Source organism: Microbacterium ginsengiterrae, assembly GCF_014205075.1.
Classification (GTDB): domain Bacteria; phylum Actinomycetota; class Actinomycetes; order Actinomycetales; family Microbacteriaceae; genus Microbacterium; species Microbacterium ginsengiterrae.
The window spans coordinates 2089386-3008612 of sequence record NZ_JACHMU010000001.1 but is presented as its reverse complement, the minus strand read 5'-3'; the positions used below and the strand labels follow the sequence as shown (position 1 = coordinate 3008612).

Here is a 919227-nt window from a genome sequence, read left to right as displayed (position 1 = left end):
GCCCCCGCGGAGTGCAGACCGTCCTCGCGGCCACCGGGCCGACCCTCCGCGAGCCACTCCTGGAGCGACTCATCGATCGCGGCGACCTGCGGCGCACCACGCGCAAGACCTTCGGCATGTTCCGGACCTCCGTCCTCGAGCAGGGCGACGCGGACCGCCGCCCTCGACTGCTCGCCGATGTGCGGGCGGTTCTGGTGGACGGGGCCGAGCCCACCCCGCGGCTTGCCGCTCTCACAGCGCTTCTGTATGGCAGCGGGACGCTTCCGCAGTTCGACCGTGACATCCCCTGGACTTCGGCGGTGATCGCACGTGCAGAGGAGCTGCAGAGCGGCAACTGGGGTGCAGGGGTCGCGGCGATCGCGGTGACGCGGACGGTGACGGCCACGATCGTGAACAGCGTCGTCGTGGCCGCCGGACTGTTGCCGAGGGGATGAGGTGAGGAGAGGCCGCGCAGGGCGAGATGACCGGTGCGGTCTGACCGCTTGACCTTGTTCCATGCACATGGTTTCTAATCGTCATTACGTCGATACGAACGGCGTAGACAACAGAAAAGGAACCCGAAGATGAACCCCTTGGCAGAACTCGTCCAGAACTTCCAGGACCTCGTGGCGCAGGTCCCTGAGCTCGTGAAACCGCTGATCGTCATGCTGGCCGGAGCAGTTCCGTTCGTCGAAGGCGAGCTGGCCGCTACGGTCGGAATCGTCGGCGGAATCAACCCTGTCCTGGCCGCGATCGCCGCAGCGATCGGCAACTTCGTCAGCGTCCTGCTCGTCGTCATGCTCACCTCGCGTGCGCGGACGGCTGTGGTGGACCGTCGCAATGCGTCAGCGCACGGCGCGACGATGGTCATGGAGGCCGAGCCCGCACAGCCCGAGTCGAAGGGGCGGGTGCGATTCCGCAAGTGGCTCGTGCGCTTCGGCGTCCCGGGGGCCAGCATCCTCGGGCCGCTCGCGATCCCCACGCAGATCACCTCGGCCATGCTCGTCGCCGGTGGCACCTCTCGCGCCTGGGTCCTGCTCTGGCAGGCCATCGCCATCGTGCTGTGGACGACCGTGACGACGATCTCCGTCTGGGCAGCGCTCACCTTCCTCGTCGGGGTCTGAGATGCAGTATCAGCGCCAGTACGCACCGCAACCGCATGATCTCGACCTGCCGCCGACGGTGTCCGTCGACCTGAGCGCTCTCATCGCCGGCGCCGGAACGGCACACAATGGCGCCTCGCCGGCAGAGGTCCGGCAGGAGATATGACCAGCTCCCGATGCGTTGCGCGACGCGGCCCCAGCCCACGAAGAAGTCCCGTGAGAGATCACGGGACTTCTTCGTTTCTCACCTGACGGATGCCTGCCGCCGACGGGGACGGCGCCGACTCCACGCGACTCCCGCCAGGCACAGCACACCGCCCACGACACCCCAGGGCATCGGCAACTCGGCGAGGATGACCCACGACAGGAGTACGGCCACGGCAGGCACCGCGAGCGTGACAGCGGCGGTGCCCCCGGCCGTGCCGCGTTTGAGGACCCAGGCCCACAAGAGGAAGGCCGCGGCGGAGGGGACGACGCCCAGGTAGACCACGCCGACGACCGACCACGTCGGAGCCTCGCTGGCCTCCTGCACCAACGAGGGCAGGAACGGCAGCAGCGCGATCGTGCCGATGACGGAACCCAGCCAGGTCGCCGTCAGCGCGTCGACGTCGCGGAGCGCCGCCTTCTGCGTCAGGACGCCGCTGGCGTACAGCACGGCGGCCAGCAGCGCGAGCACGAGTCCGATCGGTCGGCTGTGGGGCCCGATGCCGCCGCCGGCGATGAGGATCACTCCGATGAAGGACACGGTGATGCCGATGAGGAGCGGCGCAGGGAAACCCTCCTTGAACACGACACCGGCGACCACGGCGACCAGCAGCGGGGCGATGTTCACGATCATGGACGTCGTTCCGGCATCCAGATGCTGCGACGCGAGGTTCAACACGAATGAGTATCCGGCGAACCACAGCACACCGTAGACGATGACCAGCACCAGGGACCGCCCTCGCGGGAGCGCCGGCCGTCGCCAGATCGCGATGGCGACGAGGATCACCGAGGCGACGGTCTGCCGACCCAGGGCGAGAGCGCCGGGGGTGAGGTCGTCGCCGACCCAGCGGATCACCACGAATGCGGATGCCCAGAACAGCACCACGAGGATGGATGCAGCCGTCACGAGCCCGCGGCCCGTCGGCACTCCGATCGAGGGCGCCGGCTGGGCGGAGGAATGGGTGTCGGTCGTCACAGGATCATGCTGGCGCCGTAGAGCGTGCAGCACAAGCGAGGTTTTGTGCTCAGTGTTTAAGAGATGCTGAACTGTTCCTCGGCCGCGGCGGCGGTTCGAATGAGTTCGACAGCGCGGTGCACCGCGGGATGCGCGTGCATCGACCGTTTCGAGCGCAGCATGATTCGGCGACGCACCTGCGTTTCACTGACGGGAATCGGGACGACCGAGTGGGGGAGGAGGAACGCTCCCAGCCGCGGGACCACGGTGACGCCGACGCCGGCAGCCACGTAGTCGAAAGCCGTCGCGTAGTCGGGGGCGGCGGCGCGGAAGTGGGGCTGATAGCCCGCCGCGGTGCACGCGGACAGGACGATCTCCCTGCAGGGGCCGTGCGCGTGGTCGTTGTCGATCCAGGGCTCTCGCTCGAGCTCCGCGATGGAGACGGACGCGCGATCGGCCAGCGGGTGCGTCGACGGGACGACGGCGACGTAGCGCTCGGTGAGGAGGTCTTCGACGAGGTATCCGTCCGTGTCGCCATCGGATGCCGAGGGGTCTCGTCGCGTGCTCGTCGACTCCGCGATATAGATCTCGATGTCGGCGTCCGTCGCTCGACGTGCGGCCAACTCGACGAGGTCGACCTCGACGCGAAGGTCGCTGAACTCGTCGTTGAGGGTGGCGACGACCGATGGCATCCACGCCCTGTTGGCCGAACTGAAGCAGAGGATCTGCACGGTTCCGCTCCGGCCGGCGCGCAGATCCTCTGTGAGCATCTCGAAGTCGCGGAAGTGCTCGAGCACGCGACCCGCGCCGGTCGCGATGGCGAGCCCGGATGCCGTCGGCACCACTCCGCGACCGCGCTTCTCGAGCAGGACGAGTCCGGTCTCGCGTTGCAGCGCAGTGACCTGTTGGCTGACTGCCGAGTTCGTGTAGCCGAGGGACTTCGCCGCCGCGCTGATGGATCCGGTCTGCACGACCATGCGGAACGCGCGAAGACGTTGGAGATCGACCATCGTCAGAGAGTACAGCAGTGCTTCCGCGTCCGGTGGAGTGCGAGATGTCCGCTGCATCATCGGACACACGCCGCGATGCTTTCGGAACGAGAAAACCCCCGGCGAACCGGGGGTTTCGTGGTGGACCTGAGGGGACTCGAACCCCTGACCCCCTGCATGCCATGCAGGTGCGCTACCAGCTGCGCCACAGGCCCATCTTCGTCTCCCCGGTGATCGGGGCAACTCGAAAAGAATACAACACCGGAAGCGCTCCGCGCCAATCGAGGCGGGGCTGCCTCTGCGGCGGAGGAACAGCGCGGCGGGTATATGCGTTGTCATGTATGTGAGCATCAGCGAGAGCATCGTCATCGGGGCGGGTCAGGCGGGTCTGTCGACCTCCTTCCATCTCCGGCGGCTCGGTATCGATCACCTCGTCCTCGACGGCAACGATGCGCCCGGCGGGGCATGGCAGCATCGCTGGGATGCCCTGACGATGCACGACGTGCACGGGGTGGCGGAACTGCCGGGGGATGCGGCACCCGCGCGGGACGGACGTCGGGCGAACCTCGCGGTTCCGGCCACCTTCGCCGCCTACGAGCGCGACAACGATCTGCCCGTCATCCGGCCGGTCCATGTCGACCGCGTCGTCGATGAGGACGGCATCCTCGTGGTCCACGCGGGTGACCGTTCGTGGCGCACCCGCACCCTCGTCAACGCGACAGGAACCTGGACACAGCCGTTCATGCCGCACGTCCCCGGTATGGAGACGTTCATCGGGGAGCAGCTGCACACCGTCGACTACCCGGGACCCGAGCACTTCCTCGGAAAGCGCGTCCTCGTGGTGGGTGGAGGCGCCTCAGCTGTGCAGTTCCTCGGTGCGCTCGCCCCGATCACACAGACACTGTGGGTGACGCGCCGCGAGCCTGTCTGGCGCAGCGACGACTTCACCCCTGAGGCGGGAGCGGCCGCTGTCGCACTCGTCGAACAGCGTGTGGCGCAGGGGCTGCCGCCGCAGAGCGTCGTCGGCGTCACCGGACTCATGCTGCGACCCCAGGAGGCCGAAGCCGCACGCCTGGGTGCGTACGACGACCGTCGGCCGATGTTCCAGCGCATCGAGCCGGACGGAGTGCGTTGGGCCGATGGGACCTTCGAGCAGGTCGACGTCATCCTCTGGGCCACCGGGTTCCGACCGGCGATCGCCCATCTCGCCCCGCTGCACCTCCGCAGCCAGGCCGGAGGCATCCAGCTCGATCGCCAGGGGCGTGGCACGACCGCGGTGAAGGACCCCCGCATCCAGCTGGTCGGCTACGGCCCGTCCGCCAGCACGATCGGCGCGAACCGTGCGGGCCGCACAGCGGCCAAGGGTGCGCAGACGGCGCTGCGCGCTCTCGTCACCAGCGGTTGAGCACGTCCTCGGCGAAACCCTCGATGCCGCCGACGTCGACACGGATGCCGTCATCGCCGGCGACCCATCCGGTCCAGACCCCGAAAAGCTGATCCGTGCGCGTCGAGACGAGGAGGGCGTTCGTGCGGGAATGTTTGTTGTGGAACGGCGTGAAGGTGAGATCCGCACCGGTGCCGTGGATGTGCCACGGAGCCATCCAGTCGTCGGCGTCGTAGTCCCAGACGAACTCCTCGCCGATCTTGGTGACGCGGCCGTCGACGACCACCGCGTTCTCCGTCATGCCGGAGCCGTCCGTCCACTTCGATCCGAGCTGCAGCCCGATCGTCCTGTCCCCGACGACGCCGCTCCCGGCTGCCCAGTTCCACCAGACGCGGTAGGGCCACCGCCCTCGTCCGTGGTCGAGCACGGCCCAGCTCCCCTCGGGGATGTCGATGCTCGTGCCGTCGATCATGATGCTCCCTCGCGCGGGGCGGGCGACGTCCTTCACGGTGTACTGGAAGCGGGGCACCCCGTCGCCTTTCCGCCATGGCACGACGACGCCGAGGGACTCGTGACCGGCAGGCCGTGCTGCCGCGACGTCGAACGAGACACGCGGCGTCGTTCCGCGCAGCGTGGTCTCCTCGGCGCTGTCCTCGATGTCGATGTTCACCGTGCGCGTGCGGGCACGGACGGGGCCGTCTCCCAGCGATCCGGGCAGCGTCGCGCTGCGCCCGCCGGGGGAGAGGACGGTGCTGTCCAGTTCCTCGCCGGTGGTGCGGTCCAGAACCCACACGGAATGCAGAGAGAGGTAGTCGATGCAGGAGACCGTGAGCGCGAGGATGTGGGTGGGGGTCATGACGCACCAGTACTCCCAGCGCTTGTTCCGCCCCCAGGCCCGGCCCCCTGGGATCCCCGACGTGTCGTGCAGGGGGATGCGGGTCCAGCCGAGGGCGGCGGGGTTCAGAGCGCCTCGGCTGTCGGTCAGGGCGACGGGGCTGGTGATCTCGTGTTCGGTCATGCGTGCTCCGGTTTCGGCGCGTACGGGTGACGCGATTCTATTCGGCCGATCCGGTGCCGTCGGAACCTGTGGCGGTTAGCCTGGAGGCATGTCCCGAATCATCGTGTTCGGCGGCCACGGCCGCATCGCCCTCCAGCTCGCTCCGATCCTCGCAGGCCGCGGTGACGAGGTCACCGCAGTGATCCGGAACCCCGACCACGTCGCCGACGTCGAGCGCACCGGTGCCACGGCACGCGTCAACGACATCGAGAAGCTCGACACGGCCGCGCTCGCCGATCTCATCCGCGGGCATGACGCGGTCGTCTGGTCTGCCGGGGCGGGAGGCGGATCCCCCGAACGCACGTATGCGGTCGACCGCGACGCCGCCATCCGCACCATGGATGCCGCCGGCGCCGCCGGTGTCGCGCGTTACGTCATGGTCTCGTGGCTCGGATCGTCAGCCGATCACGGCGTCCCGGAGGGAGACTCCTTCTTCCCCTACGCGGACGCGAAGTGGGCCGCGGACGAGCACCTGCGAAGCACCGACCTCGACGGCACGATCCTCGGTCCCGGCGGACTGACCGATGACGAGCCGACCGGGCGCATCGACCTCGACGCCCCGGACCGCGGACGCGTGGCGCGCGGAGACGTCGCTGCCGTCATCGCCGCCGCTCTCGTCGAGCCGGCGACGATCGGACGCACCATCCGGTTCGGCAACGGCAGCCAGGAGTCCTCCGAGCCCATCGCCGACGCCCTCGCGCGGTGACGATCATGCGCCGGCTGCTGCTGGGGCCCGCGGCGGTCCTGGTCGCGCTGGCGCTCGGGGCAGCACCTGCGGCGGCACAACGGCAGCCCACCGCGCTGCCGGACTCCGCAGCCGGCGGTCCGGCCGCTCAGGCTGCGGGCATCGTCGAGGCGATGACCACGCAGGAGCGGGCGGCCAGCATCGTGATGGGGCACATACCGACTCAGGACGCCGCCGAGCTCACCGGATACATGCAGTCGAGCGGTATCGGCGGTTTCATCCTCATGGGCGCGAACGTGCCGGGCAGCCAGGCGGAGGTCCGCACGGTGACCTCCGCCGTGTCCGAGGGGATCGAGGTGCCCCCGCTGATCGCGATCGACCAGGAGGGCGGCGATGTGTCGCGGCTCTCCTGGGACGCGTTCCCGGCAGCCCGCACTCTGAAGGAGTCGTCGCCCGCTGAGACCGGTGCCGCCTTCGCCTCGCGTGCCGCCCTCGTCGCCGCGGCAGGGGCGAACGTCAACTTCGGCGTCGTCGCCGACACCACGCCGGACGCTTCGTCGTTCATCTTCGGGCGATCGCTCGGGGCGGACCCGGTGTTGGCGGCGGACCGGGTCGCTGCGGCGGTCACGGCGGAGGAACCGCTCGTCGCATCCACCCTGAAGCATTTCCCCGGCCACGGCGCGGCGCCCGGGGACTCCCACGAACTGATCCCGTCCACGACGGAGACGTTGGAGCGGTGGCGTGAGAGCGATGCCCTCCCGTTCATCGCGGGCATCGACGCCGGCGCATCCCTGCTGATGTTCGGCCACCTCGCCTACACCGCGGTCGATGACGCGCCGGCCTCACTGTCCGAGCGCTGGCACGAGATCGCACGCGACGAGTTGGGCTTCGAGGGAGTCATCGTCACGGATGATCTCGGCATGCTGCTCTCCACCGGGATGCCCGAGTACGCCGACCCCGTCCGCAACGCGGTGCGGGCAGTGGCCGCGGGAACCGACCTCGTGCTCATGATCGTGCACTCGACCCCCGAGACTGCCGCGCAGCTCGCCGCGGGAATCGCGACCGCCGTCGAGGATGGTGAGATCGCCGAGGAGCGGCTTCAGGACGCCGCGGAACGCGTGATGACGCTGCGGCTGGAGCTCGCGGCATCCGGCGCCGTCTGGGCACCCTGCGACGACTGCGAACCCGCGTCCTGATCCGAGCCGAACCACGCGTCGAGGATCCGCGCCCGCAGCGCGTTGCCGCGTTCGGCGAACGCGCGCTGCCTTCGAACGTACTCTGCCTTGCCCTCCGGCGTCTCGATCCGCACAGGCACGACGCCCCAGGCCGACAGGTCGTACGGTGCGGCCTCCATGTCGAGGAGGCGGATGTCGCGGGCGAGTTCGAACGTGTCGAGCAGGAGCTCACCGGGAACGAGCGGCCCCAGCTTCATCGCCCACTTGTACAGATCCATCCCCGCGTGCAGGCATCCCGGCTGTTCGAACACCGGCTGATCGTCGCGCGTCAGCGGCTGCCGGTTGCGCGGCACGGCATCCGGGGTGAAGAACCGGAACGCGTCGAAATGCGTGCAGCGCAGATCGTGCGCCTCGACGACGGCGTCCGTGCCCGATTGTCCGAGGCGCAGCGGTGCCGGATGCCGGTGCTCGTCTTCGCGATAGACCATCGCCCACTCGTGCAGCCCGAAGCAGCCGAACTGTCCGGGTCGTGCCGCCGTCCGGCGCAGCATCCGCTCGATGAGGGCGGCGAGCGGCGCCTTCTGCTGGGCGAACGCCTCGGCGTCGGGAACGACCGACTCCGGCCGTGACCCGGGGGAGTACCAGCGCCAGCCCGCACGCTCCGGTGCATCTTCGAGCTGGACACCCGCGCCGGGGTGCCAGCGGCGCAATTGCGAGGGCGAGTACGAGTAGTAGGTGAACAGGAAGTCCCAGACCGGGTGTTTCACGCCACCGGCCGCCCGGTCCCGGTGCGCGGCGGTGAGCGCGTCGGCGCGGACCTGATGGGCGTGTTCACGCGCCGCCCAGGTGTCGTGAGGAAGAGACTCGATCGGCACGGCGTCCTCAGTGCAGGATGCCGACGTCGGTGAGCTGCTCGCGGAGACCTGCGCCGTCCGAGGCGGCCACCCACGGTGCGGTGTCCTCAGAATGGTCATCGGACGACGCGCGACCACCGGCGAGCACCGCCTCGGCGGTGGAGAGCTGCCGGATGGCGACGCCGGCGACGCATTGCGGGTGCTCGTTCATGAACTCGGTATAGATCGCCTCGTCGTGCTGTCCGTCGTCGCCGATGAGGAGCCATCTGACGTGCGGGAACTCCTCGGCGAGGCGCCGGAGGTTGATCAGCTTGTGCTCGCGCCCGCTGCGGAACCAGCGGTCATGCGTCGGGCCCCAGTCCGTCAGCAGCATGGCACCGCTGGGGAAGAGATGCCGACTCATGAAGCGGCTGAGCGTCGGCGCCACGTTCCACGCACCCGTCGACAGGTAGATCATCGGGGAGCCGGGATGCTGACGCATGAGCTGTTCGAGGAGGACCGCCATGCCCGGAACGGGAAGGCGGGCGTGCTCGTCGACGACGAACGAGTTCCACGCGGCGACGAACGGGCGGGGGAGCGCGGTCACCATCACCGTGTCGTCGATGTCGGAGAGAACGCCGAAGGTGACGTCGTCGCCGACGATGAAGGCGGAGCCCTCGATGGGCTTCTGGGCCTCGACCGACATCGTGAACGTCTGCCAGCCCGGATCGAGGTCCGCCTTGATGACGGTGTCGATGACGCCGCCGCGATCCGCCGTCACCTCGTGCCGCTGACCGGCGATGACGACGTCGGCGCGAGCGAAGCCCACGGGGATCCCGACGAAACTGCGCCAGCCCCGAACCGACGCGTACTCGCCGTCGGCGTTGGGACGACGGGGCGGAACGATCAGCACTCGCCCGACGACGCGCACCCAGCCCGTGCCGCCGTATCCGGCGAAGGGCAGAACGGTCGCGGTGCGGCCCCGACGACGCGCTCTGCTCTCGCGCCAGACGTGCACGCGGTGCTCGAGGCGCGCGAACCAGTGGATCCGGGTCTTGGCGCGGTCTTCGGACATCGCCCTCAGTCTTTCACGTCCGATGACGCACCGTCGCCCTCCTGGTCTTCGACGACGCGCATGTGCCGTGCCTCCCAGTGCGAGAGGAGCTTCTTGCCCACATAGGCCAGCAGGAGGAAGAGCACGATCACGCCGACGAAGATGTATCCGGCGTAGTGGACCTGGTCGACGAGCTCCCGGAAACCGCCGGCGGCCAGGGAGGTGATGCTCACATAGGCGGCGGCCCAGATGACGCAGGCCGGTGTGGTCCAGGCGAGGAATCGGCGGTACGAGTACGTGCTCATCCCGACGGTGAGGGGAACGAGCGAGTGCAGCACGGGGAGGAACCGGGAGAGGAAGATGGCGAGACCGCCGCGCCGTTCGAGGTAGAGCTCGGCCTTCGCCCAGTTCTTCTCACCGATGCGGCGTCCGACCCAGGACCGGCGGATGCGCGGCCCGAGCCAGCGCCCGAGGCCGAAGCCGATGCTCTCTCCGATGAGCGCGCCGATCACGACGGCGACGACCATCGCGACGGTCTCCAGGGGGCCCTCGACGCCGATCGAGGCGATGATGACGACGGTGTCGCCGGGCACGAGCAGGCCGATGAGGATGCTGGTCTCCAACAGGACGGCGAGACCGGCGATCAGCGTTCGGGCGACCGGATCGACCGCCTGCACGGTATCCAGTATCCAGAGCAGGAAATCGTCCACGTCATGAGGATACGCACCCTACGCTGAGATCGTGCTCCGTGATCCGCTGCTCGCCGTTCGTCGTGTGAGCGCGACAGTCGACCTGCCCGCGCTTTTCGTCGATGTCGCAGCGTCCTGTCCGGACGTCTTCTGGCTGGATGCTGGCGCGGGGGCCGTCGAAGGGTGGAGCATCCTCGGGACGGGGGTGCCGGATGCCGCAGGCCCTGGCCACGTACGGCTCGACGAGGCTGAGACAGCGGAGGCCGGGGAGCCCCCGTTCCGAGGTGGCTGGATCGGCTGGCTCGACTACGACAGCGGTGCACGTGCGGTCGGGGCGCCGGCGGCACAAGCCGAGGGGCGACCGGCGTGGCTGCGGGTGACAGCAGCGGTCGCGGTGGACCATTCGACCGGAGCGGTGTGGCACCTCGGTGATCGCCTCCCTGAGCCTGCCGCGCACCGCGATCTCGGCGCTGAGGGTGAGGCTGACGTGCCGGTCTTGCGCACGGCATCCGCTCGCCACACCCCGGATGAGTACGCCGCGCTGATCGGACGATGCCGCGAGGCCATCCGGGCCGGAGACGCCTATCAGCTGTGTCTGACGACGCGGTTCGAGGTCCCCGGCGCTCATGACGCCGTCGCCACCTATCTGCGCCTGCGCACCGCGACGCCCGCGCACCACGGTGGTTTCGTACGGATCGACGACCGCGCCCTTCTCAGTGCGAGCCCCGAGACCTTCCTGCACGCGGCGGGCGGTCGCATCCGCACCCGACCGATCAAGGGCACCCGACCTCGAGGCGCCGACGCCGTCTCGGATGCTGCGCTCGCCGCCGAGCTCGTGGCCAGTCCGAAGGAGCGCGCCGAGAACGTCATGATCGTCGACCTCATGCGAAACGATCTGTCCCGGGTCTGCGAGCCCGGCTCCGTCCGTGTCGAAGGCCTGTGGGAGGTCGAGTCCTATCCCGCCGTGCACCAGCTGGTCAGCACGGTGAGCGGCAGGGCCGCGGCGGGCCTGACCGTCGCGCGCCTGTGGGAGGCGGCCTTCCCCGCCGGCAGCATGACGGGAGCGCCCAAGCTGTCGGCCATGACGCTCCTGCATGAGCTGGAATCCGGGCGACCCCGCGGTGTGTACAGCGGCTGCTTCGGCTTCGTCGGTGCCGATGGCGCGATGGATCTCGCGATGGTGATCCGGACGATCGTCATCGACGGGGATGGAGCCGCGATCGGTGCGGGGGGAGGGATCACGTGGGGGTCCGAGGCCGATGCGGAGGTCGACGAGGTCGCCACCAAGGCCAGGGCGCCGCTCGCGGCGCTCGGGGCGGAGCTTCCCGGAGCCTGGCGACGCGGGTGATCCGATATCCTGGAAGTTCCTGACTTTTGTGCAGTCCGCCTCCTGAGATTGGCCATTCGTTGTCTGAATTCCCCGCTTCCACCACCGAGCCCGCCGACGAGTCCACGTCGCCGCACGCCATCCAAGCCAAGTGGCAGAAGTACTGGGCCGACAACGACACGTTCCTCGCAGGAGGGGCGGACGACAACAGGCCGCGCAAGTTCGTGCTGGCGATGTTCCCGTACCCCTCGGGCGACCTGCACATGGGGCACGCCGAGAACTACCTCTACTCCGACATCGTCGCGAGGTTCTGGCGTCACCGCGGGCACAACGTCCTGAACCCGATCGGGTGGGACTCGTTCGGCCTCCCGGCCGAGAACGCGGCGATCCGCCGCGGAGCCGACCCGCGGGAGTGGACCTACCTGAACATCGATCAGCAGAAGGCCGGTTTCAAGGCGTACGGCGTCTCGTTCGACTGGACCCGTGAGCTGCACACGTCCGATCCCGAGTACTACCACTGGAACCAGTGGCTCTTCCTGCAGCTGCACGAGCGCGGACTCGCGTACCGCAAGAAGAGCCCGGTCAACTGGTGCCCCAACGACCAGACGGTCCTGGCGAACGAGCAGGTCGTCGACGGCCGTTGCGAGCGCTGCGGTGCCGAGGTCGTGAAGAAGAAGCTCACGCAGTGGTACTTCAAGATCACCGACTACGCCGACCGGCTGCTCGACGACCTGAACCAGTTGGAGGGCCGCTGGCCCCACAAGGTGCTGCAGATGCAGCGCAACTGGATCGGACGCTCGGTCGGCGCCGACGTCGACTTCCGCATCGAGGGGCGCGACGAGCCGGTGACGGTGTTCACGACTCGCCCTGACACGCTGCACGGCGCGACGTTCTTCGTCGTCGCGCCGGACTCCGACCTCGCCGCCGAGCTCGCCGCCGGCGCCCCCGGCGAGGTGCGCATGGCGTTCCAGGACTACCTGGAGAAGGTGCAGAAGACCACCGACATCGACCGGCAGTCGACCGATCGCCCGAAGACGGGTGTGTTCCTCGAGCGCTTCGCCATCAACCCCGTCAACGGTGAGCGCCTGCCGATCTGGGCCGCGGACTACGTGCTGGCCGATTACGGTCACGGCGCTGTCATGGCCGTCCCCGCCCACGACCAGCGCGACCTCGACTTCGCGCGCGCCTTCGACCTGCCCGTCAAGGTCGTCGTTGACACGACAGCCCCGGTGACCGGTGCCATGCCGGTCATCGACCTCGACGAGGACGGCGTGCCGATCGAGCCGACGGACGACCTCGACGAACAGCACCCGGCCAAGACCGGCGTCGCGTTGTCCGGCGAGGGCCGGATGATCAACTCCGGCGACCTGAACGGTCTCTCCAAGCGCAACGCCGTCGCTCGCGCGATCGAGCAGCTCACGGCTGCGGGAACAGGACGTGCAGCCAAGAACTACCGCCTTCGTGACTGGCTCATCTCCCGCCAGCGGTTCTGGGGCACACCGATCCCGATGCTGCACCACGAGGACGGGTCGGTCACTCCGGTGCCCGCCGAGCAGTTGCCGGTCAAGCTGCCGAGCGTCGAAGGACTCGACCTCTCGCCGAAGGGCTCGTCGCCGCTCGGTGCGGCCGAGTCATGGGTGCGTACGGTGGACCCCGAGACGGGTGACCCCGTGCTGCGGGATCCCGACACGATGGACACCTTCGTCGACAGCTCCTGGTACTTCCTGCGATTCCTCTCGCCGAACAGCGATCAGTTCGCCTTCGACCCGGCTGAGGCGTCCCGCTGGGCTCCGGTCGATTCGTACATCGGTGGTGTCGAGCACGCGATCCTGCACCTGCTGTACGCGCGCTTCATCACCAAGGTGCTCTTCGACATGGGCCTGATCGACTTCACCGAGCCGTTCTCCAGCCTCATCAACCAGGGCATGGTGATCCTCAACGGTGCGAAGATGTCCAAGAGCAAGGGCAACCTCGTGCTCTTCCAGGAGGAGCTCGACAAGCACGGAGCCGACGCGTTGCGCACCGGGCTCGCGTTCGCGGGGCCCGTGGAGGACGACAAGGACTGGGCCGACGTCTCCACGACGGGTGCGCAGAAGTTCCTCGCGCGCGCCCTGCGGCTGAGCCGTGAGGTGTCGAGCCCGGTCGACGTGCTGTTCAAGGACGGGGATGCGGCGCTGCGCCGCGGAACGCACAAGCTGCTGGCCGACGCCCCTGCGTTGGTCGAGCAGACGAAGTTCAACGTCCTGGTGGCGCGCCTGATGGAGCTCGTCAACCTCACGCGCAAGACGGTCGATTCAGGATCCGGCGCCGGCGACCCCGCCGTGCGCGAGGCGCTCGAGACGGTCGCCGTGATGCTCGACCTCATCGCCCCGCACACCGCGGAGGAGATGTGGGAGGCGCTCGGGCACGAGCCGTCCGTCGGACTGGTCGCGTGGCGTCAGGCCGACCCCGCGCTGCTGGTGGAGGACACCATCACCGCCGTCGCTCAGGTCAACGGCAAGGTGCGCGCGCAGTTCGAGGTGTCGGCGAAGATCTCGGCCGACGAGCTCGAGTCGCTCGCACGCTCCGACGAGCGGGTGGTGCGAGCGATCGGTGACAAGGAGATCGTGAAGGTGATCGTCCGCGCCCCGAAGCTCGTGAACTTCGCCGTCAAGGGCTGAGGCCGGGCCGCACGCGTCCCGGGTGCATTCTGCACACGAGATGCGGCGTCTCGGTTGTCCACCGGCGAGGTGACCGCTGCGACGGTCGTCGGTTGCGCGCTCTAGCGTGGCGGGGTGCCAGCGAGTGATTCCGCGCCTGAACCGGCGCGTTCGCGTCTCCGGTTGAGCATCGGCGCGGCCGTGGTGCTCGGCCTCGTCGTCCTGTCGGCGGCGGTCGGGCTCGGGATCATGCGCGGGCAGGCCGCGCCGACGCAGACCGTGCAGATCGACGCGGCCGACGAGGGCGGCGAGAGCGATGTCTCGAGCGGGGCCGCCCACGATGGCGAGGACCTGTACGTCCACGTGCTGGGGCAGGTCACGGCGCCGGGCCTGTACGTGCTCGACCCGCAGTCCAGGGTGGTCGACGCGATCGCGGCGGCCGGAGGCACGCTCGAGGACGCGGATCTCCAGGCGGTGAACCTCGCCCGCCCGCTCAGCGACGGCGAGCAACTGATCGTTCCGGTGATCGGTGCCGATCCGATCGAGACGAGCGGCGCAGGAGGGACCGGCGCCACCCCTGGCGGGGTGATCGACCTCAACAGCGCAGATCTCGCGACGCTGGAGACTCTGCCGAGGATCGGCCCCGCACTCGCGCAGCGCATCATCGACTGGCGCGAGACGAACGGACGGTTCGGCTCGGTCGATGACCTCATCGCCGTACCCGGCATCGGCGAGAAGCTGCTCGCGGGGCTGCGCGACCTGGTGCGGGTATGAGCGGTCCGAGTGGGCGTCGTGATCTGCGTCTCGTGCCTGTTGCGGCATCCGTATGGGCGACGGCGCTCGTGTGCGTCCATCTGCCTCGTCTCTCCTGGTGGGTGGTGTGCCTCGGCGTCGCCTCGGGGATCGGTGTGCTGGTTCTCGCACGTCTGCCGCGACCGGGGCTGCAGGGTCGTGGCGGCCTCGCCCTCGTCGCGGTGCTCGGGTGTGCGGCCGTGGCGCTGACCGCCGCGCTCGCTGTTCCAGAGCGGGACGCTGCGCACGACCTGGACGGGCGCGTCGCGGAGGTGATCGGCGAGATCTCGTCATCCACGAGCACTGGGCGCGACGGTCGTCTCTGGTTCGACGTCGACACGGTTCACGCCGGAACTCTGGGCGCTCCTGAGCGCGTCGCAGCGCCCGTGCGCGCGGGGGTCGACCCGGTGGATGGTCTCGACCCCGGAGCCGTCGTCCGGATCACCGGTGACGTCATGGCTACGGATCCGGGCGAGCGCGCCGCTGCGGTGGTCTTCGGGATGCGCGTCGAGATCCTCAGACCTGCAGAGGGCGTGCTCGGTGTCGCCGCGCAGGTGCGCGAGGACTTCGTCACCCGCGCCACTCGTCTGCCCGAGCCGGGGGCGGGGTTGCTCCCCGGACTCGCCGTGGGGGACACGCGGGCAGTCTCGGAGGACCTGAACGCGGCGATGCTGACCAGCGGACTCAGTCATCTCACCGCAGTCAGCGGGGCCAATTGCGCGATCGTCGTCGGCGCGGTCTTCTGGCTGACCGGGCTCTGCGGCGGTGGGCGGCGCCTGCGGATCGGGCTCGCGCTGACGGCTCTGGCGGCATTCGTCGTTCTCGTCACCCCGGAGCCGAGCGTGATCCGCGCCGCGGTGATGGCGGCCCTCGCCATGCTCAGTCTGCTCTGCGGACGTCCGAGCGCCGGCCTCGGGCTGTTGTGCCTCGCGGCGATCGGCATCCTCATCGCGGATCCGTGGCTGGCGGCGACGCCGGGGTTCGCGCTGTCCGCAGCGGCGACCGCCGCCCTGATCGTTCTCGCGCCGCCGTTGGCACGCGGAATAGCGCGCTGGATGCCGGCTCCGCTCGCCTTCGCCGTGGCGGTGCCCCTCGCCGCGCAACTGGCGTGCGGTCCGATCATCGCCCTGTTCGCCGAGCAGCAATCACTGATCGGCATCCCGGCGAACATGCTCGCGGACCCGGTTGCGCCGGTCGCCACAGTCGTCGGCCTGCTGGCCTGCCTGGCCGCCCCCGTTCCGCCGCTGGCCGACCTGTTCGCCGCGTCCGCCTGGTTGCCGTCCGCCTGGATCGCGACGACCGCGACTGTCTCCGCCGGCGTCCCCGGTGGCGCGGCGCTCGTGGTCCCCGGTCTCGGTGCCGCGGCGGTGGTCGCGGTGCTCAGCGCAGCGATCGGCATCCTGCTCGCCGGGGTGTCGCCGCTGCGTGGAGCCGCTGATCTGTGGTCGCGCCGGGCATCGACCGCGGTTGTGATCGTCGCCTGCGGCCTTCTCTCCGGGAGGGCACTGCTCGCGGGGCCACTGGTCACCGCCACGGTTCCGCAGGGCTGGTCAATCGCGGCGTGCGACGTCGGACAGGGGGACGGATTGGTCGTCCGTTCCGGAGAGCGGATCGCCCTGGTCGACACGGGGGAGGACCCCGCGCTCCTGGAGTCATGTCTCCAGGCGCTCGGGGTGCAGCGGATCGATCTGCTCGTCCTCAGCCACTTCGACGCGGATCATGTCGGGGCTGTGAGTGCTGTGGTCGGACGAGTGGGAGTGGTGGTGCACGGGCCGACCGGCTCCGAGCGCGACGTCGACGTGCTGACGGCACTCGAGGAGGCCGGCGCGACGCTTGTGCCTGGTGCCACCGGCCTGCACGGCGTGCTGGGAGATGCGAAGTGGCGAGTGCTCTGGCCGCGGGCAGGATCGGCGGCCTTCCCGCCGGGAAACGACGCCAGTGTCGTCGTGGAGTTCGACGGTGGGGGCATTCCGCGGTCGCTCTTCCTCGGCGACCTCTCGGCTGTGCCGCAACGGATGCTGGCCGGTCAGCTGCGCGGCACCTACGCGGTCGTGAAGGTCGCCCACCACGGCAGCGCCGACCAGGACCCCGCGCTGTATGCGCAGGTCCAGCCGACGGTCGCGATCTTCAGCGCCGGTGTGGGCAACGATTACGGTCATCCGCGCCACGAGACGGTCGCGCTCACCGAAGCCACCGGTGCGGCGTCACTGCGCACGGACACGCAGGGGCGCATCCTCATCGGGCTCGAGGGTGCGGCGCTCACGGTGTGGACGGAGCGGGCGGACGCCTCGGATGTCGACGACCCCGAGTAGGCTCGGATCATGCCTGCTCCGCGTTCCTCAGCCCGTGGTGGAGTGAAAGCGTCGAAGGTTCCGCAGGTCTCCTGGCGTGATCCTCGGCCCGCGCCTGTCGTCCTCGTCTCCGGCCCGGAGGAGGTCTGCGCTGAGCGCGCGATCGCCGGCATCCGGGACTATCTGCGCGCCGAGGATCCCGCGCTCGAGGTCAGCGACGTCCGCGCCGATGACTACGCTCCCGGTACGCTGCTCACCCTCACGTCGCCGTCGCTGTTCGGTGAGCCGCGCCTCGTCCGGGTCTCCGGTGTCGAGAAGTGCACGGACGCGTTCATCCAGGAAGCCGTCTCCTACCTCGAGAACCCGCAAGAGGGCGCGACCGTCATCCTGCGCCACACCAGCGCGAGCGTACGGGGCAAGAAGCTGCTCGACGCGTTGCGCGGCGGGAAGGGCGACGGCATCGAGATCGCCTGCCCGACGGTCAAGCGCGACAGCGACCGTGTCGACTTCGCAGCGGGGGAGTTCTCCTCCGCTCGTCGGCGGATCGCGCCGAACGCACTGCGCGCACTCGTCTCGGCGTTCGCCGACGATCTCACCGAGCTCGCCTCCGCCTGCCAACAGCTCATCCGCGACGTCGACGGCGACATCACCGAGGAAACAGTGACCAAGTACTACGGCGGGCGCGTCGAGGTCTCCGCGTTCGTCGTCGCCGACACGGCGATCGCCGGCCGATACGGAGACGCGCTCGTCGCGCTGCGGCACGCCCTCGACTCCGGTGCCGATCCCGTCCCCATGGTCGCGGCGTTCGCCATGAAGCTGCGGACGATGGCCAAGGTCGCCGGCCACCGTGAACCCAGTCGCAGCCTCGCGCAGCGGCTGGGCATGAAGGACTGGCAGATCGACCGTGCGCGGCGCGACCTGAGCGGCTGGAACGAGCGATCGCTCGGCCTGGCGATCCAGGCGACGGCCCGCGCGGATGCCGAGGTCAAGGGCGCCGCGCGCGACCCGATCTTCGCGCTCGAGCGGATGGTGACCGTGATCGCCACCCGCACGCCGTTCGGGGAATGACCCGCTGTCTCGACCGTAGGGTGGAGGCATGAGACTCCTGCTGATCCGACACGGCCAGACCCCCAGCAACGTCGCCGGCGCACTCGACACCGCGCGCCCGGGAGCCGGACTCACGGCACTCGGCCACGCGCAGGCCGCCGCGATCCCCGACGTGCTCGGCACGGAGCGCCTCGACGGACTGCACGCGTCCGTGCTCACACGAACCCAGCTCACTGCGCAACCGCTCGCCGCCGCCCGAGGGTTGGACATCGTCGTGCGCGAAGGTCTGGAGGAGATCTCGGCCGGGGCGTTCGAGATGCAGTCGCACGCCGAGGCGGTGCACGCGTACATCGAGTCCGGTCTGCGATGGGCAGGGGGTGACCTCCACCACAGCGTCGACGGCGGTGAGACGGGGGCGGCGTTCTTCGACCGCTTCGACGCCGCCATCGCCGAGATCGCCGACACGAACGATGCGGCCGCCGTCGTCAGTCACGGTGCGGCGATCCGGGTGTGGGCGTCGACGCGTGCCGTGAACGTCGCATCGGAGGAGGCCGTGCAGCGGCGGCTGATGAACACCGGCATGTGCGTACTCGAGGGCGACCCGGACAGCGGGTGGCTCCTCCAGCGCTGGCACGAGGAGCCCCTCGGTGGGATCGAGCTCGAGGATCGGTTCGCTCAGGACGTCACCGGCGAGCCGGAAGAAGCCGATGCCGTCATCGCGGAGGACTCCCGCCGGTAAGCCCGAGGCGCCGGGGATCCGCCTCCGCATCCGGCATCCGTCATCCGGCATCCGCATCCGGCATCCTCGCCCGTCATCCTTCCACTCTCCCACCCGCACGGATGCAGGGGCGAAGCGCGCCTGCAGGGCACGATCCCGGGGTTTCGCCCTGCAGGCGTGCCCGGGTCCTGCATCCGTGCGTCTCGCGGCCGGGGAGGGTACCGTCTCGGTCGCGTCGAAACCTTCGGTGTCCGGCATCCGTCATCCGTCATCCGCATCCGGCATCCGGCCGCTCTCCCACCCGCACGGATGCAGGGGCGAAGCACGCCTGCAGGGCGGGATCCCGGCGTGTCGCCCTGCATCCGTGCCCAGGCCCTGCATCCGTGCGCTCCGCAGATGGCACGGACTGCGGATGGCGCGGACCGACAGATGGGGACGGACGAGCAGAACGGGCGGGATAGTCCGGATGCCGATCCGAGAGCGGCCCGGAAACGCCGAAGGCCCGCCACCCGTGAGACGGGGGCGGACCTTCGATCAGATGCGGCTCAGAGAGCGGCGACCTGCTTGGCGATGGCCGACTTGCGGTTCGCTGCCTGGTTCTCGTGGATGACGCCCTTGCTGACGGCCTTGTCGAGCTTCTTCGAGGTGACCTTCAGCGACGCCTCGGCGGCGGCCTTGTCACCCTTGGCGACGGCTTCGCGGGTGCTGCGGACGAGCGTCTTGAGCTCGGACTTGACAGCCTTGTTGCGGAGGCGAGCCTTCTCGTTGGTCTTGTTGCGCTTGATCTGCGACTTGATGTTTGCCACGCGTGGAAACTTTCGTTCAGGGATGGATGGGATGTGTCGTAGGCAGGAAGAGGGCTGCCATCCGACGGTCGTGAGGGAAGAACCCACACGCAAGCCAAGAATCGAGTCTACCAGGTCCGCGCACGTCATGTTGCGCGCCGCTCGCGCCGAGCGGGACGGATGCGGCATGCTGGGCCTACCCGAGCGAAGGAGCTCAGAATGACGGATGCTTCGACCCTACTCCGCGTGCCACCGGGGCTGAGGTGGTCCGCCGCGACCGCCGCATTCCAGATCGAAGGGGCACGGGCGGCCGATGGCCGAGGTCGATCGATCTGGGACGACTTCGTCGATGCGCCCGGTCGGGTGAGAGACGGTTCGAACGCCGAGCCGGGACCGGACAGCTATCACCGGAGCGCAGAAGACATCGCGCTGCTTCGAGACCTCGGGGTCGACCGCTACCGGTTCTCGATCTCCTGGGTGCGTGTGCAGCCCGAGGGGAGGGGCGCGGCATCAGCCGCCGGGCTGGCGTACTACGACCGCCTCGTCGATGACCTGCTCGACGCCGGGATCACGCCCTTCCCGACGCTCTATCACTGGGATCTCCCGGTCGGGCTGGAGGCCGATGGGGGATGGCTCGCCCGCGACACGGCCACACGGTTCGGCGAGTATGTCGCCCTCGTGGCGGACGGCATCGGCGATCGGGTCGCGCACTGGTACACGATCAACGAGCCCGTGTCGACGACTTTGCAGGGATACGGGATCGGCGAGCTGGCGCCGGGACGCCAGCTGCTGTTCGACGCGCTGCCCACCGTGCACCATCAGCTGCTCGCGCACGGGCACGCCGTGGCGGCGCTGCGGGCGCAGGGTGCAGCGGCGGTCGGCATCGTCAACAACCACACCCTGGTGCGGCCGGCATCCGATTCGGAAGCCGACCGCACGGCGGCGGGGTTGTACGACCTCCTCCACAACAGGATGTTCGCCGACCCCGTTCTGACGGGGGAGTATCCCGACCTGTCCGCGTTCGGCATGGAGATGCCGGTGCGGGAAGGCGATCTCGCGCTCATCTCGGCGAGACCCGACTTCTATGGCGTGAACTTCTACAACCCGACCACGATCGCCGCGGCTCCGGTTGACGCACCGGTGCCCTTCGAGCCCGTGGCCACACCGAGAGTCGAACACACGGGCTTCGGGGAGCTGTGGCCGATCGATCCGCCATCGCTCACCGCCCTGCTCGTCGATCTGCACACCCACTACGGCGAGGCGCTGCCGCCGATCATCATCGGCGAGAACGGCGCATCCTTCCCCGAACCGGATCATGCGACAGCGGTGATTGACGACGAGCGCCGCATCGCCTACCTCGCCGCACACATCGGTGCCGTGGCCGACGCGGTCGACGCCGGGATCGACGTCGAGGAGTACACGGTGTGGAGCCTGCTCGACAACTTCGAATGGGCCGACGGGTTCACCCAGCGCTTCGGCCTCGTGCACGTCGATCAGACGACGTCCGAACGCACGCCCAAGGCCTCGTTCGACTGGTACCGGAATCTGATCGCGAGTACGAAGTGAACGCGCCGAGCACGCAGCCATCGCATCACGGCGGTCGCGTCGGTGGCCTCTGGCTCACGCTGTTCGGGCTCGCATGGCTAGCCGTGTGGACGGTGCAGCTCACCCCCGTCCAACTGCTGCTGCCGCTGCAGCTCGACACCCCTGGTGGCCCGTCGGACTGGATCACCGGTGTCATCTGGTCTGGCCTGATCCTGTCGATCGGCGGACTCGCCGGCGTGATCGCCGGCCCGCTCGCTGGCGCGTTGTCCGACCGCACCACCGCCCGCTGGGGAAGGCGGCGGCCATGGGCGCTCGGCGGGACGCTCCTCGCCGCCGGCTCCCTCGTGCTCACCGGAACGGCCTCTGGGCCGATCGCCGTCGGCGCCGCCTGGGTGGGGGTGTCGGTGGGGATCGCCGTGCTCTCGGCCGCCCTCACGGCGATGATCGCCGATCAGGTGTCCGCGCAGCGTGGCACGGCGTCCGCGCTGGTGAGCTCGGCTCAGGCGATCGGAATCGTCGTCGGTGTCGGAGCGGTCGTGCTCCTCGGACTCGGAATCGGAGCGAGTTATGTGTTCCTCGCCGTGCTCATCCTCATCATCGGAGTCGGCACGACGGCGTTGCTGCCGGACCCGCGGCCCACGAGCCTCCTGCAAGATGGGACGCCGGACCGCGCAACATGGCGGGAGCGCATGGGCGCGCTCCGCGACCGCGACTTCGGGTGGGTCCTCGCGAGCCGCCTCACCGTGAACCTCGGCAACGCGCTGGGCACGTCGCTGCTGCTGTTCTTCCTGCTGTACGGCATCGGCTCGCCCGCGGATACCGCGGAGGACGACCTGCTGCTACTCATCGTCATCTACACGGTGTTCGTCGTGACGGCATCCATCATCGCCGGATCGGTGTCCGATCGCACCGGGAGACGCCGTCCGATCGTCGTCTTCGCCGCTCTCGTCCAGGCACTGTCGGCTGTCCTGATCCTCATCTCACCGACGTTCATCGGCACGGCCGTCGCGGCCGCGGTGATGGGTGCAGGGTACGGCGCCTTCATGGCGGTGAGTCTTGCTCTTGCGACCGATCTGCTCCCGCGCCCGGAGCACCATGCGCGCGACCTCGGGGTCGTGAACGTGTCGGCGAACCTCGGTCAGCTGCTCGGGCCGCTGCTCGGTGCAGGGCTCGTCGCTCTCGTCGGCGGCTTCTGGCTGCTGTTCGCGGCGGCCGGGGTCCTGTCGACGGTCGGGGCTCTCATGACTCTCGCGGTGCGGCCGGCGCAGGCGCACCCTGTCGCAACGTCGCGATCGCCACATCGAGCAGAGCATTGAACACCCGAGGACGCATCGCGGTGACCAGATGCGAGGTCCGGGGGACGACGATCAGCTCGGAGTGCGGCGTGAGGCGACGGAAGATGCGCTCCTGCATGCGCAGCTGATCCAACTGCCCGTTGATCCACCACACCGGCATGCGCATCCGGCGCAGGTCCGCGGCGAGGTCGAGGGCCCCGAGGCTCCCCAGCGCGATGTCCTGGGCATCCAGTGCGTACCCGCCGGCGGCGAAGTCCGGGCGGGTCTCCTCGGGGATGGTCGCTGCGAGCACGCGCTCGGTGAGCCACAGACCCCGATCGGGCAGCGCATCGAAGGTGCGGGCGAGCGTGCGGTAGGTGGCCAGCCCGATCCCGCGCGGAAAAGCAGTGCACGAGGCACCGATGAACGCGGACACCGGGGGAGTGGCCGCCGACCCCGCGTAGGCCACTGAGAGCAGGCCGCCCATGGAATGGCCGACCAGGAGCACCGGGCCTCTGGATGCCGCGTCCCGCACCGCGTCGTCGATCGTCGCCGACGCGGCCTCCAGCGTGAAGTCCTCCGCCATGCGTGTGCCGTGGCCCGGCAGGTCGACGGCGACGGCGGGGATCCCGCGGTCCTCGAGATGCATGAGCTGGGAGCGCCACATCGTGCGCGACGTGCGGATGCCGTGCACGAGGACCACTTGGACTGTCACAGCATCCACCATACGGACCGCTCGCTGTGACGACGGTGCGGACACGAAGAAGCGGGGCCGCAGGAAGAACCTGCGGCCCCGCTTCTGCTGTCAGAAGTGCTTACTTCTCCCAGCCCACGTTCTCCACCGGCTGGACGCCGAAGCCGTCCAGGCCCACGTAGGGCTCGGGGGTGAGGTTCGCAAGACCGGTCTTCACGGCCGAGATGGACGGGCCGTTGTAGAGCGGAATCAGGCCCCACTCCTGGAAGATCTCCGCCTCGAGCTTCATGGCCGCAGCCGTCTGCTCTTCAGCGGTGGCCAGGGACTCGACCTCATCGTGGATGCGCTGGTCGGTCTCCTCGTTCTGGACACCCGAGAGGTTCAGTCCCATGTCCATGCAGTACAGCTGGCAGAACCAGGCCGCACCGAACGGGTCGGAGGAGGTGAAGCGCAGCGACGAGACATCCCAGTTCTTCGACGTGTAGTCGCTGGAGAAGTCGGTCGACGGGCGAACGTCGATCTGGAAGTCGATGCCGACCTCCTTCATCTGCTGCTGCAGCGCCTTGGCGAGAGCCTCCTGCGTGGGGTCATCGCTCCAGACGGGGTAGACGACCGAAAGCGTCTCGCCGTCCTTCTCGCGGATGCCGTCCTCGTTCTCGACCCAGCCGGCCTCCTCGAGGAGCGCCTTGGAGTCCTCGGGGTTGTACTCCCAGCCGGCCTCGGCCAGTGCGTTGGAGTAGCCGGGCTGGAACGGGAACAGCGTGAGCGAGCCGGCGGGCTCCTCTTCGTAGTCCAGGCCGTTCCAGGCGATCTCCTTCTGCTGGTCGATGTTGATCGCCTTGAAGAACGCCTCGCGGACCTTGACGTCCTCGAACTGCGGCTTCTCAGCGTCGACCTGGATCAGGGTGTTCGCGGTCTGGGTGGAACGGTAGATGGTGACATCTTCCATGTCCTTGACCTGCTCGAGGCGGTCCTTGGTGCTGGCGCCGACCATGTCGATCTCGTCCGCCTTGAAGGCGTTCATCGAGGCGGCAGCCTCCATGCCCTGGAAGGTGACCTTCTCGAGCAGCGGCTCGTCGCCCCACCACTCGGGGTTCGGGATGAAGGAGACGTAGTCCGAGTTCGCGTCGAACTCATCGATCGTGTACGGGCCTGCGCCCCACTCGGGGTGCGGGTTGTCGATCATCGCCGTGTTGAACGTCTCGGGGTCGGCGAGCGCGGGGTGGATGATGCCCGTGAGGAACGGCATCTCCGGCCAGGCGAACTCACCGTCGAACGTGACGATGGCCGTCTTGGCGGTGTCACCCTGCTCGACGGAGGCGATGGCCTTGTAGCCGTCGGTCGCGTTCGGGTTGAAGCCCTCGTCCGTGGAACGGTTGGCCTTCCACGTCGCGTCGATGGCCGTCCAGTCCATGTCGGTGCCGTCGTTCCAGTGCGCCTCATCCGTGAAGGTGAAGGTGATCTGGGTGTTGCCGTCGACGGTGTCGATGCTCCACTCGTCGAGGTACGCGTCGTGCTTGTACGGCGTGCCGTCGTCCTCCTGCAGGAGGATCTGCGGCATGTACCACGCGGCGACACGGGCGGTGTCAGCGGAACCGTCTCCGTTGAACGCGTTCAGCTGCTCGGGGATCTCGTTGATCGGGAAGCGGGCCTCGCCACCGACCTGAAGGTTCTCGCGCGGCTGCGGGTTGTAGTCCGCCGCCTTGGTCTCGACGGGCTCGTTGCCACCGTCACCGCTGTTGTCACCGGTGTCGGAGGCGCAGCCCGCGAGGGCGAGTGCGAGGGCTCCGCTGAACGCGATAGCCCCCATCAGCTTGTGCTGCTTCATGGTGCTCCTTTCGCCTTTCGGCGTGTCATAAGGCGAGAATAGTTCGCACGGTGGCGGAATTCTCCCGGGCAGAGTGAATCATGCCTAACTGTTATCGGACGGTGACCGTCTGTGATCAGCCCGAAACAGATCAGCGTGCGACCGGTTCCGCCTGCATCGTGGCGGGGTTGAAGATCAGGCGCTCTCGAGTGCGCTCGACGTCCGGGTCGGGCACCGGAATCGCCGACAGCAGCGCCTTCGTGTACGGATGCTGCGGGTTCTCGAAGATGTCGTCGACATCGCCGTGCTCGACGAAATCACCGAGGTACATCACGGCGACGCGGTCGGCGATGTGACGGATCACCGAGAGGTCGTGCGCCACGAACAGGTACGACAGTCCGAGCTTGACCTTCAGCTCATCGAGCAGGTTGATCACGCCGGCCTGGATCGAGACGTCGAGGGCTGAGACCGGCTCGTCGAGCACGATGATCTTCGGATTCGTCGACAGCGCGCGGGCGATGCCGATGCGCTGACGCTGACCACCGGAGAACGCGCCGGGGAAGCGGTCGACGTGCGCGGGGTTGAGGCCGACCAGGTCCATGAGTTCGCGAACGCGGCGGTCCACCTCCTCCTTGGGCGTGTCCACCGCGCGGAGAGGCTCCGCGATGACGTCCGCGACGGTCATGCGGGGGTCGAGCGCGCCCATCGGGTCCTGGAACACGATCTGGATGTCGCGACGGACGGCGCGCTCGATCTTCCGGCTGGTGATGTCGTTGACGCTCGTGCCGTTGATGATGATGTCGCCGTCGCGCTGCTTGACGAGATCCATGATCTGCAGCAGGGTCGTCGTCTTGCCAGAGCCGGACTCGCCGACGATCGCCATCGTCTCGCCCTCACGGACGTCGAAGGTGACGTTCTTGACGGCGTGGACCTCCCCGACCTTGCGCTTGAGGAAGGCGCCCTTCATCAGCGGGAACGTCTTGTTGAGGTTGCGCACGTCGAGGGTGACCGGCCGCTCCGAGCGCGGCGTGAGCGTCAGCGCGCTCTCGGGGACCTCGCGTACCGGGTAGACCGGAAGACCGCCGATCCGGCCGCCGTCCTCGATCTCGTGGGCGCGGATGCACGCGACCTTGTGCGGCGCCGAGGTGCCGGTGCGGACCTCGACGAGGTCGGGCTCCCTGGTACGGCACGCGTCGATGGCGATCGGGCAGCGATCGGCGAACGGGCAGGCGTCCGGAAGGTCGATCAACAGGGGAGGGTTGCCCTTGATCGGGACGAGCGGCTCCTTCTCCACCTTGTCGACGCGCGGGATCGCACCGAGCAGGCCGATGGAGTACGGCATCCGGGTGTGATGGAACAGCTCGCCGACGGGCGCGTGCTCGATCGGTTTGCCCGCATACATCACCATGACGTCGTCCGCCATACGAGCGACCACGCCCATGTCGTGGGTGATCATGATCGTCGCGGCGCCGGTCTCGTCCTGCGCCTTCTCGATCAGGTCGAGGATCTGCGCCTGGATCGTGACGTCGAGGGCCGTGGTCGGCTCGTCGGCGATGATGAGCTTGGGATTGTTCGCCATGGCGATCGCGATGACGACGCGCTGTCGCATACCGCCGGAGAACTCGTGCGGGAAGCCCTTCATGCGCTTCTCCGGCTCGGAGATGCCGACCAGGCGCAGCAGCTCCACGGAGCGCTCCCAGGCCTCCTGGCTCGAGAGGTTGCGGTGCACCGTCAACGCCTCGATGAGCTGGTCGCCGATGGTGAACACCGGAGTGAGCGAGGTCAGCGGATCCTGGAAGATCATGGCCATACCGTTGCCGCGGATCACGGACATCTGCTTGTCGCTCTTGCCGAGCAGTTCCTGCCCGTCGTAGATGATCGAGCCGGACACCTTGGCGTTCTCGTCGAGCAGGCCCATGATGGCCAGCGACGTGACCGACTTGCCCGAACCGGACTCGCCGACGATTCCGAGGGTCTTGCCCTCTTCGAGGTCGAACGAGACTCCGCGGACGGCATCCACTCGACCCGCCTCGGAGGCGAAGCTGACGGTGAGGTCGCGGACGGAGATGATGGCGCTCATGCGCGGCCTCCTGCTGCCGAGGTGGGATCGAGGGCGTCGCGCAGTCCGTCGGAGACGAGAGCCATCGAGATGGTGAGCAGTGTCAGCGCCGCTGCGGGGAAGTAGAACAGCCACGGCGCGCTGGTGATCGTGTTCGCGCCGGAGCCGATGAGAGAGCCGAGCGAGACATCGGGGATCTTCACGCCGAAGCCGATGAACGACAGACCGGTCTCGGTCATGACGGCGTTCACGATCCCGAGGGTGAAGTTGATCACCAGCAGCGAACCGATGTTGGGGATGAGGTGGCGGAGCACGATCTTGAACCCGCCCACGCCCATGTAGCGCGCCGCGTGCACGTACTCGCGCTCGCGGAGCGAGAGCGCTGTCGTCCACACCACGCGGGCCGGGAAGTACCAGCCGACGATGAAGACCATGATGAGCGCGATGACGATCCAGTTTCCGCCGGCGCGGTTCGACATCAGCGACAGGATGAGGAAGCTCGGGATGACCATCATGAAGTGGATGACGGTGAGGGTGACCTTCTCGGTCCAGCCGCCGAAGTAGGCGGCCGCCGTGCCGATGATGGCGGAGAGGATCGTCACGCCCACCGAGACGGTGACGGCGATCATGAGCGAGCGCTGCGTACCGAGGGCGACCTGCGCGAATGTGTCGTTGCCCGAGGCGGTCGTGCCGAACCAGTGCTCGGCCGACGGCGGCGTACCGAGGTTCAGGAAGTCGAGCTCGATGTGGTCCCAGCGTCCGATGAGGGGGCCGATGATCGAGAACAGCACGAGCAGGACGAAGATGATGATGCCGCCGACGGCGGGCTTGTTGCGCATGAACCGCCGCGTGTACAGCGCCATCTTCGACATGGGCTTGCCGTCACGGGTCTCTGCGACCACCGGCTCGACGGGGACTTCCACCGTCGGATCGATCATTTCGCTCATGGTCAGCTCACCCGCACTCTCGGATCGAGGACGACGACGGCGATGTCGGAGAGGATGGCGCCGATCGCCGTGAGGAGACCACCGAAGGCGGCGACGGCGACGACGCCGTTGATGTCGCTCTTGTTGATGGTCTCGAGGAAGTACTTGCCCATACCGTTCCAGGCGAAGATGATCTCCGTCAGGATCGCGCCGGTGAAGACGGCGGGGATGCTGAAGGCGACCTGGGTCGCCACCGGGATGAGCGAGGTGCGCAGCGCGTGCTTGCGGATGGCCTGCTGCTTGGTGAGGCCCTTCGCGCGGGCGGTGCGCACGTAGTCGGCGTTGATGTTGTCCAGCAGCAGCGAACGCTGAAGCAGGTGCGTGCCGGCGTATCCGACGATCACGAGCGCGATCGTGGGAAGCGTGAGGTGCTGGAGTTTGTCGATCAATACGGGGAAGAACCCCTCGACCCCCTTGCTGGCCGACCCGGTGACGTAGAAGATGCGGGTGCCGACGAGGTTGTTGAGGCCGATCGCCAGCAGCACGATGCCGAGCGCGGCGACGATGATGTTGATGTTGATCGTCACGATCGCCGCTGCCTGGCCGATGCGGTCGGCGAGCTTGTACTGGCGCGATGCCGTGTACACACCCAGGGCGATGCCGAGCACGGTCATGATGACGGTCGCACCGAGGACGAGCTCCGCGCTGACCCACATGCGGTAGCCGATCTGCTCGTTGACCGACCCGCCCGTCGGGCTGACGCCCCAGTCCCAGCGGAAGAGGATGGCGCTGAACCAGTTCCACCACCGCTCCCAGATCGGGACGGTGTCGCTGAGGTTGCGCGGCTCGAGGAGGTTGACGATCTGCTCTTCACTGAGCGGAGGGCGCCGACCGACGAAGTTGTTCCGCGGGTTGAGGAAGCCCCAAGCCAGGAAGAACGTGATGTTGGTCGCCACCACGATCATCAGCAGCCATCCCAGGAGACGGCGCAGGAGATACTTGATCAAGGTGTTGTCTTTCTCTTTGCAGGCGCGCTCGGGATCGGCCGACGCAACGCTGAGTCGGATGTCATTCAAACATCTCCGGCTCGTATGTGCGACCGAACTCCCCGCCGGCGTCTGGTACGGAGTCGGGTTGACCCTGGGACTCGATGTCGTCGAGCGGTACAGGGCAACCTCGGGAGACTATCACCGCTTCATGCGAATCGAGCATTACGGGCCCCGCAACGTAGACTGCTCCTGACATGTCACCACGCGCTCTCACTCCGCTTTCGCCTGCCGCGACGCCGCCCTCGCAGATCCGGAACTTCTGCATCATCGCCCACATCGATCACGGCAAGTCGACCCTTGCCGACCGCATGCTGCAGATCACCGGTGTCGTCGCGGATCGCGACATGCGGGCGCAGTACCTCGATCGCATGGACATCGAGCGCGAGCGCGGGATCACGATCAAGAGCCAGGCCGTCCGGATGCCGTGGCAGGACGACGCGCAGACGTACGCGCTGAACATGATCGACACCCCCGGTCACGTCGACTTCACCTACGAGGTGTCGCGGTCACTCGCCGCATGCGAGGGCGCGATCCTGCTCGTCGACGCCGCCCAGGGCATCGAGGCGCAGACTCTCGCGAACCTGTACCTCGCCCTCGAGAACGACCTGCACATCATTCCGGTCCTGAACAAGATCGACCTTCCGGCCGCCGACCCTGACCGCTTCGCGAAGGAGCTCGCCGACCTCATCGGCGGGAAGCCGGAGGACGTGCTCCGTGTCTCCGGTAAGACGGGTGTCGGTGTCGAGGAGCTCCTCGACCGGATCGTCCAGGACATCCCCGCTCCGGTCGGCGACGCGGATGCACCCGCGCGCGCCATGATCTTCGACTCCGTCTACGACGCGTACCGCGGCGTGGTGACCTACGTGCGCATGGTCGACGGCATGCTCACGCCGCGCGAGCGCATCCAGATGATGTCGACGCACGCCAACCACGAGCTGCTCGAGATCGGCGTCTCCAGCCCGGAGCCGATCCCTTCCAAGGGGCTCGGCGTCGGCGAGGTCGGCTACCTCATCACCGGCGTGAAGGACGTGCGCCAGTCGAAGGTCGGCGACACCGTGACGACCAGCCGCGGGGGCGCGACCGAGGCTCTGGCCGGCTACACCGACCCCAAGCCCATGGTCTTCTCGGGGATCTACCCGATCGACGGCAGCGACTACGCGGAACTGCGCGAGGCGCTCGACAAGCTGAAGCTCTCCGACGCCTCCCTCCAGTACGAGCCGGAGACCTCCGTCGCCCTCGGATTCGGATTCCGCTGCGGCTTCCTCGGTCTTCTGCATCTCGAGATCGTCACCGAGCGGCTGAGCCGTGAGTTCGGCCTCGACCTCATCACCACGGCGCCGAGCGTGATCTACCAGGTCACCACGGACACCGGCGAGACGGTGACGGTGACGAACCCCAGCGAGTATCCGGACGGGCGCGTGGCCTCGGTGGCCGAGCCGATGGTGAAGACGGCCATCCTGTTGCCGAAGGACTACGTCGGAACGGTCATGGAGCTGTGCCAGTCCCGCCGCGGTTCGCTGCTGGGCATGGAGTACTTCTCCGAGGAGCGCGTCGAACTGCGCTACATGATGCCGCTGGCCGAGATCGTCTTCGACTTCTTCGATCACCTGAAGTCGAAGACGCAGGGCTACGCGAGCCTCGACTACGAGCCCGCCGGCGAGCAGACGGCAGACCTCGTGAAGGTCGACGTGCTGCTGCAGGGCGACAAGGTCGACGCGTTCAGCGCCATCGTCCACCGTGACAAGGCCTACGCGTACGGCACGCTCATGACGGAGCGGCTGCGCAAGCTCATCCCTCGACAGAACTTCGAGGTTCCCATCCAGGCGGCCATCGGCGCACGCATCATCGCTCGCGAGACGATCAGGGCGCTGCGCAAGGACGTGCTCGCCAAGTGCTACGGCGGTGACATCAGCCGTAAGCGCAAGCTGCTGGAGAAGCAGAAGGAGGGAAAGAAGCGCATGAAGATGGTCGGTCGCGTCGAGGTCCCTCAGGAGGCGTTCATCGCCGCACTCTCCGGTGACGTCGACGGCAAGGACAAGAAGTAGCCGACGGAGTTCGACGACGGACGCTGACCGCTTCCGTGCCGTGTCGATCGGGGAAGCCGCGCTCGGCCGTCGGATTCTCAGGCACACCCGTATGGGGACGCCGTCCAGGAAGACTCACTAGGGTGGAAGACATGCGGCGCGGGACTTTCCGAGACGACACGGTCGACTATGCGGCGGTCGGGGCCACACACGCTCCTGACCTCATGCAGTATCCCCCGGAGCGCAGCATCCCCGCGGAGGATTCCTGGCGACTCGGCAGCGGCGAAGAGCGCTTCCGCACGGCGGGCGACGCACTGCTGTCATGGACGGCGCAGCGCGCGGCCGGACTCACCGTGGAAGATCTGCGTCCGGCATCCGGCCCCGCATACACGGGCGTCGCGTTCGACCCGGACGGCAACGCCGTGGCGCCGAGCAAGCGCGAGGTCGAGCAGCGCTTCGACGCCGATGGGACCCCGTTCGCCGGCCCCGGCATGACGCTGCACCTGCGCGGTCGCGTCGCGGGCATGCGTGCGGACGCCGAACTGCGTGTGATCTCCGTCACTGACGAGGTCCGGCGCGTCGGTCTCGTCCTCGGGACGGTCGGCGGTTCCGTCGTCAGTGGCGAGGAGCTGTTCGAGATCACCTGGCGTGAGGACAACGACGAGGTCTGGTTCACCGTGCGCGCGTTCGACGCTCCGAACTCGCTCGTCTATCGGCTCCTGCCCTTCCTGATCCGGCGCCGTCGTAAAGAGCTCTTCGCCCGCTACCTGCGTGCGATCTCGCCGCTCTACGCGACGCCTCTGTGATGGCGGGTCCTCTGCCGATCGGCGATCCGGCGCCAGTGGACGGCCGGCTCCCCGCAGATCTCCCCATGGATCCGTCGACGCCGTTCTCCGCCTATATGCACGTGCCGTTCTGCCGCGTACGTTGCGGATACTGTGACTTCAACACCTACACCTCCGGTGAGCTGCGCGGTGCGCGCCAGGACGAGTACGCCGACACCCTCGGTGGCGAGATCGCGCTGGCCCGTCGGGTCCTCGAGGACATCGGCGGTCTGCGCCCCATGGACACGGTGTTCTTCGGCGGCGGCACGCCGACCCTGCTCCCGCCGGGCGACCTCGCGCGGATGCTGGACGCCGCAGTGTCGGCCTTCGGAATCGTCGAGGGCGCGGAGGTCACGGTCGAGGCGAATCCCGACACCGTCACGCCTGCCGTCGCCCGGACGCTGGCGGATGCCGGTGTGACACGACTCTCCGTCGGCATGCAGTCGGCCGTCCCGCATGTGCTGGCGGCGCTGGATCGGACGCACCGCCCGGAGAACGTCCGCACCGCGGTGGATGCCGCACGCGATGCCGGACTCGACGTCAGCGTCGACCTCATCTACGGCGCTCCCGGCGAGACGCTGGCGGACTGGGAGGCGTCGCTCGAGGCTGCGATCGCACTGGATTCCGGACACATCTCGGCGTACGCCCTCATCATCGAGGACGGCACGAAGCTCGCCAGGCAGATCCGGCGCGGCGAGGTGCCGGCCCCGGACGACGACCTGCAGGCCGACATGTACGAGCTCGCCGACGAACGGCTCGCGGCCGCCGGGTTCGACTGGTACGAGGTCAGCAACTGGGCGCGCGGCGACGAGTACCGCTCGCGTCACAACCTCGCCTATTGGCGGGGGAGTGACTGGTGGGGCTTCGGCCCCGGCGCGCACAGTCATGTGGCAGGGCTCCGCTGGTGGAACGTGAAGCACCCCGCCGCGTACGCGCAGCGGCTCGCGGCATCCGAGTCCCCGGCCGCGGGGACCGAGCGGCCCGACCCCGTCGCGCATCAGCTCGAGCGCGTCCTCCTCGAGACGCGACTGTCCGACGGGCTGGCGATCGGCGATCTTCCGCTGCCGCACCGTTCACGCGTGGCGGGGCTGATCGCCGACGGCCTCGTCGACGGCGGCGCCGCGATCGCCGGGCGGATCCGCCTGACGCTGCGGGGTCGTCTCCTCGCGGATGCGGTGGTACGCGCGCTGACCGACTAGCTCAGCGAGTAGAATTGGCACTCTGAGTGTACGAGTGCCAGCAGGAGAGGAGTACAGGATGGTCACGGAACGTGGACTGCAGGTACTCCGTGCGATCGTGCAGGACTACGTCGAGACGCACGAACCCGTCGGCAGTAAGCGCATCGTCGACCGGCACTCCTTCGGCGTCTCCGCTGCGACGATCCGCAATGACATGGCGCTCCTCGAGGACGAGGAGCTCATCGCGGCGCCGCACACCTCCTCGGGTCGTGTTCCCACCGACAAGGGCTATCGCGTCTTCGTGAATCACCTCGCCCAGCTACGCCCGCTCTCCGGTGCACAGCGCAGCGCGATCGAATCGTTCCTCACCGATCCTGCCGATCTCGACGACCTGATGGCCCGCACCGTGCGCGTGCTCACCCAGCTCACCGGACAGGTCGCACTCGCCCAGTACCCCTCGTTCGCACGAGCGCACCTGACGCACATCGAACTCGTCTGTCTCGCCCCGAACCGCCTGCTCGTCGTCCTCGTGACGGATGCCGGCGGTGTGTCGCAGCGCATCGCGGTGCTCCCGGTCGATGTCGATGACGCCGATGTCGCGGTCCTGCGCGCGCGGCTTTCCGCCCTCCTCATCGGACGGACGGTACGTGGCGCGACCGATCGGGTCCAGACGATCGGGCAGGGGACGGAGAACTCCACGGTCGAGCAGGCGCTCCGGCATCTGGCCGGGATCATCGGCGAGGAGCTGGCGGAGTTCCGTCAGGAGCGCCTCGTCATGGCGGGGGCTGCGACGCTGGCCCGCCGTGAACAGGACTTCCGCGGCAGCATCCATCCGCTCCTCGAAGCCATCGAGGAACAGGTGACGCTGCTGCGCCTGATGAGCGAGATGGTCACCGACGAGCACGGCCTCGCGGCGAGCATCGGTTCGGAGAACGAGGCGTTCGGTCTCCCCGAGGCGTCGATCGTGACGAGCAACTACCTCGCCCCTGGCGGCACCGCCAGAGTCGGAGTGATGGGGCCGACCCGGATGGACTATCCGAGCAACCTCGCAGCAGCGCGGGCAGTCGCCCGCTACCTGTCGCGACTGCTCGACGAAGACGAGGCGAGCCGCTGAGCGGCTCGCGGCAGTACGCACACGCAGGAAGGTGATTGTGGCGGACCATTATGAGGTCCTCGGAGTGTCGCGAGACGCTTCGACGGATGAGATCAAGAAGGCGTACCGGAAGCTCGCGCGCCAGTTGCACCCCGACGTGAACCCGGGGGAGGACGCGGCAGAGCGGTTCAAGCTCGTCACGCACGCATACGACGTGCTCAGCGACGACGAGTCCCGTCGTCGCTACGACATGGGCGGCGGAGACGGCGCCGGAGGCGACTTCGGCGGGTTCGGAGGCTTCGGCGACATCTTCGAGACGTTCTTCGGCGCCGGCGGTGGCGGCGGTCGCTCCGGCCGCCCGCGCTCGCGCAAGGAGCGCGGTCAGGATGCGCTCGTGCGCGTCACGCTCGACCTGGGCGACGTCGTCTTCGGCGCGCACCGCGACATCGAGGTCGACACGGCGGTGCTGTGTCAGACCTGCGAGGGGTCGTGCACCCAGCCGGGTACGCAGCCGGTGACCTGCGACATCTGCGGCGGCACCGGGCACGTGCAGCGCCAGGTCCGCAGCCTCCTCGGCAACGTCGTGACCTCACAGCCGTGCGGCACGTGCCAGGGCTACGGCACGGTCATCCCGCATCCGTGCGCCACGTGCAACGGACAGGGCCGCGTGCGTTCGCGCCGCACCGTGTCGCTGGACATCCCTGCCGGTGTCGAGACCGGACTGCGACTGCAGCTGCCCGGTTCCGGCGAGGTCGGTCAGGCCGGTGGCCCCAACGGAGACCTGTACGTCGAGGTGACCGTCGAACCGCACCCCGCCTTCAGCCGCGACGGCGATGATCTGCTTGCGACGCTCGAAGTGTCCATGGCCGACGCCATCCTCGGGACGGAGACGACCATCGACGGTCTCGACGGCAAGGTGGATCTGGAGATCCGTCCCGGCGTGCAGTCCGGAGACGTCCTGACCATCAAGGGCCGCGGGATCACACCGCTGCGGGGCAACCAGCGCGGTGACCTCCGCGTCGGTGTGCAGGTCGTGACCCCCACGAAGCTCGACTCCGCGCAGCGGAAGCTCATCCAGGACTTCGCCAAGAAGCAGAAGGCGGCGGGCCCGCAGCTCGCTCAGTTCCAGCAGGGACTGTTCTCGAAGCTGCGTGATCGGTTCCGCCACTGATGGCGCTGCACTTCCTCGTCGAGGCCTGCTCGGGAGCGGCGGTCGGCGACACCGTCTCCCTCTCGGGTGCGGAGGCCAAGCACGCAGCGGTGGTCCGACGGGTGCGTGTCGGCGAGTCCGTCACTGTCGGCGACGGCAGTGGGGTGTGGCTCGAGGGCACGGTCGCGGATGTGTCCGCGTCGCGCGTGGATGTGACGATCACCGCGCAGTCCGCAGCAGCGGCGCCGAAGGTGCGGCTCGTGCTCGTCCAGGCCCTCGCGAAGGGTGACAGGGACGAGCTCGCCGTGCAGACCTCCTGCGAACTCGGCGTGGACGAGATCGTGCCATGGCAGGCTTCCCGCAGTGTGTCGCGTTGGGAGGGCGCCAAGGCGACCAAGGGCCGGGAGCGCTGGGCGACGATCGTCCGCGAGGCGGCCAAGCAGGCTCATCGTCCGTGGGTGCCCTCGGTCTCAGAGGCCTCGTCGACCGCCCAGGTGATCGCCAGGGCGGGCGGAGCGCGGATGCTGGTGCTCGACCCGACCGCGACGGCCAAGCTCTCGGATGTGGCGGTGGATGCTGAGGCCGATCACGACGTCATGCTCGTCGTGGGCCCCGAGGGCGGCATCTCCCCGGAGGAGCTGGAGAAGTTCGAGGCGGCAGGAGCGGAGCGGGTGCGCCTCGGCGACACGGTCCTTCGGACCTCCACCGCCGGCCCCGCCGCGATCTCCGTGCTCTCGGTGGCGCTCGGCCGCTGGTAGCCCTAGTCCGACGCCCCCGGCTCGTTGAGCGGGCGTTCTTCCCTCGGATGGGTCGTTGAGTGAGCGTTCTTCCTGCGGGTCGTTGAGCGAGCGGAGCGAGACGAAACGGGCTGAGCGAGGAGCGCAGCGACGAGTCGAAGCCTGAGCGGCGTTCTTCCTGCGGGTCGTTGAGCGAGCGGAGCGAGACGAAACGGGCTGAGCGAGGAGCGCAGCGACGAGTCGAAGCCTCCCCCCGGCCGATGTCCGCCGCTCCGTCTACGGTGCATCCATGGCACACGCATACATGCTCCGATGCTGTGACGGCACACTCTACGTCGGCAGCACGATCGACCTCGATCAGCGGCTCCGCCAGCATCAGGCAGGCATGGGCGCCGAGTACACCAAGCGACGTCTTCCCGTGGAGCTGTTCTGGTGTGGGGAGTTCGACGCCATCGACGAGGCTTTCGCGTGGGAGAAGCGGCTGCAGGGATGGAGCCACGCCAAGCGGGTCGCATTCGCCGAGGGCGGGCTCGACGCCGTGATCGGATGGCAGAAGCGCCAGCGGGCCGCGAAGGGGAGAGCGGCTTCGGCTCGCTGACGCTCGCTCAGCCCGTTTCGTCTCGCTGCGCTTGCTCAACGACCCGGGGGAGGCGACGGCTTCGTCTCGCTGCGCTCGCTCAGCCCGTTTCGTCTCGCTGCGCTCGCTCAACGACCCGCGGGGGGTGGGCCGCACGACGACCTGCGGGGCAGAGGCCGCTCGACGACCCGCGGCGAACCGGGCCAGGGACGATGGGCTGTTGCGCCCGTAGAATGAGTTCATGACCGAACCGTCGATCTTCACGCGCATCCTCTCGGGCGACATCCCCGGAGAGATCGTGCTCGAGACCGAGACCGTCTTCGCGATCCGCGACATCAACCCGCAGGCACCGCTGCACATGCTCGTCATCCCCAAGACGGAGCAGTTCCGCGATGTGACCGAGCTCGCCGCCGGAGACCCTCAGCTTCTCGCCGAGATGGTCGCGGTCGCCAAGCGCATCGCGGACGAGCACGCCAACGGCGAGTACCGTCTCATCTTCAACAACGGACCCAGCGCTGCGCAGTCCGTCTTCCACGTGCACGCTCATGTGCTCGGCAACCTCGAGGAGAACAAACTCGTTGGCTTCTGACGATTCCCAGTCCCCGTCTGTGACAGAGCGCGTCTACGCGGACGGCGTCGCCATGGTGCAGCTGCTCGGCCCGCAGGATCGTCTGCTGCGGATGCTCGAGAAGGAGCATCCTGCTGTCGACGTCCTCGTCCGGGGCAACGAGATCACCCTCACGGGTGCGTCCGAGGCCGTCGCGGCGGCCAAGAGCCTCGTGGACGAGCTGATCACCATCACACGCGAGGGCGCCGATCTCGCGCCGTCCGACGTGGCGACCTCCGCACGGATGCTGCGCCGCGAGGGCGGCCCGCGGCCGAGCGAGGTCCTCGGCGAAGCGATCCTGTCCACGCGCGGTCGTGTCATCCGCCCCAAGACACCGGGGCAGAAGGAGTACGTCGACGCGATCGACGAGAGCACGATCGTCTTCGGAATCGGGCCTGCCGGTACCGGCAAGACGTATCTCGCGATGGCGAAGGCCGTCCAGGCGTTGCAGCGCAAAGAGGTCGAGCGCATCATCCTCACCCGTCCCGCCGTCGAAGCGGGGGAGCGGCTCGGCTTCCTGCCCGGCACGCTGACCGACAAGATCGATCCGTATCTGCGGCCGCTCTACGACGCGCTGAACGAGATGATGGACCCCGAGATCGTTCCACGGCTGATGGCCACCGGCACGATCGAGGTCGCGCCGCTCGCCTACATGCGTGGGCGCACGCTCAACGACTCGTTCGTCGTGCTCGACGAGGCGCAGAACACCACGCCGGAGCAGATGAAGATGTTCCTCACCCGTCTGGGCTTCGGAACGAAGATGGTCGTCACCGGCGACATCACCCAGGTCGACCTCCCGCAGGGGGCCTCCGGCCTCCGGCTCGTGACGCAGGTCCTGAAGGACGTCGACGACATCCACTTCGCGCGGCTCACGAGCGAGGATGTGGTCCGGCACTCCCTCGTCGGCCGCATCGTCGACGCGTACAGCGAGTACGACGAGCAGCGCATCGCCGCGCGGCATGAGCGCGACCAGGCGCACGAGTTCGCCAACCGTGCCGATCGCCGCGCCGGAATGCGACCTGGCCCGAAAGACCGGATGCCCAAGCGAGGACACTCATCATGATCGAGATCAACAACGAGTCCGCGATCGATGTCGACGAGACGGTTCTGCAGCGCCTCACCGATTTCAATCTCGCGCAGCTGCATGTGAGTGCGGACGCCGAGGTCGCGATCGTCCTCGTCGACGAGGGCGCCATGGAGGCCCTCCACGTCCAGTGGATGGATGAGCCGGGCCCCACCGACGTGCTCAGCTTCCCCATGGACGAGCTGCGCCCCGGCACCGAGGATCATCCGACCGCACCCGGGCTCCTCGGCGACATCGTGCTCTGCCCGCAGGTGGCCGAGACGCAGGCGCAGGCAGCGGGTCACACCCTGATGGACGAGCTGATCCTGCTCACCACGCACGGACTTCTGCACCTGCTCGGCTTCGATCACGCCGAGCCCGATGAGGAGCGTGAGATGTTCGGGTTGCAGAAGGAGCTGATCGGCGGCTTCGCGCGTGCCGAACGCGGCCGATGACCGAGATCCTCCTGCTGATCGGCGCCGTTCTCCTGGTGGCGTTCGGCGGTCTCATGGCGGCGATCGACGCCGCATACGGCGTCACCTCCCGCGCCGACCTCGAAGAGATGGCGATCGAGGGGCGACAGTCGGTCGCTCTTGACCGCATCGCCGAGGACATCGACGCCCACGTCAACGCCGTCGCCTTCATCCGCGTCCTCGTCGAGGTCACCGCAGCGGTGCTCGTCACCGTTGCGTTCACGATCCTGTTCGAGAACATCTGGTGGGCGATGCTCGCCGCCGCCGTACTGATGACCGGCATCACGTTCGTCCTCGTCGGCGCCAGCCCCCGCACCGTCGGTCGCCAGCACTCCGAAGGCATGATCCGCGGCACGGCGTCGATCGTCCGCGGCATGCGCATCATCCTCGGGCCGCTCGCGCAGGGCCTGGTGCTGCTCGGCAACCGGGTCACCCCCGGGACGGTCCGCAGCTCCTTCACGAGCGAGGACCAGCTCCTCAGCATGGTCGACGAGGCCGCCTCGCACGACCTCATCGAGGAGGACGACCGGGACCTCATCCACTCGGTGTTCGACTTCACCGACCAGTTCGTGCGCGCCGTCATGGTGCCGCGCACCGAGATGGTGACGGTGGATGCCGAGGCGACCACCGAGGAGGCGATGTCGCTCTTCCTCAACCGCGGTGTCTCGCGCGTACCGGTCGTCGACGACGAGGCCGACGATGTCGTCGGCGTGCTGTACCTCAAGGACCTCGTGCAGTTCGCCTACCGCGACGACCAGGCATGGCGCGCAGCATCCATCCGTCCCATCGCACGGCCGGCGACCTTCGTGCCCGAATCCATGCGTGCGGAGACCCTGCTGCAGCAAATGAAGCGCGATGCCGTGCACGTGTGCCTCGTCATCGACGAGCACGGCGGCATCTCCGGGCTGGTGACGTTGGAGGACCTCATCGAGGAGCTCGTGGGCGAGATCTCCGATGAGTACGACCACGCCGCCGCCGAAGTCGTGGATCTCGGCGGAGGACGCTATCGCGTCAGCGCGCGGCTGTCGCTGGACGACGTCGGAGACCTGTTCGGCATCGAACTCGAGGACGAGGACGTCGATTCCATCGGCGGTCTGCTCGGCAAGGCGGTGGACCAGGTCCCGCAGCCGGGAGTGACCGCGACCATCGACGGGCTCGTGCTCACCGGTGGCGCATCGCGTGGACGAGGACGCGGCATCGCGACGGTGTTCGTCGAACGGGCAGAAGTGACAGAGGAGAATGAAGATGACTGAGATCGAACGCTCCGGATTCGCCACGTTCGTCGGGAGGCCCAACGTCGGCAAGTCCACGCTGACGAATGCGCTGGTCGGCGAGAAGATCGCCATCACGAGCGAGAAGCCGCAGACGACGAGGCGGGCGATCCGCGGCATCCTGAACCGCCCGCACGGCCAGCTCGTGATCGTCGACACCCCTGGCATCCACAAGCCGCGCACGCTGCTCGGCGAGAGACTCAACGATCTCGTCGAACAGGTCCTCGGCGACGTCGACGTCATCGGCTTCTGCGTACCGGCGACGGAGAAGGTGGGGCCCGGTGACCGGCGCATCGCCGCATCGCTCGACGGGTACGGGCGCGCCAAGAAGATCGCGATCGTGACGAAGACGGATGCCGCGGACCGCGACCAGATCACCGAGCGACTGATCGAGGTCGACGCGCTGCGTGAGGACTGGGCCGCTGTGATCCCGCTTTCCGCGCTCACAAGGGAGCAGCTCGACGTGCTCTCGGATGAGATGCTCGCACTCATGCCGGAGGGCCCGCCGCTGTACCCGGAGGGTGTCGTCACCGACGAGTCGATCGAGGACCGTATCGCCGAGATGATCCGCGAGGCCGCGCTCGAGGGCGTGCGCGACGAGCTGCCCCACTCGATCGCCGTTGTCGTCGACGACGTCACGCCGCGCGAGGACAGCGATCTCACCGACGTGCACGCATCGATCGTCGTCGAGCGGGACAGCCAGAAGGCCATCATCATCGGCCGCAAGGGGTCGCGGCTCGCCGAGGTCGGCGCACGCGCCCGAGCCGGCATCGAGGAGTTGCTCGGAACACGCGTCTTCCTCGGCCTTCATGTGAAGGTCGCCAAGGAGTGGCAGCGCGACCCGAAGAAGCTCGGTCGTCTGGGGTTCTGACATGCCGGCGCAGTGGATCGCGACGTCGTGGGGGAGCCCGGACGGCTGGGAGTTCGTCGAGCATGTGCCGGCTCGCCCCCGACGAGGCGAGATCACCGTGCGCGTGCGCGCCGCCGGGGTGAACCCGGCTGATGCCAAGCACGTCGCCGCGCCACGCCCCGGGGTGACTCTGCCCGTCCCGATCGGATACGAGATCTCCGGCGTCGTCACCGGTGTCGGTCCGGACACCCCGATCGGGTCCGGCCCTGTCGAGGTCGGCGACGAGGTGCTGGCCTTCCGCATCCAGGGCGGCTACGCCGACGAGGTGACCATCCCGGCCGAGAAGGCGTTCCACAAACCGGCCGCGCTCTCGCACCCTGAAGCGGCGAACCTGCTGCTCGCCGGAACCACGGCGGCGCAGATGCTGGCCGTGACGAATGCGGCGCCGGGGGAGACGATCCTGCTCCACGGCGCATCAGGAGCCGTCGGTGTGAGTGTCCTCCAGCAGGCCGCGCTTCGCGGCATCCGCGTCATCGGCACCGCCAGTGAGGCCCGTTTCGACGTCGTCCGGGGGTTCGGCGGGGAGCCGATCGCGTATGGTGCCGATCTCGCGGACCGCGTCCGTGCGATCGCCGGGGGACCGCTCGCCGCTGCACTGGACGCCGTCGGAACCCACGAGGCCGTCGACACGTCGCTGGCCCTCGTCTCCGACCGCAGGCGCATCGTCACGATCGCCGCTGCGGCGCGAGCGCAGGACGAGGAATTCGGCTGGATCGTCGGCTCGCAGCCGGAGAGCACCCGGTTCAGGGATGCGGCGCGCGCCGGTCTCATCGAGCTCGCCGCGCGAGGCGACCTCGTCGTACCGGTGGCCCGAACCTATCCGCTCAGGGAGGCCCAGGAGGCCCTGCGATTCCTCTCCGGCGGCCACCCGGGTGGGAAGATCGCCCTCATTCCCGAGTGAGCCCGTTCCTGGCAGTCGTCCGGTTCGATCAAAGCGCCGCGGGTCGCAGGGCCGAGCGCACGATGACCACGCCCACGCCGTAGTCGTCATCCGCCGCGCGCTGCAACGTGCCGTCATCCCACAGCACGTCGACCCATACCCTGCCGTCATCCGGGTACGAGGCGAGATACCCGGTGGAACCGAGCCGATCGGGAAGCTCGTCCTGGATGACGGTGAGCTCGGACTCAGGCGTCGATCCTGGTTCGCCGCCGGTGGGGTCCGTGCGGGCGGGCGGGTCGTACAGCGCCAGCGGCACGGGGGCGCCGGTGAGCGTCAGCGCACTGCCGTCGTACGTCCCCGTCAACGCATACTGGCCCCAGCGGACGGATCCGCTGCTCTCGGCGCCGTCCGCATCGTCCCACGCCCATCCGCGGAGGGGGAGACCCGAGCACTGCGGTGGGTACGATTCGGCGACCGGACCGAGGCAGACCTCGACCGTGCCGTCGACATCGATCACCGTTCCCTCTCCGACCACCTCGGCTTCGGGCGGCGCCGGTGCGAGGGAACCGAGACTCTGCCCGGCCGGGGCATCGGAACTGGAGGGCGGCGCACTCCCCGGCGACGCCGCGCACCCAGCCAGAGCGAGCATTCCGCCAAGCAGGGCGGCGGCGGAGATCCTGAGAACACGCAATCTGCTCATACTCCTCAGTGTCCACGGCGGATCGGATGTCTCACGCCAAGTGTGTGATCGTGTCGCTCTGCTGTTAGGATCGATGCATGTCTTTCGGCGGTCTGCTTCTTCTTAGCTGCCGCGACGAGTCCTCAAATTAGGGCCTTCCTCGTCGCGGCGCTTGTGCTGGCCCGCCATATCTGACGAGAGAAGAAGCCCATCATGAAGAACTCCCAGCGCCCCTCCGCGATGCCGATCCACAAGTACCGGCCGTTCCACGAGCAGATCACGGTCGAGCTCCCCGACCGCACCTGGCCCTCCCGTCGGATCACCGAGGCGCCCCGCTGGTGCGCGGTGGACCTGCGCGACGGCAACCAGGCCCTGATCGACCCGATGTCGCCCGAGCGCAAGCGCGTGATGTTCGAGCTGCTCGTCGGCATGGGGTACAAGGAGATCGAGGTCGGTTTCCCGTCCGCCAGCCAGACCGACTTCGACTTCGTCCGCCAGCTGATCGAGGAGAACCTCATCCCGGACGACGTCACCATCCAGGTGCTGACGCAGGCACGTGAGCACCTGATCGCGCGGACGTACGAGGCGATCGCCGGTGCGAAGCAGGCCATCGTGCACCTGTACAACTCGACCAGCATCCTGCAGCGCGACGTGGTGTTCCGCACCGACAAGCAGGGCATCATCGACATCGCGCTCGAGGGTGCGCGACTGTGCAAGCAGTACGAGAAGACGATCCCCGGCACCGAGGTCTACTACGAGTACTCGCCGGAGAGCTACACCGGCACCGAGCTCGAGTTCGCGGTCGACATCTGCAACCAGGTCATCGAGGTCTTCGAGCCCACCCCGGATCGCAAGGTCATCATCAACCTGCCGGCCACCGTCGAGATGGCCTCGCCGAACGTGTACGCCGACTCCATCGAATGGATGGGCCGTCACCTGAATCACCGCGAGAACATCATCATCTCGCTGCATCCCCACAACGACCGCGGGACCGCCGTGGCCGCCGCCGAACTCGGATACATGGCCGGGGCGGACCGCATCGAGGGATGCCTGTTCGGCAACGGAGAGCGCACCGGGAACGTCGACCTCGTCGCCCTCGGCGTCAACATGTTCACCCAGGGCATCGACCCCCAGATCGACTTCAGCGACATCGACCAGGTCAAGCGCACGGTCGAGTATTGCAACCAGCTTCCGGTCCCGGAGCGCAGCCCCTGGGCGGGCGACCTCGTCTTCACGGCGTTCAGCGGCTCGCACCAGGATGCCATCAAGAAGGGCTTCGAGGCGATGGAGGCCAAGGCAGCAGCCGAGGGCAAGACCGTCGACGAGATCGAGTGGGCCGTGCCGTACCTGCCGGTCGACCCGAAGGACCTCGGCCGTTCGTACGAGGCGGTCATCCGGGTCAACTCGCAGTCCGGCAAGGGCGGGGTGGCGTACCTGCTCAAGACCGACCACGCCATCGATCTGCCGCGCAAGCTCCAGATCGAGTTCTCCGGTGTCGTGCAGTCCAAGACGGACAGCGAGGGCGGCGAGATCACGAGCGATGAGATCTGGTCGATCTTCAACGACGAGTACCTGCCCGCCGAGGACACCGAGGCCAAGTGGGGCCGCTTCGAGCTGCTCGCGACCCAGACGCGCAGCGACATGTCCGGTGAGGTCTTCCTCGACGTCGTCATCCGCGACGGCGAGTCCGAGTTCTCGGTGACCGGACAGGGCAACGGTCCCGTCGCCGCGTTCGTCGAGGTGCTGCGCGGTCAGGGCTTCGACATCACGGTGTACGACTACGTCGAGCACGCGCTCAGCGCCGGCGGTGACGCCCAGGCGGCGTCGTACGTCGAGCTGCAGGTCGACGACCAGCGCCTGTGGGGCGTCGGCATCGACGGCGACATCTCGACGGCGAGCCTGAAGGCGATCGTTTCCGGAGTGAACCGCGCGATCCGCTCGCGCAGCGAGCAGCTCGCCGCCGTCTGAGGTCGTCCGCGGACGGTTCAGGGCTTCACGGTCGGAATGGCACCGGTCTCCGCCGCCACCTTGCGGCGGTAGAGCCGGCGCTGCTCCGGCAGTGACAGGTCGAAGATCACGGCGAGGACGCGGACCACGGCGGTGACGGCGATGCCGATCACGCTCGCGATCACCATGCCGACGCCGAGCGCGTGCAGGCCGACGATCGCCGTGCACCCCAGAAGGGCGGCGACGGCGTACAGCGAACCGACGTGCATGATCGCGACCGGAAGCCCCATGATCACGTCGCGCAGGACGCTGCCTCCGACGGCCGCGCACACGCCGATGAAGACTGCGGGGACGACGGGAAGACCCAACCCGACGGCCTTGCTGGTGCCGAAGGCACCGAACATGCCGATCACGACCGCATCGAGACCCACGATGGCGGGACCGGCCCGGTTCAGAAGACCGGCCAGGAGCATGCCGAGCAGGGCGGCGCCGGCGGCGGTGACCAGATACCAGTTGTTCTGGAGCGTCGCCGGCGGCTGTCCGAGCATGAGGTCACGGATGAGACCGCCGCCCATGCCGATGAGGATGCCGATGATCGCGACGCCGAGCAGATCGAGGCGTCGCTGCCCCTGGAACCCCGAGGCGAACATCGCCCCCTGGACCCCGCCGAGACCCACACCCAGCAGGTCTGCCCAGAACGGAATGATGAAGAGCGGTTCGGTCACGAGTCCATTCTCACCTGAGCAGAGGATAATCGAAGGGTGCCCACCTATCGAGATGAAGCGGTGATCCTGCGCACCCACAAGCTCGGTGAGGCGGATCGCATCGTCACCATGCTCTCGCGGCGCAACGGCAAGATCCGTGCGGTGGCAAAGGGCGTCCGTCGCACGTCGTCGAAGTTCGGGTCCCGGCTGGAACCGTTCATGGTCGCCGACGTGCAGCTGTACCAGGGGCGCTCGCTCGACATCGTCCAGCAGGCGGAGTCGCTGGGGGCGTACGGCAGCGAGATCGCCGCGCACTACGAGCGGTTCACCTCCGCGAGTGCGATGGTGGAGACCGCCGATCGGTTGAACGACTCCGAGGCGACGCCGGAGCAGTACCTTCTGCTCGTCGGCGGTCTGCGTGCACTCTCCCGCGGCGAGCATGCTGCGCGCAGCATCCTCGATTCCTACCTTCTGCGCGTCATGGCTCTCTCGGGGTGGGCTCCGTCGCTCAGCGACTGCGCCCGTTGCGGGGCGCCCGGCCCGCACCGCAGCTTCGTCGTGCAGCTCGGCGGTCTCGTGTGCGGTGACTGCGCACCGGCAGGAAGTCCTCGGATCGCCGATTCGACCCTCGATCTGCTGCGCTCGCTCATCCGCGGGGAGTGGGATGCCGTCGATGCGGCCCCCGGCTCGGACACCGCGGCGGCGTCCGGGCTCGTCTCGGCGTACACGCAGTTCCATCTGGAGCGCGGCATCCGCTCGCTCGCCCACATCGGATCAGACCGGGAAGGTGCGCGTTGAGCCCCAAACCGTACACGCACAAGGACGCTGTGCCCTACCGTCCACTCGACTGGACCGGCATCCACCCTCCGGAGTTCCCCAGGGTTCCCGAGCACGTCGCCATCGTCATGGACGGCAACGGCCGGTGGGCGAATCGGCAGGGGCTCACGCGGATCCAGGGGCACAAAGCAGGCGAGGAAGTCCTCCTCGACGTCGTCGCCGGCGCCATCCAGGCCGGCGTGAAGCATCTCTCCGTGTACGCGTTCTCGACGGAGAACTGGGCGCGCTCGCCCGAGGAGGTGCGCTTCCTCATGGGGTACAACCGCGACGTGCTTCATCGGCGGCGCGACCAGCTCAACGAGTGGGGCGTCAGGATCCGGTGGGCGGGGCGGAAGCCGCGTCTGTGGGGGTCGGTCATCAAGGAGCTGCAGTACGCCGAGAAGCTCACCGCCGGCAACGACGTCCTCACCCTGACGATGTGCGTGAACTACGGCGGCCGGGTCGAGATCGTCGACGCCGTGCGGTCCCTCGCCGCCGAAGTCGCCGCCGGACGTCTCAAGCCCAACGCGATCAACGAGAAGATGATCCGGCGCAACCTCTACGTGCCGGAGATGCCGGACGTGGACCTCTTCCTGCGGAGCTCGGGGGAGCAGCGCACGTCGAACTTCCTGCTGTGGCAGTCCGCATACGCCGAGATGGTGTTCCTCGACACGCTCTGGCCGGACTTCTCGCGCGAGGAGCTGTGGCGCGCGATCGAGATCTACCTGTCGCGCGACCGTCGCTTCGGTGGCGCGGTGGACGCCCCCGCACCGGCCTGAGCGACGTCCGTCCGCGACGCGTCCGTCGTACGCGTCCGCATCCGCACCAGGCGTCCTCTTTCACACCACCCGCCCTCTTCCGCACCACCCGCCCTCTTCCGCACCGCACGGATGCAGGGTCGAAGCACGGATGCAGGTCCGAACCAACCGATTCTCCCTGCAGGCGTGCGACCACCCTGCATCCGTGCGGTCGTCGCGCGTGTGCGGTAGGTCGCCCGCCGGCGCTGGGTCGCACGCCGGGACCTGCATGTCCCGGAAGCCGCGGGATCAGTTCGCCTGCAGCCAGCGCTCCGTGGCCCGCGGGTGGGGGAGCCGCACGATCGTCAGGTGCGGGAACCGCTCCTGGATCGCCGGCATTCGGGTGGACCAGTTGTTCCGCGTCCTCGACTGCCAGACGAGGATGTTCTCCTCGGGGTCTCGGGTGCGCAGGAGCTCCCAGAGGGGTTTCTCGACGTTGTCGTTGAACATCTTCGTCCGCAGGATGCTGCGCTGCAGCGTGCGCCGCACGAGACGTCCCCGCACCACGTGCCACGGATAGTCGAGCCAGATCGCGAGCTGCGCCCGCGGCGTGACGATCTCGTCGGTCCCCTTGCTGGTGTACTGCCACTCCGTGACCCACCGCTCGGTCGAGGCGAAGGCGCGCACGTCGTCGAGGAACTGCGGGCGCGGGGTCCAGTTCGGCCCGTGATGGAGGGCGTCGATCTCGTGATGCGTGAGATCCCACTTCGTCGCGAGGCGCCGGGCGAGCGTGGTCTTCCCCGATCCGGTGACTCCGGCGATGAGCACCCGCTGCGGGCGGAAGGGCAGCGGATCGGAGGCGGACAGCATTCGGAGATGCTATCAACGGAATATATCGCGGCGGTGCCGATGTTGTACCGAGGGTGAGCCAACCCATAACCATTGACATCTGGTCCGACATCGCCTGCCCGTGGTGCTACATCGGCAAGCGCAATCTCGAAGCGGGTCTCGCGGCGACCGCATCCGACGAAGACGCCCCGCAGGTCGACATCACCTTCCATTCCTTCGAACTCTCGCCTGACACGCCCGTCGACTTCGACGGTGACGAGATCGACTTCCTCGCAGGGCACAAGGGCATGCCGCGCGAACAGGTCACGCAGATGCTCGACAACGTCACCGCGGTCGCCGCGAAGGCGGGGCTCGAGTACCGGTTCGACCTGCTCAAGCACACCAACACCGTGAAGGCGCACGAGCTGCTCCACCACGCCAAGGCCGCAGGTCTTCAGCACGAGATGGAGGAGCGGCTGATGTCCGCGTACTTCACCGAGGGCAAGCACGTCGGCCGTGTTGACGACCTCGTCGAGCTCGCCGTCGAGGTGGGGCTGGATGCCGAGTCCACCCGCGCGGCGCTCGAGAGCGAGACGCATCTGCCGGCCGTCCGCCAGGATCAGGCACAGGCGCAGGCCTACGGGATCCAGGGCGTGCCGTTCTTCGTCCTCAACGGGCAGTACGGGATCTCCGGAGCTCAGCCCGCCGACACCTTCACCAACGTGCTGCGCGATCTGTGGGCGAAGCGGGACGGCGCGGGGGCGGGAGAGACCGCCGAAGCCGAAGAAGCCGCGACCGTCTGACGCGCGCCGGCTCCACCAACAGAAGTGGCACGGATCACGCCTCGCGGCGCGGTCCGTGCCACTGGTGTGTCGGGAGTCGATGCGAGGCGGACGGGTCCACCGCGCATCGAGTCGCCACCGAGCAAGGGCTCAGCGGGTCAGCGCACCCTCGATGGCCTCGATGATCTCCGGGGAGTCGGGCGTCTGCTTCGGACGGAACCGCTGAACGGAGCCGTCGGGCAGCACGAGGAACTTCTCGAAGTTCCATTCCACACGACCGGTCTTGCCACGGGCATCCGGCGTCTGGGTGAGCGTCTTGTAGAGGTCGGTGGCCGAGCGCCCGTTCACGCGCACCTTGTCGTTGATCGGGAAGCTCACGCCGTACGTCGTCGAGCAGAACTCCTGGATCTGCTCGAGTGAGCCCGGCTCCTGTCCCATGAACTGATTGCAGGGGAAGCCGACGACGCTGAACCCGCGCTCACCGTAGGTGCGCTGCAGCTGCTCGAGCTGCTCGTACTGCGGGGTCAGGCCGCACTTGGAGGCGACATTGACGACGAGGACGACATCCGCTCCGAGGTCGTCGATGGTCTTCTGAGCGCCGTTCGCATCGGTGAACGGGATCTGGCGAACGCTGGAATCGGTCATATCCACACCCTATGTCCGCGATGCGGCGCAGGGTGCGGAGAGGGTGGGAGAATGGAGAGGACATGACTATCGCTCCCGCACCCGCACGCGCACTGCGCATCGGCCCGATCGAACTCGACGTGCCGGTCGTCCTCGCCCCGATGGCCGGGATCACGAACACGGCGTTCCGTCGACTGTGTCGCGAGTACGGCGCCGGCCTCTACGTCAGTGAGATGATCACGTCGCGCGCTCTCGTGGAACGCAACGACACGACCATGCGCCTCATCCGTCATCATGAGTCCGAGACGCCGCGCTCGATCCAGCTGTACGGCGTCGACCCCGGCACCATCGCCGAGGCCGTGCGCATCATCGTCGCAGAGGACCACGCCGACCACATCGACCTGAACTTCGGATGCCCCGTCCCCAAGGTCACCCGCAAGGGCGGCGGTGCCGCGCTGCCGTGGAAGACGAAGCTCTTCGCCGACATCGTCGAGCAGGCCGTCAAGGCCGCCGGCCCGCTGCCGCTCACCGTCAAGATGCGCAAGGGCATCGACCCCGACCACCTCACGTTCCTCGATGCCGGACGCGCCGCAGAAGACGCCGGTGCGGCCGCCGTCGCTCTGCACGCCCGTACCGCCAGCGAGTTCTACTCCGGTCACGCCGACTGGAACGCGATCGGTGAGCTGAAGCAGGCCGTCACGGGCATCCCGGTGCTCGGCAACGGAGACATCTGGGCGGCCGAGGACGCCGTCCGCATGATGGCCGAGACCGACTGCGACGGCGTCGTCGTCGGCCGCGGCTGCCTCGGTCGGCCCTGGCTGTTCGGAGACCTCGCCGCCGCCTTCGGTGCGGAGGCACCGGACGTCGATGCCACACTCGGTTTCGTCGCCGACGCCTTCCGCCGTCACGCCGAGCTGCTCGTCGAGTTCTTCGACGATGAGGACCACGGATGCCGCGACATCCGCAAGCACGTCGCCTGGTACTTCAAGGGCTACCCGGTCGGGAGTGAGATCCGTACGGGTCTCGCGACCGCGCAGAGCCTCGCGCACATCGACGAGCTCCTCGGGCAGCTCGACCGTGACGCGCCGTATCCCGGCGAGGGGGCGGAGGGGCAGCGCGGCCGGTCCGGACGCCCGAAGCGTCCTGCACTGCCGGACAAGTGGCTGGAGACGCGCGACGTCGAGGCGAGCACCGGCGAGATGCTGCGCGGAGCGGAGATCGAGAACAGTGGTGGCTGACGCGTCCTGGGTCGGCGTGCCCGGGTACGAGCCGCACGACGCCGAACGCTTCGTCACACAGACTCACCGATCGGAACGCGACGACTTCGCCCGTGACCGCGCCCGGGTGCTGCACTCCGCGGCGCTGCGTCGCCTCGCGGCGAAGACGCAGGTCCTGAGCCCTGCGAGCACCGCGGACTTCGCCCGCAACCGCCTCACCCATTCGCTGGAGGTCGCGCAGGTCGGACGCGAACTGGCCGGGGCACTCGGTGTCTCGGCGGACGTCGTCGACACCGCATGCCTGAGCCACGACCTCGGTCACCCGCCGTTCGGCCACAACGGCGAGCGGGCCCTGAACGAATGGGCAGAGCCCATCGGCGGGTTCGAGGGAAACGCGCAGTCGCTGCGCATCCTCACCCGGCTCGAGGCCAAGGTCCTCGATGACGACGGTCGCTCGGTCGGACTCAACCTCACCAGGGCGAGCCTCGACGCCACGTGCAAGTACCCCTGGACGGTCGACAGCCCCGTCCCCGACCCCGGTGGCCGCCTGAAGTTCGGCGTGTACCCGGAGGATGAGGCGGTGTTCCGCTGGATGCGCGACGGCGCACCCGGGCGGCTGCGGTGCATCGAGGCCGAGATCATGGACCTCTCGGACGACATCGGCTACTCCGTGCACGACTTCGAGGACGCGATCGTCAACGGCTACCTCGACGTGGCGCAGCTGTCCGATCCCGCTGAGCACCAGGCACTGGTCAGTCGGATCCAGCAGTGGGTCGGATACGACTTCACACGGGACGAGCTGGCCGACGCGCTGTACCGTCTCACGCGGCAGTCGATGTGGCTCACCTCGTTCGATCGCTCCCGCCAGGATCTCGCGCGTCTCAAGAACCTCACCAGTGACCTCATCGGCCGTTTCGCGCGTGCAGCGGTGACGGCGACGAGAGAGACCTACGACGGCCCGTCGCTGGTCCGGTACAACGCCCACGTCGTCGTCCCCCGTGTCGTCGAGGCGGAGATCGCGGTCCTCAAGGGCATCATGGGGCAGGCCATCGTCACCATCGACGCCCGCAAGGGCGTCTACAAGGAGCAGCGCAGGGTCCTCACACGTCTCGCCGACGCGCTCTGGTCGACGGATGCGCTGTGGAACGCGGGCGCTGATGTGCTGGAGCCGGCATTCGCCGCGGACTTCCTCGCCGCAGACACCGATGCCGTGCGCGCCCGAGTGGTGGTGGACCAGATCGCCAGCCTCACGGACCAGACGGCCCTGGACTGGCACAACCGGCTTGTCGGAGACATCGATCCGGCGGAGGTCGGGATCTGGACGCCGCGCACCGCGCGTTCGACCCAGCGGACTCGCACGCAGCATCCTGTCCGTCTCACCGAAGGGGCCCGCTGATGCCTCGCATCAGACAGGCCGACGTCGACGAGGTCAAGGCGCGGACCAACATCGGCGACATCGTCGGAGAGCGCGTCGCGCTGAAGTCCGCCGGCGTCGGATCGCTCAAGGGGCTGTGCCCGTTCCACGATGAGAAGAGTCCGAGCTTCCACGTGCGACCGCAAGTGGGGTTCTACCACTGCTTCGGATGCGGCGAGTCGGGCGACGTGTACTCCTTCCTGCGTGCGATGGATCACGTCAGCTTCACCGAAGCCGTCGAGCGCCTGGCCGGACGGCTCGGTTACACCCTGCACTACGAGGACGGGGGAGCGGCACCGGAGACGAGCGGGCGCAGTCGCCTGTACGCCGCGAACACGGCAGCGGCGGAGTTCTTCCGCAGCCAGCTGCTGAGCGCGGACGCCGAGACGGGGCGGCGCTTCCTCGGTGAGCGCGGGTTCGACGCGGGAGCGGCCGCGCACTTCGGAGTGGGATTCGCGCCTCGCGGCTGGGACGGCATGCTCAAGGCTCTCACCGCCCAGGGGTTCACCCGCGACGAGTTGCTCGCCGCGGGGCTCGTCTCGCAGGGCCACCGCGGTGTATACGACCGGTTCCGCGGTCGACTTGTCTGGCCGATCCGCGACGTGACCGGTCAGACGATCGGCTTCGGCGCGCGGAAGCTGTTCGACGACGACCAGGGGCCGAAGTACCTCAACACCCCTGAGACGATCATCTACAAGAAGGCCCAGGTGCTCTACGGGCTCGACCTCGCCAAGCGTGACATCTCCCGCGGCGACCCTCGTCGGGTCGTCGTCGTCGAGGGGTACACCGACGTGATGGCCTGCCACCTCGCGGGCGTGACGACGGCGATCGCCACCTGTGGCACGGCGTTCGGGCCGGAGCACATCAAGGTGCTCCGCCGGGTGATGGGCGACGATTCCAGTTCCGGCGAGGTCGTCTTCACGTTCGACGGTGACGAGGCGGGGCAGAAGGCCGCGCTGCGCGCCTTCAGCGAGGACGACCGGTTCAACGCGCAGACGTTCGTCGCCGTGGCCCCGAACGGACTCGACCCGTGCGATCTTCGCCTGCAGCGAGGAGATGCCGCGGTGCGGGGCCTCATGGACGCCAAGGTGCCGATGTTCGAGTTCGCGATCGACCGCAAGCTGGCGGGCTTCGACCTGGCGACGGTCGAGGGGCAGGTCGGCGCGCTGCGAGCGGCGGCGCCCATCGTCGCGGAGATCCGCGACCGGCTGATCCGTCCCGGTTATGAGCGTGTGCTGGCGCGCCGCCTCGGCATGGACCCGACCGAGGTGCGCGCCGAAGTGGAGCGCGCTGCGCGCGGGGCCGCGACGACCGGTCAGAGACAGCCTGAGAAGGCCCAGGGTGCGCCGGCGCCGGAACCGGGTGGCATCCCGGCTGTCACGCTGGCGAGCCTGCCGCGCACGGCCGACGTGGCCATGGAGCGGGGCATGATCATGGGCGCGCTGCAGTACGGTCACCAGGTCGATCAGGCGATGCTGTCCCGGGCACTCGGAGCGCCGTTCCGGCATCCGGCGCTCGAGGCGATCCGCGAGACGATCGCGGCCGTCCCCGACAGGACGAGGGCCGGTTGGGCGATGGATGCCGTCAACGCCGTGCGCGAGCCGTACCGGACGCTCGCCGGTGAGCTCCTCATGAGTCCGTTCCCTGCGAAGGACGAGGCGGGGGCGGTGGCCTCCACCGCCGACCTGTGCCGCCGCATGATCGTCCGCAGCCTGGAGCGCGAGAAGCAGGAGTTGCTCGGCGCGATCCAGCGCGTCCCGGCGGACTCCGACGGCGGACGCGCCCTGCGCGTTCGCCTGCGCGACATCGACGGGGAGCGTCAGCGGTTCGCCGAGTCGTAACCCCCGCAGATTCCCGCCGCGGGGGAGGATGGGATCATGCCCCGAAAGCCCCCCTCCACTCACCTGATCGACTGCTCCGATCTCGTCATCGATCGGATCGGTCACAGTGCGCCGACGCGCGCCGTCGACGGTGTGACCTTCGCATTGCCGCCCGGGGAGCTGATCTGTGTCGCCGGTCCGACCGGATCAGGGAAATCCACGCTCGTCGCGGCCCTCGCCGGAGCGACGGACCCCTCCGTGCGCATCGCCGGAGGGCGGGCGGAGGTCTGCGGCGTCAACGTGCGCAAGCCGGGACGCCGTCATCGCGAACTCACCTACCGTACGGGGTACATCCCGCAGGGCGCCGGCGCCGATCTGCCGCCCACCCTGACCGTCAGCGACGTCATCGCCGAACCGATCCTCATCCGGGAGAAGCGGGTGAACACCAGGGCGCTGTCCATCCGTGTCGCCACGCTGCTCGACGAGATGCACCTGCCGCTGGGAACAGCGGCGAAGTTCCCGTACGAGCTCAGCGCCGGCATGCGTCAGCGCGTGGCGATCGCCCGGTCGTTCGTGCTGGAGCCCAGGGTGCTCATCGCCGATGAGCCGCTGGCGAACCTCGACCTGGAGGTGCGGCCGGTGGTGTTCGACGCGATCACCCGGCGCCGGAAGGAGGACGGGATGGGCGCGCTCCTCGTCACGAACGACGCCGCCTTCATCCGCGAACTCAACGCGGAGACCCTCATGCTGCGCGGTGGTCACGTCGTGGCGCGCGGTGTCGGCAAGGACCTTCTCTGGGTCCCGAACGCGGAGGCGGATTCCCCGGGGTGGTGAACGCGTGAGACACGCCCGACGGGCCTCGCCGATGTGACGAGCACCCGTGGGAGTTTGCTAGGATTGTGGAGTTGCCTCGGCGACGAGGCATGATCCCCTGTAGCTCAATTGGCAGAGCAGCCGGCTGTTAACCGGCAGGTTGTTGGTTCGAGTCCAACCGGGGGAGCAAAAAACCCCCAGGACTTCACGAAGTCCTGGGGGTTTCGCCGTTCCCTGTGGGATCAGCGCGCGGCGCCCTCGAGGGATTCGGTGAGTTCGACCGAGCCGGTACCGGCCTCGTCGGGTTCGTAGACGATGCACTGCACGAGGCGATCGTTCGCCTGCGTCCAGGTCTCCTCGGTGGGGGTCATCCACCAGAAGTCCAGGGTCGACTCGTAGTAGTCGGTGCCGACGAACTCCGAGAAGGCCGGGACGCACTGGGCCTCGACCTCGGCGGTGATCTCGTCCTCGCTCGGCAGCTCGTCCCCCGTGAGTTCGAACTCGTAGAAGACCTCGTCGGTGTGCGGCTCGGAGCAGGGCACGACGTCGAGATCCGTGATCTCCCCTGTGGTGTCTGCCTCCGGCATGCAGTCGCCGACCTGCAGGGAGAAGACGTCGATGTTCGAGCCCTCCGTGACGTTCCCCTCCTCGTCGCGCTGCGCGTCGTTGCTGCCACCGAGGACGTTGCATCCGCTGAGCGCGACGGTCAGGGCGACCGCGGTCCCTGCCAGCGCGAGTGTGCGCGTCGTGCGCGTGGTGATCATGATCGTGTTCTCCTCCGGTGATCGCAGCCGACTCGTGGCGTCGGCGTGCGCAATCCTATCTATCCCTCGAGATCGTCGACACCCGGCATCCAGCTCGAACTGGTGCGGCCCCACCCGCGCTTGCGGGCGATCTTCTGTGCCGTCTTCCAGTCGCCGTCCGAGAGGCGGTCGATGTAGAGGATGCCGTCGAGGTGATCGAACTCGTGCTGCATGATGCGCGCGCGCCAGCCGTCGACCTCGATGCGCACCGGTGCGCCCTCGAGGTCGATCCCGGTGACGAGGACGCGATCGGCGCGACGCAGCGGGAACCGCTCGCCGGGGAACGAGAGGCACCCTTCGGACTCTTCCTCCGGGTCAGGGGCGCCGGGCTCGGGCGGCGACATCCACAGCACCGGGTTGATGATGACACCGCGCCAGGGGCGGTCGTCGTCGTCGACGTACGCATACGTGTAGATGCGGAGCGCATGACCGACCTGCGGGGCCGCAAGGCCGACGCCGGGAGCGGCATCCATGGTCTCGAACATGTCGGCGACGAGACGGCGTATCTCGTCGTCGATCTCAGCGACCTCGGATGCGGGGGAGTGCAGGACAGGATCGCCCATGATGCGAATCGGAAGAACAGCCACGCCACAACCCTACTTGCCGTCGGCGGGCCGGTAAGGTTTCAGTGTGAGCCCCGGAGTATGGATGTCCGTCGAAGAGGTCAGCGATCAGCTGGTCGGGGCATTCCAGAACCCGGCGCTGCTGTTGGGCATCCCGCTCGCCCTCGCCGGCGCGGTGTTCATGTCCCTCGGCGCGCAGTACCAGCACCGCGGCGTGACCAAGGTCGAGCGGCTCAGCGGTGCCAAGGGCGCGTCGGGGCTGAACGGTTCGCAGATCAAGGCGCTGCTGACCCGGCCCTCCTGGCTCCTCGGCACGCTCATGCTCGGGCTGGCGATCGTCTGTCAGCTCGCGGCGCTGGCGATCGCGCCGCTCATCGTCGTGCAGCCGCTCGGCGCGATCGCGCTCGTGATCACCACACTCCTCAACGCGCACGTCTCGGGGCACACGCCGACGAAGAAGTCGATCACATCGATCGTCGCCTGCGTCGGCGGGATCTTCCTGTTCGTCTTCCTCGCGGCGATCTATGCGACGGAGAAGGAGGTGACGACGGACAAACTGTTCGTCATCCTCACGACCCTCCTCGTCGTGATCATCGTCCTCGGAGCGTGCTGGCTCATCCTCCGGCACCGCATGCGGGCGCTGTTCTACATCATCGGCGCCGGCATCCTCTACGGGTTCGTCGCCACGCTCGCGAAGGTGATCATCAAGCGCATCCAGGCGGAGAACTTCGACTGGCTGACGCTCGTCTGCGTCATCGCGCTGATCGCGGCTGCTGCGGTGGGTGCGTACTTCGTGCAGACGGCATACAGCTCAGGACCGCCCGACCTCGTCATCGCCGGGCTCACCGTCGTCGATCCCATCGTCGCGGTCGTCATCGGCATCGTCGTCCTCGGCGAGGCCGCAGCGGCCCCGTTCTGGGCACTGATCGCCTTCGTGGTCATCGGCGCCGTCGCCGTGTGGGGAGTCGTCGGGCTCGCTCGACACCACCCGCAGGTGCTCAGTGAGAGCCAGGAACTCGGCATCGCCCGAGGAAGCGACAGTGCGGCGGACGCGGAGAACACCGCGAGCGGCACGACCCCGCGGGATGATTCCGGGTCCGCTCAGTAGTTCTGATCGATGAGGTCCTCGGAGACCTCGGCCGCGGCGGCTTCATCGACGAAGAAGACCGTGCGCTTGCGGCCCTTGGCGCCGGCGACCGGCACGGTCGGGTAGCTCGCTCCGGCGAGAGCCAGCCCGAGCGCCGAGGCCTTGTCCGCCCCGGTGAGCACCAGCCACACGCGCTTGGCCGAATTGATCACGGGGCGCGTCAGCGTGATGCGCTCTGCCGGCGGCTTTGGGGCGTCTCGCACCGGAAGCGCGGCCGCATCGGTGACGGTCACCTCCACGCGGTCGGGGAACAGGGAGGCGACATGACCGTCCGTTCCGACGCCGAGGAAGCAGACCGCGAACGACGGCCATGCCTCGCCCTTGGCGCCGAAGCGCGCGAGCTCGGCCGCGTATGCCGCCGCGGCTTCGTCGAGCGTGAGGCCGCTGTCGGACGCGGCGATCTCGTGCACGTTCTCCGCCGGCACGTCGATGTGGTCCAGGAAGGCCGCTCTCGACTGTCGTGCGTTGCGCTCCGGGTCATCATGGGGCACGAAGCGCTCGTCGCCCCACCAGAAGTGCACGAGGGACCAGTCCACGTCCGCGATGCCGGGGTGCCGCGACGCCGCCTCGAGCACGGTGCCGCCCGTCGACCCGCCAGGGAGGGCGATGTGTGCGATCCTCCCATTGCGGGTACGTGCCATGACACGACTGAGGAACCGATCGGCGACGCGCTGCGCCACGGCTCCCGGGGACGGATCGATGACGACGACCTTCTCGCGGGACGGTGCTTCCATGCGTTTACGCTACCTTCTCGGGCGGACCGAGCTGCTCCCAACCGTCCGTGATGACGCGTCCGTAGAGCACATCCGGATCCAGACGACGCAGCTCTTCGGCCAGGCACTCCCGCAGGGTGCGTCGCGGAAGGACGAGATCGTGATCCGGCTGGTCGGGCTGGGTGAGCACCGCGACGCCGGGCTGCGGCCGCTCGAGGAGGATGTCGCCGCTCGCACGGGTCAACCGCACCGACTTGATGCCGTCCGACCAGTGAGCGGGGTCCTCATAGGACCAGTGGACCTGCACCTTCAGCGCGAGGCGCAGCCACGCCGCCAGCAGCGCGGTCGACGGCGAGTCCGCCGCTCCCCGCACCTCGACGGCCGTGACCGGCTCGAACGGGGGCTGGTCGAGGACCGCGGCGAGCTGCTCACGCCAGTGCGTGAGGCGCGTCCATGCGAGGTCCGTGTCGCCGGGAGCGTGGGTCTTGCCGCGCAGCGAGAGCCGATCGCGGACGTCGGGGGAGGTCGCGGCATCCGTGATGCGCCGCTGGGCGATGCGGCCGAGCGGCGAGGACGCCGGATCGGTGGGAGCCTCGTCCGGCCACCAAGCCACGACAGGGGCATCGGGGAGCAGGAGTCCGGTGATCAGGCTCTCGGCGTTGCTCGCCGCCGAGCCGTACGCCCGAAGGACGACGACCTCGCTCGCACCGGCGTCCCCGCCGATGCGGATCTGCGCGTCCAGATGATCCTCGCCGTCGCCGACGGTGAGGACGATCACCCGCATCGGGTGCTCGCGGGATGCGTCGTTGGCGGCGTCGATGGCCTCTTCGGCGACACCGTTGCGCGCAGCGATGACGAGGGTGAGCACACGCCCGAGAGCGACGGCGCCGCCCTCCTCGCGCACCTTGACCAGCTGCTTGGCGACCTGGCTGACGGTCGTGTCGGGAAGGTCGATGATCATGGGCGTCTCCAGACTCGTCCGTCACGGGCAAGGAGGGCGTCGGCGGATGCCGGCCCCCAGGAACCGGGAGCGTACTGCTCCAGCGGACCGCCCTCGGCGGCCCAGTACTGCTCGACCGGGTCGAGGATCTTCCAGCTCAGTTCCACCTCTTCGTGACGGGGGAACAGCGGCGGGTCGCCGAGGAGGACGTCGAGGATGAGACGTTCGTACGCTTCGGGGCTCGCCTCGGTGAACGCGTGCCCGTAGCCGAAGTCCATCGTCACATCGCGCACGTTGGTTCCGGTGCCTGGCACCTTGGAACCGAAACGGATCGTGACACCCTCGTCCGGCTGGACGCGGATGACGAGGGCGTTCTGACCGAGTTCGGCGGCGTTGCCGCGACCGAACAGGTGCTCAGGTGCGCGCTGGAAGACGACGGCGATCTCGGTGACTCGCCGGCCGAGGCGCTTGCCGCTGCGCAAGTAGAACGGCACACCGGCCCAACGGCGGTTCGCGATCTCGAGCTTGATCGCCGCGTAGGTCTCCGTCACGGATTCGGGGTTCATCCCGTCCTCGTCGAGGAATCCCTCCACCTGCTGACCGCCCTGCCAGCCACCGGCGTACTGTCCACGCGCCGTCGCGAGCGAGAGGTCCTCCGGCAGCTTCACGGCCGCCAGCACCTTCTCCTTCTCGGCGCGCAGGTTCTCGGCGGAGAGGCTGATCGGCTCCTCCATCGCGGTCAGCGCGAGCAGCTGGAGGAGGTGGTTCTGGATCACGTCGCGCGCAGCGCCGATCCCGTCGTAGTACCCGGCTCGTCCTCCGACGCCGATGTCCTCGGCCATGGTGATCTGCACGTGGTCGACGAAGTTCCGGTTCCAGATCGGTTCGTACAGCGCATTGGCGAACCGGAGGGCGAGGATGTTCTGGACGGTCTCCTTGCCGAGGTAGTGGTCGATGCGGAAGATCGAGTCCGCAGGGAACGCCACCTCGAGCGCCTCATTGAGCGCCCGCGCGGAGTCGAGATCATGACCGAACGGCTTCTCGATGACCACACGGCGCCACTGGTCGTCGCCGCGGTCCTCGCCGACCAGTCCCGATTCCTTCAGCTGCTTCGCGACGAGCGGGAAGGCCTTCGGTGGGATCGACAGGTAATACGCGTGGTTCCCCATCGTGCCGCGTTCGACGTCGAGCTTCTCCACGGTCTCGCGGAGCTTCACGAACGACTCGGGGTTGTCGAACTCCCCGGAGACGAAACGGATGCCCTGCAGCAGCTGCTTCCAAGTCTCCTCGCGGAACTCCGTCCGCGCGTGCTCCTTGACGGCCTCGTAGACGACCTGAGCGAAGTCCTGGTCCTCCCAGTCGCGACGCGCGAAGCCGACGAGCGCGAACCCTGGGGGCAGCAGTCCTCGGTTGGCGAGGTCGTAGACCGCGGGCATCAGCTTCTTACGGGACAGGTCGCCCGTGACCCCGAAGATCACCAGCGCACTGGGACCTGCGATGCGATTCAGACGGCGATCATCGGGGTCGCGCAACGGGTTGCGGCCGCGAGAGACGGGAACGGTCATCGGTGGGATGTACTCCTGTACTGGCGTGAGCCCGAGGGCGTCGGGCTACTTCTGAGCGGCTTCGAACAGCGCGACCACGTCGGCCGAGTCGTCCGTGATGGTGAGGGACACGACGGGACGGCCGTGCTCGGCGAGCACGCCGGCGTCCCCTGCGGCCTGCGCCTGGATCAGCTGACCGAACGTGAACGGCCGGTCGGGGATCTCGAGGTCGACCTCGGTGCGCTCCAGGATCTGCAGGTACACGCCCTGCGCCGGCCCGCCCTTGTGGTACTGACCCGTGGAGTGCAGGAAGCGCGGGCCCCAGCCGAACGTGGTCGGTCGCCCGGAGTCGGCGGCGACGAGCTCACGAAGGCCCATGAGCTGGGGGAGCTCGAGACGGTTCACATACGCCTGGATCGACACGTAGCCGTCCTCGGGCAGGCGAGCCCAGAGCGCGTCGAGGACCGCCTCGATGTTGCCGGACTCGGCGAGGGACGGGTCGGAGACGCGCACCTCGATGCCGTCCTGGACGAACGCGGGAGCCGTCGGCTCCGGGCGGGCGTCCAGCAAACCTCGGGCGGCGATCTTCGCCGACTCGACGTCAGGCTGGTCGAACGGGTTGATGCCCAGCAGGTGGCCGGCGATCGCGGTTGCGTACTCCCAGACGATGAAGTTCGCCCCGAGCGAGCCGCTGACGAGGATCTCACCCTGATGACGCTCGCTGAGGTGGAACTCGTTCGCGTCGTCGACGATGCGGACGATCTGCAGGTCGTCCGGGAGCGTCTCGAGCTCGGGGGAGACCGGCAGCAGCACGACGGGCAGGATGCCCGTGCTGTCCTTACCGGTGGACTCGGCGATCAGCTGCTCGATCCAGTCGGGCAGTCCGACGATGTGCGTGCCGTCCGTGACGAGCCCGAGCTTGTCGCGACGGGGGTTCGTGGCGGCGATCGCCGCGCCGAGGCGCAGCGCGGGGTTGTCGGCGCGGTCGACGGCGACCTGGAGGAGGGTCGCCTCTGCCTCGTCGAGCAGCTCGGCGATGTCGACGCCGGCGAGACCGGAGGGGACCAGGCCGAACGCCGTCAGCGCCGAGTAGCGTCCGCCGACATTCGGATCGGCGTTGAACACGCGGTAGCCGGTCTCGCGGGCCGACGTGTCCAGCGGCGAGCCGGGGTCGGTCACCACGACGATGCGCTCGAGGGGGTCGATGCCGATGTCGCGGAAGGCCGCCTCGAACGTGCGGCGCTGCGAGTCGGTCTCGACGGTGGATCCGGACTTCGAGGACACCACCAGCACGGTCCGCGCGAGATCGTCGTCGAGTGCGGCCAGGACCTGACCGGGGGCGGTCGAATCGAGGATCGTCAGGGGGACCCCTGCCGTCTGGGCGATGACCTCGGGGGCGAGGGAGGACCCGCCCATCCCGGCCAGCACCACGCGGTCGACGCCCTTCGCCCGGAGTTCGTCGCGCAGCGCGACGATCTCGTCGACGAGCGGGCGAGAGACGCTGACGGCCTCGACCCAACCGAGTCGCTTGGCTGCCTCCTCCTCGGCGGCAGGGCCCCACAGCGTGGGGTCGAAGGCCGTGATGCGGGAGGCGACGAGGTCGCCGACGAGGCGCGGAACCGTCTCGTCGACGGCGGCCGAGGCCGCCCCGGAAGTGTGGATGGAGAACGTCATCGCTGCGCCTCGAGACCCTCGGCGACCTGGGTGAGCAGGTCGTGCCAGGAGTCGATGAACTTCGCCACGCCCTCCTCCTCGAGCACCTCGGTGACGTCGGCGAAGTCCACGCCGACCTTCTCGAGTCCCGCGAAGACCTCGCGTGCCTCCTCGTACCCGCCGGTGATCGTGTCGCCGGTGATGACACCGTGGTCGAAGGTCGCCTCGAGGGTCTTCTCCGGCATGGTGTTCACGACGCCGTCGGCCACCAGCTCGGTGACGTAGAGGGTGTCCGGCAGGTCCGGGTCCTTGACGCCGGTGGAGGCCCACAGCGGACGCTGCAGGTTCGCGCCTGCCTCGAGCAGCGCCTTGGCGCGGTCGCCGGCGAAGGTCTTCTCGAACAGCTCGTATGCGAGGCGGGCATTCGCCAGGCCTGCCTTGCTCTTCAGCGCGAGTGCCTCGTCGGTTCCGATCTCGGTGAGGCGCTTGTCGGTCTCCGTGTCGACGCGCGAGACGAAGAAGGAGGCGACGGACTGGATCGTCGACAGATCGATCCCGGCTTCCTTCGCGGTCTCGAGTCCGGTGAGGTACGCGTCGATGACCTCGGCGTAGCGCTCCAGGCTGAAGATCAGCGTCACGTTGACGCTGATGCCGGCGCCGATCGCCTGCGCGATGGCGGGGAGGCCGGCCTTGGTCGCAGGGATCTTGACGAGCAGGTTGGGTCGGTCGATCTTGGCCCACAGCTGCTTCGCCTGCGCGACGGTGCCGTCCGTGTCGTGGGCGAGGTCAGGGGAGACCTCGATGGAGACGCGGCCGTCCACGTGGCCGGACGCCTCCCACACCGGACGGAACACGTCGAGGGCGGCGGCGACATCCTGCGTGGTGGCCGCGAACACGGCCTCCTCGGCGCTGGCGCCGGACGCGGCGAGCTCGGTCACCTGTGCGTCGTAGGAGGTGTTGTTCTTGTCGGTGATCGCGTTCGCGAAGATCGTTGGGTTCGTCGTCACGCCGGTGATGTTGCGCGATTCGATCAGCTCGGCGAGGTTGCCGGAATCGATCCGGGTCCGCGAGAGGTCGTCGAGCCAGATGCTGACTCCGGCGTCGTGGAGCTGAGAGGTGGGGGTGCTCATGCGTTCTCCTTGATGGTCTCGCGTGCCGCCTCGACGACGGCTTCGGCGGTGATGCCGAACTTCTGGAACAGGGTCTTGTAGTCGGCGGAGGCGCCGAAGTGGTCGATGGCGACCGAGCGCCCCTTGTCGCCGACGATGCCGCGCCACGTGAGCGGCGAACCGGCCTCGACCGAGACGCGTGCCGTCACGGATGCCGGGAGCACCGATTCGCGGTACTCGGCGGACTGCTCGTCGAACCACTCCAGCGACGGTGCGGACACGACGCGGGCGTTGATGCCCTCTGCCGCCAGGGTCTCGCGGGCCTGGACGGCCAGCTGGACCTCGGAGCCGGTCGCGATGAGGATCACGTCCGGCGTGCCGCCGGGTGCCTCGGCGAGCACGTAGGCGCCCCTGGTGGCGTTCTCGGCGGACGCGAGCGTGTCACCGGATGCCGCGCCGTCGCCGCGCTCGAACACCGGGATGTTCTGGCGGGTGAGGGCGATACCGGCCGGGCCGGCGTGGCGACGCAGCAGCTCCAACCAGACCACCGAGGTCTCGTTCGCGTCCGCAGGACGGACCACGGCGAAGTTCGGGATGGCGCGGAGCGTCGCGAGCTGCTCGATCGGCTGGTGCGTCGGGCCGTCCTCGCCGAGGGCGACGGAGTCGTGCGTCCAGACGAACAGGCTCGGGATGTTCATCAGGGCGGCCAGTCGCACTGCGGGGCGCATGTAGTCGCTGAAGATGAGGAACGTGCCGCCGAACGCGCGGGTCTTGCCGTGCAGCACGATGCCGTTCACGATCGCGCCCATCGCGTGCTCGCGGATGCCGAAGTGCAGCACACGGCCGTAGGGGTTGCCCGACCATTCGTGCGTCGACCACTCGGCGGGGATGAAGGACGCCGCGTCCTTGATCGTCGTCAGGTTCGACTCGGCGAGGTCGGCGGAACCGCCCCACAGCTCCGGCAGCTCCGCCGCGAGGGCGTTGATGACCTGACCGGAGGCCGCGCGAGTGGAGACGTCCTTGCCGGACTCGAAGACGGGGAGAGCGGACGCGATGTCACCGGGAAGCTCGCGGGCCTCGACGCGGTCCAGCAGCGCCTTGCGCTCCGGGTTGGCCTCTGCCCACGCGTCGAACGACTTCTGCCATTCGGCGCGCTGCTCGGCGGCACGGTCCGCGAGCGAACGGGTGTGGGCGATGATGTCGTCATCGACGACGAAGGACTGCTCCGGGTCGAATCCGAGGACCTTCTTCGTCGCGGCGAGCTCGTCGGCGCCCAGTGCGGATCCGTGGATCTTGCCGGTGTTCTGCTTGCCGGGCGAGGGCCAGCCGATGATGGTGCGCAGGATGATGAGCGACGGCTTGTCCGTCTCGCCCTTCGCTGCCTCGATCGCGGAGTACAGCTCCTCGATGTCTTCGTTGTACTCGCCGGTCTTCTTCCAGTCGACGGTCTGGACGTGCCAGCCGTACGCCTCGTAGCGCTTCGCGACGTCCTCGGTGAAGGCGACGTTGGTGTCGTCCTCGATCGAGATCTGGTTGGAGTCGTAGATGGCGATGAGGTTGCCCAGCTGCTGGTGGCCCGCGAGGGATCCCGCCTCGCTGGTGACGCCCTCCTGCAGGTCGCCGTCGCCGGCGATCACGTAGACGAAGTGGTCGAACGGGCTCGTGCCGGCCGCGGCGTCCGGATCGAACAGGCCGCGCTCGTAGCGGGCGGCGTATGCGAAGCCGACAGCGGAGGAGAGGCCCTGGCCGAGGGGACCGGTCGTGATCTCGACGCCCTTGGTGTGGCCGAACTCGGGGTGTCCGGGGGTCTTGGAGCCCCAGGTGCGCAGCGCCTTGAGGTCATCGAGCTCAAGGCCGAAGCCCCCGAGGTACAGCTGCACGTACTGCGTCAGCGACGAGTGCCCGGCAGAGAGGATGAAGCGGTCACGACCCAGCCAGTCCGCGTCGGTGGGGTCGTGGCGGAGGACGCGCTGGTAGAGCAGGTACGCGGCGGGCGCGAGGCTCATGGCGGTACCCGGGTGACCGTTGCCGACCTTCTCCACGGCATCCGCCGCAAGGATTCGCGCGGTGTCCACCGCGCGTCGATCGATCTCAGCCCACTGCAGTTCGGTCACGGTCATGCCCTTTCCAACAACTATCGAGGGCGCCCGATTCCCGTGCGCATCCGCGTCGTCACGGACAGGTGCACAGCGCCGGGCGCGCGAGTGGACTTCAGCTTAGCGTCGTGAGGCCAGGTGGAGGCACGAAATGACGTAGTGCTCCGGGCCGAGCGTGCGGTCGGCCTGCACTAGACTGTGAGGGTTGTCGGCGTGTGCGCGGAGGAGGCGATCGATATCTCGACGATGTCCGATACGACGGCGGTGACACGCCCGATCGGCCGCAAGATCAAGGCGTACGTCGCACTCACGAAGCCCCGCGTCCTCGAGCTCCTGCTCGTCTCGACAGTGCCGGTGATGTTCCTCGCCCAGGGCGGCATGCCCAACCTGTGGCTGGTGCTGGCCACCGTGATCGGCGGCTCGATGAGCGCCGGATCCGCTGCGTCGTTCAACATGTACCTGGACCGTGACATGGATGCGCACATGCATCGCACGGAGAAGCGGCCCATCGTCACCGGTGAGGTCTCGCCCCGCGCCGCTCTCATCTTCTCGTGGACGCTGGCGGTCGCATCCACCGTCTGGTTGCTCCTGACGACCAACTGGCTCACGGCCGTCCTGTCGGTTTCCGCGATCTTCTTCTACGTGGTCATCTACACGATGATCCTCAAGCGCCGCACCGAGCAGAACATCATCTGGGGCGGCATCGCCGGATGCTTCCCCGTCGTCATCGGCTGGTCGGCCGTCACCGGAGACGTCGCGTGGCCGGCGATCGTGCTGTTCGCCCTGGTGTTCCTGTGGACGCCGGCGCACTACTGGCCCCTGTCGATGAAGTACCGCGACGACTATGAGGGCGCCGATGTCCCGATGCTGGGCGTGACGCGCAACGCATCGCAGGTGGGTCTGCAGGTCATCCTCTATGCGTGGGCGACGGTCGCCTGCTCGCTGCTGCTGATCCCCGTCGCCGACATGGGCCTGGTGTACAGCGCATCCGCACTGGTCTTCGGTGGATGGTTCGTCTACGAGTCGCACCGCCTGTACAACCAGGCGGTGCGAGGCTCGAACCCGCGACCGATGCGCGTCTTCCACGCATCGATCACCTACCTGACGCTGATCTTCGTCGCCGTCGCGGTCGACCCGCTGCTGCCGTTCTGATCGTCCGGGCTCAGCTCGTCTGACGCGGACTCACCGGGCGCCGTCGTCGACGGTCGCGCGGCGGAGGGATCCTCGTGTTCGGCGGGTTCGAGGTCATCCCGATCCGAGGGAACGGGCTTGGCGCGCATCGTCACCATTGTGGTCAGCGCCAGCAGGAGGAGTACACCGATGACGCCTGCCGCCAGGAGCGCTGCTCCCGCCGTGACCCAGGCCTGGCCGACGTAGACCTCGACATTGGTCGCCGTGCCGTCCAGAAGCGTCGCCTCCATCGTCGACGCATGGCTCCACACGGTCCAGCCGCCGGCGCCGAGTGAGGCGATGGATGCGAGGAACAGGGTCCAGAACGGGATGCTGCGGGGGAGGGATGGGGTCGTCTGGTTCATGCGCGCCAGCATCCACGAGGTTCTGATGCGGGCGCGTTGCGTGCGCTATGCGCGTGCTGAACGGACGGCATCCTCTCCTGACTCGACCGGACGCTTGAGCTTCAGGACCGTGACGGTGTACGCGGCTGCCGACAGGGATGCGAGCACCATGTGGATGCCGACGAGGATCTCCGGTAGGCCTTCGCGAGCCTGCCAGATCCCGACGCCGATCTGCACGACGATCGCGATCGCGAGCACGATGAGCCATCGGCGCGGGGGGAGCCGCAGCATCCACGCCGACACCGTGAGCGTCACGACGAGGGCAGCGAGGATGTACCCGGGCCACGAGTGCACGTGGGCGAGCACGGTCGCGTCGAATCCGTCGCGGATCACATTGGCGTCGCCGGAATGCGGTCCGGATCCGGTGGTGAGCACCCCGAAGAAGATCGTCGCCGCCAGCGCGAGGCCGGTCACGTGAGACAGCACGGCGAACCAGCGCGGCACGACACTCACGCGCTGGCCGCCCTGCTGCCTCGCCCTGACGAGGTAGGCGGCGGTGACGCACACGAGGATCAACGAGGTCGCGTAGTGGAAGCCGACGATGAAGGGGTTCAGACCGGTCAGCACCGTGATCCCGCCGACGAACGCCTGGGCGACGACGCCGATGAGCACGAGCCAGGCGAGAAGACTGAGGTCCCGACGCTGCGGTGTGATCCGCAGCGAGTGCACCGCGCCGGTGATCGTCGCGAGGATCAGCCCGAGGGTGAAGAACGGGAAGGCCTCCTCGACGAAGAGCATCGCGATGGCGAAGAACGCCGCACCCGCCACGATTCCGCCCAGCGCGAACCACAGTGCGCTGACCACGGAACGACGGCCCCCGAGGGCCTTCAGAGTGAGGAGGAGCACCGCGATCGCGAGGAGCCCGACGACACCCGTCATCAGGCGGTTGCCGAACTCGATGATCCCGTGGATGCCCTGGACCTCGTAGATCGGAACGAGGGACTCTGGGGTGCACAGCGGCCAGTCCGAGCATCCGAGTCCTGAGCCGGTGAGGCGGACGGCGCCACCGGTACCGATGATGATGACCTCGGCGAGGAACGACAGCCAGGCGAGCACACGGAGCGGCCGGCCGAGGACAACCGGCGGTCGGCCCCCTGAGTCGTCTCGCGTCGGTCTGGCGCCGGGTGCGATGGTCTCGGGCATGTGTCCTCCGGTCCCTGCCTGCGCGTGCGGACGCGGCCCGCTGCCAGGGGGAACCTGTAGAATCGGAATGTAGTGATGCGCGCGCTCGACGCGTGGCGCACCACTGACAGTTTAGGCGCGAGGAACGCGTCCGTGATGAGGCCCACCAGCGGCACCGGATCCCACCGCAACCGATGGGGTTCCGTATGCCGGGGCGGATGACACCGTTGAGGCCCAGCAAGGAGAGTGTGATGTCGGATGTGCTGATCGACCGCCCGGAGCTCGACGGTCTGGGGGTGTACGAATTCGGCTGGCACGATGAGGACGCCGCAGGCGCCATCGCGAAGCGAGGCCTCTCTGAGGACGTCGTGCGCGGGATCTCGTCACTCAAGGACGAGCCGGAATGGATGCTGAAGACCCGACTCAAGGGACTCCAGCTGTTCGGCCGCAAGCCGATGCCGACCTGGGGTGCGGACCTCAGCGAGATCGACTTCGACAACATCAAGTACTTCGTGCGCTCGACGGAGAAGCAGGCGCAGTCGTGGGAGGACCTCCCCGCCGAGATCCGCGAGACCTACGAGAAGCTCGGAATCCCCGAGGCTGAGCGTCAGCGCCTCGTCGCCGGCGTCGCTGCACAGTACGAGTCCGAGGTCGTCTACCACCAGATCCGTGAGGACCTGGAGGAGCAGGGCGTGATCTTCATGGACACCGACACGGCGCTGCGCGAGCACCCGGAGTTCTTCGAGGAGTACTTCGGCACCGTCATCCCCGCCGGAGACAACAAGTTCGCGGCGCTCAACACCGCCGTGTGGTCCGGTGGGTCGTTCGTCTACGTCCCCAAGGGCGTCCACGTCGAGATCCCCCTGCAGGCGTACTTCCGCATCAACACCGAGAACATGGGGCAGTTCGAGCGCACGCTGATCATCGCCGATGAGGGCAGCTACGTGCACTACATCGAGGGCTGCACCGCCCCGATCTACAAGTCCGACTCGCTGCACTCCGCCGTCGTCGAGATCATCGTCAAGAAGAACGCGCGCGTCCGCTACACGACGATCCAGAACTGGTCGAACAACGTCTACAACCTCGTCACCAAGCGCGCGGTCGCCCACGAGGGCGCGACCATGGAGTGGGTCGACGGCAACATCGGCTCCAAGGTGACGATGAAGTACCCGTCGATCTACCTGATGGGCGAGCACGCCAAGGGCGAGACCCTCTCCGTGGCCTTCGCGGGCCCGGGCCAGCACCAGGATGCCGGCGCGAAGATGGTCCACATGGCGCCGTACACCCAGTCGTCGATCGTCTCGAAGTCGATCGCCCGTGGTGGTGGACGTGCCGGATACCGCGGAGAGGTGAGGGTGGATCCCGCCGCGCACCACTCGGCGAATTCCGTCGTCTGCGACGCGCTGCTCGTGGACACCCAGTCGCGATCCGACACCTACCCGTCGATCGACATCCGCGTCGACGACGTGCAGCTCGGACACGAGGCGACGGTGTCGAAGGTCAGTGAGGAGCAGCTCTTCTACCTGCAGTCGCGTGGTCTCGAGGAGACCGAGGCGATGGCGATGATCGTGCGCGGCTTCATCGAGCCGATCGCACGCGAGCTGCCGATGGAGTACGCGATGGAGCTCAACAAGCTCATCGAGATGGGCATGGAAGGATCGGTCGGCTGAGCATGACCACTGCATACACCGAGGTCGAGCCTGCCTTCGTGCCGGTCCAGACCCGTTCGGAGCGCCCTCGATCGTTCGAACCGGAGGACTTCGGCACCCCGAACGGCCGCGAGGTCAACTGGAAGCACACCCCTGTCGCACAGCTGACCGGTCTGTTCACGCCCGCGGGCGCGAACGACGGGGTCACGTACGACATCGAGAGCGGTGACCGGTTCATCGGCGCGCCGCTCGCAACAGGCTCGGCCCCGCGCGGAGAGTTCTTCGTCCCGGAGGACATCGTGGCGGCCGTCGCCTGGCAGGGCGCAGGCGAGGGGATGCACGTCCGCATCCCGCGCGACGAGGAGGTCGGCGAGCCCATCCTCGTCACCGTCACCGGTCAGGGCGCTGACCGTCGCGCCGATGCGCACATCGTCATCGAGGCGCTCGAGAACAGTTCCGCCACCGTGGTCCTGCGCCACCGCGGCTCTGCGCAGTACGCGCAGAACGTCGAGATCATCGCGCGCGCCGGGGCACGGCTCACCGTCATCTCCGTCCAGCGCTGGGATGACGACGCGGTCCACGCGGCTTCGCACCAGGCGCGGGTCGACAAGGACGCGTTCCTCAAGCACTTCGTCATCAGCTTCGGCGGTGGCGTCGTCCGCGTGAACCCGAACGTCGAGCTCGCCGGCGCCGGTGCAGAGGGTCGCATGTACGGCCTCTCGTACGCGGACGCCGGACAGCACCTCGAGAGCCAGGTGTACCTGCACCACAAGGGACCGCACACCACGGGAGACGTCCTCTACAAGGGTGCGCTCCAGGGGGAGAGCGCCCACAGCGTCTGGATCGGCGACGTCCTCATCGGACCCGACGCCACCGGCACCGACTCCTACGAGGCCAACCGCAACCTCGTCCTCACCGAGGGCGCGCGTGCCGACTCGATCCCCAACCTCGAGATCCAGACCGGCGACATCCAGGGCGCCGGTCACGCCAGCGCGACGGGTCGCTTCGACGACGAGCAGCTGTTCTACCTGCAGGCCCGCGGCATCTCCGAGGAGGAGGCGCGTCGCCTCGTCGTCCTCGGATTCCTCAGCGACATCGTCCAGCGACTCGGCATCCCCGAGATCGAGACCGAGCTGCTCTCCGCCATCGAGACCGAGCTGTCGGAGGTGACCGCGTGACCGCGCAGCGCGCCTGTGCTCTCAGCGAGCTCGAGCAGGACACCGCACTCCGGGTCGAGATCGACGGCGTCCCGATGGCCGTCGTCCTCGACGGCGAGGGCGAGGTGCACGCCATCGGCGACGTCTGCACGCACGGCGAGATCTCGCTGTCCGAAGGATTCGTCGAGGGCGACACCCTCGAATGCTGGGCGCATGGTTCCGCGTTCTCGCTGCGCACCGGCAAGCCGCAGAATCTCCCCGCTTTCGAGCCCGTCCCGGTCTACGTCGTCCAGATCGACGGCGACGACGTGCTCATCGATCCGACCGTCACGAAGGAAGTCTGAAATGTCTGTTCTCGAGATCCGCGACCTGCACGTAACGGTCGAGACCGAGGCCGGGGCCACCCCGATCCTCAACGGAATCAACCTCACCATGAAGACCGGTGAGACCCACGCGATCATGGGCCCGAACGGCTCGGGCAAGTCGACCCTCGCCTACACGATCGCCGGTCACCCGAAGTACACCGTCACCGGCGGCAGCATCACCTTCGACGGCGCGGACGTCCTGGAGATGTCCGTCGACGAGCGTGCGCGCGCCGGCCTGTTCCTCGCGATGCAGTACCCGGTCGAGATCCCCGGCGTCACGGTGACGAACTTCCTCCGCACGGCCAAGACCGCCCTCGACGGCGAAGCACCGTCGATCCGTTCCTGGACCAAGGACGTCAAGTCCGCCATGACGAACCTCCGCATGGACCCGAAGTTCGCTCAGCGCAACGTCAACGAAGGATTCTCCGGCGGCGAGAAGAAGCGCCACGAGATCCTCCAGCTCGAGGTGCTCAAGCCGAAGTTCGCGATCCTCGACGAGACCGATTCCGGTCTCGACGTCGACGCGCTGAAGATCGTGTCCGAGGGCGTGAACCGCGCCAAGGAGGCGACCGGTCTCGGCGTGCTGCTCATCACCCACTACACGCGCATCCTGCGGTACATCCGCCCGGACTACGTGCACGTCGTCGTGGCGGGGAAGATCGTCGAGGAGGGCGGCCCCGAGCTCGCCGACCGCCTCGAGGACGAGGGCTATGACCGGTTCCTCGACCCCGCAGCGCCCATCGAGGCGTAGGCTGAAGGCATGACCGCCACTCTTGCCCCGGAGAAGTTCGACGAGGTCACCGAAGCTCTCAAGGACGTGATGGATCCCGAGCTCGGGATCAACGTCGTCGACCTCGGACTCATCTACGACCTCGCATGGGACGACGAGAACGACGCGCTGGTGATTCACATGACGCTCACCAGCGCCGGTTGCCCGCTGACCGACGTGCTCGAGGAGCAGACGGCCCAGGCGCTGGACTCGGTCGTCGACCGATTCCGGATCAACTGGGTGTGGATGCCGCCGTGGGGTCCTGAGCGCATCACCGACGACGGTCGCGACATGATGCGCGCCCTCGGCTTCGCCATCTGACGTGACGACGCCGGTCAGGGCGCTTTCTCTCGAGAAGCTCCGCGAGCGGACGAGCGAGAAGTGGCGGGAGTACCCCGCCGACGTCCTGCCGTTGTTCGTCGCGGAGACCGACTTCCCGTTGGCTCCTGCCGTCACGCGCGCCCTGGAGCGCGCCGTGCGGGACGGGGACACCGGATACGTGGCGTCGAGGACGCCGCTGGCGGACGCCTTCGTCGGCTTCGCGCGGCGCCGTTACGGCTGGAGTCCGGATCCGACCCTGATGCGGTCGACCGCAGACGTCAGCATGGGCATCGTCGAGATCCTGCGACGAGTCACCGAACCCGGAGACCGCGTGGTCGTCACGACGCCGGTCTACCCGCCCTTCTTCGCGCTCGTCGAAGAGGCGGGAGCCGTCGTCGAACGCGTGCCGCTGCGTGACCTCGGCGATCGGTGGGAGCTCGACCTCGACGGCATCCGCGCCGCGCTCGAGGGCGGTGCGAGGGCGATTCTGCTGTGCAACCCGCACAACCCCACCGGCACGGTGCACAGCGCCGCATCGCTCACCGCGCTGGCCGAGCTGGCCGCGTCGCACGGCGCCACCGTCGTCTCGGATGAGATCCATGCGCCGCTCGCGCAGCCCGGGAGCGGCTTCACGCCCTTTCTCTCCGTCTCCGACGCCGCTCGAGAGGTCGGCTTCGCTGTCGTCAGCGCCAGTAAGGCGTTCAATCTCGCCGGCCTGAAATGCGCGCTGATGGTGGCGGCCTCCGATCGCACCGATGGGCTGCTCCGTCGGCTGCCCGTCGAGGTCGAGTGGCGCACAGGGCAGTTCGGGATGCTCGCCGCCACTGCGGCATTCTCCGAGGAGAGCGATGAGTGGCTGGACGGACTGCTCGTCTCGCTCGACGAGAACCGCCGCCTCGTCGCCGACCTCCTCGCAGCCCGGCTCCCGGACGCTCAATACCGTCTGCCCGACGCCGGGTATCTGGCCTGGATCGACCTCACCGGCCTCGGCTGGGGTGCGAACCCCGCGAAGCGGATCCTGCGCGAGGCCCGCGTCGCGCTGCACTACGGACCCGCCTTCGGCGCGGAAGGCGCGGGGCACGTCCGGCTGAACTTCGGAACGAGCGAGGAGATCATCACCGAGGCCGTGCGCCGCATCGCGGCGCTCGGTGACGCGTGAGCGGTTCCGACGCGGTCTCGATCTGGGACCGGGAACGTATCTGGGTCACACTCGGCGCCGTCGCACTGATCTTCCTCGGAGCGATCGAAGCGCTGGCGGTGACGACGGTGATGCCCGTCGTCAGTGCCGCGCTGGACGGTGCGGCGCTGTACGCGGTGGCCTTCGCCGGGACCCTGGCGACGAGCGTCATCGGCATGGTGGTGTGCGGCGCCTGGTCGGATGCCCGCGGACCGCGTGGCCCGCTGTACGTCGCGGTCGCCCTTTTCATCGCCGGTCTGCTGATCTCCGGACTGGCCGTCAGCATGGGGCAGTTCCTCGTCGGCCGCCTCGTGCAGGGCCTGGGTGCGGGCGGGCAGACCGTCGCCCTCTACGTCGTGGTCGCCCGCATCTATCCACCGCACCTGCACGGGAGGATCTTCGCGGCCTTCGCCGCGGCGTGGGTCGTGCCGGCCATGATCGGACCGTTCCTGGCCGGTGCGGTCGCGGAGTTCCTCGACTGGCGCTGGGCGTTCCTCGGAGTCGCCGTCCTCACGCTCGTCGCCTTCATCATGGTCGCCGTCCGGCTCAGGGCCCTCGACCTCGGCGGCGGCGAAGGGCGCATCGCCGGCCTCGGCCGCCGTCTCGCACTGGCGGTGGTCGTCGCATGCGGGGCGGTCGCGGTCGGACTCGCCGCCGACGCTCCACCCCTCGCGGGGTGGCCGATCGCACTGATCGCGGTGGCGGTGATCGGCGTCGCCGTGGTCCCGCTGCTGCCCAAGGGCGTCCTGCGCGCCGGACACGGACTTCCCAGCGTGATCCTCATCCGCGGACTCGTCGCCGGTGCGTTCTTCGCTGCGGAGGCGTACATCCCGTACCTGCTCATGGCCGAGTTCGGCTTCACGCCCACGTGGGCGGGGATCGCGCTCATGCTCGCCGCATTCGCGTGGGCCGGCTGCTCCGCCCTGCAGGGACGGTACGGCGAGGCGCTCGGCAATCGGAGGATCGCCCTCATCAGCCTCACGCTGCTCGGCGTCGCATTCCTCAGTGTGCTGCTCACCGCGGTCACAGCGGCCTCTCCCGTCGTCGTCATCATCGGGTGGGGGCTCGGCGGCGGAGGAATGGGACTTCTCTACCCGCGACTCACCGTGCTCACGCTCGCGTACTCCACATCGGGGAACGCGGGGTTCAACTCCTCGGCGCTCTCGATCTCCGACGCCACGGGCTCGGCGGTCTCCGTCGCCCTGGCCGGCCTCGCCGTGGCGACACTGGGCGGCGGGTCCTCCTCGTTCCCTGTCGTGTTCGCGTTCGCGATCGCTCTCGTACTGGTGTCCGTCGTGCCAGGTCTGCGACTCGGCCATGGTGCCGAGCCGGACTGACCCGCGACCGACATCGCGACCGCGTCGCCGCGTCGTGTACTCGCGAGCCGGATCGCCGCCACCATCGAGAGCACTGCGACCCCGGCGGTGAACGGCGAGGTGCCGACGGCCAACAGGAGGACGACGCCTCCTCCGCCGATGACGGTGGCCGCCGTGAGCCGTGTATGGGATGCCGTCGGCGCCGGAGGCCGCCGGGCCTCAAGACCCGCCGCGGCCCGAGCGAGCGCGACCACTCCGGCGAACACGACGGCGAGCCACAGCGGCCGGGTCGCCCACCACGCGAGCCCACCCGGCGCGGGGAGGGCGAGTCCCGTCAGCATCGCGAAGGCGGCGCTGAGACCTGCCATCGCCAACAGTACCGGCATGTGCCAGAGGTAGATCGTCATGGCGCGCGGCGTGATGAACGCGCGAAGGCGGACGCCAAGGGGACTGCGGCTCCACCGGTTCAGAGGTGCCTGCAGCAGTGAGACGAGCATGGTGTGCGCGACGCCGACCAGCAGCAGGGCGGTGGTGGGCGGGTTGATGTTCGCGATGAGATCCGGGGAGTGGATGCCCAGCACGAAGGTGCCGGCCAGAGCCGCCACGGCCGCGACGGCGAGCATCGCTCGTGCACGCCGACTCAGTGCGGTGACGGAGCCGTCGGCGAGGAAGAATCCGAGCTGCTGGAGCGTGAGCCAGACCAGCGCGAGGTTGACGAAACCGATCGCGTCCACACCGCTGAGGATGCGTGCCGCGTCCACGGCGACGGCCCCGAGGGCGAGAAGACCGATCGTCGTCCACGGCGCGCGCTCGTGAGCTGCGACCAGGGCGGGAAGCAGGACCTGGCAGATCAGGAACACGCCGAGGAACCACAGCGGCTGGCTGAAGCGGTAGCCGGCGACGCCGACGAGCTCCTCCGGAACGCCGGAGGTCAGCAGCATCGCGAGCAGGACGCCCACCGCGGCGATCGCGTAGAGCGCCGGCAGGAGCAGGCGATGGATGCGAGCGGAGACGAAGTCGGTCGCCGAGCGGCCCTGATCCGTCATCCGCAGGTACGCCGTGCGTCCGGCGAAGCCCCCGATCACGAAGAACAGCGGCATCACCTGCAGGAGCCAGCTCAGAGGGACGATCCACGCGGATCCTTCGCTGGCGTTCGCGAACACCGGGCCGGTGCTGTCGATCGTGATGCCGACCATCAGCGCGTGGATCACCACCACACCGATCACGCACAGTGCGCGGACCAGGTCGATCCCTGTGTCGCGCCCGGCTCCGGGTGGTCGTGCCGGAGCGGGTGTGCGGCGCAGATCTGCGATGGTCATCGTGTCCTCCTCGGTGGGTGTCCGAGGAGCGTATGAACGCGGCGCGCCGGGCCGCATCACCCCGTGGGGCCGTTGTGACCCCTACCGCCGTAGGGGTGGTCAGGCGGGCTGGACGAGACCGGTGTCGTACGCGAAGATCACGGCTTGCACGCGATCGCGTGCGCCGATCTTCGCGAGGACCTTGCCGACGTGCGTCTTCACGGTCTGCTCCGCGATGAACAGCGTCGCGGCGATCTCGCCGTTGGAGCGGCCTTGACCGATGAGCACGAGCACTTCGCGTTCGCGGTCCGTGAGATCGGCGAGGAGGTGTGCGGATTCGGCGGTGCGTGGCTTCTGCGTCGCGAACTGGGCGATCATCCGCCGTGTCACGCTGGGGGAGAGCAGCGCGTCACCGGCAGCGACAACGCGGACTGCATGCACGAGCTCGTCCGGCAGTGCGTCCTTCAGGAGGAAGCCGCTCGCGCCGGCCTGGAGTGCGTCATAGACGTAGTCGTCGATGTCGAAGGTCGTGAGCATGAGGATGCGCGGGATCTTCGCGGCGGGGTAGCCGGAGCCGAGGATGCGGCGGGTGGCTTCGATGCCGTCCAGTTGCGGCATCCGCACGTCCATGAGGATGACGTCCGGATCCAGGCGCGCCGACAGGGCGACGGCCTCCAGCCCGTCGGACGCCTGACCCGTCACCGTGATGCCGTCGTGAGCCCCGAGCAGCGCGGCGAAACCGGCACGGACCATCGCCTGGTCATCCGCGATGAGGACTTCGATCGTCACTGGGGTCCTTCCGAGTGCGGGGCAGGGGGGTGGCGGGGGACTCGCGCGGCCACGACCCATGAGCCGTCCGGACGCGGTCCGGCTGACACCGTACCGCCGACCAGCTCCGCGCGCTCGTTCATGCCACGAAGGCCGTGTCCGCGCGTGGCCGTGTCTGGGGCCCCGTCGTGGTCGTTGCGGACCGTGACCGCGACGTCGTCGGCGTCTGCGGTCACGGTCACCGAGATGGGCGATCCGGGCGCATGACGGACGGCGTTGCTCAGCGCCTCCTGCGTGATCCGGTAGACGGTCAGGTGCGTGGCCGCCGAGACGGTGTCACTGACCGACTGGCTCAGCGACACGCGTGCACCCGCCCGTCTGGTGGTCTCGACGAGCTCGGGGATGTCATCGATGCCGCGTTGGGGCGCGAGCTCGGCCACCTGGTCCTCGGTGCGGAGGACACCGAGGATGCGCCGCATCTCGGTGAGCGCGGATCGCGCTGTCGACGCGATGTCGTCGAACTCGCCGGCAGCCTCCTCAGTCAGGTCGGACACCCGGTATCGGGCGGTCGACGCCTGCACCTGGATCAGGGACATGCTGTGGGCGACGACATCGTGCAGTTCACGGGCGATACGGGTGCGCTCCTCGACGAGTTCGCGCTTGGCCTGCTCCTGAGCGGTGAGCGCGCGTTCGCGGCTGAGCTCGTCGCCGAGGCGCAGGCGCCCGGCGAGCAGCACCGCCAGCACATAGATCCCCGCCACGACCGACGAAGTGACGATCAGCGAATTGCCGCTGGGGATGGTGGGCAGCATCACCGCTGCCGTGAACCCGGCCAGCGTGCCGACGACGAACTGGACGAGTCCCTTCCGCCAGCCGTGCCGGAACGTGATGGCGGCGACCTGCACGGCGAAGGTGATGAGCATCGGCACCGACCACGGCCACGGGGCGTCGAGCGACGTCTCCCGGGAGACCATCAGCGGGATGAGGAGGGCCGCGACGGTGAAGAGCAGGATGGCGACCTGGGGGAACCGCACCGACAGGACGGGCGCGCCGACGGCGGCGAGTCCGAGCGCCATGGTCACGGCGACAGGGGCGCCGTAGATGGCGGCGTGGACCGGCACGAGGATCGCGTAGAGGACGACGGCGAGTCCACCGAGGACGATCAGCATCGTGGTGGTGCGGTCTCGAGCCCAGAGACGCCGTCGCGTCGACGGCTGCTTCCGCTGCCTCTTGGCTGTCATGGGAGACATCCTTCCATCTCGGGGGAGGCGGAAGCGCTGATCGCGGGGGCATCCTGCGGTGCCACCGTCTCGAGCCTTTCACGACGGCGACGACGCAGGGTCGTGATCCGGTCGATGACCACACCGAGAAGGATCGCGAAGGTGACCCCGAAGACCGCGCTGAGCAGCGGCTGGTCGGTCAGCCAGTGACCGGCGAGGATGCCGATGCCGATGCTGTACAGGGCCCAGCCGACTCCGCCGACCGCGCTGAGGGGAAGGAAACGGCGCCATGAGTAGCCCAGAGCGCCCGCGGACATGTTGACGACGACCCTCCCCACGGGGATGTAGCGGGCACCGAGGATGAGCGGCGCCCCGCTGCGTGTGAGCGTGAGCCGTGCACGATCGAAGGCCGCAGCCACCCGGGGGCGGCGCATCCAGGCGAACCGCGTCGTGCCGACGGATCGTCCGATGGTGTAGGCGATGTTGTCGCCGATCATCGCGCCGGCGGCTGCGACGGCGCCGAGCAGGACGAGGTTCGTGCCATCCGACGCCGATGCCGCCACCGCGGCGGCCGCGACCAGCACCGATTCGCTGGGGATCGGCGGGAAGAAGCCGTCGATCACGGCCGTCGCGAACATGATCAGATACAGCCACGGAGAGGTGGCGGCCTGCAGGATGAGCTCGTTGATGATGTCCACCAGGCGAACCTACGGATCGGGCATGTCCGCGCACATCACTCTCAGGTATCGACGGGGTCATACCTGAGAGGGGTCTTGGGGGCGCGCATCGACAGCCGCAGGCCGATCTATACTGGGAGGCTGGCCGTTCGGCCGCCTCCCCCTGAAGAAACGGACTTCCGCTGTGCTCGCCGTGCACGACCTCGAGATTCGCGTGGGCGCCCGCCTGCTGATGCAGGACGTGACGTTCCGCGTCGCCGATGGCGACAAGATCGGCCTCGTCGGCCGCAACGGCGCGGGGAAGACCACGCTCACGAAGGTGCTCGCCGGTGACGCGCTGCCCTCCGGGGGCAAGGTGACCAAGTCCGGCGAGCTCGGATACCTGCCGCAGGACCCGCGCTCCGGTGACCCCGAGATGCTCGCCCGCACCCGCATCCTCGACGCCCGAGGGCTCGGTACGATCCAGCTCGGCCTCGCGAAGGCGGCCGAGGACATGGCCTCGGCCGACCCCGCCGTGGCGGAGAAGGCGATGCGCAAGTTCGCGAACTTCACGGAGCGCTTCGAGGCCCTCGGCGGGTACGCGGCCGAGGCGGAGGCGGCATCCATCGCCAACAACCTCTCCCTGCCCGACCGCATCCTCGACCAGCCGCTGAAGACCCTCTCGGGTGGTCAGCGTCGCCGCATCGAGCTCGCCCGCATCCTCTTCTCGGACGCGCAGACGATGATCCTCGACGAGCCGACCAACCACCTCGATGCGGACAGTGTCGTGTGGCTGCGCGAGTTCCTCAAGGGCTACAAGGGCGGTCTGATCGTCATCAGCCACGATGTGGAACTCGTCGGGGAGACGGTCAACCGGGTGTTCTACCTGGACGCGAACCGCCAGTGCATCGACATCTACAACATGAACTGGAAGAACTACCTGCGTCAGCGGGTGGCGGATGAGGAGCGCCGCAAGAAGGAGCGCGCCAACGCCGAGAAGAAGGCCACGCAGCTGCAGATGCAGGCGGCCAGATTCGGTGCCAAGGCGTCGAAGGCGGCCGCGGCTCACCAGATGGTCGCGCGCGCCGAGAAGCTGCTCGCCGGGCTCGACGAGGTCCGCGAGGTCGATCGCGTCGCGAAGCTCCGGTTCCCGAAGCCGGCGCCGTGCGGAAAGACCCCGCTGATGGCATCCGGACTGTCGAAGTCCTACGGGTCGCTGGAGATCTTCACCGACGTCGACCTGGCGATCGACCGCGGATCGAAGGTCGTGGTGCTCGGCCTCAACGGTGCAGGCAAGACGACGCTGCTGCGCATGCTCGCCGGCGTCGATCAGCCGGACACCGGACAGCTCGAGCCGGGCCACGGCCTCAAGGTCGGGTACTACGCGCAGGAGCACGAGAACCTCGACGTCAACCGCTCGGTGCTGGAGAACATGGTCTCCGCCGCACCGCACATCACCGAGACCGAGGCCCGCAAGGTGCTCGGATCGTTCCTGTTCACCGGCGACGACGTGCTCAAGCCGGCCGGTGTGCTCTCCGGTGGCGAGAAGACGCGACTGTCGCTGGCGACTCTCGTCGTCTCCTCCGCGAACCTGCTGCTCCTTGACGAGCCGACGAACAACCTCGACCCGGCCTCCCGTGAGGAGATCCTCGGGGCCCTCGCGCACTACGAGGGCGCGGTCGTGCTCGTCTCGCACGATCCCGGGGCGGTGCAGTCGCTCAACCCCGAGCGCGTGCTCATCCTGCCCGACGGTGTCGAGGACATCTGGAGCCAGGAGTACCAGGAGCTCATCGAGCTCGCGTAGCCGCGGAGCGTCGGGCACTCGTGTGCCGGCCTGTTAGCGTCGAAGCATGGTGGATCAGCGACTGGCGCAGGCGTTCGAGGGCGTCGGCGAGGAGTACGACCGCTACCGTCCCGGGTTCCCCGAGTCGGCAGCGGAGACCATCCTCCCCGAACCCGTGGGCGCCGTCCTCGACCTCGGAGCGGGCACGGGCAAGTTCACCGAGCTGCTGATCCCTCGTGCCTCGCGCGTGGTGGCGGTCGAGCCCTCCCGCGCGATGCTGGATGTGCTCCGCGCCAAGCTCCCGCGCGTCGAAGCGCTGATCGGTGGTGCGGAGAGCATCCCCCTCCCGGATGGAGGACTGGATGCGGTGACCGTCGCGCAGGCGTTCCACTGGTTCGATCGGGACGCCGCATGCGCCGAGATCCGGCGGGTGCTCGTCCCCGGCGGCGTTCTGGGCCTGCTCTGGAACCGCTCCGACCCGTCGTGCGCCTGGGACCGCGCGTGCCATCGGGTCGCGCACCCTGCTGTGGTGACCGGTGAGGATGCCACGACGGCATCCGCCGCGCAGGGGCTCCCCGGCTTCGCCTTCCGAGGCCGTCATGAGATCCGCTGGACCGAGCGGATCACCCGCGACGACTACGTCGCCCGCTGGCTGACCGTCAGCAGCTTCCTGGCTGCGGACGAGGACACCCGCTCGGCCATGGTCGCCGAGGTCGAGAGGATCCTCGACACCGACCCGGAGACGGACGGCCGCGACGCGTTCACGCTGCCGATCATCACCGACGTCTTCGTCTACGTCGCGGACGAGGTGTCCTCATGAGGATCTGGTCGGTGCACCCGAGGTATCTCGACCGTCAGGCGCTCATCGCCTGCTGGCGGGAGACGCTTCTCGCGCAGAAGGTCCTGTGCGGCGAGACCAAGGGATACACGCGGCACCCGCAACTGCAGCGATTCCAGGCGCAGCAGGATCCGGTCGCGTCCGTCGGCGCATACCTCGAGGCCCTCGCGGGCGAGGCGGATGCCCGCGGCTATCGGTTCGACCGCACCCGGATCCGCACTCGCGACGTCGTCGTCCCGGTCATCGATGTGACCGACGGGCAGATGGCGCTGGAGTGGGCGCATCTGCGTACGAAGCTCGCCGCGCGCAGCCCCGAGGTGCTCGCCCGCTGGGCGGACGTCACGGCCCCAGCGCCCCACCCGAGCTTCCGCCTCGTCGCCGGCCCGCCGTCCTCATGGGAGCGCGCGGTCTAGCGGCTACTTGACGCCGAGGAAGCTGCGATCGGTGAGCACGATCGGACCGTCCTCGGTGATCGCCACGGTGTGCTCGGAGTGCGCGCCGCGCGATCCGTCTGCGCTGCGCAGCGTCCAGCCGTCCTCATCCGTGCGCAGCTCGTCGGTCGTGGCGAGGAACCACGGCTCGAGGGCGAGGACGAGGCCGGAGCGCAGCGGGAAGCCGCGACCCGGCTTTCCGTCGTTGGCCACGTGCGGGTCGCCGTGCATGGTGCGACCGACGCCGTGTCCGCCGAAGTCGGTGTTGATCGAGTAGCCCTCCCCGTGGGCGACGGCGGCGACCGCGGCGGAGATGTCGCCGATGCGGTTGCCGACGGTCGCGGCGGCGATCGCCGCGTCGAGGGCGCGTTCGGTCGTCTCGATGAGACGGAGGTCCTCGTCCCTCGGCGTTCCGACGACGAAGGAGACCGCCGAGTCGGCGACCCAGCCGTCGACGGCCACGGCGAAGTCGAGGGACACGAGGTCGCCGTCACGCAGCGTGTAGTCGTGGGGGAGTCCGTGCAGCACGGCGTCGTTGATCGAGGTGCAGATCACCTTGCCGAACGGACCGTTGCCGAATGAGGGTGCGTAGTCGATGTAGCACGACTCCGCTCCGACCTTGCGGATGAGGTCGTGCGCCTTGCGGTCGATCGTCAGCAGGTTGGTGCCCACCTTCGTCTCATCGCGCAGCGTCGCCAGTGTCTCGGCGACGAAACGGCCCGCCGCGCGCATCTCGTCGATCTCGGCAGGGGTGCGCAGTTCGATCATGGTGTTCCTCTCGTCTCCTCCATTCTCCCTGATGATCACCGGGCACAGCTCACAGCGAACACCCGACCGAGAACCGCTGACGGCGAATACGATCGGATCATGTGGTTGCGATCGGCTTTCTACCGCTGGCTCTTCCCGGCGGCAGTCGTGCTGCCCCTGTGGTTGCTGATCGGCTGGGTCGTGACCGGTGCAGGCGGCTGGGCGCTGCTGTGGGTGCTGTTCATCGCGGTGCCCTCTGTCTTCGTCGGCCAGATCGTGCTCACGCTGCTGCAGCGTGCGCGTCCGTCGGCGCGTGAGACGCGGATGGCCTCGTGGTGGGACGTGCTCGGGTTCGGCGTCTGGCACGTCCTCACGATCGCGATCGGTTTCTACCCGCAGACATGGTTCCCGCTGCTCCTCGCCGGCGCGATCGCGGCCGCGATCGGTCTGTTCTGGCTGCAGCTGTGGCAGCTGTGGGGGGAGGCGCGGACAGCCGGAGGCGGCATCCGATTCATGCGGACGCCGATGGTCGACGCGGAGTCCGGGCCATCGCGCGCGACGCCCGTCGTGGACGACGTGTTCGTCATCAAGGAGAAGCCCACCTCCGAGCACTGAGGCGTTTTGGTGGGATGCCGGATCCATGACAGAATGGGTCTTTGTGCCGTGACCGACTCTGCCTCAGGGGAGTCCGCGTGCGTTTCATGCGCCGTTCAGCACACACTTACGTATTCCTTCCATATTCATGCATCCGACCTGTGGCGAGTGCAGAGAGAGACGATCATGCAGATCCTGGACGCCGTCGACGCGGCTTCGCTCCGTTCCGACATTCCCGAGTTCCGTCCCGGCGACACCGTCAAGGTGCACGTCAACATCACCGAGGGCAACCGCTCCCGTATCCAGGTCTTCCAGGGCGTCGTGCTCGGACGTCAGGGCGACGGCGTGCGCGAGACCTTCACCGTCCGCAAGATCAGCTTCCAGGTGGGCGTCGAGCGTACCTTCCCCGTCCACTCCCCGGTGATCGACCACATCGAGGTCGTCACCCGCGGTGACGTGCGACGCGCGAAGCTCTACTACCTCCGCAACCTGCGCGGCAAGAAGGCGAAGATCAAGGAGAAGCGCGACAACTGATCGCGTCGTATTCACGAAGCACCCCGGGACACAGCGTCCCGGGGTGCTTTGTTCTCTTCGGAGTGTGCGAACCTTGAAGGTGCCGTCGGTGCACGGCCCGATGACCCCATGAAGGAATGCGATGACGACTGAATCCGCCCCGGACGTGCCGAGCAAGCCGAGGCGCGGATTCTGGATCTTCCTCCGCGACGTGCTCGTGATCATCGTGATCGCGGCCCTGGTGTCGTTCCTCGTCAAGACGTTCGTCGTGCGGTCGTTCTACATCCCGTCGGCGTCCATGGAGAAGACCCTTCTGGTGAACGACCGGATCCTCGTGGACGAACTCACGCCCCGATGGAGCGGTTACTCCCGTGGCGATGTCGTCGTCTTCGCCGACCCTGGTGGGTGGCTGCCCGTCACACCGAAGCAGCCGCCGCGGCCCGTGGTCCTCGAGTGGTTCGACGGGCTGCTGACCCTCATCGGACTCTCCTCCTCCGACAGCGAGGACCATCTCGTGAAGCGGTTGATCGGGCTGCCGGGCGATCACGTCGTGTGCTGCAACTCGCTCGGCCAGATCACGATCAACGGCGCGCCGGTGGACGAACTGTCGTATCTCAACCTCCCTGAGGGCGACACGCAGGCCTCGAACGACCCGTTCGACGTCACCGTGCCGGAGGAATCGATCTGGGTGCTCGGCGACAACCGCGACCGCTCGCAGGACGCCCGCGCGCACCAGGACCTTCCCAGCGGCGGATTCGTCCCCCTGGACAACGTCGTCGGCAGGGCGTTCCTCACCACGTGGCCGCTCGGCCGCATCGGCGTGATCGACAGTCACCACGAACAGTTCAACGGCGTCCCGGAACCGGAAGAATGACCGTCATCGCACCGCGACTCACCCTCGAGCGCAAGCTCCTCGCCGAGTACGACCTGATCATCTCGCTCGACGAGGTGGGCAGGGGTGCGCTGGCGGGGCCGGTGGCCGTCGGTGCAGCGGTGATGGATGCCGCCGGTGCGCGCCGGCGCGTGCCGGAGGGCCTTCGTGATTCCAAGCTCGTCACCGAGAAGCGACGGCCGGACGTCGCCGCACGCGCGGCCGCCTGGGTCCAGGCGTCGGCGGTCGGCTGGGCGACAGCGGCGGAGATCGACGAGGTCGGCATCATGCGCGCGCTCGGGCTCGCGGCATCCCGCGCGATCGACGCCGTCGTCGCCCAGGGTGCGCTGCTCGACGGGGCGCTGGTGATCCTCGACGGGAACCATGACTACGTCTCTCGCGTGCACCCCGCGCCGCTGCAGGTGCGCTCGGTCATCAAGGGCGACCGCGACTGCGCGTCCGTCTCGGCGGCATCCGTCATCGCGAAGGTCGCGCGGGACGGACACATGGGCGATCTGCACTCCGATCACCCGCCGTACCAGTGGGATCGGAACAAGGGCTACGCGAGCCCTGAGCATCGCGCGGCGATCAGGGAGGCGGGTCTGTCACCCTTCCACCGGTCGTCGTGGGCGATCGCGGACGCACCCACCCTGTTCTGAACTCATAGGATGGACTCATCATGGATGAAGAGGCATTCGACGACTACGACCGCGAACTCGAACTCGCGCTGTTCCGCGAGTATCGCGACGTCGTCGGGCAGTTCCAGTACGTCGTCGAGACCGAGCGCCGGTTCTATCTCGCCAACGAGGTGAACGTCGTCCGCCGCGACACGGAGCACGACTTCTACTTCGAGATCTCGATGGCGGATGTGTGGGTGTGGGACATCTACCGCGCCGACCGCTTCGTCAAGGCCGTCCGCGTGCTCACGTTCAAGGACGTCAACGTCGAAGAACTGCAGCGCCGCGAGTTCGAGATCCCCGAGGACCTCTCGCTCGACGGGAAGTGATCTTCCTGCACACCCGTGCGACGAGGTCGGGGAGTGCACGGATCAGGCGTTCGGGCTGACCGCCGGTAGACGCGAGCGCGCAGGCTGTCGGCATGGCAGCGAAAGACGACCTCGGCCGCGACGGTGAGGACCGGGCGGCTCAGCATCTGACCGAGCGAGGCTACCGGGTGATCGACCGAAACTGGCGGTGTTCCCAGGGCGAGATCGACATCGTCGCCGAGCATGGCGACACGCTCTGCATCGTCGAGGTGAAGACGCGCCGGAGCATCGCGTACGGACACCCGTTCGACGCGGTCGACGAGCGCAAGCGCGAGCGCCTGTGGCGGCTGGCATACGCGTGGTGCAGGGCGCACAGCGAGCAGGCGGCACGCAGGTCCCTGCGTCTCGAGGTGATCGGGGTCATCGGCGCCGACCCCGCCAGGGCGGCGATCGAGCACATGGTGGACGTGCGATGAGGACCGCGCGGACATGGGCCGTGGCTCTGACCGGTGTGGACGGTCACCTCGTGGAGATCGAGGCTGATGTGTCCAACCAGACCCCCGGTTTCAAGATCGTCGGCCTGCCGGACAAGGCGCTCGGCGAGGCCGCGCAGCGCGTGCACAACGCGGTGACCAACGCGCAGCTCGAGCTGACGCGACGTCGACTCACCGTCAACCTCTCGCCGGCCAGTCTGCCCAAGCACGGCAGCGGGTTCGATCTCGGTATCGCCATCAGCGCCGTGGCGACCGGGGGAGTGCTGGATGCCGCCTCCATCGCGCGGACCGTGCACATCGGAGAGCTGGGACTCGACGGACGGGTGCGGCCGGTGGCGGGGGTGCTTCCCGCCGTGTTCGCCGCCGCGCGGGCCGGATTCGACCGCGTCATCGTGCCGCACGCGAACGAGGCGGAGGCGCGACTGGTGCCCGGTATGGAGGTGCGGGCCGCGACCACTCTCGCGGAGGTCGCGATGTGGCACGGTGCGGACGTGGCCGTCGCCGAGGTCGAACCGGTCGACGCCGAGACACCGCCTGTGCCGTCCGCCGACCCGCCGGATCTCGCGGACGTGGTGGGCCAGGAGGAAGCGGTCGACGCCATGATCGCGGCCGCGGCCGGCGGTCACCACCTGCTGATGAGCGGCCCGCCCGGCGCGGGGAAGACCATGCTCGCCCGCCGGTTGCCCGGCATCCTCCCTCGACTGACGGACGACCAGGCCCTCGAGGTCGCCAGCGTGCGTTCGCTCTCCGGCGCGGCGGTGACCGTTCTCGACGACCTTCCGCCGCTGGAGGCACCGCATCACAGCGCATCCGTCGCGGCGCTGGTCGGCGGCGGATCGCGGACTGTGCGGCCGGGGGCCATCGTCCGCGCGCACCGGGGAATCCTCTTCCTCGATGAGGCTGCGGAGTTCTCGCGCGTCGCACTCGACGCGTTGCGGCAGCCTCTCGAGTCCGGATCCATCGAGATCGACCGCGCGGGGTTCCGGGCACGGTTCCCCGCGCGGTTCCAGCTGGTGCTCGCGACCAACCCGTGTCCCTGTGGCAACTACGGCGTCCGCGGCGCGGAGTGCATCTGCCCGCCGGTCGCGATCCGTCGCTATGCCGCGCGCCTCTCAGGGCCGCTCCGGGACCGCATCGACATCGATCTGCAGGTCGCTCGCGTGTCGGCCTCCAGAGCGACCTCGAGCCGCCGCTCAGGGGTGAGCACAGCTGATGCGGCCGCGCGCGTGTCCGCTGCGCGCACCCGAGCGGCGGAGCGGTGGGCGAAGACGCCATGGCGTCGCAACGCGGAGGTCTCCGGTGCCTGGTTGCGTCAGGGCGAACTGCGGCTGCCCCGAGGCGTCCGCGCCCCGTTGGACCGCGCACTCGAGCGCGGGCAGCTCACGCTGCGCGGCTACGACCGTGTGCTGCGGCTCGCGTGGACCATGGCGGACCTGTCCGGCGTCGACATGCCGGGGGTCGACGAGCTGGGACGAGCTCTGTTCCTGAAGAGAGGGCTGATCGCATGATCGATGAACTGCTCGGCGATGCCGAGACCATGGCCGCTGTCGATCGAGTCCGTCCTGATGCGGAGCCGGTGGAGACCCTCGCGCGGGTCGCATGGAGTGTGCTCTCCGAGCCCGGCGACGGTGTGGCCGGAGCGTTGATCTCGCAGCTGAGCGCGCACGAAGCGCTGCGGCTCGTTCTGAACGCCGACGTCTTCGCCCTCGCGGAGAAGTCGATCCAGGAGGGGCGCCGTCGATGGTTGCCGCGCGCGCACCCTCACGCGGTGCGCGATGCACTGCGTGGCGGAGCGGAAGTCGGCGCCAGGCTCCTGCTGCCGGGAGACACCGACTGGCCCGAGTCCCTCGACGATCTCGCAGCCCACGCGCCGATCGTGCTCTGGGTCCGCGGCGACCTTTCCGCCGTGACGGCCGATGCTCGCGTGTCCATCGTCGGAGCGCGTGCGGCCACCGCATATGGCGACAGTGTCGCCGCCGACCTCGCCGGTGATCTGGCGGCGACGGGGACTGTCGTGGTCTCCGGCGGGGCGTACGGCATCGACGGATCAGCACACCGCGCGGCCATCGGAGTGGATGGCAGGACCGTCGCGTTCCTCGCGGGCGGCGTGGATCGCGCGTACCCTGCCGGACACCAGCAGCTGTTCGAACGGATCATGGCGTCTGGCGCGGTCATCAGCGAGATGCCCTGCGGTGCCGCGCCGACCAAGTTCCGTTTCCTGTCGAGGAATCGGCTGATCGCGGCACTCGGTGCGGCCACCGTCGTCGTCGAGGCGGGATGGCGCAGCGGGTCGCTGAACACGGCGGGGCACGCGTCATCGCTCGGCCGTCCGCTCGGCGCGGTCCCCGGTCCTGTGACGTCGGCGGCGTCGGCCGGATGCCACCGGCTGCTGCGCGAGTACGACGCGCAGTGCGTCACGAGCGCATCGGAGGTCCGGGAACTGATGGGACTGGCTCAGGATGCCTCCTCCGGTACGCAGCCGGGTGACGACCCGGAACGGGTGCGGCTGCTCGATGCCCTGTCGACGCGCACGTCGCGTGCGCCGATCGAACTCGCCAGGGCGGCCGGGCTCTCCGACGACCGCGTGCGATCCCTGCTGGGAACCCTCTCGCTGGACGGCATCGCAGAGCGCCGAGACGACGGCTGGGTCCGAGCAGGGGAGTGAGCTCTCACCGCGACGCCGCGGCGCCCGCGTCGTCGTCCACGGCGAGGCATGAACATGTGACGGGCGACGGGCGGCATGCTTGAGACATGGACCTGGACCGCGCGGCGGACGCCTTCGCGAGGCATCTCACGCAGGTGCGTCGGTTGTCCCCTTCGACGGTGCGGGCGTACCGCGCCGACCTGCGGGACCTCGCCGACGCCGCCGGTGACCGTGCGCTGGGAGACATCGACCTCGAAGTGCTGCGGGACTGGCTCTGGCGCGCCACGCAGCGTGGGGATGCACGATCCACGCTCGCGCGGCGAGCCGCTGCGGCGCGATCGTTCTTCTCGTGGGCCAAGGACGAGGAGCTCATCGGGCTCGACCCCGCGCTCCGTCTCGTCGCACCCAAGCGCGGCCGGACGCTTCCCGCCGTCGCCTCGAAGGACGGTATGCGGGACCTCCTCGACGAGCGGGCGCGCATCGCGGCCGACGGCGATCCGGTCGCGCTGCGTGACCACGCCATCCTGGAGATGCTCTACGGCACCGGAATGCGCGTCTCGGAGCTGTGCGGCACCGACCTCGACGACCTCGATCAGGACCGCTCGACCGCGCGTGTGCTCGGAAAGGGCTCCAAGGAGCGGGTCGTCCCGTACGGGCGCCCCGCCAGGGACGCGGTCGGCGCCTATCTCACCCGCGCACGTCCTGTCCTCGCGGCTCGCGCGACCACGGCGACGCCCGCTGTCTTCCTCGGCGTCCGCGGTGGGCGACTCGGGGTCCGCGCGGTGTATTCCCTCGTCGCCGAGGCGCTCGGACCGATCATCGGCGCGGACGCGGTCGGGCCCCACGCACTGCGGCACTCAGCGGCCACGCACCTGCTCGACGGCGGGGCGGATCTGCGGGCCGTGCAGGAGATCCTCGGTCACGCGAGCCTCGGCACGACGCAGATCTACACCCACGTGTCGTCCGAACGACTCACAGCGACCTACCGACTCGCCCACCCTCGCGCATGATGCCGTCGCAACACGGGAGGAGAACCGCGCGCGGCACGTCGCCGAACAGGAGCATCGGGTTGATGTAGACCCCGTGCAGCCGTACGCCGATGTGGAGGGTGTCAGACGCCGCGTGCCCTCCGGCTGCCACCGTCCCGATCGCGTCCCCTGCACGCACAGTCGCACCGGGCGCGAGCTCCGAGCGCAGCGGCTCGAACGTCGAGACGTAACCGCCGCCGTGGTCGACGGTGATGAGCGGCCGATCGACGACGACGCCACGGAACGCGACGACCCCGTCCGCCGGGGCGCGCACCACCTCGCCCTGCGGGGCGGCCACGTCGACTCCGCGGTGGCCCGCGGCGTACTCGTGCACGGGAGCGCGATAGGGCTCGACGACGTCGCGGGCACCCGCCACCGGCCACCTCCACGATGGGACCCCGTCGGGAGAGGCGGTCGATCCTGGTGCGAGGGCGAGCACGACTCCCAGGAGGAGGACTGCGAGGGTGCGCCAGCGGGGGTACAGCGCGCGGGTGGAGGACGGCATCCGACCATGCTGCGCCGACCGTCGGCACTCGGACGGTGCGCCGCCGACAACAGGGGAGGGACACGCGCGCGCCGCCGTCTGTGAGCACGCAGTCGGGAGCCTGCGATCCTGTACACTTGAGGTCGCACCTCGATTCTCGGGGTGACTACGCGTGCCCAAAGCGACCGAACTCCCCACGGATGACGTCGTGGCATCACTCCCTCAGGTCCTGCTCGCAAGAGCAGGTGGGTGTGCGCCGGGCACCAGGCTCGTCGGTCGTCTGACCGGCGGAATCAACCTCAACAGGCGCGAAAGCGCCAGAACCAGGAGAAGACCATGGCTGTGGTCACCATTCGCCAGCTGCTCGACAGCGGCGTGCACTTCGGACACCAGACCCGTCGGTGGAACCCGAAGGTCAAGCGCTTCATCCTCACCGAGCGCAGCGGCATCCACATCATCGACCTGCAGCAGTCGCTGGGCTACATCGACAGCGCCTACGACTTCGTCAAGGAGACCGTCGCCCGTGGTGGCACGATCCTCTTCGTCGGCACCAAGAAGCAGGCGCAGGAGATCCTCGCCGAGCAGGCGACGCGCGTCGGTCAGCCGTACGTGAACCAGCGCTGGCTGGGCGGCCTCCTCACGAACTTCCAGACCATCGCCAAGCGTCTGGCTCGCATGAAGGAGCTCGAGGAGCTCGACTACGAGAACCCCGCGGCCTCCGGCTTCACCAAGAAGGAGCTGCTGCTCAAGAAGCGCGAGCTCGACAAGCTGCACAAGTCGCTCGGCGGTATCCGCAACCTCACCAAGACCCCCTCGGCTCTGTGGGTCGTCGACGCCAAGCGCGAGCACCTTGCGATCGACGAGGCCAAGAAGCTCGGCATCCCGGTGATCGGCATCCTCGACACCAACGCGGACCCGGACGACTTCCAGTACCCGATCCCCGGCAACGACGACGCGATCCGCTCCGTCTCGCTGCTGACGCGCATCATCGCCGACGCCGCCGCCGAGGGCCTGCAGCAGAAGCACAACCCCGAGTCGGGCGACGCCGAGCCGCTGGCCGAGTGGGAGGCCGAACTCCTCCAGACGCCCGCCGAGGAATCCACCAACGTGGAAGAGTCCGCTGAGACGCCCGCTGACGCGGCAGCCGACAAGGCAGACGCTGCGGAGAAGGCCGCTGAGCAGGAGACCGTCATCGACGAGTCCGCTGCTGACGCAGCCGGCGAAGCCGCGGCTGACGCCAAGTAATCCGCGTACCCACCCCTACGAAGCAAGGAGCCACCACACATGGCCAACTTCACCATCGCAGACATCAAGGCGCTGCGTGAGCAGCTCGGCACCGGAATGGTCGACACGAAGAAGGCGCTCGAGGAGGCCGAGGGAGACCGCGAGAAGGCGGTCGAGATCCTTCGACTCAAGGGCGCCAAGGGCAACGCCAAGCGCGCTGACCGCTCCACCAGCGAGGGCCTCGTCGTCTCTCGCGAGCTGGACGGCGGCGTCACGCTGATCGAGCTCGCGTGCGAGACCGACTTCGTCGCGAAGAACGACCGCTTCATCGCCCTGGCCGACAAGGTCGCCGACGCCGCAGCCGCCGCCAAGGCGAACACGGTCGAGGACGCCCTGGCCGCTTCCGCCGGCAGCCAGACCGTCGGAGAGCTGATCTCCGACGAGGCAGCCATCATCGGCGAGAAGGTCGAACTGCGTCAGGTCCGCACCGTCACCGGTGACGCCGTCGAGGTGTACATGCACCGCACGAGCAAGGACCTGCCCCCGCAGATCGGTGTCGTCGTCGCCTACACGGGTGACGACGCCGCGACCGCGCGCAGCATCGCCCAGCACATCTCGTTCGCCAACCCGTCGTACCTCAGCCGTGAGGACGTTCCGGCCGAGGCCGTCGAGAAGGAGCGCGAGATCGTCACCGAGATCTCCCGCAACGAGGGCAAGCCGGAAGCGGCACTGCCCAAGATCGTCGAGGGTCGCGTGTCCGCGTTCATCAAGCAGGTCGCCCTGCTCGAGCAGGACTACGCGAAGGACAACAAGCTCTCTGTCGCCCAGGTGGCGAAGGACGCCGGGATAACCGTGACGGACTTCGCGCGCTTCAAGGTCGGCGCGTAGCAATTCAGAAGGGGTTCGGATCCACTCGGGTCCGAACCCCTTCTTCATGCCCAGAAGGCACTATCTTGAATCCGGACGAGAGGACTCACCCATGACTGAACGCACCCGACGCCGCCGCGTCCTTCTCAAGCTCTCCGGGGAGGCATTCGGCGCAGGACAGCTCGGCGTCAACCCCGATGTCGTCAGCCAGATCGCGCGGGACATCGCCGCGGCAGTCTCGGAGGTCGAGATCGCCATCGTCGTCGGCGGAGGGAACTTCTTCCGCGGCGCGGAGCTCAGCCAGCGCGGCATGGACCGCGGGCGCGCGGACTACATGGGCATGCTCGGCACCGTGATGAACGCCCTCGCGCTGCAGGACTTCCTCGAGCAGGCCGGAGCCCCGACCCGCGTCCAGTCCGCCATCTCGATGACGCAGGTCGCCGAACCGTACATCCCGCTGCGCGCGGAGCGCCACATGGAGAAGGGACGCGTCGTCATCTTCGGCGCCGGCGCCGGCCTGCCCTACTTCTCCACCGACACGGTCGCCGCTCAGCGTGCCCTGGAGATCGGTGCGCAGGAGGTGCTCGTCGCCAAGAACGGCGTCGACGCGGTCTACACCGCCGACCCGAACAAGGACTCGTCCGCCACGCGTATCGACACGGTCACGTACCGCGACGCGCTGCAGCGCGGTCTCAAGGTCGTGGACTCGACCGCCTTCAGCCTCTGCATGGACAACAACATGGACATGCGCGTGTTCGGGATGGAGCCGGCGGGCAACGTGACGCGCGCGCTGCTGGGTGAGCCGATCGGCACACTCGTCACCGCCTGACGGTCATGACAGGGTGCCGACCCGGCACCCCGATAGAATTGCACGAACACCCGGATGATAGGAGCCACCGTGATTGCGGACGTCCTCGCAGAAACCACCACGCGCATGTCGCGCGCCGTCGATGCTGCGAAGGAGGACTTCGCCACTGTGCGCACCGGCCGGGCGAACCCGCAGATGTTCCAGAAGGTGATGGTCGACTACTACGGTTCGCCCACACCTCTCGCACAGCTCGCCTCGCTGGCCAACCCCGAGGCCCGCTCGCTGGTCATCACGCCGTACGACAAGTCGGCGCTCAAGGCGATCGAGCAGGCCATCCGCGACATGCCGAATCTCGGCGCCAATCCGACGAACGACGGCAACATCGTGCGCGTCACGATGCCTGAGCTCACAGCAGAACGCCGCAAGGAGTACGTCAAGCTCGTCCGCACGAAGGGCGAGGACGCGAAGGTGCACCTGCGCGGCATCCGTCGCAAGGCGAAGGACGAGCTCGACGCGCTCAAGAGCGAGATCGGCGAGGACGAGATCGCCCGCGGCGAGAAGGAGCTGGATGCTCTCACTCGTCAGCATGTCGACCTCATCGACGACGCGCTCAAGCGCAAAGAGACCGAGCTCCTCGAGGTCTGATCCGGATGAGCGATCCGATCGGAGACGCCGAAGGGCAGCCGTTGCGGCGGCGAGGGGCCCGCGACTCGGCGACCCCGAACGGGGCCGATCCCATCCCGGTTCCGCCTGTGGACCCGGCTGCGGTCCCGCCGCGACCGCCGCTGCCTCGGCCGGCCGCTGCGCCGGCTCCGCACCAGTCGGTGCCGGTGTCCGCTGCGGCGATGCGCGAGCAACTGCGGCAGGCCCGCGGAGATTTCGCCTCCAACGTCACTCAGGCCAGGGAGCACCTCGACCAGGCCAATGAGCGCATCAAGGCGCGCACGGGCCGTGACCTCATCCTCGCCACGCTCGTCGGTCTCGCCTTCGGTGCTGTCCTGCTGGGGTCGCTGCTTTTCTTCAAGGAGCTGTTCGTTCCGATCGCTCTGGGCATCGCGGTGCTCGGGATCTTCGAGCTGTCGCGGGCCCTGCGCGCGGCCGGCCGCCGCATCGACCTCGTCCCGCAGGTCGGCGTCGGTGTGCTGCTCGTGCTGGCCGGCTATTTCGCTCCTGCGTGGCTGAGCTGGGTCACCCTCCTGTTCGCCGTGGTCTTCGTGATCGTCTGGCGCCTCGTGGCACAGATGTTCGCCAAGGACGGCCGGACGTACGGCGACGTGCTCACGGATGCCGTGGTCGGTGGCTTCGTCCAGATCTACGTGCCGTTCCTCACGAGCCTCGCTCTCATGCTGCTCCGTCAGGAAGGCGGACAGTGGTGGGTATTGGCGTTCATCGCCGTCGCCGTGGCCTCCGACACCGGGGCGTACACGGCCGGTGTCGCGATCGGCAAGCACCCCATGGCTCCTCGCATCAGCCCCAAGAAGACCTGGGAGGGCTTCGGCGGGGCTGTCATCGCCGCCGGCGCCGCCGGCGTCTTGTTGGCGCTGTACATGCTGGAGATGCCGTGGTGGGCCGGAGTGGTGTTCGGGCTGGCCATCCTGCTGTCCGCGACCCTCGGCGATCTCGGCGAATCCATGATCAAGCGCGACATCGGGATCAAGGACATGAGCTCCTGGCTTCCAGGGCACGGCGGGCTGCTCGACCGGCTCGACAGCATCCTCCCCTCCACGGTGCCCGCGTTGAGCCTCTATTTCCTGCTATCTCCCTGGGCGGTGCTGACATGACCTCCGAAACCGTGGACGACGCGGCGCGAGACGAACAGCGCCCGTCCGCCTTCCGCATCACGATGGGGCGCGAACGCGGGTACCACCCCGCTGCCGTCGACACGTTCCTCGCCGCGGCACGGGAGAGCTTCGAGTCCGACGGGAGCCTGACGGCGTACGACGTGCGCATCGCCTCCTTCCCCCTCATCAAGAACGGTTACGCGGTCGCCGACGTCGATGCGGCGCTCGGTCGGATCGAGGACGCGTTCGCCGCACGGCAGCGGGAGCAGGTCGTCCGCAGCGGGGGCGTCGAGGCGTGGGTCGGCGACGCGCGGTCCAAGGCGCAGGAAATCCTCGATCACCTCGCACGCAGTCGCAAACACAAGTTCGCGCGCACCGGTTTCCTCACCTTCGGGTATCGGGTGGATGAGGTCGACCACGTCGCGGGCCGTATCGTGCGCTACCTGCGCGACGGCGACGACCTCTCGGCCGAACAGCTCCGTTCCGCGGCGTTCCGGATGCAGCGTGGCGGCTATCGCGAGGAGCAGGTCGATGCCCTCCTGGATGCCACGATCGACGTGATCCTGGCCGTGCGTTGAGCTCTCATGGTGAACTCAGCCGCCCCTGATTAGAATGATGCCTATTGTGACTCCCGGAACCGAGATCGAACCCGTCGGCCGTGCCACCGCTCCGGTGACGCCTGCAGGCGCGTCGATCGTCGCGTCCAGACGGAGGAGCGCTGCCCGTCGTCGTGGCGTGAGCGGAACGCTCGCGGCTCTCGGGGTGGTCGCGTTGGCTGCGGCGGTCGTCGCGCCGACCGGAATGGCTCTGGCCGAGCAGCCGGACGCCGACATCGAGACTCCCTTCTCTCTCGCCGTCGCCGACACGCAGGACCTCACCGTCACGGTGTCCGGCGCGACGATCGAGCCGGTGGCGCGCGGCAGCTTCGAGGTCTACGTGACCCCGCCGCCGGAGCCCGAGCCCGAGCCCGAGCCGGAGGTCGCCTCGGCGGAGGAGTCCGGGTCGGCGCCCTCGGGCGGCGGTGGCCCGATCTTCTACACCGGAGGCGGAGCCCCGGCCGAATGGATGGCTGCGGCAGGGATCGCGTCAGGCGACTGGGGTTACGTCGACTACATCGTCTCCAAGGAGAGCGGGTGGAACCCCAACGCCACCAACAGCTCCTCCGGCGCATGTGGACTCGTGCAGGCTCTTCCGTGCAGCAAGGTCCCGGGCAACGGTTACGACCCGGTCGACAACCTCCGCTGGGCCAACGGTTACGCCACCGGACGCTACGGCAGCTGGGGAGCGGCATACGACTTCTGGATCACCAACCACTGGTGGTAAGTCCTTCACATGCCTCGCTCGAACCGCAGGCGACGGGAAGACCCTGGCGCCGATGAGTCATTCCAGCGCCTGCTGACCGGCTGGAAGCGCAGTGAGACGCGACACGGCCGCGAATGGAACGTGCAGCCCGTCTCCGGGCAACAGGCGATCAAGGAGTACACCTGCCCCGGCTGTCACGGAGCGATCAGTCCTGGCACCGCGCACCTCGTGATCTGGCGCGCGGACGGCGTGATGGGCGATGCGGCGGATCTCGCCGCGCGGCGGCACTGGCACACGCACTGCTGGAAGGTGGCATGAACATGGAGATACGCGGACCTCTCGAACTCCCGGCGCACCGGGAGGACATCGAACTGACGACGGCGGACGGACTCACGCTGGTGGGCGAGCTCGCCGTGCCGGAGGAGGCGGAGCCGGTCGCCACCCTCGTCACCCTTCACCCGCTGCCCACCGCCGGCGGATTCATGGATTCGCACATCCTCCGCAAGTCCGCAGCTCGGCTGCCCGCCCTGGCCGACCTCGCCGTCCTGCGCTTCAACACCCGCGGGACCACATCGCCGCGCGGGACGAGCCAGGGCCAGTTCGACGGGGGAGCGGCGGAGCAGTTCGACGTCGCCGCCGCCATGGACTTCGTCAGGGAACGCGGGCTTCCGCGCCCCTGGCTGGTCGGCTGGTCGTTCGGCACCGAGCTCGCTCTGAAGTACGGCAGGGACCACGACGTCGAAGGCGTCATCCTCCTCTCGCCACCGTTGCACAGGGCGACGGACGAGGAGGTCGCCGCCTGGGCCGGGGATCACCGCCGCATGATCGCGCTCATCCCCGAGTTCGACGACTACCTCCGTCCTGATGCGGCACGGGAGAGGTTCCGTTCGGTTCCCCACCTCACACAGATCGACGTCGAGGGCGGCAAACACCTCTGGGTGGGGGAGTCGCAGACGCGGCGGGTCCTCACCGAGATCGTCGCGGCGGTCAACCCCGATGCGCTGCCGCTGCCGACCGAATGGCCTACCGCTCGTTCATCCGCGGAATGAGCACCTGCCGGTAGATGATCAGGATGCTCGCGGCGACGGGGATCGCGATGAGCGCACCGAGCAGTCCGAGCAGTGATCCTCCTGCGAGAGCGGCGACGACGACCACGGCACCCGGTACGGCCACGGCTCGGCTCATGATGCGCGGCGAGATCAGGTACGCCTCCACCTGCATGTAGATGAGGTAGTAGATCCCGGCTGCCAGTGCCGTACCCGGGGAACCGAGACCCGGGATGAGGCAGACGAGCACGATGATCGTCGAACCGGTGAGCGTCCCGACCAGGGGGATGAGCGAGAAGAAGAACGCAGTCACGGCGAGCACGGCGGCGAACGGCGCACCGATGATGTTGAGGTAGATGGCGCTGAGGATGCCGTTGATGACACCGAGCGTGACCTGTCCCATCACGTAGTAACCGACCGAGTCGGTGATCTGCTCGGAGAGGTCGATGAAGCGAGGGCGCTTGGAAGCGGGGACGAGCTGGTACACCGAGCGCTTCAGCGAAGGTGTGGAGGCGGTGAGGTAGATCGTCAGGATGAGGACGATGAATGCGCCGAACAGGCCGGTCACGATGTTGACGCTGGCGTTGATCACGCTTCCGGTGATGTCGCCGACGTTGGCGATGATCCACTCCTGGCTCTCGGCCAGCACGCGCTCGATGTCGAGGTTCGGGAACAGCCCGGTGACCCACTCCTCGACGTCGGACAGGAATGTGGGTCTGCTGATGAGTTCGAGGAGCTGTTCGATGAGCTGAGTGATCTGGGCGACGATCACGGGCAGGACGATCAGCACGATCCCGGCGAACAGCCCGAGGACGAGGATGAGGGTGATGACCACCGCCAGCCAGCGAGGCAGCCGGCGCCGTTCCAGGAAGGAGATGACCGGATCGAGGCCGAGGCTGATGAACAGCGCGGTGCCCACGTACAGCAGGACGGTCGACAGCGACTCGATGCTTCCGATCAGGAGGATCCCGAGGCCGACGCCGAGCGTCGCCACCAGCGCGGTGCGGAACGGGTTGTGGAGTTTCATCTCTCTCCTCCGGAGGGCTGATCTCAGGGTAGTCGCAGGCTCGGATGCCGAATCTACGACGTGCCGGTGATCTGCGCCCCCTCGTAGTCAACACTCAGCCAGTTTCGATAGTCTGAAACGTCGAGCGGGGACTCGGGCGAGCGTCCGAGTCGCGTAAGGAGTCATTTCGTGCGTTTCGTGTGGGCCGTCGTGGCCTTCGTCCTGGCCACGCTTCTCATCGGAGCAGGCATCGCTCAGCGAACCATCTTCATGGGCCCTTCCGTCCAGCAGATGGAGCTGAGCGTCGAAGAGCCGACACCGTTCGTGCTCGTCGACGGTGCCGTCCTGCGTGAGAACCCCGGCCAGCAGACGCTGCTCATCCGAGACGAGGGCGACATCTTCGCCGCGTACGGACGCACCGCTGACATGCAGGCATGGCTCGCCGACGCGTCGTACACCGCAATCGATCTCGACGACGAGGGTGCGCCGGTCAGCACGGTCGTCGAGCCGACGGTCGTCGCCGGCGAGGAGGACGGGGCCGACGCGGACGCGGCGGACGGATCGACGGATGCCGATGCCGAGGAGCCGGGTCGTAACCCGGAAGGCTCCGACCTGTGGTTGGACTCGTTCGTCGAGCAGGATCAGATGATCACCGACATGCAGCTTCCCGAGGGCATGAGCGTGCTCATCGCAAAGGACGGGACGGAGCCCGCTCCGTCCGACATCGTCGTGTCCTGGCCCCTGAACACTTCCACCCCGTGGGTCGGACCGCTCATCACCGCCGGCGGGGCCGTGTTGCTGTTCGGTCTGGTCATGTACGTCCTCGCCATCCGCCATCAGCGGCGCGGCCGTGGTCCGCGCCGTAAGGGCCCAGGGCCGCTGCCCGCGACGGAGCCCATCGACCTGGCGGTCGACTCAGCGACGATCCGCGAGGCTCTCCCGCCGAAGGAGGAGCAGGACCCGGCCGCAACGGAACCGGAGACGCCGGAGTCCGCTGAGGAGCCGACGGTGCAGAAACCCGAGAAGACCGAGCGCCGCGCCGCGCCGATGCGCCGCAGACTGCTCGTGCTGCCCGCACTCGGCCTGGCCGGGCTGCTCTTCGCCGGGTGTTCCAGCGACTCCTGGCCGCAGTTCGGCGAGGCGACCCCCACTCCGACGCCCACCCCCACCGTCATCACCCCGGAGAACCAGAAGCCTCCGGCAGTCACGGAGGCGCAGGCCTCTCGCATCCTGCAGGACATCTCGGCGACGCTGGAGGAGGCGGACGCCGCGATGGACATCGACCTGGCCGCGACCCGCCTCGAGGGTCTCGCTCTCGATGCCCGGAAGACCGATTACGCGTTGCGCAAGTCGCTCACCGATCGGCCGCTGCCCGCGGTGATCCCCACCGATGCGATCGAGGTCCTTCTTCCGCAGGCGACCGATGCCTGGCCGCGCACCGTGCTCGTGCTCAGCAAGAGCAAGAGCGACGACACCGCTCCGCCCGTGATCCTCACGATGACCCAGGCGGACCCGTGGTCCGACTACAAGGTGACCGACATCGCCGAGATGCAGGCCTCGACCGAGGTGCCGCAACTCGCGCCCGCGTGGCTCGGCACGAGCGTGATCACCGAGAACGCCGCAGCCTTCCTCACCCTCGCGCCTGATGAGATCGCGGCCGCGTTCGCGGACGTCGTCGATTCCGGCGAGGAGAGCGAGTACTACTCGGCGTTCGACCCGGTCACCATCGCCCTCGCCGAATCGATCATCTCCAGTCGGGATGCCGTCACCCAGGCACTCGTCGACAACGGTGCGGCGGAGACCTCGTCGGCTTCGTTCGACATCGAGCCGACCGACCAGCCTCCGGTCGCGTTGGCGACCCTGGACAGCGGCGCCATCGTGGCGGTGTCGCTGGTCGACAGCGAGTCGATCACGCCGACATCGGATGACGCCGTGATCCGGTTCGGCGACAACGCCGAGGCGAAGACGTTGACGGGCGCCGAAGAGGCATCGAAGGGCGTCGTCACCACCTACGGTCTGCAGCTGTTCTTCTCCGTGCCCAGCCAGGGGTCGACGGAGCAGATCCGCCTGCTCGCCGTGCACCAGGACATTCTGAACGTGGAAGTGATCAAATGACCGATATCTCTCCTGCCGCACTTCGCGGCGCCGTCGACCTGTCCTCCTTGCGGAACCGCCCCTCCGCGCCGTCGGATGCCGCTGCTCCGGCGGGCGCAGCAGCGGGCGCACCGTCGCAGAACGGCTTCGTCGTGGATGTGACGGACGCGACCTTCGGACAGGTGCTCGAGCTCTCCAGGACTGTCCCGGTCGTCGTCGACCTCTGGGCGGAGTGGTGCGGGCCGTGCAAGCAGCTCAGCCCCATCCTGGAGAAGGTCACGAACGAGCTCGGCGGTCGGATCCTCCTCGCGAAGGTCGACGTCGACGCGAACCCCCAGCTGGCGCAGAGCTTCCGCGCGCAGTCGATCCCGATGGTCGTCGCTCTGGTCGCCGGGCAGCCGGTGCCGATGTTCACTGGCGCCGTTCCCGAGGAGCAGGTGCGGCAGGTGTTCGATCAACTGCTGCAGGTCGCCGCGCAGAACGGCGTGACCGGAACGCTTCCCGCCGGCGAGGGGCAGGCCGCCGAGGCTGAGGAACAGCCGCAGGAGGCACCCCTGCCGCCGTTGCACGCTGCGGCGTTCGCGGCGATCGAGAAGGGCGACTACGCCGCGGCGATCGCCGCGTACGAGAAGGCCCTCGCCGAGAACCCGCGCGATGATGACGCGCGTGCCGGTCTCGGCCAGGTGCGTCTGCTCGATCGCGTGCAGGGGCTCGACCTCCAGGAGGCGCGGGCAGCCGCGGCCGCGCGGCCTCAGGACGTCGAGGCGCAGTTCGCCGTCGCCGATCTTGACATCTCCGGCGGGCACGTCGAGGACGCCTTCGGTCGTCTGCTCGACCTGTTCGCCGTTCTCCCGTCCGCGGAGCGAGTCCCGGTGCGAGAGCGGCTCGTCGAGCTGTTCGGCCTCATCGGTGCCGACGACCCGCGGGTGGCGGCTGCGCGGAATCGTCTCTCGTCGTTGCTGTTCTAGGCCGTTCCGCCGGACCGGTGCCGCAGCCACAGCGTGGCCAGCGGGGCCAGGGTGATCCGCGTCGTCGGTGACCCGCCGGCATCCGGGGTGTGGGCGGCGACCCTGCCGTAGTTGCCGATCCCCGAGCCGCCGTATTCGGAGGCGTCCGTGTTGAGGATCTCGTCCCACACGCCTGCGGCGGGTAAATCGAGTTCGAGATTGGGGCGCTCGACGCCGGCGAAGTTGCTGACGACCACGACGCGTCCGCCATGCTGATCGCGTCGTTCGAACGCGATCACGCTCGGATCCCACCGCGGTGCGCCCAGACGCCGGAAGCGGCTGCGGTCGCCGTCGCGCTCCCACAATGGCGCCGTGGAGCGGTAGACGTGGTTCATGGCGCCCACGAAGCGCTGCAACTGGGCATGGAGCGGCTGGTCCAGCAGCCACCAGTCGAGCGGCCGGCCCTCGGCCCACTCGGCGATCTGGCCGAACTCCTGCCCCATGAACAGCAGATTCTTTCCCGGGTGGCCCCACATGTACGCGAGATAGGCCCGGACGTTCGCGAGCTTGTGGGCGTGATCTCCCGGCATCTTGGACACGAGGCTGCCCTTGCCGTGCACGACCTCGTCATGGCTGATGGGCAGCAGGTAGTTCTCGCCGAATGCGTACACGAACGAGAACGTCATCTCGCCCTCGTGGTGGGCACGGTGCAGCGGGTCCCGCGAGATGTACTGGAGAGAGTCGTTCATCCAGCCCATGTTCCATTTGAACCCGAAGCCGAGACCGGCCTGATCCGTGCGGGCGGTGACGCCGGGGAAGCTCGTGGACTCCTCGGCGATCATCACGATGCCGGGGTGTGAGCGGTAGGCGGCGGCGTTGACCTCCTGGAGGAACCGGATCGCTTCGAGGTTCTCCCGCCCGCCGTGGACGTTCGGCTCCCACTCGCCCTCACGGCGCGAGTAGTCGAGATAGAGCATCGAGGCGACGGCGTCGACGCGCAACCCGTCCACATGGAACTCCTCGAACCAGTAGAGAGCGTTCGCGACGAGGAAGCCGCGCACCTCCGGCCGACCGTAGTCGAAGATGAGGGTGCCCCAGTCCTGGTGCTCGCCCCGCCGCGGATCCGGATGCTCGTAGAGCGGACGGCCGTCGAAGCGGGCGAGGGCGAACTCGTCCTTCGGGAAGTGGCCGGGCACCCAGTCGAGGATCACGCCGATGCCGGCCTGATGCAGTCGGTCGATGAGGTGGCGCAGGTCGTCGGGGGTGCCGAAACGCGCGGTCGGTGCGTAATAGCCGGTCACCTGATAGCCCCATGAGCCGCCGAACGGGTGCTCGGCGAGCGGCATGAACTCGACGTGCGTGAAGCCTGTCTCGGTGACGTGCGCGATGAGGGGATCGGCGATCTCGCGGTAGCCGAGACCGCCGCGCCACGAGCCGAGGTGCACCTCGTACACGCTCATCGGCTGCGCCACCGCATGTGTGGCGGCGCGACGGGTCATCCACGCGCCGTCCTTCCAGCTGTACGCGGAGAACGGGACGACCGATGCGGTCTCCGGAGGAACCTGAGTCCGCTGGGCCATGGGATCCGCCTTGAGGATCCATGCGCCGTCCGGCGTGAGGATCTGGAACTTGTACAGCGTTCCCGGAGTCACCCCGGGGATGAACAGCTCCCAGACGCCGCTCGATCCCATCGAGCGCATGCTGTGACCTTCACTGTTCCAGCCGTTGTGATCCCCGACGACCCGCACGGCCCTCGCATTCGGCGCCCAGACCGCGAACGAGACGCCCACCTCGCCGTCCAGAAGATGGACGTGGGCGCCGAGAACCTCCCACAGTCTCTCGTGCCGACCCTCGGCGATGAGGTGGAGGTCGAGCTCGCCCACTGTCGGCAGGTGCCGGTAGGGATCGCCGGACACGCGTTCGTTCGAGCCGTCGTAGACCGTCGCGAGGCGGTAGGGCACCGGTTCCCCGAGGTGCGTTCCCTCCCATATGCCGTCCGCCGCATGAATCAGCTCGACCCGTGTCCCGTTCTTGAGGACGGCTGTGACGCTCTCCGCGAGGGGTCGGCGGGCCCTGATCGTCGTGGCGGTGCGACCGGCGGCATCCGTGGACGGGTGGGGGCCGAGGACGTCGTGCGGGGCGTGGTGCTCTCCTGCCGCGACGGCCGCCCACATCGCAGTTTCCGCGCCGTCGCGTTCCCCGGTCATGCGCGTGACCTCACGTGCAGGATGTGGACCGGTTCGGAGAAGGCGTCAAGGCGCACGTAGTCGTGATCGGTCCACGTCCAGACGGCGCCGGAGATGAGATCCTCGACCTCGAACGCGTCGCCGGGTTCGACGCCCCAGACCCGCGTGTCGAGGTGCACCGTGGTCTCGCGGACGGAGTGCGGGTCGACATTGGCCACGACGATGACGGTGTCGGATGCACCGGTGTCCGTGAATGCGCCGTCGAGGTGCTTGGAGTAGACCAGGATGCCGTCGTCATCGCTCCAGTGCACGGCGAGGTTCCGCAGCTGACGCAGCGCCGGATGTGCGCGGCGGATCTCGTTCAGTCGGCGCAGGTACGGAGCGAGGGAATCGCCCGCGGCCTCGGCCCCGGCGAAGTCGCGGATCTTGTACTCGTACTTCTCGTTGTCGATGTTCTCCTCCGACCCTGGGCGCGCGACGTTCTCGAACAGTTCGTAGCCCGCATAGACGCCGTAGGTCGGGGCCGCCGTGGCGGCGATCGCGGCGCGGATCTTGTACGCGGCCCTGCCACCGAACTGCAGGTACTCGGTGAGGATGTCGGGAGTGTTGACGAAGAGGTTCGGACGGAGGTAGTCCGCCGTCTCGGTCGCGAGTGCGGAGAGGAACTCCTCGAGCTCGCGTTTGGTGTTGCGCCAGGTGAAGTAGGTGTAGCTCTGCTGGAAGCCGACGGCGGCGAGGGCGCGGAGGGGAGCTGGGCGCGTGAACGCCTCGGCGAGGAAGACCGCGTCCGGCTCCGCCGCCGTCACCTCGGCGATCAACCACTCCCAGAACTGCAACGGCTTGGTGTGCGGGTTGTCGACACGGAAGATCTTGACGCCCTGCGCGATCCAGTGCATGACGATCCGGAGGATCTCGGCGCGCAGGCCCTCAGGGTCGCGATCGAAGTTCAGCGGGTAGATGTCCTGATACTTTTTCGGCGGATTCTCCGCATAGGCGATCGCGCCGTCCGGAAGCGCAGTGAACCATTCGGGATGCTCAGCGACCCACGGGTGGTCCGGGGACGCCTGCAGAGCGAGGTCGATCGCGACCTCGATCCCGATCTTGCGCGCCTCCCGCACGAAGAAGCGGAAGTCAGCGAGTGCGCCGAGGTCGGGGTGCACGGCGTCGTGACCGCCCTCGGCGGCGCCGATGGCCCACGGGGAACCGGGGTCGGCGGGGCCGGCATCGAGGGTGTTGTTCGGGCCCTTGCGGTGGGTGCGCCCGATCGGATGGATCGGGGGCAGGTAGAGCACGTCGAATCCCATGTCCGCCACGCGCGGCAGACTCTTCGCCGCGGTGCGGAAGGTCCCGCTCCTGAGCGTGCCGTCCTTGAGTCGCCGTGCCCCCTCCGACCGTGGGAAGAACTCGTACCAGGCGCCGACCGCGGCCGTCGTGCGCTCCACCACGATCGCGTATGAGGCCGTCTGCGAGGACAGCGACATGATCGGCCGTCGAACGAAGATCTCCGCGAGCGCGGGATCGACCGCGATCTCGGCGGTCGTCGCCGCATCGGCATCCTGCAAGCGAGTGGCGGCGTGAACGAGCGCGGTGCGCTCCGCGCGCGGACGGGACGTGTCCTCGGCGGCACGTGTGAACAGTTCGCGCCCGAGCGCCGCCGAGAGTTCGATGTCGACTCCGGCGGCGGTCTTCACCGTCGCGGCGTGCGCCCAGGTCGCGTGGTCGTCGGCGAACGCCTCGAACCGGTAGTGCCATGTGCCCAGTGCATCCAGTGCGATCTCGGCCGTCCATCGATCGGTGCCGTCGGCGAGCGGCGCGAGGCGATGCAGCGAGACCGTGCCGTCAGGCGCCGTCAGGCGCACATGCACTCCGATGCGGTCGTGCCCTTCCCGGAAGGCGACGACGGTGAACGGGACGACCTCGCCGACGAACCCCTTCGGAGCGAACCCGTCAGGGGCGATGGGGCGCGGTTCGGCGAGAGGGATGCGGCCCGTGCGCGTGTCAGAGGCAGCCGTGTCGGGCCCCGATCGCAGCGGGATCTCCGATCGGCTGCGGAACGGGGCGGGGTGAGTGCCGGAACGAGCTGCCACATCCCTGAATGTACCGCTCCGCGGTGCTCGGGAGAACCGGTCGTCGGAGGCCGACGACATTCGACCCGGAACAGCCGCATGGAGGTGCCGGGTACGGGGATGACGTCGCCCGGAGCGAACTCCTCCTGCTCGCCCGATGGCCGTTCATCCGCACTCGACCACAGCGACACGAAGCGGGTGGCGCCATCGATCGAGGTCGGCAGTGTGACGTCGACGGGGGACTCGGTGCCGTGCACGATCAACAGGATGCGGTTCAGACGCTCATCGACGGGGGTCGAGACCGCCGAGTACTGCAACGTCCTGTTGCCAGGGTCGGTCCACTGCGACTCCTCCATCATCTCGCCGTACTGGTTGTACCAGTCCATGACCGATGCGTGCGGAGTGTGCACGTCGCGCCGTGCGTACCGCTTGGGTCGCAGAGCTGCGTTCTCCCTGCGGAGTCGAGTGAGGGTGGAGACATGGGCGCGCAGGTCCTCCTGCCACGGCTCGTGCTCCCAGTCCACCCATGTGAGCGCGGAATCCTGCGCGTAGGCGTTGTTGTTGCCGCCCTGGGTGCGGCCGGTCTCGTCTCCTGCCGTGAGCATGGGGATCCCGGCGGACAGGAGCAGGGTGCCGAGCAGGTTGCGCATCGCCTTGCGGCGTGCGGCGTTGACCCCCTGGTCGGAGGTCGGACCCTCGACACCGTGGTTGAAGGAGCGGTTGGTGTCCGCTCCGTCCCTGTTGTCCTCGCCGTTGGCCTCATTGTGCTTGACGTCGTACGTGACGAGGTCGTGCAGCGTGAAACCGTCGTGCGCGGTGACGAAGTTGATGCTGGCGAGGGGACCTCGTTCCTTGCTGTACGTGTTCGACGAGCCGGCGAGCCTCGTGGCGAAGCCGCCGATGCCCACCGGCGCCGACGCGCGACGGGCGTAGTCGATGTCGCTGAGCCAGAAGTTGCGGACCCGGTCGCGGTAGCGATCGTTCCACTCGAGCCATCCGTCGGGGAAATTGCCGGTCTGCCAGCCTCCCAACCCGACATCCCACGGTTCCGCGATGAGCTTCACGCCCTGAAGCGCCGGGTCATCGCGGATCGCCGTGAGCAGCGGGTGATCCCGCGTGAACTCGTGTCCGGCATCTCGCCCGAGGGCTGCGGCGAGATCGAAGCGGAAGCCGTCGATCTGCATGTCGTTGGCCCAATAGCGCAGCGAGTCGAGCACGAGCCGCGCGGCAGCGTCGGTCGCGGTGTTCAGGGTGTTGCCGACCCCCGTGGTGTCGATGTAGGCGCCGGAGGAGTCCTGCCGGTAGTAGCTGGCGTTGTCGATGCCCCGGAAGCTGGAGCGCGGTCCGCCCAGGCCCTCCTCCGACGTGTGGTTGTAGACGACGTCGAGGACGACCTCCAGGCCGGCCTCGTGCAGCAGCTTGACCATGCCCTTGAATTCCGTGAGGACGGCCTCAGGGCCCTGCTTGCGGGACTCGTCCGAGGCATACGCCGCATGCGGGGTGAAGAAGTTCAGGGTGTTGTAGCCCCAGTAGTTCGCCAGGCCCCGCTCGAGAAGCCGCGGCTCGGAGACGAACGCATGGATCGGGAGCAGCTCGATCGTCGTCACACCGATCTCTCGGAGGTACTCGATCATGGCCGGGTGCGCGAGGCCGGCGTACGTGCCGTGCAGCGCAGGAGGGACATCAGGGTGACGTTTGGTGATGCCCTTGAGGTGCGCCTCGTAGATGACCGTCCGATCGAGCGGAACCGCCGGCTTGGTCACACCGCCCCAGTCGAAGCCGTCCTCGATGACGACCGCCCGCCACTCGGCATAGCCGTCGCCTTCGGCGAGGCCGCGCGCGTACGGGTCGAGCAGGAGCGTCTCTGGATTGAAGGTGTTCCCGGGGCCGTGCGGTCCGCCGACCCGGAGGGCGTACCGCGTGCCCGGCTGCAGGAGGGGGGTCGTCACCTCCCACACGCCACCTGGGCGGCGCTCCAGCTCCACCTGATCGGTCACCCAGTCCAGGTCCGTCTCGTCGAAGGTGACGAGTTCGACCGACGACGCGTTCTTGGACCACACACGCAGTGTCGCCACACCGTCGTGAAGTCGGACTCCGAGGTCGTCGAGAACGGCGCCGCCTGGCGCGGAGAAGTCGGGCATGTGTACAGCGTAGAGCGCAGAAGTGAGGGAGAGTGGATGCATGCGGTTCTATCTCGACCATGCGGCCACGACCCCGTTGCGCCCCGAGGCGCGCGAGGCATGGTTGGCGGCCTCGGACGTCGTCGGGAACGCGTCGTCGACGCATGGTGCCGGCCAGGATGCTCGACGGCTGCTCGAGGACGCGCGTGAGAGCATCGCCGCCGTCCTCGGCTGCGATCCGATCGAGGTCGTGCTGACGTCGGGAGGTACGGAATCGATCAACACCGCCCTCGTCGGGCTGTGGCGATCGCGGCCGGAAGGCACCGACGCCGTCGTCCTGCCCGATGGAGAGCATCACGCGACGATGGACACGGCTGCCGCGCTCGCCGCGGACGGGGCGCGGATCCGGGCGGTGCCGATCTCCACGACGGGCGGGATCGTCCTTGATGAGTTCCGCGCCGCACTCGGCGGAGCGGCGCTGGCGACGGCGATCGTCGCGAACAACGAGGTCGGAACGATCAACGACGTCGCGGCGATCGCCGCAGCCTCCGCCGGCGCCGAGGTTCCGCTGCACCTGGATGCTGTCGCCGCGCTCGGCCATGTGCCGCTGTCGTTCCGTGATCTGCGTGCGGATGCCGGAGGGGGAGTGGGACTGGTCGCTCTGAGCGTCGCCGGGCACAAGATCGGCGCGCCGGTCGGAGTGGGTGCGCTGGTCGTCGCCCGAACGGCACGGATGGCGCCGCTCCTGCATGGCGGCGCGCAGCAGCGTGGCCTGCGTGCGGGAACCCAGGATGTGCCGGGCGCTGCGGCGTTCGCCGCCGCTCTCGTCGCGGCCGAGGCGGAGCGGAAGACCGAGGCTGCGCGGCTGCGTGCGCTCCGCGATCGCCTCATCGACGGCGTCCGCGCGGAGGTGCCCGCCGCACGCCTGCTCGGAGACCCCGTCGACCGGCTGCCGGGCAACGCGCATCTGTTGTTCCCGGGTGCGGTGGGGGAGAGCCTGCTGTTCCTCCTCGATGTGGCCGGTGTCGCGGCATCCACCGGGTCGGCCTGCCAGGCCGGCGTCGCCGAACCGTCGCACGTCGTCATGGCGATGGGTGGCAGCGAACAGGACGCGCGCAGCGTGCTGCGGTTCACGCTGGGGCGCACGTCCACCGATGCCGATGTCGACGCCGTGCTCGGTGCGATCGCGGATGCGTACTCGCGCGCGTCCGGATCCCGCTCAGGCTCGCGCTCGTAGACTGGTCCCATGCGGATTCTGGCAGCGATGAGCGGCGGCGTGGACTCCGCCGTGGCGGCAGCACGGGCCGTCGAGGCGGGTCACGACGTGACCGGCGTGCACCTGGCGCTGTCGCGTGCCGGCGGCACCCTGCGCACCGGCAGCCGCGGCTGCTGCACGATCGAGGACGCGATGGACGCCAGACGCGCTGCCGACATGCTCGGCATCCCGTTCTACGTCTGGGACTTCTCGGAGCGCTTCCGCGACGACGTGATCGACGACTTCATCAGCGAGTACCAGGCCGGTCGCACACCGAATCCCTGCATGCGCTGCAACGAGAAGATCAAGTTCGCCGCACTTCTCGAACGTGCGCTCGAGCTCGGTTTCGACGCGGTGTGCACCGGCCACTACGCCACTCTGGTCTCCACGAGCGACGGGCTGGAGCTGCACCGCGCGTCCGACAACGCGAAGGATCAGTCCTACGTGCTGGGCGTGCTCACGGCCGAGCAGCTCGCGCACACGTACTTCCCGCTCGGAGAGACGCCGTCCAAGGCCCTCGTCCGTGCGGAGGCCGCCGAACGCGGACTCAGCGTCGCCCAGAAGCCGGACAGCCACGACATCTGCTTCATCCCCGACGGCGACACCCGCGGGTGGCTGGCTGAGAAGGTCGGTGCAGAACAGGGCGAGATCCTGGACCGGAACGGCGACGTCGTCGGGTCCCATGACGGCGCGCACGCGTTCACCGTCGGTCAGCGCCGAGGTCTTCGCCTCGGCGTCCCCGCGCCGGACGGCAAGCCGCGCTTCGTCCTCGAGGTGCGCCCGGTGACCAACACGGTGGTCGTCGGTCCGAAGGAGGCTCTCGCGATCGGCGAGATCTCCGGAGCGCGCCACTCGTGGGCGGGGGCAGCGCCGGTGTCGCCCGAGTTCGACTGCGACGTGCAGATCCGGGCGCACTCCGAACCCGTGCCTGCTCGTGCCACCGTCGCGGAGGACGGCGTCACCGTCGTCCCCGACGTGCCGCTCGACGGGGTCGCACCGGGCCAGACCGCCGTGCTCTACGTCGGTACCCGTGTGCTCGGCCAGTTCACGATCGACCGCACGGTCTCCGCTGTGCCGGTGGACGCCTGAGCGAGGCTCTCTCGGATGTCGGTGGGCGCTCGTAGACTGACGGGGTGCCGGAGAACATCTCACTCGAAGAAGCCCGCGTCGAGGCAGAAGAGCTGACCACACGCATCCTCGAGGCGAAGGATGCCTATTACGGCCGCGACACCTCGCTCGTCGATGACGCGACCTACGACGGGTGGATGCGCCGTCTCGAAGAGCTCGAGCGACTGCACCCCGAGCTTCAGGGCCAGGACTCACCGACGCAGATGGTCGGCGCGGCTGAGCAGACGGGGCTCGCCACGATCGAGCACGCCGAGCGGATGCTCAGCCTCGACAACGTGTTCTCCATCGATGAGCTGCGCGAATGGGCCGCCAAGGTGCGCGCCGCATCCGGCCGCGACATCGCCTGGCTGACCGAACTGAAGATTGACGGCCTCGCGATCAACCTGCGCTACGAGAACGGCGTGCTCACCTCGGCTGCGACCCGTGGAGACGGACGGGTGGGCGAGATCGTGACAGAGAACGCGTTGCGCCTCGCCGACATCCCCGAGCGGCTCAGCGGCGAGGGGCACCCCGCGATCGTCGAGGTGCGGGGCGAGGTGTTCATCCCCGTCGCGGCGTTCGAGCGTCTCAACGCCGCGCAGGCGGAGTTCCGCGATCGTGCCTACGAGGACGCCCGCGCCCGCTGGGAGGCCAGACGCGGCGCGAAGCGGCCGTTCGAGGAGGACAAGGCGCGTTCTGCCGCGGCGCGGCGGTTCCCCGCATTCGCCAACCCTCGCAACGCCGCCAGCGGTGGCCTTCGCCAGCAGATCGACAAGAAGGACGGTCTCGAACTCGAGGCGGGCCTGCTGCGGATCGAATCGCTCTCGCTCTACGTGCACGGTGTCGGAGCATGGCCGAACCCGCCCGTCGGTGCGCAGAGCGAGGTGTACGAGCTCCTGGCGTCCTGGGGGCTGCCGGTCAGCCCGCACTCCAAGGTGTGCGGCACGATCGACGAGGTCATCGGGTTCGTCGAGTACTTCGGCGAGCACCGGCACGACATCGAGCACGAGCTGGACGGCATCGTCGTCAAGGTCGACGAGCTCGCCCTGCACGACGAGCTCGGCATGACCAGCCGCGCGCCGCGGTGGGCCATCGCCTACAAGTACCCGCCAGAGGAGGTGCAGACGAAGCTCCTCGACATCGTCGTCTCGGTGGGGCGGACGGGGCGTGCGACACCGTTCGCGGTGATGGAGCCGGCGCATGTGGCCGGCTCGGTCGTGCGGCAGGCGACGCTGCACAACAAGGACGTCGTCAAGGCCAAGGGCGTTCTCATCGGTGACACGGTCGTGCTGCGGAAAGCCGGCGATGTGATCCCCGAGGTGCTCGGCCCCGTGGTCGAACGGCGTGACGGCACGGAGCGCGAGTTCGTCATGCCGGAGAACTGCCCGGAGTGCGGTACGCCGTTGCGCGCGATGAAGGAGGGCGACATCGACCTGCGATGCCCGAACGCGCGATCGTGCCCGGCTCAGGTGCGCGGCCGCGTCGAGCACATCGGGTCGCGCGGCGCTCTCGACATCGAGGCGCTGGGCGAGGTCACCGCCGCCGCACTCACGCAGCCGAGCGTTCCGGAGCAACCGCCGCTCGACACCGAAGCAGGGCTGTTCACCCTCACGCTCGAGCAGATCGTGCCGATCGAGGTCGTCGTCCGGGATGCCGAGACGGGCCTGCCCAAGGAGAACGACGACGGCGTGGTCAAGACGCGCTCTCCGTTCCGGCGCAACGCGACGGCGGCAGAGAAGAAGCAGGGCCTCGCCGCCATGCAGCCCTCGTCGCAGGCCACCAAGTTGCTCGCCGAGCTCGAGAAGGCGAAGACGAAGGAGCTGTGGCGGCTCCTCGTCGCGCTGAACATCCGTCACGTCGGTCCGGTGGCCGCCCGCGCCCTCGCGCAGTGGTTCGGCTCGCTCGAGGCGATCCGCAACGCCTCGCGTGATGAGCTCGCCGCCGTGGAAGGCGTCGGCGGCATCATCGCGGACTCGCTGAAGGACTGGTTCGAGGTCGACTGGCACATCGACATCGTCGAGCAGTGGGCTGCCGCTGGTGTGCAGTGGTCGACGCCGGGGCACCCTGGGCCCGGTGCCGCATCGGCCGAAGGCGGCGTGCTCGACGGCCTCACGGTCGTCGCGACCGGCTCACTCGAGGGCTACACGCGTGAGGGCGCGCAGGAAGCCATCATCAAGGCCGGAGGCAAGGCAGCCTCGAGCGTGTCGAAGAAGACCGACTTCGTGGCCGCAGGGCCGGGCGCGGGCTCCAAGCTCGGCAAGGCCGAGGAGCTCGGCATCCGTATCCTGGATGCCGCGCAGTTCCACATCCTCGTCACGCAGGGGCCCGCCGCCCTCGACGGTGACAGAGAGGTCTGAGACCCGCGACGACACGGAGGCTGAGACGCGACCCGCCGCGTCAGGCGGTGCTGCGGATCTCGAATCCCGCCGGAGCGATCGGATCGGCGGCGGTGACGATGACCTCGTCGACCCGCGCTGATGCCGGCCCCGCCCTCATCGCGTCGATCACCGACTCCACAGCGGCGATCGTGCCGTGGAGCTCAGCCTCGACGTCGCCGTCGCGAAGGTTGCGCGCCCATCCCGTGACGGCGTGCGCGTTCGCGGACTCCCGCACGAACCAGCGGAACCCGACCCCCTGCACGCGTCCGCGCACGATCACCCGCACCGATCTCATGCCACCAGGATGACATGAGGCCGGTGCGGCGACACGTGCGTCAGTTGCGATGGCGGGGCTTGCGGTCGCGACGCTCACCGTCGCGGCGACCAGGCGCCCCGCGGTCGGCCTTGATCTCGATGAGACGGCCGGAGATACGGGTGTCGCGGAGCTTGTCCAGCACCGAGGCATCCATGTTCGCCGGCAGCTCCACGATCGAGAAGTCCGGCTTGATGTTGATCGCACCGAAGTCGTCGCGGCCGAGGCCGCCCTCGTTGGCCAGGGCTCCGACGATCTGGCGCGGCTCCACGCGGTGCCGGCGACCGATCTCGATGCGGTACGGCGTGTAGTCGCCACGGCTGCGACGCTCACGCGGCTCGCGCGCCGGACGGGCCCGGTCGTCGCGTCGCGGACGGTTGTCCCGTTCCACGGCGGCGGTGAGGGCATCGTTGGCGGGGTCGAGCAGCAGAGGCGTCTCGCCCTGCGCGACCACGGCGAGCGCGGCGGCGACATCTGCCTCGGGGACGTCGTGGTTGCGCACGTAATGGCCGATGATGTCGCGGAACTTCTCGATCCGCTCGCTCTCGCCGAGAGCTGCCGTGATGGCGTCGTCGAAGCGCGCGAGGCGGGTCGTGTTGACGTCCTCCATGGTCGGCAGCTGCATCTGCGTCGGCTGCTGACGCGTGGCCTTCTCGATGTGCCCGAGCAGGTAGCGCTCACGGGGCGTGATGAAGCTGATCGCGTCTCCGGTGCGGCCGGCGCGGCCGGTGCGACCGATGCGGTGCACGTACGACTCCGTGTCGGTGGGGATGTCGAAGTTCACGACGTGGCTGATGCGCTCCACATCCAGGCCGCGGGCGGCCACGTCGGTCGCGACGAGGATGTCGAGCTTGCCGTCCTTGAGCTGGTTGACGCTGCGTTCACGCTGCACCTGCGGCACGTCGCCGTTGATCGCTGCAGCCGAGTACCCACGGGCACGGAGCTTCTCGGCGAGAGTCTCGGTCTCGTTCTTCGTGCGGACGAAGATGATCATGCCGTCGAAGTTCTCGACCTCGAGGATGCGGGTGAGCGCATCGACCTTCTGCTGGTACGAGACGACGAGGTACCGCTGCGTGATGTTCGTGTTGGTCGCGGTCTTCGACTTGACCGTGATCTCCTCGGCATCGCGCAGATACTTCTGCGCGAGACGGCGGATCTGCGCGGGCATGGTCGCGGAGAACAGAGCGACCTGCTTCTCCTCCGGGGTCTGGGCGAGGATCTGCTCGACGTCCTCGGCGAAGCCCATCTTCAGCATCTCGTCCGCCTCGTCCAGGACGAGGTACTTCAGCTCGGAGAGGTCGAGGGTGCCCTTGGCGAGGTGGTCCATGATGCGACCGGGGGTGCCGACGACGACATGGACGCCGCGCCGCAGCGCCGACAGCTGCACACCGTAGCCCTGCCCGCCGTAGACGGGGAGGACGTGGACGCCCTTCATCTTGCTCGCATACGACTCGAAGGCCTCGCAGACCTGGAGTGCGAGCTCGCGAGTGGGGGCGAGGACAAGGGCCTGAGGGGTCTTCTGTGCGGTGTCGAGGCGCTCGAGGACGGGAAGGGCGAATGCCGCCGTCTTGCCGGTACCGGTCTGGGCCATGCCGACGACGTCGCGTCCGCCGAGGAGGGTGGGGATCGTCGCCGCCTGAATCGGGGACGGGGTCTCGTAACCGAGGTCGCGGATCGCCTTCAGGACGGGGCCGGTGATACCGAGCTCCTCGAATCCGGGGATGGCGGGGGAGTCGTCGGCGGTCTCGTTCAGGGGTGCATCTTCAGGGGTCACTGACTAAAGGTAGCGCCCGTGACGTCCTGTTGTCTGGGAGAACGCGCTCTCAGCGGGAGCCGATGGCGGCGATGAGGTTCTCCTTGACCTGGCGGCGCAGGACCTTCCCGATCATCGACTTCGGCAGTTCGTCGACGACGAACAGACGTCGGGGCACCTTGTACGGCGTGAGGATGGTCCTGGCGAAGTCGCGGATCGCTTCCTCGTCGAGGTCGGCTCCTGGGCTGAGGACGACGGCCGCGGCGACCTCTTCGCCGGAGTGCTCGCTGGGCAGCCCCACCACCGCGACATCGTCGACGGACGGGTGCTGACGCAGGGCGCTCTCGACCTCGGTGGGGGAGACGTTGAACCCGCCCGTGATGATGAGTTCCTTGATCCGGTCGACGATGCGGACGAACCCGGCGTCGTCGATCGTGACAACGTCGCCGGTGCGGTACCACCCGTCGACGAACGCCTCCTGGGTCGCCTCCGGCTTCCCGTAGTACCCGGAGAACACCTGGGGGCCGCGGACGACGAGTTCGCCCGGTGCCCCGGGGGCGACGTCCTTTGTCGGGTCATCGGGATCGACCACGCGGCACTCGGTGCCGGGCAGGGGAAGTCCGACGGTACCGGCGACGCGGTGCTCGGCGACCGGGTTCGCCATGAGGACGGGGGAACACTCGCTCAGGCCGTACCCCTCCACGAGGTAGCCGCCGGTCGCCTCCTCGAACGGCACCACGAGCTCGTGCGGCAGCGCCATCGCGCCCGAGATCGCGATCCCGGTGCCCTTGAGAGAGACGCCGGCCGCCTCGGCGGCGCTCAGCATCCGCTCGGCGATCGGCGGCACGAGAGGGAGGAACGTCGGCGGGTGCTTCTTCACGACCGCGAGCACCAGCTCGGGGTCGAACTTGGGGAACAGCACCAGACGCGCGCCCATGGACATGGCGAACGTGAGACAGAGCGTGAGCCCGTATGCGTGGAACATCGGCAGCACCGCGTAGACGACGCATCCCTCGCCGCGCTGGATGGTGGGAACCCACGCCTGGGCCTGCGCGGCGTTCGAGAGCAGGTTGCGGTGGCTCAGCGAGGCGCCCTTGGGAGTGCCGGTGGTGCCGGAGGTGTACTGGATGATCGCGAGATCGTCCGTCCGCGGCATCGGATGCGACGGGGCGAGGGGCTTGGAGGCCACGATGCGTTCCCAGGAGATGGCCCCGCGCACCTTCTCGGTGAGTGCGGCTCTGGACGTGCGCGCCTTCGCGACGGGCAGCAGAAGTGCCGCCCGTGTGACGGCGGGCATCGCCTTGGTGATGTCGACGGAGATCAGAGAGGACACCGCGAGATCGCGGGGGAGCTCCTGCATGGTGTTCACGACCTTGCTCCACACGATCGCGTGCTTCGCGCCGTGGTCCTCGAACTGCTTGCGCAGCTCGCGCGCCGTGTACAGCGGGTTGTGTTCGACCACGACCGCACCGAGGCGCAGGATCGCGTAGAAGGCGATGATGTGCTGCGGGCAGTTCGGCAGCACGATCGCGACGGGGTCTCCTGCCCGAACGCCGAGCGCGTGCAGGCCCGCGGCCGCCCGGTCGATGGCAGCCTGCATCTGCGCGTAGGTGGTGACGCGACCGAAGAACTCCAGGGCCGGGGCGTCCGGGAAATCCCTCGCGGATGCCGCGACGATGTCGATGAGCGAGCCGGTCACCGGCGGCAGATCGGCCGGCACTCCCTCGGCGTAGCTGGCGATCCAGGGACGAGGGGGCTCGTACGTCGTCATCCCTCCAGCCTATTGCGACACGGCGGGGTGCTGCGCGGAGTGCCAACTAGACTGGAGTGGTGTCTGAAATCACCCCTGATCTTGTGCGCCATCTCGGCGTGCTCGCACGCATCCAGCTGAACGACGACGAGGTGACGCGGCTCACGGGCCAGCTCGACGCCATCGTCGACAACATCGCGAAGGTCTCGCAGGTCGCGACGCCCGAGGTGCGCGCGACGAGCCACCCCATCCCGCTCGCGAACGTGTTCCGCCCCGACGAGGTCGGCGAGACGCTCACGCACGAGCAGGTCCTGCAGAACGCCCCGGACGCCGCCGACGGGCGATTCCGCGTGACGGCGATCCTTGGGGAGGAGCAATGAGCGACATCATCCGCATGACCGCCGCCGAGCTCGCAGCGAAGCTCGGCTCGGGCGAGATCTCCAGCCGCGAGGCCACGCAGGCCCACCTCGATCGCATCGCCGCGGTCGACGGGGACGTGCACGCGTTCCTCCACGTCAACGAGGGGGCCATCGCCGCCGCTGACGCCGTCGACACTGCGCGAGCGGCCGGTGAGTCGCTGCATCCGCTCGCCGGCGTCCCGCTGGCGATCAAGGATGTCCTCGTCACCACCGACCAGCCGACCACGAGCGGTTCGAAGATCCTCGAGGGCTACCTGTCGCCGTATGACGCGACCGTCGTGGCGCGCTCGCGCGCCGCAGGTCTCGTGCCGCTGGGCAAGACGAACATGGACGAGTTCGCGATGGGCTCCTCGACGGAGCACTCCGCCTACGGTCCGACGCGCAACCCCTGGGACCTCGACCGTGTTCCCGGCGGCTCGGGTGGCGGTTCTGCAGCGGCCGTCGCCGCATTCGAGGCGCCGCTCGCGCTCGGCTCCGACACCGGCGGATCCATCCGCCAGCCGGCGCACGTCACCGGCACGGTGGGTGTGAAGCCGACGTACGGCGGCGTCAGCCGCTACGGGGCCATCGCCCTCGCGTCCAGCCTCGACCAGGTCGGCCCTGTCACTCGCACCGTGCTCGACTCCGGTCTGCTCCACGACGTCATCGCCGGCCACGACCCGCACGACTCGACGTCGCTCACCGACGCGTGGCCCTCCTTCGCGGATGCGGCGCGCGATGGCGCACGCGGCGATGTGCTCAAGGGACTCAAGGTCGGCATCATCAAGGAGCTCCCGGACTCCGGCTTCCAGCCGGGCGTGGCGGCCTCGTTCCGCGCGTCGCTGGATCTGCTCGAGGCGAACGGCGCCGAGATCGTCGAGATCTCCACGCCGCACTTCGAGTACGGGGTCGCCGCCTACTACCTGATCCTTCCCGCCGAGGCATCCAGCAACCTCGCCAAGTTCGACTCGGTGCGATTCGGCCTGCGGGTGACGCCGGAGGGCGGTGCGACCGTCGAGGACGTCATGTCCGCCACGCGCGACGCCGGTTTCGGCGACGAGGTCAAGCGCCGCATCATCCTCGGGACCTATGCGCTCTCCGCGGGATACTACGACGCGTACTACGGCAGCGCCCAGAAGGTGCGGACGCTCATCCAGCAGGACTTCGACAGCGCCTTCGCGCAGGTCGACGTGATCGCCACGCCATCGGCGCCGACGACCGCGTTCAAGATCGGCGAGAAGATCGACGACCCGCTGCAGATGTATCTCAACGACGTCACCACGATCCCGGCGAACCTCGCCGGTGTCCCGGGGATCTCGATCCCGTCCGGCCTGTCCGACGATGACGGTCTGCCCGTCGGCATCCAGTTCCTCGCCCCGGCGCGTGAGGACGCCCGTCTGTACAGGGTCGGTGCCGCGCTCGAGACCGCACTGGTCGACTCGTGGGGAGCCCCGCTGCTCACCCGCGCACCCCAGCTCTCAGGAGGGAACCGCTGATGGCCGCGGCAAAGCTGATGGACTATGACAAGGCCCTCGAGATGTTCGAGCCGGTGCTCGGCTTCGAGGTGCACGTCGAGCTCAACACGAACACCAAGATGTTCTCGGCGGCCCCGAACCCGGCCAATGAGAAGTATCACGCCGCGGCGCCGAACACCCTCATCGCTCCGGTGGACCTCGGTCTCCCAGGCGCGATGCCCGTCGTCAATGAGACCGCGATCCGGTCGTCGATCAGCCTCGGCCTCGCGCTGAACTGCTCGATCGCCGAGTCGAGCCGGTTCGCTCGGAAGAACTACTTCTACCCCGACCTCGGCAAGAACTACCAGATCTCCCAGTACGACGAGCCCATCGCCTACGAGGGCTCCGTCGAGGTCGAGCTCGAGGACGGCACGCTCGTCACTGTGCCGATCGAGCGCGCGCACATGGAGGAGGACGCCGGAAAGCTCACCCACATGGGTGGCGCGACAGGCCGCATCCAGGGGGCGGAGTACTCGCTGGTGGACTACAACCGCGCCGGTGTCCCGCTCGTGGAGATCGTCACCAAGACGATCTTCGGCGCGGAGCACCGGGCTCCTGAGGTCGCCAAGGCCTACGTGTCGACGATTCGCGACATCGTGCGCAGCCTCGGCATCTCCGAGGCGCGGCTGGAGCGCGGCAACCTCCGCTGCGACGCGAACGTGTCGTTGCGCCCGCGCGTCGCCGAGGGCGAGGAGCCCGCGCCGCTCGGAACGCGCACCGAGACGAAGAACGTCAACTCCATGCGCTCCGTGGAGCGCGCCGTGCGGTACGAGATCCAGCGTCAGGCGCAGATCCTCGCCGACGGCGGCACCATCACGCAGGAGACGCGGCACTGGCATGAGGACACCGGCACGACCTCGCCGGGTCGGCCGAAGTCCGACGCCGACGACTACCGCTACTTCCCCGAGCCGGACCTGCTGCCCGTGCAGCCCGACCCCGCCCTCATCGAGGAACTGCGTGCGGCCCTCCCGGAGCAGCCGGTCACCCGACGACGTCGTTTGAAGGCGGAGTGGGGCTTCACCGACCTCGAGTTCCAGGACGTGCGCAACGGCAACCTGATCGACGAGGTCGAAGCGACCATCGCCGCAGGTACCACCCCGGCTGCGGCGCGCAAGTGGTGGACGGGAGAGATCTCCCGCCTCGCCAACGCACAGGAGAAAGACGCCTCGGCGCTCATCACGCCCGAGAACGTCGCCGCGCTGCAGAAGCTCGTCGACGAGGGCACCCTCACCGACAAGCTCGCTCGTCAGGTCCTCGAGGGCGTCATCGCCGGCGAAGGAACGCCGCAGGAGGTCGTGGACGGCCGTGGACTCGCCGTCGTCTCCGATGACGGCGCGCTCGTCGCCGCGATCGACGAGGCTCTGGCCGCGCAGCCGGACGTGATGGCGAAGATCAAGGACGGCAAGGTGCAGGCTGCCGGTGCGATCATCGGTGCGGTCATGAAGGCGATGAAGGGTCAGGCGGATGCCGCGCGCGTGCGCGAACTGATCCTCGAGCGCGCAGCGCAGTAGTACATTCTCCGCCCTGTCGGGCGGAACTCTCTCGGACGGGAGGGGCGGATCAGGCATCCGCTCCTCCCGTCGCTGCGTCGTCCGCCGATACGTGCGGCCGATGTCGGCGGCCTGCGGGAGAATGGATGCATGGGGCGCGGCGATGGACGAGGCCGCATCGTCTCACCGGACGGTGCGGACGACACCGGCACCCGGATCCTGCACGTGGACATGGACGCGTTCTACGCGGCTGTCGAGATCCTCGACGATCCGTCGCTCGCCGGACTGCCCCTCATCATCGGCGCGCCGGACGGCCGCTCCGTCGTCTCCAGTGCGTCGTATGAGGCGCGCAGGTACGGAGTGCGGGCGGCCATGCCCGTCGGGCAGGCGATGCGTCTGTGCCCGACGGCGAGAATCGTCACGCCCCACTTCGACCGCTACCAGGCGGTCTCCAGACAGGTCATGGCGGTCTTCGAATCCATCACCCCGCTGGTCGAGCCGCTCTCGGTGGACGAGGCGTTCCTCGACGTCCAAGGGGTCAGGCGGCTGTGGGGCAGTCCAGGTCGTATCGCTCGTCTCGTGCGCGAGCGGGTTCACGCCGAGGTGGGGATCACCTGCAGCGTGGGGGTCGCGGCGACCAAGCACGTCGCGAAGATGGCGTCGACGCTCTCCAAGCCGGACGGGCTGCTCATCGTCGCCGCAGCCGACACCGTCGACTTCCTCTCGCCTCGGTCTGTGCGGGCCATGTGGGGTGTCGGACCCAAGGCATCCGACGCTCTGGAGGCCAGGGGGATCCGCACGATCGGAGACATCAGGGAGTCGCCGCAGGAGATGTTGGACCGCGCCGTGGGGCCCGCGCTCGGCGCGCGTATCGCGCAGCTCGCGCGTGGAGAAGATCCGCGTGCGGTCGAGACCGAGCGCGTGGAGAAGAGCGTGGGCCACGAGGAGACGTTCGAGGTGGACGTCACCGATCGGGAGTTCGTCCGAGCCGAGCTGCTCCGTCTCGCGGACCGCGTGGCGGCGAGGCTTCGTCGTGCGGACTGGGAGTGCGCGACGGTGGCCATCAAGATCCGATTCGACGACTTCACCACGCTCACCAGGTCGCAGACGCTTCCGGAACCGACGTCCGTCGGACAGCGGATCGGCGAGGCCGCGCAGACGCTCTATGAGTCGATCGACCGCCGCGATCCTGTGCGGTTGGTCGGTGTGCGCGCGGAGAAGCTGCGACCGGCCGGCAGTGCCGCGTTCGCCCTGTGGGACGACGACGAGCACTGGCGCAAGGTCGAGGGAGCACTCGACGACGCGCGGGCGAGGTTCGGCAACGCGACCATCACCCGCGCCCGCCACGTCGGGCGCGGCGACGGGCGCGGCGCAGCGCGGCATCCGAAGGATCACGGGGTCGATTGATCTCCCGGCTGCGGCCTTCGTCCAGTAGCGTTGGACCATGCCGAACATCGCACTGGACCTCGGAAAGCAAGTCACCTCCTTCGGCGTGAGGAGCGCCTACGGTGAGCCTCAGGACGTCGATGGGGTCAGCATCACGCCGGTGGCGCTGACCTGGGCCGGCTTTGGCGGTGGCGCCGACGAGAACGACAACGGTGGTGGCGGCGGCGGAGGCGTGTCCATTCCGATCGGCGTATACATCCGTCGCGAAGAAGGAGTGCGCTTCGAGCCGAACATCGTCTCGTTGCTCGCCGTCGGCATCCCGTTCGTCTGGGTCGCCGGGCGCGCGCTTGCACGTGTGATCCGTGCCCTCAAGAAGTAACGACCCGGTCCGACAGGCGCTGCAGGCCGGTGCCGTGCGCGTCGTCGACGCGATCGTGGCAGTGGAGGCCTCGAACCCGGTCGTCGTGATCGACGGCCGTGCGGGAGCGGGGAAGACCACACTGTCGCGCATGGTCGCCGCAGCATGGCCGCTGGCCGGACGCCCACAACTCATCGCTCTGGACTCGCTCTACCCGGGCTGGGACGGGCTCGACGCGGGCGTCGAGAGCGCGCTTCACGACGTGCTGCGACCGCACGCCCGCGGACTGTTGAGTACCTGGCGGCGGTGGGACTGGGAGCTCGAGGGCCCGGCGGAGGCACACGCCGTCTCGCCCGCTCTCGGAGTGATCCTCGAGGGGTGCGGCGCCCTGAATCCGGCGTCCGCGCGTCTGGCGGACGTGCGGGTCTGGGCCGATGCCCCCACGGAGTCTCGGAAGCGTCGCGCGCTCGATCGCGACGGCGACGGATTCCGACCGTATTGGGATCGCTGGGCCGCCCAGGAGGAACATCACATCCGGCGTCACGCGCCCGCGGAGTTGGCGGACGTGGTCATCCGGATCCCGTGATCATGCAGGACCTGGGTCCTCGTCCATCGCATCCGCGATGGCGATGAGCCCGTCGAGTCGATATGCGAGCCAGTCGTACACCCCGAAGCGGACGTCTGCGGCGTCATGCTCGTCATCGTCGGTGATCCCGAGTCGCGTCGCGATCACCAGTCGGAGGGCGGTGAGGGTGCGCAGCCATGCATCCATGTCGTGCTGAGGGATGCTGACGCTCACCTGATCCGCCTCCGGCGGGCCGGGTACGGCCTCATCTGCGAGCGGCAGAAGCGCACGCCGGACCACCGCGGCATCGGCGGTGCGGCGGTCCAGGAGGTCGTCGCGGGTCGCGGATGAGAACTCGAGCGTGGCCTCGACGTCGTCCGGGTAGGGCGACGGCACGAGCCGTTCGACCGCGGGGTCGATGCTCTGGTCGGCGTCCTCGATGACGGTCATGAGATCGTCGACGAGGCCGAGCAGGTGCTCGATCTCGATGCGTGCCAGACGATAGATCACGCTGCGTTCGGTCACACCGGTGCCTTGCGAACGGTCGCCCACAGACCGTAGTCGTGCATCGCCTGCGCATGGACCTCCATGGTCTCGCGCGGCCCGGTGGCGACGATCGCGTGACCGTCGTGGTGGACGGCCAGCATGAGGGTCGTCGCATGCTCGAGTGAGTACCCGAAGTACGTCCGGAAGACTCGGACGACATAGCTCATCAGATTCACGGGGTCGTTCCAGACGACGACCTGCCACGGCTCGAGCGGGGCGGCCTGAAGGTCGACGGCCTCGTCGAGGCCCGGCGCGGACATCGGTGTGCTCATGCCCAGCCCATCTCGTGCAGTTGTTCGTCTTCGATTCCGAAGTAGTGTGCGATCTCGTGGACGAGAGTCGTGTGCACCTCGTCCCTGAGCTCGGCCTCATCGGTGGCATGGGCGAGATGCGGCTCCCGGTAGACGATGATGCGGTCGGGAAGCTCGCCCATCCCGTAGTGACCGCGCTCCGTCAGCGCGAGCCCGTCGTAGAGGCCGAGCAGATCGAGACTGCCGTCTTCAGGGCGATCCTCGACGACGAACACGACATTGTCGAGTCCGTCGACCATTTCGTCGGGCAGCCGGTCGAGCTCGTCCACGACGAGTTGCTCGAAGGTCGCAGCATCCATCTCCATCGTCGACAAGCCTACGCGGGCGAACACGTCAGCGGATGAAGAGGAGCAGGCCCGCCACCAGGAGGAAGAGGGAACCGAAGAGGACGTTGAGCACTCGCACGCCACGTCGCGTTCGCGTGAGCGCACGGAAGGGACGCGCGGCGGTGGCGAAGAAGCCCCACATCACGATCACGTCGACGATGACGACCGTGCCGATGAGGATCACGTACTGGGGAAGGGCCGGCTCGTCGAGCCGGATGAACTGCGGCACGAAGGCGAGGAAGAAGACGATCGCCTTCGGGTTGAGCACGTTCACCCAGAACCCGCGCCTGATCATCGACAGCCGTCCTTCCCGCGAGGGTGCGGTGCCGTCGGATGCGGCCGGCTCGGGAACGTGCGCGAGGATCATGCGGATACCGAGGAAGACGAGATACGCCGCGCCGGTGTACCGGATGATGTCGAACAGCACGGGGGAGCGGGACACGAGAAGTCCGACTCCGGCGGCGATGATGACGACGTGGACGATGAGCGCGAGCTGCTGCCCGATCACGCCCCACACGGAGCGGCGCCAGCCGTGCGCGAGGGCGTTGGACATGGTGTTGATGGCGCCGGCGCCCGGTGTGAAGCTGATGACAAGGGATGCTGCGAGCAGTGAGAACCAGACAGTCAGCGACACCAGTCGATTCTAGATCGTGGGCCGGGGGCGACCTGGACGGCGACGGGTATGACGAAGGCCCGGACCGATGGGTCCGGGCCTTCGTGAGTGGGGTGGCTGACGGGGCTTGAACCCGCGACCCCCGCGACCACAACGCGGTGCTCTACCAACTGAGCTACAGCCACCATGTGCCGGTCGGAACAGGCAACCAGACGATTCTATTACACATCCGAGGTGAACGATGACACGGTGCGCTCGGCGATCGCGCGTGCCTCATCGCTGGTCGGTCCCGGCTCCGCGACGAAGACCGCTTCGCGGTAATACTGCATCTCGCGGATGGACTCCAGGATGTCGGCGAGGGCACGGTGGCCGCCGTCCTTCGCGGGCGCCTGGAAGAACACCCTCGGGTACCAGCGCCGCGAGAGCTCCTTGACGCTGGAGACATCGACGTTGCGATAGTGCAGCCACTGGTCGATCTGGGGCATGTACTTCGCGAGGAACATCCGGTCGGTGCCGATCGTGTTCCCCGCCAGCGGTGCCTTGCGCTCGACCGGGACGAAGCGCTTGATGTACGCCAGGGTCTGTTCCTCGGCATCGGCGAGCGACACGCCGCTCGGGATCTCCTCGATCAGGCCGGAGGTGGTGTGCATGTTCGTGACGAACTCGCCCATGTTGGCCAGGGCCGCGTCGCTGGGGTTGATCACGATCTGGAAACCGGGGTCGACCGGTCGCAGTTCGAAATCCGTCACCACCACGGCGATCTCGACGAGCTCATCGACGGAGAGGTCGAGCCCCGTCATCTCGCAGTCGATCCAGACGAGGCGGTCGTTCTCGGAGGCAGATACCATCCTCATATTCTAGTGAGGGCACGGACATCAGCCCTGCTACCGTAGATGTGCTCGCCTCCGTAGCTCAGTGGAAGAGCATCGGTCTTCTAAGCCGTTGGTCGCAGGTTCGAACCCTGCCGGGGGCGCTTCATCCGTTGCGCAACGCCTGCACCGCGTCGTCGGCGTGCCAGAAGGAGCCGACGAGCCGGAACGCACCGGATGGCAGGTGAAGGCGCTCTGCGTGGTAGCGCAGCCCCTGCGGTTCGGCGCCGACACGCAGATGGCCGAGGATGCGCCCTGATGCGTCCTGCACACGCCAGAGGTGATCGGAGGCGCGCACCAGACGTTCGCGCTTCGACGTCAGTCGGGGTGGCGTGAAGATATCGGTGGCAGTGGTGCGGAGAGTCGTGGATGTCATCGCTTTGCTCCTTTCGGTTCGAACATACGACCGACCACGGACATTTCGGCGTGCTCGGGCAGCCCACTCATCGCTCACCGGGGTGGGCTGCACGATGGTTGTCCACATGACTCGCGATCGAGCGTCCTCCGCCGCGGAGAGACGCGGCACCCTGGGCTGAGCCGGGCACGCCCCGGGACCACCGAGGAGACCGATATGAACGACACCGTGACGATCCTGGGCCGCGTGGGCGGCGACCCGAACCGCAGCGAGACGACCACCGGCGTTCCGGTGGTGAACTTCCGCGTCGCCAGCCCCCAGCGCCGGTTCGATCAGAAGACCCAGACGTGGATCGAGACCGGTACGAACTGGTACAACGTCTCCGCGTTCCGGCAGCTCGCAGAGCACGCGAAATCCTCACTGCACTCCGGTGACGGTGTGATCGTCACGGGCCGCCTGAAGCTCCGCGAGTGGGAGAGCGGGGGCAGGAAGGGGCTGAGCGCCGACATCGATGCGGACGCGATCGGTCACGACCTCCGGTGGGGTGCGAGCGCGTACGTGAAGGCGCGTAGCAGTGCTGTTCCCGCGCCGTCAGGTGCACAGCCTGCGCATTCGCCCTCTGCCGTGACCGATGACTCCGCTGTACCGGACGATCCTTTCGCGCAGGCATCCGCCGACCCGGCCGAGAGCGAGTCCGTCTTCGCCGGCGACGAATGGAAAGCCGAGGACTGACGCTGTGCGGACCCTGTGGCTCGGGCACCGGTGCGCCACCTGACCGGAGGCGACGTCGGCGAGGTGTGCACTTAGGATCGAAGCGTGCCTCGTCGACCAACCGCCCTCCGTCCGCGAATCGCCGTCGTCGCACTCCTGATGGCGATCGGGATCGGGACGGCAGCATGCGCCCCGGAGCCGGACCCGGCCCCTTCCCCCGTTGCTTCTCCGACCGCCACCCCTGAGCCGTCGCCGACGGCAGTCGGCCCCGTGTTCACCCCCGACGGCACCGCGGAGGACAACCTGCCCCTTTTCACCGCCGTCACCGCCGAGGTGTGGGCCGCATCGGGCAGTTCCTCCGGGAGGGCCTACATCGACGCGCTGGTGGCCGCCGGGTTCGACAAGGCGGACATGCAGGTCACGCAAGACCTCTCCACCGTCGGCAACGCGGCCGAGAGCATCCAGTTCTCCGTCCGCTGGGGTGACGCGGAATGCCTGATCGGGCAGGTCGGGCCATCCACCGGCGAACCGGTCACGGCAGTGATGGATCAACTCGCCGAGGGACGCTGTCTCATCGGTGACACGCGGCCGATCGACTGGTGAACTCCAGCGGGTAGGCTGGAGAGTCGATCTTCGACGCCAACAGAAGGAGCGGTTTTCGGTGGCTGAGTACATCTATTCGATGGTGCGTGCACGCAAGGCGGTGGGCGAGAAGCTCATCCTCGACGACGTGACGATGTCCTTCCTTCCCGGAGCGAAGATCGGTATGGTCGGCCCGAACGGCGCCGGCAAGTCCACGATCCTCAAGATCATGGCCGGCCTCGACCAGCCGTCCAACGGCGAGGCGAAGCTCACTCCGGGGTTCACGGTCGGCATCCTCATGCAGGAGCCGGAGCTCGATGAGTCCAAGACCGTGCTGGAGAACATCCAGGACGGCGTCGCCATCAAGGCCAAGCTCGACCGCTTCAACGAGATCTCGGCGCAGATGGCGGACCCGGACGCTGACTTCGACACGTTGCTCGCAGAGATGGGTGTGCTGCAGGAGGAGATCGACGCCGCAGACGGTTGGGACCTCGACTCCCAGCTGGAGCAGGCCATGGACGCGCTGCGCACCCCTCCGGCTGACGCGGCGATCGCACCGCTCTCCGGAGGTGAGAAGCGCCGCGTGGCGCTGGCGAAGCTCCTTCTCCAGAAGCCCGACCTTCTGCTTCTCGACGAGCCGACCAACCACCTCGACGCCGAGAGCGTGCTCTGGCTCGAGCAGCACCTGCAGGCGTACAAGGGTGCCGTCATCGCCATCACCCACGACCGGTACTTCCTCGACAACGTCGCCGAATGGATCGCGGAGGTCGACCGCGGTCGGCTCATCGGGTACGAGGGCAACTACTCCACTTACCTCGAGAAGAAGGCCGAGCGCCTCGACATCCAGGGCAAGAAGGACGCCAAACTCGCCAAGCGTCTCAAGGACGAGCTCGAGTGGGTGCGATCGAGCGCCAAGGGGCGTCAGACCAAGTCCAAGGCGCGCCTCGCACGTTATGAGGAGATGGCGGCGGAGGCCGAGCGCACCAGGAAGCTCGACTTCGAGGAGATCCAGATTCCCGCCGGGCCGCGTCTGGGCAACGTCGTGATCGAGGCCAAGAAGCTCAAGAAGGGCTTCGGCGACCGCGTCCTCATCGACGGACTGAGCTTCAGCCTGCCGCCCAACGGCATCGTCGGCATCATCGGTGCCAACGGTGTGGGAAAGACGACGCTGTTCAAGACGATCGTCGGCCTCGAGCCCCTCGACGGCGGCGACCTGAAGATCGGCGAGACGGTCAAGATCAGCTACGTCGACCAGTCCCGCGCGAACATCGACCCCGACAAGAACCTGTGGGAGGTCGTCTCCGACGGTCTCGACTTCATCACCGTCGGGAAGACCGAGATCCCGTCGCGGGCGTACGTGTCCAAGTTCGGCTTCAAGGGACCGGACCAGCAGAAGAAGGCCGGCGTGCTCTCCGGTGGTGAGCGCAACCGCCTGAACCTCGCTCTGACGCTCAAGGAGGGCGGCAACCTGCTGCTCCTCGACGAGCCGACCAACGACCTCGACATCGAGACCCTGAGCTCTCTCGAGAACGCTCTGCTCGAGTTCCCCGGCTGCGCCGTGGTCATCACGCACGACCGGTGGTTCCTCGACCGCATCGCCACCCACATCCTCGCCTACGAGGGCACGGACGAGAACCCCGCGCAGTGGCACTGGTTCGAGGGCAACTTCGAGGCGTACGAGAAGAACAAGATCGAGCGTCTCGGCCCGGACGCCGCGAACCCGCACCGTTCGACGCACCGCAAGCTCACGCGTGACTGAGGGACGACGTCTTCATCTCCCCATCCAACTGAGGTGGGGAGATCTCGACGCGTTCAACCACGTGAACAACACGTCGATGCTGAAGCTCCTCGAGGAGGCCCGCGTGCGGGCCTTCTGGAAGGCGGACCCGGGGGAGGACGCCCCGGAGACGGCGGTGCTCGCCGCCGGGATCGACGCGGGCGTGCTCACGCTCATCGCCCGGCAGGAGATCGAGTACTTCGCGCCCGTTCCGTACCAGCGTCGACCGTTGGACGTGCAGATGTGGTTCGGCAAGCTCGGTGGGTCCAGCATCGACGTCTGCTACGAGGTGTACAACGATCCCGCGTCCGCGGAGCGCATCCTGTATGCGCGTTCGACGGCCGTCGTCGTCCTCGTCGATGCCGCGTCGGGACGTCCGACGCGCATCACCGACGAGATGCGCCAGGTGTGGTCTCCGTATCTCGGCGCGCCCGCCGAGTACACCCACCGCCGCTAGGTCAGCCGGCGTCCGGCACGCGCACCATGACCTCCTGCGTGACGCTGGCGGCCAGGATGCCGTCGCGGGTGTAGATGCGCCCGGCTGCCAGTCCCCGGCCGCCACGGGCGTTCGGGGACTCCTGGACGTACAGCAGCCACTCGTCCACTCGTGCCGGCCGGTGCCACCACATGGCGTGGTCGAGGCTCGCGACCTTCAGGCCCGGTGTCGCCCAGTGGACGCCATGGGCTCGGAGGATGGACTCCTGGATCGTCATGTCGCTGAGATAGGCCAGCGCAGCGCGGTGCAGCGTCTGATCGCCGGGCAGCGGCGCACGCATGCGCATCCAGACCGCCTGGTGCGGCACGCGCGCGCCGTCGACGGCGAGGTAGATCGGCGCTTCGACGTGGCGGGTGTCGACCGGACGGTCGGCGAGCATGCGCAGAGCGCGCGGATCCGCCCCGTCGACGAGCATCTCATCCGGCGCGAGGTCCTCGGGAGCAGGAACCCCCTCCGGCATGGGGGCGGCATGCTCGAGACCCGGCGCCTCGTCCTGGAACGACGCGATCATCGAGAAGATCGGAACGCCGTTCTGATACGCCTGGGCGCGGCGCGTCGAGAAGGATCGTCCGTCATGGATGCGGTCGACCGAGATGGTCACGCCCTGCGTGGAGTCGCCGGGGCGCAGGAAATAGCCGTGCATGGAATGCGCGGCGCGATCGGACGACAGCGTCCGCTCCGCGGCCAGCAATGACTGTCCGAGCACCTGACCGCCGTAGATCCGCCCGGTGGGCATGGGATGCGAACGACCCGTGAAGATGTCCTCCGTCGTCCGTGCACTGCTCTCATCGAGATCGAGCACGTCGAGCAGGTTGTCGACGGACGCCTGAGCCCGTTCCTCTGCGCTCATGGCGCTCCTCCCCGCGACCGCACGTCGCGTCCTTGGTAGTTTAGAACGCGTGCAGCCTCGACTCGTCCTCGCCGATTCCGACACGGCGAGCGACGTCCTGACGTTCCTCGGCCGCGCCAACCTCGTCTCCGACGACGGGATCCGTCTGCAGGCCGCAGGCGGGGTGCTCGCCATGACTGCCGCCGCTCTCGCACCGCAGGGACTGTTCGACCAGTCCCCGACGGTGCTCGCGATGCGGATCGTGCACGCCGACCCGGAGCTGGAGTGCGACATCGTCGTCGACGAGCTCACCCGAGACGACGACGAGCGGATGCTGCGTCTGCCGGAGACGGGCAGATCTCCTGCGTGGGCGGGCATCGCCCCGCCGAGGGGTGGCTGGGCGTCGATGGGCGCGCTGGATGCCGCCACCATCGCGCAGCGTGCGCAGTGGGGCATCTCAGCTGTCGCGCGGGGCACTCCGCCCGGTGCGGGCGAGGACGCGGTCCGCACGCTGCGCGCGTCGATCTGGGGAGAGCCCGACGACGAGCTGCAGGAGCTCCCACGCGGCGTGGCGTTCGCCGCACATGCGTTCGGATTCATCTCGGGCGAGGAGTCCGTGTCGGTGACGGCATCCGGTCGATGGACACGACTGGCCTTCCGACGCGGGCACGTGCTCACGCGCGGACCGGCGGTGAGCGGCCTCACCGCTGTGCGCTCCACCGGCCGAACGCAGGATTCGTCGCCGGCCGTCTGACCCTGCCTCAGCGCGCCGCGGCGCGTCCTGCCTGTCGACCGGAGAACAGGCATCCGCCGAGGAAGGTTCCCTCGAGCGCACGGTAACCGTGCACTCCACCGCCCCCGAACCCGCTCGCCTCGCCGGCCGCATACAGCCCGGGGATCGCTTCGCCGTCCGCCCCGAGTGCTCGGCCGTCGAGGTCCGTCTCGATGCCGCCGAGGGACTTGCGGGTGAGCACGTGCAACTGCACGGCGATGAGCGGACCGGCCGCCGGATCCTGCAGTCGGTGCGGGGCCGCCGTCCGGATCAGCCTGTCGCCGCGGTAGGCGCGCATCGAGCGCAGCATCCCCACCTGGGCATCCTTCGAGAAGTCGTTGTCCATCTCGAGGTCGCGGGCGACGATCTCTCGGCGGACCCGCTCGGGATCCAGATACTCACCGCCCGGGTGTGCCGTCATCTGCGCGATGAGCGATTCGAGGTCGTCCTCGACGATGAAGTCCGCTCCCTCGTCGAGGAAGGACTGCACGGGCCCCGTCGGCCCCTTCGCGAGACGGGAGGCGAGCAGGAGCCGGACGTCCTTGCCGGTGAGATCGGGGTTCTGCTCGCTGCCGGACAGCGCGAACTCCTTCTCGACGATCTGGCGGGACGTGACGAACCAGGAATGGTCGTGCCCGGTCGTCCGCAGATACCGCAGCGTCCCGAGTGTGTCGAATCCGGGGAACAGGGGGACCGGCAGGCGCTTTCCGGTGGCGTCGAGCCAGAGGGACGACGGGCCTGGGAGGATCCGGATGCCGTGCATCGGCCAGACGGGATCCCAGTTCTGAATGCCCTCGACGTAGTGCCACATCCGGTCACCGTTGATGAGTCGCGCGCCGGCCCGCCGGGAGACGTCCTGCATCGAGCCGTCGACGTATGCCGGAACTCCGGAGAGCATGTGCGCCGGCGGCGTGCCGAGCCGATCCGGCCAGGCAGCGCGCACGAGATCGTGATTGCCGCCGATGCCACCGGACGACACGATCGTCGCACCCGCGCGGATCTCGAAGTCGCCGACGACCTCGCGCGAACTCGGTCGGCCGCGATCCGCGTCGCTGTGCGCGAGGACATCGCCGGTGGCTCCGGTGACGACCCCGTCGGTGACGACCAGATTCGTGACGCGGTGCCGGGGGAGGACGGTCAGGGTGCCGGCATCCTCAGCGGCGCGCACCGCCGCTTCGAATGGGGCGACGACCCCCGGGCCGGTACCCCACGTGATGTGGAACCGCGGGACGGAGTTCCCCGGGCCGAGTGCGCCGTACCCGCCGCGCTCCGCCCACCCGACGACGGGGAAGAATCCGACGCCCCGCTTACGCAGCCATGCGCGCTTCTCTCCTGCGGCGAACTGCAGGTACGCCGTCGCCCACGCACGCGGCCATCGGTCCTCCTCGCGATCGAAGTCCGCGTTTCCGAACCAATCCTGCGTCGCCAGTTCCAGGGAGTCCTTGACACCCATCCTGCGCTGCTCCGGGGAGTCGACGAAGAACAGTCCTCCGAAGGACCACCACGCCTGGCCGCCGAGATTGCTTCGCGGCTCCTGGTCCACGAGGACCACCGAGCGACCGGCCGCCGACGCCTCGGCGGCGGCGACGAGTCCGGCCAGCCCCCATCCGATCACGAGTACGTCCGCGGACAGGGGCCTGGTCGTCATGTGTTCTCCGTCGAATCCTGACTGTTGCTGCGCGTTGCCAGCGTCTGCCGCGCACCGGGCGATGCGGCAGGCGAGGGCAGCGTATTCACCATGGCATATGCGGCGCGTTCGAGATAGTCCCACAGAGTCGCGTCGTGCAGCGGCGACAGCTCTGCCTCGTCCAGCGCCGTGCGCATACAGCGCAGCCACCGGTCCCTGGCGTCAGGATCGACCGCGAACGGCATGTGGCGCATGCGAAGGCGCGGATGGCCCCGCTGCTCGCCGTACGTCGTCGGGCCGCCCCAGTACTGCTCGAGGAACATGGAGAGGCGGTCGGCCGCTGGTCCGAGGTTCTCTTCCGGGTACATCGGCTTCAGTACAGGGTCGGCGGCGACCTCTCGATAGAACACGCGCACGATGGTGTCGAAGGTCGTGTGGCCGCCGACCTCGTCGTAGAACGTCATGATGTCTCCTCCGGGTTCCCCGGCTTCTGCGGAGGATTCTTCTTTCGCCAGATACCGCGTGCGACGTGGGGCACGCCGGTGACGGCGTTCGGCCGCGTGGTGGGCGGGTGCGCGCCGCGCACGCGCCGTGCACCTTCGATGCCGTCCGGGATCACGGACTGCAGAGAGGGGACAGTGAGGTCGAGGGACTCGACGGCGGACTTCAGCCGCATCCGCAGTTCGCGCGCCACGTCATCCATCGCCGTCGCTCTGGTCTTCATCACCACCCGGATCACGAGGGCCTCCCCGGTCATCGACTCCAGCCCCCAGACCTCTGGCCGTTCGATGATCCTGGTGCGCCACTTCGGGTCCTTCGACAGCGCGAGCGCCGATTCCAGCAGAGCGGCCTCGACCTTCGGGACGTCCGCGTCCGCAGGCACGCCGATGTCGATGATCGCGCGCGCCCAGCCCTGCGACATGTTCCCGATCCGGGTGACCTCGCCGTTGCGCACGTACCACAGCGTGCCGTTGACGTCGCGGACATGCGTGATGCGCACCGCGACGTATTCGACGACTCCGGTGGCCAGGCCCATGTCGACCATGTCCCCGATGCCGATCTGATCCTCTGCGGCGATGAACAGCCCGTTGAGGACGTCTTTGACGATGTTCTGCGCGCCGAAACCGAGACCTGCACCGATCGCGGCGGTGAGGAGGGTGAGAGAACCAACGAGGTCGGGGACGAGGACGTTGGCGATGAGGACGAGGGCCACCACGCCCACCGAGACATTGACGATGTTCTGCAGGATCGTCCCGAGTGTCCGCGTGCGCTGGACGAGGCGCATGTCCGCGAGCGGGGAGCGCTCCAGCGCCTGCGTGTCATCGACGTTGGCCTTCGTCTTGGCCCGATCGACGATGCGCCGGACGACTCGACGGATGATGAGCCGGAGGACGAGAGCGGCGACGACGCAGCCGACGAGGATCAGCAGGACGTGCAGCATGTTCCAGCCCGCCTGGACCAGCCACTTCAGGACGACGCCCCAGAGCTCGGCCAACCCGTCGAGGGTCGGCGCCGGCTGGTCTTCGAGAGTGGCTTCGGGCACGCTCCGATTCTAGTGATCGGTCCCCGGTCGCGGCTGAGCGCGCACCGAGGACCGATCCACGAGACTCAGTCCTCTTCCGGCCCCTCGGCGTCGCGCGCCTGGGCGGCGAGCGCCCGCTCGACATCGGCGAGACCCTCGCTCACGAGGCGGCGCAGCGCCGGAGCCGCCTCCGCGTTCGCCGAGAGCCACGCCCTCGTCGCGTCGCGCAGGGCCGTGTCGGCCAGAGCGGTCGGGAACAGCCCGACGATGAGGTAGTTGGCGATCTGGTAGGTGCGCGATTCCCAGACGGGGATGAGCATGTCGAAGTAGCGCTGCACGTACTCGCCGAGGACGCCCGTGCTATTCGGATGCACGAACCCGAGGGCGGCGGAGCGCACGATGGTGTTCGGCAGGCTGTCGTCCTCCACCAGCGACGCCCATGCCGCGTCCTTGTCCGCGGACGTCGGAAGCGCCGCGCGGGCCTGCGCGGCGAACTCCGCACCCTTGGAGGTGTTGTCGGAGGCGAGGGCCGCGTCGATGGAGGCGGCGTCGGTCGCGCCGATGGAGGCGAGCCCGACCAGGAGCTGCCAGGACAGATCGGTGTCGATCTCCAACCCGGCGAGGGTCTCCTCGCCGGAGCGCAGACGGCCGACGATGCCCGCGTGCTCGCCGTTGACGAGCGAGGCGGCGAAGGCCGTGACGAACTGCAGCTGGCTGTCGCTGCCGGGCGCTGCGCCCTGCGCGAGTTCCCACAGGCCGTCCGCGACCTTGAGTCGCGCGGCGTCGCGGTCGGCCGGGGCGACGTACAGGGTCGCGGCGGTCCGCAGCTGAGCGAGGGTCGTGCGCACCGTGGTCGACTCGGTCTCCGTGGCGATGTTGCCGAGGACGAGGTCGATGTAGTCGGATGCCGCGCTCTCCGCGTCGCGCGTCTGATCCCACGCCGCCCCCCAGATCAGCGAGCGGGCCAGCGGGTCCGCGACGTCCGAGAGGTGCGCGATCGCGGTCTCGAGAGACCGCTCGTCGAGGCGGATCTTCGCGTAGGCGAGGTCGTTGTCGTTGAGGAGGACGAGGTCGGGGCGCTTCAGCCCCTTGAGCTCGGGGACCTCGGTGCGGTCACCGTCGACGTCGATCTCGACGTAGTGCGTGCGCGTGAGTGCGCCGTCGGCGAGGTTGTAGAAGCCGATCCCCAGGCGGTGAGGGCGGATGGTGGGGTAGTCCGCCGGGGCGGTCTGCGTGACCGCGAACCGGGAGATCGCGCCGTCGAGGTCCTCATCGATGACGGGCGAGAGCGTGTTGACACCCGAGGTCTCCAGCCACTTCTTCGACCAGACGCTGAGGTCGCGCCCGCTCGTCGCCTCGAGCTCGGTGAGCAGATCGCTGAGTTCGGTGTTGCCCCAGGCGTGCTTCTGGAAGTACTGGCCGACACCGGCGAAGAACGCATCGATCCCGACCCATGCGGCGAGCTGCTTGAGCACCGATCCGCCCTTGGCGTAGGTGATGCCGTCGAAGTTCACCTGCACGTCTTCGAGATCGTTGATCTCGGCGGTGATCGGGTGGGTGGAGGGAAGCTGGTCCTGGCGGTACGCCCAGGTCTTCTCCATCGCGTTGAACGTCGTCCACGCTTCGGTCCACTCGGTGGCCTCGGCCGTGGCGATCGTCGACGCCCATTCGGCGAACGACTCGTTCAGCCACAGGTCGTTCCACCACTTCATGGTCACGAGGTCGCCGAACCACATGTGTGCGAGCTCGTGCAGGATCGTCACGACGCGGCGTTCCTTCACGGCGTCGGTGACCTTGCTACGGAACACGTACGTCTCCGTGAAGGTGACGGCGCCCGCGTTCTCCATGGCGCCGGCGTTGAACTCCGGGACGAACAGCTGGTCGTACTTGGCGAACGGGTACGGGACGCCGAACTTCTCCTCGTAGTAGGCGAACCCCTCACGCGTCTTGTCGAAGATGTAATCGGCGTCCAGGTGCTGCCACAGGCTCTTGCGGCCGTAGACGCCCAGCGGGATCACCCGTCCGTCTGCGCTGGTGAGCTCCGAGAACGTCGACTCGTACGGTCCGGCGATCAGCGCCGTGATGTAGGACGAGATGCGAGGGGTGGGCTCGAAGCCCCACGTCGCGGTGTCGCTGCCGTCGTGGTTGATCGGCTCGGGGGTCGGCGAGTTCGAGATGACCTTCCATGCCGCCGGTGCGGTGACGGTGAACTGGAACGTGGCCTTCAGGTCCGGCTGCTCGAACACGGCGAACACGCGGCGGGAGTCGGGGACCTCGAACTGGGAGTAGAGATACACCTCGTCGTCGACCGGGTCGACGAAACGGTGCAGACCCTCGCCGGTGTTCGTGTAGGCGCAGTCCGCGTCGACGACGAGGACGTTCTCCTCCTGGAGATCGGCGAGGGCGATGCGCGAGTCCTCGAACACCTCTGCGGGGTCGAGCAGCTCCCCGTTGAGGGAGATCTCGCGCACCTCGCGGGCGATGAGGTCGATGAAGGTGTAGCTCCCGGGGCGCGCTCGGAAGCGGACCACGCTGCGGGAGCCGAACACTTCGGCGCCCTTCGTGAGATCGAGCGCGATCTCGTACGACTGCGTGTCGACGAGCTCGCGGCGCTCCTGCGCTTCGATACGGGTGAGATTCTCTCCAGGCACAGCGGTTCTCCCAGGGGTTCAGGGGGTATCACCTCGGGCCGACGCTGCTGGCGCCGACGGCAACCATGACAGCCTACGCCAGGACGGCGCGGATGCGTTCGCGCGACGACGTGGATCGTCCTCCACCGCCGGCTGCGCCGCTTCTAGGATGGAGCACATGCGCATCCACATCGCCACAGACCACGCGGGACTCGAGTTCTCCACCCGGCTGCAGGAGCACCTGCGCGGTGCGGGGCACGACGTCGTCGACCACGGACCGGTCGAGTACGACGCCCTGGACGACTATCCGGCCTTCTGCATCCGCGCCGCTCAGGCGGTCGTGACGGATCAGTCGACGGGCGTCGAGGCCCTCGGCGTCGTCTTCGGGGGATCAGGGAACGGCGAGCAGATCGCGGCGAACAAGGTCCAGGGCGTGCGTGCGGCGCTGGTATGGAACCTGTCGACCGCGGAGCTCGCCCGCCAGCACAACGATGCCAACGTGATCTCCATCGGTGCGCGGCAGCACACCTTCGACGAGGTCGTCTCCTTCATCGAACGTTTCATCGGGACGCCCTTCTCCGGTGACGAGCGGCACGCGCGTCGTATCGGCCAGATCGCCGATTTCGAACGGGACGGCTCCCTGCTCCCCGACCCCAGGGCCTGAGATGCCCGAGGGTCACTCCGTCCACCGCATCGCTCGCCAGTTCGATCACAACTTCGTCGGGAAGACCGTCCGGGCCTCGAGCCCGCAGGGTCGCTTCGCCGAGGGCGCCGCCGTCCTCGACGGGCGCGAGGTGGTCAGCGTCAAGGCCGTCGGCAAGCAGATGTTCCTCGAGGCGGACGGTGACGTCTGGCTGCGGGTGCACCTCGGGCTCTACGGGGCCTGGGACTTCGCCGGCGAGATCCTGCTCGACCCGACCATCGCGTCGGCGAACGGTCGGATGGGGCAGACGAACCAGCGCGGCACCGATCCGGATGCCGCGATCTTCGACGACGCAGGGGAGAACTCTCTCGCCTCCATCGGCGCGCCGCGTCGCGCCCGTGTGCACGTGCGGATGTCGGAGCAGACCAAGGGACTCGAGGACGACGGGTCGGAATGGCCGCCCCCGGTGGTCGGTCAGGTGCGACTGCGTCTGATGACCGACGTCACCGCGGCGGACCTCCGCGGTCCGACCGCGTGCGTGCTGCAGACGCCGGACGAGATGCTCGCGACCGTCGCGAAACTCGGTCCCGACCCCCTGGTGGGGGACCCGGCGGAGAACGAGGAACGCTTCGTCTCCGCCGTGCGCAGGAAGGGCACCTCGATCGCCCTTCTGCTGATGGACCAGTCGGTCGTCGCCGGAATCGGCAACGTCTACCGCGCCGAGATGCTCTACCGGGCCAGGCTCAACCCCCATACCCCTGGCAAGGCGGTGCCGGAGGAAGTCGTACGCGAGCTCTGGCGCGACTGGGCACGACTGCTGCCGATCGGCGTCGAGACCGGGCAGATGATGACCATGGACGGGCTGTCGCCGGATGCGCACAGGGCGGCGATGGCCAGCCGCGACGACCGGCACTGGGTGTACCACCGCGCCGGCTTGCCGTGCCGTGTCTGCGGCACTCAGATCGTGCTCGAGGAGGTCGGCGCGCGCAATCTGTACTGGTGTCCGAAGTGCCAGGCGTGAGTAAGGTGGTTCGGTCGTCCGTACCGTCGCAGACAGGAGCATGATGGACCTCGCCGGCTTGCAGAGCGCATTGGAGACCTTCAGCGGCTGGATCTGGGGACCGTTCTTCCTCATCCCGCTGCTGCTCGGGACGGGACTGTACCTGACGATCCGGCTCGGCGGTCTGCAGTTCGTCCGCCTCGGCTCCGCGCTGCGGCTCGGCCTGTTCACCCGCAAGGATCCCGGATCCGACGGCGACATCTCCCAGTTCCAGGCGCTGACCACGGCGCTGGCGGCGACGGTCGGCACCGGCAACATCGTCGGCGTCGCGACCGCCATCGGCATCGGCGGACCCGGCGCCCTGTTCTGGATGTGGATCACCGGACTGCTCGGCATGGCCTCCAAGTACTCGGAGGCCTTCCTCGGTGTGCGCTTCCGCACGACGGATGCCGTCGGCGAGCAGAACGGTGGTCCGCAGTACTACCTGGAGCGCGGCATCCGGGGCCCGGTCGGCAAGGTCCTCGGGCTCTCCTTCGCGATCTTCGCCGTCATCGCCTGCTTCGGCATCGGCAACATGACCCAGGGGAATTCGATCGCGACGAACCTCGAGTCGAGCTTCGCCGTCCCCACCTGGGTGACCGGAATCGTTCTGACGATCTTCGCGCTCAGCGTCCTCGTCGGCGGCATCAAATCCATCGGCCGTGTCACCGCCGGTCTTGTGCCGATCATGATCGTCTTCTACGTGCTCGGCGCGATCTACATCCTCATCGCGAACGTCGGTGCGCTCCCGGCCGCCTTCGCCCAGATCTTCACCGAGGCGTTCACCGGCACGAGCGCGGTGGGCGGGTTCGCAGGCTCCGCGATCATCATCGCGGTCCAGTTCGGTGTCGCGCGCGGCATCTTCTCGAACGAGTCGGGGATGGGATCGGCGGCGATCGCCGCCGCGGCGGCGCAGACGAGTCACCCCGTGCGTCAGGGTCTCGTGTCGATGACGCAGACCTTCATCGACACGATCATCGTCGTCTCCTGCACCGGCCTCGTCATCATCGCCACCGGCACGTGGAATCAGATCGATCCCGAGACGGGGGAGCAGCTGAATCCGGCGTTGATGACCGCTGAGGCGTTCTCGCACGGGCTGCCCGGCGACTGGGGCCACATCATCGTGACGATCGGGCTCGTGCTGTTCGCCGGGTCGACGATCCTCGGATGGTCCTATTACGGAGAGCGAAACATCGAGCGGCTCCTCGGCCGGCGGGCCGTGATCCCGTTCCGCATCGTCTTCTCGCTGGTGGTCTTCATCGGGTGCACCGTCCAGCTGGGCGTGGTGTGGGCGTTCTCCGATGCGATGAACGGACTCATGGCGCTGCCGAACCTCATCGGCCTGCTCGTGCTGTCCGGACTCGTGGCGCGCGAGACGAGACAGTACCTGAAGAACGACCCCACGCTGCGTGCCACCCGCGAGGAGGTCGACGCCTTCATGGCGGGCACCCCGGGGTGGGAGGAATGGAAGAGGGATTCTCACCCTGGCGCACAGACGCGGTGAGCCGTTCGGTCATCGACAGGGTCGGATCTAGGCTGAAGGGATGCGCCAGAACCCCTCTTTCGCGATGACCGACGTCTCCGAACTTCGGCGGGTCATCGCGGACAACCCGTGGGCCACGCTGGTGGGCAGGGACGCCGACGGGATGACCGCATCGCACTATGCGATCCTCCTCGACCCCGATCGGGACGACCTCACCGTGGTCGGCCACGTCGGCCGGCCCGATGACCTCGTCATCGGCCTGGGGCAGCCGGAGCAGGAACTGCTGCTGATCTTCCAGGGGCCGCACGGCTACATCTCACCCGGCTGGTACGGCGATCTCCCCGCTGTCCCGACCTGGAACTACATCGCGTTGCACCTGTCCGGCGTCCCGGAGATCCTGGACACCGAGGAGAACCTGCGCGTGCTCGAGCACCTCGTCGATCACTTCGAGAACAGGTTCCCCTCCCCGCGCGGCATCTGGACGGCCCCCAACGATGAGGGATTCGTACGCCGTCTGGAGGCGGGAACGGTGGGATTCCGACTCACGCCGACACGCGTGGTCGCCAAGCGGAAGTTGAGCCAGAACAAGCCGGACGACGTCGTCGAGAACGTCATCCTCGAGCTCTCCCGTGACGAGGCGCATCCTCAGCCCGCGCTCGTCGCGGAGATGCGACGAGCGCACGACGCCAGGATGGCGGCGAAGGCGGCACGGCGATGACGAACGTGGGGGAGTCGGTCGTCGCGGTCCGCGGCGCGCGGATCGTGGGGCCGGGCAGCGAGCACCTCGCCGACGGGGAGCCCGTGGACATCCACATCATCGACGGGCGGATCGTCGACATCGCGCCGGTCGGCGCGCTCCCCGTAGACGGTGCGTCGATCGATGCGGGCGGCGCTCCCGTGGTGGCCGGGCTCTGGGACAACCACGTCCACGTCGTGCAGTGGGCGCTGGCCTCCGAGCGTGAGCCCCTCGGGGACGTGGCGTCGGCCGCCGAGGCGGCGGCGCGGATGGCCTCGGTCGCTCCGCTCGCCGACGGTCGACGGGTCGGCACCGGTTTCCGGGATGCGCTGTGGGATGACGCGCCGTCCACAGAAGTGCTGGATGCAGCGACGGGTGAGACGCCGACCTATCTGATCAACGCGGACGTGCACAGCGTCTGGTTGAACTCGGCAGCGCTGCGCCGTGAGGGGTTCTCCTCACCCGACGGGATGCTGCGCGAGGAGGACGCCTTCGAGATCTCCAAGCGGCTCAACGCCGTCGATCCGGAGCACAGCGACCGGGCCGTCATGGCGTCGGGCGCAGCGGCCGCGGCGCGAGGCGTCACCGGCATCGTCGATTTCGACATGGCGTGGAACGCCGAATCCTGGAGCCGGCGGACGGCCGGCGGGTTCGACTCCCAGCGCATCGAGTTCGCCGTCTACCTCTCGGATCTCGACAGGGCGATCGCCGAGGGGCTGCGCACGGGAGAGGCGCTGCCCGGCAGCGGCGGGCTCGTGCGCATGGGGCCGCTCAAGGTGATCACCGACGGCTCCCTGGGTACACGCACCGCCGCGTGCTCGCATCCGTATCCGGGCGACGGCACGGACTTCGGCGTCATGAACGTCTCGCCGGACCACCTCATCGAGCTGCTCACGACGGCGGCGGGTGCGGGCCTGGGCGTCGCGGTGCACGCGATCGGGGACCGCGCGGTCTCCTCGGCGCTGGATGCCGTCACCGCCACCGGTGTCTCGGGCACGATCGAACACGCCCAGCTCGTGCGCCACGCCGACATCGCGCGGATCGCGAGGCTCGGGCTCATCGCGAGCGTGCAGCCGCAGCACGCCGTGGACGATCGGGATCTGGTCGACGAGTACTGGGGACACCAGACCGCGCTCGGATATCCGATGGCCTCACTCCTGCGCGCCGGCGTCGAGCTGCGACTGGGCTCGGACGCCCCTGTCGCTGCGCTGGATCCCTGGCAGGCCGTCTCCGCCGCGGTGCACCGTACCGCGGACGATCGCGAGCCCTGGCATCCGGAAGAGCGGCTGGCACTGGCGGAGGCACTGGCCGCCAGCGCGCGCAGCAGCGTGCGCCCCGGCCAGCCTGCCGATCTGGTCGTCTGCGCGACAGACCCGCGCACCGCGTCGGCCGGGACTCTGCGCCGAATGCCGGTGTCGGCGACCGTCCTCGCCGGACGCGTCACGCACCTGGCCTGACGGACCCCGCCACGGCGGGCGCAGTGGCACGACTTCTGCGACGCACCAGGTACCGTCGTATGGTGACATCCGCCCCGCAGACTCCTCCGCTCTCTCGCGCGCGGCTCCGCCGCGACCGATCCCCGGAGCACGCCACAGCCAATCGGTTCATCCCGCACGTCCAGGGATTGCGTGCGATCGCCGTCCTCTTCGTCGTGCTGTACCACTTCTGGCCAGGACGGCTGAGCGGCGGGTACGTCGGTGTCGACGTCTTCTTCGTCATCTCCGGGTTCCTCATCACGGCGCACCTGGCACGCGAGCTCACCGCCACCGGCGGGGTCGACCTCGGCCAGTTCTGGGCGCGCCGCGCGCGCCGACTGCTCCCGGCATCCCTGCTCGTGCTCCTGTTCTGCGCGATCGTCACTGCGGTGCCGCTGCTCACACCGACCTCGGCGATGCCGGCCGAGGTCCGCGAGATCCTCGCGGCGACCTTCTACGTCGAGAACTGGTATCTCGCGTTCAGCTCAGCGGACTATCTGGCGCTCTCCGGCGAGCCCACGACCGTGCAGCACTACTGGTCACTGAGCTTGGAGGAGCAGTTCTACGTCATCTGGCCGTTGCTGCTGCTCCTGGCGGCGTGGGTCGCGGTGAAGTGGCTCCGCGGCGATCGGCTGCGTGCCGCGGCGATCGCCATCGGGGTCGTCTCGGTGGCATCCTTCGTCTTCTGTGTCGTCTACACGATCACGGATCCCGCCCCGGCGTACTTCGTGACCTTCACGCGGATGTGGCAGTTCGGCGTCGGTGCCCTCATCGCTCTCGTCCCGCGCCTGCGCACGAACAATGCGGCGCTCAGCTTCGTCCTCGGCTGGGCGGGCATCATCGCGCTGCTGTACACGGCGTTCACGTTCGACGGACAGACCGTGTTCCCCGGGTACATGGCCCTGATCCCGACGTTGGGGGCTGCGGCGATCATCGCGGCATCCAACACGGACCGGTGGTGGTACCCGACCCGGTTGCTGTCGATCCCGCCCATGCGCTTCACCGGTGACATCTCGTACAGCCTGTACCTGTGGCACTGGCCGCTCATCGTCATCGCCCCCTCTGTGCCGTTCTGGGGGCTGACCATCTATCACCGTGTCGCACTGCTGGGCATCTGCTTCGTCCTCGCCTGGTTGACCAAGCGGTTCGTGGAGGATCCGGTCCGTTCGTGGAAGCCGCTGACCTCCCGTCGCCCACGCGTCACGCTCTGGGCGTCGCTCGGGGCGATGGTGCTCGTCGGCGCGGTCGCGGCCGGCGGCTGGGCGGCGAACATCTCGTCGTACCAGCAGGGAGTCCAGGCGATCGAGGACGCGCGGGAGAACCCGCCGGAGTGCTTCGGCGCCGCGAGCGTCCTCGAGGAGGGGTGCGCGGATGCCGCTCCGGACACGATCCTTCCTGCACCGGGCTTCGCAGGCGCGGACAGCCCTGACCAGGGGGAGTGCTTCATCCAGTTGAACGATTCGCGGCCGGTGGCCTGCGAGTTCGGCTCCGACGCGCCGGATGCTCCTCGTGTGGCGCTCGTGGGTGACAGCCACGCCTATCAGTACCTGGCGACCTTCGCCGCCATCGCCGAGCGCGAGGGATGGCACCTCACGACGTACTTCAAGGGTGCGTGCCCGTGGAATGCCACACCGCTGGCCACGCCCGGTTCGTTCGGAGCCGCCTGCTCCGACTGGCGCGACGCCGTCGGGCAGAAGCTCGTGGACAGCGACTTCGACGTGGTGTTCACCTCGGCCATCTCGAACACCCCGTACGCGTCCGCCGGATACGACTCCAGCTACGACGCCGCGGTCGCCGGATATCAGGCGGCGTGGGCCACCATGACCGATCGCGGCATCCCGGTCGTGACCGTCGTCGACAACCCCGTGTGGGAGACCGACCCCAACAAGTGCCTGCGGACGCGCGACGCCGCCGAATGCACCGGCGCCCGGTCCGAGGTCCTCGTCGAGAACGATCCACTGCGTGCGGCGGCGGAAGGCGCGGACGGCGTGACGCTGCTCGACTTCACCGACGTGTACTGCGACGCGGACACCTGTTATCCGGTGGTCGGCGGGGCCAACGTCTACCGGGACCAGGATCACCTGACGGTCACCTTCGCCGACAGTCTCGCGCCGCAGTTCACCGCCGCGCTGCGAGAGGCGATGGAGTCCTCGGGCGACTAGGGCTTCGACGGCACGTATACGACAAGAGGCGCCGGATCACTCCGGCGCCTCTTGTCGTATACGGTCGTTACGCGGCGATGTGAGCCACGAGGAACCAGCGGTCCTTCTCGAGGCCGCGCATGATCTCGATCGCGACGTCCTGGCTGGTCAGGTCGACCTCATCGAGACCGTCGATCGCGGCCTTCGTGTCGACGAGGATCGCGTCGATGTCGGCGATGACGTTGCGGATGAGGTCATCGGACTGGGCGAACCCGGCCGGAACCTCGGAGCCGGCACCCTTGGTGGCGACCGCGGCGACGCGTGCGTCGATCGGAAGGCCGAGGGCCACGATGCGCTCCGCGGCGGTGTCGGCGAAGTCGCCCGCGTGGGCGACGATCGTGTCGAAGAGTTCGTGGACGCCGACGAAGTTGGCGCCGCGGACGTGCCAGTGCGCCTGCTTCGCGTTGATCGTCAGCGCCTGGAGCCCGAGGACGACGGGGGAGAGGAACTGCGCCGCGGCGGCGGCGACGGTCGGGTCGCTAGCGGTGGTGGAAACGGTCTGCGCCTTGCTCATTTTCTTCCTCCAGAACGGCTGAATCGAAGCCTGATGGATACAACGCTACTCAGCCCCGGGCATTCCGCAAGGAAGCTGAGGCTGGGCTTATCGGTCGCTCCTTCCGCGAAATCACGCGGAAGTCAGGGTAGTCTCACCTCATGAGCATCTCGACCTCGGCATCGGTTCTCGCCCTCTCCGATCGGGTTCCGGACATCGCTGAGAGCGCCTTCGTCGCGGACGGCGCTCGCATCGTCGGTGAGGTCTCGCTCGACGAGGGAGCGAGTGTCTGGTACAACGCCGTCCTCCGCGGCGACTCGGCCGCAATCGTCGTCGGGCCGGGGAGCAACGTCCAGGACAACGTCTCGGTCCACGTCGACAGCGGCCATGGCGTGACGATCGGCGCGAACGTGTCCATCGGGCACAATGCCGTCGTCCACGGGTGCGCGATCGGCGACGGATCGCTGATCGGAATGGGGGCCGTGGTGCTCAGCGGCGCAGTGATCGGCCGTGGATGCCTCATCGCGGGCGGCGCGGTCGTGCTCGGAGGCACCGAGGTCCCCGACGGGTCGCTCGTCGCCGGGGTGCCCGCGAAGGTGCGACGGGAGTTGTCGGACGCCGAGCGCGCCGACCTCATCCGCAACGCGGAGACCTACCATGATCACCTCCGGACGCATGAGCAGGCCGCACCGCTCGGATAGAGTGGAACCGTCAGGGGGCGGTGGCCAAGTTGGTTAAGGCAGCGGGCTCATAACCCGACGATTCGTGGGTTCAAGTCCCACCCGCCCTACAGTCGAGACGGCTCCCGATCACGGAGTCGGGGACCCGCCGTTGACGTTGAGTGTCTCCCCGCTGACGTAGCTGGACTCGGCGGATGCGAGGAAGACGTAGACCGGTCCGAGCTCTGCCGGCTGCCCCATGCGGCCGAGCGGTGTCTGTTCGCCGAACTCGGCGATCTTCTCCTGCGGCTGACCGTCGCTCACCTGCAACGGCGTCCAGATGGGGCCCGGCGCCACGGCGTTGACCCTGATTCCCTTCGGGGCGACCTGTTGGGCGAGCGCCTTCGTGAAGGTGTTGATCGCGGCCTTGGTGGTGGCATAGTCGACGAGGATCTCTGACGGCGTGTACGCCTGATGGGAGGTGGTGTTGATGATCGTCGAGCCCGGCCGCATGTGCGGCAGCGCGGCCTTGGTGAGCCAGAACATCGCGTAGACGTTCGTCTTCATGGTGTCGTCGAACTGCTCGTCGCTCAGCGTGGTGAGGTCTTCGTTGTAGATCTGCTTGCCCGCGTTGTTCACGAGGATGTCGATCCCGCCCATGGCATCGACGGCCGAGGCGACGAGCTGGCGGCAGTATCCGGAGTCGCGGAGATCACCGGGAACGGTGATCGCCTGACGGCCCTCGTCCCGGATGATCGCGGCGATACGCGCGGCGTCGGGTTCCTCGGAGGGCAGGTAGGAGAGCACGACATCCGCGCCCTCACGCGCGAAGGCGATCGCGGCAGCCGCGCCGATCCCCGAGTCGGCGCCCGTGACGAGCGCTTTGCGGCCGGTGAGCCGTCCCGTCCCTCGGTAGGAGGTCTCCCCGAGGTCCGCCTTCGGTTCGAGTCGCGCGTCGAGCCCCGGTTCCGGCTGATGCTGGGCCTGCGGCTTCTTGTCGCGGTAGAGCTCGGTCGGGTCGCTGAACGTGTACTGGTCGTCTGACATGGGATTCTCCTTCTCGATCAGGTATCAGGTCGGTCGTCGCGCCGCACGTCGTCGATCGTGAGGGCGGCGTTGATGAGGGCGAGGTGGCTCAACGCCTGCGGCATGTTCCCCCAGAACGCGCCGTCCTCGGCGTCGATCATCTCGGCGAGCAGGCCGACGTCGTTCGTCGCCTCCATCAGGGCGTCCATGAGCTCGATCGCCTCGTCGATACGCCCGACGCACGCGAGGGCGGTGACCCGCCAGAAGCCGCACGCGGCGAACGTGAGCTCCTCGTCCCTGGCGCCGGTGTACCGATAGAGGTGCGGACCCACGGCCAGATCGGCTGCGAGCGCGTCGATCGTCGAAGACATGCGGGCACCTCGGTCGAACCCGCTCGTCGCGTGCAGCAGGACGGAGGCGTCCAGCGCATCCGATCCCGGGTACATCGTGTACGCCCCGGCGTCGTCCGACCAGCAGTTCTCCTCGATCCAGCTCTTCAGTCGAGCGCGCTCCGCCCGCCAGCGCTCCGGGCTCCCGGCGATCTGTCCCGCCTCAGCGAGGTGGATCGCGTCGCCGAGGGCCTGCCAGCAGCCCATCTTCGATGAGGTGTAGTGCCGAAGCTCCGCGAGCTCCCACATCCCGGCGTCCTCGGAGCGCCACAGGTCGCACGTCCGGTCGGCGACCTCCGCCAGCATGCGACGGGTCTCGATGTCCAGCACATTGCCCGCGTCGACATAGGTGCGACAGATGCCGATGAGATCGCCGTAGATGCCCAACTGCAGCTGACCCTGTGCGGGGTTTCCTGTCACCACCGGCCCGATGCCGCGCCATCCGGGGGCGTCGTGTTCCCGGATGCTCGCCGGCGCACCGCCGTCGAGTCCGTAGAAGATGTGCAACTCGGGGCCGTGTTCGCGGATCGTGCGCAAGAGCCACGAGATCGCCGCGTGCGTCTCCTCGCGCAGCCCGAAGTGCACGAGGGCGTAGGCGGTGTATGCGAGGTCGCGGACCCAGGCGAAACGGTAGTCCCAGTTCTTTCCTCCCTGCGGCGATTCGGGGAGGGAGGTCGTCGCAGCTGCCGCGATCGCTCCGGTCGGGCTGTACACGAGCAGTTTCAAGGCGAGCGCGCTGCGCTGGACCTGCTCCTGCCACGGTCCGTCGAACGAGAACTCCTTCGACCATCGCCGCCAGTTCGCGATGGTCCGATCGATGCCTTCGTCGACCTTCGCGGGATCCGGCAGGTGCACCGGCTCCCGATGGGTCCCCACGACGACGAGCACGTGTCGTGAACCGGAGCTCGTGGTGATCGTCCCGGTCAGCTCGGGGAGGGCCTCGGCGTCGTGCGCGGGCGAGTCGGCGGCGTGGCCTGAGCCGACGACGGCGATCGTGGCATCGCCCACTCGGATCACCGGTCCCTTCTGGGTGTCCTCGATCCATGGGGACGCCGTTCCCAGCATCGTGCCTGGCGCGACCCGCCATGCGAACTCGACGGTTCCCGACCGCCCCTCGACGCGGCGCGCCAGCTCAGCCCACGGCAGACGGCCCGCGACCCCGGTCACCAGCGCGTCCGTGACGGTCGCTCGGCCGCGGTCTGTGGTGAACGTCGTGCGCAGGACGTTGGTCCCTTTGACGTACTGGCGCCGCACCGTGTAAACGTCCACCGGCTCGAGCTCGATGGTGCCTCCGGCGCGGCCATCGAGGAGGCCGGCGAAAGCAGGCAGCGCGCCCAGATCCGGGACCGGCATCCAGTCGATCTGGCCCCGCATGCCGATGAGCGCGACCGTCCGGCCGTCGCCGATCGCCGCGTATGTCTTCAGCCCATCAGCGGCGGCGTGCGTCGGATCCATCTGTCCGAACATACGCATCGTGCACGGCGGGAAGGAGGGGGTTGCGTCCGCAGCCCGCCGCGCATATGCATCACAGCGGGCGGGCGGTGACCGCCTCGTTCCCGAGGTCCTTGCGCGCGGTGCGCAGGCACTTCGTGCACAGCAGCTCCACCGTGCGAGGGTGGTTCTCCCCGCACATGCAGTCGATGGAGACGCGCCACTTCGCTCGACGGCCGCACGGCGCGTACGCCTCCTCGTCTCCGTGGTCGCACTCGCATTCGAGAGGGGAATCGTCTTCGAAGCCGAGGGCGATCTCCTCGAATGTGAGATCCACTGGTGCGTCCTGTCGCATCACATCACGTTCCCGATGTAGGAGTACTTCACGAACACCTCTGCGGCGATGCCGGACTCCTCGAGGACTCCCTGCAGGGCGTTCATCATGTAATTGGAATCCCACCCCATGTAGAGGAAGTTCTCGTCATCGAGCGCATCCCACTGGCCCTTCCAGGCCATCCCGGTGTAGATGGGGCCGCCGTGCGCCGCGCTGAAGGCGAGCGCCGAGGGCCGGTCATCGGTCCACGCACGGCGGAAGACGCGGTTGAACAGCGCCTTCACGTCCTTGACCTCCCAGTGCTCGCCGCGGTACTCGACGTAGTCGAACTCGCGGTCCCACCCCGCGGGCCATCCGCGCCTCCGCACGGCGTCCAGGACCGGGGTCAGACCATCGTCGTCGATCTCCGGCAACGCAGGGCGCGCCCAGATCCGAAGCAGGGACGTCGAGAGGCGGCGTGAGCGCCGGGCGATGGCGGCCGTGCCCCAGGAGTCCAGTTCTGCGAGGGCTCTGGTCTCCTCGACGCCGCTGCGCGCGTACGCGTCCTGCTGCTTGTCGGGGAAGGACGCGCCGAACACACGCTCGGTGAGAGGTGACTCGAGGAGTGTGAGGTTTCCGAGGGTCGGGGCGAGAGCGCGGTGGCTGTTCTGCTCATCCTCCGAGTACTCGCTCCACGTGCGCGAGCCGTCCCCGCTCCACGATTCTCCCGGCATGAGCGGAACGACGTGCTCGATGTCGTAGGCGGCCGGGTCGGCGACGCCTTCGAGACGCCCCAGCACATAGGCGGCGTGGGGCAGCTCGACGTACTTGAGCACCGCGCTCACCCGCTCGTCGGACGGCGTGATGCGAGCGAACGCACGCATGAGCGCATCCCGTCCCTCGGCGCGTGCGCGGCACAGGCGGGCGATCAGCCGCTCCGGCGGGAGCCCGACCAGCGCACGGCGCAGATACAGCGCCTGTGTCCACTCCAGTGTCTCGATCAGCTCCTCGCGTCCGATGAGCCCGCGCGCGTGATCGCTGTAGACGCTCATCGCCAGGGGGAACGCCGCGCGCCCGAACGTGCCGATGTACTGCAGGTGCTGCCGGATCTCGGCATCCGGTTCGCGCATCGGATCGAGCAGGATGCCGTAGATCTCGGCGAAGTGACGCCAGACCTCCGCGTCGGCCTGGAGATGGGCGACGTCCACTCTCGGGAACGAACGGCGGAAGGCGGCGTACACGCCATGCTCGCCGTCGGCGCTCACTTCGCGGCCCGTGGTCATCACCAGGTAGTGCCGCCAGAAGGCGCCGATCATCTCGCCGGTGTGCTGCTCGATGGGCAGCCAGAAACGCGCCTCCACGTCGAGCTGCTCCGCATGGGTGAGGCCCATGAGGATGTAGTTGTGGATGAGCTCATGATCGCGGAGGGGCTCTCCGGTCGAGTTCAGGCTCTCGAAGATCTGCTGGGCTCCGGCCTGAGGGCCGAGCGTGATGGACACGTGCTCGAGTCGCTGCAGCCCGCGCCAGATCCGTGGGGCCTCGTCGGCGTGGATCTGGCTCCGGAAGAAGGCGTAGTTGTCGTCGAAGCGAGACTCGCGGTCGAGGTCGTCGCGTCGGTCGAGGACGACGGACTCGTAGAGGTCGGCCCAGGCGTCATGCGGTCGGAGCTTGGTGCGGGTCGGATCATCCGCGCGCACCAGAACGCGCTCGAGCTCGGCCGCCATGGCCGGGTCGGACTCGCGCACGGCATGGTGCAGTGCCGCAACCAGGAGCATGATCGTCGTGATCCGCTGCTGCCCGTCGATGAGGATGAGATCCCTCTCCGAGGAATCCTGGGCGGAGAGGATGGAACCGATGAAGTGGCGCTGCGCCGCGTCATCCCCTGCGACATTCCGCACGTCGGACAGGAGACGCTCGCACCCGCCGATGTCCCACCGGTACTGCCGCTGGTAGACGGGGACGACGATCGTGGTGCCAGGGGACGACAGCCACTCGATGGTGCCTACGGCCTTCGCTTCGACGTTCGTGGCGGTTGCCATGGTGTTCGCTTCTGCTCCTCACATCGGCGGCACCCCTCGCTCCGCCGTGTTCGAGTCTAGTCCGGGCGATTTCTCACGGCCGCGTCCAGGGGGCGGCGTGCCGCCCGCTGTTAGGCTTGCCTTATCAGGGCCTGTTAAAACGTGCTGGCCCCCGATGAAAGGACATGACTCAGATCATGGGATACATCAAGTCCGCAGCACTCGAGGAAAAGGGCTTCGTCGTCCTCGACAGCTACAACCAGGAGCTCGACCCCAAGGAATGGCTCGACCTCGAGTACAACGACTGGAAGTCCTCCGGTGACACGCGGTTCGCGCCGCTCGCGAGCGCCAAGGGCGAGATCGAGTGCAACGGCTTCTGGAACCACAAGCCGCCGCGCACGGACAAGGACGGGGTCTGGATCCCGTCGCAGACGGAGAAGGCGCCCAACCTGACCCGCCGTGCACAGGAGCCCGGCGCCAACGTCGGTCGCTGCCGCGTCATCGAGCTGCAGCCGACCCCTTACGGTGAGTGCCTGTACAACCTGCACCAGGATGACAACAACCGACTGAACCCCGACGGCACCGGCTGGGTGGTGCGCGGATTCTTCAACCTCACCGACGACAAGGACAGCTACTTCGTCCTGCGCGAGAACCGCACCGACCCGAGCATCGAGTACCGCATCGCGCTGCCCGCCGGCGCGCAGCTGATCGTCGACACGCAGCGTCTGTGGCACGCGGCCACCCACAACGGCACCGAGCCGCGGTACTGCCTGATCACCTCGTGGACCTCCGGACCCGAGCTGGACGCCTACATCGAGAAGTACCACGGCACCGATGACGTTCCCAACGTCGAGGTTCCGCAGGAGGTCCTCGAGGCGGGCTACGCCGAGCAGGCGCGCAAGGATGCGGCCCGCGCCGCGTACTACGCAGCCAAGGGTCAGCAGGTCAAGCAGGCCATGAGCGAGGCCTGAGCCGACACGGAAGCGCCCCGGCTCCGGCCGGGCGCTTCTTCGTCGAATCACACGCTTGTGATTTCCCTCCCCGTGGGCGATAATCGCCCTATAACCGCATAAAGACGCCACTCTCGTGGACCAGGTCGTAGGGGAAGACGCACCTGATGAAACGGAGAGATCATGGCGACGGCTTACGCACGCGGAGTGGTGTACATCCACTCCGCACCTCGCGCGCTCTGCCCGCACCTCGAATGGGCGGTGGGACGCGCCATCGGTCGTGCGGTGAACTTCGACTGGGCTGATCAGCCCGTGCTCGAAGGTGCCCGCCGTGCCGAGTTCTACTGGGACGGTCCGGTCGGCACCGGTGCTGCTCTCGCGACCGCGATCCGCGGCTGGGAGCATCTGCGTTTCGAAGTGACAGAGGACCCGACACCGCGCAGCGACGGCGGACGGTGGCTCCACACTCCCGACCTCGGCATCCACTACGCTCAGACCGACGCAGCGGGGAACATCGTGATCGGCGAGGACCGGATCCGCTACGCCATGGAGATCGCTGCAGGCAGCGCGATCGAGCTTCAGCGCGAGCTCGATGTCGCGCTCGGCTCCGCCTGGGATGAGGAGCTCGAACCGTTCCGTCACGCCAGCGACGACACCAGCGTCGTGTGGCTCCACAAGGTGGGCTGACGCGAAGACCCGGGGCGTAGGGAGGCGTCAGTATCGGAAGCCGGTGACTCTCCCGGAGACTGAGAACACGAATCCTCGCCCCGTACGACGAAGGCCTCGCCTCGGAGGAATCCGGGGAGAGGCTTTCGTCATGAGCGGGCGCGTGCTGCGAACGGTTGATCAGCCGTCGTAGTCGGCGAAAGCGGCGACGGCGTTGTGCCCGCCGAACCCGAACGAGTTGCTGATCGCCAGCTGGGGGCCATCTCCCAGAGGCTGCGCCTCTCCGGAGACGCGCAGCGGGATCTCGGGGTCCTGCGTGTTGATGTTGATCGTCGGGGGAGCGACGCGGTCGCGGATCGCGAGGACGGTGAAGATCGCCTCGAGTGCGCCGGTACCGCCGAGGAGGTGGCCGGTCGATGCCTTCGTGGCCGACACGGGGATCTCGTGGACGCGGTCCCCGATGACATCCTTCAGCGCGGCGTACTCGTTCGGGTCGCCCACCGGGGTCGACGTGGCGTGGGCGTTGACGTGCGTGATGTCGTCGGGGGTGCGACCGGCGGTGTCCAGGGCCATTCGCACCGCTCGTGCGGCCCCCTCAGGAGCGTTGGCGGTGATGTGGTAGGCGTCGGCGGTGACGCCGCCACCCACGAGCTCAGCGTAGATCTTCGCGCCGCGCGCCTTCGCGTGCTCCTCGGTCTCGAGGATGAGCACGGCCGCGCCCTCACCCATGACGAAGCCGTCACGGTCGGCGGAGTACGGACGCGACGCGGTGGCAGGATCGTCGTTGCGCCGGGAGAGCGCCTGCATCGATGCGAACGAGGCGATGGTGATCGGGTGGATCGCCGATTCGGTGCCTCCTGCGATGACGACGTCGGCGAGCCCGGCCTGCAGGTGCTCGTACGCGTTGACGAGTGATTCGGTGCTCGACGCGCACGCGGAGGCGACGGTGCGGGCGAACGCGCGCGCCGTGAAGTGGAGGGAGATGTTGCCGGCCGCCGAGTTCGGCATGAGCATCGGCACGGTCATGGGCATGACGCGCCGGGGGCCCTTCTCTCGCAGCGTGTCCCAGGCGTCCAGCAGCGTCCAGACGCCGCCGATGCCGGTGGCGAAGTCCACACCGAGCCGGTCGGGGTCGACATCGGGCTCTCCGGCATCCGCCCAGGCCTCCATCGCCGCGATGAGGGCGAACTGCGACGACGGGTCGAGGCGCTTCGCGACCGGACGGGCGAGGACCTCCTCGGGACGCACCATCGCTTCTGCGGCGAAGGTGACGGGGAGCTCCAGTTCGGAGACCCACTCGTGCTCGAGGGAACGTCCTCCGGACATGCCTGCCAGCAGGTTGGCCCAGTTCTCAGGGGCTGTGCCGCCGATGGCGGAGGTGGCGCCGATACCGGTGACGACGATGCGCTTGGTCATTGCGTGTGGTTCCTTGTCGGGAGGGACGGGAGCTCGAGTCGATCTCGATGCGGGTCATGCAGAGATGCCACGCCCCGCGGTCCGCGGGCGTGGCATCCCAAGGGTGTTTACGCCTGGCCTGCGACGATGAAGTTGACCGCGTCAGCGACCGTCTTCAGGTTCTTGACCTCGTCGTCGGGGATGGTGACGCCGAACTTCTCCTCGGCGTTGACGACGATGGTCATCATCGAGATCGAGTCGATGTCGAGGTCGTCCGTGAAGGACTTCTCGAGCGCGACTTCGGAGCTGTCGATGCCGGTCTCGTCGGTGATGAGCTCGGCGAGGCCGGCGAGGACCTCATCCTTGGTGAAAGCCATGTGGTTTTCCTCTTTCTTGCGGGTTGTGTTCGGAACCGTTGCCCAGTCTAGGGAACGGCATGCGGGGTTCAGGGGAGGACGACGACCTGCGCGGCGAAGACGAGGCCGGCGCCGAAGCCGATCTGCAGGGCGAGTCCACCGGACAGCTCGGGGTGCTCGGTCATGAGACGGTGGCTGGCGAGCGGGATCGACGCGGCTGAGGTGTTGCCCGTGGTCTCGATGTCGCGCGCGATCACGGTGGAATCGGGCAGCTTCAGCTGCTTGGCGAACTCATCGATGATGCGCATGTTCGCCTGGTGCGGGATGAAGGCGGCCAGATCGGATGCCTCGACACCGGCGACCTCGAGGGCTTCGCGGGCGACCTTGGCCATTTCCCACACCGCCCAGCGGAAGACCGTCGGGCCTTCCTGACGCAGCGTGGGCCACGGCACCTCGCCGTCGCGGAACTGGGTGAGCGTGCCGTTCATGGCGACGACCTCGGACTTCGAGCCGTCCGAGCCCCACACCGCGGGGGCGATGCCGGGCGTCTCGCTCGGTCCGATCAGCGCGGCGCCGGCGCCGTCGCCGAGGAGGAAGGAGATGCTGCGGTCGGTCGGGTCCACGACGTCGGAGAGCTTCTCCGCGCCGATCACCAGCGCGTAGCGTGCAGCGCCCGCGCGGATGAGGGCGTCGGCCTGTGCGATCGCGTACGCGTATCCCGCGCAGGCGGCGTTCATGTCGTAGGCTGCGGCCGGGTTGGCGCCGACGCGGTCGGCGACGATCGCAGAGACGGAGGGCGACTGGCGCGGGTTGCTGATGGTCGCCACGATGACGAGATCGACGTCGGATGCCGCGACGCCCGATTTCTCGATCGCCTCCGCGCCTGCGGCGGAGGCGAGGTCGATCGCGTCGGTGCCCTTGTCGGCGCGCACGCGCGTGACGATGCCGGTCCGCTGACGGATCCACTCGTCGCTGGAGTCGATGGGGCCGACCAGATCGTCGTTGGGCACCGCGTTCTCGCCGCGCGCGGCACCGTACGAGAGGATGCGGGTGTACTGCGGCCCGGTGGCCTGCTTGAGCGTGGCGGTCACTTCGTCTCGTTCCTCTCGCTGGCGGCTGCGTGCAGCAGGTCAGCCGCTGCGTCGAGATCATCGGGGGTCTTCACGGCGACGACGGGGGTGCCGCGCAGACCGCGCTTGGCGAGTCCGGTGAGCGCTCCTGCGGGGGCCAGTTCGATCATGCCGGTGATGCCGGCCTCGGCGAAGGACGCCATGCACAGATCCCAGCGCACCGGAGAGGACACCTGGCCGGTGATGAGCTCGAGCGCCTGCGCGCCGGTGGTGACGACGGAACCGTCCCGGTTCGTCCACAGCGTCATGGCGGGGTCGTTCGGCGCGGCCTCGGCGACGGCGGCGCGGAGGGCGTCGACGGCCGACGACATGTAGGACGTGTGGAACGCGCCGGCGACCTGCAACGGGATCACCCTCGTTCCCTTCGCCGGCGCCTCGGCAAGAGCCGACAGAGCGGTGAGCGCACCTGCGGCGACGATCTGGCCACCGCCGTTGTAGTTCGCCGGGGTCAGTTCGAGCTCCGCGAGACGGGCGAGGACGGCATCCTCATCACCGCCGAGCACAGCGCTCATGCCGGTGGGCGCCTGCGCTGCGGCGTCCGCCATGGCACGTCCGCGGACGCCGACGAGACGCATGGCCTCCTCGGCGGACACGACCCCCGCGCCCACGATCGCGGCCAACTCGCCGACGGAGTGACCGGCGACGCCGTCCCCGTCGCGCCCGGCGCGGGCACGCAGGGCCTGTGCGGCGATGAGGGAGGCGGCGACGATCAGAGGCTGAGCGATGCGCGTGTCGCGGATCGTGTCGGCGTCCGACGTCGTGCCGTGCTCGATCAGATCGACCTCGGCGGCTTCCGAGAACAGGGCGAGGCTGTCGGCCACGCCGTCGAGCTCGAGCCAAGGGGCGAGGAAACCAGGAGTCTGGGAGCCCTGTCCGGGGCAGGCGACGACAATCACCTCCCCAGTCTGCCAACGATCATGAGGATGTGGTGGACGTACCCTCACAAGATTCCGGAGATCGTTTGTGCGTGGCGTACAGAAGGGTGGTCAGCGCGTGCGACGAGCGGACGGCCGCCGGCGCACGCTCTCCGCCGTCCCGATGGAACCGAGGATGAGCGCGGTCTGCAGGATCAGCGCCTCGCGCGGCCCGGTCGCATCCCACCCGATGACCTCGCTGACGCGCTTGAGGCGGTAGCGCACGGTGTTGGGGTGCACGAAGAGTTCCCGGGCCGTCGCCTCAAGGGAGCGGCCGTTGTCGAGATAGCTCCACAGGGTCGTCACCAGGTCCGTCGAGTGGGCCTGCAGAGGGCGATAGATCCGGTCGATGAGGGTCTGCTTCGCCAGCGGATCGCCGGCCAGCGCACGCTCGGGGAGGAGGTCGTCCGCTTCGACGGGCCGGGGAGCCGTGCGCCAGGCGCGCGCCACGGCGAAACCGGCGAGGGCCGCGCGTGCGCTCTGGCCGGCGTCGACCAGGGCAGTGACCGGCGGGCCGAGAACGACGTAGCCGGGGCCGAACGACGGCTCGAGGCGGGCGGCGATCTCTTCGAAGGCGAGTTCTTCCTGCTCCTCATCCTTCCCGGCGACCCGTGCGCGTCCGAGGACGAGGACGAGACGCGACCCCTGAACGCCGATGAGCACGTCGACGGCGAGCTTGCGGGCCGTGCGCCGCACGTGGTCGACGTCGAACTGCGGCGGTGTGGTGCCGACCAGAACGCACACCTCGCCATGGCCGTGCCAACCGAGGGCCGCGATTCGGCTCGGCAGCTCCTCGTCGGCTTCGCCGGTGAGGATCGAGTCCACTACGAGCGCCTCAAGACGCGCGTCCCAGAGTCCACGAGCCTCCGCGGCGCGTGCGTACACATCCGCGGCCGCGAAGGCGACGTCGCGGGAGTACAGCAGGATCGCTTCGCGGAGCATCTCGCCCTTACCTGCGATGCGCTCCTCGGTGATCTCGACCGTGACGCGGATCAACTGCAACGTCTGAGTGAGGCTGACGCTGCGCAGCAGCTCTCGCGGAGCCGCCGCGAAGATATCCGCCGCGATCCACGGGGTGGACGTCGGATCGTCGAACCACTGGATGAACGACGTGATGCCGGCCTGTGCCACCAGCCCGACCGCAGAGCGGCGGGCCGGTGGCATGTCGGCGTACCAGGGCAGCGTCTCCTCGAGCCGTTGGATCGTCGCGGTCGCGAGATCACCAGAGATGCGGCGCAGCCAGGCGAGCGTCGCGGCCTTGTCCATCGACGCGGGAGACGAGGCGGTCACATGCAGCTCAGCTCTCGCCGCCGGCGTTTCCGCTCGTGCCGGCGTTGACGTTGTGCAGGTCGTACTTCGCGATGGCCTCCGCCACCACGGAGCGCTCGACCGCGCCCTTGTCGGCCAGCGCCTGCAGCGCGCGAACGACCATGGACGGTCCGTCGATCTTGAAGAAACGGCGAGCCGCAGCACGCGTGTCCGCGAACCCGAAGCCGTCGGCGCCGAGCGTGTAGTAGTCGCCCGGGACCCACTGACGGATCTGGTCCTGGACCGCGTGCATGTAGTCGCTCGTCGCGATGAACGGCCCTTCGGCCGACTGCAGCTTCTGCGTGAGGTACGCGACCTGCGGCTCTTCCTCGGGGTGCAGGAAGTTGTGCTCGTCGGCGGCGAGGCCGTCGCGGCGCAGCTCGTTCCAGCTCGTCACGGACCAGACATCGGCGGAGACGCCCCAGTCCTTCGACAGCAGCTCCTGGGCCTCGACGGCCCACGGCACGCCGACGCCGGAAGCGAGCAGCTGGACGCGCGGGCCCTCGCCGGTGCCCTCGGAGACGCGGTGGATGCCCTTGAGGATGCCCTCGACGTCGACGTTCTCCGGCTCGGCGGGCTGCTTGAAGGGCTCGTTGTAGACCGTGAGGTAGTACATGACGTCGGGATCCGGGTGGTTGCCGCCGTACATGCGCTCGATACCGGCCTGCACGATGTGGGCGACCTCGTAGCCGTAGGCCGGGTCGTAGCTGACCGTCGCCGGGTTGGTCGACGCGAGCAGCGGCGAGTGGCCGTCAGCGTGCTGCGTTCCCTCGCCGGTCAACGTCGTGCGTCCCGCCGTCGCGCCGATCACGAATCCGCGGGCCATCTGGTCCGCGGCCGCCCAGAAGGCGTCGCCGGTGCGCTGGTAGCCGAACATCGAGTAGAAGATGTAGATCGGGATCAGCGGCTCGCCGTGCGTCGAGTACGCCGTGCCCGTCGCGGTGAACGCCGCGGTGGCTCCGGCTTCGTTGATGCCGACGTGCATGATCTGACCCTGCGGGCTCTCCTTGTACGCAAGGAGCAGCTCGCGGTCGACGGCGGTGTAGTTCTGACCGTTGGGGTTGTAGATCTTCGCGGACGGGAAGTACGAATCCATGCCGAACGTGCGGGCCTCATCGGGGATGATCGGCACGATCCGCTCACCGAATCCCTTGACCCGCAGCAGGTCCTTGAGCATGCGGACGAACGCCATCGTCGTGGCGACCTCCTGGTTGCCCGAGCCCTTCTTGGGGAATGCGTAGTCCTTGTCCTCCGGGATGGACAGGCCGACGTGGGTGCTGCGGCGCTCCGGGAGGAAGCCTCCGAGGTCGCGGCGGCGCTCCAGCATGTACTGGATCGTCTCGTCCTGCGCACCGGGGTGGTAGTACGGCGGCTGGTAGGGGTCCTCCTCCAGCTGCGCGTCCGTGATCGGGATCTGCATGGTGTCGCGGAAGAGCTTGAGGTCCTCCAGCGTCATCTTCTTCATCTGGTGCGTGGCGTTGCGGCCCTCGAAGTGGGGGCCGAGGCCGTAGCCCTTGACCGTCTTCGCGAGGATGACCGTCGGCTGGCCCTTGTGCTCCATCGCGGCCTTGTACGCGGCGTAGACCTTGCGGTAGTCGTGGCCACCACGGCGGAGCTTCCAGATCTGGTCGTCCGTGTAGTCCTTGACCAGGGCGGCGGTGCGCTCGTCGCGACCGAAGAAGTGCTCGCGGACGAATGCGCCACTCTCAGCCTTGTACGTCTGGTAGTCGCCGTCCGGGGTGACGTTCATGAGGTTCAGCAGCGCGCCGTCGGTGTCGCGGGCGAGCAGCTCGTCCCACTCGCGGCCCCAGACGACCTTGATGACGTTCCAGCCGGCGCCGCGGAAGTAGGACTCCAGCTCCTGGATGACCTTTCCGTTGCCTCGGACGGGTCCGTCCAGTCGCTGGAGGTTGCAGTTGATGACGAAGGTGAGGTTGTCGAGCCCCTCGTTCGCTGCCACCTGAAGCTGACCGCGCGACTCGACCTCGTCCATCTCGCCGTCGCCCAGGTACGCCCAGACGTGCGAGTCGGCGACGTCCTTGATGCCGCGGTTCGCGAGGTACTTGTTCGTCATCGCCTGGTAGATGGCGTTGATGGGGCCGAGACCCATCGAGACGGTGGGGAACTGCCAGAAGTCCCGCATCATGCGCGGGTGCGGGTAGGAGGGGATGCCGTTGGGGGCACCGGACTTCTCCTGCCGGAACGCGTCGAGCTGAGCCTCGGAGAGGCGCCCCTCGAGGAATGCGCGGGCGTACATGCCGGGGGAGGCGTGGCCCTGGTAGAAGATCTGGTCGCCGCCGGACGGGTGGTCCTGACCGCGGAAGAAGTGGTTGTGGCCCACCTCGTAGAGCGACGCGGCGGACGCGTACGTCGAGATGTGACCGCCGACCCCGATGCCGGGCCGCTGCGCGCGGTGCACGGTGATCGCGGCGTTCCACCGGATCCAGTGGCGGTAGCGGCGCTCGAGCTCCTCGTCACCGGGGAACTCGGGCTCGTTCTCCGAGGCGATCGTGTTGATGTAGTCGGTGGTCGGCACCATCGGCACGTTGAGGTGCAGCTCTTTCGAGCGCTTGAGCATGCTGAGCATGATCTCGCGCCCGCGTCCTGGGCCCTTCGTGTCGACGAGCTCGTCGAGCGACTGCTGCCATTCGCCGGTCTCATCCGGGTCGCTGTCGAGCGGGCCCTGGGAGTACGGATCCTGATCGTGGACGGTCACGTGGAGCCTTTCGTCAAGCTGGCAGGTCTTGCCAAGGAAACGGGAAGCGACGCGGGGAGCCTTTGTCGGCCCGGCACAACGCGCGCCGTGTTCAGCCTAGTAGTCTTCCACGGTTACGGCGCGCATGAGACCACTGCGTAGAATGAAGGCACCAGGGCCTTTAGCTCAGCTGGTAGAGCGCCACGTTTACACCGTGGATGTCGTCGGTTCGATCCCGGCAGGGCCCACCTCGCATCTCCCGCCCCGGACCGGACCGATCGTCACTCGGTGACGCGGATGAGGACCTTGCCCACGGCGCCGTTCTCGACCGCGTCGTGCGCCTCCGCGGTCTCGTCGAGCGGATACCAGATGAGCGGCAGCCCGGCGCCCTCGCCGACCGGGAGCGCGCCGTCCCGCAGGGCGGCGGTGATGTCCTCGGCCGCCGCGGTCAGGGCATCCTGCCCGACGGTGTAGAGGAGAACACCCTGCCATCTGGCGTTCTTCGCGAAGCTCGCCATGACCGGCAGAGAGAATGTCTCGCCCTTGTCTGTCGCGTAGTAGGCGACGACGCCGTGGTTCGCGAGGACGCGCACATCCAGTCCGGCGTTCGTCGCGGGCGACACCTCCACGATGTGATCGACGCCGTCGGGGGCCGTCTCGAGGATGCGGTCGGCGAGCTTCTCGTCCGGGTAGTGGAACACGTGGTGGGCCCCGGCGCGGCGGGCGAGGCGTTCCTTCGCATCGCTGCTGACGGTGGTGATCACCACGGCTCCCGCCCATGCGGCGAGTTGGATCGCGGCGTGTCCGACCGCGCCGGCACCGCCCTGCACGAGGACGGTGCGCCCGGCGAGACTGCCGGGGGAGAGGCGTGCCGGTCCGAACTCGTGCACGGTGAGCGCCCTGTGCGCGGTCGTCGCCGGCACGCCGAGGCTGGCTCCGACGTCGAAACCGACGCCCTCGGGCAGCCGGACGACCCGCGCGGCCGGGAGGACGGTCGACTCCTGGGCGGTGCCGGTGGGGCGCTCATGCGCGGCGAGGTACACCCACACGCGATCGCCCACGTCCAGCCCGTCGACGGCGTCGCCCACGGCCTCGACGACACCGGCGCCGTCCTGGTTGGGCACCACGTCGGGGAACGGCATCGGCCAGTCCTCCCTCGCGCGCGCCTTCCAGTCGGTCGGATTCACTCCCGAGACATGGATGCGAACGCGCACCTCGCCCCGACCGGGTGCCGCCGGCTCGCGGTCGACGATCTCGAGGACGTCGGAGCTTCCCTTGCGCGTGTACGTGACTGCTCTCATGCAGGGTGCAAGCCCGACGGGCTGTGCGGTATTCCGCCGCGTGTGCGACCCGGAGTCAGTCCGCGACAGTACGTGCCTGCGGACCCGGCGCCGTGGTGGCACTGCGACGGCCGAGGGGAATGGTCGTCAACAGGCCGATTACGAGCGCGGCGATGCCGACCCACGCCGCGACGGAGACGCCCTGCGTGAGCGCCTCACGGGCGGCATCGGCGATGAACGCCGTCGACGGGTCCGCGGCCAGCTTCGCGATGAGCCCACCGGCGGAGTCGGAGACCCCGGCGACGAGTTTCCCGATACTCGGATCGGCGGCGATCTGGTCGGCGAGCCGGGCCTCTGTCCCCATGCGGAGTGTGGTGAACAGCGCGGTGCCGAGGATGGCGATGCCGAGAGCAGACCCCACCTGCCGGGCCGTGGATTGGGTGGACGATGCCTGGCCCGACCGGTCGACCGGCACGTCGACGAGGATCAACTGGGTGAGCTGGGCCGTGGCGAAACCGACGCCCATGCCGTAGAAGAACAACGGCACGCCGGTGACCCAGAGCGTCGAGTCGGAGCGGATGAGCAACGCCATCGCCGCGAGGGAGACGATCTCGAGGACGATGCCGAGCCTCACGAGCTGCACCGGCGTCATGCGCTTGGAGAGCGACGACACCGCGCCGCTGGCGAGGAACGAGCCGATCGCGAGCGGGAGGAGTGCGAGGCCGGCCTGGAAGGCGTCCATGCCGCGCGCGTACTGGAACCAGAGGGGGAGCGAGAGGATCAGACCGAACTCGCCGAGCGACACCGTCAGGGCCGTCACGTTGCCGTTGCTGAACGTCGGGATGCGGAACAGGGAGACGTCGAGGAGCACCGACTTGTCGGCCTTCACGCGGGCACGCTCGCGCATGACGAGCGCGAAGAGGACGATCACTGCGCCGAGGAACAGCAGAGGGATGACGCTGAAGTCCCCGAGACGCACGGGGGCGGCTTCTGTCGCCGTCCACCAGCCGTACGCGCGTCCTTCGATGAGCGCGAAGACGAGCATTCCGAACCCGAGGACGGACGCGCCCGCACCGATCCAGTCGGTGAAACGTGCGGCGTCGCGCTGGCGGGACTCGGGGGTGGTCATCAGCAGTCCGATGATGATGGCCACGCCGAACGGCACGTTGATCCAGAATGCCCAGTGCCAGGAGAAGGCGGAGGTCAGCCATCCGCCGAGGACGGGGCCGACGGCTGCCATGGAACCGATGGTCGAACCCCATACCGCGAAGGCGATCCCACGCTCACGCCCGGTGAAGGTCGCATTCAGGAGGGCGAGCGTCGTCGGCAGGATCATCGATCCACCGACGCCCTGGACGGCGCGCGCGGCGATCAGCCATCCACCGGTCGGCGCGAACGCGCACAGGATGCTCGCGCCGACGAAGACGACGAGGCCGATGACGAGCAGTCGGCGTCGACCGATCCGGTCGCTCATGACTCCCCACACCATGAGGAGCGCGGCGAACACGAGCGTGTACACCTCCTGCACCCACTGGACCTGCGTCGTGGACAGGCCGATGGAGGAGATGATGCTCGGCATGGAGACCGAAACGATCGTGGCGTCCATGATGATGAGCGCCACGGCGAAGGAGATGGCGGCGAGACCCCACCAGCGGAGCCGGTGGAAACGGTCGGATGTCTGAGTCACGAATGGAGATCATACTCCTTTTTCCGACAGGCCGTCGGCAAAAAAGGAGAGTGCGCGAAAAGAGGGGTCAGGACTCCTCGTGTGTGCGCGGATCGCCGTCGAACATGCGGCCGTCAGGACGGCCGAGCGCCGTGATCGCTTCGACCTCGGCGGCGTCGAGGACGACCGTCGCCGCGGCGAGGTTCGCCTCCTGGTGCTCGAGGGAGGACGCCTTCGGGATGGCGACGCTCTCTCGGGCCACATGCCACGCGAGCACTGTCTGTGCCGCGGAGATGCCGTGCGCCGCTGCGACTTCCTGAATGACCGGTTCGTCGAGCATCTCCTTCGCGCGGCCGATCGGGCTCCAGGCCTCCGTGATGATCCCGTGCTCCCGGTGGTAGGCGAGCTGCTCGCTCTGCGGGAAGTAGGGGTGCACCTCGATCTGGTTGACCACAGGGCGGACGCCGGTCTCGCGCTCGATCCGCTCCAGGTGCTCCGGCAGGAAGTTCGACACGCCGATCTGACGGACGATTCCGCGCGCCTGCGCATCGACGAGGGCGGCCCACGCCTGCACGTACTCGTCCTGGCTCGGATTCGGCCAGTGGATGAGGTGGAGATCTGTGACATCGAGACCGAGACGGAACCGGCTCTCCTCGATGCTCGGGCGCGCCTTCTCGCTGGGGTGATGCCGACCGGGGAGCTTCGTCGTGACGATGACCTCGGCACGATCCGTGGCGGCGTCCGCGACGCCGCGGCCCACCGCGCCTTCGTTCTCGTAGTTGAACGCGGAATCCACCAGACGGTATCCGGCGTCGATGCCGGCGGCGATCGCGGCGGCTCCGGCGTCGCCGTTCAGGCGATATGTGCCGAGGCCGATCGCGGGCAGCGTGAAGCCGTTGTGCGCGGTGCGGACGGGAACAGAAGTCATGAGGCCTCCCTCTCAGGTCTGGTCTCAGCGTACGCGGCATGATGGTCACATGCGCTGCCCCTGCACCTCCGGTGACGTCTACGACTCATGCTGCGGACCTGTGCTCGCCGGTACGACGAAGGCCCCGACGGCAGAGCGACTGATGAGGTCGCGGTTCACGGCGTTCGCGCTGGGGGACGCGCCCTATCTCCTCACGTCGTGGCATCCGTCCACTCGGCCCGCCCGGCTGGACCTGGACCCCGACGTCCGCTGGACCAGGCTCGACATCCTCGACGTCGTCGGCGGCGGGCCGTTCGACTCCGACGGGGTCGTCGAGTTCGAGGCGTTCTTCCGGGAGGCCGGTGCGCCGGGATCCATGCGCGAGCGCAGCCGATTCGTGCGGGAGGACCGGTCGTGGACGTACCTCGACGGACGAGGCGTCTGACGAGCGTCCACTGTCGCGGGTAAGTTGGTCATGTGAACGCCAGCCCCGAGCACCAGCGCATCCTTCTCGACGTGGCCGACCTCGATCGGCGCCTGCAGCAGGCCGAGCATCGTCGGTCGACGCCCCCGCAGGGGCCCCGGATCAACGAGCTCGCCAAGGCGCGCCAGGAGCAGTTGCGTGATCTGACCGTGCTGACCGGTACGCGCGACGACATCCGCACCGAGCTCACCCGTCTCGAGTCCGATGTCCGCGTGACCGAGCAGCGTCGCACCCGTGACACCGACCGCCTCGCGGCCGCGACCAACCCGAAGGACGCACAGGCGCTCGAGCACGAGCTCGCGAGCCTGGCCCGACGGGTGAGCGATCTCGAGGACACGCAGCTGGGAGTCATGGCACGCCTCGAAGAGGCCGAGGCCGCTGTCGCCGCGCAGCAGGCGCTCATCGACACGACCACCGCCGAGGGGACCGATCTCACCGCGCAGGCGAAGGCGCAGGTCGCCGCCGCCGCCACCGAGATCGAGCAGCTCACCCGTGACCGCGAGGCGATCGCCGCAGAGATCCCGGCGGATCTGCTCGCCGAGTACACGCGTCGCGCTTCCCGGGGAATCGGAGTCGGGCTTCTTCGACGAGGTACGTGCGAGGGATGCCGGATGATGCTCTCCGGAACGCACCTGAATGAGATCCGCCGCGCGGCTGCGGACGACGTCGTCTCGTGCCCGGAGTGCGGTGCCATCCTGGTTCGCACCGACGAATCAGGACTGTGACGACGCGGCCGGCAGCCGATTCGCGGATTCTGCTGGCCGTCGCCGAGGGCGAGATCCTCGCCGTCCGTGTCGATGCGGCGGGTGTGGAGGTGCAGCGCCACGAACTCCGGCCTGCCGACCTCGCTGACTGGGTGCGACGGGTCGAGGCGGAAGAACGACCCCGCTGGATCATCCGCAGTGCGAGAACCGTGTACGCCCCGCTGCTGGCTGCGGGTGTGCATCTCACCCGGACGCACGATCTGCTCCTGTGCCATGCGATCCTCCGGGACACCGACGCCGTCGCTCGCCCGCTGGCACCGTCGGCCGATTGGATGCCCCGGGAACCGGACGTCGGGGAACCGGGGCTCTTCGCGGCTGTCGATTCGCCGCATGCGGAGTCCGTCGATGATCTGCTGGCACAGACGCAGGAGCAGTTCCGGGTCATCGCCGCAGACCGCAGGGGCCGGCTCGCTCTCCTGTGCGCCGCAGAGTCCGCGGGCGGGCTCATCGCCGAGGAGATGCGCGCCGCGGGCCTGCCGTGGGACGCCGAGGTGCACGACGGCATCCTCACCGAGGTCCTCGGGGCTCGCCCTGCGGGCGGAGGGCTTCCCGCCAAGATGGCAGCGGCGGCGGATGCGGTGAGATTCCATCTCGGTGACCCGCACCTGCACCTGGACAGTCACGTCAAGCTGCTGCGTGCCCTGCACCGGGTGGGTGTGAACGTGGAGTCGACCAGTCAGTGGGAGCTCTCCGCGATCTCGCACCCCGTCATCGCTCCGCTCCTGGCGTACAAGAAGCTTTCCCGGCTCATGAGCGCGAACGGATGGGCGTGGCTTGCGGAGTGGGTGCGGGATGGGCGCTTCCGGCCGGTCTACATCCCCGGAGGCGTGGTGACGGGGCGCTGGGCATCGGCCGGCGGGGGAGCGCTGCAGTTGCCTCGGATGCTGCGTCCGGCTGTGCGCGCCGATCCGGGATGGACGCTGGTGGTCGCCGATGTGGCGCAGCTCGAACCGCGCATGCTCGCGGCGATGTCCTCCGACACCGCCATGGCACAGGCCGCCCGGGGCCAGGACCTGTACGCCGGAGTCGTGTCCTCGGGCGCGGTGGCCACAAGGGAGGAGGCGAAGTACGCCGTCCTCGGCGCCATGTACGGCGCGACCACCGGCGACAGCGGCAGGCTGGTGCCGCGTCTGCGGAGGGTCTACCCGCGCGCCATGCATCTCGTCGACGCGGCCGCGCGCACTGGCGAAGACGGTGGTGTCGTCTCGACCTGGCTCGGACGCTCATCGCCCCGCCCCGGCCCTGACTGGGATGCGGAGCAGGCGGCGGCGTCAGGGGCGGATGCGGAGCCTGCCGCGGTGAAGCGCGCGCGGGCCAGGGCCCGCGAGCGAGGTCGCTTCACCCGCAACTTCGTCGTCCAGGGCACAGCCGCGGAGTGGGCCCTGATCTGGCTGGCGGAGATCCGCCATCGGCTGCGCATGCTTCCCGTCGCCGAGACGCCGGCGACGGCATCCGGCCCCTTCGCGCACCATGCCCATCTCGCGTTCTTCCTGCACGACGAGGTCATCCTGCACGTGCCGGCCGAACACGCGGATGCCGCGGCAGAGGCCGTCCGCGAGGCAGCCGCTGTGGCCACAGCCCGGATGTTCGGGTCGTTCCCGATCGATGTGCCACTGGACCTCCGTGTGGTGCAGAGCGCGGAGAAGTAGACTGGTCGAGCGAATGGGGCGGCTGGACGGTCGCGTTGCGGGAGACCGCACCGAGGAACGTCCGGGCTCCACAGGGCAGGACGGTGGGTAACACCCACCCGGAGCAATCCGCGAGACAGTGCCACAGAGAGCAGACCGCCCTCCGGACTCCGGTCCGGAAGGTAAGGGTGAAAGGGTGGAGTAAGAGACCACCGGGGGTCATGGTGACATGACCCGCCAGGTAAACCTCGTCCGGAGCAAGGTCAGACAGAGGATGATGACGCGGCTCGCCGAGTCCTCGGGTAGACCGCTGGAGCGGCACGGCAACGTGTCGCCGAGAGAGATGGCCGTCGAAGGGAACCCTCGAGAGAGGCCCCGGAACAGAACCCGGCGTACAGGCCGCCCCATTCGCACTCCGGGAACTAGGCCCGGCGGACCGAGAGCATCATCCACCCCTCCGGGACCTTGGCGATGAGCGCATCCATGTCCTCGGCCTCGATCTCGCGCAGCTCGTCGAAGCGCTGAAAGGTGGCCTCCATCTTCCTGGCCCCGCCCCGCGCCATCGAGACGGGCGCGTTGATCAGATCCCAGCCCTCCGGCATCTGCGTGATGACCTCGTTGCGCATGTCCGGGATGTGCTCGCCCTCCACGGAGACGGTGCGGACTTCGACAGGACGGATCAGGGCGACGAGCATGCTCACAAGCCTACGTCCGTCGACATATGGTCTCGGCGTCGCCCGCGCGATCGCTAGGCTCTGATCGAACGCACCGACACGGCTCCCAGCGCGCACGCGCAACCCGATTCGAGCCGGCACGGCGCTGTTGCCGTTCGCGGTGCCCTTCGAGAGGGGAAGACTATTCATGACGGACGTACACCCGAGTCGTACGCTCGGCGACGCGCCACGCGCGGACGACGGCTACTACGGCCCTGACAGCGTCTCGTGGCGCGTGTTCTCGGACCCCGGTTCGATGCTCGGTGCGAAGAACGCCGTGTTCCTGCAGATGCTGGAGCCGGGCATGATGACGCACTTCGAACGCGTGTCCTTGACCACGGAGGGGCCCGAGGCGATGGCGGCGCGCTTCGACCGCACCTCTGCCTATCTGCGGGATGCCGTCTTCGCCGACAAGGCGCACGCGGATGCCGCAGCAGCGCACGTCGACCGTCTGCACGAGCGTGCGACCTGGACCGATCCGGAGACCGGCGAGGTCGTCACGGCGAAGCAGCCGACCTGGCAGCGGTGGACATGGTGGACGTACATCTGGTCCGCTGTGCGCGGTTACCAGGAGTTCGGCCCCGGCCTGTCCGTCGCGGACTCCGATCGCGTCGTGGTCGAATCACGTCAGGGTGCGCAGATGCTGCACGTTCCCGGTCCGTACTTCGACACCTTCGCGGAGCTCGACGCATACATCCGCGAGGAGCTGAACTCCAAGGCGCTGACGATCTTCGCCGCGCTCGCGGGGCATTCGCTCCGGCATCCCGATGTGAAGGGCCCGATCGCGAAGTGGGCGACGCGGCGCGTGCTCAACGGCGTGCTCTCGCTGCTGCCGGAGGCCGCACTGTACTTCTACGCGCTCGAGGACCGGAGTGCGAAGGAACTCGCAAAGGGTGCACGATTCACCAAGTGGGTCGCGAAGCTCGCCCGCAAGAACCAGACCGCTGAGGATCTCATCGCTCAGGCGATCGGCGACTCGATCGCCAAGCCGTACCAGAAGGTCAGGGTCCGCAAGGGCTGACCGGACGACGAAGCGGGGCGCACGATCTCTCGTGCGCCCCGCTTCGTGTCTTCGGTCGCCTCCTGGACGACCCAGTCAATGTCAGTCGGCGGCGAGGGATGCTGCGCCGATGATGCCGGACGAGTTGCGGTGGATCGCCGGGACGATCGGCGTGTTGAGTTCCAATCGCGGGAGGAACTTCTCCGGGTGCTTGGAGACGCCTCCGCCGACGACGAACAGGTCGGGGGTGAACAGGAACTCGACGTGCGAGAAGAACACCTGAAGGCGCGCCGACCACTCCTGCCAGGAGAGCTTCTCGCGCTCCATGGCCGAGTACGCCGTCCATCGCTCGATGGATGCCTCGCCGACGGTCGTGCCGTTGTACAGCAGGTGGCCGAGCTCGGTGTTGGGGAGCAGGACGCCGTCGTACAGGAATGCGGAACCGATGCCGGTGCCGAGGGTGGCGAGGATCGTCAGACCCTCGACGTCACGCGCGGCGCCATGGCGGACCTCGGCGACGCCGGCGGCATCCGCATCGTTGACGAAGGTGATGGAGCGACCGAGGCCGTCTTCGAAGAACTTCTCGGCCTCGAAGCCGATCCACTCCTTCGACACGTTCGCGGCGGACAGCGTCTTGCCGCGCTTCACGATGGCCGGGAAGGCGACGCCAAGCGGTAGGTCGGACTCGCGCACACCGAGTGTGTCGAGCACCTCGTTGACGGCGGAGAGGACGTCCTCGGGAGACGCGCCCTTGGGGGTGTCGACCCGGATGCGGTCCGATTCCAGAGTGCCCGCCGAGAGGTCGACGATGCCTGCTTTGATACCTGTGCCGCCGATGTCGACGCCGATCGCTTTTGCCATGCGCAATAGCCTAGCCAGACCTGGGCGCGCCACTAGGATCGTGACAGAGCATTCACGAAGGGATGACGCCATGTCTCGAGGAGAAGATTCATACATGTCCAGTGGTGAGCACAAGTACTGGTACAACACCTCCTCCGGCGAGGTCGAGTACGGCCTGCTGTCGCCTGCTGTCGATCGCGTCGGACCCTTCGACACGAAGGAGGCCGCTGCGAACGCGATGGAGACCCTCCGTGCGCGCTCCGAGGCCTGGGCTGCAGAAGAGGCCATCGACGAGGACTGGCGCAAGGCCTCCGACGTGGACGGGAAGTAGCGGGGCGTATGAGCATGGACAAGCAGCGGGACTTCGTCCTGCGGACGATCGAGGAGCGCGGCGTCAAGTTCGTGCGCCTGTGGTTCACGGATGTCATCGGCACCCTGAAGTCCGTGGCGATCGCGCCGGCGGAGGTCGAAGGAGCGTTCGCCGAGGGGATCGGTTTCGACGGTTCGGCGATCGAGGGGCTCACGCGCACGCACGAGTCCGACCTGCTCGCGCAGCCCGACCCGACGACGTTCCAGATCCTCCCGTGGCGCGGTGAGATCGACCCGACGGCTCGCATGTTCTGCGACCTCACCATGCCCGACGGCGAGCCGGCGGTCGCCGACCCGCGCAACGTCCTCAAGCGCACGCTGGCCAAGGCCGCCGACGCCGGCTTCACCTTCTACACGCACCCCGAGATCGAGTTCTACCTGCTGAAGTCCTCCGTGATCGGCCCGGACGGGCCCGTCCCGGTCGACTCCGCGGGTTACTTCGACAACGTGCCAGGTGGCACGGCGCACGACTTCCGTCGTCGCTCGGTGCGGATGCTGGAGGACCTCGGCATCTCGGTCGAGTACAGCCACCACGAGGGTGGCCCGGGGCAGAACGAGATCGACCTGCGCTACGCGGACGCCCTGACCACGGCCGACAACGTCATGACCTTCCGCACGGTGGTCAAGGAAGTCGCGATCGAACAGGGCGTGTACGCCACGTTCATGCCCAAGCCCATGAGCGACCAGCCGGGCAGCGGCATGCACACGCACATGTCGTTGTTCGAGGGGGACCAGAACGCGTTCTGGGAGGAGGGGGCGAAGTACCAGCTCTCGCGCACCGGCCGCCACTTCATCGCCGGTCTCCTCAAGCACGCCAACGAGATCGCGGCCGTCACCAACCAGTTCGTCAACTCCTACAAGCGGCTCTGGGGCGGCGACGAGGCGCCCAGCTTCGTCACCTGGGGTCACGCGAACCGCTCCGCGCTCGTCCGGGTGCCGATGTACAAGCCGAACAAGAGCCAGTCCTCGCGGGTCGAGTACCGCGGCATCGACTCGGCCGCCAACCCGTACCTCGCCTACGCATTGATGCTGGCCGCCGGCCTCAAGGGCATCGAGAACGAGTACGAGCTGCCTCCGGAGGCGGAGAACAACGTCTGGTCGCTGACGGACGCGGAGCGTCGTGCGCTGGGCTACTCCTCGCTGCCGGCGAGCCTCGACCATGCGCTCGAGCTCATGCAGGACTCCGAGCTCGTCGCCGAGACGCTCGGCGAGCAGGTGTTCAACTACGTGCTCCTCAACAAGCGCAAGGAGTGGGAGGCGTACCGCGGTCAGGTCACGCCCTTCGAGTTGAAGAGCAACCTCGAACTGCTCTGAGTGATGGCGCGGTCACAGTCCGCTCTTTCGCGCTCGGCGCTGGCGCGTCTCGGGTTCACCGACCTGAGCGCCGGCGCCGAGGCGGTGGATGAGCTCTCCCTGCTGCTGGGCATCGACGGTGCGCGGCTGCTCGACGGCGCCGTCGCGGCGGACCCCGATGTGGCGGCCGAGGGGATGCTGCGCGTCGCCAGACGCGACGTCGATGCGCTTCGTCCGCTGATCGAGGACGACGACGCGCGCGAGACGGTCTGGCGTCTGTTCGGGGCGTCGACGGGGCTGGCGGACTTCTTCCAGCGGCATCCTCAGGAACTCTCGGTGCTGGCGGAGGCCGGCCCACTCGTTCCCAATGCGATGATGCTGCGCGAGCGGATGCTGGCTGCCGTCGACGCGACGGACGGCGTGGCCGCCTCCGGCGACGAGAGCGCCTGGGTGGCGCTGCGCGTCGCCTATCGTCGATCCCTGGCGGAGATCGCAGCGATCGACGTCATGACGCCCGAGCCCGCGTCCCGTATCGCGGCGATCTCCGCAGCCCTCGCCGACGCGGCAGGAGCTGCGCTCGAAGCATCCCTCGCGGTGGCACGTGCACGCGTGGCGACGAGTATCCCCGCGGAGCAGGTCGCACAGACCCAGCTGGCGATCATCGGCATGGGCAAGGCGGGCGCGCGAGAGCTCAACTACGTCAGTGACGTCGATGTCATCTTCGTCGGAGGCACCGCCGACGACAGTGTGCTCGAGGAGGCGCGCGCGATCGACATCGCGACGCGCCTCGCGCGGGAGACGATCAAGGGGATCTCCGGGATCGAGGTCGAGCCGCCCCTGTGGGAGGTCGACGCGAACCTGCGGCCCGAGGGCAAACAGGGCGCGCTGGTCCGGTCGCTGGGGTCGCATCTGGCCTACTACGACCGCTGGGCCAAGAGCTGGGAGTTCCAGGCGCTGCTCAAGGCGCGGCCGCTCGCCGGCGACGACGACCTCGGACAGGCGTACATCGAGGCCGTGCAGCCGAAGATCTGGTCGAGCGCGGCGAGGGAGGACTTCGTCGACAGCGTCCAGCGGATGCGCGAACGTGTGACCGAGCACGTGGATGCCGACGATGCCCCGTACCAGCTCAAGCTCGGCGTGGGTGGCCTGCGCGACATCGAGTTCACCGTGCAACTGCTGCAACTCGTGCACGGCCTCACCGACCCGGGTCTGCGCACGCGCGGCACGCTGGAGAGCCTGGATGCGCTCGTCGCCGGCGGCTACATCGGCCGTACCGACGCTGCCGCGTTCGCCTCCGACTACCGCACCCTCCGCCTTCTCGAGCACCGTCTGCAGCTCCGAGACCTCACCCGCACGCATCTCATGCCGAGGACGAGCGAGGAGCGGCGCATCCTGGCCCGGGCGTCGGGTCTCGCGGAGACGGGGGATGCGATCTGGAAGGTGTGGGAGCAGGTGCGCCGGGAGGTGCGCGACATCCACACGCGTCTGTTCTACCGTCCGTTGCTGAGCGCGGTCGCGGCGCTGCCGGAGGAGGAACGCACGCTGTCGACGGAGCAGGCGCGCGATCGTCTGGCCGCCATCGGGTTCCGCGATCCCGCCGGCGCGCTGCGACACATCGGTGCGCTCACCTCCGGCATCAGCCGCAAGGTCACCATCCAGCGCCACCTCATGCCCGTCATGGTGCGCTGGTTCGCGGACGGAAGCGACCCCGACTACGGACTTCTCGCATTCCGGCGCATCAGCGAGCGCCTCGGCGACACCTCGTGGTTCCTTCGGATGCTGCGCGATTCCTCCGGCGCGGCGGAGAACCTGACGATCCTGCTGTCCTCCTCGCGCTACGTCGGAGAACTGCTGGAATGGATCCCGGAGTCCGTCGCCTGGCTCGAGCGTGCCGACCGGCTGCGGCCGCGCGGCGCCGACAAGCTCGAGGAAGAGGCCAGGGCCATCCAGACCCGGCATGCGTCGGTGTCCTCGGCCCTGAAGGCCGTCCGGGCCCTGCGGCGTCGCGAGTTGCTCCGCACCGCCATGGGCGCCGTCCTCGACGTGCTCACGATCGAGGAACTGGCCGCCGCGCTGACGGCGATCACCGACACGACGATCCAGGCCGCGCTGCGCGCGGTGCGACGCGAGGTCGTCCCCGTGGAGGACGCGTCCTTCCAGTTCGCCATCATCGGCATGGGCCGGTTCGGCGGCGCGGAGCTCGGCTTCGGCTCCGACGCCGACATCCTCTACGTCTACGAGCCGGGCGACGTGGAACCGGAGCGCGCGCAGAAGCTCGCCGGCCAGCTGGTGGCCGGCCTGCGCGAGCATCTCCGCGACGCCAAGGTACCGCTGGACCTCGACGCGGATCTGCGCCCAGAGGGCCGCAGCGGGCCGCTCGTGCGGTCCCTCACCGCCTACTCGGAGTACTACCGGCGCTGGTCCCTGTCGTGGGAGGCGCAGGCGCTCCTGCGCGCCAGAGGAGTGGCCGGTGATCCTGACCTGCTGACGCGGTTCATGGCGATGGCCGACAGCATCCGTTACCCGGAAGCCGTCGACGAGAACTCCTTGCGCGAGATCAAGCGGATCAAGGCACGCATCGAGGGCGAGCGCCTGCCTCAGGGCGCTGACCCGCATCGTCACCTCAAGCTCGGCCCCGGCGGCCTCAGCGATGTGGAGTGGCTCGTCCAGCTGATCCAGCTGCAGCACGCCCATGCCGTCCCCGGTCTTCGGACGACCTCCACGCTCGACGCGCTCCAGGTCGCCGTCGACGCCGGCCTCATCGAGCGGGAGGACGCCGAGCTTCTGCGCGAGGCCTGGCTGCTGGCCAGCCGTCTGCGGTCGGCCATCACCCTTCGCACCGGACAGACGAGTGATCTGCTGCCGTGGGACCGTCGCGAGCTCGACGCGATCGGGCGCCTGCTGGGCTATCCGGAGCGATCGGCCAACGAGATCGAAGAGGATTATCTCGGCACGACACGACGTGCACGCCGCGTCTTCGAGCAGCTGTTCTACGGGTGAGCGTGCGTCGAGTTGCGCGAAGCGCCCTGCTGGCTCAGGCTGAGCACATGACGACGAAGACCGCCCTCATCTGGAACCCCTCGAAGATCGACGAGGACACGCTGCGCTCGGCGGTGGCCGAGCACATCGGCGACGACGTGCAGTGGTGGGAGACCAGCGTGGAAGACCCGGGGCGCGGCATGGCGCAGGAGGCACTCGCTGCGGGCTGCTCGACCGTGATCGCCGTCGGCGGGGACGGCACAGTGCGCGCGGTGGCCGAGGCTCTGGCCGGGACGGACGCGCTCCTCGGGATCGTGCCTCAAGGGACGGGGAACCTGCTCGCGCGCAACCTCGACGTCCCGCTCGACGACATCCCCGGCGCGCTGCGACGCATCAGCGCGGGCGAGTCGCGTCCGATCGACCTCGGCTGGGTTCTGCTCGACGAGGAGGAGCACGCGTTCGCCGTCATGGTCGGGTTTGGCATCGACGCGCAGATGCTCGTCGAGACGGACGACGACCTCAAGGACAAGGCCGGATGGCTCGCGTATGTCGAGGCGATGGGCCGGGCGGTGGCAGGGGCCGAGATGACCGCGATCACGCTCACGGTCGACGACGGCGAGCCGCAGGAGGTGAGCGCCCACACGATGCTCATCGGGAACTGCGGCATGCTCCAGGGCGGTCTGCGTCTGCTTCCCGATGCGAAGATCGACGACGGGCGCCTCGACCTGCTGATGGTGAGCGCTGACGGTGCCCTGCAGTGGATGGAGACCGTGCGATCGGTCGTCTGGGACAACGGCATCCGTCGCCTGCTCACCAAGGACGACGAGGCCGTGAGCACGGACTCGACCCAGCACCTGACGGCGGAGCGTGTCGTCGTGCGGCTGGCGCAGCCGTCCATGTTCGAGATCGACGGCGAAGAGGTCGGCGAGGTGTCGTCGTTCGAGGTGCGGGTGCAGGCAGGTGCGGTGAACGTCCTCTGACCGATCCTCAGAGCCGTCTCAGGTCGGCGGCGGGATCAGATGGTCGAGGATGAGCTCGCCAGTCGCGTTGGTCGCCTGCATGATGGCTTCGAGCCGTTTCGGGTCGATGGGCGGCACGTCGGCGTCGTCGAAGACGAACAGCAACGGGACGCACGGATGGATCCATGCGGTCATGCGGCCGTCTCCGCTGCCGTCCACGGGTTGCCAGGTCATCATGAAGCTCTCCTGGCGGCGCAGTTTGACGCCGATCACGACCTTCAGGTGAGCGAGCGTCGCGTCCTCGATGTGGATCGGCGGTGCGGTGCTGTCGTACTTGAATCTGCCCATACTGCACGCTAGCGCCCGCCGGAGAAAGCGAGAAGAGGCCACCCCGCGGTGCGGGGCGACCTCTTCTCGTCAGCGCGGAAGTGTCAGACGCCGTAGTACAGCTCGAACTCGAACGGGTGCGGACGCTGCGCGATCGGCAGGATCTCGTTCTCGATCTTGTAGGAGATCCAGGTCTCGATGAGCTCCTCGGTGAAGACACCGCCCTCGAGCAGGAAGCGGTGGTCGGCGCGCAGCGCCTCCAGCGAGTCCAGCAGGGAGTTGGGCACCTGCGGGATGTTCTTGGCCTCCTCCGGCGGGAGCTCGTAGAGGTCCTTGTCGACGGGCTCGTGCGGCTCGATGCGGTTCTTGATGCCGTCGAGGCCCGCCATCAGCTGCGCGGCGAAGGCCAGGTACGGGTTTCCGGACGCGTCGGGAGCGCGGAACTCGATGCGCTTGGCCTTCGGGTTCGAGCCGGTGATCGGGATGCGGATCGCCGCGGAGCGGTTGCCGGCGGAGTACACCAGGTTCACCGGCGCCTCGAAGCCCTTCACCAGACGGTGGTAGCTGTTGAGGGTCGGGTTCGTGAAGGCGAGCAGCGCGGGAGCGTGGGCGAGGATGCCACCGATGTACCAGCGCGCGATGTCGCTGAGCTGGCCGTAGCCGGCCTCGTCGTAGAACAGGGGCTTGCCCTCGCTCCACAGCGACTGGTGGGTGTGCATGCCGGAGCCGTTGTCACCGTAGAGCGGCTTGGGCATGAACGTCGCCGTCTTGCCCCACTGCTCTGCGGTGTTCTTGACGATGTACTTGAACTTCAGGATGTCGTCGGCCGCGTGGACCATCGTGTCGAACTTGTAGTTGATCTCGGCCTGACCGGCCGTGCCGACCTCGTGGTGCGAGCGCTCGACCTCGAGGCCCGCCTCCATGAGCTTGAGCACGATGTCGTCGCGGAGGTCCGCCTGCTTGTCGACGGGGGAGACGGGGAAGTAGCCGCCCTTGTACGGGGTCTTGTTGCCGAGGTTGCCGCCCTCTTCCTTGCGGCCGGTGTTCCAGGCTGCCTCCTCGGAGTCGACGCTGTAGAAGCTCTTGCCGGCGGTGACCTCGTAGCGGACGTCGTCGAAGACGTAGAACTCGGCCTCAGGGGCGAAGAACGCGGTGTCGGCGATGCCGGTCGACGCGAGGTACTTCTCGGCGTTCTTGGCGACCTGGCGGGGGTCCTTCGTGTAGATCTCGCCGGTGCGCGGGTTGTAGATGTCGAAGACCATGATCAGGGTCTTCTCCTCGCGGAACGGGTCGAGGTACGCCGTCGTCACGTCGGGGATGAGCTGCATGTCCGATTCGTGGATGCTGGCGAAGCCGCGGATCGACGAGCCGTCGAAGAGCTGTCCGTCCGTGAAGAAGGCTTCGTCGACAGTCGACGCGGGGATGTTGAAGTGCTGCTGCACGCCGGGCAGATCGGTGAAACGGATGTCAAGGAATTTGACATCGTTCTCCTTGATGTAGCTCAGCACCTCGGATGAATCGGTGAACATGTATCACTCCTGGATGACGCGGGTCGGGGCTTTCAGGCCTTCGTGAAGATTAGGGCGAGGGGGTTTCCCAGCCGTGTCCTCTTTGTTTCGGCCATGTTACAGAGCCTCGATAGGATGGACATGTGACAGACGCGGCGAACTCATACCCGGGAGAGCGCCTCGGCTTCCCCTCCACCGGACCGGGGAGCATCGCTCGGGTCGGGCGTCGCATCGCCGCCCTCGCGATCGACTGGGCCGCTGCCGTCGTCATCTCGATCGCGTTCTTCGAGTACGACTCGCTTGCGACTCTCAGCGTCTTCGCCGTCGTTCAGATCCTGTTCATCCCCACGCTGGGCGGCAGCCCTGGGCACCGGATCCTCGGAATGCGGGTGGTCCTGCTCAACGGTGCCTGGATCGGTATGTGGCGTCCGATCGTGAGGACACTCCTGCTCGTCCTCGTCATCCCCGCGGTCATCTGGGACCCCGATCAGCGCGGGCTCCACGACAAGAGCGTCGGCGCCGTACTCATCCGCGCCTGATCGCGCTCCTCAGACGCGTCCCCGGTTGCGGCGACGAGCCTCCTTCGGGGCGCGCCCGCCGATGAAGGACCGGGCGGGGTCGACGATGAAGCCGCGGCGCAGAGCCTCTCTTCCGATCAGCATCCGGAATCCCATCTCGTCACGATTGCTCAAGGTCACCTCGGACACGACGAGCCGATCGACCAGACGGATCGCGAGAAGGACCACGAGTCTCTCCTGGGCATGGCCGGACGAACTGCGCACCGCGCGGCGATCGTGCACGGGACACTCGACGATCGTCGCATCCGCATCCGTGTCCTGCCACGGATTGACGCGGAAACGCACCCAGTCCTCGCCCTCGCGGTCGAACTCGACGATGTCGAACGCGTGCAGCGACGAGGTGCGTGCGCCGGTGTCGATCTTGGCCTTGATCCAATCCACACCCGCGTCGGGGAGGCTCACCCATTCACGCCACCCGATAAGAGTGTTTGAATGAGATGTCTTACCCACGCGATACATCTTGGCAGGAAAAACACGTGAAGCTCGCCGTCCTCTCCCGCGCACCGCACGCGTACTCCACACAGCGTCTGCGCGCGGCAGCGCAGCAGCGCGGGCACGACGTGAAGGTGCTCAACACCCTCAAGTTCGCCATAGATCTGACCGCTGACGAGCCCGACCTCCATTTCCGAGGCAAGCCGCTGAGCGACTACGACGCGATCCTCCCGAGGATCGGCAGCTCGATCACCTATTTCGGCACCGCCGTGGTGCGTCAGTTCGAGCAGATGGACGTCTACACGCCCAACACCGCCAACGGCATCTCCAGCGCGAGGGACAAACTGCGCGCGAGCCAGATCCTGTCTCGGCACAACATCGCCATGCCCGCCACGGCGTTCGTGCGCAACCGTGCGGATGTCCGCCCGGCGATCGAGCGCGTCGGCGGTGCTCCCGTCGTCATCAAGCTGCTCGAGGGGACCCAGGGGATCGGTGTCATCCTCGCACCGCAGGTGAAGGTCGCCGAGGCGATCATCGAGACGCTGCATTCGACGAATCAGAACGTCCTCATCCAGAAGTTCATCTCCGAGAGCAGGGGACGAGACATCCGCGCGCTCGTGGTCGGCGACCGCGTCGTCGCGGCGATGCGGCGCGTCGCGGCAGGCGATGAGTTCCGGTCCAACGTCCACCGCGGCGGCAGCGTCGAAGCCGTGCAGCTCGACCCCGTGTACGAGCAGGCGGCGGTGCGATCGGCGCAGATCATGGGTCTGCGCGTCGCCGGTGTGGACATGCTCGAGGGGGATGACGGACCGCTCGTGATGGAGGTCAACTCCTCACCGGGCCTGCAGGGGATCGAAGCGGCGACGAAGCTCGACGTGGCCGGTGCCATCATCGACTACATCGCCGGGCAGGTGGCGTTCCCGGAGATCGATGTGCGTCAGCGTCTGACGGTGTCGACGGGCTACGGCGTCGCCGAGCTCAGCGTGCACAGCGCCGCGGAGCTCGTCGGCAAGACGCTGGGCGAGTCGGGGCTGTGGGAGCGCGACATCACCGTGCTGACGCTGCACCGCGGGGTGAACGTCATCCCGAACCCCCGTAAGCACGTGGTCCTCGAGGCCGACGACCGGCTCCTCTGCTTCGGGAAGCTCGACGAGATGCGGTCGATGATCCCCGAGCGCCGCCGTCGGCGGGCACGCGTGCGCAAGCTCCCCAAGCAGCCCCTGAACTGAACGGCCCCGGTCCGGGCCGTGCGGCGAGGTTGAGGCTGAGCCTGCGGTCGTGACTCAGCGCGGACGCTGAGCGCGGACCTTGGTCGGGTCGATGCCCTTCGGGATGGGCAGGGACGTCGCGGACTGCGAGACGGAGTCGACGCGTCGGATGACGGCGGCCATCGTCGTCTTGTCGATGGCCTTCGGCAGCTTCTTGATCGTCTTGGCCAGGTCGCCGATCGCGATGTCGTCCTCGCCGTGTCCGACGTAGTAGACGTTCACGGGAACACCGTGGGCGACGCGCTGCGCCTTGGTGCGCTCCTCGTTGATGAGACGGGTGAGCCGGCCGCGGGTGCCCTCACCCACGACGACGATTCCGCCGCGGCCGATCGCGCGGTAGACCGCTTCCTGGGTCTTGGGGTTGATCCCGACCGGGGTGTCCGAGGCCTGCCACTTGCGGCCGAGGCTCGTGCTGAGCACGTGTCCGGTCGCGCCGGGCATCCCGTCGATCTTCTTGTACATCGCCGAGGTCGAAAGTCGCGTCATGAGGAACATCGCGCCGAACACGCCGACCATGAGACCGGTGACGCCCCAGAGGATGAGCGACCAGATCTGCAGCGGCGGGATGAGGTAGCCGACGACGAGGCCGAGCAGGATGCCGCCGATGAGGATCGCGATCTGCGCCCACGGCAGCCACGGGTAGACCTCGCGCGTGAACCGGAAGAGGGATTTGATCTGGGAGAAGAACCCAGGACGCTTTTCGGGGTCGGGAGCACGCTTAGCCATACTCACCAGGATACCGGCATGTCCTCATGCGCGTGTTCGCGCGCGTCGCGCTCTCGTCCTCCACAGTCAGGGAAGAACAGATCTCATCCTCCTCACCCGGTGGAGCCCGCCTGCGAGTCATTCCGGTCCGGTGTGCTGGGTGCATGACGTCGACCGACACTCCCACGGCTCCCGGCGTGCTCGTTCCCGGCGCGCACCGACTCATCCGTGCCGTGGAGAGCGGCGATGGTCCGTTCACCGGTGCGCTGGTGAGTCACGGTGATGACGTGGCTGTGTGTGTGGATGCCGCGGATCTGGCGGGCTGGGGAGGGTGGAGGTACTCCGGCTGCGAACACGTGTGCGGCGTGCTGGATGTCCGTCGTCGCAGCGACGGGCACGACATGCTGCTGCCATGGTGCACGCAGCGCGTGGAGGCCTTCCTCGGTCGCCGCAGGACGGCGGACGTCCTGCTTGCGCCGGGAGAGGTCACCACTCTCGTGGCGAGCCTGCTGCGGGGCGTCGGCGAGCTCGGCGATGACGTCGCAGCGCAGGGCGACTGGTGGCTCACCGGAGACGGGCGGCCGCTCTTCGTGCACGGTGAGGACGGAGGCGCCGCGCGTGTACGGACCGCCGCCCTCATCGATCGCGTCATCCCGCATGCGGCGGATCGCGCGACGGCCAGGATCCTGACGGAGATCGGTGCCGCCCTGCGTGAACCTCGTCACCACCGCGACGACGACGCGAGGTGGGAGCACGAGCTGCTGTCGTCGGCCGCACCGCGTCCGCTGCGCACCGACGTGTTCGCGCCGGAGCGTGCAGCGAGCGTGGCGACGCGCAAGACGGTGCGCGTTCCCACCGAGGGCGTCTCCCGCCCGCGTTCGCGCAGCACTGAACGACGCGGCGTTCGAGAGGGCCTGCTCGCGGCGATGACCGTCATGCGCGAACGGGCGAGGTCTTCGCTGGAACGTTTCGCTCGGACGCGCGCGGCTGACCGCCCCACGGGCCCGATCGGGGCTGAGCGATCGGTACGGCATCCGCACCGTCGATCGCTCGTGCTCGCTGCAACGGTGGCGGCCGTCGTCCTCGGCGTCGGTCTGATGTGGCCGGAAGGCCATGCGGAGGAGGCCGCGCAGACCGTGGACGCCGGGCGGGCCGTGCGCGCCGACTCGGCGATCGTCGACGGCGATCCGTCGGAGGTCGCTCCTTCTTCGACCGTTCCGGAACCGGCGCCGTCGGACGAACCGTCGGAGTCACCGGAGCCGTCCCCGGGAGCGACGGAGGACGCGGTGTCGGCGCTGCCGCGTCTGCTCGAAGCGATCGCCGGCTGCGTGCACGATGGGTCTGAGACATGCCCCGACGCGATCGTCGCCGAGATGATCACACCGACCGACGGACTCATCATCCAGGGTGCGCAGGGAAGCGAGGTGTCCCTCGTCGACGACTACGGGGACGTCACGGTCATGAGGCTGAGCCCTCTCGACGCCGAGTTCGCGCAGCCGGAGCAGATGGTCGTGCTGGAACGCCCGGAAAGCGAATGGCTGGTGCGCGACGTGTATGACGTCGCGCACCAGCCAGGCTAGGTGACTGCTGGACTCAGATGCCCAGGTCTCCGGCGAACTCCGCGGCCTCCAGGCGCTGCTTGACCGCTCCGAGGAAGCGGGCGGCATCGGCACCGTCGATGATGCGGTGATCGTACGACAGAGCGAGGTACACGTACGAGCGGACCGCGATGGCCTCCGCGCCGTCGACCTTCACGATTCCCGGACGCTTCACGACGACGCCGGTTCCGAGGATCGCGGACTGCGGCAGGAACACCACAGGGGTGTCGAACAGCGCACCGCGCGAACCCGTGTTGGTCAGCGTGAACGTTCCACCGGCGAGCTCATCGGGCTTGAGCTTGTTGTCGCGGGCACGCGCGGCGAGGTCAGCGATCTCGTGGGCGATCTCCGCGAGGTTCTTCGACGCGGCGTCGCGCATCACCGGGGTGAGCAGGCCGCGCTCCGTGTCGACCGCGATCGAGACGTTCTCGGAGTCGGGGTAGACGATGTTCTCGCCCTCGACCGTCGAGTTGATGATCGGGAAGGCACGGAGAGCCTCGGCGGCAGCCAGGGCGAAGAACGGCAGGAACGACAGCTTGTCGCCGGTCTTCTTCTGGAAGTCGACCTTCACGCTGTCGCGGAACGTCGCGATGTTGGTCACATCGACCTCGACGACAGTGGTGAGCTGTGCGGTCTGCTGCATCGACTCGACGGCGCGCTTGGCGACGACCTTGCGCAGACGGGACATCTGCTGGGTCGTGCCGCGCAGCGGCGAGACCTCCAGCGGAGCGGCCTTGGGAGCGGCGGCCGCTGCGGGAGCGGCATCCTTCGCCTCGGCAGCCTTCAGGACGTCTTCCTTGCGGATCCGTCCTCCCACACCCGAACCGGTGACGGTCGAAAGATCGACGCCCTGCTGGGATGCGAGGCGCCGCACGAGCGGGGTCACGTAGAGCGAGCTCTTCTCGTCGCTCTCAGGGGCTGCGGCGGGAGCCTCGGCCTTGGCCGGAGCCTGCGCCTGCGCAGGTGCCTCTTCCTTCGCCGGTGCGGCGGGGGCGGCGGGTGCTTCGGTCGTGGCCTCCGGCTGCGCCGGCGCCTCTGTCTTCGCGGGGGCCTCTGCGGGCGTTGCCTCGGGCTCAGCGGGCGCGGCGGGCTCGGCGGCCGGAGCGGCACCCGAGCCGATGCGGGCGAGGACTCCGCCGACCTCGACGGTCTCGTCCTCTCCGGCCACGATCTCCTGCAGCACGCCGGCGACCGGCGAGGGGATCTCGGTGTCGACCTTGTCGGTCGAGATCTCCAGCAGCGGCTCGTCGACGGCCACGTCCTCGCCGACCTGCTTCAGCCAGCGGGTGACGGTGCCTTCGGTGACGCTCTCGCCGAGCTCCGGCAGACGCACCTCGGTGGCGTCACCGGACGCTGCGGGCGCGGACGATGCGGCGGGAGTCTCCTCAGCGGGAGCCTCCTCGGCCTGGGCGGGAGCCTGTTCGGCCGGTGCGGCCTCGGGGGCCTCTTCGGCGGCGGGCTCTGCCGCGGCGGGAGCGTCGGACTCGGGGGCAGCGGCGCTGCCGTCGCCGATACGGGCCAGGAGCGCGCCCACCTCGACGGTCTCGTCCTCGGCCACGAGGATCTCCTCGATGACGCCGCTGACCGGCGACGGGATCTCGGTGTCGACCTTGTCGGTCGAGATCTCGAGCAGGCCTTCGTCCGCCTGAACGGTGTCTCCGACCTGCTTCAGCCAGCGGGTGACCGTACCCTCGGTGACGCTCTCACCGAGAGCGGGGAGGACCACGGATGTGCTCATGACGGAGTCTCCTTCAAGAATGTGTGTGACAGTTCAAGCTTAGTGACACTGAACACCGGTTGGTGTTCAGAGGGCGTGCAGGGGTTTTCCGGCGAGGGCGAGGAACGCCTCGCCGAGTGCCTCGCTCTGGGTGGGGTGGGCGTGGATGAGCGGCGCGATGTCTTCCGGGTGCGCCTCCCATGCCACGGCGAACTGCCCCTCGGTGATCAGCTCGCCGACCCGATCGCCGAGCAGGTGCACGCCGATGACGGGCCCATCCTTCAGCCGGACGACCTTGACGACGCCGGTCGTGCCGATGATCTCGCTCTTGCCGTTGCCCGCCAGGCTGTACTCGTAGGAGACGACGGCATCGGCGCCGTGGGAGTCGACGGCCGCGGCCTCCGACACCCCGACGGAGGCGACCTCAGGGTTGCTGTAGGTGATCTTGGGGATCTGGGATTCGGGGACCGGAGCGGGGGAGAGGCCCGCGATGCGCTCTGCGACGGCGATGCCCTGCAGGAACCCGCGGTGGGCGAGCTGCAGTCCCGGCACGATGTCGCCGACGGCCCAGACATGGGGGACGCCGGTGCGCAACTCGTCGTCGACGGTCACGAACCCGCGATCGAGGGTGATCCCGGCCTCCTCGAAGCCGAGATCGGCGGTGACGGGGCCGCGCCCGACGGCGACGAGGAGATAGTCGCCCGTGAACGTCTTGCCGTCCTCGAGCGTCACCGTGACGCCGGCATCGTCCTGCGCGGCCGATTGGAAGCGCGTTCCGAGGGAGTACTGGATGCCGCGACGACGGAACGCCCGCTCCAGTCCCTTGCTGAGGGTCTCATCCTCGTTGGGGACGAGATGCGGAAGTGCCTCGATGATCGTCACTTCGGCGCCGAACGAACGCCAGACGCTGGCGAACTCCACACCGATCACGCCGCCGCCGAGCACGAGGACGCGCTCAGGGACGACGTCGAGTGCGAGAGCCTGCTCACTGGTGAGGATGCGACCGCCGATCTCGAGCCCCGGGAGGGTGCGGCTGTACGACCCTGTCGCGAGCACGACGTCGGTGCCGGCGTACACATCGTCTCCCACGGACACGGTGCGGTCCGCGTTGAGGCGACCCGTCCCCGCGACGGTGGTGATGCCCCGCGCCTTGACGAGGCCCTCGAGGCCCTTGTACTTCTTCGCGACGATGTTCTCCCGGTACGCCGTCACACCGGAAGGGTCGATCCCCTCGAACGTCGCGCCCACACCGACGTCCGCCGCATCTCGCACGTGGTCGGCGACCTCCGCCGCGTGCAGGAGGGCCTTCGTCGGGATGCAGCCGCGGTGCAGGCAGGTGCCGCCGACCTTGTCCTTCTCGATCAGGGCGACGGTCTTGCCGAGCTCCGCGGCGCGCAGCGCTGCCGCGTAGCCTCCACTGCCACCTCCGAGGACGACGACGTCGAAGGTGTGCGTGGTCATCGGGCCTCCTCGGCGCGTGCTTCGGCGAACGCGACGAGGGAACGTACCGTCGCCCCCGTGGCGCCCTTGTCGGTGAACCCGTACGGCGCGCTGCCGTTCTCGGACGAGCCGGCGATGTCCAGGTGCACCCAGGGGATGCGCGGCGAATCGTCTCCGGCGGTACGGCCGACGAATCGCTGCAGGAAGAGCCCGGCGAACATCGACCCGCCGGCACGATCACCCATGTTGGCGTTGATCATGTCAGCGATGGGGGAGTCGAGAGAGTCCTCCATGTATTCCGGAAGCGGAAGCGGCCACGCGAGCTCATCGGCGGTCTCGGCCGCGGTGAGGTACTCGGCGACGGCCTCGTCCTCGCCCATCACACCGGTGTGCCGGTGCCCGAGGGCGACGAGGATCGCGCCGGTGAGAGTTGCCACGTCGAAGATCACGTCCGGCTTCTCACGGCTGGCCGCGACGAGTCCGTCGGCGAGGACCAGGCGCCCCTCGGCATCCGTGTTGAGGACCTCGACGGTCTGACCGTCCAGCATGCGCAGAACGTCGCCGGGGCGGGTGGCGCTGCCGGAGGGCATGTTGTCGGTGATGCACATCCACGCCGTGACACGGACGGGCAGACGGAGCGCGGCGATGGCGCGCAGGGTCGCGAGAACCGTCGCCGACCCGGCCATGTCGAACTTCATGCCCACCATGGATGCCGCGGGCTTGAGTGAGAGGCCACCGGTGTCGAACGTGATGCCCTTGCCCACGAGGGCGATGTGGGAGACGGCTTCCGCCGGCGCGTAGTCGAGCCGGACGACGCGCGGCGGACGGGCCGAGCCCTGGGCGACACCGAGGACGCCGCCGAAGCCCTGGTCGGCGAGGGCCTTCTCATCGAGCACCTCGACGGAGACATCGAGGTCGGCCACGGCATCCACCGCGCTCTGGGCCAGGCCGGCGGGGCTCTGCCATTCCGCGGGAACGGACACGAGGTCCTTCACCAGCGCGAGGGCCTCGCCGAGCACGCGCGCCCGCTCGATCTGCTCATCGGACACGTGGGAGCTGTGCAGCGTCACGGACGTCGCACGGGTCTTGCCGGCCTTCGAACGGTAGCCCTCGAAGCGGTAGCCGCCGTACGCCGCACCCTCGGCGGCCGCGGCGGCGAACTCGTCGAGCGGGCCGGCGATCGCCAGCGCGACGCTGTCGAATCCGGTGAGCGATCGCAGGGCGGTTCCCGCGGCCTCGCGGACGGATGCGGCATCCGCGGCCTTGCCTGCACCGACGACCGCGAAGGGCAGGGAGGTGATCTCAGGGGCGTGCACCCGGGCGAAGGATGATGCGCCACCGGTGAATCCGATCGCCGTCAACACGTCCTTCAGGCCCGGATAGGGCTCCAGAGAATCGGGGAACGCCTCGAGTTCGGGGACGATGAGCACTGCGGCGTCGGCAGCGCTTCCGGGAAATGGTTCGGCGGTGTGCGAGAGCGCAGGAAGCGTCATGCATCCATCCTAGGCACCGGACCCCCTGGGCGCCCGAACCTTGTTCGCTGTGAGCATGACCGCGGCGCCCCCGGTGCACCGCGGGGCTCGTAGCATGGAGACATGCCCGTCTCCGGAGAGCTGTACGAACGTGTCGCGAATGCACCCGCCGTCCCGCAGGGTCTGCCGCTGGTCATCCTGCTGACAGGATTCACGGATGCCGGAAGCGCCGTCTCCGGTCTCATCGATCATCTGCGCGATGTCTCCGACCCGCAGCCGGTCGCCGTCTACGACAACGATCTGCTGTTGGACTATCGCGCACGCCGCCCTCTGTTCGTCTTCGAACAGGACCACCTCACGGAGATGCGGCCGGCGCGGCTCGAGCTGTCCATCGCGCACGATGCCCTCGGGCAGCAGTTCCTCCTCCTGTCGGGGTACGAGCCGGACTTCGCCTGGAACGCCTTCTCGCAGAGCGTCCTCGACTTCGCCGAGGAGTTCGGCGTGTCCGGTGTGACCTGGGTGCACGCCATCGCGATGCCTGTGCCGCACACCCGGCCGATCAGTACGACGGTGAGTGGCAACCGCAAGGAGATCACGGCGAGCCTCTCCGTCTGGCGGCCGCGCACGCAGGTTCCCGGTACTGCGGGGCACCTGCTCGAGTACCGGTTCGCGGAGCGCGGCGATCGCGTGGTGGGCTTCGTCCTGCTCGTGCCTCATTACCTGGCAGAGACGGAGTACCCGGAAGCGGTCATCACGGCGGCGGATCGCGTCATGGGGGCGACGGGGATCGTCCTCGGCCTCGACGAACTCCGGGCGGCGCGCGAGGAGTACCTCACCAAGGTCGACGACCAGGTGCAGGGCAATGATGAGCTCCGCCAGATGGTGCAGACGCTCGAGAACAGGTACGACGCCTATATGGCCGGCCGCGATCCTGACGACATGGATCCGTACGACGAGGGCGGTTTCGACGAGCGCGATCTGCCGAGCGCCGATGAACTCGCCGCGGAACTCGAGCGCTACCTCGCCACCCGCCCGCCGGGGGACGACGACAAGAGATCACGCTCCTGAAACGACTTCCCTGCGGATGCGACCCCTTGCGCAATCGTGTGCGATACTGGTAATCCGACCCGTTGTCAATGTCCCGTGCCCAGGCTCAGGACTTGACAAGGGTCTTACTAGTGTCCGAAATGTCCCGGGGTGGTCGCGCCGCCCCGTGAAAGGCGAAACGTGACTCCTGCCGCGACCAAGAACACCCGGACGAAGAAGACCGACCCCGACGCCGAAGCCGTCGAGGTCGAAGACACCGCTGCCGCGAAGAAGCCGGCGGCGAAGAAGCCTGCTGCCAAGAAGGCCGCCGCCAAGAAGGCGCCGGCCAAGCGCAAGAAGGCCGACGAGGACGACGTCGTCGAGGACGGCGGCGAGCCCGTGGCCGAGGAGGCCGAAGAGGAAGAGAAGAAGCCGGTGTTCACCGAGCCGCTTCCCACCGGCGCCATCGTCCTGACGACGAAGGACGAGGACGATGTCCCCGTCTACTCGACGCAGATCACCGGCGCGACGGCCGACCCCGTCAAGGATTACCTCAAGCAGATCGGTAAGGTCGCCCTGCTGAACGCGGCCGAAGAGGTCGAGCTCGCGATGCGCATCGAGGCCGGTCTGTTCGCCGAGGAGAAGCTGTCGAACATGTCGGCGGCCGAGAAGACGAGCCAGCTCGGACTCGACCTGCAGTGGGTCGCCCGTGACGGACAGCGTGCGAAGAGCCACCTGCTCGGCGCTAACCTTCGTCTGGTCGTCTCCCTCGCGAAGCGCTACACGGGCCGCGGAATGCAGTTCCTCGACCTGATCCAGGAGGGCAACCTCGGCCTGATCCGTGCGGTCGAGAAGTTCGACTACACCAAGGGCTTCAAGTTCTCGACCTACGCCACCTGGTGGATCCGGCAGGCGATCACGCGTGCCATGGCCGACCAGGCCCGTACGATCCGTATCCCCGTCCACATGGTCGAGGTCATCAACAAGCTCGCCCGCGTGCAGCGTCAGATGCTCCAGGACCTCGGGCGCGAACCCACTCCGGAAGAGCTCAGCCGCGAGCTGGACATGACGCCGGAGAAGGTCGTCGAGGTGCAGAAGTACGGCCGCGAGCCGATCTCGCTGCACACACCTCTCGGTGAGGACGGCGACAGCGAATTCGGTGACCTCATCGAGGACACCGAGGCCGTCGTCCCGGCGGACGCCGTCGGATTCACGATGCTCCAGCGTCAGCTCGAGCAGCTGCTGGACTCGCTCTCCGAGCGCGAAGCGGGAGTGATCCGCATGCGCTTCGGTCTCGGCGACGGACAGCCCAAGACGCTCGACCAGATCGGCGACACCTTCGGTGTCACGCGTGAGCGCATCCGCCAGATCGAGTCCAAGACCATGGCCAAGCTGCGCCACCCGAGCCGCTCGCAGTCGCTGCGGGACTACCTCGAGTGATGCAGGCGAACGAGGGCAAGGCGCTCGAGACGAGCGTCGACGGTCGCAACTACGCCCGTATCCCGTTGCGCACCCGTGTCGTGATGCCCGAGGACGACCTCGACGCCATCATCACCGAGTATGCGGCCGAGGCCGTGCAGCCGGGGGACCTGCTGTTCGTCACGGAGAAGATCGTGGCGATCACGCAGGGGCGTTCCTACCGACTCGACGAGATCACGCCGCGCAAGCTCGCCTTGTTCCTGTCGAAGTACGTCACGCGCACGCCGTACGGCATCGGACTCGGCATGCCCGAGACGATGGAGATGGCCCTTCGCGAATGCGGTACTCCGCGCATCCTGTTCGCGGCCGCCGTCTCGGCGGTGACGAAGGCCTTCGGACGTAAGGGCGACTTCTACCGCATCGCCGGTGACAAGGCCCGCGCGATCGACGGTCCGACCAAGCACACCATCCCTCCCTACAACGAGGCGGTCGTGCTCGGTCCGAAGAACCCGCGCCAGGTCGCCGCGCACGTCAAGGCACTCATCGGCGGTACCGCCGACGTCGCCGTCGTGGACATCAACGACCTCGGCGGGAACATCCTCGGGTCGACCCTCGACAAGGCCGGCGAGCAGCGCCTGCTGCGCATCCTCAAGGACAACCCCCTCGGCCAGGGACGCGAGTCCACGCCGATGGGCATCATCCGCACCGTCTGAGATCGCTCCGTCCGACGCGGATCGCGGACGACGGACGCGGAGGGAAAGCACCAGGTATGGGACTCGGTCGCGCCAGCGCAATGATCGCAGCGGGTACGCTCACGTCCCGCATCACGGGGTTGCTGCGCACGGTCGTGCTGATCTCCGCCGTCGGCGCGATCGGTCAGGCCGGCGACGCCTTCGCGACCGCCAACATGCTGCCCAACAGCATCTACCAGGTGATCTCGGCGGGTGTGCTCACCGGAGTCATCGTGCCGCAGGTCGTCCGCGCCACGGCACAGAAGGACAGCGGACACGCCTTCCTCGCGAAGCTGCTCACACTCGGAGCCGTTCTCGTGGGCGGCATCACCGTCGTGGCGTTCTTCTGTGCACCTCTGCTCGTCAGCCTGTACGCCTCCGCGGGGTACTCCCCGGAGCAGCACGCGCTGGCGACGCAGTTCGCCTACTGGTGCATCCCGCAGCTGTTCTTCTACGGCATGTTCGCGCTGCTGGGCGAGATCCTCAACGCCCGCCGGATCTTCGCCCCTTACGCCTGGGCGCCGATCGTCAACAACATCGTGTCGATCGCGGGTTTCCTCGTCTTCATGATGCTGTTCGGCTCGAACCTCACCGACGTCGCCGAATGGAACCCGCTCATGGTCGCCGTGCTCGCGGGGACCGCGACGCTCGGGATCGTCGGGCAGACGGTGGTGCTGGTGTTCTTCTGGCGCCGGGCGGGCATCCCGCTCCGGTTCGACTTCCGCTGGCGGGGGATGGGCCTGGGCCACATGCGTACGCTGGCCAAGTGGACGTTGCTGACCACCCTCATCGGTCAGGCCGTCGGCATCGTACAGACGCAGACGCTCTCGGTCGCATCGGGCGATCATCCGTCGGTGTTCGCATCGCAGAACGCCTGGCTCGTGTACATGGTCCCCTACTCGATGATCATCCTCGCGATCGGGACACCGTACTTCACACGGATCAGCGAGCACGCTGCAGCCAAGCGCGACGCCGAACTGCGCGGGGACATCGCGCAGTCGATCCGCGTGCTGGGATTGTTCGTCGTGATCGCCACCGCTGCCGTGGCCGCCGCCGCCGTCCCCGCGTCGCGCGTCTTCAGCAACGGGGCGCTGGAGGCGACACTGATCGCTCCGGTGCTGCTCGCGTTCCTGGTCAGTCTGCTGCCCATGGCGGTGCTCTTCATCGTGCAGCGCACGTTCTACGCGTATGGCGACGCACGAACGCCGTTCTTCTTCACCGTGGTCCAGGCCTCACTGGTCCTCGTGTTCACACTCGTGGTGGCGTTCTCGGTGCCGGTCGAATGGCGTGCGGCGTCGGTGGCCCTGGTGCAGGCGTGTGCGGGAATCGTGCAGACGGTGCTCGCCACGATCCTGCTGCGCCGGAAGATCGGACCGCTCGGGCTCGGCAGCACCTGGGCTGCCCTTGTGAGGTTCATCATCATGGCGCTCCCGGCCGGCGCCGCCGGTTACGGTGTGTACCTGCTGAGCGGGGGAGCGGACGGCTGGATGCTCCAGGACAAGCTCTGGGGTGCGCTCGGCGCCGCGGTGATCGCTGCCGTCGCGGGCGCCGTCTACCTGCTGCTGCTGTTCGTGTTCCGTGCTCCCGAGCTCAAGGTCGCGATGGACACGGTCCGCCGTCGCCGGGGTTGAGGCCGGCTTCGACTCGCCTGCGGCTCGCTCACCCCGTTTCGTCTCGCTGCGCTCGCTCAACGTCCCGCGATGTGGGCGTCCGCTCGCTCACCCCGTTTCGTCTCGCTGCGCTCGCTCAACGTCCCGCGGTGGGGGATATGCGGGGCGTTGAGCGGAGGGCGGAGCCCGCAGACGAAAGGGGCTGAGCGAGGAGCGCAGCGACGAGTCGAAGCCGTCTCCCGCGACAGAGACTCAGCGTCGGTTGTCGACGATGTCGGCGCCGATGGCGTCGCGGTAGCGGTACAGCAGGCCGGTGCGGATCCCGGACGCCGACGGCTTCATCTGGAACACGCTGGAGTTGTGGTTCGCCTCGATGAGGGCAGGGCCCTCCGGTGTGATCGCGATGTCCCAACCGACGTACGGCACCGTGGGGAGGAGCTTCGCCGCCTCGGCGATCATCGAGACGACTTCCGGGTAGAACGGCACCCGGGTGCCCGCGATCGTCGTGCCGGTGACGGGGTGCTCCCGGTAGATGTTCGACTGCTTGTCGACGCCCGGATACAGAGCGACGCCGTCGTCATCGAGCATCGTGAACATCCCGCCGGAGGCGAAGTTGTCGATCACGGCGCCGTTTCCGATGCGCAGCACGGATGCGATGACGTGCAGCTCGCCCTGCGGGTCGCGGTACGTGATCATGCGCACGGTGTTGACACTGTCCGGGTACACGGCGTTGAGATCGTCGTGCTGGGTGAGCACCTGCTCGAGAAGCGTCTGGTCCTTCTCGATGCGCTCGGCGCGCCAGGCTGCGACGTCGGAGATGTCGGCGGTGTCGAAGATCGCGATCCCCGCGCCGCCTTCACCGGCAGCCGGCTTGGCGATCACACGAGCGTGCCGACCGAGGAACGCGGCGAGCTCGTCGTCGGAGACGGCAGCGGCGTCGAGCCACTCCCGCCGCACGAGATCGGCGAAGTCGGTGAGGAAGCGGGCCTTGTCGCCGAGGATGACCTTCGAATCCGGGCCGTTGAGCGTCTTGTTCAGACGGAACGCCTTGGGATGCGTCATCCACGTGGCACGTTCGCGCGCCTTCAGGATGCGGATGTCCCACACGACGTAGTCGCGGAACCCCATCTCGTAGCGGACGGAGCACCACAGCATGTCTCCGATGATCACGGGGAGAGGTGCCTTCGAGACCCGCTTGACCTGACGGGCGAGTTCAATCAACTGCGTCGGATTCAGTCGCCGTGCCCGGTCGAAGAGATACCGAACGCGTAAGCGCTTCTGGTCCACCAGGCCAGGCTAACACGCTGCGGTCCCAGGGCCCCGACGGGCGGAGTGACTACGATGGGATGTCGGACCGTCCATCTCGAAAGGGTCGTTTTGTCTCGAGACGTCGCGCTCACAGCGCGCCTGAAATACATCCTGAAGCGACTGCGATCGTTCGACGTCGGCAGGGTGTGGTCGTTCGCCACCCAGATCGCGAAGGAGCAGGACAAGTGGGCCCCGCGCATCTTCGTCGACATGCTCGTGTGGGCCGCCTTCCACGACACGGCCTACATCGACTACTACGAGGCGGACTTCGCGCTGTTGACCAAGGCGGAGCGGAAGACGTTCATGACCTCGCTCGTCCAGCATCACGTGGCGCAGGCGCTGAATGACCGCACGGACGTGCTGCAGTTTGAGAACAAGCTCACCTTCAACAGGCGCTTCTCCGAGTACCTCGGGCGCGACTGGATCGACCTCGACGAGGTGGATGCCGACGGCTTCCGCGCGTTCGCCGAGAAGAATCCGGTGTTCATCGCCAAGACCCCGGTCGGGCGAGAGGGCAAGGGCGTCTTCCGGTACGACGCCGCAGAGGTCACGGATTGGAACGCGTTCCGCGACGAGCTCCGCGACAAGGGGCAGCGCCTCATCGAGCAGCGCATCGTCCAGCACCCGTACCTCGCCGAGTACTGCGAGGGGACGGTCAACACCACGCGCGTGGCGACCTTCTTCGACGGCGAGAAGGTCCACGTGCTGATGGCGGCCCAGAAGTTCGGCCGTGGAGCGGTGAGCGACCAGTTCACCTGGGGCGGCTTCTTCACCATGATCGACGAGAGCGGCAAGTCGTTCGGTCCCGGCCACACCGGGAAGCACAAGTCCCGCTACGAGACGCACCCCGACTCCGGACGCTCGATCGTCGACTTCGAGGTGCCGATGTGGGATCAGGTCGTCGACCTCGTCACCCGCGCGGCTCAGGAGGTCCCCACCGTGCCGTACGTGGGCTGGGACGTCGCCGTCACGCCCGACGGACCCGTGCTCATCGAGGGCAACTGGACGCCCGGCCTGTATGAGACGCGGGTCAGTGCGACCGGCATCCGTACCGGCAGCCGAGCGCGGCACCGTCCGGTGATCGAGGCCAGCAGGAAGTGACCGCGTCCGGCAGTCTTCCGCGCGCGGTGATCTCGCTGAGTGCGCTGCGCGAATCGGCACGCGTCGCGGCCGAGGCCGGAGGCGAGACCGCCGACCTGCGTGCTGACGCGTTCGGCCACGGTGTTCGGCAGACGGCTCTCGCGGTTCGCGATGCGGGCATCCGCCGCATCGTCGTGGAGGACCCGCAGCTCGCGGCCTCTCTCGCCGAAGACGGCGTCGAGGTACTGACCGATGCGGAGCCGGACATCGACAGCGCGATGCTGTACGGGCTGCCGGGCTCGGGCCGTCGCCCCGCGATGACCCTCACGGGGCGGATGCTGTCGCACAAGCCACTGCGCGCAGGCGAGTCGGTCTCCTACGGATACACCTTCACGGCAGAACACGACACCACCATCGCGCTCGTCACCGGTGGGTACGCGCAGGGCATCGTGCGCGCGTTGGGCAACCACGCGCAGGTGGCCGTCGGCGCGCAGCTGAGGCCCATCGTGGGACGGGTCGCGATGGACGTGTGCGTGATCGATCTGCAGACGACGGATGCCGCCGGCGGACTCGGCGGCGAGGTCGTGTACTTCGGCGCCGGCCCCGCCGTCGACGAGCTGCAGACGTGGACGCAGGTGACCGGCCTGCGGGCGACGGAACTCGTCGCGGTCGTCGGTGCGAAGGCGGTGCGTGAATGGACGGACTGATGACACCGGTCCTCGAGCTCTCCACCGGACGGCTCGTGCGCAACGTCGCGGCGGTGCGACGCCGCATCGCGCCGTCGGTTCTCATGCTGGCGATGAAGGACGATGCGTACGGCCACGGCGTCGAGTGGGTGCTGGACGCACTGTCCGCGGATCCGGCGCTGGACCGCTTCGGCAGCTTCGACGTCGAGACGGGGGAGCGTGTGCGCGCGCGGCGTCCGCACGCCCGTGTGTTCGCATGGGCGACGTCCACCGATGGGGAGATCGCGCGGGCGCTGGACGCCGGCCTCGAGCTCGGTATCGGAGACGAGGACTACCTGCGCCGTGTGCTCGCCGTCGCCCGGGACCGGGAGCGCACCGCTGCCGTGCACCTGAAGATCGACACGGGTCTGCACCGCAACGGCGTGCGCCCCGAGCGCTGGCCGGCGTTCGTCGCGGAGGTCGATGGCGCTCAGCGCGCCGGACTGCTCCGGGTGGTCGGGCTCTGGAGCCACCTCGCCGAAGCCAGCGATGCCGAGGACGACGCGGCAGCCGGTGTGTTCCGCCATGCACTCGAAGTGCTCCGTGCGGCAGGTATCGACCCGGCCGACACGCACCTCACGGCATCCGCGGCGTCATGGTGGCGTCCGGAGCTGCGGGCGAGCGTGTGCCGCATCGGAGCGTTCTGCTACGGCATCCGGTCAGCCGACGGCCCGGAGATCCCCGGGATCGGCCCGGTCGCGACGCTCAGCGCACCTGTGATCGACGCACGCGCGGACACCGTCGACGTCGGTATCGGGGCCCTGCACGGCTTCCCGTCGAACCTCGTCGGCGCGCCCGTCGGCACCCCAGCGGGGCCGCGAGCGATCCGCGCCATCGGTGACACCCGTATGACGGTCGACGCGTGGAGCGGCGCCTCGCGAGGCGATGCGGTCACCATCTTCGGCCCGGGTGATCACGGCGAGCCCGACGCCACGGCTCTGGCGGAGCGGATCGACACGGTCGGCGAGGAGATCGTGACAAGACTGACACCCGCGGTCAGAAGAATCGCGACCCGCTGAGTCAGCGGATCGCGATTCGGGATGTCCTGGTCGGCGTCAGACGGCGTCGACGAGACGAGCCGTCTCGTCGTGCCACGACGTGGCGATGCTGCGCAGCTTCTCTTCGTACTTGCGTCCGTGGTGTGCGCAGAACAGCAGCTCGGAGCCGTTGACCTCTGCGGCGATGTACGCCTGCGCTCCACAGGAGTCACAGCGGTCCATCGCCGTCAAGCGGTACTCGACCATGGAGGTGTCACGTTCGGTTGTAGCGTTCATCTCGGTGCCTCCTCGGGTATCGGCGTCCGTTTTCGAATGTGCTCAATACAACCACGGTCTGCTGTGAGTCATACCCGGAAGGCGGCGTGTTTCGCTCAGCGCGTACGCGCGTGCGGCCGGGCGGCACGATCGGGGAGTGTCTGCAGGCCTCGTGGCGAGGCGGCGAATAGACTTGATCCTTGTGACCGCCGAGTATTCCGCCCATCATCTCCAGGTGCTCGAAGGACTCGAAGCAGTCCGTAAACGACCAGGCATGTACATCGGGTCGAACGGTTCGCCCGGGCTCATGCACTGCCTCTGGGAGATCATCGACAACGCCGTCGACGAGGCCGTCGCCGGCAACGGCACCAGGATCGAGACCATCCTCCACCCCGATGGCAGCGTCGAGGTGCATGACCGCGGACGCGGTATCCCCGTCGACGTCGAGCCCCGCACCGGCCTGACGGGTGTCGAAGTGGTCTTCACGAAACTCCACGCCGGCGGCAAGTTCGGCGGGGGTTCGTACGCCGCATCCGGTGGCCTCCACGGCGTCGGCGCCTCCGTCGTCAACGCGCTCTCCGAGCGGCTCGACGTCGAGGTCGACCGCGGCGGCAAGACCTACGCGATGTCGTTCCACCGCGGCGAGCCGGGGATCTTCGCGGATTCCGGCGAGAAGCGACCGGATGCGAAGTTCACGCCGTTCGAGAAGAGCAGCGAGTTGCGGGTCATCGGCAAGGCTCCTCGAGGCGTCACGGGAACGCGCGTGCGCTACTGGGCCGACCGTCAGATCTTCACGAAGGATGCCGAGTTCAAGGTCGGCGAGCTCGAGATGCGCGCGCGTCAGACGGCGTTCCTCGTCCCCGGCCTCGAACTGGTGATCCGGGACGAACGCGAGGAGGAGGTCAAGGAGACCTCGTTCCACTACGAGGGTGGGATCTCGGAGTTCGTCGACTACCTCGCGGTCGATCCGCCGATCACCGACACCTGGCGGATCCAGGGGTCGGGCACGTTCAAGGAGACCGTGCCCGTCCTGCAGCCGGACGGACACATGGCCTCCACGGAGGTCGAGCGGGAGTGCCGGGTCGATCTCGCCATGCGATGGGGTACCGGGTACGACACCGTCACGCGGTCGTTCGTCAACATCATCGCGACTCCCAAGGGCGGCACGCACCAGCAGGGCTTCGAGCAGGAGTTGCTGAAGGTCCTGCGAGCGCAGGTCGAGCAGAACGCCCGCCGGCTGAAGGTCGGAAACGACAAGGTGGAGAAGGACGACGTCCTCGCCGGCCTCACCGCGGTGCTCACGGTCGAAGTGCCGGAGCCGCAGTTCGAGGGCCAGACCAAGGAGGTCCTCGGCACTCCGGCCGTCCGACAGATCGTCGCTCAGGTGCTCCGCAAGGAGCTCGGCGCCCGGTTCTCCTCCACCAAGCGCGACGACAAGAACCAGGCCAGCCAGCTCCTGGACAAGGTCGTCTCGGAGATGAAGGCGCGCGTGTCCGCCCGTGCGCACAAGGAGACCCAGCGCCGCAAGAACGCACTGGAGTCGTCGTCCCTGCCGGCGAAGCTCGTCGACTGCCGATCCAACGACGTCACCCGCAGCGAGCTGTTCATCGTCGAGGGGGACTCGGCTCTTGGTACGGCGCGCCGTGCCCGCAACAGTGAGTTCCAGGCTCTGCTGCCCATCCGGGGCAAGATCCTCAACGTCCAGCGCGCCTCCATCGGCGACATGCTGTCCAACGCCGAATGCGCGGCGATCATCCAGGTGATCGGTGCGGGTTCGGGGCGCACGTTCGACATCGACCAGGCACGCTACGGCAAGATCATCCTCATGAGCGACGCCGACGTCGACGGCGCGCACATCCGGACGCTGCTGCTCACGCTGTTCTTCCGGTACATGCGGCCGCTCATCGAAGAGGGACGCGTGTTCGCGGCCGTACCGCCGCTGCATCGCGTCATCGTCATCAATCCGGGCTCGAAGCCGAACGAGACGATCTACACGTACTCCGAGCAGGAGCTCCACACCCTGCTGGCCAAGCTGCGCAAGCAGAACAAGCGCTGGCACGAACCGATCCAGCGGTACAAAGGTCTCGGCGAGATGGACGCGGATCAGCTCGCGAACACGACGATGGACAAGTCGGGTCGTCTTCTCCGCCGCGTGCGGATGGAGGATGCCGAGGCCGCCGGTCGCGTCTTCGAGCTCCTCATGGGCAATGAGGTCGCCCCTCGCCGCGAGTTCATCGTCGAGTCGTCCGACCAGCTCTCGCGCGAGTCCATCGACGCCTGACGCCACCCGCGCCGCGGGGCCGTCCGGCGTCGCCGTGCGAGCTCGGCGGCGGTGAGGCGCAGCCTCGAGCGCGCCGGTGCGCGGATGTCAGGCGCCGAGGACGGTACCGACGGAGCCGATGACGGCGTCCAGGACCTGTCCCGAGGCATCCCGCTTGGAGACCGGTTCCGGAAGTGTCCGTGCCGAGCCGTCCGTGCCGACGGCGACCGCGACCTGCGGACCGACCCACGCCAGACGCAGCCGGTCCTCGCCCTTGAGGAACGAGTGGGCCCGGACACCGCCGGTCGCCCGTCCCTTGGAGGGGAACTCCGTGAACATCGATGCCTTCGCGCGGCCGGCATCCGTACCAGCGATGGTGCCATCCGCTCCGGACACGGTGACCACGATCGCGTCCTCCGGTGCGGTGACCACGGCGAAGGCGACGACCTCGGCCTTCGTGGAGACCTTCACGCCGGCCATACCGCCTGCCGGACCACCCTGCGGGCGGACGGCGGATGCCGGGTAGTGCAGCAACTGGGCGTCAGAGGTGACGAAGACGAGCTCGGCGTCGTCCGGAGCACTTGCCGCGCCGACGACGGCGTCGCCGGCCTTCAGGCCGATGACCTCGGTCTCCGGACGCACGGGCAACGCCGACGGGACGACGCGCTTGACGACGCCGCCACGGGTGCCCAGCGCGAGTGGCGTGTCGTCGTCGAAGCGGATCAGGGCGACGACGCGTTCGCTCTTGTCGAGCAGCCCGATGTAATCGCGCAGAGCCACACCGGCGGAGAGGTGGACGGAGGATGACGGCACCGATGGAAGATCCACCGGGGAGAACCGAAGGACACGGCCCGCCGTGGTCACCGCGCCGATCTCGCTGCGCGTGGTGGTGGTCAGCGATGCCAGGACGGCATCGTGCTTGCTGCGTCGTGGTGCGCGCTGCAGCAGCTGTCCGTCAGCGAGGTCGACTCGGACCGCCTTCCCGGTCGTGGAGAGCACGACGACCGTGGGGCTGTCGGCGATCTGGAGGTCCACCGGCGCCTTCGAGCTGCGGGGCTTGGGCGGCGAGGCGTTGAGGAGCAGGGTGCGACGCGGAGTGCCGTACGCCTCGGCGACGGCGTCCAGCTCGGAGGCGACCTGTGCGCGCAGAAGCTGTTCGCTGCCGAGCAGTTCGCGCAGCTCGGCGATCTCGGCGAGCAACTTTTCGCGCTCCGCCTCGAGCTCGATGCGGGAGAACTTGGTGAGGCGGCGAAGACGCAACTCGAGGATGTATTCGGCCTGCGCGTCCGAGAGATCGAAGACCTGGCGAAGGCGTCCGCGCGCCTGTTCCGAGTCGTCCGAGGAGCGGATGACCTGAATGACCTCGTCGATGTCGAGGATCGCGACGAGCAGCCCCTCGACGAGGTGGAGACGCTCCTCCCGACGGGCGAGACGGAAGCGGCTGCGGCGTGTGACCACCTCGAGGCGGTGCCCGACGTAGACGCTGAGCATCTCCTTGAGGCCGAGCGTGCGCGGCTGGCCGTCCACGAGGGCGACGTTGTTGATGCTGAACGAGTCCTCGAGCGGGGTCAGGCGGTACAGCTGCTCGAGCACGGCGTTCGGATCGAAGCCCGTCTTGATGCCGATCGCGACACGGAGGCCGTGCGCGCGGTCGGTGAGGTCGTTGACGTCGCTGATGCCCTGCAGCTTCTTCGCCTGCACGGCATCCCTGATCTTCTCGATCAGTCGCTCCGGGCCCACCATGTACGGCAGCTCGGTGACGATGATGCCGGTCCGGCGGGGACCGAGCGGTTCGACGGACACCTTGCCGCGCACCCGTAGGGCGCCGCGGCCGTTGGTGTAGGCGTCACGGACGCCGTCGAGACCCATGAGGATCCCGCCGGACGGGAAGTCCGGGCCGGGGACGTACTCCATGAGTTGCTCGACCGTGGCGTCCGGATTCTCGAGCAGGTGCGTCGCGGCGGCGACGACCTCGATGAGGTTGTGCGGGGCCATGTTCGTCGCCATGCCGACCGCGATCCCGCTCGCACCGTTCACGAGCAGGTTCGGGAAGGCCGCCGGCAGCACGGAGGGCTGCTGGAACTGGCCGTCGTAGTTGGGGACGAAGTCGACGACGTCCTCATCGAGGCTCTCGGTCAGGGCGAGCGAGGGCGGAGCGAGCCGAGCCTCGGTGTACCGGGACGCGGCTGGGCCGTCGTCGAGGGAGCCGAAGTTGCCGTGGCCGTCCACGAGCGGGACGCGCAGGGCGAAGTCCTGCGACAGCCGCACGAGGGCGTCGTAGATCGCCGAGTCGCCGTGCGGATGGAGCTTGCCCATGACCTCGCCGACGACGCGGGCGCTCTTGACGTGTCCGCGCTCCGGCCGCAGGCCCATCTCCGCCATCTGGTAGAGGATGCGTCGCTGAACGGGCTTCAGACCGTCGCGAGCATCGGGCAGTGCGCGGGAGTAGATCACCGAGTAGGCGTACTCGAGGAACGAACCCTGCATCTCATTGGACAGGTCGATGTCCTGGATGCGCTCCTCGACGGGCTCGGCGGGTTCAGTGCGGGGCATGGACTTCCTGGGACGTAGCTGAGCCTGTGGAAGACTGGCTCGGGTGTCACCGATTCTACCGACCACGCCTGCGACAGCCCGGAACATCCACGGGGTGGCGGGGGACCTCCTCGCCTCGCTCGAGGGCGGAACGGGTGGGCTCGCCCCGGCACGCTCGGTCGTCGTGGTCATCGTGGACGGTCTGGGCGCGATCCAGCTTCGCGCCCATGCGGGGCACGCTCGGCACCTCTCCGCCGGCGTGGGCAAGAAGGACGTCGCGTACTCGGCCTTCCCGACCACCACGGCTGCGGCGCTCACCTCGATCCTCACCGGCGTCGAGCCGGGCCGACACGGCCTGGTCGGCTACCGCGTGCTCGACCGGAGCAGAGACCGCCTGGTCAACCTCCTGTCCGGCTGGGAATCGGATGGCATCGATCCGCACCGATGGCAGCCGCAGCCGACGGTGTTCGAGCGCGCGGTCTCTGCGGGGCGCCCGGCATACGCCGTCGGCATCGCCAGTTACGCCCGCAGCGGGTTCACGAACGCGACCCTCCGCGGAGCGACGTTCGTCTCGGCGAGGACACCGGCCGAACGCGTGGCGCTGGCCTACCAGCTCGCCTCCGACGAACCGGGTGCGCTGGTGTACTGCTACCTGCCGGAGGTCGACAAGGCGGGGCACCAGCACGGGATCGACTCGCAGGCATGGATCGCCGCCCTCGAGGACATCGATCATGCCCTCGCGCCTGCGCCGCCGCGGGGCGTCGGAGTGCTCATCACGGCGGACCACGGCATGGTCGACGTGCCCGCACACCGCCACGTGGTCCTCGCAGAGGGGGATGCTCGCCTCGGAGCCGTCCGTCACTTCGGCGGTGAACCGCGGATGCTGCACGTCTACCTCGAACCGGGCGCCGATGCGGCCGCGCACCTGGACATCTGGCGGCGCTTCAGCGAGGGAGAGGCCGATGTCCTCAGCAGGGATGAGGTGATCGCGTCAGGCCTGTACGGAGGTGAGGTGACAGCGGATGCCACCGACCGGATCGGGGATCTCGTCGTCGTCGCCCGCGGGAACCGGGCCTTCTACGACGGGACGGCAGACGACCAGCGCTCCAGGGGCATGGTCGGGCAGCACGGAGCCCTCACCCCGGAGGAGCGCATCGTTCCGTACATCCGCCGCGGGGCGTTCGCCGGCTGACGTCAGTCGTCCGTGCGTGCTCCGAAGACGATCTCGTCCCAGGACGGCATCGCGTTGCGACGGCGCCGCCGTCCACCGGCATCCTGAGGCGACTCCTGAGGTGCGGGCTTCTCGGCCGGTGCCTCTTCGGACTCCAGGGAGTCGAACAGGGCGATCGGGCTCACTGCCGGTTCCGGCGTCTCCCGCTCGTCCGCGTCCGACACGGCAGGGGCGCTCTCGCGCTGACCTCGCCGACGGCGCAGCGCCTCGAGAAGATCCGCCGTCTCGGCGCTCGTGTTCGACTCGTTCGGCGCGCGGTTGATCGCCGCGGCCTGCGCGGCCGGGTCCGAACGCTCCGGCATCAGTGGTTCGTCGACCTCTGCCTCCGGAGCCGGCAGCAGGCGGGGACCGAACGCGCCGGAGTCGAACCTGCTGTCGTCCTTGTACGGCGATTCGTGCCTGGCGCCTTCGACAGCGCGCAGACGCGGGATCAGTCCGTCAGGGAGCGAACCCTGCCGCGACAACTGACTGGCGTCGGAGTTCAACGGGGACAGAGCGCTGCGGCGCGGGTCGAAACTCCAGCGCGCGTCGTGGGAGACCTCGGCGGCGGTGAACTCGAGCTTCACGACCCAGCCGCTGTCGTCCTTCCAGCTGGCCCAGCGCTCATCGCTCGCCCCGACGTCGGCGAGCTTCGCGCGTACGGCGGCGCCGAAAGTGGGCTGCGCGTCGGGCTCGACCTCGCTGCCGATGAGGACGGGGACGGCCAGGGCCTGGCCGACGATGTGCTCGCGCTCGGCGAGCACCGGTCCCTCGAAGCGCGTGACGTGCTCGACATCGACACCAAGGAGCTCGGCGGTCTCGGCCGCGGAGAGTCCGGAGCGGATGTGCGCCTGGATCTCACGCGGGCTGACCGTGACGCGGGGCTTGTCGCCCTCGTCACGTCGGCGAGCCCGACGGATCTCTCGGTGCAGCACATCGTCGATGGCGAGCGCGAACCGCTCGCCCGAACCGGTGGCGAGGATCAGCAGGTCGTCTTCCGTGCCGACGATCGTGACGTTTTCCATGCGAATGCCCCTCTGATGGCTGTCCGTTCATGGTGTCACGCGGTGTCGGCAGAACGGGGAATACAACGGGCGCGCCGTGAGTTTCGTCAGGGACACGGACCGGCATTTGCTAATCACGTCGGCATCGTGCAAACTATGCCCGCCGCTTACCCGACGGCGCACCGCCCACTAGCACCATGAAAGTGGAGACTTACCGCATGGCAACCGATTACGACGCCCCCCGAAAGAGCGAAGACGACTCCGAGTCGATCGAAGCCCTGAAGGAGCGTGTGCCGGACAAGCTGTCCGGCACGACCGGGGATGAGGACTCGGACAACCCCTCGAGTTTCGACCTCCCCGGCGCAGACCTGTCGGACCTGGAGCTCGACGTCGTCGTGCTCCCCGCACAGCAGGATGAGTTCACCTGCATGAGCTGCTTCCTCGTGAAGCACCGCTCGCAGCTCGACCACGAGGGCGCAGATGGTCCCATCTGCAAGGAGTGCGCTGCCTGACCGCAGCACTCTTCCGACGCTCGTGTGCGCCCCGGCCGTTTCGGCAGGGGCGCATCGTCGTATCCGGGGGCCCTGCGGGCGACTCTTCCCGGATCAGACCGCTTCGGCCTCCGCGGCACGGATGGCCGCCGCGAGCCGATCGGGTGTGCGCGTCGAGATCGTCCAGCTCGTGACGGGATCCGCCGGGTCGGTGTTCTGCACCACGACGATGCCGTCGATGCCGCCGCGGATGAGATGCCACCCGCGGGCCGGGAGCTGGGCGCCGCGGGCAGCATGCGCCTGCTCGCCGCTGAGCTCGGTGACCTCGCCCAGCCACCGGGCGTCGATGTGCGCACGACCGGCGCGCAGCACCGTGCCGTCGACACGGATCGATGGTGAAGCCGCCAGCATGAGGACGATCAGCGCGACCGCGGCCGTGATCCCGATGAGGAGGGCGGGCAGCGAACCGAGCGGCGTGAGCGTGAGGCTGAGCATCGGTGCGGCGACCGCCGCCGTGACCAGCATCCACAGGCTCGGCGAGAGACGCTCGCGATAGCGGGCGGTGCGCGTGTCGGTCATGTCGTTCTGCATTAGCCTCATGGGGTGAGCGATTCCGTCGATCTTCCCATTATCGCGTCAGCCGTCCCCTCGTACGCCCACCCGGGCGACGCGGGCGCCGACCTCGTCGCCGCGGAGGCCGTGCGCCTCGAGCCGGGGGAGAGGGCGCTGGTCCCCACCGGTGTGCGCATCGCGCTGCCGGACGGCTACGCCGCCTTCGTCGTGCCCCGCAGCGGCCTCGCCGCCAAGCACGGGATCACGATCGTCAACTCACCAGGCACGGTGGATGCCGGCTACCGGGGTGAGATCAAGGTGAGCCTGCTGAACACGGACAGCTCGAGCGCGTACGATGTGGCGGTCGGGGATCGGATCGCGCAGCTCATCATCATGCCGGTCACCCGAGCGAACTTCATCCCCGTGGACGAACTCGAAGACAGCGCGCGCGGCGCCGGCGGGTTCGGTTCGACGGGGTACCAGGCGCAGAGCGCCGAGCAGGCAGGAAGTGCACGATGACTGAAGAAGAGACCACGCAGCCGACGTCGAAGTCCGCACCGGCGAACCGTGCGACCGATGGACCGTTCGACGAGGCCGAGGCCAACCCGGTCCGCCCGTACATCGATCTCGGTGGCATCAAGATCCTTCCGCGCGAAGGGCTGAACCTCCGCCTCGAGGTGGAGGAGCAGACCAAGCGGATCGTGGCGGTCGGGCTCGACTACGCCGATTCCTCGTTGCAGGTCCAGCCGTTCGCCGCTCCGCGCAGCCTCGGCCTGTGGCACGAGACGCGGATGCAGCTCGTCGACCAGGTCCGCCAGCAGGGCGGTCGCGTCGAGGAGCGCGAAGGGCCGCTCGGCAAGGAGCTGCTCGCCGAGGTGCCGGGACCGGCGTCCGAGGGCTCAGCGCTGCACCTGGCCCGATTCATCGGCGTCGACGGACCGCGCTGGTTCCTCCGCGGAGTGATCGGCGGCGCGGCGGCGTCCGACCCTGAGGCGGCCGCCAAGGTCGAGGACCTCTTCCGCTCGATCGTCGTGGTGCGTGGCGGCTCTCCCATGCCGCCGCGCGATCTGATCCCGCTGAAGATGCCCGCCACGCCAGGATCGGCGTGAGCGCGGAAGGTCCGCAGGAGGCGCGTACCGAGCCCGAATCCGTCAGTGCGCCCGACCTCCTCGGGGCTGCCCTGGGTGGAGCCGCGCGTCGAGCGGGCCTCGACCCGGCGAAGGACGCCAGCACCCAGAAGGTCGTCTGGTCGGCGATGGGCGGCTGGCGCGGCATCCTGGAATCGGTCCTCCCCAGCCTCGCCTTCGTCATCCTCTTCACGATCCGCCCCGATCCTCTGATCCTCGCGCTCGGGGTCTCCGTCGGGCTCGCCGCGGTCTTCACCGTCGTGCGGCTCGTTCAGAAGTCCCCTCCTGCGGCGGCCCTCGGCGGCCTGATCGCGGCTGCGGCTGCCGCCGCCCTCGCGCTGTGGACGGGCAGAGGGGCCGACAACTTCGTCCCCGGACTCATCACGAACGCGGCATACGGGACGGTCCTTCTCGTCTCGGCGCTGATCGGCTGGTCGCTGATCGGGGTCGCAGCGGGCTTCCTCATGGGGGATGCGACAGCGTGGCGCGCTGACAAGCGCAAGAGGCGGGCGTTCCGCTGGTTGGGCATCGCCTGGGCGCTGCTGTTCTTCGCGCGGTTGGCCGTGCAGCTGCCGCTGTACCTGACCGATCAGGTGACGGCGCTCGGCACGCTGAAGCTCATCATGGGTCTGCCGCTGTTCGCGCCGCTCATCGCCGTCACCTGGCTCGTCGTCCGAGCCCTGTATCCGCGCGAGTCGCGGGAGGATGAGGCCTCGGCGGCGTGATAGATTTATCTTGACATCAAGATAAATTGACGTCTTTCGCCGAGAGCTCACGAGGCGCACACTGTTAGGTGCGCCTTGCTGGCAGCCGAAGGCGCGGGCGACCAATATGGAGAGCGCCTGTCGCTCCCATCAGACTAGAAGGAGACGGATTCGTGTCCACGGTGAACAGCTTCGGTGCCAAGAGCACCCTGACGGTCGGCAGCACCGACTACGAGATCTTCCGGATTGACACTGTTCCCGGCTACGACAAGCTGCCGTTCAGTCTCAAGGTCCTCCTCGAGAACCTGCTCCGCACCGAGGACGGCGCGAACGTCACGAAGGCGCAGATCGAGGCTCTCGGATCGTGGGATGCCGCAGCCGAGCCGAACACCGAGATCCAGTTCTCGCCGGCGCGCGTGGTCATGCAGGACTTCACCGGCGTCCCGTGCATCGTCGACCTCGCCACCATGCGCGAGGCGGTCACGGCCCTCGGTGGCGACCCCAACAAGATCAACCCGCTCTCGCCCGCCGAGATGGTCATCGACCACTCGGTCATCGCCGACCTGTTCGGCTCCGACAACGCGCTCGAGCGCAACGTCGAGATCGAGTACGAGCGCAACGGCGAGCGGTACCAGTTCCTCCGCTGGGGCCAGACCGCCTTCAACGACTTCAAGGTCGTCCCCCCGGGGACGGGCATCGTCCACCAGGTGAACATCGAGCACTTGGCCAAGGTCATCTACGACCGCACCAACGACGGCGTCCTCCAGGCGTACCCCGACACCTGCGTCGGCACCGACTCCCACACGACCATGGTCAATGGTCTCGGCGTCCTCGGCTGGGGCGTCGGCGGCATCGAGGCAGAGGCTGCGATGCTCGGCCAGCCCGTGTCGATGCTCATCCCGCGCGTCGTCGGCTTCAAGCTCACGGGCGAGATCCCCGCCGGTGTCACGGCGACCGACGTCGTCCTCACGATCACCGACATGCTGCGCAAGCACGGCGTCGTCGGCAAGTTCGTCGAGTTCTACGGCGCGGGTGTCGCATCCGTGCCGCTGGCCAACCGCGCCACGATCGGCAACATGTCGCCGGAGTTCGGTTCCACCGCGGCGATCTTCCCGATCGACGACGTCACCACCGAGTACCTGCGCCTCACCGGCCGCGACGAGCAGGCTGTCGCCCTCGTCGAGGAGTACGCGAAGCTGCAGGGCCTGTGGCACGACCCGTCCAACGAGCCGGTCTTCAGCGAGTACATTGAGCTCGACCTCGGCACCGTCGTGCCGTCGATCGCCGGCCCGAAGCGTCCGCAGGACCGCATCCTGCTCTCCGACGCGAAGACGCAGTTCGAGCGCGACATCCTCAACTACGCCGGCCCCACCGCCGAGGACTCCGTCGAGGTCGAGGGCACGTTCCCGGCCTCCGACCCCGGCAACACCCCCGGCGTCGAGCACGAGCACGTCTCGGAGAACGGCGTGTCGCACCAGCACGAGGACGCCCACCGCGCATCCATGCTCGTCGCCAGCGGCGCGCACGGTGCATCCCGTCCGGTGCCGGTCACGACCCCCGAGGGCGAGAACTACATCCTCGACAACGGTGCGGTGACCCTCGCGGCCATCACGTCGTGCACGAACACCTCGAACCCGTCGGTCATGATCGCCGCCGGCCTGCTGGCCCGCAAGGCGCGCGAGAAGGGCCTGAAGCAGAAGCCCTGGGTCAAGACGACGCTCGGCCCCGGCTCCAAGGTCGTCACCGACTACTACGAGAAGTCCGGACTCGACAAGGATCTCGAGGGCCTCGGGTTCTACACCGTCGGCTACGGCTGCACTATCTGCATCGGAAACTCCGGCCCGCTGATCGAAGAGGTCTCCGCGGCGATCAACGACAACGACCTCGCCGTCACGGCAGTCCTCTCCGGTAACCGCAACTTCGAGGGCCGCATCAGCCCCGACGTGAAGATGAACTACCTCGCGTCGCCTCCGCTGGTCGTCGCATACGCGCTGGCAGGGTCGATGCACTTCGACTTCGACACCGACGCTCTGGGCACCGACCAGGACGGCAACGAGGTGTTCCTCAAGGACATCTGGCCGGCACCTGCCGAGATCCAGGAGATCATCGATTCGTCGATCTCGCGCGAGCAGTTCATCAAGCAGTACGCCACCGTCTTCGATGGCGACGACCGCTGGAGGAGCCTGCCTACGCCGACCGGACCGGTCTTCGAGTGGGACGACCAGTCCACCTACGTCCGCAAGGCGCCGTACTTCGACGGCATGTCGATGGAGCTGACCCCCGTCTCCGACATCAAGGGCGCTCGCGTCATGGCGACCCTCGGTGACTCGGTCACGACCGACCACATCAGCCCCGCGGGCAACATCAAGATCGGCACGCCGGCGGCGAAGTACCTCGAGGAGCACGGAGTGCGCCAGAAGGACTTCAACTCCTATGGCTCGCGCCGAGGCAACCACGAGGTGATGATCCGCGGCACGTTCGCGAACATCCGTCTGAAGAACCAGCTCGTGCGCGCCGTCAATGACGGTGCCGAGGTCGAGGGCGGCTTTACGCGCGACTTCACCAAGCCGGACGCTCCGCAGTCGTACATCTTCGATGCCTGCCAGAACTACCAGGCCGAGGGCACGCCGCTCGTGGTCTTCGGCGGCAAGGAGTACGGCTCTGGATCGTCCCGCGACTGGGCGGCGAAGGGCACCAGCCTGCTGGGCGTGAAGGCCGTCATCACCGAGAGCTTCGAGCGCATCCACCGCTCGAACCTCATCGGAATGGGTGTCGTCCCGCTGCAGTTCCCCGCAGGCGAGAGCTGGGAGTCGCTGGGCCTCGACGGCACGGAGATCGTCTCGATCTCCGGACTGGAGGAGCTGAACAACGGCACCACGCCCAAGACGGTCCGCGTCACCGCCGAGCCGAGCGAGCACTCGCCCGAGGGCAAGCAGACGGTCGAGTTCGACGCCGTGGTCCGTATCGACACACCCGGTGAGGCCGACTACTACCGCAACGGCGGCATCCTGCAGTACGTGCTGCGTTCGCTGGTCTGACGGTATGCGAAGGGGTCCGGATGCTGCGGCATCCGGACCCCTTCGTGCTCGGCGCTCGGGGGTTTCCCCGGGTCGCGGCGGTACGATCGAGACACCGCGTCCCCGCCAGGGGGACACGTCGGACAAGATGTTCAGGAGGTGCTGATGCCCATTCTTCCCGGCATCAACGGACCGCGCGATCTCGATCAGCTCAGCACGGCGGAGCTGAACGAACTCGCTGACGAGATCCGGCGATTCCTCGTCGAGAACGTCTCGCGGACCGGGGGACACCTCGGCCCGAATCTCGGTGTCGTGGAACTCACGATCGCGCTGCACAGGGCGTTCGAATCGCCTGACGACCCGTTCGTGTTCGACACCGGGCACCAGTCGTACGTGCACAAGCTCCTCACGGGCAGGCAGGACTTCTCTGGGCTGCGCGTCCGCGGCGGCCTCGCCGGCTACCCCCAGCGCAGCGAGAGCCCGCACGACGTCGTTGAGTCCTCGCACGCCTCGAGCTCGCTGAGCTGGGCCGACGGCATCTCCCGCGCGCTGGCGGCCACGGGGCGCGACGACCGGCACGTGGTCGCGGTCGTCGGTGACGGTGCGCTCACCGGTGGGATGACCTGGGAAGCGCTCAACAACATCTCGGATGACAACGACCGGAACCTCATCATCGTCGTCAACGACAACGGTCGCTCCTACGCGCCGACGATCGGCGGGATGTCGCGGTATCTGAACCGCGTGCGCACCGCAGCGACGTACAAGCAGCTCCACCACCGGTCAGACCGCCTGTTCCGCGCCTTCGGCCCGCTCGGCCGCGCGCTGTTCCGCGGCGTGCGCGGCGGGACTCACGGCTTCCTCTCCCGGTTCACGAACAACGAGGCGCTGTATTCCAACCTCGACATCAAGTACCTCGGCCCCGTCGACGGGCACGACATCCGCGCCCTCATCGAGACCTTCGAGCTCGCGAAGTCGTATGGTGCTCCCGTCATCGTCCACGCGATCACGGAGAAGGGGCGCGGCTATCAGCCCGCTCTGGACGACAAGGCCGACCAGTTCCACGCCGTCAACCGCATCGACCCCGCCACCGGGGAGCCGCTCGGCTCGAGCAGCAAGGGATGGACCGACGTGTTCTCCGAGTCGCTCGTGCGCGTGGGCGAACGAGACCCCCGGGTGATCGCGATCACAGCGGCGATGCTGCGGCCGACAGGACTCGCGCCCTTCGCCGAACGCTTCCCCGAGCGCGTGTACGACGTCGGCATCGCCGAGCAGCATGCGGTGACCTCCGCGGCGGGCCTGGCCTACGGCGGTCTGCACCCCGTGGTCGCCCTCTACGCCACCTTCATGGGGCGGGCCTTCGACCAGGTGCTCATGGATGTCGCGCTGCACAAGGCCGGGGTGACCTTCGTCCTCGACCGCGCCGGTGTCACCGGCCCCGACGGGCCGAGTCACCACGGCATGTGGGATCTCGCGATGCTGCAGATCGTCCCGCACATCCGCATCGCGGCGCCGCGCGACGGCGCTCGGGTCGCTGAGGCGCTCGACGAGGCGGTCGCCGTGGATGACGCACCCACCGTGATCCGGTTCCCCAAGGGGGCTGTGAGCGAGGACATCGAGGCCGTCGAGCGCATGGCGGACGGTGTGGACGTGCTCTCCCGCGGCGAGACGGAGGATGTCCTGATCGTCAGCGTCGGCCCGTTCGCCGCCATGGCCAAGGATGTCGCCACGCGACTGCGTGCGCAGGGGATCGGGGCGACGGTGATCGACCCCCGCTGGGCGATCCCGGTGCAGCCGTCGGTCGTCGAGCTGGCGGCACGTCACCGTCTCGTCATCACGATGGAGGACGGCATCCGTGTCGGCGGCATCGGTACGCGTGTCCGTCAGGTGCTGCGCGAGGCGGGCATCGACACCGCCGTGGACGAGCTGGGCCTTCCCGACGAGTTCATCGACCACGCCTCGCGTGATCAGATCCTCGCCGACGCCGGCCTCACAGCATCGAAGATCGCGCAGGACATCGTCGCGCAGGTGCTGGGCACCCGCATCCCGGTCGCCCGGCAGACAGGGGAGACGGAGGCGGTCGACATCCCCCTCCACGAACGCCGCTGACAGCACCACTTCGCTGACAGGACGAAGAGGCGGGGCCGGGCGCGATGCCCGACCCCGCCTCTTCGTGTGTCTCAGCGAGCAGCGATGCCGCGGATCGGCGGCGTGTGGAACGTCCCGCCGAACACGCGCTCGGATGCTCCCTCGCGGTCGAGGTACGGTGACGCGCCGCCGTCGATGAACGGCCACCCGGCACCGAGGATGAGGCAGAGGTCGATGTCCTCGACCTCGGGGACGACCCCCTCGTCGAGCATGAGCCTGATCTCCTGCGCGAGACCGTCCTGCACACGGGTGAGGATGGTCGCAGCGCTGGACGGTGACGAGCCGACGGCCCCCTTGAGGGTCTTCTCGGCGGCCTTGGTCCAGCCGGTCACTCGGCCGCCCTTGTCCTTCTCCACGACCTGGTCGAGCTCCGCCAGCGCGTGGAAGTTCTCGTTCGCGTAGAACCGGTCGGGGAAGTGCCGCACCATCGTGTCCTGCACATGCGCGGCGACCTTCCAGCCGACGAGGTCGATGAGCTGGAACGGCCCCATCGGCAGACCGAGCGGGGCGAACGCCTTCTCGACCTCCGCGATCGGAGTGCCCTCATAGACGGCGCGCGCGGCCTCACCCATGACCTTGGCCAGCAGCCGGTTGACCACGAAGCCGGGGGCGTCTGCGGTGAGCACGGCGTTCTTGCCGAGGCCCTTGGCCACGACGAACGCCGTGGACAGGGTCTGCTCGTCGGTGGACGGCGTCTTGACCACCTCGATGAGAGGCATGACGGCGACCGGGTTGAAGAAGTGGAAACCGACGAGTCGCTCCGGGTTGGAGAGCTTCGCGCCGATCTCCTCGACCGACAGCGAGGATGTGTTGGTCGCCAGGATCGCGTCGGGTGCGACGATCTGCTCGATCTCGCCGAAGACGGACTGCTTGACCCCGACCTCCTCGAAGACGGCCTCGATCACGAAGTCGCAGTCGGCGTAGAGCGACTTGTCGGTCGTCCCGGTGACGAGGCCGCGCAGTTTGTTGGCCGTGTCGGCATCGAGCCGACCCTTCTGCTCGAGCTTGCCGATCTCCTCGTGGATGTACGCCACGCCCTTGTCGACGCGCGCCTGGTCGAGATCCGTGATGAGGACGGGGACCTGGAGCTTGCGCACGAAGAGCAGGGCGAACTGGCTGGCCATGAGGCCGGCGCCGATGATCCCGACCTTCGTCACCTTCTTGGCCAGAGCCTTGTCCGGTGCGCCCACAGGGCGCTTCGCGCGCTTCTGGACGAGGTCGAAGGCGTACATGGACGCCGCGAACTGATCACCGGCGACGAGCTCCGCGAGAGCCTCGTCCTCGCGGGCGAACCCGTCGGCCTTGGTTCCGCTGCGTGCCTTGTCGAGCAGGTCGAGTGCCAGGTAGGGCGAACGGGGCACCGTGCCGATCTTCGACTCCAGCATCCCGCGCGCCATCTTGATGGCGATCGGCCACTTCGTCAGGCGCTCGATCTTGCCCGGCTCGTTCTTCCGGTCGACCTTGACGGCGCCCGACAGGACACGGTCCGCCCACGCGAGCGAGTCCTCGAGATAGTTCGCAGCGGGGAAGATCGCATCCATGATGCCGAGCTCGAACGCCTGCTTGGGCTTGAGCATCCGATTCTGCTTGAGCGGGTTCGAGATGACGACCTCGAGGGCGTTCTCGATGCCGATGAGGTTCGGCAGCAGGTACGCGCCGCCCCAGCCGGGAATGAGACCGAGGAACACCTCGGGAAGCGCCACAGCCGCAGCGGACGCGTCCACCGTGCGGTAGGTCGAGTTCAGGGCGATCTCGAGCCCGCCGCCGAGGGCGAGCCCGTTCACGAACGCGAACGAGGGCACGCCGAGGTCGGAGAGCGAGCCGATCACCTTGTGCCCGAGCTGCGCGATCAGACGCGCGTGATCCTGCGAGGTCACCTTGGAGATGTCGGACAGGTCGGCACCGGCGGCGAGGATGTACTGCTTGCCGGTGATGCCGACCGCCTGGATCTCGCCGGCGGCGGCGCGAGCCTTCACACTGTCGAGGGTCTTGCCGAGCTCCACCAGGGTCGCCGGTCCCAGGGTATTGGGGCGGGTGTGGTCCCGACCGTTGTCCAGGGTGATCAGCGCCAGCACCTTGCCCGAGGGCAGACGCACGTCGCGAACGGTCGACCGTGTCACGACCTCGTCGTCGGCGAGAGCGAGGATGGGGGAGAAGTCGATCTTTTCGTAGTCGGTCACAGCTGCACTCACTTCCGCTTCTTGCCGTCGTAGAACGGGTTCTCCCAGATGACCGATCCGCCCTGGCCGAGACCGACGCACATGGCGGTCAGGCCGTAGCGGACGTCCGGGCGCTCTGCGAACTGCGCGGCGAGCTGGATCATCAGACGCACACCGGACGCGGCCAGCGGATGTCCGAGGGCGATGGCGCCACCCCACTGGTTCACGCGGGGGTCGTCGTCGGCGATGCCGAAGTGGTCGAGGAGCGAGATCACCTGGATCGCGAACGCCTCGTTCAGCTCGAACAGCCCGATGTCATCGATCGTGAGTCCGGCCTTCTTCAGCGCCTTCTCGGTCGACGGGATCGGGCCGATGCCCATGATCTCGGGCTGGACGCCGGCGAAGGCGAACGAGACGAGCTTCATCTTCGGCGTGAGACCGAACTCCTTCACCGCCCGGCCACCGGCGAGAAGCGACATCGTCGCGCCGTCGGTGAGAGGGGAGGAGGTGCCTGCCGTGACCCGTCCGTGCGGGCGGAACGGGGTCTTGAGACCCGCGAGGTCGGCCATCGTGGTCTGCGGGCGGCGGCCTTCATCCTCGGTCGCGAGGCCCCAGGCGCCCTCGGCATCCTTGATCGCGACGGACACGAGGTCCGGCTGGATCTTGCCCGCGTCGTACGCCGCCTGCACCTTGTGCTGGCTGAGCATCCCGAACCGATCCGAGCGCTCCTTGGTGAGGTGCGGGAAACGGTCGAAGATGCGTTCTGCGGTGACGCCCATGTTCAGCGCGCCGGGGTCGACCATCTTCTCCGCGACGAAGCGCGGGTTCGGGTCGGCGTTGGCGCCGATCGGGTGGTGGCCCATGTGCTCGACGCCGCCGGCGAGGGCGAAGTCGTACATCCCGATGCCGATCGAGGCGGCCATGGTCGTGACGCTGGTCATCGCGCCGGCGCACATGCGCTCGACGGCAAGGCCGGGAACCGTGTTGGGGAGCCCGGCGAGGATGGCGACCGAACGGCCGAGCGTGAGGCCCTGGTCGCCGGTCTGCGACGTCGCTGCGATGGCGACGTCGTCGATGCGGTCGGCGGGGACGGCGGCATTGCGCTCCATCAGACCGATGGTCGCCTTGACGGCGAGGTCGTCCGCGCGGGTGTTCCAGTACATGCCTTTTTCGCCGGCGCGCCCGAACGGGGTGCGCATTCCATCGACGAAGTAGACGTCCGAGATCTCGGCCACTCTGCCTCCAAAGGTTGGGTATGCGTTCAGCCTATGAGGCCCGCTGAGGCGTCGTGAATCGGTTGGGTCGAACCTACGATCCGGCAGCCTCGGCCGTGTCGAGCGATTGCCCGGCTTCTACAAAGGCATCCAAGATCTTCTGTGCGGTCTGCTCAATCTGCCAGGGCCGCGCGCCGAGCGATGCGAGCGCTTCTGCGATCGCCTCCGTCGTCAGAGCGGGCGGCATCCATGCGAGACGTCGCAGGGTCTCGGGCTTGAGGAGATTCTCCGTCGGCATGTTCAACGCCTCGGCCAGCTCCTCCACCGCCGGGCGGGCGCGCTTCAGCCGCGCGTCGGCCTCGGGGTTGCGCTCCGACCACGCACGGGGCGGAGGGAGGGAGTCGCTCGGCACACGCGTCTTCGGGAGATCCTTGGTCTCGCGACCGCGCACGATCGCGGCCCACCAGCGGTCGAGTTCGGCGCGGCTCGCGCGCCCGTTGAAGGCCTGGACGCCCGCGAGGGCCTGTTTGGATGCCGGATTCGCCATGACAGCGGCGACCAGCGAACGGTCGGGCACGAGGCGTCCGGGGGAGGTGTCCTGCTGCTGGGCGTACTCCTCACGCGCCTCCCACAGCGACCGGGCGATGGCGAGGTTGCGAGCGCCCTTCACCTGGTGCAGGCCGCTGAGGCGGCGCCACGGATCCTCCCGCGGCGGACGGGGCGGTTGGGCGAGGGTCGCGGCGAACTCCTGGGCCGCGAAGTCGGACTTGCCCTGCTCTTCGAGCTCCTCGGCGATCTTGTCCCGGACGTCGACGAGGTGCAGGACATCGAGGGCCGCGTACTCCAGCCAGGCGTCCGGCAGGGGACGCACCGACCAGTCCGCGGCGGAGTGCTCCTTCTTCAGGGTCACACCGATGGTGTCCTCGACGACCGCGGCGAGTCCGACGCGCGCGTGCCCGAGCAGCCGCGCGGCGAGCTCGGTGTCGAAGAGGACCTTCGGCTCGAGGTCGAGCTCCCGGAGGGAGGGAAGATCCTGGCTCGCCGCGTGGAACACCCACTCGACGTCCCCGATCGCAGCCTGCAGCGGGGAGAAGTCCTTCAGTGCCGGCGGGTCGAAGAGGAACACACCGGCGTCGCGGCGGAACACCTGCACGAGGTAGGCGCGCTGCGAGTACCGGAACCCGGAGGCGCGCTCGACGTCCACCGCGACCGGACCGGTGCCTGCCGCGAGGGCGTCACACGCTGCTTCGAACCGGGGAAAATCGTCGATGACGGAATACTCAGTCACGACCTGCCTTTCGCGCGCCGAACACGGCGATGTTCTCGGAGCCGGGCGGGAGACCGGCAAGCATGCCCACGAGTTCGGCCCATGCTTCCACGTGCGGCCGGAACGGCTCGTCCGGCGTCCAAGAAGATCGTAGTTCGATCTGGGCGCCGTCGCCTTCCGCGGCGAGGGATCCGAACCCCTTCGAGATCGTCTTCGTGGAGGTGCCGGATGCCGAGTGGTAACCGGCGTCGCGCGAATCGAGCGCGTCGATGAGCCACGACCACGTCACATCGGCGAGCAACGGGTCCGTGCCGATCTCCGGTTCGAGCGGCGCCTGCGCGAAGACGACGATGCGCCATGCGCCTCCCCACGCCTGTGGCTCCTCCGGGTCGTGCAGGAGTACGAATCGTCCCGTGCCGTACACGGAGTCGCCGTTCTCATCCGGGCGGACGTCCGCGGCGAGCGCGATCGAGAACGGCGCGAGCCCTGCCGGGGATGTGATCTCGCGCACCACGATGTCCTTTCGGAACGTCGTCGCCCGCAACTCGTCGGCGACGCGCGCGAATTGCGTACCGGCATCGGGGTGTGCGCTCACGGTGACAGGCTAGAGTCAGGAGGCGATGAAGAGTCTCAGGCACGCCGTTGCTCTGCTCCTACCCGCGCTGCTGGCGTTCGCCGCGGGAGCGGCGCTGTTGGTGTTCTCGATCGGCCGTCGCGTCGTCACCCCGAGGGGACGCGTCGCGGACACCGAGATCCTCGCCGTCGACACCGGAGCGCAGACCGTCGAGCTGACGCGCAACCTCGACACCGAGCTCCCTGGCCGCTACGGGCTGTTCACCACCGGGACGTACGGGTACGTGAAGCTCGGCGCCGTGCTGAGCGCCGATGCCGGGCGGGTCCGTCGCAAGCTGCTCACGAAGATCGAGCCCGGCGCGAAGATCGACAGGGCTGCGGGTTTCAGCGGCTGGTACTACACCTCGCCATCCGAACTGCACCTGCCGTGGGAGCCGGTCCTCATCGGAGCGCCGGCCGGTCCGTGTCCCGCCTGGCTGTTCCCCGCGGAATGCTCGACCTGGGTGATCCAGGTACACGGACGCGGCGTCACGCGGGCGGAATGCCTGCGCGCCGTGCCGGTGTTCCACGCGCTCGGGCTTCCCGCGCTCGTCGTCTCCTATCGGAACGACGGCGAGGCCCCCCGCAGCAGGGGAGGCTCGTACGCGCTCGGGGCGTCCGAATGGCGAGACGTGGACGCGGCGATCGCGTACGCCCTGCGTCACGGGGCCGAGCGCGTCCTCCTCATGGGATGGTCGATGGGCGGCGCCATCGCTCTGCAGACGGCTGTCTCGTCAGGGCATCGTGACGCGATCGCGGGTCTCGTGCTGGACTCTCCCGTGGTGGACTGGCGGTCCGTCCTGAAGTTCCAAGCGCGTCAGTCGGGCATCGTGGACCCGCTGCCTGCTCTCGCGATGAACGCGCTGTCGTCGCGGCTGACGGCGCGCCTCAGCGGCTCGGAGACGGCCATCCCGTTCGATCGGCTGGACATGGTGGCTCGCGCCGATGAACTGTCCGTCCCGATCCTGCTCCTGCACAGCGAGGACGATGGCTTCGTCCCCGCCGACGCCTCGCACGCACTGGCGGAAGCACGCCCCGATCTCGTGACGATGCCGAGATTCACCGGCGCCCGCCACACGAAGATCTGGAACTACGACCAGACCGGCTGGACGGCCGCGATCGAGGAGTGGTCGCGGGCGAACGGCTTCAGCGCTTCTGCGTGACCTGACGCTTGACGCGCATCAGCATGCCCGTCATCCCGGCGATCCGCAGCGGAGAGACCGCCCTGGTGAGGCCGATCGACTGAGGATAGTCGTCGGGGATGGCGAGCACCTCATCGGCGGAGAGGCCAGAGATCCCCTGGACGAGGATGCTCGCGAATCCGCGCGTGGTCGGTGCCTCCGGTGGTGCCGTGGCGTGCATCGTCACGACGTCGTCCTCGATCTCCACGAAGATGTACACGGGCGACTGGCACTCTGCGACACGCTCGTACATCTCGGGGTGGTCGGCGACCTCGTCGGAGACCGCCGGCAGCTCGCCCGAGAACTCCAGCAGCAGCTGGAGACGCTCGGCCTCCGGGAGCGCGAGGAAGTCCTCGCGGATCTCTGCGAGGGCGTCGGGAACGTGCGTGGTGCTCATTCCCGCAATTCTCCCACGCTCACGGCTGCGCCGGCCCTGCTCAGAGGGAGCCGGGCTCGCTGCCTGTGACGATCGGCACGCGGACGGCGCTGCCCCATTCCGTCCAGGAGCCGTCGTAGTTGCGCACGTCCTCGAAGCCGAGCAGGTGCTTCAGTACGAACCAGGTGTGGCTGGAGCGCTCTCCGATGCGGCAGTACGCCACGACCGGATCCCCGTCGGAGATGCCGGCGCCGTCGCGGTAGATCGCCTCGAGCTCCGCGCGCGGCCGGAACCCACCGTCCTCGGCCACGGCCTTCGCCCAGGGCACGCTCTTCGCCGTCGGGATGTGCCCGGCACGCAGCGCGCCTTCCTCCGGGTACGCGGGGGCGCTCGTGCGCTCCCCGCTGTACTCCTCGGGGGAGCGCACGTCGATCAGTGGACCGGAACCGAGGAAGTCGAGGACGTCGTCCTTGTACGCGCGGAGTGCGGAGTCGTCCCGTTCGACGACCGGATAGTCCGTCCTCGGGCGGTCGGACCGCTCGGTCGTGATCTCGCGCCCCTCGGAGATCCACCGGTCACGGCCGCCGTCGAGCAGGCGGACGTCCTCGTGCCCGAACAAGGAGAACACCCACAGCGCGTACGCCGCCCACCAGTTGTTCTTGTCGCCGTAGATGACGACGGTGTCGTCGCGGGAGATGCCCTTGCGGCTGAGCAGCTCCGCGAACCCCGCGCCATCGACGTAGTCGCGGACGACCGGATCGTTGAGCTCGGTGTGCCAGTCGACCTTGACCGCACCGGGAATGTGGCCGGTCTCGTACAGCAGCACGTCCTCGTCGGACTCGACGACCACCAGCCCCGGTTCACCGAGGCGGGCGGCGAGCCATTCGGTGCTGACAAGGCGACCCGGCTCGGAGTACTCCGCGAACTTCGGGACGGACGTGTCGAACTCGATGGTCATCTGGCGCTCCTCGAATGCTGGGCTGTGCGGCGGACGGCGTAGTGTGTACCCGTCCCCTTCGACACTAGAGCCGTTCGGTGCGCCCGGCGCCGGATCCGTAAGACTTCGACACAGGAATCGCATGCCCGACACCCCCAGCGCGAACACCGCTCATCTGATCGAGCGCGAACCCGTGGTGAGCGGTCCCGAGATGCTCGCCAGCCTGGTCCCGCCGCCCCAGTTCGACGGAGCCACCTTCGAGTCGTATCGCTCCGATGATGCCTACCCGTCTCAGGCCGAGGCCAAGGAGCTCCTCCAGCGCTTCGCGGGGCGCGGCGCACCGGTCAAGCGCGGTGGCCTGTTCAGCAGGGCGAAGAAGGAGCCGCAGACCAAACCCGGTGTCTATCTCGACGGCGGATTCGGGGTGGGCAAGACGCACCTGCTCGCGGCGATCTACCACGCGATGCCTGCCCGCCGGAAGTACTTCGGATCTTTCATCGAGTACACCGCCCTCGTCGGCGCGCTGGGTTACAAGAACACCGTCGACCTGCTCCGAGGGGCCGACCTCCTGTGCATCGACGAGTTCGAGCTCGACGACCCGGGCGACACGATGGTGATGACGCGGCTGCTCGGCGAACTCGTCTCCTCCGGGACCAAGCTGGCCGCCACCTCGAACACCCCGCCGAACGCGCTGGGCGAGGGGCGGTTCGCGGCTCAGGACTTCCTCCGTGAGATCCACGCCATGTCGGACAGCTTCGAGACGATCCGCATCGACGGCGTCGACTTCCGGCAGCGCGCCCTCGACGGCAAGGCCGTCGTCCTCTCGGACTCCGAATACCGTGACGCCCTGGATGCCGTGGAGGGCACGGCATCCGACGACAGCTTCCACGACGTCATCCGTCATCTGGCGAAGGTGCATCCGTCCCGTTACATCCGGTTGATCGACGGCATCTCGACCGTCGGGCTGCAGGACGTCCACGTCCTCACCGATCAGTCGGAGGCGCTGCGGTTCGTCGCCTTCGTCGACCGCGTGTACGACGCGCAGGTGCCGATCATCGCCACCGGGGTGAGTCTGGAGCAGGTGTTCGCGGACGAGATGCTGGGTGGTGGATACCGCAAGAAGTACCTGCGCGCCATATCCCGCCTCAACGCCCTCACCCATTCTGCGCAGGTGCAAAGCGCGCTGTAACGCGATGTTCACACTGCGCGGGGCGGTGTAACGCACTCGAAACAACGGACGCGCATTCCGGTAACCGGGCCTCGTCACACTGAAGTTCTCAATTACTTCGGATGTGAGGTTTTCCTATGGATGCTCCCGGCAACATCTCCTGGGGTATTACCGCCACGGCGCTCGTGCTGCTCATGACGCCAGGTGTCGCGTTCTTCTACGGCGGCCTGGTCAAGGCCAAGAGCGTCGTCAGCATGATGATGATGAGCTTCGGTTCGATCGGCCTCGTCGCGGTTCTCTGGATCCTGTTCGGTTACTCGATGAGCGCAGTCGACAGCCCGACGGCTTTCGCCGGCAACCCGTTCGCGGACCTCGGCCTCGTCTCGCTCGCCGAGGGCGAGGGCTCGAACGTCGCCCTACTGGGCGTCGCGTACGGCGCCACGTTCGCCATCATCACCGTCGCGCTGATCTCGGGTGCCATCGCCGACAGGGCGAAGTTCGGCAGCTGGCTCATCTTCGCCGGTGTGTTCGCGACGGTCGGCTACTTCCCGATCTCCGCGTGGGTCTGGGGTGGCGGCTGGGTGATGGAGCTCGGCACGACCCTCTTCGGCGCCGACAGCGGCATCGAAGTGATCGACTACGCCGGCGGTACCGCCGTGCACATCACCGCCGGTGCCGCAGCCCTCGCCCTCGCGCTGGTTCTCGGCAAGCGCGTCGGCTTCCAGAAGGGCATCCTCAAGCCGCACAACGTGCCGCTGACGCTGCTCGGCGCCGCAATCCTCTGGTTCGGATGGTTCGGCTTCAACGCCGGAGCAGAGTGGAACGCCGAGGACATGGGCGGCGTCGGACTCATCGGCATCAACACCCTGGGTGCCACGGCTGCCGCGATCCTCGGCTGGATCCTCGTCGAGCGCATCAAGGACGGAAAGCCGACCTCCGTGGGTGCGGCCTCCGGTGCAGTGGCGGGCCTCGTCGCGATCACCCCGGCCTGCGCCAACCTCACCCCCGGCTGGGCACTGCTGCTGGGTGCACTCTCCGGCGTGCTGTGCGCCCTCGCAGTCGAGCTGAAGTTCCGCCTCGGCTTCGATGACTCGCTCGACGTCGTCGGCATCCACCTCGTCGGTGGTCTGCTCGGCACCGTATACCTCGGCTTCTTCGCGACCGAGCAGGGCCTGTTCGTCGGCGGCGACGCCCGCCTGCTGGCCGTTCAGATCATCGCGGCGCTGGGAGTGATGCTGTACGCCTTCGTCGTCGCCTTCATCATCGGCTTCGCCATCCAGAAGACGATCGGCTTCCGTGTGACGAACGAGGATGAGATCGCCGGTGTCGACTCCGTCGTCCACGGCGAGGAGGGCTACGCACTCGTTGACGCCCGCTGAGAGAAGACGAGCCGCTCGCTAGGCTGACGGGGTGAATTCCCCGAAGAGCATCCTCGGCCGGCTTGCAGGCATCGTCCTCGCCTCGCTGACATCCAGAACGTCCCGGACTCCTCGCACGGAGCCGGGACGTTCTGCTGCGTCCGGGGACGAGGGCGTCGTCGAACCAGGGCGGCAGCGGGGTAGTGAGACGGTGCGCCTCGATCCGGGGCGGATCACGCGTCTTCAGGTCGACTACGCGCCGGAGAAGGACGGTGCGCCGGATTCCGGTGAGGTGATCTGGACATGGGTGCCGTACGAGGAGAACGACGGGCGTGGAAAGGATCGCCCTGTCTTGGTGATCGGGCGTCAGTCGGCGGACCGCGTCTACGCGGTGCGCATGACGAGCAAGGCGCATGAGCGTGATCGCGATTACCTCCCCATCGGCACGGGAGGCTGGGACTCGCAGGGGCGCCCCTCATGGGTCGACATCGAGCAGCTGTACAGCGTCCATCACGCCGGCATGCGCCGGGAAGCCGCGATCCTCGACCGTCAGCGCTACGACGTCGTGGCGGACGCGCTCGTGCGCCGTTACGGCTGGGCGGTGCGCTGACGGTCTCCTGGTCGCTAGCAAGCCCCGGTGCCGGTGACAATCCCCTCGGAACAGTGCGGCGATCTGCCTATATTGAACCCATGCCTGGACAAGAGATGACACCGGACGAGAAGCGGCACGACCAGCTCACAGCAGCCCCGGATGCGACGGAGGCGGATGCCGCTCCGCGGGTGGAGGTCACTGAGCACGACGGGGTGACCCGCATCGAGGTCGCCGACGGTGCAGCGGTGCGCCCTGGACCCGGCCCCGGGATGCCGGAGGCCGACGGGCTCGTCGAGGACGACAGCTGAGCGCTGCACGGTTCAGTCGCGTAGAGCCGCGCTCAACCACCGCGCGTACAGCTGCCACGGGTCGCCTGCGGAGCGCAGCGAACTGATGTGAGCGCGAAGCTCGTCAGTGAGGGTGAACCATTCACCCCCCTCGCGGCACACGGCGAACTCGCGATGTCGCTCTGCCTCGACGGACCGGCCACCGCGTTCGAAGGCGAGCAGTTCGTCGTGCCGGATCGCGCCCAGTCGTTGTCGCGGGCGACGGCTCGTGCCGATCTTCACCCGTCGATCGAAGCGCAGGTAGTACACGACGTCGATGCGGGGGAGCGGAAGTTCCGGGTCCGGCACATCGCCGTAGCGCCACTCGCAGGACTCGCACGTCCACGCACCACCCTCACGCCGGCCCGTCGTGCCGCCGCAGAGGAGGCACGGGCCGGGCAATCTCGTCAAGGCAGCGGACATACCCCCGACGCTACGCGCGGGCGCGGACAGTCCCCACGGCTCAGTCCTCCTGCGTGTCGGGCGGGGTCGTGGCCAGGGTCACCCAGCGATCGTGATCGTGCACGGCACCCGCGCGGTCGATCGAGAGATCATCCGATCCCCACGGGCAGTCGGCGCAGTACCACCCGGAGCGGTCGCCCTTCTGGAACGACCCCAGGCGGTGGCCGGTGGCGCAGATCCGGGGCGTCGTGATGCGGGCGGCGAGGGCGTCGGCCGCGGCGTGCAGTCGTGCGGGGGTGTCGCCGTCCTCGACGACCTCGTCGAAGTCATCGCCGCCGGGCGCGTCTTCTGCGCTGCCGGCGAGCGCGGGGGCAAGGTCAGCGGGGAGAGCGATCCAGACGGATGTCGCGCCGCGGGAGCGGAACAGTTCCCGCTCGCCGGGCATACGGCATCCGATGTAGACGATCCGCGCGTCCGGTCTCGCGAGCTCCTCGAGTCGTTTCCCGAGCGCATCGCCCCAGGCGCTCGCGCCGATGCTGGCAGGCAGCGTCTCGGCCAGCCGCTGCATGAGCCGACGGAAGTGGGGGAGAGCGTCGACCGTGTCGAAGCCGAGCCGCTCTGCCACTCATTCGGCCGGTGGAATCCCGGCCGAATGAGTGGCGCGCCCATGCGCTGCAGCGCGATGACGTCCTTGAGGCGCACCCGAGCCCTGGGCCGGTCGATCCTTCGAAGACCGAGGAGCAGTTCGCCCGCTGTGAGCTTGATGAATCCGTGTTCGGTGACCAGGCGGTCGGCGAAGACGTTCGCACCGGACCCTGGTCGGCCGGCGACATGGACGATCGGCACGGTGATGGGCGGTGCAGTCATGACGCGATCCCCGAATCGAGGGTGGGGTGCCCAGTCTACGGAGGCGCCCAGACGGGCGTGAGCGCGCCCGCAGACGACGAAAGCCCGCGGGATTCCGCGGGCTTTTCATGGTGGGCGATGCCGGACTCGAACCGACGACCTCTTCCGTGTGAAGGAAGCGCGCTACCAACTGCGCCAATCGCCCAGGACCCTGGGGTCGAGAATCGATACTACCGGACCGATCGGATGGTTCTGGACCAAACGGGGGGACACGCGCGAGATCCGTGTCGGGTTTTGCGACGCGGGAATCATCGGCTAATGTTTTACAAGTGCCCGGGACGCCGGAACACGAAATGCGGATGTAGCGCAGTGGTAGCGCATCACCTTGCCAAGGTGAGGGTCGCGAGTTCGAATCTCGTCATCCGCTCGAGTGCAGAGAGTCTCTATGAGAGGCTCACGGCACGTGGGGTCAATCCACACGGTGGCGTGGCCGAGCGGCTAGGCACCGGCCTGCAAAGCCGTTTACACGGGTTCGAATCCCGTCGCCACCTCACCGCACAACTGAACAGCCCACTTGGGCGCGATTGGCGCAGCGGTAGCGCGCTTCCCTGACACGGAAGAGGTCACTGGTTCGATCCCAGTATCGCGCACAGACAGAAACCCCCGGGAGAATCCCGGGGGTTTTCGCGTTGTGGGGAGTGGTCAGACGGAGTGCTCGGTTCCGCCTGACTTCCTCGTTCCGCCGGACGTCGCCGGGACACCGAGCCCGGAGCGGAAGCCCTCGCGCCAGCTCGAGTACCGGGGAGACCACTCCAGGAGCGCCTTCGCCTTCTCGTTGGACGAGCCGCGGCTGGCGGTCATCCATGTGACCCCGAAGACTCCGATCATCGGTCGGGCGACCCACGCGGGGACGCGCAGCGGAGGTCTCGCACCGACGATGCGCGCGAGCTCCGGCAGCCATTCGGCGACCGCCGCCGGCTCGTCGTCGACGATGTTGTAGAGCCCGGAAGGGCCGGGCGTCACCGCGGCCGCGGTCGCGGAGGCTACGTCGTCGACGTGGATGAACGACCAGACGCCCCCGCAGCCGCCGACGATCGGCAGCCTGCGGTCGCGGACCAGCCTCAGCATCTCTCCGCCTTCCCCGATGGCCTGGTCGGGTGCCCGCCATCCAGAAGCCGATTCAGGGAGCGGAGCGGGTGGCACGATTCCTCATGGGACTGCTCCGGCGCGTCGACGCGGGCGAGGTCATTCTCAGGCTCGAGGACGTCAACGGATTCCCCTCGGTCCACTACCGGGACAGGGCGAGGGCGAGCCTCGGCGTGCTGACCGTGGTCGTGGCGGGCGGCGTCATCGTGGAGATGGACAATCTGCTCAATCCGGACAAACCGCGGCATCTGGGGGCCGTCGGAGACCAAGACGCGCTCCTTCGCGCCGGGAGCGACGCGGCGGTCTCGCCGGAGTGACGGCGCCAGGGCAGGGCGAGAGTGCGGCACGGGCGACCTCGCACTCCTCCCGCGTCAAGCCCCCTGCCCTTGTCGTCCGCGCTCGGGTACGTTGCCCCGGCGAGCCGACCCCGGTTCGACAGACTCGCGAGACGGAGGGAGACCAGTGCCTGTCGGTGCCGAGCACGTCCACGGCGGCAGCGGTGCGCCTGCGGCGGAGTGGATACTCGCCGTGCCGTTCATCGTGGCCGCCGTCACGTACACGGCCGCGGCGGTGGCTGAGCGCCGCGGCGGACGCGGTTGGCCGTGGTACCGGGTGGCGCTGTGGATCCTCGGTGTCGGCGCTGCGATGTCGGGTTTCGTCGGCCCGCTCGCCGCGCAAGGCGGCTTCACGGAACACATGCTCGCTCATGTGCTCGTGGGAATGGTCGCCCCGGTCGCCCTCGTGCTCGCGGCGCCGCCCACGCTCGCGCTGCGCACGATGAGCGTCGTGTCGGCGAGGCATCTCAGCCGAGTGCTGCGCGGCACCCCCGCGGCGTTCCTCACGCACCCGGTGGTCGCCGCCACCCTGAACATCGGCGGGCTGTGGGTCCTGTACGCGACGCCGCTGTATGAGCTGATGCAGCAGGTGCCGCTGGTGCATCTGCTCGTCATGCTGCATCTGCTCCTGGTGGGGTACCTCTTCACCGTCTCGCTGGTCGGCGTCGACCCGTCGCCGCATCGCACCGGTCTCGCGCTGCGTGCTGTCGTCCTCGTGCTGTCTTCTGCTGCGCACGGCGTCCTCGCCAAGCTGATCTACGCCCATCCGCCCGCCGGGGCGAGCACGGTGGACGTTCGAGCCGGCGCGCAACTGATGTTCTACGGCGGAGATGCGGTCGATCTCGCCCTGATCGCGCTGCTGTGCGCGCAGTGGTACCGCACGAGCGGACGCCGGCTGCCGACACCGGCGACTCGTATCCACATGAGAACCGGAGGTGGGTGATGACCGATACGTCTCGCAGGCCGGGTTCGCCCTTGCGGAACCGCTCGTACTGGGCTGGTCTCCTGCTCGGCATCGCCACGATGGCGGCAGTCGATGAGATCGTCTTCCACCAGATCCTCGCGTGGCACCACTTCTACGATCGCGGAACCTCGGAGATCGCGCTGTTGTCAGACGGCCTGCTCCATGCCGGCGAGTTGTTCGTCTTCGTCTTCGGCTTCTTCCTCATGATGGACGCGCGTCGCAGGCGCGTGTTCTGGCCGACCGCCGCGTGGACGGGCTACGCCGTCGGGCTCGGTGCCTTCCAGCTCTGGGACGGTGTCATCGATCACAAGGTGCTTCGCGTGCATCAGATCCGCTATGGGGTCGACCTGCTCCCGTACGACGTGGCCTGGAACGGCGCTGCCGTGCTGCTGCTCCTCGTGGGCGTCGTCGGCACCGTTCTGCTCGCGCGGCGCGCCCGCAGCGAGCCGCGGGACTGAACGGCGTCGATCGCGCCGAGTTCTACGCCGTCGGCTTCTGCGACGGCATCCGGAGGCGCTCGAGGCGGGCGATGATCTTCTCCACCGTGAGGATCACCGCGCACGCGATCGCGATGCTGCCGGGGATGAAGACGAGCAGGTCGTCGATGGCCTCCCACGCAGCGGGACTCCACATCGCCACCCACGTGAGCACCAGCGCGAGGGCGGTCATCAGCTCTCCGACCAGGGTGACGATGCCGAACACCCATCGCGATCGCCGGTGCCGCGTGGTCGGGCGGGTGGAGAAGTGGAAGTCGATGGCGAACGCGATCAGCAGCACCGCGAACACCGACAGCAGCAGGCCGAGATCGGCGGTCGTCAACTCGCTCATGGGCCCAGGATGTCAGGCGGCGCGGGAGAAGGCCAGCAGGGCACCCGGCTCCGGCCGCCGGTCGTCGCCACGGAACGTGCGACCTGATCGTCGATCTGTCAACGGGGGCGACTTCCGGTCCGCCGCGGGACAAGCTGAAGTCTCGTCGCAACCCGATGACGAGAGAACGGAGACTCCGATGGTGAATACAACGAACCCGCAGGACGATGATCGGGAGACCGTCATCGGCATCGATCCGGACATGAACATCGGCGACCAGGACCCCGCGGCCGCTGAATCCGCGGAAGAGGACGAAGACGAAGACGGCGACGTTGCTCTCGCGGATCTCCCGTAACGCGCGCGTCTGGCGCCGACAGGCGACCGCAAGCGACAGGCTCCTGCTCGCGGGCAAGACGGCGGCGGGTGCGGCGATCGCGTGGTACCTCGCGCCTTATGTCCCTCTCGCCGACAGCGAATACTCGTACTACGCACCCCTTGGCGTCCTCGTCAGCATGTATCCGACCGTGGTCGGGTCGGCTCGCGCAGGGCTCCAAGCCCTGTTGGGCCTGTCGCTGGGGATCGCTCTCGGCCTCGGCGGGCTCGTCCTCGTCTCCGCCGGCGCCCCTGGTGTCGTGGCCGTCGCGGCGGTCATCGCCGTCGGCATCGCCCTCGGCGGCATCAGCGCCCTCGGCGTCGGCAGGGACTGGGTGGCGATCGCCGGCCTGTTCGTGCTGCTCATCGGCGGCCCCGCGGGAGATGAGTTCACCTCCTCGTACCTGTTGACGATGGCCTTCGGGGTCCTCGTGGGGATCGCGGTCAACCTCATCGTCTTCCCTCCGCTGTACCTGAGGCGCGCATCCGAGCAGCTCACCGATCTCCGCGAGCGCATCAGGACGACACTCGACGACCTCGCCGACACCGTCGCCGAGGAGTCGATCGACCCGGACCACGTTCTGGACGCGACGAAGGATCTGCCCACGATGCTGTCCTCCGTCGAGGAGGAGGTCCGTCAGGCGGATGAGAGCAGCAGAGCGAATCCGCGCGGCCGACGACGCAGGGCCGACAAGGAGCTGAACGCCCGGCGCATGACGGCGCTCGAGGGGACCGCCAACGCCACTCGTGATCTCGCCACCGTCCTCGTACGCCTGGCCGATGAGGACGACTGCCTGTCCGATCGCACGCGCGAAGCGCTGGCTGACGCGATCCACGCCGCTGCCGAGATCATCGGCGCTCCGACGGACGACCCGCTCGCGGAGGACAAACTCGCGGTCGCCACGCGCACCCTCGACGATCTGCTGAAGGAACTCGACGAGAACGAGGGGCGCCCGGAACGCTATGCCGCCGCCTACACGTACGCCGCGGCGGTCGGGGTGCACAAGATCATCCTTGCGGCGAACGACTTCGTCACGACGCAGTGAACGGCACGGCCGGGCCCGCGGTGCGAGTAGCCTAGAGGACGACCCAGATGGAGTGACCTGTGCCTGAAATCGACGAGTCGAACGCCGCCGCACGTGACGGCTTCGCCCTGTTCTCTGACCGATCCGTCGTCGCGATGCGCGTGAACGGCGAACTCAAGGACCTCGCGACCACGGTCGCCGAGACGGACGAGGTCACCCCGGTCACGATCGACAGCGAGGACGGCCTGTCCATCCTGCGGCATTCCGCCGCCCACGTCCTCGCCCAGGCCGTCCAACGCATCAACCCGCAGGCCAACCTCGGCATCGGCCCGCCGGTCACCGACGGCTTCTACTACGACTTCGGTGTCGACACGCCCTTCACCCCGGAGGACATCAAGTCGATCTCGAAGGAGATGCAGCGCATCATCCGTGAAGGCCAGCGGTTCACCCGCCGCGTCGTCACCGAGGATGAGGCACGCGCCGAGATGGCGGACGAGCCGTTCAAGCTCGAACTGATCGATCTGGCAGGAGGGCCCGGATCCGGCGCTGACGCCGCAGAGGGCGCGGCCGTCGAGGTCGGCGGAGGCGAGCTGACGATCTACGACAACGTCACCAAGGACGGCGAAGTGGCGTGGAAGGACCTCTGCCGCGGACCGCACCTGCCCAACACCCGCATGATCGGCAACGGCTGGGACCTCACACGGATCGCCGCCGCCTACTGGCGGGGAAGCGAGAAGAATCCCCAGCTGCAGCGCATCTACGGCACGGCATGGCCTTCCAAGGACGAGTTGAAGGCCTACAAGGAGCGCATCGCCGAGGCTGAGCGTCGCGACCACCGCAAGCTCGGCGTGGAGATGGATCTGTTCTCCTTCCCGGACGAGATCGGATCGGGTCTGGCGGTCTTCCACCCCAAGGGCGGCATCGTCCGCTACGAGATCGAGGAGAACCTTCGTCGCCACCTGCTCCGCAACGGGTACGACGTCGTCAACTCCCCGCACATCACCAAGAAGGATCTGTTCCAGACCTCCGGTCACCTGCAGACTTACGCCGACGGCATGTTCCCGCCGATGCACCTCGATGAGACGGTCGACGAGGACGGGAACATCACCCGTCAGGGCCAGGACTACTACCTGAAGCCCATGAACTGCCCGTTCCACAACCTCATCTACCGCGCCCGTGGCCGCTCCTACCGTGAGCTGCCGCTGCGTCTGGCGGAGTTCGGCACCGTCTACCGGTACGAGAAGAGCGGCACGCTCTCCGGCCTCACCCGCGTGCGCGGCCTGACCCAGGACGACGCGCACATCTATGTGGCGCAGGATCAGGTCAAGCAGGAGCTGGAGACGAACCTCAACCTCGTCCTCGATCTGCTGCGCGACTACGGCCTCAACGACTTCTACCTCGAGCTGTCGACCAATGAGGAGGGCAACCCGAAGTTCCTCGGAGAGCCGGAACAGTGGTCGACCGCGATCGAGACTCTGCGCGAGGTCGCCGTGGCATCCGGTCTCGAACTCGTCGCCGACCCGGGCGGGGCCGCCTTCTACGGCCCGAAGATCTCCGTCCAGGCCCGAGACGCGATCGGCCGCACCTGGCAGATGTCGACCATCCAGCTCGACTTCAACCAGCCGGAGCGCTTCGAACTCGAGTACACCGGTCCGGACGGCCAGAAGCACCGCCCCGTGATGATCCACCGGGCGCTGCTGGGCTCGGTCGAGCGTTTCTTCGCCATCCTGCTCGAGCACTACGCCGGCGACTTCCCGGTGTGGCTGGCTCCCATCCAGGTCGTGGGCGTCCCGGTCGCCGAGCAGTACGGCGAGTATCTCGACGGCATCATCGCCGAGCTCCGCCAGCACGACGTGCGTGCCGAGGTCGATCACTCCGACGACCGCATGCAGAAGAAGATCCGCAACCACACCACGCACAAGGTGCCGCTGATCCTCATCGCCGGCGAACAGGACAGGGAGGCCGGCACGGTCTCGTTCCGGTTCCGTGACGGCACGCAGGAGAACGGCGTGCCGGTGGCGGATGCCGTCGCGCGCATCCGTCAGGCCATCGCGACGCACGCCCTCGTGCTGAAGGCCGGGGACCTGGCATGAGCGAAGAGGGGATGGCGGAGGATGCCGCGCATCTGGCCGGCATCCCCGACGCGTTCCAGCGGCTGTGGACACCGCACCGGATGGCGTACATCCAAGCGGGACCCGAACCCCTGCGCGATGAATGCCCCTTCTGCGAGGCACCGAAGCACCCTGACGCGGAGCGGCTCGTCGTCGCACGAGGCGAGACCGCGTACGTGCTGCTGAATCTGTTCCCCTACAACTCCGGGCACCTGCTCGTCTGCCCGTACCGGCACATCGCCACGTACGATCAGGCGACGCCGGAGGAGGTCGCCGAGATCGGCGCCCTCACGCAGACGGGTATGCGCGTGCTCCGTGAGGTCTCGCGATGCGACGGCTTCAATCTCGGCATGAACCAGGGAGCGGTCGCTGGTGCAGGTGTCGACGGACACCTGCACCAGCACATCGTCCCGCGGTGGGCGTCTGATGCGAACTTCTTCCCGATCATCGCGAAGACCAAGGCGCTGCCGCAGCTGCTCGGCGAGGTTCGCGAGTCGGTGGCCGCGGCCTGGCCGAAGCCGGACCGCGACTGAACCTCACCGCAGCGGCGTGGTGTCCGCGCGGTGCGCGATGTGCTCCGGCCGCGGCGCCGGTGCCGAGTACGGCTCCACGAGTGCGTTGTCGACGCTGTTGAACACGAGGAAGATGTTCGAGCGGGGGAACGGCGTGATGTTGTTGCCTGAACCGTGCATGATGTTCGAGTCGAACCAGAGCGCCGACCCCGCCGCGCCGGTGAACTGATCGATCCCGTACTGCGCGGCCATGCGGGTGATGTCGTCCTCGCTGGGGACTCCGACCTCCTGCGCCTGCAGAGAGGAGGCGTGGTTGTCCTCCGGCGTCTCGCCGACGCTCGACACGAACGTCTTGTGCGAGCCGGGCATCACCATAAGCCCGCCGTTGAACGGGTGGTTGTCCGTCAGGGCGATCGAGCAGCTCACGGCGCGGGGGATCGGCATGCCGTCCTCCGCGTGCCACGTCTCGAAGTCCGAGTGCCAGTAGAACCCGGTGCCGCGGAACCCCGGCATGTAATTGATCCGGGTCTGATGCAGGTAGACGTCGCTCCCGAGCAGCTGCCGCGCTCGATCGAGGACGCGAGCCTCGCGGGTCAAGCGGTCGACCGCCTCGCTGAGCGCCTGGACGGCGAAGATCGAGCGGACATCTCCGGTGCTCCGCTCCCGGATCACGCGGGGGTCGGCGGCGAGCTCCGGCGCCTCGGAGAGCCGTGTGAGCTCGCCGCTGTACAGCTCCACCTCCTCCGGACTGAGGAAGTCGTCGAGGATCGTGTAACCGCGGGCTTCGTGGGCATCCAGTTCCTCGCGCGTGAACGGACCGGCCGCCTCACCCCACACTGTCGGATGTTCGCGTGTCAGCGGCGGCCTCGCCGCGGTCAGGCGGGTCGGGTAGAGGTCCTGGGACGTGTCGATCATGGTCATCGTCGTTCTCCTGTTCTCTCTTCGGTTCACCGCGGTCGACGCGGCGGTCGTGACGGCGGGTGCTTCAGCCCACCGATTCGGTGACGAGCGGGTAGACGCCGTTCTCGTCGTGGACCTCGCGCCCGGTGACCGGGGGGTTGAACACGCACACGGTCCGCATCTGCGTTCGGGGGCGGACACGGTGGCGGTCGTGATCGTTCAACAGGTACAGCGAGCCGGGTGCGAGCTGGTGCACCTCGCCCGTCGCGAGATCCTCGATCTCTCCTTCGCCCTCCACGATGAACACCGCCTCGATGTGGTTCTGGTAGCAGAACTCCGATTCGGTGCCGGCGTAGAGGGTGGTCTCATGCACGGAGAAGCCGACCTTCTCCTTCGCCAGGATGATGCGCTTGCTGCGCCAGTTCTCGGACTGCACGTCGGCGTCCGTGTCGGTGATCTCGTCGATGGTGCGAATCAGCATGTGAGCCTTTCTGAGTAGGTGTGGTCGGGGTGCGGGTCACGCCGCGAGGACATCGGCGATGGAGGCATCGATGATGTCGAGGCCGCGATCGAGTTCCTCGTCGGTGATCGTGAGCGCGGGAAGGATCTTCATCACCTCGCCGCTCGGGCCGGACGTCTCCATGAGCAGGCCGCGTTCGAAGGCGGCGCGGCAGACGGCCTCCGCCGTCTCTCCGTCGCGGAACTGGAGGCCCCGTGCGAGCCCGCGGCCCTTCGCGACGAGTCCGGCATCGTCATGCGACGACACGAGGGCGTTGAACCGGCCCTCCACCCTGGCGCCCTTCGCGATGGTCGACGCCTCGAGCGCATCGTCCTGCCAATACGTCCGGATCGCGTCTGCCGCGGTCATGAATGCGGGCGCGATGCCGCGGAATGTGCCGTTGTGCTCGCCGGGCTCCCAGATGTCGAGCTCCGGGCGCACGAGGGTGAGCGCCATCGGCAGCCCGGATCCGCTGATCGACTTGGACAGGCAGACCATGTCCGGCACGATCCCTGCCTCTTCGAAGCTGAAGAAACCACCGGTGCGTCCGCAGCCCATCTGCACGTCATCGACGATGAGCAGGATGCCGTGACGACGGCAGAGGTCGGCGAGTCCGCGCAGCCAGTCGGCGCGTGCGGCGTTGATGCCGCCTTCGCCCTGCACGGTCTCGACGATGACGGCGGCAGGGAGATTCAGGCCGCTGCCGCTGTCACTGAGAAGCCGCTCGAGGTAGAAGAAGTCGGAATAGTCCTGGTTGAAGTAGTCGTCATAGGGCATTGGGGTCGCATGCACGAGCGGCACGCCCGCTCCGCTGCGCTTGAGCGAGTTGCCCGTGACTGACAGAGCGCCGAGCGTCATGCCGTGGAACGCGTTGGTGAAGTTGATGACCGATTCGCGTCCTGTCACCTTGCGCGCGAGTTTCAGAGCGGCTTCCACGGCGTTCGCCCCGCCCGGTCCGGGGAACACGACGCGATAGTCGAGGTCGCGCGGGGTGAGGATCGCGTCGGAGAAGGTCTGGAGGAACTCGCGACGCGCCGTGGTGAACATGTCCAGCGAGTGGACGATGCGATCCTCGGCGAGATAACGGATGAGCACATCCTTCAGGATCGGGTTGTTGTGGCCGTAGTTGAGCGCTCCGGCTCCGGCGAAGAAGTCGAGATAGCCGCGTCCCGACTCGTCGAAGACGGTGCTGCCGACGGCGCGGTCGAACACGACGGGCCACGAGCGGGAGTAGCTGCGGACGCGGGACTCCGAGGATTCGAAGATCTCGGTGTCGGCGATGGCGGAAAGGGACATGTGTGCCTCCTCTGGCGTGCGTACGCTCCGGCGTACGCGGCAGCTCGACGGCGCTGGGCCGCCGAGGCTGGGAAGGATTCCCAGTCTGGGATGTCGATCAGCCGCGAACCGGCGAGGGGATCGGGCCGATCCGGTGGAGCCGCTCGGCGTCGTGCCGGTCGGGGAAATCGGGCCCGTCGAACAGGTCGCTCACCTCGTTCGGCGCTGATCGACGCTCGGCGAACGCCGCGAACAGTCGCTGCGAGGCCGTGTTGTCGTCGGTGATCGTCGTCTCGACGAAGACCACGGGCGACTCGGTGTCGCCTACGGTGACGAGATCGTCCAGCAGGCGGCCTGCGAGACCCGCACCTCGGTGATCCTCGTCGACGGCGATCTGCCACACGAAGAGCCGTTCCGGCGCTTCGGGACGACGGTAGCCGAGCACGAAGGCGACGACGCGGTCGCCGACGACGGCGACGCGACAGGTGCGCGCGAAGTCTCGCGCGAAGAGCATGTACTTGTACGACGAGTTCAGATCGAGTTCGTCTGAGTCTCTGGCGACCCGCCACATGTCCGCACCATGGGATGCGGCGGGAGGTCGGATCGTCGTCGTGTCGCGGACAGGAGCATGGGGTACTTCGTTGAACGGGAGCATGCGCCCACGACGCTAACGAGAACGAATCGCGTCGGCAACCCGCGGCGTGTCCTGCCCGTTTCCGTGACGAATCCGAGAAGGTACGCGCGGACGCGCGCACGAGCGCGCGTTGACAGGCGGCGCTGTGCGCGGGCAGTGCCCGACGGGTGTCGGTTCAGCGGACCTTGCGCGCGGAGAACTGCATCTTCGGGTGCGCGTAGGACTCCTGAGCCTCGACGAGCTGGAGTTCACGCTCACCCGAGTCGAGCGTGAGCTTGAGCAGGTCGAAGACGCTGGATGCCGTGCGCTCCAGCGCCGTCTGTGCGCTGCGGGTGGATGCGTAGTGCGCGGTGAACAGCGCCGCGGTGACGTCGCCTGATCCGTTGGCCTTCATGGGCAGGAACGGCGTCTGGACGATCCATGCGCCTTCGTCGTCCACGGCGAGCATCTCGATGGTGCCCTCTTCGCGGTCGGGGCGCTCCACACTCGTGACCAGGACCGTGCGCGGTCCCATGTCCCTGGCGAGCTCGACCGATGCCAGAGTCGACTCGAGCGTGTCCGGTTCCGTGCGGGTGAGGAAGCCGAGCTCGAACTGGTTTGGCGTGATGATGTCTGCCACGGGGACGACGCGATCACGGAGGAGTTCGGGGATCGCCGGGGCGACGAAGCATCCCGACTTGGCGTTCCCCATGACGGGGTCGCACGCGTACAGCGCCGAGGGGTTCGCAGCCTTCACCTGCGCGACGGCATCGATGATGACGTCGCCGATGCCCTCACCGCCCTGATAGCCGGACAGCACCGCGTCCACCTGTCCGAAGACGCCGCGCTCACCGACGCCGGTGATCACATCGCGCACGTCGGAAGGATCGATGAGCGGACCGCGCCACGACCCGTATCCGGTGTGGTTGGAGAAGTTCACCGTGTACACCGGAATCACATCGACGCCGATGCGCTGCAACGGGAACACGGCGGCCGAGTTGCCGACGTGGCCGTATGCGACTGCGGACTGGATCGAGAGGATCTTCATCCCATGATCTTCTCACCCCACGGCGGCAGCGATGTCCGCGACGAGCTGATCGGCGTCTTCCTCGCCGAGATCGTGGACCGTCAACCGGATGTGATGGGAGGGGGCAGTCTTGTCCTCGAGGACGAAACCGTCTCCCGTCCGCACCAGCCACCCCCTCCGCATCAGGTGCTCCGAGACCTCGCGCGCCGGCCGGGGCAGTCGCACCCAGAGGTTCATCCCGTCGACGTGCTCGGCGGGAATGCCCCGCGCGCGCAACCGCTCGGCGAACGCCGTGTTGCGTGCGGCGTAGTGCGCAGCCGCGCTGCGAATCGTCGCGCGAGCGGCATCATCGGTCAGCATCGCGAGAGCGAGGCGCTGCAACAGATGGCTCACCCAGGTCGTTCCAGGGCTCAACCGCATCGCCAGACGATCGGCGGTCTCCGGGTCCGTCGCCGCGACGGCGAGGCACATGTCGGGGCCGAGGAACTTCGACACCGATCGCACGAGGGCGAATCGGCGATGCGTGGGGCTGATCAGACTCTCGTACGGACGCTCGGACAGCATCGAGAAGTGATCGTCCTCGATGACGAGCACGTACGGATGCGCGGCGAGAACCTCCCGCAGTGCGGCGGCGCGCGTGGGGGAGAGGCTCGCCCCCGTCGGGTTCTGGGCCCGCGGCGTGCAGATGATGGCACGGACGCCGTCGGCGAGTGCGGCGCGCAGGCCGTCGACAGTCATCCCCTCCTCGTCGACCGGCACGGCGACCGCGCGGTAGCCGCCGAGACGGACGGTGTGGATGCTGGCGAGGAAACAGGGATCCTCCAAGGCCACCGCATCGTCGCGCATGAGGGCCTGAGCGAGCAGCCGCTCGACGGCATCCACTGCGCCACTGGTCACGGTGATGCGGAAGTCCTCAGCGGGGAGGTCCGCGGACATCCACTCCCGCGCCCACGCGTCCAGCGCGGGGTCGATGACGGGCTCGCCGTACAGCACAGGCCGCCCGGACACCTTCGAGAGCACGGTCGATGGGTCGGGGATCAACGCAGGGTCAGGATTTCCCGTCCCCACGTCGCGGAGCACGGTGTCGCTCGCATAGCCCTCCTGGGCCACGGCGTCGTGCTCGACGAGCATCGTTCCGGCTCTGCCCCGACTGACGACGATGCCGGCCTGGGAGAGCTGTCGGTACGCGGCGACCGTCGTGTTCCTGTTCACGCCGAGTCGCGCCGCCAGTTCGCGCACGGGCGGCAGGAGGGTGCCGGGGGCGAGGACGCCTCGTTCGCGGAGCTCTCGGACACTGTCGGCGATCTCCGCCGCCGTGCGTCCTGTGATCTGCTCGCTCATGACACCTCCGTCATGTGAGTCTACGGGCGCCCGCACAATGGTATGTTTTGGCCTAGATCAAAGAAAGTTCTGGCTGCACAGGAGGCTCCACCATGTCCGACGTCGAGAAGTCCACCACCGGATCGGCGCGCGTGAAGCGCGGTCTCGCCGAGATGCTCAAGGGCGGCGTCATCATGGACGTCGTCACCGCGGAACAGGCGAAGATCGCCGAGGACGCCGGAGCCGTGGCGGTCATGGCCCTCGAGCGCGTCCCGGCCGACATCCGCGCCCAGGGCGGTGTGTCCCGCATGAGCGACCCCGACATGATCGACAGCATCATCGAGGCGGTCTCGATCCCGGTCATGGCCAAGGCGCGCATCGGCCACTTCGTCGAGGCGCAGGTGCTCCAGGAACTCGGGGTCGACTACATCGACGAGTCGGAGGTCCTCTCGCCCGCCGACTACGTCAACCACATCGACAAGTACGACTTCACCGTCCCGTTCGTGTGCGGCGCCACCAACCTCGGCGAAGCGCTGCGCCGCATCAACGAGGGTGCGGCGATGATCCGCTCCAAGGGCGAGGCGGGGACAGGGGATGTCTCGGAGGCGATGAAGCACATCCGGAAGATCCGTGGCGAGATCGCTGCGCTCACCGCGCTTCCGAAGGATGAGCTCTACGTCGCGGCCAAGGAGCTCCAGGCGCCGTACGAGCTCGTCGCGGAGATCGCCGAGACCGGAGAGCTGCCCGTCGTGCTGTTCGTCGCCGGTGGTGTGGCCACGCCGGCGGATGCCGCGATGATGATGCAGCTCGGAGCGGACGGCGTGTTCGTCGGCTCGGGCATCTTCAAGTCCGGCGACCCGGTCGCCCGTGCCGCGGCCATCGTCAAGGCGACGACCTTCCACGACGACCCGGCCGTCATCGCGGAGGTCTCTCGTGGCCTCGGCGAAGCGATGGTCGGCATCAACGTCGCGGACCTGCCCGCTCCTCACCGCCTCGCCGAGCGTGGCTGGTAAGACCCGCGTCGGCGTCCTCGCACTGCAGGGTGACGTCCGGGAGCACGAACGGCTGCTGAGCCGGCTCGGAGCCGACCCGGTGCGGGTCCGCCGTCCGTCAGAGCTCGCCGCCGTGGATGCACTGGTGATCCCCGGCGGCGAGTCCAGCGTCATCGACAAGCTCTCGCGCACCTTCGGGATGCGCGAGCCGATCCGCGCGGCGATCCGAGATGGGATGCCGATGCTCGGCACCTGCGCCGGGCTCATCATGCTCGCGGACGAGGTCGTCGACGCGATCGACGGGCAGCAGTCGTTCGGCGGGCTCGACGCGGTCGTGCGTCGCAACGCCTTCGGTCGGCAGGTCGACTCCTTCGAAGCGGAGCTGCGGACGCCGACTCTCCCCGGTGGTCCGGTGCGGGCGGCGTTCATCCGCGGCCCCGTCATCGAGTCCGTCGGCGCGAGAGCGAGCGTGCTCGCGGCTCTCGACGACGGCCGCATCGTCGGCATCGAGCAGGGCGCGCTCATCGGCCTGAGCTTCCACCCCGAGATCAGCGGGGAGGCCCGGTTCCACGAGCGGATGCTGCAGGCACTGTAGCGTTGCCGCATGCGCCAGCCGATCGGTTCCACAGATGTCAGCGCCAGTGGCGGCACGGTGCGCCTCGTCGGCAGGAGGGGAGATCGTTGGGAGGCGGTCGGCGACGCCGGGCTGAGCGAGGGCGACGCGGTCGCCCTCCTCGAGCCCGACCGCTACGCGACCGCGGATGAACCGGCAGGAGCCGTGCCCTCCGCGGCGGAGGGCGCCTACGTGAACCTCGAGCTTCCGCACGTGCGCGTCGCCGGCGAACAGGCCGGGGTGTTCTCCAGGGACCTCGTGCTGGACATCTGGGTGGACGCCGAGCACGTGGGCACGGAGGACATCTGGTTGAAGGACGATGACGAGCTCGCCGCCAGCGTCGAACAGGGGCGCTTCACGCCCGCGCAGGCCGCCGCCGTCCGCTCGCTCGCGGACCACGCGGCGGAGGGATTCATCCGGGACGGCGCCTGGCCGCTCGACGAGGACTGGGCGAACTGGACGCCGTCGGCATCCATGGACGCGCCGGTGCGCCTCCCGGCCGATCCGGCTACGCGGCCACGAGGTCTCTGATCGCCGCGACGGTCCGAGCGACGTCGCCGTCGGTGGTCACCCACGACGACATCGAGCAGCGCAGCACGGCGCGACCCCTCCACTCCGCGCCCGTCATCGCCGAGGTGCCGTCGGCGAGGATCGCCGCACCGAGAGCGCGGGTGGCGTCGTCCGAGTCGAGGCAGAACATCACCTGCGTGTAGTCGACGTCGTTGAGCACCTCGACGCGGTCGATGCCGGCGAGCCCCCTCGCCATCGCGACGGCGTTCGCATGCAGCCGGTCGAGCATCCGCGCCACACCGGAGCGGCCGAGTGCGCGCAACGCCGCCCACGCCGGTACCCCGCGGGCGCGGCGTGACAGTTCCGGGGTCACATCCCATGGGTCCAGGCCCGAGTAGATGAGGTAGTCGCCCCCGGTGCGGAACGCGGCGATCGAATCCGCCGGATCCCGCACGATCGCCATGCCGCAGTCGTAGGGCACGTTCAGCGTCTTGTGCGCGTCGGTGGCCCAGGAGTCGGCGGCATCCGCACCTGCCATGAGGGCGCGCAACGACGGCGACGCCGCGGCCCAGAGGCCGAATGCGCCGTCGACGTGCACCCAGGCGCGGTGCCGCCGGGCGATCGGGATCAGAAGGTCGAAGTCGTCGAACGCTCCGGTGTGCACCTCGCCGGCCTGCATGCACACGATGAGCGGACCGTCCTCGGCATCGAGAGCCCGCGCGAGAGCGCCGGGGCGCATCCGTCCCTGGTCGTCCGAGTCCACGATCACGATCTCGCGCGTGCCGATCCCGAGGAAACGCGCCGCACGGTCGATCGAACTGTGCCGGTCCGCACCCACGACGAACCGGATCTCCGGTGCCGAACGCAGGCCGTTCTCGGCGACATCCCATCCGACCCGTGACAGCACCGCCGCACGTGCGGCGGCCAAGCACGCGAAGTTCGCCAGCTGCCCGCCGGTCACGAACCCCACGCTCGCGGTCGCAGGAAGGCCGAGCAGGTCGAGCATCCATTCGCCGGCGACGCGTTCCATGGCCACCGTCGCCGGAGTGAGCAGGGAGGAACCGGAGTTCTGATCCCATGCGGACACCAGCCAGTCGGCCGCGAGTGCGGCGGGCTGGGTGCCACCGATCACGAACCCGAAGAACCTGCCACCAGGTATCGCGACGAGCCCCGGGTCGGCCAGCCGGGCGATCTCGTCCACCACCGTGGCGGCATCGGCGCCGTCCTCCGGTAACGGTCCGCCGAACGCCGACAGCATCTCGTCCAGACTCGCACGCGGCCACACCGGGCGTTCGTCGAGCGTTCCGAGGAACTCGCCGGCGCGGCGGTGAGCGGTGTCGAGAGCACGCTCCCGTTCGTCCACGCTCACAGTGTCCCACCGTGGCAAGCGGCCGACAAGGCGTCTTGGAAGCAGTTCGCTAGAATGGACGACGCCCTGGGCGCACCCCGTGGGCGAAGGCGACGAGCGGAGAGATATGTCCGGGCATTCCAAGTGGGCGACGACCAAGCACAAGAAGGCGGTCATCGACTCCAGGCGCGCGAAGTCGTGGGCCAAGCTCATCAAGAACATCGAGGTCGCGGCCAAGCTCGGCGGCGCCGACCTCGCCGGCAATCCGACCCTGTACGACGCGGTCCTCAAGGCGAAGAAGACCTCCGTCCCGAAGGACAACATCGACCGTGCGATCAAGCGCGGTGCCGGGATCGGCGGCGAAGCGGTCGAGTACACCTCGATCATGTACGAGGGCTACGCTCCCGGCGGCGTCGCGCTCATGATCGAGTGTCTGACCGACAACAAGAACCGCGCGGCGGCGGAGGTGCGCACGGCGCTCAGCCGCAACGGCGGAAACCTCGCTGACCCGGGAAGCGTCGCCTACAACTTCGAGCGCAAGGGCGTCATCGTCGTCAGCTCGGAAGGGACGACCGAGGATGACCTCATGATGGCCGCTCTGGAGGCCGGTGCAGAGGAGATCGAACCCCACGCCGAGGGCTTCCAGGTGATCGCCGAGGCCACCGACATGGTGGCGGTCCGCACCGCGCTCGTCGAGGCCGGCATCGAGTACGAGTCCGCCGACGTCGAGTTCGTTCCGAACCTCAAGGTGGAGGTCGACGCCGACACCGCCCGCAAGATCTTCCGCGTGATCGACGCACTCGAGGACAGCGACGACGTCCAGAACGTCTTCAGCAACCTCGACCTGTCCGCAGAGGTGCAGGCCGAACTGCAGAACGACGAGGACTGACGGACCCACAGCGCGTCCTCGAAGCCGCCACCACCCCACGCCAATACGCTGGGGGAGTGGCGGCTTCCTCTCTTCGCGTCCTGGGCATCGACCCCGGCCTCACCCGGTGCGGCATCGGCATCGTCGACGTCGATCGTTCGCGGCGCGCCACTCTCGTCCACGTCGGCGTGATCCGCACGCCCCCCGAAGCCCCCATCGGCGACCGGCTGGCCGCGGTCGCGCGCGGCATCCGCACCGCGCTCGTCGCACATCAGCCCGAGGCCGTGGCGGTGGAGCGCGTGTTCGCGCAGCACAACAGCCACACCGTCATGGCGACTGCCCAGGCCAGTGGTGTCGCCCTGCTGCTCGCCGCAGAGGCGGGGCTTCCGGCGGCCACCCACACCCCGAGCGAGGTCAAGGCAGCCGTCACCGGGTACGGCTCGGCCGACAAGAGACAGGTCCAGGCGATGATCGCCCGCATCCTGCGGCTGGACGCCCCTCCGCAGCCCGCCGACGCCGCGGACGCACTGGCGATCGCCCTGTGCCACGCATGGCGCGGGGGAGCGGCCACGGCCGTCGCGGCCGGCACCCTGACCCCGGCGCAGCGAGCATGGGCCGAAGCCGAGCGTGTCGCTCGAACATAGATACGATCCGGATCGTAGGCTGGGGAGATGATCTCTTCGCTGCGCGGATCCGTGCTGTCCACCGGCGCCGACCACGTCGTCATCGAGGTCGGCGGTGTCGGCTTCTTCGTCTTCGTGCCGGCGGATGTCGCGCACACGGCGCACCCCGGTGAGGAGATCCGCCTGCACACGAGCCTGATCGTGCGCGAGGACGCCCTCACGCTGTTCGGGTTCGCGGAGCGCATCGAGCTCGAGGTGTTCACACAGCTTCTGAGCGTCACCGGAGTCGGGCCGAAGTCCGCTCTCGGGGTCCTCGGGCACCTCACGGTCGACCAGATCGCCTCCGCGGTGGCCGACGATGACGACGCGCCGTTCCGGCGCGTCTCCGGGATCGGACCCAAGACGGCGAAACTCATCGTCGTGCAGTTGGCGGGCAAGCTGCAGCCGCCGACTGCGGTGCCTGCGGGTCGCGCACCATCCGGTGCCGAGGCCGTCATCGACCAGGTGACCGCGGCGCTCGTGGGACTCGGCTGGTCGGAGAAGGTCGCCGGAGACGCCGCCGTCGAGACCGCGGCGGTCGCGAGCGAATCCGACCGCGCATCGGTCGCCGCCCTGCTGCGGCAGGCGTTGGCCGCCCTCGGGCCGGCCAAGACCGGAGCCGGCCGTGGTTGACGACAGTGCAGACGGCCGGAATCCGGCAGAGCCCCTCGACGAGACAGAGCTCGCCATCGAAGGCGCCCTGCGCCCGGCGAGCCTCGGCGAGTTCGTCGGCCAGCCCAAGGTGCGGGGGCAGCTGCAACTGCTGCTCGACGCAGCGAGGATCCAGAACCGGCCGGCCGACCACATCCTGCTCGCCGGACCACCGGGACTGGGCAAGACGACGCTCGCGATGATCATCGCGCACGAGAGCGAGCGACCGCTGCGGCTCTCGAGCGGCCCGGCGATCCAGCATGCGGGCGACCTCGCCGCCCTGCTGTCGAGCCTCGTGCCCGGCGAGGTGCTGTTCATCGACGAGATCCACCGCATGGCGCGCTCCGCGGAGGAGATGCTCTACCTCGCGATGGAGGACTTCCGTATCGACATCATGGTCGGCAAAGGCGCAGGAGCCACGAGCATCCCTCTCGACCTCGCACCCTTCACGCTCGTCGGGGCCACCACGCGTTCCGGTCTGCTCCCGAACCCGCTGCGGGATCGTTTCGGGTTCACCGGACACCTGGAGTTCTACGACGACGGCGATCTCGAGAAGGTCATCCGGCGCTCGTCGAGCGTGCTCGACGTCACGATGCCGGACGACGCGCGCCACGAGATCGCGCGACGGTCACGAGGCACCCCTCGGATCGCGAACCGCCTGCTGCGCCGCGTGCGCGACTACGCCCTCGTGCACCGCGGCCACGGAGAGGCGACGATCGCGGACGTCACCGCAGCGCTCGACCTCTACGACGTGGATCCGATCGGGCTGGACCGGCTGGACCGCGCGGTCCTCGACATGCTCGTGCGCCGCTTCCGCGGTGGACCGGTCGGGCTGAGCACCCTCGCCGTCGCCGTGGGGGAGGAGGCCGAGACCGTCGAGAGCGTCGTCGAGCCGTACCTCGTCCGTATCGGTTTCCTCGGGCGGACGCCGCGCGGCCGGGTCGCGATGCCGGAGGCGTACCGCCATCTCGGCGTGCCCCATCCGGAGGGTGCCGCATTGTTCGATGACCTATAATCGCTGAAGACTTCAACCCCCCCAATCTCTTGCACGCCACGATCGGCGTGCGCTCTTCGAAAGGCTCCGCCTGATGGAAATCATCCTCTTCGGCCTCCTCGCCGTGCTGCTCGTCTTCATGTTCATCAACACGCGCAAGCGCCAGAAGCAGATGAAGGCCGAGCAGGAGGAGAAGGCGACCAAGACGGTCCCCGGCGCCAAGGTGCTCCTTCAGGGCGGTCTCTACGGCACGATCGTCGCGTACGACGCCGATGACCTCGACTCGCCGGCTCTCGTCGAGATCGCGCCCGGCACGGTCATCGAGGTGCACAGCCAGGCCATCCTCCGCGTCGTCGAGCCGAAGGACGTCATCGTCGACGCCGACGCCGCACTGGCCGCAGAGACCCACGAGAGCGTGATCGAGGAGTCCGCCCCCGCGGTCGAGCTGGAGACGCCGGAGCAGACCCGCGCGCGTCTCGAGCGGGACTCAGACAACCAGTAAGCTCTTCGCTGGTCCTGTCTGGTCCCCCCGGTCTCGCAGAAAGCTGAACATCCGTGGCCTCATCTTCTCCTGTCCGCCATGCGTGGAAGGTGCTCCTGAGCCTTCTCATCGTGACCGCAGCCCTGTTCGGCATCAATGCGCTCGGTGTGTACGGCTTCAAGCAGAGTTCCTGGACGCCTGAACTCGCCCTCGACCTGCAGGGCGGCACGCAGATCGTCCTCAGCGCCGTCACCGAGGACGGGGCAGATCCGACGCAGGAGCAGCTCGACCAGGCGGCATCCATCATCCGTCAGCGCGTGGATGCCTCCGGTGTCGCGGAGGCGGACATCACGACCGAGGGCGGACGCAACATCGTCGTCCAGATCCCCGGTGTGGCCGACGAGGAGACCAGGGCACGTATCCAGGCGAGCGCCCAGCTCGAGTTCCGGGCGGTCCTGTTCGCCGGCGACCCGGCCACGGAGTTCATCGGCGAGGACGGCAACGCCACGCCGTACCCGAGCCCTGATCCCTCCGCCAACGCCGAGCCCACCACTGAGCCGACCGACGGCAGTGACATGGCCTGGGTCACGGAGAAGCTGCAGGGCGAGTTCCTCGCGTACGACTGCGCGAACCCCGACAACCTCGCGGCCGAGGCTCCGGACGACCAGCCGCTCATCACGTGCGACGACACCCGCACGATCAAGTACATCCTCGGCCCGACCGAGCTCTCCGGCGACTCGATCAAGGACGCCACGAGCGGTCGCGACCCGCAGTCCGGCGCCTGGACGGTCAACCTCACCCTCGACAGCCACGGCACCGAGGTCTTCGGGAAGATCAGCCAGCGTCTCTACCAGAACCAGCTTCAGGGCCTCAGCCCGCGCGACCAGTTCGCCTTCGTGCTCGACGGCTCGGTCATCTCCGCACCGCGGATGAACGCGCAGATCCTCGACGGGCGACCGAGCATCTCCGGCTCGTTCACGCAGGAGTCGGCGAAGACCCTGGCCGACCAACTGAAGTACGGTGCGCTGCCACTCAGCTTCACGACGGAGAGTTCCGACACGGTCTCGGCGACCCTGGGAAGCCAGCAGCTCCAGATCGGTCTCATCGCCGGTCTCATCGGCCTCGCGCTCGTCGCGGTGTACTCGCTGCTGAGCTATCGCGCCCTCGGCACGGTGATCATCGCATCGATCGCCGTCATGGGTGTGCTGACCTACGTCATCGTCTGCATCCTCGCCTGGCGCCTCGGATTCCGCCTGTCCCTGGCGGGTGTGGCCGGTCTGATCGTGTCGATCGGATTCACGGCGGACTCGTTCATCGTGTACTTCGAGCGCATACGAGACGAGTTGCGCGACGGGAAGTCGATCACGAGCGCCGTCGAGGACGGCTGGGGGCGCGCGAAGCGCACGATCTACATCTCGAAGTCGATCAACATCCTCGCCGCCGTCGTGCTGTACATCCTCGCGGACTCGACTGTGAAGGGCTTCGCCTTCACACTCGGGCTCACGACGCTGATCGACGTCTTCATCTTCGTGATCTTCACCCATCCGGTGATGCAGATCCTCGCCCGCACGAAGTTCTTCGGCGGAGGACACAAGCTCTCCGGCCTCGACCCCGATGCGCTCGGAGCGGTCTACCAGGCACGGTCGCAGTATCGACAGGTCGCGCCGGTCAAGGCCGGACGAGGGGCGAAGAACCGCCGTGCGCAGGGCGAGGCGGAGCGCCGCCAGACCATCGCCGAGCGCAAACGCGCAGAAGCCCTCGCGGGCGAGAGATCCACGAACGCCGGAAGCGAGGGAGAGCGCTGATGGCCTCCATGAATGAGTTCGGCAACAACCTCTACACCGGAAAGACCTCTTTCCCGTTCGTCGCGAAGCGGCGCCTGTGGTTCATCATCGCGATCGCGCTCGTCGTCGCATCCGCCCTGGTGCCGCTCCTGCGCCCTGTGCAGTTCTCCATCGAGTTCACCGGTGGATCGCAGTTCACCGTCATCGCCCCGGGGACGACCGATCAGGCCGTCGCGACCGAGGCCGTGCAGTCCGTGGTCCCCGAGGCCGCAGCGAAGGTCGCCATCGTCAACGGCACCGACGTCCGTGTGCAGACATCGCAGATGACGCCGGAGGAGACGCAGACGGTCGCCGTCGCTCTCGCCGATGCCTACGACGTGCCGGCGGAAGAGGTCACCTCGTCCTTCATCGGCCCCGTCTGGGGCGAGAACGTCACGCGGCAGTCGCTGTGGGGTCTTGCGATCTTCCTCGCACTGACGTTCCTCATCCTCGCTATCTACTTCCGCACCTGGAAGATGTCCGTCGCAGCGATCATCGGCCTGCTCGACGTGCTCGTGATCACGATCGGCGTCTACGCCCTCGCGGGCTTCGAGATCTCGCCGGCGGCCGTGATCGGCTTCCTCACGATCCTCGCGTACTCCCTCTACGACACCACCGTCGTGTTCGACAAGATCAGGGAGAACACCACGGAAGACGGGGAGAACTCCGCCCGCACCTTCGGCGAATCGGTGAACCTCGCGGTCAACCAGACGCTCGTCCGGTCGATCAACACGTCGATCGTGGCCGCTCTGCCCGTCGGGGCGATCCTCTTCATCGGCTCGTTCTGGCTCGGCGCTGAGACGCTGACCGACATCTCGCTGTCGATCTTCGTCGGCATCATCGTCGCCACCTACTCGACGCTGTTCGTCGCTGCGCCGCTGTACTCGCTGTTCCGCGAGAAGGAGCCCGACATCGTCGAGCGCGACCAGCGCGTGCTCGAGCTCCGAGCCCGCGCCGCGGCTGACGCCTGAGCCCGGAGCGAACACGGGCCGGTGCCCGCAGCGGACGCGTAGGATGATCTGACCCGGAGGTGAGGCGATGGCGGAGACGACCACGTCGACGCAGGGATCGAGTCTGAGAAGGCTGGTACCCCGCATCTTCTCGCGCGCCCCGCGCGTCAACGATCTCGACAATCTCATCCGCTCCGTGCGGGTGAACCACCCCAAGGGCGACCTCGCGATCATCGAGTCGGCCTACAAGGTCGCCAAGGAGCGGCATGAGGGGCAGAAGCGCCGCAGCGGTGAACCGTACATCACCCACCCGCTCGCGGTCGCGCAGATCCTCGCCGAGATGGGGCTCGGCCCTCGCGCCGTGGCCGCTGCGCTCCTGCACGACACCGTCGAGGACACCGGATACGCGCTGACGGACCTCGCCGCGGAGTTCGGCGACGAGGTCGCGATGCTCGTCGACGGTGTCACCAAGCTCGACAAGGTCAAGTACGGCGAGAGTGCACAGGCCGAGACGGTCCGCAAGATGATCGTCGCGATGTCCAAGGACATCAGGGTGCTGCTCATCAAGCTCGCCGATCGCCTGCACAACGCCCGCACCTGGGGGTTCGTGCCTCCGGAGAAGGCGGAGCCCAAGGCGCGTGAGACCCTCGAGATCTACGCGCCGTTGGCCAACAGGCTCGGAATCCAGGCGATCAAGTCGGAGCTGGAGGATCTCTCCTTCGCGGTGCTGCACCCGAAGATCTACGCGGAGATCAACAGCCTCATCGCGCAGCGCACCCCGCAGCGGGAGAAGTACCTCAAGCAGGTCATCGAATCCATCAACGAGGACCTGCACGACCTGCGGATCCGCGGCAAGGTGGTCGGACGCCCCAAGCAGCTGTACTCGGTGTACCAGAAGATGGTCATCCGCGGCCGCGAGTTCGACGACATCTACGACCTGATCGGCATCCGCGTCCTCGTGAACTCGGTACGCGACTGCTACGCCGTCCTCGGCGCGATCCATGCCAGATGGACGCCGTTGCCCGGCCGCTTCAAGGACTACATCGCGACGCCGAAGTTCAACCTCTACCAGTCGCTGCACACCACCGTCATCGGCCCGAGCGGACGCACGGTCGAGATCCAGATCCGCACGCACGAGATGCACCAGCAGGCGGAGTTCGGCGTCGCCGCGCACTGGATGTACAAGGAGCGCATGAACGGCGGCAAGACCGTCGACGGCCCGTCCGACACGGACATGACGTGGCTGGCGCACATCTCCGACTGGCAGGCCGAGACGGCGGACCCCAGCGAGTTCCTCGATTCGCTCCGCTTCGAGATCGGTGCGAAGGAGGTCTACGTCTTCACCCCGAAGGGGCGTGTGATCGGCCTCCCCGCCGGAGCCACGACAGTCGACTTCGCCTATGCGGTCCACACCGAGATCGGTCACCGCACCATGGGGGCGAAGGTGAACGGCCGGCTCGTTCCGCTCGAGACCGAGGTGCGCACAGGAGACGTCGTGGAGGTCTTCACTTCGAAGAACCCCGACGCCGGTCCCAGCCAGGATTGGCTCTCGTTCGTCAAGAGCACCCGCGCCCGCAACAAGATCCGCGGCTGGTTCACCAAGGAGCGCCGCGAAGAGGCGATCGAGCAGGGCAAGGAGGCCATCGCCCGAGCGATGCGTCGGCAGAACATGCCGTTGCAGCGGATGATGAGCCAGGACTCGTTCGCGGAGGTCGCGCAGCAGCTGCACTACGAGGACGTCTCCGCCCTCTACGCCGCCGTCGGTGAAGGGCATGTCTCGACCCAGTCGGTGCTCGAGAAGGTCACGGCGCTCGTCGCAGCCAACGACACCACGACCGGCGCCATCGACCTCCCCTCGCGGTCCCGTGCCCCGGAACCCCGGTCCGGCGACTCGGGAATCCTCGTCCGCGGGGCTGCCGACATCCTCGTCAAGCTCGCCAAGTGCTGCACGCCCGTCCCGGGCGACGCGATCGTCGGCTTCGTCACCCGAGGCAGCGGTGTCTCGGTGCACCGCGCGGACTGCGTGAACGTGAAGGCCCTCGGGGATCAGGAGCAGCGGTTCATCGATGTCGAGTGGGCGCCGACGACCAAGAGCGTGTTCCGAGTGCAGATCCAGGTCGAGGCCCTCGATCGTTCCGGACTGCTCTCCGATGTCACTCGTGTGCTCAGCGAGCACCACGTGAACATCCTCTCGGCGACCGTGCACACGAACGACGAGCGGCTCGCGATCAGTCGCTTCGTGTTCGAGATGGGCGATTCCGTCCACCTCGACCGGGTGCTCAACGCCGTGCGCCGCATCGAGGCCGTCTACGACGTCTACCGCGTCACCTCGTCGTAGACGTCAGTCGATCCAGCCGCGCGATCGCCGCGTGCTTTCCCGGCATCCGGCTGCGGGCGGCGATGGCGCTGCGTGCCTGGGGGACGAGGTCGCCCGCTGCGGCGGCGACCGTCCGCAGACGGGTCGCCGACTCCTCGTCGTCGCCCGCGCTGAGCACGAGATCGGTCAGCGTGCGCAGCGGCGTGGTCACGAGGACGCTGCCGACCGTCTGGACCTCGTGCTGACCGATGCGCCGTTCGTGCACGATGACGTGGCGGCTCATGCGCACCCTGCCGCGGCGGGATGACACCCGCTGCACGCGGTGGCGGACCGGCGGGGAGTCACCGAAGCCGTGCACCCAGGCCGCCGAGGCATCGCACAACGCATGCCCTGCGGGGAGGAGCCGGGCGAGCGAGGCGGCGCGCGCCGCTGCATCCTCCGGCAGATCCGGCGGCATGAACGCGTCGCCGACCTCGATCAGCACGCCGTCGATACGGGCGGCGGTCAGTTCCGCCAGAGACAACAGTGCCCCCGGGTGGAGGATCAGCGATGACGACACCGTTTCAGTGTCGTCGTCCGCCGCTCCGCCCGGGGGCGACTGTGGATAACCTCAGCCTTCGAGCGCGCTCAGCCAGGCGCGACGGGCCTCGAGTGCGTCCGAGGCCTCCTTCACGGCCTTCTTGTCGCCGGACTTCTCAGCCGCTGCGAGTTCGGCCTCGAGCTTCTCGATGGCGTCGAGCAACTGCTGGCTCATGTCGTTCGCGCGGGCCTTGGTCTCGGGGTTGTTCCGCTTCCAGTCCACCTCTTCGCGCGACTTGAGCTGCTGTTCGATGACGCGCAGCTTGTCGTCGAGCGCACGCTCCTGCTCGCGGGGGAAGATCCGGCCGATCTCGTCCCACTGGCGCTGGATCTTCGTCAGCAGCGCACGGGCCTGCTTGAGGTTCGACTCGTCGGCGACGGCCTTCGCCTGCTCCAGCAGCGCCTTGCGGGCTTCGATCTTCGGCGCGGACTCGGCTTCCTCCGCCGCGGACTGCTCGGCGCGTGCCGCGTACAGTGCGTCTCCTGCGGCCTTGAAACGCGCCCACAGTGCGTCGTCCGCCTTGCGTCCGGCGCGACCGGCGGCCTTCCAGTCATCGAGCAGGCCACGGTACGCGGGGATGCCGTCGACGCCCTTCGGTGCGAGCGCCTCCGCGCGCTCGATGAGCGCGTTCTTGCGGTCGCGGGCAGCCTTGTGGGTCTCGTCCAGTTCGGCGTAGAACGCACGACGCCCCTTGTCGACGACGGCGCGCGCGTCACGGAATCGCTTCCACAGCTGCTGCGAGACGCCCTTCGGCAGCCGCGGGCCGTTCTGCTGCTGACCCTGCCAGGTCTCGAACAGCGCGTTGACCTCCTCGGTCACCTGCTTCCACTGGACCTTGGTGAGATCGCGAGCCGCGATCGCCTCCATCGCCTCGACGACGACCGTGCGATCGGCGATGGCCGCGTCGACGAGCTCCTTGGCCTGCTTCGCCTCGGCCGCGCGGGCCTCGGACAGCGTCGCGGTGAGTGCGCTCAACCGCGACCGCAGCGACGCGAGGTCGCCGACCGCAGCGGCATCGGTCACCTCGGCGACGAGCTTCTCGGCCTGGTTCGTGAGATCGCCGGCGGATGCGCCTCCGGCCTGATGACGCTGCTCGAGGGTGTGCACCTTGAAGGCGAGGTCATCGAACTTGCGCACGAAGTAGGCGAGCGCCTCGTCGTGGGTGCCGTCGGGGTACTGCCCGACCACGCGCCACTGATCACCCTCTCGGACCTCGACCGTGCCGTCGTCGGTGACGCGGCCCCAATCGGCGGAATCGGCCGCGGCGACGGGCGACGCAGGTGCGGCCGCAGGGGCGGCAGGGGCCGGCGTGCGCGGCGGCATCGGCACCCGCGGGGGTGCCGGGACGGGCGGGGTCGGCTTCGGGGTCTCGTCTGCAGACACGATGTGCTCCTTGCGCGGTCAGCCCGCGTGAGGGTGGGAAAGGACTTCGCTCAGCCTAGTACGCACCGGCGGTCGACCGGAGGCCCACGGCCTCACATCGCCGTTATCGCTTTGTGAGAAGAACGTTTCACGCGTGTAACAGCCACCGTTCGGTGCGTGAAACATCGCGCTCATAGTGTCTGGGGATCCGCAACATGCAGGAGGCGCAGTGCACGAGAACATCGAGGTCGCCACACGGATCGTCGTCGTCGGGGCGGGCATGGTCGCCCACCGGTTCGTCGAGAGTCTGTTGAGCCGGACGCGCTCCGCCGTGCAGGTGACCGTCGTCGGCGACGAGGGGCGCCGACCATATGACCGCGTCGGACTCACCTCGTACTTCGACGGCGCCACACCGGAGGAGCTCGCGCTCGATCCGCACGTGTTCGACGATGACCGCGTGACGGTGATCCCCGGAGATCGTGTCGTGCGCATCGACCGTTCGCGCCGGGAAGTGCGCACCCGGTCTGCGCGCACTCTCGGCTACGACACCCTCGTGCTCGCGACCGGGTCGTATGCCGCACGGGCGGCGGTCGACGGCGCCGATCTCCCAGGATGCTTCGTCTACCGCACGCTCGACGACGTCCAGGCGCTCCGTGAGTTCGTGGAGGCGCGCAGTGCCGAGTTGGACCGGCCCTTGCGCGGCGCGGTCATCGGCGGAGGACTTCTGGGGCTCGAGGCAGCCGGTGCGTTGCAGAGCCTCGACGTCGAATGCACGGTCGTGCAGTCCTCCGATCGGCTCATGTCCGCACAGCTCGACAGCGCCGCGGGCGGGATGCTCGGTCGGCTCATCGAGGCGCGAGGGATCGCCGTCCGCACCGCGTCCCGCACCACTCGGCTGGATCCCGATGCCTCGGGAGCCGTGTCGGCGCTGGAGTTCCAGGACGGCAGCATCCACCGCGCGGACGTGGTCGTGTTCACCGTCGGCGTCCGGCCACGGGATGAGCTCGCTCGCGAGGCGCGACTCGATGTGCACCCTGCCGGCGGCGTCCTCATCGACGATCGCTGCCGCACGAGCGACGCGGCGATCCTCGCGATCGGTGAGGTGGCGAACTTCGACGGACGCAGCGTGGGCCTCGTCGCCCCGGGGTACGCCATGGCCGAGGTCGCGGCGACCAGGGTCCTCGGAGAGGACGCGACCTTCCCCGGGTACGACGAATCCGCGAAGCTGAAGCTCAGCGGCGTGGACGTCGCGAGCTTCGGGGACGCGTTCGCCCGCACACCGGACGCCCTCGACGTCGTGTACGCCGACCCGGTGGCCGGGGTGTACAAGAAGCTCGTGCTCTCCGATGACGCGCAGACCCTGCTCGGCGGCATCCTCGTCGGCGACGCCTCCGCGTACGGCGCCCTTCGTCCGCTCGTCGGCGCTCGTCTCGGGGCCGACCCGGCCGCCTACCTCCTGCCGTCGGGCGGAGTGGAGCCGCCGACGGGCGAGCTGCCGGACGACGCGGTCGTGTGCTCCTGCGCGAACGTCACCGCGGGTCGTATCCGGGAATCCGTGCACGACGAGGGATGCACGGACGCCATGGCGGTGAAGGCATGCACGCGGGCGGGTGCGACGTGCGGCTCCTGCGTGCTCGCGGTCGGCAAGATCGTCGGGCAGGAGCTCACCCGGCTCGGTCGCACCGTCTCGAACGCGCTGTGCGAGCACTTCGACATATCGCGCCGACAGCTCTTCGACGCGGTCAGGGTCTCGGAACTTACGACCTTCAGCGGCATCATCGCGCGCTTCGGCCGAGGGCGGGGATGCGACGTGTGCAAGCCCGCGCTCGCGAGCATCCTCGCCGTCCTCGTCGGCTCACACGTCCTCGACGGTGGGAACGCGGCCCTGCAGGACACGAACGACCACGTGATGGCGAACCTGCAGAAGGACGGCACCTACTCGGTCGTGCCCCGGATGCCCGGTGGCGAGGTGACACCGGCCGGTCTCATCGAGATCGGCCGGATCGCCGAGGACTTCGGGCTCTACACCAAACTCACCGGCGGCCAGCGCATCGACATGTTCGGTGCCAGGCTGGAGCAGCTGCCGCTGATCTGGCAGCGTCTCGTCGATGCGGGGTTCGAATCAGGGCACGCATACGGCAAGTCGCTGCGCACGGTGAAGTCCTGCGTCGGGTCGACCTGGTGCCGGTTCGGCGTTCTCGACTCGGTCGGGATGGCCGTGCGGCTCGAGCTGCGCTACCGAGGGCTGCGCGCCCCGCACAAGCTGAAGATCGGCGTCTCCGGGTGCGCACGCGAGTGCGCTGAGGCGCGGTCGAAGGACGTCGGGGTCATCGCCACGGAGGACGGTTGGAACATGTACGTCGGCGGCAACGGCGGCTTCTCGCCCCGTCACGCCGAGCTGCTCGCGACGGGTCTGTCGGACGACGCACTGATCCGCGCGATCGATCGCTTCTTCATGTACTACATCCGTACGGCGGACCGCCTGCAGCGGACCGCCCCGTGGTGCGCCGACCTCGAGGGCGGACTCGACGGACTGCGTGCGGTGATCTTCGATGACAGTCTCGGCATCTGCGAGGACCTCGATGCGGCAATGCTCAGGCATGTGGACGGCTACGAGGACGAATGGGCCGCGACGCTCCGCGACCCGGAGAAGCTCGCCCGTTTCCAGTCGTTCGTGAACGCCGCAGAGACGCCGGACCCGTCGCTCGCGTACGTCGCGACCCGAGGGCAGATCCGCCCGGCCTCAGCCGAGGAGAGGGCGGATGCGACCGTACGGATCGCCGGGACGACGCTGGCGGTGCGGCGATGACGGCGACGCTTCGCAGGACGGCGACCGCCGTCCGCGTGTGCGGCATCGGAGATCTCGAGGTGGAGCGCGGGCGCGCCGCGCTCATCGGCGCCGACCAGGTGGCGCTGTTCCTGCTCGACGACGGCAGCGTGCACGCGGTCTCGAACCTCGACCCCTACAGCGGCGCGAACGTGATCTCCCGCGGCATCGTCGGCACACGCGGCGACGCGCCCACGATCGCCTCGCCGATGTACAAGCAGGTCTTCGACCTCAGAACAGGGGCGTGCCTCGACACCCAGGGCAAGCCGGCGCACCACCTCGCGGTGTGGCAGGTGGTGCGCGCCGGCGACGACATCCATCTGCTTCCGCCGTCCACCGAACCCGTGGAAGGGAACTGACATGACCAGGATGATCGGACTGTCGCTGATCGATCGACGAGTGGTGCTCGTCGGCGGAGGCGCCGTCGCCGCGCGCCGACTCGCGGCGTTCCTCGCCGACGGGGCGCTGGTGCGTGTCGTCGCTCCAGAGCTCGCGCCGTCCACACGTGCGCTCGTGGCCGAGCACGACGTCGACTGGGTCGCCCGTCCGTTCGAACCGGAAGATGTCGACGACGCGTGGCTGGTGCACACCGCCACCGGCGATCGCTCGGTGGATCGCGAGGTCGCCGCCGCGTGCGACAGGAAGCGCGTCTTCTGCATCAATGCCTCGGACGGCGCGCACGGGAGCGCACGGATGACCGCCCAGACCGCTGCGGGTGATGTCGTGATCGGCGTGGGCAGCTCCGTGGGCGCGGACCCTCGTCGCGCCGTTCTGGTGAGGGATGCGATCCGCGCGTCGCTCGATGCCGGCCGCCTTCCCCTGCGCAGACGCCGGGCGAGCACGGCCGGCCGTGTGGATCTCATCGGCGGCGGACCCGGCCCGATCGACCTCATGACGGTCCGCGCGCGCCGGTTGCTCGCCGAGGCCGACGTCGTGGTCGCGGATCGCCTCGGACCGACCGAGGCGGTGATGGCGGAACTGGATCCCGATGTGCTGGTGATCGACGTCGGCAAGCGTCCAGGGGCGCACCCCGTCCCGCAGGAGGAGATCAACGCCCTGCTCGTCATGCATGCGGACGCCGGCAGACGCGTCGTCCGCCTGAAGGGCGGCGACCCGTTCGTCTACGGTCGCGGAGGGGAAGAGGTCATCGCCTGCCGTGAGGCCGGTGTCCCCGTTGAGGTGACCCCCGGCGCATCCAGCGCGATCTCCGTGCCCCAGGCCGCAGGGATCCCCGTGACCCACCGCGGAACGGCATCCGCCGTCCATGTGGTGAACGGACAGGGCGATCTGTCGACCGTCACGCTGCAGTCGCTCGCCGACCCGCAGACGACCACCGTGATGCTCATGGGCGTGGCGGCACTGCCGAAGGTCGTCGGAGCGGCACGTGCGCATGGCGTCCGAGACGATCTGCCCGTCGCGATCGTTGAGAACGGGCACACGCCAATGCAGCGCACCACACGCAGCACACTCGGCGAGGTCGTGAGCGCGGCCGCGGAGGTGGGAGTGCGCAACCCCGCGGTGATCGTGTTCGGAGACGTCGCCGCGGCCGAACTGCTCCTGCCGAGTCGCGTCCACGCAGGGAACGCGGAGTCGTGACCGCGCATCGCGTCCTCGAATCCGCCCTGGTGGGATGCACGATCGTCGTGGCCGCCGATCGGCGCGCCGGCGACCTCGCGACGGCGCTCGAACGCCGGGGAGCCCACGTCTACCGGGCGCCGGCTCTCACGATCGTCCCGAACGTCGACGACAGGGAGCTGATGCGTCGGACCAGGGCCCTCATCGCGGACCCACCGGACACCATGGTCGTCACGACGGGGGTCGGCTTCCGCGGCTGGATGGATGCCGCCGACGAGAACGGACTCGCCGACGCGCTCTCCGGTGCGTTGCGCGCGACGCAGTTCATCGCCCGCGGGCCCAAGGCGCACGGCGCGATCCAGCAGGCGGGTTTCGTGGCCGACTGGGTCGCGGAGTCGGAGACCGCGGCGGAAGTGGGGGAGTACCTCCGCTCCATGCCGATGACCGGTCGCCGGGTGGCGATCCAGCATCATGGTGCGGGCGCGGACGGCCTGGACGACCTCATCACCGCCGCCGGTGCGGACCTGGTGAGCCTCACCGTCTACCGGTGGGGCCCTCCTCCGGATCCCCGGATCGTCGAACGCTCCGTCGTCGAGGCCGCCACGGGGGCGGTGGATGCCGTGCTCTTCACGTCGGCACCGGCCGCGTCCGAGTGGATACGCGCGGCCGAGCGCCGCGCGTCGCTCGCCGCGATCCGGCGCCGTGCCCGCACGGCGAGGCTGCTGTTGGCCGCGGTGGGACCGATCACAGCGGCGCCACTGCGGGACGCGGACCTGCGGGCGACGCTCGCCGAGCGCGGCAGGCTCGGGTCCCTGGCACGATGCGTGATCGGATTCTTCGGCGCCGACGGTGCCGCCCCCGCTCTCCGCACGAGCTTCGGTCGACTGTCGATGCGCAGCGGCGGAGTCGTCATCGACGGCGAGTTCTTCCCGCTCTCACCGGCGGGGACGAGCCTGATCGGGGCTCTGTTCGACGCCGCGGGCGGCGTCCTCTCCAGGGAGGAGATCGCCGCGAGGGCCCCCCGCGCCGGACAGAACGCGCACGCTGTCGAGATGGCCGTGGCCCGCGTACGGGACGCGCTGGGAGAGGCCGACGTGGTCCAGACCGTCGTGAAACGCGGCTATCGCCTCGCCGTCGAGGAGTACGTATGACGGCGCTCGTCGCATGTTCGCACGGGACATCGGATGTGGCGGGACGCGCCGCGATCTCCTCGGTCATCGACGACGTGCGGACTCTTCTTCCTGATGTGCGCGTCGTCTCCGCGGTCGTCGACGTGGAGCAGCCGCAGATCGACGAGGTGCTGGCGCGGGAGGCCGTCGACGATGTCGTCGTCGTCCCCGTGCTGCTGTCGGTCGGGTACCACACGAGTGTGGACATCTCCGAGGCGGTCGGTGCGCATCCCCGCGCTCGTCAGGCCGATCCTCTCGGCACGCATCCCCTCATCGCGGACATCCTCGTCGACCGGCTCGCCGCAGCCCTTCCCGACGGCTGGCGCGATGGCGACCATGTGGTCCTCGCCGCGGCCGGATCGAGCAATCCCGCCGCAGCGCAGGACGTGGACCTCGTCGCCGAGCGGCTGCGCACACGGGTGCCTGCACCGGTGACCGTCGGCTTTGCCTCCGCGTCGACACCGCGCGTCGCCGATGCCGTGGCCGCCGCCCGATCGGCGGGAGCGAGGCGGGTCATCGCGGCGAGCCACCTGCTCGCCCCTGGGTTCTTCGCCGGGCTCATCCGCAGCGCCGGTCCCGATGTCGTCACGGCGCCGCTGGCCCCGGACCCCCGCATCGCGCGGATCATCACCGATCGTTTCCGTGCGATGCCCCGGTGAGATCGCATCCCACCGGGGCATCGCACGTCATCATCAGGCGACGCTGACCGGCTCGCGCTCCGTATCGGCAGTGGTGGTGGCGGAGGAGCCGGTCCGAGCTTCGGCAGCCGCGGACACCTGCGTGCCCGGCGTCGCCGCGCGCTTCCCGGCGCGGACCCGGCGCGCCGTCGGACGGCCGTGCGTGACGTAGAGCGGAAGGGCGACGAAGAGCAGGCCGCCGACGAGGTTGCCGACGACGGTCGGGATCTCGTTCCAGATGAGGTAATCCATGATCGTGAAGTCGGCACCCAGAAGCAGGCCGGAGGGGAACAGGAACATGTTCACGATGGAGTGCTCGAAGCCCATGTAGAAGAACAGCATGATCGGCATCCACATCGCGATGATCTTCGCCACGACGTTGTCCGAGATCATCGAGAGCACGACACCCGTCGAGACCATCCAGTTGCACAGCACGCCGCGGATGAAGAGCGTCAGCATGCCGGCAGCACCGTGATCGGCGTAGCCGACGGTGCGACCGTGTCCGATCTCACCGATCGCCAGACCCACGGCGCTCGGCTCAGCGGAGAACCCGTACGTGAAGTAGATCGCCATGAGGACGGCGACCATGAACGCGCCGCCGAAGTTGCCGACGAACACCAGGCCCCAGTTCCGGAACATCGCCCCGACGCTGGCCCCGGGGCGCCGGTCGAGCACCGCGAGCGGGCCGAGCGTGAACACGCCGGTGAGCAGATCGAACCCGAACAGGTAGAGGATCACGAACCCGACGGGGAACAACAGTGCCCCGAGCAGCGGTTGCCCGGTGTTGGTCGACACCGTCACCGCGAATGCGGCGGCCAGGGTCAGCAGCGCCGCACCCATGAAGGCGCGGATGAGGGTGTCCCTGGCGGACAGTCGGAGCTTGTAGGCGCCCGCATCGACCATGCGGGTGACGAGTTCTGCTGGTTTGACGTAGGACATGGGGCGACCTCCACGGACACATCGGATGAGCACTGCTGGATCGCCCCAGCGTGGCTCACCGACGTTTCCGGAAGGGACGCGGTCCGTTACGGCTCTGAACCGAAACCCTCACACGCGCCGAGCGCGCGTGTGAGGAGGAGGTCACTCAGCGGTGGGGTCCGTGGGGAACAGCGTCGCGAAGGGATCCTGCAGCGGCGCGGGGGCGACGGTCTCGGACGGCGTAGGCGCAGGAGCGGTGACGACGGCGTGCACCGACTGGCTGATGATCGCGCCGACGATGATGAGACCCGCGACGAATCCCGCGAGGGTGTTGTCGCGCGTGCGGCGGCTGATCCGGCCCTCGTGCCAGGACAGACGGGCTGCGTACAGACGTGCACGTTCGGCCTCGGCGCGAGAGCGCTGGGAGTTCTTGGTCGCACGGCCGGCCATGATCTTCCTTCCTCCGGCGCATCCTGCAGCGCCGTCTGAGAGCCTACCGGTGAGGCTTGTCAGCCGCGGACATTAGCCTGGGGGGATGACCTCCGCGCCCCTTCTGTCCGGCCAGACGCCGTTGGCCGTGCGCATGCGCCCCGTCTCGCTCGACGAGGTGGCCGGTCAGCAGCATCTCCTGCGCGCAGGATCGCCCATCGTCGCGCTGGCCGATCCCGACGCCGCATCCCCCGGTGCGGTCTCGATCATCCTGTGGGGGCCACCAGGGACCGGCAAGACCACACTCGCCCAGGCGATCGCCCGTTCCTCGGGTCGCCGCTTCGTCGAGCTCTCGGCGATCACCGCGGGTGTGAAGGACGTCAGAGAGGTGATGCAGGAGGCGATCACCCAGCGCGACCTGTACGGCCAGACCACGATCCTCTTCCTCGATGAGATCCATCGCTTCACGAAGGCGCAGCAGGACGCGCTCCTCCCCGGCGTCGAGAACGGGTGGGTCATCCTCATCGCCGCCACGACGGAGAACCCGTCGTTCTCCGTCATCTCGCCGCTGCTGTCGCGTTCCCTGCTGCTGACCCTGCAGCCGCTCACCGACGACGACATCACGCTGCTCATCGACCGCGCGGTCACGGACGCGCGCGGGCTTGGTGGCAACGTCGCGATCGACGATGCGGCGCGCGCCGCGCTCGTCCGACTCGCGTCCGGCGACGGTCGTCGGGCGCTGACCGGTCTTGAGGCGGCCGCCGCCGTCGCCGCCTCCAACTCCGATGACGAGGTGCCCGCGATCACCGCCGACGACGTCGCGCAGGCGGTCGACCGTGCACTGCTCCGCTACGACAGGCAGGGCGACGAGCACTACGACGTCATCAGCGCCTTCATCAAGTCGATCCGCGGGTCCGATCCGGATGCCGCGCTGCACTACCTCGCGCGCATGATCGAAGCGGGGGAGGACCCGCGCTTCATCGCGCGACGCCTCGTGATCTCCGCCTCGGAGGACATCGGGCTCGCCGATCCCCAGGGCCTCGTCATCGCCACCGCCGCCGCCGACGCCGTGGCCTTCATCGGCATGCCGGAGGGTCGCATCCCGTTGGCCGAGGCCACCGTCTATCTCGCCACCACGGCGAAGTCGAACGCGGCGTACGCCGGTATCAACGCCGCGATCGCCGACGTCAGGGCCGGCAACTTCGGCCGAGTGCCGCCGCACCTGCGCGATGCGCACTATCCGGGCGCGAAGCGGCTCGGCCATGGAAAGGGCTATCGCTACCCGCACGACAACGAGCACGGCATCGTCCCGCAGCAGTATCTGCCCGATGAGCTCGACGGGCGCCGCTACTACCAGCCCAAGGCCCTCGGCGCCGAGCGTGACATCGCTGCGCGCCTTGAGCGCATCCGACGCATCCTCGACGATCGCTGAGGCGGGCGCGCGCGGCGGTCTGTTAGACTTGAGCGGCTCGAAACCGTGTTTTCGGGCATCCCTTCGTTCACACCCCACCTTCTCCGCGCCCCGGCGTGCGCGGTCAAGGCAGAACGCGGGAGATACGTCCGTGCGACGTGAAAGACACGTCCACGTCATCGGAAGGAATGCTTCGTGGTCACGAAGTCCCAGGACCGCCGCAAGGTCCGTCTGTCCCGCGCCCTCGGCGTGGCACTCACCCCGAAGGCCGCCCGCTACCTCGAGAAGCGTCCCTACGCTCCCGGCGAGCACGGCCGCACCAAGCGCAAGGCTGACAGCGACTACGCCGTCCGTCTGCGTGAGAAGCAGCGTCTGCGCGAGCAGTACGGCATCCGCGAGAAGCAGCTGCGCATCGCGTTCAACGAGGCACGTCGTGTCGATGGCCTGACCGGTGAGAACCTGGTCGAGCTGCTCGAGATGCGTCTGGACGCCCTCGTGCTCCGTTCGGGCTTCGCCCGCACCACGGCACAGGCCCGTCAGATGGTCGTGCACCGTCACATCCTCGTCGACGGCCAGCTCGTCGACCGCCCGTCGTTCCGCGTGAAGCCGGGTCAGCTCATCCACGTCAAGCCCAAGAGCGAGGGCACCGAGCCCTTCCAGGTGGCAGCGGCCGGCGGTCACGCCGAGGTCCTGCCCCCCGTTCCCGGCTACCTCGAGGTCGAGCTGGACAAGCTGCAGGCCCGCCTGGTCCGTCGTCCGAAGCGCGCCGAGGTCCCCGTGACCTGTGAAGTGCAGCTCGTCGTCGAGTACTACGCGGCTCGCTGATCTCAGCCCGCTGAGTTCGCAGACAGGAGGCGTCGGGAGATCCCGGCGCCTCCTGTCGTTTCCGCATACGATGGAACGGCCGCTGTCTGCGGCCTGATCACAAGGATGACGACATGAAGAACGTGAAGTGGTTCCTGATCGGCGTGATCGGCGGGTTCGTCGCCGCCCACTTCATGAACAAGGACCCGCGCGGCCACGACCTGTTGGCCGACGTCGACGCGCGCATCTCCGAGTTCACCGCGATCCTCGGCGACTCCTACCGTCAGCAGGAAGCCCGGCTCGTCGACCCCCACGACGACTGACGGCCGTTCCGCGCCCATGGCGCACGGCAATCTCTCCGCCTCAGAGAAGGACAGCACCAACCCCATGAAAACCGCGGACATCGCGCAGCGCTACCTCAGCTACTTCGAGAAGAACGGCCACACGGTCGTCCCCTCCGCGTCGCTGGTGAGCGACGACCCCACCGTCATGTTCACCATCGCCGGCATGGTGCCCTTCGTGCCCTACCTCACCGGTCTGCTGCCTGCGCCGTATCCTCGCGCGACCGATCTGCAGAAGTGCATTCGCACCAACGACATCGAAGAGGTGGGAAAGACCGCCCGTCACGGCACCTTCTTCCAGATGCTGGGCAACTGGTCCTTCGGCGACTATTTCAAGGAGGGGGCGATCAGCTACGCCTGGGAGCTGCTGACGACCTCCGAGAGCGACGGCGGGCTCGGTTTCGCCGAGAAGGACATCTGGGTCACCGTCTACGAGACCGATGACGAGGCTGCCGCACTGTGGCAGAAGATCGCCGGTCTCCCGGCGGAGCGCATCCAGCGGATGGGCAAGGAGGACAACTACTGGCACACCGGCCAGCCCGGCCCCGGTGGACCGTGCTCCGAGATCTACATCGACCGCGGCCCCGCATACGGCCGCGACGGCGGACCGATCGTCGACGACAACCGGTTCACGGAGATCTGGAACCTCGTGTTCATGCAGGAGCTCCTGTCCGACGTGCGTACCAAGACCGACTTCGACATCGCCGGACCGCTGCCGAAGAAGAACATCGACACGGGCATGGGCCTCGAGCGCGTCGCGATGTTCAAGCAGGGCGTCGAGAACATGTACGAGACCGACCAGGTCCGGCCCGTCCTCGACCGCGCCATGGAGATCTCCGGCCGCAAGTACGGCGTCTCACACGAGGACGACGTCCGATTCCGTGTGATCGCCGACCACGTCCGGTCATCGCTCATGCTGCTCTCCGACGGCGTCAAGCCCGCCAACGACGGCCGCGGCTACATCCTGCGCCGCCTGATGCGCCGGACCGTCCGCTCGATGCGCCTCCTCGGCGTCGACGCGCCGACGTTCCCCGAGCTCTTCGCAACATCGCGGGACGCCATGAAGTCCGCCTACCCGGTGCTCGAGACCGACTGGGACCGTCTGTCGAGCCTCGCCGTCGCCGAGGAGGAGACCTTCCTGCGCACACTCGCCCAGGGGTCGACGATCCTCGATCTCGCGCTCCACGACACCAAGAAGTCCGGCACGCAGACGCTCGCCGGATCCGAGGCGTTCCTCCTGCACGACACCTACGGGTTCCCGATCGACCTGACGCTGGAGATCGCCGAGGAGCAGGGGCTCTCCGTCGACCGCGCGGCGTTCGACGAGCTGATGACCGAGCAGCGCACGCGTGCGAAGGCGGATGCCAAGAGCCGCCGTCGCCAGCTCGCCGACGTCTCCGTCTACCGTCAGTTCCGTGCGCTCGGTGAGACCGGGTTCGCCGGCTACACCGAGCTCGAGACCGAGTCGCGCGTGCTCGGACTGCTCGTGGACGGTCAGCCGGCCACGGCGGCCTCGGAAGGTCAGGTCGCCGAGGTCATCCTCGCCGAGACGACCCTGTACGCCGAGTCCGGCGGTCAGGTCGCCGACAAGGGCACCATCGTCGGTCCCGGGTACTCCCTCGAGGTCCTGGACGTCCAGAAGCCCGTCCCCGGACTCATCAGCCACACGGTGCAGGTGACCACCGGCACGGTGGCGATCGACGATCGTGCAACGACGATCGTGGATGCCGCCAATCGCCGAGCCGCACGTCAGGCGCACTCCGCGACGCACCTCGTGCACGCCGCTCTCCGCGACACGCTCGGCGCCGGCGCCACTCAGGCCGGATCGCTGAACCGCGCCGGCTACATGCGCTTCGATTTCTCCTGGTCCCAGCCGCTGTCGACCGAGACCCGCGGGGAGATCGAGGAGATCACGAACCGCGCCGTCCAGGACGCGCTCGAGGTGACCACTCGCATCGTGTCCCTCGACGAGGCCAAGGCGGCAGGCGCAATGGCGCTGTTCGGTGAGAAGTACGGCGACGTCGTGCGCATGGTCGACATCGGCGGCCCGTGGTCGCGTGAGCTCTGCGCCGGTACGCACGTGAGCACGAGCGCGGAGATCGGTCTGGTCAGCGTGGTCGGAGAATCGTCCGTCGGCGCATCCAACCGCCGCATCGAGGCGCTCGTCGGACAGAACGCGTTCCGCGAGCTCGCCGCGGAGCGGGCCATCGTCTCCCAGCTCACCTCGGCACTCAAGACGCCGCGCGAGCAGCTGCCGGAGCGCATCGCGGAGATCGCCGCCAATCTGCGCACCGCGGAGAAGCGCATCGCCCAGTTCGAGGCCAAGGAGCGCGAAGGGCGCGTCCCGGCGATCGCCGAGGCGGCTGAGCGCGTCGGTGCCTACCGTCTGGCCGCCGTGTCGGTCGGAGACGTCGCATCCGGTGACGACCTTCGCGGACTCGCCCTCGGCGTGCGCGAGCGTCTGGGCTCGGAGCCGGCCGTCGTCGCGCTCGGCGGCATTGCCGGCGGACGCCCGATCGTCGTGATCGCGACGAACGAGGCCGCCCGCGCCGCGGGTGCGAAGGCCGGTGCCCTCGCCAAGCGCGCGGCAGGTGTCCTCGGCGGCGGTGGCGGCGGACGCGACGATGTGGCCCAGGGCGGCGGGACCGACGTGGCAGCGCTCCCTGCGGCCTTCGAGGCCGTCGCCGGCGAGCTGCGCTCGGCGTGACCGGGTTCCGCCGCGGCGTCCGGCTCGGCGTCGACGTGGGCAAGGCCCGCGTCGGGGTCGCACGCTGCGACCCCGACGGGATGCTCGCCGTGCCGGTGGAGACCGTGCCGCGCTCCGAGCATTCGCTCACACGCCTGGCCGAGCTCGCGCAGGAGTATGAGCCTCTCGAGTTCGTCGTGGGGCTTCCGGTCAACATGCAGGGTGCGGACACGCCGTCCACGGCGGATGCGAGGGACTTCGCCGCGGCGCTCCAGCAGCGCACCGGGGTGACGGTGCGTCTCGTCGACGAGCGGCTCAGTACCGTGTCGGCGCATGCGGCCCTTCGCTCCTCTGGAAGAACACAGCGGAATTCTCGTAGCATTGTCGATCAGGTCGCTGCGGTGGTTCTGCTGCAGCACGCGATCGACACGGAGAAGAGCACCGGCCGCCCGACCGGTTCCGTGATCCCGACGACCGAGGAGCCCGTCTGAGCATGCCCGCACGTGACAACCCGGAATCGAACGCGCACGGACTGTCCGACGAGCTGTTCTCCCGGCTTCCCGAGCCGTCGCACCAGGTTCCCGGTGTCGCCGCCACACCACCGGCGCCAGGGTCCCGGCGCGCGCGGAGAGAGGCGGGGCTCGCCGGGACGCCCGATCCGGTGCCCGCGCGGCCCGCGGCGGACACGACGAGCACCGAAGACGAGCCGGATGCCGTCGCGCCCACTGCGGCCCGCCCTGAGGAAGCGGCTCCCGTTCGAGCCGAGGCCACAGCCGCGCCGACCCTCGACGACCTGTTCGCCGCGGACCACACCGAGGCCGTGCACGCGAAGGCGACGAAGAAGAAGCGACGGACGGGATGCCTCGTGGGGCTGATCATCGTCCTCGCCGTCATCGGCGGCATCGTCGGCGCGGGGTTCGCGGTGATGAACACCTACGGCGACCAGATCAGCGACGCACTCGGCTGGGGCGAACCGAAGGACTGGGAACCCGGCATGGCGACAGGGGAGGCCCTCGTGACCATCCGCGAGGGCGACACGGGCGGTCCGATCTCCACTGCGCTCTACGAGGCCGGCGTCACGAAGACCGAGAACGTCTTCTACGACTACCTCGTCGACGAGAACATCGCGGTGACGTTCTACCCCGGCGTGTATCCCATGCAGCAGAAGATGACCGCAGAGGCGGCTCTGGAGATCCTGCGCGATCCGGACAACATGCTCGCGAACACGGTCGGCATCGTCGAGGGCGGCACGGTCGAGTCCGCCCTTCCCGTGATCAGCGAGAGCATCGACATCCCGCTCGAGGAACTCGAGGCCGCGGTGGCCGACCCGGGTGCATACGGAGTGAAGGCTGACAGCCTCGAAGGCTGGTTGTTCCCCGCGGTGTACACGTTCGACCCCGAGGTGACCGCGACGCAGGTCATCCAGCGCATGGTCGATCGCACGCGCGAATCCCTCAGCGCAGCCGGCGTGCCCCCGGAGGACGAGCAGCGGATCCTCACGGTCGCCTCGATCATCCAGCGCGAGGGCCGGACGGATGACTTCGCGAAGGTCGCCAGGGTCATCGAGAACCGTCTCGACGACGGGATGAAGCTGCAGATGGACTCCACGTCGCAGTACGGCTACGGAGAGCTGCACGCGGGAGTGGTCAGCACCTCGGAGGAGGCGCAGTTCGATGACAACCCGTGGAACACGTACGTCATCGACGGACTCCCGGTCGGTCCGATCGCGAACCCGAGTGACGCGGCGATCGACGCGGCCATGCACCCGGCCGACGGCCCGTGGCTGTACTTCGTGACGATCAACCCCGCGACGGGGGAGACGGTCTTCTCGACCACGTACGCCGAGCATGAGGCCGCGATCCAGACCTGGCTCGAGTGGTGTCGCGAGAACCCCGATCAGGGATGCTGATCGCGTGAGGGGTCACCGTCTCGCGGTCTGGGGCGACCCGATCGCGCACAGCAAGTCGCCCGCGCTCCACACCGCCGCGTACCGTGCTCTGGACGTGCCGTGGGAGTACGACCTCCGTCGCGTGCCCGCTGACGGGTTCACAGAGGCGCTGTCCGGACTCGACCGGTCCTGGCGCGGGCTGTCGCTGACGATGCCGCTGAAGGAGCAGGCGTTCCTCGCCGCACGGACGAGGGACCCGCATGCCGAGCTCACCGGCGCGGTGAACACCCTGCTGCTCGGCGACGATGTGGCCGGATTCAACACGGACGTCGGCGGTATCATCGACGCCCTGGCCGAGAACGCGATCACCGAGGTGCGCAGTGCGCGGATCCTCGGTGCGGGAGCCACCGCGGCGTCGGCGCTGGCCGCTCTCGCGGAGCTCGGGGCCTCCCGGATCGACCTCCGCGCGCGCCGCCCGGAGCGGGCAGCGGGGCTGGCCGCCCTCGGGGAACGGCTCGGCTGCATCACCACGGTGTCGCCGATGACCGACCCCGTCGACGGCGCCGACGTGACGATCGCCACCCTGCCGAGCGGCACGGTGCTCGATGCGCCGGTCGCCGAGGCGTTCGCCGGGGACGGCGGTGCACTGCTGGACGCCGCGTACGCGCCATGGCCCTCTGCGCTGGGCCTCGCCTGGGAGAACGGTCCGGTGATCTCCGGGATCCGGATGCTGCTGCACCAGGCGGTCCGCCAGGTGCGCATCTTCCATCATGGCGATCCGCTCGAGGCGCTGCCCGATGAGGGACGTGTGCTCGCGGCCATGGAAGCTGCGATCTGACACGGAGGGCGTTACACGGCGAAGTCGGGCCGCGCGGCATGGGAGACTGGAGCAATGCTCCGCGTGCTCACCGCCGGCGAATCGCACGGCCCAGAACTCATCGCCGTCATGGAGGGACTGCCCTCCGGCGTCCCCGTCTCCTCCGAGGAGATCCAGACCGACCTCGCGCGACGAAAGCTCGGCTACGGCCGCGGGTCGCGGATGAAGTTCGAGCAGGACGAACTGACGATCTCCGGCGGCGTCCGCCACGGCAAGACCCTCGGCAGTCCCATCGCGTTGCGCATCGGCAACACCGAGTGGCCCAAGTGGGTCGAGGTCATGAACCCCGAACCCGTGGAGATCACGGAACGCTCGCGCGGCCGCTCAGCGCCGCTCACCCGTCCTCGTCCTGGTCACGCGGACCTCGTCGGGATGCAGAAGTACGACTTCGACGAGGCCCGACCGATCCTCGAGCGCGCCAGTGCGCGCGAGACCGCCGCGCGCGTCGCCCTCGGGGCCGTCGCGCGTGCGTTCCTCTCCGAGCTCGGCATCCGTCTGGTCAGCCACACCCTGTCGATCGGCCCCGTGCGCGTTCCCGACGGCGCGGTTCTGCCGACTCCTGACGACGTCGATGCGCTCGACGCCGATCCGTTGCGGTGCTTCGATGCAGACACGTCCGCTCGCATGGTCGAAGAGGTCGACGACGCGCGCAAATCCGGCGACACGCTCGGCGGCATCGTCGAGGTGCTCGCCTACGGTCTTCCGCCGGGGCTGGGCTCCCACGTGCACTGGGATCGCCGGCTGGACGCACGTCTCGCCCAGGCGCTGATGAGCATCCAGGCGATCAAGGGTGTCGAGGTCGGTGACGGTTTCGAGACCACGCGACGTCGGGGTTCGGCCGCGCACGATGAGCTGTTCATCGGCGACGACGGGATCACGCGCGCCTCCGACCGTGCCGGTGGCACGGAGGGCGGTATGTCGACGGGCACCGTCCTGCGCGTCCGTGCGGGGATGAAGCCCATCGCCACCGTCCCTCATGCGCTCCGGACCATCGACACGGCCACCGGGGAGGCCGCGGCAGCGCATCATCAGCGCTCCGACGTGTGCGCCGTGCCCGCAGCGGGTGTCGTGGCCGAGGCCATGGTGGCCATCGAGATCGCCAGGGCCGCCCTCGAGAAGTTCGGCGGAGACAGCGTCCGTGAGACACGTAGGAACCTCGACGCCTACCTGGCGGGGATCCCGGCGGAGCTGCGCACGGCACCGGCCTCCGAGGCGGCGCTCATCGCCAACGATGACCAGTCCTGACCCGCTCACCCTCGTCCTTGTCGGCCCCATGGGGGCCGGCAAGACCAGCGTCGGGCGGCGTGTGGCCAAGAAGCTCGGGGTCGGGTTCATCGACACCGACAGACGCATCGCGGCCGAGCACGGGCCGATCGCCGACATCTTCGCCAGGGACGGCGAAGCGCACTTCCGAGACCTGGAGGTCGCTGCTGTGGCGGCGGCGCTCGACGAAGGCGGAGTCGTCTCCCTCGGCGGCGGCGCGGTCACGGAGAAGCGCACGCGCACGCTGCTGAGCCGGCATCCCGTCGCGTTCCTCACCGTCAGCGCGGAAGCGGTGTCGCGGCGCATCTCCGGGAGCAGCCGTCCCCTCATCGCCGGCGCCGAGGATCCACTCGCACGATGGACACAGATCTTTGACCAGCGCCGCGGCTGGTACGAGGAGGTCGCTGATGCGACCTTCGACACGTCTCGCCGACCGATGCAGCGCATCGCGGACGAGATCGCCGCATGGAGGAGGGAACTGACATGACCAACACCACGATCAGCGTCACGGGCCAGGCGTCCTACGACATCACCGTCGGCCGGGGGATCCTCGACCAGGTCTCGTCGGCGCTCGACCCCGCGGTGCGGAAGGTGCTCGTCGTGCACCCGCCGACGCTCGGCGCTCGGGCTGCCGAACTGCGGGAGCGACTGCTCGCCGACACGACCGGCGGTCAGCGGGAGGTCCTGCTCGCCGAGGTCCCCGACGCCGAACAGGGCAAGCGCATCGAGGTCGCGGCGTTCTGCTGGCAGATCATGGGGCAGTCGGACTTCACACGGACAGACGCCGTGGTCGGCTACGGCGGCGGAGCGGTCACCGACCTCGCCGGTTTCGTCGCAGCCACGTGGTTGCGCGGCGTGCAGGTCGTGCAGGTACCGACGACGGTGCTCGGCCTGGTCGACGCCTCCGTCGGCGGCAAGACCGGTGTGAACACGGCGGAGGGGAAGAACCTCGTCGGCGCGTTCTGGGCGCCGCGGGCCGTCATCGGTGATCTCGACGAGCTGGGGAGTCTGAGCGCCCATGAGGCCACCGCCGGCTATGCCGAGGTCGTCAAGGCGGGATTCATCTGGGCGCCCGAGATCCTCGACATCATCGAGGCTGACCCCGGCCGTGCCGTCGACACGACGACCGAGGAGTTCCGCCGAACGGTGGAACTGGCCATCGACATGAAGGCCACTGTCGTCTCCGAGGACTTCCGCGAGGCGGGGCAGCGCGAGATCCTCAACTACGGGCACACTCTGGGGCACGCCATCGAGCACGCCGAGCGCTACCGCTGGCGGCACGGCGCGGCGATCTCGATCGGCATGATGTACGCCGCCGAACTCTCGCGGTTGGCGGGGCGGCTCCCCGACGCCGCCGTCGACCGGCACCGTTCCGTGCTCGAGTCGCTCGGGCTGCCCACCACCTACCGGGCCGGCGCATGGCCGCAGCTTCTCGCGTCGATGCAGCGCGACAAGAAGACGCGCGGCGGGATGCTGCGCTTCATCGTGCTCGACGACATCGCCAAGCCCACCGTCCTCCAGGCGCCGGACGAGTCGCTGCTGTTCGCCGCATACCAGGAGGTCGGGGCGTGAGCATCGGCGTGCGTCGCGTGAGGGCGGACGAGGGTGCACGGGTGAAGTCGCTGCGGCTCGAAGCGGTGGCGGACCCCGACGCGGCCATCGCGTTCCTCAGCACACCGGAGCAGGAGGCCGCGCACGACGACACGTTCTGGGACGACCGCGCCGCGAACTCGGCACGCGGTGACGACGTCGCGCAGTTCGTCGCGGAGAACGGGGACGAGTGGGTGGGCACGGTCACCGTGCTGCGCCGACCCAGCGGCTCCACGGACCACCACGGTCATGTCGTCTCCACGACGCGTGCGGACATCGTCGGCGTGTACGTGCGACCGTCCGAGCGGGGGAGCGGGGTCATCGACGCCCTGTTCGAGACGGCCGTCGGGTGGGCCGCGGACCTCGGGGACTCGACCGTCAGCCTCGACGTCCACACGGACAACCTCCGTGCACAGGCCGCGTACCGCCGCCTGGGGTTCATCGACGACGGCCGGCGCTTCACCGGATCGATCGGCCCGGAGATGGGGATGGCGCGTGAACTGACCGCGCAGCGCGGGAGGGTCTCGTGAGCGGGCGCCGGCTGCTGCTGCTCAACGGGCCGAACCTCAACCTGCTCGGCACCCGTGAGCCCGAGGTGTACGGCAGCGCGACCCTCGCCGATGCCGAACGGATCGCGCGTGACGCGGCGGCGGCAGCCGGCTTCGACCTGCGCGCCCTGCAGAGCAACCACGAGGGAGTCCTCATCGACGCGATCCACGCGGCGCGCGAGGACTGCGCCGGCGTGATCATCAACCCCGGTGGTCTGACGCACACCTCCGTCGCGCTGCGCGACGCGCTCGTCGGAGTGTCCCTCCCGTTCGCGGAGGTGCACGTGTCCGACGTGTACGCACGAGAGGAGTTCCGGCACTTCTCCTACCTCCACGACGTGGCCGCGGTGCGCGTGATCGGCGAGGGAGTCCAGGGCTACGCCACCGCCATCGCACAGCTTGCTGCGCTCATCCCGTAGAATCGACTGTCGGCCGCCACCGGGACACCATCCGCGGACGGCCCCATCTCACGGAAACGGAACTCTCACCCCATGGCATCCACCGCAGACATCAAGAACGGCGTCGTCCTCAGCATCGACGGACAGCTCTGGAACGTCATCGAGTTCCAGCACGTCAAGCCCGGCAAGGGCGGCGCGTTCGTCCGGACGAAGCTGAAGAACGTCGTCTCGGGCAAGACGGTCGACCGCACGTACAACGCCGGCGCGAAGATCGAGATCGAGAACGTCGACCGCCGTGACTTCACGTACCTCTACGCGGACGGCGACGGCTTCGTGTTCATGGACACGACCGACTACGACCAGATCACGGTCGGTGCAGCCACCGTCGGCGACGCCAAGAACTTCCTGCTCGAGAACCAGCAGGTCACCATCGCCCTGAACAACGGCAACCCGCTGTACCTCGACCTCCCGGCGTCCGTCACCCTCGAGGTCACGTACACCGAGCCCGGTCTGCAGGGCGACCGGTCGTCGGCCGGCACGAAGCCCGCGACGGTCGAGACCGGCTACGAGATGCAGGTTCCGCTGTTCGTCGAGACCGGCACGAAGATCAAGGTCGACACCCGCACGGGCGAGTACCTCGGTCGCGAGAAGTAAGGCGTGAGCGCTCGGACGAAGGCGCGCAAGCGCGCACTCGACATCCTCTTCTCCTCCGACGTGCGCGGGGACGAGATCCCCGTGACGCTCGCTGCCGAGGCGAAGCGTGCCGCCAGCGAACCGGCCCGCGAGGCTTCCTGGCTCTACGCGAGGGAGATCGTCGACGGCATCGTCGATCACCAGGCCGAGATCGACGAGAGCATCGTCACGCACAGCCGCGACTGGAAGCTCGAACGCATGCCCACCGTCGACCGTGCGCTGCTGCGCATCGGCGTCTGGGAGATCCTGTACAACGACGAGATCCCCACCGCCGTCGCGATCGATGAGGCCGTCGAGCTCGCCAAGGAGTTCTCCACGGACGACTCCGGTGCGTTCGTGCACGGCGTGCTCGCGAGGGTGGCGCGCTCCAGCTGATCGAGGCCGTCTCGGAGAGGATGCCGGCATGTCCGCTCCCCATCGCGATCCTCGCGCGCCGGTCAGCTGGCGGACGCTCGTGGACGCGCCGCGCTCGCGCGGCGGCGGCCCGCTCGCTCTCGGTATCGAGGTCCGTCATCGCGCCGCCGTCGGTGTGCACCAATGGGCACCGCGTCCGGTGCGAACGGCGACCGTCCGTGATGTCGTCAAGGGAGACGGCGATCTCCTCCTGGGGATCCGCCCGCTCATGCGCAGCGCATCGAGCAGTGCCTGGATCCAGGGCGATGTCACATGGGACACGGTACGACGGGCCGGTGCGCCCTTCCGCGCGGACCACGTGCAGTGGTTCCGCGAGTTGCTGAGCATCGCGCGCGAGTCGCTGCTGTCGGGAACGGCGGGGGACTGGCTGATCCTGGATCAGGTCGAATCCGGTCTGCTGTGGACACACTTACGGGCCGCGCCGGAGCGCGGAATCGCCCTCGTGACGCTGCAGAAGGGCTTCGAGGTCACCCTCGCCGAGTCCGGCAGCATCACGGTCGACATCGCACGCACCCCCACCGGGTTGTCGGTCGCCGCCGACGTGACGATCGACGACCGCGCGATCGACCACTCCGCAGTGCGGACGATCGGGCGGACCGGCCTGTACGCTCTCACGCCGCTGGGTGCCAGGGTGCGGGTGACGCTCGCGGAGGTGTCCCTGAGCCCCGCCGTCCATGCGCTGCTCTCCGCGCGCGGCCCGCTGCATGTGCCGGCGGACGAGGAGTGCGCCTTCCTGACCGATGCCTATCCCGCTCTTGGCCGCGGTGCCGAGATCCGACCGTCCGACGGTGCGGAGTTGCCCGCGCTCCCGAGCCCGACGGCGACGATCGTCGTCACGCACCGCCCTCGCGACACGGTCGACTTCGCGCTCGAGTGGACCTACCGCGGCCACGGCCGCTTCCCGCTGGCTCCGAGTGACGATCCCATCCGCGACCCCGACGCCGAACGCCTGGCTCTGGAGGCGGTCTCGCCGATGTGGACGGAGGTCACCGGAGGGGACGGCGTCTGGTCGGGGACGCTGCACGACGTGGACGCGGCCGAGTTCGTCACCCATGTCGTCCCTGCGCTGTCCGCACGGGGCATCCTCGTCGTCGTCGAGGGACGACCGAGGACATACCGGCAACTGAGCGGTGTCCCGGAGATCACGGTCTCGACGGTCGAGACGACGGACCCCGACTGGTTCGACCTCGGGGTCATCGTGCGCATCGACGGCCGCAGCATCCCCTTCACCCCGCTGTTCACGGCCCTGAGCATGCGCCGCACGAAGCTCCTGCTCGTCGACGGGTCGTGGTTCTCACTGGCTCATCCTGCGCTTGACACGCTGCGCGAACTCATCGACGAGGTCGTCGAGCTCGACGAGTGGGACACCGGACTTCGCATCAGCCGCCACCAGACCGCCCTGTGGGAGGAGTTCGAGGATCTGGCGGACGAGGCGCTGCCCGCCACGAGTTGGCGGGCGACGGCGGATCGGCTCCGGTCGGCGACCACGGTGCCGTCCACCCCGGTGCCGGCCGGTCTGCGCGCCGAGCTGCGACCGTACCAGCGCGAGGGTTTCGACTGGCTCGTGTTCCTCTGGTCGCACAGGCTCGGCGGGATCCTCGCGGACGACATGGGCCTCGGCAAGACGATCCAACTGCTCACCCTCCTGCTGCACGCGCGGGAGACGGGGGAGCGGCGCCCTTTCCTCGTCGTCGCCCCGACCTCCGTCCTCTCGACCTGGAGAGAGGAAGCGGCGCGGTTCGCCCCCGCGCTCAGGGTGCGCGTCGTCGACGGCACCCGGGGTCGCAGGAACGCCGACATCGACGAACTCTCCGAGGATGCCGACCTCCTCATCACCTCGTACACGCTGCTGCGCCTCGAGGCCGAGCAGTACGCCGCGGCGGACTGGGCGATGCTCGTCCTCGACGAGGCCCAGTTCGTGAAGAACCCCGACACGCAGCAGCACCGCGCGGCCGCCGCCGTCCCCTCTGACGTCACCATCGCCGTGACAGGGACACCGATGGAGAACAGCCTCGCGGACCTGTGGGCCCTGCTGAAGCTCACCGCGCCGGGGCTGTTCGCGTCGGCCGTGAAGTTCCGCCAGGACTACATCCAGCCCATCGAGCAGGGCAAGGTCCCGGAGAACGCAGAAGGGGGAGAATACCGCCGGCTCCGGCTGGAACGCCTGCGGCGCCGCATCCGCCCTCTTGTGCTGCGGCGGACCAAGGATCGCGTCGCCACCGACCTGCCCGACAAGCAGGAGCAGCTGCTCCACGTCGACCTCGGCCCGACCCACCGCGCGCTCTACGACACCGTCCTGCAGCGGGAGAGGCAGAAGGTCCTCGGACTCCTGCAGGATCTCGACAAGAACCGCTTCATCGTGTTCCGCTCCCTGACGATGCTCAGGATGCTGGCCCTCGCGCCAGGGCTCATCGACGAGGCGGACGCGAAGATCGGATCCAGGAAGATCGAGACCCTCCTCGAACGCGTGGTCGAGCTGCGCGCCGAGGGGCACAGGGCGCTCGTGTTCAGCCAATTCACGTCCTTCCTGCAATTGGCAGCGGCGCGTCTGGACAAGGCGGGGATCCCGTACGCGTACCTCGACGGCTCCACTCGGCGGCGCGCGCAGGTGATCGACGGCTTCCGGACGGGGCAGCAGCCCGTCTTCCTCATCAGTCTGAAGGCGGGAGGCTTCGGACTGACGCTCACCGAGGCCGACTACGTCTTCCTGCTCGACCCGTGGTGGAACCCGGCCGCGGAGGCGCAGGCCGTCGATCGCACTCATCGCATCGGGCAGCACGACCCGGTGATGGTGTACCGGATGATCTCCACGGACACCATCGAGGAGAAGGTGCTGGCCCTGCAGCAGCGCAAGGCACGCCTGTTCACCGCGGTCATGGACGACGAAGCCCTCTTCGCGCAGTCCCTCACAGCCGACGACATCCGTGGCCTGTTCGACGCCTGAGGCGTTATCCACGGCGACGCCGAGCCTGCGTGCAGGAGCCCCCGGGTAGAATCGACCGGTCCCCATCTAGAGGAGTGCAATGCGGATCACCGGACTCGGCCACGCGGGAATGTTCATCGAGACCACGGGTGGCAACATCATCTGCGACCCGGTTCTCGGCCCATCCTTCTTCGGCTCATGGTTCCCGTTCCCGGACAACCGCGGACTCGACTGGGAGAAGCTCGGCCGCGAAGCCGACTTCCTCTACATCTCGCACCGTCACCGCGACCACTTCGACCCGAAGCTCCTGCAGCGGTACATCCGCAAGGACATCGAGGTGCTCCTGCCGGAGTACCCGATCGACGATCTCGAGCGGGACATCCGCGCGCTCGGTTACGAGAACATCACCTACGCCCCGGCGGGCAAGGTGATCGAGCGCGGCGATCTGAAGATCATGATCACGCCGCTGCGCGCCCCGAGCGACGGACCGATCGGCGACTCGTCGCTCAGCGTCGACGACGGAACGGCGTCCGTGCTCAACCAGAACGACGCCCATCCGCTCGATCTCGACAAGCTGCTCGGATTCGGCAAGCCGGATGCGTACTTCACCCAGGTCTCCGGGGCCATCTGGTGGCCGATGGTGTACGACCTTCCGCTGGACGCCAAGCAGAACTTCGCCGAGCTCAAGCGGCAGGCGCAGAACAAGCGGGCGATGTACTACATCGAGAAGGTCGACGCGCCGCACGTGTTCCCGATGGCCGGACCGCCGATGTTCCTGCGTGACGAGCTGTTCGACTTCAACGGCTTCGGTCGCAACGGCGAGTCGATCTTCACGGATCAGAAGCAGTTCATCGCGCACATGAAGGAGCTCGCCCCGCAGTACGACGGACAGCTCTTCGTGCCGGGTACCGTCGTGACGCTCGAGAACAAGACGCTAGCCTCCATCGAGCAGACGCTCTACACGCAGGAGGAGCTCGACCACATCTTCGACGAGAAGTGGGAGTACCTCGAGGAGCAACGCGCCTCTCGACAGCAGGAGATCCGCGACGAGGAGGCCGAACGCGCCGAGCCGATGGCGCCGGAGGAGATCCTCGCCGCGCTCAAGGCATGGTGGGAGCCGCTGCTGAAGAAGTCGCGGACCATCCGCCTCGGCGTGGGCGGATGCGTCCGCTTCCGCATCGGCGACCTCGACATGGTCGTGGACTTCCCGAAGGCGAAGGTGCGTGAGTACGCCGGTGAGGAGTGCATCTACTGGTACACGATCCCCGCCGACCTCGTCTCGACGAACATCCGCGACCGCGAGATCGACTGGTCGAACTCGATCTTCCTCTCGATGCAGTTCTCCGTCGGGCGCAGCGGCAAGTTCAACGAGTTCCTCACGACGTTCCTCAAGTGCTTGTCCGTCGACCGCATCGAGTACGTCGAGAACTGGTACTCCGAGCAGACCGATCAGACCGAGGATGCGCAGGTCGGCGACTGGATCGTGCAGCGCCGGTGCCCGCACCTGCGTGCCGACCTCACCAAGACGGGCAAGGTCGACGAGGAGGGCATCCTCACCTGCAGCATGCACGACTGGAAGTGGGATCTGAAGACAGGCAAGTGCCTGACCACGACCGGCCACGAGATCCGGGCCGAGCGCTGCGCTGTGACCGATGAGGCGTTGAGGCTCGGCGCCTGACGCTAGAGTGGGTTCAGCAAGCAACCTTTAACACCGTCCAGAGAGGCGGAGAAGGGAGCGGCGGATGAGCACGCGCACCGTGCTGCAGCAAGCCGACATCTCGCGGGCATTGACCCGCATCGCCCATGAGATCCTCGAGTCGAACAGGGGCGCGGCCGATCTGGTGCTCCTCGGCATCCCGACGCGCGGCGTCGCCCTCGCCCGCCGACTGGGAGATCTCATCGCCTCGATCGCCCAGGTCGACGTCCCCGTCGGGTCTCTCGACGTGACCCTGTTCCGGGATGATCTCGCCTCGCAGCCGACGAGGTCGCCTCGGCCGACGGAGATCCCCGCCGGTGGCATCGAGAACAAGACCGTGGTGCTCGTGGACGACGTGCTCTTCTCCGGGCGCAGCATCCGCGCAGCCCTCGATGCGCTCGGCGCAGTGGGGCGCCCCGCCGCTGTTCGGCTGGCGATCCTCATCGACCGTGGCCACCGCGAACTCCCGATCCGTCCGGATTTCGTCGGCAAGAACATCCCGTCAGCGCGCTCGGAGCGCGTCAACGTCCGTCTCAGCGAGTACGACGGTGCGGATGAGGTGACGATCGGCGAATGAGGCACCTTCTCGACACCCACACCCTCGACCGCGAGACCGCCTTGCGGATCCTCGACGTCGCAGAGGACATGTCCGACACGCAGTCGCGCGAGATCAAGAAGCTGCCGACCCTGCGCGGCAAGACCGTCGTGAACCTCTTCTTCGAGGACTCCACTCGCACGCGCATCTCCTTCGAAGCCGCGGCCAAGCGGTTGTCGGCCGACGTCATCAACTTCGCCGCGAAAGGGTCCAGCGTCTCGAAGGGCGAGAGCCTCAAGGACACCGCCCAGACCCTGCAGGCGATGGGAGCGGATGCCGTCGTCATCCGCCATTCCGCATCGGGTGCTCCGCGGACGCTGGCCACCAGCGGGTGGATCTCGGCCGGCGTCGTCAACGCCGGGGACGGAACTCACGAGCACCCCACCCAGGCGCTGCTGGACGCCTTCACGATCCGCAAGCGCCGGTGCGGGACGGCGAGCCGAGGGCGCGACCTCGCCGGGGTCCGCGTCGTCATCGTCGGCGACGTCCTGCACTCCAGGGTCGCGCGGTCCAATGTGTGGCTCCTCACCACACTCGGGGCGGACGTCACGCTCGTCTCTCCGCCGACACTCGTGCCTCAGAACGTCTCACAGTGGCCGGTCCGCGTCCTCTACGACCTCGATGAGGCCCTCGCGGACGGGCCGGACGCCGTCATGATGCTGCGCATCCAGCTCGAGCGCATGAACGCGGCGTATTTCCCGAGTGAGCGGGAGTATTCCCGTACCTGGGGGCTGGATGCCGTGCGCGCGGGGTCCCTGCCGAGCGATAGCATTGTCATGCACCCCGGCCCCATGAATCGAGGCCTGGAGATATCCTCCGAAGCCGCGGATTCGCCGCGCTCCACGGTGTTGGAGCAGGTGACGAACGGAGTGTCCGTCCGCATGGCGGTCCTGTACATGCTGTTGGCCGGAGAACGAGACGACGAACGAGGGAGAGACCTGTGACCGAGACCCTCGTGATCACCGGGGCACGGATGCTGGGCGCCGACGGCGCCGACATCCTCGTCGAGGACGGCCTCATCGCCGAGATCGGGACGGGCATCAGCCGCGAGGGGGCACGCGTCATCGACGCGGACGGCCTTGTCGCGCTTCCCGGACTGGTCGACCTGCACACGCACCTGCGCGAGCCCGGCTATGAAGCGTCCGAGACGATCCTCACGGGGACCAGAGCGGCGGCGGCAGGGGGTTTCACCGCGGTGTTCGCGATGCCGAACACCTCCCCGGTCGCCGATTCGGCCGGCGTGGTCGAGCAGGAGCTCGCGCTGGGGGAGGCCGCCGGTTACGCGACTGTGCAACCCATCGGCGCCGTGACCGTCGGGCAGAAGGGGGAGCGGCTGGCCGAACTCGGCGCCATGGCAGCCTCCCGGGCCAGGGTCCGCGTCTTCAGTGACGACGGATTCTGCGTCTCCGATCCGCTCATCATGCGTCGAGCCCTGGAATACGTGAAGTCCTTCGGGGGGGTCATCGCGCAGCACGCGCAGGATCCGCGCCTCACCGAGGGCGCGCAGATGAACGAGGGCGTCGTGTCCGCCGAGCTCGGCCTCGCCGGCTGGCCGGCGGTCGCCGAGGAGTCGATCATCGCGCGCGATGTGCTCCTCGCCGAGCACGTCGGCTCCCGTCTGCACGTGTGCCATCTCTCCACGGCCGGCTCCGTCGACATCATCCGCTGGGCCAAGAAGCGCGGAATCGACGTCACGGCCGAGGTCACCCCGCACCACCTGCTGCTCACCGACGATCTCGTGCGCGGCTACGACGCCCGCTACAAGGTGAACCCGCCGCTGCGTCGCACGGAGGACGTCCTCGCCGTCCGTGAGGGCCTGGCCGACGGCACGATCGACATCGTCGCCACCGACCACGCGCCTCACCCCGCCGAGAGCAAGGCGTGCGAATGGCCCGCTGCGGCGAACGGCATGGTCGGGCTCGAGAGCGCCCTGCGCGTGGTGCACCAGTCGATGGTCGAGACGGGGCTGCTGGAATGGCACGACATCGCTCGCGTCATGAGCGCAGCTCCCGCCCGGATCGGCAGACTGACCGGCCACGGCACACCACTCGAGGCCGGTCGCCCCGCGAACATCACCCTGTACGACGCCCAGGCGCGCGGCACGTTCACGACCGCGGACCTGCGTGGTCGCAGCGAGAACTCGCCGTACCTCGGGCGTGAACTGCCTGGGCGGGTCGCGTGGACCGTGCACAACGGCACCGTGACGCTGGAAGCGGGCGACATCGTCGAGGAGCTGAGCGCGTGAGCGCGAGGGACATCGCCGTCGTCATCACCATCGCCTTCGCGATCCTCGTGCTGCTGAGCATGCTGTTCGCCTGGCGCCGACGACTCCGACGCGACGCCGCGCACACGGCCCCGTTGGGGGTGCCGGAGCATGCCGAGGTGCTCAGCCGGCACGAGGTCCTCTACGTGTCGACGACGAGACACGATGAGCCCCTCGAGCGGCTGGCCATCCGGCCACTGGCATACCGTGCGCGCGGCGAACTCGCCGTGACGGACCGCGGCGCGGCTCTCTGCCTCGACGGCACGCCGACGGTGTTCCTCGCGAAGGACACGCTCGCCTCGATCGATCGGGCCACCGTCACGATCGACCGGGTCGTCGAACCGGGCGGCCTCGTCCGCATCGCGTGGCGAATCGACGCGGACACGATCGTCGATTCCTACCTGCGCCCCACCACCGGGGCCCCAGACTCACTCATCTCAGAACTGGAGCGGCTCATTCCCGCTCATGACACAGGAGCTTCCTCGTGACCAGCGCAACACCTTCGATCGCTCAGACACCGGCCCCGGCCGTTCTCGTGCTGGAGGACGGCACGCGCCACCGCGGACGGGCATACGGCGCGGAGGGCACGACCCTCGGTGAGGTCGTGTTCTCGACCGGCATGTCCGGCTACCAGGAGACGATCACCGACCCCTCGTACGCCGGCCAGATCGTCCTGCAGACCGCACCGCACATCGGCAACACCGGCATGAACGACGAGGACCGCGAGTCCCGTCGCATCTGGGTGGCCGGGTACATCGTCCGCGACCCATCGCGTGTGGTGTCCAACTGGCGGGCGAACGCCTCGCTCGACGAGATCCTCGTCCGCGACGGCATCGTCGGCATCAGCGGCATCGACACCCGTGCCGTCACCCGGCACATCCGGTCGGCCGGCTCGATGCGCGGCGGGATCTTCTCCGGCGCTGACGCCGAGTTGGATGCCGAGGAGCAGCTGCGTCGCGTCACGGCGGCCCCCGAGATGAGTGGACAGAACCTCTCCGCGCAGGTGTCGGTGACCGAGGCCACCGTCACCCCGGCCACCGCTGAGCGCATCGGGAACCTCGCGGTGCTCGACCTCGGCGTCAAGCAGGCCACCGTCGACAACCTCGCCGCACGCGGCTTCGACGTCCACGTCCTCCCGCAGACGGCGACGATCGACGAGATCCGTGCGATCGATCCCGTCGCCGTGTTCTACTCCAACGGTCCCGGCGATCCGGCCGCCTCGGACGACCACGTCGAGCTGCTTCGTGCCGTGCTCGACGACGAGCTGCCGTTCTTCGGCATCTGCTTCGGCAATCAGCTGCTCGGACGCGCACTCGGCCTCGGCACCTACAAGCTGCCGTTCGGTCATCGCGGCATCAATCAGCCCGTGCTGGACAAGACGACCGGCCGTGTGGAGATCACCGCGCACAACCACGGTTTCGCCGTCGAGGCACCGCTGGAGGGTTCGTTCGACAGCCCCAACGGGTACGGCAGGGTCGAGGTCAGCCACGTCGGGCTGAACGACCACGTCGTCGAGGGCCTCCGTGCGCTCGACATCCCGGCCTTCTCCGTGCAGTACCACCCCGAGGCTGCAGCGGGTCCGCACGACGCCAACTACCTCTTCGACCGTTTCCGCGACGTCGTCGTCGCCCACCTCGCACAGAAGGACGCCATGTAATGCCCAAGCGCGACGACATCAATTCCGTACTCGTCATCGGATCGGGCCCGATCGTCATCGGTCAGGCCTGTGAGTTCGACTACTCGGGGACGCAGGCGTGCCGCGTGCTCCGTGAAGAGGGCGTGCGCGTCATCCTCGTCAACTCCAACCCCGCGACGATCATGACCGACCCCGACTTCGCGGATGCCACGTACGTCGAGCCGATCACCCCCGAGGTGATCGAGACGATCATCGCCAAGGAGAAGCCGGACGCGATCCTTCCGACGCTCGGCGGACAGACGGCCCTGAACGCCGCCATGGCGCTGGACGAGCGCGGCATCCTCGCCAAGTACGGCGTCGAGCTTATCGGCGCGAAGGTCGATGCGATCAAGAAGGGCGAGGACCGTCAGGTCTTCAAGGAGCTCGTGATCGAGGCCGGCGCCGACGTGGCGGCCTCTGTGATCTGCCACTCCATGGACGAGCTCATCGCCGGTGCCGAGAAGCTCGGCTACCCGCTCGTCGTCCGCCCGAGCTTCACCATGGGCGGTCTGGGATCCGGCTTCGCCTACGACGAGGAGGACCTCCGTCGCATCGGCGGCGCGGGTCTGCACGACTCGCCCACCAGCGAGGTCCTGCTGGAGGAGTCCATCCTCGGCTGGAAGGAGTACGAGCTCGAGCTCATGCGCGACACCTCCGACAACACGGTCGTCGTGTGCTCCATCGAGAACGTCGACCCCGTCGGTGTGCACACGGGCGACTCGATCACCGTGGCTCCCGCCCTCACGCTCACGGACCGGGAGTACCAGCGGCTCCGCGACATCGGCATCGACATCATCCGTGCCGTCGGCGTGGACACCGGCGGGTGCAACATCCAGTTCGCGGTGAACCCCGAGAACGGCCGCATCATCGTCATCGAGATGAACCCGCGCGTCTCCCGGTCCTCCGCACTCGCGTCCAAGGCGACGGGGTTCCCGATCGCGAAGCTCGCAGCGAAGCTCGCTCTCGGCTACCGCCTCGATGAGATCCCCAACGACATCACCGGCGTCACCCCGGCGAGCTTCGAGCCGACCCTCGATTACGTCGTGGTCAAGGTGCCGCGGTTCGCGTTCGAGAAGTTCCCCGCCGCTGACGCCACGCTGACGACCACCATGAAGTCCGTCGGCGAGGCCATGGCGATCGGTCGCAACTACGCCACCGCCCTGCAGAAGGCGCTGCGCTCCCTCGAGAAGCGCGGATCGAGCTTCCACTGGGGCGAAGAGCCCCGCAGCGTCGAGGAGCTCCTCGAGATCTCGAAGACCCCGACCGACGGCCGCATCGTCGTGCTCCAGCAGGCACTGCGTAAGGGCGCGACGGTCGAGCAGGCCTTCGACGCCACCGCGATCGATCCGTGGTTCCTCGATCAGATCGTGCTCATCAACGAGGTCGCCGAGACGGTTCGCACAGCGGCCGAGCTGGACGCCGACGTGATCCGGTACGCGAAGGAGCACGGCTTCTCCGACGCGCAGCTCGCGCAGCTGCGCGGCGTCACCGAGGCAGAGGTCCGCGGCATCCGTCACGGGCTCGGCGTCCGCCCCGTCTACAAGACCGTCGACACGTGCGCCGGCGAGTTCCCCGCGCTCACGCCGTACCACTACTCGAGCTACGACTTCGAGACCGAGGTCGCACCGTCCGAGCGCACCAAGGTCGTCATCATCGGCTCAGGGCCGAACCGCATCGGCCAGGGCGTCGAGTTCGACTACTCGTGCGTGCACGCGTCGTTCGCGCTGTCGGATGCCGGTTACGAGACGATCATGGTCAACTGCAACCCGGAGACGGTCTCGACGGACTACGACACGTCCGACCGGCTGTACTTCGAACCGCTCACCCTCGAGGACGTCCTCGAGGTGCTCGATGCGGAGGCCGCCAGCGGCACGATCCTCGGCGTCGTCTGCCAGCTCGGCGGCCAGACCCCTCTGGGGCTGGCCAAGGGCATCGAGGCCGCCGGCTACACGGTCCTCGGCACGAGCCCCGAGGCCATCGACATCGCCGAGGAGCGCGAGCTGTTCTCGCAGCTGCTGGACTCGGCCGGTCTCGTCGCCCCGCGACACGGCACGGTGACCGACGTCGACGGTGCCGTCCGGATCGCCGAGGACATCGGCTTCCCCGTTCTCGTGCGCCCGAGCTTCGTGCTCGGCGGCCGCGGCATGGAGATCGTCTACGACAGCGCGAGCCTGCGCGACTACTTCGTCCGCACCGCCGGCGAGGTCATCGTCGGTCCTGGCACGCCGTTGCTGGTCGACCGCTTCCTCGACGACGCGATCGAACTCGACGTCGACGCCCTGTACGACGGCGAGGAGCTGTACATCGGCGGTGTCATGGAGCACCTCGAGGAGGCCGGCATCCACTCCGGTGACTCCAGCTGCACCCTGCCGCCGATCTCGCTGGGTCGCAGCGACATCGACCGCGTACGGGAGGCCACCCTCGCGATCGCGAAGGGCGTCGGGGTGCGCGGTCTTCTCAACGTGCAGTTCGCCATCAGCGCCGGAGTCCTCTACGTGATCGAGGCCAACCCGCGCGCGAGCCGGACCGTCCCGTTCGTGTCGAAGGCGCTCGGCATCCCGATGGCGAAGGCCGCGAGCCGGATCATGGCGGGCGCGAGCATCGCCGAGCTGAAGGACGAGAAGCTGCTGCCCGCGTCCGACGGGTCGCACGTTCCGCTCGGTGCGCCCGTTGCCGTGAAGGAGGCCGTGCTGCCGTTCAAACGGTTCCGCACGAAGGACGGCAAGATCGTCGACTCCGTGCTCGGACCGGAGATGCGCTCGACCGGCGAGGTCATGGGCATCGACAAGGACTTCCCGACCGCGTTCGCGAAGAGCCAGGCGGCCGCCTACGGCGGGATGCCGACGTCGGGCACCGTGTTCATCTCGGTCGCGGATGCCGACAAGCGCGCGGTCATCCTCCCTGCACACCGGCTCCAGCAGCTGGGATTCACGCTCGTCGCCACGGAGGGGACCGCAGAGATCCTGTCCCGCAACGGCATCGCCGTCACCGTGGTGTCGAAGTTCAGCGAGACGCAGGGCTCCGGTGAGCAGAACATCGTCGACCTCATCAACGCCGGCGAGATCGACATCGTCGTGAACACCCCCTCCGGTGGCACCGCGCGCGCCGACGGGTACGAGATCCGTGCCGCCGCCGTGGCCGCCGACAAGGCGCTGTTCACCACGATGGCTGTCCTCGGTGCCGCGGTGAGCGGTATGGACGCCGCCGACGAGGGCTTCGACGTGAAGAGCCTGCAGGAGTATGCGCTCGACAGGCGGGCGGCTCTGTGACGCAGCGGTTCGGTGAGCGGACGAGGGCGGCGCTTTCCGCACGCGGTCCGCTGTGCGTCGGTATCGACCCGCACGCCTCGCTGTTGACGGCCTGGGGGCTCGAGGACTCCGCCGCCGGCGCTCGTGAGTTCGGGCTGCGCGTCGTGGAGGCCGCGGCGTCACGGGTCGCACTCGTGAAGCCGCAGGTGTCGTTCTTCGAGCGTTTCGGCTCCGCCGGATTCGCCGCGCTCGAAGACGTCCTCGCCGCCGCCCGTGGCGCCGGACTCGTCGTGATCGCTGATGCGAAGCGCGGCGACATCGGTACGACGATGGACGCATACGCGGCCGCGTGGCTGACCCCCGGCTCGCCGCTCGAGGCGGATGCCGTGACGGTGAACCCCTACCTCGGAGTGGGAGCCCTCGACGGGACGTTCGAGCTCGCAGAGCGCGGCGGGAAGGGCGTGTTCGTCCTCGCCGCAACGAGCAACCCGGAGGCCACAGACCTGCAGCGCGCGCAGACGGCAGCATCGCAGTCCGTCTCGTCGGCCGTCGTCTCGCAGGTCAGCACGCGCAACGCGCAGCACACGGCGACCGGCGAGTGGGGGAGCTTCGGATTCGTGATCGGGGCGACGGTCGACTGGACCGACGCCGATCTCGCGCCGTTCTCCCCGGCCGCGCCCATCCTCGCGCCCGGGTTCGGCGCGCAGGGCGCCGGTCCCGCGGACCTGCGCGCCCGGTTCGGCCCTTCCGCGGCGATGGTGATCGCCGCGGAGAGCCGCAGCATCCTCCGCGCCGGCGCCGACGGCATCGCCGCGGCGATCGACGAGCGCGTCGCCGCATACTGGGAGGTCCTCGATGCCTGAGCGCAGCGTCCCAGAAGTGGATCGTGCTGCTGCCGCCCGGCGCGCGGTGGAGCGACGACGTGCGCGGGCATCGCTGAAGCGCGACCTGACCATGCGGGTCGTGACGCCGCAGTCCGTCGTCGCCGACGCCTTCGCCGACGCGGGTTCGGTCGCCGGCTCGATGCGGATCACGGACTTCCTGCTCGCGCTCCCGGCGATCGGCGTCGGCAAGCGCGACCGCATCCTCGAGGAGCTGGACATCTCGCCCGTCAAGCGCCTTGGGGGTCTCGGCGTGCGTCAGCGCACGAGTCTGTCGCAGTGGCTGGACGAGCGCTTCCCTGTGCCCGCACCGCGGGCAGGGCGCAGCAGGCTGCTCGTCCTCGCCGGCCCCACCGCTGTCGGCAAGGGCACGGTGGCCGCGTACATCCGCGAGCACAACCCGGAGATCCACCTGTCGGTCTCCGCGACCACGCGTGCCCCTCGTCCCGGCGAGATCGACGGGGTGCACTACTACTTCGTCGACGACGCCGAGTTCGACCGGCTCATCGCCGAGGACGAACTGCTCGAGTACGCCGTCGTCCACAACCGCTCCCGCTACGGAACGCCGAGGGCGCCGATCGATGCGGCACTCGCGGAGGGCAAGACGGTCCTGCTGGAGATCGATCTGCAGGGCGCACGCCAGGTCAGGGCGGCCGACCCGGCGGCCACGCTCATCTTCCTGCTGCCGCCGTCGTGGGACGAGCTGGTGCACCGACTCGTCGGTCGGGGGACCGAGGACGAGGAGGAGCGGACCCGTCGGCTGCGCACGGCGAAGGTCGAACTCGCCGCCCAGAGCGAGTTCGATTACCGCATCGTGAACGAGGACGTCGCCGTCGCCGCCCGCGAGGTCGTAGAATTGTCTGAGGCAACCGCGCGCTGAACGCTTTCGCGCGCCCGCCGTTTCGACTTCGCGACGAACCCGTCGCCTGATCTGGAGGTCCCATCATGGCCGGACACCACACCAAGGGCATCATCGACCCGCCCATCGACAACCTGCTCGACCGCGTCGAGTCGAAGTACGAACTCGTCATCTACGCGTCCAAGCGCGCCCGCCAGATCAACGACTACTACGCCGACCTGCACGAGGGCAACCTGTTCGACAACGTCGGGCCGCTGGTCGACTCGTCCGTCGAGGACAAGCCGCTCACCATCGCCCTGCACGAGATCAACGAGGACAAGCTCCGCCTTCGCCACGTCGAGTGAACGCGGCCTCCTCGATGAGCGCACTGCGTCTTTTCACGTCTGAATCCGTCACCGAGGGTCACCCGGACAAGATCTGCGACCAGATCTCCGACAGCATCCTCGACGGCCTGCTCGCCAAGGACCCCGCGTCACGCGTCGCGGTCGAGACCCTCGTCACCACGGGGCTCGTCCACGTCGCCGGCGAGATCCGCACCGAGGCGTACGTCGACATCCCGACCATCGTCCGCGAGGTCGTCAACGGGATCGGCTATACCTCGAGCGACACCGGCTTCGACGGTGATTCCTGCGGCGTGAGCGTGTCGGTAGGGGAGCAGTCCAGCGACATCGCCCACGGTGTCGACCTCGCACGGGAGCACCGCGACGGCAGCTCGAGCGATGCCCTCGACGGTCTCGGCGCCGGCGACCAGGGCATCATGTTCGGCTTCGCGACGGTCGAGACGCCGGAGCTCATGCCGATGGCGGGCCACACCGCCCATCGCATCGCGGAGCGACTCACCGAGGTGCGGCGCTCCGGTGAGCTCGGTTTCCTCCGTCCGGACGGCAAGACGCAGGTCACGCTGGGCTACGAGGGCTTCACCCCGAAGACCATCGATGCCGTGGTGCTTTCGACGCAGCACCACCCCGATGTGTCGCAGGACGAGTTGAAGGATCAGGTCCGGCGCCTGGTGATCGATCCCGTGCTGGAGAACACGGGCCTCGAGATGCCGGCGGACGATCGTTACTTCATCAACCCGGCCGGTCCGTTCGTGACCGGCGGACCCAAGGGTGATGCGGGCCTCACCGGCCGCAAGATCATCATCGACACCTACGGCGGCGCGGCCCGCCACGGCGGCGGAGCGTTCAGCGGCAAGGATCCGTCCAAGGTCGACCGTTCCGGCGCGTACGCGATGCGCTGGGTCGCGAAGAACGCCGTCGCGGCCGGTCTCGCCGACCGCCTGGAAGTGCAGGTCGCGTACGCGATCGGCGTCGCCCGCCCCGTCGGGCTCTACGTCGAGACCTTCGGCACCGGTCGCGTCTCCGACGAGGTCATCACGCGCGCCATCCGCGAGGTCTTCGACCTTCGTCCACGGGCGATCATCGAGGAGCTCGACCTGCTGCGGCCGATCTACCGCCAGACGGCCGCGTACGGCCACTTCGGCAGGGAACTGCCGGACTTCACGTGGGAGCGCACCGACCGCGCCGACGAGCTGCGCCGCGCCGCGGGGCTGTGATGCGCACGCGCGGAGCCCGGCGTTGAGCCGGCGCATCGCGCGGGTGGTGCTGGACTCTCCACTGCCGCAGCTGGACCGCCTGTTCGACTACGCACTTCCCGAGGCCCTCGGAGAGGTGCCTGCCGGTGTGCGCGTCCGGGTGCCGCTGCGCACGGCCGGCCGCATGATCGATGCGTACGTCGTCGAGGTCGCGGAGGAGGATGACGCAGAGCGCCCGCTGTCCGAAGTGGAGAGCGTCGTCTCCGACGTGCCGGTGCTTCCTGAGCGCCTCTACCGGCTCGCGCGGCGCGCCGCGGATCGTGCGGCGGGCTCCGCCTCCGACATCCTGCGCCTGGTCATCCCGAAGCGGCAGGTCCGGGTGGAGAAGGCCTGGAAGGCGGATGCTGTCGCCACCGCGCCGGCACCGGACGCACGGGAGAGGGCGGATGCCGTTCTCGACGAGTACGAGGGACTCATCGACGTGCTCGACGCGCGCGGACGCGCGGCCGTCGAGGCGATCCCCGGCGTCCGCGATGACCGGCCGCGTTGGACCGAGCTCCTCTCGGCTGCCGCGACCCGCGTGCTCGCCGCCGGTTCGTCCGTCATCCTCGCCGTTCCCGATCACCGCGATCTCGACCGTCTGATGACCGCGCTCGAGGCATCCGCTCCTGTGGACGCCATCGTGCGGCTCGACTCCCGCCAGACCAACCCGGAGCGCTATCGGGCCTTCCTGCGCACCCTGGAGGGGGCGCCGTGCATCGTCGTCGGCAACCGCTCGGCCGTGTACGCACCGGTGAGGGCGGGGCTCGTCGCCGTGTGGGACGACGGCAACGCCCTGTTCAGCGAACCCCTGGCACCATATGTGCACGCCCGCGACGCGATGCTCATCCGGCAGGAGCAGGAGGGCTCGGCGCTCCTCTTCACCGCGCACACCCGCACCACCGACGTCGAACGTCTCGTGCAGCACGGCTGGCTCGACGACGTGCGCGCACGACGCAGGGTGCTGCCGCGGATCGTCCTGAGCAGTCCGCAGGAGATGGAACAGCCCGCACAGCGCGTCCACTCGGGGGCGTTCACCGCTGCCCGTGCGGCGACCGCCGATGGGCCGGTGCTCGTCCAGGTGGCGCGCCCGGGGTTCTCACCGACGCTCGTGTGCGCGGAGTGCCGCGCCCCAGCCAGGTGCGCGCACTGCGGTGGTCCTCTCGGCGCGGCCCACCGCGGCGCCGTCCCCGTATGTGGCTGGTGCGGCCGTTCCGCGCGCGCCTGGCACTGCCCGTCGTGCTCCTCGACCAGCCTCCGACTGGCATCGTCCGGCAGCGAGCGGACGGCGGACGAGCTCGGCCGCGCCTTCCCCGGCGTCAGGGTGATCGTCGCGGACGGTGCCCACCCGGTCGAGACGGTCTCCGCGAAACCCGCGCTGGTGGTCGCCACCCGTGGCGCCGAGCCGCTGGCCGAGGGCGGCTATCGCGCTGTGCTCCTGCTGGACGGACCTCGGATGCTGCAGGCACCCGACCTCCGGATCGGCGAGTCGTGCCTTCGATGGTGGTCGAACGCCGCGGCTCTCGCCGCTCCCGGCGCTCCCGTGCACCTCGTGGGCGTCGACGGACCGATCGGTCGTGCCCTCGCGACATGGACCCAGCCGGCGTATGCGCGCGCCGAACTCGAGACCAGGGCACCACTGCACCTGCCGCCTGCGACGCGCGTCGCACTGGTGGAGGGAGCCTCCGCGTCGGTGACGAGAGCCATCGACGCCCTTCGTGCGCTGCCGCTTCCGTCCGACGCCGTGCTGGGCCCCGTGCCCGTGGACGACGACGAGGGTCGCGTGCGTGCGCTCGTCCGCTTCGAATACGCCGCCGGCGCCGCGGTGGCCACCACCCTTCGCGCGGCCGTCGTCGCCGAGGCGACCGGTCGCAGACGTGGTCGGCGCCAGAACAACCGGATCCCGCTCTCGGTACGCCTCGATATGCTCGATCCCGAGCTCTGATCCCTTCCGGAGAACCTTCATGCGCCTCGTCTTCGCCGGCACACCAGCGGCCGCAGTACCCACCCTTCGCACACTTGCCGCCTCGCACGACATCGCGGCGGTGGTGACCCGGCCCGATGCGCCGCTGGGTCGCAGACGCGTCCTCACGCCGTCGCCGGTGGCCCGGACGGCTGAGGAACTCGGCCTGCCGATCATCCGCGCCGCCCGTCTCGACGACGAGGCCACCGGTCGCATCGCGGCGCTGCGCCCCGATCTCGGGGTCATCGTCGCGTACGGCGGTCTCGTCCGCGAACCGCTGCTGTCCACCCCTGTGCACGGGTGGATCAACCTGCACTTCTCACTGCTGCCGCAGTGGCGCGGCGCCGCACCGGTGCAGCGCGCCCTCATCGCCGGAGACGCCGTGCTCGGCGCGAGCGTGTTCCAGCTCGTCCCGGCGCTCGACGCGGGTGACGTCTTCGCCGCCCGCGCCGTCGACCTGCCCGAGGCGGCCACCGCCGACGTCGCACTGGAGGTGCTGGCCGAGGACGGTGCCCGACTCACCGCGGATGTCGTCGACGCCATCGCGGACGGCTCCGCCGTCGCCGCCCCGCAGGAGGGCGAGGTCACCCTCGCCCCGAAGCTGAGCATCGAGGACGGCGCCCTGGACTGGTCACAGCCGCTCGACGCCGTCTTCGCGCGGTTCCGCGGCGTCACGCCGGAACCGGGCGCGCACACGACCGTCGACGGGCTTCGGGTGAAGATCCTCGACGCTGTCCCGTCCCGTGACGAGCAGAAGCTCGAGCCAGGGGCCATCGTCGCCGCCAAGCACGCACTGCTGATCGGCACGGCGACAGCGCCGCTGGCTGTTCGACGCGTGCAACCGGCAGGAAAGCCCGCGATGACCGCCACCGACTGGTGGCGCGGTTTCCGTCGCGACGACTCCGTGCGGGCCGGCGCATGAGCGCCCCGCAGCGGCGCCACGCCCGCACCCCCGCCGACCGCCAGGGCCGGAGCGTCGCGCCCCGCGGTGTGCAGCCGGCGCGTCGCGTCGCCTACGACGTGCTCCGTGCCGTCAGCGCAGACGACGCGTACGCGAACCTCGTGCTGCCGTCGGCGATCAGGGAGGCCGGCCTGTCACCGCAGGATGCCGGGCTCGCCACGGAGCTGACCTATGGGGCGCTCCGGCGAAGGGGCACCTACGACGCCGTCATCGCCACCGCGGCCGGCCGGCTTGTCGAGGACATCGACCCCGCGGTGCTCGACGCGCTCCGCCTCGCCACGCATCAGCTGCTGTCCACGAGGGTTGCCTCCCACGCGGCGGTGAACGAGTCCGTCAATCTCGTCAGCAGCCGTCTGGGCAGGGGCCCGGCCGGCTTCACCAATGCCGTGCTGCGACGGATCTCGCGAGACACACCGGGGGAGTGGCAGGAGCGCATCGAAGCAGCCGCGCGCTCGGACGACGAGCGTCTCGGTCTCCGGACGGCGCATCCCGTCTGGGTGATCCGCGCGCTGCGCAGGGCGCTCGCGTCCGAAGGCCGCACCGGCGAGCTCGAGGAACTCCTCGAGGCGGACAACGCCGCACCCGAGGTCACGCTGGTCGCCCTCCCGGGAATCGCCGAGCCCGGAGAGCCGCGGCGTCCGTACGCGCCCACCGCATTCGCCTCACCCGGCGGCGACCCGCACGAGGCGATCAGTGCCTCCGGCGGGACGGTCCGCGTGCAGGACGAGGGTTCACAGCTCGTCGCCCTCGCCCTCGCCGCCGCCGCACCGATCACCGCGGGGGAGCGGTGGCTCGACCTGTGCGCCGGACCGGGCGGGAAGACCGCGCTCCTCGCCGCGATCGCTCATCAGCACGAGGTCACTCTCGAGGCGAACGAGCTCGTGCCCACCAGGGCGCGCCTGGTCCGCAACGCGCTCAAGGCCGTCCCCGGCGAGGTCGTCGTCCACGAGCAGGACGGCCGGGAGCTCGCCGCATCACGTCCCGGCGCGTTCGACCGCATCCTCGTCGATGCTCCGTGCACCGGCCTCGGTGCGCTTCGACGGCGCCCCGAGGCACGGTGGCGCAAGTCGCCGTCGGACGTCGCCGACCTGGCTGCGCTGCAGGCCGAGCTGCTCGATGAGGCGCTGAACGCCGTCGCGCCGGGCGGGATCGTCGCCTACGTCACGTGCTCTCCGCACCTGGCGGAGACCTCGGGAGTCGTCGCTGACGTGCTGCGCACGCGCACGGACGTCACCGAGCTCGACGCGCGGGCCGTGGTCGCCGACATCGCCTCGAGCCCGATGGACCTCGCCGACGACGGCACCGGCCGGGTGCAGCTGTGGCCGCACCGGCACGGCACCGACGCGATGTTCCTCGCGCTCCTGCAGCGCCACTCTGAGGGAGAATGACCGCATGAGCCTTCCGGACGCGCCGCGCATCAACCCGAGCATCCTCTCCGCCGACTTCGTCAACATGCAGGCGGATCTCGAGCGCATCGCGAGCGCGGACTTCGTCCACGTCGACGTCATGGACAACCATTTCGTCCCGAACCTCACCTTCGGACCGCAGATGGTGGAGCGCGTGCAGGCCACCAGCCCCATCCCGCTGGACGTGCACCTCATGATCACGGATCCCGACCGGTGGGCACCGGGCTACGCCGAGATCGGCGCCGCGAGCGTGACGTTCCACCTCGAAGCCGCGACGGATCCTGTCGCGCTCGCCCGCCGCCTCCGCGACATGGGGGCGCGCGCCGGCGTCGCCATCAAGCCGGGCACAGCCGGTGAGGCGCTCTACGACATCCTCGAGGAGTTCGACCAGATCCTCGTGATGACCGTCGAGCCCGGTTTCGGTGGGCAGGGGTTCATGCCGGAGACGATGCCGAAGCTCCGTGCGCTGGTCGGAGAGGCCCGCCGTCGCGGTGCGGCCACGTGGTTCCAGGTCGACGGCGGGATCTCGGACTCCACGATCGCCCAGGCCGCCGCCGCCGGCGCGGACACGTTCGTGGCGGGTTCCGCCGTGTACGGCGCAGACGACGTCGAAGCGGCCATCGCCGGGCTTCGGGAGCGCGCGAGAGCCGGTAGCCTGGAACCGTGAAGACTTTCGACGAACTGTTCGCCGAGCTGCGTGCCAAGGCCGAGACCCGTCCCGAGGGGTCTCGTACCATCGCCGAACTCGACGGCGGTGTGCACACGATCGGCAAGAAGATCGTCGAGGAGGCCGCAGAGGTCTGGATGGCGTCGGAGTACGAGTCCGACGCCGAGGCGGCCGAGGAGATCTCCCAGTTGCTCTACCACCTGCAGGTCATGATGATCGCGAAGGGGCTGAGCCTCGAGGACGTGTACCGACATCTCTGATGCGCTCCGACTCGTTCCTCTGATCTGAAAGCTCCTGCCATGCTGCGCATCGCTGTTCCCAACAAGGGCTCGCTCGCCGAGACCGCCGCCGAAATGCTCGCGGAGGCCGGATACGCCGGCCGCCGCGACTCGAAGACCCTGCACGTGATCGACGCGCAGAACGATGTCGAGTTCTTCTTCCTCCGACCCCGCGACATCGCCACGTACGTCGCCTCCGGCGCCCTCGACGTCGGCATCACCGGACGCGACCTGCTGCGCGACGTGCCACAACAGGCGCGGGAGATCGAGCAGCTCGGCTTCGCGCACTCCACCTTCCGCTTCGCAGCCCCTCCCGGACGGTTCCAGAACCTGGAAGACCTCAAGGGTGTGCGGATCGCCTCCGCCTACCCCGGACTCGTCGATGCCTTCCTCCGGGACAACGGCGTCGAGGCCGTGCTCGTCCCGCTCGACGGTGCCGTGGAATCCGCCGTCCAACTCGGCGTCGCGGACGCGATCGCGGACGTCGTCGAGACGGGGACGACCCTTCGTCAGGCCGGTCTCGAGATCTTCGGGCCCGTCATCATCGAGTCGGAGGCCGTCCTCATCAGCCGCCCCGGCGACGCCGAGGGCACCGAACGGCTTCTCCGCCGCCTTCGCGGCGTGATCGTCGCACGTCGCTACGTGCTCCTCGACTTCGATCTGCCGGCGAACCTCGTCGAGAAGGCAGCGACGATCGCACCCGGTCGCGAGTCCCCGACGATCTCGCCACTGCAGGATCCCGACTGGGTCGCCGTCCGGGTGATGCTGCCGCGCAAGGGCATCAACCAGGTGATGGACGACCTCTACTCGATCGGCGCCCGCGCCCTGCTGGTGACCGCGATCCACGCCGCGAGGCTGTGATGACGCTCACCAGTCGCGTCATCCCGTGTCTGGATGTGGCCGCCGGACGCGTCGTCAAGGGTGTGAACTTCGAGAACCTCCGCGACATGGGCGACCCGGTCGAACTGGCCGCGCACTACGCCGCTCAGGGCGCGGACGAGATCACGTTCCTCGACGTGACAGCGACCGTCGATGATCGCGCGACGACCTACGACGTCGTGCAGCGCACGGCCGAGCACGTCTTCGTCCCCCTCACGGTCGGCGGGGGAGTCCGCTCGGTCGACGACGTCGCACGTCTTCAGGGAGTCGGGGCGGACAAGGTGGGAGTCAACTCCGCCGCCATCGCCCGCCCGGCGCTCATCGGCGAGATCGCCGACCGGTTCGGCGCCCAGGTGCTCGTCCTGTCGCTCGACATCAAACGCGCAGCGACCACGCCGTCCGGCTTCGTCGTGACGACACACGGCGGACGCACCGAGACGACGCTCGACGCACTGGAGTGGGCGCGTGAGGCGATCGAGCGCGGCGCCGGTGAACTGCTGGTGAACTCGATCGACGCCGACGGAACACGCGACGGCTTCGATCTCGAGCTCGTCCGGCTCATGCGCGAGGTGTCGTCGGTCCCGGTGATCGCCTCCGGCGGCGCCGGAGCCGTGACCGACTTCGCTCCGGCCATCCACGCCGGTGCGGATGCCGTGCTGGCCGCGAGTGTCTTCCACTCCGGTGCGCTGACGGTCGCGGACGTCAAGGACGCCATGCGCGCAGAAGGGATCCTCGTCAGATGAGCGACATCGACACCCGCATCGCGCAGGTCGCATGGAACGCCGACGGTCTCACGCCTGCCATCGTGCAGCAGTGGGACACCCGTGAGGTCCTCATGCTCGCGTGGCTGGACGAAGAGGCCCTGCGCCGCACGCTCACCACCGGCCGCGTGACCTACTGGTCGCGCTCCCGTCAGGAGTACTGGCGCAAGGGCGACACTTCCGGCAACATCCAGCGCATCCGCGAGGCGAGGCTCGACTGCGACGGGGACGCGATCCTGCTCCTCGTGGATCAGACCGGGCCCGCTTGCCACACCGGCACGCGCACCTGCTTCGACGCCACCGACCTCGAGGCCGTGGACGGCGTGACCGGATGAGCATCGCGCAGCGCGGGCGGAGCATCTCCGTCTCCGGCCTCCTGCTGGCTGGGTCCATCGGGATCATCTCGTCGACACAGACGTGGCTCACGGTGACGAGGGCCGATGCGGGTGAGCCGATCCTCGTGCCCGGCGCCGATGCCGTGGCGCTGCTCGCCCCGCTGAGCCTCGCCGTCCTCGCCGTCGGCGCCGCTCTGGCGCTCGTCGGACCCGTGCTCCGGTGGGTGTTCGCCGGGCTCGCACTCCTCGCCGGTGGGCTGCTGGTGTGGTGGACGGCGCAGATCCTGTTCTCTCCGCCGCTCGGGGCCGTCGCTCCGACGGTCACCGAGACCACGGGACTCGCGGGGGACGCCACCGTGGCGGAGATGATCACGTCGATCTCGGCGACCGCGTGGCCGGCGATCGCGCTCGTCGGATGGGCGATCCAGATCGTCACGGCCGTCTTCGCCATCTGGACCGCGCGTGGCTGGAAGTCCGGCGGACGTCGGTTCCGTACCGAGACCGGGGCCCACGAGGAGCATGAAGGGCCCGTTGACGCGATCGATTCCTGGGATGACCTCTCGCGTGGCACGGATCCGACCCGGTGACCCAGATAGACTGGCTGCACACCCACGACCGCCTCGGAGGAGAACATGACCAACCCCATCGCTGACCCCGGCCACGGACACTCGCCTGCGGCCTGGACCGCTGTGGTGGTCATGCTGTTCGGTTTCGCCGCCGGCACCGTCGCGTTCTGCCTCGAGCAGCCCCTCTTCGTGTGGATCTCGGTCGGCGTCATGATCGTCGGCGCGCTGCTCGGCTGGATCCTCTCCAAGGCCGGTTACGGCGTCAACGGACCCAAGTACTCGCCGAAGGGCCACTGATGGTGCTCGCCGACCTCACGGCCGGCGCAGTGGAAGACGCCGAGCGTCGCGCCCTCACGCGCCCGATGGCCGAGGTGGAGCGCGCAGCGCTCGCACGCCCCGCCGCTCGTGACGCGATCGCCGCGTTGTCGCCGGCGAGCCGGGTGAAGATCATCGCCGAGGTGAAGCGGGCGAGCCCGTCGCGGGGCGCGCTGGCCGAGATCCCCGACCCCGCACTGCAGGCCTCGCTCTACGAGACCGGCGGCGCGTCGGCGATCAGCGTCCTCACCGAGGAGCGCCGGTTCGGCGGCTCCCTCGCCGACCTGGAGGCGGTCACTTCCCGCGTGTCGCTGCCGGTGCTGCGCAAGGACTTCATCGCAACGCCCTACCAGGTGCTGGAGGCGCGGGCCGCCGGTGCGGATCTCGCGCTGCTCATCGTCGCGGGCCTCGAGACGAAGGTCCTCCGCGAACTGCACGCGCTGATCCTCGATCTCGGCATGACCCCGCTCGTCGAGACGCACTCCGCTGAGGAGCTCGAGGTCGCTCTCGATCTCGGCGCATCGCTCATCGGAGTCAACGCGCGCAACCTGTCGACGTTCGAACTCGACCGCGACCTGTTCGGCCGCCTGGTCGACCGCATCCCTGCGGGTGTGATCAAGGTCGCCGAGTCCGCGGTGCTCGCACCGTCCGACGTCACCCATTACCGTTCCGCCGGTGCCGATGTCGTGCTCATCGGCGAGGCGCTCGTGACCGGCGACCCCGTCGCCACGCTGCAGAGCTTCCTCGCAGCGGGAGACTTCGAAGGGAGCGGACCCGATGAGTCTGCGTGAACAGCCCGGCCCGTTCTTCGGCGAATTCGGCGGGCGCTACATGCCCGAATCCCTCATCGCGGCGATCGACGAGCTCGCCGTCGCCTATGAGGAGGCGATCGCCGATCCGGCCTTCCGCGCCGAACTCGCGCGTCTGCTGTCGACCTACGCGGGGCGGCCCTCCGCGCTCACCGAGGTGGCGCGGTTCGCCGAGCACGCCGGTGGTGCGCGCGTCTTCCTCAAGCGCGAGGACCTCAACCACACCGGCAGCCACAAGATCAACAACGTCCTCGGACAGGCTCTGCTCACCAAGCGGCTCGGCAAGACGCGCGTGATCGCAGAGACCGGTGCCGGACAGCACGGCGTCGCCACTGCGACGGCCGCGGCACTGTTCGGTCTCGACTGCACGATCTACATGGGCGAGGTCGACACCGAGCGCCAGGCTCTGAACGTCGCGCGCATGCGACTGCTGGGGGCAGAGGTCGTCCCTGTCACGACCGGGTCGCGCACCCTCAAGGACGCCATCAACGACGCGTACCGCGACTGGGTGGCCACGGTCGAGACGACCAACTACATCTTCGGCACAGCGGCAGGGCCGCATCCGTTCCCCGCGATGGTGCGCGACTTCCAGAAGATCATCGGCGAGGAGGCGCGCGCGCAGCTCCTCGAAGAGGCAGGGCGTCTCCCGGATGCGGTGGTCGCCTGCGTCGGTGGCGGGTCCAACGCGATCGGCATGTTCGACGCCTTCCTCGATGACGAGGGCGTGAAGCTCTACGGCGTCGAGGCGGCAGGCGACGGTGTCGACACGGACAAGCACGCCGCATCGATCGAGCGCGGCCGCCCCGGCGTGCTGCACGGCTCGAAGACCTACGTCCTCCAGGACGAGGACGGCCAGACCGTCGAGTCCCACTCGATCTCCGCCGGACTCGACTACCCCGGTGTCGGCCCCGAGCACTCGTGGCTCGCCGACATCGGACGCGCCGAGTACATCCCGGCCACGGACGACGAGGCCATGCAGGCGCTGCGACTGCTCAGCCGCACCGAGGGCATCATCCCGGCCATCGAGTCCGCTCACGCCCTCGCCGGGGCGATCCGCCTCGGGAAGGAGATGGGTCCGGACGCGATCATCGCCGTGTGCCTGTCCGGCCGAGGGGACAAGGACATGGACACCGCTGCGCGGTACTTCCGCCTCTACGATGAGAACGCTGCCGAGGAGGCTCGATGAGCACGGTCGAAGCCGCCATCCGGAAGGCGAACGATGCCGGTCGAGGCGCGTTCGTCGGCTACCTCCCCGTCGGGTTCCCCGACCTCGACACGAGCATCAGAGCGGCGATCACGCTCGCCGAGAACGGCGTCGACGTCATCGAACTCGGCCCGCCCTACAGCGACCCCGTGATGGACGGCCTCATCATCCAGGAGGCCACCCAGGCGGCTCTCGCCGGCGGCTTCCGGATGCGCGACCTGTTCACCGCCGTCAAGGAGATCACTGCGGCCACGGACGTGCCGGTCCTCGTGATGTCGTATTGGAACCCCATCATGCAGTACGGGGTCGACCGCTACGCGGACGACCTGCTCGCCGCCGGCGGGGCCGGCCTCATCACGCCGGACATCACGCCCGACGCCGCAGCGGAGTGGATCGCCGCCAGTGAGCGCACGGGTCTCGACCGCGTGTTCCTCGCAGCCCCGACCTCGACCGATGAACGCCTCGGCCTCGTCGTGAAGTCGTCGACCGGGTTCGTGTACACCGTCTCCACGATGGGCATCACGGGGGAGCGGGAAGCGCTCGACGTCGCCGCGCGCACGCTCGTCGATCGGCTGAAGGCCCGTGGTGCGCGCAACGCGTGCGTCGGCATCGGCATCTCCACCGCCGATCAGATCGCCGCGGTGTGCGACTACGCCGACGGCGCCATCGTCGGCACCGCTCTGGTGCGCGCGCTCCGAGACGGCGGTCTGCCCGCCCTCGCCGACGTGACCAGGACCCTCGCTGCCGGCACTTCGTCTGCAGCCCGCTCACACGAGAACTAGAATCGCACTCATGTCCCTCGCGCTTCACACCGCCGTCAGCGGCGTGCTCACCAGCATCCCGAGCCCCGACGTCAGCTACTTCGACCTCGGCCCGCTGCGGATCCACTTCTACGCGCTGTGCATCATCGCCGGCATCATCGCCGCGGCACTGATCACGAACCGTCGTCTCACCCGCCGGGGCGCGGAGCCGTGGGTCGTCATCGACATCGCCATCCTCGCGGTGCCGCTCGCGATCATCGGCGCACGCATCTTCCACGTGCTGACGCACCCGAACTTCTACTTCGGCGAGGGCAGGAACACCTGGAACGCGTTCGAACCCGGTTCGGTCTGGGCGATCTGGGAGGGTGGCATCGCCATCTTCGGCGCCCTCATCGGCGGCGCAGTCGGCGCCTACCTCGGATGCCGCTGGACGGGAATCCGCTTCTGGACCTTCGCGGATGCTCTCGCCCCCGGGCTCCTGCTCGCGCAGGCCATGGGGCGCTTCGGCAACTGGTTCAACCACGAGCTGTACGGGCAGCCCACCGACCTCCCGTGGGGTCTGGAGATCGAGTCCGACAACCCGGCGTTCCCCCCAGGGCTCGCCGAGGGCACGCTGTTCCACCCGACATTCCTGTACGAGGTCGTCTGGAACGTGCTGGGTGTCGTGTTCCTCCTGTGGATCGGTCGCCGGCTGCGGCTGCAGTGGGGCAAGGTGTTCGCCATCTACCTCATCTGGTACTCGGCGGGCCGCATCGTCTGGGAATCCATCCGCATCGATCCGAGCGAGATCATCCTCGGGCTGCGCAGCAACGTGTGGGCGGCGATCATCGGTGTCGTCGTCGGCATCGCCATCCTCGTCGTGCAGACGCGCCGGCACCCGGGCAGGGAGCCCAGCCCGTACGTGGCCGGCCGCGGGCCGAAGGCGGAAAACGCTGATGTACAATCGCAGAACGACCTCGATGACTTCGTCGACGTGAGCGAGCCTCCCGCCGAAGTCACTGTCGGAGCCACCGCCACAAGCACTGCTCCCAGGAGCGAGGAAAGCTCCCGATAAAGCCTCCTCATCGAGTGAGGAAACCATTGCACTGAACGAGCGGGCCGACGGCGTCCCCGGTGTCAACTGATTACCTGAGGGCGGTATTAGATGTACTTCCAGCCTCCTTACGGTGCCTCCGGCGCCTATCCCCCCAAGCAGGGTCTGTACAACCCGGCGTTCGAGAAGGACGCCTGCGGCCTCGCCATGGTCGCGACCCTGCGCGGAACCGCGGGCCACGACATCATCGATCTGGCCCTGCAGGCACTGCGCAACCTCGAACATCGCGGCGCGATCGGGTCGGACGCCGGAACCGGTGACGGCGCGGGCATCCTCACCCAGATGCCGGACGCCTTCCTGCGCGAGGTCACCGACTTCGACCTTCCCGCGGCAGGGGAGTACGCCGCGGGGCTCGCCTTCCTGCCGTTGCAGGCGGCTGAGCGTCGCACGCAGAAGGCCGGCGTCGAGCGGATCGCTCGGGAAGAGGGCCTCGAGGTCCTCGGCTGGCGCGTCGTCCCCACCGCCAACGAGAACCTCGGCAAGCTCGCCGACGAGGCCCGTCCGGCCTTCGAGCAGCTCTTCGTCGCTTCGCCGGCCGGTGACGAGCGCCTCGCGGGCATCGCGCTGGACCGGATCGCCTATCGCCTGCGCAAGCGCGCCGGTCACGAGCTCGGCGCCTACTTCGTCTCGCTGTCCAGCCGCACCCTCGGCTACAAGGGCATGGTCACCACCCTCCAGCTCGAGCCGTTCTATCCCGATCTGCAGGATGAGCGTTTCGCCTCCGAGCTGGCGGTCGTCCACTCGCGGTACTCGACCAACACCTTCCCGTCGTGGCCGCTCGCACAGCCGCTGCGCATGCTCGCCCACAACGGCGAGATCAACACCGTCGGCGGAAACCGCAACTGGATGCGCGCCCGTCAGTCGCAGCTGGAGTCCGAGCTGCTCGGCGACATCCGCCCGCTGCTGCCGATCTGCACGCCTGGAGCCAGCGACTCGGCGTCCTTCGACGAGGTGCTCGAGCTGCTGACGCTCACCGGTCGCAGTCTTCCGCACGCCATCTTGATGATGGTCCCGGAGGCATACGAGAAGCAGACCGATCTGTCTCCGGAGCTGCGTGCGTTCTACGAGTACCACTCGAACCAGATGGAGCCGTGGGACGGCCCCGCTGCGCTGATCTTCACCGACGGCACACTCGTCGGCGCGACCCTCGACCGCAACGGACTGCGTCCAGGGCGGTGGACGGAGACCACGGACGGTCTCGTCGTCATCGGATCCGAGACCGGCGTCCTGGAGTTCGATCCGGAGCGCATCAAGCGCCGCGGTCGCCTGCAGCCGGGCAAGATGTTCCTCGTCGACACCGAGGCGAGGCGAATCGTCGAGGATGACGAGATCAAGCACGAGCTCGCGACCATGCACCCGTGGCAGCAGTGGCTCGACGAAGGCGCCGTTCGCCTCGCCGATCTGCCGGAGCGCGAGCACATCGTGCATCCGCCGGCATCCATCACGCGCCGTCAGCGCACCTTCGGCTACACCGAGGAAGAGGTCCGTCTGCTCCTGACCCCGATGGGGCAGACCGGAGCCGAGCCGCTCGGCGCGATGGGATCCGACACTCCGATCGCCGTCCTCAGTGAGCGCCCACGGCTGCTGTTCGACTACTTCACCCAGCAGTTCGCCCAGGTCACCAACCCGCCGCTGGACTCGATCCGCGAAGAGGTCGTCACGAGTCTGCGCTCGTCGCTCGGCCCGGAGCGCAACCTGCTCGCCTGGGGCCCGGAGCACACCAGGACCGTGGCTGTGGACTTCCCTGTGATCGACAACGATGAACTCGCGAAGATCCGTCACATCGACAAGGCCCTTCCTGGCCGCTCCACCGCGACCATCAGCGGTCTGTACCACTTCGACGCCGGCTCGCACAGCATGCAGGAGCGTCTCGACGAGATGTGCGCCGAGGTCGACGCCGCGATCGAGGAAGGCGCGGAGTTCGTCATCCTGTCCGACCGCGACTCGAACAAGGACCTCGTCCCGATCCCGTCGCTCCTGATGGTCTCAGCCGTGCACCACCACCTGATCCGCCGCGAGAACCGCATGAAGGTCGGTCTCATCGTGGAGGCGGGCGATGTGCGCGAGGTGCACCACGTCGCGACGCTGATCGGTTACGGCGCCTCGGCGGTGAACCCGTACCTCGCCATGGAGACGGTCGAGCACCTCGTACGCACGGGGTTCATCACCGGCATCACGCCGGAGAAGGCCGTCCGCAACCTCATCTACGCGCTCGGCAAGGGCGTGCTGAAGATCATGTCGAAGATGGGCATCTCGACGGTGTCCTCGTACGCCGGTGCGCAGGTGTTCGAAGCCGTCGGCCTCAGCCAGGAGTTCGTCGACTCATACTTCACCGGCACGGAGACCAAGCTCGGCGGGATCGGCATCGAGCACGTGTTCGCCGAGAACCAGGCGCGGCACGACTACGCCTATCCCGAGGACGCGGCGGCCAGGGCGCACGAGCGCCTGTGGACCGGCGGCGAGTACCAGTGGCGTCGCGACGGCTCACCCCACCTGTTCAACCCGGAGACGGTGTTCCGTCTGCAGCACTCGACGCGCACCCGCCGATACGACATCTTCCGGCAGTACACGAAGATGGTCGACGATCAGGCGAGCGAACTGAAGACGCTGCGCGGACTGTTCTCGCTGCGCACCGGTACCCGCCCCGCTGTCCCGATCGATGAGGTCGAGCCGGTGAGCTCGATCGTCAAGAGGTTCTCCACCGGTGCGATGAGCTACGGCTCCATCTCGCGGGAGGCGCACGAGACGCTCGCCATCGCGATGAACCGCATCGGCGGCAAATCGAACACCGGCGAGGGCGGCGAGGACATCGACCGTCTGCTCGACCCGGAGCGGCGCAGCTCGATCAAGCAGGTGGCATCGGGCCGCTTCGGCGTCACCAGCCTGTACCTGACCGAGTCGGATGACATCCAGATCAAGCTCGCCCAGGGGGCCAAGCCGGGCGAGGGCGGTCAGCTCCCGCCGACCAAGGTCTACCCGTGGGTGGCGCGCACGCGTCACGCGACGGCGGGCGTCGGGCTCATCTCGCCGCCGCCGCATCACGACATCTACTCGATCGAGGATCTCAAGCAGTTGATCTTCGACCTCAAGAGGGCGAATCCGTCGGCCCGCATCCACACGAAGCTCGTCAGTCAGTCGGGGATCGGCGCCGTCTCGGCCGGAGTCGCCAAGGCACTCAGCGACGTCATCCTCGTGTCCGGCCACGACGGCGGCACGGGTGCGAGCCCGATGAACTCGCTCAAGCACGCCGGGACGCCGTGGGAACTGGGCCTCGCCGAGACGCAGCAGACCCTCATGCTCAACGGCATGCGCGACCGGGTGGTCGTCCAGGTCGACGGCCAGCTCAAGACGGGTCGCGACGTCATCATCGGCGCGCTGCTGGGTGCGGAGGAGTTCGGCTTCGCCACGGCCCCCCTCGTGGTGAGCGGATGCATCATGATGCGCGTATGCCACCTCGACACGTGCCCGGTCGGCGTCGCGACGCAGAACCCTGCTCTGCGCGAGCGGTTCACCGGCAAGCCGGAGTTCGTCGTGAACTTCATGGAGTTCATCGCCGAAGAGGTCCGCGAACTGCTCGCGGAGCTCGGCTTCCGCGCGCTCGATGAGATCATCGGCCGCGCCGACCTCATCGAGACGAACGCCGCCATCGAGCACTGGAAGACCGACGGTCTCGACCTGACCCCGATCCTCGAGGGCCCGGAGTTCCCGGCATCCGAACCGCGTCGTCACGCACGCGCACAGGACCATGAGCTCGACAAGCACTTCGACGTACAGTTGATCGAGATGGCCAGGGATGCTCTGGAGGAGAAGGCACCGGTGCTCATCGAGTTGCCGATCCGCAACACCGAGCGTGCCGTGGGCACCATGCTCGGCCACGAGGTCACCGCACGCTTCGGTGCCGAGGGGCTCTCGCCGGAGACGATCGACGTGTCTCTGCACGGGACGGCCGGGCAGTCCTTCGGCGCGTTCCTCCCGGCAGGCATCATGCTGCGTCTCGAGGGCGACGCGAACGACTACGTCGGCAAGGGACTCTCCGGCGGTGACATCGTCGTGCGTCCGCCGCGCGGGTCTCGCATCTCGCCGCACGAGAACGTCATCGCCGGCAATGTCATCGGCTACGGTGCGACGTCGGGATCCATGTTCATCTCGGGTGTGGTGGGGGAGCGGTTCCTCGTGCGCAACTCCGGGGCGACAGCCGTCGTCGAGGGCGTCGGAGACCACGCGCTCGAGTACATGACCGGTGGTCTGGCCGTGATCCTCGGCACGACCGGCCGCAACCTCGGCGCCGGCATGTCCGGTGGCGTCGCGTACGTGCACGCGCTGTCCGCCGACAAGGTCAACCAGCAGTCGCGCGACTCCGGCGAGCTCCGTCTCGAAGCGCTCGACAGGGCGGACCTCGAGGTGCTGCGGAGCCTGCTCGTCGAGCACGCCGAGCGCACCGAGTCGCCGCTCGCGACGCGGATGCTCGGCGATTTCGACACGGTCACCGCCGAGTTCGTGAAGGTGCTGCCGCGTGATTTCGCGGCCGTGCAGAGCATGCGCCAGGAGGCAGTCGCTTCCGGCATCGACCCCGACGGCGACGCCGTCTGGAACCGGATCCTGGAGGTGACCGGTGGCTGATCCCAAGGGCTTTCTGAAGGTGACGGAGCGGGAGCTGCCCGCTCGCCGCCCCGTCCCCGTGCGCATCATGGACTGGAAAGAGGTCTACGAGCCGGGCGACAAGACCGTGCTGCGGCGGCAGGCGGGACGCTGCATGGACTGCGGCATCCCGTTCTGCCACCAGGGCTGCCCGCTGGGGAATCTCATCCCCGAGTGGAACGACCTCACCTGGCGCGGTGAGGACCGCTCCGCCATCGAGCGCCTCCACGCGACCAACAACTTCCCCGAGTTCACCGGTCGGCTCTGCCCTGCGCCGTGCGAGAGCGCGTGCGTGCTCGGCATCAACCAGCCCGCTGTGACGATCAAGCAGGTCGAGGTCTCCATCATCGATGAGGCCTTCTCCAAGGGATGGGTCGAGCCGCAGCCGCCGGAGCGCCTCACCGGCAAGACGGTCGCCGTGGTCGGATCCGGTCCTGCCGGCCTCGCTGCGGCTCAGCAGCTGACCCGCGCCGGTCACACCGTCGCGGTGTTCGAGCGCGACGACCGGATCGGCGGACTGCTCCGCTACGGCATCCCCGATTTCAAGATGGAGAAGAGCCACCTCGAGGCCCGCCTCCGCCAGATGGCCGAAGAGGGAACCCGCTTCCGCGCGGGCGTCGAGATCGGCAAGGACATCAGCTGGGCGGATCTGCGTGCGCGCTATGACGCCGTCGTCCTCGCCACCGGATCGACGGTTCCGCGCGATCTCCACATCCCGGGCAGGGACCTCGACGGTGTGCACTTCGCCATGGAGTACCTCGTCGAGTCCAACAAGGCCGTCGCCGGAGATGCGGTGCCCAACCAGATCACCGCCGAGGGCAAGCACGTCATCGTCATCGGCGGTGGAGACACCGGCGCGGACTGCATCGGCACGGCACACCGTCAGGGTGCGCTGAGCGTGACCAACCTCGCGATCGGCAGGCAGCCGGGCGACACCCGCCCCGAGCACCAGCCGTGGCCGATGATGCCGACGGTCTTCGAAGTGCAGTCAGCGCACGAGGAGGGCGGGGAGCGCCAGTACCTGGCCTCCACCGTCGAGTTCCTCTCGAACGATGCCGGTGAGGTGCGCGCACTGCGCGTCGCCGAAACCGAGTTCGTCGACGGACGTCGTGTGCCCAAGAGCGGCACGGAGCGCGAGATCCCCGCGGACCTCGTCCTCATCGCGATGGGGTTCACCGGTCCGGAGACCGAGAGCTTCACTGACGACACCCGCCCCGACTCCGACGACCGCGGCGCGTTCCGACGGGATGACTCGTACGAGACCAGCATCCCCGGTGTGTTCGTCGCCGGCGACGCCGGTCGCGGACAGTCGCTCATCGTCTGGGCCATCGCCGAGGGCCGCGCGGCGGCTGCGAGTGTGGACCGGCATCTCATGGGGGACTCGGTGCTTCCCGCGCCGGTGCGCCCCACCGATGTCGCAATCGGACTGCAGCCCGCGTAGGCTGGCGGCGGCACCGTCGCCATAATTCCCCCTTGTTCTTACCCTGGAGAGATCTTTGAGACGCGCGAAAATCGTCGCCACGCTGGGCCCGGCCACCTCGAGCTATGAAACCGTCAGAGCCCTCATCGAAGCGGGGGTCGACGTCGCTCGTCTGAACCTCAGCCACGGTGACTACTCCGTCCACGACGCGAACTACGCCAACGTGCGCCGGGCGGCGGACGACACCGGACGCGCGGTCGCCGTGCTCGTCGACCTGCAGGGGCCGAAGATCCGTCTGGGCAAGTTCGAGGCCGGCCCCTACGAGCTGGCGGTCGGAGACATCTTCAAGATCACCATCGAAGACATCATCGGCAACCGCGAGATCTGCGGGACGACGTTCAAGGGGCTGCCCCAGGACGTCAAGCCCGGCGACTTCCTCCTCATCGATGACGGCAAGGTCCGCGTTCAGGTCGTCGAGACCGACGGCACCGTGGTCACCACGAAGGTCATCGTCGCCGGCGCCGTGTCGAACAACAAGGGGATCAACCTTCCCGGCGTCGCCGTCAACGTTCCCGCCCTGAGCGAGAAGGACGAGTCCGACCTGCGCTGGGGTCTGCGCATCGGCGCCGACCTCATCGCCCTGTCGTTCGTACGCAATGCATCGGACGTCGAGCGCGTGCACGAGATCATGGCGGAAGAGGGCGTCAAGGTCCCCGTCATCGCCAAGATCGAGAAGCCGCAGGCCGTCGAGGCCCTCGAGGAGATCGTCGACGCGTTCGACGGCATCATGGTCGCCCGCGGCGACCTCGGCGTCGAGCTGCCGCTCGAGGCGGTGCCGATCGTGCAGAAGCGCGCCGTCGAACTGGCCCGCCGCAATGCCAAGCCCGTCATCGTCGCGACCCAGATGCTCGAGTCGATGATCTCGAGCCCCGTCCCCACCCGCGCGGAGACGTCGGACGTCGCCAACGCCGTGCTCGACGGTGCGGACGCGGTCATGCTCTCGGGCGAGACCAGCGTCGGGGATTACCCGACCGTCGTCGTGGAGACCATGGCCCGCATCATCTCCTCCACGGAGGAGCACGGCCTCGAGCGGATCGCTCCGCTCACCAACAAGCCCCGCACGCAGGGCGGTGCCATCACACTCGCCGCACTCGAGGTCGCGGAGTTCGTCGAGGCGAAGTTCCTGTGCGTGTTCACGCAGTCGGGTGACAGCGCGCGCCGCCTGTCGCGCCTCCGGTCGCGCATCCCCATGCTGGCCTTCACGCCTGAGCCCGGCATCCGTCGCCGGATGGCGCTGACCTGGGGCATGAAGTCCACCCTCGTCGAGATGGTGCAGCACACCGATCTCATGTACCACCAGGTGGACGACTACCTGCTGTCGAACGGCCTGGCCGCCGAAGGCGACAAGGTCGTCGTGATCTCCGGTTCCCCTCCCGGGATCGTCGGGTCGACGAACGACATCCGCGTCCACAAGGTCGGCGACGCCGTCAACGGCGCAGCGCCGATCTACAAGGCCGGCGCGTAGGTCGAATCGTGAAGGGGCGGAGCTTCGGCTCCGCCCCTTCGTCGTTCTCGACATCTCCTGGAGCGGAAGTCAACCCCTGGAATCGACGTTCCGTGGCGAGATAGCTTCGAGGTGTGGGAGGCGGGCGCGGCCACGACAGGGAGGACGCGCAGGAAGAGCCTCCGCAGCGCCGGTGATCTGCCTTTCGTTTCGGTTGGGGCAGATCACCGGCCACCACGCTCGGTCATGCAGAAGGGGCGCCGGTCACCCGACGCCCCTTGTCTCGGCCCTCCGGTCACTCCTTGCGAAGGGCGTCCTGCGCTGCGCCGGCGACCTTCTCGACGACGTTGGGCAGCTCCGTCGTGCCGTAGAACCGCGAGTCGGGATGGGTGGGCGGGGGCATCGGCGACGTGGTGGTCGGCCCGTCGTGATAGGTGAACTCGCCATGTCCGTCCGGGGTGGGGCCGGAGGCCCAGGACCCCTCGGCGGCCGCCGCACCGTCGCTGAAGTTCAGGTACTGGTACGACACCTCGCGCGCCTCCTTCTTCAGGGGGAAGTTGCTCGGGACCGGGAGCGTCTCGGCGCCCTCGGCCTTGAGTTCCTCGGCCGCGGCGAGCCACTGGTTCTGGTGCATCGTGTCCCTCGCGAGCAGGAAGCTCAGCAGATCAAGGACGCCGTGGTCGTCGGTCATGTGGTACAGCCGAGCCACCTGGACGCGTCCCTGCATCTCGGCGTTCGCATTGGCCGTGAAGTCCGCGAGCAGGTTGCCGCTGGCGGTGATGTACGACCCCATCCACGGGTTCCCGTTACTGTCGACGGGACGTGCTCCGGCGCCGGCGACGATGCCCTGCTGGATGTCCGTTCCGCCGATGACGGCCGCGACGGTGGGGTCGCTCTGGACAGCATCCTCGGTGATCCCGAGGGGCGACTTCTCAAGCAGCTGGGCGATCATCACCGCCAGCATCTCGACGTGGCCCATCTCCTCGGCACCGATCCCGAACACGAGATCGCGGTACTTCCCGGGGATGTGCATGTTCCACGCCTGGAACTGGTACTGCATCGCCACGGTGATCTCTCCGTATTGGCCTCCGAGGACTTCCTGGAGCTTGCGGGCGTACACGGCATCGGGGGCATCCGGTGTCGCAGAGTGCTGGAGCTCTTGTCGGTGGAAGAACATCGTGATCCTTTCTGAGCGGTCAGCCGTGCGGGATCCCACTCAAGCCCCGACAGCGTCGACCAGGGAGGGGGGTTGCGTTTCCATGACTTCCTGGGAGAATTCCCCGAGCCCCTCCTGATCGAGCGGACGCGGTCGGGTACGATGGATCGAATTCGATACACGGGGAGGAGAGGCGTGGGCATCATCACGCAGATCGCGCGGAGTCGCCGACGCCGCGGCATCACCGCCGCCCAGGTCGCCGAGCGCACCGGGCTCAAGACCTCCAACCTGTACGCGATCGAGCAGGGCCGACGCAGTCCGACCGTCGAGACGCTCGAGCGCGCGGCCGCGGGGCTCGGGCTTCGGCTGCTCGCCGTCGACATCGGTGAGCTCTCCTTCGTCTCCGACTTCGCCGAGGTCATCGCCGATTACGACGCCGACGGCGCGGAGGAGCAGGCCTACCGTGCGTTCATGCGGCTCAACCGGCAGTTGGCAGCGGCTCCGGCCACCACGCAAGTCCTGCTGACCTACACCCCGCCGAGGCCGGTGACCGTGGAGTGGGACGCCGCGTTGGCCGGACTCGTGGAGTGGCGGTTGCGCCAGAAGGATGCGCCGATCCCGGACTGGGTGGAGGAGAATCTCGGACTCGATGCCGGACACTGGGAGCCCTGGCCGTCCGTCCGCCACACCGACCCCGACGTGCACCTCGTCCCCGGCCCCTTCCGACGTCGTGGGATCTGGATCGAGGCGGGGGAGCTCGACGCCGCCTGAACGGCTCACGACCTCCGAGCGCCCGAGACGACCATCGCCTGCCCCGCGGGTGGGACAGGCGATGATGGTGATGAAGTGCCGGCGGTGGGACTCGAACCCACACGTCCTTTCGGACAAAGCATTTTGAGTGCTCCGCGTCTACCATTCCGCCACGCCGGCGCGGATGTCGCGCCTTCGACTCTAGCGCAGCGCAGGACCTGATCCTCCCGATCCCGCCGGGGTGGCCCGGTCGCCGGCGACGCGTCCCCTAGAATGGATGTGTGACCGAGCAAGAAGTGTCTGAGCAACCAACGGCATCCGCCCCGCGACGCGTCGTCGTCGCCGAAGACGAATCGCTGATCCGACTCGACATCGTCGAGATCCTCCGCGACAACGGTTTCGATGTGGTCGGCGAGGCCGGAGACGGCGAGACCGCTGTGGCGCTGGCGACCGAGCTGCGCCCCGACCTGGTCATCATGGACGTGAAGATGCCGCAGCTCGACGGCATCAGCGCTGCGGAGCGGCTGCACAAGGCCAACATCGCACCCGTCGTCCTGCTGACAGCGTTCAGCCAGAAGGAGCTCGTCGAGCGCGCCAGCGAGGCCGGCGCACTCGCGTACGTGGTCAAGCCCTTCACCCCGAACGACCTGCTCCCGGCGATCGAGATCGCGCTGGCCCGTCACGAGCAGATCATCACGCTCGAGGCCGAGGTCGCCGACATGGTCGAGCGCTTCGAGACCCGCAAGCTCGTCGATCGGGCCAAGGGCCTGCTCAACGAGAAGATGGGGCTCAGCGAGCCGGAGGCCTTCCGCTGGATCCAGAAGGCGTCGATGGATCGCCGCCTCACCATGCAGGATGTCGCCAAGGCGATCATCGAGCAGCTCGCACCGAAGAAGTAGTGTTCGCGCTCGACGCAGAGCATCACCTCCGCCTGCTGCGTCGGGACGACGGGCCATCCCTGGCGCGTGCCTATCGCGAGAACCGTGAACATCTCGCGCCGTGGGAACCGCTCAGGAGCGAGCAGTTCTACACCGCCGAGTGGCACACGGAGAACCTTCGGCAGGCGCTGTCGTCCTCCACCGCGCACCTCCACGTCCGCCTCGTCATCGAGGACGGCGACGGATGCCTGCGCGGGAGGGTGAACCTCAACAACATCGTCCACGGCGCGTTCTGCAGCGCGGACCTCGGCTATTGGGTCGATCGTTCCCGCGTGGGTCGGGGGCTGGCAACGCGCGCGGTCGCTGTGGCCCTCGAGCACGCGAGAGCGGAACTGGGTCTGCACCGCGTCCAGGCTGCGACACTGACGCACAACACCGCGTCCCAGCGCGTCCTCGCAGCCAATGGCTTCACCCGTATCGGCGCTGCCGCCCGCTATCTCCGGATCGCGGGGGAGTGGCAGGACCACCTGCTGTTCCAGCGGCTGCTGGAGGATGAGGTCACGCCGACGCCGGGGCGTCCTTGATCATGTTGGTGATCCGGATCGTGGAGCACCGGCGTCCCTGATCGTCGGTGACGACGATCTCATGCACCATGACGGAGCGGCCGAGGTGGATCGGCGTGCACACCCCGGTCACCACGCCCGATGTCGCCGAGCGCGTGTGGGTGGCGTTGATGTCGACGCCGACGGCGAGCTTGCCCGCTCCGGCGGCGAGGTTGGCGGACATGGACCCCAGCGACTCGCCGAGGACGACGTAGGCGCCGCCGTGCAGGAGACCGACCGGCTGGGTGTTCCCCTCGACCGGCATCGTCGCGACGCTCCGTTCGACGGAGAACTCGGTGAACTCGATGCCCATCTTCTCGGCCAGCGCGCCCATACCGCGTCGGGCGACCCACTCCAGTCCGGTCATCTGGGTATCGGTCACGGATCCTCCTCAGCGGGTGTCTGCCGTCCTCGTTAGGCTGTGAGAGTGACGGACTCCGCAAAGCCTACCCTCATGGTCGTCGACGGCCATTCGCTCGCCTACCGCGCGTTCTTCGCGCTCCCGGTCGAGAACTTCACGACCAAGGACAACCAGCACACGAACGCCATCTACGGCTTCCTCTCGATGCTTGTGAACCTCATCAAGGCCGAGCAGCCGACGCACATGGCGATCGCCTTCGACACGTCGCGCCACTCGTTCCGCACCGACGAGTACCCGGAGTACAAGGCGACGAGGTCCGAGACCCCGCAGGAGTTCCGCGGACAGATCCCGCTGCTCCAGGAGTGCCTGGCTGCGATGTCCATCCCCGTCCTGACGAAAGAGGGGATCGAGGCCGATGACATCCTCGCCACCCTCGCCAAGCAGGGCTCGCAGGAGGGCTACGACGTCCTCGTCGTCTCCGGCGACCGCGACACGATCCAGCTCGTCAACGACCAGGTGACGCTGCTGTACCCCTCCGTCCAGGGCGTGTCCCAGCTCAAGCGCTACGACCCCGTCACCGTGCAGGAGCGCTACGGTGTCCGTCCGGAGCAATACCCCGACATCGCCGCGCTCGTCGGCGAGACCAGCGACAACCTTCCCGGCGTCCCGAAGGTTGGAGAGAAGACCGCCGTCAAGTGGCTGACGCAGTTCGGTTCGCTCGACGAGCTGCTCGCGCGCGCCGAAGAGATCAAGGGCGTCGTCGGCGGCAACCTCCGCGAGCACATCGAAGACGTGCGGCGCAACCGCAAGCTCAACCGTCTCCTCGACGACGTCGAACTCCCCGTGGCACCCGCCGACCTCGTCGTGGCACCCGCCGACGTCCAGGCCATCAGGGACATCTTCGCCCGCCTCGAGTTCCGCACCCTCCTCCCGCGCGTCTTCGACGCGGTCGGAACAGGGGAGGACCCGACCTCCGACGAGCCGGCCGTCGTGCTCCCGACCCCCGTCCAGGTCCCCGCCGCAGAGCTCGCGGTATGGTTGGAGAGCGCCGATGACGAACTCGCCGTGTCCGTCGTCACCGCGGGCGGAGAGGTCTCGCGCATCGGTGTGGCGAGCCTCACCGAGCTTCGGGAGACGGACTGGTCCGACGACGTCGCTGACGCGCTGCGTCCGTGGCTCGAGTCGGACGATGCGAAGAAGATCTTCAACGACGCGAAGACACAGGTGAAGGCACTCCGCCGCGCCGGAATCCGACTGGGCGGGCTCTCGTACGACACCCTGCTCGCCGGCTGGCTGCTGCGTCCGAGCCTTCCGGACAAGACCCTCTCGCACCTCGTCGATCGCTATCTCGGCGAGAAGCTCCCCGTGGCCGACCCGACCCAGCTCGTCCCCGAGACCGAAGGGGCGACGCCGTCTCAGGAGGCATGGTTCATCCGGCGCACGGCCGATGCCCTGCGTGAAGATCTCCCGGAGTCCGTCGCCACCGTCCTCACCGACATCGAGCTTCCGACGCTGCTCACGCTCGCCGACATGGAGCTGGCCGGTGTCGCCGTGTCCCACGACGTCCTCTCCACGTTCTCCGCAGAGCTGCTCACGCGCACGGATGCTCTCGCGGCGGAGTCCTTCGCCATCGTCGGCCGGGAGTTCAACCTCGGCTCGCCCAAGCAGCTGCAGGAGGTGCTGTTCGAAGAACTGCAGCTGCCCAAGACGCGCAAGACGAAGACCGGCTACTCCACCGATGCCGCCGTTCTCGCCGACCTGCAGGAGAGCAATCCGCATCCGTTCCTGAATCTGCTGCTGCAGTACCGGGAGGCGACGAAGCTCCGTCAGATCATCGAATCGCTGGACACGGCCATCAAGGATGACCACCGTGTCCACACGACCTACGTCCAGACGGGAAGCCAGACCGGCCGCCTGTCGAGCACGGATCCGAATCTGCAGAACATCCCGGTCCGCACCGAGGAATCACGTCGCATCCGCAGTGCCTTCCAGGTCGGAGACGGGTACGAGACCCTGCTCACGGCGGACTACTCGCAGATCGAGATGCGCATCATGGCGCACCTCTCCGGCGACGAAGGTCTGATCGAGGCGTTCAACTCCGGTGAGGACCTCCACCGTTTCGTCGGCGCCCGCGTGTTCGGCGTGGAGCCGGAGGACGTCACCTCTGCGATGCGCACCAAGGTCAAGGCGATGTCGTACGGGCTCGTGTACGGCCTCAGCGCCTTCGGCCTGTCCAAGCAGTTGCGCATCGAGCAGTCGGAGGCCAAGCAGCTCATGCTCGAGTACTTCGCCCGGTTCGGCGCGGTGCGCGATTACCTGCGGGCATCGGTCATCGCGGCGAAGGAGGTCGGCTACACCGAGACGATCTTCGGCCGCCGACGTCCGTTCCCCGATCTGTCCAGCCCCAACCGTGTGCTGCGTGAGAATGCCGAGCGGGCGGCGCTGAACGCGCCGATCCAGGGCAGCGCCGCTGACGTGATGAAGATCGCCCTCTTCCGCATCCACGCCGATCTCCGCGAGGCGGGGCTGCGCTCGCGCGTGCTGCTCCAGATCCACGACGAACTCGTGGTCGAGGTGGCCCCGGGGGAGTGGGATGCGGCTGAGCAGATCGTCCGCACGCAGATGGCGGGAGCCGCCGACCTCTCGGTCCCTCTTGATGTGCAGGTGGGACGCGGACGGGACTGGAACGAGGCGGCGCACTAGTCCGTGCGTGAGCGGGCGGCGCTACGCTGAAGTTCATGACCGAAAGCCCGCGGACCCCCACAGCCATCGATGCCGTCGCCGACAGATGGGTCGATGAGCTCGCAGAACTCGATCCGACGCTCGGCACCTACATCGGGCGCGATGAGGCCAACGATCGGTACGGGGACCTCAGCCCTGAGGGGCACGAGCGCTACGTCGCCGCCGTCCGGAAGACCCGCGCGGAGCTCGCCGCGCTCACTCCGGCCGACGCGATCGACGATGTCACCAAGACCGACCTGCTGAGCGAGCTCGACCTCGAGCTCGAGTTCGACGCCGCGCGCTGGCATCTGCGCGACCTGAACGTGATCGCCTCCGCGGCGCAGGACGTGCGCCAGGTGTACGACCTGATGCCCACCTCGACGGTCGACGACTGGGCTGTGATCGCCCGCAGGCTCGCAGCGATCCCCGACGCGCTCCGCGGTTACACGGCGACACTGCGCGAGGGCATCGACGAGGGTGTCGTCCCCGCCCGTCGACAGGTACAAGAAGTGGCCGGACAGATCGTGCGCTACACGGCGGACGACGGCTTCTTCGCGTCATTCGTGGCAGGTGCCGCGCCCGACGAGGGCGGTCTGCCCGCATCGCTCGCGCGTGACCTGGCCGACAGCGCAGCGGCGGCGCGTGTGGCATACGATCAGCTCCGCGACTTCCTCACCGGGTCTCTCGCACCTGCGGCATCCGAGGTCGACGCCGTCGGCCGTGACCTGTACGCCCTGCACTCGCGGCGCTTCCTCGGGGCGAAGATCGATCTCGACGAGACGTACGAGTGGGGTCGCGAGGAGCTCGATCGGATGGTCGCCGAGCAGACGGCGATCGCGCATGAGATCCTTCCCGGCTCCACTGTCGAGGAGGCCGTCGCTCATCTCGAAGCCGACCCGGCGCGCAAACTCCACGGCACCGAGGCGCTCCAGCGTTGGATGCAGGAGACGAGTGATCGGGCGGTCGCAGAACTCGCGGCCACCCACTTCGACATCCCGGAGAAGATCCGCACCATCGAGTGCATGATCGCCCCCACCCAGGAGGGCGGGATCTACTACACGGGACCGACGGACGACTTCTCCCGCCCCGGTCGCATGTGGTGGTCTGTGCCGGAGGGGGTCACCGAGTTCGACACCTGGCGTGAGCTCACGACGGTCTACCACGAGGGCGTCCCCGGGCATCATCTGCAGATCGCCCAGGCCGTGTACAACCGCGCCGAGTTGAACTCGTGGCGCCGCCTGCTCGCCGGTACCTCCGGCCACGCCGAGGGGTGGGCGCTGTACGCAGAGCGCCTCATGCAACAGCTGGGCTACCTCGACGACCCCGCCGACCGCCTCGGCATGCTCGACGGCCAGCGCATGCGCGCCGCCCGCGTCGTTCTCGACATCGGTGTCCACCTCGGCAAGCCGAGTCTGGACGGCGAAGGGATCTGGGATGCCGACACGGCCCTCGACTTCATGCGCCGGAACGTGAACATGTCCGACGAGTTCGTCCAGTTCGAGGTCAACCGCTACCTCGGCTGGCCCGGTCAGGCCCCGTCGTACAAGGTCGGCCAGCGCATCTGGGAACAGGTTCGCGATGACTACCGTGCCCGTGAGGGCGGCGCCTTCGACATCAAGCGCTTCCACAAGCAGGCGCTCGACCTCGGCGGTGTCGGCCTCGACACGTTGCGCTCCGCACTCCTGAAGAAGTGATCCTCCTGTGATCGAATTCGGCCTCGACACCTTCGGCGACATCTCTCGGGATGCCGCCGGACGGCCCCTCACCGCAGCGCAGACCATTCGCAACGTCGTCGCGCAGGCGGAGCTCGCAGACAGCGTCGGAATCGACTTCTTCGGCGTGGGCGAGCATCATCGCGCGGAGTTCGCCGTCTCGGCGCCGGAGATCGTCCTCGCCGCGATCGCCGGCCGCACGTCGCGCATCCGACTGGGAACGGCCGTCACCGTCCTGTCGTCCGATGACCCCGTGCGGGTCTTCGAGCGCTTCGCGACGCTGGACGCCGTCTCCGGCGGACGCGCAGAGGTCGTGCTGGGACGGGGTTCGTTCGTCGAATCGTTCCCCCTGTTCGGCTATGACCTGCGCGACTACGAGGCCCTGTTCGAGGAGAAGCTGGACCTCTTCGTCGAGCTGCTCAAGGAACAGCCGGTGACCTGGTCGGGGACCATGCGCCCCGCCCTCGAGAACGCCGACGTCTTCCCGAAGACGGAGAACGGTCTGCGCACCTGGGTCGGTGTCGGCGGAAGCCCCGAGTCGGTCCTCAGGGTCGCCAGGCACGGCCTGGGGCTGATGCTCGCCATCATCGGCGGTCCGGCGGCCCGTTTCGCCCCGCTCGTCGAGCTCTATCACCGCTCCGTCGCCACGTTGGGTACGCAGGCGCATCCGATCGCTGTGCATTCCCCTGGGCACATCGCGGCAACGGACGAGGAGGCCTGGGAGGCCGCCTACCCCGGTTTCGAGTCCATGAACAACACCATCGGACGGGAGCGGGGCTGGCCGCCCTACAGCCGTGCGCGGTTCCAGAACGATGTCGGCCCGGCCGGTGCGGTGTATGCGGGTTCCCCGGAGCGTGTCGCGCAGAAGATCGCCGACACCATGCGCACCCTCGGCGTCTCTCGATTCGATCTGAAGTACGCCTCGGGGCCCATCGGGCACGACGAGATGATGCGCAGCATCGAGCTGTACGGCACGGAGGTCATTCCCCGCGTCCGCGAGCTCCTCGCATGAACACGGACGCCACGCGTCCATCGACGCTCTCCGGTCGCCTCGACCGCCTCCCGTTCACCCGTCGTCACCGGCGCCTCCTCACCGGTTCCGGCATCGGCTGGGCGCTGGATGCCATGGATGTCGGGCTGATCTCGTTCATCCTCGCCGCGCTCGCACAGCAGTGGGACATCTCGAAGACCGAAAGCGGATGGATCGCCTCCGTCGGCTTCATCGGAATGGCGCTCGGGGCGAGCCTCGGCGGCCTGCTCGCCGACCGCTTCGGACGCCGACAGGTGTTCGCCATCACGCTTCTCGTGTACGGACTCGCCACCGGCGCGAGTGCGCTGGCCGGTGGCGTGGCGATCCTCCTGGTGCTGCGCTTCCTCGTCGGCCTCGGTCTCGGCGCCGAACTGCCGGTCGCCTCGACGTACGTCAGTGAGTTCGCGCCGGCACGCATCCGCGGACGTCTCATCGTCATCCTCGAGGCGTTCTGGGCTGTCGGCTGGACCGCCGCGGCCCTGATCGGGTTCTTCGTGATCCCCGCCTCCGCGGACGGCTGGCGCTGGGCGTTCGTGCTCGGCGCCATACCAGCCGCCTACGCACTCTTCGTGCGCTGGGGCCTTCCGGAGTCGCCCCGCTGGCTCGCCTCGCGCGGCAGAGCGGACGAGGCGGAACGGATCGTGGCGGCCTTCGAATCGGATGCCGGCATCGCCGCCGCACCAACGTCGTCGGTCGCCGCCCCCGCCGCGGTCATCGCCGCCTCCGCCGGTGCGCGCCTGCGCTCCCTCTGGTCGGCGGAGTTCCGCCTGCGCACCCTGAGCATCTGGCTCGTCTGGTTCTGCGTGAACTTCGCCTACTACGGTGCGTTCATCTGGATCCCCAGCATCCTCGTCGACGCGGGGTACGATCTCGTCCGCTCCTTCGGTTTCACCCTCGTGATCACACTCGCGCAGCTGCCGGGCTATGCCGTCGCCGCCTGGCTCATCGAGGTGTGGGGGAGGCCACTGACCCTGTCGGTGTTCCTCGTCGGTTCGGCGGTCTCGGCCGTCCTGTTCGGCACGGCGAGCGGCGATGCCGCGATCATCGGGTCCGGCATGGCGCTGTCGTTCTTCAATCTCGGCGCGTGGGGGGCGTTGTACGCCGTCACCCCGGAGATCTATCCCACATCGCTGCGCGGGACGGGCTCGGGATGGGCGGCAGGGGTCGGCCGGATCGCATCGATCATCGCCCCTCTGCTCGTTCCCGTGCTGCTGGGAGTCGGTGGAGCCCCGTTGCTGTTCGTCGTGTTCGCCGCCTTCTTCGTCACCGGTGCCGTGGCCGCGTGGGGCCTCGTCGATCGGCGAGGTCAACCGCTCGACGACCGGTGACGCCCGTTCTCCAGGACAGGAATAGGCTGGGGCGGTGACTGGTGTGAGGTTCGTGGCGATCGGCGATTCGTTCTCCGAGGGCGTCGGCGACGAGTTGCCTGATGGTCGGGTCCGCGGATGGGCGGACATCGCCGCGCAGGGTTGGGCGGATGCCGCGGGGCATCCGATCCAGTATGCGAACTTCGCGATCCGCGGAAAACTCGCGTGGCCCATCGTGGAGGAGCAGCTGGAGCCGGCATTGGCCCTCGGCCCGACGCACCTGTCCTTCAACGGCGGTGGCAACGACATGCTGCGGCCGAGGGCGGACATCGAGCACATCGCCGACACGTTCAGCCGCGTCCTCCGCCGATGCGACGAGGAAGGGGTCACCCTCATCCTGCTGTCCGGCGCGAACCCCTCGGGACAGTTGCCGATGGGGTCGCTCATCCAACGCCGAGGCGACGCGCTCTCCGCGGCGGTGCTGCGCCGAGTGGCCGATCGACCGGACGTCGTGCGCGCCCTCAACTGGCCCGACCGAGAGCTCTCGACAGGCGCCTACTGGTCGGACGACCGGCTGCACATGAATTCGAACGGGCACCACAGGGTCGCCGCGCGAGTGCTGCACGCCCTCGGGTACGAGCCGCCGGCCGAATGGTGGTCTCCGGCGGAGCGCGGAGCGGGGACCGCCGGAATGGCCTACTACCGTCAGCATGTCGGCCCGTGGATGCGTCGACGGATCACCCGGACATCCTCCGGAGACGGGCGCACGGCGAAGTACCCCACCTGGGTCGAACGGACGCCGCAGTGAGCCGCATGCGCGGTCGGCGGCTTCCGCGCCGGATCGCGCAACTGCTCGTCGGCCTGTTCCTCTACGGGATCGGGATCGCCTTCATGGTGCGCGGCGGGATCGGTGCCGCCCCGTGGGACGTCCTGTCGCAGGGCATCTCGCATCACGTCCCGCTCACGTTCGGCGTCATCACGATCCTCATCAGCGTCGTCGTGCTCCTGCTGTGGCTCCCGCTCCGTCAGAGATACGGCATCGGCACCCTGCTCAACGCGCTCCTGGTCGGACCGTCGGCGGATGTGGGTCTGCTCGTCATTCCTGCGGATGCCCCGCTCTGGGTGGGAGTGCTGTTCTTCGTCGCCGGCCTGCTCATCCTCTCCGCCGCGACCGGTCTGTACATCGGTGCCCGATTCGGACCGGGCCCCCGTGACGGTCTGATGACGGGGCTGCATGCGAGGACCGGCTGGCCGATCTGGATCGTCCGGACGGGGATCGAGGTCGTCGTGGTCGCCATCGGCTGGGCGCTCGGGGGCACCGTCGGAGTCGGGACGGTGGCGTTCGCCTTGCTGGTGGGACCTCTGTGCCAGTTCTTCATGCGGATCTTCGACATCCGTCTCCCCGCTCGCACGGAGACCGTGCCGAGATGAGCGACATCCAGATGGCGCGGATCCCCTCGGGCCGTGTGACCATGCACGACGCACGCCGCCGCACTCGGCGAACGGTGGATCTCGACAGCTTCGAGATCGGCGTCTATCCCGTGACCGAGGAGCAGCTCGCCGAGGTGCTCGGCGTCGCGGCCCGGCATCCCGACCGGCCTGCCTCCGACCTCAGCTGGCTGCGTGCCGTGCATCTGTGCAACGCGGCGTCCGAGTGGGAAGGCCTGGACCCGGCATACACGTTCGACGGCGAGGACGTGTCCTGGCACGTCGACAGCGACGGGTACCGGCTGCCGACGGAAGCCGAGTGGGAGTACGCGTGCAGGGCGGGATCGACCGGCCCGCATTACGGTCCGCTGGCGGACATCGCGTGGACGGCCGCGGACGGCGTCGCCGCGCCGCAGCCGGTCGGCGGCAAGCACCCGAACCTCAACGGACTGTTCGACACCCTCGGCAACGTCTGGGAGTGGTGCTGGGACCTGTTGGACCCCGCTCGCTACGACGACTACCGTGTGTTCCGCGGCGGCGGCTACGCCGATGATGCGTGGAGCGTGCGCGCCTCGGTGCGCCGGGGTGGGGCACCGCGCATGCACCACGAGGACGTCGGCGTGCGGCTGGCGCGCGGAGGCTTCGACACGATCGGGGCGGCGCAGGGGTGGTCCGCCGCCGCCGACGAGGAGCGTGCGTTCGAAAGCGGTGCGTCGCCATCGGGATGGACGCCTCGGCGAAAGCGCTGAAGCGGCCTACGACAGCGCGACAGCGCTTGTCAACCCGTGTGCGTGCGCCGATAGACCCTGCCAGCATCGTGGTCTGACAAGCCAGAGCGCTTGAGGAGTGCCGACCTTCGGCACCCCGGGAAGGAAGACCATGAGCATCGGTACTGGAGTGGTGCTGTTCGTGATCGGCGCGATCCTCGCGTTCGCTGTCAACGTCCAGGTCGAGTGGGCGAACCTCGATCTGATCGGCTACATCCTCATGGGCGCCGGAGCGGTCGTCTTCATCGTCGGGCTCGTCCTGCTCGCGCGCCGCCGTCAGACGAACTCGGTGACGCAGACCTCTGTGGACCCGGCATCCGGTTCGCAGACGACCCGGCGCAGCACCAGCACCCCGGAAGACCCCGCCGCGCTCTGATCGCACCGCCATCGAGATCGCCCGTACCGTCATCGGTGCGGGCGATCCGTGTGTCATCCCCTTCTCCTGCGCTCCGGGTCGAGGCCGATCCGAATACGTGTGCGCTTGCGCTCGATGACGATCATGACCGCTCCGAGCAGCCAGAGCGGGACCTGCGTGAGGAACGCGAGGCGGAAGGCGTCAAGAGAATAGGTGTCGGGGCTTCCCGCTCCCTGCAGGTCGAGCATGAGTCCGATGAGGAAGATCGCGATGAGCGCGGCGAGGAATCCTCCCGCGTTCGTCAGGCCCGTCGCGGTGCTCAGCCGATGTGCAGGGTTGTGCGTGCGCGCGTGATCGAATGCGATCATCGACGCAGGGCCCCCCACCGCGAGAGCCAGGACGAGGACGACGAGAAGCCACACGGGCGCCAGCCCTGGCCAGGCGATCACGATGAGCCAGGCCGCGAGCTGGACGGCCACGGTCGGCAGGACCAATGCGAGTGATCGACGGGTGGGGATCCGGCGGGAGAGCTCGCCGAGGACAGGGCCGACGAGCATGCCGCCGATGACGAAGAGGGACAGGAGCCCGGCCGCGACGGTGGTGGGTTGTCCTTCACCGGCGGTGAGGAACGGCATTCCCCACAGCAGTACGAAGGCGGTGCCGGCGAAGGGCGTGGTGAAGTGCGACCAGAACGCCAGTCGCGTGCCGGGGTGCGCCCATGCGGCGCGGATGCCGACCGCCGTGTCGATCGACGACGTGACCACCTGGACGACACCCGTGTCGGTGTTGACCGTCACGTCGGCGGTGCGCTCCGGCGGACGGTTGCGCACCAGGGCCCAGACGAGGACGGCGAAGAGGATGCCGAGGCCGGCGATGCTGCCGAAGGTGATCGTCCAGCTGGTGGCGTGCAGGAGCGCGGCGACGGGAACGAGCGCCACGAGCTGCCCGAGCTGGCCGAGCTGACCGGTCAGCTGCATCATCAGCGGCCCCCGCTGAGCCGGGAACCAGGTCGCGACCAGACGGAGAGCGGCGGGGAACACCGCGGCGTCCCCTGCACCGAGGAGCACCCGTGCGACCAGGGCGATGCCGATGCTGGGGGAGAGGGCCATGACCAGTTGCCCGAGCGCCATCAGCACTATGCCGATGGCCATGATCGGACGGGACCCGTACCTGTCCAGCAGCACGCCGACCGGGATCTGCATACCCCCGTACACGCCCAGCTGGACGACGGCGAACAGCGACAGCGTCGCAGCATCCGCGTGGAAGCGCTCGGCGGCATCGACGCCGACGGCACTGAGCGACGCCCTGTTCGCGATCGCGAGCATGTACGCGGCGACCGCGACGGACCAGATCATCCAGCCGCGCCACCCCGGTGTGGAGCGCGGCAGGGGAGAGGTCACGTCTCCACGCTACTCTCCGCTGCGGCTCCGGCGGCGGAGGGCCGACGGGCCGGGGGTGTCGCGGAACGCCCTGGCACGGCACACTCGAACCATGACGTCCGCTTCGTGGGTGCTGCATGTCGATATGGATCAGTTCATCGCGGCCGTCGAGGTGCTGCGCCGCCCTGAACTCGCCGGGCGTCCCGTCATCGTCGGCGGGAACGGCGATCCGACGCTGCGCGCTGTCGTCTCGACGGCGTCATATGAGGCGAGGGCGTTCGGGATCGGCTCAGGGATGCCGATGAAGATCGCCGCGCGGAAGGCACCGCCCGACGCCGTCTTCCTGCCTGTCGATCATGCGGCGTACGAAGAGGCATCGGCCAAGGTCATGGGGGCGCTGCACACGGTGCCCGGCGTACGGGTGGAGATCATCGGTTGGGATGAGTGCTTCCTCGGCGTGCAGACGGACGATCCGGAGCAGGTGGCCGAGCAGGCGCAGCGTGCGGTGCGGGAGGCGACCGCGCTGGAGTGCTCGGTGGGCATCGGAGACAACAGGGTGCGGGCGAAGATCGCAACCGACTTCGGCAAGCCGGGCGGGATGTTCCGCCTCACGGCGGAGAACTGGTTCGAGGTGATGGGGGAGCGACCGACCCGGGACCTGTGGGGCGTCGGGCCCAGGGTGCAGAAGCGGCTCGCCGGACACGGCATCCGGACCGTCCGTGAGCTCGCGGACGCGGATGAGGCCGAGCTCATCGCCGAGTTCGGGCCGAAGATGGGCGTCTGGTATCACGGTCTGGGGTCCGGTCAGGGCCCTGCCGCCGTCGATGACACGCCATGGGTGGCGCGCAGTCACAGCCGCGAGACGACCTTCCAGCAGAATCTGACGACGCGTGAGCAGGTCCAGGATGCCATCCGATCGCTCGCGAGACAGGCGTTCGACGACTGTGCGGTCGAGGGACGCCCTGTCGTGCGCGTGCATCTGAAGGTCCGCTACGCGCCGTTCGAGACCAGGACGTCCGGACGCGCACTGCCCGCGCCGACGCGGGACCGTGACGCCGTCGTCGACGCCGCCCTCGCACTGGCTGGCGCGATGGATGCCGAGCGCGAGGTGCGTCTGCTGGGGGTACGGGCGGAGATGACGCCACCCGGTGCGGCCGAGGAGGTCGAACGCACGCCCGTACGCGGCCGGATCTGAGTCCGACCGTCCTGCTCCCGGATTGTGGGCCGGGAGCCCACCACGGAGCAGGGGAGAGGTGGCGTCAGCTCTCCGGGTCGTACCCGAACGCGCGCAGTTCCTGGCGGCAGCGGCATGCCCTGGCAAGCTTCGCCGCCCATGTGACGGCCTCCTCGTACGTCGGCAGGTCGAGGATGGCGTATCCGCCGTCGATCCGGGCAGTCTGGGGGTAGGTGCCGGGCGACGTCCGGCCGTCTGCGGCGACTCTGACGGGCGGGACGGTCTCGTCGATGCCGCCTCCGAAGATCCAGACGCCGGCGGCCTTCGCCTCCCGGACGACCGCGTGCGATGCCTGCACGACCTCATCGAACTCGTCGTCGGGGATGTCCATCTCGCCGCTGGGGAAGGAGATCAGATACGCGGTCATGTCGCACCTCCAGGGTCAGGTTACGACCGAGAGGAGACGGCGTCGAGAGCATGCTCGTCGTCATCCTCGTTGAGCGAGTCGATAGGACGGCCGCCGCAGCGCCTGCACCCAGCGATACGGCGACGCCCCCGGAAGCGGGTTGGTGTCGATGTTGAAGCGCAGATTCGGATCGTCATCCGGGCGGGATCGGTCCAACCGCACGTCAGCGAACGGATGCCATCTGCCTCGGGGAGTGGCGAACGAGAGACGCAGCATCCACGGCTCTTCGTCCACCGACCGCCGCAGCGCGGCGGTGCCGGAGGGCAGCTTCCGCACAGGCATGGACCGTGCACACAGGAGGATCGGTCCTCGGGCCGTGCGGTACGGCAGCACGCTGCACAGGGTGGCGCGCGACGGTGACAGTCGTGGCACCAGGAGGTGGCGGCCGGGGAAGCCGAGCCCGGTGGAGGCGAGCTGCAGGTCGGTGCGTGCGCCATCGTGTTCCCAGCGGATGCCGATTCCATACACATCCGGAAGACACGCAGGTAGCCCCACCGCGCGTGAGACCCGAGCGACGACCTCGACGTCGCCGTCCGGCGGATCGTCGATCCATCCGATTCCCGATGGGACCGCTGCGCGCCGAGGCGTCATCCAGCCGTCGAAGACTGCACCCGACGAGTGGATGGGACGCGGTCGGCGCAGCAGGAGCAGGACCGCCACGCCGCCTCGCAGCAGCCAGCCGGCGACGCGCGAGACGACGAGCGGCATCGTCAATGCTTCCGTCGCGGCGAGCGCCGAAGAGGGGCGAGGAGCAGGACGACGGCGGCGACCCAGGGACCTGCGACGATGATCGGGTCGAGCCACGCGTGTCGGGGATCGAGGCGGCCCCTTCCGAAACGCGATGTCACCGGCCGATGACGCGGTTCGGAGAGCACCCCCGTCTGCGTCACCGGCTCATCGGGGTGCCGGGTGAAGAACGATCGGACGTGCGCTCCGACGGATTCGGTTCTGTCGCCGAGCACGAGGATGAGCCAGCGCAGGTTCTTCGTCTCGCTGAGGTGATCGTAGGCGAATCGGCGGATCCGCCCCGAGATCCCGTGGAGCGGTTGCACGGTCCCGTAGACCGGCGTAAGCATCGCATGCTCGATGGATCGTTCGCGGCGTGGGTCATCGGCCTGCCGATCGGGGAAGCTCCAGTGGGCTCCCGTCGGCTCGAGGTCCTCACGCTGCTGCCACGTGCGGCGGTGCTCCGGTGGGAGATCCGCGCCCCAGCCGGGAATCCTCGCTCGGAGGTCCTCGGCCGACGGCGCCAGATCGGGCTTCTCGGATTCGTAGGGCATGGTCATTCCTCTCCGACGATCACGACCGGCTTGATGCAGTCGTCGAGTTTCGCTGAGAAAACGTGGTACGCCTCGGCGATGTGCTCCAGCGGGAACCGGTGAGTGAGAAGGTCGCTCGGGCGCAGGTGCCCGTTCTGGATGTGTTCGAGCAGGCGGGGCCACTGACGTTTGACGGGCGCTTGGTTCGCGCGGACGGTCAATCCCTTGTTGACGATGTCTCCGAGCCGGACGGATGAGACGATCGGGCCGTAGGCGCCGATGACCGACACCGTGCCACCCTTCCGTGCAGAGTCGATCGCCCAGTTCACGGCCACGGGTGAGCCGCCCTGCAGCTTCAGCTTCGCGCCGGTCACGTGCTGCAGGACGCTCCCGTCCGCCTCCGCGCCGACGGCATCGATCACGACATCCGCGCCCAGGTAGTCGGTCGCCTTCTTCAGCGCGAGGACGATGTCGCCCACCTCCGACAGATGGATCGTCTCCGCGAACGCGAAGGTCTTCGCCTTCTCCAGTCGGTAGTCGATGTGGTCGACGACGATGACCCGGCCCGCGCCGAGGAACCACGCCGATCGCGCCGCGGCCAGTCCGACAGGGCCGGCGCCGAAGACGACCACCGTGTCGCGCTCGGCGATGTCGCCGAGCTGGGCACCGAAGTAACCGGTCGAGAACGCGTCCGTCAGCATGAGCGCGTCTTCCGAGCTCAGCCATTCCGGGATCACGGAAGGTCCCACATCGGCGAAGGGAACCCGGACGAATTCCGCCTGCCCGCCGTCGTAACCGCCCGTCGTGTGCGAGTAGCCGTAGATGCCGCCGACGGCGGTGGCGTTCGGATTGACGTTGTGGCAGTTCGAGAACAACCCGCGGCTGCAGAAGTAACAGCTACCGCAGTAGATGTTGAACGGGACCATCACGCGGTCGCCGCGCTGGAGGTTCTGCACCGACGGTCCGACATCCTCGACGATTCCGACGATCTCATGTCCGAAGGTGTGGCCGATGCGCGTGTCCGGCATCATGCCGTGGAACAGATGAAGATCGGAGCCGCACACCGCGGCACGTGTCACGCGGACGATGGCGTCGTTCGGATGCTGGATCTTCGGGCGCGGTTTCTCTTCGACGCGGATCTTGTACGGTCCGCGGTACGCCATGGCCTTCATCGGGTCACGCGCATTCTCGGGGCGCGCGGTGCGAGTCGTCGACCCGCGGGCATGGCGTTCGGGGGAGTGGGATCCGCTGCTGGGGTCATCTGCTGCTCCTCGATCGTGGCGGGGACGGTCTCTGCTCGACCGCAGTGGTCGACGGTCCGACAGTAATGAGAAGAGACCCCGCAGAAGAGGGCATTGACGATGTGGGGTCGGCGTCGTAGTTTGCGCGGCCTGCGGGCCGGACGATGGCCGGGGGAGTGCGGACGAGGACCGGGCGATCGCAGCCCGCAGCGCACAGCCCATGGAGTGTCCGAGGTCTGCTGTAGCGTGACGCCCACCGGCCATGTACTCGGCTCCGAGGAGAGTGTTCATGATGCAGTTGAACGGTTTCGGCAATGTGGTTCTGCCCGCGCGGGATCTGCCCGCGAGCATCGCTGCCTGGACGGCGTTGCTCGGTCGAGAACCCGCGTTCCACAGCGACGAGTTCGCCGCGTTCTCCGGAGATGGCGTGGAGATCGGGCTGACCGCGGCGCCGTGGGTGGATCATCCGCTGGTCTTCTGGACGGTCGAGGACATCGAGCAGGCCCATCGAGCGCTCGTCGCCGCCGGGGCCACGGCGATGACCGAGGTCGCCGACGGATCCCTCGCCGAGCTCGGCACCGCCGAGGCCGCCGAGGGTGACAACATCGATCCGGGCACCGGGATCGTCGACATGCCCGGCGCCCGTCTCGCCGTGTTGAAGGCGGCCGACGGCAACCTGATCGGTATCACGCAGGAAGTACCGATGGACTGGTCGGTCGACGAGTCGTGAGCGCCGGTGTGCGCGCACTCACGCGGCGAGTCCTGAACCGGACGCTGCTGGAGCGGCAACTGCTGACCCGCCGCGTTTCTCGGACCCCACGGGAGGCGATCGAGCATCTCGTGGCGATGCAGGCGCAGGTGCCGAACGGACCCTATGTGGGGCTGTGGGCCCGGTTGGAGAACTTCCGGCGCGACGACCTCACGTCCCTGCTGGAGGGCCGGGACGTGGTGCACGCGACCATGTTGCGTGGGACGCAGCATCTGGCCCGCGGCGAGGACTTCGGTTGGCTGCGGGCGACGGTCGCGACGCTCGTGCGGAGCGCACTGGCCCAGCCGTACTACGCGGCGCAGATCGAGGGGATCGATCCGGACGAGCTCGGCCGCGCCGGGCGGGGGATGCTGACCGGCAGGACGCTGCAGCGCCGGGAGCTCGGCGACCTGCTCGTCCACCGTTTCCCCGGCCGCAGCCCTGGCCGGCTTGCCGAGGCCTTCGAGCTGCTGGAGGCGCTGGTGCATCCACCCCCTCACCCCATCTGGGGCGGGTGGGGGCATCGCCGTGGGACACCGGTCGCCTTGGCCGACGAGTGGCTCTCCCGACCGATCGCCGACGCATCACAACCCGAGACGATGGTGCTGCGCTACCTCGCCGCATTCGGTCCGGCCTCTGTCATGGACGTCCAGGCCTGGTCGGGGATGACGCGACTCCGCGAGATCGTCGAAGGGCAGCGGCCGCGCCTGCGCGTCTTCCGGGATGAACAGGGAGCAGAGTTGTTCGACCTGCCCGACGCGCCGCTCGGCGAACCGGACGCTCCAGCACCCGTCCGGTTCCTGCCCGCCTTCGACAATGCTGTTCTCGGGCACCGGGACCGGACCCGGGTGATCAGCGAGGAGAATCGTCGACGTATCGCACCCCGGGCGTCCGCGGGCGTACCTCTGTTCCTCGTCGACGGCTTCGTCGAAGGAAGCTGGAGCCTGACCCGCGATCAGTTGCGCATGGCGCCCTTCCGGCCGCTGACGGATGCCGAGACAGCAGCTGTGCGGGACGAGGCCACCCACCTGGCCCGATTCGTCGCGCCGGACGGCACAGAGCCGGCGATCATCATGACGTGAACGTGGTCGGCGTCGAGCCTGCTCGTCGCGGTCGGGAACGGCTGTCATCACGCCTGAGGAGGGTGCCACCTGCACTGAGGGCAGATGCGGGGGAGCGCACCCGGGTTTTCGATTACCGACCGGTGACTCGGCGTACTCGTGACGGGCGTTCTGATTGTCGAGAGCGCTCGTCCGACTCTGCGCCGAATACGTACCACACGCGTTTCGGCGCCGTGAGGTTTCGGCGGTGGGTTTCGGCGGGTCAAGGTCGGCGTGTCGCGCGCATGAAGGTCATCACCGGCCGGATTGCCGTAAACGATCGTTTTAGGCAGGGTCCAGAGCTAAGGCTTGGAACGCCTGCCACAAACGTTCGTCATAACTAGCAAACGGCAAGGGTTTTCGGCGACGGTGGAACGGTGACTCGCACGCGGAGCGGACCGTTGGGATCAGCGTTGCATTCCCTATTCGGGCATACCGTTGTACCCGGGCGGTGTCAGCCACACGTGGGCGGCTACCACCTTGCGTCCGCTCTCCTGCGCATTGCGGAGAGAGGGGACGTTTCCGGGATGGATATGGCCCCAGAGCACGTCATGAGGAGCCGAGGGTAGCTCTCGGCACAGCCGTTGCAGGGCGGCGACGCCGATCTGTTGTCCACGGTGGTCTGAGTCGAGAACAATCTCCTGAACGCAGAAGCCGGTGAACCCGTAGGCATCATCCCGCTCAGCCGCAATGAGGCCTGCTGAGGTGCCGTTGACTCGAACGTCGAAAAGAAGATTCTCGTCGGCGGCGTCCTCGAGCGCATCGGCGTCGGCCGGCGTGGCCCATTGTTCGAGTTGTGGCCGCGACGGCGCCAGCTCGTCGTAGATTGTTGCGACGCGTGCTGCCGCTGCCGCAGGCTCGCAAGGGACGAGCGAAACATCGTCGTATCGGCTGGCGACCGGCCGCGCAAGCATCTCGGCCACGGGGCGCCCCACTATGAGCAGATCCGGGGTGGCTCGTCCAGCATCCGCATTCGAAGCAGCAAGCGCTTGAAGTTCCCTCGCCGGATCAGGCATGTTGACCCGCAGGCATAGTGGCGAGAATGCGCTGAAGTGCGGCAGAACCTCGCCGAGAGCAGCAAGGCCTGAGGGCACAGGAGGAAGCGATGTTGCGATCACGTCCACAAACGGCTTCTCGATGTCTCGGCCCCGGAAGCGGATGCCCACGACAGCCCAGTGTCCATCCGACAGCTCGATTAGCCGGTTGGCCCAGGCCAAAGGATCCTGGACGGGGAGCTGGACCATGTCGCGGATCTGACCGCCCCACTCCGCATCGCCCACGAGCGCGAGGCTTGGCTCAAGCCATTGAGCCAAGTTGTCTCGCCACTGAGGCGACCAGTGCTTGATCTGTGGCGAGGTCCATCTCTCGGCAGCAAGTACTACATCGGGGGTTGTCATCGAGGTGAGCCTATCCCGAGGAAGACTTGCGCCTGTCCACCACATCATCGCGGGGCCTGGCGATCTCGGCATTGCGCCCCCGCCGAAAACGATCGTTTTCGGCGGGCACCATCATCGAAACAAGCACCGCCCCCTACCGCCTCGCCCACACCCGGTAGGCAGGCCCGGCTGCTCAACTCGAGGCGGCGGAGGACCACTCAGTCAGGCAGACGGCGTTGAGTCTGGCCGGCTGCCAGCAGGCGCGGCCTGAGAGACGTCCGTCCAGACCTCGGTCATCTCACAAATCAGCCCGTCCCTTACTCGGACGAACGTCGCACACTCGAAGTGATCCACGCCTTCACGACCTCGCCCCGTGACATGGGAGCGACAGGCCGCTCGGCCCGAATCTCCGACAATCTCTTCGACACGCAAGTGCTCGAATCCTGGATACTCCGCGTTCAGCCGAATCCAGGACGCTCGATCGAAGGACTCCCCAGTGTGAACGTATCGGCACGAGAAATCGTCATGAAGAAACGCGCCCAAGTCTCCCCAGCGGTGATCATCAATCGCGGACATCAGGCCACCCAGCAACTCAACAGCAATCACGCCCCCAGGCTACCGACCCTGGCCGACACCCACCGGCCGCTGAATCTGTCGGCCCAAAGCTCGTTCTGAACATCATCTGCGCGGGCGTCAGAGAGGGCGCCATTCGCTCATGCCGGCACCGATCGTTCTCGGCGAGTGCAGATGGCCCGTGCGGCGGCGCCGACTGTGCCGGAGCCGACGGCTCGGGTGCGGACTGCTCGGTTGCCAATGAGATGCCACACTTCCGCGTCACCCGTCCAAAAGCCTCGTCAATCCGTGGTTACGCCGGACGTTTGCGGTAGGCGTGCCGAGCTGGGCGCAGCAACCCCGCCGTAAACGATCGTTTTCGGTCGGTCAACTATGCGCTGTACCGGCGGACGCGGCCGCGCGACTCAATGTCGCGCTGCACGCCGCTTACGCTGGCTCGGCAGGAAGCCGAGCGCCACCGGAACAATGATCCCGAGGGCACAGACGATGGCGAGGACCGGAGTGCTCATACAACCGATGGTCCCATGGATGGCGCGTCACGGGTACCGCAACGATGCGACGACGTCTTCGGCGATCACGAGGCGGCTCCACCGCAAACGATCGTCACCGGCGGGCCTACCCGCGCCAGGGTGGGAGAGCGCATCCGCGCAGACCTGTCAGCTTCGAACTGACATAATGTGCATTATCGGCTTTACCCTACGCCGGACACGGAGCGCGTTTCCGCGTCGAATAGTCAGCGCGTCTCCGTACACGCCACTCACCACGGAGCCCACAGCACACGTGTCGCTGTACGCACGGGCCTGACGGTCGCGCCCATGCAGGTCGCAGTCGCCTTCACACTCGAGGCGATCCTCACACTCTGCGGCCTTCCCGCCGGCGCGCCACTGCGACGATCATCGAATCTGCCGGAGACCATCCGCGTACCCGGTCCCGGCGGCAACCCATTCGAGCACCCGTCAGACGTGCGCACCTCGACGCAGAACTCGAGAGCTGCGTCGAGGTCGATTCCCCCGGAAGTCCCAGCACGCCCGCACGAGAGGCGCAATCTCGTATCGTTGGTATGACCAACATAACATCGATCGTTGGTTCGACCAAGGAAAAGCTCATGCCCGCGACACGCGACCTCCCCACCTGGCTGCTCGGTAATGCCGCTCTGCGCGCCCACCGCATCCTCTCCGACCGTCTCGCCGACGCCGGTGCTCGAGGCTACGAGTACCGGATCCTCGAGGCGCTTTCCGATGCCACTCCCCTGTCGCAGGTCGACATCGGTTCTCGGGCGCGGCTCGACAAGCGCGACGTGGCCGTGACACTGACCGTGCTCGACGACTCCGGATACGTCGTGCGCCGGCCCGACCCCGCAGACGCCAGACGGAACGTCGTGGAGCTGACGGACGCCGGACGCGCGCGTCACGAAGAACTCGCGAGCATCGTCGAGGACGTGCAGGAACACGTGCTCGCGCCCCTGGACCCGGTGGACCGCGAGTCCTTCATCGCCGCGCTCCGCCTGCTGCAGCCGCTGACCTGACTGCTCAGGCCCCGACGTACTGGGCCAGGTGCTCGCCTGTCACCGTCGAGCGCGCGGCCACGAGGTCGGCAGGCGTCCCCTCGAACACCACGGTGCCCCCGTCATGGCCCGCACCGGGGCCGACGTCGATGATCCAATCAGCATGCGCCATCACCGCCTGGTGGTGCTCGATGACGATCACCGTCCGTCCGGCGTCGACCAGTCTGTCCAGGAGTCCCAGGAGCTTGTCCACGTCGGCGAGATGCAGTCCGGTGGTCGGTTCATCCAGCACGTAGACGTCGCCCTTCTCGCCCATCTGGATGGCGAGCTTGACGCGCTGACGCTCGCCGCCCGACAGCGTCGACAGCGGCTGGCCGAGCGAGAGGTACCCGAGCCCGACGTCCTCCAGGCGCGCGAGGATCGCCACGACAGCGGGGATCTTCGCATCGGCGCCCGAGAAGAACTCCCGCGCCTCCGCAACCGGCAGGTCGAGCACCTCGGTGATGTCCTTGCCTGCGAGCTTGTAGTCCAGGACCGCGGACTGGAAGCGCTTCCCTCCGCAGTCCTCGCACGGCGTCTCGATCGTGTCCATGAACCCCAGCTGCGTGACGATGACGCCGGAGCCCTTGCACGAGGGGCACGCGCCCTCCGAATTCGCGCTGAACAACGCGGGCTTCACACCGTTCGCCTTGGCGAAGGCCTTGCGGATGGGTTCCAGCATCCCGGTGTACGTGGCCGGGTTGCTCCGGCGAGACCCCTTGATCGCACTCTGGTCGATGCTCACCACGCCCTCACGCCCCGACACGGATCCGTGGATGAGCGAGCTCTTCCCCGATCCTGCGACTCCGGTCACCACGGTGAGCACGCCGGTGGGGATGTCGACGTCGACGTCGCGGAGATTGTTGGTGGCGGCGCCGCGCACCTCGATGGTTCCCGCGGGCTCACGCACCGCGTCTTTGAGCGCGGCACGGTCGTCGAGGTGCCTGCCGGTGAGGGTGCCGCTCGCGCGCAGGCCGTCCACGGTTCCCTCGAAGCAGATCTCTCCTCCGGCGGATCCCGCGCCGGGACCGAGGTCCACCACACGGTCGGCGATGGCGATCGTCTCCGGCTTGTGCTCGACGACGAGCACCGTGTTGCCCTTGTCCCGCAATTTGAGCAGGAGCGCGTTCATCCGCTCGATGTCATGCGGATGGAGTCCGATGGTCGGCTCGTCGAACACATAGGTGACGTCGGTGAGGGATGAACCGAGGTGACGGAGCATCTTGATGCGCTGCGCCTCTCCCCCGCTCAGCGTCCCGGAGGGGCGCTCCAGGCTCAGGTACCCGAGCCCGAGGGTCACGAACGCCCCGAGGTTCGCCCGGAGCGCCTCGAGCAGCGGCCCCGCCCCTGGGAGATCGAGTCCGTTCACCCACTCGGCGAGGTCGGTCACCTGCATGCGGCACGCATCGGCGATGCTGATGCCGTCGATCTTCGACGAGCGCGCCCCCTCGGTGAGGCGCGTGCCGTCGCACTCCGGGCATGTCGCGAACGATGCGACTCGTTCGACGAACGCCCTGATGTGCGGCTGCAGCGCATCGATGTCCTTCGACAGCATCGACTTCGTGATCTTGGGGATGAGCCCCTCATAGGTCATGTTGATCCCGGAGATCTTCACCTTCGTCACCTCGCCGTAGAGGAAGAGGTGACGCTGCTTCTCCGTGAACTCGGCGATCGGCTTGTCCGCCGGATAGAAACCCGACTGCGAGAAGCCCTTCACCATCCAGCCGTCGGCCGTGTACCCCGGCACCATGATCGCCCCCTCGTCGAGCGACTTGGACTCGTCGACGATCTGAGCGAGGTCCAGATCGGACACCGCTCCCCTGCCCTCGCATCGGGGGCACATGCCGCCGAGGTAGATCGCATCCTTGACGATCTTCTTCTCGCCGCCGGGCCCGGTCATCACACCGCTGGCCTTCTGCGTCGGGATGTTGAAGGAGAAGGCGGTCGGCCCGCCGATGTACGGCTGCCCGAGTTTCGAGAACAGGATGCGCAGCATCGCGTTGGCGTCGGTGACGGTGCCCACCGTCGATCGAGGGTTCGCGCCGAGCCGCTCCTGGTCGACGATGATGGCGGTGGTCAGCCCCTCGAGGAGATCGACGTCCGGCCTCGGCGCGGACGGCATGAAGCCCTGCACGAAGGCGCTGTAGGTCTCGTCGATCATCCGCCGGGACTCCGCGGCGATCGTGTCGAACACCAGCGAGCTCTTCCCCGAGCCGGACACGCCGGTGAAGACGGAGAGACGCCGCTTGGGGATGTCGAGATCGACGTCTTTGAGATTGTTCTCTCTCGCGCCCCGGACTCGGATGAGATCGTGCGAATCGGCAGGAGGGATTGCCTCAGTCATGGGGAGAATCCTGCCACGGACATCCGACATCGGCACCCCCGTCGGCGCTACGCTGAGCATGTCCTCACAGGACCTTCACAGAAAGGCATGCACATGTCTGAGTCGCTCACCGAGGCGAAGTCGCTGTTCACATCCATCCGGATCACGCTGGCGGTGTCGGGCGTCGTCGCGCTCATCGCGGGGATCGTCCTGCTGGCATGGCCATTGAAGACCGCGATCATCGTCACCGGCATCATCGCCGCCTACCTCGTCATCGCGGGACTCGTCTACGTCGGTCTGGGAATCTTCTCCGGCAAGAAGGGCGGATGGTCCAGGGTCGGTCACATCGTCCTCGGCGTGCTCTACATCGTCGCGGGCGTCGTCGCCTTCCTCAACCTCACCGCGGCCACCATCACGCTCGCATTCGTGACCGCGATCTTCCTCGGGGTCAGCTGGATCGTCGACGGCATCGTCTCGCTCTCGCTGCTGAACAAGGACGGATCGAAGGCGTGGACGATCATCTACGCCATCCTCAGCATCGCCGCCGGCGTGATCGTGCTGTTCTCGCCGCTGCTCGCTGCCGTCGCCCTCTGGTGGGTTCTGGGGATCACGCTCGTCGTCCTCGGCATCATCCAGATCGTCCGCGCGATCACGCTCGGACGCGACGAGAAGGCCGCCACCACTCCCCCGCCGACCACGTCCGTTCCGCAGGCGGGCAGCAGCAACGTCTGATCGCTCGGGAGCGAATCAGACTCAAGTTCATGTGAAAGGGGCCCTGCCGGATGGCAGGGCCCCTTTCACATGAACGTCATTCGGCGATGAACCCGCTGGTGTCGCCCACGAGGCGGGTGTTGTCCGCCGGAACCGGGTCGACCGCGGCCTTGGCCACCTCGGCCGCGAACTCGGACACGTTGTAGAGGCGACCGGCATCCTCGCGACGAGCCGAGATCGCCCCGGGGTTCGCGCGCTCCAGGAGGGTCGCCGTGATCGTGCCCTCGATCATGTCGCCGGACACGACGGTGAACCCAATGCCCTTCTCTTCGAGCGCGGGAATGAGGGCGCGCAACGCATCCTCGCCCGCACGCTTGGAGAGCGCGACGGGCTCGTACTCGGGCATCGTCGGCGTCGTGCGGATGAAGTGGGCCTGGTGGCTCGTCACGAAGACGATGCGGGAACCCTCGCCGAGAAGCGGGAGTGCGGCGTTGAGCACGTTGAGCTGTGCATCGCGGTTGAGCGTGAGCGCGTAGTCCTCGGCCATACCGGACTCCATGCCGCCGGAGGCGTTGAGCACGAGGATGTCGATGCGTCCGTACTCCGCACGGACCTGCTCGAGCATCTGCGACACCGAATCCGGGTCGGTGAGATCCGCACCGGCGACGAGCGCCCGTCCGCCGAGCTCGCGCAACTGGGCGGCGAGCTTCTCGGCGCGCGGGGCCTTGTTGCGGAAGTTGATCACGACATCGGCGCCCGCCTCGGCGAAATACCGCACGGTGTCCGCGCCGATGCCTCGGGACGAGCCGGTGACCAGCGCGACCTTTCCGGCGAGAGAACCTGCGGGCAGAACGTCGGTCACAGTGACTCCTTGCGATGCGTGAGGGCCGCGAGATCAGCGGCCCGTTCACTTTACCAACGGTCCTGCTCGAGCCGCCGACCCCGTCCGGCCGCGTGATAGGTTGACCGCAAAGGAGGGGCCATGGACGACGCATCCGTCTTCATCGACCTGATCACCGAGTGGGCATGGATCGGCTGGCTGGTCCTCATCGCGGTGTTCCTCGTCATCGAGATGCTCACGCTCGATTTCACCTTCCTCATGCTCGCGCTCGGCAGCGCCGTGGGCCTCGTGACCGGACTGGTCGGCGTCCCATTGTGGGCGCAGCTGATCATCGCCGCCGCTGCGGCCGCGCTGTTCATCCTCTTCATCCGCCCTCCGTTGCTGCGTCGATTGCACCGCGGAGAGGATCCGACGAAGTCCAACGTCGACGCCCTCATCGGGCTGCGCGGCACGGCGCTGGCCGACATCACGCAGGTCAGCGGCCAGGTGAAGGTCAGCAACGGGGACACCTGGACCGCCCGCACCGACACCGGAGTCCCGATCCCCCTCGGCGCCCCCGTGACGATCGCCGCCATCAACGGCGCCACCGCGATCGTCCGCCCCGCGGCGGACTGACCGCACACGAAGAGAAGGAGAACACGTGAACGACTCCTCGTTCATCCCGACAGCGATCGGCTGGATCCTGGCGATCGCCGTCATCATCTTCGTGGTGGTGACGGTCGCCCGCTCGATCCGCATCATCCCGCAGGCCACCGCCGGCGTCGTCGAGCGGCTGGGTCGATACCACAAAACGCTCACCCCCGGTCTGAACATCCTCGTGCCGTTCATCGACCGCCTCCGCCCGCTCATCGACATGCGCGAGCAGGTCGTCTCGTTCCCGCCCCAGCCGGTGATCACCGAGGACAACCTCGTCGTCTCGATCGACACCGTGGTCTACTTCCAGGTCACGGACGCCAGGGCAGCCACCTACGAGATCGCGAACTATCTCGGCGCCGTCGAGCAGCTGACGACCACGACCCTTCGTAACGTCGTCGGTGGCCTCAACCTCGAAGAGGCACTGACCAGCCGCGACAACATCAACGGCCAGTTGCGCGTCGTCCTCGACGAGGCCACCGGCAAGTGGGGCATCCGGGTCGGACGAGTCGAGCTGAAGGCCATCGACCCGCCCCTTTCGATCCAGGACTCGATGGAGAAGCAGATGCGCGCCGAGCGCGATCGGCGCGCGGCGATCCTCACGGCCGAGGGGACCAAGCAGTCCGCGATCCTCGAGGCGGAAGGTGCGCGGCAGGCGGAGATCCTCCGCGCCGAGGGTGACAAGCAGGCCGCAGTCCTCCGCGCACAGGGCGAGGCGGAAGCCATCCAGAACGTGTTCGCCTCGATCCATCAGGGCGCCCCCGACGACAAGCTTCTCGCGTACCAGTACCTGCAGATGCTTCCGAAGATCGCCGACAGCGAGTCGAGCAAGCTCTGGATCGTGCCGAGCGAGCTGACGGAAGCGCTCAAGGGCATCGGCAGCGCGTTCACACCGCGCCAGGGTCCGCCGCCGGCCGGTACTCCGGGAGCGTGACGCACCCCTACTTCGCGCGCACGCGGCATCCTCGGATCCTCGCCCATCGCGGTCTCACCTCGACGCGCGGTGACGGCCCGGCGGTCTGGGAGAACACCGCGGCGGCGTTCGCTGCCGCGCACGCCGCCGGTGCCGAGTACGTCGAGACCGATTGTCGCGTGACCGCGGACGGCGATGTCGTGCTCTTCCATGACGAGACCCTCGCACGACTCGCCGGCGACGAACGCCGTGTCGACGAGGTGCGCACGATGGAACTCGCCGAGATCCTCGCGCCGCACGGCGGGCTGCTGACGGTCACGGAGATGCTCGAGATATTCCCCGACACGCGGTTCAACATCGATGTGAAGTCGGATGCCGCGGTGGATCCGGTCGGACGCTCAGTGGCCGCGCACACTCACCGTGTGCTGTTGACGAGCTTCTCCGAGGGACGCCGCAGACGCGCGGTGGAGGCGGCGATGGCGGCCGGCGCCTCCCTTCGTCCCGCGACGTCCGCCGGCAAGGCGAGCATGGTGCAGGTGCGCCTGCTGAGCGCGCTGCGCCTCTCCCCCGGGCGCGTGCTGCGGGACCTCGACGCCCTGCAGATCCCGGAGCGCTACGGGGCGGTGCGCGTCCTCACCCCGGCGCTGCTGCGAGCTGCGCACCGGCACGACACCGAGATCCACGTATGGACGATCAACGACCCTGATGCCATGCGGCGACTTCTCGACCTCGGCGTCGACGGGCTCGTCACCGACCACGCCGACGTCGCTCTCGCGGCACTCGCCTGAGCCGAAGACGAGGCCCTGGGATTCGACTGTGAATCCCACCGCGAACCCGGGGGCATTGAGCCTGCGCACAGGCGCGAGCGGTATACCTGAGGGCGACGAGAGGACCACAAAATGGCAGATCGCAGCCTGCGCGGCATCCGACTCGGCGCCCAGAGCCTACAGAGCGAAGAGGGCGTCGTTTTCATGGAGCGCCGCGAGACCACCTACAAGTGCGACACGTGCGGCAGCACGACGTCGCTGATGTTCGCCGCTGACGCAGAGCCCCCGCAGACCTGGGAGTGCCGCTCCTGCGGCGCCGAGGCTGTCCTGAGCGTCGACGGCAAGACCATCACGCCGGATGCCGCGGACGAGAAGACCGCGCGCACCCACTGGGACATGTTGCTCGAGCGTCGCACGCGCGCCGAGCTCGAGGAGCTCCTCGAGGAGCGCCTCGCCTTCATCCGTGCCCGCCGCGGTGCCGGCGAGGACCCCACCCGCGAGAAGATCGCCTAACCCGTTCTCCGGGCGCGCCACCACCCGACCAGGAGCGCGCCCAGTCCGCCCCACAGCAGCACCTGCTGCAGCCAGGGGCCGAGGATGACACCGGACGTGAGGCCGGAGCGAAGCTCGACCGTCTCGAGCATGGCTCCGGCCTCGTCCGCGTCCAGGGAAGCGATCGTCGAGCCGTCCGGCGCGATCATCTGGCTCGCCCCCACCGTGGAGATGTTCACCACGCTGCGACCGGTCTCGACGGCTCGCATGCGGGCGAAGGCCAGCTGCTGCTGGTTCTCGTCCGTTCCACGGAAGTCGGCGTTGTTCGTCTGGAACACGAGGACCTCCGCCCCACCGCGGACGCCCTCGTCGATGACGTCGTCGTAGATCACGTCGAAGCAGATCGCGAGCCCCACGCGGACATCGTCGACCTCGACGATCGGCGGGTTCGTGCCGTGCGTGTACTCCCGGCCGATCAGACCGATCAGATCGGGCACGATCGCGTAATAGAAGTCGCGATCGGGGACGTATTCGCCGAACGGCACCGGATAGCGCTTGTCGTGGGTCTGATCGGCCGTGCCGTCGGGCATCCAGAGCATCGAGGTGTTGAAGTACTCGTCCCCGCGCGCCGTCGCGGCGTTGGCGAGCAGGGGCGCACCGGCGCGATTGCTGACGAGCGTCATGCGACGCGCCAGGTTCGCATCCTGGAACGGGTCGTGATCGAGCCCGCCCTCCGGCCAGACCAGCAGATCCATCTCCTCGCCGTACAGCGGTTCGGTGGCTTCGGTCTGCGCGCCGATCACGGAGTACGGCTCCCGCTCGTCGAAGTATCCGGTCGGCCCGTCGCCCTGCACGGCTCCGATACGCATCGTCCCCGCGTCCACCGTCGGAAAGGCGGGGGTCACGAACAGGACGATCACCACGACCACCGGCGCGATGAGGCGCACCGGACGCTGCCACGCGCGCAGACGGACGACCTCGATGATCATCGCCACGGCGAGGACCATGACGAAGCTCACACCGCTGACGCCGAGCCAGGAGGACAATGCGGCGAGCGGGCTCTCCGACTGGGTCATGCCGAGGCGCGCCCAGGGGAATCCGGTGTACGGCCAGGAACCGAGGAAGAGCTCCCTGCCTACCCACAGGGCGGCGACGACCGCCGGTAGCACCAGGAGTCGCCCTGCGACGCCGGGGAAGGCGCGTGGGAGCCAGCGGTAGGCCAACGTGATGAGGATGACCGCGACGGCGGTCAGCGCGGCCTCCAGCAGCGCGAGAGCCGCCCAGGGGATAACGCCGAGATAGCGGGATGTCCATGAGACCAGGAGGAAGAAGAAGACCGCCCCGTAGACGAAGCCGACCAGGATTGCTCCGCCTGCGCGACGCCCGATCAGCGACAGAAGGAGGAGCGCGATGGCGAGGAACGCGAGGATCCAGGCACCGACGGACGGGTAGGCGAGGTCCATCAGCCAGCCGGCCAGAGCCGCCACCGGCACGGCGAGCCAGAGCGGGAGCAGGGCGCGTGGACGTCGTACGGGCGCGGCGGAGGGTGATGACATTCGGATCGCTCTCACATCGTCGAGTACGCGACGATGCCGCGGCGCACGCCATCGAGGGCCTGACGCGCGGTACGGGCGAGCGTGAGATCCTCTGCGACGATCGAGAGCTGGTCGAGCAGATCGATCGTCTGCTTCGCCCAGCGGACGAAGTCGCCGGCGGCCATGTCGGCGTCGACGAGCACGCGGTCGAGCTGACCGCCGCGTGCCCACGCGTGCATCGCGCCGGCGAGACCGGCCGCCAGTGGCTCGGAGCCGGGGAGGTCGTGGGCCTGCTCGAGGTCGTCGAGCTCTGACCACAGCGTCGTCGTCTTCTCGTACGCGGTCCGGAACCGGCCGCGCGGAAGACCGCGCTCCCCGGAGTTGGCCTCGTCCCTGCGCGGTTCGTAGACCAGGCAGCACGCCATGGCGGCGAGCGAAGGAGCGTCCAGCCCTTCCCACAGTCCCTGGCGCAGCGACTCGGCCACCAGCAGGTCCCGCTCGCCGTAGATGCGGCGCATCGTGCGCCCGGCATCCGTCAGGGCGGTGTCATCCCCCTCCCCCGTGACGTAATCCAGGGTCGTCAGGACGTCCACGACGCGGTCGAACACGCGCGCCACGGTGCCGGTGCGCGTCGCGATCTGCTTGCGGGTGCGGTCGGTCTGCCTCTTCAGCTTCCAGTAGCGCTCCGCCCAGCGTGCATGCGCCTCACGATCCGGGCATCCGTGGCAGCCGTGTCGCTGCATACGGGTGCGCAGACCCTGGATCCGCTTGAGACGCTTGTCGCGCGCGGCGCGCGGGGCGTGTGCGTCCTGCCGGTTCTTCTTCTCGAGGTCGCTGAGCTCGCGGCGGATGCCGGCGTATTCGAGGAAGTCTCCGTGGTCGCACTGCATCGCCGTCCGGTATCCGTCCAGCGATTCCTCAGCCTCGCGGACCTGCCTGGCCAGTCCGACGACCGCGCGGTCGGCCTGGAACTGCGCGAAGGACGACTCCAGGATCTCCCTCGCCCTGGGACGTCCGAACAGGTCGATGAGGTTCACCGCCATGTTGTAGGTCGGGCGGAAGCTGGAGTTCAGCGGGTACGTGCGCCGTGACGCGAGCGCAGCGACCGCCTGCGGGTCCATGCCTTCGGTCCACTGCACCACGGCATGACCTTCGACATCGATGCCGCGGCGGCCCGCGCGACCGGTCAGCTGGGTGTACTCCCCCGACGTGATCGCCACTCGGGCCTCGCCGTTGAACTTCTCCATCTTCTCGAGCACGACCGTTCGGGCCGGCATGTTGATGCCGAGTGCGAGGGTCTCCGTCGCGAAGACGACCTTGACGAGCTTGCGGCGGAAGAGTTCCTCGACGACCTCCTTGAACGCCGGGAGCAGGCCGGCGTGGTGGGAGGCGACGCCGCGCTCGAGGTTGTCGACCCATTCGAAGAAGCCGAGGACACCGAGGTCCTCGTCCTGCAGCGTGCGGGTGCTCTCATCGACGAAGGCGCGGATCTCACGACGTTCCTCCGGCGTCGTCAGACGGATGCCGGAGCGGCGCACCTGCTGCACCGCGGCGTCGCACCCCACGCGGCTGAAGATGAAGAAGATGGCCGGCAGAAGGTTCGTGCGCTCGAGGAGCTGGACGACATCGGGCCGATCCATCCGCTCGATGCGCTGCGCGTTCGCCGAGCGCACGGGTCGGCGTCCGCCGCGGGGCGGACGGGGACCCTGGCGCCCCGCGTGCCGGTTGCTGCGGTACGACTGCGCCTGGCGATTGCCGTCGTAGCGGGAACCGGTGAAGGAACGGATCCGCATGAGCTCCTGGTTGACCGTCGCCGTGGCGACACCCGCCCGATCGTCGAAGAGCGGAAGAAGATCGTCGCGCACGAGCACGTGCTGTTCGAGCGGGACGGGGCGGATCTCGGAGACGATCACCTCGGTGTCACCGCGCACCGTGTCGAGCCAGTCGCCGAACTCCTCCGCATTGGACACCGTCGCACTCAGCGAGACCAGACGAACGGACGACGGGAGGTGGATGATGACCTCCTCCCACACGGCCCCGCGGAAACGGTCCGCGAGGTAGTGCACCTCGTCCATGACGACGAAGCGGAGGTCGCGGAGCGCCGGGGAGTCGGCATAGATCATGTTGCGCAGGACCTCGGTCGTCATCACGACGATCCGCGCGTTCCCGTTGATGTTCGTGTCGCCCGTCAGCAGACCGACGTTCTCGGCGCCGTACACCTCGACGAGCTCACGGAACTTCTGGTTCGACAGCGCCTTCATCGGCGTCGTGTAGAACGCCTTGTCCGACGGCGTCCGCATCGCGAGATGGATCGCGAACTCGCCGACGATCGTCTTTCCCGCGCCGGTGGGCGCCGCCACGAGCACGCTGCGCCCCTGCTCGAGCGCGTGGCAGCCCTCGACCTGGAACGGGTCGAGATCGAAGCGCTGTGCCGCGGCGAACGCGACGGTCTCGGGGTGCGCCGCGGCGTCGCGTGCGGCGGCGTACCGCTCAGCCGGGGAGGTCATGCGGGAGCGTCCGGGAGCAGTCCCTCGGCCTTCAACCGCTTGTTCTTGCGTCGGTCGAAGAGGAGCGACAGACCTGCGGCAGCGAAGAACAGCACCACGAGGATGCCCGCCAGCAGGAGCATGCTCACCACGTCGGCGGCGGGAGTCGCCAGCGCCGCGAAGACGGTGGCGATGAGGACGGCGACCCGCCAGCCCTTGATGATCGCCTTTCCCGTCATCACGCCGGCGACATTGAGCGCGACGAGAAAGACCGGCAGGACGAACGAGATGCCGACGACGAGCATGAGCTTCAGCGTGAAGTCGTAGTAGAGCTTCCCCTCATAGAGGTTGTTGGCACCCTCCGGGGTGAAGGTGGCCATGAGCTCGATGACGTGTGGGACGACAAGAGAGCCGACGTAGCAACCCGCGAAGAACAGCGGGATCGCCGCCGCGACGAAACCGACGGTGTACTTGATCTCCTTGCGCGTCAGCCCCGGCATGATGAATGCCCAGATCTGCCACAGCCAGATCGGCGCCGCGAGGAAGATGCCGATCGAGAACGCCATCCTCATCCGGAGGTCGAAGGGCGACGTCACAGAGGAGAAGGTCAGCCCGACGACGACCTCAGGATGCTCCGCGGCGATCCGGTCGATGGGCGCCGTGATGAAGGCGATGATCGGGTCCGTGACGAAGAACGCCACGATCATGGCGACGACGAGCGCCGCCGCGGAGATCATCAGCCGCCGGCGCAACTCCACGAGGTGAGCGCCGAGGGACATCCGGCGCTCGTTGCGTGGCTTGTCACCCGCGGCCGACTTCTTGTCGATCGCGGTCACCGTCGTCAGGTCGTCGGGGTGCCGCTGTTGCCGCCGTCATTACGCGGCGGTGCGCTGTTCTCAGAGGTGGTCGACACCACGGGTGCGTCGGCGACGTTCTGCTGCGTCGCGGCATCCTCTTCCTTCATCGCCTTCATCTCACCCTTGAAGACGCGCGCGGACTGTCCCATGCTCTTCGCCAGCGCCGGAAGCTTCGCCGCGCCGAACAGAAGCAGGATGACGAGGACGAGGACGAGCAGGTGCCAACCGGTCAATCCAGCCATGGTTCCCTCCCGGGTTCGAAGTCTTCGTGCAGTCTACCTGCGGAATCCATGTCACGGGTGTGCGTAGAGTGCGAGTCCCTCAGCGGCCCAGTCACGGGTCGCAGTCCGCGCGGCCTCCGGTTCGCACACCTTCAGGGACCCCCCGAAGCGACCGGCGACGCGCTTGATCGCCCGCGGGTCCGACAGGCGGATGGTGACGACGGCATCTTCTCCGTCGGCGCGGACGTTGTCGGACCGGGCGTAGTCGCCCAGCAACGGCACCAGACGCCTCGGCACCCGGACCGTGACCTGCGAGTCCACCTCACCTGTTCCGAACCCCTCCGGCACCGGGACATCCGCATGCGTGATGGGAATGTCGGTGAGGGTGGGTTCGCTGACCCTGTCCAGGTGGAACGTGCGGATCGCGCGTCGCATGTGGCACCAGCCCTGCAGGTACCACTGACCATTCGTGATGAGGACCTGCACGGGGTCGACGGTCCTTGTGGTCGGTGCGGCATCCGGCGCCTGGTAGCGGAACGACACCGCGACGCGGGCGCGCAGCGCCGCCGCCACGGCCTCGCGCACCTCGTCCACCGCGCTCGGCGCGATCACGACGTCCGCCGGTGCATCCGCAGCGGCTCTGGAGAGCTTGGCGAGGAGACCGGCGACGAGTCCGGAGTCGGACACTGCGGGCACCGCCGCGACCATCTGCAGTCCCGCGAGCAGCGCGGCGGCCTCGCGCGCGGTGAAGCGGGGCACGCGGCGGAGGCCGACGTCGTTGGTGATCTCGATGACGTCCTCTTCATCGAGCAGGTCCCAGTTGATGTCGAAGAGCTCGTGCGGCTGCTGCCAGTACCCGCTGTCGCCGGGGAGCCCGATCACGGTGAGCTTCTCGATCATGCCGCGCATCTCGCTCGTTGAGACGTCGAATTCGCGCGCCGCCTCCTCGAGCGACACCTGGCCGCGCTCGAGCAGGTAGGGCACGAGGGTGAGGTACGCCCGGACGCGGTCGACCGCGAGCAGCGGCTTGGGCTTGTCGGCCATCATGCCCCTCCCTCGGAGGGAGCGGCCTCATGGGCCGCCACTATCGCGCGCAGACGCGAGATCACCGCATCCCGCAGCGTGGTCGGCTCGACCACGCGCACCTCCGGCCCGTATGAGGCGAGTTCATCGGCGAAGATGTGCAGGTCCACGAACGGCACGCGGAAACCCTGCACCTCCGGTGTCGCGCGGCGCCCGAGTCGGAGCGCGGCTTCGGTCCCCGGCGTGATCTCCACCAGAGCAGAGTTCCGCGCGGCGACGTCCTGCAGACCGGCCAGTGCCCGGTCGCCCGCACCCTCCCGCAGACCGGGGTCGAACCCGCGGCGCGTGACGGTCACATCGCCGACGATGCGGCTGAGCAGGAAGGTGCGCTCGTCCTGGGCGTCGAGGTCGATGCCGTAGACGTGCCAACGCGCCTCGAAGTCGAGCAGAGCGAGAGGTTCGACCGTCCGACGACGCGGAGCCTCCTCCCCCGGCTTGAGGTAGTCGAACGTGACCACCCGGCAGTCCTCGATCGCGCTCTGCAACGGAGCGAAGCTGCTCTCCCTGGTGGTGATCCGCGGGGCGAACCCGATGATCGGCTCATCACCGTCGATGCCCAGCGCACGGATCTTGCGGACGCCGGCCTGCGCATCCGCGGAGGCCGATTCTGCGCTCCAGACGCTGCCCGCGAGCTGCAGGACGGCGAGTTCGGCTGGGCTGAAGGAGATGTCGGCCGGGAGGTCGTACTCGGCCTTCGGGATCCGGTAGCGGGCCTCTCGAAGGTCGTTGGGATCGCTCGAGTCGCCGATCGTCTCGATGGGCACACCCAGCGAACGCAGCTCGTCCTTGTCGCGTTCGAACATCTTCTCGAGCGCATCGGCTCGTGCGCCCGTCTGCGCGCGCTGACGGTAACCGGAGACACTGTCGAGGATCTGCTGCTTGGTGAGCCCGATCTCCGTGGCCATGAGCGCCACGACGAGATTCGTCTGACGCTCTTCCGGTGGGATGCGGGCGGCCATCACTGCCGCGCTGAGACCGGAGGATCGATGCCGAGGATGTCCACGACGAACACGAGAGTCGCGTTCGCCGGGACGGCACCGCTGCCCTGCTCGCCGTATCCGAGCTCGGGCGGTACGACGATGAGCACCTGGGAGCCGACGGTCTGACCCGCGAGCCCCTGCGTGAAACCGGGGATGAGGTTGGACATGTCGAAGGTCGCGGCGCCGCGATCCCACGACGAGTCGAAGACGGTGCGGTCCGCCCAGGTCACACCGGTGTAGTTGACCAGCACGGTGTCGTCCTCGGAGACCGTCGCGCCGTCGCCCTTGATGAGGGTCTGCACCTCGAGCTCAGTGGGCGCAGCCTTGTCCGGCACGATGATCCCGGGGCGGCCGTCGGGTGCGCGGACCACAGTGGGCATCCCCGCGGCGTCGTTGAACTGCAGGGCACCTTCGGCCTTCGTCGGGAACACGTCGACGACGTCGAACAGTGCGACGACCGGCTCGTCCGCGTCGAGGCCGAACCCGGAGAGGTTCTGGGCGCCGAAGTCCTCCGGCGAGACGAGGATCATCACCCGGGAGCCTTCCGTCGCGCACTTCAGCGCCTCGCCGAACACCGGCACGGTCTGCGCCCAGTACTCGACGCTGCCCAGCTGCGCACGGTCCTCGTCGTACGCCGTGCCACCGACCGGCTCACCGGTCTTGCCGGAGAACAGCGAGAACTCGAACACGGCGCTCTGGTTCGGGCTGGTGAGGGCACGGCCGTCACCGACCACGACGTCACCGAACGCGCTCTCCCCCGCCCCGACAGGCGTGAAGAGCTCGACGTCCGGCTCATCGCCGACCGCACCCGACACGTTCGCGAGGTCCTCGAGCCCGCTGGTGGCGGCCGCACGATCGCAGGCGGCAGCGTCGAACGATGGGCCTGCCGTGCATCCCGTCAGAGCGACGACGGCGAGAGCGAGAGTGGCCAGAGCGGCTGAGGATTTACGCACGCGCTCCAGTCTATTGCGAACGGTCCTCCGCGTCGCGCGACGCGGCGGCCCGCCGTGCGCCGTCCGCCGCCTTCGCGGCCTCACGTGCGCGCTTGCGCAGGTTCTTGTCGGTGATCTCGCGGTCTCCGACAGCACCCGGGGTCCACAGCTCGACGTCCTCGTCGCCGTAGCTGGACTTGGACGCGCGGCGCTTGACCTCCGGCGCGATCGTCCCCGGCGCGAGCCGACGTGCGGTGAGGAGGAATCCGGTGTGGGCCACCATCCGATGATCGGGCCGCACGGCGAGCCCCTCGACGTGCCATCCGCGGACCATGGTCTCGGAGGCATCGGGATCCGTGAAGCATCCGGTGCCGCGGATGTACTCCGCGACACGTGACAGCTGGGTCGCGGTGGCCACGTAGCAGAGCACGACGCCACCGGGAGTCAGGGCGTCGGCGACGGCATCCATCACCTCCCACGGGGCGAGCATGTCCAGCACCACTCGATCGACGCTGCCCGCCGGCATGGTCGAGGGCAACGCGTGCAGGAGATCTCCGACGACGACCTCCCAGGTGTCGGGCGTCCCGCCGAAGAACGTCTCCACGTTCGCCCTCGCGACGTCGGCGAAATCGTCGCGGCGCTCGAAGGACACCAGACGCCCGGCAGGACCGATCGCGCGTAGCAGCGACAACGACAGCGCACCTGAACCGACGCCGGCCTCGACGACGGTGGCGCCGGGGAAGATGTCGGCCTGCATGACGATCTGCGCCGCATCCTTCGGGTACACGATCGCCGCGCCCCGCGGCATCGACATGGCGAAATCGCGCAGCAGCGGCCGGAGTGCCAGGTATTCGTGGCCGGAGCTGTTGGTGACCACTGACCCGTCCGGCAGACCGATGAGATCACGGTGGAAGAGCACGCCATGGTGCGTGTGCATCTCGCCATCGGGCGCGAGTGTGATCGTGTGGAGCCGGTTCTTGGGCCCGGTGAGCTGCACCCGGTCCCCCTCGCGGAACGGTCCGCTGGGCCGCGGCGCCGCGACGCTCATCGGGTGGCCCCCTGCAGCGACCGGACGGAGGCGAACAGGTCGACGACGTCGGAGGCGCTGCGACCGTCGAGTGAGGGCCAGAGCGCGTGCGCACCTGCGTCATCGAGCGGAACCATGTGCGGGACGCCGAGCGTGACGGCGCCGGAAGTGATGCCCGCGCGGATGCCGGTGGGCGAATCCTCGATGACCAGCGTGTCGGCGATGTCGATCTCCAGCAGCTCGGCGGCCCGGAGGTACGGATCGGGGTGAGGCTTGGGGCGTGTGACCTCATCGCCGGGGACGACATGGTCGAAGGCATCGAACCCGATGAGATCCACGACGCTCCTGGCCATCCGCCCGAGGGACATCGTCACGAGCGCCGTGCGGATGCCGACGGCTCGCAGATCGCGCAGCAGTTCGCGCGCGCCGGGTCGGAACGGGACGCCCTGCGTGGCCAGTGCCGCTCGGACCTCGTCAGTGAGGCGCGCGACGATCGCGTCCGGTTCCATGTCGACGCCGGCGTCGCGCAGGATGCGGGCGCTGTCGTCCAGGCCGTTGCCCACGAGCTGCATCGCCTGCTCGTGGGACCAGGTGCCGCCGTACGACTCGACGAGCGTCGTCTCCGCCGCCATCCAATAGGGCTCCGTGTCGACCAGTGTTCCATCCATGTCCCAGAGGACTGCCTGCGGCTTGTGAGTCACCCGTCCATGCTATCCGGGGGATGCACCACGGCCGCCGGGCGCGCACTAGCCTGGAGGGAGGAGTCAGGTTCGGACGTCGGAGGGAGAACGAATGGATGCACTGGGAGATCGCATCGTCGTGGTCGCCTTCGACGGCTGGAACGACGCGGGTGAGGCCGCAAGCGGAGCGATCGACGTGCTCCGCGAGAGCGGCGGGTACGAGCTGGTCCATTCCGTGGACCCTGAGCTCTATTTCGACTATCAGTACACGCGGCCGTCGTCGAAGATGGACGCATCGGGCAAGCGCGAGCTCCGTTGGCCCGAGGCGGCCCTCTGGCGTCCCGCATCGCCCCCGGCCGACGGCGAGCCGGAGTTCTGGCTGCTCACCGGCGTCGAACCGGCTCGCACGTGGCAGGCGTTCGCGAACGAGTTCATCGACGTCGCGCTCCGCGACGACATCACGGGCTTCATCATGCTCGGGGCGATGCTCTCCGACGTCCCACACACCCGACCGATCTCGATCTTCGCGGCGAGCTCGAACGAGCGCACGCGAGAGGTGCTCGGCCTTGAGCGCTCGCTGTACGAGGGGCCCGTCGGGATCCTCAGCGTGATCGAGCACTTCGCGGAGGGGGCCGGGATCCCCACCGCGACGTTGTGGGCCAGCGTCCCGCACTACGTCGCCTCCGCCGCGCCGTCGCCCAAGGCGACCCTCGCCCTGCTCGACCGGCTCGAGGAGCTGACCGGAGTCGACTTCCCACGCGAGCGCCTCCGCACGGAGGCCGCCACCTGGGAGGCGTCGATCGACGCCGCCGCCGCGGACGATGAGGAGATGACGGAGTACATCCATCAGCTCGAGCGCACCCGCGACACCTGGGACTCCCCCGAGGCCTCCGGCGACGCGATCGCGCAGGCGTTCGAGCGGTATCTCCGCCGCCGCGGCGACGGCCCGGGCGATCACAAGCGCTGACGCGCGCCGGCTCTCAGGGCGCGATCACACCGGTGCCGAGCAGGATCAGCAGGGTCACTCCGAGCAGGATCCGGTAGATGACGAACGGCAGGAAGCTGCGCTTGGAGATCCAGTTCATGAAGAACGCGATCACACCGAGGGCGACGACGAAGGCGATGCCGGTGGCGGCGACCGTCTCACCCATCGTGAAGTACTGGTCCGGCGCGTCCCAGCTCTTGAACACCTGGTAGAAGCCGCTGCCGAACACCGCGGGGATCGCGAGCAGGAACGCGTAGCGTGCGGCGGCGGCGCGCTCGTACCCGAGGAAGAGCCCCATGGTGATCGTTCCCCCCGAGCGCGAGACGCCGGGAATCAGAGCGAGCGCCTGCGCGAACCCGTAGAGGATGCCGTGCGGATAGGTGATCTGGTCGAGCGTGCGGCGCTTCGCGCCGACGTGGTCCGCGACGCCGAGCAGGATGCCGAACGCGATCAGCATGATGGCGACGAGCCACATCGACCGCAGCACCGATTCGATCTCGTCCTGGAACAGCAGACCGAGCACGACGATGGGCACGCTGCCGATGATGATCAGCCATCCCATACGCGCGTCGGGGTCGTTGCGCGGCACCTTCCCTGCCAACGAACGGAACCACTGCCCGATGATCCGCACGATGTCGCGCCAGAAGAACACGACGACCGCGGCCTCGGTGCCGATCTGGGTGATCGCGGTGAACGCCGCCCCTGGATCCTCGCCCGATCCTGTGAACGTGCCGACGATGCGCAGATGCGCGCTGGAGGAGATCGGCAGGAACTCGGTGAGTCCCTGGATGATGCCGAGAAACAGCGCTTCGAGCAGGTGCATGGAGGGGCCTTCTGATAGATCCTGACGGAGCGGAATGCGTCAGTACGAGCGCATCAGATCGGTCAGAACCCGCTGACCGAAGACAAGCGATTCTACGGGCACGCGCTCGTCCACACCGTGGAACATCCCCGTGAAGTCGAGATCGGCGGGCAGGCGAAGAGGCGCGAACCCGTAGCCGGTGATCCCCAGCCGTGTGAGCGCCTTGTTGTCCGTGCCGGCGCCGAGCAGGTACGGGATCACGGGGACGCCAGGATCGTGCCTGCCGAGTGCCTGCACCATTGCCGTGACGAGGTCGCCTTCGAAGGGCGTCTCCATCCCGATGTCGCGCACCACCGTTTCGATGACGACGTCGTCGCCGACGATCCGCTGGAGCTCGGCGAGGACCTCGTCCTCCGTGCCGGGGATGACGCGGACGTCGATGAGCGCCTCTGCGCGCTCGGGGATGACGTTGTGCTTGTACCCCGCGGTGAGTGCAGTGGGATTCGTCGTCGTGCGCAGCGTGGAGCGCAGGAACGCCTCGGCGGGGCCGGATGCCGCAGCCAGGGCGTCCGGGTCGTCGTCGACTCTTCCCGTGAGGTCGCGCAGTCCCTGCAGCAGCGCGTTCGTCGTCGGGGTGAGGCGGACCGGCCAGCGCGTGCGGCCGATGGCGGAGACCGCCTCGGCGAGTCTCACGACCGCGTTGTCCTCGTGCAGACGGCTCCCGTGTCCCGCGCGTCCCCGCGCGACCAGACGGATCCACAGGAGAGCTTTCTCGCCCACCTGAAGCAGGTACGCGCGCCGGTCGTCGACCGAGATCGAGTATCCCCCGACCTCGCTGATCGCCTCCGTCGCCCCGGCGAACCATTCGGGGCGGTCCTTGACGACGAGCGCCGAGCCCTCGACGCCGCCGTTCTCCTCATCGGCGAAGAATGCCAGGACGAGGTCGCGCTCCGGCACCTCACCGGAGCGCAGGATGTCGGCGACAGAGGTGAGGATCATGGCATCCATGTTCTTCATGTCCACCGCGCCCCTCCCCCAGAGCAGGCCGTCGCGAACCTCGCCCGCAAACGGGTCGACGCTCCAGTCCTCGGCCATCGCCGGCACGACGTCGAGGTGACCGTGCACGACCAGCGCCGGCTTCGTCGAGTCCCTGCCCTTCACCCGCGCCGCGACGTTCGTGCGGCGTGGGATCGGCTCGTAGTACTCGGGCTCGAGCCCCAGACCCTCGAGGTATGCGCCGACGTACTCGGCCGCCTCCCGCTCGCCGTTCGCCTTTCCGCCGCCGAAGTTGGAGGTGTCGAAGCGAATGAGGTCCTGCGCGATGCGCACGACTTCCGGATGCTGGGGTGTGGACATGCTCCCAGGCTATCGAAGCCGGTGCGGCACGCCCGGGCCGTGGGCCGGTTCGTCGGCCCTCGGGAAACCTGGTAATGTTTCTCTTCGGTCGGCAACGGCCTTCACCACCTGCGCGGGTGGCGGAATGGTAGACGCGCTACGTTGAGGTCGTAGTGCCCGTAAGGGCGTGGGGGTTCAAGTCCCCCTCCGCGCACAGAAGAGAAAAGCCCCCTTTCGAGGGGGCTTTTCTCGTATCCGGCTCGGCGCCACCCGACTCGGCTCCACCCGGCTCGGCTCCACCCGCCACGCTTGGCGTGACACGAGTGGAGCCGCCTGCTGTCAGACGGCGCCGACGCCGAACAGGAGGCCGAGCCCGTACGTGATCGCCGCGGCGCCGAATCCGATCGCGAGCTGACGGAGCGCACGGCGCAGCGGCGGCCCCCCGGACAGGATGCCGACCACGGCACCGGTGGCGAGCAGCGCGACGCCCACGAGCACAAGAGCGACGAGCACGGCTGTGGTGCCCTCCAGACCGAAGATCCACGGCAGCACGGGGACGATCGCACCGGAGGCGAACAGGAGGAAGCTGGAGATCGCCGCCGTCCAGTCGCCGCCGACGACGTCATGGTCGCTCGTGGCGGCATGAGAGCGGATGGGCCCGGTGACAGAGCGCCGTGCACCCTCCTGCGCGGCGGCGATCACGCGACGTCCGCGCGCGAGCGCCTCGGCCTCATCCATTCCCCTCGCGCGATAGACGAGCGCGAGCTCGTTCTCGTCGATGTCGAGATCCCCGGCGGAGAGGGCGGCATCCTCATTGGCCTCGGTCGATGCGAGCAGCTCGCGTTGCGAGCGCACAGAGACGAACTCGCCCGCGCCCATCGAGAGGGCACCGGCCAACAGGCCGGCCAGCCCGCTGAACAGGACGAAGCCGGAGCTCACACCCGTCGCGCCGATTCCGAGCACGAGGGCGAGGTTGCTCACCAGCCCGTCGTTGGCACCGAACACGGCGGCGCGGAAGGACCCGGACAGGCGACGTCGTCCGCGCGCGGCGAGCCCCCGCACGACCTCGTAATGGATCTTCTCGTCCGCCCGCATCGCCGCGGTGGCGTACTTCTCGGTGTCATACGGCGACCGCGCCTCCGCGCTCTGAGCGAGCACGAGGACGAAGATCGAACCGAACCGTCCTGCCATCCATCCCAGTAACCGCGATCGGAGTCCGGCCCGAGGCAGCCTGGCCGGAGGTTCGCCGAGGAGGTCGAGCCAATGCTGTTCATGCCGGCGCTCCGCATCCGCGAGGCTCTGCAGGATCTGCTGCTCCTCACCGGTCTTCCGGTCCGCGAGCTTCTGATAGACCAGCCCCTCGGCGCGTTCCTCGACGAGGTATCGCGCCCAGCGTCGTCGATCTGCTTCAGTCGGCTCCAGGGCCGCGGGCGCGCTCATGTGTCCTCCGAGACGGGGTGGGAAGGGGAAGTTTCTCAGACCTCTTCAACGCTATCGGCGGCCGCGCGACGACATGCCCGGGAGGCCGGGATTGCCAGCATTTCGGGGTTCCTAATCGCGTCAGGACCGAACGCGCTTGCGCAGCAGGTCGATGCGCTGCTGCAGCTGCGCCACCGTCGCCTGAGCCACGGCAGGACCGCCGCACACGCGACGCAGCTCGGCGTGGACCGCGCCATGCGGCTCCCCCGCCTGGCGCGCGTAGAGCCCCACGAGGCTGTTGAGCAGTTGCCGTTGCTCGCGGAGGGTGCGGTGCAGCGGAGGCGGGAGCGTCGTCGCGGGCTCCGGCCCGGCTTCGGCCTCGCGTGCGGCGCGGAGCTTCGACTGCCGGGACTGGCGCTGCATGAGCAGCTCGTGCACATGCTCGGGCTCGAGAAGGCCCGGAATCCCGATGAACTCCTCCTCCTCCGGCGTGCCCGGTTCTGCGAGCTGCCCGAAGTCCTTTCCCTCGAAGACCACGCGGTCGAAGTGCGCGAGCGACGAGATCGCCTGATAGCTGAACTCCTGCGTCAGGGCGTCGGATGCCTCCTCCTCGCGATTCGCGCTCTCGAGGAGCGAATCGTCGAGCCCGTCGTCGTCCTTGCTCTGCCTGTCGAGCGCGTGATCGCGCTGCTTCTCCAGCTCATTGGCCAGCCCCATCAGTACCGGGACGTTGGGCAGGAAGATGCTCGCGGCCTCACCACGGCGGCGTGCGCGCACGAATCGACCGATGGCCTGTGCGAAGAACAGTGGCGTGGATGACGACGTCGCGTACACGCCCACCGCGAGACGCGGCACGTCGACGCCCTCGGAGACCATGCGCACCGCGACCATCCACCGGCTGTCGTTCTGACTGAACTTCTCGATGCGCTCGGAGGCGGTCGCATCGTCGGACAGGACGATCGTCGGCTGCTGTCCCGTGATGCTGTGCAGGATCTTGGCGTAGGCGCGGGCCACCGTCTGGTCCGTCGCGAGGACGAGTCCGCCGGCATCCGGCACATGATGACGGATCTCGGTGAGACGCCGGTCGGCCGCCGAGAGCACGGCGGGCATCCACTCCCCTTCGGGGTCCAGCGCCGTCCGCCAGGCCTGAGAGGTGACGTCCTTGGTGTTGTCCTGGCCGAGGTGCGCTTCGAGCTCGTCCCCCGCGCTCGTGCGCCAGCGCATCTTGCCGGAGTACATGTGGAACAGCACGGGGCGGACGACGCCGTCCGCCAGGGCCCGGCCGTATCCGTAGCTGTAGTCCGTCGTGGAGATCCGTGCCCCCGACTCGTCCGGAGCGTACGTGACGAACGGGATCGGAGCGGTGTCGCTACGGAACGGCGTGCCGGAGAGGGAGAGCCGCCGCTTCGCCGAGCCGTACGCCTCTCGGATGCCGTCGCCCCAGCTCAGCGCATCGCCGCCGTGGTGCACCTCGTCGAGGATCACGAGGGTCTTCGCCTCCTCCGTGAGATGACGGTGGACGGAGGGCTTGGCAGCCACCTGCGCATAGGTCACGACGACCCCGTGGTACTGCCGCGACGGCGCCCAGTGGCTGTTGCGGAAGCGCGGATCGAGACGGATGTGCACGCGGGCGGCGGCGTCGGCCCACTGCGTCTTGAGGTGCTCCGTCGGAGCGACGACGATCACCCTGTTGACCTCACCCATGCGCATGAGTTCGACGGCGAGGGTCAGCGCGAACGTGGTCTTACCTGCGCCGGGTGTCGCGGCGACGAGGAAGTCGCGCTGATCCCGCGCGAAATAGAGGTCCAGTGCCTCCCGCTGCCAGGCGCGGAGCTTGTCCGCCGTCCCCCACGGGGCACGCTGGGGAAAGGACGGAGAAAGCATCGGTTCAAGAATAATCCTTGCCCAGGACATCGGCCGCCCGCCCGGCCCGTCGACTCGGGCCCGGGGGTAGGCTCGATCCCTGCACGGCTGCGACCGGCGGCCCGCGAGCTTCGAAGGACAATGAGATGACCGATCCGGAACCCTCCAGGACTCCGTACGTGGCCAATGAGGGCCCCCATCCCTGGCGTCGCTTCGTCGCCATCGGCGACTCCTTCACCGAGGGGATCGGCGACCCCGATCCTCGTGCACCAGGGGGCAACCGCGGCTGGGCCGACCGCGTCGCCGAGGTCCTCGCATCCCAGGTCGACGAGTTCGCCTACGCCAACCTCGCCGTCCGGGGCAAGCTCATCGCGCAGATCATCGCAGACCAGATCGAACCGGCCGTGGCCCTGCGCCCCGACCTCATCTCCCTCTGCGCCGGCGGCAACGATGTGATCCGGCCCGGCACGGACCCCGATGACATCGCGGCGCAGCTGGACGACGCCGTCTCCCGCCTGTCGCGCACCGGCGCTGCCATCCTCCTGTTCACCGGCATCGACACCGGCTTCACGCCGGTCTTCCGCCCGTTCCGCGGGAAGGTCGCCATCTACAACGAGAACATCCGCGCGATCGCCGAACGCCACGACTGCATCGTCGCCGATCAGTGGGCGCTCAAGACTGTGCAGGACCCCCGGTTCTTCGACGACGACCGGCTGCACTACAACGCCCTCGGGCACCACGAGGTCGCTCGGATGGCTCTCCGAGCCCTCAACGTGCCCAACTCGCTGGAACCGATGCAGCCGGGCCCGCTGCCGCCGCGCACCTGGCGTGCAGCGCGCGCGGAAGACCTCGGCTGGGCCCGCGAGCACCTCGTGCCGTGGGTGCTCCGCCGCCTGCGCCACCAGTCGTCCGGCGACCTCATCGCCGCCAAGCGCCCTGAGCCGTCGCCGGTGATCGTCGTCTCCGACGACCGCTGAGCCGGCACCGGCCTCCGCGCGATGCCGGTGGTCGTCTCAGGAGGTCAGCGCCCACAGGGCGACGGCAGCGGCCGAGGCGACGTTGAGCGAATCAACGCCCCCGCGCATGGGGATCGTCACCACGGTGTCCGCGATGTCCAACGCCGTGCGCGACAGACCGTCGCCCTCTGTGCCGAGGACCAGCGCCACCCGCTCCGGCCGTGACGCCGCGTAGACGTCGAGGGGAACGGCATCGTCGCTGAGAGCGAGCGCTGCGAGGGAGAAGCCGGCATCGCGCAGCGCAGCGGCCGCCGAGTCCCAATCGTCGATACGAGCCCACGGCACCTGGAACACCGTGCCCATGCTGACCTTCACACTGCGGCGATACAACGGATCCGCGCAGCGCGGAGTGATGAGCACGGCATCCGCGCCCAGACCGGCCGCCGCACGGAAGGCCGCTCCCACGTTGGTGTGCTCGATGAGGTCCTCGAGTACGAGCACGACCCTGGCGTCGCGGAGCACCTCCGCCGGGTGCGGGAGCACCGGCCGATGCATGGAGGCGAGTGCGCCGCGGTGCACCGCGAACCCCGTGACCGCTTCGGCCACCTCGTCCGGGACGACGTAGACGGGTACATCGTGGTCGCCGAGGATCTCCTCGATGCCCGGCACCCATCGCTCCTGTGTGAGCACGGAACGCGGCGCGTGCCCTGCGGCCACCGCTCGTGCGATGACCTTCGCGGACTCCGCGATGTACAGTCCACCAGCCGGTTCCCGCACGCGCCGCAACGCCGTGTCGGTGAGGTTGCGATAGTCCGCGATCCGCGGATCGGCCGCCTCGTCGACGTGATCGATGTGCATGCCCCCACTCTGCCACCGCGCCGCACGGCGGGCGTGCACCGTAGAATCGACGGGGAGGTTTCGTGAGCGCGACGATCAGTGCGGAGCTGGCTGACGGCATCGAGAGGTCGGCTGACCTGCTCACGGGCCGTCGCATCGCCGTCCTCACCGGCGCCGGCATCTCCACGGACTCCGGGATCCCCGCGTATCGCGGAGAGGGTGCGCGTACCCGCGCCGATCCGATGACCGGAGGACGCTACCTGTCCGACGAGGCCGCGCGCCGGCGCTACTGGGTCGGCGGTCACCTCGGCTGGCGGTCGTTCGCCTCCACGCAACCGAACGAGGGGCATCGCTCACTCGCGAGGATGGAGCGCGACGGCGTCGTCACGGGCGTCATCACCCAGAACGTCGACGGGCTGCACCTGCGCGCCGGAAGCACGAGAGTCGTCGAGGTGCACGGCACCATGCGTCGCGTGCTCTGCCTGCACTGCGGCCAGGTCTTCGATCGCCGCGACATCGCACAGCAGATCGAGCAGCTGAACCCGTGGATCACGATCCCGGAGCGCATCGTGATGAATCCGGACGGAGACGTCGCGCCGGAGAGCAGTGACGGCTTCGTGATCCCCACCTGCACCGTCTGCGGCGGCATGCTCAAGCCCGACGTGGTGTTCTTCGGCGAGTTCGTGCCCGTCGACCGCTTCCGGGCCGCGGAGTCCCTCCTGCGTGCCAGCGATGCACTGATCGTCGCCGGCTCGTCGCTCGTGGTCAACTCCGGCATCCGCCTCGTCGAGCGCGCCAGGCGACGCGGCATCCCCCTCATCATCCTCAACCGCGAACCGACGCGCGTGGACCGCTGGGCGCACATCGTGCTCGCCGGAGGCACGAGCGAGGTCCTGCCCGCCCTGGAGGAACGGCTGTCGTGACCCTCATCACCCTCGTCCGGCACGGCCAGACGGATTGGAACCTCGAGCGCCGGATCCAGGGCTCGACGGACATCCCGCTCAACGAGACGGGACGTGCCGACGCGCTCGCCGCCGCGGAACTGCTCAGCGCCGGCACGCACCATGCCGTGTACGCCAGCCCCCTGGTCCGCGCACAGGAGACGGCGGGGATCATCGCCGGGCACCTCGGACTCGACGCGCCTCTCACGACGCGTGACATGCGCGAGCGCGAGTTCGGCGAGGGCGAGGGGATGCTCGTCGCCGACTACCTCGAGCGTTTCACGGACTGGCACTCCGCTCCCCCTGGCGCCGAGGCCCTCGAGATGGTGCGCGACCGCGCCCTCGGCGCGCTGGACGTCATCGCGCGCACGTCGAGACGGCGCTCGACCCCGGCGGCCGAGTCGATCATCGTCGTGACCCACGGCGGAGTGATCCGCTCGCTGCTGAACCACGCCTCCGGGGGGACGCTCCCCCGCGAGGGCGACATCCTGCGCAACGGCTCGTTGCACCGCTTCGAGGCGGCGCCGGGACTCCTTCGGCTGCTGGAACCGATCCCGGCCTGAGGTCAGGCTCCGCGCGTCACCACTGCCCTGGCATGGCGGAGCAGCGGCTCGTCGATCATCCTGCCGCGGAACCGGAACACTCCGCGCTCCCCGTTCGCCGCGGCGAGGACGGCTCGTGCCCATTCCATCGTCTCGGCGTCCGGCGCATACGCCGCCCGGATCGTCGCCACCTGCGCCGGATGGATGCACGCCGTCGCCCTGAACCCGGAAGCCGCCGCGTCCGCAGCCTCGGCCGCAAGACCGTCGAGGTCGTCGATGTCGATGTGCACGGCGTCGATGGCGCCCTTCCCCTGCGCGCCTGCCTCGAGGAGGATGCGCGACCGCGCATGTCGCGCGATGTCCCGGTACTGTCCGTTCGAGGTCCGACTCGACGTGCCGCCGAGCGACGCGACGAGGTCCTCTGCGCCCCACATGAGCGCCGTGACCCGGTCGTGCGCGGCGATCCGGTCCGCGCGACTCACCCCGCGCGCCGTCTCGCACAGGGCGATGACGCGGTGATCCGCGCCGAACACGTCGAAGGCCCGCGGGTCCTCCGCCTTGGCCACCATGATGGTCCGGAACGGTGTGCCGGCGACCATCGCGACGTCGTCGGCGAAGAACGGGCTGTCCGGCGCGTTGACGCGGACGATGACGCGTGCTGGGTCGAGTTCGGACGCCGCGACGTGGGCGCGTGCCGCGTCCTTGGCATCCGGGGCGACGGCATCCTCCAGATCGAGGATCACCGCGTCCGCACGCTCGACCGCCTTCGCGAACCGCTCCGGTCGGTCAGCGGGACAGAACAGCAGTGCCGGTCCGAGATCGAAGTCCACGTCAGTCCTCCTTCGGTGCACAGTGGACGAGGACGGTCCGGGTGGCCGTCGCGACGACGATGCCCTCCTGGTTGCGGCCCGTGTGCGCGATCGTGACCACGCCCTGCCCCGGCCGCGACGCCGACAGGCGCTTGCCCGTGACGATGCTCTCCGTGTACAGCGTGTCGCCGGCGAAGAGCGGATGGACGAAGGCGATGTCGCCGAGCCCGACTTGGGCCACCAGCGTCCCCTGCGTGAGCTGCGCCACCGACGAGCCGACCATCGTCGAGAGCGTCCACATCGAGTTCATCAGTCGCTGACCGAACTCCTGGCCCTGCGCGAAGGCCGCATCCAGATGAAGCGCCTGGGTGTTCATGGTGAGCGTCGTGAACAGGACGTTGTCCGCCTCCGTCGCCGTCCGCCCTGGGCGGTGCAGATACCGCGCGCCCTCCTCGAACTCCTCGAAGTACAGGCCTCGTTGCACGATGTCCGTCACACCAGCCCCAATCCGCGCGCGATCACCAACAGCTGCACCTCCGTCGTGCCCTCGCCGATCTCGAGGATCTTCGAGTCACGATAGTGCCGACCGACGGCGAACTCGTTCATGAAGCCGTTGCCTCCGAAGATCTGCGTGGCGTCCCTGGCATTGTCCATCGCGGCGTCCCCGGCGACGAGCTTCGCGATCGCCGCCGCCTCGGCGAAGGGGGCACCGGCATCCCGCAGGCGCGCGGCGTGATGCCACGCGAGCCGCGCGGTGTGCACTCTGGCGCGCATGCGGGCCAGAGTGAACTGCGCGTTCTGCCTCGTGCTCAGCGCCGCGCCGAACACCGTACGGCTCTTGGCGTACTCGACCGCCTGCTCCAGACATCCTTCGGCGGCCCCGGTCGACAGCGCAGCGATCGCGATGCGGCCCTCGTCGAGGATGCTGAGGAAGTTCTTGAACCCGGCCCCTCTGGCACCGACAAGGTTGGCTGCGGGGACACGAACACCGTCGAAGGTCAGCGGATGCGTGTCCGATGCTCTCCAGCCGACCTTGTCGTACGGGGCCCCGACCGTGAAACCGGGGGTGCCGTTGGGGACGATGATCGTGGAGATCTCCTTGCGCCCGTCGTTCTGACCGGTCACGGCGGTGACGGTGACGAACCGCGTGATCGGCGTCCCGGAGTTGGTGATGAACTGCTTCGCCCCGTCGATGACCCACTCGTCGCCGTCAAGGCGGGCGGTGGTGCGCGTCGCACCCGCGTCGCTCCCGGCTTCCGGCTCTGTCAGCCCGAAGCCGGCGAGTGCACGCCCGGCGAGCAGATCCGGCAGGTGTTCCTCGCGCTGCGCATCGTTGCCGAACCGGAAGATCGGCATGGCACCCAGGCTCACACCCGCCTCCAGCGTGATGGCGATCGACTGATCGACGCGGGCCAGCGCCTCGATCGCCAGGCACAGGGCCATGTAGTCGCCGCCCTGACCGCCGACCTCCTCGGGGAAGGGCAACCCGAACAGACCGAGCTCCCCCATCTGCGCCACGACATCCATGGAGAGCGTGTGGGTGCGATCGGCGTCGTAGGCCTGTGGCGCCACGACCGTGTCGGCGAACTCGCGCACCATGGCGCTGAGCTCGGCCTCCTCTTCGGAGAGTTCTGCAGCCATGACGTCTCGTCCTCCTTGACTCGCGCGGTGGCATCCGGTGCACGTTTTCGGTTAGTGTGCACTAACCCGACAATTTAGGTTAGCGAGCGTTAACTGAAATGACAACCCCTCTCACGGCGCGTGATCGAGCGAAGGCGGAGCGTGCCGACGCTCTCCTCACCGAGGCGGCCCGCCTGTTCGCCGAACGCGGCTACCCCGGCGTCAGCCTCGAGGACATCGGCGCAGCCGTCGGCGTCTCCGGCCCTGCCGTGTACCGACACTTCACCGGCAAGCAGGCACTGCTCGGCGCGGTTCTCGTCAAGGTCAGTGCGGACCTCGTGGACGGTGGACGCCGGGTGTCTGAGGGCACGGAGGACGCCGACGACCGCATCAGGGCACTGATCGCATTCCACGTCGACTTCGCCCTCGGGCACGCCGACGTCATCCGGGTGCACGACCGTGACCTCGCGCATCTGTCCGACCAGGATCGCGCAGACGTCCGTCGGCTCCAGCGCGCCTACATCGAGCTGTGGATCTCCGCGCTCGCCCCGATCCTCGATGTGCCGACGGACGAACTGCGCCTGCGCGTGCAGGCGTGCTTCGGCCTCATCAACTCCACGCCCCACAGCACGCGCAGTGCCTCGCGGTCCAAACGGTCGACCGCCGCGATCCTCAGCGCGATGGCGCACGCCGCGCTCATCGCCTGAGGATCCGCGGTCACCCCAGCAGCATCGCCCGCCCCGGCTCCTCGAGGATGTCCGCGACATCCTTGACGAAGCGGGCTCCCTCCGCGCCGTCGACGATGCGATGGTCGAAGGAGAGGCTGAGGGTCATCATCTGACGCAGGGCGATCTCGCCGCGGTACTCCCAGGGCTGTCTGCGCACGGCACCGACCGCGAGGATCCCCGACTGACCGGGTGGGAGGATCGGCGTTCCGGCGTCGATCCCGAACACACCGATGTTCGTGATCGAGAACGTTCCGCCGGCGAGGTCCGCCGGAGAGGTCTTCCCCGCCCTGGCGGTCTGCGTGAGGGTGCTGATCGCATCGGCGAGCTGCGGCACCGTCATCCGGTCCGCATCACGGATGTTCGGAACGATGAGCCCGCGCTCGGTCGCCGCGGCGATGCCGAGATCCACATAGTGCGGCTGGACGATCTCCCCCGCCTGCTCGTCCCAACGCGAGTTCAGCCCTGGCGTCCGGCGGAGCGCGAGGCAGACGGCCTTCGCGACGATCACGAGAGGACCGATCCGATGCTCGGCCAGCGAGCGGTCGCCTCGGAGGTTTGCGATCAGATCCATGGTGGCCGTGACATCCACGGTGTGGAAGGTCGTGACGTGTGGTGCGGTGAAGGCGCTCTGCACCATGGCGGCCGCAGTGTGCTTGCGGACGCCGCGGATCGGGAGCCTCGTCTCGCGCTCGTCGCCGTCGCTCGCGCTGCGGAAGACGGGGCGCTCCGCAGTGGTCGTCGGCGTCTCCTCACGCGAACCGATCCGTTCCGCGTACGCGGTGACGTCGTCGCGAGTGATCACCCGATCCCCCACCTCTGCGGCGACCAGCACGATGTCGACTCCCAGCCGCTTCGCGTACGCGCGCACGGGCGGGGTCGACCGTGGCCGCTCCCCGACACGGGGCGGTGCGGGAGGCGACGGCGGCAGCACGTCATGGGGCGCCGCCTCGAGGACGGCCGTGTCGATCGACGGGGCGCCACCCGTGATGCGTCGAGCCCGACGTGCGGGTCGTGACCGGCTCGAGGGCGCCGCCCCGTAACCGACGAGGTTCGGTGGCGACTTCTCCTCCGCATCGGTGGACTCCTCCTCGCGACCCGCGGGTTCAGCTGCGGCCTCGCCGCCGACCTCGAACGCGATGAGCGGTGCACCGACTTCGACGGTCGCGCCCGCCTCGGCGTGGAGCGCGGACACCGTGCCCTCGTACGGCGACGGGAGCTCGACGACGGCCTTGGCCGTCTCGACCTCAGCGAGCGTCTGGTTGAGGGTCACGGTGTCGCCCGGCGCGACCAGCCACTGGACGACCTCGGCGTCGGTGAGACCCTCGCCGAGGTCCGGCAGACGGAACTCCTCGATCATGACTCGGCTCCCGTCAGGCTGTTCGGCCGGTCGAGCACCCGGTCGACGGCATCGAGGATCCGATCCAGATCGGGCAGATGGTACTTCTCGAGCTTCGCGGGCGGGTAGGGCACGTCGTGGCCCGTGACGCGCAGCGGCGCGGACTCGAGGTACTCGAAGCATCGCTCGGTGATGCTCGCGATCACCTCGGCGGCGACGCCGGCTTCACGCGAGGCCTCGTGCGCGACCACGACCCGCCCGGTACGGCGAACGGATGCCGCCACGGCGTCGTAGTCGATCGGCGAGATCGAGCGGAGGTCGATGACCTCGAGCGACAGCCCGTCGTCCTCGGCCGCCGCTGCCGCATCCAGCGCGGTGGAGACCATCGCACCATACGTGATGATCGTCGCATCCGTGCCCTCGCGCACGACTCTCGCCACCCCCATCGGCGCCGCGTCAGCCGGCGAGGAGTCGAGGTCGACCTCGCCCTTGTGGTGGTAGAGGCGCTTCGGTTCGAAGAAGATGACAGGGTCGTCCGACGCGATCGCCTGCTGCAGGCACCGATACGCATCCTGCGGGTTGGACACCGCGATCACGCGCAACCCCGCCGTGTGCACGAAGTACGCCTCCGGCGACTCCGAGTGGTGCTCGGCGGCGCCGATGCCGCCTGCCCACGGGATGCGGATGGTGATCGGCATCTTCACGCGGCCCTGTGTGCGGTAGTGGAGCTTGGCCACCTGCGAGACGATCTGGTCGAACGCCGGGTAGACGAAGCCGTCGAACTGGATCTCGACCACCGGACGGTACCCGCGGTAGGCGAGACCGACGGCCGTTCCGACGATCCCGGACTCGGCCAGCGGTGTGTCGATCACCCTCTTCGCGCCGAACTCGTCGAGGAGACCGTCCGTGATCCGGAAGACTCCGCCGAGCTTGCCGATGTCCTCCCCCATGATCACGACCCTGTCGTCGTCCTGCATCGCCTTGCGCAGGCCGGCATTGAGGGCCTTTCCGAGAGTGAGCTGCGTCATCTCACACCTCCTCGAGGGTCGCGAGGTACGCGGCGTACTCGTCGCGTTCCCGATCGATGCCGCAGTGCGGCTCCGCGTACACACCGTCGAACACGGCCAGCGGCTCGCGCGTGACCATGCCGAGGCACGCGGCGCGCATCTCGCGCGCCATCCGGTCGGCATCGGCGTGGGCGGCCGCGATCTGCTCGTCGTCGATCTCACCGAGAGCCCGCAGGTGCGCCTCGACGCGCGCGATGGGGTCGCGGGTCTTCCACGCCTCCAGCTCCGCCGGGTCGCGGTAGCGGGTCGGGTCGTCCGATGTCGTGTGCGGTCCCATCCGGTAGGTGACCGCCTCGATGAACGCGGGACCCTTCCCCGACCGGGCGTGGTCGAGCGCCCATCGCATCGCCGCCATGCAGGCGAGGACGTCGTTGCCGTCCACCCGCATGCTGGGGATGCCGAAGCCGGGGGCGCGCCCTGAGATCGGATACTGCGACTGCACCGCGACGGGCTCCGAGATCGCCCAGTGGTTGTTCTGACACACGAAGACCACGGGCGCCTGGTAGGACGCGGCGAAGACCATCGCCTCATTGACGTCGCCCTGACTGGTGGCACCGTCGCCGAAGTAGGTCACGGCGACCTCCTCGGCCTGCTCGTGCTTGATCCCCATCGCATAGCCGACGGCGTGCAGCGTCTGTGCGCCGATGATGATCTGCAGCGGGGCCACGCGCATCTGCATCGGGTCGAAGGGTGCCCCCTCCTCGCCGCGCCAGACCCGAACGAAATCACCCGGCTGTGCGCCTCTGGCATAGATGACCCCGGTCTCGCGATAACTCGGGAACACGAAGTCGACCGGGTCGATACCGCGCGCCGTTCCGATCTGGGCGGCCTCCTGACCGTTGCACGGCGCCCACAGGCCCAGTTGACCTTGCCGCTGGAGCGCGACGCCCTCTGCGTCGATGCGACGGAGGATCACCATGTCCCTGTGCAGCGCGCGAAGGGCCGCGGCGTCGACATCGGTGACGAACCGATCGAGATCCGGGTTGCTCCGGCGTGTTCCGTCCGGGGCGAGAAGGCGTTCTACGAGTTCGAGATCCTGCGCGGTGTCCGCGATCGGAGTGGCCTGCGGTGACATCTTCGTCCCTCCTGTCGTGTGAGCGCCTCGTGAGCGCCTGCACGTCGTGGTACCGACGTCTTCATCGGTTCTTCGAGGGTACGTCCGCTGATCAGCACGCTCAACCATTTCGGTGACCGCTGAGCATGTTGCTCAGTATCGCCGATCGAACGCTGCTAGGGTTTGGCGGTATGTCCACCCTCGATCGAGTCGACCTCGAACTGCTGAGTGCCCTGTCCGATGATCCCCGCATCACCGTCGTCGCGCTCGCCGAGCGCCTCGGACTGTCGCGGAACACCATCCAGGCACGGATGGCGCGCCTGGATCAGACGGGGGTGTTCCTGTCCTACGAGCGGTCGTTCTCCGCCGAAGTGCTCGGCTTCCCCCTCCAGGCCTTCATCAGCATCGGGCTTCGTCAGACCGAGCTGCCGCGGATCACCGCAGAACTCGCGCGCATCCCGGAGGTCCTGCAGGTTCATGGGCTCAGCGGGTCGATCGATCTGCTCGCCCGCGTCGCGTGCCGCGACGCCCGTCATCTCTTCGACACCGATGCCCGCATCCTGTCGATCGAGGGCGTCGAGCGGACCGAGACATCCCTGGCGATGGGCGAGGTCATCCCCTACCGGGTGGCCGGGCTCATCGGTCTCGCGCGACGGGAACCCTGAGGAAGCGGCGGATCGCACCGGCGGCCTCGGCCGGTGTCTCGTAGTGGATGAGATGCCCGACATCGGCGATCTCGACGAGCCGGGCGTCCGGGAAGAGCGTCGCGAGGCGGCGTTCCGCTTCGATCGGTGTGATGTCGTCCCGCTGGGCTGCGACGAGCAGGGTGGGAACGTCGATCGCCGGCGCGAAGGCGCGCACGTCGTTCGACACGCTCGCCACGAAGGCGTCGCGCAGCACGTCGCGGTCCGCGAAGTCGGAGAAGTAGGTGTCGTGCTGATCGTGGATGAACCGCCGCAGCTCGCGATCGCGGGTCTTCGCCATCGCGATGCTCATGCCGCGGACGATCAGTCCGTTGCGCAGCAATGCGGTGCCGATGCCGGGAGGCAGTGCGGCACCGAGCCCGTAGTACAGCACCGCGAGCTTGGTGAGCAGCCCTTTCGGCCCCTCCAGTGCGGGGGCGCCGATGGGGTTGATGAGGATCAGTCGCGGAGTGCGGAGGCCTTCCGCGACGGCCGCTGAGGCGACGATCGAACCGAACGAGTGCCCGAGGATGATCGCTCCCGGTGCCACCTCGTCGGCGAACTCCCGCAGCCATCGCGCGTACTCCGCGAGGTCGTGGGTGCGATCCGGCAGCGGGGGCGTCTCACCGAATCCCGGCAGGTCCGGGGCGATGACACGGACTTCCGGCAGATAGGCGACCACGGGCTCGAGCCCGTGGTGCTCGCCCCGGAATCCGTGCACGGCGATCACGGTGACGGGCTCGCCTCCGTCGGGTGTCTGATCAGGGCCGTACGTCCAATAGGCCGTCCGCCCCCCTCGCACATCCACCTCGCGCCGTCGGACGGGGATGCGACTGAGCCGCTCGGCGTAGGGCGAAGATGCGGGCATGAGTCGAGTCTACGGGCGCGCCTGGGCCGCGATGTCCGAGGCCGTTCCTACCGTGGGGTCATGGCCCTCGACCTGCAACTGCCGAACTGGCTCGGTCGCATCGGAGTCTTCGACCTCGAGACGACCGGGGTGGATGTCACGGCCGATCGCATCGTCACCGCATATGTCGGTGTCCTCGACGAGCACGGGCGGCAGATCGCGGCGCGGTCGTGGCTCGCCGACCCTGGGATCCCGATCCCCGACGGCGCAGCCGCCGTGCACGGGATCACGACCGCGCAGGCCCGGGCCGACGGTCGCGCGGCGCCGGAGGTGGTCTTCGAGGTGACGGCCTCGCTACGGGCACTGTTCTCGCAAGGACTGCCGGTCGTCGCCTACAACGCCTCCTACGATTTCTCGCTTCTCGCGCACGAGTGCGTGAGGCACCGCATCCCACCGCTCGATGCACCGGGACCCATCATCGACCCGCTGGTGATCGACAAGGCGGTCGATCGGTACCGCAGAGGCAAGCGCACGCTGTCCGCCGTCGCGCAGCACTACGGCGTCACGCTGGACGGGGCTCATGAAGCCTCCGCCGACGCGATCGCCGCCGGCCGAGTCGCTCAGGCCATCGCCCGCAGCTTCCCTCTCGCCCTCTCGGCGCACGACCTGCACGCGCAACAGATCGGGTGGGCGCGGAGCCAGGCCGCCAGTCTGACCGAGTACTTCATCCGCATCGGGCGCATCGACCCTGACGACGCACTCGACGGCACATGGCCCGTTCGCCGTCGCGGCCCCGCGCAGGATCTCGTGTCCTGAGTCGCTCGAGAGCGGTGCGGACACGACGAAGGCCCCGCCGAAGCGGGGCCTTCGTGGGGACGGAGCTTACTTGCTGCCGCCGAAGCCCTTGAAGCGCTGGTTGAACTTCTCGACGCGGCCGGCCGAGTCCATGATGCGCTGCTTGCCCGTGTAGAACGGGTGCGAGGCCGAGGAGATCTCGACGTCGATGACCGGGTACTCCACCCCGTCCAGCTCGATCGTCTTGTCGCTGGTGACCGTCGAACGGGTCAGGAAGGTCTCGCCCGAGCCCAGGTCGCGGAACACGACGTTCTTGTAGGTGGGGTGAATGTCAGTCTTCATGCGGAATCCTTGGATTGCGGGGTGCGTACAGAATGAAAGTCGAAGGGTGCCGGAGCACCAAGGATCGATTCTAGCAGATCCTCCGCTCAGGCCACGGCACGCGCGGCGTAGCGCCCGTCCTCGGCCGAGAGGCTGATCGGCATCCCGAATGCTTCGGTGAGCGCCTCGGCGGTCAGCGTCTCCTCGATGGAGCCGGCCGCGACGACGCCGCCCTCGCGGAGCAGCAGAACGTGGGTGAAACCGATCGGGATCTCCTCGACGTGATGGGTCACCATCACCATCGCGGGAGTCGTCGGCGACGAGGCGTATCCGCTGAGCAGCCCGAGAAGCTCCTCACGGGCCCCCAGATCGAGGGACGCGGTCGGCTCGTCGAGAAGAAGCAGCTCGGGGTCGGTCATCACGGCGCGTGCGATCTGAACGCGCTTCTGCTCGCCGTCACTGAGAGTCCCGAACGTACGATCGGCGAGGTGGTCGAGTTTCCACTCCCCCAGCACCCGCAGGGCACGTCGTTCGTCGATGTTCTCGTACTGTTCGTTCCAGCGGCCGGTGACCGAGTACGCCGCCGTCAGGACGACGTTGAGCACCGTCTCATCGCGCGGGATGCGCTTGGCCATCGCGGAGGAGGCGAAGCCGATCCGCGGGCGGATCTCGAAGACGTCCGTGCGCCCGAGAGTCTCACCGAGGATGGTCACCGATCCCCCGGTCGGGTGCATCAGCGTGTCCGCGAGCTGCAGGAGCGTGGTCTTGCCGGCTCCGTTCGGGCCGAGCACCACCCATCGCTGGTCGTCTGCGACCTGCCAGGTCACATGATCGACGATGTTGCGCCCGTCACGGCGCACGACGACATCGGAGAAATCAAGAGCGCTCGGCATACTCCTCAGCCTATCGGCTCAGGTCGTCAGCTCCGCGTAGAGAGTCCGCGTGGTGTCGGCGATCGTCGTCCAACTGAACTCCCGGGCGACGCGCTCACGACCGGCCTGACCGTAGGCGGCCGCGCGATCCCGGTCGGAGACGACCTCCGTCAGCACCCGTGCGAGATCCGCGACGAAGCGGTCGGGTTCCACCGGCGTCCCGGTGCCGTCGTCGGTCTGCTCGACGGGGACCAGGCGTCCGGTGACCCCGTCGGCGACCACCTCGGGGATCCCCCCTGTCGCGGTGCCGACCACGGCCGCGCCGCATGCCATCGCCTCCAGGTTGACGATCCCGAGCGGTTCGTACACCGACGGGCACACGAACGCCGTCGCGGCGGTGAGGATCGCGCTGAGCTCGTCGCGCGGCAGCATCCGTTCGATCCAGATGACCCCCTGTCGCGACTGCTGGAGGAGGCGCACCCCTTCCTGGACCTCGGCCATGATCTCGGGCGTGTCCGGTGCGCCGGCGCACAGCACGAGTTGCACCTCCGGCGGAAGCAGCGCCGCCGCGCGGAGCAGGTACGGAAGACCCTTCTGCCGAGTGATGCGACCGACGAATACCACGGACGGCCGCGCCGGATCCATACCGATGGCGGAGAGGAAGTCGTCGTCGGTGACCGGACGCCATCGCTCGATGTCGATGCCATTGTGGATCACGCGCACGCGGCGCTCGTCCACCTGCGGGTAGCTGCGCAGGATGTCGGCTCGCATCCCGGCGGAGACGGCCACGATGGCACTGGCATTCTCGTACGCCAGCCGCTCGATCCCGCGTGAGATCGCGTAGCCGCCACCTAGTTGCTCGGCCTTCCACGGGCGCAACGGCTCGAGGCTGTGCGCCGTCAACACGTGCGGGATGCCGTGGAGCTGCGCTGCGAGGTGCCCGGCGAAGTTCGCGTACCAAGTGTGGCTGTGCACAAGATCGGCGCCCGCGACGTCACCGACCATCACGAGGTCGGTCCCGAGCGTCTGCACAGCGGCGTTCGCACCGGCCAACTCGGCCGGTGCACGATAGGACCGGGTGCCCTCCTCCGCGCGGTCCGCACCGAACGCGCGGACCCGCACATCGACGGATCTGCGCAGTGCCGAGACCAGCTCGGCCACATGTACGCCGGCACCCCCGTAGATCTCCGGCGGATACTCCTTGGTGATCATGTCGACGCGCATGATTGAACGGTAGTACAGCGACGGGTTCGGGTCCTATGGTTGAGCCATGGCGGTCCCCAAGAAGGTATTCGGCATCATCCTCGCCGGCGGCGAGGGCAAGCGTCTCATGCCCCTGACGGCGGACAGGGCCAAACCTGCCGTGCCGTTCGGCGGGCAGTACCGGCTGATCGATTTCGCGATATCGAATCTCATCAACTCCGGCCTCAGACAGATCGTCGTCCTCACGCAGTACAAGTCCCACAGCCTCGACCGCCACATCACTCAGACCTGGCGCATGTCGTCCCTGCTCGACTCGTACATCACCTCGGTGCCCGCCCAGCAGCGCCTCGGCAAGCGCTGGTTCTCCGGATCGGCAGATGCCATCCTCCAGAGTCTGAACCTCATCAACGACGAGAAGCCGGACATCGTCATCGTCATCGGCGCCGACCACGTGTACCGCATGGACTTCCGTCAGATGCTCGACGCGCACATCGCCTCCGGGGCGAAGGCCACCGTCGCCGGCATCCGGCAGCCGCTCGCGATGGCGGACCAGTTCGGCGTGATCGACACCGATCCGGACGGCTCAGGGCTGATCCGCGCCTTCCTCGAGAAGCCGACGGATGCCGAGGGCCTCGCCGATTCGCCGCACGAGGTGCTCGCGTCCATGGGCAACTACATCTTCGACGCCGATGCCCTCATCGCCGCCGTCGAGGCCGACGGTGAGGTCGCCACGTCGGGGCACGACATGGGCGGCGACATCATCCCCTACTTCGTCGAGCGCGGTGAAGCCGGCTTCTACGACATGAAGCAGAACGACGTGCCGGGGTCCTCTCCGCGCGATCGTGCCTATTGGCGCGATGTCGGAACGATCGACTCGTTCTTCGACGCGCACATGGACCTCATCTCCACCCTCCCCATCTTCAACCTCTACAACACCTTCTGGCCGATCCGCACGCAGAGCGTCAACGCACCCCCCGCGAAATTCGTGCGCGACGCCGTCGGGCGCATCGGCAACGCGATCGACTCCATCGTCTCCCCCGGGTCCGTACTGTCGGGAACACACCTGGAGCGCAGCGTGATCGGACCAGGCACTCTCGCCGCCGGCGGCTCGACGATCACCGATGCCGTCCTGTTCGACGGCGTCGTGGTCGGCCAGGGTGCGAGGGTGCACCGTGCCGTCCTCGACAAGAACGTCGTCCTCGCCGACGGAGCGACGGTGGGAGTGGACAGGGAACGCGACCTGGAGCGCGGCTTCACGGTGACCGATTCCGGGATCACCGTGGTCGGCAAGGGAGTGCGGATCGAGCGGTGACCGGCGCGATACGCTCGATTCCGTGACCGTTGCGCGCTTCCTCGTCGTCCTCGATGCCGATTCCACCCTCATCCGAGACGAGGTGATCGAGCTCCTCGCCGACGAGGCGGGCCGTCGCGCCGAGGTCCAGGCGGCCACGGAGGCCGCGATGCGCGGTGAGGTCGACTTCGCGAGCAGTCTCCGCTCCCGGGTCGCAGCGCTCGAGGGTGTCGGCATCGATGCGTTCGAGCGCGTGCGCGCGCGCATCCGACCGACGCCCGGCGTCCGCGAGCTCACGGCCGCCGTGCATGAGCGCGGTGGAGTCGTCGGCGTCGTCTCCGGAGGATTCCACGAGATCCTCGACCACATCGCCCCTGGTCTCGGCGTCGACCGGTGGCTGGCCAACCGGCTGGCGATCGTCGACGACGCCGTGAGCGGCACCGTCGAGGGCGATATCGTCGACGCGACGGTGAAAGCCCGCTCGCTGCGCGCGTGGGCGGATGAGCTCGGCGTCAAGACGCACGCCACGATCGCCATCGGCGACGGCGCGAACGACCTCGAGATGATGGCCGCCGCAGGGCTCGGGCTGGCGTTCAACGCGAAACCTGCCGTGCGCGCCGCGGCGAACCTCGTCGTCGGCCCAGTGGATCTTCGGGCGGTCATCCCTCTGCTGCCCTGACGCCGAGGCCCTCGGGCAGCGCGTGTCCTTCGCCCGGCGTAGTGTCACGGCATGGACATCATCCTCGTTCCCGGTCTGTGGCTCGACGCGACATCGTGGACAGACGTCGCACGCGCGCTCGAGGCACGCGGACACCGGCCGATCCCGCTGACGCTTCCCGGTATGGGCCTCCCGGCCGCGGAGTCGGCGCGGATCGGCATGGCCGACTGGATCGATGCCGTCGTGGTCGAGATCGACCGCGCACCGGGGCCGGTCGCGCTCGTCGGACACAGCGGCGCAGGCAACGTCGTGTGGGGTGCGGCCGATGCGAGGCCGGAGCGGGTCTCCCGCGTCGTCTTCGTCGACACCGTACCCCCGCCACCGGGTGCCGGGATCTCGGAGTTCGCCGTCGTCGACGGGGTGATCCCGTTCCCCGGGTGGGACTTCTTCCCGGAGGAGGACGTGTACGACCTCGACGAGGCCACCCGTGCCGTCGGCGCGGCACTCACGCGATCGGTGCCAGCTCGTGTTCCCACCGACCCCGTTCGTCTGAGCGGCGGGAGACACGACGTTCCCGTCACGATCCTCATGGGGAGCATGGGTGCGACCGAGCTCGAGGCCGAGATCGACAAATGGGGACCGTACGGTGAGGAGTACCGATCGATCCGGGACGTCACGGTGACGCGCATCGGCTCCGGTCACTGGCCGCAGTTCTCTCAGCCGGGCAGGCTGGCAGAGCTGATCAGCGAATCAGTGTCCCATTCCGAGTCCGCCGTCGACGGGGATGACAGCGCCTGAGATGTAGGCGGCATCGTCTCCGGCGAGCCAGGACACCACACCGGCGACCTCGTCCGGCGAGGCGAATCGGCCCGCAGGGATGCTGGCCTTGTACTGTTTCTGCGTCTCCTCGGGCAGTTCCGCCGTCATGTCGGTCTCGATGAACCCGGGCGCGACGACGTTCGTCGTGATCCCGCGGGCTCCCAGTTCCCTGGTCAGTGAGCGCGCGAAGCCCACCAGGGCGCTCTTGGATGCCGCGTAGTTGACCTGACCCGCGGAACCGTAGAGTCCGACGACGCTCGAGATGAGGACGATACGGCCGAAGCGTGCACGCAGCATCGCCTTCGACGCGCGCTTCACGACGCGGAAGGTCCCACCGAGGTTCGTGTTCACGACGCTGTCGAAGTCGTCCTCGCTCATACGCATGAGCAGCGTGTCCTTCGTGATGCCGGCGTTCGCCACGAGCACCTCGATCGGGCCGAGAGACGCCTCCACCTCCGAGAAGGCGGCGTCGATCGAAGCGGCGTCCGTGACATCCGCCCGGACGGTGAGAGTGCCCTCCGGTCCCTCTCCGCTACGCGCGGTGACGGCGACCCGGTAGCCCTCCCGCACGAAGCGTTCGGCGATGGCACGGCCGATGCCGCGGTTTCCGCCGGTGACGAGGACGACGCGTTCTGAAGTCATGAAGAAGGGCTCCCGGTGACGTTGCGAAAGGACTCGAGTCATCCTATCCGTGCGCTGGCGCGTGCCAGGGGACCCGATCCACGACATGATGGGGTGACGCGAGGAGTATGAGGAGGGATCGCGATGAGCGACGACAGAATGCCTGAGGGCGAGCACCCGACCTTCCCTGCAGCGGGATCGGCAGGCCCCGTCGACGGGCCGGGACCACAGCGGTCGTACCCGCAGGCGGACCCGGCGGCACCGCAGTACACGCCGCCGCCGGCTGCCCCGCAGTACTCCCCTGCTTCGCCGCAGCAGTCGTCGTATTCCCCGCCGCCGCTGCAACAGCCCCCATATGCTCAGGCGGCGCAACCGTACACCACGCCGTCGCAGCAGTATCCAGGGCAGGCCGCAGGCGCCTCCTACCCGGTTGCGCCGCAGGCGACGGCGTCGCCGTACGCGGCTCCGCAGTATGCGCCCGGTCAGCCGTACGCCCCGCCGCGGCCGGCCAGTGGACTCGCGATCACTTCGCTGGTCACCGGCATCGCCGGCATCGTCTTCAGCTGGACCTTCGTCGCCCTGCTCGCATCGATCGCCGCTGTCATCACCGGGCACATGGCTCTTCGGCAGACGCGGTCCGACTCGAGGATCGGCGGGCGCGGCATGGCGATCGCCGGGCTCATCCTCGGTTACGCCGGTGCCGCGATCCTCGTGTTCACCGTCGTCATCGGGATCTTCTCTTTCCTGTTCATCGGCGGCATCGGGTTCCTGCCCTTCTTCCTCAGCTGACGCTCGAGGAGTGCCGTGGTCCGGGGCGCAGGAGCGCCGCCGGTGTCCGCCACGCGGCGTAGGCTGGAAGCACCGTGAAACCACAGTCACATGCCGCCCCTGTTACCTCGCTCCCGCAAGCACCGCAGGACGAGGCGACCGCTCGCGTGCGCCGGTACTGGATCACGATGGGTATCCGCATGGCCTGTTTCGCGCTGACGGTGCTCGTGACCCCCTACGGCTGGTACACGTGGGTGTTCGCAGCCGCAGCGGCGGTCCTGCCCTACATCGCGGTGGTGTTCGCGAACGCCGTGAGCCCGACGAGCACGGCCCCGGCGGAATCCCCCGTGCAGGAGATCGCCTCCGCGGCACCGGCCTCTGCGACGGTCGCACCCGACGCTGAGCCGACCGTCATCACGATCCGAGAACGTCCTGCCCCGTCGGACCCGGCGGAGGACACGTGACCCCCCAGTGCTCCCGCGCGGAATGCCGCCGAGACGCGACCCACCACATCGTGTGGCGGAATCCGCGCATCCATGCGGCGGATCGCGAGAAGATCTGGCTCGCCTGCGACGAGCACGTCGGTTTCCTGCACGACTATCTGGCGGCGAGGGATTTTCCCGTGACCACACATGAGGGACTGCCGGCATGAGCAATCGCTTCGTGCGATGGGGCGTCTACCTCCTCATCGCCGCCGCATTCGCCGTGGCCTGTGTCTTCCTGTCGAACTGGCAGTTCGAGCGCAATGAGGGACGCGAGGCGCAGATCGCCCTCGTCGAGAACAACTACGACGCGGAGCCCGTCGCTCTCGGCGACCTCATCACCGCTGACGGTGCGCTGCAGCCGGATGACGAGTGGCGTCCCGTGCTGCTGCGGGGAGAGTACCTCGCCGACGAGCAGGTGCTCGTGCGCAATCGACCCCACGGCGGTACGAGCGCGTTCGAGGTCCTCGTCCCCTTCCTCGACGCCGACGGGCGCGTGCTCATCGTCGACCGAGGTTGGGTGCCACCCGGCGAGGGCGACACCCCGGATGCCATCCCTGCACCGCCCTCCGGCGACGTCGAGGTCGTCGTACGCCTGCGACCCGGCGAGCCGCTCCCCGGGTCAGGCCGCGGCGCCCCCGACGGCCAGGTCCCCACGATCCATCTCCCCACCGTCGCCGCGGGGCTCGACGCCGATGTGATCACCAGCGCCTACGGTCAGCTCGTCGAGGAGACTCCGCTGCCGACGACGTCGCCGGGCGCCTTCACCTCGCCGACGGATGACCCAGGGCCGCACCTGTCCTATGCGATCCAGTGGATCCTGTTCGGCATCATGGGCTTCGTGTTCATCTTCTACATGATCCGCACGGAGGTCGTCCGGCATCGTGAGGAGACCGAAGGGGCGCCGACCGTCAAGAAGCGGGTGCGACGTCGCGATCGGGACGCCGACGTCGAGGACGAACTCCTCGACGACGTCGACAGCCGAGTCTGATCAGTCGGCGAGCAGGTCAGGTCGCCGGTCGCGCGTTCGCACGATCTGCTGCTCTCGCCGCCACGCAGCGATGGCGGCATGGTTGCCACTCAGCAGGACATCGGGCACAGCCCGCTCGCGCCAGCTCGAGGGCTTCGTGTAGGACGGATACTCCAGGAGACCGTCCTCGTGCGACTCCTCGACAAGGCTCTCCGGGTTGCCGACGACGCCGGGGATGAGGCGCCCGACAGCCTCGATCATGGCCATCGCCGCGACCTCGCCGCCGTTGAGCACGTAGTCGCCGAGACTCATCAGCCGGACTTCACCGAGCGTCGTGGCGTACTCGAAGACCCGCTCGTCGATGCCCTCATACCGGCCGCAGCCGATGATGAGGTGGTCGCGGTGCGCGAACTCGCGTGCCGTCGCCTGGCGGAAGACCTCGCCGGCTGGTGAGGGGAAGATGATGGTGGGCCGCGCTGACGGCGAATCGGCGGTGAGCTCATCCAGGGCCAGGCCCCAGGGCTCCGGCTTCATCACCATGCCCGCTCCCCCGCCGTACGGGGTGTCGTCCACGGTGCGATGCCGGTCGCCGGTCCAGCCACGGAGGTCATGGATGTGGAGGTCCAGAAGACCGGTGGCTCGCGCCTTGCCGAGCAGTGACAGCTCGAGCCCGTCGAAGTAGGACGGGAAGATCGAGACGACGTCTACTCTCATGCGTCAAGGCTCACGAGCGGTCACTCAGCGGCGTCGCCGGTGGTGGCGTCCTCGTCGGTGTCCGCATCGGCGATCTCATCGAAGAGGCCTGCAGGAGGGGTGAGCGTCACGCGCCCCGCAGCGATGTCCACGGACGGGACGATGGCCTCGACGAACGGCACCATGACCTCTCGCGCGTCGCGCGCGGTCTTCACGATGAGAAGATCCTGTGCCGGGAGGTGCTCGACGCGCACGAGCTTGCCGATCGGCTCACCGTCGATGACCGCGTCGAGGCCGACCAGCTGGTGGTCGTACCAGGCGTTGTCCTCCGGCTCGTCGGCGTCCTGATCGATCCAGAGGATGGCACGGACGAGTCCCTCTGCGCCCTCGCGATCGTTCACGTCCTCGAAGAAGACCACGGGGTTGCCGTTCATCACCCGGTACTCGCGGACCGTGACGGTCTTGCGGTGCCACGGCGATGCCTCCGGCACCTGCAGCGTGAACTCCGCGCCCGGCACGAAACGGCGCTCCGGGTTGTCGGTGTACAGCTCCAGCTTGAGGGCGCCCTTGAGGCCGTGCGCCTTGACGAGGCGTCCGACCCTCAGCTGGTTCTTGCCCTGGTTGCGGTCCTGAGAGACCACGTCAGTCGTCCGCGACATCGACGCGGACACGCTGCCCGTCCGCCAGGGCGGAGACGAGCGTGCGCAGTGCCTTCGCGGTGCGGCCGCCGCGCCCGATCACGCGTCCACGGTCATCGGGGTGCACGCGCACCTCGAGAAGATCGCCTCGCGGCGACGTGGAGGACGAGATGCGGACATCGTCAGGGTGATCGACGATTCCCTTGACGATGTGTTCGAGCGCGGCGGCGAGCACGGCGATTACTCTGCGTCGGCGGCGGGGGCCTCGGCGGCCTCCGCGTCAGCGGCGGGAGCCTCCTCTGCGGGAGCCTCCTTCTTCTCCGCCTTCGGCTTCACGACGGACTTCTTGGCCGCGTCGACCTCGAACGGAGCCTTGGGCTCAGCGACCTGGACGGTGGACTTCGCGTCCTTGTCGCCCTTGAACTTGCCCCAGTCACCCGTGAGCTTGAGCAGCGCGGTGACCTGCTCCGACGGCTGCGCGCCGACGGAGAGCCAGTACTGTGCACGCTCGGAGTCGACCTCGATGAACGAGGGCTGCTCGGTGGGGTGGTACTTGCCGATCTCCTCGATGACGCGACCGTCGCGCTTGGTGCGCGAGTCGGCGACGACGATGCGGTAGTACGGCGCGCGGATCTTGCCCATGCGCTTGAGACGGATCTTTACAGCCACGATTCTCCTGAATTGTGTGGAAGGAACGAACTGATCGCCTGGAGAGTGGGGTGCACACCCGGCGGAAGCTCAAAATGGAGGACGCGATCTGGATAGAGGGTCGAGAACGTCGTCCGACCCTCTATTCTGCCAGATCCCCGGCGCCTCGCGAAACCGTCCGCCCCGCATGTCGGCGGGTACCGGCACCGCGTGTCAGACTGTGCTCGTGAAGCAGGAGTTCGCCTCGTCCTCTCGTTCGACCGTCGGGCTCGAATGGGAGATCATGCTCGCGGACCCGGACACCGGCGATCTCGTCGGTAGAGCCCCCGAGCTCCTCGCCGCGCTCGAAGAGGAGAGCGCGCCCGAGCGCCACACCGTCACCGGAGAGCTGCTCACGAACACGATCGAGGTGACCAGCGGCGTCGGCGAATCGGTCCAGCAGGCGATCGGTGACATCGCCGCTGCGATCGCGGCCGTCCGCGAACGCACTGATCCGGCCGGCGTCGAGCTGCTCTCGGCCGGCAGCCACCCGTTCGCGCAGTGGTTCGACCAGCAGGTCACGGACAAGAGCCGTTACCACAAGCTCATCGAGCGCACCCAGTGGTGGGGCCGCAACATGATGATCTGGGGCATCCACGTGCACATCGGTGTCGAGGATCGCGACAAGGTGATGCCGATCATCGGTGCACTGTCCGGATACCTCCCCGACCTTCAGGCGCTCACGTCCTCGAGCCCGTTCTGGGCCGGCGACCGCACCGGATACGCCTCGAACCGCGCCCTGGTTTTCCAGCAGCTGCCCACCGCGGGTCTCCCCTGGCCCCTGCACACCTGGGCCGACTTCGAGCGCTACCTGGCGGACATGGTCAAGACGGGTGTCATGGCGGACGCGTCCGAGGTTCGCTGGGACATCCGCCCCGCGCCCCGCTGGGGGACGATCGAGGTGCGGGCCTGCGACGGGCTCTCCACGCTCTCGGAACTCGCATCGGTGGCATCCCTCGTCCAGGTGCTCGTCGAGCATCTCTCACGGCGCCTCGACGACGGAGAGACGCTGCCGACCATGCCGCCATGGTTCCACCGCGAGAACAAATGGCGTGCGGCCCGTTACGGTCTGGATGCCAGGGTGATCGTCGACGAGCACGGGACGCAGCGCCTTGTGCGCGAGCAGCTGTCCGAGCTGCTCTCCGACCTCTCCCCCGTCGCGACGGACCTCGGATGCGCCGAGCAGTTCGCCGGTGCCCGCACGATCCTCGACTCAGGAGCGAGCTATGAGCGGCAACTGCGAGTCGCAGATGCCTCCGGTGGCGATCTGCGCGCGGTGGTCCATCACCTCATCCGCGAGTTCCGCTCAGGACCTGGCGCCCCGGTGATCTGACGCTCAGTCGTCGTCCACCCAGTCGAAGGTGCGGGTCACCGCCTTACGCCATCGCGCCAGCAGCCGGGCGCGCTCGTCCTCATCGATGGCGGGTTCCCAGCGGACGTCCTCCTTCCACATCGCGCGCAGCGCGTCGAGATCCTCCCACACGCCGACGGCGAGGCCCGCGGCATACGCGGCGCCGAGGGCCGTGGTCTCCGACACCGCAGGTCGCACGACGGGTACGCCGAGGACATCGGCCTGGAACTGCATGAGGGTGTCGTTGGCGACCATCCCCCCGTCGACGCGGAGCTCCTGAAGGCCGACACCCGTGTCGGCATCCACGGCATCGAGCACCTCGCGCGTCTGGAAGGCGACCGCCTCCAGCGCGGCGCGCGCGATGTGGCCCTTGTTCACGAAGCGGGTGAGACCGAGGATCGCGCCGCGCGCGTCGGGGCGCCAGTAGGGCGCGAAGAGCCCGGAGAACGCAGGAACGATGTACACCCCGCCGTTGTCCTCCACGCTCAGCGCGAGCTTCTCGACGTCCGGGGCTTCGTCGAACAGGCCGAGGTTGTCGCGCAACCACTGGATGAGCGAGCCCGTCACCGCGATCGAGCCCTCGAGCGCGTACTGGGGCGGTTCGTCCCCGAGGCGATACGCGACCGTCGTGATGAGGCCGTTGTCGCTGTCGACGATCTCGCCGCCGGTGTTCACGATGACGAAGCTGCCGGTGCCATAGGTGTTCTTGGACTCGCCGCGGTCGAACGCGACCTGCCCGAAGGTCGCGGCCTGCTGGTCGCCGAGGATGGACGCGATGGGCGCGCCGTCGAGCGCGGTGCCCTTGGCCTCGCCGTACACCTCGGATGACGAGCGGATCTCGGGGAGCATCGAACGCGGGACGCCGAACGCCTCCAGCAGATCGTCGTCCCAGTCGAGGGTGCGCAGATCCATGAGCAGGGTGCGGCTGGCGTTGGTGACGTCGGTCGCGTGCACTCCCCCGTCCGGGCCGCCGGTCAGATTCCACAGCACCCAGGTGTCCGGCGTCCCGAAAAGGAGCTCGCCGTTCTCGGCACGCTCGCGCGCCCCGTCGACGTTGTCGAGGATCCACGCGATCTTGGAGGCCGAGAAGTAGGTGGCCAGCGGAAGACCGGTCACGTCGGCGAATCGACGGATGCCGCCCTCCGCCGCCAGCTCGTCGACCAATGACTGGGTGCGCGTGTCCTGCCAGACGATGGCGTTGCAGATCGGCTCGCCGGTCTCGCGGTCCCAGACCATCGTCGTCTCGCGTTGGTTCGTGATCCCCACCGCGGCGACGTCCTCGTTGCCGATGCCCGCCTCCGCGAGTGCCTCGTCGATCACCGCGACGATGTCGTCCCAGATCGCTGCGGCATCGTGCTCGACCCACCCCGCGCGCGGGAAGATCTGCTCGTGCTCGCGTTGTCCGATGGCGACGATGGTCCCCGCGTCGTCGAAGACGATCGCGCGGCTGCTCGTGGTGCCCTGGTCGATGGCGACGATATGCATTGTGCTCTCCCCCGCCGGCGACGGCGTTGTCTGGTCTGCCTCTCAGCCTAGGAGAACCTCACCGAGCTCCGTGGATGTCGTGCACGAACGTGCACGTGCCGTCGTCATCCGTCGACCAGCGCCTCAGCGAGGTCTTCATCGAGGACGAGGTCCGTGATCAGGCGCGCCGCGATGGCACCGCGGAGGCTCGCGAGCTTCTGGATTCCGGAGACGACGCAGATCCGGCGGGATGCGCGCGCCAGCACGGTGAACCCAGGACCGGTCGCTCGTCGGTTCAGCTCGATGTCCTGCCAGCTGCCGTCCTCCCGATAGAAGACCGTGGCGACATCCCCCACGATGCCCTCCTCACGCAGGCTCCGGTAGTCGGCGCGGTCCAGATATCCGCCGATGTAGACCCGGCTCGGGACCTCTGCGAACGGCGACCCCAGACCGAACAGGACGACATCCGCCCGCGCCTGCAGGTCCAGGATGCGTCGTGTGCTGCGCTCCCGCCACATCGCCTCCTTGGTGCGCGGGTCATCGAAGAACGCGGGAACGGGGAACTGCTGCACCGCAGCACCGAAGGCCTCGCCGAACCGGTGCAGGATCTCACTGGCGTAGTCGACGCCGCTCGTGAAGGTGTTCCCGGCCCCGTTGAGCTGAACCACGGTGGAGTTGTGGGTGACCTTCTTGGGCAGATGCCGGCTGATGGCGTCCAGGGTCGATCCCCACGCGATGCCGAGTGTCATGTTGGAGTCGAAGTGCAGCGGCAACTGCCGCGCGGCAGTGAGCGCGACGCGCTCGAACCGCTCCACGTCGGAAAGTGTGCGGGGAGCGGGGACGACGTGCGCAGCGATGCCGAACCGCTCGCGGATCGCCTCCTCGAGGCGAAGTTCCTCTCCTTGGGGCTGATGGATGCGCACCTCCACCAGACCGGTGTCGCGCGCGTGCGAGAGCAGCCGGGACACCGAGGACCGGGACGTCCCGAGCTCACGGGCGATGGCGTCCATCGTCATGTCCTGCAGGTAGTACAGCTGCGCGGCACGAAGGGCGGACGCGACCTTCGGGTCGCTCGATGCTCGCTCAACCAAAGCCCCTCCTTGCACGTTCGTGCACCCGGCTTGCGCAGGTGTGCCGTGCGGCTCAGGATATAGGAGATGGACGATCGAGGAGACATGATGAGCGTTGAGACGAACCGTGACGAGCGACCCGGCATCCGAGCAATGCGTGAGAGCGGCCGCACGAGTGTCGTCATCATCGGCGCGGGGATCAACGGCATCTCGACCTTCCGCGATCTCGCCATGCAGGGCGTGGACGTCCTGCTCGTGGAGCGTGGAGACTTCGCCTCCGGTGCCACGGCCGCATCGAGCCACATGATCCACGGCGGCATCCGCTATCTGGAGAACGGCGAGTTCCGCCTGGTCAAGGAGTCGGTGCAGGAGCGCAACGGTCTGCTGAAGATCGCTCCGCACTATGTGAAGCCGTTGCAGACCACGATCCCGATCTACTCGACGTTCTCCGGCATCCTGTCCGCGCCGCTGCGGTTCCTCACCCACAAGAGCGGCAAGCCGGGCGAGCGCGGTGCACTGCTGATCAAGATCGGCCTCACGCTGTACGACACGTTCTCCCGTGACGGCGGCACCGTCCCCCGTCACCGATTCGTCGGGCGCAAGAAGTCCATGGAGCAGTTGCCGCGGCTGGATGAGGACGTCAAGTACACCGCCACCTACTACGACGCGTCCATCCACGACCCCGAGCGCCTCGCCCTCGACGTGCTGCGCGACGGCGAAGCGGCCCACCGGGGTGCGCATGCGCTGAACTACGTCGAAGCCGTCGGACTCGACGATCAGGGCCTGCGCCTGCGCGACACCGAGACCGGCTCCGAGTTCCACGTGCAGGCGGACGTCGTCGTCAATGCGTCCGGCCCGTGGACCGACCTCACCAACGCGTCGCTCGGGACGGACACGTCGTTCATGGGCGGAACAAAGGGCTCCCACATCGTGCTCGATCACCCCGAGCTGCTGGAGGCCACAGCCGGACGCGAGATCTTCTTCGAGCACTCGGACGGACGCATCGTCCTCATCTACCCGCTCAAGGGCCGCGTGCTCGTCGGGACCACGGACCTCGACGCCGACCCGCGTGAACCCGCGCGGTGCACCGAGGAGGAGGTTCAGTACTTCTTCGACCTCATCCGTCACGTCTTCCCGACGATCGAGGTGAACCACTCCGACATCGTCTACCGGTACTCCGGCATCCGTCCTCTGCCCCACCACGACGACACGGCGCCTGGGTTCGTCTCACGCGACTACCGGATCGAACGGCGCAAGGACGAGGGCCTGCCCGCCGTCTTCAGCCTCGTCGGTGGCAAGTGGACGACGTTCCGCGCCCTCGGCGAGAACCTCGCCGATCACGTGCTCGAGGAGCTGCAGCGCCCGCGGGTGACCAGCACCGTCGGCGTGCGCATCGGTGGAGGGAACGGCTACCCCAAGACCCCACGGCGCAAGCTCGAATGGCTGCGCGAGAACGTGGGCGAGGGCGAGCGGGGTCAGGTCCTGTTCACGCGATACGGCACCCGGGCCGCTGACGTTGCGGCGTTCATCCGCGATGGCGAGGATGCGCCGGTCGTCGGCGCCGTCCTGTCCACCCGCGAGCTCACCTGGATGGTCGAGAACGAGCAGGTCCGGCATGTGAGCGACGTCGTCTTCCGACGCACGAGTCTCGCGTTCACCGGTGACGCGGATGCCGCGACCGTCCGCTCGATCGCACAGGCCCTTGCCCCCATCCTCGGATGGGACACCGAGCGCTCTGACGCGGAGATCTCGGACACGATCACGGAACTGCGCGAAGCGCACGGAGTGCAGATCGAGCCCGCGGCGGTCGACGCGGGCTGATCAGCCCGTTCAGCCCTTTCCGAAGAGCTTCTGGATCTCGGCGAGCTCTGCCTCAGATGGCGCCTTCTGGCCGCCGAGTCCGAAGCCGGAACCCGTTGCCGGTCCCGTGGCGAGGCCGGCGTTCTCGGCAGCGCGCTTGGCGGGGTTCCCCGACCGCGAACCGCTCTTCTTGCCGCCCTTGCCCTTCTTGCCGCGCTTCGTCGATGCGCCGGGACGCCCCATGCCGGGCACCGGACCCATGCCGGGGATGTTGGGGGTGCCGCCTCGCGCCACGGTCTTCATCATCTTCGCCGCCTGCTCGAAGCGCTGCACGAGCTGGTTGACGTCGGTCACGGTCATGCCGGAGCCCTTCGCGATGCGCAGCCGACGTGAGCCGTTGAGCACCTTCGGGTTGCGGCGTTCGCCGGGGGTCATCGAACGGATGATCGCCTCGGTGCGGTCGATCTCGCGGTCGTCGAAGTCCTCCAGCTGCTGCTTCATCTGCCCCATGCCCGGCAGCATGCCGAGCATCTTCTTCATGGAGCCCATCTTCTTCATCTGCTGCAGTTGCTCGAGGAAGTCCTCGAGCGTGAAGGCCTCGTTCGCGAGCTTCTCCGCGACCTTCTGCGCCTCTTCCTCATCGAACGCCTGCTGAGCCTGTTCGATGAGGGTGAGGATGTCACCGAGATCGAGGATGCGGCTGGCCATGCGATCGGGGTGGAACTGCTCGAGATCGTCGAGACCCTCACCCGTCGACGCGAAGATGATCGGTCGCCCGGTGACCGAGGCCACCGACAGTGCCGCACCACCGCGCGCATCACCATCGAGCTTCGAGAGCACGACGCCGGTGAAGTCCACGCCCTCCTGGAACGCCTTGGCCGTGTTGACGGCATCCTGACCGATCATCGCGTCGATGACGAACAGCACCTCGTCGGGATTCGTCGCCTTGCGGATGTCGGACGCCTGCTTCATCAGCTCGGCGTCGACGCCGAGACGACCGGCGGTGTCGATGATGACGACATCGTGCTGCTGGCGGCGCGCGTGCTCGACGCCGTCACGGGACACCTTGACGGGGTCGCCGACGCCGTTGCCCGGTTCGGGTGCGTAGATGGTGGCGCCGGCCTGCTCTGCGACGACCTGCAGCTGATTGACGGCGTTCGGACGCTGGAGGTCGGCCGCGACGAGGAGCGGCGTGTGGCCGTCCTTCTCGAGCTGCTTGGCGAGCTTGCCCGCGAAGGTCGTCTTACCGGACCCCTGGAGGCCGGCGAGCATGATGACCGTCGGCGGGGTCTTGGCGAACTCCAGTCGGCGCTGCTCGCCGCCGAGGATTCCGACGAGCTCCTCATTGACGATCTGCACGACCTGCTGCGCCGGATTCAGGGCCTTGTTGACCTCGTCACCAAGGGCGCGCTCGCGCACCTTCGCGGTGAAGTCCTTGACGACGGGAAGGGCGACGTCGGCATCCAGCAGCGCGCGCCGGATCTCGCGGACGGTGCCGTCGACGTCGGCGGCGGAGAGCTTTCCCTTCGTGCGAAGGTTGCGGAAGGTGTCGGTCAGCCGATCGGAGAGCGTTCCAAATGTAGCCATGGTGCTGTCGATTCTACGCGAGCGGCTGCCCTCGCCGTCTCAACGGCGCAGGTCCCGCCACGGCAGGTCGTGGATGGCGTCCAGCGCCTCCTGCATGAACGACTCCGGCGTGCCGTGGCCGGCTCCCCGCTCGGCCCACACACGCAGGGAGGAGAGTACCGCCGTCGCGTAGGCCGCACCGAGGATGTCGGACGGGATGGTCGCGATCCCGCTTCGGGCGGCCGCCCCGGCGATCGCGGCGGACAGGCGCGCGTTGCGCAACCCGGTGTCGCGTACGAGCTCCTCCTCGACGCCCATCGCCGCGGCGTTGCGAAGCGCGAGCGCGAGCGGATCGGGCGCGAAGTCGCGGACGGTCTCGAGGAGGATCGCACGCACCTCCGCGGATCCGGCACCCGCCCCGAGCGCCTCGAGCGCGCGCAGTGCGTTGTCGATCCTGGCATCGAGTCCCGACCACAGCACGTCGCTCTTGGAGGAGAAGTAGTTGAAGAAGCTCGAGCGGCTGACCCCCGCCCTGCGAGTGATGTCGGCGACGGACGTCGCGTCGTAGCCCTGCTCGAGGAACAGTTCGCACGCCGCTTCGGCCAAGGTCTCCCGCGAGGATGCGCGGGGACGACCTGGACGGAGCTCGTTGTTCACTCCCTCACCGTATCGCGACCTCTGTCCTCATCCGTGGTTGTATTGTTGGACCGCATCCAACAATAGACGGAGGGCGACCATGCTCGAGATTCTCACCCCGGGGCTCGCGCCCCGGCTCATCCCCTACCAGGAGGGGTGGGATCTGCAGCGCACGATCCATGCCGAGGTCGCCGCCGGCGCTCGTCCTGATGCGCTGATCCTGCTCGAGCACGAAGCGGTGTACACAGCGGGCAGACGAACGGAGGCGCATGAGCGCCCCACGGACGGCACGCCGGTCGTGGATGTCGACCGAGGGGGGAAGATCACCTGGCACGGCCCCGGCCAGCTGGTCGGCTACCCGATCGTCCGGCTCCCTGAGCCGATGGATGTCGTCGCGCACGTACGGCGCCTCGAACGGATCCTCATCGACATCCTCTCTCCGCTGGGCGTCGACGGGCACCAGGTGGAGGGCCGCAGCGGCGTCTGGGTGCGCAGGCCGCTCGGCGAGGACAAGGTCGCCGCGATCGGTGTCCGCGTGCAACACGGAGTCACCATGCACGGGTTCGCGATCAACTGCGACAACTCGCTGTCCGAATTCGACGGCATCATCCCGTGCGGCATCACGGATGCGGGGGTGACGACCGTGAGCGAAGTCGTCGGTCGTGTCATCTCCCCCGCCGACATCGTCGACGACGTCGCGGCGGCGTTCCGCGCCGAGTACGCCGGAGCGACCGTGGCAGCCGGGACGACCGCCGTAGGAGTGCTCGCATGAGCGCCGCGCCTGAGCATCGCAAGCTGCTGCGCCTGGAGGTGCGCAACGCGCAGACGCCGATCGAACGCAAACCGGAGTGGATCAGGACCAAGGCGAAGATGGGGCCGGAGTATCAGGCGCTGCAGTCACTGGTGAAGACGGAGGAGCTGCACACCGTCTGTCAGGAGGCCGGCTGCCCGAACATCTTCGAATGCTGGGAGGATCGCGAGGCCACCTTCCTCATCGGCGGGTCGCAGTGCACGCGGCGGTGCGACTTCTGCCAGATCGACACGGGCAAGCCCGAGGCGTACGACGTCGACGAACCCCGTCGCGTCGCCGAGAGCGTCGCGCGCATGGGCCTGCGGTACGCCACGGTCACCAGTGTCGCCCGGGACGACCTTCCCGACACCGGGGCGTGGCTCAACGCGGAGACGGTGCGGCAGATCCACGCGCTGAACCCGAACACCGGAGTCGAGCTGCTCGCGAACGAGCACAACGGGGATCCGGAGCTCCTCGGCGAGATCTTCGACGCCCGACCCGAGGTGTTCGCACACAACGTCGAGACGGTGCCGCGGATCTTCAAGCGCATCCGTCCCGCCTTCCGTTACGAGCGGTCGCTCGGGGTGCTCACGCAGGCACGGGATGCCGGGCTCATCACGAAGTCCAACCTCATCCTCGGCATGGGTGAGGAGCCGGAAGAGGTCGTCCAGGCGCTGCGCGATCTGCGCGAGGCGGGCTGCGACATCATCACGATCACCCAGTATCTGCGTCCGACGCCGCGGCATCTGCCGGTCGCCCGCTGGGTGAAGCCCGCCGAGTTCGTCGAGTTCAAGGAGGAGGCGGCGAAGATCGGCTTCCTCGGTGTCCTGGCCGGCCCTCTCGTGCGGTCGTCGTACCGCGCAGGCCGACTGTGGGCGCAGTCGATGATCTCGACGGGCCGCGAGATCCCAGCGCACCTCCGTCACATCGCCGAAGGCGTGGAGGAGGGGTTCGCGCAGGCCGTGTAGCGTCGTCCGCGCGATCGCGCGCCGAGGTCAGTCGGCGCTCATCACCGACTGCACGTTGCCGTCGGAGGCGAGGTTCACGAGGAGGACCTCGTCGGTCTCATCGGCGTCGAGTGCGTATTCGAGAACGGCGAAGGGCTCCGACCCGCCGTGCTCATCGGCGAGGATCGTCATGCTCATGAGGCGGAGGGACCGGATGATGTCGACGGCGGCGTCGCCGCTGACGTCGATGAGCATGTCCGGCAACTCGTCGCCGTAGGACACCTGCTGCTGCAGGATGTACTCCGTCACCTCGCTCGTACGGTCATCCACCTCGGCGAGCATGCTGCGACGCGCGGTGGCATCCACGTTCTCGAGACCCGAGATCAACGCGGCGGCGATGTCGAGCGCATCGGGCGAGATGTCGTCCTGATCAGGCGCCGTGAGGTCGATCGTCACCGTCTGGTCGCCGAGATCCACCGTCTCGCTCCAGAAGATCGAGCCGTCCGGCCCCGAGGAGAGGAGCCCGAAGTAATCGTGTTCGATCGCCATAACGCTATGAAACCAGTCCGATCACTGCCCGACAAGGGATGCCACGAACACGTGCGGCGTGAATCCCGTCAGGTCGTCGATCCCCTCGCCCTGCCCCAGCAGTTTGACGGGGATGCCGGTGCGCTCCTGGACGGCGAGGACGAAGCCGCCCTTGGCGGAGCCGTCGAGCTTGGTGATGACAAGGCCGGTCACCCCGGCGTGCTGCAGGAAGGCCTCCGCCTGCATCACACCGTTCTGTCCTGTCGTGGCATCGAGGACGAGAAGCACCTCGCTGATCGGCGCCTGCTTCTCGATGACGCGACGGACCTTGGACAACTCGTCCATCAGCCCGCCCTTCGTGTGAAGACGCCCTGCGGTGTCGATGATGGCGATCTCGATGCCCTCGCGCTGCGCGTACTCGATGGTCTGGTAGGCGACGGATGCCGGATCCTGACCCTCGTGCTGGGGGCGCACGATGGCCGCTCCCCCGCGCTGCGCCCATGTGGCGAGCTGGTCGACCGCCGCCGCCCGGAACGTGTCGGCCGCGCCCACGACGACGCTGCGCTGGTACCCGCGCAGGAACTTCGTGAACTTTCCGATCGTCGTCGTCTTGCCGACGCCGTTGACGCCGACGACGAGCACCACGGCGGGGCGCTCGGTGAGCTTGAGCGTCGTGTCGAACTTCGCGAAGTGCTCCTCGAGGGTCTCGCGCAGCATGCGCTGGAGATCCTTCGGGTCCGTCGTCCGGTACTTGGCGACCTTGTCGCGCAGCTCGTCGACGACGCGCTCGGTGATGTCAGGGCCGAAGTCGGCGGTGATCAGAGCCGTCTCGAGGTCCTCCCACGTCGTCTCATCGATCGTGGGTTTGACGAACATGCCGCGCAGTGCGCGACCGAGGGACCAGGACTTCTCCGCCATGTCTCCAGCCTACGGTGCAGGTAGCATCACCGGATGCACGGGCGCGGACATCACCGGCGATTGTTCCTCCATGGCGCCGGCAGGAAGGGCATCGCCGCATGGCCGACTGTCGACGCGACATCCGGCACCTTCCTCGCCTTCCCGCCCTCTTCCGACATCGTCAGGAGGACGCAGCAGGTGATCACCGCGATGGAGGGAGGACCGACGACGATCTACGCCCACTCCATCGGTGCGATCCCCACAGTGCTCGCCGCTCGGGCGGCGCGCACCACGGTCTCCCTCGTGCTCGTCGAGCCGGCGCTCTACGACATCACCCGAGGCGAGAGTCCGATCGAACGCCACATCTCCGCCGTGACGGAGTCGCGCGATCAGGCCGCCGCCGGCAATCTGCACGGCGCCTGGGCCATTCTGCGACCGCTGATGTTCGGTGGCCCCCTCGACGAAGACCGCTGGGCCGACGAGGAGCAGATCGCCGCCCACTGGACGTCGACCGATGTCCCCTGGGGTCACGGTGTGCGCGAAGCCGCGCTCGACGGCATCCGGACGCTCGTCGTGACAGGGGGATGGAACGACGAGTACGAACTGATCGCCGGGCGCCTCGCCGACCGCGGCGCGGAGCACGTCGTGATCGCGGGACACGGGCACCGACCACAGGATCACCCGCATTTCCGCGAGGTCGCCGGCGAGTTCGAGTGCCGCCGGCCTGAGGTGCCTCGGCGCTAGCGGCGAAGGGCGGGAGCTGCGGAGGCGATGAGATCGTGCAGCGACGCATCGGGCAGATACGCGCGGGTCAGCGCGATGCCGATGCGCGGAAGATCGCCTTCGTCCCGGTAGAGGAGGTGCATCGGCTCGGCACGCGGGTTGAACTTCTGTTTGAACCGGTGCAGCGAGCGGAAGCCGTACAACGGCTCGATCAGTTCGGCGATGCGGTCGAGCACGGCGTAGACCGCGGTCGCCTGGGTCTCCTCCGTGCGCACGAGCGGCGCACCGGACAGGGAGAGGAAGGAGTGCCCCGCCTCGGAGAAGTGCTGCGCCGAGGCGCCGATGAGGAACTCCATGACCGGGCCGAACCCACCGTCCCTGCGCCGCATGAGGTCGAGCGTCCACCCTTTGACGGTCCCGTCGGCGCCGTACACCGGGAGCCAGGACGTGACCCCGTGGAGGCTCCCGTCCGCGTCGACCGCGATCCCCACGGCTACCTCAGGATCCATCGCGTCGTCGACGGTGCCCAGGGTGAAGCGCATCTCCGGCAGCCCCTTGTCCCCCGTCCACTGCTCGGAGATGGCGCGGACCTGCGCACGGACGCTCCATGGCTCATCGGCGAGCCGGACCATCCGGAACTCCACGCCTTCCCGCGCGGCGCGGTTGATCGCCGTGCGGACGGCACCCCAGGCCTTGCCCTTGAACTCCAGCCCCGGCAGATCGACGATGGTGTCCTCGGCGACGACGACCGACCGCCACCCCTCCGGCATCACCTGCCGCAGCGTCTCGCTGGAGGAGAACGCGCACGGGATGAGCCCCGACCGCTGCGCGGCGGTCGCGAACGACTCCAGCGCCTCGCGCTCCGCCCCCGTGGGGACGATCGGGTCGCCGAGCAGGATCGCGACACCGGAGTGCGCCTGGTAGGCGATCACACCGTCCGCCGCCGGCATGTGCTGATTGCCGCGCCACGTCGCCATCCAGGACAGCGTGCCGCCGCCGTGCCGGTGCAGCACATTGCGGACCTCGTCCTCGCGGACCGGCGTCGCCGACAGCGTGCGGCGCGATCGGCGCATCCGCACCCGGAACGCGCCGCGCGCCACGATGAGGAAGATCAGCATCGCGATCCACAGCAACGTCGGTGCCAGCTGCAGTCCGACGACGTCCCAGGCCGAGTCGATCTCTCCCTGCTCGATGAGCAACGGCAGGAACGCGAAGGAGAGCGCTGCGGTGAGGACGTTGAGCGCCCCGAAGATGACAGTCAGGAGCCAGGCGATGCGGTGCCCGATCCGGATGCCGTTCGCGACCAGCGCGATCACCACGACGTCGAAGGCGACGTCGAAGAAGGAGAACACGGGGGCGTTGACCCCCATCGGCCCGTCGTACGGCACCGCGAGGTCGATGAGCTGGATGGCACCGATGGCGAGGAGCCCGGCGAAGGCGATGAGACGCCACTCCCGTTCACTCGGGCGTCCCTCCGGATGCCGGAATGCGGGCAGAAGCCCGCTGACGGTGAGGGCGACGGTCATCGCGACGGCGTGCTCGAGGTCGAACAGCTGGCCGAGGTAGAGCACGGAGATCGCCGCCCACAGACCGATGGCGAGGCGTGCCCGCAGGCGCCACGGCGACGGTAGGGTCGCGATGGCGAAGACGAGGGCGGTGAGGGCGCCGCAGGACGGGCCGACATCGAGCGTCTGCGAAAGCCGATCGGACCAGTGCCAGTCCACCGGTGTGAGCAGGGCGAGCACCCCGGCGGCTCCGAGGACGCCTATGACGTGGCCGGCGACGAAGAGACCGACCGTCCGCAGCGTGCCGAACTGCCACTCCGCCCAGCCGATGCCACCGACGATGAGCGGCAGCAATGTCAGGTATGCGAACGGCGGCTCGGCGAAGAAGGGGGATGTGAGGATCGTCCACCAGCGCCCGTCTGCGAAGCTCGGCAGTCCCGTCGCCACCTCGCCGAACCAGGCGCGCTCGTCGACCGGCGACCACAGCGCCCCGGTGGCCACGCCGATCGCGAGGAACACGAGGGTGAACACGATCATGAACGGCATCCGGCGCACCGCGGTGAGGACGCGGTGGCTCATGGCCGAGGCAGGCTTCTGCGAGGGAGTCTCGACGGTCATGTCTGAATACTATGGCTCGCCGATGGCGCGTCTGAGCCCTGTTTCAGCCGGCCGCCGCGCGGTCGCCGACGCGTTGCCCGACGACCGCGGAGACGCCGTCCTGGCGCATGGAGACGCCGTACAGTGCGTCCGCGATCTCCATCGTCCGCTTCTGGTGCGTGATGACCAGCAGCTGGGAACTCTCACGCAACTGTTCGAACACCGTGAGGAGACGCCCGAGGTTGGCGTCGTCGAGTGCGGCTTCGACCTCGTCGAGGATGTAGAAGGGACTCGGGCGAGCCTTGAAGATCGCCACGAGCAGAGCGACGGCCGCGAGGGAACGCTCGCCGCCGGACAGCAGTGACAGGCGCTCGATCTTCTTGCCGACCGGACGGACGGCCACTTCGATCCCGGTCGTGAGCATGTTGTCCGGGTCCGTGAGGGAGATGCTGCCCGAGCCCCCGGGGAACAGCAGGGGGAAGACCTCCCCGAAGGCCCGCTTCGTGTCTTCGAAAGCGCTGGCGAAGATCGTCTGCATGCGCTCGTCGAGGTCTCCGATGATCGTCAGCAGGTCCTCGCGGGTCTGCGTGAGATCGGCGAGCTGTTCGGTGAGGAACGCGTGGCGCTGCTCGAGTGCGGCGAACTCCTCCAGCGCCAGTGGGTTCACCCGGCCGAGTTGCGTGAGCTTGCGCTGCGCATCGGCGAGGCGACGCTCCTGCATCCGCCGGTCATACGGGATCGCCGTCGCATCGACGCCGTCGATCGCCTCCGGGTCCGCCTCGGCGAGCGGATCACGGGGAACCATCTGATCCGGTCCATATTCCGCAACGAGAATATCTTCGTCGAGCGCGAGTTCCGAGGCCACGCGCTCCAACAGGCTCGTCAGATGGAGCTTCTTCTCGTGGATCTGCAGCTCCAGCCCGTGCACGTTCTCCGTCAACCCGGCCAGACGCTCACGCAGCGACGTCTCCTGCGCGCGGAGAGCGGTGAGCTCCTCGTTCTGCGCGGACCGAGCGCTCTCGGCTTCGGTGAGGGCGACCCTGGCCTCTGTGACCGACCGATCGAGCGAGTCGAGGATGCGTGGGAGCTCCGCTGCCACACCGGATGCCGCCTCCCGCTGCGCACGCCGGATGACGGCCCGACGGGCAGCCTCCGCCGCCGCATCGCGTTCCTGCTCGCGACGGCGCTCGAGGCTCGCGACCCTGGCCTGGGCGGCACGGATCCGCTCCCTCAGCGTCTCGATCTCGAGTCGTGCCCTCACCTCATCCTCGCGAGCCGCCTCCAGCGCTTCGAGGAGTCCGTCCCTCGCCGAGGCATCCAGCACGGGACGAGGTGCGGCCTCGGCCTCCTCGAGCTCCGCCTTCGCCGCCGTCGCCGTCTTCTCGGCGTCGGCCACGGCTGACTGTGCTTGGGCCAGTCCGCTCTCCAGGCGCTCGCATTCGGCCACGGCCGACTCGTGACGCACCGTGATGCGGTTCACCTGTTCGGTGTGCGTCGCCAGCGCCGCGTCATGCTCCCGCAGGGCCCGTAGTGCGTCCTTCGCGTGCCGACGCGTGTGCTCGACCTTCTCCGCGGCATCCTCGCGCGCTTCGCGCAGCGTGTCGACGATCACCCGGACCTCGGCGAGACGCTCCTGCGCGGCGTCGCGCTCCGCGGCCAGCTCGAGGCGCGAACGCTCCCCGCCTGCGCCGGTGCGCAGCGTGTGCGCCGTGACGACGTCGCCTCCGACCGTGACGATCGTGATGCCCGTCTCTCCGAGAGCGTCGAGCACGGCTCTCGCGCGGCGCGCGGCGTCGAGATCATCGGCGATCAGGACGTGAGCGAGCACACCGCGGACACCGTCCGGAGCGGTGACCACGGAGACCGCCGGTGTCGTTCCTGCGACATCGGGAAGCTCGACATCGGACTTCGGGGCCTCGGCGAGGACGAAGTCCACGACGCCGCGCTTGTGCGATGCCGATTCCGTCGCGAGTTCGAAGGCCGCCGTGGCGTCGTCGACGAGCACGCCCTCCGCGAGGGGACCCAGCACGGCGGCGACCGCCGCCTCGTATCCCGCTGTCACCTGGACCGCGTCGCCGACGAGACCGCGTACGCCCGCAGCCCCCGAGCGGACCACCTCTGCGGCGCCACCGGACAACGACAGCGCACTGGTCAGTGCACTCGCCTTGGCCGTGAGCGATTCGGCCTCTCGCTCTGCAGAGTGCAGTCTCTCCCGCAGGCCCTCGAGTTCCGCCTCCGCAGCCGTCGCGTCGCGCTGCGCCGCCTCGTACGCCGCGGCGTGCTCGGCAGCACTTCCCTCCGGCGCCTCGGCGTCCTCGATCTGCTCCAGTGCCTCCGCGGCCTCGCGCCGGCGTTCGTTCGCGGCCTCCAGCGCGTTCTCCTGACGGAGCACCGCGCCGCGGACGGCAGCGAGTGCGGACTCCGCAGCCTCGGCCGATCCGCGCAGGGCCGTCAGTCGCATGTCGTGCTCCGAGACGAGGGCGCTCTGCTCCGCGATGTCGACGTCGAGGGTGTCGAGCTCCGCCCGCGCGGTCACGACGGCTCTGCTTGCGGCAGACGCGGCATCCTGTGCGTCACCGAGCCCTGTCGAGATCTCCGTGATCTCTTCCTTCGCCTCGTCGATCGTGGCCTGGGTCACCGTGACGGCGGCGACGGCGGTGTCGTCCTCCTCCGAGCCGAGCAGTGCCAGTCGCTGGTTCGCGAGCGTGTACAGCGACCGCATCCGCTCCTGGACCTGCTCGAGGCCGAAGGCGACACGACGGGCCTCGTCGACGGCGACGGAGTTCTGATCAGCCTCGAGTTTCGCGATCCCGGCGCGGACGGCATCGGCCTGCTCGGTGAGCACGAGTCGTTCCGTGTGCCGCTCCTGCTCGGTGCGCGCATGGTCGGCCAGCGCGGTGCGCAGCGCCACCACGTCGTCGGCGAAGATCCGCGCCTTCGCATCGCGCACGACCGCTGCGATCGTCTGTGCCTCGCGAGCGATTTCCGCCTGTCGCCCCAGCGGCTTGAGCTGACGACGGATCTCCCCGGCCAGATCGCTCAGCCGCGTGAGGTTGGTCTCCATGGCGTCGAGCTTGCGGAGGGTCTTCTCCTTGCGCCGGCGGTGCTTGAGGATTCCCGCTGCCTCCTCGATGAACCCGCGGCGGTCCTCCGGGGACGCCTGCAGCACGGTGTCCAACCGGCCCTGCCCGACGATGACGTGCATCTCCCGCCCCAGGCCGGAGTCGCTGAGGAGCTCCTGCACATCGAGAAGACGGCAGCTGGAGCCGTTGATGGCGTACTCGCTGGACCCGTTGCGAAACAGCGTGCGACTGATCGTGACCTCTGCGAACTCGATCGGCAGCGCGCCGTCGCTGTTGTCGATGGTCAGCTGCACCTCCGCGCGCCCCAGCGGCCCGCGTGTCGAGGTGCCGGCGAAGATGACGTCCTCCATCTTGCCGCCGCGGAGCGTCTTGGCCCCCTGCTCCCCCATCACCCAGGCGAGACCATCGACGACGTTCGACTTGCCGGAACCGTTCGGTCCGACGATGCAGGTGACGCCGGGTTCGAACACGAAAGTCGTCGGTTGGGCGAACGACTTGAAGCCCTTGAGCGTGAGGCTCTTCAGATGCATGCGGGCACCGTTCGTCCGAGGAGAAGCACGCCGCAACGTTACCGGAATTCCGCGGATTCCCCGGCATACCGCGCCGCGCCGGACCGACGACTCGTCGACCCACGACACGCCGCTCCGGAAAAGAATCCTTGACGCCGCACCCGCACGGCGCTACGTTTGCAACCCGGATCGCTCACGGAAGGAGGACGGACATGATCATCGCACCCATCACCGCATCGGCTGCAGGCTACGATGCGTCGCGCGTTGCGCACATGTCGTCCTTCGGCTTCGGCATCCGACGCAGCGCGCGCTCGTAGCACCGCAGCCCGAGACTCCCGCCTTTCGTGCCGGGACTCCGCCGGTCTCCCGCCGCTCCCGCACGGTCGACACGTCGACCCTCTGCTCCTCTGGATGACGTCTCCATTCCTCGAGACCTCTCGTCCGCGTTCCGCGCCCGCATCGGGCGACGACGCGACCCATCGAAACACTCGAACAGAAACGAGCTCCCTCGTGAGTAACGACACGCTGCTTCGCAGCACGCTCCACCCGCCATGTCCTCAGACCCAGGAAGTCGTCGAGGTCACCGTTCCCATCAACCGCAAAGAGCTCGCGCTCACCGACCGGCTCTCGCTGCGCTTCGGCCTCTGGCTGCTGCTGCGTGCCGAGCGGTCCCGTCGCAGGACGCCGCGCACCCTCACGCAGGAGGAGATGATGCTCCTGCAGGCGAACCGGCGTCAGCTCGAACGCGAGTCCCTCGCCATGCTCACCTACGGCCTGCAGCGCTTCGGGCGCTGAGATCGGAGCACGCATGGCCATCTCCCTCATCGACTCGGTGACGCTGCATCCGCTCGAGCTGCCCGCTCGCGCGGATGCAGCGCCCGATGAGATCCTCCGTCGGTACGCCGACGTCCGCAATCGGTCGATCTCGGATGTCACCGGTCGCCATGAGGACGACGTGACCGCCGAATCCCTGTTGCCGATGCTGCGCTCGAATCCCGAGGTGGCGCGTCGCCAGTGGTACATCACCGACAGCGACGACATGGTCGGAGTGGCGACGCTCAACATCCTCACCGACGCGCAGGGACGAACGGCGATCGCGATCATCAGCCTATGCAAGGCCGTGTGGCGCCGCGGCATCGGTTCCGCGGTCGCCGCGCACATCGAGCGCACCGCGCGCGACGTCGGCGTCCGCCGTCTGCTCGCCTGGGTCGAACACCCCGCGAGCACGGCGGATCGCGTGCCCTCGCCCACCGGTTTCGGAGAGATCCCCCGTGATCACCACGCCCGGTTCCTCCTGCGGCACGGGTTCACTCTCGAGCAGGTCGAACGTGTGAGTGAACTGCGCTGGTCGGAGGACTCCGTCCAGCGGGTGCGCCGCGCGCATGCGGACGCGAGGCGCAGGGCGGAGGGGTACCGCGTCGTCCAGTGGATGCTGCCGACGCCCGCCGAGCACGTCGCCGGGTACGCGTGGATGAAGGAGCACATGTCCACCGATGTGCCGGATGCCGCGCTCGGCATGCCGGCGGAGAAGTGGGACGCCGACCGCATCGCCCGACATGATGACCGCTACCGTGCGCGGGGACAGACCGTGCTCGTCACGGCCGCAGAGCACACCGCGACCGGCGAACTGTGCGCCTACAACGAACTCGCCATCGACACCACCGGCGGCGTCATCACCCACCAGGAGGACACCCTCGTCCTCTCCGCTCACCGCGGCCACCGACTGGGAATGCTCGTGAAGACCGCCGGTCTGCTCACCTGGCGCGAGGAGCACCCCCACTCCCCCGCCGTCATCACCTACAACGCAGAAGAGAACCGCCCGATGCTCGACATCAACGAGGCCATCGGGTTCGCGCCGATCTCCTACGTCGGCGCCTGGAAGAAGGACCTGACATGACCCGCACCGCACCCGACATGACGATCACCGAGATGGTCGTGCCCTCATCGGTCGACGCCCCGGATGCCGAGGAGTTCCTCGCAATGGTCGATCTCGGCAACCAGGTGTGCGTGCTCGATGCCGGCACCGACGATCTGTACGAGACACCGGCGGAGGCGCTTCCGCGATGGCTCGATCGCACCGACGACACGTACCGGGGGTACATCGCGCGCAGCGACGACGGCGACATCATCGGCGCCGCCTTCCTGAGAACCTCGAACGAGGAGGGAAGCACGACGGCGGAAGCCGACATCGCGGTCCTCCCGCCGCACGTCTCGTCCGGGGTCGCCGCGGCACTGCTCGAGCATGTGCAGGAGGAGGCCAGGCGGCTCGGGCGCCGCACCCTGCAGGTGTGGACGCTGCATCCTGTCGCCCCGGCCGCCCGGATGCTGACGCCGGCGACCGGCCACGGCCACGTGGCCGCCACCGAGCTGAGCGATGTGCTCACCGCCGACGGATTCGTCATGGAGCAGGTCGAACGCACAAGCACGCTCGCGCTCGACGGCGACCTCTCCCTCGCGGAGCGGATGCTCGCCGAGGCCTCGGCGATCGCCGGAGACGACTACCGCGTGGCGTCCTGGACGCTGCCGACGCCCGAGCACCTGCGCGAGGGGTACGCGAACGTCATCTCGCGCATGGCGACGGATGTGCCGAGCGGCGATCTCGTCTTCGAAGAGGAGAAGTGGGACGCCGAGCGGGTGGTCCGCCACGACAGGGTGATCGCGGATGCCGGCCAGATGCTCTCGGTCGCGGCGGTCGAGCACGTGCCGACCGGCCGGATCGTGGCGTTCAACGAGCTCGTCATCGGTCCCGATCGGTCCGCCGTCACCCATCAGTACGGCACGTTGGTGGTGAAGGAGCACCGCGGCAAGCGACTCGGCACGATCGTCAAGTGCGCCAACGTGCTGCGCTGGCGCGACCTCGCGCCCGACTCGCCGCGCATCTGCACGTTCAACGCCGAGGAGAACCGGCCGATGCTCGACATCAACGAGGCGATCGGCTTCGTCCCGGCGTCGTACGCCGCCGGGTGGCAGAAGAAGCTCTCATGACCGTCGGCCGGGAATCATCCTTGCGGTGTACGCCCGGCCGGCACGGTCATCCTCTCGCCGGATGAGGTGAGCGATGCGGCCGACGAGGCTGGAAGACATGAACGCACCCGTCCTCCAGGCCCGAGGCCTGCAGAAGTCCTATGGCCCGACCGTCGCCCTCGCCGGCGTCGACCTCACGATCCACCGCGGGGAGTCCGTCGCCGTGATGGGTTCCTCGGGTTCCGGCAAGACGACGCTGCTGCACGTGCTCGCCGGCATCATCTCCCCGGATGCGGGAGAGGTCACCTTCAGCCCATCCGCCGCGCCGCCCGTGTCGGTGACGGCGCTGAACGAGGGCGCGCGGTCCAGGCTCCGCCGGGAATCATTCGGATTCGTGTTCCAGCAGGGGCTGCTGATCCCCGAGCTCACGGCGGTCGAGAACGTCGCCCTCGCCCTCATGATCACCGGGCAGCCGCGTGATGCGGCCACCGCACAGGCGACCACATGGCTCGGCGCTCTCGGCCTCGCCGGCATGGAGGACAGGCGGATCGGGCAGCTGTCCGGCGGACAGGCCCAGCGCGTCGCGATCGCTCGCGCCCAGGTCACCGGGGCCGAGGTCGTCTTCGCCGACGAACCGACCGGCGCCCTTGATTCCCGCACGTCCGGCGAGGTCATGGACGCCCTGCTGTGGGCGACGTCGCAGCAGGGCAGGACACTCGTCGTCGTCACCCACGACCCCGAGGTCGCTGCGCGCTGCTCGCGGACCATCCACGTGCGCGACGGCCGCCTGGCCACGCAGGAGGTGTCCTCGTGAACCTCGGCGTCCTGCGGCTGCTCCTCCGCCCCGCTCCCGGGAGCATGGGCACGATCGCGCTGCCCGCCGTCGCCTTCGCGATCGTCACGACGCTCGTGCTCACGGTCGTCGGCGGCGCCCAGAAGTTCTGGTCGTGGACCGACCCGGACGGCACCATCTACCAGGTGCTCGCGGCGATCGCCCTCGTGCTGCTCGTCGTCCCGCTGGCCGGCCTCGGCGGGGCCGCCGCCCGCCTGTCCGCCCGCCGACGGGACGAGCGGCTGTCGACCCTTCGTCTGCTCGGCGTCTCCGGATCCGGGGTCGTCGCCGTCACGGTGGTCGAGTCCGTCCTCGTCGCCGGCGCCGGAGCCGTGGCCGGTGTCCTCGGATACCTCGTCATCACTCCGCTGGTCGGTCTGATCCCGTTCCGCGGCGAGCCCCTCGGTGCCGCCGCGATCCTTCTGCCGGTGCCGGCGCTCGTGGGAGTCATCGCATGCGTCATCGCCCTGGCGGGGGTGAGCGCCGTGATCGGACTGCGCCGCGTCGTCATCTCGCCCCTGGGTGTTCGCACCCGTGCGGATGCTCCCAAGGTGCACTGGATGCGGGCGGTCATCGCCGTCGCCGTGGTCGTGACCGCCTTCGCCGTCATCTCCCTCTTCCCCGGGACCGCCGAGATGATGCTGACGGTCGTCGTCGTCGCAGGCATGTTCGCTGCGGCCATGGCGGTGCTCAATCTGCTGGGCCCGTGGGTGCTCCGCACGCAGGCCCGCTTCCAGCTCCGTCGCGCGAAGACGGCGGAGAAGCTCCTCGCCGCGCGTCTGGTCCTGGAGTCCCCCAAGGCGGCATGGCGTCAGGTGAGCGGGATCTCGATGGCCAGCTTCATGGCGGTGTTCGCGGGATCGGGCATCGCTGTCGTGGACATGATGGGCGCGAACGAATCGGCCGCGAACCTGGAGCTCGCCGTGGACATCCGCACGGGTCTCATCATCACGCTCATCGGATCCTTCCTCATGGTCGCCGCCTCCGTCGGTGTCAACCAGGCGGCCGGACTCCTCGACCAGCGGCCGCTGCATCGGAGCCTTCACTCTTTCGGCATGCCGATGGAGACAGTGGATGCCGCTCGGCGACGCGCGGTGATGTCACCGCTGCTGATGACCGCGATCGGTTCGGCGCTGTGCGCGGGGGTGCTCGTCTTCCCGTTGCTGGGCCTCGCGCTGATCATCGCCCCGCTGTCGATCCTCACCATCCTCCTCGTGATCGGGGCGGGAATCGGCATCGTCTGGTCGAGTACGCGGGTCACCCGCCCTGTCCTCGCTCGCGCGTTCGCCCCGGCCTGAGCGCAGTAGTCTCGACCGGGTCAACCGACCTGAGGGAAGCGGAGAGCGCGTGAAGATCGTTGTGTTCGGATCGACCGGCGGAGTCGGACAGCTCGTCGTACGGCGCGCCGCGTCCGCGGGTCACGAGGTGACGGCATTCCTGCGCTCGCCGGAGAAGCTGCAGACCCGACAAGGCGTCACGATCGTGGAGGGTGATGCGTTCGATGCGGACGCCGTCGCCCGCGCCATCGACGGCGTCGACGCGGTCATCTCCTGCCTGTCGTCCTCTGCGCCCATGAAACCGTCGACCGAGGTCGCCCGCATGACGCAGAACATCGTCGCGGGGATGCAGCGCTCCGGCGTCGACCGCATCGCCTACTGCGCCTCCGCCGGTGTGGACGACGAACTGACCGGTGTCATCGGTCGGTCGATGATGCTGCTGCTTCGCAATCCGCTCAAGGATCACCGCGCGGCGGTGAAGCACATCGCCGACGCCGGACTGAACGCGACGATCGCCCGGCCGAGCGGTCTCACGGACGGTGCGTTCGACCCGGACTACGCCGAGGCGTTCACCGGCATGCCGGCGGGCATGCGTTCGATACCGCGGGCGTCCGTGGCCGACTTCCTCGTGAAGGCGATCGAGCAGCCCGAGGTCTACAGCCGCAGCTCGGTCGGCCTCGCGCTCGAGAAGAAGGCTTGACCGTGGTCGTCGACGCCCGCGCCGGCCGGACGAACAGCCTGCGATCGGCCGGCAGCGTCCTCGCCATCGCCGTGATGACGTTCCTGCTCAGCGGATGCTTCGTCATCCCGCTCCTCGACGACCGGTCGCCGTTCGATGATCCGTTCGGGGCCTCGACGCGCGAGGTCGACGCCGCCGCCCCGCAGGTGCAGTCCGCGCTCGACGGCGTCGACCCCCGCGGTGGCGCATGGAGCTTCGAGGCGGAGCCGTGGGCAGACCGCACGTGCGAGGGGCGGTGCCATCTGCATGTGCGCGTCACGATCCGGCCCGTGCAGTTCGACCTCGATGACCTCACAGACGCCGACCGCGCCGTGACCGTTCCGGCGGATGTCCTGCGCGACGTCCTCACCGCGGTCGTCCCGGTCGGTGAGGAGACGTCGGTCGACATCCGTGTCCGCGGGGACGAGGGCATCGAGGTTCCGGCCGACGTCTCCGCCTATCTCACCTTCCCACCGATCGCAGATCTCGGCCCTGCCGTCACCGAGCTCTTCGGGCCGGTGCCGGAGTACGGGCTCGATGCGGAGAAGTACCGCATCGACGAGGATCTCGGCGAGTACACCGTCATCGCGCACACGCGTGACACGTCGGGCGTGCTCGAAGCGATGGGCCTCTGACCGGTATCCCACCCGCGGCGACCGTGGCCGGCTCAGCCGATGGCGGTCAACGGCGCCGCTGGCACCGCGGGCAGTAGTGCGACGACCTGTTCATGAACGCCTCGCGGCGTATCTCGCCACCGCAGCGCGGACAGGGTTTCCCACCTCGGCCGTACGCGTTGAGCGAGTGCGCGAAGTATCCGGCCTGACCGTTGACGTTGACGTACTGAGCATCGAAGCTCGTCCCACCCTCGGCGAGAGCCTTCTCCAGCACGAACCGCACCTCGTCGAGCAGGCGACGCACGGCCTGCACCGACAGTGCCCTGCCATGCGTCTCCGGGTGGATGCGCGCGGCCCACAGCGATTCGTCGGCATAGATGTTGCCGATGCCGCTGACGAGCGTCTGATCGAGCAGGATGCGCTTGATGGCGCTTCCCCTGCGCCGCACGGCAGCGACGAACGCGGCATCGTCGAATGCGCCGTCGAGTGGATCACGCGCGATGTGCTGCACCTGGGTCGGGACGAGGTCGTCCCCGTCCGGCACCAGGTCGTCGACGGCGAGCGAGCCGAAAGTGCGCTGATCGGCGAACACGACGGCGAGATCGCCGTGCTGCGGATGCCGGATGCCGAGACGGATCCGCTCGTGACGCTCCGTCGGAGCATCCGGCGCACGCAGCAGCATCTGCCCGCTCATCCCGAGGTGAGCGGTGAGCGCATCCGCCGTACGCGACGGGTCGTGCGCGAGCGGGAGCCACAGGAACTTGCCGCGGCGGGATGCGGCGGCGACCGCCGTGCCCTCGAGCCGCGCGACGAAGTCGGCCGCGCCGGCTGGATGCCGCGTGAGAGCGCGTTCGTCGAGCACCGAGACGTTCGTGATCGTCGCACCGACGACGGCGGGGGCGAGGCCTGCGCGGACGACCTCGACCTCGGGGAGTTCAGGCACGGGCGCTGAGGGTGCGCCAGACGCTGAGGGCGGCGGCCATCTCTGCGGTCTTCTTGCTCGTCCCCTCGCCGGTCTTGCTGACGTCGCCCACGGTGACCGTCGCCGTGAAGCGGCGGTCGTGATCCGGTCCTGAGGCGGAGACCGCATAGATCGGCGGCGCAGCGCCGAGTCGTGCGGCGAGCTCCTGAAGACTCGTCTTCGGATCCATCGCAGCGCCGTAGCGCTCGGGGTCGGCGAGCAGCGGCGCCGTCAGGCGCAGCACGAGTTCCGTTGCCGCCTCGGGCCCTGCGGACAGGTAGGTGGCCCCGAACACCGCTTCCATGGTGTCGGCGAGGATCGAGTCCTTGTCGCGGCCCCCGGTCTGCTCTTCGCCGCGCCCCAGCAACAGGTGCTCTCCGAGGCCGATGGCGCGGGCCACCTCTGCGAGGGCGACGGTCGAGACGACGCTCGCCCGTCGCTTCGCCAGCTGCCCCTCATCGAGATCGGGGTGCGTGGTGAACAGCATCACCGTCACGGCCTGACCGAGCACGGAGTCCCCGAGGAACTCGAGGCGCTCGTTGTGCGGGATCCCGCCGTGCTCGTACGCGTAGGAACGGTGAGTCAGCGCCAACGCAAGCAGCTCAGGGTCGATGTCGACCCTGAGCTTTGCGGCGAGTGGCGCTGTCCCTCCAGGGACATCGGTCACGATCGTGAGACCGTGATCAGACGTCAGCGACCTTGCGACCCTTGTACTCGAGGAACAGCTCGGTGCCCTGCGAGTCGGTCACGACCTTCGCCTGGTGCGGACGGCTGTAGACGACCTTGCCGTTCTCGACGGTCTTCACCAGGGGCGTCGGCTCCGCCTTCCACTGCGCGCGACGCGAGCGGGTGTTGGAACGGGAAACCTTGCGCTTCGGGGGGTTACCAGCCATGGCTAACTCTCTTCTGTGTTCTCGGGATCACGGCTCTGTGCCGTGCTCCCCTGGTCTGCGATCTGTCGGAGCGCACTCCACCGAGGATCGATGGGGGCCTCTTCGTTGGCTCTGGTGCTTCCGGTCAGCCGCTCACCCGTGTTCGGGTCGAGCCCGGGGCAGTCCGGCTGACACACCGGCTGAAATGGAAGCGCCAAAACTGCCGCTTCCCTGACCAGAGTTTCAAGATCCACGTGGTCGTCTTGAACCTCGAAGTCAGTTTCTTCTCCACCAGGATACGCGAAAAGCTCCTGGAACTCGACTTCGACAGGCTCAGAGATGTCGATGAGGCATCGTCCGCACACTCCGGAGTACGCCGCATCCACCGTTCCGGAGACGAGAATGCCCTCGTGAACCGACTCGAGGCGCACCTCGAGATCGACCTCGGACTGCGCCGGGTACGAGACGATGCCCTCGCCCCACTGCTCGGCGAGAGTGACGGAGAAGCGATGCTCGCGCATCTCGCCGGGTTTCCGGGCGATGTCGCGGGCGGGCACCACGAACGGGCCGTTGAGTCGAGTCTTCACCCCTCCATGCTACCGGCGGGCCACCTGGACGGGCGCGGTGAACGGCGGGGATGCCGTCGGATCAGATCCCGCGCGCGCCGGTGTCGAGGAAGGAGGCGACAGCCGGAGGCACGAACGGCGACACGTCTCCCCCGAGGCCGGCGACCTGCCGGACGAGCGAGCTGGACACCATGGCGTGCGAGGGATCGGGCAGCAGGAAGACCGTCTCGATGTCGGCGAGATGCCGGTTCACGATCGCCATCGGCGACTCGTATGCGACGTCGATCTGCGAACGGATGCCTTTGACGAGGACCCCGGCACCGACATCGCGGGCGTAGTCGACCAGAAGTCCCATGCTCCACGACCCGACGATGATCTCGCCCTCCATGCCGTCCTCGGCGATGGACTGCTCGAGAAGCGACAGACGCTGCGCGATCGGCAGCATCGCCTCCTTACCAGGGTTGTGCACGACCAGCACGTGCAGCTGGTCGTAGAGCTTCGATGCCCGACGGATGACATCCAGGTGGCCGAGCGTCGGCGGGTCGAACGAACCGGGGACGACGGCGATCCGGCTACTCACAAACACTCCTTCGATCGCATGCTCTCACCCTATTGCACGTCCTGCTCAGTTCTTCGCGAGCGCCGCCCTGTCCTCTTCGGTGACGCGACGCGCGATGACCTCGCGCAGACCCGGATGACCTGCCAGCTCCGGGTCATCCGCGAGGATGCCCTGGGCGAGCTCCCTGGCGCGCGCGATGAGGGCGGAATCCTTCACGACGCGCAGCAGACGCAGCGACGATCTCGCGCCGGACTGCGCCTGACCGAGGACATCGCCCTCGCCCCGCAGCTCGAGGTCGACCTCGGCCAGGGCGAACCCGTCCAGCGTGGCCGCCACGGCCTCGACACGCTCGCGGGCGAGCGTCCCTTCCTCGGCCTCGGTGACGAGCAGGCAGAGCCCGGGCACCGACCCTCGACCGACACGACCCCGCAGCTGGTGCAGCTGCGAGACGCCGAAGCGGTCGGCATCCAGCACGATCATCGTGGAGGCGTTGGGGACGTCGACGCCGACCTCGATGACGGTCGTGGCGATCAGCAGGTCGATCTCGCCGCGCGCGAAGGACTGCATCACCGCATCCTTCTCATCGGACGGCATCTTGCCGTGCAGAACGGCGCGCCGGAGACCGCCGACGGTCGGATGGGTCGCGAGCGCCTCGTCGAGCTGCACCACGCCCCACCGCGGACCCGTCGCACCCTCTTCCGGCGGCAGCAGCGCGGACTCGTCCTCTTCCGCCGCTCCCGCCTTCTTCGTCGTGTCGATGGCCGCGCAGACGGCGAAGACCTGCCGTCCCTGTGCGATCTCCTCGGCGGCACGATCCCACACGCGCTGGAACCACGCCGGATGCTCCGCCAGCGGTGCGACGAAGGACTCGATCCCCGCACGCCCGGACGGCATCGTGCGGATGACCGAGGTGTCGAGGTCGCCGAACACGGTCATCGCCACGGTGCGAGGGATCGGCGTGGCCGTGAGCACGAGTGCATGAGGGCTCGAGCCCTTCGCGCGAAGCGCCTCGCGCTGCTCGACCCCGAACCGGTGCTGCTCATCGACGACGACGAGCCCGAGCTCGGCGAACGTGGTCTTCTCGCCGAGCAGCGCGTGCGTGCCGACGACGATCAGCGCCTGCCCGGCGGCGACGCGGAGGGCAGCCTTCCGCCGCTCGGGAGCGGACATCTGCCCGGTCAGCAGGGTGGGCATGAGCTCCGGCGCGAGGGCCGGACCGAGCATCTTCGTGATCGAGCGCAGATGCTGCGCCGCGAGCACCTCCGTGGGGGCGATCAGCGCCGATTGCCCGCCCGATTCCGCCACCTGCAGCATGGCGCGCAGGGCGACGAGCGTCTTTCCCGAACCGACCTCGCCCTGCACGAGACGGTTCATCGGCCACTGCTGCGTGAGGTCGTCGGCCACCTGAGCACCGACCGTCTCCTGATCGGCGGTCAGCGTGTACGGAAGGGCCGCGTCGAACCTCTCGAGGAGTCCGCCCGGTCGCGCAGGTCTCGGTGTCGCCGTCAGCGACCGCACCGCCGCCCGCTGCTGCAGCAGAGCGGTCTGCAGCACGAGCGCCTCGTGCATCCGCAACGTCCGCACGGCGGGGTCGACCTCGCTCTTCGTCTGCGGTCGGTGCAGCTGTATGAGCGCGGTGCGCGCATCGAGCAGGCCCTCCGCCGTCCGGACGGACTCCGGTAGCGGGTCGGGAACGTCGGCGACCTGAGGGAGCACGACCTCGACGAGCTCTCGGAACTGCTGGGTCGACACCGCAGAGGTCGCCGGATAGATCGGTATCGGCCTGCTGGCGCGGTCCTCCGCCCTGGCCTTGGCGCTCTCCTCGTCGTCGAAGAGTTCGTACTGCGGGTGAGCGAACTGCGTGACGTCGCGGAACATGCCGACCTTGCCGGAGAACATCCCCCGTCGGCCGCGGCGCAGCTCTTTGGCGCGCCATTCCGCCTGGCTGAGGTTCTTCGCGAAGAACGTCAGGGACACGCGACCGTGCCCGTCGCCGATGATCACGTCGGTCATCGCGCCGGATCGGTTGCGCATGGCGCGAGCCGATGACGAGAGCACCTCGGCGACGATCGTGACCGTCTCACCGACGGGCAGGTCGCGGATGGGTGTCAGCTCGGCGGGGTCGGCATACCGGCGGGGATAGTGCGCGAGCATCTCCCCCACCGTGTGCATGTCGAAGGCACGCTCGAGCTTCTTGGCCGCAGCGGGGCCCACGGCATCCGCGAGGCGGGTGTCGAAGGAGAGGACCATCCCTGAAGTCTAGATAACACCGGCGACAGTCCTAGGCTGGTGGGGTGACGAGGATCATCGCCGGCGACGCGCGCGGACTGCGCCTGGAGGTGCCGGGCAGCGGGACCCGGCCGACCAGCGACCGGGTGCGCGAGTCCCTGTTCGGTGCGCTGGAGTCAGCGGGCGCCATCGAGGGGGCGCGGATCCTCGACCTGTACGCGGGATCAGGTGCCCTCGGATTGGAAGCCCTCAGTCGCGGCGGCGCATCCGCCGACCTCGTCGAACGCTCCCGCCCTGCTGCAGCCGTCGCCCGCCGGAACGGCGCGACCGTGGCCACGGCGGTTCGCGACGCGCGTGTCAGAGTGCACGAGAGCGCGGTGCTCACGTTCCTCTGCCGGTCCACCGGGCCGTGGGATCTGGTGTTCACCGATCCGCCGTACGATCTCGACGACGACGCCATGACCGCCGACCTCGTCGCCCTCGCACCACTGCTCTCGCCCGACGCCGTCGTGGTCATCGAGCGCGCACGCCGGTCGACCGCGCCCGACACGAACGCCGCGGGGCTGGAGGTCTTCCGCGAGAAGGTCTACGGCGACACCGCCGTGTGGTGGGCTCAGCCCGCTGCGGCATCCCAGTCGCGGTAGGGGTCCCAACCCGCGACATCCACCGGCTGTCCGTCGCAGAGCACGCCATCGGCACCTCGCGTGCGCACGTCGCCGATGACGCGGAACCCCGGCGGCAGGACATCGGGCGGGAAGGTCGCCAGCAGTGCGTGGTCCTCGCCGCCCGCCAGCGCGAGTCGCGGGTCGTCCCCGAGGGAATCGGAACGCAGGTCGATGGTGATGTCCGAGGCGGATGCCATCCGGCCGGCGTCCAGAGCGAGCCCATCCGAGATGTCCATCATCGACGTCGCTCCCGCCATCGCCGCGACGGGACCGAGCCCGATCGGAGGAGACGGACGGAGTTGGGCGTCCAGTGCCGCCCGCTCTCCCGCGGCGAGTTGCGAGGCCACGACCGGTACGGGCACGTCGCCGTCGCGGAAACGACCGAACAGCACGGCGAGCCCGCGAGCGGAGAGTCCGAGCTCCCCGGCGACGGCGACGACGTCTCCCGGGCGGGCGCCGGACCTCGTGACGGCGCTTCTGCCCTCGAGGTCACCCAGCGCCGTGACCGCGACGGTCAGGACATCGGACACCGTCAGGTCGCCGCCGACCACTGCGCATCCCGGTGCGAGCGCCTCGCACGCCGCCCTGAATCCGTCCGCGAGCTGCTCGACGAATGACAGGCGCAGGTCGCGCGGCACGGCCAGCGCGACGAGGAGTGCGGTGGGACGCGCTCCCATCGCCGCGACATCGGCGAGGTTCACGGCCGCCGACTTCCAGCCGAGGTCGTATCCGGACGACCAGGCGAGGCGGAAGTCCGGACCGTGGACGAGCGTGTCGGTCGTGGCGACCACCGAGCCGGACGGCGCCGCCAGAACGGCCGCGTCGTCACCGGGGCCGAGGATCGTGTGCGAGGCGGACGGCGTGCGGGCGAGGATGGCACGCAGAACGGTGCCTTCTGAGACGTCGCCCAGGCGCGGATCGTCGTCGTCGGAGCGGGAGGGCATGCTGTCAAAGGTAGCCTGGAATCATGTCCCGCCGTCTCGCCGTCGCCACCGTCCTGCTGCTGGCCGCGGCGTTCCTCGGAGGCTGTTCCACCACGGTGCACCTCGAGCCGGCGGACGATGCGAACAACCCGCTGTGCGCCGAGGTCTCCGCCGGTCTGCGGAATGCCGATTCGATCGCCGACCTCGATCGCCGGTGGACGGACGCACAGGCCTCGGCGGCCTGGGGCGCACCGGGCGAGGACACCGCCATCATCCTGCGCTGCGGCGTCACCGTGCCAGGGCCGACCGCCGATCTGCAGTGCGTCACGCTCGAAGGCGTCGACTGGTTGGTCGACACCGCAGACACGCCCTTCCTCCGTGTGACGACCTACGGCCGCGACCCGGCCGTGCAGCTGTACATCGACACCACCGCGGTGAGCTCGAACGACGTCATCAGCAGCCGCACGCTCGTCGGCGCCATCACATCGATCCCGGCGGACGGACGATGCACGACGCCCGATGAGCTCGATGAGGACGCCCAGGAACTCCTCGACGGCACGCCGTGACCCGGCTGCGGGCGTGATTCAGCGGCGCAGCCCCGCCTCGATGAGCTCGCCGATCAGGTCGGCGTAGCTGAGCCCGGACGCCACCCAGCACTTGGGGAACATCGAGATCGGCGTGAAACCGGGCATGGTGTTGAGCTCGTTGACCACGAGGTCGCCCTCATCGGTGAGGAACATGTCCACACGGGCGAGACCTCGGCCGTCCACGGCCGCGAAGGCGCGCACGCCGGTGTCCTGGATCGCCGTGATCTGATCGTCGCTGAGCTCTGCGGGACACACGACCTCGACGCCGTCCCCGCCGAGGTACTTACCCTCGAAGTCGTAGAAGCCACGCGCGGTCAGCACGATCTCGCCGGGGAGGGACGCCCGCACGCCGTCGGCGCTCTCGAGGATCGCCACCTCGATCTCACGGCCGCTCACGCCGGATTCGATGAGCACCTTCTCGTCCTCGGCGAACGCGAGTTCCAGCGCCGCCTCCAGCTCGTCGAGATCGGAGACCTTGGACACTCCGACGCTCGATCCCGCGCGCGCCGGCTTGACGAACACGGGGAGCCCGAGCGCCTCGATGCCGGCGCGCTGCGCGTCGGCACTGTGCGGACCGTCGCCGCGGCGGACCGTGACCCATGGGGCCACCCGGATGCCGGCTGCCTCGAGGACCACCTTCATGAAGTGCTTGTCCATGCAGAGCGCGGAATCGAGCACTCCGCCGCCCGCGTACGGGACCTCCAAGGTGTCGAAATACCCCTGGATCGTGCCGTCCTCGCCGTGCGTGCCGTGCAGGATCGGCAGCACGACATCGATCGTGCCGAGGTCTTCGACCTCACCGTCCGCGTGCACCACTCGCAGCGACCGCGTTCCGCCCGGCTCCGGCCAGAGCACGCGGGAGCCGTTGTCCACGACTTCTGGCAGGTGCGCGGCGTCGAGAGCGAACTTCGCCGGAGCGTCCTCTTCCAGGACGAAGGCGCCCTCACGGGTGATCCCGACCGGGATCACCTCGTACCGGTCGCGGTCAATCGCCTGCAGTACCCCGCCCGCCGTGGCGGAACTGATCGAATGCTCGCTGGAACGCCCGCCGAAGAGCACCACCACCGTCTGCTTGTCCATGATTGGTCCGCTCCTCCTGGGGAGTGTCGTCGTCCGTGGTCAGGTGCGGTGCGATGTCGCGCGGGTTCATCTTCCCGTCGAGCACCATCTTCACCTGCTCCACGATGGGCATGTGCACGCCGGCCGCGCGGGCCAGCTGGAGCACGGGAGCGACTGATGCCAGCCCCTCCGCGGTCTGATTCATCTGCTTCACGACATCCTGGTAGCCGTAGCCCTGGCCGAGCAGACGCCCTGCCGTGTTGTTGCGGCTGAGCGGCGACTGGCACGTGGCGATGAGGTCGCCGAGGCCGGCCAGGCCCTGCAGGGTCTCCGGCTGAGCGCCGTTGGCGACGGCGAAGTCGGTCATCTCGACGAGACCCCGCGTGATGATCGACGCCTTGGTGTTCTCGCCGTACCCCACACCGTCGACGATGCCGATCGCGACCGCGATGAGGTTCTTGAGGACGCCGCCGAACTCCGTCCCGATCACGTCCGTGTTCACGAAGGTGCGGAAGTAGCCGTTGCGCGCGGCGCGAGCGATCGTGTCGGCCGTCTCCTGACTCAATGACGAGATCACGGCGGCCGTCGGCTGCTCTCGGGCGATCTCGAGTGCGAGGTTGGGGCCGGAGGCCACGGCGATGCGCTCAGGGTCACAGGCGAGCTCCTGCTCGATGACCTGGCTCATGCGCAGACCGCTCGTCCGCTCGACCCCCTTCATGAGGCTCACGATGGGGATGTCGGTGTTCGCCAGCAGCGGGCGAAGGGCCTTGAGGTTCTCGCGCAGCGACTGGCTCGGCACGGAGAGATACACCTGCTCCGCGCCCTCGATCGCCGTCGAGAGCTCGTGCGTCGCGGTCATCGACCGGGGCAGATTGATGCCGGGGAGGTAACGGGTGTTCCGTTTGCCCTCGGAGATCTCCTGCGCCTGTTCCGGGCGGCGGGCCCACATGGTGACATCGGCACCGCCGTCGGCGAGGATCTTTCCGAAGGTGGTCCCCCAGCTGCCTGCGCCGATGACGGTGACACGGGTGGCTCGCGCGTCGGTGTTCTTACGAGTCAAGGCGCCCGGTCTCCTTCTGACCGTGTTCGGTCGGGTTCCACCGCTTCGCGGGGGCCTTCTCCTGCCGGACGTCCTCCAGCAGTGCGGTGATCGCGTTCATCAGCCGTTCGGTGGCCTCGGCGATCGCCGCGGGCTGGTGCTCGCGGCCCTTCAGGTCGCTGAGGTCGACAGGGTCGCCGATCACGATGTCGATCGGTCGGCGCGGCGGCCAGATCCGCAGCCCCTTCTGATAGCGCCCCATGATCTGCTGCGTGCCCCACTGCGCCATCGGGATCAGGGGGATGTCGCCGGCCATCGCCAGTCGTACCGCACCGGACTTCCCGCGCATCGGCCACAGCTCAGGGTCACGGGTGAGCGTGCCCTCCGGGTAGACGATCACCCCGCGACCGTTCTCGACCAGCTCCTTGGACTGGGCGATCGTCTGCGCGGACGCCGCCCGCGACGACGACCTCGCCACGGGGACCATTCCTGTCGCCCGAAGGATGGCGCCGAGCACCGGCACACGGAACAGGCTCTCCTTGGCCATGAACCTCGGCGCACGGCCGATCTTCCAGACGGCTGCCGCCACGATGATCGGATCGAACTCCGAGTAGTGGTTGGGCGCGAGAACGAAGGCGCCGCGGGACGGGAGCTTCTCCCGTCCCGTGAAGCGCATCTTCGACACGAAGTTCACGAACGGTATGACGAGAACGGCCAGCACCCAGAACAGGCTCGGCCGGGTCTTCTCCGGCGATGCGGATGCCATCCGCGTCAGCCGATGACGTCGAAGTCGGCGCCGAGGGCGTCGAGCTTGGCCAAGAACTTCTCGTAGCCGCGGCTGAGGATGTCGACGCCGGAGACCTTGGATTCGCCGGTGGCGGTGAGCGCCGCGATCACGTGGCTGTAGCCCCCGCGCAGATCGGGGACGACGATGTCGGCGCCGTGCAGCGGCGTGATGCCGGTGATCACCGCGGCCTGCTCGAGCTCGCGGCGCGGTACGCGTCGCGGTCCGTCCTGCAGTCCGTGCGGGTGCACGACGATGTCCGCGCCCATCTTGACCAGCGCCTGGGTGAAGCCCATACGGTTCTCGTAGACCGTCTCGTGGACGACCGAGCGACCCTCGGCCTGGGTGAGGGCGACGACGAGCGGCTGCTGCCAGTCGGTCATGAAGCCCGGGTGCACGTCGGTCTCCACGACGACGGGCTGCACGTCTCCCGCACGGCGGAAGAGGATGCCGTCCTCCTGGATGTCGAACCATCCGCCCGCCTTGCGGAAGACGTTGAGGAAAGTGAGCATCTCCTGCTGCTTGGCGCCGCCGACGAAGATCTCGCCGTCGGTCGCGAGAGCGGCAGACGCCCAGGACGCGGCCTCGTTGCGGTCGAAGATCGAGCGGTGGTCGTAGCCGCGGAGCTTCTCGACACCCTCGATGAGGATGACGCGGTTGGGCTCGTACGAGATGATCGCGCCCATCTTCTGCAGCACGGCGATGAGATCCATGATCTCGGGCTCGATGGCGGCATTGCGCAGCTCGGTCGTCCCCTCCGCGCGGACGGCGGTGAGCAGGACCTGCTCGGTCGCGCCGACGCTCGGGTACGGCAGGTGGATGTTCGCACCGTGGAGGCGACCGCCCTGTGTGGACAGCCGGATGCCGCTGGGGAGCTTCTCGACGACGGCGCCGAACTTGCGCAGCGCGTCCAGGTGGAAATCGATCGGGCGATCACCGATGCGGCATCCGCCGAGGTCGGGGATGAACGCCTGGCCGAGTCGGTGCAGCAGCGGGCCGCAGAACAGGATCGGGATGCGGGAGGCGCCGGCGTGCGCGTCGATCTCCTCCATGTGAGCGGACTCGACGTCGCTCGGGTCGAAGGTCAGCGAGCCGGGCTCATCGCCCTCCGCGACCCGGACGCCGTGCACCTCGAGGAGCGAGCGGACGACGGCCACATCGCTGATTCCCGGCACGTCGCGCAGGATGCTGGTGTCCTCGCCGAGCAGCGACGCCACCATCGCCTTGGTCGCGAGGTTCTTCGCGCCCTTGACGTCGACGCGACCGCGCAGCGGCCGTCCGCCTCGGATCGCCAGCACGTCTCCGGTCAGGGCGGATACGCCACCGGGAAGGTCAGCACGCACAGGGGTCGTCATTCGATGAGCCTCACTTCATGTTCACGAATCGCGGCCTGGACCGCAGGGGCGAAAGTGCCCCAGGCTCACGTGCTCGATGTCAGCGGACAGGGAGCGTACGTGGCCGCCACGACTCGCGGCGGGCCTCGAACTGCGCGATCTTGTCTTCGTTGCGCAGGGTGAGCCCGATGTCATCGAGCCCTTCGAGGAGCCGCCATCTAGTGTAATCGTCGACGCCGATGGAGGCCTGGAAATCGCCGATCGTCGCCGTCCGAGCCTCGAGGTCCACCGTGATCTTCGCGCCGGGATCGGCGTCGATGGCCGCCCAGATGCGCTCCAGGTCGTCCTCGGAGATCGTCGCGGCGAGCAGACCCTGCTTGCCGGCGTTGCCACGGAAGATGTCGGCGAAACGCGGGCTCAGCACGACAGCGAAGCCGAAGTCGCGCAGCGCCCAGACCGCGTGCTCGCGGCTCGATCCGGTGCCGAAGTCAGGGCCGGCGACGAGAACGGATGCGCCCTGGAAGGGCTCCTGGTTGAGGACGAAGTCGGGGTCCTGACGCCAGGCGTGGAACAGCGCGTCGTCGAAACCGGTCTTCGTGACGCGCTTGAGGAACACCGCGGGGATGATCTGGTCGGTGTCGACGTTCGAGCGCTTCAGCGGGGCGGCGATGCCGGTGTGCGTGGTGAACTTCTCCATGGTCAGGCTCCCACCAGTTCCTCGATCGGTGCCAGATCACTCGGGCTGGACAGTGTTCCGCGTACCGCGGTCGCGGCGGCGACGAGCGGCGAGACGAGGTGCGTGCGTCCGCCCTTGCCCTGTCGTCCTTCGAAGTTGCGGTTGGACGTCGATGCGCAGCGCTCACCCGGGGCGAGCTGATCGGGGTTCATCCCCAGGCACATCGAACAGCCGGCGAAACGCCATTCGGCGCCGAAGTCCTTGACGATCTGGTCGATCCCCTCGGCCTCCGCCTCGAGTCGCACCCGCGCCGAGCCGGGGACGACCATGACCCGCACGCCCTCCGCCTTGGTGCGTCCGCGGATGATCGACGCGAACGCCCGCAGATCCTCGATCCGGCTGTTCGTGCACGAACCCATGAAGACGGCATCCACAGGGACGTCCTTGAGCGGGACACCAGGGGTCAGATCCATGTACTCGAGCGCACGCTCGGCGGCGGCGCGCTCGTTCGGGTCGGCGATGTCGGCGGGGTTCGGCACCGTCGAGGACAACGAACTGCCCTGGCCGGGGTTCGTCCCCCATGTGACGAACGGTTCGAGCTCGTCGGCGTCGATGAACACCTCGGCGTCGAACACCGCGCCCTCGTCGGTGGGCAGGGTACGCCAGTACGCGACCGCGTCCTCCCAGTCCTGCCCCTGCGGAGCGTGGGGCTTGTCCTTGACATAGGCGAACGTGGTCTCGTCCGGGGCGACCATGCCGGCGCGCGCACCCGCCTCGATCGACATGTTGCAGATCGTCATCCGGCCCTCCATCGACAGCGAACGGATCGCGCTGCCGCGGAACTCGAGCACGTAGCCCTGCCCGCCGCCGGTGCCGATCTTCGCGATGACCGCGAGGATGATGTCCTTGGCCGTCACGCCCGGCTTGAGTTCGCCGTCGACCGTGATCGCCATCGTCTTGAAGGGCTTCAGCGGCAGTGTCTGCGTCGCCATGACGTGCTCGACCTCGCTGGTGCCGATGCCGAAGGCCATCGCACCGAACGCACCGTGTGTCGAGGTGTGCGAATCGCCGCACACCACCGTGATCCCCGGCATCGTCAGGCCCAGCTGCGGACCCACGACGTGCACGATGCCCTGCTCGGCGTCGCCGAGCGAGTGGATCCGGACGCCGAACTCCTCCGCGTTGCGGCGCAGGGTCTCGATCTGCGTGCGGCTGGTGAGGTCGGCGATCGGCTTGTCGATCTCGAGGGTGGGCGTGTTGTGGTCCTCTGTCGCGATCGTCAGGTCGACGCGCCGCAGCGGTCGCCCTTCGGTGCGGAGGCCGTCGAAGGCCTGAGGGCTGGTGACCTCGTGCACGAGGTGCAGGTCGATGTAGATGAGATCGGGCTCGCCGTTCTCGCCCTTGAGGACGAGGTGGTCGTCCCACACCTTCTCGGCGAGAGTGCGCGGACGGCTCACGGGAGCGGGGGAAACATCTTGTGTCATGTCGGTATCTCCAGAATTCGGCGGTTCGGCCACGCTGGACGCCGCGACGAGGAAGGCCTAGATCGAGGTCTCGTCGCGGCCGCTAAGGAGAAGAACCACCCGCCGCATGTCGGTCAGTTTACACGGCGGCGGGTGGTCGACGTCTCAGTGCGTCGGGGGCGCCGGATGCGTCGATTCCACCGCGCGGCGCTTGTCGCGCGACGAGGCGATGAGGCTGGCGATCGTGGCCGCGCCCATCGCGACGAGGATGACGGTGAGCGACAGCCAGATGGGGATGTCCGGGGCCCATTCGATGTACTCTCCGCCGTTGATGAACGGCAGCTCGTTGACGTGCATGGCGTGGAGGATGAGCTTCACGCCGATGAAGCCGAGGATCACGGCGATGCCGTAGTGCAGGTAGCGCAGCCGGTCGAGCAGGTCGCCGAGGAGGAAGTACAGCTGACGCAGTCCCATGAGGGCGAAGATGTTCGCGGTGAAAACGAGGAAGCTGTCGTGCGTGATGCTGAAGATCGCCGGGATCGAGTCGATCGCGAACATGAGATCCGTCACGCCGATCGCCACGAAGACGATGATCATCGGCGTCCACATCTTCTTGCCGTCGACCACGGTGCGCAGCTTCCCGTCGTCGTACTCGTCACTGATGTCGACGCGGCGACGGATCAGACGCACGACGAAGTTCTCGCGCTTGACCTCGTCGTCGTGGTCGCCCTCCGGCATGGCCTGGCGGATCGCCGTCCAGATGAGGAAGACGCCGAACAGGTAGAACACCGGGGAGAAGTTCTCGATGATCGCGACGCCGGCGAGGATGAAGATCCCTCGGAGCACGAGGGCGATGATGATGCCGATCATCAGCACCTGCTGCTGCAGTCGACGCGGCACGGAGAACTGAGCCATGATCAGGACGAACACGAAGAGGTTGTCGATCGACAGGCTGTACTCCAGCGCCCATCCGGTGAGGAACTCGCCGGCGAACTGCCCGCCGGCGATGAAGTACAGCAGAGCGGCGAACACCAGCGCGAGTGTGACGTAGAAGGCCACCCAGAGGCTGGATTCCTTCGTCGAGGGGATGTGCGGACGAAGGCGGACCAGCATGAGGTCGCCGACGAGGATGACGATGAGCACCGCGAACGCGGTGATCTCGAACCAGAGCGGGATGTTCAAGGGCGCACTGCACCTTTCGAGAGGGTCGGTAAATGGCCGAAAGTCTCTCCCCCGCAGGATATGCGGCCCGCGTCCGGAGCAACAGTGTCGGTGCTCGTGGTGACGAACGCGGAGATCCGGGATACTCCCTCTCGCTCCACCGATGATACCGGAGCTTCCGCTCGTCGGGCGTTCTGAGACGATGAGTCATCTCGCGACACTTCTCAGTGAGAGACACCGAAAGGAACCGGATGTCCGAGCGATCTGAGGACCAGGACCTCGCGGCGCGCGCCGCGGCAGGCGATGAGAGCGCCTTTCGCCGCATCTACAGCGCCCACGTGCGCCCGGTCTACTGGATCGCTCACGGGATCCTCCGCTCCCCCACGGATGCCGAGGACGTGACCCAGGAGACGTTCGTGACCGCGTGGCGGAAACTGCCCGGCCTCGAACTCGCCGGGGAATCGCTTCTGCCGTGGCTGGCGACGATCTGCCGGTTCCACGCAGCCAACCGGATGCGCCGCCGCAGACGCGACGAGGCGCACACCACGGATGCCGTCGGCGAGGACGTACCGGACACGGTCGACGTGGAGGAGCAGATCATCACGGGAGCCCTCGCTGACCGGATCGCCGACGAGATCGGCACCCTGGGCGCGCTCGACCGGGAGATCCTCCGGCTCTGCGCCGTCGAGGGCTACGCCTATCGAGCAGCGGCCGACGAGCTCGGGGTGACCACCGCCGTCGTTCGGAACCGTCTCTCACGGGTGCGCACGCAGTTGCGTGACGCCGTCCAGGAAGCGAGAGACGCATGAACGACAAGATCCCCGCCGACGCCTCCGTCGAGCTGCCCGAACTCTCCGAGGAGAGCATCGGACGTATCGAGGAGGCCGTCTTCGAGACGATCGCCGCCGAGCGCACGCCGGCACACACGCCGACGGTGATCCGCCGACGCCCCCGTCGGCGCGCCTGGCTCACCGGTATCGGGGTCGCCGCCGCCTTTGCGGCCGGTGTCGTGGTGACGGCACCGATCCTGACGATGACCTCGACGACCACCGGGAGCGCGGTGGACGCGACGGCGCGGCATTCGGATGGCGCGCGAGGCGGAGCGGAGGAGATGAGCGCACCAGACGGCGTGTCGCTGGATGCCGCGGGCGGCGTGCAGACCGGTGTGACCGACCGCGAGATCATCGCCGCAGCGTCGGCATCGCTTCGTGTCGACGATGTCCGAGCAGCCGCAGAGGCCGTGACCGCCCTCGCGACAGACCTCGGCGGCTACGTCGAGACCACTGACCTGACCGCCGTCGCGCGGACGGATGAGCGGATCGTGCCGCGTCCCGACGGACGATACGGGTGGATCAGCATCCGCGTCCCCGCAGAGACCCTGACCGAAGCGATCGAGGAGCTGGGTGAGGTGGGCGAGGTCGCGTCCTCTTCGACATCGAAGCAGGATGTCACGGCAGCCGCGATCGACCTCCGCGCACGGATCGACGCGGCCGAGGCGTCCGTGGAACGGCTGACCGAGCTCATGGCCCAATCGGGCAGTGTCTCAGAGCTCATCGATGCCGAGATGGCTCTCACGGACCGACAGGCGCAGCTGGAGTCCTACACCCAGCAGCTCGCTTCTCTCGAGGACGAGGTCGCGATGTCCTCGCTGCAGGTCGAGCTGACCGAGCGGACGAGTGTCGCCCCCGCAGAGCCCGACGGTTTCGCGGACGGACTGCTCGCAGGGTGGAACGGCCTGATCGTCTCACTGAACGCCGTGGTCGTCGCGATCGGATTCGCGCTCCCGTGGCTCGCCCTGATCGGCGTCGCTCTGGCGGTGTTCTGGCTGATCCGAGGCGCGCGACGTCGAACCCACAACCGCGAGATCAGCTGAATTCGGGGTATACAAGAAGTCTTGTGGACATTGCGACTCGCGCTTAGCGTGAGTCGCATGGAAGACATCGGGGCGATCACCGCCGTCCACCACCCGGTACGGCGTCGCATCGTCGACCACCTGGGCCTGTACGGAGCGAGCCAGGTCGGCCGCCTTGCGCGCGCACTCGACCAGCAGGTCGGCAGCATCAGTCACCATCTGCGGATGCTCGAGCGTGCAGGGCTGGTGGAACGCGCCGACGACCCCACCGGTGACAAGCGCACGAGCTGGTGGCGGTCCTCGGGGCGGAGCCTGAGCTGGTCGGTGGCGGACTTCGCGGATTCACCGGCCGACGCCGTGCTCGCCCGCAGCGCGGAACGGGCGAACATCTCCACCCATGTCGGACGGCTGTCCGCCTGGCACCGAGAGGGCGCGCGGGATCCCGAGTGGAATCGTGCCGCTTTCAGCACCGACACTCTCACGTGGGCGTCAGCGCAGGAACTCGCAGCGCTCTCCGAGGCGCTCAACGCCACGATCGACCGGTGGCGGCGCTCCATCGATGTTGAGGACGGCACGCAGCGGCGTCCCGTGTTCGTGTTCGCCCACGGATTCCCGACGACACCATGACCTCCACCGATCCGATCCAATTGCGCGAGCCTCCGCGCTTCTCGCGGGACGTCGCCGTCCACGCGTGGATCTCGGTCAAGGCACTCTCGGATGCCGGAGACGCGATCTGGACAATTGCGCTGGCGTGGACGGCGGTGCAGATCACCTCCCCCGCCGTCGCCGGAGTCATCGTCGCAGCAGGTGCCGTCCCGCGCGCCGTCGTGCTCCTGTTCGGAGGGGTGCTCGCCGACCGTGCCGACGCACGTCACGTCATGATCGCGTTCAACGCCGTGCGCGTCGCTGTCCTCATCGGTACCGCGGCGTGGGTGCTGAGCCATCCGCCGACGGTGCTCGTCCTGCTGCTGGCGGCTGTGGCGTTCGGCATCTGCGACGCCTTCTACGAGCCGTCCGCGGCGACGATCGGTCGCCGGCTCGTGCGCGTCGATGACTTGCCGGCATACAGCGCGGTGATGCAGACGGCGACGAGACTGGGCACCATGGGCGGAGCTGCACTCGGCGGCTTCCTCGTGGCCTACGCCGGCATAGCCGGGAGCGCATCACTCAACGCGCTGACCTTCACGCTCGTCATCGCCTTCATCGCGATCTGGCTGCGCCCGCGCTTCGCGCTGGTCAGAGCGGCCCGCGAATCCGCGCTCCGCGGAATCGTCCGCGGCTTCGCCCACCTGAAGGAGGCGCCGACCACCCGCACGCTCGTCATCGCACTCTCTGGCCTCAATCTCGCCGTGGGGCCGGCCACCGGGATCGGGATCGCGCTGCGCGCGCATGAGGAGGGCTGGGGCGCGGAGGCGGTCGGGGTGCTGGAGGCGCTGATCGGGTTCGGCGCGGCATTGGGCGCCCTGGCGGTGACGAAGTGGCGCCCGCGGCGGGAGGCGCTGGGCGGCTTCGGAGCTCTCGTCGCCCAGGGTGCGGGCATCATCCTGGTGGGAGCGGGCCCGGTCTGGTCATCCGGCATCGGCTGCCTGCTCATCGGCCTCACCGCCGGCTTCGCCTCCGTGCTCCTGAGCGCGACGTTCGCCGCAACCGTCGACACCGCGTACCTCGGTCGGATGAGCGCGATCACCCGCCTCGGCGACGACGTGCTCATGCCGTTGGCGATGGCCGCTTTCGGTGCCCTCGCTGCGGCGACGGAGATCTGGATCGCCTTCACGGTGTTCGGATGCGCGCTCATGGCGATGATGTGGTTCCCGCTGCGCAACCCTCGATTCCGGGAGCTCACGCTCCGTCGCTGATCGCCGGGATCACGTCGTGGTCGTCAGGATCAGCCCGTCGAGAAACACGTCGGCCATCCGGCCTGCGCCGTTCCCCGGTCCGACCTCCGCGCCATCGGCGAGCCTGCTCAGCGCATGAAGCACGTCTTCGGCCCGGACATCGTCCCGGATCGTCCCCGCGCGCGCTCCGGCATCCAGGATGCTCTGCAGCTGCGGTGCGAGGGTGCCGAGGAAGTACGCCGGCAGGGTCTGATACGCCGGATCGCCGGAGTGCAGGGCGTCGGCGAGCCCGCGCTTGGTCGCGATGAAGCGCGCGAACCGTGCGGCCCACAGGCGAAGGGCGTCCGCGGGCTCATTGTCCTCCGCGATCCTGCGACCTTCCGCGGCCGTGGCATCCACCTCGCTGCGGAACACCGCGATGATGAGGTCCGATCGCACCGCGTAGTTGCGGTAGACGGTTCCGACACCCACTCCGGCGCGCGCCGCGATGTCTCGCATGGGGGCGTCGACGCCGGACTCGGCGAAGACCGCCTTCGCCGCCTCGAGGATGGTCTCCGTGTTCCGGAGAGCATCCGCCCGCTTGCGTCGAGGCGCGGTCTCCGGGGACGGGATGATCGCCCGCGCACTCGACGCCGGCATCAACTTCGTGGACACGGCCGACGCATACGGCGACTCGGAGGAGATCCTCGGTCGGGCCCTGAAGGGACGGCGCGACGACGTGATCCTCGCATCCAAGTTCGCCCGCCCGATCGGTGACGACCCGAACCACCGCGGCGGCTCGCGCCGCTGGATCATCTCCGCCGTCGAGAACTCGCTGCGTCGGCTGCAGACCGACCACCTCGACCTCTATCAGGTGCACCGCCCCGATCCGGACACCGACATCGAGGAGACGCTGTCCGCGCTCACGGACCTCGTGCGCAGCGGGAAGGTGCGGGCGATCGGCACGTCCGACATGCCCGCCTCCGACATCGTCGAGGCGCAGTGGGTCGCAGAGCGCCGCGGGCTGGAACGGTTCCGGACGGAGCAGCCGCACTATTCGCTGCTGGACCGCTCGATCGAGCGCGAGGTGCTTCCCGTCGCACAGCGGTACGGGATGGGCACGGTCATCTGGAGCCCGCTCGCCAGTGGGATGCTCACCGGCCGCGTCCGACGCGGCCAGGAATCCGATCTTCGCCGCGTCACCCGGTTCGCCGCCCTCCGCGACGAGCGACGGATCGACGCCGTCGAGAAGTTCATCCCGCTGGCCGCCGAGGCCGGCATGCCGCTCACACACCTCGCACTGGCTTTCGTGATCGCCCACCCCGGTGTAACGGCCGCACTCATCGGGCCGCGTACCCCTGCCCAGTTGGACGATCTCCTCGCGGCGGCAGAGGTCCACCTCTCCGACGACCTGCTGGATCGCATCGACGCCATCGTTCCGCCGGGGACCGGTGTCGGTCGCATGGACCAGGAGTACGACACCCCGCCGATCGAATCCGCCGTGCTGCGCCGCCGTCCCGCCGAGGAGCGGTCGGCGGCCTGAACGCTCCGCGGACGGCGACCTCCTGCGGGGACAGGTCAGTGCGGGGGAAGGACCGGGTGATGCGCCGGGCGATTTGTCGCGCGGCGCTCACCGGTCGGGCACTGGCGGAAATATCCTCACGGTGAGCTGGCGCTCCCGAAGAAAGGACACGTGACACCGATGTGCACACGAGTTGTATGGCCCGACGCCGATGGATCGGTCATCGTAGGCCGGAACATGGACTTCCACATGGACCTGCTGACCAACCTCTGGAAGCTGCCGCGAGGTATCGAGCGGTCGGACGGGGCGAACAACACGCTCACCTGGAAGGCGAAGTACGGCAGCGTCGTGGCGACCGCCTTCGACCTGATCGCCACCGACGGCATGAACGAAGAGGGCTTCGCCGGACACATCCTGTGGCTCGCCGAGTCTGACTACGGCAAGCCCGATGCCGACGCCGTTCAGCTGAGCCAGGCCATCTGGCTGCAGTACTACCTGGACAACTTCGCCACCGTGGCGGAGGCCGTCGAGTGGACCGAATCCAGTCAGGTCCAGATCGCGCAGCTGTTTGACCCCACCGGACACCTCGTCCCCACGCTGCACCTCGCCATCGACGACGCCACCGGCGACTCGGCGATCATCGAGTACACCGACGGCAAGCCGAAGGTCTACCACGGCCGCGAGTACCAGGTCATGACGAACTCCCCCACCTTCGACAAGCAGCTCGAGCTCGTCAAGGAGATCGACGGCCTGGGTGGCGACAAGCCGCTCCCCGGTTCGACGCTCGCCAGCGACCGTTTCGCGCGTGCCTCGTACTATGTGGCCCGCCAGGTGCAGCCCAAGACACAGATCGACGCGATCGCGGCGATGTTCAGCATCATCCGCAACGCCGCTCAGCCGTTCCGCACGCCGGAACCGGGTAAGCCCGACGCATCGCAGACGATCTGGCAGGTCGTCCTCGACCTGACGAACAAGCGCTACGCGTTCGAATCCACCACCCGCCCCAACATCGTCTGGGTCGACTTCGACGAGCTGGGCTTCGAGGAGGGGACCAAGGTGCAGAAGCTGAACCTGCTCGGCCGCCTCGCCCTCGAAGGCGGGCTCGCCGGCAACGTCAGCGCGGAGTTCACGGACGAGAGCAAGCTCATCGGCGGGCTGCGCGCAGCGGGTGTCGACGCCCTGGAGTGGGTCGCACGGGAGCAGGACGAGTTCGCGGCGGTGAAGAAGGCCGTCCAGCGCCTGGTCGGGCACAAGAAGAAGGCCGAGTGAACCGGAGGGCGCGTCGCTTCGGCGGCGCGCTCTCCTCGTGACCACGACGCGCGGGATGCCGCCGACACGTCTCCGTCCGGAACGCGAAAACCCCCGGCAGAAGCCGGGGGTTCTCGGTGTTGTGTGACCCCAGCGGGATTCGAACCCGCGTTACCGCCGTGAGAGGGCGGCGTACTAGGCCGCTATACGATGGGGCCAGGTCTCGCGGCTCGTTTCCGTGCCGCGACAACTGTTCAAGTATGGCACGGGGATTTCACGTCCGCCAAATTGAGGCGGCTTCGGCGTGATTCCCGGGCGCGTCTCGCTCCGGACGTTTGCCGAGGCGCCCGGAACGGAGTTGACTCGGCGTATGCGTCTGACGAAACATGAACACGCCACGCTCCGGCTCGACGAGAGCGGCGACACGCTGATCATCGACCCCGGCACGTTCACCACCCCCTTGGACGCCCTCACCGGCGTGGTGGGTGTCGTCCTCACCCACGAGCACCCCGACCATTGGACGCCGGAGCAGCTCGACCGCATCCTGCGCGATGCACCGGGCATCCCGATCTTCGCGCCGGCGGGCGTCGCGGCGGCGACGGACGATCATGAGATCACCGTCGTCTCCCCCGGTGACGCCGTGACCGCCGGCCGGTTCACGATGCGCTTCTTCGGCGGCGACCACGCCGTCATCCACTCCTCACTCCCCCGCGTGCAGAACGTCGGCGTGCTCGTCAACGACCAGCTCTACTACCCGGGCGATTCCTACGCGGTCCCGGAGGGTGTCGAGGTCGACACGCTCGCGGCCCCGCTCGGTGCGCCGTGGCTCAAGATCGGAGAGGCGATGGACTTCGTCCTCGCCGTCCGCCCGCGGAGGGCCTTCGGCGTCCACGACATGACCCTCTCCGTGATCGGCCGCAACATGCATCGTCAGCGGCTCCAGTGGGCGACGGAGCAGCACGGCGGCGAGTTCTTCGAGCTCGACCCCGGCGACACCCTCGACCTGTGAGCGCGCGCCTGCTCCCCGCTCCCACCGCCCGCCTGCGCTTCCGCGAGATGGATGTGGACGACCTCGACGACGTCGCGGCACTGTGGGGCGATCCCGAGGTGATGACGTACTACCCGTCCACGAGGACGCGTGAGGAGGCCGGGGAATGGATCGCCCGGATGCAGGACCGCTACGAGCGCGACGGACACGGCCTGTGGATCATCGAGACCCATGACGGCCGATTCGTCGGGGACTGCGGCATCACCTGGCAGTCGTACAACGACACCCCGGTCCGCGAGGTGGGCTATCACGTGGTTCGGAGCCTGCACGGACGAGGCTACGCGACAGAGGCGGCTGCGGCGTGCGTCGAACTCGTGCGTTCAACGTGGGCGCCCACGCTTCTCACGGCGATCATCCATCCTGACAACACCGCGTCGCGCCGGGTCGCCGAACACCTCGGAATGAGCCACATCGCCGACGACCACGCGCACCCGTGGATCGTCCGCACGGTGATGGGGATGACGGTCGAGGAGCCTCCTCAGACGGCGAGCTGATCCTGCGCGGCGCGCACGCGCAGGTCCCTGGCGAGGTGATCCCTCTGCTCGAGGACCAGCCGGCGCAGCGCCCCCGGGGCGGCATTCTCGTCCTCGAGCCAGCGGTCGACCGGTTCCAGATCTTCGGTCGACGGGAACAGCCCCACCACGAGGCGCCGCGCGAGCTCGATACTGCGATCTCGCCATGCCGGCATGATCCGCGGGAAGTACTCTGCATCGAGATCGTCGACGAGATCCCGCCGACCGCCGGCCCTGACCCCTGCGATGGTGGCGCTGAGGTGATCGTTGCTCAACCCTGTGTCGTCCCACGCGCGGTGCCAGGCACGCACGCGCACCTCTCGCTCGGGGAGCGAGGCCCTGGCCCTGACCGCCGCCGTCCGCCCGCTGGCCGTGTCATCACGGGCCAGCTCCGCCTCGATGTCGTCGAGGGACGCGTTCCCGCTCGTGGCGAGGGCGGTGAGCAGCGCCCACCGGAGGTCCGGATCCACGCGCAGACCCTCCGGTGCGGTGCCGTCGAGGATCGCCCGCGCTCTGGACGCACCGGCGTCGACGTACGAGGCGGCAGCCGCGAAGGCCCGCGCCCACGAGAGCTGGGCGTCGCTCGCCGGGGCTGCGTCGGTCATCGCCGCCCATGTCGTCTCGAGCCAGCCGGCTCGCTGTGCCTGACGGTCATGTTCGGCGACGTAGTGCCCGATCGCGTGCGCGGCATTGGCGAGCACGCCCGTCAGCAGCCCGATGTTCTCCTCTGCCGGAGCATGCCGTCCGACGATGGCCAGATAACGGACTGCGGCCAGCTCGCCATCGCGCGTGGCGTTCCACAGGGATGCCCAGACGAGAGCGCGAGGAAGCGGCGCGAGGGTCGACAGGGCCTTATCGACGGCAGTCAGCGATGTCGGATCGAGCCGCACCTTCGCATACGTGAGGTCGTCGTCGTTGAGCAGCATGAGATCGGCCGCTCCGGCCTCCACGGTCGTCCGCGCGTCCGTGATGTCCAATTCCAGGATGTCTCGGCGGGCCAACGCGTCGTCGACGAGGTCGTAGAGCCCGACGCGGAGACGATGCGGACGCGGATCGGTCTGCTCGAGCGTCCACTCCCCCTCGCCGGCAGGGGTGAGCGACAGCGTGGACATCCCACTGGTCTCGAGCCACGCCCGTGACCAGGCGCGCACGTCCCTGCCGGAGACCTCCTCGAGTTGGACGAGCAGGTCCTCCAGCGTCGTGTTGCCGAACGCGTGCGCGGCGAAGTAGCGCCGGGCCCCCTCGAAGAAGTGGTCCTCGCCGACGAAGGCGACGAGCTGCTTGAGAACCGACGCCCCCTTCGCGTAGGTGATGCCGTCGAAGTTCAGCTTGGCCGCTTCGAGGTCGACGATGTCGGCGACGATCGGATGCGTCGTGGGGAGCTGATCCTGCTGGTACGCCCAGGCCTTGCGGTTCGCGGCGAAGCGCACCCAGGCGTCGGTGTACCGCGTTGCCGCGGCGGAGGCGTGCGCCCCCATGTAGTCGGCGAACGACTCCTTCAACCAGAGGTCATCCCACCAGCGCATGGTGACGAGATCGCCGAACCACATGTGCGCCATCTCGTGGAGGATCGTGTTTGCGCGCCCACCGCGCTGCGCGTCCGTGGCAGCGCCTCGCGGGAGATACGACTCCGTGAAGGTCACCAGGCCCGGATTCTCCATGGCACCGAGGTTGTACTCCGGCACGAAGATCTGGTCGTACTTGCCCCACGGATACGCGAATGCGAATGCGTCCGTGAAGAAGTCCAGCCCCTCTCTGGTCACCTGGACGATCTCGTCCGCTTCGAGGAACTCGGCCAGCGACGGGCGGCACAGCACCCCGAGCGCGACCGTCTGATCGCCGCGCGTCCATTCCGCATCGACCCGGTGGTACGGCCCCGCAGCGATCGCCGTGATGTAACTCGACAGGGGCAGGGTGGGCGCGAACGTCACGGTCTGCGCATCTGCGGCCTGAGCGACCGACGCGGCGGACTGATTGGAAAGGACGTGCCACCCGATGGGCGCGTGGACGACGAACGTGTAGGCGGCTTTCATGTCGGGCTGCTCGAAGCAGGCCATGACGCGCCGGGAGTCAGCGGGTTCGTACTGGGTGTACAGATAGGTCTCGCCGTCGACGGGGTCGACGAAGCGGTGCAGCCCCTCCCCCGATCGCGAGTACAGCCCCGTCGCATCGACGACGACCGTGTTGGATGCCGTGAGCCCCGAGACCGAGATGCGCGCGCCGTCGTACTCCACGGGCTGCTCCTGACCGTTGACGGTCACGCGGTGCACGTCCTCGCCGATGAAGTCGATCCACGTCTGCGGCGCGGTCGCATCGAAACGGAGCGTCGTCGTCGAGCGGAAACCCGCCTGCTGCGGGTCGCGCGCATGCCGCAGATCCAGCTCGACATGGACGTCACTGAGCGTGATCGCCGCGGATCGCGCGGCGCACTCCTGCCTGGTCAGATTCGCTGAACTCATCTCGCTATCGTTTCACGGCCGGACTTCCGCTACGATGGTGTTGTTCGTCCGCCTTCATCTACCTCACCCTCTCGAGCCAGTCACGCCGCGTCTTCGCCGCTTCTCGGGAGATTCTGACACCGCCGCATCTGTACAGCGCGGCCGCCGGGTCGATGATCGGCCCACCGAACACCAAAGGAAACACAGCATGGCCACTGGCACCGTCAAATGGTTCAACTCCGACAAGGGCTACGGCTTCATCGCTCCCGATGACGGTTCTGCCGACGTCTTCGCGCACTTCAGCGCGATCCAGTCGAGCGGTTACCGCAACCTCGAGGAAGCGCAGAAGGTCGAGTTCGACACGGAGGCAGGACCCAAGGGCCCTCAGGCGACGAACATCCGTCCCCTCTGATCTGACTTCGAAAGCCCGGTCTCGCAGCATCGCGAGGCCGGGCTTTCTGCGTGTCCGGCGACCTCGGTCGATTTGACGATCGTTCGGACACCCCGTAGATTACAGATCGGTAACGGTCCTGCCCTGAAGGATCGACCGATGAGCTGCCCGGCTCTCCCGGAAGGATCCTCACGATTTCAGTTTCACCCGAGCGCGCGCCCGAGACCGCTTCTGCGGCCACCTCGGACACCCCCGGCGCATCTCGACCTCTCCTGCGGCGCGACCTGCGACGCATGTCGGCCCAGGATGCCTCGGCTCGCAGCGCCTCCACGCCCTCTCCCGCTTCTCCCGCATCTGCTCCGCCGGTCGCGCCGGCTGCGGCCCGACCCGTCGGTCAGGGCGCCGCACGTCGGATGCCCGCAGCGGATCAGCCCCGGGTGACTGTGCGACCGGCACGCCGCGCGACGTCGTGGTCGAGGGCGAAGACGGTGGGCGCGACATTCGCCATCGGCGCACTCATCACCGGAGTCGCCCTTCCCGCGTTCAGTTCAGGCGCAGATCCCGTCTCCGCCACGACGCTCGCGGTCGCAGAAGAAGGCAGCGCGCAGTCCTTCAGCTCCACGGACGAGATCCGTGCCGAGATCGCTCCGCGCGGCAGCTTCTCCGCCACCACTCCGCAGGAGATCGAGGAGACGCGCTCTCGTGCCGTCGCCGCGGCACTCGCCGCGGGTATGCCGCTGTCGTCCGCCGTCGACATCCCCATCGCCGATCACGTCGTCCTCCCGATGGCCGCCGGTTCGTACTCGTACACCGACGGTTTCGGCGCCTCGCGCCCCGGTCGTTCCCACCTCGGACAGGACTTCGCCGCACCGATCGGCGAGCCGATCCAGGCGGCGATGGACGGATGCGTCTCACGGTCGACCGAGAGCTTCGAAGGATACGGCGTCACGATCCAGATCGAGAGCATCGTCGACGGCGAGGCCGTCAGCACCGTGTACTCGCACATGGGATACGGCACTCGCGCCGTGGAGGTCGGCGACTGCGTCGAGGCCGGCCAGTACATCGGCGACGTCGGCTCCACCGGTTACGTCTTCGGATCGTGCCTGCACTTCGAGGTGCACATCGGCGGCGCCCCCGTCGACCCCATGACCTGGCTCGCCGGCCGCGTCAGCTGACGTCCCCCCGGGAGCGTCGTTCAGACGACCCGGCGGCACCCTGCCGCCCGTGGCTCTGCGGTCAGCGGCGCCGAAGGACCTTCAGCACGCACTGCTCCTCCACCGTGAGGTGCTTGCGCGGACGCATCCGTGACATCGCGCCGCGCAGCTGCGGAATCGTCACCCCGTCCTCGAACGCCGCGAACACGCGGGGGTCGATGTACGAGTCCCTCGTCACCGTCGGTGTGTTGCCCAGCCGGTCGGCGACGTGCTCGATCACGTCACGGACGACCGCGGCATCCTCGGTGCCCTCCGGGGTCTCGGCGGCGAGCAGAGCCGACGTCGCCAGCAGTGTCCCGCCCCAGGTGCGGAAGTCCTTCGCGGAGAACTCCTCGCCCATGTGACGCTTGATATAGGCGTTCACGCGCTTGCTGTCGACGTCGCGCACGTCGCCGTCCTCGTCGAAGAACCGGAAGATCTCATAGCCGGGCATCTGCTCGAGCTGGGCGATGACCCGCACCAGCTTGGGATCGCGCACCTTCTTCACATGCCGCTTGCCGCTCTTGCCGACGAAGTCGAACGTCACAGTGGAACCGGACACGTCCGTGTGCTTGCGGCGGAGCGTGGTGATGCCGTAGTGGTCGTGCTTGCGCGCGTATTCGACGTTGCCGACTCGGAAGAACTCCCGGTCGATCAACGCGACGACGCATGCGACGACCTTGTCCTCACCGAGCCGACGACGCCGGAGGTCGTGTTCGACCTGCTTGCGCAGCTGCGGCAACCGCTCTGCGAACCGCAGGATGCGTGCGTACTTCTTGCGCTCCTGCTTGCGCCGGAACGCGGGGCTGTAGATCGCCTGCGTGCGCCCTGCGGCGTCGATGCCGCGCGCGATGACCTTGCCGGACGAGGAGCGCGCGATCTCCACGTCCGTCCATGCCGGTGGGATCGCCAGGGACTCGATCCGTGCGATCTCGCGCCTGCTCCGGATGCGGCGACCACCGTCGCGGTACACCGTCTCCCCATCGATCTGCTCCCTGGAGATCGGAAGGCGGCGAGACCTGCTCACTGGCTGCTCCATCCTGTCAGGGCGCGTGGCGCGCTGTCGGGGCGCGGTGCGCCATCCTTGCGAGGATACTCTCCGTGATCGGCTCAGCCTGCACCGGGAGCCGTGTCCGGCCCGGACGCGGCCGGTGTCACGACCGCGAGGGTCTGGCCGCGCGACACCGTCTCCCCCGGGGCCACGCGCAACGACACCGTCCCGGCGACGGCCGAGCGCACGACGTGCTCCATCTTCATCGCCTCGACGACCACGATCTCATCACCGACCTGCACGGTGTCCCCGTCGGCGACCCTGGCGACGACGACCGTGCCCGGCATGGGCGAGATGAGCTGCGGGTCCGCCTGTCCCGCGGCGTCCGCCGCGTGCCGCGCACGCTCGATCCCGATGTCGATGACGGCGCCGTCCCGGAGGAGGGAGACGGACTCCTCGCCCCGCAGCGCCGAGAAGGTGCGCACCGATCCACCGATGTCGACGGAGACCCGCGTGTCGTCGAGGAACACGACCCCGGCGGACTGCTCGTGCGCGTCGATCCCGACCGTCAGCACGCCCGCTCCCCCGACGGACACCGTGCGTGCCTCGTCCCCGGCCCGGAGGGCATAGCGTCGCGGAACGGGATCGCCCAGCCGCCAGCCGTCACGGCGGGCCCATGGCCCGGTGTCGCGTGTCGCGGCGGCATCGAGGATGAGCGCAGCCTCGGCGAAGTCGCGGTCCTCCGCCCGTGCGAACGAGAATCCCTCCAGTTCGCGAGCGATGAGGTCCGTGTCCAGACGGCCGGCGACCACGTCGGGGAGCTCGAGCAGCATCCGCAGGAACTCGACGTTCGTGACGACGCCGAACACGGCGGTCTCACCGAGGGCTGCCACGAGCCGGCGTCTTGCCTGCTCGCGGTCGGCTCCCCAGGAGATGACCTTCGCCAGCATCGGGTCGTAGTCCGTGGAGACGTCGAGGTCATCTTCGAGTGCGGTGTCGACGCGGATGCCGTCGCCACGCGGGTGCTGCACGGACGCGACGTGCCCTCCCGTCGGGAGGAAGCCGGAGGCCGGATCCTCCGCATAGACGCGCGCCTCGAAGGAGTGACCGCGGAGCACCACATCCGCCTGCGCGAACCCGAGAGGCTCGCCGGCCGCGACGCGGAGCTGCTGCTCGACGAGATCGAGACCGGTGACCTCCTCCGTGACCGGATGCTCGACCTGCAGGCGCGTGTTCATCTCCATGAAGAAGAACTCGTCCGGTGCGTCGGCCGAGACGATGAACTCGACCGTGCCCGCGCCGCGGTATCCCACGCTTCTCGCGGTCTCGCAGGCAGCCGCCCCGATGCGTTCCCGCGTGCGCTCGTCGAGGAGCGGAGACGGCGCCTCCTCGATCACCTTCTGATGGCGACGCTGGAGAGAGCACTCGCGCTCTCCGAGATGGACCACGGCCCCGTGGGCATCGGCGAGCACCTGGACCTCGATGTGGCGGGGATGGGAGATGTAGCGCTCGAGGAAGAGGGTGTCGTCCCCGAAGCTCGCAGCGGCCTCGCGGCGCGCGGCGGTCAGCGCAGGGATCAGTGCACTCTCCGAGTCGACGACGTGCATGCCCTTGCCCCCGCCGCCGGCGGACGGCTTGATCAGCAGCGGGTAACCGACCTCATCCGCTGAGGCCGCGAGCTCGGCGTCGGACATCCCGGAGCGCGCCACCCCCGGCACCGTGGGGACGCCGCGCGCTTCGACGGCGTGCTTGGCCGTGATCTTGTCCCCCATCACGGATATCGCCTCGGATGTCGGACCGATGAACGAGACGCCCGCCGCTTCGCAGGCGAGCGCGAACCCCGCGTTCTCTGCGAGGAAGCCGTAACCGGGGTGGATCGCGTCGGCTCCGCTCTGGCGCGCAGCCTCGAGGACGGCCTCGGCGTCGAGGTAGCTCTGTGCGGCCGGCGCAGGCCCGAGCCGCACCGCGGTGTCCGCCAGATGCACGTGACGAGCACCGGCGTCGGCGTCGCTGTAGACCGCGACGGAGCGGATGCCGAGTTCGCGCAGCGTGCGGATGATGCGGCAGGCGATCTCGCCGCGGTTGGCGATGAGGACGGTGTGGAACATGGCGATCACATCCGGAAGACGCCGTAGCCCGGCGTGTCGAGGGGCGTACGGGTGACGACGTCGAGGGCCAGCCCCAGGACCTCACGGGTCTGTCCCGGTTCGATGATGCCGTCGTCCCAGAGTCGGGCTGTGGAGTAGTACGGGCTCCCCTGGCGGTCGTACTGCACGCGGATCGGTTCCTCGAACGCCGCCTGATCGGCCTCGCTCCATTCACCGCCGGAGGCTTCGATCTGATCGCGGCGCACCGTCGACAGCACGGACGCCGCCTGCGGACCGCCCATCACCGACACGCGAGCACCGGGCCACGCCCAGAGGAAGCGCGGCGAGTAGGCGCGTCCGCACATCGAGTAGGTCCCCGCGCCGAAGGAGCCGCCCACGATGACGGTGAGCTTCGGCACGGACGCGCAGGCGACGGCGTTGACCATCTTCGCGCCGTGCTTCGCGATGCCGCCGGATTCGTACTCCCTCCCGACCATGAAGCCGGTGATGTTCTGAAGGAACACCAGCGGGATTCCCCTCTGATCGCAGAGCTCGATGAAATGCGCGCCCTTCAGCGCGGACTCGCTGAAGAGGACACCGTTGTTGGCGATGATCCCCACACGATGACCGTGGATCCTCGCGAAGGCGGTCACGAGCGTCGTGCCGTACTCGCGCTTGAACTCGTGGATGCTGTCCGCATCGACGATGCGCGCGATGATCTCGCGTGCGTCGTACGGCGTGGTCAGTTCGACGGGGACGACGTCGACCAGTTCGTCCGGCGAATGCTCCGGCGGCGCCGCCGATGTCGCCGGCACCGCGGGCGCCACGGGTGGCGGAAGGGTCTCGACGATGTCCCGCACGATCTGCAGGGCGTGCTCGTCGTTCTCTGCGAGGTGATCGGTGACACCGGACACCCGGGTGTGCACCGCTCCGCCCCCGAGATCCTCGGCGCTGACGACCTCGCCGGTCGCCGCCTTCACGAGAGGCGGGCCACCGAGGAAGATCGTTCCCTGATCCCGCACGATGACGGTCTCGTCGCTCATCGCGGGCACGTACGCACCGCCGGCGGTGGACGAGCCGAGCACCGCGGCGATCTGAGGGATGCCGTCTCGCGACATCCGAGCCTGGTTGTAGAAGATCCGCCCGAAGTGGTCGCGGTCGGGGAACACCTCGTCCTGCATCGGCAGATACGCCCCGCCGGAGTCGACGAGGTAGACGCACGGCAGCCGGTTCTCCGCCGCGATCTCCTGGGCGCGGAGGTGCTTCTTGACGGTGATGGGAAAGTAGGTGCCGCCCTTCACCGTCGCGTCGTTCGCGATGATCATCACATGACGGCCGTGCACGAGCCCGATACCCGCGACGACGCCTCCGGACGGACACTCGCCGTCATACATGTCGTATCCCGCCAGCGGAGCGACCTCGAGGAAGGGGCTCCCGCGGTCGAGGAGATGATCGATCCGATCGCGTGCGAGCATCTTGCCACGCCCCGTGTGCCTCGTGCGCGCCTTCTCCGGACCGCCGAGGGCCACGAGGCGACGGCGCTCCCGCAACTCGCTGACCAGGTCGGCGTACGTCACGGGTGCAGTCATGACAACTCTCCATCCGGTTATCGAACATTAACTGAAATCAGGCTACTGCCCGACAACGGGAATGTCTATGGAGGCGATCATCCGCTGGGTACACCCACCAGGTGAAGCGCTACCTCATTTCACGGCGGTAGTCAACACCCACCGCTCGAGAGGGGCCATGGGCTTACATAGAAGAACACAGCGAAAAGGAGGCCCAGATGTCCGATGCATACGCACCGACGACGTTGACACGGTTCACGAGCTCACTGCGAGACCTGCTGCGGCCGCGCCGCCGTCGCCGCTCGACGTGGATCGCGCTCTAGGCGGTCGCACCATCAGGTTCAGGCAGCAGGACGAGTCCGCCAGGAGAATTGGCGGACTTCGTGAGCACGTCGATCCATGCCGGATTCAGACGAGGCGTGCGGCTGCCGAAGTACTGGAAAGACAGCGGAGCATTCGGCGTCAACCAGACCGAGGTACGACCGAGGCCCGCACGCGTCGGATCCGTCCAGGTGAACGGGAAGGCCTCACCCCTTCGCAGCTTCGACCAGATGACCTGCTGCAGATGTGCGAGGACGCGGTCATCGAACGATGCGGTGACCTTGGAGTCATAGGTGAGAGTTCCCATCGAGTTCAGGATACCGAACTCGGATCGGGAAACGATGTACATCGCCCCCTCAGGAGAACTGATCGTGTCCATGACACTCGAACCGCGTGACCTCCACGAAGCACTGAGGTCCGGGAACCTCTCCCTGGCCTACCAGGCGCAGTGGGACATCGCCGACCGTGCGCGCTTCAGCGACGCGCGACCGGTCAGCGTCGAAGCGCTCTCCCGATGGCACCACGAAGACGCCGGCGACGTGTCACCGGGCGCGTTCGTCCCCCTGGCCGAGCAGGGTCGATTCCTCGATGCGCTCGACGTCGACGTCCTTCAGCGCGCCACCCGGCAAGTGGCCGCGTGGCGCGCCGACGGGCATGAGCTCGGGCTGTCGGTCAACGCCGCTCCGTCCCACTTCTCCACCGCGTACGCCGATGCCGCGTTGCGGGCCGTGGACCAGGTCGGCCTCGACCCGCGCGCTCTCACCATCGAGATCACCGAGACGCCCTCGCCGCAGTTCAGCGAGGCGATGCGCGTCGGGCTCCAGAACCTTCGATCGGCCGGGATCGGGGTGTCCGTCGACGACTTCGGTGCGGGAGACACCACTGTGGATGCGCTTCGCACCTGGCCCATCGACGAGGTGAAGATCGACCGATCGCTCGTACGGCGGACGGACGCCGAAGCGGACGCCGTCATCGGTGCTGTCGTCGCCACGGCGCGAGAGCACGGGTGGCGCGTCGTCGCCGAGGGCATCGAGACGATCGATGACCTCGACCGTTCCATCCGGCGCGGCTGCGACCGCGGTCAGGGATTCCTCTGGGGGATGCCTGTCCCCGCATCCGACATGGCGGCGATGCTGGGCTGACGGGCTCACCCGTCAGAGCGGCAGACGCCCCAGAGGTCAGACGTCGAACTCGTCCGTGACGGCGCCGGAGTCCTCTGCGGATGCCCCCTGGTCGCCCACGTCGATCTGCGTCCAGGTCACGGGCATACCGGGCGAGAACAGGATGTCGATACCCGGACCGCCGCGCAGCGGCGGGATGTTGACGTAACCGCCGCCCTGCTTGATCGCGGTGAGGATCTCGTTCTTGAGCTCCGTCACCGGATCCGGGAGGAAGTAGTCTCGTCCGTCGACACTCAGTCGGTTTACGATCGCCATGTCTTCAGGCTATCGTGCCCGCACACCATAGACTCGACGCGTGGGCATACTTCATTACGGATCGACACCGGCATCCTTTCCGATCGACGACCGCGCACTTGCTCATCTCGAGCTGGTGATCCTCGCCAAGCTCCGCCGGCAGGAGAGCTTCTCCCTCGCCCTCACGGATGCGAAGACATCGAACCGTCAGGCGATGTGGGTCTCCCCCGACCTGACGCTGCGCTTCGAGTACGAAGGGTCGATGCCGGAGATCAATCGTCGTTGGCTGCAGGAGCTCATCGACACGGCGAACTCCCCGGGCGGGCTACAGATCGTTCCCGAGCCCGACATCTCGCACTGAGGGCGAACGTCTCAGACCGAGACCTGGCCGCCGCCTGCGTGCTTCGCGCGATACATCGCCGCATCCGCCGAGGTGAGGATGTCGCCTCCGGCTCCTCCTGAGACGACCCCTGCGGAGGCGCGGACGATGATGGACTCGCCGTGGATCTCGATCGGGTGACCGATCGCCTGCAGCGCACGGGTGGCGATCTGTTCGGCCTCGGCGACCTCCGTCTCCGGGCACGCGATGACGAATTCGTCGCCTCCGAGCCGCACGACCGCATCGCCGGAGCGCACCGCCGACTGCAGGCGTTCTGCGATGACCGAGAGCACCAGGTCGCCTGCGCTGTGACCGTAGACGTCGTTGATGCTCTTGAACTCGTCGATGTCGAAGAAGATGACCGTCAGACGTGCCGCCTCTTCGCCCTCCATGCCGCCGAGGAGCCCCTCGAGGAAGCGGCGGTTGTGCAGACCGGTGAGCGGATCCTGCAACGCGAGGTCGGCCAGCTCCGCCTGCGCTCTGGCATCCAGCGCACCCCGGAGCGCACGGCCGAAGTCCTGCGCGTCCTGCGCGAGGATCCCCCAGGGCAGGCTGCGTCCGGTCACGCTCTCGCGCCATGCGGAGAAGGACCGTCGCGGCGACAGGGCGTGATCGCGGTTCTCCGGTCGCTGATCGCCGAGCCATTCGACCGTCTGGGTGACCTCGCTGCGGACGTAGACGATGCAGTCGCCTCCGTCCCCCAGGGGGACCACGAGCAGGCCCGCGACGCCGGGGACGGTCGCTGCCGCTTCCGGGTGAGTGAGGGGCAGTGCCTCCAGGGCGTGACCCCCCGGTCCGAGCGCATCGATGATCGCGAACAGGCGCGACGGCGGAGGGACGACGCCGACCGTGTGCACGACGCCCTTCAGCCGGACGAGCGCACCGTCGGAGGGGACGATGTCGAGCATGGTCCGCTCACCGGTCGTCAGCGCCTCTCCCGGATTGCTGCGCTCGTAGAGGGTGGCCATCACGGCCGAGCGACGCCGTTGGGCGTCGATGTCGCGCTCGAGGTGATGGATGCGCCGCAGCAGCCCCATCTGCAGGGACAACTGACCTGCCAGCACCTCCAGTGCCCGGCGCAGCAGCACCGGAAGACGTCGGGGCGTGCGGTGCGCGCACGTGATCATGCCCACGAGATTTCCGTCCACGACGAGGGACAGTGAGAAGGTGGCCGCCTGCCCCATGTTGCGCATGAAGGTGAGGTGGTGGGGAGACGAGGCGCGCAGCTCGGTCGGACCGAGATCGATCGGCGCCTCCTCTGCGAGCAGCGTGAGGATCGGGACGCCGGGGTCCTCTGTGTCGGCGATGACACGAGAGCGCTTCTCGATGTACAGCGCACGTGCCTGGGACGGGATGTCCGACGCCGGGAAGTGCAGTCCGAAGTACGGCTCCATGTCGGGCTCGCGCTCGTCCGCGACGACCTGGCCGTGGCCGTCGGCGTGGAACTCGTAGACCATGACGCGCTCGAAGCCGCTGAGCGCCTTGATCTCCCTCGCGACGGCGACGTAGAGCTCGTCGAGCTCGGAGATCTCGGCAAGGCGCTGGATCGCCGACACTGCCCCGGTGCGGGTGTATTCGAGCTCGCGCGATGTCGGCTCGATCTCCACGAGCAGCGGTGAACTCCCCCGGTGCACCATCACATCGACGGCGCGGCCCTCGAACTCCGTCTGCGCGGGGTCGAGTGCCGTGCTGTGCGCGACGATGCGCCCGAGGTCCTCGTGCTCGTCGCGAAGGACGCGTCCGAGAAGATCTTCCGCATTGGCACTGGCCAGCACCACGGTGCCGGAGGGTTCGTCGAGTCCGAGCAGGATCCCGTGGGACTGCACGCGCCCGATCATGCGTATCGGCTCGGCCGCGCATTCGGTCAGGCGCGCACTCTCATCGCTCGTGCGTCGCGCCGATTCCTCCGGCGACAGTGCGAACAGTTCCGTCAAGTGGTGATTCCTCTCGTGACGGCGTCGACACGAGATCGACGGACGCCCTCAGCCTATGGCACGGATGCTGTACAGCGCGGCTGGCGGGCCGCTGCCGACCGTGAGGACGACAGAAGCCCGGATCCGCAAAGTGCGGAATTCCGGGCTTCTCGTCTTGCTGGGGTACCTGGACTCGAACCAAGAACAACTGAACCAGAATCAGCCGTGTTGCCAATTACACCATACCCCAAGGGCATCAGCCGGAGCCGTGCACCGAGGTACTACTCTACCCGATCTCTCGGATGCGACCAAAACGGGGCGCCGCCCCCGGGCGCGTCGGAGGAGTCTTCCCTCGTTCGCGCCCGGGCGCGGGCGGTCACTCCGAAGTGGCCTGCCGGCCGAGGAACTCGGACAGCGCCGCCAGACGCCGCAGCGACTCGTCACGCCCGAGGAGTTCCATCGACTCGAACAGCGGCGGCGACACCCTACGCCCGGTGATCGCGACGCGAGGCGGACCGTATGCGACGCGCGGCTTGAGCGCGAGTTCCTCGACCAGCGCCGTTGACAGCGCCTCCTGGATCTTCTCCGTGGAGAAGTCGGTGACCGGTTCGAGTGCGGCGACGCATGCGTCGAGCACCTCGGCGGCGTTGGCGGGGAGTCCCTTGAGCGCGTCGGCGGCGTACGAGACGTCCTCGGTGAAGAGGAAGCCCAGCATGCCGGGGACGTCGCCGAGCAACTGCACGCGCTCCTGCACGAGTGGTGCGGCGCGGAAAGCGAGGACGAGCTGTTCGTGGGTCGGCTCGTCGAAGAGCCCGGCGGCGGCGAGGTACGGCACGCTGCGCTCCGCGAAGTCCTTCACATCCAGCATCCGGATGTGATCGCCGTTGATGGACTCGGCCTTCTTCTGGTCGAAGCGCGCCGGGTTCGGATTGACGTCTGCGATGTCGAACGCCGCGATGAACTCGTCGAGCGAGAACACGTCCCTGTCCGGCCCGATGGACCAGCCGAGCAGGGCGAGGTAGTTGAGCAGCCCCTCGTGGATGAATCCACGCTCGCGGTGCAGGAACAGGTCGGCCTGCGGATCACGCTTGGAGAGCTTCTTGTTGCCGGTCTCGCCGAGCACCAGTGGCATGTGCGCGAACCGCGGCACGAACGTGGTGACACCCGCGTCGATGAGCGCGGCGTACAGCGCCAGCTGACGGGCGGTCGAGGGCATGAGGTCCTCGCCGCGCAGGACGTGGGTGATGCCCATGAGCGCGTCGTCGACCGGGTTCACGAACGTGTACAGCGGGATGCCGTTGGGGCGGACGACCACGAAGTCCGGGAAGGAACCGGCGGGGAATGTGACCTCGCCACGGATGAGGTCGACGTAGGTGAGGTCCTCGTCCGGCACACGGAGGCGAAGGGCGGGCTGACGTCCCTCTGCGCGGAACGCGGCCTTCTGCTCCTCCGTGAGGTCGCGGTCGTGGTTGTCGTAGCCGAGCTGCTTGGCGCGGCCGTTGGCCTCGTTGCGCGCGTCGATCTCCTCCGCGGTGGAGAAGCTCTCGTAGAGCGCACCCGACTTCATGAGGGTGTCGATGACCTCGCGGTAGATGTCGTGACGCTGGGACTGGCGGTACGGCGCATGCGGTCCGCCGACCTCGACGCCCTCATCCCAGTCGATCTCCATCCAGCGGAGCGCGTCGAGCACCTGCTGGAAGCTCTCTTCGCTGTCGCGCGCGGCATCCGTGTCCTCGATGCGGAACACGAGCTTGCCACCGTTGTGGCGTGCGTACGCCCAGTTGAACAGGGCGGTGCGGATCAGGCCGACGTGCGGCAGGCCGGTCGGGGACGGGCAGAAGCGCACGCGCACATCGGAGCCGGTCGCCGTGGTGGTGAGGGGATGAGGAGTAGCCATAGCCCCTCAATCCTACGCGTGCGGCGTATGACTCCCCAGCCGTCCCAGTGGAGAGAGCACCGCGATAGCGACGACGAGTACGGAGGCGGCAACGGCCAGACCGCCGTACTGGAAGTTCGACAGGATGATGCCGGCGAGCACCGCCCCTCCGGCCGCGGAGAAACTCATGAGTGAGTCGCTGCGTCCCTGGCGCCGGGTCCGCAGGGCCGGCGTCGTCGCCTCGGTGAGCAGGGCGGCTCCGGCGACCGTCGCAGCGCTCCAGCCGAGGCCGAGCAGGATGAGTGCCACCATCACTCCCCACGCCTGGTCGTTCACGGTGATCGCGAACAGGAGTGCACCGGCGAGCAGGCCCTGTCCCAGCAGCACGACGCGCAGGCGCCCCCACCGGTCGGCGAGGATCCCGAACAGCGGAGAGAGGGCGTACATGCCGGCGACGTGCATGGCGATGGTGACCCCGACGAGCGTCGAGATGTCGGCGGGGGTCGCGTGGCCGCCGTGTGTCGAATGCGCCATGTGCGCCAGGTGGATGGGCGTCATCGCCATCACCGACGCCATCACGACGTGAGACGCGGCGATCGCGAACATCGCATAGCGCGCAGCCACGGGGTGGTCGCGGCGTTCCTTCACCGCGGTCTTGCCTACACCTGCGGCGAGGATCCGCTGCGCCAGCAGCAGCGGGTCGGGTCGCAGAGCCACGAGGTAGAGCACGAGCGCGGCGACCTGCGCCACGAGCGAGAACAGGTACGACCCGGTCTGGGGCGGCATCCCGATCGCCTGACCGACGATCTCACCAGGGCCCAGCAGCAACGGCCCAGCCACTCCCCCGACGGTCGTCGCCCAGACGACGACCGAGAGATCACGACCGCGATGGCGCGGGCTTGCCAGGTCGGTGGCGGCGAAGCGGGACTGGAGGTTCCCCGCGTTGCCTGCACCGATGAGGACGATGCCGACCAGCAGCAGCGGAAAGCTCCGGACGGCGGCCGCGGAGATCACGATCCCGATGCCGACCAGCGCGAAGAGGTTGCCCAGTGTGAGGGCGCGCCTTCGCCCCAGTTTCGTCGCGAGTCGCGCGAGCGGAATGGCGCACAGCGCCGCGCCGAGGGTCACCGACGCGGTGGCGAGGCCGGAGAGCGCATCGTCGCCGGAGATGTCGGCGGCCAACAGCGCCCCCAGCGACACGGTCGCGCCGAAGGCGATCCCGCCGAGCACCTGCCCCGCCGAGAGCACCGAGACCGTACGCCGCTGCACCGCCCGCTGTTCGGCGGCGCTGGGGACGGTCATGCCACCGGCAGTGCGTCGCGCACGCCGTTGCGCAGGATACCGATGCCGGACACCTCGACCTCGACGGTGTCCCCCGCCTGGAACGTGCCGACGCCGGCGGGCGTGCCGGTGAGGATCACATCACCGGGCAGGAGCGTGAACACCGCGGATGCGTAGGCGATGATCTCCTCGACGGAGTGGATCATGTCGCTGAGCGGGGCCTGCTGGCGCACCTCGCCGTTGACGCGGGTCTCGATGGTCGCGTCCGCCGTGTCGAACTCCGTCTCGATCATGGGGCCGATCGGGCAGAAGGTGTCGAACCCCTTGGCGCGGGTCCACTGTCCGTCCTTGCGCTGGAGGTCGCGCGCGGTGACGTCGTTGGCGACCGTGTACCCGAACACGTACTCCAGGGCGCGTTCGGCCGTGACGTTCTTGGCGACCCGACCGATCACGACGGCGAGCTCTCCCTCGTGCTCCGTCTGCGCGGAGAGGGTGGGGCGCACGATCGAGTCGCCGGGGCCGATCACTGCGGTGTTCGGCTTGAGGAACAGCAGCGGTTCCTCTGGTGCCGTTCCGCCCATCTCGGCCGCGTGATCGTGATAGTTCTTGCCGACGCAGACGACCTTCGACCGAGGGATCACCGGGGCGAGCAGGGCGACATCCGACAGAGCCACCCGCTCCCCCGTCGTGTCGAAGCCGGCGAACATCGGGTCGCCGGAGAGGACGACGAGCTCCTGCTCGTCGAGGATTCCGTACTGGATGGCGTCGTTGTGGCTGAACCGAGCGATCTTCACCGCACCAGCCTAGCTCCGCCGTGTTGCAGAAGTGGCGGGCTCCATGATCGGAACCCGCCACTTCGGTGACATGCGCGCGCGGCACGATCAGTCGAGCTGGTGCATCCAGCCGTGCTTGTCGGTGGCGCGGCCGTACTGGATGTCAGTGAGCTCCTCGCGCAGCGAGAGCGCGAGGTCTCCGGTCGGCTGCCGCTCCTCACCGGCCGCCGTCACGAGAGCGCCGATCGGGGTCACCACGGCAGCGGTGCCACAGGCGAACACCTCGATGATGTCGCCAGATGCCACGCCGTCGCGCCACTCCTGCAGCGAGACGGGCCGCCGCTCCACGGTGTGACCGCGGTCCTCGGCGAGCTGCAGCAGCGAGTCGCGGGTGATCCCCTCGAGGATGCTGTCGGACTGCGGCGTGATGATCCGACCGTCGCGGTGGACGAAGACGACGTTCATGCCGCCGAGCTCTTCGACGTTGCCGTCGGGATCGAGGAAGACGACCTGGTCGCACCCGTTCTCATAGGCCTCCGCCTGCGGCAGGAGGCTGGAGGCGTAGTTGCCGCCGGTCTTCGCCGCGCCGGTGCCGCCCTTGCCCGCACGGGCATACGTCTCGGACAGCCAGATCCGCACGGGCTGGACGCCGCCCTTGAAGTACGACCCTGCGGGGCTCGCGATCAGGTAGTACGCGACCTTCTCCGCCGGACGGACGCCGAGGAACGCCTCCTTGGCGAACATGAAGGGGCGCAGGTACAGGCTCTGGTCGGCGCCGGACGGGGTCCAGTCGCCGTCGACCGCGATGAGCTCGCGCAGGGACTGCAGGAAGTACTCCGTCGGCAGTTCGGGAAGAGCCATCCGTCGCGCGCTGCGCTGCATGCGCTCGGCGTTGGCGCGGGGACGGAAGGTGTGGATCGAGCCGTCGGCGTGCCGATAGGCCTTGATGCCCTCGAAGATCTCCTGCCCGTAGTGCAGCACGGCGGCCGCAGGGTCCAGGGAGATCGGACCGTAGGGCTGGACCCGAGGTCGGTGCCATCCGCCCCTGGTCGACCAGCAGATGTCGACCATGTGGTCGGTGAAGACCGTGCCGAAGCCCGGGTTCTTGAGGATCTCCTCGCGGGCGGCTGCGGACTTCGCCGCGAGATTCTTGGTCACGGCGAACTCGAGCGGGGCGAGTTCGGTTTCGGTCGTTGTCATTGTCACATCCTGCGTTCGTGGCGGGCGGCGCTCGCGTGCGTCCAGGTTACGCCTGGAGCCGGGCGATGATGGCGTCGCCCACCTGACTGGTGGTTCGAGAGCCGTCCCGATCGGCGATGTCCGCCTCGACCGCTCGTGTCACGCGGTCGGACTCGTCCCGAAGCCCGAGGTGATCGAGCAGGAGGGCGACGGACAGGATCGCCGCCGTGGGGTCGGCTTTCTGCTGACCTGCGATGTCGGGCGCCGAACCATGAACGGGCTCGAACATCGAGGGGAACGTGCCGTCGGGGTTGATGTTGCCCGAAGCGGCGAGGCCGATGCCACCGGTGACGGCGCCTGCCAGATCCGTGAGGATGTCGCCGAAGAGGTTGTCGGTGACGATCACGTCGAAACGGGAGGGGTTCGTGACCATGAAGATCGTCGCCGCGTCGACGTGCAGATAGTCTACGACCACCTCGGGGTGCTCCTGCGCCACCTCGTCGACGATCCGCTTCCACATGCCGCCCGCGTTGACGAGGACGTTGGTCTTGTGCACGAGTGTGAGCTTCTGCCGACGCCGTGCGGCGAGCTCGAACGCGTAGCGGACGACGCGCTCGACGCCGAAGGCGGTGTTGACGCTCGTCTCGTTGGCGATCTCGTGCGGGGTGCCGGTCCTGATCGCACCGCCGTTGCCGACGTACGGGCCCTCCGTCCCCTCGCGGACGACGACGAAGTCGATGTCGCCCGGTTCGGCGAGCGGCCCCGGTGCGCCGGCGTAGAGCTTCGACGGGCGCAGGTTCACGTAGTGGTCGAGGGTGAACCGGAGCTTCAGAAGCAGACCGCGCTCGATGTTCGCGTCCTTGAGGCGGGGGTCGCCCGGCGTTCCCCCGACGGCGCCGAGAAGGATCGCGTCATGCGCGGAGATGGCGGCGAGGTCCTCATCGGTCAGCGTGTCTCCGGTCTCGAGGTAGCGTGCGGCGCCGAGCGAGAAGTGGGTCTTGTCGAAGACGACATCCCCGCCGACCGTGACGGCTTCGAGCACCCGCTCGGCCTCGGCGACGACCTCTGGACCGATGCCGTCCCCGGGGATGACGGCCAGCTTCACGACACGCGACATGCGCACTCCTTACGTGGGGAATCCCGCGGCACAGCGGGCTCGGCGGGTGTCTCCAGCGTACTGTCAGCGCGAACTCGGCGCGCGCAGCGTGACGGCCGCGATCACGGATGCCGCCACGACCAGCGCCGCGCCGATGAGCGAGGTCACCACCACACCGGATTCGAAGGCGGATGCCGCAGCCTCCCACAGCGCGGAGCCGACGCGCTCAGGAAGCTCCTGCGCGACGGTGTACGCCCCTGCGAGCGTCTCTCTGGCCGCACGGGCGGCCTCGACGGGGACCCCGTCCGGGATCACGAGCACCCCGCGGTAGAACGCGGTGATGATGCCTCCGAGGACCGCGGTGCCGAGCACGGCGCCGAGCTCGTAGGCCGTCTCCGACACCGCGCTGGCAGCGCCGGCCTTCGCCGCCGGGGCACTGGAGAGGATCAGTTCGTTCGAGATGGTCTCCGCCGCACCGATGCCGATGCCGAGCACGACGAAGGCGATGATGAGCGGAACGGCGCCGTTCCCGGCGGCGGTGAACGCGACGAGCAGGTAGCCGATCACGGTGAACACGAGTGCGGAGGGGACGACGATGTGTGGGGCGATCCGGCGCGAGATCGGGACGACCGTGAGCCCGGCGATGATGACGGCGGCCATCCCTGGCACGAGAGCGAGACCGGCCACCATCGGCGAGAGGCCGAGGACGAGCTGCAGGTGCTGCGGGACGAAGTAGAGGAAGCCGACGAGCGCGACGACGCTGAGCAGGTTCACGAGGATGGCTCCCGAGAACGATCCTCGGCGGAACAGCGCCATGTCGAGCATGGGCGACGGCGCACGCAGCTGGCGGCGCACGAACAGCACGCCCATCACGATTCCGCCGAGCGCCCACGCGACCGCTCCGAGGCTGACGCCGTCGGTGGCGAACGACTTGATCGCGTAGACCACGGGGATCATGGTCGCCATGGACAGGATGATGCTCACCGGGTCGATGCGCCCCGGCGCCGGATCCCGGCTCTCGGGCACGAGCAGAGGAGCCCCGATGAGCAGCGGGATGAGCACGGGGACGGCGATGAGGAAGACGGATCCCCAGGCGAAGTGCTCGAGGAGGAAACCGCCGACGATCGGCCCCAGCGCGGATCCGGCGGAGAACGCGGACGCCCACACGGCGATCGCCATGCGCCGCTGATCGCGGTTCAGGAAGATCGATCGGAGGAGCGAGAGGGTCGACGGCATGAGCATGGCGCCGAAGAGGCCGAGAAGCGCACGCGCGGCGATGAGGAGCGCCGCACTGGGAGCCATGGCCGCGACGACGGAGACCGCCGCGAATCCCGTCGCACCGATGAGGAGCATGCGCCGCCGGCCGAACCGGTCACCGAGTGTTCCCATCGTCACGAGCAGTCCCGCCAGCACGAGCGGATACGCGTCGATGATCCACAGCTGCTCCGCACCGGTCGGCGTCAGCGCGATGGCGATCTCCGGCAGCGCGAAGCTCAGCACCGTGTTGTCCACGGAGACGAGCAGCACGGGGAGCATGAGGACCGCCAGCGCGACCCACGCGCGTGCGCCCGCTCGCGGCGCGCGCGTTCCGCCCGTCTCCACCGACTCGACGCGAGTCATGTCACACCTTCCGCGGCCCCGAGGGGACCCTGTTACTGAACCGTCCGGCTGGTATAGTAACAGACATGCCCCGCCCTCCCCGCGCCAGAGAGCGCGTCCTCGACGCCTTCGAGAGAATCCTCATCGACGACGGCGAACGGACCGCGACCCTGGATGCGACGGCCAAGGCGGCCGGGGTGTCCAAGGGCGGCCTGCTGTACCACTTCGCGTCGAAGGATGACCTCGCCGCCGGGCTGCTCGCCCGACTCGAAGCCCTCGCCCAGGACGACCTCGATCGCATGGCATCCGCCGAGGAGGGCCCGATCGCCTACTTCCTGCGGACGTCGGTGATGGAGGATGCCGGACTCGACCGGGCACTCGTCGCCGTCTCCCGCCTCGCCCAGAGCGGCATCCCCGCTGCGGCTGACGCCCTCCGTCGCGTGCGGGAGGCATGGGCCGACGCGCTGCGTCCGCACGTGCGCGACGACACGGCGCTCGAGCTGGTGATGCTGGTCAGCGACGGCTTGTACTACAACAACGCGCTCGACACGGCGGGCGCCGAGGGCAGCGCGCTCGCCGGCCCCGTCCCCACCGGCGGCCGGCTCGAGAAGCTCATCGCCCTGGTGAGCAGCGCCGCCTCCTGATCACGCGATCGCGCAGGGCGCGACGAAGAACGGGGCCCTCGTCCGCCCTGGCGGTCCGCGCTCAGACCTCGGCGATCTCGATCTGCTTGACCACGCTGGCCTCGATGGCCTCGCCGACCTCGCTGAGGAGTTCCTCCGGCACGCGGGAGTCCACGGTGAGGACCGTCAGCGCCTGTCCGCCTGCCTCTCGGCGGGCGACCTGCATACCGGCGATGTTGATCCCGGCATCACCGAACTTCTGGCCGTAGACGGCGACGATGCCCGGACGGTCGATGTACTGCATGACGATGTGGTTCGTCTCGATCGGCACCTCGATGTCGTGGCCGTTGATCCCGACGATCTTCTGCACCATGCGGGTGCCGGCGAGCGTGCCTGCGACGGTGAGGACCGTGCCGTCGGCCAGCGCACCGCGCAGGGTCGTCAGGTTGCGGTACTCCGGGCTCTCCTTCTCGACGATCAGTCGAGCCTCGATGCCGCGCTGCTCGGCGAACAGTGGAGCGTTGACATACGAGACGTTCTCGCTGACGACGTTCGAGAGGATGCCCTTGAGCGCTGCGAGGCGGTACACGCTGACGTCGTAGTCGGCGAGCTCGCCTCGCACCTCGATGTCGAGGTTCGTGACCGCAGAGCCGGCGAGCCCGCTGAAGACCTGACCGAGCTTCTCGACCAGTGCGATGCCGGGGCGGACGAACGGGTCGATGACCCCGCCGGCGACGTTCACGGCATCCGGGACGAGGTCGCCCTCGAGGGCGAGCCTGACCGAGCGGGCGACGGAGATGCCCGCCTTCTCCTGCGCCTCGTCCGTGGACGCGCCCAGGTGCGGGGTGACGACGACGTTCGGCAGATCGAGGAGCTCGCGAGCCGAGCCGCCCTCCGCAGGCGGCTCGGAGGTGAACACGTCGAGGCCGGCGCCGGCGATCTCGCCCGCCACCAGCGCTTCGCGCAGAGCGACCTCGTCGATGAGACCACCGCGCGCGACGTTGACGACGTAGGCCGTCTTCTTCATCGCCGCGAACTGCTCTGCACCGATCATGCCGGTCGTCTCGGGGGTCTTGGGCATGTGGATCGTGAGGAAGTCCGCCTCGGCGACGAGCTCGTCGAGCGTGCGGAGTTCGACACCGAGCTGCTGCGCCCTGGAGCTGGTGACGTAGGGGTCGAACGCGATGACCTTCATCCCGAAGCCCTGCATGCGGGCGGCGACGAGCGCGCCGATGCGGCCGAGACCGACGATGCCGAGGGTCTTCTCGAACAACTCGGTGCCGGTGTACGCGCTGCGCTTCCACTGCCCACCCGCCAGCGAGGCGTGTGCGGCCGGCACGTGACGCGCGAGGCTGAGGATGTGGGCGCAGGTGAGCTCCGCCGCAGAGATGATGTTCGAGGTCGGCGCGTTGACGACCATGACGCCGGCCTTGGTCGCGGCGGGGATGTCGACGTTGTCGAGACCGACGCCGGCGCGGGCGATGACCTTCAGCTTGGGGGCGTGCTCGAGGGCCTCGGCATCCACCTTCGTCGCCGACCGGACCAGGACCGCGTCTGCCTCGGCCAGAGCCGAGAACAGGGCCGGGCGGTCCGTTCCGTCCACCTGACGGACGTCGAAGTCGGGGCCGAGAGCCTCGATCGTGGCGGGCGAGAGAACTTCGGCAATGAGCACGACGGGCTTCGGCACAGACGGATCCTTCTTGTTGGCGGCACAGCGCGGATGGGGATCGATGCGCCGCACACCGTCGGGGCGCGATCGTCTCCATGCTACCGGAGCGTCGGCGGTGCTCCGTGTCCGATGACGGGGCTCTCAGCTCGTGAGCGACGACATGTTCGACACGCTCATGGCGACCACGTTCATCCAGAAGACCGCGACGAGGGCGAGGCCGGCGGCGAGGACGACGGCGAACTCCAGCGCTCCGCGGCGACGTCCGAGCGCGAAGGCCGCGGTGAACACGAGCACGGGGAACAGCACCGAGAACAGGAGGACGAACCAGCCGTAACCGTTCAGCCCGAACTGGGCGACCGTGACGAGGTAGGCCACCGCGTTCCAGACGCCGTAGGCGTAGAACAGGCCTGCGAGGCCGAGGATCATCGTCTTCACGACGCCGAGCGGGCGGCGCCCTTCCTCCCGTGAGGAGGTCTGGCTGATGTGCTCGCTCATGCGCCGAACGCTCCTGTCATCACGAATGGCCACGGCACCAGCAGCGCAGCGCCGGCGATCAGCCCCGCCACGCGCACCCAACTCGCAGCGCGGCGGGTCAGCAACCAGACGGCGAGGAACCACAGCGCGGGGGCGAGCACGGCGGCCCACACGGCGGCCTGATACATGATCGCCGGGACGAGGAAAAGCGCGCTCCCCTGCAGAGTGAGCCCACCGATGATCCACCCGACCGTGTAGAGCAGATAGACGCCGCCGATGATCCCCACCGACAGGAGCATCGGAGTGCTCAACGGCTGCGGGGCGTCCGCGGCTGCGGACTCGTTCGCGGCGGGGCGCACGGTGTCGCTGTCCTTGCCGACGGCCGTCCACCCCTCCGGCAGCTCGCTGCGTGCGGCGGAGGGTTCGGACGGAGTCCGGTCCACGGCCTCCGGCCGATCCTCATCGCCGTCCCAGGAGAGGGCGTCGTCAGCATCCGATGTCATGTCCCCAGCGTAGCGACGGCGCAGAGGCTGCCGATAAGCTCGGGGCGTTCACAGCGACATGAGGGGATGCATCGTGGCCGAGCCCGAGAAGAAGATCGAGACGCCGGCCGCGGGCGGCTCCGGACGCAGATGGACTCCGACGGAGAGTGCCAAGAAGAAGGCGACCACGTTCCGCTGGATCGCGGCGGCGCTGTGGGTCGTCGCGATCGCCGCGGAGGCAGTGGCGATCTTCTGGCTTCTGCGTCAGCGGGAGTTCATCGGCGAGGACGGCGTCCTCGTCCGCGACCCCGAGACCGGGCTGCTGCAGGAGCAGGGGGTCACTGCGCAGTTCCCGCAGTGGGCGTTCATCACCCTCATCGTGCTGCTCGTCGTCATCGCCGCGCTGTCGATCACCGGATCGTTCCTGTGGAAGAAGGCCAACCGCCTCGACCCGGCGGAGAAGTCCGACACGGTGCGATTCTTCGTGCAGAACCAGCTCGGTGCCATCATCGCCGTCATCGCCTTCCTCCCCCTCGTCATCCTCATCTTCCTCAACAAGGACATGGACAAGGGCCAGAAGACGACCGCCGGCATCATCGGGGTCATCCTCGCGATCGGGGCGGTCGCACTCGGGATCGACTACGACCCGCCGTCGGTCGAGCAGTACACCGCCGACCAGTCGACGGTGATCCAACTGCTCGGACAGGACGAGGTCGTCTGGGTGGACGGCGGTGCCGTGTACCACGTGTGCGACAGCGTCTCGGACATCCAGACCGGCAGCGAGAAGCGCACCGGGACGACGGCTGAGGCCGTGGAGGCGGGCAAGATCCGCCTGACGCTGAAGTTCGCATCCGAGCTGCGCGCCTGCGGTCTCGCCGTGCCGGAGAACGCCGACGAGATCACCGACGCGCTCCGGGCGATCCAGGACGGACAGGTCGACACCCTGCTGCCCGCACCCGTGTGGGCAGACCCGGCGGATGCGCCGATCGAGGTCGAGGATGCGGCGACCGACGATTCCGACTAGTCGCCCAGCGCCTCGATGAGGCGCTCCTCGGCGGACCCGAGGTGCGCGGCGAGCAGCGCTGCGGCGTGGTCGGCCGCACCTGAGGCGACGGCATCCAGGATCGCCGCGTGCTGGTCGGCGATGACCTGCGCGTCGATCAGCCGCCTGCCCTGCACCTGCGCCATGCACAGCCGAACCTCGTCGAGGACGCTCCGATACATCCGAGAGGTCCGCTCGCTTGCGATGCCGTCGATGAGCGCCGTGTGGAATCGGAGGTCGGGATCGACTGTCGCCTCGTCCGGCCCCGGTGGCATCGCGGCGATCTCGGCGTTCGCCGCCGTCGCCGCATCGGGGACCGCACCTGCCGCCGCGAGCTCACGAAGGGCCGCGCTCTCGAGGCGCGTGCGGGTGCGGTAGACGTCGCGGACCATCGCCGCGTCGATCGACACGACCCGCGCCGAACGGTGCACGCTGCGGATGAGGAGCCCTGATGCGACGAGCTGCTCGATCGCCGCCTTCGCACTCGGTCGGGCGACGCCGAACGCGGCGGAAACCTTGGCCTCCGTGAGCGGGGTCCCCGCGGCGAGCTCGCCCGAGAGGATCTGCTGACGAAGACGGCGAGTCACGGCGCCGACGATCCCGACGACGTCGAGCGAGGCATCCGTCATGGTCATGGGAACAGCCTAGGCGAGACTAGACTTCCCAGTATTCTTGTCTGACAATTTTGGAGGATGTCGTGGCCACGGCTCTCGCGAACCCCCTCGACCCTGGCGTGCTCGGCGCAGCGACGACGATCTCCTCGCGATCGATCGATCGTTTCGCTCGGGCGCACGACGCCTCGCATTATCTGCTCATCCCCGATGCCGTTCTCGAGCCTCAGGATGCCGCCGGCGTCGCGGACGCCTTCTCCGCGGTACGCGCGGCCGGTCGCACCCTCACCTTCCGCTCCGGCGGGACGAGCCTCTCCGGGCAGGGAGTCAGTGGAGACATCCTCGTCGACACCCGCAGCCGCTTCCGCGGCATCCGCATCGAGGACGACGGGCGGCTCGTCCGAGTCGAGCCCGGCGCGACGGTCCGGCAGGTGAACACCCGCCTCGCCCGATATCGACGGAAGCTCGGGCCCGACCCCGCGAGCGAGATCGCCTGCACCGTGGGCGGCGTGATCGCGAACAACTCCAGCGGCATGGCCTGTGGTGTCGTCGAGAACTCCTACCGGACCGTCGACTCGCTGGTGCTCGTCCTCCCCAGCGGCACGATCCTCGACACCGGCGCCCCCGATGCGCGCGCCCAGCTGGAGAGGGAGGAGCCGGCGATCGCGACCGGTCTGCTCGCGCTCCGCGACCGGCTGCTCTCGTCTCCCGAGTCGGTGGCGTTCGTGCTGCAGCAGTTCTCCATGAAGAACACGATGGGGTACGGCATCAATGCCCTGGTCGACTTCGACGATCCGGTGAAGATCCTCGAGCATCTCGTCATCGGCTCCGAGGGCACCCTCGCGTTCGTGGCCGAGGCGCGCATGCGCACCGTGGAGGTGCGCCCGCAGATCGCCACCGGCCTGCTCGTGTTCGCCACACTCGCCGACGCGATGGCGGCCCTTCCCGGCCTCACCGGTCAGGGACTGGCGACGATCGAGCTGATGGATGCCGCCTCCCTCCGCGTCGCGCAGGGGCTCAGCGATGTGCCCGCATCGATCGCCGAGGTCGCGGTGGAGGGCCATGCCGCCCTCCTCGTCGAGGTGCACGCGTCGAGTGAGGACGAGCTCGCCACCGCAAGCGAAGCCGCCCTCGAGCACTTCCGCACGCTGCCCCTGGCCTCCCCTCCTGCCCTCACCACCGACGCTGCGCAGCGCGCCTCCCTGTGGCAGGTCCGGAAGGGGCTGTACACCGCCGTCGCGGGCGCGAGGCCCTCGGGGACTACCGCCCTGCTCGAGGACATCGTCGTCCCGGTCGATCGGCTGCTGGACACCTGCGAACGTCTGATCGAACTGTTCGACGAGCATGACTACGAGGATTCGGTGATCTTCGGCCACGCGAAGGACGGCAACGTCCACTTCCTGCTCAACGAGCGGTTCGACGACGAGGCGAGCATCGCACGCTACCGCCGCTTCACCGCCGACCTCGTCGACCTCGTGCTCGGTCACGGCGGATCGCTCAAGGCCGAGCACGGCACGGGGCGCATCATGGCGCCGTTCGTGCGCCGCCAGTACGGCGACTTCCTCACCGACATCATGTGGGACCTCAAGCGCCTCATCGACCCCTCCGGCATCCTCAATCCCGGCGTGGTCCTGTCCGAGGACGCGGAGTCGTACCTCAAGGACCTCAAGCGCGTCCCGACGGTCGAGGCCGAGGTCGATCGGTGCGTCGAATGCGGCTACTGCGAGCCGACCTGCCCCAGCAAGGACATCACGCTCACACCGCGGCAGCGCATCGTGTTGCGCCGCGACATGGCGTGGGCGGAGGAACAGGGAGACAAGGCCCTGCTGAACGAGCTCAGAGCCGACTACGACTACGAGGGCGTGCAGACCTGTGCGGTGGACGGGATGTGCGGCGTCGCATGCCCCGTCGACATCAACACCGGCGACCTCGTCCGGCGCCTGCGCGCCGAGGAGGCCTCGAAGGTGGAGGACGGACTGTGGGATGCCGCGGCGAAGGGATGGGGTGCGGTCACCCGCATCGGCGGCATGGCCCTGACGGTCGCCGATGCTCTGCCTGCTCCGCTCGTCACCGGGGTCACGAAGGTCGGCCGCGGTGTCCTCGGCGCGGACACGGTCCCGCTGTACGACGCCGGACTCCCCCGCGGCGGATCGCGCGCGCCCCGAGCCGATGCACCGGCCGACGCGCAGGCGGTGTTCTTCGGCGCCTGCATCGGGACGATGTTCGGTCCCGAGGGCGACGGGCATGGTTCGCGTGACTCGCTGCGCGCACTCCTCGATCGCGCGGGGATCCCCGTGGTCGTCCCCGATGACGCAGGCGGACTGTGCTGCGGCACACCATGGAAGTCCAAGGGGCACCTGTCCGGATACGACCGAATGACCCGTCGCGTGCTCGAGTCGCTCTGGACCGCGAGCCGCGAGGGCGAGATCCCCGTCGTATGCGATGCCGCCTCGTGCACGGAGGGCCTGCACGTGATGCTGTCGAAGTCCCTCGCGGAATACCCCGAGTATGCCGCGCTGCGCATCGAGGATGCCACGACCTACGTCGCCAGGGAGGTCCTCCCCCGCCTCTCCGTCGGCGAGAAGCTCCCCTCCATCGCCGTGCACCCCACGTGCTCGACCACGGCATTGGGTGCCACCGGCGCGCTCACCGCCATCGCGGGCGCCGTCGCCGATGACGTGTACGTGCCCGACGGCTGGGGCTGCTGCGCGTTCGCGGGCGACCGAGGAATGCTGCATCCGGAGCTCACCGAGAGCGCGACGGCCGTCGAGGCCGGCGAGGTGCGCGCCGCGGACGACGAGCGCGGCGGTTTCGACGCCTTCGTGTCGGCGAACCGCACGTGCGAGATCGGGATGACCCGCGCGACGGGCCGCCCCTATCGTCACGTCATCGAGGTGCTCGAGGAGCTCACGCGTCCGTGAGCGCCGCTGCCGCCGCCGCGACCGTATGCGGGTCGGTGATGTCGTAGCCCACGGCGCCGCCGCCCGGCCCGCTGGGCGCGGCGTCGTCGGACGCCGTCCGTGCCGACAGGTGGACGGCATGCACGCCGACGGCCGCGATCGCAGGGATGTCCTGCACGCGCACCCCGCCGCCCGCCATGATCTCGACCCGATCGGCCGAGCGCTCCACCAGTGACCGAAGCGTCGCCAACCCGTCGATGCTTCGGGCGGCACCGCCGGAGGTGAGTACGCGACGCACGCCGAGGGACGCGAGCACATCGATCACGTCCGCCGGTTCGCGGAGGGTGTCGATCGCACGGTGGAGCACGACGTCGGCGTCGCCGGCCGCGTCCGACCATCGCGACATCGCCTCGGTGTCGAGCGCACCGTCCGCGGTGAGGGCGCCGACGACGACCCCACCGACCCCGCGCGCGACGAGGTCACGGATGTCGGCCGTGACGACCGCGATCTCCTCCGCGTCGTACACGTATCCGCCCGGCCGCGGCCGTACGAGCACCGCGACGCGTTCTGCCGAGCCGGCGACATCCAGCGCCGCATCCACCGTCCCGGCTGACGGGGTGAGCCCTCCCGTCGTGCCAAGCGCCTGGCACAGTTCGATCCGGTCGGCCCCGTTCGTGAACGCCACTCGGGCGCCGGCGGGATCCTGGACGGCGATCTCGAGACGCATCATCGACTCTCCACGGTGAGGACGGCCACCGGTTCGGCGCGCAGGCCGGCGGGAATGACGGCCACCGTCGTCCCGTCCGCCCGCTCGGCGATGTCCGCCCTCTGCCCGTCCGCCCAGACGGCGGCGCGGCCGGCGAGCTCCGGCGGCAGGTCGATCTCTCCGACCGTCGGGTCGAAGGCGTGAACGTGCACCGCGGCACCGGAAGTCGTGTACCGGCGCGGTGCCCCCACGCGCTCCTCCGCGCGGATCCACGGACGCGTGCCGTAGACGGCATCGCCATTGCTCGACAACCATGCGCCCAGCTCCCGCATCGTCGCACGCTGCAGGTCGGGAATCCTCCCCTGGGCGTCGGGTCCCACGTTGATGAGCAGGTTGCCGTTCTTGGAGACGACGTCGACGAGCAGGCGGATGAGGTCGGGACCGGCGAGCGTGTGCCGCTCATCCTCGTCCTGGTTGTACCCGAAGGAGAACCCGAGCCCGCGAGTGGATTCCCACGGGACGTCGAGGATGTCCGGGACGTCGGTGTACTCACGGGTGAGGAAGCCGTGGAACGGCACCCCCCATCGATCGTTCACGACCCCACCGGGGACCGCGTCGAAGTATCGGGACAGGAGCGCGGCGACCCCGTACTCCTGCGCTCCCTTGCCACCATCGGGCCAGTCGATGTCGTTCCACAGCACATCGGGCGAGAACCTCGCGACGAGCTCCTCGAGTTGACGCGCGGAGTATCGCGCGAAAGCCTCATCGTTGCGGCGGTGCCGGAAGAGATCGGTGTCGGACTCGATCGGCGGGTGGTCGCCGACGTGCCAGTCGAGCGCTCCCGAGAAGTACACACCGAACCGTGCACCGGCGCGGCGCGTGGCGTCGTGGAACTCCGCGATGAGGTCGCGCCGGGGGCCGCGTGCGGCGGAGTTGAACGTCGTCGTCTCGGTGTCCCAAAGGCAGAAGCCCTCATGGTGCTTCGTCGTCGGGACGATGTACCTGGCACCGGCTCCGACCAGTTCGGCGACGAACGCGTCGGCATCGAAGGCCGACGCGTCCCACAACTCGGCGAGATCCTCGTAGGAGCGCCCTGGCCCGTAGAGCTCCTGGTGACGACGCCAGCTCGGACTGCCCTCGATGCGCACCGTGTTGCCGTACCACTCCGCGTACTGATGCCAGGCGTAGGCGTCCTCCGTCGGGACGCCGCCCTCCGGGTGGGCGACCGCCCAGGCGGGGACGGAGTAGAGTCCCCAATGCACGAAGAAGCCGAGCTTGGCGTCGCGGTACCAGTCCGGCACCACCGCATCAGGGTAGACGGGAGCGGCTGACCCGAAGTCCGGCCCGGTGCGGGTCTCGAAGTTCATCATGGTGCGATCTCCTCACCGCGGCGTCCGACCACTGCCTCCAGCGGCGGCCGACCTGTCGTTTCGAAGGGGTAGACCCCCTCCTGTAGATTGTGGTGCCCGAGGCGCAGCAGATCCTGATCCACGCCGCCCGGGGTGAGCGCGAGCGTCCAGTCGCCGGCGAGCTCGTACAGCTCCGGTTCGAGGTAGCCGATCTTCACCACGACGATGTCGGCGGATTCCGGGTCGAGGCCGAGCATGCGGAAATCGTCGAGGTGATGGAACGGCTTGCGCCGCTCGGTGATGATGGCGTGCACTCCGCCGACGGAGATGACCGCCTGCGTGCCGGCGACGGGATCGCCGTCGGTGATCGAGTAGACGGTGCCCGTGATGCGCACAGGGCCCGATGGCCCGTCGTCCACTCGCGCCCCCGCGGTGAGGGTCACCTCGGCTCCGACGCCCGCGCGCACGGCGTCGGCGACGGCATCCGGGTCGAAGATCGACGCGACCAGGGTCGTGTACGCGCCGCCGGTGAGGTCGTCCCGTTCGAGCAGGCGCGTGAGCGTCCATGTGACGTCGCCGGCACCGCCGGCTGTCGGGTTGTCGCCAGAATCGGAGATCAGGTACGGACGCGCGGCGCCCGCGGCGAGGGCCTTCTCCAAAGCACCGTCGAGAGTGGCCGTCGGGGCGACGAAGGCGAAATGCTCCCTCGCATCCCAGAACATCCGCGCGATGCGCTCGGCCTCGCGCGTGATCACGGCACGGTCGTCGCCGGTCACGACGGTGTACGCCTGGCACCGCGGCTCGTCCGCCCAGGCGTAGCCGATCCACACCGAGGCGTCCAGGACGCCGTCGAGCTCTTCGATCTCCGGCAGCTCCGCATAGATGCTCCGTGCGGGCTCCAGGCGCGTGCTCGTCTTCTCTCCCGGCAGCAGCACGGGGATGGGCACCCACGCCTGAAGGGGACGACGGCGCAGCGGATCCGATCCGTACTCGCCCCGAAGTCGCTCGAGCAGGTTGTGCACCGCTCGCTCCTTCGTGTTCAGCCAGTCCTCGTGAGGTGCCATCCGATAGCAGGTGAGCAGATCCACGGCGTCACGGAGCACCTCGGAGACATTACCGTGCAGATCCATCGACGTGGAGATCAGCGTGTCCGGACCGAGCGCCTCGCGTACTGCGCGAGCGAGGTCACCCTCGGCATCCGCCATCCCGATCACACTCATGGCGCCGTGGATGTCGAAGAAGAACCCGTCGAACGGTCCGTTCGCGCGGATGCCGTCGACGATCGCCGACTTCATCCGCTCGTACGTCGCCGGCGCCACGGCTCCTCCCGGTAGCGAACGCCCGTGCGTCAGCGGGATCCATTCCGCCGCCGACCCCAGCTCGGTCCCCTCGTCGAGGAACGGGTAATAGGCCCGCAGTTCCGCCCCGGTCCGGACAGTGAAGGCCTCGTCTCCCGACACGTGCGGAGAGAACGTGCTGGATTCGATCGAGATGCCGCCGATGCCGACGCGCGGACGGGCGATACCCCCTTCGGCGAGAGGGGCCAGTGGGCCCTTCCAGATCAGATGCGCGTCAGGACGGGCGTTCACGCGGTCTCTCCTTCGAGGACGAGGGGCGGTACGGGGGTGACGGTTTCGAGGAACGTGCGACGCGCCGCGGCCGCGGCACCCAACGCGACGGCATCCGTTCCGAGCTTTGCGGGTTCGATGATGAGCGGGACGCCGGAGACCGGCGAATCGGTGAGGAGAGTCGCCTCGATGGCCGCTGACAACAGGTCCCAGGCGTGGATCACTCCCCCGCCGACGACGACGCGATCGAGGTCGAGGATGCCGGCCGCGCTCGCGCAGGCGAGCGCGAGCGCGCGCCCTGCGTCGGAATAGACGTCCGTGGCGATGCGGTCGCCCGCTCGCGCACGGTCGGCGACCTCGCGGGCGGACAGGCCGGCGACTCCCGAACGCTCCGCGTAGCGCAGCCCGATCGATGTCCCGGAGGCGAGCGTCTCGAGATGGCCGATCTGCCCGCACGTGCAGCGCAGATCGCTGTAGCCGGGGGTGTGGCCGATCTCACCGGCCGAGCCGTGACCGCCGTGCCGCAGTCGACCGTCGAGGACGATCGCACCACCGACGCCGGTGCCGAGCATGACGCCGAGGACGTCGGCACCGTCGGTGTCACCGTGATGGATCTCTCCGAGCAGGAATGCGTTGACGTCGTTCTCCACACGGACGGGTGCACCGATGCGTTCGGCGAGCTCGTCGGCCAGCGGGAAGCCCGCCCAGTCGACGAACATCTCGGACGCCGCGCGGATCGTGCCGGTCTCATGGTCGACGACACCGGCGGCACCGACGCCCGCAGCGACGATGGAGCGGCCTGTCTGGGCGGACAGGCGCTCGGCGAGCGAGGCGGCCGCCGAGGCCATCGCGCGCCCGCCCTCGGCGGCGGGAGCCGGCACCACGCCTCGGGCGAGGACCGTGCCTTCGTCGTCGATGAGCAGTGCGGCGATCTTCGTGCCGCCGATGTCGACGCCGAGCACGGCCTTGTCGGTCGGGAGGGAAATGGACATGGTGGTCCCCTGGTTCTCGGTCATGTGGGATCAGCGCCCGCCGAGGCCGGCCATGGCGATGCCCTTGACCAGATGCTTCTGCAACGCGATGATCAGGACCGTCGTCGGCACCATGGAGATGATCGCTGCCGCCATCTGCAGATCCCATCGCGTTCCGGTGAGTCCGGAGAAGCTCGCAAGGCCGACCGGCAGCGTCCCGAGGGTGTTGTAGTCGACGGTGACGATGAGCGGCCACAGGTAGCTGTTCCAGAACGACAGGAAGCTGAAGACCGTGAGCACCGCGATCGACGACTTCGCGAGCGGGATGATGATCTGCAGGAAGGTGCGGATGGGGCCGGCGCCGTCGATCCGCGCGGCCTCCTCGAGTTCATACGGGATGCCGCGGAAGAACTGGCGCATGAGGAATGTGCCGAACGCGCCGAAGGCGAAGGGCAGCACGAGCGCCTGATACGTGTTCACCCAGTCGAACCACTGCATCACCTGGAACATCGGGATCACGAGGACCTCGGCCGGGACCATCATGGTCGCGAGGAACAGGATGAACACCGTGTCGCGGCCCTTCCAGCGAAGACGGCCGAACGCGTACCCCGCCATCGTCGACACGATGATGGTGACGGCCGTGCCGAGGACGGCCACGAGGAACGAGTTGCCGATGTAGGTGAGGAAGGGTCCGTAGTTGAAGACCTCGATGAAGTTGCTCCACCGGATCTCGGACCCCACCAGGGTCGGCGGCATGGAGAACATCTCGGAGTTGGGCTTCAACGCCGAGAAGAAGGCGTAGACGATCGGTGAGACGAAGATGAGGGCTGCGACGTAGATCGCGACGTGCGCCATCACGAGCCGCGCCTTCTGGGCCGGCGTGCTCGACCGCCCGGTCCTGGTCGCGGGTGATGCTTCGGCCGACCGGGTCGCGGCCGGCACGGAACGGGTGAGGGTCTCAGTGCTCATAGTGCACCCACTTCTTCTGGGCGGCGAACTGGATGCCGGTGATGACGATGATGATCGCGAACAGGATCCATGCGGCCGCGGCGGCGAGACCGAGATCACCGAAGGTGAAGCCCTGTTCCCAGATGTACATGACGAGGGGCTTGGTGGCGTTGCCAGGGCCACCGCCGGTGAGCAGCTGCGGCTGTGCGAACACCTGCAGCGCGCTGATCATGGTCATGACCGCGGCGAAGAAGATCGAGGGAGAGATCATCGGGATGAGGATGCTCCAGATGCGGCGCAGCCCTGTGGCGCCATCGATGGCCGCCGCCTCGAGGACGCTCTCGGGGAGCTGCTCGAGAGCAGCCGAGAAGATGAGCATGTTGTAACCGAGCCCCTGCCAGACGCTCATGACGACGACCATGATCATCGCCCACTGCGGGTCGGCGAGGAAGTTGGGCAGCTCGATCCCGAAGACACTCGTCGACACGCCGTTGACGAGACCCTGCGGCTGCAGGATCATCTTCCACACCAGCACGTTGGCGACCATCGGGGTGACCACGGGGATGAAGAAGAGCACGCGCAGCGCGCCTCGACCGCGGATGCGCGGACCGAGCCCGATCGCCAGGGCGAGGGAGAGCACGATGTTCAGCGGCACGTACAACAGGGTGAAGATCGCCGAGTTGCGCAGGGCGGGCCAGAAGTCCGGACTCGCCGTGAAGAGCTTCACGTAGTTGTCCACTCCGTTGAAGGTCCGCTCGCCGAAGGCCGGCCAATCGAAGACGCTCATCACGATCGAAAGCCCCACGGGCACGATCGTGAACAGGGCGAGCCCCACCAGGGCCGGGGATGCGAACCCCAGGGCCTGGCGGGACTCCACCTTGGCGAGCGAGTTCCGACGTCGTGTCGTGCTCGTCATCGTGTTTCTTCCTACTTGCAGGGAGTCGGGTGGGATGTGACCCGGCTCAGTTGCCGAACTGGGACTGCGCGTCGCTGAGGAGCTGCCCCATCGGCAGGTCGCCGTTGTAGACGCTGACGAGGTTCGGGGTGATGTAGCTCTCGAGCTTGGCCCAGTTGTTCGTCATGTACAGCGGGACGGTGTTCTCGAAGGCGGCCTCGAAGACCGTCTGGACCTGGTCGCGGTACTCCTCGTCGAGCGACTCGAAGTAGAGCGGCTGCGATGCGGTGCGCGCCGGGTAGGAGCGACCGGACGAGGCGATGTAGTCCTGCGCGTCCGCGCCGAGGAGCGAGCCCATGACCTTCAGAGCGGCCTCCGGGTTCTCGCAGTCCTTCGCGATGCCGTAGCCGGACCCGAGGACGGGGCTGCTGCTGCCCTTCGCGCCGGCAGGCAGCGGAGCCATCCCCGCGGTGAAGCCGGAGTCGTTGTTCAGGTAGCTGACCGCGTTCCAGGTGCCGTCGACGGCCATTGCGGCGTTTCCACCGGCGTACTGGTTCTCTCCCCAGCCGAGGTCGGACGCGGACGCGACGGGCGCGGCGACCTTCTTCTCGGTGGCCAGGCTCGCGTACCACTCGGCGGCGGCGGCGAAGTCGGGGTCATCGATCTCGAGGACGCCCGCCTCGGTGGCCGCCTGCTTGCCGGACATCGACATGGGCATCGACAGCCACTGGTAGCCGCCCATCGCCACGGCGAAGCCGTGCTTGCCGTCCGTGGTCGCGTCAGCGGCGATCTGCTCGAACTCGTCGAACGTCCAGCCGATCTCCGGCGTGGCTGCGCCGGCGGCGTCGAGCATGTCCTGGTTGTAGAACATCAGCATGGCGGAGACGTCGAAGGGCATGCCGTAGAGCGTGCCCTCGAAGCTGAGGATGCCGTCGGATCCCGGGGTGAAGTCCGCCTTGTCGATCCCGGCGGTCTTCAGATCGTCATCGGTGAGGGCGCGGAACCCTTCGGTGTAGCCGCCGAGCTGAGCGCCGCTCATCCCGGTGACGCACGCCATGTTGCCCGAGGCCATGTTCGTCGTCAGCTTGGTGAAGTAGTCGCTCCACGGGGCCGTCTGCAGTTTGATCTCGATGTCAGGGTTCTGCTCCTGCGCGAAGGCGATCTGGGCCTCCAGCGCCTCCGTGTCGCTCTCGCTGCCCGCCCACATGTCGACGACGATCGTCGTCGCGCCGTCGGCGTCGCCCGCGTTCCCTGCATCGCTGGCGCAACCGGTGAGCACCACGGCGACGCCGGTGGCTGCCGCCATCGCGCCTACACGCATCTTCTTCATCGAATGGACTCCTTGCTGCTGTGATCGCGAGTTAATTCGTGAATCGAACTAACTTCGTAGTGTGTCGTACGAAGATACGCTGTCACAATCAGCGAGATCAGCGCAAGCCGGACATCGGATGTTTACAGAGCCGAAACACGGATCACGGGTCGTCGACCGCTACGCTGACCACACCAGGACAGGAAGAAGCCACCCGAAGCCATGGAGACCACCAACGCCCGTGCGACAGACGACGCGCTCGCGCGCACGATCCTCGACCTGGTCGCGCGCGGCTCCGCCCGTTCCCGGAGCGAACTCGCCGAACGCCTCGGTCTCGCACCCTCCACGGTCGGCCTGCGCGTGCAGACCCTGCTCGATGCGGGAGTGCTCGAGGAGGCCGGAGACGGTGCATCGCGGGGCGGACGACGTCCCCGCGTCCTGCGCGTGCCGATCGATGCCGGCGTCGTGCTCACGGTGGATCTCGGCGGACATCACGCCCTCGTCGGCGCGCACAGCCTGAGCGGGGCACTTCTGCGCTCCGCGTCGCTCACCGTCGACCTCAACGAGGGGCCGTCGGCGACGCTGGAGCGGATCAGCGGAGCGTTCGACGACATCCTGGGCGGCGACACGATCAGGGCGATCGGCGTGAGCCTGCCCGGACCGGTCGACATCGTCACCGGCACGGTGGATCAGCCGTCACGGATGCCGGGGTGGCCCGGATTCCGTGTCGGCGAGCACCTCGAGGCCCGGTACGGCGTCAGCGTCGCTGTCGACAACGACGCGAATCTCGCCGCCCTCGGCGAGCACCGGGCGCAGTTCGGCGACCGCAGGCACAGCATCACCGTCAAGGCGGGGACGGCGATCGGCAGCGGGATCATCGTCGACGGCCGTGTGCACCACGGCGCGACCGGTTTCGCCGGAGACATCACGCACACGAGGATCGACGGCAGCGGCGACATCCCGTGCTCCTGCGGGAACACGGGATGCCTGGAGACGGTCGCCAGTGGAGCGAGTCTGGTGCGACTGATGCACGAACGGGGCCGGTCCGAAGTCGCCTCCACGATGGACGTGCTGGCCCTCGCCAGGGACGCGGAGCCCGAGGCGACGACACTCGTCCGTACCGCGGGCACCCACCTCGGCCAGGCCCTGTCAGGGGTGGTGAACTTCTTCAATCCGGACGCCGTCTTCCTCACCGGAAGCATGAGCGCATCGGAGCCGTTCATCGCCGCGGTGCGCAGCCGGGTGTACGAGGCGTGCCACCCGCTCGCGACGCAGCGGCTGCGGATCGAGGCGGCCGTCACCGGTACGGACGCCATCCTCCACGGTGCGGCGCGGATGGCGCTGGACGAGCTGGATCTGCCGGTGCCCGCGGCCTGAGACCGCGGGCACGGCGTCTCACTCGTCGAGGAGCGTGAGCTCGATGACCGGGATGAGCACGTCCGGCCGTCGCACGGGCAGATGCACCGTGAGAGTGCCCTCGGCCTCCCCCGCCGGTGTCATGAGATCCGCCTGCTGATCCGGGTCGGTGACAGAGGTCTCGAGCCACGAGCCGTCGTTCAGCAGTCGCGCGAACGACACGCGACCCGCCAGCTCCGGGAGGTGCACGAAACCCATCGGCCAGGAGAAGAGGTGCAGATACAGCCGATTCCCGCGACGCGTGTAGACGCCCTCGCGCGGGGGCGTGAGAGCGGCGTGGCCCGCTCCGACGATCGCATCGCGGTGCAGGGCCATCCACTGGCCGATCTCGTCCAGCACGTCCTCATCGCGTGGCGCGAGCGCACCCCGCCCGTCCGGACCGACGTTGAGGAGCATGTTGCCGTCCATCGACACGGAGTCGGCGAGCATCTGGACGAGAAGGGTGGCGGACTTCTGATCCGTGTTGTCGCGGTGATACCCCCACGATCCGTTCAGCGTCTGGCACGCCTCCCAGACCACCGGCACACCATCCTTGATGATCGGAGCCGTCGGCTGGTACTGCTCGGGCGTCACGAAATCGGCGGGGATGCCGAGCCGATCGTTGACGAGCATCGCGGGCTGCAGTTCCCGGCACATCGCCAGCAGCGCCTCGGCATCCCAATCCTCCGGACCCTTGCCCTCCCAGCCGTCCTTGGCCTGGGGATAGGTGAAGTCGAAGAACAGGTAGTCGATGTCGCCGTACGACGTGAGCAGTTCACGGACCTGTCCGTGCAGGTACTCCCGGTAGCGGGACATGTCGCGTCCATCGTTGAGCGCGTGCGCGTTCTCGTCGTCGCGGCGCGGGTGGTTCCAATCCACCGTGAAGTCCGGGTGATGCCAGTCGATCACCGAGTGGTAGAAGCCGACCTTCAGCCCCTCCTCCCTCAGAGCATCGACGTATTCGCGTACGAGATCGCGACCGCACGCGGTGACGGAGGTGAAATCGGTCAGCGCCGAGTCCCACAGGGCGAACCCCTCATGGTGCTTGGTGGTGAGGACGACGTAGCCCATACCGGTGTCCTTCGCTCGTCGCGCGAGGGCGCGAGCGTCGAACCGGTCGGGATCGAAGTGATCGAAATACGGACGGTAGTCCTCGTCCGTGAGCCGTTCGTAATTCTGGACCCACTCGTGACGTGCTGCCGCGCTGTAGAGACCGAAATGCACGAACATTCCGAATCGAGCCTCGTCGAACCACTTCTGACGCATCATCGCCTTTCGTTTGCTGTCCTTCCATCCTGGCATAGACATCGGATGTCTCGGAGCGCTGAGGCGACCGCAAAGAAAGAACGGGCACCCCCGAAGGGGCGCCCGTTCTTTCGACGATGAAACGAAGTCAGCGCGCGGCGCTGCCGTCGATGTAGTCCTCGTCCTGCTGCTTCCATGCGAACAGCGACCGCAGCTCCTTGCCGGTCGTCTCGATCGGGTGCTGCTCCTCCTTGGCGCGGAGCTCGAGGAACTCCTTGCCGCCGTTGTCCTGGTCCTCGATGAAGCGGGTCGCGAAGGCACCGGACTGGATGTCGGCGAGAACGCTCTTCATGTTCTCCTTGACGCGCTCGTCGATCACGCGCGGGCCCGACACGTAGTCACCGAACTCTGCGGTGTCGGAGATCGACCAGCGCTGCTTGGCGATGCCGCCCTCCCACATGAGGTCGACGATGAGCTTGAGCTCGTGCAGGACCTCGAAGTAGGCGATCTGCGGCTGGTAGCCCGCCTCGGTGAGCGTCTCGAAACCGGCCTGGACGAGGTGGCTCATGCCACCGCAGAGCACGGCCTGCTCGCCGAACAGGTCGGTCTCGGTCTCTTCGGTGAACGTCGTCTTGATGACGCCGGCGCGGGTGCCGCCGATCGCCTTGGCGTACGAGAGGGCGAGAGCCCAGGCCTGGCCCGAGGCGTCCTTCTCGACGGCGATGATGTCCGGGATGCCACGGCCGGCGACGAACTCGCGACGCACGGTGTGACCCGGCGCCTTCGGAGCGACGAGGATGACGTCGACGCCCTCGGGGGCGTCGATGTAGCCGAAGCGGATGTTGAACCCGTGCGCGAAGGCGAGGGTCTTGCCCGCGGTGAGGTTCGGCGCGATCGACTCGGAGTAGATGGTGCGCTGGTGCTGGTCCGGCGCGAGGATCATGATGACGTCGGCCCAGGCGGTGGCGTCGGCGACGGACTTGACCGGGAAGCCGGCCTCCTCGGCCTTGGCTGCCGACTTCGAGCCGTCCTTGAGCGCGATGGCAACCTCGACGCCCGAGTCGCGCAGGTTCTGCGCGTGCGCGTGCCCCTGCGAGCCGTAGCCCACGATGGCAACCTTCTTGCCCTGGATGAGCGACAGGTCGGCGTCGTCGTCGTAGAAGATCTCAGTACTCACGTTGTGTTTCTCCTTGATTGAGGTTCATTCGGAGCCGGTCGGCCCCTGAGCGTTCGAAGGTCAGCCGCGCAGGACGCGTTCGGTGATGCTCTTGCCGCCGCGGCCGATGGCGAGCAGGCCTGACTGTGCGATCTCCTTGATCCCGAAGGGTTCGAGGGCACGCAGCAGCGCGTCGACCTTTCCCTTGTCACCCGTGACTTCGATCACGAGCGCGTCGGGGGCGTAGTCGACGACCGAGGCGCGGAACAGATTGACCACTTCGATGACGTTGGACCGGCTCGCGTTGTCGGTGCGCACCTTCACCAGCACGTGCTGGCGCTGGACGGAGCCGGCGGGGTCGAGCTCAACGATCTTGATGACGTTGATGAGCTTGTTCAGCTGCTTGGTCACCTGTTCGAGCGGAAGGTCCTCGACGTCCACGACGACGGTGATACGGGAGATGCCGGGCACCTCCGTCACGCCGACGGCGAGGGACTCGATGTTGAACCCTCGGCGGGCGAAGAGCCCCGCGACACGGGTGAGCAGACCGGGGGTGTCCTCGACGAGGAGACTCAGCACATGCGTCGACATCTCAGGCCTCCTGGTCGAACGTCGGCGCGTGGTCGCGCGCGTACTGGATGTGGTTGTTGCTGACGCCCTGCTTCACCATCGGCCACACCATGGAGTCGGCGGAGACGACGAAGTCGATCACGACGGGGCGATCGTTCGTCTCGAGCGCGAGGGCGATGGCCGCGTCGACCTCTTCCTCCTTCTCGACCCGGATCGCCAGGCATCCGTATGCTTCGGCGAGCTTGACGAAGTCCGGGATGCGGGCGGTGTTGTGCCCGGTGTTCAGGTCCGTGTTCGAGTACCGGCCGTCATAGATCAGCGTCTGCCACTGGCGCACCATGCCCAGCGAGGAGTTGTTGATGATGGCGACCTTGATCGGGATGTTGTTGATGGCGCAGGTGGCGAGCTCCTGGTTCGTCATCTGGAAGCAGCCGTCGCCGTCGATCGCCCACACGTCGCGATCAGGCTGGGCGACCTTGGCACCCATCGCAGCGGGGACGGCGTAGCCCATCGTGCCCGCTCCCCCGGAATTGAGCCACGCATTGGGACGCTCGTAGTTGATGAACTGGGCGGCCCACATCTGGTGCTGCCCCACGCCGGCGGCGTATACGCCCTCCGGGCCGGTGAGCTCACCGATGCGCCGGATGACGTGCTGGGGCGCGAGCAGACCGTCGGTCGGCTCGGCGTATCCGAGCGGGAACTCCGCCCGCAGGCCGTCGAGGTACGCCCACCATTCCTCGGTGTCTGGCTTGTCCGTGCCGACCGTGCTCGAATACGCGGTGGCGAGGTCCACCAGGACGTCGCGCACATCGCCGACGATCGGAACGTCCGCCGTGCGGATCTTGGAGATCTCGGCGGGGTCGATGTCCACGTGCACGACCTTCGCGTGCGGGGCGAACAACGACGCCTTGCCGGTGACCCGGTCGTCGAAGCGCGCGCCGAGCGAGATGAGCAGATCGGCCTCCTGCAGGGCGAGCACAGCCGGCACCGTGCCGTGCATGCCGGGCATGCCGAGGTGCTGCGGGTGGGAGTCGGGGAATGCGCCGAGGGCCATCAGCGTGGTCACGACCGGGGCACCGGTGAGTTCGGCGAACTCCCGAAGCTCTTCGGATGCACCGCCGCGGACAACACCGCCGCCGACATACAGCACCGGCTTCTTGGCCTGCGCGAGCAGGGCTGCCGCAGCCTGGATCTGCTTGCCGTGCGCCTTGGTGACAGGACGGTAGCCGGGCAGATCGATCTTGGGCGGCCAAACGAACGGCACGACCTCCTGCTGGGCATCCTTGGTGATGTCGACGAGCACGGGGCCAGGGCGACCGGTGGTCGCGATCTCGTGCGCGGCGGCGATCGCGCCGGGGATGTCGGCGGCCTTCTTCACGAGGAAGGAGTGCTTCGTCACCGGCATCGTGATCCCGACGATGTCGGCTTCCTGGAAGGCATCCGTGCCCATGAGGGTCGAGAACACCTGACCGGTGATCGCGACCAGCGGCACGGAGTCCATGTAGGCGTCGGCGATCGCCGTGACGAGGTTCGTCGCACCGGGGCCGGACGTCGCGATGCAGACGCCGACCTTGCCGGACGCCGACGCGTACCCCTCTGCCGCGTGCCCTGCGCCCTGCTCGTGGCGGACGAGGATGTGGCGGAGGTCTGCGGCATCCATCAATGGGTCGTAGACCGGAAGGATCGCGCCTCCCGGAAGACCGAACACATCGGTGATGCCGAGCAGCTCGAGCGAGCGGACGACGGCTTCTGCACCGGTGATCTCCGGTGCGGGGTTCTTGGCGGATGGTGGCCGAGGCACGGCCGATACGGACTCAGCAGTCATGTCATTCCTTGGTGATCTGCTCGTATGCCCGCTGCTCTTACGCGCAGCGGGCGAGCGAGTCTGGATGAGAAATCAACCGGTGGTCGCGCCCTCCGCAGCGGAGCGCACGAGTCGGGAGTACTTGGCAAGGACGCCACGGGTATAGCGCGGGGGAAGCGGCTCCCAGCCGGAACGGCGGGAGGCGAGCTCTGCCTCGTCGACGAGTAGGTCAAGAGAGCGAGCTGCGATATCGACCCGTATCAGATCACCATCGCGCACGAAGGCGATGGGACCTGCGTCCACCGCTTCGGGTGCTATGTGGCCGATGCACAGGCCGGTTGTGCCGCCTGAGAATCGTCCGTCTGTCAAGAGTAATACATCTTTTCCGAGCCCAGCGCCCTTGATGGCCGCCGTGATCGCGAGCATCTCGCGCATGCCAGGGCCGCCCTTGGGGCCCTCGTAGCGGATGACGATGACCTCACCGGCGTTGATCTCGCCGTTCGCGACGGCATCCATCGCCGCGCGCTCGCGCTCGAAGACGCGGGCCGGACCCTCGAACACCGTGGCGTCGAACCCGGCGGTCTTCACGACCGCGCCCTCCGGAGCGAGAGAGCCGTGGAGGATCGTCAGTCCACCCGTCGCGTGGATGGGGTTGTCGAAGGTGTGGATGACCTCGCCGTCGATCGGGTCGGGGTCGAGGTCCGCGAGGTTCTCGGCGAGCGTCTTGCCCGTGACGGTCAGGGCGTCGCCGTGCAGCAGCCCCTCGTCGAGCATGGCCTTCATGATGACCGGGATGCCGCCGTGGCGGTCCACGTCGTTCATGACGTACTTGCCGAAGGGCTTCATGTCGGCCACGTGCGGCACGCGGTCGCCGATGCGGTTGAAGTCGTGCAGGCTCAGGTCGACGTCCGCCTCACGGGCGATGGCCAGAAGGTGCAGGACGACGTTGGTGGACCCTCCGAGGGCCATCGCGAGCGCGACGGCGTTCTCGAACGCCTCCTTCGTGAGGATGTCGCGTGTGGTGATCCCCTGGCGCAGCAGGTTGACGACGGCCTCGCCGGAACGGTGCGCGTAGTAGTCGCGACGCCGGTCGGCGGAGGGCGGGGCGGCGGAGCCGGGGAGGCTGAGGCCGAGGGCCTCCGCGACGGACGCCATGGTGTTGGCGGTGTACATCCCGCCGCACGCACCCTCACCGGGGGCGATCGCGCACTCGATGCGCTTGAGGTCCTCCTCGCTCATGAGGCCGGCGCGGCACGCGCCGACGGCCTCGAACGAGTCGATGATCGTGACGTCCTTCTCGGTGCCGTCCGAGAGCTTCACCCACCCCGGTGCGATCGATCCGGCGTACAGGAAGACGCTCGACAGATCGAGGCGGGCGCTCGCCATGAGCATGCCGGGGATCGACTTGTCGCAGCCGGCCAGCAGCACGCTGCCGTCGAGCCGCTCGGCCATCATGACCGTCTCGACCGAGTCGGCGATGACCTCGCGCGACACGAGCGAGAAGTGCATGCCCTCGTGCCCCATCGAGATGCCGTCGGACACGGAGATCGTGCCGAACTGCAGCGGGTAGCCGCCGCCGGAGTGCACGCCCTCCTTCGCGCCCTGAGCGAGCCGGTCGAGGCTCAGGTTGCACGGCGTGATCTCGTTCCAGCTGGAGGCGATGCCGATCTGGGGCTTGTCCCAGTCCTCATCCCCCATGCCGACGGCGCGGAGCATGCCGCGGGACGTCGTCGCCTCGATGCCGTCGGTGACGACGCGGCTGCGGGGTTTGATGTCGATGGACGCGTTCGAAGAAGGATCATGCGAGGACATGACGGCAGTCTATTCCCGTCCGGCGGCTCGCTCCGACGCCAGCGTCTCCAGAAGCGCGGCCATCTCTTGTGGGGATTCCACACGCAGCGTGCCCGCGGTCTCGCCCGGTCCGACGCGCACGCCGAGATCGCCCGCCTGCAGCACCTTCATCGCGTCCTCATCGGTCACATCGTCTCCGGCGAACAGGATGCCGGTCGCGTCGTAGTGCTCGCGCAGGACGGTCATGGCGGTGTCCTTGCCCTCCACACGGGAGGAGAACTCGAGCACGCGGTGCCCGGAGCGGCGTCGCCAGTGCGGGAACCGCTCCGCGACGAGCGCGTCGACCTCGGCGAACGCGGCGGCCTCGACCTCCGGCGTCGCGCGTCGGGTGTGGATGCCCATGCCGAAGGTCTTCGGCTCCAGCCCGACCCCCTCGTACTTGTCGACGATCGGCTGGGTCGCGGCCCACAGCGACTCGCGGGCGCCCTCCTCCGTGGCTGCGCCCGGCGCTTCCGAGTCGCCGAGGCCGGGGAACCAGTACTGGGCGCCGTGCGATCCGGCGAGCGCGACGTTCGAGTCCTCTGCGTGCTCGGTGATGATCTTGAGGTCGTGCATGCTGCGGCCTGACACATACGCGACGAAGGTGTCGGGCAATGCGGACAGGCGCGCGAGCTGGGAGGCGATCTCCGGCAGGGCCCTGGCGGCCATGGGGTCGGGGACCAGCGGAGAGGCCGTGCCGTCGAAGTCGAGGGCGATCACCAGCCGCGGTGTCGTCGCGATCGCGGTCAGGTCGGCGTCTGCGGTTCCGGGCGTCCAGGTGCGGGTCACTGCGTGTCTCCTCGTCGGGTGGGGTTCCCGACCAGCCTCTCATGCGCGCCCGAGGTCACCCGCCCCGATGACGGGCGCACCGGTGGCCGGCTCATCCCCTCCGCGAGCGCACCGCTGCGAGCGCCTCGAGGAACGACGACGACCAGGCCTTGACGTCGTGCTCCAGCACTCGCCTGCGCAGTGACCGCATCCGCCGTCCCTGCTGAGCGGGCTCCATCTCCACCGCTGTCATGATCGCGTCCTTGAGCCCCTCGATGTCGTGCGGATTCACACGGATCGCCTGTCGGAGCTCGTCGGCGGCGCCGGTGAACTCGCTGAGCACGAGAACACCCCTGTTGTCGGCTCTCGTGGCGATGTACTCCTTGGCGACGAGGTTCATCCCGTCGCGCAGTGCGGTCACCAGCATGACGTCGGCGGCGAGGTAGAGCGCCACCATCTCCTCGCGGGGGAAGCCCTGGTGGAGGTAGCGGATCGCGCTGTGCCCCATCGTGTCGGTGTCCCCGTTGATGCGGGCGACGGACAGCTCGATCTCGTCACGCAACTGCACGTAGGCGTCCACCCGCTCGCGGCTGGGGCTGGCCACCTGGATGAGCGTGACGTCCTCGACGCTGAGACGACCCTCCGCGAGGAGCTCACCGTATGCCTTGATCCGGTGGCGGATGCCCTTGGTGTAGTCGAGACGATCGACACCGAGCAGGATGCGCTGCGGGTTGCCGAGGCTCTCGCGGATCTCGGCGGCGCGAGCGCGCACCTCCGGCTTGTCGATGAGCTCGAGGTACGGCGCGGTGTCGATGGAGATCGGGAACGCCTTGGCGAGCACGGGGCGGGTCCCCGTCTCACCGGGGACGTCGACCATCGCACCCTTGACGTTGTACTGGAGACGGCGCCGCACCGCGGCGAGGAAGTAGTTGGCGTCCTGCGCACGCTGGAATCCGATGACGTCGGCCCCGAGCAGGCCGCGCAGCACCTGATCCCGCCACGGGAGCTGGGCGTACAGACCGTGCGCGGGGAACGGGATGTGGTGGAAGTATCCGATCGTCACATCGGGGCGCAGGGCACGCACCATCTCCGGAACGAGCTGCAGCTGGTAGTCGTGCACCCACACCGTGCCGCCCTCCGCGACCGCCCCCGCCGCCGCCTCGGCGAATCGTCGGTTGACGGTGACGTACGCGTCCCACCATTCCCGGTGGTACTGCGGCGGGGCGATGACGTCGTGATACAGCGGCCAGATCGTGTCGTTGGCGAAGCCCTCGTAGTACTCGGCCACTTCCTGCGCGCTCAGGGCGATGGGGATCAGCCGGATGTCGTTGGCGACGAACGGCTCGAGCTGGACGTCGGCCTGCCCCGCCCAGCCCACCCATGCCCCGTCGACGGTCTTCATCACCGGCTCGAGAGCGGCGACCAGTCCACCGGGCGACGTGCGCCAGCTCTCCCCACCGTCGGCATCCACCACCCTGTCCACAGGGAGGCGATTCGCGACGACGACGAAATCAGCGGTGTCCATGAAGAGCTCCTCGCTACCTTGTGGGTGAAATCTCACCCCAGGCTAGCGAGTGCCGCTCAATGCGACGCGCGGCTTGACACGTTGAGGATGCCGGCTACGAAGACGATCGCCGCCGCAGCCGCCGGGAGGAGCAGAGCGGTCGGAGTGCCGAGCCGCTGCGCGATCTCCCCCGTCACCGCCGCGCCGATGGACTGCCCGACGATGATCCCCGAGCCGAGCATGGTCATGACGGTCGCGGAGCGTCCGAGCGGGCTGCGCGCGGCACCAAGGCTGTACAGGGTGACCAGCGTCGGGCCGATGCCGATTCCCATGATCGCGAGCACACCGGCCATCCCGGCGGGCGTTGCGACCACGCTCAGCAACAGGGAGCCGAGGAGGAGGACGCCGGAGAAGACCAGCCACCGTGCTCGCAGTGCGAACCGTGCCGGCAGCCATGCCACGCCCAGCGCGAGGACGGCCGATCCGATTCCCATCACACCGTAGAGGAGGCCGGCCTCCTCCGGCGCGCCGCGATCGGCCATGAACGACGTCAGCGAGGTGAGCGTCGTTCCGAAGAAGAGCCCGACTCCGAGGATGCCGACGACCACGACGACCACCTGCGGGCGGAAGAGCTCGCTCACCGTCGAGGGGGCGCGACCGTCTTCATCACGTTCTGCGGAGACGTGTCGCCCACTGGGGTGCAGGGCGAACGCGCCGACGAAGACGAGGGTGAGGACGGCGGCACCGATCAGCGGCGCCCACGGCGCGATGAGGGATGCGGTGATCCCGACGAGGAACGGACCGAAGACGAACACGGTCTCATCCGCGGCCGACTCGTACGCCATGGTCCCGGAGGTCGTACGGGCGCGCTGCGGTTCCGGCATCCGCTCGTTGATGATCGCCACGAGTCGGGAGCGGGACATCGGGGCGACCTGGGGCGCTGTCGCTCCGATCCCGACGGCCGCCGCGAGGACGAGGGAGTCTCCGGCCGCCCCGTAGACGACGAGGGTGAACGCGACGAGCATCGCGCTGTTCGCGATCGCGAGCGCGATGAGGACTCTGCGCTGCCCGAAGCGGTCGGCCGCAGCCCCGAGCAGCGGCCCGAAACAGGCCGTGCCGAGGCCGACGGCCGCGGAGGTGAGTCCGCCGAGGGACAGGGACCCTCTGGCGGAGACCACGACGGTCAGGACGCCGACCACCATCATGGCGAACGGCAGACGCGCGATGAACGCGATGAGGAAGTACGGAAGGCCGGCGTGCCGAAGAAGGCTCGCCGAAGCGGGTGCATGTGTCTGGGTCATGACTCTCGCGCGCCCGAGGACGCGGGGATCAGGTGCCGCCGCTGTCCGTCAGGGTGCCGACGGCCGGTAGATACACAGCTTCGGGCGCGTGCGCGCCGCCTGAATCATAGCGATCGCACCTGAGTGTTTCCAGGCCTTTGGGCCCCGAGAACCGATGCCGGTACCGTTGGTCGCATGCGCTACCTCTTCAGCACCGGACTCATCGCAGCGATCTCCGCAGGGGTGTCCCTGCTGCGCGGAACACGCGACGAGCCCATCACCTGGCGGGCGGCGCTGTCGTGGGTCAGCTGGGGGATCACCCTCGCCCTCGCGATCGGCGCTGTCGTCGACATGAAGCGCGAGCGCAGCGGCGAGTTCGTCGACGCCGATTCGCCGCAGTCCGTGAAGAAGGCCAAGAAGGCGCAGCGTCTGCAGTTCCGCTCGCAGAAGGCGCTAGCCGACGCACAGGGACACGCCAAGGAGCGGCGCTGACCACGGCGGGCCACCGCCCCTCAGCACCGCCCCTGCGGCCTTCGCTCAGCGCGTGAGGATCAGCGCTTCGCCCTGTCCCCCGCCGCCGCACAGTCCGACCGCCGCGGTGCCGCGCCCCCGCCGGGCGAGTTCGTGCGCCATGTGCACGACCAGGCGATTACCGGACGCACCGATCGGGTGACCGATGGCGATCCCTCCGCCGTGGATGTTCACGATCTCGCTGGAGACGCCGAGCTCGGTCTGCGACCGCGCGACGACAGCACCGAAGGCCTCGTTGATCTCGACGAGGTCGAGATCCGCCGCGGTGATGCCCTGCTTCTGCATCGCGCGGGCGATCGCCTGAGACGGCTGGGCCTGCAGGGAGTTGTCCGGTCCGGCGGTCTGACCGCTCGCTCCGATCACCGCGAGAACGGGCCACCCGCGTTGCTCGGCGTTCTCCCTGGTGGTCACGACGATCGCTGAGGCGCCGTCGGAGATCTGCGAGGAGTTCCCGGCGGTGATCGACCCGCCCTCGGCGAACGCGGCGCGCAGTCGGCCGAGGGTCTCGACCGTCGTGTCCGGCCGGATGCCCTCGTCTCGCGTGACGAGGACGGGTTCCCCGCGGCGCTGCGGCACCTCGACGGCGACGATCTCGCGGTCGAACACTCCCGCGTCCGTCGCAGCGGCCGCCCGCTGGTGCGAGAGGGCGGCGACCTCGTCCTGCGCCTGCCTGGTCAGCTCGAACCGTGCGTTGTGCCGCTCCGTGGACGCGCCCATGCTCTCGCGGTCGTACGCATCGGTCAGGCCGTCGTACGCCATGTGGTCGAGCACCTCGACGCTGCCGTAGGTCCAGCCGTCCCGCGACCCCATAAGCATGTGCGGGGCACGGGTCATGGACTCCATTCCACCGGCGACGACCGTCGTCGCATCCCCCACGCGGATCATGCGAGCAGCATCGATGATGGCGGTGAGGCCGGACAGGCAGACCTTGTTGACCGAGTGCGCCGGAACATCCCATCCGATCCCGGCGCCGATGGCGGCCTGGCGGGCGGCGTTCTGGCCGGATCCGGCCGCGAGCACCTGGCCCATGATCACCGCGTCGACGGCGGACGGGTCGACGGAAGCCTGTGCGAGTGCGCCGCGGATCGCGAACGCACCGAGCTGGGGCGCGGTGAAGGAGGCGAGCTGCCCCTTGAGGCGCCCCTGGGGTGTGCGCGCCGCCGCGACGATGGCGATGTCGGTCATGAGATCTCCTTCAGTTGTTCCGCGATGATCAGTGGCGGTTCTGTGGCGTCGACGACCTCCTGCACGCTGACGCCGGGCGCCGTCTCGACGAGGACGAGACCCGCTTCTGTGACGTCGATGACGGCGAGGTCGGTGATGATGCGGTGCACGACGCCCCGGCCGGTGAGCGGCAGGGCGCATTCGTTCACGATCTTCGCGGATCCGTCCTTGGCGACATGCTCCATGAGGATGATCAGCCGAGCGGCCCCGTGCACGAGGTCCATCGCACCGCCCGGCCCCTTGACCATCTTCCCTGGAATCATCCAGTTGGCCAGGTCACCGCCCGCCGACACCTGCATGGCGCCGAGGATCGCCGCATCGATCTTCCCTCCGCGGATCATTCCGAAGCTGGTGGCCGAATCGAAGAACGCGGTCCCCGGCAGCGTGGTGACCGTCTCCTTGCCGGCGTTGATGAGGTCGGGATCGACGGCGTCCTCGGTCGGGTACGGTCCGACGCCGAGGATGCCGTTCTCCGACTGGAGCACGACCGTCACTCCGTCGGGCACATGATTGGGCACGAGCGTCGGGAGGCCGATGCCGAGGTTCACGTACGAGCCGTCGGAGAGCTCCGCGGCGGCTCGTGCGGCCATCTCATCTCTGGTGAGCGCCATGGTCAGGCTCCTTCCGTCGCGGCCGGACGAGAGACTGTGCGTCGCTCGATGCGCTTCTCGATGTCGGTGCCGACCTCGATCAGTCGGTGGACGAACACACCGGGCAGGTGGATGCTGTCCGGGTCGATCTCGCCCGGCTCGACGAGGCGCTCGACCTGCGCGATGCAGACGCGGCCCGCCATCGCCGCCAGCGGGTTGAAGTTCCGTGCCGCCTTGTTGAACACGAGGTTGCCGTGCCGGTCCCCCACTGCCGCGTGCACGAGGGAGAAGTCGGTCGTGATCGCCTCCTCCAGCACGAACTCCTTCTCGACGCCGTGCACGTCGAAGGAGCGGACGTCCTTCGGAGGCGACGCCACCGCGACGGATCCGTCCGCGTTGTAGCGACGGGGAAGCCCTCCCTCGGCCACCTGCGTGCCGACACCGGTCTGCGTGTAGAAGGCGGCGATCCCCGAGCCTCCGGCCCGCAGCTTCTCGGCGAGGGTGCCCTGCGGTGTGAGTTCCAGCTCGAGCTCCCCCGAGAGGAACTGCCGCTCGAACTCCTTGTTCTCCCCGACGTACGACGACGTCATCTTGCGGATGCGCTGGGCGGCGAGAAGGATGCCGAGACCCCAGTCGTCGACGCCGCAGTTGTTGCTGACGATGCTGAGGTCGCTCGTACCCTGCGCGAGCAGTGCCTCGATGAGAGCGATCGGGTTTCCCGAGAGGCCGAATCCGCCCACCGCGAGGGTGGCGCCGTCCGGGATGTCGGCGACGGCGTCGGCGGCCGAGGCCCATTGCTTGTCGATCACGCAGCACTCCTTCGTGTGAGGTCTCGCTCCAGCTTCTCCCCTCGGCGGCGGGGGCGGGAACCCCGGTCTTGCGATGTGGACGTACCGCGAACTAGTGTCCACATTGTGAACAGCCAGAATCGGACGATTCCCGGCGCCCAGGCCGTGGCGCGAGCTGCCCGCCTCCTCCGCCTCGTGACCGCTGCGGGAGACGCGGGGGCGCACCTCCAGGAACTGGCGCGGGAGGCCGACCTCTCCCGGTCGACCGCGCATCGGCTGCTCTCCGCTCTCCGGGCCGAAGGTCTGGTCGACCGCGACGAGGACTCGGCGCGATGGATGCCCGGCCCCGAGCTGTTCCTCATGGGATCAGTGGCGGCAGCCCGATATGACGTCACCGCGCTTGCGCGCGACATCGTCAGATCCCTTGCCGTCAAGACGGAGGAGAGCGCGTTCCTCTCCGTGCGCAGAGCCGATGAGACGGTCTGCCTTCTGCGGGAGGAGGGCGCCTTCCCCATCCGGTCGTTCGTCCTCAGCGAGGGGGTGCGGTTTCCGCTCGGCGTCGCTAGCGCAGGTCTCGCCATCCTCGCGTTCCTCCCTGACCACGATGTGGATGCCTACCTCGACCGTCATCCCGAGCTCGGAGAGCGTTGGGGCCGCGGCCATGACGCGGTTCCCCTCCGGCGGCGGCTCGCTGAGACCAAGGAGCGCGGCTACGCCGTCAACCCCGGACTCATCGTCAACGGCAGCTGGGGCATGGGTGCCGCGGTCTTCGATCGCAGCGGCCGTCCGGAGTGGGCTCTGAGCCTCACCGGCGTGGAGTTCCGCTTCGGGCCGGATCGGCTCGCCGAGCTCGGGCGGACGTTGATGTCGCACGCGCATCAGCTCTCGTCCCGCATCGCGGGCGCTCGCCGCTGAGCTGCGCCGCTCGGCCGGAGGACGGCGGCCGCTGGTCGCGTCGACCTCAATCGCATATCAAGAGTTATATACTTTTGTTATGCAACGCGATGAGATCATCTCCTCGATCGTGATGTCCGCACATGCGCTGGCGCGCATCGCCGCGCAGGAGGCCCGGAACGATGCCCCGGCTGCGCAGTGGCGGATCCTCACGATCCTCGAGAAGGAGCCGGGGCGCCGTGTGGGCGAACTCGCACGGGCTTCACGGGCGACCCAACCGGGTGTGACGCGGCTGCTCGGAGACCTGGAGCGCGCAGGGCTGGTGACGCGGACCCCGGACGAACGGGACTCCCGCGCCACGGTGGTGCACATCACTCCGAACGGCGCCGCCGCCCTCGCGCACTGGCGCGAATCGTTCCGGGAGACGCTCGCGCCCCGATTCGCCGGCCTCGACGCCGACGACTGGGCGGCGCTCGACCGCGCCGCGGAGATCCTCACCGCGCACAGCATCGAATCGACCACGACGACGGGAGAACACGAGTGAACAGCAGTACGGAAGCGACGGGGTCGATCTGGCGGCAACCGGCGCAGGTCTGGGCCGTGGCGTTCGCCAGCGTCGTCGCCTTCATGGGCATCGGACTCGTCGACCCGATCCTTCCCGCGATTGCGGAATCCCTGCAGGCCAGCCCCACCGAGACCGAGCTGCTGTTCACGAGCTACCTGCTCGTCACGGGACTCGCGATGCTCATCACGAGCTGGATCTCGAGCCGGATCGGCGCGAAGGCGACGCTGATGATCGGCCTCGCGCTGATCGTCGCGTTCGCGCTGGCATCGGCGCTGAGCGGCAGCGTTGATGCGATCATCGGCTTCCGTGCGGGGTGGGGCCTGGGCAACGCACTGTTCATCTCCACGGCTCTCGCGACGATCGTCGGTTCGGCCTCGGGCGGGAGCGGTGCAGCGATCGTCCTCTATGAGGCCGCTCTTGGCCTCGGCATCGCGATCGGGCCGCTCCTGGGCGGACTGCTCGGTGAGGTCAGTTGGCGCGGGCCGTTCTTCGGCGTCGTCGCCCTCATGGCGGTCGCGTTCATCGCAGTGGCCACGCTCCTGCGAGGGGCGGGCGAGAAGCCCCGACCGGTCGCCTTCTCCGCACCGTTCGTCGCCCTGACACGTCCCGCGCTCGCCGTCCTGGCGGTCGCCGCGCTCTTCTACAACATCGGCTTCTTCGTCCTGCTGGCCTTCTCGCCGTTCCCGCTCGGGTTCGGTGCGATGGGCATCGGCTTCACCTTCTTCGGGTGGGGCGTCGCCCTCGCGATCACGAGCATCTGGGTGGCGCCGTGGATGATGCGGCGCATGGCACGTACGACCGTCATCCTGGTCGCCCTCCCCGTGCTGGCCGTGGATCTCATCGCTGCCGGGATCGTCGCCGAGATCGCACCCGCCCTCGTCACCTGCATCATCGTGGGCGGCCTGCTGCTCGGCGTCATGAACACGGTGCTCACCGAGGCGGTGATGGAGGCCACTGACCTTCCCCGCTCGGTCGCATCGTCCGCGTACTCCGCGGTCCGTTTCATCGGCGGGGCGATGGCGCCTCCGATCGCGGCCCTGCTGTGGCACGCGTTCAACTCGACCGTCCCGTACCTGTTCGCGGCGGCGTCCGTCCTCGTGGCGACGTTGACGATCCTCCTCGGTCGCAAGGTCCTCACCCACATCGACGACCAACCGGCGGATGCCGCAGTGGAGGATGCCGCGGCGATCACCGCCGGCGACGCCACCTGAGGGCCTCGCCGCACCGGGGCGTCCGCGACGGCGGAGTTCGGTACGGTGATGCCATGAGCGAGACCACATCCCTTCCGGAACGCAGCCGTATCGTTCGGCAGCACCTCATCTCCGCAGGACTGGACACCGAGATCCGCGTGCTGCCCGATTCTGCGAGGACGGCCGCCGAAGCCGCAGCGGCGATCGGGTGCGACGTCGCAGCCATTGCGAACAGTCTCGTCTTCCTCGCGGACGGCGAGCCCATCCTCGTGATGACGAGCGGCGGACACCGTGCAGACTTCGGCGTCCTCGCCACGGCGACGGGAGCCGAGCGCATCGAGATGGCGCCGGCGTCCGTCGTGCGGGAGGCCACCGGGCAGGCGATCGGCGGGGTCGCGCCCGTCGGCCACCCGGAAAGACTCCGCACGTACATCGATGAGGCGCTCGAGGCGTTCGACGAGATCTGGGCGGCGGCGGGGCACCCGCACACCGTGATGCCGCTCACCTTCGGGGCTCTGAAGGAGCTCACGGACGGGGCCGTGATCACGGTCGCGTGATGAGCGCTCATCGCCCTTTTCCTGGCAGGGTGGGTGGATGAGCACCTCACGCGATGCGACGGCGTACGACCTCGACGAGTTGCGCACGGCGGTGCTCAGCGAGCGCGGCGGCGAGGTCGACGAGAGCATTCCGCAGCTCGCCGAGGCGGATGAGGACTTCTGCGCCATCGCCCTCGCCCTTCCGGACGGAACCGTGCATGCGAGTGAGCAGGCGCGCGTGCGTTTCAGCGTGCAGTCAGCGGTGAAGCCCTTCCTGTTCGCACTGGCGCTGGTCGACACCGACGGCGCCGCGATGGATCGCGTCGGCATCGAACCGACCGGTGAGGCGTTCGATGCGATCAAGCTCGAGAGCGGCACCGGCCGGCCGCCGAACCCCATGGTCAACGCCGGGGCGCTGTTGACCGCCTCCCTCGTCCACGGCGACGATGTGGCGGCGCGGAAGGAGCGCATCACCGCCGGTCTGTCGGCGTTCGCCGGTCGGGCTCTGGAGGTGGATTCCGACATCGCGCGCGACGAGCACCTCCTCGGCGACCGCAATCACGCCCTCGCCCACCTCATGCGCGCCGAAGGCACGCTCGGACTCACCGCCGATGACGCCGTAGACGCCTATGCCCACGCCTGCGCGATGCTCGTGGACGCTGAGGCCCTGGCGGTCATGGGCGCCACTCTCGCGCTCGGCGGACGCAACCCCGTGACCGGCGAACAGGTCGTCCCGGCCGGAGTGGCCCGCGACGTCGTCTCCGTGATGGCCACGTGCGGCGTCTACGACGGATCCGGTCGCTGGATGCGTGCCGTCGGGGTGCCGGCGAAGTCCAGCGTGTCCGGCGCGATCGTGCTCTCCGCGCCGGGAAGGCTGGGCGCGGCCGTGGTGAGCCCTCCCCTCGACGAGCAGGGTACGAGCGTACGGGGCCACATCGTCAGCACACGGCTCAGCGACGACCTCGGCCTGCACAGCTTCGCATCCCCCGCAGGCGGCTCTCACGTGTCCGTGCGCTGACCGCGTCTCCGTGCGCGATCCGCGCAGCACCACCGCTGCGTCTTTGCGCCGCACAGGCAGAGCGGACCTCTGAGATCACTGGGGAAAACAGAAAAGCCTCGGAACACTGGCGAGAGTGTTCCGAGGCTGATCCGTGCGCCCCCAGGGACTTGAACCCTGAACCCATTGATTAAGAGTCAATTGCTCTGCCGATTGAGCTAGAGGCGCCTGACCGGGATGACCCCGGCCGAGGAATTACATTACCAGTTCGTCGAACGCATGCGAAATCGGCGCCGCGATCGGCGCGGCGCCCCGCCCAGTATCCTGAGATCGTGACCGATTCGCCCGCCTCCACCGGCTTCGCCTCCGACCTCGAACTCGCCCTCCGGCTCGCCGATGCGGCCGACGGCGAGTCGCTCCCCCGCTTCGACGCGAGCGACCTGAAGATCTCGACGAAGGCCGATCGCTCGCACGTCACGGACGCCGACCTGGCGACCGAACGCGCCCTGCGCGCCATGATCGCTCAGGAGCGGCCCTCCGACGGGATCTTCGGCGAGGAGTTCGGCGCCGAGGGAGACGCGCACCGCCAGTGGATCATCGATCCCATCGACGGCACCTCCAACTTCATGCGCGGCATCCCGCTGTGGGGCACGATGATCGCCCTCGCCGTCGACGGTGTGCCGCAGGTGGGCGTGGTGAGCATGCCCGCCCTCGGACGCCGCTGGTGGGGCGCCACCGGTGCCGGGGCGTGGACCGGTGCGCACGGCGGGCCCCGCCGCCTCGAGACATCGGCCGTCGCTTCCCTCGACGACGCGTCCGTCAGCTTCCAGAGCATCACCCAGTGGGCGGATGCCGGGCACCTCCCCGCTCTCCTGCGCGTCGCCGACCGCGTCTGGCGTGACAGAGCATACGGCGACGTCTACGCGTACATGATGCTCGCCGAAGGGCGGCTGGAGATGGTCGCCGAGTTCGACGTCAAGGAGTACGACATCGCCGCCGCGGTCCCCATCGTCCGCGAGGCCGGGGGTATGTTCACCTCCTTCGACGGCGCGGACAGCATCTCCGAGCGCTCGTCGTTGGCCACCAACGGCATCCTGCACGACGCGTTCCTCGCGCTCACCCACCAGCACGACTGACCCGGAGACTCCATGAAGAACCGAACTCCCGTCGCCGTTCTGGCATCCGCGGTCCTCACGTTGTCGCTCGCCGCATGCGCGCCGGAGCCGGAGGAGGAGCCGACACCCAGCGCGTCGCCCTCACCGGTCGCGTCCGAGCCGGCCGCGACGCCGACGCCGACTCCTGTCGAGACCGAGCCGGCGGACGATCCCGTCGTGGCCCCCACCTGCGAGACAATGATCCCCGCCAGCACGATCGAGATCTTCGAGGGGCACGGCTGGACGTACGAGGAGCGGGAGTTCCAGATCGGCCCCGATGTCGTCGAGGACGGGCTCGCATGCGTGTGGGGCGACTACACGGTCGCCTCCGATCATGTCCAGGTCTTCGGCTGGGCGCCGATCGGTGCAGCGGAATCCGCATCCGCGCAGCAGAAGCTCCTCGCCGATGGGTGGCTGAGGGTCGACGAAGCCGGCCACACGTACATCACGGAGGACCCCGCGTACTCCATCAGCGTGGACGAGGCCGGTTATGGGATGACGTACGAGTTCGGCGACGGCTGGGTCACCCAGGCCGACACCAAGCAGAGTCTCGTCCTGATCATCCGGCCCTGACCGGCTGCTGATCCGGGCACGGAGCGGGCTCCCCCGGCGGCTACCCCTGGTGTCCACCAGCGCTGCATCCCCGTCAGAAAGCCATTCCGACCTCATTCGCAGCAAGACCGCGTAAAGTCTCACCATGGTTCAGACGCAGACGAAGACCATGGTCCGCACCGAAGTCGTCATCGACGGTGAGCCCGCCCTCCTGGCGCAAGATCAGGACGTCGCGGAGCTCAAGGCCCGCATCGAGCAGGCCGTCGCGACTCCTGGCGCGTTCGTGGACTTCGTCGTGGTCGGTAATCGCCGTGTCAGCGTGCTGATCACCCCGCGCTCGCGCGTGACCTTCTCCGTCGCCACGGTGCAGTTTGACGAACGCGACACCGGAGACGAAGCGGCACCCTTCGGTGGCTTCTTCGATTTTTGACTCCTTCGGAGCGGACCCGCTTCACCGGACGGTGTCGTGAGTCGCCGCCGCGGCGCTCTCGCGCCCCGCTCTTCCCGTGGCGCGGTACGACAAAGGGCCTGAGGTCCGCGTGAACACGCGGCTCTCAGGCCCTCTTCTGTGACAGCGGCTGGTGGAGCTGGGGGGAATCGAACCCCCGTCCAACGCTGAGTATCCACGGCTTCTCCGGGCGCAGTCTGTGCAGACGTTCTACTCGGCTCCGACCTTTGTCACAGACACCTAAGTCGACGAGCCCAGCCTGGGAAGAGTCCCGCGTGACGTCCAGACGCCGTCACGCAGCAAGATTCCTAGATGACGCCAGGGTCCGTATCGGAATCACATACGGTCTGACGGACTATCGGGCTCGCTTATGCAGCGAGGGCGAAGTCAGTGCGCTTGGATTCGGCACTTATGGTTTTGCAGGGAGCGTTCACGAGATAACCCTGCATCCTCGGCCCGCTTCTCGTGGATTCACAGGCGCTGTCGAAACCGATCAGCCCCGTGGTCCTTCTTGCGAAGGGACCGCTGTCACACTGTGGAATTACCAATCGGGCGACGGATCGTCCGAGCATCTCAGGGTACAACGGAACACAGGCGGATGCTATTCCTGGCGTAGAGTCGCAGCCATGAGCGAGGTCACCATCACCGTCCGCGGCGAGCACGAATCCCGCATCGCACCCGAGCGGGCGACGGTCCACGTCACCGTCCGCGCCGAGGGTGCGGAGAGGTCCTCCGTCATCGAACGGGCGATGCGTCTGGCCGAACCTGTCCGCACCGGAATCACCGAGCGTCAGGAGGCCGGCAGCGTCGTGGACTGGAGCAGCAAGCGCCTGTCGGTACGTGCGGAGCGTCCGTGGAACGAGGAGGGCCGGAAGCTCGCCCCGGTGTACTACGCCAGCATCGACTTCAGCGCCACGTTCATCGAGGTCACCGAGCTGTCGATCTGGATCTCCGGCATCGCGGCATGGGATGGCGTCGACGTCGGCTGGGTGAACTGGCACCTCACCCCGCAGACCCGTGCGGACCTGGAGAGCGAGGTCGCCTCCGCAGCCGTCGGCATCGCCGTCCGGCGGGCGCAGTCCTATGCGTCCGCGCTCGGCCTGGAGACCGTCACCCCCGTCGAGATCGCAGACACCGGACTCATCTCCCGCGAGGTGTCACCCGGCCCGCAGATGATGGCCCGCGCTGTCGCTCTCGCGGCCGCCGATTCGAACCCGATGATGGAGTACGAGCCGGAGGACATCGTCGTGAGCGCGACGGTCGAGGCGCGCTTCACGGCCCACTGAGCGACGGCCGACGCGAGCGTCGCGCCGCCCAGCGGGGCGCTTGCCGATCAGAGCGTGAACGCCGCCAGTTCGGCTGCCAGGCGCTCCGACACGTGCGCGTGGATCTGTGTCCCCTCTTCCCCGTGTTCCGCGGAGAGCAGGATGCCCGTCTCGTGCACGGCCGCGATGAGGTCTCCCCTGCCGTACGGCACCAGTGCACGCACCTCCACGGCAGGCTTGGGAAGTGCCTCGTCGATGACGGCGCGCAGCTCCTCGATCCCCTCGCCGGAGCGCGGCGAGACGAAGTGCGCCTTCGGCTCGAGTCCCTGCAGCACCAGACGGTCGTCCTCGGAGATGAGGTCCGACTTGTTGAACACGACGATCTCGGGCAGGTCGCGGGCACCCACGTCGCCCATCACGTCGCGGACGGTCTGGAGCTGACCGGCGGGGTCCGGGTGCGAGGCGTCGACGACGTGCAGGACGATGTCCGCGTCCGCGACCTCCTCCAGCGTCGAGCGGAAGGCTTCGACGAGCTGATGCGGAAGGTTGCGCACGAATCCGACGGTGTCGGTCAGCGTGTAGACGCGGCCGTCGGCGGTCTCCGACCGGCGGACGGTGGCATCGAGCGTCGCGAACAGGGCGTTCTCGACGAGCACTCCGGCACTGGTGAGCGCGTTGAGCAGACTGGACTTGCCGGCGTTGGTGTAGCCGGCGATCGCGACGGACGGGATGGTGTTGCGCTTGCGCTCGGCGCGCTTGGCGTCGCGAGCAGGGGCGAAGTCCCTGATCTGACGTCGCAACAGGGCCATGCGCGTACGGATGCGTCGTCGATCGAGCTCGATCTTCGTCTCACCCGGTCCGCGCGATCCCATTCCCGCACCGCCGGCGCCCACCTGGCCACCGGCCTGACGGCTCATCGAGTCACCCCAACCACGAAGCCGCGGCAGAAGGTATTCGAGCTGCGCGAGTTCGACCTGCGCCTTGCCCTCCCGGCTCTTCGCATGCTGGCTGAAGATGTCGAGGATCACGGTGGTGCGGTCGATGACCTTGACCTTGACCACGTCCTCGAGCGCGCGGCGTTGGCTCGGCGCGAGTTCGGTGTCGGCGATGACGGTGTCTGCTCCGGTGGCGGCGACGAGGTCCTTCAGTTCCTGCGCCTTGCCGCGGCCGAGGTAGGTCGCAGGATCCGGATGCGGACGCCGTTGCAGCACGCCGTCGAGCACGACTGCCCCTGCCGTCTCCGCCAGGGCGGCGAGTTCGCGCAGCGAGTTCTCCGCGTCCGTCTGAGCGCCCTGCGGGTACACCCCGACGAGGACGACGTTCTCCAGCCGCAGCTGGCGGTATTCGACTTCGGTGACGTCCTCGAGCTCGGTGGAGAGACCGACGACGCGGCGGAGCGCGTGACGGTCTTCCAGATCCCACTGATCGCCGTCCCTGTCGCCGTATCCGGCGGTGCCGGCATCCTGCAGCGCCTGCGCCGCGCCGAAGACACGCGGCTCGATGCGCTTGTCTGCGTTGGCCAGCACGCGGTCGACGGTCTCGTCGTCGTGGGTGTCTTGTGTCGTCTTCGTCATCCTCTGCCTTCTGTGTCGGGCGTCTTAACCTTAACCCGCAGGTCCGGTACGCTCACGGTATGGGGTCCGATCACTACTTTTCTGCTGCTCCGGCGAGTGCGGAGAACCTGCGGACCATATCGGTCCCCTTGGCGGGTCGCGAGCGTGAGATCACCACCGCCGGCGGCGTGTTCAGCCCCGACCGTCTGGATGCCGGGACCGCTGTCCTGTTCGCGAACATGCCGCCTGTTCCTCCGAGCGGCCACTTCCTGGATCTCGGGAGCGGGTGGGGTCCGATCAGTCTCACGATGGCGTTCGCGGCACCGCATGCGACGGTGTGGGCCGTCGATGTGAACGAACGCGCTCTGGATCTCGTCCGCCGCAACGCCGAGGCGCATGGTCTCACCAATGTCAACGCCGTGCACCCCGATGATGTTCCCGACGACATCGCGTTCCGCACGATCCGGTCGAATCCGCCGATCCGAGTGGGCAAGAACGTGCTGCACGGAATGCTCGAGCGATGGATCCCGCGGCTTGACGAGCGGAGCGACGCCTGGCTGGTGGTGCAGCGGAATCTCGGTGCCGATTCGCTCCAGCGGTGGCTGGGCGCGACCTTCCACACCGGGTACAGCGTGTTCCGCACCGCGACGGGCAAGGGGTACCGGGTGATCAAGGTCCGTCGTCACGGCACCCCGCCGACCGAGCCGATCACGCTGGTCTGACCGCAGCCGCCTGCGCGGCGATCAGACGCGCGCAGCGTGTCCCACGCGGAAATCTGCGCCGCGATGCTCCTCGGGAAGCCGGTCTCCCCGACCGTGCAGCTTGTGCCGCAACGTGCCCGGCGTGTACTCGCGCTGGTAGACGCCTCGGCGCTGCAACTCGGGGACGATGAACGTCACGACGTCCTCGAAGGTGCCCGGCGTGATGGCGTACGCGAGGTTGAATCCGTCGACGTCGGTCTCCTCGACCCAGTCCTGGAGGAAGTCGGCGACCTCGGTGGGTGAGCCGACCACACGCGGCCCGAGGCCGCCGATGTTGCCGAGACGCGCGATGTCCCGGACCTTCCATTCCTTGCCGTCGTCACCGGCCTGCTGGAAGTTGGCCACCGTGGACTGGATCGCGTTGCTCTTCACGTTGCCGATCGGCTCGTCGAGGTCGTACTGCGACAGATCGATGCCCATCCATCCGGACATGAAGACGAGGGCGCCTTCGTCGCTCGCGTATCGGAGGAAGTCCTCGTGCTTCGCGTGCGCCTTCTCGCTCGTCTCGTCGGTGATGATCGTCAACAGGGTGTAGATCTTCGCGGAGTAGCGGTCGCGCCCCGCCTCTTCCAGGGCGTCCCTGATCCGGGCGACGGTGCCGGCGAGGACCTTCTTCGTCGGAGCGGCGACGAAGATCGCCTCCGCATTCCCGGCGGCGAAGGCGATCCCCCGCGGCGAGGCGCCGGCCTGATAGATCACAGGCGTGCGCTGCGGGGACGGCTCGGAGATGTGGATGCCCGGCACGGTGAAGTGCTCGCCGCGATGGCCGATCTCGTGCACCTTGGACGGGTCGGTGAACACGCCGGAATCGCGATCTCGGATGACGGCGTCGTCCTCCCAGGACCCCTCCCAGAGCTTGTACGTCACCTCGAGATACTCGTCCGCCACGTCGTAGCGCTGGTCGTGCTCGAGCTGGTCGTCGTGCCCCATGTTGCGCGCGGCGGAAGGCAGGTAGCCTGTGACGACGTTCCATCCGACCCTGCCCTGTGTGAGGTGGTCGAGCGTCGTCATGCGGCGTGCGAAGGGGTACGGGTGCTCGTACGCGGTGCCGGCGGTCACGCCGAAACCCAGATGCTCGGTGACTGCTGCCATGGCGCTGACGAGCAGGATCGGATCGTTGACGGGGACCTGGGCGCCGTGTCGGATCGCCGCCTCGTTCGAGGCCCCGAAGACGTCGTACGTTCCGAGCACGTCCGCGATGAAGAGGCCGTCGAAGTGACCGCGCTCGAGGAGCTGGGCGAGTTCGGTCCAGTATCCGATCTCCTTGTACCGCGACGACTGGTCGAGGGGATGCCGCCACATCCCGGAGGACTGGTGGGCCACACAGTTCATGTCGAACGCGTTGAATCGGATCTGCCTGCTCATCACCCCATCGTGAACGAAACAGTGCGCGGACGCCTCTTCACGCGTCACATGATGACGCATTCGCCGCCAGGGCGACGGGGAATCGTGATCAGATCAGATCGACGGTGCCGCTGTAGACGAGCTGCGCGGGCCCGGACAGGGCGACGTGCTCGCCGTCCTCCGCAGGGAACATGCGCACCCCCAGAGTGCCTCCGGGGACGTCCACCCGCCAGTTGTCCGGCGCTGCCGCGCCTGCCCAGTGACGCACGGCGAGAGCGGTCGCCGCGACACCGGTCCCGCAGCTCAGGGTCTCACCGACGCCGCGCTCGAACACGCGCATGGTCACGTGCCCGATGCCGTCTCGCACGAGCGGCTCGCCGGGGACGACGAACTCGACGTTCGCGCCGCCGGCAGGAGTCGGGTCGAGTTCGGGGATGTACTCCAGCTCCAGCCCGGCGAGTTCCTCCTCGGAGGCGAGGGCGACCACGACGTGCGGATTGCCCACGTCGATGCCGAGGCCCGGCCGTGCCACTTCGAGCCCGCGCGCCTTCGCCAGAGGGTCGTCGCCCGACAGTCGCCAGCGCCCCAGATCCACCTGGTATCCGTTCGCGCTGCTGGTGACGTCGCGGACGCCTGCCCTGGTGCCGATGGGCAGCGTCGTTCCCGGTTCGATGGTCGCGAGTCCGGCGCGCACGAGGTAGTGCACGAACACGCGCACGCCGTTGCCGCACATCTCGGCGATGGAGCCATCAGCGTTGCGGTAGTCCATGAACCACTCCGCGGCAGGTTCTTCGGCCAGCGCGGCGGCACCTTCAGGGAGCGCGGCCGAACGCACGACACGGAGCACGCCGTCGGCGCCGATGCCGAAGTGGCGGTCGCACAGGGCGGCCACCTGTTCGGCGCTGAGCTCGATCTCGCCGTCCGGGTCGGCGATGATGACGAAGTCGTTGCCGGTGCCGTGCCCCTTGGTGAATGCGACCATTCCCCCAGTCTAGGGAACAGGCTTCATCTCGGCCGCGGTCATCGCTGGTGCGGAATGCCACGGGCGGAGAGAATGGAGCGAGGAGGTCCACACATGGGTCGCAAGAAGGACATCTCGAAGATGAGCCCCGCGGGCAAGGCCGCTCTCGCAGTGGTCGGCATCGTGCAGGTCGCGTTCGCCGTTCTGGCGTTCTGGGACCTCGCTCGCCGTGGACCCGACGAACTGCGCGGACCGAAGCCGGCGTGGATCCCGGTCATCCTCGTGAACTGGATCGGACCGGCCGCCTACTTCGCATTCGGGGTCAGGCGCGACACGCGATAACGACCGCAGAGGAAGTCCCTGTTGCGCGCGACGTCGACGAGTTCGAGATCGAGAGCGCGCGGGAGGAGCGGCGCACCCCCGCCGAGCGTCACCGGCGCGAACTGCACCCACACCTCGTCGAGCAAGTCCTCGTCGGCGAACTGTCCCGCGAGGTCCCCTCCGCCGACGACCCAGAGGTCGGCACCGTCGGCCGCCGCGGCCATCGCCGCGTGGACCTCGCGAATCGGCGACCTGGTCAGGCGCACATTCGCCCCATCCGGTACGGGGAGGTCGCGGTGGGTGAACACCCAGACCGGGCGGCCGTAGGGCCAGCGCGCCTCCTCGTGGTCGAGCACCCACTGGTAGGTGGACGCGCCCATCGCCAGCGCGCCGATCGTCTTCTCGAACAGCTGGTACGCCATCGGCCCATCCGGGTCGACGTCCTGCTTCAGGAGCCAGTCGAGCGAGTGATCAGGAGTCGCGATGAATCCGTCGAGGCTGGATGCCGTGAAGTAGTGGGTTGCCATGCGCAGATCTTCCCACCCGCATCGGACATCACACCCACTCGTGGGGATCCGCGTCCGGCGCGATCCATTCGAGTCCCGGGTACCGCTTGAACCAGGACACCTGACGCCGCGCGTATCGGCGTGTGAGCGCCTGCGTCTCCGCGATCGCGGCATCCTCGGTCATGCTGCCGTTCAACTGCGCCAGCGCCTGTGCGTAGCCGATCGCCCGCGAGGCGGTGATTCCCCGTTCGAGGCCTGCGTCGCGCAGCCGGGAGACCTCTTCGAGCATCCCCTGGTCCCACATGCGGCGCACCCGCTCATCGAGGCGGTCGACGAGCGCGGTTCGATCGACGTGCACGCCGAGGATGCGCGTGAGCGGATGCCACGCTTTCGGCGCGTCGGGGAGAGCGGCGCCATGGTTCTGCGCGCCCTGCTCGAGGACCTCCAGGGCGCGGATGACTCGTCGCCCGTTCTTCGGGTCCACACGCGCGGCCGTGACGGCGTCCTTCTCGCGCAGGCGCGCGTACATCGTCGGCGCACCGAGCGCTTCGAGGTCGGCTTCGAGCCTCTCGCGCACGGCGGCGTCGCGCGGCGGGAACCGGAAGTCGAAGATCACGCTCGAGACGTAGAGTCCCGACCCACCGACGAGGATCGCGTCTCCCCCGCGCGCGTGGATGTCGGCGATCGCCGCTCGTGCCAACGGCTGGTACCAGGCGACGGCCGCTTCCTCCATGACATCGCGGACGTCGAGCATGTGGTGCGGGATGCCTCGCCGCTCAGCGACCGGGAGCTTTGCCGTACCGATGTCCATGCCGCGGTACAGCTGCATCGCGTCGGCGTTGACGATCTCCGCCGGATTTCCGGCAGCACGGAGGTGCTCGGCGAGCCGGAGAGCGAAGTCGCTCTTGCCGGTGCCGGTCGCACCGACGATGGCCCAGAGCCGAGTGTCAGACACCGACGCGCAGGGTGGGAAGACCCAGGGAGACGGCACGGGGCGCTCCGGCTGCTCCGGCCGGAGCGGGTACACCGCACGACTCCGCCTGGGCCCGATCCCACGCGTCACCGCCGCGTGTGCGGCGGATGCGCAGGGGTTCGCCGGTGGGGTCGTCGGCGAGCAGGTGGAACGGAGCGCCGTGAGTGATCGTCACGCGGACGACATCGCCGGGACGCGGGATCTCCGAGCCCTCGGTGACCTCGAAGTGCACGAGGCGGTTGTCCTCTGCGCGGCCGGTGAGCCGGTGCGTCTCGACGTCCTTCTTGCCCTCGCCGACGGAGACGAGGACCTCGACCTCGCGGCCGACCTGCTTCTGGTTCTCCTCCAGCGAGATCCGCTCCTGCAGAGCGATCAGACGGTTGTAGCGCTCCTGCACGACGGCCTTCGGGACCTGGTCCTCCATCGTGGCGGCCGGGGTTCCCTCGCGGATGGAGTACTGGAAGGTGAACGCGTTCGCGAACCGAGCCTGTTCCACGACGCGCATCGTGTCTTCGAAGTCCTCGTCGGTCTCCCCGGGGAAGCCGACGATGATGTCCGTGGAGATCGCGGCGTGCGGCATGCGTGCACGCACGCGGTCGAGGATCCCGAGGAAGCGGTCGCTGCGGTACGAGCGGCGCATCGCGCGAAGGATGCGGTCGCTGCCGGACTGCAGCGGCATGTGCAGCTGAGGCATGACGGACGGCGTCTCGGCCATCGCGTCGATGACGTCGTCGGTGAACGCTGCGGGGTGCGGGCTGGTGAAACGGATGCGCTCGAGGCCCTCGATCTGGCCTGCCGCGCGCAGCAGTTTGCCGAACGCCTGTCGATCGCCGAACTCGACGCCGTAGGAGTTCACGTTCTGTCCGAGGAGGGTGACCTCGATCGCGCCGTCTTCGACGAGCAGGCGGATCTCGTTGAGGATGTCGCCGGGACGACGGTCCTTCTCCTTGCCTCGAAGGCTCGGGACGATGCAGAACGTGCAGGTGTTGTTGCAGCCGACGGAGATCGACACCCAGCCGCTGTGCGCGGAGTCCCGCTTGGTCGGGAGCGTCGAGGGGAAGACTTCGAGGGACTCGAGGATCTCGAGCTCCGCATCACCGTTGTGCTTCGCGCGCTCGAGCAGCCCGGGGAGGGAGCCCATGTTGTGCGTTCCGAAGACCACATCGACCCACGGCGCCTTGTCGAGCACGGCGTCCTTGTCCATCTGCGCGAGGCAGCCGCCGACGGCGATCTGCATGCCCTCCTTGCGGCGCTTGACCGATGCGAGATGTCCGAGCGTGCCGTAGAGCTTCCCTGCGGCGTTGTCGCGGACCGCGCAGGTGTTGATGATGACGACATCGGCCTCGGTGCCGGCATCCGCCCGCACATAGCCCGCACTCTCGAGGGAGCCGGACAGGCGCTCGGAGTCGTGCACGTTCATCTGGCATCCGAAGGTACGCACTTCGTACGTTCGGTGGCGTCCGTCGACGTCGACGGCCGCCGGCGACGCGGAGATCATCGTCGGTTCGCTGCGCGGAATAGTCATGATGCCTTCCATTCTACGAGCGGTTGCCGCCGATCATTCCGAGTCGACGAACCGCACGCTGCTCGGACCGCCGAGAGAGGCTTCCGTGAGCGCCGTCCGCGCCGCCGTCATGGCGACGGAGCCGCCGTAGCCGCGTCGAGCGAGCTGACCGACGAGCCGCCGCAACGCCGTGTCGAAGTCGAGTCGTGACAGTGACCGCGCCTTCGTCCTGGCGAACTCCAATGCGCGTTCGGCATCATCATCCGGCAGATCTCCGAGCGCGGCATCGATCACGTCACGGGGAATCCCCCGCTGCGCAAGGGACCGCGAGAGGGCCACGCGGCCCTGACCTTTGCGCTCGACCCCGGAGATGACGAGATGCTCCGCGAGCAGCCCATCGTCCAGGTATCCGCGCTCACAGAATCGGTCGATGACGTCGTCGACGGCAGCCGCGTCGAGATGCTTCTCGCGCAGAACCTGTCGAGCCTCCGAGATGGAGAGCGAACGCGCCCTGAGCTTCCGCACGAGCGCCTCCTCGGCCTGCGCGACGGCTTCGTCGGGGTCGAAGCTTCCCGAAGCATCAGCTGCCGGCGCGTCCTTTCGACGCGACTGCTCTCGCCCACGGCCGCTCGACCCCACTGCGTGCGGCGCAGCCGGACGGTCATGATCACTTGCGCCGTCGGTGGCAAGGTCGGACGCGCGTGCGACCTTGCCACCGAACAGCGGGATGACGGGAGCGAGGCGGTCCTCGCCCCCGTCACTCATGGCTCACTCCACCGATCGGAGGGCGCTGCACAGTCATCAGGCCGGACGGCGCTGTGCCAGCTCGTCGGCGGCCGGTGCTCCGACGCCCTCGGGACCTGCGCCCCCGATCCCGAGCTTCTGCTTGATCTGCGTCTCGATCGTCAGCGCGATGTCGGGATTCTTGATCAGGAAGTTGCGGGCGTTCTCCTTGCCCTGCCCGAGCTGGTCGCCGTCGTAGGTGTACCACGAGCCGGACTTCTTGACGATGCCGTGCTCCACGCCGAAGTCGATCAGGCTGCCCTCGCGGGAGATTCCGACGCCGTAGAGGATGTCGAACTCCGCCTGCTTGAACGGCGGCGCCATCTTGTTCTTCACGACCTTGACGCGCGTACGGTTTCCCACCGCGTCGGTGCCGTCCTTGAGCGTCTCGATACGACGGATGTCCATGCGGACCGAGGCGTAGAACTTCAGTGCCTTACCTCCGGCCGTCGTCTCGGGCGAGCCGAAGAACACTCCGATCTTCTCGCGCAGCTGGTTGATGAAGATCATCGTGGTGTTCGTCTGATTAAGTCCACCGGTCAGCTTGCGCAGTGCCTGCGACATCAGTCGAGCCTGGAGGCCGACGTGGGAGTCGCCCATCTCGCCCTCGATCTCCGCACGGGGAACGAGCGCTGCCACCGAGTCGATGACGATGAGGTCGATGGCACCGGAACGCACCAGCATGTCGGCGATCTCGAGCGCCTGCTCTCCGGTGTCGGGCTGCGACACCAGCAGCGCATCGATGTCGACGCCGAGCTTCTTCGCGTACTCGGGATCGAGCGCGTGCTCCGCATCGATGAACGCGGCGATACCGCCCGCCTTCTGGGCGTTGGCGATCGCGTGGAGAGTCAGGGTCGTCTTACCCGAGGACTCAGGACCGTAGATCTCGACGATGCGTCCACGCGGGAGTCCACCGACTCCGAGGGCGACGTCCAGCGCGATCGAACCGGTCGGGACGACGGCGACGGGGGCGCGCTCGTCACTGCCCAGCCGCATGACCGAGCCCTTTCCGAACTGGCGGTCGATCTGAGCGAGAGCTGATTCCAGAGACTTCTCGCGGTCTGCGGTTGATGGCATGACGTGCTCCTCATGTGTTCGCGTGGTGCCGCCTGTAGGCTGTCGCGGTCGCTCCGGCTGGGCGATCTCTCCGACAAGGCGTATGGCTTGTATGCCTGGAATCACCGTACGAGGGGCCTCCGACATCGGATCAGAGACGCGACGAACCGTGGATGACAGACACTCGAAACCACTTGTGCAGAACGATACGCCCTTTTCGAACACATATTCGACGACACGCCGCCCGCGCGTCGCGACGGCAGGGCCTTCAGTGGCGACGAGGTTCCAGGCGGCCGACACCGTAACGGCGCTCCGCCGGCACGTCCGTCTCCTCACACAGCGCAGTCCAGATGTCGCGCGGCGGCACGCCTGACCGGAGGGCCTCGGATGCAGTCCGACCGCCGACGGCGGACAGCACGAGATCGTCCATCAATGCGATGGCACGGGGTCCGAACTCATCTTCGACGGCGCGAAGGAACTCACTGCGTCGCATCCGCTGTCAGCCGTAGGGCGCGTCAGTGCAGCGAGAGCTCGGGCTCGACCGAGGCGACGAGATCGTCCGGCACCACATCGGGGAACACCTGCATGCCCTCGAGCACAGAGATGCGGTCACCGACCTCGCGCATGATCCGGGAGATGGGGACATCGAGTGCCTCGGCCACCGAAGCGAGGATCTCGCTGGAGGCCTCCTTCTGGCCACGCTCGACTTCGCTGAGGTATCCGAGCGCCACCGACGCTTTACTCGCGACCTGCCGGAGAGTGCGACCCTTCTGCAGGCGGAAGTTCCTCAGCACATCGCCGATTTCCTGTCGTACAAGAATCATCGGAACCTCCTCTCCATTCCCCAGATCGAAGTCTCCTCCGAACGGATCGCCAGTCTAACGCGACACGACACCGGAAACGCTACCGTCTTACGCTGTGGTTTCGTTGAGAACGACACAAAGATGACAACGCGGGCGCACCTGCCCCTATTCCCCGAGCACAGAGAGCGCGAGCTCGATCGCAGCATCCACCGACTGCGCCCGCACGGCCGACCGGTCTCCCTGGAAGAGGTAGGCGCGCGTCCGCGTCCCCGCAGGCGTGGCGACACCGATGTGCACGGTGCCGACCGGCTGCCCGTCCGGGGAGTCCGGGCCGGCGATGCCCGTCGTGGACAGTCCCACATCGGCCGGGCGTTCGTCGACCGCGACGGCGGCGCGCACACCGTCGGCCATCTGCGTGGCGACGTCCGGATCCACGGGACCGCGGGCCTCCAGAAGCGCAGCGTCCACGCCGAGTACCGAGTGCTTCACCGGTGTGGCGTATGCGACGACTCCGCCGAGCAGGACCTGCGAGGCTCCCGGCACGGACACCACAGCCGCCGTCAGTGCGCCGCCGGTCAACGACTCCGCGACCCCGAGAGTCCAACCCCGCGAGGCGAGCGCGGCGACCAACTCGGCTGCCGTGCTCATCGCCGTTCGGCCCGCGCGCCCCGGACCTGGGACACGACGTAATCGATGCCGCTCGCGACCGTGAGGACGAGGGTCGCGTACATGAGGACGAGGCCGATGCCGGTCCACCAGTCCATGCCGATGAGCTCATGCAGCGGCAGCAACCACCAGCCGAGGGCGACGGCCTGGAACGCGGTCTTCACCTTGCCCATCCATGCGGCGGCGACGATGTGATCGCTCGCGACCATGAACCGGTGGACGGTGATCCCCCACTCGCGCAGCAGGATGATGATGACGACCCACCACGGCCACTCACCGAGGATGGCGAGCCCGACGAATCCGGCGCCGGTGAGGAGCTTGTCGGCGATCGGATCCCAGAGCTTGCCGAAGTCGCTGACGATGTCATAACGGCGAGCGAGGTATCCGTCGACCCAGTCCGTCGAGATCGCCAACACGAACAGCGCGCCGGCGACCCACCGGATCACGATGTCGTCGAGACCGTGGGTTCCGCCCAGCAGGAGGAGGATGAAGAAGACGACCGCGAGCGGAATGCGGGCGATCGTGATCGCGTTGGGCAGCTGCCGAGGAATCGCCATCAGTCGCGTCCCGTCAGGCCCCAGGCGTCTTCGTCGCCCTCACCGTCGTCGACAACGGGGAGCCCGTCGAACTGCGCCTCGATCGGGTCGCGGCCGTAGTCGACCGACGCCGGAGGTGCGGCATGAGCGGCTGCCGCCGGTGCAGCGGACGGTGCCGGGGCGGCCGGAACATCCTCGCCGCGGAGCTTGGCCATCACGGCCGGGAGTTGTTCGGCGGTCACCAGCACGTCACGGGCCTTCGAGCCCTCCGATGGTCCGACGATCTCGCGCGATTCGAGCAGGTCCATGAGGCGTCCGGCCTTCGCGAAGCCGACCCGCAGCTTGCGCTGCAGCATCGAGGTGGAACCGAACTGCGAGGAGACGACGAGCTCGGCGGCCGCCAGCAGCACCTCGAGATCGTCACCGATGTCCTCGTCGACCTCCTTCTTCTTCGCCGGATCCAGCGCCTCCTGGACGTCCGGGCGGTATTCCGGCCGCGCCTGAGCCGTCACGTGCTTGACCACGGCGTCGATCTCGCTCTCCTCGACCCACGCGCCCTGCAGGCGGAAGGGCTTCGAGGACCCCATGGGCGAGAACAGGGCGTCGCCCTGACCGATGAGCTTGTCCGCGCCCGGCGCGTCGAGGATCACGCGACTGTCGGTGACGCTCGTCACGGCGAACGCGAGCCGCGACGGGACGTTGGCCTTGATGAGACCGGTGACGACGTCGACGCTGGGTCGCTGCGTCGCCAGCACGAGGTGGATGCCGGAGGCGCGGGCGAGCTGGGTGATGCGGACGATCGAGTCCTCGACATCGCGCGGGGCGACCATCATGAGGTCGGCGAGCTCGTCGACGACGACGAGCAGGTACGGGTACGGCTTGAGGACGCGTTCGCTGCCGACGGGCACCTCCACCTCGCCGGCGCGCACCGCCTTGTTGAAGTCATCGATGTGACGGAAGCCGAACGACGCGAGGTCGTCGTACCGCATGTCCATCTCCTTCACCACCCACTGCAGCGCCTCGGCTGCCTTCTTCGGGTTGGTGATGATCGGCGTGATCAGGTGCGGGACACCGGCGTAACTGGTCAGCTCGACGCGCTTGGGGTCGATGAGCACCATGCGCACGTCCGAAGGGCGCGCCCGCATGAGCAGGCTCGTGATCATCGAGTTCACGAAGCTCGACTTACCGGAGCCGGTGGAACCCGCGACGAGCAGGTGGGGCATCTTCGCGAGGTTCGCGACGACGAAGTTGCCGCCGACGTCCTTGCCCACACCGACCGTGAGCGGGTGGGTGCTCTTGTGCGCCGCAGCGGAGCGGAGCACGTCGCCGAGGGCGACCGTCTCGCGGTCCGTGTTGGGGATCTCGATTCCGATCGCGCTCTTGCCGGGGATCGGCGAGAGGATGCGCACGTCATTGGACGCGACCGCATAGGCGATGTTGTTGCTGAGCTGCGTGATCTTCTCGACCTTGACGCCGTGGCCGACCTCGACCTCGTACTGCGTCACCGTCGGCCCGCGGGAGAACCCGGTGACCTTGGCGTCGACCTTGAACTGGCTCAGCACGCTCGTGATCTGTTCGACGATCCGGTCGTTCGCCTCGGAACGTGCGACGGACGGCGGGCCCTCACTCAGCACACCGGGCGACGGGAGCACATAGGGAGTGCTCGGTGCCTGCAGGCCCCGCTCCCCCGGCCCGTCGGTGCCGAAGCCGGAGAGACCGGGAAGCTCCGGCTGCTCGCCGGTGTCGCCCGAGTCGTCGAGCAACCCGGTGTTCCCGCGAGCGCCGAGGCCGGCCATGACGCCCTCGACATCGGTGAGGACCTCGGTGGCTGCATCGGAGGGGTCGGCGAGGATGACGGCCTGGTCGTACGCGGTGTTGTCCACCGCATCGTCGTTCGGAGTGAGGAGTTCGGTGAGGTCCTGCGAACCGATCCCCTCATCGGGATCCTCCTCACGGCCCGTCTTGTTGCGACGCCACCAGGGCAGCGAATCGTCTGCCTCATCGGCCGGAGTCTCCTCGACGGGAGCCTCGGCCGCGGGGACGGGGCGCTCGGCGCCGAACATCCAGGCGTAGAGGTCGCCGAGGCGCGCACCGATCCGGTTCGGCGGGGTCTTGGTGATGATGAGGATGCTCAGCGCGGCGAGCAGTCCGAGCACGATGTAGGCGACGACATCGGTGAGGTACGTGAGGGGTTGACCGAGCATCCACCCGAACAGGCCACCGGCCGCGCTCAGGGCGGGCATGCCCTCCCTCGGTTCCGGCTGGCCGCCTGCGACGTGGCATATGCCGGCGATGGAGATCACGAAGAGCCCGAAGCCGATCCCGATCCGGCCGTTGTCGTGGACGGACGAGGGGTGCCGGAACAGCCATCCGGCGAGGAACAGCAGGAGCACCGGCATGAGGAACGCCGTGCGACCGATGAGGCCACCGACGGTGAAGGCGCTGATGTTCTGGGCGACCTCGTTACCGATGAAGAACCACTCGTCGACCGCTCCGAGGCAGGCGAGGATCACGAGCAGCAACGGGAAGCCGTCGCGCCGCTGATCCTTCTCGAGCGCCTCGGGTCCGAATGCGCGGAACAGGCCGCCGACACCGTGGGCGAGCCCGTTCCACATCCGCACCGCGACGGGCGCCTTGTCGACGTCGTCGATGTACTTCTTCGGCGTCGCGGGGATCTTCTTCGTCGGGGCCGTCTGCGCCTTCGCGCGCGATGACGACTTCTCCGACGCGCGCGAGGTCTTCGTGGTGCTCCTGGCCATACCGAAAGACTACGTTCCGGCCCCGACACTGCCGCGCAATGACGCGGCTTTGCGCCTGATCCGCGCCGTACGGACGGGTCAGGCCTCGATCACGAGCGGGACGATCATCGGACGGCGCCGCAGCTTCTGGTTCACCCAGCGCCCGATGGTCCGTCGCACGACCTGCGAGAGCGCGTGGGTGTCGCGGACGCCGTTGCCGGAGGCCTCCTTGAGCGCGTTGACGATCTTCGGGACGACGTCGTCGAACACCGCGTCGTCCTCGGCGATGCCGCGCGCGTGGATCTCCGGACCGGTGATGATGCGGCCGGTGGCGGCATCCACCACGACGATGATCGAGACGAAGCCCTCCTCGCCGAGGATCCGACGGTCCTTGAGGTCTGCATCCGTGATCTCGCCGACGGTCGACCCGTCCACGTAGACGAACCCGATGTCGTACTGGCCGGCGACGCGCGCCTGGCCGTCCTTGAGATCGATGATCGTGCCGTTCGACGCGAGCAGCGTGTTCTCGACCGGGATGCCGGTCTCCTGCGCGAGCTTGGCGTTCGCCATCAGGTGCCGGTACTCGCCGTGGACGGGGAGGACGTTCTTGGGCTTGAGGATGTTGTAGCAGTACAGCAGCTCGCCGGCTGCGGCGTGACCGGAGACGTGGACGCGGGCGTTCGCCTTGTGCACGACGTTCGCGCCGAGCTTCGTGAGCCCGTCGATCACGCGGTACACGGCGTTCTCGTTGCCGGGGATGAGACTCGAGGCGAGGATGACGGTGTCACCCTCCCCCGGCTCGATCGCGTGGTCGAGGTTGGCCATGCGGCTGAGCACCGCCATCGGCTCCCCCTGAGAACCGGTGGACATGTAGACGATCCGGTCGTCCGGCAGGTCCTTGGCCTTCTTGTAGTCGATGAGCACGTTCTCGGGCACCTTGAGGTACCCGAGATCGGCCGCGATGCCCATGTTGCGTACCATGCTGCGCCCGAGCAGCGCCACGCGACGGCCGTTCGCGTGTGCCGCATCCAGGACCTGCTGCACACGGTGGACGTGGCTGGAGAAGCTCGCGACGATGACCCGGCGCTGCGCCTTGGCGATCACCTGGTCGAGAACCGGCCCGATCGAGCGCTCCGTCGGCGTGAAGCCGGGGACGTCGGCGTTGGTGGAGTCCACCAGGAACAGGTCGACGCCCTCCTCGCCCAGTCGGGAGAAGGCTCGCAGGTCGGTGATGCGGCCGTCGAGCGGCAACTGATCCATCTTGAAGTCGCCGGTGGCCAGCACGAGGCCGGCGGGGGTGCGGATCGCGACGGCGAGGGCGTCGGGGATGGAGTGGTTGACGGCGACGAACTCGAGATCGAACGGACCGACCTTCTCCTGCTGACCCTCGCGCACCGTGAGCGTGAACGGCTTGATCCGGTGCTCCTTGAGCTTGGCCTCCACCAGCGCGAGGGTGAGGCCGGAGCCGATCAGCGGGATGTCGCTCTTGAGTCGGAGCAGGTACGGGACGGCTCCGATGTGGTCCTCGTGACCGTGCGTGAGCACGACGCCGACGATGTCGTCCAGGCGATCCTTGATCGGCTCGAAGTCGGGCAGGATGAGGTCGACACCCGGCTGGTGGTCCTCAGGGAAGAGCACGCCGCAGTCGACGATCAGGATCTTGCCGTCGTACTCGAACGTGGTCATGTTGCGGCCGACCTCACCGAGGCCGCCGAGCGGGATGACGCGGAGCGTTCCCTCCGCGAGCGGTTCAGGGACGGCGATGGGAATGGACATTCAGTCTCCTCAGTCGGACACGTGCGGTGTCCGTATTGCAGTGGGCGCGCTCTGCGCCCGTCGTCTCAGCGCGTCGTGCCGTGCACCTTCGGCAGCGCGCCGCCCGCGGCCGCGTTGCGGTCGGGGCGGAAGTTGGAGAAATCAGCACCGGGCACACCGGAGACCAGCGCGAGCTCGTCCTCGATGAGCGCGGCCTCCCACTCCTCCGGCCCCACCAGGGGCAGGCGGACGCGGGGACTGGAGATGCGGCCGAGGCCGTGGAGGATGTACTTGGCCGACACGGTACCCGGCACGTGCGTCATGGTCGCGCGAACGAGCGGCTCGAGGCGCTTGTGCTCTGCGGTCGCGGTCGCGAGGTCGCCGCGGTTCACGGCGTCCACGATCGTCCGATACGGCGTCGCCGTGATGTTCGCGGTCACTCCGATGAGGCCGGAGGCGCCGATCGAGAGGTGCGGGAGGACGTTGGCGTCGTCGCCGGAGAAGTACATCAGGTCGGTCTGGTTGAGTACGCGGCTGACCTCACTGAAGTCGCCCTTGGCGTCCTTGACGGCGAGGATGTTCGGGTGCTTCGCCAGGCGCAGGATCGTCTCGTACTTGATCGGCACGCCGGTGCGTCCGGGGATGTCGTACAGGATCACCGGCAGATCGGTGGCGTCTGCGACAAGACGGAAGTGCGTGAGGATGCCGGCCTGAGTGGGCTTGTTGTAGTACGGCGTGACGATCATGATGCCGTCGGCGCCGGCCTTCTCGCTGGCCTTGTACAGTTCGATCGCGTGCGCGGTCTCGTTGGATCCGCCGCCCGTGATGATCTTCGCCCTGCCCGCCGCGACGGACTTGCCGACCTCGACGAGGCGCAGCTTCTCCGGGTCGGTGAGGGTCGAGGTCTCCCCCGTCGTCCCTGTGACGACGATGCCGTCCGCTCCCGCGGTGATGACATCGTCCATGTGCTTCTCTGTGGCGTCCCAGTCGACCTCACCGTCGGCCGTCATCGGAGTGACGAGCGCGACGAGAACCTGCCCGAAGGGATTGCCCGAGTGCGTCATGCCCTCCAGCGTATCGGTTCCGACCCCCGCAGACCTCTCCGGATAGGCTCTCGTCCATGGCCTGGCTGACGAACGCATCCCGCACGGTGTACGAGAACCCGTGGATCTCCGTGCGGGAGGACGACGTCACCGGTCCGTCGGGAGACGGGATCTACGGAGTGGTCACCCTGCGTCATCCCGCCGTGTTCGTCGTCGCGGTGGACGACTTCGAGCGCATCTGCCTCATCACGCTCGACCGGTACACGATCGGACGTTCCATCGAGGTGCCCGCCGGCGGCACCGACGGGGAGGACCCGCTCGTCGCGGCCCGTCGAGAGCTGCTCGAGGAGACAGGGCTCCAGGCCGAGCACTGGACCGCGATCGGCACGATGAACGCTCTGAACGGCGTCACTGTTGCGCCCGAGCACGTCTTCCTCGCCCGCGGGCTCAGCGCCGCGGGCGAGCCCCCGCATGACGACGAGGGCATCGAGGACGTGGCGTGGGTACCGTTCGCCGAGGCGCTGCAGATGGTGGCCGACGGCCGCATCACCGACGGGGAGACGGTGGCGGCACTCGCGTACGCGGGCATCCACCTCGGCCGATTCCGCTGATCGCCCCGCCCGCTGCGTCCATCCGTCCCTGGATGCTCAGACTCGCCCACGGCGCGCGGCGCGAGCCGTGAGAGAGGGCGGCAGCACCTTCGTCAGCGCGACGACGGCCTTGTAGCGCAGCGACGGGATCGACACCGCTCTGCCTCGCGCGGCGTCACGGAGGCCTTCTCGCACCACGTTCTCGGCATCGAGCCACGCGATCGCGGGGATGCCTTCTTCGCCCTTCGGCAGTCCCATGCGTTCGTGGAAGCTCGTGTGGGTGAACCCGGGGCACAGCGCCGTGACGCTGACGCGGTCGACGGCGTACTCGGTGTTCGCCCAGCGGCTGAAGCCGATCAGCCACTGCTTGCAGGCGGAGTACGTCGACCGGGAGATGAACCCGGCGACCGAGGCGACGTTGATGATGCGCCCTCCGCGGCCTCGCATGCTCCCGAGCGCGGCGTGCATGAGACGCATGGGGGCTTCGACGTGGATGCGAAGGTGGCGCGCCTCGTCCTCGATGTCGTTGTCCGCGAACTGAAGGGGAAGCCCGAAGCCGGCGTTGTTCACGAGCAGGTCGATCGGATCCTGCCCGTCCGACAGACGGGCGACGACCCGCTGCACCCCGTCGTCCGTGACGAGGTCGGCCGGCAGCGTCTCGACCGCGACGCCGTGTTCATCGCGCAGTCGCGCCGCCAGCGCGTCGAGCGATTCCGCCGACCTGGCCACGAGCACGAGATCCGCCCCACGTCGGGCGAGCTGCCGGGCGAATTCCTCGCCGAGGCCCGCGCTGGCGCCGGTGATGAGTGCGACGGGCATCAGCGCTCGTATCCGAGGAAGCGGTACCGCACGCCGGTTCGTGACGTCTTCCACTCCCCCTCGTCGACGACTCTCCAGCCCGACTTCGACGGTGCGTACGCGTCGCCGTCGACCTCGAGATCGAGCTCGGTGACCTCGAGCCGGTCGGCGTCACCGATGACCTGCGCGAAGATCTCCGCACCGCCGATGATCCACACCTTCTCGAGACCGCGGACGGCCGCGTGGAGATCAGGCGCTCGGCGCGCACCATCGGCCTGCCAGTCCTGCTGCCGGGTGATGACGATGTTCTCCCTGCCGGGCAGCGGACGGAAGCGCTCGGGGAGCGAGTCCCAGGTCTTGCGTCCCATGACCACGGGCGCGGTGACGGTGATGTCCTTGAAGTGCGCCAGGTCCTCCGGCACGTGCCACGGCATGCCGCCTTCGGCGCCGATGACCCCGCCGGCGGCCTCGGCCCAGATCAGCCCCACCCACGTCATACGGCGACCGCCGCGCGGATGGCCGGGTGGTGCTGGTAGTCCTCGACGATGAAGTCGTCGAACGTGTAGTCGAAGATCGATTCCGGCCTGCGTGCGAAGCGCAGACGGGGGTACGGGTACGGGTCGCGCGTCAACTGTTCGCGTACCTGCTCGACATGATTGTCGTACACGTGGCAGTCGCCTCCCGTCCAGACGAAGTCTCCCGGCTCCAGCCCGGCCTGCTGCGCGATCATCATGGTCAGCAGCGCATAGCTGGCGATGTTGAACGGGACCCCGAGGAACATGTCGGCGCTGCGCTGGTACAGCTGGCACGACAGTCGCCCGTCGGCGACGTAGAACTGGAACAGCGCGTGGCAGGGCGCCAACGCCATGTCGGGGATGTCGGCCGGATTCCACGCCGACACGATGAGCCGCCGTGAGTCCGGAGTCTGCGTGATCTGCTCGATGACCTGGGCGAGCTGGTCGATGTGACCACCGTCCGGCGTCGGCCACGACCGCCACTGCACGCCGTAGACCGGCCCGAGGTCGCCGTCGGCGTCGGCCCACTCGTCCCAGATGGTGACGCCGTTCTCCTGCAGCCACGAGACATTGGAATCGCCGCGCAGGAACCAGAGGAGCTCGTACGCGATCGACTTGAAGTGCACGCGCTTGGTTGTGATCAGCGGGAACCCCTCCGACAGGTCGAAGCGGATCTGACGGCCGAACACGCTGCGCGTGCCCGTCCCCGTGCGATCGTCCTTGTGGGTACCGTGCTCGAGCACGTCGCGGAGGAGGTCTTCGTACGGCGTCGGGACGGCTTCGTTCATGCCTCACACGATACCCGGCGAAGCGGCCGGCGGGGCGGATCGTACGCCGTCATGCACTGTCACATCGGCCCTCGGCACCCGACCGCCGATTAGTCTCGGGGAGTGCCCCTCTCCACCGCCATGATCATCGCCGGTGGCGTCGTCGTGCTCGCCGTCGCGTGCGGGCTGATCGCTCGAGCGCGCAACGGCCGTCGACGGGCAGGCGGGCCGACCCGCGTGCGACCGGAGGACCTGGACGGCCGGCGGCTCGCCGAGGTCGCCACGCTCGTGCAGTTCAGCACGGAACTGTGCACGCGTTGCCCGCAGGTGAGGCGCCTGCTCCGCGGCATCGCGGAGGAGTACGACGGCGTCGCCCACGCCGAGATCGACCTCACCCACCGCAGCGATCTCGCCACCCGTCACCGCGTGCTGCAGACCCCGACGACGTTCCTCGTCGACGCCTCTGGTGCGGTGCTCGCCAGGTGGGGCGGCGTGCCGGACCGTCGTTCGATCGACGAGGCACTCGCCTCGGTCCACACCGCCGTCCCCGACAGAGCCGCCGTCCCCGACAGACTGGAGCAGTCATGAGCGCACCTGCAGGCATCGATCCGAGGGGTCCGCGGTTCGCCGCGGCGATCACGTCGGCGCTGCTCTTCGTCGCCCTGGTGTTGAGCCTGATCGGGGTGTCGACGGCGCAGCTGCCGTCCTTCGGCTGGATCGCGTACCAGCCTCTCTCGGAGACCGACTTCGCGTTCGTCGGCGGCAGTGTCTGGGCACTTCCCGTCGCGTCGCTCGCAAAGCGCGCACTCGACCCCGGATTCCTGCTGCTCACCGTCATCGCGCTGCTGTTCCTCTGGGGCGTGCTCTCTCCTCGCACAGCCCCCTGGGGCGTGCTCTTCCGCCGCGTCGTGCGGCCGCGTCTTTCTGCACCGCTCGAGCTCGAGGACCGGCGCCCGCCGCGATTCGCGCAGGGGGTCGGACTGACGGTGGTGACCGCCGGGTTGCTGCTGCATCTCGCCGGAGTGCCGCTGGCCCTTCCGATCGCCGCCGGGGCGGCTCTCGTCGCCGCGTTCCTCAACGCCGCATTCGATTTCTGCCTGGGGTGCCAGATCTATCTCCTCCTGCAGCGCGCCGGCCTCACCGGCCGCGCGACGCCCACGGCATGAGCGGCGGTGTGCGCGCGGCGTCGTCGCCGATAGGCTGAGCGGACATCCGCCACGACCTCGGAGGAACCATGCCTGTCACGAGCGAAGCCACCACCACCTGGAACGGGTCTCTCATGGAAGGGGCGGGCAACGTCGCCTTCTCCTCGTCGAACCTCGGCACCTTCCCCATCAACTGGAAGGCCCGCAGCGAGGGGTCGAACACGACGACCACGCCCGAGGAGTTGATCGCCGCGGCACACTCCTCGTGCTTCAGCATGGCGCTCTCCCACGCCCTCGCCGAGAACGGCACTCCGCCCGAGCGCGTGAACACGACCGCGTCGGTGACCTTCACCCCCGGCGTCGGCATCAGCGGTAGCCACCTGAACGTCAACGCGACCGTTCCAGGGCTGTCGCCGGAGGAGTTCCGCGAGATCGCCGAAGGCGCGAAGGCCGGGTGCCCCGTCTCGCAGGCACTGTCCGGCATCGAGATCACCCTCGAGGCCACACTCGCCTGAGTGTCGGCTGAGGCGTGCTCCGCAGTGCGCGCCTCAGTCGGCGCCCTTGGCGAGACGGATCGCCTCGCGGATGCTGGCGCGGGCGTCCTTGCGACGCCCCGCCGCATCCTGGACGACACCCAGACGGTACCGGGCACGCCAATCGTCAGCCGCGGCGTCCGCCTCGTCCTGGTAGCGCTGCACCAGCGGCTGCGCATCGGCTCGGGACACCCGCCCGCTCGGACTGATCTCGGTCTCGGCGACGGGCATCCCGCCCTCGCCGTCCAGCCGCGTGCCGAGGCGTTCGGCCTGGAACCCGAACTGGATCTCGCGCACGAGGGCCCATGCCCCGATCAGCGGAAGCACGATGAGCGCGGCGCCCATCGCGATCCCGATCGGCTCACCGCTGGCGATGTAGAGGAACGCCCATTGCCCCGTGAGCACGAAGTAGAGCACGAGGCAGAGGCCGATGACGATCACACCGGCGCGCGCCATCATGATCGCGCCCGGATGCCGATGTCGATCATGTTCTCCAGACCCACCACGATGCCCTGCGCCTGGGCGGCGAACGGGACGGCCACACGGATGCCGGGGGCATACGCCCGTGCGGGTTCGACGGTGTCGTGGCTGATGGTGAGAGACTCGCCGGGGCCCGAGAGGATCACATCCTGCCGGGCGATGACACCGGGACGTCGCAGGGAATGCACCGGGACGCTCGCGACCTGCTGACCGCGGGCACGCTGGTCGGCGTGCGGGGCCTCGACAGGACCCCCGGCATCCGCGCGCGCCTCTGCGATGAGCTCAGCGGTGCGCACCGCGGTGCCGCTGGGCGAATCGATCTTCGTGTCGCGGTGCGCTTCGACGATCTCCACCGACGAGAAGAACGGCGCCGCTGCGCCGGCGAGAGCGGAACCGAGCACCGATCCGAGCGAGAAGTTCGGCACGAAGACGGCGCCGGTCCCCGCCGCTTCCACGAGCGGGCGCATGAGTGCGATCCGCTCGGCCGACCAGCCGGAGGTGCCGACCAGGACGTTGACACCGCGCTCGATGGCGGCGCGGACGACATCCACGCTCACCTGCGGCGTCGATGCGTCGATCACGAGGTCGGCGCCGTCCAACTCGCTCAGATCGCTCGACGAGGTCAGGACACGGGCGATCTCGAAGCCGTCGAGACCCTCGATCACCTCGGCGATGATGCTGCCGAGCTTGCCGGAGCCGCCCACGAGGGCCACGTGCTTGGTCATGCGTCCAGTCTATTTGCGCTCAGACGGGCAGCGAGTCCGGCATGCCGGTGCGCAGTTCGACCGGCAGGTGGCTCAGCTCGTTGTGGTTGACCAGCGTCCACGGTCGCCCCTGCTTCTGCGCGATGATCGTCAGCCCGCAATGCGCCTGGTTGAGTGTCATCCAACGCCACTCCGGAGCACCGAGGACCTCCCGGACGAACCAGGCGATGACGAAGTTGTGCGTGATGAGCACCTCGTGGACATCGCCCTGCTTGCGGACGAGGAACTCGCTGACCGCGTCGGACATCTGGGCACTCCCCGCTTCGATCTCCGCATCGGTCACGGACCCGAAGAAGGGTTCGTAGACGGACGGGGTCTCTTCGGTCATCCCTGTTGGTACACAGTCGAACAGCAGCGCGGACGGGGTCGGCGTGACCGACGGGAGGCGCTCCGCGATCGCGCGAGCGGTCTCGTTCGCCCGCAGCAGCGGTGAATGCCACACCGCGTCGAGCGGGAGCCCGGAGAGGCGGTCGGCGATGAGCTCCGCCTGCCGCTGGCCCCGTGGGGAGAGGGGTCCGTCGTCGACGCCGTGCTCGGCGTCCTGGTGTTCACCGTGTCGTACTAGATAGATGTAATGCGTCACAACCCGCTCGCTTCGTCGCCAGCATCCGCTGGGGCGCTTCCACCCTAACCGCAGTTGCGGACGTCGGGGCGCTCCGGTCAGTTTCCCGCGCGCGTCAGCTCGGCCAACTGCGCGGGCGACAGGACGACGCCGGCGCCCTGCATGAGCTCGTCGACCTGCGCCGTGGCGAAGCTGTTGACGATCGGCGCGACGACGCTGCGTTGCGCGAGGAGCCACGCGATCGAGACCGCGGCGACCGGCGCGTCGACCTCGGCGGCGACCTGGTCGAGCGCACGGAGGATGCGGATGCCGCGACGGTTCAGCTGGCTGCGCAGCTGCTCCCCGCGGACTCCGCGCGACACATGGGCCTTGTTGCGGTGCCGGCCCGACAGGAACCCGTGTTCGAGGGCGTGCGACGGTGTCACGGCGAGGCCCTGGGCTCCCGCGACGAGGCGCAGGTCACCTTCGAACGCGCCGCGTCGGACGAGGTTGTACGGCTCGTCGAGGACCTCGAGCCGCGGGTACCCCGCTGATGCGAGGATGCGCGCCTCGACCAGCTGCTCCGGCGCGAACCCGAATGCGCCGACGACTCCGACCTTGCCGGCGTCGCGGAGCCACTCGACGGTCGCGAGGGTGTCCTCGATGTTCGTGGAACGGTCGAGCGTCGCGTCGAGGTACATGACGTCGATGCGTTCGACTCCGAGGCGCGTGAGTGACGCCTCGACGGCGCGGACGAGGTTCGTCGGTCCGAGACCGGGGTTGTCGGCGTGGGAGCCGATCCGCACGCCGAGCACCACGCTGTCGCGCAGACCGCGCGACCGGAGCCACTGACCGATGATGTGCTCGCTGCGCCCGCCGGAGAACCCGTCGGCGGTGTGGACGGCGTTCCCGCCGAACTCGACGTAGCGATCGAGGATCGCATGGCTCGTCTCGAGATCGACGTTCCAGCCGAACTCCGCCGCGCCCAACATGAGGGGGAAGGTTCTCAGGCCGCTCTCCCCCAACGGGATGCGGATGTTCTCGCCGATCCCCGGCCCGACGACCGGAATGGGTGCCGAGGGATGCTCTGCCGCCGCCGGGACGCGTGCGTCATGCTCGGCCGTCTCTGTGCCGAACATTCGCATCGTCACCACCCCCACGGTGCGCACCCTCCGTGCGTACTTCGAGAGTAGAGGAGATCGACGATGCGCCCGCCCATTGCGAAGCCCCGAGGACGAACTTCCGATAACGTTTCGGTCACGACTGGTACGACGAAGGCCCGGATCCCGCCCCGAGGGGGTGGGATCCGGGCCTACCGACGAAAGGCTTACGCCTCGGCGCTGTCCGACGCGGCTGCAGCCTCGGCGGGAGCGTCGTCCAGGACGGGCTCCAGCGACAGCTTGCCGCGGTCGTCGATCTTCGTGATCTTCACGAGGATCTTCTGGCCGACCGAGAGGACGTCATCGACGTTCTCGACGCGCTTGCCACCGGCGAGCTTGCGCACCTCGGTGACGTGCAGCAGACCGTCCTTGCCGGGAAGCAGCGAGACGAACGCACCGAACGTGGCGATCTTGACGACGGTTCCGAGGAACTGCTCGCCGACCTCCGGGTTGGTGGGGTTCGCGATCGCGTTGACCTGCGCACGAGCGGCCTCGGCCGAGGGGCCGTCGGTCGCGCCGATGTAGACGGTGCCGTCCTCCTCGATGGAGATCTGTGCGCCGGTCTCGTCCTGGATGGCGTTGATCGTCTTGCCCTTCGGGCCGATCAGCTCGCCGATCTTGTCGACGGGGATCTGCACGCTGATGACGCGCGGCGCGGTGGGCGCCATCTCGTCAGGAGCGTCGATCGCCGCGTTCAGGACGTTCAGGATCGTCAGGCGCGCGTCCTTGGCCTGCGTGAGTGCACCGGTGAGCACGTCGGACGGGATGCCGTCGAGCTTGGTGTCCAGCTGGATCGCCGTGATGAACTCGCTGGTGCCGGCGACCTTGAAGTCCATGTCACCGAGGGCGTCCTCGGCTCCGAGGATGTCGGTCAGGGCGGCGTAGCGGGTCTCGCCGTCGACCTCGTCGGAGACGAGGCCCATCGCGATGCCGGCGACGGCGGCACGAAGCGGCACACCGGCGTTCAGCAGCGACAGGGTCGACGCGCACACGGAACCCATGGACGTCGAGCCGTTGGAGCCGAGAGCCTCGGACACCTGGCGGATCGCGTACGGGAACTCCTCGCGGCTGGGCAGCACCGGCACGAGGGCGCGCTCGGCGAGGAAGCCGTGCCCGATCTCGCGACGCTTCGGCGAACCGACGCGGCCGGTCTCACCGGTCGAGTAGGGCGGGAAGTTGTAGTGGTGCATGTAGCGCTTGCTCGTGGTGGGCGACAGCGAGTCGATCTGCTGCTCCATCTTCAGCATGTTCAGCGTGGTGACACCCATGATCTGGGTCTCGCCGCGCTGGAAGATCGCCGATCCGTGCACGCGCGGGATGACCTGCACCTCGGCGTCGAGCGGACGGATGTCCGCCAGCCCACGGCCGTCCATGCGGACGCCCTCGGAGAGGATGCGACCGCGCACGATCTTCTTCGTGACCGACTTGTACGCACCGGAGACCTCACCTGCGGCGGACTCGGGCAGCGTGCCCGCCTCGATCGCTGCGGCGACCTCTGCCTTGACGCGGTCCTTGACCTCATCGTCGGCGGTCTGGCGCTCGATCTTGTCGGCGATCTGGTAGACCTTCTCGAGGTCGGCCGTCGCAGTGGCCGCGACGAAGTCGTACGTCGCCTGCTCGTACGCCGCGAACACCGGGTACACACCCGGCTCCTTCGAGGAGTGCTTCGCCATCTCGGCCTGCGCCTCGACGAGCTGCTTGAGGAACGGCTTGGCGGCCTCGAGACCACCGGCGACGATGTCCTCACTCGGCTTGACGGCGCCAGCCTTGATGAGGTTCCAGCTGTTCTCCGTGGCCTCGGCCTCGACCATCATGATCGCGACGTCCTCGGAGCCGTCCGCCTTCGTGACGACGCGGCCGGCGACCATCAGGTCGAACACGGCCTCGGCGACCTGCGCCTCGTTCGGGAACGCGACCCACTGGTCCGCGTGCTCGCCCTGGCCGGGGATGAGCGCGAGGCGCACACCGGCGATCGGGCCGGAGAACGGCAGTCCGGAGATCTGCGTCGACGCGGATGCCGCGTTGATCGCGAGGGCGTCGTAGTACTCGCCGGGTGCGATGGACAGCACGGTGATGACGATCTGGACCTCGTTGCGGAGACCGTCGACGAACGACGGGCGCAGCGGACGGTCGATCAGACGGCAGACCAGGATCGCCTCGGTGGAGGGACGACCCTCACGACGGAAGAACGAGCCGGGGATCTTTCCTGCTGCGTACGAGCGCTCTTCGACGTCGACGGTCAGCGGGAAGAAGTCAAAGCCTTCGCGCGGGTGCTTTCCTGCGCTTGTCGCGGAGAGGATCATCGTCTCTCCGTCGAGGTAGGCCGCAACCGAACCCTGCGCCTGCTGAGCGAGGCGACCGGTTTCGAAGCGGACAGTGCGGGTGCCGAAGCGGCCGTTGTCGAGAACGGCCTCGGCGGCAGTGATTTCAGGACCTTCCAAGAGGTCTCTCCTTCTTTGTTTAGACTCGTCCGTCCGTGTGACGACCGAGATCATACGTACCCGTGCGCACGCGCGCACGCGAACTGCGCACAGCAGTCCACGCTCACCATATCAGCGCGCCCTGTGAAGCCCCGCTCCGCAGCGCCGGGAACGGGACTTCGCTGTCATAGGGTTGCTCGCATGACGTCAGCCGGCCGAGTCCTCAGCGTGCGCCGCCCCGCGATGGGCGCCTCGCCGGCGTTCGATCTCGCCTACGTGCGCTCCGGTCCGCGGACACCGACGCCGGTCGTCGTCATCCCGGGCGGGCCGGGCCTGGGGTCGATCGCCCCGTACCGCTCCCTGCGCCGCACGGCGGCGCGCGGCGGACTCGACCTCATCATGGTCGAACATCGCGGCGTCGGGCGATCGCGCAACGGTCTCGACGGGCGACGCCTTCCGCACGACGCCATGTGGGTCTGCGAGGTCGTGGACGACATCGCCGCTGTGCTCGACGCAGAGGGGGTGGACACTGCGTTCATCGCCGGTTCCTCCTACGGCAGTTATCTCGCGTCGTCGTTCGGGGCTCGACACCCCGACCGGGTCGCCGGGATGCTTCTCGACTCCGCTCTGCAGTCGGCGGATGAGATCGTCCAGCAGCGGGAGGCCATCCGCGAGCTCTTCTGGGATGCCGACACCGAGATCGCCACGGCCGTGCGCCGCCTGCGCTCACGGGGCGCCGACGATCGTCGACTTCTCGACGTCGCCCGCGCAGCGCACGAGCTGGGCGGCGAGCGTCTGCTGCGCCCTCTGCTGCGCAACCAGTTGCGGGGCCGGCTGAGTCCCGCGTGGTGGGCACTGGAGGCGTACGCCGCGCGTGACGAGTCGATCGCGGAGGTCCCTGGCCACTACGAGTTCGCCGCGGCGGGGGCGATCGGATTCCGCGAACTCGACTACGGAGCGGCCGCGGACGGCCTGCCGCTCGATCCCGCACTCACGTACGCACCCCTCGCGGGACGCTTCCCCGCCTTCGCCGGCGAACCGTACGATCTCGCGCGAGAAGCGGCGCGGTTCCCCTGGCCCCTGATGCTCCTGGTCGGCGATCGGGACCTGCGCACTCCCCCGGTGATCGCGCGGCGCATCGCCGCCGAGGCGCGCGATGCCGTCGCCGTGCCGATCCGGAACGGGCACAGTGCACTCGACACGCACCCGGCGGCGTTCCTGAACGCCGTGAGATTCCTCGTGCGCGGTCGGCACCGTGCCCTTGCGACGAGGAGTCAGGAGCTCGACCGTCTGCCCCGCCGCGGGCTGTCCGCCGTCTTCACGACGCTTCTCGCCGCCGCAGTCCGCATCGAGAGCGGCCTGCGGCGCCGCTGAAGGGGCTCAGACGCGCTGCGCGTGCACGCTCTCGAGAGCCTCGGCGTCGGCCTCGGTCATGCCGTCGATCGGCTCGCCGTTCCACACGATGTCGTCGCCCAGCGCTCCGAGGAGTTCCTTGTGCTGTCCACGGCCGAGCTTGGCGCCGTGCACGAGGGTCGCCGGGCTCCACAGCGTGGCAAGGGAATCGTGCCAGCCGGCCCCGACATCCTTGACGTGGAGGAGGTCGTGCAGCGACGTCGGGAGGTGACGGAGCGGCTCGACGAAGGCATCGGCGAGCACGGCGAGCGACACCTGACGCTCGACACCGGGCTCGACGACGATCGGCTCTGAGACATCGCCGGTGAGTGCCTTGGCGAAGTCATCGGCCTCCAGCAGGATCACGCCGTTGGTGGGCCGAGGGTTGCACTCGATCGCGTAGAGCTGTCCGTCGTTGTCGACGAAGTCGAACGAGAGCTGTCCGGTGAAGTCCTCCCCCAGCGCGTCGACGATGCGCTGGGTGTACGCCAGGGTGTCCGTGCTGTCGATCGCCAGGAAGGTGATCCCCGTGCTGTGCGCCCACTGCTCCGGTGCCCGGTACGTGCAGTGCGAGGTGACGCGGCCGTTCACGATCGTGCTGTAGGTGCAGACCATGGGACCGTCGACGAACGGCTGGACGAGCCACGGCTGGTCCGGAGTCGGCTTGCAGTCCTCGACAGCGAAGTTCCCGGCCAACGGACCCGTGTTGGTGAGCAGACCGACGCCGCCGCGGGAGAAGGCCGCCCGCGCGAAGTAGCGCGGGAAACGCTCGATCGCCTCCTTCAGCGACTCCTCATCCGTCGCGACGACCGTCTCCGGCACCGGAACCCCTGCCTCGACGACGAGGCGCTTGAAGCTCGCCTTGTCGTGCAGGCGTGCGAGGCTGTCGAACGACCCGGAGAACAGCCGCACACCGGCCGGGAGGTCGGCGATCCGCGCCGCGAGGTAGAAGACCTCCTCGAACGTCGGGATGATCAACTCGATCTCGTGCTCCGCGACGATCCTGTTGATGTCATCGATGAACCGGTCGGTGTCGAAACGAGGCGATGCCGTCACGGCGTGCGCGGCGAGGTACTTCGAGTGGCTGCCGACAGCGCCCCCGTACGTGTCACTGGCAACGACCGTGTGGCCGAGGCTCCCCAGTTTGCGGATGATGTCCAAGGCGAAGGTGTTCCGGGAACTCGTGACGAGTACGCGCATGCAGATCTCTTTCCTCAGGGGCCAGTCGGGTCATTGGCCGGTCGAGGCCACCCTATCCGAGAAGCATTCTCCTGAATCGACGCGACGCTCCCCCGCGGGCTGCGGATCTTTCCGCCGATGTGAGGAGCACACTAGGCTGACACCCATGAGCACCGAAGAAGGCGCGACCCCCTCGTCAGAGGACATCAAGCGCAAGTTCAAGGAAGCGCTCGAGAAGAAGAACGCTCACCACCGCAACGGTGAGTCGCATCTGGACGGCGACTCCGCTGTTCACGCGGTGAACGCCCCGCAGACGCGACGCGAGTTCCGACGCAAGAGCGGTTGACCACAGCGAAGGCGCCGACCCTGGAACGGGTCGGCGCCTTCCTCATCCGTGTGCGGTATCGGTCACTCCCCGGCGAGACCTCCCAGCAGGTGCCCGAAGGACCGCCCCTCGCCGAGATAGGTCGCGGGGTCGAAGGGGTCGCTCGAACGGGCGGCATCCTTGCGGGCGATCGCCTCGGCGAGCTCCTTCGCGCCTTTCTCGACCCTCGCGCTCAGCGGCGCGACCTCGTCGCCGCCGCTTCCCCAATCGCTCGATGCGGCGAAGACACCGGTGGAGACGGCCTCTGCGTGCAGGTACGCGAACAGCGGGCGGATCGCGTAGTCGATGGCGAGCGAGTGCCGCACGGTTCCGGCGTTCGCTCCGATGAGCACCGGCTTGCCGCCGAGGCCGTCGGGATCGAGCACGTCGACGAACGACTTGAACAGACCCGAGTAGCTCGTCGAGAAGATCGGCGTCACGGCGATCAGCGCATCTGCGGAGTACACGGAGTTGATCGCCGACTCGAGCGCGGCCGGCGCGAAACCGGTGAGCAGGTTGTCGGTGATGTCGTGCGCGAGCTCTCGCAGTTCGATCACATCGATCGTGGCCTCGATGTCGTGCTCGGAAAGCTGCGCCACCGTCGCCTTCGCGAGCCGATCGGCCAGCATCCTGGTCGAGGAGGGGTTGGACAGTCCGGCCGAGATCACGGCGATGCGACGTGCGGCCATGGTCATGCTCCCTTCCGGCCGAGGCCGAAGGCGGCGCCGGCCGGAACCGGCGTGTCCTGGTACGGAGATCCTGCGGTGAGGTTGTCACCGCGGTTCGCGCCTGGCCGCGCCTCGCGCGAGGGCCCGTCGCCATAGGTCGCCTTCACGCGCGCCGCATGAGTCGGAGCGTCGGGCACCGAGGCCGGACGGTTCACGGCGAGCTCCTTGCGGAGCACCGGGACGACCTCGCCACCGAGGATGTCGAGCTGTTCGAGGACGACCTTCAGCGGCAGCCCGGCGTGGTCGATGAGGAACAGCTGGCGCTGGTAGTCGCCGAACGTGTCGCGCATCGAGGCATAGCGATCGATCACCTGCTGCGGGGAGCCGACCGTCAGCGGCGTCATCTCCGTGAAGTCCTCCATGCTCGGACCGTGACCGTACACCGGCGCGTTGTCGAAGTACGGACGGAACTCGTTCACGGCATCCTGCGAGCGCGCCCGCATGAACACCTGCCCGCCGATGCCGACGATCGCCTGCTCCGGCGTGCCGTGCCCGTAGTGCGCGAAGCGCTGACGGTACAGCTCGATCAGACGCTGGTAGTGCTCCTTGGGCCAGAAGATGTTGTTCGCGAAGAAGCCGTCCCCGTAGTACGCGGCCTGCTCGGCGATCTCCGGGGTGCGGATCGAGCCGTGCCACACGAACGGGGCGACGCCGTCGAGCGGCCGCGGAGTGGAGGTGAAGCCCTGCAGCGGAGTGCGGAACTTGCCCTCCCAGTCGACGACGTCCTCATCCCACAGCTTGCGCAGCAGTGCATAGTTCTCGATGGCGAGGGGCAGACCCTGGCGGATGTCCTTGCCGAACCACGGGTAGACCGGGCCGGTGTTGCCTCGGCCGAGCATGAGGTCGGTGCGGCCGTCGGAGACATGCTGCAGCATCGCGAAGTCCTCGGCGATCTTCACCGGGTCGTTCGTGGTGATGAGCGTCGTCGAGGTCGACAGGATGATGCGCTCGGTCAGCGCGGCGATCGCGGCGAGGGTGGTCGTCGGCGAGGACGACCAGAACGGCGGGTTGTGGTGCTCTCCGAGGGCGAAGACATCGAGACCGACTTCCTCCGCGTGCGTCGCGATGGTGATCGCGTCCTTGATCTTCTGTCGTTCACTCGGGGTCTCACCCGTGACGGGGTTCTGAGTGATGTCGCTGACCGTGAACAGTCCGAACTGGATGCCTGCGGTGTCTGCCTGGTCGGTCATGGTGATGCTCCGGATTCTCGAGGCGGATGCCGTGACATCCTCTTCTATTCAACTGAATGTATACGGTGCAACGCGACGTGATCAACTTTATTCCCGGACGATAGCCTTCAGGGATGAGCAGCACCCCGCAGCCCGGCACGTCCGAAGGAGCCCCGTCCCGGCCGCGTCGCCGCGTGCCGTTCTGGGACAACGCCCGCTACGCCTGCATCGTCCTCGTCGTCCTCGGACACGCCATCCAGCGACTCACGTACGACTCGGACATCGCGATGGCGCTGTACCTGTCGGTCTACGCCTTCCACATGCCGGCGTTCGCGATCATCGCCGGATACTTCTCCAAGTCCGCACCGCCGAACCGGAAGCAGATGTCGCGTGTGATCACCGACATCCTGCTGCCCTATCTCATCTTCGAGATGCTGTGGACTCTCACCAAGTGGGTGTTCGAGGGGCGCGCGGAGCCCAATCTCACACAGCCGTCGTGGACACTGTGGTTCCTTCTGGCTCTCGGCATCTTCCGTCTCGTCCTCCCCTATCTCGCTCTGCTGCGCTGGCCGCTCGCCTGGTCCGTGCTGATCTCGGTCGGTGCGGGCTATCTCCCCAACGTCGACAGCACGTTCTCCCTCTCGCGCACCCTGGGGTTCCTTCCCTTCTTCGTCCTCGGGTGGTGGGTGCGCGAGCACGATCTCGTGAACAGACTGCGCCTCATCGATTTCCGTCCCTGGTGGCTCCGCGCTGTCGCCGTGGCGCTCTTCGCCGGCGTCGGGTTCGTCGCATGGAACTGGGTGGCCACCTGGAAGAGCATCGATCTGGACACCTGGTTCTTCTACAACGACTCGTACCAGGCTCTCGGAGCGGATGTGTGGTGGTCCGGCGCCATCAGACTCCTGCTGATCGTCGTCGGGTTCCTCCTCAGCCTCGCCTTCTTCGCCTTGATCCCCCGCGGCACCTACTGGTGGACGACGTTCGGTCAGTACACGATGTACGTGTATCTGCTGCACTCCTTCGTGCTGTACCCGTTCCGCGAATCCGGCATCCTCCGGAACGCCGAACCGACCTGGATCTGGCTGCCCGCCGTCATCCTGCTGTCGATCGGTATCGCGCTTCTTCTGGCCACCCGACCCGTGCGATGGGTGTTCCGCCCGCTGATCGAGCCGCGCGCCGCGTGGCTGTTCTCGGACACGCGGCTGGCCGAGACCTCTCGGCGAGACGACCCCACAGGGTCGCGGCGCAGGATCGAACGCTGACCGGGTAACAAAACAGGTCCGATCGCCCGCCTCTTCGCGAACGTGACCGACGGGACCGCGATATTGCGAAACACATTTCGTCGATCGAGGCGACGGAACGTACTCTCAGGACATGCCCGACCTGAACCTTCCGATCCTCGATCTCTCCCTGCTCGACCAGGGCCCCGATGCCGCCGCGCAGTTCCGCGACGACCTGCGCGCCGCGACGCACGACGTCGGTTTCTTCTACCTCACCGGCACCGGCGTGAGCCCGGAGCTGTTCGACCGGCTGCACCGCGCCGCCCGCGACTTCTTCGACCTCCCGGAAGAGGACAAGCTGACGATCGAGAACGTCAAGAGCCCGCACTTCCGCGGATACACGCGCACCGGTGGGGAGCTCACCCAGGGAAAGGTCGACTGGCGCGAGCAGATCGACATCGGGCCGGAGCGCGCACCCGTGACGGATGGTCCGGCGTTCAACCGTCTCACCGGCCCCAATCTCTGGCCGGCCGCCCAACCCGAGCTTCGCGAGGTCGCAGAGGAGTGGCTCACGCAGCTCACCGCGGTCGCGCGCCGTCTCCTGCGCAGCTGGGCAGTGGCGCTCGGAGCCGACGAGTCGCACTTCGACGCGAGCTTCGCCGATCCGGCCACACTGCTCAAGATCGTCCGGTACCCCGGCACCGATGCTCCGGAGCCGCAGCAGGGGGTCGGGGCCCACAAGGACGGCGGAGTGCTGACGCTCCTGTGGGTCGAACCGGGCAAGGGCGGGCTGCAGGTCGAGCGCGACGGCGCCTGGGTGGACGCCCCATCGGTCGACGGCGCGTTCGTTGTGAACATCGGCGAGATGCTGGAGTACGCCACCGGCGGCTACCTGAAGGCGACCAACCACCGGGTCGTCTCCCCACGGGCTCCTGAGGACCGCATCTCCGTGCCGTTCTTCTTCAATCCGGCGCTCGACGCACAGGTGCCCATCATCGAGCTGCCCGCAGACCTCAAGGCCGCCTCCCGCGGAGTGAGCGACGACGACGCGAGCCCCATCCACGGCCTCTACGGCGAGAACGCGCTTCGCTATCGACTGCGTGCGCACCCGAACGTGGCGGAGATCCACCACCCGGATCTCCTCAGCCCGCAGCGCTGACGCCGCTGTTGCGCTCCTGGCCGACCGCGGCCGATCAGGAGCGCTGCCTGCCACCGAACTCGACGATCTCCTGCAGCGCCCGCAGATGCGCGGTGAAGGCACGCTCGCCCTTGAGCGTGGAGCGCACCCACGTCCGAGGACGGCTGCCCACATCGCCCCTGCGCGTCGCGACGTAACCGGAGACGTTGAGGTGGGCGATCGACTTGCTCAGCGCGGAGTCGCCGACCTCCAGGATCCGTGCGAGGGTGGCGAAATCGAGCTCGTTGCCATCCAGCAGCGCGGCCATGAGCGAGAAGCGGATCGGGCTCGCGAAGTTGTCGTCGAGCCTCCGTCGAGGGTGGCCGCCGTCAGGCATCGCGTCCCTCGAGGAGGGCGCTTGCCACACAGAGAACGAGGATCACACCGGCGAGCGGCGCGACGACGCCGGCGGGTACCGAAACCCCGAGGAGCTCAGTGATGAGGAGGGCCGCGGCGGCCGCGCCGCCGACGGCGAACGCGGACCACTGGGGCCATGCCCACACGGCCCCGAGCGCGGGAAGCCGCCGGCTCACCCTGCCGGCGATCCACCAAGCGACATAAGCGGTCATCATGGCGACCGCGAGGACGGATGTCACGAGCGCGTCGGCGCCGCCGATCGCCCAGACCGCGATCGCCACCATCGCGCCGACGGCGACGGTCGCCCATCGCTCTGCGCGCGTCATCGGCCGGCGCGGCGCGCCGGCCGTGGCGCGCGGCGTGCGACGCAGCTCGCGCAGGGCGGGGACCCCCATCCCGAGCAGAGCGACCGCCGAGGGGACCGCGCGCGCCCACCACGGCACGTCGATGCCGAAGAACGAGACGGTGGCACCGGCGATGACGACGACGCCGAGCACCCCCGCGAAGGTGAGGTCGAGCACCCGTGATCCCCATAATCGGGACCCGCAGGCACCGTGAGTCTCGCGGCGCTCGGTGACCAGTTGCAGCCAGAGCAGGAGGAGTGCGAGGAGGACGAGGAACGAGGAGCTCAGCGTCGGCACGCCGGCGCCGAAGCACAGGATCCCCACGTACACCGACAGTGTCATCGCGTTCGCCAGAGCCAGCACCGCGAGGCCGCGCCGATCCACGGCGTCTTCTCGGCGCGCCTGAATCCTGTCGACCTCGTCGAGATAGGCCAGAGCGATCGGCGGCTCCGGCTGAGGCAACGGCCGCGCCCCGTCGATCGGTCGCTGTTCCATCTCACCCTCCCGGTGGTTTCCTGATGGAAACCATGCGCACGGGGAAGGCTAAATGCTTTCCATCAGGAAAGCAAGCAGTCGCGGTCGACTCGCGATTCGACGACCGGACGCGAAGAAGGCCGCCCCCACACCTGGGGACGGCCTTCCAAGAAGTTTCGCGCGATTGAACGCTGGTCGCTCAGCGGCGCAGTCCAAGGCGCTGGATCAGCGAGCGGTAACGCTCGATGTCCACGCTCTGGAGGTAGCCGAGCAGACGACGGCGCTGACCGACGAGCAGGAACAGCCCACGACGCGAGTGGTGGTCGTGCTTGTGCTCCTTGAGGTGCTCCGTGAGGTCCTTGATGCGCTGCGTCAGCATTGCGGCCTGCACCTCGGGGGATCCGGTGTCACCGGGGTGCGTCGCGTACTCTTCGATGATCGCCTTCTTGACGTCTGCTTCCAGTGCCATAAATTCGATCCCCTTTCGCTCATTGCGCGGCGCCCGACGCCTGATACGTGGGCTCTCTTTATCCGCGGCCGATCAAACGGCAACCTGAAGAGTCTACCAGCCCGCGAGTCGACGCGGGACCCGAGCGCGAAGGCACGGCGCTTTCGAGCCGGTAGCCTCGTCAGGTGAGCAGCGCCCTGATCGATCTTCGCCCGTTCCGGGCCAGTGCCGCCTTCACCCGGCTGTGGATCGGCTCCACCCTCGCAGGAATGGGCGGCCAGCTCACCCTGGTGACGATCATGCTCCACGTGTTCGCCCTCACCGGCAGCACCTTCGCGGTGTCGATGGTCGCGGTGGCCGGCCTCGTGCCGATGATCATCGCCGGACTCTACGGCGGGATGCTCGCCGACGCGTTCGACCGCCGCATCGTCGGCCTGGTGGCCGCGACGATCACCTTCGCCTCCACGCTCCTGCTCGCCGTGCTCACCTGGACGCAGCTCGAGACGATCTGGTGGCTCTACGCGCTCAGCGTGGTCAATGCCGCGGCGAACTCCGTCGGCATGGCCACCCGCAGCGCGATCATCCCCCGACTGATCCCCCGGGATCTGCTCGCACCGGCCTCCGCACTCAACGGGATCACGATCGGGATCATGGTCATGGTCGGGCCTGCACTCGCGGGCGTCCTCGTCGCCACGACCGGGTACGGCTGGACCTACACGATCGACGTCGTCCTCATGCTCGCCATGTTCCTCGGACTGTGGACCCTCCCCGCACTGCGCCCGGAGGGGACGATCGTCCGCCCTGGCATCGCGTCGCTGGTGGACGGCTGGCGCTTCCTCTCCCGCGCCCGCAACATCCGGATGCAGTACATCCTCGACATCATCGCGATGACCTTCGGCAACCCGATGGCCCTGTACCCGGCGCTCGGCACGGTCCTGCTCGGCGGCGGGGCGATCACCACCGGCGCTCTGACCGCTGCCGTCGCGGCAGGGACGTTCCTGTCGAGCCTCTTCTCCGGACGCGTTGTCCGCTACCGCTGGCATGGCCGAGGAATCCAGCGGTCCATCCAGTTGTACGGCGCGTCCATCGTCGTCTTCGGTGCGGTGCTGCTGATCGGCGTCTGGTTGCCGCCCGTCGACGAGAACACGACGAACCTCGGTCTCGTCATCGCCGCGTGTCTGGCGCTGGCGGCCTCCGGCGCCGCCGACAACATCAGTTCGATCTACCGCAACACGATGATGCAGGCCTCGGTCCCCGACAGCATCCGCGGCAGACTCCAGGGCGTCTTCATCATCGTCGTCACCGGCGGGCCCCGCGTCGGCGCGCTCTACGCCGGCACCCTCGCCACGGTCACGGCGATCTGGTTCCCTCCCCTGCTCGGCGGCTTCGTGATCATCGCGCTGGTGGCTCTGCTCGTGCGCCTCACGCCGCGATTCCGCGACTACGACGCCGAGAACCCCGCGCCCTGACGGACGCGGGGTTCTCGAAGAACGGACTCGGAGCCGATCAGCCGACGGCGACGAGGTCGATGATGAAGATGAGGGTCTTGCCCGACAGGAAGTGCCCCGCACCTGCGGGACCGTAGGCGAGGTGCGGCGGGATGACGAGCTCGCGACGTCCGCCGACCTTCATTCCGGGGATGCCGTCCTGCCACCCCTGGATCAGGCCGCGCAGCGGGAACTGGATCGTCTCGCCGCGGCCCCACGATGAGTCGAACTCCTCGCCGGAGTCGAACTCGACACCCGCGTAGTGGACGGTAACGGTGTCGCCGGGCTTCGCCTCGGCGCCGTCACCCTCGATGATGTCTCGGATGACGAGCTCTGCGGGCGCAGGGCCCGTGGGGGCGTCGAACTCAGGCTTTGTGCGATCAGTCATGCCTCCATACAACCGTGCGACGCCGTGCGCGGTCAATGCGAAGCGACCGCTCACAGCGAACACGGGCTCAGCCCCGCTCGTCGATCTCCCTTCCGAGCCGCTGCGACACCCACACCGGGATGAACGAGGCGAGGATGACCACGGTCGCCACGACGTTGACCACGTTGGCCTCATTCGGACGGGCCATCTGGTTCATGATCCACAGCGGCAGCGTGTCCACGCCAGGCGGTGCGGTGAAGATCGTGACGTACACCTCGTCGAAGCTCAACGCGAAGGCGAGGATGCCACCGGCGATGAACGCACTGCGGAACTGCGGGAAGGTCACCATGCGGAAGGTCTGCCACGGTGTGGCGCCAAGGTCCTTGGACGCCTCCTCCACCCCGGGGTTCAGACGGCGCAACCGCGCGAGGATGTTGTTGAACACCATGACGATGCAGAAGGTCCCATGCGCGATGATCATCCCGAAGAACCCGACATGGATGCCGATGGGCTCCAGGATCTGGTTGTAGGTGTTGTTCAGCGCGACACCGGTCACGATGCCGGGGAGCGCGATCGGCAGGACCACGAGAAGGTTCACCGCCCGCTTGCCGAAGAAGTCGTAGCGCTGCAGGGCGAAGGCGACGAGGGTGCCGAGGACCAGAGCGATCGCGGTGGCACCGGTGGCGACGAGCACGGAGTTCAGCAACGCGGCGCGCACGGGCTCACTCGTGAAGGCCTTGCCCCACGACTCCAACGAGAAGCCTCGCACCGGCCAGCTGGCGATGCGCGCGGCGTTGAAGGAGTTCAGCACCACGAGCATCAGGGGCACATACATGAAGGCGAGGATGGCTGCGACGATGACGCCCAGCACGATCTTCGCGGTCAACGAGAGTCTCAGCATGCCGAGCTCACATCCTCTCCAGTGCACCGGTGCGCTGGACGCCCAGCAGGTACACGACGACGAACACGATCGGCACCACCGAGAAGGCGGCGGCGATCGGCGGATTCAGGTTGATGTTCGAGGCGATGATGCTTCCGATCATCTGCGTCGACCCACCGACGAACTTGGCCACGAGGTAGTCCCCGAGGCTCAACGAGAAGGTGAACACGGAGCCGGCGATGATCGCCGGCTTGATCAGGGGCAGCACGACGGTGCGGATGGTGCGCCAGGATCCGGCGCCCAGGTCGGATGCGGCGTCGAAGAGGTTCGGCGGCAACTGCCGGATCGCGGTGAACACCGGGACGGCCATGTACGGCAGCCACAGGTAGGTGAGCGTCAGCACGACGGTGACCATGCTGAATCCGGGGCCGGAGATGCCCAGCGGCGCCAGGGCCCAGTTGAAGAAGCCCTCCTGCGTGAAGGTGATGCGCATCGCGAGCACCTTCACCAGATACCCGGCCCACAACGGGAGCGTGATGGCGGCGGCAAGGACGCCGCGCAGCCAGGGGGACGCGACCTTCGCCATGAACAGCCCGAGCGGGACGGAGAGCAGGATGCTCACGACGGTCACGGCGAGCGCGATGCCGAGCGTGCGCCCGGCGGTGTTGAAGTATGCGGGGTTGACGAACAGCTGCTCGAAGTTGCGCAGGGTGAACCCCGGTTTGACCTTCGATGTGAACGGGTCGGTGACCCAGAAGGCGGTGGCCAGCAGCAGCACCAGGGAGAGGATGTAGACGCCGATGAGCCAGGTCATCGGCAGAGCCAGCAGGCCGGCGAGGCGGGCGCGGCGTTTCATGGGGATTCCCGTTCTCGATGTGACGGAACCGCCGGGCGGGGTCATGCCCCGCCCGGCGGACGAGCGATCAGTTCTTGACGGTCAGCCAGGCGTCCGTCCACTGCTGGAAGTTCGTGCAGGTCACGTCGGTGCGGCCGTCGATGCACTGCTCGAGCGGGGTGGTCCAGAACCAGACCTTCTCGAAGTACTCCTCATCGGTGGCGTTGTAGTAGTCGCAGTGCTCCTGCGCCTCGTCGCTCAGCTCGCAGAACGCGGCGTTGGCGGGCGCCATGCCGAAGTTCATCGCGATCGCGCCGTTGACCTCGGGGCTCGAGGTGTAGTCCATCCACGCATACGCGCAGTTGGGGTTCGCGCTCTCCGCCGCGAGCATCCACGCATCCGACCATCCGGTCGATCCCTCTTCGGGCAGGACGCTCTTGAACTTCTCGTCCTCGGTGAGCTTGCGCAGGACCTCCCACGAGGTGCCGAGCGACGTGGTGCCACCGGCGAACGACGTGATCTGCGCCGACGGGTCGGACCAGTACTCCGAGACGATTCCGTTCTGCTGCTTGAGCAGGTCGACCGCAGCGGCCAGCTGGTCCTCATCGAGCGCGTAGGGGTTGGTGATCCCGAGGTCGGGCTCGTGGGCCATGAGGTACACGGCGGCGTCGGCGATGTAGATGGGTGCGTCGTAGCCGATGATCTCCCCGGCGTACGGGCTGTCGGTCTCCCAGGCGACGTCCCAGCTGGTGGGCTCCTCGGTGACGACCTCGCTGTTGTACTGGAGGATGTTCGCGCCGCGGCCGATCGGCACGCCGTAGCTCTTGCCGTTGATGGTGTCGTAGATCTGCCCCTTCATGCCCTCGACGATGTCGTCGCCGAAGTTCGGGATCAGCTCGAGGTTGAGGGGGGCGACGTCCCCGCCGGCGATGAGGCGGAGGCTGGCGTCTCCCGATGCGGAGACGAGGTCGTAGTCGCCGGTGCGCATCAGCTGCACCATCTCGTCGCTCGTGCCGGCGACACGGCGGTTGACGACGCATCCGGTGTCCTCGGTGAACTGGTCCGACCACGCGGGCTCGACGAAGCCGCTCCACGCGATGATGTTGACTTCGCCTTCGTAGTCGCCGAGCTCGGAGTGCATGGGGACGTCGGGGACGTCGATGGTGAGGCCGCCTGCGGCCTCCTCCGTGCCGCTGGAACAGGCGGTCAGGGCGAGCACGGCGACTGCGGTCATCGCCGCGCCGGCGATCAGCTTCTTGCGCATGGGTGTTGCTCCTATCGATGTGGGTGATGCAGGGTTCGGTTCAGGGAAGACGGGCGGCGTGGTCGTCGGTCCAGGAGACCCGTACGCGGTCGCCGCGGGCGAGGTCGGCACCGGCAGCGGGGTGATGGCTGTTGGGCCGCTCGGCGATCATGTCGACGCCGGCGTCCGTGCGCACGAGGAACCGCGTCGACGGGCCGGTGTAGACGAGCTCGCGCACCTCGCCGGCCAACGCGACGTCGCCGTCCGCCAGTGGCGCGTCCAGGCCGATGAGGCGGACGCGCTCCGGGCGGATGCTGATCGTCTCCGCGACCCCGGTGAGCTCAGCGGCGAGCTTCGCGTCGATGAGGTTGGACAGTCCGAGGAAACGCGCGACGAACTCGGTCTGCGGGTACTCGTACACCTCGCGGGCGGAGCCGATCTGTTCGATCGCCCCGTTGTTGAACACGGCCACCCGGTCGCTGAGGGTGAGCGCCTCCTCCTGGTCGTGCGTCACGAAGATGAACGTGATCCCCACCTCGCGCTGGATCTGCTTGAGTTCGATCTGCATCTGCTCGCGCAGCTGCTTGTCGAGCGCCCCGAGCGGCTCGTCGAGGAGGAGCACCTGCGGGCGCAGGATCAGTGCGCGCGCGAGCGCGATCCGCTGACGCTGGCCGCCGGAGAGCTGGTGCGGGAGACGGTCGGCGACGTGTTCGAGCCTGACCTGTCGCAGCAGCTCGGCGACCCTGTCGCGACGGACCTCGCGCGACGCGCCCTTGACCTTGAGCCCGTACCCCACGTTCTCCGCGATCGTCATGTGCGGGAACAGCGCGTAGTCCTGGAAGACCGTGTTCACCGGGCGTGCATGGGGCGCGACGCGGGTGACGTCCTTGCCGGACAACCGGATGGTGCCACTGCTGACCTCCTCGAATCCGGCGATCATGCGCAGCACCGTCGTCTTGCCGGAGCCGGAGGGACCGAGCATCGAGAGGAACTCCCCCGCTGCGACGTCGAGCTGGAGATCGCGCACGGCGGTGAACTCGCCGAACGTCTTGGTCACATCTCGCAGAGACACCGAACCCTCGGCGGTCGCAGTCGCGTCCACGGGTGCGTCGGCGGCGGGCGCCTGGGTCATTTTCGTACTCCTTGAGCGGTGAGGGACGGCGGGTGAAGCTAAACCTATAAACCCATAGTTCATATTTCAAGTGACAATCATGTTACGAACGCGGATCGCGCAGGTCACAACGTGGATAATCGGCTCATGGACTCCCCCACGTCGTCGGCTGAGCTGCTGCGTGATGTGACGCCGACACGCGGACGGGCGGAGCGGCAGCGGCCGCACCGCCTGCACGGCGCGATGTTCCAACCGATCGGCGACGAGGGGCGAGCAGAACTCGTCGAGCACCGGCTCGTCGACGCGATCACCCGCGGACATCTCGTCGCCGGTGAGCGGCTGCCGTCGGAGGCCGACCTCGCCCGCAGCCTCGGCGTCGCACCCGTCACGGTGCGCGAGGCCCTCCTCGCCGTGCGAGGACGCGGACTCGTCGTCACCCGCCGCGGACGCAACGGCGGAAGCTTCGTCGCCGAGAACGCCGACCCGCTGGCCTTCGCGCGCGACGCGCTCCGACGCTCGTCGCGTCTCGCCCTGCGCGACCTCGGAGCGCACTACGCCGCCATCACCGGCGCGTGCGTCCGGCTGGCCGCTCGTCGCGCCGACCCCTCGGAGGCCCAGCTCGTGCGACGTCGTATGGAGCGCCTCGACGAGCTGGATGCGGAGCAGCAGCGCCGCCTGCTGGATGACGTGCAGATCGAACTCGTCGCCCTCAGCCAGTCGGCCAGGCTGACACGGGAGCAGATGCGCCTGCAGGCTGAACTCTCCCCCTATTTGCGGCTGGTGGGAGACGACGACGACAAACGGCGTGCTCAGGCCGACCACCTCACGCGCGTGATCGACGCCGTCGAGGCGGAGGACCCCGATGAGGCCGTCCGACGCACGGAGGTCATGGTGGCCGAGGTCGTCGATGCCCTGATCCAACTGCAGACCGAGAGCAACTGAGGCGACACATGTCGAGGAGGACACGATGACGACCACGACCACCGCCGTCGAACAGGCAGCCGCGATCGTGCGCGATTACTTCGGCGGCCCGATCCGCACGCTGCTCGAGTGGGTCGGCCCCGTCGCCCGACTCATCGGAGAAGCCGAGGCCGCCGGGCCCCTGACGAGGGCGCGACTGGACCCGATGATCGAACCGCACGCCCTGCGCACGCTCGATCTGCCGGACGCCCCCGTGTACGGCGCCGGGTTCATCGCTGCCATCGATCTGCTGGCCGACGCGCGCAGTCATCTGGCCTGGTGGCAGGGTGCCGATCGCAGGCAGCTCGTTCTCGCATCGCAGTCGGTGAACAAGGAGAACATCGACTACCGCGAGCTCGAGTGGTATCGGATCCCCATGTCCACCGGTGAGCCGCACGTGGCAGGCCCTTACGTGGATTATCTCTGCAGCGACGAGTACACCATCACGATCGCGGTGCCCGCACTCGTCGGCGGCCGCTTCGTCGGTGTCGCAGGTCTCGATCTGCTCGTCTCAGAGGTCGAACGCGAGCTGACCCCGCGCTTCGCGGCACTCGGTCACCAGGTCACCCTCACCAACGGCGTCGGGCGCGTCGTCGTCTCCACGGATCCGCGATGCGCCACCGGAGACACGGTTCGCGGTGGCCGGCTGGCCGACCTGCCGCGCATCGCCTGCGACACGGTCGCGCTCGACGTCATCGTCGAGGAGAGCTGACCGGGGTCTTGACACGACGAGCGTGCAGGCGCATCCTGTCTGTAGACCAACTCAGCGCCCGGGAGACTCGCAGGCATCGCCGCAGCACCGGGCGCTGAGTCTTGCCGGGCGGCATGCCGGGCGGACCGACGACTCAGTAGGCCAGGAGCGCGGCGCGTGTCGCGCCGGACCGCGTGAGCAGGGCGCGCTCGTCATCCGCCGCATGCACGTCCCGACCGGTGATGATGCGCTGACGGACCGCCGCGAGTGCTGTGGCGTCCCTGATGAACTGCTTCATGAGCGGTCTGCGGTCGCCTCGGAGGGACGCGGCCCACCGCATCCCGACCTTGCGTCCGGCCGGAGTGGCGAGCATCGCCACCTCTTCCGGCGTGAACCAGCCCGCCACGGCATACTCCTCCAGACGCTCCCTCGTCAGACGCGCCTCCTCGCGGCGGAGCGCCACGATCGCGAGGATGAAACCGATGAACAGGGGGACCTGCAGGGTGATGTAGAGCGCGAAGAAGTCGGCGAAGACGGCGGATCCGTTCCAGAACCCGTGCAGCAGCATCGCCCCGACAAGGCCGATGCTCCCCGCCCCGAGCACGGCGCTCTTGGACGCGTGGCGCCGAGCCGCCAGGCCCATGGCGAAGCCCGTCAGCGCCGTGAACATCGCGTGGGCGAACGGCGAGAGGAGGCCGCGCATGATGAAGGTCGCCGTCAGCTGCGTCCCACCGCCTTCGATCAGGCTGATCGCGAAGTACTGGATGTTCTCGGTGAAGGCGAATCCTCCGCCGACGAGCGCGCCGTACACGATGCCGTCGACCGGGCCGTCGAAGGTGCGCCTGCCGATGAGGAAGATGAGATAGACCCCGAGTCCCTTGGCGATCTCCTCGATGATCGGCGCCTGAATGACCGCGCTGAGCGTGTCGCTGCGCATCCCGATCACCATGGTGATGGCGAGGTCGACGAGCAGCGTCAGTCCGATGGCGGCGATGGCGCCCCACGCGATCGCGAATGCGATGAGCGTCTTGGGCTCCGGCTCCCAGCGGTCGATGAGCCGCACGCCGAGGAACACGATCGCAAGAGGAACCAGGGCGATCACGAGGCCGATGCCCGATGCCTCGGCACCCAGCGCCCAGACGAAGTACCCGACGAGCGCGACGAGGACGAAACCGAGGAGGCCGAACAGCCAGATGGACACCGTCCGGCCCTTCCTGACCGGCACGGGCAGTGCGGGAAGCGCCGGCCCTGGCGTCGCGACGACCGGCGCCGGAGGGGCGTACACCGTCGGTTGCGCGAGAGCGGAGGCGTACACCGGGCGGTCAGGGTGCCCTCCCGTCGCCGACGGACGGTGGAACGGCTGGCTGTCCTGGGGCGCGGCGGGTCCTCCGAAAGTCATAGCAAAAGCCTAGAGGTAGCCGATGCACCGGCGGCGGAGGACGACCGGTAGCGTAGAAGCATGCGTTTCGCTCATCTGCGCGGCTCCGACTCCTCCGGCATCCACCTCGCCGTCATCGAGGATTCCGCCGCTGTTCTCGTCGCCGATCTCCTCTCCCCCGCCCCCGCCACGTTGCAGGAGCTGATCGAGGGCGGAGAGGACGCGCTCGAGAGCCTGCGCTCCGCGCTGGCAGACGGAGATGCGCCGCGGCATCCGCTCGACGGCTTCGGCTTCGCCTCCGCCGTGCTCGACCCGCCCATCGTCATCGCGATCGGCTTGAACTACGCCGCGCATTCCAGCGAGCTGGGTCTGAAGACCGACACCGCTCCGACCGTGTTCACGCTCTGGCCGAACTCCCTCACCGGACACGATGCCGTGACCGAGTGGCCACGCTCGCTCAGCGAGTCCGTCGACTACGAGGCGGAGCTCGGGGTCCTCATCGGCACCCCGGCGAAGGATGTGGCAGCCCAGGACGCTCTCGACCATGTCTGGGGATACACGGTGGTCAACGACATCACCGCCCGCGACATCCAGTTCGCCGAGGCGCAGTGGTCCCGCTGCAAGTCGTTCGACGGGTTCACGCCGACCGGCCCGTTCGCCGTGACGGCAGATGAGATCCCCGACCCGCAGGATCTGCACATCTGGACCGTCGTCGACGGGCAGACCGTCCAGGATGCCAGCACCGGTCAGATGGTGAGGTCGGTGTCGACCCTCATCGCGCACCTGTCGCAGTCCGTCACCCTGCAGCCGGGAACGCTCATCTCGACGGGGAGCCCCGGCGGTGCCGGGTATTCGCGCGATCCTCAGATCTTCCTGCGCGATCGCTCCACCGTGACTGTCGGAATCGACGGCATCGGCGAGCTGACCACGCACTGCCGCATCCACGACTGATCGGCGGGCATGGACGAGTGAGGCGGCGCGGAGATCTCCGCACCGCCTCACGCGTTCAGATCTGGATCATGTCCTCCGGCGGGATGATGTTGACCGCCGCCGTGACGGCCTCGAGGCCGGAAAGACGTGCCGGGGAGAGCTGCTTGTCGACCTCTTCGCGAGACATCAGGTCGGCCTCGACCACGAGATCGGCGACGTTGCGGTTGGTCAGCAGCGCGGTCTTCGCGAGGGCCGCCGCCGCCGCGTAACCGATGAACGGGGTGAGCGCGGTGATGACACCCACCGAGGCGCCCACCATCGCGCCAAGGCGGTCCTCGTTGGCGGTGATCCCGTCGACGCAGTTGACGCGCAGCGTCCACATCGCCTGACGCATCCACGTGATCGACTGGAAGATCGAGTGCGCGATCACCGGCTCGAAGGCGTTCAGCTGCAGCTGCCCGCCCTCCACGGCCATCGTGACGGTCATGTCGGCACCGACGACGGCGAACGCGACCTGGTTCACGACCTCGGGGATGACGGGGTTCACCTTGCCGGGCATGATGCTGGAGCCGGCCTGCTTCGCCGGAAGGTTGATCTCGCCGAGCCCCGCCTGAGGTCCGGACGCGAGCAGACGAAGGTCGTTGCAGATCTTCGAGAGCTTGATCGCGTTGCGCTTGAGGGACGACGAGAAGGACATGAAGGCGCCGGTGTCGCTCGTCGACTCCACGAGGTCCGTCGCGGTCTCAAGGTCGAGTCCGGAGATCTCACGCAGATGCGCGAGGACGGCGCGGCCGTAGTCCGCGTGCGTCGTGATGCCGGTGCCGATCGCCGTGGCGCCCATGTTGATCTCGAACATGAGCGAGGCGTTCTCCGTGAGCCTGGCGTGATCCTCACCGAGCGTGGTGGCGAACCCGTGGAACTCCTGCCCGAGCGTCATCGGGACGGCATCCTGCAGCTGCGTGCGTCCCACCTTCAACACGTCATGGAACTCCACGGCCTTGCTGAGGAAGGAGCGGCGCAGCAGATCGAGTTCGTCCAGCAGGGACCGCAGTGTCAGCGACAGCCCGATCTTGATCGCCGTCGGGTAGACGTCGTTGGTGGACTGGCTGCGGTTCGTGTGATCGATCGGTGAGAGGAACGCGTAGTCGCCCTTCTCACGCCCGGCCATCTCGAGCGCGATGTTGGTGATGACCTCGTTCGCGTTCATGTTCGTCGAGGTCCCGGCACCGCCCTGGATGACACCGACCGTGAACTGATCGTGGAACTCGCCGTCGATGACGCGCTGCGCTGCGGCATCGATGAGGTCGGCGCGCTGCGGGTCGAGGGCCCCGATCTCCTTGTTCGCACGGGCGCTCGCCTGCTTGACCATCGCGAGCCCTCTGACGAGGTCCGGATACACCGAGATGGGTCGCTTGGTGATCGGGAAGTTCGCGTCGGCGCGGGCGGTGTGGATGCCCCAATACGCGTCGGCGGGGATCTCCATGCTTCCGAGCGAATCGGTCTCGGTGCGAGTGGACGAGGGCGCGGCAGATGCCATGACACTTCCTTGTGGGTGGTGACGGATCAGGATCTCGGGGGTGACTCCATCCTACGTCCACCTCCCGGGAACCACCCGGGAGCAGGTGCTCAGTGGTTGAAGACGATCAGCAGGACCCCGGCGAGCACCGCGGCGCCGCACAGCGCGAAGCAGCCGTATGCGCCGAGGAGGGCGATCTTCTTCTGCCCCTCGGACAACGGGCTCTTCGTCGCGGCCTTCGCGGCGTGCTTCTCGGCGCGCTTGATCTCCTTCTCGGAGAGGATCGTGATCGCGTCGGTGAACTCGGCGGGAGACACGACGGGGATCCGGCCGGCACGGACGAGCAGTCGCAGCCCCGTGGCGTAGAAGGACACGATGGCGACGGCGCCGATCAATGCGGCGATGAAGACACTGACGAACGCCGACCAGTCGATCTCGATGCTCATCGCTGCGCCTCCTGCTCATCGCTGTGCGACAGTTCCCACTCGGCGCGCTCGGCGCGTGCGCGGCGGCTCTCGCTGAGCGCCTCCCACTCGCGCGCGGCACTCTGCGCCTCGGCGAGCTTCTTGGCCGCCTTCTCCGCGGCCTTGCGTGCGGCCTTGATCTCGGACTCCGAGCCGCCCTTCTTCTTCAGCTTGCGGGCGCGCTTGGCGGCCTTCTCGGCCTCCTCCGCCTTCCGGTCCGCCTTCTCGAGGGCGCGCACCAGTTCGATCCTGGTCTGTCGGCGGGTGGGACCGGGCTTCTCGGGCTGCTCGACGGCATGCCCGGAATCGGCGACATCGCTCATCGCGTTGGCGGAGGTGACCGCGTTGCGGCGGGAGCGCAGGAACAGGCTCAGGATGATCCCGACCGCGACGACCGCACCGATGATGACGCCGACGACGTCCAGCCAGACGACGAGGAGCGCGGCCAGCGCCCCCACTGCGGCTGCGGCGGGGAGAGTGAGGAGCCAGCCGAGCGCGATGCGGCCGGCTGTGCGCCAACGCACCTGTGCTCCGCGGCGGCCCAGGCCGGAGCCGATCACCGATCCTGATGCGACCTGCGTGGTCGACAGGGCGAATCCCAGCGCGCTGGAGGCGAGGATCGTCGCGGCCGTCGAGCTCTCCGCAGCGAAGCCCTGCGCAGGCTTGACCTCGGTGAGGCCCTTGCCGAGCGTGCGGATGATGCGCCAGCCGCCGAGGTACGTTCCCAGTGCGATCGTGACGGCGCACGACACGATGACCCACAGCTGCGGCTCGTGATGCGCGCCCGACTGCCACCCGACGGTGATGAGAGCGAGCGTGATGACACCCATGGTCTTCTGGGCGTCATTGGTGCCGTGCGCGAGCGCGACCATCGACGAGGTGAAGATCTGGCCGAGCCGGAATCCGGAGCGGCCGTCCGGCTTGCCGTCGTAGCGGCGCGTGATGCCGTACGCGATCTTCGTCGCTGCGAAGGCGATGATGCCGGCGGTGAGCGGAGCGATGAGGGCCGGAAGGATGACCTTGGAGAGCACGACGCCGAAGTTGATGCCTGCCACGCCGACGCCCACCAGAGTCGCGCCGATCAGGCCGCCGAAGAGGGCGTGCGACGAGCTCGAGGGGAGGCCGAGGAACCAGGTCAGCATGTTCCACGTGATCGCGCCGACCAGGCCGGCGAAGATCAGTGACGGAAGCAGAGCATGCGAGATGTCCTGCTCGTTGACGATGCCGCCGGAGACCGTCTTGGCGACCTCCGTCGACAGGAACGCGCCGACGAGGTTGAGCACGGCCGCCAGCAGCACGGCGGTCTTCGGCTTCAGGGCGCCGGTGGCGATGGGGGTCGCCATCGCATTGGCCGTGTCGTGGAAGCCGTTGGTGAAATCGAAGAAGAGCGCCAGTGCGATGACGAGCACGACTATGAGGGCTGCGGTTTCCACCGTTCGCTTTCAGGTCGACGAAGCAGGAATGTGCCGACGTGATCGGCGTGGTGAACGAAGAGTTCACCGTGGGTATCAGATCCGTTAACCGGCCCAGACAATCCTCGCACCGTCCTCAACGCCGGTCAACTCGACACGGACTACCGTGGAACCGTGACCAACGCCCCCATCGCCCCCCGCCGCTCACACGTCCGCACGCACCACGGCGACTCGTTCGACGATCCGTATGAGTGGTTGCGTGAGAAGGACTCCCCCGAGGTGATCGCGCACCTGGAAGCGGAGAACGCGTACACCGATGAGGCGACGGCGCACCTCGAGGGGCTGCGGGAGCAGATCTTCCAGGAGATCAAGGGGCGCGTGCAGGAGACCGACCTGTCGGTGCCCACGCGTCGCGGCGACTGGTGGTACTACAGCCGCAGCGAGGAGGGCGCGCAGTACGGCATCCACTGCCGCGCTGCCGCTGAGCCCGGCGATTGGACCCCTCCGACCCTCGAGCCCGGCGTACCGGTGCCCGGCGAGGAGATCCTGCTGGACGGCAACGTCGAGGCGGAGGGCCACGAGTTCTTCTCGCTGGGCTCCTTCGACGTGTCGGACGATGCCACCCGTCTGCTCTGGGCTCCCGACACCGAGGGTGACGAGCTCTACACGATCCGCGTGCGCGACCTCGCCACCGGGGAGGTCCTCGCCGATGAGATCCCGAAGACCGGCGGCGGGTTCTTCACCCCGGACGGCTCGGCGATCATCTACACGACCCGCGATGAGGCCTGGCGCCCCGACACGCTGTGGCTGCACCGGCTCGGAACGCCGGTCGCCGAGGATGTGAAGCTCTTCCACGAGCCCGACGAGCGGTTCTGGCTCGGTGCCGGGATCACCCGCAGCCGCCGTTACCTCGTCATCGGCGTCGGTTCGAGCGTTACGAGCGAGGAATACCTCGTGGACCTGCGGGGCGACATCACGGCCGAACCGCAGCTCGTCTGGCCGCGGGCGGAGGGCGTCGAGTACGAGATCGACCACACCGTGGTCGACGGCGAGGACCGGCTGCTCATCCTCCACAACGCCGGCGCCCTCGACTTCGAGCTCGTCTCGGTCGCGGCATCCGACCCGCAGGGAGAGCGAACGGTCGTCATGGCCCACGAGCCGGGGCGGCGCATCCTCGGGGTGGACTGCTTCCGGGACGTCACCGTCGTCGGCTACCGCAGCGAGGGTCTCGAGCGGGTCGGCCTGCTCGACCCGCGCAACGGGCAGGTCGACGAGCTCGCCTTCGACGAGCCGCTCTTCTCCGCCGGTCCCGCCGGCAACCCGGAGTGGCACTCCCCGTTCCTGCGTCTGTCGTACACCTCGTTCGTGACGCCGTCGACCGTGTACGACCTGGACCTTGCGACACGTGAGCTCGTGCTGCGCAAGCAGCAGCCGGTGCTCGGCGGGTACGCGCCGGAGGAGTACGGCCAGGAACGCCGCTGGGCCACCGCGCCGGACGGCACGAGGGTGCCGATCTCCCTCGTGTGGAAGAAGTCCTTCGGGGACCCCGGCGCAGGCGTGCGCCCGGTGCATCTGTACGGGTATGGCTCCTACGAGCACTCGATCGATCCTGGCTTCTCCGTCGCCCGGCTCTCCGAACTCGATCGCGGAGTCGTGTTCGCCGTCGCGCACGTGCGCGGTGGCGGTGAGATGGGACGCGGCTGGTACGAGGACGGGAAACTGCGGAACAAGCGCAACACCTTCACCGACTTCGTCGCCTGCGCCGAGCACCTCATCGAGACCGGAGTGACGAGCGCCGAGCGTATGGTCGCCGAGGGCGGAAGCGCGGGCGGGCTCCTCATGGGCGCGGTCGCGAATCTCGCACCGTCGACCTTCGCCGGGATCCTCGCATCCGTGCCGTTCGTCGACGCGCTCACGTCGATCCTCGACCCATCTCTCCCGCTCACCGTCATCGAGTGGGACGAGTGGGGGGACCCGCTGCACGACCCGGAGGTGTACGAGTACATGAAGTCGTACACGCCGTATGAGAACGTGCGCCAGGATGCCGGGTACCCGCGGATCCTCGCCATGACCTCCCTCAATGACACGCGCGTGCTGTACGTGGAGCCGGCGAAGTGGGTCGCCGCCCTTCGGCACTCCGGCGCGAAGGACGTCCTGCTCAAGTGCGAGATGGCCGCCGGCCACGGCGGCGTGAGTGGGCGTTACAACGCGTGGCGGGAGCGCGCGTTCGAGCTCGCCTGGATGCTGGACACCCTCGGCCTCGCCTGACTCGCCGCTGGACACGTGCCGCGCAGCCACGGGCGCGTGTGTGCGCCGCTGAGTCACCAGGATGGAGACACACGCCCGGTCGTGTCACGTCAGTGGAGGCATCCCACCTGGGCAACCCACCACGGTCGTGACACCGAAGGCCAGCGGGACCACGATCAACCGAAGAGTGCAGCGGCCTCGTCGTAGCGGTACCGCGGCACCGTGTTGAGCTCGCCGAGGGCCTCTTCGAACGGCACACGCACGATGTCGGTCCCCTTCATCGCGACCATCTGGCCCCACGCGCCGTCGACGATCGCGTCGGCGGCGTGCAGTCCGAGGCGGGTCGCGAGCACCCGGTCGAACGCGGAAGGCGAACCGCCGCGCTGGATGTGCCCGAGGATCGTCGCGCGCGTCTCCACGCCCGTGATCTTCTCGATCATCGGCGCCAACTGGTCGCCGATACCGCCGAGCCGGGGCCGGTTGAACGCGTCGAGGCCCTTGTCGCTGTAAGCCTCGTCCATGCCCTCGAGGGTGAAGCCCTCCGACACGACGACGAGCGGAGCCCGACCACGGTCGTGGGCGCTGGCGACCTGGGCCGCGATCTCGTCGATCGACATCGGCACCTCGGGGATGCAGATGACGTGGGCACCCGCAGCGATACCGGCGTGCAGCGCGATCCAGCCGACGTGGCGCCCCATGACCTCGGCCACCATGCAGCGCTGGTGCGAGTCCCCGGTCGTGCGCAGCCGGTCCATCGCGTCGGTGGCGATGTTCACGGCGGTGTCGAAGCCGAACGAGTAGTCGGTGGCGCGGAGGTCGTTGTCGATCGTCTTCGGCACGCCGAGGACCTTGATGCCGTCCTTCGACAGGCGGTCGGCGGCCGCGAGGGTCCCCTCGCCGCCGATGGCGATGATGCCGTCGATCTTGTGGCCGTACAGGGTCTTGGCGATGTTCTCGGCACCGCCGCGCTCCCCCTCGTACGGGTTGGTACGGCTCGTGCCGAGGATCGTGCCGCCCACCTTGGACAGCCCCTTCACCTCATGACGCGTGAGCGGCATGAAGTCGCCCTCGACGACGCCGCGCCATCCGTCTCGGATGCCGACGAACTCGAGGTCGTACGAGGTCGAGCCCTTCAGGACGACGCCGCGGATCACTGCGTTGAGGCCGGGGCAGTCGCCGCCGCTGGTGAGGATACCGATCTTCATGCTGTGGTGCCTTCAGACGTTTCGGGAAGAGGGGAACGGCGACGCTGCCTGCTCTCGACCATAGTGGCCATCACCGTCTGACGCCATTCGAGCACGCGTGAGAATCGGAGATCTTGCCGGTCACACCGGGTCGAATTCCCGGTCTTGCGTGAAACCGCTGGATTCGAGCCGGAAGAGCCGGAAAGAATCCCGGTTCTTAACGGCTCGAATCAGTCGCCGAGAGCCTCGCGTAGCAGGTGCATGAGGGCACCGAGCTGCACGGTCTCGCTGGCTGCCTCTTCCACGACCTCGCCGTCGAGGGCCCGCGCGGCGAGTCCCTGCTTCTGGTCGATGAGCTCGGCGATCTTCGTGTCGATGGTGTGGGCGGCGATGATGCGCCACGCCGTGACCGGCTCGCCCTGACCGATGCGGTGCACGCGGTCGATCGCCTGCGTCTGCTCCGCTGCGGTCCAGCTGAGCTCAGCGAGGACGACGTTCGACGCCGCCTGCAGGTTCAGGCCGACACCGGCGGCGGTGAGCGAGCACACCGCGATGCCGACGCCCTCGTCGCCGTTGAAGTCGTCGATCGCCTGCTGACGGACGGCCGTCGTCTGATCTCCGCGGATCGAGACGTAGCGGATGCCGGATGCCGCGAAGTGCGCCTCCGCCTGATCCATGACGTCGATGTGCTTCGCGAAGAACACGACCTTGCCGACCGAGCGCTGGAGCTGACCGGCGTAGTCCGCGGCGAGCTGTGCCTTGGCCTGACCGATCTTGCGCACCATGGTGAACACGTTGTCGCCACCGGTTCCGGCGGCGCGGGACTCCTCGAGCTCCCCCGTCGCCACGAGGCGCACGATGTCCTCGTCGATCTCGCCCTCTGCGAGGCCGCGGTCACCGCGGGCCTCGATGATGCGCCGGTACTTCGCCGCGAGGCGCAGTCCGAGTTCGCGCTCCGCCTGACGGATGCCGCGGCCGAACTCGTCGTCCAGTTGCACCGGCAGGTCGGCGACGAGCTTGTCGGGCAGATCCGCGGCGACGTCCTTCTTCTTGCGACGGACGATGCCCATCGAGATGACGGCGTCGCGCGCCTCGGCGTAGAACGCCTTGTCGGCGGGGGTCAGACCGGTCGCGTCGAGCTTCTCCATGAGCTCGGGACCCGGCTTGTCGCCCGTCGTCCATCCGAGGAACCGCCAGATGGCGTCGAAGTCCTCGACGTCGTTGATGAGCGGCGTGCCGGTGAGCGCCATCATCAGGGGGTTCCTGGTCCGCTCACGGATCCGCGACGCCAGCGCGAGGACGTTCTGCGAGCGCTGCGAGGAGAGGTTCTTGATGAAGTGCGCCTCGTCGACGACCATGCCCTGCAGGCCGATCGACCCCAGCCAGGACAGGTGCCGGTCGAGGATCTCGTAGTTCACGATGAAGACATCGGCGAACGCGTCGATGTCGTCGCCATCGCCCTGGATGACCGTCGCCCTGCGCTGCGGTGTCCACCGTTCGACCTCGCGCGCCCAGTTCATCTTGACGACGTTGGGCACGACGACCAGGAGCGGGTAGGCCTCGGCCAGGGACGCCGCGAGAACGGACTGGGCGGTCTTGCCGAGACCCGGCTCGTCCGCGAGCAGGAAGCTGCGGTGTCCTGCCCGCACGGACTCGAGGAAACGCGACTGGTGCACCATCACCTCGCGCCCCTTGGGCGAGATGTGGTCGTACTCGGGAACGGGCGGGAGCTCCATGCTCGCCGACGAGCCTCCGGCACCGGTCTCGAATGCCTTGTACAGCGGCCCCATGAGCTCCCAGCCGTCCAGACGGCGCCGAGGCGTCGTGGTCGGACGAGGGGTGAGATCGGGAGCGAGGAACGGGTTCGCCAACTGCCGCGCCTCCACCGACGGAGGCGTCACCTGACGCTCGGCCAGTGCCGGCGGCACCACAGGTGCCTGTACCGGTGCGATGTCGGTGATGATGAGTTCCTCCGGCGCGAGTTCCGCACCGGATTCGAGGAGCCAGTCCCTGCGCATGCGCTTCGCCACCGGGCTGGTCGCCTGATCAGCCTCGAGCAGCTGGATCAGCGACGTGTCGCGCGCGGCGGTCTTGGCGAGGATGGTCGCGACGCCGTCGAGCCGCTTGAGCAGCTCGGCGCGTGCCGCATCTCCGACGGACTCGTCCGCCTTCACCCTCGCACGCTCCTCACGCACGAGGAACGCGATGACCTGGAACTTGACCCGATTGGTCGGGCCGAGCTTGCCGCGCTGCGCCTTCGCCTCGATCTCGCGCACCTTGCGGGCGAGGATCGGGATCAGCGGGGCCTCGTCATCACGACGGGATGTCTTCCTGCGCCGCGTGGCGGCGGTTGCCGTAGTCGGCATGCTCCTCCTGAGCGTGAGTACCGGATCGTCCGAGAGGGCGGCCCGTGCCGTACGTGTCGTCCGCGTGTGGATGAACCATGACCGTGCGGACCTCGTCCTCGCGCTCAGCGATGCGCGAAATCCGCACCCGCAACGTCGAGAACCACACTCATTCTAGGGCATCGGCGGCGAGAATCGCGCGGGCTGCCTCGACATCGGCCGACATCTGCGCCATGAGGGCCTCGATGCCGTCGAACGCGACCATGCCGCGCAGGCGCCGGGTGAATTCCACCGTCACCTCGTGACCGTACAGGTCGAGGGCGTCCTCGTCGATCACGTGCGCCTCGACCTGGCGGACGAGCACATCGTCGAACGTGGGGTTCGTGCCCACCGACACCGCCGCAGGATGCCGGATGCCGGTCTCGTGGTCATGGAGCCACCCTGCGTACACGCCGTCCTCCGGGACGAACGCGTCGACGGTCTCCGACAGGTTGGCGGTCGGGAATCCGAGTTCACGGCCTCTCTTGAGTCCGTGGACGACTTCGCCGCGCACATCGACGGGCCGTCCGAGAACAACGGCGGCCGTTGCCACGTCGCCCTCGGCGAGCAGTTCCCTGATCCAGCTGGAGGACACCCGCCGCTCCGAGCCCTCGACGAAGACGTCGTCGACGACGTCGACGGTGAAGCCGTAGCGCGGCCCGAGCTCGCGCAGCAGGTCGGGCGTGCCGGCGCCACGGTGTCCGAAACGGAAGTCGCGTCCGACGAGCACCGTGCTGACCTTCAGCGCGCCCACGAGGATCTCCTCGACGAACTCCTCGGCCGATCGCGATGCGAGCTCACGGTCGAACGTCAGCAGCACCGTGGCGTCGAGCCCCAGCTCACCGAGGAGTTCGAGCTTGCGCTCGACGGACACGACGTTGTCCGGGCACAGCTCCGGTCGGAGCAGCGCGAGCGGGTTGCGGTCGAAGGTGACCGCGACCGCGCGGGCGCCGGATGCGGCGGCATCCGCCTTGAGCCGCTCGATGACCGCCCGATGACCGGCGTGCACACCGTCGAACTTCCCGATCGCGACCGCTGACGGCCCGAAGTCGGCAGGGATCTGCTCCGTGTCGCGGAAGACGATCACGCCGTCACCTCGGACGCGGGCGACGCCACACGTGCAGAGGGGCGATGAGTGCGCAGCCACCAGATGCCGAACGCCGGCAGGACGAGGGGGACGAAGAGGTATCCGCGACCGAAGACGGACCACACGGAATCGTGCTGGAACAGTTCGGGCATGGTGAGGCTCAGCGTGCCGACGATGAGCACGCCGGCGAGTTCGAACACGATCGCCGCCCAGGCGATCGTGTACCAGCCGCGGCGCCCGGCGAAGATCAGTCCGAGGGTCGCGACGATGTAGACGACGGCCGCGAGCGCGGACAGCGTGTACGCCAAAGGTGCCTCATCGAAGCTGCGGACGATCTGGACGAAGCTGCGTCCGGTGGCGGCGAGCGCCATGACCGCGTAGACGATGACGAGAACGCGGCCGATGCCGGTCATCCGAGAGCGGGGTTCGGTTGTGGTCATAGCGCCTTCCATCCTAAGCGCGCACGACACCGGCCGGATGCCGCGTCAGGCGACCTGGATCGTCCAGATGACTTCCATGCGCCACAGCATGACGGCCACGGCGAAGCCGACGACACCGAGGATGACGGTGCTCCATCGACTCCGCTCCAGGAGCGCCCACGCGACACCGCCGACGGGCAGCAGGACGGCGGAGACGAGGTAGACCCAGAACTCCAGCGGATCGCCGGTGGGCGGATTGCCGACCAGCGGAGCGACGATGGCCGTGATGACCTGGACGATCAGGAGCACCTCGACGAGTGCGAGGGCTCCCACCGTGTAGTCGCTCGGGCGACGCCCCATCAGGCCGGCGGACACGGCGAAGATCCCCACCGCGACGGCGACGGCGATCTGAAGGATGGTGAACCACAGGATCATCGGGTTGCCTCCGGCATGTTCATGGCGCTCTTCAGGTCTCGGCCCCGCTTCTCGACGATGCCGACCAGTGCACCGTCCTCGTCGATCGCGGCGGCGATGGCACTCTCGAGACGACCGGCCTGGTCGGTGAGGCGCTTTCCGTGCCGCAGGTCTCTGGACTCGTCGGCGGAGACGTCCAGCCGCTGCATGAGCTGGGCGGCGGCCTCCCCTGGCGGCAGCAGCGCGGAGTCGCCGAGATGGTCGAGGTCCACGGCATCCGTCACCGGGAACGGACCGATCCGGGTTCGACGCAGGGCGGTCAGATGCCCGCCGACGCCGAGTGCGGCCCCGAGGTCGCGCGCGAGTGCGCGGATGTAGGTACCGGATGAGCAGTCGACCTCGACATCGAGCTCGATCACGCCGTCCCCGCGTCGGGTCTCGGCGATCTCGAAGCGCGACACGTTCACCGATCGCGCGGCGAGCTCCACCTGCTCCCCCGCGCGCACCCGGTCGTACGCACGCCGTCCATCGACCTTGATCGCCGACACAGAGCTGGGGATCTGAGAGATCTCGCCGGTGAGAGCGGCCACCCCTTCAGCCACCTGCTCGTCGGTGACGGCGGCGACGGCCGCGGCGTCCGCCTCGACGAGCAACTCACCCTCGGCGTCGTCCGTGGTCGTCGTCTGCCCGAGCCTGATGGTCGCGAGATACGTCTTGTCAGCGCCGACGACGTAGGTGAGCAGACGCGTCGCCGCCTCGACGCCGATCACGAGGAGGCCGGTCGCCATGGGATCCAGCGTGCCGGCGTGCCCGACCTTGCGGGTGCCGAGTGCTCGGCGCGTGCGTGCGACGACGTCGTGACTGGTCAACCCGCCGGGTTTGTCTACGAGGAGGATTCCGGGTGCGACCATTCCTCCAGCCTACCGAGACCTCCGCACGTCGCCGACGACGGGCCGGCGCTCGGGCGGGCCCGCCGCAGTGCGCATAAGCTGTCGAGGTGCCCGTATCCTCCCCCTCGTCCCCGCGCCTCGTGGAGGACGTATCGGACTGGTTCGACACCCATGCCAGGGACCTGCCGTGGCGGCGTGCGGACTTCCACGCCGAATACGGCGCCTGGGGCACGCTGGTGAGCGAGTTCATGCTGCAGCAGACTCCCGTCGCCCGTGTCATCCCCCACCTCGCCGCGTGGCTGGGCCGGTGGCCGACGCCGGCGGCGACCGCTGCGGCGACACCCGCCGACATCGTGCAGCAGTGGGCGAACCTCGGCTATCCCCGCCGGGCGCTCTGGCTGCACAGGGCCGCGGTGGAGATCACACAGCGACACGGCGGAGAGGTCCCCCGCGACGTCGACGCCCTCCTCGCGCTGTCCGGCATCGGCGACTACACCGCGAGAGCCGTCGCGACGTTCGCCTTCGGTGACCGGCATCCGGTGGTCGACACCAACACGCGTCGGGTCATGGCGCGTGCTCTCGACGGGAAGTCGCAGCCAGGGCCGGCCGCGCGCCGCGATCTCGCGGAGATGGCGGCGCTGCTGCCGGAAGGTGACCGGGAAGCGGCCGTCTTCAACGCGGCGATGATGGAGCTCGGAGCGGTGGTCTGCACTGCCCGCAGTCCGCGATGCGATCAGTGCCCCATCGTGGCGCGGTGCGCATGGGTGGCGGCCGGCCGCCCTGACACGGGAGACGAGCGGCGACGACAGGCGCGCTACGAGGGATCGGATCGGCAGGCGCGCGGTGCCGTCCTGAAGGTGCTGCGTGATGCGGACGGCGGGGAGGCCGTCGCGGAGGCCGTGATCCACGATTGGGCGGGCCCGGCACAGCGCGACCGAGCCATCGACTCCCTGATCGCCGACGGACTCGTGGAAGCCGTGGACGGGAAGCTCCGACTCCCCCGATGACCGTGCGCCCGCCGCGTCAGCCGTGGCGACCGGTCCGGTGGGCCAGCGCCGTGAGCTGGACGCGGTTGCGCACGCCCAGCGTGGCAAGGATCCGCCCGACGTGCACCTCGACGGTGCGCACGGAGATCTCCAGGTCCGCGGCGATCTCGCTGTTGGTCGCCCCCTCCACGACCCGCATCGCCACGTCCACCTCCCTCGCGCTGAGCACAGCGGACCAGGCGACGCGGCTGCTCTCGACGGGGAGCGGGTCGTGGATCACGGCGATCGGCGCCGTCGGTTCCCGACTCATGGCGTGCAACCGCTCGCTGATCAGCCCGAGTCGGAGCTCCGCCGCATCCCGCCACGCCGCGGCCCCCGCCTCCTCGAACAGACTCCGCGCCGCGCGCAGATGCCGCCGCCCCGCGACGGCGTCGCCGCGGACGACGCACGTCGTGCCGAGCATCGCCTCCACCCTCCCTCGACAGAACACGGATCGAAGATCCCGACAGGTCGCAGCGATCTCGTCCCGCTCCCGCCGCCACGTCTGCGCCGGCATCCGTCGGATGCGCGTGAGCAGCTGCCTCGTCTCGGTCAGCTCCGGAGGTTCGGTCCTCTTCCGCTCGTCGATCGGCCCCACCTCGTCGAGCCCAGGCAACCGCAGCGCGGATTCCGGCGCCCCGAGTTCATGCCAGAGGGTGATCTCGGTGTCGGCCTCCTCCTGCTGTCCGGTGAGGTACGCCGCCAGTCCTCGATCCACGAGGCCGTCGATGCGGATGCCGCTGGGGAGCGTCGCGCTCAGAGCGTGCGTCAGAGGCCCGGGGGCTCCGATCGCGCTGATGTCGAGACGCGCGGCGAGGGCGGCTCCGAGTCCGGCGAACGGCACGGCGACGGGAAGGTCGACGGCGGCGACGGCGAGTCGGTCGCGCGCGGTGCGGATGTCGCCGCTCCAGAAGTGCATGAGCGTCTCGGCGACCGCGAGGTAGGCATCGACGAGAGGACTGCACTCGAAACCGGACACCAGCGGATCGATCTCCTGCACCCGCGTGGACCTCGCACGCGCCAGAAGCTGCAGACCGAGATCGATGTCTCCGTCGACGGCGGCCCGCAGTGCCGGTACCAGCCCGCCGGAGAACGGTCCGGTCGAATCGGTCGAGCCATCGCAGTCGTCGCCGGAGAGCGTCCAGCACAGATCGACCGCCGGTCGACTGATCTCTCCGCCGGCGCCCGCACGCGCATCCGCGTCGCGCAGCTCGGCCAGCCACGTGCGCATCTCCGAAGTGCGCCCTCGCTCCGCGCTCATGACGGCGGTGAGCGCCGTCGTGCGCGCCCACTCCCGCCAACCGGACACATCGGCGTCGCGTGGGCGATGCTCTGCGGGGTCGACGACCGGCACGGTTCCCTGGGCACAGGTCTCCGCGATGAGCAGGCTCGCCAGCGCCCTTCGGCGAAGGGATCCGTCACCGTGGGGGTACACGTCGCCGAGCCACTCCGTGGCGTCCTCGAAGCAGCCGGCGCCGACGGCAGCGGCTCCGGCGATGAGCTTCGCCTCATCGCGCGCCGCGCCATCGGCGTGATCCGCCGCCTCGACGGCGACCTCGAAAGCCCGCTCGGAATCACCGCGCTCCGCAAGCTCCCGCGCCGCCGATGCGAGCGACGCTCCGGCGTCAGGACACCGGTGCACGGCGCCACGGGCACGATGCCAGAGCATCGGTTCGTGCTCCCTCCGCTCCTCGTGGGCGGTGCGGAGACGCTCGTGCGCCTGACCCAGATCGTCCGTCGACGCGGCGTGCTCGAGCCAGACCCGCATCCTCCGATCGGCGAGCTCACACCGGCCGCGACCGATGCGCAAGTGCGCCCCCACCGGACCCGTCGTGAGCTCGTGGGCGGTCAGACCGGTGGCTCTCGTCAGCAGATCGAGGTCGCCGCGCGTACTGAGCGCGACGATCAGCAGGGTGTGGCGGTGCGCAGGCTCGAGATCGCTGCCCTCGAAGACGGCGGCGACCGAAGGCACGAGCGGCAGCGACCGCGGCAGCATCCGCAGACCACTGCGCTGCGACGCCGAGAGAGCCGTCGCCGTCTCCCTGACCGATTCATGGTCGCCGTCCAGCCGTCGCAGAAGCTTCGCCACGACGTGCGGCGCCGTCGGCGCGCCCGCCGTCAGCAGAGCGGCAGAGACGGCCACGACCTGCTCGGCGAGGTCCGCCGTCGTTCGCGCGTACCCCGGCCTCTGCTGCCGTGCCGTCTTCACTCTGCGTCGCCCCTGACTCCCCCAGCCACGCGTTCGTCATCGGTGTGCCGACGACGGCGATCAGGGTATCAGGTGGACGGCGAGCGAACTAGCTCTGCTCGTCGTCCTGGGGCTCGGCGCGGTACGGATCGGCGTCGCCCGCGTGCGTGGCCGACGATGCGATCTTGGCGACCTCGGCATCACGCTCCTGCGCCTGGCGCAGCAATGCGGTGATGTTGTCCGCGTTCTCCGGCAGCGCGTCGGGGATGAACTCCAGCGTCGGCACGAGGCGCGTGCTCAGCTGACGGCCGACCTCGCTGCGCAGCATCCCCGTCGCCGAGGTGAGTGCGGCTCCGCTGGAGATGCGCTCCTCCTCCGTGCCGAGCACGGTATAGAAGACGGAGGCGTGCTGCAGATCGCCGGACACGCGCACATCGGTGATCGTGACGAATCCGAGACGCGGGTCGCGCAGCCCCTTCTCCAGGCGTTCAGCCAGGATGACACGGATGCGGTCCGCCAGACGGGCCTGTCGTTCTCCAGCCATTTCCCTCTCCTCTGTGACGAGTGAGGGGCGCCCGCAGGCGCCCCTCACTTTCGATCGGATCAGCCGCGAGGCTTCTCCACCATCTCGGTGGTCTCGATCTCGTCGCCGACCTGGATGTCGTTGTACTTGCCGAGGCCGATACCGGCTTCGTAGTCCGTACGCACCTCGGTGACGTCATCCTTGAAACGACGCAGCGACTCGATGGCCAGGCCATCGGCGATGACGACGCCCTCGCGGATGACGCGGGCCTTGGCGTTTCGGGTGATCGTTCCGGAGCGGACGATGACACCGGCGATGTTGCCGAACTTCGAGGAGCGGAACACCTCGCGGATCTCGGCGACACCGGACTGGACCTCTTCGAACTCGGGCTTGAGCATTCCCTTGAGGGAGTTCTCGATCTCGTCGATCGCCGAGTAGATGACCGAGTAGAACCGGATGTCCACGCCTTCGCGCGCCGAGGCCTCACGGGCCTTGGTGTCGGGTCGGACGTTGAATCCGACGATGATCGCGTTGTCGATCGTCGCCAGGTTGACATCGGATTCGGTGATCGCGCCGACACCGCGGTGGATGATGCGCAGCTGCACCGAATCGTCGACCTCGATCTTGAGCAGCGACTCCTCGAGCGCCTCGACGGCACCGGAGACGTCACCCTTGATGATGAGGTTGAGTGTCTCGACCTTGCCCTCTTCGAGTGCACGGGTGAAGTCCTCGAGCGAGATGCGCTTGCGGGCCTTGGCCAGCAGCGCGTTGCGCTGGACGGCTTCACGCTTCTCAGCGATCTGACGCGCCATGCGGTCTTCCTCGGTGACGATGAAGACGTCGCCGGCACGCGGGACCGAGTTCAGACCCTGCACCTGGACGGGGCGGGACGGCGGTGCCTCTTCGACAGCGTCGCCGTTCTCGTCGAGCATGGCGCGAACGCGGCCGAAGGCGGTACCGGCCACGATCGAGTCACCGATGCGCAGCGTTCCGGACTGGATGAGAACCGTCGCCACCGAACCACGACCCTTGTCGAGCTTCGCCTCGATGGCGACACCACGAGCGGACTTGTTCGGGTTGGCCGTGAGGTCGAGACCCGCGTCGGCCACCAGCAGGACCGCGTCGAGCAGTTCCTGGATTCCCGTGCCCTGACGGGCCGAGACGTCCACGAACATGACGTCGCCGCCGTACTCCTCTGCGACCAGACCGTACTCGGTGAGCTGCTGACGGACCTTGGCCGGATTGGCGTCGGGCTTGTCGACCTTGTTCACCGCGACCACGATCGGGACGTTCGCCGCCTGCGCGTGGTTGAGTGCCTCCACCGTCTGCGGCATGATGCCGTCGTCGGCCGCCACAACGAGGATCGCGAGGTCGGTGACCTGCGCACCACGGGCACGCATGGCGGTGAACGCCTCGTGACCCGGGGTGTCGATGAAGGTGATGGCGCGCTCGATCTCCTCGTGCTCGGTCCACACCTGGTAGGCACCGATGTGCTGGGTGATGCCACCGGCCTCGCCCGCGATGACGTTGGTCTGGCGGATGGCGTCGAGCAGTCGGGTCTTACCGTGGTCGACGTGACCCATGACGGTCACCACCGGAGGACGGATCTCGAGGTCCTCCTCGCTCTCCGCGGCGAGCTCCTTCTCGAGGTCGAGACCGAAGCCCTCGAGGAGCTCCTTGTCCTCGTCCTCGGGAGAGACCATCTGGATCTTGTATCCGAGCTCCTCACCGAGGACCTCGAAGGTCGCCTCGTCCAGCGACTCGGTGGCCGTGGCCATCTCGCCGAGGTTGAAGAGGATCGTCACGAGGGTTCCCGGCTGCACGGTGTAGCCGGTCAGAGTCTCGATCTTGTCCGCGAAGTCGGCGATCGATGCACCGCGACGCATGCGGATGGTCTCCCCGTTGCCGCGGGTGACGTTGACGCCACCGACGACGGGGGCATCCCGCATCTCGAATTCCTGCCGCTTCGCCCTACGCGACTTGCGCTGCTTGGACTTGCCGCCTCCCTTTCCGAAGGCGCCTGCGGTACCACCACCGGGTCCACGACCGCGGCCGCCGCCACCCGGGCGACCGGCGAAGCCGCCACCCGGACGAGCACCGGGACCACCTGGGCCGCCGCCACCCGGACGGCCGGGACCGCCGGATCGCTGCTGGAACGGTGCGCCGGGACGACCGCCCTGGCCGCCGCGAGGAGCGCCGGGACGGGGCGAACCGGGGCGCGGTGCACCGGGACGGGGCGCGCCGGGGCGCGGAGCCTGCGGACGCGGGATGTTCCCCGGCGTCGGACGCTGGCCCATGCCCTGCGCGGAGGCGAAGGGGTTGTTGCCGGGGCGCGGACCGGCGGGACGCTGGCCCATGCCCTGCGCGGACGAGAACGGGTTGTTGCCGGGGCGAGGTGCACCGGGCTTGGGGGCGTTCTTGTCCGCGGACGGCGCGGGCTTGTCCGCGGAAGGCGCGGGCTTGCTCGGCCCGGGGGTGGGCGCCGAGGAGGACGGAGCGGCAGCAGCCGGCTTCGCCTCCGGTGCCGGAGCCGGTGCGGGCTCAGCGGCCCGCTTGGGTCCGGGGACGGGCGCCTTGGGCGCGGGAGCCGCCGGGGTGGCGGATGCAGGCTTCTTCTCCTGCTTCTCCGGAGCCTTGGCGGCGATCGCGCCGTCTGCCTCGATGGCAGCACGGAGCTTACGAGCCACGGGGGGCTCGACCGTCGAAGACGGGCTCTTGACGAACTCGCCGAGTTCCTTCAGTTTCGCAAGTGCGACCTTGCTGTCGACGCCGAGTTCGGCGGCGATCTCATGCACGCGTGGTTTGGAAGCCACAATTCTCCTGTCTGGGTCGGTCTGCCCAGACAGGGCAGACCACTAGTCGCGGACGGGTCTCATTTCGAGCCGTTCACTTTGTTTCCATAGCCGTTCAGCCGTTTCTCGATGGTCTGCATGTCGTCGGCCTCGGGGAACCCGAAGGATGCCGACACGCGGAGTGCTCGTGCGAAGGCCCGGCGCCGTATGGCGTTGTCCAGGCACTCCTGCGTCGGATGAATCCACGCGCCCCTCCCCGGCATCACGGCGCGCTCGTCGAAAACGAGTCTGCCATGGTCAGCCACCACTCTGAGAAGAGCGGATCGGGAAGCACGCATGCGACAGCCGACGCATGTCCGTACTGAATCCATCTTACACCGCGCTGCTGGGTGACAACTCCGTGTCCCCTGGTCAGTCGAGGATGCTGTCCGGCTGGATGTCGATCTTCGCCCCGGTCAGTTTCGCGGCGAGGCGCGCGTTCTGCCCCTCCTTGCCGATCGCGAGCGAGAGCTGGTAGTCGGGGACGAGAGCGCGGACCGCCTTCGTGCCGGCGTCGAGGACGAACGAGCTGGTGACCTTCGCGGGCGAGAGCGCGTGGGCGACGAACGTCGCGAGGTCGGCGTCGTGGTCGACGATGTCGATCTTCTCCCCCGCCAGCTCCTCGGTGACCGCGCGGACTCGACGCCCGAGCTCGCCGATGCAGGCGCCCTTGGCGTTGATCGACGGGTCGTTCGCCTTCACGGCGATCTTCGTGCGGTGGCCCGCCTCCCTCGCCAGCGAGATGATCTCGACGAGACCGGCGGCGATCTCCGGCACCTCCAGCGCGAAGAGCTTGCGCACGAGGCCGGGGTGCGTGCGCGAGACGGTGATCTGCGGCCCCTTCAGCCCCTTGGCGACGCTCGTCACGTACACGCGCAGCCGCGAGCCGTGGGTGTACTCCTCACCGGGGACCTGCTCCTCAGGGGGCAGGATCGCCTCGACCGAGCCGAGGTCGACGTGGATCATCCGCGGGTTGGGGCCCTGCTGGATGACACCGGCGACGATGTCGCCCTCCTTGCCGCGGAACTCGCCGAGGACGGCATCGTCGGCGATGTCGCGGAGGCGCTGGCTGATGACCTGCTTGGCGGCGAACGCACCGATGCGACCGAAGTCCTCCGGCGTCGCGTCCTCCTCGCCGATCACGGCACCCTCGTCATCGACGACGGGCTGCAGGACGGCGACGTGTCCGGTCTTCCTGTCGAGTTCGACACGCACACCGGCGGGGACGGCACCGTCCTCGGAGACGTGCTTGCCGTAGGCGGTCAGGACGGCCTGCTCGATGATGGCGACCAGTTCGTCGAAGGGGATCGCCTTCTCCTTCTCGATCCCTCGCAGCAGCCCAAGTTCGATCTCCATGACGACCCTCCATATTCAGCTCTTCACCGCGGCATCCTGCGCACGCGGCATCCGTACAACGATACCCGACCCCGTCGCCGACAGGATGCGGAGTCAGACGGAGCGCAGGGTCAGCGAGCGGAGTCGAGTGCGTTGATCGCGTCGATGAGGCGGTACAGGCCGCCCACCTCGCGCTGCCGGAGGCGGAGGGCGAGACGCGGCAGATCCACCACGTCGTTGTCGGAGCGCTCGACGGGCAGCGCGTCGACGCGGTCGATCCGCCCCTCGGCGACGATGTCGCCGAACTCGTCGTTCAGGCGTTCGATCTCGTCATCCGTCGGCGTGTGCTTCAGCCGCAGGACCAGCACGTCGTCGACCCAGCGCAGCGAATCGTAATTGCACCAGAAGCCGGTGATCTCGGCGACCGCCTCCTCGGCGGAGTCCGTGACGAGCACGCGGTCGAAGTCGTCCGCGGAGATGACACCGGCGGGGATGAGGTGCTCGACGACGAAGGCCTCGAGGCCTTTCCAGAACGTGCCACCCGGTGCATCGAGCAGGACGATCGGCATCGGCTCGGCCTTGCCGGTCTGCTGCAGCGTGAGCAGCTCGAACATCTCATCGAGCGTGCCGAAGCCGCCGGGCAGGCAGATGAATCCGGTCGACTCCTTCACGAGCATGAGCTTGCGGGTGAAGAAGTACTTCATCTCCACCGACCGGGTGTCCTCGGCGACGACCGCGTTCGCCTTCTCTTCGAACGGGAGGCGGATCGAGACGCCGAGCGCCATCTTCTCCCCCGCGCCCTCCGCTGCCGCCTGCATGATCCCAGGGCCCGCGCCCGTCACGACCATCCATCCGCGCTCGGCCAGCGCGGATGCCACCGATCGCGCCTGCTCGTAGAGCGGATCCTCCTGGCGCGTGCGCGCGGAACCGAAGACCGTGACCTTCGGAACATCGGCGTACGGATGGAACAGCTGGAAGGCATCGCGCATCTCCGCGAGCGCCGCCGATGCGATCTTGAGGTTCAGGCGATCGGTACCGTCCTCGCCGAGGCGCAGGCCGGTGTTGAGGATCCGGCGGATGAGCGTCCGGTTCGCACTGACGCCCGCATCGGTCATGATCTGATCGAGCGCCGCCGCGACATCGACGCCCCCCTCGTCGGTCATGTCAGGCCGACAACCGTGCGAGGGCCTCGGTGAGGGACAACGCGTCGCGCTCGCCCGTCCGGCGGTCCCAGAGCTCGACCTGGCCTTCTGCGGCCCCGCGCCCGATGACGAGGACGCGAGGGATGCCGACGAGTTCGGCGTCGCCGAACTTCACACCGGGCGACACCTTGGGTCGATCGTCGTAGAGCACGTCGAGCCCGGCCTCCTCGAGCTGCGCCGCGGCCTGCTCGGCGACCTCGTACGCCACCTGGTCACGACCCGCGGCGACGACGTGCACGTCGAAGGGCGAGACGGAAGCCGGCCAGATGAGGCCGCGATCGTCGTTGTTGAGTTCAGCGATGATCGCGAGGATGCGCGTGATGCCGATCCCGTAGGAGCCCATCGTGACGGTGACGAGCTTGCCGTTCTCGTCGAGCACCTTCAGCCCGAGGGCTTCGGCGTACTTGCGGCCGAGCTGGAAGACGTGACCGATCTCCATGCCGCGCGCGAGCGTCACAGGGCCGGATCCGTCGGGGGCGGGGTCGCCCTCGCGCACGTTCGCGATCTCGACGATCCCGTCTGCGGTGAAGTCGCGGCCTGCGACGACCGAGTACGCGTGCTTCTCGTCGATGTTCGCGCCCGTGATCCAGCTCGTGCCCTCCGAGACTCGAGGATCGACGAGATAGCGGATGCCGGTGGCGGATTCCTCGCCGAGGACCGCGCCGGTGGGCGACCACGGACCGATGTACCCGCGCACGAGGAGCGGGTTCGCCGCGAAGTCCTCCGGGGTCGCGGTGGAGACCTCGGCGGGCGCGAACGCCACCTCGGCGCGCTTGTCGTCGACCTCGCGGTCGCCGGGGATGCCGACGACGACGAGCTCGCGGGAACCGTCGGGGTGGGTGAGGGCGAGGACGACGTTCTTCAGCGTGTCGGCAGCGGTCACCTCCCGGTCGAGCACGGCGTTCGCGTGGGCCACGAGCGTGTCGATCGTCGGCGTGTCGGGCGAATCGAAGACCGTGGCCTCCGGTGCGTCGTCGAACGGCACCGCCGCCGGCACCGCAGTGGTGAACGCCTCGACGTTGGCGGCGTATCCGCCCTCGCTGCGGACGAAGGTGTCTTCGCCCACGGGGGTCGGGTGGAGGAACTCCTCGCTGCGGGAGCCGCCCATCGCGCCGGCATCCGCCTTCACGATCGCGTACTCGAGACCGAGCCGCTGGAAGATGCGCTCGTACGCGTCGCGCTGCGCCATGTAGCTGGCGTCGAGGCCGGCGTCAGAGGCGTCGAAGGAGTAGGCGTCCTTCATCGTGAACTCGCGGCCGCGGAGGAGCCCCGCGCGGGGCCGTGCCTCGTCGCGGTACTTGTCCTGGATCTGGAAGATCGTCAGCGGCAGATCCTTGTACGACGAGTAGAGATCCTTCACGAGCAGCGTGAAGGCCTCTTCGTGCGTCGGGGCGAGCAGGTAGTCGCCGCCCTTGCGGTCCTGCAGACGGAACAGCAGGTCGCCGTACTCGTCCCACCGACCCGTCGCCTCGTAGGGTTCGCGGGGCATGAGGGCAGGGAAGTGCACTTCCTGCGCACCGGCAGCGGCCATCTCCTCTCGGACGACGGTCTCGATCTTGGCCTTCACCTTGAGCCCCAGCGGGAGCCAGGCGAAGATGCCCGCTGCCTGCGGGCGGATGTACCCGGCCCGGATCAGCAGTCGGTGACTGGCGATCTCGGCACCTGCCGGATCTTCACGGAGCGTGCGAAGGAAGAATTTCGAGAGACGTGTGACCACGCGTCAAGTCTAGTGACGCGATCGCCGTCAGTTCAGCGCCCGAGTCGATCCGGGGATGACGCCGTCGGCGTAGAGGCTCGAGGCGACGTCCTGGAGGGCGGTCAGCGCGACCCGCTGGATCATGGGCCCGTAGGAGATGCGCGCGACGCCGAGCGCCTCGTACTCTGCCGCAGTGAGAGCACCGGGGAGTCCGATCACGCTGATCTTGCCTCGGCCGATGCCCTCGACCAGCTGAGCGGTCACGTCGGCGTCGAGGATGCCGGGGACGAAGACGCACGTGGCACCGGCGTCGAGGAACGCCCGGCCCCGCTGGATCGCGTCGGCGATGCTCTCGTCGAGGGGGCGATCGCCCGCGCGGACGAAGGCGTCGGTGCGCGCATTGAGCGCGAAGGGCACGCCCTCCGCCTCGCCCGCCTTGACGATTGCCTCGACCACGGCCACGGACTCGTCCAGGGGCTTGAGGCGGTCCTCGACGTTGGCACCGACGATGCCGGCACCGATGGCGAGGCGCGTGGTCTCCCCCGCGTCCCCGTATGCGTCGTCGAGGTCGGCGCTCACCGGAAGATCGGTGGATGCCGCGATGCGGCCCGCCATGTCGATCATGAGGTCGCGAGGGATCTGCCCGTCGGCGTAGCCGAAGGTCGCGGCGATGGAGTGTCCCGCCGTGGCGAGCGCCGTCGTCTCGGGAAGCGCGGCGACGGCCTGCGCGGAGACGACGTCCCAGATGTTGACGACACGGAGGATCTCGGGGGCGTCGTAGAGCGAACGGAGCTTCGTGGCCTTCTCTGCAGCGGTCATCGTCCCACGCTAGCGCGCGGGGACTGCGCGTGGGGCCGGATCCGCTTCCCCGTGTTCTGCGCTGCCCGGCATCCCCTTCTTCGGCCGTAGGGTGAGTGCATGCCTCAGCGCCGATCGCATGTCGCCCCGTCCGCCGCGCAGAGCGAACTCGCCGATGCTCTCGCCGAGTTGCGTCGGAGCATCGATGCACCGACCGAGTTCTCCGCCGAGGCGCTGGCCGAGGCGAAGACGGTGACGGCCCCGACGCCCGAGCTCGATCTGCGGGATGTGCCGTTCGCGACACTGGACCCGAAGGGTTCCCGAGACCTCGACCAGGCGTTCCATCTCGCCACGAGCCGGGAAGGCTTCGAGGTGCGATACGCCATCGCCGATGTGCCGGCATTCGTCCGCCCCGGTGGTGCGCTGGATGCCGCTGCACGTGAACGCGGCCAGACGCTCTACGCCGCTGACGACTCGATCCCGCTGCATCCGCGCGCGTTGAGCGAGGACCGCGCGTCTCTCCTGCCCGACGTCGAGCGGCCGGCACTGGTGTGGACGTTCGCCCTCGACGACACCGGGACGGTCACGGAGTTCCGGCTGGAGCGGGCTCGGATCCGGTCGCGCGCGCAGCTGGACTACGAGAGCACACAGCGTGCCCTCGATGCCGGCGAGGAGTCCCCCGCCGCCCTGCTGTGCGAGATCGGCGAACGGCGCATCGCGCTGGAGGAGGCGCGGGGCGGCGCGAGTCTCAACATGCCGGACGAGGAGGTCGTGCAGCACGACGACGGGACGTACGGGATCGAACGGCGCACGCCGCTGCTCGTCGAGGAGTGGAACGCGCAGTTGTCCCTGATGACGGGCATGGCCGCGGCATCCCTCATGCTCGATGCGAAGGTCGGCGTGCTGCGGACGATGCCGGAGCCCGATGCGGACGCCTTCGAGACGTTCCGTCGGCAGACCGAGGCTCTGGGCCGGCCGTGGCGGAGCGGCGAATACGGAGAATACCTGCGCTCTCTGGACCGCGACGATCCGCTCACGCTGCCGGTCCTCGAGGCCGCCGCCACCCTCTTCCGCGGCGCGGGGTACGTGACCTTCGACGGCACGGTCCCCGCAGACGTGACACAGGCCGCGATCGCGGCGCCGTACGCCCATGCCACCGCTCCCCTCCGGCGGCTCGTGGATCGATGGTCGCTGGCGATCTGTCTCGCCGTGTCGCAGGGCGACGAGGTCCCGACGTGGGCTCGGGAGTCTCTGGACGAGCTGCCGGGACTCATGCAGGCATCGGGTCAGCGCGCGTCTCGATTGGACGCGGACACGATCAACCGCGTGGAGGCCGCGTTGCTGTCTCCCCTGGTCGGCCGTCAGGTCGAGGCGACCGTCATCGAACTGCGCAACGGGGGCGACAGAGCCGCGGTCCAGATCGCCGAACCGGCGGTGACGGCCTCCGCCCCGATCCCCGTCGGCACGAAGCCCGGCACGACGGTGAGGCTGCGCGTGGTCGCAGCGGACATCGCCAAGGGAGAGGTGGAGTTCGCGCCGGTGTGACCCGCGCGTCTTCCGCTGACGCGATCGTGGGCGGCGGTCAGGCTCGGCCGATGTGGTCGTCGCCGAGGAGTCTGTGCAGAGTGCTCCGTCCGAGCGCGCTCATCGCCGGATTGGAGTGGCGGTAGTACCAGACGAGCCCCATGGCCTGCTGGAACGCCCAGGCGGCACCCCGCCTCCATTCGAGGTCATCCGACCCGATGCCTGCGCGGAAGACCGCACGGGCATCGGTGTCCAGCAGGTGCCACCCAGCGACCAGATCCAGTGCGGGGTCCGTCGGGCCGAAGCCTCCGCCGTCGAGCACTCCGACGAGCCGGTCACCACGCACGAGAAGGTTGCCGGGGATGAGGTCGCCGTGCGTCATCGCGACCCTGCCGGGCGCGGGGAGCGTGCGCATCCGCTCCCACAGGGCGTGGAGCCGATCAACGGGGAGCAGATCGACGCTCTCCTTGAGGCAGGTCGCCATCCAATCGTCCGAGTCGCGCAGGTCTCCCCCGCGACCTCGGCCGCCGAAGGCTCGCCCCCGCGTGGGGGCTTCCCGCAGCGCTCGGACGAGCCTCGCCAGGTCTCCGGCGAAGGCCGCGGACCGCGACACGGAATCGGGCGTGGCGACCGCGCCGGGGATCCAGGTCTGGACCGACCACGGCAGAGGGTATCCGGCCCCCGGCCTCCCGGCGGCCACTGGCTGTGGAGCCGCAAACGGACACGCGTCGGCGAGTTCTGCGAGCGCGGTGGCCTCGCGGCGCAGCGTGTCCGCTGTCGGTCCCGCCTCGCCGGTGAGCGGGAAACGAGCGGTGTAGTCCTCTCCGATGCGGAAGATGGCGTTCACCGTGCCGAACCCGGGCACAGGACGAATCGAAAGAGATCGCCACTCGGGAAACTGCTCGTCGACCAACTCACGCACGACCTGCTCGTCGATCTCGCGTTGATCGTCGTGCATCCTCACCTCCACGACGCTACCGGTATCCATGTCCCGTCCCCGATCGAGGTTCACGCGTCCCTGAAGAAACAATGTTCGAATGTCGGTGGTTCGCGAGATCATCGGGTATGGCCTTCTTCTCCGACTTCGCCGACAGGATCACCGCGATGCGTGATCTCGTCGGCGACCCCGTCGAGGCGGAGGAGCTGCCGGCGCGCATGGAAGCTCTCGACGGCGAGGCCGTGATCGCACTGCTCCGGCACGCGAACGAGATCGTCCAGACGGCCGAGCAGGTGAGTCTCGTCGCGGCGGGCGTGATCGCGCGCCGCTCGGCTCGCGAGACGGGGCGATCGGGCCTCGCCCAGTCCCATGGGCACCGCAACGCCACCTCACTGATCCAAGACGTCACCGGCTCTTCGAGAGCGGATGCTGCGCGCCACGGTCGCGTCGGCGAAGCTCTCCTCACCGACGACCATGGAGCGACCGGCGAACGCGCGACGCCCGATGACGAGACGGCGGGTGCCGGGCCGGAGCGCTCCGTGGAGAACGGCGCCACGAGCGGGCCCGGACGCTGGGACGATGTCCTGCGCACAGCACTCTTCCGTCGCGCGATCACGAACCAGCAGCACGACGCGATCCGGCGCGGACTGGGCGAACCGCCCACACCCGACGACGCGACGGCTGTCGTAGCCGAGAGCGCGCGCGAGGCCTGGGCCGTCGCGGGTGAACAGCTCATCTCCGAGGCAGCGCACCGCACGCTGGAGGAGCTGCGCATCGCGGCCCGAACCATCCGCGACCGACTCGACCCGGACGGGGCGGAAGCACGCTTCCTCAAGCGCCATGAGGCGCGATCCTTCCGGCTGTGGACCGACATCGACGGTGCGCACCATGCCTCCGCCGTGCTCGACGACGAGGCTGAAGACCATCACGGACACCGCGCTGCGCCCCCGACGCGGAGGGCCGCGCTTCGTGGACACAGAAGAAGCCGCCCGTGCCGCGGCACTCACGGATGACGCACGATCCAACGATCAGCTCGCGTACGACCTGATCATGGACGTGCTGCGCGCCGGCGCCCTCGCAGACGCGGACGCCGTGTTCGGAGCGCGACAGCCGGGCGTGCGACTGGTGCAACACGTCGACGCGGACGGACGCGCCATCGGTCCGGCCCTCGCGGAGGACGGATTGTGGTCGCTCCCCGCGTCGACCACCGCACAGCACATCTGCGACAGCGGAAGCACGCGGCTCATCCTCGACGGCGACGGCAACCCACTCGACGTCGGACGCGAACACCGCCTTTTCACGGCGAAGCAGCGAGTGGCTCTCGCGATCCGCGACGGCGGATGCCGGTGGTCAGGCTGCGACAGACCGGCTTCGTACTGCGAGGCCCATCACATCGACACGTACTCCGAAGGCGGGCGGACCGACATCGACCGAGGAATCCTGCTGTGCCGGTTCCATCACATGCAACTGCACCACGGTCAGTGGCGGATCACCCGCGAGGAGAAGCGCGACTTCGTGCTGCGACATCGATCGGGAGAGCGGACACTGCTCCCGCGACGGACCACCCTGCGGTACGCATGGGCAGGGATCGACCCGCCGCCGAAACGATTTCGAACAGCCGGGTGAGGGACGCTCAGCTACGCGCGTGAAGGACGCTCAGGGCGCGGGTGGGACCGTCGTCGTCATCACCAGCGTCTGCGGGTCACGCATCTCCAGACCCACGGTGATCGAACCGAACGTGCTCAACGAGTACACGTGCGTGCCGCCGCACAGCATCACGGCATCACCCTCCGGCAACTCGCAACGCCAGCGCCGCCGGTCGATGATCGTCGGGCCGTCCGTCTCGATGCCGCTCGCCGCCCCCGAAGCCACCCAGGCCGCCAACTGCGCATTGATGCGCGTCTCGCGCTCCGGAAGCGTCGCCGCGAAGGTCTCCGTGTCGAACCCGGCCTTGCGCAGGCTCTTCCCCAGGCGGTACTCGTCGACGCTGCCGTCCTCGTGGATGCGGCTCGTCTGATTCGCCCGCCCCTCGAAGTCGGGATTGCCGAGGGCATCCGCGCCGGGATCCTTGCGCCACAGGTCGGCGACGGCGATATCCAGCGCGAGCGAAGCGAGGTGGCACGCGGTGTGACCGCGACTCAGACCCTGGCGACGTGCCTCGTCGACGTCGAGCGTCACTGCCGCGCCCTCAACGAGCCATGCCGGCGGCTCCGCCACATCAAGGCGATGCCCGACGAGCCACGTCCACCCTTCCGCACCCCGCTTGACGGGAATGTCCGCGCCGACGGCGAACGCGCCTTCGTCGCTGACGGCGGCCATGACCGCCTCGACGACGTTCACCGATCCGGCACCGGATGTGATCGAGCCGGCGTCGCCCGGCTGGTCGGGCCAGGTGTGATCGACCGGATGGAACGGCGTCCGCTCGACGACGACCACGGCACCCTCCGGATGCGCGTGCACCGCCGACACGAGGCTCTCCGCGTGAACCTCTCCCGACGCGAACGTGACGACAGTCGCAGACATCAGGCGGTGATCACCTGAGCCGTGCCGGGTGCCGCATCCGGGCCCATCTCATCTGCGATGCGGTTGGCCTCTTCGATCAGCGTCGCCACGATGTCGGCCTCCGGCACCGTCTTGATGACCTCGCCCTTGACGAAGATCTGGCCCTTGCCGTTACCGGACGCGACACCGAGATCGGCGTCGCGCGCCTCACCGGGGCCGTTCACGACGCAGCCCATCACGGCGACGCGCAGCGGAACGGTCATGTCCTTGAGGCCCTCGGTGACGTCATCCGCGAGCGTGTACACGTCCACCTGAGCACGACCGCAGGACGGGCAGGAGACGATCTCGAGCTTGCGCTCGCGCAGGTTCAGCGACTGCAGGATCTGGTGCCCGACCTTGACCTCTTCCGCCGGCGGAGCGGACAGCGAGACACGGATGGTGTCGCCGATGCCCTCGGAGAGCAGGATTCCGAACGCCGTGGCGGACTTGATCGTCCCCTGGAACGCCGGCCCGGCCTCGGTGACGCCGAGGTGGAGCGGCCAGTCACCGCGCTGGGCGAGCTGCCGGTAGGCCTTGACCATCACGATCGGGTCGTTGTGCTTGACGGAGATCTTGAAGTCGTGGAAGTCGTGCTCCTCGAACAGCGACGCCTCCCACACGGCGCTCTCCACCAGTGCCTCCGGCGTCGCCTTGCCGTACTTCTCCAGCAGGCGTCGATCCAGCGACCCGGCGTTCACGCCGATGCGCAGCGAGACGCCGGCATCCTTCGCCGCCCTCGCGATCGCCCCGACCTGATCGTCGAACTTGCGGATGTTCCCGGGGTTCACCCGAACAGCGGCGCACCCGGCGTCGATCGCCTGGAAGACGTACTTCGGCTGGAAGTGGATGTCCGCGATCACGGGGATCTGACTCTTCTTGGCGATGATGTGCAGCACGTCGGCGTCATCCTGAGACGGCACGGCGACGCGCACGATCTCGCAACCGGATGCCGTGAGCTCGGCGATCTGCTGCAACGTCCCGTTGATGTCGGTCGTCTTGGTCGTGGTCATCGACTGAACGCTCACCGGAGCGTCCCCTCCTACGAGGACCTTGCCGACCCTGATCTGACGGGACTTGCGACGAGGACTGAGGACTTCGGGGACGCTGGGCATCCCAAGATTGACTGCAGGCACACCCCCAGGTTACGCGGTGCATGATCGGTGAGGGCTGGACGCACGGCCAGTGCGCCGCACTGTGATAGTTTCAGCGCATGCGTACAACCACTTGGTGGCCCGCCTTCTAGGCGGTGCGTTCGCGATCCACGAATCCAGACCGCCTCCGGGGCGGTCTTTTCGTATGCCGAGCCGGAGCCCTGCACAGGAGACACCGATGACCGATACCGCAGCCCTGCTCACCGCGCTCGCGCAGGACCCCGAGGCGTCCTTCGTGCTGATCGCCCGCGACGGTGCACAGAGCGTCGAGCTCCTCACCGGTGCCACCACGGACATCGATCTGCTCGCCGACATCCCGCTCACCGTCGACGGCGTCCCCCGCGAGGTGTTCGCGATGGTCCCGTACCGCCAGGTGCGCGAACGCGGCTTTGACGCCGCCGACGACGGAACACCGCTTCGCTGCCTGCTCGTCGACGAGCACAGGCACCTCCCCCTCTCTGACGTGCTCTCGGCGCTCCCCACCGAGTCCGTCCCCCTCCGCGACAGCGGCTTCGACATCAGTGACGACGCGTACGCCGAGATCGTGACCAGGGTGATCGCCGACGAGATCGGCCGGGGCGAGGGCGCGAACTTCGTGATCCGCCGCGACTACACGGCCGCCGTCGACGCCGATGAGCGGCTGACGGCACTGACGTGGTTCCGTGCTCTCCTCGCGCACGAGCGCGGCGCCTACTGGACGTTCGCCGTCATCACACCGAGCCACATCGCCGTCGGAGCGAGCCCCGAAGCGCACGTCGTCGCGCGCGACGGCATCGTGACGATGAACCCGATCTCCGGCACGTTCCGCCACCCCGCCGGCGGGGCGACCAAGGACACCCTCGTCGACTTCCTCTCCTCCACGAAGGAGACCGAGGAGCTCTTCATGGTCGTCGACGAAGAGCTCAAGATGATGAGCGCCGTCTGCTCCGACGGCGGCCGGATCACCGGCCCCCACCTCAAGCAGATGTCGCGCCTCACGCACACCGAGTACATGCTGCGCGGCCGCAGTCGCCTGGACCCGCGCGACATCCTGCGCGAGACCATGTTCGCCCCGACGGTGACGGGCTCCCCGATGCAGAACGCCTGCGCGGTCATCGGTCGACACGAGACCACCCCGCGCGGCTACTACTCCGGCGTCGCCGCGCTGTTCACCCCCAACGCGGACGGCGGACACGACCTCGACGCCCCCATCCTCATCCGCACCGTCTACCTCGAGGACGGGCGGCTCCGGGTGCCGGTCGGCGCGACGCTCGTGCGCCACTCCGACCCGTACGGCGAGGTCAGCGAGACCCACGGCAAGGCCGCCGGAGTGCTCGGCGCGATCGGCGCGATCGCCCGCGAGGTCATCCCCGCCGTGGATGCCGATCCCGACAAGCCGAGCGCAGACGCCGATCTCGCCGCCGATGACGAGGTCACCGCACTCCTCGCCTCCCGCAACTCGCGCCTGGCGGAGTTCTGGCTGAACCCCCAGGAGGACGGGACGACCGGTCCGTTCGCCGGGCGCACAGCCCTCGTCGTCGACGCAGAGGACCGCTTCACGACGATGCTCGCCCATCAGCTGCGACACCTCGGCCTCGACGCCCGCATCGTGCAATGGCACGAGGTGTCGGACGAGGACATCGACGCCGCCGAGCTGCTGGTCGCCGGCCCCGGCCCCGGTGACCCCCGCGAGAGCGGGAATCCGCGCATCGCCCGCATGCGCGCCGTCGTCGCGCGGCGGCTGGAGAGTGCGCGCCCGCTTCTCGCCGTGTGCCTCAGCCACCAGATCCTCGCCGACCGACTCGGAATCGGACTCGCACCTCTCACGACCCCGCACCAGGGCCTCCAGAAGGTCGTGCCGGTGTTCGGCGAGGACGCATCGATCGGGTTCTACAACACCTTCACCGCCCGTGTCGCACCGGGGCAGACGCGCATCGGCGAGGCCGAGGTGTCCGCCGACCCCACCACCGGGGACGTCTACGCGCTGCGCGGCGATGGCTTCGCGAGCGTCCAGGGACACCTCGAGTCGATCCTGTCGCGCGACGGCATCCGCACCCTCGAGCGACTGATCGCGCACGCCCTGGCAGGCTGAGCGACACGCGCTCGTCCGCGCCAGGCGGGATCAGCCCCCGAGCAGGTCCACGGGGTTCACGACGTCGGCGATCATGAGCAGCGCGCCCATTCCGATCAGGAGCACGGCGACCACGATGGTCAAGGGCACGAGCCGGGTCGCATCCACCGGCGCAGGCGCCGGGCGCCCGAGCATCTTCGCCCACATCCGACGCACGCCGTCCCACAGCGCCACCAGGATGTGCCCGCCGTCCAGCGGCAGCAGCGGGATGAGGTTGAAGACGAACAGGGCGATGTTGAGCGAACCGAGCAGGCTCAGCAGCACGACGAAGCGGTTGAGGACCGGGGCATCCGTCGCCGCCACCTCACCGGCGAGCCGTCCGACGCCGACGACGCTGAGCGGGCCGTCGGGGTCGCGGTCCGCTCCGGTGACCAGAGAACTCCCGACGTTCCACAGTTTCACCGGCAGTTGCACGATGAGCTCCGCGACGCGCACGACGTTCTCACCGGCCATCTCGGCTCCGGTACCGATCGGCTGCCGGATAAGGCCCATCTGCGCGCTCATCCCCACGTAGCCCACCTCGGCGACGACCCGCTCTCCGTCCGCATCGAGCAGCGGCTGTCCCCCGGCGTCGGTGAGCTCGCGCTCGGCGGCGATCGGCGTGATCGACAGGCGCACGTCTTCGCCATCACGCGAGACGACCATGTCGAGGGTCTCATCCGGTGCCGCCTGGATGATGGCGGTCGCCTGAGCGAAGTCCGACACCGCGGAGCCGTCGATGGAGACGAGCACATCTCCCGGCAGGACACCGGCCTTCGCCGCCGGGGAGGACGGGTCGCCCGGCTCGCACTCCGTCTGAGTGGTTCCGGCGGGGAGCACGCATTCGGTGACTCCGGCGATCGTCGTCGTGCCCTGCTGAAGCCCGATACCCGACGCGAGCACGGTGAAGATCACCACGGCGAGCAGGAGGTTCATCAGCGGTCCGCCGAGCATCACGATGATGCGCTTCCACACCGGAAGACGGAAGAAGACGCGCTCCTCGGCGCCGTCCGCGATCGTCTCATCGTTGGCGGCCCTGGCATCCTGCACGAGCGAGGCGAACAGACCGCGCACCGGCGTGCCGTCGGAGGCGGGGTACATGCCCGACATGGAGATGAATCCACCGACGGGCAGCGCCTTGAACCCGTACTCGGTCTCACCGAACCTCCGCGACCAGATACGGGGGCCGAAACCGATCATGTACTGCCCGACACGCACGCCGAAGAGCTTCGCGGGCACGAGGTGCCCGATCTCGTGCAGCCCGATCGACACACCGAGTCCGATCAGCATGAACACGATGCCGACCACGTACAGCAGGATTTCCACGGACCAACGCTACTGCGCGCGGACTAGGAATCCGCCGCGAAGGGGTCGACACCCCGGTCGGTAGACTCGGACGGTGACCTCCCGGCAGCTGCGTCTCCTGCGCGGAGCGGCCGCATCCTCGGTCGCGACGATCATCGCCGCCGTGTCGCACACCGTCGGGGGCGGCGCATCGCCGCATCCGCTGCTCATCGTCGCAGTGAGCGTGTTCCTCGCACCCCTCGCCGCAGTCATGGTCGGACGCCGTCCGAGCCTGCCGCGTCTCAGCGCCACCGTCGTGGTGTCGCAGGTGATCTTCCATGCGCTGTTCGTCGCTCTGAACGCGACCGTCACACCGACCGTGGGCTCCTCCACCCACGACCACTCCGGAGTGGTGCTGCCGGTTGACGTCGCAACGGCCGCGATCGTCACCGACGGAGGGATGACCACCGCCCACGTCGTCGCCGCCGTCCTCACGATCGCTCTGCTGCACCGCGGCGAGAGCGTCCTCGTGGCCATCGCCCGCGGTGTGCATGCCGTGCTGCGACGTGGGCTTCCGGTCGCGGCTCCGGCTTCCTGGCCCGCCCCTGCCGCCTTCGCCGGCACCGCACGCACCGCCGTGGACATCATCCGCATCGCGGACGCGTCCCGGCGCGGACCACCCGTCCTCTTCCGCGGCTGACATCGGCCGCATACGCGTCACCACATCCCGCGGAGCCGCGCCCGTCCGGCGCGCCCGCACGCAGAGACGACTCTGCACGCGCATAGGAGAAGACCATGTCCACCACCCGTTCCACCCGTCGCGGCGTCACGATCGCCGCTCTCGCCGCTGCCCTCGTCGTGGCCGCCCCTGCGGCCGCGCAGGCTCACGTCGGTGTGAGTCCCGACGTCCTCACCCCCGAGGGGTCAGCGGTGCTGACCTTCTCGTTCACACACGGCTGTGAGAACGCCCCCACCACGGCGCTGCGCATCACGATGCCGGAGGGGTTGACGTCCGTGGCGCCCACCGTCGACGCCATGTGGGACGTCGCCGTCGAGCGCGCCGACAACGGTCTCGTCTCGGCGGTGACGTACACGGCCACCTCCCCCGTTCCGCATGACCTCCGCGGGGCGGTGACCATGGCGGTGCGCCTCGGGGAGGACGCCCCGTCGACGCTCGCCTTCCCGGTCGCGCAGACGTGCACGGAGGGCGTCAATGAATGGGTCGAGATCGCCGAGGAGGGCGAGGACCCGCATGATCTCGAATCGCCCGCGCCCGTCGTGACCGTCGCGTCCGAGGCCTCGGATGGCGATCACGCCGAGCACTCGGAGGATCATTCCGATGCGGGCGGCCACGCCGCTGAGGATTCGGCGCACGCGAACGACGCCGCCCCGACGCCCGTCATCGCGACGGTGCTGGGAGCCGGAGGCCTCGCGGCAGGAGTGGCGGCCCTCATCGTCGCTCTGCGAGCGCGTCGCCGCAGCGACGGCTGACCCGCCGCCTGGCCGACCTCTGGGGCGCGCCGCGTCTCGTGACGACGCGCCCCAGAGGTCGCGCGTGAGATCATGGAGAGGCTATGTCGACTCAGCCCAGCCTCCCTCCTGTGCTCCGCCCTGACGCCCCGCCACAGCGGGCTCTCGCGGACCTCGCCGCTCGATTCGCCACCGCCACCCGCGGGACGGTCGAGGGCGTCACCCTGTCCGGAATCACCCTCGCGACCGCCGACCTCCGCGCCGGCGAGGTGTTCGTCGCCATCCGTGGGGTCAACCAGCACGGCGCGGTCTTCGCGTCGACCGCGGCGGAGAAGGGCGCTGTCGCGATCGTCACCGACGCCGACGGCGCCGAGATCGCCGAGGATGCCGGACTGCCGATCGTGATCGTCGATGACCCTCGTGGCATCCTCGGCGCCCTCAGCGCATGGGTGTACGGCACGGGGGCCGACGACGATCTGCCGCTTTTGTTCGGCACGACCGGCACCAACGGGAAGACGAGCGTCACCCATCTGCTCGAGGGCATCCTCCGTCAGATCGGGGTCGTCGCCGGCCTGTCCTCCACGGCCGAACGTCACATCGCAGGCGAGATGGTCATCTCCCGGCTCACGACGCCCGAGGCATCCGAGACCCACGCTCTTCTCGCACTGATGCGCGAGCGTGACGTCGAGGCCGTCGCCGTCGAGGTGAGCGCGCAGGCACTCTCCCGCCGCCGCGTCGACGGCATCGTGTTCGACGTCGCCGGCTTCACCAATCTCTCGCACGACCACCTCGACGACTACGCCGACATGACGGAGTACTTCGAGGCGAAGCTTCCGCTGTTCCTGCCGGATCGCTCCCGCCGTGCCGTCGTCTCGCTCGACTCGCCCTACGGCGCCGACGTCGTGTCGGCCGCCAAGGTACCCGTCGTCACGGTCGGCACTCCGGCCATCGCCGCCGACGCCGAAGCGGCGACGCGCGCCGACTGGGTCGTGACGATCGACGAGGAGACCCAGCGCGGCACGCGATTCACGATGTCGGGACCCTCGGGACGCACCCTGACCACCGTCGTGCCGGTGATCGGCCCGCACATGGCGGCGAACGCCGCACTTGCGATCGTCATGCTGCTCGAAGGCGGATACACCTGGGATCGCATCTCCCAGGCACTCGACCGGGACGGCCGCATCGAGGCATATCTGCCGGGGCGCACAGAGCTGGTCTCCGGCGAGCGAGGCCCCGCCGTGTACGTCGATTTCGGACACACGCCCGACGCCTTCGTCAAGACGCTCGCGGCGGTCCGCCGCGTGACCCCTGGTCGCACGCTCATGCTCTTCGGCGCGGACGGCGACCGGGATGCGACCAAGCGGCACGACATGGGGAGCACAGCGGTGCTCGGCAGCGACATCCTCGTCATCACCGATCATCATCCCCGCTTCGAGGATCCGACCTCGATCCGAGCGACGCTGATCGAGGGAGCGCGCAGGGCGCGTCCGGATGCCGAGATCCACGAGTTCTCCCCGCCGGAGGAGGCGATCGCCGCCGCCGTCGGCATGGTGGGTGACGGCGACGCCATTCTGTGGGCAGGTCCAGGGCATCAGGACTACCGTGACATCCGCGGGGTGCGCACGCCGTACTCGGCGAGGGAACTGGCCCGTCGTGCACTGCGCGACGCCGGCTGGCCCGTCCCCGAGCCGCACTGGCCAGTGCCCTACGACGACTGAGGCGCGCCGTCCCGCACGAGGACGGCGCCGGTGTGCCCATCGCCGAGCGAGCAGCCTCGGGCCGACTGCTCGGCGACCCTCGGGCCTACTGCTGGGCGATCAGCCGATCGGCAGTCGTCCGTGCCCAGGTCTCGGCATCCGACAGCGTCTCCACCGTGAGCTGATCGGGCGCTTCGTGGGCATCCACGACGCGCGCGATGGTGTCGACGATGCCGAGGAACGGCAGCCGTCCCTCGTGGAAGGCGTCGACGGCCTGCTCGTTGGCGGCGTTGAACACGGCAGGGAACGTGCGCCCGGCCCGCCCGACGCTCTTGGCCAACGCCACGGCGGGGAACGCCTCGTCATCGAGCGGCTCGAAGTCCCAGCTGGTCGCCTGAGTCCAGTCCAGCGGCCTGCCGACTCCGCCGATGCGGTGCGGCCAGTCGAGGGCGAGCGAGATCGGAAGCCGCATGTCGGGCGGCGATGCCTGAGCGATGGTGGAGCCGTCGATGAACTCGACCATCGAGTGCACGATCGACTGCGGATGCACGACCACCTGGATGTCGTCGTAGTCCACGTCGAACAGCAAGTGGGCCTCGATGACCTCGAGCCCCTTGTTCACGAGCGTCGCGGAGTTCGTCGTCACGACCCGTCCCATGTCCCAGGTGGGGTGGGCAAGGGCTTCAGCGGGTGTGATGTCGCCCATCTGCTCGCGCGTGCGGCCGCGGAACGGGCCACCGGATGCCGTGACGACGAGCCGTCGGATCTCATCATGGGTTCCCGAGCGCAGCGCCTGAGCGAGAGCGGAGTGCTCTGAGTCGACCGGGACGATCTGTCCCTCCGCGGCGGCGGACTTCACGAGCTCGCCGCCGACGATCAGAGATTCCTTGTTCGCGAGCGCCAGGGTACGGCCTGCCCTGAGCGCCGCGAGCGTGGAACCGAGACCGATCGAGCCGGTGATGGCGTTGAGCACGACGTCGGCCTCGACGTCGCGGACGAGCTGCTCCGATTCCTCGGCACCGAGCGCGGTGTCCTCGATCCGGAACTCTTCCGCCTGACGCGCGAGGACTTCGGCGTTGCTCCCGGCGGAGAGTCCGACGAGTTCGAACCTGCGCGGGTTGGCGCGGATCACGTCCAGCGCCTGTGTGCCGATGGAACCGGTGGAGCCGAGGACGATGATGCGACGCATGCCGCCAGCCTATGCCCCGCGCCGCTTATGCGGCGGCGGGGTGCACCGTGGCGAGGATGTCGATGACGAACACGAGGGTCTTCCCGGCGAGTTCGTGCTCGCTCGTTCCCTCCTCGCCGTATCCGAGCGCCGGCGGGATGACGACGAGGACCTGGGAGCCGACCTTCTGACCCGCCAGCGCCTCCACGAAGCCGGGGACATACGTGTTGCCGTCGATCGAGATCGGTGCGCCGTTGGCCCACGAGGAATCGAAGCTCTCACCGGTCTCCCAGTCCACTCCGTAGTACTGCAGGAGGGTCGTGTCGCCGTCCTCGACAGCGATGCCGTCGCCCTCCTTGAGGACGCTGATCTCCAGCTCCTCCGGTGCGTCGCCCTCGGGGATCTCGACGGTCGGCTCTCCGTCGTCGGCGAGCGTGACCGAAGGCATGCCGTCCACCGGCTCCTGCTCCTCGCCCCACGCCGCCGTGGGGACGACGTCGAGGACGTCGACGATGTAGTACTGGGCTGCGGCGTCCGCGCTCGTGGGGAAGACGACGGACAAGCGTGACCCGACCGTGGCGCAACCGATGAGCTGCCCCATCGGGGCCTCGGCGGTGAGCTGGACCGGCAGCAGTTCGCCCGCCTCGTATCCGGCGTCCCCGAGGCGGTCGCCGGTCTCGCCGTCGAACGCGCTGAGGGCGTAGCTGACGTAGTCGCCGTCGGCGATGGCGGCACCGTCGCCCTCGGTGAGAACGGTGCGCTGTGCGGCATCCACCTGCTCGCCGAGTTCGAATGTCGCCGTCGACGCCGTGCCGAACTCACCGTCGACATCGACGCCCTCGGCAGCCGGGCCGGATGCGACCGTGGCGGAGCAGAGGTCACCCGAAGCGGCGTCGGTCTCGCCGGTGTCGTCGCCATCCGAGCTCGAGCACCCGGCGAGCAGCAGGGCCGCGGCGGTGATGGTGGACAGGGCGATGAGCGAACGTGTGCGCACAGTGATACCTCGGATCGATCGGGGACCAACCCATCCTGCCGTATTCGCCTTTGCTCTCGCTGTACGGGAGTCCGTGGCGCGCCCATTCCGAACGGGGAATGGATCTCGGAGTAGCCTTCTCTGATGACCTCTGCGCAGTCCGGTTCCCCTGAGTCGACACCTGAGACACCCGCCGCAGAGTCTCCCGATGAGACCACCATCCCCCGCCGTGCGGGCTTCGCCTATGCGCTGGGCCGGGCTGTCATCACTCCGCTCGCCCGCCTGATCTATCGCCCGAGGGTGGAGGGTCGGGACAAGGTCCCCACCGAGGGCGCCGTGATCTTCGCGAGCAATCACCTGTCCTTCATCGACTCGATCGCCATCCCGGTCGCCGCTCCTCGCCCCGTGCACTTCCTCGCGAAGTCGTCGTACTTCGAAGGTCACGGCTTCTCCGGGAAGGTGAAGAAGTCGTTCTTCGAGTCCATCGGCGCAATCCCCGTCCGACGCGGCGCAGGGCAGGCCGCGCTGGACGCGCTGGACCAGCAGCGCCAGCTGCTCGATGAGGGCCTCGCCGTCGCCCTCTATCCCGAGGGCACGCGGTCGACGGACGGGCGGCTGTACAAGGGCCGCACCGGCGTGGCCTTCCTCGCCCTTCAGACCGGTGCACCGGTCGTGCCCGTCGGGCTCATCGGGACGGACAAGGTCATGCCCAGGGGCGCCAAGGTGCCCTCCCTGAAGGAGCGCATCACCGTGCGGTTCGGCGATCCCATCGACGTCACGGTGCACGGCCCTGCCACGAGCGGCCGTGCCCGCCGTCTCGCGACCGACCAGATCATGGCTGCGATCCACGCACTGAGCGAGCAGGAGCTCGCCGGTGTCTACAACGAACCCCCGGCTCAGACGCCGATCGAGAAGATCAAGCAGGTCCTTCCGCACGAGCGGCGGTGACGACCGCCTCGTGCCGCACGGGGAAGTTGACCGAGTTCGCGATGAAGCACATCCGGTGCGCCTCCTCGTGAGCGCGCTGCGCCGGCTCGATCATCGACGCCTCGGCCACGACGACCTCCGGACGCAGCAGCACGTCGGAGAACGCGCCTCCGCTTCGCCCGTCCTCGATCATCGTGCCGGTGGCCCTGTCGCGGTAGGACACCACCACGACGCCGGCGGTGACGCAGGCGTGCAGATACGACAGCAGGTGGCATTCGGACAGTGCCGCCAGGAGCAGATCCTCCGGGTTCCACCGCGTCGGATCGCCTCGGAACGGCTTGTCAGCGGAGGCCAGCACATCCGGCTTGCCTTCCACGGAGAGACGCACGTCCCTGGCGTAATCCCGGTAACCGCTCGTTCCCGTGCCGCGGTCGCCTTCCCAGGTGGCGGTGAGGGCGTAGTGATGCTCTCCGATTCGCATGGCGCCAGTCTGGCACGCCCCCGGTCACCGCGGTCGGGTCTGCCGGTAGGCTTGACGGGTGCTGGAGACTCTGACCGTTGCGGATGCTGTTGAACTCGCTGTGATCGAGCGGAGCGGATTCGTCGAATCCCGCCACGCCGGAGCGGCTGTCGTGATCTCACCGGACGGAGAGGTCGTGCGCACCCTCGGGAATGCGGACGCGCTGATCCTCCCCCGCTCGAGCCTGAAGCCGCTGCAGGCTGTCGCGTGCATCACGGCCGGAGCCGACCTCAGCGGCGCGCAGCTCGCACTGTCGACCGCGAGCCACGCCGGCACCGATCGACACGCCGACACCGTCCGTGACGTGCTCGCCGGAGGCGGCCTCACCGAAGACGCGCTCGCCTGTCCCCCGGCCTGGCCGAACGACACCGCTGCGCGCGATGAACTCGTCCGCGAACACGGTCAGCCGACCCGGATCCGGATGAACTGCTCCGGCAAGCATGCGGCGATGCTGCGCGCGTGCGTCGCGACGGGATGGTCGACGGACGGCTACCTCGAGCAGACGCATCCGCTGCAGATCCACATCCGCGACGTCGTCGAACGACTCACCGGCGAGAAGATCGCCCACACGTCCGTCGACGGGTGCGGCGCCCCCGTGCACGCGATCACCCTCACCGGCCTCGCGCGCGGAATCCATCGCATCGGAACGGCCTCCGAGCGTTCCCCCTTCGCCCTCCATCGCGTCGCCGGCACCCTCGTGCGGGCCGTGAAGGAGAACCCCTGGACGATCGAAGGCCCCGGCCGTCCCGACACGATCGCCATCGAGACCCTCGGCGTCTTCGCCAAGGGCGGTGCCGAGGGGATCATGGTCATGGTCGCCCCCAACGGTGCGACGGTCGCGGTGAAGATGCTCGACGGCGCATCGCGCGCGTCGACCATCGTCGCTGCGACCCTGCTGGCCCAGGCCGGCGCACTGAGCGAAGCCGATGTGGCGTCGCTCGCCTCCGCACTTCCCCTGGCCGTCCTCGGCGGGGGGAACGACGTCGGGAAGATCCGTCCCGGCGCCGGTATCTGATGCCCTGACCCTGGGCCGCACATTCCCTCAACGATGAGGGTGGAGAGGAGATCACGATGAGGATCAGTGTCCCCACCGAGATCAAGAACAACGAGTACCGTGTCGCCCTGACTCCTTCCGGAGTCCACGACCTGGTCGCCGCGGGCCATGAGGTGTTCGTGCAGTCCGGCGCCGGTGCCGGGTCATCCATGCCGGATGCCGAGTACGCGGATGCCGGCGCCACTCTGCTGGACGACCCGGCCGAGGTGTGGGCATGCGCCGAGCTGCTCCTCAAGGTCAAGGAGCCGATCGCCGAGGAGTACGCCCACTTCCGCGACGATCTCACGCTGTTCACCTATCTCCACCTGGCCGCCGACCGGCCCCTCACGGACGAACTCGTCCGCAGCGGCATCACGGCGATCGCGTACGAGACCGTGCAGCTGCCCAACGGCAGCCTGCCACTCCTCGCCCCCATGAGCGAGGTCGCCGGCCGGCTCGCCCCGCTGGTGGGTGCGAACACGCTCATGCGATCCAACGGCGGTCTCGGTCTTCTCATGTCGGGCGTCCCGGGCACGCGCCCTGCCACCGTCACCGTCATCGGCGGAGGTGTGGCCGGCGCGAACGCCGCCGTCATCGCCAGCGGCATGGGAGCCGACGTCACCGTCTTCGACACGAACATCCCCCGGCTGCGGATGCTGGACGACCACTTCGCCGGTCGGGTGAAGACCGCCGCCTCCAACCCTCTCGATCTGCGCCGAGCGGTTCTCGCGTCGGATCTCGTCATCGGATCCGTGCTCATTCCCGGCGCCCGTGCTCCGAAGCTCGTCACGAACGAGATGGTTCAGCAGATGCGTCCGGGGAGCGTCCTCGTCGACATCGCCGTCGACCAGGGTGGATGCTTCGAGGACACGCGCCCGACCACGCATGCCGAGCCCACCTTCGCCGTCCACGACACGGTGTTCTACTGCGTGGCCAACATGCCGGGCGCCGTGCCGAACACGTCGACCTCTGCGCTCACCAACGCCACGCTTCCGTACGTGCGGAAGATCGCCGCACGCGGTTGGCGCGACGCGCTCGGCGCGGACGACGCCCTGGCCGGTGGGCTCAACGTGGCGGCAGGGGCCGTGGTGAATGAGGGGGTCGCCGTCGCGCACGATCTCGACGCGCAGCCCCTGTCCGCCGTGCTCTGACGCTCGAACGGCGCACGGGTACGCCGGGTGCACGGGTACGCCGGCGCACCGGCACGCGGGTGCATCGGCACGCGGTCCGCGTCTCATCGCGGTGCGACCTGCGGCAGGAGCACCCGCCGCGGCGGAGAGCCGTCGACGATGCTCCATGCACGTCCGCGGTGGGGGTGCGCATAGGGCGGCAATTCGCGGCTTCCAGCCAGCGTCCTGAGCTCGGCTGCGCATTCGGCGAGGACGAGCATCTCGCCGGATGCGCGGATCGCCTGCCACAGCGACCAGTGCCGCTGCCAGCTGTCCGGATCGCCGACGAGCACGCGCCGGATCGATGAGGGGTGGATCACCGACGCACCGGCGACCTCCCCTGCGAGCTCGGCGATCGGCGTCACCTCAGCATCCAGGACGGCAGTGCGCAACGCCTCGACGACGCGGCGGACACCGGGCGCGACGACCCCGACGACGCCTGCGGTCGGCGCCCACGGCTGGGCGGTCGGGTCCGTGCTCGGCGAACGAGGAGTGTCGTCAGCAATCCACGCCAGCTGCACTTCATCGGCACCGATGCGTGCGCGACCGGGCGGGCGATCGCGGAGGAATCCGTCACCGTCTCCGCCGGCGGCGAGATGCTCCATCTTCGTCCCGGTGCGCAACAGTGCCCTGAGCGGCAGTGCGTCAACGATCCTGGCGATCTGTCCGTTCACCTTCGCGGTCGTGACCGCCACGGTGCAGCCTCTGTCTCCGGCGGAGCGGATCACTCTCTCCAGCCGATCGACGAACGCCGTGCCGTGCTCGGCAGGAAACGTCGCGATCAGCCGGTCGAGGTCATCGCAGAGGATGAGGGACGATGCAGGTCCGCCGTCGTCGAGCGCAGTGATGGCATCCCATGCCTGTTCGGGATCGTCTGCGATCGTCAGAGCGGACGGACACTGGGCCGCGAGGAGCCGCAGTGCGGAGGACCTGCCGGAGCCACTCCCCCCGATGATCGCGATGCCGCGGTCCGTGCCGGGCATCAACAGGACCGGTGTCTGCCGCTGGAGTGCCGGCTCATCGCGCAGCCCCAATACCGCACCGGCACCGTCGTGTCGGACTGTGGGATCGCGAAGATCCAGCATTCGCGGCAACGGCGGCAGCCACGGGCTCGTCCGCGTCGCCGCCTGGTCCGAGGACGCAGCGATGCCGCGGAGATCCGATGCACCGGTGAGCGCGATGCGGACCGCGACGGGGTGCGTGTCCTGGGGGCGGCGCACGTACGCGAGCCCCCGCGAGTGCGCTCCGCCCGGAAGCTCCGCCGCCTCGTCGGATCCGATCACCGTCCTGCTGTCCGCGGCATCGGTCACGCGCAGGCTCACCCGGAGCGGACAGTTCGCGGCCAGAGCGTCTCGGATCACACCGGCGGCGCGCTGCGTGCCGAGGATGAGATGCATGCCCAGCGCGCGACCCCGCGCGGCGATGTCGGTGAAGACGACGGCGAGATCGGGATGTTCCTGCACGAGAGCGGCGAATTCGTCGACGACGATGACCAGGCGGCCGACGCGCCCATCCGACTCCGCGACGCTGCGCACCGCCATCTCGGCGAGCAGCCCCTCGCGTCGGCGCAACTCTGCGGTCAGGCTCTCCACCCCTCGCCTGGCTCCCTCCTCGTCCAGATCGGTGATGACCGCTGCGACGTGCGGAAGGCCCTGCAGTGGGTCGAATGCCGTGCCTCCCTTGAAATCCGCCAGGACGAAGGACACTTCGTCGGGACCGTGGGCTCGCGCCATCGACGCGATCCACGTGACGAGCAGTTCGCTCTTGCCCGAACCCGTCATCCCGGTGACCACCGCATGCGGGCCGTCCTCGACGAGATCGAGAACGAGATCGGCGGCATCCGTCCGGCCGATCGCTGCGGAGAGCCCCGTCCGCTCTTCCCCGACGACGAGGTCGGAGAGGGCGACGGCATCCGGCAGCTGAGCGACGGCGCCCTCGCGCTCGACCCTCTCGGCCGCGACCACCAGTGCCTGGGGTCGTGAAAGGCATTCCACTCGTACCTCGGAGGTGACGGTGCCCATGCGCAGGCTGCCGCGCGACGGGTCGGACACATCGAGAACGGTCGTGATGCCCTCCGGCACCTCACCGCCGCCTTCCCGCAGCCTGATCTGGCAGGGAGCATCGCCCGCCTCCTCGTCGCCGATGACGACGGCGACGCGCCAGGCGCCTCGCCGCGGACGTCCGGCGTGGGGAAGTCCTGCGATGCCCAGCGTCTCCAGGCCGGCCCCGCTGAGCGCGAGTTGCACGGGCGAATGGCGAAGGCTCAACTGCACGACGAGAGCGCGTGCAGCCGCAGAGGTCACCGGCAGCGGACCCCGGATGCATACTCCTCGGCCCAGCGGGGCGACCACCGGCGCATTTTCCAACTGCCCTGCCCTCTCCCGGAACTCCCTGGCCCGCTCCCCTTCATCACCGCTGACCCGGAGCACGCTGCGACGCGCGCCGGTCCCGACGACGATCGGCGTCGACTCGTCGACGGGGTGCAGGTCTCGGAGGGGTTGATCGGCCAGGGCGGCCGCGGCATCCGGCGTCTCCCGCCACATCTCGCGACGTTCGCGCCGGTGCCGCTCCCGCAACTGCTGTTCTGCTCTCCGCCAGCCCTCGTCCGCGCGCTCCGCCGCGTGTCTGCGGGCCCGTCGCCGTGTGCGTGCGCCGTCGACGAGGGAAGCGCCCATCATGAGCGGACCGAGCGCCGCGAAGCAGAGTGAGAAGACCGACCCGGTGATCAACCACAGCACCACCCCGCCCGCCATCGGTACGAGCGCGGCGAGCACGGGCACCGGCTGACGCGGCGGCTCCTCGACGGCAGCAGGAAGGGTCAGGGATTCTGCGTCCATCCCCCCAGTGCAGGCGATGGATCGTCAGATACGCCCGTTCTCCACAGGCGGAAAGCCTATCGGTCCTCTGGATCCGATGTGGATGGGGAGTCGGCGGTGGCGTCGTCGTCGACCGTCTCGATGCGGGAGGTCTCCGCGTCCGCATCGTCGTCGTGGCCGGTGCGCTCGATCTTGACGACGATGAGCGTCACGTTGTCACGACCGCCGTTCTCCAACGCGGCGGCGAGCATGGCGTCGACGGCGACAGCCGGATCGTCGTGCTCACGGAGGAAATGCTGGATGCCGTAGTCCGTGAGCTCCTTGGTGAGCCCGTCGGAGCAGATGACGAAGCGGTCCCCATCTAGCACCTCGATGCCGAGGTAGTCGGGAGCGGCGAGCTCGCTGGCGCCGACGGCACGCGTGATGACGTTGCTGTACGGATGCCCGTCCGCCTCTTCGGGACTCAGCCGACCGGAGCTGATGAGCTCCTGCACGACGGAGTGGTCCGTGGTCACCTGCACCAGTCGTTGGTCGCGCAGCAGATACACCCGGGAGTCCCCGATGTTCATGGAGACCCAGCGCGGGACGCCGTCGACGATGTCGAAGAACACTCCCGTGAGGGTGGTGCCCGTTCCCTCGTCCGTCGTGTCAGGATGCGAGGCGATGTCCTCGATGACGTGCTGCAGGGCTGCCTCGATGGCATCCGTCGTCACCGAGCCGGAATCGACGACGTGCTTGAGCCGCGCGATCGTGCTCTGGCTGGCGATCTCTCCGCCCGCGTGTCCGCCCATTCCGTCGGCGACGACGAAAAGGGGGAACTCCGCGAGGAAGGCATCCTGATTGTTGTCGCGGCGGCGGCCGGTGTCGGTCACACCCGCCCACGTCAGCACGATCTCATCGGCGTCGGAAACGGCCACGCGATGCGTGTGCGTCGTCGTCTCGGACAAAGGGGCGGCCTCCGGGGTGGGTTCGGCGTCTTGAGCCATACCCCCTACGTTATCGGAGCCTCAGCGTGCAGATGACGAAGGACCCTCGATTCCTCGAGGGCCCTTCGTCAGAAATCATGCCGGAGGCTGATTCGGATCGTTCGGCGCTGCCGGCGGTGCCGGCGGAGCGGCAGGCGGCGGGGTCGTCGGCGGCGCGGGAGGCGCCGTCGGCGGAGCGGGCGGCGCAGTGGGTGCGGCCGGGGGCGTCGCCGGAGCCGCGGGCGGTGCCGGCGGTGTCACCGGAGCCGAAGGCGGCTGCTGTCCCGGTGCCTGCTGCGGAGCGCCGGCCGGGGGCTGATAACCGGGTGTCTGGTAGCCGGGTGCCTGGTAGCCCTGAGGGGGCTGGTACCCCTGCGGCGGAGCCTGGTACCCCTGCGGCGCGCCGTAACCGGGGGCAGCGCCGGGTGCCTGTGCTGCCGAGGGCTGGACCGGGATGCCGTCCCAGACGGTGCGGTCGCCGAAGAATGCGTTGCCCGCCCACGGCGCCGGGGCGATCTGCGGGTTCCAGCGCGACTTGTCGAATGCCATGATGCCGAGCCAGACGATCGACAGGAAGATGTAGAGGACGACCCATGCGCCCTCCTTCTGCAGCTTCTGACCGACGCGGTAGGCCGCGAGGACCATGAGCACGGCAGCGGCGATCCAGACGAGCTGTCCGATGAAGGGGATCCAGCCGAGGAGGACGGACGCACCGATGGCGTACAGCATCAGCCACGGGCTGAGGTCACCCAGCTTGAGGAAGATCATGCTGTTGTACACCGGGATCCAGGCGCGCCACTTGCCCTGCACGCCCGCCTTCTCGAAGATCTTCATCAGGAACAGCGCCGTCAGCACATATCCGGCGATCGCGAAGATGATGCTGAAGAGGATCGCGATGCCGAATACGGCCGCGGCACCGCTGTCGTAATAATAAGAGTCCATTTGCCCCTCCATGGAGTGAGCGACGCATTCCGCATCGCGTGAAACACATTATCGTTACTGGGATCGCGTGCAACAGACACGCGGGCGAGGGCTCAGGACGGGACGACCAGCTCGACTTCCCGCGTGTCGCCCCCCGCACGGAGCACGATGTCACGGGAGTGCGCCCACTGCAGAAGATCGGTCAGCGTACTGATCGGCGGACGGTCCTCTGCGAGGGCGCGCGTCAGCGTTCCCTTGGCCTTCTTGTTGAAGTGGTTCAGGGCGCGTCCCTGCTCTGTGACGACCCTGACGTACGCGGAGGGCACGGAATCCGGAAGCGGCCCCAGTCCCACGTAGGCCTCGCTGCGCAGATCCAGGATGAAAGCGGGTGCCTCGTCCTCGACCGCACTGCGCACGGCAACCGACCAGTGCCGTTTCAAGGGCGCGATACCCGGCAACGATGTCCCCGCCGCCAACCGGTAGGCGGGGATCGCGTCCAGTGCGCCGACAGGACCGAACGGCGCGGCGTGCACCCACGCGTGCGCGCCGAGCCACTCCCTGGACGCCGGGGACAGCGACGCGGCATCCAGCGCGTCGTAGAGGACGCCCGTGTACCTGTCGACCGCGGGCATCGTCGGCGAACTGCGCAACGCGCGATTGTGATCGATCTCGCCCACCTGGCGTTCGCTCAGCTTGAGGATGCGCTGTGCACGCGCGGGGTCCTCCGCCAACGCCACGAGCGCGTTGATCGCCTCGTCGCGCTGCGGCGTGAGAGCCGACAGTGACAGCGCAGCGAGATCCAGCGGCGCGCCGTCGCCACCCGGGCGTTTGGTCTCGGAGGGAGGGAGGAGGAGTTTCATGCGCGTCCCCGTACAGACTCGAACGCGCCCGCTCCGACGCCGAGGGGCGACGGGCGGACGCGTCCGTGATGATGATGAATCAGGCGATGAGCGCCGCGTTACCTGCCACGATGGTCAGCTGGCTTCCCTCCATGGAGAGGAAACCGTCCTGTGCATTGGCGAGCACCTTTGTGCCGTCCGCCTGCGTGATGCGGACCTGACCCTCCGCGAGGATCGCGAGGATCGGCTCGTGGCCGGACATGATGCCGATCTCGCCCTCGACGGTCTTGGCGACGACGAGCGTCGCCTCCCCCGTCCAGACCTCCGCGTCCGCGGAGACGAGGCTGACCTGCAGTGCCATGATCAGCCGTTCTCCTTCTGGATCTGCGCCCACTTCTCTTCGACGTCGGAGATGCCACCGACGTTGAAGAAGGCCTGCTCGGCCACGTGGTCGAAGTCGCCCTTGGCGATGGCGTCGAACGACTCGATCGTCTCCTTGAGCGGAACGGTCGAGCCCTCGACACTCGTGAACTTCTTGGCCATGTAGGTGTTCTGCGAGAGGAACTGCTGGATGCGACGTGCACGCGACACGACGATCTTGTCCTCTTCCGAGAGCTCGTCGACACCGAGGATCGCGATGATCTCCTGCAGCTCCTTGTTCTTCTGGAGGATCTGCTTGACCGTCGTCGCGACGCGGTAGTGGTCCTCGCCCAAGTAGCGGGGGTCCATGATGCGCGACGTCGAGGTCAGCGGGTCGATGGCCGGATACAGGCCCTTCGACGCGATCTCACGGCTGAGCTCGGTCGTCGCGTCGAGGTGCGCGAAGGTCGTGGCCGGTGCCGGGTCGGTGTAGTCGTCAGCGGGGACGTAGATCGCCTGCAGCGAGGTGATCGAGTGACCGCGCGTCGACGTGATGCGCTCCTGGAGCACACCCATCTCGTCGGCGAGGTTCGGCTGGTAACCCACGGCAGAGGGCATGCGGCCCAGCAGCGTCGACACCTCGGAACCCGCCTGCGTGAAGCGGAAGATGTTGTCGATGAACAGCAGCACGTCCTGCTTCTGCACATCGCGGAAGTACTCCGCCATGGTCAGAGCAGAAAGGGCGACGCGAAGACGCGTCCCCGGCGGCTCGTCCATCTGGCCGAAGACGAGGGCGGTCTTGTCGAAGACGCCCGCCTCCTCCATCTCGGCGATGAGGTCGTTGCCCTCACGGGTGCGCTCGCCGACACCGGCGAACACGGACACACCACCGTGGTCCTGGGCGACGCGCTGGATCATCTCCTGGATGAGGACGGTCTTGCCGACGCCGGCACCACCGAACAGACCGATCTTTCCACCCAGCACGTACGGGGTGAGAAGGTCGATCGATTTGATGCCCGTCTCGAACATCTGCGTCTTGGACTCGAGCTGGTCGAAGCTCGGAGCCGAGCGGTGGATGGGCCAGCGCTCGGTGATCTCGATCTGCTCGCCGGGCTCGGCGTTGAGGACCTCACCGATGACGTTGAAAACCTTGCCCTTGGTGACGTCGCCGACGGGGACCGAGATGGCCTCGCCGGTGTCGCGGACTTCCTGCCCGCGGACCATGCCGTCGGTCGGCTTCAGCGAGATGGCACGCACGAGGTCGTCGCCGAGGTGCTGCGCGACCTCGAGCGTGATCTCGGTCGACTCCTCGCCGATGACGATCGTGGTCTTCAGGGCGTTGTAGATTTCGGGGATCGAGTCGTGCGGGAACTCGATGTCGACGACCGGGCCCGTGACGCGTGCGACGCGCCCGACGACCGCGGTCCCAGCCTCAGCTGTGGCGGTGGGGGTCATATCTTCGTCTCTTTCTTGATGGTCTATTTGCTCGACGAGAGGGCGTCGGCGCCGCCGACGATCTCAGCGATCTGCTGCGTGATCTCCGCCTGACGCGCGTTGTTGCGCAGACGGGTGTAATCGGTGATGAGCTTGTCGGCGTTGTCGCTAGCGGACTTCATCGCCTTCTGCGTCGCGGCCTGCTTCGCGGCCGACGACTGCAGCAGCGCGTTGAAGACCCGGCTCTGGATGTACACCGGCAGGATCGCGTCGAGGACGGTCTCCGCATCCGGCTCGAACTCGTAGAGCGGGTAGACAGCACCGGAGGGCTCCGGGGATGCCTCGCTCTCGACGATCTCGAGCGGCAGCAGGCGCACCGTCTCAGGAGACTGCGTCATCATGCTGACGAACCGGTTGTAGACGAGGTGAAGCTCATCCACACCGCCGTCTGCGCCACCGCGGTTGAAGGCCTCGAGCAGCGTGGCCGAGATCTCCTCTGCGGTCTTGAAGTGCGGTGTGTCGGTGTCGCCGGTCCACTCGGCAGCGGCGGCGATGCCGCGGAACTGGAAGTACCCGACGGCCTTGCGGCCGACGAGGTAGTACACCGGTTCGCTGCCCTGGGAACGGATCAGCTCTCCCAGTTCCATCGCCTCGCGGAGGATCTGCGAGTTGAAGGCACCGGCGAGGCCGCGGTCCGACGAGAAGATGACGACGGCGGACCGTCGGATCGTCTCCGGTTCACGGGTGAGGGGGTGATCGACGTTCGAGTACGTCGCGACGGCGGACACAGCCTGCGTCACGGCCCGCGCGAAGGGCGACGACGCGCGCACGCGCGCCATCGCCTTCTGAATGCGCGAAGCCGCGATGAGCTCCATCGCCTTCGTGATCTTCTTGGTCGTCTGAGCAGAAGAGATCTTCTGCTTGTAGACCCGGAGTTGAGCGCCCATGGTTCAGTACCTCACGCGATTACGCGCGACGACCCTTGACGATCTTCTCCTGGTTGACGTCGTCCACATCCTGCGCGGCGTACTCCTCGTTGCCGACGGCGCCGATGGACTGGCCCTTGCCACCCTGGAACTCGAGGATGAAAGCATCGACCTGCTTGTCGAGCTCGGCGACCGTGGCGTCGTCGAGGACGTTCGTCTCACGCAGGGTGTCGAGCACCGTGGTGTTGCGACGCAGGTGATCGAGCAGCTCGCGCTCGAAGCGCAGCACGTCGGAGACCTCGATGGTGTCGAGCTTTCCGTTGGTGCCGGCCCAGATCGAGACGACCTGGTCCTCCACCGGGTACGGCGAGTACTGCGGCTGCTTGAGCAGCTCAGTCAGTCGCGCACCGCGGTCGAGCTGACGACGCGACGCGGCGTCGAGGTCGCTGGCGAACATCGCGAACGCCTCGAGCGAGCGGTACTGCGCGAGCTCGAGCTTCAAGGTTCCGGAGACCTTCTTGATCGACTTGACCTGAGCGTCACCACCGACTCGCGAGACCGAGATACCCACGTCGACCGCAGGACGCTGGTTGGCGTTGAAGAGGTCGGACTGCAGGAAGATCTGCCCGTCCGTGATCGAGATCACGTTGGTCGGGATGTACGCCGAGACGTCGTTCGCCTTGGTCTCGATGATCGGAAGACCCGTCATCGAACCGGCACCCAGCTCGTCGGACAGCTTCGCGCAACGCTCCAGCAGACGGGAGTGCAGGTAGAAGACATCACCGGGGTACGCCTCGCGCCCCGGCGGGCGACGGAGGAGGAGGGAGACGGCACGGTAGGCCTCGGCCTGCTTCGACAGGTCATCGAAGATGATGAGGACGTGCTTGCCGCCGTACATCCAGTGCTGCCCGATGGCGGAGCCGGTGTAGGGAGCGATGTACTTGAAGCCGGCGGGGTCGGATGCCGGGGCGGCGACGATGGTCGTGTACTCCATCGCACCGGCGTCCTCGAGCGCACCCTTGACGGACGCGATCGTGGAGCCCTTCTGGCCGATGGCGACGTAGATGCAGCGAACCTGCTTGTTGACGTCGCCCGACTCCCAGTTGGCCTTCTGGTTGATGATTGTGTCGATCGCGATCGCCGTCTTGCCGGTCTGGCGGTCACCGATGATCAGCTGACGCTGACCGCGGCCGACGGGGATCATGGCGTCGATGGCCTTGATACCGGTCTGCATCGGCTCGTGCACGCTCTTGCGCTGCATGACGCCGGGCGCCTGGAGCTCGAGCTCGCGACGGCCTTCCGTGGCGATCTCGCCGAGTCCGTCGATCGGGTTGCCGAGCGGGTCGACGACGCGACCGAGGTACCCGTCACCGACGGCGACCGAGAGGACCTCGCCCGTGCGGCGGACTTCCTGGCCGGCTTCGATACCGGCGAAGTCGCCGAGGACGACCGTACCGATCTCGTGCTCGTCGAGGTTCAGGGCGAGGCCCTGCGTGCCGCCCTCGAACGTGAGGAGCTCGTTGGCCATGACACCCGGCAGCCCCTCGATGTGGGCGATACCGTCTGCGGCATCCACGACGGTGCCGACTTCAGTCGCTGCCGCGCCGGTGGGCTCGTATGCAGCGGCGAAGTCCTTCAGCGCGTCACGGATGACGTCGGGGCTGATCGAAAGTTCTGCCATTGTCTTCCCTTTGTATCTGGGTGCGCGGTTTCCCGCGCGAAGTCGTATTAGCCCGCGAGCTTCTGTCGAAGATCGGCGAGCCGCGCGGAGATGCTGCCGTCGATGACGTCATCGGCGACCTGCACGCGCAGTCCTCCGACGACCGTGGGGTCGATCACTTCGTTGATCGAGACCTGACCGTCGTAGCGCGCTGCCAGTGCGTCGCCGAGGCGGGTGCGCTGAGCGGGCGACAGCGGGGATGCCGTGTGGACCGTGGCGACGATGCGTCCGCCCTGAGCCGAGACGATCTTCATCGCCCGGTTCAGCAGCTGACGCACGCGACGGCCACGCGGCTGGCGAACCAGCGACGCGACGATGAGCACCGTCGCCGCGCTGGCCGTGCCACCGATGAGCTTCTCGACGAGGGAGCCCTTCGCGTCGTCGTCGCCGAGGCGACCGCCGAGCGCGAGCTCGAGGTCGGCGTTGGCGGCGATGACACGGAGGAACGAGAACAGCTCGCCTTCGATGTCCGTCGACGGTTCGGCGATCGCTGCGGCGCGGATGGCCAGCTCTTCGATGCCGGCGACCAGGCCGTCGGCATCCGACCAGCGCTGTGCGACAGCGGCTGCGACGACGTCCCTCGTGGCCGAGGACATGCCGGCGAACACCGTCGAGACGACCTTCTCCCGCAGCTCCACCGGAGCCGAGGGGTCAGCCAGCGCGCCGCTCAGCTGCCCGGACTCGCCCACCAGACGCGCCACGGTGAACAGCTCACCGGCCGTGTCGAGGGTGACGTCCTTCGCCTGTGCGAGGGCCGCCGTCGATGCCGCGAGTGCCTGAGTGGTCGCGCTGCCCATTACTTGGCCGCCTTTTCTGCTGCCTCGAGGTCCGCGAGGAAGCGGTCGACCACAGCAGTGGCGCGAGCGTCATCCGACAGCGTCTCACCGACCACGCCACCGGCGAGGTCGATCGCGAGCGTGCCGACCTCGGACCGGAGGGCGACGAGCGTCGACTGACGCTCGGCCTCGATCTGGGTCTGGGCTGCAGCGGTGACGCGAGCGGCTTCGGCCGTGGCGGTCTCCTTGGCCTCGGCGATGATCTTCTTGCCGTCCTCACGGGCGGCCTCGCGGATCTCACCGGCCTCGGTGCGCGCCTCGGCGAGCTGACGGGTGTACTCCTCGAGAGCCGCCTCCGCCTGCTTCTGCGCCTCGTCGGCCTTGGCGATGTTGCCCTCGATGGCGGCGGACCGCTCGTCGAGCATCTTCGCCACGTTCGGGAGCGCGACCTTCCACGCCACGAGCAGGATGATGACGAAGCAGACCGCAGACCAGACGATGTCGTACGTCGCCGGCAGAAGCGGGTTGTGCTCCGCCTCCTCGGCTGCGAGCGTGACAAGAGCGTTCAGCATCCTGTCTCCTTACGTGTGGTGGGAGGGATCAGTAGCCGAAGAGGAACGCGACGCCGATACCGACGAAGGCGAGAGCCTCGGTGAAGGCGATACCGATCCACATGGTGCCCTGGAGCTTGCCGGACAGCTCAGGCTGACGAGCGATGCCCTCGATCGTCTTGCCGACGACGATACCCACACCGATGGCCGGGCCGATGGCCGCGAGGCCGTAGCCGACGTTGGCGATCGAGCCGCTGATGTCAACGTTGATCTGGGCGAGAACAGAGATGGGATCCACTGGATCTTCCTTTCATTGTTGGAGAGCCGAAGCGCTCCGCTTAGTGTTCGTCCGCGACTGCAAGCTGGATGTAGACCGCGGTGAGGATGGTGAAGACGTACGCCTGGAGGAAGGCCACCAGGATCTCGAAGGCGGTGAAGGCGAACCCGAATGCGAGCGTGCCCGCACCGAGGACCGTCCAGAAACCGCCCAACGAGAAGATGAAGAACTGGGTCGCTGCGAAGAACAGCACCAGCATCAGGTGGCCGACCATCATGTTCATCAGCAGTCGGAGCGTGAGCGTGACAGGACGAACGATGAAGGTCGAGATGAACTCGAGCGGCGCGACGATGATGTACAGCGCCGGCGGGACGCCGGGAGGGAACAGCGAGTTGCGGATGAAGCCCCACGGGCTCTTGCGCACACCGGCGTAGATGAAGGTGACGTAGGAGATGACCGCCAGCATCAGAGGCACGGCGATGATGCTCGTTCCCGCGATGTTCAGGAACGGGATGACACCCGTGATGTTGAAGAACAGGACCATGAAGAAGATCGTGGTCAGCAGCGGCAGGAACCGGTCGCCGTCCTTCTTGCCGATCATGTCGTGCGCGATGTTCACACGGACGAGATCGAAGCCCATCTCGAGCAGTGCCTGCCCGCGACCGGGGATCAGCTTCAGGCGGCGGGTGCCCAACCACAGGATGAGCACGACGACCAGAGTCGCGAGGAACTGCACCAGGTGGATGCGGTGCACCGACAGCGGGCCGATGCTGAAGAGGATCTCCGGGAAGAACTCCGCGATGGACGGTGGGTGGAATTCATCCGTTGCGAATCGGACGAGGAGGCTCGCGGCGTGAGTCAACGTTGCTCCAGCTTCTGGGCATCGACCAGGATCGACGCGAAGATTCGGTGAGGGGTTCTAGCTGGACATCTGCATGTTGCGCGGCTCAGGGGCCGTTCCAGCGAATCCTCACTCAGACTATCAAGATTTTTTCAGGGTCACGAATCCGGATCGTCCTCCGGATTCCTCGACGGCAGGACGACGTCGGAGACGTGCGGGACGCGGAGTCGGCTGAACGCGATCGCATCGATGGCGAGGCTGACCACGATCCCCGCGACGAGGGAGAGGAATATCACCTCGGGGACGACCCAGCTCTGCCCGCGCAGGATGACGATCGCGACGATGAAGATGACGAGCTTGAGCAGCCATCCCCCCATGACGATGCCGAAGAACACCGTCGCGAACATCTCCTTGCCGTACCAGCGGTTGGCGATCAGCACGCTCACCGGGGTGAGCGCGAGGAACACGATCGCGAGGCCGACGCCGGCCAGACCGCTCCACAGTCCTTCCGCGCCGGCGACGAGGTAGCCGATGCCCCCGCCCAGCACGATCAGTGCCGCAGCGGCGATGCCGGTCCACACCAGCACGGTGCGGAGCACCGCGTTGATGGCGGGAGTGGCTGGTCTGTCTTGTGTGTCGCTCATCGGGTCTCCAGGGATGGGTGCGGCTCGGTGGGCTCGTCGGGAGCTGTCGGTGTCGCGACGGCTCTGTGGCGCGAGGGAAGGAGGGTCACGGTCAGGCAGGCGGCGGCGCCGATGACCCCGAAGATCACGCCGGGGAGGTACTGACCGGGCCAGTCCTCCCTGGATCCGAGGTACATGAGCAGCACGGCGAGCGAGATGATCGCGGTCCAGGCGTAGAAGATGATGACGGCATCGCGATCGCGGTGGCCGAGGTCGAGCATCCGGTGGTGCAGGTGTTTGCGATCCGGAGCGAAGGGCGAGCGTCCGGCGCGCATGCGTCGGAACACCGCGAGGCCGAAGTCCAACAACGGCAGCATCACGACCACGAGCGGCAGCAGGATCGGGATGAACGCACCGAGGAGCTGCGAGCGACCGAACTCCTGCGGGTCCATGGCTGCGGACGACATCTGTCCGGTGAGCGAGATCGCGGCTGTGGCCATCAGCAGGCCCATCACGAGCGCACCCGAGTCGCCCATGAAGAGCTTGGCGGGGCTCCAGTTCAACGGCAGGAACCCCAGACAGGCGCCGATGGCGACGGCGGCGAGGAAGGATGCCAGGTTGAAGTAGCTGCTGGCCCCGGTGTCCCTGGTGAGGATGTACGAGTACGCGAAGAACACCCCGTTGGCGATGAGGCACACGCCGGCGACGAGGCCGTCGAGGCCGTCGATGAAGTTCACCGCGTTCATGACGACGACGATCGCGAACATCGTCACGGCGATGCTCAACCAGCTCGAGAAGATGATCATGTCGCCCAGCGGCAGGGCGAGGATCTGCAGGCCGCCCACCACAGTGATGATGCCCGCGGCGAGGAACTGCGCGCCGAGCTTGATCATCCAGTCCAGATCCCACAGGTCGTCGATGACTCCGATGACGGCGATGAGGAGCGCTGCGCCCAGCACCGCCCACATCGTCTGCGGCGGGACCCACATGATGCTGAAGAACGGGTTGGCGGCTGAGACACCGATCGCCGCTGCGATGCCGAGGAACATCGCCACTCCCCCGAGCCGCGGCGTCGGGGTCGTGTGGACATCGCGTTCCCGGATGCCGGGGTAGAGCTTGAACCGCAGGCTCAGCTGCCAGACCGCCCACGACATGACGAACGTGATCGTCGCCGTGAGGATGATCGTGAAGACGTACTGCTTCACGCCGCCCCGTCCGCCGAGTCCTTCGGCCCTTCCTGCTCCTCGAGCAGATCGCCGAGGATGTCATGCAGCCGCTCCCACGAGATCGCGCCTTCGCGCAGCACTCGGACGCGCGGCTCCTGCGCGGCATCCGCGCCGCGGCGCACGAGCGACGTCGCGTCGATGATCGTCGAGGCGACACCCGTGCGGCTCGGGCCGCCGTCGAGATAGACCGCGACGCTGTCCCCCAGCATGTTCTGGGCGCCTTCCGCCGTGACGGCGGCGTCGCGTCCGGTGAGATTCGCGCTGGAGACGGCGAGCGGTCCTGTCTCCTCGAGAAGCTCGAGAGCGACGCGCTGATCCGGCATGCGCACGGCCACCGTGCCGAGGGTGTCGCCGAGGTCCCACGACAGGGACGGTTGAGCGGGCAGGACGATGGTGAGCCCGCCGGGCCAGAAGGCGTCGACGAGTCGCTGCACGGGTTCGGGGACCTCTTCCACCAGCGCCTGCAACGCCGACTGGCCGGCGACGAGGACAGGAGGCGGCTGATTGCGGCCCCTTCCCTTCGCCTCGAGGAGCCGCTGCACTGCCGCGGGCGTGAACGCGTCAGCGGCGACCCCGTAGACGGTGTCGGTGGGGAGGACGATGAGCTCGCCGCGTGCGATCGCCTGACGGGCGTGACGCATTCCGGCGAGCAGCTGAGCCTCGTCGCCGCAGTCGAAGAGAGTGGACATGTCCCCTACAGTCTACGGGCAACGAGCTCAGGGCTTCAGCGCGGTCGTCGCCCTGTCGCGGCGGGTGAGGTCCTGGTGGGTCGTCGCCGCACGCCAGCCGTCCGCGGTCAGCAGTGCGCGGATCGCCTCGCCCTGCAGCTCGCCGTGCTCGATGACGAGCAGACCGCCGGACCGCAGCAGCCGCAGCGCGCGGGAACTCAGCGTGCGGACGACGTCGAGGCCGTCCGGTCCGCCGTACAGCGCCATGGCGGGATCGTGCAGCCGCACCTCGGGGTCCCTGGGGACGGCGTCGTCCGGCACGTAGGGCGGATTCGAGATGACCACCGAGGCCGTGCCGTCGAGTTCCACGAGCGTGTCGGCCAGATCCCCGTGGACGAGCGTGAGGTTCTCGGCGGATGCCGTGTTCCGCTCCGCCCACGCGTAGGCGTCGGGCGAGAGCTCGACGGCGAAGACACGAGAGTGAGGCACTTCCGTGGCCATCGCCAGTGCGATGGCGCCGCTGCCGGTGCAGAGGTCGACGCCGACGGGCGTGGGGGACGCGTCGGTCAGCAGTGCGTCGATCGCGAACTGCGCGACCGTCTCGGTCTCGGGCCGGGGGACGAAGACGCCAGGGCCGACGGCGAGCTCGAGGTGCCGGAACGGGGCACGACCGGTCAGGTGTTGCAGCGGCTCGCGTGCGGCTCGACGGGCGATGAGTCCATCGAGTGCCTTCGCGTCCTGCGCACTCCATCCGTCTCCGCGGATGATCGCCGCCTGCACCTCTCCGCGCCGCAGTCCCCGCACATGACCGGCGAGCAGTTCCGCATCGACGAGCGGGTCGGGCACGCCGGCGGCGGCGAGGCGTTCTGCGCCCGCTCTGACGGCGGCGGCGATGGTGGGTTCGGGCATCCTTCGAGCGTACGTCGTCAGATGCGGGGGCGTCACAATGCGCCGGCGACGCATTCGCTCGCATAGGCTGGAAGGGCACCGTTCCGCGTACGAAAGGCCAGACATGTCCGGCATCCACGAAGACATCACCACTGCTTTCGGCAACACCCCCCTTGTGCGCCTGAATCGCGTCACCGAAGGGCTCGGGGCGACGGTGCTCGCCAAGCTCGAGTATTACAACCCGGCGTCGAGCGTGAAGGACCGCATCGGCATCGCGATGATCAACGCGGCCGAGGCGTCGGGCGAGCTCTCCCCCGGCGGGACGATCGTCGAGTCGACGAGCGGCAACACCGGCATCGCCCTGGCGATGGTGGGCGCGGCGCGCGGGTACAAGGTCATCCTCACGATGCCCGCTTCGATGTCGAAGGAGCGCAGGGTGCTGCTCAAGGCGTTCGGCGCGGAGATCGTCCTGACCGACCCGACCAAGGGCATGAGCGGTGCCATCGAGGAGACCAAGCGGATCGTCTCCGAGACGCCCGGGGCCGTCTGGATCCGGCAGTTCGAGAACGCCGCCAACCCGCAGATCCACCGCGAGACCACGGCGCAGGAGATCCTCCGCGACACCGACGGAGACGTCGACATCTTCATCGCCGGCGTCGGCACCGGCGGAACCGTGACGGGAACCGGCCAGGCACTGAAGGCCGCCAAGCCCGACGTAAAGGTGATCGCGGTCGAGCCCAAGGACTCCCCCGTTCTCACCGAGGGTCACCCCGGCCCGCACAAGATCCAGGGCATCGGCCCGAACTTCGTCCCCGGTGTCCTCGACCAGGACGTGCTCGACGAAGTCATCACCGCCGAGTTCGACGAATCGCTGCGTCTGGCACGCGAGCTCGCCGCGAAGGAGGGGCTGCTGGTCGGCATGTCCTCCGGTGCTGCGCTGTCTGCGGCCCTCAAGGTCGCGGCGCGCCCGGAGAACGCCGGGAAGACCATCGTCGTGGTGATGCCCGACACCGGTGAGCGTTACATCTCCACCGCGCTGTTCGAAGACCTCCGCGAGGGTTGAGCCGCCATCGGCGCGCTGATGACGACGGGCTCGGCATGATCGCTCGGATTCGCGAGGACATCACTGCCGCGCGCCGACGTGACCCTGCTGCGCGCAACGGTCTGGAGGTCGCGCTCCTCTACCCCGGCCTGCACGCGATCTGGGCGCACCGTGTCTCGCATGCCCTGTGGCGCCGCAACCTGCGGTTCCTCGCCAGGGCGAACTCGCAGCTCGCCCGCACCCTCACCGGCATCGAGATCCATCCCGGAGCGCGGATCGGCCGGCGGTTCTTCATCGATCACGGCAGCGGCGTCGTCATCGGCGAGACCGCCGAGATCGGCGACGATGTGCTGCTGTACCACGGGGTCACGCTGGGAGGTCGGACAAGCGACGCGACGGGCAAACGGCACCCGACGCTTGCCGACGGGGTCGTCGTCGGCGCCGGGGCGAAAATCATCGGCCCCATCACTGTCGGGCCGGACACTGTGGTCGGCGCCGGAGCCGTGGTGACGAAGGACGCCCCGGCCAACAGCGTCCTCACCGGCGTACCGGCGCATTCGCGCACGCGGCGGGAGCACGACGACTTCAGCGACCTGCGCCTCGCATCCGACTACTCGATCTGATCGGTCGGGCGCGGGCGCGAGCGCGAAGCGCGCGGTGTCAGGAGTCCTGACCGACGGCGGCCAGGCGCGCCTCCTCATCCGCGACGATCGCGGATTCGATGAGGGGGTCGAGGGCGCCGTCCATGACCTGGTCGAGGTTGTACGCCTTGAATCCCGTTCGGTGGTCGGCGATCCGGTTCTCCGGGAAGTTGTACGTGCGGATGCGCTCGGAGCGGTCCATCCCGCGGATCTGCGATCGACGGGCGTCGGATGCCGCGGCATCCAGCTCCTCCTGCTGCTTCGCCAGCAGTCGGGCGCGCAGCACGCGCATCCCCGCCTCACGGTTCTGCAGTTGCGACTTCTCGTTCTGCATCGACACGACGATCCCGGTGGGCACGTGCGTGATGCGCACTGCGGAGTCCGTCGTGTTGACCGACTGTCCGCCGGGGCCGGACGACCGGTAGACGTCGATCTTCAGGTCGTTCGGATCGATGTGCAGTTCTTCGGGCTCATCGACCTCGGGGAACACGAGGACGCCGGTGGTCGAGGTGTGGATGCGCCCCTGCGACTCGGTGGCGGGAACACGCTGGACGCGGTGGACGCCGCCCTCGTACTTCAGGTGGGCCCACACGCCCTGGGCCGGATCGGACGAGTTGCCCTTGATCGCGATCTGGACGTCCTTGTAGCCGCCGAGATCGGACTCGTTGCGCTCGAGGAGCTCGGTCTTCCATCCCTTGTGCGCGGCGTACTGCATGTACATGCGCAGCAGGTCCGCAGCGAACAGCGCGGATTCCGCGCCGCCCTCCCCCGCCTTGATCTCCATGATCACGTCGCGGGCGTCATCGGGATCGCGCGGGATCAACAGGCGCCGGAGCTTCTCCTGCGTCTGCGCGAGGTTCTCCTCCAACGAGGGGATCTCCTCGGCGAACGCCTCATCGTCCTTGGCGAGCTCGCGCGCCGCGTCGAGGTCGTCGGATGCCGCGACCCACGCATCGTGTGCGGCGACGATCCTGCTCAGCTCGGCGTAGCGCCGGTTCACCCGCTTCGCGCGGGCGGCGTCGGCGTGCACCGCCGGGTCGGAGAGTTCCTCCTGCACCCGGCGGTGTTCGTCGATGAGCGCCTGGACGGACTCGAACACGCTGGCTCCGGTCAGATCAGCGGATGCTGTTCTCGTGACCGTGGCTGTGGCCACCGCCGACGGGAGCAGGCATGGACTTCTGCATCTGCACGAGGAACTCGACGTTCGACTGCGTCTCCTTGAGCTTGCCGAGCACGACCTCGAGGGCCTGCTGCTGGTCGAGACCGGCGAGGGCGCGGCGCAGCTTCCACGTGATCTTCACCTCGTCGGAGGACAGCAGCATCTCCTCGCGACGCGTCGACGACGCATTGACGTCGACAGCCGGGAAGATGCGCTTGTCGGCGAGCGAGCGCGACAGACGCAGCTCGCTGTTGCCGGTGCCCTTGAACTCCTCGAAGATGACCTCGTCCATCTTGGATCCGGTCTCCACGAGTGCGGTGGCGAGGATCGTCAGCGAGCCGCCGTTCTCGATGTTGCGCGCTGCGCCGAAGAAGCGCTTGGGCGGGTAGAGCGCCGCAGCGTCGACGCCACCGGTGAGCACGCGGCCCGACGTCGGGGTCGCGATGTTGTACGCGCGGCCGAGGCGGGTGATCGAGTCGAGCAGGACGACGACGTCGCGACCGAGCTCGACCAGGCGCTTGGCGCGCTCGATGGCGAGTTCGGCGACGGTCGTGTGGTCCTCCGCCGGACGGTCGAAGGTCGAGGCGATGACCTCGCCCTTGACGGTGCGCTCCATGTCGGTGACCTCTTCGGGGCGCTCGTCGACGAGCACGACCATGAGGTGCACCTCAGGGTTGTTCTGCGCGATCGCGTTCGCGATCTGCTGCAGGACGATGGTCTTGCCGGCCTTGGGCGGAGCGACGATCAGTCCGCGCTGACCCTTGCCGATCGGGGCGACGAGGTCGATGATGCGCTGGGTGAGCTTCTCGGGAGCGGTCTCCAGACGCAGACGCTCCTGCGGGTACAGCGGGGTCAGCTTGCCGAACTCGACGCGGGTCGCGGCATCGTCGACGGACAGACCGTTGATCGAGTCGACCTTGACGAGTGCGTTGTACTTCTGACGCCCCTGCTGCTCGCCCTCGCGGGGCTGCTTGATGGCGCCGACGATCGCGTCACCCTTGCGCAGGTTGTACTTCTTCACCTGGCCGAGCGAGACGTACACGTCGCTGGCTCCGGCGAGGTATCCGGTCGTACGGACGAACGCGTAGTTGTCGAGGACGTCGAGGATTCCGGCGATCGGGATGAGGACGTCGTCCTCGCCGATCTCGGTGTCGAACTCGTCGGAGACTCCGCCACCGCGGCGCTTATTGCGCTGGCGGCCGCGGCCGTTGCCCGACTCGTCATCGGACGGTCCGGACTGCTGCGCGTCCTGACCGTTCTGGTCCTTGTTGCGGCCGCGGTTGCGGCTGCGGTTACGGCTGCGGCTGCGGCCGGACGACTCCTCGCCGTCCTCGGAGTTGTCCGAATCGGACGAGGAGCGCTCGTTCTGGCCCTTGTCGGAGCCGTTGCGCTCGTTCTGACCCTTGTCGTTCTGACCGTTGTCGGACGAGTCCTTGTCGGCCTTATCGGACTGGCCCTTGGACTTCTGTCCCTTGCCCTTGCCCTTGGCCGGCTTCTCGGCCTGCGCTGGGGCGTCGGCGTTGTCCGTCTTCGCATCACCCTGCGCAGAGTCGTTCTGTGCGGTCTCGGCGGGTGCGGTCTCGGCGGGTGCGGCGTCGGCTGCCGGTGCCGCACCTTCTGATGAGGTGTCGGCGGCCGCGTCGGTCTTCTTGGTGCGGCGGCCGCGACCCGAGGTCTTCGGCGCGGCCTCGGCCGGTGCTGCGGAGTCGGCCTGAGCGGCGTCGGACGCCGCGCTCTCCGTCGCCGCCGGGGCTGCTGCCTCGGCGGGTGCCGTCTCGGCGGGCGTCGCCTCGGCGTCCGCCTTCTTCGCGCGGCTGCGACGCGGCGCCTTGGCCTTCGGTGCCTCGTCCGCTGCGGCGGGCGCATCCGGAGTCGATGCCGGCGCGGCATCCGGGGCGGCCTCTGCGGCCTGCGCCGCCTTGGCTGCCGCCGTGGCGGTGGTCGCGCGGCGCGGAGCGCGCTTGCGCGGGGCCGCCGTCTCGGCGGCGGGGGCCTCCGCGGCGGAAGACTCCGTTGCGGGTGCGGCCTGATCGTTCTGGGTCTCGGAGAAATTCTCCACGAGTACTCCCTTATATGTCGTGGGAAATGAGCATGTCTCGCGCACAACGGGTGCTGCGCGCGATCGCACGGGCAGACGCTCGGCGCCCGCCGGCCAAGACGGTGAAATCAGTCCTGGGGGTTTGCGTGCGGATCTCGCAGAATTGCGATGGGGGCCAGATTCACGAAATTCCCGTGGAGCCCTCCGCTCGTTCCCTAACTGTACCACCACGTACGTCGACGGCCAGCATGAGCCCGTCCCACGGAGTGTCCGTCACGGAATCGGCGAGATCCTTGGCCAGCTGGCGTCCGCCCGGCCCGTCGGCGAGCACGAGCACGCTGGGCCCTGCCCCGGAGACGACGGCGGCGAACCCGGCCGCACGGAGCGTCTGGACGAGGGCGTGGGTCTCCGGCATCGCCTCGGCGCGATAATCCTGATGCAGACGGTCGGCCGTGGCGTCGAGCAGCAGCTCGGGGCTCTGCATGAGCGCCGCGATCAGCAGCGCGGTCCGCGAGACGTTGAAGACCGCGTCCTCGCGCGAGACCTGCGGCGGCTGCAGGGAACGCGCCAGCGTCGTGGACATCGTGCGCTCCGGTACGAGCACGAGCGGGGCGACACCGCGGTGGACGAGCAGCTTCTTGTGCTGAGGACCGTTCTCGCCGGTCCATGCGATGGTGAGTCCGCCGAACAGCGCGGGGGCGACGTTGTCCGGGTGCCCCTCGAGCTCCGTGGCCAGGCGCAGCAGGTCGGCGTCCGAGAACTCGACCTCCCCCGCCAGGAGACCCTTCGCGGCGAGGACACCGGCGGTGACGGCCGCACCGGAGGAGCCGAGTCCCCGGCCGTGCGGGACACCGTTGTTCGCGATGATGCGCAGGCCGGGCATCTCGCGACCGGCATCCGCATACACGTGCTCGATCGAGCGAACGACGAGGTTCGACTCGTCGCGGGCGATCTCGGATGCGCCGGAACCCGTGATCTCGATCTCGAGGCGGTCCTCCGCCAGAGCCGTGACCGTCAGCTCGTCATAGACACTGAGAGCGAGTCCGAGTGTGTCGAAGCCAGGGCCGAGGTTCGCGCTCGTCGCCGGTACCTGCACCTGGACGGTGCGGCCCTCGCCGCCCACGCCTTCGCCCATCACTCGCCTTCCACGCGGAGCACCGAGACGACGCGCTCGACGACGTCGCTGGCAGCGAGTCGCTCGACCGTGTCGCTGAGCGCCTGCTCTGCCGCGCGGTGCGTGCCGATGATGAGACGGGCGGTGGAGTCGCCCTCGACGGTCTGGACGACGGTCGCGACGGAGACGCCGCCGTCGGAGAGGATACCGGCGACCGCCGCCAGCACGCCGGGCTGGTCGTTCACCTCGAGGGTGATCTGGTAGCGCGTGATGACGTGGCCGATCGGGACGATGGGGAGGTTCGCCCTGGTGGACTCCCCCACTCCGACGCCGCCGGCGATGTGTCGGCGGGCCGCGGAGACGACATCGCCGAGAACGGCGGACGCCGTCTGGATGCCACCGGCGCCCGCGCCGTAGAACATGAGCGAACCCGCGGCCTCGGCCTCGACGAAGACGGCGTTGTTGGCCGCGTGCACCGAGGCGAGCGGGTGCGTCCGCGAGACCAGCGCGGGATAGACGCGGACGGAGATGGATTCCGCGCCGTCCACATCGAGCCGCTCGCAGACGGCGAGGAGTTTGATGACGAAACCGGCGGCGCGTGCCTCTTCGATCATGGCGGGAGTGATCTCGCTGATGCCCTCACGGTGCACGGCGTCGAGCGGAACCGCGGTGTGGAAGGCGAGGGATGCGAGCAGCGCCGCCTTCTGGGCGGCGTCGAAACCCTCGACATCCGCGGTGGGATCGGCTTCGGCATAACCGAGCCGCTGCGCGTCGGCGAGGACCTCTGCGAAGTCGGCCCCTTCGCTGTCCATCCGGTCGAGGATGTAGTTCGTCGTGCCGTTGACGATGCCCATGATGCGCTCGACGCGGTCGCCGGCGAGCGAGTCGCGCAGCGGACGGATGATCGGGATCGCTCCGGCAGCGGCCGCCTCGTAGTACACCGAGGCTCCGACCTGGTCGGCCGCCTCGAACAGCTCGGTGCCGTGCGTGGCCAGCAGCGCCTTGTTCGCGGTGACGACGTCCGCGCCGGAGTTCAGTGCGAGCAGCAGGTTCTCGCGGGCCGGCTCGATCCCACCCATGAGCTCGATGACGATGTCGCTGCCGACGATGAGGCTCTCCGCGTCGGTCGTGAACAGCTCACGCGGAAGGTCGACGTCCCTCGGCGCGTCCACATCGCGCACGGCGATGCCGGCGAGTTCGAGCGCTGCACCAGCGCGATCGGCGAGCTCGTCGGCGTGGCGCAGCAGCAGGCCGGCGACCTGCGAGCCCACGGCTCCGGCGCCAAGCAGCGCGACCCTCAGTCGCCGGTACTCATCGCTCGATTGAGGCTGGGTCATCGTGCTCCTTCATTCGTGCTGATCCCGGCGTCCCTTGCGAGGAGGTCATCGATGGTCTCGCCGCGCACGATGACGCGGGAGGTGCCACCGCTGACCGCGACGACTGCGGGACGGGGAACGTGGTTGTAGTTGCTGGAGAGGGAGGCGCAGTACGCGCCCGTCGCGGGGACGGCCAGCAGATCACCCGGCGCGACATCGCCCGGGAGGTATTCGTGATCGACGACGATGTCGCCGGACTCGCAGTGCCGCCCGACGACGCGCACGAGGGCCGGCTCGGCGGTGCTCGTGCGTGACGCGATGCGCGCGGAGTACTGCGCGCCGTACAGGGCAGGTCGCGCGTTGTCGCTCATGCCGCCGTCGACGCTCACGTACAGGCGTGTCGCTCCGGAGTCGAGGCGCACGGGCTTCGTGGTGCCGACCTCGTAGAGGGTGACGCCGGCGGTGCCGACGATCGCGCGCCCCGGCTCGAAGGCGAGTACGGGGACGGGGATGCCGCGGTCGGCGCAGCCGGTGGCGACCGCGTCCACGATCTCCGCGGCGAGCTGTGCGATCGGAGTCGGGTCGTCGACGCTGGTGTACGCGATGCCGAAGCCGCCGCCGAGGTTGAGCATTGGCACCTCGCCGCCGGCGCGGAGCCGCTCGTGCAGTTCGAGCACGCGAGCCGCCGACTCGCGGAAACCCGCCACACCGAAGATCTGCGAACCGATGTGGCAGTGCAGCCCGGCGAACTCCAATGCGGGCAGTTCGCGGATGCGTGCGACGACGGCTTCGGCATCCGCGGGGGGCATGCCGAACTTCTGATCCTCGTGCGCTGTGGCGAGGAAGTCGTGCGTCTCGGCGTGCACTCCACTGTTGACGCGGACGAGGACCCGCTGCACGGTCCCCGAGCGGGCGGCGGCCGCGGCGACCCGTTCGACTTCGATGGCGCTGTCGATGATGATGGTGCCGATGCCGACGGTCACTGCGCGCTCGATCTCGTCGATGAGCTTGTTGTTGCCGTGGAAGCCGATGCGCGCGGGGTCCACGCCCGCCGCGAGGGCGACTTCGAGCTCGCCGCGCGTGCACACGTCGACGTTCAGTCCCTCCGCGGTGACCCAGCGCGCCACCGCGGTGGAGAGGAACGCCTTGCCCGCGTAGTAGACGCGGGCGGTCGTGCCGTGCGCTGCAGCCGCGGAAGAGAAGGCATCGTGGAAGCCACGAGCGCGCGTGCGCACCTCCTCCTCATCGAGGACGAGGACCGGTGTCCCGTGCTCACGGACGATGTCGGCGGTCGTCATCCCGCCGAGGACGATGCCGCCGTCGTCGGCGCGAGAGGCGGACGCGGGCCACACGCGGTCGGGCAGCGCGTTCGCGTCCTCGGGCATGAGGAGCCAGTCCGGGGCGAGTGAATCTGCAGGGGAAAGCACACAGCACCAATCGTGGGAGGGGCGGTCTCGGCGAAGACGGGGCGCGCGAGGTTGCCCCGATTCTATGGCACCTGCCAGGCCGACCCCGCATCGCGCAAGCCCCTCGCGGGTGATGATCCCGATTCATTACGGTGAAGGCATGAAGTTGGTCAAGCGTGCGATCGCCTGGGTGCTCGGTCTGAAGATCGTGCGGTCCTATCTCCTCTACGCCGAGCGACGCGGCGCGATGCTCGCGGACAGCATCACCTACCGCGCACTCTTCAGTGTCTTCGCCGGGCTGCTGCTGGGGTTCTCGATCGGCGCGATCTGGCTGTCGGGGAACCCGGAGGCGTGGAAGGCCATCCTCGATGCCATCGACTCCGCCGTACCGGGGCTCGTCGGTCCTGGCGGCGTGGTGTCGGACCCGACCGCGATCGAAGCGCCCATCGGGCTCTCGATCGCGGGGATCATCTCGCTCGTCGCACTCATCGGCGCAGCTCTCGGCGCGATCGGTTCGCTGCGGACAGCGGTCAGGACGATCGCGGGGACCGTTCTCGACGACATGCTCTTCGTCTGGGTCATCCTCCGCAACCTCGCCCTCGCGATCGGCATCGCCGCAGCTTTCATCGCCGCCGCGGCCGTCACGTTCCTCGCTCGGATCGGGATCGGGTTCTTCGCCGGGCTGCTCGGCCTTCCCGAGGATTCCACCGGCGTCGCATGGGGCATCGGGATCGTGTCCCTCCTCGTCGTCTTCGCGCTGGACGTGCTGCTGATCTTCGCGATCCACCGACTCCTCTCCGGCGAACGCGCCCCCGCGCGTGCGGTGTGGACAGGTGCGCTCCTCGGCGGCGTCGGTCTCCTCGTGCTGCAGGAGCTGTCGAGCCTGTTCGTCGGCGGCGCGACCTCGAACCCGCTGCTCGCGTCGTTCGCGTCACTGCTGGCGCTGCTGATCTGGATGAACCTCTCGACGCAGGTCATCCTCATCGCGTGCGCCTACATCACCACCGGCGCCGAAGAGGCGCACGATCGTGTCTCGGCGAAGGAGGGGGCGAAGACCTTCGCGCAGCGCCGCGTGCAGCGGGCGCAGCAGGATGTCGCGATCGCCACCCGCGCGCTGCGCGCTGCCGAGGAGGCGGAAGCGGCCGAAAGGGCGTCCTAGGGGCAGGCGCCGTTCTGCTGCAGGGCTTCGTCGGTCGCGATCGCGCCGTTCACATCGACGTCGATGACCGCGTCCGTGCCGTCGATGCTCAGATCGGCGACAGTGAGTCCGGCCGGAAGCTGGTCGGCGATGCAGATGCGCTGCGGCTGCGTGATCTGTGACCCGAGGGCACCGAATCGTTCGGCGATCCCGGCGGCGTCGAGCGTGACGCCGGCGAGCGTGAGCTCGACCGGAGTGAGCAGCACGTCTCCGGCATCCGCGCCAGGGGTCACCGTCAGGGCGACCGGCACCGGCATGCCGAAGACGTCGAAGCTTCCTGATGCGGTCACGTTCGGCTCGTCGAAGGCGATCTCATTGATCGGGAGGTCCGAGGCGCTCAGCAGCGTCGTGAACTGCGCCTGATCGATGCGCACGGTGCCGTGGGCGTCGGTGAGGTCGCCCCCGCGCAGCGGCACGCCGACGGCGGTGACATCGGCCGCCCCCGTGATCCCGCCGAATGTGATCGCATCGGTGGTCAAGTGCAGCTCATCGAGCCGGCCGCCGATCAACTGCGGCAGAAGGATGCCGGATGCCTCCACCTCCAGCTGCTGGTCCTGCGGAAGATCGAGCTGCTCGATGACGAGACCTCGGACGACACCGGGCAGGACCGCCCTGGCGACGAGCTCGGCCGCGACCACGAGCACCGCGATGAGCACGACGATGACGGCGACCACCCACGGCCACCGACGGCGACGGCGTGCCCGTCCCTGCTCTTGACCGCCCGGGATCACGAGCGTCGGATGCTCCGTCGACGCCTCGGGGTACGGCAGGGTCGGGTGGTCGTCGCTCATTGCTACATCCGCTCTGGGGCCGAGACGCCGAGGAGGTCGAGGCCGTTGCGGAGCACCTGACCTGTCGCGTCGTTTAGCCACAGGCGTGTGCGGTGCACGCTCTCGATCGGGGCGTCGCCCAGCGGCGTGATGCGGCAGTTGTCGTACCAGCGGTGATACAGGCCGGCGAGCTCTTCGAGGTAGCGGGCGACTCGGTGCGGCTCACGGACCTCTGCGGCGAAGGCGACGATGCGCGGGAATTCCTGCAGGGCACCGAGCAACGCCGATTCCGTCTCGTGGGTGAGGGTCTCCGGCGCGAACTCGGACCGGTCGACACCCGAGTCGACGGCGTTGCGCGCCACGTTGTGCGTGCGGGCGTGGGCGTACTGGACGTAGAAGACGGGGTTGTCGTTCGTGCGCTTCTGGAGCAGCTCAGGGTCGAGATCCAGCGGCGAATCGGCGGGCGAGCGCTCCAGGGAATACCGCAGCGCGTCGGTGCCGAGCCACTCGAGCAGGTCGTCCATCTCGATGATGTTTCCTGCGCGCTTGCTCAGCCGGGCGCCGTTGATCGAGACCATCTGGCCGATGAGCACCTGGATGTTCTTCTCCGGGTCCTCGCCGGCGGCGCCGGCCACGGCCTTGAGGCGGTGCACGTAGCCGTGATGGTCGGCGCCGAGCAGATAGATCTTGTTCTGGAAGCCGCGGTCGCCCTTGTTCAGGTAGTACGCGGCGTCAGCGGCGAAGTACGTGTACTCGCCGTTGGAGCGGCGGATGACGCGGTCCTTGTCGTCACCGAAGTCGGTCGTGCGCACCCAGACGGCGCCGGCCTCGTCGAACACGTGGCCCTGCTCGCGCAGCCGATCGACGGCCTGATCGATCAGACTCGTTCCGTCTTCGCCCTTCGCATGCAGGGTGCGCTCGGAGAACCACTCGTCGAACGGCACGTTGAACCGCTCGAGCGAGCTCTTGATCTCGGCGAGCTGGTAGCCGTACGCGAGGTCCTCCGCGATCCGCAGCTGCTCGTCCTCCGGCAGGTCGAGGAGGTCGGGGCGGGCCTCGACGACACGGGCGGCCAGCGCGGCGATGTACTCACCGGGGTACCCGCCTTCGGGTGTCGGCTCGCCCTTGGCCGAGGCGACGACGGAGCTCGCGAACCGCTGCATCTGCGCACCTGCGTCGTTGATGTAGTACTCGCGGACGGCGTTCGCGCCGCTGGCGAGGAGGAGCCGGACGATCGAGTCACCCAGCGCCGCCCAGCGTGTGTGCGCGATGTGGAGCGGGCCGGTCGGGTTCGCCGAGACGAACTCGACGTTGACGCTCACGCCGTGCTGGGAGTCGTTGGTGCCGTACGCGGAGCCCGCCTCGACGATCGTCTTGGCGAGCACGCCGGCGGCGGCGGCATCCAGGCGGAAGTTGATGAACCCGGGGCCGGCGACCTCGGCGCTGGCCACGCCATCCACCGTCGACATCTCATCGGCGATGCGCTGCGCGAGTTCGCGCGGATTCGTGCCGAGCCGCTTCGCCAGCCGCATGGCGACGTTCGACGCCCAGTCGCCGTGATCCCGGTTGCGCGGACGCTCCAGCGGGATGTCCGACGCGGCGAGTCCGAGCGTCTCCTCGGGTCGCAGGGATGCCGCGATCGGCGTGACGACGGCGAGGATGGCTTCGGCGAGAGTGTCGGGGTTCATAACCCATCAAGTCTAGGCGAGTTGGTGTCGGCCGACGGATCGCTTACCCTCATCCCATGACCTCGGGGAGGACGCGCAGACGCGCGCGTGTGACAGCGCTCATCACCGTGCTCGTCCTTGCCGTGTCAGGCGCCGTGCTCGGCGTGTGGCGCCCCTGGGTGCCCGCGCCTGTCGAAGCCGCCCCGCTCGCCGCGGAGGAGACGGTGACCGTCGCCCCGACGGCGCTCGTGCTGCCCGAGCATCCTCGCGTGCTCGTCTTCGGCGATTCGTGGACGTACGGGGCCGCGGCGAACGTGCCCTCGCTCGGCTACGCGTACGTGCTGGCGGAGCTCCTCGACGGTGAGACGATCGTCGACGGCGTCCGTGGCAGCGGCTATCTGAAGCCCGGCATCGACGGCCCGGACTTCGGCACGCGGATCGCCGCTCTCGACCCGGCTGTCTCCCCTGACCTCATCATCATCCAGGGATCGATCAACGATCGCGAGCAGGGCGCGGACGGCTACCGCGATGCGGTCAACGCCGCCTGGGACGCGCTGGCGGCGACGTACCCCGACGCGGCGATCGTCGTGCTCGGCCCCGCTCCGCACGCCCTTCCCGTCGCGGCGGGCACCTCGCGCATCGACAAGGACCTCGCCGCACTCGCGGCCGCCCGCGGGTGGTGGTACATCTCGCCGCTGCAGGACGAATGGATCACCGAGGAGAACTACCTCGACGTCATCGATGTCGAGGTCGGCCGGCGTCACCCGTCCACCGACGGGCACCGGTATCTCGCCGAGAAGGTCGCCTCGGCGCTCGCCGACATCGCCGCCGCACCGGTGACGGAGGCCGGTGGTGCAGAGACCACCCCGAGTGAGTGATATCGTCGTTCGGTACGCCTCCGTAGCTCAGTGGATAGAGCGCCGGTTTCCGGTACCGTAGGTCGCAGGTTCGACTCCTGTCGGGGGCACACATTTCCCGTGTTCGATCAGAGCACATGATCGACGACATCGTTTTTGGTGTCGGGCGAGATTCCGCGCCAAGCTGAAGCATGCGACAGCTCCGTCTGCTCTGGCGTCACCCGGTGATCACCATCACCGTCATCATCCTCGCTGTCGTTCTGACACTCCACAGCATCGGCGCGGAGCAGGCCGGCCGCTGGCTGGCGTCCGTGTTCGTCATCGGGTTCATCGCCTGGACCGTCGTCGACATGGCGCGCGACATGCTCCGCGGCCACTTCGGTCTCGACATCCTCGCCGTCGTGGCGATGGTCGCGACCCTTGCCGTCGGCGAGTACATCGCCTCCCTCATCATCGTGCTGATGCTCTCGGGCGGTGAGGCCATCGAGGACTTCGCCGGACGACGCGCCACCCGCGACCTGTCCGCGCTGCTCGACCGGTCCCCACGGGTCGCACACGTGTTCGCGCGCACCGGAACGGCGGACTCGTCGGAGATGCGAGATGTACCGGTCGACGAGGTAGCCGTCGGCGATGAGCTGCTGGTGCGTCCTGCGGAGATCGTGCCCGTGGACGGCGTGCTGCTCACCGACGCGGCCACCTTCGACGAATCGTCCCTCACCGGGGAGAGCCTGCCGGTGACGCGCGAGCGGGGCGAAGAAGTGCTCTCCGGCGCGATCAACGGCACCCACGCTGTGCGGATCCGCGCCGTGCGCCCGAGTTCGGAGAGCCAGTACCAACAGATCGTCTCCCTCGTCCAGGCCGCCGAGAACTCACGCGCTCCCGTGGTCCGGCTCGCCGACCGATTCGCGATACCGTTCACGGCGGTCGCGCTGCTGCTGGGCGGAATCGCATGGGCGGTCTCCGGCGAACCGTCCCGGTTCGCCGAGGTGCTCGTCCTCGCCACGCCCTGCCCCCTGCTGATCGCCGCGCCCGTCGCCTTCCTCGGTGGTCTCTCCCGCTCGGCCAAGGCGGGTGTGATCCTCAAGGGCGGGGCCGTCGTCGAGCAGATCGCCCGCATCCGATCCGCCGCGTTCGACAAGACGGGGACGCTGACCCAGGGCCGCCCCGAACTCGTCGACATCCGCCCCTCCCCCGGTTTCGACGCCGACGAGCTCCTCGAGCTCGCCGCATCGGCAGAGCAGTACTCGTCGCACGTGCTCGCCGACGGCATCCGCCGCGCCGCAGACGTACGCGGGCTCGCACTCCGGACGGCGACCGACGCACGCGAAGAGGCCACGAACGGCGTGGTCGCCGTGATCGACGGCCGGGAGGTGGCCGTGGGCAAACCCGCCTACATCGCCTCACTCGCACCTGACACCGTCCGCGCCGCCCTCGACGTGAGCCAGGCCGCCGCATACGTCTCCGTGGACGGCCGGTTCGGCGGTGTGCTGGTGCTCGCCGATCCGCCGCGCCCCGAGGCCGCGGACGTCGTCGCGTGGTTACAAGATCATGGCGTCGCACACACGTCCATGCTCACCGGCGATGTCCGCTCGACGGCGGAATCCATCGCACAACAGGTGGGAATCCGGGATGTCCACGCCGAACTGCTCCCACCCCAGAAGGTGGAGCTCGCCGCGAAGATCAACCCGCGCCCGGTGATGATGGTGGGAGACGGCGTCAACGACGCGCCGGTGCTCGCCGCAGCCGATGTCGGGGTCGCGATGGGAGCGAAGGGCGCGACGGCAGCAGGTGACGCCGCAGACGTCGTCATCCTCGTCGATTCGCTGGCGAAGGTCGCCGATGCGGTGTCGATCGGCCGACACACTCTCCGTGTCGCGCTCACCGCGATCTGGATCGGCGTCGGACTGAGCGTCGGGCTCATGCTCGTGGCGATGACCGGCGTCATCCCCGCCGTCGCCGGCGCGCTCATCCAGGAGCTCGTCGACCTCGCGACGATCCTCTACGCGCTGCGAGCCCTCAGCGGGCCGCCCACCGGGCTCCCTCGCCGCTGACTCCGCCCCACCGCCACCCGCTGATGGCGGGATCATCCTCGCCGTGCTCTCTCGTGTACTCCTTCGCCCGACGCCGGCGGTCGAGGAGATCCTCGATGAGCGCGGCGTGCTCCCGCTCGCCATCCGGCAGCCGGCCGAGTGCGTCGGCTGCGAGCCGGAATCGATCGAGATCGTTGAGCATCACCATGTCGAACGGCGTCGTGGTGGTGCCCTTCTCCTTGTAGCCGCGCACGTGCAGGTTGTCGTGCCCGCGACGACGGTAGGCGAGTCGATGGATGAGCCACGGATACCCGTGGTAGGCGAAGATGATCGGCCTGTCCGCCGTGAACACCGCATCGAAATCATCGTCCGACAGACCGTGCGGATGTTCGCTCCCGGACTGCAGACGCATGAGGTCCACGACGTTCACCACACGCACGGCGAGGTCCGGCACCTCCTTCCTGAGGATGCTCGCGGCAGCGAGCACCTCGATCGTCGGCACATCCCCCGCGGCGGCCAGCACCACGTCGGCCTCTCGCCCTTCGCGCTCGGTCCCCGCCCACTCGAGCACCCCGAGGCCGCGAGCGCAGTGCTCGACGGCCGCATCCATGCTCAGCCACTGCGGCTGGGGCTGCTTGCCGGCCACGACGACGTTGATCTCATCCACCGACCGCAGACAGTGGTCGTAGGTGCGCAGGAGGGTGTTCGCGTCGAACGGCAGATACACCCGCACGATGTCCGCGCTCTTGTTCAGTGCCACGTCGATGAATCCGGGATCCTGGTGGGTGAAGCCGTTGTGGTCCTGCCGCCACACGTGACTGGAGAGCAGGTAGTTGAGGCTCGCGATGGGTGCGCGCCACGCGACCTCCTTCGACGCCTCGAGCCACTTGGCGTGCTGGTTGAACATCGAGTCCACGATGTGCACGAACGCCTCGTACGACGTGAAGACGCCGTGCCTGCCGGTGAGGAGATACCCCTCCAACCAGCCCTGGCACTGGTGCTCGCTGAGCACCTCCATGACGCGGCCCGCCCTCGCGAGATGCTCGTCCAGCTCGGTCGTCTTCGCTTTCCACTGCTTGTCCGTCACCTCGTAGACCGCCGGCGCGAGACGGTTGGAGGCCGTCTCGTCCGGCCCGAACAGTCGGAACGTGCGCGGATTGCGGCGCATCACCTCGGCGAGATAGGACCCGAGCACTGCCGTCGCAGACGCGTCGTCCGTGCCAGGATCGTCCACCTGGACCGCGAAGTCGCGGGGATCGGGCAGGTCGAGGTCCTGCCGCACGAGACCCGCGTTGGCGTGGGGCGACGCCGACATCCTCTTGTCGCCTGACGGGACGAGTCCGTCTATGTCCGGTGCGGGCTCACCGTCCGCGCCGAACAACTCGTCGGGACGGTAGGAGCGCAGCCATTCCTCCAGTTGCCGTAGATGACCCGCATCCTCTCTGGCGCCCGTCAGCGGTACCTGATGCGACCGCCACGTCCCCTCGACGGGCAGGCCGTCTACGACCGCCGGGCCGGTCCAGCCCTTCGGGGATCTGAGGATGATCATCGGCCACCGCGGCCGCTCGACGGCGCCGTCACGCGCGGCGGCCCTGATCGCTGCGATGCGGTCAGCCGCCTCGTCCATGACGGACGCGAACCGACGGTGCACGTCGGCGTGGTCGTCGTCCGCCGTGAACTCGATCAGCAGCGGATCGTGCCCGTAGCCGCGCATGAGATCGAGCAGCTCGTCGTCGGGGATCCGCGCCAGCACGGTCGGGTTGGCGATCTTCCAGCCGTTCAGATGCAGGATCGGCAGGACCGTCCCGTCCGACACCGGGTCGAGGAACTTGTTCGAATGCCAGGCGGTGGCGAGCGGGCCCGTCTCGGCCTCGCCGTCCCCGATCACGCAGACGACGGTGAGGTCGGGGTTGTCGAACGCGGCACCGTACGCGTGGCTGAGCGAATAGCCCAGTTCCCCGCCCTCGTGGATCGAACCGGGCGTCTCCGGTGCGGCATGGCTCGGGATGCCGCCGGGGAAGGAGAACTGGCGGAACAGCCGCGCCATCCCGCCCTCGTCCCGAGTGACGTCCGGATACAGCTCCGAGTACGTGCCGTCGAGCCAGGCGTTGGCGACCATACCGGGGCCGCCGTGGCCCGGACCGGCGATGTAGAGGGCGTCGAGGTCGCGCTCCTGGATCAGCCGATTGACGTGCGCATAGACGAGGTTGAGACCAGGCACGGTTCCGAAGTGACCCAGCAGACGCGGCTTGACGTGTTCGGGATGCAAGGGTTCGCGCAGCAGCGGATTGGCCAGCAGGTAGATCTGGCCGACGCTGAGGTAGTTGGCCGCCCGCCACCAGGCGTCGAGGCGGGCGATGCGATCGTCGTCCATGAGCGTGCTCCTCCGTCGGCATCGAGCGTCGGGTCCTTGGAGGGCCCGCCGCGTGTTCCCGCCACCGTATAGCGGATGCCACGGCATGGCCATGCGCTCGCCGTCACCGGTTCGCCGCCCCACTACCCCACTGGCGCCGATTCGTACACCCCCTGAGCGACCACCCCGATGTGCACGAGGCTGGATGACACCGAACATCACCGACGAAGACGAAGGAGAGACATGAGCACCGACGACTCCGTGAGGACCGTGCTGGAGAAGACCGAGAAGGCGGGCGTGTGCATGCTCACCACGGCGGCAGCCGATGGCCGGATCGTCAGCCGTCCGATGGCGATCCAGGAGATCGAGGCGGATCACTCGATCTGGTTCATGACGCGCGTATCCACCCCGAAGGTGCAGGAGAGCATCGGCGGACGCCCCGTCAACGTCACCGTCGCAGAGAAGGGCTTCTGGGCGTCGATCGCCGGCACCGCAACCGTGCGGGATGACCCCGAGCGCAAGAAGCGCTACTGGAGTAAGGCGACCGAGGCCTTCTTCGGAGACGCCGAACCGGAGGACGCCGACATCGTCCTGCTGCGCGTCGACCCGGAGACGGCGGAGTACTGGGACTCCCCTGGACTGCCGGCCACCATCGTCGAGATCGTCAAGGGCATGGTGACCGACGAGCCCGCCCACCCCGGGGAGAGCAGGACCGTCGAGCTCTGATCGCGAGCTCGCACGCTGGTCAACGGTGGACCGCGGACTCCGCCTCATCGAGAGCTTCGCGCTCGGCAGCCACCGCCTCCCGAGCCGCCTCGACGCGCTCCTGCGTGTCGAGGCGCTCGGCGCTCGTGGCAGCACGCTCCTTCTTCAGGGCGGTCGCCTCCTTCCGCACAGCGGCGAGCTCCTTCTCCAACGTCGCGACCCGCTCGTCGAGCTCATCCGCTCGCTCCGCGCCGTCGCTCCACGCACGCTCGGCCGCATCATGCGCCCGTTCCGCACCGGCGAGGTCCTTCTCCGCTGATCGGAGCGCGTTGCGCGCCTCCTTCAGGACGCGGCGCGCCTTGAGCTCGTCCGGTGGCCGTGCGGCGGGAGGCGGCACCTCCGCATCCAGGTGGCCGGCGACGGCCTCGGCGATCTCGGCGGGATCTGCTCCGGACGCCTCCAGCGGACGGATGAGTCGGCGCGAGGCCACCGCTGTCGCGGCGTGCGCATCGAACATCGCCGCGTTCAGCGTCTGCGAGACCGCATCCGCCGTCGCCTGCGTGATCTTCTCGCCGCGCGCGGTGGCGAGCTCGCCCGCTGCCGCCGTGAGCTGGCGGATGAGCGCGCGGCGCTGACGGTTCAACGTCCTCAGCGCGGCGGCATCCATGTCATCCTGCGCCTCGCGCAGCTCGCGAGCGAGATCCAGCGCCTCACCGAGCTCGTCGGCGCGTTCACGGGCGAACAGGTTCACCACCCACGCCGCCAGCAGCGGCTTGCGGATCGCCTTGACCTCCGCCGCCAGCGCCGCATCCTCGATCTGTTTGGCCTTCGCGTTCCGCGCGTCGGTGAACTCTCCGGGGGGAAGGGCGCACAGTTCGGCCGCGATGTCGTCGATGGTGCCGTCGGCGTCCGCTGCCATCGGTCCATTGTGCCTGAGCCCGACTCGCCACGCCCTACGATGGAGACGACGATTTGCGGCATCCACCCACGGCACAGACGAGGTTCACGACGTGCAGTACATCTCCACCCGCGGCGGCACGCTCGGACAGTTCAGCGACGTCCTTCTCGAAGGACTCGCACCCAACGGCGGTCTCGCCGTTCCCGAGCACCTCCCCCGGCTCTCGACATCCGAGCTCGAGCGGCTGCGGCCGCTCAGCTACCCCGAGCTGGCCACCGAGATCATCGGCCTGTTCGCGACGGACATCCCGCGCGACGACCTCGCGCGGCTGACGGCGGCCGCGTACGGCGGCGGCAAGTTCTCGGCGGACAAGATCGTGCCGTTGTCCGACCTCGGCGATGGCATGACGCTCGTCGGCCTCTCGGAGGGCCCGACGCTCGCGTTCAAGGACATGGCGATGCAGTTCCTCGGCGAGGCGCTGGAATACGTCCTCGCGAAGGACGACCGCGTCCTCAACGTGCTCGGTGCGACCTCCGGCGACACCGGATCCGCCGCCGAGCACGCCCTCCGCGGCCGTGAACGCGTCGCGGTGTTCATGCTCTCCCCGCAGGGCCGGATGAGCGCGTTCCAGCGCGCGCAGATGTACTCGCTGCAGGACGAGAACGTGCACAACATCGCGGTCGAGGGCGTCTTCGACGACTGCCAGAACCTCGTCAAGCGACTCAACACCGATCTGGACTTCAAGCGCGCCCACAGCCTCGGAGCGGTCAACTCGATCAACTTCGGCCGTATCTCCGCGCAGATCGTCTACTACGTGTGGGCATGGTTGCGTGCGACCGACTCCGTCGACGCTGCGGAGCGTTCGACCTTCGAGGTCTCCTTCGCCGTCCCCTCCGGCAACTTCGGCAACATCCTCTCCGGCCACTACGCGCGCAGCATGGGCGTGCCGATCCGCCGCCTCGTCCTCGCCACGAACGAGAACAACGTCCTCGACGAGTTCTTCCGCACCGGGCACTACCGCCCGCGCTCGTCCGCGAACACCCTCGCCACCTCGAGCCCGTCCATGGACGTCTCCCGCGCCTCCAACCTCGAGCGGTTCGTGTTCGACCTGCTCGGGCGCGACCCCGAGCGGACGGCCGCCGCGTGGCACGAACTCGAGGAGCGCGACGAGATCGACCTCTCCGCGCACCTGGAGAGGTTCGAGAGCGAATTCGGACTCGTCAGCGGCACGAGCACGCACGACGACCGTCTCGCGACGATCCGCGAGGTCTCAGCCGCATCCGGCGTCACGATCGATCCGCACACCGCCGACGGCGCGAAGGTCGCGCGCGCACACGTCGAGGACGGCATCCCGATGCTCGTCCTCGAGACGGCGAAGCCGCAGAAGTTCGCCGACCTCATCTCCGAGGCCCTCGGGACCACCGTCCAGCCGGATGCCGAGACGCAGAGCCTCCTCGACGCACCGCAGCGTGTCGTCGAGATGCCGGACGACGAGCACGCCCTGCGGGTTTACATCGAGGAGCACGCGCTCCAGGCGTGACGGGAGAGGGTATGGCGAAGGTCGACTTCAAGAAGACGATCGATGCCTACCGTGCCAGGAAGGGGCGCTTCGACCTCGTCGAGGTCCCCGCACTGAGCTACCTCATGGTCGACGGTCACGGCGACCCGAACACCTCCCCCGAGTTCGCCACGGCCGTCGAGGCACTGTTCCCACTCGCCTACGCCCTGAAGTTCGCCAGCAGGAACGAGCTCGACCGCGACTACGCCGTGATGCCCCTGGAAGGGCTGTGGTGGGCCGAGGATCACTCGGCGTTCACCTCGGCTCGCGACAAGTCCCGCTGGCACTGGACGCTCATGGTCATGCAACCGGATTGGATCGATCAGCGGATGTTCGCCTCCGCGGTCGAGAACGTGACGAAGAAGCACCCGGACCGACGCGTGGGTGAGGTGCGGCTGGAGACCCTTCATGAAGGCCTGTGCGCGCAGACACTCCACGTCGGTTCGTACGACGATGAGGCTCCGGTGCTCGCGCAGATGCACGGCGAGTTCCTCCCCGCACACGGCATGCGGATGACCGGGACGCACCACGAGATCTACTTCAGCGACCCGCGCACGGGCGACCCGGCGAAGCGTCGCACGCTTCTGCGGCAGCCCGTCCGACCTCTCAGCTGATCGCGACGCCCACGGCCAGCAGCACGATCGCCAGCAGGGGGAACCCTCCCTGCAGGGCGGCCGACCGCGCCATCCGCGGGTTCGAGAGCACCAGGACGACGGCCGCGGCGAGCATCATGCCCGTCCCGGTGAACACGAGGGTGAGACCCACCGTGGTCAGCCCGGAGAGCACGAGGATGATGCCGAGCAGCGCCGCGATCGCGAGGAACAGGTTGTAGAAACCCTGATTGAACGCGAGCGGCCTGGTGGTCTGCGCGTCGGCCTCGCTGGCGACGCCGAAGATCTTCCGTGTCTCCGGCTCCGTCCACCGCACGGACTCCAGGACGAAGATGAACAGGTGGAAGGCCGCAGCGAGCGCCGCGAGCACGAGTCCGAGGATGAGCATGACTCGATCCTGGCACCTCGTGCCGAGCGTGTGCGCGCGCGATGGCGACGGGCCCCGCTCAGACGAGGAAGATCGGCAGCAATCCCGGGTTGTGCGCGTGCACGAGCACGGCGAACACGACGGCATCGAACAGCAGGTGCACCGTCACCACGTACGCCAGAGAATGCGTGCGGAGGAAGATGAAGCCCTGCAGGAGGGCGAACGGGATCGTCAGCAGCGGACCCCACTCCCGGTAGCCGAGTTCCCACAGGAACGACACGAACACGATCGCCTGCAGGACGTTCGCCATCGCGGCGGGGAAATGCCGCCGCAGCAGCGCGAAGACCGTGCAGATGAAGAACAGTTCGTCCCAGATCCCGACGGCGCCGACGCCCACGAAGAGCCGGGCGATCAGGTCGGGCGTGTCCACCACAGGCCAGTTCTGATACACGCCGCTGGTGATGAAGTAGAACGGCAGGATCACCCACCCGAGGAGCAGCACGGCGATAAGCCACGTCCACTGCAACCGTCCCCACCGCGCACCCGTTCGCCATGGGAAGCGGATGGCGCGATCGCGGAACACGAACCGTGAGATGAGGTACGGCACCACGACCGCCCCGCCCAGTGCCAGGGTGAACCGCAGCATCGCCACGTTGTCGAGCTCCGCCGCCAACGGGATGACGCTGACGATGAGCATTCCGAGCGCGATGAGGGCGAGATCCCGGGTCAGCGACGGAGCGGATGCCGTCACCCGACGCCGCTCGAGGAACCACGCCACTGCGACCCCTGCGGCGAGGAGGATCCAACCGAGCCAGGCCCGTTCGATGACGAAGAACGCCGGCGCCGCGAGGCACACCAGTACAGCGGGCAGGACCTTCTGTGCCGAGGCGAGGCCGGTGGGCGTCACGCCCTGGGCTTCCGCCGGTACACCAGATCGCGGATCTCGCGCCCCTTGGCGATGCCCTTGCGCTCGAACGCGGTCATGACGCGCCCGTCGAAGCGCTCGGCCCAGTCGCCGTCGAAGGCGCGCTCGAAGAGCGGCTCGGCATCGAGCACCTCGCGCATCTGCAGGGCGTAGTCCTCCCAGTCCGTCGCCAGGCGCAGCAGTCCGCCGTCGGCGATCGCGCGCGCGGCGGCGTCGCCGAACCCGGGGCGGATCAGTCGGCGCTTGGTGTGACGCTTCTTGTGCCACGGATCGGAGAAGAAGATCCACACCTCCGCGGCCGCGCCCTCCGGAAGATACGTCGAGAGCACCTCGGGGGCATTGGCCTCGATGAGGCGGAGGTTGCGCACCCCCGCCTTGTCGGCGTCGAGCATGGTCCGAGCGAGTCCGGCGCGGAACACCTCGACGGCGAGGAAGTCGTCGTCGGGTCGCTCCGTCGCGGCGGAGACGATGGCGTGCCCCTGGCCGGAGCCGATCTCGACGATCAGCGGTGCGACGCGCCCGTACTCCTCGGCCGGATCCATGCGCGCCTCCGGATGCACACTCGTCCACGCGACATCACGCGGGACGTCCAGCAGGTAGCGCGGCGCGAGCTCGGCGAACGCGCGCTCCTGGGCCTCCGACATCCGTCCGCTCCGGCGTACGAAGGAGACCGGTTCATCACGGAAGGTTCGGGGTTCGGGCATGGATACCAGCGTAACCGGCCGACGGATGCTCTCAGGGTCCAGTCGGTTCGGTGACGAAGTCGATGAGTTCCTCGACACGGCCGAGAAGTGCGGGCTCGAGATCACGATACGTGTGCACCTTGCCGAGGATGAACTGCCATGCCCGACCGGTGTCGCCCTGCTCCTGGTAGGGCCATCCCAGCGCCTTGCAGACGCCGGTCTTCCAGTCGACGCCGCGCGGAACCTCCGGCCACTGACGGATGCCGACCGCCTGCGGCTTGACGCACTGCCAGACGTCGATGAACGGGTGACCGACGATCTTCAGGTGCCGGCCGTGCGGACCGCGAAGGGTCGCCTCCGCCATCCGGGTCTCCTTGGAGCCGGCGACGAGGTGGTCCACGAGCACGCCGTACCGCCGCGCGGCGGTCGGCGGCTCCGCCGCGAGCATCTCATCGAGCCGGTCGATCCCCTCGAGGAACTCCACCACGACGCCTTCGGCGCGCAGGTCCGCACCCCACACCTTCTCGACGAGCTCCGCGTCGTGCTTGCCCTCGACGAGGATGCGGCTCGGGCGCGCGACTCGTGCGCGCTGGTCGGCGACGGCGAAGGAACCGGATGCCGTGCGCCTCGTCGCCTGTGCCGTGGGGGCCGGCGGCCCGAGTCTGACGGGTTCACCGTCGATCATGAACCCACCGCCGAGGGGGAACACCCGCCGACGTCCGACGCGATCCTCCAGCTCGACGTGGCCGCCCTGCACGCGCGTCACCGCGCCGCAGAAGCCGTCACCGGCGACCTCCACGACGAGGTCGCGCTCCGCCGCGACGTCGCGGACCTTCTTCGCACCGCGCTGCCGCCACCCCGTCGCGAGCACGTCAGTGCCGTACATGTCGTCCATGCCCTCCAGCGTATGCGTCGGCCTTCCTCCTCCGCGCGGCGACACAGACACTTTCGACCAGTCGCTATCGCGTGTCGCCGGCAGTGAATAGACTCGGGGGACCAGGGCTCGGAGCCCTGCGAAGGGAGTGCGATGCGAGCACGTTTCACGGTCATGGTGGGGGTGATCGCGGCGATGTTCGCGTCCGTCAGCTTCGCCTCCGTCGCCGCGGCCACGGAGCCGGTCACCCTCGATTCGGGTTTCGTCACCGACGAGGCCGGTGTGCTCTCCTCCGGCGAGGTGGACGCCGTGAACGCCCGGCTCTCCGCTCTCGCAGAGGACGACGGCGGCGACCTCTACGTCGTCTTCGTCGATGAGTTCACGGCGCCGTCGAGCAGCGTCGACTGGGCCGATCAGACGGCCATCCAGAACGGCCTGGCGACGGACCAGTACCTCGTCGCCGTCGCTGTCGACGCCGGCCAGTACGCGATCTCCGCTGACACGGAGGGGCCGCTCAGCGACGCCGAGATCGATCGGGTCGTGCAGGCGATGGAGAACGGTCTGCGCGCCGGCGACTGGGATCGGGCGGTGATCGACGCCGCCGATGCGTTCCCCGGTCAGGGCGACAGCGGCGGTGGCGCCGTGTGGATCGTCGTCCTCGTGATCGCGGCAGCGGTCGTGCTCATCATCGTCCTCGTCACCCGCTCGAAGCGGAAGAAGAAGCGCACGGCGGTCTCGACGCCGCCGGATCCGTCCGATCCGTATGCGACCGTGAGCGACGACGAACTCGCCACGCGCGCCGGTAGCGCCCTGGTGAACGCCGACGACGCGATCACGTCGAGCCGTCAGGAGGTCGGTTTCGCGATCGCGCAGTACGGCGACGATTCGGCGGAGACCTTCACGAAGGTCGTCGAGGCTGCGCAGGCCAAGGTGGCCGAAGCGTTCTCGCTCAAGCAGAAGATCGACGACGACATCCCCGACACTGCGGAGCAGCGCCGCGCGTGGCACATCCAGATCATCGAGCTGTGCGGCGAGGCCGATGATCTGCTCAACGACAACATCGAGGCGTTCGAGGAGCTGCGCCGGCTCGAAGCGGACGCGCCCAAGGCGCTGGACCGGCTCAGGGCGCGGCGCGCGACGGCAGAGCAGACCCTCGCCACCGCCGACCCGGCGCTCGCCGCCCTCGCCGACACGTACGACGCCGCAGCGATCGCCCCCGTGGCGGACAACCCGGAGCAGGCCCGCCGTCGGCTCTCTCTCGCCGACGGCGAGATCGCCGAGGCCGAGGCGGCGATCTCGCGCGGCGACAACGGGGAGGCGGCGTTCTCGATCCGCACGGCGGAGGAGGCCGTCGAGCAGAGCGAGCAGCTCGTCGACGCCGTGACCTCGCTCGGTGCGGGGCTGGCCGCCGTCTCCGAGCAGGCGCAGGCGGCGATCATCGATCTCGAGGCCGACATCGCGGCCGCATCGGCCATGCCCGACGACCAGGGCCGGCTGACGTCGGTCGTCGCGAGGACCCGGGCGACCATCGACGCCGCGCGCGAGCGCCTCGGAGGCGCGTCGCGCAATCCGCAGCAGGTGCTCGACAGCCTCGAGCAGATCAACACCGAGATGGATGCTCTCCTCGGTCAGGCGCGTGAGGCCGCGCAGCAGGCCGAGCGCGCGCAGCGCACCCTCCAGCAGCGTCTCACGCAGGCGCAGGCGCAGATCAATGCGGCGAACGACTTCATCACCACGCGTCGAGGTGCCATCGGCGCGACGGCACGGACGCGCCTCGCAGAGGCCAACGCGGTGTACGCCGACGCGGTGGCGGCACAGGACACCGACGTCGCCAGGGCGACGGAGCGCGCCATCCGTGCGCATGGACTCGCCTCCGATGCGCTCACGAGCGCTCGCAGCGAGGTGAACGTGTTCTCCACGGGCGGGCCGACCGTGGTCTACGGCGGCGGCTACCGCCGCGACAGCGATCTCAGCGGTGACATCCTCGGCGGCATCCTCGGCGGCCTCTTCAGCGGCGGCGGGGGCGGTGGCGGAGGCGGCGGCTGGAGCTCCGGAAGCAGCAGCTGGCGCTCCAGCGGAAGCAGCCGCAGCAGCCGGAGCACCCGCAGCAGTCGGCCCTCCAGCTTCGGCGGGGGCTCATCGCGCAGCAGTTCCCGAAGCGGCGGGCGCTCCAGAGGAGGCCGCTTCTAGCGCGCTCGACGCGCGGCGCGCGACGCCGCGCATCCCACACGATCTCGACAGACTCCGTTCCAACGAAAGGAAACACCATGACCAAGCAGTCCATCTTCGGTCGCATCTCGACGCTGGTGAAGGCGAACATCAACGCGCTCATCGATTCCGCGGAGGACCCGCAGAAGATGATCGATCAACTCGTCCGCGACTACACGAACAACGTCGCAGACGCCGAGGCGGCCATCGCGGAGACGATCGGCAACCTGCGTCTGCTCGAGCGCGACCACGAGGAGGACGTGCAGGCCGCGAGGGACTGGGGCAACAAGGCCCTCGCCGCCAGCCGCAAGGCCGACGAGCTGCGTGCGGCGGGCGAGACCGCTGACGCCGACAAGTTCGACAGCCTCGCCAAGATCGCCCTCCAGCGCCAGATCAGCTCCGAGCGCGAGGCGACCGGCGCTGAGCCGACCATCGCCGCGCAGACCGAGGTCGTCGACAAGCTCAAGGCCGGTCTGAACGGCATGAAGGAGAAGCTCGGAGAACTCAAGGCCAAGCGCAGCGAGCTGCTCGCACGCGCCAAGGTCGCCGAGGCGCAGACGAAGGTGCAGGATGCCGTCTCCTCGATCAACGTGCTCGACCCGACGAGTGAGCTCGGTCGCTTCGAGGACAAGGTCCGCCGCCAGGAGGCACTCGCCCAGGGCAAGGTGGAACTGGCCGCCTCCAGCCTCGACGCGCAGTTCGAGAGCCTCGAGGATCTCGGAGAGCTCACCGAGGTCGAGGCGCGTCTGGCCGAGCTGAAGGCCGGCGGCCGCTCGCAGGCGCAGTCGCAGCTCGAGTCCTGAGACATCGATGAAGGTGGGGGGTGAACCCTGATGGCCGAGTTCCTCGTGGTCCCGCAGTGGCAGGGTTCTCCCTCCGCCAGAGCGATGCTTCTCGTCGATGGCGCATCGGCGATCGCCGGCGACCTTCCCCGCCGTGCCACCACGGTCCTCGACATCCCGCTCGAGGCCGGCGAGTCGCTGGGGACCGGCGTCCATCGCCTGAGCTCCGTTCAGCGCATCCGCACGATGATCGCGGACGCGATGGCGCCGGACACGCTGCTGATCGGCGGGGACTGCAGCATCACCGTCGCCGCTCTCGACACCCTCGAGCGCGACGACCTCGCACTGGTGTGGTTCGACGCTCATCCTGACCTGCACACCGATGCGTCCTCGCCATCCGGGGCGTTCTCCGGCATGGCGCTGCGCGCGATCCTCGGTGAGGGAGAGCCGCAGCTCGCCCTCACCCCAGGGCTCTCCCCGGAGCGCGTGATCTCGGTCGGCGCGCGCGTCATCGACGCCGGCGAGGAGGAGCCCCTCGCGCGGTTGGGACGACTGGACGTCCGTGACCTCGACGATCCGGGGGCACTCGCGGCCGCAGTGGCCCGGACCGGCGCATCCCGCGTCTGGATCCACATCGACGTCGACGTGCTCGACCCGGCGGAGATGGCCGGTGTCTCATCGGCGGCACCGTTCGGGGCGAGTCCGGCGGCGGTGGTCGCCGCGATCCGCGCCGTGCGCGATGTGATGCCGCTCGCCGGTGCGACCATCGCCGGGTTCGCCCCACGCTCTCCCGCGGATGCCGTGGACGACCTCGGCGCGATCCTCCGTCTGGTGGGTGCTGTCGCATGACCGACGACTGGCGACCGGCGGCCGACGCCGCCCTCGCGCGCGGACGCCGGTGCGACCGCCGCATCCCCTCATTCCTTCTGCGATCCCCCATCAGCCGCCTCGGCTACGCGTGGGGCACGGCCGTGGGCTGGGTGTGGGGTGCGCTGTGGAGTACCGGCCCGGTGGAGCGGCGTGCAGGACTGTGGGTCTTCCGCGGCATGCCGTCGTGGGCCTACCGGCGCGGCGGCGTCTGCGTCGGCGGATGCTATCTGACCGGCGACGCCGCGCCGAGCACCGCTGTCCTCCGCCACGAGGCCGTGCACAAGACGCAGTGGCTGCGATACGGATTCCTCATGCCGGTGCTCTACCTGTTCGCCGGGCAGGACCCGCTACGGAATCGGTTCGAGATCGAGGCCGGTCTCGAGGACGGCAACTACGTCAGTTCTCGGAGGACAGCAGGCCGAAGCGCTCGGGAACGCTGATCGCGGCCTCGGGCACCCGAAGATCCGTCTTGAGGTGCTCGACGATGTCCGCAGTACCCAGGTAGCCGCCCAGCAGAGTGATGTGCGTCGGCATCTCGTCGTCGCACAGCATCTCGTCGGCCCAGGCGCAGGTGGCGCGGGCCAGTGCCGTTCCGGGCGCGCACGGGCGCCCGCTCCCCGGTGCCCCGGAGCGCGACGATCGCGCGAGCCAGGTGACGGTCATCCGCGCGGGTGCCTCGATGACGCCGATGTCGCGGGCGTCCGGCACTTCGATGAACACGCGGCCCGAGGCACACAGCGGAAGCGTCGCCAGGAACGTCTCGAGTTCGAGCAGCGAGGTCTCGTCGGCGGTCACCAGGTGATGCGAGCGTCGACGCGCTTCGCGTCGCCTGGCTCGTCCGCCGCGCACTTCGGTGGAGGTGGTCATGATGCTGCCAGCATATCACCTATGAAGGGTTGCCTTACCTATCTCGAACGCCCGCTGCTCGGCGGCGCAGGCTCACCGTTCGACGAGTGCGGACCGCAACGAGAGGAGTTCGGCGTCCGCCATCCCCTGCGCACGGAGGTAGTCCGCCGCCGACCCCCACCGGCTGTCGACCTCGTCCAGCAGGCCGCGCATGACCCCTGCCGGCGAGAGCGTCGCAAGTGCCACCGCGTTCTCGGCGTGCGGATGCTGGGCACGAAGGAACGCGGTGATACGGCGATTGCGTTCGGCGGGAAGCTGCGACGCTGTCAGCGCGTAATCGTCGACGACGGCCTCGCGTTCCGCGCCCACGGCCGACAGCGTCAGCGCCACGGTGAGACCGGTGCGGTCCTTGCCGACGGTGCAGTGCACGAGCGTCCGCTCCTCACGCGCGATCACGCGGATCGCGTCGGCGAGTCGTTCTCCGCTCTTCTCGAGCAGGCTTCGGTACATCTCATCCAGGCTGAGGTCGTCGTCGAAGAACGAGGCGACGGAGCCGAGGAACAGCGGGAGATTCGTGGTGGGGACCGACGCCACCGCCGATGGCGCCTCGGCGACCTCCTGCCCGTCGCGCAGGTCGACGATGTGGGCGACGCGGCGTTCGATCTCGGACACCCCGGCAGCCGTGGCCGCCACGAGACTCCCGGAGCGCAGCAGCGCCCCTTCCCGGATGCGTCCGCCGGCGACCGGCATCCCGCCGACGTCTCGGGCGTTGAAGACACCGGGGAGATCGAGGACCGTCACGCCGATGCCTCCGCTCGGCGGGGAGGCACCGGATAGCGTCCGGCGATCACGATGCGGTTGAACGCGTTGATCGACACGCAGGCCCAGCTGAGTGCGGCGTACTCCTTCTCGGTGAACACGCTGCCGACGCGGTCGTACACCTCATCGGAGATCCCCTCCTCGTGGATGAAGGTGAACGCCTCTGCGAGCTCGAGCGCGGCCCGCTCCCGATCCGAGAACACCCCGCTCTCGCGCCAGGTCGCGATCTGCATGAGGGTGTCGATGTCGAGTCCTGCCGTGACCGCACGATCGAGATGGACGCGCGTGCAGTAGGCGCATCCGTTGAGCTGAGAGCAGTGGATCATGACGATCTCCTTGAGGCGATCGTCGATGCCGTTCTCGCGGCAGATCCTGCCGACGGAGCGGGAGAACTCGTCCAGAGCCTGGTACGCCGCCGGCTCGGTCTTCGACAGATGCACACGCGTCTCGCTCATGGTCCCCAGCTTAGGCTCAGACCGTCCGGGTACCGTTGGCCGGGATGGCGAGCTCTCAGCGCATATCAAGTCTGGACGGGGTCCGCGGCTCGGCCGCGCTGATCGTGCTCGTCTACCACTGCAGCCTCATCGCGATGCCGCACCTCGACGGCGGGCTCGCGACCTGGCTCACGCAGAGCCCTGGGAAAGTGGTGTTCGCCGGCACGGAGGCGGTGCTCGTCTTCTTCGTGCTCTCCGGACTGGTGGTCACTCTCCCGGTCCTGCGGGACGGGTTCCGTTGGCTCCGCTACTACCCCACTCGGCTCTTGCGGCTCTACCTCCCGGTCTGGGGCTCCGTCGTGTTCGCCGCCATCCTCATCGCGCTGGTGCCGCGCGACCCGTCGACGATGCCCGACGACTCGTGGATGCAGAAGGCGCAGGCCACAGGCGTGACCCCGTCGTCCTTCCTGCAGGAGTCCTTCCTCCTGTTGCGCAGCTATGACATCAACAACGTGCTGTGGTCGCTGCGATGGGAGCTCATCTTCTCGCTCGCGCTTCCGTTGTTCGTGGGGGTCGCGGTCCTGCTGCGCCGTCACGCGATCGTCGCAGCGATCGTCGCGTGCCTGCTCACGGTCGCAGGGCGCGTGATCGACGTACCCGCACTCGTGTACCTGCCGGTGTTCATGCTCGGGGCTCTCATGGCCGTGCGCATCGATGATCTGCTGGCCTGGGCGCGCCGCCGCCGCCACGCGGCTTTCTGGCCGAGCGTGACCGTCCTCGCCCTGACCCTGCTGATCGCGAGCTGGCTCGCGCGGCCGATCGCCGCGCCTGGGAGCATCGCGGGTCGGGTCTGCTGGGGGCTGGCCGGCGTCGGTGCCGCCCTCATCATCGTCGCAGCGATGGGCTGGCCGGCCTTTCGAGGCGCACTCGAGGGCCGCACACCGCAGTGGCTCGGCCGCGTCTCCTACAGCCTCTACCTCGTCCACGTCCCGATACTGGCGACCCTGACCTATCTGTGGGGCAGCGCGAACTGGCCGTGGGTGATGGCGGTCGGCATACCGGCGAGCCTGATCATGGCGGAGCTGTTCCACCGGTTCGTCGAAGCGCCGGCGCACCGGCTCGCGAAGGCCGCCGGCGCATCGTCGACGCGGCTGCTGTCACGCGTCTGAGTCGTCGTACCCGCCGCTGAGCCTGACCGCACGGCGCTTGGCGCGCCCGGCCACCCGGCGTATCCGCCGCGCCACGGACGCTCCGGGATCGCCCGCGTGCTTGCGCTCGTAGGCCCGCTCCATCTCGCGTGCCCACGCGCGGGTGACGGAGGCGTCTCCGAAGCGCTCCGCCGTCGCCCGCGCACGGCGCCGCATGGACTCGACGGCACGTTCTGGCAGCCGCTGGAGAGCGACGACGCGCTGCGCGAGTGCGTCGATGTCACCGGGTGGCACGAGGAAGCCGTTCCTGCCGTCATCGATCACGTCGGCCGGGCCGTAGGCGATGTCGTATGCGATCGGGATGCACCCTGCCGCCATGCCCTCGACGAGGGCGAGAGGCAGCCCCTCGGCCTTCGAGGTCAACAGCATGAAGTCCGCTGTCGCGAAGGTCGACCGCGCACCGACGTCATGGCCGCGCAGCGACACGCGGTCGGATGCATCGAGGGATCCGATCGTCTTCTCCAGCAGCGGCCGGCGCTCCCCCTCGCCGAACACGTCCAGCGTCACGTCCACTTCGCGCGAAGCCCTGGCGATCGCCTTGATCGCGTGGGACACGCGCTTGCGGGCGATGAGCGAGGAGAGCATGACCCCGCGCCCGCGCCGGCGCGTCTGGGCGGTGGCGCTCGACTCAGCCGCGTGATCGAACCCGTTCGGGATGACAGCCAGGTGAGGGAAGGGTCCGAGATCTCGCACGAGATCCTCGCGCTGCGCCTTGGTGAGCAGGACGACGGAATCGAAGTGCGCCAGGTTCTCCAGCACGCTCCGGCGGGATGCGCTGAGGGCTGACCCGTCCGCCGAACGATGCGAGCCGTGCAGGACGTGCATGGTGACGACGTTGCGGCGCCGGTAGGTGCGCGCGAAACGGGCCGCCGTCTTGGAGTCGACGATGAGGAAGCTCTCCTGGCCGCCGATGATCTCATCCAGCCAGTGGCGATAGACGCCCCAGACGCTGCCCCAACTGCGCACCGGCACACCGGCGCTGTCGTAGAGCACGACACTCCGGGTTCCGCCTTCGGCATCACGCCGGTCGCTGACGAGGAGGCTCCCGTCAGGGCGCAGGCGATCGACCGACCGCGCCTGCCCGTCCTCATCGCGCAGTTCCCTCAGCAGGACGACACCGTCACGCCCTGATTCCTGCACGTTCGGGCCCGGAGCGATCGGGTCATGCTCGTGCGACGGCGGACCGTCGTCGCGTCCGTTGATCTCCACCGCACGGAACCAGTCCCAGATGTTGATGATCCGCATGCCGTCGATGACCTCGCCATCGGCACGAAGGCGCTGTTCGAGCTCCGGGGTGTCGATGCGATCATCGAGCGTGAGGATGTCCACCGGGCGACCGGCCTGCTCGACGAATGCGCGGGAGCGGTGCAGCAGCGCTCCGGTCATCCCTCCGAAGGAGTCGGGAATGCTCCAGCTCAGCACGAACTGAGCGCCGGGGCGGAAGTGCGTGGAGAGAAGAGAGGACCGCATCCGCCTGAGGCTAACAACCTCGACTGGGAGGCATCCTCAGCACCGCGAAATCATATCGCACAGGCGTATGCGCACTTTCTGAGCTGTCTGCACAGTCAGAACGCGTGATAATTTGTCGAATTGCTCTCGGGTTTCGCGCCAGCCTCGGGATGAGAGCAGAATATGGGCGTGACCGACAACGGCGAGTTCCACTACCTCCCCCTGCAGGCAGAGAAGCTGAGCGTGCCCGTTCCGCGTGTCGAACGTGTGACCCTCACGCTCGCCGACGGCCGCGAACTCAGCGCGCTCCGTTACGGAGAGGGCGATCCGGAAGTCACCCTCCTGCACGGCGCCGGACTCAATGCGCACACCTGGGACACCACAGCCCTCCTGCTCGGACGGCCCGTCCTCGCGATCGATCTCGCCGGACACGGCGACTCCAGCTGGCGAACGGACGCCGACTACTCCGGCCGCACCCTCGCACCGGACGTCGCTCAGGCGTTGAGGGAATGGACGAACCGCCCGCAGATCCTCGTCGGTCAGTCCCTCGGCGGTCTGACGGCGGCAGCGGTTGCCGCCGCCCACCCCGAGCTCGTCGACGAGCTCATCATCGTCGACATCACACCGGGAATCGACACCTCGGCCGGCCCCTCCGCCCTTCGGGCGTTCTACGAGGGCCCCACCGACTTCGCCACCCGCGATGAGCTCGTCGAGCGCGCGATGTCCCTCGGATTCGGAGGGAGCCGCCCGGAGACCGAGCGCGGCGTGTTCCTGAACACCCGCGTCCGCCCGGACGGCCGGATCGAGTGGAAGCATCACTTCGCACACCTCGCCGCCGCAGTCCTCGACAGCGACGCCGCGCACGAGGCGACGAGCCGTTCAGGACTGCACGCCGGCGGCTGGGACGACCTGGCGGCGGTCACCGCCCCGCTCACCCTCGTGAGGGCGACCCGAGGCTTCGTCAGCGCAGCGGATGCCGACGAGCTCCAGCGCCGCGTACCGGCGGCACACGTCGTCGCCCTCGATGCCACGCACAACGTCCAGGAGACCGCCCCCGCCGCGCTCGCTGAGCTCATCTCCGCGGCGGACCTCCCCGTCTGACCCCCCTGCCGCCTCAGGCACCGTCCGAACCGGCACACAGCAGCTGCCGCCCCGAGAGGATCCCGCACCACATGACACGCCGCACCACACGCCTCACCGTGATCGCCGCGCTCGCGGCGAGCGCCGTGATCCTGAGCGCTTGCACGAGCTCATCCCCGGAACCGTCCGAGACCACCGTCGGCGAACCCGACCCGAATGCGACACTCACCGTCGGTCTCGTCCTCGAGCCGACGAACCTCGACATCCGTCAGACCAGCGGCGCCGCGCTCGAACAGATCCTCGTCGACAACGTGTACGAGGGCCTCGTCACCCGTGCGCAGGACAACACCGTCGAACCACGGCTGGCGACGGAGTTCGACGTCTCGGACGACGGCCTCACCTACACCTTCACCCTCAACGAGGGCGTCACCTTCCATGACGGGTCGGAGATGACCTCCGCCGACGTCGTCGACTCCTACGAGGCGGTGCGCACCGACGAGTCCCTCCAGGGGCATGCGGATTTCGCGGCCGTCGAATCGATCGAGGCGCCCGACGCGGAGACCGTCGTGATCACGCTGTCCGAGCCGAACCAGAACTTCCTGTTCGCGCTGACCGGTCCGGCAGGACTCGTCTTCCGCAGCGGAGACAGCACGGATCTGAAGACGGCGGAGAACGGCACCGGACCGTTCACTCTGCAGAAGTGGAGCAAGGGCAGCACGATCACCTTCAGTCGCTTCGACGACTATTGGGGCGATCTCGCTGGCGTGGCAGAAGTCGTGTTCGAGTACATCCCCGACTTCACCGCCGGGGTGAACGCCGCCCTGGACGGCAGCCTCGACGTGCTCACCGCCGTCGATCCGAACCTCGCTCCCCAGCTGGAGGACTCCGGCGAGTTCACACTGACCAGGGGTCGTACGACGGACAAGGCGACGCTGGCGTTCAACAACGCCTCCGCCCCTCTCGACGACGTCCGGGTCCGCGAGGCGCTGCGGCTCGGCATCGACCACGAGGGCCTCATCGAAGCCGTCGGCGCCGGTCAGGCGCTCTACGGGCCCATCCCTGAGCTCGACCCCGGGTACGAGGACCTCGCTGAGCTCGCCCCGTACGACCCGGAGCGCGCGAAGGAGCTGCTCGCCGAAGCCGGGCAGGAGGATCTCGATCTCACCCTCACGATCCCGAACTTCTACGGCACGACGGTGTCGCAGGTGCTCGTGTCGGACTTCAACGCGATCGGCGTGACCCTCGAGGTCGACACCGTCGAGTTCTCGACCTGGCTCGAGGACGTCTACACGAACAAGGATTACGACCTGAGCTTCGTCCTGCACGTCGAGCCGCGCGACTTCGGTAATTTCGCCAACCCGGACTACTACTTCGGCTACGACAACCCCGAGGTGCAGGCCCTGTACGCGCAGGCGCTCGCGGAGATCGATCCTGATGCATCAGCCGAACTGCTGGCGCAGGCCGCGCGCCTCGTCTCCGAGGACCACGCCGCGGACTGGCTCTACACGGGTGAGACGATCACGGCCGTTCGCCCGACGGTCTCCGGATTCCCGGAGGACTCCATCAACTCGCGCATCGATCTCGCAGGCGTCACCGTCTCGTCCGATTGATCGCCGTTGATCCGCTACACGCTCACACGAGGAGTCCTGCTGATCGCGGGGCTCCTCGTGTCGAGCGTGCTCATCTTCCTCACTCTTCGAGTCTTCCCAGGTGACGTCGCCCAGCTCATCGCCGGCACGCAGGCCTCCCCCGCCACCGTCGCCGCGCTGCGCGAATCGTTGGGGCTCGATCGGCCGCTGCACGTGCAGTACGGCGAGTGGATCGGCGGCGTGCTGACCGGCGACCTCGGCACGTCGCAGCTCAGCGGCGCGTCCGTCGGCGCAGAGATCGCGGAGAAGGCGCAGGTCACGGTGCCGCTGGGGATCATGTCCCTGGTGATCGCCCTCCTCATCGCCGTTCCGTTCGGCATCCTCTCCGCGCTCCTGCGCGGCCGCGCGGGGGGCACCGCGCTCAGTGTCACCGCACAGGCCCTCGCCGCCGTTCCGGTCATCTGGGCGGGCATGATGCTGATCGTCGTGTTCGCGGTCTGGCTCGGGTGGCTGCCCGCACAGGGGTTCCCCCGCGCCGGCTGGGACCAGCCGGGGCAGGCGCTGCGCGCCCTCGTGCTGCCGGCCCTGACCATCGGCATCGTGGAGGGCGCCATGCTCCTGCGGTTCGTCCGCAGCGCCACCCTGCAGGCCCGTGGACAGGATTTCGTTCGCACCGCCGCCGCGAAGGGGCTCAGCCGCAACCGCGCGCTGATCCAGCACGGCATCCCCGCCGTCGGCCTGTCCATCGTCACCGTGCTCGGACTCCAGGTCGCGGGGATCGTGGTCGGCTCCGTCATCATCGAACAGCTCTTCACGCTCCCCGGCATCGGACGGATGCTCGTCGCCGACGTCGGCACGCGCGACCTCGTCAAGGTGCAGAGCGAGCTGCTCGTCCTCACCGGCCTCGTCCTGGTGATCGGCTTCCTCGTCGATCTCATCCATCACTTCGTCGACCCGCGACAGAGGGAGGCCTGATGCCGCGCTGGCTGCATCGTCTGTGGGGCGGCGCGACGGGACGCTTCGGACTCATCGCCGTCGCGGCCATCGCCCTGATCGCGCTGGTCGCGCTCGTGTGGACGCCGTTCAACCCGCTCAGCACGAACGTCCGCGATCGGTGGGCGGCTCCAGGGTGGCCCCATCTGCTCGGGACGGACGGTACGGGGCGCGACATCCTCAGCCTCATCATGGCCGGCGCACGCACCACGGTCTTCGTCAGCGTCGGCGCCGGCATCGTGGCGACCCTGGTGGGAATCGCGCTCGCGGCCCTGGGAGCCCTGACGTTCCGCTGGATGCGCGAGACCGTCGCGGTGCTCGTCGACATCCTCATCGCCTTCCCCGTCCTCATCATCGCCATGATGATCTCCTCCGTGTGGGGCGGATCGCTGTGGGTGGTCGTCTGGTCCGTCGGCATCGGCTTCGGGGTGAACATCGCACGCGTCACTCGTCCGGAGCTGCGCCGTGTGCAGCAGAGCGACTTCGTGCTCGCCGGGCGCGCGGCAGGCCTCACCCCCGCGCAGAACCTCCTGCGGCACCTGCTGCCGAACGCCGCACCGGTGTTCATCGTGCAGTTGTCCTGGTCGATGGCCGTCGCCGTCCTCGCCGAGGCCGGTCTGTCGTACCTCGGATTCGGCGCCTCCGTCACGGAGCCGTCGTGGGGTCTGTTGCTCTCGGACCTGCAGCGGTACATCGGCATCCACCCGCTTTCGGTGATCTGGCCGGGACTCGCCATCACGATCACGGTGCTCGCCCTGAACCTGCTGGGCGACGCGCTGCGCGAAGCGACCGACCCGACCCTGCAGCATCGATCCGCGGCGACGCACACGCCGGCGGTGGTCGCATGAGCCTCGTCGTGAAGGATCTCGTCGTCGAGATCGACGGCCGCCGCGTCGTCGACGGCATCTCCTTCGAGGTGCCGGACGGAGGCCGCCTCGGTCTGATCGGCGAATCGGGATCGGGCAAATCCCTCACCGCGCTCGCCGTGCTCGGGCTCCTCCCCGACGGCGCGTCGGCCACCGGCAGCATCCGCTGGGACGACACGGAGCTGATCGGGATGCCGGACCGGGAGCTCGCCCGCTTCCGCGGCGACGACATCGGCATCGTCTTCCAGGAGCCGAGGACGGCGTTGAACCCGATCCGCACCGTCGGCCGTCAGATCGCAGAGTCCATCCGCATCCACACCGGCGTCGGCGCGCGTGAAGCGCGCAGGCGCGCTGTCGAGGAGGCCGCTCGCGTACGCCTGCCCGACCCGGAGACGATCGTGGACAAGTACCCCCACCAACTCTCCGGCGGTCAGCGCCAGCGCGTCGCGATCGCGATGGCGCTCGCCTGCCGGCCACGGCTGCTCATCGCCGACGAGCCCACGACCGCGCTCGATGTGACCATCCAGGCGGAGATCCTCACCCTGCTGCTGTCCCTGACGGAAGAACAGGGGATGTCGTTGATGTTCATCACGCACGACCTCGCCGTGCTCGCCCAGGTCGCCACGCACGGCGTCGTGCTCGAGAACGGATCGGTGGTCGAGTCGGCGCCGGTGCAGACCCTGCTGCGAGCGCCGGCGTCGCCGATCACCCAGGGGCTGCTCCGCGACGCCACCGCGACCCTGTGGCGGCCGGACGGCGGTGACGCATGAGTCTCATCGAGGCGCGTGGACTCGGCCGCGACTTCCCCGTACCGAGGCGCACGATGTTCGAGCGCGCGCGAACCCAGACGGCGCTGCAGCCGACGGACCTCGACATCGACGCGGGTGAATCGATCGGGATCATCGGGGAATCCGGTTCCGGCAAGTCGACGCTCATCCGCCTGCTCCTCGGCCTCGACCGTCCGACCTCCGGCTCGGTGCGCATCGATGGGCGCGACGTGGACCCGACGGCGTCCGCACGGTCACTGCACTGGCTGCGCCGCGCGACCGGTCTCGTTTTCCAGGACCCCTACGCATCTCTCGATCCCCGCATGAGTGCGGGCCAGATCATCGCCGAGCCGCTGCGGGCGCTGGGGATCGACGGCGATCGGCGGGCACGCGTGCGCGAGGTGCTCGCCCAGGTCGGACTCGATCCCGAGATGGCCGACCGCTACCCGCACGAGTTCTCCGGAGGCCAGCGCCAGCGCGTCGCCATCGCGCGGGCGATCGTGCACCGCCCGCGCATCCTCGTCGGCGACGAGCCCCTCTCCGCACTCGATGTCACCGTGCGCGCGCAGATCCTCGGTGTCCTGACGGACCTCCTCGAGACGGAGGATCTCACCCTCGTCCTCGTCTCGCACGACATCGGCGTCGTCCAGAACCTCTGCGACACCGTGGCGGTCATGAAGGACGGTGCGATCGTCGAGCGCGGCAGCACCAAGGATGTGCTGCTGCGACCGCAGCAGGACTACACGCGGCGTCTGCTCGCGGCGATTCCCGTCATCCCCGCCGGCGACGCCGACGCACCGGCGTGAGGGAACGCTGCAGGTAGACCGTTCCGAGCGAACGGCCGAACTTGAATCCGACCCTGCCCATCCGCCCGACCTCCACGAACCCGTTGCGCTCGTGCAGACGGATGGAGGCCTCCGCCCCGCTGTCGCTGATCACCGCGACGATCTCGCGAAGACCGATCTGCTCGCACGCGGCGATCAGCGCCTGGAGGAGGGCGGTGCCGAGTCCCTTGCCACCGGCACCGGGCCCGAGATAGATCGAGTTCTCGACCGTGTAGCGGTAGGCGGACTTGCTCGCCCACGGCTGCACCAGGGCGTAACCGATCACCTGTCCTGTCGGGGTGACCGCCACGAGGAACGGCAGCTTGAGTCGCGTCAGCAGATCGAACTTCTCGCGCCAGTAGCGGTGCGTCGACGGCTTCTCGTCGAACGTCACCACGGAGTTGGCGACGTAGTGGTTGTAGATGCCGCGCACATCGGGGAGATCCCCGGCCCTGGCCGCGCGGATCTCGAAGGCGAACCGATCGGGCTCCGGGGCTGGTGCCTGCAGGTGGCGCGGCAGTCGTCGACGCTGGTCTCCGGGTTCGAACTGCACGTGCTCAGCTTATAGTTCACCCGAGACGCGCCAGTCGACGGGCGCGGCCCCCTGCTCCTCGAGCAACGCGTTGGCCCTGGAGAAGGGACGCGAGCCGAAGAACCCGCGGCGCGCGGAGAGCGGAGACGGATGCGCGGAGGCGATCACCGGGGTGTCCCCCAGCATCGGCTCGGCCCTCGCGGCATCCTTCCCCCACAAGATCGCGACCAGCGGCGCATCGCGCGCCGCGAGCGTTCGGATGGCGAGCTCGGTGACCTCTTCCCACCCCCAGCCGCGATGCGACGCAGGAGCGCCGGGCCGCACCGTGAGCACTCTGTTGAGGAGCATCACGCCCTGGTCGCTCCAGGCGGTGAGGTCGCCGTGGGGTGCCGGCGGGATGCCGAGATCACTCTGCCGTTCGGCGTAGATGTTCGACAGGCTCCTCGGAAGCGGGCGCACGGCGGCGTCGACGGCGAAGGACAGCCCGATCGGATGCCCGGGCGTCGGGTACGGATCCTGCCCCGTGATCAGCACACGGACCTCGTCGAGCGGGCGCTGGAACGCGCGCAGCACCTGGGTGCCGCTGGGCAGGTAGCCCGCCCCTTCCGCCTGCTCCTCGCGCAACCGATCTCCCAGCCGGCGGATCGTCTCAGCAGCCGGAGCGAGGGCCTGCGCCCAGCCATGATCGATCAGGCCGTCCTCGGCGAGCTGCGCCAGGGACCGTCCCTCCACGCGCGTCAGTCCTCGTGCTCGGGTCGCACCCGCAGTGCGCCGCGCGCGAGCAGGTGCTGCGCCGACTGCGCGACGGGGCGCATCGTGATGAGGTCGAGGTTTACGTGACCGGGCGTGTTCAGCGCGTAGCCGATCACGTCGGCGACATCCGCGGCGGTCAGGGGGTCGTCCACCCCGGCGTAGACGGCCTCGGCCGCTGCCTTGTCGCCGCCGAGCCGGTTCAGCGTGAATTCCTCGGTGTGCACCATGCCGGGCGCGACCTCGACGACGCGGATCGGCTCACCGTTGAGCTCCTGCCGCAGAGCCTTGACGAGCATCGACTCCGCCGCCTTCGCCGCGTTGTACCCGCCACCGCCGGGGTAGGCGGTCTGCGCCGCCGTCGAGGTGACGAAGACCGTGTCGGCGTGCCCGTCGACCGCAGCGGCCCTGCGCAGCAATGGGAGGAACCCGGCGACCAGGCGCTGGGTCGCCAGGACGTTGACGTCGTACATCCACTGCCAGTCGTCGATGCGGCCGTCCTCGACCCGGTCGGTGCCGCGTGCACCGCCGGCGACCTGCACGAGCGCGTGCACGGGGCCCGCGGCCCCGATCTCGCCGATGAGTGCGGTGACGGCATCGCCGTCGGTGAGGTCGCAGGAGATCGCCGATGCGCCGGTCTCCTCAGCCAGAGCCTGGAGCCGCTCAGCGCGCCGTGCGACGGCCACCACGTCCCATCCGCGATCGCGGAGGTCGCGCACCGTCGCCTCGCCGATACCCGAGCTCGCCCCTGTCACCACTGCACGTCGTGTCACCATGCCTCCACCGTACGGCCTTCCGCGTGATCAGGCCGGTCATGGATGTTACGTAACATTTCCGCGTCGTTGTCGGCACCTGCACGCTTCCGTAGTGTCTGTGTCACGGCATCCGCCACACCGACTTCGACTCCGCCCGAGGAGGCCCACAATGTCCGCACCTGAGACCTGGCGTTTCGAGACCAAGCAGATCCACTCCGGCGCTGCGCCCGACCCGGTGACCAAGGCCCGCGCCACGCCGATCTACCAGACCACCTCCTACGTGTTCGACAACGCCGACCACGCGGCGAACCTGTTCGCCCTCGCCGAGTTCGGCAACATCTACACCCGCATCCAGAACCCCACGCAGGATGTCCTCGAACAGCGCCTCGCCGCGCTCGAGGGTGGCACGGGAGCACTGGTGCTCTCCAGCGGCCAGGCCGCGTCGACCTTCGCCGTGCTGAACATCGCACAGGCGGGCGACCACATCGTCTCGTCGAGCTCGATCTACGGCGGCACTTACAACCTGTTCAAGTACACCCTGGCCAAGCTCGGCGTCGAGGTGACCTTCGTCGAGAACCAGGACGACATCGAGGAGTGGCGCGCAGCCGTCCGTCCCAACACGAAGCTGTTCTTCGGCGAGACGATCGGCAACCCGAAGATCAACGTCCTCGACATCCGCAACGTCGCAGACGTCGCGCACGAGAACGGCATCCCGCTCATCGTCGACAACACGATCGCGACGCCGTACCTGATCCGTCCGTTCGAGCACGGTGCGGACATCGTCGTGCACTCGGTCACGAAGTTCCTCGGCGGACACGGCACGACCATCGGCGGCGCGATCGTCGACGGCGGACGGTTCGCATGGACGGAGAACGCCGCGAAGTTCCCCGAGCTCACCGAGCCCGACCCCTCCTACCACGGCGCGGTCTATACGACGGCGGTGGGTGACGCGCTCGCCTACATCATCAAGGCCAGGGTGCAGCTGCTGCGCGACCTCGGTTCGGCGATCGCCCCGCAGAGCGCGTGGAACCTCATCCAGGGCATCGAGACGCTGTCGCTGCGCATCGAGCGCCACGTGCAGAACGCGCAGGAGATCGCCGAGTGGCTCGAGAACCACGCCGACGTCGCGAGCGTCAACTACTCGGGCCTGCCCTCGTCGCCGTGGTACGCCAAGGCCAACGAGTACGCCCCCAAGGGCGTCGGTGCCGTGCTGTCCTTCGAGCTCAAGGGCGGTGTCGAAGCCGGTCGTGAGTTCGTCAACAGCCTCTCGCTGTTCAGCCACCTCGCCAACATCGGTGACGTCCGCTCGCTCGTGATCCACCCGGCATCGACGACCCACTCGCAGCTCACCCCGGAGCAGCAGCTCACCTCCGGTGTCACGCCGGGACTCGTCCGACTCTCGGTCGGTCTGGAGAACATCGACGACCTCAAAGCGGACCTCGAGGGCGCTCTGGCGGCCGCTCGCCGCGTCTCGGAGGCCGCTCGGGCCTGAGCCTCGACGCGCAGAGAAGCACGAATCTCGCAGGGATCCTCGGAATCTCTGCGAGATTCGTGCTTTTCTGCGTGCGCGGCGTCGTCATGCGGCCGTAACGTGCGCCTGCGCCGCCGCGCCGACAGGCGAGAATGGATGCCATGGACTGGCAGAGCACCTCGGAGGACACCGTGCCGTCGGCGCGCGTGACGGAGGACGATGCCCGTCTGCTGCGCGCTCGACCCCCCGTCACCGGAGCGTGGCGCGACGGCGACCCGGCCGGAGAGCGCCGCTTCGCGGCTTTCGGCGCCTTCCGCACTGAAAGCGGACAGGAGCTGCCGAGCATCCGGATCGCGTACGAGACGTGGGGCGAGCTGAACGACGCCCGCGACAACGCCGTCCTCGTGCTGCACGCGCTCACCGGCGACAGTCACGTGCGCGGCGATGCGGGTCCCGGCCATCCGACGGCCGGATGGTGGGAGGACGTCGTCGGGCCGGGAGCCGCGCTCGACACCGATCGCTGGTTCGTCATCGCCCCGAACATGCTCGGCGGATGCCAGGGCTCCACCGGCCCCGCCAGCATCGCTCCCGACGGCTACGAGTGGGCGTCCCGGTTCCCGTACCTCACGGTGCGCGACCAGGTCGCCGCGCAGGTGCAGCTCGCCGACGCCCTCGGCATCCAGCGGTGGGCCGCCGTCGTCGGCGGTTCCATGGGCGGCATGCACGCCCTGGAGTGGGCCATCGCCCATCCCGCCCGCGTCGAGCGTCTCGCGGTGCTGTCGGCGCCTCCCGTGAACACCGCCGACCAGATCGCCCTGAACTCCGTGCAGCTCGAGGCCATCCGCATCGACCCCCGCTTCCAGGGCGGCGAGTACTACGACCAGAGCGTCGGCGAAGGCCCCCACCGCGGTCTCGCGCTCGCGCGCCGCATGGCGCTGCTGAACTACCGCAGTCCGATCGAGCTCAACCAGCGCTTCCAGCGGTCCTGGCAGTCCGACGTCTCGCCCCTCGGTCGGGGCGGGCGCTTCGCCGTCGAGTCCTATCTCGACTTCCACGGCAACAAGTTCACGCGCCGGTTCGACGCGAACAGCTACCTGACCCTCGTCGAGGCGATGAACTCCCACGACGTCGGTCGGGGGCGCGGCGGGGTCGAGAGCGCCCTTCGCGAGGTGACCGCCACGACGCTCGTGCTGGGCATCGACACCGACAGGCTGTTCCCCGTCGACGGGCAGCATCGGATCGCGCGCAGCATCCCGCACACGATCGACGGGAACGAAGCGGTCGTGATCGCGAGCGACTTCGGCCACGACGGATTCCTCATCGAGACGGATGCGGTGAACCTGCACCTGCGGCGGCTTCTCAGCGCGTGACGGGATCCCGGCGGTAGGTCCACGGCAGGGAGGCGGTCTCGAGTCGGTGGTGTCCCGCTCCGCCCTCGGGATGCGCGGCATCCCCGCCCCAGGCGAACACGCCGTCGCCGATGAGGTGCGTGGCGTACAGGTCGGGCACGGGCGTCGCCGCCACGGCGTGCGCGAAGGATTCATGCGGTACGAGTGCGTCGAGGGTCACCCACGTCGGCGGGAAGAGCAGCATCTCGCCCTTCGCGTGCCCGGCGAGGGCGGCGGACGGCGAGAGCCAGACCGCGTCCAGAACTTCATCGGCGGCCGGCCGGAGCGTGTCGTCCTCCGTCTCGGCGAGGAAGAACCACGTGCGCACGCGCTTGGGCGCCTCGATCGGAGGCACCCAGCACGAGATCGTGTGCAGACCCGCCGGACGCAGGCCGACCTCCTCCGCGCACTCCCTGGCGGCCGCTCTGGCCGCCGTGTCGTGCTCGGATTCCCCCTCGACGACGTCGATCTCTTCGACCACACCGCCGGGGAACACCCAGGCGCCGGGGAACGATCCCCGATCGGGTCTGCGGATCAGCAGGGTCTCGAGTCCCGAGTCCCTCGCCCGAAGCAGGACGATGGTTCCTCCGACGAGCATCGTCTGATCCATGGACCCACCCTAGGCCACGCCGACGCGCTCGTTTCCGGGGTGGCCCGCTCGGTCTCCCTCCGCGCCCCCGCGGTCGGCGCGGAGGGCGACTGCGGTGATGCCGAGGCCGATGACGGCGAGGATCGCGCCCACCCACGCCGGAGCGGTGAACCCCCAGCCGAGCGCGATCACCGCGCCGCCGAGGAATGCACCGAGACTGTTGCCGATGTTGAGGGCGGAGTGGTTCATCGCCGCCGCGATCGACTGGTTGTCGCCCGCGACGTCCATGAGACGCGTCTGGATGGCGGGGCTCAGCACCGAGGAGACGAGTCCGACCGCGAACGCGAGCGCCCCGAGCAGCACGATCTGGAAGGACAGCAGGGCGAGCAGAGCGAGGACGGCGGCGAGCCCCGTCATGCCGATCAGCATGGTGAGGCGCAGATCGCGGTCGGCCAGGTAGCCGCCGAGCAGATTGCCGACGGTCATGCCGACGCCGACGGCGATGAGGACGAGGGGAACAGCCCACGCCGGGGCCCCTGCGACATCGGTGACCAACGGCGCCACGTAGCTGTACACGGCGAAGAATCCGCCGAATCCGATGGCGCCGATCCCGAGCGTGAGCCAGACCTGACCGATGCGGAACACGCCGAGCTCGGAGCGCAGGGTCCGCCCCGGCTCCCCCGGGTGCGCAGGGACGAACAGCGCGATGCTGGCCGCGGCGACCGCGAACACGATCGCGACGATGAGGAACGCGACCCGCCACCCCCACTGCTGCCCGAGGAACGTCCCGACGGGGACGCCGACGACGTTCGCGATCGTGAGCCCGGTGAGGATGAAGGCGACGCCCTGGGCCCGTCTTCCCGGCCCGAGCACGTCTGCGGCCACGAGCGCTCCGATGCCGAAGTACGCACCGTGCGGGAGGCCGGCGAGGAACCGGGACATGCCGACGAGCTCGAACGTCGGCATGAGCACGGTGAGCGCGTTGAACACGGTGAGCGCGATCGCGAGGCCGATCATGACGCGATGACGCGGGAAGCGCGCCACGAGACCCGCGATCGTCGGCGCACCGATGACGACGCCCAGCGCATACAGCGAGATGAGGATGCCGGTCTGACCGATCGCCTCTTCGGGAGACGCCGACCACAGGGAGGGCAGCAGGTCTCTGGCGATGTCAGGAAGCAGCCCCATGATGACGAACTCGGTCATGCCGATGCCGAAGGAGCCGATGGCGAGGGAGAGGAGCGCCATCATCGCCGCACCCCTCGATCCTGTCGAGGAGTGATTCACCTGTTCATGCTACTGGGAGTCCGCGCCCTCGATCGCCGCTTCGAGGCGCTCGATCTTCGCGTCGAGTTCGCCGCTGTACCCGGGCCGGATGTCCGCCTTGATCATGAGCGAGACGCGCGACCCGAACGGCATCACCGCTTCGGTGGCCCGCTTGACCACTCCCATCACGGTGTCCCAGTCCGGGCCTTCGAGCTCGGTGAACATGCTGGTCGTCCGGTGCGGGAGCCCGGATTCGCGCACGACCTTGACGGCTGCGGCGACGGCGTCGTGGACGGAGCCGTCTGGGTTGTCTGCGGCAGCGCCGCTGGGCGCGACGGAGAAGGCGATGAGCATGGTCTACCTCATTTTCTCTTCGATGATCGGACGGCGGGGACGCGAAGCAGCGCTCGGACGGCGAGAACGAGCAGGACGATCAGGAGAGCGTTGCGCGCGGTGAGCACGAGCACGGGGAGGAGCTCCGCGCGCAGCAGTGCGTCGTAGGTGAGCGGATAGACCAGGCACGTGAGCCCGCACAGGGCGAGCACGACGGCGGCAGGGGCGCCGGATCTCGTGCGGTCGAACAGGATCCACAGGACGACCGGAGCGATGAGCCAGGTCTGGAACTGGGGCGATCCGACCTTGTTGGTCACGATCAGCACGACGACGATCGCCATCGCCAGGGGTGGGAGCAGCCGCGGGAACGATGCGCCGCGCACGGCCTTGACGGCGCCGAGGACGACGACGGCGAGACCGGCGACGGCCATCAGCGGCGTCAGGACGGCGGCGAGCAGATCGACGCCGGGCGCATCGATCTGGAAGGTGAGGATCTCGAAGCTGTACTCGACTGTCGCCGCGCCGGCTGCTGCCATCCACATGAACGGTGTCGCGGCGACCGCTTCGATCTGCAGCCCACGGCCCGTCTGCTCGGTCACGAATCCGAACAGGTGCTCGCCGGCGCCGAGCACGGAGAGCAGGAGGATGACCACGCCGCTCACGCCGAGGAAGGCCAGGAGGATGCGTCCCCGCGTCCGTGCGGCGGTCACGGCGGCGACGATGAGCGCGCCGGGCCAGATCTTGATCCAGGCGGCGACCGCGAGCACGACCGCTGCCGTGGCCGGGCGCTTGACGAGCCAGCACCCGCCGATCACCGCCAGCGGCACCGTCACCGCGTCGATGCGGTACATCCCGATGGGCCCGAGCAGCAGGAGCGCTGCCGTCCAGAACCAGCCGGCGGAGCGGCGCGCCGCCGTCCCCGTCCGTCCGACGAGGACGCCGAAGCCGACGGCGTCGAGCGCGGTGACGAGGATCGCCCATCCGATCAGATACGCCCCGGCCGACCCGACCACTCCGGTCAGGGGCCAGGCGACGATCTGGGTGAGCAGCATGGGGATGATCGCCGGTTGCGGGTACACCCATGACTCGGTGACGCCGACGATCGCCTCGCCGGCGAGGGCCGCCTGGGACCACGGCTGATAGACGAGGGTGACGTCGCCCATGGGCTGTGCCGGGTAGACCCACCCGAGCCAGGCGACGAGCACGTGCACGGCGAGGAACGCGGCCCACAGGCCGACGACGCGAGCCTTCACGACAGCAGGTCTTCGATCGCGGCCGGGATCGACTCGGCGACGTCGAGGGCGACGATGGGGTGTCCGGTCCTGCCTCCCGTGGCGCCGGCGGCCCGTGCCGCCGCGTATCCGTGCAGCCAGGCGGCAGCGGCTGCCGTGTCCGCCGGGCGGGCCTCACGGTTGCCTGCGGCGAGCGCGCCCAGCATCCCGGCCAGCACGTCCCCTGCCCCCGCGGTCGCGAGCCACCCAGGGGCAGCGGACACCGCGACGACGTCGCCGTCAGGGGCGGCGACGATGCTCGTCGCCCCCTTGAGCAGGACCGTCGCGCCGAGCGCCGCCGCGACCTCGGCGGCGTCGTCCGCGCGGTCGCCCGTGCCGTCGGGGTCGAGGTCCAGTCCTGCTCGCAGACGCGCGAACTCTCCCGCGTGCGGCGTGACCACGAGCGGCGCTGAGGCGGTGCGTGCGAGATCGAGCGCCCCGGCGTCGACGATGACGGGAGCCGTGCCGGCGAGGATCTCGCGGAGCGCGCGCTCCTCCTCCCACGGGCGGTGCACAGGATTCGTTCCGGAACCGATCACCCACGCGTCGACGCGGGTGCTGCCGACGTCGAGGGCGGCGACGGTCTCCGGGCGGCGTGCGATCACGGCGTCCGCGGCGCGCCCCTCACCGACGAAGCGGACGAACCCCGCACCGGTGCGCCACGCGGCCTCGACGCCGAGCACGGCGGCACCGGGGTACGCGCTGGACCCGGTGCGGAGCGCGACCACTCCCCTGGAGTACTTGTCGTCCTCAGCGGTCGGGACCCGGAGCAGCGCGATCGTGTCGGAGCGGGACCACTCGCGGGCGTCGATCATGGGATCAACGCTAGCGCGCCCCGGTCCGCTCAGCGGTACTACGGTCGAAGAGTGAGTCATCTGTTCTCCTCCCTCCGCATCCGCTCCGTCACCTTCCCGAACCGCCTCTGGGTCTCCCCCATGTGCATGTACAGCGCCGTGGACGGCATCGTGCAGGACTGGCACCGCACGCATCTGACGCAGTTCGCCGACGGGGGTGCCGGGCTCATCGTCGCCGAGGCGACAGCCGTGGTCCCCGAAGGACGCATCACACCCCGCGACGCCGGCATCTGGAGCGATGAGCAGCGCGACGCCTGGGCGCCGATCGTGCAGGCCGTGCACGATCGCGGCGGACTCGCCGGCATCCAGCTCGCTCACGCGGGTCGGAAGGCGTCGACCTGGTGGCCGTGGGCCGCGCAGCGGGGTTCCGTTCCCGAGTCCGACGGCGGCTGGCAGACGGTGGCCCCGTCGGCCGTCGCATTCGACGGCTTCGCCGAGCCGCTCGGCGTGGATGCCGCGGGCATCGAGCGGATCGTGGACGGCTTCGCCTCTGCCGCGCGTCGCGCGATCGATGCGGGCTTCGACGTCCTCGAGCTGCACGGCGCGCACGGTTACCTGCTGCACCAGTTCCTCTCTCCGCTGTCGAACCGGCGAACGGACGAGTACGGCGGTTCGCTGGAGAACCGCACGCGTCTGCTGCTCCGGATCATCGATGTCGTCCGGGCCATCGCCGGCGACGAGATGCCGCTGTTCGTGCGGATCTCTGCCACCGATCACGCCGACGGCGGATTCACCGCGACCGAGGCCGCCACCGTCGGCGAGTGGGCGATCGGGCACGGCGCCGATTTCATCGACGTCTCCAGCGGCGGCCTGGTCGCGCACCAGCAGATCGACGTGCACCCCGGGTATCAGGTGCCGCTCGCGGAGACCGTCCGTCGAGGTGGACGCATCCCGGTGAGCGCGGTCGGGCTCATCACCGCGGCGGCCCAGGCCGAACAGGTGATCGCCGACGGCGCGGCCGACGCCGTGTTCGCCGGCCGGGAGTGGCTGCGCGATCCGCACTTCGGCCTTCGCGCCGCGCACGAGCTCGGCGTGGAGGTGGCCTGGCCGCCGCAGTACGAGCGCGCTCGCTGGCGCTGATCTGCGGCGACCGAGCGCCTACCGTCCGTGCACGCGGCGCGTGGCGTCCTGCACCTCGCCGACGAGCTCTTCGAGGATGTCCTCCAGGAACAGCACGGCCGTGGTCTCGCCTCGTCCGTCGCGCACCCTCGCCAGGTGGCGCCCGGCGCGCCGCATGAGCGCGAGGGCGTCCTCGAGGTCGGTGTCCTCCTGGACCGGCACCATGTGGTGGATGCGCTTGGCGGGGATCGGCACGACGGTCTTGGCCGCCGCGTCCTCACCCTCCGCCGCACGCAAGATGTCCTTGAGGTGGACGTAGCCCGCCGGGGCACCATCGTCGTCGACGATCACGTACCGCGAGAATCCGTAGCGGGCGACGGCGCGTTCGATGTCGTCCGGAGTCGTCGACTGCGGCAGCGTCACCAGGTCGCCGAGCGCGACCGCCACGTCGCGCGCCTTCTTGTCGGTGAACTCGACAGCCTTGGCCACGGCGCCGGAGGTGTCCGCCAGCACACCCTCCCTGCGGGACTGGTCGACGATCGTCGCCACCTCGTCGATCGTGAACGTGGACGCCGCCTCGTTCTTCGGCTCGACGCGGAACAGCCGGAGCACACTGTTGGCGGCGGCGTTGAGCACCCAGATCACCGGGTGGAACACCTTCGACACCCACACGAGCGGCGGGGCGAGGATCAGCACGGCGCGGTCAGGGACCGAGAACGCGAGGTTCTTCGGCACCATCTCGCCGAACACGACGTGCAGGTACGACACCAGGACGAGCGCGACGACGAATCCGGTGATGTCGACGACCGCGTCTGGCCAGCCGAGAGCGTGCATCGGAACGCCGAGCAGGTGGTGGATGGCGGGTTCGGAGACGTTGAGGATCAGCAGCGAGCAGATCGTGATGCCCAGCTGCGAGGTCGCGAGCATGAGCGTCGCGTGCTCCATCGCGAACAGCGCGGTCTTCGCCGCACGGGAGCCCTGCTCCGCGCGTGGTTCGATCTGCGAACGCCGAGCGGAGATGACGGCGAACTCGGCACCGACGAAGAACGCGTTCGCGACCAGCAGGATCACGAGCCAGACGATTCCCATCCAGTCGTTCATCGGGTCACCTCCTCGGTCGGAGCATCCACCGGGGACGGGGTGTACCTCACCCGATCGATGCGTCGGCCGTCCATGCGGACGACCTGCAGCGCACCGGAGTCGAGTGTGACCTCGTCACCGGTGGTCGGCACCCGCTCGAGGACGCTCATGATGTAGCCGCCGACGGTGTCGTAGACGTCCCCCTCCGGGACGAGGACCCCCGCGCGGCTGCGCAGCTCGTCGGGTCGCAGCTCGCCGGGGAAGGTGATGGATCCCTTGCCGCGCACGATGCCCGCCCTGCTGCGGTCGTGCTCGTCCGAGACCTCCCCGACGATCTCCTCCACGAGGTCCTCCAGGGTGACGATGCCGGCGGTGCCGCCGTACTCGTCCACGACGATCGCGAGCTGATAGCCCTTGGCGCGCAGCTCGGAGATCAGCACGTCCAGGTGGACCGTCTCCGGGACGCGCAGCGCGTCGGTGGCCAGGGCCCCGGCCGGAACCTCGGCACGACGCTCGCGCGGCACCGACACGGCAGCCTTCAGGTGCACGACGCCCGTGATGTCGTCGAGGTCCTCCCCGAAGACGGGGAAGCGGCTGTGGCCGGTGCGGCGGGCGAGCTGGATGACGTCCTCGGCGGAGTCGCCGGCGGCGATGGCGTGCATGCTCGGCCGCGGCGTCATCACGTCGTCCGCCGACAGACGGGAGAAGGTCAGTGTGCGATCGAGGAGGGAGGCCGTGTCCGCCTCGAGGACGCCGGCGCTGGCGGAGCGGCGGACGAGGGAGGAGAGCTCCTCGGCCGTTCTGGCGCCGGAGAGCTCCTCCTTGGGCTCGATCCCCACGGAGCGCAGCACCCCGTTGGCACTGCCGTTGAGCAGCAGGACGGCGGGGCGGAACACGGTCGTGAACGCCACCTGGAAGGGCACGACGAACTTGGCCGTCGCGCGGGGCAGCGCCAGTGCGAAGTTCTTGGGGACGAGCTCGCCGAGGATCATCGACAGCACCGTCGCGACGACCATCGCCACGACGGTGGCGATCGGACGCACCGCGCCCTCTGCGAGCCCCCACGAGGTCAGCACGGGGCTCAGCAGGTTCGACAGCGCCGGCTCCATCGTGTAACCGGTCAGCAGCGTCGTCAGCGTGATGCCGAGCTGCGCGGAGGACAGATGCGTCGAGGTGTGCTTCAGCGCGCCGATCGTCAGCGACAACCGGGTCTCGCCTCGCGCCTGGCGGGCTTCGAGTTCAGCGCGGTCCAGGTTGACGAGCGCGAACTCGCTGGCGACGAACAACCCCGTCCCCACCGTGAGCAGGAGCCCCACGCCCAACATGACGTAATCCATCAGACGCTCCCCTCCTCGGAGTGGAAGCGCGGGCGGTGGGGCGATGTACTACAACTGGGAGGGTCGTCCATGGTGGATAGATTCTAGCGAATCGTGCGGGGCGAGGTCCTTGTTTTCGCTGAGAGTGCCGTCAGGTCACCAGCTCACGGGCAGGGCCTTGCCCTCTTCATACCCCGCAGCCGACTGGCGGCCGACGAGGGCCCGCTCGTGGAACTGCGCGACAGTGGCGGCACCGGCGTACGTGAAGGACGAGCGCACTCCCGAAGTGATCATGTCGAGCAGATCCTCGAGCCCAGGGCGCAGCGGATCGAGGTAGATCTTCGAGGACGAGATGCCCTCCGCGAACAGCTCCTTGCGCGCGCGTTCGTACGCGTCCAGTCGCCCGAAGCGCGCCTGCACGGCCTTGGTCGACGCCATGCCCCAGGATTCCTTGAAGACGCGACCGTCCGGATCCGTGTGCAGTTCTCCCGGTGCCTCCACCGTGCCGGCGAACCAGGACCCGATCATGACCGAGGCGGCACCGGCGGCGAGGGCGAGCGCCACATCACGGGGGTAGCGGACGCCCCCATCGGCCCACACGTGCGCTCCGGCGGCGCTCGCCGCCTCCGCGGTCTCCAGCACCGCCGAGAACTGCGGTCGCCCGACAGCGGTCATCATCCGGGTCGTGCACATGGCCCCGGGCCCGACGCCGACCTTGAGGATGGAGGCTCCGGCGTCGACGAGATCGGTCACACCGTCCGCCGTGACGATGTTGCCCGCCACGAGCGGGATGCCGAGGTCCAGGGCGGCGACCGCGGCGAGCGCACGGAGCATCCCCTCCTGATGTCCGTGGGCGGTGTCGATCACCAGGACGTCGACACCGGCGGCGGCGAGAGCAGTGGCCTTCGCCGCGACGTCTCCGTTGATGCCGATCGCCGCGCCGACCGCCAGTCGGCCATCGGTGTCGACAGCGGGGCGGTAGAGCGTGGAACGGAGGGCACTGCGCGCGCTCAGCGTCCCGACGAGATGCCCGTGGTCGACCACGGTGACCAGGTCCGCGCCCGTCTCGGTGATGACGTCGAACGCGGCGCGGGCGTCGGAGACGTCCTCTGCGTCGAGCGCCGGGGTGCCGGAGTGGACGAGGTCGCCCAGCTGCGCGTCGGGCAGCGCCCGCGCCAGCCGCGTCGCCGGGAGGACGCCGAGGATGTCGGACACCTCGATCCGGCCGCTCCCGCTCGCCACGACGAAACCGTGTCCGGCGACCGGAGGGATGAGGCGGAGCGCGTCGGCGACGGTGGCCGACGGCGAGAGCACCAGTGGGGTGTCCCAGGACACCGGCTGCGCCTTGACCGCGCGGATGGCGGCGTCGAGCTCCTGAAGCGGCATGTCCTGCGGGAGGATGCCCAGTCCACCGCGCCGGGCGAGGACGGCCGCCAGCCGCGGACCGGTGACCGAGTTCATGTTCGCGGCGACGAGAGGGATGGTCGCCCCTGTGCCGTCCTGGGGCGAGAGATCGACCTCGAGACGACTCGAGATGCCGGACCGACGCGGCACCAGGAAGACGTCGGAGTAGGTGAGATCCACGTCAGGCTGCTCGCTGAGGAACTTCATGGTCCAACGGTATCTTTTCGCGCCGTGATTCGGGCGGGTCCAGTCGCCTGCGGAGGTCGTGGAACAGGTTAGGCTAGATGTCAGTATGCGCGGACCCGGGGATTCCCGAACTCGCGTGCGAACACAGCTTCAGCGATGAAAGAGGGCGATAACGAGTGGCCAACCAGGTAGCCGGCGTCGGGGGTTCGGACGACGGGGATTTCGGAGCCAATTCGTGGCTCGTCGAGGAGCTGTACGAACAGTTCAAGACCGACCGCAATTCCGTCGACAAGGAGTGGTGGCCGATCCTCGAGAAGTACACGCCGGATGCCGGTACCTCTGCTCCCGCCTCCCCCACGGCGAGCAGTGCGGGTAACGCGCACCCCGTCACGGCACCCGTCCCGGTGATCGGCACGCAGCCGGTGGCCAGGACGACGGCGAAGCCGGCCAAGCAGGCACCCATCCCCGCACAGGCGCCCAAGCCGACGCCGAAGGACTCCAACGCCGAGAGCGAAGCGGCCGACGAGGACAAGGTCACCCCGCTGCGCGGCATGACGAAGACCCTCGCGGCGAACATGGACCAGTCCCTCTCGGTCCCCACCGCCACGAGCGTCCGGACGATCCCCGCGAAGCTCCTGATCGACAACCGCATCGTCATCAACAACCACATGTCGCGCTCGCGCGGCGGCAAGGTGAGCTTCACGCACCTCATCGGCTGGGCCCTGATCCAGACGCTGAAGGAGTTCCCCAGCCAGAACGTCTTCTACGCCGAGATCGACGGCAAGCCCTCCGTGGTGGCCCCGGCGCATGTGAACTTCGGCATCGCGATCGATCTGCCCAAGCCGGACGGCACGCGCGCGCTGATGGTCCCGAGCATCAAGCGGGCCGACACGCTGTCGTTCACGGAGTACCTCTCCGCATACGAGGACCTCGTCACACGTGCACGAGGGAACAAGCTGACGGCGGCCGACTTCGCCGGCACCACGGTGTCGCTGACGAACCCCGGCGGCATCGGCACCGTGCACTCCGTGCCCCGTCTGATGAAGGGCCAGGGCGCCATCATCGGCGCCGGCGCTCTCGAGTACCCGGCGGAGTTCCAGGGCGCGAGCCCGAAGACGCTCGCCGAACTCGGCATCGGGAAGACCATCACCCTCACCAGCACCTACGACCACCGTGTCATCCAGGGCGCCGGCTCCGGCGAGTTCCTCAAGAAGGTCCACGAGCTGCTCATCGGTCAGCGCGGCTTCTACGACGAGGTCTTCGCCGCCCTCCGCATCCCGTACGCGCCCATCCGCTGGAACCCGGACATCGCCGTCGACCTCGCAGAGCGCGTCGACAAGCAGTCCAGGGTTCAGGAGCTCATCAACTCGTACCGCGTCCGCGGTCACCTGATGGCCGACATCGACCCGCTGGAGTACGTCCAGCGCTCGCACCCCGACCTCGAGATCGAGAGCCACGGCCTGACCTTCTGGGATCTCGACCGCGAGTTCGTCACCGGCGGGTTCGGCGGCAAGCGGGTCATGAAGCTGCGCGACATCCTCGGTGTGCTGCGCGACTCGTACTGCCGCACGCTCGGTATCGAGTACATGCACATCCAGGACCCCGAGCAGCGCCGCTGGTTCCAGGAGAAGCTCGAGGTCAAGTACCAGAAGCCGGGGCACGACGAGCAACTGCGCGTCCTCCGCAAGCTCAACGAGGCCGAGGCCTTCGAGACCTTCCTGCAGACGAAGTTCGTCGGGCAGAAGCGCTTCTCGCTCGAGGGCGGCGAGTCCCTCATCCCGCTGCTGGACGAGATCCTGCAGGGCGCCGCGACGAGCGGACTCGACGGAGCCGCCATCGGCATGGCCCACCGCGGTCGCCTCAACGTGCTCACCAACATCGCCGGCAAGACCTACGGACAGGTGTTCCGCGAGTTCGAGGGCACCCAGATGCCCGGCAACGAGCGCGGCTCCGGTGACGTCAAGTACCACCTCGGCACCGAGGGCACCTTCGTCGCCGACGACGGCTCCGAGCTGCCGGTGTACCTCGCGGCGAACCCCTCGCACCTGGAGACGGTCGACGGAGTGCTCGAGGGCATCGTCCGCGCGAAGCAGGACCGCAAGCCCATCGGCACCTTCTCCTGGCTGCCGATCCTCGTCCACGGTGACGCCGCCTTCGCCGGCCAGGGCGTCGTGGTGGAGACCATGCAGATGTCCCAGCTGCGGGGATACCGCACCGGTGGTACGGTCCACGTCGTCGTCAACAACCAGGTGGGCTTCACGACCACCCCGACCGACGCCCGCACCTCCGTGTACGCCACGGACGTCGCGAAGACCATCCAGGCGCCGGTGTTCCACGTGAACGGCGATGACCCCGAGTCGGTGATCCACGTCGCCCAGCTCGCGTTCGAGTACCGCGAGCGGTTCCACCGCGACGTCGTCATCGATCTCGTCTGCTACCGCCGCCGTGGCCACAACGAGGGCGACGACCCCTCGATGACCCAGCCACTGATGACGGACCTCATCCAGGCGAAGCGCTCGGTGCGCAAGCTCTACACCGAGGCGCTCGTCGGCCGCGGCGACATCACCGAAGAGGAGTACGAGCAGGCGAAGGACGACTTCCAGAGCCGGCTCGAGGTCGCGTTCGCCGAGACGCATGCGGCCGAGACGGGTGCGACGCCGATCGCCCCTGACCTCTCGCCGGTCGATGAGATCGTCGGCGAGCCGGACGTCACCGGAGTCTCCTCCGAGGTCATCGCCCTCATCGGCGAGGCGTTCGCGAACAAGCCGGAGGGCTTCTCGGTCCACCCGAAGATCCAGCAGCTGCTGGACAAGCGCGTGGAGATGACCCGCAACGGCGGAATCGACTGGGGCTTCGGCGAGCTGCTCGCCTTCGGTTCTCTGCTCGCAGAGGGCACGACGGTGCGTCTGGCTGGACAGGACTCCCGCCGCGGGACGTTCGTGCAGCGGCACGCCGTGATGCACGACCGGACCAACGGCCAGGAGTGGCTGCCGCTGTCGAACCTCTCCGAGAAGCAGGGCCGGTTCTTCGTCTACGACTCGCTGCTGAGCGAGTACGCCGCGATGGGGTACGAGTACGGCTATTCCGTGGAGGCGCCGGAGGCACTCGTGCTCTGGGAGGCGCAGTTCGGCGACTTCGCGAACACCGCGCAGGCCGTCATCGACGAGTACGTCTCGTCCGCCGAGCAGAAGTGGGGACAGCAGTCGGGTGTGACGCTCCTGCTCCCCCACGGCTACGAGGGTCAGGGACCGGACCACTCCTCGGCACGCATCGAGCGTTTCCTGCAGCTGTGCGCGCAGGACAACATGATCGTCGCGCGCCCGTCGACGCCGGCGTCGTACTTCCACCTGCTGCGCCGTCAGGCATACGCACGCCCCCGCAAGCCCCTCATCGTCTTCACGCCGAAGGCCATGCTGCGCCTGCGCGGTGCGACCAGCAGCGTCGAGGACTTCACCCAGGGCAAGTTCGAGCCGATCGTGGATGACAACCGCGGCCTGGACCGCGATGCGGTCACCCGCGTCCTCATCCACTCGGGCAAGATCCACTGGGATCTGCGCAACGAGCTCGACAAGAACCCGAACCCGCAGATCGCCCTCGTGCGTCTCGAGCAGCTCTACCCGACGCCGATGGACTCCCTGAAGAAGATCGCGGCGTCGTACCCGAACGCCGAGCTGTTCTGGGTCCAGGACGAGCCGGAGAACCAGGGCGCGTGGCCGTTCCTCGCACTGGAGTTCGACAAGGTCCGCGACCGGGGCGTCACCGTCATCGCCCGTGCGGCATCCGCGTCGCCCGCGACCGGTTCGTCGAAGGTGCACGCGGCCCAGCAGGCGGACCTGCTGAGCCGCGCTCTGACGCTGTCCTGATCGACAGCGGCGCCCGTCCTCAGTACCAGATGCCGAGGGCGGGCGCCGACGTCGCCCGGAAGGCGTCATCGATGGATGCCGCCACCTCAGCGCTGGCGTCCAGTCGCCCTGCCGCACGCAGCTGTGCCGCGCTGACTCCCCCGACGTAGAGCGCAGAGAGCGTGCTGACGTCGAGGGCTGCATCCGCCGTCTCCGTCTGCGAAGGCGTGACCGATGCTCGGCCGTCCGGCACCGTGATCCGCCACGTCCCGTCGGCGAAGCCGAGGGTGTCCTCGACCCGGAGCACGACGTCCAGCGGCGCGCGGTACGTCCGTCCGCCGAACGCGGCGGGGACGTCGAGGATGCGCAGCCAGCCGTGGTCGTGCACGACGACCTCGACACCCCGACGATCCGTGACGAGCCACGGCAGCGGATCGTCGATCGGTCGAAGGTCGGCGGTCACCTTGTCGACGAGATCGTGCTGCAGTGCGAAGCCCCACAGCGCCGTCAGGGCGTCCTGGGTCACGGTCGTCAGCAGGGAGATGTTCATTGCGGAGCGGAAGGCGCCTGGGACGTCCTCGAGGGTGTAGACCATGACCCCGCGCACCTTGCCGTGCTCGTCGAGGTAGCGCACTCCGCGCACCTTCGCCGCCGAAGGGTTACCGGCGGCCACCGCCGCCATCCGTCCCCATCGGAGGTCCCAGCCGGCGACCTGACCGGCGCGCTGGGTGCGCTCGACCTCGTGCACAGCGGCCAGGGAGGTCTTCAGCGCTTCCTTCTCGACGTACTCGATGCGCCCCGCGGGTGCCGTCGCGGCCCATCCCGCGCGTCGTGTGTCGATGGTCATGCGGGCGACGGGCACCGCAGGGGCGAAACCGTAACGGCCGTAGATGGTCGCCTCCGAGGCGGTGAGCCCGGCGACGGGGACGCCGGCGGATGCCGCCGCACGCAGCTCGCCCTCGAGCAGCGCTCGTGCGACACCTCGACGGCGGTGCGTACCCGAGACGGTCACGGAACTGATGGCCCACATGTCCACCTCGCCCCCGGGGACCGTCAGCGGCGTGACCCAGGAGTTCACCGTGGCCACCGGCAGGGCGCCGCGGGCGGCATCGGCGGGGAAGACCCCGATGTTGCGACGCTCGGCGATGCCGGCGCGGTCCACCGCCAGCACGTCGTCTGCCGGCTCCGCGTCGAGGAACCCTCTGGCGTCGGCGCGGATGAACGCGTTCGCGTCGTCCTCGGACGAGGTGTCGACGAGTCGGTAGGTGAGGCCTTGGCGTTCCAGCGCCTCGGCGGAGACGGAATCGACGGGGATCTGCGTTGCGTCGGTCATCGTCCCAGCCTATGGGAGGACCGGACGCCGGTTCAGTGGGCGGCGGCCTGAGCGGCGCGGAGCTTGGCGAGCACCTGGTCGCGGAGCTCCTCCGGTGCGCTCTCCTTGCATGCGCGCGCCACGACCTCGGTCAAGGTGCTGGCGACGAGCGCCTCACCCTGGCAGGACGGGCAGTTCTCCAGGTGTTCGCGGATCGCAGCGTGCTCGGTCTTGCACACCTCGTTGCGCAGGTATTCCTCCAGGTCCTGACGGGCCTTGTCGCAACCGCAATCGGTCATTTCGTGCTCCTCGTGCCGGCCGCGGCGATTCCTCGCTCCGCGGCATAATCTGCCAGCAGCTCCCGCAGCATCCGTCTGCCACGGTGCAGACGGCTCATCACGGTGCCGATGGGGGTCTTCATGATGTCGGCGATCTCCTGGTAGGCGAAACCCTCGACATCGGCGAGGTACACCGCCAACCGGAAGTCCTCCGGAAGTTCCTGCAGCGCATCCTTGACGACGGATGCCGGCATGCGGTCGATCGCCTCGGCCTCCGCCGAACGGCTGTGGGTGGCGGTGGTCGATTCCGCACCGCCCATCTGCCAGTCCTCGAGCTCGTCGATCGTGCCCTGGAAGGGCTCGCGCTGCTTCTTGCGGTAGATGTTGATGTAGGTGTTGGTCAGGATGCGGTACAGCCAGGCCTTGAGGTTCGTCCCCTGGGTGAACGACGACCAGGACGCGAACGCCTTCACGAAGGTCTCCTGGACGAGGTCGGCGGCGTCGGCCGGATTGCGCGTCATGCGCATGGCGGCGGCGTACAGCTGATCCATGAAGGGGATCGCCTGTTCCTCGAACTCGCGCTGCGCGAGGCCTTCGACATCTTCGGGGGTCGTGTCATCCATCACCGGCCAGTCTAGGCCGACAAGGTCGTCGATCCGGCGCTCCAGCGTCGCGATCATCCTCTGTCCTCCTCAGCGTTGTCCAGGCCATTCACTAAGGTTGGAACCGATGAGCGACACGACGTATTCCCCTTCTCCCGCCGGGGGCGCATACACGGCCCCCGTGGCCGAGCGCGCCGTGCGCGCCTCGGTGACGATCCCCGGCTCGAAGTCCCTCACCAATCGCGAGCTCATGATCGCCGCGATCGCTGATGGACCGGGTCGACTGATCGCACCGCTGCACTCCGACGACTCCCGCCGCATGGTCGAGGCGCTGCGCGCGCTGGGCACCGGCATCGAAGAGGTCGACGGCGCCGGCGAGTTCGGCCCGGATCTCGTCGTCACCCCCGCCGCTCTGCGCGGCGACACGACCATCGACTGCGGTCAGGCGGGCACCGTCATGCGCTTCATCGCCCCGCTGGCCGGCCTCGCCGCCGCCGACGTGCATCTGACGGCGCACGAGAGCGCCCTGCACCGGCCGATGGGCGCCATGATCACGGCGCTGCGCGACCTCGGCGTCGACATCGACGACGAGGGCACGTGGTCGCTGCCGTTCACGATCCGCGGTCACGGCCGCATCCGAGGCGGGCGGATCGAGATCGATGCCTCGGCATCGAGTCAGTTCGTGTCCGGGCTGCTCCTGGCCGCTCCGCGGTTCGACGTGGGGCTGCACCTCGTGCACACCGGCGAGCATCTGCCGAGCCTTCCGCACATCGACATGACCATCGAGTCGCTGAGCCGGCGCGGCATCCGCATCGAGCGGCCGGCACCCGGCGAGTGGCTGGTCGAGAGCGGCGTGCCACGGGCCAAGGAGATCGCGATCGAACCCGATCTCTCCAACGCCGCCCCGTTCCTCGCTGCGGCGATGATCACCGGCGGCGAGGTGTCCGTGACCGGATGGCCGCTGCACTCCACCCAACCCGGTGCGCTCCTTCCGGAGATCCTGCAGGCGATGGGCGCCCACGTGGGCCGGCACAGCGGCATCATGACGGCGCGCGCCGGAGACGGCATCCGTGGCCTCGAGCTCGACCTGTCCGCCGCCAGTGAGCTCACCCCGACCATCGTCGGGCTCGCGGCCTTCGCCGACGGGCCGACGACCATCCGCGGTATCGGACACATCCGCATGCACGAGACCGATCGCATCGCCGCGCTGATCGGCAACCTCACCGCGCTCGGCGGAGAGGTCGAAGAGCTGTCCGACGGGTTGCGCGTCATCCCCCGACCGCTGCACGGCGGCGACTGGAAGGCGCATCACGATCACCGGATCGCGACGACGGGTGCGCTGATCGGGTTGCGTGTCCCCGATGTGCAGGTCGACGACATCGGCACGACCGCGAAGACGCTGCCGGAGTTCACGCTGCTGTGGGAGCGGATGCTGGCCGCACCGGAGGGCGCGTCCGCGTGAGCTGGCTGGATCCGGACGACGACCTCGACGACCAGTACGAGGACTTCGACGAGAGCAGCATCCGCGAGCGACCGAACCCGAAGGCGAACCGACCGCGCACCAAGCGCCGCCCCGCCCACGAGGACGCCGAGATCGGCCTGGTGCTCGGGGTCGATCGCGGCCGCTACACCGTGATGATGGACGAGGGAACGGCCGACGAGCGGATCATCACGACCACGCGCGCCCGTGAGCTGCGTCGCACCCCCATCGTCACCGGTGACCGTGCGCGCGTCGTCGGCGACACCTCTGGCACGGAGGGCACACTGGCCCGCATCGTCGGTATCGTCGAGCGCACCTCCCTGCTGCGGCGAAGCGCCGATGACACGGATCAGGTCGAGCGGGTGATCGTCGCCAACGCCGATCAGATGCTCATCGTCGTCGCGGCCGCCGATCCGGAACCCCGCCCTCGGCTGGTCGATCGCTACCTCGTGGCCGCCCTCGATGCCGGCATCCGCCCTCTTCTCGTGGTCACCAAGACCGACCTCGCCGTTCCGGCACCCTTCCTCTCGCATTTCGACGGTCTGGACCTGCGGGTGTTCACCAGCGCTCGCGGTGAGATGCCCGTCGACGAGATCGGCGCCGACCTCATCGGCCACTCCACGGTCTTCGTCGGGCACTCCGGCGTCGGCAAGTCGACCCTCGTCAACGCGCTCGTGCCGACGGCCGATCGCGCCACAGGTCACGTCAACCAGGTCACGGGGCGCGGTCGCCACACCTCCTCGTCCACCGTGTCGCTCCGTTATGAGAACGCCGACGGCGCCGGCTGGGTCATCGACACCCCCGGCGTGCGATCGTTCGGGCTCGGCCACGTCGACCCCGCGCACATCCTCGGCGCGTTCACGGAGCTCGCCGAGATCGCAGAGGCGTGTCCGCGTGGCTGCACACATCTGGCCGATGCGCCCGACTGCGCGTTGATCGAGGCGGCGGAGCACGGCGAGCTCAACCCGGCAGAGCTGGCGCGCCTCGACTCGCTCCAGCGCCTGCTGCAGACATTCGCCGACAAGGCCGAGAAGCACGCGGACAAGTAGGCTGGGGATCGTGACTCAGCGCTTGGAACCCGGAACGCCCGCTCCCGACTTCTCCCTGCTCGACCAGGACGGCGACACCGTCGCCCTGAAGGATCTGCGCGGCCAGAAGACGATCCTGTACTTCTACCCCGCCGCGATGACGCCGGGCTGCACCACGCAGGCATGCGACTTCCGTGACAGCATCGCGTCGCTGCAGGGTGCGGGCTACCGCGTCGTCGGAGTGTCTCGGGACGAGCCGGCGAAGCTCGCCGAGTTCCGCGACCGCGACGGTCTCACCTTCCCGCTGCTGAGCGACCCCGATCACGCCGTGCACACGGCCTACGGGGTGTGGGGCGAGAAGATGAACTACGGCAAGGTGGTCGAGGGCGTGATCCGGTCGACGTTCGTGCTCGACGAGGACGGCACGATCACCCAGGCGCTCTACAACGTCAAGGCGACGGGACACGTCGCCCGGTTGCGGAAGACGCTCGGGATCGACGCCTGACCGCAGGGCCACGGGTCCGCACGGCGAGCAGAGCGCAGGCGACGACGGCCAGACCGCCCACCAGCGTCAGTATCGTGATCTCCTCCCGGAGAAGCAATGCGGCCCATCCGATGCTCAGCACCGGTTGGACGAGCTGCACCTGACTGATCTGGGCGATCGGTCCGAGCGCGAGGCCGCGGTACCACGCCACGAAGCCGAGGAACATGCTCACGACGCCCAGGTAGGCGAAGCTGAGCCATTCCACGGCGGTCCCCTTCGGCGGCTGCGCGAGGATGGCGCCGACGGACAGTGCCGCCATCAGGGGCGCGGCGATCACGAGAGCCCAAGAGATGGTCTGCCATGCCCCGAGGTCTCTCGAGACCACACCGCCCTCGGCATAGGCCAGCGCGCAGACGAGCACTGCCCCGAAGAGCAGACCGTCGGCAGGCTGCAGCGCACCGACGCCGCCCGCCGACACGGCGGCGAACGCCACCGCCGCCACCGCACCGGCTGCTGCCGCCCACCAGAAGGCCGCGGACGGACGCGCCCCCGTGCGCACCACAGACACCACCGCGGTCGCGGCAGGGAGAAGCGCGATCACGACCGCTCCGTGAGCGGCGGGTGTCTGCGTGAGGGCGAACGACGTCAGCAACGGAAAGCCGACCACCGCACCGATCGCCACGATCGCGATACTGCCCCACTGACGACCCCGCGGGCGCGGCGATCGGGCGATCATCAATGCCGCACCGGCGACGAGCGCCGCGATCACGGCGCGTGCGCTGCCGACGAACAGCGGTGACAGGTTCCCCGCCCCGACGGCGACCCGCGTGAGGGGAACCGTGAGGGAGAAGGCGAGGACGCCGAGGAGACCCCACGTGACCCCTCGGAGGGGCGGGAGTACCGCTGTGTCGTGGCCGGCGATAGCGCTACTGTTGAGCTTCATGAGTCACAGTAGCAGTCGTCGCATCCGGGACGATCTGGAGGCCTGGATCGCGTCGGCGTCGCCGGGCGCACGGCTGCCCTCCACGCGCGAGCTCACCGCGCGCCACAGTGCGAGCCCGGTGACTGTCCAGGCCGCGCTGCGAGAGCTCGTGGCCCAGGGCGTCATCGAGATGAGACCCGGCGTCGGAGCCTTCGTCAGCGCGACGCCGCACATCCGTCCGCGCGACTTCTCCTGGCAGACCGGGGCGCTCGGGGCATCCGGGCAGCTCTCGGCGGAGACGTCGACCGCCATGCGCACCGTACACCCCGACACGATCCGCCTGCACTCGGGCTACCCCGAGCGCGACCTGCTCCCGGAGCGCCTTCTGCGTTCAGCGCTCGCGAGAGCCGGACGCAGCGATGCCGCATTGGAGCGGACCGACCCCGCAGGGTCCCCGGGGTTGCGCGCCTGGTTCGCATCGGAGCTCGCGACGCAGACTCCGGCGCGCTTCGCCGCCCCTTCTCCTCAGGACGTGATCATCCTCCCCGGCAGCCAGCTCGGCCTCGGAGCGATCTTCCGCAGCACCGTGGGACCGAACAGGACTGTCCTCATCGAGTCCCCCACGTACTGGGGCGCCATCCTCGCCGCCCGTCAGGTCGGGGTGACACTGGTCCCCGTCCCCTCCGGCCCTGACGGACCGGACCTCGACGCGCTACGGAGGGCATTCGCCGAAACGAGTGCGCGCGGTTTCTACGCGCAGCCGAACTTCGCCAACCCGACAGGTGCGCAGTGGAGCGCCTCGACCGGGCGCGACGTCCTCGAGATCGTCCGTGGCAACCGCGCGTTCCTCATCGAGGACGACTGGGCGCACGACTTCGCGATCACGACCGCGTCCTCACCGCTCGCTGCGCAGGACGACGGCGGACACGTCGTGTACCTCCGCTCGCTGACGAAGAGCGTCTCGCCAGCGATCCGAGTGGCCGCCGTGATCGCACGCGGTCCCGTGCGGCACCGGCTCATGGCCGAACTCCAGGCGCAGTCGATGTACGTCAGCGGTGTGCTGCAGGCGGCCGCCCTCGACGTCCTCACGCAACCGGGATGGGAGACGCATCGACGCGCCGTGCGCAGACAGCTGCGAGCCCGGCGGGATCTCCTCGCCGACGCCATCCGCGCCCACGTGCCGGAGGCGACCATCACCTCGATTCCGCCCGGCGGTCTCAACCTCTGGGTGCGGATGCCGGATGACACCGACATCGACCGACTCGTGCAGGACGCGGAGACGAGAGGGCTTGCGATCGCCGGCGGCGGCGAATGGTTCCCGGGCGAGGCCACCGGGCGCTACCTCCGACTCAACTTCGCCGGCCCCGACCCGGCCGCCTACGAGCGCGCGGCGATCCTTCTCGCCGATGCGCTGGCTGAGCAGGGGTCACGATGATCGCGCGGGCGTCCACGCCGCCGGTTTTCCGTGCGGCCGCCGTCAGGCCTGCATCACTCGGCGCCGCGTCCCCGGGGGTCGCGGCGTGCGCTCGCGATGAGCAGCACGAGGCCCGCCAGCGCCGGCACCCCGACGCCCAGCGCGAACGCCCACACCACGGGTTGCACGGTCAGCGAGGCCAGCGCCAGGGCCAGCGCGAGCACCTGGAGGACGACCCCGCCGGAGCGCGCCCAGGTGTGCCCTCGCGCCGTGCCCGCGGCGAATGCGAAGAGGGCGACGACCCCGATGAGAGTGAGCACGGTGAGGGCGATCGCAGTGGGCAGCGAAGCCGCCTCGCCCGCCAGGAGTCCGACGAGATCGATGACGACGAAGACCATGAGCGCCGCGCCTTCGAGAGCGAGCACCGCCGCAGCAGTCAGGGCGAGAGCGGATGAACGCACAGAGTCTCCTGAATATGGGATCTGGAGGCAGAAAATCCTTGATTTCCCGCCTTGGCTGTAACACAATGTTAACAGTCATGTGCTCCCACAGCGGCGTGGGGCGAGCATCCGCTCGCACTACTGATTGGCGTCGAAACCCCCGACATCGTCGCTCGTACTCGAGTCTTCGCACAGCGAACACTCATTGATCATCCACACCGAGGAGCCCCCATGGATTGGCGCGACAAAGCCGCCTGCCTGACCGTCGACCCCGAACTGTTCTTCCCTGTCGGGAACACGGGACCCGCCGTCGATCAGATCGAGAAGGCCAAGACCGTCTGCGCCACCTGCACGGTGACCGAGATCTGCCTGCAGTACGCCCTCGAGACCAGCCAGGACTCCGGAGTCTGGGGCGGTCTTTCCGAAGACGAGCGCCGCGCGCTCAAGCGCCGCGCCGCACGTGCACGCCGCGCCTCCTGACACTGCGGCGCGGCACCCGCTCGGATGCCGCGCCGCCATTGTGACCTGAGCCTCAGCTGTTGAGCCAGCGCAGGGGGACGTCGATGGCCACTTCCGTGCCCTCCCCCTCGCTCCCGTGCCACTCGATGCTGCCGCCGAGCTCGCCCTGGATCAGGGTGCGGATGATCTGCGTACCCAACCCCTGACCGACACGGCCCTCCGGGAGCCCGTGTCCGGAGTCGCGCACGGAGACATGCAGGTTGTCGTCCGTACGCGTGGCGTCGATCGTGACGGTGCCCTCCTTGCCCGCGAGCCCATGCTCGACGGCGTTGGTGACGACCTCGGTCAATGCGAGGGCGAGAGGCGTGGCGTACTCGCTGGGCAGAACGCCGAACCGACCGGTCGACTGTGTGCGCGCCCTGGTGTTGGGCGCGGATGCGACCTCTGCGACGAGCTTGAGGACGCGGTGGAACACCTCATCGAAGTCGACCTTCTGCGTGAGCCCCTGCGCCAGGGTGTCGTGCACGACGGCGATCGCGTCCACGCGGCGCATGGCCTGTGTCAGAGCATCCCGCGCCTCGTCCGAGTGGGTACGGCGCGCCTGGATGCGCAGCAGCGAGGCGACGGTCTGGAGATTGTTCTTCACCCGATGGTGGATCTCGCGGATCGTCGCGTCCTTCGTGATGAGCTCCTGCTCCTGATGACGCAGCTCGGTGACGTCGCGGCACAGGATGATCGCGCCGATGCGGGTGCCGTGATCCTTCAGCGGGATGGCGCGCAGCGACACCGTCACGCCTCGCGCTTCGATGTCGGTGCGCCACGGCGCCCTGCCCGTCACGACGACCGGCAGTGACTCGTCGACCTGCCGCGTGGCGGGGAGGATCCGCGTGGTCACCTCGGCGAGGGACTCCCCCTCCAGTTCGTCGTCGAATCCCATCCGGTTGAACGCCGAGAGCGCGTTCGGGCTGGCGAACGTGCTGATGCCGTCGACGTCGATGCGGATCAGTCCGTCGGAGGCGCGCGGTGCCCCGCGGCGCGGCGACGTCGGCGCCGTCAGATCGGGGAACTCCCCCGACGAGACCATGCGGAACAGGTCGTTCGCGCACTCGTCGAACGTGATCTGCTGGCGGGACGGCGTCCGCGCCTCACCGAGGTTCGTGTGCCGGGTCAGCACCCCGATCACCGGGGTGGCGCGACCGCCCTCCGACCGGACGATCGGCACGGCGCGCACGCGCGTCGGCGTCTCCTCGAACCAGTCGGGGGACGAGGAATCGACGATCTCACCGGACTCGAAGGCCCCCTGCACCTGTGTGCGCCATTGCGGGCGGACCCGCTCGCCGACGATGTCGCGGTAGAAAAGCGTCGCGGCGCCGCTGGGGCGCGCGTGAGCGACGGCGATGAACGATCCGTCGTCGGTCGCGACCCACAGGACGATGTCCGCAGAGGAGAGGTCGGCCAGCAGCTGACCGTCGCTGGCGAGTCGATGGAGCCATTCGACGTCTTCGTCGTTCAGGCGGCCCTGGGCGTGGACGAGATCACTGAGGGTTGACACTCTTCAAGACTAGTCAGCCGCGAGACCATCACAGCACCGCGAACGACGTCGCGCGCCATCGCCGATCAAGCCCTTCCAGGCGAACCGCCACGGCCCTCGTACGCCCAGGACCCGCGACGACGACGACCGCCTCGACGACCCCGTCCGCCGGCATCGACTCGCGGATGGAGAGCACCTCGAACACCGGACGGACCGGCGCCGTGCCGCGCGCACTGCGGGCGCGGGCGGAGAGATTGGCACGCGCGCCGAGCTTGCGGAAGGCCTCCTCGCTGAACCAGCGCGCCAACTGGTCGAGTTCGCGCACGCCGGCGAAGACTTCGAGCACTCCCTGGGTGAGACTTCGCAGCAATGGAGCGGGATCCGGAAGCTCGGAGGCGGGCGTCGGCTGCGGTGCGAAATACTCGTGAAGCGTCATCATCGTCACTCTCGGTCTGCGAAGACGGCCAGTAGACCACGACGGCGGGCGCGCGCGTCGGGTGTCCGGCAGAAGATGTGGATAACCCGTATCGAGCCCGCAGCGCTCCCGTACGCTCTGTCCTGTGCACTGGGATCGCCTTTTCGAGGACCTCGAAGGTCAGCTCGCCGCGGAGTGGGAGGCGGAGCGCGCCGCCCTCGATGCCGAGTCGGAGCGGCTGCGCATCTCACGTCTGCCGCTGCTGACGCGACTCCGTCTCCTTCAGCGCGATGACGCACCGATCGCGATCCGTCTCGCGGGTGGCGAACGTCATGCGGGTCGCCTGCGTGCCGTCGGCGCCGACTGGTTGGCCCTCGAGATGCCCGAGTCCTCCCAGGCCCTGATCACGCCGGTCGCGGCGCTCACCGGCGTCGAGACCCACCACGGTGCCCTGCTGGACACCCTGGCCGATGTCCCCCTGCCGGCAGACGGCGTGCGGGATCGGATGTCGATCGGTTTCCTGCTGCGCGACTTCGCCCGTCGACGGCTCGCGCTGCGCGTCGCCCTGACCGACGGCGAGCGGATGCACGGCACGGTCGACAGAGCCGGCGAGGACCATTTCGACCTCGCGCTGCACGACGCAGGAGAGGCACGACGCGCCGCCGCCGTTCAGGCGTTCCGCATGGTGCCCCTGAACGCACTGTTGTGGGTCCGAACCGCGAGCGGGGTGCTCTAGGAACGCTGGGGGCCCCACACCTCGGGAAAGCTCGCCGCATCGGCCTGACGCCACAGGGCCATCCGCCGCGCCTCCTCCGTCTGCTCGTCGAGGTAATCCCCGATGCTCGTCTCCTCCACCCGCCAGCGCGCCGGCGAGCCGAGCTGCGCGCCGCGCAGACGACCGGCCGTGACCAGCGCGATGACCTCGTCGACCTCGATGCCGAGCAACTCGGCCACCTGCGCGGGCGCGAGGAAGCGAGGGGCAGGTGCGGACGAATCGGGCATGCACCCATTGTGGCCTGCACCGCGTCCACGCCCTCGCGCCGCCACCGGCCTGTGGAAAACTTCCGACCCGCCTCGGGCGATTCTGTGACGATGTCCTGCATGACGACCCACTCGCGTGCCGGACGAGCGTTCTGGGGCGACATCCGCTTCCTCATCGGCATCGTCCTCGTGGTCCTGTCCATCCTCAGCGTCTGGCTCATCGTCTCCTCCGCCCGCGACACGACCCCGGTGCTGCAGGTCGAGCGCACGATCCCGCAGGGTGAGGCACTGGCCTCCGGCGACTTCCGTGTGGTCGAGGTGAGCCTGGGGGCCGCGGTCGACGGCTACCTCGCCCCGCAGGACCTGCAGCCGGGCATGATCGCCGTCCGAACGCTCGAGGCCGGCGAACTGCTCCCCGCGGTCGCGACAGCCGACGCGCGCACCGGCCGGACGACGAACATCGTCGTCGACAGCAGCGTCGGCATCCCTGCGAGCGTCGAGGTGGGCACGCCGGTGGAGCTGTGGCACTCGCCGACCGACGAGGACGGCGAGTTCGATGCTCCGCGCATCCTCGCGGCGGACGTCGTCGTCGCGTCGATACCCGAGTCCGACGGGATGCTGTCCACCCGCAGTGCGGCGGTCGAGCTGGTCATCGACCGCGCGGATGTCGCCGACGTGCTCGCCGCGATCAACAGCGGTGCCGCCCTGTCCATCGTCCCGCGGGGATCCGGCTCATGACATCCGCGATCGTCGCACTCCCGGAGCCACGAGCCACCGAGATCGCCGCAGAGCTCGCTCGCACCGGCATCCTGATCGTCGCCGTCTCCTCCCCCGGAGCCGTCCCTGTGGCGCAGTTGGCGGACGCGGACGCGATCCTCCTCCCGGCGACCCGCGCCGCGCTGACAGCCGACCTGGTCGCCGCGTGCGACAGATCCGGCGTCCGGATCGTGACCGTGGGAAGAGGCGAGTCCCGGCTGCTCAGCAGGTACGGGCTCCCTGAGGCGCTCGGCGAGGATGCCGACGTCTGGCGCATCGCGGAGGCGCTGTCCGCAGAGACGCCACGGGTCGCGCGCCGTCCAGCCCCGCCGCGACGGCGGATCATCGCCGTGTGGGGACCGCACGGCGCTCCCGGTCGCTCCACGGTCGCCGTCCAACTCGCGCTCGAGCTCGCGCGCGGCGGGCGACGGTGCGCCCTGATCGACGCGGACACGGTGGCGCCGTCCCTCGCACTGCTGCTCGGCCTCGACGATGAGGCGCCCGGTATCGCCGCCGCGTGCCGCCGCGCGGAGCTGGGCGCGCTCGATGCCGCTGAACTGCACCGGATCTCCACACCGATGGAGACCAGCGCGGGGACGATCGACGTGCTCGCCGGCCTCAACCGCCCTTCCCGGTGGCCGGAGCTGTCGGCTGCGCGACTGGCGGCGACCCTCGGCGTGTGCCGCGACTGGGCGGACGAGACCGTCGTCGACGTGTCTGCGGCTTTCGACTCCTACGAGGAGGTCACGGACGATCTCGCCGGGCCACGACGTCACGCGGCGACGACGACCGTCCTCCGGGAGGCGGATGTCGTCGTCGCGGTGACGGCGGCCGACCCGCTGTCGATCTCACGGTTCCTCCGTGATCACGCGGAACTGCGCGCGCTCATCGGTCCGACCGCGCGTATCGTGGTCGTCGCAAACCAGGTCCGCACCGGCCCGCTCGGGGTGGACGCACGGGGGCAGATCCGTCGCGCACTCGAGAGGTTCGGCGACATCACGGATGTCGCCTTCCTCCCGTTCGACCAACGAGCCGCCGATGCCGCGCTGCTGCACGCGAGGCCGATGGCGGACGTGACGCCGCGCTCCGGACTCGTCGCGGGCGTCAGGCACCTCGCCGAGCGCGTCGCGCCGCCGGGGCGGACGGAGGTCACTGACGGTAGTCGGCGAGGAAGTTCCCCAGTCGTTCGATGGCGTCGCCGAGCACCCGCGGTTCCGGCAGGGTGACGACGCGGAAGTGATCAGGGGTCGGCCAGTTGAACCCGGTGCCCTGGACGAGCAGGATGCGCTCGGCGATCAGCAGGTCGTACACGAACTTCTCATCGTCGTGGATCTCGTGCACCTCGGGGTCGAGGCGGGGGAACGCGTACAGCGCCCCCTGCGGCTTGACGCACGACACCCCAGGGATCGACTCGAGTCCCTGCCAGGCGATGTCGCGCTGCTCGTGGAGACGCCCGGAGGGGGCGATGAGAGCGTCGATCGACTGGATGCCGCCGAGAGCGGCCTGCACCGCGTGCTGCGCGGGGACGTTCGGGCACAGGCGCGTGGAGGCGAGCAGCGTGATGCCCTCCAGGAAGCCCTTGGCGTGCTGCTGCGGCCCCGTGATGACGACCCAGCCGGATCGGTACCCGGCGACACGATACGTCTTGGAGAGGCCGTTGAACGTCAGGCACAGCAGATCGGGCGCGAGAGTCGCCGTCGGGATGTGCACGGCGTCGTCGAAGAGGATGCGGTCGTAGATCTCGTCGGAGAGGATGAGCAACTCGTTCTCGCGCGCGATCTGCACGAGCCCCTGCAACACCTCCCTGGAGTAGACGGCACCGGTGGGGTTGTTCGGGTTGATGATGACGATCGCCTTGGTGCGCGGGGTCACCTTGGAGCGGATGTCCTCGAGGTCCGGCTGCCAGCCATTGGCCTCGTCGCAGACGTAGTGCACGGGTGTGCCGTCGGCGAGGCTCGTCATCGCGGTCCACAGCGGATAGTCGGGCGCGGGGATCAACACCTCGTCGCCCTCGTCCAGCAGCGCCTGCATCGTCATCGTGATGAGTTCGGACACGCCGTTGCCGAGGAAGACGTCGTCCGGTCCGAACGGGGGGAAGTCCTCGATCTGCTCGTAGCGGCTCACGATGGCGCGCCGGGCCGAGATGATCCCCTTGCTGTCGCTGTAGCCGTGCGCCGTCGGCATCGCGGCCAGCATGTCGTGGATGATCTGGTGCGGGGCCTCGAAGCCGAAGATCGCCGGGTTCCCCGTGTTCAGCTTGAGGACGTTGTGCCCTTCCGCCTCCAACCGCGCCGCCTCGACGAGAGCTTTACCGCGGATCTCGTAGAGAACGTTCTTGAGCTTCGACGACTGGTCGAACTGGCGCGTGTGGGTCATTGAGAAAGCCTACCGGCTTGCGCCGGCAGGCTCTCTCGTCGTGTCACTTCTTCTTCTTGCCCGCGGCCCTGCGCCGCTCGCGGTTCTGCGGAGTCGCAGCCGCAGCGTCGGTGCGCTGGCCGAAGGCTCCGCGTGCCCCCTGCTGCGGGGCCGGTGCCTCCTCGGTCGCCGCCGCGGCCTCCGCCGCCTTGCGGATCCGGTCCGTGGCAGCCTGCTGGACCTGTCCGCGGTCGTTGCGGACCTCGACGTCGCCGGCGTCGTTGGGCGCCGAGTACTCCAGACGCTGCTCGCCGCCGCCGGAGACGAGCCCCTTGGCCTCGACCTGCGGGGTTTCGGCGTCGCCGGCGCTGCGCACCTCGACCTCGAGGTTGTAGAGGTAGCCGACCGACTCCTCCTTGATCTGCCCCATCATCGACTGGAACATCGCGTAGCCCTCGCGCTGGTACTCGATGAGCGGGTCGCGCTGCGCCATGGCACGCAGGCCGATGCCGTCCTTGAGGTAGTCCATCTCGTAGAGGTGGTCGCGCCAGCGGCGGTCGAGCACCTGCAGGACGACGCGACGCTCGAGCTCGCGTGTGGCGGCCTCGCCGAGCGATGCCTCGCGCTTCTCGTACGCGATCTTCGCGTCGGAGAGCAGTTCGCGCGTCAGGACGTCCGCGGTGATGCCGCCCTTGCGTCCGCCGGCCTCGGCGACGACCTCGTCGATGGTCACGCTGACGGGGTACAGCGTCTTCAGCTCGGTCCAGAGGGCGTCGAAGTCCCAGCTCTCGGTGTGGCCGGAGCTCGTGTGGTCGGCGACGACACCGGTGATCGCATCCTCGATGAAGTGCTGCACACGGTCGGCGATGTCATCGCCCTGGAGGATGTGGCGCCGGTCCGCATAGATCGCCTCGCGCTGGCGGTTGAGGACGTCGTCGTACTTCAGGACGTTCTTGCGCATCTCGGCGTTGCGCGACTCGACCTGCGACTGCGCACTGCGGATGGCGCGGGAGACGAGCCCCGACTCGATCGGGACGTCGTCGGGGAAGTTCGTGCGGGCGAGGATCGCCTCGGCGGCTCCGGACTGGAACAGCCGCATGAGGTCGTCGGTGAGGCTGAGGTAGAACCGGCTCTCGCCGGGGTCGCCCTGACGGCCGGATCGACCGCGCAGCTGATTGTCGATACGCCGCGATTCGTGACGCTCGGTCCCGAGGACGTACAGACCACCGGCTTCGGTGACCTTCGCGCTCTCCTCCGCCACGACGGCCTTCATGGCCTCGTACGCCTCATCCCAGGCGGCCTCGTACTCCTCGGGCGTCTCGGCAGGATCCAGTCCCTTGGACTTGAGCTCCTGAACGGCGAGGAACTCGGCGTTTCCACCGAGCATGATGTCGGTGCCTCGGCCGGCCATGTTGGTCGCGACCGTCACAGCGCCGAGGCGACCGGCGCGGGCGACGATCTCCGCCTCCCGCGCGTGGTTCTTGGCGTTGAGGACCTCGTGCTTGATGCCCTTCTTCGCCAGCAGACGCGACAGGTACTCGCTCTTCTCGACACTGACGGTGCCGACGAGCACCGGCTGACCGGTCTCGTGGCGCTCGGCGATGTCCTCGACGACCTGCGCGAACTTCGCCGTCTCGTTCTTGTAGACGAGATCGGGGTTGTCCTTGCGGATCATCGGCCGGTTCGTCGGGATCTGGACGACGCCGAGCTTGTAGGTGGACATGAACTCGGCCGCCTCTGTCTCGGCGGTTCCGGTCATGCCGGAGAGCTTGTCATAGAGGCGGAAGTAGTTCTGCAGCGTCACCGTCGCCAGGGTCTGGTTCTCCGCCTTGACCGGGACGCCCTCCTTGGCCTCGATGGCCTGGTGGATGCCCTCGTTGTATCGACGACCGACGAGGATTCGACCGGTGTGCTCGTCGACGATCATGACCTCGTCGTTCATCACGACGTAGTCGGTGTTCTTCTTGAACAGCGCGAGCGCCTTGATGGAGTTGTTGAGGAAGGAGATCAGCGGCGTGTTCGCCGACTCGTAGAGGTTGTCGATGCCGAGGTAGTCCTCGACCTTCTCGATACCAGGCTCGAGAACACCGATGGTGCGCTTCTTCTCGTCGACCTCGTAGTCCACCCCCGCCTCGAGGGTGCGCGCGATCTTCGCGAACTCCGTGAACCAGCGGTTCGCCTCGCCGGAGGAAGGGCCGGAGATGATCAGCGGGGTGCGTGCCTCGTCGATGAGGATCGAGTCCACCTCGTCGACGACGGCGAAGAAGTGTTCGCGCTGGACGAGGTCCTCCTTGCGCCAGGCCATGTTGTCGCGGAGGTAGTCGAATCCGAACTCGTTGTTCGTGCCGTAGGTGATGTCTGCGGCGTACTGCTCGCGGCGCACGGCCGGAGTCTGGCCCGACACGATGATGCCCGTCGTCATGCCCAGCGCGCGGTAGACGCGGCCCATGAGCTCGGCCTGGTACGACGCCAGGAAGTCGTTCACCGTGATGACGTGGACGCCCTTGCCCGCGATGGCGTTGAGGTAGGCGGGGAAGGTGGCCACGAGGGTCTTGCCCTCACCGGTCTTCATCTCGGCGATGTTGCCCATGTGCAGGGCGGCGCCACCCATCAGCTGCACGTCGTAGGCCCGCATGCCGAGCGTGCGCTTGGCGGCCTCGCGCACCGCGGCGAACGCCTCCGGCATGAGCTGGTCCAGCGTCTCGCCTTTGTCGAACCGCGCACGCAGCTCCGCGGTCTCGCCCGCGAGTTCGTCGTCGGTGAGTTTCGCGAAGTCCTCCTCGAGCGCGTTCACGGCCTTCACGACCTGGTTCAGGCGGCGGAGGATGCGGCCCTCGCCTGCGCGCAGCAGCTTCTCAAGAGGATTCGCCACGTAAGTCATCTCCCTTTGGATGGGTGGTCCGCACCATCGGGTCGCGGACATACCTGCCCATGTTACAAGCCCGTGATCTGTGCACGCTCCGTGACGGGAATGCCTTCCCCGCGCGTCGCGGGGCACTCGTATGTATATACTCCGAAAGCAATATCGGGATCGACCCGACGATGCCGACATGAGGGGATCCGATGTCCGTCCGCCACAGCCTGCTCGCGATCCTCGACCAGGGGTCCTGTTACGGGTACCAGCTGCGTGCCGAGTTCGACCGGCGCACCGGCTGCATCCGCCCGCTCAACGTCGGACAGATCTACAACACGCTGGAACGATTGGAGCGCGACGGACTCGTGACCCGCGGCGACGCGGACGCGCAGGGGCACGTCTATTGGCAGATCACGGACGCCGGCTCGCTCGAGGTCGCCCGCTGGCTTCGGTCTCCGGTGGCCCACGGGCTCGTGCCCCGCGACGAGACGGCCATCAAGTTGGCGGTGGCCGCGACCCTGCCAGGGGCGGATGCGACCGCCGCGATCCGCACGCAGCGCGCCGCAGCCCTTGCACACCTGCAGGAGCTGCGACAGGCGACCTTCCCCGGCGGCGACGGGGACAGCCCCGAGGGACTCGCCTGGGCGCTGATCATGGACTCGATGATCCTCTCCGCCGAGGCGGAGGTGCACTGGTTGGAGCGCGCGGCGCAGCGCCTCGCCGCGCATCCCCAGCACACGGTGGGGATCGGTCTCGCGACGGAGCGTCCACGCCGAGGACGCCCGGCGAAGTCCGCCTGATGCACAGCCGACGCAGCACGTACGGAAAGTAGGATCGAGCCATGGCCGGATTCTGGGGTAAGCGCAAACGAGAGCAAGAGGCAGCGCAGGCAGCACAGGACGCCGATCTCGCCCGCAGGGCGGAGCAGGCCCTCGTCGCAGCGGATGAGCGGATCCGCACCGCGGCGGACGAACTCGCCTTCGCCGAAGCCGAACTCGGTTCCTCGATGACGCGTGATCTCAAGGCGGCTCTCGACTCGGTCAGGACACACCTTCGCGAGGCGTTCCAGCTGCATCAGCTCAACCACGATGAGATCCCGGACACGGATGAGGAACTGCGCACGCGCAACGCCCGCATCGTGCAGTTGTGCGACTGGGCGGAGGACCTTCTCGACGAGAAGACCGGAGCGCTCGCCGATTCGATCGCCCGTGTGCGTCAGGCTCCTCAGATCATCGCCAAGGTGCGCCGGGATGCCGAGGATCTCACTGCCCGCGTCCCCCACACGCGCGCCACCATCGAACGGCTGTCGTCGCGGTACTCCGATTCGGCGATGCATCAGATCTCCGCCTCCGCCGACGAGGCCGAGCAGCTGATCGCGTTCGCCACGCACGGCGCCGACGTGTCGGAGCGGCGCCGGGCTGCTCGCCAGACCGAGGAGGCGAACCTCGCCCTCGAGACCGCCACGGAGGCGACACGTCGCGCCGGCGCGCTCATGGACGCGGTCGAGGACTTCGAGATCGAAGCTCTGCGGGCGGAGTCGACGCTCGCGGAGGTCGTCGCGGACTCCCGCGCGGACATCATCGCCGCCCGTACCGCTCCGCGCACCGCGGCGGTGACCGCAGCCGTCGCCGAGCTGGAGAAGGCGCTGGACGCGCTCTCCCCGGCCGGGACGCGCAACGATCCGTTCGCGGAGCTCACCCAGCTGCGGTCGGCGAACGCGGCCCTCGACGAGGCGATCGCCGCCGCGCACTACCGCGCCCAGAATCCGCTTCCGAGCGTCGCGCATGTGCAACATGCCCTCGACGACGCGGATCGTCAGCTCGGTGTCGCGCGCGGTCTCATCTCGGGCCACCGCGGCTGGATCGGCGCGGACGCGAGGACTCGGTTCGCTGAGGCCGAGCGCCTGCGCATCGACATCCCCGCGTTGATCGCCCCGGAGGAGACCAGGGAGCAGGCCATGGCCGCGGCCCGCCGCGTCGGTCAGCTCGCCGCAGAGGCGCTGCAGCTCGCGCAGCGCGACATCGACTCCTCCCGCCCGCAGCAGCAGGGATGGGGCGGCGACGGATGGGGCGGCGGACGGCGCGGCGGCGGTGGCGACATCATGGGCGGCATCATGGGCGGCCTCGTCATCGGCAGCATCCTCGACGGCATCTTCGACTGACGGGCGGCGCCCGCATACGAGAAGGCCCGGCACCTGAGGGGTGCCGGGCCTTCTTCATGCCTGTCAGGAGGCCAAGGACTCCTCCTCCTCCGGCGCGGCCTGGGTGGTCAGCGAGATCACACCGTAGTCCCAACCCTTGCGGCGGTACACGACGCTCGGGTGGTCGGTGCGGGCATCGACGAACAGGAAGAAGTCATGGCCGACGAGCTCCATGCGATCGACCGCCTCCTCGACGGTCATCCACTCCGGGTCGAAGTTCTTCGTGCGGATGACGACCGGCGAATAGTCCTCTTCGTCTTCGGACGACTGGATCGGCACGGCGCCGGTCGCCACGGCCTGCAGGACGTCGGCCGACGCGGGCTGCACGTCGATCCCCTCGAGCGAGCCGCTGCCCTTCTCGAAGCGCGCCCCCCTCGGGTGCTGCCGTCCGTCGACGCGCTTCTCCTTGGCGCGGCGGAGCTGCTCGGCCATCTTGTCGACAGCCAGATCCAGCGCGACGAACTTGTCGCCGTCCACGGCCTCGGCGCGTACGACCGGCCCCTTGCCGACCAGCGTCAGCTCGACGGTCTCATCCGGCACGCGGCCTCCGCGGTACGCGCGATGCGTCACCTTCACGTCCAACCGCTGGGCCTTCGCCGCAAGCTGCTGCACTCGGGCGATCTTCTCCTCGACGACGGTTCGGAAGCGATCGGTGATCCCCACCCCGACGCCAACGATGCTCGTTTCCATTGCTGCCTCCTTGTCCCGGTCCTCCCGGCCAAGGGCGGACCGTGGTCGCCTTGTGTCCACCTACCGTAGCCCGCGCCCAGGACAATGTCACGACTCAATCACGACGCGTCCGCGATGCGCGCGGCTCGTCGCGGCGTCGCCGCCAGAGTCAGGGCACCCCTCACCCGCCACCCAGCCTCTGTCAGCGCTCTGGCCCCCTCGTCCAGCGTGGCTCCGGTGGTCACGACGTCGTCGAAGAGCACGACATCTCTGGCCACCCGGGCGTGTCGCGCGCGCATGCTGCCCGCGACGTTGACGCGCCGGCGATCGAGGTCGAGTCCTCTCTGATCGGCGGTGCGTCTCGTGTGGTGGAGCAGTCGCACGGGGCGAAGCCCCGCGCGGTGCAGCAGAAGGTCCGGTACCCGGTAGCCGCGCCGTCGGAACGCGCCGCGCGTGGTCGGCATCGGGACGGTCAGCGCTCCGGAGAGGTCGACGGCGTCGCGTTCGATCACCGTGGCGAGGCTCGCCCCGAGTGGCCGCGCAAGCAGTGTGTCTCCGTTCTCCTTCAGGCGTCGGATGCAGCGGGCGGCCACGCCGTCGAACGGGAGGGCGGCGATCACCGGCATCCCGTTCGGAGTCGTCGTGTGCACTACCGGCGCCCTGAGCGCGTCTGCGCACCGCTCGCACAGCAGCGTCCCCGGTACGTCGCAACCAGGACAGCGGGCGGTGAGCAGGAACGCGGAGATCTCGTCGAGGATCGCCCGCCAACTCGCCATGCCGATGATCCTCGTCGACGGCGCGCCCGTGATGCCATGACCCCCGCGATAGGCGGAGGACATCATCCGGTGCAGAAGGAGTCCGCACCGGATGTGGAGATCACTGTCCCGCGTGCGTGCCGAGGACGAGCACCCCCGAGACGCCCATCTGCCACGTCGTCCCCCGCTGGGCGAAGAGCACCCCGTCGCCGTCGAGGATGCGCACAGCGGCCGGAGTGCGCCCGCCGGACACGGCGGTGGCCCCGGCCGGCGCCGCGGCCACCGCGCCCGGACCGCCGACGTCCTGGGAGCGGACGATGCGCGAGCCGTCCGCATCCACAAGGATCACCAGTTCGTCCTCGCCGACCCACGACATGCCCAGCGCCGTCCCCCCGACCTGCGCGACGGGATAGACCGGACCGATCTCCGTCGGCACCTGGTCCTGGTCGCGGATGATCGCGGCGAGCACGAGCCAGCGCTGACCTCCGACGGTCACGACAGCCGCGATCCTGACGCCGTCCGGTGCCACGCGGAGCTCGGAGATCGACGAGGCCTCAGGGAACGCGCCGGAGAGCTCGATCGCCGTCACATCCGGTTGCCACGCCGTGAGTGCCTGCGGAGACCCCTGTGGCACCGTCCAGGTGAAGCCGTAGGGATCCATCGAGGGCGTGATGAGACCGGGCCTGCTGTCGAGTTGATCCACCCGGCCACCGGCGACCGTGTAGACGTGACCGTCGTCCAGCTGCAGAGCGGCGCGTGCATCGTCCTCGGAGACGTCGACGGCGCGCACGGCGGGTGCGATCTTCACGATCTCGGGGGTGATCCCCGCATAGGGCTCGATCTCCTCGCCGACGAATGCGCCGAATTCCGTCTCGGTGAGCAGCACGGGGCTGGATTCCGTCCGCCCCGTCTCGATGGCGGCGCGCTCCGCGTCGAGGTCGCGCCCGTTGACGGTCAGACGGACCTCGGCGACCCCCGCAGGGCGCAGCGTGGCCTCCAGCTGCGTGCGCATCCGCGCCAGTTGCGTCGTGTCGAGCGCGGTCGCCGCTGCCGTGAGCTCCACCGTGGCGACCTTGTCAGGGCTGATGGGGACGGCATCCAGTGCGAGGGTCACGTCGCCGGGGAAGGCGCTGCGCACCCCCGGCGAGAGCCACTCGCTCGGCTCCCCGTTCAGCAGAGCCTGCGTGAGGATGGTGGCGATGGTCTGGCGGCGCGGATACCAGCGCAGATCGGGCACGAGGTGCGTCCAGGTCGGATCGAAGTACTGCAGCGCGTAGCGCCGGTACACCTGAGTGAACGACTCCGCGTCCAGGATGATGCCGTTGTCGGCGGCGGTGATCCGCCACTCGCCCTCGTCGTTGCGCGCGACCTCGAAGGCCGCGACGGATGCCTCACCGGTGAGCTCGGTGTACGCGCCGTTGTCGTTCACCCTGGCGACCTGATCGAGGACCACGCGCACGTCACCGGTCTGCGCCGCGTCCTCCTCGCCGTCGAGGTCGGCGGAGAACTCCCGCTCCCCCGCGCCGGCGTCGATGGAGACGCCGGCCGTGGGGCGCCAGATGGCGGCGAGCTCGGGGCTGAGGAACTCGCGGGCGATCGCCCAGCCGTTGTCCGGCGTGAGAGCGGCGTCGAGGAACCCTTCGACGATCTGCTCTGGGCTCGCCCCCTCCAGCGGACGGGCGGCGATCTGGCTGATGTCGGGGTCGGTGTCAGCGCCGTCGAGGGCGAGACCGGCGTTGGCCTCGCCGGAGGTCGGCAGGCTCGTGCAGGCCGTGAGTACGGCGAGCAGGGCCGCCAGCGCGACGGCGGATGCCGATCGGAGTCTGCGATTCATGACCGGTCCTCCGGTTCCGCGTCGAAGTACATCTCGCGCAGCTCTGTCAGGTGGATCGGCTGCGTGACGTCGGTGAGGGACTCCTGCGGCTCGAGCGGCACGGGCGACGGCCCCTCGATCCCGCCTGGTCTGCGCGGGATCGTGAGCACGAAGTTCGTGCCCACCGCCAGCTCCGACCAGACCGCGAGCGTCCCACCGTGCAGCTTGGCGTCGCCGAGAGCGATGGACAGCCCGAGTCCCGTCCCGCCGATCGTGCGCTGCCGTGACGGGTCCGCTCGCCAGAACCGGTCGAACACCCGCTCCGCGTCGGCCGGGGTCATCCCCAGACCGAAGTCGCGGACGCCGACGGCGACGGCGTGCTGATTACTGTCTGTGGTCACGACGATCGGTCGCCCCTCGCCGTGCTCGATGGCGTTGCCGACGAGATTGCGCAGGACGCGACGGACGCGTCGTGGATCCATGTCGACGGGCGAGTACCCGCCCGGTGCCACCAGCCGCAGTTCCGAGCCGCGCTCCTGCGCGAGGGGGCGCATCTGCTCGATGACGTCCTCGGCGAGTTCGGCGAGGCTGGTCGCCTCCAGCTCGAGCAGGACCGAGCCGGCGTCGTACCTGCTGATCTCCAGCAGATCCCCCAGAAGGGTCTCGAACCGCTGGACCTGCGTGTGCAGCAGTTCGGTGGTCCGGTTGGTCGTCGTGTCGAACTGGTCGCGCTGATCATTGAGCATGTCGGCGGCCAGGCGGATGGTCGTCAGCGGCGTGCGCAGCTCGTGCGAGACGTCGGAGACGAACCGCTGCTGCACGAGCGACAACTCGCCGAGCTCCTTGATCTGCGACTCGATGCTGTCGGCCATCGCGTTGAACGACTCGGCCAGCGTGGCCAGCTCGTCCTCACCGTGCACCGGCAGCCGCACGTCGAGATCACCGGCCGCGAGGCGCGCGCTCGTCTCGGCGGCCTCGATGATCGGCTTGGACACCAGTCGCAGCACGATCCACGAGATGCCGGCGATGATCGCGATGAGCACGAGACCGGCCGCCCACAGCGTGCTCTGCACGAACTGGAGGGTCTGCTGCGAATCGGCGAGGTCGTAGGCGATGTAGACCTCGAACGCTCCGACGCCCGGCAGGAACAGCTGCTGTCCGACCGCGATCCCCGGTGCGGTCGATCCGTCCGGCATCGGGATGGCGATGGACTGCCAGGACTGCCGGTCGGGGAACGACACCACCCGCTCACGCAGCCCGCTGCTGATCACGTCACCGCTGAGGTCCGTCGTGCGGAATCCCTGCACGCCGCTGCCGACCGGGGTGTCGTCGATCGGGAAGGCGATGACGCGTGAGGACGACGACGCCCTCGGGATCGTCTCCTGCACGTCTCGCCAGAGTGCACGCAGCCCGGACGGGTCGTCGGTGACCTCTGCGGAGTCGACCCTCGTCTGGGCCTCCGCCACCGCACGAAGCGCATCGGCGAGCACTTCGTCACGGCGGGACTCGAACAGGTTGTTCTGGATCACCAGCGCCATGATGACGCTGGTGATGAAGATCGCGAACGACGTCAGCAGGAGCGTGATCGTGATGGTGCGGAAGCGCAGCGACCGGCGCCAGAGGCCCCCGACCGCATCCGGCCAGCCCCGAGGGTCGCGCCACAGCACGACCGTCGTCGGTGTCGCGCTCGTCGCGATCAACTCGGTCTCCTAGCCGACGCTCCCGGCCCGGTATCCGACGCCGCGGACCGTCATGACGATCTTGGGCGCGTCCGGGTCGAGTTCGACCTTCGCCCGCAGCCGCTGCACGTGCACGTTGACCAGCCGCGTATCTGCCTTGTAGTGATAACCCCACACCTGTTCGAGAAGCATCTCGCGCGAGAAGACCTGCTGGGGCTTGGATGCCAGTGCGACGAGGAGCTGGAACTCCAGAGGCGTCAGTGGGATCGGCGTCGATCCGCGCCGCACTTCGTGCGCGTCGACGTCGACGACGAGGTCACCGATCCGCAGGATCTCGCTCGTCGCCGGTGTCGCAGGGCGCAGACGCGTCCGGATGCGCGCGACGAGCTCCTTCGGGTTGAACGGCTTGACCATGTAGTCGTCGGCGCCCACCTCGAGCCCGCGCACGACATCGGCGGTGTCGCTGCGCGCCGTGAGCATGATGATGGGGATCCCGGACTCCGCCCTGATACGGGTGCAGATCTCGATGCCGTCCATGCCGGGCAGCATCAGGTCGAGGAGCACGAGATCGGGGCGCTGCGTCCGCCACTGCTCGACGGCCTTCGCGCCGTCGGCGCAGAAGACGGGCTCGAAGCCCTCCGTACGCAGCACGATCCCGATCATCTCGGCGAGCGCGGTGTCGTCGTCGACCACGAGGATCCGTGAGGTCATCTGATCCCAGCCCCATCTTTCTGCCAGCGCGCCGCCGTACGGATGCAGGCTGGACGCAATCTTTCTCAGCGTACTTCATGACAACGTTTCGATCACGGTATCGCCCCGCCCTGATCCCCGCCGTGCCGCACGGGATATGACACGATGGTTCTTCACGCGCGGAGGGAGTCCGATGAGCGCACCGTATCCGATGAGCGCGCAGCACTGGACGCCTGCGGTCAGGTCAGGGCTCGTGCCGTTGCATCCGCTCACCTTCGGCGCCCTGCTCGGCAGGCCGTTCGCCGCACTGCGGCACAACCCGAAGGTGCTGTTCGGGTTCGCCATCGTGCTCCAGCTTCTCGTGGCCCTCGTCACGCTGCTCGTGGTGGGCGGCGTCGCGATCGCCTCGTTCCTCCGACTGGAGTCCTTGTCGCCGAGCAGCCCGGACTTCGCTCCGGTGATGTGGGGCACGATAGCGATCAACGTCCTCGTCGGGCTCGCGATGGGTCTGTTGAGCCTGGCGTTCACCGCGGTCATGCAGGGCGTGGTCGCCGCCGACATCGGGTACGCCGCCCTCGGCGAGAAGGCAGGACTGCGGCGACTGTGGGAGCGGATGCGTCCCGCGTTCTGGAGACTCCTGGGGTGGAGTCTGCTGCAGTCCGTCGCAGCCGTGGTCCTCATCGCCGCGGTCGGAGGACTCATCTTCCTCGGCGTCATGACCGGCATCGACGGTTCGGCCGCAGGCGCCGGCATCGCCATCATGTTCGGGGTCCTGTTGATCCTCGCCGCCATTCCGCTGTGGGTGTGGCTGAGCACGAAGCTCCTGCTGGTCCCGTCGATCCTCGTCCTCGAAGGCGCACGGCTGCGCCCCGCACTCGTGCGCTCCTGGCGCCTGACGCGCGGGCGCTTCTGGAACACGTTCGGGGTGATGTTCCTCATCGGGGCGATCATGAGCACCGCCGTCGGGGTCGTCAGCATGCCGCTGTCGCTCCTGGGCTCCCTGTTCGCGCCCGTGATCGCGCCGACCGGCCCGAACGACGCCTCTGAAGTGGTCACGATGCTCATCGTCACCGTCGCACCGCAGCTGCTCGTGTACGTGCTCCAGGCCGTCGCCGTGGTCGTCCAGTGCGCCGCTGCCGCCTTCATCTACCTCGACTGCCGCATGCGCTACGAGGGACTCGACCACACGCTGATCGCGTACCGGGAGCGCCTCGACCTCGGCATCGCCGCTGACGAGCAGGGCGACCCGTTCGCCGTCGACCCCTCCACAGCGGTCAGCAGCGCCCCACCACCCCGGCCCACCCCCACGTACGCCTCGGCGCCGGTCGGCTGGGGACCGTACCCGCCCGATCCGGCAGCGCAGAGCGCGTTCCCCGCCGCCCCGTACCAGCCGCAGCCGCAGCAGCAGGCGTATCCGGGGTCGCCACCCCAGCAGCGGCCCGGCACGTCCGCGCCCGGTCCTCAAGGGCCACCCCCACCGCCGCCGGGGTACGGCGGGGCATGATCGGTCTGGCCGCCGATCCGTACGCTCCCGACGGCGATGAGGCGCGTCGGTGGGCCGAGCAGGAGCTGCAGAACCCGCGCTACGCGGACGCGAAGCCCACGTGGTTCGACCATCTGGCGGAGGACGTCGCCGAATTCATCATCGGACTGTTCTCCCCGGATGCGGGAGAGCGTGCCGGGAGCACGGCGCTGGTGATCGTGACCGTCGTGATCGTCGCGGCGCTCATCACCGTGCTCATCCTCTGGGGCCGCCCACGGCCGTCCCGCCGACGTCCGCGACGGGACTCCGATCTGCTCGGCGAGCGCGATGACCGCTCCGCCGCGCAACTGCGAGCGGAGGCGGAGCGCCGCGCTCGCGACGGTGACTGGGACACCGCGATCGTGCTCCGATTCCGGGCCATGGCTCGAGCACTGCTCGAGCGCGACATCATCGACCCGGCGCCGGGGGCCACCGCACAGGCCATCGCCCGCGAGGCGGCGGAGACGCTCACCGCGCACCACGCAGAACTCGCCGCAGCCGCCGGCGCCTTCGACCGGGTGCGCTACCTGCGCCATCCGGCCTCCGAGAGCACCTACCGCGAGCTGGTGGCCACGGACGACCTCATCTCTTCCGCACGACCGGCGGTGCCCGCATGAGCGGCACCGCCGTGCACGAGAAGGGCCGGGTGCGCTCGGCGCTCGGCTGGGTGGCGATCGCCGCCGCGGTGGCCGCCTTCGTGGCGATCATCGCGACGCTGAGTTTCGGCGCTCCGAGCCCGCGCGGAGGGCTGGATCCCGACAGCGCGAGCGAGGCCGGCTCCCTCGCGCTGGCGGAGTTGCTGCGCGACCAGGGTGTGGAGATCGTCGTCGCCCGCACGAGAGCGGACGCCGCCGGCGCGTTGGACGATGGTTCGACGCTCGTCATGGCCGACCCCTTCCCGCTCTCGGATGCCGCGGTCGACGAGTTGATCGCGCCCGCAGACCGTCTCGTCCTCCTGTCCAGCTCGTCGCGACTGCTCCGTCTGCTCGACATCGGCGAGAACGCCGCCCCGCCGGCGGCCGACGCACTCGAGGCACGGTGCGACGTGCCGGAGTTCGCCAAGGTCGGGACGATCCGGCCCGACCGGTTCTTCCTCCCCGCGGAGGGCGTCATCGGATGCTTCACGGCCGACGGCGCCGCCGGAGTGCTCGTCGACGGGGGTGGCGCCGGCCGCGTCACCCTGGTGGAGGGCAGCGCACTGCTGAGCAACGAGCACCTGGCGGAGGACGGCAACGCCGCCCTCGGCCTCGCGCTCCTCGGGCAGAGCGATCGCATCGTCTGGTACGTGCCGTCGTTCGCGGACTCCGACATCGAGGCCCAGACGCCGGACACCCTCGCGGCGATGACACCGCCATGGGTGACGCCCGCGATCGTGCTGCTCCTGCTGGCGGGCGTCGTCGCGGGAATCTCCCGCGGGCAGCGGTTCGGCCCGTTGGTGACGGAGACCCTGCCGGTCACGGTGCGAGCATCCGAGACCATGCACGGACGCGCACGTCTCACGGCCAAGGCGGGCGACAGCGCACACGCGGCGTCCGCGCTGCGCGATGGGGCGCTGCGGCGACTGGCCGCCCGACTCGGGCTGACCGCACGGTCCACGCCCGAAGAGATCGCCGACGCGGCATCCGACCGCCTTCGGATCCCCCGCGGCTCCCTGCACGAGCTCCTCGCCGGCCCCCTGCCCCCGCACGACTCCGACCTCGTCGACACCGCGCGTCGACTCGCAGAACTCGAGGCGGCGGTCGACACCGCCGTGCACGTGGAAAGGAACACACCGTGACAGACACCCCTTCGTCCACCGTGAACACACAGGCGCACGACGAGGCGCAGCTGCGCGCGGCCATGCACCGCGTGCGCACCGAGGTCGACAAGGCGGTCGTCGGGCAGGCCGGCATCGTCACCGGCCTCCTGGTGTGCCTGCTCTCGCGAGGGCACGTCCTTCTGGAAGGCGTGCCGGGAGTCGCGAAGACCCTCGTCGTCCGCTCCTTCGCACGTGCGTTGGGCCTGGACACCAAGCGGGTCCAGTTCACCCCCGACCTCATGCCCGGCGACGTCACGGGATCACTCGTCTACGACGCGCGCACCGGCGAGTTCGAGTTCCGTCAGGGGCCGGTGTTCACCAACATCCTGCTCGCGGATGAGATCAACCGGACGCCGCCGAAGACCCAGGCGGCGCTCCTCGAGGCCATGGAGGAGCGCCAGGTCTCGGCCGACGGCACGAGCAGGGACCTGCCGGATCCCTTCCTCGTCGCGGCGACGCAGAACCCGATCGAGCACGAGGGCACCTACTCGCTGCCGGAGGCGCAGTTGGACAGGTTCCTCATGAAGCTCGTCGTGGGGATGCCGGAGCGCGACGCCGAGGTGACGGTGCTGCGACTGCACGCCGGCGGCTTCTCGCCCCGCGCGCTCACCGGCGTCCGACCAGCCGTCACGGAGGACGAGATCCGCGCCGCGCAGGACGCCGCCGCACGCGTGGAGGTCACCGATGAGGTCCTCGGCTACGTCGTCGATCTCGCCAGGGCCACCCGCGACTCGGCGTCGGTGATGCTGGGGGCGAGCCCCCGTGCTTCGACGGCGTTGCTCGCGGCGGCGAAGGCATGGGCATGGTTGAACGGGTCCTCGGCGGTCACTCCTGATCACGTGCAGACGATGCTCGTGCCGGTGTGGCGCCACCGTCTGCAGCTGCGCCCGGACGCCGAGATGGAGGGTGTGTCGGCGGACGCCGTCCTCGCGTCGGTGATCCAGCAGACCCGGGTGCCGATCTAAGTGTTCGTCTCCGCCCGCCTCGCCGTGCTCGTGGGAGTCGGCGTCCTTCCCGTCGTCGCTCTCGCCGCGGCGGGTGTTCCGGCGTGGGCCGTCACCGGAGGGTGGATCGGCCTCTGCGTCGTCCTCCTCGCGGTCGATGTGTGCCTGGCTGCGAGTGCGCGCTCCGTCACCGTCACGAGGAGCACCCCGCCGCGTGCGCGCATCGACGAGCCGACGCAGGCGAGTGTCGCGCTGCACAACCACGGGCGGCGGACTCTGCACGCGCTCATCCGCGACGCCTGGCAGCCCACGGCCGGCGCGACGCCGGGGCGCCTGAGGACCAGCGTGCCGGCAGGGGAACGTCGACGACTCACCGTGCCTCTGCTCCCCCGCAGGCGAGGAGAGCTGCGCAGCGCATTCGTCTTCATCCGATCGCGGGGCCCTCTGGGTCTGGGCGGGAGGCAGGCGCGTCACGACGTGCCCGCCTCGATCAGGGTGCTGCCGGCCTTCGCATCGCGCAGGCACCTCCCCTCGCGGCTCGCACGGCTGAGGGAACTCGACGGCAACACCAGCATCCAGGTACGAGGGCAGGGCACCGAGTTCGACTCGCTCCGCGAGTACGTGCGGGGCGACGACGTGCGCTCGATCGACTGGCGGGCCACAGCGAGGGCCGGCACCACCATGCTGCGGACGTGGCGTCCTGAGCGCGACCGCCACGTGGTGATCCTCATCGACACCGGTCGCACCGCGGCCGCACGCGTCGGCGACGGGACACGCCTCGACGCCGCGCTGGAGGCCGCGCTGCTGCTCGCCGCGCTGGCCTCGAGAGCCGGAGACCACGTGCATCTGGTGATGTACGACCGGGTGGTCCGCGGCCGTGTCACCGGCGTCGACGGCCCTGGCCTGCTGCAGGCCCTGACCGACGCCATGGCACCCGTCCACGCGCGCCTCCTCGACACCGACTGGGCGGGAGCGTTCGCCGCCGTCCGCTCGCTCACCACTCGACCGTCTCTCATCGTCGTGCTGACCGCGCAGGATGCCGCCGAGTCCGCACGCGGCTTCCTCGGCGCCTTCCCGACCGCATCACGGGCGACGTCCGTGCTGGTCGGCTCTGTCACGGACGCGTCGATCGGACACCTCGCCACCCGGCGCGACTCGCGCGAGGAGATCTACCTCGCCGCGGCCGCAGAGCGCACGCTGCGGGATGCGGAGAACGTCGCCGACGCCATCCGCCGCGCGGGCGGCGAGGCGATCGCCGCGGACCCGGAGGAGCTGCCGCCGAGGATCGCGGATCGCTACCTCGAGCTCAAGGCGGCGGGGCGCCTCTGATGCCTTCTTCTGAGTGATTCCTTTTTGTGAATCATTCAGAACAAGCTAGGATAGAGGCATGTCGACACCCACCACTCTCGAGGCCCCTGAGCGCCTGCGCGCCGCCGGGCTCAGGGTGACGGTGCAGCGTGTCGCCGTGCTCGATGCGCTGCGAGCGCACCCGCATGCCTCGGCCGAGGCCGTGCACTCCTCGATCCGCACGACACTCGGCGGCGTGGCACTGCCCACCGTCCACGGCATCCTCGGCGACCTCACCGGCGCAGGAGTCGTCCGGCGCGTGAGCCTGCCCGACGCCGGCAGCGCCCTCTACGAGGTGCAGGACGAGTTCGACAACCATCACCACCTGCAGTGCGTCGAGTGCGGTCGCGTCGAAGACGTCGCCTGCGCCGTCGGCGAAGCACCCTGCCTTCATCCGTCCCACGATCATGGGATGCGGATCCTCGAAGCCTCAGTGACCTACCGAGCCATCTGCTCCGATTGCGAAAGGAACAAGTGAATGACTGACAAGACTTTCACGACCACCCAGACCGGCACGCCGGTCGCGAGCGACGCCCACTCGCTGACCGCGGGAGGTCCGGACGGCACCACTGCCCTCCACGACCGTTACCTGGTCGAGAAGCTCGCCTCCTTCAACCGTGAGCGGGTGCCGGAGCGCAACCCGCACGCCAAGGGCGGCGGCGCGTTCGGCGAGTTCGTCGTCACCGAGGACGTCTCGCAGTACACGCGTGCGGCGGTGTTCCAGCCCGGCGCCACCAGCGAGACGCTCATCCGCTTCTCGTCCGTCGCCGGCGAGCAGGGTTCGCCCGACACCTGGCGCGACGTGCGCGGCTTCTCGCTGCGCTTCTACACGACCGAGGGCAACCTCGACATCGTCGGCAACAACACCCCGACGTTCTTCCTCCGCGACGGCATGAAGTTCCCGGACTTCATCCACTCGCAGAAGCGTCTGCTCGGCTCCGGCCTGCGCGACGCCGACATGCAGTGGGACTTCTGGACCCTGTCCCCCGAGTCCGCCCACCAGGTGACCTACCTCATGGGCGACCGCGGCATCTCCCGCAGCTGGCGCCACGTGAACGGCTACGGCTCGCACACCTACCAGTGGGTCAACGCGGCGGGTGAGCGCTTCTGGGTGAAGTACCACTTCCTCTCCCAGCAGGGCGTCGTGCCGATGTTCGCCGACGAGGCGGAGCGCATCGCCGGACAGGATGCCGACTACTACCGTCGCGACCTGTACGAGGCGATCGAGCGCGGCGAGTTCCCCTCCTGGGACGTGTACGTGCAGGTCATGCCGTACGAGGAGGCCAAGACCTACCGCTTCAACCCCTTCGACCTCACCAAGACGTGGTCGAAGAAGGACTACCCGCGCATCAAGGTCGGAACGTTCACGCTGAACCGCAACCCGCAGAACTTCTTCGCCGAGATCGAGCAGGCCGCGTTCTCCCCGGGGAACCAGGTCCCCGGCACGGGCATCTCGCCCGACAAGATGCTCATGGCCCGCGTGTTCTCCTACCCCGACGCGCAGCGCTACCGCATCGGCACGAACTACAACCAGCTGCCGGTCAACCAGCCGCACGCCGCCACCGTGAGCAACTACATGCACGAGGGCAACATGCAGTACCACTTCAACACGGCGGAGCACCGGGTCTACACCCCGAACTCCTACGGCGCAGCCGGCGGCCCAGAGGCCGACCCGGCACGCGGCGTCGAGGCGAGCTGGGAGTCCGACGGTGCGCTCATCCGCAGCGCGGCGACCCTGCACTCCGAGGACGACGACTTCGGTCAGGCCCGCACGCTGATCAATGAGGTGTTCTCCGCCGAGGAGCGCCAGCGCTTCATCGAGACGCTCGTCGGTCAGTACAACGGACTGACCGTGCCCGCCATTCAGGAGCGCTTCTTCTGGTACTGGGGCCAGGTCGACCAGCAGGTCGCGGACGAGGTCCGTGCACTGGCCGGTCTTCCCATCGCCCAGGCGGAGCCCGTCGGCATCGGCGAGTGACGCACTGAGCTCAGGGATCATCTCCCGCGTGGGGTCGGATGCTTCGGCATCCGACCCCACTATCATGTGCGGTGAATTCGATCGCTTCGGATCGAACCGACGAGAGGGAATCCCATGAGCGAAACGCTCGCCGAAGCCGCGTCTCCGATCCCGTCCTCCGGGGCCAAACTCACCGCCGAGGCCCTCGGCACGTTCCTGCTGGTGCTCGGCGGCGTCGGCACCGCACTGTTCGCCTCGAACCACTTCACTGACCCGGGCTCCGGATCGGCCGTCTACGTCGCCGTCGCCTTCGCCTTCGGCCTCACGGTCGTTGTCGGCGCATACGCCTTCGGGCCCGTCTCCGGCGGGCACTTCAACCCGGCCGTCACGCTGGGCGTCGCCGCCGCAGGACGCCTGCCGTGGCGGGACGTGCCCGGCTACATCATCGCCCAGATCGTCGGCGGCCTGATCGCCAGCACGATCCTCGTCCTCATCGGCCTGTTCGGACCCGACGGCTGGCTCACCGGCGCCCAGGATGCCGGCTTCGCGAGCAACGGCTGGGGCGAGCACTCCCCCGCCGGTTTCGGCATGTGGGCCGCGATCATCGTCGAGATCGTGCTGACGGCCGTCTTCCTGTTCGTCATCCTCGGCACGACACACAAACTGCGTCCCACCCCGTTCGCGGGACTCGCGATCGGACTGACGCTGACCCTCATCCACCTCATCAGCATCCCCGTCGACAACACCTCCGTGAACCCGGCGCGATCCATCGCGGCCGCCGTCTACGGCGGAACGGGCGCGCTGTCGCAGCTGTGGGTGTTCATCGTGTTCCCGATCGTCGGCGCGATGATCGCCGGCCTCGCCTACAAGACGATGCTCGACGGCACGAAGAACGCCTGAGCGCTCCTGATCAGCCCGCGGTGAGCTGCGGGGTGCCCGCCTCGTATTCGAGGAGGTCCCCGCGCTCACCGCGTTCGTATGCGCGGCGCCCGACGAGGAGCATGTAGACGAGGAAGACCGCCAGTGCGGCCGCGCCGATCCCGATCTTGACCGGCCAGGGCAGCGACCATCCCGTGACGAATCCCTCGACGAGCCCCGACAGGAACAGTGCGAACACGAGTCCGATCGCGACCGTCGCCAGTGCCCTCCCCTCCTGCGCGAGCGCTGCGGGGCGGGTACGTGGCCCAGGGGCGACCCAGGCCCAGAAGAGGTGGAGTCCCCCGGCCGCCGCGACGAAGATGCTCGTCATCTCGAGAAGTCCGTGCGGGAGGATGTACAGCACCATGACGTCGAGGCGATCGTAGGCAGCCATGACCCCCGCGGACACACCGAGACCGAACGCGTTCTGGACGATCACGTAGATCGGCCAGATGCCGGTGATGCCGAACAGCACGCATTGGGCGGCGATCCAGGCGTTGTTGGTCCAGACCATTCCGGCGAAGACGGCAGCGGGGTTCTCCGTGTAGTAATCGGTGAAGCTCTCCTCCGCATACTGCTCGAGGAAGTCGGCCGCGCCCAGCGTCGCGACGAGGGCAGGATCGGAGGCGAGCCAGGCACCGACGCCGACCGTGATCGCGACGAAGACCGCAGCGATGACGAGCGTGGTCCAGCGCAGACGGTACAGCGCCGCCGGGAGCTGATCGACGAAGAAGCGTCGCGCCTGCGTGAGGATGCTCTCGGGAGCGCCAGTCAGACGCAGGCGAGCCCTGGAGAGGACGGAGGACACATATGCGCTCTGCGGAGAATCACCGACCGAGGTCTTGAGCTCGGCCAGGTCCGCCGATGCGGCCCGGTACCGGAGGATGAGCTCGTCGACACCCTGGCCATCCAGCCGGGACCTGCTCAACTCGTCGAGTCGGTCCCACTCCGCACGGCGCGCATCGGCGAGGGCATCGGCATCCACCTGATTTACTGTACTCATCATGTCCACGCCGATCGACAGCACCGACGAGGTCCTCTCCGGCGAGGCCGTCGCGATCGACGTGCAACCGCTGGGATTCTTCATGCGGGCGCTGGGCGCGCTCATCGACATGGCCATCGGGTGGGGGCTCCTGCTGCTCTTCCTCTGGCTGCGGACGTGGCTGCTGTTCATCGGCGTGATCGACGACTCGGTGGACGGCATCCTCAACATCACGGCTCTCGTGGTCTGTTTCGTCGCCGTTCCTGTCGTCGTCGAACTGGCGCTGCGCGGGCGGAGCGTCGGAAAGCTCGCTGTCGGGGGCCGGATCGTCCGTGTCGACGGCGGCGCGGCGGGTTTCCGGCACGCCTTCATCCGCGCGCTAGTCGGCGTGTTGGAGGTCTACATGACCTTCGGCGCCGTCGCGATCCTCGCCGGCGCCTTCACTGCGCGTTCGCAGCGCCTCGGTGACCTGATCGCGGGGACTTACAGTCAGCGCGTCCGGACGCCGAAGCTGATCCCGCTGACTCCCGTGATGCCGACTGCACTGTCGGGATGGGCGGAGATCGCTGATGTCGCACGCATGCCCGATCGGCTCGCACGGCGCATCTCGCAGTTCCTGCAGCACGCGGAGCGGATGTCACCGCAGGCGAGGGCACGAGTGGCGCGCGACCTCGTGACGGAGGCGTCCACGTACATCTCGCCGCAGCCGGTGGCGCACCCCGAGCAACTTCTCATCGCGATCACGGTGTTGCGGCGAGAGCGCGAACGGCGCGCCCTTGCGATCGCCGACGCGAAGGCCGAGCGTCTCACCGGCCGACGGGTCGGGGTCTGACTCAGGCGCGGAGCGCCTCGTGCCGCACGACGATCCAACCGGTGGGAACGGAGAGTCGGTCGGCGTGCTGCGCGCACAGGTCGTGCGCGTGCGGGTGATCGGTTCCGCCGAGCGGGCCGAGTGCTGCCATCTGATCGCCGTAGTCGAACGTGAGCGTCGCCACAGCTTCGCGAGCGCAGGTCACCTTCGAGCAGAGTCGTCCGTCCATCTCTGCCAGCGTATGGCGCGGCGCCGGCGACGCCGGGATGCCGCGCGGAGCACTTAGACTTTCGTCATGCCCCGCCGCCGCACCTCCGCCGCTCCTCGCCGGGGTGCGCGTCACGGCCGTCACGGGCGTCTCGGACGCAGCGAGGTGGTCCGCCCTCCCCTGCCCCCGTTGGACGGGCGCATCGACCGTTTCGACGCGACGATCGGTTCCGCCGTCGAGTTCCTCCGCAGTACCTGGCCGGAGCTGCAGGAGGTGCGCTTCGAGATCGGGGGTCTGCCGGCGACGCCGGATGAGGAGGGCATCCCGCGCTGGCGCATCGACCGCGACCAGCGGCGCATCGTCCTGTTCCGCATACCGATCGAGCGCCTGCTCCCACCGGGCCACGACGACGGCGTCCATCGCCGCATCGCGATCGAGAGTGCGGTCTTCCGCGCCGCCGCGGAGTACGTCGGCCGCGATCCGTGGGAGTTCGGCCCCGGTCAGGGATAGACGACGATGGGCTCGCGCGCCGCGGGCCCCGGCCACACCGGCCACCCTGCAACGGCGTCGGTGCCGGACAGCATGACGGCGACGCGCACGGGGGCATCCGATCGGATGGCATATGCGGTGTCGGCGCTCACCTTGACGACGGCGTCCTCACCGGCGGGCACATCGATCTCCCGCTGATCACCACCGGATGCCGTCTCGATGGTCACGACTGCGTCCTCGTCGCCGGCATTCACGATGTGGAGTCGGGGACCGGGCCCTGCCGGCACGGCGGCGAGCACCTCGCCTCGGATGTCGGGGGCGGAGGTCATCCAGGCGAAGTCACTTCCGGCACCCGGCCTCGTGGTCTGGCGGATCGCCCCGACCAGGGATGCGTCGGATTCGACCTCGACGCTGTAGACGCCGGGTTCGAGGCCGGAGAGGCTGATCTCCGTCGGGGTGGCGGCTTCGAGTTCGACGTCCGTCTCCCAGACGGTCTCCCCCGCCGCCCTGGCCGAGACGCGCACCTGTGCCGCCTGCTCGGTGGCCATCAGCCGCAGGACGGTGAGGGCGGTGTCCTCACTCGTGTCCGCGACCTGCACTCCTGCGAAGCCGATCCGGTCGCTGGGCGCACCGGTGGTGTCCTGCAGGTCGATCCCGGAGGGGTCGAGGGTGCGGATCAGAGAGGACTGGAGTACGGCCCGCACGGGTGCTCCGGCTGCGGTGACGCGGACGACAGGCGCTTGCGTGCCCGCGGCGACGGACGGGAGCGGAACGGACTGCTGGGTGCCGGCGGGGACGAGGACCGTGCTCGCGGTCTGCTCGATCCCGAAGACGGTGAGCGTGACAGTCGCCGTCACATCGCCCGGATTGGAGAGGAGGATCAGGTCGCTCGTGCCGGTCTCGACGGTCCCGCCGACGAGCCAGGACTCCGTCCGCGCTTCCCGACAGGCGGACGCCGCGAGCCCCGACAGGTCGTCGGCGGCGATCGAAACGGTCTCCGCGGCGGCGACGAGGGCGGATTCGCCCTGCTCCGCGCTGCCGACGAAGCGCTGCGGTCCGCCGCTGCCGCCGAGCTCCGGCGCCTCCAGGGAGGTGTCCTCACGCGGCCCTGAGCTCTCGACGGTGAGAGATGGGCTGCCGGCGGAGAACTGCTGCGTGGCATCCTGCGAATTGCGGCCGACGGCGCGGAAGTCCCCGGTGCAGACCAGTGTCGTGTCTGCGGCGGCGGGCACGACGGACTGCTGGGCCGGCGTGTTGGTGAGCCCCGGCCACGGCAACGCGACGGCCGCGACGACGCCGGCGACGCAGCCGACGGCGATCACGACGCCGGCGAGCAGCCGGGCTCCGGTGGCGACGACGCGGATCGCGCGGTTCTGGATCATCGCTCCTCCTCCGGGGCGTCGTCTTCGGGCTTCCTGTCCACGCGCTTCTCGCCGTCCCTGCGCGTTTCCACGTCTCCGGCGCCATCCGCCGCGTCGTCGTCCGTGGCGTCCCGCTCCGTAGCGTCGGCGTCCGTCGGCGGCGCGGACTCTCCGTCGGCGACGCGGTCCTGGTCGGCGACGACGGAGACCTGCGCGCTCTCGGCGTAGGACCGATCGTCGAGCGGGGTCTCCCCCTGGATCGGCTTCTTGGGCGCGTCGATCACCGGATCCTCGTCCACCAGATCCCCGGTGAGGTCGTCGCGTCGTCGGGGTAGGACGATGGGCTCCTCCGGCGACCGCCCGACGATGCGCGACTGGGCACGGGCCGCGCGGCGCGATGCCCTGGTCGGGATGGCGAGCAGGAACGCCGCAAGGAGCACGGCGATCTGGATCGCGGTGACCGTACTGCTCGTGCCCGCTTCGCCCGCGCTGAGCCCCGTGCGCGCGGCCGGCGCGGTCTCGAGGCGCCACAGGACGCCCTTGTCGGTCTCGCCGACCTTGACGAACCCGGAGCGCTGGTCCAGTGCCGTGATCGCTTCCACGCGGAACGCGCGAGCGGCGTCGGACTCGGCGCCGTCGACCTGGTCGAGCAGGACGAACAGGATGCCGTGACCGCCGAGTTCGCCCGCGGCGTCGAAGGACCGCGGCGAGAGCAGATCCACAGCGAACCCGCTCATGTCGAGTCCCTGTGGCCGAGTGGCCGTGTTCATGATCGTGGACTGCGCACCGAGCGTGGCGCTCGATCCCCATACGACGTCGACGGCCAGGCCTCCGTCGTTCTGCGGAGTGAGCACGAGAGTCGCGATGTCGCGGTCGCCCCGCGCCTCTGCGGCGACATAGGCGGGAAGAGTGCTCTCCGGTCCGTTGGTGAGGACGGTGCGACCGGTGTGCAGCGCCGTGAGCGCGGGGACGGCACAGGCGAGCAGGGCGAGCCCTGCCACCGTGACGGCGGCCACCCGGAGCCGTGGCATCGTGATCGCGGTGTCGAGCGTGACGAGAGCCGCGCCGACGAGTCCGGCCCATGCGAGGCTCAGCCCGGTGCCTGGCCAGATCTCCACCGGCATCCCCTGTGAGAACGTGACGATCACCCCGACGGACAGGAACGACGTGACGAGACCGGTCATCGTGACCACGAGCAGCGCGATGCCGGCGCCCCAACGAGGTGCGACGGCGGCGGCGAGTGCCAGCAGGGCGAGAGGTGCGATCAGCAGCGGTGCGAAGGCGGCCACGGCGGGGTCGATGACATCCATCCACCCCGCGAGGTCCGGCGTCGGGAACCCGGAGGCGAGCAGGAGCCTGCCTGCGCTGTCGGCGGCGACCTGAGGACCGGCCCATGCGAAGCCGGGGTCGGCGAAGACCGCCCAGATGTTGCCGCGCTGCGCCTGCCACAGGGCCAGCGGCGCGAACAGCGCCGCGGTCGGGACGAGCATCCACAGCAGTCGGACAGCGCCGTGGAACCAGGCCCGCGACAGCACGATGATGATGGCCATCACCCAGAGCAGTGCGAGCGCCGGCGCGAGGGACGGAGCGCACGCGACGGTCGCGGCGAGGACGATGGATGCCGCGCCGGCAGCGCCCCACGACCGGTGGGCGACGACGGCGGTGTGGAACAGCCAGGGCAGGAGCAGATGCAGCAGCACTGCCGAGGGACGGCCCTCGACCAGCGCGGTGAGGAAGGTCGGTGCGAGCGCCCAGGCCACTCCGCCGAAGATCCGCATTCCCGCGCGGTCGGTGATCCTCGTGGCGGCGAACCAGCCGCCGAGCACCGCGAGAGGCAGCGCCAGGAGCCACAGGAGCACGATCGCGAAGGACGGTGCGCCCGCCCACAGCGTGCCGATGACGGCGACGACCCCGGCGAACGGGTCGGCGGGTCCGACGAGGTTGATGCCGACGTCGCGCTGACCCCATGCCGCGTCCTGCCAGAGCCCGGCGACGGTGTCGCGCAGCGGCAGCAGTGCACCCCCGCCGACGGCGGGCCATGCGAGCAGGGTCGTGAAGGACGCGACGCTGACGGCGAGCGCCCCGAGCACCGCCCATGCGCCCCCGCCGGAGAAGAAGTTGAGTTCGCTGACGGCGCCGCCCTCACTGCCGTGGCCGTCATCGAGGCGTCGACGCAGTTCTCCGCGCGTGACGCGCAGCGGTGCGATGCTCGCCCATGAGGCGTTGCGGAAGGAGCGGATGCGCCGCCGTGATCTCGCCACGGCGCCGAACCGGATCATCTCGGTGAACGCTGCACCCCACTCTGGGAGCACGGATGCCGGTCGTTTCGCGATCAGATGGACGATCGTCCGCCACAGGGCCAGCGGCAACAGCGACAGCCAGTGCAACGGGACGACGGCAGCCGGCGCGTAGGCGAGACGCCGATGCAGCTGAGCCAGACGCGTCGCGTATGCACGCTGCCCGATGCGCTGCGGGAGAGCGGCCGCGCCGTCCGGGCTCACCGAGACGCGGGCCGTCGGCGCGAGCGCGACACGGCCCCCGCCGAGGCGGGCACGCACACCGAGGTCGAGGCCCTCGTCTGCACCCGCGAGGGCCGGGTCCGGCATGAGGTGCTCGCGTGCGGCGCCACGGATGAGCATGCCGCGGATGTCGGCGCCCAGCGCATCGTCACGGCCGTCGTGCTGGTTCTGGTCGAGCTCACCCGCGGCGAGCTCGACCGACCTCCCGAGTCGCGTCATCGTCACGCCGAGGCTCACGAGTTCGCGGTCGTTGTCGACGTCGACGAGCTTCGGGGCCGCGATGACGGCGGAAGGGGAACGTTCCAGGGCACCGGCCAGGCGGGCAAGAGCGCGCGGATGGGGAGCGGTGTCGTGGGCGAGGAGCCAGACGGCTGAGCCGGCGGGAACCCGTGGCTGGGCGATCTCGACGGCCTCGGCGTACGATGTGCCGCCACGGGTCTGGATGATGCTCTCGACGACGCGCCCGATCGCGTCGCTCTCCCGCGCCGCGGTTCCGTCGCCGCAGACGATCAGTGTGACGGCATCCGGCCTGCGGGTCTGCAGGGTCAGGGCGTCGAGCGTGCGCAGCAGCTGTGCGTGAGCGGAGGCACCGGGGCGCGCGACGATGATGGCATGAACTCGGGTTGGCATGGCCTCGTCAGCCTATGCGCTGGGTCACGGTGCCGCCGTCAGGGCGCGCGGTGTCGCGGGCGAAAGGTCAGCCGGCCTGGCGCTTGAGCTTGCGCCGCTCGCGTTCGCTGAGCCCGCCCCAGATGCCGAATCGCTCGTCGTTCGACAGGGCGTATTCGAGGCACTCGCCACGGACGTCGCATGATGAGCAGATGCGCTTGGCGTCGCGGGTGGACCCGCCCTTCTCGGGGAAGAACGCCTCCGGGTCCGTCTGTGAGCACAGCGCGTCGGTCTGCCAGGAGAGCGCCGTGTCGTCCTCGCGCTCGGGGCGCCTGACCCCGGGAACCCCGAGATTGACCGGATCGACAAACCAGTTCTCGGGAACGTCGGAACGGTAACCCGTCATATCGTTCTCCTTGCCCTATTACTGCCCCCCGCTGGGCCATGCTCCACTAATTACACCTGTGTCATTCGCTCCGGTCAAGTCGCGGATCGTAAACCCTCAACGGCGTCTTTAAGGTTCACGGCGTGTCGTCGGCGTGTCGCCCCGAAACCCGCGTGGGCATGCGGATGTCGGCCGGTCGCCCCGGATGCCGTCGGTCGGAGAATCGGGTCGTCAGGCACCCGGCTGCGCGAGGAAGACCTCACCCGTCCCGGAGAGCACGAGTGCCGTCTCGTCCGCGGTCGCGAACACGGCCTCACCCACCGGCACGGTGACCGCGACGCCGTCTGCGCCCTCGACGTCCACGCGCCCCGCCGTCACGAGTGCCATCGCGGGGCCGGAGACGTCGAGCGGCAGCCGACCGCCCTCGAGCGCGACGCGTCGCAGCGAGAAGTCCGGCACATCCACCGGATAGGCCGTCACGGGGCCGTCCGCCGCCGGGCGCAGTACCGGCACGACACCCGGCGTGGTGTCGAGGACGGACAGGAGCTCGGGGACGTCGATGTGCTTGGGGGTGAGACCGCCGCGCAGCACGTTGTCACTCGCGGCCATGATCTCGACGCCGAGGCCGGACACGTACGCGTGCAGCAGACCGGCGCGCAGGAAGATCCCCTCGCCGCGACGGAGCACGATGAAGTTCATCAGGAGGGCGACGACGACCCCCGGATCGCCCTGGTTCCGCGAGGCGATCGAGCGGACGGCGGCGATCTCCTCGGCGAACTCCTCGGACGACGCGGCGTCGACCGCACGGATGATGTCGTCGACCTCGCGCTGAGCGGATCCGGAGAGCAGCCAGGCGACGGCGTCGCGCAGCACGTCCCCATCGCCGGACAGGCGTGTGCGCAGTGCGACGACGCCGTCGGAGTCCCCGAGGCCCTCGAGGAGGCGGAGCGTGTCGGCGACCGGCCGCAGCCCGCCCAGCGCCTCGAAGCGCTCGCTCAGGGCGACGATGAGCTCGGGCTTGTGGTTGTCGTCGCGGTAGTTGCGGGTCGGATCGTCGACGGCGAGATGCGACTCCCGGGCCCACCCTTCGCGAGCCTGCGCGACCGTGGGGTGCACCTGGATCGACAGCGGGTCGGCGGCGGCGAGCAGCTTGAGAAGGTAGGGCAGCGTCCCCCCGGTGACGGCATCGAGGGTCGTCCCGTCCGCGACGTCCGCAGGGTCGCCGGGGTGGTCGCCGAACCACACCTCGGCCTCCGGCGCACCACTGGGCTCGCGCCCTTCGAGCTCGGCCAGCAGAGACGTGGAGCCCCATGCGTAGTCGCGGGGCACATTCGAGAGGGGCAGCAGCATGCAGCCAGCGTACCGACCCGCCGCGGCACGGCGGCGTCACGGTCACCGCGCGGTAGCCTGAGTCCGATGGCGCAGTACACGAAGCACCCGGTGGTGTCCCCGCCCGCAGCGCCCGAGCGCGAGTCGACGGGGCGGTTGCTGCTGCGCGGGTACGCGACGCTCGCCCTGTTCGTCGTCTTCGCGCACACGGCCGTGTACAACCTCGCCGGCCCGGTCGGCGCGGGGATCGTCCTGCTCGTCCTGCTGCTGGTCACCTGCGCCATCGGCATCCCGATGGTCGCCCGCAGTCGTCCTCAGCCGTTCGCCTGGCGTCGCCTGCCGTGGGCGGCCCTGGGATACGTGGCTCTGGCGCTGCTCTCCGTCGCCTGGTCGCAGTGGCGGTTGCCCACGATCATCACCTGGGTGCTGCTCGCCTCGATCACCGTCGCCGCCCTCCTGATCGCGCACGCGCTGAGCTGGCAGGAGATCATCCGGTCGCTGAGCGCGGCGTTCAAGTGGATCATCGGGCTCTCGCTCGCGCTCGAGCTTCTCGTCGCCGTCGTGCTTCGGCACCCTCTGCTGCCGAACTTCCTGCCCGTTCCGGAGGAGGGAGCGGACCCGCACTGGTACTGGGTGCGCGACAACCTCATCGACGGCGGTCGCATCCAGGGCATCGTCGGCAACTCCAACGTGCTCGCCATCATCTGCCTCTTCGCGATCATCACCTTCGGGGTGCGGATCGCCCTCCGTGCGCGATGGCGCGTCACCCATGCGCTGTGGACCGTCCTCGCCGCCTATCTGATGTTCCGCGCGGCGTCGGCCACGGCGTACCTGTGCGCTCTGGCAGCAGGCGTCGTCCTGCTCGTCGCACTGCTCATCCGACGCGCCCACACCCCCACCGGGCGCACTCGTGTGTATGCGACCTGCGGTGGGATCGTCGCGATCGCCGTCGCCGCGCTGGTGATCTTCCGCGAGCCGCTCTTCACCGCCCTCGGACGCGGTGCCGACCTCACAGGGCGGACCGACCTCATCTGGGCGAAGGTGCTCGAGCGCGCCGGCGATCACCCGATCCTCGGCAACGGGTTCTCCAGTCCGTGGGTCCCCACCGACCCTGCTTTCGACGGCTGGATCGTCGACCACGGGATCACGGTCTTCCACGCGCACAACATGTGGCTCGACGTGCTGATGCAGCTGGGTGTCGTCGGGCTCGTCCTCATGGCGGCGGCGTACCTCGGCCTGCTGTGGCGTTCGTGGTTCTTCGCCGCTGATCGCCCGCGCTGGGACCTCCGCGCCGACCGCCCCTACTCCCCCGCGACCCTGCTGCCGGTGCTGTTCACCGTCGTGCTGCTCGTGCAGGGGCTGGCGGAGTCGACGCCCATCATGCTGTGGGGCTGGATGATGCTCGTGCTGTTCTCGTTCAAGATCAAGGCGGTACCGCTGATCGGCGTCGGACTCAGCGAGCAAGCCCGTGTGACCGAGCGCGGCCGCGAGGCACGGCGCATCCCGTGATGTCCCCGCAGGCCACCCTCGGCTGGTTGCTCGGCTCGGTCGAGATGGCGCGCGCCTACACCCTGACGGCGCTCGGGGCGACGTTCGGATCGTTCGCGATCGAGCGGATGACCTCGTCGGTGACGTTCGCGACGATCATGCTGGTCCTCGGCGTTCTCGGCGTCGCCATCCTCGTCGTGCGGCGCGAGGAGCTCTCCGTGCTGCGCATCGCACCCACGTCGCTGATCATGTTCCTCGCGCTCGCGCTCATCAGCGTGTTCTGGACGACGGATCGGTCGGGGACGATCGCCGGGTGGATGTGGCTGCTCGGCTTCGCACTCGTCGCGATCACGATCGGGCACATCCGCGACACGCTGCAGACGGTCAGGGCCATCGGCGACACGCTGCGTGTGCTGCTCGGGCTCTCCCTCGGCGTCGAGATCCTCTCCGGCATCCTTCTCGACGTCCCGATCGCGTTCCTCGGCGTCGAGGGCAACCTCGCACTCGGGGGGCCCATCCAGGGGCTGTTCGGCACGCGCAACATGCTCGGGTTCATCGCGGTCATCGCGCTGATCACCTTCACGATCGAGTGGCGTTCGCAGTCCCTCGCCGCTGCGATCGCGGTGCCCTCCATCGCCGTTGCCGCGTTCCTCGCCCTGCTCTCGGCGTCGCCGACCGTCCTGGTGCTCGCCGTGGTGGTGGGCGCCGCGACGGGCGCACTGACGGTCGTGAGGCATACGCCGGCACGCCATCGTGCGCTCGTGCAATGGGTGCTCGGCGGGCTGGTCACCCTGGCACTGGGGCTCGCGTTCGGCTTCCGCCACCGGATCATCGCCTGGATGGGCGCAGGGTCGGACTTCTCGACGCGGGCGGACCTGTGGAACACGATCCTCGACTTCGTCGCGATCAAGCCGTTCCAGGGATGGGGGTGGTTCGGCCAGTGGGGGCGCGGGGAGTTCCCGTTCACCTACATCAACTACCTGCTCAGCGACCGCCACGAGACCGCGCTGAACGCGTTCTTCGACGTGCTCCTGCAGCTGGGCATCGCCGGCTTCCTGCTCTTCGCGCTCCTGGGCGGCGTCGCGCTCGTGCGCTCATGGCTGGTCGCCAGCGTCCGCCGCTCGGTCGTCTTCGCCTGGACGCCACTGATCCTCGTCACCCTCGCGGTCGACTCGATGTTCGAGAGCTTCACCCTCACCGGCCCCGGCTGGTTCATGCTCGTCCTGTGCGCACTGCGCGCCGGTCAGTCCCGGTCATGGCGCGAGAGCATCGACGCCGCGAACACCGGTGCGATACCGACGCTGCGACCGCAGGAGTAACCAGGAATCCCTCAGGACGGCGGGTAGGCTGTGAGTGCTCGCTGATTCCCGGACGACGCACGCCTCATCTCGTCCGGACGTACACTTCGGAGATCCCACACGTGGCCCACGTCCTTCAGAACGTCGTCTTCCCCCTCGATCGCGACCCTGACCTTCTTCCGCTGTACGCCGACCCGGAGACGTGGTCGCTGATCGGCGACAAGCCGGTGCGCGTCTCCAATCGCGCGCAACTCGGCAACATTCTCGACCGCCACAGGGCACGGATCACGGCAGGGCGCCGTGTCTCCCTCGGCACGTACTTCAACGCGTTCCCTGCGTCATATTGGCAGCACTGGACCGGGGTTCGCCAAGTGCGGCTCACGGTCCGTACGACCGGACCGGCGACCATCCTCGTGTATCGGTCGAACGGATCGGGCGTACGCCAGCGCGTCGACACGCGGGAAGTGAGCGGCGAGTCAGTGACGGATTTCGACCTCGCGCTGACGCAGTACAGCGACGGCGGGTGGATCTGGTTCGACATGGTCGCCGAGGACGAATCCGCGGTCCTGGAGCGCGCCGAGTGGACGACTGAGCAGGCTCCCGAGCGCACCGGCAAGGCGTCGCTGGGCATCACGACGTACAACAAGCCCGACTACTGCGTGGAGACGCTGCAGGCACTTGCCGCGGCACCGGATGCGCTCGAACTCGTCGACCGGATCTTCCTCGTCGATCAGGGCACCCAGCTGGTCGCGGCCCAGGAGGGCTATGACGAGGTTGCACAGGCGCTGGGTGAGACGCTTCAGATCATCCGCCAGCCGAATCTCGGCGGCTCAGGCGGATTCGCCAGGGCGATGCACGAGACTCTGCAGCGACCGGACAACGATTTCGTCCAACTGCTCGACGACGACGTGCGCCTGGAGCCGGAGTCGCTGCGACGCTCCATCGTGTTCGGGCAGTACGCGACGACTCCCATGCTCGTCGGCGGACACATGTTCGATCTGCTCGACCGGCCCAAGTTGCACGGCTGGGCCGAGGTCGTCGACGAGGCTCCCTTCATGTGGCGCAACCTCTATCAGGAGGAGATGCCGCACGACTTCGGCTCATCGAATCTGCGTCAGTCCAGCCTGCTGCATATGCGGATGGACGCCGACTACAACGGCTGGTGGATGTGCCTGATCCCGCTGGACGCGATCAGGAAGGTCGGGCTCGCACTGCCGGCATTCATCAAGTGGGACGATGCGGAATTCTGCCTTCGAGCGCGTGAAGCCGGCTTCCCGACGGTGTCCCTTCCCGGCGTGGCCCTGTGGCACGTCTCCTGGGTGAACAAAGACGACACCATCGATTGGCAGGCGTACTTCCACGCCAGGAACCGGATCGTCGCTGGACTCCTGCATTCCAATATGCCTCGTGGCGGACACCTCATCAGGCACAGCAGGCGCGTCGACCTCAAGCACCTCATGATGATGCAGTATTACCCTGTGGCGCTGCGCGCACGCGCACTTCAGGACGTCTTGTCCGGTCCCGCCCACATGCGCCGGAACCTCGCAACGGCGATGCCCGCCGCTCGCGCCCTCGCCGCGGAATACCCTGAGACGGTCGTGCACCGAGATCCCTCCACGGTGCTGCACTCGCGCCGCGGCCGCCAGGTCTACAAGCAGATGTCGCGGAACAGCCTGGACAACCCCTCCGGTCTCCGGCTCCGCTGGTTCACGGTGTCCACGCTCATCGCGCACTGGCTCCACCAGCCGAACCCGGAGAACGTCGCACGGCCCGAGGTCGAGTTCGGCAAGGAGGACGCGCATTGGTGGCGTCTGCCGGCCTTCGACAGCGCCCTCGTCAGCACCGCGGACGGCTCGGGGAAGAACATCTACACCCGCGACCGCCGGAAGTATCGCCGGATGCTGCGGGAGAGCTTCCGCCTGCATGCGCAGTTGCGCCGCCGTTGGCCCGAGCTGCAGAAGCGATACCGTCAGGCGCTCCCTGAGCTCGTCTCCCCGGAGTCCTGGCACAGCATCTTCGAGGAGAAGGCATGACCACGTCGTTCGACCCTGCTTCAGCGACGATCGTCATCGTCACCTACAACCGATCGCACCTCCTCGCGGGTCTTCTGAAGAGCATCACGGCCATGGAACCGAAGCCCGGCCACGTGGTGATCATTGACAACGCATCCGCCGATGACACGACCGATGTCGTCGAATCGTTCAGGGACGGCATCGGCACCGAGATCGTGTACCGCAGGCTCGACAGCAACACCGGTGGCTCCGGCGGTTTCAGCGAAGGCATGCGGACGGCCTACGAGCTCGGCAGCGAGTGGATCTGGCTCATGGACGACGACGTCGAGGTCCTCCCCGACGGCCTGGCGAAGATGGGCAAGTGGGCGCCGCGGTTCAAGAGCATCCAGGGCCGGCGCTACGACTACGACGGCAGCGAGTTCTACTGGCAGTACCGGATCGCCGATCGCATGGGCATCCCGATCCCCTTCGCGCCGGCGGGCTTCGACGACTCCGGTTTCAAGGAGATGAACAGCGGATGCTTCGAGGGGATGTTCATCCACCGATCGATCGTCACCCAGGTCGGTCTCCCGGACCCGCGGTTCTTCATCTACTGGGACGACCAGATGTACGGATGGCTCGCCTCGCGTCTGACCACGGCGGTGATCGTGAACGAGTTCGTCCTCCGACGCACGCGTGAGATCAAGCAGTGGGACATGGGCGTGCGCCACATGAACGCCTCCAGTAACGCGTACCGCTACTACATCATGCGCAACCGGGCGTTCATCAAGAACTACTACCGGGTGCACGGCGTCTACAACCCTGTCCTGTTCGGGCTCGGGACCACCGCGACGTTCTTCAAGGAACTGATCCGCCTCGTCTTCGTCGAGCGCACGGTCCGGGGCACCAGCAACCTGTTCCGCGGGCTCCGCGACGGCGGTCGGATCGGCCGCGACCGCACCTGGCGCCCGATGCCTTCGTTGGAGAACTGATGAGTGACGAGCAGCAGCCCAGGGCCGAATGGGTCTTCCACGAGCAGAAGAAGCCCCGGAGCGGGCGGGTATGGCTGATCGTGGGGATCGCGGTGGCCGTCCTCGTGGTCGCGGGAGTGGCGATGGCGTTCGCCCTCTCGGGCGGCGGCGCGCCCGTCCAGGAGCCCACGTCCTCTCCGACGCCGACGTCGAGCCCGACGACCACTGCATCGCCGACACCGACGCCGACGTCCACCCCGACGCCGACGCCGACGTCGGCGCACCCGGATCCCGAGCCGACGATGGAGCCGGAGACGAGCCCTCCGCCCGTCGCCGAGCCCGACCTCGAAACGTTCACCGAGCGGGTGCAACCGCGCCTCGATGACGCGACGCGCGGCCTGGATCTTGCCGCGGCCAATCCCGAGGTGGGAGCCCAGATCGTGGACTCGCTCCAGCAGGACGCGGCCAATCTCGCCGAGGCGGCGACGCCGAAGGCGATCGCCGGCGACTGGGCCTCTGCGGTGTCCCGTTATGCCGCAGAGCTCAAGACGCTGCGATCGGCGTACGATGCCGGCGCTGATCCGCAGGGGCCGCTGAAGGCCTCGCGGGATGCGCTGAGCGCGCTTCGCTCCATCGCAGGGCTCTAACGGCCCGAGTGGTCGGCGTTGTACCGGTCGAGGACCTCGCCGATGCCCGCGTCGAGCACGAGCGCCCCCTTGTCGAGGTATAAGCCTCGCGTGCAGAAACGACGGAGGTCACGTTCGTTGTGGCTGACGAAGAAGAGCGTGCGACCCTCCGCGAGCAACTCGTCGATGCGCCGGTAGCACTTGTCGCGGAAAGCCTTGTCCCCGACGGCGAGCACCTCGTCGACGAGGAGGATGGGCTCGTTGAGCTGGGAGACGACGGAGAACGCCAGACGCACCTTCATGCCGTTCGAGAGATGCTTGTAGGGCGTCTCCTGGAAGTCCTGCAGTTCCGCGAAGGCGATCATGTCCTCATAGCGGCGCGCGATCTCCTGCTTCGGCATCCCGTGCAGGCCGGCGGTGAGACGGACGTTCTCCCGGACGGTGAGGTCTCCGACGAAACCGCCGGTGAGCTCGATCAGGGGCGCCACTCCCCCGTTGACCGTCACCGAGCCCTCGTCCGGCAGCAGCACGCCCGCGACCAGACGCAGCAGTGTGGACTTGCCCTGCCCGTTGCGTCCGACCACGCCGATCGACTCGCCGGGACGGACGGTGAACGAGACGTCGCGCAGCGCCCAGAACTCCCCCGGCCTGCTGCGGCGCGAGGCGTCAGCGAAGAGGTCTTTGAAGCTGCGACGCCCTCGCCTGTTCCGTCGGAACTGGACACCGAGATCTCGCACATCGATCGCAGCCGACATCACAACTCCTTCAGCACGGATCGCTCGAGTGAGTGGAACACCCACCACCCGAGCGCGAAGATCAGCAGACTCATCGCGGCGCCGATGAGAACGGTGTTCTGGTGCCACTGATCAGGGAAGAACGCCATGCGGTACAGGGTGAAGATCCCTGCGAGAGGGTTGAAGGATCCGATCGTCTCGAACGGGCCGGGCAGGTTCGACACACTGTAGATGATCGGCGTCGCATAGAAGAGGGCGCGCAGGATCAGACCTGTCGTACGCTCCAGATCGGCGTACAGTGCGCACAGAGGCGCGACCAGCATCCCGAGGCCGACGAGCAGGATGACCTGGAGCAGTACGGCCACGGGGAACCAGAGGATGCCCCAGCCAAACTGCGTCCCGGGTGAGAAGATCGCGAACAGTGCGAGGACCGGGAGGGAGAAGAGGAACTCCATCCCCTTGCTCAAGACAATGCGGTTCACCCAGATCGTCCTGGGGATGTTCGTCGACCGCACCAGTCGCGAATCCTTCTTGAACGCCTTCGTGAAGTCCGAGACCGACGAGTTGAACCACACCCACGGCAGCAGCGCGCTGATGAGGAAGACGATGTACGGATCCTCGCCGACGTCCCGCTGGAAGACCTGCGTGAATACGAACCAGTAGATGCCGCTCATCACCAGGGGGTCCAGCACCGACCAGAGGTAGCCGAGGAAGCTCGTGGCGTAGCGGACCTTGAGGTCGCGGGCCGACAGCAGCCACAGCGAATGCAGATACCGCCGGGGCGTTCCCGGCGCCCCGACAGCGGCGTGACTCACGGTTCCGAGTCTAGGAGAGGGTGTTGTTCCACATCGACAGCGCCGAGCCGATGGCCATGTGCATGTCGAGGTACTGGTAGGTGCCGAGGCGACCACCGAAGTGGACATCCCTCTCCCCCTTCTGCAGCTCGCGATAGGCCAGCAGGCCCTCGCGGTCCGCGGGGGTGTTCACGGGGTAGTACGGCTCATCGCTCTTCTCGGCGAACCGGGAGAACTCGCGCATGATGACGGTCTTGTCCGTCGGATAGAGGTCCTTGCGCTCAGGGTGGAAGTGCTTGAACTCGTGGATGCGCGTGAACGGGACATCCATGTCGGGGTAGTTCATGACGGGCGTGCCCTGGAAGTCACCGACGTTCAGGACCTCCTGCTCGAAGTCGAGCGTGCGCCAACTGAGCGCCCCCTCCGCGTAGTCGAAGTATCGGTCGACGGGGCCGGTGTAGACGATCGGCACCTGTCCGACGAGTGCGGCACGGTTCAGCGGCTGGGCCTCGTCGAAGAAGTCGACGTCGAGTTTGACCTCGATCTTCGGGTGGTCCGCCATCCGCTCGAGCCAGGCGGTGTAGCCGTCGGTGGGGAGCCCCTCCCACGTGTCGTTGAAGTAGCGGTTGTCGTAGTTGTAACGCACGGGGAGACGGCTGATGATGTCGCCGGAGAGCTTGTGCGGATCGGTCTGCCACTGCTTTGCGGTGTAGTCCCGGAAGAACGCCTCGAAGAGTGGCCGGCCGACCAGGGCGATGCCCTTCTCCTCGAAGTTCTGCGCCGTCTTGACGTCGAACTCCCCCGCCTGTTCCCGGATGAGTGCGCGTGCCTCATCGGGCGAGTACGCCGCCTGGAAGAACTGGTTGATGGTACCGAGGTTCACGGGCATCGGGTACACGACGTCGTTGTGGTTCGTGTACACGCGGTGGACGTAGTTCGTGAAGGTCGTGAAGCGGTTGACGTACTCCCAGACCGTCGCGTTCGACGTGTGGAACAGGTGCGCGCCGTAGCGGTGCACCTCGATACCGGTCTCCGGCTCGGCTTCACTGTAGGCGTTGCCGCCGATGTGCGAGCGGCGCTCGATGACGGTGACTTTGCGGCCGGCTTCCGCGGCACGCTCCGCGATGGTGAGCCCGAAGAAACCGGAGCCGACGACGAGGAGATCCATCAGGCGGCCGTCCCCACGACGATGCGCGGTGTACCGGCCCAAAGCGCGGCGTCGGACGCATTGCGCCCGTCGACGAGCAGCTTGACGCCCGGGATGTGCGCCGGGGAGAGGACCTTGTAGTCGGCGTGGTCGGTCTGCAGGATGGCGAGGTCCGCGGCGTCACCGAGCGCGTACGGTTCGAACCCGAGACCGCGCAGCTCCTCGTCGGTGTACAAGGGGTCGTGCACGACCACCTCTGCCCCGCGGTCCTTCAGCGCCGTCACGGTCGGGAACACGCCGGAGAACGCAGTCTCCTTCACCCCGCCGCGGTAGGCGGCACCGAGCACGACGGCCTTCTGCCCGGTGAGGTCGCCGAGGATTCCCGCCGCCTGCGCCACCAGACGCTCCGGCATCGACGCGTTGAGCTGTCGAGCGACCCGCACGATGTCCGCATCCGGGTCCGTGGACAGGTACAGACGCGGGTACACGGGGATGCAGTGACCGCCGACGGCGATCCCCGGACGGTGGATGTGACTGTAGGGCTGCGAGTTGCACGCCTCGATCACCTTGTACACGTCGATGCCGTGCGAAGCCGCGAACAGACCGAACTGGTTAGCCAACCCGATGTTCACATCTCGGTACGTCGTCTCGGCGAGCTTCGCCATCTCCGACGCCTCGGTGGAGCCGAGATCCCAGACCCCGTTGGGCTGGGCGAGGTCCGGACGCTCGTCGAACTGGAGCACCGCCTCGTAGAACTCGCGCGCGCGGCGGTTGCCCTCCTCCGAGAGCGCACCGATCAGCTTCGGGTACTTGCGCAGATCGGCGAACACACGACCGGTCAGCACCCGCTCCGGAGAGTAGGCGAGGAAGAAGTCCTTCCCCTCCTTCAGCCCGGAGCCCTCCTCGAGCATGGGCTTCCACCTGTTCCGCGTCGTGCCGACGGGGAGGGTGGTCTCGTAGGAGACGAGCGTGCCGGGAGTGAGATGCTCGGCCAGCGAGCGCGTCGCGGCGTCCATGTACTTGAAGTCCGGCTCCCAGGTCTCGTCGTCGACGAACACGGGGGCGACGAGCACGACAGCATCGGCGCCAGGGATCGCCTCGGCGTACTCGGTGGTCGCGCGCAGTCGACCGGCAGGGACGAGCTCGCTGAGCCTCTCCTGAAGATGCGCTTCACCCGGGAACGGCTCACGCGCGTCATTGATGGTGTCGACCGCCTTCTGGTTGACATCGACGCCGATCACATCGTGACCGGAGGAGGCGAACTGGACGGCGAGGGGAAGCCCGATCTTTCCGAGGGCCACGACGGCGATACGCATTGTTCCAGTCTAAGCCGTCGCTCGGCGGGCAGAGATCTGGGCCGCGGCTCAGCCGGAAGAGACGGAACGTACGACAAGCACGGCCACGATGGCGACGACCGTGGTCGCCAGTGCGATCGTCGCTCGAACTGCGGCCGGCAGGTATCGCGAGGACCCGACCTTGATCAGAGCCGCCGCTGCCGCGTAGCGCGGCTGTGCCTGACGGTGAAGGACGAATCGCAACCGCGCGGGCAGAAGAGAGTCGCGATGTGAGGGATTGGCAGCGATCTCATCCCACCCCACTATCACCTCACGCCGCGGAGCATCGCGCAACAGTTCCTCGATCATCGCGCCGTGCGCCCGAGATACAAGCCAGCGGCTGCGTGGAGCGTACGCCAAGATCATCTGGATGCTGCGCCGAAGACCTGCCATGTCCTCGTTCGTGAGCGCACGCCCACCATCGCGCTTGCGAATCGAATCCATGACGTTGCGTCGCAGCAGTTTCGTTCCCAAAGCGGTGCGGTACGACGGGCGCAGCGAGTTGATGAAGGTGCCCGACAGCATCCAGCGGATCGAGCCATGCTCTTCGTCTATCGGTTTGGCTGCCCACGTCACGCGCGCCGGCGCATCGGCGTGTTCGACGTAAGCTCCCAGGCCAGTCGACGGTACGACGCGCCCGAGGGCCCACAGACGTGTGACGAACGGCAGGTCACCGCCGTTCCCGGCGCCCTCGAGCAGTCGCAGATCGAAGCGCTCCACCGCGTCGCGTCGGATGAGGCCGAGCGGAGCGCTTCGATAGGAAAGCCGATCCTTCGCGAAGTCGAGGGCTCCGAACTTCCAGACCCGTTTAGCCGGAGACCGCACCAGTCCGCGATTCGCTCCGCGGACGACCTTGGCGATCACAGCGTCGGCATGGCGAGCCTCCGCACACGCACGCCACTCTCTGATCGACGTCGGGTCGAGCTCGTCATCGGACCCCATGATGCCGACGTAGTCCGCTGTGGACGACCGCATCCCGTAGTTGAACGGACCAGAGGGACTTCTGATTCCGTCGTCGAGCTGTTCCACCCGGACACGTCCAGGGTTCTCGTCGATCAGATCCGCCAGCGCCAGACGCACATCCTCGACAGGAAGATTGTGAGCCACGATGAAGGCGCGGATCGTCGGGTCCGCGTCCTGAATCACGGACCGGACTGCACGCGATACGTTTCGGCGCAGGTCATGGACGGCGATGATCATGTCGACGGTGGGCACGGTCAACGAACAGCCCTTTCATAGACAGCCAGATAGTTCGCGCGGAAGCTCTCTTCCGAGAACGCGGTCAGAAGCTCTTCCCCATGTGCGCGCACGGCACTGCGGTCGATCGTCTCGGCTGCCATGATGCCGTCGGCGATTGCTTGCGCGTCTCGGTCGACCACGACTCCATGACCACCGCGAAGGAAGTCCACATGAGCACCTACCCCGCTGGTGACGACGGGCACGCCCGCGGCGAGGGCCTCCACGGTGACCAACGAAAAAGTCTCCCGCTCTGTGGGGAGTACGAACACGTCTGCCTCGGCCATCGCGCGTGCCACCCCGTCACTGTCCACCCGCCCAGGCACCGAGATCGGCAGCTCTGCGGAAGCAGCCCTGAGTGCCTCGAACTCAAGGCCGTCTCCCAGCCAGGTGAGGTGAGCGTCCACCCCTCGTTCGAGAAGTATTCGGAGCGCATCGACTGCGATGCGCCAGCCTTTGGATGGGATCACGTTCGACGCCCCGAGAAGACGCAACGGTCCAGTGCGAGCTACGAGGGTGGCCTGCGCTGGCCTGTCCACGATGTTGCCGACCACGTCGACCGGTTTGCGCCGGACGCGGCGCACCAAGTCCGCGAGATATTCACTCACCGCAACGAGTTCGTCTGGTCCGGAGAACGTACGATCGATCGCCCAGCGATCCACAGCAGTGCGACCGCCCTGAGCGATGACAGCGAGCTGAGACCAGTGCTCAGTGTGGACCCATGGCACCTTCGGGCGCCGCAACACGAATGGTGTGATCGCGGGAGCTGCCATCGTGTGAACGAGGTCGAACCCGCGGAGGCGGCGCGGCACTTCACGCATAGCAGCGACTTTGCCGGCTCGTGTACGCACGTCGATCGGCAGCCGCTCCACAGGGATTCCCGCATACGCGAATTCCCTCACGCCGTCGTCGAGATCGTCACCGACGAGATGTATGATCGCGACATCGTGGTCTTTGGACAGGGCCACGGCATCACGCGCGATGAACGAACCGGCGCCTGTGTTGAGCGCCGTAGGAAACCAAGTGGTGATTACACAGACGCGCACGCGTTCACTCTACCATCGCTCATTTCTGGCGCCCCACGCAGGGCTGCCTCATACGAGTCCGGCGAGCCGAGCCTGTTCGGCGAACTCTGGTGCCGCCGCAACCACTTCTTCGAAGCTCCCTCTCGCCGCGATCCGCCCGCCCTGGAAGAAGCAGATGAGGTCGGCGTTGCGGATGGTCGCAAGTCGGTGAGCAACTGTGATGACGGTGACGGATCCGCGCAATCCGCTGATCGCTGTGGTCACCGCATCCTCGGTCTGCGTGTCGAGGGCGGATGTTGCCTCATCCATCACCAGGACAACCGGGTCCGTATAGAGTGCCCGAGCGATGCCCAACCGCTGGCGCTGTCCGCCGGAGAGCGCCAGACCCCGCTCCCCCACGCGCGCGTCCAGCCCGCCCGCCCGCCCGTCGACGACAGACGCCAGCTGAGCGCGCGCGACAGCTCGCCGGGCTGCGTCCCTGTCGTAGTCGTCACTCCAGGTGAGTGCGACGTTCTGCCCGATCGTGCCGTCGAACAGCGCGACTTCTTGCGGCACGAAGCCCACTCTCGAACGCCAGGTGCCAAGAACGGCCGACAGATCTGTCTCGTCGACCCGGATAGCGCCTTCAGTGGGCGTGAGAAGTCCGAGAATCACATCGACCATGGTCGACTTTCCCGCGCCGGATTCTCCCACGAATGCCACGTGGGTACCGAACGGGATCGTCAGATTCACATGATCGAGCGCGGCATGCTGCGCACCGGGGTACCGGAACGAGACGTCGACCAGCTCCAGCTGGCGCGCATCCTCGTCGAGCCGCCCGTGACTGATGTGCTCCGCCGCAGCCGCGTAGCCCTCCGCATCCTTGATGTCTCTGATGACCGCGCGAGCGTGAGGCAGCGTCGAGGCAGTCGATGTCATCACCGCTTGGAACTGCAACATGGACGGAACCATGCGAAGACTTGCGATGCCGAACAGGGCGATCGCGCTGAAAGCGCCGGTCGCTCCGCCGAAGACGTATCCCGCACCACCCACGATGAGGAACCCCAGAATCATTGCAGAGTCCAACACGAATTTCGGTACTGCACCGAGAAAAGCGATCGTGGCTCGTGCTCGTACCGCTACGGCACGATTCTCATTGACGTGGTCAGCCACCTCCTGTGCCTTATCACGCAGCGTGATCTCTTTGAGCGCCTGGACCATCTCGGTCATCAAGGTGGCGGTGCGGAATGAGAAATCGCGGTTCCGGCGACCATTCACGACGGCCCGGCGAGAAACAGCCAGATACAGAATCACCGCGACGATGCCGAGGTATACCACCGTGACGACAGCGATTCCGGGTTGCGCGACGAAGAGGACAACGAGCACGGCGATGAAGGTGACGACCTGAGAAGGGAGCGACGCGACAGGAAGGATCAGCCCGGAGGTGGTGTTCGCGATTCCGACATCGGCCATCCGCACGAGCTCCGCCGAATTGCGTTTGAGCCTTTCGAGCCAGGGCGCCCGGATGTACGCCGAAAACAGGCGGTCTCCGATGATCAGTTCGAACTGTGCCATCCGTCGCGTGACATACCACTGTTGAAGCAAGGCAATGACGGATTTCACGATGAGAAGTGAGCACGCCGCCACGAGCACCCAGACGACCTGATCCGCGTCGACGGTTCCGATCAACGGAAGCGTGACGGCTGTGCCCGCAGCGATGGGAGCCAACACGATCGCGAGCAGACCGAGCGCCACGACGTCGAGGAGAGCCAGCGCCGACGAGGATATCGAGTAGCGGATGAGGAACGTTCGTGCGTCTCTGGGAAGGAGCTCGAGCAGCTGGCGAAGCGCATTCCAGAGCGGACGCATCAGACCTCCCTGCCTGCAAGGGAGACGATCGAGTTTGTGCGCGCGGCGTTGAGCGCCGCTTCGACGACCTCCAGGGTCCGCTGCCCCTGCGCCATGGTCACGACGTCTGTTTCCTCCCCGAGCACAGCGTCGCGGAAGGCCTCGTGCTCCACGCGAAGCGGTTCACGCTTGGCGAAGGCGTAACGGGTGACATCCCCCTCGGAGACTCCGCGGAACGAAGAAACAGAGTCCCATTGGATGGGAACCGTGCCGTTGGCGTAGAACGTGAGGTCGCCCGTGCTGGTGTCCGCGACGAACGCGCCCTTCTCGCCCGTGACGACAGTCACACGCTCCTTCATAGGACTGAGCCAGTTGACGATGTTGTTCACGATCACCCCGGACTTGGTGCGTCCGGTGATCGTGATCATGTCCTCGTATTCACGGCCGCTCTTGTACGCAGTCTGCGCGAAAACGAGATCGTAGTCCGACTGGACGACCCAAGCGGTGAGATCGACGTCATGGGACGCGAGGTCCTTGGCGACACCGACATCTGCGATTCGAGCCGGGAAGGGACCTTGCCGTCGCGTGGTCACCTGATACACCGCTCCCAGCTCCCCCGCTTCGATCCGGCGCCGAAGCTCTTGAAGCGCGGGGTTGAAGCGTTCGATATGCCCGACAGCGCCGACCAGCTTCGCTTCGGCGAAGGCGTCGACCATACGACGGCCCGCATCGAGGGTGTGCGCGATCGGTTTCTCAACGAGGGTGTGCACTCCGGCTGCGGCCAGCTTCAGGGCGGCTTCCTCATGGAATCGCGTCGGCACCGCCACAATGGCGATGTCGATGTCCGCCGCGATCAGCGCATCGATATCCGGAAGGACCCCCAGCCCACCTGCGACGCCGTGCGGGTCCCCTCCTGGATCCGCGATAGCGACGAGCTCGACACCGTCGAGCTCGCGCAGCACTCTCGCGTGATGCCGCCCCATCATGCCGACGCCGAGGAGGCCCGCTCTCAGAGTCATCAGGCGCCCGCTCCAGCGACGGTGTTGACCGCATGAACGATTCGATCCAGGTCGCCCTGGCTCAGCGACGGGTGGACGGGAAGAGAAACGACCTCCGCGGCCGCCTGTTCGGTCACCGGGAGTTCCAGGCCGGGCGCATATCGCCTCAGCGACGGCAAACGATGGTTCGGTATCGGGTAGTACACGCCCGCTCCGACGTTGTGCTCGTCCTTGAGGGCGGCCACGAATCCATCTCTGTCTTCAGGCACGCGGACCGTGTACTGGTGATAGACGTGATTTGCGCCCTGCGCCACTGGCGGAGTCGCGACACCGCGAAGGTTCTTGTCGAGGAAATCCGCGTTCATCTGGCGAGTTCGCGTCCAGGCGTCGACTTTTGTCAGCTGCACGCGCCCGATCGCTGCGTGAATGTCGGTCATACGCGCGTTGAAGCCGACGATCTCGTTCTCGTACTGGCGTTCCATGCCCTGATTGCGTAGGAGACGCGCCCGGCGGGCGATGTCCTCGTCGGCGCCGACGATCATGCCGCCTTCACCGCTGGTCATGTTCTTCGTCGGATAGAGACTGAACATCGCGAACGCGCCGAAGGAGCCGACAGGGTGTCCATCCAGGGATGCTCCGTGAGCTTGCGCAGCATCCTCGTACACGTCGATTCCACGCTCTTGAGCGAGAGCCACGAGTTCCTTCATCGGGGCCGGATGCCCGTACAGGTGCACCGGCATCACGCCCTTCGTCTTCGAAGTGATCGCCGCAGCGACCGCGTCCGGATCGAGGCAGAAGGTACGCGGTTCGATGTCCGCGAAAACGGGGGTCGCGCCCGTCAACGCCACCGAGTTCGCCGTAGCCGCAAAGGTGAACGAAGGAACGATCACTTCGTCCCCGGGACCCACTCCCGCAGCCAGCAGGCCCAGATGCAGACCGGCCGTCCCGGAGTTCACCGCCACTGATGGACGACCTGGCACGAAGTGTTCCGAGAACTCCTGTTCGAAGCTCGCAACCTCCGCTCCCTGCGCGATCATCCCGGACAGCAGCACGCGGTCGACCGCCTCTCGCTCTTCTGCTCCGATGATGGGTTTCGCCGGGGGAATGAACGCGTTCACAGCGACTCCTTGGTCAGTTCTTCGTCGGTCTCGACATAGCGCGCTCCGGTCTGAGGACACACCCACACACCATCAGGTGCGCCGGGAACCAGCGGCACGCCGTGCTCCCCCACCCAGCCAATCCGCCGAGCCGGAACCCCGGCGACGAGCGCATGAGCCGGAACATCCTTCACAACGACGGCCCCAGCAGCGACCGTCGCCCATGCGCCGATCGTCACGGGCGCGACACACGTCGCGCGCGCCCCGACCGATGCACCGCGTTCGATGGTCACCCCGACGGGCTGCCAGTCTGCGGCGCTCTTCAGCGAACCATCCTCGTTGATGGCCCTGGGATAGACATCGTTGGTCAATACGACTGCAGGACCGATGAAGACACCATCGCCGAGTCTGGCGGGCTCGTAGACGAGGGCATAGTTCTGCACCTTGCAGTTGTCGCCCATGACGACGCCCGTTCCGATATAGGCGCCCCTCCCGATAATGCAGTTCTCCCCTATCTGAGCGTCCTCACGCACCTGCGCGAGGTGCCAGATGGAACTGCCCTTGCCGATGGCCGCTGTCGGAGCGACATCCGCGGATTCGGTTATCCGCACCGGGGAGTCATTCACGTGCTCGACCTTTCAAGAGAGGGTTGCTCATGGAACTGATCCAGCCTACCCGCTGGGGAACGACTGACTCTCAGCGCATGCCGGGAAGCACTGAAGCGCGAAGCCCCCGAGTGATCTTCTCCACGACCTCAGCCGACCGGACCGCCACTGAACGGGCCGAGACGTTTCTCTGAGCCCACTCGACCAGGCGACCATCGGGCTGCGTGCTGCTACGGGGCAAGAGGCGCATGATCGCGTCCGCGTAGTCCTCAGCAGTGAACGAAGCGGCTTCACCGAGGTTGTCCTGCTCGATGACGTTCCGCAAGGCGGTCGGTCCGGCGTAGGCCACTGGCGTCCCGACGGCGAGCGCGGCATACAACTTGGTGGGCACCGCAAAGTCGTAGCCGGCCCCGGGTTTGAGCGTTGCGAGAGCCACGCGCGCCGAACGAACCCAGCGCGCCGCCTCAGCCGCGGGAACGGGAGCCATGAAACGGATACGATGTGACAGCCCGAGCTCCCTTGCGAGAGCGATCATGTCCTCTTTCTCAGCACCCTGGCCGATGAACGCGGCCGTGATGTCTTCGTCGCGTCTCATCACCAGCGCCAGTGCTTCGATAGCCAGACGCGCCCCATGCCATTCGCTCATTGTGCCGACGTAGACGACGTCAGCACTTTCGGCGACGGTTGCGCCCTCTGCAGAGAACAGATCAGTGTCCACGCCGTGCCCGACCACCGCGGACGCCGCTCTTGGCGCCATGGATTCGATTCGATTCGCGACGCCCTGGGAGACCACGAGGTTGCCGGATGCCCCGGCAAGTACGCGCTTCTCGACCCAGCGCACCGCGGCGACCACCCACTTTGCGGCACCGGTCATGCTTGCCGCATCCGACCAGATATCTGCTGCGTAGTAGATGTACGGCCTTCGAAGCAACCAGCACGCGACGAGCATGATCATGCCTGTCGTAGGCGGCGGTTCTACGATGTAGGCATCCGGCCTCTTCGCAAAGAGCACCCGGAAGAACAACGGCAGGTCGTAACTGAGGTACTGCGCGTAGCCTCGGACATATCCCGCCCTGTCACGGAGCACAGGCCAGCGATACACCGTTTCCGTTGGCTCCTCCCGCAACGGTATCGAGCGCGGTGGTGTCGTCGTCAACACTGTCACCTCGTGCCCACGACGGAGCAACTCATCCACGAGCGCCTGCAGACGCATCGACCCCGCAGATGGCTCGGGCGTATAAATGCGGGAGACGACCGTCAACCGGAGCGCCCTGTCGGCACGCGAGCGTCGATCGTTACTCATGTCGTTCAGGACCCATGTTGCTTTGCCCATCCGGATCGGAGCCTCGTTGCCGCGCGATCTCAGATTCCAGCACTCGCACCCGCTGCTCCGAGAATGCGACCTGTTCGCTGAGATCCCGCATCCGAGATTCGATGCGTGTGAGTTCTGCGCCCGACTGGAGGCTGACGAGGAAGAGTAGCCCGATCGCGACGAAGAAACTGAGGTTGACGGGCACGGCAACCCCGAGGAGCGCGGCCGACGCCGTCAGAACCTGGGGAAAGACCGCCACCACGAGCGCGAGCAGACCTCCGAAGAACCACCACACCGCATGCCGCTCCCGCAGCGTGCCTTTGCGCATCAACTCGATGATGGCTACCAGAACCAGCAACGCGGCCACGATCCCGAAGGCATAGGTGACGCCATTCATGATGTGCCTCCGAGTGTCGCTCGCGGGCGGATCATCGCCAGGGCGAGCGCCATGCAGGCTCGACCGAGGTGTATGGCTGCTCGAAACGGACGTTGCGAAGGCCGCCCTGCTTGACGAGTACGCATCTCGACCGGTCGCTGAGTGATCTTCAGACCCGCGCGCGCTGCAATCACCAGCGCCTCTACAGTGTCGCCCAGGTACTCCGCTGGGAACTCGGCCGCGAACAACTTGACAGCTCGCGGGCCTGCGGCCTTGAATCCGCTGGTCACATCAGTGAGAGTCGTTCCGGCGATTCGACTCAATGTCCATGCAAGGAACGACATCGCCCACCGCCGAGGTCCGACGACCGCATAATCACCGACCCCTGCGAACCGTGACCCGACCACGAGGTCTGCTTCCGCGAGGCCCTCGATGAGCGAAGGGATGTCCGAAGGGTCATGCTGGCCGTCTGCATCCACCTGGACCACGACTTCGTAGTCATGCGCCCGTGCGTAGCGAAATCCCGCACGCATGGCGCCTCCGACTCCGAGGTTATACGGCAGCGTCAATACGATCGCCCCCGCCTGACGCGCGCGATCGCCGGTGGCATCCTCCGACCCGTCGTCGACGACCACGCAGGCGGCTCCCGGCATGACTCGGCGGACGTCCTCTACAACGTCCGCGACGGATTCTTGCTCATTCAGCGCCGGGACGACGACGAGAACTGATCGATCTACCGGGCGCATCACGGTCAAGGATACCTTGCGCCCGCCGTGGTCACCCATCGCATGCGGTGATCCGCCACAACGATGCCTCGCCCACGCGATCGATCAAGGCGAAACCATCTCTGCCGACGAAATCGGTCATCCCCGGCATCACCCACCTCCCAGATCGATTCTCTCCGGGGCCGAAGTCGAGGACATACTCCGGCTCGCCATATTGAGCCAGCGCTTCACACACCGCAGGATCAGCTGCGGCCTCATTCAGATCAGATGCGATCGTTTGCCACGCGGCGTCGCTCGGGGGAGCCCAGTTTCGAGGGAACACGTCAACTCCACTGAAGAAGTAGCCGAAGCCGGCCCCCGTGCTCGGATTCGCGATCACCCGAGATCCCGGTTCGACAAGATCCCCCAATGTCTCAAGCAGACGGCGTTCGTCCGGGTTGAGATAAGCGCGGGCCGACGCCTCGTACCGAGAGACCTCTTCGTACGTGCCAGCAGTGATCGACGGCAGCGGTACAGGACGTAGCAGACCGACGAGCAGCACGCCGATCGCGAGCACCCCGAGCCCGATTGACATGCGCACCCGGTCGGCCGAGACGTCACGGCGGAATGGGATCCTCCGCATCATCGCGTCCACGCCGACCGCAGCGAGTGGCACCACTGCGATCGGAGCCAGCGCAGCGAGTCGATAAGGATCCGCGTACCACGGGCCCAGCACGATGTCTCGAACCTTTTCGTTTCCCACAGCGGCCACAAGCCAGTAGAGGCCTGCCAGACCCAGCCAGGAAACAGCCATCCACCAGAGGGATCGGCGACGGAACGCCACGACGAGACCGACGAGCATTAGGACGCTGATTCCGATCTGTGGCGGAATCAGGACCTGACCATTCACGACGACATCGAGCAGGGCCTCCTCGCGGCTGCGGAAGAACGGCCAGTGGGACCCACTGGTGTTCCCGGCGAGCAACACCCACGCCAACGCCAGCAGAAGCCAACCGACCAGGACAAAGACAGCCCTGTACCACAGCTGTCGCCGAGACCCTGGGCTCATCGCTTCACGAAGTGTCAGCCACACCGCACAGATCGCTGCCCATGGCAGCAGAGCCGCAGGCTGGGAGAGCGCTAAGGCTCCGACGATGACTCCCAGGACGAGGACCCATCGCAGCAATGATCGCCAGTCGTACGAGATCCCGGCCCTTTCGGCGAATACGAGAACCAGCGCGATACTCGCTGGTATCAACGCGGTCGACAGCGCGTTCGGGAAGAGCACCCCCCACTGGACCATGAGCAAGGGAAAATTTTGCATCGCGCCGGCAAGTACTGCAGCGTACGCGCCGACGGCAGCAGACCCACTCGCTATCACCGCCAACCAGCTGACGCCTAGCACCCAGACCAGACCGATCATCAGCGTGAGCACATTGGCCGCGACCGTGATACTCGCCCCGGTCATCGTGACGATCAAGGAGACGAGCGCGTGCCAAGCCGCCGGATAGAAGCCGGGGCTGCCTACCACAGCGCTCACGTGCAAAGATGACGCGTTAGCCGTTTCGAGAATGAACCTCACGGCATTCATGTGGAACACAGCGTCGTTCGTCTGCGAGATGGCATCCACCTCGCCGATGTAAGTGACGAGCCGCCAAGCCGTGAACACCGCTCCGAATGTGACCGCACCCATGAGCGCCCGCCGGCGCCAACCTTCGACCTCAGGTGATGGCTCGAGCTTGATGAGGCGGCCCGCGCCCCACGCGATCCCGAGCATGATCAACATCGCGACGAGCCAGGATACCGGGGACCAAGGTATCCGCAAGAAACCGAACAGTAACGCTGATACCGACGTCGCGAAGACCGTATAGACGGGCGCTGCCGCCAGACGCGCCAGCCCCCGAAGGCCAACGCACGTGAGAGCTATCATCCCGGGGATGAACAGCATCCCCACCGACGCGAGCACGACCAGCGATTGGCCCAACCACCCCGCGGTCACGACGCCGACGGTCCCAACGAATCGTGCTGGTGCAAAGCACTTTTCCTATTCTTCTGAGGGCAGTTCTCCACGGCGTGAATGGTCACGCGTCGCCACGAGGGGCGAACACTGCGTCGACCAGTCGCCGGGCCGCATGCCCATCCTCGAGTTCCATGAAAGTCGACACGAAGCGCTCGCGTGCGCGGTCGAATTCTGCAGCAACCTCACCCGCTTGCCGTATCCCGTCGACGAGATCCTCCACGCGGCGGATATGAGGTCCTGGAGAAGTATCCGAATACGAGACGAAACCCGTGCGACCTTCAAAATATCGCTCGAGATCGGGGACGAAATAGAACACAGGCTTCCCAGTGAGCGCGTAGTCGAAGCGCAGGGAGGAGTAATCCAGTACACCGACATCCGAAGCAAGGATGAGGTGATTTATGTCCGGGTAGTCGGTGACGTTTATGAACGCCTCCGAGCGCTTCGTCCCTGACCGCGCATTGAACGGATGCCCGCGCATCAGCAGGACGTAGTCCGGCCCTAGCCGGCGGATGAGGTCCTCGGGGTCGAACAGGTCGACGAGCTTCGCCGTCATGTCATCCGCTGAGAGATAGTCCCTGAAGGTCGGAGCATAGAGAATGGCCTTCTTGTTCGGCGGAATCCCTAGCCGGCGACGCGTGTCTGACCGAACCGCGGCGGCATTCTCGTCGAGCAGCGCATCGTTCCGCGGGTACCCGATCTCAAGGACCGTCGTGGATGGCGCTGCATCTTCCCGATAGAACTCCTCCAGGATTGGCGTCGCGTAACGGGCTGGAGAGACCAGGAAATCCCACTCCTCCGCCCGGCGGAAGAACGACTCTTGTCGCTCCGGGGTGAATCCCAAGTGCCGCCACCAACGCCGACCGTTCAGCTTGAACGGGTAACCGTGGAAGGTCTCGATCAGCACCTGTCCCGCCGGCTTCTCGTACCAGTAGGGCTGATGCACGTTGAGCATCACGTAGTCCGCTGTCCCGAAGGCTTCGTAATACTCGCGGCTTTCCTCGATCACCGGACGCGCGCCCTGCGGTACATGGATCGACAGATCCTTCACCGCCCATATCAGCTCCAGATCGCTGCCGCGCCGCTGCAACTCCCTGTGCACGGCCAACGCCGAGTCGTTCGCAGCCTCCCCATAAAGGTTGCGAAACAGCACAGATCGATGGCCGCGTGGACGAAGCGTCATGGCCCAATCCCTGAGGCGCCACCGATCGCCGCCGCCCCGTTCGTCATCGCGCAGCGGGGGTTGGATGTCCAAGTGGAGATGCCCGCGCTTGGAACGTCCGATGACGGCCCGCAGCAGCGGATGGTCGAGCTCCAACGGCAGGGACGAAGCGACATCTCCGCTCACGTAGAACGACAGGTTGCCGCCGCGGTCGCTCATTCCTTGCAGGTGGTAGCGGCCGGAAGGAACGGCCGAAGGGCCCAGCCCCCACAGATCCTGCTGCAAGGGAAGCACGACTCGAGTGGTGACACCGTCCTTGTCGATCTGGGAAGTGACGGAGGAAGATCCAACGCGTGCGGTGACCGACGCCAACCGGGCAGAGGTCTGCTCATCTCGATACTCCAGCTGCAATGAGTCATCTTCGATCTTGACGCCAGTGATCAGCGCTGCATCCGCAAGGTCCACGATCATCGCGCCGCCGCCCTGCTCATTCGACCGATGGAGGTACGGCGTGATGTAGGCGCGCGCGGGGTTGCTGCTCTTCAAGGGCTCATACAGCGCAACGTCGTACGCGTCGCCTCGTTGATCTTCAGCCTTCAACAGATACTCGTGTGCGCCCCCACCGGCAACGCCTCTGAGCCGAGGGAGTCTGACCTCTGCTTCGAAGCTCCCGTTGCCCAGATCGGTCAAGCGAGTGCGCGATCGCTTCAGGGCGAAGCGATCGTCCCTGCGCACGAGGAAAACATGAGTGACCGGTGCCGCACTCTGCAGACGCAAAGTGGCAGCATCGCCATCGGCGCGACAGTCGACAAGTTCGACATCCGCCCGACGGGCGACGATTTTCGCGGACTTCCCGTCGCTTTCTACCGCCACGCTCACGTTCCGTCCCCCCGTAAAGGCGCGACCGTACTTGGTGAGTCCGTCAACAATTAGTTCACCCTGCCGGACGAGCTCTCCGCAGCTCATCTCGAACTCGACGGAGTAGCTTCCGAGCGAGGTGAGCATCTCCCTGGGCAGGCTCAGAGTCACCGCGCATCCAGACATATCGGCGTACCGGCGAGTGTGCCCGTAGGCGTACTTGGCGCTCTTATGGCGCCTCAATTCGGGCTCGACACGTTCTCCGCTAGGCGCGATGATGTGGCAGGTGAGCGTCGTATCCTCGCTGTCCATACGCAGATGGTTGATGTACACCAGCGCATCGATCGACACGGCACGCTCGGAGACATCCACGTCGCGGACGACGGCAGTGAGCGCCGTCTCTTGTGGGCCGTACCGCAGGGTCCAATCCGGGAAGCTCTCCCGGACATCCGTTGACAACGGCAGGTCAGCGATCAGCTCATGCCCCTGGACGGTTCCTGCGAAGTGATCGCGCTCCCACCCGCCCTCGGAGAGGAACTGCAGTGCCTCGTCGCGACGGTCCCGGAGGCACAGTTCCACCAACACCTTGATACGGACCTCGACCAGATCCCAGGTTTCGGGTTCGGCTACGTCGGCGAGGGTTTTCAGAAGCATGCGAAACTGCGACCAAGCCGTCTCATCCATTTGACGGATGTTGGGCAGGAACTCTCGCAGGTTGTTGTTCAGGATCTGTTGCACGCGGACTCGCCTGGCGTCCGGGTGTCCACTCTCCAGCAATGCCGCGAGAGAGTGCTGCACGGCTACGGCATGGTCTGCGATGTTGCGTGGTGACGTGATCTGCTGGGTGATGGACGACTGGTCGCCACGGATCCGCCAGTTGATACTCACGCGGGAGAGCACATCGAAACTGCGCGCCGCCGCGTAAGCAGCCATGGACACGGCCTGGTCTTCATAGAGCAGACCCACGGGGAAAACGAAGTCGTTCTCCTCCCAGAACGAGCGCTTGTAGACTTTGCTCCACGCGACTGCGTTGACCATGATGTCCGGGAACTCGCGCAGGGTGAGCCCGAGGCGGGTGGTACGGTGCGCGTCACGGATCCAGGCAGCAGCGGGTGAGAATGACCCGTTCTTCTCACGCCGGTAGGGCGATACGGAGAAATCCGACCCCGAAGCACGCAGGGCCTCTATCGCCTCTCGGTACGTGTGACGATCGACGAAGTCGTCGCTGTCCAAGAATGCGAGATACTCACCGCGCGCATGGCGCGCACCCGTGTTGCGCGCGGAACTGAGACCGCCGTTGGCCTGTCGCACAATGTGGATCCGAGGATCGCGCTTCGCGTACTCGCGCGCCACCTCATAACTGCGGTCGGGAGAGCCGTCATCGACGACGATGACCTGAATGTTCGCATAATCCTGGATCAGCAGCGACTGCAGACAATCCCCGATGTAACGCTCCACACCGTACATCGGCACAACGATGCTGAGCATGCCAGGAATTGTGTTCTTCGAGGACTTCAATCGAAGACGACCCGTGATGCCGACGATGCGCTTCTGCACCGCCCGCGCCTTCTCCCGCGCCGGCAAGAGGGACGGTTGCCCCAACAGGTCCAGGAATACCGTTCGGACCGACATCACTTTCCTCTCTTCATGACTCGCCGCACCATCCGCGCCCCTCTTCTCAGAAGAGAGCGCTCTGGGATGACCGCAAACCGCCGCGTCGACCAACGGTGAAGCTCCTGCACAGCGAGGGAGAGCTCCTCCACCGACCCCTTGAGTTCTGCGAGCTCCCGGTCTTTCTTGCGAGCTTCTTTGATCGCCGAATCCAGCTCGGCTGAGAGAGTCCTTCGATAGGAATCGTCCGAGTGCGGCGCGAATGGAGGGATATAGATTGCTTCGCGCGGAAGCCGACCCGATTCGGTCCCCCTCCAAAGCCAGTTCAGACGGCGGACGATTGCTTCGTTGTCGCCCGAGAGAAGGCTCCGAACTCCCTGGCCAAAGTCGACACCATCCGCCGTCGCATCGGTTCCCGCATTCGTCGCCCCGGCCGCATGGACATGTCGGATGTCGTTGGCGTCGAGGAACCGAACGTATCTGGCGAAGTTCTCAGCCTGTGCGTCGTGGAACGGGCCGAAATCCGCGTTGTCATAGAGCGCCTCGGCACGGATCTCGTCTGCCCGATCAGGCATCGATCGCGTCGGTATCCGGTGGTACTCGGCCAACTCACGCGTTCGTGAGTCATGCGAGATGACCACAGCAGGGGTCCCTGCTGCAAGCGCGGCAATGTTCCCGTGGATGCGATTGCCGAATGAGAAATCCATCGTCGACAGAAACTGCTGCCACGGCTGGGGGTCCAAGAAGAATACGAGGCGATCCTCTCGGTACAGAGGGTGATCAATCCCGGACGGGAATGCGGTCGCCACTCGACCCCGCATCGGCTGCCCCCACATGAGCAGCGCGAGTTCTCGATACTCCTGCTGGACATATGTGATATTCGGAAATCGTTCCGAGTGTTCTTGGAACACCTCCCCTATGACTTCGAGGCTGGGAACGGCATTGAAGGAGATTCTCGACTCGCGTGTGAGGCGCTCGGCCTTTTTCTCGACTCGGTACTCCGCGCTCTCGGTAAGGGAGGGGCATCCGATGATCTCCACGTGATCGTCGCCGAATCCCAGGCGGGCAAGGAACTCACGTGTGAAATCGCCCCTCACCCCGATCTTCGCGGAGCGATCGAGCACCGCGCTGACGAATCGGGTTACTGGCTCCTTCAACGTCGAGGGCAGGTCACTGACCTCCGTGCCGTTGCCGTTGGACAATTGCGCCCCGACGCCGACGACTGCGACCGGTATGTCCAGTCGCTCGATTACTGAACTCAGTTTGTTGAGCGCGGGAAGAAACTCCGGACGAAACGCGTTGGCCAACGGGATGACGAAGTTATCGAATTCGTCATTGATTCGCGTTACGTGATCGTCGTCCACGCCGGCGCGCTCAGTGGTGAAGGAATCCGGAACCAACTCGGCCCCGGGAACACTCAAGGTCCGGAAGACGGCGTTGGAAAAGAGCAGATTCCCCGAGTTAGCGCCGAAGACACCGTTAACCCCACGTTGAAACGCCGCTTCCGGGCCCAGCACCTGAGCCGGGTGCTTTCCTGCTCGTATCAGTGTCTTCACGGATTCCTCTCCGACCTCCGCTCGCACGCGCACGCGCGCGCTCATTCCGGGGATCAATCTCGACACATCAGTCTAGGTTGTCTCTGTTGACGAACCTGCGAGCACGTACGGGCTACTACGCGCGTAGATAGAATGGCTCCCGGCCTGCGCGTTCTGTGCGACCGCTGCTAACTCTCGCCGCTTGCGAGACATCCCGATGTGGAGACCCCTATACCAGCCATGAGGCCGATCATGCTCACGAGACGCGGTATTCGGTACTCTCCTGCGTCTGCCGGCCGCGTGGTGGATGTCCGCTTGGACGGGCAGCGGGTCTGGTCGTGCGCTATTCCCGAGGGGGGCCGCTTCCTCCCCTGGCCCTCTGCGCTCCAGGAACGACTACGCGGCAGAGCGGTTGGGGAGATCGTTGACGCCGTCACCGCGAAAGCGCTGTGGCGAGGTGCCGTGAGATGGCCTGGCACAGGCCCCATGAGTCTGACGGACGCGGAAGGCCACGGGCTTCGTATCGATAAGTGGGGAAGGCTGACCCGATCGTTCGAGTACGGAACGGACATCCGGCCCCATGTCGCCGCACTCGCAGCCTCTGTGATCGAGATTCTTCACGAGCAGGACTACGACGCATTCATTGTTGGCGGGACGCTTCTGGGTGCTGTCCGAGACGGAGAGATATTGCCGCATGACGACGACGCCGACGTGGCGTACCTGAGTCGCCATTCGCATCCCTCCGACCTGATACTCGAGAGCCATCGACTCCAGGGGTCGCTCCAAGACCGCGGGTTTAGGGTTCTTCGGCACAGTTGGTCTCATCTGCAGGTTCTCGCCGATGATTCCGGCGGCTATTACGTCGACATCTTCACCGCGTTCTACAAGTCCGGCCACTTTCACGAACCGATTCACGTCCGCGAAGCGGGTATGGAGGCTGCGATCCTCCCGCTCACGACTCAAGAAGTCCATGGCATCCGTCTTCCTGCCCCACGACAACCGGAAGCATGGCTGGCAGCCTGCTACGGACCATCGTGGCGGACCCCGGACCCATCGTTCACCTTCGAGACTCCGCCGGCGACGCAGCGCCGCTTCCACGCTTGGTTCGGGGCGTTCTATTCGAGTATCAACCTCTGGAAGACGCGATACGCAGCGGGGGGCAGCGCGCACGAGAGTGAAACGATCAGGACTCATGTCATCGCCGCCGGCGACAACGTCATCGATCTTGGATCAGGTGACGGCGAGGACCTCGCCTTCTATCGAAGCGCGGGGCTGCGTGCCGCGGGTGCAGAGTCGATCTCTGCGGCGCGATCGGTTCGTGACGGCGAAGCTCAAGTCAACCTGGTGGAGTACCTTCCCAGCTTCGCCTTCATGCGCCGAGCTCTGCACGAATCGACAGGTTCCTGCGTCGTGGCTGCGAATCACTTGCTCGCCTGCCTCGATGAGCGCGGCCGATCGGAGCTGCTGCACTTGCTGAGCTTCGCTCTGCGACAGGGGGCAAAAGTCATCACCGCCGACTATGAGGAGCTCGGACGGTATCAACCGGATTCGCCACGCACATGGCACCTGGACTGGACTACACGCACGGCGGAAGCGACGAAGGCTGGTCTGCGGTGCGTTCCGCTTGAGCGCGCGCGGTTTCGGGACGAGGACGGCGTTCGACGTACAGTCGCCGTCGTCGAATATCACCTTGAGGAGATGTAACGATGGGCCGGCTTAGTACTTTGGGCAGCGATCTCCTGCTTGAGATTCGACGGCGGCGCGCACAACGCCGTCTGCATGCGCGCACGGTGTTGGATCTCGCGTCGACCGTGGCCTCGCTCCAGCAACGCTTGAGCGAACTGGAATCCGACTTGGACGAGGTACGGGCGGACAGCCGGCGCGTTGCCGAACTCCGTATTCAAGTCGAGGATGCGTTGGCGGCCTCGACCAAGTCCCCGCTCGAATAGGCGCCGAGGTCGCCGGATAGACTACAGGGATGACCTCCCGTACTGTGGCTGTGCTCCTTGCTGGTGGAATCGGCGTCCGGGTGGGACTCGGAATCCCGAAGCAACTGATCAAGATCGCAGGAAAAGCGATCGTCGAGCACACGCTCGAGGTCGTCAACGCCAGTCCTCTGATTGACGAGATCATCATCGTGATGAACGCGGGCGCGATCGATCAACTCACTCCCCTTCTCGACCCGGGACGCTTTCCGAAGCTCAGCAAGATCATTCCCGGGGGCGATACTCGGAACGACTCCACGCAGGCTGCCCTGGCGGCGATCGATGAATCGCCGGACACCAAGGTGCTCTTTCACGATGCCGTCCGCCCATTCGTCAACGAGCGAATCCTTCGCGATTGTGTGGAAGCACTCGAGACTTACGACGCAGTCGACACCGCGATTCCCTCCGCGGACACGATCATCCAAGTGGATCAGTCGAACCATATCTCCGGCATTCCTGACCGCTCGACGCTTCGACGTGGTCAGACTCCGCAGGCATTCCGTGCCGGGACGATTCGACGAGCGTACGAGATCGCAAACAAGGACCCGAACTTTCACGCCACGGATGACTGTGGTGTCGTGTTCGCGTACCTGCCGGATACCCCAATCTTCGTGATCGACGGTACCGCCGAGAACATGAAGGTCACCGAGCCCATCGATGTCCATATCGCGGACAAGATCTTCCAGATGCAGTCGGACAGCCTTGCCGATACCGCCACTCTGCCCGATCTCGAGGGCAAGGTCGTCGTCGTGCTCGGAGGGAGTTACGGAATCGGCGAGAGCATCGTCGATCTCGCCCGCACCGCGGGCGCTTCCGTGCATCAGTTCAGCCGGTCCACAACCGGCACCGATGTCCGGTCACGGAGCGATGTGAAGAAGGCCTTCAAGGCGGTGCACGAGCAGGAAGGGCGTATCGACGTGGTGGTCGTCACCGCAGGCGTCCTCCAAGTCGGGCCCCTCGCGCAGACGAAGAGCAAGACCATCAGGCGTGGCATCGAGGTGAACTTTCTTGCCCCGTTGATCGTCGCGCGGACGGCTTACAAGTACTTGGCGAAGAGCGGTGGGCAGCTGCTGCTGTTCACCTCGAGTTCCTACACCAGAGGCCGTGCGAACTACGGAATCTACTCGGCGAGCAAAGCGGCGGTCGTGAATCTGACGCAGTCCCTTTCGGAGGAGTGGGCCGAGGACGGCGTACGTGTCAACTGCATCAGTCCACAGCGAACCCATACTCCGATGCGCACGCAGGCGTTCGGCGAGGAGCCACTGCACACGCTCCTCGACCCACGAGATGTGGCGGCTGTGAGCCTTCAGGTCATCTCCGGTGAGATGACCGGACAGGTCATCTCGGTGCGAGTCGAGGACAAGCGCTGACGGCGGACCCCAGGCTCACTTCTTGTTCAGCACTTCGATGGCCTCTTCTATGGGGCCATCGAAGATCTTCTTTCCCTTCTTGATGACGATGCCCCGCTGGCAGAGGTCTCTGACCATGTTCACACTATGGCTGACCACCAGCATCGTCACCCCCTGGGCAGTGAGATCCTTGATCTTTGCCGAGCACTTGGCGCGGAAGGGCGCATCGCCAACAGAGAGCACCTCATCCACGAGCAGGACGTCGAGTTCCACATGGATCGCCACTGAGAAAGCGAGGCGCATGAACATTCCCGAGGAATAGTGCTTGACCTCCTGGTCGATGAATTCGCCGATCTCCGAGAATTCGACGATCTCGTCGAACCGCGCGTCTATCTCGTGCTTCTCCATGCCGAGGATTGCCGCATTCAGATAGACATTCTCACGGCCAGTGAGGTCGGGATGGAAGCCCGCGCCCACCTCGATGAGGCCAGCCACGCGCCCACGCGTGTACACCGCTCCGCTGTCCGGCTCGAGCACTCCCGAGATCAGCTTCAGCGTGGTCGACTTACCCGACCCGTTCATCCCCATGACCGCGACAGACTCGCCCTCGCCGATCTGAAAGCTGAGATCATTGAGCGCAGTGAACCGGTCCGCCCGTACCTTTTTCCCTCGAATGAAGCCGACGAAAGCTTCTTTGAAGGAGTGCGTATTGCGCTTGAGGAAGCTCTTCGACACGTGGTCGACGATGATGCTCGGCGAGTGCGTAGTACGGAGAATGGTTTTCGACATCACAGGTCCTGGGCGAAAGAGCGTTCGAGGTTGCGGAACACGAGTTGACCGACGATGAGCATACTTACGCAGATGATGCCGGCCACGAGCAATGCTGTGCCGAAGCCCGGTATGATCCCCAATCCGCTATCAGCAGTGGTGGATGCCCAGAATCCCTGATGGAACAATTCGACCGCGACGGTCAACGGGTTCCATGAGTAGAGGGTGAAGATCCAGGGATGATTCTCGAGCTGCGTGTAGACCATCGCCCACGTGTACAGGACGGGAGAGGTCCAGGTTGAGAACATCTTGATCAACTCGACGAAGTTCTGGGCGTCCCGGAATCGTGCGTTCAGGGCGCTGAAGAAGAGACCCAACCCCAGAGCGAAGGCCACGATCAGGATCAGTCCAAGTATTGCTCCACCGATGCCGGCCACTGTCGGTGTCCACCCGATGAGGAGGCACACCACGATAAGAATCGCGAGTTGCGGCAGGAAGTGGACGAACGCGACGATGATCGCTGCCACAGGAAAGAGCTCGCGTGGAAGATAGATCTTCTTCACGAGCGCACGATTGTCGACGATTGATGTCGTGGCATTACCGAACGCCTCGTTGAAAAGGTTGACGGCCACAACGCCCGAGAACAGATAGATCGGGAAGTTCTCGATGTCTCGATGAAAATTGAGAATAATCCCCATCACGAAGTAATAGATGAGGAATTGGGATGCTGGCTTTACATAGGACCACACCCATCCGAGAACAGAGTTACGGTAGCGGGTCGCAGTCCCTTTGCGCACGAGCAGGCGGAGAAGGTACCGACGCCTGAATACGTCGAGGACGCCTTTGCCTCGGCCTGGGACATCGTACGCACCGAGATCTATGGGCGTGCCAAAGGTCAAATCACTACGTCCTTCTCGTTTCGGACACGACACGAAACGTACGTGTTCCACCGTCCAGATTATATCCGACGCAACATCCAGGTTCCCCGGAGGCCCCCGGCTGAGGGCCGCGGGGGCATCAACCGATGGGGCTCATCGAGCTCCAACCCGTCCCGACCTGAGACCGGGCACCCCAGCCACCGCGCCCGTTGGAAGGGTACAGGTAGAGGACTCCCTTAGGCCCGACCGCCAGCACGTCGTTCTTGCCGTCGCCGTTGAAATCTCCGGGGCTGAAGATGACGGGGTAGCCGAACCAACCCGTTCCGATTTGCTTGCGGGTGCCCCACCCGCCGTATCCGGTCATCGGATACAGGCGCAGAGTTCCGTCCGAGAACCGGGCGACGACGTCGCCGATCCCATCACCATTGAAATCACCCATGTAGAAGACGCTCTGGAGGCCTGTCCATCCAGACCCGATCTTCTGGCCCTTGGTATTGAGCCAGCCTCCCTTACCGTCCCCGCGATACAGGTACATCATTCCATCGGGAGTGATCCCGATCACATCGAGGCGCCGGTCGCCGTCGAAGTCCATTCCGCCGAAGACGTGCGTGAAGGACACCCACCCCTTGCCGATTTGAGTGGCTTTTCCGCTGGAACCGGAGTACATCAGGAACCGGCCTGAGGAGTCGATACGTCCGAAATCGCGACTACCTGAGCGGTCGAAGTCGCCCAGCGGAACGATCTTGTCCTTCTTGGACCATCCAGTACCGAGCTTCGTCCGCCCTGTCCACCCGCCTCGGCCATCGCCCCCGTAGATGTATGCGACGCCATCGGATGCCACCGCGACGATGTCCGTGCCTCCCGCTCCGTCGAGGTTGCCCACTCCTGCGGGGAACGCCGGGAGTGGCTTGACGGAATACCCCGCTGCACTCTTCGTGACCAGTGTCTGCCATTTGTTTCCTACAGCACCGGCGGCTTCAAGCTTTCCGCCCTTCGAACCCTTGTAGAGCAGGAGGTCACCGTCCGCGGCATGCGCCATGATGTCCGCGTGCCCGTCCCCGGTGAAGTCCCCCGGGCTGAATATGCTCGTCATGCCTGCCCAGCGGGTGCCGATCTGCACCGTTGTGCCCCACCCACTTCTTCCGTTCCCGGGGAAGAGCTTGATGTCGCCATTGGAGTCTCGCGCCACAAGGTCGGGCTTGCCGTCACCATCGAAGTCGATCCCGCTGATGATCTGATCGACCTTGTTCCAGCCGGTCCCGACCGAACTAGCTGCTGCGAACCCTCCCAACGCGTTGCCCGCGCGGAGATAGAGGTTCCCCTTCGCATCGACCGTGAAGATGTCTTCGACACCGTCGCCGTTGAAATCGCCTGCCGGAAGGACAGCGGTGACCCCGGACCAGTCGCCGGCGAGCGCCGATGGCTTACCGACAGAGGTCTTCGCCCCGCCGTACAGGACCTTCGGCTTACCATCGGCGCCGACCACGATGAAGTCCCTGCGCCCATCACCGCTGAGGTCGCCGACACTGAACGCGCCGGTGAGGTTCCCCAGGCCGGAAGCAAGGGTCACGGTCTTGCCCCACACGCTCTTCGAGTACGGGTATGCGAGCAGGCTGCCCTTCGCGTCCGCCGCGATGACGTACGACGTCGAGTTGATGTCCGTCAGCACGGGTGCAGGCACCGACGGCGCGGTCGGGGCGGCCTGTGTCGATCCGAACCAGTCCGTGAAGTAGTTGTAGAAGTTGCGGTTGCCGTAACTGGAGCAGCTGTCGCCCTCGCCGTACCCGGCCTTCATGGCCGCCGCGTTCGGCTGGTAGGGCGTGTAGTAGTAGAGCGCCGAGGTCGCCTTGTTGGCGATGTGTACGTTGCCGCGGCCGCAGTTCGCGTTCGGGTGGTAGAGGATCCCCCACGTCTTACCCGGGGCGTACCAGGTGAACCAGCGCCCCTCCATGTACATCTGCATCTGCCGGCCTGCGCCGTAGATCTGGTGGAAGAACCCGACGAACGCCGGATCGCACGGTGCGGTGTCCGGGCATCCCTGACCGAGTGCCTTGTCGTACCGCCACGCGCTCGGCCACACATGGTTGACGAGCCCCTGCTCCTTCTGGAGCATGACGATCAGCACCTGCGGATTGATGTTGCACGCCTGGGAGACCTTGTAGATGATCCGCGCAGCGCTCTCGTTCGCCGCTCCCTTGTAACCGCTGCAGTATGAATCCGCCGGCATGCTCACCGAGGTGATCTTGAAGTCCTTCAGACAGACGTACGGCTTGCCGTTCTCGTCTTTTCCGACGACGCACTTGGAGACCTTCGAATTGAAGAAGGACTGGATCTGCGCCTCGGTCATGGTGTTCTTGTTCGTGAACACGGCGTCACTGATGATGTTGCCCGCGTTGAAACCGACGAGCGTCGACTTGGCGATTCCGGACTGCGCCGGGTCTCCGGACGACTTCGCGTAGGCGCTCGAGGTGTGCACCGATGCGGACGCCGCCGTCACCTCAAGGGGTGCGACCGTACCGACGACCACCGCTGTGACCGCGACGATCACCGCCAGGAATCGAGCCATTCTGCGCACACTTCGGGTGTGTGGGACACGTCGATACATGTGACTAGTGTGACGGAAGTCGCGTAATGATGCCACTGTGACCCATGAATTCGCACAAGAACGCGGCGTGTCGTGTCGATTCGCGGCAGGCGCCCAGGGTCGGTCTCTCGGCTCAGAGGTCGGCGTGCAGCAACCAGATGCGTTCCGCCGCACTCGCCCAGGAGAACGCCTTCGCCCTGTCACCGGCGAGCACCCTCGCGCGCTTCTCCCCCGCGCCGACCGCATCCACGAGGGCATCGGAGATCTCATCCGGCTCCACCACGGCGCCGCCCTCCGCGATCACGTCCCGGTGCACCCCACTGTCCACGGCGACGATCGGCGTCCGCATGGCCATGGCTTCCATTGCACGCCACGGCCATGCCGCCAGCGCGCTCGTCGCGACGAAGGCTGACGACGCCATCAGTACGGCAGCGCGATCCGATGTATCGAGCGCGCCACGGATGTGTGCGCGACGCTCGGGAAGTCCGGCTGCGGCCGCCAGGTCGGCGAGTACGGGCTCCGAGCCCTCTGCGGCGTCGAGGACGACCGCGTCGATGTCCGCAGCCGCGGCAGCGCGGAAACCGTGTTCGAGATCGGCGGGGGTCCCGGCGAGCACGACGTACCGCTCCGGGAGGGACAGCGCCGCACGTCGGCGCCCTGAATCGGTCGGCGGAGCGAACCCCTCCGGCGGCGCACCCGCGACGACACGGACACGGTCGCCGAGCTTGGCGTACTCGCCGATCCGCTCCGCCATCGCATGCGTGGGTACCACCACGGCGTCGGCGTGCCTCGCAGCGCGCCGCAGCATGCCACGCTGCCACGCGACGTTCGTCTTGGACATGCTCTGCGGCGCCTCCCAGGCACGGAGATCCCAGACGGTCACGGAGACCTGGTCGTGATCATGCACCCGATCGTGCCTGACGAGGGGCGCCATCAGGGACGGAGCATGGATGAGTCCTCCCCCGACGCCCGGCGCGATCCCCACCTGCCAGGAGGCGGCGATCTCGCGACGGCCCAGACCGAGCCGGCGAACGGAGTCGATCCCCGGGATGTCGACGTCGCCACCTGCCGGGATGATCGCATCGACCGAGCAGCCGCTGGGGGCGGTGGCGAGGAGCCCGGCGGTGAGATCACGCGCAGCCCGCGCCTGGTCGGCGTCGACGACGGTCGTGATCTGGTCGAGAACGACGCGCAGCCGAACACTCATGACCCCAGCGTATCCGCGCCGACGAGGTTTTCCCGCGGCGCGCGCCGTTGCGTGCTTGAATGCACTCATGAGTGACGGGCGGCTGCCGGCGCGACGGCGCTGGGTGGGCGGAGTGATCGGGCTCCTGGTGGTCGCCGCCCTGCTCGCCACGGCGTGGGTGGTCATACGTGCGCTCGGGTCGGCCAGCGAGCTGCAGAGCGTCAGGAGCTCCACCGCGCAGCTGCGATCGGCACTCGCCGACGGCGAGCTCGACCGGGCCGAACGCATCGCTCCGCGCATCGCCGCGCACGCCGCACTGGCCCGCGACCTCACTTCGGACCCCGTATGGCGCGCGTTCGAGTTCGTCCCGTGGCTCGGCGCGAACATGACGGCGATGCGAGAGGTGGCGGAGGTCACGGACGCCGCTGCGGACGCCGCCGCGGGGCCGATCGTCCTGATCGCGGACAGCGTCGATCCGGCCACACTCGGGTTCACCGGCTCCCGCATCGACCTCGCGCCCCTTCCCGATGTCCATGCGGCACTCGAGGGGGCCTCCATCGCCCTGCACGCGGCGCAGACGGCATCCATGCGTATCGACGTCGATGCGGCCCTGCCTCCGGTCGCCGACGCCGTGCGGGAGGCGCAGGTACTGATCCGCGACGTCGCGACGACCGTCGGTGCCCTGCACGGCGCTGCCGGCTTGCTGCCGGGCATGCTGGGCGGGGAAGAACCGAGGAACTACCTGATCGCACTGCAGAACAACGCAGAGGCCCGCTCCCACGGCGGCGCGATCGTCGCGTTCACTCTTGTCCGTGCGGACAACGGCGTCCTCGCCAACCCCCGGACCGTGAGCGCACAGGATCTCACCGTCCTCGACTCTCCCCCTCTTCCCCTGGACGATGCGACGACCACGCTGTTCGGAGATTCGCCCGGGCGCAGCGTGCGCGACGCGACGAGCATCCCCGATTTCCCCTCCGCGGCCGAGATCGTGGCGCAGCACTGGCAGCAGCAGTACGGCGATGTCGTGGACGGTGTCGTCGCACTCGACCTCGTCGCCGCGGAGCATCTCGTCGGAGCGATCGGTTCACTGTCGTTCGGCGAGCACACCGCGGATGCCGACACGCTCGTGACTCGACTCGCATCCGAGGTGTCGGTGACGAACCCCCAACCCGTCGGGCGCGACGCGGCGCTCGCACAGGCCGGCGGATCCCTTGTGTCGGCTCTCCTCGTGGGAGAGGACCCGGCCGCCGTGCTCGCTGCCGTGGCCACAGCATCCACGGATGATCGGATCAGGGTGTGGAGCGCCCACGAGGAGGAGCAGAAGCAACTCGAGACATCCGGACTGAGCGGGAGGATGCCATCGGACGGTGAGCGTGGCACGCATGTGAGCGTGTTGGTCAACGACGCGTCCGGCGGCGTGGCCCTTGATGCCCATGCGCACGCCTCGATCAGCACGGCCGTCGGAGCGTGCCGCGGCGAGCCGACGACACAGGTCCGTGTGACCTGGTCGAACGATGTCCCCGCCGACCTCGCCGCCACTGCCCCGGCCTCCGACGACCTCGCGGCGGGGCAGACCCGCACGCTCATCTCGATCGTCGGCCCTGAGGGAGCCTCCGTCTCTGGTGGAGACGTCGCCGCCGAGCTCGGCGTGCGTCCCGTCGCGCAGTATGAGCTCGTCCTGTCACCGGGCGAGTCGAGCTCCGTCACCGCCTCGTTCACGGGCACCGGCGCCGGCGATCGCCGGACGCAGCTGCATCACACTCCCCTGCTCGATGCCCCGGACGTGGCGATGGCCGACCTCGAGTGCGGGTGAGACCCGCTCAGGGTGCCGGCGTGGGCGGGTGCAGCGTCTGCTGCGCCAGCTCGCGCACGAATGCGTAGTCCGGCGTGAACTCGTCCACCCCGTTCTCCGGCACCAGCTCGATGGTGGTGACCGGCTGCTCTTTCGCCTTCAGCATCAGATCGAAGAACTCGCTGAGCTTGTCCCTCGGCAGATCGGTGTCGACGAGCACGGTACCGGCCGCGGCGATGTCGTTGAAGCGCGAGAGGATGTTCTGCGGCGTGAACTGATCGAGGATCGCGAGCTGCAGCTCGCGCTGGCGCTCCATCCGGTCCCAGTCGCTCGTGGTGTACCGCGACCTCGCGTACCACTGTGCCGTGTCGCCGTCCATGTGCTGCGCACCGGGTTCGATCCACCCGATGGCCCACTCGTTGACGTCGGTTCCCGTCCAGCCCTCTGGCGGGCCGCCCTTCGGCAACCGCTCGGTGACCTCGATGTCGACGCCGCCGAGCGCGTCGATCATCGCCGCGAACCCGTTCATGTCGATGAAGACGTAGTACGGGATCTCGATCCCGAGAATGCCCTCTGCGGCGTCCTTGGTCGCCTCGATTCCGGGGGCGGATCCCTGCGCCGCCGCGTCGGGGTAGAGCTCTGCGCCCTCGTCATCGCGGCACACCTCCGCCGCATAGCGCACATGGTTCATCCACGGGTTCCACCCGCACGTCGGTGAGGAATGCCCTTCGAACGCGTTCGGGTACAGCGCCTGCATCGGACTTCCGTCGCTGAACGGCGCGGACGGCAGCTCACGCGGAATGCCGAAGATCGTCACGGCACCGGATTCGGCATTCACCGACACGACCGAGATGCTGTCGAACCGCATGGAATCGCGTCCGTCACCGCTGTCGGCACCGAGAAGCAGGATGTTGTAGTACCCGTCGCTCGGGGGAAGACTCGGGCCGCTCTGCCCGAAGATGTCGTTGATCGCCCCGCGACTGGAACCGGCGATGCTCGCGGCGTATCCGGCCCCGCCGCTGAGGAGTCCGACGATAACGAGGGCGACCACGGGAATGGCGATCCTCGACGTCGGCGGCACCTTCACCAGGCGCACGATGCGCAGCGTGTCGAAGGTCAGCACGAGCCACAGCAATGCGTACCCGATGAACAGCACCTGCAGCGCGGTGAGGGCGAACCAGTTGGATCCGACGGTGATCAGAGCGGAACGGAAGAACAGCGCGGACACGACCGCCAGGACCACGAGGAACCAGCCCAGCAGCGTCGCCCCGAGTCCGAATCGGCCGAGTCGTCGATTGCGGCCGGAGAGGATCTGCGCCGAGCCGGGAACCAGCACGTTCATGGCGACCAGCCACCATCCGCGACGGCCCATGAACGCCGGGTCGGCGACATCCGGATTGCGCAGCGGCCGGGTCTCCACCAGCGATCGGCCCGCGCTCGACGTCGCACGCGGCGCGGCGAGGGTCACAGCGAGTCCTTCAGCCGTTCGTTCTTCGTGGCGACCTGCGCCTCGAGCGTGGCGGCGTACGCCTCGAGCCGGTCGGCCATCGTCGCGTCCGAGGCGCCGAGGATCCGGGCGGCGAGGATGCCAGCGTTGCGCGCGCCGCCGATCGACACCGTCGCGACAGGGATGCCGGCGGGCATCTGCACGATGGAGAGCAGTGAGTCCATGCCGTCGAGATAGGCCAGCGGCACGGGAACGCCGATGACGGGCAGCGGCGTCATCGACGCCAGCATCCCCGGCAGGTGCGCGGCTCCGCCTGCGCCGGCGATGATCACCCGGATGCCGCGACCACGCGCCTCGCGCGCATACTGCATGAGCTTGTCGGGGGTGCGGTGGGCCGAGACGACCTCGACCTCGTGAGCGACGCCGAAGTCCGTGAGCGCCTGCGACGCATCGCTCATCACTCGCCAGTCGGAGTCGGAACCCATCACGACGCCGACGACGGGCGCGCTGGAGGAATGCAGAGGCTCAGTCACCCGTCAAGGGTACGGGCAGAACCCCGCAGTTCTGCTGAACGGCACGCTTGGAGTCACGCCGCTCACGGCTTCATCGGCGTCACGCGAAATGGGCGGCCGCCGCGCGGGCGGTGTAGACGACATCGTCGAGGTCGTCGCCGGCGGCATTGACGTGGCCCACCTTGCGGCCGGGGCGCGCGTCCTTTCCGTAGGTGTGGATCTTCGCGTCCGGGTGCTCCGACATCGCCGCCTCGAAACGGCTCTCGAACGTCCCCTCCGTGGGGCCGCCGAGGATGTTCACCATCGCCGCCCACGGCGCACGCGGCGCGGTCTCCCCCAGCGGAAGGTCCGCGACGGCGCGCAGGTGCTGCTCGAACTGCCCCGTGACCGCTCCGTCCTGGCTCCAGTGCCCGCTGTTGTGCGGGCGCATGGCGAGCTCGTTCACGAGGATGCGATCGTCATCCGTCTCGAACAGCTCGACGGCCAGCATTCCGGTCACCCCGAGCCCTTCGGCGATCCGTCTTCCGATGTCCTCCGCCATCCGCGCGAGACGTTCCCCCGCCCCGGGAGCCGGGGCGAAGACCTCGGCGCACACGCCGTCGCGCTGCACGGTCTCCACGACGGGATACGCGGCGGTCTGGCCGCTGGGGCGCCGTGCGACCTGCTGGGCGAGTTCGCGGCGGAACGAGACGAGCTCCTCCACGAGCAGGCCGTCGCCGCCGGAGAGCTGGGCGAACCAGTCCGCCGCATCGCCCGCAGCCGACACCACACGCACGCCCTTGCCGTCATATCCCCCGCGGGGCGTCTTCACGACCGCACGGCCGCCGTGGTCATCGAGGAACACCTGCAGCTCGTCGGCATCCGCGACGCGAGCCCAATCCGGCTGCGGGACGCCGAGTTCCGCCAGGCGTGCACGCATCACGAGCTTGTCCTGCGCGTACTGCAGCGCATCGGGGCCGGGGTGGACAGCCACCCCGTCGGCGACGAGTGCACGCAGGACGTCCTGCGGGACGTGCTCATGGTCGAAGGTGATGACGTCGACATCCGCGGCGAACGCGCGCACGGTCTCGAGGTCCCGGTAGTCCCCCACTGCCGTCGCAGCAAGCTTCGCCGACATCCCATCGGTCTCCGCCAGCACTCGCAGATCGAGGCCGAGCTCGACCGCGGGCGCGATCATCATCCGGGCCAGCTGTCCTCCGCCGATCACGCCAACGCGCAACGCCATGTGGTTCTCCTGTTCGTCGGCATCCATTCTCGCGCACGACGGGTGTCGCTTCGACTCGCTTCGCTCGCTCAGCGCGTTTCGTCTCGCTTCGCTCGCTCAACGACCCGCGGGAGGGAACACGGTCACCGCGTTTCGTCTCGCTTCGCTCGCTCAACGACCCGCAGGAGGGAGCACGGTCGACGACCCGCGGGAGGGAGCGGGGTCAGCGACCCGCGGGAGGGAGCGGGGTCAGCGACCCGCGGGAGGAGCGCGGCGGGTCAGACGACCGGGTCGGTGTCGCCGGTCGACTGCGCGTCGCGATGCGCGAGGATCTGGTTGACCTCGATCTGGTCGGCGAGCGTCTCGTGCACCAGAGTGACATTCGGGACGTTGATGAGATGCATCGGTGCATCCATGCCGTTGGTCAGCGTGATGGTGCCGGCGCCCCTCATACGCTGCAGCACGCCTCGCCGGACGCCGATCGTGTAGCCGCGGACGTGCGACATCTCGCGCCGTCTGCGTGCACCGAGCCCGTGCCGGACGATCACCCGCCGCGTGGTGACCGTGTACGTGCGCGACAGCCACAGGATGTACGGGATCACGACGCCCAGAAGGATGAGCAGTCCGGCCACGGACAGCAGCATCCAGTTCTCGTAGCCGTCCGGGAGGTTGTCGTAGAGATACGCCGTCCCGCCGCACACGGCCATGAACAGCGCCGCCGACCACACGAGCCCCGGCGCCTGACTGCGGAACCGCGCGATGAGGCGCTCTTCGGCAGGCGCGCCCGGCGGGGGCATCATGGGCCGTCCGCCGAGGGTCACGGGCTGTGTCATGGCTCCATTGTGCCCAAAGCCGCCGACAACTCCTGCGCACGGACGGCGTGTCCGAACGCGAGATCTCAGGCCAGACGCGCGTGGACCACGTCACCGGCGGCGATGACGTGCTCCGCATCGCCGTCCGCGACGCACAGCCGCCCGTCGGGCTCGAGTCGCCGGGCGACCCCGTGCAGCGTGGAACCGTCCGGCAACGAGACCTCCACGTCCCGCCCCAGCGTCGCACAGCGCGCCGAGACCGCAGCGTGCACACCGCTCCGGTCGGCGTCCCCCCAGGTGACAAGAGCCGACAGCAGACCGTCCAGGCGGCGCAGGAAGTCGGCCACGAGGCGGTCCTCGTCCGCGACGGCCCCGACGGCGGCGAAGGAGGTCGCGGTGGGGACGGGCAGTTGCGCCGGGGTCATGGCGGTGTTCACCCCGACGCCGATCACGACGGCGGATCCGGTGGCCTCGGCGAGGATGCCGGAGATCTTGCGTCCGTCGACGAGAACGTCGTTGGGCCACTTCACGGCGACGTCATGACCGGGCAGCTGCACGGTGACGGCATCCGCCATTGCGAGCCCCGCGACGAGAGGGATCCACCCCATCGCCGTCGGATCCGACGGCAGGGAGCGCAACAGCGCCGAGACAGCGATGGCCGACCCGGCCGGGGCCTCCCACGTCCGATCCAACCGACCCCGCCCAGCGGTCTGATTGTCGGTGACCACCGCCGACAGGTGCGGCCAGGCGGCGGCATCCGCCGACAGGACGCGAAGGGCCGCGTTCGTCGACGCCGATTCGTCGAGGACCTCGAGCCGGGACGCGACGGCCTGCGCCTGCGAGAACTCCATGCCCGTCAGTCTACGAAGCCTGGCACCCGCAGTCAGTGGCCGCTGTCAGATCTCGTCGTCCTTGCCCTCTTCGTCGTCATCGTCCTCATCCGTGACGACCGCGCCGATCTCACGCTGCCGCCACTCGTCCCACTCGCCCATGAGGCGCTCGATCGCGGCGTGGAACTTCGCCGTCGCGACGCCGGGCGTGGTGTCTCCGAAGTAGTGCTGGACCCACATCCGGAGCTTCGCGACCGCAGCCTCATCGGCACGGACCCGGTCGATCTCGTCGACGATGTCCGACGCCGCGTCCGCGGTGAGCCATTCGCAGTCCGACAGATACCCGCCCGTGTCGACGGAGGCGCGCTCGTCCACCGGCCGAGTGATCATGAGCGGCTTGCCCGCGGCGAGTCGGTCGTAGACCATCGCGGAGATGTCGACGATCGCGACGTCGGAGGCCGCCAGCTGCCAACCGAGCTCCGGTCCGTCGTCGAACACGTGTCGGGCCGCAGGGTCTGCGGTGTTCGCCTGCGCGATCGCCGCGACGATGCGCCGGTGCGCCGCCCCGTAGGCGTCGTCGATGACACCGCTGCGCGGATGCGGTCGATAGATCACGCGATGACGCCCTGTCGCCAGCAGCGCACCGACGAGGGCTTCCCCGTGCGTGGCGATCGAGCCGTAGTGCGCGCTGGGCCGGTCGCCCTCCCAGGTGGGGGCGTACAGGACCGTGATGCGCTCGTCCGGCGTGTACGGCAGGGTGCCGGAGTAGTGGTCGGCCTGCGGGCGGCCGATCTCGATCGTCCTGGCGTCGACGTCGTAGTCCCACAGCGTCCTGCTGAGGCGATCCCGCGCCGCCTGACCGGCGACGAAGGCGTAGTCGTACGCCTTGTACTGGTTGGTGGTCATGTACATCTTGTCGGACTCGCCGTGGTTGATGAAGACATGCCAGCGACGCCCGTAACGGAACATCTGGAAGTTCCGGGTGTTCTGGTTCACGTACAGCACGATGCGGATGTCCTGCGATGCGGTGAAGCGCTCGAGGTCCTTGACGGTGGGGACGAATGCCACGGGCGGTGCGTCTTCTTCCAGCAGCTTCTCCGCGCCGACCGCGTTGCGCGCCAGCACGACGACGGGCCACAGCTTCTGGAGCTCGGCGAGCGGCCGGTACCACTGCCGCATCTGGTACATGTTCACCGAACCGTCGGCGAAGTAGACGGCGATCTTGTAGTGGTTCTCCGGGTGGGGCGGCATGACCGCCAGCCGGCGGCGGACGCGCTGGACCGCCTTGCGCGAGCGCAGGGCCTTGCCCAGCAGCCGGTAGGCCTTCTTGAGATCGCTGACACCACTCACCTCTCAAGAGTACGCATGGTCGCTCAGCGCGTCATGACATGATCGACGAGTGGAAGAGCACGATTCGGCAACACCCGCGACCGGAGTGTCGTTCATCATGCCCGTGCTCAACGAGCGCGCGTATCTCGAGCACGCAGTGGACTCCGTCCTCGCCCAGGAGCTCGAAGGACCGAGCGAGCTCATCCTCGCCCTCGGGCCATCGACGGACGGCACGACCGAGCTCGCCCAACGTCTGGCGGAACAGGACGACCGCATCCGTCTCGTCGACAACCCCGCCGCGCACATCCCCGTCGGCCTCAACGCCGCCATCCGCGCCAGTCGCCACCCGGTGATCGTGCGGGTCGACGCGCACTCCGAACTCGCGCCCGGGTATGCCCAGCGTGCCCTCGCCACCCTTCGACGCACCGGCGCCGCCAATGTCGGTGGTGTGATGCGCGCCGACGGCCGCACACCGTTCCAGAAGGCCGTGGCCCGCGCGTACAACTCGCCGATCGGTCTCGGCGGCGGCGCATACCACGGCACCACGCACGAGGGTGAAGCGGAGTCGGCGTACCTCGGCGTCATCCGCCGAGAGGTCCTCGACGAGGTGGGGATGTTCGACGAGACGATCCGCCGCGGGGAGGACTGGGAGCTGAACCTCCGCATCCGTCAGGCGGGGCACACCGTGTGGCTGGACCCGAAGCTCTCGGTCACCTACTGGCCGAGGGAGAGCTGGTGGCGGCTGGCGCGGCAGTTCAAGGCGACCGGCGCGTGGCGCGGGGAGTTGGTGCGACGGTACGGCCGCAGCAACGGACTGCGCTTCTTCGCTCCGCCCGCACTCCTGCTCGATGTCGTGCTCGCCGTCATCGTCGGCGCGCTGCAGCTCTCGCGGGTCCTGGGCGGCGTCGCGTCGCTCGTGGCATCCGTCGTCTACCTGCCGTTGATCGCGTACAGCCTTCTCGTCGGTGCCATGGCGCTCAAGCCGGGCGGTGGGCGCACCCCCCGAGAACGCGTCTGGACGCTCGCCGTCCTGCCGACGATGCACCTCGCGTGGGGTTTCGGGTTCATCGGGGGCGTCCTGCGCGGGGCCCGCGACACCGTCGACGCATCACGCCTCGGCACACAGAACACGCCACTGCCGTAGCGGCGTCCTCCGTCACCGTGCGTCGAGGTATCCGAGGTCGAGGATCCGTGAGACCACTCGCTCGGCGGCACGACCGTCGTCGAGACGGTTGAACTGCGCCCGCCACGCCGCGTAGCGCGGCGCGAACCGACCGGTCACCGATTCGTCGCGCAGCGCGGCGACGAGCTCATCCTGCGACGTCACGAGCGGACCGGGGGCCCGTGCGGCCAGATCGAAGTAGAACCCGCGCAGCTGCCCCCGATAGTGCTCCATGTCGGGGACGAGGAAGAACATCGGCTTCCCTGTGACGCTGAAGTCGAACATGACCGAGGAGTAGTCGGTGATGAGCGCGTCGGCGATGAGCAGCAGACGGGCGGTCTCGGGGAACCCGGTGACGTCGATCACCCGTGCCCCGCCGTGATCCTTGCCCTGGCGCAGCGTTCGCGAATGGCCGCGGACGAGCACGACGGCATCCGCGTCCTCGGCGAGGCGCTGCGGATCGACGAAGTCGACCATCTCGGCGCGGTCGTCGCGCCAGGTCGGCGCGTAGAGGAGTACGCGCTCGTCTTCTCCGATGCCGAGCGCCTCACGCGTGGCGGCGCCATCGCCCGTGACGAGCATGTCGTTGCGGGGGTACCCGTCCGTCCAGATCGGCTTCCCGAAGAACGCGTACGCCTTCTTGAGGATGCGCTCCGAGTAGAGGTTCTGCGCCAGCAGCACATCCCAGCGCCGCGACTCCTTGACGATGGCGGCCATCCGCCGCGGATCGAACCCCGGACGGTGCAGAGCGAGTCTCTTCAGCGGAGTGCCGTGCCACGTCTGCAGCACCTTCTGGCCGCTCCTGCGCACGAATCTCCGGCGCAGCCAGTCATTCACGACCAGCAGTCGTGCAGCGCCACGCGCACGCCACCACTGCGGGCTGCCCTCCACGACCGCGACCGCGCCCTCCGGCACCGGCACGGACAGATCGATCACGCTCCAGTACCGGGTGACTCCGGGCGCGCGACGCGCGATCTCGCGGTCGATCGCCCGGGGGTTGCACCCGGCGATCTGCCCGTAGAAGCTCTCGAAGAAGACGGCGTTCTCGTCTCCCCCCTGCTCCGAGACGTAGCGGCTCTCCAGCGCGGCCTGCCCGTCGTCGGATGCGTCCTCGTCCGACAAGGGCGGCGCGATCACGACGTGCGAGCCTCGGAGGGAGATCCGCAGCCGGGCCAGCAGATGCGACGGCAGGTCGAGCGCCGACAGGTCCTCGCCATCGACGTGCAGCACGTATTCGCCGGAGGGCAACGGCAACTCCGCACCGCCCCATCGCGCCGCGCGGAGGACGAACGTCGCCTTCCACGTCTTCCCCCCACCGGTGATCCTGCCCGTGACCCGCGCGCGCGGACCTTCGAGCACGGCCGAGGCCGGCCGCGGTCCGGCACCGGAAACGATCAGCTTCTCGGCCTGCTCGTCGATGTGGGCAGTGGTCATCGTGCTCCTCTCGGCGCGGGGATCCCCCGCGCACGTATGGCTTCGTACACACGGCGCGTGTTCCCGCCGTCACGGTACGCGTGCATCTGCGCACTCAGCGCGTGAGATCGGGCGGCCTTCTCCGCGAATGCCCGGTGGTCGGTCAGTACTCCGTCGATCTCGTCCAGCAGTGCGTCCCAGTCGCTGACCGCGCCGCCGGCGGCGACGTCCTCGAGGCGGCCGTAGAAGCCGCGGGAGTGCGCGTACTCCTCCGCATCGGGCGCGAGGTACAGCACCGGCATGGCGAGGAGTCCGGCGTCGTACGCCATGGACGAGTAATCCGTGACGAGGACGTCGATGCCGGGCAGCGCCGGGGTCACGTCATTCAGCACCGACGAGCCGAGCATCCGTACCCGCGCGCTGGGCAGCGGCGACCGGTAGGCACCGGCGCCGAGCGGATGCGAGCGGACGAAGAGCACGGCGTCGCGGCGCTCGAGCATCGCGATGATCCGCACCCACTCATGGGCGGTCGGCACTGCGGGGTCGTCCTCCCCGTCGCGCCAGGTGGGTGCGTACAGGATCGTGCGCGCACCGGGCGGAAGCGGGCCCGTCGCTTCTTCCAGGAGCGCCGACGCGTTCTCCCTGCGCTGTTCGGCCGTGCCGGCGGAGAGCACATCGACGCGCGGCTCACCCGTCACCACGACGCGCTGCTCTCCGAGAGCGAAGGCGGACTCCAGTCGGCCCCGCGCCCGATCGGATGCCGCCGGCATCAACCGGATGCGCTGCGCCGTCGCGCGGTAGAGGACTTCGACGATCCGACGGAGCATCCCCGCACCCGGCACGTTCGGGACTTGCGTGGTGGCCGGGGAGTCGAGCCCGATGCGTTTGAGCGGGATGCCGTGCCAGAGCTGGACGAGGAAGGATCCGGCCACGGCGTATCGGTTCACATCGCCCTGGCCGTGCGTGACGACGATCACCTCGGCACGTGCCGTCTCCCACCAGCCGCGCCACGAGTCCCGGCGAATCGTCGGGATGCCGGCGGATGCGGCGTCGGCGGCCGCACGGTCCGTCGAGACGAGCCACAGCGCGTCGTGCCCTTCCGCCGTGGCCACGCGCCACAGCGCGAGTGCCCCGTCGCCGATCCCGACCGCGCTGCCGAACACCCAGCGGCGCCCACGGGGGACGAGGAGGGTTCCTGTGCGCCCGGCGGCATACAGCGGGATGCGCAGCAGCTTCGCCGCGTTCCCGGAGCCGAAAGAGAAGGACGCCACCCCGCGAGCCTATCGCGGGGTGGCGTCCTGGACTGCGACGTCGCTCAGAGGTCGAGCTCGCCGAGGGTCACATCCGTCTCGTACGACTTTCCGTCGCGCACATAGGTGACCGTGGCCTCACTGCCGGCGGCGACGGCACGGACCTGCGCGGTGAGGTCGGTCGCCCCCGTGATGGGGAGCCCGTTGAACTGCGTCACGATGTCTCCGCCGCGCAGGCCGGCATCGGCGGCCGCACCTCCGCGGGAGGTCTCGACGATCGCGGCCCCGGCGACGGAGGCCGACTCGAGCGACGCGGCATCCTGCACCGTGGCGCCCAGCAGACCGTGGGTCGCCTCGCCCGTCTCGATGATCTCCTCGGACACGCGCTTGGCGATGTTCGACGGGATCGAGAACCCCACGCCGATGGATCCGGATTCCTCGGCGGATCCGGCCGTGGCGATGGCGACGTTGATCCCGATGAGGCGCCCCTCGCTGTCGACGAGTGCTCCTCCGGAGTTCCCGGGGTTGATCGCGGCATCCGTCTGGATCACGGAGATCGAGATGGACTGGTTCGCGCCGCGCTGCTGTGTGCCGGGGAGGTCGAACTGGAACGGGCTGCCACCCTGGTTCTCCGGGGCGTCCTCCGGCGCGTCCTCGGCCGCCGAGTCGGGCAGCGCGGAGGAGGCGATCTGGATGCTGCGGTTCAGCGCGCTCACGACCCCCGTCGTGACGGAGTTCGACAACCCGAGCGGAGCCCCCACCGCGACGGCGGTCGAGCCGACGTTGAGCTCGGACGAGTCGGCGAACTCGATGGGCTTGAGGTCCTCCGCACCGTCGAGCTTGATCACCGCGAGGTCGTAGATGGGGTCGGTGCCGACGATCTCCGCGTCGTAGAGCCGACCATCGGATGTCGTCACGCGGATCGTCGGGTTGGCCTCTGCTCCGCCGAGGGTCACCACGTGCGTGTTCGTGAGCACGTAGCCGTCGTCACTGAGGACCACACCGGAGCCGCTGCCGGATCCGCTGGCGCCGGCGGCCTGGATCGTGACGACAGAAGGCAGGACCTCGGTGGCGATCGCGGTCGTCTCGTTGACCGAGCCGGGGTTGTTCACGCTGATGGCGCCCGGTCCGGAGGCCGAGGAGCCCACCGACGGCGCCCACAGCGTGTTGCCGAGGTAGCTCGTCCCGAGACCCGCAGCACCGCCGACCAGCGAGGCGGCGACGATGAGGGCGGCCACCTTGCCCGCGCCGAACGGCTTCTTCTCCTTCGGCGCCGTGGCGACGGGCGTCACGGGGGCGCCGGTCTCGCCATCGCGGATGGTGTACTCGCCGTACGGCGGGACAGGCAGCGTCTGCGCGTTCGGATCCGCCTGCGCCCCGACCCCGAAGGCCGCGCCTGCGTTCATCACGGGCTGGTGGGGCGGCGGGAACCCCTGTCCGGCCGAGCCTGCGGGCGGTGCGGAGGGGTGCACCGGCGACGTGAACGCGCTCGGCATGTCGTGACCGGCACCCGCGACATGCGGGGTCGGCTGCTCCGGGGTCCCGGGCTGCTCAGGGGTGTGGTTGTCGTTCATGTCTGCTCCTTCATCGACGCCATCTCAGAGTGCGCTCCGTAGCTGTGCATTCCGTATGGGCCGGGTGAGTGCTCCCTATGGCCTTAGCCTGGTTTGCATGAGTGCTATTCCCGGCGCCTGGAGGCGCACAGCGGCCGGAGCAGGGCTGCTCTCCGCCGACGGCGTCGTCGCGCCCACCATCTTCGCAGAGATGTCGGCGGCAGCAGTGCGGACCGGCGCGATCAATCTCGGCCAAGGCTTCCCCGACGAGGACGGCCCGATCGAGGTGCTCGAGGCGGCCCGCGAGGCGATCTCGCGAGGCGTGAATCAGTACCCGCCTGGGCGGGGCGACCCGGACCTGCTCGCGGCGATCAGTGAGCATCAGCTCCGGTTCTACGGCCTGGACGTGTCGCCGGACTCGGAGGTCCTCGTCACAGCGGGTGCCACGGAGGCGCTCACAGCCACCCTTCTCGCGCTGATCGACTCCCCGGACGACGAGGTCGTCGTGTTCGAGCCGTATTACGACTCCTATGCCGCCGCGGTGGCTCTCGCCGGCGCGAGGCTGCGGACCGTTCCGCTCCGCCGACCGGACTTCCAGCCGGATCTCGACGAACTCGCAGCGGCCGTCACCGACCGGACGCGCATCATCCTCGTCAACGACCCGCACAACCCCACCGGCGTCGTCTTCGCTCCCGAGGTGCAGGCCGAGATCGTCCGTCTGGCGCATGCCCACGACGCCGTCATCGTCACCGACGAGGTCTACGAGCACCTCACCTTCACCGGGCCGCATGTACCGCTGGCGACCCTCCCCGGCGCCGCGGAGCGCACCCTGACGATCTCCTCCGGCGGCAAGACGTTCAACACGACCGGATGGAAGATCGGCTGGGTGCACGGACCGGCCGAGCTCATCACCGCGGTGCTCACGGTGAAGCAGTACCTCACGTACGTCAACGGTTCGGCCTTCCAGCCCGCGATCGCCGCGGGGCTGCGCCTGCCGGACGCCTTCTTCACGGATGCCGCGGCCGCTCTCGAGCGCAAGCACGCGATCCTCGCCGACGGCCTTCGCTCGGCCGGCTTCGACGTGTGTCCCCCTCAGGGGGGATACTTCACGGTCGCCGACGCCTCATCTCTCGGCGGAGCGGATGCCGCGGCCTTCTCGCGCGCTCTGCCGGAGCGCGCCGGAGTCGTCGCGATCCCGCTCAGCGCGTTCGTCAGCCCCGATCATCAGGCCGACTACGCCGGGCTGGTGAGGTTCGCGGCCTGCAAGCGCGTCGACGTGCTCGAGGAGGCGGCTCGGCGACTGTCCGCCGCCACCTGGTGAGCGGAGGGACGTTCAGCGCGGAATGACGCGGTAGCGGCGCGACCGCAGGACGGGGTTCACCGCACGGACCTCGGCGACGGCATCCGCGCTGACCTCCGCCACCGCGATCCCCTCCCCTGTGCCGACTCCGGCCCGCACGACCCCCTGCGGGTCGACGATCTGTGAGTGCCCGACACCGACGGGCGTCGGGTGGTCGGCGGCGACGACGTACACGGTGTTCTCGATCGCGCGGGCCGCGAGCAGCGTCGTCCAGTGATGCTCCTTGAGCGGACCGCGTACCCACTCGGCGGGGACGACGATGACATCGGCCCCCGCGTCGACCAGCGTGCGGGCGACCTCGGGGAACCGGAGGTCGTAACAGGTCATCATCGCCACCCGCAGCCCGTCGATCTCCAGCGTCTGCGGCGCCCCGATGGCCCCCGGCTCGATCCAGTCGGACTCGGTCTGACCGAACGCGTCATAGAGATGCTGTTTGCGGTACACGGCGCGCAGGCCGTCGGCGTCCACCGCGACGAGCGCGTTGCGCACGCGATCCCCTGCCTCCTCCACGAGGCCCGCGATGATCGTGACGTCGTGGGCGGCTGCCATCGCCTGGAGCGCACGGACGAAGTCGCCCTCCACCGTCTCCGCGTTCTCCCGCAACGTCGCATCCATCGGATCGACGAAGTAGCTGGCGTACTCCGGGAAGACCACCAACCGTGCACCCCTGGCCGCGGCGTCCGCCGTGAACTCGGCGATGCGGGCGCGATTGTCTGCGCGCGAAGCGGTCGGGCGGAACTGGCACACGGCGACGATCGAGGACATGTCCCCATCCTCGCACCACCGCATCCGCCCCGATGTGACGAGACGCAGAACCCGTGCTAGGCTATAACTCGTGCCGCGGGGTGGAGCAGTTCGGTAGCTCGCCGGGCTCATAACCCGGAGGTCGTAGGTTCAAATCCTGCCCCCGCAACCAATGCGACACAAGAAAGGCCCGGAATCCTCACGGATTCCGGGCCTTTCGCTTACCCGGTGAGGAACGCCCGGCGACGGGCTTGATCGTCGTCGCGGCCGCATCCACGGCAGACACGGAGATGGCGGGTCCGCTCACGCGAACCCGCCATCTCTGCGACAGCCACCGGCAGGGCCGGCGCATCGGTCAGTTGCCGGAGGAGCCCTCCAGCTCGAGCAGCTCGTTGACCGCATCGGTCAGTCGCTCGTCGGCCTCGGCGAAGGCGGCGAGGTCGCCGTCCTTGAGCGCCGCGTCGCGGTCGGTCATCGCCTGCTTGGCAGCCTGCAGAGCCGACTGGTAGGCGTCCGTCTCGACGCCGGTGCCCTCATCGGTCCCGCCCTCCTCCGGAGGCGTCGTACCGTCGTCCGGCTCGGTGGGCTCGACCTCGTCGTCACCGCCGGTGGCACCGGAGTCACCGCCGAAGATCGAATCGAGTGCCTCGGTGAGCGTGTCCTCGAAGGCGATGCTGTCACCGAAGGTCACGAGCACCTTCTGCAGCAGCGGCAGCTGGGTGCCCTCGGACGACTGCACGTACACCGGCTGCACGTAGAGCAGACCGCCGCCGACGGGGAGGGTGAGCAGGTTTCCGTACTTCACCTGCGACTCACCCTGCTGCAACAGGTTCAGCTGCTGCACGACGGCCGGGTCGGAGTTGAACGTGTTCTGCACCTGGCCGGGGCCGGGGACAGTGGTGTCCGCATCGATCTCGAGCAGTCGGAGCTGGCCGTATCCCTCGGCCTTCTCCCCCGCCGTGGAGCCCGCATCCGAGTCGACCGCGAGGTACCCCATCAGCACGTTCCGGCTCGTCGTCCCCTGTGCGGACGCGGGGATGAAGGTCGAGAACATCGAGAACCGCGGCGAATCCTGACCCGGCATCTGCATCGACAGGTAGTACGGCGGCTGCAGCTGGTTGTCGTTGCGCGGGTCGTCCGGCGTCTGCCAGCGGTTGTCCTGCTGGGCGAAGGATCCGGCGGTGTCCACGTGGTAGACGCCGAGGATCTCGCGCTGCACCTTGAACAGGTCGGTCGGGTACCGCACGTGGCTCATGAGATCGGCGGACATGTCGCTGATCGGCTTGAGCGTCGACGGGTAGACGTTCTGCCAGGCCTCGAGGATGGGGTCCTCGTCGTCCCAGGCGTAGAGCGTGACGGAGCCGTCGTACGCGTCGACTGTCGCCTTGACCGAGTTGCGGATGTAGTTGATGTCGTCGATCGCGAAGTTCGGCGTCGCGATGTTGGAGTCGGCGATTGCGTCGGACAGGCTCACACTCGTCGAGTACGGGTACGTCGAGCTGGTGGTGTAGCCGTCGACCACCCAGACCATGCGGCCGTCGACGACGGTCGGGTACGGGTCGCTGTCGAGCTCGAGGTACGGCGCGGCCTTCTGGACGCGCTGCTTCGGGTCGCGGTCGTAGAGGATCTGCGAGTCGGAGTTCACCAGGTCGGAGAACAGGATCTCCGCCTCCTGGAACTTCAGCGCGTACAGCAGCTTGTTGAACGCGTTTCCGACGCTCGGTCCGCCGTCACCGTCGAAAGTGGTCTTCGTCTCGCTCGCGCCGTCCTCACCGCGCGGGTAGTCGATCTCGACGGGCGCCGTGCCCTCGGGAGCGCCGACGATCGAGTACAGCGGCGAGCCCTCGCCGAAGTAGACGCGCGGCTCGAACTTCTCGCTCTCGGTGAGGAAGCCGGAAGAGGGGATGCCGCGCTCGAGGAAGACGGGCTCGCCCTCGCTCGTGCGCTGGTTTCCTGCCGCGACCACGAGGCCGTATCCATGCGTGTAGACGGCGGTGCGGTTGTTCCAGTTGTTGCTGTCGCCGAGGCGGTTGACGTCGAGCTCACGGACCGCGACGACGGTGTCCTGCATCTGGCCGTCGATCTCGTAGCGGTCGACGTCGAGCGTGTTCTGGAACTGGTAGTAACCACGGAACTGCTCGAGCTGCTGCACGGTCGGGCTGATGATGCTCGGGTCGAGGATGCGGATGGATGCCGTCGTCTCGGCGTCGTCGCGCAGCTGACCGGCCTCGGCATCCGTCTCGGCCTTGAACGGCGTGACCTCGAGGTCCGCGATGCCGTACGCCTCCTTGGTGCCGTCGATGTTGCGCTGGTAGTACTCGGCCTGGAAGCTGTTCTGGTTCGGGCGCACCTGGAAGGTCGTGACCACCCAGGGGTAGCCGACGCCGACGACGAGCGATGCCACGATCAGGAGAGCGGTCGCCGCCAGGGGCAGACGCCAGCGGCCGATGATCGCGGTCACGAAGAACAGGATGGCCACGAGCGCGGCGAGGATCGCGAGGATCGCAAGACCGGGGATCGTCGCGTTCGCGGCGGTGTAGGCCGCACCCGTGATGCGGTCCTCCTCGGTCACGAGCGTCTTGTAGCGGTCGAGCCAGAGGCTCGCGGCCTGCACGAGCAGGTAGAGACCGGCGAGCACGGCGAGCTGGATGCGTGCAGGCTTGGAGATCCGCAGCTCACCCTGGCCGATGCGCACCGACCCGTACAGGTACGACACGAGGGCGGTGACGATGAGGCTGAGCAGGAGCACGGCGGAGATGAACGCGAGCAGGATCGAGTAGAACGGCATCGCAAACAGGTAGAAACCGGTGTCCATGCCGAACTCCGGGTCGGTGACGCCGGTCGGACCGCCGTTGAACCACAGCCACACCGTCTCCCAGTTGCCTGCGGAGGCGAAGCCGGCGAAGATGCCGAAGAAGATCGGCATGCCCCACATGGCGAGTCGGCGCAGGGGCTCGATGACCTCCTGGTAGCGGTCGAGCTGGGAGCTCAGACGCACGTACACCGGGCGCAGGCGGTAGGCCAGCTGGATCACGACGAACAGCGGCACCGCCATCCCGAGGAAACCGATCACGAACATCACGGTCGCGGCGATCCACTGGGTGGTCAGCACCCTGGCGAATCCGAGCTGATCGAACCAGAGGAAGTCCGTGTAGAGCGATGAGAAGACGAAGAAGGCCGCGACCAGCGCGGCGATGATCACCAGCGAGATCGTGACGATTCGTCGGGAGGTCCGGGGCGTGGCCGGTGTCGGCGCTGAGGTCGTGGTCACCTGACCATCCTATGCACGCCAGCTATGTACGGGCCGCGAGGAGGCCCGGTCCGACGACGATGCCGCCCGGGCTCAGGCCGCGCTGTCCGCCGCGCAGGTGGGCAGTGCCGCGACGTCGCCGCGGTCGGCGATCACCTCGAGCGCGTCGAGCGAGTCCTCAAGGGTCGAGGTGCTGATCACGGTCAACCCGTCGGGGACGTGACCGACGACCTCACCGCAGTTGGCCTCCGGTGCGAGGAAGTAGTCCGCACCGGCATCCCGCGCCCCGTACAGCTTCTGACGGATGCCGCCGATCGGGCCGACTGCGCCGGTGGCGTCGATCGTGCCGGTGCCGGCGATGTCGTTCCCACCGGTGAGCTCCCCCGGCGTCAGCTCGTCGATGATGCCCAGCGCGAACATCATCCCCGCGCTCGGTCCGCCGACGTTGTCGAGCTGGATGTGCACGTCGAAGGGGAAGTCGTAATCCGTCGCCAGCGTGATGCCGATGAGCCAGGTGTCGGAGCCGGACTCGTCCTTGACCGGCGTGATCTCGATCTCCTCGACCTCACCGTCCTTGCGCACGCTCAGCGTCACGGGGTCCCCCTCGGAGTCCTGGATCGCGGCGCGGAGGGCGGATGCGCTGGTCACGGCGACGCCGTCGATCTCCTCGACCACGTCCCCTTCCTCGAGCAGCCCCTCCGCCGGCGAGCCCTCGAGCGCCGCGACGACCTCGACGGCCGCGCCGGTGTCGTACCCGAGCTGGTGCAGAGCCGCAGCGGTCGCCTCGTGCTGCGAATCGACCATGAGGACCGCATTGCGCTCGTCGCGCTCCTCGGTCGTCACACCCTCGGGGAACACCGACTCGATCGGGACGACCGCGCGCGACGCGTCCGTCCACGCGAGGGCGAGTTCGAACCAGGACGGCGTGCGTTCACGGTTTCCGACGACCTGCACGGTCGTGAGGTTGAGACTCCCCGCGGTGTCGTACGTCTCGGCGCCGTCGATCTCGATCAGCGGCACCTCCTCCCCGTCGGCGCTCGCTGCGGTACCGAGGGTGTCGTACACGGGACCCGGACGCTGAATGACGTACGGGGTGGGCAGGAACGTCAGCACGACCAGCGCGATGAGCGCGATGATGAGAGCCCAGACCCCGAGCCCGATACGGGCAGGTCCGATTCGTGTCACGTTGCTCCTCCGTCGTTCGCGACCGGCGTACAGCGATCTGCTCGCGTCGGGGGTGCGTGCAGAAACCTGCAACTAGCGTAGATGGCACCGGCTAGCGACCTGCTGAGAGGCGACCGACATGGCAGACAATGATCCGAACCCGGAAGACTTCCAGGAGTTCCTGCGCAGGATGATGTCCGGCGCGGGCGGAGGTGATTTCGACCTCAGCGCGCTGCAGAACGCGTTCGGCGGGGCGGAGGGCATCCAGCTCGACCCCGCGATGATGGCCGCGTTCTCCCAACAGCTGCAGAACGCCTTCACGGGTGACCCGTGGCAGAACACCCTGCGCCAGGCGCTGCACATCGCGAACCGCGAGGGGCAGAGCATCACCGACGGCTCTCGGCACTCCCTCGTCGACGCGTTCGCCCTCGCGAACCTCTGGCTCGGCGAGGCGACGACCATCTCCGAACTCACCGAGAGTCCGCGCGCGATGACGCGCGGCGAATGGGTCGAGGCCACGCTGCCCGTGTGGAAGGAGATCGCCGACCCCGTCTCGACGAGCATCGCCGATGCGCTCATGAGCGCGCTGGACTCCCAGGTGCCCGACGACATGCGCGGCGCGATCCAGGGAGCGGGAACGCTCATGCGTGGGCTCGGCTCCTCCGTCTTCGCCGCCCAGTTCGGGCAGGTGCTCGGCAACCTGTCGCTCGAGGTCGTCTCCGGTGGCGATGTAGGGATCCCCGTGCTCCCCGCGGGCACGGCGGCCGTCATCCCGCAGAACATCACCGCCTTCGGCGAAGGTCTCGAGATCCCAGAGGACCAGATCACCCTGTACCTCGCCACACGCGAGCTCGCGTACGCGCGGCTGTACCGGCACGCGAAGTGGCTGCATCTGCAGGTCATGTCGCAGATCACCGACTTCGCACGCGGCGTGACCGTCGACGTCGACGCCCTCGAGGACGTCGCCAGCAGACTGGACCCCTCGAATCCCGAGGAGCTGCGGGCCGCGATCGAGGGTGGCGCGCTGCTCCCCGCGCAGACCGAGGCGCAGCGCGAGGCCCTCGGCCGCCTGGAGAACATCGTGGCGACGATCGACGGCTGGGTGGACGTCGTGACGGGCGAGGCGACCTCGCGTCTGCCCGACGGTGCCCGCCTCACGGAGGCGGCGCGTCGCCGTCGCGCGGTCGGCGGGCCGGCCGAGGACGCCCTCGGTGCCCTCGTCGGCCTGAAGCTGCGCCCACGGCGGATGCGCGAGGCCGCCGAGATGTGGCGCAGGGTGACGGATGCCGTCGGTGCGGCGGCGCGCGACTCCCTGTGGGATTACCCCGATCTGCTCCCCACCGCGGAGGACATCGACGACCCCACCGCGCTCATCGCACGGCTGCAGGCCCATGCGCGCGGGGAAGAGCCGGTGGCGGATGAGTTCGACGAGGCCCTCGCTCGTCTCCTGGACGGCGACGACTTCTCCGGCGGCGGACCCGCTGATGGATCCTCCGACGGGTCCTCGGGCGACGACGCGTCGCAGACGCCGGACGGCGCCCCCGGCGACGACGGCGACACGGGAGAAGGCGACACGGGCGAAGGCGAGAAGCCGGTCTGATCTGCGGGAGTGGGCGACGGTTCAGTCGCCGCCCACTCCCGGTCTCCCTTGCGGAGTTGTCCACGGATCGTCCGCTGGTCCCCCATCGCCGCGCTCCGGTGCGCAGAATCGGGGTCATGCCTCCCCCGACGCCGACCGTTCTGACCCGCATCGATCCGGCGTACCCCGTGCTGTGGCGAGACGCCGACACGGTGCAGTTCGGTCTCGACGGTAGGCTGCGGCTGCCGCTGACGGCGCCATGGGCTGAGCCGCTGCTGCAGGCGATGCGGTCCGGATTCCGCCGTGCGTCATTCGATGTCGTCGCGCACGGCGTCGGTGCCCCTCGTGAGGCCGCGAGGGCGTTGCTGCAGGCTCTCGAGCCCGTGCTCATCACCGACCCACCCCCGCCGGCACCGATCTGGCTGGAGAACGTCGGGCTGGACGACTCCCGGGTGCAGGCGCGCATGGAGATCGCGCTCCGCGACGAGGGCGTGGTCACGGCCGCTCGCGGCGCCGAGGGGTCGGTGGGGATCGTGCTCGTCCGCGGCGCGGCGTCCGCGCATCAGCTTGCGCGTTACATGCACGACGACCTCATCCACCTCCCCGTCGCGTTCGAACCCGGCGACACCGTGGTCGGTCCTCTGATCGTGCCCGGCCGCACGCCGTGTCTGTCCTGTCGTGACGCGCACGAACGCGAGCGCGACGCGGCGTGGCCCTCGATGCACGCGCAATTGATCGGCGCGGACGCCGGGCGCATCACCACCGCGAGGACCGCCGAGATGGCCGGCGTCGTGGCGGCACTGCTCACCGAGGCAGCACAGGGCGCGCAGACCCGATGGGTGCGGATCAGCCCCGACGGTCGACGCGCGTGGCGCGCGGCGACCTTTCACGAAGAATGCCGGTGCCGCGAGCAGTCGTTCCGATCTCCTCGAGGAATCGCGACGGTCGACGCTCTCCCCGGCCCGCCGAACGGGACCATGAGATCTCCAGGGTTCGCGCGGCCCGCGTGATGCCGACGTATGCCAGGCGCCGCTCCTCGTCGATCGCGTCGAAGCCCGTCGCGTACGAGATCGGCAGTGCCCCCTCCGCGCAGCCGGCGAGCAGCACGTGCGGCCACTCCAGGCCCTTCGCCGCGTGCAACGTGGAAAGGGTCACCATCTGCATGGTCGGTTCGTGCTGATCCTTCGCGCGCGCCATCAACGCCTCGCTGAAGGACCGCAGGGTCGTGCCGTCGGGTGCCTCCTCCGCCAGCCGGAGCAGCGCACGCCGCGCCTCCCAGCCGTCGCGCTGGGCGCCACCCGCCGCCGGCGCCTCATCCGTGAGTCCCATCTCCCTCAGCACGCGTCGGACGTTCGGGAGGAACCCGCGCTCGGTCGGCGCCACCGATGCGCCGCGCAGCGCGAGGATCGCCTGCCGCACCTCTGGCATGTCGAAGAACCGGGTACCGCCGAGCACACTGGACGCGATCCCCGCCTGTGCGAGCGCCTGCTGGATGACGGCGGACTGCGCGTGCGCGCGGTAGAGCACCGCGATCTCAGACGGGGCGGCGCCGGAGGCGATGCGGGCGGCGATGGATGCGGCGATGCCGGCCGCCTCCTCCGTCTCGGAGTCGTAGGCCGTCACTGTCGGCACGTCGGCCGTCGGCGCCTCTCGTGCTGCGACGAGTTCGAGGGCCCCTGGCCGCCCCTTCATGAGGGCATTGGCAGCCTCGAGGATCGGTGGCAGCGAACGGTAATTGGTCTCCAGCTTGACGATCGTCGCATCCGGGTACCGGCGTCCGAACTCCAGCAGGTGGCGCTGGTCTGCCCCGGCGAAGGAGTAGATGGTCTGGCTCGCGTCCCCGACCACGCACAGGTCGCGGCGGTCGCCGAGCCACATCTCCAGCAGCCGGTTCTGCAGCGGCGAGACGTCCTGGAACTCGTCCACCGTGAAGTGCCGGTACTGCTCATGGACGGATGCCGCCACGCGCGGCTCCGCCTCCAGCATCCCGGCGCACGCGAGCAGGACGTCCTCGAAGTCGAGCTGGCGCCGGTCGTCCTTCAGGGTCTCGTACGCACGCTGCAGGTCGGCCAGTTGCTCCGTGCCGATCCTTCCGACCGACTTGCCGAGCGCGGCGTGCTGCTCGATCGACAGCATCGACACCTTGCGCCATTCGATCTCCGACGCGACGTCGCGCAGCGTCGCGGTGTCGGGTCGCAGCCGGAGCTGCTCGGCCGCCTGCCCGAGCAGCCGCACCTTGTTGTCGATGATCTTCGGTGCAGGAGAGCCGGCGAGCGTCGGCCAGAAGAAGTTCAGTTGCGCGAGCGCCGCCGCGTGGAAGGTGCGCGCCGCGACGCCCTCGACGCCCAGCGCCCGCAGCCGTCCTCGCAGCTCCCCCGCCGCCTTCGCGGTGAACGTGAGCGCCATCACGCGCGACGGCGTGTAGGCGCCGGTGTCGACGCCGTGCGCGATCCGATGCGTGATGACCCTCGTCTTGCCCGTGCCGGCACCGGCGAGGACGGCGACGGGGCCGCGCAGCACGGATGCCGCTTCCCTCTGCCGTTCGTCGAGCGCGTCGAGCGCGCTCACGACCTGCCGCTCTCGGCCGAGGGGACGCGCTCATCGCACCACTGCCGGATGAGCTCCCTGGCGATGGACGACGGCCCCGGCAGCCCGACGGGACCGTCGCCCGCCAGCGCCGAGCGGATCTCGTCGCGCGTGAACCAGCGGACGTCGATGATCTCCTCGCCGTCGGGGCGCGCGCGTCGCTGGTCGGATGCCGTCGCCCGGAAGCCGATCATCAGCGAACGAGGGTACGGCCATGGCTGCGACGAGATGTAGCGGACGTCGTCGAGGAGAACGCCCGCCTCCTCCTCGATCTCACGGTGCACGGTGGTCTCCAGCGATTCCCCTGCCTCGACGAAACCGGCGAAGCAGGAGTACATCCGTCCGCGCCAGTTCGCGTTCGCGCCGAGGAGCAACCGTTCTCCGTCTGGGCTCTCGACGGCGACGATGACCGCGGGGTCGGTGCGCGGGAAGAGGTCCCTCGCGCACGTGTCGCAGTGACGTGACCATCCGCCCTGGCGAACACGGGTCTCGGCGCCGCAGGTCGGACAGAAGCGGGCCTCGCGCAGCCAGGATGCGAGAGCGACCGAGGTGACCAGCAGATCGGTGTCCTCGGCATCCAGCATCCCGCCGGTGTCACGCACGCCCAGCCAGCTCTCCGCCGGCGCCGCGTCGATCGAGTCGGTCTCGGCGCCGAGGACGGCCAGCAGCAGGGCGGTGCCGTCACGACGACGGCCGAGCAGACCCCAGTCGGCGCCCTCTCCCACCTCGGATGGGGCGACGGTGACAAGAGCACCGTCGGCGACCCTGGCACGCCCCTCGCGGACGACGACGACCCGCGCGTCCGAGGACGCGCGCAGGGCGTCGAGGATGCTCTCATCGTCGCGGAGATGTGCCGCCCGATCGAATGGAGCGCGCTGGACGGTCATCGACTCCCTCTCTCAAGGCGTGGCGTAGGCGGAACCGCGCCTGACCAGACCTACTCTGGGGATCATGGCACGGTCTCCCTTTACTCTAGCGGCGGCGGTCACAGCCGCACTGCCCGGGGCGGAGGTCGTGGGCGCACGATCCCTCACCGCCGACGGCGACGGACGTTTCGACTCCGCCGTCGCCACGCTCGCCGACGGTCGCGAACTCGCCATCCGCGTGGGCGACGACGACGAGACGTCGCGTGAACTCGCCGCCGAGGCGCTCGCCCTGCGCGCGATGACCGCCGGCGCCCGCGCGATGCTCCCCTTCCGCGTTCCGGAGTACGTCGGCGAGACGCGAATCGCGGACGGCAGGGCTCTCGTGGCCGAACTGCTCCCCGGGTTCCAGATCGAGGCGGGCGACGTGCCGCAGGGGCGAGGAGCGGCGACCTCGATGGGCGCCACGATCGCAGCCGTGCACTCGCTCCCCGCCTCCGTCGTCCGCAGCGCAGGACTCACCGCGCGCTCCGCGGAGGAGGTCCGCTCCGAGATCCGACAGCTCGTCGATCGCGCCGCCTCCACCGGGCGCGTGCCGGCTCGTCTCACCGTGCGCTGGCGCGAGGCCGTGGAGGACGACGACCTGTGGCGCTTCGAGTCCGCCGTCACCCTCGGCGGGGTCAAGTCCACCTCCTTCCTGTTCGACGATGACCCCGAACGCGGTCCGTTCGTGACCGGGCTCCTCGACTGGCACGGTCTGTCGCTCGGAGACCCGGCCGTCGACCTCGCCTGGCTGTCCTCCGCCCCCGACGCCGCCGCCGACGTGCACGCGGCGTACGCCGAGGCCTCCGACCGCTCCCCCGACTCGGCCCTCGCCGTGCGCGCGAGGATGGTGGCGGAGCTCGAGTTCGCGCGCTGGCTCGTGCACGGGGATCTGCTGCGTCGCAGCGACATCGTCGATGACGCCGCGACGCTGCTGGAATCGCTCGCTCAGGGACTGCGTGAGAACGACCTCTCCGTGATCGCCGCTCGTGGTGAGGGCGTCGATTCCGCGCTCGACGCCCTGGACAGCGTGCCCGCGACGACGGCCGCCGGCACGGCCATCTCGATGGAGACGGACGCATTTAACCCCGCCGATCTCATGCCCGAAGAGGTCGAGGATGCGTATGTCGGGGAACCCACCCAGGATCTCTCCGACGTGACCGGAGCGTGGGACGACGGCGCGCACGATGCCACGCACTCCGGCGAGCGCGCCGCATCGGCTCACGCGACGCCGACCGCAGAGCGTCCTGACCGGCCGGCGTACGACGACTCATCCGACGAGGGCGACCCTGCGGACGAGGCTCAGCGCGCGGCGCGTGCGGCGCTCCAGCGCTGGACCAACTCCTCCTCGGAGTAGACCCGTTCGCCGCGGATGACGAGATCGTCCGCCACGTAGTAGAGGGCGACGTCGATCTCCTCCAGTGGGACGCCGAAGCGACGGTGATAGGCGAGCCGGTAGAGCGCCAGCTGCAGCATCCGCTCCTCCTGCTCGGCCGGCGTGCGCGGCGCACGCCCCGTCTTCCAGTCCACGATCTCGATGCGCCCGCCGCGATCCTCGCGACGGTACACGGCATCCAACTTGCAGATCACGATGTGCTGGTCGCCGCCGGATGACTCCGCCGGACCGAGGACGAAGTCGATCTCGATCTCGACGGCGATGGGGCGAAGCTGCGCCCATTCGCTGCGCTCGAAGATCTCACGCAGCGCGTGCAGGTCGGCCTCGTCCTCTGCGGAGACGCCGCCCTGCTCCGGTCGGTCCTCGTCGCTGTCCCACAGGGCCGCGTCGGCGCTGGGGCCGGCTCCGACCAGACCGGAGCGATGCTCGACCCACGCGTGGAACAGGGTGCCGAGTCGGGTCTGCCGATAGGGGCGCTCCGGCATGGGCCGCTCCAGCTCACGGACGGCGCCGGCGAAGTCCGTGACGTAGTCCTTGAACCGGGAAGCGGGGACGCGTGTGGGTGCGTCGAACGAGGCACCGCGCTGCCGTTCCGCGCGCTCGGCGAGCAGCGCCGCGAGCTGAGCCGACGGTTCCGCCGGAGCGCGCGTCAACGCCGCTCGCACCTCGGCGGCGGCGGTCTCGACCGTTCCGCGTCGAGAGCCCAGCGGGTCGAGAGGCCACACCGCGGTCTTCCCCTCCCCCTCATAGGGGTTCGCTTCGGCGTCCACCTCTCCGATCGGCTCGATGCCGAGGACGTCGCACGCCTCGAGGAGGAACGGGCCGGGCTGGCGCGGCTTCTTCTGCCCTGCCCAGTGCGAGCCGGTGAGAAGGAGGTCGGAACGGGCCCTCGTCACAGCGACGTACGCCAGACGCCGTTCCTCCTGCTGCTGATAGTCGCGGTAGGCGTTCTTGAAGACCGTGATGACCCCGGGGTCGGTCTTGCTCTTGCTCGTCAGCGAGGCGATCCCCGCCTTGAGCCGACGGGCCGGATCCGGCTCGTCCTCGGTCGGCGGCATCCAGGAGAACACCGGCAGTGCATCGCTGTCACCGCGCAGTGCGAACGGCAGCACCCCGAAGCCGAACCAGCCGGATGTGTCGGTCGGCCTCGAGGGCAGCTCACCCTCGACCATGCGCACCACGGCCACGGCATCCCACTCGAGTCCCTTGGATCCATGGATGGTGAGCAGCTGCACGACGCCGGGCTCCGGCGGCTCAGGGCGCGGCATCAGTTCGTCCGTGCTCTCCGCCTTGTCGAGCCACGCGAGCAGGCTGCCGATCGTGCCGCGCTCGTCGGCGGCGAGGAAGGTGCGCACCTCGTCGGCGAAGGCACGCAGCTGCGTGGTGGCGATGCGTGCGGGGCCGCGTGTCTCGTTCGCCGCCAACTCGATGTCCAGGCGCAGCTCCGATTCGATGAGCCGGATGAGCTCGGGGATCGGCTGCCCTGCCGCACGCCTCAGGCGCTCGAACATCTCGCCGGCGGATCGGATCCGCGCGCGGCCGTCAGGGGTGATCTTCTCGAGGAGCCGGTAGTCGTCGCGGAGGCCGCGGACGACGTCGACCGCATCCACGATCGACACCGCCTCATCGGCTCCCCTCGAGGCGCGGATGCGGGCGCGCAGCTCCTCGGGAAGCGGCAGCAGGCCGCTGTCGCGGCGCGACAGCTCGCCCGCGAGCTCGTACAGCGCACCCATGTCGGCGACACCGACGCCGAAACGCGGCCCGACCAGCAGACGGATCAGCGCCGATCCGGCGTTGGGGTCGTGGATCACCCGCAGGGTCGCGACGACGTCCACGACCTCCGGTGTGGCGAGCAGGCCTCCGAGCCCGAGGATGCGGTGCGGGATGCCGCGGGCGGCCAGTGCCTCGGCGAACGTCTGCATGTGCCGCTTCGAGCGGAACAGGATCGCCCCGGTGTGCGGTTTCGACTCGTCGGTGTGCGCGGCACGACGCGCCGCGAACCACTCGGCGACCTCGTCGGCCTCGTCATGGAGCGTCATCGGGTACCGCACGGTCACCGCCCCGCGCCCCGCACCGGGTCGCGCCTCGAGAGGGGGGACATCGAGGCCGGGGCGTTGCAGCGGCTCGAGGACGCGGTTGGCGATGTCGAGGATCGCGGAGTCGTTGCGCCAACTCGTCATGAGGCTGTACGTGTGCGAGGGATTCTCCTGCGCGAACGTGCGCGCGAACGCGTAGAGGTTGTCGGCACTAGCACCTCGCCAGCCGTAGATCGACTGATGCGGGTCGCCGACGGCCATGACGGCGCGGTCGCGGAACACCGCGGAGAGGAACCGGGTCTGGATCACCGACGTGTCCTGATACTCGTCCAGGAGGACGACCCTGTGCTGCTCGACGAGGTCCGCGCGCACATCCGGCGACGATTCGATGATGTCGAACGCTCCGCTGACCTGGTCGGCGAAGTCGAGCACTCCGCGCCGGAGCTTCTCCGCCATGTACTCGCGGGCGAGGTCGGCGAGCGTCGGCAGCGCCAACAGGTTGTCCGCTGCCTTGGCGACGTCCGGGTTGCTGCGATAGGGCTCGAACGCCGCGGCGTGCTCCGCTGCGATCCGCTCGGCACGCGCGAGGTCGGCGCGGTGGTCGAGCGCCTCGCCGGCGAGCCGCTGCACCGCGTCGACGACCGTGGCGACCGAGAGGTCGATGTCCTCGAGCTGCGGCAGGTCGGCGCGCAGCACCACCTCGCGTGCCAGCATCCATGAGGCCGCCTGGCTGAGCATCGCCACATCGGGGTCGCGCCCGATCCGTGCTGCATGCTCGCGGACGATCGAATCCGCGAAGGCGTTGTACGTCGACACGCGCGGTCGGATCAGCATGTCCTCCGCCGTGCGCTGCGCGGCACCGGAGGCGCCGGTGCCGTACCGTTCGGCGAGACCGTCGAGGACCTGGGCGCGCACGCGGCGGCGCTGCGACGCGTCGGCGGCGTCCACGGCGGCGAGTGCCCCCGAGGCGACGATCTCCGGGACGTGCGGCAGAAGGCCGCGCCGGCCGAACTCGTCGATGACCGCGAGACGCGCGCCGATCCGCTCGGCCAGTTCACCGGCCGCCTTGCGGGTGAACGTCAGCCCGAGGATCTCGTCGGGACGCACGTGACCGTTCGCCACGAGCCACACCACTCGCCCCGACATCGTCTCGGTCTTCCCACTGCCGGCTCCCGCGACGACGAGAGCCGGAGTCGGCGGGGCCTCGATCACCCGCTGCTGCGCAGCCGTGGGCGGCGGCTGCCCGAGAGCCGCCGCGACATCCAGAGCGGACAGCTGCGGTCCGCCCGTCGGCCAGGCCGTCACGCGCTGACCGCCGGAACGGTGTGGATACGGCAGGGCTGCACGCGCCACTGCACGTCGGCACAGTGCGCCTCGACGTGAGCGGTGAAGGAACCGGACGACATGCCACGCGCCGCCTCGGCGAGACGGCCGAGGAACCGTGCGCGCGCCTCGCCGGCGAGCGTGTGCTGGTGGGCGACCCGGTATGGGCTGGCAGACAGGGTCTTCGACACGACGAGCAGCCGGGCGCCGGCGAGCGCATCCGGCGACGCGCCCTCGACGAGCCCGCGCTCGACGGCGATCTGATACGCGGCGAGCTGCGCGTGCTCCTCGACCTTCGCGTCGGACTCCGGCTCGTACTTGCCGGTCTTCAGATCGACCACGACCACGCGCTCCCCCTCGCCCGCCGCCGTCATCGGCGCCGCACCGCGCCCGCGCGCGGCCGCATGCTCGCCTGCACCGACCGGGTACGCCTCGACGCGGTCGATGAACCCGTGCACGACGGCACGTCCCGGCCCGTCCGCGGCGTCTCCGACGTACACCTGCGGCCCCGCCTCGGTGATCTCGCCGAGCACGTCGACGGCGAAACGGAACTCCACCTCGCTGGCCAGCACGCGCCCGCCGTCCGCGGCGACCTCCCGCAGATAGGTGTGAAGGCGCTCGACGTAGACGTCGGCGCGTCGACGCTCCTTGCGGCTGATCCACTCGGTCTCGAAATCGAGCTCGTCCCAGTGCTCCGCGACGATCTCGCGCATCCTCTCGAGCGCACCGTCCGGGACCTTCTCCATCGCCTCGTGGATGATCGTCCCGATGCCGGCGGACGGCGGCAGCACCGTGTCACCGCCGAGCGCCGAGATCGCCCAGTGCAGCTCGCACTCCTCGAAGGTCTCCATGCGCGACGGCGAGACCCGTGCCCCCTCCCGCGTGAGGTCGCGCAGCGGAGCGTCCGTCGATGGCGCCGCCACCCCGTACCACTCGGCCGGGTCCGCGCCCGGTACGCCCTCACGGGCGAGGACCGCGAGTTGTCCGGCGGCCACTTCCCTGGCGGCTGGGTCCTGCGTCGAGGTGAGCACACGGCGGTGCCGGGCGACGAGTCCGCGCAGCGTCAGCGGGTGCTCGGCGGCCGGATGATCGGATGCCGGGGGCGGCTCAGGGAGGAATGCGAAGAAAGGACTGGGGCCGGAGTCGTCGTCGTCGACGGCGGTCACGAGGATCCGCGACCGGGCGCGGGAGACCGCTCGCACGAAGAGTCGGAGTTCGTCGTGCAGCGCGTCACGGCGTCGGTCGAGGACGCCGGGGTTCGCCGCGGGCACACCCGTGCGGGCAGCGGTCACGGCATCCGCGAGACGCCAGGTCTCCAGCAGCCCCCCGCGGAGCCGGGTGTTGGGCCACACGCCGTCCTGGACGCCGGCGACGACGACCGCCTCGAACTGGGCCCCGAGCGCGGTCGCCGGAGTGAGCAGTGTCACAAGGCCCGGCCGATCCGGCGTGGACAGCGAGTCCTCCGGGACCTCGCTGCCGAGGATGTCGCGGACGAACGTGTCCGGTCTCTCCTGCGGTGTGCGCTCGACGAACCGCTTGGCCGCGTCGAACAGCGCGACCAGCGCATCGAGCGCTCGGGCGATCTCCCCGCCACCCGGCTGTGCGGCAGCCGCCCGCCAGTGGTCCGCGAGCCGCGAGCCGTCGAGCGCCCGCGCCCTGTCCCAGATGCGCCACAGCAGGTCATGGATCGTCTCGCCGGCCGCGGCGCCCGCCGACGTCTCGGCGAGCGTCGTGGCGAACCGTGCGGCGACCCTCGCCTCCGGCGCGTCGATGAACGTGAAGTGCGTGGGAAAGGCCATCGCCTGCCGCAGCAGCTCCGACGCCGGCGTCGACCCGCCGTCGGCGAGCTCGAGATGCCGCAGCCGCGCGCGCAGACGGCGGAGGCCGACGGCATCCAACCCGCCGAACGGCGAACGCAGCGCATCGATGAGGTCTTCCGGGGTGCGTTCCTCCGGCGGCAGCAGCGCGATGCGCACGATCCCGACGATGTCGCGCACGACACCCTCGCTACCAAGGGGCCGCTGGACACCCGCCGCCCTGGTGGGGACCTCTCTGGCCGCGAGCTCGGTCTCGAGCCTCGTCACCTGTCTGGTGTCGTGCGCGATGACGGCCATCTCGCTCCATGCGATGCCGTGGGTCAGGTGCCAGTCCCGCAGCGTGCCGGCGATGCGATCGGCCTCTTCGTACGGAGACGCCGCAAGGAACGTCCGCACGGCGGGGTCCGGGACCTGCGGTGCCGGTCCGGGGGGTCGGCGATGTTCGACGCGTCCTGCCACGCCGATCGCCTGGGTCACGGTGCGCGTGAGATCCGTGAGGGCCTGCGTCTGCCGATGGGCGGTGTCGAGCACGAACACATCCGCGAGCACACCGGACAGCTCGTGGAACAGTTGAGGGCTCGCGCCGCGGAAGGCACCGGACGAGATGTCGGGGTCGCCGAAGGCCATGACGGCGATACCCCGCTCGCGCAGCGCCCGCACGAGCGTGATGCCGCCGCGGGTGAGCTCCTGCGCGTCGTCGATCAGTACGACGCGCAGAGCCGCGAGCGGTCCGAGGGTGGCGGCATCCGCCTCACGCATGATCGCCGCAGCCTCGCTGAGCAGGTCGGCGGTGTCGCGGTAAGCCGTGCGCATGCCGGCGAGGACGGAACGGTACTCCTCCATGAACGTGCCCGCAGCGGCCCACACGGGGCGGTCCGAGCGCTGGAGCTCCTCGGGGAGCACCCCGAGCTCGGTGCACTCGGCGAGGAACGCGCGCAGTTCGGAGCGGAAGCCCTTGGATGCCCGGATGCTCGCCGACAGCGACGCCGGCCAGCGGCTCAGCATGCCGTTCTCCTCATCGTCGGCGTCTCCTGCCAGCAGGTCGGCGACGATGCGGTCCTGGTCGGCACCCGTGAGCAGCGCCGGAGGCTCCTCCCCCGCGTGCACCATGGCGCCGCGCACGATCTGGAACGCGAACGACCCCAACGAGCGGGCGAGCGGCCCCGGAGTGGCCTGGCCGATGCGCACACCGATGCGATCGCGCAGACTGGTGGCCGCCTGCCGGCTCGGCGTGAGGACGAGCACCGCCTCAGGCGGCAGCGCGTGCGGGCCGAGAAGGGCGACCACGCGATCGGTGAGCGCTGACGTCTTGCCCGTTCCCGGCGCGCCGATCACGACCCCGGATGCCGTGACGGGGGCCTCGACGACCGCTCGCTGCCCGGCATCCTGTGTCATGACATCAACGGTATCGGCCGCCGCCGACACCACCGACCGCCGCGGTGGCGGCCACCGGTTTGTGCGCCCACGGCGAAACCGCTGCGCGCGCCCGATCCGCGCCGTCGCGCCCGGGGTAGAGTCGTCTCAGTCCCCGATTCTTCAAGGAGCACGCGTGGAAATCCGCATCGGCATCATCAACACCGGCCGCGAGCTGAACTTCGAGACCTCCACCGCAGCGGAGGAGATCCGCGGGCAGGTGGCATCCGCCCTCGAGCAGAACGCCGCACAGGTGAGCTTCACCGATGTGAAGGGCAACACCTACATCGTCCCGACCGCGAACCTCGCCTACATCGAGCTGGGCACCGAGGAGTCGCGCCGCGTCGGTTTCGTCGCCTGATCCGGGATGTACATCCTTCTGGCGTTGATCGCCGCGTGCGCGATCGGGATCGGCGTCCACTTCCTCATCCCCGACCGTGAGTTGCGCGGTGTCGCCGTCGTGCCGGCCGTGGCGACGGCAGCATCCGCCGCGATCTACACGATCATGCAGTGGGCCGGGGTCGCGGAGAGCAGCGTGTGGCTCTGGCTGGCGAGCATCGTCGGCGCCGTCGCGATCGCCGCGGTGACCGGTGTCGTCGTGACGCGCCGTCGCCGGGCCTCCGACGCCGCTGAGCGCGCTGCCCTCGGCATCTGACCGCTGTCTGCCGCGCGAGACATCACTGCGCGCGTGACACATCACGTCGCGGGTGGTGTCTCACGCCGCAGGTGATGTCTCGTCGACGGAGGCGCCGCTATGCGGCGAGGCCCATGGCGTCCATGCGGCGCGCATGCGCCCCCATGAGCTCGGTGTAGACAGGCTCGACGCGCTTCTCGTCCGCAGCGAGGCGCTCCGTGCGAAGAGCCTGGCGCGCCACGAGCAGCGTGTCGCCGACCATGCGCCGCGCCCACATCGACAGCAGCGAACGCCATTCGCCGTCGCTCTCGATGGTGCGCCGCAGGATCGAGACGATCTCGTCCGTGTCGTCGTCCTCGCGGAGGATCGTCGCCACCCGCGCCCCTGTCTCGCCGTAGCTGGAGGCGAGGGCGAGATAGAAGTCGTCCAGCATCCCCGCCGTGATGTAGACCGCCAGCAGGGTCTCGCGAGGCCGCACACCGATCGTCTTGCGGCGGAAGGCGTCGAGCGGCTCCTGGAACGGTCGCATGATCTCCGTGGGGTCGTCGCCCTGCGCGCGGATGATCTCCACGATGCCGCGGTGCTTGCTGAGGGCGGCCCCGGCGGCCCGCGCCAGCGCCTCCTTCTCATCGAGCTCCGGCGTCGCCCGGATCAGCCGCGTGAGTGTCTCGAAGTATCCGAGCTGCAGGTAGGCCGCCTGGCCGAGGAAGCGACCGAGATCCGGCGCCAGCTCGGCGAAATCGACCCTGGTCGCGTCGCCCATGTCGCCGCGACTGCGCAGCATCAACGTGCGCTTGGGCTTGTCTCGCTGCCAGAACCACTTCACCACGGGATCAGACTACCCGCGGGGCGGCTCCCGCGTCGGAGGGCGGCTCGGGTAGTCTGGACAGGTCCTGCCGTCGGAGCAGGGCGCCGCGCCTGTGGCACAAGAGACGGCGTGGATCCGTTTTCGTGGCGGCCTCCTCGTGCGAGGCTGCCGGACAGGCAAAGACAAAAGTGACCTCTTTCGCTGATCTCGACATCGATCAGGACATCATCGACGCGCTCGCTTCGAAGGGCATCGTCGACGCGTTCCCCATCCAGGAGCAGACCATCCCGCTCGGCCTTCCCGGCCAGGACATCATCGGCCAGGCCAAGACCGGTACCGGCAAGACGTTCGGCTTCGGCATCCCCGTCGTCCAGCGCCTCGGCAAGGACCCGGAACCCGGCGTCAAGGCGCTCATCGTCGTTCCGACCCGTGAGCTGGCCGTGCAGGTGTACGAGGACATCGACCTGCTCACCAGCAACCGCTCCACCAGCGTCGTCGCCATCTACGGCGGCAAGGCCTATGAGGGGCAGATCGACCAGCTCAAGGCCGGCGCGCAGATCGTCGTCGGCACGCCGGGCCGCCTCATCGACCTCGCAGGTCAGCGCCTGCTCGACCTCTCCCACGCGACCGAGGTCGTGCTGGACGAGGCGGACAAGATGCTCGACCTCGGATTCCTCGCCGACATCGAGAAGATCTTCCAGAAGGTTCCCGCCGTCCGTCACACGCAGCTGTTCTCGGCGACCATGCCCGGCCCGATCGTCGCGCTGGCCCGTCGGTTCATGTCGAACCCGATCCACATCCGCGCCAACGACCCCGACGAGGGCCTCACGCAGGCGAACATCAAGCACCTCGTCTACCGTGCCCACTCGCTCGACAAGGACGAGGTCATCGCGCGCATCCTCCAGGCGGAGGGCCGCGGCAAGACCGTGATCTTCACCCGCACCAAGCGTGCAGCGCAGCGCCTCGTCGACGAGCTGAGCGACCGCGGCTTCAACGTCGGCGGCGTGCACGGCGACATGGGCCAGGAGCAGCGTGAGCGGTCGATGGCCGCCTTCAAGGCCGGCAAGCGCGACGTCCTCGTCGCCACGGACGTCGCCGCGCGCGGCATCGACGTCGACGACGTCACCCACGTCATCAACCACACGATCCCCGATGAGGACAAGACGTACCTGCACCGGGCAGGACGAACCGGTCGCGCCGGCAAGACCGGCATCGCCGTGACCTTCGTCGACTGGGAGGACCTGCACAAGTGGGCCCTCATCAACCGGGCGCTCGAGTTCGGCCAGCCCGAGCCCGTCGAGACGTACTCCTCAAGCCCGCACCTGTACACCGACCTCAACATCCCCGAGGGCACCAAGGGACGACTGACGACGGCGCCGAAGGCTGAGAAGCCGGCGTCCGAGCGTCGCCAGCGTCAGCCCCAGAAGGCCGCAGAGGTCGCCGCGGAGGGCACGGACGAGGGCACCACCCGCCGTCGCCGTCGCCGCCGCCGCAGCTCCCAGGGCGAGAAGGTCGGATCGACGTTCACCGAGGACGGCGGCTCGTCGCCCTCGACCGCCACCGGCACGACCCCGACCGTCGACCGCGACGCCGAGGGTGCAGGCACCCACGACGGAGACGCGACGCGCGAGCACCGCGACGGAAAGCCCGCGCCGCAGCGTCGCCGCCGTCGTCGTCGCTCCGGTGGTGCGGCGCCGACCGGCGCCTGATCTTCACCGCCGCGCCGCGCTCAGGCGTGGCGCGGCGGTGTCCCTGTCGCCCTGGCGATGATGCGCGCCACCATCTCGGTGGACGTCGTGTTCTCGCCGGGGCGATTCGGCTTTCCCGCCCCGTGATAGTCGCTGGATCCGGTGACGATGAGGTCGTGGGCGTCGGCGAGGCGATGGAGCATCTTCTTGCCCTGCTCGGTGTTCTCCCGGTGATCGATCTCGAACCCGCCGAGACCTGCCGCGATGAGCTCCTCGATGAACGCCACCGGCATCATCCGGTCGCGTCCCGCCGTCACGGGGTGCGCGATGATCGCCACTCCCCCCGCCCCGGTGATGAGCTGAACGGCCGTGAGCGGATCGGGAGCGTAGTGCGGCTCGTAGTACCCCTCGCGGGGGTGCAGGATGCCGTCGAACGCCTCGGCGCGGTCGCCGACGATGCCACGCGCCACGAGCGCGTCGGCGATGTGCGGGCGCCCGACCGTCGCATCCGTCGTCGTCTGGGCGAGCACGTCGGCCCAGGACAGGTCGTAGTCGCGGCCGATGTTGCGGACGATGCGCTCCGCCCGGCCCACCCGGTCCTCGCGGATCCGGTCGGTCTCGGCGCGCAGCGCGGCATCCTCGGGGTCGAACAGGTAGCCCAGCACGTGGACGCTGCGCCAGTGGTGCTTCGCGGACAGCTCCATGCCGGGGAGGAACGTCATGCCGAGGGATGCGGCGGCCTCCCCCGCCTCACCCCATCCGGTGGTGCGGTCGTGGTCGGTCAGCGCAAGCGTGCGGATGCCGTGCGCGTGCGCCTGCCGGACGACCTCAGCCGGGCTCTCGGTCCCGTCGGAGTGGTTCGAATGCATGTGCAGGTCGGCGGGGCCCGCGAAGTTCTGCACATCGGTCATGTTTCGAGACTAGCGCCGCGATCTCGCGAGGGCGCGGCGGCGTCGCGGCAGGTGATTCACAGCGTGCGCCCCTAGGCTCATAGCGATGTTTCGACTGTTCGGGGTCCTCCTCACCGTGCTCTTCGCGATCGCGTCGGCGATCGTCGTGTGGCCGCAGTTCTTCCAGCTCGAGCAGACCTTCCCGTTCGCGCAACTGGTCGCCGTGCGCGGGGTGGTGCTCGCCGCGTTCCTCGCGATCGCGCTGCTGTCGCTGCTGCTTCTTCTTGCCCGACCGCTGCGCGGCTTCGCGGCATCCATCCTCATCGTGGCGCTGCTCGGCGCCGCGGCGACCGGAGCGATCGGCGTGATGCGCGGGTTCGGCTCGGGGGCACTGCCCGCTCCCACGGACTCGAGCGTGCGGGTGCTCACCTGGAACACAGCAGGCGAAGCCGTCTCCGCAGAGACCATCGCCGACGCCATCCTCGCCAATGAGGTCGACGTGGTGACCCTCCCGGAGACGGCGGAGTCCGTCGGCGAGCGCATCGCGGTCATGCTGCGCGATCAGGGGCATCCGATGTGGGTGCACCACGTGCAGTTCGGCAACGTCGAGAACGGCCCGCAGGCGTGGGAGACGACCATCCTCATCTCCCCCGACCTCGGCGACTACTCCGTGATCGCCTCGTCCGAGGACGGCTCCAGCAACACCAGCTCGGTGCCCAGTGCCGTGGTCATGCCGGTGAACGGGTCGGGCCCCACCATCGTCGCGGTGCACGCCGTGGCTCCGCGCGTCGAGGCGATGGACCGCTGGCAGTCCGATCTCAACTGGATCGCCGACCAGTGCCCGGCCGACGGCGACTTCATCCTCGCCGGTGACTTCAACGCGACGCTCGACCACATGGCCGCTCTCGGTCTCGGCGGCGGCGACATGGGCTACTGCCTCGACGCGGCATCCCGAACGGGCACCGGGCTCACCGGCACCTGGCCGGCGGAGTATCCGGAGCTCCTCGGCGCACCGATCGACCACATCATGGCGAGTGGGAACTGGAACCCCACCGGCTCGCTGGTGTTGGACGCCGCCGGGTCCGACCACCGCGCGCTCGTCGTGCAGCTCGAGCCCGCCGGCTGAGCAGCCGCCGCCCTGCCGCCGCCCTGCCGCTGCCGCTGCCGCTGCTGCTGCTGCTGCTGCGGGCATAACTCCGGAGAATCCGGCCGAACAGGCACCACTGCGCCCGAGAATCCGCGGAACGCGCGAGAAACTCCGGAGTTGTGACCGGAGTCGCGGACGGCGGAACCCCTCAGAGGCGATCAGTCGGCGCGCGCGCCGCTGCCCTGCCGTCTCCGCATCCGCCGCACGAGAGCGAGCACGGCGCGCCAGCCGATGAGGAAGGCCGCGAGCGTGAGTGCGGTGACGATGACGAACGGCAGCGCCGTGCCCTGCCCGCTGATCCAGCGCAGCAGCAGCCCGAGGACGACGGTGACCGCCCAGACGAACACGCCCGGCAGCACGCGGTCGGCCTGCGTCCGCCGCCACAGCAGGACGGCGTGGGCGATCAGGGTGGCCAGCAGGAACGGCCAGGCGGTGTTCGCGAGCCCCGGCAGATCGCCGAGGATGCCCTCGGCATGCGAGAGGCGCCCGATGACGCAGAACACCGCCACCAGCACGAGATCGATGAGGATCACCACATTCCCCAGCCTACGCAGGAGTGAGAGACTGGATGGATGAGCACCGCAGACAACGAGACGATCGAAGAAGCCCCCGTCACGAACCGCAAGCAGCCGTTCCCCCGCGGATTCCTCGACACGATCTCGACCGGATGGGCCGAGCGCCCCGAGTCGCTGCCCGCCGCGCGCCCCCAGGCGGCTTACGCCGCCGCCCGTCGTGCCGCGGTCTCCGCCGCCTTCCCCGGCAAGCGGCTGGTGATCGAGGCGGGGTCGCTCAAGCAGCGCAGCAACGACACGGACTACCCGTTCCGTGCGCACTCGGCGTTCGCCCACCTCACCGGCTGGGCCGCCGACAGCGAGCCGGACTCCGTGCTCGTGTTCGAGCCGACCGACGGCGGCCACGATGTGACCCTGCACTTCCGGGAGCGCGCGGACCGCACCACCACCGAGTTCTACGCCGACGCCACGGTCGGCGAGTTCTGGATCGGCCCGCGTCCTTCGCTGGCCGGAGTCGCCGCGGACCTCGACGTCGCCACCGACCATCTCGCCGCCTTCACCGCGTCCGACGATGACGTGACGCTCGCCGATCCCGACCTCGCACGTTTCGTGTCGGAGCTGCGTCTGGTCAAGGACGAGTACGAGATCGCCGAGATGCGCCGCGCCGTCGAGATCACCGCGCGCGGGTTCGACGACATCATCCGCGCCCTGCCGGAGGCGGCGCAGCACGCACGCGGAGAGCGCGTGGTCGAGGGTGTCTTCCACCGGAGGGCGCGCGAGGACGGCAACGGCGAGGGATACGACACGATCTCCGCGTCCGGCCCGCATGCCTGCTACCTGCACTGGACGCGCAACGACGGCGCGGTGATCCCCGGCGATCTCATCCTCGTCGACGCGGGTGTCGAGGCCGACAGCCTGTACACCGCGGACATCACCCGCACGCTGCCGGTGAACGGCACGTTCACCGAGGTGCAGCGACGCGTGTACGACACCGTCCTCGAGGCGGCGGATGCGGCGTTCGCTGCGGCCAGGCCCGGTGTGCGGTTCCGTGAGGTGCACGAGGCCGCCATGGCCGTGATCGCGAAGCGCACCGCCGAATGGGGTCTGCTTCCCGTGAGCGCCGATGAGGCCCTGGATGCCGATGCCGGTGGGCAGCACCGCCGGTACATGGTCCACGGCACCTCCCACCACCTCGGCATCGATGTGCACGACTGCGCACAGGCGCGTCGCGAGATGTACTACGACGGCGTGCTGGAGCCCGGCATGGTGTTCACGATCGAGCCCGGGCTCTACTTCCAGATCGACGACCTGACCGTCCCGGAGGAGCTCCGAGGGATCGGTGTGCGCATCGAGGACGACATCCTCATGACCGAGGACGGCCCGGTGAACCTCTCCGCCGACATCCCCCGCACTGCCGACGAGGTCGAGGCGTGGATCGCCCGCGGACCTCAGGTGTGAGCAGGCCGACGAGCCTCGTGCGCCGGCTGTTCTGGACCGGCTTCGCCGCGTACTCCGCCGCCGCGGCGTGGGCGGAGTACGTGCACTGGCGATCGAGCTGGAGCTCGCTGGGAACCTCGCAGTCGCCGGCACCGGCGGGGGCGACCGAGGCCGTCCTGGTTCTCGGCTACGGCAACCGCGGCGAACGGGCGAACTACGTCAACCGCTATCGCGTCCGCGCCGGAATCCGCTCGTTGGACCGGGCCGCCGACAGCACCCTCGTGATGTGCGGCGGGACGGTGGAGGGTGACACCCCTGAGGCCGTCATCATGGAGCGGTATGCGCGCGAGGAGCTCGATTACACCGGGCGGATCGTACTCGAGCCGGACAGCCGGTCGACGTGGGAGAACATCGAGAACGCGATCGATCTCATCGAGGACGCCGAGGTGATCAAGATCGTCTCGAACTCACCGCACGCCGAGGTCGCACGGGAGTACCTGTGGCAGCAGCGGCCCGACCTCGCCGAGCGCCTGGTGCGTGCCGACGAGCACCGGTTCGGGGAGATCGTGCCGATGAAGATCGGCGCAGCGCTGCGCCTGCTGCTGTTCCGCTGGCAGCACCGCTGAGTCCGAGCTTCGGGCGGCCCTGGCCCCTCAGCGCGATGCGGTGAAGGCGTCAACGATGGGGGCAAGTGACGCGCCGACCTCGTCGGCCGGGCGCTTGGCGCCCTTGACCTCGAAGGAGTGCCCGCCGCCCTCGACCCACTCGATGCGGGCATCCTGGCAGGTCGCGACGACCTCCTCGAGTTGTGAGACGGGCTGCACGAACGGGTCGGCGGTCCCCTCGACGAACAGTTGCGGTGCGGCGATCGCCGGCAGGTGCGCCGCACGGAGCTTCTCGGGCGAACCGGGGGGATGCAGCGGGTAACCGAGGTAGATCAGTCCGTCCACCTCGAGCCCTTCGGCCACGGCCATCGATGCCATGCGGCCGCCGTAGGACTTCCCCGCGGCCCACACCGGGCCCGCGGGTTCTCGTCCGCGGACATGGGCGACGGCGGCATGCCACGTCGCGATCGCGTGCGCTGCCGGCCCCGGCATCCGCCTCCCCTGCTCGCGGTAGGGGAAGTTGAACCGCAGCGTCGAGAATCCGACGGTGTTCAGCGCCTCGGTGAAGCCGACCAGGAAGGGGTGTTCCATCCCCGCACCTGCGCCGTGCGCGACGATCACCGCGCCGCGCCCGTCACCGGGTGTCCACGCCGTGGTGACCTCGACTGCTCCTCGCGGGAGTGCGACCGTGAGGGTCATGCGCGCACGAACGGGATCGCGAACGGCACCCGCATCACTCGACCGCCGTACGACCGGACCGTCCCGACGACCACGATGACGATGTGCGTGAGCGCCAGCACCACCGTCAGTCCGAACGGAACAGCGGCGGAGAGGAGGCCGCTTGCGTCGTCACCGGGCACCGCCCAGATGTTCCGGAAGAAGTACGCCAGGAACAGTGCCCACGAAAGGCAGAAGTACGTCAGGCCCCAGTTCGCCGCATGACGGCCATTCTCCTTCGCGAGGGCCCCGCGCTTGGCGGACGCACCGTACGACAACGCCATGGCTGCACCGGCGATCGTGCCGTTGAGGAACGGCACGGGCACGAGGACGAAGAACCCGAGCGCCCAGGAGAGCGTGCCGGTGGGGGGCGTCGCGGACGACCCGTATGGCGGCTGAGGACTCTGCGCGGCCCGGCCCTGCATCGGGTGCGGCGCCGGGTGCGGCGGCAGTGCGTGTCCCCCGCGCGTCTCCGCTCCGCCCGAGAGACGGGGCGGCAGAGCGTGCGTCCCGACTGCCGGATGCTGCGCGTAGGCCTGCGGTGCGGCGGTGTACGGCGTCTGCGTGCTCATGGTGTCTCCTCGGCGCGCGTCAGGCTGAGTACGGTCAGGGACGCGTGTCGTCGTCGCGCGGTTCCGCCTCGGCGGCGTCTGCGTCGCCTGCGTCCTCGGCCGGTGCCGTCGGCGCGTCCTGCCCCACCCGCTCGCCGTACTGGGGGCCCGGTGCGGCGGGGCGCGGCGGGATCATGTGACCCGCAGGGGTCTGCGCTGCCGGGTCGGTCCCCGGAGCGATCCGCTCGCCGTAGCGCGGCGGTTCGGTGAGGTCGGCCGGAGGGCGCACGACCTTGGTGCGCGCCGAGACGCCCAGTGCGTCGCGGGCCTTGGCCAAGGATGCGGCCATGACGGTGACGTCGTAGTGGTCGGCGGCCAGTTGCGTGACGCTGGCGAAGTCACGGCGGCGGCGGACGATCGCGTACGTCACGAGGCTGAGGATCATGCCGAGCGCGACGCCGATGAACACGAAACCGACGAAGAGCTGGATGGGTGCGTCGGGGTTCCCGATGACGAGGATCGCCGAGAGGAGCAGCCCGATGAGCACGCCGTTGATCGCTCCGGAACGGGCCGCCGCCGCATAGCCGAGGCGCCCGGTGACCCGCTCGATCGTGCGCACGCCCTGGCCGACGATCGCGATGTCGCGGGCGGGGACCTCGGCGGAGATCAGCGTCGAGACCGCCTTCTGCGCGGCCTCGTAATCACGGACCGTCGTGACGGTCTCACCGACGGGCGCGCCCGTGGCCGGACGGTTCAACATGCTCATGCCTCCATTGTTCCATGCGGGCCCGCCCGCAGCCCGAGACGGCGGCCCCGCGGACTACGCTGGGAGCGTGAGCACACAACGGGTATTCGTCGCGCGCCTGGCAGGTTGCGCCGTCTTCGATCCCGTCGGCGACCGGCTCGGCAAGGTCCGGGATGTCGTCGTCGTGTATCGAAGTACGGCCTCGCCCCGCGTGATCGGTCTCGTGGTGGAGATCCCCGGCCGCCGCCATGTGTTCATGTCGATCGGCCGTGTGACCTCGATCCGCGCCGGCCAGGTGCTCACGACCGGGCTCATCAACGTGCGCCGCTTCCAGCCCCGCCCCGGCGAGGTCCGCGTCCTCTCGGAGCTGCTCGGCCGCAGGGTCGAGCTCGCCGACGGGAGCGGCAGTGCGGTCATCGAGGACGTCGCGATCGAGCCGAACCGGCTGGGCGACTGGGACGTCAGTCAGCTCTTCCTCCGCAAGCCCAAGACGAGCGCCTCGCCCTTCGCGAAGGGTCCGACGACGTTCGCCGTGTGGAACGAGGTCGTCGAGAAGCGCGCGCCCGGTGAATCGCAATCCGCCGAGCAGCTCGTCGCGTCGTACTCGGAGTTGCACGCCGCCGACCTGGCGACGACACTCCTGGACCTTCCCCAGCAGCGCCTGATCGAGGTCGCGGAGGAGCTCTCCGACGACCGGCTCGCCGACGCGCTCGAGGAGATGCCGGAGGAGGATCAGGTCCACATCCTCGACGGCCTCGGCGACGAACGCGCCGCCGACATCCTCGACCACATGGAGCCGGACGACGCAGCCGACCTCCTCGCCCAGTTGCCGAAGAAGCGACTCGAACAGCTCCTTGACCTCATGGAGCCGGAGGAGGCGGAGGACGTCCGCACGCTGCTCAGCTACGCCCCCGACACCGCCGGTGGTCTCATGACGACCGAGCCGATCATCCTGTCCGCCGACGCGACCGTGGCAGAGGCGCTCGCGCTGATCCGTCGGCACGAGATGCATCCGGCCCTCGCCGCCGCGGTCTTCGTCACCCTGCCGCCCTTCGAGACCCCGACCGGTCGCCTCCTCGGCGTGGTGCATTTCCAGCGGATGCTGCGCTACCCGCCGCACGAGCGCCTCGGCGCGATCGTGGACGAGACGATGGAGCCGATCTCGGTATCGGCATCCGCCGCAGAGACCGCCCGTCTGCTCGCCAGCTACGACCTCGTGTCGCTCCCCGTTGTCGACGCGGCCGGGCGCCTGGTCGGAGTGGTGAGCATCGACGACGTCCTCGACTACCTGCTGCCCGACGACTGGCGCACCCATGACGCCGACGACTCCCTCACCCAGGGAGGTGCACGATGATGGCCCGCAACGACCGCTCAGGCCTGGATGCTCCGCTCGGACGCGGAACGACGCGCCCTCGGACGCCGCAGTCCCGCGATCGGTTCGGCCGCTTCACCGAGTGGGTGGCGCGCGCCATGGGAACGCCCATCTTCCTGGCGCTTCTCACCCTGTTCTGCGCGCTGTGGATGTTCTACACGGTGCTCGCCGAGGCGAACGGCTGGTGGCGCTTCGACTCCGCAGCGCTCGGCTTCACCGCGCTGACCCTCATCCTCTCCCTCCAGGCGTCCTACGCCGCCCCGCTCATCCTGCTCGCACAGAACCGGCAGGACGACCGGGACCGGGTGCAGATCGAGCAGGATCGTCAGCGCGCCGAGCGCAACCTCGCCGACACCGAGTACCTGGCGAGGGAGATCGTCGCACTGCGCATGTCCCTGGAGGAGCGCAATGCCCAGGCGGTGACGCGTGACGTGCTGCGGCAGGAGCTGCGGGCCCTGCTGGCCGACCTGGACGACGACCAGGACGGGGACGCCACGGATACCCGGACGGGGCCGATCCCGACCCGGCCGCGCCTCCCACGACCGTGAGCCTCGTCGATCGCGTCCGCCAGGCCGTCGCCTCGGTGACGGACCCTGAGCTGCGCCGCCCGATCGGCGAGCTCGACATGGTGCGCGAGATCTCCGTCGACGGCGGCGCGGCATCAGTGGGGATCGCGCTGACGATCGTCGGATGCCCCGCAGCCAACCGGATCGAGAGCGACGTGCGCCGCGCCGCGGCATCCGTGGCGGGCATCGATGACGTCTCCGTCGATGTCGGGGTGATGACGCCGGCCGAGCGCCGCGCGCTCACCGAGAAGCTGCGGGACGGACGCCCGGCACGGCAGATGCCGTTCGGTCCCGACTCGCTCACCAGGGTGATCCTCGTCTCCAGCGGCAAGGGCGGAGTGGGCAAGTCGACGCTCACGGCGAATCTCGCCGTCTCCCTCGCGTCGCGGGGACTGGCGGTCGGACTCGTCGACGCCGATGTGCACGGGTTCTCGATCCCGGGGCTGCTCGGCATCCCCGCAGGAACGCAGCCCACACGGATCGACGACCTCATGCTGCCGCCGGTCGCACACGGAGTGAAGACGATCTCGATCGGGATGTTCCTGCGCGACAGTGAGGCGGTCGTCGCCTGGCGCGGGCCGATGCTGCACAGGACCGTCCAGCAGTTCCTCACGGATGTGTTCTTCGGGGACCTCGACGTCCTCCTCATCGACATGCCTCCCGGCACCGGGGACATCGCGATCTCGATCGGTCAGATCCTTCCGCACGCCGAGGTGATCGTGGTGACCACGCCGCAGTCCGCGGCATCCGACGTCGCCATCCGCAGTGGACTGGTCGCCCGCCAGACCGGCCAGCGGGTCATCGGCGTCGTCGAGAACATGGCGGCGTTCACTCTCCCCGACGGCACGACCATGGACCTGTTCGGTTCCGGCGGAGGGACCGAGGTCGCCGCCGCGCTCTCGCAGGCGAACGACGAGGTCCCGCTTCTGGCATCCGTTCCGCTGAGTCCCGCGCTGCGTGCGGGCGGGGACGCCGGCATCCCGGTCGTGGTCGGACAACCAGACGACTCCGCCGCTCGCGCCATCACCACCCTGGCGGACCGCCTCGTCGGGCGCGGACGCGGACTCTCCGGCAGACCATTGCCGATGTCCGTCGCGCGTCATGACGCGAACGAGTCGTGAAAGACTCGACCGGTGGCCCCTGAACCTTCCTCCCGCCCCGTCACCGTCGACGCGGAGATGATCCGCCTCGTCTCGTGGGATGTCCTCATCTACACGCTCACGCGACCCCTGGCGGTGATCGCGTACACGACCCTTGTCGCGGCGTTCGCCGTCAACGTGGTCGTCCTCACCCTGATCGGTACGGCCGACGAGGAACGCAGCAGCACGCTGACGATCACGATGCTCGCCATCGCCGCACTCGCGGTCGCGTCCGTCGTCTTCACGCGCGCATCCGTCCGACGGGCGATCAGCACAGCGATGCCGGCGGGGACCTCGATGCGCGTGGAAGTGGGCGAGAAGTCGGTGAAGCTCGTCTCCACCCGCGGCGTCTCCGACATGGCGTACTCGACGTTCCGGTCCGTGCGCGTCGGCAAGCACGCCGCCGTCCTGCAGCTGGTCGGCTCGTCCGCCGTCACGGCGATCCCCCGCGCGTTGCTCAGCGACGCCGATGTCGCCGTGCTGAAGGCGAAGATCTGACCGGGCTCAGGTCGCCTCGAGGTCGAACGGCGGCGGGGAGTCGCGGGTGAACTCCGGCCGCAGCCGAGGCGGACGCCTCGACGGGCCGTCGGTCGGCACCGTCGGCACGTCGGCGGGTGTCTGAGCGGCCTTCGTGGCGGTGGCGGTGGTCGTCGCGGCGGCGACGTCCTCCAGAAGGGCATCTCTGATGATCCGCCGCGGGTCGTACTGACGGGGATCGAGCTTGCGCCAGTCGACGTCATCGATCTCCGGACCGAGCTCGTCGCGCATCCTCGTCTTGGTGTCGCGAAGGTACTCGCCGGCCTTGCGCACGAACCGCGCGAAGCTCTCGGCCGCCTTCGGCAGACGCTCCGGACCGATGATGATCGCAGCGATCACTCCGATGAGAAGCAGCTTCTCGAAGGTCAGGCCGAAATCCATGTACACAGGCTACCCGCCGCGCCTGCGAGCGATGACCGTGACAGCGCAATACCCTGGAGACGGCAGGTCGAGGAGAAGACATGAGCGAGAACGACGCGAACGCACGGTACATCCGCGAGGCGGTCATCGAACCGACGGCGATCGCGCGTGCACGCACGCACGCACGCGAGCTGGGGGTGTCCTCGGTGAGCGCCGCGGTGGGGGCGCAACTCGCGGTGCTCGCCGCGACGACCGCAGCGCGGTCGATCGTCGAGATCGGCACGGGAACCGGCGTCTCCGGCCTGTGGATGCTGCGCGGAGCCCCGCAGGCGGTGCTCACCTCGATCGACAACGAGCCGGAGCACCTCGCCGCCGCTCGGCGCAGCTTCGCCGAGGCGAAGGTGCCCTCCACGCGTGCACGTTTCATCACCGGACGCGCAGCGGACGTGCTCCCCCGCATGAACGAGAGCGCCTACGACATCGTGCTCGTGGATGCCGACCCGGAGAACGTGATCGAGTACGTCGAGCACGGCCTCCGTCTGGTGCGCACCGGCGGCGTCGTCGCCGTGCCCCGTGTCCTCGCCGGCGGCAAGGCGGCTGATCCCGTCCAGCGGGATGACGTGACCCGCGCCTACCGGTCGCTGATCCAAGAGACGCAGGAGTCGCCGGCCGTGCTCGCCGCGATCTCCACTGCGGGCGAGGGGCTCCTGCAGCTCGTCAGCGTCCGCACCGACTGAGCGGACCGCGCACGACGAGGACGGTTGCGGCCTCCGGAGACGACGAAGGGCGGCGGATCCGAGGATCCACCGCCCGTGATGTCGGAGCGTCAGCTCACGACGCCGGAAAGCACGTCGTGCAGTTCCTTCGCCTCTTCATCGTTGACTGAGACGACGAGACGACCGCCGCCTTCGAGCGGAACCCGCACGATGATGAGTCGTCCCTCCTTCACGGCCTCCATCGGCCCGTCTCCGGTCCTCGGCTTCATCGCTGCCATCGTGGCTCCCTTTCCCTCGGTGGTATGCATCAAGTTTATCGGTAGACTTCCGCCCCGGTCGCCGCCAGGCCACACGGCCTCGTCGCCGGTCACGGCACCTGCCAGAAGCTGCTCCCCTGGGCGTACATCTGGTCGATCCACATCCACTGCCCCGCCACGCACACCAGCAGGACGGCGAGGCGGTACCACCGGGACCGCGGCACGGCGAGCGCACCGGTCAGCGGCGCCAGCGGAAGCAGGAGCCGGAACGTGCTCGACTGGGGGAAGAACACCGCCAGCAGGTACAGCAGGTAGCTCGCACTCCACAACCGCAGGTCGGCACCGAGGCGCCGCACGGGAGCCGCGAACAGTGCCGCCGCAGCCGCGAGCACGAGGAGGCCGAGGGCGACGGGCCCCCACGAGGGCGGCATCCCCCAGTGCCCGAACCAGAACTGCGACGCCTGCACCCACCCCTCGAACGGGATGAACGGCCCGTCCGCGACGCCCCAGTTCCGACGCCAGGCGAGTTCCGTCGCGAGATACGCACCGGGATCGCCCGTGACGATCCCGGCGATGACCTGCCATGAGAGACCGGTCGCGGCCGCGAGGAGTCCGAGCGCGACGATGTGGACGATCTCGCGGCCGGGCAGCGGATCCCGGCACCGTCCGGCCCAGCGCATGATCCCGTACAGAGCGAGGTACAGAGAGAAGGCGAGCACTCCGGGCCGCGTGAAGGCCATCACGGGGATGAGGAGGTACAGCCAGCCGTATCGGCGGCGCGCGACGAGATCGAGCGCGACCAGCAGGAGCAGGAGGAACAGCGTCTCCGCGTACCCCACCTGGAACAGTGCGGCCAGCGGACCCCAGGCGAAGAAGACCACGGCCCACATCGCCGCCGATGTCCCGATGCGCCCCCGCAGCAGCCGGTGGAGCGCCACGCAGGCGAGGTATCCGGCGGCCAGCGAGATCAGCAGCGCCCCGCCACCCCACGAGCCGAACGGGAGTCCGACGATCTGCGCGGCGTACGCGTAGACCGGCATGAACGCCCAGGCGTTCTCGGCGACGGCCCCCGACGGTGTCAGCGGCAGGACAGACGGATACCCCTCCCACGCGACCAGCCAGTACCACTGGGCGTCCCAACCGACCACGAAGCTCCCAATGGTCGCATCCGCGCCGAACCGGGAACCCGGCCCCGACCGCTCGGCGGCGAGCAGGAGGAACACCGTGGTGACCACCCGGGCGCTGAGATAGACGAAGGCGATCCGCACGAGCAGCGGAGTGCGCGCCAGGTGGCGCGCCGCGCGGATCACTGCGCGGTGAGCCACGCCCGCAGACCCTGCTCGACGGCCTCGATCTGCGCGAGCGGGACGCGCTCCTCATCGTGGTGTGCGAGGTGGGGGTCACCGGGTCCGTAGTTCACCGCGGGGATGCCGAGAGCACTGAACCGCGCGACATCCGTCCAGCCGTACTTGGGCCGCGGGACGGCGCCCACCGCGGCGACGAACTGTTGCGCGATCGGGGCATCGAGCCCGGGGCGCGCCCCGTCTGCGGCATCGGTGATCTCGACGTCGAAGCCCTCGAGGACACCGCGCAGATGCGTCTCGGCGGCCGCTGCATCCTTGTTGGGAGCGAAGCGGTAGTTGACCTCGACCTCGCACAGATCCGGGATGACGTTGCCGGCGACCCCACCGGAGATGCGCACAGCGCTCATGCTCTCGCGGTACGCGAGCCCCTCCACGTGCACCTCTTTGGCGCGGTACTCGGCGAGGCGGCGGAGGATCGGTGCGGCCGCGTGGATCGCGTTCTCGCCGATCCACGCCCGCGCGCTGTGCGCGCGTACGCCATGGGTGCGGACGATCGCACGCAGGGTGCCGTTGCAGCCGCCCTCCACCTGACCGTCCGACGGCTCTCCGAGGATCGCGAAGTCCGCGGCGAAGAGATCGGGGCGATCGATCGAGAGCAGGCGGAGGCCGTTGAGGGATGCCGCGACCTCCTCGTTGTCGTACCACATCCAGGTGATGTCCACCGCTGGGCCGACGAGTTCGACCGCGAGCTTGAGCTGCACGGCCACACCGCCCTTCATGTCGACGGTGCCTCGTCCCCACAGGTGCGCGACGCCGTCGATGTCGACGAATCTGGTCGGGACGTTGTCGTTGATCGGGACGGTGTCGATGTGGCCGGCGATGACGACGCGCTGCGCCCTGCCGAGGTTCGTCCTGGCGACGACCGTGTTCCCGTGCCGGATGACCTCGAGATGCGGGAGCGGGGCGACGACGGCTTCGATCGCATCGGCGAGCGCGTTCTCGTCACCGGAGACACTCGGAATGTCGCAGATCGCACGGGTGAGTTCCACGGCGGACACGGTCGGATCGAGCAGCATGCGTCCAGCCTATGACCTCGCACTCGCCACTGCCCCTTGTGATGTCTCACGGCGTCGGACGGCACGCAGGATTCGATAGCGTTGAGGCATGAACAACGCGCGCACGGTGTCCGGTGTCGGCCTCACGACGATCGCGAGCGACGGAACCGTGCTCGACGCGTGGTACCCGCGCGTGTTCGACGGCCCGATCCCCGAGGGCGAGACCACGGATTCCCTGTCGGATCTCACCGGCGGCGACGACCGCCGCAACGTGACGATCAAGGCGATCAGCCTGCAGATCGACCTCGACGAGGCACCGGCCTCGACCGCGGACGCCTACCTCCGTCTGCACGCGCTCTCGCACCTGATCGTGCGGCCGAACGCGCTGAATCTCGACGGCATCTTCGGCCACCTCCCCAACGTCGCGTGGACCAACGCCGGCCCGATGCACCCGGATGACGCGGCGCGGCTGCAGCCGCACCTGCGCCGGCACGGCATCCAGGTGCAGGGCCTGGACAAGTTCCCCCGTCTCACCGACTACGTCCAGCCCGCCGGTGTCCGCATCGCGGATGCTGCGCGCGTGCGCCTCGGGGCGCACCTCTCCCCCGGCACCACGGTGATGCATGAGGGCTTCGTCAACTTCAACGCCGGCACCCTCGGTGCCTCGATGGTCGAAGGTCGCATCTCCCAGGGCGTCGTGGTGGGCGCCGGCAGCGACATCGGCGGTGGCGCCTCGATCATGGGCACGCTCTCGGGCGGCGGGACGGTGCGGGTCTCGATCGGCGAGCGCACGCTGCTCGGCGCGAACTCCGGCCTCGGCATCGCCCTGGGCGACGACTGCATCCTCGAGGCCGGTGTCTACATCACAGCGGGATCGAAGGTCGTCCTCGTCGACGGCCCCCGCACCGCAGACGGCGGCCGGCCCGTCGTGAAGGCGGCGGAGCTGAGCGGAGCGGACGGTCTGCTCTTCTGGCGGAACTCCGTCACCGGGGCGATCGAGGCGAAGCAGCGCGCGGGCGTCGGCGTGACGCTGAACGAGGCGCTGCACGCCTGATCCACCGGAGAACGCGCCGCCCGCCCCACGCTCAGGGTCGGCGTGTGGTGCTCTGCTAGGCTTGCAGGGTTGCCCGACATCGGGCCACTGCGTCGTCGACACGGGGTCCTCACGGACCGAAGCGAGCAGGACTGCTCCTCCACCAGTTGGCGTTTCGAACGGCGAACCTCTGCGCACTTCCTGTGCGCGGTCGCCCACCCCCTAGCCGCGCGTGAACTGTCACGCGCTCACGGAGTATCTCAATGCCCAGTTTCCTTGATCTCGGCGTGCCCGCACGCCTCGCCGACGTGCTCGCCGCGGACGGCAAGACCGAAGCCTTCGCCATCCAGCGCGACACGCTTCCCGACTCCCTCGCCGGCCGCGACCTCCTCGGCCGCGGCCGCACCGGCAGCGGCAAGACCATCGCCTTCGCCCTTCCGCTGGTCGCTCGGCTGAGCGCCTCGCAGAAGCGCACCCGTGCACAGCACCCCCGTGGCCTCGTCCTCGCCCCCACGCGTGAACTGGCCACGCAGATCGCCGCCACCGTCGCCCCGCTCGCCGAGGCCGCAGGGCTCCGCGTCACCACGATCTTCGGCGGTGTCAGCCAGCGCCCGCAGGAGCAGGCGCTGCGCAGCGGCGTCGACATCGTCGTGGCCTGCCCCGGTCGCCTGGAAGACCTCATGAAGCAGAAGCTCGTCTCCCTCGACTCCGTCGAGGTGGCCGTGCTCGACGAGGCCGATCACATGGCCGACCTCGGGTTCCTCCCCGGCGTCACCCGGATCCTCGCCGCCACCCCGACCGGTGGCCAGCGGCTGCTGTTCAGCGCCACGCTCGACCGCGGCATCGACTCGCTCGCCAAGCGCTTCCTCTCCAATCCGGTCAGCCACGAGGTCGACGAAGCCAGCGTCCCCGTCGGCGAGATGACCCACCGGGTTCTGGTGACCACGTCGACCGAGCACAAGACGGTGCTCGTCCGTGAGCTCGCCTCCGGCACCGGTCGCCGCATCCTGTTCACCAGGACGAAGCACCAGGCGAAGAAGCTCGCCAAGCAGCTCACCGCCGCCGGCATCCCGGCGGTGGACCTGCACGGCAACCTGTCGCAGAACGCCCGTGAGCGCAACCTCAGCGCGTTCTCCGCGGACCCGGCGGACGGCGGCGTCCGCGTGCTGGTGGCGACCGATGTCGCCGCGCGCGGAGTACACGTCGACAACGTCGACCTCGTCGTCCACGTCGACCCGCCGATGGAGCACAAGGCCTATCTCCACCGCTCCGGTCGCACCGCTCGCGCCGGTGCCGCAGGCACGGTCGTCACCGTCGTGCTCCCCGAACAGCGTCGCGATGTGAAGGACCTGCTCCGCAAGGCGCAGATCTCCGCAGAGCTCGAGGCCGTCAACGCGGGAATCGTCGACGAACTCGTCGGAGAGCGCGCAGCACACGTCAAGCCGGTACCGGTGCAGGCGCAGCAGCAGCAGCGCCAGCAGCCGAAGAAGCCGCGCCAGCCGCAGCAGGGCGGCACGCCCGCTGCAGGCTCCCCCGCCCGCCGTCGCCGTCGCCCGCAGGGCCATGGCGGCCAGGGCCAGAGCGCGCAGGGCCAGCCCGCCGCGCAGGGTCAGCGCTCCGGCGGTCAGCAGCGCACTGGCCTGCAGGTCGGACAGCGCGTCGACACCCGGCGCCCGCGTCGCGCGCAGGGCGGCGGCTCCAACGCTCGCTGATCACCGCCCTTCGGGCCTCTGATCGCACGAGAAAGCCCCGGATGTCCTCTCGGACGTCCGGGGCTTTCCCGTGGTCTCAGCGCGTCGGGAACGAGCGCTCGGCAGCGCCCGTGTACAGCTGCTGCGGGCGACCGATCTTGGTCTGCTTGTCGAGGTTGAGCTCGCGCCACTGGGCGAGCCAGCCGGGAAGCCGGCCGATCGCGAACAGCACCGTGAACATACGCGTGGGGAAGCCCATCGCCTTGTAGATGACGCCGGTGTAGAAGTCGACGTTCGGGTACAGGCGACGCTCCTTGAAGTAGTCGTCCGCGAGAGCGATCTCCTCGAGCTCCTTGGCGAGGTCGAGGAGCGGATCCGTGACGCCGAGCTCGCGCAGCACCTCGTCGGCCGCCTCCTTGACGAGCTTGGCACGGGGGTCGTAGTTCTTGTAGACCCGGTGGCCGAAGCCCATGAGCTTGACGCCCTCTTCCTTGTTCTTGACGCGCTCGACGAAGCGCTGAACGCCCTGACCGGAGTCGCGAATCTCGGCGAGCATGCTGAGCACCGCCTCGTTGGCACCGCCGTGCAGCGGCCCGGAGAGCGCCTGGATGCCGGCGGAGATCGACGCGAACTGATTGGCACCGGTCGACCCCACCAGCCGCACGGTGGAGGTCGATGCGTTCTGCTCGTGGTCCTCGTGGAGGATGAGCAGGAGCTCCAGCGCCTTGGACATGACCGGGTTGATCTCGTACTGCTCGGAGTTGACCCCGAAGTTCAGCTTGAGGAAGTTGTCGACGAAGCTCAGCGAGTTGTCCGGGTAGAGGAAGGCCTGTCCGACGCTCTTCTTGTGCGCGTACGCGGCGATGACCGGGAGCTTGGCGAGCATGCGAACCATGTTCAGTTCGACGTGCTCCGGGTTGTTCGGGTCCGTCTGGCCCTCGTAGTAGGTCGAGAGGGCGGCGACGGCCGAGGACAGCACCGACATCGGGTGCGCGGTGTGCGGCAGGGCCGAGAAGAAGTGCTTGAGGTCCTCGTGGAGGAGCGTGTGACGGCGCACGCGCTCGTCGAAGTCCGCGAGCTCAGCCGGGGTGGGGAGCTCACCGTAGATGAGCAGCCACGCCACTTCGAGGTAGGTGCAGTTCTTCGCGATCTGCTCGATCGGGTACCCGCGATAGCGGAGGATTCCCTGATCACCGTCGATGAAGGTGATCTCCGACTTCGTCGACGCCGTGTTGACGAAGCCGTAGTCCAGGCCGGTGTAGCCCGTCTGCTTGGTCAGTGTCGAGAAGTCGATGCTGTCCGCGCCGGCAGTGCTGCGCAGAATCGGGAAGTCGGCCGTGGTCTCGCCGATCGTGAGAGTGGCCTTGGCCTGCTGGTCTCCCGCTGCACTCACGCGGACCTCCTAGTACGTGTATGCGACCATGTCGGTCTTGTTTCGTCGAGGGGCGATGCACGGCGCCGAGCGCCTGGTCGGGTCCCGACCGAATCGCCTCTACAGCCTAGTCGCCCGATGAGCCAACTGTGACATCCGCCAAGAGGGGCCGGAAGATCGCCGTGGGATCCTACAGAGCCACGCGCACCAGCCGCCGGGCACCCTCTTCGATCCGCTCCGTCGGCGCCGTGAGGGAGAGACGGACGTGACGAGCGGAGTCCGTCCCGTAGAAAGGGCCGGGCCCGGCGAGGATGCCGAGGTCGGCGAGCCGCGCCATCGACTCCCACGCGTCACGGTCCTCGGTCGCCCAGAGGTACAGGCCAGCCTCAGAGCCGTCGATGCGGAAGCCCGCCGTCTGCAGGGCGGGCAGCAGGAGATCCCGCCTGACCCGGTACAGCTCCTTCTGCGCGGCGACGTGCTCATCGTCGCCCAGCGCGACGACCATCGCCTGCTGGACGGGCGACGGCATCATGAGGCCGAGGTGCTTGCGCGCCCGCAGCAGGTCGGCGATCACCTCGGCGTCCCCCGCGACGAAGGCGGCCCGATAGCCGGCGAGGTTGGACTGCTTGCTGAGCGAATAGACGCTGAGCAGGTTGCGCCGCGACCCGTCGGTCACCCGCGGATCGAGGACCGAGGGGATGGTCTCCTCCGCCCACGGCCCGTCCCAGCCGAGTTCGGCGTAGCACTCGTCGCTCGCGAGCACCGCTCCGAGCTCTCGCGCGCGACGCACGGCGAGCGTGAGCTCCTCCGCGCTCCACGTGCGGCCGTCGGGGTTCCCAGGACTGTTGATCCAGATGAGCTTCGCCCCATCGGGCCAGGAAGCCGGGTCGTCCGCCGCGACGGGGGTGGCACCGGCGATGCGCGCGCCGACCTCGTACGTCGGGTAGGCGACACGGGGATGGACGACGATGTCGCCCTCACCGAGGCCGAGCAGCGTCGGAAGCAGTGCGACGAGCTCCTTGGAGCCGACCGTCGGCATCACTTCGTCGACCGACAGTCCAGGCACTCCGCGTCGACGCGCGTACCAACCCACGATCGCCTCACGCAGCGCGGGCGTCCCGATGTTCTGCGGATACGCGTGCGCGTCGGTGGCCGCGGAGAGCGCTGTGCGGATCACCTCGGGGGTGGGATCGACCGGCGATCCGATCGAGAGATCCACCAGTCCCTGCGGGTGCGCTGCCGCGCGCTCGCGGAACGGGACGACGGCATCCCACGGGTAGTCGGCGAGATCCCTGACCCCCACGACGCCTACTCTCCCTGAGGCGGGAGGGCGGCGATGATGGGGTGGTCGTGCTTGATGACGCCGACCTTCGCCGCACCGCCGGGCGAACCGATCTCGTCGAAGAACTCGACGTTCGCCTTGTAGTAGTCCTGCCACTCGTCGGGCAGGTCGTCCTCGTAGTAGATCGCCTCGACGGGGCACACCGGCTCGCAGGCGCCGCAGTCGACGCATTCGTCGGGGTGGATGTACAGCGATCGCTCGCCCTCATAGATGCAGTCAACGGGGCACTCGTCGATGCAGGCTCGATCCTTGACATCGACGCACGGAAGGGCGATCACATACGTCACCCCTCCAGTCTACGTCGCGTCGCCCCTGTCCGGTTCGCTCTGAGCGACCGAGGCCGTCGCGGCGGGGGTGCCGCGCGGCGTGCGACGCAGATTCGGCCAGGCGATCACGAGCAGAGCGATCGCCGAGATCAGGTAGATCCACACCTGACCGATCGGCGTGTTCGGCACGATCACCGACCCTCCCGCCCCGGGCCCGGAGATGATCAGCAGAATCCCGATCATCCCGATCGCGGTCGCCACCGTGGCCCCCCGGTCGTGCGTCAGAGACCGCACGGCGACGAGCAGGGCTGCGCATGCGATGGCACCGACGAGCAGGCCGACGGGCACCGGGCCCCACATGAGGCTGTGCGCGATCGTCCCCGCAGCACCGTAGACGACGCCGACCAGAGCGGCGGCGATCCAGGACAGGGTACGAGTCAACCAGGAGGGCACGGTGCGATCTTACGCGTGCCGACAGGGCGCCGACGCGTCAGGCCGCCCACCCCAGGTACCTCAGGAGCGCGGCGACCGCTGCCGCCGCGACCACCACGACGAGGAAGGACTGCCGCAGGCGGAGAAGCCCCGCCGCCACGAGCACCGCGGGGATCCGGGCGTCCACGACGACTGCCTGTCCGTCCCCGAGCGTCTGCACCGCCACGAGAGCGGCGAGGAGCGCCACGGTCAGGAGATCCGAGATGCGCGCGGGACGCGGCGCCTCGAGCAGGTGGGAGGGGATGAGATATCCGAACGCCTTCAGCGCCACACAGATGCACGCCGCCAGCAGCACGGCGCTCCAGACGCTCATGTTCGCGCCCCCTGACCGGTGCCGGACTCGCCGTGGCGCGCGCCGCCGTTCCTCCGCGCGAACCAGTTGAACCAGCCGACGACCACCGCGACGGTCGCGGCGATCAGCACCGGCAGCCCCGGCATGATGAACGGGGTCAGGCATGCGGCGATCACAGCGGCGGCCACGCCGACGGCGATCGCCTGCCGTTCCTTGAGGCGCGGCCACAGCAGGGCGAGGAAGGCGGCGGCCGCGGCGGCGTCCAGCCCCCACGCGCGCGGATCGCCGAGCACATCGCCCAGCAGCGCCCCGAGGAGGGTGGCGATGTTCCACCCGACGAAGACGCCGAGACCGGTCACCCAGAACCCGAGCCGGCGCAGCGGTGTCGTCGGCTGCGAGATCGCCACCGCGGTCGATTCATCGATCGTGACCTGCGCTGCGACCGCACGACGGAGTACCCCCCGGCCGATGATCGGCGACATCCGCATGCCGTAGGCGAGATTGCGCACACCGAGGAGGGCCGCAGAGGCGACGGCCGCGGGGAGGGCGCCGACTCCCCCGGCGCCGAAGACGCCGACGAAGGCGAACTGCGAGCCGCCGGTGAACATGAGAAGGCTCAGCACGGAGGTCTGCCAGACGTCGAGTCCTGAGGCCACCGACAGTGCGCCGAAGGAGATCCCGTAGGCGCCGGTGGCGATCGCGACGCCGAGGCCCTCGCGCCACACCTCGCGGCGCGCATGCGCGTCGTCGGGGGCGACCTCCGCCCGTTGTGTTGAACCCATGATGATCATTCTGACGCGCCGCACTCCCCCACCACGAACACGGCTTCGGTCACCGACGACGAAGCCCCGCCCTCCGGATGATCCGGGGAGCGGGGCTTCGTGGCGGCTGTGACGCTTACGCGTTGGCGTCCTGGCGCTTCATCCGCGAGGCCTCACGACCGCGGATCGTCTGGTCGAGGATCACCTTGCGGATGCGAACGGCCTCGGGCGTGACCTCGACGCATTCGTCGTCACGGGCGAACTCGAGGCTCTCCTCCAGCGTCAGCTGGCGCGGCGGCGTCATCGACTCGAAGGAGTCGGAGCTCGCGGCACGCATGTTCGTGAGCTTCTTCTCCTTGGTGATGTTCACGTCCATGTCGTCGGCGCGCGAGTTCTCGCCGATGACCATGCCCTCGTAGACCTCCTGCGTCGGCTGCACGAAGAACGACATGCGCTCCTGGAGGGCGATCATGGCGAACGGGGTGACGACACCCTGACGGTCGGCGACGATCGAGCCGTTCTGGCGCGTGACGATCTGGCCGGCCCAGGGCTCGTAGCCGTGCGAGATCGCGTTCGCGATGCCGGTGCCGCGGGTCGTGGTGAGGAACTCGCTGCGGAACCCGATGAGTCCGCGCGAGGGGACGATGAACTCCATGCGCACCCAGCCGGTGCCGTGGTTGGTCATGTTGTCCATGCGACCCTTGCGGTTCGCCAGCAGCTGCGTGATCGCGCCGAGGTGCTCCTCCGGCGTGTCGATCGTGAGGTGCTCGAACGGCTCGTAGACCTTGCCGTCGATCTTCTTCGTGACCACCTGCGGCTTGCCGACGGTGAGCTCGAAGCCCTCGCGGCGCATGTTCTCGACGAGGATGGCGAGCGCGAGCTCACCGCGACCCTGGACCTCCCACGCGTCGGGGCGTCCGATGTCGACGACCTTGAGCGAGACGTTGCCGATGAGCTCCTTGTCGAGACGGTCCTTGACCATCCGAGCGGTGAGCTTGTGGCCCTTGACCTTGCCCATCAGCGGCGAGGTGTTGGTGCCGATCGTCATCGAGATGGCCGGGTCGTCGACGGTGATCGCCGGCAGCGGACGCACATCCTCGGGGTCGGCAATCGTCTCGCCGATGGTGATGTTCTCGAAGCCGGCGATGGCGACGATGTCGCCGGGACCGGCGGACTCGGCCGGGTAGCGCTCGAGTGCACGGGTCTTCAGCAGCTCCGTGATGCGGGCGTTGCTCGTGGTGCCGTCCGAGCGCACCCAGGCGACCGTCTGGCCTTTCTTGAGCGTGCCGTTGAAGACGCGCAGCAGCGCGAGACGGCCGAGGAACGGGCTGGAGTCGAGGTTCGTGACCCAGGCCTGCAGCGGCGCCTCGTCGTCGTAGGAGGGGGCGGGAACGTGCTCGAGGATCGCCTCGAAGAGCGGCTCGAGGTCGTCGTTGTCGGGGAGGCTCCCGTTGTCGGGGCGGTTGCGGCTGGCAGCACCCGCGCGACCGGAGGCGTAGACGACCGGGACGTCGAGCAGTGCGTCGACGTCGAGATCGGGGACGTCGTCGACGAGGTCGCCTGCGAGACCGAGGAGCAGGTCCTGGGCTTCCTCCTCGACCTCGACGATGCGGGCGTCGGGACGGTCGGTCTTGTTGACCAGGAGGATGACGGGGAGCTTCGCCTCGAGCGCCTTGCGCAGCACGAAGCGCGTCTGCGGCAGCGGACCCTCGGAGGCGTCGACGAGCAGGACGACGCCGTCGACCATGGACAGGCCGCGCTCGACCTCGCCACCGAAGTCGGCGTGGCCGGGGGTGTCGATCACGTTGATCGTGATCTCGCGTCCACCGGCGTGCTCACCCTTGTAGGTGATCGCGGTGTTCTTCGCGAGGATCGTGATGCCCTTCTCGCGCTCGAGGTCGTTCGAGTCCATCGCACGTTCATCGACGTGGGCGTGTTCGCCGAAGGAGCCCGTCTGACGGAGCATGGCGTCGACGAGAGTGGTCTTGCCGTGGTCGACGTGCGCGACGATAGCGACATTGCGGAGGTCAGAGCGGAGGGCGTGCGCCATGCAGGTTTCCTAAAAGGGGTGTGGGATGCGCCGGGATGCCGACGGTACAGGATATCGCACGCTCACTGATCGGGCGCTGACCGCGCTCCCAGGGGCTCCCGTAGCATCGGTCTGTGCGCCACTCAGCATCCACCGTCACCCCGCCGTCGTCCCGGTCGCGGATCCGGTGGGAGATCGCGATCGTGCTCGCACTCGGACTCGGCGAATCGGCCGTCTACTCCATCGTCCAGCTCGCCTACCGCCTCACCGACACCACGCCCCTGGCGGACCAGACCACCACGCTGAACCCCTCCCGCAGCGACCGCGAGATCTTCGACCTCATCTACCAGCTGCTGGGGATCGGGTTCGCTGTCGTGCCGGTCGTGCTCGTCTGCTTCCTGCTCTGGCAGAACACCCGCCCGCACCTGGGGTCGCTGGGTCTTGACGGCACCCGCGTCGGCGCGGACATCGGCCGCGGCATCCTGCTCGTGCTCGTCATCGGCATCCCCGGTCTCGCCCTCTACGCGGCCGGGCGCGCGTGGGGGCTCTTCGTCGCCGTCGACCCCGGCGGACTCGATGCGCACTGGTGGACCGTGCCCGTGCTGCTCCTCTCGGCCGCCAGGGCGTCGGTCATGGAGGAGTTCGTCGTCCTCGGCTACCTGTTCCACCGGCTGAGGCAACTGGGCTGGGGCATCTGGCCGATCATCATCGCGACATCGGTGCTGCGGGCGAGCTATCACCTGTACCAGGGCCCCGGTGCGTTCATCGGCAATCTCGGAATGGGGCTGCTGTTCGGCTGGCTGTTCGCCAGGACGGGGCGTCTGCTGCCCTTCCTCGTGGCGCACTTCCTCATCGACGCCACCGCCTTCGTTGGTTATCCGTGGGCCGCCGCGACGTTCCCCTGGCTGTTCGGCTTCCCCGGGTGACGGGTGCGGGACCCATCACGATTCTGTTTCATCTCCTCCTGCCGATCCTGAACAGGACGGGGGCCGAACTAATCTGACGTCATCACGTACCGGAGCTTGTCAGGCGCCCACCCATGCGCGCCGCGACCCGGTCCGATCAGGAGGAAGAACAAGTGAAACGATCACGGATCGCTCTCGGCTTCGCCACGCTCGTGGCCGCGGGCTCTCTCGTCCTCGCCGGTTGCGCCGGCGGCGGCGACAACGCCGGCAACGGTGACAGCGGTGAGGGCGCAGCGAGCGGAATCATCACGGCGAACAACACCGAGCCCCAGAAGGGCCTCATCCCCGCCGACACCTCCGAGGTCGGCGGCGGCAAGGTCGTCGACCTGCTCTGGGAGGGCCTGGTCTACTACGATGCCGACGGGCAGACGCAGATGGGCGTCGCCGAGTCGATCGAGTCGGACGACAGCACCACCTGGACCGTCAAGCTCCGTGAGGACGCGGTCTTCAGCGACGGCACCCCTGTGCAGGCGCACAACTTCGTCGACGCGTGGAACTATGCAGCGAACATCGACAACGCGCTGGACAACCAGTACTTCTTCGGCGACATCGAGGGCTTCAGCGAGTCCGAGCCCGTCGAGGAGATGTCGGGTCTGAAGGTCGTGGACGACTACACGTTCACGGTCACCGCCACCCCGGACTTCCCCGACCGCCTCGGCTACTCGGCCTACTACCCGCTCCCCGACGTCGCGTTCGAGGACATGGAGGCGTTCGGCCAGAACCCGATCGGCAACGGTCTGTACATGCTCGACGGCGACGGCGCGTGGAAGCACGACGAGTCGATCAGCCTCGTGAAGAACGACTCCTACGTCGGCCCGCGTGAGGCGAAGAACGACGGCGTGTTCTTCAAGATCTACGCGTCGCTGGATGCCGCCTACAGCGACCTGCAGGGCGGCAACCTCGACGTCCTCGACCAGATCTCCGACACCGCGTTCTCGGTGTTCGAGTCCGATCTCGGCGACCGTGCGATCAACCAGGCCGGCGCGCTGATCACGACCCTCGCGATCTCCACCAACCTGCCGCACTTCGGCATGGACGAAGAGGGCAAGCTGCGTCGTCAGGCGCTGTCCCTCGCCGTCGACCGCGAAGAGATCATCGACGCGATCTTCGAGGGGACCAACATCCCCGCGAAGGACTTCACCTCGCCCGTCGTCGACGGGTACACCGAGGACCTCGCCGGCGGCGACGTGCTCGAGTTCGACCCGGAGCGCGCCGCGGACCTGTGGGCCCAGGCCGACGCCATCTCGCCGTTCGAGGGCACCATCGAGGTCGCCACGAACAGCGACGGCCCGCACCAGGTGTGGATCGAGGCTGTCGCCAACCAGTGGAAGAACAACCTCGGTGTCGACTCCGCACCGAAGCTGTACCCGACCTTCGCGGCGTTCCTCGACGACCGTGAGGCCGACGTCGTGGGCGGACCGTTCCGCGCCGGCTGGCAGGCGGACTACCCGGGTGCGTACAACTTCCTGCAGCCGCTGTACTTCACCAACGCGAGCTCGAACCACGGCTTCTACTCGAACCCGGAGTTCGACGCGCTGCTGAATGAGGCGGTGTCGACGTCCGACCACGACGAGTCGATCGCGAAGCTGCACGAGGCGCAGGAGATCCTCCTCGCCGACCTGCCCTCGATCCCACTGTGGTACCAGGGCACGACCGGTGGCTTCAGCGAAGACGTCGACGGCGTCCAGTTCGGCTGGAACTCCGTCCCGATCTTCAACGAGATCACCAAGAAGTAAGCTGTGCAGACGAGGCCCCGGGGACGCCCGGGGCCTCGTCTGGCTGTCACCTCTGCGTCATGCGCAGTATCTAGGAGCAACTCCACACCATGAACTTCCGGTCCGCGCGGACTCCGGCGGCGCGAAGGGGCGCTCGCACATGCTGAGATACGTCCTCCGTCGCCTGCTGCAGGTGATCCCCGTCCTCCTCGGTACGACCCTCCTCATCTACTGGATGGTCTTCGCCATGCCGGGCGACCCCGTGGCCGCACTGTTCGGCGACAAGCAGCCCAGCGAGGCCCTGCTCGAGCGCGTGCGCGCGCAGTACAACCTCGACAAGCCCTTCATCGTGCAGTACCTGCTGTACCTGAAGGGGATCTTCGTCGGCGACTTCGGCATCAGCTTCTCCGGCGAGCCGGTCGCGCAGATCCTCGCCCGCACGTTCCCCGTGACGCTGAAGCTCGCCGTCATGGCGATCGCGATGGAACTCGTGCTCGCGGTGATCATCGGGCTGTTCTCCGGCCTGCGCAAGGGCAAGCTGTTCGACAACATCAACCTCATCATCGGCCTGCTGTTCCTCAGCGTGCCGATCTTCGTCGTCGCGTTCATCGCCCAATTCGGGCTCGGGGTGAAACTCGGCTGGTTCTCACCGACCGTCGGATCGGGAGCCCCGATGAAGGACCTGCTCCTTCCGGCCATCGTGCTCGCGGTGAGCCTCTACGCCACGAGCATGCGTCTGACCCGTGCATCCGTCATCGACACGCTCAACCAGGACTTCGTGCGCACCGCCTACGCGAAGGGCCTCTCCCGCGGCCGCGTGATCCCGGTGCACGTGCTGCGCAACTCCCTCATCCCCACCATCACCAACACCGCGACCGACTTCGGCACGCTGATGGTGGGTGCGACCGTCACGGAGGGGATCTTCAACGTCCCCGGCGTCGGCAATGTGCTCTTCAACGCCATCCTGAAGGGCGAGAACGCCACGGTCGTCTCCTTCGTCACCGTGATGGTGCTGATCTACCTCGGTGTGAACCTGGTCATCGACCTGCTCTACGCCGTGCTCGACCCGAGGATCCGCTATGCCTGATTCGCCCACTCCCTCATCCCCCGGCATCGGCGAGCCGCTGCCCACTCACTTCGTCGCCGCGGTGGACGAGACGCCGGCCGTCGTCGATGCGGTCCGCGTCCGCGAGAAGAAGTCGAACCTGTGGATCGACGCGTGGCGCGACATGCGCGTGCGACCCATGTTCTGGATCTCGGTGGTGATCATCCTCGTCGTGGTCCTCGTGTCGCTCTTCCCCGGGCTGTTCACGCAGGTGGACCCGCGCGCGTGCACGCTCGCGAATTCGAACGGCGCACCGTCCGCGGGGCACCCGCTCGGATTCAACCGCCAGGGATGCGATGTCTACTCGCGCATCATCTACGGCGCGTCGACGTCGGTGTCCGTCGGTCTGCTCGTGATCGCCATCACCTTCGTCGTCGGCACGCTCATGGGATCGCTCGCGGGCTTCTTCGGCGGATTCCTCGACACCGTGCTCTCGCGTGCCGGTGACATCTTCTTCTCGATCCCCTACATCCTGGCCGCCGTCGTCGTCATGAGCGTGCTCGCCGATTATCGCAATCCCCTCGTCATCGCCTTCGCGATCGGCGGGTTCTCCTGGCCGATCACGGCGAGGATCGTGCGAAGCGAGGTCCTGCGCGTCAAGAACGCCGACTTCGTGATGGCAGCGGGGTCCCTCGGGCTCTCGCGCGGTGCCACCCTCGTGCGCCACGTCCTCCCGAACGCCCTCGCCCCGGCGATCGTCGTCACGACGCTCTCCCTCGCGAGTGCCATCGTCGCCGAGGCGACGCTGTCCTTCCTCGGGGTCGGACTGCCCCCGGGGCAGTACATCAGCTGGGGCAACGACATCAGCGCCGCGCAGCTCTCCCTGCGCACGGACCCGATGCCGCTGATCTGGCCGTCACTCGCCCTCTCCATCACGGTGCTGGGCTTCATCCTGCTCGGGGAGACCGTCCGCGACGCCCTCGACCCGAAGGCGAGGGCACGTCGATGAACACGCTCCGATCCGAACGCACCCCCATCGAGCCGCCGCTGCTCAGCGTCCGAGGCCTGCGCGTCGGCTTCAAGGTCGATCGCCGCATCAACGAGGTCGTCCACGGCGTCGACTTCGACGTCCACCCCGGAGAGACCGTCGCGATCGTCGGGGAATCCGGTTCCGGCAAGTCGACAACGGTCCACGCCCTCATCGACCTGCTCCCCGGGACCGGGAAGGTCACCGGCGGGTCGATCATGTGGAACGGCAAGGAGCTCGTCGGCGCGAACCGTCGCACGATGGAATCGCTCCGCGGCCGAGAGATCGGCCTGGTCCCTCAGGACCCGATGTCGAACCTCAACCCCGTCTGGTCGGTCGGCTTCCAGGTCGAGGAGGCCATCCGCGCCAACGGTCTCGCCCAGGGCCGTGCTGAGGTCCACCGCCGCGCGGTCGCCGTGCTCGAGCAGGCCGGCCTGAAGGACGCCGAGACGCGGATGAAGCAGTACCCGCATCAGTTCTCCGGCGGCATGAAGCAGCGCGCCCTCATCGGCATCGGTCTGTCGGCCGATCCGCAGCTGCTGATCGCCGACGAGCCGACCTCCGCGCTCGACGTGACCGTGCAGCGCGTGGTGCTGGACCACCTCGAATCGCGCACGCGCGAGCTCGGCACCGCGGTGGTCTTCGTCACGCACGACCTCGGACTCGCGGCGGAGCGGGCTCAGAAGCTCATCGTCATGTACCGCGGCAACATCGTCGAGGCGGGTCCGAGCCGCGAGATCCTGGCGAATCCGCAGCATCCGTACACGAAGCGCCTTGTCTCGGCCGCCCCGAGCCTCGCCTCCCGTCGCCTGGGGAGCAAACCCGAGCTGCCGCCGGCCCCCGCGGAGTCGTTCGATCTGGCCGCGATCGCGGAGCCGGACGCGAAGCCCGTCGTGACCGCGCAGCCCATGATCGAGGTCGAGAACCTCACCAAGATGTACAAGCTGCGCACCGGCAACTTCGGATCCAAGGACTTCGTGGCCGTCTCTGATGCGACCTTCCAGATCCATCGCGGTGAGACCATGGCGCTGGTGGGCGAGTCGGGCTCCGGCAAATCGACCATCGCGAAGATGGTGCTGCAGATCGAGAAGCCGACGTCCGGGACCATCCGGATCGAGGGCAACGACACCGCCGCGCTCTCCGGTGCGCAGCTGTTCGATCTGCGCAGCAGACTGCAGCCGGTGTTCCAGGATCCGTACGGGTCGCTGGATCCGCTCATGAGCATCGGGAACTCGATCGCCGAGCCGTTGAACGTGCACGGTGTCGGTGACCGTTCGACGCGGCGGCAGCGAGTGCTCGAGCTGCTCGACCAGGTCGCCCTCCCCCGCGCCCTGGCGACGCGGTACCCGAACGAGCTCTCCGGCGGACAGCGGCAGCGTGTCGCCGTGGCCAGGGGCCTGGCGCTGAACCCCGACATCCTCGTCCTCGACGAGGCCGTGTCGGCCCTCGACGTGCTCGTCCAGGCGCAGATCCTCGACCTGCTGGCATCCCTCCAGCGCGAGATGGACCTGACCTACCTGTTCATCACACACGACCTCGCCGTGGTGCGGCTCATCGCCGACCGGGTGTGCGTCATGGAGGCGGGCCGGATCGTCGAGCAGGCCTCGGTCGACGAGGTGTTCGACAACCCGCAGCAGCCCTACACGCAGCGTCTGCTCGACGCGATCCCCGGACGGGACATCGAACTGGGCGTGTGATCTGTCGGGCGGGGACGGCGCGATGCGCGTCCCCGCCCGACAGATCAGGCGAACGCCTCCACCGGCGGGCACGCGCAGACGAGGTTGCGGTCTCCGTACGCCTGGTCGATCCGGCGCACCGGCGGCCAGTACTTCGTCGACACGAGCGACCGCACCGGGTAGGCGGCGTCCTCACGGGTGTAGGCGTGGTCCCACTCCCCCGCGATGAGCGACACCGCGGTGTGCGGTGCATTGACCAGCGGATTGTCGTCGGCGGGCCACCGGCCGGCGGCGACATCGTCGGCCTCCTGCGCGATCATGATCATCGCCTCGACGAAACGGTCGATCTCGCCGAGGTCCTCCGACTCCGTCGGCTCGACCATCAGCGTGCCGGGAACCGGGAACGACATCGTCGGCGCGTGGAAGCCGTAGTCGATGAGTCGCTTGGCGACGTCGTCGACCGTGATGCCTGTGCTCTCCTTGAGTGGACGCAGGTCGAGGATGCACTCGTGCGCGACGCGTCCGTTCTCGCCGGTGTACAGCACGGGGAAGTGCTCGCCGAGCCGGGCCGCGATGTAGTTCGCCGACAGGACGGCGGCCGCTGTCGCGTCGCGCAGGCCCTCGGCGCCCATCATGCGCACGTACGACCAGGAGATCGGAAGGATGCCCGCGGAGCCGTACGGGGCCGCGGAGACGACGCCGCCCGAGAACGTGTACCCGCCGGCGTGGGCGTCGCGCTGCGCGAGCGGGTGCGACGGCAGATGAGCGGCGAGATGCTCCTTGGCCGCCACCGGGCCGACGCCCGGCCCGCCTCCGCCGTGCGGGATCGCGAACGTCTTGTGCAGGTTCAGATGCGACACGTCACCGCCGAGGTCGCCGAACCGCGCGTACCCGAGCAGCGCGTTGAGGTTCGCGCCATCGACGTAGACCTGTCCACCTGCGGCGTGCACGGCGGAGGTGATCTCGACGACGTCCTGCTCGTACACGCCGTGCGTCGACGGGTACGTGATCATGAGCGCGGCGATCTCGTCGGCGTGCGCGGCGATCTTGGCCCGCAGGTCGTCGAGGTCGACGTTGCCGAGGTCGTCGCAGGCGACGACGACGACCTTCATCCCGGCGAGGACGGCGGATGCCGCGTTGGTGCCGTGCGCGGACGACGGGATGAGGCACACCGTGCGCCCCTCATCGCCGTTCGCACGGTGGTAGCCGCGGATCGCGAGCAGTCCGGCCAGTTCGCCCTGCGAGCCGGCGTTCGGCTGCAGTGAGACGGCGTCGTATCCGGTGACCTCGGCGAGCCAACCCTCGAGCTGGTCGATCATCTCGAGGTAGCCCGCGACATCGGACTCGGGAGCGAACGGGTGGATCTGCGCGAACTCCGGCCAGGTGATGGCGGCCATCTCAGTGGCGGCGTTCAGCTTCATCGTGCACGAGCCCAGCGGGATCATGCCGCGATCGAGCGCGTAGTCCCGGTCGGCGAGGCCCTTGAGGTATCGCATCATGGCGGTCTCGCTGCGATGCACGTGGAAGACCGGGTGCGTGAGGAACTCGTCCGAGCGGCGAAGCTCCTGGGGCAGGGCGTCGGCGTCGGCTCGCTCCGCCGGCTTCGTCTCGTCTCCGGCTCGCTCGACGCCCCGTGCGCCGAAGGCAGAGGTCTTGCCGCCGAAGAGGGCGGCGACGGCGTTCAGATCGGCGTCCGTGGTCGTCTCGTCGACCGAGATGCTGACGGTGCGGTCATCGACCAGGCGCAGCAGGATGCCGGACTCGTCGTGCGCACGGGCGACGATGTCGGCAGCATCCGCTGCACGCACCTCGAGGGTGTCGAAGAATGCGTCGTTCGTGACGACGGCGCCCGCCTCGCGCATCCACGCGGCGAGCGTCGCGGCCTTGCCCGCGACGGACTGCGCGATCTCCCGCAGCCCGTCCGGACCGTGGTAGACCGCGTACATCGACGCCATGACGGCGAGGAGCACCTGCGCGGTGCAGATGTTCGAGGTCGCCTTCTCACGGCGGATGTGCTGCTCGCGCGTCTGGAGCGAGAGGCGGTACGCCGGCTTGCCGTCCGCGTCGACCGACACACCGACGAGGCGTCCGGGGAGCTGACGCTCGAGTCCTGCCCTGACGGCCATGTAGCCGGCGTGCGGGCCACCGAAGGCCATCGGCACGCCGAACCGCTGCGTGGTGCCGACGGCGACATCGGCGCCGAGGGAGCCCGGCGAGGCGATGAGGGTCAGCGCGAGGAGATCGGCCGCGACGACCGCGAGGCCACCGGCGACGTGCGCCGCATCGATGACGGCGCTCGGATCCCACACCAGCCCGGAGGCGGCGGGGTACTGCACGAAGACACCGAACAGCTCGTCGGGGAGCGTCTCACCTGCAGCCAGGTCACGCTCGACGAGCTCGATCCCCAGTGCGGCGGCCCTCGTCTCCAGCAGAGCCTTGGTCTGCGGGAAGGCACCGGCGTCGACGACGAAGACGTCGGACTTCGTCTTCGATGCGCGTCGGGCGAGCAGCATCCCCTCCGCGACGGCCGTCGACTCGTCGAGCATCGACGCGTTCGCGGTGGAGAGACCGGTGAGGTCGGCGACCATCGTCTGGAAGTTGATGAGCGCCTCCAGGCGCCCCTGCGAGATCTCCGGCTGATACGGGGTGTAGGCGGTGTACCAGGACGGGTTCTCCAGGACGTTGCGCTGGATCACGCTCGGAGTGATCGTGCCGTAGTACCCGAGGCCGATCATCGAGGTGTTGACGGTGTTGCGTGCGGCGAAGCCGCGCAGCTCGGAGAGCGCCTCGGCCTCCGAGGCCGCGCGGGGAATGCGCGAGTCGCCGTCGGATGCAGACGTGAAGATGGCGGCGGGGACGGCCTGACGCATGAGCGCCTCGACGGGCGCCTCGTCATCGGCGATGCCGAGCTCCTCGAGCATCCTGCGCTGCGCCTGGGCGGTCGTCCCGATGTGACGATCGGCGAAAGAGGTCACGAGGCGGATCAACCCTCCGTCAGCGCGACGTAGGCGTCGCGGTCGAGCAGGCCGTCGGCCGCACCGTCGGCGATCGACACCTTGATGAGCCAGCCGCCCTCGAACGGCTCGGCGTTCACGAGCGACGGGTCGTCGACGACGGCGTCGTTGATCTCGGTCACGGTCCCGGCGAGGGGTGCGTAGAGTTCGCCGACGGACTTCGTCGACTCGATCTCGCCGACCACGGAGCCGGCGGCGATCTCGGTACCGACAGCGGGGAGCTCGACGAAGACGACGTCCCCGAGCTTGTCCGCCGCGTAGTCGGTGACGCCGATGGTGGCGACGCCGTCGGCGACGGAGAGCCACTCGTGCTCGTCCGTGTACTTGAGTGCGGTGAGATCGGTCATTTCTTCCTCCGGTAGAAAGGCAGGGCGGTCACGGTGGCGGGAATCCTCGTCCCCCGCACATCCAGGTGGACAGTGGTGCCCGCATCCGCGAACGCGGGGTCGATGTAGGCCATCGCGATGGGGTGGCCGAGTGTCGGGCTGAGGGCGCCGCTGGTGATCTCACCGACGGCGGTGCCGTCCTCTGCGACGACGGCGTAGCCGGCGCGTCCCGCGCGCCGTCCTTCCGCCGTCAGCCCCACGAGCACGCGCGCGCCCTCGGCGGGCGCCACAGCGTCCTTGCCGACGAACGACTCCTTGTCGGATGCCACGACGCGGCCGAGACCGGCCTGTGCCGGCGTGATCTCGCGGGACAGTTCGTTGCCGTAGAGCGGCATGCCCGCCTCGAGTCGGAGGGTGTCGCGTGCCGCGAGCCCCGCGGGGACCAGGCCGTGCGGTTGACCCGCCGACAGCAGATCGTCCCAGAGCGCCGCGGCGTCCGCCGCGCGGACGAGCAGTTCGAAGCCGTCCTCGCCGGTGTATCCGGTCCGCGCGAGCAGCAGCGGCTCGCCGTGATAGCTGGCGCTCGCCCACGCGTAGTACCGCTGCTCCGACCAGGGAGCACTGAGTCCGGTGATGTCCTCCGTCGCCGCGAGGATCTCCTGCGCTGCGGGTCCCTGCACGGCGAGGAGGGCGTAGTCGTCCGAGACGTCCTCGACGTCCACTCCCCGATCGCCGAGGAACCCGGCGAAGCTGCGCTCCCCATCGGCCGAGCGGAGGGACGTCTCCCGTTCGATGCGCGACGGGAAGTCCCGCACCCTCTTGGCCAATGCCGAGTCCACGAAGCCGCGGTTGCCCGCGTTCGAGATGATGAGGAACCGCTCATCCGCGAGGCGGTAGACGATCACGTCGTCGATGATCCCGCCGCCCTCGGTCAGCAGCAGGGAGTACTTCGCCTTTCCGACCGGCATCACCGAGAGGCGACCGGCGAGGGCGAAGTCGAGGAACTCGGCGGCGAAGTCACCCGTGACGAGGAACTCCGCCATGTGGGAGATGTCGAAGAGCCCAGCGGCGGAGCGCACGGCGTGGTGCTCGGCGAGGTCGGAGGTGTAGCGCACCGGCATCTGCCACCCGCCGAAATCCGTGAAGGACGCGCCAAGCGACTCATGTCGCTCGCGCAGCGGGGTGTAGCGGGCCTCGGTCATGGAGTTCTCCCGTGTCGATCGGAAGGATGCCGTACGGAATGCACGGTATCCGAGAACTCCCCCTCTGTCATGGGCCTGAGAGTTTCGCCCCTCGGGGGCTTTCACCGTCGGCGGATTCGAGAATCGCTTTTCAGAGCGGCCGGACATGCGCGGTATGGGTACCTGAGAGATTGGCGGGGAGGCTTGCTCCTTCGGTGCCCGATCGTGTGCTTCGGGCTCTCCCGCGCAGGTCATGCGGCCTGTGTTCACTTAGCGCTCCCAGCATACCCTCGGCCCTCATCTAGGCTCGACCGTGTGATCACACCCGGCAGCTCCGACGCGATCCGCGTCGCCGTCTCGGCCGTCATCTTCTCGCTGCGAAGCGGCGCGAACGGCGACCGGCTGATGCTCCCCCTCGTCCGGAGGACGCGCGACCCGTATCTCGACGCCTGGGCACTCCCCGGCGGATGGCTCGACCCCGCGGAGGACCTGGATGCCGCCGCGTCCCGCACGCTCGCCGAGACCACGGCGCTCACCCCGAGCTACCTCGAGCAGCTGTACACGTTCGGCGACGTCGATCGCTCGCCCACGCGCGTGGTCTCGATCATCTACTGGGCACTGCTGCGCTCGGATCTCGTGGATGCGCAGCGTTCGGCTGCCGGAGCCCCGGAGAACGTCGAGTGGTTCGACGTCGACGATCTTCCACCGCTCGCCTTCGACCATCGCCGGATCGCCGAATACGCCCTGTGGCGGCTGCGCAACAAGGTCGGCTACAGCTGGATCGGAGCGGGCCTGCTGCCGGACGAGTTCACCCTGACCGAACTGCGCGAGGTCTACGAGACGGTGCTCGGACGGCGCCTCGACCCCTCGAACTTCCGTCGGCTCCTCGAGGGATCGGACGAACTCGTCCCGACGGAGTCGTTCCGCACCGGCAAGCACCGTCCCGCTCGCCTGTTCCGGCTCGCGGAGAAGGCCTGATCGGCCGCTCCCGAGAGACGGATTGCACTTAGGGTCAGATCGACATAATCTGGACGCGCACACATAGTGTCGAAATGACCAGAAGGCGGCGCTCCGATGCCCACGTCACCCGTCCGCACCATCGATCCCTCCGTCGATCACCTCATCCGCTCGATCACCTCGACAGCGGATGCCACATGCACCACAGACCTTGCGGCATCCCCGTGGACGTTCGACGCGCTCCCCGGCTACGGCCCGGGATCGTCGATGGGCGACGTCATCCCGACCGGAGCCCCGCGGCAGGGCGAGCTGCCCGCCGAATACCGCACGGCGGACGAGCACGACCTCGATGAGCGGATCCGCGCCGCCAGACGGACTCTCGGCGACCGCGTCGTCGTGCTCGGGCACTTCTATCAGCGCGAGGAGGTCGTGCGTCACGCCGACTACGTCGGCGACTCCTTCCAGCTCGCCGGTGCCGCTCTCGAACGACCCGATGCCGAGGCGATCGTGTTCTGCGGCGTGCACTTCATGGCGGAGACCGCTGATCTGCTGTCGGCGCCGGACCAGGCGGTCATCCTGCCCAACCTCGCCGCCGGATGCTCGATGGCGGACATGGCAGACATCGATCAGGTCGAGGACTGCTGGGATCAGCTCGCCGACGTCCTCGGCCCCCTCGACGTCATCGATGAGAGCGGTCGCGTCCCCGTGATCCCGGTGACCTACATGAATTCGTCCGCCGCGATCAAGGGCTTCGTCGGGCGGCACGGCGGCATCGTCTGCACCTCCTCGAACGCGCAGACGGTGCTGGAGTGGGCGTTCGAGCGCGGGCAGCGCGTGCTCTTCTTCCCCGATCAGCATCTGGGTCGCAACACCGCGAAGGCGATGGGCGTGCCACTGGAGCGGATGCCGATGTGGAACCCTCGGCGCCCGCTGGGCGGGTCGACCGAAACGGACCTGATCGACTCTCGGGTCATCCTGTGGCACGGCTTCTGCTCGGTGCACCGCCGGTTCACGGTGGCGCAGATCGACCAGGCCAGGGCCGAGCACCCCGGAGTGCGAGTGATCGTGCATCCGGAGTGCCCGATGGAGGTCGTCGACGCAGCCGACGAGGCGGGTTCGACCGACTACATCCGCCGCGCGATCGCCTCCGCTACAAGGCCGACCACGTTCGCGATCGGCACCGAGATCAACCTCGTCCGGCGCCTCGCCGCGCAGTTCCCCCAGCACGAGATCTTCTGCCTCGACCCCGTCGTCTGCCCGTGCTCGACCATGTACCGCATCCACCCCGGCTACCTCGCCTGGGTGCTCGAGGAACTCGTCGCCGGCCGCACGCCCAACCGCATCCGCGTGGAGAGCGCCGTCGCCGACCCGGCGCGCGTGGCCCTCGAGCGGATGCTGGCAGCGAAGCCGCGCGCATGAACATCGTCGTGGTCGGCTCCGGCGTCGCCGGGCTCACCGCGGCGCTGCATGCGGCAGAGGCCGGGCATCGCACCACGCTCGTGACCAAGGATGCGCTCGGCGGCGGATGCACGGCGCTCGCACAGGGCGGAGTGGCCGGCGTCTACGGGCGTGACGATTCCCCCGCTGTGCACGCCGCCGACACCGTCACAGCCGGTGCAGGGCTGTCGGACCGCCGTGCCGTGGACGTCCTCGTCGGCGACGGCCCTGCCCGCATCGCCGAGCTGATCGCGCGGGGGGTGTCGTTCGACCGCGCAGCGGACGGCACGCTGCTGCGCGGTCGCGAGGCCGCGCACACGCACCCACGGATCGCGCACGCCGGCGGTGACGCGACGGGCGCGGCGATCTCGCTGGCGCTGGTGTCTCAGGTGCACGCGTCCGAAATCGACGTCGTCGAGCACGCGCTGCTGGTCGACCTGCTCGTGGACGATGGCACCGTGTGCGGCGTGCGGCTCATCGATCGGAGCGGTCCGCTCGAGATCCACGCGGATGCCGTCATCCTCGCCACCGGAGGCGCCGGCCGACTGTACGCGCACACGACGAACCCGGTCGGCGCCACGGGCGACGGCATCGCCGCGGCCATCCGCGCAGGAGCCGACGTCGCAGACCTCGAGTTCGTGCAGTTCCACCCGACGGTCCTCACCACCGGCGACGCGTTCCTCATCTCCGAAGCCGTCCGAGGCGAAGGCGCGGCCCTCATCGACGACGACGGGCGACGTTTCGTGTTCGATGCGCACCCCGACGGAGAACTGGCGCCGCGGGACGTCGTCGCGCGCGCGGTGGCAGCACGAGCCGCCTCTCAGGGCGCTCCGGTGCGTCTGGACGCCACGATGATCGGGGCGGGACGGCTCGCCGCGCGCTTCCCCACGATCGATGCGATCACGCGCGAGCGCGGTCTCGACTGGTCCCGCGAGCCGATCCCGGTGACACCGGCCGCGCACTACCTCATGGGCGGGGTCAGCACCGATCTCGACGGTCGGACCTCGCTGCCGGGGCTCTTCGCCGCCGGAGAGGTCGCGCGCACGGGGGTGCACGGCGCCAACCGCCTCGCGTCGAACTCGCTTCTGGAGGCGGCCGTGTTCGGCGCCCGCGCGGCCGCGGCGGCCGGTGACGGCCCGCGCGCGACGCACCCCGCGGCACCGGGACGCCGCTCTCCCGCCCCGGCGGCCCGGCCGGATCCCCTCGTGCCGGACGACCAGTGGCGCGACGACCTCGACCAGGTGTCCCTCCCGCAGCTCATGTGGGACCGTGTCGGCCTCCTGCGCACCCCGGAGGGCCTCGCGGAGGCGCAGGCGGCGATCGCCCGGCGACGCGCGGCGAGCGCCACCCCGCTCACCCGGTCGCAGCAGGAGGAGGCGAACCTGCTCGTCGTCGCCGAGGCGACCGTAGCCGCCGCCCTCGCACGCACCGTCTCGGTCGGCGCGCACCACATCTCCCGCCACCCCGCACTGATCGGAGCCTGATGCTCTCCCCCGCCACCATCTCGCGCGTCGTCGGAGCCGCTCTGGACGAGGATGCTCCTTGGGGAGACCTCACCAGCACGACCCTGCTCCCGGCGGATGCCGCCGCCACCGCCGACCTCACGGCGCGCGAACCCGGAACCTTCAGCGGCGGAGCGGTCTTCTCCGCCGCCTTCACGCTGACTGACCCCGATGTGGTCGTCGACGTCCACGTCGGTGACGGCGACGAGTTCGCGCCGGGCGACGTGCTGGCGACCGTCGCGGGCTCCGCGCAAAGCATCCTCACCGCCGAACGCGTCGCGCTGAACTTCACGCAGCGGATGAGCGGGATCGCGACCCTGACGTCCCGCTACGTCGCGGCCGTGTCCGGCACCGGCGCACGCATCGTCGACACGCGCAAGACGACACCGGGCCTTCGCGCCTTCGAGCGGCACGCCGTCGCATCCGGCGGAGGTCGCAACCACCGCTTCTCCCTCTCGGATGCCGTGATGGCGAAGGACAACCACCTCGCCGTGCTGCAGGCATCAGTCCTCGACCTCGCAACCGCACTGCGCGACGCACTCTCGGCGCTCCCGCACACCGCGCACGTCGTCATCGAGGTCGACCGTCTGGATCAGATCGAGGCCGTGCTCGCGGGGGGTGCGCACACGGTGCTCCTGGACAACTTCTCCATCGACGACCTCCGCACCGCCGTGGCGCTGATCGGCGACCGCGCCACGGTCGAGGCATCCGGCGGCGTCACCCTCGACACCGTGCGCGCCATCGCCGCGACCGGGGTCGATGTCATCTCCGTCGGCGCACTGACGCATTCCGCACGCGCCCTCGACCTCGGGTTGGACGTGCGGATCGGCTGATGCTGTACCTGGACCACGCCGCCACCTCGCCGGTCCGGCAGGAAGTGCTCGAGGCGATGAGGCCGTATCTCACCGGAGCGTTCGGCAACCCGTCGAGCAGGCACACGGTCGCCGAGGAGGCGGCGCGCGCCCTGGAGGATGCCCGCTCGAGGGTCGCCAGGGCACTCGGGGCGCGCCGGGGCGACGTGGTCTTCACCGCCGGCGGGACGGAGGCGAACAACCTCGCCGTCAAGGGCATCCTCCTCGGCGCTCTCGCGCGCGGTAGGACCCACGTCATCACCACGCCGATCGAACACGAGTCGATCCTCGCGTCGGTCGCGTACCTCGAGCGGTTCCACGGCGCGACCTCGACGATGCTGCCGGTCGACCAGCACGGCCGTGTGATGGCCGGTGCTCTCGCCAAGGCTCTGCGCGAGGACACCGCCCTCGTCTCGATCGGTCATGCGAACAATGAGATCGGCACCGTTCAGGACATCCCCTCTCTCGTCGCTGCAGCGAGAGCGGCCGGTGCCCCAGTGCACCTCGACGCGGTGCAGTCCGCCGGCTGGCTGCCGCTGCACGACCTCGGTGTCGATGCCGTCTCGGTCGCCGGTCACAAGGTGGGCGCACCGAAGGGCATCGGCGCACTGGCGGTGCGCGGGCGGATCCCGCTCGAACCGGTGCTGCACGGCGGGGGCCAGGAGCGCGGCCGACGGTCCGGCACCGAGAATGTCGCCGGCGCCGTCGCCCTGGCCACGGCGCTCGACCTCGCCGACGCGGAGCGAGCCGAACGCGCCGCACGTGTCGGCGCATTGACGGACCGGTTCATCTCTGGCGTCCTCGCCGCCGTCCCGCGCGCGGCGCTCACCGGACACCCGCTGCACCGGCTGCCGGGGACCGCCGGTTTCACCTTCGCGGGCACGAGCGGAGAGGCCGTGCTGCTCGAGCTCGAGCGCCGCGGCGTCGTCTCCTCGAGCGGATCCGCCTGCGCGGCGGGCAGCGACGAGCCCTCTCACGTCCTGGTGGCCTGCGGCGTCGACCCCGTCGTCGCCCAGACCTCCGTGCGATTCACGTTCGGGCGCACACCGCTGCCGGACGACGCCCCCGAACATCTCGTCGCGCTCGTCGCCGAGGCGGTCGCGGCCGTGACCGGATGACGCGCTGCCCCCCGCTCAGCGCGTCTCTCCGCCGCCGCCTGCGACCCTAGACTCGTGTCGTGCCCGCTCCGATCGTCACGCTCATCGTTCCCGGTCGCGACATCGCGGCCTTCGCTCCGGCGGCGATCGCGTCACTGCGTGCGCAGACCGAACCACGATGGCGCGCGATCCTCATCGACGACGGATCGTCCGATGACACCGGTGAGGTGTTCGCGCATGCCGCCAACGCCGACACCAGGTTCTCGCTCGTGCGCCATGAGATCCCACGCGGCCTCGGTGCCGCCCGCAACGTCGGCATCGATCTCGTCGACACGCCCTTCCTCGGTTTCCTGGATGCCGACGACGAACTCACCCCTGCCGCCGTCGCCCGCCTCACGGGCACGTTGACGAGGACCGGCAGCGACTTCGTCGCCGGGGCCTACGTGCGCTCGCGACTGCGGGGTGGCACGTACGTGCCGGGGCGGGTGCAGCCGTGGACGGCGGCGGCCACGGACCCCGAGCGCCTCGGCACGGACATCTTCGCGCACCCCGCCGCATCGGCGAACATCGTCGCCTGGTCGAAGGTCAGCCGCACGGAGTTCTGGTCCGGCCTCCGCTTCCCCGAGGGCGTCGCCTACGAGGACCAGGTCGTCGCGCAGCGCATGTACACCGGCGCCGCGGCATTCGATGTCATCCCGGATGTGGTCGTGCACTGGCGGCTGAGGGCGGACGGCTCCTCCATCACCCAGAGCAAGGGGCGGCTTGCGGTCCTCCGCGACTACCTGACCGCGCTGCGCGGCGGCATCCGCGTTCTGCACGACGCCGGTGCGACGGCCGCCGTGGCCGCGCGGCTGTCCCTCATCCTGACGATGGATCTCCCCCCTCTTGAGGCACTCGCGGCGACGCATCCCGACCCGGCGTACGGGGCGGAACTGTCGGTGTTCGTCGACGAGCTGCGCGCCCTTCCCGAGTTCGCCGACGCCCGCCCCGACCCGTCACTCACCGCCGCGCTGGCGTGGTGACGCCCGCACGCCCCCGACGAACGGAACACCATGAACTCCTCGCTCGACGCCCTCTTCTCGCTCACCGGACGCACGGCGGTCGTCACCGGCGGGAGTTCGGGGATCGGACGCGGGATCGCGACGGCACTCGCCCGCGCCGGCGCATCCGTCGTGATCGTCGCGCGGGGTCGTGAGCGCATCGACGAGACCGTGACCGCGCTGACCGACGCCGGACTGCGTGCCGCCGGCATCGTCGGCGACCTCTCGACGCGCGACGGCATCCGTGCCGCCGCCGAGGCCGCGACCACTCCGTTCGGCGAGCCGGACATCCTCGTCAACTCCGCAGGCATCAACATCCGCCCACCGTTCGCCGAGATCACCGAAGCGGACTGGGACGCCACCATGACGGTGAACGCGCTCGCCCCCTTCCTGCTCGGCCAGCGGTACGCGACGGGGATGGCCGCGCGAGGATACGGGCGACTCATCCACATCAGCTCTCAGCAGGCGCACCGCGCATTCGTCGGCAGCGGGGTGTACGGCGCGTCCAAGGGCGCAGTGGAATCCCTCATGCGATCGGAGGCCGAGGCGTGGGGGCGGCACGGGGTGACGAGCAACACACTCGTCCCCGGTTTCGTGCTCACGCCACTCAACGCACGCCTGCAGGATGACCCGGCCACCGTCGCCGCGCTCGCCGAGCGGACGATGATCGGCCGCAACGGCATCCCGGAGGACTTCGCGGCCGCGGCGATCTTCCTCGCCGGCCCGGGGTCGGGCTACGTCACCGGCCACTCGCTGTTCGTCGACGGCGGCATGTCCGCACACTGACGCGAGTCGGCGCCGGGCTCATCCTTCGGCCGGATACACCCGCTGGTCGCTCGCCGGTCCGTCGAGCAGCGGGACCGAGGCGGTGAGGGTGGCCACGGCATCCTGTGCGACCGAGTCAGCGGGAGCGCAGTCGGCGCGGCGATCCGCGAACGCCACCGGCGCATCCCCCGCGGCCTCCTCGATCTGCGCCTCCGTGTCGAGGATCTGCGAGGCGGCGACCTGCTGCGCGGCGAGCTCGGCGTACAGACCGCCCTGCGCGAGGAGTTCGGCGTGGGTGCCCGACTCGATGATCTGCCCGGCGTCGAGCACGTGGATGACGTCCGCCCCCATCACCGTTGAGAGGCGATGCGCGATGGACAGCACGGTGCGCCCCTTGGCCGCCTCGTCCAGAGCCTCCTGCACCACGCGTTCCGAGACGGTGTCCAGCGCGCTCGTGGCCTCGTCGAGGAGGAGGACCGGCGGATCCTTCAGCAGTACGCGGGCGATCGCGATGCGCTGCTTCTCCCCACCGGAGAGCCGGTAACCGCGCTCACCCACGATGGTGTCGTACCCCTGCTCGAAGCCGTCGATGATGTGGTGGATGTTGGCCGCGCGACAGGCCGCGACGAGCTCCTCGTCGGTGGCCTCTGGCTTCGCGTAGAGGAGGTTCTCGCGGATCGTCGCGTGGAACAGGTAGGTCTCCTGCGACACGATCCCCACGTCGTCGATGATCGATTCCTGGGTCAGCGTGCGCACGTCCGATCCGGCGTAGAGCACGGCCCCGCCGTGCGCCTCGTACAGGCGCGGCGCGAGATACAGCACCGTCGTCTTGCCGGCACCGGAAGGACCGACGAAAGCCACGTGCTGTCCTGGCTCGGCGGTGAACGACACCCCGCGCAGGGTCGGTCGGGTGTCGGGTGCCGCGTCGGGGTAGCGGAAGACGACATCCCGGAACTCGATGCGCCCGCGGGGACCGGGTGCCTCGGCGACCGTGATGGCGTCAGGGGCGTCCTCGATCTCGGGGACGAGGTCGAGGTACTCGAAGATGCGCGCGAACAGCGCCGAGGACGTCTGCAGGTCGAGCGAGACGCGCATCAGGCCCATCAGCGGCTGGAGGAGACGGGCCTGGACCGTGGTGAAGGCGACGACGGTGCCGGCGGTGATCGCGCCCTCACCTCCGGCGATGAGGTACCCGGCGACGAGGTAGATGACCGCGGGGACGGATGCCATGAGCACCTGCACGACGGCGAAGAACCCCTGGCCGCTCATCGCCCTTCGGACCTGCAGGGCGACCTGATTGCGGTTCTCCGCCTGGTAGCGCTCCGATTCCGTCCGCTGCCTGTTGAACGCCTTCGACAGCAGCATGCCCGACACGCTCAGCGTCTCCTGCGTGATGGCCGTCAGCTCCGACAGGGACTCCTGCGTCTCCCCTGCGATACGGGCCCTGACCTGGCCGACCTTCCGCTGCACGAGGACGAGGAACGGCATGAGGAAGACCGCGATGAGCGTCAGTCGCCAGTCGATCAGGATCATCGCCACGAGAGACGCGATGACCGTGACGACATTCCCGAGGATGCTCGTGACCGTGTTCGTGAGGACACCGGACACGCCGCCGACATCGTTCTGCAGTCGCGACTGGATGACGCCGGTCTTCGTGCGGGTGAAGAAGCCGAGCTCCATCGCCTGCAGATGCTCGAACAGCCGCACCCGCAGGTCACCGGTGACGCTGTTGCCCACGGTGGAGGTGAACCACGTCTGCGCGACGCCGAGACCGGCGGAGAGGAGGAAGAGTCCGATCATCGCCAGGACGAGGCGGATCAGCAGACCGAGATCGGGGCCTGCACCGTCGACGGGGAACAGCGCGTCGTCGAACACGCGCTGCACGATCAGCGGCGGGATGACGGCGATACCCGCACCGATGATGACGAGGATGCCGGTGACGATGATGCGGCCGAGATAGGGACGGAACAGGGCGACCACCCGCCGGCCGAGACCGGCGATCTTCGGAGCCTGTGCGTTGAGCTTCTTCTGCGCGGCTTCGTCGACTCCACGGAACCCGCCGCCGCCACCGCGTCCGCCGCCCATTGCTCCCATAGTCATGCGCTCACTCTATTGCGCGAAGAAAATCTCACCGAAGGGGAATGGGATGTCGCCGGACGGGGTTATCCTGAAACGTCGTGCACGAGCGGATATCGGATCTGTCGATTCCAGCTCAGGCCTTCCGCCACCCCGATTCCACTGAGGAGACGCTTTGGCCACCACATCCACCGGCTCGGTTCCCACCGTGAAGGCGCCGATGGTCGCGCCGTCGGACATGCGCGTCATCTGGCTCCTGCTGGTCGCGGCGTTCGTCGCGATCCTCAACGAGACGACCATGGGCATCGCGATCCCCCATCTGAACACCGATCTCGGCATCCCGCCGGAACTCGGTCAATGGCTGACCAGCGCCTTCATGCTCACGATGGCGATCGTGATCCCCACGACGGGCTTCATCCTGCAGCGGTTCACGACGCGGCAGGTCTTCATCGCGGCGATGAGCGCCTTCTCGGTCGGTACGCTCGTCTGCCTGATCGCCCCCGGATTCGCCGTGCTGCTGCTGGGTCGCGTCATCCAGGCCGGCGGCACGGGCATCATGATGCCCCTGCTGATGACGACCATCATGAACGTCGTCCCTGCGCAGTCGCGCGGACGCATGATGGGCCGCGTCGGACTCGTCATCTCGCTCGCCCCCGCCATCGGCCCGACCCTCGCGGGTGCCGTGCTCGAGACCATGAGCTGGCGCGCCCTGTTCGCGATCGTGCTTCCCATCGCGCTTGTGTCGCTCGGAATGGGCATCAAGTGGATGACGAACCTCGGCGAGACGAGGGACGTCCCCATCGACGTGCTGTCGATCGTGCTGTCCGCCATCGGCTTCGGCGGTGTCGTCTACGGACTGAGCCAGTTCGGTGGCGAAGGCGAGTCGGGTGGGGCCACCACCGGTGTGATCGCTCTCGTCGTCGGCGCCGTCGGCCTCGCACTGTTCGTCTGGCGTCAGCTCGTGCTGCAGCGCGGCGACCGCGCCCTCCTGGACCTGCGGGTGTTCCGCACCTCGAACTACACGATCTCGGTCATCGTCATGGCGATCGTCGCTATGGCGATGTTCGGCACCCTCACGCTCCTGCCGCAGTACCTGCAGAACGTCGCCGGTCTGAACGCCCTGCAGGCGGGCCTCATCCTCCTGCCCGGCTCGGTGCTCATGGGTCTGCTCGGCCCGGTGATGGGGCGGGTCTACGACGCCCGTGGCACGCGCGTGCTGCTCATCCCCGGGACGTTGATGATCAGCGCCGCCCTGTTCTTCTACGCGACCGTCGGCGAGACGACGGCGTGGTGGCTGCTCGTCATCTCGCAGACGTTCATGTCGGTGGGTCTTGCGATGTCGTTCACCCCGCTGTTCTCGTCATCGCTGGGTTCGCTGCGCCGCCACCTGTACTCGCACGGCTCTGCGGCGCTGAACACGATCCAGCAGGTCGGCGGTGCCGCCGGGGTGGCGCTGCTGATCGTCGTGTACTCGTCGGTCCTTCACGCCGGAGAGCAGCAGGGTCTCGAGACCGCAGCGGCCGGGGCACCGGGCGCTCGTCTCGCCTTCCTCATCGCGGCGCTCATCTCGCTCGGCGCGGTGGCACTGAGCCCGTTCGTGCGCAAGCCCGCGGACGACGTGGACGCACAGTTCGCCGGAGGCCACTGACCTCTGGCGATGGGGTCACTCGCTCGGCAGGGCGCAGTGACCGCCGCAGCAGTTGCCGGCGTTCGCGTCGCCGAGGAGGTTGAGGCCGGCGGGAGCGGCCGGCGGCTGCACGTCCTGCGTGACATCAGGTGTCTGCGAAGCGGTCATGCAACCATGCTACGCCCGTATTGTGTGAGGGCGCGTCAAGGGGGTTGGACACGGCGTCCTGACCGTCTCAGACTCGTGCCATGGTGCGCGATGACCCACAGGAGGAGCCGCTCGGCGAGGAGAGCCGTGCCGGCGACGGCCGCGACGAGACGGAGAACGAGCGCGCCGACCGCAACTGGGAGGAGCTCATCCAGGAGCTCCGTGTCATGCAGACCGGTACGCAGGTGCTGTCGGGCTTCCTGTTGGCGGTCGCGTTCCAACCGCGCTTCACGGAACTTGATGCACTGCAGGTGGGTCTGTATCTCACGCTCGTCGGCCTCGCCGCCCTCGCGACGGTCCTCGCCCTCACCCCGGTCGGCATGCACCGTTCCCTGTTCGCGCAGGGACGCAAGCCGGAGCTGGTGCGCGTGGCGTCGCGGATCGTCAAGGCGAACCTCGTCGTCGTCGGCGCACTCAGCGTCGGGGTCACAGCGCTCATCGTCGACTTCACCCTGCAGCGCTGGCTCGCGGTCATCGTGCTGATCTTCGGAACCCTCGTCGTCATCGGACTCTGGGTCGCCCTGCCGTTGCGTGTCGCGCACGCCACCCGCCGGTGACGGGCGGGCATGCCGTGTCGCGCATACGGTCTGACATACGGTGAGACGATGCTGCGTCAGATCATCGCCCGCGCGTTCTGGACGGTGAGCCGTTGGCGGCTCTCCAGCGAACCGGCCCCCGACCGCCCGAGTGTCCTCATCGGGGCACCGCACACGTCGAACTGGGACTTCGTGCTCATGCTCGGCATCGCCTGGCGACTGGGGATCGACGTCCGCTGGCTCGGCAAGTCGAGCCTGTTCTCCGGCTGGCGCGGCCCTCTCATGCGGCGCCTCGGCGGCATCCCGGTCGACCGGACGGATCCCAGCCGCGTCGTCGCCGATGTCGTCGCACGGATCCGAGACGGTGAGGTGTTCGGTCTGGTCGTCACCCCCGACGGCACGCGCGGCAGCAACGCCTACTGGAAGTCCGGGTTCTACCGCATCGCACGCGAGGCGCAGATGCCGGTCACCCTGGGGTTCGTCGACCGCACGACGATGACAACAGGTCTCGGTCCGACTTTCGAGCTCACCGGTGACGTTGGGGCCGACATGGATCGCATCCGGGAGTTCTACGCGGACAAGTCCGGCCTGCGTCCCGCGCTGCGGTGTGAACCGCGTCTTCGCGAAGAGAATGCCACGGACTCCTCGTCGTGATGCAACCCCCTGGACAGGGATCGCTGCCCTCGCGAGACTCGTTCGCATGAGCGCTTCCCCTTCCCCGCAGATCACTGTCCGTCGGATCACTCGAGAGGACGCCGGTGAGGTCCTCACGGTGCAGCGGGCTGCATTCGTGTCGGAAGCACTGATCTACGGAAGCGTCGACATGCCTCCGCTGACGCAGACGCTCGAACAATTGGAGACCGAGATCGCGGAGAACGACGGGTGGGTCGCTCATGCCGGTACCCGGCTCGTCGGCGCGTTGCGCGCGATTCAGGACGGCGAGCTGCTGCTGATCGGTCGCATCGCCATCGCCCCGGACATGCAGGGAGAGGGGATCGGGCGTGCGCTGCTCGAAGCGGCGGAGCAGGGCAGCACCGCGGCGGAGGCCGAACTGTTCTCCGGCAGCTTGAGCGAGGCGAACATCCGCCTCTACGAGCGGTGCGGGTACGTCGAGAGCCAGCGGGTGCCCCAGGATGACGGCACCGAGCAGGTCTTCCTCCGCAAGGATCTCAGAGCGTCTCGGCACTGAGCCGCATCACGCGGCCGCTGTCTCCCGCTGCGCACCGGTGACGCGGGAGTCGAGGAGCCGCACGTACGCCACGAGCACGCCCGCGACCAATGCCCCCGCTCCCCCGGCGGCCATGTCGCCGATGGTGTCGTCGTACTCGACGAAGATGTTGTCGCTGATGAACGTGAATCCCAGCCACTCGATCATCTCCCACAGGGCGCTGAGCGCGAGCCCGAGGGCGGTCGTGATGACGATCCCCACCGCGGCGCCATGGTGTGGTGTTCCCGGCAGCGGCAGGATGCCGAGCCGCGCGAGCAGGAGGTAGGCGACTCCGGCCAACACCCCGGTCGCCACGAAGTGCACGATGATGTCCCAGCCGACGACCGTCCGATAGATGTCGAAGACGTTGCTCCAGGCGGCGACGAGGACGGTGATGCAGTACACGACATCGGCAGAGCCGCGCAGCCCGACGAACCGCGGGGCGACCAGCGCCGGGGTGGCGAGAGCGAGGATGCCGGCATCGGTCGGTGAGTACATCACGAGCGCGACGACGACGCTGAGGAAGCCGATGAGGCGCAGCGCGTCGGCCGCCCATTCCGCGGTGGTCCGCGGCGGAGTCAGGAAGGTGTCGATCATGCGGATCCCCCGGTCGTCGTCAGTATGCGTCCCTCAGCGCGTGAACGCAGATGTCGCCACCGACGCGGGGGGAAGTCGTCCGGCCAGTGGATGACGACGGTGCGGAACCCGCGCCGGACACGTCTGCGGAACGAGCGGAGATCGGAGAACGGGCGCATCGAGATGCCCATGGGTTCGCCGAGGAGGGTCCCCAACCGGTGTTCTCTGCCGAGGTGGTAGGCGAGGTCGAGATCGTCGTGGAGCTCGGAATCGTCATAGTGCACGTGTGCACGGACCGCCGTCCAGGCGTCGCGCCGCATCGCCAGATTCGATCCGAACAGCGGACGGTGTCCGAGAGCGGGAGATGTGAGTGTGGCGTACGCACCGAGGTAGAGACCGGCGGCCCAGCGCCGGCATCCGACCGGCCCGTCGATGAAGCGGGCGTTACCGGTGAACGCGCTGATCTCAGGCTGCGTGCGGAAAGCGGCGAAGACCTCCTCCACCCACGTGGCGGGAGGAATGCAGTCGGCGTCGAGGCGCAGGATCAGGTCCGCTTGTGCGGCGTCGTATCCCGTCGCCGCCGCGGCAGGGATCCCGGGCTGTGCGCAGGGAATGACGCGCGCGCCGAAGGCTGCGGCGACCTCGGCGGAGTCGTCGCTGGAGTTGTTGTCGACGACGATGATCTCATCGGCGGCGACCGTCTGCGATCGCAGTGCAAACAGGCAACGCTCCAGCAGCCGCGCATCGTCCTTGACGGGGATGACGATGGCCGCGGTGAGCCGAGGCCCCGGCGCTTGCGGTACAGAGTCGTCCCCCGACCTCCGTGGCTGCCGAGGGCGGACACGGTGGCCGGGGGACGCAGAGTCTGTCACCTCGCGACGTCTCCTCGCCAGGCGCCGGTCTCGGACCCACGACGCTCGATGAACTCCTTGAAGTTCTGCAGGTCCTTCTTCACGGCGTGCGATCCCGCGCCGAGGACGGATCCGGCCTTCTCCACGAAGCCCTCCGGCTCCCAGTCGATCTGCACCGTGACGCGAGAGGTCGCGTCGTCGAGCTTGTGGAAGGTCACGGCACCGGCGTGATCCGCCTCGCCACCGGTGCTCGTCCATGCCACCCGCTCCTCGGGGTGCTGCTCGGTGATGACGGCGTCGAACTCGCGCTCCGCGCCTCCGATGTTCACCTTCCAGTGAGTCGTGGTGTCGTCGATCTGCGTCAGCGACACCACCTCGTCCAGGAATTCGGGGAAGCTCTCGAACTGCGTCCACTGGTTGTACGCGACGTGTACGGGTACTTCGACGTCGACGGTCTCAACGATCTGCGCCATGATGGCTCCTCCTCGTGTCGGTTTCTGGTCTGCATCCAGTCAGCCCGATCGGCGGGCTGAGCGACAAGGGGTTGACACGGTTGTGCCGCACTGTGCTACCTCCGGAGATGGGAGATCCCTCACAATCCTGCCACGAACTTGATCGACGTCGCCGGGTGAGGAATCGTAGCCCGGACATGTTCTGACCGGAGCATGTCCGCGAACGGAAGGAGAGCGTTGTGCTCACCCTGACCGAGAATGCAGATGCCGTCGTCACCACGATCGTCGGCCAGCAGGATGCCAGTGCAGACGCAGGTCTGCGCATCCAGACCGCGGAGGGACAGGGCCCCAACGGCGAAGCACGTTTCGCCGTGCACGTCGTCCCCTCCCCCGAGCCCGCAGACGTCGTCGTGGAGGGCGCCGCCAGCCGGGTGTTCCTTGAGGACGGCGCCGCCGATGCCCTGTCGGACAAGGTGCTCGACGCCGGTGTCGACGAGCAGGGCGCCGTGAGCTTCACGATCCTGCCACAGCCGGCCTGAGAGCGATCGATCGAAAGGGTGGGGTGCTCCGGCATCCCACCCTTTTCCGTGTCATCCGTCAAGCCCCTTCATCCGCGGGCGGGGCTGAGCCATCGTGGGATGACACCCGCTTCCGCAGACGCGGCAGAGCACGCAGAGAAGAACGGAGAACACCATGGCAGAACTCGATGGCAAGAAGGTCGCATTCCTGCTCACTGATGGATTCGAGGACAGCGAGCTGACGAGCCCGTGGGGTGCGGTGACGGATGCCGGGGCACAGGCCCAGCTCGTCTCCCCCGCCGGTGTCAAGGTCACGGGTAAGAACGGGCACGAGCAGCGCGTCGACCTCGCGGTCGGCTCCGCGGACCCCGACGCGTTCGACGCGCTGGTGCTGCCCGGCGGAGTCGTGAACGCCGACAACCTGCGCATGGACGCGGACTCCGTCGCGTTCGCGAAGGCGTTCTTCCAGGCGCACAAGCCCGTTTCGGTCATCTGCCACGGCGCGTGGATCCTCATCGAGGCCGACGTCGTGCGCGACCGCAAGATCACCAGCTACCCGAGCCTTCGCACCGATCTCCGCAACGCCGGTGCGACGTGGGTCGACGAGGAGGTCGTGGTCGACGACGGTTTCGTCTCCAGCCGCACTCCTGACGACCTGCCGGCGTTCAACGCCAAGACCGTCGAGGAGATCGCTGAGGGTGCCCACGCCGGTCAACACGCCTGATGACCGTATACCGCATCGATGGTGAAGAGGTCGGCGGCATCGCCGACCTCTTCACCGCGTTCAATCGCGAGTTCATGCGCGATGAGGACTGGCAGATGGGCGAGAGCCTCGATGCGCTCGACGACGTCCTCCATCGTCTTGAGAGCGAGACCCGTGGCGGCGATCCGGCGGTCGTCATCTGGGAGGCGCACAGGCACAGCAGGGAGGCCCTCGGATACGAGGAGACCCAGCGCTGGCTGCTCCGCAAGCTCGCCCACCCGTCCGCCTACGACGAGGCGCGCATCATGTCCGAATTGGATGATCTGCGCTCAGGGACCGGCCGGACCTACTTCCATCGTGTCATCGCCGTCTTCGCCGACCACCCACTGGTCGATCTGCAGTTGCACTGAGCCTGCCTGCAAGACTCAGTCCCAGTCGAGGTATTCCTCGATGATCACGGCCGTCTCGATCGGATGGGTCACCGGGAAGAAGTGATCGGCACCGACGAGGCTCTTCACACTCGCCCGCTCGGGGGCGGTCGCCTGCAGCCGTTCGCCGTTCACCGGTGGTGTGACGGTGTCCTCCGAGCCCTGGACGATGAGCACCGGGATCGCCGGAGCGAGCGGCGTCTCGTCGTGCTCGGCACCGAGCAGGAGCAGTCCGTTCACGCGGTCGGTGTGCGCCGCGGCGAACGCACGTGCCACGGTGCCGCCGAAGCCGTGGCCCCCGATCCAGGTGTCGGTGAGGCCGAGGTGATCGATCACGGCCCGTACGTCATCGATGTGCGTGTCGGCACCCGATCCATCGGATGTCAGGCCGATGCGGATGACGTGAAAACCCGACTCCTCGGCGAGGTAGTGCGCGACGACGCCGAGACCGTCGCCCTCGAGCTCTCGATCCGTCACGAGCACGAGAGACACCGGCCCCTCGCCCTCCACGACGTACGGCACGGCACGGCTGTCCGCTTCGAAGATGCTCTGCTGCGTCACTGGGTACCCCTGTCTGCGTTGCCGATGGCCGGCCACCGGCGCGGACCGCACCGGACCTGCGCCGAGCCGAGTTCCGATTTTACATCGACGCCCGCCCCCGCCCGCAGGCGCTCATTCCGCGACACACCGGTTCACGCAGCGACGGGGACCTCGCTCGCCTCGGCCTGCGTGGTGACCGACGGCCTGGCGTTCCGGGGCAGGAGCGGCGCGACGAACCAGAGCACGAGCCCCACGGCCACCCACGCGAGCAGGATCATCGCCGCCCCGGCTCCCCCTGCGCCGTCGAAGTAGGCGACCGAACGCACGAGGGTGCCGGCGGATCCCGGCGGAAGCAGCTGACCGATCAGCGCGACACCGCCGGGGAGCCACTGCGCCCCCGTGCCGATCCCTGCGAACGGGTTGCCGACGAACATCATCACCATCGCCGCGGCGGTGAAGCCCTTGGCTCCGAAGCACTCGTTGAGCGCCGCAAGAGGAAGTGCCAGCGCCGCGATTCCGAGGGCGACGCTCAGGGCGACGGGAAGGACGGCGCCGGTGAAGCTGCCGAACACGTACTTGAGCACGACGGCGACGACGAGGCCACCGATCACGCTGAATCCGGTCAGGCCGGCGAAGATCCATCCGCGGCGCCCCGGAAGGAGACTGCGGAACGCCACCGCCGGGACGATCCCTCCGAACACCAGCGGGAAGGCGAGACCGCCGATACCCACGCCCGTCGGGTCGGTGTCCGGCAGGGGAACGACGTCGACCACCTCGAGGACTGCGCCGATTCCGGCGGCCACCGACGCGCCCGCGGTGCTGACGGCGCCGGCGATCGCCGTCGATCCCGCCCCGGCGACGTACACGGTCACCGCCGATTCGGTGAGATCGAACCCGCCGACGACCTCGCGCTCCCGGATCGCCTGCTCGAGGTCCGCGACATCGTCGTAGCCCTCGGGAACGAACGCGCCCGGCGAGTCCTCCTCCAGGAGCTGTGCCGCCGACTGCACCTGATCGGGGGTCCCGACGAGGCCGATGTGAAGGTCGCGCGGTCCTGCCATGAGCGACGGCGAGATGAAGAGCATCAGCAGGGCGACGAGGATGACGGAGAGAGCGACGGTGAGCCCGAGCCAGGTGAGGGCGGGCTTCGCTCCGGATGCGGTGCGGGTCATGGATCCTTCTCAGCAAGCGGAGGCATTTCCTCCGCTTTACCGGATGATATTCCTCCGGTTTAGGGTGGAAGTCAAATCGAGGAGGCCCACATGAGATCCGACGCCGCGCGTCGACGGCAGTCGATCATCACGAGCGCCCGCCACCTGTTCGCCGAGCGCGGTGGAGACGTCCCGCTGGAGACGGTGGCTGCCGAGAGCGGCGTCGGTATCGCGACGCTGTATCGCAACTTCTCCTCACGCGACCACCTCGTCCGCGCCGTGATCGACGACATCGTCCAGCAGATCCTCGATGTGGTCGCCGAGGCCGATGCCGCGGCCGCGACAGACCCCACGAGCGCATGGACGGGCCTGATCGACCGCCTCATGAGGACAGAGCTCGGCGCACTCACCGACGGCCTCGGAGTCGGCACGTCCACTCCCACTGATCCCGGGTCGACCGGATCAGCCCTCGCGGCCATCCAGCAACCGGCCCTCGACGCGCTCGACGGGCTGTTGACCCGCCTGCAGAGCGGTCGGGTCATCCGTGACGACATCACGGCGCTCGGCACCGTGGCCGCGATCGCGACCATCACTCGCCCGCAGGTGGCGACGATCCGCGCCGCCGCTCCCGAGGTCCCCGCCCAGCTCGCAGCGGCCTATCTCGAGTGGAGTCTGCGCACCTGAGCGCAGCGGACCTGCAGCGATGGGCTCCGCCGGCTGCGGCAGACTGAGAGCATGGACGATCTGCGCGATCTGCGCGTGCTCCCCGGCCCCGGCGCTCCGCGCGGCCTGCGGGTGCCGGCCGCAGAACTCACCGAGCAGTTCTCCCGTGCCTCCGGTCCCGGCGGGCAGGGAGTGAACACCACAGATTCTCGCGTGCAGCTCAGCCTCGACCTCGGCACCACCACAGCACTCGACGAGATCCAGCGCGAGCGCATCATTCGGCGACTCGGTGCGCGACTGGTCGGCACGGTTCTCACCATCACCGCATCCGAGCATCGTTCGCAGCGCCAGAACCGACTCGCGGCGAAGGAGCGGATGGCCGAGCTGCTGCGCGCGGCTGTCGCTCCGACGGCCACGCGCCGCCAGACCCGCCCTACGAAGGGGTCTCAGCGACGGAGGCTGGAGGGCAAGCGTCGCCGTTCGGACACGAAGGCGGGCCGCAGGCGGCCGGATGCATCGGGGTGAGGGCTCGCTCGCACGAATGGCGGCGTCCTGCTACGGTCGCTCACACGACGCAGAGGGAGGTGCCATGATGCCACGCTCGACGGCTCACGACGCCCTCGCTCCCGCTGCACAGGCCGCACGCTGGTGGGTCGACGGCCCGATCTTCTCCACGGATCGTCGCGGCGAGCGCATCACATCGCTGGCACCGGGAGCCCGGCCAGGGGCGCTCGGGACGGGCACCGTCTTACGCGCGATCGCGGTGTTCGCCTTTTGGGCGATCTTCGGCTTCTTCGCTCTGAGTCGGGTGGCCGTGCCGTTCCCCGTTCCATGGGTGGAGGAGATGTCGCAGCAGTGGTGGTGGTACGTCATCGTCGGGGTCGGGGCGCTGATGCTCGCAGTGTTGGGCACCTTCGGGTTGTACTCGACGGTCCTCGCGCGTTTCGGTCAGCACCGCGTGGCGGCGCTCGTCGTCGGCTTCCCGGCGACTCTGGGCGTATCAGTCGCGCTTCTCGCGCACCTGCGCATCTTCGCGGTGTATCTGAGCGATCCTCCGTCGGGTGTGCCTGCCTGGCAGCTGCCCGATCCCGAGGTCACGATGATCTTCGCCGCGGTCGCCGTCGTGGTCGCAGTGGCTCTGCTGCTCGCGATCCCGTTCGTCGGCGCCGCTGCCCGTCGGGCGCAGCGGCGCATCGCACACATGCGGGAGACCGGCACCCGCACCACGGGGACGCTGAAGCAGAGGATCTTCACGCACACACAGATCGGCACGCTCAGCCAGTTCGAGACCGTCGTCGAGGTGGAACTGCCCGAGGGGCCGGTGCGGGTGAAGGCGCACATGAGCACCGCGCCCGGCCGGGTTCCGCTCGTCGGCGAACCTCTGGCCGTGTTCTTCGCGCGGCGCACCGTCCGGGGCCGCGTGCGCACCGACTGTCTCATCGAACCGGATGACGCCCGACCGCTGAGGTTCGAATCGGACTCCTCGCAGTTCACCGTGGCCTCGGACGGCGGTGGCGGCGGCTGACCCGGCTCGTCCGAACTCGCGGTCAACGGCGGCGTGTCGCGCGCGCCTCGAACTCGGCACCCCACTGATCCATGGCGGCGACGATAGGGCCGAGGCTGTGACCGAGCTCGGTCAGCGCATACTCGACGCGAGGTGGGACCTCCGGGTGCACCGTCCGCTCGACGATCCCGTCCTCCTCGAGTTCTCGCAGTTGGCGCGTGAGTGTCTTCCGGTTGGCGAGGGGCACGAGGCGCCCCAGCTCGTTGAACCGTCTCTTCCCCGCGGACAGGTGCTTGATGAGCGTCAACTTCCATGTCCCGCCCACCACCGACACCGCCACCTCGACAGGACACACCTCCACTGCGCGCGCGACAGGCAACCGCAAGATTCCTCCTCAGTGACATAAATGTCCGTACTTGCCGCTTCCATCCTGCCTCGGCAGTCTGGGCGACATGCCCTGCACCGACGAAGCCCGAACGATCCTCTGGGTCAGTGCCCATCCGGAGCCGCGTTCTCTCACCGGCAGCCTCCGACGCGACGGGATCGCCCATCTGCGCGGCGCCGGCCTGGCGGTGCTCGAATCGGACCTCTACGGGATGGACTGGGACCCGGTCATGCGCCCGCGGGACGCCGGCCACGAGGCCGGACCTTCGAGTCCCTTCCGCGCCACAGCGGACATCCGACTCGCCTACATCGAGGGGAGGCAACCGAGCGACGTGCAGGCGGAGCTGGCGAAGCTCCGCCGAGCCGACGCGCTGATCCTCCAGTTCCCCCTGTGGTGGTACGGGATGCCGTCAATCTTGAAGGGCTGGTTCGATCGGGTGTTCGTCAGCGGCTTCGCCTTCGGCAAACACCCCGGCACCGGACGGCGGCTCCGCTTCGAACAAGGCCCGTTCCGCGGGAAGAGAGCCCTCGTCGCCACCACGTTGGGCGACCGACCGCGCTCCATCGGCCCGCGTGGCAAGTCCGGGGAGCTGACAGAGCTGCTCTTCCCCCTCCTGCACGGCACGCTCGCCTACACGGGCATGTCTGTGCTCTCCCCCTGGGCCCAGGCCAGCGCCGATCGCATCGAGAGTTACGACACCGTCCGGGACGGTTTCCTCCGCCGCCTGGACGGCCTGTTCACCGACGAGCCCATCCCATATCGACCGCAGTTCACAGGCGAGTACACGTCGGAGTGGGAGCTCGAGGACCACGTCGTCCCTGGCGAGACCGGGCTGAGCATCCACGTCGGAGACGCTCCCCGTGGCGAGGATCGCCGCCCGTAGACGTCACTCGTCACACATCGGCGAACAGAGAGTGAACGTTTCCCTCCGGATCCGCGAAGAACCCGGTGAACTGGCCCCACTCCCGCAGCGCCGGCCGCCCCGTCGGCGTCGCCCCGGCGGCCACCACCTGGTCGTAGCGCCGCTCCACCTCGTCCGCGCTGTCGCACTGAAGGTTCAGTTCGAACGCCTGGTCGGTGAATGGCGCGGCATAGGCCGGATGCCCGTCGGTGACCTCGCTCATCGATCGACGAGAGAAGATCGCGACGCGGACCCCTTGTCCCCCGAACGCCACGTACGCCTCTTCGCGAACCTCCACTTCCCAGCCGAGTGCGCGCTCATAGAAATCAGCGAGAACAGCCACATCGTCGGCGAGCACAGTGATGCCTTCGAGATGAACCGTCATGAGCCGACGATAGCCGGGGCGTCCGACAGAGCGACTGCCCTGCGGTTCGACGCATGTGCTCAGACGTTGAAGCGGAACTCCACGACGTCGCCGTCCTGCATGACGTAGTCCTTGCCCTCGAGACGCGCCTTGCCCTTCGCGCGGGCCTCGACGACGGAACCCGTCTCGACGAGGTCGTCGAAGGAGATGACCTCCGCCTTGATGAAGCCCTTCTCGAAGTCCGTGTGGATGACCCCAGCGGCCTGCGGGGCCTTCGACCCCTTGGGGATCGTCCACGCACGGGCCTCCTTGGGCCCTGCGGTGAGGTAGGTCTGGAGACCGAGAGTGTCGAAACCGATGCGGGCGAGCTGGTCGAGGCCGGATTCTTCCTGGCCGGTGGACGCCAGCAGCTCGGCGGCATCCTCCGGGTCGAGGTCGATGAGCTCGGATTCGATCTTGGCGTCGAGGAAGATCGCCTTCGCCGGTGCGACGAGCGCCTCCAGCTCGGCCTTCCGCGCGGCATCCGTCAGCACGCTCTCGTCGACGTTGAACACGAAGATGACAGGCTTCGAGGTCAGCAGGCCCAGCTCCTTGATCGGCGCGAGATCGATCCCGCTCACCGAGAGGAGCTGACCGCGCTCGAGGGCGTCCTTGGCGGCGTTGGCGGCCTCGAGCACCGACGGGTCGAGCTTCTTGCCGCGCACCTCCTTCTCGAAGCGGGGAATGGCCTTCTCGACGGTCTGCAGATCCGCGAGCATGAGCTCGGCGTTGATGGTCTCAAGGTCGCCCTGCGGGTTGATCGCCCCGTCGACGTGAACGACGTCGTCGTCGACGAATCCGCGCACGACCTGGGCGATGGCATCCGCCTCGCGGATGTTCGCGAGGAACTGGTTGCCGAGCCCCTCCCCCTCGCTGGCGCCCCGTACGATGCCGGCGATGTCGACGAAGGACACCGTCGCCGGAAGGATGCGCTCGCTGCCGAAGATCTCGGCGAGCACGTTCAACCGCGAATCGGGGAGGTTCACCACACCGACGTTCGGCTCGATCGTCGCGAACGGATAGTTCGCCGCGAGCACGTCGTTCTTGGTGAGTGCGTTGAAGAGGGTGGACTTGCCGACGTTGGGCAGGCCGACGATGCCGATAGTGAGAGCCACGGGGGAAGAGTCTACCGGGGCCGGCTGAGGCCGCCCTCTCCCACGACCGCGAGCACATCTCTCAGCGAACGGCCGTCGTGATGGGGCACGTCGACCTTCGGCGGTGCGGCACCCGTGCGGTTGACCCAGACCGCCTGCATCCCGGCGCGTACAGCCCCCTCGACGTCCGCAGCGAAATCGTCGCCGACGTGCACCGCCCCACCGGCGTCCGCGTCCAGACCGGCGAGCGCATGCCGGAACACCTCGACGTCCGGTTTGAGGATTCCGAGATCCCCGGAGGTCACCACGAGATCGAAACGGTCCCGGATGCCGGCGGCGGCGAGCTTACCGCGCTGGAACTGCGCCGGTCCGTTCGTGATCAGCCCGACGGCGACACCGCGCGCTCGAAGCGCGTCGAGGACCTCGGCGGTCTCCTCGAACGGAGTGAAGGTCACCCGTTCCGCGCTGAGATGCAGGTCGACGGCTTCATCGACGAGCGAGCGATCCCCCTGGCCGTAGCGCTCCAGGGTCCGCCGCCAGATGTCCCGTGGGAGGGCGTCATCACTCAGGGGTCCCCGCATCCACGAGTCGCCGAGTGAGGCCCAGCCCTGTTGCCAGGCCTCGACGTTCGCCGCGAGGATGTCGTCCGCGCCGAACCCGTGTCGGGCGGCGAGCGCCCTCGCCGTGCGGCGCACGGCCTCTTCCGCTCCGTCTCGGACCAGCGTGTCGTCCAGGTCGAAGAACACGGCGCGGACGGCCACGGTCAACTCCGCACTGCCCGGTACGCCCTCGTCACGTACGGCATCTCGATCGTCTCGTCCGCGCGCAGTCCGAGCTCGTCGAACAGCCGGTCCATCTCCTGGTGGATCGCGCACCGCTCGTCCTCGGATGCCGTGATGAGGTGACTGCGCGAGTCCGCCATCCGGTGCAGCTGCGCACGCGTCATGGCCCGCGACCACTCCCACTGCCCCGCTTCGACCTCGCGGAAGGGTGCGGCGATCGTGGGTCCGCCCGCCGCGAGCATCTCTTCGGCGGCGCTCGAGTGCATGATCGCCGTGAGACGCCGCACCCAGGCGACACGACTGTCGCGCGTGTTCCAGATCAGACCGAGCACGCCGCCGGACCGCACCGTGCGGCCGATCTCCGTACTGGCCGCAGCCGGGTCCACCCAGTGCCACGCCTGACCGAGCACGACCGCATCCAGGCTCGCATCGGGCACCGGCATCCGCTCGGCCGTCCCGACGAACGTCGGAACGCCGGGAACAGCGGAGCGCAGCGTCGCCAGCATCTCGGGGTCGGGGTCGACCGCGACGACCTCGGCATCCGGCGCATCGGCCAGCACGCGGGTCAGCTTGCCCGTGCCGGCGCCGACGTCGGCGATGCGGCGCGATCCGTGCGGCATGTTCTCGAGCATCCACGCGACCGCGTCGAAGGGATAGTCCGGCCGAGCAGCCTCGTAGTCGGCCGCCGCCGCACCGAAGGATGTCGCCCGCCCATCATTCATGCCGCCAGCATACGTACACCACGACCGGATGCCGCGACCACCGGCGAGCCTGCTGCCCGCGCCCGCCGCACGGGACGAGAGTGAAGACGTGCCATTGGACTTCACCGCCATCGATTTCGAGACCGCGAACTCCAGCCCGGCATCCGCCTGCTCGGTCGGACTCGTCCGCGTGAGGGACGGCGAGGTCGTCGCCACCGCCGGATGGCTCATCCGTCCCCCCGTCGGCCATGACGAGTTCCAGGAGTGGAACGTGCGGATCCACGGCATCCGCCCCCAGGATGTCCTCACTGCGGCGACGTGGATCGAGCAGTTCGACCGCCTGTGCGATTTCGCCGGCGCCGACGTCCTCGTCGCGCACAACGCCGGGTTCGATCTGAAGGTGCTCCGCACGGCGGCCGCCGTCACCGAACTCGTCTGCCCGCCATACCGATCACTGTGCAGTCTTCAGGTGGCGCGCAAGGTGTACGACCTCGAGTCCTACCGACTGCCGCTCGCCGCGGCAGCCGCCGGTTTCGCGGAGTTCTCGCACCACGACGCCCTGGCGGATGCCCGCGCCTGCGCGCAGATCGTCATCGACGCCGCCCGACGGACCGAGGCGGGGGACGTGCACGAGCTGGCCGCCGGGCTCAGCCTGCGCCTCGCCGAGCCCCCGGCGCTCGTCGCTGAGGTCCAGGCCGCCTGACCCCTTTTACCCGGGCAGGGGACGCGCCGGAGCGCTCGGCGCGCGAGAATGAGGGCATGACGAATCCATCCGGAGACTCCCCGGTCAGCCTCGAGGTCATCGAGGGCACCTTCGACCTCGCCCGGCAGGGCCGCACGGGTCCGCTCGGCGAGATGATCGACGCCGGGGTCCCGATCGACCTTCGGAACCCGCGCGGTGACACGTTCCTCATCGTCGCCACCTACGCGGAGGAAGCGCACACCGTCGCAGATCTCATCCGCCGCGGCGCCGAGCTGGACGCGGTCAACGCCAACGGTCAGACCGCTGTCGCATGCGCGGTCTTCCGCAAGAACGAGACCCTGTTGCGGATGCTGCTGGACGCGGGCGCCGACCAGCAGGCGGGCGCGCTGTCCGCGATGGCGATCGCGGATCAGTTCGGCCTCTCGGACATGCGTGCCGTGCTCGAGGAGTACGCCGCGAGCTGATCGCCTGCGGGGCGCCGCGGTCGCGATGTCGGAGACCCCCGGCATCATGGCGGTATGGATGCTCCGATGATCGCTCTGCTCTCCGCCGCCGCCATCGCGGCCGGTGTGGCCGTCGGCTGGTTCGCGCGATCGGCCAGAGATGCCGCTGCACAGTCGCAGGCGCGGGCGGACCTGGCACGCGCGGAGGCCGAGATCGCCGCGCTCCGCGACGACAGGGACCGGCAGTACGACCTCTATCGGGATGCCGTCGATCATGCCCGCACGCAGCAGCGCGCGGAGGCCGAGCGCGTCCAGCAGCAGAACGCGGTGCTGACCGCGCTGGCGCCGGTGCGGGAATCGCTGCAGCAGATGCAGAACAAGGTCGCCACGCTCGAACAGGAGCGGCACGCGCAGTTCGGCTCCCTCGCTGAACAGCTGCGGAGGGCGCAGGAGTCCGACGAGGCGCTTCGGGCGACGACGGAATCCCTTGCCGGAGCCCTGCGGTCCACGTCGACGCGCGGCGTCTGGGGCGAGACACAGCTGCGACGCGTCGTCGAAGCGGCCGGCCTCACCCGGCATGTGGACTTCGACCTGCAGTCGACGATCTCGTCCGACCGCGGCCAGGGTCGCCCTGACATGGTGGTGCGGCTCCCCGGCGGCACCTCGATCGCCGTCGATGCGAAGGTCCCCCTCGACGCCTACCTAGAGGCGAGCGCACTGGTCGGCGACGTGAACGAGGCGCAGCGGCGCTCACTCATGCTGAAGCACGTCAAGGCCGTCCGCGCCCACGTCGACGCACTGGCGAAGAAGGCCTACTGGGCGGGTCTTGAGGCCAGTCCCGAGTTCGTCATCTGCTTCCTGCCGAGCGAATCGCTGCTGGCCGCCGCGATCGACGAGGACCCGGCGCTTCTGGACTACGCGTTCGGCAAGCGGGTCGCGTTGGCCTCCCCCGTCAATCTGTGGGCCGTCCTGAAGACCGTCGCCTACACGTGGACCCAGCAGGAGGTCTCCACCGAGGCACGCCGTCTGCTCACGCTGGGGACGCAGCTCTTCGACCGCCTCGGTACCCTGGCCGGTCACGCGGATGACCTTCGTCGGGCTCTGGAGCGCACGGTCGACAGTTACAACAAGTTCGCGGGATCCCTCGAGGGCCGTGTGCTCGTCACCGCGCGACAGTTCCCCGGCATCGACGCATCGACACTCGACTCGACAACGCCGATCGAGAGCGGGACGCGCAAGTTCACCGCGCCGGAACTGATCGGCGACGCCCCGAAGGGCCGCATCGAGGCCGACCTCGGTCCGATCCGGCAGCGTGCAGGCGGCACCGTGTCGATCGAAGACGCAGAAACGCTCGACGTGACCGAGACTCAGGCGCTGTAGGGCACCCAGCTCAACAGAGCGATCACGAGGCCGGATGTCACGACGAAGGCGCCGATCATCCACCACGAGCTGAGCTCGTGCCCTTCGGCTCGACGCACACGGAAGAGCACATCGGCGCGGCGGGCAGGATCGACGTTCGCGGGAGCGGGCGTGGCGGCTGCTGCCGCTGCGGCGCGGGCGGCTTCATCCTCCGGAGAGATGCGAAGGATCCGTCCGGTGTCCGTGGTGACCATCTTCACCGGAGCGGACTTCCTGTCGTTGCCCGTGTGTCCCGCGGTCATGCCTCACCCTCCTGGAAACCGCCGAGGATGAACTCCCGGCGACACGTCCATTGTGCCAGCAAAGCCTGATAACACTCGGAGGGCTCTCCCTGGAACGGCGCAGCGGCCGGTCAGAGCCACTTCGAGACGAGGTGCTCCGATGAGATGCGGCGGAGGGTGCCGGAGGCGCCGCGCAGCACGACCGACTCCGTGTAGACGTAGTTGCCTTCGCGGCGCACGCCCGCGACGAGCTGGCCGTCGGTGACCCCCGTCGCAACGAACAGGGTGTTGTCGCCCTTCACGAGGTCGTCGGCCTCGTACACGTGATCCATCTGCAGTCCGGCATCGATGCCGCGCTGACGCTCCTCGTCGTCGCGCGGCCACAGGCGGCCCTGGATGTGACCGCCGAGGGCCTTGATGGCGCAGGCGGTGACGATGCCCTCGGGGCTGCCACCGACGCCGACGCACATGTCGGTGCGCGCACCGTGGCGGGCGGCGTTGATGCCGCCGGCGACATCGCCGTCGCTCATCAGGCGCGTGCCGGCGCCTGCGTCACGGATCTCTTCGATGAGCCGTTCGTGGCGAGGACGGTTCAGTACCGACACGACGAGTTCGTCGACCTGCTTGCCGAGCGCCTTCGCGAGCCGGCGGATGTTCTCCCCGACGGGCAGCCGGATGTCGACGACTCCGACACCCGCGGGTCCCGTGACGAGCTTGTCCATGTAGAAGACGCTGGACGCGTCGAGCATCGTGCCGCGGTCGGACACGGCGATCACCGACAGGGCGTTCTGGCGTCCGGCGGCGGTGAGCGAGGTGCCGTCGATGGGGTCGACGGCGATGTCGCACTCCGGGCCGCGCCCTGAGCCGACGACCTCGCCGTTGAACAGCATCGGCGCGTTGTCCTTCTCGCCCTCGCCGATGACGACTCTGCCCTGGAAGTTCACGGTGCCGAGGAACGCACGCATGGCGTCGACGGCCGCGCCGTCAGCGGCCTCCTTGTTCCCGCGGCCGATGAACGGCACCGCACGGATCGACGCCGCCTCGGTCGCGCGCACCAGCTCGAGCGCGAGGTTTCGATCGGGACGCAGCGGGCTCATATCGGCCGTCAGACTCACCATGGGGTCAGCCTATCCAGCACAGCGATCAGTAAAGCGGCAGTTTCCGCCTCATTAAGGCGAAGGAATTGCGTTTCTTAACACTGGCGAAGGCCGCGTGCCGCGACCGGAGCCCTCGGCCCCATCCGCGGCCATCGCCCCCGATAGAGTGAGGACTGTCCCGGCTTCATCTACCGCAGGAGATATTCATGCCCGTCGCCACTCCGGAACAGTACGCAGAGATGCTCGACCGCGCGAAGTCCGGAGGCTTCGCGTACCCCGCATTCAACGTCTCCAGCTCTCAGACGATCAACTCCGTCCTCCAGGGACTCACCGAAGCCGGATCCGACGGCATCATCCAGGTGACCACCGGCGGCGCCGACTACTTCGCCGGCCACACGGTCAAGGCTCGTGCCACCGGTGCGCTGGCGTTCGCCCGTTACGCGACCGAGGTCGCCAAGAACTACCCCGTCACGGTCGCACTGCACACCGACCACTGCCCGAAGGACGCCCTCGCCGGCTTCGTCGAGCCGCTGATCGCCGCCTCGGAAGAAGAGGTCAAGGCCGGACGCAACCCGATCTTCCAGTCCCACATGTGGGATGGCTCGGCTGTTCCCCTCGCGGAGAACATCGAGATCGCGAAGGACCTGCTCCCCCGCATGAAGAACATCAACGCCATCCTCGAGGTCGAGATCGGCGTCGTCGGCGGCGAGGAGGACGGCGTCGCCCACGAGGGCTCCAACGACGCGCTCTACACCACCTTCGCCGACGTCGACCAGGCCGTGCAGGCTCTCGGACTCGGCGAGCAGGGCCGCTACATCGCCGCCCTCACCTTCGGCAACGTCCACGGCGTCTACAAGCCCGGTGGCGTGAAGCTGCGTCCCGAGCTCCTGGGCGAGATCCAGCAGCAGGTCGCCGCCAAGTACAACACCGGCGCGAAGCCCCTCGACCTCGTCTTCCACGGCGGCTCCGGCTCGACGGATGAGGAGATCGCGACCGCGGTCGCCAACGGCGTCATCAAGATGAACATCGACACCGACACGCAGTACGCATACACGCGTGCCATCGCCGACTACATGTTCAAGAACTACGACGGCGTGCTCAAGGTCGACGGCGAGGTCGGCAACAAGAAGCAGTACGACCCGCGCGCGTGGGGCAAGATCGCCGAGTCGGCGATGGCCGCCCGCGTGGTCGAGTCGACCCGCCAGCTCGGCTCCTACGGCCAGTCCAAGAGCTGACACCCGCACGACCATCGACGATGCCCCGGCCAGCACGGTCGGGGCATCGTCGTATCAGGACAGCGCCCCAAGGATCAGGACGCGACGTACCAGAGCCCGACGTTCAGGACGCGACGCACCTGAGCCCGACGGTCAGGACGCGAGGTAGGCGATGAAGGCGGGGTCGCTCATCATCGGCACCGCGATGCAGAACGACGCCACAAGACCCGTGGCGACGGCGCCGACGAGCGGCACCCACCAGGTGAGGCGCCCCGTGCGCAGCCGGCGCAGAGACAGCCACGCGGTGAGCACCCATCCGACCACGAGGACTGCCGCCGCGACCGTGCCCCAGATCTTGCCCTGTGCGAAGTTCGTGAACTCGCCCTCGATCCCCAGGATGGCCATGCTCTGGTTCATGACGTCGGGAAGGTTCAGGTACGACATTCCCGTCATGAACACGTTGATGACGCCGTAGGCGAGCAGCCCGATCGTGACCACGCGATCCCAGGGGCGACCGGCGGGCTTCACCACGCTCTCCTGCGGGACGCCTGTCCGCGCGGGAGGCGGCGGAGCGGGAGCCAGTGTCTGCGGCGCGACGTCCTCGACGGGTGGCAGTCCACGGAGCAGGCGCTGCTCCTCCGGCGTCGCGTACTCGCCGTACCGAGGACGATCGGTCATGGCGCGGAAGTCCCGGTCCGGCCGCCGAGGGCCCGCGCGTCGCGCTGACCCGACGTGGTCTGACGCAGCTCCTTCGGCAGCGAGAACATGAGGTCCTCCTCCGCCGTGCGGATCTCCTCGATGTCCTCGTAACCGGCCGAGCCGAGCGCCTCGAGCACCTCACGGACGAGGACCTCGGGAACGGATGCTCCGCTCGTCACGCCGACCGTGGCGACACCGTCGAGCCACTCCTGCTTGACCTCTTCGGCGTAGTCGACACGGTATGCGGCCTTCGCCCCGTACTCGAGGGCGACTTCGACGAGGCGGACACTGTTGGACGAGTTCGCCGATCCGACGACGATGACGAGGTCGGCATCCTTCGCGACCTTCTTGATCGCGACCTGACGGTTCTGGGTCGCGTAGCAGATGTCATCCGACGGCGGGTTCTGCAGGTCGGGGAAGCGTGCGCGGAGACGGTCGACCGTCTCCATCGTCTCGTCGACCGACAGCGTGGTCTGCGACAGCCAGACGACCTTCGACGGGTCCTTGACCACGACGGTGTCGGCCTCCTCCGGGGAGTTGACGACGGTGACGTGCTCCGGCGCCTCGCCCGCCGTGCCCTCGACCTCTTCGTGACCGTCGTGCCCGATGAGGAGGATCTCGAAGTCGTCGCGTGCGAACCGGACCGCCTCGCGGTGAACCTTCGTCACCAGCGGGCAGGTGGCATCGATCGCCTGGAGACCGCGGTCGGACGCGGCGTTCACGACGGCAGGCGACACGCCGTGCGCGCTGAAGACGACGTGAGCGCCCGGCGGGACCTCGTCGACCTCTTCGACGAAGATCGCGCCCTTCTCCTCGAGCTCGCTGACGACGTGGATGTTGTGCACGATCTGCTTGCGCACGTAGACCGGCGCACCGTAACGTTCGAGCGCCTTCTCGACGGCGATGACGGCCCTGTCGACACCGGCGCAGTAGCCGCGGGGCGCGGCGAGCAGAACGCGCTTCGCGCCGTCAACGGGGTTATTCTGAAGCCGCGCCGCCCGCGCTCGCGGGATGCGGGGAACGGGAAGATGTACGGTGGCCTGGCTCACACCTCGAGTCTACCGACGGCCACCCATGAAGGGCCTGGGCGACCGCTCAGGCGCACAGCACACGAAAGGTCCGGATGACGGTCTTCCAGGCATCCGCCACGAACGGCGAAGCCCCACCCGCTGACGCGGTCGCGCCACGGGACTCCACCGCCGACGCGCCGACGTCCGTCGCACGGCTGAACGGCACCATCAGGGACTTCGTCGCCCGATGGAACACGGTCTGGGTCGAGGGCGAGATCACCTCGTGGAACGTCCGCGGTGGCAACGTCTTCGGTCGTCTCAAGGACACCCAGTCCGACGCGCAGATCTCCATCCGCATCTGGTCGAGCGTTCGTGCGCGCATCCCCGCGGACCTCGGCGTCGGCGATCACGTGGTTGCCGCGGTCAAGGCCGACTACTTCGTCAAGGCCGGCGACTTCAGCTTCACGGTCTCGAGCATGAAGCACGTCGGACTCGGCGACCAGCTCGAGCGGCTCGAGAAGCTGCGGGTGCAACTGCGCCAGGAGGGGCTGTTCGACCAGTCGCGCAAGAAGCAGCTGCCCTTCCTTCCGCACTGCATCGGGCTCATCACCGGCGAGCGCTCCGACGCCGAGAAGGACGTGCACCGCAATGCCGAGCTGCGCTGGCCCCAGGTGCACTTCCGCACGGCATACGCCGCCGTCCAGGGTGACCGCTGCGTGCCGGAGACCCTCGCCGCCCTCGCGCGGCTCGACGCGGACCCCGAGGTCGACGTCATCATCATCGCCAGAGGCGGTGGTGACCCGCAGACCCTGCTCGGGTTCAGCGATGAGCGCCTGGTCAGGGCGGTGGCCGCGGCATCCACCCCGATCGTCTCGGCGATCGGGCACGAGAACGACCATCCCCTCCTCGACGACGTCGCCGACCTCAGGGCGTCGACCCCCACAGACGCGGCCAAGCGCGTGGTGCCGGATGTCGGAGAGCAGCGCGCCCTCATCGGCCAGCTGCGCGCACGGGCGACATCACGCCTGACGCAGCGCATCACCCATGACATCGCACAGCTCGAGCAGCTCCGCTCCCGCCCTGTGCTGCGCTCCCCCGACCCGATCATCGCCTCACGCGCCCAGGAGCTCTGGCTGCTGCTGTCCCGCGGCCGGGACACGATCGGACGACAGCTCGACGCCGCCGCACGCAAGACCAGCGAGCTGCGGGCCTCACTGCGTGCGCTCTCCCCTGCCGCCACTCTCGCCCGCGGCTACGCGATCGCCCATCTCGACGGCGGCGTGATCCTGCGCGACGCCGCCGACGCCCCGGCCGGCACCGATCTGACGATCACGCTCGATCGCGGCTCGCTCTCCGCGCGCTCCGACGGGGAGATCCCGGAGGCCGGCTGATCGACGCACGCGTCGTAGGATGGAGAGCGTGACTGCGCCGACCGAGACCCCCGTGGAGTCCCTCTCCTTCGAGGCCGCCCGCGACGAGCTCGTCCGCGTCGTCGCGGAGCTCGAGCAGGGCTCACCGACCCTCGAGCACTCCCTCGCGCTGTGGGAGCGCGGCGAGGCGCTCGCCGCCCGCTGCGAGGAGTGGCTGCTCGGCGCCAAGCGCCGCCTGGAGGCCACCCGTCCCGCAGCCGACGAGGACGATTCGTGAGCAAGCCGCGCCCGATCGTCGCCGAGCTCGGACGCCCGGAGACGCCGGAGGAGACCGCTGCGCGCAAGGCGGAGTTCAGCGCGAAGTACCGCGCGGGTCAGTCCTTCCGCAACCTCATCGCCGCCCTCATCATCACGCTCGCCGTGGTCGCGGTCATCATCTTCGCCGTGCCGAGAGGCGAACCGGCATCCGAACGTCAGATCGACCTGCCCCGCATCGCGGCGGACGTGGAATCGACCATGGACAGTCCTGTCCTCGTCCCTGAACTGGGCGACTTCTGGCGCGTCAACGCCGCCGAGCTGCAGGGCGGCGCCACCACGGTGTGGAACGTCACGCTCGCACCGGCGGACGAGGACGAGCGCGGGTTCATCCGCGTCGCCCAGGCGTTCGACGCCGACGCGTCCTGGGCGCCTCAGATCCTGAACGGCACCGCGGCGACCGAGACCACCCGCATCGGCGGACTGGAATGGGACGTCTACGCGCTGTCGGGGCGGACCGAGAACAACGTCGACAACGCGATCGGCACGCAGGCCGGAGACGACTACATCCTGCTGTACGGCTCGCGCTCGAAGGAATCGACGGCTGAGGTCGCCGAATCGCTGATCCCGCAGATCCGCACCATCTCGGAGGCACAATGACGACGCTCACCCCCACCGCTGCGTGGAACCAGATGCTCGAGGGCAACCGCCGGTTCGTCGCCGGCGAGCCGCGCCACCCCAACCAGGACGTCGAGCGACGCCACGACCTCGCGCACGCGCAGAACCCCGTCGCGACGCTGTTCGGATGCTCGGACTCCCGCCTCGCGGCCGAGATCATCTTCGACCTGGGTCTCGGCGACCTGTTCGTCGTCCGCAACGCCGGCCAGGTGATCGGCGAGTCGATCGTCGGCAGCCTCGAGTACGCCGTCGAGGTGCTGAAGGTGCCCCTGATCGTCGTCCTCGCGCACGACGAGTGCGGTGCCGTCCGCGCAGCCATCGACGGAACGGCGATCGACGCCGCGCCCCTTCCCCCGCACATCTGGAAGCTCATCGCGCCGATCATCCCGGCCGCGCGGAAGGTCCTCGCCTCCAACGGCGGAACCTCCCCCGCCGACATCGACGCCGAGCAGGTCGGCCGCGAGCACCTGCGCAACACCGTCGCCAACCTGCTCCAGTCCTCGGAACTCATCAGCGACGCCGTCGCCGAGGGCCGTCTGGGCATCGTCGGCGCCAACTACCGACTCGCCGAAGGAACGGCCATCCCGGCCATCGCGGTGGGGATCGACACGACGGGGAACGAAGGCGTCCCCACGACAACACAGGAGGGATCGAAGTGACCGACACGGAATACCGCATCGAACACGACACCATGGGCGAGGTCCGCGTGCCCGTGAACGCGCTCTACGGAGCGCAGACGCAGCGGGCCGTCGAGAACTTCCCGATCTCCGGCAAGGGCCTCGAGTCCACGCAGATCGCCGCCCTCGCGCGCATCAAGAAGGCCGCCGCGCTCGCGAACAAGGAACTCGGCACCCTTGACGGCGGCATCGCCGACGCCATCGCGCAGGCCGCCGATGAGGTGGCCTCCGGCGTGCACGACGGCGAGTTCCCGGTCGACACCTACCAGACCGGTTCCGGCACCTCGTCGAACATGAACATGAACGAGGTGCTCGCGACGCTCGCCACGCGCATCCTCGGCGCGAACGTGCACCCCAACGACCACGTGAACGCGTCGCAGTCGTCCAACGACGTCTTCCCGACCTCGGTGCACATCGCCGTCACCCAGGCGCTCATCGACACGCTCATCCCCGCGCTCGACCACCTCGCCGTGGCACTCGAGGCCAAGGCCGAGCTGTGGAAGGAGGCCGTCAAGTCCGGCCGCACCCACCTGATGGATGCGACGCCCGTCACCCTCGGCCAGGAGTTCGGCGGCTACGCGCGCCAGATCCGCCTCGGCATCGAGCGCGTGCAGTCGGCGCTTCCCCGCGTCGCAGAGGTGCCGCTGGGCGGCACGGCCGTCGGCACCGGCATCAACACTCCCCTCGGCTTCCCGCAGAAGGTCATCGAGCTGCTCGCGGCCGAGACCGAGCTGCCCATCACCGAGGCCAAGGACCACTTCGAGGCGCAGGCGAACCGCGACGGTCTCGTCGAGGCCTCCGGCGCCCTGCGCACCATCGCCGTGTCCATGACGAAGATCAACAACGACCTCCGCTGGATGGGGTCCGGCCCCAACACGGGCCTCGGGGAACTGCACATCCCCGACCTGCAGCCCGGTTCGTCGATCATGCCCGGCAAGGTCAACCCCGTCGTGCCCGAGGCCGTGCTCATGGTGTGCGCGCGCGTCATCGGCAACGATGCGACCGTCGCATGGGCCGGTGCATCCGGTGCGTTCGAGCTCAACGTCGCCATCCCCGTCATGGGCACCGCGCTGCTCGAGTCGATCCGCCTGATCTCGAACGCCTCCCGGGTGCTCGCCGACAAGACGATCGACGGCCTGCAGGCGAACACCGAGCGCGCTGCCGCCTTCGCGGGCATGAGCCCCTCGATCGTGACGCCGCTGAACAAGCTCATCGGCTACGAGGCCGCGGCGAAGATCGCCAAGCACTCGGTCGCCCAGGGCATCACGGTGCGCGACGCCGTGATCGACCTCGGCTACGTCGAGCGCGGCGAGCTGACCCTGGAGCAGCTGGACGAGAAGCTCGATCTGCTCTCGATGACCCACCCGGGCTGAGCCCGACACGACGGATGCCGCGGAGCCCAGTGCTTCGCGGCATCCGTCTTCTCGTACCGGCGCACGGACGCGTCCCCGCCTCCGCCGACCTCGCCGCTGCGCGCGGGTGACACCTGCACGGGTCGATGACGTCTGCACGACGAATCCGGCAATGCGGGCGTGCAGGTGGCGGGAAGTCGTGCAGGTGTCGGCAGCCCACTCGTTCTACACAGCCGGCGCGCCTCCCTGCCGCCGTGCACAGCCGGTCGCGCCGGACGGCCTGCGCGCCAGGATTGCAGGATGCTGGATGCCTCCCACCTGTTGATGCGCCTCGGCGGAGTCGCCCGTGGCCGCGAGCTGCAGGCGTTCGGACTCACACGTCAGCAGCTCGCAGCGCAGGTCGACGCCGACGAGATCCGGCGCCTCCGCCCCGGCGTGTTCGCGTCGCCCTCGACGCCGGATGCCGTCATCTCTGCCGCCGAGCACGGCGGGGCGCTCACGTGCGAGGCCGCCCTCACCCACCACGGCGTGTGGACTCTCATCGAGCACCCGCGAGTACACGTGTGGATGGGCGCCGATGGCCGCCGGCATCCACACGAGAGGTGTGCCTGTGTCTCCCACTTCTTCGCCGGGACGACCACGCTCGGCGTCGCTTCCGTCGAGGATGCGCTCGCGCATCTGTTCCGGTGCGCGGGGCACGAGGCGTTCTTCGCCTCCTTCGAGTCCGCGTGGCGCCTGCGCCTGCTCACGCGGGCCGCCCGGGATCGCGTGCGCGCGGCCCTCCCGAGATCCGCTCGCTGGCTCGTGGACTTCGCCCGAGCCGACTCGGACAGCGGCCTCGAGTCGCTGGTCCGGCTGCGCTTGCACCTGATCGGCATCCGCCTCGCCTGTCAGGTGACCATTCAGGGCGTGGGGCGCGTGGATTTTCTCGTCGGCGACCGACTCATCATCGAGGTGGACGGTCGGCTCAACCACGCGTCAGCGGAGCGGCGGCACAATGACCTCGTTCGGGATGCCGCGGCATCCCTGCTCGGATACGAGACGCTGCGATTCGACTACGCCCAGGTCGTCCATGACTGGCCGTCCGTGGAGCGGGCGATCCTCGCCGCAGTCGATCGCGCCGACGTGCGCGACTGACGACTCGCGCCGGACACCTGAACGACGATCGGACGCCCGCACGGCGGAAACCGTCACCGGGCCGTGCAGCTGTCGTTGCCTCGTGCAGGTGTCGTGGGACGTCGCCGCTCAGCCTCGTGGCGTGAAGCGGAATCGCACGAGGACGGCCTGCGTGTTGTCGTCCACCCGCAACCCGGGGTCCTCCATGTACGCCCGGAACTCCGGGCCCTGCCAGTACTGCTCATGGGCCTCGCGCCACTGCGCGACCGTCGTGAAACCCTCGCCCTCATCGATGGCGTGCGCCAGGTCGACCTCGGCGAGAGGACGGACATCGACCGCGACGATCTCCTCGATGCCGACCGGTTCACCGGCCGAATCCACGACGACGGCGCGATCCCCCACCGCCGGCAACGCCTCACCGGCAAGCTCGTACTCCACCACGAGGGAGGTCGTCGCGGTCTTCTCACCGGCGATGATGGCGGCGACGAGCTGATCGCGCAGCGGACCGGGGAAGGCGTACTCGGAGATGGGCAGGTCGGCATCGGACATGCCGCCAGGATATCCCCGCGACACCTGCACGAGCCGCGGACACCTGCACGGGCGAGACCATACCTGCGCCGTGCATCTGTCACGAACTCGTGCAGGTGTCGCACGCGGCCGCGGCCGCACGGGGCCTCAGCTGAGCTCGCCGCCCTCCAGCAGCTCCGTGACGAGGGCGGCGATCGCCGAGCGCTCCGAGCGCATCAGCGTCACGTGCCCGAACAGATCGTGGCCCTTGAGCGTCTCGATCACGCTGGCGACGCCGTCATGACGCCCGACGCGCAGGTTATCGCGCTGACCGACGTCATGGGTGAGCACGACGCGGGAGTTCTGCCCCATCCGGCTCAGCACGGTCAGCAGCACGTTCCGCTCCAGAGACTGTGCTTCGTCGACGATCACGAAGGCGTCGTGGAGTGACCGGCCGCGGATGTGGGTCAGCGGGAGCACTTCGAGGATGCCGCGCTCGACGACCTCGTCCATCACGTTGCCCGAGACCACCGACCCCAGGGTGTCGAAGACCGCCTGGCCCCACGGCCCCATCTTCTCCCCCTGGTCGCCGGGCAGGTACCCGAGCTCCTGCCCACCGACGGCGAAGAGCGGCCGGAAGACGATGATCTTTCGCTGCTGCTGACGCTCCAGGACGGCCTCGAGTCCCGCGCACAGCGCCAGTGCGGACTTGCCGGTGCCCGCGCGCCCGCCGAGCGAGACGATCCCCACATCGGGGTCGGTGAGCAGGTCGATCGCGATGCGCTGCTCCGCGGAGCGGCCGTGCATGCCGAACACCTCGCGGTCGCCGCGGACCAGCCGGTACTCGCCGTCTCCTGTCACCCGTCCGAGGGCAGAGCCGCGCTCGGAGTGGATGATGAGCCCGGTGTTCACCGGAAGCCCCCGCGCGTCCTCGCTGATACCGACCTCGCTCTCGTAGAGGTCGCTGATCTCGTCGCCCGACATGTCGAGGGTCGCGATGCCCGTCCAGCCGGAGTCGACGGCCTGCTCGGCGAGGTACTCCTCTGCCGCGAGGCCGAGCGATGCCGCCTTGACCCGCATCGGCAGATCCTTGGAGACGATCGTGACGTCCTGGCCGTCCTGCGACAGGTGCATCGCGATCGCGAGGATGCGGCTGTCGTTGTCCCCCAGGCGGATGCCGGTGGGGAGGACGGTCGCGTCGGTGTTGTTCAGCTCCACCCGCAGCGTGCCGCCCTCTCCGATGGGTACGGGGAAGTCGAGTCGGCCGTGTTCGACGCGGAGCTCGTCGAGATGACGGAGCGCCTGCCGCGCGAAGTAGCCGATCTCCGGGTCGTTGCGCTTCGCCTCCAACTCCGTGACGACGACGACGGGCAGGACGATCGAGTGCTCGGCGAAGCGGAACAGCGCTCGTGGATCCGACAGCAGCACCGACGTGTCGAGTACGTACGTGCGGAGGGTGTGATCGTGCGCGTCCGGTGCGGACCGACGCGTGATCTGACGGGTGGACTGCTGTGCTGTACGTGTGGTCACGACCCACTCCCGACCCGGGTGCTTCCCGGCTATGCCACGAGTCGACCTTGGGGCCACGAGTCGCGTTCCTGTCGGCCGACCCGATCGGACACCGTGTCCGATGCCTTGAAGGTACGACCGAGGGGACGCCGAGGGCCGCCGACACGCTGGCGGCGAATGTTAACCCGGTGTGAACTCTCGGAAGCCAGTTCAGACTCCGGGCAGGATGACGGTGCCCAGCGCGTCGTCCAGGAGGCGCAGTGTCTCGTCGCTCGTGCCGGCGTGCGCGGCGAGTCGGATGGTCGCGCCGCGCGTGGTCGCAGCGACACCGGCGTTGCTCAACGCGGCCGAGACCGCTGCGGGAACCTCGGGAGCCAGCGCGACGATTCCGGCGCGATGTGCGCGCTCGCGCGGTGTGACGACGGGGATGCCGTGGCGGTCGGCGATCTCGATGATCGCCGCTGTGCGCTCGCTGACGGCCTGTTCGATCGCACCGACACCGGCCTCGCTGACATCGCGCAGGCCGGCGGCGAGCCGGGCGACCGCCAGCTGATCGGGACCGGAGATGCCGTAGGCACGCGCCGATGGGGCCGGGGCGGGACGCTCATCAAGAGGCAGCCCGTGCTCGACGCCCGCGGGCCCGGAGAGCACAGGGGTGATCCGCTCCCGCGCACGGTCCGAGAACGCCGCGAAACCGGTCCCCCTCGCCGCGCGCAGCCACTTGTAGCCGTGTCCGACCACGACGTCCGCCGCGGCGAAGTCGTCTTCGACGATGCCGAACGACTGCACGGCGTCCACGATGAGCAGGCGGTCGGGACCGAGGATCTCTCGCAGCGCCGCGATGTCGGTGCAGTAACCGGTGCGGAAGTCGACGTGGCTGACCGCGAGCGCGGTCACCTCATCGTCCAGAGCCTCGGCGACGGCTTCCGGCGTCACGAAGGTGTGCTCGGGGGTGATCCAGCGCGCCGTGAGGCCCCCGTCGGAGAAGTGCGCAGCGCGCTCCAGCGGCATCGTGATGCTCGGGAACTCCGCCGTCGAGGCGAGCACGGTGCCCGACAGCCCGAACATCGTGTGCAGGAGTCCGTGCGACGCCGACGGCTGCAGGGTGACGGTGTCGCTGCGCACGCCGAGCAGGTCTGCGGCCGATTCCCTGGCCTCGTCGAATCGCTCGGCGACGAGCGCCCGTGACGACGGACGACCGCTGCCGAGCAGATCGGCATCGGCGAACACCTCCGCGCGGACGGTGGGCGAGATCGGTCCGAAGGCCGCCCAATCGAGATAGCCGGGGTCCTCGCCGAACGTGGCGAGGTAGTCATCGAAAGAACTCACCCTATGAGTCTCCCATGCGCCCGCAGCTCACAGGCACCCCATGAACCGGATGCGTCAGCGACCGAAGCGTCGATCCCGGTCGGCGAAATCACGGATCGCCCGGAGGAAGTCCACCTGCCGGAGATCGGGTCCGAGCGCCTCCACGAAGTAGAACTCGCTGTGCGCGCTCTGCCAGAGCAGGAAGTCACTGAGCCGCTGCTCTCCGCTCGTTCGGATCACGAGGTCGGGATCGGGCTGCCCGCCGGTGTACAGGTGCTCGCCGATCATCTCCGGCGTGAGGTGCTCGGCGAGATCCTCGAGGGTCCCACCGGAGGCGTTGTGCTCGGAGATGATGGAGCGCACGGCATCCACGATCTCGTTGCGCCCGCCGTAACCGACGGCGAGGTTCACGTGCAGCCCGGTGTTGTGTCGCGTGCGCTCCTCCGCGTCATGCAGGACGCGTGCGAGCTCGTCGGGGAGGATGTCGGAACGGCCGACGTGCTTGACCCGCCAGCCCGCCTGCTGCGACAGCGATTCGGCGAGCTCGGCGATGATCTCGATGAGATCGTCGATCTCCTTCGAATCGCGCTTTCGGAGGTTGTCGCTCGAGAGCAGGTAGAGCGACACCACCCGGACGCCGATCTCGTCGCACCATCCGAGGAACTCGCGCATCTTCGCCGCGCCCGCACGATGGCCGTCGGCGGCGGAGTTGAAGCCCAGCTGCCTCGCCCATCGCCGATTCCCGTCGATCATCATGGCGACGTGGTGGGGAACGGATGCCGACTCGAGCTGTCGCCGAAGGCGGTTGCTGTACAGGCGGTACAGCGGACCTCTGCCCTCACTCGTCCGTGCGTTCACGTGCCAACGTTATCGCGGGATCGGCGCCTCACCGTGCGAGCGGACTGTGGATTGCGGATATGTGCAGGTGCGGGCATGCGGCACGTTTTAGAGTGAGCGTGTGAGCTCTCCCGAGACCGACGCGGTCCCCGTCCCCGAACTTCCGCTGCTGAAGGCCGCGAAGGACGACGCTCAGGCCGAGATCAAACCGACCTGGCGCGGATGGCTGCACGCGGCGACCTTCCCCGTCGCGATCGTGGCAGGAATCGTGCTCATCGTGCTCGCAGACGGTGCGCCGGCGAAATGGGCCGCCGCGGTGTTCATGGCCAGCTCCCTGCTGCTGTTCGGAAACTCCGCGCTGTACCACCGCATCGACTGGAAACCCAGGACGAAGCTGATCCTCAAGCGCATCGACCACGCGAACATCCTGTTGCTGATCGCCGGGACCTACACTCCGATCGCCGTGAACGCCCTGGTCCCCGAGAAGGGCGTCCTGCTGCTCTCCCTCGTCTGGGGCGGCACCGTGCTCGGCATCCTGTTCCGCGTGTTCTGGATCGGCGCTCCGCGCTGGCTGTACGTCGCGCTGTACCTCGTGCTCGGCTGGACGGCCGTGATGTACATGGTCGATCTCGCGAAGGCCAACTTCGCGATGATGATCCTCGTGTGCGTGGGTGGCCTGCTGTACACGGTCGGTGCCGTCGTCTACGCGATGAAGAAGCCGAACCCGTGGCCGGGACATTTCGGGTTCCACGAGATCTTCCATCTCTGCACGGTCCTGGCCTTCCTGTGCCACTGGACCGCGTGCCTGCTCATCTCCCTCGCCCCCCACTCTCCCTCGCTCGGCCTTCCGGGCGCGTGAGAAGACAAGGAGAAACCACCATGGCCGACGTCGAGAGCTTCACGCTCGACCACACCGCCGTCCGCGCACCGTACGTCCGCCTGATCGGCGTCGACCACGGCCCCAAGGGCGATGCCATCTCGAACTTCGACGTGCGCTTCGTGCAGCCCAATGAGGGCGAGATCCCCACGGCGGGTCTGCACACCATCGAGCATCTGCTGGCCAGCCTCATGCGGGATCGGATGGACGGCATCATCGACATCTCCCCGTTCGGCTGCCGGACGGGCTTCCACCTGATCACGTGGGGCGAGCCGGCCGTCGCGGACATCGTCGCGGCCGTCCGGTCGAGCCTGTCCGCGATCGCAGAGGAGATCACCTGGGAGCAGGTGCCGGCCGTCGACGCTGTGAGCTGCGGCAATTACCGCGACCACAGCCTGCACAGCGCTCGCGAGTGGTCGGCGCGCATCCTCGAGCAGGGCATCAGCCTCGACCCGTTCGAGCGCGTCGGGGTCTGACGCGCCGTCAGGCGGGTGGGCGGGTGTCGTCCTCGGAGGCCGCGGGTGCATCCGTCGCCCGTTCGGGCGCATCGGTGGCAGGGCCCGCCGCGTCGCGCGACGCGGCCTGCTCGGCATCCAGCTCCTCGCGCACCTCTGAGCGGTAGCGCACGCGACGGACGCGGCGATTCATGTCCCAGATGAGCAAGGCGACCGCGAGGACGACGATCACGATCACCGCGAACCCCGCGGGCCCGGGGGTCACGGAATTCGGATCGACGGTCATCGAAGGCGTGGGGATCGGGGTCTCGGTCCCGGAGAACACCGTTCCGAAGAACACCATCATCTGTCCGCCTCTCGATCACAGGTCACGTAACCTGGTGTAACCAGCCTAACGACCGAAAGGCACCCGACGTGACGACCGCACTCGAGCTCGATGAGCGGTACGGCCGCATCCGCCGCGGGCGTACACCGTGGATCATCGGGATCGGCATCGTCACCGCAGCGATCATCGTCTTCGGCTGGATGACCTTCACCCAGTCGATGAACTCGGTGGACGCAGACGATCTGGGGTATGAGGTCGTCGACGAGCACAGCGTGACGGTGCGATTCCAGATCACGGGCGGCCAGGGCAAGGACGTCGCATGCGCAATCCAGGCGCTCGATGCGGAATTCGGCGTCGTCGGCTGGAAGGTCCTCGAGATCCCTGCGGCCGGCGAGCACAGTCAGCAGCTCACCGTGACCGTCCCCACCGTCGCCGAAGCCACCACAGGTTTGGTGAACACCTGCTGGGTCGCATAGAATCCCCTGAGTCGACGCCCTGGCAATCCGCCGGGGCGTCTTGGCATATCCCCGCCGCCCGCCAGGGCGACCAGCACAACTGCCCTGAAGGGCATTTCGAGAAGGAGCACGCTGTGTCCACAGACGCTCAGGTCCCGTTCCTCACGCAGGAAGCCTACGATCGACTCGTCGCCGAGCTCGAACACCTCTCGACCGTCGGTCGCGACGAGATCGCCAAGCGCATCGAGGCCGCACGCGAAGAGGGCGACCTCAAGGAGAACGGCGGCTACCACGCGGCGAAGGACGAGCAGGGCAAGCAGGAGGCCCGCATCCGCACGCTCGAGCAGCTGCTGAAGACCGCCAAGGTCGGCGAGGCGCCCGCGAGCCGCGGCGTCGTCGAGCCCGGCACCGTCGTGACCGCCGTCGTCGCCGGTGGCGAGGAGCGCTTCCTCCTCGGCAGCCGCGAGATCGCCGGAGACACGGACTACGACGTGTACAGCGAGGCGAGCCCGCTCGGTCAGGCGATCCTCGGCCTCAAGATCGGCGAGAAGACCTCCTACGAGGCTCCGAACGGCAAGTCCATCTCGGTGGAGATCACCGGCGTGGAGACCTTCGCCGGCTGATCCCCCGCCGTCACATCTGCCCCGCGCCGTCATCACGGCGCGGGGCAGTTGTGTTCAGTCGGGGACGACGATCGGGTCGTAGCCGGCACGCCGGAGCGTGTCCAGCGTGAGCTCGGTGTGCTCAGCACCGCGCGTCTCGATGCTCAGCTGCAGGCTGACCTCGCTGATCTGCAGACCTTGGCCGTGCCTGGTGTGCATGACCTCCATGACATTCGCGCCGGCCTCGGCGACGAGTTCGGACACGCGTGCGAGTTGACCCGGACGGTCGGGAAGCGGGATGCGGACCGTGAGGTATCGCCCGGAGGCGGCGAGTCCGTGGGCCACGACGCGCTGCAGCAGCAGAGGGTCGATGTTGCCGCCGGACAGCACGCACAGGGTCTTGCCGGTGTCGGCGACCTTGCCGGCGAGGATGGCGGCCACCCCGACGGCTCCAGCGGGCTCGACGACGACCTTGGCCTGTTCCAGCAACACCAGCAGCGCCCGGGCGATGTCGTCGTCGCTGACGGTGACCACGTCGTCGACGAGCTCCTGGATCATCCCGAACGGCACGTCACCGGTCCTGGCGACAAGGATGCCGTCGGCGATGGTGGGATGCGTCTCGATCTCCACCGGGTGCCCTGCGGCGAGCGAGGGCGGAACAGCAGCGGCGTTCTCGGCCTGCACGCCGATGACACGGATCGTGCGGCCTATCTTCGCAGCGGCGGCCTTCGCGGCCGCGGCGACACCGGCGATCAACCCCCCGCCGCCGATCCCGACGAGGATCGTGTCGACGTCGGGGGCGTCCTCGATGAGTTCGAGGCCCAGCGTGCCCTGGCCGACGACGATGTCGCGGTGGTCGAAGGGGTGGATCATGATGGCACCGGTGCGCTCGGCGTACTCGGCGGCCAGCCGCAACGACGTGGCCACGGTCTCGCCCTCGAGGACGACCTCGGCGCCGTACCCGCGGGTGGCGAGGAGCTTCGGCACGGGCACGCCCAGCGGCATGAAGATCGTCGCAGGGATCCCAAGCGCCTGCGCGGCCAGGGCGACGCCCTGCGCGTGGTTGCCCGCCGAGGCGGCGACGACGCCGTGTGCGCGCTCCTCCTCGGTGAGCTGGGCGAGACGGTGACCTGCGCCACGGATCTTGAAGGATCCGGTGCGCTGCAGGTTCTCCATCTTCAGCACGACCGGCGACCCGAGGATGTCCGACAGGGCACGGGACGGCAGCGTCGGAGTGTGGGAGATCACACGCTCCAGCCCCCGCGCGGCGTCTTCGAACTCTGCCAGGGTGGGGACTGCACTCATTTGTTCCTCCGTCGCCGCTCGCGCGGCACTGTACTCCAGATGAGATCACCTGAGGGTTGTCGACCGGTACGCCACGATTCGCTGCTGAGCGTGACGGCCACGACGTTGACGAACGCCGCGAGCGGGACGGCGAACAGCGCCCCGGGGATGCCGGCGATCATGGATCCCCCGGCGACGACGAGCACGACCGCCAGCGGGTGCACCTTCACGGCGGATCCCATGAGGATCGGCTGGAGCACATGGCCCTCGAACTGCTGCACGCCGATGACGACGACGAGCATCCAGAAGGCGTTCCACGGATCGTTGTAGACCAGAGCGAGGAAGACCGCGATCGCTCCGGTGGCCACGGCACCGACGATCGGGATGAAGGCTCCGAGGAACACGAGGACCGCCACCGGAATGGCGAGCGGCACGCCGAGGAGGAAGGCGCCGAGGCCGATGCCGATCGAGTCGATCGTGGCGACGAGCAGCTGCGTCTTGGCGTAGTTGACGACGGTGCGCCATCCGGTGCGCGCCGATGCGTCGACGGCGGGACGGGCGTCGCGCGGGAAGAGCTTGGTCGTCCAGCGCCAGATGCCCCCGCCGTCGGCGAGAAGGCAGATGAGGACGAAGAGGGTCAGGAGGGCGCCGATGACGACGTGCCCTGCGGTGCTCCCGATCGCGAGCGCGCCGGACCACAGCATCCCGGCCTGCTGCTCGATGAGTTCGAAGCCCTGATCAAGGTAGTCCTGGATCTCGGTCTCGGTGAGGTGCAGCGGACCGTCGATCAGATACTGGCGCAGTGCGTCGATCGCGCCCATCGTGCGCTCCTGGACGCCCGACCACTGCTGGGCGACCTGCCAGGCGACCAGCCACAGCAGACCGCCGATGATCGCGAGCGTCCCGACGAGGGAGATGGCGATGGCGAGCCAGCGCGGTACGCGATGACGGAGCATCCATTCGAACGCCGGCCAGAGCAGCGCGGTGATGAGGATGCCGACCAGGAGCGGGATCACCAGGAGCTTCAGCTGGATGACGATCCAGATGATGACCCCTGCGGCCGCGGCGATGAACAGCAGCCGCCAGGCGTAGGCGGCGCCGACACGCAGGGAGAGCGGGACCCGCTCGTCGGCCTCCGTCGTGACCTGTCGGTCCGTCGGCATGCGACCCCACAGAAGATCGCGCTTGCGCGGGCGCTGCTCGTCTGTCATGCGCCAAGTCTAGTTGCGGCCCCGAGCGGATGCTGTGACGCGAGACGTCCCCGGTGTCGGACCCGCGCGTTACGCTGACCGGGTGCCGGAGATTCTCAGCGCAGCCCAGGCCCGACGCGCAGCCCTCGCCGCGCAGGGGTTCAGCCGTCGGCGTCCGACGACGACCGTGGCATCGCGTCATGTGCACCGCACCATGGACCGGCTCGGCGTGCTGCAGATCGATTCGGTGAACGTGTTCGCCCGCAGCCACTACATGCCGATGTTCTCCCGTCTCGGCGCCTACGACCCTGCTCTGCTCGACCGCATCTGCCTGTCCCGCACCACCCACTACGTCGAATACCTCGCCCATGAGGCGACCTTCGTGCCGGTCGACGACTGGGCGCTGTGGCGGTTCCGCATGGATGACTTCCGCAACCGTTGGGCCGACGCGGATTCCTGGACGAGCCAGAACGCTCGCACGCTCGCGTGGGTCACAGACGAGCTGCGCGCACGCGGGCCGCTCCGACCGGCGCAGCTTCGTGAGGACGCCCCGAGAGAACGGGGGACGTGGTGGGACTGGGACGACGTGAAACTCGCCCTCGAGCACCTGTGGCGCACGGGCGATGTCGCCATCAGCGGCCGACGCGGATTCGAACGAGTGTATGCACTCGAGGAGCAGGTGATCCCGGCCGAGGTCCGCACGCGCGACGTGTCGCGCGTGGCGGCGATCCGCGAACTCATCCGCCGCGCGGCGCGCTCCCACGGCGTCGCGACCGAGGCGGACCTCGCGGACTACTACCGCATCCGTGACCGCGCCGCCATCCGTCGCGCGATCGCGGATCTCGTCGATGCCGGTGACCTGCAGCCGGTGCGCGTCCGAGGATGGGAGCGGGCAGGGCGCCCGATCCCCGCGTGGCTGCACCGGGACGCCGTGCTCCCGCGCAGCATCGAGGCGTCCGCCCTGCTCACCCCGTTCGACCCGGTCGTCTGGTTCCGGGACCGCGCCCTGCGTGCCTTCGACCTCGACTATCGCATCGAGATCTACGTTCCCGCCGCGAAGCGGCGCTTCGGCTACTACTCCCTGCCGGTGCTCGTCGGCGATCGCATCGTCGCCCGCGTCGATCTCAAGGCGGAGCGGGCATCATCGACTCTCCAGGTGCAATCCGCCTGGTGGGAGCCGCAGGCGCGCCCGGAGGACACCGAGGCGATCGCCGGCGAACTGGCGCTGGCAGCATCCTGGCAGGGGCTCGAGAACATATCGGTGTCGGGCTGGGGCGACGCGGCCGATGCGGTCGCCGGGGCGCTCCACATCCGCCGCGGCGGGGTGCGACGTCATGTGCACGACCGGGAGCGGCAGGCGTGACCCGCCGGGCGACGTGGGTGACGGTCGCGGCCATCGCCGCCGTCGTCATCGTCGCAGGCGCCGTCTGGGCCTTTCAGCCGCGAGACGAGGCGTCAGATGGTCCGGCACGCGCTGCGCACTCCGGTGCACCGACCTCGGATGACGAGACGGCAGGCGCCCAGCAACGATGGGATGCCCTCCTGGCCGCCTGCACGAGTCCCGCGGACGCGGTGCCCCCGTCGTGCGGCCTGCGCATCCCGTGGGCGGCGGATCTCGTGACGATCGACAGCGTCCGTTTCCGGATCGAGCAGCCCCCGCAGCTCACCCTCACTCCCCCGACGTTCCGGGCGGAAGGCGGCATCCTCGTCGCAACAGTGACGGGAACGGGACACGACGGCGCGGCCAAGAGCGTCACGTACCGCACCGAGGACTGGATGCTGCGCGGCGATGTCGACATCACCCGCAAGGGCGTCGACCTGATCCCGTGGTGACGCCGGGCTGGTGCCCTGGGCCTGGTTTCGACTCGCTGCGCCGGCTCACCCTCGATGCGCGCCCGACTCGACGCGCCGTCCGCGCATGGAGTCGGTTCGCATCAGAACTGGACGCGCGGCGGCTCCGAGATGGCGGCGCTGTCGGCGACCTCGAAGAACTCCCGCTCGGTGAACCCGAGTCCACGCGCGAACAGGTTGTTCGGGAAGACCTTGATCTTGGTGTTCAGCTCGCGCACCCCGCCGTTGTAGAAGCGTCGCGCCGCCTGGACCTTGTCCTCGGTGTCGACGAGGGAGTGCTGCACCTGGAGGAAGTTCTGGCTCGCCTGAAGCTGCGGATAGGCCTCGGCCACCGCGAACAGGCTCTTCAGCGCCTGCTGCAGGTGACCCTCTGCGATACCGGCCTCGCCGGGACTGGAAGCGGAAAGCGTCTCGGCCCGCGCGCGGGTGACGTTCTCGAAGACCGCCTTCTCGTGCGCCGCGTACCCCTTCACCGACTCGATGAGGTTGGGGATGAGGTCCGCCCGCCGCTTGAGTTGGACGGTGATGCCACTCCACGCCTCGTCGACGCGGACGTTCAGCTGCACGAGGGAGTTATAGGTCGCCCAGAGGTAGATGCCGACGAGCACCAATACCGCGACGACGATCAGAACCGGAATGAGCCATTCCATGGCAGACAACCCCCTTGGACCGAATTTCCCTCATCTTATCGACGCACCCTGCGTGTGCACTGGGCGCTGGGTCACGCACCGAGCACGCGGTCGAGGTACCGGTTGGTGAAGCGCCTCTCCGGATCGAGCCGGTCACGGACGGCCCGGAAATCCTCGAACCGCGGGTATCGCTCACGGAGCTGTTCGACGCCGAGGGTGTGGAGCTTGCCCCAGTGCGGACGACCCCCGTGCTCCAGGCAGATCTTCTCGACGGCTTCGAAGTACGCGGTGGGGTCGGCCCGCCAGTACCGGTGCACGGCGATGTATCCGCTGGCGCGTCCGTGCGCGGTCGACAACCAGAGATCGTCCGCTGCGGCGAAGCGCACCTCGATGGGGAACTCGATCTTCCATCCGCGCTGCCGGATGAGTGTCTGGATCGCCCGGAATGCGGGGACGACGTTCTCGGCCGGCAGCGCGTACTCCATCTCGCGGAACCGCACCGTGCGGCTCTGGGTCAGCACGGTGTGTGAGCGGTCGGTGTACTCCCTGTCGCCGGTGAGACGCACCGCGAGTCTGCTCAGCGGCGGGGTGATCGCGGGGATCAGTTGCCCTGTGGCGCACACCACGCGGTACACGCCGTTGGAGAGCAGCGTCTCATCGACCCACCTCCCGACCCTCGGCAGGGGGCGTCGCGGGGCCGACTCCGGCAGGCGCGTCTGCCGCTTGGTGAGCGCGACGTCGGTGTGCGGGAACCAGTAGAACTCGAAGTGATCGGAGCCCGCGACGCGTTCATCGAGCGTGTCGAGCACGTCGTCGAGCGGCGCCGGTTCATCGGTCGCGTGCATAACGAACGCGGGGACGCACTGCAGCGTGACGTCCACGAGGATGCCGAGTGCTCCGAGACCGAGTGCGATGGCGGGGAGCAGCTCGGCGTTCTCGGTGGCGCTCACCCTGAGGAACTCCCCCTCCCCGGTGATGAGGGTCGCACCGACGACCTGCGTGGCGATGCCGCCGAAGCGCGCCCCCGTCCCGTGCGTCCCGGTGGAGATCGCTCCGGAGATGGACTGACGATCGATGTCACCGAGATTCGCCATCGCGAGCCCGTGGGGTGCGAGCAGCCTGGGGATGCGGTGCAGGCGTGTGCCCGCCAGCAGCGTGGCGGTCGCCCGCTCGGCGTCGACCGAGACGAGCCCCTGCATGTCGTCGAGCTCCAACAGGACTCCGGGGGCGACGGCGATTCCGGTGAAGCTGTGACCGGCGCCGACGGCCTTGATGGGAAGGTGGTGCGCGACGGCCGCCTGCACGGCACGCTGGACGCCCTCAGGGCTGCGCGGACGTTCGACGCGTGCGGGTGTCACCTTCGTCGAGCGCGCCCAGTTCTGCCAAGTTCCGCCGGGTCTGGTCACAGGTACGCCTTCCCTTCGCCTCGATAGGTCGGCAGCTCGGTCACCACGTCGCTGCCCGACACCAGGTGATACGCGTCGATGCGCTCGGCGGGTTCGCCGCTCTTGGCATGACGGAACCAGACGCGATCCCCGATGCGCATGCTCGCCGCGGCACGCCCCTGCAGCGGCGTCTGGACCTCGCCGGCCGCCTCGCGCGGCAAGGTGCGCAGCCCTTCGGGCCAGACCGCGCGCGGTTGACGCGAGGCCACGGGAGGGCCGGAGGCGATCCACCCACCGCCGAGCACGGTCGCGATGTCGTCGGCGGGCCTGCGGACCACATCGAATGCGAAGGCGCTGGCCGGAGCGGGGTGGAACGAACGGTACCCGTCGAACAGATGACCGCCGAGCAGACCGCTCCCGGCCGATGCCTCGGTGACCGACTCATCGGAGCCGGTGAACTCCAGGGACCCGGTGCCTCCCCCGTTGAGGAACTCCAACGGGGCGATGTCGGTGAGTGCGTGGGCGATTTCCGCCCGTCGCGATCGGAGCTCCGACCGGGAGCGCGCCTGGACGGCTCGGATCACCGGCCCGTCCGGTCCGTTGTCGCCCTGCCCGGCGATCTGCGCCTCATACATCTGCAGCCCGACGAGGCGGAACCCGCGGCGCGCGACGACGGCGCGTGCGAAACGCGACACGTCCGCTGCGGTGAACAGCGGCGAACGGCGGACGCCGATGTGCCCGAGGGCGCTGGACCGCCAGGATGCGTCGACGTCGACCGCCACTCGGACCGTCGCGCGCTGCTCCGGGCCGGCGATGCTGTCGATGAGATCGAGGTGCGCGAGGTCGTCGATCATGAGCGTGATCCGCGACGCGGCATCCTCGTCATGCACCAGGCGCTCGAGTCCGGCACGATCGACCGTCGGGTACCCGAGCACGATGTCGTCATGCGTCTGCGCCAGCCAGAGAGCCTCGGCGAGCGAGAACGAGAGGATGCCTCGGTAACCCGGGATCTGCAGCACGGCGTCGAGCACCGCACGCACACGAACGGACTTCGACGCGACGCGGATCGGGATGCCGCCGGCACGCACGAGCAGGTCCATGGCGTTGTGCCGCAGCGCATCGGCGTCGATCACGGCGACCGGCGCCGGCAGGTGGGCGGTCGCCGCGGTCAGTCGTGTCCACCAGCGTGCGGGTTCCTCCCAGGGGCGGGTCTCCGTCGACGCGGACGGTGCAGTGAGGTCGAGCACTCCCCCACCCTATGACGTCGGCGCCCGGCCGCGCGCGACTAGGCTGGGGCGCGCGCCCCCATAGCCCAATGGCAGAGGCAGGCGACTTAAAATCGCTTCAGTCTGGGTTCGAGTCCCAGTGGGGGCACCCAACGCACAAGGCTCGAATCTTGGCCCAAAGATCTAGGTACAGCTAAACCCGGGGCGATTCACCACGCTCTACCACTTGCCCGCCACCGCTCGTGCGCGGGTCGAGGAGGGCCATGACGTCGGCGGTGTCCGTGGCGATGGAGGCGACGCATTCGCGCAGGAGCCGGTGCGTGCCGGAGCTGGCGGCGCTGGTCACCGAGCCGGGCACGGCGCCGAGCGGGCCGCCGAGATGCGCGGCGCGTGCGGCGACGTTGAGGGAGCCGGAGCGGTAGCCGGCCTCCACGATGACGGTAGCCCCGGAGAGGGCGCCGAGGATGCGGTTGCGGGTGAGGAACCGCCACTTGGTCGGCGCGGAGCCGGGTGCCATTTCGTTGGCGGTTCACGGGGAGTGAACGGGACCCTGTGCGTGAGCTTTGGGGCTCACGCCCGCCTGGTGACGGCAGCAGCGAGTTGCCGACCGGTGAGGGGGGGGCACTGGCAGTTCGCGTCGTTGATCTGGCCGGAATGCGTCGAGGTAGAAGGCGACGTTGCGTCGCCAGGCTTCCGGCGCGATGTCCTTGGTCGCTTCGACCACGCACGCGTTCGACAGCGTGACGAAGAAGAGGTCCTGGTGTGTGGCGTCGGCGCGGATCGCGCCGGCCTGGTGGGCGCGGGCGAAGATCCTGGTGATACCGAGCTGGATGCGGCGGCGGAGCTCCTGCAGCTCCGGTGCATCAGCGAAACGCGTGTTGAGCAGGCCAGGGTAGCCGTGGGGGTCGGCGTCCAGGGCGCAGATCGCGTGCACGAGATGGGAGAACCCCTCCCACGCGTCGTCCTGCGCGAGGGCGTCGTCGATCGCGGTGAGGTAGCGCCCCAGGGGCTCGGCGAGCACGGCGGTCCAGAGGTCGGCGCGGGTCGGGAAGTGCCGGTAGAGCGTGCCAGGGCCGACGCCGGCGGTCTTGACGATGCGATCGAGCGGGGCATCGATGCCGTCGGCGGAGAACACCGCGCGGGCGGCATCGAGGATGCGCTCGCGATTGCGCAGGCGGTCGCTACGCACCGCCCGGCGCGAGCTCTCGGTCGCGGTCTCCTGACTCATACCTGAAGCCTATCGAACGTCCGGAAATAACGGAGACCCATCTCCGGTTGCATCCGATACGATACACGGAGACCTCTCTCCGTTTCAGATTTGATTGGAGCACCATCATGGAACTCGGCATTTACTCTTTCGCGGAGCGCATCTCCGACCCGCACACCGGCCACCTGCTCAGCCCCGAGCAGCGGGTGAAGGAGATCCTGGAAGAGATCGAGCTGGCCGATCAGGTCGGCCTCGACCTCTACGGTCTCGGCGAGCACCACCGGGAGGACTTCGTCGCGTCGAGCCCCGCGCTCGTACTCGCGGCCGCTGCGGCCCGCACGAAGCGCATCCGGCTGTCGAGTGCGGTCACGGTGATCAGCTCCTCCGACCCGGTGCGGGTGTTCGAAGACTTCTCGACACTCGATCTCCTCTCGGGAGGCCGGGCGGAGATCATGGTCGGCCGCGGCTCGTTCGTGGAGTCGTTCCCGCTCTACGGCTTCTCTCTCTCGGAGTACGACGAGCTGTTCGAGGAGAAGCTGGGCCTGTTGCAGCAGCTGAACCGTGAGGAGCGAGTGACCTGGTCGGGGAAGCACCGCCCGGCGCTGTCGGAACAGCCGGTGCATCCGCGGCCAGTGCAGGATGAGCTGCCTGTCTGGATCGGCGTCGGCGGCACCCCGGCCTCCGCGTTGCGGGCGGGCCGACTCGGGCTGCCGATCGCGCTCGGCATCATCGGCGGCGACGTGCGCCGCTTCGCACCCTTGCTGGATCTCTACAAGGAGGAGTATCTGCGGGCGGGGCATGAGCCGGCACGGATGCGAATCAGCGTGAACGCACACGGCTTCGTCGCCGACACCGCGGAGCGGGCTCTCGAACTGGTCGCCCCGTACACGGCGCACGCGATGCAGCAGTTCCTGAGCCTGCCGGCGTCCTCGCTGCCGACAGCCGACTACTACCGGGCCGAGCAGGAGCAACTGCCGGGCGCGCTCGTCGCGGGCCCCCCGGAGAGGGTCGCGGAGAAGATCCTGTACCAGCGCGACCTGTTCGGCCTGAGCCGGTTCCTGCTGCAGTTCAGCGTCGGCACCCTCCCACACCGCGAGGTCATGCACGCGATCGAGTTGCTCGGCACCGAGGTCGCGCCCCTCGTGCGCGCCGAAACCGCCGAGACCCCCGCCGAGGAGGAACTCGTCGGAGAGTCCTTCGGCACCACCACAACCGGGGAAGCAGCCTGATGGGCACCACCGCCGCCGCTGTCCACACCGTCGCCGTGCTCGGCGTCGGCCGTGTCGGCACCGCGATCACCCGCGCCCTACTGGATGCCGGCTACCGGGTGCTCGTCGCCGCCTCCGACGACCCAGAGCGGATCGTACCGATCGCCCGGATCGTCGCCCCCGGCGCGGAGCCTCGTTGGGCGAAGGACGCGATCGCAGACGCCGACCTCGTCGTGCTCTCGATCCCGCTGCATCGGGTCCCGGAACTCGAACCCGCACCGCTCGCCGGGAAGATCGTGATCGACGGCATGAACTACTGGCCCCCGGTCGACGGCGTGATCCCGGTGTTCGAGGACGCTCCGCGCGGATCCAGCTCGGTGGTGCAGGACCTCCTCACAGGATCCCGGGTCGTAAAGACCTTCAACCACACCGGCTACCACGACCTCGAACCCGACCGCAGGCCCCCGGAGCACCCCGAACGCCTCGGCCTCGCCGTCGCCGGCGACGACCCCGCAGCCGTGGGCACCGTCGCCGAGCTCGTCGACCATCTCGGGTACGACCCGGTGCCCCTGGACAGCCTGGCCGCAGGTGTCGCACTGCAACCCGGCGGGAACGTGTTCGGGGCACGACTCACCCGCGACGAGATCCAAACCCACATCACAGGCAGCCAGGCCCGGCCCGGCGACACTGGCCTCGAGAAGGGGCGCGGCCTGATCGGCACCGGTAACCGGGCCGACGGAACGGAGGAATGACCATGAACGACACCCAGAACACGACTGACCAGGAAACAGGCGGTGCGCGTCCGCACGACCCCGCACCGGGCGAACTGCACTTCGGCATCGGCACCTTCGCCTTCCAGACCGATGGCGCCGACGGCACCCCGGTCACGGGGGCGCAGGTGATCCGCGACGTCGTCGACGAGGCGGTCGCCGCCGAACGCGTCGGCCTGGACTCCTTCGGGATCGCGGAGCACTACCGCCCCCGCATGATGGACACCGCTGCCCCGGTGATCCTCGGCGCGATCGCCGCCCGCACCGACACCCTCCGCCTCGGCACCGCCGTCACCGTGCTCAGCACCCAGGACCCCGTGCGGGTCTACCACGAGTTCGCGACCCTCGACGCGGTCTCCCGAGGCCGCGCGCAGATGATCGTCGGGCGCGGTTCCGCGATCGAGTCGTTCCCGCTCTTCGGGCACAGCCTCTCCGACTACGAAGAACTCTTCGACGAGAAACTGGAGCTCCTCACCCGGCTCATGCGCGAGCGCCCCATCACCTGGGAGGGCAGGTTCCGGCCGCCCCTGGACGAGCACACCCTCGAACCTGGACTCGAACACGGCCCGATCCCGATCTGGGTCGGCGTCGGCGGCAGCCCGCAGTCCGCGGTCCGCGCCGCGAAGTTCGGACACCCGCTGATGCTGGGAATCATCGGCGGCTCCGCGGAACGCTTCGCGCTCCTGGCCGACCTGTACCGGCAATCGCTCGACGCATACGGGAAGCCCGCGCAGCCCGTCGGCATGCACGTGCACGGCTACATCGCCGACACCGACGAGGAAGCCATCGAGAAGTTCTGGCCCGTCTGGTCCGGGATGATGAACGACGAAGCCCCCAAGCGCGGCTGGGCCCCATACCGGCGCGACCGCTACGAGGCCGAGGTCGCAGGCGGCGCACTCTACGTCGGGTCCCCCGAAACCGTCGCACGCCGCGTCGCGGACGCGATGACCGCGCTCGGAGCGAGCAGGTTCGACTTCGTCGCTGGAGCCAGCCACATGCCCCACGCAGACAAGAAGGACAGCATCGAACGCTTTGGACTCGACGTCCTCCCCCGAGTGCGGGCGCTGCTCGCATCGCAGACCACGCAGTCCGCGCGCGCGGTAAGCGCCTGAGCATGGACTGTCAGGAGTCGGCGCGATCCTAGTCGGGAGGGTGAGGATCTCTGCTCCGCTGTCGGTGATCGCGATGGTGTGCTCGCTGTGTGCTGTACGAGCCCTGGTTGCGCTGCGCAGCGTCCACCCGTCGTCGGGGGCGGTGATCAGACGGTCGGTGTCGGTCATCACCCACGGTTCGAGCGCGAGCAGCAGGCCGGTGCGCAGCACATGTATCCGAGTGCGGGGCGGCCGGCGTTCGGCACGTGCGGGTCTTGGTGCATGGCCGAGCCGATGCCGTGGCCGCCGAACTCGGTGTTGATGAGATACCCAACGCCGGAGAGGACGTCCTCGAGCGCGTGGGAAAGAGCGCCGAGATGCAGTCCGGGTTCTGCGACGGCGATCGCGGCGGCCAGTGCCCGCTCCGGTGGCGGTGATCATCGCGACGTCCTCGAAAGTGCGGGGGTTGCCGACGATGAAGCTGATCGCGGCGTCCGCGGCGATGCCGTCCTTCTTGACGGCGAGGCCGAGGGCCAGGAGGTTAGCGTCCGCGAGCCGGTAGTCGCGGGGCATGCCGATCGTCCACCGAGATCGCCCGCATCATCGAGGCCCTGGACGAGGCCGACGTGCCCCTCTACGTCGTGGGGCGGGGCCGCGTGAACCTCCCTACGACTCCCGAGCTCGGCATCATGTTGGCGATCGCCGAGTACGAGGCCGAGCACTCCGAGGAGGGCTTCACGCTGTAACCGGCACCCGGCGTCCCCGAGGGCGGATGGTCGCACCTGCTGCGGCCACCGCCCTCTTTTACCGCGCCCTGGCTCACGCCGAAGTGCAGACCGACCTCCATCAAGGTCATCCCGCCCTCGTAGAGCCGCACAGCCTCGGACTGTGCTCCTCAGCCAGCCCTTGCACGCGAATCGGGGCGGAACGACGGACGAGGTGAGCAGCCAAAGTGCGGTGGTAGATGTCGAACCGCTCACCGAGCTGCGCGAGCGTCGTGCCCTGCTCGTACAGAGCCGTCAGCTCATCGACCTCGGCGGCGCTCAGAGGGGTTTGAGTCTTCCCAACTGCGCGCACCACACGACCGCGAGAGTCGGTCACCGAGGGCTCGGAGGGCCGTTCGCAACGCTTGTAGGCACCCCGAGACAGGCGAGAAGCCACGGTTTTCAAGGCCGGGCCAGGGTTCTCAAACTCTCGACGGAGGTGCACCCATGTCCGGCGCACGGAAAGCATCTCGACCAGCGCAGGTCGAGATCGATTAGCACAAGCAGAAGCAACCCACAAGGGTCACCCCTCGTTTTGTTGCCGAAGCGCCGCCTCTGAGAGCGTATGAGTACTGAGCAAGCGTTCAGGATCAGCTCTCAGGGAAGGACACAACACGATGACGATGATCACCCCCGCTCCGGTCAACACGACTCCCGGACGCGTGCAGTGGTCCGAGGTCGATGTCGACCTCTGGGTGGCACATGTCGACGGCGCCTTCGGCGGCTCGATCGACTCCGCTGGAGAACGTCACGTCGCCCGCGACCCGTTCGGACGGGACCGCGGCGAGTTCGAGACCTTCGACCAGGCGCGACGTCACATCGAGGCCTTCCTCGATCACCCCGCGATGAGCCGGCACTTCCACGTGCCAACGGTCGCGGCCGACTGAGCGGCACCGAGCCCGAGAAGACGCGAACCGCCCCTTCCCTGTTTCGGGAGAGGGCGGTTTCTGCCTAAGAGCCTCGTATACAGAGAACCGCCCTTCCCCTGTACAGGGAAGGGCGGTTCCTCGTTCCCGCTTACTTTGCGGCGGCGGCCTTCTCGCCCGCAGGCGTCTCCGCCGTCTTCTCGCCCGTGCGCTTCTCAGCGGGCGGGGTCACGGCGGGCTTGGCCGGTGCGGCATCCGCAGCAGGCCGCGGACGCGCGGCGAACTCCTCGAAGATGTAACGGGGGTTCTGCACGGTCTGCAGGTTCACCAGATCGCGGCCGAGCCACAGGTTGTGCCACCAGCCCCACAGGACGCGCCACTTGCGCTCCCACGTCGGCATCGCCAGGCCGTGGTAGCCGCGGTGGGCGACCCAGGCCACGAAGCCCTTGAGCGCGATGTTGCCCGACTGGAACACGCCGTTGTACAGGCCGAGGCCGGCGACGGCACCGAGGTTCTTGTGGAAGTAGTTCTTGGTCTCCTCACCGCGCAGCACGGCGGTGAGGTTCTTGGCGAGGCGCTTGGCCTGGCGCACCGCGTGCTGGGCGTTCGGCACGCAGTAACCGCCGACGCCGCCCCCGGAGAGGTCGGGAACCGCGGAGACGTCTCCGGCGGCCCACGCACCCTCGACGAACGCCTCGTCCGTGCCGACGCGCAGGTCCGCGCGGGTCTGGATGCGACCGCGCTCCTCGACGGGCAGGTCTCCGCCGCGGACGACGGTGGGGTTCGCCATGACACCTGCGGTCCAGATGATCAGGTCGCTGGGGATGACCTCGCCGGTGGAGATCTGGACGTTGCCGCCCTCCGCGCCCTGCACCTGCGTGTCGAGGTGCACCGAAGCGCCGCGCTTGGCGAGGTCCTTGAGCACCCACTCGCTGGTCTTGAGCGAGACCTCGGGCATGATGCGCCCCATGGCCTCGATGAGGTGGAAGTGCGTGTCCTCGAAGCGCAGCTGCGGGTACTTGCTCAGCAGCGAGGAGGCGAGCGAGCGGAGCTCGGCGAACGCCTCGATGCCGGCGAACCCACCACCGACGACGACGACGGTCAGCAGGCGGTCGCGCTCCGGGCCGGCGGGGAGCGACGCGGCCTTGTCGAAGTTCGACATCAGCTTGTCACGGACCGCGACGGCCTCTTCGATGGTCTTGAGGCCGATGGCGTTGTCGGCGATGCCGGGGATCGGGAACGTGCGCGAGACCGCACCGGCCGTCACGACGATCTGGTCGTACGCGAACTCGTACGACTCACCGACGGGCGGCGTGATCGTGGCGACCTTCTGCGCGTGGTTGATCCCGGTGACCTTGGCGGTCACGACGTGGGTGCGCGTGAGGTGGCGGCGGTGAGCGACGACCGCGTGGCGGGCCTCGATGGAACCGGCCGCGACCTCCGGCAGGAACGGCTGGTAGGTCATGTACGGGAGCGGATCCACCATGGTGACGTCCGCTTCTCCCTTACGGAGATGCTTTTCGAGCTTCCAGGCCGTGTAGAAGCCTGCATAGCCCCCACCGACGATCAGAATCTTGGGCACAGTGCTGTTCTCAGGCACAGAAGTACAACTCCTCGTCAGGCTGCTGGCGTGCTTGGCTTGCGCGCCGATCGGATGCGCCGGGCCGCTGCGGTGACGCCTAGCCCGAAAAGAATACCAGGGACTGAGAGCATAATGAGCGGCAGGGTACCGTAACGCAATGATTCGGCGCTCGGGATCAGTGGTGAACCTGCTGTGGAGGGCGGGTCGGCCGGCGGGAGCGGCTCGACATCGACCGGCGTGGATTCCGGCTCCGGCGCCGGTGCGGCATCGGCGCGGCGGTACAGCCGCACCCACTCCGCGAGGTCCCCCATCGGATTGGCGTCCACCGGCGGCACGGATGCCGACACAGCCGCGTCCGCGTCCAACAGGCCGTAGCCGTAGAGCGGGTCGGGGACGTCGGTGACGCCGGGCACCGGAAGCGCGGTCTCGATGATCCGGTTGATCACGTTCGCGGCATCCAGTTCCGGATGCGCGGACCGGACGAGCGCCGCCGTCCCCGCGACGATCGGCGCAGCGCCGCTCGTCCCCCGCCACGAGGCGAGGCTGCCGTCGGCGGAGACGCCGAGCAGACCTTCACTCGGCGCGGAGATGCCGATGGTGATGCCCTGTGTGGACGCCTCAACGCTCGCCGTCCCCGTCTGATCGACTCCTCCGACGGTGAGCACGCCGGGGATCGTGGCGGGGGCGCCGACCATCGACGTGCCGCTGCCGCGGTTCCCGGCGGCGACCACCACGACTACGTCGTGTTCGTACGCGTAGAGGAACGCGTCATCCCATCGCTGATCCCAGTCGAGGGTGTTCGTCGTGAACGACATGTTGATGATGTCCGCGCCGTTGTCGACGGCCCAGCGGATGCCGTCGGCGACCTGATCGACGAACGGAACGGATGCCGCAGCGCCGAAGCCGATCGACACGGAGAGGAGATCGGCCTCCGGAGCGACGCCGATCATGCCGCTGCCGTCGGCTTTACCGCGCGCCGCAGCCAGCGACGCGACCCAGGAACCGTGGTCCCCGTCCACGGCGCCCACCGGGGAGCGTCCATCGGGCGATCCGCTTCCCGACACGTCCGTCCCCCCGACCACGGCGTCGCCGAACACGGTGGGAATCCTCCCGATTCCCGTGTCGATCACGGCGATCGTCACGCCCTCGCCGCGCGTCGTCTGCCACGCCTCCCGGATGCCGGCGCCGTCGAGCCAGTACTCGAGAGCACGCACCGGGTCGGACGGGTCGTCGGGGATCGGAGGCGTCGGCGTCGGGCTGGGAGTCGGCGTCGCGCCGGTCAACAGCACGGAGGCCGCGATCGCTGCGGCGGCGACGGTGCCGCGCACAATCGCCTGCAGCCTCATCTCGTCGCAGCTCCAGGGTCCTCGCACGCGCAGCGCTCCGGCGACCAACTGGATCGGGCGAGCGCCGCGTCGCCCATCGGGTTGACGCCCGGTCCTGCGGCGAGCGCGTGCCCGGCGAGAGCATGCAGGCACTTCACGCGCGTCGGCATCCCGCCGGCGGAGATGCCGACGATCTCGGGCACCTCCCCGAATTGCGCCCGGTCGGCGAGATACGCCTCATGCGCGGCACGATAGGCGGCGGCGGTCTCCTCGTCGTCGAGCTGGGCGGCGAGCTCGGGCATGACCTGCGTCGCCTCGAGCGTCGACATCGCCGCCGTCGCGGCAGGATGCGTGAGGTAGTAGAACGTGGGGAACGGCGATGCGTCGCTGAGGCGCGGGCTCGTGGCCACGACGGTCGGGTTGCCGCAGACGCAGCGGGCAGCGATGCCCACGACTCCGCGGGCGGCGCGTCCGAGCTGGGCGGACACGACGTCGATCTCGGCGGGGGTGGGCGAAGCGAAGGGCGGAGTCGTCACCGCTCCAGCCTACGGGGAGGTGCTGGGAAGCTCTTGAGCTACTCCGCGGGGGCGGCGTTCTGCGCGAGCCCGGCGCCGGCGACGCTGCGCAGCAGCTGCGGCATCCAATCGGCGGGAGTCTCTTTCAACTCGTCACTCACCGGCGCCTGCTCCTGCGGAAGCGAGGCGGGATCGAGGTCGTTGTCGACCAGGTAGACGACTTCTCCGGGTTTGACGTAGTACAGCCGTTCCCGCGCCTGCGTGGTGATGTAGGCGGGGTCCGCCCAACGGTCGCGCTCCTGCTCGAGTGCCTCGATGCGCTCCTGGCTGACCTGCACGGACGCCTCGAGGGCTGCGATCTTCTGCCGCTGGTCGATGTATGTACCCAGGGTGGGCACGAGGACCCACGCCCCCAGGACCACGAGCGACAGCATGATGACCATGAAGCCGGACAGGCGGATTCCGGACGCCCACTCGCGGACATCGACCTGCGGGCGGCCCGGCGTGCGCGTGCGGCCGGCCGCGGGCGCCGGCTGGGTGCGGGGACGAGAAGGGGGAACCGGACGCCTGGTCATGGTTCCCCCTTCTGTCGATGCTCTGCTGCGCGCGCTCAGCCCTGGAAACGGGGGAACGCGGAGCGACCGGCGAACACTGCGGCGTCGGCCAGGTCCTCTTCGATGCGCAGAAGCTGATTGTACTTCGCGACGCGCTCGCTGCGAGCGGGCGCACCGGTCTTGATCTGGCCGGCGTTGGTGGCGACGGCGAGGTCGGCGATGGTGGTGTCCTCGGTCTCACCGGAGCGGTGCGAGAGCATCGCGGTGTACCCGGAGCGCTGTGCGAGGCTCACGGCGTCGAAGGTCTCGGTGAGGGTTCCGATCTGGTTGACCTTGACCAGCAGCGAGTTCGCGACGCCACGGCTGATGCCGTCGGCCAGGCGCTGGGGGTTGGTGACGAACAGGTCGTCTCCGACCAGCTGCACCTTCGAGCCGAGTGCGTCGGTGAGGGACTTCCATGCATCCCAGTCGTCCTCGGCCAGTGCGTCCTCGATCGTGACGATCGGGAAGTCGGCGACGAGACCGGCGTAGTACTCGATGAGCTGGTCGGCCGACCAGTCCTTGTTCTCGAGACGGTAGACGCCGTCCGAGAAGAACTCGGTCGCGGCGACGTCGAGGCCGAGGGCGATGTCCTTGCCGGGGGTGAAACCGGCCTTCTCGATCGCCTTGATGAGGAAGTCGAGGCCCTCGCGGTTGCTGGGCAGGTCGGGGGCGAAGCCGCCCTCGTCGCCGAGGCCGGTCGCGTAGCCTGCCGCCTTCAGCTCGGCGCGCAGCACGTGGTAGGTCTCCACGCCCCAGCGAAGGGACTCGGAGTAGGTCTCCGCACCGATCGGTGCGAGGAAGAACTCCTGCATGTCGATGCCGTTGTCTGCGTGCTCGCCGCCGTTGATGACGTTGAACAGCGGCACGGGGAGGACGTGCGCGTTGGGGCCGCCGAGGTAGCGGTACAGCGGCAGGTCGGCGCTGTCGGCGGCGGCCTTGGCCACGGCGAGGCTGACACCGAGGATCGCGTTGGCGCCGGTGCGCTTCTTGTTGTCGGTTCCGTCGGTCTCGTTGAGGATCTCGTCGACGATGCGCTGCTCGCTCGCCTCGACGCCCTCGATGGCGGGGCCGAGCTCGTCGATGACGGCCTCGACGGCCTTCAGGACGCCCTTGCCGCCGTAGCGGGACTTGTCGCCGTCGCGGAGTTCATACGCCTCGAATGCGCCGGTGGATGCTCCGGACGGGACGGCGGCGCGCTGGACGATTCCGTCGTCGAGGAGCACCTCCACCTCGACGGTCGGGTTGCCGCGTGAGTCGAGAATCTCGCGTGCGCCTACAGCCTCGATGAGTGCCACGTATGTGCTCCTTGATCAGAGAGAAAGGTGGTGGTGGAGCGTCGTCGATCCTCCGCCAGTCTAGTGCGAGGGTTCGCGCCGACGTCAGGTCGGGCCGGTCACACGATCACGGCGAGCGCGACGCCGTCCCACCCCTTGACGCCCACCGTCTGCAGCGCGGTGGCGTCGAAGCGGGGATCGTCGGCGAGCATCTGCAGCGCTTCTCGGGTGCCGATCACCTTGGAATCGGTGGTGTCCTCGCGGACGATCTCGCCCTCGCGACCGATGTTGTCGAGGATGACCACGGTGCCGGGACGCCCGAGCCTCGCCGCCCAGTCCAAGTACACCGTGTTCGATTCCTTGTCCGCATCGATGAACACCAGATCGAACGGTTCGGACCCCTCCAAGGTCGGCAGGACATCCGCGGCACGCCCGATGCGGATGGCGACCCGCTCCCCCAGGTCTGCGGCGTCGATGCTCTCTCTGGCGATGGCCGCGTTACCCGGTTCCGCCTCGATCGTGACGACCTCGCCGCCGTCGCCGACGGCTCTGGCCAGCCAGATCGTGGAGTATCCGCCGAGCGTGCCGATCTCGAGCACTCGTCGCGCGCCGCTGATCCGCGTGAGCAGACTCAGCAGTTTTCCGCTGACGGGTGCGACCTCGATGGGCGGCAGTCCCGCCTCGTTCTGCGCGGCGAGCGCGGCTTCCAGATCGGGGTCGTGACCGACGAGGACGTCGGAGAGGAATTCGTCTGCGCGGCGCCAGTTCTCGGGAGAGGATTCGACCATGGCTCCACCCAACCCCGCGGGCTCCGCGAGGTCAAGCGGCGAGCGCTCAGACTCGGGGCGCGGAGAGCATCTTCCCGTGCGCTCCGGCGAGCTCCGGCTGATTGCGGAACTGCCCGGTGAGGATGAGGATGACCGTCACCACGGCGCACACGATCCAGCCCGCGGCGCCCAGCGGGCCGGCGAGGGCCATGTCGAACGTCGTGCCCGCCGCGTACAGGAGCCCGACCAGGGCGCCCGTGGCGTTCATCATCCCGTGAGCGAAGACCGCCGGCCATACGGACGCGGATCGCAGGCGCAGCCACCCGAGCAGCACGCCCCACGCGATGCATCCCGCCGTCATCAGCAGCACTCCGGTGATGTCGTAGCGGCCGAAGTTGTAGCCGAGCAGGATCACCGGGGCATGCCACAGCCCCCAGATCGCGCCGCTGATCAGCAGCGCCGCCCAGGTGCCGAGCGGCCGGAGGGCGGGTACGAGGAAGCCGCGCCAGCCGACCTCCTCGCCGAACGCGACGACGGCGTTGACGGTGACCGCTGCGACGGGGATGAGGACCAGCTGTGCCGCGATCATGAGGCCGACGGGCGGCAGCGGCGCACCGGCCGGCGCCGAGGCGGCGAGCACCTCGGCGAAGCCGGAGAAGTTCGTAAAGTCGAGCGTGACCCAGCCGAAGGCGGCGGCCACGAACACGGATGCCAGCACGAGGAAGAACGGCGCGAACAAGCCGATGACGGTGAGCCAGACGACGCGGCGGGCAGGTCGGAGGGGCCACATCCCCAGGAATCGCAGCCGCTCGCCCTTGGGCACCGGCCGCAGCACGAGCATCACCACGACGGCGGCGAACGCCGGCGTGAACATCATCACGGGGACGAGGATGCCGAACAGCGGGCTGGTGAGCCCACCGGTCGACCACAACGGGATCGCGACGAGCCACGCGAGCCCCATCGTGAGGACGATGAACGAGACGGTGGCGAGCGGGCGGATGCGGATCATGCGCTTTCTCCTCTGTCGTTGGTGCCGTTGCTGTCGTGCTGGTAGTGACTGCCGGTCTCGGCGTGTGTGCGGAGCGTCTGGAGGGTGGCCGCGGCATCCGCTGCGCCATCGACGGTGACGACGAACACGCGTCCGTCGTCACGGGTGACCTGGAGCGCCTCGCCGGCGCGCAGCACCACGCCGCGTCGACCGTCGACGGCGATGCGCCATCCCCACCCACCGAACTCGCGGAGCGGGTCGAGCAGGACCGTCTCGACCTTCGCCACGCGCTCCAACGGGATGTGCGTGCGCGGCCAGCCGACGATCGAGCGCACCACGAGTCCGTCCGCGTTCACGCGCACCCGGAACACGAGCATGATGCACACGGTGACGGCGATGAAGAGGGTCACCGCCGCGAGGATCCACCCGGTCGCCTCACCGGCGGCGAGGGTGAACACGGTGGCGATGGCGATCGTCGCCAGCCCCACCAGCAGCACCACCACGCCGATGCGGGCCATCGTGGCCGTTCCGAACCACGCCGCGCGTTCGTTCGTGGCGAGCGGGATGCTCCCCGCCGGGGTCGCCTGCACCGCGTCGACGGCGGGGCCCTTCGGCTGCAGGAACCACCCCAGCACGAGCGCGACGACTGCGGCCGAGAGGCCGACCATCAGCCAACCGGTGATGTTCCCGGCGTCCGCCGCGTCCGCCAGGCCCTTCTGAACCTCAGCGCCGCCGACCGCGAGAACGGCGATCAGCGCAGCGAGCCCGAGGTTGATGGCGCCCATGGCCCGGTAGGCGACGGATGACACCGGCACTCCGTTGCTCGGGGCGAGCCGGGGCGCGAGGAGCACGATGATCGCGTCGAAGACCACCACTCCCATCCCGATGCCGACCACCGCGGGGAGGTACGCCCACTTGGGCGCGAAGCCATCGACCCCTCCGGCGCCCCAGTGCGTCGCGATGGGATCGGGAAGCTCCGGCATCCAGGCGGCGACCACGGCAGCGGCCGCCAGGAGCATCAGCAGCGGGAGGATCAACCCCACCCACAGGAAGGCGGTGCAGGGGCGTCGTGAGACGGCGGTCATGGTGTGGTCTCCTTCACGATCGAGGCGAGGGTCGTCGGTGAGACGCCCAGGGCCGCGGCACGGGCGACGAGCCGATGGATGTCGCCGGCGAGATCCGCCAACGGTGCGGCCGAGGCCGACACGACCGCCCCTCGCCCGCGGCGCAGATCCAGCAGACCCTCATCCCTGAGCTGCTGGTACGCACGCAGTACGGTGTGGACGTTGATGTCCAGCGCGGCGGCGACCTCCCTCGCGGGAGGAAGGCGATCGCCCGCTGAGAGGCGCCCGGCGACGATGTCGGACCGGACAGAGGCCGCGACCTGGTCGAAGATCGCCGCAGGACTGTCTGAGTCGATACGGATCAGCATGGCACCTCCCTTAGTTATAGATCAACTATAACAACTGTTGACACCCTTCAACGCACTTTGTGGATGGCAGCCGCGGCAGCACACTGGCGGGATGAAGATCACTCCGCGTCGTCTCGCGATCGGCATGAGCCTGTGGATCCCCAATCTGTTCAGCGGGATCCGCGTCCGCCGCTACAGCGATGACTGGACGCACGCGACCGTCGAGCTGCACGTCAACGCGTTCACCCGGAACTTCGTGGGCACGGCGTTCGGCGGCTCGATGTCGGCGATGACCGACCCCTACTTCTTCATGCTCGTGATGCACCAGCTCGGTCGGGACTACGTCGTATGGGACACCCGCGGCGAGATCGAGTTCGTCAAGCCGGGCCGCGGTGTCCTCACCGCGGAGTTCCACGTACCGACGGAGAAGGCCGCAGAGCTGCGCGACAGGGCTCGGGGCGGGAGGAAGGTCCTCGAGTGGTTCGCGACCGAGATCACCGACCGCGATGGCGATGTGGTCGCGCGGGTCCGAAGAGAGGTCTACGTCCGCGAGAAGCGGCGCGTCACCGAGGCGCGCGGAGGCGCCGCACCTGCCGCATGACACGATGAGCGGGTGCCTCTCGCTCGCAGACTGACACTCGCGGATGCCGTGGCCATCGGTCTCGGGTCGATGATCGGTGCCGGCGTGTTCTCGGTCTGGGGGCCGGCGACGGCTGCGGCGGGCTCCGGGCTGCTCATCGCCCTCGCAGTGGCCGCGATCGTCGCCTTCTGCAATGCCATGGCATCGGCGCAGCTCGCCGCCGCGCATCCCGTCGCCGGAGGCACCTACACCTACGCGCGCATCGAGATCGGTCCGTGGTGGGGGTTCATCGCCGGCTGGTGCTTCGTCATCGGCAAGCTCGCCAGTTGCGCGGCCATGGCGATGACGTTCGCGGCCTACGCCGCCCCCGCCGGGTGGGAACCACTCGTCGCCGCCGGCGCCGTCGCCGCCCTCACGACCGTCAACTGCCTGGGGGTCACCCGCACGGCGCTGGCGACCCGCATCCTCGTCGTCATCTCGCTGCTCGGTCTCGCGGTCGTCGTCGCCGTCGGGTTCTCCTCTGCACCTGACGCGTCGCCCACTCCCCTGCCCGATCCGACCGCGTACGGCGTGCTCCAGGGTGCCGGACTGCTGTTCTTCGCCTTCGCCGGGTACGCGCGGATCGCGACCATGGGCGAGGAGGTCGTGAACCCCGCGCACACGATTCCCCGCGCCGTCGTCCTCGCACTCACCGGCGCGCTGGTCGTGTACGTGCTCGTCGCGCTCGTCGTGATGACGACGCTCGGTGGGGACGTCGTCACCTCCTCCGCCCCCTTGGCGGAGGTCGTGGAGGGCGCAGGGCTCCCGGCGCTCGCTCCCGTCGTGCGCGTCGCCGCCGCCGCGGCATCCCTCGGCGCCCTGCTCGCGCTGCTCACCGGCGTCGGTCGCACGACGTTGGCGATGGCGAGGGAGTCCGATCTGCCGCGGTTCCTCCGCGCCGTCCACCCGCGGTGGCAGGTCCCCCACCGCGCGGAGATCGCGGCCGGGCTCATCGTCGTCGCGGTCGTGCTGGTGGCCGACCTGCGCGGGGCGATCGGATTCTCATCCTTCGGGGTGCTGCTGTACTACCTGATCGCGAACGCGGCGGCCTTCCGCCAGCCGGCATCCGCCCGCCGCCACCCGAGGGCGCTGGCGGTCGTCGGCGTGCTGGGATGCCTGCTCCTCGTGAACACGCTTCCGGTCGTCGCGTCGCTCATCGGGACCGGCGTCGTCCTCGTCGGCGTCGCGTATCGGATGCTGCGCCTGAGGCTCAGCCGGCGCCGGTCCGATAGTCCCGAGGGGTGACGCCGAGAACAGCGCGGAAGTCGTTCGTGAGATGCGCCTGGTCGACGTATCCGAGCTCCGCGGCGATCACCGACAGGCTCGCGTCAGGGTCGTCACGGATCCGTTGAGCGGCTTCCTGCAGACGCCGACGGCGGATCATCGCCGCCGGAGGCAGCCCGACGTACCGGTGGCAGAGACGCTGCAGGGTACGAACCGACATCGCCAGCCGCGCCGCCGCTTCCTCCGGCCGTGTGACGGCGTCATCACCCATGAGCATCTCGGACATCGCGTTCGCCTGGCGCGCCTCCGGCCCGATCTCGCCCACCCGTCGGATCAGCCAGCGCGAGAACGCGTCCGCCGCGCGCTCCCGGTACCCCTCTCCGCCCGATTCCATCGCACGGAGGACACCGTCGTGAAGATCGAGGGCGTCCAGAGTTCTGGATGAGTCGCGGAGCGCGCCGGGGTCGGCCGCCAAGGTCGCGGCCGCTGCCGGATGCAGCAGCGCGCCGACCGCCCAGCCGCGCCCGGAGAGATCACGATGCGTCGCCGTCGTCGTCGGCCCGACCAGTTCCACCCCGTCAACCTGGACGACGAGGTTCAGCGCCGGATACGCGACGACGTGCTGCCGGGAGGTCCGACCCGGCTCGATGTCCCACTCGGGCACCCAGAACCAGGCCACCAGCTTCGCGGCATCCTGCGGAGGCGTCAGCCGATGGAACCGCGGCATCCGCGACGGATAGAGCACCCCACGACCGACATCCACCACGCGATCGACCATAGCCTCCGCATCCGCCATGGTGTCGCGAATCTGCAAGCGCCCGCCGCGAGCGCCCTCCTAGCGTGGACGCATGGACACCACGACAGGACTCACCGGCACGCACACCGTGGACGGCCGCCCTCGAAGCGCGACGTCGCTCACTCCCTTCCTCGCGATTCCACGAGCCGCGGAGGCCATCGCGTTCTACCGCGACGTGTTCGGCGCGACCGTCGTCGACGTGACCGAGATGAACGGCATCGTGGTGCACGCGGACCTCGACTTCGGGCTGGGTCTGCTTCAGGTCGGAGAGCCGAACCCCGAATACAGACTGGTCGCGCCGCCGGACGGCGACGACGATTGCTATTCCCTCGGCCTCTACGTGCCCGATGTCGATGCCGTCCTCGCCCGCGCCGAAGACGCCGGCGCGACCGTGCGGGAGCCGGCCTCGACGTTCGTCTCCGGCGATCGCTTCGCGAGCATCCGCGACCCGTTCGGCGTGCGCTGGTCCCTCATGACTCGTGTCGAGGATCTCTCGCCCGCGGAGAGCGCGCGCCGGGTGGCGGAGTGGGTGGCCTCGTTCTCGGCATCCGCACCGCACCAGGCGTCCACGGACTGACATTTCCGCGTTGGCGCCGAACGTCCGGGACCGCACGGATGCAGGGCCCAGGCACGGATGCAGGGCGACACGCCGCCGATCTCCCTTGCAGACGTGCTTCGGCCCTGCATCCGTGCGCGCGAGACACACGCCGCCGGCCGCACGCAGTGGCGGACGGACGCCGGACGGACGCCGGACGGACGACGGACGGACTCAGCCCAGCGGGCGAAGCTCCAGCGAGCCGGGCTCCATCCCGGCCGAGACCGTCGCGAAGGCGGTGTAGCCGTCGGCCGCCGAGCGCTCCAGCAGCCCCTTGAAGTTCTTCACGCGCCGCTCGAGCCGCACACGACCATGCCCGAGGAGGGCCGCCTTGTGCGCGATGAGCTCCGCGAGAGGCACATCGGCGTCGTGCACGAGGACGATGGCCTGTGCGTCGGCGTCCGCCTCGTCCCCGAGCAGGTCGGCGAGGCGCTCGAAGCCGAGCGAGAAACCGACCGCGGGAACCTGCTGGCCGAGGAACCGGCCGATCATGCCGTCGTAGCGCCCGCCGCCACCGAGCGAGTACGACACGGACGGGTGCGCGAGCTCGAAGATCGTGCCGGTGTAGTACCCCATGCCGCGCACGAGGAACGGATCGAACACGAGCGGGATGTCGGTCGCCCCGGTACCGGCGGCGACCGCCTCACCGATGCCGACGAGGTGCGCGACGATCTCGTCCGGCGCGTTCTCCGGCAGAGCCTTGCGGATCTGCCGCTCCCCGAACGGGTTGTACTCCATGGTCTGCGGGCGACGGAGATAGGCGTCGAACGCATCGACGGCGGATGCCGTGGCTCCCCGCTCGCGCAGCTCGGCGACGATCCCATCCGGACCGATCTTGTCGAGCTTGTCGATCGTGATCAGCACGCCGGGGCGTTCCTCGACCCCGAAACCGAAGGAGTCCAGCATCCAGTCGAGGACCCGGCGGTCGTTCACACGGATGGTCGCACCGTCCAGGCCGAGGGCGCCGATGACGTCCAACGACGCGACCATGAGCTCGGCCTCCGCACGCGCGGAATCGTCGCCCATGATGTCGATGTCGCACTGCACGAACTGGCGGTACCGCCCCTTCTGCGGGCGCTCCGCACGCCAGACCGGACCGATCTGGATCGCGCGGAACACCGACGGCAGCTGTGCGCGGTTGCTGGCGTAGAAGCGCGCGAGGGGGACGGTGAGGTCGTAGCGGAGCCCGAGATCGCTGAGGGCCTTGGGGTCCTCGGCCCCGGCGCGGATCGCATCGGCATCCAGCCCGCGGCGGAGGATGTTGTAGGAGAGCTTCTCGTTGTCGCCGCCGATCCCGGCATGCAGACGGTCGTACTCCTCGACGACGGGCGTCTCGATCTCGTCGAAGCCGTGCGCCAGATAGCGCTCGCGGATGACGGAGAGGAGCCGCTCGCGGCGGGCCTTGTCGGCGGGGAGGATGTCGCGCATGCCGCGCGGCGGGTTCACAGTAGCCACCCCTCTATCTTTCCAGGTCTCGCCACCCGCTCACCGCGCAGGTCCGGATGCCGTGTGGGCGCGCCGCGGCGTCAGCGGGACTCGGCGGTCCGGACGTCCTCCTCCAGCCCGCGCAGCCGCTCACGGAGGGCGCGCTCGGCGTCCCAGCCGTTCTCGCGCGCCTGTGCCACCAGGGCGAGGAGCGCGTCGCCGAGCTCGGCCTCGGATGCCGGGGACGCGGCATCCCCCTCGGCATCAGGCGCAGCGCCGACGGATGCCGCACGTCCGACGAGCTTCTGCGCGAGCGCGAGTGCCGGCATCCCCCGCGGGACGCCGTCGAGCACGCTCGTGCGTGTGCGCTTCTCCGCCGCCTTCGCGGCGTTCCAGTGCACGAGGACCTCTTCCGGGGTGCGCGCGACGGCATCCCCGAAGACATGCGGATGCCGTCGGACCATCTTCTCGGTCAGCGTCTCGGCGACGTCGTCGATGTCGAAGGGATCGTCGGGGTCCTGCGCGGCGATGGCGGAGTGGAACAGCACCTGCCACAGCAGGTCGCCCAGCTCCTCGCGCAGGTCGCCTCTGCTGCCGCTCTCGACGGCGTCGATGACCTCGTGCGACTCCTCGATGAGGTACGGGACGAGGTCGCGGTGCGTGATCTGCTGCGACCACACGCAGCGCTCTCGCACGGCCCGCATGGTGTCGGCGGCGGCCCGCAGCGGATCGACATCGGTCATGGCAGCCTCCAGGTCGTCAGGAACTCGCCGCCGTGACGCGTCGGTGCCACGCGGCCCGCGACGACACGATGATCGCCGACAGGATGAGCGCGATCAGCGAGCCGACCAGGACCCCGAGGATCGCCTGATCCCTGATGGCCCTGTCATCCGCGAACGCGAGGTTGGACAGCAGCAGCGAGACGGTGAATCCGATGCCGCCGAGCGTGCCCGCCGCGAGCAGATCCGTCAATTTCAGCGCTGACGGCTTCGAACGCGCGCCGATCCGCACCGCGATCCATCCGAACAGTGTGATGCCGATGATCTTGCCCAGCGGCAGGGCGACGGCGATGCCGAAGAACGCCGGCGAGAGATCGGTCGGTGCGACCGCCGGGATCACGACGAACGCGGCGGCGAAGGCGAACACCGGCAGGATGGCCCCGTTCACCCACGGTTCGAGCACATGGCGCACCCGCATCGAAGGCGACTGCGCGATGGCGAGTCCGAGCGCGACGCCCGCGATGGTCGCGTGGATGCCGGAAAGCAGCACCAGTCCCCACACGAGGACGCCGACGATGATCATCACGACGACGACCGGCCAACCGCGGCGCTCCGGCAGCGCCCTGGAGAGGATTCCGAAGATGACGACGCCCACGACGGCGAGCACGAGGAAGAGCCAGTTGAGATCGTGCGCGAAGAGCACGGCGATGAAGATGATGCCGATGATGTCGTCGAGAATGGCGAGCGCGAGCAGGAACACGCGGACCGCGGAGGGCAGCCCCTTCCCGAACACCGCGAGCACTCCGAGGGCGAACGCGATGTCGGTCGCGGTGGGGATCGGCCACCCGCTCGACGTTGCGGAGCCCCCGGCGATGATCAGGTAGATCACGATCGGCACGACCACGCCGCCGGCCGCGGCGATCGCCGGCTGCAGCGCCTTGCGGAACGAATCGAGCTCGCCGCGTGTGAGTTCGTACTGCAGCTCCATCGCCACGACGAAGAAGAAGATCGCCAGCAGACCGTCCGAGATCCAGTGCTCCACCGAGAGATCGATGCCCGTCCCGGGGATCGCGATGTGGAAGCCGAGTACGGCGTCGATCGGTCCGAACGTGGGGAGGTTGGCCAGCAGGATCCCCAGCGCCGCAGCCACGAGGAGCAGGACGGCCGGGAACTGCTGTGTGCGCAGGAGATTATGGGACTCAGACATCCGCTCCATGCTATGCCCGCGCCCGTAGGACGACGTCACGTTGTCAGGAGCAGCTCCGCGCCGCCGCTAACCTCGAAAGATGACTTCCGAGCCCACTCACACAGAGGCCATCCGCGTCATCGGCCGGTTCGAAGCCGGTCGCGGGATCCCCGACGAGATGCGCGCCGACGTCCGCATGCTCGGCGCTCTGCTCGGGCAGGTGCTGCAGGAATGCGGCAGCCCCGGGCTCTTCGAGGACGTCGAACGCCTGCGCCTGGCGACGATCCAGGCCTATGAGGAGGAGAGCGCCGAGGCCTTCGAGCGCGCGGCCGGGATCGCCGACTCCTTCTCGGTGGCCAGGGCCGACGAGGTCGCCCGCGCCTTCACCTGCTACTTCCACCTCGTGAACCTCGCCGAGGAGCACCAGCGCGTGCGCGTGCTCCGTCAGCGCGCAGGGCAGCCCGGCCGCGAGGATGCCGCGGACACCGTGGCCGCCGCATACGCGCAGCTGCGCCGAGAGGTCGGCGAGGACGAGGCCCGTCGCCGTCTGGCCGAGCTCCGGTTCCACCCGGTCTTCACCGCCCACCCCACCGAAGCACGCCGTCGCGCGGTCTCCACGAGCATCCGTCGCCTGTCGGACCTGCTGACCCAGAACGACGCGGCCAGCGACGACGGTGCGGAGCAGCGCCGCGCGCGCCGCCGGATGCTGGAGGAAGTCGACACGCTCTGGCGCACCGCTCCCCTGCGCGCCCAGAAGCCGTCGCCCACCGATGAGGTGCGCACGGTCATGTCCGTCTTCGACGAGACACTCTTCACGACGGTTCCCCACGTGTACCGCCGCATCGACGACGCCCTGCGCGGTGAGGACTCCGGCGCGAGCGAACCCGTCGTCCCCGCCTTCGTGCGGGTCGGCTCCTGGGTCGGCGGAGATCGCGACGGCAACCCGTTCGTGACCGCATCCGTCACGCGCGAAGCCGCACAGATCGCCTCCGACCACGTGCTGCGCGGACTCGAGCGCGCGCTGGACAGGATCGGGCGCACCCTCACCCTCGACGCCGAAGGCACTCCCCCGAGTGCCGCGGTCACCGCGCTGTGGGATGCGTTCTCCTCCTCGCACCCGGATGCCGCGGCCGAGATCGCCGCGCGCTCCCCTGAGGAGCCGCATCGACGCGTGGTGCTCTCCTTCGCGCGCCGGGTCGCCGACACGCGCACCGGCGCCGACGGCGGCTACCCCGCACCGGAAGCGCTGCTCGAGGACCTGCGCGCCGTGCAGCATTCCCTGGCGGCGGCTGGGGCCAAGCGCCACGCGTTCGGTGGCGTCCAGCATCTGATCTGGCAGGTCGAGACGTACGGGTTCCACCTGACGGAGCTCGAGGTGCGTCAGCACTCGCAGGTCCACCGGCAGGCGCTCGCTGAGCTGGAGGCGGGCGGCGAACGCAGCGATCAGACCGTCGAGGTCCTCGAGGTGTTCCACGCGATCGCCGAGATCCAGCGCACGTACGGCCTGCGCGCCGCCGGACGATACGTCGTCTCGTTCACGCAGTCCGCCGAGGACCTCGCGAACGTCCACCGTCTCGCCCGCCACGCACTCGGCGACGACGCGCCCGTCCTCGACGTCGTGCCGCTGTTCGAGACGTTCGCCGATCTGCAGGCCGCGCCCGAGATCCTCGCGGAGGTCGTGCAGTTCCCAGAATTCCGCGCGCGCATGGCGGAGACGGGCAACCGCCTCGAGGTCATGCTCGGGTACTCCGACTCGTCGAAGGACGTCGGGCCGGTCGCCGCCAACCTCGCCCTGTACGAGGCGCAGGAGAAGATCGCGCTGTGGGCGAAGGAATCCGGCATCGCGCTCACCCTCTTCCACGGCCGCGGCGGTGCGCTCGGCCGCGGCGGCGGGCCCGCCAACTCCGCCATCCTCGCCCAACCGCCGCACTCCGTCGACGGTCGTTTCAAGCTCACCGAGCAGGGCGAGGTCATCTTCGCCCGCTACGGTGAGCCCGCCATCGCGATGCGCCACATCGATCAGGTCGCCGCGGCGACCCTGCTGGCCTCTTCGCCCGGTGTCGAGGAGCGCACGAGCGGCGCGGCCGAGCGCTTCGCCGAGGTCGCGCACACGATGGATGCCGCCTCACGAGCACGATTCTTCGAGCTCGTGAAGGCCGACGGCTTCGCCCCGTGGTTCGCCACGGTCACCCCGATGGAGGAGATCGGGCTGCTCGCGCTGGGCTCCCGCCCCGCACGTCGCGGTCTCTCAGTCGAATCCCTGGAGGACCTCAGAGCGATCCCCTGGGTGTTCGCGTGGACCCAGGCGCGCATCAATCTCGCCGGCTGGTTCGGCCTGGGAACGGCGCTGGATGCCGTCGGCGATGAGGCGCTGCTTGCCGAGGCCTACCGCGAGTGGCCGCTGCTGCGCACCATGATCGACAACGTCGCCATGAGCTTGGCGAAGACCGACGAGCGGATCGCGCGACGCTACCTCGCACTCGGCGATCGTGACGATCTCGCGCAGCTCGTGCTCGACGAACTCACCCTCACCAGGGAATGGGTCATCCGCCTCACCGGCGGGGACGGCCTGCTGCAGAACAAGCCGATCCTGCAGCGCGCGGTCGCCCTGCGCAGCCCGTATGTGGATGCGCTGTCGCTGCTGCAGCTGCGCGCGTTGCGCGAGCTGCGTGCCGCGGCATCCGGATCGGGCGCCGACGAGGAACAGCGCCGCCTGCTGCTCCTGTCCGTCAGCGGAGTCGCCGCCGGTCTGCAGAACACCGGGTGATCCGCTCGGTGCGACAGCGCCGAAACACCCGGGGTAAGGTGAAATCTCGTGCCTGATCCGGCGCCAGACTTCACGCGACACGATCGCCCCTCCCTCCGCATCACTCAGAAAGCCGTCCCCGCGTGACCGCAACACTCACTGATTTCCATCCGCTCAGCGACACCGTCCAGCCCGTGTTCGAGACGGTGCTGCAGCGCAGCCCGAACGAGCCCGAGTTCCAGCAGGCCGTTCATGAGGTCCTCGGGACCATCTCGCCTGCCCTCGAGCAGCATCCGGAGTACGTCGACGGCGGCATCCTGGAACGCATCGTCGAACCGGAGCGGCAGATCATGTTCCGCGTGCCGTGGATCGACGACGCCGGCAAGATCCAGGTCAACCGCGGCTACCGCATCCAGTTCTCGTCGGTCCTCGGTCCGTACAAGGGCGGCCTGCGCTTCCACCCGTCGGTGAACCTGTCGATCATCAAGTTCCTCGGGTTCGAGCAGATCTTCAAGAACGCCCTCACCGGACAGGGCATCGGCGGCGCCAAGGGCGGTTCGGACTTCGACCCGCACGGCCGCAGCGACGGCGAGATCATGCGTTTCTGCCAGTCGTTCATGAGCGAGCTGTACCGGCACCTGGGCGAGCACACCGACGTTCCCGCAGGTGACATCGGCGTCGGTGCCCGCGAGATCGGCTACCTGTTCGGCTCCTACCGGAAGATCACGAACCGTCACGAGTCGGGCATGTTCACCGGCAAGGGCACCGGCTGGGGCGGCGCGGAGGTGCGCACCGAGGCCACGGGCTACGGCGCGGTGTTCTTCGCTCAGGAGATGCTCGCCGTGCACAACGAGACCTTCGCGGGCAAGCGCGTCGGCATCTCGGGCTCCGGCAACGTCGCGATCTACGCCATCCAGAAGGCCACACAGCTCGGGGCCACTGCGGTCACGGCATCCGACTCGTCCGGGTACGTCGTCGACGACGCCGGTATCGACCTGGATCTGCTCCGCCAGATCAAGGAGGTCGAGCGCGCTCGGATCGTCGAGTACGCCAAGCGCCGCCCGAGCGCACGGTTCGTCGAGGGCGGCAGCGTCTGGGACGTCCCGGTCGACATCGCCGTGCCATCGGCCACCCAGAACGAGGTCAGCCTCGCGGACGCGGAAGCCCTCGTCGCGAACGGCGTGCGCGCCGTCTCGGAGGGCGCGAACATGCCGTGCGTCCCGGATGCCGTCGCGGCGTTCCAGAACGCGGGCGTCCTGTTCGCCCCAGGCAAGGCGGCGAACGCCGGTGGTGTGGCGACCTCTGCCCTCGAGATGAGCCAGAACGCCTCGCGTCAGCGGTGGACGTTCGGCGACAGCGAGAACAAGCTCCGCGAGATCATGCGCGACATCCACACCGCGGCGTTCGACGCGGCGGAGAAGTACGGCGTCCCCGGCGACTACGTCGCAGGAGCCAACATCGCCGGCTTCCAGCGCGTGGCCGCGGCGATGCTCGCCCAGGGCGTCATCTGATCGCTGCCGCCGCCCCCGCTTCGACTCGTCGCTGACGCTCCTCGCTCACCGACCCCCGCGGGGCGTTGAGCGGAGGCGGCGCAGCCGCCGCAGACGAAACGGGCTGAGCGAGCACAGCGAGCCGAAGCCAGCTCCCCTCCGAGAGCCCCGCTTCGACTCGTCACTGCGCTCCTCGCTCACCGCGTTTCGTCTCGCTGCGCTCGCTCAACGACCCCCCGCGGGACGTTGAGCGGAGGCGGCGCAGCCGCCGCAGACGAAACGGGCTGAGCGAGCACAGCGAGCCGAAGCCAGCTCCCCTCCGGCGGGGCGTCGCTTCGACTCGTCGCTGCGCTCCTCGCTCACCGCGTTTCGTCTCGCTACGCTCGCTCAACGACCCCCCGCGGGACGTTGAGCGGAGGCGGCGCAGCCGCCGCAGACGAAACGGGCTGAGCGAGCGCAGCGAGCCGAAGCCAGCTGCCTCTGAGGACGCCGCTTCGACTCGTCGCTGCGCTCCTCGCTCACCGCGTTTCGTCTCGCTACGCTCGCTCAACGACCCGCGGCATCCTGTCAGAGCTGCACGTCGTGCGCGTGACGGGCCAGCGACGAGCCGTAGCGCTCCGTCAGCTGCACCATGAGGTCCGGGGTGTCGCGGTCCACGCCGAAAACGTGCCCGGGGAAGTCGAGATCCGGCTGCGCGGCAGCGATCTCCTCGGCCTGATCCGGGGAGAACAGCCGGACGGGGTCACCGGCCGCCACCCACCCGATGGGCACCACGGTGCGCTCCGGGAGCACGGCCCGACGGGTCACGATCGCGTTGACGCGCACCTCGCAGCGCGGGCCGATGACGGAACCGTTGAACACGCGCGCGCCGGAGGCGAAGAACACCTCGTCGCCGACCGTCGCGCCCGCGATACTCGCCAGGGTTCCGATGAGGGTGTGGTCACCGATGTGCACCGCGTTGGCGGCGGTGGCACGGATGAGCGCGTTCTCCATGACGATCACGTGGTCGCCGAGCGTGATGGGGCCGCCCTCCGCGGTGATCACCGCGCCGTGCAGCACCTGGCAGTTCGCGCCGATCACCACGTCGCCGGAGATGACGGCGGTGGGAGCGATGACGGCCGTGTCATGGATGCGGGGCCGAGCCCCGAGGTGCTCGTACAACATGCCGTCAGCGTACCGTCACACTCGGTCGCGCCACAGGGCGTCGCGCGCTCGTGCCGATGAGGATCGCGGCGACGACGATCACGGCAGCAGCGGGAAGCGGCACGGCCGACGGGCCGCCGACGCTGACCAGGCCGGATGCCGCCCCTGCGCCGACGGCAATACCGCCGTTGAACAGCACGGGAATGAGCGCGCCGGCGAAATCGCGCCGCTCCGGTCCGGCGATGCGCAGGATGAGCGTCTGAGCGAGCGGCGGGAAGGCCCCGGAGCCGATCCCCCACACGACCACGATGATCACGGACACGACGGGTGCCGAAGAGGTCACGAGCGCCGCCACCGCGAGGCCGGTCACGGCGACCGAGACGACGAGGGCACGCACGGTGTTCTCACCCACGCGCGCGGCGATGGCGACGCCCACCGCCGAGGCGACGCCGAACATCAGCAGCACAGCGCTCATGCCACCCGGCACGAGCGACGCGGCGGGTTCGACGAGTCGAGTGATGAACGTGAAGGCGCCGTAGTGCCCGATGAGGGCCACCGCGACCAACGCGGTGACGATCCCGAGCATGCCGCCTCCGGCGCGGCCTCGCACCGACGCCCCACTCGCCGCGGTGCGCCGGCGCGGCACGGACGGGACGGCCACCCGCACTCCGGCGGCGATGACGAGCAGCAGCACGCCGAGCACGGCGAAGGCGACCCGCCAGTCGCTGGCCTCGGCGAGTAGCCTGCCGAGCGGTGTGCCGATGACCATTCCCAGCGTTCCACCGCCGAGGACGATGCCCACCGCGCGACCGAGCATCCGATCCGTGACGAGGTCGGCGACGAACGCGTTCACAGTGGCCCACAGCAGTCCGACGGCGGCGGCACCGAGGATGCGGGCGGCGAGGGCGATGAGATAGGTCGGGGCTGCGGCGGTCAGCAGCGCGGACACGGCGAGGATCACGAGCGCGACGATGATCACCGGACGAGCCGGCCACCGTCTGCCCAGCCGGCTGAGCGGAAAGCTGGCGATCACCACGACGGCCGCCCAGATGGACACCAGCGCACCCGTCTCCGCCTCGTCGACGCCGAGCCCCGCGCTCATCGGCGCGAGCACGGCCGTCGGCAGCATCTCGGAGGTGACCATGAGCATGGTCGCGACCGCGAGCACGAGGACAGGACTCCAGGGAAAGGCAGCCTTCTCAGAGGAGGTTTCGTGTGTCATGATGACACGGTAAACGTTGACATTGATGTCAATGTCAACGTCGATTTCGCTCTCAGGAGGCCTCATGAAGATCGGCGAACTCGCGGCCGTCGTCGGTGTCTCACCGCGGTTGATCCGGTATTACGAGCAGCAGGGTCTGTTGACGTCCGCGCGCAGCGACAACGGCTATCGCACCTATCGGGATGCGGATGTCGACCGCCTGCGCCGGGTGGCAGGCCTCGTCCAGGCCGGCATCCCCACCCGCCTGGTGAAGGTGCTCGTCGACGCGGAGGACGCCGCCGCACGCGCGGATGAGACCTGCCCCAGAGAGGTCGCCGAGCTCCTCAGCGCGGAACTCGACGGGCTCGATGAGCGCATCGACTGCATGACGAGGAGCCGCGACACCATCCGCCGCTATCTGCAGCGCACCAATCAGGAGATCGAACAGCGCGAGACCGTCTCGGTGTGACCGTCGGCGACGGTCAGTGCGCGCTCAGGCGCCCTCCGCAGCGGCCTTCGCCGGCTCGGGGAACAGCGCCGTGAGCAACTGGGACACCCAGCCGAGGATCTCGACATCGTCCGGCAACGGCACGAGCAGCGCCTCTCCCCCGGCGACGAACTTCGCCTTCGGGTACAACCGCTGGAGCCGCACCTTCATGGAGTCCTCGAGGCGGGCCGGTGCCACGCGCAGGTTCGACCCCATGACGACGACGTCGGTGAGCCCGGCGCGTGCGGCACGGCGACGCAGGCGAGCGACGTCGACGAGGCCCTCGACCTCTTCCGGCGGCGTGCCGTAGCGGTCGGTGAGCTCCTCGAGGACGAGGTCGATCGCGTCGTCCTTCGCGCTGGGGGCGGCCGCCGCGGAGAGCTTCTGGTACGCCTCCAGACGCAGCCTCTCGCTGTCGATGTAGGTCTCGGGGATGCGTGCGTCGACGGGGATCTCCATGCGCAGCTCGATGTCGCCGGTGGTGTCCTCGCCGCGGAAGTTCGCCACGGCTTCACCGATCATCCGCAGGTAGAGGTCGAACCCGACGCCGGCGATGTGACCGGCCTGCTCCGCCCCGAGCATGTTGCCCGCCCCGCGCAGTTCGAGGTCCTTCAGCGCCACCTGCATGCCGGATCCGAGATCGTTGTTGATCGCGATCGTCTGCAGCCGGTCCGCTGCGGTCTCGGACAGCGGCTTGGAGTCGTCGTAGAGGAAGTACGCGTACGCACGCTCGCGCCCACGGCCGACACGACCGCGCAGCTGGTGCAACTGGCTGAGACCGTACTTGTCGGCCTTGTCGATGATGATCGTGTTGGCGTTGGAGATGTCGAGACCCGTCTCGACGATCGTCGTCGACACGAGCACGTCGTACTTGCGCTCCCAGAAGTCGTCGACGACCTGCTCCAGCTGGTGCTCGCCCATCCGCCCGTGCGCGACGGCGATGCGGGCCTCCGGGACGAGTTCGGCGAGTTCGGTCGCCACCCGCTGGATGGACTGCACGCGGTTGTGCACGAAGAACACCTGACCCTCGCGGAGAATCTCCCGACGGATGGCCGCAGCGATCTGCTTGTCGCTGCGCGGGCCGACGAAGGAAAGGATCGGATGCCGGTCCTCTGGGGGCGTCGCGAGCGTGGACATCTCGCGGATGCCGGTGACGGCCATCTCGAGCGTCCGCGGGATCGGGGTCGCGCTCATGGCGAGGATGTCGACGTTGGTCTTGAGCTTCTTCAGCTTGTCCTTGTGCTCGACGCCGAAGCGCTGCTCCTCATCGATGATGAGCAGCCCGAGGTCCTTGAACATGACCTGTTCGGTGAGGATGCGGTGCGTGCCGATCACCATGTCGACCGAGCCGTCGAGCAGCCCGTCGAGGGTGAGACGCGCATCCTTGTCGGTCTGGAACCGCGACAGCGCCCTGACCTTCACCGGGAAGCCGGCGAAGCGCTCGGTGAAGGTCTCCATGTGCTGTTTGACGAGCAGAGTCGTCGGCACGAGCATCGCGACCTGCTTGCCGTCCTGGATGGCCTTGAACGCGGCGCGGACGGCCACCTCGGTCTTACCGAAGCCGACATCGCCGGACAGCAGCCGGTCCATCGGGATCGGCCGCTCCATGTCGGCCTTGATCTCGTCGATCGTCTGGAGCTGGTCCTGCGTCTCCGCGAACGGGAAAGCCTCTTCGAGCTCGCGCTGCCACGGGGTGTCCGGGGCGAAGGCGTGCCCCTTCGCGGACACGCGAGCCGAATAGAGCTTCACGAGCTCGACGGCGATGTCACGGACGGCCTTGCGCGCCTTGTTCTTGGCCGCCGACCAGTCGCTGCCGCCCATCTTCGACAGCGTCGGCGCCTCGCCGCCGACGTACTTCGACAGCAGATCCAGCTGATCCGTCGGCACGTAGAGCTTGTCGCCCGGGTATCCGCGCTTGGAGGGCGCGTATTCGAGCACGAGATAGTCGCGCGTCGTCTTCGTCGCGTTGCGTCCACCCGTGGAGACCTCGCGCTGTGTCATCTCGACGAACTTCGCGATACCGTGCGTGGCGTGGACGACGAAGTCGCCGTTCTTCAACTGCAGCGGGTCGACGACGTTGCGCCTGCGTGAGGCGAGCTTCTTGACGACGCGCTGGTCCCCGCCGATCGTGCGGCCGTAGAACTCGTTGTCCGTGAGGACGGCGAGCTTCACCTCCGGCACCTGGAACCCGGACTCCAGCGAGCCGACCACGAGCGAGGCGACGCCGGCGTCGGGCGCATCCGGGAGGGTCTCGACCGCTCGGGCGGCCAGACCCCGGTCGGAGAGGACGTCCCTGGCCCTGTCGACGAGCCCGGGGCCGGATGCGACGACCACGACGCGCCAGGAGTCGGCGAGCTTGGCCCCGACGAACTCGATGGCGCCGTCGACGTTGCCGTGGAAGGACGGGATGATCGACGCGTCGATGTTCGCGGCATCCGTGTCGTCGGTCGCGAACGGACTGAACCGCCACCAGACCCCTCCGCGGTCTCGGACGATCTCGCGTAGGCGCGCGACGCTGAGGAAGTCGCCTGCGCCGAGATCGATGGGCGCGGACGCGCCGGAGGTCGCGGCGCTCCATGCGGCCTCGAGGAACTCGCGGTTGGTCTCGCCGAGACTCTGCGCACGCGCGCTCGCACGCTCGGGGTCGACCAGGGCGACGGCCGTACCGGGAGCGAAGTACTCCGCGAGCGACCGGAGCGGACCGGCCACGGCGGGGAGCAGCGATTCCATCCCCTCCACGGGGATGCCCTCGGACATCTTCTCGAGCATGCCGGCGATGGCAGGGAAGCCGGAGATGAGCGACCGCGCCTTGTCGCGCACGTCCGCCGTCAGCAGCAGCTCTCGCGTCGCGGGGAGTTCGACGAGGTCGACGTCGCCGGGGAGCGAGCGCTGATCGGCGACGGAGAATGCGCGGATCTGGTCGATCTCATCGCCGAAGAACTCGACGCGGTACGGATGCTCGCTCGTCGGCGGGAAGACGTCGAGGATGCCGCCGCGCAGGGCGAACTCGCCACGGCGGGAGACCATGTCCACGCGGGTGTACGCGCGTTCGACGAGCTGCTCGACAGCGTCGTCGAGCTCGAGCCCCCGCGCGCCGATCGCGAGCGACAAGGGAGCGGTGTCGGCGAGGTTGGAGGCGATCGGCTGCAGCGCTGCGCGGACCGACGCCACGACGATGAGCGGGTGCTCGCCGGACCACGTGGTGATGCGCCGCAGCGTGTCCAGTCGGCGACCGACGGTGTCGGCGCTCGGGCTCAGCCGTTCGTGCGGGAGGGTCTCCCAGGCGGGGAAGCTGAGGATCTCCGCATCGGGGACGAGCGACCCGAGGGCGAGGGCCAGCGACTCGGCGCGGCGGCCTGTCGGTGCGATCACCAGCGCGGATGCCGGATGCCCCTGCCGCGCGCGCTGGGCGAGGAGCCCGGCGATCGTCGGCGCGTCGAGTCCGTCGACGAGACCGATGTCGCCGTCGGTCTGCGCCCAGGTCAGGGCGTCACGGAACAGAGTCGCCTCTTCCAAGGCACGCAGAATCCCCGGAACAGTCACCCGTCAAGCTTAGACGCGACCTCCGACACCGCGGCAGCGTCATGGAGGCGTTCGCTCCCCGCGCACCTCAGTAGCCTTGGCGCATGGAACCCGTCGTCCTGCGCACCGAACGTCTCGTCCTCCGCGCCATCGGCGCCGAGGACGTGGATGCCATCACCACCGCATGCCAGGATCCCGAGATCCCCCGCTGGACCACGGTGCCGAGCCCGTACTCGCGTGAGGACGCCGAGGGCTTCGTCGAGCTCACCGCGAAATGGTGGGACGAAGGCAGCGAGACCGTCTGGGGCGTCTTCCGCGACGACGTTCTGGTCGGCGTCGTCGGTCTGCACCGCATCACTCCGCACCCGCACGGCGGTGTCGCGGAGATCGGCTATTGGGCGACAGCGGGCACGCGCGGCCGCGGGTTCACGGTCGAAGCTGCGCGTGCCGCCATCGACTGGGCGTTCGCGGAGCTGGAGCTCGCCCGCATCACCTGGCGTGCAGTGGTCGGGAACATCCCCTCCGCTCGCACGGCACGCGCACTCGGATTCCGGTACGAAGGGCTGGCGAGGCAGGGCCTCACACACGCGCACGGCCGATACGACGGCTGGATGGGCGGACTCCTGGCCTCCGACGAACGCGCACCGGTGGCCTGGCCGATCGACCTCGGCTGACCCACCCTCCCCGATGTCGGCGGCAGATGGCAGGATGGGCGCATGCCCGAGATGCCGGAGGTACAGGGGCTCGTCGACTTCCTCGGCGAGCGCGCCGTCGGGCATGCGATCACGCGGACGAACGTCGGCGAGATCGCGGCGCTGAAGACGTACGACCCGCCGAACACCGCGTTGCACGGGGCGACGATCACCCGGGCATCACGGCAGGGCAAGTTCATCGTGCTCAGCTGCGGTGACGACCTCCACCTCGTCTTCCATCTCGCCAAGGCTGGATGGTTGCGCTGGTACGACCTGCTGCCGACGACGCTGATCCGGCCGGGCAAGTCCCCCATCGCCCTTCGCGTGGCGCTCGACGACGACAGCGGCTTCGATCTCACCGAGGCCGGCACGAAGAAATCGCTGGCGGTCTACGTCGTGCGCGACCCGCAAGAGGTGCCTGGCATCGCCCGGCTCGGCCCGGAGCCGCTCGAGCCCGAGTTCACCCGCGACACGCTCGCCGGGCTGCTCGCGGGGCGCCGCACGCAGATCAAGGGGCTCCTGCGGGACCAGTCCGTCATCGCCGGCATCGGCAACGCGTACAGCGACGAGATCCTGCACGCGGCGAAGATGTCGCCGTACGCGACCGCCGCGAACCTCGACGACGACGACGTCGACCGTCTGTTCGACGCCATGCGCATGATCCTCACGGATGCCGTGGCCGCGGCATCCGGAAAGCCGCCCATCGACCTCAAAGACGCCAAGCGCTCCGGATTCCGCGTCCACGCCCGCCGAGGAGAGGCCTGCCCGGTCTGCGGCGACACCATCCGCAGCGTGTTCTTCGCCGACCGCTCCCTGGAGTACTGCCCCACGTGTCAGACGGGGGGCAAGACGCTCGCCGACCGCCGCCTCTCCCGCCTGCTGAAGTGACCACCACAGGGAGCACTCCCGCTCCCTGTGCCCGACACGGAATGAAATGCGCGCGCATGCGTTGAGTACACTGAGCATCAAACGTGCTCCGGGGTCGGTGAGAATCCGAACCGGCGGTGACAGTCCGCGAGCGTCGAGGGAAACCGCGATGCCGATCCGGTGGAATTCCGGGACCGACGGTGATGCGAGAGAGATCTCGCTAGTCCGGAAGGGAGGCAGCACGATGCGCGTCAACGCGCCGTCTGCCATCCCCGGAGCCTGGACGAAGGACGACGGATGGCAGTGACCGAGGCGGAGCGCCGCGCGATGGATCGCGCGCTCGAGCTCGCCGTTCGCGGCCCCCGTGGCGTGAACCCGCAGGTGGGCGCCGTCATCCTCTCCCCTGCCGGAGACATCATCGCCGAGGGCTGGCATCAGGGCGCAGGCACCCCGCATGCCGAGGTCGCCGCGCTGTCCGCGCTGGCGCCAGGAGCCGCGCGGGGCGCCACCGCCGTCGTCACACTGGAGCCCTGCAACCACACTGGCCGCACGGGCCCCTGCGCTCTCGCTCTCATCGAGGCGGGCATCTCCCGCGTCGTGTACGCGCTCGACGACCCGGGAGAGGTGTCCGGCGGCGGAGCAGCGCGTCTTCGCGCCGCCGGCGTCCAGGTCGACGCGGGCGAGCGCGCGGATGCCGCGCATGAACTCATCGCGGACTGGCTGAGCGCGCAGCGACTCGGCCGCCCGCATGTCACCGTCAAGTGGGCGCAGAGCCTGGACGGGCGCGCGGCAGCCGCCGACGGGTCCAGCCAGTGGATCACCGGGGCCGATGCGCGCGCGGACGTCCACCGTCGACGCGCGGCAGCCGACGCGATCGTCGTCGGAACGGGCACGGTCCTCGCCGACGACCCCTCTCTCACCGCCCGCGACGGAGACGCGCTGCATGCGCACCAGCCCGTCCCCGTCGTCATCGGTGCACGCGCGACCCCGACAGGGGCCGCCGTCCGCCGCCATCCGCATGAGCCGCTCTTCTATGACACCCGTGATCTCATGGCCGTCCTCGCGGACATGCAGGCCCGCGGCATCCAGACGGTCTTCGTCGAGGGCGGGCCGACGCTCGCCAGTGCATTCATCGCCGCAGGGCTCGCCGATCGGGTGCTCGCGTACGTCGCGCCCGTCCTGCTGGGTGGGCCGCGCCTGGCCATCACCGACATCGGTGTGCCGTCGATCGACGCCGCACGCCGCCTCGTCATCGACGAGTGGATCCCGCTCGGCCCGGATCTGCTCGCGGTCGCGCACCCGACCGCATCCGAACCGCACAGTGAAGGAGTCCGTTGATGTTCACCGGAATCATCGAGGAGATCGGCGAGATCACCACCATCGCACCATCCGGTGACGGCTGGCGGCTCACCGTCCGCGCACCGAAGGCGGCACGCGATGCCGTGCACGGCGAGTCCATCTCCGTCTCCGGCGTCTGCCTGACCGTCGTCGGGTCGACCTCGGACAGCTTCGATGCCGACGTGATGAAGCAGACCCTCGACGTGTCGGCACTGGCGACGGCATCCGTCGGCACCCGCGTGAACATCGAGAAGGCGATGCCGGTCGGCGCACGCCTGGGCGGTCACATCGTCCAGGGTCACGTCGACGGCGTCGGCGAGGTCCTCGAGGTCCGCCCCGGAGACCAGTGGTCTGTCCTGCGCATCGCGATCCCCGCCGACCTCGCGCCGCTCGTCGTCGACAAGGGGTCGATCTCCATCGACGGAACCTCCCTCACCGTCTCGGCCGTGAGCGAGCCCTCGGCCGACCAGGGATGGCTCGAGGTCTCCCTCATCCCCGAGACTCTCGCCGCCACGACCCTCGGCAGCCGCGCCGTCGGCGACCGCGTCAATCTTGAAACCGACATCCTCGCCCGCCATGTCGAGCGCCTCCTGGCGTTCCGGGCTGTCTCGGAAGGAGGCTCACGATGAGCCTTTCCACCATCGAAGAAGCACTCGAGTCGCTGCGGGCCGGTCGCCCGGTCATCGTGGCCGACGACGAGAACCGCGAGAACGAGGGCGACGTCATCCTCTCCGCGGAACTCGCAAGTCCCGAGTGGGTCGCCTGGACGGTGCGGTGGTCGTCCGGCTTCATCTGCGCCCCGATGCCGGCCGACCTCGCCGACTCGCTGAACCTCCCGCCGATGGTCGAGGCCAACGAGGACGCCCGCTCGACGGCGTACACCGTGAGCGTGGATGCCGCGGTCGGCGTCACCACCGGCATCAGCGCGTCCGACCGCGCGCGCACCCTCAACGTCCTCGCCGACCCGGAGTCGACGCCGACGAGCATCATCCGCCCCGGGCACGTCCTCCCCCTGCGCGCCGTCGACGGCGGCGTGCGAGAGCGCAGCGGGCACACCGAAGCGGCGGTCGACCTCATGAAGCTCGCAGGCCTGCGTCCCGTCGGGGCGATCGCCGAGGTGGTCGCGGAGGACGGCAGCATGATGCGCCTCCCCGGGCTCAAGGAGCTCGGCAAGCGCGACGGCGTGCCCGTCATCACGATCGAGCAGCTCATCGCGCACCTCAACACCATCGATCCGCTCGACGGTCCTGTCGTGTCCTCGCGGGCGGGCCGTCGCCGGGTGAGCCTGCGCGCGGACGCCACCGTCCCCACCGACCACGGCGTCTTCCGGTTCCTCGCATACAAAGATCGGGTGACCGGCACCGACCACATCGCCGTCGTCTCGGGCGAACCGGGCGAGACCGCTCTGGTGCGCGTGCATTCGGAGTGCCTCACCGGTGAGGCGTTCGGATCGCTGAAGTGCGAGTGCGGCCCGCAGCTGGACGCGGCCCTGGACGCCATCGAGCAGGAGGGCGGCGTCGTCATCTACATGCGCGGTCACGAGGGACGCGGCATCGGACTCATCAACAAGCTCCGCGCGTACAGCCTGCAGGAGGAGGGGCTCGACACGGTCGATGCCAACCTCGCCCTCGGCCTCCCCGCCGATGCCCGCGAGTACGCCGCGGCAGCCGGCATCCTCAACGACCTCGGGATCTCCAAGGTGCGTCTGCTGACGAACAACACCGACAAGGTCGCGCAGCTGCGCGAGCTCGGACTCGACATCATCGAGCAGGTCCCGCTGATCGTCGGCGTCGGCCCGAACAACCACCAGTACCTCGAGACCAAGCGCGACCGCATGGGCCACATCATCGGCGAAGCCGAACTGGCGGCGGCACTCGCAGACGGAAAGGACGACGCATGAGCGGCGCAGGAGCACCCTCCCCCACGGACGAGATCGACGCGACGGGACTCCGCGTCGTCGTCATCGCCGGCACCTGGCACGACGTCATCACGAACGGCCTGATCGCCGGCGCGGAGCGCGTCCTCACGGCATCCGGTGCCTCGCACGAGCTCGTCCGCGTGCCCGGGTCGTTCGAGCTGGCCCTCGCCGCCCAGGCGGCGTTCGCCGGCGGCGCCGATGCGGTGGTCGCGCTCGGCGTCATCATCCGCGGTGGCACCCCGCACTTCGAATACGTGTCGGCGGCGACGACCGACGGCCTCACCCGTGTCGCGCTCGATGCCGGCAAGCCGGTGGGCTTCGGCGTGCTCACCCTCGACGACGAGCAGCAGGGCCTGGACCGCGCCGGACTCGAAGGGTCCAAGGAGGACAAGGGCGCAGAAGCTGCGGATGCCGCGCTCCGCACCGCCCTGGTGGTCCGAGCCCTCCGCGGCTGACCCCGGTCGCCCCGGTCGGCGGCTCCTCTTTCTTTCTCGCCGCCCGCACGGATGCAGTGCCGCGGCACGCCTGCAGGACGAAACCGCGGCGTGTCGCCCTGCATCCGTGCGGGCGCCCTGCATCCGTGCGGGTCGCGCCGAGGATTCCGGACGTGCGGACCCAGGATGCCGGGGCCGCCGCGCCGTGACATGGGGACATCCGCACACAGCGTTTTCCCAGGAGGCGTAAACTCCCGGAGGGTTCTTCACACGAACCGTCCGATCATCAGGAGTCACCGTGAGTACCACCGCCGCCCCCGCCAACCCGAGATCTCGCGTCATCACCGCGAGCCTGGTCGGCACCACGATCGAGTTCTACGACTTCTACGCCTACGCGACAGCCGCGGTCCTCGTCTTCCCGATCCTGTTCTTCCCCAGCGACAACGAGACCGCGTCGCTGCTGGCCTCGTTCGCCGTCTTCGGTGCGGCGATGGTCGCGCGCCCGATCGGTGCGATGGTGTTCGGGCACTTCGGTGACAAGTACGGCCGCAAGGCGACGCTCGTGGCATCCCTGCTGACGATGGGTATCGCGACGGTGCTCATCGGCGTGCTGCCGACCTTCCAGCAGGTCAACTGGGTCGCCCCGCTGCTGCTGCTCATCCTGCGCCTGGCTCAGGGCTTCGCCCTCGGCGGCGAATGGTCCGGCGCCGCGCTCGTCGCGACCGAGAACGCACCGAAGGGCAAGCGCGCCTGGTACGGATCGTTCCCGCAGCTGGGAGCACCGATCGGCTTCATCATCGCCAACTTCGTCTTCCTCACGATCAACTGGGTCCTGCCGCACCCGGAGGACCCTGCCCTGAAGTCCGAGGCATTCCTCGCCTGGGGATGGCGGATCCCGTTCCTGTTCTCCGCCGTCATGGTCATCATCGGTCTGTGGGTGCGTCTGAAGCTCGTGGAGTCGGACACGTTCAAGAACGCCGAGGCCAAGGGCGCGATCCACAAGATGCCGCTAGTGACGGTGTTCCGCCACTACTGGAAGCAGCTCATCCTCGGCACGTTCATCATGCTCGCCACCTACGTGCTGTTCTACCTGATGACGAACTTCACGCTCACCTACGGCACCGCTCTGACCACGGCCGACGTCCCCGGCCTCGGCTTCGGCTACACCGACTTCGTGCTCATGCAGATCATCGGCGTGGTGTTCTTCGGTGTCTTCACGCTGCTGTCGGGCCCGATCGCCGACGCCGTCGGACGACGGAAGCTGCTGCTGTGGGTCACCGGCGCGATCATCGTGTTCGGTCTCACCTTCAACGTCTTCCTGCTGCCGCAGCTCGACCCGCAGTTCACCGGGGCGCTGACGCAGGCGTTCCTCGTCCTCGGTTTCCTGCTCATGGGTCTCACGTTCGGCCCGATGGGCGCGATCCTTCCCGAACTGTTCCCGACCAACGTCCGCTACTCGGGCTCGGCGATCTCGTACAACGTCTCGTCGATCCTCGGCGCCGCGCTGGCACCATTCGTCGCCGTGGCCCTGTGGGCGGCGGCCGGCGGATCGCCGTGGCTCGTCGGTCTGTACCTCTCGGGCATGGGCGTGCTGACCTTCATCGCACTGATCTTCGCGCCGGAGACCAAGGACCACGACTACGAGGCGGACCTCGGTCTCGCGCAGAGCGCCGAGCTCTAGCCCTCAGGCGTAGTCGGCGGACACCCTCCCCAGCTGGGTCGGGCGTCAACAATGGTTGACACCACCACAAGCGTCAACCTATATTGACAACATGCTCCCGCGCACCGCTCAAGATCTCGATCCGGATGGCGAGCCCATCGCAGAACTGCACCGCCTCGCCGGCATCCGGCGCGACATCGCGCGTGCCGAGGAGGCACAGGTGCGGCGCGCGCGCACGGCCGGATACTCATGGCATGCCATCGCCAGCGCACTCGGCGTGACGAGACAGGCCGCGCACAGGAAGTACGGTCGTAAGTAACCCTTCTCAAGATCGAGGTCTCGCATGTCTCGTACGGCGCTCACTCGCCGACGCGGACGCGGCGCGCCGCAGGACGGTCCGCGCGCCACCTTCCGCCAGCTTCTCCCCTTCCTGTTCGAACACAAGCGCACGCTGATCGTCGTCGCCGTCCTCAGCGTGATCGGCGCGGCGACCTCGCTCGTGCAGCCGCTGCTGGTCGGCCAGGTGATCGCGACAGTGCAGGCGGGCGACGCTCTGGGCCTGCTCGTGTGGGCACTGGTGGGATTCGTCATCGTCTCATCGGTGATCTCCGGCTATCAGCACTATCTGCTCCAGCGCACGGGCACCGCTGTCGTGCACTCCAGTCGGCGACAGCTCATCGCACGCATCCTGCACCTGCCGATCCGCGAGTTCGACTCGCGACGCACCGGAGACCTCGTCTCCCGCGTCGGCACGGACACCACCCTTCTCTACGCGGTCCTCACCCAGGGGCTCGCGGATGCGGTCGGCAGCGCTCTGCTGTTCCTCGGGGCGCTCATCGCGATGCTCATCATCGATCCGATCCTGCTGCTCATCATCGTCGTGGTCGTCGGGGCATCCCTGACTGTGGTCGTCCTCCTCGGCAGCAGGATCCGGACCGCCTCGTCCGCACAGCAGGTCAAGGTCGGCGAACTGGCCTCCGCCGTGGAGCGTGCCGTCGGATCGATCCGCACCGTCCGTGCATCCGGGGCGAGCGAACGTGAGACCGAGGCCGTCTCCGGCCTGGCGAAGGACGCCTACGGCCTCGGCGTCCGCATCGCCAAGGTCTCCGCGCTCGTCGTCCCGATCTCCGGCGTCGCACTGCAGCTGTCGCTGCTGGCCGTGCTCGGCGTCGGCGGCTTCCGCGTCGCCGCCGGAGCGATCACGATCGCATCGCTGATCACGTTCGTGCTGTTCCTCTTCATGATGCTCATGCCCCTGGCGACGACTTTCGGCGCCATCACCTCGGTGAACCAGGCACTCGGTGCCCTCGGCCGCATTCAGGAGGTGCTCGACCTTCCGACCGAGGACCAGGACGACGACGAGATCGCCGCGGCCGTCACCGCAGGGACCGCGACGGCGCAGCCGGGCGATGACGCCCCCGCGCTGTCCTTCCACGATGTGCACTTCCGCTACCCAGATGCCGTGATCGCTGCGCGCGAGAAGGCCGCCGATGAGGCGCGCACGCTGCTCGTGGATGCTCACCTCGAGCGCCCGGAGGACGCGGTCGAGCCCGTTCGGGAGACCGACCGCGCGGTGCTTCGCGGCGTATCCTTCGAGGTCCCCCGGGGTGCGAGGGTGGCACTCGTCGGGCCGAGCGGTGCAGGCAAGAGCACCGTCCTGTCTCTCATCGAGCGCTTCTATGACCCGACCGGCGGATCGATCCGGTTGCACGGTCACGACATCCGCACCATCGCCCGTGCGGAGCTGCGCGCGAACTTCGGCTACGTCGAGCAGGATGCCCCGACCTTGGCCGGCACCCTCGCCGACAACCTCCGCCTCGCCTCCCCCGATGCCACGGATGCCGACTGCGAACGGGTCCTGCGGGCCGTGAATCTCGGCGATGTGCTCGATCGCGGTCCGCTCGGGCTCCAGACCCCGGTCGGCGAGGACGGCGTGATGCTCTCCGGGGGTGAGCGTCAGCGACTCGCGATCGCCCGCGCGCTGCTCACGGAGGCACCGATCCTTCTGCTGGACGAGTCCACGTCCTCCCTCGACGGAGTGAACGAACAGCGCATGCGCGAGGCCATCGACGCCGTGTCGCTCGACCGCACGCTGGTCGTGATCGCCCATCGCCTCTCCACCGTGGTCGACAGCGACTCGATCATCGTCCTGCAGGACGGCGAGGTGGTCGGCAGCGGCACACACGACGAACTCGTCGAAGCTGTGCCCCTGTACCGGGACCTCGCCCGCCACCAGCTGCTGGCGTAGCCGCACGCCGAGCACGCGGAAACGGGCGCTGTCCCGACCTGCTGCCTGATTCCCCCGAAACGTCAGCAGGACGGAACAGGCCCGTCCGTTTCGCTGGGGCGGGATGACGGGACCACTCAGCCATGGGTCTGTCCCTGCCATCCCGCCTCAGCGGGTCTGTGTCACGCGCGCGTGAGGCGGTAGCGGAGTGATGCCAGCTCCGTGCGCAGTGCGGCAGGGAGCGTGTCGCCGAACGTGTCGAAGAACGCCTCCGTCGAGTCGGCCTCCGTCAGCCACGCCTCCGTGTCGACGGCGAACAGCTCGTCGAGATCCTGCTGCGGGACGTCGATCCCCTCGAGGTTCAGGTCCTCGATGAGCGGCAGCCGACCGATCGGGCTGTCGACGGCGGAGACCTCTCCGCTCACGCGACGGATGATCCAGTCGATCACCCTGGCGTTGTCGCCGAAGCCCGGCCACAGGAAGCGCCCGTCCGCTCCGCGACGGAACCAGTTGACCTGGAAGATCCGCGGCGCGCGGTCGAACCGGAGGGTACGCCCCACCTTGAGCCAGTGCGCGAAGTAGTCGCCCATGTTGTACCCGCAGAAGGGCAGCATCGCGAACGGGTCGCGTCGCAGCTCGCCGAGGGTGCCCTCGGCGGCAGCCGTCCGCTCGGATGAGATGGTCGCACCGAGGAACACGCCGTGCGTCCAATCGGTCGCCTCCACGACGAGTGGCACGTTGCTCGCGCGGCGCCCGCCGAACAGGATGACGTCCAGTGGCACGGCCTCCTCCCAGTCCTCGGAGATCTGCGGGCACTGCGCCGCGGCGACGGTGAACCGGGAGTTCGGGTGGGCAGCGGGGCGTCCCGAATCGGGTGTCCACTCGTTGCCTTCCCAGTCGATGAGACGCGCGGGAGGGGTGTCGGTCAGGCCCTCCCACCACACGTCCCCGTCGGGGCGCAGGGCGACGTTCGTGAAGATCGTGTTGCCCCAGAGGGTCTCGATGGCGGTGACGTTGGTCGATTCCCCGGTGCCGGGGGCGACACCGAAGAAGCCGGCCTCGGGGTTGATGGCCCACATGCGGCCGTCCTCGCCCGGGCGGATCCAGGCGATGTCGTCGCCGAGCGTCTCGACCTTCCATCCGGGGATCGTCGGTCGCAGCATCGCGAGGTTCGTCTTGCCGCACGCCGACGGGAAGGCGGCGGCGACGTGGTAGGTCTTGCCCGCGGGGTCGATGACACGGATGAGCAGCATGTGTTCGGCCAGCCAGCCCTCATCGCGGGCGATCACCGAGGCGATGCGCAGCGCGAAGCACTTCTTGGCGAGGATGGCGTTGCCGCCGTAGCCCGAGCCGTACGAGTACACCTCGAGGGTGTCGGGGAAATGGACGATGTACTTGTCGTCGTTGCAGGGCCATTCGACGTCGGGCTCCCCCGGGGCGAGCGGAGCGCCGACCGAGTGGACCGTCTTGACCCAGGGCGCTCCCTCGGCGATCTGCCGGGTCACGGCGTCGCCGACGCGGGTCATGATCCCGATGGAGGCGACGGCGTACGCGCTGTCGGTGATCTGCACGCCGATGTGCGAGAGCGGACCACCGACCGCACCCATCGAGAACGGCACGACGTACATCGTGCGTCCGCGCATGGAGCCCTCGAAGATCTCGGTCATCTTCCGGCGCATCTGTGCGGGGTCGGCCCAGTTGTTCGTGGGGCCGGCGTCCTTCTCCTTCTCGGAGGCGATGAATGTGCGCGCCTCGGTGCGGGCGACGTCGCTGGGGTGCGAGCGGGCGAGGTAGGAGCCGGGACGCCACTCGGGGTTCAGTTTGATGAGCTTGCCCTCGTCGACGAGCCCGCGCAGCAGCGCATCGTTCTCGGCGGTCGAGCCGTCCACCCAGTGCACGGCGTCCGGCTGCGTCAGCGCGCGGATCTCCTCGACCCAGGCCGTGAGCTCGGCCATGGCGGGCGTGTCATACGTCGGTGCGGCGCCCAGGACCCGCGCGGCGGGCGTGACCGCCGGAATGCGAGGGGTGAAGGTCTCGACCATAGCCATGTCTGCTCCTTGTGTGATCGAAGAGATCGGTGTCTGCATCCATTCTGCGCAACCAATCGGACGACTTTCGGCCAGATTGAATCTAAAGAATCGCGCTTCTTTCGCTATGATCAAGGAATGAGCAGCACCGGCATCCACCTCACGACCCTCGGGCACCGCATCCGGCACCACCGGGTGTCGCAGGGGCTCACGCTCGACGAGCTCGGCGCCCAGGTGGGCGTGGCCGGCTCGCAGCTGAGCCTCATCGAGAACGGCAAGCGCGAACCCAAGCTCTCCCTCCTGCAGGCGATCGCGCAGGCCACCGGCACCGAGGTCGCCGACCTCATCTCCGGCGAACCGCCCAACCGCCGGGCTGCGCTCGAGATCGAACTCGAGAAGGCGCAGGCGAGCCCGGTGTTCCGCCAGCTCGGCATCAGCCCCGTGCGGGTGTCGAAGGGCATGCCGGACGAGACGATCGAGTCCATCCTCGGGCTGCACAGAGAACTGCAGCGGCGCGAGCGCGAGGCGATCGCCACTCCGGAGGAGGCGCGGCGCGCCAACACCGAACTGCGGCTGCGCATGCGTGCCCAGCACAACTACATCGCCGACATCGAGAAGCTCGCGGAGAAGCAGCTGAAGGCGGCAGGACACGTCAGCGGCGCGCTGACCCACCGCACCGTCATCATCATGGCCGAGAAGCTCGGCTTCGAGCTCATCTATGTCAATGACCTGCCCCACTCGACCCGCTCGGTGACGGACCTGGAGAACAGTCGCATCTACCTGCCGCCGGCGTCGATCCCCGGCGGCCACGGACTGCGCTCCATGGCCCTGCAGGCGATGGCGCACCGGCTACTCGGCCACACTCCGCCCACCGACTACGCCGACTTCCTGCAGCAGCGCCTCGAGATCAACTACTTCGCCGCGAGCTGCCTGATCCCCGAGACCGCCGGCGTCGCCTTCCTGCAACAGGCCAAGAAGGACCGCAACCTCGCGGTGGAGGACTTCCGCGATGCGTTCGGCGTGACGCACGAGGCCGCCGGCATGCGGATGACGAACCTCATGACCGAGCACCTCGGCATGAGCCTGCACTTCCTGCGCGTCGACGAGACCGGCGCGATAACCCGCGTGTACGAGAACGACGACCTCCCCCTGCCGATGGACGTCACCGGCGCCGTGGAGGGGCAGCCGGTGTGCCGCAAGTTCCAGGCGCGGGCGGCGTTCACCCAGCAGAACCGCACGACGGAGCGGTACCAGTACACCGACACCCCGTCCGGCACGTTCTGGTGCGCGACGCAGACCGGCTCCGGCAGCGACGGCGAGTACTCGGTCACCGTCGGCGTCCCGTTCGACGACGCCCGGTGGTGGCGCGGCCGCGACACCAACGATCGCGCGGTGTCGACGTGCCCGGACGAGGCCTGCTGCCGCCGACCGGCACCGGAGCTCGCCGGGCAGTGGGCGGGGCGGTCGTGGCCGTCCGCGCGCGTGCACACGCACATGTTCTCGCCGCTGCCGCGCGGCGCGTTCCCCGGTGTCGACGACACCGAGGTGTACGCGTTCCTCGAGCGTCACGCCCGCGAATGAGATCGCTCACCCGGTGATGAAGGCCGCATAGCGGCCGAGCGCGGCGGCCACGTCATCCTGTGCTGCGCCCGCCGGGGTGAGCAGCTCCGGAACGGGATCCTCGCGATGCCGACCGACGGCTGTCGAGTGCCGCCATGTGCCGACGACCACGCCGTCCGAGAGCAGGATCGGCCGCACCATCCCGTTCTTGCCCGGCCCGACGGCGGCGAGATGTTCCGGCGGGCACGCCACCGTGCGGTCCTGGTACGAGATGTAGTACTCCTCGAACGGACCCAGCGCCAGCACCGTCGGGCTGTCGGCGGTGCGCCGTGGGCGCGGACGGGCGGCGAACAGCCCGGCCTCGATCTCGTGGATGCGGGCGTCCGGCACCGCCGCGGCCGCGCGCGCGACGCCGAGAGTGAGGCCTGCCCACCAGGCGAAGTCGTCAGCGGTGGCAGGGCCGTGCCCGACGATGTATCGGACGAACAGCTCCGCCGCGGGATCGGCGGGGGCGGCGGAGCGCCGGATGTGCTCCTCGCAGAGCACGAACCGCTGCTCGCGCGTCGCCCCGTCCTCCCTGCCGACGACTGGCCCCTGGCAGACGATGCCGCGCAGCGCGAGGCTCTGCACGGCGTGGAGCCCGCGCTGGCCCGACGGATCGATGCCCGCGCCGTCGAGCACCCCGAACAGTTCGGTCCGCGTCAGTGCGTTCCCACCACGGAGGGCGGCGCGGACCACGCGCTCGGTCGTGGCGAGCTCGGCCGGGCCGAGGCCGAGTTCCCTGTGGCGCGGCGCGGCCATGCGCAGCTGTCGATCGCCCGTGACGCCGAGCACCCAGGCGAGGTCCTCGGCCGGGACGATGTGCAAGGTGCCGCGTTGCGTCCAGGCCCGCACGAGGACACCCCGGTCGAACAGCCGGTCGACCGCGCGCAGCGTCGCCGCGCCGAACGAACGCGTCGCGAGTGCCCAGCGCCCCGCCCAGAACTCCTGCGCCTGGACGGCGAGCATGTGGCGGGCGGCGTCGGCCACGGACCGCGCGGGAGCCGATAACCGGTGTGAGCGCAGGCGCTCGGGGCGCAGCATCCGCTGATCCATGCCGACATCCTGCCGCATGCCGCCGACGTCCGGGCGGCCGGCCGCCCTCCCGGGTCAGTCGCGCAGCGTGACCTCACGACGCGGTGGCAGCACGACGGGGTGCGAGCCCGCCATCACCTCGAGCACGCGGATCACCTGGCAGGAGTACCCGTACTCGTTGTCGTACCAGACGTACAGCACGACATCCCGATCGTTCGCGATCGTGGCGAGACCGTCGACGATGCCGGCGCGGTGCGAGCCGACGAAGTCCGTCGAGACGACCTCGGGGGATTCGACGTAGTCGATCTGCTGCCGCAGCTTCGAGTGCAGGGACACCCGCCGCAGGTAGTCGTTGAGCTCGTCCTTCGTCGCGGGATTCTCCAGAGTGAGGTGCAACACGGCGAGGGAGACATCCGGCGTGGGGACGCGGATCGCCGACCCCGTCAGCTTGCCCTCGAGCTCCGGAAGCGCCCGCGCCACGGCCTTGGCGGCGCCTGTCTCGGTGATGACCATGTTCAGCACGGCCGAGCGACCGCGACGGTCCCCGGAGTGGAAGTTGTCGATGAGGTTCTGATCGTTCGTGAACGAGTGGACGGTCTCGACGTGCCCGCGGACGATCCCGTACGCCTCGTCGACCGCCTTCAGCACCGGCGTGATGGCGTTGGTCGTGCAGGATGCCGCCGACAGCACCCGGTCCTCCGGGGTGATGGTGGCGTCGTTGATACCGTGCACGATGTTCTTCAGCGCGCCCTTGCCCGGCGCCGTCAGCAGCACGCGCGCGACCCCCTTCGCCTCGAGGTGGCGGCGGAGGCCCTCCTCGTCGCGCCAGCGCCCGGTGTTGTCGACGACGATCGCGTCACGGATCCCGTGTGCGGTGTAGTCGACGGATGCCGGGTCGTTCGAGTAGATCACCTGGATGCGGGTGCCGTTGGCCACGATCTGCTCGGCGTCCTCGTCCACGGTGACCGAGCCGGCGAAACGGCCGTGGACGGAGTCGCGCATGAGCAGCGATGCCCGCTTGACGAGGTCGTTGTCCGATCCGCGCCGCACGACGATCGCTCGGAGGCGCAGTCCGGTGCCGCCGCTGTCGTGGGCGATGAGGATGCGGGCCAGGAGCCGCCCGATGCGTCCGAATCCGTAGAGCACGACATCCGTCGGCTCGGCCGGCGTCGCGCCCATCGCCGGTGCGAGCACCTCGCGCAGGTACTCCTCGAGCGCGGCATCCGCGTCGGCACGCTCCGCCACCAGGCGCGCGATGTCGATCGACGACGCCCCGGGGGCGAGGTCGCGCAGCGCCTCGAGCACGGCGAGGGTGTCCTCGAGCGCGAGCTCCTCGTGACCGAGCTGCGCGATGCGTTCGTGCAGCTCGATGATCCCGGTCGTCGACAGCCCGAGCAGCCGATGCCCGTGGAGAGAGGTGACCACCTCGTGATCGCGGCGGAGCGCACCGACGAGCGGGACCATCCGCTCGGCGAGTTCCTCTTTGACCATCCAGTCATCACGGTGTGCGGCGAAATCGTTCATCTGCGTCCTTGCATGTGTGAGCGCGCCGAAGATCGTCCGGCGCGCGGGTTGCCGGGTGGAACAACGGGGGATGCTTCAAGCGTAGACGGCGTCACGGCATGCGCCGAACCACCGGGTGCGCCCGGGCTAGCCTGGAGGCATGGCCGCATCCCTCACCGCACGCGCAGCGCTCCTCGACATGGACGGGACGCTCGTGGATTCCACGGCCGTCGTCGAGCGGCTGTGGTGGGAGTGGGCGCAGCCGCACGGACTCGACCGTGACACGGTGCTGAAGACAGTCCATGGGCGCCAGGGCTGGCAGAGCATGTCGATCCTGCTGCCGGAGCGCGACCACGCGATCAACCTCGAGGAGAATCAGGAGATGCTCGCGCGCGAGAGCGTCGAGACGAGTGGGGTCGTCGAGATCCCCGGCGCCGCAGCACTGCTGCGCGCGCTCGAGTCACTCCCCCACGCCATCGTCACCTCCGCCGACGTCGCCCTGATGACGGCGCGAATGGGCGCGGCGCAGCTGCCGATCCCCGCGCTGGCGATCACCGCGGAGCGCGTGTCCCGCAGCAAGCCGGATCCGGAGGGGTTCCTCCTCGCCGCGACCACCCTCGGTGTCGATGCCGCCGACTGCGTGGTCTTCGAGGACTCCGGTGCCGGCATCCGTGCGGGCCTCGACGCCGGGATGACCGTCATCGGCGTCGGCCCGCACGCGCCCGAGTTCGGACCGGCACACCACGTGGACGACCTCTCGCAGATCGAGATCGCACCGTCGGCAGACGGGTTCGAGGTGCGGATCAGCTGAGCGCGGAGATCGCCTCTCGTAGGATTCCGCCGCTCTGCGCGAGCGCCTGGCGGGCCCGTTCGACGTCGGCGCCGGTGGCGAGGGTCAGCAGTGCGAGCTTCACCGAACCGTCCGCGGCGCGCAGCGCTTCGGACGCCTCGTCGACGTCGACGCCCGCGAGCTGCGTCACGGTACGCACCGAGCGGGCGTGCAGCTTCTCGTTCGTCGCACGCAGATCGACCATCACGCCGCGGTACGTCTTGCCGAGCTTGATCATCGACAGCGTGGTCAGCATGTTCACGACGAGCTTCTGCGCCGTGCCGGACTTCAGGCGCGTCGAGCCGGAGATGAACTCGGGGCCCGTGACGATCTCGATCGGGATCTCCGCGGCCGCACCGATCGCAGAACCGCGGTTGGACGCGATCGCGACCGTGAGGGCGCCGATCCCCCTGGCGTAGTCGAGGCCTCCCACGACGTAGGGGGTCCGCCCCGACGCCGAGATGCCGACGACGGTGTCCTTGTCGGTGAGGGCGAGTTCGCGCAGCGACTGCCCCGCAGCATCCTGGTCATCCTCGGCGTTCTCCACCGCCGAACGGATCGCGGTCTCACCGCCGGCGATGATCCCGACGACCATCGAGGGGTCGGTGCCGAATGTCGGAGGGCACTCACTCGCGTCGAGCACGCCGATGCGTCCGGCGGTTCCTGCGCCGATGTAGATCAGTCGCCCGCCGCGGCGGAAGCGCTCGGTGATGCCGTCGACGGCTCGAGCGATCTCGGCGTTGCGCTCGGCGACGGCGATGGCGACCCGCTGGTCCTCCGCGTTCATGCGCTGCACGAGCTCGACGGTCTCGAGCAGGTCGAGGTCGCCGCGCTCCGGGGTGGCAGCCTCGGTGTCGAGCTGCGCGAGGACGCCCAGCAGTTCGGTGAGGCGTGAGCTTTCGCTCGCAGTGGTGTCATCTGGCACGGTGGACGAACCTTTCGTGAGGCATGTCGGAGCGGACCGCGAGCAGCGCGGCCCCGTCGAGGGCGTCGCCGGCCGCCGGTACGGCCGTGCGGTCGGCGGAGGTGATGGCGCGTTCCAGCTGCGTGCGGAACCAGGCGTGGTCGGCGAGTCCGCCGTGGATCACCAATCGGTGGACGGCGGATGCCGCGACCGCGGTCGCCGTGAGCAGACGCACCGCTTCGGTGGCGATCCGTACGGCGACCGCATCCCCGGCTTCGGCGGCATCGAGGACGAGAGGGGCCACCGTGGCGAGCAGGCGAGCGGTCGGAATGTCGGAGGCGAGCCACGTGATGGGATCTGCGGCCGGCAGGACGTGCGCGGTGACGGCGTCGGTGAGGGAGGTCGCGTCTCCGAGTCCGTCACGGGCACGGAGCACGGCGCGGACACCTTCTCGGCCGATCCAGGATCCTCCGCCGAGGTCTCCGAGATCCGGGCCCCACCCGTCGACCAGTCGTACGCCTGCATCGTCGACGCCGAGGGCTGCGGCGCCCGTTCCGGCGATGAGGAGCGTGCCGGGGCGCCCTTCGAGCGCGCCCGCATGGGCGGTGACGACGTCGGAGGCCACGGCGACCGCGGCTCCTGTCCGCTCCGCCAGGCGCAGTGCGAGGTCGGCAGAGGCGTCGGGCGCCGCCCAGGCACCTGCCGCTCCCACCCCGATCGCGTCGGCCGACGCGGTGCGGTCGAGCAGCGGAAGGATGGCGGCGAGCGCGCTGTCGACACCGTCGCGGGCTGCGAGGCCGGGGGCACCGGCATCCGAGACGACGCGCCGCCCTGCGGCATCCATCACGGCAACGCGACAACGGGTCTTGCCAAGGTCGACGGCGATGGTGACGGACATCTCTCAACTCTAGGAGCGGGGCGCTGCAGCGCCGGGGAAACAGATTCGGAAAGAGTCTACATCTCGTCTGGCCATTCTGAAAAGAATTTACCTTCGCTGATGTCGGCGGGGCGACATACTGGAGTCCTCACCCTCGAAGGAGCGCCGATGAGCATCCAGTCCACGATCGAAGCCGCCACCTCGACGCTCCCTCCGTCGTTGGCGCGCATCGCCGCCGTCGTCCGCGAGAATCCCTCCACCGTGATCACGATGACGATCAACGAGTTGGCGCACGAATGCAGCACGTCCGTCGCATCCGTCGTGCGCTTCTGCCGGGCGATCGGCTTCAGTGGATACGCGCCGCTGCGCATGGCGCTGGCCACGGAGCTCGGCAAGGAGGCCGCGCAGTTCTCCGCTCGCGGGGCGTACGGGTCGGAGATCTCCGACGAGGACACCCTCCGCGAAGCCGTGTCCAAGCTCGCCGCACTGGAACTGCTCGCCATCGAGGAGACCGTCGAGCAGCTCGACTTCACCGTGCTCGAGGCGGCCATCGACGACATCGACGCCTCGGAGCGCATTCTTCTCTACGGGATCGGCGCCAGCCAGTTCGTCGCGGAGGATCTCATGCACAAGCTCCTCCGCGTCGGCCGCAACGCCTACGTCCTCACTGACCCGCACGAGGCGATCGCCGCCACCGTGCTGCACGCAGGGCCGACGGTCGCCATCGGTTTCTCGCACTCCGGAACGACCCCCGAAACGGTCCGCTTCCTGCGCACGGCTGCCGGCAACGGCGCGAGGACGATCGCCGTGACCTCCGCGAAGGAGTCGCCGCTGGCTCGCCAGGCCGATCACGCCCTCTTCACCGAGGTGCGCGAGTCGTCGTTCCGCGCCGGTGCCATGGTCAGCCGGATCGCGCAGCTGACGCTCGTGGACTGCCTGTTCACCGGCGTCGCCAAGAAGCGCTTCACCGAGACGACCGATGCCCTCAAGCGCACCCGCGAGGCCACGAGGGCCCTGCAGGCCTGACCACGAAGCAGGGACGCGCGCTGACGTGGAGCGCTCGGGCGCACATTAGAATCGACGTGTCCGGCAGAGCCGGTGCTCGAAAAAAGGGCACGAAGCCGACGTCGCAGTGATGCGCCGCGCGAGACACATACGGAATCCTCCACCGATACCGTCTCGAAAGGCTCTCGCATGTCTTCCGTGTCCGCGCACGTCGCCCTCACTCTCGCCCAGCACGTCGACGCCGTCTTCGGCGTCATGGGCAATGGCAACGCCTACTTCCTCGACGCCCTCGAACGCGAGACCGATGCGCAGTTCACCGCGGTGCGCCACGAACAGGGCGCCGTCGTCGCCGCCGACGCGCACTATCGGGCCTCCGGCCGCATCGCCGCGGGGACCGCGACCTACGGCGCCGGATTCACGAACACCCTCACCGCCCTCGCCGAGGCCGTGCAGGCCCGCATCCCGCTGGTGCTCGTCGTCGGCGATGAGCCGACGTCCGGCCCGCGTCCGTGGGACGTCGACCAGATCGCGTTGGCCTCGGCGGTCGGCGCCCGCACGTACACCGTCGGACGGGCGGATGCCGCGTCGACAACGGTCATCGCCATCGAGCACGCGCTCACCTACCGGGTGCCGGTGGTGCTCGCGATCCCCTACGACGTCGCATCGATCGACGCCGGGCCGGTGCCGGCTGCGCCGGAGCCCCGCTCCCCCGCCCCGATGGAACCGAGAGGCGAGTTCGCCGAGGGGATGCTGGGCGAGGTGGCGCAGGCCCTGCGCGATGCCCGGCGCCCTCTTCTCCTCGCGGGACGCGGGGCCTGGTTGGCCGGGGCGAGTGAGCCGCTGGGCGCTCTCGCCGAAGCCACTGGAGCGCTGACCGTCTCCACGGCGCTGGGGCGTGGCGTCTTCCCCGACACGCGATACGACCTCGGGGTCGCCGGCGGGTTCGGCGCGGAAGGCGCGATGGAGCTGGTCAGGGAGGCCGACGTCGCGGTCGTGTTCGGCGCCTCGCTGAACCAGTTCACGATGCGCTTCGGTGACCTGTTCGCTCCTGGCACCCGCGTGTACCAGGTGGACGTCGCCCCTGCCGCGACTCACGCACACGTCGGCGGCTTCGTCCGCGGCGATGCGGGTGTCGTCGCCGCGGCCCTCGTCGATCGCATCCGTGTCGGACGCTCTGGGGCGGATGCCGGATCCGCCGGTGCGGCCGGCACATGGCGCGAGCAGGTCGATGTCGCCGCCGCGCGCGCGTACGAGGCAGGCGACGACGTCGCTCCGGACGGACGGCTCGATCCTCGTGCGGCCGCACGGCGCATCGCGGAGCTGCTGCCGGAGGATCGGATCGTCGTCTCGGACGGCGGACATTTCATCGGCTGGGCGAACATGTACTGGCCCGTCGCGTCACCCGACCGGATGATGATGGTCGGCACCGCCTTCCAGGCGATCGGTCAGGGCTGGCCGAGTGTCGTCGGAGCCGCGCGTGCCCGCCCGGAGTCGACGGTGGTGCTCACCAGCGGCGATGGCGGCGGACTGATGGCGATCGCGGATCTCGAGTCCGCCGTCCGCACGGCCGGCGGGCGCGGCTGCGCGGTGATCTGGAACGACGCCGCCTACGGTGCCGAGGTGCATCTGTACGGGCTCAAGGGGTTGGCGAAGGAGCCGATGCACATCCCCGAGGTCGACTTCGCCGCGTTCGCAGGCGCGGTGGGCGCCGAGGGCGTGGTCGTCCGCACCCTCGGCGACCTGGATCGGCTCGCGGAGTGGTCGGCGCAACCCGACGACCAGCGGCGGTTCCTGCTGCTCGACCTGCGCATCTCCCCCACTGTCGTCGCGCCGTACCAGCAGGAGATCATCCGCGTGAACTCGTGACGGGTGGTGTCGACGCACGAGGCTGATCTTTGGTTCTCTTCCGCTGCCCAGACAGTCAGTCCATGTGCTCGATCCCCTGCAGGCGGAGCTGCTCGAGGTCGAGATTCGCGGAGATACGCCGGGCAACGAGGTCGTCGACCGTTCCGGATCGCCGCAGCCCAAGGAGGACCTCGCGTTTGTGGTCGAGGAGCGCGAGCTTGAGGCGCGTGTTCTCATCGTCACGGATGATCGGCGAGCGCTGGGCGATGTCGATGTCCGGGGAGGTCGCGACCATCTGCAGCGTTCCCCCGGTCGGGATCGTGGTGTCCCTCTCCTCGAGAAGGGGGTCGGGCACGTCGAGCATCTGTTCCATCGCGTCGACCTCGGTGTCGACGAGCGCGCGTTCCCTCGCCATCGCCCGGGCGTTGGCGAGTTCGAGCCGCTCGTATCCGTCACGGCGCACGCGGTCTCTGACCTCGTCGCTGATGCCGTGCTCGGCGGCCAGCGAGTCGAGCGCGGTCATCGCCGCCCCGGATATCGCGCGCTCGGCGAGCTCGAACTCCTCATCTTCGGCGTGGTCTGCGGGGAACCGGGCCCACCGCACGATCGCGGGCAGCAGCGGGCCCTGCACGAGCAGGCTGAGCAGGATGACACCGGCGGTGATGAAGACGATGTCGTCCCGGCCGTCGAGCCGGGTGCCGTCAGGGGTGTCGAGCGGCACGGAGAGTGCGATGGCGAGTGAGACTGCGCCGCGCATGCCGGCGACGGTGTTGACGACGTGCGCTCGTGTACGCAGTCGACGTGATGTGCCACGCCCGCGACGTTGGAACGGCCATGCGAGCAGTTGGAAGAGGAAGCGCACCATGAGGAGCGCGACCCAGACGGCGAGGGTGGCGAGGGTGAGCCAGCCGATCGCGAGCAGGGAGGTCTGGTGCACGACCCACTGCACCTCGATGCCGATGAGCACGAACAGCGCGCCGTTGAGAAGGTACACCCCGAACGGCCACACCGCGGCGGCCTGACGGCGGGAGTCGGCGGTGGTGATGCGCGGCCCGGCGTACGCGGCGATGAGTCCGGCGACGACGACCGCCAGGACCCCGGATGCGTGGATGAGTTCCGCGATCATGAACGCCGCGAACGGCATGAGGAGCATCGCCACGTTGATGGTCATCGTCGCGCGCGTGCGCAGCAGGAGCTGCCAGGCTGCAGCGGCGACGAGGATGCCGACGGCGATGCCTCCGCCGTAGGAGACGATGAGGCTCCAGGTGACCTGCAGCGGTGTGACCTGCTCGCCGACGGCGATCGAGACGGCGATCGCGTAGAGAACCAGGGCGGTGCCGTCGTTGGTCAGGCTCTCGGCTTTCAACTTCATGAAGCTGCGGCGAGGCAACAGGCGTCCGAGGGCGGCCACGGCTGTCGCGTCAGGCGGCGCGACGGCGGCGCCGAGGATCAGTGCGATCTCCCAAGGCAGCCCGAACAGCACGGCGACTCCGGCGACGGCGAAGGCGGATGCGACGACGAGGAGGGTGCTCATCGGCAGGATGTACCGGAAGTCGCGTCGGATGGATCGCAGCGAGGTCGTCAGGCTCTCCCAGAAGAGCATGACGGGGAGGAAGAGCAGCAGCACCGTCTCCGGTGGCAACTGCACCTCTCGCAGCGGTGGGATGAAGCCCAGGAGCAGACCGAACACGACGAGCACCAGCGGCAGGGCGAGGCGCACGCGCGGCGCGAGCATCGTTCCGACGAGGATCGTCAGCCCGAGCAGGACGGTGATCTCCAGACCTTCCATGCGCACCTTTCCGCCGTCGCAGCGGGCGCGACGTGCTCAGGGCACAGCGCCCGACAGGGAAACGGTATTCCCGCCTGGCCGGTCAGGGAAGAGGGTGATCAGGCGCCGGCGCGGTCGGGCAGTTGCTGCAGTGTCCAACTGTTGCCATCGGGGTCGTCGAAGGTGACGAACCTCCCCCACGCCTGTTCGTCGACACCAGAGGCTTCGACACCGGCATCGCGCAATTGAGCAAGCGCGGCATCGGCGTCGGGAACGACGACCTGGATCGAATCCTGCATGCCCGGTTTCATGCGCGAGCCGAGGCCCTCGCCGAACGCGATCGAGCATGCGGAGCCCGGGGGCGTCATCTGCACGAACCGCAGCCCTTCGAACGGCACCTGGTCGTGGTCGGCGTTGAACCCGATCTTCACGTAGAAGTCCTTCGCGCGGTCGACATCCGTGACCGGCACGAAGATGAGTTCGATCTTCCAGTCCATCTCGTACTCCTTCTGGCGAGCGCCGTCGCTCGACCGTGGACCACGGTACGCCGGGGGTCGGACATCGGCCAGAGTACTTGTCGAGTCGACGCAGGGTGCTTTCGGCAGGAGCGATTCATTGGCTGTCGGCCGTGCCTTGATCCGGGGGTGGCGAAACCGCCGGAGACGATCGTTCTCGATGATGCGCGTGCCGGGCTGAAACCTTGTGCCGATCTGAACGCAGTGCCAGCATCCTGTACATGCGTTCAGCGCTTGAGGGTGTTGATGTCGCGGCTCGCGGACTCTTCGCAGTTCTGCAGCTCGCGCGATGGGCGGCCGGGGACCCACAGGAAGGTCTGCGGCGCGTCGCTGGGCCGACAGAAGACATCTGCGCGCGCGGATTCTGGACGATACCCTCGCCCGGGCGAGGAAGCCGGTGAGGATCCTCCTGGCGACCGCGGGGTCGCGCGGGGATGTGGAGCCGTTTACCGCGCTCGCCCGACGTGCTACGGCGGAAGGACATCACGTCCTCCTCGTCGCGCCGGACAACTCCGGCGCAGACCTTTCAGGTATCGACGTGCGAAGCATGAGTGTGGACTACACACGCATGATCGAAGAGCAGGGCGTGTCACTCATGGCGGCGCTCCGCTCGTACTCGTCGGTCATTCGTCCGACGATGAACGCGGTGATCGTCGAACCAGCGCGCATCGCCCGCGAGTATCGCCCAGACGTCGTTGTGGCGCACCCGAAGGTGTTATCGGCCCCGCTCATCGCGGAAGCCCTTGACGTTCCATACGTCTTGGTCGAGCTGGTTCCCGCCATGACGCCCACACGCGCCTTCCCGGCGGCAGGGACCACCACTCGCAATCTCGGATTCCTGAACAAGCTCACCTACCGTTTCGTGGCCGCCAGCGGGGCGATGTTCGCGAACGATCTCGACCAAGCCGCGGCAGTCTTCGGCACGCGGCGACGCAGGCCCGCCGGACCTGCCGCGACTCTCATGCCGATCAGCTCAGCCATCCTCGAGCGGCCCTCGGATTGGCCGGAGACCGTGCATCTCACGGGGCCCTGGCTTACCGACAGGCCTCGAACGGTGTTGAGCGATGACGTGAGATCCTTCATCGCCGGCGGCGATTTCGTCTATGCAGGGTTCGGGTCGATGGTGGCCGGCAACGCTGAGCAGCGGACCCGGGAGGTTCTCGCCGCCACCCGCAGCTTCGGTGCGCGCGCGTTGCTCGTCACCGGGCTCGGCGGACTCACGACATCACCGCACCTCCTCGGCGACGATGTTCACGTCGTGCGATCGGTCGATCACACCCAGGTTCTGCCCCAGGCGGTAGCCGCCATACACCACGGTGGAATCGGTACTTTGCAAACAGCAACCCGCGCTGGCACCGTGTCCGTCGTCATCCCCTTCATCGCCGATCAGCCGTTCTGGGGCGCCCGAATCCACGCACGCCGCCTGGGCTCCGCTCCCATTCGCCAGAGCCGCCTGACCGCTGCTCGACTGCGCGCGAGCCTTGCAGAAACCGAGAGCTATCGCCCCGAGGTGCAGCGAGCGGCCCTCGCCATGACACGCGAAGACGGGGTGGGAACCGCCCTGGCAGTGATCGTCACGACGTCATGAACGACAGGGGCGGCATCCAGGGCAGGTCGGGGTCGGGCGTGAGCCAGAGCACCTGCCCGAGCTGGATGGTGCGCACGTGGCTGAGCGAGCCGAGCCTGCGAACCTTCCGGGTGCTCGAGTAGTCCCGAGCGTACTGCTGTATCGAGATTCGCAAACTTCCGGAGCCCGAGGACTTTGCCAGGTAGCGAAGCCATGATGAACGCCGTGAGACTCATCGTGCGCACGCCCGTCGCCCTGGTTGCTCTCGTCGGCGTCGCGTGGATGTCGGGGTGCTCTCGCGCGTCGGACCCGGTCGAACCCGCGTTATGGCGCCAGGTGGATGCTGCTGAGAACCACGTCTACGCCGTCTTGGCGGATCCTTCCGCAGGTACGACGACGCCCGAAGAACTCCTGGATCGGCTGAGCGCTGCCGCCGTGCGGTGGGATGCAGGTGACGCTCCGCCCGCCTTCTCTGAAAGCGTCGGGACGGCGGTCATCTACAACGAGCACCCGGAAGGTGGCCGAGGAGACAGCGCGTTCGATCTGTTCGTCACTTCCGGGGTCGACGAACACTTCTCGATTCCCGGATGGCTCGACTCCAGGCCGGCCCGGGTCTACACGTGTTACCGGATCGAGGTCTCACTAGAGGGAGAAAGTCTCTCCGGCCATAGCAGAACCCACGACTACGGTGACGATCAACTCGTGTGCCCATCCGAGCTTGTCGGGGCCCTGGGCGACAGAGCTCAATTCCGAGAGCCTTGGCTTTTTGACGGGTGAATCGGCGGCGGTCCTGTCTGCTCCTCCGCCCCTGCGATTCCGACTCCGTCCGATCTCGTCACAGCCACAGACGGCAGAGGATCTTCGCCACGATGGACGCCGAGCTACCGGGCGCCTACGCTGAGGACGCCGGCTGCGAGCTCCGCCCGACACCGAGGCCCGCAACACGACGGCGACCCTCAGATCCACCCCTTGTCCTGCGCGATCCGCACCGCCTGGGCGCGGTTCGTCGCACCGACCTTGCCGATCGCGGCCGAGAGGTTGTTGCGCACCGTGCCCGGCGACAGGAAGACCTCCGCGGCGATAGCGGCGGCACTGCGACCGTCGGCGGCGAGGCGGAGCACCTGCTGCTCGCGTTCGCTGAGCGGGTTCGCGCCTTCGAACAGACTCGCCTCGGCGAGCGCAGGATCCACGACCCGTAATCCGGCGTGCACCCGCCGCACGGCATCGGCGAGCTGCTCAGCCGGGGCGTCCTTGACGACGAATCCGCTGGCTCCCGCATCGAGCGCCGCCCGAAGATAGCCCGGCCGGGCGAACGTCGTCACGATGAGCACACGGGTACCGGCGTGAGCGGCACGCACCTCCCGGGTCGCCGTTATCCCGTCCACACCCGGCATCTGGATGTCCATGAGGCACACGTCCGGCGCCGTCTCGGCCACGACGCGCACGGCCTCGGCGCCGTCACCGGCGACCCCGATGACGGACAGATCGTCCTCGAGCTCCAGCAGCGCGGCGAGCGCCCCCCTCAGCATCGCCTGATCGTCGACAATGACCAGGCGGATCCGCTCGCCGCCGCTCACCACGTCACCTCCACGTGAGTGCCCCCGCTCTCGCCCGACCGCACGGAGAGCGTCGCGCCACCCGTGGTCGCCCGCTCGCGCATGCCCCGCACACCGTTCCCCTCCGCACCGCGGATGCCGCGACCGTCGTCGACGACCTCGAACCGACCGGGCGCGATGCGCACTGTGACCACCCCCGCCCCCGCGTGCCGTAGAACGTTCGTCGTCGCCTCACGGAGGATCCAGCTCGCCGTCAGCGATTGCGCGGGTGAGAGCGCCGCGGCATCCCCCTCCACCCGCATCGTCACATCAGCGGCTTCCAGTGCGTCGCGGCACGAGGCCAGCTGCTCCACGAGCGCGGCGCTGCGGACTCCCGCCACGGTCGCCCGCACCCCCGCGATCGCCTCCGCAGTGAGGGACTCGATGTCGGCGAGCTCCGCCTTCGCACGCTCCGGGTCGCTGTCGATCAGACGACGGACGAGCTGAGCCTTGAGGCTCACCACGGTGAGGGAATGACCGACGAGGTCGTGCACATCGCGCGCCACGGCCTCACGCCCCTCGCTGGTGGCGAGCTCGAGGCCGAGCCGCTCCGCCTGCGCCGAACGGATGATGAGGCTCGTCGAGACGGTGTTGACCGCCGCGAGAAGCGCGATGATCGCCAGCAGCGGCAAGTAGCCCGAACCTCCGGGGACCAGGAGGACGATGCCCGCGGTGATCGCGACGCAGACGACCATCGTGACCCAGTGCGCCACGCGATTCAGACCGTACGAGGCGAACGACATGATGAACGGCAGGAAACTCACCGCCGCGCCACCGACGCCGGGGATCACCGACGCCGCGCATACGATCATCCCCGCGAACGCCACCCACTGGATGGGGCGGGGCGGGGTGGTGAGGCCTCCCCCGTTGAAGCTCATCCCGTTGAGGAACGCGGCCACGTAGACGACGACGAACGCGCCGAGCCCGATCCATCCGATGACGATCCAGACGGGAGCCGCCTCGGACGCCATCAGCGCCATGAGCGGATAGACGAGGAACACCAGCCAGAGCGCCGGCATCAGCCACCCGTACCGCTCCCACGGCGACCGCGCTCCCGGCTCGCGGCGCGGCGACGCCGTGGTCGCGCCGCCCGCTGAGACCGGCGCGGCCACGGGGGTCGCGTCATCCGTCATGGTGTCGACCCTATCGGCGCGTCCGCGAACGCTTGGCCCCCACGGCCACCAGCAGCGCGAACACACCCACCCACGCGACGATGTTCACACAGATCAGCCACAGCGGATCGACCTGGCCGGTCGTCAGGACCCCCTCGGTCAACGGCCAGCGGCTCAGCGCGACGAAGCCGTACAGCGGCGTGAAGCGTGCGATGTCGAGCATGACCCCGTCCAGCGGGAGGAACACATTGCCGAAGAACGCGAAGAACGTCATCGAGATGGAGGCGAGCGCGGCAGCGGTGTCCGAGGTGAAGAACAGCCCGACGCCGAGCCCGTACAGGCCGAACATCAGGCCGGTTCCGAGGATGATGCCGGCCGTCGCCCACCAGCGCCACGCCTCGGTCGCCTGGGCCCCCGTGAGCAGCCCCGCCACGAAGACGAAGGCGACGGCGAGCGCCGCGAACATCACCGCGGTGACCAGTTTGGTCGCGGCATACCCTGCGGTGGTGAGCGGAGTCATCGCCAACTGTCGCCCCCACCCCTGCTTCGCCTCCGTCGCCGCGAGCGAGGTGAGCGAGCTCATCGCGACAGCGGTGCCGTACGCGGCCATCGACACCATGACGTAGAACGCGACGTTGCCGTTGCCCGCGCGGCCGGAGGCGTACGCCGCGGTCGCGCCGAACAGGAGATACATCGCCACCGGCATCGCCAGGGTGAATGCGAGCGTGTAGGGATTGCGCACCTGGCGGATCGCCTCGACGCGCAACATGGTGGGTGAGATCGAGATGGTCATGGTCAGTCCTCCGTCAGTGCGGTGAAGGCGGTCTCGAGGGTGGGCGCGGCGATCTCCAGATCGCGCGCGCCGGAATTCAGAAGAACGGATGCCACGGCATCCGAATCGAGGGCGCGCAGGCTCACCCGCTCCGCGTCCACGCGGAGGTCGCTGATGCCGTCCGCCGAGGACAGCGTCCGCACGAGCGCGTCGGTGCCCGAGACCGGGAGGGTGGCCGCCAGCGTCCTGCCACCGAGGTTGGCGCGCAGCTCGGCCGTCGGGGCGTCAGCGACGATCCGCCCGCGGTGCATGACGACGGTCCGGCGCGCGAACTGCTCGGCCTCTTCGAGATAGTGCGTGGCGAACACGATCGTACGACCGGCATCCGCATCGGCGCGCATGACGCTCCAGAAATGCCGCCGCGCGGTGACGTCCATTCCGGCGGTCGGCTCGTCGAGGATGAGGACATCCGGGTCTGCGACGAGGGCGAGAGCGAACTTCACGCGCTGCTGCTCACCGCCGGAGCACTTCGCGATCCGGCGGCGTGCGATCGGTTCGAGATCGGCCCGAACGAGCACTTCGGGCACCCGTGCGAGCGCCGCACGGCCGTGCAGGGCGGCGATGACCTCGACCGTCTCACGCACCGTGAGGTCGGCGAGCAGTCCGCCGGTCTGCAGCACCCCGGCGATACGTCCCTCCTTCGCCGCCGCCGCCGGCTTCTCGCCGAACACCGACACGCTCCCCGCACCGGGTTCCGTGAGGCCGAGGAGGATGTCCAGCGTCGTCGTCTTGCCTGCGCCGTTCGGCCCGAGGAGCGCGACGACCTCGCCCCGTCGGATGCGCAGGTCGATGCCGTCGACGGCTTTGACCGCCCCTTCCCCCGCACCGAAATGCCGCGTGAGGCCGTCGATCGAGACGGCGAGGTCCGTCGCTGCGTCAGCGCTGCGCGCGGAGATCAGAGTGTCTGCTGCTGTGCTCATGCCTCCAGCCTGGCCGGAAGGTCCCGAGCGGTCCGGAGGGCGGTGTCACCTCCTCCGCGTGACACGTGTCATGCCGGGACTCTCCGGAGCCGAACACTCATGCCGGCAGGAACACCCTCCCGAGGAAGGCCTCGAGCTCGGCGGTCGCTTCCAGAGGCAGGACTGCTGCGACGTACTGATCCGGGCGCACGACCACGACCGCCCCCTCCCTCGAGATCTCCCGCTCGACGAAGATGTCGGTGTCCGTCCACGCGTTCGGCGACCCGGAGTACACCTTCTCCCAGTCGGTGAGGTGCAGCGGGCCCGTCTGTGGCAGGAACATCGCCGGTGCGGTCAGGATGTCCACCTCGTCGAACGCCTCCTGGTAGATGACCTTCGCGTCGATCACGGCATCCACATCGGCGTCGGGCGGGGTGACGCGGGCGATCATTCCCTCAGCCGCGGCCGCCCAGTCCCTCAGCCGCACCCCCGAGCGGTCCGCGAACGCGTAGATCCGCCACCGCCCGTCCGCCTTCGCGTGGTGACCGAGGTGGATCGCGTTGCCGTCGCACACCCGGACGACCTCGGCGGACTTGAAGCGCTTGCCCACCGGGAACCCTGCGGCGAGCGCCTGGTGCTCGGCGGTCGCCGTGATCGCCGAGGGCGGGTACTGCGTCATGAAGCCGGAGGGGAACTCCGCCGTCGCGAGGTAGTAGTTCGACAGCTCCAGCGGGTCGGAGATCTCCTCCGGCTTGCGCGCCATAAGGCTCGACCATTCGCGGTCGAAGTCGATGAGCTGCTGCGCGACGGGCTGGCGCTCGTCGGAGTACGTCGCCAGCAACGACTCCGGGCTGCGTCCCATGAGGACGGCGCCCAGCTTCCACCCGATGTTGAACCCGTCCTGCATCGACACATTCATCCCCTGCCCGGCCTTCGCGCTGTGCGTGTGACACGCGTCGCCGGTGAGGAAGACCCGCGGCGACCGGTCCTCGTCCAGCGCGTCGTCGAACCCGTCCGTGACGCGATGGCCGACCTCGTACACGCTGTGCCAGGCGATCTCCTTCACGTCCAGCGTGTACGGACGCAGGATCTCGTTGGCCTTGTCGATGATCTTCTCGATCGGTGTCTGCCGCACCCGGTGATTGTCATCGGCCGGCACCTCGCCGAGGTCGACGTACACCCGGCTGAGGTAGCCGCCCTCGCGCGGGATGTGCAGGATGTTGCCCGCCACGGCGTTGATGGCGCACTTGGTCCGCCAGTCGGGGAAGTCGGTGTTCACGAGCACGTCCATGACGCCCCACGCGTGCGCGGCGAGCTCCCCCACGTGGGTGCGGCCGATGGCCTCGCGGACACGGCTTCGCGCTCCGTCGCATCCGAGCACGTACTTCGCGCGGATCGTGCGCACTTCCCCCTCGCGTGCACCGGCGACATGCCGCACCCTGACCTCGACGGGGAACTCGCCGTCGTCGTGGACCGTGAGGCCGAGGAACTCGACGCTGTAGTCCGGTGCGATCCGTGCGGGTCCGTGTGCTGCGGCCTCGGCGAAGTAGTCGAGCACACGGGCCTGATTGACGATGAGGTGCGGGAACTCGCTGATCTTCAGTCCGTAGTCCTCGGTGCGGGACGTGCGGACGATGTTCTGCGGGTTCTGCGGGTCGGGCCCCCAGAAGTTCATGAACGCGATGTTGTACGCCTCGGCGATGATGCGTTCGGCGAACCCGAAGGCCTGGAACGTCTCGACACTGCGCGGTTGGATGCCGTCAGCCTGGCCGAGCACGAGCCGGCCGTCGCGCTTCTCGATGATCCGCGTCGTGACGCCGGGGAACTGCGACATCTGGGCGGCCAGCAGCATGCCCGCAGGCCCCGACCCCACGATGAGCACGTCCATCTCGTCCGGCAGGTCGACCGGGCGATCGACTCCGGTGCCGGCGGCCGCGACGACGCGCGGGTCCTGCGAGACGTAACCGTGGTGGTGGAACTGCATCGAGACTCCTCACGCCCTGGCGAGGCCGTAGACGGGGCTGACGGACTGCTCCGCCTCGTGATCGGGCCCGAGCGGGATCCCGCTGCGGTCGCGCAGGAGGAGCGTGGCGACGAGGCCGATCACGGTCATTCCCGCGAGATACCAGGTGACCATCTCGGTCGAGCCGGTGGCGTCCACGATCGCCGCCGCGATCGTCGGCGCGAACGCGCCTCCGGCGATGGCGCCGATCGCGTACGAGATCGAGACTCCCGAGAACCGGATGGATGCCGGGAACAGCTCGGTGTACAGCGCCGCCTGTGGCCCGTACGTGAACCCGAGTCCGATCGTCAGGACCGCGAGTCCGAGGAAGAGCAACCCGACGCTGCCGGTGTTCACGAGCGGGAACAGCAGGAGGACGCCGCCGAGTTGGAGGATCCACCCCGCGATGTAGGTGGTGCGGCGGCCGACGCGGTCGGAGAGCCACCCCGCCAGCAGGGTGGTGATCAGCCACGTCACGGCCGAGCCGGTGACCGCCCACAGCACCGGTCCGCGTTCAAGTCCGATCGGGCCGGCCGGATCGGTGGCATAGCCCTGGATGTACCCACCGGTGGTCATGTAGCCGACGGCGTTGTTGCCGGCGAAGACGAGCGCGGCGATGAAGACGAGCAGCGCGTGCTTGCGGAACAGCTGCACGATCGGCATCTTCGCCTTCTCCTTGCGCTCGGCGAGTTCGGCGAACACCGGGCTCTCCTCGACGTTGCGCCGCACGTAGTAGCCGATGAGGATCAGGACGACGCTGAGGAGGAAGGGGATCCGCCATCCCCAGGCGAGGAACTGGTCACCCGGCGCGAGGGCCGTCATGACCGCCATCACTCCGGAGGCGAGCAGCAGACCGAGCGGGACGCCGATCTGCGGCGAGGCTCCGAAGATCCCGCGCCGGCGCTTCGGGGCGTGCTCCACGGCCATGAGTACCGCGCCGCCCCACTCTCCGCCGGCGGAGATGCCCTGCAGGATGCGCAGCAGTACGAGGAGGATCGGAGCCCCGACGCCGATGACCTCGGCGGTCGGCAGCACGCCGATGAGAGCGGTCGCCGCCCCCATGAGGATGAGCGTCCACATCAGCACCCGCTTGCGTCCCAGCCTGTCCCCGAAGTGACCGGCCAGGAACGCGCCGAGCGGGCGGAACAGGAAGCTGATTCCGACGGTGGCGAAGCCGAGGATGACCGTGTTGGCTCCGAGGGCCGAGAAGAACAGCTGCCCGAACACGAGCCCGACGGCTGTGGCGTAGATGAAGAAGTCGTACCACTCGATGGTGGTGCCCACGACGGTGGCGAAGACCACGCGGCGTCGGTCGCCCGCGCTGGCGATGGTGCCGGTCGGAGTGAACCCGGGCCTGTCAGTCATTGAAAGCTCCCTGTGTGACATCGTCGTCCGGTGGCCGCCTCCCGCGTCGATGCGGTGCTTGCCACCCGTTGTCGGGATGATATACGATTTCAAATACATCGCACAAGGGCGATGTTCGACGCAAGGAGGCGCCTGCAGTGACGGACCCGTTCGCCCGCCCCGGCAAGATCATCGCGATCCACCTCAGTTATGCGTCGCGCGCCGATCAGCGCGGCCGCCGCCCCGCCCACCCCTCCTACTTCTTCAAGGCCCCCAGTTCGGTCGCGGCATCCGGTGGGGTCGTGGAACGCCCGGCCGGCACCGAGTTGCTGGCGTTCGAAGGCGAGATCGCCCTCATCATCGGCGACCCGGCCCGACGCGTCTCCCTCGAGGACGCATGGTCGCACGTGGCATCCGTCACCGCCGCCAACGACCTCGGTCTCTACGACCTGCGCGCGAACGACAAGGGGTCCAACGTGCGCTCCAAGGGCGGCGACGGTTTCACCCCGCTCGGCCCGGCCCTCATCGATGCCCGCACCGTCGACCCGGCGGGCCTTCGGGTCCGCACCTGGGTCAACGGCGAGCTGCGCCAGGACGACACCTCCGCCGGGCTGATCTTCCCGCTCGCACAGTTCGTCGCCGACCTCTCACAGCACTTCACGCTCGAAACAGGAGACGTGATCCTCACCGGCACCCCGGCGGGATCCTCCGTCATCGTCCCTGGCGACGTCGTCGAGGTCGAGGTGGACGCGCCGGATGCTCCCGGGGCCCCGACGTCCGGGCGACTGATCACCACCGTGACGCAGGGCGACGTGCCGTTCGACGGGTCCCTCGGGTCGGTGCCGTCGGTCGACGACCTCCAGCGCACCGAAGCATGGGGCTCCCGCGAGGACGCCGGCCTCGAGCCGAAGACCGCACTCCTCTCCCCCGACCTGCGCGCGAAGCTGGAGCGCGCCCCGACGGCCGGCCTGTCATCGCAGCTGCGAAAGCGCGGTCAGCACTCCTGCTTCATCGACGGTGTGGCCGCGAACATCCCCGGCACGAAGATCGTCGGCACCGCGCGGACGTTGCGCTTCATCCCCGCACGCGAAGACCTGTTCGCTCGGCACGGCGGCGGATACAACGCCCAGAAGCGTCTGTTCGACGCCGTCGGCGACGGCGAGGTCATCGTGATCGAGGCGCGCGGCGATGCCACCACAGGGACCCTGGGCGACATCCTCGCCCTGCGCGCGAAGACCCGCGGGGCCGCCGGCGTCGTCACGGACGGCGGCGTGCGCGATTTTGACGAGGTGACCCGGATCGGACTGCCGGTGTTCTCACACGGTCCGCACCCCTCGGTCCTCGGACGCAAGCACGTGCCGTGGGAGCTCGATGTCACGATCGGCTGCGGCGGTGCGGCCGTGCAGCCAGGGGACATCATCGTCGGTGATGGTGACGGCGTCGTGGTGGTCCCTCCGCACCTCGCCGAGGAGGTCGTCGACGCGACCCTCGCCCAGGAGGAGGAGGACACCTGGATCGCCGCGCAGGTCGAGGCGGGGCATCCGGTCGACGGCCTGTTCCCCATGAACGCGCAGTGGCGCGCGAAGTACGAGGCCGAGCGATGATCAGACCACCGAGCAAGTCACAGCAGGCCTACCACTGGCTCAAGGAGCGCATCGCCGTCCAGACCTACACCCCCGGTTACCGGCTCGTACTCGGGAGTATCGCCGGCGAGCTGGGCATGAGCGTCGTCCCCGTCCGCGAGGCCATCCGTCAGCTGGAGGCCGAGGGCCTCGTGCACTTCGAGCACAACGTCGGTGCCCGCGTGGCGATGGTGGACGACACCCAGTACCGCCACAGCATGGAGGCCCTGAGCATCCTCGAGGGCAGTGCGACCGCCCTGTCGGCACCGCACCTCACCGCAGACGACCTCGCCGCCGCCCGCGCCGTCAACGAGCGCATGATCGAGACGCTCGACCACTTCGACCCCTCGGCGTTCACGCAGCTCAACCAGCAGTTCCACGCCGCGCTGATCGCACCGTGCCCGAACCCCCGGCTGCGCGAACTCGTCACGCTCGAGATGCAGCGCCTGAACCGGCTGCGCGATTCCACGTTCAGCTTCGTTCCCGGCCGCGCACACGAATCCGTCCGCGAGCACGAGCAGATCCTCGCGTTGATCGAGAGCGGCGCGACGGCATCCGAGATCGAGGACGCCGCCCGGCGACACCACGCATCCACGCTCGACGCCTACCTGACCGCAGAACACCCCGACGCCCTCGGCACGCACGTCCACTGACCCGGGAGGAACCATGAACGACGCCCGCATTCCGGCAGACCTGCCCGATCACATCCAGCACTACATCGACGGCGCCTTCGTCGACTCGGTCGACGGCGACACGTTCGACGTGCTCGACCCGGTGACGAACGAGACGTACACCACGGCCGCCGCGGGGAAGAAGGCCGACATCGACCTCGCCGTCGCCTCCGCACGGCGGGCGTTCGTGGAGGGCCCGTGGCCGAGGATGCTGCCGCGGGAACGCGCTCGGGTGCTGCACCGGATCGCCGACATCGTCGAATCCCGCGATGCGCGCCTCGCCGAGATGGAGTCGTACGACTCGGGACTGCCCATCACGCAGGCACTCGGCCAGGCGCGCCGAGCGGCCGAGAACTTCCGGTTCTTCGCCGACCTGATCGTGGCCCAGGCCGACGACACCTTCAAGGTTCCCGGTCGGCAGATCAACTACGTCAACCGCAAGCCGATCGGCGTCGCGGGACTCATCACGCCGTGGAACACCCCGTTCATGCTCGAGTCGTGGAAGCTCGGTCCCGCCCTCGCGACCGGCAACACCGTGGTGCTCAAGCCCGCCGAGTTCACTCCCCTGTCGGCATCCCTGTGGGCCGGGATCTTCGAGGAGGCCGGGCTGCCGAAGGGCGTCTTCAACCTCGTCAACGGCCTGGGAGAGGATGCCGGCGACGCACTCGTGAAGCACCCGGACGTCCCCCTCATCTCCTTCACCGGTGAGAGCTCGACCGGCCAGGTGATCTTCGCCAACGCCGCCCCGTTCCTCAAGGGACTGTCGATGGAGCTCGGCGGCAAGTCGCCCGCCGTCGTGTTCGCGGACGCGGACCTCGACGAGGCGGTCAACGCGACGATCTTCGGCGTCTTCTCCCTCAACGGCGAGCGCTGCACGGCCGGTTCACGCATCCTCGTCGAGCGCACCGTCTATGACGAGTTCGTCGAGAAGTACGCGGCCCAGGCGAAGCGCGTGAAGGTCGGCTCGCCGCACGACCCCACGACCGAGGTCGGGGCGCTCGTGCACCCCGAGCACTACGACAAGGTGATGAGCTACATCGAGATCGGCAAGACCGAGGGGCGTCTCGTCGCCGGTGGCGGCCGGCCGGAGGGATTCGAGCTCGGCAACTACGTCGCTCCGACGGTCTTCGTCGATGTCCCTCCCGAGGCCCGCATCTTCCAGGAGGAGATCTTCGGTCCTGTCGTGGCGATCACGCCGTTCGACAGCGACGAGGAGGCCCTCACGCTGGCGAACGACACGAAGTACGGCCTGGCCGCCTACATCTGGACCAACGACCTCAAGCGCGCCCACAACTTCGCCGGCGCCGTCGAGGCCGGCATGGTGTGGCTCAACAGCAACAACGTCCGGGATCTGCGCACACCGTTCGGCGGGGTGAAGGCCTCCGGCCTCGGTCATGAGGGCGGATACCGCTCGATCGACTTCTACACCGACCAGCAGGCGGTGCACATCACCCTCGGCGAGGTGCACAACCCCGTCTTCGGCAAGCAAGGACGCTGACATGACCCATCGTGAAGACATGACACTCACCTCCTCCGGTTTCTTCGTCAGCCAGGAGGCGCCGATCGAGACCCCGCACCCCATCGCGACCCCGCAGGCCTCCCCGCCGGACATCCTGCGCTGCGCGTACATGGAGCTCGTGGTCACCGACCTCGCGGCATCACGTCAGTTCTATGTCGACGTCCTCGGGCTGTACGTCACGGAGGAGGACGACGAGGCGATCTATCTGCGTTCCACGGAGGAGTTCATCCACCACAACCTCGTACTGCGAGCCGGTGAGGTCGCCGCCGTCGCGGCGTTCTCGTACCGGGTACGGACGCCGGAGGACCTCGACCGTGCCGTCGAGTTCTACACGGAACTCGGATGCGATGTGCGGCGCGAGCCGAACGGCTTCGTCAAGGGCATCGGAGACTCGGTGCGGGTCGTCGATCCGCTCGGCTTCCCCTACGAGTTCTTCCACCAGACCGACCACGTCGAGCGGATGTCGTGGCGCTACGACCTGCACATCCCCGGCGAGCTCGTGCGCCTGGACCACTTCAACCAGGTCACCCCCGACGTGCCGCGCGCCGTGAAGTTCATGCAGGACCTCGGCTTCCGGGTGACGGAGGACATCCAGGATGAAGAAGGCACGGTCTACGCGGCGTGGATGCGGCGGAAGCCCACCGTGCACGACACCGCGATGACCGGTGGCGACGGGCCGCGCATGCACCACGTGTGCTTCGCCACGCACGAGAAGCACAACATCCTCGCCATCTGTGACAAGCTCGGCGCCCTGCGCCGGTCCGACGTCATCGAACGGGGCCCCGGCCGCCACGGGGTGAGCAACGCGTTCTACCTCTATCTGCGGGACCCCGACGGGCACCGGGTGGAGGTCTACACGCAGGACTACTACACCGGCGACCCCGACAACCCGGTCGTCACATGGGACGTGCACGACAACCAGCGACGCGACTGGTGGGGTAACCCCGTCGTCCCGTCGTGGTACACCGAGGCGTCCCTCGTGCTGGACCTCGACGGCAACCCCCAGCCCGTTGTCGCCCGCACCGACGACAGCGAGATGGCGGTCACGATCGGCGCCGACGGCTTCTCCTACACTCGCAAGGACGAGGGCGAGACGTCGATGCCCGAGTACAAGCAGGGCGAGTACAAGCTCGGCCACCAGCTCTAGCGGACCCGGACACTCGAGGAGGACGGATGCTGGACCCTGACATCATCGACCGCATCGCGGAGGAACTCGCCGAGGCCGACCGCACCCACAGCGTGATCCCACGGATCACCGCGAGGTATCCGGATGCCACGATCGAGGATTCGTACGCGATCCAAGGCATCTGGCGCGACAAGAACGTCGCCGCCGGCCGCCGCATGGTGGGGCGCAAGATCGGGCTGACCTCGAAGGCGATGCAGCAGGCCACCGGGATCACCGAGCCCGACTACGGCGTCATGTTCGAGGACACCGTGTACGCGTCCGGCTCGGACATCCGCTTCGACGAGTTCTCGAACGTCCGCATCGAGGTCGAGCTCGCGTTCATGCTGAAGTCGCCGCTGCGGGGCCCGGACTGCACTCTCGAGGATGCCCTCGCCGCCATCGACTACGCGGTGCCCGCTCTGGAGGTGCTGAACTCGCACATCGAGCTCGAGGGCCGCACGATCGTGGACACCATCAGCGACAACGCCGCCTACGGCGCCATGGTGCTCGGTGACGTGCACATGCGACCGGACGAGATCGACCTCCGTTGGGTGCCCGGCGTCCTGTCGCGCAACGGCGAGATCGAGGAGACCGGTGTGGCCGCCGGCGTCCTCGGTCATCCGGCGACGGGGGTCGCGTGGCTGGCCGACAAGCTCCATCAGCACGGTGCGCACCTCGAGGCCGGCGAGATCATCCTGGCCGGGTCGTTCACCCGTCCGATGTGGGTGTCCCGGGGCGACGAGGTGCGCTGCGACTATCGAGAGATGGGTGAGATCACATGCCGTTTCGTGTAGCCGCCCGGCTATCCTTCCGCGACGCGCTCGCGGAGGCCGACCGCCCTCTCGTGGGAGCGTGGATCTCCTCGGGAAGTCCGATCGCCGCGGAGATCATCGCCGGCTCAGGTCTGGACTGGACCCTCATCGACGCCGAGCACAGCCCGATCGGCCTCGAGTCCATCCTCGGCCTCCTGCAGGCCGTCGCCGCGTACCCGATCACACCGGTCGTGCGGGTGCCGTCGGCGGACGCCACCCTCATCAAGCAGGTCCTCGACGTCGGCGCTCAGAACCTGCTGGTGCCGATGGTGGACAGCGCGGAGGAGGCTGCCGCAGCCGTCGCGGCGACACGGTACCCGCCGCGCGGCATCCGCGGTGTGGGCAGTGCGCTGGCACGGGCGGGGCAATGGGGGCGGATCGATTCCTACCTCCCGCGCGCGCACGAGATCACCTCGTTGAGCGTCCAGGTCGAGACGGAGACCGCCGTGCGCCATGCGCGCGCGATCGCCGAGGTCGACGGGGTGGATGCGGTCTTCGTCGGCCCGAGCGACCTGGCCGCCTCCATGGGGCTGCTCGGTCAGCAGGAGCATCCGGACGTCTCGGCGGCCGTCGAGCGGACGATCGCCGACGTGCGCGCCGCGGGCAAACCGGTCGGCGTCAACGCGTTCACGCCCGCCACCGCCCGGCGCTATCTCGATGCCGGCGCCTCCTTCGTCCTCGTCGCGGCGGACGTCTCGATCCTCGCGCGCGCGACCGAGAAGCTCGCGGCCGAGTGGATCCCGGGCGCAGCCGCCGAGGAGCGCGCCGGATACTGACCCGGCGCACTCCTTCTCGGTACCCGCCGCGACGTCAGAGGCTGACGAGCAGCAGGGTCGCCGCCATGACGACGCCGGAACCGAGGAGCGTGATGAACGTGTACCCGAGGATGTCGCGCATCTTCAGTCCGGCGATCGCGAGGACGGGGAGCGCCCAGAACGGCTGGATCATGTTCGTCCACTGATCGCCGTATGCCACGGCCATCACGGCGATCGACGGGTCGACGCCCAGTTGCTCGGCCGCATCGAGCATGATCGGCCCCTGCACGGCGAACTGTCCGCCGCCGGAGGGGACGAAGAAGTTCACGATGCCCGCCGACAGGAGCGCCAGCACACCGAACGTGGTCGGGGTGGCGATCGAGACCAACGCGTCGGAGAACAGCGCGATCAGCCCCGAGCTGGACATGATCCCGAGGATGCCGGCGTAGAGCGGGAACTGCACGAGGATCTCGCCGACGTTCGCCGCGGCCTTCTTGGTCAGGTGGATGAGTTCGAACGGGCTCCGAACGAGCAGCATGATCAGCGCGAGGAACGACCAGTTCACGATGTCGAGTGTGAGAGTGCCGCCCTGCACGAAGTGCACGATGAGGTAGATGACCAGGCCCGCGCCGATGACCGTCGTGAGGATGCGCGACGCGTCGATGCGGTCCGCCGGGGTCACCACCTCGTCGTCGTACTCGCCGGTCTCCTCCGAGCCGACGTGCGAGGGAAGCTCGTACACCGGATCGCCCTGCTTCGGACGGATGACGAACATCAGCGCGCCCACCACGACGATGACCGCGAGAGCGGCGAGCATGTTCCAGGTCGAGAAGGTCGTCTCCGTGATCGGGAGGACCTCGCCGCCCAGGCTCGGAATGAGGAAGGAGTCGGGCGTCGCCGCAGTGAGGGGGCCGGAGCCCGAGTAGCCCATGTGCCAGACGACGAAGCCGGAGTACCCGGCGGCGACGAGCAGCGGGAAGTGCACCTTCATGCCGTTCTTGCGCGCCTCGACGGCGATCTCTCGCGCGAGCAGCGTGCCGACGATGAGGCCGAGTCCCCAGGTGATCAGGCTCGCGATCGCCGCGATGACGAACACGAAGACGTAGGCGAATCCGGCGCTGCCCGGCACGCGCGCCAGTCGGCGCAGCAGCTTCTGCACCGGACGGGTGTTGGCGAGCATGTACCCCAGGAGAAGGATGAGGCACATCTGGGTCATGAACGCGAGCAGACCCGCGAGGCCGTCTCCCCATCCCTTGACGACGTCGACCGGGCTGGTCTGGGTCAGGGTCATGGCGAGGACGGCCACGATCAGGGTCAACACGATCGCGAACGTCAATGCGGAGGGAATCCACCGCTCCAGGAAGCGGTTGATCGGGCGCATCACGCCGCGGCGGCGCTGCGGCTCTGTCTTGGTCACTTTCGAACTCCTTCGTCCGGTCGATGTTCCGGCGCCACCATAGCAACGGGACACCGCGACGACCGGCCCGGACCCCGCGTGCCGCGCGCGGTCTGGACGAACGGCCAGCCAGTGGCGACGTTCAGCCGAGCGGATCCGCCAGCAGCGCGGCGAAGGATGCCTCGGCGGCGCCGATCAGCAGGCGATCGCGACCGAGTGCGGCCGAGGCGATCTGCACCTCGTCGGCCGCGACAGCGAGCGAACGAGCGCGCACATCCGCGTCGAACGATTCCGGATCGCGATCGCGCAGGATGCCGAGGAAACCACCGAGCACGATCATCGACGGGTTGAGGGCGTTGACCGCATTGCTGATGGTCGCCGCCAGCACGTGCCGCTGCCTGGCGACCTCCTCCTCCGCAGTCGGGCCGGGTTCGGCGGCGAGCGCGGCGGCGAGCGCCGCGTCGTCCCCGCCCGTCAGCTTCGCCGCCGCGAGCAGCCGTGCACGGCTCACCTCGTCCTCGAGGACACCGTCGTGCGTGCGGCGATACGCATCGTTCGGGATGCCGGGACGCGTCTGTCCCCACTCTCCCGCATACCCGCCGGCGCCGCGGATCAGCGAGCCGTCGAGGATCAGTCCGCCACCGATACCACTCGCACCGCCGTTGAGATAGACGATGTCGGCGTGATCCCGCGCGGCTCCGAAGAGATGCTCGGCCCGTGCGCCGAGCGAGGCGTCGTTGTCGACGGCCACCGGCATGTCCAGCGCATCAGCCAGCGGAGAGGCGATGTCCTCGTCACGCCAGTTCAGGTGCGGTGCGAGCCGCACGAGTCCGTCCGCCGCCCGGACGAGCCCGGGCACAGCGACGCCGACGCCGATGAGGCGGCAGCCGGCGAGTTCGTCTTCCCGCCACTGCGCGACGGTGTCGGCGATCGTCGCGACCGCGTCTGCGACGCTCGGCACCCCGTCCCGTTCGATGCGGGCCCGCGCTCGGAGCCCTCCCCCGAGACTGACGGCGCCGATCTCGATCGCGTCGACCTCCGGGTTCGCCCCGATGGCGATCACGTCGGCGTTCGCCGAGACCGACGGGCTCGGCCGACCGACGCGCTTGGTGGGATCGGGCTCCTGCTCCACCACGAGCCCGCGTTCGACGAGAGCGGTCACGAGGTCGGCGACCGTCGAGCGGTTCAGGCCCGTCTCCGCGGTGATCAGTGACCGTGAGCGCGTCCCCTCATGATGCACCAGCCGCAACACCTCACCGAGGTTCGTGCGGCGCACCGCCTCGACGGCGGTCGCGCGTTCCTTCATCGGTGAACTCTTTCCTGTACGCGTGGGGCTGTGCTGCCCTCAGGGTAGCGGCCTCTGGACGGCTTCCTCGGACGGCGCGTAGACGACGTCCGAGATGCGCACGTGGCTTCGCGGTGCACGCCCGTTGCTCGTGGCGAAGACACCGAACCACATTCCGAGGAATCCTCCGGTGGCCGCGGCATCCAGCGTCCGGGCGTCGACGGAGGGCAGGCCCTCGCCGTCGCAGACCGGCTCATACGACCAGCCTCGAGCGCGGACACCGAGCGCCACCGAAGACGCGAACGCCCTGTCCTGCCGCAGGAGGATCTGCTCGCTGTCCGCCTGGCGATGGACGACCTCGAGAACAAGCCCTTCCGGCGTCCTGGTGATCTGCACCGCGGCGTGGTCGCGCTCGGACTGTCGGACGACGAATCCCACCGTCTCCCCGTCCGCCAGATCGGTCGTCTCGATCGTGCAGGTCACGTCGACATCGGCGTGCTGCTGCCGGAGCCCGAGGAATGCGACGGTTCCTGGATCGGACAGGACCTCCGTGCGGACGGGGAGCATCCACGACCCGTCGTCGTCAGCACGGGCCACATGCTGGGGCGGGACGCGCAGCGAGGTCCATCGGTGATCGTCCGCGGGGACGAGACCGGGTCGCCGGTCATCGGGCTGCCACGTGCCCTCCTCCATCGCGGCATCCGTCCAGGGAATCGCCACCTCGTCGGGCAGGCGACCGAGACCCGGGGCGAACACCGGCCAGCCGTCCTCCCAGGTCACCGGGCACAGGAACGTCTCGCGGCCGAGCGGATAGTGGTGTCCGTCCGCGGCGCGCATCGCGAGCATGACCGCATGCCATGACCCGTCCGGGGCCTGCACGAGGTCGGCGTGCCCGGCACCGATCACACCGGCGCCGCGCCCGAGGTGCCGGTGTGTGAGGACGGGATTGGCCCGGTTGCCGACGTACGGCCCTGTGACCTCATCGGCTCTCGCCACGCTCACCGCGTGATGGAACTCCGTCCCGCCCTCGGCCGCGACGAGGTACCAGCGACCGTCGAGGCGGTACAGATGGGGCCCCTCGGCCCACACCACGCCCTGCACGGCACCGCGCCAGATGACGTGCTCCTCACCGACCAGGGCGCGCTCGGTCCGCGAGAACTCGCGTACCCAGACCTCGGTCTGGTCGTGCCACTGCGGTTCCCGCGCCAGCCGGGTGCCGTGCATCCACACCCGGCCGTCCGCATCGAAGGCCACGGACGGATCGATGCCGTCCGCGTCCAGCCGGATCGGGTCACTCCACGGTCCGGCCGGGTCGTCGGCGGTGATGACGAAGTTCCCCCCGCGCGAGGGGTCCGCCTGATCCACGAGGGTGCAGACGATCCAGAACACCTCGCCGTCGTGCCGGATCGTCGGCGCGTACAGTCCCCCGGATGACCGGATGCCGTCGAAGTCCAGCATCCCGTGTCGGTCGATCGCGTGCCCGATCGTCTCCCAGCGCACCAGGTCCGTTGAGCGCATGACGGGCAACCCCGGCAGATACTCGAACGTCGAGGTCACCAGGAAGTACTCGTCGCCCACCCGGCAGATCGAGGGATCGGGATGACACCCGGGAAGGATCGGGTTCGCTGCGGTGATCATCCGATCGAGACGTCGACCAGCCGCGCGTCCGCGCCGGAGACGGGATGCACGTCGCCGGTGAGGACGATGCGCGCTCGCTCCGTCGACGCACCGGGGATCTCCCGGCGACCGCGGTCGCGCGCGTTGGAGATCGCTCCCCCCGTCGCCCCCTCGGGGTCAGCCTGGGCCGGCATCGCCTCGGCGTGCGACCCGAACCAGACCTCGACGTCGCCGGGTTCGACGATCCTCGTCCCACGGCGATCCGTGAAGGCGAGCCGTGCGGCGGGCACGTCCAGGCTCACGCGACGCGACTCACCGGCAGCGAGGTCGACACGCGCGTACCCGAGCAGCTGCGCCACAGGGCGGGTCACGGAGGCGACGACGTCCCGCGCGTACAGCTGCACGACATCGGTGCCGTCCCTGTCGCCGGTGTTCGTCACGGTCACCGAGGCGGTGAACCGGCCGTGGGTGGCGGCCTCCGCGTCCACGGCGAGGTCGTCGTACACGAAGGAGGTATAGGTCAGGCCGAACCCGAACGGACGGACCGGTGACGGGTCCGTCGAGGTCACATCCGACGGACCGCCGAGGATGGGGTGCAGATAGCTGTAGGGCTGTGCACCCGCCGATCGCGGCAGGGTGACGGGAAGACGCCCGGACGGCGCAGAGACACCGGTGAGGACGTCGACGATCGCCGTGCCCCCTTCCTCGCCGGGGAAGAACGACTGCACGACGGCGGCGGGTCGTTCGCCCCCCTCGTCCAGAGCCCAGCCGATCGCGTATGGGCGGCCCGTGAGGAGCACCATGATCACCGGGGTTCCGGTGGCGACGATGCCCTCGACGAGCTCGCGCTGCACGCCGGGGAGATCGAGGGACTCCACGTCGTTGCCCTCTCCGACCGTGCCCCGGCCGAAGAGTCCGGCCTGATCGCCGACCACGACGATCGCGACATCGGCATCCGACGCCGCCTGCGCCGCCTCGGCGAAGCCGGAGCGGTCGACGCCTTCGACCTCCGAGCCGCGGACGTGCACGATCTCGGCATCCGGGAGCGCTCTGACCAGGGCCTCGCGCACCGTCGGGATCTCGAAGCCGATCTCGTGGTCGGGGTGATGGGCGAGCACATGGTTCGCGAAGGAGTAGCAGCCCTGCAGCGCCTCCGCCCGGTCGGCGTTCGGCCCGATCAGGGCGATGCGCCTGGCGTCTGCTGCGAGTGGAAGGACCCCGTCGTTGGAGAGGAGCACGAGGGATTCGGTGGCGAGGCGGCGTGCCGCGTCGCGATGCCGCGGGGTGTCCAGGTCCACGTCCGTCGGCGCATCGTCCTCGAACACGTCCGGCTCCAGCAGACCGAGCTGCTCCTTCTGGGTGAGCACGCGGATCACGGCCCGGTCGAGGTACGCCTCGTCGAGTGCACCGGAACGCACGCGCTCCACCAGCGGCTCGAGGTAGGCATCACCGGAGGGCAGCTCGACGTCGATCCCCGCCGTCAGCGCGAGACCCGCTGCCTCACCGCGGTCGGCGGCGACGGCGTGCATCACCTCGAGGAACGCGACGGCGAAGTAGTCGGCGACCACGACCCCGTCGAACCCCAGCCGGTCGCGCAGCAGACCGGTGAGCAGCTCGGGATCCGACGCCACGGGGACGCCGTCGATCTCGGTGTAGCTGTTCATCACGCTGCGCACGCCGCCGTCGCGGATCGCCATCTCGAACGGCGGCAGGAACACATCGGCGACCTCACGGGTGCCGGCCGAGACCGGGGCGTGGTTGCGCCCCGCCCGCGAGGCCGAATAGCCGAGGAAGTGCTTGAGAGTGGCGTGGACGCCCTCGGACTGCAGCCCCTGCACGTACGCCGTACCGACGGTGCCGACGAGGTACGGATCCTCGCCGATGCACTCGTCGACACGCCCCCAGCGCGGATCACGCACGACATCGAGAACAGGGGCGAGCCCCTGGTGGATGCCGATCTCTCGCATCGACTCCCCGATCAGCGCCCCCATCTCGGCGACGAGCTCCGGGTCGAAGGTGGCCCCCCACGCCAACGGGGTGGGGAACGTCGCCGCCTTCCACGCGGCGAGTCCCGTCAGACACTCCTCGTGCACGAGCGCGGGAATCCCCAGCCGCGTCTCGGTCTTCAGCCGCCGCTGCTCCTCCCACAGCCAGGCGGCGCGCTCGGTCGGATCGACCGGGCGCGTGCCGTACACGCGCGTGTAGTGACCGATGCCGTGGCGGGTGATCTCAGCGAGGGCACCCGAGCGCTCCGCGCCGCCCATCTCGTTCTGCATCGGCGCGACCACGTCGCCGCCCTGGTCCAGCCAGTAGCCGACGAGCTGCGCAGCCTTCTCCTCGAGGGTCATCTGCTCCAGCAGCGCGGCGACCCGTTCGGATCCGATGGGGAATGCCGGGATGTCCGCGGGCGCGGCCGATCTCTGCAGCGAGGTGTCGTTGGTCATGCTCAGCCTTTCACTGCGCCGGTGAGTCCGCCGACGATACGACGCTCGAACAGGCTGAAGAAGATCAGCGCCGGCAGCATCGACAGCGAGGTGTACGCGAGGACGCGTGCCGTGTTCACCGAGTACTGCGATGCGAAGTTCTGCACACCCAGCGGGAGGGTGAACAGACTCTGGTCGCTGAGGATGAACAGCGGCAGCATGTATCCGTTCCACGAGCCGACGAACGCGAGGATGCCGACGGTGATGACGCCGGGAAGGCTCAGCGGGATCACCATGCGCCAGAAGAAGCCCAGCCGCGAGGCGCCGTCGATGGCGGCGGCCTCCTCGAGCTCATTCGGAATCGCCCGCAGGAACGGGACGAGGATGATGATGGTCACCGGCAGGGCGAACGCGATCTGAGGCAGGATGATGCCGGCCAGGCTGTTGACGAGACCGAGGTTGCGGATCAGCAGGTACAGCGGCGTGATCGCGACGGTGATGGGGAACATCAGACCGGCGGCGAACACCGCGTACATGACTCCGCGCCCGCCGAAGTTGTACCGGGCGATCACGTAGCTGGCCATGAGCCCGAGCAGGACGGCTCCGACGGTCGTGCCGACCGCGGTGATGGTGGAGTTCACCATCGCCGTCCAGAACTCCGAGCTCGCGAGCACATCGCCGTAGTTGCCCAGCTCCCACGGGGAGGGGAACCCGGACGGGTCGAGCGTGATCTGGGCGTTGGTGCGGAAGCCACCGATCACGATGTACAGCACGGGGGTGATGCAGATCGTGATCAGCACGATCGCGATGAGGTACACGCCGGGGCTTCCCCAGCGCACCTTCGGCGCGCGGCGCATGCCGCTGGGTCGCTTGGGCTGGACCAACAGCGACGTCTTCAGATTGTCGGTGGTCACTTCCGCTTCCTTCCGCTTGCACCCGTGACCGCACCCTCGGTGTCGCGTCGCAGGACGAAGCGCTGATACGTGAGCGCGATGACGAGCGAGATGAGGAAGAGCATGACGGCGACGGCGTTGCCGAAGCCGTAGCTGCCGGCGAGGTGGCCGTTCTGGTACATGTAGGTCGCCATCGTCGAGGTGCCGGCCGTCGAGGCGATGTACTGGCCCCAGATGATGTTGACGAGGTCGAACAGTTGGAGAGATCCGATGATCGACAGGAACGCCCAGATCCGGATGGTCGGGCCCAGCAGCGGGAGCGTGATGCTCCACTGCATCTTCCAGAAGCCGGCGCCGTCGATCGCGGCCGCCTCGTACAGCTCTTCCGGGATGGACTGCATGCCGGCGAGCATGAGGATGACGGCGAAGCCGATGTACTTCCACGTGATGATGACCATCAGGGTCCAGATCGCGAGGGAAGGATTGGCCAGCCATGACTGCTGCAGGGCTTCGAGGCCCCATTTCTCGAGCAGGGAGTTCACCGCGCCGGAATCCTGCATCATCAGGCTCCAGCCGATGCCGACGATGACCTCCGAGATCACGTACGGCATGAAGATCAGCACGCGGATCAGCGAGCGCCCGCGGATCTTCTGGTTCAGCAGCAGGGCGAACAGGATCGCGATCGGCCCCTGCATGACGAGCGACAGCACCACGATGATGAAGTTGTGCAGCACCGCGTCGCGGAACGAGTTGTCCTCCCACAGCAGCACGTAGTTGTCGAGACCGACGAACTCGGTGGGCCAGCCGAAGCCGTTCCATTTGAAGAAGCCGTAGAACCCCGCCATCGCCACCGGGAAGATGACGAATCCGAGGAACATGAGCAGTGCGGGGCCGGAGAGCAGTGCGATCTCACCGCGCTTGCGCCAGTCGGCGCGGGGCCGGCGGCGCACCGGGGCCGGCGTGGCGCCGGCCCCGGTGGGTGTGTCGCTCTCAGGCACGGCGTCCGCCATCACCTGGGTGTCGGTCATCGTCCGGCTCAGCCCCTCGCTGCGGCGTTGCTGATGTTCGCGACGAGCTTCTCCGGGTCACCCTGACCCGCGAGCATCTCGACGACACCGGTGTTCAACGCGTTGCCGACGTTCTGGCCGAGGGCGGTGTCCAGCCACAGCGCCACGTACGGCGCGTTGCTGTAGGCCTCCATCAGCGGGATCAGCGACGGGTCGGTGACCGCGCCGAGAGCGTCCTGCGATGCGGGGACCGTCTGGAACGCCTCGGCGTAGTTCTCCTGCCACTCCTTCGAGGAGATGAAGTTCAGGAACTGCTCGCAGGACTCGGGCGAGTTCGCAGAGCACGAGTAGCCGTCGACGCCGCCCATCATGGCGCCGGGGGCACCTTCACCGCCCTCGACCTCGGGGAACGGGAACCAACCGAGGTCGGGCAGCGGCTGCTCGTCGGGGGTGAGACCGGCGATCACGCCCACGTCCCAGGCGCCCATGAGCTCCATCGCGGCCTTGTGGTTGGCCACGAGGCCGGCGGACGAGTTCGCGCCCTCCTGTGCGGAGGTCGTGAGGAAGCCGCTGTTGAACGGCTCGATGGCCACGAAGTCGGAGAGGTTCTCCGCCGCGGTCAGCCAGCACTCGTCGCTGAAGTCGGGGTTGGTGGCGAGGTTCGAGATGAGGTCCTCACCGCACGCCCGGACGGCGAAGAAGTAGTACCAGTGCGCAGCGGGCCACGCGTCCTTGGCGCCGAGGGCGATCGGCTCGATGCCGGCGGCCTTCAGCTTGTCGACCGCATCCTCGAGCTCGGCGATCGTGGTGGGCTCACCGCTGATGCCGGCCTCTTCGAAGAGGTCCTTGCTGTAGAAGATGCCGCCGGGGAGGACGGCGCTGGGCATGCCGTAGATCTTGCCGTCGACGCTGAACGCGCTGAAGGGGGCGTCGCCGAAGGCGGCCTTCACGTCGTCGTCGACGAGGTCGGTGAGGTCCTTGACCGCACCGGCGCTGACGATGTCGGCGAGCTTGCCGCCACCGCGAGCCATGAAGATGTCCGGCATGTCGCCGGAGTTGACGGCGGTCTGGAGCTTGCCGTCCATGTCCTCGTTCTGGATGGAGGTGACCTTGATCGTCACTTCCGGGTTCTCCTCGTGGAACGCCGCTGCGGCGTCCTCCCAGTACTGCTTCCCGGGACCGGTGGTCGAGTTGTGCCACATGGTGAGGGTGGTCTCACCGTTCTCGTCGGCACCGCTGGACCCGTTCGATCCGCCGGAACAGGCGGCCAGACCAAGGACCATCAGGCCCGCGACCGCCGCCGCAGCAGCTCGAGCATTGCGCGTCTTCATTGCCGTGTTCTCCTCTTCATCGAGTGACTGCATCACCGCTTCAGGGCGATGGGATCTCTGCCGTGACCATGCCTCGGTCACAATTTGTTGCCAGCAACCGCAATCTGGCTGAAGCCCACTCTGACACCCGATCCGCGGATATGTCAATCGATATCGATAACGTTTTCGACAACGCGGCTATCATGAGGCCATGAATCGCCGGACAACGATCAATGACGTCGCTCTCGCCGCCGGAGTGTCGGTGGCGACGGTGTCGAAGGCGATCAACGGGCGCTACGGGGTCTCCCCCGAGACGCTCGCACGCGTCATGAGTGTCGTCGCCGAACTCGGGTACGAGAGCTCACTGGTCGCGACGTCCATGCGCCGGCGGAGCACGCACGTGATCGGCGT

863 protein-coding genes, 18 tRNA genes, 2 other RNA genes, 4 pseudogenes and 3 riboswitches (2 of these 890 running past the window's edge) are annotated in these 919227 nt (G+C 68.5%); of the genes and pseudogenes, 437 read left to right on the top strand and 450 right to left on the bottom strand.

Translation table 11 applies throughout. The features are described from left to right. Together HD600_RS14615 and HD600_RS14610 are read left to right on the top strand one after the other, a co-directional pair. Positions 1-434, top strand: the 3' portion of a protein-coding gene (locus tag HD600_RS14615) for a GOLPH3/VPS74 family protein (RefSeq protein WP_206705752.1). Its footprint begins 292 nt before the window's first position; 434 of the gene's 726 nt are visible here — the last part of the coding sequence; its start codon lies beyond the left edge, outside the window; it ends in the stop codon at positions 432-434. 129 nt (positions 435-563) lie between these two features. Further along, positions 564-1103 (top strand): small multidrug efflux protein, encoded by a 540-nt coding sequence (locus HD600_RS14610; protein ID WP_184284526.1) that lies wholly within the window; start codon positions 564-566, stop codon positions 1101-1103. 223 nt (positions 1104-1326) lie between these two features. Here HD600_RS14610 and HD600_RS14605 read toward each other — a convergent pair whose 3' ends face one another. From HD600_RS14605 to HD600_RS14595, 3 genes are all read right to left on the bottom strand, one after another. Beyond that, positions 1327-2262, bottom strand: a complete 936-nt coding sequence (locus HD600_RS14605) for an EamA family transporter (protein ID WP_206705751.1) — start codon at positions 2260-2262, stop codon at positions 1327-1329. Between the two features lie 56 nt (positions 2263-2318). Then, complete coding sequence (locus HD600_RS14600; RefSeq protein ID WP_184284524.1) at positions 2319-3251, bottom strand: LysR family transcriptional regulator; 933 nt, start codon at positions 3249-3251, stop codon at positions 2319-2321. A gap of 118 nt (positions 3252-3369) precedes the next feature. Beyond that, positions 3370-3445: transfer RNA gene (locus tag HD600_RS14595), tRNA-Ala, on the bottom strand. A gap of 128 nt (positions 3446-3573) precedes the next feature. Between HD600_RS14595 and HD600_RS14590 the strand changes: the two genes are divergently transcribed. Further along, complete coding sequence (locus tag HD600_RS14590; RefSeq protein WP_184284875.1) at positions 3574-4635, top strand: NAD(P)-binding domain-containing protein; 1062 nt, start codon at positions 3574-3576, stop codon at positions 4633-4635. On the opposite strand, the gene HD600_RS14585 is transcribed toward HD600_RS14590, so the two are convergent. Continuing rightward, positions 4622-5632: a DUF2804 domain-containing protein gene (locus HD600_RS14585; protein WP_184284522.1), complete on the bottom strand. Its 1011-nt coding sequence runs from the start codon at positions 5630-5632 to the stop codon at positions 4622-4624. The genes HD600_RS14590 and HD600_RS14585 overlap by 14 nt on opposite strands. A gap of 88 nt (positions 5633-5720) precedes the next feature. On the opposite strand from HD600_RS14585, the gene HD600_RS14580 reads away from it, so the two are divergent. Then, the gene (locus HD600_RS14580; protein WP_144796489.1) at positions 5721-6377 is read left to right on the top strand and encodes an SDR family oxidoreductase; all 657 of its coding nucleotides are present in this window, start codon (positions 5721-5723) and stop codon (positions 6375-6377) included. 5 nt (positions 6378-6382) lie between these two features. Then, positions 6383-7552 carry a glycoside hydrolase family 3 N-terminal domain-containing protein gene (locus tag HD600_RS14575; protein WP_241731907.1) on the top strand — a complete coding sequence of 390 codons (1170 nt, stop codon included), beginning with the start codon at positions 6383-6385 and terminating at the stop codon, positions 7550-7552. Here HD600_RS14575 and HD600_RS14570 read toward each other — a convergent pair. From HD600_RS14570 to HD600_RS14560, 3 genes are read right to left on the bottom strand one after another with little or no spacing between them, the layout of a single operon-like run. Continuing rightward, positions 7456-8406, bottom strand: coding sequence for an NUDIX hydrolase (locus HD600_RS14570; protein WP_260980514.1), 951 nt, complete (start codon positions 8404-8406; stop codon positions 7456-7458). The genes HD600_RS14575 and HD600_RS14570 overlap by 97 nt on opposite strands. 7 nt (positions 8407-8413) lie before the next feature. Then, a complete protein-coding gene (locus HD600_RS14565; protein WP_184284520.1) occupies positions 8414-9439 on the bottom strand; it encodes an App1 family protein phosphatidate phosphatase in 1026 nt (341 codons plus the stop codon). A gap of 5 nt (positions 9440-9444) precedes the next feature. Then, entirely contained in the window at positions 9445-10128 is a 684-nt protein-coding gene (locus HD600_RS14560; RefSeq protein ID WP_184284518.1) for a VTT domain-containing protein, read from the bottom strand. 31 nt (positions 10129-10159) lie between these two features. Here HD600_RS14560 and HD600_RS14555 point away from each other — a divergent pair, with 31 nt between their 5' ends. The 6 genes from HD600_RS14555 (at position 10160) to HD600_RS14530 (ending at position 18942) form a co-directional block, all read left to right on the top strand. Continuing rightward, positions 10160-11455, top strand: a complete 1296-nt coding sequence (locus tag HD600_RS14555) for an anthranilate synthase component I family protein (RefSeq protein WP_338402250.1) — start codon at positions 10160-10162, stop codon at positions 11453-11455. Between the two features lie 59 nt (positions 11456-11514). Continuing rightward, positions 11515-14094: a leucine--tRNA ligase gene (leuS, locus tag HD600_RS14550; RefSeq protein WP_184284516.1), complete on the top strand. Its 2580-nt coding sequence runs from the start codon at positions 11515-11517 to the stop codon at positions 14092-14094. A gap of 114 nt (positions 14095-14208) precedes the next feature. Beyond that, a complete protein-coding gene (locus HD600_RS14545) occupies positions 14209-14847 on the top strand; it encodes a ComEA family DNA-binding protein (RefSeq protein WP_260980513.1) in 639 nt (212 codons plus the stop codon). Continuing rightward, the gene (locus HD600_RS14540) at positions 14844-17177 is read left to right on the top strand and encodes a ComEC/Rec2 family competence protein (protein WP_184284514.1); all 2334 of its coding nucleotides are present in this window, start codon (positions 14844-14846) and stop codon (positions 17175-17177) included. The genes HD600_RS14545 and HD600_RS14540 overlap by 4 nt, the downstream gene beginning before the upstream one ends. Positions 17178-17186: 9 nt before the next feature. Then, positions 17187-18224 carry a DNA polymerase III subunit delta gene (holA, locus tag HD600_RS14535; protein WP_184284512.1) on the top strand — a complete coding sequence of 346 codons (1038 nt, stop codon included), beginning with the start codon at positions 17187-17189 and terminating at the stop codon, positions 18222-18224. A gap of 28 nt (positions 18225-18252) precedes the next feature. Further along, positions 18253-18942 carry a histidine phosphatase family protein gene (locus HD600_RS14530; RefSeq protein ID WP_184284509.1) on the top strand — a complete coding sequence of 230 codons (690 nt, stop codon included), beginning with the start codon at positions 18253-18255 and terminating at the stop codon, positions 18940-18942. A gap of 524 nt (positions 18943-19466) precedes the next feature. Here HD600_RS14530 and rpsT read toward each other — a convergent pair. After that, positions 19467-19727, bottom strand: a complete 261-nt coding sequence (gene rpsT, locus HD600_RS14525; protein WP_144796475.1) for a 30S ribosomal protein S20 — start codon at positions 19725-19727, stop codon at positions 19467-19469. A gap of 198 nt (positions 19728-19925) precedes the next feature. Between rpsT and HD600_RS14520 the strand changes: the two genes are divergently transcribed. Further along, positions 19926-21272, top strand: a complete 1347-nt coding sequence (locus tag HD600_RS14520; protein ID WP_184284507.1) for a GH1 family beta-glucosidase — start codon at positions 19926-19928, stop codon at positions 21270-21272. Continuing rightward, positions 21269-22567: an MFS transporter gene (locus HD600_RS14515; protein WP_338402249.1), complete on the top strand. Its 1299-nt coding sequence runs from the start codon at positions 21269-21271 to the stop codon at positions 22565-22567. The genes HD600_RS14520 and HD600_RS14515 overlap by 4 nt, the downstream gene beginning before the upstream one ends. Here the strand turns inward: HD600_RS14515 and HD600_RS14510 are convergent. The 5 genes from HD600_RS14510 to HD600_RS14490 form a co-directional block, all read right to left on the bottom strand. After that, a complete protein-coding gene (locus HD600_RS14510; RefSeq protein ID WP_184284503.1) occupies positions 22491-23240 on the bottom strand; it encodes an alpha/beta fold hydrolase in 750 nt (249 codons plus the stop codon). The genes HD600_RS14515 and HD600_RS14510 overlap by 77 nt on opposite strands. A 100-nt stretch (positions 23241-23340) precedes the next feature. After that, positions 23341-25047, bottom strand: coding sequence for an ABC transporter family substrate-binding protein (locus HD600_RS14505; RefSeq protein WP_144796467.1), 1707 nt, complete (start codon positions 25045-25047; stop codon positions 23341-23343). Between the two features lie 130 nt (positions 25048-25177). After that, on the bottom strand, positions 25178-27106 hold the full coding sequence (locus tag HD600_RS14500; RefSeq protein WP_184284501.1) for an ABC transporter ATP-binding protein: 1929 nt from the start codon (positions 27104-27106) through the stop codon (positions 25178-25180). Next, a complete protein-coding gene (locus tag HD600_RS14495; protein WP_184284499.1) occupies positions 27103-28023 on the bottom strand; it encodes an ABC transporter permease in 921 nt (306 codons plus the stop codon). The genes HD600_RS14500 and HD600_RS14495 overlap by 4 nt, the downstream gene beginning before the upstream one ends. 11 nt (positions 28024-28034) lie before the next feature. Then, positions 28035-29018 carry an ABC transporter permease gene (locus tag HD600_RS14490; RefSeq protein WP_144796463.1) on the bottom strand — a complete coding sequence of 328 codons (984 nt, stop codon included), beginning with the start codon at positions 29016-29018 and terminating at the stop codon, positions 28035-28037. 236 nt (positions 29019-29254) lie between these two features. On the opposite strand from HD600_RS14490, the gene lepA reads away from it, so the two are divergent. The 13 genes from lepA (at position 29255) to HD600_RS14425 (ending at position 41868) form a co-directional block, all read left to right on the top strand. Continuing rightward, complete coding sequence (gene lepA / locus HD600_RS14485; protein ID WP_184284498.1) at positions 29255-31105, top strand: translation elongation factor 4; 1851 nt, start codon at positions 29255-29257, stop codon at positions 31103-31105. A 131-nt stretch (positions 31106-31236) separates the two neighbouring features. Beyond that, positions 31237-31890, top strand: a complete 654-nt coding sequence (locus HD600_RS14480) for a DUF1990 domain-containing protein (protein ID WP_184284496.1) — start codon at positions 31237-31239, stop codon at positions 31888-31890. Continuing rightward, positions 31890-33107, top strand: coding sequence for a radical SAM family heme chaperone HemW (gene hemW, locus HD600_RS14475; protein WP_184284493.1), 1218 nt, complete (start codon positions 31890-31892; stop codon positions 33105-33107). Before HD600_RS14480 ends, hemW begins: the two co-directional genes overlap by 1 nt. Before the next feature lie 58 nt (positions 33108-33165). Then, complete coding sequence (gene hrcA, locus HD600_RS14470) at positions 33166-34200, top strand: heat-inducible transcriptional repressor HrcA (RefSeq protein ID WP_184284491.1); 1035 nt, start codon at positions 33166-33168, stop codon at positions 34198-34200. Positions 34201-34237: 37 nt separating this feature from the next. After that, positions 34238-35350 carry a molecular chaperone DnaJ gene (gene dnaJ, locus HD600_RS14465; RefSeq protein WP_184284489.1) on the top strand — a complete coding sequence of 371 codons (1113 nt, stop codon included), beginning with the start codon at positions 34238-34240 and terminating at the stop codon, positions 35348-35350. Next, the gene (locus tag HD600_RS14460) at positions 35350-36087 is read left to right on the top strand and encodes a 16S rRNA (uracil(1498)-N(3))-methyltransferase (RefSeq protein ID WP_184284487.1); all 738 of its coding nucleotides are present in this window, start codon (positions 35350-35352) and stop codon (positions 36085-36087) included. Before dnaJ ends, HD600_RS14460 begins: the two co-directional genes overlap by 1 nt. A 268-nt stretch (positions 36088-36355) precedes the next feature. Beyond that, positions 36356-36664 (top strand): GIY-YIG nuclease family protein, encoded by a 309-nt coding sequence (locus tag HD600_RS14455; protein ID WP_184284485.1) that lies wholly within the window; start codon positions 36356-36358, stop codon positions 36662-36664. Between the two features lie 220 nt (positions 36665-36884). Beyond that, positions 36885-37232: an HIT domain-containing protein gene (locus HD600_RS14450; protein ID WP_184284483.1), complete on the top strand. Its 348-nt coding sequence runs from the start codon at positions 36885-36887 to the stop codon at positions 37230-37232. Positions 37233-37284: 52 nt separating this feature from the next. Beyond that, positions 37285-38313: a PhoH family protein gene (locus HD600_RS14445; protein WP_241731901.1), complete on the top strand. Its 1029-nt coding sequence runs from the start codon at positions 37285-37287 to the stop codon at positions 38311-38313. Continuing rightward, the gene (gene ybeY / locus HD600_RS14440; RefSeq protein WP_144796443.1) at positions 38307-38768 is read left to right on the top strand and encodes an rRNA maturation RNase YbeY; all 462 of its coding nucleotides are present in this window, start codon (positions 38307-38309) and stop codon (positions 38766-38768) included. Before HD600_RS14445 ends, ybeY begins: the two co-directional genes overlap by 7 nt. Beyond that, a complete protein-coding gene (locus tag HD600_RS14435) occupies positions 38765-40039 on the top strand; it encodes a hemolysin family protein (protein WP_184284478.1) in 1275 nt (424 codons plus the stop codon). Before ybeY ends, HD600_RS14435 begins: the two co-directional genes overlap by 4 nt. Next, the gene (gene era / locus HD600_RS14430; RefSeq protein ID WP_184284476.1) at positions 40032-40928 is read left to right on the top strand and encodes a GTPase Era; all 897 of its coding nucleotides are present in this window, start codon (positions 40032-40034) and stop codon (positions 40926-40928) included. The genes HD600_RS14435 and era overlap by 8 nt, the downstream gene beginning before the upstream one ends. A 1-nt stretch (position 40929) precedes the next feature. Further along, positions 40930-41868: an NADP-dependent oxidoreductase gene (locus HD600_RS14425; protein ID WP_184284474.1), complete on the top strand. Its 939-nt coding sequence runs from the start codon at positions 40930-40932 to the stop codon at positions 41866-41868. Positions 41869-41896: 28 nt separating this feature from the next. On the opposite strand, the gene HD600_RS14420 is transcribed toward HD600_RS14425, so the two are convergent. After that, the gene (locus tag HD600_RS14420; protein WP_184284472.1) at positions 41897-42547 is read right to left on the bottom strand and encodes a hypothetical protein; all 651 of its coding nucleotides are present in this window, start codon (positions 42545-42547) and stop codon (positions 41897-41899) included. Between the two features lie 192 nt (positions 42548-42739). Here HD600_RS14420 and leuA point away from each other — a divergent pair, with 192 nt between their 5' ends. Further along, the gene (leuA, locus tag HD600_RS14415; RefSeq protein WP_184284470.1) at positions 42740-44494 is read left to right on the top strand and encodes a 2-isopropylmalate synthase; all 1755 of its coding nucleotides are present in this window, start codon (positions 42740-42742) and stop codon (positions 44492-44494) included. Positions 44495-44511: 17 nt separating this feature from the next. Here the strand turns inward: leuA and HD600_RS14410 are convergent, their stop codons facing one another. Further along, positions 44512-45198: a trimeric intracellular cation channel family protein gene (locus HD600_RS14410; protein ID WP_144796432.1), complete on the bottom strand. Its 687-nt coding sequence runs from the start codon at positions 45196-45198 to the stop codon at positions 44512-44514. Between the two features lie 36 nt (positions 45199-45234). Here HD600_RS14410 and recO point away from each other — a divergent pair, with 36 nt between their 5' ends. Then, positions 45235-45975, top strand: a complete 741-nt coding sequence (gene recO, locus HD600_RS14405; RefSeq protein ID WP_144796430.1) for a DNA repair protein RecO — start codon at positions 45235-45237, stop codon at positions 45973-45975. After that, positions 45972-46772, top strand: a complete 801-nt coding sequence (locus HD600_RS14400; RefSeq protein ID WP_144796428.1) for an isoprenyl transferase — start codon at positions 45972-45974, stop codon at positions 46770-46772. The genes recO and HD600_RS14400 overlap by 4 nt, the downstream gene beginning before the upstream one ends. Positions 46773-47039: 267 nt before the next feature. Here the strand turns inward: HD600_RS14400 and HD600_RS14395 are convergent, their stop codons facing one another. Then, positions 47040-47600 (bottom strand): P-loop NTPase family protein, encoded by a 561-nt coding sequence (locus tag HD600_RS14395; RefSeq protein WP_184284468.1) that lies wholly within the window; start codon positions 47598-47600, stop codon positions 47040-47042. Positions 47601-47653: 53 nt separating this feature from the next. On the opposite strand from HD600_RS14395, the gene HD600_RS14390 reads away from it, so the two are divergent. Beyond that, the gene (locus HD600_RS14390; RefSeq protein WP_184284466.1) at positions 47654-48361 is read left to right on the top strand and encodes a DsbA family protein; all 708 of its coding nucleotides are present in this window, start codon (positions 47654-47656) and stop codon (positions 48359-48361) included. A 129-nt stretch (positions 48362-48490) separates the two neighbouring features. Here the strand turns inward: HD600_RS14390 and HD600_RS14385 are convergent, their stop codons facing one another. Beyond that, entirely contained in the window at positions 48491-48985 is a 495-nt protein-coding gene (locus tag HD600_RS14385; protein ID WP_184284464.1) for a glutathione peroxidase, read from the bottom strand. Between the two features lie 62 nt (positions 48986-49047). On the opposite strand from HD600_RS14385, the gene dusB reads away from it, so the two are divergent. The 5 genes from dusB to HD600_RS14360 all read left to right on the top strand — a co-directional run bounded on the left by dusB (position 49048) and on the right by HD600_RS14360 (position 54415). Next, on the top strand, positions 49048-50202 hold the full coding sequence (gene dusB / locus HD600_RS14380; protein ID WP_144796420.1) for a tRNA dihydrouridine synthase DusB: 1155 nt from the start codon (positions 49048-49050) through the stop codon (positions 50200-50202). Next, complete coding sequence (locus tag HD600_RS14375; RefSeq protein ID WP_184284461.1) at positions 50192-51577, top strand: deoxyguanosinetriphosphate triphosphohydrolase; 1386 nt, start codon at positions 50192-50194, stop codon at positions 51575-51577. Before dusB ends, HD600_RS14375 begins: the two co-directional genes overlap by 11 nt. Then, the gene (gene dnaG / locus HD600_RS14370) at positions 51577-53436 is read left to right on the top strand and encodes a DNA primase (RefSeq protein ID WP_184284459.1); all 1860 of its coding nucleotides are present in this window, start codon (positions 51577-51579) and stop codon (positions 53434-53436) included. The genes HD600_RS14375 and dnaG overlap by 1 nt, the downstream gene beginning before the upstream one ends. Positions 53437-53472: 36 nt before the next feature. Continuing rightward, positions 53473-54249 (top strand): ATP-binding cassette domain-containing protein, encoded by a 777-nt coding sequence (locus HD600_RS14365; protein WP_184284457.1) that lies wholly within the window; start codon positions 53473-53475, stop codon positions 54247-54249. A gap of 93 nt (positions 54250-54342) precedes the next feature. After that, positions 54343-54415, top strand: a tRNA-Asn gene (locus HD600_RS14360). A 55-nt stretch (positions 54416-54470) separates the two neighbouring features. Here HD600_RS14360 and HD600_RS14355 read toward each other — a convergent pair. Both HD600_RS14355 and def read right to left on the bottom strand, forming a co-directional pair. Then, positions 54471-54992 (bottom strand): septum formation family protein, encoded by a 522-nt coding sequence (locus HD600_RS14355; RefSeq protein WP_184284455.1) that lies wholly within the window; start codon positions 54990-54992, stop codon positions 54471-54473. Positions 54993-55051: 59 nt separating this feature from the next. Further along, positions 55052-55618, bottom strand: coding sequence for a peptide deformylase (gene def, locus HD600_RS14350; RefSeq protein WP_144796410.1), 567 nt, complete (start codon positions 55616-55618; stop codon positions 55052-55054). A gap of 61 nt (positions 55619-55679) precedes the next feature. On the opposite strand from def, the gene HD600_RS14345 reads away from it, so the two are divergent. Next, the gene (locus HD600_RS14345; RefSeq protein ID WP_184284871.1) at positions 55680-56702 is read left to right on the top strand and encodes a DMT family transporter; all 1023 of its coding nucleotides are present in this window, start codon (positions 55680-55682) and stop codon (positions 56700-56702) included. Here HD600_RS14345 and pgl read toward each other — a convergent pair. The 6 genes from pgl to tkt are packed head-to-tail and all read right to left on the bottom strand — an operon-like array spanning position 56696 to position 64820. Continuing rightward, complete coding sequence (gene pgl / locus HD600_RS14340; RefSeq protein ID WP_144796409.1) at positions 56696-57475, bottom strand: 6-phosphogluconolactonase; 780 nt, start codon at positions 57473-57475, stop codon at positions 56696-56698. The two genes, HD600_RS14345 and pgl, sit on opposite strands and share 7 nt — an antisense overlap. A gap of 4 nt (positions 57476-57479) precedes the next feature. Then, the gene (locus HD600_RS14335) at positions 57480-58415 is read right to left on the bottom strand and encodes a glucose-6-phosphate dehydrogenase assembly protein OpcA (protein WP_144796407.1); all 936 of its coding nucleotides are present in this window, start codon (positions 58413-58415) and stop codon (positions 57480-57482) included. Then, positions 58412-59959: a glucose-6-phosphate dehydrogenase gene (gene zwf / locus HD600_RS14330; RefSeq protein ID WP_184284453.1), complete on the bottom strand. Its 1548-nt coding sequence runs from the start codon at positions 59957-59959 to the stop codon at positions 58412-58414. The genes HD600_RS14335 and zwf overlap by 4 nt, the downstream gene beginning before the upstream one ends. 45 nt (positions 59960-60004) lie before the next feature. Then, complete coding sequence (locus HD600_RS14325) at positions 60005-61612, bottom strand: glucose-6-phosphate isomerase (RefSeq protein ID WP_144796403.1); 1608 nt, start codon at positions 61610-61612, stop codon at positions 60005-60007. Continuing rightward, a complete protein-coding gene (tal, locus tag HD600_RS14320) occupies positions 61609-62721 on the bottom strand; it encodes a transaldolase (RefSeq protein ID WP_144796401.1) in 1113 nt (370 codons plus the stop codon). The genes HD600_RS14325 and tal overlap by 4 nt, the downstream gene beginning before the upstream one ends. After that, positions 62718-64820 carry a transketolase gene (tkt, locus tag HD600_RS14315; RefSeq protein ID WP_206705747.1) on the bottom strand — a complete coding sequence of 701 codons (2103 nt, stop codon included), beginning with the start codon at positions 64818-64820 and terminating at the stop codon, positions 62718-62720. Before tkt ends, tal begins: the two co-directional genes overlap by 4 nt. Before the next feature lie 222 nt (positions 64821-65042). Between tkt and HD600_RS14310 the strand changes: the two genes are divergently transcribed. Next, on the top strand, positions 65043-65948 hold the full coding sequence (locus HD600_RS14310; protein WP_184284451.1) for a heme o synthase: 906 nt from the start codon (positions 65043-65045) through the stop codon (positions 65946-65948). Here HD600_RS14310 and HD600_RS14305 read toward each other — a convergent pair. Together HD600_RS14305 and HD600_RS14300 are read right to left on the bottom strand one after the other, a co-directional pair. Continuing rightward, positions 65894-66331 (bottom strand): dinucleotide-utilizing enzyme, encoded by a 438-nt coding sequence (locus HD600_RS14305; protein ID WP_184284449.1) that lies wholly within the window; start codon positions 66329-66331, stop codon positions 65894-65896. The genes HD600_RS14310 and HD600_RS14305 overlap by 55 nt on opposite strands. 45 nt (positions 66332-66376) lie before the next feature. Beyond that, entirely contained in the window at positions 66377-67513 is a 1137-nt protein-coding gene (locus HD600_RS14300; protein ID WP_184284447.1) for a COX15/CtaA family protein, read from the bottom strand. Between the two features lie 230 nt (positions 67514-67743). On the opposite strand from HD600_RS14300, the gene sufB reads away from it, so the two are divergent. From sufB to HD600_RS14265, 7 genes are read left to right on the top strand one after another with little or no spacing between them, the layout of a single operon-like run. Next, a complete protein-coding gene (gene sufB, locus HD600_RS14295; RefSeq protein ID WP_144796395.1) occupies positions 67744-69162 on the top strand; it encodes a Fe-S cluster assembly protein SufB in 1419 nt (472 codons plus the stop codon). 2 nt (positions 69163-69164) lie between these two features. After that, positions 69165-70319 (top strand): Fe-S cluster assembly protein SufD, encoded by a 1155-nt coding sequence (gene sufD / locus HD600_RS14290; protein WP_184284445.1) that lies wholly within the window; start codon positions 69165-69167, stop codon positions 70317-70319. Further along, positions 70316-70642 (top strand): non-heme iron oxygenase ferredoxin subunit, encoded by a 327-nt coding sequence (locus HD600_RS14285; protein WP_144796391.1) that lies wholly within the window; start codon positions 70316-70318, stop codon positions 70640-70642. Before sufD ends, HD600_RS14285 begins: the two co-directional genes overlap by 4 nt. A 1-nt stretch (position 70643) precedes the next feature. Further along, a complete protein-coding gene (gene sufC / locus HD600_RS14280; protein ID WP_144796389.1) occupies positions 70644-71414 on the top strand; it encodes a Fe-S cluster assembly ATPase SufC in 771 nt (256 codons plus the stop codon). Between the two features lie 9 nt (positions 71415-71423). After that, positions 71424-71753, top strand: coding sequence for a metal-sulfur cluster assembly factor (locus HD600_RS14275; RefSeq protein WP_144796387.1), 330 nt, complete (start codon positions 71424-71426; stop codon positions 71751-71753). A 1-nt stretch (position 71754) separates the two neighbouring features. Continuing rightward, positions 71755-72912 (top strand): aminotransferase class I/II-fold pyridoxal phosphate-dependent enzyme, encoded by a 1158-nt coding sequence (locus HD600_RS14270; protein ID WP_184284443.1) that lies wholly within the window; start codon positions 71755-71757, stop codon positions 72910-72912. Further along, a complete protein-coding gene (locus HD600_RS14265) occupies positions 72909-74267 on the top strand; it encodes an MFS transporter (RefSeq protein WP_144796383.1) in 1359 nt (452 codons plus the stop codon). Before HD600_RS14270 ends, HD600_RS14265 begins: the two co-directional genes overlap by 4 nt. A 236-nt stretch (positions 74268-74503) precedes the next feature. Here HD600_RS14265 and HD600_RS14260 read toward each other — a convergent pair. The 4 genes and pseudogenes from HD600_RS14260 to HD600_RS14245 all read right to left on the bottom strand — a co-directional run. Beyond that, a pseudogene (locus HD600_RS14260) lies at positions 74504-75565 on the bottom strand (acyltransferase family protein); the annotation flags it as partial. Between the two features lie 99 nt (positions 75566-75664). Further along, the gene (locus tag HD600_RS14255; RefSeq protein ID WP_184284441.1) at positions 75665-76333 is read right to left on the bottom strand and encodes a response regulator; all 669 of its coding nucleotides are present in this window, start codon (positions 76331-76333) and stop codon (positions 75665-75667) included. Then, a complete protein-coding gene (locus tag HD600_RS15240; RefSeq protein WP_184284439.1) occupies positions 76330-77553 on the bottom strand; it encodes a sensor histidine kinase in 1224 nt (407 codons plus the stop codon). Before HD600_RS15240 ends, HD600_RS14255 begins: the two co-directional genes overlap by 4 nt. Next, positions 77550-78230: a VTT domain-containing protein gene (locus HD600_RS14245; RefSeq protein WP_184284437.1), complete on the bottom strand. Its 681-nt coding sequence runs from the start codon at positions 78228-78230 to the stop codon at positions 77550-77552. Before HD600_RS14245 ends, HD600_RS15240 begins: the two co-directional genes overlap by 4 nt. A gap of 163 nt (positions 78231-78393) precedes the next feature. On the opposite strand from HD600_RS14245, the gene HD600_RS14240 reads away from it, so the two are divergent. From HD600_RS14240 to HD600_RS14230, 3 genes are read left to right on the top strand one after another with little or no spacing between them, the layout of a single operon-like run. Beyond that, positions 78394-79992, top strand: coding sequence for an ATP-binding cassette domain-containing protein (locus HD600_RS14240; protein ID WP_184284435.1), 1599 nt, complete (start codon positions 78394-78396; stop codon positions 79990-79992). Between the two features lie 46 nt (positions 79993-80038). Further along, positions 80039-80791: a class I SAM-dependent methyltransferase gene (locus HD600_RS14235; protein WP_184284433.1), complete on the top strand. Its 753-nt coding sequence runs from the start codon at positions 80039-80041 to the stop codon at positions 80789-80791. After that, on the top strand, positions 80788-81222 hold the full coding sequence (locus HD600_RS14230) for a pyrimidine dimer DNA glycosylase/endonuclease V (protein WP_184284431.1): 435 nt from the start codon (positions 80788-80790) through the stop codon (positions 81220-81222). The genes HD600_RS14235 and HD600_RS14230 overlap by 4 nt, the downstream gene beginning before the upstream one ends. A 3-nt stretch (positions 81223-81225) precedes the next feature. Here the strand turns inward: HD600_RS14230 and map are convergent, their stop codons facing one another. Then, a complete protein-coding gene (gene map / locus HD600_RS14225; protein ID WP_184284429.1) occupies positions 81226-82008 on the bottom strand; it encodes a type I methionyl aminopeptidase in 783 nt (260 codons plus the stop codon). A gap of 99 nt (positions 82009-82107) precedes the next feature. Between map and HD600_RS14220 the strand changes: the two genes are divergently transcribed. The 9 genes from HD600_RS14220 to HD600_RS14180 all read left to right on the top strand — a co-directional run bounded on the left by HD600_RS14220 (position 82108) and on the right by HD600_RS14180 (position 89098). Beyond that, positions 82108-82602 carry an MFS transporter permease gene (locus HD600_RS14220; RefSeq protein ID WP_184284426.1) on the top strand — a complete coding sequence of 165 codons (495 nt, stop codon included), beginning with the start codon at positions 82108-82110 and terminating at the stop codon, positions 82600-82602. Between the two features lie 165 nt (positions 82603-82767). Next, entirely contained in the window at positions 82768-83115 is a 348-nt protein-coding gene (rplS, locus tag HD600_RS14215) for a 50S ribosomal protein L19 (protein WP_144796363.1), read from the top strand. A gap of 121 nt (positions 83116-83236) precedes the next feature. Then, positions 83237-83968 carry a signal peptidase I gene (gene lepB / locus HD600_RS14210; RefSeq protein WP_184284424.1) on the top strand — a complete coding sequence of 244 codons (732 nt, stop codon included), beginning with the start codon at positions 83237-83239 and terminating at the stop codon, positions 83966-83968. Beyond that, on the top strand, positions 83965-84624 hold the full coding sequence (locus tag HD600_RS14205) for a ribonuclease HII (RefSeq protein WP_184284422.1): 660 nt from the start codon (positions 83965-83967) through the stop codon (positions 84622-84624). Before lepB ends, HD600_RS14205 begins: the two co-directional genes overlap by 4 nt. A 20-nt stretch (positions 84625-84644) precedes the next feature. Then, positions 84645-84971: a DUF2469 family protein gene (locus tag HD600_RS14200; protein WP_144796357.1), complete on the top strand. Its 327-nt coding sequence runs from the start codon at positions 84645-84647 to the stop codon at positions 84969-84971. Between the two features lie 92 nt (positions 84972-85063). Beyond that, complete coding sequence (locus HD600_RS14195) at positions 85064-85426, top strand: YraN family protein (protein WP_184284420.1); 363 nt, start codon at positions 85064-85066, stop codon at positions 85424-85426. Continuing rightward, positions 85423-86952 carry a YifB family Mg chelatase-like AAA ATPase gene (locus tag HD600_RS14190; RefSeq protein WP_184284418.1) on the top strand — a complete coding sequence of 510 codons (1530 nt, stop codon included), beginning with the start codon at positions 85423-85425 and terminating at the stop codon, positions 86950-86952. The genes HD600_RS14195 and HD600_RS14190 overlap by 4 nt, the downstream gene beginning before the upstream one ends. Further along, positions 86949-88109, top strand: coding sequence for a DNA-processing protein DprA (gene dprA, locus HD600_RS14185; RefSeq protein WP_184284415.1), 1161 nt, complete (start codon positions 86949-86951; stop codon positions 88107-88109). Before HD600_RS14190 ends, dprA begins: the two co-directional genes overlap by 4 nt. Positions 88110-88195: 86 nt before the next feature. Continuing rightward, positions 88196-89098: a tyrosine recombinase XerC gene (locus HD600_RS14180; RefSeq protein WP_184284413.1), complete on the top strand. Its 903-nt coding sequence runs from the start codon at positions 88196-88198 to the stop codon at positions 89096-89098. Here the strand turns inward: HD600_RS14180 and HD600_RS14175 are convergent. Further along, positions 89061-89621 (bottom strand): murein hydrolase activator EnvC family protein, encoded by a 561-nt coding sequence (locus tag HD600_RS14175; RefSeq protein WP_144796347.1) that lies wholly within the window; start codon positions 89619-89621, stop codon positions 89061-89063. The two genes, HD600_RS14180 and HD600_RS14175, sit on opposite strands and share 38 nt — an antisense overlap. Positions 89622-89936: 315 nt before the next feature. Here HD600_RS14175 and rpsB point away from each other — a divergent pair, with 315 nt between their 5' ends. The 9 genes from rpsB to HD600_RS14130 all read left to right on the top strand — a co-directional run bounded on the left by rpsB (position 89937) and on the right by HD600_RS14130 (position 96631). Next, on the top strand, positions 89937-90845 hold the full coding sequence (gene rpsB, locus HD600_RS14170) for a 30S ribosomal protein S2 (RefSeq protein ID WP_144796345.1): 909 nt from the start codon (positions 89937-89939) through the stop codon (positions 90843-90845). A gap of 39 nt (positions 90846-90884) precedes the next feature. Continuing rightward, positions 90885-91712 (top strand): translation elongation factor Ts, encoded by an 828-nt coding sequence (gene tsf / locus HD600_RS14165; RefSeq protein ID WP_144796343.1) that lies wholly within the window; start codon positions 90885-90887, stop codon positions 91710-91712. A 91-nt stretch (positions 91713-91803) separates the two neighbouring features. Continuing rightward, positions 91804-92520: a UMP kinase gene (pyrH, locus tag HD600_RS14160; protein WP_144796341.1), complete on the top strand. Its 717-nt coding sequence runs from the start codon at positions 91804-91806 to the stop codon at positions 92518-92520. A gap of 69 nt (positions 92521-92589) precedes the next feature. Continuing rightward, positions 92590-93144: a ribosome recycling factor gene (frr, locus tag HD600_RS14155; protein ID WP_144796339.1), complete on the top strand. Its 555-nt coding sequence runs from the start codon at positions 92590-92592 to the stop codon at positions 93142-93144. 5 nt (positions 93145-93149) lie between these two features. After that, the gene (locus tag HD600_RS14150) at positions 93150-94280 is read left to right on the top strand and encodes a phosphatidate cytidylyltransferase (RefSeq protein WP_184284411.1); all 1131 of its coding nucleotides are present in this window, start codon (positions 93150-93152) and stop codon (positions 94278-94280) included. Next, positions 94277-94858, top strand: coding sequence for a DivIVA domain-containing protein (locus HD600_RS14145; protein ID WP_184284409.1), 582 nt, complete (start codon positions 94277-94279; stop codon positions 94856-94858). The genes HD600_RS14150 and HD600_RS14145 overlap by 4 nt, the downstream gene beginning before the upstream one ends. Before the next feature lie 46 nt (positions 94859-94904). Next, positions 94905-95603, top strand: coding sequence for a lytic transglycosylase domain-containing protein (locus HD600_RS14140; RefSeq protein ID WP_260980510.1), 699 nt, complete (start codon positions 94905-94907; stop codon positions 95601-95603). Between the two features lie 9 nt (positions 95604-95612). Then, positions 95613-95900 carry a hypothetical protein gene (locus HD600_RS14135; RefSeq protein ID WP_184284407.1) on the top strand — a complete coding sequence of 96 codons (288 nt, stop codon included), beginning with the start codon at positions 95613-95615 and terminating at the stop codon, positions 95898-95900. 2 nt (positions 95901-95902) lie between these two features. Then, positions 95903-96631, top strand: a complete 729-nt coding sequence (locus HD600_RS14130) for an alpha/beta hydrolase (protein WP_184284869.1) — start codon at positions 95903-95905, stop codon at positions 96629-96631. Here the strand turns inward: HD600_RS14130 and HD600_RS14125 are convergent. Beyond that, entirely contained in the window at positions 96606-97655 is a 1050-nt protein-coding gene (locus HD600_RS14125) for an AI-2E family transporter (protein ID WP_144796331.1), read from the bottom strand. The genes HD600_RS14130 and HD600_RS14125 overlap by 26 nt on opposite strands. Positions 97656-97823: 168 nt before the next feature. Between HD600_RS14125 and HD600_RS14120 the strand changes: the two genes are divergently transcribed. Together HD600_RS14120 and HD600_RS14115 are read left to right on the top strand one after the other, a co-directional pair. Then, the gene (locus tag HD600_RS14120; protein WP_184284405.1) at positions 97824-99749 is read left to right on the top strand and encodes a DUF8094 domain-containing protein; all 1926 of its coding nucleotides are present in this window, start codon (positions 97824-97826) and stop codon (positions 99747-99749) included. Next, positions 99746-100696, top strand: coding sequence for a tetratricopeptide repeat protein (locus HD600_RS14115; protein ID WP_144796327.1), 951 nt, complete (start codon positions 99746-99748; stop codon positions 100694-100696). The genes HD600_RS14120 and HD600_RS14115 overlap by 4 nt, the downstream gene beginning before the upstream one ends. Here HD600_RS14115 and glgB read toward each other — a convergent pair. The 3 genes from glgB to glgX are packed head-to-tail and all read right to left on the bottom strand — an operon-like array spanning position 100693 to position 107068. Further along, positions 100693-102882 (bottom strand): 1,4-alpha-glucan branching protein GlgB, encoded by a 2190-nt coding sequence (glgB, locus tag HD600_RS14110; protein WP_184284403.1) that lies wholly within the window; start codon positions 102880-102882, stop codon positions 100693-100695. The genes HD600_RS14115 and glgB overlap by 4 nt on opposite strands. Beyond that, positions 102879-104819 carry an alpha-1,4-glucan--maltose-1-phosphate maltosyltransferase gene (locus tag HD600_RS14105; protein ID WP_338402262.1) on the bottom strand — a complete coding sequence of 647 codons (1941 nt, stop codon included), beginning with the start codon at positions 104817-104819 and terminating at the stop codon, positions 102879-102881. The genes glgB and HD600_RS14105 overlap by 4 nt, the downstream gene beginning before the upstream one ends. Further along, positions 104711-107068, bottom strand: a complete 2358-nt coding sequence (gene glgX / locus HD600_RS14100) for a glycogen debranching protein GlgX (RefSeq protein WP_338402248.1) — start codon at positions 107066-107068, stop codon at positions 104711-104713. The genes HD600_RS14105 and glgX overlap by 109 nt, the downstream gene beginning before the upstream one ends. A gap of 40 nt (positions 107069-107108) precedes the next feature. On the opposite strand from glgX, the gene HD600_RS14095 reads away from it, so the two are divergent. Genes HD600_RS14095 through ligA form a run of 3 tightly spaced genes read left to right on the top strand, consistent with a single transcriptional unit; the run spans position 107109 to position 111766 of the window. Then, entirely contained in the window at positions 107109-108284 is a 1176-nt protein-coding gene (locus tag HD600_RS14095) for a cysteine desulfurase family protein (protein WP_184284399.1), read from the top strand. A gap of 9 nt (positions 108285-108293) precedes the next feature. Continuing rightward, positions 108294-109391 (top strand): tRNA 2-thiouridine(34) synthase MnmA, encoded by a 1098-nt coding sequence (gene mnmA, locus HD600_RS14090; RefSeq protein WP_184284397.1) that lies wholly within the window; start codon positions 108294-108296, stop codon positions 109389-109391. A 44-nt stretch (positions 109392-109435) separates the two neighbouring features. After that, a complete protein-coding gene (gene ligA, locus HD600_RS14085; RefSeq protein ID WP_184284395.1) occupies positions 109436-111766 on the top strand; it encodes an NAD-dependent DNA ligase LigA in 2331 nt (776 codons plus the stop codon). A 40-nt stretch (positions 111767-111806) separates the two neighbouring features. Here the strand turns inward: ligA and HD600_RS14080 are convergent, their stop codons facing one another. The 3 genes from HD600_RS14080 to HD600_RS14070 are packed head-to-tail and all read right to left on the bottom strand — an operon-like array spanning position 111807 to position 115624. Beyond that, positions 111807-112082: an acylphosphatase gene (locus HD600_RS14080; protein WP_184284393.1), complete on the bottom strand. Its 276-nt coding sequence runs from the start codon at positions 112080-112082 to the stop codon at positions 111807-111809. Positions 112083-112122: 40 nt separating this feature from the next. Beyond that, positions 112123-113874, bottom strand: coding sequence for a DEAD/DEAH box helicase (locus HD600_RS14075; protein ID WP_260980508.1), 1752 nt, complete (start codon positions 113872-113874; stop codon positions 112123-112125). Positions 113875-113923: 49 nt separating this feature from the next. After that, positions 113924-115624: a long-chain-fatty-acid--CoA ligase gene (locus HD600_RS14070; protein WP_184284391.1), complete on the bottom strand. Its 1701-nt coding sequence runs from the start codon at positions 115622-115624 to the stop codon at positions 113924-113926. 59 nt (positions 115625-115683) lie between these two features. Here HD600_RS14070 and gatC point away from each other — a divergent pair, with 59 nt between their 5' ends. The 6 genes from gatC (at position 115684) to HD600_RS14040 (ending at position 121335) form a co-directional block, all read left to right on the top strand. Then, positions 115684-115983, top strand: coding sequence for an Asp-tRNA(Asn)/Glu-tRNA(Gln) amidotransferase subunit GatC (gene gatC, locus HD600_RS14065; RefSeq protein ID WP_144796310.1), 300 nt, complete (start codon positions 115684-115686; stop codon positions 115981-115983). Then, the gene (gene gatA, locus HD600_RS14060; protein ID WP_184284389.1) at positions 115980-117497 is read left to right on the top strand and encodes an Asp-tRNA(Asn)/Glu-tRNA(Gln) amidotransferase subunit GatA; all 1518 of its coding nucleotides are present in this window, start codon (positions 115980-115982) and stop codon (positions 117495-117497) included. The genes gatC and gatA overlap by 4 nt, the downstream gene beginning before the upstream one ends. Continuing rightward, the gene (gene gatB / locus HD600_RS14055) at positions 117497-119026 is read left to right on the top strand and encodes an Asp-tRNA(Asn)/Glu-tRNA(Gln) amidotransferase subunit GatB (RefSeq protein ID WP_184284387.1); all 1530 of its coding nucleotides are present in this window, start codon (positions 117497-117499) and stop codon (positions 119024-119026) included. Before gatA ends, gatB begins: the two co-directional genes overlap by 1 nt. A gap of 129 nt (positions 119027-119155) precedes the next feature. Continuing rightward, positions 119156-120412: a DNA polymerase IV gene (gene dinB / locus HD600_RS14050; RefSeq protein WP_184284385.1), complete on the top strand. Its 1257-nt coding sequence runs from the start codon at positions 119156-119158 to the stop codon at positions 120410-120412. A gap of 37 nt (positions 120413-120449) precedes the next feature. After that, positions 120450-120770: a hypothetical protein gene (locus tag HD600_RS14045; protein WP_184284377.1), complete on the top strand. Its 321-nt coding sequence runs from the start codon at positions 120450-120452 to the stop codon at positions 120768-120770. Continuing rightward, positions 120754-121335, top strand: a complete 582-nt coding sequence (locus HD600_RS14040; protein WP_184284375.1) for a nucleoside/nucleotide kinase family protein — start codon at positions 120754-120756, stop codon at positions 121333-121335. The genes HD600_RS14045 and HD600_RS14040 overlap by 17 nt, the downstream gene beginning before the upstream one ends. Here the strand turns inward: HD600_RS14040 and HD600_RS14035 are convergent, their stop codons facing one another. The 6 genes from HD600_RS14035 to orn all read right to left on the bottom strand — a co-directional run bounded on the left by HD600_RS14035 (position 121336) and on the right by orn (position 123958). Next, on the bottom strand, positions 121336-121839 hold the full coding sequence (locus tag HD600_RS14035; protein WP_338402247.1) for a DUF2017 family protein: 504 nt from the start codon (positions 121837-121839) through the stop codon (positions 121336-121338). Beyond that, positions 121836-122120: an ATP-dependent Clp protease adapter ClpS gene (gene clpS, locus HD600_RS14030; RefSeq protein WP_144797073.1), complete on the bottom strand. Its 285-nt coding sequence runs from the start codon at positions 122118-122120 to the stop codon at positions 121836-121838. Before clpS ends, HD600_RS14035 begins: the two co-directional genes overlap by 4 nt. Before the next feature lie 8 nt (positions 122121-122128). Beyond that, positions 122129-122476 carry a metallopeptidase family protein gene (locus tag HD600_RS14025; RefSeq protein WP_184284371.1) on the bottom strand — a complete coding sequence of 116 codons (348 nt, stop codon included), beginning with the start codon at positions 122474-122476 and terminating at the stop codon, positions 122129-122131. A gap of 28 nt (positions 122477-122504) precedes the next feature. Then, a complete protein-coding gene (locus HD600_RS14020; protein ID WP_184284370.1) occupies positions 122505-123131 on the bottom strand; it encodes a LysE family transporter in 627 nt (208 codons plus the stop codon). A gap of 88 nt (positions 123132-123219) precedes the next feature. Further along, a tRNA-His gene (locus HD600_RS14015) sits at positions 123220-123295 on the bottom strand. A gap of 36 nt (positions 123296-123331) precedes the next feature. Further along, positions 123332-123958, bottom strand: coding sequence for an oligoribonuclease (gene orn, locus HD600_RS14010; RefSeq protein WP_184284368.1), 627 nt, complete (start codon positions 123956-123958; stop codon positions 123332-123334). A 53-nt stretch (positions 123959-124011) separates the two neighbouring features. Between orn and HD600_RS14005 the strand changes: the two genes are divergently transcribed. Continuing rightward, positions 124012-124083 (top strand) — tRNA-Arg (locus HD600_RS14005). 2 nt (positions 124084-124085) lie between these two features. Here HD600_RS14005 and HD600_RS14000 read toward each other — a convergent pair. Next, the gene (locus tag HD600_RS14000) at positions 124086-124355 is read right to left on the bottom strand and encodes a hypothetical protein (protein WP_144796292.1); all 270 of its coding nucleotides are present in this window, start codon (positions 124353-124355) and stop codon (positions 124086-124088) included. Between the two features lie 195 nt (positions 124356-124550). Between HD600_RS14000 and HD600_RS13995 the strand changes: the two genes are divergently transcribed. The 4 genes from HD600_RS13995 to HD600_RS13980 all read left to right on the top strand — a co-directional run bounded on the left by HD600_RS13995 (position 124551) and on the right by HD600_RS13980 (position 127861). Continuing rightward, positions 124551-125066, top strand: a complete 516-nt coding sequence (locus HD600_RS13995; RefSeq protein ID WP_184284367.1) for a single-stranded DNA-binding protein — start codon at positions 124551-124553, stop codon at positions 125064-125066. Between the two features lie 84 nt (positions 125067-125150). Further along, on the top strand, positions 125151-125648 hold the full coding sequence (locus HD600_RS13990; protein WP_260980506.1) for a DUF6993 domain-containing protein: 498 nt from the start codon (positions 125151-125153) through the stop codon (positions 125646-125648). A gap of 58 nt (positions 125649-125706) precedes the next feature. Continuing rightward, positions 125707-127386, top strand: coding sequence for an energy-dependent translational throttle protein EttA (ettA, locus tag HD600_RS13985; protein WP_144796288.1), 1680 nt, complete (start codon positions 125707-125709; stop codon positions 127384-127386). Beyond that, positions 127379-127861 carry an acyl-CoA thioesterase gene (locus HD600_RS13980; RefSeq protein WP_144796286.1) on the top strand — a complete coding sequence of 161 codons (483 nt, stop codon included), beginning with the start codon at positions 127379-127381 and terminating at the stop codon, positions 127859-127861. The genes ettA and HD600_RS13980 overlap by 8 nt, the downstream gene beginning before the upstream one ends. Position 127862: 1 nt before the next feature. Here the strand turns inward: HD600_RS13980 and HD600_RS13975 are convergent, their stop codons facing one another. Continuing rightward, a complete protein-coding gene (locus HD600_RS13975) occupies positions 127863-128750 on the bottom strand; it encodes an acyl-CoA thioesterase (RefSeq protein ID WP_184284365.1) in 888 nt (295 codons plus the stop codon). On the opposite strand from HD600_RS13975, the gene HD600_RS13970 reads away from it, so the two are divergent. Next, positions 128749-129483: a DUF8185 domain-containing protein gene (locus tag HD600_RS13970; RefSeq protein WP_206705744.1), complete on the top strand. Its 735-nt coding sequence runs from the start codon at positions 128749-128751 to the stop codon at positions 129481-129483. The two genes, HD600_RS13975 and HD600_RS13970, sit on opposite strands and share 2 nt — an antisense overlap. Positions 129484-129490: 7 nt before the next feature. Here HD600_RS13970 and HD600_RS13965 read toward each other — a convergent pair whose 3' ends face one another. From HD600_RS13965 to pepN (HD600_RS13950), 4 genes are all read right to left on the bottom strand, one after another. Then, on the bottom strand, positions 129491-131149 hold the full coding sequence (locus HD600_RS13965) for an FAD-binding dehydrogenase (RefSeq protein WP_184284363.1): 1659 nt from the start codon (positions 131147-131149) through the stop codon (positions 129491-129493). Beyond that, positions 131146-131592, bottom strand: coding sequence for a globin (locus tag HD600_RS13960; protein ID WP_184284361.1), 447 nt, complete (start codon positions 131590-131592; stop codon positions 131146-131148). Before HD600_RS13960 ends, HD600_RS13965 begins: the two co-directional genes overlap by 4 nt. Beyond that, positions 131589-132671, bottom strand: coding sequence for a mechanosensitive ion channel family protein (locus tag HD600_RS13955; protein ID WP_396652272.1), 1083 nt, complete (start codon positions 132669-132671; stop codon positions 131589-131591). Before HD600_RS13955 ends, HD600_RS13960 begins: the two co-directional genes overlap by 4 nt. Positions 132672-132736: 65 nt before the next feature. After that, positions 132737-135301 (bottom strand): aminopeptidase N, encoded by a 2565-nt coding sequence (gene pepN / locus HD600_RS13950; RefSeq protein WP_184284359.1) that lies wholly within the window; start codon positions 135299-135301, stop codon positions 132737-132739. Between the two features lie 157 nt (positions 135302-135458). Between pepN (HD600_RS13950) and HD600_RS13945 the strand changes: the two genes are divergently transcribed. From HD600_RS13945 to HD600_RS13920, 6 genes are all read left to right on the top strand, one after another. After that, the gene (locus HD600_RS13945; protein ID WP_184284357.1) at positions 135459-135944 is read left to right on the top strand and encodes a ribose-5-phosphate isomerase; all 486 of its coding nucleotides are present in this window, start codon (positions 135459-135461) and stop codon (positions 135942-135944) included. A 1-nt stretch (position 135945) separates the two neighbouring features. Continuing rightward, positions 135946-136944 (top strand): Fpg/Nei family DNA glycosylase, encoded by a 999-nt coding sequence (locus tag HD600_RS13940; protein ID WP_184284356.1) that lies wholly within the window; start codon positions 135946-135948, stop codon positions 136942-136944. 43 nt (positions 136945-136987) lie between these two features. Then, positions 136988-138466: an alanine/glycine:cation symporter family protein gene (locus HD600_RS13935; protein WP_184284867.1), complete on the top strand. Its 1479-nt coding sequence runs from the start codon at positions 136988-136990 to the stop codon at positions 138464-138466. Positions 138467-138506: 40 nt separating this feature from the next. Beyond that, positions 138507-139163, top strand: a complete 657-nt coding sequence (locus HD600_RS13930) for an FMN-binding negative transcriptional regulator (protein ID WP_184284354.1) — start codon at positions 138507-138509, stop codon at positions 139161-139163. Continuing rightward, positions 139160-140638 carry an amidohydrolase gene (locus tag HD600_RS13925; RefSeq protein ID WP_184284352.1) on the top strand — a complete coding sequence of 493 codons (1479 nt, stop codon included), beginning with the start codon at positions 139160-139162 and terminating at the stop codon, positions 140636-140638. The genes HD600_RS13930 and HD600_RS13925 overlap by 4 nt, the downstream gene beginning before the upstream one ends. Before the next feature lie 62 nt (positions 140639-140700). Continuing rightward, complete coding sequence (locus tag HD600_RS13920; protein ID WP_342355819.1) at positions 140701-142818, top strand: acyltransferase family protein; 2118 nt, start codon at positions 140701-140703, stop codon at positions 142816-142818. A 67-nt stretch (positions 142819-142885) separates the two neighbouring features. Here the strand turns inward: HD600_RS13920 and HD600_RS13915 are convergent, their stop codons facing one another. Continuing rightward, positions 142886-143371 carry a Dps family protein gene (locus HD600_RS13915; protein WP_144796265.1) on the bottom strand — a complete coding sequence of 162 codons (486 nt, stop codon included), beginning with the start codon at positions 143369-143371 and terminating at the stop codon, positions 142886-142888. 140 nt (positions 143372-143511) lie between these two features. Here HD600_RS13915 and HD600_RS13910 point away from each other — a divergent pair, with 140 nt between their 5' ends. Both HD600_RS13910 and HD600_RS13905 read left to right on the top strand, forming a co-directional pair. Continuing rightward, entirely contained in the window at positions 143512-144051 is a 540-nt protein-coding gene (locus HD600_RS13910) for a gamma carbonic anhydrase family protein (RefSeq protein WP_184284348.1), read from the top strand. A gap of 14 nt (positions 144052-144065) precedes the next feature. Further along, positions 144066-144140, top strand: a tRNA-Ile gene (locus HD600_RS13905). Between the two features lie 19 nt (positions 144141-144159). Here the strand turns inward: HD600_RS13905 and HD600_RS13900 are convergent. The 4 genes from HD600_RS13900 to HD600_RS13885 all read right to left on the bottom strand — a co-directional run bounded on the left by HD600_RS13900 (position 144160) and on the right by HD600_RS13885 (position 149207). After that, positions 144160-145056: a glucose 1-dehydrogenase gene (locus HD600_RS13900; protein ID WP_144796261.1), complete on the bottom strand. Its 897-nt coding sequence runs from the start codon at positions 145054-145056 to the stop codon at positions 144160-144162. A 17-nt stretch (positions 145057-145073) separates the two neighbouring features. Beyond that, positions 145074-146879: a glycoside hydrolase family 15 protein gene (locus HD600_RS13895; protein WP_184284346.1), complete on the bottom strand. Its 1806-nt coding sequence runs from the start codon at positions 146877-146879 to the stop codon at positions 145074-145076. 70 nt (positions 146880-146949) lie between these two features. Beyond that, entirely contained in the window at positions 146950-147192 is a 243-nt protein-coding gene (locus HD600_RS13890; protein WP_144796249.1) for a hypothetical protein, read from the bottom strand. 17 nt (positions 147193-147209) lie between these two features. Further along, positions 147210-149207 (bottom strand): DUF262 domain-containing protein, encoded by a 1998-nt coding sequence (locus tag HD600_RS13885; protein ID WP_184284344.1) that lies wholly within the window; start codon positions 149205-149207, stop codon positions 147210-147212. A 176-nt stretch (positions 149208-149383) separates the two neighbouring features. On the opposite strand from HD600_RS13885, the gene HD600_RS13880 reads away from it, so the two are divergent. Together HD600_RS13880 and HD600_RS13875 are read left to right on the top strand one after the other, a co-directional pair. Beyond that, entirely contained in the window at positions 149384-150157 is a 774-nt protein-coding gene (locus HD600_RS13880; RefSeq protein WP_144797062.1) for a hypothetical protein, read from the top strand. A 162-nt stretch (positions 150158-150319) separates the two neighbouring features. After that, a complete protein-coding gene (locus HD600_RS13875; RefSeq protein ID WP_144796247.1) occupies positions 150320-150823 on the top strand; it encodes a DUF3145 domain-containing protein in 504 nt (167 codons plus the stop codon). Positions 150824-150982: 159 nt separating this feature from the next. Here HD600_RS13875 and HD600_RS13870 read toward each other — a convergent pair whose 3' ends face one another. The 6 genes from HD600_RS13870 to aceE form a co-directional block, all read right to left on the bottom strand. Beyond that, positions 150983-152218 carry a beta-ketoacyl-[acyl-carrier-protein] synthase family protein gene (locus HD600_RS13870; protein ID WP_144796246.1) on the bottom strand — a complete coding sequence of 412 codons (1236 nt, stop codon included), beginning with the start codon at positions 152216-152218 and terminating at the stop codon, positions 150983-150985. Between the two features lie 107 nt (positions 152219-152325). Continuing rightward, entirely contained in the window at positions 152326-152574 is a 249-nt protein-coding gene (locus tag HD600_RS13865; RefSeq protein ID WP_144796245.1) for an acyl carrier protein, read from the bottom strand. Between the two features lie 68 nt (positions 152575-152642). Next, positions 152643-153644, bottom strand: coding sequence for a beta-ketoacyl-ACP synthase 3 (locus HD600_RS13860; protein WP_184284342.1), 1002 nt, complete (start codon positions 153642-153644; stop codon positions 152643-152645). Continuing rightward, positions 153641-154579 carry an acyltransferase domain-containing protein gene (locus HD600_RS13855; protein ID WP_184284341.1) on the bottom strand — a complete coding sequence of 313 codons (939 nt, stop codon included), beginning with the start codon at positions 154577-154579 and terminating at the stop codon, positions 153641-153643. The genes HD600_RS13860 and HD600_RS13855 overlap by 4 nt, the downstream gene beginning before the upstream one ends. Positions 154580-154669: 90 nt before the next feature. Then, entirely contained in the window at positions 154670-155863 is a 1194-nt protein-coding gene (locus HD600_RS13850) for a PucR family transcriptional regulator (protein WP_144797059.1), read from the bottom strand. 31 nt (positions 155864-155894) lie between these two features. After that, positions 155895-158621 (bottom strand): pyruvate dehydrogenase (acetyl-transferring), homodimeric type, encoded by a 2727-nt coding sequence (gene aceE, locus HD600_RS13845; RefSeq protein ID WP_184284340.1) that lies wholly within the window; start codon positions 158619-158621, stop codon positions 155895-155897. A 154-nt stretch (positions 158622-158775) separates the two neighbouring features. Between aceE and HD600_RS13840 the strand changes: the two genes are divergently transcribed. Beyond that, positions 158776-158848, top strand: a tRNA-Val gene (locus tag HD600_RS13840). A gap of 33 nt (positions 158849-158881) precedes the next feature. Here the strand turns inward: HD600_RS13840 and HD600_RS13835 are convergent. The 3 genes from HD600_RS13835 to HD600_RS13825 form a co-directional block, all read right to left on the bottom strand. After that, entirely contained in the window at positions 158882-159901 is a 1020-nt protein-coding gene (locus HD600_RS13835; RefSeq protein ID WP_144796241.1) for an NADPH:quinone reductase, read from the bottom strand. A 55-nt stretch (positions 159902-159956) separates the two neighbouring features. After that, positions 159957-161567, bottom strand: coding sequence for an MFS transporter (locus HD600_RS13830; RefSeq protein ID WP_338402246.1), 1611 nt, complete (start codon positions 161565-161567; stop codon positions 159957-159959). Between the two features lie 67 nt (positions 161568-161634). Then, a complete protein-coding gene (locus HD600_RS13825) occupies positions 161635-162474 on the bottom strand; it encodes an aldo/keto reductase (protein ID WP_184284339.1) in 840 nt (279 codons plus the stop codon). A gap of 49 nt (positions 162475-162523) precedes the next feature. Between HD600_RS13825 and HD600_RS13820 the strand changes: the two genes are divergently transcribed. From HD600_RS13820 to rnpB, 4 genes are all read left to right on the top strand, one after another. Further along, on the top strand, positions 162524-162898 hold the full coding sequence (locus HD600_RS13820; RefSeq protein ID WP_184284338.1) for a YchJ family protein: 375 nt from the start codon (positions 162524-162526) through the stop codon (positions 162896-162898). Between the two features lie 32 nt (positions 162899-162930). Beyond that, positions 162931-163662: a CT398-like coiled coil hairpin domain-containing protein gene (locus tag HD600_RS13815; RefSeq protein ID WP_184284337.1), complete on the top strand. Its 732-nt coding sequence runs from the start codon at positions 162931-162933 to the stop codon at positions 163660-163662. Beyond that, positions 163659-165350: a bifunctional 3'-5' exonuclease/DNA polymerase gene (locus HD600_RS13810; RefSeq protein WP_338402245.1), complete on the top strand. Its 1692-nt coding sequence runs from the start codon at positions 163659-163661 to the stop codon at positions 165348-165350. Before HD600_RS13815 ends, HD600_RS13810 begins: the two co-directional genes overlap by 4 nt. 14 nt (positions 165351-165364) lie before the next feature. Beyond that, positions 165365-165740, top strand: an RNA gene (gene rnpB, locus HD600_RS13805) — RNase P RNA component class A. A gap of 11 nt (positions 165741-165751) precedes the next feature. On the opposite strand, the gene HD600_RS13800 is transcribed toward rnpB, so the two are convergent. Next, complete coding sequence (locus tag HD600_RS13800; RefSeq protein ID WP_144796237.1) at positions 165752-166024, bottom strand: hypothetical protein; 273 nt, start codon at positions 166022-166024, stop codon at positions 165752-165754. 166 nt (positions 166025-166190) lie between these two features. Here HD600_RS13800 and HD600_RS13795 point away from each other — a divergent pair, with 166 nt between their 5' ends. Continuing rightward, on the top strand, positions 166191-167063 hold the full coding sequence (locus tag HD600_RS13795; protein WP_144796236.1) for an oxygenase MpaB family protein: 873 nt from the start codon (positions 166191-166193) through the stop codon (positions 167061-167063). Positions 167064-167144: 81 nt separating this feature from the next. Here the strand turns inward: HD600_RS13795 and ppgK are convergent, their stop codons facing one another. Then, on the bottom strand, positions 167145-167903 hold the full coding sequence (gene ppgK, locus HD600_RS13790) for a polyphosphate--glucose phosphotransferase (RefSeq protein WP_144796235.1): 759 nt from the start codon (positions 167901-167903) through the stop codon (positions 167145-167147). 94 nt (positions 167904-167997) lie between these two features. Between ppgK and HD600_RS13785 the strand changes: the two genes are divergently transcribed. The 4 genes from HD600_RS13785 to HD600_RS13770 are packed head-to-tail and all read left to right on the top strand — an operon-like array spanning position 167998 to position 173503. Further along, entirely contained in the window at positions 167998-168213 is a 216-nt protein-coding gene (locus HD600_RS13785; RefSeq protein ID WP_144796234.1) for an SPOR domain-containing protein, read from the top strand. A 14-nt stretch (positions 168214-168227) separates the two neighbouring features. Beyond that, positions 168228-169565, top strand: a complete 1338-nt coding sequence (locus tag HD600_RS13780) for a glutamine synthetase family protein (protein WP_144797050.1) — start codon at positions 168228-168230, stop codon at positions 169563-169565. A 3-nt stretch (positions 169566-169568) separates the two neighbouring features. After that, positions 169569-172544 (top strand): bifunctional [glutamine synthetase] adenylyltransferase/[glutamine synthetase]-adenylyl-L-tyrosine phosphorylase, encoded by a 2976-nt coding sequence (locus HD600_RS13775; protein ID WP_184284334.1) that lies wholly within the window; start codon positions 169569-169571, stop codon positions 172542-172544. 47 nt (positions 172545-172591) lie between these two features. Then, positions 172592-173503, top strand: a complete 912-nt coding sequence (locus HD600_RS13770) for a diacylglycerol/lipid kinase family protein (protein ID WP_144796232.1) — start codon at positions 172592-172594, stop codon at positions 173501-173503. An 18-nt stretch (positions 173504-173521) separates the two neighbouring features. Here the strand turns inward: HD600_RS13770 and HD600_RS13765 are convergent, their stop codons facing one another. Next, positions 173522-173830, bottom strand: a complete 309-nt coding sequence (locus HD600_RS13765) for a DUF7882 family protein (RefSeq protein WP_184284333.1) — start codon at positions 173828-173830, stop codon at positions 173522-173524. Between the two features lie 83 nt (positions 173831-173913). Then, complete coding sequence (gene glnA / locus HD600_RS13760) at positions 173914-175338, bottom strand: type I glutamate--ammonia ligase (protein WP_144796230.1); 1425 nt, start codon at positions 175336-175338, stop codon at positions 173914-173916. 122 nt (positions 175339-175460) lie between these two features. On the opposite strand from glnA, the gene HD600_RS13755 reads away from it, so the two are divergent. Then, complete coding sequence (locus HD600_RS13755; RefSeq protein ID WP_184284331.1) at positions 175461-175856, top strand: RDD family protein; 396 nt, start codon at positions 175461-175463, stop codon at positions 175854-175856. Between the two features lie 9 nt (positions 175857-175865). Here the strand turns inward: HD600_RS13755 and HD600_RS13750 are convergent, their stop codons facing one another. Then, positions 175866-176354, bottom strand: coding sequence for an ATP-dependent zinc protease family protein (locus HD600_RS13750; protein ID WP_184284329.1), 489 nt, complete (start codon positions 176352-176354; stop codon positions 175866-175868). A gap of 17 nt (positions 176355-176371) precedes the next feature. Here HD600_RS13750 and HD600_RS13745 point away from each other — a divergent pair, with 17 nt between their 5' ends. After that, positions 176372-177556 carry a RimK family alpha-L-glutamate ligase gene (locus HD600_RS13745; RefSeq protein ID WP_144796227.1) on the top strand — a complete coding sequence of 395 codons (1185 nt, stop codon included), beginning with the start codon at positions 176372-176374 and terminating at the stop codon, positions 177554-177556. A gap of 54 nt (positions 177557-177610) precedes the next feature. Here the strand turns inward: HD600_RS13745 and HD600_RS13740 are convergent, their stop codons facing one another. Next, positions 177611-178321, bottom strand: coding sequence for a DUF4191 family protein (locus HD600_RS13740; protein ID WP_184284328.1), 711 nt, complete (start codon positions 178319-178321; stop codon positions 177611-177613). 143 nt (positions 178322-178464) lie between these two features. Here HD600_RS13740 and HD600_RS13735 point away from each other — a divergent pair, with 143 nt between their 5' ends. Continuing rightward, positions 178465-179880: a hypothetical protein gene (locus tag HD600_RS13735; RefSeq protein ID WP_184284326.1), complete on the top strand. Its 1416-nt coding sequence runs from the start codon at positions 178465-178467 to the stop codon at positions 179878-179880. Positions 179881-179893: 13 nt separating this feature from the next. Here HD600_RS13735 and sucB read toward each other — a convergent pair whose 3' ends face one another. The 3 genes from sucB to HD600_RS13720 form a co-directional block, all read right to left on the bottom strand. Further along, positions 179894-181636, bottom strand: coding sequence for a 2-oxoglutarate dehydrogenase, E2 component, dihydrolipoamide succinyltransferase (gene sucB, locus HD600_RS13730; protein ID WP_184284324.1), 1743 nt, complete (start codon positions 181634-181636; stop codon positions 179894-179896). 66 nt (positions 181637-181702) lie between these two features. Beyond that, on the bottom strand, positions 181703-183076 hold the full coding sequence (lpdA, locus tag HD600_RS13725; RefSeq protein WP_184284323.1) for a dihydrolipoyl dehydrogenase: 1374 nt from the start codon (positions 183074-183076) through the stop codon (positions 181703-181705). Continuing rightward, positions 183073-184548, bottom strand: coding sequence for a leucyl aminopeptidase (locus HD600_RS13720; RefSeq protein ID WP_184284321.1), 1476 nt, complete (start codon positions 184546-184548; stop codon positions 183073-183075). Before HD600_RS13720 ends, lpdA begins: the two co-directional genes overlap by 4 nt. Positions 184549-184650: 102 nt before the next feature. On the opposite strand from HD600_RS13720, the gene HD600_RS13715 reads away from it, so the two are divergent. The 4 genes from HD600_RS13715 to murJ all read left to right on the top strand — a co-directional run bounded on the left by HD600_RS13715 (position 184651) and on the right by murJ (position 189334). Then, positions 184651-185595, top strand: coding sequence for a proteasome assembly chaperone family protein (locus tag HD600_RS13715; protein ID WP_184284319.1), 945 nt, complete (start codon positions 184651-184653; stop codon positions 185593-185595). A gap of 159 nt (positions 185596-185754) precedes the next feature. Beyond that, complete coding sequence (locus HD600_RS13710) at positions 185755-186993, top strand: RNA polymerase sigma factor (protein ID WP_184284317.1); 1239 nt, start codon at positions 185755-185757, stop codon at positions 186991-186993. Continuing rightward, complete coding sequence (locus HD600_RS13705) at positions 186993-187685, top strand: coenzyme F420-0:L-glutamate ligase (protein ID WP_184284315.1); 693 nt, start codon at positions 186993-186995, stop codon at positions 187683-187685. Before HD600_RS13710 ends, HD600_RS13705 begins: the two co-directional genes overlap by 1 nt. A 56-nt stretch (positions 187686-187741) precedes the next feature. Further along, positions 187742-189334: a murein biosynthesis integral membrane protein MurJ gene (gene murJ / locus HD600_RS13700; RefSeq protein WP_144796218.1), complete on the top strand. Its 1593-nt coding sequence runs from the start codon at positions 187742-187744 to the stop codon at positions 189332-189334. Between the two features lie 231 nt (positions 189335-189565). On the opposite strand, the gene HD600_RS13695 is transcribed toward murJ, so the two are convergent. Continuing rightward, the gene (locus tag HD600_RS13695; RefSeq protein WP_184284307.1) at positions 189566-190600 is read right to left on the bottom strand and encodes a sugar-transfer associated ATP-grasp domain-containing protein; all 1035 of its coding nucleotides are present in this window, start codon (positions 190598-190600) and stop codon (positions 189566-189568) included. Positions 190601-190690: 90 nt separating this feature from the next. Between HD600_RS13695 and HD600_RS13690 the strand changes: the two genes are divergently transcribed. Genes HD600_RS13690 through HD600_RS13680 form a run of 3 tightly spaced genes read left to right on the top strand, consistent with a single transcriptional unit; the run spans position 190691 to position 193445 of the window. Then, complete coding sequence (locus HD600_RS13690; RefSeq protein WP_241731686.1) at positions 190691-191722, top strand: sugar-transfer associated ATP-grasp domain-containing protein; 1032 nt, start codon at positions 190691-190693, stop codon at positions 191720-191722. Continuing rightward, the gene (locus HD600_RS13685) at positions 191719-192408 is read left to right on the top strand and encodes an alanine racemase C-terminal domain-containing protein (protein ID WP_184284303.1); all 690 of its coding nucleotides are present in this window, start codon (positions 191719-191721) and stop codon (positions 192406-192408) included. The genes HD600_RS13690 and HD600_RS13685 overlap by 4 nt, the downstream gene beginning before the upstream one ends. After that, the gene (locus HD600_RS13680) at positions 192396-193445 is read left to right on the top strand and encodes an alanine racemase (RefSeq protein WP_241731685.1); all 1050 of its coding nucleotides are present in this window, start codon (positions 192396-192398) and stop codon (positions 193443-193445) included. The genes HD600_RS13685 and HD600_RS13680 overlap by 13 nt, the downstream gene beginning before the upstream one ends. A 36-nt stretch (positions 193446-193481) precedes the next feature. On the opposite strand, the gene HD600_RS13675 is transcribed toward HD600_RS13680, so the two are convergent. After that, positions 193482-193700: a DUF7455 domain-containing protein gene (locus HD600_RS13675; RefSeq protein WP_144796215.1), complete on the bottom strand. Its 219-nt coding sequence runs from the start codon at positions 193698-193700 to the stop codon at positions 193482-193484. A 181-nt stretch (positions 193701-193881) separates the two neighbouring features. Here HD600_RS13675 and HD600_RS13670 point away from each other — a divergent pair, with 181 nt between their 5' ends. Continuing rightward, the gene (locus tag HD600_RS13670) at positions 193882-195960 is read left to right on the top strand and encodes a DNA gyrase subunit B (protein WP_184284301.1); all 2079 of its coding nucleotides are present in this window, start codon (positions 193882-193884) and stop codon (positions 195958-195960) included. An 87-nt stretch (positions 195961-196047) separates the two neighbouring features. On the opposite strand, the gene HD600_RS13665 is transcribed toward HD600_RS13670, so the two are convergent. After that, positions 196048-198492, bottom strand: coding sequence for a DNA gyrase/topoisomerase IV subunit A (locus HD600_RS13665; protein ID WP_184284299.1), 2445 nt, complete (start codon positions 198490-198492; stop codon positions 196048-196050). Positions 198493-198586: 94 nt separating this feature from the next. Here HD600_RS13665 and HD600_RS13660 point away from each other — a divergent pair, with 94 nt between their 5' ends. Next, positions 198587-199663, top strand: coding sequence for an alkaline phosphatase family protein (locus HD600_RS13660; protein ID WP_184284297.1), 1077 nt, complete (start codon positions 198587-198589; stop codon positions 199661-199663). A 2-nt stretch (positions 199664-199665) separates the two neighbouring features. Here HD600_RS13660 and sepH read toward each other — a convergent pair whose 3' ends face one another. Next, positions 199666-200706 carry a septation protein SepH gene (sepH, locus tag HD600_RS13655; RefSeq protein ID WP_184284295.1) on the bottom strand — a complete coding sequence of 347 codons (1041 nt, stop codon included), beginning with the start codon at positions 200704-200706 and terminating at the stop codon, positions 199666-199668. A 197-nt stretch (positions 200707-200903) separates the two neighbouring features. Between sepH and HD600_RS13650 the strand changes: the two genes are divergently transcribed. Further along, complete coding sequence (locus HD600_RS13650) at positions 200904-201197, top strand: DUF4193 domain-containing protein (RefSeq protein WP_144796210.1); 294 nt, start codon at positions 200904-200906, stop codon at positions 201195-201197. A gap of 93 nt (positions 201198-201290) precedes the next feature. Here the strand turns inward: HD600_RS13650 and HD600_RS13645 are convergent, their stop codons facing one another. Further along, positions 201291-201755 (bottom strand): DUF3093 domain-containing protein, encoded by a 465-nt coding sequence (locus HD600_RS13645; RefSeq protein WP_241731684.1) that lies wholly within the window; start codon positions 201753-201755, stop codon positions 201291-201293. 24 nt (positions 201756-201779) lie between these two features. Between HD600_RS13645 and dut the strand changes: the two genes are divergently transcribed. From dut to dxs, 5 genes are all read left to right on the top strand, one after another. After that, positions 201780-202247, top strand: a complete 468-nt coding sequence (gene dut, locus HD600_RS13640) for a dUTP diphosphatase (protein ID WP_184284293.1) — start codon at positions 201780-201782, stop codon at positions 202245-202247. Further along, on the top strand, positions 202244-202837 hold the full coding sequence (locus tag HD600_RS13635; RefSeq protein WP_184284291.1) for a DUF3710 domain-containing protein: 594 nt from the start codon (positions 202244-202246) through the stop codon (positions 202835-202837). Before dut ends, HD600_RS13635 begins: the two co-directional genes overlap by 4 nt. Further along, positions 202828-203580 carry a DUF3159 domain-containing protein gene (locus HD600_RS13630; protein WP_184284864.1) on the top strand — a complete coding sequence of 251 codons (753 nt, stop codon included), beginning with the start codon at positions 202828-202830 and terminating at the stop codon, positions 203578-203580. The genes HD600_RS13635 and HD600_RS13630 overlap by 10 nt, the downstream gene beginning before the upstream one ends. Positions 203581-203732: 152 nt before the next feature. Next, positions 203733-206597 (top strand): aconitate hydratase AcnA, encoded by a 2865-nt coding sequence (locus HD600_RS13625; RefSeq protein WP_184284289.1) that lies wholly within the window; start codon positions 203733-203735, stop codon positions 206595-206597. A 144-nt stretch (positions 206598-206741) separates the two neighbouring features. Further along, a complete protein-coding gene (gene dxs, locus HD600_RS13620; RefSeq protein ID WP_184284287.1) occupies positions 206742-208682 on the top strand; it encodes a 1-deoxy-D-xylulose-5-phosphate synthase in 1941 nt (646 codons plus the stop codon). A gap of 71 nt (positions 208683-208753) precedes the next feature. Here the strand turns inward: dxs and HD600_RS13615 are convergent, their stop codons facing one another. The 4 genes from HD600_RS13615 to HD600_RS13600 all read right to left on the bottom strand — a co-directional run bounded on the left by HD600_RS13615 (position 208754) and on the right by HD600_RS13600 (position 213956). Further along, the gene (locus HD600_RS13615; RefSeq protein ID WP_184284863.1) at positions 208754-210901 is read right to left on the bottom strand and encodes a 3-hydroxyacyl-CoA dehydrogenase NAD-binding domain-containing protein; all 2148 of its coding nucleotides are present in this window, start codon (positions 210899-210901) and stop codon (positions 208754-208756) included. A gap of 8 nt (positions 210902-210909) precedes the next feature. Further along, complete coding sequence (locus tag HD600_RS13610; RefSeq protein ID WP_184284285.1) at positions 210910-212115, bottom strand: acetyl-CoA C-acyltransferase; 1206 nt, start codon at positions 212113-212115, stop codon at positions 210910-210912. Positions 212116-212188: 73 nt separating this feature from the next. Next, positions 212189-213382 carry an HRDC domain-containing protein gene (locus tag HD600_RS13605; RefSeq protein ID WP_184284283.1) on the bottom strand — a complete coding sequence of 398 codons (1194 nt, stop codon included), beginning with the start codon at positions 213380-213382 and terminating at the stop codon, positions 212189-212191. After that, positions 213375-213956 carry a DUF3000 domain-containing protein gene (locus tag HD600_RS13600; RefSeq protein ID WP_144796201.1) on the bottom strand — a complete coding sequence of 194 codons (582 nt, stop codon included), beginning with the start codon at positions 213954-213956 and terminating at the stop codon, positions 213375-213377. The genes HD600_RS13605 and HD600_RS13600 overlap by 8 nt, the downstream gene beginning before the upstream one ends. A 25-nt stretch (positions 213957-213981) precedes the next feature. Here HD600_RS13600 and HD600_RS13595 point away from each other — a divergent pair, with 25 nt between their 5' ends. After that, on the top strand, positions 213982-215136 hold the full coding sequence (locus HD600_RS13595; RefSeq protein ID WP_184284281.1) for an alpha/beta hydrolase family protein: 1155 nt from the start codon (positions 213982-213984) through the stop codon (positions 215134-215136). Here the strand turns inward: HD600_RS13595 and HD600_RS13590 are convergent. Together HD600_RS13590 and HD600_RS13585 are read right to left on the bottom strand one after the other, a co-directional pair. Further along, positions 215120-215551, bottom strand: a complete 432-nt coding sequence (locus HD600_RS13590) for a SufE family protein (protein ID WP_144796199.1) — start codon at positions 215549-215551, stop codon at positions 215120-215122. The two genes, HD600_RS13595 and HD600_RS13590, sit on opposite strands and share 17 nt — an antisense overlap. Positions 215552-215591: 40 nt before the next feature. After that, complete coding sequence (locus tag HD600_RS13585; protein ID WP_144796198.1) at positions 215592-216488, bottom strand: sulfurtransferase; 897 nt, start codon at positions 216486-216488, stop codon at positions 215592-215594. Positions 216489-216609: 121 nt separating this feature from the next. Here HD600_RS13585 and zapE point away from each other — a divergent pair, with 121 nt between their 5' ends. From zapE to HD600_RS13565, 4 genes are all read left to right on the top strand, one after another. Continuing rightward, complete coding sequence (gene zapE, locus HD600_RS13580; RefSeq protein WP_144796197.1) at positions 216610-217656, top strand: cell division protein ZapE; 1047 nt, start codon at positions 216610-216612, stop codon at positions 217654-217656. 116 nt (positions 217657-217772) lie between these two features. Further along, a complete protein-coding gene (locus tag HD600_RS13575) occupies positions 217773-219014 on the top strand; it encodes an ammonium transporter (protein ID WP_144796196.1) in 1242 nt (413 codons plus the stop codon). Positions 219015-219045: 31 nt separating this feature from the next. Continuing rightward, the gene (locus HD600_RS13570) at positions 219046-219603 is read left to right on the top strand and encodes a type II toxin-antitoxin system PemK/MazF family toxin (protein WP_184284279.1); all 558 of its coding nucleotides are present in this window, start codon (positions 219046-219048) and stop codon (positions 219601-219603) included. 80 nt (positions 219604-219683) lie between these two features. Continuing rightward, positions 219684-219893, top strand: a complete 210-nt coding sequence (locus HD600_RS13565) for a multidrug transporter (protein ID WP_184284277.1) — start codon at positions 219684-219686, stop codon at positions 219891-219893. A 12-nt stretch (positions 219894-219905) separates the two neighbouring features. Here HD600_RS13565 and HD600_RS13560 read toward each other — a convergent pair whose 3' ends face one another. From HD600_RS13560 to HD600_RS13550, 3 genes are all read right to left on the bottom strand, one after another. Next, positions 219906-220334: a GIY-YIG nuclease family protein gene (locus HD600_RS13560; RefSeq protein ID WP_184284275.1), complete on the bottom strand. Its 429-nt coding sequence runs from the start codon at positions 220332-220334 to the stop codon at positions 219906-219908. Between the two features lie 40 nt (positions 220335-220374). Beyond that, the gene (locus tag HD600_RS13555; RefSeq protein ID WP_184284273.1) at positions 220375-220938 is read right to left on the bottom strand and encodes a hypothetical protein; all 564 of its coding nucleotides are present in this window, start codon (positions 220936-220938) and stop codon (positions 220375-220377) included. A gap of 350 nt (positions 220939-221288) precedes the next feature. Beyond that, positions 221289-221364: transfer RNA gene (locus HD600_RS13550), tRNA-Val, on the bottom strand. Between the two features lie 150 nt (positions 221365-221514). Here HD600_RS13550 and HD600_RS13545 point away from each other — a divergent pair. The 3 genes from HD600_RS13545 (at position 221515) to HD600_RS13535 (ending at position 221809) form a co-directional block, all read left to right on the top strand. Beyond that, a tRNA-Gly gene (locus HD600_RS13545) sits at positions 221515-221586 on the top strand. Positions 221587-221639: 53 nt separating this feature from the next. Beyond that, positions 221640-221710, top strand: a tRNA-Cys gene (locus HD600_RS13540). Positions 221711-221737: 27 nt separating this feature from the next. Then, positions 221738-221809: transfer RNA gene (locus HD600_RS13535), tRNA-Val, on the top strand. Positions 221810-221861: 52 nt separating this feature from the next. Here the strand turns inward: HD600_RS13535 and HD600_RS13530 are convergent. After that, a complete protein-coding gene (locus HD600_RS13530) occupies positions 221862-222287 on the bottom strand; it encodes an NAD-dependent epimerase/dehydratase family protein (RefSeq protein ID WP_184284271.1) in 426 nt (141 codons plus the stop codon). 29 nt (positions 222288-222316) lie between these two features. On the opposite strand from HD600_RS13530, the gene HD600_RS13525 reads away from it, so the two are divergent. The 3 genes from HD600_RS13525 to HD600_RS13515 all read left to right on the top strand — a co-directional run bounded on the left by HD600_RS13525 (position 222317) and on the right by HD600_RS13515 (position 224062). After that, entirely contained in the window at positions 222317-222622 is a 306-nt protein-coding gene (locus HD600_RS13525) for a sigma-70 family RNA polymerase sigma factor family protein (RefSeq protein WP_184284269.1), read from the top strand. Between the two features lie 145 nt (positions 222623-222767). Further along, positions 222768-223583 carry a cytochrome c oxidase assembly protein gene (locus tag HD600_RS13520; RefSeq protein WP_184284267.1) on the top strand — a complete coding sequence of 272 codons (816 nt, stop codon included), beginning with the start codon at positions 222768-222770 and terminating at the stop codon, positions 223581-223583. Next, complete coding sequence (locus tag HD600_RS13515) at positions 223583-224062, top strand: DUF2243 domain-containing protein (RefSeq protein WP_184284265.1); 480 nt, start codon at positions 223583-223585, stop codon at positions 224060-224062. Before HD600_RS13520 ends, HD600_RS13515 begins: the two co-directional genes overlap by 1 nt. Positions 224063-224084: 22 nt before the next feature. Here the strand turns inward: HD600_RS13515 and HD600_RS13510 are convergent, their stop codons facing one another. After that, positions 224085-224432 carry a hypothetical protein gene (locus HD600_RS13510; RefSeq protein WP_144796184.1) on the bottom strand — a complete coding sequence of 116 codons (348 nt, stop codon included), beginning with the start codon at positions 224430-224432 and terminating at the stop codon, positions 224085-224087. Between the two features lie 178 nt (positions 224433-224610). On the opposite strand from HD600_RS13510, the gene HD600_RS13505 reads away from it, so the two are divergent. From HD600_RS13505 to HD600_RS13490, 4 genes are all read left to right on the top strand, one after another. Next, positions 224611-224766: a hypothetical protein gene (locus HD600_RS13505; protein ID WP_184284263.1), complete on the top strand. Its 156-nt coding sequence runs from the start codon at positions 224611-224613 to the stop codon at positions 224764-224766. After that, complete coding sequence (locus HD600_RS13500) at positions 224744-225829, top strand: aromatic acid exporter family protein (RefSeq protein ID WP_184284260.1); 1086 nt, start codon at positions 224744-224746, stop codon at positions 225827-225829. The genes HD600_RS13505 and HD600_RS13500 overlap by 23 nt, the downstream gene beginning before the upstream one ends. A gap of 134 nt (positions 225830-225963) precedes the next feature. Further along, entirely contained in the window at positions 225964-227901 is a 1938-nt protein-coding gene (gene thrS / locus HD600_RS13495) for a threonine--tRNA ligase (RefSeq protein WP_184284862.1), read from the top strand. Continuing rightward, the gene (locus HD600_RS13490; RefSeq protein ID WP_184284258.1) at positions 227898-228452 is read left to right on the top strand and encodes an HIT family protein; all 555 of its coding nucleotides are present in this window, start codon (positions 227898-227900) and stop codon (positions 228450-228452) included. The genes thrS and HD600_RS13490 overlap by 4 nt, the downstream gene beginning before the upstream one ends. Before the next feature lie 3 nt (positions 228453-228455). Here the strand turns inward: HD600_RS13490 and thpD are convergent, their stop codons facing one another. The 6 genes from thpD to HD600_RS13460 all read right to left on the bottom strand — a co-directional run bounded on the left by thpD (position 228456) and on the right by HD600_RS13460 (position 234086). Next, the gene (thpD, locus tag HD600_RS13485; protein WP_184284256.1) at positions 228456-229352 is read right to left on the bottom strand and encodes an ectoine hydroxylase; all 897 of its coding nucleotides are present in this window, start codon (positions 229350-229352) and stop codon (positions 228456-228458) included. Positions 229353-229416: 64 nt separating this feature from the next. Further along, a complete protein-coding gene (locus HD600_RS13480) occupies positions 229417-229812 on the bottom strand; it encodes an ectoine synthase (protein WP_144796180.1) in 396 nt (131 codons plus the stop codon). A gap of 36 nt (positions 229813-229848) precedes the next feature. Further along, entirely contained in the window at positions 229849-231126 is a 1278-nt protein-coding gene (gene ectB / locus HD600_RS13475; RefSeq protein ID WP_184284254.1) for a diaminobutyrate--2-oxoglutarate transaminase, read from the bottom strand. 97 nt (positions 231127-231223) lie between these two features. Further along, positions 231224-231760, bottom strand: a complete 537-nt coding sequence (gene ectA, locus HD600_RS13470) for a diaminobutyrate acetyltransferase (RefSeq protein ID WP_144796178.1) — start codon at positions 231758-231760, stop codon at positions 231224-231226. A 154-nt stretch (positions 231761-231914) separates the two neighbouring features. Beyond that, complete coding sequence (gene pdxY, locus HD600_RS13465; RefSeq protein ID WP_184284252.1) at positions 231915-232766, bottom strand: pyridoxal kinase PdxY; 852 nt, start codon at positions 232764-232766, stop codon at positions 231915-231917. A gap of 12 nt (positions 232767-232778) precedes the next feature. Next, on the bottom strand, positions 232779-234086 hold the full coding sequence (locus HD600_RS13460) for an aminotransferase class I/II-fold pyridoxal phosphate-dependent enzyme (RefSeq protein WP_144796176.1): 1308 nt from the start codon (positions 234084-234086) through the stop codon (positions 232779-232781). A 92-nt stretch (positions 234087-234178) separates the two neighbouring features. On the opposite strand from HD600_RS13460, the gene pdxS reads away from it, so the two are divergent. The 3 genes from pdxS to HD600_RS13445 are packed head-to-tail and all read left to right on the top strand — an operon-like array spanning position 234179 to position 236201. Beyond that, positions 234179-235078 (top strand): pyridoxal 5'-phosphate synthase lyase subunit PdxS, encoded by a 900-nt coding sequence (gene pdxS / locus HD600_RS13455; protein ID WP_144796175.1) that lies wholly within the window; start codon positions 234179-234181, stop codon positions 235076-235078. Beyond that, a complete protein-coding gene (gene pdxT, locus HD600_RS13450; RefSeq protein WP_144796174.1) occupies positions 235068-235652 on the top strand; it encodes a pyridoxal 5'-phosphate synthase glutaminase subunit PdxT in 585 nt (194 codons plus the stop codon). Before pdxS ends, pdxT begins: the two co-directional genes overlap by 11 nt. A gap of 9 nt (positions 235653-235661) precedes the next feature. Further along, positions 235662-236201, top strand: a complete 540-nt coding sequence (locus HD600_RS13445; protein ID WP_184284249.1) for a DUF402 domain-containing protein — start codon at positions 235662-235664, stop codon at positions 236199-236201. On the opposite strand, the gene HD600_RS13440 is transcribed toward HD600_RS13445, so the two are convergent. Beyond that, positions 236179-237543 (bottom strand): aminotransferase class V-fold PLP-dependent enzyme, encoded by a 1365-nt coding sequence (locus HD600_RS13440; RefSeq protein ID WP_184284247.1) that lies wholly within the window; start codon positions 237541-237543, stop codon positions 236179-236181. The two genes, HD600_RS13445 and HD600_RS13440, sit on opposite strands and share 23 nt — an antisense overlap. 112 nt (positions 237544-237655) lie before the next feature. On the opposite strand from HD600_RS13440, the gene HD600_RS13435 reads away from it, so the two are divergent. From HD600_RS13435 to HD600_RS13400, 8 genes are all read left to right on the top strand, one after another. Then, complete coding sequence (locus HD600_RS13435; protein WP_144796171.1) at positions 237656-238417, top strand: YebC/PmpR family DNA-binding transcriptional regulator; 762 nt, start codon at positions 237656-237658, stop codon at positions 238415-238417. Positions 238418-238473: 56 nt separating this feature from the next. Next, entirely contained in the window at positions 238474-239040 is a 567-nt protein-coding gene (gene ruvC, locus HD600_RS13430) for a crossover junction endodeoxyribonuclease RuvC (protein ID WP_144796170.1), read from the top strand. A 27-nt stretch (positions 239041-239067) separates the two neighbouring features. Then, positions 239068-239691, top strand: a complete 624-nt coding sequence (gene ruvA, locus HD600_RS13425; RefSeq protein WP_144796169.1) for a Holliday junction branch migration protein RuvA — start codon at positions 239068-239070, stop codon at positions 239689-239691. Continuing rightward, positions 239684-240724 (top strand): Holliday junction branch migration DNA helicase RuvB, encoded by a 1041-nt coding sequence (ruvB, locus tag HD600_RS13420; protein WP_144796168.1) that lies wholly within the window; start codon positions 239684-239686, stop codon positions 240722-240724. The genes ruvA and ruvB overlap by 8 nt, the downstream gene beginning before the upstream one ends. A 73-nt stretch (positions 240725-240797) precedes the next feature. Further along, positions 240798-241205, top strand: a complete 408-nt coding sequence (locus HD600_RS13415; protein ID WP_144796167.1) for a preprotein translocase subunit YajC — start codon at positions 240798-240800, stop codon at positions 241203-241205. A 53-nt stretch (positions 241206-241258) separates the two neighbouring features. After that, a complete protein-coding gene (gene secD, locus HD600_RS13410; protein ID WP_144796166.1) occupies positions 241259-242989 on the top strand; it encodes a protein translocase subunit SecD in 1731 nt (576 codons plus the stop codon). Then, positions 242989-243978: a protein translocase subunit SecF gene (gene secF, locus HD600_RS13405; RefSeq protein ID WP_184284245.1), complete on the top strand. Its 990-nt coding sequence runs from the start codon at positions 242989-242991 to the stop codon at positions 243976-243978. The genes secD and secF overlap by 1 nt, the downstream gene beginning before the upstream one ends. 67 nt (positions 243979-244045) lie before the next feature. Beyond that, positions 244046-246295 (top strand): RelA/SpoT family protein, encoded by a 2250-nt coding sequence (locus HD600_RS13400; protein ID WP_184284243.1) that lies wholly within the window; start codon positions 244046-244048, stop codon positions 246293-246295. Here the strand turns inward: HD600_RS13400 and HD600_RS13395 are convergent. Together HD600_RS13395 and HD600_RS13390 are read right to left on the bottom strand one after the other, a co-directional pair. After that, positions 246282-246833 (bottom strand): hypothetical protein, encoded by a 552-nt coding sequence (locus HD600_RS13395; protein ID WP_144796163.1) that lies wholly within the window; start codon positions 246831-246833, stop codon positions 246282-246284. The two genes, HD600_RS13400 and HD600_RS13395, sit on opposite strands and share 14 nt — an antisense overlap. A gap of 51 nt (positions 246834-246884) precedes the next feature. Next, positions 246885-248237, bottom strand: coding sequence for a DUF349 domain-containing protein (locus HD600_RS13390; RefSeq protein ID WP_338402243.1), 1353 nt, complete (start codon positions 248235-248237; stop codon positions 246885-246887). 208 nt (positions 248238-248445) lie between these two features. Between HD600_RS13390 and nirB the strand changes: the two genes are divergently transcribed. The 5 genes from nirB to HD600_RS13365 are packed head-to-tail and all read left to right on the top strand — an operon-like array spanning position 248446 to position 254446. After that, the gene (gene nirB, locus HD600_RS13385) at positions 248446-251025 is read left to right on the top strand and encodes a nitrite reductase large subunit NirB (protein WP_338402242.1); all 2580 of its coding nucleotides are present in this window, start codon (positions 248446-248448) and stop codon (positions 251023-251025) included. Beyond that, on the top strand, positions 251022-251402 hold the full coding sequence (gene nirD / locus HD600_RS13380; RefSeq protein WP_144796162.1) for a nitrite reductase small subunit NirD: 381 nt from the start codon (positions 251022-251024) through the stop codon (positions 251400-251402). Before nirB ends, nirD begins: the two co-directional genes overlap by 4 nt. Before the next feature lies 1 nt (position 251403). Beyond that, positions 251404-252639, top strand: coding sequence for a uroporphyrinogen-III C-methyltransferase (gene cobA, locus HD600_RS13375; RefSeq protein ID WP_184284241.1), 1236 nt, complete (start codon positions 251404-251406; stop codon positions 252637-252639). Beyond that, positions 252636-253769 (top strand): uroporphyrinogen-III synthase, encoded by a 1134-nt coding sequence (locus HD600_RS13370; RefSeq protein ID WP_184284238.1) that lies wholly within the window; start codon positions 252636-252638, stop codon positions 253767-253769. The genes cobA and HD600_RS13370 overlap by 4 nt, the downstream gene beginning before the upstream one ends. Beyond that, complete coding sequence (locus HD600_RS13365) at positions 253766-254446, top strand: sirohydrochlorin chelatase (RefSeq protein WP_184284237.1); 681 nt, start codon at positions 253766-253768, stop codon at positions 254444-254446. Before HD600_RS13370 ends, HD600_RS13365 begins: the two co-directional genes overlap by 4 nt. Before the next feature lie 33 nt (positions 254447-254479). On the opposite strand, the gene HD600_RS13360 is transcribed toward HD600_RS13365, so the two are convergent. Both HD600_RS13360 and HD600_RS13355 read right to left on the bottom strand, forming a co-directional pair. Next, positions 254480-255403 carry a formate/nitrite transporter family protein gene (locus HD600_RS13360; RefSeq protein ID WP_184284235.1) on the bottom strand — a complete coding sequence of 308 codons (924 nt, stop codon included), beginning with the start codon at positions 255401-255403 and terminating at the stop codon, positions 254480-254482. A gap of 141 nt (positions 255404-255544) precedes the next feature. Beyond that, positions 255545-255832 (bottom strand): hypothetical protein, encoded by a 288-nt coding sequence (locus tag HD600_RS13355; RefSeq protein ID WP_184284233.1) that lies wholly within the window; start codon positions 255830-255832, stop codon positions 255545-255547. A gap of 85 nt (positions 255833-255917) precedes the next feature. Between HD600_RS13355 and HD600_RS13350 the strand changes: the two genes are divergently transcribed. The 43 genes and pseudogenes from HD600_RS13350 (at position 255918) to pyk (ending at position 304018) form a co-directional block, all read left to right on the top strand. Beyond that, positions 255918-257243, top strand: a complete 1326-nt coding sequence (locus HD600_RS13350) for a replication-associated recombination protein A (protein WP_184284230.1) — start codon at positions 255918-255920, stop codon at positions 257241-257243. A gap of 174 nt (positions 257244-257417) precedes the next feature. Continuing rightward, entirely contained in the window at positions 257418-258047 is a 630-nt protein-coding gene (gene rpsD, locus HD600_RS13345) for a 30S ribosomal protein S4 (RefSeq protein WP_144796155.1), read from the top strand. Between the two features lie 113 nt (positions 258048-258160). Then, on the top strand, positions 258161-258349 hold the full coding sequence (locus HD600_RS13340) for a hypothetical protein (protein WP_144796154.1): 189 nt from the start codon (positions 258161-258163) through the stop codon (positions 258347-258349). A 64-nt stretch (positions 258350-258413) separates the two neighbouring features. Continuing rightward, positions 258414-261074 (top strand): alanine--tRNA ligase, encoded by a 2661-nt coding sequence (alaS, locus tag HD600_RS13335; protein WP_184284227.1) that lies wholly within the window; start codon positions 258414-258416, stop codon positions 261072-261074. Beyond that, a complete protein-coding gene (gene ruvX / locus HD600_RS13330; RefSeq protein ID WP_184284224.1) occupies positions 261071-261544 on the top strand; it encodes a Holliday junction resolvase RuvX in 474 nt (157 codons plus the stop codon). The genes alaS and ruvX overlap by 4 nt, the downstream gene beginning before the upstream one ends. Before the next feature lie 2 nt (positions 261545-261546). Then, positions 261547-262962 carry an endolytic transglycosylase MltG gene (gene mltG, locus HD600_RS13325; protein WP_184284221.1) on the top strand — a complete coding sequence of 472 codons (1416 nt, stop codon included), beginning with the start codon at positions 261547-261549 and terminating at the stop codon, positions 262960-262962. Positions 262963-262966: 4 nt separating this feature from the next. Continuing rightward, entirely contained in the window at positions 262967-263779 is an 813-nt protein-coding gene (locus HD600_RS13320; RefSeq protein WP_338402241.1) for a shikimate dehydrogenase, read from the top strand. 54 nt (positions 263780-263833) lie between these two features. Beyond that, positions 263834-265063 carry a chorismate synthase gene (gene aroC / locus HD600_RS13315; RefSeq protein WP_184284217.1) on the top strand — a complete coding sequence of 410 codons (1230 nt, stop codon included), beginning with the start codon at positions 263834-263836 and terminating at the stop codon, positions 265061-265063. Further along, positions 265050-265568 carry a shikimate kinase gene (locus HD600_RS13310; RefSeq protein ID WP_184284215.1) on the top strand — a complete coding sequence of 173 codons (519 nt, stop codon included), beginning with the start codon at positions 265050-265052 and terminating at the stop codon, positions 265566-265568. The genes aroC and HD600_RS13310 overlap by 14 nt, the downstream gene beginning before the upstream one ends. Next, a complete protein-coding gene (gene aroB, locus HD600_RS13305; protein WP_144796148.1) occupies positions 265565-266653 on the top strand; it encodes a 3-dehydroquinate synthase in 1089 nt (362 codons plus the stop codon). The genes HD600_RS13310 and aroB overlap by 4 nt, the downstream gene beginning before the upstream one ends. Next, positions 266650-267201, top strand: coding sequence for a GNAT family N-acetyltransferase (locus HD600_RS13300; RefSeq protein WP_184284213.1), 552 nt, complete (start codon positions 266650-266652; stop codon positions 267199-267201). Before aroB ends, HD600_RS13300 begins: the two co-directional genes overlap by 4 nt. Then, on the top strand, positions 267198-267638 hold the full coding sequence (aroQ, locus tag HD600_RS13295; RefSeq protein ID WP_144796146.1) for a type II 3-dehydroquinate dehydratase: 441 nt from the start codon (positions 267198-267200) through the stop codon (positions 267636-267638). The genes HD600_RS13300 and aroQ overlap by 4 nt, the downstream gene beginning before the upstream one ends. Positions 267639-267710: 72 nt before the next feature. After that, the gene (efp, locus tag HD600_RS13290; protein WP_144796145.1) at positions 267711-268271 is read left to right on the top strand and encodes an elongation factor P; all 561 of its coding nucleotides are present in this window, start codon (positions 267711-267713) and stop codon (positions 268269-268271) included. 3 nt (positions 268272-268274) lie between these two features. Then, positions 268275-268685 carry a transcription antitermination factor NusB gene (nusB, locus tag HD600_RS13285; protein WP_144796144.1) on the top strand — a complete coding sequence of 137 codons (411 nt, stop codon included), beginning with the start codon at positions 268275-268277 and terminating at the stop codon, positions 268683-268685. A 28-nt stretch (positions 268686-268713) separates the two neighbouring features. Continuing rightward, a complete protein-coding gene (locus tag HD600_RS13280) occupies positions 268714-271668 on the top strand; it encodes a DEAD/DEAH box helicase (RefSeq protein WP_184284211.1) in 2955 nt (984 codons plus the stop codon). Positions 271669-271747: 79 nt separating this feature from the next. After that, positions 271748-273325, top strand: coding sequence for a Rieske 2Fe-2S domain-containing protein (locus HD600_RS13275; protein WP_144796142.1), 1578 nt, complete (start codon positions 271748-271750; stop codon positions 273323-273325). A 61-nt stretch (positions 273326-273386) separates the two neighbouring features. Next, positions 273387-273920 (top strand): annotated as a pseudogene (gene pyrR / locus HD600_RS13270) (bifunctional pyr operon transcriptional regulator/uracil phosphoribosyltransferase PyrR); the annotation flags it as partial. After that, complete coding sequence (locus tag HD600_RS13265) at positions 273917-274882, top strand: aspartate carbamoyltransferase catalytic subunit (protein WP_184284209.1); 966 nt, start codon at positions 273917-273919, stop codon at positions 274880-274882. The pseudogene pyrR and the gene HD600_RS13265, both read left to right, overlap by 4 nt. Continuing rightward, positions 274879-276183, top strand: a complete 1305-nt coding sequence (locus HD600_RS13260; RefSeq protein ID WP_184284207.1) for a dihydroorotase — start codon at positions 274879-274881, stop codon at positions 276181-276183. Before HD600_RS13265 ends, HD600_RS13260 begins: the two co-directional genes overlap by 4 nt. Beyond that, positions 276180-276689, top strand: coding sequence for a PH-like domain-containing protein (locus tag HD600_RS13255; protein WP_144796138.1), 510 nt, complete (start codon positions 276180-276182; stop codon positions 276687-276689). Before HD600_RS13260 ends, HD600_RS13255 begins: the two co-directional genes overlap by 4 nt. Beyond that, complete coding sequence (carA, locus tag HD600_RS13250) at positions 276686-277858, top strand: glutamine-hydrolyzing carbamoyl-phosphate synthase small subunit (protein WP_338402240.1); 1173 nt, start codon at positions 276686-276688, stop codon at positions 277856-277858. Before HD600_RS13255 ends, carA begins: the two co-directional genes overlap by 4 nt. After that, positions 277858-281145, top strand: coding sequence for a carbamoyl-phosphate synthase large subunit (carB, locus tag HD600_RS13245; protein WP_184284205.1), 3288 nt, complete (start codon positions 277858-277860; stop codon positions 281143-281145). Before carA ends, carB begins: the two co-directional genes overlap by 1 nt. Beyond that, entirely contained in the window at positions 281142-281987 is an 846-nt protein-coding gene (pyrF, locus tag HD600_RS13240; protein ID WP_184284203.1) for an orotidine-5'-phosphate decarboxylase, read from the top strand. The genes carB and pyrF overlap by 4 nt, the downstream gene beginning before the upstream one ends. Further along, positions 281980-282885, top strand: coding sequence for a guanylate kinase (gene gmk / locus HD600_RS13235; RefSeq protein ID WP_184284201.1), 906 nt, complete (start codon positions 281980-281982; stop codon positions 282883-282885). Before pyrF ends, gmk begins: the two co-directional genes overlap by 8 nt. A 65-nt stretch (positions 282886-282950) precedes the next feature. Beyond that, on the top strand, positions 282951-283208 hold the full coding sequence (gene rpoZ, locus HD600_RS13230) for a DNA-directed RNA polymerase subunit omega (RefSeq protein WP_144796134.1): 258 nt from the start codon (positions 282951-282953) through the stop codon (positions 283206-283208). Between the two features lie 14 nt (positions 283209-283222). Continuing rightward, a complete protein-coding gene (gene metK, locus HD600_RS13225) occupies positions 283223-284419 on the top strand; it encodes a methionine adenosyltransferase (protein WP_184284199.1) in 1197 nt (398 codons plus the stop codon). 22 nt (positions 284420-284441) lie between these two features. Further along, positions 284442-286382, top strand: a complete 1941-nt coding sequence (locus HD600_RS13220; RefSeq protein WP_184284197.1) for a primosomal protein N' family DNA-binding protein — start codon at positions 284442-284444, stop codon at positions 286380-286382. A gap of 19 nt (positions 286383-286401) precedes the next feature. Then, positions 286402-287322 (top strand): methionyl-tRNA formyltransferase, encoded by a 921-nt coding sequence (fmt, locus tag HD600_RS13215; protein ID WP_184284195.1) that lies wholly within the window; start codon positions 286402-286404, stop codon positions 287320-287322. Then, the gene (locus HD600_RS13210; RefSeq protein WP_184284192.1) at positions 287319-288749 is read left to right on the top strand and encodes an RsmB/NOP family class I SAM-dependent RNA methyltransferase; all 1431 of its coding nucleotides are present in this window, start codon (positions 287319-287321) and stop codon (positions 288747-288749) included. Before fmt ends, HD600_RS13210 begins: the two co-directional genes overlap by 4 nt. A 4-nt stretch (positions 288750-288753) precedes the next feature. Continuing rightward, complete coding sequence (rpe, locus tag HD600_RS13205; RefSeq protein ID WP_184284191.1) at positions 288754-289434, top strand: ribulose-phosphate 3-epimerase; 681 nt, start codon at positions 288754-288756, stop codon at positions 289432-289434. After that, the gene (locus tag HD600_RS13200; protein ID WP_144796128.1) at positions 289431-289694 is read left to right on the top strand and encodes a phosphoribosyl-ATP diphosphatase; all 264 of its coding nucleotides are present in this window, start codon (positions 289431-289433) and stop codon (positions 289692-289694) included. Before rpe ends, HD600_RS13200 begins: the two co-directional genes overlap by 4 nt. A gap of 39 nt (positions 289695-289733) precedes the next feature. Further along, on the top strand, positions 289734-290573 hold the full coding sequence (hisG, locus tag HD600_RS13195) for an ATP phosphoribosyltransferase (RefSeq protein ID WP_184284189.1): 840 nt from the start codon (positions 289734-289736) through the stop codon (positions 290571-290573). Next, complete coding sequence (gene hisF / locus HD600_RS13190) at positions 290573-291334, top strand: imidazole glycerol phosphate synthase subunit HisF (protein ID WP_144796126.1); 762 nt, start codon at positions 290573-290575, stop codon at positions 291332-291334. The genes hisG and hisF overlap by 1 nt, the downstream gene beginning before the upstream one ends. Then, on the top strand, positions 291331-291687 hold the full coding sequence (hisI, locus tag HD600_RS13185) for a phosphoribosyl-AMP cyclohydrolase (RefSeq protein WP_144796125.1): 357 nt from the start codon (positions 291331-291333) through the stop codon (positions 291685-291687). Before hisF ends, hisI begins: the two co-directional genes overlap by 4 nt. Then, positions 291684-292274, top strand: a complete 591-nt coding sequence (locus HD600_RS13180; protein ID WP_184284187.1) for a Trp biosynthesis-associated membrane protein — start codon at positions 291684-291686, stop codon at positions 292272-292274. Before hisI ends, HD600_RS13180 begins: the two co-directional genes overlap by 4 nt. A 45-nt stretch (positions 292275-292319) precedes the next feature. After that, entirely contained in the window at positions 292320-292550 is a 231-nt protein-coding gene (locus HD600_RS13175) for an HGxxPAAW family protein (RefSeq protein ID WP_144796123.1), read from the top strand. Between the two features lie 2 nt (positions 292551-292552). After that, a complete protein-coding gene (gene trpC, locus HD600_RS13170) occupies positions 292553-293359 on the top strand; it encodes an indole-3-glycerol phosphate synthase TrpC (RefSeq protein WP_184284858.1) in 807 nt (268 codons plus the stop codon). Beyond that, complete coding sequence (trpB, locus tag HD600_RS13165) at positions 293346-294563, top strand: tryptophan synthase subunit beta (protein ID WP_184284185.1); 1218 nt, start codon at positions 293346-293348, stop codon at positions 294561-294563. Before trpC ends, trpB begins: the two co-directional genes overlap by 14 nt. Beyond that, on the top strand, positions 294560-295363 hold the full coding sequence (gene trpA / locus HD600_RS13160) for a tryptophan synthase subunit alpha (RefSeq protein WP_184284184.1): 804 nt from the start codon (positions 294560-294562) through the stop codon (positions 295361-295363). The genes trpB and trpA overlap by 4 nt, the downstream gene beginning before the upstream one ends. Before the next feature lie 10 nt (positions 295364-295373). Beyond that, on the top strand, positions 295374-296396 hold the full coding sequence (gene lgt / locus HD600_RS13155) for a prolipoprotein diacylglyceryl transferase (RefSeq protein WP_184284182.1): 1023 nt from the start codon (positions 295374-295376) through the stop codon (positions 296394-296396). 90 nt (positions 296397-296486) lie between these two features. Further along, positions 296487-301055: a glutamate synthase large subunit gene (gene gltB / locus HD600_RS13150; protein WP_184284180.1), complete on the top strand. Its 4569-nt coding sequence runs from the start codon at positions 296487-296489 to the stop codon at positions 301053-301055. After that, positions 301048-302514, top strand: coding sequence for a glutamate synthase small subunit (locus tag HD600_RS13145; RefSeq protein ID WP_184284178.1), 1467 nt, complete (start codon positions 301048-301050; stop codon positions 302512-302514). The genes gltB and HD600_RS13145 overlap by 8 nt, the downstream gene beginning before the upstream one ends. A gap of 55 nt (positions 302515-302569) precedes the next feature. Further along, positions 302570-304018: a pyruvate kinase gene (gene pyk, locus HD600_RS13140; protein WP_144796116.1), complete on the top strand. Its 1449-nt coding sequence runs from the start codon at positions 302570-302572 to the stop codon at positions 304016-304018. A 274-nt stretch (positions 304019-304292) separates the two neighbouring features. Here pyk and HD600_RS13135 read toward each other — a convergent pair whose 3' ends face one another. After that, on the bottom strand, positions 304293-305174 hold the full coding sequence (locus HD600_RS13135; protein WP_184284176.1) for a manganese catalase: 882 nt from the start codon (positions 305172-305174) through the stop codon (positions 304293-304295). A gap of 174 nt (positions 305175-305348) precedes the next feature. Between HD600_RS13135 and HD600_RS13130 the strand changes: the two genes are divergently transcribed. Next, complete coding sequence (locus HD600_RS13130; RefSeq protein ID WP_184284174.1) at positions 305349-305924, top strand: helix-turn-helix domain-containing protein; 576 nt, start codon at positions 305349-305351, stop codon at positions 305922-305924. 76 nt (positions 305925-306000) lie between these two features. Here the strand turns inward: HD600_RS13130 and HD600_RS13125 are convergent. After that, positions 306001-306083 (bottom strand) — tRNA-Leu (locus tag HD600_RS13125). A gap of 101 nt (positions 306084-306184) precedes the next feature. On the opposite strand from HD600_RS13125, the gene HD600_RS13120 reads away from it, so the two are divergent. Continuing rightward, on the top strand, positions 306185-306802 hold the full coding sequence (locus tag HD600_RS13120; RefSeq protein ID WP_144796114.1) for an ANTAR domain-containing response regulator: 618 nt from the start codon (positions 306185-306187) through the stop codon (positions 306800-306802). Next, positions 306802-307365: a GNAT family N-acetyltransferase gene (locus HD600_RS13115; protein ID WP_184284172.1), complete on the top strand. Its 564-nt coding sequence runs from the start codon at positions 306802-306804 to the stop codon at positions 307363-307365. Before HD600_RS13120 ends, HD600_RS13115 begins: the two co-directional genes overlap by 1 nt. Here the strand turns inward: HD600_RS13115 and HD600_RS13110 are convergent. Next, complete coding sequence (locus tag HD600_RS13110; RefSeq protein ID WP_144797017.1) at positions 307340-307750, bottom strand: hotdog fold thioesterase; 411 nt, start codon at positions 307748-307750, stop codon at positions 307340-307342. The two genes, HD600_RS13115 and HD600_RS13110, sit on opposite strands and share 26 nt — an antisense overlap. A gap of 60 nt (positions 307751-307810) precedes the next feature. Here HD600_RS13110 and polA point away from each other — a divergent pair, with 60 nt between their 5' ends. The 8 genes from polA (at position 307811) to HD600_RS13070 (ending at position 317085) form a co-directional block, all read left to right on the top strand. Beyond that, entirely contained in the window at positions 307811-310447 is a 2637-nt protein-coding gene (polA, locus tag HD600_RS13105; protein ID WP_184284170.1) for a DNA polymerase I, read from the top strand. Between the two features lie 35 nt (positions 310448-310482). Next, positions 310483-312159: a DUF885 domain-containing protein gene (locus tag HD600_RS13100; RefSeq protein WP_184284168.1), complete on the top strand. Its 1677-nt coding sequence runs from the start codon at positions 310483-310485 to the stop codon at positions 312157-312159. 7 nt (positions 312160-312166) lie between these two features. Beyond that, positions 312167-313189, top strand: a complete 1023-nt coding sequence (locus HD600_RS13095; protein ID WP_184284166.1) for an Atu2307/SP_0267 family LLM class monooxygenase — start codon at positions 312167-312169, stop codon at positions 313187-313189. Beyond that, positions 313186-314535, top strand: coding sequence for an MFS transporter (locus HD600_RS13090; protein ID WP_184284164.1), 1350 nt, complete (start codon positions 313186-313188; stop codon positions 314533-314535). The genes HD600_RS13095 and HD600_RS13090 overlap by 4 nt, the downstream gene beginning before the upstream one ends. Before the next feature lie 34 nt (positions 314536-314569). Next, positions 314570-315322: a GDSL-type esterase/lipase family protein gene (locus tag HD600_RS13085; protein WP_184284162.1), complete on the top strand. Its 753-nt coding sequence runs from the start codon at positions 314570-314572 to the stop codon at positions 315320-315322. A gap of 5 nt (positions 315323-315327) precedes the next feature. Further along, on the top strand, positions 315328-315945 hold the full coding sequence (yczE, locus tag HD600_RS13080) for a membrane protein YczE (RefSeq protein ID WP_184284857.1): 618 nt from the start codon (positions 315328-315330) through the stop codon (positions 315943-315945). After that, on the top strand, positions 315942-316691 hold the full coding sequence (locus tag HD600_RS13075) for a formylglycine-generating enzyme family protein (RefSeq protein ID WP_144796109.1): 750 nt from the start codon (positions 315942-315944) through the stop codon (positions 316689-316691). The genes yczE and HD600_RS13075 overlap by 4 nt, the downstream gene beginning before the upstream one ends. 130 nt (positions 316692-316821) lie before the next feature. Beyond that, complete coding sequence (locus tag HD600_RS13070; RefSeq protein ID WP_144796108.1) at positions 316822-317085, top strand: DUF6458 family protein; 264 nt, start codon at positions 316822-316824, stop codon at positions 317083-317085. Between the two features lie 53 nt (positions 317086-317138). Here the strand turns inward: HD600_RS13070 and HD600_RS13065 are convergent, their stop codons facing one another. After that, positions 317139-318419, bottom strand: coding sequence for an MFS transporter (locus tag HD600_RS13065; protein ID WP_184284856.1), 1281 nt, complete (start codon positions 318417-318419; stop codon positions 317139-317141). Positions 318420-318555: 136 nt separating this feature from the next. Here HD600_RS13065 and HD600_RS13060 point away from each other — a divergent pair, with 136 nt between their 5' ends. Then, positions 318556-319638: a DNA polymerase IV gene (locus HD600_RS13060; protein WP_184284160.1), complete on the top strand. Its 1083-nt coding sequence runs from the start codon at positions 318556-318558 to the stop codon at positions 319636-319638. 64 nt (positions 319639-319702) lie between these two features. Here HD600_RS13060 and HD600_RS13055 read toward each other — a convergent pair whose 3' ends face one another. From HD600_RS13055 to HD600_RS13040, 4 genes are read right to left on the bottom strand one after another with little or no spacing between them, the layout of a single operon-like run. Further along, complete coding sequence (locus tag HD600_RS13055; RefSeq protein WP_144796106.1) at positions 319703-320044, bottom strand: YciI family protein; 342 nt, start codon at positions 320042-320044, stop codon at positions 319703-319705. Positions 320045-320104: 60 nt separating this feature from the next. Further along, entirely contained in the window at positions 320105-320791 is a 687-nt protein-coding gene (locus HD600_RS13050; RefSeq protein ID WP_184284157.1) for a hypothetical protein, read from the bottom strand. 2 nt (positions 320792-320793) lie between these two features. Next, the gene (locus HD600_RS13045) at positions 320794-321363 is read right to left on the bottom strand and encodes a hypothetical protein (protein WP_144796104.1); all 570 of its coding nucleotides are present in this window, start codon (positions 321361-321363) and stop codon (positions 320794-320796) included. 2 nt (positions 321364-321365) lie between these two features. Next, on the bottom strand, positions 321366-322514 hold the full coding sequence (locus tag HD600_RS13040) for a zinc-dependent alcohol dehydrogenase (protein WP_184284155.1): 1149 nt from the start codon (positions 322512-322514) through the stop codon (positions 321366-321368). Between the two features lie 358 nt (positions 322515-322872). Here HD600_RS13040 and HD600_RS13035 point away from each other — a divergent pair, with 358 nt between their 5' ends. Both HD600_RS13035 and HD600_RS13030 read left to right on the top strand, forming a co-directional pair. Further along, positions 322873-323313 (top strand): VOC family protein, encoded by a 441-nt coding sequence (locus HD600_RS13035; protein WP_144796102.1) that lies wholly within the window; start codon positions 322873-322875, stop codon positions 323311-323313. Further along, positions 323310-324413 (top strand): DNA glycosylase AlkZ-like family protein, encoded by a 1104-nt coding sequence (locus HD600_RS13030; protein ID WP_184284153.1) that lies wholly within the window; start codon positions 323310-323312, stop codon positions 324411-324413. Before HD600_RS13035 ends, HD600_RS13030 begins: the two co-directional genes overlap by 4 nt. A 440-nt stretch (positions 324414-324853) precedes the next feature. On the opposite strand, the gene HD600_RS13025 is transcribed toward HD600_RS13030, so the two are convergent. Further along, on the bottom strand, positions 324854-325828 hold the full coding sequence (locus HD600_RS13025) for a GNAT family N-acetyltransferase (protein ID WP_184284151.1): 975 nt from the start codon (positions 325826-325828) through the stop codon (positions 324854-324856). A gap of 201 nt (positions 325829-326029) precedes the next feature. Then, complete coding sequence (locus HD600_RS15265) at positions 326030-326383, bottom strand: nuclear transport factor 2 family protein (protein WP_366211442.1); 354 nt, start codon at positions 326381-326383, stop codon at positions 326030-326032. Between the two features lie 1102 nt (positions 326384-327485). On the opposite strand from HD600_RS15265, the gene HD600_RS13015 reads away from it, so the two are divergent. After that, a complete protein-coding gene (locus HD600_RS13015; RefSeq protein ID WP_184284149.1) occupies positions 327486-327905 on the top strand; it encodes a MarR family winged helix-turn-helix transcriptional regulator in 420 nt (139 codons plus the stop codon). 4 nt (positions 327906-327909) lie between these two features. Here the strand turns inward: HD600_RS13015 and HD600_RS13010 are convergent, their stop codons facing one another. Next, positions 327910-330267, bottom strand: coding sequence for an ATP-binding cassette domain-containing protein (locus tag HD600_RS13010; protein WP_184284147.1), 2358 nt, complete (start codon positions 330265-330267; stop codon positions 327910-327912). A 93-nt stretch (positions 330268-330360) separates the two neighbouring features. Between HD600_RS13010 and HD600_RS13005 the strand changes: the two genes are divergently transcribed. Then, a complete protein-coding gene (locus tag HD600_RS13005; RefSeq protein ID WP_144796085.1) occupies positions 330361-330978 on the top strand; it encodes an HdeD family acid-resistance protein in 618 nt (205 codons plus the stop codon). A gap of 76 nt (positions 330979-331054) precedes the next feature. On the opposite strand, the gene HD600_RS13000 is transcribed toward HD600_RS13005, so the two are convergent. Then, positions 331055-331819 carry an SDR family oxidoreductase gene (locus HD600_RS13000; protein ID WP_144796084.1) on the bottom strand — a complete coding sequence of 255 codons (765 nt, stop codon included), beginning with the start codon at positions 331817-331819 and terminating at the stop codon, positions 331055-331057. 120 nt (positions 331820-331939) lie between these two features. Between HD600_RS13000 and HD600_RS12995 the strand changes: the two genes are divergently transcribed. The 4 genes from HD600_RS12995 to HD600_RS12980 all read left to right on the top strand — a co-directional run bounded on the left by HD600_RS12995 (position 331940) and on the right by HD600_RS12980 (position 334624). Beyond that, the gene (locus HD600_RS12995) at positions 331940-332413 is read left to right on the top strand and encodes an NfeD family protein (RefSeq protein WP_144796083.1); all 474 of its coding nucleotides are present in this window, start codon (positions 331940-331942) and stop codon (positions 332411-332413) included. A gap of 25 nt (positions 332414-332438) precedes the next feature. Then, entirely contained in the window at positions 332439-333365 is a 927-nt protein-coding gene (locus tag HD600_RS12990; protein ID WP_144796082.1) for an SPFH domain-containing protein, read from the top strand. Next, positions 333362-334132: a glycerophosphodiester phosphodiesterase family protein gene (locus HD600_RS12985; RefSeq protein WP_184284145.1), complete on the top strand. Its 771-nt coding sequence runs from the start codon at positions 333362-333364 to the stop codon at positions 334130-334132. Before HD600_RS12990 ends, HD600_RS12985 begins: the two co-directional genes overlap by 4 nt. A 111-nt stretch (positions 334133-334243) precedes the next feature. Then, the gene (locus tag HD600_RS12980) at positions 334244-334624 is read left to right on the top strand and encodes an RNA polymerase-binding protein RbpA (protein ID WP_144796080.1); all 381 of its coding nucleotides are present in this window, start codon (positions 334244-334246) and stop codon (positions 334622-334624) included. Here HD600_RS12980 and lnt read toward each other — a convergent pair. From lnt to HD600_RS12935, 9 genes are all read right to left on the bottom strand, one after another. Continuing rightward, positions 334621-336159: an apolipoprotein N-acyltransferase gene (lnt, locus tag HD600_RS12975; RefSeq protein ID WP_184284143.1), complete on the bottom strand. Its 1539-nt coding sequence runs from the start codon at positions 336157-336159 to the stop codon at positions 334621-334623. The genes HD600_RS12980 and lnt overlap by 4 nt on opposite strands. A gap of 11 nt (positions 336160-336170) precedes the next feature. Next, entirely contained in the window at positions 336171-338645 is a 2475-nt protein-coding gene (locus HD600_RS12970) for a DEAD/DEAH box helicase (protein WP_184284142.1), read from the bottom strand. Next, entirely contained in the window at positions 338642-339403 is a 762-nt protein-coding gene (tatC, locus tag HD600_RS12965) for a twin-arginine translocase subunit TatC (protein ID WP_144797003.1), read from the bottom strand. The genes HD600_RS12970 and tatC overlap by 4 nt, the downstream gene beginning before the upstream one ends. A 62-nt stretch (positions 339404-339465) precedes the next feature. Then, positions 339466-339723 (bottom strand): Sec-independent protein translocase subunit TatA, encoded by a 258-nt coding sequence (tatA, locus tag HD600_RS12960; protein WP_144796077.1) that lies wholly within the window; start codon positions 339721-339723, stop codon positions 339466-339468. A gap of 51 nt (positions 339724-339774) precedes the next feature. After that, complete coding sequence (locus HD600_RS12955) at positions 339775-340749, bottom strand: helix-turn-helix transcriptional regulator (RefSeq protein ID WP_313959773.1); 975 nt, start codon at positions 340747-340749, stop codon at positions 339775-339777. Further along, on the bottom strand, positions 340746-341744 hold the full coding sequence (locus tag HD600_RS12950; protein ID WP_144796076.1) for a helix-turn-helix transcriptional regulator: 999 nt from the start codon (positions 341742-341744) through the stop codon (positions 340746-340748). The genes HD600_RS12955 and HD600_RS12950 overlap by 4 nt, the downstream gene beginning before the upstream one ends. Then, the gene (locus tag HD600_RS12945; RefSeq protein ID WP_184284141.1) at positions 341744-342718 is read right to left on the bottom strand and encodes an FKBP-type peptidyl-prolyl cis-trans isomerase; all 975 of its coding nucleotides are present in this window, start codon (positions 342716-342718) and stop codon (positions 341744-341746) included. The genes HD600_RS12950 and HD600_RS12945 overlap by 1 nt, the downstream gene beginning before the upstream one ends. 10 nt (positions 342719-342728) lie before the next feature. After that, on the bottom strand, positions 342729-343745 hold the full coding sequence (locus tag HD600_RS12940) for a tRNA (adenine-N1)-methyltransferase (RefSeq protein ID WP_184284140.1): 1017 nt from the start codon (positions 343743-343745) through the stop codon (positions 342729-342731). Then, a complete protein-coding gene (locus HD600_RS12935; RefSeq protein ID WP_184284139.1) occupies positions 343742-344425 on the bottom strand; it encodes an HAD family hydrolase in 684 nt (227 codons plus the stop codon). The genes HD600_RS12940 and HD600_RS12935 overlap by 4 nt, the downstream gene beginning before the upstream one ends. Positions 344426-344516: 91 nt before the next feature. Between HD600_RS12935 and HD600_RS12930 the strand changes: the two genes are divergently transcribed. Continuing rightward, complete coding sequence (locus tag HD600_RS12930) at positions 344517-345371, top strand: PAC2 family protein (protein ID WP_184284138.1); 855 nt, start codon at positions 344517-344519, stop codon at positions 345369-345371. 13 nt (positions 345372-345384) lie between these two features. Here HD600_RS12930 and HD600_RS12925 read toward each other — a convergent pair whose 3' ends face one another. Both HD600_RS12925 and HD600_RS12920 read right to left on the bottom strand, forming a co-directional pair. Beyond that, on the bottom strand, positions 345385-346212 hold the full coding sequence (locus tag HD600_RS12925; protein ID WP_144796071.1) for an undecaprenyl-diphosphate phosphatase: 828 nt from the start codon (positions 346210-346212) through the stop codon (positions 345385-345387). Positions 346213-346251: 39 nt separating this feature from the next. Continuing rightward, on the bottom strand, positions 346252-347547 hold the full coding sequence (locus tag HD600_RS12920) for a M20/M25/M40 family metallo-hydrolase (protein WP_184284137.1): 1296 nt from the start codon (positions 347545-347547) through the stop codon (positions 346252-346254). Positions 347548-347657: 110 nt separating this feature from the next. Between HD600_RS12920 and HD600_RS12915 the strand changes: the two genes are divergently transcribed. Further along, positions 347658-347740: transfer RNA gene (locus tag HD600_RS12915), tRNA-Leu, on the top strand. A gap of 125 nt (positions 347741-347865) precedes the next feature. Here the strand turns inward: HD600_RS12915 and HD600_RS12910 are convergent. Both HD600_RS12910 and HD600_RS12905 read right to left on the bottom strand, forming a co-directional pair. Next, positions 347866-348966, bottom strand: a complete 1101-nt coding sequence (locus tag HD600_RS12910) for a VIT1/CCC1 transporter family protein (protein ID WP_184284134.1) — start codon at positions 348964-348966, stop codon at positions 347866-347868. Between the two features lie 120 nt (positions 348967-349086). Then, positions 349087-350829 (bottom strand): DEAD/DEAH box helicase, encoded by a 1743-nt coding sequence (locus tag HD600_RS12905; RefSeq protein WP_184284132.1) that lies wholly within the window; start codon positions 350827-350829, stop codon positions 349087-349089. Between the two features lie 125 nt (positions 350830-350954). On the opposite strand from HD600_RS12905, the gene HD600_RS12900 reads away from it, so the two are divergent. Further along, a complete protein-coding gene (locus HD600_RS12900; protein ID WP_144795186.1) occupies positions 350955-351785 on the top strand; it encodes an SGNH/GDSL hydrolase family protein in 831 nt (276 codons plus the stop codon). A 36-nt stretch (positions 351786-351821) separates the two neighbouring features. Here the strand turns inward: HD600_RS12900 and HD600_RS12895 are convergent, their stop codons facing one another. Next, positions 351822-352622 (bottom strand): TrmH family RNA methyltransferase, encoded by an 801-nt coding sequence (locus tag HD600_RS12895; RefSeq protein WP_184284131.1) that lies wholly within the window; start codon positions 352620-352622, stop codon positions 351822-351824. Positions 352623-352684: 62 nt separating this feature from the next. Here HD600_RS12895 and HD600_RS12890 point away from each other — a divergent pair, with 62 nt between their 5' ends. Continuing rightward, positions 352685-353524, top strand: a complete 840-nt coding sequence (locus tag HD600_RS12890) for a Sir2 family NAD-dependent protein deacetylase (protein ID WP_184284130.1) — start codon at positions 352685-352687, stop codon at positions 353522-353524. After that, positions 353521-354105, top strand: coding sequence for a histidine phosphatase family protein (locus tag HD600_RS12885; protein ID WP_184284129.1), 585 nt, complete (start codon positions 353521-353523; stop codon positions 354103-354105). Before HD600_RS12890 ends, HD600_RS12885 begins: the two co-directional genes overlap by 4 nt. A 2-nt stretch (positions 354106-354107) precedes the next feature. Here the strand turns inward: HD600_RS12885 and HD600_RS12880 are convergent, their stop codons facing one another. Genes HD600_RS12880 through HD600_RS12870 form a run of 3 tightly spaced genes read right to left on the bottom strand, consistent with a single transcriptional unit; the run spans position 354108 to position 356534 of the window. Next, the gene (locus HD600_RS12880; protein WP_184284128.1) at positions 354108-354914 is read right to left on the bottom strand and encodes an aldolase/citrate lyase family protein; all 807 of its coding nucleotides are present in this window, start codon (positions 354912-354914) and stop codon (positions 354108-354110) included. Position 354915: 1 nt separating this feature from the next. Beyond that, a complete protein-coding gene (locus HD600_RS12875) occupies positions 354916-355389 on the bottom strand; it encodes a MaoC family dehydratase (RefSeq protein ID WP_144795191.1) in 474 nt (157 codons plus the stop codon). Beyond that, a complete protein-coding gene (locus tag HD600_RS12870; RefSeq protein WP_144795192.1) occupies positions 355386-356534 on the bottom strand; it encodes an acyl-CoA dehydrogenase family protein in 1149 nt (382 codons plus the stop codon). The genes HD600_RS12875 and HD600_RS12870 overlap by 4 nt, the downstream gene beginning before the upstream one ends. A gap of 98 nt (positions 356535-356632) precedes the next feature. On the opposite strand from HD600_RS12870, the gene HD600_RS12865 reads away from it, so the two are divergent. After that, positions 356633-357220, top strand: coding sequence for a TetR/AcrR family transcriptional regulator (locus HD600_RS12865; protein WP_144795193.1), 588 nt, complete (start codon positions 356633-356635; stop codon positions 357218-357220). A 10-nt stretch (positions 357221-357230) separates the two neighbouring features. Here HD600_RS12865 and HD600_RS12860 read toward each other — a convergent pair whose 3' ends face one another. The 3 genes from HD600_RS12860 to pdhA are packed head-to-tail and all read right to left on the bottom strand — an operon-like array spanning position 357231 to position 360719. Further along, positions 357231-358598 carry a dihydrolipoamide acetyltransferase family protein gene (locus tag HD600_RS12860; RefSeq protein ID WP_144795194.1) on the bottom strand — a complete coding sequence of 456 codons (1368 nt, stop codon included), beginning with the start codon at positions 358596-358598 and terminating at the stop codon, positions 357231-357233. Then, positions 358595-359605 (bottom strand): alpha-ketoacid dehydrogenase subunit beta, encoded by a 1011-nt coding sequence (locus tag HD600_RS12855; RefSeq protein ID WP_184284127.1) that lies wholly within the window; start codon positions 359603-359605, stop codon positions 358595-358597. The genes HD600_RS12860 and HD600_RS12855 overlap by 4 nt, the downstream gene beginning before the upstream one ends. Before the next feature lies 1 nt (position 359606). Next, on the bottom strand, positions 359607-360719 hold the full coding sequence (gene pdhA, locus HD600_RS12850; RefSeq protein WP_184284126.1) for a pyruvate dehydrogenase (acetyl-transferring) E1 component subunit alpha: 1113 nt from the start codon (positions 360717-360719) through the stop codon (positions 359607-359609). Positions 360720-360889: 170 nt separating this feature from the next. Between pdhA and HD600_RS12845 the strand changes: the two genes are divergently transcribed. Then, positions 360890-361363 carry an Lrp/AsnC family transcriptional regulator gene (locus HD600_RS12845; RefSeq protein WP_144795199.1) on the top strand — a complete coding sequence of 158 codons (474 nt, stop codon included), beginning with the start codon at positions 360890-360892 and terminating at the stop codon, positions 361361-361363. On the opposite strand, the gene HD600_RS12840 is transcribed toward HD600_RS12845, so the two are convergent. Continuing rightward, the gene (locus tag HD600_RS12840; RefSeq protein WP_184284124.1) at positions 361335-362249 is read right to left on the bottom strand and encodes an alpha/beta fold hydrolase; all 915 of its coding nucleotides are present in this window, start codon (positions 362247-362249) and stop codon (positions 361335-361337) included. The genes HD600_RS12845 and HD600_RS12840 overlap by 29 nt on opposite strands. Before the next feature lie 60 nt (positions 362250-362309). On the opposite strand from HD600_RS12840, the gene HD600_RS12835 reads away from it, so the two are divergent. Beyond that, the gene (locus HD600_RS12835) at positions 362310-363044 is read left to right on the top strand and encodes a 3'-5' exonuclease (RefSeq protein WP_184284122.1); all 735 of its coding nucleotides are present in this window, start codon (positions 362310-362312) and stop codon (positions 363042-363044) included. Positions 363045-363110: 66 nt separating this feature from the next. Here the strand turns inward: HD600_RS12835 and HD600_RS12830 are convergent, their stop codons facing one another. The 3 genes from HD600_RS12830 to glgA all read right to left on the bottom strand — a co-directional run bounded on the left by HD600_RS12830 (position 363111) and on the right by glgA (position 365440). Then, the gene (locus tag HD600_RS12830; protein WP_144795205.1) at positions 363111-363365 is read right to left on the bottom strand and encodes a type B 50S ribosomal protein L31; all 255 of its coding nucleotides are present in this window, start codon (positions 363363-363365) and stop codon (positions 363111-363113) included. Between the two features lie 86 nt (positions 363366-363451). After that, the gene (locus HD600_RS12825) at positions 363452-364237 is read right to left on the bottom strand and encodes an ABC transporter ATP-binding protein (RefSeq protein WP_184284120.1); all 786 of its coding nucleotides are present in this window, start codon (positions 364235-364237) and stop codon (positions 363452-363454) included. A gap of 18 nt (positions 364238-364255) precedes the next feature. After that, a complete protein-coding gene (gene glgA, locus HD600_RS12820; RefSeq protein WP_184284118.1) occupies positions 364256-365440 on the bottom strand; it encodes a glycogen synthase in 1185 nt (394 codons plus the stop codon). A 46-nt stretch (positions 365441-365486) separates the two neighbouring features. Between glgA and HD600_RS12815 the strand changes: the two genes are divergently transcribed. Genes HD600_RS12815 through HD600_RS12805 form a run of 3 tightly spaced genes read left to right on the top strand, consistent with a single transcriptional unit; the run spans position 365487 to position 368166 of the window. Beyond that, complete coding sequence (locus HD600_RS12815) at positions 365487-366731, top strand: glucose-1-phosphate adenylyltransferase (protein WP_184284116.1); 1245 nt, start codon at positions 365487-365489, stop codon at positions 366729-366731. Between the two features lie 22 nt (positions 366732-366753). After that, positions 366754-367389 (top strand): phosphoserine phosphatase SerB, encoded by a 636-nt coding sequence (gene serB, locus HD600_RS12810; protein ID WP_184284114.1) that lies wholly within the window; start codon positions 366754-366756, stop codon positions 367387-367389. A gap of 51 nt (positions 367390-367440) precedes the next feature. Further along, positions 367441-368166 carry an alpha/beta fold hydrolase gene (locus HD600_RS12805; protein ID WP_184284112.1) on the top strand — a complete coding sequence of 242 codons (726 nt, stop codon included), beginning with the start codon at positions 367441-367443 and terminating at the stop codon, positions 368164-368166. Here the strand turns inward: HD600_RS12805 and HD600_RS12800 are convergent. Continuing rightward, entirely contained in the window at positions 368119-368829 is a 711-nt protein-coding gene (locus HD600_RS12800) for a beta-ketoacyl-ACP reductase (protein WP_184284110.1), read from the bottom strand. The genes HD600_RS12805 and HD600_RS12800 overlap by 48 nt on opposite strands. 123 nt (positions 368830-368952) lie before the next feature. Here HD600_RS12800 and HD600_RS12795 point away from each other — a divergent pair, with 123 nt between their 5' ends. The 4 genes from HD600_RS12795 (at position 368953) to HD600_RS12780 (ending at position 371049) form a co-directional block, all read left to right on the top strand. Continuing rightward, entirely contained in the window at positions 368953-369597 is a 645-nt protein-coding gene (locus HD600_RS12795; RefSeq protein WP_184284107.1) for a DUF4190 domain-containing protein, read from the top strand. A gap of 74 nt (positions 369598-369671) precedes the next feature. Continuing rightward, positions 369672-370040: a DUF3099 domain-containing protein gene (locus tag HD600_RS12790; protein ID WP_184284105.1), complete on the top strand. Its 369-nt coding sequence runs from the start codon at positions 369672-369674 to the stop codon at positions 370038-370040. Further along, positions 370037-370228 carry a hypothetical protein gene (locus tag HD600_RS12785; protein ID WP_144795223.1) on the top strand — a complete coding sequence of 64 codons (192 nt, stop codon included), beginning with the start codon at positions 370037-370039 and terminating at the stop codon, positions 370226-370228. Before HD600_RS12790 ends, HD600_RS12785 begins: the two co-directional genes overlap by 4 nt. Then, positions 370225-371049: an SURF1 family cytochrome oxidase biogenesis protein gene (locus tag HD600_RS12780; protein WP_184284103.1), complete on the top strand. Its 825-nt coding sequence runs from the start codon at positions 370225-370227 to the stop codon at positions 371047-371049. Before HD600_RS12785 ends, HD600_RS12780 begins: the two co-directional genes overlap by 4 nt. Here HD600_RS12780 and trmD read toward each other — a convergent pair whose 3' ends face one another. Genes trmD through rpsP form a run of 4 tightly spaced genes read right to left on the bottom strand, consistent with a single transcriptional unit; the run spans position 371050 to position 373028 of the window. Next, entirely contained in the window at positions 371050-371742 is a 693-nt protein-coding gene (gene trmD / locus HD600_RS12775) for a tRNA (guanosine(37)-N1)-methyltransferase TrmD (RefSeq protein ID WP_184284101.1), read from the bottom strand. Positions 371743-371762: 20 nt separating this feature from the next. After that, positions 371763-372380, bottom strand: a complete 618-nt coding sequence (rimM, locus tag HD600_RS12770) for a ribosome maturation factor RimM (protein ID WP_184284099.1) — start codon at positions 372378-372380, stop codon at positions 371763-371765. Beyond that, positions 372364-372594, bottom strand: coding sequence for an RNA-binding protein (locus tag HD600_RS12765; protein WP_184284097.1), 231 nt, complete (start codon positions 372592-372594; stop codon positions 372364-372366). The genes rimM and HD600_RS12765 overlap by 17 nt, the downstream gene beginning before the upstream one ends. Positions 372595-372599: 5 nt before the next feature. Beyond that, positions 372600-373028: a 30S ribosomal protein S16 gene (gene rpsP / locus HD600_RS12760; RefSeq protein WP_144795233.1), complete on the bottom strand. Its 429-nt coding sequence runs from the start codon at positions 373026-373028 to the stop codon at positions 372600-372602. A 166-nt stretch (positions 373029-373194) separates the two neighbouring features. Between rpsP and HD600_RS12755 the strand changes: the two genes are divergently transcribed. Continuing rightward, positions 373195-374379, top strand: a complete 1185-nt coding sequence (locus HD600_RS12755; RefSeq protein WP_206705736.1) for a glutamate--cysteine ligase — start codon at positions 373195-373197, stop codon at positions 374377-374379. Positions 374380-374382: 3 nt separating this feature from the next. On the opposite strand, the gene glpK is transcribed toward HD600_RS12755, so the two are convergent. Both glpK and HD600_RS12745 read right to left on the bottom strand, forming a co-directional pair. Then, positions 374383-375882, bottom strand: coding sequence for a glycerol kinase GlpK (glpK, locus tag HD600_RS12750; protein ID WP_184284093.1), 1500 nt, complete (start codon positions 375880-375882; stop codon positions 374383-374385). 104 nt (positions 375883-375986) lie between these two features. Continuing rightward, positions 375987-376877 carry a sugar-binding transcriptional regulator gene (locus HD600_RS12745; protein WP_184284855.1) on the bottom strand — a complete coding sequence of 297 codons (891 nt, stop codon included), beginning with the start codon at positions 376875-376877 and terminating at the stop codon, positions 375987-375989. Between the two features lie 141 nt (positions 376878-377018). Here HD600_RS12745 and HD600_RS12740 point away from each other — a divergent pair, with 141 nt between their 5' ends. Beyond that, positions 377019-378752, top strand: coding sequence for a glycerol-3-phosphate dehydrogenase/oxidase (locus tag HD600_RS12740; RefSeq protein ID WP_422120162.1), 1734 nt, complete (start codon positions 377019-377021; stop codon positions 378750-378752). Between the two features lie 9 nt (positions 378753-378761). Here the strand turns inward: HD600_RS12740 and ffh are convergent, their stop codons facing one another. Both ffh and HD600_RS12730 read right to left on the bottom strand, forming a co-directional pair. Then, a complete protein-coding gene (gene ffh, locus HD600_RS12735) occupies positions 378762-380318 on the bottom strand; it encodes a signal recognition particle protein (protein WP_184284091.1) in 1557 nt (518 codons plus the stop codon). A gap of 39 nt (positions 380319-380357) precedes the next feature. Beyond that, on the bottom strand, positions 380358-380954 hold the full coding sequence (locus HD600_RS12730) for a TetR family transcriptional regulator (RefSeq protein ID WP_184284089.1): 597 nt from the start codon (positions 380952-380954) through the stop codon (positions 380358-380360). 37 nt (positions 380955-380991) lie between these two features. Between HD600_RS12730 and lipB the strand changes: the two genes are divergently transcribed. Beyond that, positions 380992-381705 (top strand): lipoyl(octanoyl) transferase LipB, encoded by a 714-nt coding sequence (gene lipB, locus HD600_RS12725; protein WP_277816231.1) that lies wholly within the window; start codon positions 380992-380994, stop codon positions 381703-381705. Continuing rightward, complete coding sequence (gene lipA / locus HD600_RS12720) at positions 381702-382691, top strand: lipoyl synthase (RefSeq protein WP_184284084.1); 990 nt, start codon at positions 381702-381704, stop codon at positions 382689-382691. The genes lipB and lipA overlap by 4 nt, the downstream gene beginning before the upstream one ends. A gap of 27 nt (positions 382692-382718) precedes the next feature. On the opposite strand, the gene HD600_RS12715 is transcribed toward lipA, so the two are convergent. Then, positions 382719-383219: a DUF2004 domain-containing protein gene (locus HD600_RS12715; protein ID WP_184284081.1), complete on the bottom strand. Its 501-nt coding sequence runs from the start codon at positions 383217-383219 to the stop codon at positions 382719-382721. Positions 383220-383240: 21 nt separating this feature from the next. After that, a complete protein-coding gene (ftsY, locus tag HD600_RS12710) occupies positions 383241-384116 on the bottom strand; it encodes a signal recognition particle-docking protein FtsY (protein WP_144795253.1) in 876 nt (291 codons plus the stop codon). A gap of 33 nt (positions 384117-384149) precedes the next feature. On the opposite strand from ftsY, the gene HD600_RS12705 reads away from it, so the two are divergent. After that, positions 384150-384839 carry an alpha/beta hydrolase gene (locus HD600_RS12705; protein ID WP_184284079.1) on the top strand — a complete coding sequence of 230 codons (690 nt, stop codon included), beginning with the start codon at positions 384150-384152 and terminating at the stop codon, positions 384837-384839. Here HD600_RS12705 and HD600_RS12700 read toward each other — a convergent pair. Both HD600_RS12700 and smc read right to left on the bottom strand, forming a co-directional pair. Further along, a complete protein-coding gene (locus tag HD600_RS12700; protein WP_184284077.1) occupies positions 384836-386941 on the bottom strand; it encodes a bifunctional lysylphosphatidylglycerol flippase/synthetase MprF in 2106 nt (701 codons plus the stop codon). The genes HD600_RS12705 and HD600_RS12700 overlap by 4 nt on opposite strands. Before the next feature lie 43 nt (positions 386942-386984). After that, positions 386985-390533 carry a chromosome segregation protein SMC gene (smc, locus tag HD600_RS12695; protein WP_184284075.1) on the bottom strand — a complete coding sequence of 1183 codons (3549 nt, stop codon included), beginning with the start codon at positions 390531-390533 and terminating at the stop codon, positions 386985-386987. Between the two features lie 489 nt (positions 390534-391022). On the opposite strand from smc, the gene HD600_RS12690 reads away from it, so the two are divergent. From HD600_RS12690 to HD600_RS12660, 7 genes are all read left to right on the top strand, one after another. Continuing rightward, the gene (locus tag HD600_RS12690) at positions 391023-391307 is read left to right on the top strand and encodes a hypothetical protein (protein WP_144795260.1); all 285 of its coding nucleotides are present in this window, start codon (positions 391023-391025) and stop codon (positions 391305-391307) included. A 13-nt stretch (positions 391308-391320) separates the two neighbouring features. After that, positions 391321-392409, top strand: coding sequence for a GNAT family N-acetyltransferase (locus HD600_RS12685; protein ID WP_184284073.1), 1089 nt, complete (start codon positions 391321-391323; stop codon positions 392407-392409). Next, complete coding sequence (locus HD600_RS12680; protein WP_184284071.1) at positions 392406-393497, top strand: GNAT family N-acetyltransferase; 1092 nt, start codon at positions 392406-392408, stop codon at positions 393495-393497. Before HD600_RS12685 ends, HD600_RS12680 begins: the two co-directional genes overlap by 4 nt. Positions 393498-393594: 97 nt before the next feature. Continuing rightward, positions 393595-394290, top strand: a complete 696-nt coding sequence (locus tag HD600_RS12675) for an ABC transporter ATP-binding protein (protein WP_184284069.1) — start codon at positions 393595-393597, stop codon at positions 394288-394290. Next, on the top strand, positions 394287-395606 hold the full coding sequence (locus tag HD600_RS12670; RefSeq protein WP_184284067.1) for a permease: 1320 nt from the start codon (positions 394287-394289) through the stop codon (positions 395604-395606). The genes HD600_RS12675 and HD600_RS12670 overlap by 4 nt, the downstream gene beginning before the upstream one ends. 49 nt (positions 395607-395655) lie before the next feature. Continuing rightward, positions 395656-396285, top strand: a complete 630-nt coding sequence (locus HD600_RS12665; RefSeq protein ID WP_184284065.1) for an NAD(P)H-binding protein — start codon at positions 395656-395658, stop codon at positions 396283-396285. Then, on the top strand, positions 396282-396938 hold the full coding sequence (locus HD600_RS12660; protein ID WP_184284063.1) for a hypothetical protein: 657 nt from the start codon (positions 396282-396284) through the stop codon (positions 396936-396938). Before HD600_RS12665 ends, HD600_RS12660 begins: the two co-directional genes overlap by 4 nt. A gap of 46 nt (positions 396939-396984) precedes the next feature. Here HD600_RS12660 and mutM read toward each other — a convergent pair whose 3' ends face one another. The 6 genes from mutM to HD600_RS12630 all read right to left on the bottom strand — a co-directional run bounded on the left by mutM (position 396985) and on the right by HD600_RS12630 (position 402125). Beyond that, complete coding sequence (gene mutM / locus HD600_RS12655; protein WP_184284061.1) at positions 396985-397860, bottom strand: bifunctional DNA-formamidopyrimidine glycosylase/DNA-(apurinic or apyrimidinic site) lyase; 876 nt, start codon at positions 397858-397860, stop codon at positions 396985-396987. Continuing rightward, positions 397853-398545 (bottom strand): ribonuclease III, encoded by a 693-nt coding sequence (rnc, locus tag HD600_RS12650; protein WP_184284059.1) that lies wholly within the window; start codon positions 398543-398545, stop codon positions 397853-397855. The genes mutM and rnc overlap by 8 nt, the downstream gene beginning before the upstream one ends. Before the next feature lie 16 nt (positions 398546-398561). Beyond that, positions 398562-398771 carry a 50S ribosomal protein L32 gene (rpmF, locus tag HD600_RS12645; protein WP_127095660.1) on the bottom strand — a complete coding sequence of 70 codons (210 nt, stop codon included), beginning with the start codon at positions 398769-398771 and terminating at the stop codon, positions 398562-398564. Between the two features lie 2 nt (positions 398772-398773). Next, positions 398774-399271 (bottom strand): YceD family protein, encoded by a 498-nt coding sequence (locus HD600_RS12640; protein ID WP_184284853.1) that lies wholly within the window; start codon positions 399269-399271, stop codon positions 398774-398776. Between the two features lie 127 nt (positions 399272-399398). Then, complete coding sequence (coaD, locus tag HD600_RS12635) at positions 399399-399896, bottom strand: pantetheine-phosphate adenylyltransferase (protein ID WP_144796006.1); 498 nt, start codon at positions 399894-399896, stop codon at positions 399399-399401. 45 nt (positions 399897-399941) lie between these two features. Further along, positions 399942-402125, bottom strand: a complete 2184-nt coding sequence (locus tag HD600_RS12630; protein ID WP_184284057.1) for an ATP-dependent DNA helicase RecG — start codon at positions 402123-402125, stop codon at positions 399942-399944. A 44-nt stretch (positions 402126-402169) separates the two neighbouring features. Between HD600_RS12630 and rsmD the strand changes: the two genes are divergently transcribed. Then, the gene (gene rsmD / locus HD600_RS12625; RefSeq protein WP_184284055.1) at positions 402170-402748 is read left to right on the top strand and encodes a 16S rRNA (guanine(966)-N(2))-methyltransferase RsmD; all 579 of its coding nucleotides are present in this window, start codon (positions 402170-402172) and stop codon (positions 402746-402748) included. Here the strand turns inward: rsmD and thiL are convergent. Then, the gene (thiL, locus tag HD600_RS12620; RefSeq protein WP_184284053.1) at positions 402718-403713 is read right to left on the bottom strand and encodes a thiamine-phosphate kinase; all 996 of its coding nucleotides are present in this window, start codon (positions 403711-403713) and stop codon (positions 402718-402720) included. The two genes, rsmD and thiL, sit on opposite strands and share 31 nt — an antisense overlap. Before the next feature lie 23 nt (positions 403714-403736). On the opposite strand from thiL, the gene HD600_RS12615 reads away from it, so the two are divergent. Continuing rightward, complete coding sequence (locus HD600_RS12615; RefSeq protein WP_184284050.1) at positions 403737-404258, top strand: DUF3515 family protein; 522 nt, start codon at positions 403737-403739, stop codon at positions 404256-404258. An 18-nt stretch (positions 404259-404276) separates the two neighbouring features. On the opposite strand, the gene HD600_RS12610 is transcribed toward HD600_RS12615, so the two are convergent. The 7 genes from HD600_RS12610 to HD600_RS12580 form a co-directional block, all read right to left on the bottom strand. Beyond that, a complete protein-coding gene (locus HD600_RS12610; protein ID WP_184284048.1) occupies positions 404277-405359 on the bottom strand; it encodes a D-alanine--D-alanine ligase family protein in 1083 nt (360 codons plus the stop codon). After that, complete coding sequence (locus HD600_RS12605; RefSeq protein ID WP_184284046.1) at positions 405265-406398, bottom strand: NAD(P)H-dependent glycerol-3-phosphate dehydrogenase; 1134 nt, start codon at positions 406396-406398, stop codon at positions 405265-405267. Before HD600_RS12605 ends, HD600_RS12610 begins: the two co-directional genes overlap by 95 nt. Beyond that, positions 406388-407143: a lysophospholipid acyltransferase family protein gene (locus HD600_RS12600; protein WP_184284044.1), complete on the bottom strand. Its 756-nt coding sequence runs from the start codon at positions 407141-407143 to the stop codon at positions 406388-406390. The genes HD600_RS12605 and HD600_RS12600 overlap by 11 nt, the downstream gene beginning before the upstream one ends. Before the next feature lie 5 nt (positions 407144-407148). Then, positions 407149-408516 carry a UDP-N-acetylglucosamine 1-carboxyvinyltransferase gene (murA, locus tag HD600_RS12595; RefSeq protein ID WP_184284041.1) on the bottom strand — a complete coding sequence of 456 codons (1368 nt, stop codon included), beginning with the start codon at positions 408514-408516 and terminating at the stop codon, positions 407149-407151. A gap of 79 nt (positions 408517-408595) precedes the next feature. Further along, positions 408596-409192, bottom strand: coding sequence for a 3-isopropylmalate dehydratase small subunit (gene leuD / locus HD600_RS12590; protein WP_144795290.1), 597 nt, complete (start codon positions 409190-409192; stop codon positions 408596-408598). 2 nt (positions 409193-409194) lie between these two features. Continuing rightward, positions 409195-410655, bottom strand: a complete 1461-nt coding sequence (gene leuC / locus HD600_RS12585) for a 3-isopropylmalate dehydratase large subunit (RefSeq protein WP_184284039.1) — start codon at positions 410653-410655, stop codon at positions 409195-409197. 144 nt (positions 410656-410799) lie between these two features. Continuing rightward, entirely contained in the window at positions 410800-411816 is a 1017-nt protein-coding gene (locus tag HD600_RS12580) for a TerC family protein (protein ID WP_184284037.1), read from the bottom strand. A 230-nt stretch (positions 411817-412046) separates the two neighbouring features. Here HD600_RS12580 and HD600_RS12575 point away from each other — a divergent pair, with 230 nt between their 5' ends. The 4 genes from HD600_RS12575 to HD600_RS12560 are packed head-to-tail and all read left to right on the top strand — an operon-like array spanning position 412047 to position 415503. Further along, positions 412047-412604 carry an RNA polymerase sigma factor gene (locus tag HD600_RS12575; RefSeq protein ID WP_184284035.1) on the top strand — a complete coding sequence of 186 codons (558 nt, stop codon included), beginning with the start codon at positions 412047-412049 and terminating at the stop codon, positions 412602-412604. Next, complete coding sequence (locus tag HD600_RS12570) at positions 412601-413668, top strand: DUF4349 domain-containing protein (RefSeq protein WP_184284033.1); 1068 nt, start codon at positions 412601-412603, stop codon at positions 413666-413668. Before HD600_RS12575 ends, HD600_RS12570 begins: the two co-directional genes overlap by 4 nt. 57 nt (positions 413669-413725) lie before the next feature. Continuing rightward, the gene (locus tag HD600_RS12565; protein WP_184284031.1) at positions 413726-414274 is read left to right on the top strand and encodes an ArsR/SmtB family transcription factor; all 549 of its coding nucleotides are present in this window, start codon (positions 413726-413728) and stop codon (positions 414272-414274) included. Beyond that, the gene (locus HD600_RS12560) at positions 414271-415503 is read left to right on the top strand and encodes an MFS transporter (RefSeq protein ID WP_184284029.1); all 1233 of its coding nucleotides are present in this window, start codon (positions 414271-414273) and stop codon (positions 415501-415503) included. The genes HD600_RS12565 and HD600_RS12560 overlap by 4 nt, the downstream gene beginning before the upstream one ends. Positions 415504-415512: 9 nt before the next feature. Here the strand turns inward: HD600_RS12560 and HD600_RS12555 are convergent, their stop codons facing one another. Then, complete coding sequence (locus HD600_RS12555; protein ID WP_338402238.1) at positions 415513-416136, bottom strand: TetR/AcrR family transcriptional regulator; 624 nt, start codon at positions 416134-416136, stop codon at positions 415513-415515. On the opposite strand from HD600_RS12555, the gene HD600_RS12550 reads away from it, so the two are divergent. Both HD600_RS12550 and HD600_RS12545 read left to right on the top strand, forming a co-directional pair. Next, on the top strand, positions 416093-417004 hold the full coding sequence (locus HD600_RS12550) for an aldo/keto reductase (protein WP_241731680.1): 912 nt from the start codon (positions 416093-416095) through the stop codon (positions 417002-417004). The genes HD600_RS12555 and HD600_RS12550 overlap by 44 nt on opposite strands. Before the next feature lie 159 nt (positions 417005-417163). After that, complete coding sequence (locus HD600_RS12545) at positions 417164-418252, top strand: linear amide C-N hydrolase (RefSeq protein ID WP_184284025.1); 1089 nt, start codon at positions 417164-417166, stop codon at positions 418250-418252. Between the two features lie 124 nt (positions 418253-418376). On the opposite strand, the gene HD600_RS12540 is transcribed toward HD600_RS12545, so the two are convergent. Beyond that, a tRNA-Glu gene (locus HD600_RS12540) sits at positions 418377-418449 on the bottom strand. Between the two features lie 152 nt (positions 418450-418601). Between HD600_RS12540 and HD600_RS12535 the strand changes: the two genes are divergently transcribed. Then, positions 418602-419240 (top strand): MBL fold metallo-hydrolase, encoded by a 639-nt coding sequence (locus tag HD600_RS12535; protein ID WP_184284023.1) that lies wholly within the window; start codon positions 418602-418604, stop codon positions 419238-419240. Continuing rightward, positions 419237-419773: a GNAT family N-acetyltransferase gene (locus HD600_RS12530; RefSeq protein WP_338402237.1), complete on the top strand. Its 537-nt coding sequence runs from the start codon at positions 419237-419239 to the stop codon at positions 419771-419773. The genes HD600_RS12535 and HD600_RS12530 overlap by 4 nt, the downstream gene beginning before the upstream one ends. On the opposite strand, the gene pepN (HD600_RS12525) is transcribed toward HD600_RS12530, so the two are convergent. Further along, positions 419758-422250 carry an aminopeptidase N gene (gene pepN, locus HD600_RS12525; protein WP_184284021.1) on the bottom strand — a complete coding sequence of 831 codons (2493 nt, stop codon included), beginning with the start codon at positions 422248-422250 and terminating at the stop codon, positions 419758-419760. The genes HD600_RS12530 and pepN (HD600_RS12525) overlap by 16 nt on opposite strands. A 187-nt stretch (positions 422251-422437) precedes the next feature. Here pepN (HD600_RS12525) and HD600_RS12520 point away from each other — a divergent pair, with 187 nt between their 5' ends. Next, positions 422438-422641: a cold-shock protein gene (locus tag HD600_RS12520; RefSeq protein ID WP_144795312.1), complete on the top strand. Its 204-nt coding sequence runs from the start codon at positions 422438-422440 to the stop codon at positions 422639-422641. 416 nt (positions 422642-423057) lie between these two features. Continuing rightward, a complete protein-coding gene (locus HD600_RS15235; protein WP_338402236.1) occupies positions 423058-423795 on the top strand; it encodes a M23 family metallopeptidase in 738 nt (245 codons plus the stop codon). 61 nt (positions 423796-423856) lie between these two features. Here HD600_RS15235 and HD600_RS12510 read toward each other — a convergent pair whose 3' ends face one another. The 4 genes from HD600_RS12510 to HD600_RS12495 all read right to left on the bottom strand — a co-directional run bounded on the left by HD600_RS12510 (position 423857) and on the right by HD600_RS12495 (position 429087). Continuing rightward, positions 423857-424840 carry a DNA topoisomerase IB gene (locus HD600_RS12510; protein WP_338402235.1) on the bottom strand — a complete coding sequence of 328 codons (984 nt, stop codon included), beginning with the start codon at positions 424838-424840 and terminating at the stop codon, positions 423857-423859. Positions 424841-424923: 83 nt separating this feature from the next. Further along, on the bottom strand, positions 424924-426912 hold the full coding sequence (locus HD600_RS12505) for an ATP-binding protein (protein WP_184284015.1): 1989 nt from the start codon (positions 426910-426912) through the stop codon (positions 424924-424926). A gap of 5 nt (positions 426913-426917) precedes the next feature. Further along, positions 426918-428480, bottom strand: a complete 1563-nt coding sequence (locus HD600_RS12500) for a carboxyl transferase domain-containing protein (RefSeq protein WP_184284012.1) — start codon at positions 428478-428480, stop codon at positions 426918-426920. Between the two features lie 298 nt (positions 428481-428778). Then, complete coding sequence (locus tag HD600_RS12495; RefSeq protein ID WP_144795320.1) at positions 428779-429087, bottom strand: DUF7882 family protein; 309 nt, start codon at positions 429085-429087, stop codon at positions 428779-428781. 70 nt (positions 429088-429157) lie between these two features. Here HD600_RS12495 and HD600_RS12490 point away from each other — a divergent pair, with 70 nt between their 5' ends. Beyond that, on the top strand, positions 429158-429922 hold the full coding sequence (locus HD600_RS12490) for an EAL domain-containing protein (protein ID WP_241731877.1): 765 nt from the start codon (positions 429158-429160) through the stop codon (positions 429920-429922). Positions 429923-429958: 36 nt separating this feature from the next. Here HD600_RS12490 and HD600_RS12485 read toward each other — a convergent pair whose 3' ends face one another. Continuing rightward, the gene (locus tag HD600_RS12485) at positions 429959-430216 is read right to left on the bottom strand and encodes a hypothetical protein (protein ID WP_184284008.1); all 258 of its coding nucleotides are present in this window, start codon (positions 430214-430216) and stop codon (positions 429959-429961) included. Positions 430217-430256: 40 nt separating this feature from the next. Between HD600_RS12485 and HD600_RS12480 the strand changes: the two genes are divergently transcribed. Continuing rightward, positions 430257-430556 (top strand): DUF7882 family protein, encoded by a 300-nt coding sequence (locus tag HD600_RS12480; protein ID WP_184284006.1) that lies wholly within the window; start codon positions 430257-430259, stop codon positions 430554-430556. Between the two features lie 11 nt (positions 430557-430567). Here HD600_RS12480 and HD600_RS12475 read toward each other — a convergent pair whose 3' ends face one another. The 8 genes from HD600_RS12475 to HD600_RS12440 all read right to left on the bottom strand — a co-directional run bounded on the left by HD600_RS12475 (position 430568) and on the right by HD600_RS12440 (position 440312). Continuing rightward, a complete protein-coding gene (locus tag HD600_RS12475) occupies positions 430568-432508 on the bottom strand; it encodes a sensor domain-containing diguanylate cyclase (protein WP_277816230.1) in 1941 nt (646 codons plus the stop codon). A 157-nt stretch (positions 432509-432665) separates the two neighbouring features. Beyond that, a tRNA-Gln gene (locus tag HD600_RS12470) sits at positions 432666-432737 on the bottom strand. Between the two features lie 126 nt (positions 432738-432863). Continuing rightward, on the bottom strand, positions 432864-434384 hold the full coding sequence (gltX, locus tag HD600_RS12465) for a glutamate--tRNA ligase (RefSeq protein WP_184284004.1): 1521 nt from the start codon (positions 434382-434384) through the stop codon (positions 432864-432866). Between the two features lie 12 nt (positions 434385-434396). After that, the gene (locus HD600_RS12460) at positions 434397-435665 is read right to left on the bottom strand and encodes an MFS transporter (RefSeq protein WP_184284002.1); all 1269 of its coding nucleotides are present in this window, start codon (positions 435663-435665) and stop codon (positions 434397-434399) included. Continuing rightward, a complete protein-coding gene (locus HD600_RS12455) occupies positions 435662-436438 on the bottom strand; it encodes a fumarylacetoacetate hydrolase family protein (protein WP_184284000.1) in 777 nt (258 codons plus the stop codon). Before HD600_RS12455 ends, HD600_RS12460 begins: the two co-directional genes overlap by 4 nt. 87 nt (positions 436439-436525) lie before the next feature. Next, positions 436526-437617, bottom strand: coding sequence for a branched-chain amino acid aminotransferase (locus tag HD600_RS12450; protein WP_184283998.1), 1092 nt, complete (start codon positions 437615-437617; stop codon positions 436526-436528). Positions 437618-437663: 46 nt separating this feature from the next. Next, positions 437664-438713: a 3-isopropylmalate dehydrogenase gene (locus HD600_RS12445; protein ID WP_184283996.1), complete on the bottom strand. Its 1050-nt coding sequence runs from the start codon at positions 438711-438713 to the stop codon at positions 437664-437666. Positions 438714-438776: 63 nt separating this feature from the next. Beyond that, positions 438777-440312: an MFS transporter gene (locus HD600_RS12440; RefSeq protein ID WP_184283994.1), complete on the bottom strand. Its 1536-nt coding sequence runs from the start codon at positions 440310-440312 to the stop codon at positions 438777-438779. Positions 440313-440377: 65 nt separating this feature from the next. On the opposite strand from HD600_RS12440, the gene HD600_RS12435 reads away from it, so the two are divergent. Further along, positions 440378-440935 (top strand): TetR/AcrR family transcriptional regulator, encoded by a 558-nt coding sequence (locus HD600_RS12435; protein ID WP_184283992.1) that lies wholly within the window; start codon positions 440378-440380, stop codon positions 440933-440935. Positions 440936-440996: 61 nt separating this feature from the next. On the opposite strand, the gene serA is transcribed toward HD600_RS12435, so the two are convergent. From serA to HD600_RS12420, 3 genes are all read right to left on the bottom strand, one after another. Further along, on the bottom strand, positions 440997-442601 hold the full coding sequence (gene serA / locus HD600_RS12430; RefSeq protein WP_184283990.1) for a phosphoglycerate dehydrogenase: 1605 nt from the start codon (positions 442599-442601) through the stop codon (positions 440997-440999). 123 nt (positions 442602-442724) lie between these two features. Next, positions 442725-443078: a UbiA prenyltransferase family protein gene (locus HD600_RS12425; protein WP_241731678.1), complete on the bottom strand. Its 354-nt coding sequence runs from the start codon at positions 443076-443078 to the stop codon at positions 442725-442727. Beyond that, on the bottom strand, positions 443075-443560 hold the full coding sequence (locus HD600_RS12420) for a hypothetical protein (protein ID WP_184283988.1): 486 nt from the start codon (positions 443558-443560) through the stop codon (positions 443075-443077). The genes HD600_RS12425 and HD600_RS12420 overlap by 4 nt, the downstream gene beginning before the upstream one ends. A 73-nt stretch (positions 443561-443633) precedes the next feature. On the opposite strand from HD600_RS12420, the gene HD600_RS12415 reads away from it, so the two are divergent. Next, on the top strand, positions 443634-444563 hold the full coding sequence (locus HD600_RS12415; protein ID WP_241731677.1) for a hypothetical protein: 930 nt from the start codon (positions 443634-443636) through the stop codon (positions 444561-444563). Here the strand turns inward: HD600_RS12415 and HD600_RS12410 are convergent. Beyond that, entirely contained in the window at positions 444560-445216 is a 657-nt protein-coding gene (locus tag HD600_RS12410; RefSeq protein ID WP_184283986.1) for a GntR family transcriptional regulator, read from the bottom strand. The two genes, HD600_RS12415 and HD600_RS12410, sit on opposite strands and share 4 nt — an antisense overlap. A gap of 62 nt (positions 445217-445278) precedes the next feature. Here HD600_RS12410 and HD600_RS12405 point away from each other — a divergent pair, with 62 nt between their 5' ends. Further along, positions 445279-448113 (top strand): FAD-linked oxidase C-terminal domain-containing protein, encoded by a 2835-nt coding sequence (locus HD600_RS12405; RefSeq protein ID WP_184283984.1) that lies wholly within the window; start codon positions 445279-445281, stop codon positions 448111-448113. Here the strand turns inward: HD600_RS12405 and HD600_RS12400 are convergent. From HD600_RS12400 to HD600_RS12370, 7 genes are read right to left on the bottom strand one after another with little or no spacing between them, the layout of a single operon-like run. Continuing rightward, positions 448100-448822: a copper homeostasis protein CutC gene (locus tag HD600_RS12400; RefSeq protein ID WP_184283982.1), complete on the bottom strand. Its 723-nt coding sequence runs from the start codon at positions 448820-448822 to the stop codon at positions 448100-448102. The genes HD600_RS12405 and HD600_RS12400 overlap by 14 nt on opposite strands. Continuing rightward, on the bottom strand, positions 448819-450168 hold the full coding sequence (locus HD600_RS12395) for an alpha-L-fucosidase (protein WP_184283980.1): 1350 nt from the start codon (positions 450166-450168) through the stop codon (positions 448819-448821). Before HD600_RS12395 ends, HD600_RS12400 begins: the two co-directional genes overlap by 4 nt. Then, a complete protein-coding gene (locus HD600_RS12390; RefSeq protein ID WP_184283979.1) occupies positions 450165-451736 on the bottom strand; it encodes a M81 family metallopeptidase in 1572 nt (523 codons plus the stop codon). Before HD600_RS12390 ends, HD600_RS12395 begins: the two co-directional genes overlap by 4 nt. Next, on the bottom strand, positions 451733-452707 hold the full coding sequence (locus HD600_RS12385; protein WP_241731676.1) for an ROK family protein: 975 nt from the start codon (positions 452705-452707) through the stop codon (positions 451733-451735). Before HD600_RS12385 ends, HD600_RS12390 begins: the two co-directional genes overlap by 4 nt. 30 nt (positions 452708-452737) lie before the next feature. Continuing rightward, positions 452738-453655 carry a carbohydrate ABC transporter permease gene (locus HD600_RS12380; protein ID WP_184283975.1) on the bottom strand — a complete coding sequence of 306 codons (918 nt, stop codon included), beginning with the start codon at positions 453653-453655 and terminating at the stop codon, positions 452738-452740. Continuing rightward, entirely contained in the window at positions 453645-454550 is a 906-nt protein-coding gene (locus HD600_RS12375) for a carbohydrate ABC transporter permease (RefSeq protein WP_184283973.1), read from the bottom strand. Before HD600_RS12375 ends, HD600_RS12380 begins: the two co-directional genes overlap by 11 nt. Positions 454551-454596: 46 nt before the next feature. Next, positions 454597-455859, bottom strand: a complete 1263-nt coding sequence (locus HD600_RS12370; protein WP_241731675.1) for an ABC transporter substrate-binding protein — start codon at positions 455857-455859, stop codon at positions 454597-454599. Positions 455860-456060: 201 nt separating this feature from the next. On the opposite strand from HD600_RS12370, the gene HD600_RS12365 reads away from it, so the two are divergent. Continuing rightward, a complete protein-coding gene (locus HD600_RS12365) occupies positions 456061-457215 on the top strand; it encodes an ROK family transcriptional regulator (RefSeq protein WP_184283971.1) in 1155 nt (384 codons plus the stop codon). 18 nt (positions 457216-457233) lie between these two features. Here HD600_RS12365 and HD600_RS12360 read toward each other — a convergent pair whose 3' ends face one another. From HD600_RS12360 to HD600_RS12325, 8 genes are all read right to left on the bottom strand, one after another. Then, positions 457234-458541 carry an alpha-L-fucosidase gene (locus tag HD600_RS12360; RefSeq protein ID WP_184283969.1) on the bottom strand — a complete coding sequence of 436 codons (1308 nt, stop codon included), beginning with the start codon at positions 458539-458541 and terminating at the stop codon, positions 457234-457236. A gap of 85 nt (positions 458542-458626) precedes the next feature. Beyond that, the gene (ilvC, locus tag HD600_RS12355) at positions 458627-459655 is read right to left on the bottom strand and encodes a ketol-acid reductoisomerase (RefSeq protein ID WP_184283967.1); all 1029 of its coding nucleotides are present in this window, start codon (positions 459653-459655) and stop codon (positions 458627-458629) included. 60 nt (positions 459656-459715) lie between these two features. Continuing rightward, a complete protein-coding gene (gene ilvN, locus HD600_RS12350; RefSeq protein ID WP_144795358.1) occupies positions 459716-460225 on the bottom strand; it encodes an acetolactate synthase small subunit in 510 nt (169 codons plus the stop codon). 1 nt (position 460226) lies between these two features. Then, positions 460227-462029 (bottom strand): acetolactate synthase large subunit, encoded by a 1803-nt coding sequence (locus tag HD600_RS12345; RefSeq protein ID WP_144795360.1) that lies wholly within the window; start codon positions 462027-462029, stop codon positions 460227-460229. A 72-nt stretch (positions 462030-462101) separates the two neighbouring features. Then, positions 462102-463820, bottom strand: a complete 1719-nt coding sequence (ilvD, locus tag HD600_RS12340) for a dihydroxy-acid dehydratase (RefSeq protein WP_144795362.1) — start codon at positions 463818-463820, stop codon at positions 462102-462104. A gap of 9 nt (positions 463821-463829) precedes the next feature. Further along, positions 463830-464627 carry a trehalose-phosphatase gene (gene otsB / locus HD600_RS12335; RefSeq protein WP_184283965.1) on the bottom strand — a complete coding sequence of 266 codons (798 nt, stop codon included), beginning with the start codon at positions 464625-464627 and terminating at the stop codon, positions 463830-463832. Between the two features lie 91 nt (positions 464628-464718). Beyond that, positions 464719-466131 (bottom strand): alpha,alpha-trehalose-phosphate synthase (UDP-forming), encoded by a 1413-nt coding sequence (locus HD600_RS12330; RefSeq protein WP_144795366.1) that lies wholly within the window; start codon positions 466129-466131, stop codon positions 464719-464721. 56 nt (positions 466132-466187) lie between these two features. Then, the gene (locus HD600_RS12325; protein WP_184283963.1) at positions 466188-467411 is read right to left on the bottom strand and encodes an MFS transporter; all 1224 of its coding nucleotides are present in this window, start codon (positions 467409-467411) and stop codon (positions 466188-466190) included. A gap of 174 nt (positions 467412-467585) precedes the next feature. On the opposite strand from HD600_RS12325, the gene HD600_RS12320 reads away from it, so the two are divergent. After that, the gene (locus HD600_RS12320) at positions 467586-467882 is read left to right on the top strand and encodes a hypothetical protein (protein WP_144795370.1); all 297 of its coding nucleotides are present in this window, start codon (positions 467586-467588) and stop codon (positions 467880-467882) included. Positions 467883-467927: 45 nt separating this feature from the next. Here the strand turns inward: HD600_RS12320 and HD600_RS12315 are convergent, their stop codons facing one another. Genes HD600_RS12315 through HD600_RS12305 form a run of 3 tightly spaced genes read right to left on the bottom strand, consistent with a single transcriptional unit; the run spans position 467928 to position 470544 of the window. Then, complete coding sequence (locus HD600_RS12315) at positions 467928-469106, bottom strand: acetyl-CoA C-acetyltransferase (protein WP_184283961.1); 1179 nt, start codon at positions 469104-469106, stop codon at positions 467928-467930. Then, positions 469103-469756 (bottom strand): 3-oxoacid CoA-transferase subunit B, encoded by a 654-nt coding sequence (locus HD600_RS12310; protein WP_184283959.1) that lies wholly within the window; start codon positions 469754-469756, stop codon positions 469103-469105. The genes HD600_RS12315 and HD600_RS12310 overlap by 4 nt, the downstream gene beginning before the upstream one ends. A gap of 2 nt (positions 469757-469758) precedes the next feature. Next, positions 469759-470544 carry a 3-oxoacid CoA-transferase subunit A gene (locus HD600_RS12305; protein ID WP_184283957.1) on the bottom strand — a complete coding sequence of 262 codons (786 nt, stop codon included), beginning with the start codon at positions 470542-470544 and terminating at the stop codon, positions 469759-469761. Positions 470545-470649: 105 nt separating this feature from the next. Between HD600_RS12305 and HD600_RS12300 the strand changes: the two genes are divergently transcribed. From HD600_RS12300 to glsA, 5 genes are all read left to right on the top strand, one after another. Next, positions 470650-471438, top strand: coding sequence for an IclR family transcriptional regulator domain-containing protein (locus tag HD600_RS12300; protein WP_184283955.1), 789 nt, complete (start codon positions 470650-470652; stop codon positions 471436-471438). Positions 471439-471517: 79 nt separating this feature from the next. After that, on the top strand, positions 471518-471961 hold the full coding sequence (locus HD600_RS12295; RefSeq protein WP_184283953.1) for a MarR family winged helix-turn-helix transcriptional regulator: 444 nt from the start codon (positions 471518-471520) through the stop codon (positions 471959-471961). Next, complete coding sequence (locus tag HD600_RS12290) at positions 471958-473193, top strand: MFS transporter (RefSeq protein WP_184283951.1); 1236 nt, start codon at positions 471958-471960, stop codon at positions 473191-473193. The genes HD600_RS12295 and HD600_RS12290 overlap by 4 nt, the downstream gene beginning before the upstream one ends. A gap of 53 nt (positions 473194-473246) precedes the next feature. Next, entirely contained in the window at positions 473247-473729 is a 483-nt protein-coding gene (locus tag HD600_RS12285) for a YbaK/EbsC family protein (RefSeq protein WP_144795380.1), read from the top strand. A gap of 37 nt (positions 473730-473766) precedes the next feature. Then, entirely contained in the window at positions 473767-474726 is a 960-nt protein-coding gene (gene glsA / locus HD600_RS12280; RefSeq protein ID WP_184283949.1) for a glutaminase A, read from the top strand. A gap of 134 nt (positions 474727-474860) precedes the next feature. Here glsA and HD600_RS12275 read toward each other — a convergent pair. Further along, positions 474861-474933: transfer RNA gene (locus HD600_RS12275), tRNA-Lys, on the bottom strand. Between the two features lie 104 nt (positions 474934-475037). Here HD600_RS12275 and HD600_RS12270 point away from each other — a divergent pair. The 3 genes from HD600_RS12270 to HD600_RS12260 all read left to right on the top strand — a co-directional run bounded on the left by HD600_RS12270 (position 475038) and on the right by HD600_RS12260 (position 476841). Continuing rightward, positions 475038-475841 (top strand): inositol monophosphatase family protein, encoded by an 804-nt coding sequence (locus HD600_RS12270; RefSeq protein WP_184283947.1) that lies wholly within the window; start codon positions 475038-475040, stop codon positions 475839-475841. 12 nt (positions 475842-475853) lie between these two features. Then, complete coding sequence (locus HD600_RS12265; RefSeq protein ID WP_184283945.1) at positions 475854-476432, top strand: hypothetical protein; 579 nt, start codon at positions 475854-475856, stop codon at positions 476430-476432. Positions 476433-476556: 124 nt separating this feature from the next. Further along, positions 476557-476841: a DEAD/DEAH box helicase family protein gene (locus HD600_RS12260; protein ID WP_184283943.1), complete on the top strand. Its 285-nt coding sequence runs from the start codon at positions 476557-476559 to the stop codon at positions 476839-476841. A 149-nt stretch (positions 476842-476990) separates the two neighbouring features. On the opposite strand, the gene ssrA is transcribed toward HD600_RS12260, so the two are convergent. Continuing rightward, positions 476991-477360, bottom strand: a transfer-messenger RNA (tmRNA) gene (gene ssrA / locus HD600_RS12255). Positions 477361-477485: 125 nt separating this feature from the next. Between ssrA and HD600_RS12250 the strand changes: the two genes are divergently transcribed. Then, positions 477486-478145 carry an SIMPL domain-containing protein gene (locus HD600_RS12250; protein ID WP_184283942.1) on the top strand — a complete coding sequence of 220 codons (660 nt, stop codon included), beginning with the start codon at positions 477486-477488 and terminating at the stop codon, positions 478143-478145. Positions 478146-478192: 47 nt separating this feature from the next. On the opposite strand, the gene hflX is transcribed toward HD600_RS12250, so the two are convergent. Beyond that, complete coding sequence (gene hflX, locus HD600_RS12245; protein WP_144795390.1) at positions 478193-479698, bottom strand: GTPase HflX; 1506 nt, start codon at positions 479696-479698, stop codon at positions 478193-478195. A gap of 59 nt (positions 479699-479757) precedes the next feature. On the opposite strand from hflX, the gene HD600_RS12240 reads away from it, so the two are divergent. After that, positions 479758-480399: a class I SAM-dependent methyltransferase gene (locus HD600_RS12240; protein ID WP_144795392.1), complete on the top strand. Its 642-nt coding sequence runs from the start codon at positions 479758-479760 to the stop codon at positions 480397-480399. Positions 480400-480420: 21 nt separating this feature from the next. Here the strand turns inward: HD600_RS12240 and HD600_RS12235 are convergent, their stop codons facing one another. After that, positions 480421-481803 (bottom strand): LLM class flavin-dependent oxidoreductase, encoded by a 1383-nt coding sequence (locus HD600_RS12235; RefSeq protein WP_184283940.1) that lies wholly within the window; start codon positions 481801-481803, stop codon positions 480421-480423. A gap of 88 nt (positions 481804-481891) precedes the next feature. Then, positions 481892-482764: a diaminopimelate epimerase gene (dapF, locus tag HD600_RS12230; protein WP_184283938.1), complete on the bottom strand. Its 873-nt coding sequence runs from the start codon at positions 482762-482764 to the stop codon at positions 481892-481894. Between the two features lie 93 nt (positions 482765-482857). Here dapF and HD600_RS12225 point away from each other — a divergent pair, with 93 nt between their 5' ends. Next, entirely contained in the window at positions 482858-483085 is a 228-nt protein-coding gene (locus HD600_RS12225; protein ID WP_184283936.1) for a PLDc N-terminal domain-containing protein, read from the top strand. Here the strand turns inward: HD600_RS12225 and HD600_RS12220 are convergent. The 12 genes from HD600_RS12220 to dapA all read right to left on the bottom strand — a co-directional run bounded on the left by HD600_RS12220 (position 483049) and on the right by dapA (position 495448). After that, the gene (locus HD600_RS12220) at positions 483049-483591 is read right to left on the bottom strand and encodes a dihydrofolate reductase family protein (RefSeq protein WP_184283934.1); all 543 of its coding nucleotides are present in this window, start codon (positions 483589-483591) and stop codon (positions 483049-483051) included. The two genes, HD600_RS12225 and HD600_RS12220, sit on opposite strands and share 37 nt — an antisense overlap. A 28-nt stretch (positions 483592-483619) precedes the next feature. Then, a complete protein-coding gene (gene miaA / locus HD600_RS12215; protein WP_184283932.1) occupies positions 483620-484525 on the bottom strand; it encodes a tRNA (adenosine(37)-N6)-dimethylallyltransferase MiaA in 906 nt (301 codons plus the stop codon). After that, positions 484518-486068 (bottom strand): tRNA (N6-isopentenyl adenosine(37)-C2)-methylthiotransferase MiaB, encoded by a 1551-nt coding sequence (miaB, locus tag HD600_RS12210; RefSeq protein WP_184283930.1) that lies wholly within the window; start codon positions 486066-486068, stop codon positions 484518-484520. The genes miaA and miaB overlap by 8 nt, the downstream gene beginning before the upstream one ends. A 33-nt stretch (positions 486069-486101) precedes the next feature. Beyond that, positions 486102-486812 (bottom strand): regulatory protein RecX, encoded by a 711-nt coding sequence (locus HD600_RS12205; protein WP_184283928.1) that lies wholly within the window; start codon positions 486810-486812, stop codon positions 486102-486104. Between the two features lie 36 nt (positions 486813-486848). Continuing rightward, a complete protein-coding gene (gene recA / locus HD600_RS12200) occupies positions 486849-487907 on the bottom strand; it encodes a recombinase RecA (RefSeq protein ID WP_144795408.1) in 1059 nt (352 codons plus the stop codon). A gap of 247 nt (positions 487908-488154) precedes the next feature. After that, on the bottom strand, positions 488155-488379 hold the full coding sequence (locus HD600_RS12195; protein WP_144795410.1) for a DUF3046 domain-containing protein: 225 nt from the start codon (positions 488377-488379) through the stop codon (positions 488155-488157). A 22-nt stretch (positions 488380-488401) separates the two neighbouring features. Next, entirely contained in the window at positions 488402-488710 is a 309-nt protein-coding gene (locus tag HD600_RS12190) for a helix-turn-helix domain-containing protein (RefSeq protein ID WP_184283926.1), read from the bottom strand. A gap of 144 nt (positions 488711-488854) precedes the next feature. Next, positions 488855-489337, bottom strand: a complete 483-nt coding sequence (locus HD600_RS12185) for a CinA family protein (protein ID WP_184283924.1) — start codon at positions 489335-489337, stop codon at positions 488855-488857. Further along, a complete protein-coding gene (gene pgsA, locus HD600_RS12180; protein WP_184283923.1) occupies positions 489334-489912 on the bottom strand; it encodes a CDP-diacylglycerol--glycerol-3-phosphate 3-phosphatidyltransferase in 579 nt (192 codons plus the stop codon). The genes HD600_RS12185 and pgsA overlap by 4 nt, the downstream gene beginning before the upstream one ends. Next, positions 489912-492650 carry an FtsK/SpoIIIE family DNA translocase gene (locus HD600_RS12175; RefSeq protein WP_184283921.1) on the bottom strand — a complete coding sequence of 913 codons (2739 nt, stop codon included), beginning with the start codon at positions 492648-492650 and terminating at the stop codon, positions 489912-489914. The genes pgsA and HD600_RS12175 overlap by 1 nt, the downstream gene beginning before the upstream one ends. A gap of 78 nt (positions 492651-492728) precedes the next feature. Beyond that, positions 492729-494405: a ribonuclease J gene (locus HD600_RS12170; RefSeq protein ID WP_144795419.1), complete on the bottom strand. Its 1677-nt coding sequence runs from the start codon at positions 494403-494405 to the stop codon at positions 492729-492731. A gap of 65 nt (positions 494406-494470) precedes the next feature. Further along, positions 494471-495448 (bottom strand): 4-hydroxy-tetrahydrodipicolinate synthase, encoded by a 978-nt coding sequence (dapA, locus tag HD600_RS12165; protein WP_144795420.1) that lies wholly within the window; start codon positions 495446-495448, stop codon positions 494471-494473. A gap of 56 nt (positions 495449-495504) precedes the next feature. Between dapA and HD600_RS12160 the strand changes: the two genes are divergently transcribed. Next, positions 495505-496038 (top strand): NUDIX domain-containing protein, encoded by a 534-nt coding sequence (locus HD600_RS12160; RefSeq protein ID WP_184283919.1) that lies wholly within the window; start codon positions 495505-495507, stop codon positions 496036-496038. Positions 496039-496074: 36 nt separating this feature from the next. Here HD600_RS12160 and HD600_RS12155 read toward each other — a convergent pair whose 3' ends face one another. The 3 genes from HD600_RS12155 to HD600_RS12145 are packed head-to-tail and all read right to left on the bottom strand — an operon-like array spanning position 496075 to position 498118. Then, positions 496075-496836 (bottom strand): SDR family NAD(P)-dependent oxidoreductase, encoded by a 762-nt coding sequence (locus HD600_RS12155; protein ID WP_184283917.1) that lies wholly within the window; start codon positions 496834-496836, stop codon positions 496075-496077. Continuing rightward, positions 496836-497312: a dihydrofolate reductase gene (locus tag HD600_RS12150; protein WP_144795423.1), complete on the bottom strand. Its 477-nt coding sequence runs from the start codon at positions 497310-497312 to the stop codon at positions 496836-496838. The genes HD600_RS12155 and HD600_RS12150 overlap by 1 nt, the downstream gene beginning before the upstream one ends. Then, positions 497309-498118 (bottom strand): thymidylate synthase, encoded by an 810-nt coding sequence (locus tag HD600_RS12145; RefSeq protein WP_144795424.1) that lies wholly within the window; start codon positions 498116-498118, stop codon positions 497309-497311. Before HD600_RS12145 ends, HD600_RS12150 begins: the two co-directional genes overlap by 4 nt. 102 nt (positions 498119-498220) lie before the next feature. Here HD600_RS12145 and HD600_RS12140 point away from each other — a divergent pair, with 102 nt between their 5' ends. From HD600_RS12140 to HD600_RS12130, 3 genes are all read left to right on the top strand, one after another. Next, positions 498221-498685, top strand: a complete 465-nt coding sequence (locus HD600_RS12140) for a TlpA family protein disulfide reductase (protein WP_260980449.1) — start codon at positions 498221-498223, stop codon at positions 498683-498685. Continuing rightward, the gene (locus HD600_RS12135; protein WP_184283915.1) at positions 498682-499263 is read left to right on the top strand and encodes a DUF4395 domain-containing protein; all 582 of its coding nucleotides are present in this window, start codon (positions 498682-498684) and stop codon (positions 499261-499263) included. Before HD600_RS12140 ends, HD600_RS12135 begins: the two co-directional genes overlap by 4 nt. A gap of 68 nt (positions 499264-499331) precedes the next feature. Then, on the top strand, positions 499332-499757 hold the full coding sequence (locus HD600_RS12130) for an OsmC family peroxiredoxin (protein ID WP_184283913.1): 426 nt from the start codon (positions 499332-499334) through the stop codon (positions 499755-499757). A gap of 33 nt (positions 499758-499790) precedes the next feature. Here HD600_RS12130 and HD600_RS12125 read toward each other — a convergent pair whose 3' ends face one another. The 5 genes from HD600_RS12125 to HD600_RS12105 form a co-directional block, all read right to left on the bottom strand. After that, positions 499791-500234 (bottom strand): hypothetical protein, encoded by a 444-nt coding sequence (locus HD600_RS12125; RefSeq protein WP_184283911.1) that lies wholly within the window; start codon positions 500232-500234, stop codon positions 499791-499793. Next, positions 500231-500980 carry a 4-hydroxy-tetrahydrodipicolinate reductase gene (dapB, locus tag HD600_RS12120; RefSeq protein ID WP_184283909.1) on the bottom strand — a complete coding sequence of 250 codons (750 nt, stop codon included), beginning with the start codon at positions 500978-500980 and terminating at the stop codon, positions 500231-500233. Before dapB ends, HD600_RS12125 begins: the two co-directional genes overlap by 4 nt. Positions 500981-500999: 19 nt before the next feature. Further along, positions 501000-501602, bottom strand: a complete 603-nt coding sequence (locus HD600_RS12115) for a histidine phosphatase family protein (RefSeq protein ID WP_144795429.1) — start codon at positions 501600-501602, stop codon at positions 501000-501002. 77 nt (positions 501603-501679) lie between these two features. Continuing rightward, positions 501680-502705, bottom strand: a complete 1026-nt coding sequence (locus HD600_RS12110; protein WP_244963946.1) for an aldo/keto reductase — start codon at positions 502703-502705, stop codon at positions 501680-501682. A 182-nt stretch (positions 502706-502887) separates the two neighbouring features. Continuing rightward, positions 502888-505161 carry a polyribonucleotide nucleotidyltransferase gene (locus HD600_RS12105; protein ID WP_184283907.1) on the bottom strand — a complete coding sequence of 758 codons (2274 nt, stop codon included), beginning with the start codon at positions 505159-505161 and terminating at the stop codon, positions 502888-502890. Positions 505162-505341: 180 nt separating this feature from the next. Between HD600_RS12105 and HD600_RS12100 the strand changes: the two genes are divergently transcribed. After that, on the top strand, positions 505342-506514 hold the full coding sequence (locus tag HD600_RS12100) for an alpha/beta fold hydrolase (protein ID WP_184283905.1): 1173 nt from the start codon (positions 505342-505344) through the stop codon (positions 506512-506514). Positions 506515-506520: 6 nt separating this feature from the next. Here HD600_RS12100 and HD600_RS12095 read toward each other — a convergent pair whose 3' ends face one another. Further along, the gene (locus tag HD600_RS12095; RefSeq protein ID WP_184283903.1) at positions 506521-507732 is read right to left on the bottom strand and encodes an ATP-grasp domain-containing protein; all 1212 of its coding nucleotides are present in this window, start codon (positions 507730-507732) and stop codon (positions 506521-506523) included. A 145-nt stretch (positions 507733-507877) separates the two neighbouring features. On the opposite strand from HD600_RS12095, the gene HD600_RS12090 reads away from it, so the two are divergent. Beyond that, positions 507878-508057, top strand: a complete 180-nt coding sequence (locus HD600_RS12090) for a DUF5302 domain-containing protein (protein WP_144795433.1) — start codon at positions 507878-507880, stop codon at positions 508055-508057. A gap of 62 nt (positions 508058-508119) precedes the next feature. Here the strand turns inward: HD600_RS12090 and HD600_RS12085 are convergent, their stop codons facing one another. Next, positions 508120-508764 carry an FMN reductase gene (locus HD600_RS12085; RefSeq protein ID WP_184284847.1) on the bottom strand — a complete coding sequence of 215 codons (645 nt, stop codon included), beginning with the start codon at positions 508762-508764 and terminating at the stop codon, positions 508120-508122. 2 nt (positions 508765-508766) lie between these two features. Continuing rightward, positions 508767-509993, bottom strand: coding sequence for an LLM class flavin-dependent oxidoreductase (locus tag HD600_RS12080; protein WP_144795435.1), 1227 nt, complete (start codon positions 509991-509993; stop codon positions 508767-508769). A 113-nt stretch (positions 509994-510106) separates the two neighbouring features. Here HD600_RS12080 and HD600_RS12075 point away from each other — a divergent pair, with 113 nt between their 5' ends. Further along, entirely contained in the window at positions 510107-511234 is a 1128-nt protein-coding gene (locus tag HD600_RS12075) for an acyltransferase family protein (protein ID WP_184283901.1), read from the top strand. 112 nt (positions 511235-511346) lie between these two features. Continuing rightward, entirely contained in the window at positions 511347-512351 is a 1005-nt protein-coding gene (locus HD600_RS12070; protein WP_184283899.1) for an isopenicillin N synthase family dioxygenase, read from the top strand. A gap of 34 nt (positions 512352-512385) precedes the next feature. Here the strand turns inward: HD600_RS12070 and HD600_RS12065 are convergent, their stop codons facing one another. The 3 genes from HD600_RS12065 to rpsO all read right to left on the bottom strand — a co-directional run bounded on the left by HD600_RS12065 (position 512386) and on the right by rpsO (position 514013). Beyond that, the gene (locus HD600_RS12065; protein ID WP_144795438.1) at positions 512386-512706 is read right to left on the bottom strand and encodes a transcriptional regulator; all 321 of its coding nucleotides are present in this window, start codon (positions 512704-512706) and stop codon (positions 512386-512388) included. Beyond that, positions 512699-513565 (bottom strand): hypothetical protein, encoded by an 867-nt coding sequence (locus HD600_RS12060; RefSeq protein ID WP_184283897.1) that lies wholly within the window; start codon positions 513563-513565, stop codon positions 512699-512701. Before HD600_RS12060 ends, HD600_RS12065 begins: the two co-directional genes overlap by 8 nt. A gap of 178 nt (positions 513566-513743) precedes the next feature. After that, positions 513744-514013: a 30S ribosomal protein S15 gene (gene rpsO, locus HD600_RS12055; RefSeq protein ID WP_144795440.1), complete on the bottom strand. Its 270-nt coding sequence runs from the start codon at positions 514011-514013 to the stop codon at positions 513744-513746. Positions 514014-514177: 164 nt separating this feature from the next. Here rpsO and HD600_RS12050 point away from each other — a divergent pair, with 164 nt between their 5' ends. Further along, complete coding sequence (locus tag HD600_RS12050; protein ID WP_184283895.1) at positions 514178-515461, top strand: MFS transporter; 1284 nt, start codon at positions 514178-514180, stop codon at positions 515459-515461. A 37-nt stretch (positions 515462-515498) separates the two neighbouring features. On the opposite strand, the gene HD600_RS12045 is transcribed toward HD600_RS12050, so the two are convergent. From HD600_RS12045 to HD600_RS12025, 5 genes are all read right to left on the bottom strand, one after another. Next, positions 515499-515867 carry an FKBP-type peptidyl-prolyl cis-trans isomerase gene (locus tag HD600_RS12045; RefSeq protein WP_144795442.1) on the bottom strand — a complete coding sequence of 123 codons (369 nt, stop codon included), beginning with the start codon at positions 515865-515867 and terminating at the stop codon, positions 515499-515501. Positions 515868-515934: 67 nt separating this feature from the next. Continuing rightward, positions 515935-516747, bottom strand: coding sequence for an ABC transporter permease (locus HD600_RS12040; RefSeq protein WP_184283893.1), 813 nt, complete (start codon positions 516745-516747; stop codon positions 515935-515937). 7 nt (positions 516748-516754) lie between these two features. Continuing rightward, on the bottom strand, positions 516755-517582 hold the full coding sequence (locus tag HD600_RS12035; protein WP_184283891.1) for an ABC transporter permease: 828 nt from the start codon (positions 517580-517582) through the stop codon (positions 516755-516757). 67 nt (positions 517583-517649) lie between these two features. Continuing rightward, positions 517650-518825, bottom strand: coding sequence for an extracellular solute-binding protein (locus HD600_RS12030; protein WP_184283889.1), 1176 nt, complete (start codon positions 518823-518825; stop codon positions 517650-517652). Between the two features lie 40 nt (positions 518826-518865). Further along, on the bottom strand, positions 518866-519936 hold the full coding sequence (locus HD600_RS12025; protein ID WP_184283887.1) for an ABC transporter ATP-binding protein: 1071 nt from the start codon (positions 519934-519936) through the stop codon (positions 518866-518868). Between the two features lie 126 nt (positions 519937-520062). On the opposite strand from HD600_RS12025, the gene HD600_RS12020 reads away from it, so the two are divergent. After that, the gene (locus HD600_RS12020; RefSeq protein ID WP_184283885.1) at positions 520063-520857 is read left to right on the top strand and encodes a FadR/GntR family transcriptional regulator; all 795 of its coding nucleotides are present in this window, start codon (positions 520063-520065) and stop codon (positions 520855-520857) included. A 25-nt stretch (positions 520858-520882) separates the two neighbouring features. Then, positions 520883-521587, top strand: a complete 705-nt coding sequence (locus HD600_RS12015) for a cache domain-containing protein (RefSeq protein WP_184283883.1) — start codon at positions 520883-520885, stop codon at positions 521585-521587. Positions 521588-521720: 133 nt separating this feature from the next. Here HD600_RS12015 and HD600_RS12010 read toward each other — a convergent pair whose 3' ends face one another. After that, positions 521721-522965, bottom strand: coding sequence for a PrsW family intramembrane metalloprotease (locus HD600_RS12010; RefSeq protein ID WP_184283881.1), 1245 nt, complete (start codon positions 522963-522965; stop codon positions 521721-521723). Between the two features lie 60 nt (positions 522966-523025). On the opposite strand from HD600_RS12010, the gene HD600_RS12005 reads away from it, so the two are divergent. Continuing rightward, positions 523026-523895 (top strand): fumarylacetoacetate hydrolase family protein, encoded by an 870-nt coding sequence (locus HD600_RS12005; protein WP_184283879.1) that lies wholly within the window; start codon positions 523026-523028, stop codon positions 523893-523895. A gap of 55 nt (positions 523896-523950) precedes the next feature. Here the strand turns inward: HD600_RS12005 and HD600_RS12000 are convergent, their stop codons facing one another. The 3 genes from HD600_RS12000 to HD600_RS11990 all read right to left on the bottom strand — a co-directional run bounded on the left by HD600_RS12000 (position 523951) and on the right by HD600_RS11990 (position 527287). After that, complete coding sequence (locus HD600_RS12000) at positions 523951-525411, bottom strand: aspartate ammonia-lyase (protein ID WP_144795451.1); 1461 nt, start codon at positions 525409-525411, stop codon at positions 523951-523953. Positions 525412-525500: 89 nt separating this feature from the next. Continuing rightward, on the bottom strand, positions 525501-525836 hold the full coding sequence (locus HD600_RS11995; RefSeq protein WP_144795452.1) for a peptidase: 336 nt from the start codon (positions 525834-525836) through the stop codon (positions 525501-525503). Next, positions 525833-527287, bottom strand: coding sequence for an inorganic phosphate transporter (locus tag HD600_RS11990; RefSeq protein ID WP_144795453.1), 1455 nt, complete (start codon positions 527285-527287; stop codon positions 525833-525835). The genes HD600_RS11995 and HD600_RS11990 overlap by 4 nt, the downstream gene beginning before the upstream one ends. A gap of 153 nt (positions 527288-527440) precedes the next feature. On the opposite strand from HD600_RS11990, the gene HD600_RS11985 reads away from it, so the two are divergent. Beyond that, a complete protein-coding gene (locus tag HD600_RS11985) occupies positions 527441-529534 on the top strand; it encodes a prolyl oligopeptidase family serine peptidase (RefSeq protein ID WP_184283877.1) in 2094 nt (697 codons plus the stop codon). Positions 529535-529689: 155 nt separating this feature from the next. Here HD600_RS11985 and HD600_RS11980 read toward each other — a convergent pair whose 3' ends face one another. From HD600_RS11980 to truB, 6 genes are all read right to left on the bottom strand, one after another. Next, positions 529690-530718 carry a 6-phosphofructokinase gene (locus tag HD600_RS11980; RefSeq protein WP_144795455.1) on the bottom strand — a complete coding sequence of 343 codons (1029 nt, stop codon included), beginning with the start codon at positions 530716-530718 and terminating at the stop codon, positions 529690-529692. A gap of 209 nt (positions 530719-530927) precedes the next feature. Next, positions 530928-533063, bottom strand: a complete 2136-nt coding sequence (locus HD600_RS11975) for a DEAD/DEAH box helicase (RefSeq protein WP_184283875.1) — start codon at positions 533061-533063, stop codon at positions 530928-530930. A gap of 148 nt (positions 533064-533211) precedes the next feature. Continuing rightward, positions 533212-534168, bottom strand: coding sequence for a bifunctional riboflavin kinase/FAD synthetase (locus HD600_RS11970; protein ID WP_184283873.1), 957 nt, complete (start codon positions 534166-534168; stop codon positions 533212-533214). Further along, entirely contained in the window at positions 534165-534608 is a 444-nt protein-coding gene (locus HD600_RS11965; protein ID WP_241731673.1) for a hypothetical protein, read from the bottom strand. The genes HD600_RS11970 and HD600_RS11965 overlap by 4 nt, the downstream gene beginning before the upstream one ends. A 45-nt stretch (positions 534609-534653) precedes the next feature. After that, entirely contained in the window at positions 534654-535022 is a 369-nt protein-coding gene (locus tag HD600_RS11960; RefSeq protein WP_144795459.1) for a hypothetical protein, read from the bottom strand. Then, positions 535019-535912 (bottom strand): tRNA pseudouridine(55) synthase TruB, encoded by an 894-nt coding sequence (truB, locus tag HD600_RS11955; RefSeq protein ID WP_184283871.1) that lies wholly within the window; start codon positions 535910-535912, stop codon positions 535019-535021. Before truB ends, HD600_RS11960 begins: the two co-directional genes overlap by 4 nt. 86 nt (positions 535913-535998) lie before the next feature. On the opposite strand from truB, the gene HD600_RS11950 reads away from it, so the two are divergent. Further along, positions 535999-536898, top strand: a complete 900-nt coding sequence (locus tag HD600_RS11950) for an HhH-GPD family protein (RefSeq protein WP_338402233.1) — start codon at positions 535999-536001, stop codon at positions 536896-536898. Positions 536899-536914: 16 nt separating this feature from the next. Here the strand turns inward: HD600_RS11950 and HD600_RS15230 are convergent, their stop codons facing one another. The 8 genes from HD600_RS15230 to HD600_RS11910 all read right to left on the bottom strand — a co-directional run bounded on the left by HD600_RS15230 (position 536915) and on the right by HD600_RS11910 (position 547510). Next, on the bottom strand, positions 536915-539125 hold the full coding sequence (locus HD600_RS15230; protein ID WP_184283869.1) for a LuxR C-terminal-related transcriptional regulator: 2211 nt from the start codon (positions 539123-539125) through the stop codon (positions 536915-536917). Between the two features lie 88 nt (positions 539126-539213). Then, positions 539214-539648 carry a 30S ribosome-binding factor RbfA gene (gene rbfA / locus HD600_RS11940; protein ID WP_184283867.1) on the bottom strand — a complete coding sequence of 145 codons (435 nt, stop codon included), beginning with the start codon at positions 539646-539648 and terminating at the stop codon, positions 539214-539216. A 59-nt stretch (positions 539649-539707) separates the two neighbouring features. Then, entirely contained in the window at positions 539708-542440 is a 2733-nt protein-coding gene (gene infB / locus HD600_RS11935; RefSeq protein ID WP_338402232.1) for a translation initiation factor IF-2, read from the bottom strand. A 59-nt stretch (positions 542441-542499) separates the two neighbouring features. Further along, positions 542500-542790: a YlxR family protein gene (locus tag HD600_RS11930; RefSeq protein WP_184283865.1), complete on the bottom strand. Its 291-nt coding sequence runs from the start codon at positions 542788-542790 to the stop codon at positions 542500-542502. 40 nt (positions 542791-542830) lie between these two features. Beyond that, positions 542831-543814: a transcription termination factor NusA gene (gene nusA, locus HD600_RS11925; protein WP_144795463.1), complete on the bottom strand. Its 984-nt coding sequence runs from the start codon at positions 543812-543814 to the stop codon at positions 542831-542833. A gap of 110 nt (positions 543815-543924) precedes the next feature. Then, on the bottom strand, positions 543925-544956 hold the full coding sequence (locus HD600_RS11920) for an LOG family protein (protein WP_184283863.1): 1032 nt from the start codon (positions 544954-544956) through the stop codon (positions 543925-543927). Position 544957: 1 nt separating this feature from the next. After that, positions 544958-546712, bottom strand: coding sequence for a proline--tRNA ligase (locus HD600_RS11915; protein WP_184283861.1), 1755 nt, complete (start codon positions 546710-546712; stop codon positions 544958-544960). A 27-nt stretch (positions 546713-546739) separates the two neighbouring features. Next, positions 546740-547510: an isocitrate lyase/PEP mutase family protein gene (locus tag HD600_RS11910; protein ID WP_144795466.1), complete on the bottom strand. Its 771-nt coding sequence runs from the start codon at positions 547508-547510 to the stop codon at positions 546740-546742. Between the two features lie 99 nt (positions 547511-547609). Between HD600_RS11910 and HD600_RS11905 the strand changes: the two genes are divergently transcribed. After that, positions 547610-549034 (top strand): RNB domain-containing ribonuclease, encoded by a 1425-nt coding sequence (locus HD600_RS11905; RefSeq protein WP_184283859.1) that lies wholly within the window; start codon positions 547610-547612, stop codon positions 549032-549034. Positions 549035-549071: 37 nt separating this feature from the next. On the opposite strand, the gene HD600_RS11900 is transcribed toward HD600_RS11905, so the two are convergent. Further along, positions 549072-549971, bottom strand: coding sequence for an aminoglycoside phosphotransferase family protein (locus HD600_RS11900; protein ID WP_184283857.1), 900 nt, complete (start codon positions 549969-549971; stop codon positions 549072-549074). Positions 549972-550078: 107 nt separating this feature from the next. On the opposite strand from HD600_RS11900, the gene HD600_RS11895 reads away from it, so the two are divergent. Beyond that, positions 550079-550963, top strand: coding sequence for a hypothetical protein (locus HD600_RS11895; protein WP_184283855.1), 885 nt, complete (start codon positions 550079-550081; stop codon positions 550961-550963). After that, positions 550920-551576, top strand: coding sequence for an HNH endonuclease signature motif containing protein (locus HD600_RS11890; RefSeq protein WP_184283853.1), 657 nt, complete (start codon positions 550920-550922; stop codon positions 551574-551576). Before HD600_RS11895 ends, HD600_RS11890 begins: the two co-directional genes overlap by 44 nt. Positions 551577-551606: 30 nt before the next feature. On the opposite strand, the gene HD600_RS11885 is transcribed toward HD600_RS11890, so the two are convergent. Both HD600_RS11885 and ispG read right to left on the bottom strand, forming a co-directional pair. After that, positions 551607-552473, bottom strand: a complete 867-nt coding sequence (locus HD600_RS11885; RefSeq protein WP_241731671.1) for an alanyl-tRNA editing protein — start codon at positions 552471-552473, stop codon at positions 551607-551609. After that, entirely contained in the window at positions 552473-553603 is a 1131-nt protein-coding gene (gene ispG / locus HD600_RS11880) for a flavodoxin-dependent (E)-4-hydroxy-3-methylbut-2-enyl-diphosphate synthase (protein ID WP_144796018.1), read from the bottom strand. Before ispG ends, HD600_RS11885 begins: the two co-directional genes overlap by 1 nt. A 217-nt stretch (positions 553604-553820) precedes the next feature. Here ispG and HD600_RS11875 point away from each other — a divergent pair, with 217 nt between their 5' ends. Further along, complete coding sequence (locus HD600_RS11875) at positions 553821-555713, top strand: anthranilate synthase family protein (protein ID WP_184283851.1); 1893 nt, start codon at positions 553821-553823, stop codon at positions 555711-555713. 30 nt (positions 555714-555743) lie between these two features. On the opposite strand, the gene HD600_RS11870 is transcribed toward HD600_RS11875, so the two are convergent. Next, positions 555744-557057, bottom strand: coding sequence for a M50 family metallopeptidase (locus HD600_RS11870; protein ID WP_144795471.1), 1314 nt, complete (start codon positions 557055-557057; stop codon positions 555744-555746). A gap of 73 nt (positions 557058-557130) precedes the next feature. Between HD600_RS11870 and HD600_RS11865 the strand changes: the two genes are divergently transcribed. The 3 genes from HD600_RS11865 (at position 557131) to HD600_RS11855 (ending at position 560203) form a co-directional block, all read left to right on the top strand. Next, positions 557131-557715 (top strand): hypothetical protein, encoded by a 585-nt coding sequence (locus tag HD600_RS11865; protein WP_144795472.1) that lies wholly within the window; start codon positions 557131-557133, stop codon positions 557713-557715. A gap of 95 nt (positions 557716-557810) precedes the next feature. Further along, positions 557811-558506 carry a YcnI family protein gene (locus tag HD600_RS11860; protein WP_184283849.1) on the top strand — a complete coding sequence of 232 codons (696 nt, stop codon included), beginning with the start codon at positions 557811-557813 and terminating at the stop codon, positions 558504-558506. 83 nt (positions 558507-558589) lie between these two features. Next, the gene (locus HD600_RS11855; RefSeq protein ID WP_184283847.1) at positions 558590-560203 is read left to right on the top strand and encodes a Mur ligase family protein; all 1614 of its coding nucleotides are present in this window, start codon (positions 558590-558592) and stop codon (positions 560201-560203) included. Positions 560204-560288: 85 nt separating this feature from the next. Here the strand turns inward: HD600_RS11855 and dxr are convergent, their stop codons facing one another. Together dxr and HD600_RS11845 are read right to left on the bottom strand one after the other, a co-directional pair. Next, positions 560289-561371 carry a 1-deoxy-D-xylulose-5-phosphate reductoisomerase gene (gene dxr / locus HD600_RS11850; protein WP_144795474.1) on the bottom strand — a complete coding sequence of 361 codons (1083 nt, stop codon included), beginning with the start codon at positions 561369-561371 and terminating at the stop codon, positions 560289-560291. A 25-nt stretch (positions 561372-561396) separates the two neighbouring features. Beyond that, positions 561397-562344 (bottom strand): FKBP-type peptidyl-prolyl cis-trans isomerase, encoded by a 948-nt coding sequence (locus HD600_RS11845; protein ID WP_184283845.1) that lies wholly within the window; start codon positions 562342-562344, stop codon positions 561397-561399. 123 nt (positions 562345-562467) lie between these two features. On the opposite strand from HD600_RS11845, the gene HD600_RS11840 reads away from it, so the two are divergent. Further along, positions 562468-563271, top strand: coding sequence for a lysophospholipid acyltransferase family protein (locus HD600_RS11840; RefSeq protein WP_144795476.1), 804 nt, complete (start codon positions 562468-562470; stop codon positions 563269-563271). On the opposite strand, the gene HD600_RS11835 is transcribed toward HD600_RS11840, so the two are convergent. After that, entirely contained in the window at positions 563240-563731 is a 492-nt protein-coding gene (locus HD600_RS11835) for an OsmC family protein (RefSeq protein ID WP_184283843.1), read from the bottom strand. The genes HD600_RS11840 and HD600_RS11835 overlap by 32 nt on opposite strands. Positions 563732-563789: 58 nt before the next feature. Here HD600_RS11835 and HD600_RS11830 point away from each other — a divergent pair, with 58 nt between their 5' ends. Together HD600_RS11830 and ald are read left to right on the top strand one after the other, a co-directional pair. After that, on the top strand, positions 563790-564785 hold the full coding sequence (locus tag HD600_RS11830; protein ID WP_144795478.1) for an asparaginase: 996 nt from the start codon (positions 563790-563792) through the stop codon (positions 564783-564785). A 56-nt stretch (positions 564786-564841) separates the two neighbouring features. Further along, positions 564842-565954, top strand: a complete 1113-nt coding sequence (ald, locus tag HD600_RS11825; protein ID WP_184283841.1) for an alanine dehydrogenase — start codon at positions 564842-564844, stop codon at positions 565952-565954. Between the two features lie 83 nt (positions 565955-566037). Here ald and HD600_RS11820 read toward each other — a convergent pair whose 3' ends face one another. From HD600_RS11820 to prmC, 16 genes are all read right to left on the bottom strand, one after another. Further along, complete coding sequence (locus HD600_RS11820) at positions 566038-568809, bottom strand: FtsK/SpoIIIE domain-containing protein (RefSeq protein ID WP_184283839.1); 2772 nt, start codon at positions 568807-568809, stop codon at positions 566038-566040. A 56-nt stretch (positions 568810-568865) separates the two neighbouring features. Further along, a complete protein-coding gene (locus tag HD600_RS11815) occupies positions 568866-569774 on the bottom strand; it encodes a PP2C family protein-serine/threonine phosphatase (RefSeq protein ID WP_184283837.1) in 909 nt (302 codons plus the stop codon). A 75-nt stretch (positions 569775-569849) separates the two neighbouring features. Beyond that, positions 569850-570695, bottom strand: a complete 846-nt coding sequence (locus tag HD600_RS11810; RefSeq protein WP_184283835.1) for a DUF5684 domain-containing protein — start codon at positions 570693-570695, stop codon at positions 569850-569852. A gap of 92 nt (positions 570696-570787) precedes the next feature. Continuing rightward, on the bottom strand, positions 570788-571534 hold the full coding sequence (locus tag HD600_RS11805; RefSeq protein WP_184283833.1) for a YaaA family protein: 747 nt from the start codon (positions 571532-571534) through the stop codon (positions 570788-570790). Between the two features lie 79 nt (positions 571535-571613). Further along, on the bottom strand, positions 571614-571874 hold the full coding sequence (locus tag HD600_RS11800) for a F0F1 ATP synthase subunit epsilon (RefSeq protein WP_144795484.1): 261 nt from the start codon (positions 571872-571874) through the stop codon (positions 571614-571616). A gap of 2 nt (positions 571875-571876) precedes the next feature. Further along, positions 571877-573328: a F0F1 ATP synthase subunit beta gene (atpD, locus tag HD600_RS11795; protein WP_184283831.1), complete on the bottom strand. Its 1452-nt coding sequence runs from the start codon at positions 573326-573328 to the stop codon at positions 571877-571879. 23 nt (positions 573329-573351) lie between these two features. Next, positions 573352-574254: a F0F1 ATP synthase subunit gamma gene (locus tag HD600_RS11790; RefSeq protein ID WP_144795486.1), complete on the bottom strand. Its 903-nt coding sequence runs from the start codon at positions 574252-574254 to the stop codon at positions 573352-573354. A gap of 19 nt (positions 574255-574273) precedes the next feature. Next, the gene (gene atpA / locus HD600_RS11785) at positions 574274-575914 is read right to left on the bottom strand and encodes a F0F1 ATP synthase subunit alpha (RefSeq protein ID WP_144795487.1); all 1641 of its coding nucleotides are present in this window, start codon (positions 575912-575914) and stop codon (positions 574274-574276) included. Positions 575915-575961: 47 nt separating this feature from the next. Beyond that, positions 575962-576750 (bottom strand): F0F1 ATP synthase subunit delta, encoded by a 789-nt coding sequence (locus HD600_RS11780; protein ID WP_184283829.1) that lies wholly within the window; start codon positions 576748-576750, stop codon positions 575962-575964. Next, positions 576750-577301, bottom strand: coding sequence for a F0F1 ATP synthase subunit B (locus HD600_RS11775; protein WP_144795489.1), 552 nt, complete (start codon positions 577299-577301; stop codon positions 576750-576752). Before HD600_RS11775 ends, HD600_RS11780 begins: the two co-directional genes overlap by 1 nt. 28 nt (positions 577302-577329) lie before the next feature. Beyond that, a complete protein-coding gene (gene atpE, locus HD600_RS11770) occupies positions 577330-577578 on the bottom strand; it encodes a F0F1 ATP synthase subunit C (protein ID WP_144795490.1) in 249 nt (82 codons plus the stop codon). Positions 577579-577618: 40 nt separating this feature from the next. Beyond that, positions 577619-578419, bottom strand: a complete 801-nt coding sequence (atpB, locus tag HD600_RS11765) for a F0F1 ATP synthase subunit A (protein WP_144795491.1) — start codon at positions 578417-578419, stop codon at positions 577619-577621. A 137-nt stretch (positions 578420-578556) separates the two neighbouring features. Further along, positions 578557-579042: a Cg1360 family ATP-synthase-associated protein gene (locus HD600_RS11760; protein WP_184283827.1), complete on the bottom strand. Its 486-nt coding sequence runs from the start codon at positions 579040-579042 to the stop codon at positions 578557-578559. Further along, positions 579039-580226 (bottom strand): MraY family glycosyltransferase, encoded by a 1188-nt coding sequence (locus HD600_RS11755; RefSeq protein ID WP_184283825.1) that lies wholly within the window; start codon positions 580224-580226, stop codon positions 579039-579041. Before HD600_RS11755 ends, HD600_RS11760 begins: the two co-directional genes overlap by 4 nt. After that, positions 580223-580936 carry an L-threonylcarbamoyladenylate synthase gene (locus HD600_RS11750; RefSeq protein ID WP_184283823.1) on the bottom strand — a complete coding sequence of 238 codons (714 nt, stop codon included), beginning with the start codon at positions 580934-580936 and terminating at the stop codon, positions 580223-580225. The genes HD600_RS11755 and HD600_RS11750 overlap by 4 nt, the downstream gene beginning before the upstream one ends. Before the next feature lie 27 nt (positions 580937-580963). Further along, positions 580964-581824, bottom strand: a complete 861-nt coding sequence (prmC, locus tag HD600_RS11745) for a peptide chain release factor N(5)-glutamine methyltransferase (RefSeq protein ID WP_184283821.1) — start codon at positions 581822-581824, stop codon at positions 580964-580966. Between the two features lie 103 nt (positions 581825-581927). On the opposite strand from prmC, the gene cysK reads away from it, so the two are divergent. Together cysK and epsC are read left to right on the top strand one after the other, a co-directional pair. Beyond that, positions 581928-582866, top strand: coding sequence for a cysteine synthase A (gene cysK / locus HD600_RS11740; protein ID WP_144795496.1), 939 nt, complete (start codon positions 581928-581930; stop codon positions 582864-582866). Positions 582867-582901: 35 nt separating this feature from the next. Then, on the top strand, positions 582902-583468 hold the full coding sequence (gene epsC, locus HD600_RS11735; protein ID WP_184283819.1) for a serine O-acetyltransferase EpsC: 567 nt from the start codon (positions 582902-582904) through the stop codon (positions 583466-583468). 37 nt (positions 583469-583505) lie between these two features. On the opposite strand, the gene prfA is transcribed toward epsC, so the two are convergent. The 5 genes from prfA to lysA all read right to left on the bottom strand — a co-directional run bounded on the left by prfA (position 583506) and on the right by lysA (position 590498). Further along, a complete protein-coding gene (gene prfA / locus HD600_RS11730) occupies positions 583506-584585 on the bottom strand; it encodes a peptide chain release factor 1 (protein WP_184284842.1) in 1080 nt (359 codons plus the stop codon). A 16-nt stretch (positions 584586-584601) separates the two neighbouring features. After that, positions 584602-586704 carry a transcription termination factor Rho gene (gene rho / locus HD600_RS11725; RefSeq protein ID WP_184283817.1) on the bottom strand — a complete coding sequence of 701 codons (2103 nt, stop codon included), beginning with the start codon at positions 586702-586704 and terminating at the stop codon, positions 584602-584604. Positions 586705-586864: 160 nt separating this feature from the next. Next, on the bottom strand, positions 586865-587818 hold the full coding sequence (gene thrB / locus HD600_RS11720) for a homoserine kinase (RefSeq protein WP_144795499.1): 954 nt from the start codon (positions 587816-587818) through the stop codon (positions 586865-586867). After that, positions 587818-589134 carry a homoserine dehydrogenase gene (locus HD600_RS11715; RefSeq protein ID WP_144795500.1) on the bottom strand — a complete coding sequence of 439 codons (1317 nt, stop codon included), beginning with the start codon at positions 589132-589134 and terminating at the stop codon, positions 587818-587820. The genes thrB and HD600_RS11715 overlap by 1 nt, the downstream gene beginning before the upstream one ends. Continuing rightward, positions 589131-590498, bottom strand: coding sequence for a diaminopimelate decarboxylase (gene lysA / locus HD600_RS11710; protein WP_184283815.1), 1368 nt, complete (start codon positions 590496-590498; stop codon positions 589131-589133). Before lysA ends, HD600_RS11715 begins: the two co-directional genes overlap by 4 nt. Positions 590499-590679: 181 nt before the next feature. Here lysA and HD600_RS11705 point away from each other — a divergent pair, with 181 nt between their 5' ends. Beyond that, positions 590680-591678 carry a YihY/virulence factor BrkB family protein gene (locus HD600_RS11705; protein WP_241731670.1) on the top strand — a complete coding sequence of 333 codons (999 nt, stop codon included), beginning with the start codon at positions 590680-590682 and terminating at the stop codon, positions 591676-591678. On the opposite strand, the gene HD600_RS11700 is transcribed toward HD600_RS11705, so the two are convergent. Both HD600_RS11700 and argS read right to left on the bottom strand, forming a co-directional pair. Then, complete coding sequence (locus tag HD600_RS11700) at positions 591675-592508, bottom strand: LmeA family phospholipid-binding protein (protein WP_184283813.1); 834 nt, start codon at positions 592506-592508, stop codon at positions 591675-591677. The two genes, HD600_RS11705 and HD600_RS11700, sit on opposite strands and share 4 nt — an antisense overlap. Positions 592509-592510: 2 nt before the next feature. Further along, positions 592511-594175 carry an arginine--tRNA ligase gene (argS, locus tag HD600_RS11695; RefSeq protein WP_184283811.1) on the bottom strand — a complete coding sequence of 555 codons (1665 nt, stop codon included), beginning with the start codon at positions 594173-594175 and terminating at the stop codon, positions 592511-592513. Positions 594176-594231: 56 nt separating this feature from the next. Between argS and HD600_RS11690 the strand changes: the two genes are divergently transcribed. The 3 genes from HD600_RS11690 (at position 594232) to HD600_RS11680 (ending at position 597062) form a co-directional block, all read left to right on the top strand. After that, the gene (locus HD600_RS11690; RefSeq protein ID WP_241731669.1) at positions 594232-595032 is read left to right on the top strand and encodes an SGNH/GDSL hydrolase family protein; all 801 of its coding nucleotides are present in this window, start codon (positions 594232-594234) and stop codon (positions 595030-595032) included. 16 nt (positions 595033-595048) lie between these two features. Beyond that, positions 595049-595121, top strand: a tRNA-Arg gene (locus HD600_RS11685). 81 nt (positions 595122-595202) lie between these two features. Next, the gene (locus HD600_RS11680; protein WP_184283809.1) at positions 595203-597062 is read left to right on the top strand and encodes a heavy metal translocating P-type ATPase; all 1860 of its coding nucleotides are present in this window, start codon (positions 595203-595205) and stop codon (positions 597060-597062) included. Here HD600_RS11680 and HD600_RS11675 read toward each other — a convergent pair. After that, the gene (locus HD600_RS11675) at positions 597028-599415 is read right to left on the bottom strand and encodes a phosphoketolase family protein (protein WP_241731668.1); all 2388 of its coding nucleotides are present in this window, start codon (positions 599413-599415) and stop codon (positions 597028-597030) included. The two genes, HD600_RS11680 and HD600_RS11675, sit on opposite strands and share 35 nt — an antisense overlap. Positions 599416-599637: 222 nt before the next feature. Here HD600_RS11675 and HD600_RS11670 point away from each other — a divergent pair, with 222 nt between their 5' ends. Then, positions 599638-600120, top strand: coding sequence for a pyridoxamine 5'-phosphate oxidase family protein (locus tag HD600_RS11670; protein WP_144795504.1), 483 nt, complete (start codon positions 599638-599640; stop codon positions 600118-600120). Between the two features lie 19 nt (positions 600121-600139). Here HD600_RS11670 and HD600_RS11665 read toward each other — a convergent pair whose 3' ends face one another. Next, positions 600140-601018 (bottom strand): serine/threonine-protein kinase, encoded by an 879-nt coding sequence (locus tag HD600_RS11665; RefSeq protein ID WP_184283807.1) that lies wholly within the window; start codon positions 601016-601018, stop codon positions 600140-600142. Positions 601019-601109: 91 nt separating this feature from the next. On the opposite strand from HD600_RS11665, the gene thrC reads away from it, so the two are divergent. After that, positions 601110-602537 carry a threonine synthase gene (thrC, locus tag HD600_RS11660; protein ID WP_184283805.1) on the top strand — a complete coding sequence of 476 codons (1428 nt, stop codon included), beginning with the start codon at positions 601110-601112 and terminating at the stop codon, positions 602535-602537. 11 nt (positions 602538-602548) lie between these two features. Further along, a complete protein-coding gene (locus HD600_RS11655; RefSeq protein WP_184283803.1) occupies positions 602549-603169 on the top strand; it encodes a GyrI-like domain-containing protein in 621 nt (206 codons plus the stop codon). Here HD600_RS11655 and HD600_RS11650 read toward each other — a convergent pair. From HD600_RS11650 to HD600_RS11635, 4 genes are read right to left on the bottom strand one after another with little or no spacing between them, the layout of a single operon-like run. Beyond that, on the bottom strand, positions 603162-603554 hold the full coding sequence (locus HD600_RS11650; RefSeq protein ID WP_144795508.1) for a DUF1304 domain-containing protein: 393 nt from the start codon (positions 603552-603554) through the stop codon (positions 603162-603164). The two genes, HD600_RS11655 and HD600_RS11650, sit on opposite strands and share 8 nt — an antisense overlap. 58 nt (positions 603555-603612) lie before the next feature. Next, positions 603613-604440 (bottom strand): CPBP family intramembrane glutamic endopeptidase, encoded by an 828-nt coding sequence (locus HD600_RS11645; RefSeq protein ID WP_144795509.1) that lies wholly within the window; start codon positions 604438-604440, stop codon positions 603613-603615. Continuing rightward, positions 604437-605162, bottom strand: a complete 726-nt coding sequence (trmB, locus tag HD600_RS11640) for a tRNA (guanosine(46)-N7)-methyltransferase TrmB (RefSeq protein WP_184283801.1) — start codon at positions 605160-605162, stop codon at positions 604437-604439. Before trmB ends, HD600_RS11645 begins: the two co-directional genes overlap by 4 nt. 31 nt (positions 605163-605193) lie before the next feature. Continuing rightward, a complete protein-coding gene (locus HD600_RS11635; protein ID WP_184283799.1) occupies positions 605194-606036 on the bottom strand; it encodes a DUF3097 domain-containing protein in 843 nt (280 codons plus the stop codon). 132 nt (positions 606037-606168) lie between these two features. Between HD600_RS11635 and HD600_RS11630 the strand changes: the two genes are divergently transcribed. From HD600_RS11630 to HD600_RS11615, 4 genes are all read left to right on the top strand, one after another. After that, the gene (locus tag HD600_RS11630) at positions 606169-608205 is read left to right on the top strand and encodes a TPM domain-containing protein (protein ID WP_184283798.1); all 2037 of its coding nucleotides are present in this window, start codon (positions 606169-606171) and stop codon (positions 608203-608205) included. A 77-nt stretch (positions 608206-608282) separates the two neighbouring features. Then, the gene (locus HD600_RS11625) at positions 608283-609026 is read left to right on the top strand and encodes a PspA/IM30 family protein (protein ID WP_144795513.1); all 744 of its coding nucleotides are present in this window, start codon (positions 608283-608285) and stop codon (positions 609024-609026) included. 30 nt (positions 609027-609056) lie between these two features. Further along, complete coding sequence (locus HD600_RS11620; RefSeq protein WP_184283796.1) at positions 609057-609854, top strand: arginase family protein; 798 nt, start codon at positions 609057-609059, stop codon at positions 609852-609854. Beyond that, positions 609851-610315 carry a Fe-S oxidoreductase gene (locus HD600_RS11615; RefSeq protein ID WP_144795515.1) on the top strand — a complete coding sequence of 155 codons (465 nt, stop codon included), beginning with the start codon at positions 609851-609853 and terminating at the stop codon, positions 610313-610315. Before HD600_RS11620 ends, HD600_RS11615 begins: the two co-directional genes overlap by 4 nt. On the opposite strand, the gene HD600_RS11610 is transcribed toward HD600_RS11615, so the two are convergent. The 3 genes from HD600_RS11610 to HD600_RS11600 form a co-directional block, all read right to left on the bottom strand. Then, entirely contained in the window at positions 610272-610742 is a 471-nt protein-coding gene (locus HD600_RS11610; RefSeq protein ID WP_184283794.1) for an SIP domain-containing protein, read from the bottom strand. The two genes, HD600_RS11615 and HD600_RS11610, sit on opposite strands and share 44 nt — an antisense overlap. A gap of 72 nt (positions 610743-610814) precedes the next feature. Then, on the bottom strand, positions 610815-611522 hold the full coding sequence (locus HD600_RS11605; protein WP_184283792.1) for a tyrosine-protein phosphatase: 708 nt from the start codon (positions 611520-611522) through the stop codon (positions 610815-610817). Further along, entirely contained in the window at positions 611519-611995 is a 477-nt protein-coding gene (locus HD600_RS11600; protein ID WP_184283791.1) for a carboxymuconolactone decarboxylase family protein, read from the bottom strand. The genes HD600_RS11605 and HD600_RS11600 overlap by 4 nt, the downstream gene beginning before the upstream one ends. A 44-nt stretch (positions 611996-612039) precedes the next feature. Between HD600_RS11600 and HD600_RS11595 the strand changes: the two genes are divergently transcribed. After that, a complete protein-coding gene (locus HD600_RS11595) occupies positions 612040-613143 on the top strand; it encodes an acyltransferase family protein (protein WP_184283790.1) in 1104 nt (367 codons plus the stop codon). Here the strand turns inward: HD600_RS11595 and HD600_RS11590 are convergent. Further along, entirely contained in the window at positions 613132-614652 is a 1521-nt protein-coding gene (locus HD600_RS11590; protein ID WP_184283789.1) for a glycosyltransferase, read from the bottom strand. The genes HD600_RS11595 and HD600_RS11590 overlap by 12 nt on opposite strands. Positions 614653-614820: 168 nt before the next feature. Here HD600_RS11590 and HD600_RS11585 point away from each other — a divergent pair, with 168 nt between their 5' ends. From HD600_RS11585 to HD600_RS11560, 6 genes are all read left to right on the top strand, one after another. Next, the gene (locus HD600_RS11585; RefSeq protein WP_422120161.1) at positions 614821-615732 is read left to right on the top strand and encodes an alpha/beta fold hydrolase; all 912 of its coding nucleotides are present in this window, start codon (positions 614821-614823) and stop codon (positions 615730-615732) included. Positions 615733-615803: 71 nt separating this feature from the next. Then, positions 615804-617321 carry an ABC transporter substrate-binding protein gene (locus HD600_RS11580; RefSeq protein ID WP_184283787.1) on the top strand — a complete coding sequence of 506 codons (1518 nt, stop codon included), beginning with the start codon at positions 615804-615806 and terminating at the stop codon, positions 617319-617321. Positions 617322-617327: 6 nt separating this feature from the next. After that, positions 617328-618275, top strand: a complete 948-nt coding sequence (locus HD600_RS11575; protein WP_184283786.1) for an ABC transporter permease — start codon at positions 617328-617330, stop codon at positions 618273-618275. Further along, the gene (locus HD600_RS11570) at positions 618275-619141 is read left to right on the top strand and encodes an ABC transporter permease (RefSeq protein WP_184283785.1); all 867 of its coding nucleotides are present in this window, start codon (positions 618275-618277) and stop codon (positions 619139-619141) included. Before HD600_RS11575 ends, HD600_RS11570 begins: the two co-directional genes overlap by 1 nt. After that, entirely contained in the window at positions 619138-619929 is a 792-nt protein-coding gene (locus HD600_RS11565) for an ABC transporter ATP-binding protein (RefSeq protein WP_144795525.1), read from the top strand. The genes HD600_RS11570 and HD600_RS11565 overlap by 4 nt, the downstream gene beginning before the upstream one ends. Continuing rightward, entirely contained in the window at positions 619926-620732 is an 807-nt protein-coding gene (locus HD600_RS11560; RefSeq protein WP_184283784.1) for an ABC transporter ATP-binding protein, read from the top strand. The genes HD600_RS11565 and HD600_RS11560 overlap by 4 nt, the downstream gene beginning before the upstream one ends. Here HD600_RS11560 and HD600_RS11555 read toward each other — a convergent pair. The 3 genes from HD600_RS11555 to HD600_RS11545 are packed head-to-tail and all read right to left on the bottom strand — an operon-like array spanning position 620698 to position 622808. After that, positions 620698-621303 carry a GNAT family N-acetyltransferase gene (locus tag HD600_RS11555; protein ID WP_144795527.1) on the bottom strand — a complete coding sequence of 202 codons (606 nt, stop codon included), beginning with the start codon at positions 621301-621303 and terminating at the stop codon, positions 620698-620700. The genes HD600_RS11560 and HD600_RS11555 overlap by 35 nt on opposite strands. A 9-nt stretch (positions 621304-621312) precedes the next feature. Further along, positions 621313-622014: a uracil-DNA glycosylase gene (locus HD600_RS11550; protein ID WP_184283783.1), complete on the bottom strand. Its 702-nt coding sequence runs from the start codon at positions 622012-622014 to the stop codon at positions 621313-621315. Between the two features lie 5 nt (positions 622015-622019). Next, the gene (locus HD600_RS11545) at positions 622020-622808 is read right to left on the bottom strand and encodes an SDR family oxidoreductase (protein ID WP_184283782.1); all 789 of its coding nucleotides are present in this window, start codon (positions 622806-622808) and stop codon (positions 622020-622022) included. Between the two features lie 148 nt (positions 622809-622956). Between HD600_RS11545 and HD600_RS11540 the strand changes: the two genes are divergently transcribed. Both HD600_RS11540 and metX read left to right on the top strand, forming a co-directional pair. Continuing rightward, complete coding sequence (locus tag HD600_RS11540; protein ID WP_144795529.1) at positions 622957-624279, top strand: bifunctional o-acetylhomoserine/o-acetylserine sulfhydrylase; 1323 nt, start codon at positions 622957-622959, stop codon at positions 624277-624279. Between the two features lie 140 nt (positions 624280-624419). Then, positions 624420-625628: a homoserine O-acetyltransferase MetX gene (gene metX / locus HD600_RS11535; RefSeq protein ID WP_184283781.1), complete on the top strand. Its 1209-nt coding sequence runs from the start codon at positions 624420-624422 to the stop codon at positions 625626-625628. On the opposite strand, the gene HD600_RS11530 is transcribed toward metX, so the two are convergent. Genes HD600_RS11530 through HD600_RS11510 form a run of 5 tightly spaced genes read right to left on the bottom strand, consistent with a single transcriptional unit; the run spans position 625618 to position 629920 of the window. Continuing rightward, complete coding sequence (locus tag HD600_RS11530; protein ID WP_184283780.1) at positions 625618-626256, bottom strand: NUDIX domain-containing protein; 639 nt, start codon at positions 626254-626256, stop codon at positions 625618-625620. The genes metX and HD600_RS11530 overlap by 11 nt on opposite strands. Positions 626257-626265: 9 nt before the next feature. After that, positions 626266-627486, bottom strand: coding sequence for an MFS transporter (locus tag HD600_RS11525; protein WP_144796026.1), 1221 nt, complete (start codon positions 627484-627486; stop codon positions 626266-626268). 45 nt (positions 627487-627531) lie between these two features. After that, the gene (locus HD600_RS11520; protein WP_144795532.1) at positions 627532-627855 is read right to left on the bottom strand and encodes a thiamine-binding protein; all 324 of its coding nucleotides are present in this window, start codon (positions 627853-627855) and stop codon (positions 627532-627534) included. Between the two features lie 8 nt (positions 627856-627863). Beyond that, positions 627864-629087, bottom strand: coding sequence for a hypothetical protein (locus tag HD600_RS11515; protein WP_338402229.1), 1224 nt, complete (start codon positions 629085-629087; stop codon positions 627864-627866). Next, on the bottom strand, positions 629084-629920 hold the full coding sequence (locus HD600_RS11510; protein ID WP_184283779.1) for an NAD(P)H-hydrate dehydratase: 837 nt from the start codon (positions 629918-629920) through the stop codon (positions 629084-629086). Before HD600_RS11510 ends, HD600_RS11515 begins: the two co-directional genes overlap by 4 nt. A gap of 51 nt (positions 629921-629971) precedes the next feature. On the opposite strand from HD600_RS11510, the gene HD600_RS11505 reads away from it, so the two are divergent. After that, positions 629972-631039, top strand: coding sequence for an oxidoreductase (locus HD600_RS11505; RefSeq protein ID WP_184283778.1), 1068 nt, complete (start codon positions 629972-629974; stop codon positions 631037-631039). Between the two features lie 18 nt (positions 631040-631057). On the opposite strand, the gene HD600_RS11500 is transcribed toward HD600_RS11505, so the two are convergent. The 3 genes from HD600_RS11500 to guaB1 form a co-directional block, all read right to left on the bottom strand. Further along, complete coding sequence (locus HD600_RS11500) at positions 631058-632119, bottom strand: hemolysin family protein (RefSeq protein ID WP_144795536.1); 1062 nt, start codon at positions 632117-632119, stop codon at positions 631058-631060. Continuing rightward, the gene (locus HD600_RS11495) at positions 632116-633435 is read right to left on the bottom strand and encodes a hemolysin family protein (protein WP_144795537.1); all 1320 of its coding nucleotides are present in this window, start codon (positions 633433-633435) and stop codon (positions 632116-632118) included. The genes HD600_RS11500 and HD600_RS11495 overlap by 4 nt, the downstream gene beginning before the upstream one ends. Before the next feature lie 135 nt (positions 633436-633570). Further along, a complete protein-coding gene (guaB1, locus tag HD600_RS11490; RefSeq protein WP_184283777.1) occupies positions 633571-635025 on the bottom strand; it encodes a GMP reductase in 1455 nt (484 codons plus the stop codon). A 155-nt stretch (positions 635026-635180) separates the two neighbouring features. Between guaB1 and HD600_RS11485 the strand changes: the two genes are divergently transcribed. Then, positions 635181-638867: a multifunctional oxoglutarate decarboxylase/oxoglutarate dehydrogenase thiamine pyrophosphate-binding subunit/dihydrolipoyllysine-residue succinyltransferase subunit gene (locus HD600_RS11485; protein ID WP_144795539.1), complete on the top strand. Its 3687-nt coding sequence runs from the start codon at positions 635181-635183 to the stop codon at positions 638865-638867. Positions 638868-638886: 19 nt separating this feature from the next. Here HD600_RS11485 and HD600_RS11480 read toward each other — a convergent pair whose 3' ends face one another. From HD600_RS11480 to HD600_RS11470, 3 genes are read right to left on the bottom strand one after another with little or no spacing between them, the layout of a single operon-like run. Continuing rightward, positions 638887-640179: a GNAT family N-acetyltransferase gene (locus HD600_RS11480; protein WP_184283776.1), complete on the bottom strand. Its 1293-nt coding sequence runs from the start codon at positions 640177-640179 to the stop codon at positions 638887-638889. A gap of 32 nt (positions 640180-640211) precedes the next feature. Further along, positions 640212-640457: a zf-HC2 domain-containing protein gene (locus HD600_RS11475; protein WP_144795541.1), complete on the bottom strand. Its 246-nt coding sequence runs from the start codon at positions 640455-640457 to the stop codon at positions 640212-640214. Continuing rightward, on the bottom strand, positions 640454-641116 hold the full coding sequence (locus tag HD600_RS11470; RefSeq protein ID WP_144795542.1) for a sigma-70 family RNA polymerase sigma factor: 663 nt from the start codon (positions 641114-641116) through the stop codon (positions 640454-640456). Before HD600_RS11470 ends, HD600_RS11475 begins: the two co-directional genes overlap by 4 nt. 49 nt (positions 641117-641165) lie before the next feature. On the opposite strand from HD600_RS11470, the gene aroA reads away from it, so the two are divergent. The 3 genes from aroA to bcp are packed head-to-tail and all read left to right on the top strand — an operon-like array spanning position 641166 to position 644051. Continuing rightward, positions 641166-642500, top strand: coding sequence for a 3-phosphoshikimate 1-carboxyvinyltransferase (gene aroA / locus HD600_RS11465; protein WP_144795543.1), 1335 nt, complete (start codon positions 641166-641168; stop codon positions 642498-642500). Further along, the gene (gene rsgA / locus HD600_RS11460; RefSeq protein WP_184283775.1) at positions 642497-643567 is read left to right on the top strand and encodes a ribosome small subunit-dependent GTPase A; all 1071 of its coding nucleotides are present in this window, start codon (positions 642497-642499) and stop codon (positions 643565-643567) included. The genes aroA and rsgA overlap by 4 nt, the downstream gene beginning before the upstream one ends. Positions 643568-643577: 10 nt before the next feature. Next, entirely contained in the window at positions 643578-644051 is a 474-nt protein-coding gene (gene bcp, locus HD600_RS11455; protein WP_144795545.1) for a thioredoxin-dependent thiol peroxidase, read from the top strand. Here the strand turns inward: bcp and HD600_RS11450 are convergent. Next, a complete protein-coding gene (locus HD600_RS11450) occupies positions 643996-644973 on the bottom strand; it encodes a DMT family transporter (protein WP_184283774.1) in 978 nt (325 codons plus the stop codon). The two genes, bcp and HD600_RS11450, sit on opposite strands and share 56 nt — an antisense overlap. On the opposite strand from HD600_RS11450, the gene HD600_RS11445 reads away from it, so the two are divergent. Beyond that, positions 644972-646387, top strand: a complete 1416-nt coding sequence (locus HD600_RS11445; protein WP_184283773.1) for an aminotransferase-like domain-containing protein — start codon at positions 644972-644974, stop codon at positions 646385-646387. The genes HD600_RS11450 and HD600_RS11445 overlap by 2 nt on opposite strands. A gap of 53 nt (positions 646388-646440) precedes the next feature. Here HD600_RS11445 and HD600_RS11440 read toward each other — a convergent pair whose 3' ends face one another. Next, positions 646441-646827, bottom strand: a complete 387-nt coding sequence (locus tag HD600_RS11440) for a hypothetical protein (RefSeq protein ID WP_144795547.1) — start codon at positions 646825-646827, stop codon at positions 646441-646443. A 210-nt stretch (positions 646828-647037) separates the two neighbouring features. Between HD600_RS11440 and HD600_RS11435 the strand changes: the two genes are divergently transcribed. Beyond that, a complete protein-coding gene (locus tag HD600_RS11435; RefSeq protein WP_017203224.1) occupies positions 647038-647286 on the top strand; it encodes a WhiB family transcriptional regulator in 249 nt (82 codons plus the stop codon). 52 nt (positions 647287-647338) lie between these two features. On the opposite strand, the gene HD600_RS11430 is transcribed toward HD600_RS11435, so the two are convergent. Both HD600_RS11430 and HD600_RS11425 read right to left on the bottom strand, forming a co-directional pair. After that, positions 647339-648817 (bottom strand): sensor histidine kinase, encoded by a 1479-nt coding sequence (locus HD600_RS11430; RefSeq protein WP_144795548.1) that lies wholly within the window; start codon positions 648815-648817, stop codon positions 647339-647341. Between the two features lie 28 nt (positions 648818-648845). Then, on the bottom strand, positions 648846-649232 hold the full coding sequence (locus tag HD600_RS11425; RefSeq protein WP_144796027.1) for an Rv3235 family protein: 387 nt from the start codon (positions 649230-649232) through the stop codon (positions 648846-648848). A 124-nt stretch (positions 649233-649356) separates the two neighbouring features. Between HD600_RS11425 and HD600_RS11420 the strand changes: the two genes are divergently transcribed. Beyond that, the gene (locus HD600_RS11420; protein WP_144795549.1) at positions 649357-649947 is read left to right on the top strand and encodes a hypothetical protein; all 591 of its coding nucleotides are present in this window, start codon (positions 649357-649359) and stop codon (positions 649945-649947) included. Here HD600_RS11420 and HD600_RS11415 read toward each other — a convergent pair. After that, complete coding sequence (locus HD600_RS11415; protein WP_144795550.1) at positions 649944-650213, bottom strand: helix-turn-helix domain-containing protein; 270 nt, start codon at positions 650211-650213, stop codon at positions 649944-649946. The two genes, HD600_RS11420 and HD600_RS11415, sit on opposite strands and share 4 nt — an antisense overlap. A 99-nt stretch (positions 650214-650312) precedes the next feature. On the opposite strand from HD600_RS11415, the gene HD600_RS11410 reads away from it, so the two are divergent. Both HD600_RS11410 and HD600_RS11405 read left to right on the top strand, forming a co-directional pair. After that, positions 650313-650930, top strand: a complete 618-nt coding sequence (locus HD600_RS11410) for an SAF domain-containing protein (protein WP_144795551.1) — start codon at positions 650313-650315, stop codon at positions 650928-650930. Further along, positions 650927-652174: a CpaE/TadZ family protein gene (locus HD600_RS11405; RefSeq protein ID WP_184283772.1), complete on the top strand. Its 1248-nt coding sequence runs from the start codon at positions 650927-650929 to the stop codon at positions 652172-652174. The genes HD600_RS11410 and HD600_RS11405 overlap by 4 nt, the downstream gene beginning before the upstream one ends. On the opposite strand, the gene HD600_RS11400 is transcribed toward HD600_RS11405, so the two are convergent. Beyond that, a complete protein-coding gene (locus HD600_RS11400) occupies positions 652098-653324 on the bottom strand; it encodes a pyridoxal phosphate-dependent aminotransferase (RefSeq protein ID WP_184283770.1) in 1227 nt (408 codons plus the stop codon). The two genes, HD600_RS11405 and HD600_RS11400, sit on opposite strands and share 77 nt — an antisense overlap. 43 nt (positions 653325-653367) lie before the next feature. Then, positions 653368-656175, bottom strand: coding sequence for a preprotein translocase subunit SecA (secA, locus tag HD600_RS11395; RefSeq protein ID WP_184283768.1), 2808 nt, complete (start codon positions 656173-656175; stop codon positions 653368-653370). A 191-nt stretch (positions 656176-656366) separates the two neighbouring features. Here secA and HD600_RS11390 point away from each other — a divergent pair, with 191 nt between their 5' ends. Next, positions 656367-656957, top strand: a complete 591-nt coding sequence (locus tag HD600_RS11390; protein WP_184283765.1) for a PadR family transcriptional regulator — start codon at positions 656367-656369, stop codon at positions 656955-656957. Between the two features lie 41 nt (positions 656958-656998). Further along, positions 656999-658318 carry a coiled-coil domain-containing protein gene (locus tag HD600_RS11385; RefSeq protein ID WP_184283763.1) on the top strand — a complete coding sequence of 440 codons (1320 nt, stop codon included), beginning with the start codon at positions 656999-657001 and terminating at the stop codon, positions 658316-658318. A 63-nt stretch (positions 658319-658381) separates the two neighbouring features. On the opposite strand, the gene hpf is transcribed toward HD600_RS11385, so the two are convergent. The 5 genes from hpf to mtrA form a co-directional block, all read right to left on the bottom strand. After that, positions 658382-659047, bottom strand: coding sequence for a ribosome hibernation-promoting factor, HPF/YfiA family (gene hpf / locus HD600_RS11380; RefSeq protein ID WP_184283761.1), 666 nt, complete (start codon positions 659045-659047; stop codon positions 658382-658384). A 98-nt stretch (positions 659048-659145) separates the two neighbouring features. Further along, a complete protein-coding gene (locus HD600_RS11375) occupies positions 659146-659802 on the bottom strand; it encodes a ComF family protein (protein ID WP_184283759.1) in 657 nt (218 codons plus the stop codon). 100 nt (positions 659803-659902) lie between these two features. Next, positions 659903-661615: an LpqB family beta-propeller domain-containing protein gene (locus tag HD600_RS11370; RefSeq protein ID WP_184283757.1), complete on the bottom strand. Its 1713-nt coding sequence runs from the start codon at positions 661613-661615 to the stop codon at positions 659903-659905. After that, positions 661612-663294: an MtrAB system histidine kinase MtrB gene (mtrB, locus tag HD600_RS11365; RefSeq protein WP_144795560.1), complete on the bottom strand. Its 1683-nt coding sequence runs from the start codon at positions 663292-663294 to the stop codon at positions 661612-661614. The genes HD600_RS11370 and mtrB overlap by 4 nt, the downstream gene beginning before the upstream one ends. Positions 663295-663303: 9 nt before the next feature. Then, positions 663304-663984 (bottom strand): MtrAB system response regulator MtrA, encoded by a 681-nt coding sequence (mtrA, locus tag HD600_RS11360; RefSeq protein WP_144795561.1) that lies wholly within the window; start codon positions 663982-663984, stop codon positions 663304-663306. Between the two features lie 172 nt (positions 663985-664156). Between mtrA and HD600_RS11355 the strand changes: the two genes are divergently transcribed. The 8 genes from HD600_RS11355 to aqpZ all read left to right on the top strand — a co-directional run bounded on the left by HD600_RS11355 (position 664157) and on the right by aqpZ (position 672431). Beyond that, the gene (locus tag HD600_RS11355) at positions 664157-665467 is read left to right on the top strand and encodes a glycerophosphoryl diester phosphodiesterase membrane domain-containing protein (protein ID WP_241731666.1); all 1311 of its coding nucleotides are present in this window, start codon (positions 664157-664159) and stop codon (positions 665465-665467) included. Next, complete coding sequence (locus tag HD600_RS11350) at positions 665464-666102, top strand: DUF4129 domain-containing protein (protein ID WP_144795563.1); 639 nt, start codon at positions 665464-665466, stop codon at positions 666100-666102. The genes HD600_RS11355 and HD600_RS11350 overlap by 4 nt, the downstream gene beginning before the upstream one ends. Continuing rightward, positions 666099-667262: a DUF4350 domain-containing protein gene (locus HD600_RS11345; protein WP_184283755.1), complete on the top strand. Its 1164-nt coding sequence runs from the start codon at positions 666099-666101 to the stop codon at positions 667260-667262. Before HD600_RS11350 ends, HD600_RS11345 begins: the two co-directional genes overlap by 4 nt. A gap of 62 nt (positions 667263-667324) precedes the next feature. Then, positions 667325-668248, top strand: coding sequence for an AAA family ATPase (locus HD600_RS11340; RefSeq protein ID WP_184284838.1), 924 nt, complete (start codon positions 667325-667327; stop codon positions 668246-668248). Beyond that, positions 668249-669556, top strand: a complete 1308-nt coding sequence (locus HD600_RS11335; RefSeq protein WP_184283753.1) for a DUF58 domain-containing protein — start codon at positions 668249-668251, stop codon at positions 669554-669556. A 58-nt stretch (positions 669557-669614) separates the two neighbouring features. Continuing rightward, on the top strand, positions 669615-670052 hold the full coding sequence (locus tag HD600_RS11330) for a Fur family transcriptional regulator (protein ID WP_144795566.1): 438 nt from the start codon (positions 669615-669617) through the stop codon (positions 670050-670052). Next, positions 670053-671552, top strand: a complete 1500-nt coding sequence (locus HD600_RS11325) for a catalase (protein ID WP_144795567.1) — start codon at positions 670053-670055, stop codon at positions 671550-671552. 114 nt (positions 671553-671666) lie between these two features. Next, complete coding sequence (gene aqpZ, locus HD600_RS11320) at positions 671667-672431, top strand: aquaporin Z (RefSeq protein ID WP_144795568.1); 765 nt, start codon at positions 671667-671669, stop codon at positions 672429-672431. Positions 672432-672441: 10 nt separating this feature from the next. Here the strand turns inward: aqpZ and HD600_RS11315 are convergent, their stop codons facing one another. Continuing rightward, positions 672442-673434, bottom strand: coding sequence for a stage II sporulation protein M (locus tag HD600_RS11315; protein ID WP_184284837.1), 993 nt, complete (start codon positions 673432-673434; stop codon positions 672442-672444). 19 nt (positions 673435-673453) lie between these two features. Here HD600_RS11315 and HD600_RS11310 point away from each other — a divergent pair, with 19 nt between their 5' ends. Then, the gene (locus HD600_RS11310; protein ID WP_184283751.1) at positions 673454-674263 is read left to right on the top strand and encodes an RDD family protein; all 810 of its coding nucleotides are present in this window, start codon (positions 673454-673456) and stop codon (positions 674261-674263) included. Position 674264: 1 nt separating this feature from the next. Here HD600_RS11310 and HD600_RS11305 read toward each other — a convergent pair whose 3' ends face one another. Continuing rightward, entirely contained in the window at positions 674265-674471 is a 207-nt protein-coding gene (locus tag HD600_RS11305; protein WP_144795570.1) for a DUF3499 family protein, read from the bottom strand. A 66-nt stretch (positions 674472-674537) separates the two neighbouring features. On the opposite strand from HD600_RS11305, the gene HD600_RS11300 reads away from it, so the two are divergent. Continuing rightward, on the top strand, positions 674538-674960 hold the full coding sequence (locus HD600_RS11300; protein WP_241731664.1) for a hypothetical protein: 423 nt from the start codon (positions 674538-674540) through the stop codon (positions 674958-674960). Here the strand turns inward: HD600_RS11300 and HD600_RS11295 are convergent. From HD600_RS11295 to manA, 4 genes are all read right to left on the bottom strand, one after another. Further along, a complete protein-coding gene (locus HD600_RS11295; protein ID WP_184283749.1) occupies positions 674951-676321 on the bottom strand; it encodes a DUF5719 family protein in 1371 nt (456 codons plus the stop codon). The two genes, HD600_RS11300 and HD600_RS11295, sit on opposite strands and share 10 nt — an antisense overlap. Next, a complete protein-coding gene (locus HD600_RS11290) occupies positions 676318-679449 on the bottom strand; it encodes a glycosyltransferase (RefSeq protein ID WP_184283747.1) in 3132 nt (1043 codons plus the stop codon). The genes HD600_RS11295 and HD600_RS11290 overlap by 4 nt, the downstream gene beginning before the upstream one ends. A gap of 67 nt (positions 679450-679516) precedes the next feature. Further along, complete coding sequence (locus HD600_RS11285; RefSeq protein WP_144795573.1) at positions 679517-679834, bottom strand: WhiB family transcriptional regulator; 318 nt, start codon at positions 679832-679834, stop codon at positions 679517-679519. 210 nt (positions 679835-680044) lie between these two features. Continuing rightward, the gene (gene manA / locus HD600_RS11280) at positions 680045-681163 is read right to left on the bottom strand and encodes a mannose-6-phosphate isomerase, class I (protein WP_184283746.1); all 1119 of its coding nucleotides are present in this window, start codon (positions 681161-681163) and stop codon (positions 680045-680047) included. Between the two features lie 66 nt (positions 681164-681229). Here manA and HD600_RS11275 point away from each other — a divergent pair, with 66 nt between their 5' ends. The 5 genes from HD600_RS11275 to HD600_RS11255 all read left to right on the top strand — a co-directional run bounded on the left by HD600_RS11275 (position 681230) and on the right by HD600_RS11255 (position 687537). Then, positions 681230-682651 (top strand): O-antigen ligase family protein, encoded by a 1422-nt coding sequence (locus tag HD600_RS11275; protein ID WP_184283744.1) that lies wholly within the window; start codon positions 681230-681232, stop codon positions 682649-682651. Continuing rightward, positions 682651-683949, top strand: a complete 1299-nt coding sequence (locus HD600_RS11270; RefSeq protein WP_184284835.1) for an O-antigen ligase family protein — start codon at positions 682651-682653, stop codon at positions 683947-683949. Before HD600_RS11275 ends, HD600_RS11270 begins: the two co-directional genes overlap by 1 nt. Before the next feature lie 101 nt (positions 683950-684050). Next, a complete protein-coding gene (locus tag HD600_RS11265) occupies positions 684051-685961 on the top strand; it encodes a glycosyltransferase (protein ID WP_184283742.1) in 1911 nt (636 codons plus the stop codon). Next, positions 685958-686911 (top strand): glycosyltransferase, encoded by a 954-nt coding sequence (locus HD600_RS11260; RefSeq protein WP_184283740.1) that lies wholly within the window; start codon positions 685958-685960, stop codon positions 686909-686911. Before HD600_RS11265 ends, HD600_RS11260 begins: the two co-directional genes overlap by 4 nt. After that, on the top strand, positions 686911-687537 hold the full coding sequence (locus HD600_RS11255) for a hypothetical protein (protein WP_184283738.1): 627 nt from the start codon (positions 686911-686913) through the stop codon (positions 687535-687537). Before HD600_RS11260 ends, HD600_RS11255 begins: the two co-directional genes overlap by 1 nt. Here the strand turns inward: HD600_RS11255 and HD600_RS11250 are convergent. From HD600_RS11250 to HD600_RS11175, 16 genes and pseudogenes are all read right to left on the bottom strand, one after another. Beyond that, entirely contained in the window at positions 687534-688271 is a 738-nt protein-coding gene (locus HD600_RS11250) for an ABC transporter ATP-binding protein (protein WP_144795580.1), read from the bottom strand. The genes HD600_RS11255 and HD600_RS11250 overlap by 4 nt on opposite strands. After that, a complete protein-coding gene (locus HD600_RS11245) occupies positions 688271-689065 on the bottom strand; it encodes an ABC transporter permease (protein WP_184283736.1) in 795 nt (264 codons plus the stop codon). The genes HD600_RS11250 and HD600_RS11245 overlap by 1 nt, the downstream gene beginning before the upstream one ends. A gap of 76 nt (positions 689066-689141) precedes the next feature. Continuing rightward, positions 689142-690278, bottom strand: a pseudogene (gene glf / locus HD600_RS11240) (UDP-galactopyranose mutase); the annotation flags it as partial. After that, positions 690212-691507: a nucleotide sugar dehydrogenase gene (locus HD600_RS11235; RefSeq protein ID WP_184283731.1), complete on the bottom strand. Its 1296-nt coding sequence runs from the start codon at positions 691505-691507 to the stop codon at positions 690212-690214. The gene HD600_RS11235 and the pseudogene glf, both read right to left, overlap by 67 nt. Before the next feature lie 48 nt (positions 691508-691555). Next, positions 691556-692725, bottom strand: coding sequence for a glycosyltransferase family A protein (locus HD600_RS11230; RefSeq protein ID WP_241731851.1), 1170 nt, complete (start codon positions 692723-692725; stop codon positions 691556-691558). Positions 692726-692742: 17 nt separating this feature from the next. After that, on the bottom strand, positions 692743-693807 hold the full coding sequence (locus tag HD600_RS15225) for a glycosyltransferase (RefSeq protein ID WP_184283727.1): 1065 nt from the start codon (positions 693805-693807) through the stop codon (positions 692743-692745). Between the two features lie 48 nt (positions 693808-693855). Continuing rightward, complete coding sequence (locus HD600_RS11220; RefSeq protein ID WP_184283725.1) at positions 693856-695634, bottom strand: ABC transporter ATP-binding protein; 1779 nt, start codon at positions 695632-695634, stop codon at positions 693856-693858. After that, entirely contained in the window at positions 695634-696635 is a 1002-nt protein-coding gene (locus HD600_RS11215; protein WP_184284834.1) for a Gfo/Idh/MocA family protein, read from the bottom strand. Before HD600_RS11215 ends, HD600_RS11220 begins: the two co-directional genes overlap by 1 nt. Then, a complete protein-coding gene (locus tag HD600_RS11210; protein ID WP_184283723.1) occupies positions 696632-697729 on the bottom strand; it encodes an aminotransferase class I/II-fold pyridoxal phosphate-dependent enzyme in 1098 nt (365 codons plus the stop codon). The genes HD600_RS11215 and HD600_RS11210 overlap by 4 nt, the downstream gene beginning before the upstream one ends. Then, positions 697726-698334, bottom strand: coding sequence for an acyltransferase (locus HD600_RS11205; protein ID WP_260980456.1), 609 nt, complete (start codon positions 698332-698334; stop codon positions 697726-697728). Before HD600_RS11205 ends, HD600_RS11210 begins: the two co-directional genes overlap by 4 nt. A 70-nt stretch (positions 698335-698404) precedes the next feature. Next, on the bottom strand, positions 698405-699646 hold the full coding sequence (locus HD600_RS11200) for a glycosyltransferase family 4 protein (protein ID WP_184283721.1): 1242 nt from the start codon (positions 699644-699646) through the stop codon (positions 698405-698407). Further along, positions 699609-700022, bottom strand: coding sequence for a DUF2304 domain-containing protein (locus HD600_RS11195; protein WP_184283719.1), 414 nt, complete (start codon positions 700020-700022; stop codon positions 699609-699611). The genes HD600_RS11200 and HD600_RS11195 overlap by 38 nt, the downstream gene beginning before the upstream one ends. Then, positions 700019-700786, bottom strand: coding sequence for a glycosyltransferase family 2 protein (locus HD600_RS11190; RefSeq protein WP_241731663.1), 768 nt, complete (start codon positions 700784-700786; stop codon positions 700019-700021). Before HD600_RS11190 ends, HD600_RS11195 begins: the two co-directional genes overlap by 4 nt. Continuing rightward, complete coding sequence (locus HD600_RS11185; protein WP_184283717.1) at positions 700779-702704, bottom strand: DUF6541 family protein; 1926 nt, start codon at positions 702702-702704, stop codon at positions 700779-700781. Before HD600_RS11185 ends, HD600_RS11190 begins: the two co-directional genes overlap by 8 nt. 82 nt (positions 702705-702786) lie before the next feature. Beyond that, positions 702787-706299: a CDP-glycerol glycerophosphotransferase family protein gene (locus HD600_RS11180; protein WP_184283715.1), complete on the bottom strand. Its 3513-nt coding sequence runs from the start codon at positions 706297-706299 to the stop codon at positions 702787-702789. A gap of 74 nt (positions 706300-706373) precedes the next feature. After that, complete coding sequence (locus tag HD600_RS11175) at positions 706374-707909, bottom strand: polysaccharide pyruvyl transferase family protein (protein WP_184283713.1); 1536 nt, start codon at positions 707907-707909, stop codon at positions 706374-706376. A 465-nt stretch (positions 707910-708374) separates the two neighbouring features. Here HD600_RS11175 and HD600_RS11170 point away from each other — a divergent pair, with 465 nt between their 5' ends. After that, on the top strand, positions 708375-709592 hold the full coding sequence (locus HD600_RS11170; RefSeq protein ID WP_184283711.1) for a LicD family protein: 1218 nt from the start codon (positions 708375-708377) through the stop codon (positions 709590-709592). A gap of 274 nt (positions 709593-709866) precedes the next feature. Further along, positions 709867-711243, top strand: coding sequence for a bifunctional cytidylyltransferase/SDR family oxidoreductase (locus tag HD600_RS11165; RefSeq protein WP_184283709.1), 1377 nt, complete (start codon positions 709867-709869; stop codon positions 711241-711243). A gap of 15 nt (positions 711244-711258) precedes the next feature. On the opposite strand, the gene HD600_RS11160 is transcribed toward HD600_RS11165, so the two are convergent. From HD600_RS11160 to HD600_RS11145, 4 genes are all read right to left on the bottom strand, one after another. After that, complete coding sequence (locus tag HD600_RS11160; RefSeq protein WP_184283708.1) at positions 711259-712011, bottom strand: ABC transporter ATP-binding protein; 753 nt, start codon at positions 712009-712011, stop codon at positions 711259-711261. Further along, positions 712011-712940: an ABC transporter permease gene (locus HD600_RS11155; RefSeq protein ID WP_422120160.1), complete on the bottom strand. Its 930-nt coding sequence runs from the start codon at positions 712938-712940 to the stop codon at positions 712011-712013. Before HD600_RS11155 ends, HD600_RS11160 begins: the two co-directional genes overlap by 1 nt. 67 nt (positions 712941-713007) lie before the next feature. After that, positions 713008-715434, bottom strand: coding sequence for an FG-GAP repeat domain-containing protein (locus tag HD600_RS11150; RefSeq protein WP_184283706.1), 2427 nt, complete (start codon positions 715432-715434; stop codon positions 713008-713010). A 151-nt stretch (positions 715435-715585) separates the two neighbouring features. Further along, entirely contained in the window at positions 715586-716659 is a 1074-nt protein-coding gene (locus tag HD600_RS11145; protein ID WP_184283704.1) for a glycosyltransferase, read from the bottom strand. Between the two features lie 67 nt (positions 716660-716726). Between HD600_RS11145 and HD600_RS11140 the strand changes: the two genes are divergently transcribed. Next, positions 716727-718451 carry a DUF4012 domain-containing protein gene (locus tag HD600_RS11140; protein WP_184283702.1) on the top strand — a complete coding sequence of 575 codons (1725 nt, stop codon included), beginning with the start codon at positions 716727-716729 and terminating at the stop codon, positions 718449-718451. A 7-nt stretch (positions 718452-718458) separates the two neighbouring features. On the opposite strand, the gene HD600_RS11135 is transcribed toward HD600_RS11140, so the two are convergent. From HD600_RS11135 to HD600_RS11110, 6 genes are all read right to left on the bottom strand, one after another. Next, positions 718459-719898, bottom strand: a complete 1440-nt coding sequence (locus HD600_RS11135) for an LCP family protein (RefSeq protein WP_338402225.1) — start codon at positions 719896-719898, stop codon at positions 718459-718461. Further along, positions 719895-720362 (bottom strand): 5-(carboxyamino)imidazole ribonucleotide mutase, encoded by a 468-nt coding sequence (gene purE / locus HD600_RS11130; RefSeq protein WP_184284831.1) that lies wholly within the window; start codon positions 720360-720362, stop codon positions 719895-719897. The genes HD600_RS11135 and purE overlap by 4 nt, the downstream gene beginning before the upstream one ends. Before the next feature lie 127 nt (positions 720363-720489). Then, entirely contained in the window at positions 720490-721641 is a 1152-nt protein-coding gene (locus tag HD600_RS11125) for a 5-(carboxyamino)imidazole ribonucleotide synthase (protein WP_184283700.1), read from the bottom strand. A 230-nt stretch (positions 721642-721871) separates the two neighbouring features. Then, entirely contained in the window at positions 721872-722426 is a 555-nt protein-coding gene (locus HD600_RS11120; RefSeq protein WP_184283698.1) for a PH domain-containing protein, read from the bottom strand. Positions 722427-722491: 65 nt separating this feature from the next. Further along, on the bottom strand, positions 722492-723256 hold the full coding sequence (locus tag HD600_RS11115; RefSeq protein WP_184283696.1) for a biotin--[acetyl-CoA-carboxylase] ligase: 765 nt from the start codon (positions 723254-723256) through the stop codon (positions 722492-722494). 45 nt (positions 723257-723301) lie between these two features. Beyond that, positions 723302-724585 carry a CDP-glycerol glycerophosphotransferase family protein gene (locus tag HD600_RS11110; protein ID WP_184283694.1) on the bottom strand — a complete coding sequence of 428 codons (1284 nt, stop codon included), beginning with the start codon at positions 724583-724585 and terminating at the stop codon, positions 723302-723304. Between the two features lie 97 nt (positions 724586-724682). Between HD600_RS11110 and HD600_RS11105 the strand changes: the two genes are divergently transcribed. Further along, positions 724683-725708 carry a glycosyltransferase family 2 protein gene (locus HD600_RS11105; RefSeq protein ID WP_184284830.1) on the top strand — a complete coding sequence of 342 codons (1026 nt, stop codon included), beginning with the start codon at positions 724683-724685 and terminating at the stop codon, positions 725706-725708. Between the two features lie 12 nt (positions 725709-725720). On the opposite strand, the gene HD600_RS11100 is transcribed toward HD600_RS11105, so the two are convergent. From HD600_RS11100 to HD600_RS11090, 3 genes are read right to left on the bottom strand one after another with little or no spacing between them, the layout of a single operon-like run. Further along, positions 725721-727160, bottom strand: coding sequence for a CDP-glycerol glycerophosphotransferase family protein (locus HD600_RS11100; protein ID WP_184283692.1), 1440 nt, complete (start codon positions 727158-727160; stop codon positions 725721-725723). Next, a complete protein-coding gene (locus HD600_RS11095; RefSeq protein WP_184283690.1) occupies positions 727157-728410 on the bottom strand; it encodes a CDP-glycerol glycerophosphotransferase family protein in 1254 nt (417 codons plus the stop codon). Before HD600_RS11095 ends, HD600_RS11100 begins: the two co-directional genes overlap by 4 nt. A gap of 44 nt (positions 728411-728454) precedes the next feature. Further along, entirely contained in the window at positions 728455-729963 is a 1509-nt protein-coding gene (locus HD600_RS11090) for a S1C family serine protease (RefSeq protein ID WP_184283688.1), read from the bottom strand. A gap of 97 nt (positions 729964-730060) precedes the next feature. On the opposite strand from HD600_RS11090, the gene HD600_RS11085 reads away from it, so the two are divergent. Further along, complete coding sequence (locus tag HD600_RS11085) at positions 730061-731263, top strand: aminotransferase class I/II-fold pyridoxal phosphate-dependent enzyme (RefSeq protein ID WP_184283685.1); 1203 nt, start codon at positions 730061-730063, stop codon at positions 731261-731263. Positions 731264-731275: 12 nt separating this feature from the next. On the opposite strand, the gene HD600_RS11080 is transcribed toward HD600_RS11085, so the two are convergent. Continuing rightward, positions 731276-732067, bottom strand: a complete 792-nt coding sequence (locus HD600_RS11080; RefSeq protein WP_184283683.1) for a carbon-nitrogen hydrolase family protein — start codon at positions 732065-732067, stop codon at positions 731276-731278. Positions 732068-732141: 74 nt separating this feature from the next. Between HD600_RS11080 and HD600_RS11075 the strand changes: the two genes are divergently transcribed. Beyond that, positions 732142-732218: transfer RNA gene (locus HD600_RS11075), tRNA-Met, on the top strand. A gap of 183 nt (positions 732219-732401) precedes the next feature. Here the strand turns inward: HD600_RS11075 and HD600_RS11070 are convergent. Then, complete coding sequence (locus HD600_RS11070; protein ID WP_184283681.1) at positions 732402-735317, bottom strand: UPF0182 family protein; 2916 nt, start codon at positions 735315-735317, stop codon at positions 732402-732404. A 72-nt stretch (positions 735318-735389) separates the two neighbouring features. Beyond that, positions 735390-736481: a YlbL family protein gene (locus HD600_RS11065; protein ID WP_338402224.1), complete on the bottom strand. Its 1092-nt coding sequence runs from the start codon at positions 736479-736481 to the stop codon at positions 735390-735392. A gap of 118 nt (positions 736482-736599) precedes the next feature. On the opposite strand from HD600_RS11065, the gene HD600_RS11060 reads away from it, so the two are divergent. Beyond that, positions 736600-738060, top strand: coding sequence for a zinc-dependent metalloprotease (locus HD600_RS11060; RefSeq protein ID WP_184283679.1), 1461 nt, complete (start codon positions 736600-736602; stop codon positions 738058-738060). Between the two features lie 825 nt (positions 738061-738885). Here HD600_RS11060 and HD600_RS11055 read toward each other — a convergent pair. After that, the gene (locus tag HD600_RS11055) at positions 738886-740607 is read right to left on the bottom strand and encodes a UvrD-helicase domain-containing protein (protein WP_184283677.1); all 1722 of its coding nucleotides are present in this window, start codon (positions 740605-740607) and stop codon (positions 738886-738888) included. Beyond that, positions 740604-741512, bottom strand: coding sequence for an NAD(+) diphosphatase (gene nudC / locus HD600_RS11050; RefSeq protein WP_184283675.1), 909 nt, complete (start codon positions 741510-741512; stop codon positions 740604-740606). Before nudC ends, HD600_RS11055 begins: the two co-directional genes overlap by 4 nt. A 127-nt stretch (positions 741513-741639) precedes the next feature. On the opposite strand from nudC, the gene HD600_RS11045 reads away from it, so the two are divergent. After that, positions 741640-742887, top strand: coding sequence for a phosphotransferase (locus tag HD600_RS11045; protein ID WP_338402223.1), 1248 nt, complete (start codon positions 741640-741642; stop codon positions 742885-742887). Here HD600_RS11045 and HD600_RS11040 read toward each other — a convergent pair. Both HD600_RS11040 and HD600_RS11035 read right to left on the bottom strand, forming a co-directional pair. Next, positions 742833-746267 (bottom strand): ATP-dependent helicase, encoded by a 3435-nt coding sequence (locus HD600_RS11040; RefSeq protein WP_338402222.1) that lies wholly within the window; start codon positions 746265-746267, stop codon positions 742833-742835. The two genes, HD600_RS11045 and HD600_RS11040, sit on opposite strands and share 55 nt — an antisense overlap. After that, positions 746264-749497 carry an ATP-dependent helicase gene (locus HD600_RS11035; RefSeq protein WP_184283671.1) on the bottom strand — a complete coding sequence of 1078 codons (3234 nt, stop codon included), beginning with the start codon at positions 749495-749497 and terminating at the stop codon, positions 746264-746266. Before HD600_RS11035 ends, HD600_RS11040 begins: the two co-directional genes overlap by 4 nt. A 154-nt stretch (positions 749498-749651) precedes the next feature. Here HD600_RS11035 and HD600_RS15220 point away from each other — a divergent pair, with 154 nt between their 5' ends. Together HD600_RS15220 and HD600_RS11025 are read left to right on the top strand one after the other, a co-directional pair. Further along, a complete protein-coding gene (locus HD600_RS15220; RefSeq protein WP_144795614.1) occupies positions 749652-749876 on the top strand; it encodes a DUF3107 domain-containing protein in 225 nt (74 codons plus the stop codon). A gap of 6 nt (positions 749877-749882) precedes the next feature. Then, positions 749883-750170 carry a hypothetical protein gene (locus tag HD600_RS11025; protein WP_144795615.1) on the top strand — a complete coding sequence of 96 codons (288 nt, stop codon included), beginning with the start codon at positions 749883-749885 and terminating at the stop codon, positions 750168-750170. A 97-nt stretch (positions 750171-750267) separates the two neighbouring features. Here HD600_RS11025 and HD600_RS11020 read toward each other — a convergent pair whose 3' ends face one another. Further along, positions 750268-750978: a ferritin-like fold-containing protein gene (locus HD600_RS11020; RefSeq protein WP_144795616.1), complete on the bottom strand. Its 711-nt coding sequence runs from the start codon at positions 750976-750978 to the stop codon at positions 750268-750270. Positions 750979-751145: 167 nt separating this feature from the next. On the opposite strand from HD600_RS11020, the gene HD600_RS11015 reads away from it, so the two are divergent. Further along, a complete protein-coding gene (locus HD600_RS11015; RefSeq protein ID WP_144795617.1) occupies positions 751146-752666 on the top strand; it encodes a DEAD/DEAH box helicase in 1521 nt (506 codons plus the stop codon). A gap of 20 nt (positions 752667-752686) precedes the next feature. On the opposite strand, the gene HD600_RS11010 is transcribed toward HD600_RS11015, so the two are convergent. Continuing rightward, positions 752687-753556 carry a PHP domain-containing protein gene (locus HD600_RS11010; RefSeq protein ID WP_184283669.1) on the bottom strand — a complete coding sequence of 290 codons (870 nt, stop codon included), beginning with the start codon at positions 753554-753556 and terminating at the stop codon, positions 752687-752689. Between the two features lie 85 nt (positions 753557-753641). Here HD600_RS11010 and HD600_RS11005 point away from each other — a divergent pair, with 85 nt between their 5' ends. Further along, complete coding sequence (locus HD600_RS11005) at positions 753642-754661, top strand: endonuclease/exonuclease/phosphatase family protein (RefSeq protein WP_184283667.1); 1020 nt, start codon at positions 753642-753644, stop codon at positions 754659-754661. 179 nt (positions 754662-754840) lie between these two features. On the opposite strand, the gene HD600_RS11000 is transcribed toward HD600_RS11005, so the two are convergent. Beyond that, entirely contained in the window at positions 754841-755218 is a 378-nt protein-coding gene (locus tag HD600_RS11000; RefSeq protein WP_338402221.1) for a DUF3054 domain-containing protein, read from the bottom strand. Between the two features lie 36 nt (positions 755219-755254). Here HD600_RS11000 and HD600_RS10995 point away from each other — a divergent pair, with 36 nt between their 5' ends. Together HD600_RS10995 and HD600_RS10990 are read left to right on the top strand one after the other, a co-directional pair. After that, positions 755255-756652 (top strand): aminopeptidase P family protein, encoded by a 1398-nt coding sequence (locus HD600_RS10995; protein WP_144795620.1) that lies wholly within the window; start codon positions 755255-755257, stop codon positions 756650-756652. Then, positions 756649-757257 (top strand): YdcF family protein, encoded by a 609-nt coding sequence (locus HD600_RS10990; RefSeq protein ID WP_338402220.1) that lies wholly within the window; start codon positions 756649-756651, stop codon positions 757255-757257. The genes HD600_RS10995 and HD600_RS10990 overlap by 4 nt, the downstream gene beginning before the upstream one ends. 27 nt (positions 757258-757284) lie before the next feature. Here the strand turns inward: HD600_RS10990 and HD600_RS10985 are convergent, their stop codons facing one another. Genes HD600_RS10985 through HD600_RS10975 form a run of 3 tightly spaced genes read right to left on the bottom strand, consistent with a single transcriptional unit; the run spans position 757285 to position 759270 of the window. Further along, complete coding sequence (locus tag HD600_RS10985; RefSeq protein ID WP_184283665.1) at positions 757285-757935, bottom strand: alpha/beta hydrolase family protein; 651 nt, start codon at positions 757933-757935, stop codon at positions 757285-757287. Next, the gene (locus tag HD600_RS10980) at positions 757932-758525 is read right to left on the bottom strand and encodes a magnetosome magnetite crystal formation protein family (protein ID WP_184283663.1); all 594 of its coding nucleotides are present in this window, start codon (positions 758523-758525) and stop codon (positions 757932-757934) included. Before HD600_RS10980 ends, HD600_RS10985 begins: the two co-directional genes overlap by 4 nt. A 34-nt stretch (positions 758526-758559) precedes the next feature. After that, complete coding sequence (locus HD600_RS10975; RefSeq protein WP_422120159.1) at positions 758560-759270, bottom strand: YflT domain-containing protein; 711 nt, start codon at positions 759268-759270, stop codon at positions 758560-758562. 67 nt (positions 759271-759337) lie between these two features. On the opposite strand from HD600_RS10975, the gene HD600_RS10970 reads away from it, so the two are divergent. From HD600_RS10970 to HD600_RS10955, 4 genes are read left to right on the top strand one after another with little or no spacing between them, the layout of a single operon-like run. After that, complete coding sequence (locus HD600_RS10970) at positions 759338-760603, top strand: magnesium transporter MgtE N-terminal domain-containing protein (protein WP_184283661.1); 1266 nt, start codon at positions 759338-759340, stop codon at positions 760601-760603. Further along, on the top strand, positions 760603-761169 hold the full coding sequence (locus tag HD600_RS10965) for a DUF1003 domain-containing protein (protein WP_184284825.1): 567 nt from the start codon (positions 760603-760605) through the stop codon (positions 761167-761169). The genes HD600_RS10970 and HD600_RS10965 overlap by 1 nt, the downstream gene beginning before the upstream one ends. Then, positions 761166-762308 (top strand): P-loop NTPase, encoded by a 1143-nt coding sequence (locus HD600_RS10960; protein ID WP_184283659.1) that lies wholly within the window; start codon positions 761166-761168, stop codon positions 762306-762308. The genes HD600_RS10965 and HD600_RS10960 overlap by 4 nt, the downstream gene beginning before the upstream one ends. 12 nt (positions 762309-762320) lie before the next feature. Next, positions 762321-762824, top strand: coding sequence for a hypothetical protein (locus HD600_RS10955; RefSeq protein ID WP_184283657.1), 504 nt, complete (start codon positions 762321-762323; stop codon positions 762822-762824). Between the two features lie 6 nt (positions 762825-762830). Here the strand turns inward: HD600_RS10955 and HD600_RS10950 are convergent, their stop codons facing one another. Then, entirely contained in the window at positions 762831-763244 is a 414-nt protein-coding gene (locus tag HD600_RS10950; RefSeq protein WP_184283655.1) for a twin-arginine translocase TatA/TatE family subunit, read from the bottom strand. Between the two features lie 80 nt (positions 763245-763324). Between HD600_RS10950 and HD600_RS10945 the strand changes: the two genes are divergently transcribed. Next, positions 763325-763960 carry an O-methyltransferase gene (locus HD600_RS10945; protein WP_184283653.1) on the top strand — a complete coding sequence of 212 codons (636 nt, stop codon included), beginning with the start codon at positions 763325-763327 and terminating at the stop codon, positions 763958-763960. Positions 763961-764049: 89 nt separating this feature from the next. Here the strand turns inward: HD600_RS10945 and HD600_RS10940 are convergent, their stop codons facing one another. The 3 genes from HD600_RS10940 to dapE form a co-directional block, all read right to left on the bottom strand. After that, positions 764050-764217 (bottom strand): DUF3117 domain-containing protein, encoded by a 168-nt coding sequence (locus HD600_RS10940; RefSeq protein ID WP_144795628.1) that lies wholly within the window; start codon positions 764215-764217, stop codon positions 764050-764052. Positions 764218-764306: 89 nt separating this feature from the next. Then, the gene (locus HD600_RS10935; RefSeq protein WP_184283651.1) at positions 764307-765521 is read right to left on the bottom strand and encodes a hypothetical protein; all 1215 of its coding nucleotides are present in this window, start codon (positions 765519-765521) and stop codon (positions 764307-764309) included. Beyond that, a complete protein-coding gene (gene dapE / locus HD600_RS10930; RefSeq protein ID WP_184283649.1) occupies positions 765503-766576 on the bottom strand; it encodes a succinyl-diaminopimelate desuccinylase in 1074 nt (357 codons plus the stop codon). The genes HD600_RS10935 and dapE overlap by 19 nt, the downstream gene beginning before the upstream one ends. Before the next feature lie 88 nt (positions 766577-766664). On the opposite strand from dapE, the gene dapD reads away from it, so the two are divergent. Both dapD and HD600_RS10920 read left to right on the top strand, forming a co-directional pair. Next, on the top strand, positions 766665-767609 hold the full coding sequence (gene dapD, locus HD600_RS10925) for a 2,3,4,5-tetrahydropyridine-2,6-dicarboxylate N-succinyltransferase (RefSeq protein WP_144795631.1): 945 nt from the start codon (positions 766665-766667) through the stop codon (positions 767607-767609). Positions 767610-767851: 242 nt separating this feature from the next. After that, the gene (locus tag HD600_RS10920; RefSeq protein WP_184283647.1) at positions 767852-769300 is read left to right on the top strand and encodes a DEAD/DEAH box helicase; all 1449 of its coding nucleotides are present in this window, start codon (positions 767852-767854) and stop codon (positions 769298-769300) included. Between the two features lie 76 nt (positions 769301-769376). On the opposite strand, the gene HD600_RS10915 is transcribed toward HD600_RS10920, so the two are convergent. The 7 genes from HD600_RS10915 to typA form a co-directional block, all read right to left on the bottom strand. Further along, positions 769377-770672, bottom strand: a complete 1296-nt coding sequence (locus HD600_RS10915) for a citrate synthase (RefSeq protein ID WP_184283645.1) — start codon at positions 770670-770672, stop codon at positions 769377-769379. A 169-nt stretch (positions 770673-770841) separates the two neighbouring features. Then, positions 770842-771954 (bottom strand): succinyldiaminopimelate transaminase, encoded by a 1113-nt coding sequence (dapC, locus tag HD600_RS10910; RefSeq protein WP_184283643.1) that lies wholly within the window; start codon positions 771952-771954, stop codon positions 770842-770844. A 5-nt stretch (positions 771955-771959) separates the two neighbouring features. Then, positions 771960-772280 carry a ferredoxin gene (gene fdxA / locus HD600_RS10905; RefSeq protein ID WP_144795635.1) on the bottom strand — a complete coding sequence of 107 codons (321 nt, stop codon included), beginning with the start codon at positions 772278-772280 and terminating at the stop codon, positions 771960-771962. A gap of 9 nt (positions 772281-772289) precedes the next feature. Further along, on the bottom strand, positions 772290-772712 hold the full coding sequence (locus HD600_RS10900) for a histidinol dehydrogenase (protein WP_184283641.1): 423 nt from the start codon (positions 772710-772712) through the stop codon (positions 772290-772292). Positions 772713-772749: 37 nt separating this feature from the next. Beyond that, the gene (locus tag HD600_RS10895) at positions 772750-773064 is read right to left on the bottom strand and encodes an AzlD domain-containing protein (protein ID WP_144795636.1); all 315 of its coding nucleotides are present in this window, start codon (positions 773062-773064) and stop codon (positions 772750-772752) included. Next, entirely contained in the window at positions 773061-773825 is a 765-nt protein-coding gene (locus HD600_RS10890) for an AzlC family ABC transporter permease (protein ID WP_184283639.1), read from the bottom strand. Before HD600_RS10890 ends, HD600_RS10895 begins: the two co-directional genes overlap by 4 nt. 115 nt (positions 773826-773940) lie before the next feature. After that, positions 773941-775854: a translational GTPase TypA gene (typA, locus tag HD600_RS10885; protein WP_184283638.1), complete on the bottom strand. Its 1914-nt coding sequence runs from the start codon at positions 775852-775854 to the stop codon at positions 773941-773943. A 113-nt stretch (positions 775855-775967) separates the two neighbouring features. Here typA and HD600_RS10880 point away from each other — a divergent pair, with 113 nt between their 5' ends. The 5 genes from HD600_RS10880 (at position 775968) to HD600_RS10860 (ending at position 782282) form a co-directional block, all read left to right on the top strand. Then, positions 775968-776759, top strand: a complete 792-nt coding sequence (locus tag HD600_RS10880; protein ID WP_184283637.1) for a CPBP family glutamic-type intramembrane protease — start codon at positions 775968-775970, stop codon at positions 776757-776759. A gap of 152 nt (positions 776760-776911) precedes the next feature. Beyond that, positions 776912-778534 carry an ABC transporter substrate-binding protein gene (locus HD600_RS10875; RefSeq protein ID WP_184283636.1) on the top strand — a complete coding sequence of 541 codons (1623 nt, stop codon included), beginning with the start codon at positions 776912-776914 and terminating at the stop codon, positions 778532-778534. Positions 778535-778673: 139 nt separating this feature from the next. Further along, entirely contained in the window at positions 778674-779600 is a 927-nt protein-coding gene (locus HD600_RS10870) for an ABC transporter permease (RefSeq protein ID WP_184283635.1), read from the top strand. After that, entirely contained in the window at positions 779593-780567 is a 975-nt protein-coding gene (locus HD600_RS10865; RefSeq protein ID WP_184283634.1) for an ABC transporter permease, read from the top strand. The genes HD600_RS10870 and HD600_RS10865 overlap by 8 nt, the downstream gene beginning before the upstream one ends. Continuing rightward, on the top strand, positions 780564-782282 hold the full coding sequence (locus tag HD600_RS10860; RefSeq protein ID WP_144795643.1) for a dipeptide ABC transporter ATP-binding protein: 1719 nt from the start codon (positions 780564-780566) through the stop codon (positions 782280-782282). The genes HD600_RS10865 and HD600_RS10860 overlap by 4 nt, the downstream gene beginning before the upstream one ends. A 44-nt stretch (positions 782283-782326) precedes the next feature. On the opposite strand, the gene gcvP is transcribed toward HD600_RS10860, so the two are convergent. The 3 genes from gcvP to HD600_RS10845 form a co-directional block, all read right to left on the bottom strand. Continuing rightward, positions 782327-785182, bottom strand: a complete 2856-nt coding sequence (gene gcvP / locus HD600_RS10855) for an aminomethyl-transferring glycine dehydrogenase (RefSeq protein ID WP_221421530.1) — start codon at positions 785180-785182, stop codon at positions 782327-782329. A 62-nt stretch (positions 785183-785244) separates the two neighbouring features. Further along, positions 785245-785622, bottom strand: a complete 378-nt coding sequence (gene gcvH, locus HD600_RS10850) for a glycine cleavage system protein GcvH (RefSeq protein WP_184283632.1) — start codon at positions 785620-785622, stop codon at positions 785245-785247. Further along, positions 785619-786803 carry a glycine cleavage system aminomethyltransferase GcvT gene (locus HD600_RS10845; RefSeq protein WP_184283630.1) on the bottom strand — a complete coding sequence of 395 codons (1185 nt, stop codon included), beginning with the start codon at positions 786801-786803 and terminating at the stop codon, positions 785619-785621. Before HD600_RS10845 ends, gcvH begins: the two co-directional genes overlap by 4 nt. 57 nt (positions 786804-786860) lie before the next feature. Next, a riboswitch (glycine riboswitch) is annotated at positions 786861-786942 on the bottom strand. Position 786943: 1 nt separating this feature from the next. Then, a riboswitch (glycine riboswitch) is annotated at positions 786944-787037 on the bottom strand. A 60-nt stretch (positions 787038-787097) separates the two neighbouring features. On the opposite strand from HD600_RS10845, the gene HD600_RS10840 reads away from it, so the two are divergent. From HD600_RS10840 to HD600_RS10810, 7 genes are all read left to right on the top strand, one after another. Further along, positions 787098-787760 carry an NUDIX hydrolase gene (locus HD600_RS10840; RefSeq protein ID WP_260980464.1) on the top strand — a complete coding sequence of 221 codons (663 nt, stop codon included), beginning with the start codon at positions 787098-787100 and terminating at the stop codon, positions 787758-787760. A gap of 96 nt (positions 787761-787856) precedes the next feature. Then, positions 787857-789158 carry a quinolinate synthase NadA gene (nadA, locus tag HD600_RS10835; RefSeq protein ID WP_184283628.1) on the top strand — a complete coding sequence of 434 codons (1302 nt, stop codon included), beginning with the start codon at positions 787857-787859 and terminating at the stop codon, positions 789156-789158. Continuing rightward, the gene (gene nadB, locus HD600_RS10830; RefSeq protein ID WP_184283626.1) at positions 789155-790660 is read left to right on the top strand and encodes an L-aspartate oxidase; all 1506 of its coding nucleotides are present in this window, start codon (positions 789155-789157) and stop codon (positions 790658-790660) included. Before nadA ends, nadB begins: the two co-directional genes overlap by 4 nt. Continuing rightward, positions 790660-791511: a carboxylating nicotinate-nucleotide diphosphorylase gene (gene nadC / locus HD600_RS10825; RefSeq protein WP_184283624.1), complete on the top strand. Its 852-nt coding sequence runs from the start codon at positions 790660-790662 to the stop codon at positions 791509-791511. Before nadB ends, nadC begins: the two co-directional genes overlap by 1 nt. After that, entirely contained in the window at positions 791511-792647 is a 1137-nt protein-coding gene (locus tag HD600_RS10820; protein ID WP_184283621.1) for a cysteine desulfurase family protein, read from the top strand. Before nadC ends, HD600_RS10820 begins: the two co-directional genes overlap by 1 nt. Positions 792648-792706: 59 nt before the next feature. Further along, positions 792707-793648: a glycosyltransferase gene (locus HD600_RS10815; protein ID WP_184283619.1), complete on the top strand. Its 942-nt coding sequence runs from the start codon at positions 792707-792709 to the stop codon at positions 793646-793648. Positions 793649-793678: 30 nt separating this feature from the next. Next, positions 793679-794452, top strand: a complete 774-nt coding sequence (locus tag HD600_RS10810) for an SDR family NAD(P)-dependent oxidoreductase (protein WP_184283617.1) — start codon at positions 793679-793681, stop codon at positions 794450-794452. An 18-nt stretch (positions 794453-794470) separates the two neighbouring features. Here the strand turns inward: HD600_RS10810 and HD600_RS10805 are convergent, their stop codons facing one another. Next, positions 794471-796525, bottom strand: a complete 2055-nt coding sequence (locus HD600_RS10805; RefSeq protein ID WP_184284824.1) for an ABC transporter ATP-binding protein — start codon at positions 796523-796525, stop codon at positions 794471-794473. 202 nt (positions 796526-796727) lie between these two features. On the opposite strand from HD600_RS10805, the gene HD600_RS10800 reads away from it, so the two are divergent. Further along, a complete protein-coding gene (locus HD600_RS10800) occupies positions 796728-798155 on the top strand; it encodes an MDR family MFS transporter (RefSeq protein WP_184284823.1) in 1428 nt (475 codons plus the stop codon). A 15-nt stretch (positions 798156-798170) separates the two neighbouring features. Here HD600_RS10800 and HD600_RS15070 read toward each other — a convergent pair whose 3' ends face one another. Further along, positions 798171-798302 carry a hypothetical protein gene (locus HD600_RS15070; RefSeq protein ID WP_260980465.1) on the bottom strand — a complete coding sequence of 44 codons (132 nt, stop codon included), beginning with the start codon at positions 798300-798302 and terminating at the stop codon, positions 798171-798173. An 80-nt stretch (positions 798303-798382) separates the two neighbouring features. Between HD600_RS15070 and HD600_RS10795 the strand changes: the two genes are divergently transcribed. From HD600_RS10795 to HD600_RS10785, 3 genes are read left to right on the top strand one after another with little or no spacing between them, the layout of a single operon-like run. After that, entirely contained in the window at positions 798383-798898 is a 516-nt protein-coding gene (locus HD600_RS10795) for a DUF6328 family protein (RefSeq protein WP_184283615.1), read from the top strand. Positions 798899-798946: 48 nt separating this feature from the next. Next, the gene (locus HD600_RS10790; RefSeq protein WP_184283613.1) at positions 798947-799531 is read left to right on the top strand and encodes a 1-acyl-sn-glycerol-3-phosphate acyltransferase; all 585 of its coding nucleotides are present in this window, start codon (positions 798947-798949) and stop codon (positions 799529-799531) included. A 46-nt stretch (positions 799532-799577) separates the two neighbouring features. Next, positions 799578-800066, top strand: coding sequence for a GNAT family N-acetyltransferase (locus HD600_RS10785; RefSeq protein ID WP_184283611.1), 489 nt, complete (start codon positions 799578-799580; stop codon positions 800064-800066). 6 nt (positions 800067-800072) lie between these two features. On the opposite strand, the gene HD600_RS10780 is transcribed toward HD600_RS10785, so the two are convergent. Genes HD600_RS10780 through HD600_RS10770 form a run of 3 tightly spaced genes read right to left on the bottom strand, consistent with a single transcriptional unit; the run spans position 800073 to position 801984 of the window. Further along, a complete protein-coding gene (locus HD600_RS10780; RefSeq protein WP_184283609.1) occupies positions 800073-800681 on the bottom strand; it encodes a DUF2238 domain-containing protein in 609 nt (202 codons plus the stop codon). Beyond that, entirely contained in the window at positions 800678-801532 is an 855-nt protein-coding gene (locus HD600_RS10775) for a glycosyltransferase family A protein (RefSeq protein WP_338402218.1), read from the bottom strand. Before HD600_RS10775 ends, HD600_RS10780 begins: the two co-directional genes overlap by 4 nt. Beyond that, positions 801529-801984 (bottom strand): SRPBCC family protein, encoded by a 456-nt coding sequence (locus tag HD600_RS10770; RefSeq protein WP_144795657.1) that lies wholly within the window; start codon positions 801982-801984, stop codon positions 801529-801531. The genes HD600_RS10775 and HD600_RS10770 overlap by 4 nt, the downstream gene beginning before the upstream one ends. 218 nt (positions 801985-802202) lie before the next feature. Between HD600_RS10770 and HD600_RS10765 the strand changes: the two genes are divergently transcribed. The 3 genes from HD600_RS10765 to HD600_RS10755 all read left to right on the top strand — a co-directional run bounded on the left by HD600_RS10765 (position 802203) and on the right by HD600_RS10755 (position 803594). After that, positions 802203-802502: a Fe-S cluster assembly protein HesB gene (locus HD600_RS10765; RefSeq protein WP_144795658.1), complete on the top strand. Its 300-nt coding sequence runs from the start codon at positions 802203-802205 to the stop codon at positions 802500-802502. A gap of 154 nt (positions 802503-802656) precedes the next feature. After that, the gene (locus HD600_RS10760; protein WP_184283607.1) at positions 802657-803205 is read left to right on the top strand and encodes a type 1 glutamine amidotransferase domain-containing protein; all 549 of its coding nucleotides are present in this window, start codon (positions 802657-802659) and stop codon (positions 803203-803205) included. Then, the gene (locus tag HD600_RS10755; RefSeq protein ID WP_184283604.1) at positions 803205-803594 is read left to right on the top strand and encodes a barstar family protein; all 390 of its coding nucleotides are present in this window, start codon (positions 803205-803207) and stop codon (positions 803592-803594) included. The genes HD600_RS10760 and HD600_RS10755 overlap by 1 nt, the downstream gene beginning before the upstream one ends. Positions 803595-803609: 15 nt before the next feature. On the opposite strand, the gene HD600_RS10750 is transcribed toward HD600_RS10755, so the two are convergent. Next, entirely contained in the window at positions 803610-804173 is a 564-nt protein-coding gene (locus HD600_RS10750; protein WP_184283602.1) for an alpha/beta fold hydrolase, read from the bottom strand. A gap of 131 nt (positions 804174-804304) precedes the next feature. Further along, the gene (locus HD600_RS10745) at positions 804305-805324 is read right to left on the bottom strand and encodes an ABC transporter permease (protein ID WP_184283600.1); all 1020 of its coding nucleotides are present in this window, start codon (positions 805322-805324) and stop codon (positions 804305-804307) included. Between the two features lie 90 nt (positions 805325-805414). On the opposite strand from HD600_RS10745, the gene HD600_RS10740 reads away from it, so the two are divergent. The 3 genes from HD600_RS10740 to HD600_RS10730 all read left to right on the top strand — a co-directional run bounded on the left by HD600_RS10740 (position 805415) and on the right by HD600_RS10730 (position 807491). After that, a complete protein-coding gene (locus HD600_RS10740; RefSeq protein ID WP_184283598.1) occupies positions 805415-805987 on the top strand; it encodes a TetR/AcrR family transcriptional regulator in 573 nt (190 codons plus the stop codon). Between the two features lie 60 nt (positions 805988-806047). Beyond that, positions 806048-806491, top strand: coding sequence for an alternative ribosome rescue aminoacyl-tRNA hydrolase ArfB (gene arfB / locus HD600_RS10735; RefSeq protein ID WP_184284821.1), 444 nt, complete (start codon positions 806048-806050; stop codon positions 806489-806491). Between the two features lie 64 nt (positions 806492-806555). Then, positions 806556-807491 (top strand): hypothetical protein, encoded by a 936-nt coding sequence (locus HD600_RS10730; RefSeq protein WP_184283596.1) that lies wholly within the window; start codon positions 806556-806558, stop codon positions 807489-807491. A gap of 22 nt (positions 807492-807513) precedes the next feature. Here HD600_RS10730 and HD600_RS10725 read toward each other — a convergent pair whose 3' ends face one another. Next, positions 807514-807855, bottom strand: a complete 342-nt coding sequence (locus HD600_RS10725) for a winged helix-turn-helix transcriptional regulator (protein ID WP_184283594.1) — start codon at positions 807853-807855, stop codon at positions 807514-807516. A 67-nt stretch (positions 807856-807922) separates the two neighbouring features. Here HD600_RS10725 and HD600_RS10720 point away from each other — a divergent pair, with 67 nt between their 5' ends. Further along, the gene (locus HD600_RS10720) at positions 807923-808738 is read left to right on the top strand and encodes an NAD(P)H-dependent oxidoreductase (RefSeq protein ID WP_184283592.1); all 816 of its coding nucleotides are present in this window, start codon (positions 807923-807925) and stop codon (positions 808736-808738) included. Between the two features lie 10 nt (positions 808739-808748). Here HD600_RS10720 and HD600_RS10715 read toward each other — a convergent pair whose 3' ends face one another. The 4 genes from HD600_RS10715 to HD600_RS10700 all read right to left on the bottom strand — a co-directional run bounded on the left by HD600_RS10715 (position 808749) and on the right by HD600_RS10700 (position 811757). Continuing rightward, on the bottom strand, positions 808749-809114 hold the full coding sequence (locus HD600_RS10715; RefSeq protein WP_206705725.1) for a VOC family protein: 366 nt from the start codon (positions 809112-809114) through the stop codon (positions 808749-808751). Positions 809115-809200: 86 nt separating this feature from the next. After that, positions 809201-810274 (bottom strand): redox-regulated ATPase YchF, encoded by a 1074-nt coding sequence (ychF, locus tag HD600_RS10710; protein ID WP_184283587.1) that lies wholly within the window; start codon positions 810272-810274, stop codon positions 809201-809203. Positions 810275-810285: 11 nt separating this feature from the next. Next, the gene (locus tag HD600_RS10705) at positions 810286-811014 is read right to left on the bottom strand and encodes an HAD-IA family hydrolase (protein ID WP_184283584.1); all 729 of its coding nucleotides are present in this window, start codon (positions 811012-811014) and stop codon (positions 810286-810288) included. 2 nt (positions 811015-811016) lie between these two features. Then, complete coding sequence (locus HD600_RS10700) at positions 811017-811757, bottom strand: class I SAM-dependent methyltransferase (RefSeq protein ID WP_184283582.1); 741 nt, start codon at positions 811755-811757, stop codon at positions 811017-811019. An 88-nt stretch (positions 811758-811845) separates the two neighbouring features. Here HD600_RS10700 and HD600_RS10695 point away from each other — a divergent pair, with 88 nt between their 5' ends. The 3 genes from HD600_RS10695 to HD600_RS10685 are packed head-to-tail and all read left to right on the top strand — an operon-like array spanning position 811846 to position 814262. Beyond that, complete coding sequence (locus HD600_RS10695; RefSeq protein ID WP_184283580.1) at positions 811846-812439, top strand: exonuclease domain-containing protein; 594 nt, start codon at positions 811846-811848, stop codon at positions 812437-812439. Between the two features lie 56 nt (positions 812440-812495). After that, a complete protein-coding gene (locus tag HD600_RS10690) occupies positions 812496-812903 on the top strand; it encodes an ankyrin repeat domain-containing protein (RefSeq protein WP_144795745.1) in 408 nt (135 codons plus the stop codon). A gap of 54 nt (positions 812904-812957) precedes the next feature. Then, entirely contained in the window at positions 812958-814262 is a 1305-nt protein-coding gene (locus tag HD600_RS10685; protein ID WP_184283578.1) for a DNA recombination protein RmuC, read from the top strand. Here the strand turns inward: HD600_RS10685 and HD600_RS10680 are convergent. Next, positions 814250-814543, bottom strand: coding sequence for a hypothetical protein (locus HD600_RS10680; RefSeq protein WP_144795747.1), 294 nt, complete (start codon positions 814541-814543; stop codon positions 814250-814252). The two genes, HD600_RS10685 and HD600_RS10680, sit on opposite strands and share 13 nt — an antisense overlap. Positions 814544-814653: 110 nt before the next feature. Beyond that, on the bottom strand, positions 814654-815640 hold the full coding sequence (glpX, locus tag HD600_RS10675; protein ID WP_184283576.1) for a class II fructose-bisphosphatase: 987 nt from the start codon (positions 815638-815640) through the stop codon (positions 814654-814656). A 185-nt stretch (positions 815641-815825) separates the two neighbouring features. Between glpX and fbaA the strand changes: the two genes are divergently transcribed. Then, complete coding sequence (gene fbaA, locus HD600_RS10670; RefSeq protein WP_144795749.1) at positions 815826-816854, top strand: class II fructose-bisphosphate aldolase; 1029 nt, start codon at positions 815826-815828, stop codon at positions 816852-816854. A gap of 132 nt (positions 816855-816986) precedes the next feature. On the opposite strand, the gene HD600_RS10665 is transcribed toward fbaA, so the two are convergent. Beyond that, entirely contained in the window at positions 816987-817511 is a 525-nt protein-coding gene (locus HD600_RS10665; RefSeq protein ID WP_184283574.1) for a DUF6264 family protein, read from the bottom strand. Next, positions 817508-818545, bottom strand: coding sequence for a 4-hydroxy-3-methylbut-2-enyl diphosphate reductase (locus HD600_RS10660; RefSeq protein ID WP_184284820.1), 1038 nt, complete (start codon positions 818543-818545; stop codon positions 817508-817510). Before HD600_RS10660 ends, HD600_RS10665 begins: the two co-directional genes overlap by 4 nt. Positions 818546-818655: 110 nt before the next feature. Between HD600_RS10660 and xseA the strand changes: the two genes are divergently transcribed. The 6 genes from xseA to HD600_RS10630 all read left to right on the top strand — a co-directional run bounded on the left by xseA (position 818656) and on the right by HD600_RS10630 (position 824011). After that, positions 818656-819933, top strand: a complete 1278-nt coding sequence (gene xseA, locus HD600_RS10655; protein WP_144795751.1) for an exodeoxyribonuclease VII large subunit — start codon at positions 818656-818658, stop codon at positions 819931-819933. A 19-nt stretch (positions 819934-819952) separates the two neighbouring features. Then, a complete protein-coding gene (locus HD600_RS10650) occupies positions 819953-820189 on the top strand; it encodes an exodeoxyribonuclease VII small subunit (RefSeq protein WP_184283572.1) in 237 nt (78 codons plus the stop codon). Beyond that, entirely contained in the window at positions 820186-820827 is a 642-nt protein-coding gene (locus tag HD600_RS10645; RefSeq protein ID WP_184283570.1) for a DUF4245 family protein, read from the top strand. The genes HD600_RS10650 and HD600_RS10645 overlap by 4 nt, the downstream gene beginning before the upstream one ends. Then, entirely contained in the window at positions 820824-821504 is a 681-nt protein-coding gene (locus HD600_RS10640) for a carbonic anhydrase (RefSeq protein WP_144795754.1), read from the top strand. Before HD600_RS10645 ends, HD600_RS10640 begins: the two co-directional genes overlap by 4 nt. Then, positions 821501-822895, top strand: a complete 1395-nt coding sequence (locus HD600_RS10635) for an aspartate ammonia-lyase (RefSeq protein WP_184283568.1) — start codon at positions 821501-821503, stop codon at positions 822893-822895. The genes HD600_RS10640 and HD600_RS10635 overlap by 4 nt, the downstream gene beginning before the upstream one ends. Positions 822896-823174: 279 nt before the next feature. Beyond that, positions 823175-824011 carry a type IV toxin-antitoxin system AbiEi family antitoxin domain-containing protein gene (locus tag HD600_RS10630; protein WP_184283566.1) on the top strand — a complete coding sequence of 279 codons (837 nt, stop codon included), beginning with the start codon at positions 823175-823177 and terminating at the stop codon, positions 824009-824011. Between the two features lie 108 nt (positions 824012-824119). Here the strand turns inward: HD600_RS10630 and HD600_RS10625 are convergent, their stop codons facing one another. The 4 genes from HD600_RS10625 to HD600_RS10610 form a co-directional block, all read right to left on the bottom strand. Continuing rightward, on the bottom strand, positions 824120-824539 hold the full coding sequence (locus HD600_RS10625; protein WP_184283564.1) for an ASCH domain-containing protein: 420 nt from the start codon (positions 824537-824539) through the stop codon (positions 824120-824122). Positions 824540-824665: 126 nt separating this feature from the next. Beyond that, positions 824666-825991, bottom strand: a complete 1326-nt coding sequence (phoH2, locus tag HD600_RS10620; RefSeq protein ID WP_184284819.1) for an RNA 5'-3' helicase PhoH2 — start codon at positions 825989-825991, stop codon at positions 824666-824668. 225 nt (positions 825992-826216) lie between these two features. Beyond that, the gene (locus tag HD600_RS10615; RefSeq protein WP_184283563.1) at positions 826217-827335 is read right to left on the bottom strand and encodes an aminotransferase class V-fold PLP-dependent enzyme; all 1119 of its coding nucleotides are present in this window, start codon (positions 827333-827335) and stop codon (positions 826217-826219) included. Between the two features lie 54 nt (positions 827336-827389). After that, positions 827390-828172, bottom strand: a complete 783-nt coding sequence (locus HD600_RS10610; protein WP_184283561.1) for an isoprenyl transferase — start codon at positions 828170-828172, stop codon at positions 827390-827392. A gap of 100 nt (positions 828173-828272) precedes the next feature. Between HD600_RS10610 and trhA the strand changes: the two genes are divergently transcribed. After that, complete coding sequence (trhA, locus tag HD600_RS10605) at positions 828273-829010, top strand: PAQR family membrane homeostasis protein TrhA (RefSeq protein ID WP_184283559.1); 738 nt, start codon at positions 828273-828275, stop codon at positions 829008-829010. A gap of 20 nt (positions 829011-829030) precedes the next feature. Beyond that, complete coding sequence (locus tag HD600_RS10600) at positions 829031-829504, top strand: S-ribosylhomocysteine lyase (RefSeq protein ID WP_184283557.1); 474 nt, start codon at positions 829031-829033, stop codon at positions 829502-829504. Between the two features lie 7 nt (positions 829505-829511). Here HD600_RS10600 and HD600_RS10595 read toward each other — a convergent pair whose 3' ends face one another. Then, positions 829512-829829 (bottom strand): hypothetical protein, encoded by a 318-nt coding sequence (locus HD600_RS10595; RefSeq protein ID WP_241731659.1) that lies wholly within the window; start codon positions 829827-829829, stop codon positions 829512-829514. Between the two features lie 68 nt (positions 829830-829897). Here HD600_RS10595 and HD600_RS10590 point away from each other — a divergent pair, with 68 nt between their 5' ends. Together HD600_RS10590 and greA are read left to right on the top strand one after the other, a co-directional pair. Further along, positions 829898-830284, top strand: a complete 387-nt coding sequence (locus tag HD600_RS10590) for a DUF4307 domain-containing protein (protein ID WP_184283555.1) — start codon at positions 829898-829900, stop codon at positions 830282-830284. Positions 830285-830397: 113 nt separating this feature from the next. Continuing rightward, positions 830398-830886, top strand: a complete 489-nt coding sequence (gene greA, locus HD600_RS10585) for a transcription elongation factor GreA (protein ID WP_144795763.1) — start codon at positions 830398-830400, stop codon at positions 830884-830886. 54 nt (positions 830887-830940) lie between these two features. On the opposite strand, the gene ilvA is transcribed toward greA, so the two are convergent. Both ilvA and HD600_RS10575 read right to left on the bottom strand, forming a co-directional pair. Beyond that, complete coding sequence (gene ilvA, locus HD600_RS10580; RefSeq protein WP_184283554.1) at positions 830941-832170, bottom strand: threonine ammonia-lyase; 1230 nt, start codon at positions 832168-832170, stop codon at positions 830941-830943. Next, complete coding sequence (locus HD600_RS10575; RefSeq protein ID WP_184283553.1) at positions 832167-833360, bottom strand: AI-2E family transporter; 1194 nt, start codon at positions 833358-833360, stop codon at positions 832167-832169. Before HD600_RS10575 ends, ilvA begins: the two co-directional genes overlap by 4 nt. Before the next feature lie 82 nt (positions 833361-833442). On the opposite strand from HD600_RS10575, the gene HD600_RS10570 reads away from it, so the two are divergent. Next, positions 833443-834702: a DNA glycosylase AlkZ-like family protein gene (locus HD600_RS10570; protein ID WP_184283552.1), complete on the top strand. Its 1260-nt coding sequence runs from the start codon at positions 833443-833445 to the stop codon at positions 834700-834702. Continuing rightward, a complete protein-coding gene (locus HD600_RS10565; protein ID WP_184283551.1) occupies positions 834699-835172 on the top strand; it encodes a hypothetical protein in 474 nt (157 codons plus the stop codon). The genes HD600_RS10570 and HD600_RS10565 overlap by 4 nt, the downstream gene beginning before the upstream one ends. Before the next feature lie 101 nt (positions 835173-835273). On the opposite strand, the gene HD600_RS10560 is transcribed toward HD600_RS10565, so the two are convergent. The 3 genes from HD600_RS10560 to HD600_RS10550 all read right to left on the bottom strand — a co-directional run bounded on the left by HD600_RS10560 (position 835274) and on the right by HD600_RS10550 (position 838451). Then, the gene (locus tag HD600_RS10560; protein ID WP_144795768.1) at positions 835274-835840 is read right to left on the bottom strand and encodes a LemA family protein; all 567 of its coding nucleotides are present in this window, start codon (positions 835838-835840) and stop codon (positions 835274-835276) included. Between the two features lie 71 nt (positions 835841-835911). Further along, positions 835912-837225, bottom strand: a complete 1314-nt coding sequence (locus HD600_RS10555; protein WP_184283550.1) for a D-arabinono-1,4-lactone oxidase — start codon at positions 837223-837225, stop codon at positions 835912-835914. Further along, positions 837222-838451, bottom strand: coding sequence for an alanine racemase (locus HD600_RS10550; protein WP_184283549.1), 1230 nt, complete (start codon positions 838449-838451; stop codon positions 837222-837224). Before HD600_RS10550 ends, HD600_RS10555 begins: the two co-directional genes overlap by 4 nt. A 54-nt stretch (positions 838452-838505) precedes the next feature. On the opposite strand from HD600_RS10550, the gene HD600_RS10545 reads away from it, so the two are divergent. Beyond that, positions 838506-838578: transfer RNA gene (locus tag HD600_RS10545), tRNA-Leu, on the top strand. Positions 838579-838623: 45 nt separating this feature from the next. On the opposite strand, the gene HD600_RS10540 is transcribed toward HD600_RS10545, so the two are convergent. Next, positions 838624-838947 carry a DNA-processing protein DprA gene (locus HD600_RS10540; protein WP_184283546.1) on the bottom strand — a complete coding sequence of 108 codons (324 nt, stop codon included), beginning with the start codon at positions 838945-838947 and terminating at the stop codon, positions 838624-838626. A gap of 12 nt (positions 838948-838959) precedes the next feature. Further along, positions 838960-839658: a TetR/AcrR family transcriptional regulator gene (locus HD600_RS10535; RefSeq protein WP_184283544.1), complete on the bottom strand. Its 699-nt coding sequence runs from the start codon at positions 839656-839658 to the stop codon at positions 838960-838962. A gap of 107 nt (positions 839659-839765) precedes the next feature. Here HD600_RS10535 and HD600_RS10530 point away from each other — a divergent pair, with 107 nt between their 5' ends. Genes HD600_RS10530 through HD600_RS10520 form a run of 3 tightly spaced genes read left to right on the top strand, consistent with a single transcriptional unit; the run spans position 839766 to position 842727 of the window. Beyond that, the gene (locus HD600_RS10530; protein ID WP_184283542.1) at positions 839766-840866 is read left to right on the top strand and encodes an LLM class flavin-dependent oxidoreductase; all 1101 of its coding nucleotides are present in this window, start codon (positions 839766-839768) and stop codon (positions 840864-840866) included. After that, the gene (locus HD600_RS10525) at positions 840866-841597 is read left to right on the top strand and encodes an NADPH-dependent F420 reductase (RefSeq protein ID WP_184283540.1); all 732 of its coding nucleotides are present in this window, start codon (positions 840866-840868) and stop codon (positions 841595-841597) included. The genes HD600_RS10530 and HD600_RS10525 overlap by 1 nt, the downstream gene beginning before the upstream one ends. Before the next feature lie 2 nt (positions 841598-841599). Beyond that, on the top strand, positions 841600-842727 hold the full coding sequence (locus HD600_RS10520; RefSeq protein ID WP_184283537.1) for an LLM class flavin-dependent oxidoreductase: 1128 nt from the start codon (positions 841600-841602) through the stop codon (positions 842725-842727). Between the two features lie 27 nt (positions 842728-842754). Here HD600_RS10520 and HD600_RS10515 read toward each other — a convergent pair. Beyond that, a pseudogene (locus HD600_RS10515) lies at positions 842755-843282 on the bottom strand (M24 family metallopeptidase); the annotation flags it as partial. A gap of 805 nt (positions 843283-844087) precedes the next feature. Between HD600_RS10515 and HD600_RS10510 the strand changes: the two are divergent. After that, positions 844088-844357, top strand: coding sequence for a hypothetical protein (locus tag HD600_RS10510; RefSeq protein WP_144795771.1), 270 nt, complete (start codon positions 844088-844090; stop codon positions 844355-844357). 130 nt (positions 844358-844487) lie between these two features. Here HD600_RS10510 and HD600_RS10505 read toward each other — a convergent pair whose 3' ends face one another. The 9 genes from HD600_RS10505 to HD600_RS10465 all read right to left on the bottom strand — a co-directional run bounded on the left by HD600_RS10505 (position 844488) and on the right by HD600_RS10465 (position 852815). Next, on the bottom strand, positions 844488-845918 hold the full coding sequence (locus tag HD600_RS10505) for an FAD-dependent oxidoreductase (RefSeq protein WP_184283535.1): 1431 nt from the start codon (positions 845916-845918) through the stop codon (positions 844488-844490). 35 nt (positions 845919-845953) lie between these two features. Next, positions 845954-847264 (bottom strand): S8 family serine peptidase, encoded by a 1311-nt coding sequence (locus HD600_RS10500; protein ID WP_144795773.1) that lies wholly within the window; start codon positions 847262-847264, stop codon positions 845954-845956. Next, positions 847261-847779, bottom strand: a complete 519-nt coding sequence (locus HD600_RS10495) for a DUF501 domain-containing protein (protein ID WP_184283533.1) — start codon at positions 847777-847779, stop codon at positions 847261-847263. The genes HD600_RS10500 and HD600_RS10495 overlap by 4 nt, the downstream gene beginning before the upstream one ends. 38 nt (positions 847780-847817) lie before the next feature. Continuing rightward, the gene (locus tag HD600_RS10490; protein WP_184283531.1) at positions 847818-848333 is read right to left on the bottom strand and encodes an FtsB family cell division protein; all 516 of its coding nucleotides are present in this window, start codon (positions 848331-848333) and stop codon (positions 847818-847820) included. Positions 848334-848368: 35 nt separating this feature from the next. Further along, positions 848369-849649, bottom strand: coding sequence for a phosphopyruvate hydratase (gene eno / locus HD600_RS10485; protein ID WP_184283529.1), 1281 nt, complete (start codon positions 849647-849649; stop codon positions 848369-848371). Positions 849650-849747: 98 nt separating this feature from the next. Beyond that, entirely contained in the window at positions 849748-850416 is a 669-nt protein-coding gene (locus HD600_RS10480; RefSeq protein WP_184283527.1) for an O-methyltransferase, read from the bottom strand. Between the two features lie 46 nt (positions 850417-850462). Beyond that, positions 850463-851404, bottom strand: a complete 942-nt coding sequence (locus tag HD600_RS10475; RefSeq protein WP_184283525.1) for a CPBP family intramembrane glutamic endopeptidase — start codon at positions 851402-851404, stop codon at positions 850463-850465. Continuing rightward, positions 851401-852468: a DUF1648 domain-containing protein gene (locus tag HD600_RS10470; RefSeq protein WP_184283523.1), complete on the bottom strand. Its 1068-nt coding sequence runs from the start codon at positions 852466-852468 to the stop codon at positions 851401-851403. Before HD600_RS10470 ends, HD600_RS10475 begins: the two co-directional genes overlap by 4 nt. Then, positions 852465-852815: a GntR family transcriptional regulator gene (locus tag HD600_RS10465; protein WP_184283521.1), complete on the bottom strand. Its 351-nt coding sequence runs from the start codon at positions 852813-852815 to the stop codon at positions 852465-852467. The genes HD600_RS10470 and HD600_RS10465 overlap by 4 nt, the downstream gene beginning before the upstream one ends. A 91-nt stretch (positions 852816-852906) precedes the next feature. On the opposite strand from HD600_RS10465, the gene HD600_RS10460 reads away from it, so the two are divergent. Next, positions 852907-853395, top strand: coding sequence for a PaaI family thioesterase (locus HD600_RS10460; RefSeq protein WP_184283519.1), 489 nt, complete (start codon positions 852907-852909; stop codon positions 853393-853395). A 12-nt stretch (positions 853396-853407) separates the two neighbouring features. Further along, positions 853408-854658, top strand: coding sequence for an amino acid permease (locus HD600_RS10455; RefSeq protein WP_184283517.1), 1251 nt, complete (start codon positions 853408-853410; stop codon positions 854656-854658). Here HD600_RS10455 and HD600_RS10450 read toward each other — a convergent pair. Next, positions 854624-855415, bottom strand: a complete 792-nt coding sequence (locus HD600_RS10450; protein ID WP_184283515.1) for an AraC family transcriptional regulator — start codon at positions 855413-855415, stop codon at positions 854624-854626. The genes HD600_RS10455 and HD600_RS10450 overlap by 35 nt on opposite strands. 70 nt (positions 855416-855485) lie before the next feature. Between HD600_RS10450 and HD600_RS10445 the strand changes: the two genes are divergently transcribed. Beyond that, positions 855486-856010, top strand: a complete 525-nt coding sequence (locus HD600_RS10445; protein WP_184283513.1) for a VOC family protein — start codon at positions 855486-855488, stop codon at positions 856008-856010. 192 nt (positions 856011-856202) lie between these two features. On the opposite strand, the gene HD600_RS10440 is transcribed toward HD600_RS10445, so the two are convergent. The 3 genes from HD600_RS10440 to nhaA all read right to left on the bottom strand — a co-directional run bounded on the left by HD600_RS10440 (position 856203) and on the right by nhaA (position 859379). Beyond that, on the bottom strand, positions 856203-857456 hold the full coding sequence (locus HD600_RS10440; RefSeq protein ID WP_206705893.1) for a histidine--tRNA ligase: 1254 nt from the start codon (positions 857454-857456) through the stop codon (positions 856203-856205). Between the two features lie 98 nt (positions 857457-857554). Beyond that, a complete protein-coding gene (locus HD600_RS10435; protein WP_184283508.1) occupies positions 857555-858196 on the bottom strand; it encodes a nucleoside triphosphate pyrophosphohydrolase in 642 nt (213 codons plus the stop codon). Between the two features lie 16 nt (positions 858197-858212). Continuing rightward, positions 858213-859379: a Na+/H+ antiporter NhaA gene (gene nhaA / locus HD600_RS10430; protein WP_184283507.1), complete on the bottom strand. Its 1167-nt coding sequence runs from the start codon at positions 859377-859379 to the stop codon at positions 858213-858215. 79 nt (positions 859380-859458) lie between these two features. Here nhaA and HD600_RS10425 point away from each other — a divergent pair, with 79 nt between their 5' ends. Both HD600_RS10425 and gdhA read left to right on the top strand, forming a co-directional pair. After that, positions 859459-862125, top strand: coding sequence for a phosphoenolpyruvate carboxylase (locus HD600_RS10425; protein WP_144795787.1), 2667 nt, complete (start codon positions 859459-859461; stop codon positions 862123-862125). A gap of 122 nt (positions 862126-862247) precedes the next feature. Next, the gene (gene gdhA, locus HD600_RS10420) at positions 862248-863615 is read left to right on the top strand and encodes an NADP-specific glutamate dehydrogenase (protein WP_184283505.1); all 1368 of its coding nucleotides are present in this window, start codon (positions 862248-862250) and stop codon (positions 863613-863615) included. Between the two features lie 546 nt (positions 863616-864161). Here the strand turns inward: gdhA and HD600_RS10415 are convergent. Beyond that, positions 864162-864758 (bottom strand): gamma carbonic anhydrase family protein, encoded by a 597-nt coding sequence (locus HD600_RS10415; RefSeq protein WP_184283503.1) that lies wholly within the window; start codon positions 864756-864758, stop codon positions 864162-864164. 4 nt (positions 864759-864762) lie between these two features. Next, entirely contained in the window at positions 864763-865959 is a 1197-nt protein-coding gene (locus tag HD600_RS10410) for an MFS transporter (protein ID WP_144795790.1), read from the bottom strand. 64 nt (positions 865960-866023) lie between these two features. Here HD600_RS10410 and HD600_RS10405 point away from each other — a divergent pair, with 64 nt between their 5' ends. After that, entirely contained in the window at positions 866024-866407 is a 384-nt protein-coding gene (locus HD600_RS10405; RefSeq protein ID WP_144795791.1) for a MerR family transcriptional regulator, read from the top strand. A 24-nt stretch (positions 866408-866431) separates the two neighbouring features. Here the strand turns inward: HD600_RS10405 and mfd are convergent, their stop codons facing one another. Beyond that, positions 866432-869968, bottom strand: coding sequence for a transcription-repair coupling factor (gene mfd / locus HD600_RS10400; protein ID WP_184283501.1), 3537 nt, complete (start codon positions 869966-869968; stop codon positions 866432-866434). 83 nt (positions 869969-870051) lie between these two features. On the opposite strand from mfd, the gene HD600_RS10395 reads away from it, so the two are divergent. The 9 genes from HD600_RS10395 (at position 870052) to HD600_RS10355 (ending at position 879104) form a co-directional block, all read left to right on the top strand. Then, complete coding sequence (locus tag HD600_RS10395) at positions 870052-870621, top strand: GNAT family N-acetyltransferase (RefSeq protein ID WP_184283499.1); 570 nt, start codon at positions 870052-870054, stop codon at positions 870619-870621. A gap of 42 nt (positions 870622-870663) precedes the next feature. Continuing rightward, complete coding sequence (locus HD600_RS10390) at positions 870664-871527, top strand: Fpg/Nei family DNA glycosylase (RefSeq protein ID WP_184283497.1); 864 nt, start codon at positions 870664-870666, stop codon at positions 871525-871527. A 79-nt stretch (positions 871528-871606) separates the two neighbouring features. Further along, positions 871607-871753, top strand: a riboswitch (FMN riboswitch). A 50-nt stretch (positions 871754-871803) separates the two neighbouring features. Next, positions 871804-872844 (top strand): bifunctional diaminohydroxyphosphoribosylaminopyrimidine deaminase/5-amino-6-(5-phosphoribosylamino)uracil reductase RibD, encoded by a 1041-nt coding sequence (ribD, locus tag HD600_RS10385; protein WP_184283495.1) that lies wholly within the window; start codon positions 871804-871806, stop codon positions 872842-872844. After that, complete coding sequence (locus tag HD600_RS10380; RefSeq protein ID WP_144795797.1) at positions 872844-873473, top strand: riboflavin synthase; 630 nt, start codon at positions 872844-872846, stop codon at positions 873471-873473. The genes ribD and HD600_RS10380 overlap by 1 nt, the downstream gene beginning before the upstream one ends. Then, positions 873470-874744: a GTP cyclohydrolase II gene (ribA, locus tag HD600_RS10375; RefSeq protein ID WP_144795798.1), complete on the top strand. Its 1275-nt coding sequence runs from the start codon at positions 873470-873472 to the stop codon at positions 874742-874744. Before HD600_RS10380 ends, ribA begins: the two co-directional genes overlap by 4 nt. Continuing rightward, positions 874741-875217 carry a 6,7-dimethyl-8-ribityllumazine synthase gene (ribH, locus tag HD600_RS10370; RefSeq protein WP_184283493.1) on the top strand — a complete coding sequence of 159 codons (477 nt, stop codon included), beginning with the start codon at positions 874741-874743 and terminating at the stop codon, positions 875215-875217. The genes ribA and ribH overlap by 4 nt, the downstream gene beginning before the upstream one ends. A 277-nt stretch (positions 875218-875494) precedes the next feature. Continuing rightward, positions 875495-876877: an MFS transporter gene (locus HD600_RS10365; protein WP_184283491.1), complete on the top strand. Its 1383-nt coding sequence runs from the start codon at positions 875495-875497 to the stop codon at positions 876875-876877. A 91-nt stretch (positions 876878-876968) separates the two neighbouring features. Beyond that, entirely contained in the window at positions 876969-877175 is a 207-nt protein-coding gene (locus tag HD600_RS10360) for an AsnC family protein (RefSeq protein ID WP_184283489.1), read from the top strand. Positions 877176-877199: 24 nt separating this feature from the next. Then, positions 877200-879104: an ABC transporter ATP-binding protein gene (locus HD600_RS10355; RefSeq protein ID WP_184283487.1), complete on the top strand. Its 1905-nt coding sequence runs from the start codon at positions 877200-877202 to the stop codon at positions 879102-879104. 161 nt (positions 879105-879265) lie between these two features. On the opposite strand, the gene HD600_RS10350 is transcribed toward HD600_RS10355, so the two are convergent. Next, positions 879266-881131: a phosphoenolpyruvate carboxykinase (GTP) gene (locus HD600_RS10350; RefSeq protein WP_184283485.1), complete on the bottom strand. Its 1866-nt coding sequence runs from the start codon at positions 881129-881131 to the stop codon at positions 879266-879268. A 117-nt stretch (positions 881132-881248) separates the two neighbouring features. On the opposite strand from HD600_RS10350, the gene HD600_RS10345 reads away from it, so the two are divergent. After that, a complete protein-coding gene (locus HD600_RS10345) occupies positions 881249-882691 on the top strand; it encodes a helix-turn-helix domain-containing protein (RefSeq protein ID WP_144795804.1) in 1443 nt (480 codons plus the stop codon). A gap of 6 nt (positions 882692-882697) precedes the next feature. Here HD600_RS10345 and HD600_RS10340 read toward each other — a convergent pair whose 3' ends face one another. Next, the gene (locus HD600_RS10340; RefSeq protein ID WP_184283483.1) at positions 882698-883765 is read right to left on the bottom strand and encodes a winged helix DNA-binding domain-containing protein; all 1068 of its coding nucleotides are present in this window, start codon (positions 883763-883765) and stop codon (positions 882698-882700) included. 54 nt (positions 883766-883819) lie between these two features. Beyond that, entirely contained in the window at positions 883820-885268 is a 1449-nt protein-coding gene (locus HD600_RS10335) for a glyceraldehyde-3-phosphate dehydrogenase (protein WP_184283481.1), read from the bottom strand. Between the two features lie 139 nt (positions 885269-885407). On the opposite strand from HD600_RS10335, the gene HD600_RS10330 reads away from it, so the two are divergent. Continuing rightward, positions 885408-886058: an HAD-IA family hydrolase gene (locus tag HD600_RS10330; protein WP_184283479.1), complete on the top strand. Its 651-nt coding sequence runs from the start codon at positions 885408-885410 to the stop codon at positions 886056-886058. Here HD600_RS10330 and murQ read toward each other — a convergent pair. Together murQ and HD600_RS10320 are read right to left on the bottom strand one after the other, a co-directional pair. Further along, positions 886051-887001 carry an N-acetylmuramic acid 6-phosphate etherase gene (murQ, locus tag HD600_RS10325; RefSeq protein ID WP_184283478.1) on the bottom strand — a complete coding sequence of 317 codons (951 nt, stop codon included), beginning with the start codon at positions 886999-887001 and terminating at the stop codon, positions 886051-886053. The genes HD600_RS10330 and murQ overlap by 8 nt on opposite strands. Beyond that, positions 886991-887878, bottom strand: a complete 888-nt coding sequence (locus tag HD600_RS10320) for a BadF/BadG/BcrA/BcrD ATPase family protein (RefSeq protein WP_184283477.1) — start codon at positions 887876-887878, stop codon at positions 886991-886993. The genes murQ and HD600_RS10320 overlap by 11 nt, the downstream gene beginning before the upstream one ends. 147 nt (positions 887879-888025) lie before the next feature. Between HD600_RS10320 and HD600_RS10315 the strand changes: the two genes are divergently transcribed. After that, a complete protein-coding gene (locus tag HD600_RS10315) occupies positions 888026-888883 on the top strand; it encodes a MurR/RpiR family transcriptional regulator (RefSeq protein ID WP_144795810.1) in 858 nt (285 codons plus the stop codon). Between the two features lie 168 nt (positions 888884-889051). Further along, positions 889052-890728: a thiamine pyrophosphate-binding protein gene (locus HD600_RS10310; protein ID WP_184283476.1), complete on the top strand. Its 1677-nt coding sequence runs from the start codon at positions 889052-889054 to the stop codon at positions 890726-890728. A gap of 55 nt (positions 890729-890783) precedes the next feature. On the opposite strand, the gene HD600_RS10305 is transcribed toward HD600_RS10310, so the two are convergent. After that, the gene (locus HD600_RS10305; RefSeq protein ID WP_184283475.1) at positions 890784-892496 is read right to left on the bottom strand and encodes a Na+/H+ antiporter; all 1713 of its coding nucleotides are present in this window, start codon (positions 892494-892496) and stop codon (positions 890784-890786) included. A 98-nt stretch (positions 892497-892594) separates the two neighbouring features. Then, positions 892595-892972: a VOC family protein gene (locus HD600_RS10300; RefSeq protein WP_144795813.1), complete on the bottom strand. Its 378-nt coding sequence runs from the start codon at positions 892970-892972 to the stop codon at positions 892595-892597. Positions 892973-893387: 415 nt separating this feature from the next. Here HD600_RS10300 and HD600_RS10295 point away from each other — a divergent pair, with 415 nt between their 5' ends. Beyond that, positions 893388-894578: a nucleotide disphospho-sugar-binding domain-containing protein gene (locus tag HD600_RS10295; protein ID WP_184283474.1), complete on the top strand. Its 1191-nt coding sequence runs from the start codon at positions 893388-893390 to the stop codon at positions 894576-894578. A 192-nt stretch (positions 894579-894770) separates the two neighbouring features. After that, entirely contained in the window at positions 894771-895334 is a 564-nt protein-coding gene (locus HD600_RS10290; protein ID WP_184283473.1) for a hypothetical protein, read from the top strand. A 179-nt stretch (positions 895335-895513) separates the two neighbouring features. On the opposite strand, the gene HD600_RS10285 is transcribed toward HD600_RS10290, so the two are convergent. The 6 genes from HD600_RS10285 to HD600_RS10260 form a co-directional block, all read right to left on the bottom strand. Beyond that, entirely contained in the window at positions 895514-896137 is a 624-nt protein-coding gene (locus HD600_RS10285; protein ID WP_144795820.1) for a response regulator transcription factor, read from the bottom strand. Next, positions 896131-897285, bottom strand: coding sequence for a sensor histidine kinase (locus HD600_RS10280; RefSeq protein WP_184283472.1), 1155 nt, complete (start codon positions 897283-897285; stop codon positions 896131-896133). Before HD600_RS10280 ends, HD600_RS10285 begins: the two co-directional genes overlap by 7 nt. 10 nt (positions 897286-897295) lie before the next feature. Further along, complete coding sequence (locus HD600_RS10275; RefSeq protein WP_206705722.1) at positions 897296-898057, bottom strand: ABC transporter permease; 762 nt, start codon at positions 898055-898057, stop codon at positions 897296-897298. Positions 898058-898059: 2 nt separating this feature from the next. Further along, a complete protein-coding gene (locus tag HD600_RS10270; protein ID WP_184283470.1) occupies positions 898060-899016 on the bottom strand; it encodes an ABC transporter ATP-binding protein in 957 nt (318 codons plus the stop codon). Positions 899017-899113: 97 nt separating this feature from the next. Further along, a complete protein-coding gene (locus HD600_RS10265) occupies positions 899114-900979 on the bottom strand; it encodes an FAD-dependent monooxygenase (RefSeq protein WP_184283468.1) in 1866 nt (621 codons plus the stop codon). A gap of 9 nt (positions 900980-900988) precedes the next feature. Continuing rightward, entirely contained in the window at positions 900989-902362 is a 1374-nt protein-coding gene (locus HD600_RS10260) for an MFS transporter (protein WP_184283466.1), read from the bottom strand. A 137-nt stretch (positions 902363-902499) separates the two neighbouring features. On the opposite strand from HD600_RS10260, the gene HD600_RS10255 reads away from it, so the two are divergent. The 6 genes from HD600_RS10255 to HD600_RS10230 are packed head-to-tail and all read left to right on the top strand — an operon-like array spanning position 902500 to position 908906. After that, entirely contained in the window at positions 902500-903945 is a 1446-nt protein-coding gene (locus HD600_RS10255) for a fumarylacetoacetate hydrolase family protein (protein WP_184283464.1), read from the top strand. Then, positions 903942-904616 (top strand): GntR family transcriptional regulator, encoded by a 675-nt coding sequence (locus tag HD600_RS10250; RefSeq protein WP_144795826.1) that lies wholly within the window; start codon positions 903942-903944, stop codon positions 904614-904616. Before HD600_RS10255 ends, HD600_RS10250 begins: the two co-directional genes overlap by 4 nt. A 13-nt stretch (positions 904617-904629) precedes the next feature. Then, the gene (gene hpaE / locus HD600_RS10245; RefSeq protein ID WP_144795827.1) at positions 904630-906132 is read left to right on the top strand and encodes a 5-carboxymethyl-2-hydroxymuconate semialdehyde dehydrogenase; all 1503 of its coding nucleotides are present in this window, start codon (positions 904630-904632) and stop codon (positions 906130-906132) included. 1 nt (position 906133) lies between these two features. Beyond that, positions 906134-907300 carry a 3,4-dihydroxyphenylacetate 2,3-dioxygenase gene (gene hpaD / locus HD600_RS10240; protein ID WP_144795828.1) on the top strand — a complete coding sequence of 389 codons (1167 nt, stop codon included), beginning with the start codon at positions 906134-906136 and terminating at the stop codon, positions 907298-907300. Positions 907301-907326: 26 nt separating this feature from the next. Continuing rightward, positions 907327-908112, top strand: coding sequence for a 2-keto-4-pentenoate hydratase (locus HD600_RS10235; RefSeq protein WP_144795829.1), 786 nt, complete (start codon positions 907327-907329; stop codon positions 908110-908112). Then, positions 908097-908906: an HpcH/HpaI aldolase family protein gene (locus HD600_RS10230; protein WP_184283462.1), complete on the top strand. Its 810-nt coding sequence runs from the start codon at positions 908097-908099 to the stop codon at positions 908904-908906. Before HD600_RS10235 ends, HD600_RS10230 begins: the two co-directional genes overlap by 16 nt. Before the next feature lie 34 nt (positions 908907-908940). Here the strand turns inward: HD600_RS10230 and HD600_RS10225 are convergent, their stop codons facing one another. The 7 genes from HD600_RS10225 to HD600_RS10195 all read right to left on the bottom strand — a co-directional run bounded on the left by HD600_RS10225 (position 908941) and on the right by HD600_RS10195 (position 918837). Continuing rightward, positions 908941-910266: a short-chain fatty acid transporter gene (locus HD600_RS10225; protein WP_144796056.1), complete on the bottom strand. Its 1326-nt coding sequence runs from the start codon at positions 910264-910266 to the stop codon at positions 908941-908943. A gap of 157 nt (positions 910267-910423) precedes the next feature. Further along, positions 910424-911587, bottom strand: a complete 1164-nt coding sequence (locus HD600_RS10220) for an ROK family transcriptional regulator (RefSeq protein WP_184283460.1) — start codon at positions 911585-911587, stop codon at positions 910424-910426. A gap of 39 nt (positions 911588-911626) precedes the next feature. Then, complete coding sequence (locus tag HD600_RS10215; RefSeq protein ID WP_184283457.1) at positions 911627-913204, bottom strand: glycoside hydrolase family 43 protein; 1578 nt, start codon at positions 913202-913204, stop codon at positions 911627-911629. Next, complete coding sequence (locus HD600_RS10210; RefSeq protein WP_184283456.1) at positions 913201-915627, bottom strand: beta-xylosidase/alpha-l-arabinosidase; 2427 nt, start codon at positions 915625-915627, stop codon at positions 913201-913203. The genes HD600_RS10215 and HD600_RS10210 overlap by 4 nt, the downstream gene beginning before the upstream one ends. 2 nt (positions 915628-915629) lie before the next feature. Beyond that, positions 915630-916463, bottom strand: a complete 834-nt coding sequence (locus HD600_RS10205; protein ID WP_184284817.1) for a carbohydrate ABC transporter permease — start codon at positions 916461-916463, stop codon at positions 915630-915632. Between the two features lie 53 nt (positions 916464-916516). Then, the gene (locus HD600_RS10200) at positions 916517-917527 is read right to left on the bottom strand and encodes a carbohydrate ABC transporter permease (RefSeq protein WP_396652259.1); all 1011 of its coding nucleotides are present in this window, start codon (positions 917525-917527) and stop codon (positions 916517-916519) included. 8 nt (positions 917528-917535) lie between these two features. After that, positions 917536-918837: an extracellular solute-binding protein gene (locus HD600_RS10195; RefSeq protein WP_184283453.1), complete on the bottom strand. Its 1302-nt coding sequence runs from the start codon at positions 918835-918837 to the stop codon at positions 917536-917538. Positions 918838-919027: 190 nt separating this feature from the next. Here HD600_RS10195 and HD600_RS10190 point away from each other — a divergent pair, with 190 nt between their 5' ends. Then, a protein-coding gene (locus tag HD600_RS10190) for a LacI family DNA-binding transcriptional regulator (RefSeq protein ID WP_184283445.1) crosses the window boundary here: on the top strand, positions 919028-919227 show its 5' end (the start). It continues 799 nt past the right edge of the window; the window shows 200 of its 999 coding nt (coding positions 1-200); its start codon is at positions 919028-919030; its stop codon lies off the right edge, out of view.

Bases quoted from the DNA above. Each gene is read 5' to 3' on its own strand.
- HD600_RS10965 (WP_184284825.1), top strand. From the start codon at position 760,603: ATGGCCCGCAACGACCGCTCAGGCCTGGATGCTCCGCTCGGACGCGGA.
- HD600_RS13975 (WP_184284365.1), bottom strand. From the start codon at position 128,750: ATGAGCGCAGAGGAACGGGCTCAGGCGTCCGTCGACAACCTGCTCGAC.
- HD600_RS10460 (WP_184283519.1), top strand. From the start codon at position 852,907: ATGAAGATCACTCCGCGTCGTCTCGCGATCGGCATGAGCCTGTGGATC.
- HD600_RS13910 (WP_184284348.1), top strand. From the start codon at position 143,512: ATGAGCATCTCGACCTCGGCATCGGTTCTCGCCCTCTCCGATCGGGTT.
- HD600_RS10440 (WP_206705893.1), bottom strand. From the start codon at position 857,456: ATGCGCGACATCCTCCCCGCCGACAAGGCCCGCCGCGAGCGGCTCCTC.
- ald (WP_184283841.1), top strand. From the start codon at position 564,842: ATGAGGATCAGTGTCCCCACCGAGATCAAGAACAACGAGTACCGTGTC.
- HD600_RS11125 (WP_184283700.1), bottom strand. From the start codon at position 721,641: ATGGATGCCGACGAACAGGAGAACCACATGGCGTTGCGCGTTGGCGTG.
- HD600_RS14610 (WP_184284526.1), top strand. From the start codon at position 564: ATGAACCCCTTGGCAGAACTCGTCCAGAACTTCCAGGACCTCGTGGCG.
- HD600_RS13265 (WP_184284209.1), top strand. From the start codon at position 273,917: ATGAGGCACCTTCTCGACACCCACACCCTCGACCGCGAGACCGCCTTG.
- HD600_RS13865 (WP_144796245.1), bottom strand. From the start codon at position 152,574: ATGGCTTTCACCAAGGATGAGGTCCTCGCCGGCCTCGCCGAGCTCATC.
- HD600_RS13040 (WP_184284155.1), bottom strand. From the start codon at position 322,514: ATGAAGGCCATGGCGTACCGCGGACCGTACAAGATCCGCGTCGAAGAG.
- HD600_RS11610 (WP_184283794.1), bottom strand. From the start codon at position 610,742: ATGACCACCTCCACCGAAGTGCGCGGCGGACGAGCCAGGCGACGCGAA.
- HD600_RS10335 (WP_184283481.1), bottom strand. From the start codon at position 885,268: ATGAACGATTTCGCCGCACACCGTGATGACTGGATGGTCAAAGAGGAA.
- HD600_RS13005 (WP_144796085.1), top strand. From the start codon at position 330,361: ATGTCTGAGTCGCTCACCGAGGCGAAGTCGCTGTTCACATCCATCCGG.
- HD600_RS14365 (WP_184284457.1), top strand. From the start codon at position 53,473: ATGCCCCGAAAGCCCCCCTCCACTCACCTGATCGACTGCTCCGATCTC.
- HD600_RS10210 (WP_184283456.1), bottom strand. From the start codon at position 915,627: ATGACCAACGACACCTCGCTGCAGAGATCGGCCGCGCCCGCGGACATC.
- HD600_RS11145 (WP_184283704.1), bottom strand. From the start codon at position 716,659: ATGAGTGTTCGGCTGCGCGTCGTTCTCGACCAGATCACGACCGTCGTC.
- HD600_RS10945 (WP_184283653.1), top strand. From the start codon at position 763,325: ATGAGCGAGAACGACGCGAACGCACGGTACATCCGCGAGGCGGTCATC.
- HD600_RS10200 (WP_396652259.1), bottom strand. From the start codon at position 917,527: ATGACCGACACCCAGGTGATGGCGGACGCCGTGCCTGAGAGCGACACA.
- HD600_RS13575 (WP_144796196.1), top strand. From the start codon at position 217,773: ATGGATGCTCCCGGCAACATCTCCTGGGGTATTACCGCCACGGCGCTC.
- HD600_RS12125 (WP_184283911.1), bottom strand. From the start codon at position 500,234: ATGATGGCGCGCGCCGGTGTGATCGTCATCGGCCTCTGCCTCGTGCTC.
- HD600_RS13775 (WP_184284334.1), top strand. From the start codon at position 169,569: ATGGCGCGGTCACAGTCCGCTCTTTCGCGCTCGGCGCTGGCGCGTCTC.
- HD600_RS12925 (WP_144796071.1), bottom strand. From the start codon at position 346,212: ATGCACCTGCTCGAAGCGCTGTTTCTCGGCATCATCCAGGGACTCACC.
- HD600_RS12795 (WP_184284107.1), top strand. From the start codon at position 368,953: ATGAGCGACGACAGAATGCCTGAGGGCGAGCACCCGACCTTCCCTGCA.
- HD600_RS14495 (WP_184284499.1), bottom strand. From the start codon at position 28,023: ATGATCGATCCGACGGTGGAAGTCCCCGTCGAGCCGGTGGTCGCAGAG.
- pepN (WP_184284021.1), bottom strand. From the start codon at position 422,250: ATGAGTTCAGCGAATCTGACCAGGCAGGAGTGCGCCGCGCGATCCGCG.
- nadC (WP_184283624.1), top strand. From the start codon at position 790,660: ATGCTCTCCCCCGCCACCATCTCGCGCGTCGTCGGAGCCGCTCTGGAC.
- HD600_RS10630 (WP_184283566.1), top strand. From the start codon at position 823,175: ATGCTGGATGCCTCCCACCTGTTGATGCGCCTCGGCGGAGTCGCCCGT.
- HD600_RS12265 (WP_184283945.1), top strand. From the start codon at position 475,854: ATGAAGAACCGAACTCCCGTCGCCGTTCTGGCATCCGCGGTCCTCACG.
- HD600_RS14540 (WP_184284514.1), top strand. From the start codon at position 14,844: ATGAGCGGTCCGAGTGGGCGTCGTGATCTGCGTCTCGTGCCTGTTGCG.
- HD600_RS12640 (WP_184284853.1), bottom strand. From the start codon at position 399,271: ATGCGCGAGCATCGCTTCTCCGTCACTCTCGCCGAGCAGTGGGGCGAG.
- HD600_RS12755 (WP_206705736.1), top strand. From the start codon at position 373,195: ATGTCGGCGGGTACCGGCACCGCGTGTCAGACTGTGCTCGTGAAGCAG.
- HD600_RS11330 (WP_144795566.1), top strand. From the start codon at position 669,615: ATGTCGACACCCACCACTCTCGAGGCCCCTGAGCGCCTGCGCGCCGCC.
- HD600_RS13970 (WP_206705744.1), top strand. From the start codon at position 128,749: ATGGCGCTCCTCCCCGCGACCGCACGTCGCGTCCTTGGTAGTTTAGAA.
- dxr (WP_144795474.1), bottom strand. From the start codon at position 561,371: ATGCGTCGCATCATCGTCCTCGGCTCCACCGGTTCCATCGGCACACAG.
- HD600_RS10500 (WP_144795773.1), bottom strand. From the start codon at position 847,264: ATGAGGCTGCAGGCGATTGTGCGCGGCACCGTCGCCGCCGCAGCGATC.
- efp (WP_144796145.1), top strand. From the start codon at position 267,711: ATGGCATCCACCGCAGACATCAAGAACGGCGTCGTCCTCAGCATCGAC.
- HD600_RS12440 (WP_184283994.1), bottom strand. From the start codon at position 440,312: ATGACTCGCGTCGAGTCGGTGGAGACGGGCGGAACGCGCGCGCCGCGA.
- HD600_RS11120 (WP_184283698.1), bottom strand. From the start codon at position 722,426: ATGACACAGCCCGTGACCCTCGGCGGACGGCCCATGATGCCCCCGCCG.
- HD600_RS13940 (WP_184284356.1), top strand. From the start codon at position 135,946: ATGCCCGAGGGTCACTCCGTCCACCGCATCGCTCGCCAGTTCGATCAC.
- thiL (WP_184284053.1), bottom strand. From the start codon at position 403,713: ATGCCCTCCCGCTCCGACGACGACGATCCGCGCCTGGGCGACGTCTCA.
- dprA (WP_184284415.1), top strand. From the start codon at position 86,949: ATGATCGATGAACTGCTCGGCGATGCCGAGACCATGGCCGCTGTCGAT.
- HD600_RS14025 (WP_184284371.1), bottom strand. From the start codon at position 122,476: ATGGAGATGGATGCTGCGACCTTCGAGCAACTCGTCGTGGACGAGCTC.
- dapE (WP_184283649.1), bottom strand. From the start codon at position 766,576: ATGCTGCTCGATCCGACCGTGTCCGCCGTGGAACTCACCCGTGCGATC.
- HD600_RS12815 (WP_184284116.1), top strand. From the start codon at position 365,487: ATGGCGGTCCCCAAGAAGGTATTCGGCATCATCCTCGCCGGCGGCGAG.
- HD600_RS13880 (WP_144797062.1), top strand. From the start codon at position 149,384: ATGGGATACATCAAGTCCGCAGCACTCGAGGAAAAGGGCTTCGTCGTC.
- HD600_RS12090 (WP_144795433.1), top strand. From the start codon at position 507,878: ATGAGCACCGAAGAAGGCGCGACCCCCTCGTCAGAGGACATCAAGCGC.
- glnA (WP_144796230.1), bottom strand. From the start codon at position 175,338: ATGTTCACCGATTCATCCGAGGTGCTGAGCTACATCAAGGAGAACGAT.
- HD600_RS10690 (WP_144795745.1), top strand. From the start codon at position 812,496: ATGACGAATCCATCCGGAGACTCCCCGGTCAGCCTCGAGGTCATCGAG.
- HD600_RS11700 (WP_184283813.1), bottom strand. From the start codon at position 592,508: ATGAGCGACGACCACCCGACCCTGCCGTACCCCGAGGCGTCGACGGAG.
- HD600_RS10640 (WP_144795754.1), top strand. From the start codon at position 820,824: ATGACGACGCTCACCCCCACCGCTGCGTGGAACCAGATGCTCGAGGGC.
- dusB (WP_144796420.1), top strand. From the start codon at position 49,048: ATGACTATCGCTCCCGCACCCGCACGCGCACTGCGCATCGGCCCGATC.
- HD600_RS14135 (WP_184284407.1), top strand. From the start codon at position 95,613: ATGCCTCGCTCGAACCGCAGGCGACGGGAAGACCCTGGCGCCGATGAG.
- HD600_RS12425 (WP_241731678.1), bottom strand. From the start codon at position 443,078: ATGAGCGAGCACATCAGCCAGACCTCCTCACGGGAGGAAGGGCGCCGC.
- HD600_RS10560 (WP_144795768.1), bottom strand. From the start codon at position 835,840: ATGGAATGGCTCATTCCGGTTCTGATCGTCGTCGCGGTATTGGTGCTC.
- HD600_RS10305 (WP_184283475.1), bottom strand. From the start codon at position 892,496: ATGGAAGGTCTGGAGATCACCGTCCTGCTCGGGCTGACGATCCTCGTC.
- HD600_RS13100 (WP_184284168.1), top strand. From the start codon at position 310,483: ATGACCGAAAGCCCGCGGACCCCCACAGCCATCGATGCCGTCGCCGAC.
- HD600_RS12085 (WP_184284847.1), bottom strand. From the start codon at position 508,764: ATGGCCGCACGTCGCATCGCCGTGATCTCGGCCGGACTGTCCAACCCC.
- HD600_RS10260 (WP_184283466.1), bottom strand. From the start codon at position 902,362: ATGACTGACAGGCCCGGGTTCACTCCGACCGGCACCATCGCCAGCGCG.
- HD600_RS11715 (WP_144795500.1), bottom strand. From the start codon at position 589,134: ATGACCCAGCCTCAATCGAGCGATGAGTACCGGCGACTGAGGGTCGCG.
- clpS (WP_144797073.1), bottom strand. From the start codon at position 122,120: ATGTCCGCGCCGGGCCTCGACGAGGCCGTCGACCTTCAGGCCGCCCCG.
- HD600_RS12375 (WP_184283973.1), bottom strand. From the start codon at position 454,550: ATGACGAGCACGACACGACGTCGGAACTCGCTCGCCAAGGTGGAGTCC.
- HD600_RS11345 (WP_184283755.1), top strand. From the start codon at position 666,099: ATGAGCGGCACCGCCGTGCACGAGAAGGGCCGGGTGCGCTCGGCGCTC.
- HD600_RS12950 (WP_144796076.1), bottom strand. From the start codon at position 341,744: ATGGCCGCCCGCATCCCACCGGAAGAGCGTCAGACGAATCTCGTCGTG.
- HD600_RS13515 (WP_184284265.1), top strand. From the start codon at position 223,583: ATGACCGATACGTCTCGCAGGCCGGGTTCGCCCTTGCGGAACCGCTCG.
- HD600_RS13210 (WP_184284192.1), top strand. From the start codon at position 287,319: ATGAGCGCCCCGCAGCGGCGCCACGCCCGCACCCCCGCCGACCGCCAG.
- HD600_RS12040 (WP_184283893.1), bottom strand. From the start codon at position 516,747: ATGCTGAGACTCTCGTTGACCGCGAAGATCGTGCTGGGCGTCATCGTC.
- HD600_RS12235 (WP_184283940.1), bottom strand. From the start codon at position 481,803: ATGAGCAGGCAGATCCGATTCAACGCGTTCGACATGAACTGTGTGGCC.
- HD600_RS10345 (WP_144795804.1), top strand. From the start codon at position 881,249: ATGAGCAGCACCGGCATCCACCTCACGACCCTCGGGCACCGCATCCGG.
- HD600_RS14500 (WP_184284501.1), bottom strand. From the start codon at position 27,106: ATGAGCGCCATCATCTCCGTCCGCGACCTCACCGTCAGCTTCGCCTCC.
- HD600_RS15265 (WP_366211442.1), bottom strand. From the start codon at position 326,383: ATGTCCGCGATTGATGATCACCGCTGGGGAGACTTGGGCGCGTTTCTT.
- HD600_RS12490 (WP_241731877.1), top strand. From the start codon at position 429,158: ATGACACTCGAACCGCGTGACCTCCACGAAGCACTGAGGTCCGGGAAC.
- HD600_RS14600 (WP_184284524.1), bottom strand. From the start codon at position 3,251: ATGGTCGATCTCCAACGTCTTCGCGCGTTCCGCATGGTCGTGCAGACC.
- HD600_RS11855 (WP_184283847.1), top strand. From the start codon at position 558,590: ATGTCGACTCAGCCCAGCCTCCCTCCTGTGCTCCGCCCTGACGCCCCG.
- HD600_RS10540 (WP_184283546.1), bottom strand. From the start codon at position 838,947: ATGGCACCCGGCTCCGCGCCGACCAAGTGGCGGTTCCTCACCCGCAAC.
- HD600_RS12260 (WP_184283943.1), top strand. From the start codon at position 476,557: ATGGTTCAGACGCAGACGAAGACCATGGTCCGCACCGAAGTCGTCATC.
- HD600_RS10870 (WP_184283635.1), top strand. From the start codon at position 778,674: ATGCTGAGATACGTCCTCCGTCGCCTGCTGCAGGTGATCCCCGTCCTC.
- lnt (WP_184284143.1), bottom strand. From the start codon at position 336,159: ATGTCATCACCCTCCGCCGCGCCCGTACGACGTCCACGCGCCCTGCTC.
- HD600_RS10525 (WP_184283540.1), top strand. From the start codon at position 840,866: ATGGGCACCACCGCCGCCGCTGTCCACACCGTCGCCGTGCTCGGCGTC.
- HD600_RS13960 (WP_184284361.1), bottom strand. From the start codon at position 131,592: ATGACGTTCTACGACGAGGTCGGCGGCCACACGACCTTCGACACCATC.
- HD600_RS11760 (WP_184283827.1), bottom strand. From the start codon at position 579,042: ATGAGCGACACACAAGACAGACCAGCCACTCCCGCCATCAACGCGGTG.
- HD600_RS11860 (WP_184283849.1), top strand. From the start codon at position 557,811: ATGTCCACCACCCGTTCCACCCGTCGCGGCGTCACGATCGCCGCTCTC.
- HD600_RS10350 (WP_184283485.1), bottom strand. From the start codon at position 881,131: ATGGCTATGGTCGAGACCTTCACCCCTCGCATTCCGGCGGTCACGCCC.
- HD600_RS11295 (WP_184283749.1), bottom strand. From the start codon at position 676,321: ATGATCCAGAACCGCGCGATCCGCGTCGTCGCCACCGGAGCCCGGCTG.
- HD600_RS14045 (WP_184284377.1), top strand. From the start codon at position 120,450: ATGCCGAACATCGCACTGGACCTCGGAAAGCAAGTCACCTCCTTCGGC.
- HD600_RS10770 (WP_144795657.1), bottom strand. From the start codon at position 801,984: ATGGCGCAGATCGTTGAGACCGTCGACGTCGAAGTACCCGTACACGTC.
- HD600_RS12395 (WP_184283980.1), bottom strand. From the start codon at position 450,168: ATGATGAACTTCGAGACCCGCACCGGGCCGGACTTCGGGTCAGCCGCT.
- HD600_RS10215 (WP_184283457.1), bottom strand. From the start codon at position 913,204: ATGATCACCGCAGCGAACCCGATCCTTCCCGGGTGTCATCCCGATCCC.
- aroB (WP_144796148.1), top strand. From the start codon at position 265,565: ATGACCAACACCACGATCAGCGTCACGGGCCAGGCGTCCTACGACATC.
- HD600_RS10220 (WP_184283460.1), bottom strand. From the start codon at position 911,587: ATGAAGGAACGCGCGACCGCCGTCGAGGCGGTGCGCCGCACGAACCTC.
- HD600_RS12360 (WP_184283969.1), bottom strand. From the start codon at position 458,541: ATGTCTATGCCAGGATGGAAGGACAGCAAACGAAAGGCGATGATGCGT.
- HD600_RS12550 (WP_241731680.1), top strand. From the start codon at position 416,093: ATGATCGCCCGCGCACTCGACGCCGGCATCAACTTCGTGGACACGGCC.
- ribH (WP_184283493.1), top strand. From the start codon at position 874,741: ATGAGCGGCGCAGGAGCACCCTCCCCCACGGACGAGATCGACGCGACG.
- HD600_RS14505 (WP_144796467.1), bottom strand. From the start codon at position 25,047: ATGAAGCAGCACAAGCTGATGGGGGCTATCGCGTTCAGCGGAGCCCTC.
- HD600_RS10490 (WP_184283531.1), bottom strand. From the start codon at position 848,333: ATGACCAGGCGTCCGGTTCCCCCTTCTCGTCCCCGCACCCAGCCGGCG.
- HD600_RS12070 (WP_184283899.1), top strand. From the start codon at position 511,347: ATGCCCGACCTGAACCTTCCGATCCTCGATCTCTCCCTGCTCGACCAG.
- HD600_RS13355 (WP_184284233.1), bottom strand. From the start codon at position 255,832: ATGGCCGGCCGTGCGACCAAGAACTCCCAGCGCTCTCGCGCCGAGGCC.
- tatC (WP_144797003.1), bottom strand. From the start codon at position 339,403: ATGTCCCTCGGCGCTCACCTCGTGGAGTTGCGCCGGCGGCTGATGATC.
- leuA (WP_184284470.1), top strand. From the start codon at position 42,740: ATGAAGAACTCCCAGCGCCCCTCCGCGATGCCGATCCACAAGTACCGG.
- HD600_RS12000 (WP_144795451.1), bottom strand. From the start codon at position 525,411: ATGGCATCTGCCGCGCCCTCGTCCACTCGCACCGAGACCGATTCGCTC.
- carB (WP_184284205.1), top strand. From the start codon at position 277,858: ATGCCCAAGCGCGACGACATCAATTCCGTACTCGTCATCGGATCGGGC.
- HD600_RS12110 (WP_244963946.1), bottom strand. From the start codon at position 502,705: ATGCGAATGTTCGGCACAGAGACGGCCGAGCATGACGCACGCGTCCCG.
- HD600_RS11035 (WP_184283671.1), bottom strand. From the start codon at position 749,497: ATGACACAGGATGCCGGGCAGCGAGCGGTCGTCGAGGCCCCCGTCACG.
- HD600_RS14070 (WP_184284391.1), bottom strand. From the start codon at position 115,624: ATGACGACGTACGAGCCCCCTCGTCCCTGGATCGCCAGCTACGCCGAG.
- mtrA (WP_144795561.1), bottom strand. From the start codon at position 663,984: ATGACCTCACGGATCCTCGTGGTCGACGACGACACCGCGCTCGCCGAG.
- ilvN (WP_144795358.1), bottom strand. From the start codon at position 460,225: ATGTCGACGCATGTGCTGAGTCTCCTCGTCGAGGACACCCCCGGTCTG.
- HD600_RS11290 (WP_184283747.1), bottom strand. From the start codon at position 679,449: ATGCCAACCCGAGTTCATGCCATCATCGTCGCGCGCCCCGGTGCCTCC.
- HD600_RS10435 (WP_184283508.1), bottom strand. From the start codon at position 858,196: ATGACCGATGTCGATCCGCTGCGGGCCGCCGCCGACACCATGCGGGCC.
- HD600_RS14575 (WP_241731907.1), top strand. From the start codon at position 6,383: ATGCGCCGGCTGCTGCTGGGGCCCGCGGCGGTCCTGGTCGCGCTGGCG.
- HD600_RS12545 (WP_184284025.1), top strand. From the start codon at position 417,164: ATGTGCACACGAGTTGTATGGCCCGACGCCGATGGATCGGTCATCGTA.
- leuD (WP_144795290.1), bottom strand. From the start codon at position 409,192: ATGGAGAAGTTCACCACGCACACCGGCATCGCCGCCCCGCTGAAGCGC.
- HD600_RS13365 (WP_184284237.1), top strand. From the start codon at position 253,766: ATGACGGCGCTCGTCGCATGTTCGCACGGGACATCGGATGTGGCGGGA.
- HD600_RS10865 (WP_184283634.1), top strand. From the start codon at position 779,593: ATGCCTGATTCGCCCACTCCCTCATCCCCCGGCATCGGCGAGCCGCTG.
- HD600_RS11005 (WP_184283667.1), top strand. From the start codon at position 753,642: ATGTTTCGACTGTTCGGGGTCCTCCTCACCGTGCTCTTCGCGATCGCG.
- HD600_RS10310 (WP_184283476.1), top strand. From the start codon at position 889,052: ATGTCTTCCGTGTCCGCGCACGTCGCCCTCACTCTCGCCCAGCACGTC.
- HD600_RS11835 (WP_184283843.1), bottom strand. From the start codon at position 563,731: ATGCGAATCGGAGAGCATCACTACGCCCTCACCGCCACCTGGGAAGGC.
- fmt (WP_184284195.1), top strand. From the start codon at position 286,402: ATGCGCCTCGTCTTCGCCGGCACACCAGCGGCCGCAGTACCCACCCTT.
- HD600_RS10265 (WP_184283468.1), bottom strand. From the start codon at position 900,979: ATGCAGTTCCACCACCACGGTTACGTCTCGCAGGACCCGCGCGTCGTC.
- HD600_RS11780 (WP_184283829.1), bottom strand. From the start codon at position 576,750: ATGGGCAGCGCGACCACTCAGGCACTCGCGGCATCGACGGCGGCCCTC.
- HD600_RS12845 (WP_144795199.1), top strand. From the start codon at position 360,890: ATGTCCACCCTCGATCGAGTCGACCTCGAACTGCTGAGTGCCCTGTCC.
- HD600_RS13090 (WP_184284164.1), top strand. From the start codon at position 313,186: ATGAACACGGACGCCACGCGTCCATCGACGCTCTCCGGTCGCCTCGAC.
- HD600_RS13590 (WP_144796199.1), bottom strand. From the start codon at position 215,551: ATGAGCACCACGCACGTTCCCGACGCCCTCGCAGAGATCCGCGAGGAC.
- HD600_RS14145 (WP_184284409.1), top strand. From the start codon at position 94,277: ATGACCTCCGAAACCGTGGACGACGCGGCGCGAGACGAACAGCGCCCG.
- HD600_RS11655 (WP_184283803.1), top strand. From the start codon at position 602,549: ATGGCGAAGGTCGACTTCAAGAAGACGATCGATGCCTACCGTGCCAGG.
- HD600_RS14425 (WP_184284474.1), top strand. From the start codon at position 40,930: ATGCCGGCGCAGTGGATCGCGACGTCGTGGGGGAGCCCGGACGGCTGG.
- HD600_RS12520 (WP_144795312.1), top strand. From the start codon at position 422,438: ATGGCCACTGGCACCGTCAAATGGTTCAACTCCGACAAGGGCTACGGC.
- HD600_RS11470 (WP_144795542.1), bottom strand. From the start codon at position 641,116: ATGATCGCGACGCTGGAGCGCCGGATCGACGACCTTGTCGGCCTAGAC.
- HD600_RS13675 (WP_144796215.1), bottom strand. From the start codon at position 193,700: ATGAACGCTACAACCGAACGTGACACCTCCATGGTCGAGTACCGCTTG.
- sufD (WP_184284445.1), top strand. From the start codon at position 69,165: ATGACCACTGCATACACCGAGGTCGAGCCTGCCTTCGTGCCGGTCCAG.
- HD600_RS12325 (WP_184283963.1), bottom strand. From the start codon at position 467,411: ATGACCCAGACACATGCACCCGCTTCGGCGAGCCTTCTTCGGCACGCC.
- HD600_RS14080 (WP_184284393.1), bottom strand. From the start codon at position 112,082: ATGAGATCGGTGCGGGTGATCGTGCGCGGACGCGTGCAGGGGGTCGGG.
- HD600_RS11595 (WP_184283790.1), top strand. From the start codon at position 612,040: ATGGCGAGCTCTCAGCGCATATCAAGTCTGGACGGGGTCCGCGGCTCG.
- HD600_RS12385 (WP_241731676.1), bottom strand. From the start codon at position 452,707: ATGTCCATTTCCCTCCCGACCGACAAGGCCGTGCTCGGCGTCGACATC.
- glgX (WP_338402248.1), bottom strand. From the start codon at position 107,068: ATGCCCGACTTCTCCGCGCCAGGCGGCGCCGTTCTCGACGACCTCGGA.
- HD600_RS12505 (WP_184284015.1), bottom strand. From the start codon at position 426,912: ATGTTCCACACCGTCCTCATCGCCAACCGCGGCGAGATCGCCTGCCGC.
- HD600_RS13650 (WP_144796210.1), top strand. From the start codon at position 200,904: ATGGCAACCGATTACGACGCCCCCCGAAAGAGCGAAGACGACTCCGAG.
- nudC (WP_184283675.1), bottom strand. From the start codon at position 741,512: ATGACCGTCCAGCGCGCTCCATTCGATCGGGCGGCACATCTCCGCGAC.
- HD600_RS11590 (WP_184283789.1), bottom strand. From the start codon at position 614,652: ATGCGGTCCTCTCTTCTCTCCACGCACTTCCGCCCCGGCGCTCAGTTC.
- HD600_RS10205 (WP_184284817.1), bottom strand. From the start codon at position 916,463: ATGCGCCGCGCGCCGAAGGTGCGCTGGGGAAGCCCCGGCGTGTACCTC.
- HD600_RS10300 (WP_144795813.1), bottom strand. From the start codon at position 892,972: ATGGACTGGAAGATCGAACTCATCTTCGTGCCGGTCACGGATGTCGAC.
- HD600_RS12075 (WP_184283901.1), top strand. From the start codon at position 510,107: ATGAGCAGCACCCCGCAGCCCGGCACGTCCGAAGGAGCCCCGTCCCGG.
- HD600_RS12700 (WP_184284077.1), bottom strand. From the start codon at position 386,941: ATGACCGTCGAGACTCCCTCGCAGAAGCCTGCCTCGGCCATGAGCCAC.
- HD600_RS14200 (WP_144796357.1), top strand. From the start codon at position 84,645: ATGGATGAAGAGGCATTCGACGACTACGACCGCGAACTCGAACTCGCG.
- HD600_RS12205 (WP_184283928.1), bottom strand. From the start codon at position 486,812: ATGAGTGACGGGGGCGAGGACCGCCTCGCTCCCGTCATCCCGCTGTTC.
- HD600_RS11545 (WP_184283782.1), bottom strand. From the start codon at position 622,808: ATGGTGACACGACGTGCAGTGGTGACAGGGGCGAGCTCGGGTATCGGC.
- HD600_RS12365 (WP_184283971.1), top strand. From the start codon at position 456,061: ATGGAGACCACCAACGCCCGTGCGACAGACGACGCGCTCGCGCGCACG.
- HD600_RS10230 (WP_184283462.1), top strand. From the start codon at position 908,097: ATGCCGTTTCGTGTAGCCGCCCGGCTATCCTTCCGCGACGCGCTCGCG.
- secF (WP_184284245.1), top strand. From the start codon at position 242,989: ATGGCCTCCATGAATGAGTTCGGCAACAACCTCTACACCGGAAAGACC.
- HD600_RS10250 (WP_144795826.1), top strand. From the start codon at position 903,942: ATGATCAGACCACCGAGCAAGTCACAGCAGGCCTACCACTGGCTCAAG.
- HD600_RS12025 (WP_184283887.1), bottom strand. From the start codon at position 519,936: ATGACCCAGGCGCCCGCCGCCGACGCACCCGTGGACGCGACTGCGACC.
- sepH (WP_184284295.1), bottom strand. From the start codon at position 200,706: ATGGAAAACGTCACGATCGTCGGCACGGAAGACGACCTGCTGATCCTC.
- HD600_RS14000 (WP_144796292.1), bottom strand. From the start codon at position 124,355: ATGACATCCACGACTCTCCGCACCACTGCCACCGATATCTTCACGCCA.
- HD600_RS13705 (WP_184284315.1), top strand. From the start codon at position 186,993: ATGCAGGCGAACGAGGGCAAGGCGCTCGAGACGAGCGTCGACGGTCGC.
- HD600_RS11340 (WP_184284838.1), top strand. From the start codon at position 667,325: ATGCACCGCGTGCGCACCGAGGTCGACAAGGCGGTCGTCGGGCAGGCC.
- HD600_RS11160 (WP_184283708.1), bottom strand. From the start codon at position 712,011: ATGTCGAAAACCATTCTCCGTACTACGCACTCGCCGAGCATCATCGTC.
- HD600_RS13435 (WP_144796171.1), top strand. From the start codon at position 237,656: ATGTCCGGGCATTCCAAGTGGGCGACGACCAAGCACAAGAAGGCGGTC.
- HD600_RS11630 (WP_184283798.1), top strand. From the start codon at position 606,169: ATGCGAGCACGTTTCACGGTCATGGTGGGGGTGATCGCGGCGATGTTC.
- HD600_RS14325 (WP_144796403.1), bottom strand. From the start codon at position 61,612: ATGACGTTCTCCATCCACACTTCCGGGGCGGCCTCGGCCGCCGTCGAC.
- hemW (WP_184284493.1), top strand. From the start codon at position 31,890: ATGGCGGGTCCTCTGCCGATCGGCGATCCGGCGCCAGTGGACGGCCGG.
- HD600_RS12065 (WP_144795438.1), bottom strand. From the start codon at position 512,706: ATGCCTGACGGCGGCCACCCTCGACGGAGGCTCGACGACAACTTCGCG.
- HD600_RS12535 (WP_184284023.1), top strand. From the start codon at position 418,602: ATGCGTCTGACGAAACATGAACACGCCACGCTCCGGCTCGACGAGAGC.
- HD600_RS13750 (WP_184284329.1), bottom strand. From the start codon at position 176,354: ATGTATCGCGTGGGTAAGACATCTCATTCAAACACTCTTATCGGGTGG.
- HD600_RS11085 (WP_184283685.1), top strand. From the start codon at position 730,061: ATGAGTGCTATTCCCGGCGCCTGGAGGCGCACAGCGGCCGGAGCAGGG.
- rpmF (WP_127095660.1), bottom strand. From the start codon at position 398,771: ATGGCTGGTAACCCCCCGAAGCGCAAGGTTTCCCGTTCCAACACCCGC.
- HD600_RS10275 (WP_206705722.1), bottom strand. From the start codon at position 898,057: ATGACCATCTCGATCTCACCCACCATGTTGCGCGTCGAGGCGATCCGC.
- HD600_RS12295 (WP_184283953.1), top strand. From the start codon at position 471,518: ATGCAACGCGATGAGATCATCTCCTCGATCGTGATGTCCGCACATGCG.
- orn (WP_184284368.1), bottom strand. From the start codon at position 123,958: ATGGTATCTGCCTCCGAGAACGACCGCCTCGTCTGGATCGACTGCGAG.
- HD600_RS11975 (WP_184283875.1), bottom strand. From the start codon at position 533,063: ATGCCGACTACGGCAACCGCCGCCACGCGGCGCAGGAAGACATCCCGT.
- murA (WP_184284041.1), bottom strand. From the start codon at position 408,516: ATGACGACCCCTGTGCGTGCTGACCTTCCCGGTGGCGTATCCGCCCTG.
- HD600_RS11580 (WP_184283787.1), top strand. From the start codon at position 615,804: ATGACACGCCGCACCACACGCCTCACCGTGATCGCCGCGCTCGCGGCG.
- HD600_RS12370 (WP_241731675.1), bottom strand. From the start codon at position 455,859: ATGAAGAAGATGCGTGTAGGCGCGATGGCGGCAGCCACCGGCGTCGCC.
- HD600_RS10975 (WP_422120159.1), bottom strand. From the start codon at position 759,270: ATGAGCATGTTGAACCGTCCGGCCACGGGCGCGCCCGTCGGTGAGACC.
- HD600_RS12320 (WP_144795370.1), top strand. From the start codon at position 467,586: ATGCGCTACCTCTTCAGCACCGGACTCATCGCAGCGATCTCCGCAGGG.
- lipA (WP_184284084.1), top strand. From the start codon at position 381,702: ATGAGCGCCGCGCCTGAGCATCGCAAGCTGCTGCGCCTGGAGGTGCGC.
- HD600_RS14335 (WP_144796407.1), bottom strand. From the start codon at position 58,415: ATGATCATCGACCTTCCCGACACGACCGTCAGCCAGGTCGCCAAGCAG.
- HD600_RS12130 (WP_184283913.1), top strand. From the start codon at position 499,332: ATGCCTGTCACGAGCGAAGCCACCACCACCTGGAACGGGTCTCTCATG.
- aroC (WP_184284217.1), top strand. From the start codon at position 263,834: ATGCTCCGCGTGCTCACCGCCGGCGAATCGCACGGCCCAGAACTCATC.
- ribD (WP_184283495.1), top strand. From the start codon at position 871,804: ATGGCAGTGACCGAGGCGGAGCGCCGCGCGATGGATCGCGCGCTCGAG.
- HD600_RS13015 (WP_184284149.1), top strand. From the start codon at position 327,486: ATGCCCGCGACACGCGACCTCCCCACCTGGCTGCTCGGTAATGCCGCT.
- HD600_RS13490 (WP_184284258.1), top strand. From the start codon at position 227,898: ATGAGCGAAGAGGGGATGGCGGAGGATGCCGCGCATCTGGCCGGCATC.
- HD600_RS10780 (WP_184283609.1), bottom strand. From the start codon at position 800,681: ATGATCGACACCTTCCTGACTCCGCCGCGGACCACCGCGGAATGGGCG.
- HD600_RS10980 (WP_184283663.1), bottom strand. From the start codon at position 758,525: ATGAGCACGCAGACGCCGTACACCGCCGCACCGCAGGCCTACGCGCAG.
- ilvA (WP_184283554.1), bottom strand. From the start codon at position 832,170: ATGAGTGCAGTCCCCACCCTGGCAGAGTTCGAAGACGCCGCGCGGGGG.
- HD600_RS11190 (WP_241731663.1), bottom strand. From the start codon at position 700,786: ATGGGTGACCACGGCGGGCGCAAGGTATCCTTGACCGTGATGCGCCCG.
- HD600_RS12035 (WP_184283891.1), bottom strand. From the start codon at position 517,582: ATGAAACGCCGCGCCCGCCTCGCCGGCCTGCTGGCTCTGCCGATGACC.
- HD600_RS13825 (WP_184284339.1), bottom strand. From the start codon at position 162,474: ATGACTTCTGTTCCCGTCCGCACCGCGCACAACGGCTTCACGCTGCCC.
- HD600_RS13915 (WP_144796265.1), bottom strand. From the start codon at position 143,371: ATGAGCAAGGCGCAGACCGTTTCCACCACCGCTAGCGACCCGACCGTC.
- mnmA (WP_184284397.1), top strand. From the start codon at position 108,294: ATGCGGATTCTGGCAGCGATGAGCGGCGGCGTGGACTCCGCCGTGGCG.
- hpf (WP_184283761.1), bottom strand. From the start codon at position 659,047: ATGGAAACGAGCATCGTTGGCGTCGGGGTGGGGATCACCGATCGCTTC.
- HD600_RS10520 (WP_184283537.1), top strand. From the start codon at position 841,600: ATGAACGACACCCAGAACACGACTGACCAGGAAACAGGCGGTGCGCGT.
- HD600_RS10535 (WP_184283544.1), bottom strand. From the start codon at position 839,658: ATGAGTCAGGAGACCGCGACCGAGAGCTCGCGCCGGGCGGTGCGTAGC.
- HD600_RS10720 (WP_184283592.1), top strand. From the start codon at position 807,923: ATGCCCTGCACCGACGAAGCCCGAACGATCCTCTGGGTCAGTGCCCAT.
- HD600_RS12225 (WP_184283936.1), top strand. From the start codon at position 482,858: ATGGGTCGCAAGAAGGACATCTCGAAGATGAGCCCCGCGGGCAAGGCC.
- hisF (WP_144796126.1), top strand. From the start codon at position 290,573: ATGACGCTCACCAGTCGCGTCATCCCGTGTCTGGATGTGGCCGCCGGA.
- gmk (WP_184284201.1), top strand. From the start codon at position 281,980: ATGCCTGAGCGCAGCGTCCCAGAAGTGGATCGTGCTGCTGCCGCCCGG.
- HD600_RS12575 (WP_184284035.1), top strand. From the start codon at position 412,047: ATGTCCGAGCGATCTGAGGACCAGGACCTCGCGGCGCGCGCCGCGGCA.
- HD600_RS10860 (WP_144795643.1), top strand. From the start codon at position 780,564: ATGAACACGCTCCGATCCGAACGCACCCCCATCGAGCCGCCGCTGCTC.
- ectA (WP_144796178.1), bottom strand. From the start codon at position 231,760: ATGCTCCCGTTCAACGAAGTACCCCATGCTCCTGTCCGCGACACGACG.
- HD600_RS11425 (WP_144796027.1), bottom strand. From the start codon at position 649,232: ATGACGCTTCACGAGTATTTCGCACCGCAGCCGACGCCCGCCTCCGAG.
- HD600_RS14175 (WP_144796347.1), bottom strand. From the start codon at position 89,621: ATGCCGTCCTCCACCCGCGCGCTGTACCCCCGCTGGCGCACCCTCGCA.
- nadB (WP_184283626.1), top strand. From the start codon at position 789,155: ATGAACATCGTCGTGGTCGGCTCCGGCGTCGCCGGGCTCACCGCGGCG.
- HD600_RS12420 (WP_184283988.1), bottom strand. From the start codon at position 443,560: ATGACATCGGATGCTGACGACGCCCTCTCCTGGGACGGCGATGAGGAT.
- rpsO (WP_144795440.1), bottom strand. From the start codon at position 514,013: ATGGCACTGGAAGCAGACGTCAAGAAGGCGATCATCGAAGAGTACGCG.
- HD600_RS13175 (WP_144796123.1), top strand. From the start codon at position 292,320: ATGACCAACCCCATCGCTGACCCCGGCCACGGACACTCGCCTGCGGCC.
- HD600_RS11060 (WP_184283679.1), top strand. From the start codon at position 736,600: ATGGCAGACAATGATCCGAACCCGGAAGACTTCCAGGAGTTCCTGCGC.
- typA (WP_184283638.1), bottom strand. From the start codon at position 775,854: ATGGCGCACGCCCTCCGCTCTGACCTCCGCAATGTCGCTATCGTCGCG.
- HD600_RS11775 (WP_144795489.1), bottom strand. From the start codon at position 577,301: ATGCTGAACGCTCTTGTCACGCTCGCAGCCGAGGAGGCGGAGCACAAC.
- HD600_RS11805 (WP_184283833.1), bottom strand. From the start codon at position 571,534: ATGAAACTCCTCCTCCCTCCCTCCGAGACCAAACGCCCGGGTGGCGAC.
- dapA (WP_144795420.1), bottom strand. From the start codon at position 495,448: ATGACGCACTCGGGCAATCCCTTCGGGCAGGTTCTCGTCGCGCTCGTC.
- HD600_RS11675 (WP_241731668.1), bottom strand. From the start codon at position 599,415: ATGGACGACGATCGCATCGCCCGCCTCGACGCCTGGTGGCGGGCGGCC.
- HD600_RS12285 (WP_144795380.1), top strand. From the start codon at position 473,247: ATGAGCGAGACCACATCCCTTCCGGAACGCAGCCGTATCGTTCGGCAG.
- HD600_RS11920 (WP_184283863.1), bottom strand. From the start codon at position 544,956: ATGACCGACGAGGGGGGCGTCGATGTCGCGGCGGCGCTCGATCAGATC.
- HD600_RS14275 (WP_144796387.1), top strand. From the start codon at position 71,424: ATGACCGCCACTCTTGCCCCGGAGAAGTTCGACGAGGTCACCGAAGCT.
- ffh (WP_184284091.1), bottom strand. From the start codon at position 380,318: ATGGCTACATTTGGAACGCTCTCCGATCGGCTGACCGACACCTTCCGC.
- HD600_RS11400 (WP_184283770.1), bottom strand. From the start codon at position 653,324: ATGACCCACACGCGCCAGTTCGACCAGTCGTCGAAGCTCAAGAACGTT.
- HD600_RS10315 (WP_144795810.1), top strand. From the start codon at position 888,026: ATGAGCATCCAGTCCACGATCGAAGCCGCCACCTCGACGCTCCCTCCG.
- HD600_RS12910 (WP_184284134.1), bottom strand. From the start codon at position 348,966: ATGAGCGCGCCCGCGGCCCTGGAGCCGACTGAAGCAGATCGACGACGC.
- HD600_RS11800 (WP_144795484.1), bottom strand. From the start codon at position 571,874: ATGGCACTGCAGGTCAGCCTCGTCTCCGCGGACGCGGAGGTCTGGACG.
- HD600_RS13060 (WP_184284160.1), top strand. From the start codon at position 318,556: ATGACGTCCGCTTCGTGGGTGCTGCATGTCGATATGGATCAGTTCATC.
- HD600_RS13565 (WP_184284277.1), top strand. From the start codon at position 219,684: ATGCCTGGACAAGAGATGACACCGGACGAGAAGCGGCACGACCAGCTC.
- HD600_RS11150 (WP_184283706.1), bottom strand. From the start codon at position 715,434: ATGGCTCGATTCCTGGCGGTGATCGTCGCGGTCACAGCGGTGGTCGTC.
- HD600_RS13820 (WP_184284338.1), top strand. From the start codon at position 162,524: ATGCGCTGCCCCTGCACCTCCGGTGACGTCTACGACTCATGCTGCGGA.
- glgB (WP_184284403.1), bottom strand. From the start codon at position 102,882: ATGACCGGGGAACGCGACGGCGCGGAAACTGCGATGTGGGCGGCCGTC.
- HD600_RS10510 (WP_144795771.1), top strand. From the start codon at position 844,088: ATGACGATGATCACCCCCGCTCCGGTCAACACGACTCCCGGACGCGTG.
- HD600_RS10465 (WP_184283521.1), bottom strand. From the start codon at position 852,815: ATGCTGATCCGTATCGACTCAGACAGTCCTGCGGCGATCTTCGACCAG.
- HD600_RS13510 (WP_144796184.1), bottom strand. From the start codon at position 224,432: ATGAGCGAGTTGACGACCGCCGATCTCGGCCTGCTGCTGTCGGTGTTC.
- HD600_RS14450 (WP_184284483.1), top strand. From the start codon at position 36,885: ATGACCGAACCGTCGATCTTCACGCGCATCCTCTCGGGCGACATCCCC.
- pdhA (WP_184284126.1), bottom strand. From the start codon at position 360,719: ATGTCACCGCAGGCCACTCCGATCGCGGACACCGCGCAGGATCTCGAA.
- HD600_RS13930 (WP_184284354.1), top strand. From the start codon at position 138,507: ATGCGCCAGAACCCCTCTTTCGCGATGACCGACGTCTCCGAACTTCGG.
- HD600_RS10625 (WP_184283564.1), bottom strand. From the start codon at position 824,539: ATGTCCGATGCCGACCTGCCCATCTCCGAGTACGCCTTCCCCGGTCCG.
- dapD (WP_144795631.1), top strand. From the start codon at position 766,665: ATGAACAACGCGCGCACGGTGTCCGGTGTCGGCCTCACGACGATCGCG.
- HD600_RS13050 (WP_184284157.1), bottom strand. From the start codon at position 320,791: ATGCCGCTCGTCGTCTCGCGCGTCGCCGGCTGGCTGCTGCGAGGCGGC.
- yczE (WP_184284857.1), top strand. From the start codon at position 315,328: ATGCGCGGTCGGCGGCTTCCGCGCCGGATCGCGCAACTGCTCGTCGGC.
- rbfA (WP_184283867.1), bottom strand. From the start codon at position 539,648: ATGGCTGGAGAACGACAGGCCCGTCTGGCGGACCGCATCCGTGTCATC.
- HD600_RS10890 (WP_184283639.1), bottom strand. From the start codon at position 773,825: ATGGGTTCAACACAACGGGCGGAGGTCGCCCCCGACGACGCGCATGCG.
- HD600_RS11390 (WP_184283765.1), top strand. From the start codon at position 656,367: ATGTCCGTCCGCCACAGCCTGCTCGCGATCCTCGACCAGGGGTCCTGT.
- HD600_RS12930 (WP_184284138.1), top strand. From the start codon at position 344,517: ATGGATGCACTGGGAGATCGCATCGTCGTGGTCGCCTTCGACGGCTGG.
- HD600_RS12445 (WP_184283996.1), bottom strand. From the start codon at position 438,713: ATGTCGCGTGTCGTGAAGCTGGCCGTCATCCCCGGGGACGGCATCGGT.
- HD600_RS10450 (WP_184283515.1), bottom strand. From the start codon at position 855,415: ATGGTCGATCGCGTGGTGGATGTCGGTCGTGGGGTGCTCTATCCGTCG.
- zapE (WP_144796197.1), top strand. From the start codon at position 216,610: ATGCCCGACACCCCCAGCGCGAACACCGCTCATCTGATCGAGCGCGAA.
- HD600_RS12565 (WP_184284031.1), top strand. From the start codon at position 413,726: ATGGAAGACATCGGGGCGATCACCGCCGTCCACCACCCGGTACGGCGT.
- lpdA (WP_184284323.1), bottom strand. From the start codon at position 183,076: ATGACCACGCACACCTTCGACGTCGTCGTCCTCGGAGGTGGCAGTGGA.
- hflX (WP_144795390.1), bottom strand. From the start codon at position 479,698: ATGACGAAGACGACACAAGACACCCACGACGACGAGACCGTCGACCGC.
- cobA (WP_184284241.1), top strand. From the start codon at position 251,404: ATGACCAGGATGATCGGACTGTCGCTGATCGATCGACGAGTGGTGCTC.
- hpaE (WP_144795827.1), top strand. From the start codon at position 904,630: ATGAACGACGCCCGCATTCCGGCAGACCTGCCCGATCACATCCAGCAC.
- HD600_RS11285 (WP_144795573.1), bottom strand. From the start codon at position 679,834: ATGACGGGTTACCGTTCCGACGTTCCCGAGAACTGGTTTGTCGATCCG.
- HD600_RS12485 (WP_184284008.1), bottom strand. From the start codon at position 430,216: ATGGCGATCGTAAACCGACTGAGTGTCGACGGACGAGACTACTTCCTC.
- truB (WP_184283871.1), bottom strand. From the start codon at position 535,912: ATGGTCGCACCCGGAATCCTCCTCGTAGACAAACCCGGCGGGTTGACC.
- recA (WP_144795408.1), bottom strand. From the start codon at position 487,907: ATGCCATCAACCGCAGACCGCGAGAAGTCTCTGGAATCAGCTCTCGCT.
- lepB (WP_184284424.1), top strand. From the start codon at position 83,237: ATGACGACTGAATCCGCCCCGGACGTGCCGAGCAAGCCGAGGCGCGGA.
- HD600_RS14580 (WP_144796489.1), top strand. From the start codon at position 5,721: ATGTCCCGAATCATCGTGTTCGGCGGCCACGGCCGCATCGCCCTCCAG.
- HD600_RS12905 (WP_184284132.1), bottom strand. From the start codon at position 350,829: ATGCTTTCTCCGTCCTTTCCCCAGCGTGCCCCGTGGGGGACGGCGGAC.
- HD600_RS14130 (WP_184284869.1), top strand. From the start codon at position 95,903: ATGGAGATACGCGGACCTCTCGAACTCCCGGCGCACCGGGAGGACATC.
- HD600_RS12860 (WP_144795194.1), bottom strand. From the start codon at position 358,598: ATGATCGAGGAGTTCCGTCTGCCGGACCTCGGCGAGGGTCTCACCGAC.
- HD600_RS11100 (WP_184283692.1), bottom strand. From the start codon at position 727,160: ATGACCACTGCCCACATCGACGAGCAGGCCGAGAAGCTGATCGTTTCC.
- HD600_RS13935 (WP_184284867.1), top strand. From the start codon at position 136,988: ATGGACCTCGCCGGCTTGCAGAGCGCATTGGAGACCTTCAGCGGCTGG.
- ispG (WP_144796018.1), bottom strand. From the start codon at position 553,603: ATGCCCAGCGTCCCCGAAGTCCTCAGTCCTCGTCGCAAGTCCCGTCAG.
- HD600_RS13110 (WP_144797017.1), bottom strand. From the start codon at position 307,750: ATGACCGGACTGGAGTGGGTCGCCCGACGCGGTATGGGCGCGCTGGCC.
- HD600_RS13310 (WP_184284215.1), top strand. From the start codon at position 265,050: ATGACCAGTCCTGACCCGCTCACCCTCGTCCTTGTCGGCCCCATGGGG.
- HD600_RS14435 (WP_184284478.1), top strand. From the start codon at position 38,765: ATGACCGAGATCCTCCTGCTGATCGGCGCCGTTCTCCTGGTGGCGTTC.
- HD600_RS12100 (WP_184283905.1), top strand. From the start codon at position 505,342: ATGACGTCAGCCGGCCGAGTCCTCAGCGTGCGCCGCCCCGCGATGGGC.
- HD600_RS13360 (WP_184284235.1), bottom strand. From the start codon at position 255,403: ATGTCCTACGTCAAACCAGCAGAACTCGTCACCCGCATGGTCGATGCG.
- HD600_RS10845 (WP_184283630.1), bottom strand. From the start codon at position 786,803: ATGACCGAGGCCCGCTACACCCCGCTGCGCGAGCGACATGAGTCGCTT.
- HD600_RS11270 (WP_184284835.1), top strand. From the start codon at position 682,651: ATGTCCCCGCAGGCCACCCTCGGCTGGTTGCTCGGCTCGGTCGAGATG.
- HD600_RS13740 (WP_184284328.1), bottom strand. From the start codon at position 178,321: ATGGCTAAGCGTGCTCCCGACCCCGAAAAGCGTCCTGGGTTCTTCTCC.
- tal (WP_144796401.1), bottom strand. From the start codon at position 62,721: ATGAGCACCCCCACCTCTCAGCTCCACGACGCCGGAGTCAGCATCTGG.
- manA (WP_184283746.1), bottom strand. From the start codon at position 681,163: ATGCTGCTGCCCCTCTCGAATGTGCCCCGCGACTACGCATGGGGCTCC.
- HD600_RS12610 (WP_184284048.1), bottom strand. From the start codon at position 405,359: ATGGACAAGCAGACGGTGGTGGTGCTCTTCGGCGGGCGTTCCAGCGAG.
- HD600_RS11170 (WP_184283711.1), top strand. From the start codon at position 708,375: ATGAGTCTGACGGACGCGGAAGGCCACGGGCTTCGTATCGATAAGTGG.
- HD600_RS11195 (WP_184283719.1), bottom strand. From the start codon at position 700,022: ATGAATGGCGTCACCTATGCCTTCGGGATCGTGGCCGCGTTGCTGGTT.
- HD600_RS13885 (WP_184284344.1), bottom strand. From the start codon at position 149,207: ATGGCAACCGCCACGAACGTCGAAGCGAAGGCCGTAGGCACCATCGAG.
- HD600_RS12805 (WP_184284112.1), top strand. From the start codon at position 367,441: ATGGACATCATCCTCGTTCCCGGTCTGTGGCTCGACGCGACATCGTGG.
- hisI (WP_144796125.1), top strand. From the start codon at position 291,331: ATGAGCGACATCGACACCCGCATCGCGCAGGTCGCATGGAACGCCGAC.
- HD600_RS11560 (WP_184283784.1), top strand. From the start codon at position 619,926: ATGAGTCTCATCGAGGCGCGTGGACTCGGCCGCGACTTCCCCGTACCG.
- HD600_RS12315 (WP_184283961.1), bottom strand. From the start codon at position 469,106: ATGACCGACATCGCCATCGTCGCGGCGGCGCGCACACCCCAGGGGCGC.
- HD600_RS14460 (WP_184284487.1), top strand. From the start codon at position 35,350: ATGGCGCTGCACTTCCTCGTCGAGGCCTGCTCGGGAGCGGCGGTCGGC.
- HD600_RS10665 (WP_184283574.1), bottom strand. From the start codon at position 817,511: ATGACCGATCGTCCTCGGTACGGCGAGTACGCGACGCCGGAGGAGCAG.
- HD600_RS11885 (WP_241731671.1), bottom strand. From the start codon at position 552,473: ATGTCTGCGACTGTCGTCACGTTCGCGTCGGGAGAGGTTCACGCGGAG.
- HD600_RS11010 (WP_184283669.1), bottom strand. From the start codon at position 753,556: ATGACCGATGTGCAGAACTTCGCGGGCCCCGCCGACCTGCACATGCAT.
- HD600_RS11965 (WP_241731673.1), bottom strand. From the start codon at position 534,608: ATGACCACAACCGAACCCCGCTCTCGGATGACCGGCATCGGCCGCGTT.
- HD600_RS10985 (WP_184283665.1), bottom strand. From the start codon at position 757,935: ATGACCCTCACGGTCGCACTCCCGCGAGGAGCAGTCGAGGTCACCACG.
- HD600_RS12705 (WP_184284079.1), top strand. From the start codon at position 384,150: ATGCACGGGCGCGGACATCACCGGCGATTGTTCCTCCATGGCGCCGGC.
- zwf (WP_184284453.1), bottom strand. From the start codon at position 59,959: ATGACCGTTCCCGTCTCTCGCGGCCGCAACCCGTTGCGCGACCCCGAT.
- HD600_RS12175 (WP_184283921.1), bottom strand. From the start codon at position 492,650: ATGGCCAGGAGCACCACGAAGACCTCGCGCGCGTCGGAGAAGTCGTCA.
- HD600_RS12400 (WP_184283982.1), bottom strand. From the start codon at position 448,822: ATGATGCGTCTCGAGATCGCCGTCCAGGATCCCGCCGGCGCCCGAGTG.
- tsf (WP_144796343.1), top strand. From the start codon at position 90,885: ATGGCCAACTTCACCATCGCAGACATCAAGGCGCTGCGTGAGCAGCTC.
- HD600_RS11790 (WP_144795486.1), bottom strand. From the start codon at position 574,254: ATGGGCGCTCAACTCCGGGTCTACAAGCAGAAGATCTCTTCTGCTCAG.
- HD600_RS10340 (WP_184283483.1), bottom strand. From the start codon at position 883,765: ATGGATCAGCGGATGCTGCGCCCCGAGCGCCTGCGCTCACACCGGTTA.
- HD600_RS11530 (WP_184283780.1), bottom strand. From the start codon at position 626,256: ATGGATCAGACGATGCTCGTCGGAGGAACCATCGTCCTGCTTCGGGCG.
- HD600_RS13415 (WP_144796167.1), top strand. From the start codon at position 240,798: ATGGAAATCATCCTCTTCGGCCTCCTCGCCGTGCTGCTCGTCTTCATG.
- HD600_RS11220 (WP_184283725.1), bottom strand. From the start codon at position 695,634: ATGCGTCCGCTCTGGAATGCGCTTCGCCAGCTGCTCGAGCTCCTTCCC.
- HD600_RS14125 (WP_144796331.1), bottom strand. From the start codon at position 97,655: ATGAAACTCCACAACCCGTTCCGCACCGCGCTGGTGGCGACGCTCGGC.
- metX (WP_184283781.1), top strand. From the start codon at position 624,420: ATGGACTGGCAGAGCACCTCGGAGGACACCGTGCCGTCGGCGCGCGTG.
- HD600_RS13595 (WP_184284281.1), top strand. From the start codon at position 213,982: ATGAAGAGTCTCAGGCACGCCGTTGCTCTGCTCCTACCCGCGCTGCTG.
- HD600_RS13995 (WP_184284367.1), top strand. From the start codon at position 124,551: ATGAACGACACCGTGACGATCCTGGGCCGCGTGGGCGGCGACCCGAAC.
- trmD (WP_184284101.1), bottom strand. From the start codon at position 371,742: ATGAGAGTAGACGTCGTCTCGATCTTCCCGTCCTACTTCGACGGGCTC.
- HD600_RS10795 (WP_184283615.1), top strand. From the start codon at position 798,383: ATGGTGCGCGATGACCCACAGGAGGAGCCGCTCGGCGAGGAGAGCCGT.
- HD600_RS12630 (WP_184284057.1), bottom strand. From the start codon at position 402,125: ATGGTCCTCTCCTTCGACACCCGCCTCGCGGATGCCGTGGGCCCCGCT.
- HD600_RS10575 (WP_184283553.1), bottom strand. From the start codon at position 833,360: ATGACAGACGAGCAGCGCCCGCGCAAGCGCGATCTTCTGTGGGGTCGC.
- miaB (WP_184283930.1), bottom strand. From the start codon at position 486,068: ATGACTATTCCGCGCAGCGAACCGACGATGATCTCCGCGTCGCCGGCG.
- HD600_RS10685 (WP_184283578.1), top strand. From the start codon at position 812,958: ATGGATGCTCCGATGATCGCTCTGCTCTCCGCCGCCGCCATCGCGGCC.
- prmC (WP_184283821.1), bottom strand. From the start codon at position 581,824: ATGCCCGAACCCACCATCGCCGCCGCCGTCAGAGCGGGCGCAGAACGC.
- HD600_RS11570 (WP_184283785.1), top strand. From the start codon at position 618,275: ATGCCGCGCTGGCTGCATCGTCTGTGGGGCGGCGCGACGGGACGCTTC.
- HD600_RS11200 (WP_184283721.1), bottom strand. From the start codon at position 699,646: ATGGGCAAAGCAACATGGGTCCTGAACGACATGAGTAACGATCGACGC.
- HD600_RS11235 (WP_184283731.1), bottom strand. From the start codon at position 691,507: ATGCGTATCGCCGTCGTGGCCCTCGGAAAGATCGGGCTTCCCCTCGCC.
- HD600_RS10360 (WP_184283489.1), top strand. From the start codon at position 876,969: ATGCTCCCGCGCACCGCTCAAGATCTCGATCCGGATGGCGAGCCCATC.
- rplS (WP_144796363.1), top strand. From the start codon at position 82,768: ATGCAGATCCTGGACGCCGTCGACGCGGCTTCGCTCCGTTCCGACATT.
- HD600_RS13280 (WP_184284211.1), top strand. From the start codon at position 268,714: ATGTCCGCTCCCCATCGCGATCCTCGCGCGCCGGTCAGCTGGCGGACG.
- HD600_RS13765 (WP_184284333.1), bottom strand. From the start codon at position 173,830: ATGGGCAGATTCAAGTACGACAGCACCGCACCGCCGATCCACATCGAG.
- HD600_RS10950 (WP_184283655.1), bottom strand. From the start codon at position 763,244: ATGGATTTCGGCCTGACCTTCGAGAAGCTGCTTCTCATCGGAGTGATC.
- HD600_RS14395 (WP_184284468.1), bottom strand. From the start codon at position 47,600: ATGCTGTCCGCCTCCGATCCGCTGCCCTTCCGCCCGCAGCGGGTGCTC.
- fbaA (WP_144795749.1), top strand. From the start codon at position 815,826: ATGCCCGTCGCCACTCCGGAACAGTACGCAGAGATGCTCGACCGCGCG.
- dnaG (WP_184284459.1), top strand. From the start codon at position 51,577: ATGCCTCGCATCAGACAGGCCGACGTCGACGAGGTCAAGGCGCGGACC.
- HD600_RS10280 (WP_184283472.1), bottom strand. From the start codon at position 897,285: ATGACGGATGACGCGACCCCCGTGGCCGCGCCGGTCTCAGCGGGCGGC.
- HD600_RS14235 (WP_184284433.1), top strand. From the start codon at position 80,039: ATGGTGGATCAGCGACTGGCGCAGGCGTTCGAGGGCGTCGGCGAGGAG.
- dxs (WP_184284287.1), top strand. From the start codon at position 206,742: ATGCCCATTCTTCCCGGCATCAACGGACCGCGCGATCTCGATCAGCTC.
- HD600_RS11705 (WP_241731670.1), top strand. From the start codon at position 590,680: ATGAAGTTGGTCAAGCGTGCGATCGCCTGGGTGCTCGGTCTGAAGATC.
- HD600_RS14585 (WP_184284522.1), bottom strand. From the start codon at position 5,632: ATGACCGAACACGAGATCACCAGCCCCGTCGCCCTGACCGACAGCCGA.
- glgA (WP_184284118.1), bottom strand. From the start codon at position 365,440: ATGCGCGTCGACATGATCACCAAGGAGTATCCGCCGGAGATCTACGGG.
- HD600_RS12865 (WP_144795193.1), top strand. From the start codon at position 356,633: ATGACAACCCCTCTCACGGCGCGTGATCGAGCGAAGGCGGAGCGTGCC.
- HD600_RS12250 (WP_184283942.1), top strand. From the start codon at position 477,486: ATGAGCGAGGTCACCATCACCGTCCGCGGCGAGCACGAATCCCGCATC.
- HD600_RS10225 (WP_144796056.1), bottom strand. From the start codon at position 910,266: ATGCGCCCGATCAACCGCTTCCTGGAGCGGTGGATTCCCTCCGCATTG.
- HD600_RS12855 (WP_184284127.1), bottom strand. From the start codon at position 359,605: ATGACGCAGCTCACTCTCGGAAAGGCCCTCAATGCCGGCCTGCGCAAG.
- HD600_RS11635 (WP_184283799.1), bottom strand. From the start codon at position 606,036: ATGGACGACATGTACGGCACTGACGTGCTCGCGACGGGGTGGCGGCAG.
- HD600_RS11405 (WP_184283772.1), top strand. From the start codon at position 650,927: ATGACATCCGCGATCGTCGCACTCCCGGAGCCACGAGCCACCGAGATC.
- thpD (WP_184284256.1), bottom strand. From the start codon at position 229,352: ATGACCATGATCGACACGTCCCAGGACCTCTACCCGACCCGCCTGACC.
- HD600_RS12170 (WP_144795419.1), bottom strand. From the start codon at position 494,405: ATGTCCATTCCCATCGCCGTCCCTGAACCGCTCGCGGAGGGAACGCTC.
- HD600_RS12135 (WP_184283915.1), top strand. From the start codon at position 498,682: ATGAGCGCACCTGCAGGCATCGATCCGAGGGGTCCGCGGTTCGCCGCG.
- HD600_RS13665 (WP_184284299.1), bottom strand. From the start codon at position 198,492: ATGCCCCGCACTGAACCCGCCGAGCCCGTCGAGGAGCGCATCCAGGAC.
- HD600_RS12840 (WP_184284124.1), bottom strand. From the start codon at position 362,249: ATGCCCGCATCTTCGCCCTACGCCGAGCGGCTCAGTCGCATCCCCGTC.
- trpB (WP_184284185.1), top strand. From the start codon at position 293,346: ATGAGTCTGCGTGAACAGCCCGGCCCGTTCTTCGGCGAATTCGGCGGG.
- hisG (WP_184284189.1), top strand. From the start codon at position 289,734: ATGCTGCGCATCGCTGTTCCCAACAAGGGCTCGCTCGCCGAGACCGCC.
- HD600_RS12185 (WP_184283924.1), bottom strand. From the start codon at position 489,337: ATGAGCACGGCAGCCGAGTTGGTCGCCGCGCTCGCCTCGCGGGGTTGG.
- HD600_RS10790 (WP_184283613.1), top strand. From the start codon at position 798,947: ATGCTGCGTCAGATCATCGCCCGCGCGTTCTGGACGGTGAGCCGTTGG.
- lepA (WP_184284498.1), top strand. From the start codon at position 29,255: ATGTCACCACGCGCTCTCACTCCGCTTTCGCCTGCCGCGACGCCGCCC.
- HD600_RS11080 (WP_184283683.1), bottom strand. From the start codon at position 732,067: ATGTCCTCGATCGTCGCCGTGTGCCAGTTCCGCCCGACCGCTTCGCGC.
- HD600_RS12615 (WP_184284050.1), top strand. From the start codon at position 403,737: ATGTCCCGCCGTCTCGCCGTCGCCACCGTCCTGCTGCTGGCCGCGGCG.
- HD600_RS12030 (WP_184283889.1), bottom strand. From the start codon at position 518,825: ATGCGCAAGAAGCTGATCGCCGGCGCGGCGATGACCGCAGTCGCCGTG.
- HD600_RS11615 (WP_144795515.1), top strand. From the start codon at position 609,851: ATGACCGACGACTGGCGACCGGCGGCCGACGCCGCCCTCGCGCGCGGA.
- HD600_RS11355 (WP_241731666.1), top strand. From the start codon at position 664,157: ATGAGCGCACCGTATCCGATGAGCGCGCAGCACTGGACGCCTGCGGTC.
- HD600_RS11905 (WP_184283859.1), top strand. From the start codon at position 547,610: ATGCCTCAGCGCCGATCGCATGTCGCCCCGTCCGCCGCGCAGAGCGAA.
- pyrH (WP_144796341.1), top strand. From the start codon at position 91,804: ATGACTGAACGCACCCGACGCCGCCGCGTCCTTCTCAAGCTCTCCGGG.
- HD600_RS12160 (WP_184283919.1), top strand. From the start codon at position 495,505: ATGGCCTGGCTGACGAACGCATCCCGCACGGTGTACGAGAACCCGTGG.
- ectB (WP_184284254.1), bottom strand. From the start codon at position 231,126: ATGTCCCTTTCCGCCATCGCCGACACCGAGATCTTCGAATCCTCGGAG.
- alaS (WP_184284227.1), top strand. From the start codon at position 258,414: ATGAAAACCGCGGACATCGCGCAGCGCTACCTCAGCTACTTCGAGAAG.
- tkt (WP_206705747.1), bottom strand. From the start codon at position 64,820: ATGACCGTGACCGAACTGCAGTGGGCTGAGATCGATCGACGCGCGGTG.
- sucB (WP_184284324.1), bottom strand. From the start codon at position 181,636: ATGAGCACATCCGTGGTCCTCCCCGCTCTCGGTGAGAGCGTCACCGAG.
- HD600_RS14565 (WP_184284520.1), bottom strand. From the start codon at position 9,439: ATGTCCGAAGACCGCGCCAAGACCCGGATCCACTGGTTCGCGCGCCTC.
- HD600_RS11310 (WP_184283751.1), top strand. From the start codon at position 673,454: ATGTCCACGCCGATCGACAGCACCGACGAGGTCCTCTCCGGCGAGGCC.
- map (WP_184284429.1), bottom strand. From the start codon at position 82,008: ATGATCGAACTGCGCACCCCTGCCGAGATCGACGAGATGCGCGCGGCG.
- HD600_RS11500 (WP_144795536.1), bottom strand. From the start codon at position 632,119: ATGAACGACTGGATGGGAATCGTCTGGCTCGTGATCCTGCTGGTCGCG.
- HD600_RS13895 (WP_184284346.1), bottom strand. From the start codon at position 146,879: ATGGATCCGACGCACGCCGCCGCTGATGGGCTGAAGACATACGCGGCG.
- HD600_RS10415 (WP_184283503.1), bottom strand. From the start codon at position 864,758: ATGTTGTACGAGCACCTCGGGGCTCGGCCCCGCATCCATGACACGGCC.
- HD600_RS13680 (WP_241731685.1), top strand. From the start codon at position 192,396: ATGGACGGACTGATGACACCGGTCCTCGAGCTCTCCACCGGACGGCTC.
- HD600_RS10390 (WP_184283497.1), top strand. From the start codon at position 870,664: ATGCCCGAGATGCCGGAGGTACAGGGGCTCGTCGACTTCCTCGGCGAG.
- trmB (WP_184283801.1), bottom strand. From the start codon at position 605,162: ATGCCCGAACCCCGAACCTTCCGTGATGAACCGGTCTCCTTCGTACGC.
- HD600_RS13795 (WP_144796236.1), top strand. From the start codon at position 166,191: ATGACGGACGTACACCCGAGTCGTACGCTCGGCGACGCGCCACGCGCG.
- leuC (WP_184284039.1), bottom strand. From the start codon at position 410,655: ATGACACAAGATGTTTCCCCCGCTCCCGTGAGCCGTCCGCGCACTCTC.
- HD600_RS11105 (WP_184284830.1), top strand. From the start codon at position 724,683: ATGCCCGTGCTCAACGAGCGCGCGTATCTCGAGCACGCAGTGGACTCC.
- HD600_RS11750 (WP_184283823.1), bottom strand. From the start codon at position 580,936: ATGTCCACTCTCTTCGACTGCGGCGACGAGGCTCAGCTGCTCGCCGGA.
- thrB (WP_144795499.1), bottom strand. From the start codon at position 587,818: ATGGGCGAAGGCGTGGGCGGCGAGGGCCGCACCGTCCAGGTGCAGGTA.
- HD600_RS12980 (WP_144796080.1), top strand. From the start codon at position 334,244: ATGGCAGATCGCAGCCTGCGCGGCATCCGACTCGGCGCCCAGAGCCTA.
- HD600_RS12600 (WP_184284044.1), bottom strand. From the start codon at position 407,143: ATGGCATCCGCATCGCCGGAGAAGACCCGGCCGAGCCTGTTCTGGGTG.
- HD600_RS11510 (WP_184283779.1), bottom strand. From the start codon at position 629,920: ATGATCGACGCCCGCGAGTGGTCCCGCTCCGACACGATCGCGCTGCTC.
- HD600_RS13645 (WP_241731684.1), bottom strand. From the start codon at position 201,755: ATGACCGACACGCGCACCGCCCGCTATCGCGAGCGTCTCTCGCCGAGC.
- HD600_RS14455 (WP_184284485.1), top strand. From the start codon at position 36,356: ATGGCACACGCATACATGCTCCGATGCTGTGACGGCACACTCTACGTC.
- HD600_RS14095 (WP_184284399.1), top strand. From the start codon at position 107,109: ATGCGGTTCTATCTCGACCATGCGGCCACGACCCCGTTGCGCCCCGAG.
- guaB1 (WP_184283777.1), bottom strand. From the start codon at position 635,025: ATGAAGTTCCTCAGCGAGCAGCCTGACGTGGATCTCACCTACTCCGAC.
- HD600_RS10805 (WP_184284824.1), bottom strand. From the start codon at position 796,525: ATGGGAGCAATGGGCGGCGGACGCGGTGGCGGCGGCGGGTTCCGTGGA.
- HD600_RS12970 (WP_184284142.1), bottom strand. From the start codon at position 338,645: ATGACCTCCCCGGCTGAGCGGTACGCCGCCGCACGCGACGCCGCGGCG.
- HD600_RS10740 (WP_184283598.1), top strand. From the start codon at position 805,415: ATGAGATCCGACGCCGCGCGTCGACGGCAGTCGATCATCACGAGCGCC.
- HD600_RS13560 (WP_184284275.1), bottom strand. From the start codon at position 220,334: ATGTCCGCTGCCTTGACGAGATTGCCCGGCCCGTGCCTCCTCTGCGGC.
- HD600_RS14480 (WP_184284496.1), top strand. From the start codon at position 31,237: ATGCGGCGCGGGACTTTCCGAGACGACACGGTCGACTATGCGGCGGTC.
- HD600_RS12560 (WP_184284029.1), top strand. From the start codon at position 414,271: ATGACCTCCACCGATCCGATCCAATTGCGCGAGCCTCCGCGCTTCTCG.
- HD600_RS13340 (WP_144796154.1), top strand. From the start codon at position 258,161: ATGAAGAACGTGAAGTGGTTCCTGATCGGCGTGATCGGCGGGTTCGTC.
- lysA (WP_184283815.1), bottom strand. From the start codon at position 590,498: ATGCCCGAGGACGCGAACGCGCTGCCCGACCGCGTGTGGCCCGCGTCC.
- pdxY (WP_184284252.1), bottom strand. From the start codon at position 232,766: ATGAAGATCCTCTCGATCCAGTCCGCAGTCGCATACGGCCACGTCGGC.
- HD600_RS10595 (WP_241731659.1), bottom strand. From the start codon at position 829,829: ATGATGGTGTTCTTCGGAACGGTGTTCTCCGGGACCGAGACCCCGATC.
- tatA (WP_144796077.1), bottom strand. From the start codon at position 339,723: ATGGCTGGATTGACCGGTTGGCACCTGCTCGTCCTCGTCCTCGTCATC.
- HD600_RS13445 (WP_184284249.1), top strand. From the start codon at position 235,662: ATGCGCCAGCCGATCGGTTCCACAGATGTCAGCGCCAGTGGCGGCACG.
- HD600_RS13480 (WP_144796180.1), bottom strand. From the start codon at position 229,812: ATGCTGATTCGCACCATCGACGAGATCACCGACACGGACGCCGACGTG.
- HD600_RS10820 (WP_184283621.1), top strand. From the start codon at position 791,511: ATGCTGTACCTGGACCACGCCGCCACCTCGCCGGTCCGGCAGGAAGTG.
- nirD (WP_144796162.1), top strand. From the start codon at position 251,022: ATGACGGCGACGCTTCGCAGGACGGCGACCGCCGTCCGCGTGTGCGGC.
- HD600_RS12780 (WP_184284103.1), top strand. From the start codon at position 370,225: ATGAGCAATCGCTTCGTGCGATGGGGCGTCTACCTCCTCATCGCCGCC.
- holA (WP_184284512.1), top strand. From the start codon at position 17,187: ATGCCTGCTCCGCGTTCCTCAGCCCGTGGTGGAGTGAAAGCGTCGAAG.
- HD600_RS12220 (WP_184283934.1), bottom strand. From the start codon at position 483,591: ATGGCAACCCACTACTTCACGGCATCCAGCCTCGACGGATTCATCGCG.
- HD600_RS11620 (WP_184283796.1), top strand. From the start codon at position 609,057: ATGGCCGAGTTCCTCGTGGTCCCGCAGTGGCAGGGTTCTCCCTCCGCC.
- HD600_RS12740 (WP_422120162.1), top strand. From the start codon at position 377,019: ATGGACGATCGAGGAGACATGATGAGCGTTGAGACGAACCGTGACGAG.
- HD600_RS12685 (WP_184284073.1), top strand. From the start codon at position 391,321: ATGGCCATCTCCCTCATCGACTCGGTGACGCTGCATCCGCTCGAGCTG.
- HD600_RS13035 (WP_144796102.1), top strand. From the start codon at position 322,873: ATGATGCAGTTGAACGGTTTCGGCAATGTGGTTCTGCCCGCGCGGGAT.
- HD600_RS12500 (WP_184284012.1), bottom strand. From the start codon at position 428,480: ATGACTGCACCCGTGACGTACGCCGACCTGGTCAGCGAGTTGCGGGAG.
- HD600_RS13900 (WP_144796261.1), bottom strand. From the start codon at position 145,056: ATGTCAGACGACCAGTACACGTTCAGCGACCCGACCGAGCTCTACCGC.
- HD600_RS11600 (WP_184283791.1), bottom strand. From the start codon at position 611,995: ATGAGCGAGACGCGTGTGCATCTGTCGAAGACCGAGCCGGCGGCGTAC.
- HD600_RS11450 (WP_184283774.1), bottom strand. From the start codon at position 644,973: ATGAAGCTCAACAGTAGCGCTATCGCCGGCCACGACACAGCGGTACTC.
- HD600_RS11960 (WP_144795459.1), bottom strand. From the start codon at position 535,022: ATGATCCTGTGGTTCACCATCCTTCAGATCGCCGTCGCCGTCGCGGTG.
- HD600_RS11090 (WP_184283688.1), bottom strand. From the start codon at position 729,963: ATGAACGACAACCACACCCCTGAGCAGCCCGGGACCCCGGAGCAGCCG.
- HD600_RS11250 (WP_144795580.1), bottom strand. From the start codon at position 688,271: ATGTCGGCTGCGATCGATGTGCGAGATCTCGGTGTCCAGTTCCGACGG.
- HD600_RS11385 (WP_184283763.1), top strand. From the start codon at position 656,999: ATGGCCGGATTCTGGGGTAAGCGCAAACGAGAGCAAGAGGCAGCGCAG.
- HD600_RS12015 (WP_184283883.1), top strand. From the start codon at position 520,883: ATGACGACCACGACCACCGCCGTCGAACAGGCAGCCGCGATCGTGCGC.
- HD600_RS13505 (WP_184284263.1), top strand. From the start codon at position 224,611: ATGGTGAATACAACGAACCCGCAGGACGATGATCGGGAGACCGTCATC.
- HD600_RS10650 (WP_184283572.1), top strand. From the start codon at position 819,953: ATGGAGAGCGTGACTGCGCCGACCGAGACCCCCGTGGAGTCCCTCTCC.
- xseA (WP_144795751.1), top strand. From the start codon at position 818,656: ATGACGGTCTTCCAGGCATCCGCCACGAACGGCGAAGCCCCACCCGCT.
- rpe (WP_184284191.1), top strand. From the start codon at position 288,754: ATGAGCCTTCCGGACGCGCCGCGCATCAACCCGAGCATCCTCTCCGCC.
- HD600_RS13925 (WP_184284352.1), top strand. From the start codon at position 139,160: ATGACGAACGTGGGGGAGTCGGTCGTCGCGGTCCGCGGCGCGCGGATC.
- HD600_RS11495 (WP_144795537.1), bottom strand. From the start codon at position 633,435: ATGGATTACGTCATGTTGGGCGTGGGGCTCCTGCTCACGGTGGGGACG.
- HD600_RS13530 (WP_184284271.1), bottom strand. From the start codon at position 222,287: ATGCTGAGGCTGGTCCGCGACCGCAGGCTGCCGATCGTCGGCGGCTGC.
- HD600_RS11300 (WP_241731664.1), top strand. From the start codon at position 674,538: ATGCCCCGCCGCCGCACCTCCGCCGCTCCTCGCCGGGGTGCGCGTCAC.
- HD600_RS10330 (WP_184283479.1), top strand. From the start codon at position 885,408: ATGGCCGCATCCCTCACCGCACGCGCAGCGCTCCTCGACATGGACGGG.
- HD600_RS11820 (WP_184283839.1), bottom strand. From the start codon at position 568,809: ATGGACGCAGAATCCCTGACCCTTCCTGCTGCCGTCGAGGAGCCGCCG.
- gatB (WP_184284387.1), top strand. From the start codon at position 117,497: ATGGCCGCGGCAAAGCTGATGGACTATGACAAGGCCCTCGAGATGTTC.
- HD600_RS13850 (WP_144797059.1), bottom strand. From the start codon at position 155,863: ATGGACAAGGCCGCGACGCTCGCCTGGCTGCGCCGCATCTCTGGTGAT.
- HD600_RS13800 (WP_144796237.1), bottom strand. From the start codon at position 166,024: ATGCTCGTCGCCCTGATCCGTCCTGTCGAAGTCCGCACCGTCTCCGTG.
- HD600_RS10470 (WP_184283523.1), bottom strand. From the start codon at position 852,468: ATGACCGCCGTCTCACGACGCCCCTGCACCGCCTTCCTGTGGGTGGGG.
- HD600_RS12830 (WP_144795205.1), bottom strand. From the start codon at position 363,365: ATGAAGACTGACATTCACCCCACCTACAAGAACGTCGTGTTCCGCGAC.
- HD600_RS13135 (WP_184284176.1), bottom strand. From the start codon at position 305,174: ATGTTCTTCCACCGACAAGAGCTCCAGCACTCTGCGACACCGGATGCC.
- HD600_RS13735 (WP_184284326.1), top strand. From the start codon at position 178,465: ATGACGTCGACCGACACTCCCACGGCTCCCGGCGTGCTCGTTCCCGGC.
- HD600_RS10290 (WP_184283473.1), top strand. From the start codon at position 894,771: ATGATGAACGCCGTGAGACTCATCGTGCGCACGCCCGTCGCCCTGGTT.
- HD600_RS13770 (WP_144796232.1), top strand. From the start codon at position 172,592: ATGACGACGAAGACCGCCCTCATCTGGAACCCCTCGAAGATCGACGAG.
- HD600_RS13715 (WP_184284319.1), top strand. From the start codon at position 184,651: ATGCCCGTCTCCGGAGAGCTGTACGAACGTGTCGCGAATGCACCCGCC.
- smc (WP_184284075.1), bottom strand. From the start codon at position 390,533: ATGCATCTGAAGAGCCTCACGCTCAAGGGCTTCAAGTCGTTCGCCCAA.
- HD600_RS10810 (WP_184283617.1), top strand. From the start codon at position 793,679: ATGAACTCCTCGCTCGACGCCCTCTTCTCGCTCACCGGACGCACGGCG.
- HD600_RS10920 (WP_184283647.1), top strand. From the start codon at position 767,852: ATGCCCAGTTTCCTTGATCTCGGCGTGCCCGCACGCCTCGCCGACGTG.
- HD600_RS12825 (WP_184284120.1), bottom strand. From the start codon at position 364,237: ATGCCGAGCGCTCTTGATTTCTCCGATGTCGTCGTGCGCCGTGACGGG.
- HD600_RS12240 (WP_144795392.1), top strand. From the start codon at position 479,758: ATGGGGTCCGATCACTACTTTTCTGCTGCTCCGGCGAGTGCGGAGAAC.
- HD600_RS11260 (WP_184283740.1), top strand. From the start codon at position 685,958: ATGACCACGTCGTTCGACCCTGCTTCAGCGACGATCGTCATCGTCACC.
- HD600_RS11930 (WP_184283865.1), bottom strand. From the start codon at position 542,790: ATGGATTCAGTACGGACATGCGTCGGCTGTCGCATGCGTGCTTCCCGA.
- rpsB (WP_144796345.1), top strand. From the start codon at position 89,937: ATGGCTGTGGTCACCATTCGCCAGCTGCTCGACAGCGGCGTGCACTTC.
- HD600_RS14205 (WP_184284422.1), top strand. From the start codon at position 83,965: ATGACCGTCATCGCACCGCGACTCACCCTCGAGCGCAAGCTCCTCGCC.
- hpaD (WP_144795828.1), top strand. From the start codon at position 906,134: ATGACCCATCGTGAAGACATGACACTCACCTCCTCCGGTTTCTTCGTC.
- HD600_RS11165 (WP_184283709.1), top strand. From the start codon at position 709,867: ATGACCTCCCGTACTGTGGCTGTGCTCCTTGCTGGTGGAATCGGCGTC.
- HD600_RS11995 (WP_144795452.1), bottom strand. From the start codon at position 525,836: ATGAGCATCGAGATCGACTGGTCGGCGTTCGTCAGTGTCTTCATCGCC.
- HD600_RS11230 (WP_241731851.1), bottom strand. From the start codon at position 692,725: ATGATCATCGCCGTCCATGACCTGCGCCGAAACGTATCGCGTGCAGTC.
- HD600_RS11370 (WP_184283757.1), bottom strand. From the start codon at position 661,615: ATGAATCGCAGACTCCGATCGGCATCCGCCGTCGCGCTGGCGGCCCTG.
- HD600_RS12835 (WP_184284122.1), top strand. From the start codon at position 362,310: ATGGCCCTCGACCTGCAACTGCCGAACTGGCTCGGTCGCATCGGAGTC.
- HD600_RS14190 (WP_184284418.1), top strand. From the start codon at position 85,423: ATGAGGACCGCGCGGACATGGGCCGTGGCTCTGACCGGTGTGGACGGT.
- sufC (WP_144796389.1), top strand. From the start codon at position 70,644: ATGTCTGTTCTCGAGATCCGCGACCTGCACGTAACGGTCGAGACCGAG.
- glsA (WP_184283949.1), top strand. From the start codon at position 473,767: ATGAGCACCTCACGCGATGCGACGGCGTACGACCTCGACGAGTTGCGC.
- HD600_RS14520 (WP_184284507.1), top strand. From the start codon at position 19,926: ATGACGGATGCTTCGACCCTACTCCGCGTGCCACCGGGGCTGAGGTGG.
- HD600_RS10445 (WP_184283513.1), top strand. From the start codon at position 855,486: ATGGACACCACGACAGGACTCACCGGCACGCACACCGTGGACGGCCGC.
- HD600_RS13585 (WP_144796198.1), bottom strand. From the start codon at position 216,488: ATGACCATCGAGTTCGACACGTCCGTCCCGAAGTTCGCGGAGTACTCC.
- HD600_RS12380 (WP_184283975.1), bottom strand. From the start codon at position 453,655: ATGAGCACTGAGACCCTCACCCGTTCCGTGCCGGCCGCGACCCGGTCG.
- metK (WP_184284199.1), top strand. From the start codon at position 283,223: ATGAGCGCACTGCGTCTTTTCACGTCTGAATCCGTCACCGAGGGTCAC.
- HD600_RS13275 (WP_144796142.1), top strand. From the start codon at position 271,748: ATGCGGATCACCGGACTCGGCCACGCGGGAATGTTCATCGAGACCACG.
- HD600_RS10355 (WP_184283487.1), top strand. From the start codon at position 877,200: ATGTCTCGTACGGCGCTCACTCGCCGACGCGGACGCGGCGCGCCGCAG.
- HD600_RS12190 (WP_184283926.1), bottom strand. From the start codon at position 488,710: ATGATTCTTGTACGACAGGAAATCGGCGATGTGCTGAGGAACTTCCGC.
- HD600_RS10405 (WP_144795791.1), top strand. From the start codon at position 866,024: ATGAAGATCGGCGAACTCGCGGCCGTCGTCGGTGTCTCACCGCGGTTG.
- HD600_RS11275 (WP_184283744.1), top strand. From the start codon at position 681,230: ATGGCGCAGTACACGAAGCACCCGGTGGTGTCCCCGCCCGCAGCGCCC.
- HD600_RS11540 (WP_144795529.1), top strand. From the start codon at position 622,957: ATGTCCGCACCTGAGACCTGGCGTTTCGAGACCAAGCAGATCCACTCC.
- HD600_RS10755 (WP_184283604.1), top strand. From the start codon at position 803,205: ATGACCGTATACCGCATCGATGGTGAAGAGGTCGGCGGCATCGCCGAC.
- HD600_RS12900 (WP_144795186.1), top strand. From the start codon at position 350,955: ATGACCGATCCGGAACCCTCCAGGACTCCGTACGTGGCCAATGAGGGC.
- HD600_RS11325 (WP_144795567.1), top strand. From the start codon at position 670,053: ATGACTGACAAGACTTTCACGACCACCCAGACCGGCACGCCGGTCGCG.
- thrS (WP_184284862.1), top strand. From the start codon at position 225,964: ATGCGCGTGAACGGCGAACTCAAGGACCTCGCGACCACGGTCGCCGAG.
- HD600_RS13075 (WP_144796109.1), top strand. From the start codon at position 315,942: ATGAGCGACATCCAGATGGCGCGGATCCCCTCGGGCCGTGTGACCATG.
- HD600_RS13045 (WP_144796104.1), bottom strand. From the start codon at position 321,363: ATGCCCTACGAATCCGAGAAGCCCGATCTGGCGCCGTCGGCCGAGGAC.
- HD600_RS11665 (WP_184283807.1), bottom strand. From the start codon at position 601,018: ATGGCAGCGGACGCCGACGGCACCATCGACGACATCGCGGCCGAACTG.
- HD600_RS10895 (WP_144795636.1), bottom strand. From the start codon at position 773,064: ATGAGCGTCTGGAGCGCCGTGCTGCTGGCGGCGTGCATCTGTGTGGCG.
- HD600_RS14195 (WP_184284420.1), top strand. From the start codon at position 85,064: ATGGCAGCGAAAGACGACCTCGGCCGCGACGGTGAGGACCGGGCGGCT.
- HD600_RS10600 (WP_184283557.1), top strand. From the start codon at position 829,031: ATGGCCGACGTCGAGAGCTTCACGCTCGACCACACCGCCGTCCGCGCA.
- HD600_RS14355 (WP_184284455.1), bottom strand. From the start codon at position 54,992: ATGATCACCACGCGCACGACGCGCACACTCGCGCTGGCAGGGACCGCG.
- HD600_RS14305 (WP_184284449.1), bottom strand. From the start codon at position 66,331: ATGAACCAGACGACCCCATCCCTCCCCCGCAGCATCCCGTTCTGGACC.
- HD600_RS10680 (WP_144795747.1), bottom strand. From the start codon at position 814,543: ATGACCGCGGGACACACGGGCAACGACAGGAAGTCCGCTCCGGTGAAG.
- HD600_RS12060 (WP_184283897.1), bottom strand. From the start codon at position 513,565: ATGGAACAGCGACCGATCGACGGGGCGCGGCCGTTGCCTCAGCCGGAG.
- HD600_RS13835 (WP_144796241.1), bottom strand. From the start codon at position 159,901: ATGAGAGCAGTCACGTACACGCGCAAGGGAAGCTCCGACGTCCTCGAG.
- atpA (WP_144795487.1), bottom strand. From the start codon at position 575,914: ATGGCAGAACTTTCGATCAGCCCCGACGTCATCCGTGACGCGCTGAAG.
- ribA (WP_144795798.1), top strand. From the start codon at position 873,470: ATGAGCCTTTCCACCATCGAAGAAGCACTCGAGTCGCTGCGGGCCGGT.
- HD600_RS12450 (WP_184283998.1), bottom strand. From the start codon at position 437,617: ATGACAACGACCGAAACCGAACTCGCCCCGCTCGAGTTCGCCGTGACC.
- HD600_RS11650 (WP_144795508.1), bottom strand. From the start codon at position 603,554: ATGCTCATCCTCGGACTCGTGCTCGCGGCGCTCGCTGCGGCCTTCCAC.
- HD600_RS10410 (WP_144795790.1), bottom strand. From the start codon at position 865,959: ATGACACACGAAACCTCCTCTGAGAAGGCTGCCTTTCCCTGGAGTCCT.
- glpX (WP_184283576.1), bottom strand. From the start codon at position 815,640: ATGGTGAGTCTGACGGCCGATATGAGCCCGCTGCGTCCCGATCGAAAC.
- HD600_RS11910 (WP_144795466.1), bottom strand. From the start codon at position 547,510: ATGACCGCTGCAGAGAAGGCCACGAAGCTCCGTTCGCTCTACGACGCC.
- HD600_RS12345 (WP_144795360.1), bottom strand. From the start codon at position 462,029: ATGACTGCTGAGTCCGTATCGGCCGTGCCTCGGCCACCATCCGCCAAG.
- epsC (WP_184283819.1), top strand. From the start codon at position 582,902: ATGATCGCTCGGATTCGCGAGGACATCACTGCCGCGCGCCGACGTGAC.
- HD600_RS12460 (WP_184284002.1), bottom strand. From the start codon at position 435,665: ATGACCGTCCCCAGCGCCGCCGAACAGCGGGCGGTGCAGCGGCGTACG.
- HD600_RS10480 (WP_184283527.1), bottom strand. From the start codon at position 850,416: ATGGTCGAATCCTCTCCCGAGAACTGGCGCCGCGCAGACGAATTCCTC.
- HD600_RS12410 (WP_184283986.1), bottom strand. From the start codon at position 445,216: ATGACCATGACGGATGCCTCGCTCGACGTCGTCGGGATCGTCGGCGCC.
- pdxS (WP_144796175.1), top strand. From the start codon at position 234,179: ATGTCCGACGTCGAGAAGTCCACCACCGGATCGGCGCGCGTGAAGCGC.
- HD600_RS11435 (WP_017203224.1), top strand. From the start codon at position 647,038: ATGGATTGGCGCGACAAAGCCGCCTGCCTGACCGTCGACCCCGAACTG.
- HD600_RS11895 (WP_184283855.1), top strand. From the start codon at position 550,079: ATGGCCTTCTTCTCCGACTTCGCCGACAGGATCACCGCGATGCGTGAT.
- HD600_RS12330 (WP_144795366.1), bottom strand. From the start codon at position 466,131: ATGGACACCGCTGATTTCGTCGTCGTCGCGAATCGCCTCCCTGTGGAC.
- pgl (WP_144796409.1), bottom strand. From the start codon at position 57,475: ATGGAAGCACCGTCCCGCGAGAAGGTCGTCGTCATCGATCCGTCCCCG.
- HD600_RS12870 (WP_144795192.1), bottom strand. From the start codon at position 356,534: ATGGCTGCAGAACTCTCCGAAGAGGAGGCCGAGCTCAGCGCCATGGTG.
- HD600_RS11025 (WP_144795615.1), top strand. From the start codon at position 749,883: ATGTACATCCTTCTGGCGTTGATCGCCGCGTGCGCGATCGGGATCGGC.
- HD600_RS11670 (WP_144795504.1), top strand. From the start codon at position 599,638: ATGAGCACCGACGACTCCGTGAGGACCGTGCTGGAGAAGACCGAGAAG.
- HD600_RS12080 (WP_144795435.1), bottom strand. From the start codon at position 509,993: ATGACCGACCAGGCAGACACCGCAGGCATCCAGTTCGGACTGTTCACG.
- dapF (WP_184283938.1), bottom strand. From the start codon at position 482,764: ATGGTCGCATTCACCAAGGGGCACGGCACCGGCAACGACTTCGTCATC.
- HD600_RS11115 (WP_184283696.1), bottom strand. From the start codon at position 723,256: ATGGAGTTCTCGCAGGCGCAGGCCGTCGCGTCCCGGCTCGAGGTCCTC.
- HD600_RS12680 (WP_184284071.1), top strand. From the start codon at position 392,406: ATGACCCGCACCGCACCCGACATGACGATCACCGAGATGGTCGTGCCC.
- HD600_RS13870 (WP_144796246.1), bottom strand. From the start codon at position 152,218: ATGACCAAGCGCATCGTCGTCACCGGTATCGGCGCCACCTCCGCCATC.
- sufB (WP_144796395.1), top strand. From the start codon at position 67,744: ATGTCGGATGTGCTGATCGACCGCCCGGAGCTCGACGGTCTGGGGGTG.
- HD600_RS12435 (WP_184283992.1), top strand. From the start codon at position 440,378: ATGCCCCGCCCTCCCCGCGCCAGAGAGCGCGTCCTCGACGCCTTCGAG.
- HD600_RS10475 (WP_184283525.1), bottom strand. From the start codon at position 851,404: ATGATCCGCATCCGCCCGCTCGCCACCGTCTCGTTCATCGTCCTCACG.
- HD600_RS15240 (WP_184284439.1), bottom strand. From the start codon at position 77,553: ATGACAGCCAAGAGGCAGCGGAAGCAGCCGTCGACGCGACGGCGTCTC.
- HD600_RS11690 (WP_241731669.1), top strand. From the start codon at position 594,232: ATGACCTCGGGGAGGACGCGCAGACGCGCGCGTGTGACAGCGCTCATC.
- HD600_RS12715 (WP_184284081.1), bottom strand. From the start codon at position 383,219: ATGGCGATCGAACACGATTACTTCGGGCTCCTCTCCTCGGGGCCGGAC.
- HD600_RS13785 (WP_144796234.1), top strand. From the start codon at position 167,998: ATGTCCAGTGGTGAGCACAAGTACTGGTACAACACCTCCTCCGGCGAG.
- HD600_RS11445 (WP_184283773.1), top strand. From the start codon at position 644,972: ATGAGTCACAGTAGCAGTCGTCGCATCCGGGACGATCTGGAGGCCTGG.
- era (WP_184284476.1), top strand. From the start codon at position 40,032: ATGACTGAGATCGAACGCTCCGGATTCGCCACGTTCGTCGGGAGGCCC.
- HD600_RS11410 (WP_144795551.1), top strand. From the start codon at position 650,313: ATGACGACCCACTCGCGTGCCGGACGAGCGTTCTGGGGCGACATCCGC.
- HD600_RS12895 (WP_184284131.1), bottom strand. From the start codon at position 352,622: ATGCACATCGATCACGTCGACGAGGCGGCCGATCCGCGGATCGCGGAC.
- HD600_RS10940 (WP_144795628.1), bottom strand. From the start codon at position 764,217: ATGGCAGCGATGAAGCCGAGGACCGGAGACGGGCCGATGGAGGCCGTG.
- HD600_RS14445 (WP_241731901.1), top strand. From the start codon at position 37,285: ATGGTGCAGCTGCTCGGCCCGCAGGATCGTCTGCTGCGGATGCTCGAG.
- HD600_RS11680 (WP_184283809.1), top strand. From the start codon at position 595,203: ATGCGACAGCTCCGTCTGCTCTGGCGTCACCCGGTGATCACCATCACC.
- lgt (WP_184284182.1), top strand. From the start codon at position 295,374: ATGTCCCTCGCGCTTCACACCGCCGTCAGCGGCGTGCTCACCAGCATC.
- HD600_RS10395 (WP_184283499.1), top strand. From the start codon at position 870,052: ATGGAACCCGTCGTCCTGCGCACCGAACGTCTCGTCCTCCGCGCCATC.
- HD600_RS12010 (WP_184283881.1), bottom strand. From the start codon at position 522,965: ATGACTTTCGGAGGACCCGCCGCGCCCCAGGACAGCCAGCCGTTCCAC.
- trpA (WP_184284184.1), top strand. From the start codon at position 294,560: ATGAGCACGGTCGAAGCCGCCATCCGGAAGGCGAACGATGCCGGTCGA.
- HD600_RS12155 (WP_184283917.1), bottom strand. From the start codon at position 496,836: ATGCCCGTCGCACTCATCACCGGCGCCAGCGCGGGCCTCGGCGAGGAA.
- HD600_RS14420 (WP_184284472.1), bottom strand. From the start codon at position 42,547: ATGAGCAGATTGCGTGTTCTCAGGATCTCCGCCGCCGCCCTGCTTGGC.
- HD600_RS11980 (WP_144795455.1), bottom strand. From the start codon at position 530,718: ATGAAGATCGGTATCCTCACCAGCGGCGGCGACTGCCCCGGCCTCAAC.
- HD600_RS12310 (WP_184283959.1), bottom strand. From the start codon at position 469,756: ATGGCGCTCACCAGAGATGAGATGGCCGCACGAGCCGCCGCGGAGCTC.
- HD600_RS11140 (WP_184283702.1), top strand. From the start codon at position 716,727: ATGAGTGACGGGCGGCTGCCGGCGCGACGGCGCTGGGTGGGCGGAGTG.
- HD600_RS11305 (WP_144795570.1), bottom strand. From the start codon at position 674,471: ATGGACGGACGACTCTGCTCGAAGGTGACCTGCGCTCGCGAAGCTGTG.
- HD600_RS14150 (WP_184284411.1), top strand. From the start codon at position 93,150: ATGAGCGATCCGATCGGAGACGCCGAAGGGCAGCCGTTGCGGCGGCGA.
- HD600_RS12675 (WP_184284069.1), top strand. From the start codon at position 393,595: ATGAACGCACCCGTCCTCCAGGCCCGAGGCCTGCAGAAGTCCTATGGC.
- HD600_RS12800 (WP_184284110.1), bottom strand. From the start codon at position 368,829: ATGACTTCAGAACGCGTCGTCCTCGTCACCGGCGGAAACCGCGGCATC.
- purE (WP_184284831.1), bottom strand. From the start codon at position 720,362: ATGGGTTCCGACTCCGACTGGCGAGTGATGAGCGATGCGTCGCAGGCG.
- murJ (WP_144796218.1), top strand. From the start codon at position 187,742: ATGGGACTCGGTCGCGCCAGCGCAATGATCGCAGCGGGTACGCTCACG.
- atpD (WP_184283831.1), bottom strand. From the start codon at position 573,328: ATGACCCCCACCGCCACAGCTGAGGCTGGGACCGCGGTCGTCGGGCGC.
- HD600_RS12995 (WP_144796083.1), top strand. From the start codon at position 331,940: ATGGACGACGCATCCGTCTTCATCGACCTGATCACCGAGTGGGCATGG.
- HD600_RS11900 (WP_184283857.1), bottom strand. From the start codon at position 549,971: ATGCACGACGATCAACGCGAGATCGACGAGCAGGTCGTGCGTGAGTTG.
- HD600_RS15070 (WP_260980465.1), bottom strand. From the start codon at position 798,302: ATGACCGCTTCGCAGACACCTGATGTCACGCAGGACGTGCAGCCGCCG.
- argS (WP_184283811.1), bottom strand. From the start codon at position 594,175: ATGAACCCCGACACTCTCGCCGAAGCCATCCTCGCCGTCGTCACGCCG.
- HD600_RS14180 (WP_184284413.1), top strand. From the start codon at position 88,196: ATGGACCTGGACCGCGCGGCGGACGCCTTCGCGAGGCATCTCACGCAG.
- HD600_RS11525 (WP_144796026.1), bottom strand. From the start codon at position 627,486: ATGATGGCGCTCCTCTCCCTCGCCATCGGCTCCTTCGGCATCGGCATG.
- ilvD (WP_144795362.1), bottom strand. From the start codon at position 463,820: ATGTCCTCGCATGATCCTTCTTCGAACGCGTCCATCGACATCAAACCC.
- nhaA (WP_184283507.1), bottom strand. From the start codon at position 859,379: ATGTCTGAGTCCCATAATCTCCTGCGCACACAGCAGTTCCCGGCCGTC.
- HD600_RS10380 (WP_144795797.1), top strand. From the start codon at position 872,844: ATGTTCACCGGAATCATCGAGGAGATCGGCGAGATCACCACCATCGCA.
- glpK (WP_184284093.1), bottom strand. From the start codon at position 375,882: ATGCATATCGTCGCCATCGACCAGGGCACCACGAGCAGCCGCGCGATC.
- HD600_RS12005 (WP_184283879.1), top strand. From the start codon at position 523,026: ATGCGTTTCGCTCATCTGCGCGGCTCCGACTCCTCCGGCATCCACCTC.
- HD600_RS14310 (WP_184284451.1), top strand. From the start codon at position 65,043: ATGTCCGATACGACGGCGGTGACACGCCCGATCGGCCGCAAGATCAAG.
- ppgK (WP_144796235.1), bottom strand. From the start codon at position 167,903: ATGGCAAAAGCGATCGGCGTCGACATCGGCGGCACAGGTATCAAAGCA.
- gatA (WP_184284389.1), top strand. From the start codon at position 115,980: ATGAGCGACATCATCCGCATGACCGCCGCCGAGCTCGCAGCGAAGCTC.
- HD600_RS11840 (WP_144795476.1), top strand. From the start codon at position 562,468: ATGACCTCTGCGCAGTCCGGTTCCCCTGAGTCGACACCTGAGACACCC.
- HD600_RS10800 (WP_184284823.1), top strand. From the start codon at position 796,728: ATGGTCGCGCCGTCGGACATGCGCGTCATCTGGCTCCTGCTGGTCGCG.
- cysK (WP_144795496.1), top strand. From the start codon at position 581,928: ATGTCCGGCATCCACGAAGACATCACCACTGCTTTCGGCAACACCCCC.
- HD600_RS11815 (WP_184283837.1), bottom strand. From the start codon at position 569,774: ATGGCTCAAGACGCCGAACCCACCCCGGAGGCCGCCCCTTTGTCCGAG.
- mltG (WP_184284221.1), top strand. From the start codon at position 261,547: ATGCCCGCACGTGACAACCCGGAATCGAACGCGCACGGACTGTCCGAC.
- HD600_RS13070 (WP_144796108.1), top strand. From the start codon at position 316,822: ATGAGCATCGGTACTGGAGTGGTGCTGTTCGTGATCGGCGCGATCCTC.
- gltB (WP_184284180.1), top strand. From the start codon at position 296,487: ATGTACTTCCAGCCTCCTTACGGTGCCTCCGGCGCCTATCCCCCCAAG.
- HD600_RS12940 (WP_184284140.1), bottom strand. From the start codon at position 343,745: ATGAGCGTCGCGGCGCCGCGGCCCAGCGGACCGTTCCGCGAGGGGGAC.
- pgsA (WP_184283923.1), bottom strand. From the start codon at position 489,912: ATGGCGATTCCTCGGCAGCTGCCCAACGCGATCACGATCGCCCGCATT.
- HD600_RS11475 (WP_144795541.1), bottom strand. From the start codon at position 640,457: ATGACCGATTGCGGTTGCGACAAGGCCCGTCAGGACCTGGAGGAATAC.
- HD600_RS13055 (WP_144796106.1), bottom strand. From the start codon at position 320,044: ATGACCGCGTATCTGATCTCCTTCCCCAGCGGCGAGATGGACATCCCC.
- rpoZ (WP_144796134.1), top strand. From the start codon at position 282,951: ATGGCCGGACACCACACCAAGGGCATCATCGACCCGCCCATCGACAAC.
- HD600_RS10235 (WP_144795829.1), top strand. From the start codon at position 907,327: ATGCTGGACCCTGACATCATCGACCGCATCGCGGAGGAACTCGCCGAG.
- HD600_RS12570 (WP_184284033.1), top strand. From the start codon at position 412,601: ATGAACGACAAGATCCCCGCCGACGCCTCCGTCGAGCTGCCCGAACTC.
- HD600_RS13025 (WP_184284151.1), bottom strand. From the start codon at position 325,828: ATGACAACCCCCGATGTAGTACTTGCTGCCGAGAGATGGACCTCGCCA.
- HD600_RS12150 (WP_144795423.1), bottom strand. From the start codon at position 497,312: ATGACGTGGGTGGGGCTGATCTGGGCCGAGGCCGCCGGCGGGGTCATC.
- HD600_RS10530 (WP_184283542.1), top strand. From the start codon at position 839,766: ATGGAACTCGGCATTTACTCTTTCGCGGAGCGCATCTCCGACCCGCAC.
- HD600_RS14115 (WP_144796327.1), top strand. From the start codon at position 99,746: ATGACCGATATCTCTCCTGCCGCACTTCGCGGCGCCGTCGACCTGTCC.
- aroA (WP_144795543.1), top strand. From the start codon at position 641,166: ATGAGCGACACGACGTATTCCCCTTCTCCCGCCGGGGGCGCATACACG.
- HD600_RS12095 (WP_184283903.1), bottom strand. From the start codon at position 507,732: ATGCGCGTACTCGTCACGAGTTCCCGGAACACCTTCGCCTTGGACATC.
- nusA (WP_144795463.1), bottom strand. From the start codon at position 543,814: ATGGAGATCGAACTTGGGCTGCTGCGAGGGATCGAGAAGGAGAAGGCG.
- HD600_RS13460 (WP_144796176.1), bottom strand. From the start codon at position 234,086: ATGAGCGAGCAGATCACAGGACGCACGGCGGCGGAGATCGCCGACAGT.
- HD600_RS13875 (WP_144796247.1), top strand. From the start codon at position 150,320: ATGGCGACGGCTTACGCACGCGGAGTGGTGTACATCCACTCCGCACCT.
- HD600_RS13065 (WP_184284856.1), bottom strand. From the start codon at position 318,419: ATGATCTGGTCCGTCGCGGTCGCCGCGTACATGCTCGCGATCGCGAAC.
- HD600_RS12145 (WP_144795424.1), bottom strand. From the start codon at position 498,118: ATGAACGAAGCCGTCCCGACGCCGTACGAAGACCTCCTCCGCGACGTG.
- HD600_RS14300 (WP_184284447.1), bottom strand. From the start codon at position 67,513: ATGCCCGAGACCATCGCACCCGGCGCCAGACCGACGCGAGACGACTCA.
- nadA (WP_184283628.1), top strand. From the start codon at position 787,857: ATGCCCACGTCACCCGTCCGCACCATCGATCCCTCCGTCGATCACCTC.
- HD600_RS13635 (WP_184284291.1), top strand. From the start codon at position 202,244: ATGACTGAAGAAGAGACCACGCAGCCGACGTCGAAGTCCGCACCGGCG.
- dapB (WP_184283909.1), bottom strand. From the start codon at position 500,980: ATGACCAAGCACGTGGCCCTCGTGGGCGGCTCCGGCAAGCTCGGCAGC.
- HD600_RS14220 (WP_184284426.1), top strand. From the start codon at position 82,108: ATGTGGTTGCGATCGGCTTTCTACCGCTGGCTCTTCCCGGCGGCAGTC.
- dinB (WP_184284385.1), top strand. From the start codon at position 119,156: ATGGGGCGCGGCGATGGACGAGGCCGCATCGTCTCACCGGACGGTGCG.
- HD600_RS11520 (WP_144795532.1), bottom strand. From the start codon at position 627,855: ATGCTCATCGCCTTCTCCGTCGCGCCCAGCGGCGCTGCCGCAGACAAC.
- aqpZ (WP_144795568.1), top strand. From the start codon at position 671,667: ATGAGCGAAACGCTCGCCGAAGCCGCGTCTCCGATCCCGTCCTCCGGG.
- HD600_RS13010 (WP_184284147.1), bottom strand. From the start codon at position 330,267: ATGACTGAGGCAATCCCTCCTGCCGATTCGCACGATCTCATCCGAGTC.
- ruvA (WP_144796169.1), top strand. From the start codon at position 239,068: ATGATCTCTTCGCTGCGCGGATCCGTGCTGTCCACCGGCGCCGACCAC.
- HD600_RS12745 (WP_184284855.1), bottom strand. From the start codon at position 376,877: ATGACGATGGACGCCATCGCCCGTGAGCTCGGGACGTCCCGGTCCTCG.
- HD600_RS11350 (WP_144795563.1), top strand. From the start codon at position 665,464: ATGATCGGTCTGGCCGCCGATCCGTACGCTCCCGACGGCGATGAGGCG.
- HD600_RS11565 (WP_144795525.1), top strand. From the start codon at position 619,138: ATGAGCCTCGTCGTGAAGGATCTCGTCGTCGAGATCGACGGCCGCCGC.
- HD600_RS10700 (WP_184283582.1), bottom strand. From the start codon at position 811,757: ATGAATGATGGGCGGGCGACATCCTTCGGTGCGGCGGCGGCCGACTAC.
- HD600_RS12195 (WP_144795410.1), bottom strand. From the start codon at position 488,379: ATGCGACGCAGTGAGTTCCTTCGCGCCGTCGAAGATGAGTTCGGACCC.
- HD600_RS12045 (WP_144795442.1), bottom strand. From the start codon at position 515,867: ATGACTGATCGCACAAAGCCTGAGTTCGACGCCCCCACGGGCCCTGCG.
- HD600_RS10195 (WP_184283453.1), bottom strand. From the start codon at position 918,837: ATGAAGACGCGCAATGCTCGAGCTGCTGCGGCGGCGGTCGCGGGCCTG.
- gcvH (WP_184283632.1), bottom strand. From the start codon at position 785,622: ATGACCGATCTCACCGCACTCAAGTACACGGACGAGCACGAGTGGCTC.
- HD600_RS11415 (WP_144795550.1), bottom strand. From the start codon at position 650,213: ATGCCCGATTCGTCCGCACCTGCCCCTCGCTTCCTCGCGCCCGCGCAG.
- HD600_RS13400 (WP_184284243.1), top strand. From the start codon at position 244,046: ATGGCGGAGACGACCACGTCGACGCAGGGATCGAGTCTGAGAAGGCTG.
- HD600_RS13180 (WP_184284187.1), top strand. From the start codon at position 291,684: ATGAGCATCGCGCAGCGCGGGCGGAGCATCTCCGTCTCCGGCCTCCTG.
- HD600_RS11810 (WP_184283835.1), bottom strand. From the start codon at position 570,695: ATGGACTCTTATTATTACGACAGCGGTGCCGCGGCCGTATTCGGCATC.
- HD600_RS11875 (WP_184283851.1), top strand. From the start codon at position 553,821: ATGACCGATACCGCAGCCCTGCTCACCGCGCTCGCGCAGGACCCCGAG.
- HD600_RS12920 (WP_184284137.1), bottom strand. From the start codon at position 347,547: ATGTCCACACCCCAGCATCCGGAAGTCGTGCGCATCGCGCAGGACCTC.
- HD600_RS13945 (WP_184284357.1), top strand. From the start codon at position 135,459: ATGCGCATCCACATCGCCACAGACCACGCGGGACTCGAGTTCTCCACC.
- HD600_RS10425 (WP_144795787.1), top strand. From the start codon at position 859,459: ATGACTTCCGAGCCCACTCACACAGAGGCCATCCGCGTCATCGGCCGG.
- HD600_RS11255 (WP_184283738.1), top strand. From the start codon at position 686,911: ATGAGTGACGAGCAGCAGCCCAGGGCCGAATGGGTCTTCCACGAGCAG.
- gcvP (WP_221421530.1), bottom strand. From the start codon at position 785,182: ATGCTCGAGGAGCTCGGCATCGCCGATGACGAGGCGCCCGTCGAGGCG.
- HD600_RS12020 (WP_184283885.1), top strand. From the start codon at position 520,063: ATGGACTCCCCCACGTCGTCGGCTGAGCTGCTGCGTGATGTGACGCCG.
- HD600_RS11480 (WP_184283776.1), bottom strand. From the start codon at position 640,179: ATGACCGACGCAACGCAGATCCCCGTCGATTCCGTCTCCGCCGAGGCG.
- HD600_RS13965 (WP_184284363.1), bottom strand. From the start codon at position 131,149: ATGACGACCAGGCCCCTGTCCGCGGACGTACTCGTGATCGGATGGGGG.
- HD600_RS13780 (WP_144797050.1), top strand. From the start codon at position 168,228: ATGGACAAGCAGCGGGACTTCGTCCTGCGGACGATCGAGGAGCGCGGC.
- HD600_RS10745 (WP_184283600.1), bottom strand. From the start codon at position 805,324: ATGACCCGCACCGCATCCGGAGCGAAGCCCGCCCTCACCTGGCTCGGG.
- HD600_RS13350 (WP_184284230.1), top strand. From the start codon at position 255,918: ATGACCTCCGCGCCCCTTCTGTCCGGCCAGACGCCGTTGGCCGTGCGC.
- HD600_RS14345 (WP_184284871.1), top strand. From the start codon at position 55,680: ATGTCCGTCGAAGAGGTCAGCGATCAGCTGGTCGGGGCATTCCAGAAC.
- HD600_RS11375 (WP_184283759.1), bottom strand. From the start codon at position 659,802: ATGGCGAGTTGGCGGGCGATCCTCGACGAGATCTCCGCGTTCCTGCTC.
- HD600_RS10995 (WP_144795620.1), top strand. From the start codon at position 755,255: ATGAGCACCGCAGACAACGAGACGATCGAAGAAGCCCCCGTCACGAAC.
- HD600_RS14230 (WP_184284431.1), top strand. From the start codon at position 80,788: ATGAGGATCTGGTCGGTGCACCCGAGGTATCTCGACCGTCAGGCGCTC.
- HD600_RS10785 (WP_184283611.1), top strand. From the start codon at position 799,578: ATGAGCGCTTCCCCTTCCCCGCAGATCACTGTCCGTCGGATCACTCGA.
- HD600_RS12495 (WP_144795320.1), bottom strand. From the start codon at position 429,087: ATGGGAACTCTCACCTATGACTCCAAGGTCACCGCATCGTTCGATGAC.
- gltX (WP_184284004.1), bottom strand. From the start codon at position 434,384: ATGGCTACTCCTCATCCCCTCACCACCACGGCGACCGGCTCCGATGTG.
- HD600_RS10760 (WP_184283607.1), top strand. From the start codon at position 802,657: ATGGCAGAACTCGATGGCAAGAAGGTCGCATTCCTGCTCACTGATGGA.
- HD600_RS14385 (WP_184284464.1), bottom strand. From the start codon at position 48,985: ATGACCGATTCCAGCGTTCGCCAGATCCCGTTCACCGATGCGAACGGC.
- HD600_RS14530 (WP_184284509.1), top strand. From the start codon at position 18,253: ATGAGACTCCTGCTGATCCGACACGGCCAGACCCCCAGCAACGTCGCC.
- hrcA (WP_184284491.1), top strand. From the start codon at position 33,166: ATGGTCACGGAACGTGGACTGCAGGTACTCCGTGCGATCGTGCAGGAC.
- HD600_RS12955 (WP_313959773.1), bottom strand. From the start codon at position 340,749: ATGATGGCCGACAAGCCCAAGCCGCTGCTCGCGGTCGACCGCGTCCGG.
- rimM (WP_184284099.1), bottom strand. From the start codon at position 372,380: ATGTCGCGGACGACTGACGTGGTCTCTCAGGACCGCAACCAGGGCAAG.
- HD600_RS11625 (WP_144795513.1), top strand. From the start codon at position 608,283: ATGACCAAGCAGTCCATCTTCGGTCGCATCTCGACGCTGGTGAAGGCG.
- HD600_RS10730 (WP_184283596.1), top strand. From the start codon at position 806,556: ATGATGCCACGCTCGACGGCTCACGACGCCCTCGCTCCCGCTGCACAG.
- HD600_RS10320 (WP_184283477.1), bottom strand. From the start codon at position 887,878: ATGTCCGTCACCATCGCCGTCGACCTTGGCAAGACCCGTTGTCGCGTT.
- ftsY (WP_144795253.1), bottom strand. From the start codon at position 384,116: ATGGCGGAGAAGTCCTGGTCCCTCGGTCGCGCACTGCGCGGCATGTTC.
- HD600_RS10270 (WP_184283470.1), bottom strand. From the start codon at position 899,016: ATGAGCACAGCAGCAGACACTCTGATCTCCGCGCGCAGCGCTGACGCA.
- HD600_RS13720 (WP_184284321.1), bottom strand. From the start codon at position 184,548: ATGACGCTTCCTGCGCTCTCGCACACCGCCGAACCATTTCCCGGAAGC.